This is a genomic window from Streptococcus porcinus, assembly GCF_901542335.1.
Taxonomy (GTDB): Bacteria; Bacillota; Bacilli; order Lactobacillales; family Streptococcaceae; genus Streptococcus; species Streptococcus porcinus_A.
In genome coordinates, this window is record NZ_LR594036.1 from 1,038,087 (window position 1) to 1,960,832 (window position 922,746).

Consider the following 922,746-nt stretch of genomic DNA (forward strand, 5'->3'; position numbering starts at 1 on the left):
AAGCACAAAGGCTCGTTGCGTCATAAATGGGTGAGGAATCGTTAGGTCCTTAGTCTTATATACTAACTCTCCAAAAAGTAGAATATCAATATCTATAGTACGTGGTCCCCATTTCTCATGACGAACTCTTCCAAGTTTCTTTTCAATTGTATGAATATGATTTAAAAAAGTGATAGGTTCTAAATCAGTCTCAAAACAAGCAGCTAAGTTTAAAAAATTATCTTGGTCCGTTTTACCCCAAGCTACTGTTTCATAAATAGCAGAGATTTTAGCTAAGTGTGTTTTCGGTAACTGAGATAACTGACTAATAGCTTTCTCGAGATAAGCCTTCCGATTTCCCATATTACTGCCTAAACTAAGGTATATCTTTGTCATCTTCTTCTCTCCAAAATAATACCAACAGAATCATAATGTCCTGCAATCGGTGGATTCTCCTTTTTGATAGAAATAGTGATCCCTTCAATCATCGGAAATTCTTGAAACAAGTCGTCACAAATTGCGCCACCTAATCTTTCAATCAGCGCAAAGCGTTGGCTTTCAACAATGACTTTGACCCTTTCAAAAACATGGCCATAGTGTACAGTTTCTTCTAAGTAGTCAGTTTTTGAGGCTGATAACAAATCAACAGCCAGTTCCAAGTCAATCACAAAAATCTGCCCTAAAATCTGTTCTTCAGCTAATGCGCCATGGTAGCCATAAAAACGACAACCATTTAACCTTATCTTATCCATACCTTTCCTCACATTAACTTCTCTAATACAGTGACAATGTCTTTATTTTCAATAATATTATGGACGCGAACAATTTTACATCCCTTTGCGATAGCATAGGCTGATAAAGCAGCTGTTCCCTTGTCACGCTCCAATGCTTTGGTATTTCCCCCCAATAAAGCATCTACTACCCGTTTACGTGAAATACCAAATAAAACTGGATATCCCAGTTGGCAAACCTTATCTAAACCTTTTAACAATTCTATATTTTGTTCAATATTCTTTGCAAAACCAAAGCCTGGATCAATCCAGATATTATCCTTTGAAATGCCAGCTTGTAATGCTTGGTGTGCACGCTCTGTTAGAAAAGTGCAGACATCTGAAACAACATGCTCGTAGACCTCCTCTTTTTGGTTATGCATCAAGATAATAGGGACTTGCCATTTAGCAGCTAGTGCAAACATTTTTCCATCATAAAGTCCTGCCCAAACATCATTTAAAATATCAGCACCTGCCTCTAAGGCTGCCTGAGCTGTCTGAGTTTTATAAGTGTCAATACTTACTAAAATATTGAATCTTTCTTTAATAGCTTTAATAATTGGAACAACGCGTGCAATCTCTTCTTCAGCAGGTACAAACTTATAACCAGGCCTAGTAGATTCACCACCAACATCAATAATGGTAGCCCCCTGACTGATCATCAGCTCCACTTGTGCTATAGCCTCTTCAATACCGGTATAGGAACCACCATCAGAAAAAGAATCAGGTGTTACATTTAGAATCCCCATAATAGTAGCATTCCCAGCAATTGAAAATTTACCAATTTTCATAACCTAGATCCTCCTACTTATCTCTAATTAATTCTAAAATATACCGTTGGCTTTCGCGATTTTCTATAAATGAGCCTCTGGCCATTTTGGTAACAGTCTTACTGCCCGGTTTCTTAATCCCACGCATCGTCATACACATATGCTCCGCTTCAACCAGTACAAAAACACCCTCTGGATGTAAGGCTTCTTCTAATGCAATTGCAATTTGACTAGTCAAACGTTCTTGTAATTGGGGTCTTTTACTAGCAACCTCTACAGCACGAGCTAATTTACTCAAACCAGTTACACGGCCGCCCCTAGGGATATAAGCAACGTGTGCCTTACCATAAAAAGGCACCAGATGGTGTTCGCACATGGAGTAAAAAGGAATGTCTTTGACCAACACAATATCATCGTAAGTTTCTTCAGCAAAAACAGTTGTAAATTCATTTTTAGGATCCATCTCTAATCCCGCAAACATCTCCTGATACATTTTTACAACACGTTTTGGCGTATCTATTAATCCCTCACGCTGTGGGTCTTCTCCTAGTGCTTCTAGTAACTGATAAATGGCTTCTTCTGCCTTTTTGCTATTCATCGCAAAAATCCTCTCTGTCTTCGCCTTTTACGCTTTTTTTGAAAAATTGTCTAACTTCTGAAATAAAATATAAAGAACCTGTTATGACATAAAAATCCTTACTGGCTTTAACTTCCATCTTAGTCAACCAGTCCTCGAAGCTTTTATTTCGTGGAAGTTCCAAAGGATAATCATTAAGTTCAAATGCTCTCGGGTAATTAAAGGTTGTGACTTCTAAATCTCCAACTTCTTGAAGAAGTTCCAGCATCTGCTCAATTGGCTTAGTGTTAATGGCAGCAACTAAAATATGAATATGGCGGTCCTTGTAGTTTGTTTTTAGAACATTGACCAAAGCTTGGATACTTTCTTTGTTATGCGCACCGTCAATCATCAAATTAGGGAGTATTAATTCTGTCCGCCCCAACCAGTAGTTCTTTTCTAAACCTGCACGAATAGCGTCATCGGTAATGAGAGGAAACTTGTTTTTTAGCAATTGACACGCCTGTATAGCATGCGCCGCATTAGCCACCTGATGTTGACCTGGCATGGCTAGTTTAATCCCAGAAATGGAGCCTTGTATAGACGAAAATTGGTAAAGATTATCCAGCTTTTGCATGCTATAATCCACTCCGTACTGATAGGCCTGGCTACCGCTCTTTTGGCTTTTTTCGAGAAAAACCTGCTTCGCTTCTGCATTATCAATCGCAAATAGAACTTTTTCACCGCCTTTTATGACACCAGCTTTTTGTTCGGCAATTTGACCATAAGTCTCACCCAAAATATCTTGATGATCTAGACCAATGGAGGGACAGATGATTGCAAAGGCTTTAAAGACATTTGTCGAATCATATAGACCACCTAAACCTGCTTCAATAATAGCAATATCAACGGGATGTAGCTTGCCAAAATAATAAAACATGATAATGGTGATAATTTCAAATTCCGTAATAGGACCTAAGTCTGTTTCAATAGGGATTCTTTCTGTCAGTGGTTTAATCGCGTCGCAGCATATTACCAAATCAGTCTTACTAATCATGTGACCGTTGATGCTGATCCGTTCTCGAAAATCCATAATAAAAGGTGAGGTAAAGGTACCCGCATCATAACCAGAAGCAGTTAAAATACGCTGTAAATTATTTACCGTTGACCCTTTACCATTAGTTCCCACAACATGAATCCCAAAAATATTATTTTGGGGATTTCCTAATTTTTCCAATACCCAGAAAACGCGTTTTAAACCAGGTCTAATTCCAAATTTTGTTTGTCCGTGGATCCATTCCAGAGCTTCTTCATATAACATAATTTCCTCACTTCATAAGAGCCATCCCCCACTTTAATCAATAAGTTGAATAGAAGATTGACTCTCTTTTTCCAGACTTTCCCTAAGCTAAAACTTGCAAGCCCTTTTTGTCAATCTCTAAGGAGACCAACTCACCATTCAATTCCAAGTTTCCAAGATGTTCAAGTATGGAACTTACTTTTTCTTTCGGGCATAAGGTCATTACTGTAGGTCCAGCTCCAGACAGGTAGGTAGCATAAGCTCCTTCTATTTTTGCTGTTGCTTTAATAGAATGGAATTCTTTAACTAGTTTTTGGCGGTAAACCTCATGGAAGTGATCATTTTCTATGGCCCGTCCAGCTTTAACCATGTCTCCCTTTAAAAGCGCAGCAATAGCCAAATTTGCTACAGATGAAGCAGAGACAGCTTGTTTATAGGACAATTGATTGGGTAGTACATTTCTAGAGTCAGATGTTTTTAATTCATAATTAGGTATAAAAGCTACCAAGCCGACTTGTGGAAAAGGGGCCTGAATATAGTCTAATTGGTTATCGAGTTGTGAAGCAATGACAAATTGCCCGAAAAGAGCTGGTGCAATATTATCAGGATGGCCCTCAAATTGGTTAGCTAATTCAAACTTACGATCCATACTTAATTGTAGATCTGCTAATTGATTGGCTAATTCTATACCTGCTACAATGACTGCCGAAGATGACCCTAATCCACGCGCCAAAGGAATATCTGAACGCATAATAAGATGACGAGGCTGAACATTCGGCGCAACTCGAAGAACTGTCTGAACTAATAAATTGCGATCATCTCTTGGAACGCCATCAAGTTTATGTTCAATAAACCACTCTGTGGCTTCTTTTAATATTTCTACTTCTAAATATTTAGTAACTGCAATCCCTATGGAATCAAAACCAGGCCCGATATTGGCTGAAGTCGCTGGTACTTTAATTATCATGGTCGTCCCCCAATACTTTAAAGACATTTAGCAAGCGCCAATCCGCTTCCTGACTAATCTGCTGCTTAATGGCATCTAGCTGCAATTGATTCATCAAATGGGTCATGATTACAAGGCGAGCACAAGTGTTATCAATCTGTTGTTCTAACACTTGTTGGCAAGAAACCCCTTGACCATTAAAGATAGAGGCCAGACGAAGCAATTGACCATTTTGGTTTGGTGTCTTAATAGTAATATAATAGCGGCTAGTTCTATCAATTTTTTCTGCTAACCTAACAGGACAGCTAAAGGCGTTGAAAGGTTTACCAACAGTTCCTTCCTTTAATCGTCTGGCAATACGAATGATATCTGCCATAACTGAAGTTGCGGTTGGTTTTTGACCAGCACCTGGCCCGTAAAACATTGACTGTCCAATGCCAATAGACTCAACAAATACTGCATTCATCACATCATTGACATTAGCTAATGGATGAGTTTTAGGAATAAAAGTTGGTGATACATCAGCCCAAATACCACTAGCTTTTTCTTCCAGTCGTCCTACTAACTTAATGACATACCCTAGTTGTTGAGCGACAGCTACATCTTCAGCTGTAATCGTTGAAATTCCTTGATGGCTGACAGCTTCAAAATCCAAAGACATGCCAAAAGCAAACTGACTTAGGATAGCTACTTTATAGGCAGCATCTATACCTTCCACATCGTTTGTTGGGTCACTTTCTGCATAGCCTAAGGCTTGGGCTTTAGCTAAAGCCTCTTCATAGGTCCACCCTTCTTCAACCATTTTGGTCATCATAAAGTTTGAAGTACCATTCAAAACGCCCAACACTGCTTGTATTTTATCTGACGTGAAAGAATTAGCTAAGGTTCTTAAAATTGGAATACCTCCAGCAACTGCTGCTTCGTAATAAAAAGCAAGTGCCTTAGATTCTGCCAGTTCCCTCATTTCCTTACCATGTAAGGCAATCAGATCCTTATTAGCAGTTACCACATGCTTACCAGCTTGCAAAGCTTTTAAAATATACGTTTTAGCAGGCTCAATCCGTCCAATAAGTTCAACAACAATGGAAATATCACTGTCTGACAAAATCTCATCAATAGAAGTAACAAATTGGTAATCATAACCCATTGCATTTAGGCGCGCTTTCTCAGCATCATCTCTAATTAAGACTTTAGATATTTGGAGTTGCTCACCACTAGCACTTTTTATCTTGTCACCATTTTCTTCTAATAGAAATGGTAAGCCACTGGCAACAGTGCCAAAGCCTAATAAAGCAATTTTTAAAGACATTATCAACCTCCTAGTTCTTGTCACTTTTTACGATGATGTGATTATTAATATTTGGAATATTATACCAAATTCTAGGCTAATTTAATAGATTATGGATGAAAGTTCTCTCAAAAATATTTGCTGTTATTAAATTATTGTTGTAAAAGTGATATAATGACTATATCTAGACACAGGAGCAAATACTTATGAGACGAAAGAAATCTACCACAAAAAAAATAATAAGTCGTTTATTGGCATTACTCATCATTGCCATGCTAGGGCTATTTGGCCTAACCTATCATCAAGAGATTAAGAACTTTGCAAAAGTTTTTTTACCAGTCGCAGTTCAAAAAAACAAAGTCAAAACGAGTCGATCTCAAGACGCTATTAAAAAGAAAAAATCAACAGTTGATGACGAAAAAGCAACGTGGACCAAACAAACAGAGCAAGTCAAGATGCCAATCCTCATGTATCATGCTGTACACGTTATGGGGCCGGAGGAAACAGCAAATGCCAACTTAATTATTAACCCTAAGATTTTTGAAGAGCAAATTAAAGCTTTAAAAGAAGCAGGTTACTACTTCCTTAGTCCACAAGAAGCTTATCGTGTCCTCAGCCAAAATGAATTACCATCTTCAAAAGTCGTCTGGCTCACTTTTGACGATAGTATGGAAGATTTCTATACGACTGCTTTCCCCATCTTAAAAAAATATCAGGCTAAAGCTACCAATAACGTTATCACTGGCTTTACTGAAAATCAGCGCCCTGAAAATCTAACACTTGAGCAGATGAGAGAAATGAAACAATTTGGCATGTCATTTCAAGATCATACGGTTAATCACCCCGATCTCTCAGTGTCAGATCCACAGACACAAGAATACGAAATGAAAGCTTCAAAAAACTTTCTTGACCACAACTTAAATCAAGAAACTATAGCGATTGCCTATCCTTCCGGTCGTTATAGTGATACTACTCTTGATATTGCCAAAAGACTCCATTATAAATTAGGTGTAACTACCAATGAAGGGTTAGCTAGCGCAGCTAATGGCTTACTCTCGCTAAATAGAGTGCGAATGATGCCTAACACAAATCCCCAAGCTTTACTGACTTATATTAATACAAACTAAAAACATTTGATTAAGCAAGTGCCCTTGAACACCTACTCTAAAAAATCTCCTCCATTCAGTTTTTTGGGAGGAGATTTTTTAGATAGAAGTAAAGTTTTCCTTTTTGAGGATCGTAGTCACTTTTATCACAAAGCTTATAATATTTTAATAACCTTATTGGTCAAAGAGCAACAGAAATAAACGTTCTAAAAGTACCCTGTTAGCCTTGAAATTCTCTCTTGCACCAAGTAAATTAGAAGCAAGTATCATCCCATTTATAACGTCAGTCAACATATCGTAAGACTCTTTTTATTCCAAGATTGTTGGAACGCTAGGCATTATCGTTTTTAAATCAAGTAGAGACTGTTCTTTCAAAGATTCGAAGATGCTATTAAGTTCTGAATTCCGCTTTTTCTCAATCAAGAATTCGACGTAAAGTGGCATCAAATCATTATCATCTAAGACTTTATCTACTAACTGCTTGACCAGAAACTCCGTCTCGCGTCCAGCTTGACACTCATCAGAATGCTCTTGAATAATCTTATTTCTATAGGTCAACCCTTCCAGCATTAGGTCTTTAAAAATGTCTAATGTGTTTTTATAATAATGATAAACCCCACCCTTGGACATCGTCGTACCAGCAATGATATCTTCCATTTATATTCCTTATCTTAATATTTAGTGCAGTTAGCTACTGCCAAAGCTCAAGTGACACACTTAGATTAATCAATAGGAATGCCTATAGAAGCTGCACCTCTTCTTTTAGTGGCTAAATTAGGGCCCCTTATGAATCCCATAGCTTATCTAAAAAACTATGAATTCCACTGAATTATACGAGTAGGCTCCTTGGGCCATTCGAGTTCCAGGAAAAATCCTCAACCCAAAGTGATTGACCAATGATATGTGCATAACTGAGCATCCTTTCATCAAGACTAGTCAAAAAACAATCTACTAGCCACTTGACAAATGCTCTACTTTCATTAGTCCTTGTGAAAAACGTTGCGAGTAAAAATCTTTTCTCTATATTTTTTTACTTGGTCATCCATTCTATTAGCAACAATAAGCTCTGAAATAGCCGTAAATGTATTAAAATCATTAATAACTGAACATCCCAAAATTGTTTGTTCTCTGATTAATGGCTCAAATATAAGAATCTTTCTTCCTTTATTTTTTAATATTTCAATAATATCAATTATTGACGAATCCCTGTAATTATCTGAATCTGCTTTAGAATTAATTCTATAAATCCCAATAGTTGTCACATTTCTGGTTAAAATCATTTTTGTTATATGTCTTTTTCGCGATAAATTTGAGTTATTTATATTTGTAATTAGTGGGGCTGAAATATTTCTAAAATGATATTCTAGTTGCTTAGTATCTTTTGGAAGGCAATAACCTCCAAATCCAAATGACGGATTATTGTGTGCGTTTCCTATCCTTGAATCGTAACCCATCCCTTCAATAATTTTTTCAGAATTTAAATGATGTAATTCAGAAAAAGTATCTAATTCATTAAAAAATGCAATTTTTTGAGCTAAATAGGCATTCGAAAAAAGTTTTATGGCTTCTGCTTCAGAGGATTTTGTTAATAAGTAGGGGGGGCTTTCAGTAACTGCTATCTTCTTTAATAACTTTAAAAATAATTTAGAGTTTTCTGCTTCATTACTAACAATAATTCGAGATGGATATAGATTATCGTGAACTGTCAAACCTTCACGAAGGAACTCTGGGGAGAAGATAATATTGTTATAAAAAAACTTTTTCCTCAAATATTCAGTAAACCCAATAGGAACAGTTGACTTAATAATAATCGTCGCTTGCCTATTGAAAGTTAAAATATCTTCAATGACTGCCTCGATAGTAGAAGTATCCAAGGCATTATCTTTTAAATTAGTCGGTAACGCTAATATAATAAAAGTTGCTTCCTTATAAGCTAATTCTTTAGATGTCGTAGCTCTTATATTTTTGGCGCTACGCAATAGTTCAGTAATAGCACTTTCTTCTAAAAAAGACTGTCTGTTATTGATCAAGTCAATCTTCTTACTGTCAATATCAAATAAAGTAACATCATTTTCTTTTGAAAGTAATAAGCCTATTGATAAACCAACATATCCAACACCTACAACTGTAATTTTCATACTATCCCCCCTATCATTTGATTTTTTAGATCAGAATTACTGTTTAACATGTTTACAATTCCATATTTTTGTTAGATAAAATATAAATATCATTTTTATACCTAAAAGAAGTTATGTAAATTTTAGAATTTTCACTCAGAAACTCAGGAATTTCTGAAAAATTTTCTAAATAAAAATTCTTCTTTTCTTTATTCAAGATACCAATAAAATTTAAAGATACTAAGGAAATATTCGCAAGGTCTTGCTTTAGTTTAGATTGCCATTCTAACCTTTTTGGATAATATTCATTAAAGATAAATCCTGGTCTATAATACATCACATCATCAGCAGCATGTGTCAAAAACTCTATATTCCTTTTTCTATATAACCTAAAATCATCATTTTCTTTATAAATAAGATATCTTGAGCTATGACAATCTCCTATTGTGTTATGAAGATTTAAACTCCGGATTTCTCTATTATTAAAAATAGTAGATACAATTAAGCTGTTATTTTTGGATTCTTTACAAAGCTTTTGTGATATCAAATAGGATATATACAACATACTATAAACATTAGAATAATCAGGGGCAGGTATAATCGATAGAGAATAGTTACTATTTGGAAGCAGAGCTTTATTCTTCTCAATTTTTTTAGATTCTTTTAAAAGTAAATGATGATATGTATTGTTTTCCAAAGAACTTCTTTTATTAACTTCTTTTATTTTTTGACAATAATAACGATAGCTTTTTCCTTGTTCGATTTTACCGTCATAACTATTAAGAACATTTCCAATTTGTTTTTTTATAACATTAATACTTGCTAAATCTGATATAGAATGGTCCATTTGAAAAATAATTTTCCCACACATTCCTTGAGAAATAATGATTGGTATCGCCAATTGCCCACCTTGATTCCTAGAGTTAGGAATAGTATTTTCTCCAATTTCTTCCAGTAGTTTTTCTAAAGATATTAATTCAGCTTGATTTGAAACTCTCAAAACTGGAATCGAAAGATTTGGCTTAATGATTTCAAAATTCAGAACCCTTTCTTTGAAAGACAGTCGTGAATGCAATAAATCATTGGAAGTAATGACTTGTTGTACAACTTGTTTAACTTTTTCTACAGAACAATTTTTATACTCAAATGAGGACGTTACTATATTTCTAAAGTCATCATAATAATAAATTCTCTGAGAGTGAATTGTCTCAAACGTTGAGATGACTTCATTGTCAGCCATCAAATAATCTGTGTATAGAATCTCTAGATCTTTCTTTAAGTTATTAGTGCTACTTTTTTCCTCTTCGATAGAAGCAATGCTTTGGATTTCTTGTATTTGTTTTTTACTTAGATTTTTCAGTTCTTGGATTAATGAAAAAAGTTCTTTCCCATACACATTATCCATTGAAACGGAAACGCCATAACTAGCTTCAAAATCCATAATAAATGTGAATAATGTAAGTGAATCTCCACCATTCTCAAAAAAGTCTTGAGAAAGATCAATAGCTTTTACACTAACTTTCAAAGTATCAGCAAGTAATTTCAAAATTTCTTTGCTTTCATTATCTAAATCACAATGCTCACTTCCATCGACTACTTTATTTTTTTGTCTATCATTATATAGTTTTATTAAAGCAGTCTTGCTTATTTTTCTACTACTAGTAAAAGGAAATTGATCTACTTTAATAAATGAATTCGGCATCAGGTACTTCGGCATATTTTTCAAACAGAAATTTTTCAGTTTGCTTGATTCTATCGCCCCCTTATAAAAGGCAAGGATTTTTTTATCTAGCTGTAATACGGTAACTTGAGAAACGTTCTTATTTTGCTCAATATTTTTTTCAATTTCTCCTAATTCTATACGAATCCCATTTTTTTGAATTTGATTATCTTTTCTTCCCACGTAGTAAAATTTTCTCTTCTTGCGAAAGACAATATCACCAGTTGCATAATACAGTTTCCCATTAATTGTAGTAAATGCTTCTTTCGTAAGTTCTGGTAGCGTATAACCTTTTGCTACTCCTGCTCCTCCAATATAAAGTTCACCATGATTTTCCTTTTTATCCTCTTTAATAATCCACTCCACTCCATCTAATGGAAGTCCAATCGGGATATTCTCACCTTCATTCTCAGAAAGCTTATATGCCGTGGCATATATTGTTGTTTCTGTAGGACCATAGGCATTAATTAAAGTAAAAGTTAATCCATTATTTTTCCAAATATGGTAAATCAGAGGATTAAATTTCTCTCCAGCGATAACCACGTAATCAAGACTTGCATTTAATTTTTTTAAGTTAGTTAGACTTAATTTTTCGATAAATGCTAGGAAGGCTGTTGGTGAAAAAGCAATATGACTTATGCTGTTTCGAACAATAATATCATCTAGCTTTTTATAGTTAGATCGGACTTTTAAATCAAGACAATAGACACTACCTCCACCAATAATCCAACCTAACATTTCTGTAATAGAAACATCAAAGGTATATGGAGTCGAAAATAAAAAACTAGAGTCTTCTGTAACGGGGGTAAGCATTCCTAAATTTTTGAGAATATAATCTAAATTTGATATGGAAACCACTACACCTTTTGGAGCTCCTGTAGTCCCTGAAGTATGTAAAATATAAGCCTCGCGAGACTTCAAGTACACAAATGGATTGAGCTCTTTAACCTTATCTGAATTTTTTAGCGTGAGCTCTGTAATATCTAAATAGTCATTATCAGATAAGCATGGAATTTCTTTATCTGATACATATATGATTGCTTTAGTTGATGAAAAGATTTTTTTATTTTATCTTCCTTAGTTGTGTAATCAATAGGTACATAACAATTATTTGATTTAATGATTGCAATTAGTATCAAAATTTGATTGATATCATGAGGTAAGGCAACTACGATACGCTGATTCTCTCCAACCTTTTCTACTATTTTATTAGCAATAGTATTAGTCAATTTTTCAACGTCATAATAAGTAAGCACTTTGTCTTGATCTTTAATTGCAATTCTTTTGGGGTCTATTTTACTTATTTTTTCTAATGTATCCATGAGTAGCTTTAACATTAACATCTTCCTTTCAAGCTAATTATCTCTAAAGTTAATACTTCTATAAATGCTTATTAAATGAAACAACTTAATATCTATTCTTTACTAGTATCAAGTTGAATAATCTAATAGTTGCTTCTTATCCACTAACAGAAGTAACAAGTCATGATTACTAATAACTTGAACACTTATAATTATCTTTAGTGTGAGTTATAAAGATTAAAGTGTTTTTCTTTATTGCAACAGTTGCCTTTAATGTTTTGAGTCGTCGTCTCTAAATTAAAGGAAACACTTCCAAAATTATTAAATTTTAGATAATTATAGACTCTCAATAAATAGTAAGGTAATAAGCTTCTTGCAAGCTCACTACTACTGAACTTAGGTATATTTTTGAGTGACTCAGCCAATTTAGAATGCCACATAGTTGCCTCGATTCCTTGAGGATAGCTATCCTCTATCCCTAGTAATAGCAAAGCTCTTGTTCTTAACTTTTCTATTTCATCAATGGAAGGCTTATCATTCGAATCAACAAACCTCTTAGTGTGACTTTCAAATGATAAATGATACTTGTCTCTATCAATATAGGAAAAATGATCTGTCAGCGTCTCAAAAAAACTTTGTGAAACTTCCATAAATATTTTCTCTATCTTTTCAAAACTTCTCTTATGGATCTTAGACTCTAAATCAATTTCCTTGATTTTGTAAGATTTTAATAGTGCAGTTAATGTTAAAAAAATATCAATTCCATAGCCGTTAGAAAAACTATGCCAATTACAATTATAAATTAGCTCTTTAACCAATTTTTTCGAGAAGCCAAGGTCTCCAGAAATACATTGATAGGGGACATCTTTCTTAAATAATTTTAATAAGATAGGATAAATAAAATGATTTGTCGCATTTCCTTCAAAAAATTTTCTAGCATAATTAGGAACCACAAGATCATTACCTTCCCTAATGGATAGATACATCTTTTTCAACCAGGTTTTATCTAATGAAATGACATCACCATCTATTAAAACAACCCCATCAAAATTGGGAAAATGAGCTAAGCTATATTGAAAAATATTTCTCACATTGTAACCTTTTCCGCGCTGAATGGATGTCAGTGAAATTTTGGGGTTAAATGTTTTCGTCTTTAAAAAGATTTTTGAAGTCCCATCGTCACTATTACTATCAGAATTAATAATAACTATATTCTCTCCTAACTCCAAAGAGTACTTATCAATTTTTTCAACTAATTTACTGATATTATCGGCCTCATTTAAAGTTGGAATACCTACAATAAACATATTGAAATAGTTCCTTTCCATATATACTCAATTGCATTTATTCTGAATTCATCTCATCTACAATCTCTTTCACTATTTTTTCAGATGTGTCAGCAGCAATTTTATATATATTGTATTTTTTAAAAATAGTCTTTACTATTTTTTCACGGACTAAATTGTTTTGCTGATAACGAATGAGAGGCATGGCAGAAAAATAATTCCCCTCATCAGACTGAAAACAGGAAACTTGGGCTGAGATATGCCTTCCTAATAATTCATTCAGAATAAGACATGCTAAATTATCATCCCAGATTTGTTGTAATGTACCTTCTTGTTTTTTATCGGTCTTAATGTAATAAATTTTAGAAACGTTAGCCGGGGAGTGACAAGTTAACACTCCTAATTCTTTAGCAGATACAGAAATTTTTTCGTCCCAACTTATCCTAGCTGAATGTGGAAAAGAACTGAAATAACTTCCAAATAATTTATGTAATAAATCATCTGATAAAGTAGCCGTTCTCCTAATATTAAAGTTAGCTGTTCCTGCATAGGTGAATAGATCTCCATTTTCTAAGCCAAATATGATTTGATCATTACCGATAAGATGATAACCATGTTCAATGCAAAGTCTTAGAGCAACTGTGGTTTTTCCAGCCCCTTTTTCGCCAAATAAAATAATCGATTTTTTGGTATCAGGATTATATAACGCGGCAGCATGAACTAATAGAGTATGACTTGCTTCAATCAAAAGGCATTCAGCTAAATATTCACCTATATAATAGAGAGAAGTTCCTTTTTTAAAGTACTTCATCTGTCCAAAAACAGAAATATTAGTCTTCCCATCATATTTCACAAATTGATGATTGCTTTTTATTAACTTCAAGTTCCCACGAACCTTAACCTCTTTTGCCTGAGCTTTAATATGATTATCCTGTTCTTTAATATTTTTAAATATACACTCTGGCACTTCAAATGTAATCTCAACTAATCCAAAATACAAGATTGTCTTACTCTTCATATACATTTGTCCTAGGTAAAAAGTGCTGGGTATTTAAAATTAGCTTTGTATTTTCTCTTCCTAGAGACAAATATTTATTTGTAATTTCTAATGTTTTTTCATAATCTACTTCTTTATGTGTTTGAACAAATAAATGAGTAGGCTTATACAAATCTGAATGAATATTTGCTTGCATAATAACTTGACAAGGTGTTTTGAAGGTTTCATAAACTTCTTTAGCAATTGTATCAGTCAAGAATCCCCATACTTTACCTATAAAATAAGTGCAATTCTTACCTGCAGGTGCTTCCATAGTATTTGGCCTGAAACTTGATATAATGCCATGCGTCTTATTACCTCGGCCAACTGCCCCCTCTTCTCCAAAATCAATACAGGAGCCTGAGGTAGTCATATAGTAATGGTATCCCAAAGTATAAGAAATAGTTTGATATTTAGATTCAATATATTTTTTTATTTTTTCGATATGGTCGACAACATATTTTTCGCATTCGCCCTTCTCCATGAAATATTTACTAATTAATGGGAAATTGATTTTAATAGCGTATTCCGCACCATTTCTAACGACCATCACCTTAATATCCCCTCCTACCTGAGGAAATCTTGGTACAGGTAAGTTTTGAGAATTTAATTTATAGAAATACCCTTCAATCGTTAATGCTAACTCTTCAGATATTGTCAATGGCCAATAACTTATCATTGTAGCTGTATCATTCGCTTTAGGTTGACCACTATATTCAGGTAGATCTTCAAGAGATTTCGGTGAGAACCAATTATCTTTTGTAGTGAAATTTGAGGTCAAGGACTCAAATTCCACACAGTTTTCAACATCTAAGTTCGGTAGAATTCTCTTTAAATAGTTTATTGCAGCCTTTTTTTGAATTTTAAATAGAGGAATCGTACTTCCAAAACACTCTTTACTTGCTCTACCTAAAAAAATCACTTTAATGGGCTCAATAAAATCACTCCCCCCTAGAGCTTGCACGGAGTGTCCTCCTCGGATGATAATCTTATCAAAATTATGATGTGGGATAACACCAAATTTTTCCAAGCAATAAAGAGAGTAATCAATTTCAATTTGTTCGGCAATTCCATCTGCTAATGTATCAGGGTGCCCCAATCCTTTACGTTCAACTACTTCATATGATGAATGGCTTGGATCAGAAAAGCCATTTGTAATTTTTAAATCCATATTTATACCTCATAAATAAATTTTTTCACACTCAGAATATAACTCAATTAAAAATTTTGTCAGCTTAACCGCATTATGAATATAGCAACCTTCAGGAATAGAATTTTCCTCTAACAAGCTGATATATGTGTCCATCATATCATCGTGAATTTGAAGAATAGTTTCCCCAGCTACTAACTCACTCGTGTACCTTTCGAGTTTAGGATGCGGATCAAACGTTATTATTTTATCGTCAATTGTAACTCTTCTTACTGTCTTTGCATCACCTCCTTTAATTTTTCCTTCTCTTATGGCGAAACTTCCCAAATTACTAGTAATTTTAACCACCATTTGATTAATACAGGATGAGATTTCGATTGAATAGTCGTGTTTCTCTAAGTCCTTTATATAAATAGTATTTACAAAGATGCCTTTTTTGAACTTTTCCAATGAAATTCCCAAATAGGAGATAACAGCAATAATATGAGGAAATTCTATCCCATAACCCAATATCTCCTGATCTAAAAATCTCCCATTCTCGTTATCTTTAATCCTATCTTTAGAAAAATCAATTGTTATTTCTTTAGTTTTATCTAGCGAGAAAGATTCCACTTGTAACAGTTCTTCTAAAACCTTAGAAAAGAAATATTGCTCACTTGCAAAAACTTTTTTTGACAAGTGTGGTTGACTTTCTACTAGCGAGATCATTTCTTCTAAATCTTCCAACTTGTTACAAAGTGGCTTCTCAATGCTAATGTAAGAATAGAGATACGTTTTTACAATAGTTTTTAATACCCTAAGGTGATCATTTGTCGGAGTACAAATTTCAATCGTAAAATATTCTCGTGATAAGTCATCCAACACATTAACGTTTTTATTAAGTAATTTCATGCTGGAAAATTTTAAATCTTTGACGTAGACATCATATCCACGTGATAGCCACTTATCCGCCTTAATTTTCCCAATTTTTCCAAAACCAATTATTAGAATATTTTTACAATCACGATTTCTACTCATTTAATGCTTCCTTTATACTCGTATGTTCCGACCATTTATAATCTAAGCCTCTAATAATAACAGCAGGAATTCCAGTTCCTCTTTGACCCATCAATAGACCGGCACTACTTGCTAGCATATCGCATAAAGTCTCCTCCTGAATTTTACATTTACCTGTAGTTATATCTATCGATTTTGTTTTCCTTAATGGTTCAATTCCAAAAACTCCGATAGCTACTTGATTTGCACCTCGTTTATCTTCTCTACCATCACTATCCGATATGATAACTGCTACTTGCTTCTTAAATTTTAAGCTTAGATATTCCGAAATTTTCTTTGCTGATTTATCTGGATCTTTAGGGAGCATTACGACCTCATCATCTGACTTTTTATCTATTCCGCCGCTTGTCAGTTTTAATCCATTTGCTAATCTACAACCTATATAGTTATCTCTTACATCAAGTAGGGATAGATCTCTATTTGTTAATTCCAAAATTAACTCAATAATTCTAGGATCTTTACGTGGAATTCTTTTGTGAAGCTGTTTTGCTAAATCACTTGGAATTACTGTATCAAGAGATACCACGCTATTTTCCGCAATTGAAACTATTTTTGAAGCAATGCAAATGATATCTCTATTTTTGAGACAAAGATTGGCAGAAATCATACTTTCAGCGATAATCTCTGCCACTGGATCGCCTTCTTTAATTTCTGGTATATTTGCTAATTCAATTAAATTTAAAGTCATTTTTATCTCCATTTATATATTTGTTTAACGTCAGAAAAGAATTTTTTACAGAGTGCTTTTTTTTAAGCTGCTCCCTTTCATGGGTTTCAAGGCTAAAAATTAAATGTGTAAAGTTTTGATGAATCTGTTTAATAACTTTTTTAAAATCAATAATACCTTTTCCCAATTCCACGTAGTTTACCTTTTTATCATCAGGAAGGTAATTCTTACAATGAATATAGTAAATGTATTCCTTAAGTTGACAAAGAGCTTCTCCAACATTTTGATCGAGTCTATAATAATTAGCTATATCAAACCAAATCTTCAAATTATTAACTGCATTTGTCTTTATGAAATTTGCTATTTTCAGTAAATCTTCAGCCTTACTGACTGATGTACCTAACTCATTTTCAATCAAGAAAATGAGGTTTTCTTCTTTTAGTAGATTTAAAAAAAGTTCATTTTTTAAAAACTCTTCTGTTGAACAGCCTATCCCTCCAAAAATTCTGATATATTTAATTTCAAAAAAATGAGCTATAAAAACTATTTTTCTAAGATATAACCATTGTTGGTCTATTGTGATATTGGAAGATAGGCCATACAAATCTATTTCGTCTTCAGTTTTATGAGTTCCTATAGTCCATTTAAACAGGGGACTTGCAATAGAAATTGGAGTGATATTGTGTTTCCTTAACGCTTCTTTTAAATGAATAAGCTCAGCATCATTCAGTTGTATAAGATTCTTGCCATTGATTAACCTTAGTTCACAACTCGTTACTGATAATTCATTTAAGAAGTTTAAAGAATCTTCAAGATTATCCGAAATCTCGTCCAAATTTATTGTAATTTTAAATGTCATCTCTTCTTTAGTTTCCTTCCAATGTATTTATGTAATTCCACTAAATCATCTTTGCTTAAGTGATGTTCTTCGGCCCTCTTATTAGTCCAAAGTGAATACGCAGCAATACCTTGAAAAATCATAACCCACAAGCCATCAATTGCTTTGGCACCCTTATGACTGAAATATCTATATAATTTAGTATGTAAGGGGTTAAATACAACGTCTAGAAAGTATTTATCGTGAAAATTTACTGAGTCTAAAACATCTAAACCAATTGGTAGTTCCTCATCGTTAGTAATCATTCCAACAGGCGTCGTATTTATAATCAAGTCTACTTCAGTAAGGTGCTTAAGCAACTCTTGATATGAAATATAGTGTAAATAGGGCCGTTCTTCCATTAAGCACAGCGTATTTTCACTGAGTGGCTCTCTATAAACTATTATTGGCAAAACATTGAATTGTTGTAGTGCGAAAATAGCAGCTCTACAAGTGCCACCCGTCCCTAAAATACAACATTTTTGTAATTTATTGATGCCAAAGAAAGCTAGTGTCTCATAGATTCCGTTCCAATCAGTATTTGTCCCTCTCACACTATTCTCCGTTTTATAAATATTATTAATCGACCCAATAGCTTGGGTTGATTCATCTAAATCATTTATGTACTTTAATACCTCTCTTTTATAGGGTAAAGTGATATTGAACCCGAGACATTGAGGATCATTTATCAACCTCTTCATTTTATCTTCTAGTGATACTGATTCAACTAGAATTTTTTGATGTTTATAATCTTTCAAACCTCCAGCGTTACAATTAAGATATTCAAATAAATAAGACGATATAGAATGCTCAACGGGATTCCCAATCAAGGCAGAATATGTCATATTATCTTTCCCTCCTTGCATTTTTAATAATATTAAATAACTTTAATAATAGACAAATTAATATTATTTTTGATACATCTTTAGCTATCCTAAAAACTTGCTATAAATCTAAGGATTTTAGCCGCCAGCAATAATAATAATATCTACAATCACTAACAGAATTGGGGTAGATTTTAATACTTTTTTCATCTCACTTCTCCTTTTACTTTTTCTTTATTGTGTATTTATTGTATACTAAATAAAAAATATCAATAATTTCGTTGGGAAAGTGGGAATTTTATGTTATCTAACCTTGGTAAAACACTTAGAAAAGTCCGTAAAGGCAAACAAGTAAGCTTGTCTTCTGTTGCAGATGAGCATCTATCGAAATCACAAATTTCGCGATTCGAACGAGGCGAGTCCGAAATATCTTGTATCCGACTTATCAATATCTTAGATAAATTGCATATTTCTTTAGATGAATTTCTTATTCTCCATGATAATGATTATCCTAGAACAGCCTCTTTTGCTAACCTAGTGCAATATATTCGCAAACAATATTCATCCCAAAATAAAGCTAACATTGCAGCTTTACTTTCCAATGATTCACCTTACGAATTGAATCCACTTGAAAGAACAATGATAAAATCAATTCTGCATACATTGGATAAGAGTTTTACGCCATCAGATGAAGAAATGCTTCAGTTAACAGATTATCTTTTCAAAATTGAAAAATGGGGTTATTACGAAATTATTTTATTAGCTAACTGCATTAGAACGATTCACTATAATACGTGTTTTTTACTTACTAAGGAAATGTTGAAAAATTATATCTACTCGTCGTTAAATAAAACAAATAAGAAACTTGTGACACAACTAGCAATAAATTACTTAATCGTTAGTGTTGATAAAAGTGAATTTGATAATTGTATGTTTCTAATTAATGAAATAAAAAAACTGTTAGATAAGGAATTAAATTACTATGAACAAACCGTTTTTGTGTATGCTACAGGATATTGGGAATTCAAAAATAAGCGATCATCCAAAGGGATAGAAAAAATGGAAAAAGCCATGCAAATCTTCGAAATTCTCGGAGAATCCCAAATTAAATCACAATACCTCGAACACTACAAAAAACATGTTAAAAAAAATTAAAAGGTTTACTAATATCATCTACACATGTTGAGGATAGTTTGTCGATTATGGGAATACCCCTCGACCTTATTTAATTTACTTTTTTTAACGCTACATCTCGATTTTGCAAATAGCCCCTTCTACTTAGGCCCACCAAACACTTATTAAGATAACTATCAATTCCTGCTAAATTTAAATCCCCCTCAGTATTATGCCAACAACATCTTAACTCTATCAGGTGCAGTTTCGAAAAATTTACTCTTCTAATGCAAAATAGGCCAACATTTGAAGTTACATTCAAAAGTTGGCCTAATTATTTGCTATATGCTACGTTTATAATATATCGATTACAACAAATCTGCTACTAAGTAGATAGAATTTTATGTTCGGGTTATAAGCATTTACATGTATTTGTAAGCAAACTAATTAAGAACTTACATTACATCAACTCACTAAATAATTTTATTTAGTTGTTAAGAGCATCACCCTTATCATAATTATTCTTGTCATTTTGAGTGATCTTTTGACAAAGATAACGAAAATACCAATTTACATGTATATACATAACAATGACATATATTACTCTACAGTTAGTATAATAGGTTTCCTAACCTTAATTCTGAGGTTGGCAGGAATTTTGGCATAAAATAGAATCTAATCCTGCACTAATCATATTTTGGGTTATTTCTTCTGATACTGTTTTATCCAAAACATTAAACCAGTGGCTGTAGGTATTCAAAGTTGTAGACTTATCAGCATGTCCCATTCGTCTTGCTACATATAAAATATCTTTTTGCAATACATTGATGAGATAGGAAGCATGACTATGTCTCAAACCTTTTCCAGTTATCACTGGTACACCTACTACCTGAGCTTTTCTTTTGATGATTCGACAAATCGTGGATTTACAGAATGGTTCTCCAAATCGTGAAATGATGAAATCTTTATCTTGATTGGCAACCTGTTTTTTTCTCCAATTTTCCAATACTGCTATTGTCACACCATCTAATTCAATGAGTCGCTCTCCCGCAGGTGTTTTTGTTTGATCTTTACGATACCAATTCCCATTTTCATCCTTTTCCAAGGTTGTATGAACTTTCAAGAATTTTTGTTCAAAATCGACATCTTCCCACCATAAAGATAAACCTTCACTCACACGGACACCTGTCATATAGTACAACCAAATAGTTGTAAACCTTTGTAACTCTTCATAATCTTGCAAATCAAAGGATTTAATGAAATTCTGAAACTCAATATAAGTCCAGAATGGTGTATCGGGATGTTTTCCTTTGGGATTATCCAAAGTTTTACACGGCATTGTTGAAATATATCCTAATCTCTCAGCATAACCCATACAAGCCTTAAATCGTGACCATAAATTCTTCGCATAATTTTCAGAGTAATGTTCAATGATGTGTAATCTAAAAGATTCACAATCCCGAGCTGTTATTGCTTTCAAAGGTTTAGAACCAAAATACCGAATAAACAACTTATGATGTGGTAAAGCAGTTTTATAGGTTACAGCCTGCACCTTTTGTTTATAAGCTCTTAGATAAATAGCATTCATATAATTTTCAAACGTGATATTGTAATTTTCAATACTAAGATTAGTATTAAACTCATACCTGATTCGGACTAGCTCATCATATGCTTCCTTCATTGTACTAAATGACTTACCATACTGATTCTTTCTAGCTTTCTTTTGAACTCGTTTACCTGTTACTGGGTCAACTCCAAGATCAACCTGATAAAATATCTTCCCATTCTTATCACAATAAACACCTTTGTACTTTTTTTGATTTTTCATAGCCATCTCTAATTCTCACTTTCCAAATTTTCTTCAGAGAGTGAAATACCAATTAACTCTTCTACAATATCTTTCGGAGCAATACCAAGTCTTCTATTGTCAAAGGGCGATTTACTTAATTTTACCGCATTATTGTCTACTTTACGAGCTTCTTCAAACTTTTTTACTGCTATTTTTTTAGCTTCTCTAACGATGTTTCTTGCCGTATGTTCTGGGAAACCAATTTTCATTAAGTCTTTATATGTTACTGTTCTCATACCTTCGCCCCTATCAATAAAAAATATATCCTTAGTGGATATGACCGGTTACATCATTCATGGGCATCTCACCCGTTGTCCTTTTACGCTGGCAACCTGAACGTTCAGAAGTATCATTGTCCTTAGTTTGTGTCTTGGCAGATAGAGGACCACTCTATTTTATAGCTGATTTTACTCGCTCTTATCACGGCGAATCACACTAAATTGCTCAACAAATAAGAAAGTTCCACTTTGGTTTATTCTATTTTCAATGAACATAGGATTATTAATAATTATATTTTTTCCATTTCTAAAATATAATCTGTAGTTACTCTATATAGTCTAGCTAATTTTTTTAAAAATAATGTAGGAACATCTTGCCTTCCACTCTCTATTCTAGAATATGCAGACTGTGAACAATGTAAATAATTTGCAATCTGAGTCTGTGATAAATCATTATCCTCTCTTAGATTTTTTAATCTGATATACATCAATAATCCTCTTACTGCTATTGTAAAATAGGAATAATTAAAATCAGAATTTTATGCAAAATATGCATAGATTATTTAAAGACAGTTTTATAATGTAGTATGACTAGAGAATTTTCCTACTTATACTAAAATCGTAATAACTAGAAGTTAATCTCAAAAAAGTAGTTTTTATTATATTGGCACTTAATAAGATAATCAAGAAATATTGAAAAAGCTCCAAAGTAATATCCAATTCAGATTAACTCTGGAGCTTTTTCGTATTTTTGCTGTTTACTATAATATACTTCCCTTAAAGGAAGGATTATAATTTTGAAACTTTACAAAGAAATAAATGTTAAAAACTGTATTTACATTTAATAATATACCCAAAAACTACATCAAAAGTGATATCTATAACTTTGATTATCCAATTCAAAAGAATTAACTTAGTATATATTTTCATTACTGTCATTTTCATCTCTTGTTCCAAAAATAAATAGTGCTAATAAAGAAAGTAATATTGAAAGTAGCAAATATATGTACGATGATTTATCCTCGCCTGTTTTTGGCAATATTGGCGCTTTTTCAGTGACCGTTGCGTTTCCGGCGCTGATCACTGGAGCCGTCGTATCTGGTGTTTTCGGTTGCTGATCACGGTTATCCGGAATACCGTCATTGTCGTCATCCGGATCTGTCTCATCGGGAATACCATCGCCGTCCGTATCACGTTGAACCGTTACCGGAACATAACGTGTAATAACTTCGTATATCGAATTCCCCATTGGGTAATTCATATTTAAAATCACTTGAACCGGAATTTTAATTTCATAAATCTCATCTGTCGCTTTATCCCAACGGGAAATTTTGGGAGTTCCTATAATATTGCCATTTGAATTCACAGATAATCCGTAAACTTCATGTGATAATATTTTTGACTCTGTATAATTAGGGATTACAACGATTTTATCTGACTCTACTTTTACTTTATCTACAAAAACATTCACTGTCTGTACTTTTGCTTCTAATTTTTCTTCCCAAAGTGCATATAAAGTCATTGAACTAGCTGGAAGTTTTTGTCCTGTCTTAAACTTACTAACAGTTGATATAGGATCCGTTGTCCAACCAATCAAATTATATCCTAATCTATTGTATCCATGATTTCGGATATTGAACACCTGATTTTTAGGTCGTTCTGTGCTAATTACAGAACCATTTCCTCCGTTTGGATCAAAGTTCACTATAACATTATCTTTATTAGGATCCTTAACCCATTCTGCAAAAAGTTCCAAACTATCCCCAATAAAGCTTCTAAAACTAAGTTCATCTCTAGGTAGATAGCGTATTCCTCCTCCATCAGGTTTTGTATTCCAACCAACAAAAGTCATATCACTCTTTGGAGGCACCATAGCCACTGGATTAGCAAGAGTAATATTCTCTCTAAATCTCAAGGATGAGCCCATAGGAGGATTACTTCCACCATTAGCATTATACTTAAGGGTTTTAATTGGATAATTCCATACTGGCACATAGATAATTCCCTGTTTTGAAATCTGTGAAGTAGCTGGATTAACACTTTCCAAACGACCATTGACAAGTTTATGCCATTCTACATGTAAGATATCTCCATTATAGTCAAGTTTATCATTGGCAGTAAGTGTGCCACTATAAATACGACTATTATTTATAACAGGAGTACCATTAGAATTAAGCTTTACAGTTCCATCACTATTTAGATAACCATAAAATACATTGTTTTTATCCGCTATTGTTTTCCCTGGTTCTACAATCAATACATACTTGTCGTCAAAAGCATTTGAATCAAGGACAGTTTCATTGTGGACAATAACAGGGATAAAAACTTTTTCCCACACTCCATAATATATCAGACCACCAGCAGGAACTTTAACATTAGCAAAATCAACTGCTTCTCCTAACCCTTTTTCATCGCTGTACCATCCTTTGAAGATGTAAGAAATACCATTAGAATCCGTTTTCTTTGTTACATAAGGAACATAATCCTTTGGTACTATATTTTCAATTTTATCGTTGAATAATACGTTTTCAGTTATAACCTTATCATCAAAATCCTTAGAAATAAAATCAACTTTATATCTTTTTTTGCGATAAAAAATGTTAACTTCCGATAAACCTCTAGCACTGATTTTTCTAACTCCGTTTTTGAAATTATTAAAGCGGACAAAATCATAGCCTTCGACTTCTCTATACATGTAAAAATCCGTAGAACGCAAAGAAGCTTTAAAAGAATTAAAAATTTCCCCAGTATCAATATCTTTAAAATAGACCATAGGGGTTGAATCAATCCTACGAGCAACATCTTCACTGACAACCTCGTCAAAATTTCTCTTAGGTTTGTACGGAGTGCTATAATATACTCTTGTTGTTTTATTATACCACCCAATAACATTAGGGTCTTTTAAATACGGTGCTACCAACTCCCCCCATTTAACATTGTAAACTTCTGTAACATAATCAATATTATTAAACTCAAAACCAAGTTTTGGCCATATAATTCCATTGTGAAATCCCGTAGAAGTTCCGTCCTTTTTTAGAATATATCCCTCAGCATTCCGCCTAGCATATCGAACTGTAAGTTTACTTTTCCTTCGTTCATAGTAGATATTCAAAACAGAAGTCCCGTCACCGTTAATTGTTATGAGCATTTTTTGATTTTTTGAAAGCTCATAATTTTCTTTTAATGACAGTGGTACATTGAAATTAAAATTGATAGTCGATTCCGTTATTCCTTTTAAATCCTCAATCATACCTACAGAATACCTCAAGCCTTGAAATTCACGATTTCCGCTTGGTGTTTCTATCCAATGAACTATACGATATGGTGTATCTTTCCGTGGTTCCCATTGGGCTAATAGATTATAATTTCTTTTCACTTCAGTATTGGCATCCACTGGCTGATTGGTGCTCTTGTCAAGCCACTGAATAAAATTGTATCCTTTACGTTCTGGTACAGGTAGATGTCCGTTAAGAAAATTGGACGATAAAGACCCGTTATTGATATACAGATTTGGTATTTCACTCCCTCCAGAAACATCAAAATTAATAATATTTTGATGTTTAACGACTGCATAAAGTTCTATATCATGTAAAACTGGAGTATTAAAATCATAAATTTGATCGCCATTAACTACTGTTGACCAGTGTGAGAAAACAGTTGCATCTTTTGAAGATAAGAAGGCGACGTCTTTATCAGTCACAGTCCGCCCAGTTTGTACTTCCTTTACTCGAATAACAACACCATTATCATCTTTAAAAACAACTCGTCGACTGTTGTTGTAACGCGCAAAAACACGAACCAACTCCTTATTGTTAGCTCCTATACTAATGTCTTTTTTATAACTTGTTGGTTTATTAAAGTCAACTTTTGTATCCTCTCCCTCAACAAACCAACCCAAAAATTCATTTTCGTTTGAATCTGGCAAGCCAGGTTCAAGTAATACTTCCCCAATTCGAACATATTGAGTTGCAACTAATTCATTACCATTGTAAAAATTAACAGTCGTTACATCTGTACCCTCGGTTCCTGTCTCAGCCGAGGATACATCTTCCACATAAAAAACAACCTCATTAGTCATTCCTTCTGTAATAATAACGCGCTGATTAGGATTCTCTCCTATCAACCTATAACCATTGAGTTCAGATATTTCATCAACATTCAATGGTTTTTCTTCTACAATACTTGTCGCAACTTCTTCTGTTGTTTCAAACTCTTTTTCCTTATTTTCTCTATAAACTTCAATACCATTTTCATTTCTATAAACAACAGAATATTTAATTGCAACCTTTCGCGTAAAATGCGATACCTTGAAAACAATTTCGTTAGTACCTCTTTCTGCTATTTCTGCTTGTTTAAAACTGTTCTCATTTAAATGGTAGGAAGATAACTCTGGAGTATTTCCAATATCTGTTGCATTTACAGTTATATTTGTAGTTATATCCCCTTTTTGGGGATCTTTCTTTACAATTACTCTGTCTTCACGACGAAATATTTCATTATCTTTTTCGTCTTTATAAATAACAAAATACTTAAGCGTGGTTTGGTACTGTTTTTGCTTAACTGTAAAGACTACTTCTGTATTTCCTGTATTCGATATGGTTATATTCTTAGTATCTGGTTCAATTAATTCATAATAATACAATTGAGATACACTGGACATTTCAGAAGCAGTTACTGTAATTTGAACAGAGTTAGAATTTTGTACTGTCTCAGTAGTAACTTTCTGTGTACGATAAATCTCGTTCCCATTGATATCTTTATAAACAACGCTATAACTAATTGGTGTCTGAACGGTTGAAATTCCTACAGAATTTAATTTTGTTCCATTACTAGATTCTTCTAATAAAGAATTATCACCTCGCCCTCCAACAGAAGCAGTGTTAGGTAAAACCTCTGTTGTGTCAGCACATATATTAGGCGCATTAATTACTCCAGTTAATAACATTCCGATTAAAACCGACGCAATATAACCATTAAATTTTCGAATAGAAAATCTCTCTCTCTTATTACAATTATTCATGTTCTCTCCTTGACTTGTACGTTCCAATAAGTCTATACAATTTATTCATTTACAACAGCAAATGAATAAATTAAAACCTCGGATATAAAAAACTAATTTAAAAAGTATGTTTTCAATATTGTTTATTGTAAACTCAAAATTTTATATCTTGGTTGAAATTACAATAAAGCTTGCAATCCGCTCTGGTGTTTGATCGAAATTATTTTCTATCCATTTCAAAATAATACTTTCAATTGTCAGAATGTATAATTCAAGCGCATAATCGTATGGAATCTTATAAGAAATTTCTAATCGTTCCCGTAAGTTGGGAATTGCCGAATAAACAACTGTCACTTCAATATACTCTTTTATTATTCTTTTTATATTTGGATAATTAATAACAAAAGAAAAAAAGATATTTTTGTTTTTATAGATAAAAGTAAACATCTCTGTAAGTATTTCACATCCAAGCGTAGGATCTGAATTTAAAATCTTTGTAATTTCATCCAAAAGGATATAAATAGCAGTGTTATAAAATTCATTTTTCGAACTGTAATAATTATAAAAAGTTCTTCTGCTTAGATTGGCTTCTCTCGCTAAGTCACTAACAGTGATTTTTTTAAAATTTTTAAAGCATAACAAGCGGGAAATCGCTTCTACAAACTTTAAATTGTTATCAGTATATTTTTCAATCATTACAAACCATTCATTTAAGACACCTTATTATTTTTAATAAGTATTATAAATATATTTATTAGCCTACTGTGCACAAAAAGATGTTTTTTGTGCACAGTAGGCTAATAAATACTTGTATAATAGACATATCATAGGACTTGTTTAGCAATACTATATTTGAAATCTAATTATATTATTTATAGGCTAATGCTTATTTTGACCTGAAAATGTCATTAAACTTTTCATTATATTATTTTTAGCTACGGGGTACTTCTCTTTCTCAATTTACGCATAGATGTTTCCAAGTGTATCTAATGCATATATTTCAAATAGCTAAAGATAAAACCACATAACAAAGGAGAAGATTGGGGCACCCCCAATCTTCTCCTTTGTTATATTAAAAAATGCTTAAATAAACAGCCTTGTTACTCATTCCGAAAATATCAAGACCATTGTTCGTTCTATTCTTTATAATTGTAAAAGTAGACACTATCATCAATATCAAAAATTAATTCTTCGAATGTTTTCTATAGAAATTTTACTCCTTATGCAAAATAGTATCTAATCAATTTTACAATTAGGCACTTCCGTGTTATATAATTAGTTTTACAAAAAGTCTAGGGCTATTATTCGCTGATAATCATACTTATTCTATCTGTACTATACTGACCTAATACCGCCTCCTTGTTTTCAGAAAAATTTAAATGATCTCCTGGATAGGTTACACTAAACCAGACAGAAATTATAAAGTGTTCTACATTTAAGGTATCATATCATAGCGGATGGTTTATTGTTTCACATCTTGGAGTGAAATGGAGTAAAAAACCACATAAGAAAAAACACTCCAGGAGTGTTTTTTCTGTCTCATTTTATGGGTATGGCACCTATTAATAAGTTTTTTGTCTAAGTCAACTTTATTATCGCATTTATCTCTTGTAAGAACCTACTTTTAAAAAACATCTGCAATTTCTGTAATAGTGATATATGCATTCCTGTCAATATTATGTACAATTTCTTTCATACGAGTGATTTGGAAACGATTTAAAACCATATATATGATTTCTTTTCTATCACCCGAATAGAATCCTTTACCATCTAAAATAGTAATACCATCTTCAAATTCCTTAGATAATGCAGAACATATATTTTTTGTATATTCTATATCTATTATAATCATTGCTGCTTTCGACCGATCAATCCCCTCTACTAAGAAATCTACAGCCTTTACCGCAACTGTATAAGCTACTATAGAGTATAATGGCAATATCCAATTATCCAATATAATTCCGCAAATTATATAAAGTATCAAGTTGTATATCATTATAAACATACCAACAGTCACTCCTAATTTCTTCGCAAATATTACAGATAATACTTCAATTCCATCCATTGCTCCGCCATTACGAATCGCCATACCACTTCCTATACCAGAAATAAGTCCACCAAACATAGCGCAAAGAAGCAAATCTTGTCCTGCCAATGGAGAAGCGAAACTTACATCTATCGGTAATACATCATTTATTAAAAAAGCTACCAAAGAGTATATACAGACTGAATATATGGCTGAAAATGTAAACACCATCCCTTTTTTCTTTAAACCATATAAAAACAATGGAATATTTAATATAATTAAAAATAATGACAAACTATAAAATCGTGGTGTTATTTGCGAAAATAATATAGATGTTCCTGATATCCCGCTATCATACAGATTCATAGGCGCTAAAAACATAGTTACCCCTATTGCATTTATAGTACCCGCTATTGTTAGAAATAAAAAATTTTTTAACACTCTTACCTCCATTAAATCTCCCCTAAACAATAATTCTTAATATAATAATTTATTTATATTTTATCTTATTAAACTCATCTCAATATTAACAGAACTTGAATTTTTCTCTTCTATATACTTCATACTTCAAAAAATATTATCAATTTTGATTTCTCTTCTGTTTTATAAATTCTATTATTTTAACTAACTTTATTCTCTTGCTTATCTTTTGAAAAATCCATTAGTGTTACTCCAATCATGGATATTTTATAACAATTCAATGCACAACCGCTCTTTGAAGTACATCTAACCGAAAATTACTTAATAAAAGTCCTTAGAATATCATTTCTAAGGACTTTGTCTTTATCTAATTATACAATAAAGATACTTTAGATTAAGATCTTTTCTCAAATATCACATCAGTCCTTAATACTGGAAAGAATAAATTTTAACACTCAAATGTTATTATTGAAAAGAAAAAACACAGTGATTCTTTTTATTTTCTATTCTGATTGATCGATATCTTTTCTTAATTGTTCAATATCAAAGTTAGCGTCTCTAAAAGCTTGGTTATTTGCAGGAAAATCCTGTAATAAGCCATCAACTTGCCCAATTTCAGCTTGACCATTGACTATTTGAAAATCTAAGACGTGACCACCGAACTGTTTATCGTCAGATAAGAAATGCAAATGATAGCCAGCAACACTAAGGCCATGAAAGAGTTCTGGTGTCCAAAAACCTAGTAAGGTTCCAGAAACATCTTCTTTTTTAAACTCTGGCTGTGATTGAGCAATTTTAGCAAAAGACTTACCCAAAGGTGATTTGGGAATCATTCGAACATGCATATTTTTAAACTGCCCTCTAATTTTGAGTGAGTGAAATAAATTGCGACTGATAAATTGAGCTTCCAATTTTTCTTTCAAAGCAGTAGCCGATAAGGCTTGGTCAATAGAAAAGTTTTGCACTGGCTGGTGTTTGACTACTGCTGCATAGGGCACTGTTTCTTGTCCTTCTAGTGCTACAACCTCTACCTTCGCACCAGTTCCTATGGCTTGATAGGCTTTGCCATCTAGAATAATCAATTCTCCATCAATCTGATCTAATGTTCCAATCCCAAGATCCCCATGTTCGAGTAACTGTTTCAAGGGCATCGTACCTTGGTAGAGCCCCGCCATCAGCGCTGCTAAACTATTGTGTTGGAAAAGTATTGTTTGTGTCATAAAATCACCTTCTTAGTAAAACTCATCTGGTAAGATAGTTTCGCCTAAGCGAGCATTATCCTTATAATCAATTGGAATATCTATAAGCACTGGGCCGTGTTCTGATTCTTTAATAGCTTGTTTTAAAATTTCTTTAAAACTTTCCTTACTATCCACACGATAGCCTTTAGCCCCAAAAGCTTCTGCATATTTGACAAAATCAACATCGCCTAGTTGAACACCTGCTGAGCGACCATATTTCATCTCCTCTTGAAATTCAACCATATTGTAATGCCCATCATTCCAAATAATATGAACAATTGGTAAATTAAGCCAAACAGCTACTTCTAACTCTTGAGCTGAGAAGAGAAAACCACCATCACCCGATACCGAAATAACAGTTTTATGAGGACGCACCAATGCTGCTGAGATAGCCCATGGAAGGGCAACACCTAAAGTTTGCATACCATTTGAAAAGAGCAAATGACGGGCTTCATAAGACTTGAAGTAACGGGCCATCCAAATATAGTGACTACCAACATCTACTGTTACAGTCATATCATCTTCTGTTTGGTCTTGAAGGACTTCCATGACATCAAGTGGGTGAACCAAGCCTTCAGCAGATTGACGATCAAATTTAAGGTCGCCATCTAAGTTTTTCTTAAGGTTTTGCAAGTATTCCACAGAACCTTGAGGAAGGCTATAGCCATTAACTTCTGGTAATAATAAATTAATAGTATCAGAAATGTTCCCAATCAATTCACGTTCAGGTTGAAAGTAAGTATCAATCTCTGCTTGAAGGACATCAATGACAATCACACGCGCTGAAATTTCAGCATTCCAGTTACGGGCTTCGTATTCAATAGGGTCATAACCAACAGCAATAACCAAATCAGATTTTTTAAGAAGCATATCGCCAGGTTGGTTACGGAAAAGGCCAACACGACCGAAGAAGGTTTCTTCCTCTAATTCACGCGAGACAATTCCTGCCCCTTGAAAAGTTTCCACAACTGGTAATTTAACAGAATCTAAGAGACGACGGATAGAAGCTGTTACTTTCTCATCTGAGGCTCCATTTCCTAAAAGTAGAACTGGTAAAACAGCGTTACGGATGGCTTGCGCTAGGTAATTAATATCTTCCACTGATGCAGATCCTAGTTTGGGAGCTGTTAAAGGCTTGATGGCTTTAACCTTAACGGGACTGTCTGTCACATCTTGAGGAATGGAAATAAAACTAGCACCAGGTTTTCCTGATTTAGCCTTACGATAAGCATTAGCAATAGTTTCTGACAGAGTATCGGCATCATGAACTTCCGCAGAATATTTAGTGATAGGTTCTAGTAAAGCTACATTATTCATGGATTGGTGAGATCTCTTCAGGAGATCCCCACGTTTAACTTGACCACCAATTGCCAGCACAGGATCACCTTCTGCTGTTGCAGTGACTAGACCAGTTGCTAGGTTGGAAATACCCGGGCCACTTGTTGCAATGACCACCCCTGGTTTTCCTGTAATCCTACCAATAGCTTGAGCCATAAAGGTAGCATTTTGTTCATGTCGCGATACTATTAATTGTGGTCCTTTATCTTCCAGTGTGTCGAAAACACGGTCAATCTTTGCGCCCGGAATCCCAAAGATAAATTTCACGTCATGATTAATGAGGCTATCAACGATTAAGTCGGCCCCATATACTTCTTTTGCATTTGTCATGATTATCACTCCTCTATGCATAAAAATATAGTACTTTTACAATACTTATGTTAATAATATAATTAAAATTAATTAAGTAAATTATCAATTTTAGCATGTAAAAAACAACAACAAACATAAAAAACTATTCCGTCCTTTATATTTGTCCTAGATTATAGTACTAATTTTATTTGAAGTCAAATTGATTTTCATTTATTTTCATTTTCATATTTTAAAAAAACAAAAAAGCATTGTTTTTAAAACGCTTTCATAACTCCTGCAAAATTAACAAATGGTTTTGAAAACCAAAAGAAAAAAGTCATGCTATCTTCATAACACAACAAAATATAAGCAGAGTAACTATAGTCAAAAAAGCGGATTTAAAGCATTAAATTGTTGTAAAATATATTCTTTACATACAGTTATAAATTTATTTTTAACAAGAATTAATTCCTTATCAGGAAACTGATTGGTCAAAATAAAGCATTTTCTGGTTGGAGGAAGAATTGGGAGTTGATAGATTTTTAAATTTATTGTATTTAATAAAACCGGGATATTACACTCTTGAACAATCGCCCAATAACCAGTATCTTTTAAAAAATCAATTAATAATTGAATAGAATCTACTTCCAATTTTGGATGTGGAAAAAATTGATTATGCCACTTTAAAAAATGAGCATCCCAATTAAGAAATATTTCTTTTGAATAATCAAGTTTTTTTAAATTGATTGACTTAAAGTTTGAGCTACTATTTGAATCAGTAGCTGTGACTAGATAGTATTTTTGAGAAAAAAGAGGTTGAATTTCTATCCCAGCTGTAGGAATTTCCTGTGATACAAATGCCATATCGATTTCTTTCTTTAAAACTAATTCATACGCTTCTCGTGTTTGGTACGTGAGTATTTTGATATTTGTACCATAATCACGATTCATTTTTTTACAAATATTTGCCACAACAGGAGTTGCATAGCTTGCGATAGTAGAAATCGTCAATGAATTATAACTAGTATTTTTAAAACTTTCAATATCTTCATAAAGTTTAATAATACGACTTGCAATTGGAATAAATTCCTTCCCTCTACTTGTTAAAGTTAACGTTTTTTTGCCTTTTCTACGAATAAATAATTCAAAGCCAAGATAATCTTCAAGAGCTCGAATTCTACCTGTTATAGTTGGTTGCGTTGCAAATAATATTTGAGACGCAGTTGTGAAATTTTTTGTTTCGCAAACAACCAAAAAAGTTTCTAGTAAAATAGCTTCCATAATTCTCCTTCATAAATAAAAAAAACTTATATTTTGCATAAACAAAACCAATTTTACTCAATATTTTTTTAATAGTATAATCTTTTCCATAAACAATCGCAACAAATAACGAGAGAAAAATCCGTCATTAAGTAGTTTAATTGTTCGGCCAGAAATATACTAATCGAAAGACGCAAACTTATTGAAAGTATAGATGACATTTTACATCTTAGTTCGAATAAACTATCGTCTATATTTTATATACAATTGACTATGTAAATAAATTTATAAAGTTTACATTAATTTAAGAATTGTGAACTATATTCTACCTATTTTATATATACTAAAAAAAATAAGCATAAAGGTAATTAATAAATTGAGTAGCTTACATAGTACAGACTTGAAATTATTAGAAGCTCTTTCTGAATTACTTAAGTTCAAAAGCTACAAACAAATTAAAGTTAGTGAGTTAGTAGAAAAAGCAAGCATTAGCAGAAGAGCTTTTTACAATCATTATAACTCGAAAGAAGACTTCCTTGAGGAGGCTATTTTAATAATTTTTGATGATATAACAAAAATATTAAACAATGATTTACTATATGAGTGCGAAGTAGTCGAAAAAGTATTGAAATATATGTATAATCACAAAGGAATTATTCATTCTTTCGTCTACTTTTTCCCAAAAATTGAGATTTTAATTAACGACTATATAAAAGAAATGATTGTTAGTTCTAATATCCCAAATTTAAAAAAACAACTTGAGATTGCTTACGGAGTGCCATATAAATTCGCTCTCGAGATTTATGTTTTTACAATTGAAATTATTATTTTACAGTGGGTAAGAAATGATTTTAAAGAAAGTCCCGAAAAAATTGCTAACTATATTACTACCGTTGTTAGAATTTAAAAGAAAACCGAAGTTCCATATATACTTTATTTCGCGTTTTCGTTTTGCTCACTAACTATAATAAAATCAAATAAAATTAGTTATATCTTCCAACTTTGCAGTATCATTTTATGAATCGCTAACCTGATTTAAGATGACGAAGGGCAATTTTCGAGATTTGTGTTGTTACGAAATAAACAGATAACTTATTGTGAAACGAACCGACTCTGATTATATCGACCAGAGCACAACTTATTTTTCATTGTGTTTTTTATTTTTCAAAGGAGAACCCACAGAGATAGATATACAAGTAGTTATTAATCTCAACGCAATAGTTTTTGCCGATAAGGATAAAATGATAAATATTCTAAAGGTACCAATCTCACTGTTATGGAACTTTTTTTATTCAAAAATATTATCTCGTGATTTTTCAATCACATCTTTCCTCATATTTAATCTTTCTACAAATATTTCTAACCTAATAGCTAGGTTTTCATATTTACCAAGAAATTGACCTATTTCTTCCTGTAGTGTCTGTATTTCTTGTTTTATTTGTTCAATCGAAACTGACTCTACCAAGTTTAATTTTGAAAATTCATATTTTGCAAGTTTGCGCCTTTCTGTTTTTTCACTTTTCAGATTAATAAGCACTTCCGCCATCTTATTTAAGGTGACGATTTTTTCTTGTGCCTGATTAATTTTAATATCTAGCTCTGCTATTTCTGCTACTAGATCATCTTTGAGATCCTGATATTTTTTATTCGTTTCGGCTAATTCAATCAAAAGATTAATCTCAGAAATTTTTTCTTGGAGTTTATCAACAGTTGGTCGTCTATATGGTATCTTTTGACTATCATTGGTCAGTTGCCTGATCAAGGTTCTCCCTTTAATATACTGATTCTTATCCGAATACTCTTTGTTATAAACAAAGTATGAGGTCGTCTCACGGATATAGACTTTATATTTTTTCTGATTTTCTTCTTCAAGGATTTCCAATTGGTAGTTGGGAATGAAAATAAGTCCACTCTGCTTTACACCAAAAGACACCTTGATATAAATGCCTTCATCAACTAGCTTCTCAATTTGGTAGTCTAGAAGCTTCACTTCAAATTCATGAATAGCATCTCGCTTTTCCTTAAATTTTTCAAAGACTATCTCAATTTTATCAGTGGAGATTTTCCCCTTATTACGTACTTCTTGAAAAGCATGGTACTGTTCCTGTGGACTTTCTAATTCTTCTAAAACACTGTCTTCCTTATTTTTAAAATAATCTTGAAAAAAAGTAACATCATATAATTTCTTATCACTAATTTTTTTATGACTCAGACTTATCGATTTCCCATTTTCTTCAAGAGTAAAAGTCACATTTTTTTGTTTTAAGTTAATAGTAAGATTCAATTCGATTGCTTTTTTTAGTAAGTCTTCTAAAGAATTAACACGATTCAACAGAAATTCTAACCGACTTTCAATTTCTTGCTTGGCAAAATGAGTTCTAAAAAAGTCTTCATCATATAAATCTCGTTTACTAAGTTGACGACCACGAATAAATTTTGTCATTCCTCTATCTGTCATCATAAAGCGGCTATGCTTCTGGCTAAAATCAATCTGAACGTGTAACAGCTCTGCTTTTTCTAAAAAATCATCAAAGGACTTGGACTCCTGCATCAAAAAATACAGACGTTGCTTCAATTCAAATTTATGGCTAGACTTCCTATATTTTTGATAGTCACGATACGAGTAACGCTTCTCAATAATTTTCACCCCAGCAATTTTAGAAATACGGTCTGAAATCATACGGAGGTTTCGTTCTAAGACATAATTCCATATCAATTTTTTATCTGAATTACGGTCTATGGAATTAATTAATATGTGATTATGGATATGATTTTTGTCTGTATGAGTTGCTACTATGAACCGAAAGCGACCTCCAGTCAACTCCATTATGGTCTCATAACCAATGCGATTGATTTCTTCTGGTGTTAAATTATCATCAGGAGAAAATGACTGAATCAGATGGTGGGCATGAATAGTTTGTTGATGTTTTTCTTGCCGATCATTTCTTGATTCATACAACTTATCATTATTGATAAAGTTAACATTGTACATTTCAACCATTTCTGAGTAGCTAGGGAAGTCTAAGTAATTGATCATGCCAAAATCGGTCACCAATCTTAGTTTGTCCGTTTTATCAGGATTGAGGATATACTTTATCAAGCGCCTGCGATATTTTTTACCATGCGTCACAAAATGTTTAGTTACTACCATGAAAATCCTTCAGAGCTTTCACTTCCACTTGAAATTCTCTATCTACTTCCCTAATTAACTCTCCAACTCCCTTACTCAAGTTCTGTAATTGTTCTTGAGATATAAGCTGACTTTGATTAATAGCACGAGCAATTTGATTGATGTTATTTCCGATACGTCTTAATTCAAAAACTAACTGATCATAGGTATTAGTGTTAATCATGATAAATGACATATTAGGATTAAGCAACACTTTCCTGGCATAAACAGAGAAGTTTTGACATTTGCTCTTAGCAATACGTTCATTCAATTGATGTAATTCTGAATTAGTTAAAAACACTTTTTTGAGATTGGTACGATAACGATAAACCATAGTATTCTCCTAGCTCATATATTTTTCACGAAACTCTTGACTGAGTAGCTGCGCTTGATTCACTTCTGCAATCAATTCTTGGATACAAATCAAAAGAATGGAGACATGCTCTTGAGTCACTTGATGATTTTCTCTTGCAATAATCAGAACATCATGAACATCACGACTAATCTGCTCAAATTTTTGGGATTGCCAAAACGAGAACCATTCTTTTGCAGTTAATTGTTTTTCGTTATTTATCAATAATCTATCTCTCACAAAGGGTGAAAAGTGACGATAGTTACTAGCCTCCATTATCTTTTCAATCCGTTTTAACTCACTTACCGTTAGATTTACCTCTTTTCGGACAGTACGATAATGTTCCGACATCTATTTTTCCTCTCTTTCATTCTATCTCGGGTAGCACCCGCCCCCGTATGGCATACGAGAAATTCTCTTAAGACTTTGCTCGGTCTTTGCGAGCTCAGATATTGTGTCCACAATATCCCAAAAATCATATCGCCAGCGGATCAAAATCTTCCAGTTTTGACAGCTAACGATAAGATAACTTGGTGGCTCCGCCCCCAAACCCCCAGTAAAAAATCATGGATTGATTTTTTTAGGAATGATATTAGGATAATAGAGGTGATTTGGAAAAGGTATCACACATGAAAAACGAGGGTAAGAAAAAAGAGAGCCGAAGCTCTCAGTGCTATACTTAAGCCAAACTATTATTGTGATTAACTAGTTCTTCAAAAATAATTTGAAATATATCCTTCTCTATAAAACTCCTTAGCATTCTTATATTTTCGAAAGAATTTACATGTTTTCTATAAGTTTCACGTAAACCACAATTTTCTATAATATTTTTATCTTCCTCTGATAGCCTTGACGTTACATTTTCAAATATATTATCAATTACCTGAAGTAGCTCGCTCTCCGTTAAGTTTTGAAATTTTATTTTTAAATCAATTCTAGAGAATATAGGAAGTCCAAGTTTTTCTGCTATTTCTTTATCATTACAAAAATTTGTTGTTAATACAAATATACAGTTAGAAACATCTACAGAGTAATTTATATCTTCCAACTCCCCTTCGTCAAACATTTGATAAAAAACATTGTATAAACCAGTATTTACCTTGTCAAATTCATCAATTAAGACAATGTTTGTTTCTCTTGACAATAAATCTTTTGCCAACGAACTTTTACTATGAGTATCTCCGAATATATATTTATATGCTTCTTCAGTTTGCATCATCGAAAATTGTATTCGTGTCAATCTTCCGCTAAAATATTCACTAATAGTTTTAGCTAACTCCGTTTTGCCAACACCTGAATTTCCGTAAAATAACATGATAAGTGGAGATTTATCAGTAAGGGTGGTTTTCTTTAATAAACCAATTGAAACATCTTTTTTAGCTTGCTGCTGACCTACAACATTGGAAGACAACATATGATTATAAAAATCAACAACTTCTTCTTTATCAATCCTCTTATACTGCGAGCAAATTTCTTCTACGACATCTTCAAACTGAACTCTCAATGAGGTTTCAATTCTTTTAGGTGGGTTTTGAATATAAAGATTTTGAATATCATGTCCTAAAAGAACAATATTATTAAAATTTGATATTACATGGTCAGTTACTGAAGCATAATCATCAGCATATATAACAACATTTTCAATTTGTTCCTTGCCAAAGCCATCTGCAATATATTGTGATGCATTTACATCATTCGCTCTCACAGTAATATTGTATTGACGAATAAGTTCCATGAATGGAGTATAATCTTCAACATCTCTCGATTTTAATAATTCATTAAAATCTCTCTTAGAACCTTTAAAAAGTATAATACTATCCATTTAATTCACCCCTGCAAGTATAACATCATAGACTGGATATTTCATATCTGGGTATGTCATTGCATCTTCTGAAATCCCAGAAAAGGATAAATGAGTACGTCGCAAATTAAACTGTGATTCAAAATCTAAATCATTAATAGTTGTTTCTCCGACTTTTATCGAATAAAGTTTGAGGGTCATTTTTGTTAAATCGTGAATTCGATAATTATTTTTGAAAGAATTGATATTAAAGCGGAAAATTCTTTCAATCTTATGCTCTTTATTATAACCTAGGAGCTCAAAATAGCCTTTTATCTCTCTTATTCCAGTATTCAACTTCGAAAAAGACATAGACACATTTTCCATGCCTTCTATACTTTGACTCCCCTCCATCATTTCTGAAATTGGCGCAATCATAGCAAAATAAGACATCGAATTTTCACTAATTTCTAGAGTATAGTTTTCTGTAATATCAACAAGATAGTTTTTCTTCCGTAATTCTACGGTATCCAAGAAATCATATAATAGAGAATTTTCAAGAATAGTCTTTGCTATTTTGTTTCCTTGGATAGCACCTGAAGTAGTACTTGATACACTTCCTCCACCACTTAGACCTGCCATTTTTTCAAAAATAGTTTTTAATGCACCGTTTTTACCTAGCGAGACTTCCCCAGTGATCTGTGCATCAATGCCTCCTTCCAATGTTGACATTAGCTCAGTTGTTTTTGTTAATTTCCCCTTTGATTCAATCTGTAAAAAATCCATCGCTGTCGATTCATCAAAATAGATTACTTTTTTTATTGTTGTCATTTCTTACTCCCAATCATATTCTTATCTATTAAGTTAGCTAATTTCTCTTCTCCCACCTTCAACATCTCCTCCTCGACCTTACTCCATTCTCCGAAGAGGCAGTCTTGAAGAACTTCTGCTGCGGAATCTTTATCAGTTTCAGAATCATAGATACAAGCCCTATCTCTTTGGTAAATTTGAATTTGTTCAAAGAGTTTCTCACTTTCTAACTCCCTCAAGTTATCAACCAAGTTCTCTACAATCCCATCATGGTGTTCTTTTGGGGTTGCTCTGGCCTGATTGGGATCGATGGCATAAAGTTCTTCGTAACGAATCAAGGTGCTGAGATAGGACAGTTCTGGTTTGGTGCCAATCACTGCTAAGGAAACTTGGTATCCTTTTGATTTTAATAATTGAGCAGTCTGTCGAGGAACTTGAGTAGTTCGTAAGGTTCCTTCAATCAGCAAATGATAACCCTGCGTGCTGAGTTCGTCAACCAGATGCTCTACCATTTTTCCTGCAAATCCCTTGGTATAGTCCACGCTGTCTTTGCCATACTTTTCTTGTAGTGCTAAGTAATTGGGATGCTGAGAACGATAGCTGTCACCATCGATGATAATGATATTGCCTTGAAATTCCTTTTGCTTGATTCGGTGAATAGTTGTCTTACCTGCTCCGCTTTGTCCTCCAAGCAAGATAGCTTTCGGTTTATCTAGAATCGTCTTTCCTCGGGTTAAGGCCCGAATGGTTCGTTGCAAGGCCTTCTGAAACTCAGCCTCACTAAATTCTTCCAATCTCATTAGGCTACCACCCGATGATTCACCATATCTAACATCCGCTCAATACCGTCTAAATAGCCATTGTAACGCTCTATTTCATCGAAGGTATCGACAAGGTAAATTTTAGTATGGATCAATTCGGCCAAGTCATCACTCATGAGAATCCACGGATTCGATTCGTCATCAAAAGCAATATCTTGACTATCCTGGTATCTATAAAGTTGTGATAAAATGGCTGCTCCACGTTCTTTTATCACTTCTATTTTTAAAGTCAGTTGGTAATCTTCAACAGGTGTTAACATCTTGTCCTCTCCTACAATATCGACATAAGAAACATTAAATTTCTGACAAATACGGTCGATGAGTTCTGTTGAAACTGTACTAGTCCCATTTTCATAACGACTTAAGCTATTGCGTGAAATCCCAACCATTTTCGCAAATTCTGGTTGTGTTAAATCGTGTGTTCGACGTAGTGATTTAATATTGTCTCCAATCATAGATAAAGACCTCCTCATATTTGCTTTCATTATACCACAAAAAACGGATAACGCACCAAATATGGTGCATTATCCGTTTTTAGGTTTCTTCGATTGCTTAAACTGCTCTATTCGCTTCTCCAACTGCTCAGTATTCAGTTTATTTTTCGCTTCCTGAATCGACTTATCAAGACTTTGTTCCTCAGTAGTTATATCGTTTCGATATATTTCTACACTCTCACTAGTCTTGAAACTTGGATCAAAAACAACATTTAGGAGTTGTTCGACTTTGGTTAGTTCACTATCTGACATCTCTGATAGCCGATGAATCAGTCGTTTAAATCGGTCTTGATTTTGTCTTTTCTTTTGAAAAAATTTCATTATTTTCTCCTTACATTGTAAAAAGGTAGCCCGCATAGGACTACCTGACTTATAAATCATCAATGGCTACTGAAATAGCCTGTAACTTTTTATTTTGGATTTTCTTTTCATCAATCAATTGATGAAGTTCTTCAATTTGCTTCTGACAGGCGGAAATATCCTTGTTGTTTTGTGCAATGGTGTCTGCCAAGTGCTGTTTGTAGTCACTTGTAATATTTACCTTCTTCGGCTGATTTTGTTTAACTTTTAATTCAGGCGTCTGTACATCTTTAGATTCTGACTCCTTTTGTTTCTGTTCAAAAGCAGCCACATAATCTACTTCTTCAATTGGTTTTTCATCCTGTTTATGGAAAAGTGCTGCGATTTTAGCTCGTTCTTCATGGGATGATGTTGGTTTCACATCATCTAGTGGCTGATCAAAATTCCATGTTTTACTCAATCTGTATCCTCATTTCTGTAATCTGGGTGTAGTGTGGTTTCTTTACCAAAGGCTTGCTCTAGTGCTTCATGAAATGACAACTGACTAGATTGTTGCCGTTTGATAAATGTACTGTACATAGCTGTTTGTAGTTGGTCACGATAGTGTTCCAATTTCTCCGTCTCACGTGAGACCTTTTCTTCTTGCCTAGCAACTTTTTCAGCTAGACGTTCAATCACACTCATAGGGTGTCCTCCTTGTCACATTCTAGATTATGATAGCGGACTTGATTTTGTTATCACAATTCCATAGCACGCTCTCTTTTAGGTGGAGGATGATTCTTAATTGCTTGTATCTGGGCTGACTGAATAAGATTGCTTAAGGATTTTTCTTTCTGTTGTTTCACAATATCATTCCAATCTGACTTTGTTTCAAGTCCCTGCAATGGTGGTAAATCTTGAGAAATCGGAAGTCCTTTATCTGACAGTTTCTGACAAAATTCTCTTCCTGCTTCATCATTATCAACAGCCAATGTTAGCACGTTTGAATGAGTTTGAAAAAAGGTTGTCGTCTCTTGTATTGCCTGAAGATAATGGCTAAGTCTGCTTGGTTTTACTGTATCTAAAAATGCCAATTTCCCCTGTTCCTCTGCTGCTAGACGCAAGGTCTGATAAGCAATTACTGCAAGTTTTAAGCCTTCCATTGACACCAGACGAACATCTGATAATTGCTTTTGGTGAAGCTGATAATAGCTCATCATATCGATAACTGATTCACAAAAAATGAGTCGCTTGGGATTACCAATATCGAAACTAACACCGACATGACCATGAGAGCCTTTCATGATTTTTTTGAGATAGCCTCGATCATGTCTTTCTTCATTTTTGACGAGACCTTGTAGGCTTGCGGCCTGTAAGGTCCCGTTGTGGTCATAGCATTTTAACACTAATACGGGCTCCAATTGATAAGTAGCTTGAGCAAGCAATCCTTGTCTGCCAAAGGTATTAATAGTCTGATCACTTAGGCCACGAACTTCTCTCAAGTAGGTACGTGCTTGCTGAAAGGGTTCTTCATGCAAATAATATTGAAACGGTTGATAAGTTTCTTCTATCAACTTAGCTTGTTCAAAATCCCCAGTTTCAAGATAGGATACAGCCTCTTTGAAAGAAACACCTGTCACTAATTGAACAAAGTCAATTACATCTCCTTGTATATCTCTTAAAAACCATTTGAAAGTATTGGTATCCGCAAAAATCCGAAAGGAATCATGGTCAGGGTGTTCATAAATGTGTCCTGATAAACGTCTGAAGGAATAACCCAGACTTTCAGCCACATCTAAAATAGCTTTTTTTTTACTGTTTTAATTCGTGTCATCTTGTCTCCCTATCAAAAAAGCAGAAGACTGACTCCTGCTAGTTATTCTCACTTGTTGTAGTTCCTTGGATCGTTGGTATGCTGGAATTTGCACCATCTGTGGTTTCTTTCATGTCCTCCAGTTTCCCATTCCAAATGGTCAACTGATTAACCAGGAGCTTATCGGAAACTTTAGAGTAGGACAACATAACCGTCTTGGTTTCTGTCTGAGTGGTTCGTTGTTGTTGCTCACTCAAATCAGAAACATAGGTCACTTGATAGGTAACTTCCGCAAGTGCAACATTGCTTTCTGTATTGACATAGATACTGGCTGATTCAAATCGGTAGTCAAGCATATAATCTTTATAAACTTGATTGATCGCTTTATTCTGATTTGATTCCTCTTCTGAAAATGCCGAGTCCGTCATGTAAGGCTTGATACGAGCGTTATTTTCGCCCAGCTGAACCTTGGTGAAATATTGAGTGAGAAATTCATTGACAAGCTCATCTGATAGGAATGTTGCTCTTTCCTTCTGCTTTTCCTTTGTCACAAGTTTATTGGCTTCTGCTCGTATTTGGTGCTCTGTTTGTTTTGAAACGGATTGCGAGCCAATCGTATAGCCAATCATGACCATAAAACTGACTGCAATTAAACCTCCTACTCCAATCAATAATCGAGCTTTCACTTTGTTTAACATGGCTTACTCCTTTTTTAGTGATAGCCACATCTTAACAAGATTAGCTTGGAAAATTTATCACAAGAAAAAGGACTACCAATCGGTAATCCAAAAACTGTTGTTATAAAGTCTATATTTTTTAATAGTAACTATTCAAATGATAAATAATTTTCAAAAATTATTTTTTCTACCTCTCTTTTAAGTAATTCTTTTTCATAAATACCAATCATTACGCTATTGTAATTTTTAAGTTCCTCATCAATCCCATCCAAATACATATCTAGTGTCAATTGACTTCTCTTAAGATGATTAAGTAAAGCAAACTTAAATTTTTTTTTAAAATCTTTATCTTTGACAACACTCAGATATTGATTCCCTTGACCTTCTGTCAATTTTAAAGTGAAAAATTTCAATAAAGAACCATCGAGACTGTACTTATTACAGCTCGCTTTTTCTTTAATAAGATTAACCATAAATTCTTTTTCATCAAGCTTTTCATCCCTCCACCATTTCCAATGTAAAAGTTTTTCAAACAATAAAACTGAACTTAAAGGTAACTTCCCAAAATCATAAGAGGTTAGTAACTCCATATTCTTCAATAAAAACTCACTCATAGATGAATTTAAAGTTTTATTATCATCAGTGTAGCTAGGAAATAAATTAGGGGTTATAGAAAGCCCTCTTAGGTATTGTTCAATTAAATCTTGTTTTTCCCATTTGTCTTGCAACTCTATACTTCTTAACCCATATGTATGGGTAGACAAAATACTTTGAACTACAATGAGTTTTAATTTAGGAATCCCTTTGAAATCTTTCAAAAACTCATCATCAATAAGTTCAATATCTCTTGTCTCAAATACCTTTTCAAGAACTTCCGCACCAAGACACTTACCATATTCAATCTCAGTGATTATTGAAACCATATTATTATGGATTTTTTCTCTCTCTCCTTTTATTGATGGTAAAACTTTTGATAGAATTTCTATGTAATTTTCAACACTCGAATCCCAATTCCGATTTTCTGGATACAGCAATTGATATAATGCAAATGCCCCACGGTAGTTAACAGACATCGTTTTTACGATTTCTAATAAATTGGTAAAATTTGAAGTACTACTGTCAACATAGTCATAATTATCAGTCAGGTATTTAAAACATAATCTAGAGTAACCAAGCTTATTATCATAGTCTCGAATGACAATCTCATCACGACCTCCAAAAGATTCTAATATTATCTCAGGCTCTCTTAAATTAGGAAGAAATACATCTGATAGATCATCCGAGTCACTATATTTATCAAACAGAATATTCCAAACCTTCTCTTCATATTCATTATAATAGTCTCTGATCTCATTACGTTTAACATAATACTGTCCGCCGTTTTTAAAATGGAAATCAATTTTTATTATATTTGAATGCAATGAGAAATATACGCTATTAGTATCATAATTAGATTCAATTTCAGGGTAGGTCGAAGAGTAAAATACATCCATCTTCTCGATTCTTCTAAAGTCCTCTTTGGAAATCCGAAGACTGGAATCAGAAATTGACTTTTCAAAAACAAATAATTTATCTGTGTTATTTGTTTCCCAGTAACTGCCCCTACTAACATTTTGAGAAAATCTTTCCTGAATTAGATTTACCAATTGTGAAATAGCTTGTTTATTTTTAGCCTTCTCCGCTATTTTTTTAAATATGTAAATATGTATATTATTGATGTCATTATATTCAAACGAATTAATTGAGGGTCTTCTGATTTTCTTATTAAGCTCTACGCCTAGAATGGACTTTTTATTAAAAATACCAATGGATTCAAAGTTATAATCACTCTCTATCCAACTTATATTCTTTTTAATTAATTTATCAAGTATCTGAACATCTAGCTTAAACAATGAGATTGCAAAAGAAATTAATGCATCATCTTCACAATTAAAATGAGAAATTAAATCGTATTTGTCTTTTATAAAGGACTTATAATTGACAATTTCCCATTCCTTATATCCCTCTATGATTTCAATTATTTTAGAACTTGAGGTAGCAAAATAAACAACTTTTAAAAATCTGATCTTATCAGTATTATTCTCAATATTAGATAAATCTATTTTGACTTGTCTAAAATAACTCTCCCTTGCTCCGTAGGAAAATTTTTGTTTGACCAATCTATTAAAATATCTGTTATATCTGTTTTTAATATCCGACTGTATAACGTCTTTCAATCCTCCATCAGTCTTTTTGTTAATTAATATAGTTATTCTAGCTACTTTTAAGCTAAATTTCAAAAGAAAAATAAACAAAATTAATAGGAATCCAACTATAGCTTGCCAAATATATTGATAACGAATATCAACTGATGTGTTAAATTTAACTATAATAGGAATAACAATTGAAAGTAATAAAGAGCCAAAAAATTCCCAACTATTTGTTACATGGTACCAAACATTGCTTTTTGTCAAAAAATCCATTTTTTGATAACCTAAGTAGGTTTGATTCTCTTTATTATCATACTCAGCTATGAATTGTAGAAAACCGACATAAACTCCAAAACTTGCCCATATTGTCAAGACTAGAGAAAATAGTGATAATAAATCTAAATTGATATCGCTAGTTTGAAATAATAAAATCTCATATTGATTGCATACCCAATAAATATAACTCACAATTGACCAAAATAATATATGGGAAAAAATTTTGATTTTAACACCTGAAATCAATTCATCCATAAAAATTGAAAATCTAAGCCAAAAAAACTTCAGAATATAAGACAATACAAAAATAATTATTGGAGAATACAGGATTAATTTTTCGATCAAGCAAAACACCTCTTCTTTTTTCTAATTAATAATGATTATACCTGATATATAGAAAGCATACAAATACCAATATGAGTTTGTCTCTAAATTATCCATATAAATAGGACTACCCAAACACAGGTAGCCCTATTTGTATTCCGTCATTCTACTTTTCACGATGTTGGTCATGAGTCCAAGCACAAGCAGAATATTAAATATAATAAAAAATCCTGTAAAACTCCAAATACCATTAGCTGTTAAATCTTCTGTATAAAGGTAGCTCTCAGTAAATAAGAGGTAAATTCCATAGATTTCAATAAAGACTAATCCACTGATGAGTCCGATAAGAAACAAAGCACCTGAAACTTTCACAATCTGGTAAAGGACAAGCAACATCAGTCCTATTGCTGCGATAATCAAAAGGCTTTGTAGAATTTGCTCCAACATCTTACACCTCTTTCTAGGCTAATTGCTTGCGATAGTAGTCAGCCTGTCTCTTGTCTAAATCATCAAGTTGGGCAACCAAATCAAAGTATTCTGCCTTCGTCACCTCATCTAAGTTTGGAAAATCATTCTCACGAGTTGCGATGATGAGTTCCAGCTGTCCAGTGATTTCACGCTTTGAAAAGCTATAATCAAGAGTTTCATCTTCATACTGTTCCTTTAAAGTTTGGTAGTTTCCCCTATCTTCTGAACTCGTAAAGCCTTGTGACAACCATTCTTCTAGTTGATAACGCATTTCTTCTACTGTTTGACCCATGATCTATTCTCCTTATGTGATTTCTTGACTTCATTTTACCGCGTTCAAAAATATTTGTCAGCCTTTTTTCTTATATCTAGAGTGCTATTTGTTGCTTCTTTTGGGGTGTTGTATCTTCACTAAACTTGGCCAAAGCTGCATCTATCTCCTCAACCTCAATTTCTGCTTCTTTTTCTACCAAGGGAGCCAAAACATCATACTTAGCCTTTACAAGTTGATAATCTTCTTCCATGGGAAAGACTTTTTCAACTTCTACTTTGGCTACTCGTAGTTTATCTTTTAAATCCTTTACCAGCCCTTCTGTCTTTTCTTGGTCATCCATAATATGGTCAATGGCATTACTAATCCGTTGAATGGTTCCCACGTCTGATTTCAAATCAAGGGCGACAGTATACTGGTTATCACCTACAATCATTAAAGAAATGGTTTCTGGTAAGGGCTCACTAAGACCTCGTGTAGTCATTTTTAAATCAAATCCTCTAAAGCTGGCAAGTGTCCTGACTTCCTTGGTCTCTGAGCGGTTATAGGTAATGAGTTTTCGCAGATAGTCCCCAGCTTCAGCACGATTATCCATTGCTTGATTGTCAAATCGCATGACAAAATCTTGCGACTTTGTTGCCAAAGATTGGGCAATATCTTTATCATATTGACTCAACCGTTTTTCCATAATAGGGAGGTGCTTCTCGCAATAGGAAACTGTGTGGCGGTATTCATCTTTTGAGCGATTAAAAGCTCGTTTTTGATTTTCTAAAACTGTCAGTTCATTTTCCAACTCCATTTTGAGTTTGAGGTAAGGGTTTCCAGTTGCCAAGGCCTTAAAGTCAGAAGCCGTCATGGTTTGTTCATCAATATCTTCTGCTGATCTAACAGGATCTTTTGAGGTCATTATCTGAGTGATATACTTGAGCTTGTTCTCCTGTGTCTGGCCGAGTAGGTCAGAGGTCTCACGACCTCTTTCCCCTCTAAGAACCGTGCATGAGAGTTTCCCCTCACACGGCTCAAGCTTCTATAAGTCCTCGTTAGAGAACCAGCGTGTTTTCTTTTATATTTTTATGACAAGTAGGGTGTACCAATGTTTTTATTGGTTTATGGTCTTTCACTGTTTGATGAACTCGGAAATCTGTTTCCTTGGTGATTTTCAATTCGCAAACTGGACAAATCCCTTTTTGTTTATAATATAGTCCGTTAATCACACGTCTTCCTTTTAGTTCTTGTCGCATTTGCTTTTCTTGACGTTCCTCAAAATACAGTTGCCATTGTTCATCAAATGGGTTTGCTTCCGCCTTAATTTTAATATGTCGGCGAATATCAGTATCAGAAGCATATTTCAGGCGAAGATAGAATGGTTCGCCATTTTCCATTGTATCAGCAGTTGGAACACTAAAAATCCAACTACGGCTACCAAAAGTATGGAAATATTTATTAGCAACCCACTTTCTCCCCTTTTTAGGATGTCTTCGGACACACCACTGCCATAGACATTGATAGATATCAAAATCAAGTCTTTGAAATGCTTCTGATGAAACGTTGTGCTTTTGGTAGTTAACCCAACCTATGATAATAGGATTTAGCTTACGGATTAACAGCTCCTGTTTCATCGACGGGTTGTTTTTGATAATATCCCTGATTTTCGAAACAATACTTTCGTAATTCTTTTTGGAAGGTTTGGTTAGTAATTTTCCGTCGTACATTCTAATGTTTACGCCCAGAAAATCAAAGCCATCCGTGATATGAGTTATCAACGTTTTTTCTTCAGATAACTCCAAACCACGTTCTTTCAAGAACTCAATAATGACTGGTTTAACCTCATTTTCCAATAGTTCCTTACTGACACCAGTAACAATAAAGTCATCCGCATACCTAACAAAATTAATTTTTGGTGCATAGACCTTACCATTAACCTTTTTCTTTCTAAATGTTGTTGAAAGTTTTCTCTCAATACCATCTAGTACCATATTTGAAATGATTGGTGAGATTGGTGAACCTTGAGGACTTCCAAACTCTGTTGGAAATAACTTTCGATTTTCGATATAACCACTTTTCAACCATTTTCCAAGTATTGTCTTGTTCATTGGAATGTGTTTCATTATCCACTCATGACTGATATTATCAAAACATCCTTTAATGTCACCTTCTAAAACCCACTTAGCAGATTTTTGCTTACTCAAAGCTGAGAAACATTGTTCAATCGCATCCTGTGTGCTTCTTTTAGGTCTAAAGCCATAAGAATTAGGGTCTGCTGTTGTTTCTGCAATAGGTTCTAGGGCGAACTTAAACAATGTCTGCATTGCTCTATCTATCATCGTTGGAATACTGAGGGGTCTTTTCTTACCATTTTTCTTAGGAATATAAATCCGTCTTAGTGGTTTTGGACGATAGCCTTTGACCTTTAATTTCTTGATTGCTTGATATTTAGCGTTAGGTGTTAACCATAACTCTTTATCAACGCCACTTGTCTTTTTACCTTGATTTTCAGTGACATATTTCACTGCCAAGGCTTTTGCATAGAATGAAGTCGTTAGTAAATGTTGGAGTGATTTCACTCGGTTGAATTTACCCAACTTCCACGCTTTCACAATACGCATTTGTAGTTTTTTAACATAGATTTCAGCTTTCACGAAATCAATATTTTCCCAACTGTTGGCTATGTTAGTAGTAGCACACATTTTACTGTTCATTTGCTTTCTCCTTTCAAAAATTCTACAAGTTCTCTTGTGATTAGAAACCGAATGGAAGTCTGCACTCTTTCGAGTTGAGGCAAATCTTGAACCTCTATCCATCTCATTACAAGATGGCATTCGCTTTTTCCATTTTCCTATACCTGCACTGTTATCAGCATTTCTTACGATTTGCCTTGCTAGAAGCAATAATACAGGCTTACCATGTTCCGCTTAATGAACAAAATGATAGGTTAGGCTCCACCTCTCTGCCGGCAGTCATCTGTCCGTGTAACCCCTCTATGGAAAGGGTTATCCGACTGCACACCTTTTGGTTCAGGCTTATCAGCAACTTTAGCCTGTTCAACTTAACGACATTTAACAGTGGTTCACATTTGTTAGCCATACTATCAAGCCTAGCTCCCTAACCGCTTTGTTGCTAGCAGTATCGGTCTCCCCTCACGGTTCAACCTTAAAGTAGGGCTACCTTACGTATCAGCTTACCACATGGCGAACATGCAGTTGATACTTGGCTCAACTAACGGAATAGTTGGTCTGGTCATCATGCCAGACAGTTCAATTAAGCGACTTCATGTCGCACCCAGAGGTAATTATCAAAACTCCCTTTGGTAATGTAGTGATAAATATCCACCTCTTGGTGCATATTCCCTTGTCGAATCAGTCGTCCATTTCGCTGGATAATGTCTGAGGGTCTCCAAGGAACATCTAAGTGGTGAACAGCTTTCATGCGTGATTGCACGTTTAGCCCCGTTCCACCTTTTTCCGTAGAAGCCATGAGAATCCGTACTTCCCCACTATTGACCTTTCTAGATAGTGAGTTTTTCTTTTCATCAGTATTGGCGTCATGCACAAAGGCAATTTGTTCCTTTGGTATACCTCGATCGACTAGCAAGTCCTTAAGTTCATTGTAGACATCAAACCCTTCTTCCTTACTTTTAGGGGTTCCAATATCAGAGAAAATCATCTGAGTGGCTTTGTTTTCAGCTCCTTCACGGTAAATCCGCTCGACATTATCAACTACTTGAAGGATTTTCTGATTATCCGATAAGGAATAAGCAGGGTCAATCAACCGCATATCAATAGCTAATTTTCTGGCTTCACCTGTGATTTTAAGCATGTTATCTCTACTTGGATCAACACTACCTGACTTGATAGCGTCTGAACGCTCTACCAGTTCTTCTAAATAGTATTTCTGAGCTTGTGTTAACTCGCTTTCCACCGCAATAATCTTGGCTTCAGGTACAGGTAAATCAAGCATGTCTGAAGTCTGAATGTCTGCTGTTTCCTTGTAAATTCGCATGAGTTCAGGCAAGTTGACAAATTTCTTAAACCGTTTCTTAGGTTGGTATTTATCACCTGTCGGGGCTAGTTCCATAGAGTTTTCGATATTCCCAAAAGCACCAACCCAAGAGTCAAAATTGGATACCTGGTATCGTTCCAAGACATCAGGTTGAATGTAATTCATCATGGTGAAAAGTTCACTAATGGAGTTTGAGACTGGTGTTCCTGTCGCAAAAACGACATTTCTATCACCATGCTCTGCCTGAACCTGTCTCACCTTCATCTCCATGTCTACGTTCTTTTTTGAAGTGGTATTGGTAATGCCAGCGACATTGCCAAGTCCAGTGATTGGACGGATATTCTTGAAATGATGAGCTTCATCCACAAAGAGAAAATCAATGCCAAGGTTTTCAAATTCAATAAAGGTATCTCGTTCCAGTTTTTGGAGTTCTTCTAGTTGGTGTTCTAGTCCCTTAATCGAACGCTCTGCTTCTTTAACTGTATAGTCAGAATCACTTCCTAGCTTGATTTCTCTGAGTTGCTCCAGCTTGTCATTGATATAGGTAACCTGCTTCTCTCGACTCATCGGTATTTTCTCAAATTGTGAATCCCCAATGACAATGGCATCATAGTCGCCTGTGATAATACGTGATACAAACTGTTTGCGTTTGGCCTTGGCAAAATCTTTCTTGGTGGTCACATAGACTTTCTTAGTAGGGAAAAATTTCATGATTTCTTGACCAAACTGAGCAGTCAAACTAGAAGGAACCACATAAAGAGGTTTATGTACCATTCCGAGTTCTTTCAATTTGAAACCAGCTCCAAGCATGGTCAAGGTTTTTCCAGACCCGACTTCATGAGCTAGGAGGGCTCGTTTTTCCTCCACAATCCGTTGAATGGCATTCTTTTGGTGAGGGCGTAAGGAGATATTCTGAGCAAGTCCATCAATGGTTAAATGACTACCATCATAGGTCTTAGATACTGTACGATTGTAGAGCCTATTATAGGTATCTTCAATCATTTGTTGGACTTCTGGATACCTTGCCACATAGTCTTGAAAGAGTTCTTGGAGGTGTGTTTCCTTGGCACGTAGGACCGTTGTTTTCTCCACATCCGTCACATTCTTTTTCTTATCCCCTTCGACAATTTGTTTTGTGATCGTTGGTTGATTGGAATTCAGGAGATTTTCAAAGATTTTTCGACCACTATCATAGCGTGAAGCAGGGACACCTAAACTCCTATCCGTTGCGTTGGAATAGGTGTAGGCAAACTTAGATTGGTAAGTGATAACCCCGTCAATGGGACTGACTTCAAGGACTGTCGCTACTTCTTGGTCAGACAGTTCATAGCCTTTCCCCATAAAGGTTTCTTGGGCAAATTTTCCATAAACAGACAAAGGAATCCAGCGTGAACCGATTCGATAATCAATGTCTGCTAAAGTAATGCGTGCTGGTTTGATAGCTTCTAGAAGTCCTGCATAATGCGGCCAGTTAAAGTCCTGATTGCCTTGTTTCACAAATAGGTCCACCACTTCTAACTTGCTAACGACATCACCTGACAGGAAGTCTTGGCGAGAAACATAAGTCAACTCACCTCTCAAATACATTTCTGGATCTGGCATAATATAGTCCCCTAATTCCTCGATCAAAACTGCCTTAGAATCAACCTGATAGATGGACATCATATAAGCAAAATCAACACCACGACCGTCTGCTAAACTGGAATTTAAGGCATCAAGGGCAGTATGTACCATTTTAACCTCTTTTTCAGGACGCACTAGAGCCTTCTCAAAAGCAAGGGATTTGGTATAGATAACAGACTTTCCACTCGAATCCAAACTTTCATCTTCCAAACTAGCAAGAAGCGAATATTTATCATCACTATCAAAAAGATTACGATTCACTGCACTGTTCAAATACCCATAGCGTTTGACAAAGCTATCATAGGTACGATTGAGCTTGCCTAATAAGTCGTTGAACTCGCCTTTATCATAGTCATAATAGCGTTGAATGGCTATGACTTCTTGATAGGCATTACGAATGTCCACCATTCCTTTGATTCGTGCTACTTCTTTCTCAGATAAGGGAGCTTCATAGAAAACTGTCTTTTTATATAACCCTTTAAACTGACCACGTTTTGCTGCATCATCTGTAACATAAACATCTAGAGCAGTGCTATCAGTTACTTCTAAGGCATTAAAGCGATCAATCTGCTTTTGGGAATGCTTGGTGTCCCAGGCTTTGAAGTTACCATCTTCATCGACATAGTAACTGATTTCTTCCGTCTTGGTCCCCACTCGAATGCCTTTGTTATCTCGATAGTAAACTGTTGAACCCTGATACCCAAAACTGTACTGACCTAGATTTTCTCTAATATCAGGTGGAATGGAGGTATCAATCACTTGTTTGGTCAATACATCTGGGTTAATGATGACCTCATTTCGATCAATCTCTCTTGGGGCCTTAACATGGTTTAGAGCAGTTTGGACACTTGCGATGAGGTTATCACTAGTCCCCTTAACAGAAAGTGTTCCACCGTTAAAGTTTCTAACCTCATAGGTTCCTAGCACTTGGTTATTGTATTCTCCATCAAAGTAAGGATTGAGCCAAATACGGTTGTCCTTGTCATAACGAATAGACCCTGAAAAGGCTAAGTCATCTGCCACATAGCCCTTGTTCAAGTGTTTCTGGAAGAACAACATATCCGTTGTGACATTGGTTCCGGCAATGGCCTTAAAGGCGGTATCAGGCAAGCGAACCCCTCCAAGAAAGTCAGTTGTCTCACGAATATCTTGTAAAATGTTTTCGGTTCGCTTATCCATGGTACCTGTTGAAGAGATAATGGCTACTTGCCCACCATCATGCACCAAATCAAGGGATTTTTTAACAAAATAGTCATGAATCATATAAGGCTTATCGTACCTGTTATCCGCAATTCGAAGATTGGCAAACGGCACATTTGAAATCACCAAATCAAAACTATCATCATTAAAAGCAACCGTCTCAAATCCTTTGACCTCAATATGGCTATTCGGGTGAAGGTGTTTGGCAATAGCTCCTGTAATGGTATCTAACTCTACGCCATATAGCTCACTCTTTTCTCTTAAGTGTTTGGGCATAGCCGCAAAGAAATTCCCTGTTCCCATGGAAGGGTCTAGGATTTTACCACCTGTAAAACCATCTCTTTCCAACTTATCCCACATCTGACGGATAAGGGCAGGGTCTGTGTAATAGGCTGTCAGAGAGGACTGTTTCATATCTGAATACTCTTTATCTGTGACTAAGCCTTTCAGTTCTTCTCGTTCCTTAGAAAATTTTGGATTATAGTCATCAAAGAAATCATTGGCAAGTCCACCCCAACCCACATACTTGGCAAGGAGTTCTTGTTCACTTGGACTTGCCTGTCTGCGTTCCGTTTCAAGTGTTTTAACCAAACGAATTGCAGCAATGTTTGTCTCAACCTTATCTCTAGCAGTCTTAGGATAAAAGTCCGTCAAATCTTCTGGGAAGTAGAAATCCGTTGCTGGAATATCTGGAATCGTTCCGACTACTTCCCCTTCAGGAATTTGACTATCTGATTCTTCAAGATCAGTATCGTTATGACCTTTTTCTGAACCATCTGGATCCAATAATCCAATACTCTGACCTGGCTCCTCTTCCAAAAATGAAAAAAGATTTAGTTCTTGGTCCGCTCCTTCTAACTCTATTTGTGGTTCTACCTTTGGCTGATGAAGTGCCTGACTGACTTCTTCCCAAGTTCTCACATAAAGAACTGGATTTTGTTCAATGATATCCGAAAAGTCATTGACTAACTCAATCCGCATCAAACCGTTTAATCGAGCATCACTGACCGACACGACCTCAAAGTTCTGTCCCTTATAGGAAACCAATGACCCAAGAGGATAAATGTCCAAGACCGTCTGAACAAGTGGATTTACCGCAAATTCTTCATCAACCACTACTTTCGTCTCAGTTTTCTCTAGCTTGCTTTTCCAATCTCTAAAGGTTAAATCTGGCTGATTGCCTTTATCTTTTTCAAATTGTTCCGCGTCTTCTCTGCTAAGTTCTTGGTGTAAAAAGGCGTAAGCAATTTGTCGCAGCTCTTCAATGGAAAGCTGGCTACCAAAGAAAAATTCAACCTTTTCATGACTTAGCCCCATTTGGACTAGTTCTGTCGCAAGGGCTAGTTGAGTTACCGAGGCATTGGGATAGCCACCTAATAAAGCAAGATCCGCATTTTTCAAACGAAAACGACCTGCCGCATCCAATAAAATACCGACTTGGTCTGGATCAAACTGAGATAAATCAATCCCTAGCTGAGTCAGTTTTTCTTGATTTTCTATCCTAATAACTTGCCCAATTTTTTCTAATTCCTTTTCTTCGACCGTAGTCAGCGTTCGTTTTAGCTCATAGGGACTGCCATCAGCTTCTAGATAGGTAAGTAACTCTTCTCCTTCAAAGATTTGTGTCATCTCCATCTCAGTATCGAAATCACCTCGTCTAAAACTTGGGACTTTGGAACGTTCATTTCGAATTTGGTCAAAATAGGTTAGTATCTCAAATTTATGTCGTAAAGATAACTCTTCATAAGCTGGCAGATGACTTGTTTTTCCTGTTTGAACATCTAGTTGAGACAAATCTACATCCAAACTTGCAATGATAAAAGAACCATCTTCTCTAAAAGATATTGCTTGATTACTACTAGCTTTGTGCTCATCAACAGTTTCTACATTTTCTAGAACAGTTTCATCAACTCCTGTTTCAAGCTCAGGCTCGTAGGTCAAGAGAAACTGTTCAATATCTCGGCTGATCCTATCCGCTAAATTATTAGCCACACGATAAACATTGACCAAATTTGCTCCCTTACTCTTTTGTAAGAGTGAATTAGGTGATGTGGTTTGGTAGTGACCGTTTGAGTCTAATAATTGAAAACGAGTGGCCAGATTAAACAAGGCCACTTCTATCACCAAGTCTTTTTCAGACGGCGATAGTTTGTCGAGTTTTTGGAGACCAGTTTGGCCGAATACTTGTGTATAGGTCAATAGATCATGAGCAGTATCATAAGGACTAGCCTGGACAAAAGCTGAAACATCTGTCTCAAAGTGAAGTACCTGAACTGGTCTGATGTTTGCTTGCCTATTGGTTAAAAACTGACGAATAAGACTATCCCACTCCTCATCAAAATGCTCAGCTTGGTAATATAAAAAATCCTCAAGCAAGGCTCTATCACGAGGAATGGTAGCCCGCAACATCTGTAGTAAAACTTCTTGATTCATTCGTTCCTCCCATCAAAAAAGAGCTGAGATTCTATTCTCAGCCCTTTGTGTTAATCTAGGACCAAGGCTCGTTGGTCTCTTTCTTGTGGAATACCTTCCAATACAGTAGCTACGTAGTGTTGTAAGAAATGACTTTTCTGGTCTAGTAAATCTTTTTGCAAGGCAAGGTGAACCAGATCTCCAAAATAATCCTGACTGGAAATGGCCAAGTCCTGTTGAATCATGGCCTGCAAGGTTTCAAGACTAAGTAGTGAATAATCGTCACTATCCAAAACCTCATATTGATTCAAGGTGTCTGAAAGACTGTTTGATGATATTAGATCCATAATAAAACTAGAGCCTTCACCTGTTCGGTACAGTTTTTCCAGAATATCAGTCATATCAGCTTTTACTTCATCCTGATAACCATCCACTTTAACTCGTAGCTCATCACTAATCAAGGACAGGTCATCTTCATCCATATAATCTTGATAAACTTGATTGAGAATTGTTCTATCAGAAATACTTAATTCCAAAGGGAGAAAGGCTTTGATAAACTCTTGGTAATTGACCTTCTCCATTTCAGACAAAGCCTCTTTCATGGTGTCAAAGTTCCAAGTCATCACACAACTCCTTTTGTGGAACTAGAGGCGATTGTCCAGCTTGTAACTCCTCCAAATCAGAATGACAATCACCATCTGAATCAATAGAGTGCGGATTTGTTCCTAGAGCTAATTCCTGTGCATCTGTCAGACCATCATAGTCTGAATCCTTTTCATAAATGGTTTTTGGATTCATTTACTTCTCCTCCTTTTTCTTCAGTCCATAAGCTGTACCAAGAAGGATTCCAGCTCCAATTAAGCCCAAAAGGGATTCATGTTCCCCTGTATTTGGCAATACACTTGCAGTTACAGGAGGTTCAGTAATTTCAATCGGTGGTTGAGGTGGTGTTGGTTGATTTGGAGCCGGCACTTCTGGTTCAGGAGTACTTGTTACAACTGTATTTGAACTGATGACATAACCATTTACGGTATGAAGATAGGTATTCTCCACCTGACCAGCCGCAATCCGTTTCATCTGAAGGTAAACATCTGCTTGGAAGGATGAATCATCTGAGATAGTTTCTAAGAAGACAGTATCAAACGTAATAGAAACTAGACCGTTTTCCGTATCTACCTGTTGCAAGGTATATTTCGTGACTTCAGTTCCCGCTTTTAACAGCGTACCATCTTTGAGCGTGACATCCGTTATCAAATAACTACGATAAACACCATTGTATTCATCATGTTTTTCGTCATAATCATCTTTAAAACCATAGTCAAATAGGGCAGTCGCACGATTGTTTGGAATCATCGCTCCAACCAAGCGATAGTTAAAGGTTTGATTCAAGGCTACTTCTTTCCCATCAAGGCTGTTATTTTTATGAGACAAGTCAATCACCACATCTTTTTGTGGGTCTAATTTTGGAACATTATTGACCACTGTTTCCGTCACATAGGCCAAGCCAAAATCAATTTGATAGGCTGTATTTTCATACTGACCATCTGTTTTGGTCAGCTCATTTTTAACCGTCATCGGAAGGGTGACAACTAAGGTTTGACCAGTCTTCACATAGGTCTCATAAAAGGTTTGGGGATCATCACTACTAAGGACTTGAATGGCTCCTTTAGGTGTAAACTGACGTTTAGCCATGGCATCTTGGACGACTTTCGGAGCTTCTGATAAACTAGCGTAGGTGCTGACAGAGATACCAGATACACGATTGCCATCCTTATCCAAAACTTGAATGCCATCAGGATTTAGGGTAAGAGCTTCTTCTGGGTAATCGTCTACCATGTAAAATCCCTTGGCAAGAACATCATCCGTCACGACCATGTCCTTGTATTGACTGTAATCCAAGACAATTTTGTAATAATTGACTGTATTCGGAAGGACAGTCTTTCCATCAATTAAAATGCCTTCTTGATTGGTGTTGGACTTGTGTGGAGTTACTTTAGGGACAAAATTGGTCACCGTATTGGTTTCATAAGCTTGGCCAAAGTCCACCTGATAGGCCAAGTTTTCATAAGACTCCCCTGAATTAAGCATGGTTTCCAAAACCGTCATCGGAGTAACAATGGTAATGTTCTCACCCTTGGTCACATAGTTTTCATAGAAGGCTTGTGGGTCTTCTGGCATAAAGACTTGGAAAGCACCTTTGGGCTGAATGTTCCGTTTAGAAAAGGCTTCTTGTAGTGTTTTGGGAGCTTCTGATAATTGAGAATAGGACTTCACAGTGATTCCTGAAGCTGCCTTTCCGTCAGATGTGACAAACTGAACAGTTGCTTCATCTGGTAAGAGGGCTTCTTCTGGATAATCATCCACAAAGTAAAAGCCTTGTGCAATCTGAGAGCTGTCTGCTTTAATGCCTCGGTATTGGTCCAAATCCCATGAGAGAGTATAGTGATTTTGAGTTCCCACTAGCATGGGCTTCCCATTGATGTCCACTTTGTCTTTATTGAGGTTTTGTTTCTTTGGCTCAGGAGAAACGAGGGTGTTGGTCACTTCCTTGGTTTCATAGCCATTGCCGAAATCCACTTGGTAGGCCTTGTTTGTATAGGTTTTTGTTTGACCATAGAGACTATCGTTAACCGTCATTTTGGTCAAAAGAACCAGGGATGTACCTGTTTGAACATACTGGTCATAAAAGGCTTGGTTATCATCTGGCATAAAGACTTGAAAGGCACCTGTCGGTGTAATCTTAGCACGAGCTAATTTATCTTGAAGGTCTTTAGGGGCATCATTTAGTGAAGCATAGGTTTTAACCGTTATACCTGATACCTTCTGACCATCAAGAGTTGTAACAGCCGTGCCATTTTCCACCACATCAAGCACTTCCTCTGGGTAATCGTCCACAAAGAAGAAGCCTCGTGCAATTGTCTCTTTAGCAGAACGATCTCCCTTATACTGGTCCAAATCCCAAGTCAAACGGTAGTGGTTGGTTGTGCCAAGGGCTACGACCGTATCGTTAATGAGAACACCATCCGCATTTTCATTGTTCTTGTCAGGTGTAATAAGTGTAGTTGTCTCCCCATCACCTGGTGTACGAACCGTTACAACATTTGAAGTGACTGTGTAAGCATTGGTTGTGCCCTTGTTCAAAAGGAGTTTGTAACTATTAGAATAGGTTGCCCCATCATTTTGAACAGAACCATAGAGTTTTGGGGCGGTCAATTGATAAACCTTGGTTAAATCTTTATTCACCTCCTGCAACAAGTTTTCCTTTGCGGTTAAGGTCACAAAGTTTTTAGATACATCAAAAGTCACTTCGTAGTCCCCGTTTTCAGCCTGTGTTTTTTCCAAATCAAAGAGATACCCTGCAGGCAAGTAGTCCTCAAACATGAGACTAGTCGTTTTGGCACGATTAGGAGATAGAGCATCGACCGTTAAGGGATAGATAACCGTTGAATCTTTTGCGACTGTTTTCTCATGTACATTATCTTGGTCCGTATTCACCACTTCTTTCATAATTTCTGGAGTTGTGGTCAAACGATAAGCATGATAATGGACAGTCGGTACTTGTGATGGTGTTGGTAGTTCTTTTGGAATAGGCTTGACAGGTAGCGTTACCTTGGTCAACGTCAGATTAGGCTGCACCACTTCTTCCAAAGGCTTGGGCATGAAGGTTACTGGTTTTTCTGGTGTAAAGGTTTTTGGAGTAAAGACATCTGGTATTACCGTAATAGGTTCTGGAACGGGTTCAAGTTCTACCGTTACATGAGGTTTGGGACTATAAGGTGTTACTGTCCGTGCAACTGGTAGAGTATTTAAGGCAAACCAGTAAGACAATCCAACATTCTGTGGCATATCGCCTTGGCCAAAGGTTACCGTATAGGTATTACCTGATGTAACCGTTGAGACAATGGCACCCTTATAGGCATAAGGGCTATATGTCGTATCCCATTCTTCAGGTAAATTCAAATCATTTGCACGGTTTGAACCCAAAGAACGAGCCAGACCCTCATCGGTCACTTGGATGGTTGAACCATTAATAGGTACAAATTTCCCAGATGAATCTTTAACATATTCTAGTCCAATGTCATTATGATTAAGGGAAGAATGCGTGAAGACACCTGGTTTTTCTTTGGAGAAGGTAACTTGTGAACCGTCTTCCAAAAAATACTTAGCAACTACACGAAACTCCATCTTGTCTGTTCGCCAGTCACCGTTTCCGTCATTTCGATAGGCAATGAAGCCCTCGGTTGGATCATTTGGTACAACCAATTTCACGGCATCAGTTCCAGCTGGTGATACAAGGTTGGTAATATCGTAAGTCACACGACTAATCTTTTTGCCATCAAATCGTGCATTTTGAAGATTTTGATAGTTAAAACTAAGGGTCTCACCTGTTTTGAAGCTATCATAGACAAAGAATCCTGTTGAATCCAAAATTCTTGAGTACCCACCCAGCATAGCATCGCCAGTTGAAATGATCTGATCAGGATTTCGGGTAATGGCCCCATGTTGTGCTTGGGGTTCACCGTTATTGAGATTGAGGGCTTGAGCAAGGGCTTCAGAAATATAACCTTCTTCACCTTTTGAAATCTCGGCCAAGTCACGTTGATAGCGTTCCATTTCTTTGGCATTGTAGGCATCAATTGCTTCATTCTTTTTTCTGGCTGCGGCTTCTTTTTCTTGATTACGTTTTGTAATGGCTTCAATCTCAGCTGCTCGATTTGAAACTAATTGTTGTTTCTCCTGATTAGCCTGATCCACCGCAGCTTGACCTGCACGGTTTTCAGCATCTACAGTAGCTTGATCTTCCTGATTACGCCTTTCAATGGCTTCGTTATCTGCTTTTGCCTTTGCAAGTCCAGCCTCATTTTCTTTTTGAATGACCTGATTTTTCGCAACAATATCATCTGCCTTGGTTTTCTTTGTTAGATAATCCGCTAAAGCTTGTTCGTTAGTTGATTGAATGGTTTCAACAGCCTTGCCATAGTTTGTATAGTCAAGGACAGATGTCCCGTTTCCTGATGAAACTACTTGTTCTTTTACTGTCACATCAGCATCTGCATACTGGGATTTTAGGTCATTGACTTTGGTATCAACCCAAGCATTTGTCTCTTTACCAGTTTGGTTGGCCCCTTCGTAGGCCTGTGACAGCTCCTTGTTTTCTTGTTCAATGCGGGCTTTATTCGATTCATATGTTGCTTTATCAGCTTTGTAGGTTTCAGTAACTTCATTGATAACCTCAACTTGTTTTTGGGCATCTGCTTCTGCTTTAGAAATTTGTTGGTTAGTTTCAGTCGCAGATGTCGTATTTCCCAAATCCATTGGACTATCTTCAACTGTAGAAACACCTTCAGCCTTGGCTTCTTCAACTGCTTGTGTTACCGTATCATGCGGTACGGTGACAGCAATCGCTCCATTAGATTGACCAGTTGACGCTATACTTTCAGTTTGTGCAGAAACGGGGGTTGGCTGTGCTTCTGGTAAATTCGTGGCTGGATTCTCCGTTCGTTGAATAGTGGTGTCAACTGATTTTGAGACTTCATCAGCATGTGCAACCGTTCCTCCCCAAGCAACAACAGCGGTCACCATTGTTCCAAGGGCAACCGAACATAGAGTACGGTATTTTTTACTCTTACGAAAGACGTGTTTCTCGCCTTTTTCCTGATTGACAAAAAAGTGATGATTACATGTTTTGGTCATAAAGTGTCCTTCTTTTCTTTTTTCTGTAGCAACAAACTGTCACTCCTTTCTCATCATAAAAAAGAAGGCTTGATTTTGTTATCACGATCAGTTCAGGGAAAAGAAAATGTTGCTTTTACACTACAAATGTTATAAAATTGTAGTATAAAAGCAACATGGAAAGGAGTAAGCATGTCAAAAAAAGAGATTCTACTTGAATTTATAGAAAACCACAATGGCATTATCACCTATAAAGATTGTAAAGCTCTAAATATTCCAACAATATATTTGACAAGACTAGAAAAAGAAGGAATTCTATACCGTGTCGAAAAAGGAATTTTCCTAACCCAGAATGGAGACTACGACGAATACTACTTCTTTCAGTACCGATATCCGAAAGCTGTTTTCTCATATATCTCAGCGCTTTATCTGCAACAATTTACAGATGAAATCCCTCAATATTTTGACGTAACCATTCCTAGAGGTTACCGTTTTAATACTCCTCCAGCTAATCTGAACATTCATTCCGTTTCTAAGGAAAATAGCGAACTAGGAATTACTCTTGTAAAAACCCCTATGGGAAATGAGGTAAGAGTCTATGATTTCGAACGTATTATCTGTGATTTTGTGATTCATCGAGAAAAAATAGATACTGAGCTTTTTGTCAAAACACTTCAACTTTACGGAAACTATCCTAAAAAAAATCTTACAAAACTCTATGAATATGCGACTAAATTGAACACCTTGGCCAAGGTCAAACAAACTCTGGAGGTCCTAGTATGAATAAAGCTAAGCTAACAGCACTCTGTCATAAAATATCAAAGAATACTGGATTAACCTTTAATTCCGTGATGACCTATTACTTTCTAGAAGTGATTTTGAAAAAATTAAGTCAGAGTAGCTATTCAAATCACTATATCTTCAAAGGAGGATTCCTACTATCAAATGTTATTGGAGTTGAATCTCGTAGCACGGTTGATATTGATTTTTTGTTCCATCAAATAACACTCTCAGAAGATACTGTGAAGCAGCAACTCAAGGAAATTTTAGCAGATTCAGAAGAAGGTATATCTTTTGTGATACAATCCATCACAGCTATTAAAGAAAGTGATGACTATGGCGGCTATCGAGCAACAATTTTGTGCCAACTTGAGAATATTAAACAAGTTATCCATTTGGATATTGCGACAGGCGATGTTGTAACTCCTCAGCCGATTACATACGACTATAAAGCTATTTTTGATGAAGATAATTTTCCAATCATTGCTTATACAATTGAAACAATTCTAGCTGAGAAACTTCAAACCATCTATTCGCGTAACTTCTTGAACAGCAGAAGCAAAGATTTTTACGATGTTTATATTCTTTCAAAACTGAAGAAAGAAGACATTGACTTCATTCAGTTGAAAAATGCCTGTCAGAGAACATTTTCATATCGCGAAACAGAACTCGATTTTAAAAAGATTATTGAACTACTCGAGAGGTTCAAATCTGACCCTATTCAGAATAAACAATGGCAAAATTATTCGAAAAAATATAGCTATACAAAGGGGATTTCCCTTGCGAATGTTCTTGATGAGATGATTCATCTCATAACAGTTCTCATTTCTATAAATTCTGATTAATAGTGCCCAAAAAATTAAAAATGATATGCTAACATTTATGCATTTTGTTAGCATATCCTTTTTTATTTCGTCGTATACGCAAAACTCAAGCTACTATCCACTCCAGATAATTTACGGAAGGTGTAGTTGGGATTGCCATTGTAGTTGGTTTCGGAGATAAGGAATGAGCCATCTGGGTAGACTTTTTATAGCGATAGGTAAAACTTTGATACTATCTCCATCTTTTCCCCCGCTTCACACCGTGCGTGCGACTTTCACCGCACACGGCGTTCCATCAATAGTGTATTATCACGATTTTGCTTTATCGTGCTGTATTAATATGATTAACATAATTGTTCTAAGTTCAAATTTTCTTTCAATAATGGTGAATTTCCTACAAGTTCGCGCAACTGATTTAATTTGGTCAGTCCTGTATTACTCAAATTCAAAAGCTGAAAGAGATTTTTGATAACCTTCTCATTTGTTGCGTGAATCAGGCGATGAATATCTCGTCCAACAATGATAAGGTTCCTATAAGAGTCATCCTTTGTTTCTAACCACGGTCTCTTATGGTGACAATGAATATCATCCATATCCAATTCCTGACCGGTTACAGCACATTTCCCTTTTTGAGCTACAAATAAAGAAATTCGATTATCATTGTATTCAACTGTTGCACGCTTATTTATAATTGAGTGTTCTCTCAGCCATTTTAATTTCCATGTTTCAACAGATTCCTGTTGTTTATGAATCAATTTTCTCCCCTCGGGAGTATACCTATTCAGATTCTTATTTCTTCCTTTTAGTGTTCTCGTCTTGACATAGCTAATTGGAAGAATTGGATAACCCATTAAGTACCGAATATTTTGAGATTGGAGGTAGGGGAGAATTCCTTTATCTTTTCCCTTGTATTCTCCTATTTTTGTTAGACCTTTCGCCTGCAATCGATTTTTAAAAGAGAGATAAAGCTGATAATGAATTTCTTCTAAATCCTTACTCACATGTGTTGCCATACTATAATAGTTATGAATACCGATAACCATACTATTATACTTCTGTATTTCACGAATAATTGTTTCTTTAGCACCTTTAATTTGTATCAATTTCATCTGTTGTTTCAATTGATGTTTAATACGTTTCTTGGCTTTTGATGCAATATGAGAGAAACAAACCAAACGATTATTCTTAGAAACTAGCTTTAAAGTAATCCCAAGGAATTCACTGCTTTTCTTTCTCAGATTGGTAATTTGAGATTTTTCCTCTGAAATAGGGAGGTTAAGTCGTTCTTTTAACCACAATTTTACAGCCTTAAACGTTCGCTCTGCCTCATTCCTATTTCGACAAAAGATTTTAAAATCATCCGCATATCGGACAATATAAACTTCTTTTAGCGTCGTTGAAGCTCGCAGCTTTCTGTAAACGTGTGACTTGTGTCTTGTTCCCTTGGAATTATATTGAGGAACTAATTCCTTACAATCTCTTTCTTCCCATTGTCGTCCTATCCACCAATCAAATTCATTGAGATTGATATTGGCAAGTAGTGGAGATAAGATACCTCCTTGTGGTGTGCCCTTAGTTGGATAGGTCACTTTTCCATTCGGAAGAACAATTGGTGCTTTTAACATTTTTCGAATAATCACTAGAAGTTGTTTGTCCCTGATACCTAATGTCCAGATTTGACGCATTAACTTAGTATGATTCACTTCATCAAAAAAGCCTTTAATATCAACGTCAACGACATAAGTCATATGACTTTTATTCATACGATACATACAGTCCATAATAGCGTTATCAGCTGACCGTAGAGGTCTAAATCCATAACTATGTTTGTAAAATTTCGCTTCACATATTGGCTCTAACACTTGTAAAATACATTGTTGAGCAATCCTATCCCACATTGAGGGAATGCCTAGTGGTCTTTTCTTTCCATTTGGTTTAGGAATCTCTACTCTTCTGACCTTTCTGGGTCTATAATGTTGAAATCTTCTTTGAACTTTAGAGATAAAGTCTTCTTGGGTCAAATTTTCTAAATCTTTAATGGTAACACCATCTACTCCCTCGGTTTGACTACCACCATTCCGCTTTATGGTACGATAAGCGAGTAGTATATTTTCGGGAGATGTGATAATGTTCATCAAATTCTTAAAGTTGAATCCATTTTGACTTTTGGAATATAAATCATCAAATATTTCGGTCATGCCATAGTATTCCGCATACCTTAGTTTTTGACGTTTTAATAGTTTGTCGTCATTTTTTGGTTTCGTCATGGTCTATCACTCCTCTCTTTGGATTCGTGACCTTTTATGTCTTACAAGAATCCATGAAATAATAAAGTTCATAACAATACACTATTGACTAGTGGCTGTTCCTCCAGTATCATTACAACACTTTCAAAGGTCGTGCCACCACTCTCACTAGAGATTAAGGAAAGTTATGATTTCCTTTCCAATGTTTCGCTGGTTGTGCAACCTCCACATCTCTAGCTTTCGACGTTCCCTTATCTTTATCAATACTAAACTTAGGTGCCTAGCTATACCCCTTCAACTTTGATATGCCTGTAACATAACAAGGAATTTCATATCGTCGATTCTTACTCTTCCTCAAGTTGAAACAACTTACGTTATTATACGCATTTCTACGTACTCGCCTTCGGAGCGTACATTCGCTGGTTCGTCAGTGCTAGAGCACATTCTCACCCTATTTAGTTTTTTATGACTCCCGACCTATCAGATACATATCCCACCTCTGGAACACTTTCGATTCTTAAATCCTTAAGAATGACGGTATCTTTCAGCCGACTTCACCGAGCTTCATACCTTTACCTTTGCACCAGATAAACGCATGTCGGAGTATTAGAGAAATCGTTTCAGGGCGTTACCCCTTCATTCCAATTTTCAAGATAAGAGTTCTCCATTCTATTCAAATTTAACCTGACTATCAGATTGATTTTTCAAGAACGTGTCTAACCTTTTCAGTTAGAAACGTCTCGCACCGACAAAGGCGACATGTCCGTATTCTGCTGGTGTACCATGTCCACCACCTGCAAATGAGAGTATTGCTCCTGCTTGCGGACTTGTCCCTGTCTCCCCACCAAGACTTGCGGCTGTACGCACCCAATCTTGGCCATTGCCCATGGTACTGATAATTGGAATCTTCTCACCATTTTTACCTTTGAGTTTTAGACCCAGTTGATTGATTCGGGCTGCGACGCCCCAAGTACATTGGCCGTAAGCATAGCCCATACCATCACCACCTCCTGGAATAGAGTTCTCAAAAAGGTCTCCTCGTACAGCTTCAAGTGATTTGGGATCACTTTGTGCTGTCCCACCGTTGGGTTGACTAAAGCCTTTTTCAATTTGGTAATACCACTCACTGGCTCGTGTCTGTCGTTCAAGCAGCTTATCACCACTATTTCCTTCCCAGTAAATGAGAAAGAGTTGGGCAAGACTAGCTGGACTTCCTGAATTTTTGAAGAAGTCCTTTAACCAGTTGGTGTAATAAGGATTGTCCCCATGGAGCATAAAATCCAGTTGTAAGCCTAAGTCATACCACTTCTGATGTTTTCCTTTGGCATATTCTAGCAATAAGGTATGTCTGCGTGACCCATCTGCAGTATCTGTCCATTGTCCTAAGCCTAAACCACGTTTGAGAATATTGGGGTAACGTCCATTGTATATTGTTGGACCGTTAAGTGAAAGCCAACCCTCATCATCCCACGAACTGTCTGTCGCACCAATAGGTGGAGATAGATAGTCGCCCTCTGCACGCTTCGGATTAATGGAAGATTCTACCGACCAATTTCCTAAAATGGCTGCGATAGCTTGATTGGTCGCACCTTTACTTTTGAGATAGTCATAAATCGCCTTGGCTCTCTCGAATTCATCGCCGCCAAACTGACCGATGGTAGGTAGAATGGTGGTCTGAACCTGATTCACTTTTGGAAAGTAAAAGGCAGGATTGACATAGACCAATTTATCCGTGTCATCATCAACCTTCTGATAGGTGACTTTTAGACCCGTTCCGTCTTTGGTTTGACCAATAATGTCTCCTGCCAAGACTTGTTGATGTTCACTCACTCGACCTGAATGAATGCCGAACAAGGTTAGTTTAGTCCTATTCACTCCCTTACCAGATGTCAGAATAACGTTCTCTCCATCAAGAGATACCTTACCATCCATCGGAGCCACAATGACTTGGTCTTCTTTTGCTTCTAAGATAATATGGTGATGAAGCGTTGGTTTCTCATCAATGACCTCATAACCATATCGGTAGGACATACTTAAGTAATCCTCATCCGTCTGTCCCTGAAAGGGATTGTCCAATTCTTGAAGGGCTAAATAGTTGCCTTCTTCGGTCAACTCCTTTAGTTCTTCCTGGTCCTCATCAGACAGCTTGTAAGCAGTTTCTTTATACAAGTCAGACATGGATTTAATAGAATCACCACCGTTTAAGTCTGTCCACACTTGACTGAGAAATGCTTTGTAAGTCGTACCACCTGTTCCCATGAAATCGTCAAGCTTGTAGTCTTGGTATTGATGATTCATGTAAACCATGACCTCATCAATCTTGGTGTAATAGGTAATCCCTTTATCGTTGGTTCTTGTATGTTCCGCATCTTCCCACGTCATGTGGGTATAGGCCTTGGTCAATTCCATCTCATCTTATTGAATGACGCTGCTTCCTGAGACACTCATGAAAAAGCTCATCATCAAAAGGAGTATCAAGAGAAGGCCTGAGACAATCCAAGTCAAAGGATTTCCCGCAATTACAGAAAAGAAGGTCAGACTTCCCTTAATGGCTTGAACACCCCCCTTAACTCCTGCTAGACTGTGCTTTCTGGCATGCTTTAAAAAGGTTTGGTAGCGTCTTTGTGGTTTAAGAGGTTTCTGGCGTGTGAATCCTTTTCCTTTTTTGAAGTTCTGGAATCGTGTCTTTCCATGAGAAATTTTTGTTTTGGAAAACCGCACACCAGTCTGACCACTTTTCACCGCCACTTTACCTGCTTGATAGGTAAACCTGCCATAGCGTCTGGCTTTCAAACTAGTATCCTTTAAGGTTCTTAGACCATCTAAATCATCATCTTGTGCTACCAGGTCAAGCGATTCAGAGGCAGCTAAACCTAATCCAACTTTGACTTTGGTAGAGTTTTTCTTAGACTTTTGGACTTTCTTGAGTTGTTTGACCTCACGTTTGGCAGAACTTACTTCTTTTTCAGCACTTAGTCTATCAAATGATTTTTCTTGGTGAAACTGAAAGCGAGACTTCAAGGATGGACTTTCTTTTTTGAAAGTAAACCTAGGATTAACCGATTTTGACTTTTCACTTAGTTTCACTTCTGACAGATGTTTTCTTGCCGTCCGTAAACGTTCTCGAGCTTGGGGAAGTCGATAGTTCTTGATTTCTTTTACCTTCAACAGTCTAGGAGACACATAGGTAATTTCCTTTAGAAACTTCTCTTCTGCTTCTTGTTGGCTACTGAGTAGATTTTCTTTTAACTCTGTTTTCTTATCTTGAAACAGAGAATTTTGAGCTGGTTTTCGAAATCTTCCTTTATTAGGAACAGTCTGTCTTAAGGTCCTAACTTCTTTCCGATAATGCATACGGGCTGATTTTAAGTTGCTTCGAAAGTTTTTCCTGGCCTGTTTGACTACCTTTTTATCCTCTTTCATCTCATGTCCTCATTTTTTCAGGGTCTGTACTCATGATGTCAAAGAGCTTGGTGTGTTGTGGAATCTTATTCTTAAATGGGACAACGGTGGAACCGGCCTTAATTAAGCCTGCCCCTTTTTCAGGATTGACCAAGTATTTCTCCAGTTCCTTGGAAAGTCCAAGCATATGCACTAATTCTTCGCGATCGCTCTTAGCCTGTTTTAATAGAATCATAAACTCGCTATTGGCAATAATACGTCTCCCATTTGCATCTAAAAGAAGAGTCTCTACATTTTGAGTAATACCTGTCGGTATCGCTCCATATTTACGGACACGACTCCAGAGTTTAAAGAAGAAATCAGAGGCATATTTGTCCAATAAAAGAAGCTGCATTTCATCAAAATAAATCCATGTTTTCTTCCCTATTTTTTGGTTTTTCACCACCCGATTCCAAATTTGGTCAAAGATAACCATGAGGGCAATTTGTTTTAATTCATCGCCTAGCTTTTTGACATTGTAAATCAGGAAATGACTGTCAGTTTTGATATTGGTCCGATGTGAGAGAATATCCAGCGACCCTTCCACATAGAGTTCCATATCCAGTGCCAAGTCCTTAGCTTCCTGTTCAGGTTGTTGAGATAAGACAAAGACCCACTCGACCAAGGACGGTGTGTCAAAATGCTTATAGGTGAGTCGTGTCACACGGTCAATCAAGGACTTCTCACGACCATCCATCTTGCGGTCCAAGAGCTTTCCAATCCAGGACAAGAGAAATTCGGACTTGACCTTGACTGGATCCTCATCCATATTCTCATCTGATAGATCGAGAACATTTAAAAACGTTGTGGAATCTGGGGCAATATCAATACTTTCCCCACCAAAGGCTTGACCGATAATACTGTAGTCGAGTAGGTTAGTGGTATTACTACCACCTTCCTCTCTAAGAACCGTACGTGAGAGTTTCCCCTCATACGGCTCAAGCATTTCATCACTCTTTCGAGCGGCTCTCAATAAATAGTCGTTGACAATAACGATGCACATAAGCCATATTATCAATTTCTTCCACACCTCCCTTGGATTTTGGAACTTTAAAGAAAATTTCTCTATCTTCTCCAAGTTCCATCGGGAGTCCACAGTGATGACAGCGTCCGTTTTGTTTCTTCCAAACAAGTTTAAAACGACCTGTCAACCGTTTCATACCATGATTAAAGGTTCGTTGAGCAAAATAGTCTGTATCCAAGTAAGGATTAGCGTTTTCTCTGACCTTTGTGTGTCTGACGATAGCAGTATGGTCAACTCGAATGAGTTCTTTATCGCCTGAAGCGAATACCCAACTTCGATTGCCTCTTCTATGCCAATACTTGGTCGAAATCCACCACTGACCTTTCTTTGGATGACGACGTTTTGCCCATCGCCACAATAATTCGTATATCTGATAGTCCAGATAGGAGAAGGCTTCACTAGCACAAACGGATTGGTGGTAGTTTGTCCATCCTCGTATCTGTTGATTCAGTTTCATGATTAGGACTTCTTGTTCCCATGCTTTTCCTCGCTTGAGAATGGTTTCTGAGAATTTACCAATAACTGTTTGAATAGAATTCTTAGAAGGTTTGACAATCAATTTCCCCTTGTACTTCCGAAAATTCCAACCAAGTAGGTCGAAACCATCGTTGATATGAGTTACCAATGTCTTTTCCTCTGACAGCTCTAAACCTCGTCCAAGCAGAAACTCTCTAATCAATTCTTTAGCCTCTAAAGCAATTTCTTGTGTCGCAGCTGTGACGATAAAATCATCCGCATAACGGATAAGATTGACTTTATGGCTATTCTTGAATCGAAGGTCGACTTTCCCTAAACGATTGGTGTGGAATCTATCTGATAAGACCTGTTGTAACCCATCTAGTGCCATATTGGCAAGGATAGGCGAAATGATACCACCTTGTGGTGTGCCGTCTTCCGTTGGGAATAACTCACCCTTGAACACAAAACCTGCTTTAAGGAATTGTTTCAAGATAGATTTATCCATCGGAATATTCTCTAAGAGCCAGTCATGACTGATATTGTCAAAACAGCCTTTAATATCCCCCTCTAAAATCCACTGAGGAGAAGCTTTTCGTGATAGTGCTGTGAAGATATATTCACAAGCGTCTTGACAGCTTCTTCCTTTTCGAAAACCGTATGATTTGGTATCTGCGGTTGTCTCTGCGATAGGTTCTAGTGCTAAAGCATAGAGTGCCTGCATAGCTCTATCGTACATGGTCGGAATCCCTAATGGACGTTTCTTCTTTTTCCCCTTTTTGTCGATGTAAACTCGTCTTAACGGACTGGCTTTGTAGCCTTTATCCGTTAGAGACAGGAGAGCTTCCATCTTTTGAGCAGGTGTCGTCCATAGTTCACCATCTATACCAGCTGTTTTCTTGCCTTTGTTAGTCGTTACTCGACGAACGGCAAGTGCCTTGGCATAGAACGAATGGGTTAGTAAATATTGAAGTCTTTTCACTGTGTTAGTGTGTTTGGCTTGAGTAGCCTTGACAATCCTGATTTGTAGCCTATTCACTTCTTGTTCTGCTCTCTTCCAATCAATGCTTTTCCATTGTTTCGCAAGCAGTTGCTTGTGTGATAACTTCTCAGCTTGTGCTGTCGTTGAATATTTATCATTCATAGGTTTACCTCCATTTCTTGTCATAAAATACCATAGGATAAGTCTGCACCCTTTCAGGTCAGGGCAAAGTTTGAACCCCTATCTCCTACCGTTACAGCTGGAGCATTCGCTTTTTATCCTTTCCTCTACCCTCTGTATCGTCTATCCCTCTTACGAGTTCAATACCTTCTAACGATTAAAAGGAATACATAGGGCTTACCAAGTTCCGTGTTATAAATAATTGTGAATACCTTAGGTGCCATCTTTGAGCCGGGAAGAATATGTCCATTTGTCATCAGGTTACGAAAGCCCCAATGACCTCCTCCGTACCTTTTGGTGTAAGTGTGTCAGCCTTATTTCACTTAGTCCCTGTAACGACTCTTGCGATGATTCACGTCTGTTCACCATAGTATTCTTATCCTAACAGTCCATCTGATTTAGGCTATCAGACTTTCCATATTGTCCCACAGGCTTCCCAACATGACCGTTACCAGTCAAGCAGGCTGTGGTAGGATTACTCCAAATGGATAGAGTAGCTAAACTAGCAATTTACAACACGACTTCTTGTCGCACCTCATTTTCTGGGTCAACAATAATAATTTCAGTATCATTATCTGCTTCCTTGAGCTTAGTAGAGATGATTTCATGTTTTGTCGCCATCCCTTTGCCAGCTCCAGAAGTCCCTAAAATCAAACCTGACGGAGTATTTAACTTGCCACGGTCAATACTGATGATATTACTTGAGATTTGATTGATGCCATAAAATTTCCCACCCTTGTCCTGAATATCAACGGAAGTCCAAGGTGCATTCACGGCAATGTTTGAAGTCAATAGAGACCGAGAAACACCTTCAAGATAGTTCTTCCCAAATGGCAAGAGACTATTAAAAGCAGCTTCTTGCATGTAGGTCAAGTTGTCAATAATCATATCATTTGACCCCGCCACTTGCTTGATAATATCAAGAGATTGTTTGAGTTGGTCTTCAGTATCTGCCAGCACACCAATCAGAAATACGGTGTCAAAGAGCTTGTCGCCTGTTTGTGTCATGGTTTTAATCAGATCATCAGCTTCATCGATGTTACTTTCTAGAACCTGACTAACCTTTTCAAGATAAATGCCAGATCGTGCCATCTTTTGTTGTTCCCCAATTTTTTGCGATTCCATCAAAGTCTTCTTGGTGCGGAGCTTGGTCATGGCTTCTGACTTGGCTGACCCTTTGGCATGAAGACTAATCATCACTTCCAAGTCCGACTGCATGAGTTCTCGTAAGAACTTATCTCCCAACTCCATCCCATAGTCACGAACATAGACAATCTGAAGCAGTCTATCGTCAATCTCTACATAATTCTTATGTTTGAAAGATAAACTGGTTGGGGCAATAAAGTGCTTGGTTGTTTGTCCTGAACGCACCAGGTCTTGATAAGTAAAGGGCAAATGATTTTCCCCTCGTAACATATCCGCAAGGATATTCACTCGCTCCTCTCCACCAAGCAGACCAAGAGATACATCAATCTCTGAAAAGCCACTCTTGAAATATTCCCCAATTTGCGACAGAGAGCGATAAGCCAGTTTAGGATTCTGTTCTGACTTCCCAAAAGAGATGAATTTAACAGCTGAAAAGTTGTTCTCGCCCGCCTCTAAGTTGGCATCCATCATGCGATTTAATTCATCACGATAAGCATCAAACCCATCTTCCTGCAAGGGATAGAGAATACTCTTACGGAATTTTTCCAGATTGACCTTTTGATTGAAAATGGTCAGTTGGAAATTGGAATGATCATCCAGTGAATTGATTAAATCAGAATATTTTTCAACAATAGCTCCTTTATCATCTAAGCCAACTGTTTGATAATTGACATCTCCTAAGAGATAGGTTTGTGAGAAATAGCTTGGACTGACCTGCATAAGGCCATTCTGAAAAAGCCCTTGATAGGCTAACGTATTTACGGTAGAAGGTCTGATCTCCTGCTTCTGTGTTTTCGTCTTTTTCTTTTTGTCATTAGAAGAGGTCTTTGGTTTCATTGAGTGTTTTAATTTTTTCACGTTGGTCTCCTTTTCTTCCAGTAAAAGTACGATCTGATACTGTCAGTTCATAATGAAATCGGTACCTGAGATAGGTTTCAAAAGGTAAGTCATTGGGGCGATAGACTCCAAATAACATGAGTGGAATGGTAAAGCTAAAAACAAAACCATAGACAAACCAATCCCCAAATTGCCAGTAAAATAGGTTCAACCCCAATACCAAAATAGTTATAGCGACGGCTGGAAATACAAAAATAACCTGTCTGGTTGTAAATCCTAACCATGCCCTATGTTGAACCTTTGAGATGTCCTTAAAGACACGAGTGTTCATAAATGTTCTCCAATATAAGTAAGCTATAAAAAGAGGAGGCGAGATAATGACTCCCTTCCTCCTACATCCCCAAAATACTTCGGGCGGTTCGTTGACTGCCAACTAAGGCAATGATTAACAAGATGGCCTGTACCAAGCTACCAAACATAATGGCGAGTGATTCCATAACACCAGCTCCATTTGATACGGCGATCTTTCCAGCCGACTCAAACAAAGGAACAAGAGAGACAATTAGAAAAATCAAAATACCTTGAACGGCATAGACCATGATGTTCTTAAGGTAGCCAATCCCAACACTTCTCCAGTCATCACTAAGGAAGGTCGGAATGGTAACAGGGGCAAAAGGAATCATCAGATAGAGTTGGATAAAGCGAATGGTAATCAAGATATTGACAACCATGATACTGGCCATTCGTACCAACCAAATGAGAATCGCAAAAAAGCCAATAATCATTTTTCCTACAATTCCAGATCCCTTGATGCCTGAGATGGTATCGTAATTAGCACCACCATTCGTGACAAGCCCTGCCACTTGTTCAATAACATAAGAGGCAATGGCAATAATGGCTTCCACAATAACCGTTGTATTGGTAATCACGACCGCAACCATGATGTAACTGACAATCATAGGTGCTATGGCTTCAAAGGTCATCGCACCACCTGAGTTTGCGATTTTCTTGGCCATTTTTGAAAATTCAAGTACAAGAACAACTGCTAGAATAGCCACACCCAATGGCTGCATTATCCCCTTGGTAATGGCTGTCATGTAAGACCACACCGTCGGATTAAAGTCCGCTAGTGACTTAACCAAGTTGGCGGTTGATTCTAAATCCACTTGAAACCCTTCAAAAAGGCTATCGCTAGATACTTTTTCTGAGGCTAGAAATACAAAAGGTGACGTAAAATTCATCATCATGTCATGTTCTGACCTCCTCTAAATGGTAATCTGTGTTACAAAAGCCCCTGCGGCTCCCACCATGACCCCACCAACAATTTCTAGAATGGCATTTCGGACACCTGGACCACCATCTTTAATGTTGGTTGAAAGGTTGATAATACCCATGACAACAAGAAAGGCTCCTACTGCAATTAAGCCTTTTTGTAATAGAGACATGGCTTGGGAGAACATGGAGCTGGCGTCCACTCCGTAAACAAAGCCTGTTAGTTTTTGATTCATATCATTCCTCATTTCTATTAATGTAGTGACGTTTCTGTGCTTAAATCCCTTATTGTATGGCCTGACAAATCTACTTCTTCCTCAGCGGTTAGGGGATTGATGTGATAGTTCCACCAACGGTCATCGGTTTCCTTATCAGCGAGCAACTTCCAATGTTTGTGTTTGAGTGGGAAATATTTCTTGGTCCGAAAAATAGGAACTCCTGCAATGCGTACGAGACATTCATCTCGTTTCATATTTCCTACTTCATCTGCTGTCATCAAGTCACGGGCAATTTTCTGGTGAGAGGTAGAACTTGAGCCAGTCTGACCAAATGAACGACTGGTACTTCTGACATCGATAGTTTGTTTGCCTAGAAGTCCACTCATGAACTTAAAGGTTTCCTCATCATTCCCACCCAAATATAAGAGACTGTCACAGTTCCCCAAAATGGTTTTCCAAGCTTCTTTTTCCTTATAAAGTCCTTGGAGTTGGGCGATATTTTGCAAGATTGGGACTAGACTCATGTTCCTAGAGCGAACTGTTGAGGTTTGTTCAGCAAAGTCTGGGATTTCTCCGACATTCGCAAACTCATCCAGATAGCTTCTGACATGAATAGGCAATTGCCCTTTAAAGTCCACATCAGCCTGTCTGGTCAAAGTAGAGAATACAGTAGAGAAAAATAAAGCAGATAGAAAACGAAAGGTGGTGTCATTATCTGGAATGACAAGATAGACCATGGTCTTTTGAGTCCCCCACGTTTTCAAATCCATAGTGTCTCTTTGCGTCAAATCAATCACTGATTGAATATTAAAAAGGGCAAATTTAGCTGTTGTGACCGCAATCACCGAATCCAAGGTCTTATCCTTATAGTTTTGAAAATCTGCCCAGTTTCGCATGGTAAAGTTTTCGTGACCGTATTTTTTAGCGTAATCTTCAAACAAGACTTCAAGAACACTTTTGTCCTGATTGTCCGCCTTTGATAAGAGTTTGATGAGTTTCCCAATCTCTGAAAAGGCTGGATAACGGCCACGCTTACGTCTTGCTTCCTGTTCTTGCTTGGAACTTCCTGGAGGATTGTAAAAATCCACCAAGTAAGAAGCAATGGCTCGCACCAAGGTCATGGAAGCCTCGTCCCAAAAAGGATCACTACGAGAACCATTTCCTTTCGTATTATTAAAATAGACAGTTAACATGCGGTTCAAATCATTTTCTGTTTCTAGATAACGAAAGGGATTAATACCATCTGAATTGGTCATATTAACCAGGTCTAAAACCTTGACCTGATAACCGTTTTCCAAAAAGAGTTTTCCTGTCTTCTCGGCCAAATGGTCTTTAGGATCTACGACAATATTGGAACAGTTAAGCTGGATAAGGTTGGGTTTGACAAACCGAAAGGTCTTCCCGCTACCAGACCCACCAATGACCACAAGGTTCTTGTTTCGGTCAAACTGGGGCTTCTTCTTTTCCAACAAGGTTAGACGAACATCACGAGCCAAAATCGTGTCATTGAAAGGATTCTTACTGTAAAAGTATCGCTTCTCCTTACTGGTTCCAAATCGTGCAGAACCGTATTCTTCCCCTTCTCGGTAAACCTTTTGACCAGTTGAGACATAGAGATAGACTAGTGTCATCGTTAGAACCCCAAGTATAAAGGCAAGAAGAGATTTTTGAGTAAAAGTAAAAAGCCATAAAGGATTGAAGACTTGATTTATCCCCTCTCCTAAGAGGTAGGCAAAACGTTCCATAGGTGGGGCATTGGTTAAACTATCATAGAGTAGGGTTAGACGATGGCAGAAATAGCCAAAGGCGAGACCCAAGAGGCCAAAGACTAAAGCTTTTTGCCTGGAATACATTACAAGGTCACCTCCTTGGTTTTGACTACCGAAGGTTCTGTCACTCTAATTTTCTCTTTGGCCAATTCTATTTCTTGATCCAAGATTTTATCAAAGGTTAGACCTTCTAATTTTTCTGGGTTTGACATCAGTTTCTTCAACAATTCATCTAAGTGATGATCGAGCAAGGTCTTGTCCTTGGCATAAAAGTAGAGATAGTCTTTTTGCCAACTAATAGCAAGTGGCAGTTTTTCTGACTCCATCAACTCCTTGAATTTCTCCACATCAATTGGCTTATCTAGGATGTCTTTACTAACATCTATCGCTTCAATTGCGTAAGGGCTTTGAAGGAGTTCTTCCAGTTTTTGAACCCCAATCTTATAAGCTGAATCTTGAGCTAAAGCTTGTCTAGCCGACCATTCTAAGAGCTTTAAGAGGGTTCTAACAGTCAATAAACTACTTCTTTCCACGTATTGCATCGCTTGACGTTCTTGTTGTTCAGATGACATGGTGACCTCCTCTTCTTTCGATTCCCTATCAAACATAAGGTGCTTCCATAATACGGAAGCACTCTTGATTTTGGTATCACAGAATAGACACTACATAAACAAGAATATTCCAAGCAAGATGTAAGGCGATTACCGTCTGACAATCTGTTTTCAATCGAACAACAGCCAAGGTCAAGCCCAGACAGCTATACATGAGCCAACTCCCTAACTGATTGGGACCATGGGATAGGGTAAAGAGAAAACTAGTCACTCCTATTTGTACAAGAGGATGTTTCAATTTTTCCCACAGCAAATGCCTATAAACAATCTCTTCAAGGACACTTGCATTCACTAGAAATAATAAAAAGATAATAGGAGGAACCTGCTTTCCAACTTCTACCAATACCGCTTGATTCTTAGTCTGAAATGGGAATAGAAAACTGATTAGGAGCGCAACAGAAACCATACATACAAATCCCAAAGCTCCAAATATTAAGCGACTTCTTAAAGTCATTTTTTTGGCTTGAACAGTTTTGAGATGCGTAATTTCTAGACAAGTCACACCAAAAAGAATCAATTGTAGCAGGATTAAGACCTTAATCGTCATATAGTCATGCAGGTATAAACTCACAAGAAGACCGTTAAGCTGTATGGCTAGATAAAACAACACTATCCTTATCATTGTCACCTCTTGAATAAATCTTCATAATCAATATCTAAGACTAGAACGATTCGCTCAACCCATCTTGTCTGTGGCATTAGACGATTGGATTTGTAATGCCGTAATTTTTGATAGAGGCGATTAAACTCACTTGGATAAACATATTGACCTTTGAATACTTTGCGAGCTAGTTCTGCCCAAGTGAGTTCTTTTTCTGCCAGAATGATTTCTAAATTGTCCCAAAATCGTTCATTCATCTTCACACCTACCCTGTCACTTGTTTCATCAGGCTGGCCTGAAACAGCTCTTCTTTTACCTGTCTGGGAAGAAAGGTTCGCACTTCATCTAACCCTATAGCTGGATAGACATGATTCTGACAGACAATGAGAGGCAGACGAAGGTTTTGGTCTGGCTTTTGGAGAATAAGCTGAATCATCTCATTCAAACTCATCGAATATTGACGCTTAAACCGAAGAAATCGTGGCGACAGCAACTCAAAACAATCCGTGGTTTTGGCAAAGAGTGACAGTAAGATTTCACGGTTTACATCACACGCTTTTGTACAACGATAAGCCACACCATAGGTCGTCAAAATGGTTAGTAAATCTTGATTTGTATTGGCATTATTTCCTAGATATACCTCAAGCATTGGCTCCTCCTTATAGGGTTAGGCTATTTTCAACTGTTGGTTCAGGAGTTGAGAAATAGCGACTCATATCAACGGGCATCCTTCCTTCACCAAAGCACTTGACCGTCACCAGAGTCGTTAATATGCCATCCTTTCCCCTAGCAGTATAATTTTCACCAAAGGCACGAAAGGCTAGGTGATTGTCTTTCGTCAATAGTGTATCTACACCATTTTTAATATCCCTAGTTTCCAAAAAATCCGAAATCCAGTGAAGATTGGATTCGTAGAATAGGGGATCATTCATCTCTTTGTGGTAATCATCTTCAAAAGTTACCTCAAAGTCACAATCAAAATTGGGGAGTGATAGTATCTTTTGCAGTAACTGATTGGTTTCAACTTGGTGAATACGTTCCTCTAATTCAGTACACTCTAGGATACTTTTCTTATGTAGTAGGTTCATGTTTTTCTTCCTCTTCCATTCTTCTAAATTCTCTGGCAATGGCTTCAATAACCGTCACCGTTACACTATTGCCGGCCTGTTTGTATAGTTGGCTCTTACTGGAGACACTTTCTGCTCTTTCGTAAGCCCAGTCAGGAAAGCCTTGAAGTCTGAAACACTCTCTTGGTGTCAGTCGTCTGATTCTCAGGCGATAGAGTTTTCCGTCTAAGACAATGCCTGTGACTTCATACCACTTATCCTGTCGATATTCCAGAGCAGCGACCACCACTCCCATATTGTCTGAAGTCGTCAGGGTATTGGATATTCCCTTTCCCACTCGTCCCCTACGTTTGGTTGAATCTGGATAAGCCAGATTGACTGAATCTCCAAGAGTGGCCTTTGCGTACCCTCTTTTTGTGGCTTCCTTGATCTTCAGAAATGGCAGCTCCTCCCTCAGCAGTACCTTTGGTACCTTATCTCCACCCTGCATGGTGGTCAAGGTCGGTGATAAACCAGAAATGTCAAATACTCTACCGGTCTGGTCAAAGCTAGTCGGCAGATTTCCTGCGACAAGAACCCCGTGTTTGTCTTGACTGGTCAAAGTAAACATAGGGTCTTGATTGTCCTTAAAGCGGCGCCCATGTTGGCGTTTTTCCAGTCTATCTGGTGTTAAAACTGGAATGGCGATTTTAGCCCCCTCTCCTTTACCTCTTGTTAGTGTAGGAGCAAGTCCAGTCGTCAGATAGACTTCACCATTCAAACCATGTTTAGAGGGATTGAGATTTCCTAGCCTCTCAAGATGAGCTGGGCTGTTTTCTCCTCTGAGAGGAAATAGGAATCTGGAACGGTATCTTCTAGAATGTCCGATAATAAAGACCCGTTCTCTGTTTTGCGGGACTTGGAAGTCCTTACTGTTAAGCACCTGCCATTCGACATCATACCCCAATTCATCCAGCGTGGAGAGGATTGTGGAGAACGTCCGTCCCTCATCGTGATTGAGTAGGCCTTTGACGTTTTCCAAAAATAGAAAACGTGGTTGGATTTGTTTGGCCGCTCGAGCAATCTCAAAAAAGAGAGTGCCTCGAGTATCTTCAAATCCCAGTCGTCTTCCTGCGAGTGAAAAAGCTTGGCAAGGAAATCCCCCGCAGATAACCTCCACTTGCCCTCTAAATTGTCTAAAGTCATGGTCTGTGACCTCTTTAATGTCATGGTATTCTATTTCTCCTTCTGTGTTAAACATGGCTTTGTAGGATGTTCTAGCGAATTTATCAATTTCACAAAAGCCCAGGCATTCATGACCCTGTGATTCCATTCCTAGCCTAAAACCGCCTATCCCAGCAAATAAATCTAAAAATTTCATTTTTCCTCTCTTTCCAAATAAAAAAAGAGCCTTACACTTGTAAAACTCTTGCCTATATATGATCATCCATTTCTGGTGCACGGATGATTTCAACAATCAATATGATGATAGAAATCAAATAGATTCCACCTAGTATCCACCAAATCATCTTAATCACCTCCCTTTACTTCTTGTCGTCTCAGTTGCTTGGTCCACTCTGACAGCACTCCATTAAATACATATTCAGCTATCACTTCCGCTGACCGAGCAAATCGCATATGTTCCAAAGCATACTGGTAACGATCACTAAAATAGATCATGGCATAGTCACTAGCTGAGTGAGATAGACCTGTCTGTCTTAACTGGTCATGAACCAAGCCCCAAATATAGTCTCGATCGTACTTTGTCACGGCATCTACTTTTGAAGGAAAGTTTTCTTCTTGTTTGTCATCTACTAACTGCCTCTCCTCCTCGTCCTCAATAAGGAAATCACTCCCTTCAGTTTCACTATATTTAGTCTCACTTCCTTCAGTCTCACTAGGGGCTGAATTTAAGACCGGCCCCGTCTTTCTTTGAGACCCCCCTAGTGTTTTTTTAACACTGGCCCCGTCTGAATGTAAGACTGGGGTAGGTTCATGTTCTAATTCCCCCAGGTAAATTTTATTTGCCATTCGACCTTTTTCACTAGAGGACTGTTGGACTTCATCAATTAAGCCATATTCACGTAAGATTTTCTTGATAGAGAGTAATTTTGACTTTGAACAGCCTAAAAGTGCCATCAGATTTGAATTAGAATAAATCAAGTAAATAGCTCCATCTTCATCAATCCAGCCCTTACTCAAAGACAATTCTAATCGATCTTTTAAAACCGCGTAGGCTACCTTAACCTCCAGCTTCATATTCTTATATCGTTCACTCTCAAACAAGACTTTAGGGAGTTTATAATAACGCTCTGATGTCTGATACTGATTAGCGGTAATACGTTTCATGAATGTCCCTCCAAGAAAATAAGTCCAATATTCCTAAATTCATCAAATTAAATTAAACCTACTTGTTCCATTTCATTAATTAGCTGAGTCGCTTTCTCAATATCAAATCCCAAGATAGTCACAAGCTGACACATCACGATTTGACGTGATGATTGTTTTTTTCTTTTGCATGATTTTCTCCTGAAAATAAAAAAGGCGAGAACACTTATAAAATGTTCTCGCCCAAAGTTTAGGTAATAAATCAATATAAAACAAAAATCCTGCCAAAAATTTTTTGGCAGGATTTTTGGCAGGAAACCAAATCAATTTATCAGTTTCTTCAAATCGCTATAGGCTCTAAAAGACTGGTAAATCGGGATTCCGATCTCAAATTGCTATAAGCTTCTTATTTAAGAGTGATTGAAGCTCCTGCTTCTTCAAGTTTAGCTTTGATTTCTTCAGCTTCTGCTGCTGCAACACCTTCTTTAATGTTAGCAGGTGCTCCATCAACAAGACCTTTAGCTTCTTTAAGACCAAGACCTGTGATTTCACGTACAACTTTGATAACTGCAACTTTTTTATCTCCAGCAGATGTTAATTCTACGTCAAATGAATCTTTAGCAGCTTCTTCAGCACCACCAGCAGCTGCAGCAGCTACAGGAGCAGCAGCAGTTACACCAAATTCTTCTTCGATAGCTTTTACAAGATCGTTAAGTTCAAGAATTGTAGCTTCTTTAATATCAGCAATAATATTTTCAATGTTCAATGCCATTTTTAATTTCCTCCAAATAGATAATTGTTTAAGTTAATTGGTAACCAAGGTTACGACCTGACGCCTTAAGCTGCGTCTTCTTTACTTTCTGCAACTGCTTTAACAGCATATGCAACGTTGCGAACTGGTGCTTGAAGTACTGAAAGTAACATAGAAAGCATACCTTCGCGGTTTGGCAATGTCGCAAGAGCCATGATATCTTCTTTAGAAGAAACAGCTCCTTCAATTGTTCCACCTTTAATTTCAAGTGCATCAGCAGTTTTAGCGAAATCATTGATGATTTTAGCTGGCGCGATAACATCTTCGTTTGAGAATGCTACAGCAGATGGTCCAACGAAAACATCTTCCATTCCTTCAAGCCCTGCTTTAACGGCAGCACGAGATAAGATTGAATTTTTGATAACTTTGAACTCAACGCCACTTTCACGAAGTGAACGACGTAATTCAGTATCTTGACCAACTGTAAGACCACGTGAATCAACAACAACGATACTTGCAGCATTTTTCATCTTCTCAGCTATGATGTCGACTAGCTCAGCTTTTTTAGCAATATTTGCTTCACTCATTAGTTTTACCTCCGTAATTATTGTTTGTCTAGAGACAGAAAAAAATCGTCTCTAAACCTAGACACGAAAGTACAAATACGTTATTAAACAATATCGTTTTGTGCCTCGGTAGGAAATTTACGAGCCATGCTCCCCTACTGTCTTAGGTCAGTTTCTTTCAAAACCTATATTAGTATATCCCATTTAAAAGTGCTTGTCAATAAAAACAACAAATTTTATTACAAAATAAAGGTCAAAAAAGGTCAGTTTTTTTATTGACCTTTACTGACCAAACGAGTATAATAGTATTAGAAGGTGGTTGGCAAGCCATAAATAGTGGGCATTTAAATCTAATCTCTCTACTTCTTGTATAGACTAAATGACCGTTCCTTCATAAAAAATCATATTACAATTAAAGAGGTAAAACTAATGACAAAAAATTACGGAAGAGATTCTTTTGGAAATATGGATGATATTTTCAATCAACTAATGGGAAATATTGGAGGTTATCAGACAGAAAACCGTCGCTATCTAGTCAATGGCCGTGAGATGACTCCTGAAGAGTTCAATCACTACCGCCAGACTGGTAATATACCAAATCAAATAAACAATGAGACTAGTCATTCTAAAAAACAAGTAGCTAGTAACAGTATTTTGAAAAAATTAGGAACCAACCTAACTGAAGAAGCTCGTAAGGGAAATCTAGATCCTGTTATCGGACGCAATAAAGAAATTCAAGACACCGCTGAAATTCTATCTCGTCGAACAAAAAATAATCCCGTGCTGGTTGGCGATGCGGGAGTTGGAAAAACCGCTGTCGTTGAAGGTTTGGCTCAAGCTATTGTAGCTGGAGATGTCCCAGCTGCGATTAAAGGTAAAGACATCATTTCAATTGATATTTCAAGTCTAGAAGCAGGTACTCAATACCGTGGTAGCTTTGAAGAAAACATTCAAACCTTAATTACGGAAGTTAAAGAATCAGGTAACATTATTCTATTCTTTGATGAAATTCACCAAATTTTAGGAGCAGGGTCTACAGGTAGCGAATCCGGATCTAAAGGTTTAGCTGATATTCTTAAGCCAGCCTTATCACGTGGTGAAATAACAGTCATAGGTGCTACAACTCAGGATGAATATCGAAATACTATCCTTAAAAATGCTGCTCTAGCAAGACGCTTCAATGAAGTAAAGGTAAATGCTCCAAGCGCCGAAGTTACTTTTCACATCTTAATGGGCATACGAAATCTTTATGAACAACATCATAATGTTATTCTTCCTGACTCCGTATTAAAGGCTGCAGTTGACTATTCTATCCAGTATATTCCACAGCGTAGCCTTCCAGATAAGGCTATTGATTTATTAGATATGACAGCTGCACATTTAGCCGCCCAACATCCTGCTACAGATCTTCAATCTCTTGAAAAAGAAATTGAAAAAGAGAAGAACAATCAGGAACAGGCAGTAGAAAAAGAAGATTTTGAAGCAGCTCTCAAAGCAAAAACTAGAATCGAAGAATTACAAAAACAGATTGAAAACCATACAGAAGGCCAAAAAGTTACTGCCAATATTAATGACATTGCTCAATCTGTCGAACGACTAACAGGAATACCTGTATCCAAGATGGGGGCTAGCGATTTAGAGCGTCTAAAAGAAATTGCTACCCGCTTGAAAGCGCATGTTATTGGTCAAGATCAGGCTGTTTCTGCTGTTGCAAGAGCTATTCGTCGAAACCGAGCTGGGTTTGATGATGGGAATCGTCCGATTGGATCTTTCTTATTCGTAGGACCAACTGGAGTCGGAAAAACTGAGCTAGCAAAACAGCTAACACTCGATATGTTTGGATCCAAGGAATCCATTATCAGATTGGATATGTCAGAATACAGCGACAGGACAGCTGTTTCAAAATTAATCGGCACTACTGCTGGTTATGTGGGGTATGATGATAACAAAAATACCTTAACCGAAAAAGTACGTCGTAATCCCTATGCTATTATCCTTTTAGACGAAATTGAAAAGGCTGATTCACAAGTTATTACTCTATTGCTTCAAGTTTTAGATGATGGTCGTTTGACAGATGGACAAGGAAATACCATTGACTTCAAAAACACTATTATCATTGCTACATCCAATGCTGGTTTTGGTTATGAACATAATCTCGACAAGCAAGGCAAAGAAATCCCAATCATGGATCGACTTGCACCATACTTTAGACCAGAGTTTCTTAACAGGTTCAATGCTCTTATAGAATTCAAGAGTTTAACAAAAGATGATTTGAAAGCTATCGTCAATCTGATGTTAGCCGAAGTTGATAAAACTATTGTAAAAAAAGGAATCACATTGGAAGTGGATGAAGATGTTAAAGATCATCTGATTGAGCTTGGCTATGATCCAACAATGGGTGTACGACCACTTAGACGTGTTGTTGAACAAGAAATTCGTGATAATATTACAGATTACTACTTAGACCATCCTGAAATCAAAAAACTCCATGCTCATTTGGAAAATGGAAGAATTACCATTGCTCCATAAAATAAAATATCTTTATTCATCAACTTGCATCTTAATCCTTAGGTTTCTCGAGGGATTAGGATGTTTTTTTATAGGACTCATATCACTAGTGTCTTCTCACAATCCAACACAAGTGGTTTAACTAAAAGAAAAAGACTTAGCACTGTAGAAGCTAAATCCTTTACTTAATATGGGAATCTTTAAAAGATTCCTCTTGAATGCTTGATCTGATAGGTACCTTTATTTTGTAAATACCATTTTATCTTTTTGATTTGTTAAAACAACTTTTTTATCAGTTTTATTATATTTCAAATTCACTTCTTTTCCTTGGCTTATAAACATTTTTGCCTTCTTGTTAAGGGAGTCGAATGTTACTCTATTTAAGAAACGATTGACCTTTCCACTAGCAATCTGTGTTGAAATAACTCCTGTAGCCTTATCATATTCACCATTTACAGCATAAGCCCTTTTCATAAATTCCTCATCTAGCTGCTTTTGAATGGCTGTTTTTGTCGGTGTTGATTGTTCAATAGCTGTTTTTACTTCTGGATCTAATTCATTTAAAGAAACATCACTGTCTTTTAAAATCTTATTCATCTCATTTTTATAATAATCTAAAATCTGTTGGCTCAGAAGGTCGCGATTAACAGTAAGATAGTAGGTCATCTCTACTTTATCTTTTTTTACTGTCATTTTTAATTGAGGTTTTGAAATACTATTTTCAACGGTCGTACCCAGTTGTCTGTCTAATAATTTCAAATCATTAGTGATATCTTTTTCGTAAGTTCCTTTAACAGAATTAGCTTTCCACGTTCCTTCTAAACTTCCTTCTTGATATTTATAGTAAGCAGCACCCCCTACTCCAACAAGAAGAACAGTAAAGAACAATAAACTAAACGTTTTTAAAAGGTTTCGCGATTTTTTGGGGTTTACATCTAATATAGTACGGTTATTCATAAAGGTTTCTCCTCTACTAGCATGGTATCATTTCCCTATTTTACAGTCAAGAATCTACTGCATCATTGGAATAGGTAAAAATAAAAATACTTCGTTTGAAGTATTTTTAAATCATTGCTAAAATGCTATCCCACGCCTGATCAATACCTATGCGGTCGACCGATGAAAAGATAATAAACTGATCATTGGAATCAAAATTCAATTTCTTTTTAACCATTGCTTCATGTTTATTCCATTTGCCTCGTGGAATTTTATCAGCCTTTGTCGCAACAACAATAACAGGTATCTCATAATATTTCAGAAATTCATACATTTGAACATCTTCTCCAGAAGGTTCATGACGTAAATCAACTAAAGAAACAACCACTCTGAGATTTTCACGACTAACTAAATACTCTTCAATCATTTTTCCCCATCTTGCGCGTTCGGTTTTTGAAACTTTAGCATAGCCGTAGCCCGGAACATCAACAAAGCGAATTTTATCATCAATATTAAAAAAATTAAGTAACTGAGTTTTACCAGGCTTAGCTGAAGTACGGGCTAAATTTTTACGCCCTAAAATAGTATTGATAAAACTTGACTTACCTACATTGGAACGTCCAGCTAGAGCTACTTCTGGAATATCATCTTGTGGGTAATGCGACTTATTTGCTGCGCTCAGTAAAAGATCGGCATTGTGAGTATTTAGGACTTGTTCTTCTGCCATGGCCACCTCCCCTTAAGCTATTTCCAGGATTGGTTTTGCATTCCCATCAACAGCATCTTTCGTAATACGTACTTTGGTCACATCTTCTTGGCTAGGTATTTCAAACATGAGATCTAACATTGTCTCTTCAATAATTGAGCGTAAGCCACGAGCTCCCGTTTTACGAGCAATCGCTTTTTCCGCAATTGCATCTAAAGCTTCTTGATCAAAGGTCAACTCCACGCCATCGTAAGACAGTAAGGTTTGATATTGTTTGACAAGTGCATTCTTTGGCTCAGTTAGTATTTTCACTAAATCATTGGTGCTAAGCTGCTCTAAGGCAGCAACAACTGGTAACCTTCCAATGAACTCCGGAATTAAACCAAAGGTTTGGATATCTTCAGAAATAATTTCTTGCATATAGGAAGCATCTTCATCAATTTTGCGACTGTTTTGCCCAAAACCAATAATTTTTTCTCCCAATCTTTGTTTAACGATTTCTTCAATACCGTCAAAAGCACCGCCCACGATAAACAAAATATTTTTGGTATCAATCTGTATCATTTCTTGATTAGGATGTTTACGGCCACCTTGTGGAGGAACAGAAGCGACAGTTCCTTCAATTATTTTCAAGAGAGCTTGTTGAACTCCTTCTCCTGATACATCACGAGTAATTGAAACATTTTCACCTTTTTTGGCAATTTTATCAATCTCATCTACATAGATGATACCACGTTCAGCACGCTCAACATTGTAGTCTGCTGCTTGAATCAGTTTCAATAAAATATTTTCAACATCCTCACCTACGTAGCCAGCCTCGGTCAAAGAGGTAGCATCCGCAATAGCAAAAGGAACATTTAAGGTCTTAGCTAATGTTTGAGCAAGGAATGTTTTCCCAGAACCGGTTGGACCAATCATTAAAATATTTGATTTTTGTAGTTCCACTTCTTCATCATCGCGACTTTCTGCAAAAGAAACTCGTTTGTAATGGTTATAAACAGCTACCGCCAAAGCCCTTTTTGCACGGTCTTGACCAACCACATATTGATTTAGTGTCTCTAATAACTCTTTCGGTTTAGGAACTTCTGTCAAATCAGCTAATACTTCCTCAGCTAATTCTTCTTTAATGATTTCTTGTGACAGAGCAACACATTCATTACAAATAAAGACATTGTTACCTGCTATAATTTTTTTGACTTCATCTTGACTCTTGCCACAAAATGAACAATGAACCTTGATATCAGTACTTCGATTTCCCGCCATATTTTCTAAACTTTCTCTTTTCACTCTTTATTAAAACAAGGTGCCATAAAAGGCATGTATGGTATTAACTAAATTAGTAATGACATTTAGTAAAAACAAAGTGCCCAATCCATAACGTTTTTTCTTAAAAGCTGTCATTGCACAAAGAAAACAGATGGCACACAAAAAAGCCGTAAATACCCCAAAAATACTACGTTGCATTAGTTAATCTCTCCCCCAGCGACAATCACTTTTTAACAAGAACATGAACTGTAAAATCAAAAGGATTTTGTTCATCTTTCCCATAGAAAAATTGATTTTCTTCAATATAGTCATCTAAATTCATTTCAGGACGATAGGTATCGCCTTCAAATTGGTGATGAACAACTGTTTTAATGATACGATTAAAATGCCCCTCAAAACTTTCGAGAACCTTCGCGCCACCAATGACGTACAGATTTTTTTCTTGGGCATGGAACCATTCCAAGGCTTTTTCTAAACTAGTAACAGTTAGCACACCTTCTACATCATACTGCTCATCGCTGGTCATCACCAAGGTTTGGCGATTAGGAAGAAGTTTACCTTTCATCCCCTCAAATGTCACTCGCCCCATCAAAATAGCTTGGTGAAGGGTTGTATTCTTAAAATGTTGTAATTCTCTTGGAAGATGCCAAGGCAAGGTTCCATTTGAACCAATAAGTCCGTTTTCATCTTCTGCCCAAATAGCTATTATTTCTTTTGTCATCTTATTCTATCCTTAATGTCATTGACTCTATTTTAGCAAATTTTGTGATATTTTGCTTGAAAAAAATCCATGTTTCACTCAGATAGCCAAATCAAAGCGCAATTGTGGTTTAACAGGATCATAATCTACTAATTCAAAATCTTCGGCACAAATATCAAAAAAGTCAGTGCCATCTGGAACATTTAAAACAAGACGTGGCTTACAATTGCTTGCTTCGCGATTTAATAATTCCTCTGCCTGAGAAAATTGATTATCGTAAATATGTAAATTATTGACAAAGTAGAAGAATTTTCCAATTTTCCAGCTAAAATGTTTTGCAATCATCATTTGTAAAGCAACATATTGCATAGCATTAATATGGTGTGCTACTAACATATCATTAGAGCGCTGTACCAGAGTAGCGTCCAGATAGATATCACCGTCAACACGACGAACATCAAACATCGTCTGAAAGGCACAAGGTAGCAAACCTTCTGTTTCTTCGAAAGCCTCGTAATCCCATAATGAAATCACATTTCTGCGATTCCAGGGGTTGTCAGCCAGCTGTTTTAAAATTTTCGTCATGATATCATGCTTTTTGACTACAGCTCCATAGCGTTGTCCGATTGTTCTGGTATTTCCTACTTCCCAATCCTTCCAATAGTGAACATTATATTTTTCTTCTAAGACATCTAAAGAATTGGATTGGTCTTGATAAATCCAAAGTAACTCTTTGATTGCTGATTTTATTGGTATTGGCCGTAAGGTAGTAATAGGAAAGTCACCTTCAGCCAAGTTATACTCTGTGAAAACGCCAGTAAGATACTTTGAGTTAGCTGTTTGACCATCTCTATATTTTGGTCTTGCCTGCTCACTAAAAACACCTGTTTCCAAAATCTTTTGGATATTCTCTTTAAAAATCACATCTGCTCGTGTCATGACGCTTCCTTTCTAGTTTATATACTGTTTCTTATTTTACCAAATTTTGAGGAAATAGCTAGAAGAAATATTAAAAATTAGGCTCCCTTAACGATTTCTTTGGTTTGAATCATGAAACTAATAGTTGTTTTCTCTTTTTTCAGAAAAATTATGATAAAATATTAGAGAATATCTATTAGCATATTAAAGAAGGAACATTATGAAAATTGGAATTGATAAGATCGGTTTTGCAACTGGTCGTTATGTTTTGAATATGGATCAATTAGCTATCGCTCGTCAAACTGATCCAGATAAATTTACTAAAGGACTAATGCTTGATCGCATAAGTATCACGCCAATTACAGAGGATATTGTGACTCTTGCTGCTACTGCCGCTGACACAATTCTCGACCAAGAAGATAAGGAAAGTATCGATATGGTCATTTTGGCAACAGAGTCCTCCATCGATCAATCAAAAGCGGCCAGCATTTATGTCCATCACTTGCTTGGCATTCAACCATTTGCTCGTTCAATTGAGATAAAAGAAGCCTGTTATAGTGCTACTGCTGCACTTGATTATGCCAAAGCTCATATTGCTTTAAATCCTGACTCAAGAGTATTAGTTATCGCCAGTGACATTGCCAAATATGGTATCAAGTCGGCTGGTGAACCAACCCAAGGCGCTGGCAGTGTCGCTATCTTAGTCAAGGCTAACCCCTCAATTGCCATCATTAACAATGATAACGTCGCCCAAACACGGGAGGTTATGGATTTTTGGCGACCAAATTACTCATCAACCCCTTACGTAAACGGAATCTTTTCTACTAAACAATACCTTGATTCCCTCAAAACAACTTGGAAAGAATACCAAAACCGCCAGAATCTAGAGGTTACTGATTTTGCTGCTTTTTGTTTCCACATTCCTTTTCCTAAACTGGCTTTTAAAGGCCTTAATAAATTATTCGATAAAGAAACACCCGATTCGCATAAAAAGCAATTAACCTTAGCTTTCGAAGCTTCTATTACTTATAGCCGCCAAGTCGGAAATATCTATACAGGTTCACTGTACATGTCCCTTCTTTCCCTTTTAGAAAATTGTCAAACCTTACAGGCAGGAGATAAAATCGGTATGTTCTCCTACGGTTCTGGTGCTGTTAGCGAAATCTACAGTCTCCAGTTAGTTGATGGTTACCAAAGCAGATTAGAAACAAACCGTCAAGCCTATTTGGATCAACGCCAAGAAGTCAGCGTCACTGATTATGAAACTATTTTTTATGCTGATAGTTCAGTTGACCACGAAGGGAACCTTACTTTTGACAACTATTTAGCCGGACGATTTGCTTTGAAATCTATCCAAGAACACCAAAGGATTTATGGAAAAAATGACAAATAAACCTATCAATTGGGCTGGTTTCTATAAAAAAAGTCCAGCAGACAGAATTAAATTCTTAAAGGAACAAGGTCTAATTAGAGACCTTGTTCTTGAGCATCTAGAAAGAGAAGACTTATTATCCCTTGAAACGGCTAATCAAATGGCTGAAAATGTTCTTGGACGCCTTGCCCTTCCATTTAGCATCGTTCCAGATTTTCTCATTAACCAAAAAACTTACCACTTACCGATGGTAACAGAAGAGCCTTCAGTTATTGCCGCTGCTACCTTTGCTGGAAAAATCATCAAACGTTCTGGAGGTTTTAAGACAAAAGTTTTCAATCGCCAGATGATCGGACAAGTAGCTTTATATGATGTTCCAGATAAAAAAGAGGCCCGCACCCAGATTTTGCTAGCAAAAAATAATTTACTTGAAATCGCAAATAATGCCTATCCCTCAATCGTCAAACGTGGGGGAGGAGCATGTGATTTGCATATCAAGATAAAGGAGAACCTTCTCATTGTTTATCTTATGGTTGATACCCAAGAAGCTATGGGAGCTAATATGGTTAATACGATGGTGGAGGCACTTTCTAAACCCCTAGAAGATTTGGCTAACGGTAAAACCTTGATGGCTATTTTATCAAACTATGCAACCGAAGCTTTAGTTAGAGCAGAATGTCAGATTGACCTCCGTTTTTTAAGTCGTAATAAAGCTGAAGCTGAAGAATTAGCTAAGAAAATGGTGCTAGCCAGCGACTTCGCACAAATTGATACCTATAGGGCTGCTACCCATAACAAAGGTATTTTTAATGGTATTGACGCCTTAGTCATAGCCACTGGTAATGATTGGCGGGCCATTGAAGCTGGAGGGCATACTTACGCTGCCAAAGATGGTTCCTACCGTGGTTTAAGTACCTGGAGCTTAGACCTCCAGCATAATGTGATTAAAGGCCAATTAACTATGCCTATGCCGATTGCTACTAAGGGGGGATCTATTGGCCTCAATCCCAGTGTCCAAGTAGCCCATGACTTACTGAATTGGCCAAAGGCTAAAGAATTAGCTCAAATCATTGTTAGTTTAGGATTAGCTCAAAATTTTGCTGCTTTAAAGGCCCTCACTAGTAGGGGAATCCAAGCTGGGCATATGAAACTTCAAGCTAAATCCTTAGCACTATTAGCAGGAGCAAGTGAAGCTGAGCTTGCTTCACTAATGCCCGAGCTACAAGCACTCAAGCATCTTAATTTAGAAAATACCAAAAAAACATTAGCAAGATTACGCCAAAAATAAAGAAATCCCTGAAAGTTTTAGCTTTCAGGGATTTTTACTTCAGACGCTATTTTGATGATAGCTATTATTTGGTATTTGCTTCTTTTAGGCGACCATATAGATAATAATCAACGGTTTTTAGCTCAGCAATTGTTCGACAATCAAGGGCGCACATGATTAACTTCAGTTCTTCTTTCCAGCCATTAACGATGGCAATAACCTCTTCTAGCTGGTAAGATTCGACCAACTCTAAAACTGTTCGAGATAAACCAACAGCTCTAGCTCCAAGGACCAAACATTTAATCATATCTAAAGGATTCCGAATACCTCCAGATGCTAAAATCTCAACTTCATCAGATATTGCTTGACAGTTTAACAAGCATTGGCTAGTTGTTTGTCCCCAATTATCGAGATAAGCTTTATTACCGCCTCTTTGATTTTCAATATAAGCAAACGAAGTACCACCACGTCCAGATATGTCAAATGTTTGGATACCTAAGTCACGCGCTAAAGTAATTGTTTTGAGATCCATACCAAAACCAACTTCTTTTAAAATAAGAGGTACCGGTATTTGCTCGGCATAGTCTTTCAAATGCTGATGCCAGGAACGAAAATGACGTTCTCCCTCAGGCATTAATAACTCTTGCATAAGATTGATATGAACCTGTAAAAAAATGGGGTTCATTTCTCTAACTGTTTGTAACCCTAGGTTAATATCTTTATCTAGTCCTATATTGGTCCCCAATAAAAGATTGGGAGCTACCGACCGTAATTGGTAGGATTGATCATTAGGATTTTTCAAAGCTGCGCTATAAGAACCAGTCACCATTGGAATCTCAGTTGCTGCTGCTACTTGAGCCAATTTTTCATTGACGGCTTTGCCTTTTTCACTCCCACCAGTCATAGCATTAATATAAAAAGGATATGCAAAGTCCTGACCAGCGTAATGAGTTGACAAGTCAATCTCTTCTAAATCATATTGAGGTAATGAACAATGAATTAGTTCAATATCATCAAAAGAGTTGTAAGATGATTGGTATTTTAGTGCATATTTAATATGGTCATTTTTTCGATTAGTCATCTGCAATCCACCTCTTATCATAAATCAATTCAATACCCTTAGTTCGCCAATAGGTTAGTATGCGATCCGTTGATGCTTGATCAAAAGAAAACGCAATCCCACAATCACCACCACCTGATCCAGAAGACTTAGCGACCGCATTCACCCCTTCACATGCCTCTTTTAAAGCAAGCAATTTGGGATGATAAATAGCAGGATCAAGTTCTTGCAATAAATCACTAATGCGAGCCAAGGAAAGAATAAATAAGTCTTTGTCTCCACTTTCAATCCCCTTTTGGCAATCTAAAACAGCTTTTTGGGTTTCCGAAAGAAAAGGGGCATCAATCGCCTCCTTAACATGATTAATCATATCACGTGAAATTGAAGGTACTTTAGTCCAGCCAACCAAAAAATGAGTGTCTAATTTAACTTCAATAACCTCTATTTGATATAGCCAATCTTCTTTCATTACTTTTTCGAATGAATAACGATGAATTTTCTCACTTATATCTCGTCGATCAAAAGATTTGTAGGCAATCATCCGATTATAAGCAATACAAGCGATATCCCCCATCGAACCATTATCACCTAATGCAAGAAGCGTGTAAGCTGCCAACTTAAAAAGCAAATCATTTGAAAGTGATAGATGAAAAAACTTTGCTAAAGCCTTTATCGTCAGTACAGTGACACTACCACTTGAACCTAAACCATACTTTTTACCTTCTGCTTCCATTTTACCTGAAATGTTTAAATGAAAAGGAGGCAGATTTTCTATTTCCTTACCAAGCAACAAAGATACTGTACGAATACTGGCTTGGATTAACTGATAACCAGTATCTGGTTCTAAGCCAACACTATAATCAAACATGTCAGAAGTAATCTTAAAATCTCTAGCTGCTTTAATTGTGGCCTTCATTTTTATAGGAATAGGCATTAAAATAGCTGTTTGTCCAGGACTTAAAATAGCATATTCTCCCGCAATATAAAGCTTTCCGCCAGTTTCTACCTGATATTTAGTCATCTAGAATATCCTTTGTTTTCGAAACAATAATCTTGTAATCTTGCTCAAAAAGAGGTACAAGCTCCTCTAAGTCTTCTTCTAAACAGAGAACTTTTACGTTAGGGCCCGCATCCATGGTAAAATAACACTGATAACCCTTAGAACGTATATCTCGAACCTTATCCATAGCCTGATAGGAAGCTTCAGTTAAATAAGAAAAGGAAGGGCTTGATGTACGAGTTGTCTCGTGCATGGCAAGTGCATTCTCTTCTGTCAATAACCCAACTTTCTCAAAGTCATTATCCTCTAAATACTGTAACATCTCTTGATAAGCAATTTCCGATTTTCTGATCCATTGGTCAAAAGTAGTTGAGGTTTGGCGACACAACTTCATACCATCCCGACTTGAAATAGGCTTTCGTTCATCATTTAAAACTAACATAATCATGGCTAATTTTAAATCTGTTTTCACCTTATAGATATCACCACTACTCTTATCCCAAGCAGATAATGGACCAAAGAAAGAGCGAGAAGCCGACCCTGAAGCAAACTTAGCCTTTTGTGCTAGCTGACTTTGTGTTAGACCTGTTTCAAAGAACTCGTTACAAGCCTTAACTAGAGCAGACAGCCCACTTGAACTGGATGAAAGTCCTGCTGCTGTTGGCATGTTATTACGGCTTCTAACTTGGACAAATAAGTTCTTAGGAGTCCGAAATTGATTAATAATTGCAGATATTTTCTCATGTTCCTCTTGGCTTTGTAACTGGTCATCAATGTAAAACAAGTCTTTATCAGCACCTTTCGGTAAGCTTTGCAATTGCGTCTCTGTGTACATATTTTCTAAAGTTAAAGAAATGCTGCTAGTTGAAGGAATCATTTTTTTCTGATCTTCTTTTCCCCAATATTTAATTATTGCAATATTCGCATAGGACTTCACAGTTACAGTTTTTGAATCCACGTATTTACGGCCCCTTTTTCTAATAATTTTTCACATATGATTTCAGCATCTTTTTTAGTAGCTGCCAAAGCTATAATGCAACCACCAAGGCCACCACCTGACATTTTAGCACCCAAAGCTTGGTGTGCTAATGCTTCTTGAACTAATAAATCTGATTGCTCAATACTAACTCCGATAGCTTTAAGCTCTTGATGGGCTTGCGTCATAGCATGTCCCATTACTTCTATATCTTTACTAATAATAGCCCGGTGAACTTCTTCTGTTAATTGTCCAAGACGAGTGAGATGTGGTAAATTACTTTCTTCAAATTTGGCTACTTTATTGACAGCCTCACGGGTATGGCCGTGAATACCTGTATCAGCAATTACTAAATAAGCTTCCAAATTAATAGCCAAGCTTTCAAAACCTACATTTCGAATAAAGGTAATAGCATGATCACTGAGGCAAGTTTTAGCATCTAGCCCACTGGGATTCGTATGAGCAATAATCTCAGCTTTATTAACTAGGATTTCAAGTAAATCATCATTAATTGGTTGGTCAAAATAATCGAATACTGCTCTAATAGCAGCAATGGAAACTGCTGCTGACGAGCCCATTCCTCTTTTTTGTGGAACTTGTGAAATGATTTCGTATGAAATTGGTTTTTCTTTAATCTGTAAAAAATCTAAGGCTGAATAAATTGCTGTAGACAGTGTGTCGTAAAAATCAAATTTTAGTTTTTCTTTAGCTTCTTGAATAAGACAAGTCACTTCTATATCTTTTAAGGGTAAAGCAATTGCAGGAAAACCATAAACCACCGAGTGCTCTCCCATCAAAATAATTTTGCTATGAGCTTTACCAATACCTATTTTTTTTGTCATAAATTATTCTTTTCGTTCTTTTTAATCCTTTAAACTACCTTACTATTTTACACTAAAAGCTAAGAAAATGCGATACGAAAACCTTTTTACTAAGCTAAAGCTGAATCTTTTGTAATGAGAACTAGAACAAAAAACAGACTAGCAATCACATAACTAAAAAAGCTGAAGAAATCAGCTTTAGATTTTTTCTTGAATACGAAACATTTCAGCATAGCTACCATTTGCTTTTAATAAAGTGTGATGATTTCCTCTCTCAATAATCCGTCCTTGATCGAGAACTAAAATTTGATCAGCTGTCTGAATCGTTGAGAGACGATGAGCAATAACAAAGGTTGTTCTCCCCTTTTTTAAAACTTCCATGGCTGCTTGGATAACCTCTTCAGTCTCGGTATCAATATGTGATGTCGCTTCATCTAATATCAGTATTTTCGGATTTGAGATAAGTGTTCGAGCAAAAGCGATTAATTGTCTCTCACCACTTGAATAGGAAGAGCCTCTTTCAGAAACTGGAGCATATATCCCTTTGTCCGATTTATTTAAGAGGTGCTCTGCTCCTACTTGAATTAGGGCTTGCTCTATCTGTTCTTCACTATAAGCTTGGTTTCCCATGCTCACGTTGGAGGCAATCGTTCCTGTAAAAAGATAAGGATCCTGCAAAACAATCCCCATATGGGAGCGTAGACTTTCTCGAGAAAAATCCTTAATCGATTGATTGTCTATTCTGATATCCCCTTCTTGGGGGTCATAAAAGCGATAGAGTAAGTTCATGATAGATGATTTGCCAGAGCCAGTATGGCCAACCAAGGCTATCGTTTGACCATTTTTAGCTTCAATGGAAATATCTTTCAAAACTTTCTTGCCTTTATCATAATAAAAACTAACATGATCAAAAGTGACTTGTCCCTGACTGACCTTAATTCCTACTTTACTATCTTTCTCAGTCTTTTCCTCTAAAAGTTCCAAAAGCCGTTTGCCTGTTGCGTGCGATCTTTGAATATTGGGAAGTTGCCGTACCACCATTCCTAGAATATCAAACAATCTAGTCAGATAATTAATATAAACAAAAATCATACCAACTGTCATTCCAGCTTGCCCTTTAAGAAAACGATAACCAATAAATGTTAAAATAGCAGCAATTATAGTGTACTTAAAAACTCTGTTAAAGTCCACGAAGCAACTGAATCAGCAAAGATAATAGTATTGTCAGCCTTTCGCATTTTAGTAATCTCTTTATCAAATTCTTGTAAGGTCTGATCTTCTTGATGGTAAAGTTGAATAATAGACACACCATTCATTGTTTCATTGACTTGTGTATTAACAGCACTTCTAGCTTTATAAAAATCTTTCATTGGCTGATCTGTCAATCTTTTATAAAGAAGTTGAATACCATAAAAGACCGGTAAAATGAATAGTAAAAAAAGTCCTAAAGTAAGGTTTAGGTAGATTAAAATACCATAAATCACTAACACTTGTAAAAGGCAAATCATCAATTGCGATAAAAGATTATCAAAGAATTGATTACGGAGAGTTTCTGTGTCATTAACGATACGTGTTGCGATTTTCCCTGCTGGTTGATGATCAAAATAAGAAATAGGTAATGACTGCATTGTCTGAAAGGCCCGATTCCGCAAGTTTTCGACAATCTGATTAGAGGCTTTTACTAGAGCCTTAAAAGAAAAATAACGAAGGCCTGCTGTAGCAAGGACTAGTACAAGGTAGAGATAAATCAGATTAGTAAATGAATCTCTATTAAAGGCCTGCCCACGCGCTACTGGAGTCAAAAAACGATCAATCATTTTCTGCAGAAGCAAAGGAGCATATTGGCCTGCCCCAGTTGCTATTAAGAGTAAGACAGACCCTGTCCAAAAAGGTTTTCTAGCCCATCTAATTTCAGCTATTAAGGTTTTAAAGACTGACATCCCCTACCCCCTTTCCTTCTTGTCTAATATACTGTTGATAATACCAACCACCCCGCTGGTAAAGATCATTTGGTTTTCCTTCCTCAATAATTTCTCCATCTTCTAAAACGATAACCCAATCAGCATGCTGGATTGCCGATAAACGATGGCTAACAATAATACTTGTTTTTCCTTGCCTTTCACGTTGAATGTTAGTAATGATAGCAGCCTCAGTTCTAGCATCAACCGCTGACAAAGAATCATCCAAAATCAGCAAATCAGGCTTCCCTAGAAAAGCTCTAGCTATAGCAATTCGCTGTTTCTGGCCACCAGAAATTGATAAGCCCCTTTCCCCAATCTCCGTTTCTAAGCCCTGCGATAGATGTGCTAAATCTTCACTAAAGGAAGCTGTTTCGATGGCTGCAAGAATATCTGATTCCTCTGCTCCGCTTTTCCCCATAGCAATATTTTGCCAAACAGTCTTTGAAAAGAGAATATGCTCTTGAGGCACGTAGCCAATGTGACTTTCCAATGCTTTACGCTTATAGTCTAAAATATCATGACCATTTATTTCAAAAAGCCCGTCACCTTTTGGATACTGACGCAAGAATTGTCGGACTAAACTCGTTTTACCTGAACCTGTTTTTCCGATAATACCCAAGGTTTGACCTTGATTAAGGACAAGATTAAGCTTTTTCAGAGTATCTTGATTACTTTCTGGATACCTAAAAGAATAGTCTTTCAACCTAATAGTCTCAATCTTGGCTAAGGATTGGCTCCCATCTTCCTCCATATCATCGCTAGTTTCAATCACTTGGCTAAGTTTTGAAAACGAAGCATTACCTGTCTGAAAAACGAGGATAAAATCAGCCACCATACTGAAGGGCTCAATGAGAGAGACTAGATAGAGTTGCAAGGCCAGTACTTGACCAAGAGTGATAAGACCTTTTTGTAAAAAAGAAAGACCAGTAATTAAAACAAGAATCGTACTAAGTGCGAGCATAATAGTAAAAACAGGAAAATATAGGCCACGAATCGATGCAATCCGATTCCATTTCTCAGCAATTGCTCTTATTTTTCTCTCAAACTCTTTAGCTAAAAAAACTTTTTTGCTATAAGCCCTCATAACACGAATGCCTTCTACGGTTTCTAGCACCTGATCACTTAAGTTTGAAATGGCTTCTCTGGCTTCTTCTACTAGTAATTCCTGTTTTTTCGTCATGAAGTAAGTCAAAAAAACACCAATGATAATCGGGAGCATGCCAATTAAAGTCATCTTCCAAGAAATGAAAAACATTGTGGGAATAATAAAAGCAAACATACCTCCAGTATATAAGATAATCATCAAACCGTAACCGATAAAATCCATCAAAGCTTCAACATCTGTCGAAAACCGTGTCATCATATCTCCAGAACGGAATTTATCATAATAAGGTGTCCGCATCAAAACCAACTTTTTAAACGCTCTTTGCTGTAAATCACATTTGAAAGCTACTGCTTCTTGGAAGAGCTTGAGATGCCATAAGTATGCTGTGGCATATGACATAAAGGTAGCAATGATGAGAACAAGTATATGATTTTTTAAAGAGGCTTGACTAAGTTGATGATGACTCATGTGATCAACTAAACTTTGAACAACCTTAGTAGGAATAATTAAGCTGGCATCATACACCAACAACGAAATGACTACTAGAAGATACATAGCTTTTTTAGTTTTTATGTGTTCTAAAATTAAAGCTAACATTTCGTCCTCCTTCTTTGCATAAATTAATTTTTGCATACAAAAAGCCCGCAGTAAGTCAACCTTTCTACCACGGGCTTTTACTATTAGGTGCATAACGACACCAAAGTAAGTTAATTTTGAAGGCTAGAAAGGAGAATATCAAAAAAAGCTTGATTTGTTTTAATAATTAACATGTTTGTTCTCCTTTCTTTTAATCTAACCATCATACTATCACAGATTAGCTCAGATAGCAATAGCTAAAAATAAAAAGAATCGAACGTTTTTAATTATTTCTGTTAAATAATATGTTTTCTTAAAAATGTAAGCCTTTTATAAAATATATAATAGTATTTTATTCACTTTTTATGCAATACTTCTTGTTTTGTGCATTAAAAGATAGTAAACTATTTATGAAACATCATTTTATTCTTTAGGAGATCGGAATTTTTATGAAAAAACATATTGTTTTAAAAAGCAGTGTTTTGAGTGTCCTTGCTGGTATGTCACTAGTCGTTTCAGCTGTTAGCGCTGATCAAGTTGATGTTCAAATTTTAGGGATTAATGACTTCCACGGAGCCATTGATCAAACTAGCACCGCTTATATGCCTGATGGTAAAATTTCAGGTGCTGGAACGGCTACTCAACTGGATGCTTATATGGATAAAGCTCAAGCTGATTTTGCCCAAACTAGTCCTAATGGAACTAGTTTTCGTGTTCAAGCTGGTGACATGGTTGGAGCTAGCCCAGCAAACTCAGGATTACTCCAAGACGAACCAACTGTTCAGATTTTTAATGAAATGAATGTTGAATATGGCACCCTTGGTAACCATGAATTCGATGAGGGCTTGGCTGAGTATAATCGTATTATGACTGGCACAGCTCCTGCTCCTGATTCGACTATTAATCAAATTACAAAAGACTACCCACATGTTCCTTCTAATCAAACGATTGTTATTTCAAATGTTGTTGATAAAAAGACTGGGGAGATTCCATATAATTGGAAACCTTATGCTATTAAATCCATTCCTATTAACAATACTTCCGTAAAAGTCGGTATAATTGGCGTCGTTACTACTGAAATCCCCGATTTAGTCCTGAAACAGAATTACGAACAGTATGATTTTTTAGACGAAGCTGAAACTATCGCTAAGTATGCTAAAGAATTAAGAACCCAGAACGTTAATGCTATTATGATTTTAGCCCACATCCCTGCAACTACAGGAAAAGATGGTCTAGTTGGTGATCAAATGGCTACCATTATCAATAAAGTTAACCAAATCTACCCTGATAACAGTATTGATATAGTCTTTACTGGACACAATCACGTGTATGCAAACGGAACAATTGGTAATACTCGAATTGTTCAAGCTCTTGCTCAAGGAAAGGCCTATGCTGATGTCCGTGGTACTTTGGATACTGATACTCAGGATTTCATCGCAGTACCTACTGGACAAGTTGTCGCTGTTGCTCCAGGTATTTTAACAGGAACGCCTGAAATCCAAGCAATTGTGAATAATGCCAATACCATCGTGGCTCGTGTAACTGAAACAAAAATTGGAACAGCTATAACAAATGCCAATATTTCAAGAGAGGTTAATAGCGATAAAGAATCAGCACTCGGTAACCTAATTACAAAAGCACAATTAGCTATTGCCAGAGAATCATTCCCTACTGTAGACTTCGCCATTACAAACAATGGTGGGGTTCGTGCTGACTTAGTAGTTAATAGTGATCAATCAATCACTTGGGGCGCAGCTCAAGCTGTCCAACCCTTTGGAAATATCCTTCAAGTTGTCGAATTAACAGGACAAGAAATTTATGATGTCTTGAATGAACAGTATGATGAAGGAGAAAAATATTTCCTTCAAATGTCAGGTCTTAGATACATCTATACTGATAGTGGCTCTGCTGATCCCTTAAATCCTTACAAAGTTGTGAAAGCCTATAAGACCAACGGTGAAGAAATTGACCCGAACGCAACCTACAAAGTGGTTATCAATGATTTCTTATATGGTGGAGGAGATGGTTTTAAAACATTTAAAAAAGGGAGATTGTTAGGAGCAATTAACCCTGATACTGAAGTATTCATTAAATATATTAAAGATTTAGAAGCTAGCAATCAAAAAGTTTCTGCCACTATCTCTGGAGTTAAAACCTATGCTACAGTTACTCTTGAAACATCTAAAAAGAAAGACTCATCAGGTATACATGATTTAGTTAATCGCGTTTATCGTAATCGTGAGGGAAAAATCATTCAAACAGAGTTAGTTTCAGACCTATTCACACCAACTAGGGCTCCTGAAACAGCAACTACAAAAGTAAGAAGCCTAGCAAATAACAGTTACTCCTTAATGTATGCTAAATCTGAAAATCATATTCAAAATACTGATGTTAAGAAAAAATTACCTTTAACCGGAAGTAAGGAGCGAGGTTCACTTTTACTATCACTAGCAGGAGTTGCTACTCTTTTTGCGACTGCTTTAGCTAAGAAAAAAGAACACTAATTAATGAAAAGGACATACCTTAAGTTCAAGGTATGTCCTTTTAGATTAAAATTCCATCTAGATGATCTAACTCATGTTGGCAAATTTGGGCAGCTAAACCATTCAAGCTTAAACTCTTCTTTCTCCAATTAAGGTCAAGATATTCCACTGTAATGTTTTGATAGCGTTTTGTTTTCTGATTTCCAGAAAGCGAGAGGCAAGATTCTTCAGTGATATATGAGTCGGATTTTTTCACCAACTTTGGATTAAACATAACTAAGTCAACAAATCCCATTGAAATGATAATAATACGTTTAGACTCTCCAATCATATTAGCCGCCAAGCCCAAGCAATTCTCTCTATGAAAAGCTAAAGTGTCTTGTAAATCCTTACCTATGGGTAAATCCTCTTTTGTGGCTTGTTTTGAAACTTGTCGCAAAAAGAAAGGATCTTTCACAATTTGACGAATCATTTTACTTCTCCCTATACGATGAATTCTCTATATTATAGCAAAATCCTAGCAGGAAAAATAGTTATTTCCCAAGCCTTCTAATCATTAAACAAGACCTTGAGCCGACATAGCTTCGGCAACTTTTAGAAAGCCTGCGATATTAGCACCTGCAACTAGATTCCCAGAAAGGTTAAATTCATCAGCAGCATGTGTCGCATTATCATAGATATCTTTCATAATATCAAAAAGTTTTGCATCAACTTCTTCAAAAGTCCAAGCAATTCGTCCACTATTTTGTGCCATTTCTAAAGCGGACACCGCTACTCCACCAGCATTAGCTGCTTTGGCAGGCCCAAATAAAACACCCGCGTCTTGCAATAGTGTCATAGCCTTTAAAGTAGATGGCATGTTAGCGCCTTCGACAACAGCAAGAATACCATTATCAACCAACATTTGAGCATCTTTAGCATTCAACTCATTTTGAGTAGCACACGGGAAAGCAAGATCGGCCTTTAAAGACCAAATTGATGGCCCACTACCAGCTGCTGTAAAGATAGCATGAGGATGCATCTCAATATAACTTTTAATACGTCCACGATTAACTTCTTTAATTTGTTTTAAACTATCTAAATCGATACCATTTTCATCGTAAACATAACCCGACGAATCTGAAACGGCAATAACACTTGCCCCAAGTTCTTGTAATTTTTCAGTAGCATAGATAGCCACATTACCTGATCCAGAGACAATGGCTTTTTTCCCTTTAAGCTCTTGGCCTTTTGAAGCTAACATGTGTTGTGCAAAATAAACAACCCCATATCCCGTCGCTTCTTTACGTGCTAAGGAACCCCCAAATGATAATCCTTTACCAGTTAGAACACCATTTTGATAACCATTTAAACGCTTATATTGTCCGAACAGATAACCTATTTCACGACCGCCAACTCCGATATCGCCAGCAGGAACATCTAAGTCTGGACCAACATGTTTTTGTAATTCAGTCATAAAGCTTTGGGTAAAGCGCATAATCTCCATATCTGATTTGCCTTTAGGATCAAAATTTGATCCCCCTTTACCGCCACCTATAGGTTGCCCAGTCAATGAATTTTTAAAAATTTGTTCAAATCCTAAAAATTTAACAATAGACTGATTAACGGAAGGATGAAAGCGTAACCCGCCCTTGTAGGGACCTATTGCTGAAGAAAATTGCACGCGATAGCCTCGGTTAACATGAACTTTCCCTTGATCGTCCATCCATGGAACTCTAAAAGAGATAATACGTTCTGGCTCAACTAATCGTTCTAAGAGATTTTCTTTGATATAATTAGGATATTTATCAAAAACTGGTATTAAGGAGTCAAAAACTTCCTCAACAGCCTGTAAAAATTCGGTTTCATATGCATTTGTAGCTTTTACCTTCTCAAAAACACGATCAACATATTCTTTTCCTGATATCATAATTTGTCCTTTCGCTTAGCAATTGTTTATAAGTTAGTAAATATTATAAATTTTCTGAATATTTCTGTCAAGTTTTTACTATAAAAATGAGATAGTTCCTAACAAACAATAGCTCTGTCAAAAGAAAAGATTGAAGAAAAAGTCCATTTTGGACAATTTTCTTCAATCTTTTTTCGTTATTATGAAAATCAAAAACTCTCAGAAACATTGGAATATCAACATCCCTAAGAATTTAATATTTTTCCATTTTACGCAAGTCTACTCAAATATTTTTAGGAGTTTGTCTACGTTCTGAGAAGTGCCTATAGGCACTTCTCAAGCCATTTGTAAACAATCTACCCTCATCACGGAAGAATGATGGCTGAATTGATTAAATCTTATGATTAGACTAGTTTTCCAATTCACTCAAATAATCATAGCGTTCATATTTTTCTAAGAGTTCTTGATTCAATTGATCCAGTTTCGTTTGGTAGTCCGATAACTTGCCATAATCAGAACCTACCGTTAACATGTCACTTTCAATACACGCAATCTTTTTCTCAATTTGGGTAATATCATCTTCAATAGTAGCCCACTCTTGTTTTTCCTTATATGACATACGTTTCTTATCTGCTACCTCTTTGGCTATCATTTTAGGTAGTTTCTTAACTTTTAAAAGCATTTTTTCATTTTGAAAAGCTTTTTCATCTAGATAATCACTGTAATTTCCATAAAAGACCTGAATTTCCCCATTTTCAAAAGAAAGAATCTTAGTAGCTACTTTATCCAAGAAATAGCGGTCATGACTAACAGTAATAACTGGACCAGCAAAATGATTTAAAAATTGTTCTAAAACAGTCAAAGTTGCAATGTCTAAATCATTTGTCGGCTCATCTAAGAGAAGAACATTTGGTTTTTCAATCAATATTTTCAAAAGATAAAGACGTTTTTTCTCTCCGCCTGATAATTTGCCGATAATACTACCGTGTGTTGATCTAGGAAAAAGAAACTGCTCTAAGAGTTCGCTAATGCTGGTCGTACCAACACTTGTCTTTACCTCATCAGCAACCTCTTGCAAATATGTTATAAGGCGTTTATTTTCATCCATACCTTGAATTTGCTGTGAGAAATAGCCAATACGGACGGTTTCTCCGATATCTACTTTGCCAGAATGAGGCTTGAGATCTCCATTAATGAGATGGAGTAGTGTCGTTTTACCAACACCATTATCGCCTACAATCCCAATACGGTCTTTGTTCTGAATAATTAAACTAAAATCATTGATTAAAGGGAATTTCTTGTTATAACCAAATGAAACATTTTCAAAGTGAATGACTTTTTTCCCAATCCGACTGGTTTCAAAAGCCATTTCCAATGATTCATTTGATACCGAATTCGAAACATCCTCTTTCAACTCATTAAAGCGATTAATGCGAGCTTGTTGTTTAGTAGCACGAGCTTGTGGTTGCGTCCGCATCCAAGATAATTCTTGTTTATACAACTGTTTTTTCTTATGTAAGTTAGCTGCATCGCGTTCATCTTGTTCAGCTTTAAGGCGGACATAGTCTTGATAATTACCTTGATATTCTTGTAATTTTGCATTATCTAATTCGAAAATTCGCGTAGCCAAATGATCTAGAAAATAGCGATCGTGGGTAATAAATAACACCGTTTTTTTCGATGATTTGAGGTAATTGGTTAGCCAAGCTATAGTATCTATATCCAGATGGTTCGTTGGCTCATCCAACAGTAAGAGATCTGCTGCTCCTAGCAATACCTGAGCCAATTGAACACGACGTTTCATCCCTCCTGATAATTGACCGACTTTTTGTTCTAAGTCTGAAATCCCCAACTTAGAAAGAACTGTTTTGACTTCACTTTCAATGGACCACGCATCAAGCCGATCCATCTCAGCCATAATTTTCTCTAATTCTTTTTGATTAGCTTCTGAATAACTTGACATCAGACGTTCATACTGTCCTATCAAAACCATTTCAGGCAAATCTGTCGATAACACTGTCTCTAAAACACTATCATCGTCCTTAAATTCAGGATCCTGAGTCAAGTAGGCAATTTTATAATCATTAGGCTTCAAAAAAGGAGATAAATCACCATCGTAACCAATTTTTCCAGCGATAACATCTAATAAAGTTGTTTTACCTGTTCCATTAACACCAATAATTCCAATTCGATCATAATCATGTATGAGAAAAGAAATATCCCGAAAAACAGTCTTATCTCCAACTGTTTTGCTTAATTTTTCAACTAAAAAATCACTCATTCCTTAACTCCTCAATAATATATTCACGAATAGTTGGAAGATCATTAATCAACTGCCCACGAACAATCGCTTCTTCGATATGATTAAGAGTTTTACCTAGTTCTGGTCCAGCGGACATTCCTAATTCCTGCATTAGATAGCGACCGTTGATTACTATTTCATGCTTATCATGAATCGCTAATGCTTCATCCAAATCTTGAATTCTGGAAAAATTCACCTCTAAAGCCTGGGCTTGACGGAGCTCTTCACAAAGAATGGCGATTTCCTTGCCGTAGCTGTACAAAGACCACTTATCTAGCTCTTGCTTCTGACGAAGCCGATATAGACTGACAATCTGATCCACCTTCTTTTGAAACTCATTTGATGTTTTCCATTTTTTAAGAAAAGCTTTGCTATTAGAAATATCCAGACTTACAATCAGACTTGCCCAAGCTTGGGCACTCTCAGTGAAGTTAAAAGTAGTTTGCAAATTGCTCATCATCATTTGCAGGTTGATCTTTTGACCTGCTAGGTCCGGTAAAAATTGGTAAGCTTGCGCATTAACTAATAACTCCAACCCACACCGCCAGTGCTTGGACATCAGCAACTTATCAAATTCAATAAAGATTCTTTCAACAGAAATCTTTGTTAATAAGTGAGCTTGTTCAGCCATCGCACAGAAGGTCGTTTCTTCAACGGTAAAATCCAAAGTTGCTGCAAAGCGGAATCCTCGCATGATTCGAAGAGCATCTTCTTCAAAACGATCTTGGGCTTTTCCAACCGCTCGTAAGCGCCTAGCTTTTAAATCATCAAGTCCATTAAACTTATCAATAATTTCACCATCTTCATCTAAAGCTAAAGCATTAACTGTGAAATCACGACGCTTCAGATCTTCTTCCAAAGATCGGACAAAGGAAACCTGACTAGGTCTACGGTAATCAACATAGACATCCTCTGTTCGAAAAGTGGTGATTTCATATTCACCCCCTCCTTCCAAAACAAGAACGGTTCCGTGCTCAACACCTAAGTCTACAGTTCTTGTGAAAATTGCCTTAGTCTCCTCTGGATATGAACTAGTAGCTATATCCACATCATGAATTGGACGATTTAAAAGGACATCACGTACACTTCCGCCCACAAAATAAGCCTCATAGCCCGCTTCTTTAATTTTCTTTAATATTGGTAAAGCCTTCTGAAATTCAGAAGGCAACGTTATTAATTTCATAATAATTTCTCTAATCCATAAGTCAGTCACTTACAACTAATAACTGAATTGTTTTCTAGGGTTACACCTTTTTGAGTAAAATAAGAAAATATTTGATAAATTTAGTCACTTGATAGTCTATATACAGTCATAAAGACTTTCGTCTCCATACATGTAGTAAGTCCTTATTTAATAATTGGTGAATAACCAACTGCTACTGCATTTGTTCCAAGATGTGCTCCAACTACTGAGCTGAAGTCTGCTTCATAGAAGTTATCTGGCAAACCACTCTCAATTAACATACTCTTTAAAGTGATAGCTTTTTCTTGGCCATTAGCATTTATGATGGAAAACTCAAACTCCCCTTCTTTAGCGGTTTCGTTTAACAACTCAACCAAACGCTTCATAGCTTTCTTTTCTGTCCTAATCTTTTCAAAAACAACTATCTTACCTTCATCGTTAAAACGAAGTATTGGTTTTATACTTAATAGGCTACCTAATAAAGCTGAGCCATTGGATAAACGTCCACCTTTAACTAAATGATTAAGGTCATCAACCAAAATATAGGCTGAAGTGCCTTCAATTTTTGCATACAATTTCTTAAGAATAGTATCAAAGTCGTCACCTTTTTGACACCAACTTAAAATAGCTGAAATCATATTTCCTGTTGGTACCGACGCGATTTTACTATCTGGGAAAGCCACTGTTAAATCAGGATGTTCTTCAACTAAGAACTGAATATTTTGCCAAAATCCTGAGATACCCCCAGCAAGAAACAAACCAATGACATGCGTATAACCTGTTACGGATAAATCTGTTAACAGTTCATCTAATTCTGTCAGTGAAGGTTGACTAGTTTTAGGTAATTCTGAACTATTAGCCATTTTTTGATAAAACTCATCTAAACTAAGATTTAAGCCCTCATAATAGGTTTCATTATCAAAAATAACTGGAATGTTCAAGACATATATGTCTTTATGATTTTTCACTTCTTCTGGTATGGCTGTCGTATTATCTGTAACAATTGCTAATTTCATTAACTCTTAAACTCCAAATTAATTCCCGGTCTATCTAAAGCGATTTCCGTGACTTCATAGGTCAAGCGTTGAACCATATCTAACAATGGTTCTGCAAGATACTCAACTTCATCTTGTTTGAATTCGCTTGGTTGATTAATCAAACGGTCAACAATACGTACCATTTGAGAGATAACTCCCCCAATAACGAACTCATCTTTTACAATCAAAAATTGTAGAACTGAAACAATTACCGTTTCATTTTTGTCTTCATCTTTATCAAGTAATTGAAAGGTTACTTCAAAATTAGTTTCGGGAGTTCCATTTTCTTTCTCCCATTCCAAATTTCTTGCATCATAATGATATTGATTAACAAATTCTTTTTCTCTAATGACTTGCATTTTCTGTTCTCCTTGATGACGATATGACTCATTATAGCATAGTTTCTCAGAATATTAAAGTAGGCTCATTAGTACTTTTTCTGCGGATGTCGGTCAATAATTTCAGGATGAGCCAGCAACGTTTTCTTACCTTTTTCTAATAAACTATAAGACCTCAGTGAAAATTTTTGCCCAAGGCTCTCCTCATCATATACTTGGGCAATGGTCTTCTCTAAGTCTGAGCGTTTCATCTTAGACAGCCCAATAACGTTTTTTTCTTTTAGAAATTCCTTTAAATGGAAAGCTGATATGTGCTTTAAGGAAACAAAAGCTGAATCAATAACAACATAATCATGAGCAATGAGCCATGCTAATTCTTTATCAGCATCAATCCCATAAGTTGTGTAGAAATATTTATGATGTGGGTTCTCTGTTGTATAAGTGCCAAAGCTAATACGCCAAAGCATAACAATATGACCGGGTAACAGACCTTCTTCTGTTCTTATCATATTTCGCTTTGGGATTGGTTTTTGAATTAAATCTAATTCATATTTGGGATTAATGTAAGGTTTTTCAGGATGATTTTCGTAGGTTTCACTTATTGTTTTCATAAGCATATTATATCAAAAAATCACCCTAGAAGGGTGATTTTTATTTATCGATTATACTTTAGTGAGGCCCACGCCTGATCAATCCTTAATGTTTCAGAATCAGTATAAGAACCTCTAAAATGATTCCAAACAAGATTGTTAGTGTCAACCGTTGCAGGCGGTGTCGCCGCCACCTGAGAGCTAGGAGCTGGTGAAACTACATCATAAGCAGTTAAGCCGTAAGTTTGGATAATACTATTGAGCTTGGCATTATAAGATGTGTCCGTTGCATATAAACCTGTCAATGCTGCAGTTGCATCCTGATAAGACAGTGTATTTGAGCGATGCGCACCTGAATATAGAGGTGAACTTAATAAATTAGCGTAATCGTTTAAAGAATCAGCTATACTTGGATAAGCCCTGAAAGGTTGATCAATTTCGTAGGGATTACCTTTGCCATCATCTTCCCAAGTTTTCATTGTTACAGAGCCACCATTGTAAGCACCTTTAATACCAAAAAAATTATAGTATGGCGCCTGACTGAGGCCTGACTGGCCATTACTTGACTCTAAAATAGCTTGAGCTATCATAACAGAGGCATATAAATCTCTTTCACTAGCTATTTGACTAGCAGTACCAGCAATTTCGTTGATAAAAGCTTGTGTTGGCCCAACTGCAAAACTGTCGGCCTCTACTTTTTTTTCTTTTTGTGAAGATTGCACTACTACAAATGTGGCTACTAATGCTACTAATGCAAAAATCGCCAGTAATAATTTTTTACCTTTCAACTTAGTCATCGCTTTTTTAATCCTTTTCTATTTCTTGAGTCGAATAATATTATAACACACTAATTTAGTATTTAACTACAATAATCTAATATTTAAATTAGCTGATATAAAATTGTAGTCATATTGAAATATTTAACCCTATTATTTAAAATGGATAATCAAACAAAGTTAACTGATAAGTTGAAATAATTTGATTCAATTTTTGGTTATAACTAGTATCTGTCGCATAATGACCAGTGAGAACCTGAGTTGCTTCCTCAAAGTTTTGTGTCCTACTTTTATGTGTTTTTAAGTAAAGTGGGTCTGATAAAACCTGAGCATAATCCTTAAAACCATTTGTTCTCGTTCCATAGTGACGAAATTTAGCATCTACCTTATAGAGGTTCCCTTTGCCATCATCTTCATTTGTAGGTAAAATAATCGCTTTTCCGTTATAAGTTCCTTTAATTCCGAAAAAGTTATAATAGGGCTTTTGACTTAATTGTGACTGGCCATTGTTAGATTCCAATATAGCTTGAGCTAACATTACTGAAGTGTATAAATCATTTTTATGAGCCACAAACTGAGCCGGCTTAGCAGCGGTTGACAAAAATAAAATCGTTTGGTTTCCTGCTAGTTTTTTTATACTTTCTCTCTGTGATTGTATAGTAAGAAAGCTGATAATAAAACAGGTCAGAATTAAAAATGAAATACTTACTTGAAAATTTTGTTTCTTAAATCTTGGTTTCCGTCGATAATTCTTTTTAGGCATAACTCTATTTCCCCTATTGTAGTTCTTTAAGTATAACAAAAAACTAGAACCTTGGCAGATTCTAGTTGTACTTAGACAGATGTCCTAATTAAAGTTTTTTACGAAGGGCACCAAATAATATACCTGATACTAGGGCACCTATAGCCACAAATACAAGGTAAAGGATTGGATTACTTGTTAAAGCAACTACAAAGATTCCGCCATGAGGAGCCATTAATTTGATGCCTGCTAAACCAACAAGAGCACCTGTTAGAGCAGATCCTGCTATGAAACTTGGGATTGCACGCGCTGGGTCTGCTGCACCAAATGGAATTGCACCTTCAGTAATAAAGGATAGTCCCATTACGATATTTGTGAGTCCTGATTCACGCTCTTCCTTTGTAAATTTATCTTTAAATAACAATGTAGCTACAAATACTGCTAACGGAGGAACCATTCCTCCAGCCATTACAGCAGCCATTACAACTGATCCACCGTTTGCAACAGTCGCTGCTAAGGTTCCTGTACCAAAAACATAAGCCGCCTTGTTAACTGGGCCACCCATATCTACAGCCATCATACCACCAACTAGTAAGCCCATTAAGACTGCTGAACTACCTGACAATCCTTGTAAGAAATCATTTAAAGCTGTATTGATTGCTGCCATTGGAATGTTTACCAAAAGCATTAAGAAACCAGTGATTAATACTCCAAGTAGGGGGTAAAGTAAGATTGATTTAATTCCTTCAAGTGATCGTGGCAAGCCAGATAGCAACTTCCGAAGAACCAAAATAACACCACCCGCCAAGAAACCACCTACCAAAGCTCCTAAGAAACCAGAAGGAACACCTGCCAAGGCTAGAGATTTTTCACCGCCTGCAGCAAAAGCAACTTTACCAAAGGCTAAACCATTTGAGGCAATAGCCCCCGCTACAAAACCAGCAACTAAACCAGGTTTTTCAGCAATTGAATAAGCTATATAGCCCGCTAAAACTGGTAACATGAATGAAAAGGCTGCCCCACCAATATTTTTAAAGATAGCCGCTATTTCATGATAAGATCCCAAATTCCCCAACTGATCTTTCGGTACGCCTAAAAGGTTATCTAGTAAGAAGGCAATCGCAATCATGATTCCTCCACCAATAACGAAGGGTAGCATTTGTGAGACCCCACCCATAAGGTGTTTGTAAAAAGCTCCGCCAAAGCTCGTCTTTTCTTCAGGAGTGCTGACTTCTTTCCTATCATTCTTAGCTTGGTAGACCTTTGCTTGATTTTCTAAAATGATTGAAATAAGTTCTTCACTTTTTTTAATACCATCAGCAACAGGACGTAATACTAGAGGTTTTCCATCAAAACGGTCCATCTCAACAGCTTTATCAGCAGCTACAATCACGCCTTTTGCTTTTTTAATATCTTCTGCAGTTAATCGATTAGCAACACCAGAGGCACCATTGGTTTCCACTTTAATAGTCACACCCATTTGGCTAGCCTGTTTTTTTAGAGCTTCTTCAGCCATATAGGTATGTGCGATACCAGTGGTACAAGCTGTAACAGCGACAATAAAATCTGAATGTGAAGTTTTTGCTACAGGTCTTACCTCCACTTGTTCCTTTTCAGAAGCATCAAACAAGGCAATGACATCTTCTGGACTTTCCACAGCTCTTAATTGATCAGCAAAGCCATCCTTCAAAAGGTATTGAGATAGCTGCGCTAGCGCTGCAAGATGGGTATCATTTGCACCATCAGGCGCGGCAATCATGAAGAATAAGTCTGTTGCCTGACCATCAAGCGACTCATAATCTAAACCAGTAGATGATTTAGCAAATAAAACACTCGCTTCACGTACGGCGTTATTTTTACTGTGTGGCATTGCGATACCATCACCTAAACCAGTAGATGTTTGTGCTTCACGTGCCATAATACCAGACTTAAATGTATCAAAATCTGAAACCACATTTTTTGCAACTAAACGTGAAATCATCTCATCGACAGCACTTTCTTTGCTATTAGCCTTTAGGTCTAAAATCATTAAGTCTTTTTTCAATAAATCTTGTATCTTCATCTTTTTTCTACCTCAACTTTTTGATAAGTTTCTTCTATAAAATCAATTGTTGCTAAATCATCTGAGAAAGCTGTAGCTGTTCCACAAGCAACTCCCCACTTCATGGCTTCAATAGGATCTTTTGTTGTTACAAATTTACCTGTAAATCCAGCTACCATTGAATCGCCTGCACCTACAGAATTTTTCACAGTTCCTTTAATAGGTTTAGCAAAATAAGAAGCTTCTTGTGTTACCAATAAGGCTCCATCACCAGCCATTGAAACAATAACATTTTGAGCACCCCTATCAATAATCTTGCGAGCATAAGTTTCGACATCATCAAGTCCCTTTAACCTGGTCTCAAAAATAGCCTCAAGCTCGTAATTATTAGGCTTAACAAGTAGGGGATGATAAGCAAGAGCATCTAATAATGTTTGCCCCTCAAAATCACAAACAATCTGTGCACCAGCTGACCTTACAATTGGGATAAGCTCGTCATAAATAGTATTACCTAGATTAGAAGGCGCTGATCCAGCAAAGACTACCGTATCATTTTCAGAAAGTTTGGACAAAGCCTCTTTCATAGCTAGGAGCTCACAGTCACTGATTTGAGGACCACCTCCATTAATCTCTGTCTCAAGATCAGATTTGATTTTAACATTAATTCGTGTATCTTCCTTAACTGAAATAAAGTTGGTTGTAATCTGTTCTGATTTTAAACTTTCTTCAATAAATTGACCAGTAAAACCACCTATAAAACCAGTGGCAATATTATCAATACCTAGTCTTTGTAAGATGCGGCTAACATTTATTCCTTTTCCTCCTGCAAATTTATCATCACTGGCCATACGATTGACTGAACCTGTTTCCAGATGGTCAATCCTGACGATAAAGTCAATCGAAGGGTTTAGTGTTACTGTATAAATCATACTTCAATCACCTTTGTTTTTTCTTTTATTTTTGCTAACAGAATGCTTTTTGATACTTCCGTTATTAAACAAGCATCTTCAATAGGAGCTACTTTAACGAAGGACACATATCCTATCTTTGAAGAATCAGCAAGAACATAGGACCTTTTTGCATTAGAAATGATAGTTCTTTTAATTACTGCCTCTTCCATATCAGGAGTGGTCAGATAAAAGTTATCAAGTCCATTCATGCCCAAAAAAGCTTTATCAAAGTTCATTTGTTGAATCTGCTCTAGAGCCACATTACCAATACTAGCGTCCGTTGTCTGTTTTACAAAACCACCAATAATGATAGTTTTAATATTCCTATCCACTAATTTAGCAGCATGATGGATCGAATTTGTAACAACGGTTAAATTTTTTTGACAGAGTTGAGAAATCAAAAACTCTGTTGTTGTACCTGCATCAATGAAAATAACATCATCATCAAGGATAAACTCGGAAGCTTTTTTAGCTAATTTCTGTTTGCTTTGACTGTTTTTGATAGATTTTTCTAAATTAGATAATTCCTCCTGGAGCGATGGAAATAATTCAGCTCCCCCGTGAACTCGATGAAGTTTTCCTTCTGCTTCAAGCTCGTCTAAATCGCGTCTGATAGTGGATTCAGAAGAATCCAATTCTTGCATTAAATCTTCTAAAGCAACAAAACTATCTATCAGAATGCGTTCCATAATCTTCTGTTTCCGCTTGGATTTTAGAATAAGACCACCACTTTCTGTAATCGGTTACATATAAATTATACCTTTTTTGTTGTCAAAGTCAAGCATAATCTATCAAATTCTTTCATCATATTATCAAAAAACAAGACCAGCTTATAACTAGTCTTGTTAAAAATTCTTATTTAATCTTTAGGATCTCTTCTTTAGCATGTACAAGTTGTGTAATTAAACGACAGTATGGTGTATCAATTCCCAATTTTTCCCCTTTGGTATTAACTGCACCATTGATAAAATCAATTTCAGTTAAACGATGGTTTTGAACTAAGTCTTGATGCATTGATGGGTAATGATGGGCAGCCTTTACAGAAGTATCCATGACATATTTAGTGATTTCTTCTTCATTTAGACTAACGCCTTCTGCTTCTCCCACAGTCACAAATTCATGAATAATCTCATGAACCATTTTTAGACCATCTTCACTGGCAAATAATTCACCTATAGTACAATCTAATAGTGCACAAGTAGAGTTCATTGTGCCATTGACACATGCCTTGCGCCAAATATTTGGAAGAACATTTTCGTCATAGGTTGCATGTAATTTTGCTTCTGTTAACATATCTGCAACTTGACGGCCTGCTTCTTGATTTTCAGGATCCATACTTTGCAAGTTTAAGGCACCTACACCTTGTAAATGAGCATGTCCTGGACCTTCAAGTCCTGCCGTCCAGACAGTAACACCCATTAAGATGTTATGAACTGGAATATACTGACGAATAATATCTTCGTGACCAAGCCCATTTAATAAGCAAAGCACTTTCGTTTCTTTACCAATAATACCTTTAACATCTTGTAACATTTGAGGTAACTGCATCGCCTTGGTAAAAAGAATAATAAGGTCTGCTTCTTGTGTTGCCTCGGTTGGTTTCATAATAGGAAGCTTAACTGTTTCTTCCACATCACCTGATATTTTCAAGCCATTTTCTTTAATGGCATTAATATGATCTTCCCAATTGTCTAAAAGGATAACTTCATTTTTTGTTTTAGAAATTTGGTAACCAAAACGGCAACCCATAGCTCCTGAACCAGCAATATAAACTAACATTGTAATCTCCTTTATCTCTTTTTTTATCCTTCAAATACAAAGATATCTTCTTTGTAAAGTTTAAGAATGTCCTTACAGATTTTATGTGCTACAAATGCAACACCGAATGGAATAATAAGCCAAGCTAAAATAATGATAAGAATGTTGCTTCCGCCAGCTAGTGAGGCAATTGGACCTACAGCACCTACAAGACCGAACCCGGAAGATGCAGGGGTCCCAACTAAATTGAACAAAGGAACAGTTAGTGATGAAATCGCTGCTGTAATTACCATTGGAATAGCCATAATCGGGTGTTTCAAAAAGTTAGGCATCATCATTTTCATTGCTCCTAAAGCAATAGCAATTGGTACACCTGATTTATTAACTTTAAGCGTCGCCCAGACAAGAACTGCTGCAGTTGCTGCAATTCCCATTGATGCTGCTCCGGCTGCCATACCGTTTAGTCCAACTGCTAAACCAATCGCAACTGTCGAAATTGGGCTAACAATTAATAATGCAAAAGCCATTGCAATTAAGATTGACATCAATATCGGTTGCAGTGTTGTAAAGGAATTAATACCTTGCCCAATTAAAGTTGTTACGTACGAAACATAGGGTAATAACTTCCAACCAAGGAAGCCTACACCTGTTCCAATAGTAATTGGTAAAAGAATGATTGTTAACGAACCAAATTTGTTACCAAACCATTTAACAGCCAAAACAGCTAAACTAGCTGTAATCATCATATTAATAAGGTCACCAATACCTCTGAGTTGGAAAGAACCGACTGCTACCCCTTTTTGAACAACTTCAGTGTATGCCCAAGCACCTGAACCAATATAAGCTGCTCCCCCAACAGCTAATTGCTGCATTGGATTAAACTTAAATTGTTGACCGATTAGAAAACCAGCCATAATTGGGGTAAAGAATTGGAATACTTGCACAATGTGCAAAAATTCAGCAGCTGTCGCATTAGGCAATAATGGCTTTAAAAATGTTGCCAAAATGGCATTCGGAATAAGTGCCACTACGATAGCCGTGGCAGTACCAGCTAATACTTTATTCATAAAAGAACTAAATGTTTCTTTAGTTGTTGTCATTTTCATGACCTCTCTTCATTATTATAGTCTTATAGTGTGAAATTCATCACATTTACTAGTTAATTATATCACATAGACTGCGGTTTGTATCCTTAACTAAAAAAATAATACCTATGGTTTTTTTTTATAGTTCCATAGATATTATTTATAGTTAGTTTATTAATGACGTTGAATGAACTACTCGATTGTCTCTATCTGGGTAAATATAATTAATGGCTTGATTAACTGCAATAGGTGCCTCACCAAACCCTGTAGCTATCAAATCAACCTTGCCTTCATACTGTGCTGCGTCACCCACGGCAAAAATACCTTCTTGACTCGTTTCAAAAAGATGGGAAACATTAATACTTGTTCTCTTAACATCTAAGTCCCAATTCTTGAGGTTCTTATTTGATGTTGAAAAACCATAACTGACAATCAGAGCATCCATATCAAGTGTTATTTGCTCTTTATCCTTAACTTTCTCGATAACCAATTGGTTGGCTCGTCCATCCTTACCCAAGAGAGCACTTGGAACATAAGGAGTTAAAATCTTCACTCCAGAAGCTCTTAAAAGCTCAACACTGTGTTCATGAGCTCTAAATGCCTCCCGTCGATGAACTAATGTCACACTTTCTGCTAAGCCATAAAGAGCTAATGCCCAATCGACTGCAGAATCACCACCGCCACAAATAACTATCTTTTTGCCCGCAAACTGGTCTAGTTTATGGACGTTATAATAAATATTATCATCAGCATACTCTTCCTCACCGTCTAATCCTAATTTTCTTGGTGAGAAAGCTCCGTTTCCACAAGCAATAATAATAGCTTTTGTACTATGCTCTGCTTTAGTTGTTTTGATGATAAAACCATGTTCTGTTCTCGTAAATAATTGAACTTCTTCTTTTAAACAAATACTTATACGATCATCAAATCGACTAATTTGTTTGATTAAATTATCCGTAAGTTCAGCTCCAGTCAATACCGGAATAGCAGGAATATCATAAATAACCTTTTCTGGATACAGAATAGCTGGCTGGCCACCTAACTCAGATAAATTTTCAATAATTTTAACTTTCATTCCCCGTAAACCAGCATAAAATGCTGTGAACAAACCTACTGGACCACCACCAATAATGGTGATATCATATTGTGTTTCGATTACTCATCACTCCTTTTCTTTAATATCTTTTTTTACTTTCTGTAAAAGCTTTGCTTCTTCTTCAGTCATCTCATAATTTTCAAGCAAGTCTGGTCGTCTTAAATAGGTTTTGCGCAAGCTTTCCTCAAGTCGCCAGAGTCGAATTTTCTCGTGATGCCCACTCATTAAAACATCTGGAACTGTCATTCCTCGAAAGTCATAAGGTCTTGTATACTGTGGATATTCTAAGAGGCCAGAGGAAAAGGAATCATCCTGATGACTTGCTTCCTTACCGATAACATTTGGAATCAAACGAACAGTTGCATCAATTATTGTCATGGCAGCTAGCTCTCCCCCAGTCAAGACAAAATCACCAAGAGAAATTTCATCTGTGACCAGGGCTTTAATCCGCTCGTCATAGCCTTCATAATGACCACAGATAAAAATTAATTCCTCTTCTTGGGATAATGCTTCTGCATAGGATTGACTAAATGGTTGACCTGCGGGATCTAATAGGATAACTCTAGGATTTTTTCTATCAATCGTTTCGATAGCATCATAGATAGGCTGAGCACGTAGTAACATACCTTGTCCACCGCCATAAGGCTCATCATCAACATGTCTAGCTTTTTCGGCGTTTTCTCTGAAATTATGATAGTGAATCTCTACTAACTCTTTTTCACATGCTTTTCCGACAATAGACGAGGAAAGGGGAGTAAACATTTCTGGAAAAAGGGTTAGAATATTAATCTTCATCGTCTAAACCTTCCATAATAGCAATATCCACCCGATGGTGTTCTAAATCCACATTTAGAATAACCGAAGGAATATAAGGTAATAAAAGATCCTTTTTCCCTTTGCGTTTAACAACCCAGACATCGTTAGCACCAGGTTGTAAAATTTCTTTTACTTGCCCAATTAACTGATTTTCCTCATATACATCTAAGCCAATAATTTCATGATAGTAAAACTCATCATCAGCTAAATCACTCAGATAGTTTTCAGATACTTTTAAGGTAAAGCCCTTATATTTTTCAATAGCATTAATGTGATTATGATCTTTAAATTTGATAATATCAAAGTTCTTCTGCTTGCGGTGATTAGATATTTCAACATCTGCCACAAATTGATTTTTATCATCAAAAAGAGCTAGTACAGATCCTTTTTGAAAACGTTCATCAGCAAAATCACTGACAGATAAGACACGCATCTCTCCTTGCAAACCCTGAGTGTTCACAATTTTACCAACATTAAAAAATTCCATTATTACTCCTGTATGATATACTTGTTTGATTTCATCACAATACTAATACATTTAAAATCAATCTCTATTTTAACACCTTAAAGCTAATTTTGCATCCCCAACGAGAGATTTATAGAGGAATTATAATATCAGAAAATAACGTCAACTATCTAATAACTTTTTCAGAAAATTTTGCAAGGATAACTATTACTATAGCTAGAGCTAGCTAATGTCCTTTGATCCACTTTTTGAAACTGCCATAGTGATGATGGATAGGACGTCGGAAAAAGTTACTATCATGTAACAAATGATAGCTGATAGTGATAACTTTTGCTTCTCAAACTGGGTCTATTATCTTCGAGTTCACCATAGTCTCCCTGATATTAGCTCTCTTTTTCTAATAGCATGTGCTAGAATATTATCTGTTGACATAACGCTTGCTAAAAAGCTCTCAGGTTTTAACTGAGAGCTTCAGATTGAAGACAAAGTCCTTAGAAATTGATTTTTCTAGGGCTTTTCTTTTTGCTAAGAGTTATAATAAAGATAAGAAGTTCTAGGAGGTCTCAGTATGTTCCACAAAGAAAATCCTAACTACAATCGCAATCAAGTTGGTTTCTATAGTTTAGATGACTTGGTTCCTAAAGACCATCTCTTGCGTCAAATTGATGAAGCGATAGATTTTTCATTTATTTATGACTTAGTGAAGGACAGTTATTGTGCGGATAACGGTCGTCCTAGTTTGGACCCTGTCATGTTAGTGAAAATTCCCATGATTCAATGTCTCTTTGGCATTCGTTCCATGCGTCAAACCATCAAGGAAATTGAGGTTAATGTGGCTTACCGCTGGTTTCTTGGGTTGACTTTAGAAGATAAGGTGCCTCATTTCACAACATACGGAAAGAACTACAGTCGTCGTTTCCAAGATAAACAAGTCATTGAAGCTATCTTTTCTCATATCTTAGGGCTCTGCCTGAATGCCGGGTTAATTGACCCTACTGAAATCTTTGTGGACGGTACCCATATTAAAGCAGTTGCTAACAATCACAAATATATCAATCAGGAAGTAGAGGCGCAAGCTAAATTCATGAGTGCCCAATTAGAGCGAGAAATTGCCAAAGATAGGGAAAAACACGGAAAAAAGTTGTTAGGGCTCGCCAGAGAAAAAGAGCCCACAAGTAAGAAAATTTCTACAACCGACTCTGATAGCGGTTGGTTTCATAAGGGAGAACACAAACAAGTTTTTGCTTATAATGCTCAAGTCGCTTGTGATAAATATGGTTGGGCACTAGGATATAGTATTCACGCTGGGAATGTTCATGATAGTCAGGCTTTCCCAGAACTGTTTGACCAAATTAAAGCATTACAACCAAGCTATCTTATCGCAGACTCTGGTTATAAAACACCCAGCATTGCCCACTATTTATTATCTCTAGGTATCACACCCGTTTTTCCATATACTAGACCACGTGGCAAAAAAGGAATGCTTAGTCCTAAAGAGTTTGTCTATGATGAGTATTATGATGTCTACCTCTGTCCAGAGAACCACCCCTTATGTTATTCAACCACTACTCGAGATGGCTATAGTGAGTACAAAAGTGATCCAGCTATCTGTCAGACCTGTCCGCTATTATCAGTCTGTACCCAATCGAAAACCCATCAAAAAGTTATCACTCGTCATCTATGGAAAGAAGATTTAGAAGTCTGTGAAGACATCCGACACCAAAAAGGGATGAAAGAATGTTATCAACAGCGCAAAGAAACGATAGAACGCTTATTTGGAACAGCTAAAGAATATCACAATTTGCGCTACACGAGATTAAAAGGAAAGTCCAAAATGGAGGCAACCGTTGGACTGACTTTAGCGTGCTTGAATATGAAAAAATATAGTAAGATAATGGCGAGAATATCCTTTTTAATTGGCTTGAAAATTGCCAAAGTTAGCCCAATAATCATAATGAAAGTAAAAGAAAAGACAAACTGGAGATTTAGGCCAGTTTGTCTTCAATCTGAAGCTCTCAGGTTTTAACTGAGAGCTTAGTGATAAAAACTAGTTGAACCTTTCTAATTACACTTATTTTAGATTCTTTCGATAATGTTTGGCTAATAAAACAATTGTGGTAGCTCCTGCAATAACAAATCCAATTAGAGATACTATTGAAGACGCCATTTCAGATGTTTTAGGAAGCTGCGCTTTAGAATGGTTTATAGGTTTAATTCCAGCCGCAACTGCTTTATTCCCTTTGGTGTCGATAGTAACTTTTGACGATACATGATTTGGATGACTATCTGATTGACCAACATAATCTTGCTGATCTAGTTTAGTAGAACTGGCTTTAGTAAGCGCATTTGATACTGGTTTGGACTGAGAAGTTTTGATTTGGTCTTTCTTTAAATAAAGGCTAATATTGTTACCTGGTGTTGCTTCTCCCATTTTGAAATCATTAACGCGAACGGTGTAAAAAGTTCCCCGCATCAATTTATCTGTAAAAACTACTTTTCCTTCTGAGTCAGAAGTCATATTAGCTATTAGTTGTCCTTGTTTATTATATAAAGTAACAGACTGGTTTGCTATGCCTTGACCTTCTTGATCACGAACGGTAAGAGTCAAAGGTATATTTGTATAGATAGGAGTTTGGTCTCCTTTTGCTTTAATATAAAAAGCGGCAGCCATGCTTGATCCCGCTTGACTGGTACGGACTGTATAACCCTGGTTTTGTCCATCAATATAGACGCTATAATTACGTGAAATTGGTAAATCACTAAAAACAGCTTGTCCGGCTTTAGCAGTTACTTTACTTGCAACTTTAACTGCTCGGCCATCAGTAATGTCATAAAGCTCTACAGTTTTGCCAGATACTAACTTACCTTCTTGTCCTAAAATTGTTGCAGTGAAAGTAAAACTATCTTGGCTCTTACTATCATCCAAATAGATTGTCCTAGAACTACCTGGTATCGTTTCCCCATATTTTGTACCAGCTAAATAATAACTATAATAGGTACCTTCCATCAATTTCTGAGTAAAATGTACTAAACCATTTGCATCACTTGTGAGCTTTTCAATCAGGTTGCCACTCTTGTCTTTGAGACCAACCTCTTTACCAGCTAAGGGTAGTCCATCTTGGTTACGAACATAAATGTCTAATGGAGTTCTCCCATAGGCAGGATTTACAGTACCTATTCCATCAGCCGTAAAACTTGCAGCTAAATTTGAACCACTTTCACTCGTACGAAGGGTGTACCCTTGTACTTTGCCATCAACAGAAACACTAATACTTCTACCAATTGGTAGTTGAGTAAACCTAGCTTTCCCATTATTATCTGTCAGCAATTCTTGCAAGACCTTTGAAGAATCATCCGTAGTATCAAATAATTGAACTTTCTTGCCAGCTAAAACCTTACCATTAGTATCTAGTACTGTGGCTGTAAAAGTAAATCCATAGATCTGATTACTATTCACATTAGCTGGATTTAGTGCATCAGCTTGTACAGTACTAATAAGATTCGGTTGAGCTAAAGTTAGCGTCGCTACAGTAACTAGACTCAAAATACTAGAATGAATAAATTGGGATTTTTTCATATGTTCTCCTTTATTTTTTTTAATTAATCAGTTTATATTTGATCAAAAATACTTAACCAGTTAATTATATAGTGTTATTATAGCACTTCTGAGCTTCTCGGTCAATAACAAAAAAAGTCCTCAGATTAGATAATCTGAGGACTTTGAAAAGTTTTACTTCTCATCAATAACAAGTCTAACTTTTTTTCCTTGAGTTGGAACCGAATAAACAATCGATCTTATCGCTGTAATGGTACGACCTTTTTTTCCGATAACACGACCGATATCTTGGGCATCCAAGTCAAGATGGTACTCTAGGAAATCTGGAGTATCTTCAATTTTAATAGTAAGATTGTCTGGTTGTGAAATCAAAGGTTTCACAATGGCGATAATAAGATTTTCAATGGTATCCATAGGCTTTTATTATTTTGAGAATTTTTGTTCGTGGAACTTAGCCATAACACCTTCTTTTGAAAGAATGTTACGAACTGTATCTGACGGTTGTGCTCCTTTTGCTAACCAATCAAGAATACGATCTTCTTTTAAAGTTACTTGGTTTTCAGCAATTAGTGGGTTATATGTTCCAACTGTTTCGATGAAACGACCGTCACGAGGTGAGCGTGAATCTGCAATGTTGATACGGTAGAAAGGTTTTTTCTTAGAACCCATACGAGTCAAACGGATTTTTACTGCCATTTTATAATGTCTCTTTTCTTTTTATGTTATTGTTTTGAGGAGAAATAGTTACTGCTATTTCTCACTTTTTCAGTATACTACTTTTTCAAAAACCTGTCAAGTTTTTTTCTTGACAAAGCTTTTTGATGTTGCTAAAACTATAGAAAAGCAAAGCTAAACCATCGGATATCATGATGCTATCAAAATAAATGGCCTAATAATTGCCCACCATATATCCAGAAATAACTATAAATTAATATAGAAATAGGACGACAAATGATAATAATCATTAAGAAACGACGGAAGCTGATTTGACTAAGTCCTGTAATCATAATCATAATATCAGCTGGGGCCATGGGTGAAGCCATATTCATGATGAATAAACGTTCGTAAGTCTTAGTAGCTAGTCGGCTTTCATATTCCTTGATTTTCTTGTCATCTATAAATAAAGCAATAAAAGGCTTCCCATATATTCTGACAAGTAAGAATAAAAAGACTGAACCTAAAACAATTCCTATAACATTTAAGAAGAAACCTAATAGTGGTCCAAATGTTAAAAATCCTACAACAGTTGTTACCCCTCCAGGTACTATAGGAACAACAACTTGAAAAATTTGAAGACAAAAGAAGGCAATTGATCCCCAAAAAAGATGGTCTTTAATCATTTGGGATAATATTTTCGGATTATGAAAAATATCTAAATCCTTAACTAGGTAAACAATAAAGAGGATAGATAAAAGGATAGACAACACCCCAATGATTTTAAATAGTTTTTTTTATCTACCATGTCTTAGTCCATATTTACTCATATCTTAAAGCCTCTATCGGGTCAAGTTTACTTGCCTTATTTGCAGGTAGAAGACCAAAGATAATTCCTATTGTTGCAGAGAATAAAATCGCAATAACAGCCACATTAATTGAAACCATTGCACCTTTTAGTTTCATCAGATTTCCTAATCCGCCTACAACGCTTAGAGCCAAAAGTAAGCCAATTATGCCACCTAAGATAGTTAACACTATAGATTCAATCAGAAATTGTGTCAAAATTTTTCCACGTGTAGCTCCTAGTGCTTTTCTCAAGCCAATCTCTCGCGTTCTCTCTGTAACAGAAACCAACATGATATTCATAACTCCGATACCACCTACTAACAAAGATATCCCAGCAATTGATCCAATAACTGTTGTCATAATTCCAAACTGGTTATTGATGTTATTGATAAGGGTACTATTGTCGGGAATAGTATACCTTCCACCTTTAACATGAGAAAGTTCAGTTAGCATTTTAGCTGCTTTTTTACCAAGCTCTGTACTTCTTTTGACATCAGTGACATGTATATAAATTTGACCAACTTCATTAATATTAAATTCAGAAGCAACTTGGGTGTTTGACATTACCGATTCACCTATTTCCATACCGCCTACCGAAATAGCAGGTACAGCAGATTTATAAACTCCGACAACTAAGTAATCTTTGTCATTAACTGTGACGACTTTATTTAAAGCTTCACTATAATGATTTAAGCCGAACAATTTATTTGATAGGTTCGTATCAATAACAATTATCCTTGAAAAATTACTATAATCTTTATCAGTTAATTGTCTTCCAGCAACAATATCATATTTTTTTATTTTGAAATAATCTTTACTTGCTCCTATTATACTAGCATCTTTCATTCGATTCTTACCGAATGCAATAGTAGCATTTGTATTATTTATAACATAATAAGAATCAATGCCATCATTATTCTTTACAATTTGTTCCAGCCACTCTCTCTTGACCTTATTAGTATCTTCTTGAATAGATAGACTCGCATAGGGACTATCATTCTTGTCATCATCGGACTTAAAATACAAACGAATCTCTTTTTGATTATTTGCAAAGGAATCAGTGACACTATTTTTCATCGCATCTCCCAGTCCCATGATAATAACAACAGCTGAAACTCCAATAATAATGCCTAGCATGGTCAACAAGGACCTCATTTTATGCCCCCAAATAGAACTGAGAGCAAATTTCCAATTTTCCATTTAATTTCTCCCTAGTCTATACGAACACAATCCGTGGTATCAGCAGTAATTTCACCATCTCGGATAACAATTTTTCTTGTTGCAAAATCTGCAATATCAGGTTCATGCGTTACCATAATAATTGTTTTTCCTTCACGATTAAGTTCAGTCAAAAGCTCCATAATCTGTTGACCCGTCTTGGTATCTAGTGCTCCTGTTGGTTCATCTGCTAGAATGATTGAGGGGTTATTAACCAAGGCACGCGCAATAGCAACCCGTTGCTTTTGTCCTCCTGACAACTCTGATGGCAAGTGTTTCATTCTTGTATGAAGCTCAACTTTTTCTAAAAACTGTCGTGCCAATTCTCTTCTTTTTGTAACACCTACACCTGAATAAATGAGTGGTAATTCAACATTTTGCAAAGCATTTAACCGGGAAAGAAGGAAAAATTGTTGAAAGACGAATCCAATTTCTTTATTTCTGACAGCTGCTAATTTTCGGTCACTAAGTTGATCAACTTCATTACCGTTTAGCCAATAGTCACCCTCTGTCGGTCTATCTAATAAACCAATGATATTCATCAAGGTAGATTTTCCAGATCCAGATGGACCCATTATAGCAACAAACTCACCTTCTTGAACTTCTAAATTAATACTTTTTAAAACCTGAAGTTCCTGATAGCCATTTTGATAGCTTTTAGAAATATTTGTTAACTTGATTAATTTATTTTTAGTTTCTCCCACTATTGATTCACCTCGGATTCCTTGGAGTTTTAACCCTTACTATTAACTTTAGATTTAACATTTTTAAGTTTTTCTCCATTCTTGATATGACTAGTTGGATTAGAAATGATCTGTTGACCAACTTTTAATCCTGTCAAAATTTCCTGGCTTTTAGCATCCGCATTCCCTAAAGTAACTTCTGTCTTAGTGACTTTGGAGCTAGAATTATCATAAGTCCAAACATATTGTTTTCCATCTTCTTTAAAGGTAGCATTAATAGGAACCAAAATGTGTTTAGTTTCGTTAACAACTTCGACTGAAACGGAAAAACCTTGTTTTAATTGATCCAAAGGACTAGTAATTTCTACTTTATAATCATAGCTTGCAGCAGATGTGGCTGTTGACCCTTGAGATAATTCGTTAGGAGTCCCATTTTTATCATTTGGATAGTTTGAAATATAGGAAATCTTACCATCCCAAGTTTTGTCAGCGTAGACTTTTGACTTAATTTTAACTTTTTGTTCAGGTTTTATAGTCGCTAAATCATATTCCGTTAATTGACCTTTGACCTGTAACTGTCCTTCTGACACAACATGAACTAAAGTTTGACTATTTTTAGCAGATGGATCAATATCATTATTAACCTCAACGACTGTACCATCATTGTTACTTGTAACAACTGTTTGATTTAAGGTCTGTTGAGCCTTTGTCAGTTCTGCTTGCGCATCTGCATAAGCATCATTCAAATCTTGTAATTGCTGGGTGTAACTAGCATTTGTTTCTTGCGAAGGTTGTTGAATAGAGTTATTGCCTGCAGCCCCACTACTTCCTTGACTAGAATTTTCTGACAACTGAGCAGAAGCCATTGGTCGGCCATAAGTTTGTAAATAGTTAATTTGGCGTCCAATTTTATTTAGGTTTCGGTTTGCTGTATCATAAGCTGCTTGCGCAGTGGTTGTAATATACTGTACTAGTTGTTGCCCTTTGCTGACTTTATCCCCAACTTTTACGGTTACTTGTGCGTCACTGCCCCTTGATTGATCAAAATAAATATATTCTTCTGATAAAGCTTTCACAGTCCCAGAAAGTAATGTTGTTGAAGAAATAGTTCCTTCTTTCACATTTTCAGCAACATAATCCGTTTTGCTTTTTTTACTGGCTAGTTGATTCTTCCCTTGTATATAGAGAAATCCACCTATCAAGACAAGTGTTGCAACTGTTACTCCTGCAATTATTTTTTTAGTTTTTTTAGTCATTTGACTATTTTTCCTTTTCACTATCCTAATCTCCTTTGTTTATTGTATTAATTATATAAGACAAGTATAAAAGCTTTCTTTCTACTTGTCAAGCTAACAACATATTTTTCTCAAAATTTCATTTCTCTCAATATACTCTAATATATCAATAAAAATGAAGATTTCCACTTACATTTTTGTAAGAAAAGACCTAGGACAAAAGTCACTTGACTCCCTAAAAACTTTATCGTTCCTTTTTCATGGTTGCGATAGTCTTGTTAAAATAGCCTTTCCAACAACTTTTAGGAAGGCTATCTCATGCATATTCACTATAATACAGATCAGACTCCTTTGTCATTAGAAATTGCCTGTACCTTACCTTCAGACCATGTTCTCTTTACTATCGAAAAAGTAGTTAATTCAAAGGATTATTTGGTTTATAAACATTGTAAACTGAAACTGAAAGAGAAAGAGCAGATAAAAATTGATATGAGATTGATACCTATGGCCAATAAGCTTCTGAAGACAATCAAAAAGTCGCACTAAACTAAAAATAGAGACTCACCACCCTGTGAATCTCCATTTTTGTACTTGAGAAATCTTTTTGTCTCAGTAGCTATCTGCTCGTTATTAGTATTTATAAACACATCATAATCTTTTAAAATAATAGTTACTTGCTCAGCAATCAAGTCTATTTTTTATTTTCAGGTAGCACTTGGTATAAGATAATTCCTAATAGTGTTGAAAAAGCGACCCCAGAAATTTGTAGACCATTCACTTGCAACATCAAGCCACCAATACCAGATACTAAAATAACACTTGTAATTAAAAGATTTTTCTTATTATCCATATCAACCTTTGATTCAATTAGAATTTTTAGCCCACTTGAAGCAATAACACCAAAAAGGGCGATTGAGATCCCTCCAATAACAGGATCCGGAATTGATTGAATCAATGCTGAAACTTTTCCTATAAAACTCAATAAGGCAGCAATTACAGCAGCTCCTGCAATGACATAAACTGAGAAAATCTTATTTAAGGCCATAACCCCGATATTTTCACCGTATGATGTTACAGGGGGAGCCCCTAGAAATCCAGCAATAACTTGAGCAAGCCCGTCACCAGTCAAGGTTTTGTCTAAACCTGGATCTTTGAAATAATCACGATTGGTTAAACTATTTAAGACCATAACATGTCCAAAATGTTCTGTCATTGTAACAAAAGCAATAGGAGCCATTGTCAGAATAGCACTTGGATAAAATTTAAAGCCATAGGCTAAGAATGGAATTGAGAGGCTAGGAAGACTAAACCATTTAGCATGAACAACTTGTGTGAAGTTGATAATTTCTTGCCCAGTCACAAAACCAATAAATAAAGCAAAGATATAACCTACTAATAAACCGAGTAAAATAGGAATGATAGCAATGATCCCTTTGCCATAAATATTGAAGAAAACAACTGCTAAGAGTGTAACCATACCAATAACCAGATAAAGCAGGTCATATTTGCCATCTTTTAACATAACACTATTTACAGCTGTTGAAGCTAAACTCAATCCTATAACCATCACAATTGGTCCCACAATTACTGGTGGTAAAATCTTATCGATCCATTCATTTCCAATAGCTTTTACTATCAAAGCCACAACGAGGTATACTAAGCCGCCTGTTATTGCTCCTTGAGCAACAGCCCCGATACCATCCGTTTTCATCAACATTTGCATGGCTGCAATGTAGGCAAAACTAGATCCCATATAGGCTGGAATTTTAAATTTGGTCACACTTAAGTGAGCTAAGGTTCCGAGTCCGCTTGATAAAAGAGCAACAGACGGATCAATGCCGACTAATATTGGGACAAGAACCGTTGCACCAAACATAGCAAATAAATGCTGAAACGAGAGACCAAAAAGGAGACCAGCTTTTGGCACTTCCTCTACATCATACAAAACATCCTTCATTTTTCACCTCTTTTTCTATGATGGATCAATAATACTAACACGGTCTTGTCCATCAACTTCAACTACTTCAACAACAATTTCTTCCACACTACTGGTTGGAATATTTTTGCCAACATAATCCGCTCGTATCGGTAACTCTCGATGTCCACGATCAACTAGGACAGCTAAACTGACCCGCGCTGGCCTTCCTAAACTGACCAAATTATCAATGGCTGCTCGAATCGTTCTTCCTGTATAGAGAACATCGTCAACCAAGATCACATTTTTACCACTAATATCAACCGGCATGACAGTTGTATCTTCTTCTACTTTTACATCATCACGAAAAGGTTTGATATCTAGTTCACCAATCGGTAAGTTAATACCTTCAAGTTGCTGAAGTCTTTCTTGAATACGCCTTGCCAAGTGGACACCGCGTGTCTTAATACCTGCTAACACAATATTATCTAACTGTTTATTACGCTCTATAATCTCATACGTAATCCGAGTCATGGCACGTCTCATCGTTAACTCATCGACAATCTCTTTTGTTTTCATTTTTTCCTCCTAAATACTGCAACAAAAAAATCTCCTCAAACAAGGAGATCCCACAAAATAATGACATACAAAAGCATGCGTTTCTGTCTTGAACGGTCTCCTTGACAGCCTCACGGGACTGTTTTAAAGGAATATCAAATTTTTAATAGTATAACAAAATTATAACTGAAAAACAAGTTAATTTTTACCTTTTTTATTAATAGTGACTGTTTATGTTTGAGACTATTTCCTTAAATGTGCCAAAGTTTTTAAGAAAATAGCAGGTGGCTCTGCGGTAAAGGTCATTAATTCACCAGAAGTCGGGTGAGTCAGACCAAGTGTTTGCGCGTGTAAAAATTGACCTGCCCCTTTTAAGGTTTTACGTGGTCCATATAAAGGATCACCTGCTACCGGATGACCAATATAGGCCATATGAACCCTGATTTGGTGAGTCCGACCAGTTTCAAGGGTCAATTCAAGAAGAGTATAATCGCCAAATCTTTCTAAAACCGTAAAACGGGTCACAGCCTCCTTACCTTTCACAGTAACAGATTGCTTCTTACGATCTTTCTCGCTTCTGCCAATTGGAGCTTCAATCATCCCTCTGTCATTTGGTAAATTTCCATGCACAATGGCTAAGTATTTACGCAAAGATTTTTTTGCCTTTAATTCCTCTGCTAAGACTTGATGGGCTTTATCATTTTTAGCAACCATCAATAAACCAGAAGTATCTTTATCAATACGATGAACAATACCCGGCCTCACCACTCCATTTATGGAAGATAAATCTTTAATATGGAACATAAGCGCATTGACTAAAGTGCCAGAGGAATGACCTGCTGATGGATGAACGACCATTCCCTGTGCTTTATTGACAATAGCTAAGTCGCTATCTTCATAAATAATATCAATAGGCAAGTTCTCAGCTTTATAGTCTAGTACTTCTTCTTCTGGGAGTTGATAAGTAATATCATCACCGCTTTTAACACTGTATTTGGCTTTGACAACTTGACCATTGACCAAAACCAAACCTTTTTTAATCTGTTCATTAGCCTGACTACGTGACAAATCGGTAACATTTGCTAGTGCCTTGTCCAGTCGAAGGCCAGCCTCTTTTATTGTAACTTTCATTTTCAGTCTTCCTTCCACAAGATAAGAACTAACAGTAGAACACCAATAGATAAATAAGAATCTGCAAGATTAAAAATAGCAAAATTCATAAAATCTAAGTGAATCATATCCACCACATAGCCTAAGCGTAAGCGATCAGTAAAATTACCAATTCCACCAGAAATAATCAAAAGAAGTGCCAATTCTTTCAGGATAGGCATTTTTTTTGCTTTTAAATAATAAATAATAGCAAAGCCAATGACAGCAATTGTCATAAGCGCAAAGAACCATTGCTGATTTTGCAAGATTGAAAAGGCTGCGCCCCTATTCTGCAAATAAGTCAAACTGAGAACTCCAGGAATAAATGGTCTGACATCACCTAAATTGATATGACTGACAATCCACCACTTGCTGACTTGATCTAAAATAATAAAACTGGAACTGACCAGTAGTAATTTAATAAATTTCATGTTTTCTTTCTAATGATAACTGTTTAAATAATCTTTTAATAAGGCAATAAAAGCTAGAGCAGCCGGTGATAAATTACGATCCTTACGTTTAACATAGACCATTTTATTGTCCAGATGGTTCATTACCGGAATAACTTTTATGCCATTAACCGATGCTCGATCAATATAGCCAGAACCTGTAGCAAAAGCATTGATTCGCTCTAGGATGCCATTTAAAGTAGCTCGATCTGTAACGTTATAGATGGTTCCCGTCTCATTTATATTAACAAAATTTTCAGAGTAATAGAGATACTCATCCTTTTCCTGTGTAAATTTGACAATGGGATAGCCCTCTAGTTCTTCAATCATGATACTTTCTTTATGAGCTAGAGGATGGTGTTGACCTAAATAAACATGTGTTTGAAAACTATCTAATTCAATAAATTCTAATCCTAGCTTTTCCATTCGCTGAAAAAGACCTTTACGATTTTGTAAGTTCAGGTAGATAATTCCAATTTCGCTGTTTGCCTGTGCTACTTCATCTAAAATTTGAATTGTTGTTGTTTCAAATAGGCGTAAACGCTTGTGTCCTTGATTTTTATCTGTAAATTCTGTAATGATTGGTGCTAAAAAATCATAATGCTGACTAGCAAGAGAGAATTCATTTTGATCATATTCAGCTTCTGAAAATTGTTTTTCAAAGGAATCAAAACACTTCACTACTTCTAATGCTTTTTCGTAGAAAACAAGGCCCTGACTAGTTAAGACAGTACCGGTTGTCGTTCTATTGAAGATTTTAAAGCCCAGTTCTTCTTCTAAATCCTTTATAGAAACTGATAGGCTTGGTTGGCTAACATATAGTTTACTTGCTGCTTCACGAAAAGTTCCGTTATTAGCAATAGCAACTACGTATCGTAATTGTTGAATGTTCATTAGTTCAATCCTTTTTTCCTGTATCTGCTATTATACCATAAAGCACGCTATAAAGGCATCTATTAGTAAACTAATCCCCTTAAAGATTGTTCTTCACGATACACAAAGTAACCAGTCCCTTCAACCTTAGCAAATTAAAAAAACTCTCTATGAATATAGAAAGTTTTTTAAAAAATCATAATTATTTAGCAACTGGGTATACAGATACTTGACGTTTGTCACGGCCTTTACGCTCAAAACGTACAACCCCTTCAACTTTAGCAAAAAGGGTATCATCTCCACCGCGACCTACGTTTACACCTGGATAGATGTGAGTACCACGTTGACGGAAAAGAATTGAGCCACCTGATACAGTTTGTCCGTCAGCTGCTTTAGCTCCTAGACGTTTAGCTTGTGAGTCACGTCCGTTTGATGTAGAACCTCCACCTTTTTTGTGGGCGAAAAGTTGCAAGTTAGCAAGATTCATTTTTAACATAATGTTGTTTCCTCTCTTAAAATTCATTAGACGACTTCCGTTCGGACGAATTCAGAAGAATTCTCAGACAGATTAGTCATTCCTAGAAGAAATGATTCAAATAGTAATTGAACATTCTCTTGATTGTCATGGGGAAATGAAATTTTCATATACCCACCTTCAACTGAATCGACATCAATGTCGGCAACAACAGTAGTAAATACTTCTAAGGAATTAATAAAATTAATAGCTAGTGTACTAACTGATGCGCAAACAATATCAAAGCCATATTCACCACTACCAGCATGGCCAGTCAGTGTCACACTGTTCAATGAACCATCTTGATGGCGAGTAAAAATTGCTTTAATCATATGATGAGATTATGCGTTGATAGCGTTGATGACAACTTTAGTGTAAGGTTGACGATGACCTTGTTTACGGTGACTACCTTTTTTAGGTTTGTATTTGAAAGTAACTACTTTCTTTTGCTTACCTTGTTTTTCAACAGTACCAACTACAGTAGCTCCTTTAACAACTGGAGTACCAACTACAGTTTTGTCACCACCTACAAGAACAACTTCGTTAAAAGTTACTTCTGCGCCAGCTTCTGCGTCAATTTTTTCAACGTAGATTGCTTGACCTACTTCAACTTTAACTTGTTTTCCACCAGTTTTGATGATTGCGTATGTGCTCATGATGCACCTCCTATTATTATTTTTATGAGGTTTCCCTCTGTGAAGACTCGCCTAGAACCGTGGGACAAATCCACTTTTGAACGATTTTCGTGCGGTTGCACAGGATGTGCATTTAGTCAACATTACTATTATAACACTCTATCTTTTTTTTTCAAGTCATTACACTAACTTTTTACCAATTGAGTTGAACATGTTCATTCATTTCTTTATAAGCAACATCCACCTTATCTTGTGTCTCTTTATCGATCTTTTTGCGATACTTGCCCCCCTTAATAAAATCTTCTAAAACAAGGGTTCTGTAATTATAAAGAGCAAAGCCACTTTTTCCGGTCATTCCTTTGGGCTTAGCAATCACCATTGTGGGATGAGCTTTGACGGTTTTTATGCGTGTTACCTTTCCTTTTTTCTCAAAAGTGAGATCCATCAATAGACCTCGCTCTGTCCAAATATCATCAACTGTTTCTAAGCGTTGATTAGATATGAAATTGCCCATCGAATAAATGATAAATTTCTTTTCATTTCCAATTTTGACGGTTTCAGAAGGCTCAACGACATGAGGATGCCCACCTAATATAACATCTGCTCCCCAATCTACCATTGATCGATAGAGTTCTTTTTGTTCACTGGTTGGTTCAAGGGCATATTCAGTACCCATTTGAGGCATGACTATTGTAATATCAGCTTTCTTCTCTGCTGCTTCAATCTCTGCTTTTATTTTTTCTCGATCTAAATCAGACATATGCCTTTCATATTCTGTAGCAGAAAGATTTGTCTCCATACCATTGTAGCCATAGGAGTACCCTAAAATAGCAATTTTTATGCCATTTACATTTTTGATTAAAAAAGGCTCCGTTTGACGATTTTTACGATAAATCCCAATACTGTTAATTCCAAGTTTGGCAAATGTTTTATGAGTATTCAAGGCCCCTTCTAAGCCAGAATCCAAGATATGATTGTGGGCTAAGTCAACAATATCATAACCAGTGACTTTTAAAGCCTTTGCAATTTCCTTAGGGGCATTAAAAAGAGGGTAGCCTGCTAAGGGATCATTAGGACTAATCGTTCCCTCAAAATCACCAATAGCTAAATCTGCTTTGGTAATCCTGTCTTTAACATATTCAAAATAAGGAGTAAAATCGTAATGCCCATCACTAATTTCAGCACTTTCATAAAGGACATCGTGTAATAAAATATCACCATTAGCAACAACTCTAGCTGTTTTAGTCGTGACTTGTTTTTCCTTAGATTTCGACTGATTATCATGACGATGAAAGCCCATAAAATCATAAATCAAAGAAAAAACAAGTATGGCTATTATTAAGGTAATAACTGACATAATTATTTTCTGATACTTAGATTTCTTAGCCACAAAAATTCCTCCTTTATTTAATCATTATATCATTTTAAAAAATGCTTTAAAGCATAAAAAAAAGATTTCCCTTAGAAACCTTTTTATAAAATATCATCAATTAAATGTTCAATACCATCACTAACACTTTCTGGTCCAATTTCTGAAATAGTGATACCTGCGACTGCTCTCGCAACAAGGTTGTCAATATCAAAACGTTCTTCATATTGTTCAACATTTTTAAGTTTTGGATTCGTCTTAGGACGATCTGGAGCAAAAATGGTGCAACAATCCTCAAAAGGTTGAATAGAAATATTAAAAGTATCAATTTTTTCAGCTAATTCAATAATCTCTAGCTTGTCCATAGTCACTACTGGTCTAATAATAGGCGTAGTTGTAACGGCATTGATGGCTTGCATGCTTTCTAATGTTTGACTAGCAACTTGTCCTAAACTTTCACCATTTATAATAACCAATCCGTTACGTGCTTGTCGAATTGCATCAGTAATACGCATCATAAAACGACGAGTCAAAGTCATTAAATAGGCTTCAGGAGCTTTTGCTTTAATTTCCTCTTGAATTTCAGTAAACGGTACTTCAATAAATTGAATATTACCCCCAAAACGCGTTAAACATCTTGTTAGATCTTGAGCCTTTTTTAAAGCCCCGGGACTGGTATATGGTGGACTAGCGAAATGAACTGCTTCAATATCAACACCACGCTTCAAGGCTAAATAACCTGCAACTGGCGAATCAATCCCTCCAGATAACATTAACATTCCTTTACCAGAAGTCCCTACAGGTAATCCTCCTGCCCCTTTAATGTCTTCATAAGACAGATAAGCGGCTTCATCTCGAATCTCAACTTTTAAATTAAGGTCTGGATTTTTCATTTGCGCTTTGATACAAGGTAAAACTTCAAAGACAGCATTCCCTAGGGTCAAATTTAATTCTCTACTATCAAGTTCAAATTGATGATCACTACGTTTACTTGAAATTTTAAATGTCATGCCCTCTCTATAGAGTGAAGTCATAATGTCCTGTACTGCCTTTTTAAGCACAGCGACATTTTTTTCAACTTTATAAACCGGTGATAAAGATTGGATACCAAAGACTAATTTCAAGGACTCAATAACAGGTTCATACTCTGTTCCGTTTAGATAGACATGTGTTCGATCACGATCTGATCTGACTGTTACGTTAGGGTAAGCAGCTAAAACATCCTGAATATTGCGCTTCAATTTATTAATAAAGCGCATCCGATTTTTTCCTTTAGTTGAAAGTTCACCATGGCGAACCATAATTTCTGAATACTGCATCTTACCTTACTTTCTGTGTTTTTTGATAAATCTGGTTAAAAATTGTTAAAAATTGTTCAATTTCTTCCATATTATTGTCATCATCTAAACTAATACGGACAGCTGTTTGAGCATCTTTAGTTGGTATCCCCATAGCTATCAAAGTTCCAGCTGGTTTACCTGCTTTAGAGGAACAAGCACTGGTTGTTGAAATAAAAATATCATGATTTTCAAAAGCATGAACTAGTACTTCTCCACGAACACCTTTAACCCCAAATGTTAAAATGTTAGGCGCAAAAGAGTCCTGTCCAGAAAAAACTGTCACATCTGTATAACTAGCTAAAACCTGATATAAAAGATCCTTCATTTTACTCATTCGATCTAAGGACACCATTTCTTTTTCTTTAGTCAATCTCAGAGCCTTGGCCATACTTGCAATTGCTGCTACGTTTTCTGTTGTTGACCGTTGATTAGACTCTTGACCTCCACCATGTAAAAGTGGCGCTAACCGTTTTCCCATTTTTTTATAGAGGATACCTATACCTCTAACTGCATGAAATTTGTGTCCCGAAAATGAGGCTAAATCAACTCGACTGGTCATAAAGCTCTCAAGTGGTACCTTCCCTATGGCCTGTACAGCATCAACATGGAAGGTAACACTCGGCTTATCTGCTAACAAATCCGAAATACCAGTAATCGGCTGGATTGAACCAATTTCATTATTGACAGCCATTACTGATACTAAAATCGTGTCTTTACGAATCAGTTTTTCCAATTGGTCAAGGTCAACAAAACCTTGGTGAGTTACCGGAGCATAAGTAACTTCAAACCCTTGACTCGCTAGCCATTTAGCACTCTCTTTAACTGCTGGATGTTCAATATCAGACACGATAATGTGCTTGCCATAAGCTTGTTTTTCAAAAGCAGTCCCCTTTAAAGCCCAATTATCACTTTCTGTTCCACCCGATGTGAAAAATATTTCTTCTTCCTGACAGTTGAGAAGTTGAGCAATTTGCTTACGGGAAGCTTCCGTAATACGGCTGGCATTAGAGCCCAGACTATGAAGACTGGAAGGATTACCATAAATTTTACTAGCTACTTCCTGAAAGGTACGGAGTGCTTCTGGATAAGGAATTGTTGTTGCGGAGTTATCAAAATATATCATTTTTCACCTACGTTTTTACTCAATACTTTATTCTAACATAATTTAGGCTAAATGAAAAAACTTGCTTCCTTAACTAATTAGCTAAAATCTAGTAACTTATCTATTTGAAGTAAAAGGTAAATAATTGACTTCCAATTTTATCAAGCATATACTATTAAGTGAAACTTTTAAAGTTTTTACCAATGCATAGGAAAAAGATTCTTGGTTCCAAGTAATAATTGATAAGGAGATAAAATGAATTCCCACTATTCACGAAAAAACAAACCCCAATCAAAAAAAATGTTGCTGTTCCAACTAAACATATCAAGACAGGTTTTACAGCTCTTCAAAAAACGATTGCCTTAGTTGGTAGTATTTTAAGTATTATCGTTGCAACCATCACCATTACTAAAGTTCTTCATCCCAATTCAGAAACCAAAAAAGATAATGCTAATAATTCGACATCAACTATTGTTAAAATTATTGAAAAAGATAGCTCATCAAGCAAGATTAATACTGATCTTAGCCATTCTAGTAGCTCTGCTATTCCAGAAAGCAGTACAAATACAAATACTCAAACTAGTAGCTCTTCAGAAAATCCTGCCGCAAAAACAGACACAAGTACTAGTACAGCTTCAACAACCGATACTGGATCTTCCACTAATACAAGTACTACACCCTAAAAGGCCGAGAATAACTCTCAGCCTTTTTTAGCGCATGGTTACAAATTCTTCAGCACCTGTGGGATGAATAGCAACTGTATTGTCGAAATCACTTTTTGTTGCCCCCATCTTGATAGCAACAGCAAATCCTTGAATCATTTCATCAACCCCATAACCAATTCCATGTAATCCAACAATTTTCTCATCTTTACCATAAGTAACCAACTTCATTTTACAATCTTGACGATGGCTTGTCACAGCGGTATACATGGAAGTAAAGCTTGATTGATACGTTTTAATGTGATCAACCCCATATTTTGCAATAGCTGCTTCTTCACTAAGACCGACTGAACCAATAGCAGGATGACTAAAAATAACTGTCGCTACATTTTCATAATCCAGCTTCTCTTTAGGTTTGCCATTAAATAGACGCTCAGACAGCCGTCTGCCTGCAGCAATAGCCACTGGAGTTAGAGCTAGTTTCCCATTAATATCTCCAACAGCATAGACGCCATCCACAGAGGTATTTTCAAAATTATCGGTTTCAATATAACCAGCCTTAGTGTATTTAAGGTTAAGATGCTCAAGTCCAAATCCTCTGGTATTAGGTTTCCGACCAATCGCCCAAATTAATTGATCTACTTCAAGCTCTTTACCATCTTTTAGGGTAATGGTCAAAGACTGATCAGTATTTTTTGATATCGACTGAACATGAGTTTCCGTCATTAAATTGATACCTGTCTTTCCCATTTCCTCAACTAAGCTGGCAATGATATCTTTATCAAAGTTTCGCAGTGGACGATCATGCCGAACTAATAAATGTGTTGTAGACCCTAAAGCATTTAACACGCCTGCAATTTCAACAGCAATATAGCCTGCTCCAACAATGGCTGTCCGCTCTGGCACCCGATTTAGCTCAAAAAAACCGTCTGAAGTGATACCATAATCAGCTCCGGGAATATTTGGAATGACAGGACTTCCTCCAGTTGCAATTAAAATATGAGGAGCATAATAAGTTTCACCCTCTACTTCAAGGTGATGGGCATCAATAAAGCGAGCAAAACCAGTTAGATGCGTCACACCACTCTGTTGAAAACTTCTTTCATAAGACTTATGAATTCTATCGATATAAGCTTGACGATTTTGTTTTAGAATGTCAAAATCAAATGCTTCTTCTTGAACAGTAAAACCATAATCCTTTGCATAAGTATGTATCGTTTCTGCAACTTGCGCACCATACCACATCACTTTTTTAGGGACACATCCTAAATTAACACATGTCCCACCAATCTCATTTGCTTCAATTAATAAAACACTAGCGCCATGTATAGCCGCACGATTAGCAGAGGCAATACCTCCACTACCTCCACCGATAACGATGTAATCAAATGATTTCATTCTATATGACCTCTTCATTTTTTCTTAAATGTAACATAATTCACTTTACCTCTCAAGAATTTGCTACACAAAGACCATTTTCTCCTTGAAAATGGTCTTTTATTTTATAAATTGTCCCAACATATCCTAAAAGATCTCTCACATAGCATAATAAGTAATGCTTATGAGTAATAAAAGATTGCCTAAATAAGGTCCTTAAGCGGTGCAAATACGATACGTTCAATATCACTAATATAGACAGATAAGGATTGCTGAGCATCAAAATAAGCTTTTAAGAAAGAATTAGACTCAATCTTTTTGCTCAGTTCTTCAATAGAAGATTGTTCTTCGGCAGTTGGCATTTGTCCGGCCTGCATCATTCCTTGTAGTTTTTCTTGCATTGCAACAAATTGGTTAAATAGTTGATTAGCTTCTGTATCTTCTTTAATAGAGGATTTAGCAGCCTCTACATTTTTGTATTCTGGAAGATTACGTAAAGCACGCTCCAGTTTATTAGCATAATCATAAATTTCTTGTGACATCTATTAATCTCCTTTAACCTTAAATTACTACTATCATACCATAAATAATCAACTATTTCTGTTAATAATTTTTGCAATACGCGAGATAGTCAGCAAAGGCAGATTTGAGTTCACCAATATGATCAGCAGGAAATTTCCCCAGAATCTCTTGTGCAATCACAGTTGCAACAACATTTTCCATGACGACTCCAGCAGCCGGTAAGGCCGTAGGATCAGATCGTTCCACACTGGCTTTAAAAGGTTGATGGGTATCAATGTCAACCGACATCAATGGCTTATAGAGAGTAGGAATAGGCTTCATAACGGCCTTGATAATCAATGGTTGGCCATTCGTGACACCACCTTCAAATCCCCCTAAATGGTTTGTCAGTCTCCGGTAGCCCTTTTCTTGCGACCAAACAATTTCATCCATGACCTCTGAACCTCTATGATTTGCCATGTCAAAGCCCATACCAAACTCAACCCCTTTAAAGGCATTTATTGAAAGAATAGCTTGAGCCAGCTTGCCGTCTAATTTTCGATCCCAATGCACATAAGATCCCAATCCTACTGGGACTCCAGTCACTACCGTTTCTATTATTCCTCCAATTGTATTGCCTTCTTGTTTAATTTTATCAATCAACTCTTTAATTAAAGCTTCCTGATTAGGATTAGCAATCGAAAGTTCTGACAGTCTAGCCTTATCTGTGAGCTCTTGGATCGATATCCCGTCTGGAATAACTATCTCTTGCCCACCAAAATTGAGAACATGATTCATTGTCGTAATCCCCAATTCTTTTAAAAGTTGCTTTGAAAGAGCACCCACTGCTACACGAATAGCAGTCTCACGGGCAGACGACCGTTCCAATGAATTTCGTAAGTCATTGAACTTATATTTAATACCACCCACCAAATCAGCATGGCCCGGTCGTGGTCTCTTTACTTGTCGTTTTTTTTGTGTGGACTCATCTACTGGTTGGATAGACATAATGTCCAGCCATTTTTGATGATCTTTATTGGGAATAATCATGGTGATAGGAGCTCCCGTTGTTTTTCCATGACGCACTCCAGAAGTAATAGAGACTTTATCTGATTCAATGCGCATCCTAGCTCCACGACCATACCCACCTTGCCTTCTCTTAAGCTCATCATTAATCTCATCAACGTTAATAGTTAGACCTGCTGGAAACCCCTCAACAATTGTTGTTAAACTATTACCATGCGATTCACCTGCTGTTAAATACCTCATTTTTACCTCTTGTCATCTTACTAACGTAAACACTATAAAGAAAAACATTATCCTAATTACTATTAGAATAATGTTATGCATATATATCAAACATCACTAGTCAGCTTCCATTACTGATATTAGTTTTTTCATATCAGCTAATGTCACTTGACCTGGAGCGCTGGCATCATCAACTGCTACAAATGTCCACGCAGATCCAATGATGTCACCCGCAATCCGAGAAATTCTTCCCAGCTTGCCCATTGACATAGTTGCATAGGATTGCTCAGGATTCAGCGCTTTAAATCCTCGAGTATAATTCATTACATTCAAAACATCTTGCTCACTTTTTGGCATGACAGCAATTTTAACTACACGCGGAGCCAGTTTAGTCATTTCTGAGAATGATTCCATAAGATTCTCAGGCGTCTCCTCAAAATTGTGATAAGACAGAACAAGATTTGAAAAATCCATCATTTCGCTAAAAACGGATTTATGGGTGAAGTACTCAAAGTCAACAAAATCAGGATTATAAATAGCATTGATTTCCTTAATCAAATCAATATATTCTTGGTCTGTCAAATCAATCATACCACCCTCAGGTTTTGTTCTCAAAGTAAAGATAATTTCTCTACCCGCAAACTTTTCAAAGATGGCTGGAGCAACCGTGATTACTTTTTCCTTTGGAAGAAAGTCTGCACGCCACTCAATAATATCAACACCCTCATATTTAGACACGTCAATAGACTGTGCTTCTTCAAAACTTGTCGGCATTATTGGAGCTACTATTTTCATTTTTTTACCTTTATTGTAAATACTTTTAAATAATTACTTCTTTCATCTGCGTTGTTTATTGTAAAATCTTCAGGCAACTGTTGAAGAGTCATATCTGCAATCTGGTACCCTTCAAAACCTTTTTCAATCTCATTTTTAAACTGTAAGACCGTCATATTTGCTGCATTAGTAGACGCAATAATAATCCCTTCTGGATTTAAAATAGCTAGTGCCTCAGAAATAAGACGATGATAATCTTTCTGAACCGAGAAAGTTTGTTTTTTATTTCGAGCAAAACTTGGTGGATCAATAACAATTAAATCAAAAGTCAAAGCTTTTCGTTTAGCATATTTAAAATAATCAAACACGTCCATAACATGAAAAAGATGATTTTCTGTAGAAATGCCGTTTGCTTGAAAGTGCGCGGTTGATAGATCACGTGATCTTTTAGCTAAATCAACTGACCTCGTTTCTCTAGCTCCGCCTACAGCAGCTGCCACTGAAAATGCTGCGGTATAAGAGAACATGTTTAGAAGTGACTTATCTTTTGCAAGTCCTTGTGCTAAATTTTTTCGAACATCGTGCTGATCAAGAAAAATACCAGTCATTAAATCATCGTTTAAAAACACCTGATAGTTAACACCGTTTTCTTTGATAATAAAAGTCTCAGGAGCTTCTAGACCATAAAGATGTACGGATTCTTCAGTTTCACTTTTGAAACGAATTTTACCATATGCTCCCTTAATTTCAGGAAAGACCTTCTGGAAAGCCTCAATAATAATTTCTTTAATTGAAAAAACAAAAGTATTATACCACGAAAAGACGGCAAAGTCACCATAGAAATCAATGGTTAAACCACCAAAATCATCACCTTCTTGATTGAAAATCCGATAAGCATTGGTAGTCTCATCATCAAAGAAAGAACTTCTCTTTGATTTGGCCTGCAAAAATAACTGGCAAAAATAATCAGTTGTTAAATTAGCATGCTGACCTAAAAACCAGCCAACTCCTCGATGTTGTTTGGAAAGGTAGGCCACTCCAAGTGCTCGATTTGTTTTAGAAATCAGAGTTACCATCTGATCGGTAATGTTAAGATTTTTAAAATCTCTTTCTTCTAATAATTGAACTCCAGCAGTTAGCTTTTTTTCAACAAAAGAATTGATATAGAGTTTATTCATAGTCATTATTATAACAAAAAGTCCCCAAAAATCCTACTAAATTTAAACTTTTAGCAAGCATAAGATCATTTTTTTTGTTATAATTTACTTTGAGATTTTTATCTTTAGGAAAAAATAAATGAGGAAGTTTCTTCAGTGACAACATTTAAAACTATCATATCAAAATTTACAAGTACGCGATTAGGGTTTATTTTAACTCTACTCCTTGCCTATTGGATAAAGACCCTTTGGGCTTACCAAATGGATTTTTCACTTGATTTAGGAAACCTATATCAAGTCTTCTTATCAATCATCAATCCTATCCCATTAGCATTATTACTATTGGGATTTGCACTTTATATTAAAAATACAAAAACTTTCTATACCCTATCTTGGATAATTTATATCATTTTGAACTTATTACTCATCTCAAATGCTATTTATTATCGCGAATTTTCTGACTTTATCACTGTAAGTGCTATGTTAGCCTCTAGTAAGGTATCTGCAGGCTTAGGCGATTCTGCCTTAAACTTACTACGTTTCTGGGACATTATTTTTATTCTAGATTTTATTATCTTTGGTGTTCTAAAAGTCGGGAAAAAATTAAATAGAGACCACAGACCTTTTAACAAAAGAGCTGCCTTCGCTGTCTCTGCTCTTTCTTTCTTGATGCTCACTGCTAATTTATTCCTAGCAGAGATTGATCGACCTGAACTATTAACGCGTGGTTTCTCGAATACTTATATTGTTAGAGCACTTGGTTTACCGGCTTTCACTATGTATAGTGCAAATCAAACCTACCAAGCACAAAAAGAGCGCAACGGCGCTACAGCAGATGAATTAGTCGCTGTCAAAAAATATGTTCAGGAACATTATGCGGCGCCAAATCCTAAATACTATGGAATCGCAAAGGGTAAAAATGTTATTGTTATTCATCTGGAAAGTTTCCAGCAATTCTTAATTGACTATAAATTGAAATCTGGTGACAAAGACTATGAAGTAACTCCTTTTCTAAACTCACTTTATCATTCAAAGTCAACACTGGCTTTTTCAAACTTTTTTCATCAAGTAAAAGCAGGAAAAACCTCTGATGCTGAAACCATGATGGAAAACTCACTCTTTGGATTAAATAGCGGCTCCTTCATGGTTAACTATGGAGGTGATAATACACAATTTGCTGCACCCTCTATCCTTAGACAAAAAGATGGTTACACCAGTGCTGTCTTTCATGGTAATGTTGGTACTTTTTGGAATAGGAACAACGCTTATAAACAATGGGGTTATAACTACTTCTTTGATTCTTCTTATTTCTCAAAACAAACTAAAAGTAATTCTTTTCAATATGGACTCAATGACAAGTACATGTTCAAAGACTCCATCAAATATTTAGAAAGAATGCAGCAACCTTTCTATACTAAGTTTATTACTGTAAGTAACCATTATCCTTATACAAGTCTAAAGGGTGAAAAAGATGAAGAGGGCTTCCCGCTAGCAGAAACCAAAGATGAAACTATTAATGGTTATTTTGCAACAGCAAACTATCTTGATGCCTCAATAAAATCATTTTTCGACTATTTAAAAGCAACAGGCTTATATGACAAATCAATTATTGTACTTTACGGAGATCATTACGGAATCTCTAACTCACGTAATACTAATCTAGCTGCCTTATTGGGTAAAGATCCCGAAACTTGGTCTGAATATGACAATGCTATGCTTCAACGCGTTCCTTATATGATACATATTCCAGGTTATCACGACGGTGGTGTCAAAGATACTTTTGGGGGCGAAATTGATGCTCTACCAACCTTACTTCATATACTTGGTATTGACACTTCCAAGTATATTCAACTCGGTCAGGATTTATTATCTCCTCAAAATAAACAAATCGTAGCTCAAAGGACCTCCGGAACCTATATGACCCCTGATTACACCAACTACGGTGGTAGACTTTATAATACTAAAACCGGTGTTGAAATTACAAATCCTGATGAAGTGACTCTTGAAAAAACAAAAGCCATCCGCGAACAAACCGCACAACAATTATCAGCCAGTGATAATGTCCAAACGGGGGATCTCCTTCGCTTCAATACAGATAATGGGTTAGAAAAAACTGATCCAAGTAAATTTCTTTACACACATCAATTGAACCAAATGAAAAAAATTGAGAAAGAACTTGGCAATAAGTCAACGAGTCTCTATAGCGAAAATGGTGATAAAACGACTATAAACCTTTTCAAAGCTCCTTCCTATCTAGAACTCAATCCTAAAGAGGAAAAAACATCAGTATCATCTGGTGAAGGTGACCCAAAAGACGGGAAAAAGACTGAAAAGAATTAACACTAATCAAAAAAGGCACCTCTAGTTTTAAAGATAGAGGTGCCTTTTTTGAGATAAACTAAAAAAGAAGTTGCGAGAAAAATCACCTTATCAACAAGGTTAATCTTTCCCACTCCTTCTGATTTGGTAAAATTATTTACCCAATTTATTTTTGGCTGCATCAGCAAGTGCTGTAAATCCAGCTGCATCTGTAACAGCTAAGTCAGCAAGCATTTTACGATTAACTTCAATTTCAGCAAGTTTCAAACCATGCATTAATTGTGAATAAGATAATCCATTCATGCGAGCTGCCGCATTAATACGTGTAATCCATAATTTACGGAAATCACGTTTCTTTTGACGACGGTCACGGTATGCATAGTAATAAGAATTCATTACTTGTTCTTTTGCAGTACGGAACAAGATATGTTTTGCTCCATAGTAACCTTTAGCTAATTTTAATATACGTTTGCGACGTTTGCGTGAAACAACTCCACCTTTAACACGAGCCATTTATATTTCCTCCAAATAGTTCTAATAATTCTAGTAAATGTTTAACTAAGTCTCTTATCTAAGACCAGTAAGCATTGCTTTAATACGTTTAAAATCTCCTGCACTTACCATTGAAGCTTTACGAAGATGACGACGTTGCTTTTTAGTTTTGCCGTGGAAACGGTGTGATGTAAAAGCGCGGAAGCGTTTCAAACCACCAGAACCTGTACGTTTAAAACGTTTAGCTGATGCGCGGTGTGTTTTTTGTTTTGGCATTTTTGTATTCTCCTCTTACTAAATCTTAAAAACTGTGACAATTATTTTTTGTCTGAAATTGGTACAAGTTGCATAAACATTTGGCGACCATCCATTTTTGCTCTTTGCTCAATGATAGCAATATCCTGAGTAGCTTCAGCAAATTCAGCTAGAACCTTTGCACCAATCTCTTTATGAGTAATCATACGCCCTTTAAAGCGAATAGAAACCTTAACCTTATTACCCTTCTCAAGGAATTTACGGCCATTACGAAGTTTCGTCTCAAAGTCACCCTTATCAATAACGGGGCTCAAACGTACCTCCTTAACAGTTACAACGCTCTGTTTCTTACGTTGTTCTTTTTGTTTCTTTTGAAACTCAAATTTGAACTTTCCATAGTCCATGATTTTGGCTACTGGAGGAACAGCTTGTGGCTGGATTAAAACCAAATCAACATTTGCATTATCAGCAATTGATTGCGCTTCTGATAATGGTTTTATACCTAATTGTTCACCTTCTAGACCAACTAGACGAACTTCGCGAACGCGAATTTCATCATTAATGAATAGATCCTTTTTAGCTATGATCTTCACCTCTTTATTTTTTTAGAGAAAAACGAAAGCGGACTTGATAAATCAAGCCCGCACACATAATATCCAAATGGATTTTGATATGTAGGGCCAGACAACCTAAGTCGCAAGGCGAGAAGCTCTCACTTCTACTTTTCTCATTGTTACTATGTTACCATGATTTTTAATCCATGTCAATTATTTTTTCTGCCTTTTCTTGAATAAATGTTACTACACCTTGAATATCAACACCTGTTGTATCAAAAACAATAGCATCATCTGCTGCTTTTAGTGGGGAAACTTGACGATGACTATCTTTATAATCACGCGCTGCAATTTCATTCTTTAAAGTTTCTAAATTAGACGTTATCCCTTTTTCAATATTTTCCTTATAGCGCCTTACAGCTCTCTCTTCTACAGATGCAATTAAAAAGACTTTTAGTTCAGCGTCTGGCAAAACAACGGTCCCAATATCACGACCATCCATAATGATAGCACCCTTTGCTGCAATACGTCTTTGCTGGGCTACGAGTTCTTCACGGATTTTGGCAATGGCCGAAACCCATGAAACATTATTAGTAACGTCATTTTGCCGAATAGCTAAGGTAACATCCCTCTGTCCAAGATAGACTAATTGACTACCATCACTAGCTTTTTTGAAAGAAATAGGTTGTTTTGATAGTTCCACTAGCAAAGCATCTGCATCTTTTTCTGTAAAATGATTCTCCAAGGCAATATAAGTTGCACAACGGTACATAGCACCAGTATCTAAATAAGTGTAGCCAAGATTTTTAGCAATAATCTTGGCTACCGTACTTTTACCACTTGATGCAGGACCGTCGATTGCGATTCTAATAGCTTTCATGTTGTCCTCTTATAAAATTAGTTAATATATACCGCATCACCGGGATTTGCATACCAATACCCTAATGTCATGTGGTCCGGGTTTAAAGTCTGTAATTGTTCTACACTAATGCCTGCTCTCGCAGCAATAGATGCAACGCCCTCTCCCTGTAAAACAATAATCGTTTCGCCTTTTTTAGTACTCGAACTTGAAGCTGTACTAGAAGATGTCTCAGCTACTGATGAGCTACTTGTTTCCCCCTTTTTCGAAGATGACTTAGCAGCTTTTGATGCTTTCGCATCTTCGTTTGATTTTGATATAGATGCTCCATAAAAACCACTTGTGGCTGTTGTGCGATTTCCACCACTGTTTGATGTATAGAAGAAAATAAACAAGATCGTAACGATAATAACGAAGAAAACACTTAATAAGGCTGTTAACCAAGGTGTACTTAATATAGGACCTCTAGCTTTTCGCGACCTTAACCCTTTATCCTCGTTGACAATTTTTTCTTCCCATGGTTCTTTAGCCATGATTTTCCCCCTTGTTAAATAAACAAAATCATATTAAAATGATACTATGAAAGTATCCATAATTCCAGAAAAGTGTATTGCATGCGGTCTTTGTCAGACCTATTCTGACCTCTTTGACTACCAAGACGATGGCATCGTAAAGTTTACAGATTCAGATAGTTTACAAAAAGAAATCTCTCTTCATGATAGGCAAACTTTACGTGCGGTCAAATCATGTCCAACTAAAGCACTTACAATAGAGTAAGTGTCTTTTTTTCATTTTTATAGTATTCAAAATAATCCAAATTAATCAAATTATCAACAAGGACAACTTCTCCCTTAAAATATGGATTAATAACTAAAGCATCAAGAAAATATTTCTTAGGCCATTTACGCATATAAAAGAGATAGTTTTTATCACTTGTACAAATAGTCACAGTTGATTTAGTGACTTCAACTTTAGTAATATCAGCAATAGCTAATTTCTGTGGCCCTAAAAACCTTAACGAAACAATTTTTAAAATTCCACCCTCTTCAATTAAGAAATAACGATGCAATCCAATTCCCACTAAGACGATAAATATGAAAAATAAGACAAAGACACGTCTAGGAATATTAGTGTTCTCATAAAGAAGTGACAATCCAATAAAAATGGGAGAAATCGCAATAGACCAATAAATAATAGACCAGGATAATTCTGGTTGCCAGTGGTATCGGATTTTACCAAAAATTTTAATCATTTGATTTAGTCCCCTTAAACTTCTAGATAGCTATGGTTTTTGCACAATACCAACAATAACTTGAACAGCTTTTTCCATAGTTTCAAGACTGACAAATTCGAAACGACCATGCATATTTTCTCCGCCAGCAAAAATATTTGGTGTAGGGATGCCCATGAAAGAAATCTTTGACCCATCTGTGCCACCACGTATTGGCTCAATGATTGGTTTTATAGATAAGTCCTCCATCACTTCTTTAGCTAACTCAACAGGTGTCATATCTTTTTCAATAACTTTACGCATGTTGTAATATTGATCATAAAGAGTAAGGATAACCCGTTCTGCACCAAGTTCGGCATTCATCTTGTCTGCAATAACTTGAACTGTTGCTTTTCTCTCTTGAAAGGAAGCTTCATCGAAATCACGAATAATATATGAGCTATGCGCCTCTTCAACACTACCTGACATCTCAGTCAACATATAGAAACCATCATATCCATCTGTCAATTCTGGGCGGTCACTTGTTGGTAGCTGATTGTGAAAGTCTATAGCTAACTGCATAGCATTGATCATTTGTCCTTTTGCAGTCCCAGGATGAACATTTCGACCTAAAAATGTCAAGTCTAGACCGGCTGCACTAAAGGTTTCAAATTGTAATTCTCCTAAAGGTCCTCCATCCACAGTATAGGCAAAATCAACATCAAAATCTTCAACATCAAATTTATCAGCTCCAACACCAATTTCTTCGTCAGGTCCAAAAGCAACACGAATTTCACAGTGCTCTATTTTAGGATTGGCTACTAAAAACTCAATAGCTGTCATTATTTCAGCTATTCCTGATTTATCATCTGAACCAAGTAATGTTGTGCCATCCGTTGTAATAAGAGTTTGACCTAAATAATTATTCAGATTTGAAAACGCGTCAGGATCTAATGAATATCCAGATTCACCCAAATCAATTGCCCCTCCTTGGTAATTTTCAATAATTTGGGGATTGACATTTTCAGCATTAAAATCAGCTGTATCAATGTGAGAGATAAAACCAATTTTACGAGTTAAATGGCTGGCATTAGCCGGTAAAGTTCCGACAACATAACCATTTTCAGAGAGGTAATGAACATTCTGCAAACCGATTGCTTCCATTTCTGGCTTTAAAATGTTCAAGGCAAAATCTACTTGACTTTGCGTACTAGGAGTTGTCTTACTTTCAGGATTACTGCGTGTATTAACTTTAACGTATTTCAAAAAACGTTCTAAAAGAGTGTTATTTAACATTATCAACCTCAATCATTTATTATCCCCATTATAGCATAAAATAGCCCAAAAATCTTAAGCTGAGTAAGATTTTTGAGCCATTTTTTAGAGTGAATAGTGTTTATAGTATGACAGAATACCACTAACAACACCATTAGCTAATTTTTCTTGATAAGCTGCTGTTGTAATCTTTCCGAACTCGGTTTCATTAGACATATAACCCAATTCTAATAGCACAGCTGGGGCCGTCGTTTCTCTTAACACCGCAAAGGTATTTCTCAAAACTCCATTATCTTTAGCAGCAGTATTCCTCACTGCAGCTGACTGAATTGCTTGCGCTAAGAAGGCACTTCTGCTCAAACGTTCGGAATCATCATGATACAATTCATTAATTGCTGAGGGATACTCTGGATAATATTCATAATAGTAGGATTCAATTCCATTAGCATAAGGGCTTGTTGAGGCATTAAAATGGAGACTGACAAAAATATCAGATAATGAGGTATTGGCATTTTCCGACCGTGGAATCAAATCGACATATGTATCACTTGTGCGAGTAGTTATAACCTTATATCCAGCTGCTTCTAGCTTAGCCTTGATCCTATTTTGCATCTGTAAATTCAAGGTTTTCTCATATTGGTTAAAGTAAGCTGCTCCAGAATCATAACCACCATGTCCTGCATCAAGGTAAATTATCTTGTTAATCACAGCATAATTACCTTGTGAAGCAGATAAACCTATAGGTTTGGCAAAATAGTACTGACCTAAATTAAAACCTGTTGAGGTATTGTCAGCGAAATCAATGTAAGTATGGATAGTATAATTTCCTTCTAACAATTTATGATAAATTTGATTTACTAAAACCTTAGCCTGATTGTTGATAAGTGATGAGGTAACATACCAGTGTAAATTAGATTGGTCAGCTTCAGACCAAGCAGCAACACGAATCGTTTTGATTGCTTTTGTTCCCTGGGTAACTAACACATCAAGCATCCCTTTAGAGGCTTGATAATTGACAACTGAAACAGCGGGATCTTTTATATCCACCATTTGTTTGCTAATCTTATAAGCCCCCAAAGAAAGACCATTACGGGTTCCATCACTATAATTAGTATAAACATGCACAATATAATTATCAGAGGTATTACTATGATTTGCAATATCAATTACTTGGACTGCCATATTGTTGCTAATTACTGGTTTATACCAAACTAAATCATCTTGCCCATTACCTTCAGACCAAACAGCAATTTGCACATCTGTCAATGTTTTTGTAGACGATGAGCCAACTACATTCACTGTAAAACGTGTTTTGTTTTCTGCATAATCTATCACATAAACTTTTGCATTCGGTTTAGACTCAACGTTACTATATGTTCTTGTTGCTAAACCAATCTGCCCCCCTGTAATCGTACTGTTTCCATAAATATGAATATTATAGAGACCTTTCTCATTATTGTGATTTGCAATATCAACGAGCACTTGATAGACTCCTGCAGATGTTTGGCTTGCTTGATACCATTTTAAGTCATCTTGTCCATTTTTATCCGTCCAAACTGGAATAGAAACTCCTGTAATAGTCGAAGGAACGTTTGAAACAGTAATAGTAAAAGAATTACTATCATTTTGAATTACCTTACTGCTGATTTGAGGAGTTAAAAGCGAGACCTCTAAGGTGCTAACTCCAAGCATCATTCCATTCCTTTTAGAATAGGTATGTATATGATACTTGCCATATTCCTTATGGCGGGCAAAATCTACATAAGCCGCGCCAGTCGCTGAAGCTTGATACCAAACCAAGTCATTTTGACCTTGTTGATCTCCCCAAACAGCATAGAGTATGCTTGTATTTTCAGGAATCGTGGCCTGATATTGAATATTAATTCCTTTATCATCTACCACTGCCTTAACAGGTTGAACCACTTGGGCTGCCTTTAAAATTGAAAGACGTTGCCCATTCTTTATTTGCAAATCTGTTTGTTCTGCTTGTGGAGTTGGTGAGTTAACAATCTTATCCTGCTTACTTAAAGTTTGGGCTTGCGAGATCTCTTTCTCAGACTTAGCTACTGTAAACTTAGTCGCAACTGTCGGTTCAGGTAACCTTTGACTAATTGCATCTATGTGACTTGTGGCAGAATCAGGTTTCACCGGAGTAACACTCGAATCTGTAGCTTTTGAAGTCACTGATGCCTTAGAAATAGCGACAGATGAACTAATTATAGTTGATTCTGTCGAGGAAGACGAAGGCGCTGAAGGGAGGTCATTCGTTTTCACTGTTTCTGAACTAACTGTCACTACATTCGAGGACACATTTTGATCAGTTACTGCCGTTTCGGAGGCTTTAGCTGTTTGTTGACTCCAAAAAGCTCCCAGAACAAGAGGAGCAATTAACAATAGTGGTGTTTTTTTAACCATCAGATCGAGACCTAGCCTTTATTTTTTAATTTTTCAACAATTATAACATTTGCCATTGGTTATATCAAATAGGATAATCATAAAAGTAAAATTGTTGATAGTCTATCCTAGAAATCAGAAAATAATGCTTGAAAATTCAATAAAAAAGAAGAATAAACTTTAAGAGTAAGACTAGTTCTCATTAGTGCTCTAAAAATTTAAAGCTAAAGATACAGATAGTTAAAAAGCATTTTGAGATCAATCCAGATAGATTTTGTGCTAACTTCTTAAAGTGAAATACATGACCTTAGAAAATTAAAAACAAACCTCAAAAAGAGATTTGTTTTGATTTATGAATTTCGGCATCAATTACCTTATTTCCCATCTTTAAAAATAAAAAGTTTACTAATAACATAATTTGAAGCAATAACGATAACTTGTCCAATAATGGTTTCGATAATATTAATTAAAGAAATATCATGACTAACAAATTGTCCAATGATGAAAGGAAATTTCTCAACTAAGAGGTAAGCTAAGAACACATCTAGTAATAAAGTAAAAAGACGCGCAATAACAAACTTGAAAAAACGACCAGTACGCCCCTTAGTCACCTGATTAAAGACAAAAATATCATTTGTAATAAAGGCAAACAGAATAGCAACCGCATTTGCAATAAATGCGGATATAGTTGCTTCTGTAATTATTGAAAATACCAAAAACCTTGATAACATATAGACGACTGTCGCTAAAACACCAAAGAATAAATATTTAAAAGCTTCAGAATATATAATTTTTTTGAGATATTCTTTTTTCAAATAGGACTCCTTTTACTTTTTATATCTATAGATTCTATTTCCGTCCAAATCAGGGCCATAAACTTTTACCATTTTTTTGCCAAAATCTTCTTCAAGATTTCTCTGAGTTAGTAAATAACGAACTTTTAGTCGATCAACTTCATTTACATTTAACTGAAGGTTCAAAACATCTGGCACAGGAGCCTCCATTCTTGTCTTACTGGAAGTCAAAAAAACTTGCATATGAGCATACCGATTCCAAGCATTTTCACTAGCCCTGCTAGGATCAATTTTCTCCATCAACTTTTTATCAGGATAAAATCTAACACTATTAAGTGTATGTGCACCAAACATTTGTGGGTAATTATAAAGGCTCCCTTCACTGATCCAATTTGCATCTGGATCTTTTTTAATCATCTCTTTTAGTTTAATTGTTAATTTTTTGGATTCAATACTTGTTAGCCCTTTGACAGTTGGATTAACTGTCATACCACTTCCAACAATGAGAGGTAAAAGGGTAAGCGACAAAAACAACCTTTTCTTATAGAGTATCGAAACTAATGCTAATAATAAGAACAAACTAATAGCTAAAATATACTTAGTGCCAATATAACCTTGATAATCACTATTTTTTATAGTGATATAGGTTATCAAGCCTATTCCTAAGATAGATATAACAGTTAAGAATATTTTTTTTAATTTACTAATTGATTGATAAACTTGATTCCATATGTAGGAAATATACCAAATTGAAACGAAGACGCTAATGACAGCAAGAGACTGCCAAGCACGACCTGAGGTAACATAAGAAAATAAACTTAACTTTGCAAAAATTTCTGGTATACCAACTACAGCATAAAATGCTAAAAAGAGTGAATAAAAAAGAGATAGAAGCTGAAAACTATTTTTTCCTAGGTCTTCCTTCCTTATAGTAATTGGTAACAAAAAGATAATGATGAAAAGAAAATTAATAGAGCTAGCAGCTTCTACTTGATTTCCTATGGATGGTATTTTAAAAGGTAAAATTAACGTGTTAAAAATATCAGAAATACGTTTCCAAGATAAGTCACCCCCTATTGAAACACGATGACCTGGATAGACTGTGTTTAACACAAGTTTTATGGCCTCTTTACTCTCCAACAAACTATATCCAATAATAGAGAATGAAACCAACAAGGAGACTATCATTATCAGATAATCACTTTTTCGCACTTCTTTTCGTTTCAGTGCTTTGACAAAAACTACACTGAAAAAGAAGAGGATAAGATAAGCAAAAGGAACTTGAAAAGCAGGATAGATAATTAAGACAAATCCAACAATAGACACTACTAGTAATCCAGCGAATGCTATTTTTTGGTAAAGTCTTGACGATTTAAAATAATGATAGATGAATACCATTATAGCAAGTGAGTTAAACACAACATCTCCAAGATGCTGCATAAACCACCATTGTGTCGCTGGTGTAAAAGTAATCCATAAACTACCAATGATCGAAACAAAGAGATTCTTCTTTGTAATAATCATTGAAAACTCAAAAGCTAATAGAATCATAAATATTATCTTGAAACACCAGTACCAAGATAGACCATAAGCAGATCCTAAAAATATAAATCCCCAATTAGCCGGTTTTCCGATAATAGACAAATCTTTTACGGGAGCATTATAAGCTAGAATCATATTTTGGCCCGATAAACCGTAATGTGTATTTATAATATGGTTGCCAGTATTCGCTTGGGAAATAAAATACGGTGTTTGCACCATCCATTCATCGGTTCTAATCATCCGAGGTACTCCAATTAGAGTACCATCTTCTCTTGGCGTTAAGGACACCCAATTTTTTAGTTCTGTTGGGATATCTACAGTATCCTTATTATTAACCGCAGAAAATTGATTAATCGTTTTTTGCCTGCTATTAGCAATAGTTTCACTAACCCCAAAATTATTCCAATTTGAAAGTGAACTTCCATGAAGCTGAAAAAAAACTCCAATAAATAAACAAACTAGGGCTATCAAATAGCGAAACTTTATAAGTTTATGAATTCCTAATTTAATAGTCTGATATCCGTCAATCATCTTTTTACATTATTTCTTTCGTAGTAATCATACACTTTTAATTCATATTGCATTTTATTCTGCCTAACAATTGTGTCCAGGATAAAACCAGATACAAAAGAAAGAGCTGCAAGGACCATAAAACCCGTCGCTAGGATAGCTGATGGCATTTTATTAATTAGGCCAGTTCTAGCAAATTCACTAATCACAGGAATCCCAACTGCTAAACCTAAGATAAATAAAATTGTGGCAACAATACTAAAAAACAGTAAAGGCTTGTAATCTTTGAAGAGATTAAAAATCATTTTTAAAACTTTAAAGCCATCAGAAAATGTATTTAATTTTGATTCGCTTCCTTCTGGTCTATCTTGATAAGTTATTGGTACTTCAACAAGTTTAAAACGTTTATCCAGAGAATGAATCGACAATTCTGTTTCGATTTCAAAGCCTGGAGATAAAACAGGAAATGTTTTAACAAATAGACGATTAAACCCACGATAACCTGTCATAATATCTTGATAGTTTCCTTTATACAATCTATTAATTAAGGTTTTAACTAAATTATTCCCAAATCCATGAAACCCACGTTTATTCTCTTTAGCGTAGGTACCATTTGAAAGACGATCACCAATAGTCATATCAGCAAGACCAGATCTTAGAGGAGCAAGTAATTTCTCAACTTCAGCAGCTGGATAAGTATCATCTGCATCAATCATAATATAGTAATCAGCATCAATTTCTCTAAACATAGAACGAACGACATTTCCTTTTCCTTGTCGTGGTTCAAATCTCACAATGGCTCCAGCTTCTCTGGCTAGTTGGTTAGTTTTATCTTTTGAATTATTGTCATAAACATAAATGTCAGCTTCAGGTAAGTAGTATTGAAAATCTTTTATCACTTTCTGAATAGTTACTTCTTCATTATAAGCTGGTAATAGCACTGCAATTTTTTCTGTCATTTTAGTCTCCTATTTTATAAAAACCGTGATTCATTAAGTAATTCTTGCCTAAAGTCATATCATATTGAACCAATTTTAAGTCTTCTGCTGTCACTTTTTGTTCTGGATTTAAGTCTGTTTTATCAACACTAGCTTCATCAAGTACCTTTGTTAATAAGGCATAATAAGGGGATACTTTAGAATTAGTATGTTTTAACAATTCAGCAGAAAAATCACTTGAATTAACAAGAGGATAATTGAGTTGATTATTGTTATGATTACTCCAGATAAAATAATCCGTTTTATACTGTATGTCTTCTTGACCTCTGAAAATACTGTCTGGATACAAGCCCGGTAAGTGATCCCCGTAGAAAACCACAGTAATATCTTTTTCAATTTGGGAAAGTTTATCTAAAAAGTCCATTGTCGATTTGTCAGTATAAGTTAACAGTCTAGCATATTCCGTTAAATTATTATTTTCTAATTCAGAAAAATTGTTTCCAGTAGCTGTCACTTCTGTAGGACTGCCTATTGACCAAGGAGCATGATTCTGCATTGTAATAATAGAATAGAATTGGCTTGTTTTAGTATCAAGTTTTTCTAAAATATTATTATAAAGTGCCTCATCACTCATATTGACACCCACTTTACTTGTATCATTAAAATTTTCTTTTGTTCCCTCTGAAAAAATCATATTACCAAAGCCAAGCCTCCGGTAAACGTTTCCTCTATTATAATTACTCACACTTGCCGGATGCATGACAAATCTATTTTTTTGAGGATAAAAATTACTGAGAGAGGGGAAATATTGAAGTTTCGGTACGACTTCCGTATATAGCGTTGAAACACCAGGTGAAAAATTATAATAAGGTAAGCCGGTAAGTGCCTCAAACTCCATATTTGCAGTTCCACCACCATAGCCATCAGAATGCATTAAACCACTCGTTGTTATTGACTTAATACTGTCAATATTGGGCAATAAATCTCTTGAAGTTGTGATACCACTAATACGATTAGGATTTGCTAGACTCTCACTTAAAATGTAAATTACTGTTTGATCGGTGATAGCATGTGGACGACTTTGGTTCATTTCTGCCGCTAGCTTTTTATATTTTTTTGAAATGGCTTGTAATTTACTTCTACTATATGTTTTAGGCTCAGGCATAATTTTTTTTGTAAGCTGCTTTGTCCACACATACACTACTGATTTATATCTAGCACTTGCATCAAAGCCCATCCATTCGATATTAAATGAATTATTAACTTTTGAAATTATTGGTATATTTTCTTGAATTTTACCATCTTTCTCATTTTTAAAGACCATAAAAGTTGAAAACAACGCTCCTAGTAAACTAATCAAAACTATAAAACGAAGTCTTTTCCTAAATATTATTGGTGTTACATCAACAAAATGCTTAATTAAAAAATACAGAACAATAGGTGTAATGAATGCAATAACAAGATAAAGTATTATTTTTTCATCAACAAATGAGATAACTGTTTTTATTTCTCTAATCCATAACAAATCCGTTATTAATAAAGGTTCACTCCGCATTTTTTCTTTAATAATATTGGCAATCGAAATAATGATGCCTAGAGTTGAAAGAAAAAGAGTCGACGCTAAATAACGATTTGTCAAAACATACACTACTAAAAAGATGACAGTTAAAATATAAATCTGAAAAGCGGTTGCCCCCGGAAATATAAAATGACCTAGTAAATCAACATCTGTTCTAACACCATATTGCAATGTAAAATTGAACATAATCGCCATCGAAAGACTAGTTATAAAAGCAAGCGAGAAACTTGGTTTAAGTCTTCTGAGGTGCGTGAATGCTCTCAATAAGGTCCATATGGTACAAGTGATACATAGAGACAATAATACTGTTTGTAATGAAACAAGCTTCAAATAGTTTAAAAAATTAGTATCTATTGATAAATCAGGCACATCCTGAATTAAAAAATTTAATAACGACTTTGTACGAAAAAAAGCAATAGCAATCAATAAGCCTACTAGCAGGTTTTCATTTTTAAAATCATCAAAAAGCCTCACAAAAGGTTTCATTCTATCAAAGTGCCCTACAAGTATACCTACAATCATTCCTGGCACGATTAGTAGTAATAGCATTTTTAGGAAGTCAACCTGAAAAAAATCATATCTTAAGAAACTCGTTGCTCTAAAATCTTTATTATTCAAATTTTGAGTAATGATAATAAAATAATTAGTCACAATATAAACAAGATAGGACAAGGAAACTTTTTTTAAAAATTTCAAATTAATATTTAAGCTAACATAAACAATGAAGATTAGCAACGACATAAAGGCTGCTTTTGTACCAAAAGATAACAGAGCTCTAAAAGGATTTGCTACCCCAGGTAGCTCCATCATAACTTGTTTATTTAAAGAATAAAAATTGATATAAAAAGCAGCTATAAAGAGCAATATGGTATGCAAAAAGGGCATCCAATTCATTGCTTTTAACTTAGTGATCATTTCTTAACTTACGTACCATCCTTCTAATAATATAAGCGACTGCTCTTGCTGGTCCTATAAAAATATATTTGAGAGCTCCTTTTATACCACCCATATATGTAAAATCGACATAGGTATTTGGCAGACTGTTAGCACTATCGTTGAATAGTTTATTATCTAAAAAAGGTGTTAGTGGTCTAATATTTTTAGCAATTCTAAAATCAAAATGCTGATCCCAGGCAATATAAATTAACAATCTTTCCATCGCATGTAGAATTGAATTTTGTGGAAGAGGTTCATTTGGAATATCTTCATCTCTTATATCTAAATCAAACAAAGGCTTAAGGGCATTATATTTGAACCAAACAAAGGTTCCATAACTCATAACAAAAGTATCGAATTGACGGAAATCGATAGCCTTCTTTAAGTTCATTCTTTGCCATAACACGTTCATTTCAGGAGCAATTAGATGTTCATTTAGCGGTGTGACAATTTTATTAAATCTGAAGAATGAAGGGATGTCAGCAATTACAATCCCTACTGACTCATCCTCAAACTGATTGATGATTGAGTCAGCTGGTTTAATTAACATTTCTATCAATTCACGACGCCATGATTCACCCGCCCAAAAATCTGCTTCTTTAGATTTTTTCGTATGGAAATGCCCAATATAGTCATAATTTGCCAGCTCATTTTTTAATTTTAACATCGGAAGTATATCACGGCCACGGTTACCAGTAACAAAGGTCACTGCTTTCATGTTATTTTTACCCAAAATATGCTTAATTTCTAATTCTTTATCATATTTATCAGTTGTGATATAAAGGTCAAAAGAGAAGCTAAAACTTTGGAAAGCATGTAAAAATTCTTCTAACAAGTCCACATAAAACACATGTAAGTGGATGGCTATTTTATGCTTCTCTAGATTAGATAACTCATAATCGTTAGAACTAATGTATTTCTGAGATAGCAGATAAGGAGAATCTGGAAAATTTACTTCAGACATGTGATTGACAATTAAGTCTACGGGATAGTCAGTCTCTTCCTTGATATATTGTAACAAATATGGAGCAATGTGTTGATTGGCATCTATCGCCTTCACTTTCAGAAAAGGCACTTTTTCTTTCAATATTGCCGTAGGGTTGTAATAAGAAAAATCTGGGTGCAACATACCGCTAGCATCTGCTTGAGTGGTATCAAAGACCGTCTTATATATAAAACCTTCTTTCAAAAGAGTTGTTGTTACCTGTGTCTCATAATGTTTAATAACATCCTGGACATCAGTGAAATCTTTAATATGCTTCCAAAAATTTAAAAAGACCGCATTTGACAAAATCGCTTTTTTGAAAGAAATAAAATAGCTTTGAATATGTTCTGGAAATTTTTTGGTCTTACGATTATTTGTTAGTCCCCAAAAATCTACCTGGTTATCATTCTCAAACTGTAAAAAATAACTCTTAATATCCCAAATAGGACCAAAACAAGTGTCATTCATTATAGTCACATTATCAAAACTGCCTAAATTGTCAAAGTCAATCGAAGCCATTCCATCACGCCAGGCTGCAAAATCAAATCCCTGATTCTTCCTCTGAATTACCCTATCTACTAATCCTGTGTTCTCTAGTTCCGATTTGATAGAATCGGGCACCTCACTGTTGCTGAGAAAGATGAGCTCAGAAAATAAAGGTCGCATCTTATTGAGTTGGTATAAAACATGAGAACTTACTCTATTGTATTTATTAAAATGCACATACAAAAGTAGACGCTTCATTTATTTCTCCTTAAGAAATCAATAATTTTTGTTGGAATTGTCCAACGTCTTGAATGGGTAACAGAATTATATCTGTACACCATCTCTTCTAACTGTTTTTGAATGACTTGGTTCCGTTCTTTTAAGCTATTATTTTCTATTTCAACTAAGACCATATCCTTTTGTTTTGCTTCTAAACTAGCTATCTTTTTGACAAGTTTATGGGGTAGAAAAGACTCGGAAAAGGAATTTTCGAGATTAGAGAGCTGGTAACTTAAATGAAAGGTTTTCTGATGATAAAATGAAATATTGTATTCCAATTGTGGGTCTGAGTGATCAAAATAATAAGAACCACCACTTTCATATCCTGTCAGTCTATGTGGTAGTAGTTGCGTTTTTGTTCCCAAATGAGTAAGTTCAACAATATCATAATAACTAGGTATTTCTGACATATCAATTCGAATCATAACCGTTGTATCAGGTACAGAAAAAATAAATTTATCATTTTCTTTCAATTTGAATGAAAGTGTGCGCTCCTCACTCCATGGCTCATCATTAGTGCGATAATAAATAGTAATTTTATCTTTATTTGCTGGTGAAGACACATTCTGGGGTTTAAAAGCACCTAATAAAGGCACTAATGGAAGCATCCAAGTGGAGTTTTCTGCTGGCACCAATTCTTGATCAGAAATGGCAGCAAAAATAGATTGATAACACTTTTCAATAGTGTATTTTTCTGAGACAACCTCAATATGCGCTCTAGCTTCTTTTTGATAATTAGAATAATGTTCCATCATTTCTGATAACTTTTGCACAAGATCATTAATATCCCCCAAGGAGTAGGTCATTCCAAAATCAAAATATTCTTTAACTGATTGGTAACCATAATTATTGGACGTAAGTACTGGAATACCTTGAAGCAAGGCTTCTACATAGACTAAACCAAAAGTTTCCATTTTAGAATTTAAAACTAGAATATCTTTATCTTGTACATTTTCCCACGGATTACCTTGGTGGCCAGTAAACTTAACGTTTGTCAACTGATGCTTTTTAATGAAAAGATCACATTTTTCTTTATAATCTTTATCCCAATCACCAATAAAAATTAAATCTGGTCTTGGCTTTGGCCATTGAGCATAAGCTTCCAAAAGTTCAATCTGATTTTTATTCTCATTAATCCTACTGATTGAAATAATACGATTTTTACTACCATTTTTTAAAGGTAGATTTGTTTGAAGATCTGCAAAAGGCACAAAGGAAGACAATTTTTCTGGATTAGTGAAGTAAGGCCTGAGATATTCTGTTAGTTTTCCTTGGACAGCAAAAACCTTATCCGAAACATTTTCAATAAATGGAATAAAATCTTTATAATACTTAAATTCTTCAAGTGGAAATTCGTGAATAAGCCAGTAATGTTTAACTTTTTCACACATTGCTGCTACTGCACCTTGAAAAACATTAACAGTATTGGAGATGACAATGTCAATTTCTTCATCAGAAATGATTTTTCTAATCTCATAAATGTACTGCTGGTAATAAACTGCACGCTCTTCTTCATGACCTAGTTTAACTCCTGGGGATGACTCCCACCACCAATTTTTAAACTCCAAGGGATAGAGTTTAATATTATGTTGATTCATTTTCTGATAATACTTATCCGAAGTGGAGTGCTCTGTCTTAGGAATCACATTATAAACTTTGACATTGTTTTCAGAAAGAAACACCATTAAATTAGTTATCGCAATTTCTGCACCATTATCTAAAGTACCTGTTGGAGAAACAAAAAGTATTTTTTTCATACCACCACCAATTTTATTTCCAATAACTATTTCTTTTTAGAATTCCTGTGTTTGCATCCCACTCTGATTCATTCTTAATATCAACCTTACGGTCAAGTAAAATAAGAGGAACCTCATTTACAGGTAGGAAAGCTAATGGGTGTTTTTCTTCATCTCTGACCGTCGCTGCTAACTTCATCTTAGCATGGTTAAGATAAGGCATTTTACAAGTCACTGTTACAACTTTTTTACCAGTTCCACTAGTATGTAATTCCATTGAATTATCATTATACAGCCCAAAATTAGTATCAATATCAATAAAAGAAAGAGCAATATGACTATTTAAATCTTTGAGAACATTGTAGCTAAATTCAATTGTAATATCATCTTCAGGACTGATCTGTGGAGAGGTTAATAATGTTGCAGAAAAATCACTAATTAAACTACTTTTCTTAGGCTCATTTTCAATTCTTTCATTTCCTTCTTCATCAGAATCCAGATTTTCAGAAACAATGGCATTATCAAAACTGTACTGATTAGCTACCTCATCTGGCTCGCCATAGGCTTTAACTAAACCATTTTCAATAAGCACAGCACGGTTGCAATATTTCTTCACTGCTCCCATATCATGAGTAACTAGGATAGTCGTTTTCCCACTTTCTTTGCGCTCCATGAAATAATCGTTACATTTACGCTGAAATGCCTCATCTCCTACCGCTAAAACTTCATCTAAAATAAGGACGTCTCCCTGTGCTTTGATAGCAACTGAAAAAGCCAGACGGACCTGCATGCCACTAGAATAATTTTTCAATTTTTGATTCATGAAATCATGAAGTTCTGCAAAATTAACGATGTCATCATACATGGCATCAACTTCCTCAGTTGTAAAACCTAGCATAGCACCATTCATATACACATTATCACGACCAGTTAACTCTGGATTAAAGCCAACACCAAGTTCAATAAAGGAAACCATCTTCCCTTCAACTGTCACTTGTCCTTTTTCTGGAAGATAGATTTGAGAAATAATCTTTAAAAGTGTAGACTTACCAGATCCATTTCGACCAACAATTCCAAAAAAGTCTCCTTTATTAACTTCAAAATTGATGTCTCTTAGTACTTTTTGTTCTGTAAATCCTTTAATTCCCTTAAAACGATTGACTAAAGTCGTTCTGAAACTTTTTGTTGCTTCTGTTGGTAATTTAAATGATTTACTAACATGTTCTACTTTTACTGCAATATCTTTTTCAGTCATTAAATAATCTCCGCGAATTTTTTAGCATTCTTGTTAAAAATCATAATCCCTAATGCAAGCACAAAAAACGGTACTAAATAGGGAATGACAATATAAAACCAGTTGTGAGACATTTGCCAAATGGTAACATTTGCTCTATCAATCAAAAGGTAGCGTAAATCTTGTATAATTTGAGCTAGTGGATTTAACATCAAAATTTTCGCAGCTAAAGGGTTACTATCTGAGACAAAGGTGATTGGATAAATAATTGGTGTTGCATACATTGCAGCTTGCATAATTACTTCCCAGACCTGCGCTAGATCACGATAATAAACAAATAATGTTGATAATAGTAAGGCAACTCCCACCGCTAAAATAATTAATTCGATAAATAATGGAATAGCCATGTAAGCATTCGGAGAAAGGCTCACGCCATTAATAAGAGAGAATATGAGCACGACTACTAAATTAATTAAAAAGTTGATTAAGGCTCCTAAGACCGCTGAAAAAACTATCGTATGTTTTGAAAAATTAAGCTTTCGAAGCAAATCACCTCTTGTCACGATAGAGACCATTCCCATGCCTGTAGCTTCCGAAAAAAAAGACCAGATAACATTAGCTAATAATAGTGCAACGGCGAAATGAGGAACACTGCCACCCAATCTCAAAAAGCGAATAAACACTAAGTACATAATGGTAAACATTAATAATGGTTTTAAGATGGACCATAAATAACCAATAACACTTCCTTGGTATCTCAATTTAAAATCCGTTTTAACCAATTCTCTCAACAAAATACGATTTTTTTTACTAAATAATTCCACTTTTACTTTCTCCTATAGCCTAACTTCGTAATAATTAATGTCCTAAATACGAAAGTATGAAAGGCTCTGTTCTTTTTATACCCATACTTTTTTAGATGAGCTATTCTTGTAATAATAGGTTGCTCCAATATAGTAACAAAATGGCTAACTTGTTTTCTTTCTTTTTGACCAATTGGTAATTCTAACAATTTTTCAGCTTGTTTCTGACTGGATTCAATTAACCACCAATATTTTTTAAGTAATAACTGAGGTTTTAACCACGTTTTCATCCTCTTAGACCAAGTTCTAGCACCAAGAACATTAGCTTCATGTTGTCGATATAATTCAGTTACACTGTCAAGGTAAACCAAATTACCCATTGAAGCCGCAATTAAAGCAAGAAACCAATCATGCATGAGAAGATCAGACGGATCTGCCCAATAACTTGCTAAGGCATGATTGATTAGTGTCGTTCCTCCTGTAACAGTATTCTCAGTTAGTTCTTCCAAGAGGCTGGTATTAGCATGATTAGACTGGTAAGAAATCATACTGTCATACATGGTTTCTAAATGACTGTTAACAACTTTGAGATCTGTATAGACTAACAAAGGGGTGTCAGTATCGTATTTCTTAGCTTCCTCAAGTTGAATGGCCATTTTATCAGGTAGCCAAATATCATCTTGGTCACTAAAAAAATAGTAATCTGCTTTTTCGTACTTTAGCAGGGTAAAAAAATTCTTGATAACGCCGTAATTTTCTCGATTTTCAGCATTAATGAAGTGAATTCGACTATCCTTTGCGACATATTCCTCAATAATCTCTGGTGTTCTATCTGATGAACCATCATCTCTGATTAGTAAACGCCACTCTTGGATAGTTTGATTTCGAATACTTTCAATCTGTTCTGCTAGAAATTGTTCCCCATTATAGGTTGACATTAAGATATTAATTTTCATTTAAAAATAAAGCCTCATATTCTCCTACAATTTTGTCCCATGTGTATTCTCTTTGAATAATACTTCTAGCTTCTTGACCTAAATCATCATAGTTGTGGCGACCATCTACACTCTCAATTAACTGAGCTAAAACATTTTGGTCTTTAGTCCAATATAAAGCACCAGTTTTTGCCACAGATTTATTAAAATTAACACCTAAAACCAAATTCAACTTGGTATGCGCAAGAGCTTCTAAGAGACCGGGATTTGTGCCCCCAACTTCATGTCCATGAATATAAGCAAAAGCATTTTCACGGATATAGGTTAATAACTGACGGTCATACAAAGTGCCTAGAAACTTAATCCGCTCATCTTGTTCTAACTGTGTTTTATTTTTTAATGTCTCAAAGAATGAACTTCCTTCATGATTACAAATCACAACCAAATCACGCTTAGTTTTTGAAGCCATAAATTCTTTGATAATAATCTCATAATTATTTTCCGGAACAAAGCGACCAACCACTAAATAGTAATTTTGTTCATTGATATTGGCCTTATTAAAGTAGTCTCGTACACGATCATCTTCAAAATGTAGATCTGAAGGTTCCGTGTCCGTTCCATAAGCAATAAATTGTGTTTTTGCCCACGGGTAAGATTCTTTGATATAGTTTTCAATCCCTAAATTATCAGAAATCACCAAATGAGCTTTCTTTGTCATTTGTTTTTCTGAATACTTTAGATACCATTGAACCGGCTTAGACCATTTGCTACGCTTCCATTCTAATCCATCTGGATTAATGAAAAATTGACCCTTACATTTCTTTATTTTGGGGACAAATAGACCAATAAAAGCACCTATTGTATTCCCTAAAATATAAAAAATAGGATTTTTAATAGGATTTTTTTCGCAGTAACTCAGAGCATAATTGAGTGCCATCATATCGTAAGCAATCACCCTGGCTGGGCCAATTTGAGGAGGATTAATGTAAAAGCAATCCGCACCTCTGAACTCAAAGTGTTCCTTATGTTTTGAATCACTTAAGCAGGCAACATGATAGCGAATAGCTCCACTTTTTTGACGGCTGACTAATTCCTCAACAAAGGTTTCAAAGCCACCATATTTTGCTGGCAATCCTCGGCTACCAATAATAAATACATCCTGCATCCACAATGCCCCATTCTAAATTATAATCATTTAACAATTATAGCATATTTATAGTCTGTTTGCGACATTTTACCAACAGGAAAAGCCCCACCACAAGGACAGAGCTTCTTATATCACCTATTTTTTTGTATCCTGTTTATAAAATTCTTGTAAAGCATCTTGCCACATAGGGATTACAAATCCTGTTGCTTTAGCCTTATCTAAATTCATCGTTGAATTGAGTGGACGTTTTGCTTTGGCTGGAAAAGCTGATGAGTCAACTGGAACTACTTCAACATCTGTATCTTTTAAAATTTCTTTAGCAAAATCATACCAACTTGTATCTTCTTTCGAGTCATTTGAAAGGTGATAATAGCCAAATGCTTTATTATTTTCTGCCAAATGACACATGAATTCCGCTAAAGTTCTTGTCCAAGTTGGTCGACCGAATTGATCGTTAACAACAGTCAGCTTAGAGTGTGTTTTTGCTAAATTTTGCATAGTAAAGACAAAATTCTTGCCATAATTACCAAAAACCCAAGCCGTCCTAATAATATAATATTTCTTAGTATATTTTTCAACAGCTTCTTCCCCTAGTCGCTTGGTGCGACCATACTCTGTTTGTGGGTCAGGAATATCTGTTTCAAACCATTCTTGTCCAACTGTTTTTGTTCCATCAAAAACATAATCGGTAGAGATATACACCAAGGTAGCATCATACTTTTGACAAGCTTTGGCAATATTTTCTGTCCCATCAACATTGATAGCTTGATTCAAAGCTTTCCCTTCATCTTCAGCCGCATCTACTGCTGTATAAGCCGCACAATGATAGACTAAAGTAGGTTTTACTTGTGCGAAAACTTGGTCTACCATATCTTCATTAGTAATATCCATCTCTGCAACATCAACAGCTACATATTCTTCATTACGTTCATCAAGTAAATATCGTAACTCTGTCCCAAGCTGGCCATTACTTCCTGTGATTAAAATCATAACTTCTCCTTTAAAGAATTATTAATTAGATATTCTGAGAATAATTAACTATTTCTTCATTATTCTACACTAAAAAAGAGAATATTTCATCTCTTTACCATTATGTTAACGAATGCCCAAAGCAATTCTCGCATAGCGACTCATTTTCTCTACAGTCCATGCTGGATACCAAACCAATTTCACTTCCGAACTAGTGACTTCTGGAACCTCTCTCAAGACATCATAAATTTGATCAGTTAATAAATCTGCTAAAGGACAGCCCATAGTTGTTAAAGTCATATCAATTTCTGTATGACCAGAATCTGAAAAACGAATCTCATAAATCAGACCTAGGTTAACAATATCAATTCCTAATTCTGGGTCAATTACCATTTCTAAAGCCTCAAGGATGCGATCTTTAATTTTTGTAATTTCCTCTTCACTGTATTTTTGGTTTTCTGACATGCAGTTCCCTTTATCCTCATTATTCTGATTATTTAACTCTAGGAGAACGAAGCTAAATCTTAGAAACATGTAAAGTATCTTATTTACTGCTTGTTCTCTGAAACTCAGCTCCAATTACTAACTCATTGTTAAGAGTTTCCGCTTATATTTTTTAATTTTTTATTTTAAACATCAACCGGGCACAGACTTTTTTTATCTTAAACCTAGCCTTAAAATCCTTCGCTGGAATGCTTTAATCCTCTATAAAATCTCTTAATTGTTTGCTTCTGCTTGGATGACGAAGTTTTCGTAAAGCTTTCGCTTCGATTTGGCGAATACGCTCACGCGTCACGTTGAAGACTTTACCTACATCTTCAAGCGTGCGCATTTTACCATCATCTAAACCAAAACGTAAGCGTAAAACATTTTCTTCGCGGTCTGTTAATGTATCTAAAACTTCATCTAATTGCTCACGAAGAACGACACGTGTTGTATAATCGACTGGGTTTTCAATCACTTCATCTTCGATAAAATCACCTAAATGACTATCGTCTTCTTCTCCGATTGGTGTTTCCAAAGAGACCGGTTCTTGAGCAATTTTAAGAATTTCACGCACTTTATCTGGCGTCATCTCCATCCGTTCTGCAATCTGTTCTGGTGTAGGATCTTGACCTAATTCTTGCAGGAGATTTCTTTGTTCACGAACTAACTTATTAATTGTTTCAACCATATGAACTGGAATACGAATAGTACGAGCTTGGTCTGCAATAGCACGCGTAATAGCTTGACGAATCCACCAAGTTGCATAAGTTGAAAATTTAAAACCTTTAGAATAATCAAATTTATCTACGGCCTTCATTAGTCCCATGTTGCCTTCTTGAATTAAATCAAGGAATTGCATACCACGTCCCACATAACGTTTAGCAATTGATACAACTAAACGTAAGTTTGCCTCCGCTAAACGCTGTTTAGCATCTACATCACCTTCAGCAACAGCAATCGCTAGTTCTTTTTCTTCTTCACTTGTTAAAAGTGGAACGACCCCAATTTCTTTCAGATACATTCGTACTGGATCATTGACTTTAGCTGAATTACTACCAATCAACTGCTCATCTGTTAATTCTTCTGGTTTTGGTTCTTCGACAATATATTTTGTTGACGGGTTTCCCTCTTTATCCGTAATTGAAATACCACCATCTGTTAGACGTTCTAATAAATCATCAATTTGGTCAGCGTCCAACACAAAAGGAATAACAAGTTTTTCTGTCACCTCATCATCAACAGCAGTACCTTCTTTTTTATGGTTACGAATGAATTCGGCAACTTGAACATTAAAAGTTGTTATTTCGTTTTTTTTAGTCATATTTTCCTCTATTCCATTTTCCTTTTCTGTGCAATTAGATTTTCTAAAACTTCTAAGGCTAGTTGGTGATCTCCATTATTACTGGATTCTCGTACTTGTTTACCTTGCCTATGGATATCTCTTTCCCTCAGTAATTTGTCACGCTTTGTTAAAATATCAGTAATTTCACTTTCAGTCACTTCCTCAGGTAAATGTTCTTCTAAAACACGATAATAAGCTTGGTTAACGTCTTCTGATAGATTGGCCAAGTCAATTGGACTGACCTCTCCATTTGCCTTTAAAACAAGAAATAATTCCTGTAGAGCTGGTGTGTCAAAATAGAAATCGTCCTTTAGTCTAAACTCATTAAGTAAATACTCATGATGAATTAAACGGTGTAAAAGTTGATTTTCTGTTCTCACCAAAGCCGTAACGTTTTTAGTAACCGGCAAAGTCATAATAGGCGTTTCTGATGGAGCTATCTGTACTTGACGTCTTTGTCGATCTTGAACCCGGTAAGTATTGACTGTCTGTTCCACCTGCAAGTAGTCAAAGTCCGGTAAACTATCAGCCACTTTGTTAATGTATAAATTTTGAGCTGTTATTGAAGGGGCTTGAGCAATAATCCGAGCAATCTCTTCCACATAAGCGATTTGAGCTTGTAAATTATCTGTATTTTCTGGCTTTAAATACCTAATAAAAAATTCAACGTCACTAATTCTTGAGTTTTCTAATAGATTAGCTAGTTCTTCTGCTGAATACTTTTGGACAAATTCGTCTGGATCCATCTTGTTCGGGATAAGAACAATTTCAACTTGGAAAGCAGACAATAAGTCTATGGATTTAGCAATAGCATTTTGACCAGCATCATCACCATCATAAGTTAAAATCACTTTGTTGGTTAGTGGTTTTAAATGGTTAATATGCTCCTGAGTTAACGCTGTCCCCATTGAAGCAATAGCATTTTCACAACCCGCTTTATAGGCTGCGATGACATCCATAAATCCTTCCATCAAAAAAACTTCATGTTTTTTGGCAATAACCGGCTTAGCCTTATCCAAATGATAAAGTTCATAAGATTTATTAAAAAGTAGTGTCGCTCGTGAATTTTTATATTTAGCTAGGTTTTTATCCTGATCCTCTTTAGTCCAAATTCTACCTGAAAAAGCAATAGTCTGACCGCGATCATCCGCTAAAGGAAACATGATGCGATTACGAAAAGCATCATATACAGTATTAGATGTCTCAGATAAATTAAATAACCCTGATGCTGTTAAAGTCTCTTCTGAGTATTTTTTGGAAAGTGCCTGATAAAGGTAGTCTGGTTCAGCTGGGGCTAGTCCAATATTAAAATGCTCAATCAGATTATCATCTAAACCACGCTGATATAAATAGTTTCGAGCTTCTTGGCCTATTTTTGTGGTTTTTAGAACAGCTTGATAAAACTTCTGAGCATCTTGATGTAAATCAATAAGTTCTTGATGAGTTTTCTTTTTAGGCGACTGACTTTGAGGCTTGGGAACATCTAAAACGATACCACTCTTTTCAGCAAGAATGCTAACACTCTCTAAAAAAGGAACTTGCCGATATTCTTCAATAAATTTAAAAACATCGCCTGAGCGACCACAGCCAAAGCAATGAAAGAATTGTCGATCCTCAATAACATTAAAGGACGGTGTCTTTTCTTTATGAAAAGGACATAGTCCCAGATAATGTCTCCCCGAACGAGAAAGACTGACAACTTCACCAATGACATCAACAATATTGACAGCATTTTTAATCTGGGAAATCTTTTCTTTGTCTATAGCCAAACTGTCACCTCCCCAGAAAAAACCCATTGTATTTTTACATTTTATTATACCATCTACCAGCTTGTTTGTAAATTTTTAAAATTGAACACAATTGCTGTCTTTTATATGAAAACTGTGATATGATTAAGTTATTAAAAAAAGGGGAATTCTCATGATTAAAGAATTAAAAGAATTTTTATTTAAAGGCAATGTCTTAGACCTAGCTGTTGCTGTTGTTATTGGTGCTGCTTTTAAAGCAATCATTGATTCATTAGTGGCTGATGTCATCACACCATTAATCTTGAATCCTGTTCTTAAGGCTGCTGGTGTATCAAACATTGCAGAACTTGCATGGAACGGTGTTAAATATGGAAGTTTCATTGCCGCTGTTATCAACTTCTTAATCGTTGGTACAACCTTGTTCTTCGTTGTTAAAGCTGCTAACAAGGCAATGTCCTTCAGAAAAAAAGAAGAGGAAGAAGTTATTGCTGGCCCTACTCAAGAAGAACTCCTCGTTCAAATTCGCGACTTACTTGCAAGCAAATAATAATCCTTAAGGAGTTGGTTTCCAACTTCTTTTTTGATACCCTATTAAAGTCAAAAACAACCTTCCAACAGAAGGTTGTTTTTTTATCTAAATTTAGAATTTTTTACGTTTGCGAGCTGCTTCTGATTTGCGTTTACGTTTTACAGAAGGTTTTTCGTAGAATTCACGTTTACGTGATTCTTGAAGAGTTCCAGCTTTAGTAACAGAACGTTTGAAACGACGAAGAGCATCATCCAATGATTCGTTTTTACGTACTACTGTTTTTGACATATGTTTCACCTCCTCAAGATATTGTAACATTTACACGTTCTTTAACATATTACATGACTTTTGAGAAATTGTCAATAAAATTTATTCCTAACAATAATACTTTTTCTTACATTTAATTTACTCAGTATAAACTCCCTTTAAGAAATCCTTTGGACTTTAAAAGACGGCTTGCAATGGAAGACTTACGAAACCGAAACCACTTCTAAGTTTTCTCCTCCTAGCAAAACAAGATACTTTTCGACGGTGTCTATATTATAAGCTTGTGACAAAGCTTCTGCATATAAGGCTATTTGACCGGCATATTTTTTCTGTAGATCACTTGCTTGGTGATATTTATCGGTCTTATAATCAAAAAGAATGATTTTATCATCAAAAAGTAAGTAACCATCAATAATTCCACGCACCACAAACTTTTCTTGACTAAGGATGTCTTTTTTGAGCATAGCAAATGGGGCTTCACGGTGTAGCTTCTGGTAATGATTACAAATGAGTTGTCCAAGAGCAGTCTGATTGAAAAACTGAATAACCTTATTAAGATTTAGCTTAGCTTTTAGAGCCTCGGTAGCATTAACCAAGGTCAAAGCCCTTTGAACACTTTCTTGCGTCACTCTCTCGGAAACCTGAATTTTTTGCATCAACTCATGTAAGCTAGCACCAATTTGACTAGCATCAATAGGAGGATTTTCACTAAAATCTGGCAATACAAACGAAGATTGAGTTAAAGGTCGGCTTTTTTCTATAATAGCAACTCCTTCAGAGTCCATAATTGGTTGATAAAAATCTTTAATCTGACTCGGTGTCTGAACCGTTGGTAAATGAATAGCCGCATGATAGGTCTGGTTTAACTGATTAACTTTTTCTAACATGTCTAAAGCACGCGCAATATGATCAGACTGCCTATTATGTGCCAAATTATCAGAGTTCAAAACCTCTTTGACGGCTAATTGTCCAATAGCATCATCACTTAAATCACTATCACTTTCAAAACGGAGGTCAAAATAAAGTTCTTCTTGTGTAAAGCTTTCTCGAATAGCTAAAAACCAATCTTGGAAGCTTTGGAGATTTTCACGCACTGTCCTAGGCAAATGGTTTCCTTCTCTTTGCCCATCGTACTTGTCACCTAACTTCTCTTGACTTCCCTTGCCAATCAAGTATAATTTCTTTTCAGCCCTAGTCATAGCAACATAAAGTAGGCGCATCTGCTCTGAAAGCGTAGCTCGCTTCAAAGATTTTTTATTAATCTGATAAGGAAGCGTTTCTAAACTTACCTTTAAACTTGATAATTGCTCTGCATCCAAAAGGGTTTTAAAATCAGCTAAGTATTTAATACCTATCCCCTGATGACGATCAAGAATAGCTGGTGCATACAAATCCTTAAAACTAAACTTTTTATCACAGTTTAAAATAAATACATATTTGAACTCTAATCCTTTAGATTTGTGAATCGTCATTAAATTGACTGCATCCTTGGCCTGAACAATATCAACATCAGCTAGATCATTTTCAGTCTCTAAGATTTTATCAATCATCGTGATAAAGCGTGATAGGCCTCTGTAGCCTGTTTTTTCAAATTGACTAGCTCTTAATGCCAGAGCATATAAATTAGCTTGCGCTTGTTCTGCTTTGGGGCTGCTAGCCACATAATCAAAGTAGAAACGGTCATTATAAATTTTCCAAATTAAATCATACAAACTATTGTTTTTAGCAAAAAGGCGCCAATGATTTAAAGTCTTATCAAATCTTATTAGGCTATCTTGTAACTCATTAGTTACTAAATCTGGATAAAGACCTTGCTTAGATAAAGCATTTTGAATTTTTTCATAGAAGCTTTCCACCTTATCTTGCCTAGACTCCTGTAAGGCTACTCTAGCTAGCTGATCTTCATCAAAGGCAAACATTGGTGATTTAAGTAAGGCGACTAAGGCATAGTCATTCAGTGGATTATTGATAGTCCTTAAGGTATCTAGCATGACCATTATTTCTACCGATTGCAGATAGTTATATAGTCCACCATCAGACACTAATGGAATCCCCAAATGATTAAAAGTTCTCAGGATATTATCATTTCTTGTCCGTGAAGAAACTAGTAGGGTGATATCCGAAAAAGCTACTTGTTCTTCATTATGAAGACGAATAATTTCTTTAGCAACAATTTTTACCTCACCAGGTGAGAGTTGATTGTCACTAAGCGTCTCAGTAGAATCTGAATGCTGACTCTGATCTTGACTGTCTGTATCATAGATTAAGAATTGACATCTGTTTTCTGGAAAACTTTCTCGTTGAAGAGAACTACCAGGCAATAACCGATGACTAGCATCATAAAGGATATCACCAACCTCTTCATCCATTAAATGAGAAAATATTGCATTAGTAACGTTCAAGACTTCTGATTGACTTCGAAAATTTTCTTTCAATAGAATCAATTTGCCATTTTCCAAGTTTTCTTGATAATCTTTGAACTTTTGATTAAAAATAAGTGGATCTGCTTGTCTAAAACGGTAGATTGACTGTTTAATATCTCCTACCATAAAACGATTATGACCGTTTGACAATAATTCTAAAAGCTTCTCTTGAATATGATTATTATCTTGATACTCATCAACCATTATTTCATGGTATTTATTCTGATAAGAAGCCTGAATCTCAGGGTTATTTTCCAATATAGCAATCGCAAAATGAGCAATATCAGAAAATTCAAAAGCATTCTCGTCTATTTTCGCTTTTAGATAGGCTCTGCTAAAATCAATGACAAAAGCTTGTAAACTGTTTAATAACGGCAAAGTTTCTGGTTGAAAAGTAAAAATGGTTTCTAAATGCTTCACATCTTTTAAACGTGTTTGTAAGTCTTTAAAAATACTATATTTTCGCTTATTGACCGTCACAGTGTCACCACTCGGTAAAAGTGCCAAAATGTCTCTAGCTAATTGACTAATCTGTTCTTTCCCATAATAGGTCTCAAAGTGAAGCGACCATTCTTGCAATAATTCGATCATCTGCAGATGCTTTTGGTATTTGGCACTAGGTTTTCCTGCTTTTGTCAGTTGTCCATAATCTTCTAATTCTGTCAAATCACGCAGACTCTCTGCTGTCCTCTTCATGCTTTGGAGCAAAGCTTCTATATCAGCATCTGGCAAACTATCAAAACCGGTGTAGGCCTCACTAGCTCTTAGAAAAGTATTCTCTAACCATTCCAAAGGATCTTCAGTTGATTGGCTAAAGTCATAAATCTTATAGACAATTGCTCGAAATCCTTTAGAATCTTTTCGGTTTCCGGAGAAATTTTTGACTGTTTTCATAAAGGTCACAGCCTCTTCTGAATCCATATATTTAGCAAAAATCGATTCATAAATCCTGTTTTTGAGGATATCTTGTTCCGACTTGTCCTGCATAATTCGAAACTTCGGCGATATCCCTAATGTGTAGCTATATTCGGACAAGAGCCTCTGGGTAAAGGCATCCATTGTCCCAATGTCTGCTTGAGGAATTACTTGTAATTGCTGATTTAAATAAGCTTTCCATTCGGAATCACTACTCTCTTTGATTAAGGCTAAGAGTCTCTTTTCTAAGCGTTCTTTCAGTTCAGTAGCTGCTTTAACTGTAAAGGTCGAGATAAACATCTTATCTATTGCAATGCCACGCAACACTTTGTCAATAATCCGTTCAACCATAACAAAAGTTTTTCCTGAACCAGCTGATGCAGAAACCAAAACATTCTGTCCATTACAATAGATTGCTTCAATTTGCTCAGGGGTTCGTTTTTGTACCTTGTCAGATCCAGCCTCCCTTTTTTGCAGTTCCTTTATTTCCTTATCACTTAAAAATTCTGGAAAGATCATATTACTGGGTACCTTCCTGTCTATCTTTCATTAAGTCTAATAATATTTCTTTTTTATTTTTCCCCGTAACAGTTACTAACGATCTAGCTTGTCCAAAATCCAAGTCAGCTTCAAATCCCGTTATGGCCTTCAATTGATCCCCTTGAACTGATTTTCCATCCTTAGTGTAGGGATTAATGAGAAAATGACCTTGACGAATTTTTTCTTCAGCCCTTAAATATAACCATTCATTATAGGCTAACAGTAATGCAACTTCTTCTTCAGTGAAAGTATTGTTGGTAATATGGTAGGCACCAGAAGCCAAATGTTCTTTTTCACTTTCCATAAAAATACCTTTATAGGTCAGTTCTTTATAGTGGTCTTTCAAAAGCTTACTATCCAGCTCTTGATATGTAGCCAAGTCGAGTTTTGGCTCTTGCATATGCAAGTACATAGCACCAAAAATAGGGTGATCACTTTCATAGCGCCTTTTCAAGGCTGACAAATAAGTTAGCAACTGCGAGTTTAAGCCATTGAAAAAGAGAGTTAAATCAAAAACATTAGCACTTGACTTATAGTCCACTATACCGACACTTTTATCAGGCAGTTGATCAATGCGGTCTATCGTTCCATTAATAATTAACTTGTCCTGGATTGGCAACTGAAATTTTTCTTCTTGCGCTAAGACCTGAACATGTTTATGGGCTTTAAAAATATCTGTAGTCGCTTTAGCAATTTCTTCTAAAAGATGAAGGCTATAGCGCCCTTGTGCATCTTCCTGATAAAAATATTTGAAACTCGCTTCTTGATTCGTCTGTTCGATTGCCCTTTTGACCTTATTATCAAAAGTTAGTTCTGAAGCATCTGCCATTACCCGTTCAAATACACGATGTAAGTAGGTCCCATGTTGACGGGCATCTGGATGTATTGACTCTGTTTCTTGCAAACCTAGAATATATTGTAAAAAATACTTATATTGATTATCATAAAAAACAGTTAAGGCTGAATTAGATAAATAGATAGGCTTTTCTTCTGGAAACCGAGTTTGAATGACTTCTTTTGATAGGGTTTTGGTTTGTAAATGTTTTTTGGTCTGAGGGAATACTAAGTTTTCTTTTTTCAAGCGTCCTTTAAGATAACGTAACATAACCGTCCAAAAGTTTTCTTCTTCTGGACTAAGTTCTATTTGACTAGTATTCAATTGAATGACTTGAGATAGAAGAGATTTATAATTTCCAATATCAGTATCCATATCAGAGAATCGACTTTTCCCTTTTTCAAGCAAAGGAATGCCAAAAGCTAGTAGTAAGGAAATATAAGGTGAAAGCTCTACCGATACCTCGTTTAATTGCATTGGCACACTAAGTACTAATTCTTGATTTGCAGAATTAAAAAGAGAAAGTGCCATAAAATGATTTTTTTTAGTTGTTTCATGGCTTGAAACTTCAAATCGCTGAAACGAAGACAGCTTTTGATTGGTTAACGCACGCTCCTGATCATTTATTAAGCTCTTCTTAAGGGTCACTTTAGGAAAATGAGCACTAGTCATTCCAATAGCGTAGACAAAAGCCTTACTATGCGGTTGAACTAAGTCGTACGATTTGATCGTAACGACATCTAAAGTTGCTGGCACAGCTCGATAATTCGCTGTCTGCATTCCCGTTTTAATAAGCTTAAAAGCGTGTTCTAGGCTAATGATTTCGTCTTTAAAAATGTGATAAAATTGCTCTAAAATAGAAGTGAAAACCTTCCAAACTTCTAAATCCTTTTCCTGCTCATTTTCATTTTGAGCATAGCTAAGCTGCTCAAGTTTTGTCGGCAATTCAACTTGATTTAGGAAGGTCAACAAATGATTCATAAAGCTTTCGCCTGTTTGTTGTTTTTGACTATATAATGTTTCCAAGGGACTATAAATAACTTCTCGAAGCCTATTTATAGCATCAAGATCAAATCTTCGACGCTCGTGCCTATCTAGTGGGTTTACAGAAAAGGTTTTAGCAAACTTACGAGAACCGTTGATATCAGCAAATTGGACATAGGCTTCAAATTGATCTAAATCAAAATCCTCAAAATGACCAAATAAACCTGTTTTTAATAGAGACAAGATATCTTCGTTACGCCAATTATAGCGATAAATACGCTCAAGCGCGTCTATAAATTGCACAAGGGTGTGATGAGACATCGCTTCTGCTTTACCAAAATAATAAGGAATTTCGTATTTGTCAAAGAGCTGACCAATCTGTAATTGGTAACTGTCAAGATCTCCTAATAAAACAAGAATATCCTTGTAACGGTAGCCCTCATACAGCTTTTGACGGATGCTTTTGGCAACATGCTCAATTTCATCTTTTTGATTGAGACTTTGCCAAATTTGGAAGGAGTTCTTATCTTGTGAACTTAACTGGCTCTCTGACTCAGAAAAGTCAAAATGTGCTTCTAAAAGCTTGGTAAGATTTCTGAAACTTTCAGGATAAATCGTCCGACTCTTAATATATTGTGCCTTGACGTGATAAGTTTGAGAAAGTTCGCGAAAAAAATCAATACTAGCTTGATAAATATTACCTTCGGTAAAACTTTTGGAATAGGCTTTTTGACTAAGATAAGTGCCAACAACAACCTGATGGCATTTTGCATCAAGTTGCGCGACCAAATTAGCCTCTTCAGTAGAGAAGCGAGTAAAACCATCGATAATAAGAACAGTCTGGCTAAGTTGATCATCTATTTGTCCGCTGGCTACGACTTGAGAAAAATAATCAAGAACACTTGTCTCTTCAAGTTGGTAGCTTACCATCAAGTCCTCAACAGCAAGAAAAATGGATATGAAATCATTCTTCTTCTCAGGGTCTTCCATTTCAAGCTCTGTTACTGCAATATTCGCTGCTTTAAGTTCTTTATATAAATCAATTAACTGCAGTATAAATGCTAGATCTCCTTTTAAATGATAATAACGTTTTAAATCAGATTCTGTTAATTGGTCTAAAGCACGGTAAAAAATCATTGATAAAGCCGTATCATCAATTGGTAAACTTGTTTTAATTTCATTTAGAGTAAAATAACGTGCCAGCTGACCAAATCTAGTTACTGTAATGGCAAATGAAGCTTCTTGACTGAGCGTTTCTAAGACGGCTCTTTCTTTCTCAAACGAAAGAGAATTTGGAGCGATGTAAAAAACACGACACCCTTCTTTGGCATAGTTATCAGCCTCTGTAACTAAAAGTTCTGTTAAAGAATATTGCAAATCTGTATAAAGTAATTTCATTTTGACCCTTCGTTTTCCTGAATGCTTTCTTCTATTATATCAAATCAAATCACAAAAACTATTTAAGTGCTATTTTTGAATTAAAAACAGCACTTCCAACCTAATATTCAAGCAATTCTCATAAAAATACTTTATAATAGTTATAAGTACTAAAAAGAGGGGAAAACAAAATGAAAACTGATGATCTTAGAGAAAGTCAAAATGTCGAAGACCGTCGCAATGAAAGTTCTGGTTCCTACAGTGGAGGTGGTAGCGGAGCAGGGCTACTTCTACAACTCCTTTTTTCTCGGGGAGGCTGGAAAACAAAACTTGTTCTTTTAATTGTCTTATTGGTGATGGGGGGTGGTGGTCTAACTGGCATCTTCAATGGAGGTCACTCTACTAACAACAATAATCCCTATCAATCTACAAAAGTGACACGAACAAGTGGCGATAAAGCTAGTAACCAACAAGTTCAGTTTGTTAGTAAAGTTTTTGCTTCCACCGAAGACTATTGGGTAAAAGAATTTGAAAAACGAGGTAAAACGTATAAAAAACCAACCTTAGTACTCTATACCGGTTCTATTACGACGGCTTGTGGACAGGGTCAAGCATCCTCAGGACCCTTTTACTGTTCAGGTGATAACAAGGTATATCTAGACATTTCTTTTTATAATGAATTATCTGAAAAATATGGTGCCTCTGGTGACTTTGCTATGGCATACGTTATTGCCCATGAAGTTGGTCACCATGTACAAAATGAACTAGGTATAATGGAAAAGTACGCCAATGCCCGTAAAGGAAAAAGTCAAACTGACGCCAACAAACTTAATGTTCAACTTGAGCTCCAAGCCGATTACTATGCTGGAGCATGGGCTAATTATGTTCAAAATCAAGGCCTTCTTGATAAAGGAGATATTGAAGAAGCCATGAGAGCCGCAAATGCCGTAGGGGACGATACCTTGCAAAAAGAAACCTATGGTAAAACCGTTCCAGACAGCTTCACACATGGAACATCTGAACAACGTCAACGATGGTTTGATAGGGGCTACCAATATGGTGATCTTGAACACGGGAATACCTTTGAGGTAGCTTATAGCAACTTATAGACAAAGTAAAAGAACTGTACCCAAGCCAGTTCTTTTACTTTGTCTATGTCTTATTTATAAGATTGTCTTGAAATCAATCTTAATAGCTACATCTGGAGCTAGAAGTTTGCTAACACGGCATTTCTGTTTTATAAAAGCTATTAATTGGTCTTGTTCTTGTCGGCTAAGTTGCACTTTCATGTGAACCGTAAGAGTAAATGTACGGTCATCATAATGCGATTCTGTTTTAAGAGATAATTCATCCATCTTTTCATAAGTCTTAAAATATGATTGGACACACATGGTGACACAGGATGCTAAGGCTATATTGAGCAAGCTCATTGGTGTTTCACCATCATCAGTTACCCCAAATAATTCTATTTCTGCCCCATAGCCTTTTGATTTTGTATGATATAGATAGTCGCCTCTTATCTCTGTTTGATACATCTTCTACCTCCTTTAAACAGCCTTATTATACCAAAAAGAACAAGTTCAAATACCTATAAGCTTATAGGTATTCCTTGTTCCTTTTTTTATCTTATTTGCGCGCCAGCTTCTTCTACTAGGGCATTCGTAATCTTGTCCATATATTTTGTAACATCTTCATCACGCAAACTTTCTTGCGGATTTTGAAACATTAAGCTATAAGCCATTGATTTTTTACCTGACTCAATATGGTCACCAGCATAAACATCAAATAATTTTATAGATTCTAAATATTTAATTCCTAAGTTCTCAATAATACTTATAATATCTTGATGACTAGTACTATCATCAACTAATATAGCAATATCACGTGAAACTGCTGGTACTTTACTAATTTCCTTGAAGATTTGACTTGACTTCATATTCTCTTCAATCATTTGTAAGTTTAACTCAGCTACATAGGTTTCAGGAATATCATAATCATTAGCTACTTGAGGATGTACCTGTCCAACAAAACCAACCGTTTGATTATTTAAGATGAGGCGCGCTGTTCGACCAGGATGCATGCTAGCCATTTCTTTTTCAGCAACAAAATTAACCTTAATCCCTAATTTATCGAATAAGCTCTCAAGAATCCCCTTAGCATAGAAGAAATCCACGGACTGTGCTTGCGTTTGAAAATCTTTCTCAGCAACTAAACCAGAAATTGCAAAAGCAAAAGTATCAATTTCATTCGGTAAATCACTTTTAGGATTACCCTCTTGCTCAAAGATTTTACCAATTTCATAGATAGCTAGATTCTTTTGCTTACGTGCTACATTATAAGCAACCGTATCCAACATACCAGATACAATATTCTGGCGAAGAGCTGATCTTTCAATGGTCATTGGCCACATTAACTCTGTAAGCTTACTTGGTCTATTAGCAAATGCTTGCGCCTTTTCAGGAGTGGTCAAAGCATAAGAGATAATTTCTGTTAGCCCTGCTCCTTCGACGATTGCTCTTACACGTCGACGTAAAACTTGACTTGCAGATAGTTCTCCAGCAGTTCCCCCAGCTTCTGGAAGAGTTGTAGGTAGCTTATCATAGCCATAGATACGCGCAATTTCTTCTACTAAGTCTGCTTGAATGCTGATATCCCAACGACGGCGTGGCACAGATACCGTAAAGGCTGAGGCATCTCCTTTTAGGCCAAAACCGAGTTTAGCAAAGATTTCCTCAATATCTGCATAAGTTAAATCCGTGCCAAGGCGAACATTAACATAATCCAAAGTTGTTAGAACTTGAATAGGGTCGGTGGGCAACTGTCCAGCTTGTACACGTCCAGCAAGTACTTGTCCCTGTGCCAACTCCTCCAACATAGCTGCAGCAAAATCAAGTGCTTCTAGGACCGTGTCATAATTAACCCCTTTTTCAAACCGTGATGAGCTCTCTGAACGTAAGTTAAGTCGGCTACTTGTCTTACGAATTGACTTGCCATCAAAAACAGCAGCTTCCAGAACAATCTTTGTAGAGCCGTAATCAATCTCTGTTTCTTTTCCTCCCATGACACCAGCTAAAGCAACAGGCTTGTCATTAACTGTTATGACAATATCTTGGGAAATCAATTGACGTTCTTCACCGTCTAATGTGATTAACGTTTCACCATCACGTGCTTGACGAGCAACAATGGAATGGTTAGCAAACTTATCCAAATCAAAAGCGTGCATTGGTTGACCAAAATAAAGCAAAACGTAGTTGGTCACATCTACAACGTTATTAATTGGACGAATGCCAGCATTCATTAAAAGATTTTGTAACCACTGTGGACTGGGTTGAATAGTTACATTCTCAACCACACGACTAGCGTAGGTTAGAACATTATCTGATTCAATAGCAACAGAAAGCACATCAGAAGCTACTTTAGAACTTTCATGAATTTCTTTTTGAGGAAAGTGTACTTCTTTCCCATAAATAGCAGCTACTTCATGAGCAACTCCACGCATTGATAGAGCATCAGCACGATTTGGTGTGATTGACAACTCAATGATTTCATCATCTAAATCTAAATAAGGAAAAATACTCTCACCAGGCTTTGCATCAGTTGGTAAAATCTGAATGCCTTCAGCAAATTCTTTTGGAATAATAGAGTCTGATAAGCCTAATTCTTGTAAAGAACAGATCATTCCTAATGATTCCATTCCTCTAATTTTACCTTTTTTGATTTTGTAATTATCAGCAATCCGTGCTCCTGGCAATGCCACAATAACGTTAATTCCAGTTTTCACATTTGGCGCACCACAAACAATTTGTCTAGGCTCCTCGTCACCAGTATCTACCTGACATACATGTAAATGTGTCTCAGGAACATCTTGACAAGATAAAACATGCCCAACAACTAATTTTGATAGACCGGCTGAAGGAACTTCTACTCCTTCAACTTCTATTCCGGTTGTTGACATTTTTTCCGCTAATTCTGCTGAAGTCACATCAATGTCAACTAATTCTTTTAACCACTTATAAGATACTAACATACATCTCTTTCTTTCTATTTCAAGGATTTCTTCATCAGCCAATCGGTATCAACAAGATCCCCTACTGCAAATGAATGTTCTGAAAATTTTTCAAAGCCATACTTGCGATATAAGGACTGAGCCTTTAAATTATTTTCCCAAACTCCTAGCCAAACCCAGGCCTTACCCGATTCATATGCTTTTTTCAATGCAAAGTTAAATAAATAGTTTCCAAGCCCTAAACCTTGGTATTTATTTAAAATGTAAATGCGCTGAATCTCAAAAGCATCTTCTAATTCATACTCGGTTTGATCCTTACCCCAATTGACTTTGAGATAACCAACAATAGCACCATTCAAACGTAAAAAGTAAACTAGACTTTCATCACTCTTTAATTCTTGAGTGAGTATCTCAGTAGTATAAGCTTCTTGAAAAAATTCTTGCAATTGTTGTTCTGTGTTATGACCACCAAAGGTTTCTGTAAAAGTTTGAATGGCTAAGTCTCTTAATATTGCAATTTCCTCAACTTTTACTAAATCAATAGACAATTCTTTCTGCACGGCTATTCTCCCTAAACTTCTGTCTCGCTTGAATAAAGGCTATTTTTATTTAAATTGCTCAGAAAAACGCATATCACCCTGATAGAATCCACGGATATCATTGATTCCATAACGTAACATAGCGATACGTTCTTGACCAAGGCCAAAAGCAAAACCGGAATACTCTTCAGCATTAACACCCGACATTTCTAAGACACTTGGGTGGACCATTCCAGCGCCAAGAATTTCAATCCAGCCAGTTCCTTTACATACATTACAGCCTTTACCACCACATTTGAAACAAGAAATGTCAACCTCAACAGATGGTTCTGTAAAAGGAAAATAAGAAGGACGAAGGCGAATCTTACGCTCTTCACCAAACATCTTTTTAATAATCATTTCTAAAGTGCCTTTTAAATCTCCCATAGAAATGTTTTTACCAACGACAAGGCCTTCAATTTGGTGGAATTGATGGGAATGAGTCGCATCATCTGTATCACGTCGGAAAACACGACCAGGTGAAATCATTTTAAGTGAGCCTTTTGAAAAATCATGTTGATCAAGCGTACGGGCTTGAACAGGACTGGTATGAGTCCTAAGCAGGATTTCATCTGTGATATAGAAAGTATCTTGCATATCACGAGCTGGATGATCCTTTGGAAGGTTCATTCTTTCAAAATTATAGTAATCTTTTTCAACTTCAAAACCATCAACAATTTGGAAACCCATCCCTAAAAAGATATCTTCAATCTCTTCACTGATCTGTGTTAATATATGTCGGTTACCAATAGCCATTTGTCGACCGGGAAGTGTTACATCAATGCTTTCAGCATCAAGCTGATCTTGAATTTTAGCAGCCTCAACAACTTTCCCTTGTTGTTCAAAGGCCTTTGTTAACACATCACGTAATTCATTAACTTGCTTTCCAACTAAAGGACGCATGTCAACAGATAAATCTTTTAGACCTTTTAATAGCTCTGTTAAAGAACCTTTTTTCCCTAAAACAGCAACTTTTAAATTCTGTAATTCTTTACTATGATTGCCAGTAAGTTCTTTTAATTGATTTAAGGTTTGGTCTCGTAATGCTTCTAATTGCTCTTGTAAATCCATTGTTTTCCCTTCTTTAAGTGGACAAAAAAGCGTGCCAAAACTCCATATAAGCGGAGCGTTGACACGCGGTACCATCCGATTTCATCTGTAATAACAGACCTTAATTAGTGATCATATGTGAGTGAATTCCTTACATTTCCATCAAGAAGGCTTACAGTCTATGGCCCTCATTCCCTGATAATTTCCCTGTAATTACTAGTCTCACTGACTTCTATTCAATTAAAACTATTTTATCAAAAATGCTTTTAAAAAACAATAAAAATTATCTATAGTCAGCGAGTTACTATTCCAATCAGCTAGCTTTTTGATCACTTTGTTGCTCAACTTGACCTGTTTGATAATTAACCCTTAACCCTTTTTGAACATTTGGTACAAAAACATTAAATTCCAAGTGACCATCATCCGATTTTGCTTCTAAGTGGCTTCCACTAGAAATAATATTATTCTTTTCATAAAGTAAGGTCACTCTATAACGAACCCGCTTATTTCTATCTAAAGCTTTTCTGATTAAAGTTTCATAATAATTTTGTCCTGTTGAATCTGAGAGGTCAGCCTGGTTTGCCCAGGCCATTTGTACCGCAATATTACTTGGATTGCTAGTCGAAGCATCGTAGCCTTTTAAGCCACCTACCAAGGCATAACCTAATAAGTGACCTCTATCAACAGCGTGATCGTATTCACCTGGCAAGCCGTGGACTTGATGCCAACCGACTGGCTTCCAGAAGCTATAACCATTACCAGTTTCATTGCGGTTACGGTATTGTCTTGTTGATTTGGTTAACAAAGCATTGGCTCTAAAAGGAACTTTCTTACTCTCTACTATCTTGATTTCATTATTTGCATAAGGTACACTTGAAACTTTTGCCTTCAAATCAGTTTTATTGTTATTTATGATGAAAGCACCAGCACCATTCCACACAATTTTCTGACCTAATTGCTTTTTCACTTGTGGAGTAAGCACTGAGCTAGCTAACTGATAACTAGGTGTGGCAGGATTAGTCGAATTTTTAGAGACTTTTTGATTTTTTCCTTGACCAGAAATAGTCTGTAACACTTGCTGAAATGGGTTATCAGATGCAAGATAATGGCCCTGAGTGAAGGCGATTAGCCCAGTAATGAGCAGAGCTAGCAGAATCCCGTTAACCTTTTTGAAATGTGGCTGTTTTTTAGACATTTTTCCTCTCAGTCAAAAAGTAGGCTAAGCCTACTTTCCAGTAAATTTATTAATTAACTCTGTCCATTTGGCTATTGACAGAATCGATGAGGCATGTTGACCATCGCCAAATATGCTATAGCCAATCATCAAACCAATAGCTAAAAATAAACAGGCCAAGAAGGCTACTACCACCAGTAAACCAACCTGTTTAGCAACATATTTCCATCCAGTCGTCATCACTAGTCCTCACTTATACGTTCGATTTTTGCACCCAATTTTGCTAATTTTTCATGAAATTGATAATAACCGCGGTCCAAGTGTGAGAGTTTTGTCACAGTAGTTTTCCCCTTGGCAACCATACCACTCAAAATAAGAGCAGCGCTTGCACGAAGGTCAGTGGACATGACCGGCGCTCCTTGTAAATCATGACCTCCATGAATCATCGCAGTATCCCGTAAAATTTCTGAGTGAAGCCCCATACGGCGCATTTCCTCTAGATGTTGGAAACGATTTTCAAAAACAGTTTCAATCATTGTTGACTCACCCTCAACAACTGCCATTAAAGCTGTGAATTGTGCTTGCATATCAGTTGGGAAACCAGGATGTGGTAAAGTTTTCACTGTCACAGGTTTTAGTTTGGAAGTATCAGACTTAATACGAATACCATCTGTTTCTTCTGTAACCTCAACCCCCATTTCTTTCAATTTGGAAATAAGAGGACGATTATGTTCCCAAACAGCATCTTTAACAAGAACATTGCCAGAGGTCATGGCAGCCGCAACCATAAAAGTGCCTGCTTCGATTCGATCTTGAACAACGTCATGTTCAACACCGTGTAATTCAGTCACACCTTTAATAGTCAATGTTTCAGTTCCAGCCCCTTTGACAATAGCTCCCATTTTATTTAAGAGTTGGGCTAAATCAACGATTTCTGGTTCACGTGCAGCATTTTCAATAGTTGTCGTGCCCTCAGCTAAAGTTGCTGCCATCATTAGATTTTGAGTAGCTCCAACTGACGGGAAATCCATATAAATTGTTGCTCCCTTGAGGCGAGTTGCACTTGCTGTGATATCTCCATTACTCTGTTTAATTTCTGCTCCCATAGCCTCTAAGCCTTTTAGATGCAAGTCAATCGGACGACTACCAATTGTACAGCCTCCTGGCATAGAAACCTTTGCGTGACCATTTCGAACCAAAATCGGGCCTAAAACAACAATAGAAGCGCGCATTTGGCTAACATACTCATAAGGTGCCTCATCTAAAATATCTCCAGAGGCATCTACAACAATTTCATTTGCTTCTTGATTAAATACTACCGGAATATTAAGACCACGTACTACATTGTTCATGGTAAAGACATCTGAAAGAATGGGAACATTACGTAAAACCGTTTTTCCTTCTGATGGTAGGATGGTTGCCGCTAACAAAGGGAGTACTGCATTTTTGGCTCCTTCGATAATAACCTCACCTTCTAATCTCGTTGTCCCACCTTCAATAATAATTTTATCCACGCTTTTCTCCATTTCCTTTGACTTTATAATATAAAATTATATCACATTTCTAATTTTCAGACCTTAACCAAGTACTAGAAGAGGGTTTGACTCATTTGAATTGGCTCCAAAATAAAATGACTAACCAAATAGCCCAAGACGATAGCTAGGAAAAAAACAAAAAGTTTTAATTTACCAATATTTTCAGGACTGCGATAAATGATTTTAGACCAGTCAAAAAGACTAATTAATAGTTGAAAACTAATACCGATAAAAAGTAAATGACTGATTAATTTTAATAAATTATTGATATATTCCATAGCAATATTATACCAAAAGTATAGGAACAAGAATAGGATTTCAGGCAAAATAAAAAAGACTCTATCACTAGAGTCAATTTTTATTTCTTTCCAACATTAATCCGATTCAAAGCACGCTGTAAGGCAATTTCAGCACGACGAGCTTGGTTAATATCCTTAGTTGATTTTGCTTCTTCGATATCACGCTCGGCACGTTTTTTAGCACGTTCGGCACGGCTAATATCTATATCACGTGAACGTTCGGCAGAATCAGCTACAATGGTAACAACATTATCCTTTACTTCAATAATACCACCGTTCACAGCAATCCAATCTACACTGTCAACATCGTCGGTAGGCCGAATTTTCATTTCATGAATAACCAAAGGTGCAATCATATTAATGTGATTAGGGAGAATTCCCATTTCACCCTCAGGCGTCGCTACTGAGATAAATTTCACCTGATGATCATATTTAATTCCGTCAGGTGTTACTACTTGAACTGTCATATGTGCCATAGTAGAACCTCACTAATATCCCATTTTTTTAGCTTTTTCGAGAACATCCTCAATTGGACCAACTGAACGGAAAGCATCTTCAGGAATATGATCATATTTCCCATCTAGAATTTCTTTGAAGCTACGAACTGTGTCTGCTACTGGAACATAGGAACCAGGTTGGCCTGTAAATTGTTCAGCAACATTAAAGTTTTGTGAAAGGAAGAATTGGATGCGACGTGCACGTCCAACTAATGTCTTTTCATCTTCAGATAACTCATCCATACCCAAGATAGCAATAATATCTTGAAGCTCACGGTAACGTTGTAGGACACGCTGAACTTCGGTTGCTACAGCGTAATGCTCTTCACCAACAATTTCAGGTGATAAGGCCCGTGAACTTGAAGCTAGAGGGTCCACAGCAGGATAGATACCCATCTGTGTCAATTTACGTTCCAAATTCGTTGTTGAATCCAAATGGGCAAATGCTGTTGCTGGGGCTGGGTCAGTGTAATCATCAGCAGGCACATAGATTGCTTGGATAGAGGTAACAGATCCTTTTTTAGTGGACGTGATACGTTCTTGTAATTGACCCATCTCAGTAGCAAGCGTTGGTTGGTAACCAACAGCAGACGGCATTCGACCTAGCAAGGCAGATACTTCCGAACCAGCTTGGGTGAAACGGAAGATATTATCGATAAATAATAGCACATCTTGACCTTCAACATCACGGAAATATTCAGCGATTGTTAAACCTGTCAAAGCAACGCGCATCCGTGCACCGGGTGGCTCGTTCATCTGTCCAAAGACCATGGCTGTTTTTTCAATAACACCTGATTCTTTCATTTCCCAATAAAGGTCATTCCCTTCACGAGTTCTTTCACCTACGCCGGTAAATACGGAGATACCACCGTGTTCTTGGGCAATATTGTGAATTAACTCTTGAATTAATACGGTTTTACCAACTCCGGCACCACCGAATAAACCAACTTTACCACCTTTCAGATAAGGGGCAAGCAAGTCAATAACTTTGATACCTGTTTCAAGAATTTCTGATGATGTTGATAATTCATCGAAAGCTGGTGCTTTCTTATGGATTGGTTCACGTTCTGCGTCTTCTGCAAATGGTTCTTCCAAATCAATGGTATCACCAAGCACATTAAAGACCCGCCCCAAAGTTTCTTTACCAACTGGTACACTAATAGCGCGACCAGTATCCAAAACTTCCAATCCACGAGTAAGCCCATCAGTTGATTCCATAGCGATTGTTCGAACCATTCCGTCACCAAGTTCAAGAGCAACTTCAAGAACAATTTTTTCTTTTTTATCGCTATCTTTATAAACTATCAATGCATTATTAATCTCTGGTAATTTTTCACCAGTTGCAAACACAACGTCAACAACCGGACCCACTACCTGAGCAATTTTGCCTGAGCTCATTTATTTCTCCTTATGTCAGTTTGAAAACATTATCTCAATTTGAGATTCCGTTTTATAGTAATTTTGTAAAAATGACATGCCTAATCTTAAGGTTCAACATTCTAGTGAACGATAAGTTTATTCTAACGCATTTGCTCCAGCTACAATTTCAGTAATTTCCTGTGTAATTGCTGCTTGACGAGCACGATTATATTGAATGGTTAAATCATTAATAACATTTTTCGCATTATCAGTCGCAGTCTGCATGGCTGTCATCCCTGCAGCGTGCTCTGCCGTTTTTGCATCAATAATTGCCCCATAAATTAAGCTTTCAGTAAACTGAGGCAATAACTGATTTAAAATGCTATCGCGATCAGGTTCTAGTTCAAATCCCAAGACACCTTCCTCAGTTGCTTCATCAGCAACCAAATCAGAAATCGGTAACATTTGTTGAACACGAACTTGGCTAGTCAAACTGTTAACATGATGATTGTAACAAACATATAATTCATCGAAAATTTCATGTTGAAACATATCTACAGATTGCGAAATAATCTTAGATACTTCTTCAAATGTTGGCTGGTCGGCTAAGCCACGAAGTTCAAAAGAGACATTCATCCCTCTTGCTTTGAAAAAATCTGAACCGACACTTCCAATTGAAATGATTGAGTAATCACCGTTTTGGTGATATTCTTCAACCATCTCCATGATAGATTTTAAAATTTTAGAATTATAGCCCCCAACTAATCCTTTATCTGAGGTAATAACAATATAACCCGTTTTCTTAACTGGTCGAGAAACTAACATTGGGTTGTTGGAACCTCCACCAGTTAATTCTGCCTTTAAAAAATCTGTGGTTATTTGACGAATTTTTGATGAATAAATTTGAAAATCACGCGCAGCTTGTTCCGATTTGACCAATTTTGCTGAAGAAACCATCCGCATGGCACTTGTAATTTTACTTGTTTTCTCAGTTGAATTAATCTTTGCTTTAATTTCACTTAGAGAGCCTGCCATACTTACATCCCTTCCTTATTCAAAATGTGATTGAGCTTTAAATGCTTTAATAGCATCGTTTAGTTCATTTTCATCTGGGAGATCTTTTGTTGTACGGATTGTCTCAAAAAGGCCACTATAATGCATATCAAAGTAGTCATACAATGCTTCTTCAAATGCAAGAATATCATTCACAGGCACATCATCTAAGAAGCCATGAGTCAATGCATATAAAATAACAACTTGTTTTTCCACAGGAAGAGGTTTATGCAAGGGTTGTTTTAAAATTTCAACTGTTCGACGGCCACGGTTAAGCTTCGCTTGAGTGGCAGCATCTAAATCAGAGCCAAACTGAGTAAAGGCTTCTAGTTCACGATAAGATGCTAAATCAAGACGGAGGGTCCCTGCAACCTTCTTCATAGCCTTAATCTGAGCTGATCCTCCAACACGTGAGACAGAAGAACCGGCATCAATAGCTGGCCGAATCCCTGAGTTAAAGAGATCTTCTTGTAAGAAAATCTGTCCATCAGTAATTGAAATAACATTTGTTGCGATGTAAGCAGAAATATCTCCAGCTTGTGTTTCAATAAATGGTAGTGCTGTAATTGAGCCACCACCTAAAGCATCAGAAACTTTGGCCGAACGTTCCAACAAACGACTGTGTAAGTAAAAAACATCACCTGGGTAAGCCTCACGACCTGGTGGGCGACGAAGTAATAGCGAGAGCTCACGGTAGGCTACTGCTTGTTTTGATAAATCATCATAGACAATCAAAACATGTTTACCTTGATACATAAACTCTTCAGCCATTGCCACACCAGCATAAGGTGCTATAAAGAGTAAAGGTGAGGGCTGCGAAGCAGAGGCTGTAACAACAATAGTGTAGTCAAGAGCACCATACTTTCGTAAGGTTTCAACTTGAGTACGAACTGTTGATTCTTTTTGCCCGATAGCAACATAGATACAAATCATATCTTGACCTTTTTGGGTCAAAATTGTATCAATAGCAACCGCGGTTTTACCAGTTTGTCTATCACCGATGATTAACTCCCGTTGTCCACGTCCAATAGGAACTAAAGCGTCAATAGCTTTGAGACCTGTTTGAAGAGGTTCAGATACGGATTTACGTTGCATAACGCCAGGAGCAACTGCTTCCACTGGTCTAAAACCTGTTGTTGCAATATCTCCCAAACCATCTACAGGTTGTCCTAGTGGATTCACAACACGTCCGATAAGAGCTTCACCTACTGGAACCTCCATAATTTTTCCTGTGCGTTTAACGACATCACCTTCGCGAATCGTTGAAAAGTCACCAAGAATGATAATTCCGATATCGCTCGTTTCTAAGTTTTGAGCCATACCAAAAGCACCATTAGAAAATTCAAGAAGTTCACCACTCATAGCATTATCTAAACCACGAGCTCGTGCGATACCGTCACCAATATAAGTAACGATCCCAGTTTCTGTGACATCGAAATTTGGCTGGAAGTTCTCAATTTGCTTTTTAATTAAAGCGCTAATTTCTTGTGCATTAATTGCCAAAAGTCACACCACTTTCTATATTAATTTCATTTTGAATTCGTGTAGTTGTTGCTGAATACTAGTATCGATGACTTTATTGTTAACTTGTATAATAAAGCCACCAATAAGAGATTCATCAATGATTTCTTCTAATCGACCTGTCTGTAAACCAAATTTCTTTGTAACAAGCGATTTGACACGAGATTTTTGTTCCTCATTTAAAGGAACAGTTGATATGACTTTAACATCATATTCATTTGTTACTTGTTCTATTTCTCTTAACGCAGAGTTAAGTATCTCAAATAGTAATGCTTCTCTCTGGTTCAAGATAATTAATTCAAGTAAATTGTTGATATATACTGAACTAGTATCCTTTAATAACCTAACTAAATGCGTCTTTTCAGCTTGTGGAACAGCTAAACTCGATAAGGTTTTATTAAGTTCTGTTGACTCAAAAACTGTCATTAACGTTAAAATATTATTTTTAACGTCCTCAACACATTCATGCTCAACAGCAACCTCAACAAGGCTTTTAGCATACTGTGTAACAAGCGCCTGTTCTTTTTTGGTCATTAGGCATCTCCTAACTCATCGAGATAAGTATCAATAAGATGGCTTTGAGCTTCTTTGTCAAGGTTTGAACCCATAATTTTCTCAGCTAAAAGAACTGATAAATCTGACATCTCTGCCTTTACACTTGCAATGGCATCCGTTTTACTTTGTTGAATGTCAGCTTCAGCTTGTGTTTTTAAGCGGCTTGCTTCTTCAGATGCATCTGCAATTATTTTTTCACCTTTTACTTGACCTAATTCCTTAGCATCAGTAATGATTTGATTTGCTTCTTGTTTTGCTCCAGCTAATTCTAATTCGCGTTTTTGAGCCAATGTTTCAGCACTCTGACGAGCTTCTTCTGCTTTATCTATATCAGTAGCAATTTTTGCAGAACGTTCTTCTAAAATACCACTAATAGCTCCCCACGCAAATTTTTTGATAAGGAGATACAAAACAAGTACTGAACCTGATACTAGGATAAAATTCCCAATAAGTTCACCTACTGTTAATTCCATGTAAGTACTCCTTTCCTATTCATCTTCTTCATTGACTTTTTTACCTAAATACATAGAAGTTAATTTAGTGAAAACATACGCTTGGATACAGGAGATAAAAATTGAAAAGGCAGTCCAAACGATATTTAAAACAAAAGCAACTGGAAACCATAATGTGTTAGCTGCGATTAGTTTTAAAATCAAACCAGTTACTACCTCACCCGCAAAGATATTTCCATATAACCGAAGTGCCAATGAAATAATATTTGTAAATTCTTCTAATATATTCATCGGGCTCATTATCCCAGGTGTGAAAAAGCGTTTGATGTAGGCTTTCACACCTCTTTGACGAATCCCTTCAAATTGACAAATCAATGAAATTAAAATTGAAAGGGAGAGGTCAAAGCCAATATTAGCAGTTGGTGATGTCCAAAGATTCATATGATGACTTGTTTCTAATTTAGTCATTAAACCTAAGTTATTCGCCACCATCACAAAAAGAAAGAGACAGAAAAAGAATAGTGAGTATTGGTTTCTAAATTGCTTTTCAACGTGTTCATCCGTAACACTAGATATAAAATCAATCAAGTATTCAAGAACTGTTTGTTTTCCTTTAGGTTTTAAAGTCATGTTTCGACTTGCAAAATAAACAAATGAGAAAACTAAAGCAATTGTGATTACACACATAACTAGTAGGGTTAAATCAATAGTTACTGGACCGAGTGTCAGTGTTGGAGTTACTTCTCCCAATTTAAACCCTCCTTTATTCTTTTAAATGACATTAAATGTAAGTTTAACTACTGCATCACAACATGGGAAACAAATACTTATAACTTACTTTATTTCTTAATTAAAAAACTTATTTTAAGATAAATGCCATAGCAAGAGTAACGAAGAAAGTACCTTCAATAAAGGCAATACCCATAATCATTAATGAACGCAGCTGACCAATAATTTCTGGTTGACGAGATGCAGCTCTAAAAAGATTGGCCATCAAGAAACCTTCACCAAGTGATACACCCATACAGGCGATAGCTAATGCGAAAATAGGACTCATAATTGAATTCTCCTTAAAATATTTTTTACTTTGCTATTCTATTCCTTAAAATTAAGAATGTCAACTAATTTCTAAAAACTGGTTACGCTTTCTTAAACCTTTACTAACCTTCATAAAGTAGGCATTTTGGTATTGCATTCTTAAAAATTCGGATAGCTTAACAATCTTATTATAACAGTTATGAACAGATAATACAAAGTTTGACAATCGCTCTGCAACTCTATTGCAACCCAAAAAGATACCTTTAAAAACACGAATAATATCCTTTCGTGCTTTTAAAGGTATTCTCTCAATTTTGGTCTATAACCTGGTCGTATAAATTTATATAAGAAAGACTTGCTGTGTCCCAAGAAAAATCTTGTGTCATTGCATTCCTTTGAAGTTTTTTCCAATCTTCTTGATGATGATTATAAACATCTAGTGCCAGTAGTAGTGTTTGTGTTAGCCAATAACCTGAAAAATGGTTAAAGCCAAAGCCAGTCCCCGTTTTTTCATAGCGATTGTATGCTTGCACCGTATCTTTTAATCCCCCAATTTCATGCACTAGGGGTAGAGTGCCATATCGCATAGCCATCATTTGCGATAAGCCACAAGGCTCAAAAGCACTCGGCATTAGAAAGAGATCACAAGCACCGTAAATCTGTTGTGCTAGCTCTAAGTCAAAGATAATATTAGCAGATAACTTTTCTGGGTATTGCTTAGCAAACCATGAAAATGCCTCTTCATATTGCTGGTAACCAGTTCCTAAAAGAACAATTTGGATATTAAGTTTTAAAAGATTTTCGAGTTCCGAAACCACCAAACCAAATCCTTTTTGATCTGTTAGACGAGAAACAATTCCAATTAAAGGTATTCCTTCTTTGACTGGCAAACAAAGTTTCCTTTGCAGACTAGTCTTATTTTTACGTTTCCCAGAAAGATCATCTACTGAAAAAGGATAGTCTAGATAGGGATCATTTTCGGGGTCTATCAAGTCTGTGTCAATACCATTCACGATACCAGATAATTTACCAGCTTCCATTCGCATCAAATGATCTAACCCCTTCCCAAAGGCCGGTGTTTGGATTTCTTGAGCATATGTTGGCGAAACTGTCGTTATTTTATCGGAATAGAGCACTCCTGCTTTCATCCAATTAAGACAATTATGCCATCGTAAAGTTCCATCTTCATACCGTTCCATTCCAAGGCCGAATAATTCTCCAAGCATAGCTGAATCAAATTGCCCTTGAAATTCAATATTATGGATAGTAAAGACAGTTTTGATGTTCTGATAAGCTTGAATCCAACTATATTTTTCCTTTAGTAAGAAAGGTATCATAGCTGTATGATAATCATGGACATGTAGTAAATCTGGAACAAAATTAATTTTCTCCATAGCTTCTAAAGCTGCTAGTTGGAAAAATGCAAAACGTTCACCATCATCCCAATCTCCATAAACATGTCCTCTAAAGAAGTAGTATTGATTATCAATAAAATAGAAAGTAACCTGATCTTTAATAAGTTTTTTAATGCCAACATATTGCCTTCTCCAGCCAACATTAGTGTAAAAATAAAGCACTTCTTCCACTTGCTGTCCAAATTTCTGATCAATCATATCATAATAAGGTAATATCACGGCAACTTGATGATCGTGTTTTACAAGGGATTTAGGTAAGGCACCAATAACATCCCCTAATCCCCCTGTTTTTACAAAGGGAGCTCCCTCTGCTGCAACAAATAATATTTTCATTTAATCATATCCTCAGTTACTTGACTCTCTTTAGCAACAACAATTGGGTCAGATTCTTTTCCTCGAATAAGGACGCCTGGTGCAATTGTAACAGACTTATCAACAATTGCATACTCTACGATAGAACCCTCTCCTATTGTAACTTTAGGTGAAATAATCGAATGGTTTATATATGAATTACTTTCTAAATGACAATTTCGTGAAATAATGGAATGATTAACAGTACCTTTAATAACACTACCAGAGGCAAATTGTGAATTATTGACTTCTGATTCCTCTGCAAAATAGGTCGCTTCTTCATTTTTAACACGAGTGTACACTTTTTGATTTGAATAGAGAAGTGAATAAAATTTCAAAGGATCTAACATATCCATATTAGCATCATAGTATGACTTGATAGAATGAATATTCGCCATATAACCAGTATATTCAAAGGCAAGCGCACCTTCATTGATAGTCAGATCACGAAGTAAGAAGCGCAGTTTCTGAGGCTGTTCACTTTGAGCTTCTTTTTCCATCTCCCTTATCAACCAGTCGGTATTCACAATATAGATGCCCGCAGACATTTTTTCAATGCCTCCTTTTTCATTGACACTACTTCTACCAATTACAGTATCCGTTTCATCAATTTCTAAAATATCATTTTCAGAAGAAATGGAAGAAACAGGCATTTTCTTATAAACAACCGTAATATTCCGTTTATTAGCATTATGAAGGTGAATAACCTGCTCTAGCTCAATATTACAGAGAATATCACAACTCATATAGATTGTTTGGTCTGAGCCTGACCTTCTGAGATAGGTCAGAATTTGATCATAATAGTCAGTATCAGTCTCCTTTGAATCTTCTTTAGTATTATAAAAACCCAAGAAATAATGACTTAGCAGAGAATTTAGCCCCCATTCACGGCCACTACGAATATGGTCGAAGACGGAACGAATATTTTCTGCTCGAAAAATATCATAAATACTTTTAACACCTGCATTAGCTAGGTTAGATAAATGGAAATCAATTAAACGGTACTTCCCATCAAATGGCAAATTAGCTAATGGACGTTTATCGGTCAAACCTCCCATTTCTGGAAAACCGATAGCACTACCTAAAATTGCTGAATATTTATCACTCTTCATCTGAAACCCCCACTACTTCGTTATAGCCTACGACTTGAATCTGATCAGTTCCATCAATAACAACATCATTACCAATGACAGCTCCTTCTCCAATGATTGCGCGGGTAATTTTAGCTCTTTCTCCAATGATGGCTCCCGACATGATAAAGGAGTCTTTAATTTCTGCCCCTAATTTCATTTGAACATTGGCGGAAAGGATAGAATGATCTACCTTTCCAGAAATAAAACAGCCGTCAACAATGAGAGAATCTTTAACCTCCGAATGTTCAGAAATAAAATTTGGTGGTGCAATATGGTTTTTAGAATAAATTTTCCAAGACCGATTCCGACTATCCAAAGCGTTATTTTCCCCAATATACTCCATATTGGCCTCCCAAAGTGATTCTATAGTTCCAACATCTTTCCAATAACCACTAAAATGATAAGCATACACCCTTTCACCAGCTTCTAAGTAGGCAGGGATAACATTCTGTCCAAAGTCAGACATATCAATATTATTTTTTTCTGCATCAACAAGCATACTCCTTAGGCGCTTCCATTCAAAAATATAGATTCCCATTGAAGCTTTGGTTGATTTAGGATGTTTAGGCTTTTCTTCAAATTCGACAATCCGATTGCTATTATCCGTATTCATGATACCAAAGCGACTCGCTTCCTTTAAAGGGACATCTAAAACAGCGACTGTTAAACTCGCCAAATTATCCTTATGGCTTTTTAGCATGTCGTCATAGTCCATTTTGTAAATATGATCTCCAGATAAAATAAGAACGTATTCTGGATTGATGCTATCAATATAGTCAATATTTTGATAGATAGCATGACTAGTTCCCTGAAACCAACGATTTCCCTCTGTTGCTGAGTATGGCTGTAAAATAGTAACTCCTCTATTAATCCCCTCCAAACCCCAAGAAGAACCGCTACCAATATGATTGTTTAAGGCCAGGGGTTCATACTGCGTAATAACACCAACATTATCAATCCCTGAATTGGCACAATTAGAAAGCGCAAAATCAATAATCCGATAATGACCACCAAATTGAACTGCTGGCTTAGCAATACTTTGAGTCAATTTCCCCAGACGTGTACCTTGTCCTCCAGCAAGAATAAGAGCTAACATTTCATTTTTCATAGATATTCCTTTCATGGTCAATAAGACCCAAAATAAATTTAATCAAAATTAGCATTACTTGCGTTTTTTTAGTTTCCAAATACTTGCCCCTAACGCAGGTAAAGTAAAAGTTAGGGTTGCTTGATAGTCTCTCCAAGATCCCTTCCGACTCTCAGTTACAGGATTATGCTCTTTCCAAACACCACCGAAAGATTCTAATTCTGTATTCCAAATCTCTTCATAAATACCTTCTTGTGGTACACCAATGGAAAATCCTCGTCTTTCAACTGGGGTCATATTAAATACACATAAGATAAACTCACCCTTTTTATTTTTACGAGTAAAACTTAGAACCGTTTCTTGGGCATTATCTGCATCAATAATCTCAATGCCATCATAAGTATAATCATTCTGCCAAAGCATATTATGATCTAGATAAAACTGATTCAATAGTGATGTGAATGTTAACATTTTACTGTTCATCTCATCTTCAAGATTGCTCCAAACTAACTGATCATCATGTTTCCACTCTAAAAATTGACCGAATTCAGAACCCATAAAAAGTAATTTTTTCCCAGGATGACAGATTTGATAGGTTAACAGGGTCCGTAAGCCTGCAAATTGATTGTAACGATCACCCCACATTTTATGCATTAAACTTTTTTTACCATGAACCACTTCATCATGAGAAAAAGGCAAAATATAATTTTCATTGAAGCAGTACATAAAGCTAAAAGTTACTAGATTAAAATCATATTTTCGATAAAAAGGATCCATCTCGTAGAACTTAAGAATATCATTCATCCACCCCATGTTCCACTTATAGTCAAAACCGAGACCACCTTCATCAATCGATTTTGTAATGGGAATATCTGATGTTGCCTCTTCTGCAATCATCATAACATCAGGATGGTCCTTCTTGATAGCTTGAATCAGTTTCCTTAAAAAGGTAATTGCTTCAAGATTATGGTTACCACCCTCACTGTTTGGTTGCCAGGGGCCCTGATCGTAATCCAAATAAAGCATATTACTAACAGCATCTACACGTATGCCATCAATATGGAAGGTTTCTATCCAGTATAGAGCACTCGATATTAAGTAAGATTGTACTTGATTTTTTCCCAAGTCAAAATTCAATACTCCCCAGCTATAGTTATGAGCACGGTCGTAGTCCTCATATTCATAAGTCGGCGTCCCATCATAATAAGCTAGAGCATCATCATTTTGTGTAAAGTGACCGGGAACCCAATCAAGGATGACACCAATATTGTTAGCATGGCATGCCTCAACAAAATCTTGGAAGTCCTCAGGGCTACCATAAGTTGTCTCGAAACCAAAATAGGCCATCAACTGATATCCCCAACTCATTCCTAAAGGATGAGACATTAAAGGTAAGAATTCAACATGGGTATAATGCATTTCTTTTAAATAGGGAATTAGGTATTTCTTTAATTCTTTAAATTGATAAGGTTTACCATCTTGATCCTTTTTCCAAGAGTTAGCGTGTACTTCATAAATGGATACAGGACGCTCTTTAAATCCAAATCGCTTACGTCTTGCCATCCACAGAGAATCTTCCCATTTTTTAGTTTTTAAGGGCCTAACAATGGCACCTGTTCCCGGTCTATTTTCAAAACGAATAGCAAGAGGATCTAGCTTTTCAACTTCTTGACCACCTTGTCGTCTAACCAAATATTTATAGATATCTCCTTCATGAGGTAAATCTGTAAAAATTTCCCACACTCCTGCGTGATTTCTCGTCATTTCTAGCTTTTGGGAGGACCAGTCAGTAAAGTCTCCAATCAGAAAAACTGCTTCGGCATTTGGTGCCCAGACTCTAAAAATAAATCCTTTCTGACCATCCATTACTGTTTCATGAACACCAAAATAATCTTGAATTCGATAATTTTCACCCAAACCAAATGTATATAAAGCTAGTTCTTTATCCATCAGTCTCTCTTTCTTTAATTTTCTAAATAACAAGTCGGGACTAAAATAAAACAAAAAGCAACCTGAATCTTCAGGTTACTCTGTGATATCAAGGACCAATGCTGTCAATTGATCAATAAAATCGGTCTCAATTTGAAAGCGCTTATCATTTGTTACAATTATAGCACTTTGATTTTTTGATTGCAAGCGTTTTCCGAAAGATGTGAAAATGACTTGATACTTCTTTCTATCTTCCACCGTAAAGCTGATAAATCCACTATCACGCTGGGATGACTCAAGGTAGACATGCTGTCTAATCTCAGAAAATGTTTGATATGAAAAGAATTTCGTTTCCGTTTTCAATTGGATCAATTTTTTCACAAATGCTATTGTTTCTGATTCTTTTGTAACCATTTCCCAGTCAATCTGATTTACAGCATCTGGTGCATTATACGAATTCATCGCGCGTTGTAAATCTTCCTGACTTAAACAACCATCTTGACTTGTAGCAATTCTCTTGGTTCGCAAAAATTCTTGCCCTATCTGCATAAAGCAAACTCCTTGCATCAGAATAGTCATCGCTGTCGCTAACTGCACTCGTTTTCTATGTGTAGCTTGATCATCATCTGGATTAAGTGCCCAAAAGAGGTCATTTAGATTATAATTATCATGCGCTTCAACATAATTAATAACTTGATCTGGACTTAAGTAGGGAACAAGTTCATCACTTGCTAAGATTGCTTTAGCTACCACATCTTCCGTGGCTGCACCTGAGACAAATCCTCTCTCTAGATGGCCATACACTTCTGCACCTTTTATAGCATTGCGTTGATCATCATTGAAAAAACCTATACCAGGCAACTTAGCAGCATTTGCCTTTGTAGCTTTTTGTTCAGGAGAAATACCAGTTCCCATATCCCAGCCCTCGCCATATATTAAGATACGGCTATCAATCTGATTAATAGCTTGACGGATAGAGGTCATTGTCTCTATATCATGCAATCCCATTAAGTCAAAACGAAAACCATCAATATTGTACTCTGTGACCCAATATAAGATAGAATCAATCATATATTTTTGAAACATTTCCTTTTCACTAGCCGTTTCATTACCACAGCCAGAACCATTCTGAAAAGAACCATCTGGATTCATTCGATAATAATAGTCTGGAACCGTTAGTTGAAAAACTGAATCTTGTGACGAATAAGTATGATTATAAACAACATCCATGATAATATTAATACCAGCATCATGGTATGCTTGAATAGCTTCTTTCAATTCGAGAATTCGAGTAGCCGGTTCATCAGGATTACTAGTGAAACTAGCATCAGGAACATTATAATTTTCAGGATCATAACCCCAGTTATAAGCATAGTTTCCATCTTCCTCCAAAGTCTGATGATGATCAAAGATAGGTTGCAATTGGATATGTGTCACACCTAAATCTTTAACATAGTCAAAAGCACTTGCGTCTCCATAGGAATTAGTAGTACCTCCTTCAAATAGACCTTTAAACTTGCCTCTATTTTCTACACTAACTCCTGATGTTTCTGAAATCGAAAAATCTCTGACGTGCATCTCGTAAATAACCGCTTGATTGGGGTTATCAAGTCTCCACCATGCACCTTCTTTTTGTTTTACTGAAAAACCTTTTGGTCTTAAATGCTCAGGAGCAATAACAATTGACCGTTTCCCCTTTGCTGTCGTAGCAATGGTATAGGGATCACGTGTGTCATTAAAAGTCCTTTTACGATAGTGAACACGATACATATAAGCTTGATAATTTAAATCGCCATTCAGATCGATAAACCAAACTCCATGTGTATTTTGCCTATGATCATTCCTATCCTCATGCTCACCACGTATCATTGGGTAAACCGCTAAAACACTAGCATTCTCAGCGGTTGAAGAAAATAAAACAATTTCTACCGCTAGTGCCGTAGGAGCCCAAAGACGAAATTCCGTTTTTTCTTTCGAATAGGAAAAACCTAGCCAGCCCGAAAAGCCCCACTTTTGGTCGAAAGCTCTGCTATTAACAGCCATATCAAAAGCATGCGCTTCACGATTTTTGTAACAATGGCTTGCTATTGCTGCCTGTCGAGAATAATAGACAGTGTCATCACCATCTACTAACCAAACTTCGGTTTTAGGTGAACCATAAGCTCTTTCTATCCGATAATCTTTGGTTTTATAGCGCCAATAATGTTTTTTAACAATAACATATACATGATTTAAAAAATAAGGGGCATCAAAATCTAATTGTGCCACAAGGCCAAAACTATCAAAACTTGTGAAAAAGGCATCCTTTCCAAGTTCGCCATCACGCCATTTCCATAAATTGAAGTCAAAATAACTCTCATCTTTAGAATGGAAATGTACCGTAACAGCATTCTTCATTAGTTCCTAATCCCTCCATTTTTTTCTTCTAAATCTTCTACTTCATGGGCAAATTTTTGTGCAATTTCTTCTATCTCTGGTTCCCCGTCATTGATATCATAAGCATCATCAGAAATCAAATCAGTATTGGCAAAAAAAGTAATATGATTTTTGAGATTTTCGATAACAATAGGTGCATCACCACCGTATTCACCATCTAAATTAATCATCATTCTACTATCTGATTTTGGTTCAATAGAAATTTTACTCGTTTTAATATATTCAATTCGACGGTCATTAACATGTTTACCACCATCAAGCACAAGCCGAAGTAAGTGGACAATCTCAAATAAATTAGCCGTTTTGACTAGAATCAATGTAAACATCCCATCATCTAATTTTGCATCAGGAGCAATCATCTCAAACCCCCCCACAGAATTAGTAATAGCTGCAAAAATCATTGAAACTTCTCCTTCAAAAATGCCTCTGTCATGAGTGATTCTAACAGGAACATTTTTAACACGAGGTAATAATTCAACGCCTTTTGCCAAATAAGCTAGATAACCAAACATTGTTTTGAGCTGACTTGGAACACTGTAAGTTAATTCTGTTAGTGACCCCGCAGCAGCAATATTGATAAAGTATTCCTTTTCACGCGCTTTCCCAATATCCATTTTAATCGTTTGGTTCTTCCCAATTAACTTTGCAGCCTTGATAGGATTTCCCCTTGGAATCTTTAAAGCACGGGCAAAATCATTGGTCGTCCCCGTTGGGATAATGGCCATTTTAGGGCGCTTATTTAAGGGAGCGATGCCACTAACAACTTCATTAATAGTACCGTCACCACCTGCTGCGATGATTAAATCCACACCGGTCTCTGCAACACGTCTCGCTTCTTTCTGGGCTGATTTAGGCTCTGCAGTTGTTTGAAAAGCTGATGTTTCATAACCATAACTTTCTAAAATATCTAAAACATCCGCAACATTTTTCTTCATTATTTCTTGTCCAGATGTCGGATTGTAAATCAGCCTAGCTCTCTTTAGCTTTGTCATTTTTTACCTCGTCATTATAAATCCAATAACCATTGTTCATCTTCAATCCTAATACCTAACTGTTTTGCTTTATCTAGCTTAGAGCCGGAGTCGCTTCCAGCAAGAACCACATCTGTTTTTTTAGAGACACTAGATGTTACTTTAGCTCCAAGATTTTCAAGTTTAGTCTTCGCTTCGCTACGCCCCATCTCCTCTAACTTTCCAGTTAGAACAACTGTAAGACCATAAAGCGGCGCAGATTGATCTACTCTTTGGCCTAAATAACTCAGATTGAGGCCTTGAGATTTCAACTCATATAACAATTGCTGAGCCTCTGGCTTAGCAAAATATTGAGCTATGGAATTAGCAATAACATGACCCAGGCCATCTATTTGAGCAATAGTTTCTTCATCAGCTTGCATTAAGGTTTCAATATCACCAAATGTTTCTAACAAGAGACGACTTGCTTTTTCGCCAACATGTCTAATCCCCAAGCCAAAAAGAAGTTTTTCAGCCGATTTTTCTTTAGAATCAGCAATAGCAGACAATAATTTATCAGCTGATTTTTCTTTAATACCTTCTAAAGACAATAACTGTTCGCGACTGAGTCTATATATATCAGCAACGTCATGAATTAATTGAGCAGTAAAAAGTTTTTCAACTACTGCAGGTCCCAAACCAGCAATGTTCATAGCATTTCGGCTAGCAAAATGTTCCAAACTTCTTCGCATCAAGCTAGGACACAATGGATTTATGCAACGTAGGGCTACTTCATCTTCCAAGTGAGTTAAGGAACTCTGACAAGATGGACAAATATTAGGAATTACTATTGGTTCCTGATCTTTTCTTTTATCTGTTACAACACGTAAAACTGCCGGAATAATATCGCCAGCTTTATAGACAATAACAGTATCACCGACACGAATATCTTTTTGAGCAATATAGTCGACATTATGCAATGTAGCGCGACTTACTGTGGTTCCTGCAAGCTGAACTGGTGTTAAATTAGCGGTAGGTGTTACAACCCCAGTTCGTCCTATCGTCCAATCCACAGATAAAATCTCAGCTTCTTTTTCTTCAGCTGGAAATTTATACGCAATTGCCCAGCGTGGGGCTTTTACAGTAAAGCCTAACTCTTCTTGCATTGCGAGGTCAGCTACCTTAATTACTATGCCATCAATATCATAAGGCAATTGAGCACGATCTGCCTCAATTTTTTGAATAAATTGCCAAATATCTTCCATGGAAGACGATACCATGCGGTGCTTATTGACAGAAAATCCCAAGTGAGTCAATTTGTCTAATACGCCTACTTGAGTTGTTTCCTGACTGGGACTAGCTTCTTGATAGAGAAAACTTGCTAAATTTCTTTTGCCCACAATTGAGGTATCTAACTGGCGAAGGGTTCCTGCTGCTGCATTTCTAGGATTAGCAAACTCTGTTTCCCCATTTTCTTGTCTTTCGACGTTAATCATTTGAAAAGAGTGTTTAGACATATATGCCTCACCTCGAACAGTGATGTCAATAGGCTCTTTTATAATTTGTGGAATATCTTTAATTTTTTTTATGTTTTCAGTGATATTTTCCCCAACAGAGCCATCTCCCCGTGTAGCACCCGTTACTAATTTTCCACCTTTGTAATTTAAGGAAATAGATAAGCCATCAATCTTAAGCTCTGCCACATAAGTTACTGTTGGGAATTCTAATTTAATTCGCCGATCAAATGCAACTAACTCTTCTTGCGAAAAAGCATCCTGTAAACTATATAGGGGATAGGGATGTTGATATTTTTCAAAACCAGATAAAATAAGCCCACCAACTCCTTGTGTCGGGCTATCTTTTTGAATAAATTCGGGATATTCTGTTTCTAATGCTAACAATTCATGATAAAGTTTATCATATTCTTGATCACTGATAGTAGGATTATCATTTGTATAGTATTCTTGTCGATACTGATTCAAGAGATTTGTTAACTCAATAATTCTTTTTTCCATACCTTTATTCTATCATAATTCCTTTCAAATACATGATTGAGTCTACCACCTTTATAAATAAAAAACAGACTCTAATCTATTTAGAAAATCTGTCTTCAATCTAAGATCATTGACTTAAATCAATGCGCCTAGCTAATTGATTAATAATTAAAGCTCCAATGATAAGCGATGTAAATTCACCGACTGCAGTCGTAAACCATGTCATAAAGAAGGGCAACTTAGCAACAAAAACTAACTCTATTGCCACTGTAATCATAGAAGCTGCAAAAAATAAAGAAAAATAAAGGAAAGCTTTGTTTAATAATCCATTAAATATATAATCATTCTTATACTTCTCAAATAACACCACGCCTAAGGTAACAAATGCAAGGGTTGAAGTACCACCAACTAAGACATCAATTAAGCCAAAACTATAAAAGTTTGCAATTATACATCCCATGGTAACGGCAACGATGTATTTCTTGTTAAAAAAGGCTAAAAAGTTTAGCATCTCTGCCACTCTAAACTGATAGGCTCCATAAGATATAGCATTCAGAGGTGGTGTAATAGTCAGAACAACATAGAGTGCAGTCACTAGGGAAATGTGAACATAGTCACGGGTAGTATAAGATTTCATTATTTTCTCCTTTAATGTTATCAGAAATCTTTGCTAATAACATTTGTAATATGCTTGGCGAAAGGGAACTAAGCACCAAGGGTTGCATGGCAACCTTTTTAGTATACCACAAAAGAGCTGATAAAAAAAGAGAGACTATCCTTTTGTGTGGAAATTAACCTCACTATCCTGATATTGAATGTTCTAAGATGAAGTTAGCCACTCAGGCTATTAAAAAACACCACAGAGAGACATAATGTCATTCACCACAAACACATTAAAAGGACTCTGAGATGCAAGACTATTATCCCCAAAAAGGAAAACATTTAACCCTAACTGAGAGAAGAAATATTGAACGATGGCTTAAAGAAGGGTATTCAGAACGTGAAATAGCTTCTTTCAGCGACAAAATTTATTGCCAAACTTTTCAACATCCTTAATTTATCTTACTAACTCGTAACATAAATGTCATCTAGCCAATATTAGGAAGCAGATAAAAGTATTCGCCACTATTACTTATCCTGAGAGATTCTAAGAAAAGCACAAAAAACTTGGGTTTCCCCAAGTTTTTCATTTTCTACTAACCTTTAAGCTTAGTCAGTCATATTCTTTTCATGACTAACTGTAATTTCAGCACTTATTTTTTTAAGTTATAGAATGATTTAATACCTTTGTATTGAGCAACTTCACCAAGCTGATCTTCAATACGAAGCAATTGATTATATTTAGCAATACGGTCTGTACGTGACAATGAACCTGTTTTGATTTGACCAGCATTTGTTGCAACTGCGATGTCAGCAATTGTTGAATCTTCAGTTTCACCCGAACGGTGTGAAACAACTGCAGTATAGCCAGCTTCTTTTGCCATTTCAATAGCTTCAAAAGTTTCAGTTAATGTACCAATTTGGTTAACTTTGATAAGGATTGAGTTAGCTGCTTCTTCTTTGATACCACGCGCTAAATAGTCAGTATTTGTAACGAAGAAGTCGTCACCAACCAATTGAACACGTCCACCAAGACGTTCAGTAAGAGCTTTCCAACCGTCCCAGTCATTTTCATCCATACCATCTTCAATAGTGATGATTGGGTATTTGTTTACTAATTCTTCAAGGTAATCAATTTGTTCAGCAGAAGTACGGACTGCTCCACCTTCACCTTCAAATTTAGAGTAATCGTAAACACCACGTTCTTTATCGTAGAATTCTGATGAAGCACAGTCGAAACCAATCATGATTCCATTTTCGCCTGCTTCATAGCCAGCAGCTTCAATAGCTTTAAGAATAGTTTCTACACCATCTTCAGTTCCATCAAATTTAGGAGCGAAGCCACCTTCGTCACCAACAGCTGTAACAAGTCCACGTTCTTTAAGGATTTTCTTAAGAGCATGGAAAACTTCAGCACCCCAACGAAGAGCTTCTTTGAAAGTAGGTGCACCAACTGGCATAATCATAAACTCTTGGAAGGCAATCGGAGCATCAGAGTGAGAACCACCGTTGATAATGTTCATCATAGGAGTTGGAAGAACTTTAGTGTTGAATCCGCCAAGGTAAGTGTAAAGCGGAACTTCAAGGTAGTCAGCTGCTGCACGAGCTACAGCAATGGAAACACCAAGAATAGCGTTAGCACCAAGTTTACCTTTGTTAGGAGTACCGTCAAGGGCGATCATCGCACGGTCGATAGCTTGTTGATCGCGAACATCGTAACCGATGATTGCTTCAGCGATAATGTTGTTAACGTTATCAACAGCTTTTTGTGTACCAAGACCAAGGTAACGAGATTTATCACCATCACGAAGTTCAACTGCTTCGTGTTCACCAGTTGAAGCTCCTGAAGGAACCATACCACGTCCGAATGCACCTGATTCAGTATAAACTTCTACTTCAAGTGTTGGGTTACCGCGTGAGTCAAGGACTTCGCGAGCGTAAACATCAGTAATAATTGACATTATAATACTCTCCTTATGAGTTTTAATATTTTACATGTTAATAATACCACAAAAACAGAGCAGATTCAACTTAAAAAACAAGCTTATGAAAACAATCACTAACTTTCGCCTTGTTTTTTCTTGTCTTTCTGAAAACTATAGAAAGTTTCAGAATGCATATTTTAATAGCTTTTTAATCTAAAAATCAGTATAATGTTACTAAGCTTATTCCCATTTAAGGAGGATATTATGGACTCGTTAGACCAAAAATTATTAAAAAGTGCCCACGGTGAGTATCGTCTAGATCCAGATCAGCAGCGTTATTATTTAGGAACATTTGCTGAAAGAGTTCTTTTAACGATACCGCTTGAAGGTATCGAAAATGATATTGCAAAGCTGGAATTTGAACGCCTGTTACCAAGTTTGGTTGAACAATACTCACCTTTGTCATTAAAGTTGTCCTCAGAGTTAGAATCTGACTACCAAATAGCTTACATGAAATTAGCAAGTAAAAGAAATATCCCTACAACGATTGTAGATGAGATAAGCGCCCAATCACCATTTGCCATCGTTTTACATACCGACCACGCTGTCAATTTAAATGAAACTTCTATCGCATCGTCTCTATCTCAACAGAAAAACACAGAGGTCTCCAAACAAAAAAAATCTTTTTGGCAACAGTTGTTTGGGGAATAGCCAGAACGACCAAAGACATAAAACAGTCTACTGGCCGGCCTTTGAACTGAAATAATACTCATTACCAACAAATAGAAACCAGCGTACACTCTTCAATCTCCATTCTAAGATTTTTATCTTAAATTGAGATAAACAGTGCATACTGGTTTCTTTTTATAGTTTTTTAATTGAAAATGTCACTATTAGCATCTTCCTTAACATATACAAAGGTTTCGTTAGCAATAACTAATATCCTGACTCTCCAGAGCAACTCGAGCTTTGCCATCTGACAATCAATATCTGGTAACACTATATCCCATCAGAAGATTACCATCCCCTGGTCATCAAATGCCATTTCTGGATTCCAGCAAACTTCCCCCATATAGGCATCCGGATCAGCAAGGTAAGCATGAAATCCGTCCCAGAAAACACTTTTGGGTTCCTTTGAAATTCTAGCGTCAGCTCTGCAATAGGGTACAGCTCCAATTTTATACCTGCACTATTTAAAAAATAACTTCTGGACTTGTTCTTGTTTCTTTTGTTTCAAAATCCAGACCATCGCGATAAAATTTTACCGAATCTTCATGTTTCTCACACCTAGGCATATAAGGTTAATTCTATTCATTTGACAATTCTCGCTTTTCAATTAAGGGAAGCAGCTCCATTAAATCTGCTTTATTTATTTGATATGGAGCTTGCGCTTTAACGATACTCTTGGCACAAAAAGCGACTCCTAGCCCAGCTGCTTGGATCATTGGCAAATCATTGGCTCCATCTCCCATGGCGATAGTATCCGCTAATTCTAGTTGATTTTCATCAGCCCACTCTAATAAACACTGGTATTTAACATTTTTATTAACCACTTGCCCAGTGACTTGTCCCGTCAAATAACCACCACTAACCTCTAGTTTATTAGCCTTGACATAATCAAGTTTCAATTCATGGGCTAAAGGATCAATGACTTCATGAAATCCTCCAGAAACCACACCCACTTTAAAACCTTTAGCATGCATAACTTCAATTAACTCTTTAGCCCCTTTTTGTAAATGAATTTGCTGATAGACCTGTTTAAAAACTGAGACAGGTAGACCCTTTAACAGTTTAACACGCTCTCGTAATGCTTCTTCAAAATCTAGTAGGCCATTCATTGCTTGGTCAGTAATTTCTGCAATCTCCAAACCTATGCCAGCTTCTTGCCCTAGTAAATCAATCACTTCTTCTTTAATTAGGGTCGAATCAACGTCCATAAGTAGAAGACCTTTTACATCTTTCATCATTTCTCCCTCATTGCATACAATAAGCTTTCAAATACTGTTCTTATTTTACAGAAAATTATAATTAAAGGCAATATAAAAAAGTTCGAGCATTGTGCTCAAACTTTAAAATCGAATCCGTTCTTTTGTTCGTTCATAAGAATTCACAAATCTGCCGGTAACACCGGGTTCAACTGTTTCTAATGCATAAGAAATTTCATCAAATGAGGCTTGATAATCATGTTCAACCTCAAACAAATGCATAGCTACTTCAAAGGAAGATTGCACTCCAGCTTCAAAACTACGATAACGATTAGAATACTGTAATAATTGTTCTGTTAAGGTAGCATTTCCGACAACTTGGTAAGTATAATCTTCTAAGTTTGCGATTGAAGCACTTGAAATATCAGATAAACGCACGATAGCCTCGATATCTATCTTACCTTTACTTAGTTCGTCCATTAAAGCTTCGAGTTGCGTTGATGTTGTAAAGAAAACATTGAGATAATCTTGAGGAATCCCAGGTAAATTACGTTTTTCGATAAAACGCTTGATCATATGAAGTTGCGCCACAAACTTATCAGCGTCTTTGCGCGCTTTTACTTCAATGGCTTCAATATCCTTAATAGAATCAAAGACTTCAATTTGGCCTGTTTCCACAGCTCCAAGTTTTTTCAAGTATTTATCAAAAAGAACTTGCAATTCCGAATAAGGAACTTCTTGATTCGAGATATCTTTTGCTAGTTCAAGAGTATTTTCTTCAACATCTTTGATATCCTTTTCAAAAGCTTTTACATTTAAAGTTTGGTTTTCAGTAATGATATACTTACGTGATAAACGTGCCATTTCATCAGTAAGTTTTTGATTATTTTCCTTAGCATGTGCTAAGTAGGAAGGAATAATCTTACTGTCTCTTGCGACCTGTTTATGAGCCTTTATTTCACGTTCAAACAAATCATACAATGAATCGATACGTTCTTGTATATGATTATTATTTTCCCTAGCACTGTCTAAATCAAGATTGGCTAAATCAGAAGAGTTTGTCCGAATAGCTTCTCTAATTTCCTGAAAACGTGCCTCAATATTAGTCTCAGCAAAATGATAATTTTCTTCTAATAGACGACGGTAACCTGACTCAAGATCATCTAATTGGTCTGGAAAATGTGTTTCAAGTTTTTCAACAATTGCTGGAATTTGTTCTGTAATCTGACCAAGCGCAATCGTGTGCTCTTCAGCTCGATCAAGCACTTCAGAAGCCTCAACTGGGTCTCCAGAAGAATTTAAAGTGACAAACTGTGAAAATTCAGTCTCAATATTCTTCATTTGTTTGTCAATTTCAGGCTTAGTTGCGCCAAAATTATCATCATGCTCTAAGATCCATTTTTGAAGGTTTTCATATAAATCTAAAGCATGCGTCACACGAGCGCTATTTTTTTCTTCTTGTTCTTTTAGGATATCTAAAGCTTCGCGGATAGACTGAATATCTTCTTCCACTAAGTTCAACTGACTTTCGACATTGTTAATCTCATGTTTGGCACGAATAAAATTGAAAGCGTCATTCAATTTCTCAGCCTCAAACAAATGATTTTCAATATCAGCAAAAGAATTGAGGGTTAAATCAACCCATTTTTGGTTCCATTCTCTAAAAGATGTTTGACTTTGACCAATCAAATGTAAGGATTTGACTTCCTCAATTTCATCATTTACAGGTAAGCCAAATAGTTCTACTTTTCTATCTTCTAGACTACTAATCAATGACTCATTACGTTTTCTAATAATGACTCCTATTAAATAGGCAATAATCACAAGTAGGACTATAGCTACAATGAGCAAAATAATTCCGCTTGACATCTTAATCTCCTTATTTTATGCGGTGTAATCACTTTTTATTAAATACATTTCTAGATTTAGTGATAGTTCGCTACTTTATTAAAATTTATCAAAAATACATTATAACGTTTCGATTATAACATACTTTAAAGTGCTTTTCAAAGGATATTTCACTAAATATCAAGCGTACTATAGACTGCATTTTCTTCAATAAATTCACGTCGTGGCTCAACACGGTCACCCATTAACATATCAAAAACTCGATCAGCTTCAGCAGCATCGTCAACTGTTACTTTTGCCATTAAACGATTCTCAGGATCCATGGTCGTTTCCCATAATTGGTGATCATCCATTTCTCCTAAACCTTTATAACGTTGAACTGAAGGTTTTGATCGGCCGTTACTAAATTTTTCTAAAGCATCTTGTAATTGTGTTTCTTGGTTGACACCTGGCTGAATATATTCTTTTATTTCATTGCCGACTTTGACACCATAGATTGGTGGCTGAGCGATATAAACATAGCCCGCCTCAAGAACTGGACGCATAAAGCGATAAATCAAGGTTAAGAGTAGCATTCTAATATGGGCTCCATCAACATCAGCATCTGTCATGATAACTAATTTTTGATACCTTGCTTTACTTACATCAAAATCAGCTCCAAAGCCCGTTCCCATAGCCGTAAACAAACTTCTAATTTCTTCATTAGCCAAGATTTTATCCATCGTCGCTTTTTCAACATTTAATATCTTACCACGAATAGGTAAAATTGCTTGAAATTCCCGATTTCGTCCAGATTTAGCAGAACCTCCAGCAGAGTCTCCTTCGACTATAAAAAGCTCATTTTGACTGGCATCGTTAGAGGAACAGTCCGCAAGTTTTCCTGGTAAATTTGAAATTTCTAGACCTGATTTTTTACGCGTTACTTCACGCGCACGTTTTGCTGCTATCCTTGCCTTAGAGGCTAGAATACCTTTTTCAACAATTTTCCTAGCAATTTGGGGGTTTTCTAATAAGAAACGATGAAAGGCTTCACTAAACAAACGGTTTGTAATTTTGACAACCTCAGAATTCCCCAATTTTGTTTTTGTTTGACCTTCAAACTGGGGGTTTGGGTGTTTGACAGAGATTACTGCAGTTAAGCCCTCGCGCACATCTTCACCAGTCAGATTATCATCATTTTCTTTTAGAATCTTATTCTTTTTAGCATAATCATTGATTACTCTAGTTAAAGCAGTTCGGAAACCCTGCTCATGGGTTCCGCCTTCATGGGTATGAATATTATTAGCAAAACTCATGACGTTTTCATGGTAACCAGTAGTATACTGCATTGCAACTTCTACAGCAATTCCGTCCATCTCCCCATCTGTGTAAATGGGAGTTTCAATAATAACATCTTTTTTTTCATTGAGGTATTCAACATAAGAACCAATACCACCTTCATAGTGAAAATCCTTTTCTTGTTGTATACCTGAGCGTTTATCTGAGATTGATATTCTTAAACCACGATTCAAGAAAGCAAGTTCTTGTATTCTCTTAGCAAGTTTATCAAAGTTAAAAATAACCGTTTCTGTAAAAATTTCTGGATCAGGTGTAAAATGGACCGTAGTCCCTGTTAATTCAGTTTCTCCAATAATCTTCAAGTCATCAACAACAACTCCGCGTTTAAATTCTTGATAATGAATTTGACCATTTTTGTAGACTCTGACATCTAATTGGGTTGATAAAGCATTAACAACTGATGAGCCAACACCGTGCAAACCACCAGAGACTTTATAACCACCTCCGCCAAATTTACCACCGGCGTGTAAAACAGTAAATACTGTCTCAACCGCTGGTCTTCCAGTCTTAGCTTGAATATCTACGGGAATCCCACGACCATCGTCAATAACAGTGATGGAGTTATCTTCCTCGATAAAAACCTCGATATGGCTAGCAAACCCAGCCAAGGCCTCATCAATAGAATTATCGACAATCTCCCAAACCAGGTGATGCAAGCCTTCAGATGAAGTTGATCCAATATACATTCCTGGACGCATGCGAACAGCTTCTAATCCTTCTAAAACTTGAATTTGGCTGGCGTCATACTCTTGTACATTGTCTTCTAACGGTTTGTTTTCTTCAATCATTTAATTTACTATCTCCAATAATGACTTATTTTCATCAACAAGCAAAGTATCAAAATTTGCGGCTTGTCCTGCTTGGCAATCAATGGGACGATCTCCAATGACCAAAGCATTGTGAATATGGTATTTTTCTTTTAAGTAGAGAATACTTTCGGGGTTGGGCTTACGTGCAAAACCATTGTTTGCGGTCACAACCTCAGTAAAATATTGCTTCAAATGAGCTTTTTCCAAGAGATGTAACACTTGATTATCACGATGAGAGACTAAAAAATTACGTTTCCCATCTTCCACTATCTTTTTGAGTATTTCTTTAGCTCCAGCACGCCAAATAGGATTGGACAAAGCCATTGCTTCATTTAGTTTATAATCATTAAGAAACTGGCTCTCAAAAGGTGCAAAGTAGTTAACTGCAGCTTCTGTCGACTCTTTTAATTTGGCATAAACAGCTTTATGGCTCCCAGAAAGATGATAAGTAGCCAAAGTTTCCACGAATGCTTGGGTAGAAGTCTCATAATTATCTAAAAGAGTGCCACCTAAGTCCCAAATGTAATCTTCGTAATTCATAACCCTAATTATAACATATTTTACCCCCATTTTATAGTATGAAAGTAAAATAAAAGGATTGTCTAGTTATTACACAAACGTAATACAGACAATCACAATTTTTAGTAGTCGTAACGATAACTTCTTCTTAATTGTTGTTCGCTTTCAATTTCACCCGCTAACACATGTTGATAATTCATAGACAGAATCAAACCAACACCAATGAGATTGGAAATTAAAGCAGAGCCACCTTGTGAAATAAAGGGCAAGGGAATTCCTGTCAGTGGTAAAATTCCGATAGCAGCGCCTATATTTTCAAAAATATGAAAGAGAATCATCATGATAAAGCCGGTTGAAATATAGGTGTAGAAAAGATTGTTAGATTCGAATGTAACTTTTAACATTCTATATATTAAAAGGAGGTAGAGCATTAACAAAATTGCAGATCCAATAAAGCCAAAATTTTCAGCAATTACAGTGAAAATCATATCACTTTCTCTCACAGGAATTGGTAAATCTAAGTGATTAAAACCCTTTCCAAAAATTCCTCCACTTCCTATGGAAATCATGCTTTGTGTTTGCTGGTAAGCAATAGTTTCAGAATACTTAAATGGCGTTAAGAAAGCTGAAATCCGGTTGATTTGATAAGCATCCATTCCCATCTTAAAGAAAAAGTCCTTGCCTTGAGGGAGGATGAAAACTAGAAAAAAAGTTACAATGGATGATAAAATGCCAAAAGCAATCGGTAAAATAAGCCACCAAGAAATACCAGAGATTAACACGACTCCAATCAAGATAGCCAGAAAAACCATAGCTGTCCCTAAGTCTTTTTGTAAACCCAAGAGAACCATCACAGGTAGAGTTAATAAAAGATACAAGCCTAGAAGTTTCCAATCGTCCTTAAAGGTTAATCTTTCTTCTTTCCCCTTAAACCATACGGTTAGACGAGCCAAAACTAGAATATAAGAAATTTTCATAAATTCTGACGGTTGAAAAAGAGTTACAGAGCCAATAGTAATCCAATTCCTAGCGCCAGTAGCAGCGACTAGCTGTGGGCTATTAAAAAATAGAGGTAAAATCATCAAAACAAGCCCTAAAGCATAAAGAAAAGGCGTCAGCTTCCATAAAAACCTGGTACTAAAAAACATGAGAACAAAGGCAAATAAGGACCCAAAACCTATCCATAAGAACTGCTGAACCATAACTTTAGTCAAATTTTTAGGATAATCATGATAGGTTGCCACATAAACAGCCAGAAGACCAATCAATAGTAAACAAAAAACGGGAGTGATAATGCCATAGTCAATTTTATGATCAAGGCTTCTATTATGATATGCCATTTTATCCTACTTTCTATATTATCGAACCACTTTAGATTACAGTACGAAGAGAAGATTTCCTTAACACGAAAAAATGAAAAAAGGACCAAACATTTGGTCACTATTAACAATTTTCACAAATGGCCCCTGCAGGACACTAACACTATTGTACAGTATAGTTCAAAATAGTTCAACACTTAAATTTAATGCGCTTTTATATAGTAGGAAGTTCAAAATAGTTTTATTTTTAATCCATTTTGCCCCTTTTCTGCACCCTTTTATAATTCCATTTCAACCGCCATAATTAAAAAAGTCCGTTTCACAAGACTTAAAATAAAAACCAGTGCTCCTCAGCCCATTTAAAAAAACTCATCAGGGTTGTCACGCTTCCATTTTGCAAACTTTACGATTAATTCTGTCATTTTTATTCCTCCTATTTTATTATTCGAAAAGTATTTTAAAAATATTATTTCGAATTTATATTAGGAGACTTCATTACCAAGCAAAAACCCCCTTACTTGAAGTAAGGAGGCAATAAAAATAATGAAATTTATCTTATTGGTTATTATCTGGAAGAGCCTTATCTAATTCTTGGCGCATGTCGGAAGCTGTTTTGTTATTATACCGAATTTCCATCTGCCAGTAGCGGTAAATTGAATTATAAGTACTTACATCCCATTTAATTTGACGATCATACTCATCAAGAATATTTTTGATACTAAGACTTGATAAACGATTGCTATTAGCACTAACTGTCTTCTCTGCACTTAAGGTAATACCAGTAGTTAACAACGCCAATACACTAACAAATAATAATTTCTTTTTCATATAAATTAAAATACAACTCTCTTTCTATAATTTCACATGTCGACACATGCTTGATTATATACTTTAAATAAAATTAAATCAATTTTATTTTTTTGTAATTTTATAAATAATTGAACAAACCGCCCTCAATTAAGAGAGCGGTGATTTTTACATTAAACACTATTTATGGAGTTCTCCTTGTTTTTATTTTAAACTCCCCCAAAGACTGATACGATTCCCTTCTTCATCAGTCTGACCAATGGCCATATAATTTCGCTTGCCAGAACCGCCGATATAGCTTATCCATCGATAACCGTTTGCTGAACCTTTGCTATCGTAAGTTACAGATTGACCTCTTTTATAAGTTGCGACCACTTCTCCATTTAAATTAGGTGCTCGACGAACGTTGATTACATCTGCTTCTACTGTAAAAGTTCCGTTTTCTGGAATTAGCTCAACCCCATCAGTTGTTTTAGATTGTAAAGTTTTTTGTGCTTGCGGTTGAGAGTTTTTTGCATAAGGCGGGTAGAACCAGCCAACGACACCAGTAAAATCACGAATATTGAAACGTGCTGGCGCTCCTACTTCCAAAGCATCTGCATTCCCATCGATGTTTTGCTCTACAGTACGCATAGCATAACCATCGCTGTCGGCAATAACAACTCCTGTGTGCCCGTATGGATGAGCAGAAACAGTCATTACAAAAACGGCTCCTGCTTTTGGATTTGCATCTGTTGGCATATAATGCACTTCCCAGCCAGTCCCTGAAGCCGAATTTAATAGGTCAAGAGCATTACCCCACAAATCTACGCCAAACCAATTTTTTGCGATAAAACAAGGCAAATCTGCGCACTGCGTGCCATACATGCCATCTTTATCAACACCCATACCAGAATTTGCAAGATCGATACAGTATTTTACAATTTCGTCCGCTGTTGTCATTGTTACCTCCTTATTATTTTTATGGACTTCCTCATCCCATTTTTGTAAGTCGTTTTCCTCAATCAGCTGTATAAGCAGTTCTGCATAGCCACTTGCAGTCGCATAACCCGCATCTTTTATGGCATGACAAGCTTTTTTATAATCAGTCTCACCGATAACTGCTTGATATCGTGGATTATCGTTTAAAAATTTACCGTGGTCGACAATGCTATCAGTCCAACTGTCGTAAGCTCTAAAACTATCTACTATATCAGTCATAACCCCTGACTGATACTCCTCCTGAGTTTTGGAGTTAAACGACTTACCAGTCCAGCTTGCGTCTGCCTTAATCCCAAACAGAGCGTTATGTGGTGCATGTTTACCCCACCCGCTCTCTAATATTGCTTGTGCAGCTGTTAAAGAGGGGAGAATTTTGTATTGCTCCCACCCTTTTAGACAGCCATTTTTTATATCATCTAAAAATGACATATTATTGACCTTTCCAATTGTCGTTCATCCTTTTCACAGCTGCTTCAATAAACATTTCCATGTCTTGATTGCTTAAATAAATATTATGCTTAGATAATTCATTTTGCATGCTGATTTTAGCTTCTGTGAGCTTGTCTATACCTTTGATATCTTTGTCGTATGCAATCTGTTCTACAGCTTCGACTGCGTTTTTTGCGACGATTTCGGCGATTTTAACAGACTTTTCCCCACCCTTTTTGAGCAAGTACTCTTTAACATATTTAACTAAAATACCAATAACAATAGTAATAATTGTCATTGATGCGGTAACGACTGTTTGTTGTAATTCTTCCATTGTTCTATACTCCTTTTAATGTCGATTTGATTTCATTTATGTCAGATGTCAAGTTCTTGATTTGCTCTGACAATACTTGTAGTGTTTGGTTTTGTTGTTCTACGGTCTCCATGCGTCGATTTAATTGTCTAGCATCTACTTTTAAATGTTCAACCTCTGATTTAAGCAAAGTGATATCAGTAGCTTGTTTAATTGACTTACTGTTAAACATATTATAAATAGTCATGATTCCGACACCAAAGCTGACAACACCGAAAATGATATCTGTTGTCATAAATTACCTCTTATTCAACTTTCTGATCTAATAGCTCTTTTACCGCATCACGTAAATTAAATAATTTTGGTACATCTTCAAAGTCGCAAATCCCATTTGCAACACGGCGATACCAAACATCAACGATAAAGTGTTTTGTTGTAAATTTCATAGTAAATTCTCCTTTTTTGATCATGTAAAATATAGTTGTTATAGTGTTTAATGTCTTTTCCATCAAATTGTACCTACAGACGATGCTAGCGTTGTCGTCACTAGCTCTGTCAATTCGACGACTGCTTTATCAACTTTTGCTTGCATATCTATAGTAGCTTTAGCCATTTTTTCCATTGCTGTATCTACTTCTGTCAGTTTTTTTGTTACTGATTCTTTATCGACTTTAAGTTGTTCGATATCTTTAACTGACTCTAAAATGGCAAAGTTGACAACATTTTCTTTTGCAAACGTATCAAGTACTAGTTTGATAAGCTCCTGATTCTCTTTTTCTGTGTGATTTCCTGTTAAAATTTGTGGCAGATATGTTCCATCATCAGCTTGTAATCGGACGTCGGTTTTTACGAGTACGCCATCCTCATAAATGCCAAAAGGTTTTCCAACAACTGTCCATTGCTTCATTCTAGTCACCTTCTCCCTCTTTACTTACTTCTGCTAATTGTGTTTGTAATGCTGATACATCTTGTCTCAATTGTTCATTTTGAGCTTGCAAAGTCGCTTTGTCTAACGATAATTGTGCAATTTGTAAAGCTAAATTTGATTTAATTTGTTCGTCCATTTTTCCCCTCTATGAAATAGCTGCCGCCCACGCACCAACGGTACCTATTCGATTTGCTATATCTTTTAAGATATAACCCAAACGCTGACCTTTGATGTACATTTCGTTAATATATATTTCATCAATAGGATTGAGTGATGTTCCAATCATTGCTTTGTAAGTATCTTGGTAGGTTGTGTTAGGTCTAAACACATACTGATTATTGACACCATTGATATTTTCAAATACCCAGCCGCGATCACTAGAATTCGCTGAATGCGCAATTTTTAAAATATCTGATGAAATTTCAATTCTGTCTACAATGCTGTCACCAGTTCCGCTTCCGCCAGCGTAGATATTGATGCCAGTAAAGCCACCATCTAAATTATTTTCCGTTCGCAATCGATTAGTTCCAATTGATGTAATAGCAGCTGTTAAATTAGATTTTGTTCCCGATCCAATAATCCGATAATTATTGTCATTTGGTTGAGTACCAGTGCTAAATTTAATAAATTGATTTGGCAATCCTGCCACAACACGTCTAATGGCAGGGTTATCATTGTACATCTCCATCTGCCCTTTATTGAGATCAATAGACATAGCACCATTTAAAGCAGTTAAAACACCACCTTTTACCAAAGTCGCAGAGATTTGGCCCGACGTAATGTTACTTGCGTTTAAATTTATTACGGATATTTTACTTGCGTCAATGGTACCGCCGACAATTTTGTCCGCAGTCAAGTCTTTTATCATTGCATTAGTAATAATTCCGTTGTCAATTAGTGTTTGACCAGTTATTTTTACATACTTACCATCAATTCTGACAGTACCGTCAGCCAAGTTTATTTGGCCAAGTATAGATCCACCAGAAGTCAGATTTTTAACCGACCATGAGTTAGCAGTTTGAGTTACCGTTGTTTGTATAGATGCGATTTTGTCATCTAACTCTTTTTTAGATTTACCAAAGGCCGATGATATCGTACCTGTTTCCAACTGTGCATTATCAATTGCTAATATTGCATTTGATGAGAAACCAAAACCATAAATTAAAAATGAAAACGTCTTACTAAAATCACAAATATCCTTGTTAAATGGTACTTTAACGGAATATCTATTCCAAGACCCAGCAGTTATTGAGTTGACTGTAAATTGTCCAGCATGGAAATTAGTTGCACCAGTCAATTTATTAACATAATAAAAACCACCAAATAATTTAGTGCCAGATAGATCAGCGTATGCATCAAACGACAACATAAAATCATTTGTAGTATCGAGAAAATCAGGCATGATAGTTTTGCCAATCGATTGAGTTATCGCTTTCCAATTCCTACTGCCATCAGACTCATTAAAGATGACAACATTATTTCTTCCACCGAAGGAACCGCTATAGGAATGATAAGAGGTTGTTGCATTTGGTATACCGCCATTATAAGTTGACCAATATCTAGGACCTTGTGAATAAGTAACACCGCCAACCACAAACGAAGTCTTATTATCCGTTATCTCAAAATCAGCATTTAAAAGTAGATTATTCCCGCCGGCTGACAAATTTTGCACTGTTGTTACAAGTCCATCAGCAGTCTGAGTGACTGTCGATAACCTACCGTCAATATTACTTACAGATGACTGTATACTGTCTACTCTTTGAATTGTAGTCGTTAGAGATGAACCCTGCTGTCCTATTTGTTGAGTGTGACTATCTACTGTATCTTTAACAGTATTTACTTTAACTGTTAAACTGTCTGCTTTGTTTTCGACCCTTGTAATCTCACGACTAAAGCTATCTGATGTCTCTTTAATTTTGTTATCAGTAATCACTGTAGCCTTGTTATTAATCAGTGATTCGATGCTTGTTTGTGATAATCGTGTACTAATTTCTGTCGCAGTCTGCTTTATCGATGTCTCAGCGCTAGACATTCGTCCAGTTAAATTATCTACTGTAAGCTGACTTGCTTTAGTAGATATGTCAGTTTTGTTTTGAGTAACTTGCGTTTGTAGACTGCTTAACGTTCCATCAGCAGACTTTTTATTTTCTGCAATTTTGGCTGTATTCTGGTCAATAGTTTGTTTATAGTTTGATAAAGTCTGAGTAATCTCACTATCTTTACTAACTAATGCAGTGTAATCAGTTTGTAGACCTTTTACAGTTCCATCAAGTTGAGTTAATGTCTGATTTGTAGCAGTGTAATGATCACCTTCTATTTTCGACAAAGCGGACATCTGATCAGTTAATTTTTTAGACTCACTAACTATGTTAGACAAGGCAGATACTGCATTAGCCTTTGCATTGTCAGCAGTAGACTGAGCTTGACTTATTAGCTCATCTTGACTGACATTTTTTGCAACAATTGCATTATATTGTTCTTCGTCTAGCGCCCCGTCTTTACCTTGATATGTATACTTTATATCAATAGTGTCGGGAATATTTTTGTCAGTATATGATAGTGTTGTTTTTGACCAAAGCACCTCTCCTTGCCCGACAGCTGGCCTGCTATCTGACCAGTTTGTAGGTTGGGTTGATATTGATGTCGTCTTGCCGTATGTGACTTTTCCTGACTCAATGCCATTCCCTTTTTCGCCATCGTTAACATTGATAAAAGTTAACTCTTTACTAAATGTAATAGCATCAGTAACATCAACCTCAAGTCTTAGATTAAGTTTTCCATCAGTCAGCATGTCAGGCTTTATCATCACTTCTAAGCCGTTTGATAATAGTTTTGTTCCGTTATACCACCTTTGGCCTAAAACGGCCGTCTGAGCTCCATTTTTGCTGAAATTAAACGATACATTAGATGACCCTGTATTATTTTTAAATACAGTGCCACCAGTTGTGTTAAATGTAATATCATAGCTCGCAGGACTTTCAATGCTATTCTGTAATGCTAACCCTTGAGCTGATATTTTAGACGCTAAGCGTTTGAAATTAGAAAACGTGACTTCATTTGTACCTGTTAGCAAATTCCAAGTGATCTTCATCACTCGTAATGATCCTAAAATGCCATAACGGCCAATCCCTTTGTGATTGAGAATTACAGTGTCACCAACTCTGACATCAAATGACCCTGAAACTTCAATGGTTTCTTTGCCATAACAAACATTTTTAATCCACTTTAAGCCCTCTGACTCAAGTTTTGCAACATCATCAGTATCAATGTTTAGTTTCCATAGCAAAAAATCATCTATATCTAGCACTTTCGGCATATTTTCAGCAGCTATTGGTGCATAGATGCGGTTGTTTTTTTGATAAAACTCAGTTTGACCTTGTTCGTTTTTCCAAACTGTGCCACGGTTACCAAGCCTCAAGCCATCTTTTCCGATTGGTTCAATGGCTGTTTTAATATCGGTCATATCAAAAGCTCGGATGACATCATTTGAGTTGTCAATCGTGATTTCAAAATCCCGTCTGTTTCGGCCAACGCCTTGATAATTCGCACCATCATTCGCTCTATAAATGTTAAGGATCAGCTTATCAAATTGGCCGTTACGTTTTTGCTTGATTTCAAACTCACACTCACCGCCAAAATTGTTGATAATTGATATTAACCGCTTATACTTAACATCTTCACCATCATACTTTAGGGTCTTTTTGCTAGTTGCTAGTTCGTTCACGCCAATTTCAAAATTGGCATAAGGGAAAAATTCCATCGCTGTCAAATGTTCAACAATTGTCCTAGCTGGTTGATTTTCATAAGCTAAGCAATTTTCACTTAACATTTCAAGGTTGAAATAGTCACCAATAATTGAAATAGTTTTTGATTTGGCATTTTCTTTAAATTTAACAATTGAAAATCTAAAGAATTTACCTAAAAATCTAAATGCAAGATAACCATTTTCCTTGATACCCCACCACTCACCGCTTTCCTTTGAAAATTCAAACTCAACCTGATGTGTAGCCTCTTCAAAAAATGAGGTCAAGGATGCTTTATTAATTTTGATAGCATTTAATAATGCATTATCAGCAACTGCCGTCTCATGCATATTTTTGTCATAAAACGTTATTTGCACTATCTGAACCTCTTTCTATACTTGACTTTGACCGTTGGCAATGTCCTCAAAAAGCTTGAAAAATGCATTTTCATAGTTGATTTTCCAGGTGGCAACTTGATATATTCTGAGCCTAAAACTGTGCTTTCTGGCATGCCATCAACTGTAACTTTGCCAATCTCATTATTAAAAACAATATTTACATTACTAGAATATCTGTTTGGGACGTCCAAAATTACGGGAACGTGATGTTTTTGCCACATAAAATCACTAATAAACATGTCTGTCACTTGTTGACTACCTTTATATTTAAGTAAGAAAACATGCACTTTAGCACTCTTTTTGCCTTTTAGATAATCAGATTGATGCTTTGTGTACCCTCTCTCGTAAAATGTGATTACATCATCATTTCTATACATTGCCATATTTCCGTTTGAGTTCATAAACGGATTTTCGTTCAAAATATGACTAGCTAAAAACGTTGAGCGTCTAACCATGTCATAACCAACGGGATTGTTAGGGTTTGCAATCATACAGTTAAATTCTGCGATGTTTGAGTTAGATCTCTTGATAGTCTCAACACCGTACAAGAAATTGCCATTTTCATCAGATACACAAACCTTAATTGCTGATTTTTGAGGCAATAAACCAGTATGAAACACTTGACGCCAATAAATCGTGTCAAACAATGTCCCGACTTCACCGTTTACATCAGCTTTGGTCGAATAGGTCAATGATTGGCCATTGAGTGCATTGGTTTCTGTTCCAGGATTTGCAAGATAAAGCCAATCAACATCAGAAATTCCATTTGTCCGTTTGACAATTCCAAGCGTCCCTGTAAGTGATTGATAGTTGTCATTAGCTATCCCGACACGCTGAGTTCCTGATGATAGCATCAGATTAGCGTTAAATGGCTTGAAATTGACCATCATCTCTGAGTTTTGAGCGGTTACAGTATCAACTTCCTCAACATTACCAATCTCAAGACTGCTATTGTCAGTAGCAATCCCAACAAATCCATTATCAGCATTATTAGTCATTTCAATAATCGGGCAAGCTGGTGCAGTGCCCTGATTATCAAAATCAACTGTGATGATGTTGTTTGCGGTTGTTATCTTGTCAGACTGGATTTCTTCATAGCTTCTACTGTATGCATAGCCGTCAAGCGTTTGAAATTTGATTTTGATATCTTGAAACCATGAAATCCCATTTGACTCATCAAATCTTTCAACAACTCTTGCATAATACATTAACTCAGGTTCATCACTGAAAATTAGTTCATAGTAGCTATCAGTCATCACAATCCTGCGTAATTCACGCTTTTTTTGTTGCATGCTGCGACTGTCTGTTGTCTTCATTTTTACAGTGAGAACAATCTCATCTTGATTTGCTCTGTCAATGTCAATCACTCTAAAAAATTGTGACAAATCAACATTATTAAACTTAACTGTTAACTCACTCATGCAAATAATCCCTCAATTCTATCTATATCTTGACTAACTTCTTTCTGAACCTTATATGTTTCTTTTTTTGTTGCTGTTGCAATTGTCATGCTATCAACATCAACGTGAATTGGTTGTTCTGTTGCCTTTTCAGCAACTTTAAGCGCCTTTTCGATAAGTTCATCTGATTTCTGTTTGTCACTCTTGATATCGGATTTAACTGTTTGTTCAGTGCTTGTCTTGAGTTTAAATTGACTTGATAATGTACTCTTACCAATTCCGACTAAATCCTCAATATTAAACCTGAATGCTGACATCTCTTTTTGAACATATGCTAGGCTATCGGTTACATCAGAGGTGTTTTTCTCAATACCAACTGCAATACCTTGAGCAATATAACGGCCTACATTGTCCCTAAAGAGTCGAGACGGTGAGTGAATTTTAGCCTTAGCTTGTGCTGCTCTCTCAGCTTGAGCAACTAATGCATTAGCTGCAGCTGTAACTGCTCCAAGCGCTGAATACATACCTTGAGCCAAACCTTGGCCAATCATGGCACCAATTCCACGCATGGCACCAACACCTGACATACCAGCTGAACGAACTGCTGACATCAATGCATTCATCGCACCTGTCGCTGAACCAATCCCGCCATTTATACCATTAGCTATATTTTGAGCGGTCTGTTGTCCAATTCTTGTTCCCTCTGATTGCATCTGTGAACCAACTGATCTAACAGTGCTTAGAATAGCATTCATTGCTGATTGCACTGTTCCTTGCATTGATGTGAATGCACTAGATACAAGTAAGCAAGATGTCGCAACTTGATTAATTTGTGTCGCAGTCATATCAGCCATTGACCCAACCCTGATAAGAGCTGTTACAACTACGCTAAGTTGAGCTCCGAACATTAAAAAACCAGCAGAGGCCATTGCTAACGCTGGTGTAATTGTCATAATTTGCATCTTCAACATTGCGATAGGTGCATTAACAACAGATAAACTTGATGCACTAGCAATAATCTGTGAAGAAAATGTACTAAAACCAACAGATGCCGACATTAAAACAGAAGGTATTGTACTGATTGAAGCTTGTAATGTAGTAATAGCTGATGATATTCCAGTCATTCCAGCAAGAGCCATTGTTGAACTTGTTGTAAGCATTGTCATTCCTGTTGCTAATTGTGTCATGCTTGAGCCAACTATTGCCAAACCAGCTCCACTAGCTGCAATTTTACCTAAACCAACTGCAACTGCTGTAAGAGATGCAGCCATATCACCAAATCTTGTATTTGTAATCATAACAACACCTTGAGCAAGAGATTTAAAACCTGTTCCTGCTTTCAGTGCAGCATTTCCAATACTTGTGATGACACCAGAAACACTATTCAATACACTAACAAATGCTCCGCTTACAGCTTCTACGACTGTTGAAACAGCATTTGCTAATTTTTGAAGCGCAGGTGCGCAGATGTTTAAAGCTACACCAAATGCAGCAACACCAGCTGATGCAACTAATAATCCAGCTCCTAATAACACGGTAGCTGCTCCTGCCAATGCGGCTCCAACTGCCAAAGCTGTTAATCCCACTCCAGCAACTAACAATCCTGCTCCTGCCACCAATGCACCAACTCCAACCGAAAGCAAACCAGCAGAAAGAGAAATAAGTGCAACAGCTGCACTAAGTCCATAAGTAGCAATAGTTGGCAACTGAGTTGCTAGTAATGCAATACCTGCTCCTATCATTAAAATAGCACCACCAAAAGCTAGGATCCCTACTGCTCCAGCTGTCAGCGCAGGAGCTAGAGCAGTAGCACCTGTAGCTAATAGAGCAATTCCTGCTGCAAAAGCAACCATAGCTATTTGTGCGCCAGTACCAGCTGAAGCTAATTGAGAAGCCGCTTGTACAAGCACATATACTCCGGTCGCAGCCAAAATAAAACCAGCTCCAACCATTAATACTCCAGCCCCCATTTTCATCACTGATACAGCTGCAGCACCTGCTGTTGTCCCAACAGCTGTATTTCCTGCGCTCATTGCAGCACTTGCTCCAGCATTTGCAGCTTGTGCTGCCGTTAACCCAAAAATATTAGCAATCAATGAAATCAATGTCTTACCAAAATCAAATGCTGACTTGAGAGTACTAGCTATTTTGATTCCTTTTTTAAGCGCAAATAACCCAGTGTTAAAAGCTATTATCCCAGTCGCTAAATTTCGGAATACGCTAGGATCTAACTTAGATATCCAACTTGCAACATCTTCAATTTTCCCTGCAATTTGAACAAATGCATCTCCAATAGTTGTTGCAAAACTTGTTATTTGTGCTTTATTGCCAGTTATCGATGAAACAATGTGACTAATCGCTTTACCAACTGCGCTTAAAAATGATTGAATCGCTGATACAGCTCCAGTCCCTTTAAAAATAGAAAAGAATTGTTGTAATTTGGATGTGGCAGAAGAAACCGTACTAGCTATCTTGTTAATAACAGCTTCTATATTGATACCATCTAAGAAAGTTCCGAGACCGCTAGCTAACTTGTCAAAATTAACCTTATCAATTGCAGAAGATAAGACATTAATTGCTTTAATTCCAAAAGCATTTACTTTATCAAATGCTGGCATCAACTTATTTGATAGACTTTCCTTTGCTCCATCAATAGCCTGATCAACAGTTTTGAACTCAGTAGCCATATTTTGAAAAGCGTCTGAGTTCCCTGCACGTTCCATTGCCGCAAAGAAATCTTCAGTTTTTACTTTTCCATCATTTACTGCTGAAACTAGCTCAGCTGTTGTCATACCCATTTCTTTAGCAACAGCAGCCATACCAGCAGGAGCTTGCTCCATCATTATTTTAAAATCCATCCAAGCTACCTTTGGTTTAGCTGCCATTTGTGTAGCTTGTACAGATAAAGATTTCATTGCTTGGGCTGGATTTTCAGCAGAAGCGGCAAGTCCGCCAAAAGCCTTAACTAAACTACCAACATTTTTAGTCCCTACTGCGTCAAGCTGAGCATATGTGCTAGCCATATCTGACGCCGAATATATTGTTTTAGTGGCAAAATCTTGCATTGCTGATTTAGCGGCTTTAATTACTTCAGGCGAGCGACCAAACGCTTGTAAATTCCCTTCAAAGGTTTTCCACGCCTTGGCAGAACCGTTAAGCTCAGAAACCATGTCACGTATACCATTGTTGACAGTACTTATACCAGCTGTTAAAGCTGAGCTAACAATATTAGCTCCTAAAACGGACTTAAAAACAGACCCAACTTTTGAGTCTGCACCTTCTAACTGTCCAAAAAGTGATTTTAGCTTGCTAACACCAGACTGTGCCCCTGAACCGTCTAGGTCTACTTTAATTGTTACTGATCCATCTGCCATGTGTGCCCCCTTTCTTTAGTAGTCGAAATTTTGCGGTAACGCATATTCTTTTTTGAGTTTTCTCATTTGCTCTTTATATTTCCTACTGTCTCCCTCTTGCGGTTTATAAGAGCGTATTTTTAGCACCTCTGCAAACTTTGTGTTGCTTGGCAATCCATTAAGTAGCGCATTGAATTTTTTCCAGTGAAGGCTATTCTGAACGTCTATCAAATCTATTTTGTAAGCTTGCATAAACGATGCATAAATATATTCAGCATCGTATTTAAAACTAAAAATAGGCTTTTCATCGCTTGAACTGCTTTTGGAACGTATTTTGCTTTTTATGGGATTTCCAGCTAAATCAAGCACTGGTGCAGTGTCTTTTGCAGGAATTAACTTAATATGTTCGTCAAAAATAAGTTTAAAAACAAGAGTAGCATCTTCTATACTTAATATTTGAGTAAAATCAACGTCTGTAAAAATTTGAATAGCTAGAAAAGGCTTATAAACTTCATCAACAACATCATCATTAATCAATTCAATGACCTTAAAAACCTTGTTGAATGAGATGTTCATTGGATAAACTTTATCAGCTAACACTAACTCATCGGTTAATTTCCTTGATAAATCAAGCATATTAGTCACCTAAATACTTTTTAAGAGTATCTCCGTTGTTATTTTTTTCCCATTCTGACATAATTCCGTTTACAGCTTCGAGCAAATAAACCATGCAGTCAATTGTTGTACCTTCGGAGAATTTATAGACTTTATCAAATGCATTTTCATCAAAAAGCTCAGTCCACGACAACTTGACTAAATCGTGCAATGTTTCAAACGCTTGACTGTCAACATCATTTACCGTTTCTGATATTTTAGCTCCTTCAGACTCTAATTTTTTGCCAACCTCTGTCATTTTTTTAATACTTTGGTCGTTAGCTAAAAACTCAAGCTTAAACTCTCCGAAATCTACTGGGATAACATTATTACGCTTTTTAATTACTACCATTTTTCTTTTCCTTTGCTAATAAAACTCAAAATTGGGAGCAAAAACTATTGCTCCCGACAAAAACTATAATACGTCTAAGACAGCAGACTGCTTAGGAGCAGAGTCCCAAGTAACCGTCGCTTCAAATTTTTCAAATTCCGATGCTTCACCACCCCCAATTTTAATGTCTGAAACAGTCGCAACTCCCGAATACTGAGTTTTTCCGTCTGACTCAACAATTTTAAACCAAACAGTTCGCGCATCACCTACTTTAAATCGCATATCTGCAATGATTTTCTGCGCAGCGTCCTCTTTGATATAATCACCTTCAAACGAGTAACCGTGCTTAACACCTGTTACTACCGTTTTTTTAGTTCCATCACCATTATAGTAAGTAACATCATCTGTCTCTTCGTCGCTTTCGACATCGGCCGTTGTTACGCCATCAGCAAGCCACTTCCACGCTTCTTTTTCAGGCTCTTGCGTGGCAGTTTCTGGTGTCCAAGGTGCTATATAGTGTTTGCGTAGTGCATTTTTTTGTTTTGGCATTTAAATTCCTCCATATGTTTCAATTTTTGCTGTAACATCCAGCATATAAATATAAAAGCCTTGCTCATCACGATCATTTAAAAATGGCTGTGACACCTCAAGTCCTCTAAATTCATAACTATTATTTTTACTTGGTAAATCAAAATTAAAACCAGCGAGGGCATGATTGATAGACCACAAAATCCTACTGGTTTTTTGGTGATCTGTAGTTTTTATAGCTACTTCAAAAACCAAGCTGATATCTTGTTTGCCATTTAGATATTCTTTTTCTATTTTCCCGCCAGGTAAGGGATAAAGGACAAGTCCTTCGTGCTCAGATAAGTAATCTAATTTGCATTTTAAAGGCACACCAAGCGTGTTGATAAAGTCTCTAAGGACTTCTGCAAAATCATTATTCATGTTTTAACTCCCATTGCTCTTAGACCGACCTTGCCCCAATACTTAACATGCAGAGCTGTAGCTTTCTTGTCCCACCGCTTGCCTGTTCCAGGAGTGGTGTACTTCTTAAAGGTAAAGCTCCTATGCTTGTTGTAGCTTGAGCCGTAGAACTGGGCTCTGGCATAAGGTCCAGGGTATCTTACTCCGTCCCTTGTAGCCTGACCACTACCGCTAAGGTTTCCGCTCTTACGTGGGATAAATGGAGTCATGTCCATCATCATCTGGTTAGCTATCGCTAGCTTGCCTTTAGCTAAGGCTGCTGATGATACCTTTTTTTCAATGTCCTTAAGGTCAACTTTTACAGATACTGTTACACCCATCAAACACACTCCACTTCATAGCAAAAAATCTTGTTTTTATGTGGATAACTAACTGGTATTACAGCAATCACTCTGTATTCACGCTGACCATCATTAATAACAGCATTTTGATAAGTATCATCGATGACTATCGGACAATATTTTGGATACACAAAAAGGACGCTAGCTTTTGTTTCACTGCGTCTATTTCCTGTTCCTTAAACTCCAAATCGTCTGTCAAATCTGACATTTGACAGAGTCACAGCTTCGGACAATACTGGTTTCCCCCATCCGTCTTTTTCTTCTGTGGTTTTACGAATAGTTACAGTATCGATCAATAACCGTTTATCAATATCTGTCATAACCTACCCCCCTGTAGCCAAATCCTACGCTTTTAAGAGCGTTTATTGCATCGAGTGATAAATTATACATAGAGTTCTCAAGAGATGTCTTAGAGCTTTCTTTGTAACTTATTGATGTCCTTCCTAATGATACGCTTGACATTGATTGTTTAGCATCAGCTGTCATTATTCCAGTTGCATCTAAATATGTGATTTGAAAAGCAATTGCTATCTTAACTGCTTTTTTTCGTGACTCTATATCTGTTTCAAAATCAACAGTGTTATAAAATCCATCTAAAAACAAGTTGATTGTAATCTCTGCTCTTTTCAGCAAATTGTCGAAATTAGCTACATCATCAAATCCAAAGTCTTTAAATTCATTAGCTGTCAAAAAATCTATAACAACCACCCCTTTCGTTTAAAAAAAGGCGGTTATTTTCCCGCCTTGACTTCTTTTTCAACTTCTGTAAGTAGAGGGCAGAGGTCGGGATGTGATAACTTCCCAACTTTGTTGATACGCTTCGCTTCAGCGATAGTCATGCCTTCTACGCTATCTTCATCATACCCCTTGCCTTCGAAAACAAAGTTATGATTTACTTTAAATTTAGACATCTAACTTACTCCTCCGCTTTGTAACCTTGATTTTCAAACGCCGAAATCATAATAGGGTCACTTAAAGCGAATTTAACCCCATCTTTTACAAAGATTACTTCTTTTTCTTTTAGAAACTCTTCAGTTGGTTTTTCGTTTGCTTTTTTAGGCATATGATTACTCCTCTCTACTAAGCGGTTTTATGGACGAAGATAGCCTTTTTCTTGTTGTCAAGAACAAAGGCATCATAACGAATCCGCCCCTCAACAAGCTGTCCGTTTATTCCTGGTGGGTTATCATGGATTTTGTAATCTTCCAGTTTGATTGGTGATGTTGTTGCGATCGGATGAGCAACAACAAATGCTACATTAAGTGGCAAGCGTGATGTCGGAGTGAGAACAACCGACATTCCATCAATCATACCGACTTGCCCTTTAATAGTGATTTCTTGTCCGAGATCAGAGTTTTTTACAAACGCTGGATCTAACTTGATAAGTTTGTAAAATGCAGGCGATACGTGCAATTGACGTCCAGCGACAGGAATATAAGCATCTGTTAATGCTACTTGAGCATCAAGCACAGACTCGTATGCGTTTTCTTTTGTGATTTCCTGTGTCTTAACATGACTTTCATCTGCTCCAGCAACAATAGTTGCAAAGCGATATGTATCAATTTCGGGAATAATAACCTCTGTAAGTTGACGTGCTAAAGCTTTGCCAGCTTCCATTACCCCCATTGTGTCCTGAGTTGATTTTTTATCAATCGTAAACGTAAACGAACGATCTTTTTTCAAAATCATTGTTTGTACTGTATTTCCAAGTTCTTCAGCTGTACCATATCGATTTACACCTGAAGCTGTATAGTCATTCATTTTTGATGTTGGTACAGAATATACTTTTACTGTGTCAACTCCAGTAAAATCGAAGTCCTGATTAATAATTCCTGTTGAAAGTGCTTCTTTTGCGAAGCGCTCATCAACTTTAGTGTCAAATTTAGATGCGTAATTTACTACCATGTAATAATTCCTTCTTTCTTTTAAATGCTATCAAAGCCTGCAAATAAAGCTTTGTCTTCATCGCTCAGGTTAGAACTTGAGTCTGCCGACGGGTTACCAGTTGCGGTAATTTTTGGCATTTGTTCAGTTTCATTCTGAACTTGGAATAGATAAGGGCTTGTTTCCTTGAGGCTGTTGATTGTGTCCTCTAAAAGAGGTTTCCCATTTTCTCCTAGCTCAATCTTGTCTAGGTCAATGAACTTCATCAAGTCCTCAGAGTTGTAAGCTCCCACATCTTTCAAAGCAAGGGCTACAGCGTTAGTTTTAGTGACTTGAGCAAGTTGTGCCTCGCTATCAGTCTTGTACTGGTCAAATTGAGCCTGTAGGTCTGCTAGCTGTTGCTTACTTTCCTCACTTGCTCCCTCTTTTTCCTGTAAATCCTTGATAGCCTGTTTCTGTTGCTCAAGCTGTTGTTTCAATGTTTCGTTTTCTGCCTGTAACTCAGACTTAGCCTGTACTTTTGCATTTTCAATACCTGCACCGTACGCTTGCATGATATTATCCAGCACACTGTTATCTGTTATACCTGCGTCAACCAACATCTCACGTTTAAGGCTCATACCTTAACTCCTTTGTTTTACGTCACGAGGGACTGAGATACAGACACTTTTACGCCATATCCAGGGCAAAATAAAAAACCGTTCTAATGTACGGCTCAAGACATAGATATGGGATCACGCTCCTTTCAGTTTTCAGACGGTTTCAAGGTTGTAATCTCCTTTCTAAATTATTTCCAAAATTGCCAAAACGGCCTTTTATTGGTTAAATCATTCAAAACATAGTCTTGCAACTCAGCTAGAGCTTCAGCAAGTGCATGAGTCAGTTCTTGCTGATCAATTAATGCTTTACGTAAGCTTGTAAACTCTTTGTTAGTTGCTAGTGCGTTTCGAGACTGTACAATTTCAATATCAAGTATTTCTTTATTTAGAGCTTTGTAGTTTTTATTTAAAATTTTGATTGTTTGTTCAAGCTCTAACTTCTTTTTTAAACGTTTATTCATAACAACTCCTATTTTTGAGCATGAAAAAAGCACCTAGTTTTAACCAAGTGCTAATAATATTGAATATCTGTTGATTTACTAATTACCTCAACTAATGTCTTACCAGAAATATCTAAGTTAATAAGTTCATCATATGATCTTGCATGATAATCATTGTCCCCGATAGAAACTAAAAAATCTGTTGAGGTGTTTGGAAAAATTGCACAATTTTGACCAGCATAAGAAAAAGAAGCATCCCAACCATTTTCACATAGCTGCTTTAGTTCTTTTTTAATATCTCCATAAGACATCTAGATTCTCCTCTCTTTCCTTCTCAGTTAAATCTCGTACATTTCGACTAATAAATTTTCCGTTATCATCAAAAATATAATCATGTGAATGTTCATCACGGTTTCCATAAGGATGATTTTTAGGCTGTTTGTGATTTGTGAAATGAACTTCTTTACTTTTAATACCTCGGGCATCATAATATGTTCTCCCCAAGATATCCCCATTAGTTGCATTATGTTGAATAATACTATCTGGTTTCCCTACTCTACCAGGAGGCGTATGACCTACAGTAATACCATTTACAGTTACTATTTTACCACTATTCACCGCTTTATCAAGTAATGCTTTTTTACTTCTGAAATCATTTAACTTCTCATGTTCTGCTCTGAGTTTGATTTCTTTCTTAGCTTTGCTATAAGGGTTATCATAGTACTTCTCCCTAGCATAATCACGGTGTAGGAATGGGTTCTGTTTGAGATAGTCTCTCATGGCTCCCTGTTGTATCCTTATTTTGCTCTTATACTTGTCTATGAGATCAGTATCACCCAATTTTTCTGACACATGTAAAAACTCCTTAGACTGTCTAATAGACCGCTCTAGAGCTCTCTGCTTTGCTTGTACGTTGGCATTCTCTATTGTCTGCTCAGGCGTTAAGTCTTTAACATCATCACTTAACTCAGGCTTATAATTAGCACCAACAACAAAAGGTGTGATTTCATGGGTGCAGTTGATACCTAGACAGCCTCCAGCTGATCCGTAGCCATAATCTGATAAGGCAAGGATACGCTCACCTTTTTCAATTCTAGCTTGGCCGGTTGTAACTATCCTATGTTGAAGTGGTGCACACATTTCTCTAGCCGTTGCCTTTTTTGAGTAATAAAAGGTATCTATCCCTAATTCCTCAGCTGGAGCCATTCTGACCTCACGATAAACACGCCAAGCAGTTGACTTAATAACTTGCCTTGCGTATGTGTCAGCTCTCCAATGCTTTCCTTGACTATCTGTAAAGCCATAAAATCCCTTTTTAGCCCATTTCATGACAGTATCCGAAATAGCCTTGTCTGATGTTGCTAGACCTGTAACAACCTTTGCTGTGGCCTCTTCAATGATGGACTGATAAGCCCCCATCACGCTTTTTGGTAGCGTGGTATTGATAAGGTTGTTTATGTCTCCCATTGTCTGATTGACATAGGCTGCTAGATTGGTCTGAATAAGTGAGTTAGCCACAAAATCACCGCCACCAGTAGCCTCTAAAAGCTGTTGTTTGGTGTTTTTGTAGATTTTGTAGCCATCATTTTGAATAACATATCTAAGCTGTTCCTCTGCAATGCTTGAGCGTTCAGTAATGAGCTGTAGGTTATCTTCATTGAGTAACCCCATCTCATTCATCTTCTCAAGCTGCCAGATATATGGGTTATCATCAAGGCTTGTAGAGCCACGCTCCTTCAACCTGTCTATTACTTGGTCGAATAAGTCAATGGTAAGCTGATGATAGATGTCTGCAACCTGACTAGCGTCAAGCATTAGCTGCTCATCATTGAGCTTGATTGGTTTCTTCTTGTCATCAGCCATCTAATCATTCTCCATACACTCCCACATCATCAGGGCTACGCTCACTACTTGTCTTATCAATGGCATTGAAACTAATTTCAGCTTTGATTTCCTTAGCTTTCTCAGGGGTTACATTAAGCACTTTCTCAATAGCCATGACATCAGTACCAAAGCCAGCATTTACTACTTTAATCCAGTAGTCAAGCTCAGCGTTACGGTCGGTAAAGACCCCATCATCAAGGTTAATGCTGATAGCGTCCATATCAGGAATATTCCCCTTGTAAAGCTGATATGCTTTGCCTAGCTCTAACATAGTGATGATCAGCTCTTTCAGAGATTGTTCAACAAGGCTGACAATACTATTACGCATTTGATAAGTGTCTGAGTTCTCAGATACAATCTCGGTAGCTGTTTTCATGCTCTTACCGTCAAAAGTAAACATACCAGCTGATACCCCTATCTGCATTTCAAATAGTGCTAGACCCTCATTGATTGCCTTGATGTAGTCATCAGAACGAATTGGCGTTGTAAGGTCTGTTATACCTATACCCTTGTCTATATCACCACTATCGAACTGCTCATAGACATTGTGACCAGTTTCAAACTCACGCTTGACAGTGACCTTATCACCGTCCTGATTGTACTCTGTCTTAATCATCTGAGTAGGAACAGCCACCCTACGCTGACCCATTTTTACCTCCCACATAAACTCATCATAGGTGGTATTAAGGAAGTCAATAGTAGTCTTAGCGTTATCAAAGATAGATAGACCAAGCGGACTATTAATATCTTTGTTATTCATTCCTGGTGTCTTTAAGTAGGTAAACAAGGGTCTGCTAAGACCGTTCAAGTCTACTATTTCCTCTAAGTCCTCATAGAGTTCTGACAAAGGTACTCTAGCTCCTACAATGTTCTGATTATCAGACTTGTAGAGCTCATTGGTCACAGTGTATTTGTCATCTTTTACCCATTCGTGCAATTCAATCAGCGTGTAATACTTGTTCTTATTACCTTCTGATTTGATTGTCTTTGTGATGATAGCAGCACTAGAAACATCTTGGGTATTTGACTGGAGAGGCAAAAAGACGGGAGCTTGAATAAATGCTATCCTTACCTTGTCCTTGTCGACATATGGCCTCATGGCAAGTCCTCCAAGAGCTAAACAGCTCTCTAGGTAGCGTTCAAAATTCTTAATAAAGCGGTCATTCTGTAACTGTTTCTGGACAAAATCATCAGCTACTTCATCATCTACCTTGATTTCAGCCTGTTCATTAAAGACTAGGCTTGCAATCTTCTTAGATGCTGTTCTGCCAATCGGTAAATGGTTAAAATCACGCTTTTGCTTTATTCCGTTGCTGTCCTTGTACTCAATTTGTGGATAACGACCAGCAAAGTATTTGAGGTTTTCCCTGATACGGTCATACTCAGCCACTGAGACTGCTATTTTAGGGTGATCTGTAATGTTTGTTAAGTTTTGTGTGGTCATCACATACTTACTCCTTGTGAAAAAATTCTTGATAGTCTGTACTATTCCCATTGTTAGCTCCTTTAGGCTTTCAAATCTAGCTCCTTAGCGTTGTCCAGGACAAAGTACTTGAACTCATCTACCGTGTGGTCATCTTCCTTGATAACTTTAGGGTCATCTGTGTTCAAGGATTTATCATCATAGCGGTACATCTTGTGTTCTTCGACAAAGACCCTGTTAGCTGGGATGTCAAGGTAGTAAAAGCGTCCCTCTGCTAGTAAGCTGATAACCATGTCAATCATGGTCTGATTTTTCTTTTTGGCTACTGGGTGCCAGCGTTCACCATAATCTTTGAAATATTGATTTCTCAAAGCACCCTTAGCACTATCAATAGTCATCTTGAGCTTTGGCACTCTGTAAGTCTTCATGACCTTGTCTACAAAGTCATGTATCATCACTGAGAGCTCACTGGGTGCCTTTTTGATTGTCTTGCCAGCTGGGCTATAATAGAAAGTATCAAGCAAGATAACATTACCCTTGGCGGTAAGTCCATAAGCTCCACAGGCTGTAGCTGACAGTTGGTGTCCTGTATCCAGGGCAAAGGATATACCTATTACCTTGTCATCATCAGGGAGGCTTTCTAGTGGCTTAAAGTAGTTCATGTTATAGACATGATTACCAAGCCCTATCACCTCTCCTAAGTACATCCAGCGGTAGTAGTCAGGGTCAGTCTCCTTGTATCTAGCTATCTTGGCTTTCATCTGTTTAGACAAAAAGCCTAGCTTATCATCAAGATAGGTGCTGTGATGTATGAGATAGGTTGGGTCACCCGCTTTCTCTGCTACCCATTCATTTATCCAGTTATAAGGGTTGCGTGGTGGGTTGTAGGTGAAATAAACCTTGACCTCTTTGCCATTAGGCAACTCTTGACGGATAAAGGTATCCTCAACTATGTCAATGTCCTCACGCCCTGCAAACTCTGCCAACTCCTCAAACCATACAGCCATGACATAGCCTTTAGCTATCTTCTGTGATTTGAGTTTCATTGGATCGTCTACACCGTAAAAATAAAAGGCTGTACCCGTTTTCTTGTGAGTAATCTGTAGCGGTGACTTCCCAAAGTGGAACTGATTAGCTAACCCCATCTCATAGATTGCCCACCGTATCTGCTCATAAACAGACATTCTCAGGTATTTACCAACTTTCCGTAAGACTACCACGTTACCTAGAGGGGCGCTAATAAAGTCATTTACTAGATCAATAGACACCACAGAGGACTTGGTAGATGCACGGCCACCCTTTAACACTATATGGCTCTTGAGAGTATATAGGACTTCATCAAATACTGGGTTAATCAACTTTGCTAGGTTCAGTATTGCCATTGTACTCACTCCTATCAAATATAAATCCAGTAATGACCGTATCGTCTTCATCATATGAGCCTAGCTGAGCCTTGAGGTTATCAATCCTTAGGCGTTGCTCCTCTGTGACAAGTGATGAGCGTGTCAGCTCATCATAGGTCTTAATCATGCTTTTAAGCTCTGACTGGGCTCTTGCTATTGCAGCTAGGGCTTTTCCTTGCTTATCCCATGCCGTATGCTGTTCATAGCCTATACCAGCTTTCCCTGTGCTAGTAACAAAGGTATCGCTATCCTCTACATCTTGGACAAATAAAATACGCTGAGCATGCAGTAGATTAGCATAGCTCAGCGTGATGTTTTCCCAGAGTATGTCTATTGGCTGTTTGTCTGATAGCTCCTGTGCTATCTCATACACCTCCTGTGGCAGATACTTAGCAAACAAACCATGTTTGAGGGCGTTAGTGTTTCCCTTAGGGGCTCCGTGTCCTAGAGCGTTCTTACTGCCCTTTGGAGCACCCCTTGGATTTTTGGAGCGTTCCGTATTTTTCTTTTGGAACGTTCCTTTTATTTTAGGTTCCCATTTGTCTTTACTTTTCCAACCTCGGACAGTGCCAGCTGAAACACCCAAACGCTCAGCAATCTCAACCAGTTCAATGTTTCCATTGTTCTCTGAGTAGATTTCAAATGCTTTGTCTCGGTTGGGGTCTCTTGCTCTACCCAAGCCTAAACCTCCTGCTGTTTATTTGTTTTGAAAAAAGAAAAGGGAAGACACTTCATAGGTGCCTTACCCTTAATTCTTGATACTACCATTCTAGCAGATTATGATTACAGTGCACGCCAAGATTATCTAGGTTTATACAACGTTTTTAGAACGTTCCAAATTATTCCAAATGTTCTAAAACCAAACTCAGCTCCTCAATAGCCATTTTACGCATATTGTAATAAGAGCTTTTGCTGATTGCTAACTTATCACAAATATCATCAACATACATCTTAGTAATGTAAGTCATTCTGAGGACTGACCTGCTCTTTGGATTTTTCAGCTTGTTAATCAATCTACCAAGTTCAAGTTTCCTGTTAATAACTTCATTGGTATCTTGTTCTATAGCCTCTTTCATCACAATAAGCTGAGAATAAACATCATCAACCTTTCTAGCTTGACCGCCTTTGACCTTATCTGTTGTCCACTTGGGGCTTGAGAGCAAACCTGCCTCAAGCTCATTGATTTCGTCTATACGGCTTTGAATATCCATATCAAGATTTTGTAGCTCATTCAAGAGCTCTTTAGCCTTGTTCACTCTCTATCTCCTTTGTGGTATAATAATCTTGTGTTAATTATTGCTGAGGCAGAGAGTGCCTTGGCTTTTTTTATTTATGCCTGGTTCAAAATCTTTACAACCTCATCAATTCTGAGATGTACCCTCACCTGGTGTTCTTCGGTTGTAAATAATTTAGGAATTTTGAAACAGACTAGGGTTTGTTTTGGTGATGCTTCCCTAATCACTTCAATATGCTTGACCAATTCGCTATTAAAGGCAATATTTCCTAACTTCACGAACCTTGGTAGTTCCTTTCTAGTTAGTTTTGGTCTTCCTGAATACGGATATTTTCTAGGTTTCATCAGAGCTCCTCCTAAGCCTCAACTACTGGAAAATGAATTCTTCCAATAACAAGAGAGCCTACACTGTAATAATATCCACCGTTACCATCATCTGCCTCACATTCTGCTAATGCTATAGGATTTTGATTGTGATAAATAGTGACTGTGTTCTTACTGGTTGTTGTCCCCCAATCACTTTCCTCTTTTACTTGTTCACCAATTTTGACATCAGTGATAACAGCGTCTAGCTTGACATCTTTGAACTCTCCGCCTGCACTAGCACAACAATCGCTTTCTGACTCCTCGATAGTGACCTTAGTTCCATCTTCAAGCTCTAAGTAGTCTTTGTCCCACTTTACAATACGTTTGTAGAGTAGCAACTCTTTCAGTTCTTCTAGTGATCCATAGCGTTCATCTTTGCTGCCATACATACTTAAGCCATCAGGTAATTCAATAGTTTTTGTCATCTCAACTTCCTCTTTTCTTCAAATACTCAGGGATTGGGTCACCAACTTTGAGGCTTTCGTACTGTTCTTTTGTAACCGAAAACTTACCGTAAGCCCCAGCTGTGATAGTAAATCGTCCCTCTATAATTTCCTTGTCTGTGATTTTTCCTGCCATCACACCTCCTGCATTATCGACTACATGAATGATGATAGGCTGCCGTTGCGGAGCTTCATCATCAAAGAGTGTAGCTGTTGCGATACCACCAGCAAAGAAAAGCATACAGATTAGCCCTAAAAGTGGACTGTACCTCTTTAATTCATCCATTCCATGACCTCCATTTCTACCTCAATTCGTGGGCTGAGGCTGTAGAACTTACCGACATCATGGAGAGCTATCTGTCCGTCATCTTGAAAGACAATGCCACTCATGCTGTCGTATAGAGCTTTTTCATAGTTATCCACATCAGGCTTTTTCCCTACTGGAATAATTTCATCTAGTAGTGCCTGCTGGTTCTTCTTTGGCTTTGAGATATACTGAGGTGGTTTGATGTAAAACCTCACATTTGCTCTCAGGGCACCCTCAAGTATAGGCTGACCCATGTACTGATTGGCAATAAGTAGCCTGCATTGATTACGCCAGGCTTTCATTTCCTTATCTTCATAGGTTGTAGTAAAATTGCCACGCCTAGCGAACCTTGGTCGTGACTGTGGTTTTGGTTCGATATTGATAATTAATTTAGCCATTATTCAAGCACCCCACGAATGCCAAGAGTTTCAAAAATATTTCTCTTGTTATCTTCTATAAACGAGAACACTTTTATAATTTCGTCTGTATCTTTTTTGTGGTCTTTACCGCTATATGAAGATGTTATGCTAATTTGTGTTATCGGATTAGCTTCAAGTATTAACGCGTATGCAGGTTCAAACAAATCTCCATTCTCATCAAGCGATGGTTCATCATCTAATTTTTCGAATTTAGAGATAAATTGCCACCTCTCTGATAAATGACCTGCAATCACAAAAGTTTTAAGTGCTTTGTCGCTAATAATAACCATATTAGTTCCTGTAATATTGATTTGTTCCATGTTTTCTCCTTTTTAAAAAAGTGTTGTCTGAAGCGGATACACATCTTGTAAGTCTATTCCTACTTTTTGACAGTCTCGTTTAATATCCAAAACTGAAATGACATACCTTACTTTATTTTTCGATTTGTCATAATGTGGAAAAGTGTATCCATCGTTTAAAATTTTATTTTTTATTTCTTCTTTATTTTTTGCCTCAAATAGAGCGTAATCAATCCAATCCATAACCTTACAAAAATCATACCAGCCACTAAGTTGTGAGCTTTGGCAAGGCTGGTATGCGAAATTCTCATATCATCAATCCTGTTACTTGACGATAATCCAAAAAGTTTCCTTTCTTGCCTGGAAAATTTTATTATTGCAAAGGCCAGGCCTCACTTTGCAATAAGTTGGTTAATTAACTTTTTTCATACCTACAAGCGTTTCAAATTCTATATCGTTTTCGTCCAAGAATGATTTGAATTTTTTAGCCTGCTCAAGGTCCATAATGAATTTGATTGTTGTTTCGTATTTAGCAACTGCTACTGGCTCCTCTAAAATCTCCCCAGTTTCTTGATTAACGGCTTTTATTGTCGTTTCAGCTGTTTGCTTAGCTTGCGCTTCAATGGCTGCCTGACGCTCAATCTTAGCCTTCTCGTCAGCAATACGCTTAACTTCATTCAATTCACGAGTTCTCTTAATTTCTTCAACATCTCGATTAATAAGACCTAAAATCTCAGCTAGTGAAGCACCATTGTCATACTGTCGGATATAGCTTGCTGGTCCTAAGTTATTCTTGGCACATAGGTCAGTAATTACAATCATGTCAGCGTCACATTGGTCTTGCTTTTGAATTTCATCAATAACAATTTCATCAAGCTTGTCTTGAGTTGATTTTTTAAAGTTGAAAGTCGGTGTGAAGTCTGTTGCTTTCAAGAACTGGTCAAGATACTTATCAAATACTTCTTTATTGAGATTGGCTTCTTCAGCTTTTTCATAGAAATAGTGTTTGACTTTGTCCTTACGGAGCATTTTTTGGTTTTCTTCATAACCGTCAATTTGATTTTTCAGCTCAGAAATGAGGTTCTTCAGCTTTTGATACGGTACTTTGTACTGATTTTCAAATTTTGCGTAAGGATCATTGATTTCTCTCTTGATTTCCTTGCGCCTATCTTCCAATTTTTTATCAAGAGCATTCAGCTCTGTCCTGGCTTGTTTGACTTCTTCAATCGTATTGACTTCCAAGTCAAATGTGCTATATCGTGCAACTGCTTCTTCAACACCTTTTTCAAAACCTTCAAAGTCATTGAAAGAAACAACGGCAGGAGTGTAATTAATTTCAATGCTATCCAGTACATTTACTTTTTCAGCTTCTTTAATTGCCATGTTGTTCCCTCTCTATACCGTGAATGGTAGGTCTTCATCTGAAATTGGTTCAGACGCTTGGAATAAGTCAGGTTGTTGCTTGTCAATTACTGTGGCAGCTTGTTTCTTATTATTAGACTCGATTTCCTTCATCTTACGAGCTTTAACTTCTTCTTGGCTTTCAACTTGAACATCATTAGGAGTAACATCTTTCATGCCACGCAACTCATCAATTTCATAATTTCCACCCAATTCATTCGGGAATGCTTCTCTTAGGGCAGTAACTATTGCAACCTTACGGATCATAACTGCTGGCATGCTATCCCAATTATTTTCTCCAATTGGTTTATTGTATGCATTCATTACTGGATAAGTTACCGTATTGCCATTTTTTTCAAGCTCCTTAACCCTAGCTCGAATTTTAGAGTTGTCATACTCTGAAAAAGTAACCCTTACCTTTGTTGGGTGGCTTCTGTCTTTTCGATATACAGTCGCCCAACCGCCTACAATTTCAGCACCTCTTGGAACAAATGCACCTTCTGCTTCGATTTCTTCTCCACTCTTCTCGTAAATTATTCCTGAGCCCATTCCGTCATATTGTGGGTGTGCGTCAGCTTTCTTTTGAAAAGCTTTCAGAGCAACAACAACTTGAGCTGGCTGACTTCCATACTTAATAAAATAAATTTCTTTTGTAAATGGATTTAAGTTCTGAGTCTTAGCTTGTGCAATGAAATAAGCTAATTCTTCATCTGTCGCAGTACCTTTTGGATCTAAATATTTTTTTACGATAGCGCTATTTAGACTTTGTGGATTTTCTAAAAAATTTTTTTCAGCAGTTTGAATATCATTTACCATTTTGTTTATCTCCGTTTTCTATGTTTTAGTTGCCAATTTTCGGCTTCCAGTTTTTTAATTCTGCTTTTTGCTTTGAGTAGCTCATTTTGAAGCTTGTCAATTTCTTGTCCCATTATTTTTTGGACTTCGAAATAGTCATGCTCCCAATTTTGATATGGTTGTTTATTCTCCATACCTTACCCACTGTCTTCCATTCCAGTAAAATTCATCGTTATATTCTTCACCTTCAACTGGAGGTTGCATGATGTCACGGTCATAATCAAATGTTCCAAATAGTCCTCTATCCATGTCTAATTTCCTCCGCAATCGCTCTGAAATTGTTCAGGTCACCATTTTTCAAAGTGTTTATACGTTTAGTCTCTTTAATGACTTGGCTTTCAATTGAGCTAATAGCCACCGCCATTTTTTCGGCTAGAACCAATCAAGCAACCCTTTATTACCATGCTATGGATAAGGTCTCTCAATTTTTTTGGATCGTTAATATTAAATGCTTTACAAATTTCTTTGGCGTTTACCATTCTGTCGCTACCCATTGGTAAGTAGCAAAATATTCTTAATTCTTGTTCTGTTAGGTCTTTTAGCAAACTCAATTCACTGCCCTCAATCTTTCATATCTTAATTCTTCAGCCTCTTCTGTTGTGATACCTGTACCGAAAGCATAAAGATTTATCCAATTTAAAATCGGCTTTACCCCGTTTACTTCTTTGCCAGCTTCGCAATACTTAACAAACTTATCAAATGTTTCATGACTAACTCTTTTCCCGTAATCTTTTTGGATTAGATTATAAAAATAGTTAAAAATCGGCATCTGAGTCATCTTCTCTTTCTCCAATTCCTTGTAAAGCAAATTCTCTCAAGCTTGGATCTTTATAGTCTGGATTTGACCAATTTGGAACGTTCGAACTATTACTATTTGCTTTGCTTAGCCTCTTGTTCTCAAATTCCAATCTTGAGAATTCAATCTTTTCTAGAGTATCAATCTGATTATTTTTCCATCTATTCAATACAGTTGAAAGATATCTTGTGTTTTTTGCATTGTAGATAACTGTTTCTTTCAATGCTTCATTGACAACTTCAACTGGCATGTGATCTTCATCAATCCATTTTTCAATATCTTCAATTTCAAATGGTGATAGTAATCTCATCCAGTTATTTTGGAAGTTTTCAAATAATGTTTTTTTATCCAATTTTTGACCTCTCTAGCAGCTCCTGCTTATTTATCTGTTAGTATTTATTTATAGTTAGTATTTATTTAAGGTTAGTAGTTATTAGTGTGCCTTTTTGTACATATACAAAACGTAACTTTACAAAACGTAACTTTACCTTTTAGGCACTTGTAAATCTTTTTCAAGATTATTTATTAATTGTTCAAATGCTTTGTTGGATATTTTTCTATCTGCACAAAATCTAAAGTATTGCATCCCCATACCTCTACCAATAGATTTTTTGTAGGTCTTAATATAACCAGCTCTCTCTAATTCCTTTAAACCAGACCGAACCGCTTTAATGTTATCGGTTGACCTTCTAGCTAATTCTTCAGGATAGACTCTCCAATCCTCTTTATTCCGAAGGATTACCATTAGTAGACCTTTTGCTTTAAATGATAGTTCACTATCATCTAAAAAATCATTGCTTACTGCTGTGTAACTACTTGTTGTATTTCTGAAATATGTATTGCATTAAGTGTTTACCTCCTTATAGTTTGTATATTTTTAGTTTTTGCGTGTGATATAATTGAAATAAAAATGTTGAGGTAGAATAGTGAAAAAAATTATAGAATTTTTAATGAATTTAACTGCTTTAATTACAGTAACTCTAATGTTAATTTTTATTATAGATAGGACATCGAAATCATCAATCTTTAATGCTTTTTCAAAAATAAAAATATTTGAACTTACACAACTTTTTATAGGATTTATTTATTCCTTAAGTATATATTTGGCGATTCAAATTTTATCTATAAATTTTCACGGTTTTATCAAGACTTATTTACCAAAGTATGAAAAACAATCATATAAATTTTTTAGTTTAATTTGTGAACTATCTGTTCCTATATTTTTTGTAATTTGGATGCTATTATCGCTACGTGAAACCCAATTCAACATTTTAACCAATGTGTTGGCATCTTTAGCTCTATTTTCTAACCTTAAGTTAGGAAATAGTATTTTTAGTAAATTAGAAATGTTTAAGTCTACTTTCGATCTCTATGAAGATAAAAAATAAGTAACCAAATAACAGATGGATAAAATAACAAAAGTAAGTCACCAGTTGCTTCATCTATTAATCCAATAACTGATAAACTACATAATAGAACAAGTTTAAGTAGAGATTTACTATAATTTGACATATAAATTTCCTCATACTCCCATTCGGTTAGTAAATGTGTCATATTTTCTAGCACTTTGTTCCCATCCATTTTGCTCAATGGTCCATTTTGGCTTTTCTTCTTGTTTTGTTTTTGCAAAGATTAAGTTAAGTAATTTTTTCATTTTGTGATTGTCTCCATTCCTCGAATTTCTTCACTTTTGTTGAACGACCACCAACTTTGTCAATATACTTGCGATAACTTCTATCTGCGTACATTTTTCTAAGTAGTCGTTGTGTTTGGTCAAATGACTTACCGATAAATTCTGCTAGGTCGTTATCATTTAACCAAAGTTCGTCGTAAGGCACTTCGATGCCACTCTGAAGTTTTGCTAGCATGTTATTTCCTTTCATGTTATAATTGAGTAAATTAATTTAGTTAGCGACTGTTCCCGCAGTCGTTTTTTTTTGCCTTTCACCGAAATTCGTCTAAGCTGATATCTAATGCATCGGCAATTTTAACCATTTTTGAAAAGCTAGGATCGTGATAGCGAATACTTTCAATACTTCTTCTGTGTAATCCGGTCGCTCTTTGTAAATCCGCTTTTGTCATGCCATTTTCATTTAAATATTTTTCAATTTTTTCAATCAAAATATCCATATATAGTGCTCCTTTTTATTGTTCAGCACAATATATTGTGCTATAATTATTTTGTGATTAAGCAGGTGAAGATATAACTTTAACTACCAATTAACGTGATTTCCTGTTAGTCAGATATTAACGGAAAGGAGGAAAGTTATGAATAGATTAAGTCCGAAACCTAATAACCGCGAAAGTCGTCATTACACTTGGCAAGACCTAGATGAATATCTATTGAGTGTTTTTTCAAGTCTCAATGAAGAAAATTATGCTAATATCGACCCAAGAGATTATGATATTCCAAAAGATGAGTTGCTTTCAGAATTGAAAAAAGCTGGATACTCAGTCTTAGAATCTGGACATAATTTAGAAATCCGATAGTCTAAATCAGCTCTTGTTGTCTGGATAATTGCACGTAGAACGTTTATATCATTCTCTATACTTGCAATCTGCTCTTTAGTAGATTGATTTTTCTTTCCGCTATACGGATAATGATTTGGTCTCATGTGGTTCCTTTCTGTTGTATAATCTACTTAGCCTGATAGGAAGGAGGTGATTATAATGATGATTTCTGAAATTAAATCAATACTTGATAGACATGATGTTCAAGATTCTGATAATTTAGCAAAGGCACTTGCTGAAATTTTAGAACCTAGAAGTTTATCTAAAAGTATCGACAATCACAACACTGCACTAAGACGTATGCGCGGAGAGTTGTAATTGTTTATAGCCATCAGGTAATCCTGGTGGTTTTAATTTTTCATTCTTTCTCTATTTTTTTAAAATCAGTTATTTCCATCTTGACATCTTTAATTAGTTTTTCTTTTTTCTCTGTCAACATATAGTCATAAACAAAGTTTGCATATTCGAAGTTTTCTTCGCCTAGTTCTGCACGAACCTCTAAATAGTTGTTTAATTGCTCATCTGTAATTTTTTTTTCATATCTTTCCTTTCTAAGCAATTTCATCTTGTTCGATAAGTGGTAAGTAGCCATTATCTTTAAGTAATTCATATAAGAAGAGTCGTCCTTTTTGAGTCCATGTAGTCGTTACATTTGCTCTTGTATGACCGTTTCTATCTTGATAATCAAATGTATGACTATCTGTGTAACCCTTTCCCATGTGCCGCTTGTAAAGAAGCCATTGACCGTTTACTTTATGCTGAACACCTAACTCGTATAAAACCTTATTAAGCTTGTTAGCTGTCATTCCATAATCTTGTGCGATTTGAGAAACACGTAAAGCACCTTTGCTTTCAATGATTAAATCTAGGTATCGTGCTTGTTTTTGGCTTTCCTCAAGTGCAATTTGCAATATGTTTACTTTTTGTCGCTCCTCTTTAAGTTGAGTTGCTAAGTTGATAATTGTATCTGGACTGAGAAGAACTTCCTCAATCTTGCTATCGGTCAGGTAAGCTCCATGTTTTCGGATAGTTGGCAATACTTCTGTTGTTACCCAGCGTTTGAATTCTTTTGCTTGTGGAAGTTTGCTTGATAAGATTAGTGAGTAGAGACCAGATTCATTGATGATGGTTTGATTTCTGTTTTGACCTGCCGTAACGATTTGTGACGTCAGCTTATCGTCTGTGTCAACATGGTCAATCAGTGCTTTTCTTGAATTTGTATATCCTAAGATGTCTGCCACATCCTTACCTACAAAGTAAGGCTCATTGTTGATTGTTACCGTTCGGACTTCTTGTCCTTTAAAATTGAAAATTTCGTTCATGTTGTTTCCTTTCTATTCTCCTTCAAATAATTCCCATGGTTCACGAATGCTAAGAACTTTAGAAACTCTGACTTTAAGGTCAATACTTCCTTTCCCTTTAGTAAGCAGGTCAGTAATCGTTCCTGAACTACGTAAACCAACTGCAAGTGCTAAGTCTACTCTGGTCCAACCTTTTTCTTTAAGTCGTTGTTCAACTAGAGCTGACCATTTCTTATGTTGTTGACTCATTTATTCTCCTTTCTGATATAATAAAAATAAAAATATGAGGTGGATTATGAAATTAAATCCTGATTGTGTTAGAGATATCCTTATTGATGTTGAAAACAAGTCGACATTTAACAATGATGTACAGTATCTAGGACCAGAAGATTTGAAAAACCTAAATAAATACACATATGATGAAATTATGTATCATATTCGACAATGTTCCAAGAATGGATTCTTCATTGGTGAAGTAAAGTATTATATGGACGGTGGATGTAGCATTGTTGATCTATCTCCATCTGCCCATGAATTTTTAGCCAATATTAGACAAGACAATAATTGGCATAAGACAAAAACTATAGCTAATAAAGTAGGTTCTTACTCTATTTCAGCACTAAAAGAAATTGCAATCCAAGTCATCTCTAAAGCAATATCATCGAACATCAACTGATAGTTTCAAGAATAATTCAGAACGTCCGTTAGCAATTTTTTTCAATCGATATGAAGTAACAGTTTTTAGTTTTTGACCATTTAAATAAATACCATCTTCACGAATTTTTACTTCATCCATACTACTTTTTCCTTTCTACTCTCTTATGGAGTTTTTTTATTAAATGCAAAGCGAAAATAATTGCGAAGCTTTATATAAAAACACTTGACATTTTTATATAAAAACTTTAAACTCTAGGTATAGAAAAAACACCAACAAAAACATTATTAAACTACTAATAAACTCGCCAAAGTTATATTTTTTTAGTTTTAATTTTCGTTTTTTGTTTCGCTTTTATATTCGCTTTACATTTATTATTTTAGAGTATTTATATAATTTTGTAAATCACTTTTATATAAAAACTTTAATTTATTTTTGTGATGCTTAGAAAGGTTGTTAAATCAATGTTCTCAGTATTCGAAAGAGTTAAAAATCTTTGTGATAAGCAAGGTATTTCTATAAATACTCTAGAAGAAAAACTAGGTTACACAAAAAATGCACTTTATGCATTGAAGAGAAACGCTCCAGGACCAGAAAAATTAGAAAAAATTGCAGATTACTTCAACGTCTCAACTGATTACTTGCTAGGTCGCACAGACAATCCTGCTATTGCAAAAGAGGGCCAAAAATATACTTCAGATGACCTACGACAAATGGCAGAAAATGCAAAAACATTCGATGGTAAGCCTATTACCGAAGAAGACATTGAAGCTATTCAAAATATAATAGAAATCTATTTGAAGGGAAGAAGCTAGATGAAAAGAATCCATATCTTTATAGATGATTCTGGCCGACTAGAACCCCATTCAAAATATTTCGTATATGCTGGGTATTGCTTTATTGAGGATAAATCCAAAAAATAAAGCTAAATCAATTTATAAAAAAAGAGTGAAGCAAATTGCTGGTGAGAATAATTTTGATTTTGAACTTAAAGCCTCAAATTTAAAAGATTATAACCACCGCAACTCTCTGTATAAGGTTTTACGTCAAGAGTTGACTTTCTCCGTAGCTATAGATAATCACTATTTGAAAGATTATATCGTACAAGATAAAAAATCTCGTCAGAGATTTAAGGATTATGCCATAAGTAGAATTATTAAAAAGCTTTTTAATAAATTGATATCACATGGATACATTAATTGTGATGATGATATCGAATTATTTTTAAATATTGATCAACAAGGGTTTGCTACTAATGGACTATATGGTTTAGGTGATGGAATATTTGAAGAATTACATGAGGGAATTTACAATTTTAGTTATGGAAAGTTTTTTAAACCAATTTTAACAGGTGATTTTAAAGTGTGTACAAAATCATGTGTGTCAGAAAACGATTATCTTATTCAAGCAGCAGATATTTTAGCAAACAGAATATGGAATTCGTATACTATTAATGATTATAACTTACGAATAATACCTAATCACACATACCTGAAACTACCATAAAAAAATAAAAGTTTTTCATTGACAAGAATATTAATGGTGTAGTAAACTAAACTTACAGGTTTAAGTACACTGTTAAATCAAACGGATTCGCGAATGATTATTTAAGCGTATGTTAAGTACGTCGCCTTCGTTTGGAAGCCCTTGTCAACTCGGCAAGGGTTTTTTTGATATTAATTGAAGGGAAGATAGTCTATGACTATTGATGAGGTCGTTGACCTATATGGGGTCACGCTAGCTTATTTTGATAACGACCTTTGGCCACGACCAGGAGTCTATATCGATAAAATAAAAGTAGTCTTTGTTAACAAAGCATTATCTGACGAGTCCAAAAAGAAAGTTGTCTTTCATGAACTTGGTCACATTGATCACGATTCTGACCAATATAAAAGGCGACATGAAGAATTTGAATTGCAGGCAAATAGACATATGATTAAATGCTTACTGGAGGAAGAATTTAATTATATTGATGACAAACTTGCCTTTAACTACTTGTCTTTTATGAAAAGACATAATTTAAAGACCACAACTGATGAAATTATGGTCATTGATGAGTATTACAATCTGCTTGATGCAGGGTAGAAAAGGAGAATTATTATGTATTCTGTTAAAACATTTAAAGTTGCCAAAGGTGGTTCAATGACTGGAGCACTGAGCTCTGTACTTGGAGGTAAATCTGCTTATACCGATAGTGGAATGAAGCATAGCATATATCAACAAATTGCCGATTATGCCAATAATAATAACTTAGATGTCGTTAAGATTAGTGATGAAGATGAGACTCTTATGGGAAAAATTGGAATTACTGTTTTATTTAAATCAATATAAAATAAAAAAGCCTTCACACTCCCCGACCAAAGTTTGTGTGAAAGGCAAAACTGTATAAGAAACAAGCATTAAATAGCTCGTTTTCTTATACCCATTTTAACAAAAAAGTGAGGTAAAAACAAATGTGGATAGAAGAATTATCAAACGGAAAGTATAAATACATCGAACGTTACACAGATCCATTAACTAAAAAATATAAAAAAGTCTCTGTCACATTGGATAAAAATTCCAGTCAAGCACAGAAAAAAGCTAGCCTAATTTTGCAAGAAAAAATAGAGGATAAACTAGCAATTCGTGAGTACGACGAAATGACCTATGGCGAATTAAAGAAAGAGTTTATCAAACAATGGAAACCAACCGTTAAGGATTCTACTATCAGGTCGTATACTGTTGCTGATAAGCATTTAACAACTGTCATTTCTGATGATACACTGATCAATAAAATAACTAAACGTGATGTCAGATTGATTATTGAAAAACTACTTAAACAAAACACATTTCACGTTACGCACAAATGCAGAAAAAGATTGCACGCCATTTTTGCTTATGCTATTAAAATGGACTATATGGCAAGCAATCCAACAGAAAATGTTTTAGTTCCTAAACCAAAAGAAAATTACATCCCTGAAAAAGTCCTATTTTTGACTTCTGACGAGGTTTACAACCTCTGCGGTAGAATGATAGACAACAACGAACAAACGCTCGCAGACGTCGTTTTATTTATGTTCCTGACTGGTGTAAGGTATGGTGAGCTTGCTTGTCTGACTTACGATAAAATAGATTTTGAAAACAAAGAAATCACTATCAATGCAACCTATGATTTTCACACTCGTAAAACCACTACCACTAAAACACAAAAATCAACTCGAAAAATATCGGTATCTGATAACATACTCGATATTATCAAGAGACAAAAGAAAACATCAAACTATATTTTCCCAAATTCAAATGGTGTACCAATCTTAAATGCCTATATTAATAAACGCTTGAAAATTTACGGCGATTACCACACTCATTTATTTAGACACTCGCATATTTCTTTTTTGGCTGAAAAAGGAATACCGCTTAATGCCATTATGGATAGAGTCGGACACTCAGACCCCAAAACAACTTTATCTATTTACGGTCATACAACTGTCAATATGAAAGAAATCATAAATAAACAAACCGCCCCTTTTATGCTCCTTTTAAAAAACGAATAAAGAAAAAAGCCTATTAAATTAGGCTTTTGGTGTATATTAGCATGGCCCCTGCAGGAGTCGAACCTGCAACTACTCCTTAGGAGGGAGTTGTTATATCCATTGAACTAAGGAGCCCAAGGCATTATACCTCTATCTATTGTAGCCTAGAAAATCAGGAATTGCAAGATTAAATCTTTAGTCCTGATGACTTTCTCGATATTTCATCATTTTCTTTTTAAAAAGGTCACCATTGGTTGGTGGGGTGATGGTAACCGCATTCGCTCCAGCATCAATAACAGCTTTAACAGTCTCCTCTGTAGGACCACCAGTGGCCATAATCGGTATATCAGGAAATGATTGTCTGATTTTACGAACAACCTGAGGAGTATCTGGTCCGCAAGAAATATTTAAAATATCCACCCCTGCTGCAATCCGTCCCCTAATATCAGAATGTTCTGAAACCACTGTATAAATAATGGGAATGTCAATAAAGTCTTCAATGTCACGAATGGTTTCAACCTTTGTAGGCCCGTTAACAACTACAGCATAAGCCCCTTCTGACTCTGAAAAGAGACTCATATTTGCTGAACGAAACCCTGTGGTTAAACCACCACCAACGCCAGCTAGAACTGGTACTGATGAAGCTATCATAATACTTTTTAAAATAGCTGGGTGCGGAGTAAAAGGGTAGACCGCTAAGACTGCATCGGCATCGCTATTAGCAATAATAGAAACATCTGTACTAAATAAGACTGAACGTATCCGACGACCATAAATAAAAATTCCAGAACATTCCTGAATAATCTCTGGCATTTTTATCATCTCTTTCCGTAAATCCGACATAACAATTGGTGCTTCAAGTTTTTTAGCTGACATCTTTCTCCTTCTACATTTCGTTTTTCTCTAATATTTTATCACAGACTGAACGTTTTCGACTGTCAAAGACTCAACATTATTCATAATTCTTAAACTTAGCAAATAGCTTTCACCGTTACCTATAACTGGCTGTCCTTAATAATATTAGTGAGCATCTAGGTATTTACATTTTTTAACACTAAAAACCAGCCTGTGTTTTGTCACAAGCTGGTTTTTCAATTTCTGTCGACTTATAGATACCTTCGGTAGCTAAATTAACGACGGATTTCTTTAATACGTGCTGCTTTACCTTGTAATGCACGTAAGTAGTAAAGTTTAGCGCGACGAACTTTACCGTAACGGATAACTTCAATTTTATCTACACGTGGAGTGTGGATTGGGAAAGTACGCTCAACACCGATACCACTTGAAATTTTACGAACAGTGTACATCTCAGAAATGCCTTGTCCTTTACGTGAAATAACAACACCTTCAAAGATCTGGATACGTTCGCGAGTACCTTCAACAACTTTTGCGTGAACACGTACGGTGTCACCAGCGCGGAACTCAGGGATATCAGTACGAAGTTGACCTTCAGTCAAACTTTGGATTAATGGATTCATTTTCTATTCTCCTATCTTACTAATCTTTAGAGCAATTTGATGACAGTCTAAGCGGATTAGCCGTAATTTCTATGTGTCCATCACACACAAAGTGTATTCTAACACATTTCACTAGACTTGTAAAGATATTTCCTTTACAAAATTAGTCTTTCCTGCTTACTATAAATGCTATATTTACGATTGAGACTATAGGCAAAAACAAGCGCTAGAAAGAAAAAAACAAAATTATTTGAGCCAAAAACTTCAAAGCCGATAAAAAGCGGCGCAAAAAAAGTATTTGTCGCACTTGAAAAAACACAAATATAACCAAGGGCAGCAACTAATCCAATCGGTAAGCCAAAAAGCGGTGCTAAAACTGCGCCAAGGGAGGCTCCGATAGCAAATAAGGGAGTAACCTCTCCTCCTTGAAAACCAGCTGCAATCGTTATTACTGTAAGTACAAATTTAAAAAACCAATCATAAGGCAAAACTTGCTTTTCATTAAAAGCAGCAGCTATTAAATTTGTTCCTAAACCACTATAGCGTCCTAGATGTAAAAGGATTAAAAGCATGGATAAAAGGAATCCAATAATCATAATTCGCTGATAGGGGTTCTCTAAAATGTTTGAGAAATAGCTTTTCAAACGTGATAAACTGATAGCAAAAGCATTTCCCACAATTCCAAATAATAAACCCAATATTAATATCTTAAGAAAGAGGTCTAGGTTTAGCTCTAGGGGGTGCTGTAAACTTACTGAAAATTTCTCTAAACCTAAGAAGTGAGTTGTCATAGAAGCTGTAAATGCTGCAATCGTTGTTGGGATAAGAGCTCTAAAGAAAACATGATCTAATAACAACAACTCTAACGAAAACAAAACTGCTGCAATAGGAGTTTGAAATAAGCCAGCAAAACCAGCTGACATACCAATCACCAAATACAAACGAGAAGCATTTTCAAACTGACTAAATTTTGAGAAATAGTGTGCTAAGCTGGCACCTATTTGAACAGCTACACCTTCTCTCCCTGCACTTCCTCCAAATAGATGTGTCATCCAAGTTGACAAAATAATTAGAGGGATTAATACGAGAGGAATCGCCTCTTCTTTCTCCTGCCCAACCTCAAAAAGCAAAGACATACCAGCTTTAGCTTTTCCTCCAAAACGGTCATAAAGAAAAATGATAAGTAAACCACTGATTGCTAAAAAAGGGATTACGTATAAAAAATGGGTATTCCTAAAAGCTGATAATATAAGCAGTCCTTTTCCAAAAACAAAATCTAAAAAACCCACAAGAAAGCCAATAAAAATGGCAAATAGACTTAAAAATATGAGTTCTTGTTTTTTTACTTTTATGTCTATGTTAGTCTTTGTCATGAGTTAACCTCTGGCATTGATAAAGACGAGAGTAGGCCATAATGGACTCAAAGGTAGCTAAAATCGTTTTCTCATAATCAGCATTTTGGATACTTTTAGAAACCGTTTCTAAAATAGTTGTCTCACGTTTCTGGTTTAAAACTTCAATCTGTTCACGTTTTTTATATGCCGCAACCTGATTAATCAAGTCCATTCGTTTTTCTAATAAAATAACTAGCTGAGCATCAATATAATCAATCTCTCGACGAAGTTGCTCTAGATCCATAGATCTCCTACTTTCTTTTTTACTTTTCTAAATTATAAGAAAAATTAGCTAACAAAACAATAAAAATACTAGGAATTCCTAGTATTTGAGAACGTAGACAAACTCCTAAAAATAAAAAGTTTGAATAGACTTGCGTAAAATGACAAAATATTAAACTCTTAGAAATGTTGGCATTCCAATGTTTATGAGAGTTTTTGTTTTTCGTGATAAAGAAAAAAAGATTGAAGAAAATTGTCCAAAATAGACTTTTTCTTCAATCTGAAATACTAGGAATTCCTAGTATTTTGCTTTACAAACCTTATCTGTTACTAGATAGCTTCTACGGCTTCTGACATTTTTTCAGCAAAAAATTCCAGCTTCTCAATATCTTCTTCTTCAGCTGCTAAATCAACTTTAACAGAATCAGCTCCTTTTCTTGCACCGGTTAGAGCAAATTGTTCTTCAAATTCATCTACTGATTTACAGAAATAATCATAGAAGGTATCACCAGAACCAACAACACCATAGATTTTCCCAGACAAGTCTAAATCTTGTAAATCTTCATAGAAGTCTACAATCTCATCAGGTAAGTCACCATCGCCATAAGTATAAGTTGCAACAATTGCCATATCAGCATCTTCAAAATCTGAAGCATCTACTGAGGTACATTCGTCAATCTCTACGTCATGTCCAAGTTCTTGCAATTTACTTGCAACGATATCAGCAATTTCTTCAGTATTTCCTGTCATGCTGGCATAAACGATCTTTGCTAATGCCATAATTTCCTCCAAAAACTAAACTGCTCTTATTTTACCACACTTTTTTGAGAAAAGCATCTGCATTTTTAGATAGCTCCTATTTCCTAAGACCTTGACTAATGATTAGGCAAAAAGTCTCAGGCCTAGCCTTAATAATATGCTCTTTCTTACACCTTACAACTACCGATAGAATCTACCTATGATATTTTCAGAAAAAGAACACTTCTTATATTAAGTATAACCTTCATCTTGCTTTTGTAATTTTATCTTTTGTTTTAGCTACTTCTTTTTGATATGATGATTTTAAGAAAAATTAGGAGGATATTGCTATGTCTGAATATCAACTACCCACCATTTGGGAAAACACTGCTAAAGAAACTGATAACAATCAGCCGACAGCCGGAAGCCGTTTTAAGCAAGTTCTACCAAAGGGCGATGCACCTTTTCAATTATATACCCTAGGAACTCCAAATGGCATTAAGCCATTAATCATGCTCGAAGAACTAAAGGAATTAGGTATTGAAGAAAGTCAATACGACGCTTTCAAAATTAAGATTGATCAAGGACAACAATTTGGCAGTGATTTTGTTGCTATCAATCCTAACTCAAAAATTCCTGCTTTAGTTGATCAGAGTACAGAGAAATCAATTCGTATTTTTGAATCAGCTAATATCTTACTTTACCTAGCTGACAAGTTTCAGTCTTTAATCAGCTCCGACTGGAGTACACGAACCGAGACGCTCAATTGGCTCTTTTGGCAGGCCGGAGCTGCCCCTTTCGTTGGCGGTGGTTTTGGGCACTTCTTCCATTATGCTCCCGAGAAACTGCAATATCCTATTAACCGTTATACTATGGAGACAAAGCGTCAGTTAAATCTTTTGGATAGAGAACTAGCTAGCAAATCTTATATTATAGGTAATGAGTATAGCATTGCCGATATTGCTATTTGGTCTTGGTATGGACAACTCGCCCTTGATGACCTCTATAAGAACGCGGGTACGTTTCTCAATGTAACAGAATATCAAAACCTTCAAGCGTGGGCAAAACGGATAGCAAAAAGACCTGCTGTTAAACGAGCCTTTGCTCGTCAACTAACTGCTGTTAACTAAAAGGTGATGGAAAATTCCATCACCTTTTCTTGGATAAATTTATAATAAAACTCGCGCACCAAATCTGAAAAATTAATAAGTCAATAAATACTAGAAAAGGTCTCCTTTCTGAGACCGACTCCTTTAATCTGTAACACTACTTGATAATTAATAACATTTATGCAAAAGCTTTTCTAAACGAATGACTTGTGGCAAATATGTTATAATATGTCCATTAAGTAGGGTGGGGAGATAAAAGCCTATGTGGATGATTAAAAGTTTTGAAGAGCTTAGTAAGGAGCAACTCTTTGCAATACTAAAAGCACGGGTGGAGGTATTTGTTGTTGAGCAAGACTGTGCTTATCCAGAGATTGATGAGCTGGATAAAACTGCTATACATCTTTTTAAAATAGATGAGCTTGGACAAGTAATGGCCTACTGTCGCTTAATTCCTACTACCAGTGAAATCAAGTTAGGACGTGTTTTAGTAGGAAAGAATTACCGTCAGTTAGGTCTCGGGCGTGATTTGATTAACCACGCTTTAGACTATTGCACCAAGAAATATCCAGGAAAACCAGTCTATGCACAAGCGCAAGCTTATCTAGAAAACTTCTATAGTTCTTTTGGATTTTTCAGTACATCAGAGGTTTACCTAGAAGATAATATTCCCCATATTGATATGATTAAAATAGATTAGAGGATATCATGACCATTTACCAACAAATTTTGGATGAAATTATAAAAAGTGAGACAATTATTATCCACCGCCACCAAAATCCCGATCCAGATGCTATCGGCAGCCAAGTCGGCTTGAAAGAACTGATTTTAGCTAATTTCCCTGACAAGAGAGTTTTAGCTACGGGTTTTGATGAACCAAGTCTCGTTTGGATTGCCCAAATGGACCATGTCACTGATGACGATTATCACGATGCACTTGTGATTGTGACTGATACGGCAAATCGCCCTAGAATTGATAACCCTAAATATTGCAAGGGAAAAAAATTAATCAAAATTGATCACCATCCAAATGATGATGTCTATGGCGATATTTCCCTAGTTGATACCAATGCCTCAAGCGCCAGTGAAATCATTGCTGATCTTGCTTTTAGTCTCAATTTAACATTATCTGCCAAGGCTGCAGGCTTACTTTATACAGGAATTGTCGGCGATACAGGACGTTTTCTCTATCCAGCAACTACTGCTAAAACTTTTCACATTGCTTCTAAACTTAGAGAATACCAGTTTGATTTTGCAACGATTTCACGCCAAATCGATTCTTTTCCCTTTAAAATTGCGAAATTACAAGGCTATGTCTTTGATCACTTAGAAGTTGATAAAAATGGTGTCGCGCGGGTAGTTCTGACACAAGAAACTTTAAAAGCCTTTGATATTTCAGAAGCTGAAAGCTCCGCTATCGTATCTGCACCAGGAAAAATTGATATGGTTAGCGTTTGGGCTATCTTTGTTCAACATGAAGATGGCAGCTTCAGAGTACGGATGCGTAGTAAAGAAAAAACAATTAATCAAATTGCTAAAGCCCATGAAGGAGGCGGACATCCTTTAGCTAGTGGTGCTAATTCCTATAGCCTAGCAGAAAATGAGCAGATTTATCGAGAAATGCAAGCACTCTTTGATTAGACAATTTTTTAATTTTAAGTAAAAGACTTGTCAAAACAAGATAAGTTTGATAAACTAGACTAGTTAATAACTATGGGCAAAAGCACCATGGCAGAAAGGAAATTATTTTAAAGATGAGAAAAGATATCCATCCAGATTATCGTCCAGTTGTATTTTTAGATACAACTACAGGTTACCAGTTCCTTAGTGGATCTACTAAATCAAGCAACGAAACTGTTGAGTTTGAAGGTGAAACTTATCCACTTATTCGTGTAGAAATTTCATCAGATTCTCACCCATTCTATACAGGACGTCAAAAATTTACACAAGCAGACGGACGTGTCGATCGTTTCAACAAAAAATACGGTCTCAAAGACGCAAACGCATCAAAATAAGTCAAAAATATATAACCACTTCTTCTCAGAAGTGGTTTTTTAATATGAAAAATACCTTAGTTTGAAGCGTTAGATGCATATAATAACTAAACTTGACATAATAACAACTTCTTCATCAAGTAATGTTTTACAACAATGTTACCAAATCACTTGACGGTTTAATCGATACCTCATGTAGTTTAGCCTAAAGCGTCATTAAATGGCATTAATTAAAATGAAATAAATACTTACAGTTCATCTTCCTCATCATTTTTTTGCTCTAGTAAGGGATTTACAAAATGAATATTTTCTCGAGCAAATCTCTTTAAATCAATCTCTTGATTTAACATTTGACTATTTAGAAATGCAATTATCATAGGCATGTTCACTCCCGCATAGAGTTCAAAGTGGTAACCCGCCATCAATAACTGCGTCGCAACATTACAAGGAGTTCCTCCCAATAAATCAGCAAAAATGAGGAAATCTCCTTCAATATTATTAATGATTGTTAACAATTTTTGCCTAAAATCTTCTGCTCCTTCAATAGTTTCCAAGCCAACTGAAAAAATAATATTTTGTGGCCCCATTATCATTTCTGTTGACTTTTTAAGCTCGTGGCAAAATTGACCGTGACCAATTAATATAAGACTTTTCACCCTTCTAAACTCCTAATACTTTGAAATAAGCCATAATAATGGCAAAAATGATGATCGTAAATATGGCTTTTGTTGGTGTTACCCCTTTTCTACCAAGGAGCCAAAAAACAGCCCCGGTAAAAATAGCTGGAAGTAATCGAGGGAAAATAGTATTTAGTAAATCTTGAATATCAATCACTTTTGAACCGATTTTAGGAGCTGCTGTAAATTTAAAATTAATCATTGTAGCAATCAAAGCGCCCACCATAAAGACTCCCATAACAGAGGCAGCATCAACCAAGGAAGATAATTTGTCACGCATGGTTGTAACCAGCTTTATTCCCTCCTTATAAGCAATTTCCAGCTGTTTCCATCGGAAAACATTAATCAACATTTGAACACTAACCCACATCAAAATACCAATAATCCCTGACCATATACCGTCTTTTGCTAAACCAGCCGCAATTGAACCCATAATTGCTGGGATTAAAGAGACAAAGACAGAATCGCCAATTGGTGCAAAGGGGCCCATTAAGCCCGTTTTGATTCCATTTACAGCATCTCTAGCTTGAATACCTTCACTTTCTTCCAGTGCCAAATCAATACCCGTAATAATGGTATGAAAAAAATTTGAAGTATTGAAAAATTGTGTATGAACAGTCATCATTTCTTTTAATTCTGGACTATTATCACCATATAACTTGCGCAATTGTGGCAAAATCATATAGAGATAACCTGACCCTTGCATGCGTTCATAATTCCAACCCCATTGGAAAGTAAATAAACTTCTTTTATTAATTTGTTTAAAATCTTGCTTACTTAATTTATAATCAGATTTCATCATCTTCGATTTCCCCACTTTCAGAGACTTGAACTCTTTCTTCAATTATTGGTGTTTTTTGATTATTTTTATAATGCAAGGTTGCTAAGCAGGCTCCAATGATAGCAATTCCAATCATTGGTAAACTTTTATACGGAGAGGCATCAAAATCTTTAGATACGGTCGTTAAGGCAGTACTGACAGTTTGTAAGTTAGCATAAACCGTTGTTAACATTGCTGTTAAGACAAAACCTAAAGCTAAATAATGAATATTCCGTTTTACTGGAAGATAGTGTAAAAGAATGGCAAAACCTAAACCAGGTAGCATTTTACCAGCCAAAGTTAAACCGTTAGCTAACCATTGATACTGTTGGATACCGTTAACCAAAGATTGGACAAAATGCCCACCAAGCGTAATTGCTAAAAAGACTGGCAAAGCCCTAGACAAGGCCCACGGGAGAGCTCCCATTAAATAGTTTCTTTCAATCCCTTTGTAGTTATGATTCTCCACATGAGCATCTATTCTGTGTGCAAAATAAGTTGTTGAGAAGCGACCTAAAATATCAGTATATACCATTAAAGCTGCTACTGGAACTGCAATGGTTGAAATTGCAATTTCTGGTTTAATTCCCTGTGAAACTGAGAAAGCTGTCGCAATAACCGCACCCGAAGTTGCATCAATCCGTGAAGCGCCACCAAAGGTTCCGACACCTAAAACCATCAGTTGCAGACTACCACCGATCCAAAGTCCTGTTTTTAAGTCGCCCATTATTAAACCAGCTATAAGACCAGCAAATACTGGTGAGCCAGCTGAAGAAACAATCGTTAATTCGTCAAGAATTTGATACGCTGAATATAAAGTTAATAAAAATATTTGCCACCCTTGAATCATTTGAAAATCCTCCTAGTTATGGTGAGATTCCTGTCTTACTTTATTAAGTAAAGGCATGAAATCGATAGCTGTATCACTTGGTACCATCTGTGCAGTCAGCCTTGTCCCAGTTCTAGCAATAGCGTCAAAATCATCAATATCTTGTTTAAGAACATTTATTGAGCGAGTGAGGGGTATTGTGTCAGCTGTTTGGGACATATTCCCCACATTAAGATTAGAAATAGCCACACCTCTATTAATGAGTTCTAAAAAACGATTTGGGTTCTTAGCCACAATTAGTAAGCGTTGAGAATCATAACGGCCAGCTAAAATATTGCTCGCAGCTTTTTCAACAGTTAATATCGATAATTTAACACCTGCTGGCGTTGCTAGCTTCAAGGCTGTTTTTTCTAAATCGTTGGCGACAATCTCGTTATCTATCACCATAATTCTTGAAATATTAAGTTTAGTTGTCCATAAATTAGCGACTTGACCATGAATCAAACGTCCATCAATTCGTGTTGCAATAATTGTCATCGTGTTCTCCTAGTTTCTATAATAATCTTAGTAGTAAGCGTTTTCATTTATGTTAATAAATACAGTGTTACAATTAGTTTTATAAGAGCATGGCTTTTTATAACTTTTTCGGTATAATTTTAAGTAAGAAGCGTATAGAAATGGACTGAAGGTAACCTATGCAAGCTAAAAAACCAAAATATCAAGTTATTAAAGAAAATCTTTATCACCTCATTATGTCACAGCATTATAAAAAAGGGGACTTGTTTTTCACTGAGGCAGAATTAATCAAAAAATACAAAGTAAGCTCCATAACCATAAAACGGGCTTTAAAGGAACTTGAAAATGATGGATTCATTAGTCGTAAACGTGGTTTAGGGACTTTTATCAAAAAAACTAGTAAAGATAAAATCGTTCATTTTTCCTACACCAATAACACATCAAACCATCAAGAAGATGTTCATATTTTAAGTTTAGAAAAAGGAAATGCCCCTTATTATTTAAATCTTTTAGGGCTACATAAAACTGAGTATTATTATATTTTGTCGCGTCAAAGATGGATAGATAAAGAACCTTATCTATTCCAAAGATCTTTTATCGCACATGATTACATTGCCAACCCCGAGGCAGATTTATCGTCTTATGCTTCTGTCTATCAACGCTTTTTTGAAGATTTTAACATTCAAATGGCTGAACAAGATTTTTCTCAAAAAACTGATTTAACCCTTGATTATAGCAATACAGTGGCTAAATTTTTACAGTTAGATAAAAAGCAACCGTGTGTTCGCCAACTTAAACTAACCAAAGATAAGACATCACATCGTGTTTTAGAATATGCAGAAGTTTATAAACATTGGAAATTTTTTCAGTACCGTATTAATTCTCTCCACTACGATTAACATTAAGGTGTCATGTATGGAAATACCTTCTTATATTTTATCTGTCCAAGGCCTTGCTGTCTTAGCTAAAACGTCATTAAGAGCTTCAATATTTTTTACCCCTTCACGCCTTAGCCATTGGCGGGCCGCAGCCTCCCCTTCTTTGATATAGACCGGAACAGCACCCGCCCAAGTAGCACGGCCACAAAGAACACCATTAAATGTCGCTCCTGATTGAGCCGCAAAGATTAAGGTTTCTTGGAATAGCTGAGCTGATACTCCCGCACTAAGATAGATGTATGGTAAGTGACTGGCTGCTTCTTGTTCTTTAAAAGCTTGGGCCGCGTCTGCTTTGCTATAAAGAATCGGCCCTTCTGTAAACCCTTCAACAAAGGCCATATTAACTGGAACTTCTACTTTCAAAACATCAATCCCAAATCGCTTAGCCGAAAAGACTCTCATGGCTTCATTAACTTTATGGGCTTTGACTTTGGCGAAGTCAATACTACTATTATCACTAATCTTTTCATCATAGGTCAAAAGCTCTAAAAAGAAGGGAATGTCTTCTGCTTGACACTCTGAGCCGATGCGTTCAATGTAAGCTTTCTTTTGATGGTTAATAGCCTCACTGCCATCAACATCATAATAGAGAAGAAACTTAATAGCATCTGCACCAGTCGCTTTAAGACCTTTCACTGACCAGTCTGCTAAACAGTCTGGTAAGCGACTACTTGTCTTGGCATCGTAGCCTGTTTTTTCGTAGGCCAGTAACAAGCCTGCTTTTTGGTCTTTGACTTCAATAGCTGGCAAGCCATACTCTGGGTCTAAGAGAATTGAGGAAGCATAGGGAGTTAATTCTTCAGACACCAGACGCTTCAAGGTTACTATTTGCTCAGTTGTTGGCTCTTCTTTTTGATGACTTGCCATCATCCTTTTTAGAGCACCGCGTTGGTCAAAAGCCAATGCAGAAATAATTCCGTCACGGCTTACTTTTTCTAAGTAGGCTTTTTTATTTGATATAACTGTCATTTTTTACTCCTTTGAATAGTCGTATATTCTCACACCTTTAACAACACGGTTAACGGTTCCACTTTCAGAAGGAGTATCTGGCAAGTTATGGACTTCGATTGAGGCTAGTAGTGCAACTGTTTGAGCAAAAAATATCATAGGAAAAGCTAAATAAGCGTCAGGCAAGAGGAGGTCCGAATTCAGAACAAAGTTTTTACCACTGAAATTCTTCTCTTTTCTCTGACCAATCGCAATGGTTGACTGAGCGATCTGATCATTAGCAATTTCTTCTAAAATATCAAGATCATATTGTCTTGTGTAAGGATGATTATTAATAAAACCAAAGACCAATGTCCGTTCATTAATAAAAGATTTTGGACCATGTCTGAAACCCATAGAGGAGTCATGAAGCGTTGCAATTTTGCCAGCTGTTAGTTCTAATATTTTTAATTGCGCTTCTTGTGTTAATCCTGCTAAAGATCCAGAACCTAAGTAGACTAAGCGATTAAAAGGATATTGGATTAAGTTATTAATTTCTGTCTCCCTATCAATAATGTCCTCAGCCATTCTTCTCATTTGTGAGATAAAATCTAATTTTTCCTCATTGGTGTGAAACTTATCAAAAATTAACAAAGCTGATAGCATCATACAAGTAAAACTTCCTGTCATAGCAAAACCAGCATCATTTGAACGAGGAGGCATTAAAAATAAGAAATTGCGCTTATCATTTCGAGCTCTTTTAGCTAACTCCCCCTCCTCTGCACAGGTAAGTGTTAAATGATAACAATTAGTAACTAACTGATTGGCTAGTTCCACCGCTGCAATACTTTCAGGGCTATTACCGCTTCTTGCAAAAGAAACTAATAAGACGGTATCTTCCTCATAAAGGTAATAATGAGGAGCAGACACGATATCTGTTGAAGCAATACTGTAGAAAAGAAACTGCTCTCGTTGCCCATAGGTTTGTAAAAATGACCAAATACTATTGCCGACATATTCGGAGGTACCAGCTCCGGTAAAAATAACTTTGATTTTTGTGTCAGCGCTTTCAATAACTTTGTTTAAAAAAGAAGAAAGTTTTTCTTCTTTATCTAAAAATTGCTGATAGACTTGACCCCACAAATCAGGTTCTTGTTTAATTTCTTTAGTGGTAATAGCAGCTCCCATTTGATTAAGTTCCTGCTCAGTTAATTGAAACATATTAACCTCCTAAAATTTTTTATTGATTGGGTTGATGAATAATCTTATATTTAAAATGGTCAGCTCTAGCAATTGAAAAAGTATGTTCAATTAAGAGATTTTTATCATTATAGGTTTTTCGTATCATATGTAATACAGGATCACCTTTTTGTATACCTAGTAATTGAGCCTCATAATCAAGGGCGATACTAGCATAAAACTCTTCCTCAGCAAGTCGAATCTGTTGATGGTAGTCTTCCGCAAAAATATCATATAAGGGTTTTTGTAATAATAAATCCTTTGATAAGTCATTGAATAGGGTGGCAGGAAGATAGGATCTCTCAAACATCATTGGCTCGCCATCTGCTAGTCTCACCCGTTCTAGCTCAAAAGCTTCACCATCTGCATCCATTTCTAAAAACTTTTCTAAATAATCCCTTACTGCTACTTTCTCAAAAGAAATGATTTCCGTTTTTGGTCCCTTTCCTATTTTTTTCATCTGCTCAGTAAAGCTATATGTAGTCGCTAAGTCTGTTAAGGGCTCCATCAATTTTGAAACATAGGTTCCTTTACCATGAACTTTGTAAATTAGACCACGTGATTCTAACTCCTTTAGAGCTTGCCGAACAGTTATGCGACTAACAGAATAGCTTTCACTCAACTCTCTTTCTGACAGCAACTTCTCATGAGGAGCCATATCATTCCTAATCTTTACTTCAAGTTGATCAACTAATTTTTGATATAATGGTTGATTTTTCGTCATACATTTTATTTCCCTCTACTGGTTATAACCACTTAATAGTATAGTATACTAACTGGTTTTTGTCAAGAAAAAAAGAACTGAAAGGCACTGCCCCTAAAATGAGACAAAAGAAAAACACTCCTGTTGGAATCTAGTAAACTAGAAACAGGAGTGTTTTATTATGGGAAAAAACATATTCTTGGGAAACGAAACTAGCTTGTATCAAAATGAAGAATGCAGGCAAGTCTAACAAGGTTATTATGGAAAATCTAGGTATAAAAAATGATAGTCAAATCTATACTTGGATGAAATGGTACGAAAATGAGGAACTTCATCGTTTCCATCAAGGTGTATATGGCAAGGGATTAGAACAGTTGTCTGAAGTGGAACAATTACAATTACAGGTTGACCTCTAAAAAAGTATCGAGGCTTGATAAGGAAATCGATAAAATAAGTCTTATCAAGCTTGTGGAAGACTATAAAAAGAACTACCCGATTGCTGTCATTCTAGACTGTTTTGATGTTAAGCGGTCGACCTATTACCGTTGGAAAAAGGAATTTGAGAAACCACACAAAAGAGATAAAATCATTGAATTAATTGAACAGCTCTGCGTGGAAAATCACTTTATTTATGGCTATCGTACCATTACGCGTTTACTTAAAAAAACCTACGGACTGACTGTTAATACAAAGAAAGTCTATCGTATCATGAAAAATAATGGCTGGCTTTGTCGGACACGTACCAAGAAATCGCCAAATCTAGGTAAAGCTTATTATTTGACGGATAACAAATTGAATCGGGATTTCCATGCCGATAAGCCTATGGAAAAGCTTGTAACAGATATTACCTACCTAAATTTTGGTAACGGTAAATTGTATCTCTCTTCAATTATGGACCTCTATAATCGTGAGATTATAGCATATACTATCTCAGATTGTCAGGACACCGATTTTGTACTAGACATCCTTAATCAGTTAAAAATGCTTAAAGGGGCAATCTTACATAGCGATCAAGGCTCAGTGCATACTTCTAAGGCTTACTATCAGGCTTGCACGAAAAAAGGCATTATCCAATCAATGTCCCGAAAAGGAACACCTGCAGATAACGCCTGTATTGAATGGTTTCACTCCGCCCTAAAGACTGAAACCTTTTATCTCCATGATATGAGAAAATACAACAAGGATAGTATAACAAAAATTGTTAAAATGACATAACATTTTATAATGAAACTAGAATTCAACAGAAACTAAACGATCTGTCTCCTGTACAGTACAGAAGACAGATCGCATAAAAGTGTTTTTCTTTTGTCCCGCTATTGGGGTACAGTGCCAAAATTGTCAGTTCTTTTTTCTTATTAATGAGCATTTATCTCTTGAGCAATTTCACGTCCTGATAAATCAGACTTGTAATATGTTGGCCAATGATCCCATTTTGATGCAATCTCATCATGACCTTGTGCCCCCCAATAAAGATGGAAATGTTCTGCCTTGTTTGGTGCTATTTCATGGTCACTGAACTGTATATACTTAAATTCACCTGCATCTTTTTCTTTAGCTTCAAACATGTAGCGAACACCACGATTTCCTTTTTCATAAGTAATGATTTTCTTACCAGAATAGCTATATGTGAAAGTTTTCTTATCACCGCCACGCTCAAAAGTAATTGTTGACTTCTTACCATTAATTTTAATAGCATTAACATCAGTCTTATAGCCAGCTTCATAATAATCTTTGTATTCTTTTGCTGTCATTTTTCCTTTTGATTTTTTAGCTTTATAATCCATAACCTGATCTAAAGTACCATCTTGTAAATAAGGATAGACAGACTGCCAATTACCAGACCAATCACTTAGCTTACGATCCTTCACCGCACTATCTTTGAAATAGCCGTTATAAACTGACTTGCTATTATCTTCTTCTGGTTTAATTTCCTTGCCATCACGCTTAGTTGTTAATTCTAAAGCTTTAAGGTTTTCCCGCATAACACTGAAATAATCCTCACCAGCTTTAATCTCTTTTTGGGTTAAACTTTCGAGTGGGCTTAAAACGACTGACTTGACACCTGCTTCCTTAGCAAGTGTTTTAGCAACTTTACTTGAGGCATTCTCTTCAAAATAGATATATTTGATATCATATTTTTTTACATATTTTGAAAGTTCAGCTAAACGTTTTGCTGAAGGTTCATTTTCTGGAGAAACACCATTAATAGCAATTTGATTTAAACCGTAGTCAAGTGCCATGTAGCCAAAAGCAGCATGTTGTGTCACAAAACTCTTTTGTTTTGCTGAAGATAATGCCTCACTATACTCTTTATCTAACTTTTTCAATTTTTCAATATATGCAGCTGCATTTGATTTGAAGACGTCAGCTTTCTTAGGGTATTTCTTTGAAAGCGAATCGCGGATATTTTCCACTACAGTAATGCTACGATATGGAGATAACCAAACGTGCGGATCAAATTTATGGCTATGACCTTCTTCATCATGATGGTCATGACCTTTTTTACTATCTTCATGGTCATGTTCTTCACTTGAACCAGCAGCTAAAATCATTGAGCCTGTTCCCTCAATATAATCAACTTTATCTGATTTAATTGATTTTTTCACTTTTGGAATCCAAGTTTCCATGTTATCATCCATGTAGACGATTGCATCCGAATCTTGAATTTTTTTGACGTCCTTAGTCGTAGGCTCAAAGTCATGAGGCTCAGTTCCAGCTTTCATTAACATTGAAACATCGCCATCATTACCTACAACCCCTTTAGTAAATTCATAAACAGGATAAAAGGTCGTCATTATCTTAACTTTAGTATCCTCTGCTTCTACTTGCTTAACTTGACTTAATTGCCACGCTGATGTCAATCCGACAAAACTCATCATTAAAAGAATTTTCTTTTTCATGATTCCTCCTCTTTCGTTAACTGGTTAAAATTTCACTGGTTAAGTATATCATTTTAAAAAGAAAATGTCACGTAATTTTTATTTCTTCGGGAAATCTTGTTAAGAATAATACTTCTGTATTTCTTTATTTATTCTATAAAGCTAATCATCATGAGATAAATGTAAAAATGTAAGGTTATAGGAAAAAACAAAGCAAAGGGTCCAATCCTCCTAAATAGAGAACCAGACCCTTAATTAATAATAGATATTCTCAACTTTTTGATAATTAATACCCTCAAAGTAGAAATTTTTAAAATTGGCAAATTCTTAAATACTTGCTTTAAGCCTTACTTCAATATTAAGCTTTTGATCATTGTCCGACAAATATGCACCTATGACTTCTAGTCGACTCCCCCGCGGAAACAACAATTCGAGTTCCGAAGGAACCCATGAATAGGGCTCAACAAAAGCCGCCTTTGCTCCTCTATTAACTCTGATTCGTAATTCTATTGGTCTTTGTATCATAGCACCATTTTTCAAAGCAGTGGTACTCATAAAACTATATTTTGTATACTGAACTCCTGGCCTAAATTTATCTAATACCTTAGGATTAAATTTACCGTGTACATAACAATCATCTAGTTGTTCTTGTGTAAAACCTAAATCTAAAAGAAAACTGGTATAAACATAGCGATAAACAATAGTATCCCAAGGAATAGACATTTTATGCGTAGCATTATCCAACACTTCCACCTGTTTTTTCATTTCTGAAGTTAGTTGACTAAGGTCACTTTTAACCTTATCAAGTTGACTATTAATGGAAATAGACTGCTCACAAGTATAGTTATGTAACCCCTGTTTCTCTTCTTCAGTAAATATAGTCTTATCTGCCCAGCGTTTGTTAATAATGTACTTTGTGATTTCTGAATCTGTAAACTTGAAATATGCACTGTCCCCATCAAATACGACACTATCAGCTTCATCATAATAATGTTGGGAAAGTACTGTACTTTGTCCTATTAAGAAAAAAAGTGAAATAAAAGGTATTAAGATAATATTTTTAAATTTTTGATTCATCCACTTTGCCTCCAATTTTAACTAATAACCAAACTAGGACCTAAACACCATTAAATGAGTCTATAAGCCCTACTTGAGCATTTAGAAAATAGCCCTTGCCAGCTAAGTTCAAATAGCTAATCGTTTGAAATAATATTTTTACTATCATATCCCATAACTTCTGTAGAAGAAAATCTGATTTTTAGAAATTTCTCAAATCGTGAACTCTTTAAAAAAACTTAAGGCTAGATGCACTGCACCCCAAAAGTTAGACAAAAAATCTAACATTTGGGGTGTTTTTGTATGAAATTAAGTTATGAAGATAAATTAGAAATTTATCGTTTAAAGAAGTCAGGTGTTTCCTGGACTCAATTAGAGATTCAATTTGGAGTAACCCGCTGCAACTTAAAATATACCATTCGACTGATGGATCGTTATGGAGTTGAGATCGTTAAGAAGCAAAAGTACCAAGCTTATTCACCTGAAATGAAGCAAGAAATGATTAATAAAGTCTTGAAAGATGGGCAATCCTTAATGTCAGTTTCTCTAGATTACGCCTTCCCAAATCCAGGAACTCTTGCCAATTGGATAGCGCAATACAAGAAAAATGGTTATACTATTGTTGAGACAACAAAAGGGAGACCAGCAAAAATGGGACGTAAACCAAAGAAAACTTGGGAAGAAATGACTGAATTAGAGCGCCTTCAGGAAGAGAACGAATATCTCAGAACGGAGAACGCCTTCCTAAAAAAGTTAAAAGAGTTAGAAGAACGGGACGAAGCTATCGAGAAAGAACGACAGAAATCATTAAAGAAATGGTTGATGGAGGATTTAGATTAGGTTTACTTCTAAGAGCAGCTCAATTAGCTCGTTCAACCTATTACTATCATCTTAAGCAACTAGAACAAGATGATTTAGACAAGTCCATTAAAAACCAAATTCAAAAGGTAACTATGGCTATCGTCGAATCACTTTGGAACTGCGTAACAGAGGTTTTATCATCAACCACAAAAGAGTTCAGCGCTTGATGAAAGAACTAGGTTTAACAGCGAGAATACGTCGCAAAAGACGCTATTCATCTTATAAGGGTGAGGTTGGAAAGAAAGCAGATAACCTTATTCAACGCCATTTTGAAGCCTCTAAACCTTTTGAGAAGTGTTACACCGATGTGACTGAATTTGCTTTACCTGAGGGAAAACTCTATTTATCACCAGTTCTTGATGGTTATAATAGCGAGATAATAAACTATACCATTTCACGTTCTCCTAACTTAAACCAAATTAAAACGATGCTAGAAAAGACATTTCCAGATAAATACTATAACGGAACTATTTTACATAGTGATCAAGGCTGGCAGTATCAGCACAACTATTATCATCACTTTTTAAACTCTAAAGGTATCCGTCCATCTATGTCACGTAAAGGAAACAGCCCTGACAATGGGATAATGGAATCCTTCTTTGGCATATTAAAGTCAGAAATGTTCTATGGCTATGAGAGCTACTATAAATCTCTGGGAGATTTAGAAAAAGCTATTAAAAAATATATTGATTATTACAACAATAAACGGATCAAAGTAAAACTAAAAGGACTTAGTCCCGTACAATACAGAACTAAATCCTTTGCTTAAAATATAATGTCTAACTTTTGGGGTGCAGTACAAGAACCCTTAAGGTTTTCAACTATTATATTAATCACTTAAACTAAAACGATTAGTCATTAAGTTGCTGGCATCAAAAAGAATTTTATTGAGTAAGGCTTGTGTTTCAATTTGGATATAGTCACTCATTTCCTGATTTTTCTGGGTTAAATCCACAGTCTCACCTTCAGCAATCAACTGTTCAACAGCGTGAAGCATGGCATGACCTTTGGCCATTGTTTTTTCAGTATAAGCTTCTATATCACTGTCATGGTGATTAAAATGTGGGTCTGCAATTGCTGCAATGAGACGATTAACCCAATAGAAGCTATCTGTTGAGGCATTTTCAGTAGTATTTGTGAAATAGTCTGGCATATCAGACACCTGAGTAAAGAGCGGTACCATCGTATTAAAAGGCATTGAGCCAAATGCAATCCATTGGATACCTGCAATTTCTTTAGCTTGATGTGGTCTTAATTGAAGGATTGATGTTTGACTCGTACGATTAATACCGATTGTTCTAAACGTTTTTTGACTAACCTTATCTCCTTCAGGACCATAGGGATTATAAATTGTATCTTGATAATGACTACTCAAAACATACTTAATGTCTTCAATAGTTACTTTACGGTAGGGTTTTTGACACCAAGGAATAGCAAAACTACGTGGATCTTGCTCAATCTCAGGGTTTAAGAATTTTTGCATAATCCAAGCTCGTGGTGTATTGTAATGACGATCTTTATCACGTTGACTACCAAAGGCATAGCGAGGATTGAAATGTTCATTACTATAAGTTAAATCTAAATGATACTTATTAATAAAATCTTTAAGATCTTCTGAACAGAGATACTCATCAGGATTATTAAATTCAAAGTGATCTATGCCCAGTTGATTAGGATTAGTCACATAAGCGTCATCTGGGACACGTCTAGCAATCCAGTGATGACCACCAATTGTTTCTAGCCACCAAATTTCATTTTCATCAGAAAAAGCGACACCATTTGACTCATAAGTGCCATACTGGCTGAGTAGTTGACCTAAGCGTAAGACACCCTCACGCGCCGACCTAATATAGGGTAACACCAAAGTCAGCATATCTTCTTCTCCGATGCCATTTTCAACTAGCGGATCTGCTCCTAATACACGTGCATTAGTAGTAATTGTCTCTGTTGCGCTCATAGCAACGTTCTCAGAATTAATTCCCGCTTCTGCCCAAATTCCATCTTTACCCAAAGCATCAGGAACCGAGGTATAGGTCAGAGGGTTGTCAGGCAAGTCGATGCCAAAACGCGATAAGACCGCTTGATAATGACGGGGATGCTCATTAGCTGTTATCAGAGCCATCTTCTTTGGGGTAAAATCTCCATTTTGCGAATCTTCTGTTCTAGCCACCAAAGTAGAGCCATCATAAGAAGCTTTTTTCCCAACGAGAATTGTTGTGCATGACATAATATATCTCCTTTATAGTATGATTAGGGGCACAAAGCCAGACAGTTAGTTGGCTGTGCTTATAGAATCAAGGACAAAATAACAAAGTCAGTTGAATTGAAGGTTTTTATAGATTATCAGCAATTTTATTAAGTTTACGTAAACGGTGGTTAACACCACTTTTTGACAAGGGAAAATCTAAATTATCCGAAATCTGTTGGATAGAATAATCTGGGTGATTGATACGAATTTGAGCAATTTGTTGCAATTCTATCGGTAAACTATCCAAACCAACTGTTTCCATAATCTTAACAATATTATTAATCGTTTTCATACTAGCATTTATTGTTTTTGCAATATTTGCAGTTTCTGCGTTATTGGCACGATTGATATCATTTCTTGCCTCTCGCATAACCTTTACTGATTCAAATAAGTCTTTACTTTCCATAGCACCGATAATAATCAAAAAATCCATGATATCTTCAGCTTTTTGCAGATAAGTAATTGCTCCACTCTTATGTTCAATCGTTTTAGCATCTAACATAAACTTATGTAGTAAATCAGCTAAATCTTGGGCATGGTCTAAATACACTGAATAGATTTCTAACTGATATTTCCCAGATTCTGGATCTCTAATCGTTCCTGTTGCTAGGAAAGCTCCTTTTAAATAAGAGCGGCCAGCATCATCATTTTCTAACATCCACGAGGCCATACCTGTCTCAATCCCAAAAAAAGCATCTGCTAACTTTAAATCAGAAAGGATTGTTTCTACCTCTTCTGCAACAAAAACAGTGTAAACTCGATTTTTTCTTAAATTAGTTTTCTGATGATATTTGATTTCTGGTTGAATGTGATAGCTTTGTTCAAAAAGGGCATAGATATAACGAGCAATACGAGCATTTTCTGTGGTAATAGATAGAGTTAGCCCTTGATTATTTAATCCCAATGTTCCTGATAACTTTATAATAGCTGAAAGTTCATTCTTATCACTTTTAGCCTGATCTATCAGCTCTTCTTTTACCTGTATTGTGAAACTCATAGATGTTGTTCCCTTACTAAATTCATCAATTCTTCTACTACTAAGTCACCATCATGAAAAGCTCCGCCATTTTTCAAGCGTAAAAAATTAGAGGAAATAACCTTCTTGGCCTCTTTTTGCAACCCTTTAAAATCGTGATCAACTTGGATCAAATATTCGTCAAATTTATTAGTATCCATATAAGACTGAGGGACTTTTTCTATATTGACCAAAACGGTATCAATAAGATCTCGTCCTAAGTGCTTGTTTAAAACAGAAAGATGATCAGCATCCGAAAAATGTTCTGTTTCACCATGTTGAGTCATGATATTACATATATAGACAACTTCGGCTTTAGTGGCTCGTAAGGCCTCATTAATTTCAGGAATCACTAGATTAGGGAGGATTGATGTGAAAAGGGAGCCAGGTCCCAAAACAATCATATCACTTTCCAAAATAGCTTTAACCACTTTACGACTAGCCTTTGGCTGTTCATCATTGTATGTATTTGTCACATAAACATGATCAATCATTCCCTGATAACCAGCAATCTGACTTTCACCAGAAACTTCATGGCCATCTTTGAAAACAGCATGCAACGTCAGAGCCTGTTCACTGGAAGGAAAAATATGGCCTGTGATATGGAAAAACTTAGTCAAAATTTGAATGGCATTATAAGTCGAATTTTGCATCTCGGAAATACCAGCAATGATGAGATTACCTAGTGGATGACCAGAAAGAACCCCATCATTGCCACTAAAGCGATACTGGAAAACCTTTTCATAAAACCGTGGCATATCACTCATAGCTAATAATACATTACGCAAATCACCTGGAGGTGTCAGCTGCATAGCATTACGAATTTTACCTGATGACCCCCCATCATCAGCAACCGTCACAACAGCAGTAATATCAACCTCTTCATTTCGTAAACTTTTTAAGATAACTGGAATCCCCGTACCGCCTCCAATTACCGTTATCTTTGGCTTTTTCATGATCTATTAACTGTTTCCTTACGTTTGTCTTTATCACGATGGCTTTCATTTATCGGCCATTCTTCTTTGATTCTTTCTGCGAGACGATGGGCAAAAGCTACGCTCCTGTGTTGACCACCAGTACAACCAATTGCAATCGTCAAAAGTGATTTACCTTCACGCTTGTAGCCTGGTAGAATTGGCAAGATTAATTGAACCAAGTTTTGGAAAAAATCTTCAGACTCTTGATGCTCCATTACGTAATCATAGACTTCTTGATCTAGCCCCGTTTTTTCTCGTAAATCAGCAATATAGTATGGATTAGGGAGAAAACGCACATCAAATACTAAATCAGCATCTAAAGGAATCCCATATTTAAACCCAAAACTCATGACTTCAACCCGGAAAGATACTGTATTTGAGGCGCTAGAAAACTGGTCTGAAATGGTTTGGCGTAATTGCCTTGGAGTCAATTCACTGGTATCCACTACATTTTGACTCATACTCTTTAAAGGAGCTAAGAGTTCTCTTTCTAACTTAATACCATCCATTACTCGTCCATCTGGAGCAAGCGGGTGACTTCTTCGAGTTTCCTTATAGCGTGAGACTAACTCATTATCAGTAGCATCTAAAAAGAGAATTCTAAATGTAATGGATTCTTTTCGTTCAATTTGATCTAAAATAGCATTGATTTCTTTGAAAAAACTCCTACTACGCATGTCAACGACCAGAGCTACCCGTTCATATTCATTTGTTTGTCCAATGATTTCTAGGAACTTTGGCACCAATGTTGGAGGCATATTATCAATAGTGAAGTAACCTAAATCTTCAAATGATTGAATCGCCACTGTCTTACCTGCTCCACTCATTCCTGTAACAATGACAAGATCAATTTTATTAGTTACCATTTGTCTATTCCTTTCTCAAATTTAGACTGTACATTTTATTATAACATAGAAAAACCTATCAATGATAGGTTTGAGAACATAGACAAACTCCTAAAAATAAAAAATTTGAATAGACTTGCGTAAAATGACAAAATATTAAACTCTTAGAAATGTTGATATTCCAATATTTATGAGAGTTTTTGTTTTTCATGATAATGAAAAAAGATTGAAGAAACTTGTCCAAAATGGACTTTTTCTTCAATCTGAAACCTATCAATGATAGGTTTCTCATAGGCTATTTTTGTGCTCTTTGCTTGATATCTGTCGCATCTGGTGTTAAGACGTCATTTTCTAAAATTTGCACTTGATTTAATTGTTTAGTGATAGACAATAGAATTTCTGTTTGTAATTTTTGAATTTGCATCAAATCTGATTGGTCTTGTAAAACAAGGTGATCAATCTTAGAATGCAATAAACGAACACCTTCTTCTGATGTTTTGTTAACTTGATAGTCATTTTTAGCTTGCAAACGATCATACTCAGATGCCCGATTTTGACTCATCATAATGAGAGGAGCTTGAATAGCCGCAATGGTAGAAAGTGCTAAATTTAAAAGGATAAAAGGATACTTATCAAAAGCTAAGCCAAAAGGATTAATGATATTGAAACCCATCCAAATAGCCATGAAAATAATAAATGTAATAATAAAGGTCCAAGTTCCTCCAAAGCGAGCCACTTGATCCGCTAGGCGTTGCCCAAATGTAATTTTACTATCTAACTGTTCTTGTACATTTAAGATAGCATAATTGTTGTTTTTAGAAACATCATTTACCATTTCACGAATAGCTTCGTTTTTTAATTTAGCACTTGCAATCATCTCATCTAGGTAGTTGAGACGATAGGTGGCCAAATTTTCCTGACTGATAAAAGAGGTCGAGTCCAGTTCAGGATGGTCATCCATAATTAGTGCTTGTAATTGTTCATCAAGTTCATAGAGGAAAACTCCCTCAGTAGAAAGATACTTTCCACCATTAATGGCATCGATTACCCAACGTTTTTTGTTCATATGTGACCTCTTTCTTACTGATATTAACTACCTTAACATCAATAAGAAACTTACTCCTGTAAGTTAGTTTATTTTTTGATAATATTGTTTTTAATTTTCAAACAATATAACCGTTGGCATTATCCTCTTCGTAACTTAAATATTCCTTAAATAAAATAGGTTCGAATCAAGTATCAAAAAAACCCATTCGATATGTGTACTGACCCCCAAAAGTTAGACATTATATTTTAAGCAAAGGATTTAGTTCTGTATTGTACGGGACTAAGTCCTTTTAGTTTTACTTTGATCCGTTTATTGTTGTAATAATCAATATATTTTTTAATAGCTTTTTCTAAATCTCCCAGAGATTTATAGTAGCTCTCATAGCCATAGAACATTTCTGACTTTAATATGCCAAAGAAGGATTCCATTATCCCATTGTCAGGGCTGTTTCCTTTACGTGACATAGATGGACGGATACCTTTAGAGTTTAAAAAGTGATGATAATAGTTGTGCTGATACTGCCAGCCTTGATCACTATGTAAAATAGTTCCGTTATAGTATTTATCTGGAAATGTCTTTTCTAGCATCGTTTTAATTTGGTTTAAGTTAGGAGAACGTGAAATGGTATAGTTTATTATCTCGCTATTATAACCATCAAGAACTGGTGATAAATAGAGTTTTCCCTCAGGTAAAGCAAATTCAGTCACATCGGTGTAACACTTCTCAAAAGGTTTAGAGGCTTCAAAATGGCGTTGAATAAGGTTATCTGCTTTCTTTCCAACCTCACCCTTATAAGATGAATAGCGTCTTTTGCGACGTATTCTCGCTGTTAAACCTAGTTCTTTCATCAAGCGCTGAACTCTTTTGTGGTTGATGATAAAACCTCTGTTACGCAGTTCCAAAGTGATTCGACGATAGCCATAGTTACCTTTTGAATTTGGTTTTTAATGGACTTGTCTAAATCATCTTGTTCTAGTTGCTTAAGATGATAGTAATAGGTTGAACGAGCTAATTGAGCTGCTCTTAGAAGTAAACCTAATCTAAATCCTCCATCAACCATTTCTTTAATGATTTCTGTCGTTCTTTCTCGATAGCTTCGTCCCGTTCTTCTAACTCTTTTAACTTTTTTAGGAAGGCGTTCTCCGTTCTGAGATATTCGTTCTCTTCCTGAAGGCGCTCTAATTCAGTCATTTCTTCCCAAGTTTTCTTTGGTTTACGTCCCATTTTTGCTGGTCTCCCTTTTGTTGTCTCAACAATAGTATAACCATTTTTCTTGTATTGCGCTATCCAATTGGCAAGAGTTCCTGGATTTGGGAAGGCGTAATCTAGAGAAACTGACATTAAGGATTGCCCATCTTTCAAGACTTTATTAATCATTTCTTGCTTCATTTCAGGTGAATAAGCTTGGTACTTTTGCTTCTTAACGATCTCGACTCCATAACGATCCATCAGTCGAATGGTATATTTTAAGTTGCAGCGGGTTACTCCAAATTGAATCTCTAATTGAGTCCAGGAAACACCTGACTTCTTTAAACGATAAATTTCTAATTTATCTTCATAACTTAATTTCATACAAAAACACCCCAAATGTTAGATTTTTTGTCCAACTTTTGGGGTGCAGTACAATGAATAGGTTTTAAACTTTTGTTAGGGTTTAATACGATGAAGCATACGTGGGAACGGAATCGCTTCACGAATATGTTTTGTCCCAGCTACGAAGGTAACCATGCGCTCAATTCCTATTCCAAAACCACCATGAGGAACGGAGCCATATTTACGAAGGTCTAGATAAAATTCATATTCGGTTTTATCCATCTCTAAAGCATCCATTTTGGCAACAAGCGCATCATAATCATCTTCACGCATCGAGCCTCCAATAATTTCACCGTAACCTTCTGGTGCTAAAAGATCTGCACACAGTACGCGCTCTGGGTTGCCCGGAACTGGTTTCATATAGAAAGCCTTGAAACTTGCTGGATAATTTACAACAAAGGTCGGAACTCCGAAATAATTTGAAATCCACGTTTCATGTGGTGAACCAAAATCATCACCATAGTCAAGATGCTCATAATCCGTATCTTCATCAGCTTCATGTTCTTGTAGAAGAGTGATAGCATCATCATATGAAACCCTTTTAAATGGTTCAGCAATGTAACGTTTTAGAGCCTCTACATCACGTTCCAAAATTTCAAGAGCTTGGGGAGCTCTATCGATAACACCTTGCATTAAAGCTTTTACATATGCTTCTTGTAAATCAAGGGATTGGTCATGGTTTAAGAAGGAATATTCAGCATCCATCATCCAGAATTCTGTTAGATGGCGACGTGTTTTTGATTTTTCTGCACGGAACACTGGTCCAAAGTCGAAGACCCGGCCTAATGCCATTGCGCCAGCTTCAAGATAAAGTTGTCCTGACTGACTTAGGTAAGCTGGTGTTCCAAAATAATCTGTTTCAAACAATTCTGTAGAATCTTCAGCAGCATTTCCTGATAGAATAGGGCTATCAAACTTGATGAAGCCATTTTGATCAAAAAATTCATAAGTTGAGTAAATAATGGCATTACGGATTTGCATAATAGCCATTTGTTTACGTGAACGTAACCATAAGTGACGATTATCCATTAGGAAATCTGTCCCATGCTCTTTAGGCGTAATAGGATAATCAACTGATTCCCCAATAACCTCTAAATCTGTAACATCTAACTCATAGCCAAACTTTGATCGCTGATCTTCTTTAACAACTCCAGTTACTCTGACAGATGTTTCTTGACTAAGTCGTTTAATGACATCAAATTTATTAGCCCCTTCTTCTTCCCCAAATTTTTCGATAAAATTTGGCTTAAAAGCGACTGCTTGGAAAAAAGCTGTTCCATCGCGTAATTGTAAAAAGGCCAGTTTTCCTTTGCCTGATTTGTTAGCAACCCAAGCACCGATTGTAATTTCTTGTCCGACAAATTTCTTAACATCAATGATTGACACGTATTCTTTTGACATAATTCTCTTTTCTTTCTTAAATTTTTCCTATAATGACTTTCGTTCACAATATATGACTGGCCATAAATGACTTAATGCGCGACACAGCTTCTTTTAAGGTATCTAAATCAGTAGCGTAGCTTAGTCTAATATTTTCAGGTGCCCCAAACCCTGCACCTGTTACCATAGCTACACCAGCTTCATCTAAAATAGCATTTGTAAAATCAGTGACATTAGAAAAACCGGTCATTCGCATGGCTTGAGCAACATTTGGAAATAAATAGAAGGCTCCTTGAGGTTTAACTAATGAAAAGCCGGGGATTTCTTCTACTAACGGGTAAATAGCATTGAGGCGTTCCTCAAAGGCTTGTCGCATAGTTTCAACAGACGATTGGTCACCACTTAAAGCCTCAATCGCAGCATACTGTGCTACCGTGGTTAAATTTGAAGTGGTTTGGCTCGTAATCTTTGCCATTGCAGCAATAATCTCCGGATTACCAACTGCAAAACCGACCCTCCAGCCTGTCATTGAGTAGGTTTTCGCCACCCCGTTAACAGTTATGGTCTGCCGTCGGATAGTCTCCGATAAACTCGATATTGGAGTAAAACAATTTCCGTTGTAAACCAAACGACCGTAGATATCGTCGGCTAGTATGAGAATATCATGTTGAACTGCCCATTGACCAATGGCTTCTAATTCTGTTTTAGTGTAAATCATTCCCGTTGGATTAGAAGGGGAATTAATTAATAAAACTTTAGTTTTTTTAGTTCGAGCAGCTTCTAGTTGTTCAAGGGTAACCTTATAATCATTACTAGCAAGACAGTTTACAAAAACTGGTTCACCTTCTGCCAACTTAACTTGATCAGCATATGAGACCCAAAAAGGAGTCGGAATGATTACCTGATCGCCTGGATTGAGAGTAGCCATAAAAAAAGCATAAAGAATAAACTTTGCCCCTGTACCAGCAACAATTTGATTATGGGCAACTGAATAGCCATAGAATTTTTCCATGTAAGTGGCTATAGCACTTTTTAACTCTGGAATACCACTAGCAGCTGTATAAAAGCTAGCACTTCCATCCTTTATTGAAGCAATTGCTCGCTTTTGAATGGCTACTGGTGTTACAAAATCTGGCTCACCTACGGTTAAACTCAAAACATCGCGGCCTGCCGCTTTTAAAGCCTTAGCGCGAGCACCCGCAGCTAGGGTAATACTTTCTTCCATTTCTAGAACTCTTTTAGATAGCTTTGTCATGACCTCTCCTACTTAGCTTGTATGCTCCTTTAAGACGTATTTCAATTATAGCAAATACCTTTTGTTTTTCAAGGTCAATCTTCTGTGAGCATCGTTTAGACGAGATTGTTTGCAAATAAAAAGGAACTCTCAATTAAGTTATAAATCTTATCTTTTCTATTATAACAGAAATTGCCTTGTCTCAAGTAAGCAATTTTCGAATGTTTCGCAACTTATAAAAAATTCCTCACTTAAATTTGCTAAGACTTCCGGACCATATGATTTGGTCATAACCCTTTTATCTAGCAGTAAAATAAGGGACTTTTGATTTTCACGACGCATCGTCCGCCCAATCGCTTGTTTTAATTTTAGAATCGCCATCGGTAAGAAATAATCTTTGAAAGGATTTTTTTGTTTCGCAAGAAGATAAGCACTCATCTTCTTAACATATAAATCCTTAGGATTATCAAAAGGTAATTTTGTAATGACTTCAATTATACGATCGGCTTGTACAAAATCAACACCTTCCCAAAAGGCCCCCATCCCTAATAAGATTGATTGTTCACCACGATCAAAGCGTTTTTTGATATTATAAGCGGACCCGCTTTTTTCTTGAGCAAGGTGAGGAAGGTTCCACCCGTCCAAGATGTCTGATACCAAAAAGAGATGGCTACGGGAATTAAAGAGTACTAGAATAGGTAATTTTTCTTGACTTAATGCATAGATTCTCTTAGCAAGAGCCTGACAATAGTCCTCTTCATTCACTTCACTGATGATTGGCATCTCTTGGTCAATCATTATTTTTTGTTGCTTTGATTTTAAATGTTCAATTTTTGCAAAGGAATAATTTTCAAAACCTAGTAAATAAGCTAAATTAACCCTTTGACTGATAGCTAAGATAGCTGAAATAAAGAAACTTTTCTGGATTTCTGGTAGAAGGTGCTGAAAATTAATGAAGTGCTGAGTGCTAGCATTAAGATAGATGACACGTTTTTCTTCTTTGTGTTCACTACTAAGCCAATAGTCAGTATTAGCATATTTAAAGGTAGCATGTAATTCTGGAAAACGATTCTCATCTAATTCTTTTACGAGATCACTCAGTTTTTGTGATACTTTGAGATTGCTAGCCTCATAAGGCTGCTTTTTTAAATAAGTTGTCGCCATATCATTTAATTCAAAAATAAGGCTTTCTAGCAGACGCTTCTCTATAAGTGACTGAGGACTTTCCAATGCTCTTGTTAAATCTTGTAATAATTGCTGTAAATTAATCTGTTTTCGAGACAATTGATCTAGCTCTAATAGGAGCCTTTGTGCTTCATCAAAAACGAGAATTTTATCACGAGCAAATGCCTTATCATCCTCTATTCGATGCAAAAAATAGGCATGATTAGTTAGTAAGACTTTAGCGCGTTTCGCCTTTTCATAGCTATAACGCCAATAATCATAATCATAAAATGGTGAGCTGTGCTTCAAATATCCATCATGTTGGATGGTATCAAAGAATGCCGCATAGCGCTGTTTTTGCTTAATCTCATCAAGATCACCCGTTTTTGTTTCTAGTAGCCAAACTAATAACTGTAATTTGTAACGATTGACTAGTCGGTTATCTTCTACTTGTTGAAGACTTTTATGAAAGAGATCAAGTTTTATGTAATTAGCAGGACCTTTAAGACTATGACAATCAAGCTGGAAAACAGCTTCGATAGTAGCCAGTTCTTTAGCAGTCATCTGATCTTGAAGGATTTTTGTTGGCACACTAACAAGTATTTGTTGCTCCTGTGTCTTTGCTAGAAGAGGAAGTAAATAACCATAGCTTTTTCCAATACCTGCTTGCGCTTGAATAAAACTGGGCTCTGAATGAGTTAGACCTGTTTCGATTAAAGCCGCAAAATCATTTTGCAACGGCCGGTCCTCTAATCCTAAAATAGCCGTATTAATAGAAAAATCTTGTGATAATTTTTTAGCCTTTTTTGTTCTTTGCTTTTTGGGAAGTAGGATACCTTCTACTAAATCGTAATAGTGTCTATCATAAGATTTAGCTTTAGAAAGAGCTTGGGTAATCAGCTGACCGCTTTCAAAAATAAGATTATCAGCAAAAACTGCCATCATTTCCAACGTTTCTCGAGGCAGAGATTCTATTTTCTTTTGAATCTTGATAAAGAGTTTGGCAGTAGCTAAAGCATCCGAGATGGCTGTATGAGCATGTGCTAAATCTAAGTCCATATTTTTAGCTAAGTGACCAAGATTGTACTTCTCTAAATTTGGGAAAAAGACTTGAGCTAATTCAACAGTGTCCACCCTTGGCGTCAATAAATCAAAACCTTCAAAAAACAAGGCCTCCGATAGAAGATTGGCATCAAATTTCACGTTATGAGCCACAAAAACACAATCTTTAATCAGTTCAAAAATGTGGCCGGCTACTTGGGAAAATTCCGGAGCTGTAGCTAACTGCTGATCAGTGATACCAGTAAGTGATTTTATATGTTCTGAAAGCTTGCTGTGAGGATTAATATCAGTTTGAAAACAATCTACTATCTTTTTATCTTCAACGATAACTATTCCTATTTGGATAATACGTGCGTCTGATCCTGCATTGGTTGCTTCTAAATCAATGATGGCATATTTTGTTAATTGTTCTGTCATAGTAGATTAATTATACCATTTTTCAACAAATCTTTTCTGACTAAACCCATCTTTAAAGCAAAGCTTGGGAATGAATTTATTTCAAAAGGTGTTCTTTGTTTCTTCAAAGCATGTTATAATAAAGCTGAAATTTCAACAAAGGATTTGCAGAATGGTCGATACATTTACTAATCTGAAAACTCATTTTTTCGCACTGCCATACACAAAGAAAAAACGACGTGTTCGCATTCTCCTACCCATTAATTATTCAGAAACAGATGTTAGGAGTTATCCCGTTTTATATATGCATGATGGGCAAAATCTCTTTTTTGATCAGGAATCATTTTCAGGGAAATCCTGGAATATTATAGAGAGTTTACAATCACAAGTATTTCCGGATATTATTGTAGTTGCTATTGATCATGCGGATGCCTATCGTCTCCGGGAGTATGCACCTTTTCCCTTTGAAAAAGTGGTACCTCACACAATTCCAAAGGATGGAGGCAATGGCCAAGCTTATGCTAAGTGGTTAGTGACTGAGCTTAAGCCCTTTATTGATCTAAATTATCGGACTAAAAAGGACTTTAAGCATACTTTTCTAGCCGGTTCTTCTATGGGAGCCTTAATCACGGCCTATACGGCAGCCCAGTATCCTAATATTTTTGGCGGATTAGGAGTTTTTTCGATTGCTTCTTGGACTTGTGAAAAACAACTGCTAAGCTTCTGCCAGAGCCATCCTTTAAATCCCAAAACGAAGATTTATCTTCAGGTAGGAACTAATGAGGGAGATATGACAAATCAACCTTCAAATTCTCAAGCAAATCAAAATTACATTACTAACAGCCTCAATTACTATAAGCAAATTCTGATCCAAGGCTTGCCTATTGCACAAATACATTTTGCTATTGTTGCTGGTGCTCGACATACAGAAAGTGTGTGGGCTCAGCAATTTCCATACTTTCTGGAACACCTTTGGAATAATAACCTAACTTAACTCAAAATTGTTAACACATTTTGCTTGTGTCAACTAGAATGGATTTGTTAAACTAAACTTATGAAAATTATGACTGTTACCAATGCTATTGCTAGTGAAAACACCTATATTTTATCTAATGATCAGGCTGTTTTAGTCATTGATCCAGGAAGTAATGGCGACAAGATTTGTCAAGAAATAAAAAAATTGGCTAAACCAGTTGTTGCTATTCTCTTAACCCATACCCATTATGATCATATTTTCAGTTTGGAGAGGGTTAGACGAACTTTTAATCACCCACCCGTGTACGTCTCGGGAAAGGAAGCTTCTTGGTTATTCACTCCTAAAGACAATTTATCAGGCCTATTACGTCATGCTGATATTCCCGACATTATTTGTAAGCCCGCAGAACAATTCTTTCAGTTTGACAAAGAATATCACTTAACCGGTTTTACCTTTTCCGTGGTAGAAACTCCCGGACATTCGGTGGGGGGTGTTTCCTTTGTTTTCAAAGAACATGAAACTATTTTCTCTGGTGACGCACTCTTTCGTGAAAGTATTGGACGATCTGACTTACCGACTGGAAATTATGATCATCTGATTGAAGGTATTAAAGAAAAATTATTGACCCAGCCTCCTTTTTTCAAGGTTTATCCTGGCCATGGCCAAATGACAACAATTGCACATGAAAAAAATTGCAATCCATTTCTAAATTAAAAGCAGCCCAAGATTACTTGGGCTGCTTTTAATTTAGACTTGATCTATTATCTAGGACATAAAAGCCTACTAAATACCATTTTTGTATCAATATCTTAGACAGTAAATAATAAAACGCCTTTTTTTGAATTAAAATTTTAAATAGCGTCTCATTGAGAGAACTGACCCTAGAGATCCAATAATAATGCCAATAACAAACAGGATACCTATTAAAAGATAGAGGTAATAGTTAATTGGGTACATTGACAAGCCATTGAGTTGAAGCTGTGGCGTAAATTGGCGGTAGGCATACTCATATATATAAAAGATAAGAAGAGATGGGAAAACAGCTCCTAAAAAGCCAACCCAAGCTCCTTCAAAGAAGAATGGTCCACGAATGTACGAATTTTTAGCTCCCACCAAGCGCATAATTTCAATATCTCGTTGACGATTCATAATAGTCATACGAATAGTATTTGAAATAAGGAAGATCGCAACAATCAGCAATAATACTGTTCCTATCAAGCCCCATGTCTTAATAAATGCGGCAAATTTAAAGAGTTTCTCCGAATTAATTCCACCGTAGTCAACATCTTCAACACCGTTAATGCCTTTGATAATTGCGCTAATCTTTTTAACTTGAGAGGGTTTCTCAGTTTCAATCATATAAATGTCTTGTAGAGGATTGGTGTCTTTATCATACATTTTCCAGACATCACCCATAGAATCTTGTAATTTTTGCAATTGCTCATCTTTGCTGGAAAAATTAATTTTTTCAACACCTTTTATCTTAGCAATTTGATCATAGATTTTGTGGTATTTGTCATTTTTGACCTCTTTACCATCAACCGTTTTAACAACTTCCTTGGTATCAGTAGAATCAACACTCAAATAAGTATTAATTTGAATATTATTTTGAACTCCTGAAGCAACTCTCTCAATGTTTAATAGGGTTGCAGCAAAAATCCCAACCAAAGTTAGAGTGATGGCTACTGAACTAATTGCGGCAATAGTCATCCAAATGTTTCGTTTGAGATTCTTAATAGATTCCCAGATATGACGGAAAAAATTTCTAATCATCGTAGCCGTAATCTCCTTCCTCTTCATCACGGACAATACGTCCATCTTCAATCGCGATTACCCGATGGCGTAGAGAGTTAACGATATGACTATTATGCGTTGCCATCAAAATAGTTGTTCCTTGGACATTAATACGTTCCAATAAATGCATAATTTCCCAAGAAATTTCTGGGTCTAAGTTACCTGTTGGCTCGTCAGCAATCAATAATTTTGGATTATTGACAATTGCACGCGCTATAGCAACCCGTTGCTGTTCTCCACCTGAGAGCTGGTTTGGAAAAGAGCGCATTTTATGTTTCAAACCAACTAACTCAAGTACCTCAGGAACACGTTTTTTTATATGACGAGGCTTAGCACCAATAACTTCCATAGCATAAGCAACATTTTCAAAAACTGTTTTCCGCGGAAGTAATTTATAATCTTGGAAGACAACTCCAATATTACGACGCAAAATAGGAACTTGTTTTGCTTTTAATTTAGGCAAATCAAACTCGCCAACATAGAGTGATCCACTTGTAACTTTTTCCTCGCGATAGAGGAGTTTGATTAAACTGGATTTACCAGCCCCAGAAGGGCCTACCAAGTATACAAATTCACCCTGGTTAATTGAGAAGTTTAAATTCCTTAAGGCTGTTGTTGAGCGTTTATATTTTTTGGTAACGCCCTTCATTTCAATTAATGCCATTCTACTCTTCTTTCTAGTTTTATCTTATACTTTTAGTCATCGTTCATACGCCATTTAAGATAGGCATCGATAAAGCCATCAATTTCACCGTCCATGACCTTATCGACTTGAGACACCTCAAAATTGGTACGATGGTCTTTAACCATTGTATACGGTGTGAACACATATGACCTAATCTGACTTCCCCAAGTGATTTCTTTCTTATCACCTTTTAGGGCGTTGACTTCTTCAGCTTTTTTTTCTTGTTCCATTTGGTAAAGTTTAGCCTGCAACATTTTCATTGCACGGTCTCTATTACCATATTGTGTCCTATCAACTGTTGAAGATACAACAATACCAGTTGGAATATGAGTCAAACGAACACCGGTAGACACCTTGTTAACGTTTTGCCCACCGGCACCTCCAGAACGGAAAGTATCCATCTTGATATCGTCATCTCGAATATCCACTTCTATGGTGTCATCTAACTCCGGCATAACCTCCACAGATGTGAAAGAAGTGTGCCTTCTCTTTGCTGAATCAAAAGGAGAAATCCGAACTAATCGATGAACCCCCATCTCTGATTTTAAGAAACCATATGCATTAGGGCCTTGAAAAGACAAGGTCACTGATTTAATACCAGCCTCATCCCCTGCCTGATAGTCTAAAGTCTCAACTTTAAAGCCTTTAGCATTACCAAAACGTGTGTACATCCGAAAAAGCATGTCTGCCCAATCCTGAGCCTCCGTACCTCCAGAGCCAGGATGAATCTCCAAAATAGCATTATTATGGTCGTAGGGTTCTGATAAGAGCAAGGTCATTTCATAAGCTGCTAAAATCTGGTCTAGTTTAAGCAAACTTTCTTCCAATTCTCCTTTAACCGACTCATCTTCTTCCAGCATTTCCATATATAACTCTGTCTCTTCTGACAAATTTTCCATATTGTGGAAAGTATCAAATTTGACTTTCAATTCATTGAGCTCTTGTGATGTTTTTTGCGCGGAAATAGTATCATTCCAAAAATCAGGCTCAGTCATTTGATTTTCTAAAAGAGCAATCTCTTCCTCTAAACGATCTAAGTCAAAGAGACCTCCTGAAGCTAGTCAACTTCTCTTTGTTTTCTACTATTTTTTGGCGAATCTCTGCCACTTCCATGGTTTTACCTCATTCTCGTTTTTATCTTCATTATTTTAACACATTGCCATTAGAATTGCCATTTTGCCCTGAGGTCTTCAAGCTCCTTTTGACTATCTAAGTCTTTTGGAGCTAATCTTTGCATATAGTCAAGCATAGCTTGATCAGGCTTTTTAATCAATTCACCAAGTGCCCAAATGGCTGTCGCTACATGAATAGGGTTATTTCCCTTATCAATAATTTCCATCAACTTAACAACTGCCGATCGATCATGACCATTCGCCAAAGCAATAATAACGTTGCGCTGCAAGATATTCTTACCACGCCACGAAGCTGCAATATGACCAAATTTTGCTTTAAACTCTTTATTTGATAATTCTAAAAAAGGGATTAACTCGGGTTCTGCTAAGTCGGGATCAATCATACTTGCTAACGGGTTATTAATTCCCTTATTGTAAGGACAACAAATTTGACATATGTCACAACCATAAATCACGGTTTTTATTTTCTTACGAAATTCTAAATCCATCATGCCCTTATCTTGGGTTTGAAAGGATAAACATCGTTTGGCATTCATGGTGCCATCTCCGATTAAACAAGATGTAGGACAAGCATCTAAACAGCGCTGGCAATCACCACAGTCATAATCAACAGGTTTATCTGGCTCAATATCTAGATTGGTAATCAGTTCACCAAGATACATATAAGAGCCAAACTCTTTTGAAATAACCAAGCCATTCTTACCAATGAAGCCGATACCCGCTCGTCTGGCAACTGCCGTGTCTACTAGAGCCCCCGTATCAACCATCCCTTTATATTCAAAGTCCTGAGTCAGAGTCTCAATCCCAACCGCTAATCTTTGCAATTTGTCTTGTAAAACATGATGATAATCAAGTCCCCAAGAATTTGGCGTGATTTTCCCACGTTTATACTGCGTTTTTTGCGGTCGGACAGGTAACTTATGAGGATATGCAACCGCAATAGAAATAATAGTTTTAGCTGAGGCTAATGATAGTTTGGGTTTAATCCGCTCTTCAATCACTTTGTGTTCAAAACCAGATGTACGGCCTTCTTCAATAGCTAACTTTAAAGATTTTTCTAAATAAGAAAAATCATCAGCTGTTGTAAAACCGATTTTTGAAATCCCAATTTCTTTTGCTAGCTTAATAATTTCCGACTTAAGTTCCATAATACTATCATAATGGAAAAATATAAAGACTTCAAGACTAAGCAATGACTTCTTGTAACAAATATTAAATTGTAGTGACAAAAGGAGACTAGTTAAACCAGTCTCCTTCTCTCTAATATTGGTCAAAGTGGCGATAGAGATGATCCAAATCCGCTATTTCCTGCAACAATTTCTTCCCATTATCTGTATCTTTTACTAATGTGCGATGCTCCACTTGTTCCACTAGACGCTTAATAAAGATAATATCACATTTCCCTTCCAAAACGTCTTTGATTGATGAGAAGGGCTTATGAGCTACTAACTCTAACCCATAACTATTGGAAATTAAGGTATATCCTGCGATTCCAGTGGTTTTTTGATATCCTTTAGCCAGCCCACCATCAATGATAATAATGCGTCCATTTGCCTTAATTGGAAGCTCACCACCTTTTTCTTTAACAGGAGTATGGCCATTAACAATGTGAGCATTATCATCAAGACCAAATTCTGCCAAAATGCGAAGGCAAATTTCTTCATCTTCTCTTAAACGGTAGTAAGGATTTTTTTCCTCATGATGGCTAGCTTTATCAGCGATATAATAGCGCTCAAAAGTGGTCATTCGATTTTTGCCAAACAATGAAGAAACCTCACCACACCACAAATACCAAAAAATATCTGTAGCTAAATCTTCATGTTGATCACGCTTTTTATAAGATTCTCTAACCTGTTCTTCGAAAAAATCAAGAAGAGCCTTACCCGAGTAAATACAGTTGCCAAAGCGCATAGACTTAAAGTCTCCATTAGAATGCATAGGCATGCAACCATGAAAAAGTAAATGATTATTAGAGATATGGTACATTGATCCCTTTTCCATCAAAAAGTCAATATGAATTTCCAGTTTTTCTGAATTTTGGAAACGATACATGAGCCCTTTTAAGATTTGCTCTTCTTCTGCTGTCAAAAGCTCAGCATGATCCCAGGAAAGCTTGTGATACGGAAATGATTGCAAAGGATAAACCTTCTTACCAATCTGGATAGTTTTTTTCTCAGGATCTATTTTCGAGAATAATTGTGAAGCTTCCATACCAAATTCTGGGCGCCGCTTAATCAATTGGTGCTCTAGTTTAAATTGCAAAAGGGCTGTCGCCTGTTGTAATTTGTTTAATGTCACACGCTCTGATTCAGAAATATGATCGCCGTCTAAAATCGGATTAAAAACCGCTTCTTCTTTGAAGTAACGCTGACTATAATCAATAAGGCGACGTAAATTGATACCATAGCGATCTTCAATGAGGGCTAATGAATTATACCTAGCTGCAATGCGAATTACATTAATCATACATATGTAAGAACCTGACATAGCCCCAATCCAAGTTATATCATGATTTCCCCATTGAATATCAATATTTTGAAAACCTTTTAAACGATCAATAATTAAATCTGGATATTGTCCTCTATCAAAAATGTCACCCACAACATGAAGATGATCAATTGCTAATCCCTGAATAAGATAAGCAAAGGCAATAAAAAGGTTATCCAACTGTTCGAGCTCAATGACTTTTGAAATAATAGCATTATAGTAATACTGTTTATTTTTATCTGGTTGCTCCTCAGTTAGAAGCTCTTCCATGATATATGCATAATCTGATGGAAGCATCTTTCGCACTTTTGAACGGGTATATTTTCCGCCAATGTATTTTACCAGTTGTAAAAGATCTGGCAAATAGTGACACAATTCTCTAATTAAAGCCTCTTGATTTACTATTTCTTGACGTGCTTGAATTTTTTCCGCGGGGTAATAAATATATTGACATAGTGTTTCGATATCTGACACCTTCTTTTGTGGAAAACATTCTTGAATTTTCTTTTTGATGGAACCTGAGCCATTTCGTAATAAATAGTCAAAAGCTTGGTATTCACCATGCAAATCACTCAAAAAATATTCCGTCCCCTTGGGCAGATGACAAATAGCATCGAGGTTAATCATCTCTGTAACCAGAGATGATTTTGTCGGAAACTTTTCTTTCAATAATTGATAATACTGCAACATGGTTAGGCTAGTAGTCCTTTCTTTTTAAACAATGAGCAATAGTGGTCTGAGACAAGTCCCTATCACCATTTTAAAATTTATTTTAAGAAAATGCCAGCATAAGGCGTAAGCGCATACAAAAAAAGGTACCTCATGATACCTACAGATTTTAGTTATTTTAAAATTTCACTTTAATACTTCTAACAAACCACTTAGGTTATCAATCTGACCATCAGCTGCTGATTGGTCAATCCCATAGCGATAATCTTTAATCGCCAAAACAGTAATTCCAGCTTCTTTTGCGGCAGCTATTCCTTTTTCACTATCTTCAACAACAAGGATCGCTTCCTTATCAATCTCTAATAACTGTGCAGCTTTTTGATAAATTTCAGGGTTTGGTTTAACATTAACAACATCTTCTCTACCCAAAACAATATCAAAATAAGACATAATTTCTGAAGATGTCAAAGCCCATTGCACATCTCTTGTTTGGCTATTAGAAGCTAAAGCGAGTTTATACCCCTTATCTCTCAACTGTTTAAGTGTTAATTTGACCTGAGGGAATAAAAGTTCAGAATAGGGTGCAGGATGCTCCTCTTTATAGCTTTCATAATCCTCCTGAACGACCTCTGCATCTAATTTGACAGTATTCTGACTAAGTAGTTTTTGCCAGACTTGTTGTAAATTCCCTCCAATAAATTCCTTCGCTTCCATATGAGCAATGGAAAGGCCGTGATTATCTAAGAACTGCTTTCGGCGTTCAAGATAAAAGTCTTCGGTGTCAAAAATGACCCCATCCATATCAAAAATGATTGCTTGATACATGTTTTTCCTCCTGAAGCCCTATTTTACCATAAATAGCCAAGTTATTTTATTTTTGTTAAAATAAATGCATGACTAAATTAGCTATTATGAGTGATCTTCATATTGACCTCAACCATTTTGATAAAGACGAAGTAGATGTCCTTATCAATGTCCTTAAAGAAGAGGGCGTTGATCATCTTCACCTAGCTGGTGATCTGGCCAACCATTTTGACAAAACGACAAAACCCTTCCTACACTATTTAAAGCAATTTATCAAAGTTACCTATAACTTAGGCAATCACGATATGTTAGATTTGAGTGAGAATACTATTGAAACCAATGATTTTCAGGTCTATCCTTTGAGTCCTGACTATCGTTTACTAGCAATCCATGGCTGGTACGACTACAGTTTTTATCCTCTCAAAACTGATCAAGAAAATCTAGCATTTAAGCAGACTTTTTGGTTTGATCGCCGCCTTAAAAGAAAGCAATCTGATCCTCAAATTACAGACACAATTTGCCAAAAGCTGGAAAGCAAGCTTTGTCAATTAGCAGATAAGCGACTCATTGTTGCTATGCATTTTGTTCCTCATCAAGCTTTTTTGCTATCTTATTCTAAATTGAAACCATTCAATGCTTTTTTAGGCAGTCATAAATTTCATCAGATTTTTGTAAATACTTCTGTTACTGATGTGGTGTTTGGCCACAATCACAAGCGTATTAAGAAAACCGAACTTGATGGTATCACTTATCATAGTAAGCCCCTTGGGTATATGAAAGAATGGCAATTAACTGATCACTTTTTGAAACAATTTCCTCACTATTTAGCCAAGGAAACTTATCACCCTAACAAACGCTTTGCTGCTATTAAAAATGAAGAAGCTTTTCTTATCTATCGACAAGAACACCTAGCGCAGGAACTTCGCTCTGCAATGACTATTTTTTCCATTAGTTAGGAAAGGGATTTATTTGTATGAAACTAAAACGACAAACACGATTTGCTAAGATTGGTACTAAAATCACTGTCAATATAGGCCACAAGGAGAAGGTTCTTCTTAAGAATGGTCAAACAGTCATTATTCCACTTGATAAAGAGAGAGAAGAAATCTACATTCGCCAATGGCGAAGCAGAAGGATTGAAGTCTGTGATCAGGACGTTTATCTGATTGTTGACAACCCTCTCAATGTCATCCTATTTTGGTCAAGTATTGTCCTCATTCTTATCAGTCATCTGCTTTTAAGCTTCGATTCTGATGTCCTCTGGTGGTCCACTCTAATCGGAATGCTTCTATTAGCGAGCAGCTATTTAACACCTCGTTGCCATTTCAAAAAAGCTAAAGAAATCTAATTAGTTTTCTTTAGCTTTTTCATTTATAATTCGGTCACGAACCCTGACAGCCAATTCTGGTTTATCTGTCATAAAGCCATCAAGATTAAAGCGAAAAGCATATTCCATTTGTTTTTCATTGTTTAAGGTCCAAGGCCTAATCGTTTTACCAAAATAGCTAACCATCCTTCTACTAGTCATTATCCAAAATTTCTTAGGATGAAAAGCACTAATAAAGGATGTTCTGCGCCCAATACAGATTTGAAGTGGATTATTCCTTACCAAAATCGCTAACTCAATATGAGGATCAGCAATTGCCATAAGCTTAAGACTTCTAACATTAAAACTACAATAAAGGTAATTAAAAGGCCACTCGCGAGTTTTCATTAACCGAGCAATATCCCACTCGATACCGGGATAATTGTATTTATTTGTCTTAATTTCAATATTTAATGTCCCCTGAAAGTTTTCTACCACTAAAAGTTCTAGAACTTCTTCCAACGTTGGAACTTTCTCCCTAAAGTATATGGGATCAAACCAAGAACCAGCATCAAGTTCTTTAATCTCTTTTAATAACAGATCTCTAATGTAACCGCAACCATTTGTAGTACGATCAACTGACTCATCATGAATAACAACTAAGTGACAATCCTTTGTCCGATGGACATCTAATTCTATGCCATCAGTTCCAACTCTTATAGCTTCTCTGAAAGCAGCAATAGTATTTTCTGGACGATTTGTTTTACTACCACGATGAGCAAAAATGGTTGTCATACTCTCTCCTAACCATACTTTTTCTTTTAGTGTAACACATCTTATCTTATAAATGATACTAATTCATTTTAAAAATGGTATACTAACTGAGTAACGCTTTAGGAGGTAAATATGTCTATTATAATTAAAAGAATAAGCGGCAAGAAAAGCTTTTTGAAAAATACTATCGCTATTCGTTTGAACAAAAAATATGTTTCTGAAATCGCTAATAATGAAAGTATTGAATTAGAAATACCCACAGAAAACAGTTTATTAAGCTATAATATTTTTGATTATCCAAGAATCCGAGTTTCAAATGAAGAGCTAATACTACTTAAACGGAATAAATTTACTCTAATGATTCGGGTCCTTTACCTGTGCTTTTATATTTTATACCTCCTGCTCTTTCAAAAGTGTCTACCTCTTACTTCTCCTATTAGCAATATTATCAACTTAAGTATTATCCCAATTATTTTTCTTCCAAATTATTGTTTTGAAAAACAGGCTAGAAGAAAGTAACCAATGTAATATAAAAACGATTCTGCAATCAGAATCGTTTTCTAGTTGACTTAAATAGCTTTATCATCCATGCCCATTGCACGTTGGATGGCTTTAACCAGTTCAACAAGGACAACCATCAGTAGACTACCAATAACAACAACTAACCACTGGCTGGCACTTAGGTGAGCAACGTGGAAGAATTTGTTAAATCCTGGAACAACTACGGTTACCATTAACATGATAAATGCTAGCGGAATTGAGTAGTTAAAGAGTTTATTTTTGAAGAGTCCTACTTTAAACATGGATTGGTACACTGATTTAACATTATAAGCATGTACTAACTGAATTAACCCTAAAGTAACGTAAGCCATCGTTAAGGCATCAGCATGAATCTCTTTATAAGTTGAATGCTCTGGGAACATTAGAGCGAAGGCATAAACACCCAACACAAGTACAGTTTGGAAGGCTCCTTGATAGAGAATAGCTTCTTTTACTCCACCGTCAAAGAAGCTTGATTTACGCCCACGAGGTTTGTGTTTCATTACACCTGGCTCAGCAGGTTCTACCCCTAAAGCAATAGCTGGAAGTGTGTCAGTTACCAAATTAATCCAGAGCAAATGAACTGGTTGTAAAACATCCCAACCAAACAAGGTTGCAAGGAAAATAGTTAACACCTCAGCCATATTGGCAGAAAGTAAATATTGGATTGTTTTTTGAATATTAGAGAAGACCTTACGCCCTTCTTCAACTGCCACAATAATAGTCGCAAAATTATCGTCGGCAAGGACCATATCCGAAGCCCCCTTAGACACTTCCGTACCTGTAATTCCCATACCGATACCAATGTCAGCAGTCTTAAGTGATGGTGCATCATTGACACCATCGCCAGTCATTGCAACAACTTTTCCTTCATTTTGCCAAGCTTTGACAATACGTACTTTGTGTTCTGGTGATACACGTGCATAAACTGAATATTGCTTGAAAACTTTTTGGAATTCTTCATCTGTAAGCTCGTTCAATTCTGCACCAGTAAAGACATGATCTTCTGTATCATTTGCGTCAATGATTCCTAGACGTTTAGCAATAGCTTCCGCAGTATCTTGGTGGTCACCAGTAATCATGATTGGGCGAATGCCAGCTTCTTTAGCCACTTTAACAGCTTGTGCTGCTTCAGGACGCTCAGGGTCAATCATCCCAACTAAACCTGAGAAAATTAATTCTGACTCCACTGATTCTGTATCCAAAGTTGGAATGGTATCTACATGCTTATATGCCATCATCAAGACACGTAAAGCTTGTTTAGCCAGAGACTTGTTCATATCTAAAATAGCTGTTTTATCAGCTTCAGTAATCGGACGGATGCTACCATTATCTTCAATCTGTGTGACACGTTTTAAGAGTTGATCAGGAGCACCTTTAACAGCTACAAAGTAAGGAGCTTCTGCCACCCCTTTATGAATAGTTGCCATTAATTTACGATCAGAATCAAAAGGTAACTCTGCTACACGAGGTTCTGAAGCAAGCTCCTCTCGAACATCAAAACCGTGATCAAGACCATACTGGACTAGGGCTGTTTCGGTTGGATCACCAATTAGCTTACCAGATTGATCAATTTTTGTATCATTGGCAAAATTCATAATGCGCAAAGTACTATTACTAAAGTCAATATCAGATCCAGCAGTTTGCAGTGAACCGTTTGTATAAATCTTTTCAACTGTCATTTGGTTCATCGTAAGAGTACCTGTTTTATCAGAAGCAATAATTTCAGTTGAACCTAAAGTTTCAACAGCAGGTAACTTACGAATAATAGCATTACGCTTCGCTAAGACTTGTGTTCCTAAGGATAAGACAACTGTTACAATAGCTGGTAATCCTTCTGGAATTGCAGCAACAGCTAAGGCCACAGAGGTCATAAGCCCTTCTAATGGGTGTTGCCCGCGGATGAAGACGCCTACTGCAAAAGTTATGGCAGCAATCACCAAAATAGCATAAGTTAAAATTTTAGAGAGATTATCTAAATTTTGTTTTAATGGTGTATCAGTCTCGTCAGCATTTGCTAACATCCCAGCAATATGTCCCACTTCGGTGTACATTCCGGTATTGGTGACAACTCCTAGGCCACGTCCATAAGTAACATTTGAATTTTGGTATCCCATATTGACGCGGTCACCGATGCCTGCATCCTCAGCAACTTGAGCTGTAATATCTTTTTCAACAGGTACGGATTCTCCAGTTAAGGCAGCCTCTTCTATTTTAAGAGAATTAGCTTCCAATAAACGCATATCCGCTGGAACAACATCTCCTGCCTCAAGTAAGACAATGTCACCAGGTACTAATTCTTTTGAATCAACCTCAATGACATGACCATCACGCCTAATTCGCGCAAGTGGACTTGACATTGACTTCAAGGCTTCAATGGCTGCCTCTGCCTGTCCTTCTTGGTAGACACCAAATGCCGCATTAAGAACAACAACAGCTAGAATAATGATAGCATCAGTCAATCCTTTTGAGCCTTCTGTAATAACAGAAAGCATGGCAGCAACAATTAAAATAATAATCATTAAATCCTTAAATTGATCAAGGAATTTCATAAAAAGACTTCGTTTTTCACCCTCATCAAGTTCATTACGACCAAATTGGTCTAAACGACTTTTCGCTTCATCAGATGAAAGACCTTCTCTACTTGAATGCAATTGCTCAAGCACTGTCTCTTCGGATTGTGTATAATACACGTCTTTTCTTTGTTCTTTAGACAAATGTTTATCCTCCTTGGCCTTTTCTGTATAGAAAAAGACCTGTTTAATTTAGTTAAACAAGTCTCGCTGTTTCAGATTGCACCGGAAATCGAAATTCCGTAGTGACGATGCAATCACGGTTTAAAACCGTCGGCTACTCCCTTGATATAATAATCATTATAGTAAAAAAACATTAAAAAAACAAGATTTTTATCAAAAAAACTCGAACGGTGACAGCTACCTCATCTCTTTTAAATCTAATTTTCAGTCAAACAATAACATAGCTATTCCAACTCTCTTAACAATATTAAAAAGAGGCTTATCAGAGAATCATGTTTTTCCTATAATTAGTACCAAAGTATCTCTAGCTGATAATTTGCAAAAATAGCTCGACTCTCTGGTTGAACTAATTTGTAGGAGATAGTTATCTGTTGCTTCTTGAGATTAAACTGGTATTCTGCAGTATCGGTTACTAATTGTTGAATCCCAAGGGGGGTTGGGATATTAAAAGCATGGGTAACCCCTTTTTCAAAAGTCATAATAGAGTGTGGATTAGAAAAACGGTTCATCACCAGCAAACGATCATCACACTTAATTACCACTTTTTCATCTTCAGTATTCTGATAAACAAAATAAAGGTGCTTACCCTTTTTATGTAATTGACAGTTTTGAATCTCTTTAATTTTTTCTACTTGATCGTCAATCAAAATAGTATTTCTAATCTCTATCTTCATAGCAATTCCATTCTATTAATTTACCGTGTCTATTCTACCAATTTCTCCTCATTTTAGCAATTTTTGCTATAATAGAAGTATGAATGAAAAAGTATTTCGTGATCCAGTCCACAATTATATCCACATTAGCGAAGATGTTATTTATGACTTAGTCAATTCTAAAGAATTTCAAAGACTGAGACGAATTAAACAAGTTCCGACAACTGCCTTTACCTTCCATGGTGCAGAGCATAGTCGTTTTTCACATTGCCTCGGAGTCTACGAGATTGCTAGACGTGTCACTGAAATTTTTGACGAACGGTATTCTGATATATGGAATAAAGAGGAATCACTCTTAACGATGACAGCTGGCCTCTTACACGATATTGGTCACGGTGCCTATTCACATACTTTTGAAAAGCTATTTGAAACGGACCATGAAGCCATCACTCAAGAAATTATTACTAGTCCCGAAACGGAAATCAATAGTATTCTTCGACGAGTTTCGCCAGATTTTCCCGATCAAGTAGCCAGTGTTATTAATCATACTTATCCAAATAAACAGGTTGTTCAGCTTATTTCTAGTCAAATTGATTGCGATCGGATGGACTATCTTTTACGCGATTCTTATTTTTCAGCAGCAAATTATGGGCAATTTGATCTCATGCGCATCTTACGTGTTATCCGTCCAGTCGAAAATGGCATTGTATTTGAAAAAAATGGTATGCACGCGGTGGAAGATTACATCGTCAGTCGATTCCAGATGTATATGCAAGTTTATTTCCATCCAGCCAGTCGAGGAGTTGAGCTAACGCTACAAAATCTACTCAAAAGAGCCAAACGTATCTATCAAAAAGATCCTGCTTATATTATTAGAACAGCCCCTGGTTTAATTCCTTTTTTGCAAAACCACTTTACATTAACAGATTATTTAAAACTTGATGATGGTGTTTTAAATACCTACTTCCAAGAATGGATGACCAGTCAGGATTCCATTTTAGCAGATTTAGCGTGTCGCTTTATCAATCGAAAAATCCTAAAATCAGTGACCTTTGATCAAGCATCTGAAAATAAATTGAAGCATCTCCGTCAACTTGTCGAAGCTGTTGGTTTTAATCCTGAGTATTATACTGGTGTACATGTTAATTTTGATTTGCCTTATGATATTTATCGTCCTGAGATGAAAAATCCAAGAACACAGATTGAAATGATTCATAAAGATGGCCATCGGTCTGAACTTTCACTATTATCACCTATTGTCAAAACACTGACAGGTACAACTTATGGTGATCGTCGCTTCTACTTTCCAAAGGAGATGTTAGAAGCAGATGATCTCTTTGCTAAAGATAAAGAAGAATTTATTTCCTACATTACTGATGAACATTTCCAGTTTCCAAACTAGAGCAGGCTCTGCTCTTTTTTTAATTATTAGATAATTATAATCGATTAAGCGTTTTCCTTATCATATAACGCTATAATTCCGTTCGATTCCATGACAAATACTGTCTTTTTTAGTATGATAGAGGGTAGATATTTTTTGTCTGAAAAGAATGATTAGAATCAAGGAGATTCCCATGTCTATCAAATTAGTTGCTGTCGATATTGATGGTACGCTTATTACAGATGACCGTAAAATTACTAGTCAAGTGTTCGACGCCGTTCAAGATGCTAAGGCACATGGTGTTCAAGTAGTTATTGCCACAGGCCGTCCTATTGCTGGTGTTACCCACCTCCTCAATGAACTTAACTTAAATCATCAAGGTAACTATGTTATTACCTTCAATGGCGGTCTGGTTCAAGATGCTGAAACAGGGCAAGAAATCGTTAAATCAATAATGTCCTATGAAGATTATCTAGAAATTGAATTCCTAAGTCGGAAAATTGGTCTCCACATGCACGCTATTACAAAAGAAGGAATCTATACTGCAAACAGAGATATTGGAAAATACACTGTTCATGAAGCAACACTTGTTAACATGCCAATTTTTTACAGAACACCCGAAGAAATGGTGTCTAAAGAAATTGTCAAAATGATGATGATTGATGAACCTGAACTTTTAGACGAAGCTCTCAAAAATATACCACGATCTTTTTACGATAAATATAATATTGTCAAATCAACCCCTTTTTACTTAGAATTTATGCCAAAATCTGTTTCAAAGGGAAACGCCATTATTCATCTAGCTGAGAAAATGGGACTTGACCACAGCCAGACTATGGCAATCGGAGATGCAGAAAATGACCGAGCCATGCTGGAAGTAGTCGGCAATCCTGTTGTTATGGAAAATGGTAGCCCCGAGTTAAAAATGATTGCCAAATATATCACTAAATCAAATAACGAAAGCGGCGTAGCGCATGCGCTACGCGAGTGGGTTTTAAAATAATGTATTCTTATAAAGTTGATATTTCTGCAGAAGAACTTGATGCTTTTGTACTGTCTCACCCTAAATGCAATATTTTACAAAGTTCTCAATGGGCAAGTGTCAAAGATAGCTGGAAGCAAAAATTAATGGGTTTCTATGAAGACAATCAACTTGTGGCTACTGCTACTCTACTTATTAGAGACCTTCCGCTAAATTATACTCTCATTTATATACCACGTGGTCCGATTATGGATTTTACCAATTTTGAACTGGTCGATTTTGTCATTCGCTCACTTAAAGAATATGGTAAGCGTCAAAAAGCTTTCTTTATCAAATGTGATCCTAGTCTCTTTTTAAAACAGTTCCCTGTATCAAAAGATATAACTGAGGTAGAATCTAACGATTTAACCCTATCAGTTATTAGTTTTTTAAAAAGTAGAGGTTTGGGATGGAGTGGTTACACCAAAGATATCGGAGAAACTATCCAACCAAGATTCCAAGCTAATCTTTATGCTAAGGATTTTGAACTCTCTCAATTACCCAAAAAGACGAGACAAGCTATTAGAACTGCACAAAACAAGGGCGTTACCGTAACCATCGGTGGTCAAGAACTGCTTGACGATTTCGCTAAGCTAATGAAAAAAACGGAGGCCCGTAAAGGCATTCATCTCCGCGGTGTGGATTATTATCGAAAACTGATGGAAACATACTCAGGTAATTCCTACATTACACTGTCTCAAATTAATCTTAATGACAGACAAAGACTTTTAGAAGTCCAACTGAGTCAAGCACAAGCAGAACAGACAAAATTTACTGCCAAAACTAAAGAGAGTAAAATCAAAGAGAATAAGGACACCATTACTCGGATAAAAGCTGAATTAAACTTTATTGAAGAAGAAAAAATAAAAGGAAACAGTCTTGTTGCTCTTGCTGGAACATTAACCTTAATCTTTGGTAAAACATCAGAAAATCTTTACGCGGGAATGGACGATGATTATAAAGCTTATCAAGCCCCTCTTCTTACTTGGTTTGAAACCGCCAACGAAGCCTTTAAACGTGGTTGTCAATGGCAAAATATGGGTGGTATCGAAAACCAACTTGACGGAGGACTCTATGCTTTCAAAGCTAAGTTAAACCCTCAAATTGAAGAGTTTGCCGGAGAATTTGATATTCCAGTTAGCCCCCTCTATCACCCGTCCATGTTAGTTTATAATCTACGTAAAAAATTAAGGAGCAAACACTAATGCCTTTAGTAACACTTACAGAAGCAGCCTTTGAAGCTTTTGCTTCGACAGTAAAAAACCGTTACTTTGAACAGTCTGCCAATATGAACACTTTACTTAAAAAGCGGGGCTATACAACTGAATTAAAAGGCTTTGAAGATAATCAAGGTAAGCTACAAGTTGCTGCTCTTATTTTTAATACACCAATAGCTGGTGGCACCCATATGGAAATTCATTACGGTCCGATATTCTTAGATGAATCTTATTTAGTTCCTTTCTTAAAGGAACTTAAAAACTATGCAAAATCCAAGAAAGTAATGGAATTTGTTATTAAGCCTTACGCTCATTATCAAGTTTTTGATGATCACGGTCAACCTCAAACTACTGTTGATCAAGATCATATTGATCTATTGGCTGATCTTGGCTTTGTACACACTAAACCTAAAGTTGGCTACACTAGTCATGATTGGCACTACGTGAAGGATTTAACTGGTATTACCGAAAAAACTTTGATCAACTCCTTCAGTAAAAAGGGAAAACCCTTAGTCAAAAAAGCCAAAACTTTTGGAATCAAAGTTAAGGCCTTAACAAGAGATGAATTACCTTTATTTAAAGCTGTCACTTCTTCGACCTCCGATCGCCGTGAATACGATGACAAACCCTTAGAATACTATGAATACTTCTACGACAGTTTTAAAGATAAGGCACAATTTCTTGTCGCTACTTTAAATTTCAAGGATTATTTTACTAATCTGGAAAAAGATCAAGCTAAATTAAAGGTTAAACTCGATAAATTAGAGAACGACTTAATTAATAATCCCAAATCCGATAAAAAACAAAATCAATACAGAGAGTTTTCAAGTCAATTTCAAACTTTCGAGGTTCGAAAAGCCGAAGCTCAAGAATTGATTACTAAATACGGTAACCAAGATGTTATCTTAGCTGGCGCCTTATTTGTTTTTACACAACAAGAAGTAACTTATTTCTTTAGTGGTTCTTACTCAGAGTTCAACAAATTTTACGCTCCAACAATACTCCAAGAGTACGTTATGCTAGAAGCTATAAAACGCGGTATTAATCGCTATAACCTATTAGGAATTTCTGGATATTTTGATGGGTCTGATGGTGTATTAGGATTCAAACAAAACTTTAAGGGGCATGTAGAATGTACCGTTGGAAGCTTTACCTATTACCCAAATCCGCTAAAACATAAGCTAATTAAGGGCATTAAAAAACTTTTAAAACGCTACTAAAAGACAGGCTAGCTTGTCTTTTTTAGTTGTTTTATATCATTTTGACATAAAAAACCTTTAACAAAAACTTGTTGAAGGTTTTAATTTAAACTATTTTACAAAATCAAGTAAAGCTAAGAAGCTTTCAGCTTCAAGTGATGCTCCACCAACTAAGGCACCATCAACGTCTGGACAAGCCATATATGAAGCAACATTTTCAGGTTTTACAGAACCGCCATATTGAACACGAACTTTGTCAGCAACAGCTTGACCAAAATCAGTAGCAACAACATCACGAACTGCTTTACACATGTTTTGGGCATCATCTTGAGTAGCAGATTTACCAGTTCCAATCGCCCAAATTGGTTCATAAGCGATGACAAGTGACGATACCTGTTCTTCTGTAAGCCCAGCAAGGGCTGCTGATACTTGTGCACCCACAAAATCAACCGCTTTGCCAGCTTCATAGGTTTCTAAACTTTCACCACAACAGATAATTGGTGTCAAACCATTCGCAAAAATAGCTTTAGCTTTTTTATTGATATCTTCATCAGTTTCATGGAAATAGTCACGACGCTCTGAATGACCAATAACAACGTAATCAGTTCCCATTTCAGCTAATACTTTTGGACTATTTTCACCAGTAAAGGCACCATTATTTTCAAAATAAGCATTTTGAGCTGCAATTTTAAGGTTTGAACCTTTTGCTGCTTCAAGAACAGTGTAAAGGTCAAGAGCTGGAGCTGCAATTCCTGCTTCAACGAGATCAGCTGAAGGTAATTTTGATGCTACCGCTTCAATAAAAGCTTTAGCTTCTTTAGGATTTTTATTCATTTTCCAGTTTCCGGCAATAAACGGTTTACGTGACATTTCACATACCTCTTCTTTTTTTATTTACATCTACTATTTTAACACAATTTAAGTGCTAATAAAAGAATATGGTCATTTTTTAGGAATTTTTTCACAAGGAAAATGTTTCTTTCAAACTTATTTCCTGAAAATAATAGGACAAAAAAGAGCCCCTTACAGGACTCTTTACAATCTGAGTTGTCTGACTCTAATTGTTATTCTGGGAACTTAATTAAAATTAAGCTTCAATTTCTGAAACGATACCTGAACCAACAGTACGTCCACCTTCACGGATAGAGAAAGTAGTACCTTGTTCTACGGCGATTGGGTGGATCAACTCAACGTCGATAGTCACGTTATCACCAGGCATAACCATTTCTGTACCTGCTGGAAGTTCGATTGAACCTGTTACGTCAGTAGTACGGAAGTAGAATTGTGGACGGTAGTTGTTGAAGAATGGAGTATGACGTCCACCTTCTTCTTTAGAAAGGATGTATACTTCACCTTTAAATTTAGTATGTGGGTTGATTGAACCTGGTTTAGCAATAACTTGTCCACGTTCGATTTCATCACGTTGAACACCACGAAGAAGGATACCTACGTTATCTCCTGCAAGACCTTCGTCAAGTTGTTTACGGAACATTTCAACACCAGTAACAACTGCTTTTTTAGTATCTTCTTTGATACCAACGATTTCGATTTCATCATTGACACGAACAGTACCACGATCGATACGTCCAGAAGCTACAGTACCACGTCCAGTGATAGAGAATACATCTTCGACTGGAAGAAGCAATGGTTTGTCAGTATCACGTTCTGGTTCTGGAATATACTCATCAACAGTTTTCATCAATTCCATGATGATATCTTCATGAGCTGAGTCACCTTCAAGAGCTTTAAGAGCTGAACCTTGGATAACTGGAAGGTCATCACCTGGGAAATCGTATTCTGAAAGAAGATCACGAATTTCCATTTCAACTAATTCAAGTAATTCTTCATCATCAACAAGGTCAACTTTATTCATGAAGACGATAAGGTGTTTAACACCAACTTGACGTGAAAGAAGGATGTGCTCACGAGTTTGTGGCATTGGTCCATCAGTAGATGCAACAACAAGGATAGCTCCGTCCATTTGGGCAGCACCAGTGATCATGTTTTTAACATAGTCCGCGTGTCCTGGGGCATCGATGTGGGCATAGTGACGTGATTCAGTTTCATACTCAACGTGTGCAGTGTTGATTGTGATTCCGCGTTCGCGCTCTTCAGGAGCAGCATCGATAGAAGCATAATCTTTAGGTTGGTTAACTGAACTTGGTAAACGACGTGCAAGAACAGTTGTAATTGCAGCTGTTAATGTAGTTTTACCATGGTCAACGTGTCCGATTGTACCAATGTTAACGTGGGGTTTACTACGATCGTATTTTTCTTTTGCCATTTTGGGAAAAGCCTCCAATAAAATATATTTTATAGATAGACAGTAGGCATTACAGTCTAACTTTACCTTACTATTGTAGCAAATTATAAGGAAAAAGCAAGTATTTTATGCTTTTTGCCTTTTCTTTCTTAGTTAAGGTAACTTAAAAAATACGCCTTGCCCTATCCCTCCAACTTTCTGATTTCATGTAGCCTTCAGTGATAAAAAAGACTAGCTAGTAGCTAATCTTTATAATCTAATCCAGGTTTATTTAAAATGGCGAATATCAATGACTTTTCCTTTTTCATCATTGACTGTGTTTCTATAAGAAAGTTCTGCTTCTTTTAGAATTTCTTCTTTTTTTTCATTAGCATCAATATTTAGGACGAAACCAATAGCGACTGATAAGACCAGCAAGCTATTCCCACCTTGAGAAAGGAAGGGGAAAGTTACGCCTGTTGATGGGATAATCCCAGAAACTCCACCTATATTTACAAATACTTGCATCAAAATCATGCCACCAACACCAAGAGCCATCATAGCATTAAATGGTCTCTTTGCCTTAATACCGACATTTAAAATGCGTAAAATTAAAAAGAAAACTAAAGCCAATATCAGACCCGCACCAATTAATCCTAGTTCTTCGATGACAATTGAAAAGACAAAGTCTGTCTGTGCTTCTGGTAAATAACCACGCTTTTCAATAGAATTTCCTAAACCAACTCCGAACCAGCCTCCATTACTCATAGCGTAGTAAGAATGAGCTAACTGATGGCCTGAGTCGGTTAAATCTTTAAATGGATTAAAGTAAGCACTGAATCGTTTAGCAACATAACCAAAAATTGGTATTTTAGACACTCGTTCAACTCCAATTACCTTGATACTACCAAGGAATGTTACTGATAATACTGTAATTAGTGTTAAAATACCAGAAAACCAACGGTAACCAATACCGCTAATAGTAAACATCAGGATTCCCGTTAAAACAATGATGGCCGCATTTCCTAAATCCGGTTGTGCGGCAACCAAAAGCACTAAAAAGAGTGAATAAACACGCCAATCTTTTAAATCACTAGACTGTCTAGGCCACCATCTTCGCTTAGTCAAAGCTTGATAGTCATACCTTGCAATTTCCTCTTGTTTCTTAGAAAAGGTATGTGCAAGGTACCAGACCATAATAATTTTTAAATATTCTGCGGGTTGGAAACTAATTGGTCCAATTATAATCCAGCCGTGCGCACCGTTTACTTCCTGAGTGAAAAAACGTGCTACTAAGAGTAAGAAGGCTTCAAATAACATAACGAGTGTTAGAAGGTTATGATTATTTAGAAAATTCAGCTTTAATTTGTAGATAAAAACAATGGCCATTAAACTGATTATCCAAAAAACTCCTTGATTCAGGACGGTCTTAAATGGATTAGCATGGTATTGGATTAAGGTTGCACTTGTTGTCGAGTAGACCATTATTAAACCAATTACTGACAAGATAAGATAAGGCAAGAGTATAGAATAATTAAGTAAATGCCTTTTATCAATTTTCATAGTTTCCCCTATTCTCAGATAATCTTTAAGCATTATACCATCTTTCCCAAGCAAAAAAAAGAAAAAAGGAAAAGATAGCAACTTCTCCTTTTAGACTAAAATAGTTACTTTTACTCTCTTCTTCGTTCTAAGTATGGGTAGGACCAAACGGTAGTTTTTCAAACTATAGTTTTGATCAGCCGGAATTACGTAAACCTGTCGCAATACCATTAATAGTAATATGAATAAGTTTCTCATAATCTTCATCGAGCTGGTTGTCACGGAGGCGTTTAATCAACTCAATCTGAATGTAATTTAAAACATTAAAATAAGGCAAGCGAAACTCTAAACTCCTCTTCAATGATTCATTATCTTCTAATAAATCATCATGCTGCTCAATGGCCAAAATCATATTTTTCGTAAGTTGCCATTCATCTAAAATATTATAAAAGACTGCCCTAACTTCATCGTTTTGAGATAATTGAGCATACTGAAAGGCAATATTCATATTTGATTTTGACAAAACCATATCTACATTTGACAATAGGGAATGAAAGAATGGCCATTTTTTATACATATGTTGCAATTTTGTCAGGTTTCCTTCTTCTTGATCAACAAACTGTCTAAATGCTGAACCAACCCCGTACCATCCTGGTAACATGACTCTATTTTGTGACCAAGAAAATACCCACGGGATAGCCCTCAGACCTGTAATATCAGTTATAGTTTTACGAGCTGCCGGACGTGACCCTATGTTAAGGCTTGAGATTTCTTTTATCGGACTAGCTTCAAAGAAATAATCATAAAAATGGGGATTTCCAAAAACAAGGTCTCGGTAAACTTTATTGCTATCAGATACAATATTTTCCATGATATCTCTAAATCCGTCAATCTCATTTGGATCGGTCAACATCCGTGTGACCATTCGATTGACTGAAGCAGAAATCAGCATCTCAAGGTTATAATAAGCTACGTCTTTATTGCCATATTTATTCTCAATAATTTCCCCTTGCTCGGTCAACCGAATCCGGTCTTTAATTGTCCCAAAAGGCTGAGAAGTAATTGCATCATAAGAAGGTCCACCACCTCGACCAACCGTTCCACCACGTCCATGGAAAAAGGTAATTTTAACTCCATTTTTCTGCCCAATACCAGTCAGGTCATTTTGGGCTTTGTATAACGTCCAACCAGAAGATAAATAGCCACCATCTTTATTACTGTCTGAATAACCAAGCATAATTTCTTGATAATTATCGTTTGACGCGATCCATTTTTTAACGATATCATAACTTAAATAATCCGTCATGATTTGTTTAGAATGCTCTAAATCCTCAATCGTCTCAAAAAGGGGAACAATCTGCACACGCGCCTTATCTTTAGCTACTAGCCCAACTTCTTTCAACATGATGGCCAACTCAAACATATCAGAGACACTCTCAGTATGCGAAATGATGTGTTGTTTAATAACATCTTCCCCAAGTTTATCTTTTAAATCACGTGCCACCTTATAGATAGCTAATTCTTTCTTCAGTAGGTCAGATTTGTCAACGTTAGTTGATGATAAAATTCTTGGATCCTCAGTCAGCTCTTTATATAAAATTTGGCACTTTTCATCTTCACTTAAAGCGCTATAGTCATTGACAATATTAGCAGACTTTAGTAATTCTGCCACACAAGCTTCGTGTACGCTGGAATCCTGTCTCATATCAATACTTGCAAGAAAAAAACCAAAAATATCAACCGCTTGAATCAGCTCTGTCAAATCACCTGCTACTAAAGAAGCATCGCCATTCTCCATCAAGGAAGTTCTAATAACTTCTAAATCATTTTTAAACTCTCGAGCATCCGAATAAGAAGAAATTTGGGAAGAATTGTCAGATTCTTGACTTATTTGAGCAAGTGTGGCCTGTATACGGGATTGAATATAATGAAAAGCTTTGCGGTAAGGTTCATTTTCACGATAGATAGACTTATCACTAGAAAGTTGGGCAAGCTCTTCTAATTCCTTACTAGTCGTAATTAAAGTTGACGACATTGAGAAGTTACGGTAGAGAATAGCTAATTTTTCCAGGTAATACTCTAGGATAACTTGACTTTGAAGCATAGCAGATTCTTCTAATGTTTCTGAGATAACAAAGGGATTACCATCACGATCTCCACCAATCCACATCCCCATAGTGACTGGCCGGGCTTTATCCAAGACGATTCCTTTTTCTTTAGCTAACTCTTTATAGCGTTGCGTTAATTTCGTAATAGCAGGAATTAACGAACTTTTGTAATATTGCAAAACGTTGGTAATCTCATTTTTTACTTTTAGCTTCTTCTCACGAATGATATCCGTTTGCATAATAATTTCAATATAGCGGCGCAACTCTTCCAGCCACTTTTCTTGATTAACTATACCATTTTTGACATCACGATATTTACGGAGTAAGTCGTGAATATGATTTGTCAATTCCAAAACTGTTTTGCGTTGGACTTGTGTTGGGTGAGCTGTTAAAACAGGAACGACATTGACCTTATCCAAAATTACTTCTGCATCATCTTTTAAAGCAACTTCTGAAATAGTGTTTGATAGTTTCCCTAGATAATCTTTATTTGTGTTATTTTGATAATTGATTTCATAAGCTAGGTCAACATCTTCAGAAATATTTATGAGTAAAGGTAAAATGGAAAAATAACGAGCAATTATGACCATATCATCATTAGTCAAGGCTTTAATCATTTTTTCAAGTTTAACTGAATCTTTTTGCTCAGATAAAGTTAATATGGTTTCAATTTTCTTATAGACCTGATCGCCAGCCATTGACCGTGTAACTTCTTCAAGTAACCTTTGTAAAATAGCAACTTCTTCTGTAATCATTTTGTGATGGTTACTACTTTCCAACTTTTTTACAGACAAATCATTCACTCCTTTAAACTTTGCTTAAATCAATAATACCACTTTTTAAATAAATTGTAAGACCTTTCGAAAATAAGGTTTGTTTTTTACAAAATTCTTTCCAAGACTCTCATCTAACGTTTTTTCTTCTTTTTATACTCACTTAAGTTCTTATTTTTTGCTATACTGGACTTACTACGACTAAAGGAGAATATCATGGAACTCAAAAAACGATCTAGTTTTCCTGAAAAGGAACTCTGGGATTTAACAGCTCTTTACAAGGACCGAGAAGATTTTTTATTAGCCATTGAAAAAGCACTTGCAGATGTAGAGGCTTTTAAGAAAAACTACGAGGGACATTTACAAACAAAAGAGGATTTCGAGCAAGCCCTCTATGAACTGGAACAAATATATATCCAAGTCAGCCACATTGAAACTTATTCATTTATGCCTCAAACAACAGACTTCTCAAATGAAGAGTTTGCTGCTATCGCGCAAGCTGGCGAAGACTTTGTAACAAAGGCTAGCGTCGAATTAAGTTTCTTTGATTCTACCTTGGCTCAAGCTGACTCCGATATCCTAGATGCTTTAGAAGAGATTGACTATTTCCGAGCAATGATTCGTCAAGCCAAACTGCAAAAAGAGCACCTCCTAAGTCCCGAGGTTGAAAAAGCCCTCACGAATCTACGCGAAGCTTTAAATGCTCCGTATGATATTTATACAAAAATGCGTGCCGGTGATTTTGAAATGGAAGACTTTGAAGTTGATGGCAAAAACTATAAGAATAGCTTCGTTTCTTACGAAAATTTTTATCAAAATCATGAAAATCAAGAAATTCGAGAAAAAGCTTTCCGCTCATTCTCAGCTGGTCTTCGTAAGCATCAAAATACAGCTGCAGCAACCTACCTTGCCAAAGTCAAATCTGAAAAATTAGTAGCCGATATGCGTGGTTATGATACTGTCTTCGACTATCTCCTAGCTGAACAGGAGGTCGATCGTTCCATGTTTGATCGACAAATCGACCTCATAATGGCTGAATTTGGTCCCGTCGCACAAAAATACCTTAAACATGTCGCACAAGTTAACGGTCTCGAAAAAATGACTTTTGCTGATTGGAAGTTAGATATTGACAATAACTTGAACCCAGAAGTATCTATTGATGATGCTTATGACCTCGTCATGAAATCAATTCAGCCACTCGGTGAAGAATATAGTCAAGAAATTGCTCGTTATCAAAAAGAACGTTGGGTTGATTTTGCAGCAAATGAAAACAAAGATTCCGGAGGCTATGCTGCTGATCCTTATAAGGTTCATCCTTACATCTTGATGAGCTGGACGGGTCGTATGTCTGATGTTTACACCCTCATTCACGAAATTGGTCACTCTGGGCAATTTATTTTCTCAGACAACAACCAATCGTACTTTAATACCCATATGTCAACTTACTATGTGGAGGCTCCTTCAACATTTAATGAGCTCCTCCTCTCTGATTATTTAGAAAATCAATTCCCAGATGCTCGTCAAAAACGTTTTGCCCTAGCTCATCGCCTCACTGATACCTATTTCCACAACTTTATCACACACTTACTAGAAGCTGCCTTCCAGCGAAAGGTATACCAGCTCATTGAAGATGGTGGAACATTTGGTGCAGAAAAATTAAACGAGCTGATGAAGGCTGTGCTAGAAGAATTTTGGGGAGATGCTATCGAAATTGATAATGACGCAGCCTTAACCTGGATGCGCCAATCTCACTACTACATGGGATTGTACAGTTACACTTACTCAGCTGGCTTAGTCATCTCGACAGCAGGCTATCTCAATTTGAAACATTCCAAAACCGGTGCCAAAGAATGGCTTGAGTTTCTAAAATCCGGAGGAAGTAAAACGCCTAAAGAAACTGCAATGCTTATTAATGCAGATATTTCAACAGAAAAACCATTAAAGGATACTATTCAATTTCTTGACAAAACAGTTGATCAGATTATCTCTTATTCAAGTCAAATCAACAACTAATGATCTAAAACCATCTTTTGCTAATGGTGTCAAAAATAGCAAGACCTCACTAATCATTAAAAAAAGCAGGCTAACTTTTTTAATTAGCTTGCTTTTAATTTATCTAAATGAGTATTTTTATTTGACTTTGTCCAGATAAAAATAAATCTTATCACCCTTTTTGACCTTCAAAACATTGGCAGCTTTTGTTGCCATCTTTCCATTAACTTTGTAAAACCAATAAATATTTTCATTTGGTTTTTGCTTATAGCCATCAATTGAGGTAATAAAGCCATTTTTTTCTTTAATCTTATAGTTATCCTTTAAGACGTCCATGACTGTATCTCCCTTTTTAAAGGTCACCTTTTCGTCAACTTTGTTCGTATCTTCCTTAACAATAAGATGGACATAGGCCTCTTCTTTAGGTTTTGACATATTTTGTCCTTGTTGAGTACATGCCACAAAAAGAAAGCTGCTTAGGCAGATTAGAATAAGTTTAAACCATTTTCTCATTGAATAACCTCCGAAATAACGTTAATAAAACAGGATAGAAAATTAAGGTCGATAAAGCATGTAAGAGATTAAAAGTCATCCCTGACAAAACATAAGTCCACCAAGGCATGCTATAAAGATAAGCAAAACAAGAATCTATCACAAAGCCGTACAGTAAAGCAAGAAAAGCCGCTGATAAGGATTGCATGAGCATTCGATAGACCTTAATTTTTCGACTAAGAGGAAAGATAAGAAAGCGCCAAATAGCCATGATAATAGTAAAAGTCGTAATTTGCCAAAATACCCAGGGACCGAAACCTAACAAAAACGAAGTTAACAAGATACTGATAAACATAACTAAAAAGGCTTCATAATAGCTAAGGGTAATTGTTGCGATAAAAAATAGAGCGGTAACCGGCTGAATATTTGGCAAGTGACTGAAAGCCATTCGTAAAACAAAGGCTAAGGCCGCTAAGATTGCAATTCGGGCAATTTTCTTGGATGACATAAACTTACTTTCTATTGTTTTACTCTATTATGACAGAATTAGAAAAACTTTTCTAGTCTTTAACCTGACAAAAACTCTAAAACAAATAATTCCATCACCTAACTATAAAGTAAGTATGGGAAATCTTTAACTTTTTCCCTGAATTTGCTTAAAATGTATGATAATGTAAGAATATAGTGAGGAAGTTTTGATTTTTTCAACCTTTTAAGGTACAATAACAATAATGAGAAGAAGAATAAAACCTATTGTAGTGCTTGTTTTCTTTCTTTTGTTTGCATTATTATTAATAATTGGTAAGACACATTCAGACCAAGTAAAGGAAAAAGAGCTTCAGCTCGCCAAATCAAGTGTCCCAATTATTTCCAGCAAAGAAAAGACAAAAAGCTCCAGCACTAGCGACACCGAAGAATTTATCCTAAATCCAATTGTCGATGTCTCAGGCTGGCAGCTTCCTAGCGAGATTGATTACGATACCTTATGCAAAAACATTTCTGGAGCAATAGTTCGTGTTTTTGGTGGATCACAAATCACTTCAAAAAACAATGCTGCCTACACTACTGGGATTGACAAATCTTTCAAAACACACATTAAAGAATTCCAAAAAAGAAAAGTACCTGTTGCTGTGTACAGCTATGCTTTGGGATCTAGTACTAAAGAAATGCGTGCCGAGGCACAAACATTTTATAAAAATGCCTCTCCCTTTAATCCAACCTATTACTGGATCGATGTGGAAGAAGCAACTATGAAAGATATGAACAAGGGCGTTAAAGCTTTTCGAGAAGAACTGAAACGGTTAGGAGCTGAAAATGTCGGTCTTTATATTGGAACTTATTTCATGGCTGAACAAAACATTTCTACAGAAGGCTTTGATGCTGTTTGGATTCCAACCTATGGTAGCGATTCAGGTTACTATGAGGCCGCTCCTAATACTAAATTAAACTATGATTTACATCAATATACTTCTCAGGGCTATCTGTCTGGCTTCTCTAAACCACTGGATTTAAACCAGATTGCGGTTAACAAGAACACAAAAAAAACATATGAAAAGCTTTTTGGAAAAGTTAAATAAGTGTAAAACGCAGATTGAAGGAAAAATCTTATTGGACAGTTTTTCTTCAATCTTTTTCTTTGCCAACAATAAACAGACTTAGAAAGTCATCTGTTTCACCCTTAACTTTTTTCTCTGCTTGCTTATTGAAAGGGGAATCCTAGACTCTAAAAGAGGGAACTCTGTTAAGTTCTCTAAACTTGACAAGGATTTATTGAAAAGATTATAATAGTCTCAAATATAAAAAAATGTCACAGAGGAGTGCTTTGGCTGAGATCGCATGTGCGAAATCCTAACAACCTGATCTTGTTAATACAAGCGTAGGGATTGTGAACTTGAATTCTATCTTATGATTTCAGGCTCTTTTTGTGAAGAAAAGGAGTTTTTTATGTCTCAAAATCTGAATATTAAGTATTTGGTTGAAGCTGCTATATTTGCTGCACTAGCTATGGTACTTTCGTTTATTCCTGATTTCTTTAGTTGGTTTAGCCCCTCATTTGGAGCTATTCCACTGGTTCTTTTTGCACTACGCCGTGGGTTGAAATATGGAATTTTATCTGGGCTTATTTGGGGGCTACTCCATTTTGTTCTAGGGAAAGTCTATTATCTGAGTATGTCACAAGTTTTTATTGAGTATATTTTAGCCTTCACTTCAATGGGCCTAGCAGGACTTTTTTCAGAACATTTGCATAAGGCTCTTATAGAGCAACAGACAACAAAAGCAACCAATATTGCCCTCTTCGCTGCTTTTATTGCTACTGCAACGCGTTATCTTTGGCACTTTTTTGCCGGAATCCTTTTTTGGGGATCATATGCTCCAAAAGGGGTATCTCCTCTGTGGTATTCATTCACTGTAAATGGCACCGCAGGTGCTTTTACTCTAATTCTAGTAGCAATAGCCATCCTTCTTTTAATCCGAACTCAAAGGCAATTTTTTGCACCCAAAGACTAATGAAAATGCACACTTAACGAACTTTTCAAAAAATGGTATAATAAGTTATTATACCGTTTTTATTTTGCTCTAAAGGAAGGGTCTATGGCAAAGAAGAAGAAACTAAAAAAAATACTAGTTGAGCAAATACTAGATAAAGCCCATATTAGCTATGATAGCCTAACTTTGGATGCTTTTAAGGAAGAACTACCGGAGGGTATTGAGAAAGCTGATATTTATAAAACGTTAGCCCTCATTGGCGATAAAACAGGACCAGTGATTGGGATTATTCCAATCACTGAGCACTTATCAGAAAAGAAATTGGCGCAAATTTCAGGTAATAAAAAGGTCAGTATGATTCCACAAAAGAATCTGCAACAAACAACGGGTTACATACATGGTGCTAACAATCCTATCGGTATTCGTCAAAAACATCATTTTCCCATTGTTATCGACCTCATCGCTAAAGAAAAAGGCAGGCTGATTGTCTCTGCCGGGGAAATTGGCCGTTCAATTCGTATTAGTAGTCAAGAGCTTGCTGATTTTGTCAAAGCTCAATTTGCAGATATAAAGGAGTAATTATGAAATTGCTAGGAAATATTATTTGGTTCATTTGTTCAGGTTTTTGGGCCTGGCTTAGTTGGACTTTTGTGGGATTCATTCTTTGTATCACTATCTTTGGACTACCACTTGGGTTACAATGTTTTAAGATTGGAAACTTTGGCCTTTTTCCCTTTGGAAAAGATATTATTATTGGTCAATCTGCAACAAACCTAATTTTTAATCTGATTTGGATAATTTTAGTCGGTTGGTCACTAGCGCTCGTACATTTAACTTCTGCCTTCTTACTCTGTATTTCCATTATCGGTATTCCTTTTGCCATTCAATCTCTCAAATTAGCTAGAATCAGTCTTTTCCCCTTCGGAGCTAAGATCGTGCATGTTTAGGAGATAAGGTATTATGAAATTTTACTTTGTTAGACATGGCAAAACCGAGTGGAACTTGGAAGGACGCTTTCAAGGTGGTTCTGGTGATTCACCCCTTTTAGAAGAATCTTATCAAGAAATCAAAGCACTAGGGCATTATCTCAAATCTGTACCCTTTGATGCTATCTACTCTAGTGATTTAAAAAGAGCCCAAAAAACAGCTCATTTACTTGCTAAAGCTGCTAATCTTGATTTAACCATTCACTATAATGAAGCACTTAGAGAATGGCATTTAGGAAAATTAGAAGGGGCTAAAATAGCCACTATGAGTGCCATTTATCCAAGTCAGATGGCTGCCTTTACCCACAACTTAGCCAAATTTAATAGTAGTCAATTTGAAGCTGAATCCATTCATCAGACCACAAGTCGTGTCAAAGAATTTATTATGGATTTTAAAGATAAAAATTACCAGAACGTCTTGATTGTTGGCCACGGAGCTAATCTAACAGCTTCTATCAGGTCCCTGCTTGGCTATGAACCTGCCCTTTTAAGAGCTTTAGGTGGCCTGAATAATCTGAGCCTGACAGTTCTAGAAACAGACGATTTTAAAACTTTTAAGTGCTTAACCTGGAACGATAAGTCCTACTTATAAGTTATTAGATTAGAAATAATAAAATGAGTTGCTATAAAGGCAGCTCATTTTAACGTTATTTAGAATATTTCATTCGTAACACTTTTTCTTGATTTTTAGACAACCTCAATAAGGTTACTACTCTATCAATGCTGATATTACTTTCTAAAAGCCGTTCAGCGGCCATCATCAAGCCATTATTCAATCCCATCTCAAGAATAGGATTTTTCTTATCATTCATATCAAAGATTACTTTATTATCTGGTAAATCAAAAAGAACTTTGACAGCACCAAAAAGTTGTTCGAAATTATCAATAGCTACATCGTAAACTGGTTTAATCCCAGGTTTCAAACTCCTCCCTCGATGATTAAACCACATGGAGTGCCATCCGCCATTGAAGGCCCCCATAACATCATTATCGTAAGAGTCCCCAACATATAATGTTGTTTGAGGATTCATACTAAACTGTTCTGCAGCAAGATTAAAAATTTCTTTTTCGGGTTTTTGGAAACCAGTGGCCTGACTGACAATAACACATTTTGGATCAACATAATCATAAAGTCCTAACTTTCTGACTTTTTTTAATTGATGTTCAGTTGGTCCATTGGTAATAATCCCCATAGGCACACCCTTAGATTTTAGAAAATCCAAAGTCATACGCATCTCATCCAACATAGTAATGTTTTCAAGTTCATGTTCATAAACTTCTTGAAAATAAGTTCCTTCTTCCTGCCTAATCTCTGGGTAACCAAATTCTAGCAAGGTTTCACGACAACGCCAAAACCTAAAATATTCTGTTGTCCACTCACCCGTCATAACACGCGGAAAGCCAATGTCAGAGTAATGGCGAAAACGGATGTAAGCTTGACTTATTGCAGCCATATTAAACTCTGGAAAACATTTTTCCATAGCTTTTCTATACGGTGCTTGCTGGTCATAGATTGTATCATCAACATCAAAAACAATGGCTGTAATCATAGATCTCTTTTCTTTCTGGGTAATATCTGTCATATTATACTATTTTCTTTTATGCTTTTCAATTATAGAAATAGTTGTGTGTGTCTGAAAGCTTGAGATTAGTCGATACCCAATAAGTTTTAGAAAACTACACTTAACCTTTAAGAAGACTGAAATAAGAATTTTTGCTTATTTCAGTCTTGACGTTATCGTTTTAATTATATTCAATAAGGCTCGATTTACTAAGAAAGTCCTATTTGCCTTAATTGGCTTGGTGTAAAAGTTCGCCCTTTAACGGCTTTTTTCTTATTTTAATATAAGAAATACGGCACTTTTTAATCTTCCTTGCAACTCAAAACACGTAAAAAGCACTAAAAAATAAAGATTTTTAGTCTTTTAATATTTTTATTTTACCCTGAACTATTCCAGCTCTTACCTTTATTAAGTAACGGTTTAAATCTCTGATTATCAATCAAATTAGATAATTGTATATCATCAAAATCTGAAAAAGATCTCGCATGATATCGTAAAGCTAACCGTCCAAGCTATTTCTCTCTGTTAGTTAAATGCCAATATCCTTGATATATTTATTTAAAAACAGAGACTAGCTTTCCTTTTACATAAATACAATATGCTATATATTCCTTCTTATTATTCTTTAGACTCATAATGTAGAATTGAGACGGATGATTTTTTATAAGTACTCTCAAATTTTAGCCTTGACTATTAAGTACAAGTGAAAAATCAAGATTTTAAATGTATAAAAAACAAAACATAAAATGCTAATAAATCAATCTTTCATGTTTTGCATTTTGAAATAAACTCTTTTGCAGTCCTCAAATTTCAAGTGAGGGTGTTGAAAAAAACTCCAACTGATAGTAGCAACTAATTGGAGTCAGTATTTGATAACCTCTACACTAAAAATAATTTTCAAGAAACACTTCATTATCTCTGATTTGCATACTTTTGAAATGAATATTTTTCTGTATATATGTATCATGACAAACTAATAGAACTGAACCAGGAAAATCCAGTAAAAAATCTTCAAATGCAGCTAATGAATTAATGTCAAGAAAATTAGTCGGTTCATCTAAAATAAGAAAATTCGAATTACTTAAAAGAGTCAAAGCGAGTTGCCCCTTCACTTGTTCTCCCCCAGAAAGATTTTTACACGGAATAAAAATTTTATCTTTTTTTAAGCCCAACATCGCTAATAAATTTATAATCAATCTCTCGTTTTGAATACTTATACTATAAATATTTTCAAAAAGAGACTTTTCCTTATTAAGTAAATCTAAATTTTGACTAAAGTAACCAATTTTTAAATCATTAGAAAAATATCCGTCAATATCTTTTTCCACTATACTTTTTAACAAAGTACTTTTTCCAGATTTATTTCTTCCTGTTAGTAGCCATCTTTCACCAAATTTCATTTTAATCATAGGTAACTTTAACTCTATAAATTTTGTTTTAAAATTACCTTCTTCTATTCGTATCAACGTTCTAGGAGAATTGTTTTCTAAGTGACCTATTGATTTAAATTTAATAAATGCTTGAGCAGGAATCTTAGGAGGTTCAGATAACCGACTTATCCTTTTTTCAATAGCTTTTGCAGACTTTGCAATAGCTTTTGCTTGACTATCATAACTCCCCATTTTTGAACGAACTTTCCAATCCGAGTTACTAACTTTTGAAGTTTTCTTCTTTGATATTTTTTGGGACCTGATCTTTTTATTTTCCAGTTCTTCAGTTAATCTTGCAACTTCATTTTTATAATGAGTCATCTCCCTCTCTAATTGTTTCCTCTTTTTATTCTTTTGGTCTTCAAATTCACTAAAATTTCCTACATAAGTCTCTATTTCACGTTCATCAATGAAAAATATTCTTTCGGGAATACAATCAAGTAAAAAGCGATCGTGACTAACAATAATAATTGTACCTTTGAATCTTAATAATTTATGAATTAGCCATTGAACATTTTCTTGATCCAAATGTGAAGTGGGCTCATCCAGAACTAACATTGATGGTGATAAGGAAAATGCTTTCTTTAATAGTCTCAGAGTTACTTCACCTCCAGACCCATCTTTCAATTCTTTTATTTGTGGAACATACGCTATATCACCTTTTCTGACTATTTCACCGCTATAGTCAGAGTCTTCATTGATAATCATTCTTAGCAATGTTGTTTTACCTGAACCATTAGCCCCTACTATGCCTATTCGTTCGCCTTGATAAACGGTTAAATCGGAAATATTAAATAATATTCGAGAGAAGATTTGTTTGCTAATATTTCTCAGTCGAATAGCTTCCATTTATTACTCCTCCTTAATTTAACTATTCCTCTGTATACAGTGAAGACTGCATTTCATATAACTCTTTATAGTATTCATCAGATTTCATCAATTCGCTATGTGACCCAATTGAATGAATCTTCCCTGATTTTAAAACGATAATCCTATCTGCAAACTTAACACTCGCCAATCGATGAGTGATATAAAAAACGGTCTTTCCTCTCGTCAAATGCAAAAAGTCTTGGAATAATTCATATTCTGCTTTGGCATCAATAGCTGCGGTTGGCTCGTCTAAAATGAGTATAGAAGCATTTGAAAAGAAAGCTCTCGATAATGCGATTTTTTGCCATTCTCCGCCTGACAACTCTTTTCCACCTTCGAATCTTTTGCCTAAAACCTGGTTTAATGGTAGTTTAGACGAGCTAAAACGCCCATTTTGAAGCGCTTTGTACAAATCTTCTTCTTCATATATTCTAGACAAATCAGATAATGCAACATTTTCCCTTAAAGGGATATCAAACTTCGAAAAGTCTTGAAAAATGGATGTTATATTTTTTCGATATTCTGTAAGATTACAACCTCTAATGGTTCTGCCGTTTACAAAGATGTCGCCAGTATAATTTGGATAGAAGCCACACAATAATTTGATGATAGTTGTTTTCCCAGCACCGTTTTCTCCAACAATTGCAGTTTTCTCTCCTTTGGAAATCTCAAAACAAATGTCGTCTAGGACCTTATCGGGAGCTTGAGGATAAGAAAAACTGATGTGTTTAAATTCAATAGATTGGATATCTGATGAATGTTCGATCAAACAATCTGTAGTGTCATAAACCATTTCATCGTCAATTTCTATGAAATCAAAAAACTTTTCCATATAAAGAAGTGTATCGTACAATAAAGAACTGTCTTCTATCAACCTAGCCATGCTATTTATGGAATAAATGATACTTGTTGAAAATACAAAAATCACACCAATTTTCAACTCTCCAGTCTGAATCTGATGGATAACATATGCAAACATCGCAAGAATAATGATACTGGTCAGCGTTATGAATAAGGTTGAATTGATAGATTTTTTCCTGCGATCTGTTTGTAGTTTCCCAGTAACCTGCATAAACGATTCTGTATATTTATTTATAAAAAATGAATAAAGATTATACAATCGTACATCTTTAATATGGTTGTTGCTCAAAAGAACTTGACTGTAGTAATCCAATTTACGAGATTCTTCGCTGTTTGACACAAGTGTTTCAAAGGCTTGCTGTTGGATCTTATAGGTAATCATTCCTTGGGGAATCAGCACAATTAACAACAAAATACTCACAAATATGTTGATAGAACTAACAAGCAATAGCATCGATCCGAACATAACTGTGTTGGAAATCAAACTAGTTCCAAATACTAATAAGTTAACTGGCCGCCAACTGGCTTCAGAACTGAGAAGTTGTATATCGTTATAAAATTCACTATCCTCGAAGTAACTGATACTCTGAAGTTTCTCTGATTTATACATCAAGTCCGTATTCAAACGATAGGTCAATAAATCCGTCATCTTCCCTTGAACCATCACAAGCAAAGGTGATATCAAATTATTGAGCAAGAAAGTCAAGCCCCAAGCTGTAACAAGTATCATAATTTCCCAGGAGTCCAAATAGGATATTTTATTTACAACTATGTTCGTTATTAAAATACTGATAGATGGAAGAATTGCTTGTATGGGGACCATTACTAGCATTAACAACATCACAAACTTAGAACTTTTCCAGATAAAGTTTAAACTTCTAATATACAATTTCAGATACTCATACATTCTCTTCATACCTTACCATGCCTTCCTTGATACAAGTTCAGACTAGAGTAATCTCTAGTCTGAATCGCAAGTGTATACATTTAACTCCAAATTTTTAACTAAAAATAAGCAACTCGGACAAAATTCTAATTAGCCTGATCTGATAATTGGGTTTCTTCAGCTCTGAAACTCCAATTAAATGGCATGCAATAGGTTTTATATAACCTAATAATTTCACTATTCTCTATGCTAGACTGCTCTAGAACACAGTATCTATCTCGCATAGCGCCACCTTGATCCTGAAGAACACATTTTTGATATGGCTCTAAAGTAAATAAGGTAAATTTATTTCCAAACTCGTCAAATTCAAAAACTTCAACGGATTTATCATATGAATAATAAGTATCTAAGTTATTTGCAATACATTCAATAGTAACTTGATTTTTACCTGTCCAACAACTTGTTCTATATTTTGCTCCTGCTTCAATTGTCTGATGAGACGGAATAACATGGACATGTCCAAAATGTACTGGAACTACGCCCTTGATTGTCAGCTCCAAGCAAAATTGACTTTCTGGTGCAAGCCTATAAATATTCTGATATGAATCAGCAATCTCTACAAATGAACTATTTGTATCGACTAAGGCATCTGCACCAAGCACCATCCCAGCTTCAAGCTGATGAGTCTCATCTTGAAATTTTACAGTAGCTCCATCCCCACTAACATATTTTACAATACATGGATTACTTCCTTTGTGAAAATCTCCAAACTTCATGTAGTGGCGTTCATGATTCCCAATATCATTAAGACTAGTGTATAAACCAACAATTTTTTTTCATTATTATTCCTCCTATTTTTTTAAAATGTACACACTTCCTAATATATAATAAACTGCCTTTCCAGCATCAAGTCCACTAGAATTGTTTTGTTTTTGAACTCTCACTTCATATTAATGTTATCTTTATGGAATGATTATTTGTAAAATTTAGATTACTAATTTTAACGTTACTTAATAACAAAAAGGTTAACAATTTATGAAATAAACGACTTTACTTCATAATGTTAATCTCTTTTGATTTTTCTGATTTTATTGTATCATCTATATTCCTATCAGTCAAACGCTTTCATGCTATTTTAACTTTTTTTTATTTTTATTCTTATATAAGGATTCATGTGGTTTGTTGAACTAAATGGTTTATAATAAAACAAATAACAAGAAGGCTAATTAGAATAAAAATAGTGATAAGAAGAAATTAAGGGTGTTTCTAAATTTATTGCTATCTGTGACAATTTCCCAGCTCATAGCCGCCATTAACAGGATCGCCAAAATAACAGAATTAAATTTAATCATGTACTCTCCTTTCTCAGTAGACTCTATCTTTGTTCACACAAACGCTAAGACCTTGAACAAAGAATAACTCCAGTTTTCTTTGATTTCTTACTCAGCCAAGTATGAAATACCTTCGCCTATCACTTCTGCATCAGCTTTAGGAACATTAAGTCCAGAAGGTCTCTTCACAAGATAGATAGGTTTGGAGTTCCCATTTAGTATTGCCGCTTCAAATAAATGTGTTACTTTCAAATCCGTTCCCAAACAGATTTCTGCAAAATCATTTTCATGCTCTGGTTCTCACTGAAAGACTTTTGGATTACTTTCTTCAAGTTGATCAACTAGTTTGTAAGTATTACCAACAGAAATATTTCGCTTATCGACACTGTTATACCATATTGAAAATTCTGGAATAACTTGTAGAATGTTTTCTTGCGTAACAGCTAGATCAACCTCTTCTCCAGCATCATAAGCATTTAATTCATTGTGCATTTCTGGTGTAATAACATTTGCCTCATGTGTTACTTTTAGGTTTTTTATGGTACGGTATTAAATCTTAGGTGTTCTCCACTTTGTCTTACTTCAATATGTTCTGGAATAACCTCGATCTTTTCTTGAGTTTCCTGTTCTTTCACTTCCTTATTGATAGTATTTCTTTTTCATCTCCAAAATCAATTCCAATCTTTGCCATTTTACTCTTTTATAATCTTGTTTCTTAGCTTTACGATCAGTCAAACCTAAAGTAAATAGAGTAGTTCTCATAATAATCACACTGATATTTTCTTTTGAACTTGTGTGAGGGAGGCTTGCACCATATCCTTTATGTTCTACCGTTTGTTTACCGCTAATTTTGTATGATACTGTTGTTACTCTTGTTTGATTTTGTTTTGATCCAGCAACAACATAATCAATAATCTTACCTGATTAATCAAAAACAGGGGATGCTGTATTACCTTAAGCCTCTATAGCTTGGCGCTTAGCTTCTAAATTCAGATTGACATTTCACATTCATTTGAGCGTTATAACAAGCTAACAAGTCTTCTAAACAGCTTTCTTCTTATTACAGATGATCTTTAATTCAGACAATTGTCTTTGAGACAATTGATTAGCTTCTTTCGCTTTTATTAGTTTTATCGCTTTGTTACGACCACATCCTAAACTACTGGCTAAGTCTTCAATAGCATAAATAATAATTTTGCTTCAACTTTTAGTTTGCTGTAGTATTTTGTACCAATAATAACTTTAAGTAGTTGATGAAAATTATCGCAGTTTAGGGCCTGTTCTAACGAAATTCTTCCATACGCCATTATCTGACCTCTCCTACTTTTAACGTCATTCCACCTGGTTCAGGAAACTTAATCAAATTGAATTTCTTAAGCTCTCTGACAGACTCTTCACCTTTAGATCGTGACCGTTCAGTATCATTCATCAAAGAAATAAAAACCATATTTCTTAACTGCCTTTATCTAGTTCGTGTTTTTTTCTTTCTTGAATTCATAAAATAATTTCCTTTCTGAGACAAAAAAGTAAAAACCAATAAGAGAACATTTTCTCGTTCTCTTAAATTTATTTGATATTTTTCTATTTCTCAAAACTCTGGACAATTCAACAGTCTAATCACCCTTTCTATGACACGATTTGTAGGGAAATTAGGCTGTATTATAAAGTCTTTTTATGTTACAATATAGGGGAAAACTTATTGGAGGAACTCATGTCAAATCAACATACTGAAGAATTAAATGACCAAGAGATTGTTCGTCGTGAAAAAATGATGGCGCTAGCTGAAAAAGGCATCGATCCGTTCGGAAAACGTTTCGAACGTACTGCTAATTCTGGTCAATTAAAAGCAAAATATGCAGAAAAAACTAAAGAAGACTTACATGACCTTAACGAAACAGCTATTATTGCTGGCCGCTTAATGACCAAACGTGGTAAAGGTAAAGTCGGTTTTGCACACATCCAAGACCGTGAAGGGCAAATTCAAATCTACGTTCGTAAAGATGCTGTCGGTGAAGAGAATTATGATATCTTCAAAAAAGCTGATTTAGGTGATTTTCTTGGTGTCGAAGGTGAGGTTATGCGTACTGATATGGGTGAATTATCCATTAAAGCAACACATCTAACACATTTATCAAAATCACTACGCCCACTTCCCGAGAAGTTCCATGGCTTAACTGATATTGAAACCATTTATCGTAAACGTCATTTAGATTTAATTTCAAATCGTGAAAGCTTTAACCGCTTTGTTACTCGCTCAAAAATTATCTCTGAAATCCGTCGTTACCTAGATAGTAAAGACTTCTTAGAGGTTGAAACGCCTGTTCTTCATAATGAAGCTGGTGGGGCAGCGGCGCGACCATTTATTACACATCATAATGCTCAAAATATTGATATGGTTCTTCGTATTGCCACAGAATTACACTTGAAACGTCTGATTGTTGGTGGCATGGAACGCGTTTATGAAATTGGCCGTATCTTCCGTAATGAAGGTATGGATGCTACTCATAACCCCGAATTCACTTCAATTGAAGTTTATGAAGCTTATGCGGATTTTCAAGACATCATGAACCTTACTGAAGGTATTATCCAACATGCTGCAAAAGCAGTTACTGGAGATGGTCCAATTGATTATCAAGGGCAAATGATTCACATTAATGAACCTTTTAAACGTCTTCACATGGTTGATGCTATTAAAGATGTTACTGGTATTGATTTCTGGAAAGAAATGTCCTTTGACGACGCTCGTGCCTTAGCTCAAGAGAAACACGTTCCTCTTGAAACACATTTCACTACTGTTGGTCATATTATTAATGCTTTCTTTGAAGAATTTGTTGAAGAAACATTGATTCAGCCGACATTCGTTTATGGTCACCCTGTTGAAGTTTCACCATTAGCCAAAAAAAATGCTGAGGATGCACGTTTTACTGATCGTTTCGAACTATTTATCGTTACCAAGGAATATGCTAATGCCTTTACTGAATTAAACGATCCTATTGATCAATTATCACGTTTTGAAGCACAGGCACAAGCAAAAGAATTGGGAGATATTGAAGCAACTGGTATTGACTACGATTATGTTGAAGCCTTAGAATACGGAATGCCCCCAACTGGTGGTCTTGGAATTGGAATTGATAGACTATGTATGCTTCTTACCAATACCACATCAATTCGTGATGTCCTTCTTTTCCCAACCATGAAATAAGCAGTATTTATCAAGTGTAAGCTTGATAAATACTTTTTTTTGGTTTATAGTGGAATTATAAAAATGGAGGCGCTTTCAAATGAAAACTTTACGCTTTACTCTATTAGGAAATCCTTCTATCCATCTAGACAATCAAGAAATCTTTTTCGCGTTTGCAAAAATCAATGCCCTACTCTATTATTTGGTTATAAATGAAACTGCTAACCGTGATGAAATAGCAGGTATTTTATGGGAAGATAAGGATAATAGGACAGCTAAAAAAAATCTTCGAAACTCTATTTATCAAGTTAATAAAATATTAGGTGATAATTATATTATCAGCCCAAATAGAACACTTTTGATGTTTAATCCTGATTTGCAAGTCGTAAGTGATGTCCATTATTTTTTAAAAAAACCACTAAACAATTTAGGGCTTTATAAAGGTCAATTTTTACAGAATTTCTACTTGAAGGGCAACGAAACTTTTGATTTGTGGCTAACAAAAATGAGGGCTCACTTGGAGCAAATTTATATTAAATCATGCTATCAGCAGATTGACATACTGATGACACAAAATAGGATTGAAGAAATTGAAGAGAGACTTCAAGGTCTTATTGCCATTGATGAATTTGAAGAAAAGAATTATCAATTGTTAATGAAAGTCTACCAGAAGCATCATCGCTATGGAAAAGTTATCGAAACTTATTATAAATTAGCCAACCTCCTTGATGTTGAGCTTGGAATTACCCCAAATGATGCAACCCAAGCTATTTATGAAGAGGTTATTGCTAAAGATCGCAATCAACAGAAAATCAAACAATTTCTCAAAACAACTAATGATTTTATTGGACGACTTGACGTTATTAAAGAATTAGAAACTTTTTTTAACTCAGTTTATAAAGAAAAAAAGTCGCACACTATGATTTTAATAGGAGGAACCGGCATTGGAAAACGGACAGTAACACGACAAGTCCTATCAAACCAGATCAATCATTATCAAATCGTTACCTCAGAATGTTTTCAAGGTGAACCTAAACAGTCCTTACAGATTTTAAAAGACATCTTTGAAAGTTTGAAGGACCTTATATTACAATATCAATTGATGTCCCTTAATCAATGGAAAAGGGCTTATGAAACCTTTTTCCCAAACTATTTTCTCAAAGATTCTCATCTAAGTACTCCTATTTTCCCAGCAGACCTTTTTACAAGCTTTATGATTGATATATTAAAAAAAATATCTCGTCAAAAAGCAACTGTTCTTCTTATTGAAGACATTCATTGGATTACACCTGAAGCTCTTACACTTTTGCAAACACTTGTCAACCATCTTGAAGATGATCCTATCGCTTTTATTTTTACCCAAAATCTCAATTCGAACCCTCACTTAGACCAATTTTTTAATCATTTAGTCAATCGAAAAAAGGTTGATATTATCAAAATTAAGGAACTTTCTGAAAAAGAAAGCTTAACCTATCTAGAACAAAAATTAGCAGGTCTAAATCCTCCTTGCAAGGACTATCAACGTATCTACCAATGGAGTGAAGGAAATCCTTTCTTTTTATCTGAATATGTTAACCAATATTTAAAAGGTCAAAAATTTTCTATTTTGACACCTGCTATAGAAGCAAAACTGTCTTTAAAATTAAAACAAGTCAATAGCCATGAAGAAGAATTACTCTGCTACCTTTCTTGTTTCCAAAACGCTGCCAGTATTTCAATACTCTCAGAAATTATGAATCTCCCTTTAGCATTGACTATTTCTCTTGTTGAAACGCTTTGTAACAAACAAATCATCAAAGAAATCTTCAATGGTGACGAAGTTACCCTTATTTTCAAACAAAAATTATTAGCTCATTACTGTTATCAGAAAATGTCAGTAGCTAAAAGACGACTCTTACATGCTCAAATTGCCAAACAACTTGAAAACATGATGCAAAATACACAGTTTAGTGCTGAACAATTCGAAGAAATTGCTTTCCATTTTCAGGAAGCTAAAGAACCGGTGCAAGCTTTACAGCATCAATTGAATCGATTAGAGGCTATTCTCCAATTTCAGCATGAACTCTTCCCAATCTATTCGCAAAACCCAATGGAAGCTGACTGTATTGATGGAAAGCGACACCTTCTAATTCAAACACAGTTTAATACGATTCATCAAGTCATCCAACAACTAAGCTCCAAATTCGAACCGGTTAAATCATTTCAGGAATCCCTGATACGCTTTTTGTACATAGAGGGTTGTTATCTTATTCGGATCGGACAATACCAAAAAGGGATTACTAATATCCAAAAAGTCATTTCAGCTGCTACAGAATGGCATCACACGCACTATCTCTTAGAAAGTTATCGGCAAATTATCCATTACTGTATCCAAGTAGAAAATATTTCAGAAATGAAATACTATACTGAGCTTGCTTTAGATGCTGCTGTCAGTGCCAATAATTATGAAGCAATAGCTATCCAATTGAGACTTAGCGGACTATATTTTTTAATGATGGGTCACATCCCAAAGGCAAGTCAATACCTTAACCAATCAATTAGCTTCTTTAGTCTAACAAGTGCTTTACAATCAAAATATGCTATTCAAATTGCTGCGGCTTATGACTATTTAGCTGAAATAGAGCAAATCCAGGGAAACCTTGCAAAAGCTATTGACTTTCAGAATAGAGCTATTCAACTCAGTCAAAACAAACGAAGTCGCACATCAGTCATTTCATTTTATATAAGTCTAGGAATTTCCTACTATCAATCGGGAGAAATTGATAAAGCTGAATCCATTTTAATAAATGCTAAAGAAGGGTTACAATCACTCAGATTCCCTTGGAAAGAAGTTCAATTAGAGGTCTACCTCGCCCTTATTAATTGTGAAAAAGGAAATTACAAACCATTAATTGATCTTATTAATAAAAAAGAAGAATTGATGGCACGCTACTCTAATCCCAGGGATAAGGGGATGATTTATTATATCATGGCCTTAACTAAGGCAAAGATCAACTCAGGTAAACTGAACTGTCTAGAGCTCAGTAATCTCCTAAAGGGAGAACTCTCTTACTACTTAGAACTTGCAAAAAATCATTTAAATCCTTGTCGGGATCGTCAGCATATCAAGGAGTTAGAGCGTTTAGAAAAAATGATAAGTCACAAAAACATCTAGAACGTAAGATTCTAGATGTTTTTGTTTATTAATCCAAGGCCATCAAAGCATTTTGCGCTAAAATTTGTGTAATATAGAAGATAAAGGTCGCTGCTAAATGTGCCGTGTGATTATCAATATCATGCGGAGGGGAGACTTCAACAATGTCAAAACCAATTACTTTACCACTTGCCGCAATATGCTGTAGGAGAATCAAAGCTAGCTTAGGGTCCAATCCTAGTGATTGAATAGCACTAACCCCTGGAGCATTTGCTGAGGAGAAACAATCCATATCAATAGTCAGGTATAAGTATTTTTGGTCTGCTAAAAAAGAATCAATCTGATGACAAACTTCTTTATAACCCATTTGGTAAATATCTTGACCTGTTAGAAATGATATTCCTTTTGATTTGGCCACAAAATCAAATAGAAACAGATTATTATTATGTTCTTGTATTCCTAATACTAAATAGGGGAAGGTATGATTAAGAGTTAAGGCATAGTCAAACATTTGTCTAAAGCCAGTACCTGAGTTAGGTCCAGTTTGATCATAAGGTCTCAAATCAAAGTGAGCGTCAATATTAACAACAGCAAGCTGCTCCTTAGGGGCAATCGACGATTGCAGACCAAGATAATGCCCGTAGGCTGTGCCGTGACCACCACCTAAGACAATAGGGAATATATTGAGTGCTTTCATTCGCTTAATTGCTTTGGCTAAGCTTTCCTGCATTTGTTCTAATGAACGATTGGGAGCATCAATATCACCAACATCATAAAGCTGAACATTCTGACCGAAATGCCAAGGTAATTTAGCCAGTTGCTGCCTGATGGCATTGGGTCCTTCAACTGCTCCTACGCGTCTATGGTTAATATAAACGCCTTTATCACTTTTAAAACCAATAATACCAAAATGTACTCCCTCAAAGGGCTTTAATGACTTATCATTTAAATCTAAAAATTTAATTAACATTCCCCATTTAGCATTATAAAGATTATCATCATCTATGCTTCTATGATAATAGCTATGCATTAATGGAAAGTAATCAGTTAACATACCTACTCCTCTCTTATCTCTATTTTAATGAAATAGAAACTGAAAATAATGAAAAGCCTCCTTTTTTGCTAGTTGTCTATTAGTTCCACTTCTGCTAACCAGTTATTCGAACCTAAAAAGTAAGATCTCAAAAACCTAGACATTATTAAACTCTTAACTTTATTACACATGCAAGATCCTAATCTATCACAACCGCCGTTTTCTTAGTATTGAATTGATAGCTCTACTTGTGCTTCAATGGCTCCTAAGAAAGCCTCCTCTTCAATGATTGCACTTGCTTTATTTAGCTCATCATAAATTTCAATGTCTTTATCGTGTTCGATAAAGTTGACTTCTTTACGGAATAAATCGTAAGCAATCTGAGTACCTTTACCAAGTTTATGGTTTTCAGGTTTGAGATCAAGGGCTTGGCAGGCCGCCATGATTTCAGTAGCCACAATACGACGTGAATTTTTAAGGATTTCACCAGCTTTCCGAGCAGCCGTTGTCCCCATGCTGACAAAATCTTCTTGATTTTCACAAGACGGGATAGAATCGACACTTGCTGGGTGTGCCAAAACCTTATTTTCAGAAGCAAGAGAGGCACAAGCATACTGAGTAATCATAAATCCTGAATTGAGACCAGGATATTTAACAAGGAAGGACGGCAATTTGCTGAGTTGGCTGTTAACCAAACGTTCCACACGCCGTTCAGAAACATTTCCAATCTCAGAAAGGGCAATGCCTAAGAAGTCAAATGGCTGTGCCATTGGTTCTCCATGGAAGTTACCCCCTGAAATAACGTGACCATCTTTACAGATAATTGGGTTATCTGTGACAGAATTGATTTCAATGTCAACTTTGGATTTCACATAGGCAATGCTATCTTTGCTAGCCCCATGAATTTGCGGAATGCAACGTAAGGTGTAGGGGTCTTGCACGCGTGATTGGGTGGCTACAGTTGTGTTTTTGCTACCTTCTAGGAGATTTCTGATATTACGAGCTGTTACCAACTGACCACTTTGTGGACGTATGGTGTGTAAGTTTTCTTCAAAGGGGCTAGTAATTCCGTTATGCACTTCAAGAGAAAGGGCACCAGCTAGGTCTGACAATTTCAATAATTGAATGGCATCATAGGTTGCAAGGGCACCAATACCAGTCAGAACAGTTGTTCCGTTGATAAGAGCTAAGCCCTCTTTGGCGGCTAAAGAAATCTTGTCAATACCAGCTTTATCAAGAGCTTCTTGACTAGAAAGGAGTTCTCCCTTATAGTAAGCCTTACCAAGTCCAAGCATAGGAAGTACCATATGAGCAAGGGGAGCCAAATCTCCTGAAGCTCCAAGTGAGCCTTTTTCAGGAATATAAGGATGGACTCCTTTATTGAGTAGCTCTACTAATTTTTCAATAGTAGACAGGCGGATACCTGAGTACCCTTTAACTAGTGAATTGATACGGATAAGCATGATTGCACGTACAGCGTCTTCTGGTAGTGGATTCCCAAAACCGCTAGCATGAGTACGAATCAGATTTTCTTGAAGTTGAATTGTATCCTCTGGTGAGATGCTGACATTACAGAGTGAGCCAAAACCAGTTGTCACTCCGTAGACCACACGTTTTTCACTGACAATGTCATCAACAATTTTACGAGAGGCATTAACATCTTGCTTTGCAGATTCTGCAATTTGACATTTTTCTCCTTTCCTAGCAATAGCTACCACGTCATCTAATGTTAAACTTTTTCCGTCTAAAATGATAGTTTTAGTCATAACCATACTCCTCATTGAATTATTCTACAATCGGTTTCACACGTTTTTTACGCCCATGCATAAAATAATAAACACTACTTGAAATAATGACCCCTATTAAGCCGTAGAGGACATTCTTAGGATTATCCCCAATAATCATGATTAAACTAATGACAACCGCTATAATTGGAATGATGGGGCCAAATGGAATGCGGAAAATAAGGTTTGCATCGGGTTCCATTTTTCGAAGCTTAATAACTGCTAAGGCAGTAGGAATATACTGGAAGAAACGGAAAACAACACTTAAATTTGCCAAGGTTTGGAAGGTACCTGTAAGTAAGAGGACAATCGCTATACCACTTGAAATCATGATGGCAACAACTGGTGCAGCTTTTTTATTTTCTTTTGAAATTATTGTCGGCAATAAGCCCTCATTTGCTATCGCGGCACCATAACGGGGAACCATGATTGATTCTCCCATATTTAGACCTGTAATTGAAATTAAAGCACCAATCGAAACTAACCACGCTCCTGCAGGACCAATCATTTTGACAAAAGCATCTTGTACAGGCGCGTTAGTATTCATAATCTCTGACCCAAGCATAGCAATTGTTCCGCCAATAATCAACATGTAAAGGACCGAAACTATACTAATTGAACCAAGTATTGCACGCGGAACGTTTTTTTCTGGCTGACGCATTTCTCCTGCTACAATTGATAAGGTTTCAAATCCAATAAAACCGTAAAAAATATAAACTGCTGTCCCAGATATGGCACTAAACAAACTTTTATTCTCTGCTAGCTGAACAAACGGGGTAAAGTTTGGTAGCCCTTTTTGCAAGAAAAAAATAGTACAGATTGAAAAGGCAACTATTGGAATCAATTTAGCAATCGTTGCAGTAATGGTTAAAAGCTTAGATGTCTTTAAACCGGCAATATTCATAAGAGAAAGAAAAATAACCAGACCTATTGAAAGAGGAACATTCCAGCCTTCGAATGCAGGAAAGGTAATAATAAACATTTTAGCAAAACCCGCTGCCATAGCTGCCCAAGCAAAAATAGTAACGGCCCAGCCTAGAAAACCAACATTAAAGCCAATAAAATCGCCAAAAGCTCGTTTAGAATATTGGAAAGCGCCGCCATTCTTCCCAAAATAACCAGAAACTTCTGCAAAACAGATAGCAAGCATTATGGTTAAGATTGCTGTTGCTAACATAACAGCAATTGAGGCGGGTCCTAAGCCTTTATAAATTTCTTGAGGTAAGAGAAAAATACCTGAGCCAATGACAGCATTGATACCATACAAGGTTGCACCGCTTAAGCTAAACTTAGCATCTTCTCTCTCTTGTTTCGTCATTTTATTTGAATCCATAATAATGCTCCTCCTTAAGAGCCTTTAATCATGTAACCCGAATCCTTTTTATAAGATAAACCCGCCCAAATTGCTATAACTTTTGAACACGGTTTTAAAGGTGATAATTCCAACTTGTTATGGGGTGATGGAGAGCCATTTTGTATGACTAGTAGATGATTAGTCTTAAGCAAATATGCTCGTTGACCATCAACGGTACAAGTTATATCACATAACGTGTAGACCATTTGCGTAGTCATACTACTGCAGATAGAACTCGTCGTTTTGTGAACAGCCTCCATCTGTCCCAAATAGTTATCATTGTAAATTAAATTAATATCTGTGCATTGTCCATAACTCTTGATTTTGTCACAACCCTCAAAAGAAAAAGTTTCAAAAGGGTTAAGTTTCGTGATTTCATGTGTCTCTACATTAAAGAGAGACATTGACCTATCAAGAGTCATAATAAGTCTGTGGTAGCCCCTTAAGTCTGAGAAGTTTGTTTCTAGTAGTGAAACTGTTGCTGATGACAAGCGAAAATCAAAATTTTTTTCGCGGTATGAGCTGCTCTTAGGGAAAATATATAATTCTTTTGTTTTTCCCCCAGACCATTTAGAAACTGAATAGGATTGTGATTTTAGAATACTAATATCTTTCATAAACTCTATTTTAAAATAAACCAGTGATATTGCCTTGATCATCAATATCAATTTTTTCACTAGCTGGCTCTTTTGGTAAGCCAGGCATAGTCATCACAGCCCCAGTTAGAGCTACAATAAAACCTGCACCTGCTGAAACTTTAAGCTTTGAAATTGTAATTGTAAAATCTTTAGGCGCACCAAGCATTTTAGCATTATCCGAGAATGAATATTGAGTTTTAGCCATACAAATAGGATAAGAACCAAATCCTAGCCTTTCAAGTTCAGCCATCTCTTTCTTGGCAGTTGCCGTTAAGGAGATACCTTTTCCACCATAAATCTTTGTCACAATCTTAGTTAATTTTGTCTCTATGGAGTCATCTTCATGATATACAAAAGCGAATTGATTCTCTTTTTCTGAAAGTTCAACTACTTTTTCAGCTAATTCCCGGCCACCTGCTCCACCATTTGCCCAAACATCAGAAATCACAACTTCAACACCTCGTTTATCGCAGGCGTCATAGACAGCTTGCAATTCACCATCAGTATCAAGTGGAAACTTATTAATAGCAACAACAACAGGGAGACCGTAGACATATTGAATATTTTCTAAATGCTTGTCCAAGTTTGGTAGCCCTTTAAGCACTGCCTCAACATTTTCAGTTCCTAAATCTGCTTTTTGAACACCACCATGCATCTTCAATGCCCTAATTGTTGCTACAAGTACGACAGCTGAAGGACGGATACCTGATAAACGGCATTTAATATCAATAAATTTTTCAGCACCTAGATCAGCACCAAAGCCCGCTTCAGTTACCGTATAATCAGCATATTTCATGGCTAGCTTAGTCGCAAGAACACTATTACAACCATGGGCGATATTAGCAAATGGGCCACCATGAATTAATGCAGGAGTATGTTCTAAAGTCTGTACGATATTAGGGTGAATGGCCTCTTTTAATAAGGCAGCCATAGCTCCAGCAGCTTTTAAATCACCTGCTGTAACTGGTTCTCCCTTGTAGTCATAACCGATAATAATTTTTTCAAGACGCGCTTTTAAATCTGAGATAGATTCGGATAAACAAAGAATAGCCATAATTTCAGAGGCAACCGTAATATCATAGCCGTCTTCACGAGGAACACCATTAATTTTTCCTTGTAAGCCATTAACAATATGTCGCAACTGACGGTCATTCATATCTACCACACGTTTCCAGGTAATACGACGAGTGTCAATCCCTAAGCTATTGCCATGATGGATATGATTGTCAATTAAAGCGGCTAATAAATTATTTGCTGCACCAATAGCATGGAAGTCTCCTGTGAAATGTAAATTAATATCTTCCATTGGCACAACTTGAGCATGGCCACCTCCAGCGGCACCACCTTTAATACCAAATACTGGACCTAACGAAGGTTCACGCAAAGCAATAACTGCTTTTTTACCAATCTGAGAAAGAGCATCTACCAGACCAACTGAGGTTGTGGTCTTTCCTTCACCAGCTGGTGTTGGTGAAATAGCTGTTACTAAAATCAGTTTCCCATCTTTCTTATCCTTCAAAGTTTGTAACTGATGTGCATTAATTTTTGCCTTGTACTTACCATAAAGTGTGATATCATTCTCATCAATCCCTAAATTTTGAGCAACATCAACAATTGGTTTCATTTCAACTGAACTAGCAATTTCTATATCTGAAATAACCATGATGCCTCCTTTATTATAACAATTTCAATATATCTAGATAAATAGCATCAGCTAACTGACAACCTTTTTCTAAAATATCTTGTCCATTCTGACGATGTTCTGTAACAAATTTCTCATCTTTAATCCCTGCTAGATTAATCAAAACATTTAACCAAGCTCCTTGCAAAGCAGCTTTTAAATGTAATGCCGCTACACCCAAATCACTAGCAGCATTCGTATTTGATTTTCCAACTGCTTTTTTAGTGATTTCAAGTGCTTCAAAAATCTCTTGCATCATTGCAAAGGGTGATTTTGTAGCCTCTTTTAAGGCTTTTTGCATAGCTTCTCGTCTTTTAACTTTATCATCATCTGTTTCTTTAGGTAAAGCAAAAACAGCAGACACTAAGTTAAAGGCTTCGGTATCTTTATCAACGGCATCTAACAAGCTTTTTTGTAGGTGACTTGCTTCTTGATGAAGTTCTTTTATAAGGTCTTGATGCTCCTCATATTTTTTCTTACCAATGGTTAAATCACATACCATCTTTGTCAGAGAAATGCCATTAACTGCTGATAAAGCCGCAGCCGATCCTCCACCAGGAGCAGGTTTATCAGACCCTAGGACTTGAGCAAACTCAGTCAAGGTTAAATCAACTAATTTCATTGTTCCTATCCTTTCTAACCTAATAAATGATTTTCTAAAACTTGTTTGCTATAATCAAAATCCTCCACTTGGAGATAGTACTCTGCGACGTCAATGAGGGCTTTAGCTGGAGCAAGGCCGATAATCTCTGAGCCGATAATATTGACACCATACCGTCTTGCTTCAAATTTAATTGTTTCAAATGTTCTATAGAGGGAACATTTTTCAAAGTTGACCATATTCATAGAAACTTGAGCAATATGACGTTCTTCTAACATGACTCCAATAGCTTTACAATATTTATAACCTCCTCCAGAGCCTCGAATAATTTTAGCAATCTTATTTGCAATCTCAAGATTATCTGTATCTAAATTAACATTAAAAGCAACGAGGGGCATTCGCGCTCCTACGGCTGTTACACCTGCAGTCGGATGAATTTGTCTATCTCCAAAATCGGGAGCCCAATTCTCTTCTAAAAGTTTCTCTGGCATGCCTTCAAATTGTCCTTTACGAACCTTTGCTAAATTTGTTCTTTCTGGGCAAGTAGCTGATGCTTCATACAAAAAGATAGGAATTTGTAACTCTTTATTAATTCTTTCAGCAACTTTTTTTGAAATGTCAACACATTCTTCTGTAGTAATATCTTTAATAGGTACAAAAGGCAAAACATCGGTTGCTCCCATTCGCGGATGTTCACCGTGATGTTTCGTCATATCAATATGTTCACTAGCATATTTTACAAGAAGAAAGGCCGCTTCTTGAATGGCTACTTCATCGCCAACTAATGTAAAAACACTGCGATTATGACTAGCATCAGAAGAATAGTCTAATAGGGTAACGCCAGGAACACTTTTTGCCGTTGCAACCAGACCATCGATAGTAGCCTGATTTCGACCTTCTGAAAAATTAGGGATACATTCAACAATTTTTGACATTTTCTTCTCCTTTAGATTTATGATTTTATAACACAAATTATGTTTGCGCTTACATTTTATTGTAACAAAGAAAAGCGAGGAATAAACGGAACAGTTACTTTCGCCAACTCCCCGCACAGGAATCAGTCCTTAAACAATTGGGATACTGACTCTTTGACCAATTCTTCATCAGCTAAATAAGGAATAGTAATATGATCTGTTCCTTCATTTAATTTGTTATACTCAATGGAGGTTTCTATAGCATGTTCATTTCGTGCCCAACTACGCCTTGCGACACCACCCATAGTATCCCAAGCAATAGCTGATTTAATGATTTCATCAATTCTTTCACTACCATCAAGTACTAATCCAAAGCCACCATTAATTGCCTTGCCAATACCAGTTCCACCTCCATTATGTAAGGCTACTAAACTCATACCTCTAGCAGCATTTCCGGCATAGCATTGAACTGCCATATCGGCACAAATATTGGAACCATCTTTAATATTTGAAGTTTCACGGAAAGGTGAGTCTGTCCCCGATACATCATGGTGGTCACGACCAATCATGACAGGACCAATTTTACCCTCGCGAATCAATTGATTAAACTTGAGAGCAATATTAACGCGTCCCATACAATCTTGATATAGAATCCGAGCTTGGGTCCCCACTACTAATTGATTCATTTCAGCATCTCGAATCCAGTTGTAGTTATCACGGTCTTGATAACGTCTCTCAGGATTAATAACTTCCATTGCAGCATGGTCAGTTGCTACTAAATCCTCATGCTTACCACTTAGGCAGCACCAACGGAATGGTCCATAGCCATAATCAAATAGCATTGGCCCCATAATATCTTCGACGTATGATGGCCAAATAAAACCATCCTTATCATCAATACCATTTTTAGAAATTTCAGAAATACCTGAATCATAAACAGATTTCATAAAAGCATTTCCATAATCAAAGAAATAAGTTCCTTTTGAGGTTAACGCTTTAATGGCATTGAAATGACGTTCTAGAGTTTTGTCAACTAATTGATGGAACTTATCTTTATCATCAGCCAACAGTTGTGTACGTTCATCAAATGTCATCCCCACTGGGCAATAACCGCCATCATATACATTATGACACGAAGTTTGATCCGAGAGAAGGTCAACTTGAATATTATTTTCATTCACATATTCTAAAAGATCAACAATATTGCCATGATATGCAATTGATGTTGAGTTTTTAGCCTGTTGAGCTCGTTGAGCTAAAGCAACTGCTTCTTCAGCCGTTTCGGCAACTTGACTAATCCATCCTTGAGAATGACGTGTTTCAATACGAGAGGCATCAACCTCAGCAATGATAGCAACAGCCTTAGCTATTTCAGCAGCTTTCCCTTGTGCACCACTCATACCACCTAGTCCTGAAGATATGAACAATTTGCCTTCTAAATTGCCATCATCAGGAATTCCAAGTTTTAAGCGTCCAGCATTTAATAAGGTGTTAAACGTTCCATGAACAATCCCTTGCGGGCCAATATACATCCAACCACCTGCGGTCATTTGACCATAGTTAGTAACACCCATTTCTTCAGCAATTTCCCAGTCCTTCATGTTATCATATTCGCCTACCAATAAACCATTGGTTATGATAACACGCGGAGCTTCTGGTTTCGACTTGAAAAGTCCTAAAGGGTGGCCCGATTCAACGACTAGAGTTTGTTCTTCTGTCATTATTTCGAGGTACTTCTTAATTAAGTTATACTGCATCCAGTTGGCACAAACAGAGCCTGTTTCCCCATAGGTTACCAATTCATAAGGATATAAGGCAATTTCAAAACTTAGGTTATTGTCAATCATAACCTGCATAGCCTTAGCTGCTGTACAATTTCCCTTATAGTCATCAATAGGTTTTCCATAAATTCTTTCTTTTGGTCGCCAACGATACCCATAAATCCGCCCTCTAGTTTTTAGTTCTTCTAAAAATTCTGGAATAATTTCTTTATGAAATTTTGGTGGAATATACCGCAAGGCATTTTTTAGTGCAATTTCTGTCTGTTTTTGACTTAAGCGAAATCCCCGATTTGGCGCCCGCCTGATTCCTTCTTGAAAGACAGTTTTTTCAGGTAAAACATCATCTAATTTTACCGTCATAGCTGTGGCAATATCAGCTTCACTATAAAAAGTCATCGTAAACCTCCTTATGTCTTTTGACCATTGTTTATTTTCACACTTAGTTTAAAAAAGAGCCGTCGATTTTTAGTCTAGTTTTTTTGAAAATAGCTATATTTTTTTAAATAAAGGCTGAAAACCTATTTTTTGACTAAAATTTGACGTTTTTGAACTATGATTTAGATGAATCCATTAATGAAAAGGAGAAAATATTATGATTGCTGATGCCATATTGACCCATTTTAACCAAGTATTCTGCCCAAATGACCTAGGTCATCCCCTTTCGGGACATGAAATGAAAAAAGCAGAAATTATTGAAGATGCCTATATTGCTATTAAAGATGGCAAAATTCTAGCAGTCGGCAAAGGGAAACCTGAACAAAATTTAATAGGAAAAAATACCAAAATTAAATCCTATGAAGGAAAGATTGCTACACCAGGTCTCATTGATTGTCATACTCATCTTGTATATGGAGGTAGCCGGGAGCACGAATTTGCTCAAAAATTAAATGGTATTCCTTATCTTGACATCTTAGCTCAAGGAGGAGGAATTCTTAGTACAGTAACCTCGACACGCAATGCTTCCTTTGAAGAACTTTACGATAAATCAAAAAGGCTTTTAGATTATATGTTACTTCATGGAGTGACTTCTGTTGAAGCTAAAAGCGGCTATGGATTAGAATGGGAAACCGAAAAACGGCAATTAGAAGTTGTCAAAGCTCTGGATAAACAACACCAAATCGATTTGGTTTCAACCTTTATGGCTGCCCATGCAATCCCAAGTGAGTACAAAAATCATCCCTATGACTATCTGAAATTGGTTGTTGAGACAATGCTTCCAATTGTCAAAGCGAATGACCTTGCAGAATTCTGTGATATCTTTTGTGAAAAAGGAGTTTTTACAGCTGAAGAATCCTCTTATCTTCTCTCAAAAGCTAAGGAATTAGGTTTCCAATTAAGAATTCATGCTGATGAAATTGAATCTATTGGAGGTGTCGATGTTGCTGCCGAGCTAAATGCAACCAGTGCGGAACATCTTATGATGATTACTGACACAGGCATTGACAAATTAGCAAAAGCAAATGTTATTGGTAACTTACTCCCTGCTACCACCTTTAGTTTAATGGAAGATACTTATGCTCCAGCTCGTAAAATGATTGACAAAGGGATGGCAATTACCTTGTCCACTGATAGCAATCCAGGATCTTGTCCTACAGCTAATATGCAGTTTATCATGCAACTTGGATGCTTTATGATGCGATTAACACCTATTGAAGTATTGAATGCCGTTACAATCAATGCCGCCTATGCCATTAGAAGACAGACTAAGGTTGGCTCATTTGAAAAGGGCAAGACAGCCGACATTGCCATATTTGATGCACCAAATATAGATTATCTGTGTTACTTTTTTGCAACAAACCTCATCGATCAAGTTTACAAAAATGGCCGTTGCGTTGTCAAGAATGGTCATATCCAATAAACTAACCTATATACCTACTTATCATTTATTGGTATAGCTGGATGCGACTTAAAAGCCAGAGTTAGTATCTCTAACTCCGGCTTTTCCATTAATTCAAATCTTATCACTTCAATTTATTACTAGGATGCAATAAGCTCACTATAAGATAAGTTCCTGCTACTGACAATAAAATAGTGATAACCAGTGATAACAATTGAGGAAGTAAGCTGCTAAGATCAAAACAGATGACGCCTAAACTCCCTAAGAATCCTCCTATCCCATTCATTGCAAAAGAATCTACCACATCATCTACATCGAGGTATTTTACGACAAAAAAAGATAATGCATAAGTTCCAAAAGAGGCAAAAAAGCAAATGAAGACCATCTGCAAAGGAGAAACAAATCCTACACCTGCAGTACTAGTCACTAAGCCTAGCACCGTACCATTTAATAAAACTGGCAAAGTGTATTTTCGTTCCAAGATATATTCTGCAATACTAAAGGAAATACCGCCAGAAATAATAACTATAAAGGTATTGAGTATGGCTGTAACTGCAAGTTGATTAAAATCTCCCGCTGGACCTGCGTTAAAGCCAAACCAACCAAAAGTAACTAGTAAAACACCTAGAAATTGCCATTTTACTTGGATTTCTTGAGGATGTTGATGTGGTGTCTTACCAGCTTGCTTTGCAAGAATCAAGCTCGAAAGACCAGCTGAAAGGTGGACAACCATACCTCCTGAAAAGTCTCTGACCCCTATACTGGCTAGGAAACCATCAGGATTCCAGACTAAAAAAGCTAAGGGACAGTAAACCAAAAGCATCCATAAAATAGCAACCTTCAATAATAAGGAGGTCGACATACGATCAATGACTGAACCAATTAACATAACTATGGCATACAAACAAAAACAAAGCTGAAATAATAGGTTCAAAATACTATTAAAGTGTAGGGGGTGTGAAAAAAACGGAGACCAGAATGTCCCCTTAAAGGTTAAACCGAATGCAAATAAAATCCACACAAATGAAGAAACTAAAACAATAAGTTGAAATCGATAAATAATCGAGGAACTTAATTCTGGACTCAAACTTGACACATATATGAGTGCCACACCAAAAATCATCAACCACATCACTAATATACAAATTAATAAAAACATGTCATTGCTTCCTTTACAAAGAAAATAGAATTTGTTACACTATTTTAGTTAACTGGTTACGTATAATACTTCAGACCTGAGCTTGTCAAGGAGGAAAAATGAAAAACTATCGTATCATAATTATTGGAGCTGGTGCTTCTGGAATTGGTTTTGGAGCTTGCCTTAAGAAGGTCGGCATTGATGATTTTTTGATTTTAGAAAAAGGTGTCATTGGAGACAGTTTTTTAAAATGGCCAACCACAACTCAGTTTATTACTCCCTCTTTTACCACTAATGGATTTGGCTTCCCCGATTTAAATGCCGTTGTTCCCGACACATCACCAGCATTTTCATTTGAAAAAGAACACCTTTCTGGAAAAGAGTATGCTCACTATCTACAATTAGTTGCTGCTCACTATCACTTGCCTATAAAGCTTCAAAGTCATGTTCGAAACATTGAAAAATCTCAAGGAGTTTTTATTATCGAAACGCAAAAAGAAAAACTGACTGCCAACTATCTAATCGTTGCTACTGGTGAGTTTCAAAATCCCAATAAAAGTTCGATAAAAGGGGCAGACTTAGGGATGCATTATGGGGAGATTGAGAATTTCCATGTAACCTCTGAAGATCCTTTCATTATAATAGGTGGCAACGAAAGCGCCTGTGACGCCCTAACACACTTAGCATATCGAGGCAACCAAGTTCATCTCTTTACCGATAGCTTGGGACAAAAGGAAGATAATCCTGATCCTAGTATTTCATTGTCTCCAATTACTAAGGAAAGATTAAAGCATATCCAGTCAAATCCCCAATATAACATTAAGATAGAAGAAAAAAAGAAAGCAATCGCAATAGAGCAAATCGATGACTATTACCATGTTAGCTTTTCAGATGGTTCATATGCCAAAAGTAAACATAAGCCTATATTAGCAACTGGTTTTCTCAACACTTGTCACCGTATTGATGGCCATCATCTTTTTAACTATGATGATCACCAACTCCCAATGGTTACAGAACATGATGAATCAACAATACTAACAAACTGTTTTTTGATAGGACCAAGCTTACGCCAAAGAGACACTATTTTTTGTTACATTTACAAATTTCGCCAACGCTTCCTGCCAATAATCTGTGAGATAGCTAAACGCGAAAAAATAAATTTAGATGAAAATGCACTTTCTTTATATAAAGAAAATCAAATGTTTTTAACTGATTTGGATTGTTGCGATGTTAACTGTGACTGCTAAGGAAACCTTAAAATAATTATGTTACAATAAAATCATATTGTAATTGTCATAAGGAGGAAACATGAAGAAAGCCTACATTTCATATCTATCTGCAGCAATCTTTATCCTTTACGGATACCTCTATCATAAATGGACATTTTTAGGAGTCGGTGCGGTAATTTTTCTTATCGGATTGGCGGACCATCTAAAAAAATAAGACCGTTCGGTCTTATTTGAGAACGTAGACAAACTCCTAAAAATAAAAAGTTTGAATAGACTTGCGTAAAATAACAAGATATTAAACTCTTAAAAATGTTGATATTCCAATATTTATGAGAGTTTTTGTTTTTCATGATAATAAAAAAAGATTGAAGAAAATTGTCCAAAATGGACTTTTTCTTCAATCAGAAATAAGATCATTCGGTCTTATTTTTTATTATCAGAGAGAAAGTTACTAGGTCTCCTTAAAAGCTTTAACTAATTGGTTGAACTCTTCATTGCTGAGTGTGATCCCTTTACCCATTTTAGTATGATCTGGGCTCCAAGAACGAATATCCCATTTAGGCTCTGCACCATTAAAAGAGACTCGATTTAATTCTTTTGTCCAACCTTTATCTGTTTCAGATAGCGTTAGTAAATGTTCTTCTATTTTAAATGTAAATTCTGCCATTTTTATTCCTCCCATTTTATTATTCGAAAAAACCTGAAATGTATTTTCTTTTAAATTTTTCCTATTTAGGGTAAAATACTATAAAATCATTTTATCAATAAAAAAGGAATTTAGCTATGAAATCATTTTTAATGCTTCTTAAATCTATTCTTATCGATTTTATAGATAACAAGCCGCAAAATAAACACTCTATTTCGCTACACTCCAACCACCTAATCACTGCTATCAACAATGCGCTTCAAGAGCAAGCACCCATTCATATTATTAGTCATGAAAAAAGTGTTACTGGAACCTTAATAAAATATGACAAATTAGAGGGTCAAGTTATCCTTAATGATAGCAAGAACAATCTAACTTCTATCATCCCCTTAAATGAGATTGAAAAAGTAACTCTGTTACCTAAGACTTCAACCAACAATAATCATTAAAAGATAATGTCTTCTTTAAAAACTAATAGACTGGTCTTTAAGAAGGCATTATCTTATTTATTATACTCTTACAGTTTGGCTACTACCGTCTTTCTGATAAAGATTAACTAAGCCTTCCTTACATGCTCTTATCATATCACCAGCTTTAACAGCTTGAGGTAAACTGATGGTTAAAAGCGCCATTGGGTTAGGAGCACGATCAATTTTATGACCTTCTTCATCATGTAAATCTTTAACAATAGTTTCAAAATGACGGAAGCCTGGTCCATAAAACTCGATTTTATCACCCTCGTGGATTACATTTCGTTGGCGTATAGTCGCTGTCATTGTCGTCTCGTCAAATGAAACAACTTCACCAACAAACTTATACTGTGGGATTTTACGGCGAGCTCCAAATAGTTGCTCATTTTCAGTTGGGATGCCATAATAAAAGCCAGTCGCTAATTCTCTTTGGGCAACCTTCCAGAGTTCATCAACTAACTCTTCTTTAATTGCATAAAATGCTTCAGGACTTTCCATATAGGCATCTACCGCAGCTTTATAGCAGTTTGTGACTGTTGATACGTAATGGATAGATTTCATCCTTCCCTCAATTTTAAGACTGTCAACCCCATTTTCAATCAAGTCTGGTATATGGTCGATCATACACATGTCCACAGAAGACATGGAATACTCCTCTGGGATTTCACCCTTTAAAGAACGCCGTTCAGAACCAAAAGGCATGTCATAAAGGTCATACTTCCAACGACAGGACTGTGAACAACCGCCACGATTAGCATCACGATGACTCATGTGATTAGAAAGGACACAGCGTCCTGAATAAGAGATACACATTGCTCCGTGGACAAAAGCTTCGATTTCTACTTCGGTTCTTTTACGGATTTCAGCTAATTCAGCCATGTTGACTTCACGAGCCAACACCACTCGGGTTAAGCCCATTTCTTTCCAAAATTCAAAGGTTTCGTAATTGGTCGATGATGCCTGAGTGGATAAATGAATTTCTAATCCTGGTGCTTCTGTCGAACAAATAAGGATAAGTGCAGGGTCAGAAACAATTACAGCATCTAAACCCATATCACGAAGCTGGCGAAACCATTCTCCAGCTCCTTCTTCATTTCCTTCGTGTGTAACCATATTAGCAGCTACATATACTTTAGCACCACGTGCATGCGCGTAATCAATACCTTCTTGTAATTCTTCCATGGAAAAATTACCTGCTCGACTACGTAGGCCATAAGCTTGCCCACCAACAAAAACGGCATCTGCACCGTAATCAATAGCAACTTTTAATTTTTCAAGCGTCCCAGCAGGTGATAAAACCTCTGGTCTTTTCTTCGTATGTATCATCATTTATTCTTTCTATTTTCAAGATAGTTAGATAAAATCTAAAAGGTTTTAAGCATTATTTCTTCAAGCCTTGAAATAGTAAAACTCACTCTCGAAGAAATTAAGTAGTTATTTGACCAGTTTAGGATCAAAGTCGTAAAAACCAGTATCTAAGCCACGCCCTTTTGGATGTAAGGCTTTCACCTTTTGATCCAATAGTTCTGCCTTTTCAAGGCTCCATTGCTTAGCCTCTAATAAGTTTTTAGCTTCAATAAATAAGCGACAAATAGCGACAAATTCTGAGCCAGGGCAATAAATGCCATCTAACTTCCAATGGCTTAATCGGTGCTCGTATAACTGGTCAAGCTTGGTCATCATATCAATGTCATTATTCATAAAAATGTGTGTGCCATGTTTATCCTGATAGATGGAATAATGACTATCATGATCACTAGGTTCAGCAAGAAATAGGCCACGTTGTCTTGTAACTTCATCATCAATATGTGTGAAGTTATAATAGTTTTCTAAAAGCGGACGTTTCGAATGGTGGATAACAGATGCGCCATAAACCAATACTTCGGCAGGATATTCAAGATTGGCTGCTAAGGTAAAGAGCTCCTCAGATGGAATTTCACGAGCTAAGACTGTCTCTACAGCACCATGTTCACCCCAAAAATTAACTTGTCGACTAGAAGTCACAAACACTGATGTATCATAAATCAATTTAAAATTGTAACCATCTCGTTTGTTCACGTAAAAGAGCCCAGCATCACCTACAACAAGGTAATCCACTTGGATTTCTTTCATTAAATCTAAAAATGGCTTGATTTGATCCATCATATCCTGATGCATCAAAGCATTACAAGCGACTGTTAATTCTTTGCCCGCCTCGTGGACTAATTTCGCAATTTGTCGAATTTGATCTTCAGAAAAATTATAAGGTAAACGTAAACCGTAATTTTCTTCACCAATATAAATTCGATCTACACCAATTTCTAGAAGTTCTTCAACTTGTTCAATACTCTCAGCTGTTGCTGTAATGATTATTTTTTCCATAGGAATTAATTATACCAAATTTAGAGAAAATTGGAGCATATTTCTTGTCTAAAATGAGATATTGTGCTTAATTTTGCAAATTTTTTAAATTTTAGTGACAAAAATCTTTTTTTATGTTAAAATGACTTAGTATCTCAGAGGAAAGGAGAGGACTATGCCATCACCATTAAAAAAGCAAGATGAATTTGATTATCTCAATCAAGAAATTGATTCCGAACCCAAATTTCAAGATTTTCAAAACCTTAGTAGTCAGAAAACAAAACTAGATGAACTTTTGTTTTTTGCTCGTATTGCATTTTTTAGTATGGTTACTGTTTTATTTGCATTTGTCCTACTCGCTATGCATTTAGCTCCTTTATGGGCTTTCTTATTCTCTAGCTTGTTGAGCTACGGAACTACTCTAGCAATTTCAAAAACAATTCATTCATTTTTACCATAAAAAATCCTATTAGTGAGTTGACTAGTAGATAAAAATTAGACATTATCTTTTAAGCGAAGGACTTAGTTCTGTATAACACAGAACTAAGTCCTTCTTTAGTAACCGCACTATTCTAGTTACCTATGGCTTTCCTTTGAATAGGGAAAATTCAATTTTTCCTGAGTAACTCTATTTCATATGAAAAAGCACTCCAAACGCTAGATTTTTCAGCTAACTTTTGGAGTGCTTTTTATATCAAATACTTTTTATAACTCTGATGATTTATGAATTTCCGAAAAAGACTCAGACGATATTGGACCCTCTGACTCCGCTGTGCGAAGAGTACTTCCTTCTAAATCATTAACTTTTTGCTTATCTAATTCCTCAATGATAGGGACTAGTTTTTACTGGCTCTGCCGTTGATAAATTATTTTCAATATCAGTATAGTCAATAATGACATCCTCTTCTGATACAGTTACATCTTCTTTAGAAGAAGACTCACTGGCTTGTTCAGCAAAATATTGACTAGCTTTTTTTAGGAATTGATTGGTTGTTTCTTTAACACTTTCCAAGACTTGCTCAGGTGTTAATTCACCATTTTCAAATTTATTTTTATAGGTAGTAAAGGTATCCTTAGCTAGATTGCTATACTCAGAACCTTTTTCTTTTGCCATTTGATGGTAGTCATCTGGATTTTCTTTGTAAGCTTCGAAAGCTTTTTCAGCACGCGCTTTGATTGCCTTACCTTTATCACTGCTAAGAAAATAAGCTGTTGCAATACCTGTTGCAGTACCAATAACAAAAGATTTTAAAAATTTACTCATGCTTTTTCTCCTTTTTTATTAAATATTTTACTGGCTACTTTGCCAACAATAGCTGCTTTACTCATGGTTGAAGCTTTGCTCGTTGCTGAGCTTGCCTTGTGACCGAAATTTCTTGCTTGGACATTTAGATCTGAGACACTTTCAGAAAGATCAGCAATTGCAACAAAGAGAGGATCAATAGTTGCTACTTTACCGTTCACATCTTCAACCAATACATTAGCTTTAGCCAAAATTTCATTGGTTTGATAAAGTGTTACATTCACATCACTGGTTAGGACGCTAATTGTTTTTTTTGTTTCATCAATTGTTTCAGAGACTTTTTTCAAAACCAGAATCAAAAAAATAACTAAGGCAACAAACGCTAAAGCAATAATAGTAAGTGCAATTCCAACTAAATCCATATTTTTCTCCTTTTTCCCTTAATCTTGATAATAAGGGATTCCCTTCTTTTGACGTCTAATCATGATAAAGACTAAACCAATGATAATTAAAACAATTGACACCAACTGTGACACTCTAAAACCAAGGAACATCAGACTGTCTGTTCTCATCCCTTCAATGACGAATCTCCCAATTCCATACCAAATGAGATAAAAAGCCATAATCTCACCTTCTTTTAAAAAAGCGGATTTACGTCGCAAGCGCATAATGACAACAAACCCCAATAGGTTCCAAAGCGACTCATATAAGAATGTAGGTGTACGATAATGACCATCAATAAACATCTGCTTTTGAATAATATGCGGTAAATAATCTAGATTATCAACAGTTTTCCCATATGCTTCTTGATTTACAAAGTTCCCCCACCGTCCGATAGCTTGTGCAATCATAACACCAGGTACTGAAATATCCAAAAAGGTAATGGGATCAATCATCTTGTAATAGGAGTAGACTATTAAGACCAGTGCCCCTGTGATTAAACCACCATAAATGGCAATGCCACCATTCCAAACCGCTAAGATTTCATTAGGGTGTTGTGAATAATACGACCACTCAAAAACAACGTAATAAATTCTTGCACCGAGGATAGCCAGAGGAAAGGCGATTAGAATAAAATCGATGATGTCGTCACTGCGTAGCTTTTTCCGCGGAGCCTCTTTAGTCGCCAGGTAAACTGCCAGAAGTAAGCCAGTCATAATACATATAGCATACCAGTGAATAGCAAATGGACCAATTTGAAACGCTATAGGATCAATCATATCACACTCCCTCGTTCTTACTGATTAATTGGGTAAGGCGATCCTCAAAAGTTTTGGTTGCATCAAAGCCCATTTGTCGAGCACGATGGTTCATAGCAGCCGATTCAATGACAACCGACACGTTACGACCAGTTTTAACTGGTATTCTAATCCTTGGAATTTTCACTCCTGAAAATTCAATCTCTTCATTTCCATTTCCCAATCGATCAAAGACTTTACCTGCCTCAAAATTTTCCAAGTAGATAGCTAGCTGAACTTGGGAGGAATCTTTTACAGCACTAGCACCATACAAGGACATAACATCAATAATGCCGACTCCTCGAATTTCTAGTAGGTGGCGCAATATTTCGGCTGGCTCTCCCCATAAGGTTTCTTCATCTTTAGCATAGACATCTACCCGATCATCGGCAACAAGGCGATGACCACGTTTAACTAACTCTAAGCCTGTTTCACTTTTCCCTATGCCAGAATCACCTTGAATCAGAACACCCATACCATAAATATCCATTAGTACACCGTGAACACTAGTTCTTTCAGCTAAAAGTGAATCTAAATAATAAGAAATACTTCCAGAAAGACGACTGGTTGACACTTTGCTTCGTAGTAAAACAATACCTTCTTCTTCTGCTGCTTGAATCATTTCTTCAGGAACAGACAAATCTCTAGAAATAATAACTGCCGGAGTGTCATTTTTAAACATTTCCTTCAAAACAGAATAACGATTATGTGCGGTCATTTTAGTCAAATATGACCATTCCTTCATCCCAAAAAGCTGAATTCGCTCAGGCGAGTAATAGTCAAAATAACCTGTCATTTCAAGTCCTGGTCTTGAAATATCTGAGGTTGTGATTTCCTTGGTCAGAAGGTCATCAGTACTGTATATCTTTTCTAAGCGAAGCCTATCAACAAGCATTTTTACTGTTACAGTCATAATTTCTCCTTTTATATATTATAACACAAGATAAAACCTTAACTCTAGCAAAGACTTGTAAAATTAGGATTTTCCTAAGACAAATATAAGGAAAAAGCCTTTATTAAAATAATAAAGACTCTAGTAGATATCAATACCTTCATTAAAAATCATAAGTCTATCCTGTTCATTTGACTCATGTTTATACGTTATTCTTACCAGAACCAACCATCATCGTCATTATTGGCTGGGTCAGCATTTTTACGCTTACGCGGACCATTAGCCCCATTCCTACCAATTAGATCTTCTTTGTAAGGAAGGAAGATAGCTAGTAGAATATAAAGAACTAGTCCAAAGCCCGAAAAATACATTAAGAGGGCTGCTAAGACACGGGCAACAGCCAAATCCCAACCATATTTGTCGGCCAATCCTGCTACAACACCTGCAATTAACCTATTTTTCCTTTGTTTATAGAATTTGCTTTCCATGATAAAACTCCTTTTATCTTCGATAGTAATATTATAATCCTTATGGGGAGAAAAATAAATCAGCCTTTTGACTGATTTATTTCAAGTAGTTGGCCTCGACAGCGACCACAAAAATAGATTTTAGTATTGATTCGTCGCTTACGTTGATAAATCTGGCGACAATTCTGACATTGATAAAACTTGTAACTTACTTTTTGCTGGCTCTTGGGTGCAAACCTTAAGCCATCAACTTTTCTTAAGAGTTCCTTGAAATCCTTATCTTGATGTCGGTATCCTTTTTTCGCAAAATAAAGATGATAGTGACAAAGCTCATGACGGACAATCTGACGAAAGACAGTCTCACCGAACTCTTGATAAAGATGAGGGTTAAAATCAAGATGACCATCACGCGGAAAAAAACGTCCTCCCGTCGATCGTAAGCGACTATTCCATATCGCTTGATGTCGAAATGGTTTGTCAAAATCTGCTAATGAAACTTCTTGCACATACTTAGTGAGATTCATTCGGCGCAATTAAGGAAAGATTTACTTTATGGCGAGCTAAATCAATTTTTGAAACCCAAACGGTAACCAAATCACCAACTGAAAGGACCTGGCTAGGATGGTTAACAAAGGTTTGACTCATCTCAGAAATATGAATGAGACCATCTTCGTGCACACCAATATCTACAAAGGCTCCAAAATCAACGACATTACGCACAGTACCTTCCAGTTTTTGTCCGATAGCTAAATCTTTCAGGTCTAAGATATCTTGACGCAGGACAGGAGTTTGAAACTCATCTCGTAAATCTCTTCCAGGTTTCAATAAATCACTGATAATGTCTTGCAGGGTTTCAAGACCAAGCCCCAAATCTTGCGACATTGTCTTTATATCAATACTTTTTAGCTTAGCGCGTGCCTGATCATCTAGATCACTAATTGCTAATCGTTTAAAGAGTTCTTTCACTGCTGGATAAGATTCTGGATGAACACCAGTATTATCCAATATGTTTTCAGCATTAGGTATTCTTAAGAAACCTGCGGCTTGTTCAAAAGCCTTCGCACCAAGACGGGGAACTTTCTTGATTTCAGCACGAGATTTAATACGGCCATTTTCTTCTCGATATTTGACAATATTTTCAGAAATGGTTTTATTTAAACCAGAAACATGGGACAACAGTACTGAACTCGCTGTATTTAAGTTAACACCAACTTGGTTAACAACTGTGTCCACGACAAAGTCTAAGTTATCAGAAAGTTTCTTCTGGCTAACATCGTGCTGATATTGTCCGACGCCAATAGATTTTGGGTCAATTTTGACTAATTCTGCCAAAGGATCCTGGAGTCTTCTTGCAATAGAAATAGCTGAGCGCTTTTCAACAGTTAGGTCTGGAAACTCATGTCTTGCCAATTCAGAAGCAGAGTAAACGGAAGCACCGCTTTCATTAACAATAACATATGAACAGTTTGGAAAATCTTTTAATACCTCTGCTACGAAAGCTTCGCTTTCACGGCTGGCTGTTCCATTACCAATAGCAATAATTTCAAGGTTATAATCTGAGATGATAGCCGCTAAGTCTTTTTTGGCCTGAGCAATCTTAGCTTGACTAGCAGGAGCTACTGGGTAAATGACTTGGGTTGTCATCAATTTACCAGTCTGATCAACAACGGCTAATTTTGCCCCTGTTCGAAAGGCTGGATCAAATCCTAAAACCATTTTTCCTTTCAGTGGTGACACCAGTAGAAGATGACGAAGATTTTCTGAAAATAGAGTAATTGCCCCATCTTCTGCGGCTTCTGTCAGCTCCGTTCGGATTCGTCTTTCCATTGCTGGTACTATTTTTTTCCTTATACTTTGCTGAATAACATCTTCAATATAAGCATTTTTTTCTTTGAAACGAACGCTGAAAAAACGAATCATTTTCTCAAAATGATGCTCAAAACCAACTTTCAGAATACCTAATTTTTCCCCACGATTAAGAGCTAATGTCCTATAGCCTTGCATTTTTGAAACTTTATCTGAAAAATCATAATAAATTTGAAAAATCTGTTTTTCATCCAAGCCCTTATCTTTAACTTGAGAAGTAATTAATGAATATGTCCAAATTTCATTATATGTCCAAGAACGAAGTTTGACATCTTCTGACATTGCTTCAACAAGAATATCGACAGCTCCAGACAAAGCCGATTCCACATTAGGAAAGGCATTACAAACAAATGCTTCTGCTTCTTTTTCTAAATTATTAGCATTTTGGAGAATAAGACGTGCCAGCGGAAAAAGTCCAGCTTCTCTTGCAATAGTCGCTTTCGTACGTCTTTTTTCTTTGTAAGGAAGGTAGAGTTCTTCCACATCAGCTAATTTTTCAGCAGCTAGGATACTAGCTTTTAAGCTATCCGTCAATTTTCCTTGCTCTTGAATTTTAGCTAGAACTGTTTCTTTTCTCTCCTGTAAATTTCTTAGGGATTTTTCTTGATCAATAATGGCTTTTATGACTACCTCATCGAGATTTCCTGTTACTTCCTTACGGTAACGTGCAATAAAAGGAATGGTATTCCCCTCAGCCGTCAAAGTTAAAACAGCCTCAATTTGTTTTTGAGACAGTTGCAAATCACTTGAAATGTGTTCAATAATATTTTTTTCCATAGTAGTAATATTATACCACAAAACTCCTATTAGATTAGACTTTTTCAGTTGATAAGTAAGTTGGAATAATCTAAAAATCACGCTGAGTTAGCGTGATTTTTAGATTTAGTTTAATTCAACAAGCTCCCCTGTTTCAAGATAGACGAGACGTTCACAGATATTAGAAATATAATCCGAAAAACGTTCCACATGACCAATCATATAGAGGTATTGAGCACCGTTTCGAACGGAGGTTTCTTGTTCTTTCATGACTGTCAGTATTTCTTTTGAGATGGTGTAGTATAAGTTATCTATAGCCTCGTCTTAATTAGCAATCATTATGGCTTTATCCGCATTATGACGGGGAAAGATAATTAATAAGTCTGACATCATCTTAAGAGCTTTCTGGCCAGCTTCGTGGATGCGCTCTTCTATCTCAACTAAAGCGTCCGCTTCTTTTAAGTTTAAGACTGCTTTCGCGATTCCTGCCATATGGTCTCCCATTCGCTCTAAGTCAGAGCAAGCTGACATAATTGTTAAGACAAATCGTAAATCTGTCACTTGTGGTTGCTGCAGAGCTAAGAGGCGAGCACAAGTTAATTCTATCTTCAGTTGTGCTTGATTAATCAACTTGTCTTCTTTTATAATCAGCTCCGCCATTGTTGTATCTTTAGCGGCTAATGCCAGTAATACTTTTGAAGCTGACTCTAAGACGGCAGTTCCCATGTCTAAAAAAAGGTGTTCTAGCTCTTGTAATTCTAATTCAAATTGATCTCTCATGGAATGTCCTTTCTCTATCCAAAGCGTCCAGAAATGTAGTCTTCTGTTCGTTTATCTTGAGGATTAGTGAAAATATCAACGGTATCACCAAATTCACAAATTTCACCTGTTAAGAAAAATGCTGTCTTATCGGAGATGCGAGAAGCTTGTTGCATATTATGGGTCACAATAATGATGGTATAGTCCTTTTTCAAGTTTTGAACCAAATCTTCAATTTTTAAGGTTGAGATGGGGTCTAATGCTGAGGTGGGTTCATCCATTAGGAGAACATCTGGTTCTACAGCTAATGCTCTTGCAATACAAATCCGTTGTTGTTGGCCGCCAGAAAGCGACATCGCATTTTTCTTCAAGTCATCTTTTACTTCATCCCAGATGGCTGCACCTTTTAATGATTTTTCAACGAGAGCATCCAGTCTTACTTTATCTTTGATACCATGGGTTCTAGGGCCATAGGCTACATTATCATAAATAGACATAGCAAATGGGTTTGGCTGTTGAAAAACCATACCAACACGTTTTCTAAGTGTGTTGAGGTTCATATTTTTGTCGTAAATATTCTTACCGTCAAGAGTGACTTGGCCTTCAATACGGCAACCTGCTACTAAATCATTCATCCTATTCAATGTTTTTAGGAAGGTTGACTTGCCACAGCCAGAAGGCCCTATTAGGGCTGTGATTCCTCCTTGAGGAAGCTCAATCGAAACATTTTTAAGGGCTTTAAAATCCCCATAGTATAAATCTAAATTTTTTACGGAAAAAGTTCCCATACTTAGGATGCTCCTTTCACAAGACGACGAGACAATAAACTCGAGATTGCATTAATAATTAAGACCGTGATGATTAAGATAACCCCTGTTGCATAAGCTTCTTTAACATGTAGCCCCTCACTTGACAGCATATACATGTGCAAGGCTAAGGAACGACCAGAAGCCATAAGGCTAGTCGGTGTATTAGTAGAAGTCCCTAAAGTATACATAAGAGCTGCTGTTTCTCCAACAATACGGCCTATTGCAAGAATAACGCCTGCAAGAATTCCTGGCATAGCCACAGGAAGTACGATTTTAAATACGGTTCGTAATTTTCCTGCACCAAGTCCATAACTGGCTTGGCGAACACTATCATTAACTGCTAGTAGAGCTTCTTCTGTTGCTCTGATAATTACTGGTAAAACCATGATAACTGAAGTCAAAATACCAGACAACAATGAATATTGGAAGCCCAAAAAGACTACAAAGAAAAGCATGCCAAAGAGTCCAAATACGATTGATGGGATTCCTGAAAGTGTATCAGCTGCAATCCGAATAATTTTAACCCAGAGTGATCCTTTTTTCGCATACTCAACTAGATAAAAACCAGCAAAAACGCCAATTGGCAAGGCTATTAAAAGAGAACCAAATACTAAAGCAAGAGTCGACACAATAGCTGGCATTAAGGAAACATTGTCAGATGTATAAGTCCATTCAAATAATTTGGGTGTGATACTGGGTAGTCCGTTTAGTAAAATAAAGCCAATAATTAGAAAAAGTGAACCAAAAGTGAGGATCGTAAAAAGATAAACTAAGCTTTTTAAAATATATTTACTCATGGACTGACTTTCCTTTCACATATGCGAAGCAGGCATTAATTAGTAAGATGAAGATAAAGAGAACCGCAGACGTTGCGATTAAGGCTTCTCTATGTTGACCAGAAGCATAGGCCATTTCTAAAACAATATTTGTGGTCATAGTTCTCGTTCCTTCAAATATACCACTTGGAATAATCGATTGATTACCTGCAACAAGAATCACCGCCATTGTCTCTCCAATAGCTCGACCTATGCCTAAAATAATTGCTGATAGAATTCCTGATTTTGCTGCTGGTAAAATGACTCTAAAAATGGTTCTTTCATGACTTGCTCCAAGGGCTAAACTACCAGAATAGTATGTGGCTGGTACAGTTCGAATAGCTGATTCTGACAAACTAATAATAGTTGGTAATATCATTATCCCTAATAGAATAGAAGCTGTTAAAACACTCATACCATTACCAGCAAAAGTTCTAATCCAAGGTACTAACAATTGTAGCCCAAAAAAACCATAGACAATGGAAGGAATAGCTGCCATTAAATTAACTGCAGACTTTAAAAAGGCGTACAATTGTTTAGGGCAATAATAGACCATAAAAACAGAGGTTAGAATCCCCGTTGGGACACCAATAATAATGGCGCCAATAGTAATTAAGAAAGACCCCAAAACCATTGGTAGGATTCCAAAACTGGCAGGCGTATTAGAAGGTGACCAGTCTTTACCAAATAAAAAATTGCCAATTCCGTATTTACCAATAAACGGGAGACCATTTATAAAAATGAAAACACAGATAAGCAAGATAGCAATAACTGCGGTTGCCGCACTTAGGAAGAATAAAATTCTAAAAAGTTCTTCTTTAAAAGCTTGTTTTTTCACATGCTTTCCTTTCTAACTAATGAAAGTAAGGGAGACCCCAGCCCCCCTTACAAAACAATCGACTTATTTGACTTTATTCCAACTAGTCACTTTACCAGTAAAGATATCTGTGATTGTCTTCATGCTGATGTTTTTTGCTTTATTGTCTTTATGAACAACTACTGCAATACCATCAAGTGCAATCGCATCATGTTTAAGTTTTTTACCTTCTTCAGGTGTTAACTCACGAGATACCATACCTATGTCAGCCGTCTTTTCAGTGGCAGCTGTAATCCCTGCAGATGAACCATTTGAGGTAATATCGATTGTAACTTCTGGGTTTTCTTTTTTATAGGCTTCCACTAGTTTCTCCATTAATGGAGAAACTGATGTTGAACCAACGATTGACAGTTTGCCGGACATTTTTTGTGAGGTATATTCTTTTGTTTCTGTTTTTGCCTCAACAAATTTATTATTAGCAACAACCTTTTGACCTTGTTTCGAGTGAATAAATGTGATGAAATCTTTTCCAAGATTTGAAAGGCTATCATTGAAGACGATGTTGAATGGGCGCTGTAGTGGGTAATCTCCATCTAACACTGTTTTTGCACTTGCTTCAACACCATCCACTTTTAGGGCTTTAACACTTTTATTAAGGGAACCTAGTGAAATATAGCCAATTGCATTAGCATTTCCAGATACCGCTGAAATGACACCTTCTGTACTATTTTGAACCACAGCAGATTTGGAGGTATTATCTACTTCTTTGCCGCTATTTTTTTCAAGATTCCAGTAATTTCAGTAAATGCTCCACGTGTCCCTGATCCATTTTCACGAGTGATAACTTCAATCTTACCACCACTATTAGAAGAGCCTGAGTTAGCGGTGTTATTACCACAAGCTGCAAGTCCTAAACCTGATAAACCAAGAACTGCTAAGGTAAGCATTTTTTTCATTTTCATAATCATCACCTTTTTATATTTAATAAAGTTTGTCTGTAGCTTTACTACACTTATAGTCTAACAAGTATTTGTAAAGATTTAGTAGTGATTAATGTAAAGATTTTGTAAATCTTATGCTAAGAGCATAAAAAAAGAGTTATAATAAACTCTTTTTAATCACTTGACTTCCTTTATTAGATAGTAGGGCAGGCTTATGGTAAATTGGCTGCCCTCTCCAAGCTTACTTCTTACAGTAACTGTGCCCCCTAAAACTTGAGTTAGTTCTTTTACAATTGAAAGTCCTAAACCAGTCCCTCCACTCTGACGACTTCTTCCTTTATTAACACGATAAAAGCGTTCAAAAATACGTTCTAATTCCATTTGTTTGATGCCAATACCAGTATCACAGACATTTACTTTAAGTTTTTCCCCATCAAGGATTGTTGATAAGGTAATTTTACCACCTTCTTCTGTATAGCGAATAGCATTTGATAACAAATTAAGCAGAACTTGTGACAAGAGGTATTTATCAGTTTCAATAACGACATCTTGCGTTAATTCAAAATATAAACTTTGCTTTTTTTCGTCCAATTGGTGTCTCATACTGTTAGCAATATAATGTAAAAAGTCGTTGACTGAAAATTGTGTTTTTTGCAACTGAGTATTCTTAGCCTTTGATAAAGTTAGCATATGTTCTACTATATGTTCTAAACGCAGACTCTCTTTATAGATAATATCTAAAAATTCCGCTTTTAATTCTATTTCATCTTGGGACATCTCCTTAATAGTTTCAGCAAAACCTTTAATAGAAGTAACCGGTGTCCGCAATTCATGGGAGGCATTAGACACAAAATCCATATTTAATTTTTCATAGGAGCGAATGGTTGTCAAATCATATAATAAAACTAAAACCTGAACAATTTCACCCTCTTGATTCGCAATTGGCACTGCAGTAACTTCTAAGATTAAATCACCATCATGAAAACCAGTTAATTCTTTCTTAATTGTTTTTTTAGTATCAAAAGCTTGTGCTATGGTAGCTTTTATATCTGTCCTTCCAATATCTTCAATACGCTCAAAGCTTACTTGCCCATCAGGAAAGAAGTGTGGTAAAGAGTTACTATGCAAAACAATTGCTTTTTCTTTTGTCACCAGCAACATTCCCATTGTTAGGTGCGAAGTGAGTGCTTCTAGATTTCCAGACAAACGTTCATTTTCATCCTTAGAGGCTTGTATTTGCTTCTGCAGCTTTTGATAGGTAAGAAAGATAGCCTTTAAATCTGCTTGACTTTCAGAAAAAAAACTGTCTGGAGCGACGAATTTACCCGTTTCAAGTATCTGAAATTGCCTTTCCCAATCAATCAATTTCTTTACTGGAATAAAACAGAAAACTAATAAGCAAGCACTCGCCAGTTGCAATCCTAATTGTCCCTTACTTATAAATAAAGAAAGAATAAGACAGAATAAGCTTAGAGCTAATATGACTTTTAGTTGTTTAAGATTTTTCTTCATCCTGCTTCCCCTTAAATTTATAGCCATAACCACGAATGGTTTTGATGAATTTAGGATTTTTGGGATCATCTTCTATCTTATCTCGTAATTTACCAATATGAACATCTACTAATCGCGTTTCTTGACCAAAGTCGTAACCCCAAATACGCTCTAATAATCTTTCTCGAGTTAAAGTCATGTTTGGGTGTTTTACCAAATAAAGCAACAATTCAAATTCTTTAGGGGTCACATTTAAAAGAATCTTATCTTTATAGATTTCATGACGTTCAGGGTAAATAACAAGATCATCAAAACTCCAAAACTCTTCTGCAAATCTCTCACTACTGTCTTCTTTATCAATTCGACGTAAGATAGCTTTCAAGCGAGCTACAAGCTCCCTTGGACTAAATGGCTTTGTCATGTAATCATCAGCACCCAACTCTAAAGCAAGCACCTTATCAAATTCGTCACTCTTAGCTGAGACCATCATAATTGGTGTCTGAATACCTTTAGCTCTGATTCTCTTACAAACTTCAATGCCATCTAACTGAGGTAACATAATATCAAGTAATATAAAATCATAGTGTTCTGACTCTGCTAGTTTTAGTGCTGTACGACCATCCTCGACTAATTCTGTTTCGTAACCTTCTTTGTTTAAATGGTAATCAAGTAGTCGTAAAATATGTTCTTCATCGTCAACCAATAATACCTGTTTTTTCATCTCTTACTCCTATAAAAGCCATTATAACACAATTTGAAAGAATAGCTTTTTTAGAGAGCCATACTACTTCAAGAATCAATTTACTTGTTCAAAGTTAACTTTTTAATGATTTCCTCGTGTTCTGGATAGTCCTTTAATAACATATCTTGACTTAAAAGTTCAAAATCAGAAAATTCAAATCCTGGTGCAACCATACAGGAAACTAAGGCATAATCTTGGTCAACTGTTGAACCAAATATAACTCCTTTAGGAACTCGAAATTGTAAGTTTTGACCCTTTGTTACGTCAGAACCAAGCTTCACCTTTTTATAACTCCCATCAGGATATAAAAGGTGGAGTGCTAATGGCTGACCTAGATGAAAATACCACATTTCATCTGAAGTCAAACGATGAAAACGTGAAGGATTGTCCTTTTCTAAAAGAAAATAGATACTCGTATAGAGAGATCTATGTTTTCCTTGCATTAAAACATAGTCAGAGGATTTTTCTATTTGCTTAAAAAAACCTCCTTCTGGATGAGCTTTTAAGCCTAATGAATGATTTCTTCGCTTGTATTCATAATAACTCCTTTATTCAGTGCTATTTTTTTATTCCAAGTAAAATAAATGACTTCCATTTGGTGAATAAGATCATATCAAATTGTTAATTCAATGATCTTACCTTCTAAATCATGGATAACAGCTTCATAGTAGCCATCACCTGCTATGCGAAGTCCAGTTTGAATTGGAAATTCTTGGCTGTTCATATCATGTACAAACTTATCAACTTTCTCTTTAGAGCCTGATGAAAAGGCTAAATGAGCAACTCCAAAACTATCTGGGTGACTATCTTGGTTAAAATCCTTATGCATCAATTCTAATCTGGCACCAGGAGTAAAAGTGAGAAAATAAGAAGCAAAACCTGTTTTTCTGATTGTGGTATAATTCGCTTGGAGTTGCTTCAAAATAACGACAGTAAAATACTTTCATAGCTTCAATATCTTTTATCCAAAGACCAACATGATTCATTTTAACTTGCATAGAACCTACCTCATCTTCTTTTATTTAGTACAAGTATACCCTATCTCTGATGGTTTAACTCATAAAAAGATGCTTTTTCTTCTACAATCCTATGATTTATTGTTTCCACCAGAAAGGACTTTTTGATTAATTCTTTTCATTTCTTGTTAAATGATAGTATAATAGAATTATCTTGAAAGAAAGTTGGTGACCTTATGGCAATTACCCATAAAAGAAATGATGACCTTGAGAAAATGATGGCTGGATTTGCCTCCATACCGAGTTTTGATAAGCCAATTGACATTGATGCTGAAGGCAAACTAATTGAGCCGTTAGCTAAAGATAAGTTAACTAAAAAGGACGAAAAGAATGATTAAGTTAATTAAACTTGATCTCTTTTACTGGCAGCTAGATGGAGGCATATCATGTTAAATCTCTTCTCTAGCTTACCTCCAAGTATGCTACAATGGTTCGCTATTTTTTTATCTATTATTATTGAAGCTTTACCATTTGTCTTACTAGGAACCATTCTTTCTGGCTGTATTGAAGTTTTTGTAACACCTGACATCGTTCAGAAATACTTACCCAGAGCTAAATTTCCACGGATTCTTTTTGGGACTTTCATTGGTTTTGTCTTCCCTTCCTGCGAATGTGGGATTATCCCTATTATTAATAGATTCTTGCAGAAGAAGGTGCCAAGTTACACTGCTGTTCCCTTTTTAGCGACAGCCCCAATTATTAACCCGATTGTTTTATTTGCAACTTATTCTGCTTTTGGAAATTCCTTGCGGTTTTTAGCCTTACGCTTACTAGGAGCAATTATCGTTGCTGTTGCATTGGGCATCATGTTGGCATTTGTAGTTGATGATGATATTCTAAAAGACACTGAAAATCATCTTCATATCCATAATTATACTGGTGAAAAGTGGCCTAGAAGAATTTATTTAGCCTTAGTTCATGCCATCGATGAATTTTTTGATACTGGACGTTATTTAGTTTTTGGAACACTGACTGCCTCTGCCATGCAAATATATGTGCCAACTAAAATACTGACAAGTATCGGCCATAATCCCTTAACGGCTATTTTGGTGATGATGTTATTAGCCTTCATCTTATCTTTATGTTCCGAAGCCGATGCCTTTATAGGAGCTAGTTTATTATCAACCTTTGGTCTAGCTCCAGTACTTGCCTTCTTGTTAATTGGACCAATGGTGGATATTAAGAATTTAATGATGATGTTAAAAGCCTTTAAAGGAAAGTTTGTTGTTCAATTTATTAGCGTCTCTGTCGCTGTCATTATGCTCTACTGCTTATTTGTGGGGGTGATTGGATGATTCGTTTTTTAATCTTGGTTGCTTACTTTGAGTTAACCATGTACTTGGAGCTTTCAGGGAAACTTGACCAGTACATTAATACCCACTACTCTTACCTTGCCTATATTTCAATGATTTTATCTTTTTTGTTAGCTCTCGTTCAACTCTATACTTGGATGAAGAACATTAAAACGGAAAGTCATTTAAAAGGAAGAATAGCTACCATCACAAGCCCTATTATCTTACTTGTTCCTGTTCTAGTTGGTTTACTGATTCCGACGGTCAGTCTAGATTCAACCACAGTTTCAGCTAAGGGATATACATTCCCTCTAGCAGCTGGTACCAGCAAGACTGGAGTCAGTGAAGATGGAACCACCATTCAATATTTAAAGCCTGATACTAGTCTTTATTTCACAAAATCAGCCTATCAAAGAGAAATGCGTAGGGAACTGAAGAAATATCAAGGCGATAAACCATTGACCATTACAACTGAGAATTATATGGAAATGATGGAATTGATTTACCTTTACCCTGATGAATTTGCCAATCGTGACATACAGTATACAGGATTTGTTTATAACGAGCCAGGCCATGATAAATCCCAATTCCTCTTTCGGTTTGGCATTATCCACTGTATTGCTGACTCTGGCGTCTACGGTTTATTAACCACTGGTAATCAAATTACTTATCCAAACAATACTTGGTTGACCGTTAAGGGACGCATTAAGACAGAATATAACAAGGATTTAGAACAAACCTTGCCTGTTTTACACATCCAAGATATTAAGGAAAGTAGTAAACCAGATAATCCTTATGTCTACCGGGTTTTTTAACCTATTCTTATAAGAAGCGGAAAGTCTCTCTAAACTACATTTTTAGATACTTTCCCTTCTTTTACTTTGCTCCTATAGCAACGGAGCGACGATAACTTATAAAAGGAGGAAAAATGCAAAACAACAAAGAAAAAATAGTTAGTAAAGAAACTCTAATGGCCATTATTGCAATTGCTATGATTGGCTTCTCAGGTATTTTATCTGAGACTAGTATGAACGTTACTTTCCCAAAAATGATGACTATCTATCATCAGCCTTTAAGTAATCTACAATGGATAACAACCATCTATCTTTTATCGGTTGCCATTATGACAACGGCTTCCGCAGCTCTAAAACGTCATTTCGGTGAAAGACAAATCTTTTTCTCAGCTGCAAGTTTAATGATTTTTGGTACAATTCTGGCAACGTTGACCTCTTCTTTTTGGATTATGCTCTTAGCACGTGTGATTCAGGGGATAGCAACTGGTATCATCATGCCACAAATGTTCAATATTATTCTAGAACGCGTCCCTGAAAAGAAAATTGGCACTTATATGGGCCTTGGAGGTCTGATTATCAGCCTAGCTCCTGCCTTTGGTCCGACATACGGTGGCTTTATGATTAGTCATTTTGCCTGGCAGTGGATTTTTATATGTATACTTCCCTTTCCTATCATTGCAAGTGTTATCGCCTACCGCTATTTAATTGATTCCCCAAGAGGAGAGGCCGAAAGTTTTGACTATTTGGGCTTTATTTCCTTATCTATCAGCTTGACCATGGCCTTGTTAATAATCACAAGTTTGCAAAATGGTGGCATCAATTGGATTTATGTCCTTGTCTTTTTCTTAAGCTTCGCCATCTTTCTCTACCAAAGTCTCAACCGCCAATATCCTTTTCTTGATATTCGTATTTTAAAATGCCCTTCTGTTAGTTTTGGATTGATTCCTTTTTTCACCTTTCAATTAATCAATTTAGGTATTAATTTTATCACCCCAAATTTCATTGTCTTACAAAATATTGCTGACAGTTCAACTGCTGGACTAGTCTTATTACCCGGTACCTTACTCGGGGCTATATGTGCTCCTCTTCTAGGAAAATTCTATGATGAAAAAGGTGCAAAGTTATCACTTTATACGGGGAATAGCCTCTTTTTTCTTTCTTTATTAATCATTACGATAATGCTATCTCACTTTAGGATTCTACCTTTTACTCTCCTTTATATCATTTTCACTATTGGCCGTAACATGACCTTTAACAATACTCTGGCTACCGCTATTCAAAATTTACCTGTTTCCAAAAATGCTGATGCGACAGCTATTTTCCAAATGATGCAACAATTTGCTGGTGCTCTTGGAACAGCTTTAGCTGCTATTATGGCGAACAACAGCTCATCACTAACAAATGGCGTAACCAATGTTTATCTCTTGTTTACTTTTTTTGCAATCCTTAATTACCTCCTTTATATAGGAATGTTTACTTTCTTAAATAAAGGAAAATAAAGTTTCTAAAAATCCTTAAGGTTGTACTGCACCCCAAAAGTTGGACTTTTTTTGTCTAACTTTTGGGGTGCAGTGCAGATTTTCTTAAGGATTTTTAGTTTTAGTGTGATCAATATCATCCACATTATTGGTAACTAAAAGTGAGTAACTTTTTGTGTGGTGATATCTCAAGCGTGGTAATAATAGTTTCTGCAACGCTCTTCACTTCTTGAGGCTTTAATCTTTTAAAAAATTGCCCCAAAAAAGGGAGCCTTATTAATAAAAATAAGCCATTTGCCTGAATCAGTGATAGAGGGCGCTCTTTACCAAATAGTAAATTAGGTCTCACAATCAAATAATCTAAGTCACTTTTTTTGATCAATCGCTCAGCATCTCGTTTACTTTTCAGATAAGCTGGGTAACCGGTATTAGCTGATATATAGACTATCTTAGGGATTTTTTTATTTTTACAGAGGGTAATGGCTCCTTTGGTTGTTTGAATATTTAAGCTCTTGAGTTGTTTTTGCTTAATAGCACCGACACAGTCAATTAGAAGATCAAAAGACTGATTGGACAAATCAATCGTAGTAAGGTCCAACAAATCTCCTTTGATATAGTGAATATTAGAAGACTGGAAAAGTGGTCCCTTCCCTTCCTGCCTAGCAAGATAGGTAACCTGATGCCCTTTGGCTAATGCTATATCAATCATCTGTTTACCAAGAAAACCACTCCCCCCAACAATTAATACGTTCATCCGTAAACACCTCCTTCATGTCCTAAGTATATGAATTCTAATGAACTAAGTCAAACAATAAAAAAACCAAAGACAAGTTTTAAAAGAAACTTGTCTTTGGTCTTTGTCAGTTCTTGATACTTGTTACTCATTTGTCATTCTTAAGAAATGACGCTGATATTCCCTAGCCTACTTATTCTCTATTTTGGTTTCATTTCCATTTCAAATTTTCCATTTTCAAGGTTGGGAGCTGTTAAACCATGTAAGTAACTGTATTCTTTAGCTTCTTCATAGGAAGCTCCGTTATCATAACCAGCATGGTCAAAAGGTCTGAGATTTGGATCTCGTTTCACCATATAGACATTAACTTGCCTTGAACCCTCTGATTTCACTATGTCTACTTTCCCTGAGATAGTATAACCAAAGATCCCATAATCATCAAGACTATTTCTAAGGAGTTTATTCCTAGTTTGATAGTCATAGGGATCAAGAAAATCTATACGGTGCATTTCATAAGGCATCAGTCGATATTGGCTATTCATTAGCACTTTATTACTGGATTGTTCAACATAGTTCACAGTTACTTTTTCATATTTTAGATTACCTCTTTCATCCAGATAATCTTTTCTAATGATAATGTAAGTCTCATTAATTGTATCCTGGTTCCCACTCATTAATTCATCATCTTGTGGATGAAACGGTTTGTACTCTCTAGCTTTTACAGTATAGGGAGCATTTTCCTCAATTGTACTGAAAGTGTGATCATCATGCTTTACTGAAAGTTCGTCTACTTCTAATATCGTATAATTTGAATCCAACTGTTTAAGTACTTCTTCAGCAGAACATTTTAAATCGGCAACCGTAATCACCGAATTAACCTCTCTAACCTCCGGTATGGCTAGGTTTTTACGGAGTATCTTCCCATCAGTATTGAGCGGCTTGAAAGTGAAGTTTCTTCGAACTAGCACTCGATCAATAGGATTCTTAATAGGAGCCTCAGGCCTTCTTCCAACAGTAACATGACCGGTCAGCCTATAGTGTTCGTTAGGATTTACAGAAAGATTTACTGAGCCATCTGATTCAGCTTTAATGAGTTTACCTTCACGATTGATAATTTTAGCATCTCCATTAAAGTCTAAGGCAACAAATTGATTATCCATCCGCGAATGAGCATATTTACTATTGATAGCATCTAGCAAATCTTTTTTTGTAACTTTAGATGACGTTACTTCAAAGTCCAAACCTTGAATATAAAATTCTTTCTTCGTATCTCTATCATATCCCACTACCGAAATTGAAATCGAGGAATGTTGGCGAGGTCGATTTGCCTCTTCTAAATCATCTAAATATTCTGACGCATTAGCATAAACGGGTTGCACGGGCGTGAGAAAAGTTGCACAAGCGAGTATCATTCCTAAAAATATCATATACCTTTTCATTATAATCTCCTAATATTATAAAGTTTTGCAGTCAGCTACTGCCAAAGCCCAAGTAGTCACTTGGTGAAAACAAGATATGGATGGTTGAATTTATTCTTTCCAATAGCTTAGTGGCTATAAGCCCTCCACATCATTTTTCTTTCAATGGGTAATGCGTTTTTATTCCATAAACATCTGAACTCGTGTCACGTAAGTAAACACAAGGCTCGCGATCTCCTAAATCGTCTAAGGAAAATAAAACTATAATACTTTACATAGGGAATAATCTTTGAGCAACAAGCATCGTATGACCATCTTAAGAGAGTAAGGAAAGCTGGTTCTAAAAACTAGTAGCTTTAGACCCTGTTTTTAAGCTTCTCCACAAAAAGATAGGCCGCTGGACAAACTAAGGTGTTTTTGATAGTCAGATGATTAATTTGATAAATTTTCTTGCGATTTGTATGTGGAAATTCACGACAAGCCTTCGGGCGAACGTCGTAAATACTACACAAATTATCAGCGCCTAAAAAAGGACAAGGCATTGATTTAAAAATTTTATCGTTGTCTTCATCAACTTCAAGATAGAGATCTTCGAAAACCGCCAGCTTCATCCTAAAGAATTTAGATAGACGCTGAATGTCAGCTTCTGTGAATGATGGACCTAGTCCCTTACAGCAATTAGCACAAGTTCTACAATCAATCTCCTGAAAAACTTCATCGTGTATCTCTTGAACCATTTTATCTAGCTGCTTAGGTGGCTTCTTTTTAAGTTGAGCCAGAAATTTTCGATGCTCAGCTTGCTTTTGCTGGGCCAAATCTTTGTAATGCTCGATATCAATTGCAGTCATTTTTTCCATAAGGAACATACTTACTCTAAACTTTGATTAAATCATATTTCCGAGTAAACCTTTCATGAATTCTTCTGAATCAAATTCTCCAATATCATCAATTTTTTCACCAAAACCAATGAATTTAACAGGAATGTCCAATTCTTGACGAATTGCTAAGACAACCCCTCCCTTAGCTGTACCATCAATCTTTGTTAAAATCAAACCTGTTAGAGGCATAATTTTTGAAAACTCTTTAGCTTGACTAAGAGCATTTTGACCAGTGGACGCATCTAAAGCTAATAACGTTTCATGAGGCGCATCCGGAATAACCCTTTTAATAATTCGTCCCATTTTCTCTAGCTCAGCCATGAGATTTTCCTTATTCTGCAGACGACCAGCTGTATCAATCAAGAGAATATCAACATTTTCAGCAACTGCTTTCTCAACTCCATCAAACACAACAGAGGCTGGATCAGCTTTTTCAGAACCGGTCACTACTGGCACATCAACACGGCGCCCCCATTCAACTAGTTGCGCTACAGCTCCAGCCCGGAAAGTATCCGCAGCTACTAACATAACTTTCTTGCCTTCACTTTTATAACGATAGGCTAACTTGCCGATTGAAGTAGTCTTACCAACACCATTAACACCTACAAAAAGCATAACCGTCAGACTATTCTGATAATTAATTTTTTCGTTATAGTTGCCATCTTTTTCATAAATAGCGACCAATTTTTCAATGATCACTCGTCTCAGTGCCTCCGGTTTTTTGGCGTTTTCTAATTTTGCTTCTTGGCGAAGCTGATCGGTTAGAGTTGTTGCAACCGTCACACCGACATCAGAAAGAATTAGCATCTCCTCTAGCTCTTCAAAGAATTCTTCATCAACACTTCTAAAATTAGCTAAAAAAGCATTCAAACGACTAGCAAAACCTGATCTCGTTTTTTTCAGACTACGGTCATATTTTTCTTGATTACTTTCCTCTATATGATCTTGTGTTTCTACTACTTCTGAAGGATCAGGCTTAACTTCTATAGACTTGTTATCATAATTTGAAACTTTCTCTTGCCCTAATTGCTCTTCAAATGCTGGTTTACCTTGATCATATTCTTCTACTATAGAGTAAGGACTCGTTCCCTCTTCTCCTGTTTGATGATTATCAGTCTCTTTTGTCTCATAATTATGGATTAATATCTTCTCTTCTTGCGTCTGTATATTCCCCATTTCTGAATCATTTATTTCTTTCTGACGTGGGGAAGTTTCACTTTCAAAACCAGCTTCTGAATAACTAGAAGCTTGATCCGGTGTTAATGGTACTTCATTTTCATCCTCTAGTGGTTTAACACTATTTAGCTCACCTTGGCTTTGATCTCTTGTTGGTAATTGTTTTTCTGTTTGGTCATTAGTTACACTAGAATCATCCCTAGTAGTATCATCAGCTAAACTAGCAGGTTCTGAATCATTAGTGTCGTCTTTCATTTCAGTCACATCTGGAAAATCACGTTTTTCTTTCGGCTTCTTTGAACCAAATAATTTATCAAAAAGTCCCATTAGTTTTCCTCGCTTAATATATATTTTTGGACAGCTTCGGCTACACCTGACTGATCATTAGTCAAACTCGTCACTACATCAGCAACTTGTTTTGCATCTGAGGTTCCATTTGCCATAGCCACTCCTAGACCAGCCCATTCCAGCATACTAAGGTCATTAGCCTCATCACCAACAGCCATGACTTCCTGAGCAGCAATACCAAGGTGCTGGCAAAGAAGTTGGAGCCCAAAGGCTTTGTGTACCCCTTTAGGCATGACCTCAAAAATAATGTCGCGTGATTTAAAGGATTCAAAGTCGGCAAATGTTTCCTCTTTGACCCTATTCAACTGAGCATCTAAAAAGTCTGCATCCGTTACCGTTACAATTTTGTTAAAGATAACATCCCTTGGCAAGTCCTCTAAAGAATCTAATTCAACAAATCCCAATAAAGGATTAGCCAAGTGATATTGTGACTTGCGTCCATCTTGGCTAGGAAGGCTGTAAACAATTCCCTCACTTAATATATCTGTTGGCAAGCCTAAAGCGTTCAATTCTTGATAAATAAAAGCAACTTGATTAAAAGTTAAAGAGCTTTTATCTAAAACCTGACCGGTATTTTTTTGAACTAAACCGCCGTTAAAAGTAATACTATACTCATCGTCATTGACCAAATTCAGCTCGGTTAGCAAACTACCGATAGCCGCTAAAGGACGACCCGTCGTAATCACAACTTTTATACCCAATTCTCTCGCACTAGCTAAAGCAGCTTTATTAGCATCACTAACAGTTTTTTCACTATTAAAAAGTGTTCCATCAAGATCCAATGCTAAAATCTTATAAGTCATCTTCTGACACCAACCCTTCTAAATAAGTTAAAACAGCCTGCTCATTGCAATGACCAATAACCTGGTCAGCTAAAGCAATGATTTCTGGTCGAGCATTAGCAGTTGCGACTGCCTGGCCAACATATTCTAACATTTGATAATCATTTAGATTATCTCCAAAGGCAATGACTTCCTCGGCTTTAATATCAAGTGCTTGACACAAGTGAGCAATACCAAACCCCTTATTCACTTCTGCTAAAATAACATCTATAGATTCAAAACCAGTGGTCACAGCTGAAATGTATGGGATTTTCTGATCTAACCAAGCACTGCCATCTAGAACCGTCTCGCCTGTAAATGTTGTTGTGATTTTAAAAATCGAATCGTCATCCATCTCATCAAAATCACTAATTATTTTGATATTTTCATAAAATAAATGCATTCGATTAATGTAATCTTGACTAGCACCTTCTAAAATATAAGAAGCTTTCTGGCCAGAAAAGAGCATTCCCGTTTCAACATAATACGGATTTTCTAGAATCCTTTCAGCAACCTCAACATATTGTTTTTTAGTCATAAAATCGGCAAAAATAACCTGATTCTGGTACTGGACTAGGGAGCCATTTTCCGCAATGAGAGCAATGTCATCCAAGAAATCTGCAAACAGTTGCTCAATTGCTAAAAGAGAGCGGCCACTTGAAACAGCAAAGGTAATCCCCTTAGCTTTTAGCTTGGGAAGTAGTGCTGCTAGTCGTTTCTTATCATAAGTATGCTTTTCAGTTAAAAAGGTGCCATCCATATCTGTAGCAACTAATTTTATCATCTTGTTCACTTTCTCCTTGGCACTATCTTTAATTTAAAAAGCTAAGTTTTTCTGAATCTTTCAATTTAACAGAGACTACTTTTGAAACTCCCGATTCTTGCATCGTAATCCCGTAAATACTATCTGCTGCTGCCATCGTTCCCTTGCGATGGGTAACCACAATAAACTGACTATCCTTGTCAAAACGATTCAAATAGTCACCAAAACGTTTAACGTTAGCCTCATCAAGTGCTGCTTCAACTTCATCAAGAATAACAAAAGGTATTATTTTTACACGGATGATAGCAAAAAGCAGAGCTAGGGCTGAAAGGGCCTTTTCCCCACCAGACATCAAGTTAAGAGACTGGATTTTCTTCCCAGGTGGTTGCACGGAAATATCAATCCCAGCAGTAAGCAAATCTCCATCAGTAAGAATGAGATCTGCAGTACCTCCACCAAACATTTGCTTAAAGGTTGCTTGGAAACTATTTCTAATGGCCTCAAAGGTTACTTTAAAGCGAGCTTTTACTTCTGAATCCATTTGGTGGATAGTATCAAGAAGCATATTTTTAGCCTTGTTAAGATCTTCTTTTTGACCAAGTAAGAATGTTAGACGGTCTGAAACTTCTTCGTACTGCGCAATAGCATCGCTATTAACTGGGCCCAGGGCTTTAATTTGGCGACGAAGTTTAGAAAGCTTGTCTTTTGCTTGAGCCAAATCCTCTACCTGATGACTTTTAGCTTGAGCCTCTTCAAAGCTAAGTTGGAACTCTTCTGATAAGACTTTTGCATGAGTACGCAAGCGTCCTGAGACTTGTTCTTGTTCAGCTTCCAACCGACTCTGTTGCCGAATGTATACTTCACTTTGAGACTGTTCTTGCTGAAGTTTAACTTCTAATTCTTCCAGCTGTGCTTGATAATCCTCTGTTTCAAAGCGCAGACCTACCAATTTTTGTTCAACCTGGGCCTTGCGCTCTGCAATTTCCAATAAATCTTCTTCCAAAGAGGGTAGACGGTCAATGTCTTCTTCTGAAATATGGTTTGACAATAAGTCTTTTAGTTGGGCCACTTTTTCTTCTTTTGTCTGTCGTTCTTTTTCTAATCTATCGAGGTTACTCTCTTCAAAACGCTTTTCATTAGCCAAGTCTCTTTGGCTTAACCGAGCTTGGGCAAGTTCTTCTGTTAAGGTAGCTTTTTTCTGATTAATTGAATCTTTATTATTCTTAATATTCTCAATTTCCTGACTTAAGCTATATTTCCTTTGGTTAATCTCTTCAAGTTCTTGATCTAAGTGCCTTTTCTCAGTTTGGAAATCACGTTTGCTATTTTGAGACTGCATCTTAGTCATATTTGCTAAAATCTCTTGTGAATCAGCTAGACGTTCTTGCAATTGATTTGCCTTAAAGGATAATTCTTGCTCCTCTAGACGAGCTCTTTCTCCTGAATCTTTTAGTTCTAGGAGCTGACTTTCTACTGCTTGTAGGCTTGTTTGAATATGTGCGACTGCCTTTTCTTGCTCAAGAAGGTGCTGGTTTAACTCCCTTAAACTGGCTTGAAGACTATCCATTTCTGGTTTTATAAAGGTGGTATTCGTTTGACGATTAGCGCCTCCTGCGAATGAGCCTCCTGGCCTCAACTCGGTTCCATCAAGTGTCACGATACGAACCTTGTATTGCAAAATCTTAGCCGCTTTGTTGGCATTGTCAATAGAATCAAAGATTAGAGTGGTATTCAATAAATTTTTAAAGATAACAGCTAAGTGAGCATCATAAGAGACTAATGATTCTGCACTACCAAGGAAACCTGGGCTAGATTGCACTTGTCTTTCCTGACTTTCAGACAAGTAACGAGGTTTTAGGGTAGTAAGTGGCAAAAAGGTTGCTCGTCCTTGTTTTGTCCGTTTCAAAAAAGCAATGGCTTCTTTAGCGGCAACTTCATTTTCAACAATAATATTTTGACTGCTTGCACCTAAAGCAATCTCTAAGGCTGTTTGGTATTTCCTGTCAAAACTTAAATGTTCACTGACAGCTCCTAAAATACCTGATAACTGATTACTGGCTTGTAAAACTGCACGAACCCCTGCATAAAATTGACTGTGATTCTTTTGAATGGCTTCTAAACTATTCAATCTAGCTTCTTTAGCTTTTTTCTGATCCAACAAGTCAAAAAGCTTTCCTTGTTCTTCTTGATAGCTTTTCTTTTGATCTTGTAGTTGACTCGTCTTAGCTTGGTAGTCTCTCAATAGTTCTTGAAGCTTTTGGGAACATTCAGCGTAAGTTACTAATAACGCTTGGTGTTCTTTTTCTAATGCAACAACCTGTTTTTCTTGTTCAGAAAAAGCCTTAAGCTGGTCTTCTTGTTCCTGAGTATCCTTTTCAATTTCAGAAGTCAACAAAGTTAGTTGATTGGATAAACTTGCTTCTCTTTGCATCAGAGCTAAATAATCTTCTCTTAGTTTTTCAATCAATTGGTCGGGATCGCCTGAAAAGCGTTGCAAGTTCTCTTGAAGTTCTTCCAAAGCCATTGTATTCTCATGGCTACTGATTGCCAACTGCTCTAAAAGCTCATACTTTTGCTTCTCAGCTTCTTTTAATATCCTTATCTCGGCTTCTAGCTCAGCGATTTGGTTGTTTGCTTCTGCTTTTTTTTCATTTTTCTGACTTGTTTCTAGTTTGATGAGGTCAATCTGTTTTTCAAGGTCAGCCAAAGCCCGGGTTAATTCTAATAGCTCTGCCTGCTTACTTTCAGTTTCGCGGTTCAGAGCTTGTCGTTTTTCTTTGAGTTTTTGGTTTTTTGCTTCCAGCAATTCCCGATGCTGATGATATTCTTTTAACTCTTCTTGAAGTTCTTCAAATGAGGTTTGAAGCTGGCCGAGTTGCTTTTTATCTTTTCTGACATCTTCCACTAAGATTGACAGATGCAAGTCTTGACGTTCTCCTTCAAGTTGATTATACTCTCGTGCTACTGTCGCCTGCTTTTCTAAGGGACCTACTTGAGTTTCTAATTCATAAATAATATCATCTAAACGATCCAAATTATCCTGAGTTTGAGTCAGTTTACTTTGTGTTTCTTTTTTTCGTGTTTTATATTTGAGTACTCCGGCTGCTTCTTCAAAGATTGTCCTTCTTTCTTCTGGTTTGCTGTTAAAAATTTCTTCAACACGCCCTTGAGAAATGATTGAGAAAGAATCTCGCCCTAATCCAGTATCCATAAATAAATCATGAATGTCTCGCAAACGAACTTTTTTACCATCAATGAGGTAATCACTGTCTCCATTTCGATAAATGTGTCGTTCTACACGAATTTCTTTACCAGCAGCTTTAATAAACTCGTCTGAGTTGTCTAAAACAATGGCTACTTCTGCAAAATTAAGAGCATTACGGCTCTCAGTTCCCGCAAAAATAATATCAGGCATCTTACCGCCCCGCAAGCTTTTTGCACTAGACTCACCCAAAGCCCAACGTAAACTTTCTGTGATATTTGATTTACCTGACCCATTAGGACCAACAACCGCAGTAACACCTTTTTCAAATTCGATTTTGGTTTTATCCGCAAACGATTTGAAGCCCTGCATTTCAATCTTTTTTAAAAACATTTATTCCTCACTTAAGTGTTCAAGGGCTTTTTTTGCAGCATTTTGTTCAGCAATCTTTTTTGATTTACCAATTCCTCTGCTGATAACTTCTTGATTAACCAAGATAGCAACCTCGAATTGTTTAGCATGTGCTGGGCCACTTTCTTTAACGACTTGGTAGTCAATTTGGACATCACCTTTTGCCTGCAAAACTTCTTGAAGGCCTGTTTTGTAGTCTTTGACTTTCTCAAAATTACCTTTTTCAACCTGCGAAATCATGACTTGATTAAGAAAAAGTCGGACTTCTTCAATTCCCTTATCTAATAGCAGTGCACCTAAAAAAGCTTCAAATAGGTCTCCTAGGATAGTATCACGATTGCGACCTCCTGATTTCTCCTCACCTTTTCCCAACTTAATATAGGTATCAAAAGAACAAAAGCGAGAAAAACCTGCTAAACTTTCTTCACGAACAATCATTGACCGTAACTTTGAAAGATCACCTTCAGGCTTATGTGGGTACTTTTTAAATAAATATTCTGAAATAATCAGTTGCAGAACGGCGTCTCCTAAAAATTCCAAACGTTCATTATGTGAAATGTTTAGGAGACGATGCTCATTTGCATAGGAAGTATGGGTAAAAGCTGTTTCAAGTAAGTCCTGATCATTAAATACAATATTAAAAGTCTCCTTGAGTAAGGCTTTAAGTTTTTTCATGATTTCTCCTTTTCAGTTAACTGCACATAGACATTCCTATTATAACAAAAAAAGCTGTGGGGTGCTTGTCCCACTAGCTTTTTTCCTCCTCAACTCATTGTGACTATATATCTGTTAAGGAACAAGCACTATCTGGCGATGTATCATATACTTTAAAGTCAGTTCCTACTGCTAAATCCACCATCGCTAATTGATTTTCCATTGTCATATGAGCTAATTCTTTTATATTATTTTCCTTACTCAAGTGCCCAAGGAAAATTTTCTTAGTCTTATAACCTATACTGCGAATCATTGCACCAGCACCATCTTCATTTGACAAGTGGCCCTTATCAGATAAAATCCGCTGTTTTAAACTCCATGGATAAGATCCGGATCTTAAAATCTCAATATCATGATTTGATTCAATCAAATAAGCATCTGCATTATCAATAATACCAGACATACGATCACTCACATACCCAGTATCTGTTAACATAACGAATGATTTATTATCTTTCATAAACCGGTAAAATTGAGGATCTGCCGCATCATGACTGACACCAAAACTTTCAATATCAAGGTCTCCAAACGTCATGACCTTATCACGGTCAAAAATATATTTTTGGTTAGTATCAATTTTTCCAATCATATTTCTATCATCAATAATCTGCCACGTTTTTTGGTTAGCATAAATATCAAGATGATACTTACGAGCAAGAACACCGACTCCTTTTATATGATCAGAATGTTCATGTGTAATTAATATAGCATCTAAATCTTCTGGCTTCCGATCTATTTCTGCTAAGAGACTGATAATTTTTTTACCAGTCAATCCCGCATCAACAAGTATGCGTTTTTTAGGGGTTTCTAAATAGAAACTATTACCAGTAGACCCCGATGCTAAAATACTATATTTAAATCCTTCTTGCTCTAGCATTTAATCAATATCGTCCTCCCATTCATCAACATCATCCGACATCACATCTTTGTCATAAGGAAGAACAATTGTAAAGGTCGAACCTTTACCGTAATCACTTTTAGCCCAAATAAAGCCCTTATGTTGTTTGACAATCTCTTTTGCAATAGCTAATCCTAGCCCTGTTCCACCCTGTGCCCGGCTACGTGCTTTATCAACACGATAGAAACGGTCGAAAATTAAAGGGAGATCTTTTTTGGGAATTCCTAAACCTTGGTCAGAAATGGAAATAATTAGCTGGCTATCAGTAGTTTTCATTTTAACTCGAATTTTACCACCATCAGGAGAATATTTAATCGCATTATTTAAAATATTTTCAATGACCTGGGTCATCTTATCATTATCAATTTCTAACCAAATTGACTTTATAGGATAATCACGGATTATCTCATATGTTTTACCAGCAACCGTATTTTGATTGCGAACCAAATCGAAGCGATTTAAGATCGAGGTCATAAAAGCTGTAAAATTAGTCATTTCAACAGCTAGCGCTGTCACTTGATTATCTATTCGTGATAGATTCAAAAGATCAGAAATCATCCGCATCATTCGATTAGTTTCATCAAGTGAAACTTTAATAAAACTTGGAGCAATATCCTCTTTTAAAGCTCCTTCATCAAGTGCTTCTAGATAAGATTTAACCGAAGTCAAAGGAGTTCTTAACTCATGACTAACATTGGAAACAAACAGACGACGCTCTCTTTCTTCTTTTTCTTGTTCAGTGGTGTCGTGCAATACGACAACCAAACCTGAAATAAAGCCACTTTCACGTCTATTCAATGCGAAGCGCAAGCGCAATGTGATAAATTCACCTGTCTCATCACGCCGATTTATGGTAACAATTGGTGTTTGAGACACTAATTCTCTATAAGTATAAGGGGATTCACTCCCCAAAAGATCAGTTATATTCTTTGTGAGGGCCTCCTCACGACTGATATTCATCTGTTTTTGTGCTGTTTCATTAATCATCATAATCTGACCAGTTCGGTCAGTCGCTAAAACACCATCACTCATATATGCCAAAATGCTAGCCAGACGATTCTTCTCCTGGGCTAAATTTTCATGGGTGAGGCGAAAAACATCTGATAGGTCGTTAAGTTGTTCTGATAGGTCAATGAGTTCAATGTCTGCTTTGCTATTAATATCATCAGTATAACGACCATTAATCAAATCACGAATTTTGTGACTCATTTGTCTGATAATTTTAGCATTACGATAATCGCGAACAGCTAAATAAATAAAATAGATAGCAACAAAAACCAATAAGAAGAGTATTGCTAATTCAAATAAAGATAAATTTCCAACGATGTCTCTAGTCATGCTGTTTCATATAATAACCAACGCCACGTCTTGTCAAAATATATTCAGGACGGCTTGGTGTGTCTTCAATTTTTTCTCTCAAACGTCGTACGGTAACATCAACAGTTCTCACATCACCAAAATAATCATAGCCCCAGACGGTTTCTAATAAATGTTCACGGGTCATAACTTGCCCGATATGATTAGCTAAATGATGTAATAATTCAAATTCGCGATGTGTCAGTTCAACTTCCTTGCCATATTTTTTAGCCAAGAAAGCATCTGGTAGAATCTGGAGATTACCGATAGTTAATTCTTGATTGCCTGAAGAAGCATTTTCTTCAGCAACAGCTGTTTCAATTGTCTCAGTACGTCGTAAATGAGCCTTTACACGCGCTAGGAGCTCACGATTTGAAAAAGGTTTTGTCACATAATCATCCGCACCGATTTCTAAGCCAATAACCTTATCAAATTCACTATCTTTTGCAGAAAGCATAATAATAGGGATATGACTGGTTTTTCGGATTTCTTTTGCAACTTCAAGACCATCCATCTCTGGTAACATTAAATCCAAAATAACCAAATCAGGTTTATCTTCTTCGAAGATTGTAATGGCTTCTCGACCATCAAAAGCCGTCATAATATCATAACCTTCTTTGGTCAAATTAAACTTTATAATATCTGAAATAGGTTTTTCATCGTCTACAATGAGGATTTTTTTCATTAATTTATATTCTCCTATTTATTTTTTAGTAATAAGGCTAAGACCTCAAAAAATAATTGTGTATATACTCTTCCTATACTAATGTCTCTATGATTATATCAAATTTTATCGGCAAAAGACAATGCAAGCTATTATTTAGGTGATTTTCTTCACGATACTCTAAATATTCTGAAAATATTGACAAAGGGATTTTCCTATGATAAAATAATTCCACTATTCATATGTTAGATTTTCTAACATTTATTATAAAGGAGAATCTTATGGCACTCATTGAATTTAAAAACGTTAATAAGCATTATGGGGATTTCCACGCCTTAAAAAACATTAATTTAACTATCGACAAAGGACAAGTTGTCGTTTTATTAGGCCCATCTGGTTCTGGAAAGTCTACCCTTATTCGTACCATTAATGGTTTAGAAAAGATTGAAAATGGTAGCTTGATTGTTAATGAGCACCAAATTGTTAATAGTTCCGCCAAAGATTTAGTAACCCTACGTAAAGAAGTTGGAATGGTATTTCAACACTTTAATCTTTATCCTCATAAAACTGTGTTAGAAAATGTTACTTTAGCTCCTATCAAAGTTCTAGGACAGTCTAAAGCTGAAGCTGAAAAAATAGCTGAAAAATACCTAACCTTTGTTAATATGTGGGATCGTAAAGATTCTTATCCCTCCATGTTGTCAGGTGGTCAAAAGCAAAGAATTGCTATTGCGCGCGGGCTAGCTATGCAACCTGAATTATTACTATTTGATGAACCTACTTCTGCTCTTGATCCTGAAACTATTGGTGATGTTTTAGCAGTCATGCAAAACCTTGCTGCCGATGGCACTAATATGATTGTTGTTACTCACGAAATGGGGTTTGCAAGGGAAGTTGCCGACAGGATTATCTTTATGGCGGACGGTGAAGTGTTAGAGGATACAACAGATGTTGCAGGTTTCTTTGATAATCCTAAAGAACCTCGTGCTAAACAATTTCTAAGTAAAATCATTAACCACACCAGTGAAAAAGTCCAAGCTAAGAAAAAATATCGCCCATAAGGAGGAACCTAGATGACATATATAAAAAAATGGATTCTTTTAAGCCTTTTGGCTTTTTTCTGTCTTTCTCAGTTAACCTTACCAAGTGTCAAAGCTGCTGAGAACAAGTGGGAAAATAACTCTGCTATTAAAAAAATAAAAAAATCAGGTGTTTTGAGAATAGGAGTCAAGCAAGACGTGCCAAATTTTGGTTACTATAGTCCTAACAGTGGTCAATATGAAGGTATGGAAGTTGATATCGCTAGAAAAATCGCTAAATCATTAAAGGTTAAGCCTGTCTTTACTGCTGTAACCGCTCAGACTCGTGAAGCCCTCTTAGACAATGGTCAATTGGATATTATCATCGCTACCTATACCATTACTCCTGAACGACAAGCTAACTACTCCTTCTCTAAACCTTATTACCGCGATGAGATTGGCTTTCTCGTTAATACTTCTCAAAAAATAGCATCAATCAAAGATTTAAACCACGCAACTATCGGTGTTGCACAAGGATCAACTACTAAAGCCGCAATTGAGAAATATGCTAGAAATAAAAAACTTACATTTAAATTTGTTCAGTTAGGATCTTACCCCGAATTAGCCATTTCTCTTTACGCTAAACGGATTAAAGCATTTTCTGTTGATAAATCCATTCTAACGGGCTATGTCAGCAAACAGTCACAAATTTTATCAGATGGTTTTAACCAACAATCTTACGGAATCGCTAGCTCAAAAGCTAATCAAAACTTAACCAAGTATATCAATGAATTAATTACTAAATGGTCAAATGACGGTAGTTTGAAAAAAATCTACCGTAAATACCATTTGAAACCTGCTAAAGCTGAATAAGATGAAAGGAGCTAATCATGACCTATTTACTAACAGTTGAAAGTCCATTTGCTCTTTCAAAATGGCAAGCTTTTTTCGCAAATTTCCCTCTCTTTGCAAAAGCTTTTTTATACACTCTTGGCATGTCGATTGGGGCTTTAATTCTAGCCTTAGTTCTAGGGATTATTTTTGGAGCCTTATCAACTTCCAAGAAAAAAGGCTATCGAACTTGTGCTCGAGTCTATGTTGAACTCTACCAAAACACTCCACTTCTAGTACAACTCGTTTTTGTCTATTACGGGTTAGCAATCATAAGTAATGGTCATATTATGATTTCAAGCTTCTTTACAGCAGTTCTTTGCGTTGGAGTTTACCATGGTGCTTACATTGCTGAAGTTATTCGTTCTGGTATTGAAGCTGTTCCTAAAGGGCAAATTGAAGCTTCTCTTTCACAAGGATTTACCTATGAACAAACGATGAGCTTAATTGTGCTCCCACAGGCGGTGCGGACAATTCTACCACCAATGACTAACCAAGTCGTTAACCTTATCAAAAATACGTCCATTGTGGCCATAATTTCAGGTGCAGATATCATGTTTACTGCTAAAGCATGGGCCTATGAAAGTACTAATTATGTTCCAGCTTTCGCCGGAGCAGCTATCTTATACTTCATTGTGTGCTTCCCACTTGCCAACTGGGCACGTCGAAAAGAAGAAGCAAACAAAAAAACCTATTCAGTCTAAAAAGGAGGAAAGTTCATGTCACAATTATTTACAGCCGCAAACCTTTCCTTTATTTTTCAAGGCCTAGGTCTCACTTTGTATATTTCATTTATTTCCATTGTTTTATCCACCCTTTTTGGTACCATATTAGCCATTATGCGTAACGGAAAAAACAAGTTTGTCAAATTACTAGCCAGTATTTATATCGAATTTGTCCGAAATGTCCCTAACCTCTTGTGGATATTTATCATCTTCTTAGTCTTTCAGATGAAGTCAACACCAGCTGGTATCACTGCTTTTACTGTATTTACCTCAGCGGCGCTAGCAGAAATCATTCGTGGAGGTTTGAATGGTGTAGATAACGGTCAGACAGAGGCTGGTCTAGCCCAAGGCTTAAGTCCTAGTCAAGTCTTTCTACTAATTGTTTTCCCCCAAGCTTACCGAAAAATGTTACCTGCCATCATTTCTCAGTTTGTAACAGTTATTAAGGATACCTCCTTACTTTATTCTGTTATTGCTATTCAAGAGCTTTTTGGTAAGAGTCAAATATTAATGGGAAACTATTTTCAAGCTGACCAAGTTTTTGCCCTTTACGCTTTAATCACCCTTATTTATTTTGTTATTAACTTTACCATTTCAAGTCTATCAAGACGTTTAGCAAAAAAATGGGCAAAGGCTAATTAAGGCTGTATTGACACATTCAGTAGAAGGTTATATCAAAAGAGAAACTGAAAATCAGTTTCTCTTTTCTTTTTTAGCAAACAAGAGGTTAAACCATCTCAAAAAACGTACTTTCCAACAAAAGTAGAAACATCTTTTTTTAACATGCCTATAACTAGATAATCCTTTTCTGGCAAAAGCTCCCTTATGATTAAAATAGGATAACTCAAAATCGTTAATCTGGCCTTGTGACCATTTTTTTACGATATGTTTTGGTGAACGATACTCTTTCAAAACCTCTCGTCTAAATAAGGGATCATGTCTCCTAACAGGATCAACATCTAAATCCCAATGTCGTGGACCAGCTGTTCCATAATTAAAACTAGCTCCATTAACAATCCCAGTCTCTGTTATGACTTCTGCGTCAAGTTCGTTTAAAAAACGGCCATTACTTGCTAAGATAAATTCGGTGTGAAACCCCATCAATATCTTGATATTATGAGAAGCTTGATTGTCTGGAAAGCAAATCTGATTACCCGTCATCTTCAACTTATTATGTAGGCGCGACGATTCAGACAGTGAATAGTCGGCAACATTTCGCCAAAAGGAAGGCCCCTTTTTGTGGCTTAAATAGTTTGCTAAAGCCTGACCATCTGTTTGCTGGTATTTTCGATAATGGTGACGAACATACTGCGCTTGCTGGCTCGAAATGACATAGCGAAATTGATGAATCCTTTTTTCTAATTTTCCCTCTTGGCAAAGCTTATCACCAGGGAATGATTTATCAACTAGGGTAGCCAAACTTGACCAAAAACAATCATCTGGACTCAAAGAGGGGTGGAAATGGCTTAATAAATGTCTTGTTTCATTAAGACTCCCACTTAAGTCACTTGGCATGGCAACCATGTCTAATAGTATTTTTAATAAAACCCTACCTTCTAGAGTCTCACTGCTATAAGCCCAAAAACGTCTAAAAAGAGAGGAGCCAACACGGTAGTCTATATCACCATGTAAAGCAACTTCCCTTAAAATTTCTATTGGCCATCCCAAATAGTATAATTGTTTGATTGTCACATACTTTTCGTGAAGGTCTACCTTCATTTGCCCCTCCTTTTAAAAAGCTTTTTACTATTATATCCCAAATGAATAAATTTCTCTTTCTTTTGATATTAAAAAACTAGGTCACGTGTGACCTAGTCTTACTCTTAAATTAATTACATTGTAGATAGAACAAACTGATATAAAACTGCCCCTAAAGAACCACCTAAAATAGGAGCAACAACTGGAATCCACGCATAAGACCAATCTGACTCACCCTTATTTGGAATTGGCAAGAGAGCATGTATTAAGCGTGGACCTAAGTCACGAGCTGGATTTATAGCATAACCCGTTGTGCCACCAAGTCCAAAACCAACAGCCATAACCACTAAACCAACAATCAGTGGACCAAAACCAGCGGATAGTTTATTAGGGCCTAAAGACATAACTGTCATAACAAGAACTGCTGTACCAATAGCTTCACCTAAAAAATTAGACCATGTGTGACGAATGGCAGGAGCAGTTGAGAAACAGCCTAGAATTGTTGCTGAATCTTTAGTTTCTTGCCAATGAGGATAGTAATGCAAATAAACTAGGGTTGCTCCAAGCATCGCACCTAACATCTGGGCTACAATATAAGGAAGTACATGCACCCATGGGAAGGCACCTGTTAAAGCTAGTGCAAGAGTTACTGCTGGATTTAAGTGAGCTCCACTTAAAAAGCCAACCATATAAACTGGGACAGCAACTGCTAGTCCCCAACCAAGAGTAATGGCAATCCAGCCACTTCCTTCTGCTTTAGTATTTTTTAAACAGACAGCTGCCACAACACCATCACCTAATAATACTAGAATCAGAGTTCCTAATAATTCACCAATAAATGACATTCTCCAAACCTCATTTCTTTATTTCTAATTCTGATAATTGTTGCAAAATAGCTTCCTTATCAACACCAGCTTGAATTAAGGCAGCTGCCGTATAGGCTCCCTCAACGATAGGTACTTGCATAATTGATAATTCTTTATCTGTAAAGTCGGCTACCATTTCCAAATTCATACGGGCTGACCCTAAATCGAAAAAGGCTAGTAACTGACTCTTAGGATTTTGATCAACTACCATCTGAACTTGATCAAAACTGGTACCAATCCCACCATCTTCATGTCCCCCAACGCTGGTAATAGCGACATCTTTTGCAACTTCCGCCAGTAAATCCGTGATTCCTGAAGCAATGCCTTTTGAATGTGAAACAATAACAATACCTAACTCTGACATTAGATCACCTCTGCTTCCAACATAGCTTCAAATAAAAGGCCAGATGAATAAGAACCAGGATCAATATGGCCAATGGAGCGTTCGCCCACATAAGATGCCCGACCCTTAGTCGCAGCAATATCTTTGGTTGCTTCTACTGCAGACCAAATAACCTCTTTAGTCAATTGATTTTTCTTAAGAGCTTCGATGACCGCAATCCAAACATCAACCATTGTTTTCTCACCTTTTTCAGCTTTGCCACGTTTTTGAATCATAGCTAATCCTTCTGTTAGTAAGTCAACAACAGACACATCTTCTGCCAGCTTAGCCATTCCCATAAAAGCCGACCCGTAAAGTGGCCCTGAAGCTCCTCCTACTTTACTAACCAGTTGCATGGCAACAACTTTATAAACATCAGAAGCCTTATCAAAGTCTTTACCATTAAGATTTTCCATAACAGCCGCCATACCACGCGCCATATTACCACCGTGGTCACCGTCTCCAATAGGTGTATCTAACTCACTAAGATAATCTTTTTTAGCCTTTATTTTTTCGTCAAATAGGCGCATCCATTCTAAAACTTTTTGATAATCCATAAAACCTCCTTTTACCAAGCTGGTGTAGTAACTTTAGCAGTTAAGGCTTCTAACCATTGGTCTGATTCAATTTTTATAAGAGTCAATGATAGACCAGCCATGTCCAAGCTCGTCATATAATCACCTAACTTTTTATAAACCACATTGATGCCATATTCAGCCATTAATTTAGCGACGTCATTGGCAAATACATATTGTTCCATAAGGGGTGTGCTACCCAAACCATTGATAAGAAGACCATAGTTTTGTCCTGATTCAAGTTGGAAAGCATCTGCTAACTTGGAAACCAGTTCTTTAGCTAATTCAGAAGAAACTTTCATTTTTTCCTTTTTGTAACCAGGTTCACCGTGGATACCAACACCGTATTCAAACTCATCATCTTCTAGCACAAATCCTGGTTTGCCAACTTCTGGCACTGTTGCTCCTGACAATGCTAAACCAATTGTCTTGATATTTGGTACTAATGCATCAGCTATTTGTTTGATGTCTTCCAATGATTTTCCTTGATGCGCAGCATATCCTAAAATTTTATGCACTAAAATGGTTCCTGCTACACCACGTTTACCTTGTGTGTAGAGACTATTTTCAACCGCAATATCATCATCAACTACAACACTCGCTACTGAGATTCCTTCCATCTCAGCCATTTCTTGCGCCATTTCAAAATTCATAATATCGCCAGAATAATTTTTTATTACCATAAAGACGCCAGCACCTTCATCAGCGGCTTTAATAGCCTCCAAAATTTGATCAGGTGTTGGCGATGTGAAGACGGCGCCACAAATTGCAGCTGAAAGCATCCCTTCTCCGACAAAGCCAGCATGAGAAGGTTCATGGCCAGAACCTCCACCGGAGATAATAGCAACCTTACCAGTTTTTTCGGCTTTACGAACAATAACATCATAACCTTCCACTCGTTCTACTAAATCAGAATGGATGAAGGCAAAACCATCAAGCATATCTTGCACAATAGCTTCTGGTTGATTCATAATTTTTTTCATTCGGGTTTCCTCCCATAAAATATTTTTTTGTTTACGCTTTCATTTTATCTAAAAATAAAAACTTATGTAAGGGACAAAATCAAGAATTTGTCCTTATACTTTCTTCATTTCTTTTGATAAAGTATAATGAGATTAAGACATTCTGTTTAAGGAGGCTAAAAGTGGCAACATCACTAATTACAAAAAAGAAAATTGCCAAGGCTTTTAAAAAAGAACTAGCCTATAAACCTTTTGATAAAATTTCTGTCGTTGACATCATGGATCAAGCTGGCATTCGTAGGCAGACCTTCTATAATCATTTTCTTGATAAATATGAACTCTTAGACTGGATTTTTGAAACCGAGCTACAAGAGCAGGTGACCAATAACCTCAATTACATTACTGGCTTTCAACTGTTAGATGAGTTACTCTTTTACTTTGGCAATAACAAAACATTTTATGCTCAGCTTTTTGCTATTAAAGACCAGAACGATTTTTATAGCTATTTTGGTGACTATTGCTTGGTTTTATTAGAAAAAATTATCGCTGAACAAGAACTTAAAACAAAACTTAATCTGGAAGCCGATTATCGCTCTTTTCTCAAAACTTATCATTCAAGAGCATTGGCGGACATGATTAGAGCATTTGTAACCGACAAGCAAATGCAGCCACAAACCGATTTAATTAAAAAAACGATTCTCGCTAGTATGACGGAAGGGTAGGAAACAAGATGGTTACGATTTCAAATCATAAATATATGATGATTGATCACTATATCAAAGGAATGCTTTTAGCACATCCTCACCTCGCTAAAGTACCTAAAAAACCGATTATCTATAATAAGGAGCACCAGTCAGAGCTCATTCCAATCCTGTCTGGAGGAGGCTCGGGACATGAACCAGCACATATCGGCTTTATTGGCGATGGCATGTTAACAGCAGCTGTCTATGGCGACCTTTTCACTCCTCCCAGTTCTGAGCAAATCTTAGAAGCTCTGCGATTCCTTAACAAGGGAAAGGGAGTCTTTGTTATTATTAAAAATTTCGAAGCTGACATCCGAGAATTTAGTAAGGCCATTCACCAAGCACGGCTTGAAGGAATTCCCGTTAGATACATTATTTCTCACGATGATATCTCCGTTGAACCTAAAAAAATTTTTCAGATGCGTCACCGAGGATTAGCAGGAACAATTCTATTACATAAAATTTTGGGACAAGCTGCGCGTCAAGGGGCAGGGCTAAAAGAGCTTGAGCAAATCGGGTTTCATCTTGCCACTGAGATAGCAACTATTGGCTTTGCAACCAAATCACCCACCTTCCCAAATGCTGCGCTACCACTTTTTGAATTACCTAAAGGTCATATCTCTTTTGGTATTGGAATTCACGGAGAAGAAGGCTATCGGACCGTTCCATTTACTTCCTCTGAACATTTAGCAGTCGAAATAGTCAATAAATTACAGATAAAATTCCATTGGCAAGAAGATGAGAAATTTATCTTGTTAGCCAATAATTTAGGAACAACAACAGAATTAGAACAAGGTATATTTCTAAACGACCTAGGACAATTGTTAGAACTTGAAGGATTAGATATAGCTTATCTCAAAAACGGTAAATACATGACCAGCCTTGATATGGCAGGAATTTCAGTGACCCTAGCTCGCCTAAAAGATCCCATCTGGCTAGACTACCTTAAGGCACCCACCAATGCCTTTGCTTGGTAAATTAATTGTAATATAGCACCGCATCCCAAAATTTGGGGGACAAATAAAACACTCCTGTTACTATCTAGTCAACTAGACTCAGGAGTGTTTTATTTATAGTACAAAAGTATACTCAATAAAAACAGAGTTAACTTGGAGTGAAGTGAAAAAGACTTACTAATCAGAAATCGTTAAGACCCTGCACTTTCATAAGCATCTATTCCTAAGTTCCAAAGTTTTGTTGAGAGTGCAAAAACAAGTAAGGATATTAATACCACTCCTCCTACATTAAATAAGCCGTTTTCCCCCGTTAAAAAATAGGATGCAGGGTAATAGGCAGCAAAGGCAAAAGGAATAATAAAGCTAATCACCCATTTTAGAAATGAATGATAAATTGATATTGGGTATTTGGCAAAATCATTGAACATATAAAAAATATAAGTAATAGCCCCAGACTGCTTCGTCCAAAAAGAGATGCTTGCCGTAGCAATCTTTAACGATGTATAAATCAATGTAGCAAAAGGAATAATCAAGATAAAAAGGACCACTTTTGGAATAGACCAAGCAATCGTGCCAAAACTCGTTACTAGTAAGAGTGTTCCTACTAGCAATTCCCCTAAGGCATCTACTTGGAATGTTTCGACCATGACATGAAAGAGGGGACTAATCGGTCTAGTCAAATATTTATCAAATTCTCCCTTTAGTACAAGCCTCTGACCTAAAGCCCAGAGATTATCGAAAAAGAGATGGTCAATCCCTTTTGGAATTAGAGAAAATCCATAGATAAAGGTAATCTGCTCAAAAGTCCAGCCTGCTAAGGAGGGAATATGTTGAAAAAGGACATTTAAAAAGAGTAGATTAAGCCCTTGGGTTAGAAAAACTCCCAACACACCCACAACAAAATCAACTTTATATTCTAGAATTTGCTTGAGGTATTGCTTGATAAAAATAACATGCATCCGTCCTAATTTTTGCATCCTAACCCCCTTGAATTGTTAAATGATATTGCACTTTCTTCCATATTAATTGAGATAGGCTCACCATCACAATTAACCAAAAGACTTGTAATAGTATTGCTCCTACTGTCTGATTAACTGTGTATTTCCCAAGCAGAATCATCACCGGAGTATAAACTAAAGATGAAAAAGGCAGGTAACTAAGAATATCGGCTATTAATTTTGGAAAGAAGACTAGGGGTATGAGACTCCCTGACAAAAAAGCAAGAATCGAATTCTTCAATAGATTAGAACCCCAGAGATTTTTGAAGACAAATGCTGAAAAACCAAAACATATATTGAAATAAAAATTAATTAAAAAAGCCAATAAAATACTGAGTACATAGCTGAAAATTGTATAAAGCAGGTATAAGTAAGGTACCCCGGCCATCACTTTTACAATTAAAATTAACACTAAGAATGGAATACCAACACTAATAAAAATAATCCAGCGAGAACCAATCTCCATAAACAAATAGGAAGTAGCAAAATGTACAGGCCGAAGCAGTCGCATAATAATTGAGCCATCTTTGACCTCTTCCCCAATCATAAATGAGCTGTCTGATTTTGTCAGTAAGGCGGTCACAAAACTCATAATAACATATAAGGTCATATCTGCTAGTGTAAAACCATTAATTAAAGACTGCTGTGAAGACTTAAAGACAGCTTTCCAAAGATAAAAAGCGACAAATGCTCCTATAACATCGCCTATCCGGTATAAAAAGAAATTAACGCGATAAGTAATTAGTTGCTGGATTCCTGAACTGATAAAGGGTTTATAACGTCTCCAAAAGCTAAGCATATCAAAGCTCCTTTCGGTAAAAGCGTCGAACGATTTCCTCAATATCAACATCTACCATCTTCAAATCTCTCACTTTAAAATCTAACATAATTTTTTTAATAATCTCAGCTGTTTGAAAAAGAGAACTATCGTAGTGGATATCTAAAATAAGGTCATGGTAAGTCATTTCCCAAGAAGAGATGTTTGCAAACTGCTTGACTAATTCTTCTTGACCAGACTCTAACTCAAAAGAGAGACTCTTCATCTTTCCAAACCTTTGTTTTAACTGATTAACTGAACCATCAAAAATCTCTTGTCCCTTATCAATCATAATAATACGATCACAAAGTTGTTCAATATCGCTTAAATCATGTGTTGTTAATAAAATGGTTGTTTCTTCTTCTTGATTAATCTGAGCAATAGCTTTGCGAATATTATCTTTTACTGAAACATCTAGCCCAATCGTAGGTTCATCTAAAAATAGAACTTTCGGATTGTGTAATAGTGAAGCTGCTATGTCTGCTCGCATTCGTTGTCCAAGTGATAATGTCCGAACAGGATCTTTAATAAACTCATTTAGATCAAGGACTTCATTTAAAAAAGCCATGCGCTTGTTAAAGAGTTGGTCCGGAACATCGTAGATTTCTTTTAAAACCGTGTAAGTTTCTTGTAATGCTAAATCCCACCAAAGCTGAGTCCGTTGCCCAAAAACAACACCAATATCTCTGACGTAATCTTGGCGATTTTCTTGAGGAATCTTTCCATTAATGCGACAATAACCCGAAGTGGGCTTTAAGATTCCTGTCAACATTTTTATCGTTGTTGATTTACCCGCACCATTAGCTCCAATAAAGCCTAAAACCTGCCCTTTAGGAACTTCAAAAGATAAGTCTTTTACTGCTTCAAAAATTTCTAGTTGAGGATGAACAAAAGACTTTAAAGCCCCTTTTAAACCTGGTTCCTTAACAGTTTTAATAAAATTTTTATGAAGGTGTGATACCTCAATCATTGTCATTGTCAAGCCCTACTTCTTTAATTTTCCTAAAATAATAAGTAATTTATTATAACACCCTGACCAATTTTATGCAATCGCTTTCTATAACCATCTCACTTCCTTATAAAAAAACCTCAAAAATTAGATAACTTTCTAACTTTTGAGGGATGTCTATCTAAAAACTGCCTAGTCTATTCCACTACTGGTTTTGATTTACGGGCAATATCAGCCAGAATAGTTTCTACAAATTGGACAACCGTTTCAGTATGTGTGGCTTTGCTTCCATAACGACGAACATTGACTGATTTTTCTTCCATTTCTTTGTCACCAACAATTAATTGGTAAGGAATTTTGCTGGTTTGAGAAGCACGAATCTTGTATTGCATTTTTTCATTTCGATCATCGACGTCCGCACGAACACCTTTGTCGCGTAAGATTTTAGCAACTTCCCAAGCATAATCCACATGAGCTTCATTTGAAATTGGAATCACAGTAACTTGATGAGGTGCTAACCAAGTTGGGAAAGCCCCTTTGTAAGTTTCAATCAAGATGGCAGTAAAACGTTCCATTGTTGAAATGACACCACGATGTATCATAACTGGACGGTGTTCTTCACCATCAGCACCAATATACTTCAAATCAAACCGTTCAGGTAATAAGAAGTCTAACTGAATAGTAGATAAGGTTTCTTCGTTACCAAGTGCTGTTTTCACCTGGATATCAAGTTTCGGACCATAGAAGGCTGCTTCCCCTTCTGCTTCAAAGTAGTCAACACCCATTTCATCAAGGGCTGCTTTAAGCATACTTTGTGCTTTTTCCCACATCTCATCATTATCAAAATATTTTTCTGTATCATTAGGATCACGGTAAGACAAACGGAAACGATAGTCCGTTAAATTAAAGTCTTCATATACATCTATGATTAATTGAAGTGCACGTTGGAATTCTTCCTGGATTTGCTCTGGTGTAACGAATAGATGCCCGTCATTAAGCGTCATTTCACGCACACGTTGCAGTCCTGATAATGCACCTGATTTCTCATAGCGGTGCATCATCCCTAGCTCAGCAATTCGAATTGGCAACTCGCGATAAGAATGAACATGATGCTTGTAAACTTCAATATGATGAGGACAATTCATCGGGCGAAGCACAAACTCTTCACCATCTCCCATATCCATTGTTGGGAACATATCATCACGATAGTGGTCCCAGTGACCAGAAGTTTTATAAAAGTCTACTGATGCCATCGGAGGAGTATAAACATGTTGATAGCCTGAAGCTAGTTCTTTATCAGTGATATAACGCTCAAGCGTACGACGAATAGTTGCCCCATTTGGTAACCAGAATGGAAGGCCTTGACCTACTTCTGGGTTAACCATAAATAAATCAAGTTCTTTACCGAGTTTTCTGTGGTCACGCTCTTTTGCTTCTTCCAAACGTGTTAAGTAGGCTTTAAGGTCTTTCTTATCAAACCAGGCAGTTCCATAAACTCTTTGCATCATAGCGTTGTCACTATTACCACGCCAATATGCTCCGGCAACATTTAAAAGATGGAAGACTTGAATCCGTCCTGTTGATGGAACATGAGGACCACGGCACAAATCCACAAACTCACCTTGACGGTAAATAGTTAAACCGGCAGCATCATCGGAGTGTTCATTAATCAATTCCACTTTATAAGGATCATCTTTAAAGATTTCTAAAGCTTCTTCTTTTGAAACTTCCTCACGAATACATGGATGATTTTCCTTAACAATTTTTTTCATTTCTTCTTCAATACGAGGAAGATCTTCATTAGAAATTTGTCCGGCTTGATTATCGGTATCGTAATAGAAACCATCAGCAATAGCTGGTCCTACACCGAGATGAATATTTGGGAAAAGGCGTTTTGCAGCCTGCGCAAATAAATGAGCAGCTGAATGACGCAAAACACCAAATGCATCTTCATGATCTGGTGTAACAATTTCAATACTGCCATCTTCTTCAAGAGGACGATTTGTATCAATTAACTGACCATTAAATTTTCCTGCCAAAGCTTTCTTAGCCAAAGAATTACTAATGGATTGGGCAACTTCAAATGTTGTGATGCCAGATTCAAACTCACGAACAGCACCATCTGGAAAAGTAATCTTAATCATTTTTCTCTCCTTTATCTTTTCTTCCATAATTTTAAAATAAAAAAGCGCCATCCTAAAAAGGACGTCGCAACGTGGTTCCACCTTCATTTGTGTACGGCAAAAAGCCAGACACCTCTGATTGGTTATAAGGGAACCACCCTTTTATGTTTGCATAAAATCATTGGAAGGAGTATCAGCTTAGGCATCTTGTGCTCTTTTCACCAACCAGCACTCGCTTAGATAGATGTTGCTAAACCAACTTGTCTTCCTTGTTATTATAACAATAATTTCTAAAATTTCAAGAGTGATTGCAAAAATATCTGAGCAACGAAAAATTAAACAAACATCTTTCTCTTTTAGCCAGCAAATAACCTGTAAATTACCTATAATATCCAGAAAACCCACTAATCTAGATGAAGTTTATCTACCACTTCTGTGACTACTCTAAAAAATCACGAATAGCATTAACCATTTTAAGAGGAGCTTTGACTACTTTCGCAGATGTAACTGCTGTAGCTTTAAAAGCTCTTGTTGGTAATTGACTTGCTGACTGAACCAACTTAATTGATTCTCTCTTGCTAGAACCTGTAATCCTCAAACTCAGTTTCTGTTTGTTACGTTCACTTTTGTTAATTAGAGTATCTAGATAAAAAGTATATACGGACTGTCCAAAATGTTCAGACGAAATTTCATAACGCTTTTGATCAAGTAACTCTTGTGACATTTTTGGCGTCTCAAGAATAGCGTCCAAAACAGCGTCTGCCAAATCAGACTCGTGGTAGTATAAGGTACCAAACATTTTGTCGGAAATAAGTTCATCTAAATAGGGATTACCATGAGCAATAATCGGTTTACCACACGCCAAACTTTCAATATAAGTTAACCCCTGAGTCTCACTGGTTGAAGCACTAATAAAGAAGTCACAAGCCTTATAATAATGACCCACCTTATCATGTGGTATCATACCAGTGAAAATAACATTAGCATCAACACCTAAGGTACTTGCCATATCTTTTAAATCTTCTAGATAAGGCCCGTCACCAACAATGAGGAGTTTTACTTTTGAATTACCCGCTAAAATATCGGGCATCTGTTTAATAATAGCTTGAATATTTTTTTCAGAAGAGATTCGAGATAAGCTCAAAAGAATTGTTTCATCTTCTTGAATCTGTAATTGTTCTTTTAAATCTCTAATGTCATCATCTGAAATATCATTACATAGATATTTTTCTAACTCGATCCCAGTAGGAATAACTCGTTTAGGAATAGCAATTTGGTAATCATCAATGAGGTTTGAAACAATGGGACTAGGACAAATCAAGCCATCCACTTCTTTCAGAAAGCTCTTCAATATTGGTTTGACCATACTTGGTCGAATCAGTTTACCATTTGCAATATAAGTCACATAGTCCTCATACTGTGTATGATAGGTATGGATAATTGGAATTCTTAAAGCCTTGGCAACCATTTTACCAAGCAAACCTAAACTGAACTCTGTCTGCGTATGAATGATATCCAAATCATACTGCTTGGCTATCTTATAAGAAGAAATAAGGCCACGATATACTACTCGACGGTCCGTAAAAGACACAAAAGGAACGCTTGGTAGTCTAATAATTGTTGGATCTTCAAAACGCTTAACGTTACGATCAGTCGTCGTAAAGACATAAACTTCATGTCCTTCTTTTTCTAACTCATCCTTTAAAGTTCTAATACTCGTAGCTACACCTGAAACTTGCGGGAAATAGGTATCTGTAAATAGACCAATTCGCATCTTATAACTCCATTACTTTTTGATAAGTGTCTACTAACTCAGCAGCAATTTTTTCCAAACTCCGACTTTCTGCAACTCGGTAACCAGCTTCCACTTTATGGGACTTACCGGAGAATATACGTCTTAACGCCACTTCAAATCCAGGCACATCACTGGCTAATTCAGCACTCTCCTGATTGACCCAGCCCGAATAGACTGGAATATCACGCAAAACAATATTTTGGCGGCTAGCTAAGGCTTCTAAAACAACTATCCCTTCTGTCTCTTCACGACTCGGGAAGAAAAAGGCATCAGCCCCAGTCATAGCTCCCTCATAGACTGGTCCTTTTATATAGCCAGGAAAAATGACATTAGCTGGATGATCTTTTTCAATAATGCGACGCATTTCAGCGGGAATAACCCACTTGTTAGTTTCACCAAACCAAATAAATTGCACATCAGGCATAGCTTTGGCAACCTCAACAAAATCGTCAATTCCTTTGCGTTTGAAAAAGAGCCCTGCACCCATAACAACTTTCTGTCCAGCTTTTAAGTTAAAATATTCCCGAAAAACAGCTTCTTTTTGAGGATCTGCTCCGTACTGTTCTAAATTAATACCATTTGAAATAACATATATTGGTTTTTGAATACCGTAGTTTTCAATTAGCGATTTAGAATAGAGGGTTGGGGTAATAATGGCATCAGCTTTCCGATAAAATAAACAAAGGTAGCGCCTAAATAAGGGTGACACGAAGTTGGAAAAAATAAAGGAATTTCGAAAATCTTCCTCTGTTGAGTGACCATGCATAATCACTTTTTTCCCTTTTTTCTGTGCATTTACCATCAATAGCCAACTAGCTAGCCCGTATGTATTAATATGGACCAAATCATAATCATCTTTTGGATTAGTCGTAAAGGCTTGACCAATTAAGGTTAAAGCTTTTATTTGATGCTTAATAGCGCGGCCGATACCAGATTTTTTTAAGTAATTTTCAGCTTCTAAGTATAGTAAGACTTTCATAGTCTCTATTATAGCTTATTTTAAAGGATTTTTCACTAGGGAGTAAAAAAATCAGCTCTAAGCTGATTTTTTATATTAAATCATAGTATTTTTTCGGGACCCAAGCTGCGATAGAACCTGGCTCAACTATAAAATCAGCCCAGCCATCTTCATCAATAATAATTTCCTCAGAGCAGTGTCCAAGATAATCAACAAAGGTTTGCCCAGCATAAAGTTTCCCCACTTCCATGTGCTTCCACCCACGATCTCCATTAGTCATGACAACTGCTAAACAAGCATTCGTCTCATCATTGCCAAGTTCTGTCCACCCTATGCAATTAGCGTGATCAAAATAGTTCACTTGTTTACCATAGACAAGTTTTTTTCGCAACTGGGCCATTTTGTCAATAAGATCTTTGAAGGCCACCTGTTCACGCTCTCCTTGAACTCCGTAATAATCTCCATAAAAAAGGCACGGCGTTCCTTCTTGCCTTAACATAATAAAACCATAGGCTAGAGGTTTAAACCAATCTTCAACCTGTGATTCTAAAGCCTGACCACTTTGAGTATCATGATTATCAACGAAAGTAATCGCAAATTTTGAATTTGCTTGCATCAAAGTATTATCTAAAAGTGTTGCCATATTGTATTGGTTACCACTCTTACTAGCTTCAAAGAAATTCATATGTAGAGTAACATCAACTAAATCAATCTGCATATCAACTTCTTTTAAATAACGATCAGTTTCATGAGCGCTATTTTTCCAGTATTCACCAAAGATAAATAACTCGGGAGCAATATTCTCACGCACGTAACGAATAAAATGATTCATAAAAGTGGCATCAATATGTTTGATCGCATCTAGACGAAAGCCACTGACTCCAGTTGTTTCAATAAACCAATGTGCCCACTCTCTTAAATGTTCTTGAACTTCAGGGTGCTTGAAATCGATATCACAGAACATAAGATAATCAAAATTGCCTTTTTCATTATCCACTACTTCTTGGTTAGCCCAACCTTTATTATCACCAGTAATCATATAGATTCCAGTTTCATTATTACGAGCATCGTAATCAATCCCTGTAAAATGATACCAATGCCATTTAAAATTATTATACTTATCATTTCGACCTGGGAAATTAAAACCAGTCCAACCTTCTATCTCATAGGGTTCTGAAATGGGTTGTTGACGATTTTCAGGATTCATCTTTAGCACATAAAAGGTTTCCTTTTGATCACCATTAGCTTTATGGTTTAAGACGACGTCAGCAATGGGCATAATTCCAACTTCATTTAGGGAATTAATAAGATCGAGATACTCCTCTTTTGTTCCATATTTTGTAGGAATTGTTCCGTTCTGATCAAATTCGCCAAGGTCAAATAAATCATAAATACCATAACCAACATCATTACTACCCGTCCCTTTAAAGGCAGGGGGTAACCACATTTTTGTTATCCCCAATTTTTGCATGTCTGGAATAGAAGACTGAAGCCTTTTCCAATGATGATGATCATCTGGTAAATACCATTCAAAGGCCTGAAATAATAATTCATTTGTCATTGGTTCTCCCTCCTATAAAAAAACTGCCAACAAGTGGCAGTATCTTTATTTCGTTGTGCCACGACGTTTAATGCCATGATTTAACAAAATTTCTTTTTCTTCTAAATCTTCTTTATTCATGATTTTGGTTAACATACGCATGCTTACAGCACCTAAATCATACACAGGTTGACTAATTGAACTTAAGTTTGGACGAGTATATTCTACTACTGGTGAGTCATTACTTGTAATAATTTCAAAGTCTTCTGGCACACTCTTGCCTGCTGCAAAGAGACCATTTAATAAGCCCGCTGCTAGTTCATCTTCCCCTACATAAGCAGCTGTTGCCCCGGAGTTGATAACGCGTTGCGCTAACTCAAAACCATCTTTATAAGAATAGTTTGCTTCAAAAACAAGGCCTTCTTTATAGTCCAATTTATTTTGTTTCAAGCCTTCTTTATAACCAGAAAGTCTTACTTTACCATTGATTTCATCAATTAATGGTCCTGATACAAAAGCGATGTTTTGATGTTTTTCTGCTAAAATATCAACTACCTCAGAAACAGCTGCTTTATAATCAATATTAACACTTGGCAATTGATGTTCTAAATCAACCGTTCCAGCTAATACAATTGGAGTTCTAGACCGTGAAAATTCTGCACGAATTTTCTCAGTTAAATGATGCCCCATAAAAATAATCCCATCAACTTGCTTAGCAAACAAAGTATTAACAACATTTACTTCTTTATCGTCGTCTTCATCACTTGAAGCTAAAACGATATTATATTTGTACATTGCTGCAATATCGTCAATTCCCTTAGCAAGGATTGAAAAGTAGGCGTTAGCAATATTAGGAATAACAACTCCAACTGTTGTCGTTTTTTTACTTGCAAGACCACGAGCGACTGCATTAGGTCGATAATCCAAACGATCAATAACTTCTAATACTTTCTTACGTGTATTTTCTTTAACATTTTTATTTCCATTCACAACACGGCTAACAGTTGCCATTGAAACACCAGCTTCACGAGCAACATCGTAAATCGTGATAGTATCATCTGTGTTCATTCTTTATCTTCCTTTCTAATTTTGAAAATGACGCTTCCAAAGTCATTTTAGCATGAATTGAAACCACTTTCAAGTCTTAACTGCTCATTTTTGAAAACTTTTTCAACAATTAAAAGAAAACTTGATTTTTTAAGGATTTTTTGGAAAAATAGTAGCAGAAAGAAGGTATTGTCATGACAAAAATTACTCAAATACAAGATTTTTTGAAGTCACAAGAAGCACAGTTAGCAATCTTTTCTGATCCTGTTACAGTTAACTATCTAACTGGTTTTGCTTGTGACCCTCATGAGCGACAAATGTTCCTCTTTATTTATGATCAGATAGCGCCGGTTCTTTTTGTTCCAGCATTGGAGGTAGCTCGCGCTCAAAAACGTGTTTCCTTCCCTGTTTTTGGCTATATAGATTCTGAAAACCCCTGGGAAAAAATCACATCTGTACTCCCAAATAAAAAAGCCAAACGTATCTATGCTGAATTCGACCACCTCAATGTCAGCAAATTCCAAGGCTTACAAAGTATATTTAGCGGGCACTTTGACAATTTAACACCCTTTATTCAAAATATGCGTCTCATCAAATCCAGTGACGAAATTGATAAGATGATGATTGCTGGGGAATTCGCTGACAAGGCTGTACAAACTGGTTTTGAAAACATCTCTTTGGAAGCAACCGAAACAGACATTATTGCTCAAATTGAATTTGAAATGAAAAAACAAGGTATCAGTAAGATGAGTTTTGAAACCATGGTCTTAACTGGTGACAATGCAGCAAATCCACACGGTATTCCTGGTACCAATAAAATTGAAAACAATGCCTTACTTCTCTTTGATTTAGGTGTTGAAACACTTGGCTACACTAGTGACATGACAAGAACTGTTGCCGTTGGAAAACCTGATCAATTTAAAATTGATATCTACAATCTTTGCTTAGAAGCTCAACTCACAGCCCAAGAATTCGTCAAGCCAGGAGTGACTGCCGCAGAAGTTGACGCTGCTGCTCGTTCCGTTATTGAAAAAGCTGGCTACGGGGAATACTTCAACCATCGTTTAGGGCACGGTCTAGGCATGGATGTTCATGAATTTCCGTCTATCATGGCAGGAAATGACTTAGAAATAAAAGAAGGTATGTGCTTCTCTATTGAACCTGGCATCTATATTCCTGGAAAAGTTGGCGTGCGAATCGAAGACTGCGGCCATGTTACCAAAGAAGGTTTCCAAGCCTTTACTAAAACAACAAAAGAATTGCAATACTTTGAAGGTTAATACTGGAATTTATTTTAATCTTATAACAAAAGAGAAGCCGTTTTGGCCTCTCTTTTTATTCTTCGATAAATATGAAACTTTGCCATAACTTTAAAAGAGTAATCAAGATATTATTTTCTGATGTAATCTGTGCGACCACATTTTGACGCCCATTATTTGGACGATCTTGCAGCGCAATTTGCAGTTCACCCTTGTATTGACCTGCATTATTATTTCCGATTGTGACCATACCTTTCTTAATAGAAATAGTATTGAAAGGCTCAATTGAATGGTCTTTATAGATAAGACGAGGCTGACTAGACCTAATCATGTAATCCGACTTGTCTCCCCGGTAGAGGTGGTGAGTGTCTAATAATATTTCTTTCTCTACAGCCGATAATTCTTGACGAACCTTAACTGGAAAGGCTGGTAAGGATTGTCTGAAAGCATCAGCCACTATTTTGAGGTCATTTTCAGGTAATAAACTTGAAGATAGTATAATATCATCTATCTGGCCACACATTTTCAAAAGTGAAACTTGTGCCTTTAAGGACATATCTCGTTGAATTTCAGTGGAAACCATTCGGTCTGAAAGAGGCCATGGCCCAATTTTACCATTTGGACTATCAATGAAGGCGGCAGTTTTCAAATTGTAAGACTTATATTGGTTGGCTGTTTTGAGGAAATAGTCAAAAGACAGTCCGGTATATTCTTGTGGATAAAAGTTGTGAGAACCTATTAATTGATGTGGATTTGGACCAAAGTCCATAACCATATCAATGTAGTGTTGCCCACGTGAGATGTTTAATTCAATTTTGATTCCCAAGTTATTATGGGTCAACATAGCTTCTTCATAGCCAGTGAAGCCTTCGTCTAATCTTAGAGTATCAATTCCCATTTGTGCAAAGACTTCTAATTGATTGTACTTAATGTTTAAGGCTTTAAAGAGTTTCGGATTAACATCTAAAGATGTTTTAAGTCCTTTATCATTTCCATACTGGATGATTTCGGTAAAAGTAGCAACTGTTTCTAGTTCATTGTCTGCTACTTCTAACATAGACGTAAAAAGTCGTTGATAACCGTATTTCACTGCTAAATCAATATAGGCCTTCATTTCAGCCATTGACGTTTTAGACGGATAAATAGATATTCCTAATTTTCCCATTACTAGTTTCCTCTCTAAAAAATACCTTAATTCACTAAGTGAGTTAAGGTATTTAGTGAATTATACAATTGCTGATTCAGCTACTACAGCTCTTTCTTCAGCCAACAGTTTTTTATCATAATATTTAATGAATGGGAACCAAATCAAGAATGCGAGTGTTACACAAACAATAGCTAAAATAGCGGCTTTAATGTCACCTGAACCAAGATAGGCCCCTAACCCACCTGGAGTTGGCCATGGTGTCTGGATAATTGCTTTTTTAACAATATTTAAATCCACAACAATAAATGCTACTACTGCAGTTACTACTGGAGAGAGTAAAAATGGAATAGCAAGAATAGGATTATAAACGATAGGAAGTCCAAAAATAAGTGGTTCATTAATGTTAAAGAATGATGAACCAATTGAAGCACGACCTAACAGTTTTAATTGTTCTGACTTAGCAAATAATGCCATAAAGATACATACTCCTAAAGTTGCACCTGAACCACCAATAGTAACATAGGCATTTGTAAATTCACCAGCAAAGGCAAAGTGGGCACCATTAACATTTTCTGCCATATTTGCTAGCAAAATAGGATTAACTAGCCCCATGACAATGTTAGCTCCATGGATACCAACTAGCCATAAAGCATGAATCAGGAAATAAATAACGATAATCCCACCAATGGAATTCGTAATATTTTTAACGAAACCAAATGGAATAGCGATGACTTTATAAATATCCGTTCCAAACATGATGAAGATGCCACTAATAAAAAGTACTGTTACAGCTACAACAAATGCGGGTATCAGAGCCGTAAATGAGCGAGATACTCCTTCTGGTACTGCATCTGGCATTTTAACCACCCAATTTTTAACTACACAAAGTCTGTATAGTTGCACAGTTAATACTGCCATCAATATCCCTGTGAAGAGACCTGAGGTTGAAAGACGAGCTAAGCTATCTCCACCTACTGACCATCCGTTAATGGTTGTTTCATTAGCTACTAATGCCATAGCTCCTTTAGAAAAAGTAATCTCCGGAATTGTCATAAAGAATGCAAAGACTGAAAGTAGCCCCCCATTCATCGGATCAAGATTCAAGCCGTCTTCTTCTGCATAAATTTTGGTATATTCAAATCCAATAACAAATGCGAAATAAAGCGTTAAAATCCCCATAGAACACTTATAAGCTATAAGTGTTAGTGCAGCGATTTTATCAAATGAACTCGCCCACAAATCTTGAACAAATGGGAATGGGAAAGCAGTAGGAATAATTCCTAAGACCAAGAAAGCGGACCCAACAATTGTGAGTGGAATACTGGCCATCCCAGCAGCGACAATCGCACGCACAGGACGCCACGTGGATACTACTCCCATGGGACCCATGAGGTACTTCTCTAAAATTTCAAACATTAAGCTTACCTCCTAATTTATTTACATTAATAATGTTTGCTAGGTTTAAGTGATGCCAAATAACGATTAATACGAGCATACTGCCTATCCTTATCAGCATTGATACGGCTGATTTTGACTAACATCCAAAATGATAACAAGATGCCTAAAGTTAAAAGTGACGTTACCACCATTCTACTTGTAAAGCTAGTGTTAAAAAATGGATATAGGATATAGGATTGTCCTGCTAGAGTCATAACTATTAAACAAGCATTCACCGCAATAGTTGTTTTAAAGAACATTTTAGTCACAGTCGCTTTTTTTTGTTTAGTACTATACATCTTGAATTGTTCCCACATAGCAAAAAAAGCAAAAGTCCCTAATACTATTGGAGTGAAAACAGTAGGTGAAGCTTTAGATAAATAAAGCATGATAATCCAATAAAGATTTGTAAAAAAGAAAAATGTAACTACATAACGAATCATAAAATACCTAGTGTAATACATTGTTTTAAGGGCACTTGCTTGACGTAGAGATTCCATTTTCTCTTTTCCCACTGTCTTCATCTCAAAACTTCCTTTCATTCCATTGTAAAGCTATTGCATCTTTCTATAGAGTGCTAACATTTCAATAGCAACTTCACGTAGGGTCATCGTTGTCATTAAATGATCTTGGGCATGAACCATAATAATTTCAATCTTGATTTCCGTTCCCCCAGCATATTCTTGTAAGAGTTTAGTTTGTGCCTTATGAGCTTGTAAAAGATCTTCATTAGCAACCTCTAACAGTTCAGAGGCTCTATTGTAGTTACCTTTTCGCATCTCTGCAAATGCTTCATGAACTGTTGTTCTTGAATTCCCGCTATTCAAGATAATTTCAAAAGCAGCCATTTGCAATTCGTCATTCGTCATTATGTTCTCCTATTTTATGTCTAATATTATCTGTTTAAAGTTTTCAAAATCTTGACAAGCAATAAGTTTTTCCTTAGTTTGAGTACATTCTGTTAAACCTACAAGCAATCGGGTCATTGCAGCTAAGCCATCATTTTTATATATGGAAGGTGAAACCAGAAAAACTAATTTAACTGCTTCAAATCCTTCTTCCCAATAAATGCCAGTCGGGATAATAGCAACTCCTATTTTTCCTTGTTTATCAATAGCTTTGATGGGGTGCGGTACTGCGATGTCTCGGTCAAAGATAACTGTACTCATCGACTCTCGTCTCGCTATCAATTCTTTCATTGATAGGCGGTACTGGTCATCTCCTTTTGTATCTAACAAAGTAATCAATTGGCTTAATATAGCTTCTTTGTTCCCCTCCTGACAGACCATAAAATAATCCTTTGAAAAGTAATCATCAAAAACCTTTACATCTGTCATCGTTGCCTTATTCTTAGAACCACGATAGTGCTTACAGTCAATTTCAGCTAGCTGATTTTTAATCATTTGAACTTCATTATCCTTTAAAAAGACACTAGTTGTGAAAACAGGTACTGAGAAAACCAAATTAGATAAATCAATGGTTGAGATAATTAAATCAATTCCCTCTAATCTTTCATCGGTAAGATCATAATAACCAACCAAGTTAACAATATTTAATTGTCTCCCTAGTTCATTTTCCAAACGCATGCGGAGCATCTGAGCACTACCATAACCAGTAGCACAGATAACTAATGTATTCAATTTATTGTTTTGATAAAAACGCTCAATGCCTGCTAGCAAATGCAAGGTTATGTAGGCAATCTCATCGTCTGATAAATCAAAATCTTTAAAGTAATTCATTTTGTTCATTAAACTGCGTGAGATTAAAAATGCTTCCTTATATTGTTTTTGGATATCATCTAAGAGTGGATTGTCCAATCGAACCTTATTACGTACACGTTCAAGTAAAACCTCTAAATGCTTTAAAAGTCCCTCAATAAATGTAAAATCTTGACTAAATTGATAACCATAACTATGATCAATCTCAGTTGTCGCATCAAGTAAATCTTGTCTCAGACTAATATAATCCAAGCTATCTGAGTTCTCAGCATGAATACTTTCAGATATTAAATGCAAGGCAATATAATTAATCTCTTCATCTGGAAAATCAGTCTCTGTTACCTGTTCAAGCCGTCTTAAAATATTTGTAGCGACTAAAATCTCAGACTTAAATTTCTGCTGATCAATATTAAGTTGAGAAATTTTGAACCCATCATTAACTCGTTTAATAGCTAAAGCAATATGAACTATCAAGTTTTGAATGACAAAATCAGACAGCTTTAAATAGCGGCTTCTGCATTCATCTAACACTATGATAGTCAGTTCTTCAAAGCTAATTGGGAGTTTGAAAAAGTCGTCACCAATATATTGATGAATATTCTTTAAAAAATAGCCACTAAAGAAGTAATCCATAATGAAGTGTCGCTTATCATGTTCAGCACCACTAACATAAACTCCTTTATTGGCACGACTTTCAATTTTTAAATCATAGTGTGCTAACTCGTGCCGAATTTTTTTAAAATCAGAAGATAAAGTGGACCGGCTAACATAAAGCTGATCCATCAAATCCTCAAATAGGATTTCCTCTTGCTCAAAAATCAATTTATTGATGATGAAATTATGACGGTCATTAATATCAATATTTTCCGTCCCAACTTGAATATGATTTTCAGAAACGATATTGAGATAATCAGCTTCTTTTTCTAACTCTAATTGGTAACCATGTCCTTGTTTCGATACTATCTGTAGTCCCTTTTCTTGTTCAATAAAAGAAATGAGGGATTTAATGTAAGTTCTAACAGTCCGATCTGAACAGGCTAGGTGCTTGGCTAATTCTTTACTGGTAACAAAAGTTCCCCGATTTTGATAAAGGTATTGTAAGATAAGTTTTTCTTTCTGGCCTAACATACTGTCTCCTTTTGGAAAATCCTTTATATTAATTATACAGAATTTTTAACCAAAAATAATTAGATGTTTTCTTTAACTAAGGCAGCCATTTTTTCAATACCCATCGGAATAGGAACATAAGCTTGGGGAGGGATTTGGACAATTGGTTTTCCAACTTTCTCTGCTGCCTCAGAAAATTGTTTGAAATGCATTTTTGTTTGAGGGCTTACTAAATATAAATCATATTCTGCTGATGCAATTTTCTTTGCTCCTTCAGGGACACCGACTGCATTCATTTCTACTTCAACTCCTTGTTCGGCAAGCAAAGTTTGGGTTTTTTTAGCAATAAGTGATGACGACATGCCTCCGGCACAAATAATTAATGCTTTAGTCATAATGACTGCCTCCTACTTAATATCTTTTTAGTTATACTTTAATTATATTTGTATGCGCTTACAATGACAAAGTATTCTATTGCCGTATCAATACGGAAAGAAATAGTTGTACTTTCTATATTTTCCATAATTATTCCATAAAAAGCTAAAACGACCTCATTTCTTTAAAAACTATACGATACTTTTCCATAAATTGTTTAAACTTCAATAAAAAGTATAGCTCAGCACTATAAAAATGGTTAAGATTTATAATGAATCTCCATTAGATGCAATAACTTCTTTGTACCAGTTAAAGGAAAGTTTTGGCGAACGTTTATAAGTCCCATGGCCTTGATCATCTTTATCTACATAGATGAAACCGTAACGTTTTCGCATTTCACCTGTTCCTGCAGAGACTAAGTCGATACAACCCCAAGGAGTATATCCCATCAATTCTACCCCATCTTCATCAACTGCTTTAATCATTTCTTTGATATGAGCACCCAGATATTCAATTCGGTAATCATCATGAACCATGCCATCTTCTTCAAGCTGGTCAATAGCACCAAAGCCATTCTCCACTATAAAGAGTGGCAAATGATACATATCGGTAAACCAATTTAGTGAATAACGAAGGCCTTCAGGGTCAATCTGCCAATCCCATTCTGATGCTTTGACATAATCATTTTTAATTAAATCTTCGGTTTCCAAGTAATCATAGTAAGGATTATTTGGTCTATGAGAATCTATAGCAAAGGACATATAGTAAGAAAAGCCTATATAATCAACTGTACCTTCAGCTAAATCCTTACTATCTTCTTTTGTGATATCAATCTTAATTCCCTTACGATTCCAATATTTAAGAATATGATTTGGATAAACACCATGTACGTGAACATCGGTAAAATAATAACGCTTTTGCATAGCCTTTTGCGCCATTAAAATATCCGAAGGTTTGCAAGTTGCAGGGTAAATAGGACACATGGCAATCATGCAACCAATTTGGAATTCTGGGTTAATCTCATGACCAATTTTCGTAGCGCGTGCGCTTGCTACAAGCTCATAATGTGCCGCTTGATACATAATAGCTTCACGATCGTCGCCCTCTTTATACACAATACCAGAGTTCGTGAATGGAGCAAAATCTTCCATAAAATTTGCTTGATTATTGATTTCATTAAATGTCATCCAATACTTCACCTTGTCTTTATAACGCCTAAAAACTGTATCTGCAAAGTGAACAAAGAAATCAATGACTTTCCGATTGGTAAAGCCACCATATTCTGTGACCAAATGATAAGGCATTTCAAAATGTGACAAGGTAATAACAGGTTCGATATCATATTTTAAGCATTCGTCAAACAAATCATCGTAGAATTGTAATCCCTCTTCGTTTGGTTCTACTTCATCTCCATTTGGAAAAATCCGAGTCCATGCAATAGAAGTTCTAAAACATTTAAATCCCATTTCAGCAAAAAGTGCAATATCTTCCTTATAGTGATGATAAAAGTCAATAGCATCATGATTAGGATAATATTTACCCTCAATTACTCCATCAGTAATTTCACGCGCAATTCCATGTTGACTTGCTGTCATAACATCTGCGACACTTATGCCCTTGCCCCCTTCTTTCCAAGCACCTTCAAGTTGGTGTGCTGCAACGGCACCCCCCCACAAAAATGATTCCGGTAATTTTGTCATCAGACATCCTCCTCTAATTTCTTATCACCATTCTAGCAAGCGGTTACAAAAATGAAAATGTATTCTTTTTCCTTTATTAAACGGCAAAGTTTATGTCATATCAGATTTTTGTCTTCATAAAGCCATTATGCTATCATTAATGGTGTAGAAGCTTGGAGGTGAAAAATGACAGAGGACATCAAAAAAGTTATTAGAGACAGTTACACTTTTCGCACAGCGGTACGCGTCTATAATAATCAAAAAATCCCTCAAGAAGACTTAGATCTCATACTAGATGCCGCTTGGCGGAGCCCTTCTTCTGTGGGTTTAGAAGGCTGGCGTTTTGTTGTTTTAACGAATGAGGTAGTTAAAGCTGAACTTAAAAAGGTCGCTTGGGGTGCTCAATACCAATTAGAAACGGCTAGCCATTTTATCTTATTACTAGCAGAACGCAATGCTCGCTATGACGGTGAATCAATGCGCCAGAGTTTGGTGAGAAGAGGGATTTCGGATGAAGAAGCTATCCTAAAACGTTTAAGAACTTATGAAGACTTCCAAAAACGTGATATGAAAATGGCTGATAATCCCCGAGCACTCTTTGATTGGACAGCAAAGCAAACCTATATTGCCTTAGGCAACATGATGACAAGTGCTGCCTTAATAGGAATTGATTCCTGCCCAATCGAAGGTTTTGATTACGATAAGGTTAATGCTATCTTGGCTAAACATGGTATCATTAAACCTGATAAAGAAGGTATTGCTAGCATGCTATCACTAGGATATCGTTTGCGAGATCCTAAACATCCTCAAAATCGCAAACCGCGTGCAGACGTTATTACTTATTTTGACTAAAAAGGAGATTACTATGAAAGCTTTACATACTTGTATTCGTGTCAAAAACCTAGAAGACTCTATCACCTTCTATACTAGTGCCTTTCCTTTTAAGGAAACACGTCGAAGAGATTTTCCTGATAAACAATTCACACTGGTTTACCTTGCCTTAGAGGGAGAAGACTACGAATTAGAGTTAACATACAACTATGATCACGAAGCCTATGATTTAGGAAACGGTTATGGTCATATTGCAATTGGATCTGACCAATTCAAAGCTGATTACGAGAAACATGTTCAGGCAGGTTATCCAGTCACAGATATTAAAGGTCTAACAGCAACATCAGCGCCTTACTATTTCATTCAAGACCCTGATGGTTACAAAATTGAAGTGATTGATATCAATCACAAATAGGCTAATCTTTTCCTTTCACATCTCATAAAAGATAATAAGAGCTCCCAAAATAGGAGCTCTTATTATCTTGTGTTAATACTTTTCATAACCCGCCTAATATCACGATCTTGTTCTTTTCGTTTCAAACTTTCACGCTTATCGTAATCATGTTTTCCCTTAGCAAGACCAAGTAAAACTTTAGCAAAACCATCTTTCAGGTAAACTTTTAAGGGAACCAAGGTCATACCACTACCTTTTAGTTCATTTTCCAAATGTTGAATTTCCCTTTTTTTAAGTAATAGCTTACGCGTTCTATCTGGATCCTGATTCCAAATATTGCCCTGTTCAAAGGGAGCAATATGAACATTGACTAACCAAGCCTCATTATGTTTAATCTGGGCAAAGCCATCCTTTAATTGAATTCGAGCTGCGCGAACACTTTTAATTTCTGTACCAGTTAAGACAATTCCTGCTTCAATCGTTTCTACGATGGTATAATCGTGCCTTGCCTTTTTATTTTGTGCTAGCAGATTTCCTTCACCTTTTGCCATGATTAACCTTTCCTTTTCTTTTTCTTCTTAGCAGCATCTTTATAAAATGGTTTGTGTGAAGATGCTTGCCCTTTTCCTTTTCTAGCTGAGGAAGATTGCTTCTTTTTGTCTCTTGATTGCTGTGATGAGGAACCTTTTCGGCCTTCCTCTGAAGATGTCGATTGACGTCTGTCTCTTCGTTTATCCTTGATTGGCTTAGTCAATTTCTCCACGACATCAAATTCACTTGGAAGATATTCAAAATCAATATCACCAGTTTCTTTATCAGCTTTCACTAATTTGACCTGAATAGCTTGACCAACTTTAAATACTTTGCCAGACTTTTCACCTTGTAAAGTCATTGTGCGCTCATTGTAATTATAATACTCTGGCAAAGTCGTCACATGAATCAAACCTTCAATCGTATTTGGCAATTCCACAAAGAGTCCAAATTTAACAACACTAGAGATAATCCCCTCAAAGGTTTCACCTATATATTCTTCCATGTATTCAGCTTTTTTCATTGCTTCTACAATTCGTTCTGCATCAATTGCTCGACGTTCTAACCGTGATGATGAAGACGCTAACTCCGGAATAACCATCGCAAAATGATCACGCTTATCTTCAGCTGCCTGAGTATATTCTCTAATCATCCGATGGACTAATAGGTCAGGATAACGACGGATCGGACTGGTAAAATGTGTATAGTAATCAGCAGCTAATCCATAGTGTCCATGATTGGTCTCAGAATAACGCGCTTGTTGCATGGATCTAAGGAGCATCATATTAAGAACTTCAGCTCCAGGCTTTCCATCAACTTTAGCCATAAAATCTTGTAGAGCTTCTTGACTAATTTTAGCTGCTGTCCCTTTAATCTGAATTCCAAAAATACTAGCATAATCAATAAATTTTTGTAATTTCTCTGATTTTGGTTCCTCATGGACACGATAAATGAAGGGGTAATTGCCACGAGCAAAATGCTCGGCTACACATTCATTAGCTGCTAACATAAAGGACTCAATCATCCGCTCAGCTATTCCCCGAGTACGAACAACAATATCCACAGGCATACCTTTTTCGTTAACAAGAATTCTAGCTTCCGAAGTATCAAAATTCAAGGCGCCACGCTTAATGCGCATCCTTTCTAAAATCGTATGAAGTTTAGCCATATGCTCAACAGATTCAGAAATAGCAGCATATTCTTGCAACATCTCCTCATCACCAGCCAACATATCATTAACAGCACTGTAAGTCATTCGGAAAGTTGTATTGATAACTGACTGACAAATTTGATGGTTCAAAACCTTCCCATTAGAATCAATCTCCATAATTGCTGATTGAGTCAAGCGATCCACATTTGGATTTAAAGAACAAATACCATTTGACAAACGCTCTGGCAACATTGGTACAACGCGGTCAGTGACATACACAGATGTTCCACGGGCAACAGCTTCTTGGTCTAAAGCGGAGCCTTCAGTCACATAATAGGAAACATCAGCAATATGAACCCCTAATTCATAATTACCATTCGCCAAAGGCTTAATATGAATAGCATCATCCAAATCTTTGGCATCTGCACCGTCAATAGTAAAGGTAATTTCCTTGCGTAAATCAATACGACCTACCAAATCTTTGTCACTTGGTGTCTCCGAAATAGCATTTGCTTCTGCAATCACAGCTTCTGGAAATTCAGAGACGATATCCATTGATTCTAAAACTTCCAAAACATCTATGCCAACATCTCCTTGATGGCCAACAATATCTCGGACATTCGCAATAAAATAGTCATGACCTCTAGTCGGGTATTTTTCAATCTCGACCTTGATGATTTCGGTCCCATCAAGAACTACAGGTTCTTTTTTAATATAGATTTTTTGTTGAACTTTTTGATTTTTCGACTTAATATAGCCTGCATATTTAGGTTTTTCATCATCCAAGACGAATTTACCAACTACTGTTTTTAAAGCACGTTCAACAATACCAACGACTTTAGCTTCAGCAGCTGTACCCTTTAACCGATCTGCTGGTTTTTTAACAACTACTTCTACTAAATCTCCATCAATAGCATAAGCAACGTCGTTTTTCCCGATAAACATGTCATCTTCTGTATCTGTGACCTGTAAGAAACCGAATCCGGCTTTATTAGCTCTAAAAACACCTTGAACAGTAATTTCCTTTTTCTTTTCTCCTTGTTTACGTATGGCGATACTGCCATCATCAGAAAAACGCAAGAGACGCTTGCTTTCCATCTTAGATATTTCTTTTATAAGGCTAGGAAATTTTTTAGCTCCAGCCATCCCTAAAGAAGCTGCAAGATCATTAATGTTTGACTTGCCATGCTCCTTTAAATACATCATAATTTTTTCTTTCATACTACCAAATTTCTATTTTTATCTCTTTTTTATCAAGTCTTAGCCTCATAAAAAAATGAGCTAGACCAACTCTGTCAAGCTCACTCTCTATTTACTTGATAAAACAGCAAGCACAAGTGCGATAGCTAGCCATAAAAAGACTAGTACTGCTGTAAAGCGTTGCATAAATGCTTCGAAGCCACGAGCTTTTGTTCGCTCAAATAAAGCTTCTGAACCACTGCTATCAAAAACATTACTGCTTGGATTTTTCTGAGGTTGCATAAAAATTGCTATTATTAATACAACAGATAAAACAAGCAATACTGTGAGTAGTAAGTTGTACATGTTCATTCCTCCACTATAGTCTCACTAATTCTAACACAATTCATACTAAGTTTCAATATGTAAGGTTACTTTTCTCTCCTTAGGACAATACTTTGGAACCTTAATTTTTTCGGGATGATTAGTCTTGTTCTTACTTGTCAAATAGTTTTTACTTCCACATTCACTACACTTTAAATTAATTTTAACTCTCACACAATATCCTTAACATATATATATTTTCTAAAGTTGATGGTGCACCAAATCAGGTTAATCAAGACAATTATACTAGTCACATAGAAAACAGAACGGTAACCCATTAAAATTGCTACATTCGAGCCAATAAAGGGGCCAATCACTTGCCCAATATTCATAAACATTTGGTTAAAAGAAAAGATACGTGAAATCCCCTCCTTAGGGGTCATACAAGTCAATAAGGCATTAATACTTGGCATCAGGGCTCCTACACCAAAACCATAGGCAAACCGTAGCAAACCTAATTGCAAGCTTGTTCTAGCTAAGGCTGTTAAAAAATACATGATAAAACTATACAGCAAAGCCAATAATAGCATACGATGATTACCAATTACATCACCCACTTTTCCTAATATTGAGCTACTAAGTAAACTAGATACCCCCATGGCCGACACGATTAAACCCGAAACAAACATGAGATTTTCAGCTTGCCCAAGATGTCTAATATATAGCGCTAAAATGGGGGCAACAGACTGAGCAGAAATTTGAATAATCATACTAGTTACAAAAAGACTCGTCATCATTTTAGGACTCTTGATCCGTTTCAAAATAATACGTGTTGGCACTACTTCTGCTTTCTTAACCGGCTCAAAATCTTCCTTCACAAATAAAACGGTCATCATAGTACAGATTAACAAAATAACACCGACCAATAAAAATACCAACCGAAACCCTACCATTTCAGCTAAGACACCACCAATTAGTGGCCCAATAAGAGTCCCCGCAGTCACACCTGTTGCTAAGGTTCCTAATGCATAGCCTGATTTTTCCCTAGGCACTTGACTAGCAATCAAGGCTGTAGAGTTCGGAACATAGCCAGCGAAAATACCATTAAGTAACCTAAGTAATAGTAGCCACTGTACATTTGGAATAAAGGCTAAGCCCCCCCATAGTAAAGGTCATTATCAAACTAGCTCGAACCATCATTGGCTTTCGTCCATAGCGATCCGCTAAGCGCCCCCATACCGGAGCAAAAACAGCTGAAGCTAAGGCCGAAATAGCAACAGCAAGACCAGCATACCATTCAACCTGATTTTTTACTACTCCAAGATCCTCTACAAAAAGTGCCATAAAAGGCATGACAAGCGAAAAGCTTGCCCCAGTAAAAAATGTACCGAGCCAAGCTACTTTCAAATTTTGTTGCCAATTAACAGTTTCTATTACTTTTCCATCAATAAAGCATCACTTCTTTCCAAAATCTACTTGGACCATTATAACACAATTTAAAAAAGAAAGAAAAATTTGCTGAAAATGCATCCATTATTTTCTGAGAGAACCCAATAGCCCCCTCACTAATTCACGACCAATAGTCCTTACAGTAGTACTAATAAAAGCATCTGTAGCCTTTTCTACTACTGACTTACGCGGCCGACCGACAGTCCGTCGTGTAGCACGATCAGCCTCAGCTTGTTGTTTAGCCGCTTCCTTGGCAACCTTTTCTCGCTCCTTTGCTAGCTCCGCTTCTTTTGCAGCTGCTTCTTCACCTGAAACTTTTTCTGCCAATTTTTCATAAGCTGATTCTCGATCTATGCTGTGAGCATACTTGTTCTGATATGGAGAAGTTTGATTTAAGTTCAGCAATTCCTCATCTGACATCAAATCAAAACTACTTTTAGGTGGCAAAATATAAGCACGCTCAACAATACTTGGTTGCCCTTTTTCATTAAGAGCTGAAATAAGCGCTTCTCCAACTTCTAGCTCTGTAATCACAGTTGCAACATCTAATTCCGGATTTTGCCTAAAAGTATCAGCAGCAACTCGAACTGCTTTTTGTTCTTTTGGTGTATAGGCACGAAGCGCATGCTGAATGCGATTCCCCAACTGAGCTAGTACTGTCTCTGGCAAATCCAAAGGATTTTGTGTCACAAAGAAAATCCCAACACCTTTTGAACGAATGAGACGTACAATTTGTTCAACTTTATCTAAAAAGATCTTTGGAGCATCTTTGAAAAGTAAATGTGCTTCATCAAAGAAAAAGACCATCTTTGGTTTTTCAAGATCACCTACCTCGGGAAGTAACTCATACAGTTCAGAAAGCATCCATAGTAAGAAAGTGGTGTAAAGAGTTGGAGAATTAAAAAGTTTAGTGGCGTTAAGAATATTAATAGCTCCTTGACCACTTGCTACATCTAACTGAATAAAGTCAGCTAAATCTAAGGCAGGCTCACCAAAGAAAAGATTTGCTCCTTCTTGCTCCAAAGTCAATAATTGACGTTGAATAGCACCAACGGATTGTTTCGCAATATTACCATATTTTCCTGAATAATCATTAGTATGATCCGCTACTTCTTTTAAGATCGCTTGCAGATCCTTTAAGTCTATCAATAACCATCCATGATCATCAGCAATTTTAAAAATAATATTCAACACACCAGTTTGTGTATCATTCAGATTCATAAGTCGGGCTAACATCAAGGGTCCCATTTCAGAAATCGTTGTCCGAACGGGTAGACCTTTTTCACCAAAAACATCCCAGAGACGTACCGGAAAAGCTTGCGATTGATAATTTCCAATCTCAAGTTTATCTAGTCTTTTTTGTAATTTATCATTGACTTGTCCAGCTTTAGCTAAATTACTTAAATCACCTTTAATGTCAGCAAGAAAAACAGGAACTCCTGCCAAACTTAATTGCTCCGCTAAAACTTTTAAAGTGACTGTTTTTCCTGTACCAGTTGCTCCGGCAATCAGACCGTGCCGATTTAACATATTTAGTTGAAATTCAATAGGGGTTTTCCCTTTTGCAATTGTTAGTGTTGCCATGTCAACCTCTTTCTCCGCTTCAAAACATTTAAAGACCATAGTAACTTCTTATAATTCCAATTATAACATAAAATAGCTTAAATCTTTTCCAGACACTTCGTACCAAATACCTTTTACATAGCTATAAAAATCTATACACAGATGATTTTATCTCAAAAAGACTGATTGCGCTAAAAACTATTTCACTTGTACTAATATTAAGATTAATTCACTTAATCCCACTAATAGAATAATCTAAATTAGCATAATAAAAACAGCCACTAATGTCTCACCAAATCCAAAAGTAACATTCTCCCTACTTGTAGCTATTCAAGAACTTATTGGTTAAAGTAAAGCCCTACTAAATTAACTTTTTAAGGGCCTCGGATACCTGCCTTTTCAAATCTTCAAAACTCCCACTATTATCAAAAATCTTATCCGCAAAATCTCTTTTCTCCTCTAAAGGCATTTGACTCGCTAAACGCTGAAGGGCTTCTTCTCGAGAATAGTGATTTCGAGCCATTAATCGAGCAATTTGGATATCTTTCGGGACGTAAACCAACCAAATCGTATCAAACCAGTTCTGATACCCCAATTCAATGAGCAAAGGAATGTCCATAAAAAAAACATCCTCAGAGACTACTAAAGTATCCTTCGCTTTTTCCAATTCTTCATGAATAATCTGATTTTGAATGTTAGCAGATAGTTCCCGATTTTCTTGACTTGAAAAAATCATTTGTGAAAGCTTCGGTCGATCCAATTCTTCATCTTCAGTAAGAATCTCAGGACCAAAAGTTTTCACAAGAGCATCATACAAACGTCCGCCTTTTTCCTGCAAAGTGTGAACAATTTGATCTGCATCAAGCACTTTGTAACCTGCCAGGCGTACTTGTTCAACCAAAGTAGATTTACCCGAAGCAATACCACCCGTTATACCAATAATTGTCATAGTTTCTGACACTTAGGACAAAAATGTGTCCCTCTCCCTCCAACTTTTATTTTCTCAATGACTGTTCCACAACGAGGACAAGGTCTGCCATTTTGACCATAAACCTGTAAATAATCCTGCATGGACCCATTCATCCCTAGGGTATTTTGATACGTTCGAATGGTCGAACCACCCTTGTTAACAGCAAAATTCAAAATAATAATGGTCTGATCGTGAATCCTTTTCATTTCAGCCTTCTTCAAATTTGAAGCTGGTCGCAAGGGATGCACTTTTGCCGCCCAAAGAACTTCATCCACGTAGATATTACCCAGTCCAACCACTAATTTCTGTTCCAAAAGTAAGGGTTTGATTGGTTTTTTGGATAATCGCAGAGCAGCCTCAAAGGCCTTTAACTTAAATTCATTTTTCGTCGGTTCAGGTCCAAGCTTCCTCTGACTGAAGTACAAATCAAGCCCTTCCCGAGCTAGCAGTTCCAAGGTGCCGAATTTACGCACATCTTGATAAACCAAAGTTGACCCGTCTGTAAAATGGAAAAAGCAATGAAAATGCTTATTTTCCGGAATACCACCCTCAAAAAGCAAGTATTTCCCCTCCATGCGCAAGTGAGAAATCATCACTAAATCGCTAAAATTGAAAATCAGATACTTGCCACGACGACCAATGGAAAGAATTTCTTGACCCATCAAATCGCTAGCAAAAGTTTCAGGATTGGAAACAATCATCTTAGGTACTTTTACAGTAACCGATGCAACCACTTTCCCAATAACTAATTTTTCCAAGCCACGACGAACTGTCTCAACCTCAGGTAACTCAGGCATGATTCCTCCTTGTTCAAGTCATTTTTTTATTATGTGAAAATTAAAATGACAACATTTTTTCTTTATACATTGATTCCAATCATTACAGGATTAAGCTCGTCTAATTCCTAAATGACATCGTTACATCCATTATAACACGATAAAAGGAATGCTGAGAAATGAAAAAAGCAAGTCCCATTTAGTGATGACTTGCCTGATTTTTGTGAAATAGAAATATCTGCTAATAACCATAAATGAAAGATAGCCATTTTCTTTAGGTCTGGACAAGATAAAACAGACTAATTCAAACATAACAGCACTTAGAATTAATTTCATATTTGTCCAAGAATCCATTTTTTATAAATTTCCAAAAACAACTAATAAGATTGTTGTCAAGCTAAAGGGTAGTAAACCTTTTAGTTTCATTAACTTTCTACCTCACTATTCCGAAGTACCCTAATCCACGAGCACTATTTTTATTTAATTCATTATAGGAACATATTTTTTATAAAACTCATTAACAGATATACTCATTTTTTCTTTTGAAGATATATTTTTTACAGCTAATAGTCTTAGTTCATTTGATAAATTCATAATATTATTTTCTAAATGTGGAGATTCTTCAATATTATTTTTATATGTAATCAATATTTGTCTTTCCCCTTCTTTAACAGCAGGATTAATTATTAAGTTTGTCACATCCATCAACAGATCATTTTTTGTTATTTTCATAGTATTAACCTTTATACCTAGGACTAAAATATCCTCCACCAAGCGACGAAATCCAGCCATTTAGCCAATCAATAACAGCTTTAAAATTACCTTTCGTTACAACATATCCCCACTCACCATCAGGATACCTACTAAACATTTTTTATTATGAAAATATAAATATTTAATATTTTTCCGAAACTATTTTCCCTTCCTGCACATGATAGATTGTGTCACATAAATCATCTATGTCACTTTCATAATGAGAAGTCATGATGACTAAACCTTTTTCTTTATGCTTTCTGATGAGTTCTTTAGTGATATCAACACTTTTGATGTCAAGTGCATTCATTGGTTCGTCTAGAATTAATAGATGAGGGTTATCCATAAAAGCTTGAATGAGAAGCATTTTCTTTCGAGTTCCTAGAGATAAATGTTTATAAAGTGTATTCCTAAATTTTTTGATTTGATAGAGATTTATCCAGTAGTCTAAATCAATACAATTACTGTTTGGGCATATTTTTTTAATCAAGTTCAAGTTCTCTTCTAGCGTCAAATGGCTGATAAAATCTTGATTTCCTAGAACTAAACCTGCATTTAAGATTGTTGAATTGTTTTGTCCAATTTTAATACCATCTTGAATGACAGTTCCATGATCTAATCTTGTTAACCCAGAAAGTGCTCTTAATAGCATGGTTTTCCCTGACCCATTAATACCAACCACCCCATAAATATGATGTTCTTCAAATTTTAAGGATATGTTATGTAATATATCAAAATTTCCTTTGTATTTATATCCCTTAATTATCTCTAGCACTAATGATCCTCCTAAAACTAATAATAAATATATAAAGTAAGACATAAAGTCCAATTGCAAAGCATATGTTTTTTAACAAAAAATATCGAATTAATATTGTTATCGTCATTAAAACTATAGAAAATATTTCGTCACTAATGTAATAAAGTATCAAAAAATAAACAAGACTATCTAGGATAAACCATGATAATAAGAAAAGTCCAAATTCGACACTAAACCATGGCAATCGATTTATATACAAGACTCCTATTATTCCTGAAAAAAATAAAAAATATTCTATATAAATGTTGCTTACTAATAGTTTTAACAATGATAATTGATACTCAATTGTCGATTTCGAATGAATCATTACTAATTGTTTAAATCCTTTACAGATCTCTGAAACCAAAGTAATGCTATTTAAAAAACTTATGAATGATAAACCTAACACCATGATGATTCTCATAAAACTCAGTGATTGCCCTTTTACAATAACAAAAGGATTCAACAACTGACTTTCTACCAATTGAGTCGTATTCTGAATAGGTAAATCATTGTAATACGTTAAAAGTAAGAAAACAACCCACCAACTGGCAATTGATTTGCCAAAATAATAAAAATAGTTATAGTATTTCATTTCGGTTTTTATATGTTAAGAAAAGTAGACAGCTAATACTTGGTAAATAGGATGCGGTTAGTTGCCAAAAATTGATATTTCCATAAGAAGTAATCATCAAATGAGACATTGGAACTAAGTAAAAGGGAAGAAAGCCATATAAAATTGGTGCAGTTCCCCACATAAATAGAAGATAAACTAGTGCAGATTTCGTAAAATAATTTAAATAATCAATAATATAAAATATTAAGAATGACTCTGCTAAAAGTGCACAAGACTTCACTAAAAAATAATAAATCAGATATTTAATGGTATTTGTTCCAAAAAAAGAAAGAATGGAATTGTTATTAAAATAATATTCAATTCCACTTAAATCAAATCTGCCAACTCCTTTAGATACAGTAATGATAAAGGCTAAAATAATTGTAAAAATAAATACACTTAATATGGCTAAAATAATCTTTAGTTTTTTTATTGTGAGATAATAGTATTGCGTCCTGCCCAAATAATAGCGACAATACCTATTTTTAAGGTAATGATAAGCTTTTCCAATAAAAATAATTAGCAAGGGGAACAAAAAAGATTGGAAAAAATTATACTCAAAAAGGGTATTATTCAAAGATAAAAGTCCATAAAATATTTTTAGCTTTACCGATTCTCCTTGAATTTTGGCAATATCAGCGGCACTGTCATCAAAAAACAAGATATGATTGAATGCTTGATTATATATTAATAGAAAAAACAGTAAACAGATCAATAGATAAGTTTTTTTATATGGCAATAATTTTAGCGAAATCATTTCTTCTCCTTAAAAATTTTGGGAATAACAAATATATTTTTTTCTAAATCAGTTTATTTTGAATCTGGAGACCAACTTCCGTCAATAAAGAATCCTTTATCCCAAAAATTTTCTCTAGCTAAGTTCAAATTATAGATATACTTACCTTTCGCAAAGCTCGTATAAACACCTCTCTGACCAGTCCAGGTCGTATCAATATCGCTTCTTTTAACACCTTGCGAATTTGCAAGATAATGCTTCACTCTTATTTGTGGATTCTTCGATAACAAGTTAACAACATAATAACTATCATTCATTTTCTGTAGGTAGCCTGTTCCAGTAAAACTAGGTGTAATTCGAAAATGTGATAATTGTCCAATTTGTCTTGTTCCAGCAAATACACTTGATGTTGAAATAAATATACTAGCTAAAACTATTAAACTCTTTATTTTTCGATTTTTCATTATTTTTCCTCCGTATATGATTTGTTATCCCCTTAACTATAAATCCGAAAAAATTTAATAAAATTAGCTTTTTATCATTTAAATGAGTGAAATCTATTTTATCATGAATCTATTTTTTTGACTATAAGACAAAAATTTCAACATAAAAAAGCACAGCCTACTAACAGTGCTTCTTATAACTTTACCACCCTAATTTAAAACTACTATCAAAAAACTCCTCTAACATAAGTTTGTGTTTATCAGATAAGTTATCTAAAGTATCAATGTCATTTTTCGAAAAATATTTTAATTTTAGAGTCTCTTCGTTACTAAAATCGGTAATTTCTATACTCGACTTTGCTTTAACTTCATACAAAAAGACAACTGTTTGGACTTGATCACCATTGGGGTATACTTCGCTAAAATTGCTGTAGACGTTAAGAAAACGGCTTGCCTCAACTGGAATGCCAGTCTCTTCAAAAAATTCTCTTTGACAAGTATCCACAGTGCTCTCACCTAATTCCATGGCCCCACCTGGTATTGCCCATGTCTTTTTATCTCCTCTTAGCTGGAGTAATATCTGTCCTTGTTCATTTTCTAAAATACCACCTGCAAAGGTCATGATGACTTTATCATGACCAACTTTTGACCGCAGATAGGATATATAATCTTTTCCCATTTTTGCTCCATATACAGAAATACCTCTGAGCCAGCTTGACTTAGAGGTAACTTCTATTTTCAATTTTTGACTAATATAGTAATATTATCGATTTGAAATTTCAAGGCTCGCCCCTACAAAGTTCACTAGATATTTTTAATACTCTTTCTGATTATAACCAAAGTCGGCTAGGTCTAGTTTTTTGTCGCGCCAGTTCTTTTTGACTTTGACCCATGTTTCTAGGTAGACTTTGTCACCTAACATGAGTTCGATGTCACGGCGGGCCATTTTGCCGATTTTCTTGAGCATGGCCCCTTGTTTACCGATGATGATTCCTTTTTGACTATCACGTTCAACCATGATGGTTGCACGGATATGGACTTTATCGGTGTCCTCATCACGTTTCATGGATTCTATCACTACTGCGACTGAATGGGGGATTTCCTGTTGTGTTAAGTGTAACACTTTTTCACGGATCATTTCTGAGACTAAGAAACGTTCTGGGTGATCTGTTATCTGGTCAGCTGGGAAATATTGGAAACCCTCTTCTAAGTTGTCTGTTAATAATGACATTAGGGTTGGAATATTGTTACCCTCTAAAGCTGAGATTGGAACAATTTCCTTGAAATCCATTTGACTTCTAAAGTCATCAATTTGTTCTAAGAGTTGATCTGGATGGACTTTGTCAATTTTATTAATGACAAGAATAACGGGAATCTTGGCATTTTTAAGACGTTCCATAATCATCTCGTCGCCCTTTCCACGCTTTTCATCTGCTGGGACCATGAAGAGAACGGTATCGACTTCTCTTAAGGTACTGTATGCAGACTCGACCATGAAGTCGCCTAAGGCTGTTTTAGGTTTGTGAATTCCTGGAGTATCTATGAAAACAATTTGTTCTTGCTCAGTTGTATAGATACCCATAATTTTGTTACGGGTTGTCTGCGCTTTATCACTCATAATGGCAATTTTTTGGCCCATAACATGGTTTAAAAAGGTCGATTTCCCGACATTTGGTCGGCCGAGGATAGCAACAAAACCTGATTTAAATGACATATTTTCTCCGTTTTCTGATAATTAAAAAATAAGTGCCCATAGCTTGGGGGCAAAAATAATGAGTCCCGTGATGACAGCATATAGTGACATGACTAAAACAGCCCCCGCTGACATATCTTTAGCTTTTTTGGCTAACATAGAAAAGTGATATTCACTAGCTAAATCCACTACGTTTTCTACAGCAGAGTTAACAATCTCTAAGGCAATGACTAAAAAAATCGCTAGAAAAAGGAATAGCCACTCAGTTGCTGAAATAGCCAAGAAGATACCAGCAATTGTCGCTATTAAAGCAGATAGCAAGTGACTTTTCAAATTACGTTCTTCTTTAATTGCTGTCACTATTCCTGTTAAAGCAAACTCTAAGCTAGAGGTGACAGTTCTATTTTTCCATTTACGTTGGGATTTATTGTCTTGTAAGGCCATAAGCAGTCAAAATCTCTTCCTGTAGTGTGAACATTTCTCTTTCTTCTTCTGGCGTGTAGTGGTCGTAACCAGTAATGTGTAAAAATCCATGGACAGCAAGAAAGCCCATTTCTCTTTCAAAGGAGTGACCATACTCTTGTGCTTGTTCTCTAGCCTTATCTATCGATATAAAAAGTTCCCCAATATATGCGTCAAATTCTGCCAGCATTTCTGCCAAGTCTGGATTATCTTCTAGATCACTTTCATCAAAAAGAATGGGCCTTTCAGGTTTATATTCTAAAGAAATAACATCAGTAGGACGATCTGTATCACGATATTCCAAATTGAGCTCGTGACTTCGTTCATTAGTAACGAAGGTAACAGACATTTCTTTTTCAGCTTTTCCAGTTTTTCTAGCGGCAAAGTTAAGCAAATCTTTTGTTTGCTCCATAATCTCTTGCGAAACAAGTCCCGTTTCGTCAATCATCTCGATATACATAGATTCTTCTTTCAATTGCTTTTACCATTTCATTATACCATAAGAAAGATGAAAATGGGAATATCGTCACTATGACAGTCTCAAAGAAGTTCTCTATTTAAGGAGTTTAGCGACTTTTTCTTGAAGGACAGGTACTACTTCTTCTTCAAACCAAGGATTCCTCTTTAACCAAAGCTGGTTTCGTGGAGAAGGATGAACTAAAGGGAAAAACCTTGGTAAGTAATCTTGATATGCTTTGACAGTTTCTGTCAGATTTTCCTTTTTTGTCTTTCCTAAATAGTAGGCTTGAGCATACTGTCCTACTAAAATGACTAGTTCAACGTTTGGTAAAAGGTCAAGCAATGGCTGGTGCCACTTCTGAGCAAAGTTCTTACGGGGAGGCAAATCACCCCCCTTACCTTTACCGGGATAATAAAAATCCATGGGCAAAATGGCAAACTTTTCAGAATGATAAAACGTTTCCTCATCTACTCCTAACCATTGTCTGAGCTTTAACCCACTGCGGTCATTCCAAAAAAGCTTGGTTTCCTGAGCGACTATGCCTGGTGCTTGTCCCACAATAACTATCTTAGCATTCTTAGGGGCAGAATAAAGAGGTTCGATTCCTTTTTCAGTATATTTTTGATTATCTGTATCATCCATAATGGCCTTAAAAATCTTATCCATAAAAACGTTCCTTTCATTTATAATCTTAATATCCAAGTTTATAGTTACCTGAAAAATATTCTTCTATTATATGCTGATGCTGCTCATTTACTAGCAGAATGTCTTTGATCCTTTCTTCTGAGAAAAATGCTAATTCTAAAGTTTCCTCATTTGTAACACCGTTGATATCATAAGGTGCAATGGCTCTGAGTTTATAAACTATGCCAACTGTCTGTGCACGATCTCCATTTGGAAATAAGGTTTCAAAATTAGTATAGACATTAAGTAATTTCAAAGCTTCAACTTGAATACCAGTCTCTTCAAAAAATTCTCGAATCACTGTATCAAGAGAGGATTCTCCTAATTCCATACAACCCCCAGGAACTCCCCAATTTCCCGTATCAGCCCGTTTTTGAAGTAATATTCTTCCATACTGATCTTCTAAAATACCTGCTGCAAAAGGAAGTAAGATTGAATCTTGACCAACTTTTGACCTAATATACTTAATATAATCCGACATAGTTTTCCTTTCACAAAAAGCCCTTCCAAAGAAGAGCTTGTTTTATTTGTCAAGTGATTTTTCAGGCAACTCCTCGATTACCTCATAAAAGGTCAAACCAGATTCTTGATTGGGATGGTCTTTACTTTCCTTTTGAGAATTGCTAGCGCTAGCCTGAAGTGCGACACTGGCTTCGCTTTCATAGGCTTTAATAATATCCGCAACAACTGGGTGTCGCACCACATCTGACGCTGAAAAATACACAAAATCAATGGCTCGGATATGGCGTAATTTTTGACTAGCATCAATCAAACCAGACTTGACATTTTTAGGTAAGTCAATTTGGCTAGTATCACCATTAACAATCATTTTGGAATTAAAACCTAGGCGAGTTAGAAACATTTTCATTTGCATAATAGTAGTATTTTGAGCTTCATCCAAAATAACAAAGGCGTCATCTAAAGTTCTACCACGCATATAAGCAAGCGGAGCAATCTCAATGATCTCTCTTTCCATCATCCGACTTGTCTGTTCTTTCCCTAAAATCTGATAAAGAGCATCATAGACAGGTCTCAGGTAAGGGTCCACTTTTTCTTTCAAATCGCCTGGTAAGAAACCTAGGCTTTCACCTGCTTCAACAGCAGGACGAGTTAGGATAATACGTTTGACTTGACCTCGTTTTAATGCCTTAACAGCAAGCGTAACGGCTAAGAAAGTTTTTCCGGTTCCAGCGGGACCAACTCCAAAAACAACATCATGCTTATTAAGACTTTCGACATAAACTTTTTGACCAAGTGTCTTCACACGGATTGGTTTACCGTTGTTATCCTTGATAATTTCTTCTTCATATAAAGCCACAAATTTGTCAATAGTTCCTTTTTCTGCCATTGACAAAGCAGTAACAACATCCGAAGTATTAACTATCATTCCTCTATTTACAAGAACTAGCAAGGCTTGAATCGTTAAGCGAGCTAATTCAACCGCTTCTTGATCATCACCGACTATCTGGACACGCTCAGTCCGCGCATGGATAATAATTTCTAAATGATTTTCAATTAATTTTAAATGGCGCTCATTGCTACCAAAAAGCGATAAAACATCATCAGGATGATTTAAAGCAATCTCTGCTGAATATTCTTGCAAATGTATCTTCCTTTTCTTACATGTTATAGTTTCATTATAACAAAAAATAAAATTAAAGGGGAAAATATCTTGTTGACATACTGATGAAAAAGATAAGTTTGAAAAGATTCTATTTTAAAATAATTAAAGAACCCTTGAAAAATGTTCAAGAGCTCTTTAGGATTAATATTTTTATAACAAATGGGCTTCTTCCAATAATTCTTCGAGGAAAGTCCCTTTAATCTTCTTAAGGCCCACTTTTCGAATCATTTGTGGAATAGGTAAGTCCATATCTTCAATAACTTTTTTATCATTGAGGTAATACATTGCTTTCAACAACTCTCGGATATCATAGGTTGAATTGAAAACTTCCGGGATTCCTCGTTCAATATCTAAAAACATATAAACTGCTTCCATTGCTGTACGAATTGAATACTCAGTTGTGAAGACAGTATCACGACTTGGAGATTCTGCAAAGTTACCAATAAAGGCTAAGTTGACAGAGCCATCAGGAATAACCTTAGGCCGATCTCCTTTTACACGTGGCATGAAATAACTTGTGATATAAGGCATATAAACTGGTACAGTATTGACACTTTCTTGATTTGCTAAATCATGGATTTTATTCTCAGGAACACCGAGATGATATAAAAGCTCCTCAGTAATTTCTTGTCCTGTACACTCTTCAATAGGTTTTTGAATGTAGTTTCCCTTAATATTTGAATACAAGCCATATATCCATACTGCTGTTTCGTTCTCTTTTTGTTCTTTGAAATGGGGCTGACGATGAATAGCAAAGCTTATCATCCAGTTAGAGTCAGTAATGGTAATAATACCGCCAGAATTAATTTTACCATCATGTAAATCTCTATGTGTCAAACGCTCAATATAAGGTTCAAGAGCAGGATTTTTTATAGTTGCCGTTGCTGACACAAACCATGATTCAGCAGGTAAGTCTTTATAAAAGACTTTTGGATGACCAAATTCATTGGATTGAGCTGCTAAATTTTCCCAAAGATTCCAAGAACCACCTAAGTCTTTGTTAGGTTTTGCAACGGTATGATGACTTCCATAGCTAGTACTTTCTGTAATAGAACCGTTAGTTACAAAGACTAAATCATCCTCTGTTAAGCTAATTTTTTCAGTTTGTCCAGAGGTACTCAACAAGAGCTCTTTAGCTACTTTCTTATCCGGTTTAATATCAACTCGGATGTTATTAACTTTGGTATCGAACTGAATATCAACACCATGTGATTCTAAATAAGCAATAATAGGTTTTACCATTGACTCATATTGATTGTATTTATTAAATTTCAAGGATGTGAAATCTGGTAAACCATCTATATGATGAATAAAGCGCATCGCATATCGACGCATTTCGACTGCAGAATGCCATTTTTCAAAGGCAAACATAGTTGCCCAATATACCCAGAAATTGCTCTTAAAGAATTCCTCTGAGAAAACATCTTCAATCGTTTTTGTTCCCAGGTCTTCTTCTTTTGTCATTACTAGTGTAATCAATTCTTTAGAATGTTTACCTAAAGTATACTGACCATCATCAGGAACACGATTTCCTCTCTTATGAATCAAACGACAATTAGATGAATTAGGATCATCCTTATCTAGCCAGTAAAATTCATCCAAATAGGAAGCATCAGGAACTTCTAATGAGGGAATAGAACGGTACATATCCCACATACATTCAAAATGGTTTTCCATTTCACGTCCACCACGTGTTACAAAACCGATATCAGGACGCTTAATACCATCTAACGAACCCCCAGAAAGTGGAAGCTCCTCTAAGATGTGAATACGATCACCAGCCATTTGTCCATCACGAATGAGAAATACTGCCGCTGCTAAGCCTGCTAAGCCTGAACCAATAATATAAGCTGACTTACTATCTACCTTTTTAGGTTTGCGTGGTCTAGCAAAGGCTTCAAAATTTCCACTAGTGTAATACATATAGAGTCCTCCTTTAATGTTACTTCATTTAAACACCTTCATTCTACTCTTAAATCCTTAGTTCTGCCAATGAAAACCGCCAAAAAAGCTGGACTTTAAACAAATTTAGACAAAGTGTACAAAAAGAGCTTTACTTTATCGTAAAGCTCACCATTATAATCTTCATTAATGTGCCAAATAATCTTCCCAAATTTGGTCAAAATAGCCTAAATTAAAGGAAAATACTGCTTGATCTTCTAAGTAACGACTAATGACATCAAAATCATCGCTATGCTTTGGAAAAGTAGTATCTTCAAATGCCAGATCTGCTAAAATTGCTACTGGATCATTTGACTTAGAATCCCGCTGAGTCATTAACCAAGTATAAAACGATTTTCTCACTACCAATTCTCCTTTAAAAATTCATGTCTTTGTCTACTACTTTGGGCATAGCGTCCTGGATTCTTCCTATAGAAAGCTTGATGATAGTCCTCTGCTGGGTAAAAAGGCTCTGCCTTCTCTATTGTGGTCACAATAGGTTGCGTGAAATGGCCAGAAGCTTGCAATTGTTCCTTAGACTGCTCTGCTATTTCCTTTTGCCTAGCATCAAAATAATAAATGACCGGACGATAATTATCACCTCGATCTTCAAATTGACCAAAAGCGTCTGTCGGATCTGTCTGTTGCCAATAGAGCTGCACTAATTCTGAATAACTGATTTTTTTAGGGTCAAAAATGATTTCAACAGCTTCTGTATGACCCGTTTTCCCACTACAAACCTCTTCGTAAGTAGGATTAACGGTATGACCGCCAGTATAACCACTAAGCACTGAAATAACTCCTGGGTGTTCCTCAAAAGGTTCTACCATACACCAAAAACATCCACCTGCAAAAATAGCTCTTTCCATCACTGCACTCCTATCACAAATCTAATGGTCTCATTGTAGCAAAAAACTTTGCCTCTGGCAAAGCTTTTATTATCCTTGTTTTAGAGTAACTCAGTCCTACTAGCATCTTGTTTAATATGCTTTGCTTTCATCAGTGTTCCTAGGGCTTTTTTAAATTGACCTTTTGAAATCCCAAAGGTTGTCTTGATGTCCTCAGGTGATGATTTATCGTTAAGGGTCATGAAGCCGCCATTGGATTCTAAGTATGTCAGAATCATTTGTGCATCATTTTCTAACATTTCAAATGATCTCGGTTTAATAGATAGGTTCAAGGTTCTGTCAACGTCTCTAAAACCGATAACACGCGCGTCTAAAATCTGACCTAATCGGGGTTCATTGTAGCGTTCACTAGGATGAATATAGCCCAACATGTTGTTTTCAGGCAGATAGACAAAGGTTCCTGACATTTTTAGACGATAAACAATGGCAGGCCAGTTTTGGTTTTGCATATTATTATAAGCAGGATCAGCCATTTTTTGAAATACTTCTGGTTCAGCAGGTATCCCCCAGATACGATCCTTCTTGTCGACTTCTAGCTTAATATAGAGACGGTCTCCCTTTTTGGGCCACAATTCTTTCAATTCAGGAAGAAGATCCAAAGAAACCACAATTTCCTTATCTGGAATGCCAGTATCAACAAAAACACCTAAGTCTCGTCGGACATCAACAACCTCACCCCAACCATACTGATGTCGTGTTGATTTGATGTCCTTAGTGGTTAAGCGAAGTTTCTGTTTTTGATCAAGATAGGCAAAACCAGTGACCATATCACCAATAGCGTGAGAACCTTCTTCTTTAGATAGATTGAAAATAAAGCCGTCCTTTTGAACAAAGTAAGACTGGTCATTTTCTTCACGGATTAAACCTGTTAGTTGTGTTGCTAATAATTCATTCATTTTTATTTTCTTTCTTAAAAAGGTAGGCAGACCTTCAAAACAGAGTTTCTGAAATCTTTGCCTACCTCCTTCTTATTCTACTTCTCTATAAGAGGAACGACAAATCTCCTTAAACGGATAAGAGTTCCTTTTCTTTTTCAGCTGTCATAGCATCAATATGCTTAATTGCATCATCGGTTGCTTTTTGAATATCTTTTTCCAATGTTTTTAATTCATCTTCAGAAATTTCTTTATCTTTTTCTTGTTTTTTAGCTTCATCCATAGCATCACGACGGATGTTACGAATAGCAACTTTTTGGTTTTCACCAACTTTTTTAACTTCTTTAGCAAGATTTTTCCGTGTTTCTTCCGTTAAAGCGGGAATTACTAAACGGATAACAGAGCCATCATTTGCTGGAGTGATACCTAAATCAGAAGCGTTGATTGCACGTTCAATATCTTTGATAGAGTTTTTGTCAAATGGGGAAATCAATAAAACACGCGCTTCTGGCACTGTGATAGATGATAGTTGATTTAGAGGTGTCGGTGCCCCATAATAATCTACTTGAATACGGTCTAACAAACTTGCATTTGCACGACCGGCACGGATACTTGCGTATTCACGTGATAAAGATTGAAATGATTGTTCAAATCGTTGATTTGCTTTGTCAATAATAGCATTTGCCATGTCTTATTCCTCTTTCTATTCTTCTTTAATCGATAATTTTATTTGATACTGTTGTTCCGATGTGTTCACCAAAAACAACTCGTTTGATGTTACCTGCTTCGTTCATATTAAAGACAACCAAATCAATGTCATTGTCCATTGATAAAGTTGATGCAGTAGCATCCATAATTTTAAGGCCTCGTTTGATAACTTCACCATGAGTCAATTCATCAAATTTAACTGCATTCGCATCTTTTTTAGGATCTGCATTGTAGACACCATCAACACCATTTTTTGCCATCAAAATAGCATCCGCCTCAATCTCAGCGGCACGTAGAGCGGCTGTTGTATCTGTTGAAAAATAAGGTGATCCGATTCCTGCCCCAAAGACAACAATGCGTCCTTTTTCAAGGTGACGTAATGCGCGACCTCTGATATAGGACTCAGCAACATTTTGCATTGGAATAGCTGTTTGAACTCGAGTGTCTACTCCATAATGTTGTAAACTATCTGCCATAACTAAAGCATTCATAACAGTGCCTAACATACCGGTATAATCAGCTTGCACACGATCCATTCCTGCTTCAGCTGCAGGTTCTCCTCGCCATAAATTACCACCACCGATGACGAGTGCAATTTGCACCCCAGAAGCATGTACTTCTGAAATTTCTTTGGCAATTTCTTGTACGGTCGGAATATCTATCCCAACACCTTTATCTCCTGCTAAAGCTTCACCAGATAATTTTATTAAAATACGTTGATATTTAGGTTTCACAATGATTATCTCCTTATTTTGTCCTTTATTATTCTACCATAAAACCATTGAATTTGATAGTTGAATACAATAAGGTCTAAGATAAAATTTAACGTTTATGAAAATATTATAACTCTACTCAGTGAAACCAAAACAGATGAAGGGCTAGTTTTAAATCAATAGGATATCACACAAGCTCAGCAAATTTTTTGAAGTTGCATTACCTAAGGTAGTCAATTAATAGTCACAAAGTAGAACAAACAGCTTGCAAATAGAATAAAGTAGTGATTCTCTTTTTTATACATTCCTTGCCTTGCTAATTCCAGCGATATACTTTTGAGTTAATTGAAATTTTTCTCTCAGATAATTTTTGAGCAGTTACATTTTTTGATTTATTAAAGTTATTTCAAGTGTTCCATTTTTTAATAAAAAAAAGCTATCCGCAGATAGCTCCTTTATTACATTGTTGATGGGTCAACTTTAATACCAACACCCTGTGTTGAAGTAATTGACACATTTGTCATGTAAGTCCCTTTCGCTGTTGAAGGTTTAGCTTTTACCATTACATCGTTAAATGCTTTGAAGTTTTCAACTAATTTATCAGCATCGAATGACACTTTACCGATGATAGCTTGTACGTTACCAGCTTTATCAGCACGATAAGTAATCTTTCCACCTTTAGACTCTTCAACTGCTTTAGTAACATCCATAGTTACAGTACCAGTTTTAGGGTTCGGCATCAAGTTACGAGGTCCAAGGACACGTCCAAGACGACCTACGATAGCCATCATATCTGGTGTTGCAATAACAACATCAAAATCAAGCCATCCGCCATTAATTTTAGCTACTAAGTCATCTTCACCAACGAAGTCTGCTCCGGCAGCTTTTGCTTCTTCAGCTTTAGCACCACGCGCAAATACAAGTACGCGTTGTGTTTTACCAGTTCCATTTGGCAATACCATTGCGCCACGGATTTGTTGGTCTGCTTTACGAACGTCAATGTTTAAGTTATATGCAACTTCAACTGATGCGTCAAATTTTGCAAAGTTAGTTTCTTTGATTAATGCTACAGCTTCTTCTACACTGTATGCTTTTGTGCTATCAACTTTTTCAAGTGCTGCACGCATTTGTTTGCTTTTTTTAGCCATTTTAAAATTCTCCTTGTAATGTGGTCATATCGATTTGATTTAAAATCTCCCACGTCACTCATCAAATTATGATGAAGTCTTGCGGGTAATAGGGTTCAAAACTGATTAGTCAGTGATAGTGAATCCCATTGAACGAGCAGTACCTTCGATCATACGCATTGCAGACTCAACGTTTGCTGCGTTTAAATCTGGCATTTTAGTTTCAGCAATTTCTTGCACTTGTGCACGAGTAACTGTTGCAACTTTTGTTTTGTTAGGTGTGCCTGATCCTTTTTCAACACCAGCAGCTTTTTTCAAAAGAACTGCAGCTGGGGGTGTTTTAGTAATGAAATCAAATGATTTGTCTTCATAAACTGAGATAACAACTGGGATGATCATACCTGCTTGGTCAGCTGTACGAGCGTTAAATTCCTTAGTGAATCCCATGATGTTGATACCTGCTTGACCTAGTGCTGGTCCAACTGGTGGAGCTGGTGTAGCTTTACCAGCAGGGATTTGAAGTTTTACAAGTTTTTCGACTTTTTTAGCCATTTTAAAAATCCTCCTGTTGTGGTTTTGGCGGTAACTAAGATTTTTACCTCCCACAGTTATGCATATAGCATACCTTACTATTATACAATGTTTTTTTAAAAAAGCAACTCAAATCTCTATAAAATTTAAAGAATGAGAGGTCAATTTACCTCTCATTCTTCACTTTAATATCGAAGACGTGCACTAATGCCAAAATCTCCTTCTAATTGATTTGAATCCAAAATATAAACTTTTCCTTTAGCTTGGTAGGTTGCTAGGACAATATCTTTTATCGTAAATCGTTTGTCCATGTCACTCTCTGTTGAAAGAACTCTATCCTCAACGATGATTAATTCATCAATTCGATTTTCGTGTGCCAGAGTTTTGATTTCGTCCAACTGATCATTAACACGATATTCTAGCTTAGTTTCCACAAATCGCTTACTTAACGAAGTTAACGTTTGACTGCGGTAGCTGGCAATAAACTTGGAAGCTTGCTCTGCAATTTCCTCTATAGATACTTTAGCACCCGATAGTTCAATTCCTGTGTCCATTAGCGGTAAATATTTACTGATTGAGCGGAAAGTTGCTTGGTTCTCTGACAAACTATACAGAATTAATGGGCGCGACTCTTGACCAAAGGTCTCCATTAAATGATTATCGACAGCTCGGAAAAAGTTTTCTCGATCAATCTCTTTTTCAGCACTAGTTTCATTATGCCCATGAAATCCCGGCTGACCAGGTCCGCCTTTTGCAGCGGAACCAGAATGACTTAATTGTCCTCCATCTTTTTCATGACCTAGAACTTCAGTCAGTTGAAGAGGCCAATCATCTTCTTTTACTTCTCGAATAGAATCTTGGCTAACTTCGAAGACATGAGCACTATCTTGGTTCAAAACTAAAAGATGGTAATCGCTATTAAATTGGTAATGTTTGATAAGAGGAGCTATATTAGGACCATCTCCAAAAAGCATTTGATCGTTAACTGGAATATTAAGATGATAATAAAAGACCTGATCCTCGTTTATATATAAAAGAAGACTTTTTGTAGCAGTTAAAAGTTCCCTTTCAGCTTTACGCACAGCCTCGATTTGCTTTTGCCATGAAGAGCCTAAATCTTGGACTGCGTCCTCTGCTTCCTTGAGATAATTTTCAAGTTTGAGACTATCCTTCTCGGAATAAGCAGAATAGTCATCCAAAGCAAAGCTGATGGAAATAAAAGGTTGAGTCTCTGTAAGCAGTTCTGGAACTGGGAATGTATGTAACTGTTTCATAATAAACTTCCTTTCTTCTTTCTATACCTCTAATGTACCATATTTCAGGGTCAATTTCTATTAAAAACCCTTAGTGACCACTTGTTTTATTTTTTGAATTGCCATTTCTGTTCAGAAATTTTAAGAACATTTATTTACAAGTTATCGTTTAAAGGTTAAAATAATGCTATGATGACATACAAATTAATTGCATTACTTTTTATTGCTCTGACACCTCTTGTTTCACAGATTTTAGTAACTTTTTTTAAACTTGGCCGGTACGGTTTAAAGTTTCCTGATTTAGCCTTTCTACTTTTTGCCTTAGAAATCGCTATTGTTTCTGGGAAATTCTTTAATAACAATTTTTTACCTTATTACCTGATTATATTATCACTGCTAGCAATCATTATCAGTTTAACATTAGTCATTAGAAGTCAGCGCTTTACCTATTCACGTTTTATTAAACTCTTTTGGCGAATCGGCTTCCTCATGACTTTCTTTGGGTATTTAATACTGGTAATAGTGATCTTCACAAAATAAAAAGCTTTGTCAATTTGAGACAAAGCTTTTTATATAAGATAGACCTTACTAAGAACACAAGTTTCATTGCATCATTGTGTTTGCAAAACCTTTCTTGGTTTGGTTCCTTCTGCTGGTCCAATAACCCCGGCTTCTTCTAATTCGTCCATCAAGCGAGTTGCTCGATTAAAACCAACTGATAGGCGGCGTTGAATCATCGAAGCAGAGGCTTTTTGAGTCTCAAGGACTAAGGCTTTTGCTTCTTCAAAGAGGGGGTCTCCTTCACTAGAATCACCAGAGCCAGGCGCCATATCTGCTTCGGTAACCTCACCTGGATCAAAGGAGTCATCATAATCAGCGTCGGCTTGCTCCTTAATAAATGACACAATACGTTCAACATCATCATCTGAAATGAAGGACCCTTGTAATCTAACGGGGTGATTCTCATCAATCGGTTTAAAGAGCATATCTCCTCGTCCCAAAAGTTTTTCAGCACCATTTTCATCTAAAATAGTTCGACTATCTGTTCCAGACGAAACAGCAAATGCAATCCGTGATGGAACATTAGCTTTAATCAAACCGGAGATAACATCAACAGATGGCCTCTGCGTAGCTAAGATCATATGAATACCAGCGGCACGTGCCTTTTGCCCCAAGCGAATGATAGCATCCTCTACTTCTTTGCTGGCAACCATCATCAAGTCAGCTAGTTCGTCAACGATGACAACAATTAAAGGTAGAGGAATTTGTTTCTCTTCAGACTGGCTGTTAAATGCTTCAACCTTGGCATTGTAACCAGCTATATTTCGTACACCCACCTTACTGAAGAGTTCATAACGATTTTCCATCTCATCAACAACCTTCTGCAGGGCTTTGCTGGCCTTACGAGGATTAGTTACAACTGGAATAAGGAGATGAGGAATGTCATTATAAACAGATAATTCGACCATCTTAGGATCAACCATTAAGAATTTAACTTGATCAGGTCTGGCCTTCATCAAAATACTAGAAATAATACCATTAACAGCCACAGACTTCCCTGATCCTGTCGAACCTGCCACTAATAAGTGGGGCATCCTAGTTAAATCAAAACTACGTGCCATACCATTAACAGCTTTTCCGAGCGGAACTTCCAAAAGTTTTTCAACCGAACTATTAGATTGTTCCCATAGCTCACGAAAAGAAACAGTTGCAATTTCAGAATTCGGCACTTCAATACCAACTAGGGATTTTCCTGGAATAGGTGCCTCTATTCTGACATCCTTAGCTGCCAAGGCTAAGGCTAAATCGTCTGCCAAGTTAGAGATTCGATTAACACGCACTCCCACAGCTGGTTTAATTTCATACTTGGTTACCGATGGTCCAATCTCTGCTCGCTCAACCTTAACATCAATGCCAAAACTTCGGAAGGTATCTTCTAAGACCCTAATATTCTTACGTACCAAGTTCTTTTCTTTTGATTGATCTTTAGGTTTATCGGGTTCAAACAAATCAATTGTCGGTAGCTTATAAAGTAAATTTGTTTTTGATGTGAAGTCTACTTTGAGCGGTTCATCATCTAGTCCATCTGCTTCTAGCTCTGGAGCAGGCATAGCTGTCCTTGTATTTTCCCCTGCGAGGTAGTCAGCTTCTAAATCCTCAAGCGGAAAATCAATAACTTCTTCTTCAGGGTGTGATTGATACGCTACAATTTCTGGCTCAGCTTGTCTAAGATTTGAAAAATCATTTGCTCCTAGAACTGCTTCTGGACCTGTTCCTTCCAAAATCTCTCCCGTCTCTAAATCAATATTTTGATTGAGGGACATTTGAGCTTCTAAGGCTTCTTGTTCCAATCGTGCTTGCGCAGCTAATGCTTTAGCCTCTTCACGTTTAACAAAGCGTTCTTCGCGTCGACGTTTTTGCTGATCAGCAAAGCTTTGCCAAAGAGCTTTAACATAATGACTAATATCGTAAACATCCCATGGTGTCATTAGGAAGATTCCTAACAGAATAATTAGGGCACCAATAAAGAAAGACCCAATATTAGAAAAAAGGAATGATACTGGTTTATAAATCAAAGCACCAAGCATACCTCCACCAAGGAAGTTTTGCACTTTAAAACCCAAGAGATCTTGAGTAATCAATCGAGTTGTGTAAGTGAAAACCTCATGGTTTTTAAGATTAGGAGAGGTAAATAAATAAGCATGCCATTCAATCAGTAACCCCATGAAGAAAATGATAAAACCTGCAATCAAACCTTCTTGTTTTCGTAACCACTTAAAACAAAACAGGTAGCAAAAAACAGCGAGAATAAAAAGGTAAGCCAAACTACCTACCATAAAACGAATAACATTATATGCTGTAATCCCAAATATCCCTAGTCGAATCACGGCAAAAATCAAAACAAGAGCTAGTAAGAACGAAAAAATCATTCGTTTGATGGCTCTTTGCTTTTCAATCTCTGCCTTTGTGGGACGTCTCTTTTTCGTCCCTTTTTTATGTTGATTTCTTATAGCCATAGGTTTATTATACCATTTTTTAAAGAGAAAGAAATATACTTATCAAGGAGCGGACTTTATGATAAAATAAAGGAAAATCAATCTAAGGAGAAACCATGAAGAAAGTTCTGACCATATCGCTTCTTGCTTTAAGCCTAGTAAGTCTTACTGCATGTGAGTCAATTGATCGTCTAATTAAAGGTGATAAATATGTTGACGATAAAATTGCCAAAGAAGAATCTTCTGCAGCAACTAAAGCTTATGAGGCTCAAATTGAGAAAGCCTTAAACGCCGATAAACATCAATTTCCACAATTATCAAAAGAAGTCGCTAAGGATGAAGCTAAAGTATTAATTAAAACTAGCGAAGGAGATATTACTTTAAAACTTTTCCCTAAATATACTCCCTTAGCTGTTGAAAACTTCCTGACTCATGCTAAAGAAGGTTATTATAATAACCTAACTTTTCACCGTGTTATTACCAATTTCATGATTCAATCTGGTGATCCTAAGGGTGATGGCACAGGTGGTGAGTCCATTTGGAATGGGAAAAATACAAAGATTGATGCTGGAAATGGCTTTGCAAACGAAATTAGTCCTTACCTATACAATATCCGTGGCGCTTTAGCAATGGCTAACGCAGGGGCAGATACCAATGGTAGCCAATTTTTCATCAACCAAAATCCTGGCAATCAGGCGAAAAAATTATCTGAAAACCATTATCCTAAACCAATTATTGATGCCTATAAGGAAGGGGGAAACCCTAGTTTAGATGGCGCTTATACTGTCTTTGGTCAAGTCATTGATGGCATGGATACAGTAGATAAAATTGCCAAAACTGCTGTCGATAGCAGTGATAAACCAACTCAAGATATCACTATTCTCACCGTAACTGTTCAAAAGGACATGCCAGCAAAAAGCAAGAAATAAGTGAGATTATAAAAACAGTTCCAATTGTCCTTAGACAGTTAGAACTGTTTTTTTATAATTGTTTTTTCTTAAGTTTTCGAACTTGCTTTGGTGAAAAGACGAAGCTAATAGCAAAAATAATAGAGGAGGTTAACACAATGCTTGAACCCGCTGCAATATTGAAAGTATAACCCAAAAACAGACCTAAAATTGATGTCAGAGCTCCTAGCGTAGAAGACATTAGCAGCATCGTTTTAAGACTATTAGCGTAGAGGTAAGCAGTCGCAGCCGGCGTTATCAACATAGCTACAATTAAGATAGTACCCACACTTTGCATCGCTGTTACTGAAACAAGGGTCAGCAAAACCATTAATAAATAATGATAAAATGAAACATTTATTCCCATTGTTTTGGCCAAAATAGGATCAAAAGAAGTTAGGAGTAACTCTTTGAAAAATAGGATAATTAAACTTAATACTAGCACAGAAACAAAAATAGTAATCCATTTATCACTATCTTGTACAGCTAGAATATTACCAAAAAGGATATGAAATAAATCTGTGGAACTATTAGCCACACCAATCAAAATAACACCTAACGCTAAAAAAGAACTAAATGTAATACCAATAGCGGTATCTCCTTTAATAACACTATTTTCTTTTATAAAGGTAATCAATATCGATGCTAATAGTCCAAAAATAATAGCACCAATGAAAAAGTTCATCCCTAAAATAAAAGAGAGAGCCACACCCGGCAACACAGCATGGGAAATAGCATCTCCCATTAATGACATCGACCGTAAAATAATAAAGCAGCCAACAGCACCTGAAACAATTCCAATAACAACTGCCGTAACTAGGGCATTTTGAAGGAAATGGTATGACAAGAAGCCATTTATAAACTTATCAAACATTTAAGCGTCTCCTCCTTTCACAATCAACTCATTTCCATAGGTTTTAGAAAGATTGTCAATCGTAAAGACATCAGAAACCGAACCAAAAGCAATAACCTGACCATTTATCAATAAGACTTGATCAAAATAATCTTCAACTTTACTTAAGTCATGATGTACAATTAATATGGTTCTTCCCTGACTTTTAAGTTTTTTGAGTAAATCAACAATGATGGTTTCGCTCAGAGAATCAATACCAACAAAAGGTTCATCAAGAAACAGATATTCTTGATCCTGTATCAAACAACGAGCTAAAAGCATACGCTGAAATTGGCCACCAGATAAAGCCTTTATTGGTTTTTTGGCATAGTCAGTTAGTCCTACGTCTTCTAGAACTTTCTGTGCCATTTCCTTTTCTTTACTCTTCACATTTTTGAATAAACCCAACTTTCCATAGGTCCCTAACAAAACGCACTCTTCAACAGTAATAGGGAAATTAAAGTCAATCTGACTTCGTTGTTCAACATAAGCAATCGCTTTATAAGCAGAAGATAAATCATGATTGATAATTATTTTACCATCATAATCAACTAAGCCTAAAATTGCCTTCATTAGAGTTGACTTTCCAGCCCCATTAGGTCCTATAATTCCGATAATCCCTGGTTCACTAATGTGTAAATCGACATTACTCAAGACTGTTTTGTTACCATCATAGCTAACCTTTAAGTCTTTTATCTCTATCATTTTTCCTCCTAAAATACAAGAAAGCACACAACCAGCTTGACCATGTGCCTTCAGCTATTATTTTGCTAATCCTTCAGAAATTTTATCAAGATTCCACTTCATCATAGCGTAGTAACTATCGCCGTCTTGACCTTTTTTAGCAATAGAATCTGTGAAAATTTCAGAGTAAATTGGAATACCACTATCTTTAGAAACAGATTTCATCGGACGGCTGTCCACACTTGATTCAACAAAGAGAGCTGACGGTTTTTTAGCTTTTAATTTTTCAATCAAGCTTGAGATTTGGTCAGGTGTTCCTTCTTCTTCAGTGTTAATTTCCCAAATATAAGCAGATGGTACCTTATATGCTTTTGAGAAATATTTAAAACATCCTTCGCTTGTCACGATAACTTTCTTGTTTTCTGGAATTTTATCAAATTTAGATTTCGCTTCTTTATCTAATTTTTCTAGCTTAGCCAAGTATTTGTCTAAATTTTCTTGATAATAATCTTCATTTTTAGGATCTTTTTGGCTTAAACGCTTAGCGATATTTTTAGAATAAATCATCCCATTTTCTAAATTTAACCAAGCATGAGGATCTTCTTTACCTTTTTCAGATTGGCCTTCTAAGTAAATGACATCAATCCCGTCTGAAACGGCAAAGTAATCCTTATTTTTCTTCTTATTTGCATTTTTAACCAATTTAGTGAACCACGCATGACCACCATCTTCTAAGTTAATACCATTGTAAAGAATTAAGTCTGCTGAGCTGGTTTTTTCAACATCTTCTGGTAATGGCTCATACTCATGTGGATCTTTACCAATCGGAACAATGCTGTGAAGATTAATTTTATCTCCAGCTATATTTTTCGTCATATCTGCAATAATAGAGTTAGTAACGACCACATTCAGTTTTTCATTTTTAGCAGCTTTAGAACCCGTTCCTGAACAAGCTGTTAAGACAATAATGGATAGAAAAGCTGTCACAATTAGACTCAGCTTCTTAAACATAAGACTCTCCTTAAATTAGTTTATTTAATTAATTAGGTATAGTTAATTATATTATTAATGTACATTACAAAACATCTTTTGTCAAGATTTTTCTGAAATATTTTGTTATAATAATCATTATAAATAACAGAAAGGCATAGCCCTATGACGCCTAATAAAGAAGATTACCTTAAATGTATCCACGAACTGGGACAAATTCAACTTAAAATTTCTAATAAAATGATAGCAGAGAAAATGCAGGTATCTCCCCCTGCTGTATCTGAGATGCTCAAAAAAATGATTAATCAAGAATGGATTCAAAAAGATACCAAGAAAGGTTATTTATTGACAGACAAAGGGAGCGACCTTGTTGCAAATCTATACCGCAAGCACCGTCTTATTGAAGTCTTTTTAATCAATCAATTAGGATATAGTCCTCAGGAAGTGCATCAAGAAGCAGAAATCTTAGAACATACTGTTTCTAATACTTTTATTGATCGTCTTGATGAAAATTTGGGGTACCCTACTTTTTGTCCCCATGGTGGAACCATTCCGCGTAAGAACGAACCCCTAAAAGAGATTAATCATCAAACGCTAAGCCAACTATCCTCACCAGGGACCTATAAGTTAGCTCGAATCCATGATCATATTGAGTTAATCAATTATTTGGAGCAGCATGACTTAAGATTAAATACCCTTATTGACCTGCAACAGATTGATAACTTTGCTAAAACCTATACCATAAGTTACAATAACAAGTCATTAACCATTCCAGAAATTATTGCAGAACAACTATATATTTCAGAAGTGTAAAAAAACGATTGGTCTTATTTCCAATCGTTTTTTATAATGCTTCTAAAAATGCTAGTAAAATTTGAGCAGATTTCCGACCAGCCTCTACGATAAATTGATCAAAGGTAATGTTGGCATCATGTGCTGCAGTATCACTCATAGCCCTAACGACAATGAAAGGTTTACCACAGGCGTATGCTGCTTGAGCAATTGCTGCACCTTCCATCTCCACAGCTAGAACATCTGGAAAATGCTCTTTAATCATATTGAGTTTCTCAGCTCCTGCAATAAATGAATCCCCCGTAGCAATAAGACCAATAGCACTATTGCACTCTGCATGATCTAAAACTGTTTTAAAAATGGTCACAAAATCAGGGTGACTCTCAAAATAAAGGGGCTGCATGGACATTTGTCCGTAATCGTAACCAAATGCCCTTAGGTCAACATCATGATAAACTAATTGATTTGCAACGACCACATCACCAATCTGCAAATGTGGTGCAACTGCACCTGCAGACCCAGTATTAATCAAGGCATCAACCTTAAAGTATTCAACTAAAATAGCCACTGTCATTGCAGACATAACTTTGCCAACACCTGATTGAACTAAGATGATGTCTTGTCCAGCAATCTTACCAGTATAATAGGTATTCGCTAAAATATTATGACTTTCTTTGTCAGCTAATTGCTCCACTAACAAGCGCAATTCTTCTTCCATTGCGGCAATTATTCCGATTTTCATTTGTTATCCTTCTTATAAGTTAAATATGGCATAAATAAGAAAAGCAATCAAAAGAACCAAGGCAATCAATAACATATTCAACTTTGACTGAAATTGATGACGCTTGGCATTTTCTATGCGTCGACTTTTATAAATCCGCTCAGAATTATCTTCCGTATCCTCTGAAAAAGTCACAATCTTTGTTTCAGAATCTACCTCAAAATCCTCTTCGATATACTCTCCACGTTTAGCTTTTTCAATAATTTCGTCAGTTAATAAGGATTTGCCCATTATTAGCTACCTCCTAGATATAGACCAAAGTAATTGATAGCAATGATAGTTTTGGCATCTACAATTTGTCCCGTAGCAATCAGATCTAAACAGTCTTGATAAGACAACTCGTACACTTCAAGAACTTCATCATCATCTTGCGGTCTCGGATTTTCAACCTTTTGTAAATCTCTCGCAAGGTACAATCTTATCTTTTCATTTGAAAAACCGATTGCTGTATAAAATTCAGAAATTTGCTCTAATTGCCCTTTATAACCAGTTTCTTCCTCTAGTTCACGACTAGCGGCTTCTAGTTCAGAGTCTTCTTCACCGATTTCTAATTTTCCCGCTGGTATCTCATAAGAAACATCCTCAATAGCTTTACGGTACTGTTTTACAATAAGAATCTTATTTTCTGGAGTGACTGCTAGAATAGAAACGGCACCACGATGGAGAACTAATTCTCGCTTAGCTTGTCCCAAACCATTGGGTAATTCAACATCATCAACAACGACATCAAAAATAGCCCCTTCATAAATTGTTTGTCGAGCAATCGTTTTTTCTTCAAATTCCATGCTTCTTCTCCTTTATATCCGTTTTATTTATTTTCAGGATGGTGTGGTAGACGTCTAGCATAGCCTTCTTTTGTCACTTGACGACTTCTGCCAATGGCGATACTATCAGCCACTACATTTTTTGAAATGGTAGAGCCAGCAGCAGTTAAAGCATTGTCACCAATTTCAAGTGGCGCAATCAATGTTGAATTACTACCGATAAAGACATTATTACCTATGATCGTTTTGAATTTATGCTGACCATCATAGTTAACTGTGATGGTACCAGCGCCAATGTTAACATCTGAGCCTATTTCCGCATTACCTATATAAGTTAGGTGCCCAGCCTTGGTATTTTGCCCGATTGAGGAGCCCTTAACCTCAACAAAGTTTCCAACATGAACCTTTTCAGCTAAGGTCGAACCTGGTCTGATATGGGCATAAGGTCCAACCGTAACTCCATCAGCTAACGTTGATTCTTCAATAGTGGAACTTGTTATGACAACATTTTGACCTACCTGAGTATCTACGAGACACGTTCCATTAGTCAAAATAGTACCTGCACCTATTTTTGTACTTCCTTTTAAGGTCACGTTTGCTTCCAATAGCACATCGGGATCAATAATAACATCACTTTCAATATAAGTGGCATCCGGATTTTGGAAGGTAACACCATTAACCATATGAAATTTGTTGATGCGTCGTCTCATAACAGCTTCGGCAGTAGCAAGCGCTACACGGTCGTTAACTCCTAAACTTTCGTTAAAATCACGAAGGACATATGCTCCAACTTTTTCACGATTTTCCCTAAAAATAGCAACAACATCCGTTAAGTAATATTCACCTTGCGCATTGTTCGTATTGGTGTTCTTTAGAGCTTCAAAAAGACGTTTGTTGTCAAAAATGTAGGTCCCAGTGTTAATCTCAGTAACTTTTTGCTCATACTCATTAGCATCTTTTTGTTCGACAATCTTTGTCACTTCCCCATCATTGTTGCGGATGATACGACCATAACCAAAGGGATCTTCAGCTCTCGCAGTCAGAATAGTCGCAACATTTTTATGGTTGACATGGTAATCAACTAAATTTTTAAGACTGTCTCCAGTAATAAGTGGGGTATCACCTGCAATAACCAAAGTGTTCCCCTCTAAGCCAGCCAATTCTGCTTCAGCCATCATGACAGCATGCCCAGTTCCCAACTGCTCCGTTTGCAAGACAAATTCTGATTGTCCAGCTAATACTTCTTTTACTGATTCAGCCTTGTGCCCGACAACCGTTACGTTTTTCTCTGGCTGAATCGCAGCAACACTTCTAAAGACATGCTCTAACATCGTCAGACCTGATACTTTATGAAGAACTTTGGGTAAATCCGATTTCATACGAGTACCCTTACCGGCAGCTAAAATGATTGCATAATTTGTCATATCTTTTCCTTTTTCCTAAATTCAATATCATCTCATTATAGCATATTTACAAGTGAAGTATAGCAAAAAAGAGATTGACACAGTCAATCTCAATCACTTATGACAGGCTTTCACTGGCTTTTTCAAGGACTTTCATCACTGATAGACTATGATTTAAAGCAGCTTGAGCACGTGCAAAATCTTTGAAATCAATTATTTCTTGAAAGACTTGGAATTCTGCAACCATCCGATGGTTACCTTGATTAATATTAAAGTGTTGTGGCTCTTCACCATTCTTTGTCACTTGAATTTCAGGCAGAGTATTTGTAGCACCAAGGATTGCAAGAGAGCCTTTATTTCCCTGAATTGTTGATTTGATTTCAGCACTGCAATCTTTAGCCCCTATACAAACTACTTTGAAATTAGCATAGTCTAAAAGCAAAATCCCCGATGTATCAACACCTCTCTCCATATTCGGCAGGTAAGCTACCTGCTCAGGTTCTCCAAATAAACCTACCACCAAATGGATATTGTAGATATTTAAATCCCTTAAAGCTCCGCCTCCTTTTTCAGGATCAAAAGCTGGCGCAATCACACCATCTTTAAAAGCATCGTAGCGTGAAGAATATTGAGAATAGTTACAATCAACAATTTTAATGTCACCGAGTTCAGACAAATGTTCTTTAATAAAACTGAAATTCTCTAAATACTGATTGGTAATAGCCTCTAAAAGCATTAACTGTTTTTGTTTAGCTAATTCTGCCAGCTCCTGTGCTTGTGATAGCTTCAAAGTAAAAGGCTTTTCACAGATAACGTGTTTTCCAGCCAAAATAGCAGCCTTTGCCATTTCATAATGTAAATGGTTGGGCGTAGCAATATAGACAGTATCACTATTGCTATCGGCTAAGGCTTCCTCTAAATCATCAAAAAAGTGGGGAATCTCGTATAAGTTAGAAAACATTTTGGCTTTATCAAGGCTTCTTTTAGTCGAAACAATTGCCTTAAGTTCTATCCCTTTCGTTTCTGATAAAACTGGTAGAGCTTCTTCAACGATCTTTCCTGTTCCAATAACTGTTAATTTCATCTGCTTCTTCTCCTTAATCTATTCCAAATTCCTTAGCAAAGCTGACTTGGCCTAAGAAATGATGATTCCCACATAATGATAAGGCCATAAAATTCTCTGGAGGGAAACCTTGCGGCAAACTGATGCCAAAAAGCTCTGCTGGTTGATAGCCAAACTTAGGATAATAGCGGTCGCTACCTAATACTAAAATGAGATCATAACCAAGATCTTTTGCCACTTGATGCCCTCTTTCAATCAAGGCCCTGCCATATCCCTGCTTTTGATAGCAAGGAGCAACACTTAAGGGTGCTAAAACTAAAGCCTCATGCTGGCCAACTTTTGCTTTGGTAAACATGATATGACCTCGTACTTGCTGATCAACTTCTAAAACCAAAGCCAACTCTGCTATATAGGAATCGCCCTCACGTAAGGCTTCAACTAAGTCTTGTTCCCTACCATCGCTATGTTCTGCCGAAGCGAAAGCCTCTATTACCAACTGGTGGATCGCCCTAAAATCCTCTTTTTCTTCTTTTCTAATAATCATCTCTAGTTCCATTCCTTTTTGTTAATAGCAGAGCTACTTAAGGGTCCAACCGCCATCAATTTTAACAATTTCTCCCTGCATGGACGCAGCTTTGCCAGAGGCCAAAAAATAAGTTAGGTCTGCTATTTCTTCAGCCTGAGTCCACCTTCCAATTGGGGTTTCTTGTGCCACCCAATCAGCCAAACCTTCGTCTTCAAAATCACTGGCTGTCATAGCTGTTTGAACAGCACCTGGTGCTACACCAAAGACTTGAATCCCCGCTCTGGCATAATCCAAAGCTAATTGGCGAGTGAAGCCAGCAAGAGCGTGTTTACTGCTTGTGTAAGCAGCACCGCCTCCGCCAGCTTGAAAACTAGCAATGGAGCACATATTAATAATAATCCCCTTTTGTTGCACCAGCATTTTCTCCAAATAAAAGCGTGTAAGCTTAACCATTGAAAAAAAGTTAAGTGCAAATAGTTTTTCAAAGTCCGCCATGTCTATTTCTAGGAGAGGTTTATAAGCATCCAATACCCCAACCGTATTGAGGAGAATGTCAACTGATGGTAGCCATTGAAAAAGGGGAGCTAAATCTGACGAAAGATCCATTTGCAAAAATTGGAAGTTACCTGATAAGTCTGGCTTAGGTTTGATATCAACTCCATAAACCTGATAACCCTTCTTTAAAAATAATTCTGCTTGGGCCTTACCAATTCCTGAAGCTACACCCGTAACGAGAACTTTTTTAGTCATTGACTTCAATCCAATCACTAGCTAAAACATCACATGGTGTTGGTGACCACATCGAAAAACCTTCTCCATCACCTGAAACATTGATTAAAAAATAAGGGGTTACTTCTAATGCTTGACCATTTTGTTCAATAACATCAAAGAGTTGTACATAATTTTCAGCACCACCCCAGCCAGTTCGTACATATTTTTTCTTGGCCTTTAGCCCTGGTAAAATTTCTTCAAATGTCATGGTTTTCTCCTTTGTTCTCTATAAATGTTGATATAGCTAGGCTTTTTTATTGAAAGTATAAATTATTGTTCACGTTCTTGCTCATAACGCTTTAAAAAATAGGCTTGCTACTTGTTTTTAACAGAATTACCATTGCTATAATGAGCAAAAAAGACTAACTAAAATTAGCGAGTTATCTAAAGGTCAAATAGGAAAATCTATTTGATTAACTCCCTACAATCTCTCTTCAATGAATCAATACAGCTCACTTCGTACAGTATAGTATCACACTTTGTGAAAACCCTCAATAAATTAATTGTTTTTTATAGCTGATTCGTATCTATAACATACTATTCACTGAAAAACATAATTTGGTCATTCTTTAACATTTATCTAAAAAAATGCTCTATATCTCTCTGATTGAAAGCGTTATAATCAAATTAGATTTTAATTCTAGAAACGGAGATCTAAAGTGAAAAAACTATTACTGTTAGCCGTAGCACTCTTTGCTCTTGAAGCAACACCGAATGTGATGGCGGAAGAAGAAATCAAAGTAAGCCAAGAAACCTCACAGGAAAATCTGAAATGGGAGTTAGACCCAAATCAACAAAAAGTTACTGATGACAATGGAAACGAAATACCTATTAGTATCGATAATGATAATAAAATAACAATTACATTACCAACGGGTTGGTCTTTTTGGTTAAAAAAAGATGGGAAAAATTATAATCCAATATCAATAAATGATAAAATGAAAGAAGAATACCTCAAAGACAATACAGGTCTCTCTGACAATCAAACAAATAATGATTACAGTATACCTAAAGCAGAAAACACTAGTCCTAAATTAATAACATACAAAGACAGCGAACAAAATATGCAATTAGGGATTGTATATAACGACAATCAAGCTTCTTCAGGGTTACCTATAAATATAAAAGTAGAGTATCCTTCCGAGGAAAATCAGCGATTAACGCTAGTGTTCAAGTCAGATGAGGGGGTACTAGCGGGTAGTATTTTCTTAAGAGATTCACAAACTATAAGGAAAGAAAAAGAGGAAAATGAAAAGCTCGCGAATGAAAAACGTAAAAAACATGAAGAAGAGCAAAAGCTTACTGAACAAAAACTTGCTGAAGAAACTTATCTAAAATATATTGAATACGACAATAACCAACCTTGGCACAAACGCGTGGGAGATGGTATCCAAGGTCATTTGGCAAACTTCAAAGGCTGGTTGAGAGGTTGATTTTCTTTTTCCTAGTAGTGCTCAGCATGTTATAGCAAATCAGTAAGCCAAACTAAAAAGCACCTTTTCGAGGTGCTAGTTCTTTCTTTCTGAATTCATTAACAATATATTCACCATATATTACTTTTTAGGTTATCAAAAATTGATTTGATAACCTTTTTAGTACAAACGTAAACATTGAGGGAATATTTAAAGATGTTAAAAAGTCCTATAAATGTGTTACACCAGCAATTAAGAGGTGGCTAAAGTATTTTCTGTATCTAATCTTATTTCACCCCCCCTAGGTAAACTAACTTATTTTTTATTTACAATAATATTTTCTTAGTATTTCTCTAAAATAATAAAAGATGATTAAGAGGTGCTACTGAGATAGCCTATTAGCGTACACCCAAGAACTCTATTTACGTTTATAATCCATCATCAGTTTTAAGATAAATGCCATAACAAACCAAAGAATGACTGAAATTCCTATCACCATTAACCACCCTAACGGATGGTGAGTTAAAAGCGGTGGCAAAGGCACATTAATTCCAAAAAATCCTGTCACAATACTTGGAATAGTTAATAGAATAGATAAATTTTCATGGTGTCATTCAGCTCATTATTTAAGACATTGTTATAGGTGCCTTCTAACTGTGACAAAACTTGTGCAGATAATTGCGCCATTTCCACTAACTGTCGCGCCTCAATCAAGGCATCGTCTAATTGTTCCTCTTCAACATCATTAAGTCCGAGATACAAGAGGTGGCTTTTTAATTGCTCAATTAAGAGGACATTTTGTTTACTTGCTGAGACGATATAAACTAAGCCCGTTTCTAAGTCTGACAGTTGCAAAAGTTCTCTCTTACTCGTTCTCTCTCGCAATAGATTATTTAATCGATTTCGTTCTGAATTAAGGCTGTCCACTGTGGGAAAATAATTTTTGGAAACGAGATAAAGGATCGTAAACAAGAATTTGTAAAGTGATAAGGACTTGTTTTTCTCTAGTAAATCCTCCATTTGTTTAACAATATAACTGCTTTTATCCTTATAGATTGTAATAAGATGATTTCCGTAAACAAAAAAAGTGATAGGGACTGTCTGATAATGGTAATCCTGTTTAGAAATATCTAAAACATTATAAATCAATAATAAGGTTTTTTCGTCACGATCATATTCTAAATGGGATAACTCATTCTTATCTGCGGCATAAGTTAAAATCTCAGAATCAATGTTAAGCTCATGTTTCAGATAAAGAAGGTCTTTTGCATTATCAGCATTTGCCATATACAACTTAAACTTTTCTTTACTAATCTCTTTCAAAACCCCTACTCCTTCAGACTATGATATCTGTCAGTATATCAAAAAAAGAGCCAATTGGCTCTCACTAAGATTATCATTAGTTCCTTTTAAGCTTTCTTTTCAAATTGTTTTAAATCAAAAACTTCTCCTCTTATCTTATCTGGTAACAGCATAGCAATAACGAGACCAAACATTGTTGGTAATAACCACCCCACTGACATAGCGTGAAGCGGTAAATAATCAGCAAAAGTCGCAAGAGCTGTTTTAGGCAATAATCCAGCTAAAACTTCTAAAAAGGAAATGAAGGTTACGATGACTATAGTCAAAGACATCCCTCTTTTAGATAGGGGCATTAACTTATTAAGTAGGATAATGACTACTAAAACGATAACAATTGGATAAAGTAGAGAAAGTACTGGAAGTGAAAAAGCAATAACGGCATTCAAGCCTAAGTTGGCAATTAGAAAACCAATAAGGGTAAAGAGACTAAGATAAACTTTGTAGGATAATTTGGTAAAATGTTTAGCAAAAAACTCAGATACCGCAACGATCAAACCGACTGTAGTGGTAAAACAGGTTAAAATGACCATGACACTAAGGAAGTAGCGTCCAAAGGAACCAAATAACTGATAAGAAGCCTGCGCTAGAACATAAGCCCCTTTATTGATTGAAGAATCAGTCAGTACATTTTCTGGAACAGAAAATTTGTTACCTAGGTAGCCTAAGCCAATATAGAGAATGCTAAATGCTAGGCTTGTCACTACTCCGACTACCCATATCGTTGATAAATATTCTTTTTTATTAGCAAAGCCAAATTGTTTTAAGGTCTCAGTTGCTACTAAACAAAAAGCAACTGCAGCTAGGGCATCTATTGTATTATAACCCGCTAAAATTCCTCCACCAAAAGCATTAGTGAGATACTCAGCACTAGCTGGACCACTGCCTGTTTGACCATATTTAAATGCTCCTACAACTACCAGTGAAAGAATAAGCAGAGCAAATATAGGGGTCAAAACCTTACCTACGCTGGCCATTATATTAGTAGGATGACTAGCAAGTAGATAACCAGCCAAGAAAAAGAAAAAAGAAAAAATCATGAGAGCCATCTGACTGTTACCAACCAAAGGCGATAGTCCAACTTCGAAAGACACCGTAGCTGTTCTTGGGATAGCAAAAAGTGGACCAATAGTTAAATACAGAATAACCAAAAAGCTGAGCGAAAACCAAGGGCTAAACTTAAGGTCCATTTCATGTTTAAAACCTCCGTTAGTCAAAGTTCCCACTAACAGAGTGATAATGGCTAAACCAACGCCGGACAAACAGAATCCTAAAATAGCAGGCCAAAAACGATTACCAGAAGCCACACCTAAGGCCGGTGGAAAAATGAGATTTCCAGCTCCAAAAAAAATACCAAATAATAGCAACCCTGTCAAAAATCCTTTTTTTAGCATAAAGCACCTCTATGTAAACTTAAGTTTACACCTTTCCTCTAATTTTTTTGTTAAAGGGTCAACTATCTGTTAATTCTTGCCCCATAAATAATTGCTTTCTATTATAACAAAAAAGCGTGATTATACTACCCCTTTTTCAAAATTTTCTAACTATTTACATAAAAATAAGGCCTGAAGGCCCTTATTTTTATGTAAATAGCTTTCTCCACTTTCAAGATGACGGTAGCTATTTCTGTCGATAGGAGACTTGAACTAAGGCAACTATAACAAATAAAAACAAACATTGTTTAGGATAAGCAATGTAGTAGGGAACCCATTTATGGGCGAACTTTTGCTTGTAGTGCCTTAGACCATCGAAAGAGTAAATTTGAGAACCGTATTGATAAAGCAAATAGCCCAATTTTTCATTAAGAAAACTAAAACGATTTTTACCTACATTAGATAAAGGGCACATCCCCATATTAAAATAGTCAACTCCCTTTAGTTTAGCATGGTTTATTAATCTTATAAAGAGAGCGTCCATAACCCCTTTTGGAGCCTTATTCAAATAACGCATTAAGTCAACCGAGAGCATCTTTTCTGTATCAGATTTTTCAATAGTAGCAAAAGCAACAATCTCACCTTCCATTGATTTTAAAATGGCAATGTCACTATGACCCAAGTAAAAGTCGTCAAAAAAACCAAGTGAAAATCCCATTTCTTTTCGACCGGCCAGCCATTCATCAGAAATCACTTTTAATGATGATATCAACTTCTTAGAGTAAGGCGGTTCAAGAACGGAAAAGACATAGCCAGCCTTTTCGACCTGATTAGATACTGACCTTAAATTTTGCTTTTTCTTACCTGAAAGTGAAAATTGAGCAGAATCAACAATTCCTTCTTCTCCTAATTTAATAAAATCAAAACCATGGTCATGAATTGCCATGACTTCTTTTTCGGATACCTCATAAAATACAGGATGATAATTATATAAATCTGCCTCATTCATAAAGGCTTCTAATGCTTCATCAAAATAATCACGATTACCAAAGAAATCTCCCATAACGAGAAGTTTATCCCCATATGATCTGAATTGCAAAGCTATTTGATCTTGTCCTTGAGCCCGATAATACCAAATCCTTTTGTCTTGAAGATAAGCCAATCCAGTATAATGATGATCACCTTTTTTTAAGCATTGCTCAAAGCGCTCTTTATCAAAGGGATGACCAATCTCCACTCGTCGATACTTTAAGAATAGTATTAAAGCAGTTAAACTAATCGCAACCAAAACTAAAGTCAATAAGCCCATTAACCACCAATGAAAAGTAGGTACCGAAAAATGCTCTTCTAAAGAAATACGCGATCTATGATGTAAGTCTACCAAATTAGTATAACCTAAAATAAAATAGGAAAGGCTCAAAAAAGACCAGATAACCCCATCAAGAAAAGCATCTTCATGACTAATAATAAGCTGACGACGATAGAGGTTTGGTCGACTAGCACAGAGTAATAGAACCAAAAAAATCAAGACTGCCGTCGGTGCAAAACTTCTGTAAAAAAAGATTGTGTATAAAATAGCTAAGCACAGAAAAACCAAAGTTGGAAAGAAACCTTTTGCACTCCTATTTCCAATCGCTCGCCCACAAACAAGCAGCGAGAAACCCAAAAGTAAACTAGGCACCTGACGAATAAGGGCCATGCTGGCTAAACCGTAAAAACTATCTTTGATAATAGGTAGATTGATAATGGCATCATGGCTTGTTACCATCAATATCAAGATAATTCCAGATAGATAGAAAAGCCCAACCATGACATAAAAGAATAAAGCTCTAATAAGTTCCAAAACAAGATAATTATTTTTATTCTTAAAGAACTGAAATTTACGAAAAATAGGCATACTCACTCCCTATAGTTTTTGCTTAGTCTACTGTTTTAAGGTTAAAGGTTACTTAAGAAAAAACTATTTTCAACCACTACTAGTTGGAAATAGTTTTTTCAACTTGCAACTTAACCAATCACCGACCCATTTGGAACTTGCGGATCAACTGTCAAGACAGTCAAACGATCTCCATGTTCAGCTGATAAAATCATCCCTTGACTGACATACTTTTTCATCATTTTACGAGGTTTCAAATTAGCAATAATCTGCAATTTTTTCCCAACTAATTCTTGCTCATTAGGATAAAATTTAGCGATGCCAGATAGGATTTGACGATCCTCTCCATCACCTGCATCAAGACGAAAGCGCAGCAATTTATCCGAACCTTCGACCTTAGAAACTTCTTTAACTTCAGCCACGCGAATCTCAACAGCATCAAAAGTTTCAAATTTAATTTCTTCTTTTTCCGATTTGAGTTCAACTTCTTCGGGAACCCATTCTTTTTCCTCGGGAAGTGCCGAGCCAACTTCCATTTGTTCCTTGATATAAGCAATTTCCTCTTCCATATCAAGGCGTGGGAAAATAGGTTGGCCTTTAGAAATAACTGTGGTTTGAGCCGCAATACCAACTAATGAAAGGTCCTCCAAGTCTGCTACCGCTTCTAAACCAAGTTGAGTCATGATAGCATTCGAGGTTTCCATCATGAATGGTTGAATCAAGTGAGCGACTACACGTAGGCTAGCTGCCAAATGAGCCATAACAGATGCTAAATCTTCTTTATTGCCATCTTCTTTAGCTAGTAACCAAGGAGCTGTTTCATCAATGTATTTATTAGCTCGAGAAATAATAGTCCAAACAGCTTCTAAAGCACGTGGATAGTCAACAGCTCCCATTTGCACATGGTATTCCTCAATCTGTGTAGCTACAATTGCTTCTAAATCAGCATCAAAAGTCGTTACACCTGCTTGGTAGGTTGGAATTTGACCACCAAAGTATTTATTAATCATAGCAATGGTACGGTTTAGTAAGTTACCTAAGTCATTAGCAAGCTCATAATTAATCCGTCCAACATAATCTTCAGGCGTGAACATACCATCTGAACCAACTGGTAAACTACGCATTAGGTAATATCTAAGAGGATCTAACCCATAACGTTCAACCAGCATTTCTGGATAGACAACATTCCCCTTAGATTTAGACATTTTACCATCTTTCATGACAAACCAACCGTGGGCAATCAAGCGTTCTGGCAATTTCATATCCAACATCATGAGAAGAATTGCCCAATAGATGGAGTGGAAACGCAGGATGTCCTTGCCAACCATGTGGAAGACAGTACCATTCCAGAACTTGTCATAGTCTTCATGCATTTCTTGCCCATAACCTAGGGCCGTTGCATAGTTAAGAAGCGCATCAATCCAAACATAGACCACATGTTTTGGATTTGATGGCACTTTGACTCCCCAGGTAAAGGTTGTCCGGCTGACAGCTAAATCTTCCAAACCAGGCTCAATAAAGTTTTTAAGCATTTCATTCATTCGACCGTTAGGCTGAATAAATTCAGGATGTTCATTAAAGAAAGCTACTAACTTATCAGCATATTTACTTAGACGTAAAAAGTAAGACTCTTCTGATACCCACTCAACTTCGTGCCCAGAAGGAGCAATACCACCAATTACTTTACCGTTTTCATCGCGGAAAACTTCTTCTAATTGACTTTCAGTAAAGAACTCTTCATCTGATACAGAATACCAGCCTGAATATTCGCCTAAATAAATATCATCTTGGGCTAATAATTTTTCAAAAACTTCAGCCACTACTTCTTCATGATAAGAATCTGTCGTGCGAATAAATTTATCATATGAAATGTCAAGTAAAGACCATAGTTTCTTAACATCCCTCGCCATACCATCAACATATGCTTGGGGGGTTATTCCCGCTTCTTCTGCTTTAGTTTGAATTTTTTGACCATGCTCATCAAGTCCTGTTAGATAAAAGACATCATGATGCATCAAACGCTTATAACGAGCTAAAACATCACAAGCAATAGTTGTATAGGCAGAACCAATATGTAATTTCCCTGATGGATAGTAAATAGGGGTTGTAATATAAAATGGTTTTTTATCAGTCATTTGATTTCCTTTCAAGGCTAATGAAACCTTCTCAATTTCTTCTCTAACCGGTTTTAGCGACCTTCTCAAGAGACATTAACTTATTATAGCATATTCTAATTGGCAAAAAACCAAGTCTAGGAACTTATCTACCAACAATTGGTTTGATTTTTCGTCGAATATAGAGGTGTTCTGCTAAGAGCAAATAATTGACATAACTTAAAGGAAGTAACATGGCAATAAGTGCCAACTCACCAAATTGATAAGATAAAAAGGTTGAGCAAATAACCCCTAAAATAAAAGTCATAATAATAATCAAAGTATTACGGCCAATAAGAATGAGCTCTTTATTTCCTTCATATAGTCCCTTAGTTAAAATATAAGCTGCATTTTTAATATTGCCCGTCATCATGACATTGGCATAATTGGCTCCTCGTAAGGACTTAAAGGTGTCTACTTGGATTGATGCAAAAAAAGCCAGTGCAGCTACAGTTATAAATTGGCTTGTAAATGGCGTTACGAAGCTTGTCACTAAAGCTATAGTAGTAAGCATCGCACTAGCCAGTAAATGCCAATGCAGATGGTGCTTGTTGGACCATCTATGAGCAAAGTAAGCAAAACTTTGTCCCAGCATAAAGAAGAAAATAGGTAATAAAAAATCCAAGGCTTGAAGTGTACTGACCCCCAAAAGTTAGACATTATATTTTAAGCAAAGGATTTAGTTCTGTATTGTACGGGACTAAGTCCTTTTAGTTTTACTTTGATCCGTTTATTGTTGTAATAATCAATATATTTTTTAATAGCTTTTTCTAAATCTCCCAGAGATTTATAGTAGCTCTCATAGCCATAGAACATTTCTGACTTTAATATGCCAAAGAAGGATTCCATTATCCCATTGTCAGGGCTGTTTCCTTTACGTGACATAGATGGACGGATACCTTTAGAGTTTAAAAAGTGATGATAATAGTTGTGCTGATACTGCCAGCCTTGATCACTATGTAAAATAGTTCCGTTATAGTATTTATCTGGAAATGTCTTTTCTAGCATCGTTTTAATTTGGTTTAAGTTAGGAGAACGTGAAATGGTATAGTTTATTATCTCGCTATTATAACCATCAAGAACTGGTGATAAATAGAGTTTTCCCTCAGGTAAAGCAAATTCAGTCACATCGGTGTAACACTTCTCAAAAGGTTTAGAGGCTTCAAAATGGCGTTGAATAAGGTTATCTGCTTTCTTTCCAACCTCACCCTTATAAGATGAATAGCGTCTTTTGCGACGTATTCTCGCTGCCAAACCTAGTTCTTTCATCAAGCGCTGAACTCTTTTGTGGTTGATGATAAAACCTCTGTTACGCAGTTCCAAAGTGATTCGACGATAGCCATAGTTACCTTTATGTTTCTGATAGACTTCTTGAATTTGGTTTTTAATGGACTTGTCTAAATCATCTTGTTCTAGTTGCTTAAGATGATAGTAATAGGTTGAACGAACTAATTGAGCTGCTCTTAGAAGTAAACCTAATTTAAATCCTCCATCAACCATTTCTTTAATGATTTCTGTCGTTCTTTCTCGATAGCTTCGTCCCGTTCTTCTAACTCTTTTAACTTTTTTAGGAAGGCGTTCTCCGTTCTGAGATATTCGTTCTCTTCCTGAAGGCGCTCTAATTCAGTCATTTCTTCCCAAGTTTTCTTTGGTTTACGTCCCATTTTTGCTGGTCTCCCTTTTGTTGTCTCAACAATAGTATAACCATTTTTCTTGTATTGCGCTATCCAATTGGCAAGAGTTCCTGGATTTGGGAAGGCGTAATCTAGAGAAACTGACATTAAGGATTGCCCATCTTTCAAGACTTTATTAATCATTTCTTGCTTCATTTCAGGTGAATAAGCTTGGTACTTTTGCTTCTTAACGATCTCGACTCCATAACGATCCATCAGTCGAATGGTATATTTTAAGTTGCAGCGGGTTACTCCAAATTGAATCTCTAATTGAGTCCAGGAAACACCTGACTTCTTTAAACGATAAATTTCTAATTTATCTTCATAACTTAATTTCATACAAAAACACCCCAAATGTTAGATTTTTTGTCCAACTTTTGGGGTGCAGTACAAAGATAGTCTTTTTCGACTATTCGAATAGCCAAATACATCACATTTCCGGTTTGAACTCCTGCAAAACGCCTCCCTTGAGTCAGAAATGTAAAAGTATTAACATAGCCACTGATAAAGGTCAAAGCTGAAGCACAGCGGATTCCTTCATAGACTTTATGCCTTTTTCGTTTGTTTTTTCGTGATTGATTCGACATTTTTCCTTCCATTTCACAAATAACAAAATAAAAATACTGTTAACCAGTATTTTTACAAAATTTGAATATGAGGCTCTCTTCAGCCCAAATAGCTTTCAAAATTCTTACTTTAGGTAAGTGCTGAAAGCTTTAATAAGATTAGATTTAGTATAGCACAGCTAGTTTTCGAAAACAATTAGCTTGAGGATAAATTTTCAGAAAAAGTGGATGAAAAATTCATCCACTTTGATTGATATTATTTTTCGACAATCTTGAAGTTTTGCAAGAAGTTCTCTTCTCCCAATTCTGCTTTAAAGTGGTCTCCAATTTTAAGAAATGGAAGCTGATCTGAACTTTCCCTACTTGCTTTTACTTTATAAATCTTACCATCAGAAATCAAATAGTAAATACTTGTTCCTGAGACAATTTGACTTGCTACCTCTTGGACTTGACCTTGAATCACTTTTACTTTCTTAGTTGAACTTCCTAGGGAAGTTAATCCGCTTGTATCCCGGTCTGTAAATTGAGCAATTAAGCTCGAAATATCGTTATTAACAGTCACTTGCTGATAATCTTCTGCATCTACTAAGGCATAAGATTTAACCAGACTAGCATCATCTTTCAGCGGAATAAGATAGAAGGCTTTATTATTCAATTTAACAAGTGTTGGCGCAGTTGCCTTATAGTTTTTTTCCTGAACTTCACCTTCTGCTGACTTCATGGCAGAAGTCTCTGTAGCCGACGCTAATTTGTAATTAGTAATTTGTCGTGTTCTCATATTAACTAGGATAAAGCCAAGGTTTGAGGAATCAGCTGTTGCAGAAGTAATTCCTGTATATAAGTAGATATCTGATCCTATTGTAATATAGTTATAACTATCAGTTGTTTTCTTCACACCTGACTGGCTAAAAATGGTATTCCAATAACCATTTTGATAGGTATAATAATCATTTACCCGTTTAATAACATTTTCAGCGGAGTAGACACGATCAACCCACTTAGGAATCTCTTTTAAGCTATAGTAACGCGATTTTCCTGTCACAGCATCAAGAATGATTGCACCATTTGGATCCATTGATGATAAGCCAAATTTTGGAGCATAAGTGGTTGCAATATAGAAGGGATTCCCATCATCATCTACTTCAAAAGATGGATCAGAAAAAATAGTAAAGGGATGACTAAAACGTAAATGACGCATGGTGTCGCGGAACATGAATTCAGAATTTGAGTATTTCATCGGTTTTGACAGTTTTACAAGCTCAGCCTTACCAGTTGTTTGATTGACTTTGACATAATAACTAATCCCCTCTTGACGATTTGTTACCCATTTCCAAAAACTTTTATATTCTAATGGGGATACTCGAAAAGGTTGTTTTCCAATGGTAATCTGCCGGTATTCATCTGAAATACCAAACTGTGAAACTTTATCAATAGTTCCTAAATAGGTATCTCCAATTTTTTCTGCAGACTCTCTATCCAAGAGTGCTAAAGTTGAAATATCACTTTCTGGAAAATCTGTTTTGAAGTCAGCATCTTTAACCTTAATCACTTTAGCATAACTCTTAGCCCGCAAAACTCTTGAGTTTAACACTGATAGCAAGGCCAACCCCATAGAGATAGCTAAAATAAGAAAGATGAGCCAGCGCACACTGCCTGAAAAGAAATTAAAATACCGAGTGACGTCTTTAGCTTGATTTTGAGAATATTTCCTTTGGAATAGCTCTGTCAAACCTTTAGTAAGTGACATGACAAAAATATTAACAGCTAAAAGAAACAGAATGAAAATAAGAAAGACCCAAAAATCGCCACTCAAGGGATTAAGTGGTGGCAGATTTACCCAGTAATAGACTACAATGATCAGTAGAGAGAGGAACCCTGTTAAAGATTGAACCTGTTTTTTCATCTCATTCTCCTAAATATTTTTAATGATAAACTATCATGAATCTTATTATACCATATCGGAAGAAAGTTTACTGTATCACGCAGTACAAAAGACTGGCAATAAGCCAGTCTTTATAGACTATTTGGTTAATTTTTTATTTTTCCTTCATTTTTTTAGAAAACCCTAACTTAACCATCCAAAGAAGGATAATTCCCATCAACATAGCTAGGAAAGATTGCTTATCTCCCGTTGCTGGTAACTGCCATGTTGAGTCATTAACTTGTGAAACTTTCTCCACATTTTGACCTGCGTCTACATTATTTTGAATAGTCGGTTTAGATACTTCATTTAAAAGCTCAAAATGCGTTCCATCAGTTACAAGAGCTCTCTTAGACAAGATTTGCAAATGTGTTTCAGTAACATCGTTTTGAAGAGCTTTAATATTTGTAGTTCCACTTATTTGGTAGCCTTCTGGTAAAGTCACAATAATATTATAATGACCGTCCCGAACTGAGGCTCCATAGGCATTTGGCACATACAAGGATTGATCTAGATTTATAAGTTGACTATTTTCTGACTGTAAAGAAACTCTGCTTCCTTCTGGTAACAACCTATCAAAAATGACTCTAACCATTCCAGACTCAGATTTCCTTGTGATAAAGGCGTGGTGAACAAAATCACTATCTTGACTTAATTCAAACTTGAATACTTTTGGAGAAACAAGTTCTGCTACATTTTGATCATAAGTTAATAGTTCCAAACTATATCTACCAAAAGGTAATATCAGTACTTGTGAACGATCATCATAATAGGTTAGTTTGTCAAGAGCTTGACCTTTTTCATCTCTCACCAGATAGGTAATAGGAATTTTTGGTCTATCAACACTATTATTATAAGCTAAAGAAATATCTAGAATACCATGGCCGTCAGGGACACTTCTCATTGGTAATAAACTTGAATAAACGATATTACCAGCCTTATCCTCAACTAAATAGTAGAAGTCAGCTTCAGCTACACCCTCAATTTTGGGAATAGTATAGCTACCATCCTCATTTCTAGGAATAAGGACACGACGATCACTAATAGATATAATATCTTTATTTGTATCAATATCGTATTTACGACCATCTTTTTCTAGCACATAAAACACTTCTTCTCGAGCTATGCCAACAGTGTTCGGATCAAAGACTTTCCCTGGTTTAAAGAACTCTTTATCACCGTCCTTACGGAAAATAGCTTTAGTAATAATAGGTTCTTCATGACTAACGAACACCTCATGTTCTTGCTTTTTGAGCTGACCTGAAGCATCACGGTAAGTGATAACGTAACGGTAAGCACCCGATAGAACTTTCTCACCTAACTGCGTTTGACCACTCCAGCTTGTTGTGCTTAAATCATCAATTGAAGCATTTTGAGGCGCTGTCCAAATAGCAGAGCTCTTCACCTTATCAGCCGCTCCATAAACACTTACACTTAGGTCACGATAAACCTTACCTGGTAGCCCTCTAAAGGCGATGAAATCTCTATTACCTTTACCATTAGGTGACAGAATGATCTTAGTCTGGTTAGCCTTAGCTAAGCGACTAAGCGGACGATTACGATTAGTAATCATAATATCTGACTGATTAGTGATTAAACCAGAATCACCCTCAGTCATCACCAAATTGTCTTCTATGCTTTGATAATTTTGATAATCACCATCTTTTAGCGGGATAGTGATAATCCCATCACCAAGCTGATCTGGTAATTGTTGACCAAGTTTTGCAATGGCAATATTACCCGCAAAATCTTCAACCATATAATAAAAATCTGCTAATTTTGCCTTATCAAGTGGTAATATAAAGCTCCCATTTTTCGATTTTTCAACAAAGACTTTATTATCAGTCACAGATACATACTTAAATCCTTGGTTTATTGAAATAGTATATGGTTTGCCATCTTTTTCTTCTAAATAGAAAACACTGTCTCTAAGTATGCCCGATTGGCCACGATCAGTAACATCAAGAACTTTGAATTCTCTTGTTTTTGGATTAAAACTACCAGATTTTAGTAAAGGTTTTTCACGGTCGACGATGATATCAAACACCATTTCTTGACGTTTTGCCCCGATGATATCTGGATAATAAGAAACGACATATTGATATTTACCATCTGGTAAATCCTCACCGCTTAAAGTTTTACCTGAAAAATCCGTTGACAATAAGGTTGTCGATTTAGGGAAACGAATATCACTGTTATAATTCTTATCACCATTATGGGGTTGACTTGTCCACAATTGGCTCTGACGTTGCTGGTCATCAGCACGATAAACACTTGCTTTTAGCCCCTTATATTTTCTTAAAAAGATGCCTTTAAAAGCAACAAAATCTTGATTTTTATCACTATTTGGAGAAATTGCAAGAACAACTTTTCCAGACTGATTTTTTGCCAAGACAAACTTGCCATCTTTATTTCGATATGTTCCAAGGGTATGAAGACCATTGTCAGAAATTGTTTTTGTTGAGACATTCGCATCGGCACCAATTGTCACTAAGCCTGTATAATGTTTTCCAACATATACCTCATCAGGAGTTTCAGATTCTTCAAAATAAAACCCCTTTTCTCCCTTAGATTTTAAATTATAAATAGAGTCTTCAACAACTGCTAAGCTTTGGAATTCTCCTTTAAAACCAACAAATGGAATATTTATTTTATCTTTTACTTGATTTTCAGCATTTTCAAAACGCACAAAGCCTTCTAGGAAGTACCCATTAGGCATCTGTTCAGTAAGTGTTTTCGTAAACTCAGACGTATCTATAGAAATCGTAATAGACTGTTTCCCCTTAGCAGGAACTTCAATAACACGACCTTGGTCTGATTTTAAAAGCACTGAATTTAAGTCAAAACGACCGTCGACAATTTTATCTGTCATTAAATCCGTTACATAGCGGAGCTTCTTAGCCTGTTTGGAAATATTATGCACAGTTACTGTAAAGCTTATTTTCTCTCCAACATTCCCTAAAGAAACACTCCCATACTGTTCCTCACCAGTGATGTAAAGGCCACTTGTTATGGCAGCTTCCACATTTAGAAGTCCAGCACCTTGACGGCGTGGAGAGGTTATTAATCCAGTTTTAGGGTCTTTATGAATGCTTGCATTACTCATTAACAAATTCTTAATAAGATCCGACAGTTCTTCTGCTTTAATCTCTGGATGTTCTTGTTCAAGATATTGCTTAATAAGTAAACTTGCCCCCGCAATATAAGGAGATGCCATACTCGTTCCCGTTTGACTGCCATAATGATCATCATTATAAGTAGAATAAATATCTCCCCCAGGCGCCGTGATATCTGGTTTTAAATAGCCATCTGATGTCAAGCCCCAGCTAGAGAAATGGTTCATTTGATTAGCTTTTTGGTTGCGTGCTTTTGATAGTTTACTTTCAAAACTTAAGCGTCCTGTTCCAGTGCCATTTAGCTGAGACATTGCTTTACCAAACTCATGTGAAATAAAAGCCGATGGGAGAACTCGTCCTTCTTTACTTAGTTGCATTTTACGATTAGATTGACCTGGTATATGATTAAAAATAAGAATACCAGCTGCACCATGCTTTTTAGCTTGTGCTATCAATTCCACATAAAGATATTTAGGATTACGTTCAATAAGGACTATCTTACCGGTAACGTTTTTTCCTTTATATGCTTCGTCACTTGGCTGATTAATATAAACAAAGTCATAATTTTTATCAAAAGAAAGTTCCTCTTGGATTTTTTTATAATCTGTCGATTCTGTATAAAGGGCTTTTCCATGATTTAAATCAGCACGATTTTCTAAACCTTCAACTTTCATTAAGCGTTCAATCACAATTTTGTTATCAACAGCTGCAACAGAGGTTGGAATTCTTCCTGTTGAAGGTGAGTTAACAATACCATAGTCCGGATTGCTAGCAAAAGGGTCTGCATGATCAGAGCCAAATAAACGCTCATTGCCTGCTGCCACGATAACTGAAACGCCAGCTTTTTTAGCTTGTTCAATAGCAGCCATCAAGGAAGCATTACCCCCTAAGAAAGAACCATTAGGCCCGCCTAAACTAAGGTTAATAGTATCAGCACCTAAAGCTACCGCGTCTTCAATAGCTTTAATATAGAGTGCTTCGCCTGTTCCCATTAAGTCATTAGCAAAGACGCGCATAAAAATAACTTGAGCTTCTGGCGCCACCCCTAAGAAACGTTCTCCCGTAGGCGATGCTTCAAGGGGATTTCCGGTAGCAATACCTGTAACATGCATCCCATGAGACTCATACTGACTGTCATCATCTTCAGTTGTCCAATCAATGAACTGACTAAAATCGTCTGGATTAATTTGAATCACTGTTTCTTTAGGTTTATCACTAGTTGAACTCGGATAAACACGGCGTCTTCTTTTATCTACACTTTGAATAATAGTGCTCTCAATAGAATCTAAGAAAGAAGCATCGTCTAAATCAAAGTCAAATTTAACCTCTTTAACCTTGTCATTGTTTTCAACATAGTTGTGTGCAAAAACAACCTTTTGATTAAGCCATTTCCCATAGTTGATGTTTGCCTTTGCTTTTTGTAGATTCATAGATTCTTCATCTTTGAACTTTGCTCGGCTGATATCACTAATTCTCATAGCTTTGTGATTAGCATCAATTCCAGTATCGATAATTGCAATCACTTTACCTTGCCCTTTATAGCCTTTTTCCCAAGCCCCTGTCACTTGCGTCCAATCATGAGTATCAGTGTTAATTGGAGTCTCTTCAATAGAAGCAGGTAACTCTTGCTCAATGCCCTCTATGGGCACTTCGCTTTTTTCTGGATTAAGCTCCTGGGTGTCTGAAACGTCTGTTGCGACATCTGCCAGAACCTTAAGTTGTTCTTCTTCACCAACCTCATTACTAGAAAGCTCATCTGAATGAACTAACTCTTTTGCAACCAGTGACTGCGGCATTTCCTCTGGCGTTATCCTTGAGGTTTCTTCTGCAGAAACATGGCTCGTTCCTACAAAAAAGACTGTTCCAATTAAGACAGATACAGTCCCTGATTTATATTTTCTTAACGAAAATCGTTCTTTCTTTTCCACTTGTAATTTATCTCCTAAATTAATATTTTCTATCATTTTTCCAATAGAACATTAATTTTTATTTAATCACAAATTTTGTGGAAACGCAATCGATTTCGAAGAATAGTAGTCAAAGTTCTGAAGCAATTTTTTTAATAGAATTTAAAAAAATGCCCCATTCAAAAAGGGGGCAAACTAAATTTTAATCTAATTTTAAAGCATTCTGACTGAATGGAATAGAAGAGTCGTAAGGATTATGTCTCAATTTAAAATGTTTAACATCATCAATTGTCTTCGTACCAGCAAGTTGCATCACCATTTTCAACTCATCATTTAAGTGCTCAAAAACTTGCTTAGTCCCGACGCTTCCTCCCATTGCTAGCCCGTAAATAACTGGACGACCAAGAGCTACAAGGTCTGCTCCAGAAGCTAGAGCTTTGAAGATATGCTGACCACGTCTGACTCCTGAGTCAAATACAATTGGTACCCTACGATCAACTGCTTCTGCAACTTCTTGTAATGAATCAAATGCTGCTGGACCACCGTCTAATTGACGCCCACCATGATTAGTTACCCAGATACCTGAAGCACCTGCTTCTAGTGCACGAAAGGCATCTTCTGCACACTGTGGACCTTTAACATAGACAGGTAGCCCTGAATATTGGGCAATGTACTCAACATCCTTTGGTGATAGAGCCTGCTTAGCTGATTTATAAACATAATCCATCGTTTTACCTGCACCATCTGGCAGATATTCCTGAACAATAGGCATCCCAACGGGGAAAACAAAGCCATTACGTTTATCTACTTCACGGTTTCCTCCAACAGTTGCATCAACTGTCAAAACAATTGATTTAACACCTTCAGCTTTCAAGCGATCCATAATATGTCTGTTGATCCCATCATCTTTACTATAGTAGAATTGGAACCAATGTGGTGAATCTCCTAGTGCTTGTGAAATTTCCGGCAAATCAGTGGTTGAATAAGAACTTGTTGTATAAATTGTACCAAATTCCTTAACCCCTTTTGCACTGGCAACTTCTCCTTGCTCATTAGCTAATTTATGAGCTGCAACAGGGGCCATAATTATTGGAGAAGTTAAGGTATCTCCATCAAATGTTACTTCCGTACTTGGATTTTCAAAACCTTTTAATCCATGAGGGACAATTAATTTATGGTTAAATGATCTAATATTTTCATGTAGCGTAAAAGTGTCACCCGCTCCACTTGCTATATAGCCAAAAGCCCCTTTAGGAATTACTTTCTGTGCCATCTTTTCAAGATCAAAGACATTCACAAAGAACGTTTCCTTCAGCGCTACTTGTTTTAAACTCAATACCTGCATTTGCCATTTCAATGTTATCTGTCATTAATATTCTCCTTTTAAATAATTGATAACGCCTACAAATTATAACTAAATTATATTAAACCAATTTTTTAATGTCAAAATATATGCTCGCGCATTTTTTATTAGGAATAAATTAATCTCATATTTGATTAGATTATAAGTATCCTAGCAATTTTCCAATTGCAAAAACAACAAAGCAAGTCAGTATAATATAGAGCGCACAATACTTAATAACTTCTTTTAAAAGCTTTCCTTCTTGGCCTTCTAAACCAATAGCCACTGCTGCTACTGCAATACTCTGCGGGGAAATCATCTTACCCGCTGTCGCTCCCGTCATATTGGCCGCAGCCATCCAATAGGGATTCATATTGAGGTTACTAGCAGCTTTTACCTGTAACTCACCAAAGAGAACATTGGCAGAGGTATCACTACCAGTAATAAAAGTTCCAAGAGTACCTATAACTGGCGCAATAAAAGGATAGAAACCACCTGTTACAGCCACCAAGCTTATAGCGATTGTATTAATCATTCCACTATAGCTCATAACCTTCGAGAGAGCTACAATTGAGGCTACTGTCAACATTGTCTTTGTTAACTGTTTGATACTTTTTCCTAGGATTCTTAGAATTTCTCCAAATGACATACCTTGTAATAATCCTGCTAAAAAAGTAGCCAGAATTATCATCGTTCCTGGTGAAGCCAGCCATTTGATTGTATAGGGTTTTGCGTGCTCACCGGTATAAATAGAGAACGTGGTCGAAACTTTGGCTAGCACATTATTAATAGCTGGAAATAAGGAGGAGGTCAGCATAATAAATACAAAAACAAGAATAAATGGTAAGGATGCTTTAAAACCTTCTTTTAGATCAACTGGTTCATCTACCACCTTAGCCTGACTTCCTCTTTCTCTATATTTCACCATTAAAATAGTGACCAAGATACAAAAGAGAGAACCGATAATTGAAGGAAGTTCTGCACCTAAATAATGGGAAACTAAAACCTGTGGAAGAGCAAAAGCTAAGCCAGATGCTAAAGTTAAACTAAATACCCCTTTAATAGGCGCTCTACCTTCTCCAGTTAAAGCCACGAGCACAAACGGAATAGCTACAATCAAAATAAAGAGCTGCAAGGAAACAATTACTGAGAGTTGTCTAACCTCTAGTCCAGTGACTTGTGCCAAAGTTGTCACAGGCAATCCAATAGCTCCAAAAGCTGTGGGAGTTGTATTAGCAATTAAACAGATCAGTGCAGCCCGTAAAGGTTTCATTCCTAATGCTACTAGTATACTCGCTGGAATAGCTACCGCAGTGCCAAACCCTGCAATAGCTTCAAGAAAGCCTCCAAACCCCCAGGCTAAAATAAGCACCAAAACACGTTTATCTTCTGTAATAGTCATTAATAAACGTTTGATAACAGTCATACCACCTGAAGCTGTGGTCAAATTATAAGTAAATACAGCAGCTACGATGATATAGATAATAGGCCAAAAACCCATTACTGCCCCTTCTAAAGCAGCAGTTAAACTGTCCTTAACGCTAAACTGAAAACCAAAAATACTGGTTAAAAGTGTGATGATTAGTCCTATGAAACAGGCCAAATCCCCTCGGATCCGGAAAACTGCCAAAGATAGAATCAACCATAAAATAGGAATAACGGCTAATGTTGCTTGAAACATATAGTCTAAAACCTTTCTTTTTACAAGATAAAATCAATATAATTTGTTAGCGCTTTCAATTTATGTTAATATTATATAAATATTAGACCTACCTGTCAAGAAAATCCACTTAATTTTTTCACAAACTTTTTCTTTTTATAATAAAAAGATCATATAAAGCTTGTCTTAACAGCGTTTATTTAATATGTTAGAAAAAAACTTTGTGAATTTCTTATATTTGAATGACTATTTAGAGAAGAAAATAAGAATATCTCTCGTCATCGTTCTTGTAAGCATTAGCTCAGCGAACAGTTTCAGAACCTTTAGTGTAAACACTAAAAAGTAGAATGAAGGTTCAAAATTAATTTTTTAAACAAGCATCTAGGTTTTATCACATAGAAAATTGTCATATTCTTAGATAGACATTTACTTCCAACCTCTATCCAATCTGATTAAAATAGTTTTGAGTTTGAAAAAATAGCTTGCTAGCCTATTTTTTGCTAAAATAGACTTAACTTAATGACAGAAAGAGAATTATATGAAACTCATCTCATGGAATATTGATTCGTTAAATGCTGCCTTAACAGGAGAATCAGCACGTGCACTACTATCACGCGCCGTTATTGACCGTCTAGTCAGTGAAGATGCTGACATTATTGCTATCCAGGAGACAAAACTATCAGCCACTGGACCTACCAAAAAGCACTTAGAAAGCATCTTAAACTACTTTCCAAATTACTTACATGTTTGGCGTTCTTCTGTTGAACCCGCACGTAAGGGATATGCAGGAACCATGTTCCTTTATAAACAAACGCTAAATCCAGTAGTTACTTTCCCAAAAATTGGAGCGCCAACAACCATGGATGCTGAAGGACGCATTATTACGTTAGAATTCGAAGAGTTCTTTGTCACCCAAGTTTACACACCAAATGCCGGTGATGGCCTAAGACGCCTAGCCGATCGTCAAGAATGGGATATCAAGTATGCTGAATATTTGGCGCAATTGGATGCTCAAAAACCTGTCCTTGCTACAGGCGACTATAATGTCGCTCATAAAGAGATTGACTTGGCCAACCCAGCAAGTAACCGTCGCTCTCCAGGTTTCACTGACGAAGAAAGAGCTGGCTTTACCGCACTTTTAGAAAAAGGCTTCACAGACACTTTCCGTTACCTTCACGGAGATATCCCAAATGTCTACTCTTGGTGGGCACAACGAAGCAAGACTAGTAAAATGAATAACGCCGGCTGGAGAATTGACTACTGGTTAACGTCAAACAGAGTAGCTGATAAGGTCCTTAAATCTGAAATGATTGATTCTGGTACCCGTCAAGACCATACACCAATTCTCCTTGAAATCGATCTCTAAGATGACAAGCCAAGAAAAATTTGATTTGCTTGAGAAGCGTATGGCCTCCCAAGCTGATCCTGGACAAGCTGAAAAAATGGCGGCCTATATGAAAAACCATTTTGACTTTTACGGCATTCCTGCGGGCCCTCGTCGCCTCATCTACAAAGATATTATTGTGGCGGATAAAAAGGCTAAGTCCATCGACTGGAACTTGCTCAACCTTTCTTGGGCAAGTCCCAAACGGGAAATGCACTACTTTGTCTGTGATTATCTTAGGGCTTTGGCTAAATGGCTAAGCTTCGACCATGTTCCCAAACTCTTAACCTATGTCAGTAGCAATCAGTGGTGGGATTCCATCGACCATTTTGACCACATTTTGGGCAGCATTGAGGACGACAGGCGGGATGCATTCATGTTGGAACTCTCGCTGTCAGAGGATTTTTGGTTGCGACGCATCGCCATTGATCATCAGTTGGGCAAAAAAGATAAAACCAAGCCGGAACTTTTGGCTACTATTATCTTAAACAATCTGGGATCGTCAGAATTCTTCATCAATAAAGCCATCGGTTGGAGCTTGCGGGATTATTCGAAGACCAATCCTGATTGGGTGCGAAAGTTTGTCAAAGAACATAAAAAACAAATGGCACCACTTTCAATCAGAGAAGCCAGTAAATATATCTAAAAAGAAGAGACAGACGTTACATCCTACCTTTCTCTTTTCGCGTCTCTTTTCGCGAAATGTAAAAAGTAATGCGACATTGACATCAACAAAAATTGTCTATGGGTCCATCTTCGACAATACTTCTTTTTTTGATAGTCTAGGCAATATTTCCAGCTATGATGATGGCTATAAACTTACAAAATACTTCCTTGGGTATAGAACGATTGATGCTATCATTGCTAATAGCGATAATGTTCTCGTAGGACTTATCCAATATTACCAATACCAACAGCACCCATTAATCGTCAGTCAAGAGGCTTAAATCTCTGGAAAAATCTTAAAATTTCCAAGTATTGATAACCATAGCTTCCAGTTCGGATATCAAACATTCCATGTGGCTATTGATTCGACCGTTAAACATAAGATTATAAAGTCAGAATTTCTAGAAAAATGTTACTGAAATTCTAGGTTTTCAAGTCGAATTTTTTGTTAATTTACCAAAGTAGGGCTATAATAACCTAAAACTATATATTATTAATGGAGAGAAAAATGATTGCTAAATCAACAACAATGCTTTATGTTAATGACACTGAAGCTGCAATGACTTTTTGGACAGAAAAGATGGGTTTTGTCATAACGGATCAAACAGATGTTGAAGGGGTAAAATCTTACGAAGTAGCACCTTCACGTGATGCCGCTGCTAAATTTGGAATCCACAATAAGGATTTAGTAGCACAAGCAAATCCTGGAATGAACCTTGAATTTCCTTCACTCTTGATGGAAACTGATGATTTAGAAGCTGAATACCAAATCCTGACTGAAAATGGGGTCAATACAAACCCAATTATGGAATATCAAGGTATGGTTCACTTCACTTTCACTGATAACGAGGGTCACTACATCGCTATTCGTCAAACAAGATCGTTGAATTAAGGAGAAAAAATGGTTACTGCATTGAATGTTTACTTAGTTACAAATGGTAACGGAAAAGAAGCTGTTGAATTTTACAAAAATGCCTTTAAAGCTGAAATCACTAATTTAATCTTTTGGAAAGATGGTGTGCCAGATTGTCCAAAAGACCGTGAAAACCTCGTGATGAATGCGCAAATGGAGTTCAATGGTATCCGTCTTCAATTATCTGATGAAAATCCTGACTTTGAGTATAAAGCAGGTGGTAACATGTCTGCTGCAATTATTGTTGATAGTATCGAAGAAGCTCAAGACCTGTATGCTAAATTGTCCGTCAATGCCCAAGAAATTGTGATGGAACTCCAAGAAATGTTCTGGAGTCCAGCCTACGCTAACTTTATCGACCAATTCGGTATCACGTGGCAAATCAACACTGAATTACCAAGCTAATGACCAAAAAAGACCAAGTATTGAGTATATACTCAACACTTGGTCTTTTTTAATGTCAAGATAAGAGTTAGTTTCCTTCCCAACTCTTATTTAAAAAAACGCTCATAAGATTGCTTTGAACCAATTTGAAGAACTTTATCATCCTTAACTAGTATTGGTCTCTTTATCAACATACCATCTTGTGCAAGGAGCTGCGTTGCCTCTTCTAGAGTCAAACAATCTATTTTATCTTTTAGACCGAGTTCTCTATAGGAATGGCCACTAGTATTAAAAAAATTCTTCATCGGAAAGTCTGAATTCTCCATCCACTGTTTCAAAAGCTCAGCCCTTGGGGGATTAGACTTGATGTCCACTGTCTCAAAATCAGATAGATACTGTTTCAGTTCAGCTTTTGCTTTACGACAGGTAGAACATTTAGGGTATTCATAAAAAGTGTACATAATAAATCCTTTCTAAAAACCTTGTTCATGCTCTAATAGCCAGATTTTTTTATCCAAACCACCAGCATAGCCGGTTAGCTGTCCATCTGATCCTACTATTCGATGACAAGGTATAAAAATACTAAGGGGATTATGGCCGACCGCACCACCAACGGCCTGTGCTGAAGCACAATTAATCCTCTCTGCGATGTCTTTATAGCTTCTTGTTTCTCCATAAGGAATTTCTTGTAAACAACGCCAAACCTTCTGACGAAAGTCCGAACCCTTTATAGAAAGAAAGTCAGCTTTAGTTGGTTGAGCTTGATAGAAATAAGTATCTAACCACTGACATGCCTCCCTTAACACGACAGTCTCTTGCAGTTGCGAAACTTCACAGATACCAGCTTCAAAATACTTTTGACCTTGAAACCAAGCACCAATTAACCCTACTTCATCTGCTATTAAGGACATATCTCCAATGGGAGAATGATAAATTATTTTTGATAAGCTCATCACTTTTCCAACCATTCCTATTCCTTGTTTCAATTTATCCCTTAACATCAAAGGTCAAGGAACTTATCTTAAGGCTTCTTAATCAGCCGCACACGAATAATATTCTCACTAGCTTTAAAATCTTCTACTAATTGCTTAACCTTATTTAAATCGCCTTCGTCTAAATCAATTAAGGTGTAAGCATAGTCACCTTTTGAGCGGTTAATGATATTATCAATATTAATATCCAAAGCTGATACCGCTGTTGAAATAGTCGCGACAATGTTAGGGACGTTTTTATTGATTAAGGTAATCCGATACGGAGCAGTTAGGGCTTGGTGAACATTTGGAAAGTTAACTGAGTTTGTAATTTCACCAGTTTCCATAAAACGTCTAATGGTTTGACTTGCCATGATGGCACAATTTAATTCGGCTTCCTTGGTTGAACCGCCAACATGAGGAAAAACAGTGATTTTTTTCCTGTTTAAAAGTTCTGGACTTGCAAAATCAGTCATATAACGTTTAACGACCCCTGTTTCAATTGCATCAAACAAAGCTTGATGATCAACTAATTCTGCACGCGCAAAGTTGATAATAGTGGTTCCTTTTGCCATCAATGCAAAACTCTCAGTATTAAAAGTTGCTTTTGTCTCTTGGGTTAGTGGGACATGAACCGTTATATAATCAGACTTAGCAAATATTTCTTTGAGATTATTAACCCTTTGCACATGACTTGAAATACTCCAAGCAGTCTCAATTGAGACATAAGGATCATAACCCAAAACATTCATTCCTAAACGATAGGCATCATTAGCTATTCTACCCCCAATTGCCCCCAGACCAATAACTCCAAGCGTTTTACCACTGATCTCTGTTCCAGCAAACTGTTTCTTGCCAGTTTCAACTTGCTTACCAAGATCAGCACCTTGTAATAGATTAGCCCAGTGATTAGCAGAAATATAATCTCGAGCAGCCATTAAGATAGCTGCCAATACTGCTTCTTTTACTGCATTTGCATTTGCTCCAGGTGTATTAAAAACGACAACCCCTTCTGAACTAGCCTGATCAACTGGAATATTATTTGTTCCTGCCCCAGCTCTGGCTACTGCCTTTAAGTTACTTGGAAAGAGGTGCCCGTGTAGTTGCTCACTCCTTAGAATATAGGCATCCGGATTGTTTGCTAAATCACCATCAATTTGAAATTGGTTTCCAAGCTCTTTTAAACCAATTTGGTTAATATTATTAAAAGTTTTTACACTATAAACCATATCTATTTTTACTGGGAAGGCTTGCTTCTCCAGCACTCCTTCCTGATTATGCTTCTAAAAATCGTAACGACGGTCTTCATCAATTTCTTGGTATTTTACCGTCTTTTCATCTTCTTTTTTGAGTTTTTGATAAGCTAAGCGCACTCCAGCCAAGGGAACTTTTCCACAAAAGTGAAAGCCTAATTTTGACAGAATAGCTTGCATAGCTAAATTTTTCTCGTGAGTATCACAACGAAAATCATCATAATCAAAACCCTCAATCAATCCTTCTACAAAAGTTTGTGCTATACCTTTCCCTTGGATGTCTTTTGCAACCGCAATCCGATGAAATGTAATGTAGTGTCTGTCATCTGTTAGCCATTGTCCATCATAGATAGCATTATAGGCTTCTTCATTACCATAAATTGCTGCCGCGTAAGCAATAACCTCACCATCTTCTAAGGCCACATAGCCAACCCCATCAATAATATCGTCTATAATGACGTCTGCAGTAGGATAGCCATCCTGCCATTGATCACTTCCATAAGATGCCAGTACTGCTTTAGCATCTTCAATAATTGTCATAATCGAATCCACTTCATTAGGAAAGGCTAATCTAATATTCATATTTTGCCTCTTTTCATCTCGATTTACTTACTATTTTGAGCTTCAAATTGAGCCATAAAATCGACTAAAGCAATAACACCTTCTTTAGGAAAAGCATTATAGATACTTGCTCTCATACCACCAACACTACGATGACCTTTAATATTTTTAAAGCCTGCCTTCTCAGCTTCTTCGATAAATAGACGATCTAAAGCCTCAGAAGGCGTTGTGAAAGGTATATTTGACAGCGAGCGTTCCTTTGGATTTTTTACTGGGTTATTGTAAAAGGATGACTGTTCAATAAAAGTATAGAGTAAACCCGATTTTTCGCGGTTAATAAGTTCCATCTGATCTAAGCCTCCTAGCCCTTTGATCCACTCAAAAATCATTTTAGCAATATAGATGCTATAAACAGGAGGTGTATTATATAAAGAGTGTGCCTCCACATGTACCTTATAATCCAACATACTTGATAACATCGGCTCTTTGTTCAATAAATCGTCACGAATAATCACAACTGTGACACCAGCTGGTCCAATATTCTTCTGCGCACCAGCGTAAATCATTCCAAACTCTTCAATCTGGTATCTAACAGCCAAGATATTTGAAGACATATCAGCAACAATAGGCACGCCATTTGTATCTGGTAAATCATAAATGGCTGTTCCTTCAATAGTATTATTTGTTGTGATATGGACATAAGCGGCTTCAGAATCAATTACTGCTTTATCATATAAGGGAATATTAGTAAAATGGTCTTTTTCCGAAGAAGCTAGTAATAACGGCTCAAAAGGAATTGTTTTAGCTAGTTTCAGCGCTTCTGTATAAGCTTTCTTGCCCCAAGAGCCAGCTACGTGATAATAAGCCTTCTTGTTCTTGGCCAAGTTCATAGGAATCATTGAAAATTGTGTTGAAGCTCCTCCTTGTAAAAAAAGAACTTTATAATGATCAGGGATTGCCATTAGTTCTCTAAGCAAGTTTTCTGCTTCTTTAATGATTGTTTCAAATTCTTTGGAGCGGTGTGACAATTCCAAAACGCTCATGCCGCTGGATCGGTAATCAAGCATCTCAGCTTGAGCTCTTTCCAGTACAGATTTTGGCAAGACTGCTGGCCCTGCAGAGAAATTATAAATTGTCATAAAACACCTCCGAATCGAATAATAATACAGAGTATAGCATAATTTTCAGAATTTTACAAAGATTTTTCCAACTTATTTCCTATTCCTAAAAATGATATAATTGAAATAGATAGAGGAGGATGTTATGTTAATAAAAGAATTTTGTGCAGAAAATCTAACCAGTTTAAACCTATTGCAAGGATTAGAGGTTAATCGTGTTGAACTTTGCGATAACTTGGCTGTCGGTGGCACGACACCTTCTTTTGGAATTATTAAAGAAGCATGTAACTTACTTCATGATAAGTCTATTTCGGTCGCAACCATGATTAGACCAAGAGCTGGTAATTTTGTTTATAATGACATTGAACTTAGAGCCATGGAAGAAGATATTATAAAAGCAGTTGAAGCTGGTTCAGACGCCTTAGTTTTGGGCTTACTAACTGATGAGGGACAACTTGATACCGAAGCTATTGAACAACTCCTACCTGCGACACAGGGATTACCTTTAGTTTTTCACATGGCTTTTGATCATATTCCAGAAAAAGATCAATTTGATGCTATAGATCAACTGATTGATTACGGTTTTGTCAGAATTTTGACACATGGTTCTATGGAAGCTAATGACATCTATGATAATATAGATCACCTCAAGAAAATCGTTTCTTATGCCGCTTCTAAAATTGAAATCATGATCGGTGGCGGTGTTACAGCTCAAAATGCTCTTGACCTCAGCCAAAAAATAGGAACTGTTATTGTTCATGGCACTAAAATTGCTTAAGAAACTGCTCATTTGTTCACAAAAATTCCTATTTACTGTTAATTTAGACCCCAACCCAAGTAAGATTTATAACAAAAAGCCAGTGGTAAGGCACCAAATGCACAGTCGCCCACCACTAGCTTTTTTTATTGTTACTCACAAAATATAACATCGGTTGATAAGTATTGTGTTGATATCCTCTACCAAAAGCAAGTACTAAAGTTGTCATTGCTGGGGAAGACAAACTCAAAACTGCTAGTTCTCTTGAACCTCCAAAGCTCTGATAAAGTAAAATTGCGTATAATAAAAATAATCGAAATGACCCAGCTTATAAAATAGAGCCTTTTGTTCTCTGGACCAAATGTAATCCTATATTTGGTAAAACCAGCTAATATCGGAATCAGAGCAGACCACCCGGGCTAATTTGCTTTTTGAAATAAGCGCCAGTTCCCAATTGCAGACATCACAAGTGATAGCATCCCGATAATAAAAATTACCCCATAAATTGCTAAAATGGTGTAACCTATTGCTTCATCTTGGTCCCTTCTAAATTACCTCAAATCTTAATTTATTTTTACTTTGTATTGATGTTCTAAGTCATTATAGCAAAAAACTTTTTTCTTAAAAATAGTATAATTCTTTTCTTTTAATATTCTAAACCCATACATTTTTTAACATTTAAGTCTAACTAGGCGAGGTTAGCTTCGATTTTGATGAAACGTTTGATAAAGTTCCTGACGGCTAAGCTGATATTTTTTAGCAATCCTTTTTATTGCTTGATTTGGCTTACAGCCTTGATTGATTTCTTCTTGCACTAAAGCTACATAATCGACGTCTTTTTCTTGATCTATATCCTGATTCGCATCATGACCCGAAACAATGAGGAGACATTCTCCCTTCAAAGGCTTTTGATTGATATATTCTAGCAGTTGAGATATTAATCCCCTTTGATACTCCTCATAAACCTTGGTAAGCTCTCTGACCAAGGTAACCTGACGATCACCATAAACCTCTAAGAGATGGGAAAGGGTATCGGCGACACGATAAGGTGATTCATAAAAAATCTGTGTCTCCGGATAGTTTTTTTTCTCTTCAAGAAAAGCTTTTTGCTGCCCTACCTTTCGTGGTAAAAAACCATAAAAAAGATGGGGTTGCGGAGCAATACCACTCGCTATTAGCCCCGTTATCCCAGCTGAAGCTCCCGGTAAGGCAACAACACTGATTTCATGAGCTATAGCCTCTTTAACTAAATCATGACCAGGATCAGAAATTGAAGGCATACCTGCATCAGATACTTGAGCCAGCGAATGACCATTTTCTAATAATTCTATTAGTTGTGGAATTTTCTCAAAAGCATTATGTTCATGAAAAGAAATTTGTTTTGTATTAATTCCAAAATGCTTGAGAAGAATACCCGTGTTACGCGTGTCCTCAGCACAAATAAATTCTACTGTTTTTAAGGTTTCGACTGCTCGAAAAGTCATATCTTGCAGATTACCAATCGGTGTAGGTACTAGGTACAAGCTGCCTGTAGTTTTTATCTCTTTAAAACTTTTTTGAATCTGCATATTACAACTTTCTGTCTAATAATTCACGGCAAAACATGCACTCTTCATCATTTTCACGCCTCTGGCCATAAAAGAAATTGCAGATGTGGAAACCTTCATCATAAATACCTTCTAAATGTTCATTTCCTTGTTTAGAAGGTGTCTTAGCAAGGGTTTCATTTTCTAGTTGACTGAGGCGCTCTCGCAATTTAGTATTTTCAAGGCGTAAGACCGTGTTCTCCTCAACTAAGCCTTGGACTTGCTTTTTCATAGCTTCAATATCAGCTAGGGTGATCATTAAGTTCTGAGAAAATCCATCAAATGCATCAAATAGCTCTCTTTTATTTACCAATGGTTACCTCCTCTAATGGATAGGTTAAAACAGTTTGTTTATCTTCTAAAATGACTTTTAAGCTCTCACTAAAAATGTTGATTGAAAGAACACGGGCCGGACCATTATCTGTCATGACTATACTACCAAAATCTGGAAATTTCTTTTTACTTTCGCTATAAAAGTCATCTTCATATTGTAAACAGCATAAAAGTCTGCCACAGTAACCTAAGTTTTTTCCAGAGTTCAATGACAAACTTTGATTTTTTAGCATCTTAATGGACACTGTTGGAAATTCTCCTAAAAAACTAGAACAACAAAGTGGACGGCCACATGGTCCAATACCTCCAAAAACCTTAGCTTCTTCTCTACTATTTAGCTGCTTTAACTCAATACGTGTCTTAAATAATGCCGCTAAGTCTTTTAAGAGTTGACGGAAATCCACACGTTCTTCCGCCGAAAATGTAATCATGACATAATTCCGATCCAACGGAAAAAAAATATCAATTAGCTTCATATTTAAATGATTTTGGGCAATTAAAGCACGTACTTGGTCCTTTGATTTTTCGGCTAAATCTTTGTTGGTGACAAAAGCCTTTATATCCATTTGATTTGCTTGACGCAAAGCATAAGGCATCTCTTTGGGTAGTTGGGTCTCTTTAAATTCCTTTAAACCACGCGTAACTTGACCAAGTTGGTCTCCCTTACTACTTTGAATTACAAGCCAAGTGTCAAGTGGAAAATCTTGTTCTGATATAACATACCTTGTTACAGGCGAATCTACAAATTTAACTCCTATTGTACTTGTCATGATAGCACCATGTATTCTAATGAATTTTGAAAGGAGACATTACTCTCCCACATCTGTCTTGCTAAATAGAGCCCATCCAGGTAATGGATTGCTTTTGGTTGATTATAATCATTGGCCAAATGATAGGTAATAAGTTTTAAAATGATATCTTGTTCTTTTTTGTCTAGGGCCGAAGTCGCTAACCGACTTACTTCTAAATATGCTTTTTCCTGATTACTTAGTAGACTTTGTGTAAATTTTTGACTTAAAGTTATAAACTCTAAAATCTTAGAATCCTTAACGAGCTTGTCTAGGTCATCAGGACTTTTAGCTAATTTTGCCATTAAATCAGCTTGATTTTTCAGTAGTCCAGCTTTTTGAGCCTGCCTAGATAAGTAATCTTCATTTTTAGGAAAACGAAATATCTGAGTTCTACTTTTGATCGTGGGTAAAACTTGGTTATCATCGTTAGTCAATAAAAAGATATAAGAAGCACTTTGTGGTTCTTCAATATGCTTCAAGAGAGCATTGGCAGCATTTACATGCATTTTTTCGCAATCTCTAATAATAAAAACTTGCTGCTCCCCTTCATAACCAGTCCGAGAAAAATTTTTTAACATTTCTCGAATAGCTTCTGTTTTAATAACCTGTCCAGTTGGTTCCAAAATGGTAAGGTCCTGAAACTCATTTTTTGTAATCAGTTGACAAGAACGGCATCTGTCACAAGGAAGCTTATCTTTTAAATCCTGACAAAAGATAGCTTTTGTTAAGTATAAGGCCATCTCAAAATTGGCAAAATCACCTGAAAATAAATAAGCATGATTTAGACGCTTTTTTGCTAATATAGTTTGAAAAGACCTATAGGCTTGGGGGGCCAATTCTTCAATAGACATCCAATCATCCTTTCCTTATCTTTAGATTTTTTCTTTGATAATGCCAAAAGCTTGCGCAATAACATCATCTAGAGCCTTGGAAGCATCAATCGTCACAATTCTGTCAGGAGCTTCACTAGCTAGCTCCAAATACCCTTTTCGTACTTGCTGGTGCATCTCAATTTTTTCCATATCAAGACGATTAATCTCACGCTTTTTGTTTTTTGCAATCCGGGCTAAACCAATTTCAGGACTAACATCAAAGTAGAGGGTTAAATCAGGTTTGACCCCATCTGTTGCAAAATTATTTAGCCATTGAATATCCTTTTTTGAGAGACCTCTACCTGCTCCTTGATAGGCAACAGAGCTGTCAATGAAGCGATCTATCAGAACTATTTGACCTTGATTTAAGGCAGGTAGTACCTTTTCAACCAAATGCTGCCTTCTGGCAGCAATATAGAGTAAAAGTTCTGTTTTAGGATCCATAGCCGTATTTCGGACATCTAAAATAACTTCTCTGATACTCTCAGCAATTGTTACTCCTCCTGGTTCTCGCGTCACTACCATTTCAGTCTGATTTATATTTTCTAAGAGAGGAATTAGTCCCTCTATAACACTCGTTTTTCCAGCACCATCTGGCCCTTCAAATGTAATTAATTTACCTTTTGCCATATCTGTTCCTTTTTCATTTCTGTTACTATTTTACCAAAATTTAAACAAAAAAACACTGCCTTTCGTCAAGGCAGTAAAAGATTAGTCTAGATTTGCTTTAAGATGGGTTGCCTCTACTGAAATAACTGTCACACCTGTAGCTTGTAATCTTTCAGTTAAGATAGACCGATCTATATTTCCATCAATTTGGAGTTCCACAACTGTTTTGCCTGTAGCTCGTGTATCAGCGACAATACGACCAATATTAAGATTTGCTTTAGAAATAGATTCTGCAACTTTAGCTAAGACTCCAACAACATTATCAGCCTCTAAAACAACACGTACTCCTTCAGTTCCATAACCAGAAACATGAAGAAAGGCTTTAAAAACATCTCGGTCTGTAATAATCCCACAGAGTTGATGATTATCAAGAACTGGTAATACACCAATTTTATGCTCTAACATTAAATAAATAGCATCTTCGAGACTAGCTTCTGGTGTGATTGTTATCACTTTTTTTAACATAATATCCTTAATTTTTGTTTTATTAAGGAGATAATTCATTTCGTAAATAGATAAACTGGTCGCTTTTGACGGTGTTGCTTCAGCCATAGTCCCTGCAGTGACAAGACCAACTAAGCTACCATCTTCCATAACAGGAAGTCTTCGAATGTCTTGATCTCGCATAATATCAGCAGCCTGAGCTACACCAGTATTAGGTGTAATAGTGACGACCTCTTTTGTCATATAATCTTTAACAGCCATAACAATTCCTCATAATCTCTTTTTTTATTTAGATAACCTATCTCAGGTAATTTGTCCTTCTAACCGCCTAGGTAAGCTTTTTTCACCTGATCTGATTCTAATAATTCTGAACCTGAACCAGATAAAACTACTTTTCCAGTTTCCAAAACATAGGCCCGATTAGCTATTGATAAGGCCTTATTGGCATTTTGCTCAATCAACAAGACAGTCATTCCCTGTTTTTGAATATCTTGGATAATATCAAAAATTTCATTAATAAAAATAGGTGCTAATCCCATAGAAGGCTCATCTAAAAGTAATAATTTGGGCTTACTCATCAAGGCTCTTCCCATTGCAAGCATCTGTTGTTCCCCACCAGATAAAGTGGCGGCATCTTGATTTTTACGTTCTTCGAGACGTGGAAAACGCTCAAAAATCATTTTTAAAGTTCGTTGATTTTCTGCCTTATCCTTTATCAAGAAAGCTCCCATCTCTAAATTTTCCATCACCGTTAATCCAGCAAAGACATGCCGCCCTTCTGGCACTTGAGATAAACCTTGGGCTACAATTTTTCGTGCTGGTAACTTCTCAATAGATTGACCTAAAAAAGAGATGTTACCCTTACTGGGCTTGATCAAACCAGAGATAGTACGTAAAATGGACGTTTTTCCTGCTCCATTTGCACCAATGAGAGTAACAACTTCTCCTTCTTCAACAGTAAAAGAAACGTCTTTAACAGCCTCAATTGCACCATAATTTATTGATAAGTCTTCAACTGATAACATAGGCATTACAGTTCTCCTCCTAAATAGGCTTCGATGACCCGTTTATTGTTTCTAATCTCTTGCGGTGTCCCATGAGCAATCAAACGACCATATTCTAAAACATAAATTCTTTCGGTTACTTCCATTACTAAACTCATGTCGTGTTCTATTAAAATGATCGTAATACCAAAATCATTTTTAATTTGACGAATTAATGCTGTTAATTCTGCTGTTTCTTGAGGATTCATTCCAGCTGCTGGTTCATCTAAAAATAAAATTTTAGGTTTAGTGGCTAATGCTCGCACAATCTCAAGACGTCGCTGCTGCCCATAAGGAAGGTTTTTAGCTAAGGTATTAGCTTCTTGGTCTAATTTAAAAATTGCTAAGAGCTTAAGAGCTTTTTCTTTTAGCTCAGTCTCTTTTTTATAATAACTTGGTAAGCGTAAGATACTTGCTAAAAGATTATCTTTTTCCTGATTGGCTAAGCCAATTAAGACATTATCAAGTACTGACATATCTTTAAAAAGACGAATATTTTGGAATGTGCGTGATAAGCCAAGAGCAGCAATTTTATAGGGAGCTTTTCCATTCAGTAAAGTTCCATCTAAGGTTACTGTCCCCTCACTCGGAAGGTAAACTCCCGTCAAAAGATTGAATAATGTTGTTTTTCCTGCTCCGTTTGGACCAATTAATCCTACTAGTTCTCCTTGGTTTAATTCCATCGTGACATCACCAACAGCCGTCAAACCACCAAAATTTTTGGTTAAATGATTAACTTCAAGAAGTGCCATTTATTTGCCCTCCTTCTTTATGTCAAAAAATAAACTTGATAAGACAAGTTCTTTAGTTCCCATAAGACCACCAGGTTTGAAAACCATTGCTAAGATTAAAGCTATAGAATAAATAATCATCCGAATATCGGAGAAGCTTTGTAAATACATATTAAGTACTCCTAAGACAATAGCAGCGAGGATCGTACCTGTCATTGATCCCAAACCTCCCAGTACCGCAATAATCAAGTAATCAATAGACCGCATAATGGTGAAATCTTTAGGAACAACCGTTCCAATATAACCAACGTATAAAGAACCCGCAATACTTGCTGTCGTCGCAGCAAAAGCAAAGGTTAAAACTTTTATTTTCGTCGTATTAACACCCATTGATTCTGCAGCAATCTCATTTTCACGAATCGAGATAACTTGACGACCAACTGACGAACGTAAAAAATTGAGCATTGCCACTGCAATAAAAACTACAAAGACAAACACAACCGGCCACGTACTATAACGCAGGATTCCTGTCAATCCAGCTGCACCATTTGTAATATCTCCTCCATTAACTATTGCAATACGAATAATTTCGGCAACACCCAAGGTAGCAATAGCTAAATAGTCTCCTTTGAGTCGTAGAGTTGGGAAACCGACAATAATTGCAAGTACCCCCGCTACCAAAACACCCAATAACATGGAAATATAAAATCCGAGATAAGTTGGCATATAATTTGTGAAAATAGCTGTAGCATAGGCCCCAATTACCATAAAACCTGCTTGACCTAACGGAAACTGGCCTGAAAAACCAAGAACTAGATTGGTCCCCATAGCCATAATAATTGAAATACCAATTCCCATTAGAATTTGTACATGATAAGGACCAAGTAAACCACCATTAATCAAAAAATTAAGGGCAAGAAAAAGACAGGTCATCATGATTAACCAAGTTCCGAGGGATTTTTTATTTTTTCTCATCCTTATACCTTTTCCTTTACATTTTTTCCTAATAGCCCAGCTGGTCTTATTAATAAAATCAGAATCAAGACGGCGTAAACAATAGCATCACGATAACTTGAGAAGCCAATGGAAACCGAAATAGTCTCAATAAGACCAATCATAAAACCTCCCAAGGCAGCGCCTGGTATAATCCCAATTCCACCTAAAACCGCAGCAACAAAAGCTTTAATTCCTGGCGTCATGCCCATCAAAGGATTAATCGAATTATAATATAAACCAATCAAAACCCCTGCTGCTCCAGCTAATGCAGAGCCAAGAGCAAAAGTGAAACTGATGGTGGAGTTGACATTAATTCCCATTAATTGGGCAGCGTCGCTGTCAACAGACACCGCGCGCATTGCTTTTCCCATTTTGGTCTTTTTAACAACAAACTGTAAACAAATCATTAAAAGGATTGAAACCACTAGAATAATAATTTGAACATTGCTGATGCTTACCGGACCTAGTGAATATTTAACTGTTTTTAAAGCTTGAGGGAAAGCTCTAGCTTCTGCCCCGACAAGATAGACCATTCCATACTCCAAGAGGAATGATACCCCGATAGCAGTAATGAGTGCCGCAATCCGGGTAGAATGGCGTAAGGGACGATAGGCTAAAAATTCAATCAACATACCTAAGCAAGCTGTAATCACCATCGTTAGTAAGAGAGCTACAAAGATATTGAGATGAAAAACATTAATTAAATAATAACCTATAAAAGCACCCATCATGAACAAATCGCCATGTGCGAAGTTTATTAATTTGATAATACCATAAACCATGGTGTAACCCAAGGCCAAAAGAGCATAGACACTGCCCAAAATCAGGCCGTTAACAAGTTGTTGAAGCATTTATTTACCAATCTTTCTACATTTCTTAAACAGTCTTTTTTCTCATTTTGCCGCAATAACGGTTGCTGAACTTTCTTTCCCCTTGGTTAAACCAATGACTGTCACAGATTTGATAGGGTTGTGTTTGTGGTCAATAGTCATCGTGCCAGTAACACCTTCAAATTGCTTTAATGCCGCAATCCCTTCAGAAATATCTTTCGAAGTTTTTGCTCCTTTAGCAGCCTCTGCTACCATGTACACAGAATCATAGGCTAAGGCCGCAAACATTGATGGCTCTTTGCCATATTTCTTTTTATAATGTTCAGCAAAAGTGACCGCTTTTTTAGATATGGACGCAGAATAACCAGAAAGATAATAAACATCTGTAACATTATCTTTTCCGCCAAGTTCAACTAACTTAGCATCAGCAAAGCCATCAGGACCTACAATGGGTACTTTTATCCCCATTTCACGCGCCTGCTTAATAATAGTCCCAGTTTCTTGATAATAACCCGGCATAATGACAGCATCATAATGTTGATTTTTTATTTTTGTCAATGCTGATTGGAAATCCGTATCACCTGACTGATAGGTAGACTCGGAAACAATTTTACCCTTGTAAACACGTTTAAATCGTTTGGCAATGCCTTTTGCGTAGTCACTAGAGTTATCATAAAAGAGAGCCACTTTTTTAGCTTTTAAATGATCACTGGCAAATGTTGACAAAACATCTCCTTGATAAGAATCAATAAAAGTTGTTCGGTAGATATAATCGTACGTTTTTCCGTCTTTCGCAATCGTTAAGTCATCTTGCGTCCCAGAAGGCGTAATCAACGGTACTGCTGCTTGTGTGGCATTAGGTGATGCTGCTGCTGCCGCTCCTGAAGTAGATGGTCCGATAATGACATTAACGTTATTTTGCGTTGCCAAGCTAGTCGTTACAGTAGCAGACTCAGCATTTTCTGATTTGTTATCTTTTGAAATGACTTCTATCTTTTTACCATTGATACCACCAGCTTTATTAATTTCAGCAACAGCCATCATTGCGCCAACTTTTTCTGCACTGCCATAAGCAGAAACTGGTCCTGTCAGCTCCAAGTTTAGACCAATTTTCACCGTTTTCTCAATTTTGGTTCCTTCAGCATTTGATGTACTACTGGGGGGAGCCGCATCACAAGCTGCTAATGAAAATAAAGCGAGTCCTGCGCCTATTGTGGCAAAAATTTTCTTTTGCATAAATCATTTCCTCATCTAGTCTAAAGTAATATGTATCTAAGAATACAGAATTATCAGAAAATTGTCAATAGTTTAAACTGGTTTTTAATGTAAAAAAGGCTAGGACATTAATTCCTAGCCACTTAGCCTCTTTGAGAAACTATACTCTTTATTAAATTGTTTTAACGGTAAAGATTTCCTACAAAGTCACGATCAATGGCATCAAGCTCAGAGAGTTTAACTTCTTTAACAAATTTCAATTTGCTAATATCTTTAACTTTGTCTGCAAGTTCTTCCTTATTAACATATAGAATAATATAGCGTGATTTTCTTGAATGGTAATGGCAATCACCAAATTTTTGAATCTTACGGGCATCACGATTGTAATAAAGGTAGACGATTATTCCAACTCTACTTTGTCTTTCAAACATGCGCTATTTCCTTCTTTTATATTTCGATAAATTCCTTTTGCAATTCTTTCTCGTCGTTCAGCTAATGGTAACCCTGTATCAATAAAGATAGTTGAGGACACAATTTCAGCAATGCTCTCTGCAATCTCTGCTAAAATTGTTTGTAAATCAACCTCTGCAATTCGCAATGCAACCACTTTAGGGTGTAAATCAAGCTCTCTCTTTTTACGCAAGATTTCTTTATTAATGGATTTACTGTCGGGACGATACCTTAAGTAGTCTTTTTGATCTGCTACATCAGTGAGTAATCTCTGAAACTGTTCAATTTCGTATTGCAGTTGCTGGTCTTTTTTAAACTTATTGTAGACTTTTCGATAAGTTTGAAATTCCTCTGTTTTCTTAATATCTTCTATTAAATGATCAATAGCGTCTTCAATAGCAAATAGATCTTCGTTAATGACTAACATAAAATGATTATATCATAAACCAGAGCTAATACCATGTTTTTATGAATTAAAATCATCCTCACTTTCCATAACCATATTTAAAAAGTCTTTACCTTTCTAAAACGATAGCCTTTCCCTAATTTTTACCTACCGCATTCCAGATAAACCTCACGCTATTATAACTTGGTTTTCGTCTTTTTTTCATTCCTAATTTTTTATATTCCTAAATAGTAGAATAATATCAATACTTATAAGCTACTAGTAAAACAACTTCAACTTAATAAAAGAACCGAAAATAGATATTTCGGTTCTTTTAGTTTATTTTAATTCATTATTTTCCATAATTTCATCAATGAAGCCATATTCCAACGTCTCTTTGGCATCCATCCAGTAGTCACGTTCTGCATCTTTATGAATTTGCTTAATCGTCTTACCAGAATTATCAGCAAGGATTTTTTCAAGGCGTTTCCGTGTTTTTAACAACTGTTCAGCAACAATTGCCATATCCGTTTGCTGCGTACCACTACCAGCACCACCCATCGGTTGATGAATTAAGTATTCAGCATTTGGTAGCATGAATCGTTTGCCTTTGGCACCTGATGATGCAATGATAGTTCCCATTGAGGCAGCCATACCCATTACAATAGTTTGAACATCTGATTTAATAAAGTTCATAGTGTCAACAATTGCTAGTCCAGCTGAAACTGAACCTCCAGGTGTATTTACATAGAGGTAAATATCTTTAGTATTATCTTGCGCGTCCAAAAATAACAATTGTGCAATAATAGAATTCGCCATATTATCTTCAACTGGTCCAGTTAGCATAATAATACGGTCTTTTAGGAGACGTGAATAGATATCATAAGAACGTTCTCCTCGACTTGTTTGTTCAATAACTACAGGAATCATAGTATTCTCCAATCTAAATAAAATATCTATTAATATATAAGTCTCAATAGATTTATCTTTTAATGACTGTCCTCATTATAATCTATTGGTCAAATAAGGTCAAATAATAACTTTCCTTTTGAAAAAACTTTCCAGTCCTTACTAGAAAGCCTTCTCTCATATTAGCAAAGATCGTTGTTAGAAAATTATTCATGACCTTGAGTTGAATCAAAGCATTTGGAGCTTTTATTTTGTACCAAATAATCTATCACCCGCATCACCAAGACCAGGTACAATGTAGCCATGTTCATTTAACTTTTCGTCCAAGGCTGCTGTATAAATATCAACATCAGGGTGAGCTTCTTGTAACTTTTTCACACCCTCTGGTGCTGCTACGAGACAGACAAACTTAATATTAGCTGCTCCACGTTTTTTCAAGGAATCCACAGCTAATATAGCAGAACCACCAGTCGCAAGCATTGGGTCCACAACAAAAATTTGACGTTGATCAATATCTTCAGGAAGTTTAACAAGGTATTCAACTGGCTCAAAAGTTTCTTCATCACGGTACATTCCGATATGTCCAACCTTCGCAGCTGGGACTAAACTTAAGAATCCATCAACCATTCCGATACCTGCTCTAAGTATTGGGACAATAGCCAATTTTTTACCTGTGAGTTGTTTCTGCACTGTTTTTGCCACTGGTGTTTGAATCTCTACATCTTCAAGCGGAAGATCACGTGATACTTCATACCCCATCAACATCGCAATTTCATTGACTAATTCTCGAAAATTCTTTGTTGAAGTGTCTTCTCTGCGTAAGATTGATAGTTTATGCTGAATAAGTGGATGTGAAATAACTTGACATTTTCCCATGATAACATACTTCCTTCTAAAAATTTTTTACCTTCCACATTATACCAAAAATCATTAGTCTTTGCTGGGGAATTTTTCATATTTAGGTAATTCTTTTAAAAATATAATCAGCTTTGTCAAACAAACTTTCTTTGGAGCAGAGCTGCAAAAGAATTTCTTCAGAAGACTAAAAAAGAACAGCTAGAACTCACTACAAAGTGCTAGTCTGTTCTGTACATTTTGCGGTCTCAGGGCATTTTTAACCTAGCTCTAAGTTTTTCTGCCTTATGACCAATTAACTTATCCAACTGATGTGTCGCAAGAGTTAAATAACCGTATACTATGATTCCAATCAAACCAATAATCAAGAGATAAAGGAGACTGGATAGACGTCCGGTTGGAGTAAAAACAAATCCTAAAAGCCAATTAGCAAATGCTACCACAATTCCCATAATAGCTGTTAGTAGAGCAATTAATGTTAGTTGTTTCAGTAATAGTTTTCGATTGAATTTAGTGACCTGGTGAAGACGTTTATACATCAGGTAAATAGGAACTAGTAAGCCCAGTGAAGTGGCAATAATAGGACCATAGGCGTGAAAAAGATAAATTAATGGTACTTGTAAAACAAGTTTAGTAAGGATACCATAAGCAAAATAATAGAGAGCCTTACGATTCTCAAAAAGAGCTTGTAACATTGGCGCTAATAAGGTATATAGAGCTAATAAAATGGTTTGAAAAAGAACTGCCCTAAATAAGTTAATCGCCTCAACTTCACTGAAACCATAAAAAACAGAATAAAGAGGGCGGGCCAAGATAATAGCACCTAGTAACGCTGGCAAAAGAAATATCATCAACATAACCACATTATTAATAATCAATTTTGCCGATGCACGACTATCCTTTTTGATATGGTTCTCTGTCAAAAGTGCAATCCCAACACCACCAATAGAAGCTGCCACAGCAATTAAAATTATGGTAATTTTAGCAGGATTGGCATTAAAATAACCAAATTGGATCAAGAGTTGCTCTTTGGTATAATTTGTGAAAAGAAGCATCGTATTGGAATAGGTCCACTGGTCAATCAGTTGAAAAGCTTGGATAGCACTCCCTATCACAATAAAAGGAATTGACTCTTTCAAGGTTTCCAATAACAAGCCCTTAGCATCAATTGGAACATCTTGCTTTGGTTTAGCTAAAATAGCCTTTAAGAGCCCCTCTTTTGCTAAATAAAAAACTAGAACAGCCATACTCGCAATCATACCAATGAAAGCAGCTAGCGTCGATTGAGTAACTGCATGTAGGTAGTCGCCAGATCCTATCTTCATAATCATAAAGGTAGCTGTTAGCATCCAAATCACCCTGATAATCTGCTCTGCTATTTGGCTAAGAGCATAAGGTTTTATATTATTGTGCCCTTGGAAGATACCACGGATAACGCTCATGACAGGAAATATAAAAACAGCGAGCGACAGGCTGTGCATAACTGGTATTAGCTGACCGTCCGACCCAGATAAGGTTGAAAAGAAAGGTGACGTTATATACATAATGACCGAAAAAATCAGACCAAGAATAATCATTAATTTTAAGGTTGTTCGGATGAGTTGGTAACTATGTTCTTTTTGATTAAGGGAATTATACTTAGCAACTTGTTTTGCAATGGCAACATTCAGCCCTGTTGTTGAAATCAATAAAAAATAGGCATACACATTATAGCCCATATTAAAGAGTGCATTAGCCTGAGTGGCGTGTTGCCCCATCCAAATTAACCAGGGAATAATATAAATAACCCCAAGTAAGCGACTTATAAAGTTGCTCGCTGTGGACCAAACTGTTCCCTGCAACATTAATTCTTCTTGTGTCAGTTTATTTTTATTCTTATCCATAACTATTCTTTCTTCATATAATAGATATATTATAAACTTTTGCTAGTTACTTGTAAATCTGAAACATAAAAGATAAAATAAGAATTATGATAAGAATTGAAACAATTATTGATTTATTAAAGGGTGACAAAAATTTTCGTGAGGTCATTGCAGAAGATAGCTACTACTATCACTATACTGGTTTAAACTTTGCAAAACTCAGTTATGATAGCCGTGATGCAGATAATCAGACCTTATTTTTTGTAAAAGGAGCTAACTTTAAGGCAGAGTACCTCCAATCAGCACTAAATCAGGGCTTACAAGCTTATATTTCTGAAGTGGACTATGAAGTCGGTATTCCAGCAATTATTGTTAATGACATCAAGCATGCCATGTCTATTATTGCGATGGCTTTTTATGATAACCCACAAGATAAACTTAAGTTGTTAGCATTTACAGGAACTAAAGGCAAAACGACTTCAGCTTATTTTGCTTACCATATTTTAAAGCAATCTCATAAGACAGCTATGCTATCCACAATGAATACTACTTTGGATGGGCAGACTTTTTTCAAGTCACAATTAACAACACCTGAAAGCTTGGACCTTTTCAAAATGATGGCTGAATGTGTTTCTAATGGCATGACCCACTTGATTATGGAAGTTTCCAGCCAGGCCTATCTGGTTGGTCGGGTTTATGGTCTGACTTTTGATGTCGGGGTTTTCCTAAATATTAGTCCAGACCACATTGGACCAATTGAACATCCTAACTTTGAAGACTATTTTTACCACAAACGTCTTTTGATGGAAAATAGTCGTGCAGTTATTATTAATAGCGATATGGATCATTTCCACATCCTAAAAGAGCAAGTAGCCAAACAAGATCATGATTTTTATGGACAAGCATCTGATAATCGTATCACTGATAGTCAGGCTTTTACATTTAATGCCACTGGTAAATTAGCAGGTAACTACAGAACACTCCTGATTGGACGCTTTAATCAAGAAAATGCTATTGCTGCTGGTTTAGCCTGCTTGCGTTTAGGAGCAAGCTACGAGGATATTCAAAAGGGGATTGCACAGACAACTGTCCCCGGCAGGATGGAAGTCCTCAACCACCCTTGCGGTGCAAAAGTTTTTGTTGACTATGCTCACAACGGAGATAGCCTAGAAAAACTTGTTTCTGTGGTTGAAGAGCATCAAAAAGGTCAGATTACATTAATAATTGGTTCCACTGGCAATAAAGGGGAGAGCCGACGTGCTGATTTCGCCAAAGTGATTAATAACCATCCAAACTTATCAGTTATTCTAACAGCTGATGATCCAAACTTTGAAGATCCTCAAACTATTTCAGAAGAAATTGCTAGCTACGTCTCTCGTCAACTTACAATTGAAGTAGACCGTGAACAAGCTATCAAACTTGGATTGCAATCATGTCAAAAAGAAGAGGATGCCCTTATTGTCGCTGGTAAAGGGGCAGATGCTTACCAAATTGTTAACGGCCAAAAAACAGACTATGCCGGTGATTATACCATTGCTAAAACTTTTATAAAAACCTTAAATTAAGCTCAACAGTTCTTACTTCACCAGTAAGGACTGTCTTTCATTATTACTATACTTTTCAAAGCCAAGGTTACTACTTCCAACTTCAGTAATTAGCCTCTACTAACTTTCTGTTATTACTAGATAATATCATTTAAAACTTGATAAATTAGAATGGTTATTGCTACTCTTTTTAACCATTCTAAACAATTAAATTTCTTAGAATAAAAAGAGAGTTTCAATAAAAAAAGCCTTTGTTAAGGCATTCTTCTATGCTATAATGAGAGAGCTTTCAGCAAAAATATGAAAAGTAAGGAGGTCCCAATGTCAACCATTCAGGCAAAAAATATGACTGTTCAATGTGATCAAAAAACAATTATTAAAGAGTTATCATTGAATCTAGTCACTCAAAAAATGACAACAATTATTGGTGCTAATGGTTGTGGTAAATCAACTTTGCTTAAAGCACTTACAAGGATTCTTCCTCATGCATCTGGTAGTGTTTTGATTGACGGTCAAGATATTAGTTCACTTCCTACCAAAGAGATCGCCAAAAAATTAGCCTTGTTGCCTCAATCTCAAGAAGCTTCTCCAGGTATAAACGTCTACGAACTCGTGTCTTACGGCCGCTATCCACACCTTAATCACATGGGCCATCTCAGTCAAGAAGACCATCGTATTATTAACTGGGCCTTATCAATGACGAAGCTGACAGACTTCGCTGATCACTGTGTTGACGCCCTATCGGGTGGCCAAAAACAGCGGGTTTGGATTGCTATGGCCCTAGCCCAAGATACTGATACCATTTTTTTGGATGAACCAACTACCTATTTAGATTTAAATCATCAGTTAGAGGTTTTAGACTTACTAAAAGAACTACAAGTCACTTCACATAAAACCATTATTATGGTTCTACATGATTTAAATTTATCAGCACGTTATTCCGACTATATGATTGCTATGAAAGATGGCAAGATTATTAATCAAGGTAGTGTTTCAGAAATAATGACGCCACGTAATATTGAAAATATATTCGCTATTGATGCTCAAATTGTGGAAGACCCTATCCATCACTGTCCTATTATGTTGACCTATCAACTAATATAAATTTTGTACTAGGAGAATAGTATTTATGAAAAAAATCTTTAGGTTGTTGCCCCTTTTAATTGCTTGTTTACTCATGGTAGCTTGCTCAACGCAGACAGAAAAAACTGATCAAGATAAGCTGAAAATCTCACAAATGCCAAAAATTTCTGGTTTTACTTATAAAGGTCAGATTCCTGAGAATCCTAAACGTGTAGTGAGTTTAGCTTCTACTTACACAGGTTACTTGGCTAAGTTAAACATTAACCTTGTAGGTATCACTTCTTACGATCCAAAAAATCCAGTATTGAAGAAATACATTAAGGGAGCAAAAGTTGTTTCTCCAACTGATTTAGAAGCAATCACAGCTTTAAAACCTGACTTAATCATTGTTGGCTCAAATGAAGAAAAACGCGACCAACTGGCTCAAATTGCACCCTTAATTTCAGTCGAATACCGTAAACATGACTATCTGCAAGTCTTCTCAGACTTTGGTAAAGTTTTTAATAAAACTAAAGAAACCGATAAATGGTTAAAAGATTGGACTCACAAAACAAAAAACTTAGCTAAAGAGGTCAAAGCTGTAACAGGTAAAGAAGCTACCTTTACCGTGATGGGACTCTTTGAAAAAGAAATCTATCTTTTCGGAAAAGATTGGGGACGTGGCGGTGAAATCATTCATCAAGCCTTCGGCTATAAAGCCCCAGCTAAAGTTGAAAAAGATGTTTTTCCAAAAGGTTACCTATCTATCTCTCGAGAAGTTTTACCTGACTATATCGGAGATTATGTAATAGTAGCTGCTGAAGATAGAAAAACAGGTTCTGCTCTTTATGAGAGTGATATGTGGAAAAATCTTCCTGCTGTCAAAGCAAAACACGTCATAAAAGTTAATGCCAACACCTTCTACTTCACTGACCCTCTATCTTTAGAATATGAGTTAAAAACTCTTAAAAAAGCAATCCTCGAAAACAAAAACTAAAAGGAAGTTGAGCAATGGTCTTGAAAAATTCACGCATGTCTCAACAAAAAAGAGACTTTTTCCTTCTTTTTACCCTTATCAGTTTCACTTTTTTGGTGATCCTTTATTTAAGCCTCCGTTTTGGAGCTAAATCAATGACTCATCAAGAATTGATGCAAGTTTTACTCCATCAATCTTCTAACCAAAAGCAAGTGACTATCATATGGGATATGAGATTGCCAAGAATTTTTGCTGCCATTCTTGTTGGTGCGGCCTTGGCTGTATCAGGAGCCTTAATGCAAGCTGTTACGCGAAACCCTATTGCTGATACAGGCTTATTGGGGATTAATAGCGGAGCTGGACTAGCACTTGTCATTGCTTACGCACTTTTTCATCATCTCCATTACTCAGTCATTATCTTAGTCTGTTTATCAGGTTCTATCCTTGCTAGCATCATTATCTTTAGTCTCTCCTATCGGGTGGGAAAAGGTTACCAGCAATTAAGATTAATACTGGCTGGTGCTATGGTATCAACTCTCTTGTCAGCATTAGGCCGAGCAATCACTAATTATTTTCATTTAGCTAATGCAATTATTGGTTGGCAAGCTGGAGGTTTGGTCGGAACTAATTGGCAGATGTTAGCCTATATTGCACCGATTATCCTTCTTTCTTTGATTGCCGTTCAACTATTAGCTTATCAGTTATCCATATTAAGTCTAAGTGAAACTCAGTCAAAAGCCCTTGGGCAATCAACAACTAAGCTCACAATTATTTTTTTAGGATTGGTCTTACTCTTAGCTTCAGCTTCGGTAGCTATTGCAGGAAGTATCGCTTTTGTTGGTTTGATTATTCCACATCTCATTAAAAACTATCTTCCCCAAAATTATCAACTAAGTTTGCCCTTGATTGCTTTTGCAGGAGCAACTTTTCTCTTAGCTGTTGATTTAATTTGTCGAACGATGAATCCTCCCTTCGAAACACCGCTTACTGCAATTATTGGCTTTTTAGGATTCCCAGCATTTTTATGGCTAGTTAGAAAAGGGGGTAAGGCATGAAACATCTTAATAAAGTTCAGCTAATTCTGCTTTTAACTTTGCTTGTTATTTTCTTGAGTATCCTTACTCTTGGAATTGGTGATTCTAGCTTCTCACTTAAAGCCATTAGCAATCTTATTTTAGGGAAAGCTGATTCGACAACAGTATTTATTCTAACAAAGATACGATTACCTCGTCTGCTAGCAGCACTTTTTGGTGGAGCATCCCTAGCACTATCTGGTAATATTCTACAGACACTAACCAAGAACCCTTTAGCAGATTCTGGCATTCTAGGAATTAATGCTGGAGCTGGTATTGTAATTGCTATTTTCACTGCCTTTGGATTTCTAGAGATGTCGACATCTCTTTATTCCTTACCTTTTTTTGCGATGATTGGATCAGGCCTTTCTGTGACCCTAGTCTATCACATGTCCCACATCAAAAATAGACCTCTAAACCCAGTGACTCTAATCATTACAGGCGTTGGACTTTCTATGATGCTCTCTAGTCTTATGATTGCTTTAGTTGGAAATGTTAATCGTTATAAAACCGACTATATCGTCACTTGGTTAAGCGGACACATCACTGGAGATGATTGGCCAACTCTCAAAATTATCTTGCCTCTTCTTATTATTCTATGGTTAGTTAGTTATTGGCAGGCTTACCAGTTAAATCTTATGAATCTATCTGACGACATGTCAATTACTTTAGGTTTTCAATTAAGAAAAGAGCGTCGACTTTCACTAATTTTATCAAGTAGCCTTGCTGCCTTGAGTGTGGTTTTAGTTGGTAACATTGCCTTTGTTGGTTTAATGGCTGGCCACCTGAGTCGTCGACTCGCAGGTGAGGATCATCGCTTAAATTTACCAACAAGTTTTTTGCTTGGAATGCTTCTTATGCTTATTGCTGATACTATCACAAGAGTTTTCCTTGTTGGTTCTAATATCCCTACGGGTATTTTGGTTTCCATCATTGGTGCCCCTTATTTTCTTTATTTAATGATAAAAACTAAAAACTAAAAGGTTGAAATCGTACAGATTTCAACCTTTTCTTTAGTCTGTATTAGCTCTTAAAGCGGACTGTTATCATGATAGTCAAGCTTTTTTGGCGCTACATAGTGAAGAGAGACTTGGTCCAATTTTCCATTTAATTGGTATTTATATTCCTCTTTTTCCTGCAAATAATTAAGCTCTAAAAGCGTTTGACAGAAAACATCTGGCCTTTTTTGTAAGATCAAATCTTTGCGAATAAACTTCATTAAAAATGTGCTCAGATATTTTAAGGCATAGTCTGGATTAACATCCCCTATGATCTGATACAGTTTGTTTTGTTCCGTGGATAAAGAATAGCCTTTTTCTAATTTATAAAAATAATTGGATAGGGTTAATGTATCTCTAGCAAACTCAGTTCGTTCTATAATGATAAGATCATTAGTTTTATTAGCTAGCCTAGTCTCAAAAACTAGTTCTTGAAGTTCTTGGTAAATAGGAGTTTCATTATCTACAAACACCATGCTATCAAGCTGTAGCCCTTCTGTGGTCTTAAGAAGTGGAAGATTCAAATAATAACGACGCTCATCTCTTAAAATGTAAGTTTCCTCAATATAAAGGTCCAAGTACCTATCTAAATGTCTTACATCGGGAAATGCTTTTTTGAGCTGCCGTAAAGTGACATTTGTATGCTGATAAAGATAGTTGATTAGATCTTTGAAGAAAACTTGCTTGGTTGTCTTATTAGGATTAATTACAATTAACATCAGCTTATAGCTACCCTTCTACCTATGAAAAAAAGTGGATAAGCCCACTTTTACAAATAGTCACCTTTAATGACAAAAAAGCTACCACGAATTTCACCAGCTAATTTAGAACGTTGTCTTGCAAATTTAAACTTACCTTCAAATTCTTTTGGAATTTCAATGCCATTTGATAGTTTAAAACCAACTGCACGCTTTCCACCTTCTTCTATGGTGTAAAGAACATTTACTGCCAAGCCATTATCATAATAGACATGTGACCATAAAATACCATCCACTTCCATTTGCGAAACACAGAGGGCTTTATATGGAAAAGTCATTTCCCGCTCTTCTAACACTTTCTCAATAAATGGTAAAATGTGAGGTTTTTCCTCAGTCGTAAAGACCTCATATGCAAGTTTGTATTTATTCCAGAAGTAGCGCGCTTCATTTGCTCTTAAGCCTGCTAAAACATCTTTAACAGGACTTTCTTCTAATAAATTAGTCTCAACTTCTTTAAAATTAACAAGATATGACATTAGTTTCCAAAGCTTTCTGTTAATTGTGGGACCACTTGTTTTTTACGTGATACAGCTCCTGCTAGAAAAGCATGATTATTTTCTAGTGTGAAGTTAAAAGCAGCCTCAACTTTATCCATGTTGCTACCAATTGCTAAGATTTCTGAATTTGAGTTAACAATGTCGGTAATCATTAAGACAAAGTCAGAGTAGCCTTCCTTAGCAATAGCTTCCATAATTGCTGCTTCAATTGCTTCTTGACGCTCTAAGACTTCAGCAATATCAACTGTGTTAACTTGGGCGACACGTACAGGGCTTCCGTTTAATTCAAAAGTTTTAGCATCAATGTCAATAAGCTCTGCTTCAGATTTACTTGCTAAGTTGGTGCCTGCTTTGAGAAGATCCATTCCGTATTCTTCTAAGTTCACTTGAGCTAACGCAGCTAATTCTTCTGCGACTTTATGGTCAGTGGCATGTGTTGTCGGTGATTTTAAAAGGAGAGTATCTGAAATCAGTCCTGATAGGAGCAAGCCTGCAATTTCTTTTGGCACTTCTAAATTATTTTCTTTGTACATACGATAAACAATAGAAGATGCTGATCCTACAGGCTCAACTCGCATAAATAATGGATTAGCTGTTTCAAAATTAGCTACTCTGTGGTGGTCAACGACACCATATATAGTAACATCTGTAATATCTGCAATTGATTGTTGAAATTCATTGTGATCTGTTAAGATAACTGTATCAACGCCCTCAGCTTGAGCAGATTCAACAAGGCGAGGTGCTGTAACTCCAAAACTTTTAAGTGCAAAATTTGTTTCTTCATTCGGTGTTCCAAGCGCTACTACTTCAGCATCCATACCATAGGCTTTTTTTGCTAGATAGGCAAAAGCATAGGATGATGCAATAGCATCTGTATCTGGGTTTTGATGACCAAAAACGAAAACTTTAGACATTTTTCTACCTCATTCTCTTTATTCACTTTATTTTAGCAGAAATGAATGCTAAAATCAAAGCATCTCAATTATTTATTATTGAAAAAAATAAGGCCGAAAGTTATTTCCAGCCTTATTTTATACTTTATGGATACGGTTCATATACTCCGTGTAGGATTCCGTCTTCATAATCGCTTTTGCATTTTGAACCCTTTCTTTAGTCGGAGGCTTCACCCCTTCTAGTGGGTAAGGGATTCCCAGCTCACGCCATTTGAATTCTCCCATAGTATGGTAGGGAAGAATTTCAAACTTATCCACATTCTTTAAGGTTGCTACAAAAGCGCCTAATCGTTCCAAATGTTCATCTATATCGGTTAATCCTGGTACCAAAACATGGCGAATCCATACCGGAATGCCTTTGTCTGAAAGGTATTGAGCAAATAACAAGATATTTTTATTGGACTGTTTAGTCACGATTTTATGCTGGTCCGCATCAATTTCTTTTATGTCCAGTAAGACCAAATCTGTAACAGCCAATAGTTTTTCTAACTTAGCATGATATTGTGGAGTCGCTCGATAAGTAAAACCACAGGTGTCAAGGGTGGTATGGACACCATACTTTTTAGCTTCAATAAACAGAGCCGTGATAAAATCAATCTGTAACATTGCCTCCCCACCAGAAACTGTAATGCCTCCAGTTTTACCCCAGAAATGTTTATAATTTAGAGCTTCTTTTAAAACATCATTAACTGTACGTTCTTTGGAATTGTTGGTCTCCATTTCCCAAGTATCAGGATTGTGGCAATATTGACAACGCATTTTACAGCCTTGCATAAAAATGATAAAACGAATTCCTGGGCCATCAACTGAACCGAAACTTTCAGTTGAGTGGATCATTCCAGTAACTTGCCCATAATCTATTTCAGTCATTGCATCTCCTTATACCTTGTAAACGTTTTTAACACTTTCATTATAACATTTTTCACAAAAAAGACTAGGTATGATCCTAGTCTTCATTAATTATCTGTTCTATATTAGAAACAACAACTTTTAGCTTCGTAATCCGTCCATCTTTTACTTTATCGTTAGTAAGAATTAAATGTTTCCCATTACTATAGCATTCAATGCTTTCTTTTTCTTCTTGGCTCGGGATAGTACCGGTACCTGTTATATAAAAACCTGCTATCGTATCAACATCATCACTCTCAAGATCAGTTTCAAAGTACTCATTAAACTCATTAAGTGTCATTGTCCCTACGACGATATAAGTATCTTCACCAATAACATGCACAAATTGTTCTGCTTTGTCGGTTTCGTCATCAATTTCACCAACAATTTCTTCCAATAAATCTTCCAAGGTAACCAGTCCAGCTACGCCTCCATACTCATCTAAAAGGATTGCCATTTGATTCTGAGTGATTCGGAGTTGACGTAATAAATCATCTACATAAATTGTTTCTGGAACAAATAAGGGTTCTTGTAAAATTCGTCGGATATTGATATTTTCAAAGCCTTCTTTAAATCCGGCATCTAATAAGCGTTTGGTGTGAACCAAACCAATAACCTTATCTTTGTCAACATCGTAAACGGGGATGCGTGAAAAACTTTGTTTTAAGATTTCTTGGATATTTTCTAAAGCATCGTCGTTGATATCAATCATAAAAGCATCAGTACGTGGTACCATCACTTCCCGCGCCATTAATTCGTCCAGAGAGAATATCCCTTGTAACATTTCGATTTCGTCAGCGTCTAATGTGGCTTCACTATTTGACAACATGTATTCAATTTCGTCACGTGTCATTTGTTCATCAGCATCATCAAATGTCATAGGCGTTATACGACTAAGTAAGTTAGTCGAAACAGATAAGAGCCATACAAAAGGACTGACCAACTTCCCTAAAACAATAATCACTGGTGCTGAAATAATAGCCAAGCGATCTTTTAAATTCATAGCAATTCGTTTAGGATATAATTCTCCCAGAACGATAGAAACATAAGTTAAAAAAATCAATGAGATAATTGTCCCAGCAGAACGGGCTGTCGCTGAATTTCCTAACCAGCTTGAGATAACTTTCCCAAGAGAAGCCGATAAACTAGCTCCCTGTAAGAGACTGATGAAGGTAATACCAACCTGGATAGTTGATAAAAAGTGGTTAGGTTGATTTAAGACGCTCAACAATCGGACATAGCTTTTATCGCCATCTGCTGCTTTTTGTTGAACTCGGGAGCGGCTTAAAGAAACAAGAGCCATCTCACTAGCAGAGAAAAAAGCGTTTAATAAAGTCAAGAAAATCAGCAATAATACTTGAAGGTATAAGGGCTGATTGACAGGGTCTTCCATTAATAAATACTCCTAAAAAGTTTATAGTATAGTCATTATATCACAGATTTTCCAGAAAAGGACTCAATTTATTATTAAGCCCTAAATTTCAATTTTTTATCCCAAGAAATTTTTATATTAAAGGATTCTTTTTAGGCAACTTACCCACTCTTAATCATCAGCTAATTTCTCTAGCATTAGTAAAAATGGTGGGCAATTTTTTTGGTTCAAAGCTTGGTAACTCATCACGGTCACCTTTTCTTGTGGCAGCTGGCTCAAATAATCAAGTAGAGCATCTTTTTCCTTTAGCCCTCCTTCATGCCCATAATAAACCATAATAGCAATCCTACCACCCACACGCAGAGCTCTCAATAATTTTTTAAGGGCTTCAATGGTTGTTTCTGCTCTTGTAATGATTGACTTATCAGCATTTGGTAAATACCCCAAGTTAAAGATAGCTGCATCTACTTGGTCAAGGTAAGCATCAACTTTTTCATGCCCATCTTGGATTAGTTGAACATTCTCAAGCTGTGCTTTTTGCACTTTCTCCCTTGTTACCTGCAAAGCTTTTTCCTGGACGTCAAAAGCATATAATCTTTTAACTTTTGGGGCAAAATATAGGGTATCGTTGCCATTTCCCATAGTTGCATCAACCAGAATACTATTGGTATCAAGGATGGCATCCAAAAATTGGTGAGACATATCAAGTGGTTTTTGCATGATTGTTTACTCCTAACTTGCTAAATCACGGCGGCTAAAGACAAAAAGTCCAATCAGATCAGAAATAATTATAATAACGGTCGCAATTAGTAACATCACAACATCAAGATCCGAACCAGCGAACCGATCGGTAGCATTCGCATAATAATATGGCGTCACATACTTGAGAATATCTACTTTATCAACTAGTCGGCATATAAGATCCATAAAATAGCCAAATAAAGCAATCCCCATTCCTAAACCAACTAGCTTTTTCCGAGAAAAAGCGGAAATCATAAAGCAAATACTTGCGATTTCTACCTGCATGACGAGTACCAAAGAATGATATTGTGCGAAGTCAATATAATTAAAAGGCATCCCTACTTTGTAAAGCGCTAGGTACTCAGGGGTAATCGCTATCACATTGAAAAGTATCAGTAAGATTAAAATACTAAGATACTTCTTCCAAAAAATATGTTGGCGACTTATTGGTAGGCTAAAGAGAAACTCTGCTGTATGAGCCTCTTCTTCCTTAGATAGCAATGATATTCCTAACATTGCTGAAAACATCGCTGCGCCAATCGAATAAATCAGAGCAATTTCTGCCGAATAGTAGCCTCCTAAGGTCGCTATGGAGACTTTGTCCATTCCTAAAGCCTTTGAAATACCTCCCATGTCTTGATAGAGGTATGCAATTTCTTTAATACTATCAGCGACACTCTCGTAGAGTAGAATACATAAAGCGCTACTAATGCCTACAGATAACGCCCAAATTAAAAGACTTTTTCTGTTTTCTTGTAACTCATGTTTAATAATCATCTTGTTTCCTCCTCATAATAGTGCATAAAGAGGTCCTCCAAGGATGGTTCTTCAATTAAAACATCATCAAGTTCCATTTGACTCAACTCTTTGAGTAACTCACTAGCTTTACCTTCAAAGGTGCGCGTGCTTGATTGGCCATCTTTCCATAACGTAACTACTTTTTTTTGATGTTGCATGAGATTTTCAACCCGATCAATAGTTACCAATTTTCCTTTTTTAAGAATTGCAATGCGATCACAATATGATTTGATTTCCGACAAAACATGAGAGGATAAAAAGCAAGTCTTACCATTTGCTTTCGCTTCTAACAAGAGTTGAAAGAAACGCTCTTGCATGAGGGGATCTAATCCTGACGTTGGCTCATCTAAAATTAATAAATCTGGCTGATGTTGCATCGCACAAACAATACTAACTTTTTTACGATTACCTAAAGATAAGTCCTTAATTTTTTTGGTTAGGGGTATTTCTAGGAGTTGGCAAATACGGTCTGCTTCTCTACTACAATCTATGTTAGTGTGGGCTTTAGCAGCAAAATCAATGGTCTCCTTAACCGTCATATTAGGATAAAACATCGCTTCTGAAGGCATATACCCAATATGCTCTAAGGTTTCAGACAAGTTTTGATAACGATTATTAAAAAGGGTAATTTGTCCCTTATTACAAGTGATTAAACCTAATAGACACCTTATAGTCGTTGATTTTCCAGCACCATTAGCACCAAGGAATCCATATATTTCCCCTTTCTCAACTGTCAAAGTCAATTGATCAAGAGCAATTTGCCGACCATAGGATTTTGATAGATTTTGAATAGCAATAATTGTCTCTGTCATAATAGACTCCTTTCCGGCATATCTTAGATTAGTCGACAGCCCTGATAAACATCTCTGGCTTCCATTTCTTTATCTATGGCATTTAATACTTCCCACTTATTTAGGCTCCACATAGGGCCTATTAGCATCTCCCGTGGGGCATCACCTGTAATCCGATGAATGATGATATCTTTGGGAATAATTTCTAGCTGGTCACAAATAATGTTAACATAATCTTTTTGGCTCAGTAATTGCAAACGTCCTTCATGGTAGTCGCGTTGCATACGCGTATTTGTCATCAAATGTAAAAGATGAAGTTTAATACCTTGAATATCATTATCTGTGACACACCTCCTTACATTTTCAAGCATCATCTCGTGTGTTTCTCCCGGTAAGCCATTGATAAGATGAGCAACCACTTCAATCTTAGGGTATCTCCGAAGACGCTTTACAGTTTCCTGATACAATTCATAAGAATGAGCACGATTAATCAGCCGTGATGTTTCTTCATAAGTTGTCTGCAACCCAAGCTCTACGGTAACATGCATTTTTTCTGCCAGCTCTGCTAAGTAAGAAATAACCTCATCAGGCAAACAATCTGGTCTGGTACCAATATTGATACCAACCACACCAGGCTCAAAAATAGCTTGTTCATAACGTTCTTTAATGACTTCTAGAGAAGCATGGGTATTTGTGAAATTTTGGAAATAAACCAAATAATGGCTAACCTCTGGCCATTTTCTATGCATAAAGTCGATTTCTTTGTAAAATTGCTCTCTAATAGGAGCATCAGGCGCTACAATAGCATCTCCTGAACCCGAAACCGTACAGAAGGTACAGCCTCCGTGTGATACTGTTCCATCACGATTTGGACAATCAAAACCTGCGTCAATAGGAACTTTAAATATTTTTTCACCAAATAGTTTACGATAATAGTCATTCAGTGTTTGGTAACGTTTTTTCATATTCCCATTTTAGCATAATTTAACCTAAAAAAAACAACCCTTTCGAGTTGCTTAGTTATTATTTTTGTTTTGATTGAAACCGCCATTCAAAACGCTTTTCTTTATAATAAAGGTATAATAGATTCAAAATACCATAGCCCAGAACAAAACCGCCAATAACATCTGTAGGGTAGTGAACGCCCAGATAGATACGAGACAAACCAATCAACAAAATAACTGTCGTGAAAGCAATCGTGACTAGTATTTTTGTGCCTTTCTTCTGAGTACGTCCCAGCAAAATCACCATCAAAGCACCATATATCATCATGGAGCCCATAGCATGTCCACTAGGAAAGGAATAGCCACCTGCATAAACGATATGCTCTAAACTAGGGCGTGCCCGTTGGTATACAAATTTAAAACCTGTGACTAACAGTCCTGCTAAAATGCCATTCGTTAGTTGAAATAAAGCCTCAGCCTTCCATTTTTTTATCAAGAAAAAAATTACTAATACCGCAACGACAACGACTTGAGTGGAGACATTCCCCATATAGGTGATAGCTCTAAAGAAGCTTGTTAGTTGAGCGGGTAGTGAGCCTCTAATAGCATTTTGAACCCTATCGTCAAATACCACAAGTGAATACGGATAAAACTGGACAGTATAGCCCAGCATGACAAAAATTAAAAATGCAAATGATGACCTTAATAGATAAGTTTGTTTAGTTTTCATATGGTAAATTGATGTATCTTTCTAAAACTGGTTTACTAGCAATATAAACAAAATAAAATGAAATTGCAAATATTACCCCCTCTGCCAAATTGAATGGTAATACCATTGTAACTAGGTACTTGACCACACCGATAAAGGTACCTATATCAAAATTAGCAAACTTTGCATATAAAGGAATGGCATAAAAATAGTTTAACAACAGCATTACAAGCGTTAACATAACTGTCCCAATTAAAGTAGCTCCTATAAATTGTTTACGTGTCTTCTTTGGATTCCAAAACATAGCAAATGCCGTTACGAATAAGCCTAAGGCCAAAATATTCATTGGTAAGCCAATAAAATCATTGGCTCCGCTATTGTTAAGAATCAATTTCAGCAAACTGCGTAATAATAAGACAGTATAAGCGCTTTTAAGATCTAGCAGAACTAAGGCTAACATAATAGGTATAATCGAAAATTCGATTTTTAAAAAATTAGCCGCCGGAATAATTGCAAAGCTGACAAACATTAATAAGAAAGAAATGGTTGACAAGATCGCAATCATTACAAGCCGATGTGTTTTTGACATAAAAAAGTTCCTCCAATTTTTTCAAATTGAAAGAAGTTCCTTCGTAATTGCCTACACTCAAAAAAGCATACACAAAAAACCCGGTCTTCTCTCATCCAGACTTTACTGTCGGTTGTGGATTTGCACCACATCAGCTTGCGCTCGCGGACTTCTAACTCATTAGTCACCGCCGGTCGGGAATTGCACCCTGCCCTGAAGACACTTATAGGATAGCAAATTTATTACTACTTAGCAAGAAATTTTATTTATTTTTAACTTTCCTTAAGGATGTGATTGCATTGATGGAAAACTAAACTGATACCTAATAGCATACGATTTTTTCTGTCCTTTTGACAGCTTAATATTCCCTAAATGCTGATGGGTAATTGCATCAGGTAAGGTTTGAGCTTCTAATGCCAACCCTTCATGCCTAACATTATTGCGTTGCCAACTCCGTTCAAAACGAACGCCTTCTTCAGGATAGTTAAAACTATAAACAACCAACCCATTTCTGTTTGAAAAGAGAGAAACCTGATCTCGACTTTCTAAATCTGTCAAGATAGCAATGGGCTGAGTGATATCATCTTTAACGACGAAAGCATCATCTAGACCTGCTGTCTGTTCAAGAGGAGTTTGCAAACGAGTTGGGATTAAAAAATCATAAGGTGAGTCCTTCACAGATAGGAGTTGTCCAGATGGAATAAGTTCATTATTAGTTTCTAGCATTTGTTGGGAAGCGATAAATAATGAATGGTTTTCAATGGTTTCTTGAGAGCTCAAATTAAAGTAAACATGGCAAGTGGGATTAAAAAGTGTTTCTTTAGTAACTTGGTCAGCTACATAAGTTACTGATAAACTGTTATCTTTTTCCAAACGGTAGGTAGCATTCACTCGCATATCTCCTGGAAAACCATCAAGCTCTGCTCGAGCTTGATAGGTAAAGCAAACTTCCGCATAGCTGTCACTTACATTGGTATGATAGGACCAGTTTTGTTTATGAAATCCTTGTGGTCCCCCATGAATACAATTTGTATAACTATTTTGGGGAAGTTGATAGACCCCATCCGTTAGAGCAATACGCCCCCTTGAAATCCTTCCCGCCACTCGGCCAATAGATTGTCCAGCACAGATACCATTTGCCAAGTACTCACTTGGCTTTGCATGTCCTAGAACGATGTTCTTGTAAGTCCCATCTGTTTGAGGAACTAGATAGGCTTGCCATGTTGCACCCAAGCTCAAAAAATGTGCTCTGATACCATTTTCATTTATTAGTTGAATTTGAAAAATTTCTATACCATCAACCACTTCACTAAGAACAGTTTTTACTTCCATATAAAATCCTCATTTAGTTAACTTTCTTAAAAAGATAAGAAAAGTAAACCTTTTGAATAGTTTACCTTTCTTTTAATTATTGTTTTTCAATTGAAATTAGCAGTGATGTGAAGTCCTTTAGACCTTCCACAAAATCTTCTTTATCAATAACCAGTCCAGCATTCATTAAGGTTGCACCGGAATAGGTTTTGCTATTATTAATGTTATAAATAGATTCTGGCTGGAGGTTCTGTAACATCAAACGCTGTCTCCCCTCATTAGATGTAACCAGCGTACGATAAAAGGCTACAAATCCTTTATTACCATCTTCAGACATAACCTGCCATGCTGTCACTTTACTTTCAAAAGGACTTATTAAACGTGTAAATTCCCCCCTTTGAAAAACATGACGATAGTCCTTATAGAACGCTATCTGATTGGCGATTGCTTTTTTCTCATCACTATTTAATGTTGACAAGTCAAGTTCATAGCCAAAACTACCAAAACAAGCAACATTTGCTCGAGTCGACAGAGGAGTTACTCGTTGAACCTGCTGATTTGGAACTTCTGACACATGACATCCCATACTTGAAAGTGGATAAACCATTGATGTCCCATATTGAATTTTAAGTCGTTCTATAGCATCTGAATTATCACTTGTCCAAGTTTGTGGAGCATAATAGAGCATCGCAGGATCAAAACGCCCGCCCCCACTTGAGCAAGATTCAAATAACACATTTGGGAATTCACTAGTTAAGGCATCATATAGCCGATAAAGATTTAAAATATATCGATGGAATAGCTCCCCTTGCTGCTGTGAAGAATGGAGTGGACTAAAAACTTCACTCATGTAACGATTCATATCCCATTTAATATAATCAATCTCATGATTAGCTAAAAGCTGATGTAATTGCTGATAAATATTCTGATAAACCTCTTCATTGGCTAGATTGAGCGTATATTGAAATCTTCCATGAGATGTATTGCGATCGGGGTGATGAAAAATCCAGTCAGGATGTTCTCTATATAAATCACTGTCCTTATTCACCATTTCAGGTTCTATCCACAAACCAAAGGACATACCCATTTCATGGATAGATTCTATCAAACCAGTAAGACCATGTGGTAGTTTTTCTAGATTAACAGTCCAATCTCCTAACCCAGAGCGGTCGCTATTTCTCTTTCCAAACCACCCATCATCCATCACAAACAGTTCTATCCCTACCGATGCAGCTTCTTTAGCTAAAGTTAGAATTCGTTCTTCATCAAAATCAAAAGTCATTGCTTCCCAGTTATTAAGTAGAACAGGTCTCGGTGTATCACGCCACTTCCCTCTTACCAACCTTTGACGAAATAGACTGTGGAAAGTCTGGCTCATTCCATTTAAGCCACAATCACTATAAACCATGACAACTTCCGGTGTAGTAAATGAGGCACCCTTTGACAAAAGCCATTCAAAATTTTCTGGATGAATTCCAAAGTTAATGCGTGCTTCATCATAAGGACTTACATCAACTTGTCCAATAAAATTACCACTATATACAAATGAAAAACCAAATACTTCGCCACAATTTTCATTGGCATCTCCCCTTAGTAAAGCTAGAAAAGGATTGTGCTCTGCACTACTAGCTCCTTTTAGACTATAAATTGAATGACAGCCTTGCTTTAAGGGAACAACACTGATATGCCTTTCACGACCCCATGCCCCATCTAGATGCAAACATTTAAAATCTGAATCTAATAAGTCTAAACTCATAGATAAGGCTTTTTCTAGGACAATATCTTCATCGCCAAGTTGTTCAAAGCGAGCATGACGTGTAATGACTGGTCGATTTTCATAAAGGGTATAAGTCAACTCTAATAGCGTCTGAGAATAATCATCTCGCAACAGAACTTTCAGTGTCTCTGCTTCCTCATCATTATCAACATAGGTTGAGGGCAAACCTTCTAAAGCGGGCTTCCCTTTTTGAATCTGAAAATCATAAAACTTGAAATCTGATAAACGACTTCCATCCTTTGTCTTGATCATAAAAGCAGCATCTGCATAATCGCCTGTTCCAAACGAAGGGTATTCTTGACGAGTGTGTTGTAATGAAAACGTTGGTTCTTTTTCCGATACAAAGGAAGTCAATGAACGGTATTCACCTTCTATAAATTGTAAGTAAGATTCCTCAGGATTAACTCGTTTACCATAGTAAAGGTGGCCCAGTTGGCCATTAGATAAGACACAAAAAACATAGCTCACTTTGTTATTGTAAAGATGAAATTCTTTGGTTTTAGGGTTAAATTTAATTGACATATTTTACTCCTATAATTTTCCTCCAGAGGAAGCAACGCCCTGAATAAATTGTTTTTGAAAAATAAGATAAATAATTACCATTGGCCAAATCGCCAAAACACTAGCAGCCATTAATTGTGGATAATTAGTTGCATATGCTCCTTGGATTTTTGATAAGGCACTTGATAAGGTTGCTGATTCTGCTTCTGAATTGATAATTAATGGCCACAACAAATCTTTAAATGCAAATAAAGCAGTGAAGATGGCTAAAGCTATTAGACCGGACTTAGCAAGTGGCAGCATAATCTTAAAAAATGTCTGTCCTATATTGCAACCATCCAGCTCCGCAGCTTCTTCTAATTCTTTAGGTAAACTTACAAAAAATTGTCTTAATAGGAATGTGCCAAAAGCTGACACTAAACCTGGAAAAACTAGAGCAAAAACAGTATTTCGCATACCGAGGCTATTAATCATAAGATATTGCGGAATAACAAATAGTTGTGGAGGAACCATCATTTGGAAAAGTACTAGACCAAATAAGAAATTTCTACCGGGAAAGCGTAGGCGAGCGAAAGCATATGCTGCCATTGCACTGAATAAAACTGAACTGATAATTCGCCATAACATCATTAAAATCGTATTGATGTATAAAATAACGAAATTATTTTGTCGAATAACTTCTGAATAGTTACTAAACTGCCAAATATGTGGAAAAATTTTGAATGGATTCATTTGAGTAGATTCCGATACTGTTTTAAAGGAAGTTAAAATCATCCATATAAATGGTACTACCATTCCTAAGGCAATAAAAATAAGAAATAAATGTAGCCCTAACTTTGAAAAATATTTTTTTGACTTCATGTCTGCCCCTTTCTAGTGATAGTGAACCCATTTCTTCTGTACCTTCATCTGAATACCAGTAATAAGCATAATAATGATGAGTAAGAGCATCACAATCGTTGCACCATAGCCTCTGTCAGCATATTTAAAGGACTGATTATAAAAAAGGTAAACTAAAGAAACTGTGTTTTGATATGCTGGACTAGTCACACTTTGAACCATATAAATAGAGTCAAAAACCTGCATCGATGAAATGATATTGGTTACAATGACAAAAAACAAGGTAGGCGAAACTAGAGGCAATGTGATATAGAAAAACTGTTTTATCGAACTTGCACCATCTATGACTGCAACTTCATAATAATCTTTTGGAATCTCTTGGAGCCCAGCCAAAATCAATATCATTCCGTAGCCTACTGAACTCCAAATACCAATAATAGCAATCGAGTACATAGCTATTTTAGGATCCTTCAACCAATCAATAGCACCAATTCCTATTTTAGATAACATAAAATTGATTAATCCAAAATCCTCGTTATAAAGCCATTTCCAAACCATAGTTACTGCTGCAGGAGCTGCTACCATTGGTAAAAAGTAAATTGTTCTATAGAGATGCTTACCTTTGATATTTGCATTCAAAATACTTGCTAATATTAGAGCTAGAATGACCATTATAGGAACTACCAATAATGTATATAGAATTGTGTTCCAGGTTGCTTGCCAGACTTGGTGATCCTCTAGTAATCGTTTATAATTTGCTAACCCAATAAATATATCTCCTCTCCCAAAATCCCCACTTTTAAAAAAACTCATCTTTAGAGTTTGTAGAATAGGGATAATATTCAGGATAACTAAACCAATGATGGTCGGTGCTACAAATAGTAAGCCCCAAAAAGTTTGTTTTCGTTTTTTATAATTTTTCATTGCCTCATCTCCTATCAAAAACTGGAGAAGATTTTTCAATTTTCTCCAGCTTTAAATAAATGGCTATTTTTCTGACTTTAATTCTTCATTCATCATTTTAGCTGTTTTCTCGGCTGCTTTTTCGACAGATTCTTTCCCAAGGTAAGCCGGTTTTAGGGTTTCATATGCTTTATCTTCCCACTTGGTCGTCGCATTTGAGTATGGACGAATTTGAGCGTAGTCCAACATATCAATAAAGTGTTTTATCTTAAAGTTCTTGTTGGAATCTACCCAAGTATCCGATGTCCCTTTATAAGCAGAGATTGCAACACCAAGTTTAGCTTGCATAACTTGGCCTTCTTTTGAGCTTAGGTACTCTACCCATTTCCATGATTCTTTAGGATGTTTCGTATTAGCAGAGATTGCATTCCCTAGACCATTAAATATAGTTGCTCGTTTTTCTCCTTTTGGCAAAACAGCAACATCAACGTTTGCCTTAATATAATCATTTTGACTAAAAGAACTTAAGTTCCAAGAGCCAAAGTAACCCATCGCAACTTGCCCATTCTCAAGAGCTTCCACGCTGGCCTTATCATCAGTAACCTTAGGGGATAGCCCTTCATCTACAAAACTATTGTAGAACTTAAGAGCTTCCACAGTTTTAGGATCGTCATATCCGGATTTTTTATCTTTAGTGATGATGGTTCCACCATTTTGATAGACAAAATTATAATATCCTGACTGATTCTGTAAAGGAGCAAGGAACCCATATTGATGTTTATCTGCTTTTGTCAGACGTTTAGCGTTCTCTTTCAATGTCTGCCAATCCCAAGTTTCGTCCGGATATTTAATACCAGCTTCATCGAACATTTTTTTATTATACCAAAGGCCTATCGTATCAAAATCTTTAGGAATGGCGTATTGGTGGCCCTTAATAGCATAAATAGAGGTCAAATCTTTAGGAAAATGACTTAATGATACCATCTTGCTAGACTTAATATAATCATCAAGATTTAGCAACATTTCGTTAGCACCATAACGGTAGATTTCATTTGAATGCATCCAGAAAGTATCAGGTAATGAACCTCCTGTTGCACCAGCTTCCAGCATCGTCCAGTAAGTGTCCCAGGAAACAACCTGAATATCCACTTTAATTTTTGGATTTTTTTCTTCAAATTTATCAGCTATTTTACGAATCCCAGGTTCTTGACCTGAATCCCAAATAGCATATGAGATGGTTGTTTTTCCATCTTTTGGTGTAGAACTTTCTGTTTGTTTTTTATCCTTATCTGAACAAGCAGCTAAAGATAAGCCTAAACTAAAGAGTAGAATACCTAAGCCTAACTTTCTCATTTTCATTTTCGTCTTCCTCCTGAAAATCGAATATATTTATGTTATATTCATTATAGAATGTAACCGCTTCCTTTTGAATCTCTTGTTTTGACTTCCTTTATATTAAGTTGCGTTTTTTTTAGATTTCCTCAAATAAAATGTCACAAATACAAATATTTTTGGTAAAATGAGTTTATCATTCACGAAAGAGGATACATATGTCAACTCCAAAATTTTTCCTATTTAATAACACATCATATATGGATTTTTATCCTATACAGTTTGGATACGAAGATTGTGATCCCTTTCATTCCTTTGGACCTTCTGTTAGAAAACATTATATTTTCCATTACATTACTGAAGGGGAAGGAACATTATATATTAGTGAAGCTAATAAACATTATGTTCTTAAAGCGGGACAAGGATTTTTAATTCCTCCTCATCTTATTTCCAGTTATGAGGCAGATGCTGATAATCCTTGGTCATATATGTGGATTGAATTCAGCGGTATTAAAGCTTACCATTATATCCAACAAGCAGGACTGGATAAGGGGCATTACGTTTTTGAGCAATCAAAACCTCCAAAAGAAAGTTTAGTATACAATTATTTAAAAGAGCTAATTGATGGTCATGATAAACGCTCTTCATATATCATTGCTAAAACCTATCTATTTATTGATGCCTTAATTGAAGAGTCTCAATCACAAACTGTTACTTCTCATGACGATATCAAAGAATTCTACATCAGAGAGGCATTGAATTTTATAGAACGAAATTATGAAAATAATATTTCCGTTGAAATTATTGCTAACCATTGTAATCTAAACAGACATTATTTTAGTAGGCTTTTCAAAGAAAAGATGAATATTTCCCCACAAACCTTTTTAATTTCTTATCGACTAAGTAAATCCTGCGAACTATTAAGGCATACCAACATGTCTTTACAAGAAATTGCTGAAGCAGTCGGGTATTCCAATCAGTTTAATTTTTCAACTGCGTTCAAACGTCATTACAATTTGTCACCACTCCATTGGCGAAAACACCATAGTTAATATTTCCTATTTCCCTAGTTATCAATTCCTCCCATTTTTCATTAATAGAATAGATACTGAAAAAAGCTTCCTTAACCCTATCCTCTAAGGAAGCTTTTTTCTATTGTTACACTTTAGCTAGCACTTATATCAGAATAAAATAGGTACTAAAAACTTATTGCTAATTTATAAATGTAATAAGTATTTAACTGACAATCAGTAATTCTAAAGTATAATATATAATTTACTTAGCGCTTTTCAAGACAAGAAAATAAAAAACAAGGCAGGTCGCTCACAACCTCCTTGCCCCTAAAAACATGCTCATATATACTTGTCTATTCAAAATCTTCACGTCAAATACTGTCCAGCCTTTACTTTAGTATTCCCAAAACGCTAAGCAATCATCACTCAAGAAAATATAAAAAATAAAACTAATGACAAATCGAATAATACATCTAGAAAGAAGATAAATTAAGAAAGTTAATTTACGACTTCTTCTCACTTATTTCAATTTATCATGTTCATAGACATGATCTAGTTCAAGTCCTTCAAAAGCTTGCTGTCTAAGTGCTTCGTAAACAATCATGCAAACCGTATTCGAAAGATTTAAACTCCTAACGTGTTCATCGTTCATGGGTATACGTAGCGCTTTTTCAGGATATTTTCTCATAAATGCTTCGGGTAACCCCTTATCTTCGCGTCCAAACAAAAAGTAATGTCTCTGACCATCATCAAAATGTTCATCAGAATAGACCTTACTTGCAAATTTACTAATCAGATGCAATTGACCATCACACTTATCTAAAAAGTCTTCTAGATTATCATAAAAACGAACATCCAATTTTTCCCAATAATCAAGTCCTGCACGTCTCATCTTACGATCATCAATAGGGAAACCCATAGGTTTAATAATATGTAATGGTGCATTTGTAGCAGCACAAGTTCGAGCAATATTCCCAGTATTTTGAGGAATTTGGGGTTCAAAAAGTACAATATGGTTTTTAGAATTTACTTCTCGGTATTGGCTATGTTCAATATCAACTGTCATCATCTTTCCTCTTTTACTCATCAAAAAACCACACTGCCCGGAGTTAAACTCAGCAGACAATGTGGTTGGTGGTGATTCATTAACTTAAATCATAACAGGTTTGATTTAAACCAACGAATGCTTATTTTTTATTATAACACTTTAACAATCCTTGTCAATGCTTTTATTTGAAAAACAACTGTTTTTAGTGCTTACGATTGCGTTTGAGACTAAAATAGTCAGGAACAGGATCATCTCCACCGTCCACAAAAGGATGACAACGGAAAATACGAGCGATTCCCATCAATACCCCCTTTATACCATGTTTCTCAATAGCCTGAATCATATAAGTTGAACATGTTGGTCTATAACGACATGATGGCGGAAAAAGAGGTGAAATAAACCTTTGGTATAAACGAACCACATAAATCAGAAAAGCCTTAATCATTTATCAGTTACCGCTGCATTATGTAGTTGACTAACCTCTTTTTTATTAAGACGTCTAGCTTCTCCAGGACGTAAACCCGTTAAATCAAGTGTTCCAAAACGAGTTCGTGATAACTTATCTACTAAAAGTCCAACCGACTCAAACATTTTTTTCACTTGGTGATTACGTCCTTCATGAATAGTTAATTCAACAATAGAGCGATTTTTATCAGCTTCTACTCGAATAATATTGTAGCGTGCAGGCTTAGTTTTCTTACCATCAATGACCACACCACGTGTCAGTGGACGGAGATTTTCCTTAGTAGCAATACCTTTTACCCGAGCTAAATAGACCTTATCAATTTCATTACGAGGGTGAATCATTTTATCTGTAAAATCACCATCATTTGTCAAAATCAAAAGGCCAGAGGTATCCCAATCCAAACGGCCAACAGGATAAATACGTTCCTTAACTTGTGGTAATAAATCAATAACCGTTTTTCGTCCCTTATCATCAGAAACACTTGAAATGACACCACGTGGTTTATTTAGCAAATAATAGACTTTCTCTTCATTATAGATAGGACTACCTTCTACTTCCACCACATCACCTGACTTGACAATCGTTGCTAAATCTGTAATAACTTGGCCATTTAACGTTACCAAACCCCGCTTAATTAGCTCTTCTGCTTTTCTACGACTGGCGACACCAGCATGGGCAATATATTTATTTATTCTCATTTTTTCTCTTTTCTTTTGAAAATTCCACAGGTGTACAGTTAATCATTGTTTTGAAAAAGAGCAATCTCTTGGTCTTCAATTTCTAAACTCGACACGTCTATTAAGTCGTCCAAGTGATTAATACCCATATAATCCAAGAAATAATCAGTTGTGACATATAAATTTGGTCGACCAATTACTTCTTTTTTACCAGCCTCTTTTACCAGCTCAAAGGCTAGCAACTTACTCAAAGCACCACTCGAATTAACACCTCTAATATCATCAATTTCTAAACGTGTTATGGGTTGCTTATAAGCAATAATGGATAGAACTTCTAGACTCGCCCGTGATAAACTTTGATTAATTGGTGCTTTCGCAAAACTCTTTAATAATTCGGCATAAGCATTTTTAGTAACCAACTTGTAAGTTTGGGCTGATTCCATTAAACAAAGAGCTGAATCTGCATCTTCTTCATATTTTTCAGCTAATTTTTCCATTTGTTGTTGCAGTGCTGTCGGTGATAGATGGATTAAGTTTGCTAGCTGCCGCAAACTCAAGCCTTCTTCTCCGGAAACAAAGAGCAATGCTTCGATTTTTGATAAATGAGTCATGACATTTCCTTTATTAAAATGATATCTGCAAAAGTATCTGCTTGCTGAACTTTAGCTACTTGAACCTTGATTAATTCTAGTGTCGCTAAAAATAAAGTAATGACTTCATTGAGACTAGTACATTCTTTAAAGACATCAGTGAGAACAAGCTGTTTTTGCTTGTTTAACTTACCTTCCAAATGCTCCATCATGTCTTCAATAAGAAAATCCTCACGCTCAATAACTGTATGATTTTGTTTGAATTCTTCTTGTTTGACAGCCATTATTTTCGAAAAGGCTAAAAAGAGATCTGTAATGGTTTTGTCTTCTCGTAAGACAGTATCTTCAAAAATCAATTCTTGTTTTGGTTTTGAATAAAACAGAGCTCTACGATTATGTTGCTCTCCTAAAGCTTGACTCAACTCTTTAAAGCGACTATATTCCTCAATTTTGCTCAAAAGTGCGAATTCTGGATTATCAGCTTCTGGTTCAGCTTCGACAATTTTAGGTAAAAGGCGACGGCTTTTGATCAACATAAGCTGACTAGCCATCAACATATATTCCCCTGCTAATTCTAACTTCATAGCATGAAGTGTCTCAATGTAACTTAAATATTGTTCAATGACTTCTACAATAGGCACTTCGTAAATATCAACTTGATATTTGGAAACTAAATGCAGGAGTAAATCTAAGGGGCCTTCAAAATCTTTTAATTTTATATCCATTACATTTTGTAGTACTTTTCTAGTGTGATAGGACTTTTCAATCCTAGAAGTTGACTCAATTCCAATAGTGACTTACCAGCTGCTTTTTCTTTAAGTATATAGTGATGACGCAGATCTTGAGCATTTAAATGTGAACAGCCAATAGTGATTAAAAAAGCCTTTAATTGCGTAAAAAACCATTGACGTGAAAAAGCTTGACCTTTATGGTCAAAGAGGAAAAGAGCATCGTTATCAAGAATAGACTCTAAAAAAGGCAATAGTACTTTTGGCAATTGTAGCACACGAACATTACCTTGACGGTAAATCCGTAAACTCTGAAAAGCTAAAGAACAATCTGCTACCTTTATCATTGCAATTTCACTTGGTAAAAGGCCTAGTTCTAGGATTAGCAAGGCAATAGTCTGACCAATCTTTTCTGTTGAGTTCTGATAGAAAAGCTGCCTATCCAAATTTTGTTTCTCTATCTGATTTGTATCATTCTGGCTAATCTTCTCATCAATACGGAGATAGCTATTGTAATTTCCAGATTGATAAAGAAAGAGAAGAAACTGATTGACTGTTGAAAATTTTCGACGTTTGGCCGACTTACTCAAATGAGCAATTTGTTGCTTATACAAGGTTAGCCTTTCTTGGCTTAGTTTTTCTGAAATCATGTTAACAAATTGCAATAAATCATAGCGATAAGCCGATTTAGTATTGTCAGATAAGTGTTTTTGCTCAAGGAAAACTTCTACCAGATTAATCATCTTTTTTTGAAATCCTAAAATTATCTGTAAAGTCATGCAATAGGCTATTTAAAGCCTTAAGAATTGACTTACGCGTAATAATACCCACAAAAATATCTTGATCATTAACAACTGGTAAAAATGGATAATCAACTAATTTATGCATAATCAGTGTCAAACTAGCCGTATTGCGGATTGACTCAATTTTAGTATTAACCATTTCTCCAATATCAGTCTGGTTCAACTCCCAATCTGTTAGTTGTTTCTTAACTTGATAACTTAGAATATCTGAGATACTAATTGTACCCTTAAAATGACGATCTTTTGTCAAAACAGGAACTCTGGAAAAGCCATTATTAACCAATAATAGCATGACATGATCAGAATTATGAGTATCAATAAAAATGGCTAAATCATCTGCTGGTATTAGATAACTATCTAAATGTTGTAAAATAAAATCTTCAAATTCTTTTGCGATCATCGTTTAAATTCCTTAGTCAGTGACGGGTAAAGGCTATGATCTCGAGTCAAATAATCAACTTTGATGGCATCATCAGCCAATTCGATACGAGCATACAGCTTTTCATTAACCTCTCCACGAGGTTGCGACACGGATCCAGGATCAACAAAAAGGGTTTTTCCAAGTTTCCAAGCCGCTGGACGATGCAAGTGTCCATACAGACATAGATCTGCATCAGCTTCTTGTGCAAAATAGTCAAGTTTATCCCAAGTGAAATTGATATTATACAAGTGTCCATGTGTTTGAGCAATGGTAAAGGAGTCTAGCTTTGTCACTAAGCGATCTGGATACCCTATATCATAATCACAATTTCCACCTACCACATGGACCCCATCCCAAATAGAGTCTGAACTTTTCAATTCAGAATCTCCATTATGAAAAATGGCGTCCACTTGACCAATATATTTGTCTTTAATAGCTTGAATAATATCTCGATCTCCGTGAGAATCACTCATTACTATAATTGTTTTGCTTGCCACGATGGAAAGACCTCCATTAATTTTCGAACAGCTTGACCTCTATGCGATAATTGATTCTTTTCTTCAGCTTCTAGTTCAGCTGCATGACGACCGGTCTCACCGACAATAAAGAGAGGATCATAGCCAAAACCATGATTACCTTTTGGTTGAAAGGCAATATAACCAGGCCAATCTGCCTCAACAACAAGACTTTCTTTATCCGGTGCAGCTACTACCAAGGTTGAATGAAATTGCGCTGAACGATCTTTTTGATCAAAAACCATAGCTAATTCATGCAATAATTTAGCATTATTACGGTCATCTGTGGCATCAGGTACTGAAAAACGAGCTGACCAAACACCTGGAAGTCCCCCCAAGGCAGCCACTTTCAACCCCGAGTCATCTGCCAAGACCATTTTTCCTGTTAGGTGTGAAATAGTTTCTGCTTTCAAGCGAGCATTTTCTTCAAAGGTTACACCAGTTTCCGCGACCTCTGGCAAATCGGGATAATCGTTAAGATTTTCTACACGATAACCGAGATCAGCAAACAAACGACGGAATTCTTTGGTTTTTCCCTCATTTCGTGTAGCAATCAAGATTGTTTCGCCAACTCCTTTTCTGCTATCAGGGAAAAAGACAGCCATTGATACACCACCTTCTGGGAGATAGACAGCAAGTAACTTTTCATCCTCACTTAATAAGATAGCTCCTGCATGGCGGTCCACCTTGATTTCGCGCTTCGTTTCTTGATTGATCATATCAACAATAAAAGAAAGGAGTGAAAAAGGAGATTGGTAGCGAAGCACTGAAACATCATAGCCCTTAGGATTTTCCCAGTCTAGCTCGGTAGATATACCATCTAAAAGATCATCTATTTTTTTGACCATCATCTGGTCTACTCCCCAACCCGAGACCATATTATGACCAGTCATTTTTCCGATAAACCAGCTATCCTTGTCTTTATACTCGTAAATTTTTTCACTCATAAGGTCACATGCTCCACATTAATTTTTCGTTTTAACCATACTGAGGCAATCTCTTGAAAGGTTTCAGGGCTTGCCGTTGTGTAAAAATAGTGTCTCACTTTTTCTTGATAACGACCACTGTTGATTTCAAAGTAATTTAAGAGAACAGAGATATCTCGTACACACTCCGCTCCGCTATCAATCAACTTGACTGATGGTCCCATAACGTTTTGAATAATAGGACGAAGCAAGGGATAGTGGGTACAACCTAAGACCAAAGTATCTACCTTCCCAACCAAGGGTGCTAAAGTTTCATAAACAACCTTTTTTGCTACGCTAGATTGTATTTCATTGGACTCAACAATAGGTACAAATTTAGGACAAGCTAAGCTAGTCACCTTTACAGCTGGTGCTAGTAATTGAATTTTTTGGCGATAAATATCTGATGTTACAGTCATTGGAGTCCCAATCACACCTACACGACCATTTGTTGTTGACTTAATTGCTGCGCTTGAACCAGGTAAAATAACACCTAGAACAGGGATGTCTAATGCTTCTTTGACTTCTTCCCAAGCAACGGCCGTTGCTGTATTACAAGCAAAAACAATCATTTTAACATTTTTCGTCATCAAAAAATTAACGAGTTCCCAAGTGTATTCTCTAATTTGTTCGGCTGGCCTTGGGCCATATGGTGCTCTTGCAGAGTCACCGATATATATGATATTCTCATATGGGAGTTGACGCATTAACTCTCGAACAACTGTTAAACCACCAACCCCAGAATCTAGAAAACCAATCGGTCTATTATCCATTTAAACTACTTCCTAATTGACACGAAAAAAACTCAGCTGCTTAGCCAACTGAGTTTTTCTTCCAACTCTGAACAGTTGACATATCCTCTCGAAAATATAAATTAAGAAGTTTTTTCATATCAATGACTGTTCACATAATCATAAAGAATTGTTTAACTTTTCTTTACGTTGATTATTTCCCTTTAGCTGTAGCAGCCTTAGATTGTTTCACAATATTACGGTAGGTTTGTTGGATTTTAGCTTCACTTGGTTTCTGACCCATCTGGCTCATCATTTCCCTAATAGCTTCTGGCGTCAAACGAGGATGTTCTCCTAGTTCTTTTTCAATTTGCTTGCGGGCAATGTACATCCCGCCAAATAAACCAGCTGTAAGCGCAAGAATAATTAATAAAATCCAAATTGTTGTAGACATTTTCTTTGATTTCTCCTAGTTCTTTATTCCACTCATTATATCAAAAATTTACCTTATTTACAAATGACAAAAACAGTAGAACTTTTTTTTAAAAGGAAAAGTCAAAATCCCTAATAGTAACAAACTAAGTCGTCCAATTAGTTGATTTTCTTAAAACTAGCCACTACTACCAGTAGCGTCATACTCTAAATAAGTCAACTAGATGGATCTATTAACAGCATATAAAAACTAGCCTTCAGCGAGGCTAGTTAGGCAAAATTAGTCATTACGACCAAAAATACGAAGCAAGCTAATAAATAAGTTAATAAAATCTAAATAGAGACTTAAGGCCATAGCAACTGCCCAGCCATCTCCAACTTGACCATTGGTAGCTTGATAGACAGCTTTAATACGATTGTTATCAACTGCAATTAGACCTGAGAAGATTAATACTGAGACAATACTAATAATAAAGTTCAGACCTCCACTACCAATAAATAAGTTAACGACACTTGCCACAATAATTCCAATCACAGCAGCCATCAAAGCTTTACTAAAACCCGATAAGTCTTTCTTAGTAAGTAGTCCAATCATCGACATTGTAAAGAAAACAGTCGCAGACGAAATAAAGGCTTGAAGAACGGTTGTTTGTGTATAAGCAGCAATGATGAAGCTCAATGTAAAACCATTTAATGCTGAATAGAAGAGGAAAAGAGGCAAGGCCATAGGAGTGTTACGTTGCGCAGCCCCGCTAGCCACAAATACCAAAATCAATTCTAATATAATAGCACCATAGTAAACAAAAGGGTGATTTGCAATAATAGCAACCAGATTATCTCTAAAAGGATATAGCATTAGGTAGGATACAAAGGCAGATAATCCTACACCTGCTCCCACCAACCCGTATATCTTTGCAAAAAATTGGCTAAGACCAGAGTCAGTTTCCGAATAAATAATATGATCGTTCATAAATTTTCTCCTTTAAATAATTATCGATTATGACTGTTTAAAGTTTTACGCTTGAAAAAACGACGATTAGCCCATCGGTTGCGCATGGGAGTCACTGCTTCTTTAATTGCCCAATACTTATCAACCATCGTTACAATATAACTTTCACGATAACGCGGAAAAGCTACTGTAGCTCCCCACATATGTTTTAAGATAATATCTTCTTCTCGCTTATTAATATCTGTTAATTTTTTGGCATTACGTAGGGCAATTCTTGGATGTACCCAAGCATGACTCTTATTGAATTTTGTGACACGCCAATCATAGTAAAAGAAATCATGTAAGAGCCCGCCACGGGCTGTGCTTTTAGCATCCCAACCAAATCGCTTAGCAAGTTTATAGCTGGTATACGCGACGTTAATAGAATGTTCTAAACGGGTTGAATGCTGATGTTGAACAATTGATTCTAGTTTTTGAAATTTTGGATGATTGATTAAGTGTCCAACATGTTCCATAAATTCTTGGTCATTAGTATAATCCATTAGTTATCACCTCGTGTAGGTATTATACCATATTCCCTTAAATCAAGCTGAAAATAAGGATTCCGGCAGCTACAGCCACATTCAAACTTTCTGCCCGTCCAGGCATCGAAATGTGTACCAGTTGACTAGAGAGCTCTGCCATTTTGGTACTAATCCCTTGTCCTTCATTACCCATAACTAGTATGAAATCTGTTAAAGTTCCCAGTTGTTTATAATCAATGGATCGTTCTGACAAGGTAGTAGCTAAAATAGGCATCTCTTTAGACTTCATTGTCTCACAAAAAGCATAGATATCCGTACGCCAAACTGGTATATGATAATGGCTTCCCTGCATAGACCGTAAGGTTTTTTGGTTAAAGATATCAGCTGACTTTTCAGAGAGAAGGACACCATCAAAACCCGCAGCATCAGCTGTACGGATCATTGTTCCTAAGTTACCAGGATCCTGAACATCTTCCAACAAGAGATATTTCCCTTTACCTATACTTGGTAGGTCTAGTTGTTCTTGTTTAACTTCAGCAACTATCCCTTGAGGTGTTGGAGAGGTTGTCAGTTCCTTTAGAACTTCTGGTGTTACGGTAATAACCTTATCATCAGTAGCAACTCTGTCGACATAATCTTCCAATACAAAAATATGTAAAAAGCATACTTGAGCTTTTTTGGCCTCTTCAAACAAATGCCAGCCTTCAATAAGATAGGAATCTTTGCGGTGTTTCTTGTGCAAGAGTTTTTTACTTTGTTTGATAATTGGATTTGCTTTAGAACTTATTTTCATATCTCTATTATAACATATCTTTTTCGCCAGTTTAAAACATTAGAAAAGTCTACATATGTTATAATATGAAAAAGGAGGCTCTAAAATGAAAAAAGTTCAATTGACTGTTTCGGGTAAAGTTCAAGGTGTCGGTTTTCGATATAGCACTTATTCCTTAGCCCTGCAAATAGGGGGCATCTATGGTCGTGTTTGGAATAATGAGGATGGAACTGTTGGCATTTTGGCACAAGCGACCGATTCTCAAAAAATCGTTGATTTTATTCAAGAAATCCGCAAAGGGCCTTCCAAATGGTCCAAGGTCACTTATGTAGATGTCAAAATGGCAAATTTTGAAGACTATCATGATTTTAAAATCTCCAATTGAAATCAGACTGCGGAAGTATTGTTAAATTTCCCAAAAAAAAGTAAAATAGATAAGTATATTAAAATTTAAAGGAAAAATACATTGAAACTTAAATTAAATCGCATATTATTTTCTACTATGGCACTATCGGTCCTCTTTACTTTAACAGGTTGTGTCGGTAGAGATAAACAAGGTAATCCTACAGGCATTATCTGGGATATCCTCGGAAAACCAATGTCTCACTTTATTGAGTATTTCGCTAATCATATGAGCTTGGGGTTCGGACTTGCTATTATTATAGTCACCATTATCGTTCGAACTATTATTTTACCCTTAGGACTTTATCAAGCAAAGAAGGCTAGCTACCAGTCTGAGAAAATGGCTTACTTAAAACCCGTTTTTGATCCAATCAATCAACGCGTTAAAAATGCTACTACTCAAGAAGAAAAATTTGCTGCACAGTCTGAATTGATGGCTGCGCAAAAAGAAAATGGGATTAATATGCTTGGTGGCATGGGATGTCTACCGTTACTTATTCAAATGCCTTTCTTCTCTGCCATGTACTTCGCAGCCTTACACACTAAAGGTATTTCAACTAGTCACTTTTTAGGTATTGACCTTGGGAGTAAGAGCCTTATTCTAACTGCCATTATTGCAGTTCTATACTTCTTCCAATCTTGGTTGTCTATGCAAGCTGTTGCTGAAGAACAACGTGCACAAATGAAAACCATGATGTATACCATGCCAATCATGATGATTTTTATGACTATGACTTTACCCGCCGGTGTTGGTCTTTATTGGTTAGTTGGTGGATTCTTCAGTATTATTCAACAGTTAATAACCACGTACTTCATTAAACCAAAACTCCGTCAACAAATTGAAGAAGAATTCAAAAATAATCCACCTAAAGTTGGAAAAGTAAGCAATGTTCGTAAAGACGTAACACCTTCTAAAGATAAAACTAACAAGAATATTCCTAAAAGTACGTCTTCACCAAAAAACCGCAATGCAGGTAAACAAAAAAGACGTTAATAATATGACATAAACTAAAGCCATCACTCAATAAAGTGATGGCTTTTTAGGCTAGATAAAATAAAAAAGCGCTGCATCAACAGCCACCTTCTTATTTGGTTTTTTCAACGCTTACGATTTCAACTTCATAAGTCGTCGCAGGTGATACAATTTGAGCTTTATCACCTTTCTTTTTGCCTATCAAAGCTTGAGCAATTGGACTTTCGTTTGAGATTTTGCCAGAAAAAATATCTGCACCTGCGGAACCTACAATATGATAGGTATCTTTATCGTTTGTTCCAACTTCTTGGACAACTACTGTTTTACCGATAGCAACTTCATCTTTTGCAACCGCATCACTGTCAATAATCTCAGCAAAGCGAATTTTAGTTTCTAAAGTTGAAATTTGTCCTTCAACAAAAGCCTGTTCATCTTTTGCTGCATCGTATTCTGAGTTCTCTGATAGGTCTCCATAGGATCTTGCAATTTTAATGCGTTCAACTACTTCTGGACGACGAACTAATTTTAATTCTTCTAATTCTTTTTCAAGTTGTTCTTTTTCAATTTCAGTCATTGGATAAGTTTTTTCAGCCATTTCGTTTCTCTTTTCTTTTTTAGGATTTCGCAAAATACAAACATGATGCTTAAAGCATCATGTTTGTATTTTACTGAATTTGCTTGTTAACATATTTTTCAACATTTGCTGAATGTTGTTCATAGGTTTTTGCGTAGAAGACTTCACCTGTTTTAACATTGGCAACAAAGTATAAATAATCAGTATTAGCAGGTTTAACCGTTGCGTCAATTGCAGAAAGTCCTGGACTATCTACAGGGCCTGGCATGAGACCAGTATTGGTATAAACATTATAAGGGGATTTAATCGTTGTGTCAATGCCAGCATCTTCAGCAAGAGTTGTTTTATCTCCCAACTTATTCATGGCATAAAGAATAGCAATATTAGATTGCAAAGCCATACCATTTTGTAAGCGATTATAGAAAACACTTGCTATATCACGACGATCTTCATCCGTTGAGCCTTCTTTTTCCACCAGTGAAGCGAGCGTTAGAACTTCATTTACCGTTTTACCACTTGACTCTATTCCACTATAATAAGGAGCCATTGTGGCATCGGTCGTTGCTAACATCTCTTCAATTAAGGCTTTTACATCCGTTTCTTTATAATAATCATAAGTAGCTGGGAATAAGTAGCCTTCTAACTGATACACTGCATCAGCTTTTTTAGGAAGGCTAGATAAAAGTCTTGGGTACTTTTTAACCATGGCTTTGATAAAATTATCATCTTGGATAGTATCTAAAAACTCTTGTGACTTAAAGGGTGTTTTGTCTTTTCTTGATTTGGTATTGACATTATCAGTTATTGCTTTACTTATCTGTTTGATGGTATAACCTTCTGGGATAAGTACCTTACCCAAAGCTGGTTTAGTTGGTTTATCTGTCCCACCTTTTTGCAATGATTTAGCAATCTCATCTAAAGACATACTCTTTTGAAGGTTGTAGTAACCACTTTGAAAATTTGAGAAGTTTTTAAATTTAGTATAAAAATTGAAAACTGTTCCACTTTTAATTAGACCTTTTTCTTCCAAGACTTGCCCAATTAGCTTATTCCCTGAACCAGCTGGAATTTCAACTTGGACATACTTCGTATCGTTTTTATCAACTGGGTTAATGGCATTATAGATAAAAATAGAACCTATCAAGGCTACTAAAGCAATAATCAAAATAATTGATGAAATGACAACCAATGATATCTTTTTGGCAACACGATCTCTATGTTGGCGCTTGTTAGTGCTTCTTCTCACAGAACCTCCTTTTTTAGAAGCCTCTATCTGATCTGCTTCTAAAGCACTTTTAGAGTCCTCAGCTTCTAAAGGAGTGCTAGTATTCTCAGTAGTGTTTTTAGTTTCAAAATAATCGACATCTCGATCAGAAGACTCTACCATTGTATCTGACCCTGTTCCAATCTCTGGTTGGTCAAGGATAGTAATAGGCGTAAAGGGAATGGTTTCAGAGACATCATTTCTTTGGCTATGAAATACTTTTTCAGAGTCCTTATAAAGACTTTCCGATGTCCATTTTGGGCTTAAAGATTCATGACTCTCAGTTTCTGATGGAGCTGACGATCTTGCTATTTCATCTTGGTAATTTTTGTAGAGTGCAACCGTTTTTTGCCTTGCTTCAGCGACTTCTCTCTCTTTTTGTTTTATCTCTTCTGCTTTCAAGTCTTGATGATGAAGAAGTTCTTCTTCTTTTTCTTTGCGAATTTGATTGGCTTTTTCTAACTCAGCTAAAATATGCTCTTTAAAGCTCTTTTCTTTCTGAGACTGTTGCCCATCATCTTTAATATCGGTCAAAGCAAGTCCTCCTAAACGTAATCAATCGCAATTATAACCCAAAAAGCTGATAAAAGCAATTATTTCCCATAATTGTTGCTCATTTTTAACACTTTTTGTTTTTTTAAGTCAGACGTTCCAAACCATTTGATACCAAATACCCCCGCCATGCTTTGAAGCTGATAAACCAGTATTTTTGAAGCCATTCATCTCATAGTAAGGAATCAAGTAATCGTGACAAGTTAAGACAATTCCCTCACGCTTTTGCGCTACAACCAAATCTTTAAGAGCAGCGATCAAAGCTGTCCCCACCCCTTGTTTTTGGTAATTTGGCGCCACAGAGAGGCTTGTAACAGCAATATAACCACCTGTTTTAGGATTTTTTTGACTACCGTGAAATAGATGATCTTCTAACTGAGCTTTTGCAACAACCGGTCCTTCAATATAGCCAGCAATTTGATGATCAAGCAGTGCTACTAAAAAAGTATCGGGGTTCACTTGCGTTCTAGCTATAATCACCTCTGGAGATGCTGCTTCCTCAGGTGAAAAATTGGCACTTTCTATTGCATGAATAAATGGCCAGTCTTTTTCTGTAACATGTCTAATTAGCATTGTATCCCTTTCTAGCAGAAAACCTGCCATAGGCAGGATTTTCTATTGATTGTTATGAGTTAAATTTGCTAAGAGCTCTTCAAAAGAACGTTCATAAAGTTGAATATCACCAGCTCCCATAAAAACATAAACAGCATTATCATGGTTCAACAATGGTGACACATTTTCCACGGTTACGACTTCTGCCGGTTTGACAATTCTAGCCGCTAGATCTTCAACTTTAACTTCACCTTTATCAATTTCACGCGCCGAGCCATAAATCTGAGCTAGATAAACACTGTCAGCTTCATTTAGAGCTTGAGCAAAATCATCTAGCAAAGCAATTGTCCGCGTAAAAGTATGAGGCTGGAAGATAGCTACAATTTCTTTACTTGGGTACTTTTGTCGAGCTGCATCAATGGTCGCAACGATTTCAGTTGGATGATGGGCAAAATCATCAATAATAATGGTATCGTTAATAACTTTTTCCGTAAAACGACGTTTAACACCAGAAAAAGTCACCATATGTTTTGCCACTAAGTCCATATCAACTCCAGCAATATAAAGGTTTGCAATAACTGCGGTCGCATTCAAGATATTATGCCGACCATAAGCTGGAACATGAAACTGACCGATTACCTGATTATCATGTTTCACTTTAAAGTCAGAACCGTTCGTTGTACGGATAATGTCAAATGCTATAAAGTCATTTTTTTCTTCAAATCCATAATAATATATAGGCGCAGAAGATGTGATTTTTTTCAATTCCTCATCTTCACCATACACAAATAGAGCTTTTTGGACATGTTTCGCATAATCGTTAAAGGCTGAGAACACATCTTCTATCCCCGTAAAATAATCCGGGTGATCAAAATCAATATTAGTGATGATTGAATATTCTGGATAATATGGCATAAAATGACGTTCGTACTCATCTGATTCAAAGACAAAGTATTGCGCATTTGCAGAGCCTCGACCCGTACCATCACCAATCAAATAAGAAGTATTTGTAATATTCTTCAAAACATGAGCAAGAAGACCAGTTGTCGAGGTTTTTCCGTGAGCTCCCGCGACACCAAAACTGATAAACTGTTTCATAAATTCACCCAAGAACTCATGGTAACGTTTGAAAGGAATATTTTGGGCGATCGCATAAGCTAGTTCTTCATTGTTATCTTCACGGAAAGCATTACCAGCGATAATCTCCATTCCCTCTGAAATATTATCTTTACTAAATGGTTTAATTTCAATTCCAGCTTTCTCTAGACCACGTTGAGTAAAATAGTATCTTTCTACATCACTTCCTTGAACCTCATGTCCCATTTGATGTAACATGAGAGCTAAGGCACTCATACCTGATCCCTTGATACCAATAAAATAATAGCTTTTTGACGACATTTTAACTCCTTTATTTTTTAAACGCACAAACAGTTGCCTTAATGGAACTCATCAAATCTGGTTAAGTTTAGTTCTTGAGCGATTGTTCTTTCTTTTTGAAGGCGGTTTTCTTTATTGTTATAAATCTGACTTCGTTTTAAAAAGTCATAGTTATTTTTCTTACCAGTCTTTAAGTTACTGTGTTGAGGCTCCTTATACTGCTTCGGTATTTCTGCCAAAATGTAAGTATCTTGCTCTAATTTCTCGGTCAAATGACTCCACTTCGTATTTGGCCGTCTGATCACGCTCTTGGTCTGGACCTTAGGCTTATCATTTGAAGACCTATGATAATTTGACTTGCTGGCGTTACTGTAAGACATTTCCTTAGCCAAATAAGCTTGACGCTTTTCCTTAAGGTCTTTTCGGGCACGTTTACGAGCTTCTTCTGCATAATGACGCCCTTCGTCAATAGTTTGAGAACGATTTGAGGGTGTCATTTCTGGTTTTGAAGGGTTTGCAAAATTAAAATCACGCGTAACATCATCATAATCTTTATCTTGATAATAACCACGAATATTTGTAATCAAATCTTCATTTTCATACAAATGCATGTGATGACTTTCTTCGATGATTGGTTCCCCATCAGCAACCAATGGAAATTGACGTTTCCTCATTGACATTCCCTTCCTTCTTGTAACTCTCCCTATTATAAACTAATTACAACCATTTTTCAAAAGATTCCTCTAATAGCAGGCCGAAAAAGAAAGAATTTATAGTATTTTTCTATTTTTTTAATGTTTTCAAAAAAGAAACCTGAAAATTTTAAAATTTTCAGGCACCTCCTTTTGAATTTGAATATTTTCGGCTAATCTCCTCTAAAACTGAAATAAGCAAAGTTGATCTATCGTTTGCAACTATGACCTTAATCTAATTATTATCGATTCAAACCGAGAATCTCTTTTATCTCATCAATAGTCATGCTAGCTCTACTTTCGTTACCATCAAGAACAGTCGTTACTAAATTTTTTTTACTTTCTTGTAAGGCTAGGATTTTTTCTTCAATTGTTCCACGTGTAATGAGACGATAAACTTCTACATTATCTTCTTGACCAATTCTATGAGCTCTGCTAATAGCTTGCATCTCTACTGCCGGATTCCACCATAAATCAATAAGGACAACCGTATCAGCGCCAGTTAAATTGAGGCCTACACCACCAGCTTTAAGAGAAATCAAAAAGACATCTTTAGAGCCATTATTAAAAGCACGCGTCATTTCTTGTCTTGCATCAGCAGGTGTTGAGCCAGTGATTTTATAAGAGCTTAAATCAAGAGAAGAAAGTTCTTGCTCTACAATATCTAACATACCACGAAATTGAGAGAAAATCAGAGCTCGATGCCCATTCTCTTTAATTTGTAAAAGAAGTGTCCTAAGACTCTCTAATTTACCACTCTCTCCCTGATACTCCATAAAGAGACTGGGGGTATCACAAATTTGACGCAAACGTGTAATTCCAGATAGGATTTCAATTTTTTGTCTATTAATATCAGAATCAGAAGCATTTCGGATACGTTCTTGCATTTGACGTAATTGAGCTAAATAAATAGCTTTCTGATTATCAGACATTTCATTTGAGTAGGTTATTTCAATCAAATCCGGTAATTCAGGCAAGACATCTTCTTTTTTACGCCTTAAAACAAAGGGGTGAATATGTCGTGAAACTTCTTGTGCTTCCATTTTAAGAAAGGTTTTTTTAGAAGGCAATAAACCTGGGAGAACAATTTGGAAAATAGACCATATTTCCAACAGCTTATTTTCAATTGGAGTTCCAGAAAGGGCAAAACAATTTGCCACATTAAAAGTTCGTAACTTTTGTGCAATCTTGGTTTGAGCATTTTTAATCACTTGGGCTTCATCTAAAATTAAGTAATCATAATGTATTTCTTGGTAGAGCTCAAAGTCTTGTCTAAAGGAGGAATAAGAAGTAATAGTAACTTGGTGTTCCTCTAAAATGGTCTGGTCTCTTTTTGCTTTCAAGCCATAAGAAACAACTACATCAATATGAGGGGAAAATTTTTGAAATTCATCCTGCCAATTATACAGAAGGCTAGACGGAGAAAGAATTAAAACTTTAGTATTCTTCGTTAATTTTGTAGTTAAAAAAGCAATGGTCTGTAGTGTTTTTCCCAATCCCATATCATCAGCTAGAATACCACCAAAGCCATATTTGTCTAACATGGATAACCATTTAATACCCAATAACTGATAATCTCGCACAACCGCATCTATCTCTAGCTCAGGCAGATGATACCTTTCTGGATCATTTAAATCTGCTACTAGCTCTTCTAATTCTTGTGAAAAATGCACATTATCCATTTCAGAAAAAGCCTGAGATAATTGTAAAGCTGATATTCCTTCCACTTGAAGGTGTCCATCTGCTACTTGCTTAGCTCTTAATTCTTGTAAGGATTGACTAATTTTTTGGGTTTCCTCATCAAAAATCACTAGCTTTCCTTGATCACTAATAAAATAAGTATCGTTATTAAAAAGTGCCTTAAGGGCATCGTTAATATCTGCTTCAACAACTTGAGAAAAATCAAAAGAGATATCTAATAGACCACCATTTCTTGTAATGTTAACTTGTGGTCGCTCGGAAAATTTTAAAGCTTGAACTTCATCTGATAAAATCACCTCACCTAATTCCTGAAAATAAGGCAATGCTTCTGAAAAAAAACTATAAAGATCCTGTGGATTACGGATCGTTTTTTGAGATAGGAATTGCCCTTCAAAGCCATAATGGTTTAAAGCACGGTATAGCTTTTCTTCTTTTTTGTAATTACTAGCAAAGGGAAGTTGATCACATGCTTGCTTACTGGTCACTTGGAAGTTCCCAAAATCAAAGGTAAGACGAGAAATAATCCTATTATCACCTGACAAATCAAAGTTAAAGACAGCTTTGAAATCCCTAATCTGAAAGCTTTTTGGTGCCTTTACCTGGCCAATTTCTTGAAAATCTAATAGGCTGGCTGCTAACTTAGCTTGATCATCTAAATCAAACTGAATATGTTTAGCTAAATCTGATTGAATTGGTAGACTGCGAATAGCTCCGACTATTTTCCGCTGTTTTAAACTTAAGTGATAAAATGTATCTTGATATAAAATGTACTCATTATCAAATAAAAAATGCATGTCTTTCTCATTAATTTGGAGAGAAATAAATTTGCGATGAACTTCAACAATAAATTGAAATAAACCCGCAGATGCATCTAAAGGTTTGACATACATGTGATTATAAGTCTGCTGTGAGCCTTCAAAAGTAAAGTCATATAAATCAGTCATTAAGTATAAACCTTCTTCAAAAAGACCACTTGGCAGAAAGAGATGCCGTGCATGATTAGGAAAGATTTGAGCATTTTCACTCTTATCCCAACTTGGTGCTAAGCGCCATAAAAATTGAATTAACTCTTGACTAGCTTGATCAAATTGTATGAGTGATAAAGGCTCATAGTAATTTTTCCCAATCTGATAAAAACCTTCTCGTTGAATCAGTCCTAAAAAGCCTTTAATATCGCGAATCACATAGGACCTGTCATCGGGCAGACGATTAATTTTTAATGACCACCAGTAATCCGATGAAAAAGGGCTAGGGCTAGCTGAAGCAGAAAGTCTAAATTTAAGACTATCGTCCTCATTCATTTTTAAATTATCTAAAAAAAGACTACCAAAGGAGGTCATTTTCTGCCTTTTTTCCTTAGACTCCGTTTGATGGTGCCATTTTTCAGAAAGGACTTTTCCTTGCTCACTATTTTTCAAAAAATATTCTAAAGCAGCCAAGTGCTGACAATATTTTTTGGATTGAAAAAAAGGACATGTACAAGAGACCGATGAGTCATCAATACCATATGTAACTTTTTCCCCATCTACAGTAGCCTCTATCAAGCTATCTTCTTCATGATTAATACTTACCAGTCCTTGATCATAAAGGTCAATTCCTTGATTACGAACCCGACCCGGAATTAGTCTTACCATAATTTTCCCACCTTTTTGATTATCCCTTTATTATACCAAATTCCCAGCTATATTACTTGCATTTTTCTTTATTCTTGATTCTTTGGAAAATAGCAGAGCAAAAAAGATTAGGCACTAAGCCTAATCCAAATTTAGAATTATAAAGTCAATTATAACAGGAACTGATAACAGTCCCCCATCTAAAAAATGACTAACTACAGTAAGAAACAACTGACTTTACTTACGCTTACGCGCAATCAGATGAATCGGTGTCCCCTCAAAAGTAAAAGCCGCACGGATTTGATTTTCTAAGAAACGTAGGTAAGAAAAGTGCATCAACTCTTCCTCATTAACAAAAATAACAAAAGTTGGAGGTTTTACAGATACCTGAGTCGCATAGAAAATTTTAAGACGCTTCCCTTTATCTGTCGGTGTTGGATTAATTGCAATAGCATCCATAATAACATCATTGAGAACCGCTGAAGGAATACGACGATTTTGTGAATCACTGATACGCTTAATTAATTCTGGTAATTTATTTAAGCGTTGCTTAGTCAAGGCAGAAACAAAAATGATTGGAGCATAACTTAAAAATTGGAATTGATCACGAATGTCCTCTTCCCATTTTGAAACGGTATGGTTATCCTTTGCAATGGTATCCCACTTATTAACGACAATAATCATCCCCTTACCAGCTTCATGAGCAAAGCCAGCAATTCGTTTATCGTACTCTCGAATGCCTTCCTCAGCATTGATGACCATTAAAACAACATCTGAACGATCAATAGCACGCATAGCACGCATAACAGAATATTTTTCTGTATTTTCATAGACTTTACCCGATTTACGCATACCTGCAGTATCTATCATAGTAAATTCCTGACCCTCGCTATCTGTAAAGCTCGTATCAATAGCATCTCTAGTTGTTCCAGCCACGGGACTTGCAATAACACGGTCTTCTCCTAAAATAGCATTGATTAAACTCGATTTTCCTACATTAGGACGTCCAATCAAACTAAATCGGATGATATTTTCATTATCTTCGACTTCTTCGACGGGTAAATTCTCTACAATGGCATCTAAGACATCTCCAGTACCAATACCATGAACAGATGATAGCGGATAAGGGTCCCCCAAACCAAGTGAATAAAAATCATAAATATCATTACGCATTTCTGGATTATCCACTTTATTAATAGCTAAGATAACTGGTTTATGAGTGCGATAGAGCATTTTAGCAACATACTCATCAGCATCAGTAACACCTTCTTTACCAGAGACTACAAAAACAATAACATCCGCTTCGTCCATTGCAATTTGAGCCTGATGTTTAATTTGTTCCATAAAAGGAGCATCGACATCGTCAATCCCACCAGTATCAATCAATGAAAATTTGCGGTTCAACCATTCTCCGGTTGTATAGATACGATCACGTGTTACGCCTTCAACATCTTCAACGATGGAAATACGTTCCCCTGCAATTCGGTTAAATAATGTGGACTTGCCAACATTCGGGCGTCCAACAATGGCAACTGTAGGTAAAGCCATGATTCTCCTTTATACTTGTAATGTTTCCATTATCAATTTCTCTTTAATTAGTTTTTTTAACAATTAACGGCGGTTAGCTCCTTCAAGGTGGAATTCTTGCGCTAAGTAGCGGACTCTTTCCATTACACGCTTAGCCTGCCAAGTTTCATCATTTCCCTTGATATTCGCCCATTTCCGCTCCAAATCAGTCAAGCTATAATTAGAAGTGAAAAAAGTTGGCAACTCCTCTAACATACGGTATTGCAAGATCACTTGCAACACCTCATCACGTACCCAAGAGGTTGCTTGTTCTGCCCCTATATCATCTAGAATCAGTACTGGAACATTTTTTATAGCATCGATTTCATCTTTTACAGAACCTGATGAAATGGCATTTTTGACATCAATGGTAAAAGTCGGAAAATGAAGCAAAGTTGTTGAAACGCCCTTACGTTCTGATAATTCTCTAGCCATAGCTGCCATAAAATAGGATTTTCCAATACCCATGTCACCATATAGGTATAAACCTTTTTGACTTACATTAGGATATTGCTCAACAAAATCAAGAATCTTAGATAAAGCTTGCATACGACTAGCATTATTGACATCAATATCTGTCATGTTGATATTACGATAAGATTTAGGTAAATTGACCAAATTAATACGATCTGAAATGGCAGCTTTTTCCTTAGCTTCAACCAATTCTTTTGTTTCTTGATAAGAAACGTCTGCATAACCTTCGTTCATAACCAATATTGGTGCGTAGCCTTTGGCAATATATGAATGATCACCTGTTTGGTACTTTTGACGCTCAAGTAAAAATTGATTAAATTTGGATAAACTTAAAGTTATTTCGTCTTGATTCAGACCTTGAGAAGTGATAAAAGCTGCAACTTCTGGATCTGCCAAAATCCTTTCAATTAATTGATTAGAATCTACACGGTTAAGCTTTCCTAATTTTTCCATAGTATTTCCAATTTTTTCCATCTACTCACCACCTTTTTTCAATTTTTCTAAGCGTTTTAAGGCCTCTGCTTTGAATTTATCAAGTTGCTCTTGCTCCTCAGCACTTGTCGTTTCTTGATAATCTGGATTACTCCATTGAGGAACATTTGTTTTAGATGCTTTTGCTTTGGCAGTAGTTGGTTTGCCTTTACGATCTTCAAATGCACGCATCTTTAGGATAGCTTCTTCGGCATTTGCCACTCCTTGGTACGAAAAATCGTTGGCAACTTTCAACAAATAATTTTTCTGAAGATTAGCTGAATTGGTTTTATTAAAGGTATATAAAACCATGATATTAATAACTTCATCCAAAAAATCCATTTGGGCTAATCTTATGAGAAGATTTTTTTCATCCTCAGTCACCGTTGCTCTTTTAGCTTTTTTTATTTTTTCTAAAAATAACTGAGCCTTGTCTTTTTTTGCTTCACGAATAATAATGTGTTCTGCCTGAGTAAACTCTTCTGATTTTGAGGGTTGGGTCAGCATTTGTTTTTTCTGAGCAATCATCCGATTTGGTGAGATTTTCCCACTCACAGCTGTTGCCTTGGCTAATTGATACGTATCAAACCATGTCATTTTATATTCTTCGGCGATACTATAAAGTCTTACAACATCTTCATTTTCATTAGTAAACTGCAAGCCATCACGAGTCATCAATTGTTGAAAGCTATCTAAATCAAAAACTATCTTATTTTTCTTAGATTTCAGAGTTACGTCAAGATCTGCTGGTGCTTTTCCAAACACATCTGAAAATTTTTTTGAAATATCTCTAGCTTGATTTGGAATGGTAACCTCCAACTCAGACAGAGCTAGTTCTCCAATTTTCTGTTCCAGTAAACGTTTATAAATTGGATTAATCAAAAAATCTTCTAACTCCAAAGCTGGTTGCAATTTAATAAGATAATGGTTGACCTCTTGGTACAAAACTACTAAGTCAAGTGCTGTGAGGACAACCAAAGCTTCTTCTAAACGTGACATCCCAAATTGCAAATGATTGAGAATTTCACTATATTTATGTTCACGTTTCCCATCGTCAAAAAAATGTGTTAAATACTGATAAACCACTAAAGCATCACTACCAATAATGGGATAATAAAGCTGAATTAAACTGTTGGCATTATAAGAAACCTTATTCCGTTTCAGATAATAGTAGGTATCAATAGGTTTCATCTGTCACATTACTCTTTTTCTTCCCACGAACACGGGATGTGATTTGTTGCAGCAGCGCTTCAATCTCATCAACATCTTTAAAGCTTTTATAGACACTGGCAAAACGAACATAAGTAATCTCATCTAGTTCAGCTAACTCTTCCATCACCAAATTACCAATAGAGGTACTTGACACTTCGTTCTCATAATCAGCTCTAACTTTTTGCTCAATTCTAGAAATCAAATTTTCGATATCAGTACTTGAAACTGGGCGTTTTTGAGCACTTTGAACCACACCATTTAGGATTTTATCCCGGGAAAATTGCTCTCTTGTCCCGTCTTTTTTAATGACTAAAAGTGGGAGTTCTTCTAAGCGCTCAAAAGTAGTAAAACGTGTATGACATTTTTCACACTCTCTTCGACGTCTAATCGTATTACCGTCTTCAGCTTGTCGGCTATCGATAACACTGGATTTATTATAATTACACTTTGGACAACGCACGCAAACACCCCAATTCTATCAAATTAATCTAGTATCCTATTTTATCATAAATTATAAGATAACAAAAGTATCTGTCCCACTATTATATAGGTATATAGGCCTTTAAAGTTAGAGAAAACATAAAACGAGCTATCTTAACGATAACCCGCTTACGACAATTTTTATTTTTCACAACTAACTCATCCATTTCTGAAAAATTGTTTTAAGAAGAGAAGTCCTTGAGTTAGTCTGCTAATGGTATGTAAATGATAAAGGTTGAGCCTTTGTTCAGCTCACTCTTAACTTCCATCTTCAAATCGTAACCTTCTACAATTTGTTCTAGAATTGATAAGCCAATACCTAAACCAGCCTGAGTACTAGTCCGGTTTCGAGATTTGTCGCTACGATAAAAACGTTCAAAAATATGCTTAATATCTTCATTAGAGATCCCTTCACCTCGGTCAGAAACTTTTACAATAGCTTGTTTACCATCAGTCTCTAAGTCAAGAGAAATCTTCTTTTCAACCCGAGAGTACTTAATGGCATTATCAATCAGAATCATTAGAGCCTGCTCGAAATGATTTTTATAGATACAAGCAAGGGTCTCTTTTGTTCTTGGTTCCCAATTGAAAATAAAGTCTTCTCTCAGAACACGGAAATTCCCAATAACGGTTTCAATTGAAGCCTCTAAAACCATTGTATCCTTTTGATGACCTTCAAAACTTCCTTGAACTCGTATCATATCTAACATATCATTAATCATAATTGCCATACGATCCGCTTCGTGTGCCGTTGCTGAAAGACTCTCCTCTAAAATCTCTTCATCTTCCTTCCCCCAACGTTGTAGCAGTCCAATATGCCCTTTAATAATAGCAACTGGAGTACGAAGCTCGTGACTTACATCACTGATGAACCGAGACTGTAGCTTCGTATAACTTTCAACTTTATCTAACATGGTATCAAAGATTCCTGATAATTCTTCGATTTCATCTCCAGACCTAATCCGCGATCTTAGATTTAGATTATTTGGATTTTCAGAAATATTTCGCATGACATCATGAAGATTGTTTAAAGGTTCAAGAAATTTCCGCGTTGAAATATAAATAATGACATATGCCAGACTAGTGCCAAACAATTCCACAAAAATCAACCATAAGAGCAAGCGAGCTCTAATAACATAGTAGTCTTCTAAATCTTGATAAATTTGAACGTAACCGACTAGTTTGCCACTGCGATTCGAGTAAACCTTTTTGATAAGAGAGAACCCTCGGTACTCTCCTTCAACTTCATCTTTAAAAACTTTATTCAATGGACCAACTAAGTCATAGGAAAATTCAGATTCATCAGTCGTGAAAATCATTTTTTTATCTGTATTATAGATATAAATTTCTTGTTTGGTATCTAAAATATTCGTCAAGTCACGACGACTTCGAATCAGTTCAAGTCCTTTTTCAGATGCAATCTTTAAATTTGCTTTATGATTTGTATAGAGTACATTTGCTAAATTATCAAATGAAAAATTAGAGTTCACCTTGGACAGACGAACTCTAACTAAATCACTAGTATGAGTGATTGCTTGGGTTTCTTTTTTTACTAAAAAATAATCAGTAGAATAGTAAGCAACCATTGTAAATGCAGAAAAAATACAGAAAAACAAAACAAAGAATAAGCTAGACAAGCGTTTAGGTAATGATCTTTTATATTTTCTTACTTTCCGATTTTTCATAAGCTATAACTATTTTTCGCGGATAACATAACCCATGCCACGAACAGTCTGGATATAAGATTCACGACCAGGCATGTCAATTTTGCCACGAAGATAACGAACGTAAACATCCACAACATTTGTTTCAACGGCTTCATCATATTTCCAAACATTAGAAAGCAACTCTTCTCGAGTCATGACACGATTCATATTTGTCATAAGGATATTCAAGAGATCATACTCACGTTTTGTTAGTGAAATTTCATCATCGCCACGGTTCACGGATCTATTTTGAGGGTTCAAAACTAGATCGCGATAAACACCTTGATTAGGTGCTTTCTTTTCAGTTTCAATATCTTGACGGCGGAAAATTGCCCGAATACGGGCTAACAACTCTTCAATAGCGAATGGTTTGACAATATAATCATCTGCACCGCGATCGAGACCTGCCACGACGTCCATAATAGAATCACGTGCAGTCATCATCATGATATAGGTAGTTTTCTCTGTTTGAAGACGACGAGTAACCTCAAAACCGTCCATTTCTGGAAGCATTAAATCTAGTAAAATTAAATCAAAATCTTTTTCTAACGCTGTTTCTAGGCCTTCACGACCGTTTACTTCTACTGTCACCTCGTAACCTTCATGTTGAAGTTCAAGTGAGACAAACCGTGCGAGATTTTTTTCATCTTCCACAATTAGAATTTTCTTTGTCATATATTTTCCTTTTCCCTTCTATCTTCTAAACAAGCTTTAATAGTCGGTTTTCCTTTTTTAATTGAGAGTTTTGTAATCCACTAGATTCTATAAAGTATTTCAGAATTTTAAAGAGTTACAAGAAACCCTCTTTTTGACTAATCAGATACTGTATAGAGTATATCAAAGACAGCTTTATTTAGCAACAAAAAATTACAATTTCCTTAAATAGTCAGTTTTATTCATCAAACAAGCCATCTAAACTTGCAAAAGGATTGTTCCCTTTTTTCTTTTCAGCTTGTAAAGCTTGAAACTGATCCTCTGTTAAAACTTCCCAATCATTACCAGAAGGCATTTCATCCGACTCTAATTCTTTGTCAGTTAAGATTTGTAATGGAATCGATAATAATATGTTATCAATAGCACTCACTTCTAAATCAATGCTATCATCTTCTAAAATCAATACTAGGCTTTCATCAATCTTATCCCCCATGTCTTTAACAGCTCCTTCTTCTGCGAAAAATTCCTGTATCGACTGGTTTTCTAATCTTTCAACTGGTTCCATGGAACGACTAGAAGGTAAAGTCAATGAATAGCTTAATTGATAATTTAAATGGTAAAGACCATCATCATAACTGACTGTGCCAACCACGTGAACATCCTTGATATCAATAATCGATGGATCACGTTCTATGAGACTTTTCTTTATCTCCAAATAGTGGTCAAATGAAATTGGTTCTTGTTTTTTCTTGATTTCTGAAATGTTTAACATAGGATCTCCTAATAATACTCTCATTTATTTTTACTATTATTTTAACAATTTGTCAATGTATTTCTGTAAAAAAGTGCTTTTTTTATCGCTTCAAAAGACAGGGGTCCTTTTACCTAAACCTATTTATAATAATATAAACAGAAAACTTAATACTATCTTAGTATAAAAAGAAGAGCTTAAGGTTTCCTTAAACTCTCACATATGACGCAATCGCTCAATTCGATCTTCGATAGGAGGATGTGTACTGAATAAATTCGAAACATCTTCTTTTTTACGTGGTTCATTAATGTAGAGGGCCGCACTCGCACTATCTATGGGACTAGATAATGGTTGAGAATCTTGTAATTTTTGCAAAGCTTTAATCATACCTTCAGGATTACGTGTTAATTCAACTGAACTTGCATCAGCTAAGTATTCCCTTTGTCTAGAAATAGCCAATTGGACAAGTGAAGCTACTATTGGGGCCAATATCAGTGACAAAAAGGAAAAGAGTAACAGAAATATTCCTAAAGCACTATCATCTCGGTCATCATCACGACTTCTACTACCACCTCCATACCACATCATATGGCTACCAATGCTGGAAATTAGAGCAATTGCACTTGCTAAAGCAACTGCAATTGTTGAAATTCGAATATCGTAGTTACGGATGTGACTAATTTCATGCCCAATAACTCCCTCTAATTCCTCGCGATTCATAACTTGCAACAAACCACTTGTTGCAGCTACTGCTGCGTTTTGAGGACTTGATCCTGTAGCAAAAGCATTTAAAGAAGGATCATCGATAATGTAAACTTTTGGCATCGGTATCTGGGCAACCATTGCCATATCCTCAACAATGTGAAAAAAGTCAGGAGCCTCATCAACCGTAATTTCCCTTGCATTATTCATACTCATAACTACAGCTGTGGATTGAAAAATCATACTAAAAGCATAAATAGAGCCAACAATCAGCGCGATAACTATACCCAACTGATATGACCTAGCCAATAAATAGCCTGCGGCAGCACCTATTGCTGTTAATAGGAAGAAAAAGGCGATAATGAGAATAACTGTGCGTCGCTTATTATGAGAAATTTGTTGATAGAGCATCTTCTCCCCTTCTAAAAACAGATTTTAGCTACCTTAGAAATTAAATTCCACTTTTGGAACTGCTTTTTCTTCATCAGGTGTTTGCAGAAATTCACTTGGTTTAAACCCAAACATTTTCGCTACAAGGTTGCTTGGAAAAGTTTCTAATTTCATATTGTAATTAGATGTTGTTGTATTAAACAATTGACGTGAGTAAGAAATTTTATTTTCAGTATTAGTCAATTCATCTTGTAACTTCAAGAAATTAGTATTGGCCTTTAAATCTGGATAGTTCTCAGCTACTGCTATCAAGCTTGCAACTTGTTTAGTTAGTTCATTTGAAGCTTCCATAGTTGCTGCGGGCGTTGAAGCGTGGGCAACCTGTGAACGAAGTTCTGTGATTTTCTGAAAGGTTTTTTCTTCATAAGCAGCATATCCTTTCACGGTTTCAATCAAGTTAGGAATTAAATCGTTCCTTCTTTTTAATTGAACATCGATTTGACTCCAAGCTTCCTTGGTATGCATCCTGCTTTTAACAAGACTATTATAGCTAGACATTAACCAAAGGGCTAAGAGCGCTATAAGGACTAAAATAATTACAAATGTCATAGTATTTCTCCTTTTTATCTACTGACTTAATTATAGCAATTTTCAGCCGAATAGCAACTATCAATGTTGTAGAGACTTTCTTCTTAAGCATTTGTTTATCACTATAATTATGTTAGAATAGAAAAAAATCAAAAATTGAAGGAAAACAATGACCCCAGAAGAATTTTACCAAACGTTAGCAAAGTCTGGATATAACCTAAGCCAAAAGCAAAAAGATCAGTTTGATACCTATTTTAACACCCTAATTGAGTGGAACCAAAAGATTAATTTAACAGCAATTACTGAAAAAAATGATGTCTACCTAAAACATTTCTACGATTCTATTGCTCCTATCTTGCAAGGTTATATTCCTAATCAGCCTATTCAACTCCTAGATATCGGCGCCGGAGCAGGCTTTCCAAGCCTTCCTATGAAAATTATCTTTCCACAACTGCAAGTAACTATCATCGACTCTTTAAACAAGCGGATTACCTTCTTAGCCCATTTAACTCAGGAACTAGGCTTAGATGGAGTGACTTTTTATCATGGCAGAGCAGAAGATTTTGGTCAAGATAAGGACTTTCGCTCTAAATACGACTTAGTTACAGCACGTGCCGTAGCCAGAATGCAAATTCTGTCAGAGTTAACAATCCCTTTCCTAAAAGTTGGAGGACAACTCATCGCCCTCAAAGCGCAAGCTGCTGACCAAGAGTTAGATGATGCCCGCAGGGCACTTCACCTTCTCTTTTCACAAGTAGTTAGCAACCACCATTATCAATTACCAAATGGTGACGATCGGTACATGACCATTGTTGAAAAGAAAAAAGAAACACCTAATAAATACCCACGTAAAGCTGGGATACCAAATAAAAAACCACTTTAAAAAGAATAAAGCTAAATTATTTTTAAGATTTGGCTTTTTTGATTAATTTTTGATAAGATGAAAGGGATACTTTAAGGAGGACTTATGAGACTACCACCTATCAGAACTTGGACGGTCACACAAAAATTGACCCTAAGTTTTGCTTCTGTTATTCTAATCGGCACCACCCTGCTGTCTTCGCCTTTGACACACTCCCCAAGTGCCCATCAAGCTACTTTTTTAGATCATCTATTCAATGTTGTATCCATGGTGTGTGTAACGGGCCTATCAGTCATACCTGTTTCCGAAGCTTATAACGGCCTAGGTCAAACGATTGTTATTTGTCTCATGCAAATTGGAGGACTTGGGCTAGTAAGTTTTATTGCTTTTAGTACCTTTGCTTTAAAGCGTAAAATGGATTTGTCTGGCCATACCTTACTACAGTCTGCCTTAAACCGAAAAGATAGTAAAAACTTAAAAGATTTTCTTTTCTTTGCTTATAAGATTACCTTTATCATCGAAATGCTCGCATGTGCAATTATCGCAATTGAATTCGTTCCTCGTTTTGGTTGGAAAAATGGTCTATTCAATAGTGTTTTTTTAGCTGTCTCTGCTTTCTGCAATGCCGGTTTTGATAATTTGGGGAGCTCTAGCCTAAAAGATTTTGTTCTCAACCCAACAATTAATTTTGTTATCTCTGCTCTGATCATCTTCGGAGGAATTGGTTTTGCTGTCTGGCACGATGTCACGGAAAACTTGAGACGCTATTTCGTTGAAAAACCAAAATGTCATGGTTTATTTTACCGAAAACTATCCAATCAAACTAGACTAGTACTTCAAACCACTGGCCTTATCTTAGTCTTAGGAACTTTATTAACCTGGTTTTTGGAAAAAGATAATCCTAAAACAATTGCTAATTACACCTTCATAGAACAACTGATGGTTAGCTTTTTTCAAACCGTAACGATGCGGACTGCTGGCTTTGCTACTTTATCCTACCTAGACACGTTAGCACCAACAAATTTTCTTTACATGATTCAAATGGTTATTGGTGGGGCTCCTGGAGGAACTGCGGGAGGTATCAAAGTAACAACTGTAGCCATTACTATTTTACTTTTAAAAGCAGAGCTTTCTGGACAATCCCAAGTAACATTCCAAAATCGGATTATCACTAGTCGAACCGTAAAACAAACAATGTCTGTTTTAATCTTCTTTATGTCAGTATTTATCATTGGCTATACCCTTCTACTCAGCGTAGAACCTACTTTAGATCCTGTCGCCCTACTTTTTGAAGCAGTTTCAGCAATTGATACCGTTGGGGTTACAATGGATATTACTCCAAAATTATCTACACCAGGTAGGGTCATCATTATGTTCTTAATGTTTATTGGACGTGTAGGGCCTATTACTTTTTTACTGAGCTTAATTCAAAGAAAAGAAAAAACAATCCGATATGCAACCACAGATATTTTAGTAGGATAAGACAGGAGAATAAATTATGAAACGTAAAACTATAGGTGTATTAGGCTTAGGCATTTTTGGGAGAACAGTAGCTAGACAGTTGAGTCAGTTTGATCAAGACGTGATTGCTATTGATAAAAGTGAGGCCAATGTTAATGAAATTGGCAATCTTGTCACAAAGGCCGCTGTCGGTGATATGACCGATAATGATTTTTTATTAGCCGTTGGAATTGACCAATGTGACACTGTCGTTATTGCCACGGGAAATAATCTTGAAGCGTCAGTTCTAGCAATTATGCATTGTAAAAAACTTGAAGTTCCTGCTATTATTGCGAAAGCCAAAAATAAAATCCATGAGGAAGTCCTCTATGGTATCGGTGCGACAAATGTTATCACTCCTGAACGTGACTCTGGTAAAAGAGTTGCCTCAAACATTCTAAAATGTCATATCGAAAGCATTATCTACCTCGAGCATGGTATTTCAATGATAAATTTTGCTATCCCCGAATCCTGGGTGGGAAAAACCTTAACGGAGTTAGATGTTAGACAAAAGTATGAATTGAACATTATTGGCACTAGACACGAGAAAGAAAGTTCCTTAGATCCAAATGTTAATCCTACTGCTCCGCTTGAGCCAAATACTATCCTCGTTGCAATTGCCAATAATCATACTTTTGAAAAATTTGATTACCTTGGTTACTTAAAATAACTTTTATATGAATATAAAGAGTAGACCTGATTGAGGTCTACTCTTTTACTTATGACTAAAATATCTTGTTAGACGATCGCCAGTGAATTGTATACTAAAAATAAGAAATAGTATCAGTAACGTCGCTACCCAAGTCACATCATTATTGAATCTATTATATCCATAAGAAATAGCAACATTTCCCAGACCACCAGCTCCAATAGCTCCCGCCATTGCTGTCTCTCCAACCAGTGAAATTAAAGTCACCGTCGAAACACGAATCAAATCTGGTAATCCCTCACTAAGATAAACACGAACAATATCCCAAAAAGTTGCTCCTGAAGCCTGTGCTGCTTCAATAACTCCCTTATCAAGTTCTGAAAAGACAACTTGAACTTGACGAGCAAAAAACGGAAATGTCGCAAAAGTTAAAGGAACAAGTGCTGCATTAGCACCAAGAATTGTTCCCATTACCAAATAAGTGAAGCTTGCTAAGATAGCAATTAATATAATAAAAGGAATCGCTCGAAAAATAGATGTCACTTTATCCAAAATCCAGGAAACTGCCTTATTTTCAATCACACCGCCTGGCCCCATTAAAACTAAGAGAAGTCCTAAAAAGAGCCCAATACTCCCTCCAACAATGAATGGGACAATAGTCATGTAGATGGTATTCCAAATCGCTAGGCCCCAGCCAGCATCACCAGACCAGCCTAGTTGATAAACATTTGGTAAATAAGTTTGAATGATACTTGACATTTATTTTCCTCTCTTTAATATCGTTAAGTCAACACCAGCTTTTGCTAGTGCTTCTTCTGCTAATCCAAGGTTTTTAGCATCGCCTTCTAAAACCAAAATCATTTCACCAACAGGAGTCTGATCTAAGATTTCAATATTCCCATATAAAATATTAGCAGTTACTTCGTAATCTCTATATATTTGGTTCAATATTGGTTCATCTGTTGACGTACCAGCATATTTAAGTTGTGCCAATAATGCATCTTTGGGCAATTGCTTAACAATTTCTTGCTGGTTGATTTTCCCTAAAGCTTCATCAATACCAGTTGCTGTCCGGATAAACTCTTGTGTTAGGGCTTGTTTGGGATTTGAAAAAATGTCTAAAACCGACCCCTCTTCAATCAAAGAACCATTCTGCATGACTGCAACGCGATTACAGATATCTTTAACAATTTGCATCTCATGAGTAATCATGACAATAGTGAGACCCAATCTTTTATTTAAGTCTTGTAAGAGAGCTAATATTTGTTTTGTCGTTTTAGGGTCTAAAGCCGAAGTTGCCTCATCAGAGATCAAAATTTTAGGATCATTTGCTAATGCACGAGCAATAGCTACCCGTTGTTTTTGTCCACCAGATAATTGTGAAGGGTAATTATCAGCACGATCACTCAACCCTACCATTTCCAACAAATGAGTAACTTTCTTTTCCACTTCTATTTTACTCAAGCTAGAATGACGTAACGCAAAGGCTACATTTTCTTTAGCCGTTTTTTGAGCCATCAAATTAAAATGCTGAAAAATCATTCCTATTTCACGACGCTTCTCCCGCAACCCCTTACTGGATAAGATAACTTTGCCGTCTTTATAAGTTAAGTCCCCATCAATATGAATTTGACCAGCTGAAGGAACCTGTAATAAATTAATAACACGAACTAAAGTTGACTTCCCTGCACCAGAGTAACCAACAATTCCGTAAATATCTCCCTCGTTAATAGTTACTGATACATCCTTGACAGCCTCAATTTGCTTCTTACCCTGTTGGAAAGTAATAGCGATATGATTCAACTGCACCATTGCTTTATTCATAACTTTTAATAAACTCCTCAATTAATATAATATGGCGTAAATAATCTGAAATTAAAACATTTTCATCACCTGAATGATCTGAACTATTAGCATTACCAAGTCCTAAAGAAACCATCGGTACCCCTAAAGCTTCAAAGACAGTATGCATAGGGCCCGTTCCTGCAGAGGTCGGTAGTAAACAAACACCATGAGGATAATTATTTTCAACCGTGCTGATTAACCTAAGAACCTCTGGATTAGTTAAATCACTTCGATAGCTCTTTTCTCCAAGCGTATAGGTTAGATCGACATTTGCGAAGCCTTGTTTTTGCAAATGTTTTTTAATAGCTTCAAAGACATGATAGGGATCTAAACCTGGAACCAAACGAACTTCCATCTTAGCACTAGCATGGGCCGGAATAATCGTCTTTACTCCAGCTCCTAAATAGCCAGAAGAAATCCCTTGGATAGTAACAGAAGGTTGGAAATAATAGCGCTTCAAAAATGCTTCTTTTTCAGATTGTAAAAGTGGCAACCTCAATCCATAAAGGTTCTGCAATATGTCTCCATTTTCTGTAGAATAGTGAACGACTAAATCAAGCTCTCTTTGATTTACAGGTATAATCTTCTCAGAAATACCATCTACTAAAAGGGTTCCCTCCTTATCGCGCAAGCTTGAAATAGCTTCAAGCAAATACCAAGTGGCAGAATCAACAACTCCACCAAACTTCGAATGGATATCTCTTACTGCACTAGTAACCGACATATCAAAGGTCAAAATACCTTTATTACCTCCAGTTAATTCTAACTGATTAGACTGGTTTCGGATGCCTTGTTCCCATATTAAAAGATCAGCATCTACTAACTTGTCCTTGTACTTTACTAAATAGTTTTCCAAATCAACAGAGGCAGATTCCTCTGCGCCTTCAATAATGAAAGTTATATTCAAGGGCAGTACTGAATGCTCTCCTAAATATCTACTAACAGCTGTTAACCGAGCTAAAATATGCCCCTTATCATCATCAACACCACGTCCGTACATAATATCATCTCGAATATCCAAAGTAAAGGGATCAGCCGTCCACTTTTGGTCATCATCTGCTGGTACAGTATCATAATGGTTATAAAAAATGAGCATCTTTGCCTCAGGAAAGGGACTTTTAAATTCAGCAATTACAAAGGGGGCTTTATAACTTTGATCAATAGTAACTTGAGCTCCAGCCTTTTCAAAAATCTTTCCTAAATAGGTAGCTGCATCCTTTAAGCCTATGCTTTGAGCGTATATCGATTTAATAGCTATTAGCTGTCTTAATTCTTCAAGATGGGTTTGAATAGTTGCATCATGCCATAAGTGTTTATCAAAACTTTTAATACCTTGATTATCCATTTGTCACCCAACCTTCTAACATTCTAATATTATTGTGCTTTTTAGTTTATTCCAAAAATAGGATAGAGGCTAAGGATAATCATCCCAGCCTCATCTTACAACCATTACCAAACTGGTACATCAATTCCCTTGGACGTTTTTTCGACAACTTTCTTCAAGTCATCAGTATGATATGCCTTAACTAACTTTTTAATTGCTGCTGCTTTATTGGATGATTTCCAATCTTTTTTACCTGCTAAGATATTAATCCATTGTTTGGAATTTTTATCAATTTTCTCTTTATATAAAGAGGTTTTAAAATCAATTTTAGCTGGTACTGCATAACTATTATTCACAATTGCAGCATCAGCTGATGAAATAGCCCGCGCAGTCTGACTTGCATCAAGTTCCTTAATATCTAAATCCTTTTTATTTTCAGTAATATTAGCAATTGTTGCTAATTGATCACCAGAAACATCTAACTTAATTAAACCTGCTGCTTGTAAAACATAGAGGGCACGGCTCTCATTTGTCGCGTCATTTGGCACCGCAATTTGTCCACCTTTTGGCAATTCACTAACTGATTTGTACTTTACCTTTCCTTTTTGGGTTGTTCCAGAGAATAGATGAATAGGACTAATATAGGTTTCAGCAATTGCCACTAAATTTTCTTTGTTTTCCTTATTCCAGTTAGTCAAAAAGTTATAATGTTGAAAAGCATTGATATCAACTTCACCATTAGCTACAGCTTTATTAGGTTGTGAGTAATCTGTAAATTCTTTATATTTTAACTTAATACCATCTTTTTTAAGTAAGTCCTCAACTTTCTTCCACCTAGCGTCATCCGAAGTTGTTTTAGTCATAACTCCTACAGTAAGCGTATTTTTATCTGTTTTAGCATTTCCACATGCAACTAATACCGTTGAAGTTAGTAGAATACCTACAAAAGTGATTATTTTTTTATGTAACATGAATTGTTCCCCATTTCAAATTAGTAATATAGTTATTCTAACTAATTGAGATATAGTTTGCAAATTGATATATTTTAATTATATATATAGTTTAAAACTATATCCTTGATAGTTCTAACTACAGAAACATGATTTTATAGATAACTGTTTTCAAAGTAGTGTTCTAAAACAAAGATTTATAAACACAAAAAGCAACTACTGATCAACAATAATTGCTTAGCTTGTATAAGAAACTACTTTAAAGTTACTTTATTATTTTGGTAGATTAAGTTGTTTAGCTGTAGGCGCGTAATCTCCTCCGAGATGAGCCTTAGCCAACTTAGTCAGAGTACCATCTTTTTCTAGTGCTTTAAGTCGTTTGTTTACAAAAGTTTGTAAGTCCTTTTGATCTTGACCAAAAATAAAGTAAATATATGGCTGCTCTTTACTTTCTAATGGAATCGTTTTAAGATTATCAAGGCCCTGATTTTTTATAATCGCATTAACCGTAGGAGCATCAAAAATTTTAAAATCAGCTTTACCCTCACTTAAATTTGACAACATTTGAGTGATATTTTCGTTAGTATATTTCAACTTAACTTGAGCCGAATTGTTCTTTTTGTTGAAATCTTCCAATTGGGCTGCAGTCGTTGTCCCTTGAACAACTTGTGTTGAATGGTTTTTTATATCTGCATAAGATTTGATATCACTATCTTTTGGAACAACCAAAACAGATGGAGTTGTCCCAGTTGGATAAGAAAAGAGATATTTTGAAGCTCTTTCCTTTGTATAACTGATATTATTCCCAGCTATTTGATATTTACTTGAATCTAGTCCGGTAAAGATAGAAGACCACTCTGTTTTCTTAAAGTTAACTTTATATTTACTAGAATCTTTAAAGACTGCTTTAGCAACCTCAACATCATAGCCTGTTAGCTGACCTGATTTTTCATAAGAAAAGGGCGCTGTCGTTCCAACAGTTGCAAAAGTTATTGTTTCTTTATCATTGGCGCCAGTTGTTTTATTACTACTACAAGCTACTAAAACTGTTCCGACAAGTACTGTCATGCTTAAAAAAGCAGCTTTTTTACCTTTTATCATTAGTTTACTCCTTTAGTGTTATTTCATATTCTATCACCTTTGTCCTTTTCCTACCAATATTTATTCTTTATCACTCTGATAAAAAAAGCGTATCAAAAAAGAGCTCTACAGCCCTTTTGATTATGATCTGACTTAGAAGTCAGCAACGTTATGGTATACTTTTTGAACATCATCATCAGCTTCCAAAGCGTCCACTAATTTTTCAAACTTCTCAAGGTCTTCGCCCTCAAGAGTAACTTCACTTTGTGGAATCATCTCTAATTCAGTAACTTGGAATTCTGAAATACCTGAATCACGAAGAGCTTGGATTCCTTTATGCAAATCAGTTGGAGCGGTATAGACCGTGATTGTTCCTTCTTCTGCTTCAACATCATCAACTTCAACATCTGCTTCTAAGAGTAGTTCAAAGATAGCATCCGCATCCTCACCTGCAAATACAATAACACCTTTTTTATCAAACATATAAGAGACAGACCCTGAGGCCCCCATGTTTCCACCATTCTTACCATAGGCAGTACGAACATTTGCTGCAGTCCGATTAACATTTGAAGTCAAAGTATCGACAATGATCATTGAACCATTTGGTCCAAAACCTTCATAACGACCTTCAACAAAGGTTTCATCTGTGTTACCCTTAGCTTTATCAATAGCTTTATCAATAACATGCTTTGGAACTTGAGCCTGTTTAGCACGGTCGATAACAAATTTGAGTGCTGAATTTGATTCTGGATCGGGATCTCCTTGTTTAGCAGCAACGTAGATTTCTACCCCAAACTTAGCATAAACCTTCGAAGTAGCACCATCTTTAGCAGTTTTTTTGGCAACAATATTGGCCCATTTACGTCCCATTAGTTTCTCCTCGCGATAAGTATTATTTTTTAAAGCTCTTTGTAAAATAGCCGAGCTATCTCATTAACTCTATTATTATAGCACTTTGAGGTGATTTGGTAAAATGGAAAATAAGGAGCGTATGTGGAAGAATTTTTTAGAATCGTCAATTATCTATTAAGGAGAACCTACCGAGTTTCTTTTTAAAAAAGACTGAACAAATTTTCCTTTGCTCAGTCTTGACAGATTCGGTGTTATCCTGTATCATATGATAAAGACTGAGTAAGGGGCGTTGAAATAGGTCTTACTCGGTAAAGCGTAGTGGTTACCGCCACTGCGCTTCTTTTATTCGATTAAATTTCCTTAATTATAGCACACTAGTATAGGAATAACAAGCTTTTTTAAGAAAAATGTAAGACAAATAAGCCCTTTTAATGGCGCTTTTTTATTTTACTTAAAAGATGTTACTTTTTATATCGATATGTCGCATTTAAAGCTAACTTAGGCAATTGATAATTTCTTTATACGGCTCATATTCTTTTCTCCAAGGACCAAAAAAAAGATCATGAAGTTTTCCTTCGTAAGACAACACAATCATTTGACTCATTGTACTAGCTCCCCTCTTGCTCCAGTACATCCCCCGTTTTTTCATTCTATAGGTTACTTTTCGATGCTGACTTTCCATAATGCCAATTCCTTGTGGCTTTAATCCTCTAAACTTAGCAGGCTTAAGATATTGAAAGTTATTTAGGAGTTTTCTTTTGAATATCGAAAATTTTTCTTCCTCGACTTCACTTGTAAGAATGCTTTCTGTAGTATCTAGGACCATCTCTAACTCACTCTTAGAGTGTTTTTTTAAGGCCTTAAAAACTTTTTCAAGAAGGGTGATAGGCATTTCTTTATAGTATTCTTTGACTAATTTATTAACATGGTATTCGTCCCAGAAGTGCTCATGATACTTCACATTCAAGTCTTTCGCAAGCTCTTTAAAAATGTACGGAGTATAACCATGACCACCGTCTGAATTTGTCACTAAAATTGTCTTTGTAGTTATTTGATAAGTATTGTAGATATAATCAATTAACTGTTCCCTTGCTGAGGAATTCTTCATAGAAATAAACTCTTTTTTATTATCTAATTTGTATCTATTTTTATATTCTTCATAACTACCAGTGTGTAAAACGAAATGAGACAAATCAAAATTTTTATTATCACTACCATTTTCTCGAGCCTTGACCATTACACCGTCTCCCTCAATATACAGGATATCAATTGACTCTTTAGGTTTGTACTCATTAAAGTAGCGATAATTATTTTTTTCATTGATCAACTCTCCACACATTTTAACTGCTTTAACTACTGAAGGCTTTGTTATTGATACTTGGTAAACTAAATCAATTGCTTTGACAACCATATCATAGGACATTAGCGTAGATAGGCAAGCTACTTGGTACATAAATTCAAGTGAGTAACGTGTATTTTTCTCGAGACCTAACATAGTATCAACAGGAACTACCCACTTACTTCCTTTTTTCCAGCGCTTACGTCTGAATGTAAATTCTCCAAATGTGAAAATGACAGTTCGTTCCATGGAATGAATGCATCTATAGCCTTTGTTTTTCATTGTTGCTTCCATCTTATTATCATACTCATTAATGAAATTTTGAAACCAGGTATTGTTATTAGACTTAAATTGTTCCCGAATAGATGACTCTTGAATGACTTCCATGTTATTCCTCTAATTTCATTTTTTAATCGATAATAGTTATTCTATAAAGAAATGAAATAGATTTCAATGCAGAAAAAAAGAACTAAATATTAGCTCTTTTTCAACGATTTTTTTTATATCTAGATATCTCTGTTTGAAGGAATCCATAAGCAAGTACTGTAATTGGCAACAATAGCACACCATTAATTAGTAGCTCGGGAATAAATGAAAATCCTCTACTGAAATAAACTCCTGTACTAAATACTCCAATAATAATTAAAGCTTTTGGATAGAAGACTAAACTTAATACCCCTAACACTAACATAAATGATAAAGCAATTCCAAATTTGTCATAAAACAATTGGTAGCTCACTAAAGCTAAGAAAATACCGACTAAACGCCATAACGTTTTGAAATTAATAATAACCATTTCGAACCTTCTTCCTTTATGACTAAAACTTATAGATTTTCAATTAAATCATCTAAGAATGCAGAGTCTGAACGTTTACCTGATTCAGTCGCCAATTGTCGTAGCTTTTCCCTATTTGATGGTTTCAACATAAATTGATAATTTTTCTTTCTCTCAAATAATGCCTCTTCATCATTTTGAATTTTTGTTTTATTTTCTTTATTGAGAGTTTCTCTCAATGTTTTGGTCATTTCACTTTGATCTTTTATAAAAGCCATACTAAATTCCTTTCATAGATATATACATGTTTATGTTTATGAATATATTGTATCACAAATCCTTACACTAATCTATCTATTGTTGAAGTCATCTGAGAAAAGACTTTATTGATTTTATCAAAGAAACTCTTATGCTCTGAGTATTTTTTCAGAGTCATCATATCCGAAATTGGTAAATATTCAAGTGTCGACGTATTAAATAGTTCCTTGTAGGGAATAATCAAATCAATATTTCCATCTTCTTCTAAAATTTTGATTAGTTCACGAGATGATTTAGTATTATGCTTAATCATATTTGCAATAAAGACTAACTTTGCTGTCACATAACTCTTTCGAGTTGAAAAATTAATGGCCTTTACCTTTAAGTCATTCATCTGTGTTTCAATATTGTATTTTGCTTCATATCCGTACTTACTAGGTGTTAGTGGGCTCCATACTATGTGACTTACAATAGTCGCATTCTTTGTCGCAACTGAAAAATCTGGTCTACAATCAAAAATAATATAGTCGTAGGCTTCGAGATCACGAGAGTAATAGTTATCATCTAACCACATATACATATACATGTTTTTGTTTTCATCTTGACTAAGATCTTTTTCAATACGATCTAATTTCATATAACCAGGTATTAGATCAATATTTTCTTTAATTGAAATAATATCCACCTTACCTCCTACAAAGATATTAGCTACTGTATTTTCTGATTGATAAATTCTATACGTTTGAGTCAGGTTACATTGAAAGTCAAAATCAATGAATAATACTTTCTTTCCTTGACTAGCTAACCACTCACCGTAATTATAGGCTAAAGTTGTTTTACCAACACCACCTTTGATTGCTTCAAAACTCATAATCTTCATAACAGATCCTCTTTCTATTTTATATACATGTATATGTTTATATCTATATACATAATAACACGATTAAATATGTTTGTAAACATGTATATGTATATGTTCATAAAATAAATAGCCAGTTCAATAACTAGCTATTCTCCATCTCCTTTTATTATCCAAATGTACCACCAATAGGTCCACCGACATAATCGGCAATCTGTAACTGCTGAACAGTCAAATTATAATTTGCAACAAAGTAAACATTATCAGCACCTTGTTTTGTTAGTGGTATTAGAACCTGTACCACATCATCACTATCTGATTCTAAAATCTCAATTCGATCTGCCTGGTAAGTATTGTGGTTAATAAGCATTGCAATTGCAACTGTTTGAATCATTGGATTATCAGTCATCGATAAATGATTATCATAAGTCCCTGTAGTGTCAGTTACCTTTTTAGACTTCTGAATGGTACTTAGTGCACTCTCAACAATCGGCAAAGCAGAAGCTCTTATATCTTCTTTTACAGGGCTATAAGGATGCTCTAGTTTAAGTTTTGCCTTACGATAATTCTTTTCATTTGTTGTTTCCTCTTTCATATCTTCTCCTTTTTTTCTGACCACTAAGTGTTTTGGCTTTTTACTTTGTGGATTATAATTATCTATTTGCTTGTAAACAGCATAGAATGATGCTACTAACAAGAAAAGAGTTAATAATGTTAAAATTTTATTTTGTTTAATCCAATTTAACATGCTTTACCTTTCTAATTACCGAGTTTAGGATTTTTATTATCAGGATAGGCAAACTTCATATTATCCGCTTTTTGCTGTGATACAGAAAATATTCTATAATTCCAAGTATCTCTTTTACCATAATAAGTAATTCCTGATAATGGAGTGTTTTGTTCAATAACAAGAACTGAACCATCTTGGAAAACATGACATACGATTCCTGTATGACCTGGTGCTGAGATACCCGTAGAAAAAATTGCTCCTGCCTTAGCTTTGTGTTTAACATCATTCCCAAACTTTCTGGCCCAGGCATAAGCTTGTTGCCAACCATCCGCTACAGTAATGCCACTTCCTCCCCAAATTTTATTACCTAGACTCTCAGTTAAATCAACACATTGTCCTGAGTGTTCAACCCAGCCTGCTCCGCCACCATAATTAAGTCCAAGTTTTGTTGGATCAATAGCATATTTTTTTAAACTAGCTGGTAGTTCATCAGGTTTATAACCCCATGCTTTAGCATCTGAAGATACTAAGCCCGTTCCGTCGCTAGCAGACTCTGTACTACTCTCTTCATTACATTCTTGATCAACTTCATTAACAGTAGAAATAGAATCTTCACTTGACGTTTGACTTGATGGTTTATCTAACTTATTTATATCTACTGGTTTCTCACCATATTCCGCAATGGCCTTTTCATCTAACCATTTATATTTCTTTCCTAAAGAATTATAGATCTCAATGAGTTTGACTTTATAACTTGGATCAGTTGCCCATCCACCATCTGCAATCGCACTTAGAGTGCTGACACCATCAATATTATTAATTGCTTTATTGTAGAGAGATTGACGGCTCATAAATTCAGCTTTACCGACTATTCCTGCATCAAAATCTCTAAACCAAGTATATCCCCCTCCAGTATTGTCTCCAACACTAGTTCCAGGTCCACTACTTTTAACAGCATCAGATCCAAAAAGTTCAATTGTCTTAGTATATGAACTCACTCCAGACCATTTAACACCACCCATATTATGAGCTTGTGCAAATGAAGGAACACTTAATGAAAATGAGACTTCAATCATCGTTTGAGCAATTGATGCTGAAGGTAAAAATCCTCCTACCTTCCAGGACTTAATATAAGCATCTTGATGTTCTTTTACAAACGAATCTATCGAAGTATTAGCTGAAGAGACAGAACCGTTTGAAGGGGCTGTAACAGCTGTTTCAGGCGTACAATCACTTTTAGGCTTATTGGATATTGCCCCTGTTAATGCAGCTCCTAACATCACTATGACGACAATAACTGAGAAAATGACAGAGAGTACAAGAAAAAGTTTAAACTGACTAACTTTTTTCACTTACTACCTCTCTTCTACCAAAGTCCGAGGACAGTTCTTAAAATAGCATAAAATATTAAGAAGATAATCACCCAAATACCTAACTTTTTTAAGCTCTGAAGAAACTCAATGTCACGTTGTCGCTGAGCCTCTAACCTTTTAGGATCAGAATCTCCTTCAGAAGAAAAGTACTCACGTTCTTGTTTAGCACGTATTTTTCGGATTAGAATATATTCCTTAACCGCTTGTTTTTTTCTCTCGAAGTAGCCTAACTTGTAATCATTTAAATTTTGATTTTTCATGTTTTTTCTCCACTATTCTATTCCACCATAACGTACATTTTCACTCTGAAGTAGCTGTTGATTAAAAACAATATTACCGACACCTGCGATATTCATAAAAAGTTGACCACGAGATAATCTAGGTAATGTCTCCAATTCTGATTGATTCATTGATCCTGCTAAAGCATTTGCTAGTAAAGGAATACTCGTTTCGTCGGTTTGAGCAAAAACACGATACTGCATCAATCCGAATATTCGCTTCACAGCTAAAATGTAGGGGTCTTTATGGGAACCTGCCCCTTCTTCAAACAACAATCCTTGCAAAGAATTAACAGATAGTACAACGCCTGCATAGTTATCCCCCATTGAGTCGATGATATCAGCAAGTAAGGTAACACTACTTTCAAACTTTGGATTGATAAGTGTTTGGGCATCACTGATATTAACGATATAATGCAACATATCCATTTCAGAAAGAGATGGATTTTCTCGTCGAAGTTGTTGACATTTTTTACTGTTATTTAAAATATCAGCTGAAACAAGTGATAAAACAGATAATATCTGAGCGTTAAGGAGATTTGGGGAAGATTTTAGACCCGCAAAATTAAAAGTAACGACCTGTTCTGAAGAGATGTCTTTGAATTCAGTCGTTCCTTCAAACATATCTCCATTAGAGGTGATTAGTTCATCAAAAGTATTATAAATACGGTTAATAGCTTTTAGCTCAATTTTATTTGGAGTTTTCTGTCTCTCCAGGCGTCCTTTCCAATCTGCTAAATAAAGAACCAAATCTGAAATAATTGGATATTCTTCCCTGTTTAATTTTGTTGCTCTTAACTCATGTTTATGTAGAGTAGGATTTCTAAACCATAAATCATTCTCAATATAAAATTCATTGAGTACTCGACCAAAGGTTGTTAAATCGTCGCTAGTGATATCTTCATTCAAAAGTTTTAGGAAGTTTTTTAACTTTTGAATATGAAGTTTATAAGATTTCTCTTCATCAACATCTATTCCGTTTTGTTCTGTTACTGTAGGAAAAATCTGTAAGATATTAATCCTATTATTACCACCTGAAAGGTCTAACACTTGGCCAAATTGTTGATTGGTCTGATTTGTAAAACTTCCGTTTGCATCAAAATTACGAATAAAATTTCCTTTAGCATAAAGGGCATCTGTATGCTTTAAGAGAAATGTTCTTTGCCCCATTTTCGGATTTCCGGACAAAAGCATAAAAGAACGTGTCCGTCGATCATCTCTTTCAAGAAAATTGTAATTAACAGCACCTCCAGTGGGCGTCCAGCCCATGTAAGAGCCTCTTTCATCTTCCAGTTTAGTATGATTGAAGAAATACCCTCCTGCTAGATCATGAGCTCTTATGGGCATTCCACGTCGATGGTTTAACTGGTCAACTTGATACTCTGCAGGTATGAAAGTAGAATGATACTCAAAATCTAATTCACCTGAAAGAATTGTTGATTTATAGCTTGATGTTTTATCCTTAATTTCATCAACTTTTTTGAACAATTGCTCTTTGGTCGATGCAGAGACAAAGACTCGAATATAGAAGCCAAGCATCGTAATATTTTTTTTGGTAATATCTCTATTTAATTCTTGGAGATCCTGAATTTCATCAAGTTCTTTTTGGTTAGCAGTAATTTTACTATTACCTGTTATACGTGTAGACTTCTCCTCGATTGAGTCAGCAATAACACTTTTTAGAACTGAATTATTTTCCCGATAACTAGCTAAGAAAGCCCTAGTTCCTGGTATTTGTAATAAGTCAGATAGCCAAAATCGATCTAAATCTTTGGAAGGATATTCATAGTAGTGAAGTACTGTATGGTAGCCATCTCCGCTCGTCCAATAACGATCATGCTTTTCAAAATCAACGTTGCCTTGTGGCTGTATTTTACTAATAAATTCCAAGTCATAGCCGTCTGCTCTCAATTGACGTTGCTTTTTCTTTGATAAATCTGGCATATTATCTCCTAAATTTTTTCATTCATATTGTTATATTGCTTAAGAATTTGTTCTTTTTTACGCCTTGAAATCTTTTGCGGGACAAAATCATTATTACCATAGCTTTGAGCCTTTCTTACAAGGTCGTCCAATTCTGTGGTTGTTGGCGCAAAAAGCCAGAGAATGAACTCAGCATTATAGATCTCTTTTTGAATATTTTCTTCAGTTTGAATACTACCCAATAAACGTGCTTCTCTATCATCTAATTGATTATAATAACGACTTCCAATCTCAGCTAAAGATTTCTTTTCTCGTACGATTGACAGCCAACGTTTCATATCAGCAATCTGACTATCAGTGTTGGTTGGTAATGTGGTTGTCTCAATTTGGATATTACTATTAAAATCTGTGAGCCATTTTTCAAAATTATAAATGGTTCGTAAGATTTCATTATGGCTTAGTGAACCCAAGTCTTTTCCTGGTATTTCTAACAACTGAAGATAACCATAATCTACAAGTGAGATATGTTCATCCTTCGTATTTAGAATAGATTTTACATCAAGTAATTCAACACTTGACGTCAGATCAAAAAAGTCTTGATTATATAACTTCTTCTTTTCTTTTGAAATACGAAGTGTGCTACTGGGGATTACTGTTTCTTTTCGTTTAAATGCCATTATTAGTTTCCTCCATATTTAGGATTAATACTGATATATCGTCTTCTTTTTCTGCGAAAATAAAGATACATACATTGCCAGTTCCTCTTGCCACCATTGTTAGGCAAGACCAAAAACAAAGTGATTATGGGAGTCAATATAATAAAAGCGAACATCTGAAGCCACATATCCGTCGGAAATATTTTTGGCGCTATAGTTATTCCAATTAGAGCTGAACCACCAATTAATACGATATCTGAAATAAACAAACCAATGATCTTTACCTTAGCGTAGATATCTCTTGGAACACCATACTTTTCATTCATATGTTTTTTCTCCTTTATGTTAGTAAATCTATTCTATGATATAGATTGTAGGACCGCATTAAAGGGTAAGTTGACATAAAAAAGAGTCCCCTAAAGGGACTCTTGAAAAAATGTAAAGAAGTCTTCTTCACCAATAAAAGTAATGTTCTGACCACTATTGATTAACATTTCTGCTTTTTCATATTTTTTTGAGTAGTGATCTAATTCAAAAAGTGTCAATTGTCTGTGGCCAATTATTAATACATCTGTCTGAGAAGAAACATAGTTTTGATAGGTTCCACCTTTCACTTTAATGAATTCAATAACTTCTGACCTTTCTAAGGGTCTGAGGCTCCCAGTTATTGCCACTACTTTTCCTTGAAAATCCATGATAATGACCTACTCTTCCTCATCAATTTCCACTCCTTTTACACTACTTGGTTGTTGCATTCTTTGAGCAGCCTGTTGACTTTGTTGTTGCATGTAATTCATTTGTTGTAAGGAACGCTTAATTTCAGAACCACTTGTAGACTGATGAGATTGTTTCTGTTCGATTTTTGGTGCTTTTGGCGCTGTAGTATCCACTGAGTTACTTGTAATCTCTGAAGGGTCGCTAACACCCCCCGAAAGGAAAAAGTCTTCTCCATAATTATTATGACTCGGATTAAGTATAAACTCTCCACCAGTTAAACCAAAGTTTTCTGACTCCCAGCCAGGCTCAGGTACTGCAGCATCATTTTTCAAAGCATTATAGGTCGAGCTATGAGCATCTTGTGCTTTCTGATCTAATGAATCCATTGCACCGCCGACTTTATCTCCAGCTTTATTACCCATAAGTGTCGCAAGATCAACAGCATTTGATACCCCACCTTTTACAGTATTGCCAAAGCCTTGATCTTTAATAGAGTCTGAGATGCCTTTTAATCCACCAGCAGTATTCGCAAAACTATTAGCAACATGTTTACCAGCACTTGCAATAGCTCCTGGGGCTTGTGCAGCTAATGATGTTCCTCCTGTCGCAAGAGCCAAAGCCCCAGAGCCAAGAGCTCCAGCTCCTGTCGCAAAAGCATTTCCCATCATCATAGCACCTATCAATTGTTGTGCAGTCTCGTTATGACCAGTTGAAACCCCAAGCCAACGTTCAATCATAGTTACACCTTGCATTGCAGATAAAAATAAAGCAATATAGACAACACATGCAGCAATACATTGTTCCCACATATTGAGACCATCAAAGAAGCCACCAGAAAGTTTTGAAATACCTGTTACAGATAAGGTTGGGAGATCCCTACAAATTTCCAAAGTAATTCGCATAATGACGATTTCAAAGAAAATACCTGCAAGACCTCCTCCTATTGTTCGCAATAATTCCTTGTATTTTTTTGTGTTGAGAGAACTATACCCTTGGATGGGAGATATAAGAGATTCAATAAAAATATCAAAAACCGATTTGACAAACTTAATTGACATGACTATGAGTAATGAAATTAAGATAAGATATTGAGCTATCATTCCGATCCAATTAACCTTATAGCGAAGATAAACAGGTTCAAAGGCATTTAGCCCACCGACTACTCGATGAGTATTTATTGTTTCAACACCATCCTGATTTGTATTTAGTTTATGAAGGAAAAGTCCTTTCGTACCTTCCTTTTTCTTTTCCAAATCTTTTAATAACTGTTCATTAGATACTCCATACATTGCAGAAAAATCTATTTTAGTCGCAAAGTTTGTTGTATCTCTTTTTTTCGTATCATCCGTTATATTATTGACTGCAGTAGAACCTTCTTTTAATGGTTTAATAAAACCAAAACTATCCAACGGGAATAACTCTTTATTAAAGTCATTGTCCATTAATACTTTGACATCAACCACATTATTTTTCATTGGTTGTATTGCTAAGGAGGAATAATTTTCTTTTGAGTCACCAGTTGACATTGTCTGAATTGATTGGGCATCTTGAGCGACTGTTTGAGAAATAGTCGTTAGGGCCAGAGGCAAAACAGCGGTCACAAGAGTTACTAATAAAAAATTAGTGATGACATGTTTATATTTTACTGGTTTTGAAAATACCCCCGTAATAGCACTAGCTACTAATATGAGCGTAAAAAGAGTTGTTCCCAAAACTTGAAATCCAAAAAATAATTTTCCAAAAAGAGTTGATTGATCTCCTAGATAGCCAAATAACCCAAATATCTTAAACATATTATTAAAGACATGCTCCAAACTTACACAGATTAGGTATAAGGCCTTAACGATACCTCCTACAAGCTGCATGAGGTAAGCTAAAAATGCCGGAGTTGGTTCAAGATAGTTTCCCCAATATAAATAAAAATCGGCTAGCTTTTTTCCGTTATCTCCGGTTATATTTCCATTTGTAGCGCCATTAAGATCCCAAAAATCTTTTGTGATACTTTTGACAACATCAGAATATGTATTAAATTCCAATAGTTACACCTGCTTTCCTTATTTTCATCACTATAAGGGATAATTTGAATAGGTGCATTAAAGGGTAAAAAAAGCCTCTACTGTAGAGGCTTCAATTATTTATTCTGATTTCCCAATAAAATTATAATATCCATCAGATGAATAGCCCGTTTCAAATTCCAAAATTTGAATCTTTTTACCACCTTCAGTTAATATTACGCAATACATTTGATCACCAACTTTCCCCCATATATTATCTTTTTGATAACCAACGTTGATAAAGAAGTGTTCTTTTCCCTTAGCTTTATCTTCATATATTGAAAGATATTTTTTGGGGACCTTTTTGTCAGGAACTATTTCATAATAAACCTTTTCGTCCCTATTAGAGTTTGAGACAGTTTTTTCAGATTTATTAAAAGTTAAAGTATAAGTTCCTTCATCAAATGGATTATCATATCCTGAATGATTAGAAGTTCCGATATATTCTTTTTTTAATTCTGTTTTTTCAACGTTTTCTGGAGTTTTTTGACCACAAGCTACTAAGAAGATACTGAGCACTGATATAATAGTTATCCCTAATATTTTTTTGAATTTCATATGGCTTCTCCTTTTATTAAGCCTATTATAACAAATAACAGTTTTAAAAGCAATACATAAACATGTTTATATACATGTTTATGTATTTACTCTAAATCACATCATCTACAAAAAGATCCTCATCATAATCTATTAAACTATCATAGGGGTTCAAAGTAGCATTCACAGTAGCTTTTATGACTTCTTCTGGAGAATCAAAGGGAGCTGCAGTCTTTAATTGATTAGGTTTCATACGTACTGCCAATTTTGGTCGACCAGAACTTGTAGCTATCTTACTTGTTAGTCGTCTTCGCCAATCAATAATATTATCAAATGTACTTTTTGCTTCCACGGCAATATCTTGTAAATCAAGATTTCGGTGTGGACTGTCAACTGGAATATCCGCAAGTGTCATACTATGGTCAAATTCTTCTTGTAAGAACATATATCGATAGGGAAGACTTGTCTTCTCATGAAGGAATATAGGGTCTGTTGTGATTTTATGGCCAGATAGGTCTCTTCCTTTTACCCCTCTTAGAATAACAGCCTCACCTTCTTGAAGTTTTCCTAATTGTGTTGGGGTCAGTAATTCTTGACGTTTACCCTCAAATGAAACATTTGGATTGGCTTCATCAAGTATATTACCAGATTTTCGGCGTTTCGTAATCGTTCTAGTGCCCAAGTCCCCACTAATACTCTTATTTGTTTCAGGTGACGTCGACTTAATATAAACTTTTAAGGAACAGTTATCTTTAATTGTCGCACTTGTATTTTTCCCATACTTTTCGGTTAACTGTTCTAAGTTTTGAATCCAAAGACAATATAAAATGTTTTGACCCAAACCTATTGAAATCTTAGTATCCATATGAGGAACCTCAGGAATATTAGTAAACTCATCCAAAACATGCAGAATTCTATTGACACATTTTCGTCCATTCGACAAAGCCAATTCATAATTAGCATTAAAGAGTTGATCCAAAAACAGGGAAATCAAAGCATTATACTCTGTTCGGTTTGGTGGTGTTACCAGGTAAATAATTTTGGGATTATCTGAATAGATCATTTCAATGTCGGATTCTTGTAATAAACTAGTCTGAGGTTTATCAATTATTTGAATATCAACATAATCTAATATTGCTTTATTTGTGTACTGATCAAGAATTATCATATCATTATTTTTTTTATAAATTTTCTTCGCCTGAAGAGTGTATTTAACTCCACTTAATGCAAAGTTAGCATTATTCGGATGATTAAAATCAATGATAACCGTAAATTCATTTGGTAACTTAGGTTCAATAACATAAGTCAAATACCCTTCTACATCAATTAAAGCCGTTGCTTCTTTAACATGAGTGATTTTTTTTGGTGTCTTACCCCACTTTCTTTCACTAAATATACTTACCTTAGCGGTTCTGTGAGCAAAATCATTTTGTAGCTGAACATGACTATTTGAACGAAATTTGATTGATAATCGGCGTGGAAAACCAACTGATTCTAAATCAATTGAATTTTTAGATGTTAATTTAGCGATATTGTCTTGTAAGAACAGATTAATACCTGTCATCATAGAAGAATAGACATTCCCTTTAGTTTCTTCTGAAGCAAAATCAGAGGCCCTAAAATTGATATCTGCCATTTCCCTAAATTTTGAAAATTGTTCTTGATTAATTTTTCGTAAATTATCAAAATAAACAGTAAGCTTAGATTTAACTTTAATTCTATCATCTTTTTCAGGGGCTTCGACAACCTCGCCTAACTCATCCACAAAAACTTCTTCAGAACCTAAATCTGTTAAGAATTTAGCAATATTTCTCACGGTAACTGTATCCCAAGCATCTTCTTCACCATTTTGAAAAGCTTCATTTGCACGGTCTACTAAAGCCATTGCAATGGCATTAAAAAGAGAAATCGAGCTATTCTCAAAATAAATGGCAGTTCCATTACCTTGTCCAGGTTTTGTTTTTCGATAGATAGCTTCAGATACTGCATTTATTCGAGTTTGAGTCTTTTCATAGTAGCCACGTCTAGCAGAATCTATTGCTAGTGCAAGTGGATCGTAGGACATGGACCAATCCATATTTTGAAAAGATAGTACTTCTACGTCCATTCCTCTTTTTCGCATAGTCTTGTAAGAAGATTGGTAATGTTCTCCTTTGGGATCACCAATAATCATTGAAGGTTGATTTTCAGCCCGACTATTAATGTCTATGGTCTCAGTGATAAACCCTTCGCCTTTACCAGAACGGGTCATACCAATACCTAATGTGTTAGTAGCAGCATCTTCAATATAATAATATCCTGATGGAGTTGATTGCATTCCTAACACTTTTTGAGCATTTGTGACAAGATGACTGTATTTCCTATTTTGCCACAAAATCTGTGTTTCCAGAGTGAAGCCTACTAAATTAGATTTTGTCTCATGTAAAACAGGAATTCCACCATCGCCTGGAAACACTTTTTGTTTGTTAGCAACCTTTTTATATTGCTGGTGAATTTCTTTCACAGTCGCAAAACGATCATCACCTTCTTCATTAAAATTATAATTCCTATATTGCTCGAAGTTTACCCATGCTGAACGCCAAGCAATAAACAATCCAATGAAGAAGATTGGATAAGCAAATATAGGAGCAATACTAAATACATGGTAGTTAAAAAGATTTTTTAACAATAAACTCTCAAAAGGAAATGATATCAAACTTTGCGACGTAATAGTTAAGTAGCAATAATTAATAGCAGCTCTCAAAATAGTGACCAGATAGTTTGTCAGAGCAAATGCAATCAAGCTAAATAATAATCCCATTACCGTAAAACTTTTATAGGTTTTGAAATAGAATATAGGCTCTGCCTCTTTTTCAAAACGAATTCGACCTCTAGATACCCATGGCAATAAATGAATGAGCCTTATCAATATATTTGATAAAATTAGGAAGATTATTGAGCAAAGTTTTTTTAGTAAATTCAATAACACCTTAAAGTAGTCATTATACTTATGCTGTGATCTCTTCATATTCCCTCTCCACCTCCATTCTTTTTTATATCTATTCCTTTTAACGATACTTTTTGAGCAAAAAAGCGTGAATACAAGAATATCTGAAACTGTAGTTGTACCGAGAGGTCACTATAGTAAGAAAGATAAATCGATAGTTGATTATCTATATCTCTTACAATTGGTGAATAGTTATTTTTGTAATGTAATCTTTGCATTATATAATTTTCCATTTGAAAAGATTCTGCAATTAATTCATCTGGATCAATAGTTTTCTTCATATAATTCTTCCTTTCTTTTTTAATCAGTTTAATGGAAAAATAACATCAAGGCATTAAAGGGAAAATAAAAAAACTATGGTATAATATATACCATAGCAATGCTTTAACAAATATAGCTGCCTATCGGTTGCTATTTTTTATTTCCTCAAAAATGTTAAATTAAAAAAGTCTCAGTACTGACATACTGGGACTTTTTACGTTGTCTTGCTTAGCAAAACAATAACATCTTATCCTTAAAATATCATTGTCAACACTTTTTGTCAACACTTAAAATGGTGACTCTGCATCAACTGGAGAAAAAGCTTCCTCTACATTCTGATACTGCTTCTGATTATTATCTTGTTTACCTTGTCTTTTTTGACTGGCTGCTTTAGTTTCAAGAAATATTATACCTTTGTATAAATTAGGAGCTAAGTATTGGAAGATTTTTCTGTTCCCCTGTTTATCAACATATGTTTTTTGTACAATTTCACCTTCTACAAGAATTGGTGAGCCATTAGATAAGCTTTCTGAGACTAATTCAGCTTGTTTTCCATATACTTGTACATGAAAGAAACTGGGAATCGGTTTTTTATTATCGTCTAATTGACCAGAATCACATACAAATTCAAACCGACAGCTATTCTTACCGTTAGTTGTCTTTTTAATTTCAACATCTGATGCAACACGTCCATAGGCTATAAATGTTTGCATACTTCCCTCCTACTTTATTATTTTTGCTTAATTGCACTAATACGAATAATTTGAATAATAATGATGATATAAACAATATCTTTAATATTGTGATTTAACATATCATTGACATTTGAAGCATTCACTAGATGAAAGACTGACATCCCAAATAAGAAAGTTGTGTAAAATAAGAACAGCGATAAGAAGAAATTAAGGACATTTCTAAGCTTTTCACTTTCTGTGACAATTTCCCAACCCATAGCTGTAATCAACATTATAGCCAGAACAACAGAATTAAATATAATCATATTCGTCCCCTTTCTTAATAGGCTCTATCTTTATTAACACAAACGCTAAGACCTTGCTCGAAGAAATAACTCCAGTTTTCTTTGATTTCTTCTTCAGTCAAATATGAAACATCTTCATCTGTCACTTCTGAATCAATTTTAGGAACAATACGTCCAGAAGGTTCTTTCACAAGATAATTAGGTTTGGAGTTCCCATTTGGTATGGCTGTTTCAAATAGAGGTGTTTCCTTGAAATCAGCTCCCAACCAAATTTCCGCAAAATCATTTTCGTGCTCTGATACCCACTGAAAGACTTTTGGATTACTTTCTTCAAGTTGATCAACCAATTTGTAAGCATTACGAACGGATACATTTCGCTTATCAATATTGTCATACCAGATTGAGAATTCTGGAATAACTCGTAGTATGCTTTCATCTGTAACAACTTGATTAGCTTCAGATAAATCAACCTCTTCTTCAGGAATGTAAGCATTTAATTCATTGTGCATTTCAGGTGTGATAACGCTTGCTTCGTGTTTTACTTTTAGATTTTTTTGTTCTGGTATGGTATTAAATTCTAGGTGCTCTCCACCTTGTCTAACTTCTATATGTTCTGGAACAACCTCAATCTTTTCATGAGGTTCCTGTTCGTTCACTTCTTTATTGATAGAAGTTCTTTTTTTACCACCAAAATCAATTCCTATTTTTGCCATTATACTCCTTTCTAACAGAAGAATGGCATATCTTCAATTGGCGAAGATATGCTATGTGTGTCTTTAAATAATTGTATTATTTCTTATATCAGCTCCATAACCACTGGCATTCATATAATGAATTGGTTCCATTATCCATTGATTAACTTTGTATCGTTTACTTAATGTTTTCTCGAAGTAATTATCTTTGATAAAGATATTACCTACTTGTGATGAATGCTGACCTACAGTTGACGAATAGGCAACTAATCTACCGTTATTATAGAATGGTAAGAATGAATTACTTAAAATAGCCACATTACTTGATAAAAGTGAAGTTGCTGTATTATAACTCATGTAAGCATTGTAGGCAATATTCTTAATCATTGAAGCATCCCATGTTCCTTTATTATTTGAAGCATCAATCTGAATAGTTTCTGCATAGAAATTGTGAAGATCTGCTCCTGAAGGAATAACAGTAACATTTGTTAAGCCAGGTGCATAACCATAGAATTTATTATTTTTGATCGTGATGTTTTGAACACCACCTAAGTCAAAAATATGACGGGATTGTTTTTGAACCATTGTAAAAGTGCTGTTTTTGACAGTAATGTTATTCCCTTGATTTAACATAATCATGAAATAATCGCCATTAATAAGATCATTAGCACGTACATTAATTCGATCAATGACTAAATCATGAACTCCGTCAATTCCACGTGTTCCAGTAGGAAGTCCAAACCATAACATTGTTCCATCGATAATCAGATTAGTTCCAAGGTCATTTCCTCTTAATTTAGTATTTGAAGCTAAGATAATGTATTCATTACCGCTTACTTTCCCTAAATCAGATTCTTGGATATTACTACCAATTTTGTAATCACCTTGTGGTAAGTATAGAGTGACGTTAGGATTTGCATTAGCATAATTCATGGCTTGTTGGAGAGCAATGTTATTTTGTTCTTTAGTATTTGAGGCTTTTAGAGCAATGTCATAGACTACTCGTAAATCTTGTTCAAGAACATTTAAGCTACGTGTTCCGTTACCATATAAGACACTATACATCCAGCCACCAATACTGGTAGAAGTATTCTTCATGGCATTAGTTACTGTACCAATCCATTCCCTTTTACTTGTTAAATCTGCTCCGGTTGTTTCATTAGTCGCAAAAGATTGTATTTCAACTTTTCGACCAACACTAAATTTAGCTGGGGAAACTATGAGGTCTTTAACTGTATAAGTAGTACCAGCAAGCCCTCTAAAATCACCATTAACTGTAGTCCCATAAACATGAATATTGTAGTTACCAATATTATTTTCATGATTTTTTAAATCAAATATAGTCTTATATGTACCGTCAGCATTCTTAGAAGCACTATACCAACGGATATCATCTTGACTATCTTTAGATGACCAAACAGGAGTTTTAATACTTGTAAAATATGAAGGAACGTTAGAAACCGTCACTTCGTACTGGTTATTACCTTTATCTAAAACAGTAGTTTTAACCGAAACATTCGGAACCGTTGCTTTAATAGTTGTTAAGCCAATTGTTCGACCATCAATTGTTTTACCATAAACGTGAACATTGTATTCACCAGTTTCGTATTTATGGTCAGCAATTGAAATAGTTTTGGTATAGGTATTTCCAGTTGGAGTAACATTATACCAACGAATATCATCTTGGTTATTATTAGAAGTCCAAGTTGGTAGTAAAATTTCTTTAATGTATGTTGGAACATTAGTAACTGTGGCAGTAAAGTCCGAGTTATTTGAAACAGATATAGATGCTTTAACTGGATCAGTAACAACATTATATTTTACTACTTTCAAACCTTCCATTTGATAAGTAATATTGCTTATACCATAGACATGAATGTTATAAATGCCACTTTCATAGTTATGATTTACAAGTTTCAATTGAGTAGTATAATTCCCCTGACTGTCTTTAGAGGTTCCATACCAACGAAGATCATCCTGATTGTTCTTTTCAGTCCAAATAGGTAAAACAATACTATCAAAGTCAGATCCAACATTTGAAACGAGAACCTTATAATAGTCATCAGAAAGCTTTGTAACACTTACCGTTGGTATCTGTTTTACAACTGTAAATGTATTAGTGCTTTTGCCTGTCATGACACCATTAGCACTAATATAGGTATGAATATTGTATTTCCCATACTCGTTATGATTAGCTTTAAGATCAACTTTATATGAATTACCACTTGCTTTATACCAATGAAGATCATCTTGATTCTTGTTTTCAGTCCATACGGCAAACATTAGTTGATCTTTTGGTGACAATTCTCCATTATAAGTTAAATTTAGATCTGTTCCGTTTTGTTTAACAGTTGTCGTCTGAATTTTTGAAGCTACACTAGCCAACTTTACTGCTGTCATTTGAGCGTCTTCTTGAGGAGGTACTTGTGAAGTCACGTTACTTGTTGAGCTAGGTATATTAGTTTCTACATTTGTTTCAGCAACAGGATTCACATCACTAACAATATCGTTATTAGTATCAGTAGATAGTACTGTTTGTGTTGGAGATACAGTTTCCACAGGTACTGTAGAATTATTATCACCAACATTATTAACTATAGGATCAGATGTAGGTGCTGTTTCTTTTGTTATTTCAGCACCAGGGGAAGTTGGTGCAGTTACTGTTGCATCTGTATTTGTACTTGATACTGGAGCGTCAGCAAAAGCAACTGAACCTACACTCAACATTGAAACTGCCACAATAGCTCCACAAAGTGATTTAACAGCTTTATTTTTCCTAAACCCAAACTTTATAACGTTTTTCATGTCCATTCCTCATTTTTTTATTAATGTAATATTATTATTTTATGTTTATATCAATTAAAAAGGCTATAAGAATAGCCTTTTTCAGCTTATTATTTTTCAGTAACTTTTTTGATTTTTCCACTTCCAAATAGAGAAACTACAGACACGATAGCCATACCAATAGCTCCTAACCAACCAGTTGATTGTTCCCCTGTTGTTGGTAATACGCTTGCTTGAGCAATAGGTGTTTTTTCGTCAACTTTTGGACTCGCTGATGTCTTAGGTGTTTCTGGTACCTTAGGATTTTCAACTGTATTGTGAACCCAATTTCCTGCATAGCCATTGCCAAAATCAATTTGATAAACAATATTATCGACACTTTCACCATCTTTAACTGTATCTTTAATCTTAGCAGGCATTGTGAAGAAAATACTATCACCAACTTTAACGTATTTGTCAAAGAATCCTTGATAATCGTCAGCTACCCAAATAACAAACTCGTCATTATCTTCAATTGGTACCCTAGATTGTTTAACTAAGTCTTTAATAGCTTGTGGTGCATCAGCAAGATTTTTAATAACATAAGGTGTTAACCCATTAACCGTTTCGCCTTTGCTGTCTTTAATCGTTGTTCCTTCAACGTTTAAGATTTCCTTAGCTTCGTCATAGTTGTCAATATAACCAAAGCCTTTAGAAACCGCTACAGCTCCTGCCATAATGCCTTTATATTGATCCAAGTCCCACTTACCAACATAGACAATATCTTGACCTGCTTTAACAGTTTTATTATTAATGTCATTGTCTTCTGTATCTAAGACTTGTTTTGTAGGTTGGATAATACTATTACCATGATTTGGGGCGTTTGGATCAGGAGTCCCAGGAGTATAGATAGTTACAGTGTTTGATGTCATATCATATAGGTTTCCTGCTTTAAAATTATAAGCATTGATATAAGTCGCATTATCATTTTGAGGATTACCATAAATGATTGGATCTACAACGTTAAAAGCTTTTGTTCTGTCAGCATTTAATTTAGCCACTTCACTATCTTTCAACGTGAAAGTAATAGTGTTTGAAGCTTCATCAAAAGCAACATTAAAAGCAGAGTTTTGAGTTACTGTCTTTTCAACATTTACCAAGTAACCTGAAGGTAAGTGGTCTGTAATGACATAAGAACCATTTGCGAGTAATGGACGTCCAGCTTCTAAAGCATTTGTTTTAAGTGTGTAAGGAGCTTCTGAACCTTTCGGAACCATTAAACCGTCAACATTTTGACCACTATCATTAGAAACAGTTTTCGAAATACCTGTTTTAAGGTCAATTTGATAAGTTTTAACTGCTACTGTTTTCTTAGTAGGAGCAACTGGTTGAGGAAGATAGGTAAATGTTTCTGTTTCAACTTTCGCACTTGTTCCAAACAAATCAAATTCGATATAATTTGAAATTGTATCTTTTGACGTTAAAACATATTTATCAGATGTATGTGTGTAAGAGAATTTAGAAGATGTTCCTACCGCTAGATAAGTTCCTACAGGAGCATTTTGATAGCCATTAACCAATACCAGTTCTTTACTTACTAAACCTGAACCATCATCTATTAATTGTGAGCCATCAGGATTGACATAATTAAGAGTATTACCACCGAATGTAATTGTTGATTTTTGACCATTATCAACATCACCGATTACAGAAGCAATCGTTAACTTAATTGGATTCCCTTCATCATCTAAGAAAGTACCATCAAATCCAAAATCTTTAAAATTCCAGTAATCCCAAGCGATACCGTTGTCTTCTGTTTTACCAATTAGAGCAAATTGTTCATCATCTGCCAACTTAGCATCATCAGTGAATACAAGCTTAGCATTAATATTTATTCCATCAGCTGTGGTTCCCCAATTTTTAATGAAAATTGAATCGCCTTTAGTAATCCCATCAATTCTATACAAGAATTTAGAAGTTGTTCCACCAATACCCCATTGACCTGATTTATTAGGATCATATGGAGAAACTGTTACACCTGAAGATGATGTAATGCTAGTATTAGCATTCCAACCTAGTGATTGCACATCATGAGAACCTTCAGTAGTTGCCACAACTTTAATATTTTTGTAGAAGTCTAATCCTGTTGCTTGTGAGTCAAACGAACCTGTTACATAAATTCCTGATGTTGAGTCAGAAGCAATATTATTAGCTTTTAAAGCATCCTCTTTAGCTTTAGTTTCTGCATTTTTTGCATCAACTTCTGCTTTCTTTGCTTCATAAGCTTTTTGCTCTGCAATTGCTTGAGCTGTTGTGTCTTGAATGATTCTAGTTTCAGTAGCATAGTTGTTTTCTGCTGTTTGAGCATCAGGAACTTTTTCTGTGCCGCCATCAGTGATAGTTACACCTGCACTTGTTGCTGAGTTTTCAGCTTGAGCTAACTCAGTAGGCTTTTCAATAGTTGTGGTCGTTGTTGTTGAACCAGTTCCTGCTTCAGCAACGGCTTCTGTGTTACCTTGTGTTGCTTCAGGTTGTACTGGAACTAAATTCGTTGCAGGGTTAGGATTTGTGGCTACAGCTGTAGAATCTGGTTGTGATGGCGTTGTTACTTCATCAGCATTTACACTATGCCCACCTGTTACAAATGGCAATACTGCGATTGTTCCAGCAACTACAGCGCCCTTTAACATATCTTTTGACCCTATACGAGTTCCACCAATAGTTGTTACGTTTTTTGCTTTACGAAAACCGAATGTTTCTTTTTTAAATGTCATGTTTTTTCTCCATTTTTTAATTAATAAGTTCTTTCAGAATTAGCTGGTTTAATAAATACCATACCAACTAGTGCGACAAATACCCCTAAAAAGCTAAAGACTTTATCTATAGGGCTTGTTCCAGTATTAGGTAATGTTTTCTTTTTGCCATCTTTTTCATTAATTGTGACAGTACCATCTGGATTAGTTTTTCCACCAATCTCTTCAGCAGTTTTAGTCTCATAGCTTCCATCACTATTCTTGATAATAACTTTACTATCTTGTGTTGATACGATTTCAGCACCTGTGTCCGTTACAATTGGTTTTTCAGGTGTAGGAATCACAACTGGATCAGTTGTCGTTCCTGAGTTTCCTGATCCTGAACTAGGATTTGTAGTTGTTCCTGAATTTTCTGATCCTGATCCTGGATTTGTAGTTGTTCCTGGGTCTACCGTTCCTGAACTTGGATCTGTACTTGTTCCAGGATCTGTAGTTGTTCCAGTGTCTTCTAATCCTGAACTAGGATCTGCTGTTGTCCCAGGATCTACTACTACTGACCCTGGATCTGTAGTTGTTCCTGGATCTAGAATACTACTTCCAGTATCTGTGTTCGGTTCTGGTTTATCTACTCCTGTTTCTAGATTTGTAGTTGTTCCTGGATCTGGCGAAACAACTGGCCCCGATGGAATTGTTGAATCACCTGGTAATGAAATATCTTCAGCTTGTACAATACTATTTGCCATCAACAAACTTGCTGAAGTTAAGCTAAATATAAGTAACTTTTTATTTAACATTGCATTCTCCTTTTAATTTTTTGTTTTTATATAAGATTCTTGTTTGGGTTCATTTGTGAGCACAAATCCAAAACGATTATTTTTATCTGGTTTTAAATTAAAGCGCAAACGAACTTGTTTTGCTGAACCTTTTTCATCAGCAACCGATAAAACATAAGAGACTTTATAATCACCTGAAGAAGTTTTATCTGATATATTTTCTAGTAAAACAAACTGTAAGTTACCTTTTTGAGGGATAGTATATTTTGCATCTCCATCATCAAGAAAATTAGCAAGTTTCTGCTTATCTCCAGAATAATAATTGGGTAAAAAATATCTGCTGAAAACATCTATTTGATGTTCCATTTTTTGGTTATCTTTCAAAATTTGTACTTCATTATGAAGATAAGTAACTTTTTTATTGATGTCATTTAATCTACCAACTAACGAGAAAGTTAAAAATAATGATACGATCGTAAAACTTAATATAAATGCTAAAAATAACCATGTTATCAACGGAGTTTGATTAAGTGCCTTTGGATCTGCCCTACTATTGTTTTGTGTCTTTACAGATGATATTTGCTGATAATCCTTTTTTTCTTGTGCTATTTTCACCAAGTCACTTTCACTTGGAAATACTGGCATAGCACTTTCTGATAGCTGTAAGCTTCGTTTATAAGTTGGAAATACCGTTACAACAAAATATTCTCTTTTATTGTTATAAGAATAATCAGCAAACTGTTTGTCTAATGTAATAGCTATAAAAAATGGTTCTAACAAATTGGTATAATTTGCCGGAACAACATATGGAGAAGCAAAGAGTTCCCCCTCTGAACTGGCTCCTTTACCTTTATTATCCAAATGACACAAGCTAACTTTCTTAAATGTAAAATAGCCGTATGATTGTGAGAGAGCCGAGAATAACAAATCAGCTTGATAAAAAGATAAATAAGGAAGAGTAGCCTCAATGGTTTGATGACTTTCTCTTAATAAATGATCATCAATTGTTTCTATAAGTTCAAATAATGATGGATCTTTCATAGGTGATATATCATCTTGCCATTCAACTTCTAAAAATAGTTCATCTGTAATGAGACACCTTGGATTTTTCTTTAATAAAATCATAGTGTCTTATCTTTATCCTCCTTTAACAAAATTGAAAAACCATTCAACAATACTTGGTCCTGCTGAAACAGCAAATATTGCTATAGCAATTGCTAACCAATGAGATTTAATTTTTGCTTTTAATTCACGTCCTCCAAAACCATAGACAAGCCCCGTAACTACAGCAGCAAGTCCAAAACAGACAATTCCGATTCCTTGGACTTTTGAAATACCTTGATTAGCTAAATTTTCTGTCTTTGCGAATGGATCATCTGCAAAAACGGCCTGTGCTTGCAACGTTGTTAAAAATAGAGAAAGAGCTAGTAAATAGTGTTTCGATTTACTCCTCACAAATAATAATTGTTTTGCCAAATATTTTTTCATTTTGTTCCTCCTTTGAACTGATCTGACTATTTAAGTGTAAGAGATAACACACAAATAAACTTTAAGGGGTAAGCTCACTTCTAAAATTGGTTTTTTCTTCTAATTGAAAAACTAATTCTCTCCTATCAATGCGATGATTTTCGTCAGGTGCTTTCCCTTCAACTGTAATTTTTAATAACTGTGGCTCATGATTCAATTTTAAGGATAGTAATTTGAAGGATGTTGGGGCAATAATTTTCTTCTTAATTAAGCGTGTCAATGGCCTTGCCCCCTTTTTGACATTAGTTCCGTTAGCAATCAAATAGTCAATCACCTCAGGGTCATAGCTAAGCTCAATATCTTGTTGATTTAACTTACTCTCAAACTCTGCTAACTTTGTTACTGCTATTTCTCCGATTGTTTCTCTATCTAAAAGATTAAAGACAACTTGATTTTCAATTCGATTTAGAAATTCTGGTCTAAATTCTGTCTGAAGTTCAATATCCATACTAGCTTCAAATTGTTGTCTATCTCTATTTGTTAAGTCTTTAATATTTCCTCTCATTTCCGCTTTATTGATTATCTTTTGAGCACCAATATTTGTCGTCATTATGACAATGACATTTTTAAAGCTAATCTTTCTTCCAGTAGCATCTGTGAGATGACCTGCATCCAAGACTTGTAACAAGAGGTCATGTACCTCTTGTACTCCCTTTTCAATTTCGTCTATTAAGAGGATAGAATACGGCTTTCTTTTCACACCCTCAGTTAAAGTCCCTTTCGATTTCGATTTTCGATCCCCAATCATACGACTGACATCTTCTTTTTGCGAATACTCTGACATATCAAATCTAAGTAAGGCCTCAGGATCATCAAATAAGACTGTCGCAAGGGTATTTGCTAATTCAGTTTTTCCCACACCAGTTGGCCCAAGAAAGAGAAATGAACTGATTGGCTTATCTTCATCCTGTAACCCTGCTTTTGATATAGCTATTGCGTCAACAACTGCATCAATTGCCTGGTCTTGTCCTTTAATTTTTTCTTTCAAACGACTTCTTAGCTCAGATAAACGAAAGCTATCATCTTTTAAAATAGTGGAAATAGGAATGCCAGTTTTTAACTTCAGTATTTCAGCAATTTCTACTTCAGTGACAATCTTTTTCCCCTTACTTGAACAATAAGCTGCTGCTTCATCTAATAGATCAAATGCTTTATCTGGCAAGAATCGATCAGGAACATATCGTACTGAGAGTTGAATAGCTTGCTCAACAGCAATATCAGAAATAGTCACCTGATGAAACGTTTCATAGACAGACTTAGCTTGTGAAATGATTTGAAAGGCTTCTTTAGCACTTGGCTCATTAATCATAATCGGTTGTGTTCGACGTTCAAGAGCCCTATCTTCCTCGATAAATTCATGGTATTCATCTAAAGTTGTTGCTCCAATAATTTTTATTTTGCCTCGAGCTAAAACCGACTTAATAATATTTCCTGCATCTAATGATTGTCCATCTTTACCAGCACCCATAATGGTGTGAAACTCATCTATAAATAATAGATTTTCATCACTAGCAGCAACCATCTCCTCGATGATTCCCTTAAACTTAGTAATGAAATTACCACCCTCTTCATTATTCATTAAACTAGATAATTCAAGAGATCTAACTGTCATACCTTTTAGATGGGCAGGTACTTCATCACGTATGATTGCTAAAGCTATCCCTTCAACTATTGCCGTCTTACCTACTCCAGGCTCACCGACTAAAACTGGATTATTCTTAGACCTACGTTTCAAAGACCGAATAACCATTTGTATTTCTTTATCTCTACCATATACATGAAAGTCTTCTGGTCTTAAAGAAACATCAGCAGAAAGATTATCCGTATAGCGATCTAACATAGGGGTATTGCTATTTTCTTTAGTCACTTATTTCTCCATTCTTTTTTAAATTCATTTGGGATTGAAGCTTCTCCTTGATGGCATCCACAAATTCTTTGGGATTAATTTTCCCTTCACCAATCTGTGTTAGAAACAACTCCCACCCTGCTGTTGTTTCAGGGTTGGAAAAATCATTATCATATAAAAAATCTATTAACAAATAAGCTTTAGAAGTTGGCGTAAATTGTGAAGTCTTTTTATCTTTGATAACATATTCCCTTTTTTGAATTATATTTAACATTTCTGCTCTAGTAGCCGATGTTCCAAGTCCATATTTTGGTAAAATCGTTCCAATAAGCTGATCTTCAGTTATACGTTTAGGAGCTTGAGTTTGCCCTTCTTCAATCGTGATTCTAGAAGTTACCTCATCATCAACTTTGTAATCTGGTAAAATGATATCTTTCTTTAAGGGTTGATTTGATAATTCAGTCCAACCTTTTTTTATCATTTGTCTACCAGCAGCTTTAAAATCTAAACCGTTATTATTCAAAGTAACAGTTGTTAAATGGTAACTACAATCTTCTGCAAACATGAGAAGGGTCCTCCTCGTAATTGCTTCATAGATAAGACGTTCATCTGAAGATAAACTCAGGAGATTTGGAATAGTCTCAGTTGGTACTAAAGCATAGTGACTTGACTTAGCTACTATTTCTCCATCAACATAATTGTCTCTAGGCTCTAAATAATAGGGAGAAAAGTGGCAGTTTATCGTATGTTGATAACGTGCTAAATTATCTTTTAAGTAATTAAATTCATGTTCAGTTATGTAGTTACAGTCCGTCCGTGGATAGGTGACATATTTTTTTAAATATAATCCCTCGATAAGGTTTAAAGTTTTTTCAGCTGAAAATTTCCATCGACTAGAAGCAAACGACTGGATTTGAGCTAAATTAAATAATTTTGGTGACGATCTTCGTTTGATTGCTTTTTCTACGCTTGTCACGATTGAGATTCTATGAAATGCTCTAGATTTTTTTAAAGCTTCTTCACTATTTTGAATCTTGTCATTATTTGAAAAAATAATATTCGTATCTTGATCTTCTAATTTAAATTTATAAAATAGTGACGGTTCAAAATTTGAAATAGCAATATCGTTTTCACAAATTAATCTGACAATACTTGTCTGAACTCGTCCCACTGATAACGTATTTCCTTTTTTTCTTGGTAATTTTCCTTGTCTTTGTAACTCTAATGTTGTATAGGGTGATAGATTCATTCCTACAAGCCAATCACTTTGAGCACGTGCTTCAGCTTCTAAATAGTAATCATAGGTTTCTTGAGGATCCCTTAAGTTTTTAAAAGCTTGTTCTAAACCTTTCTTGCTGAGAGACGATACCCATAACCGATTTGTTATTTTATTTTTTGCATTAGGAATATGCGAAAGTATGGAATAAGCAATACGTTCTCCTTCACGATCTGAATCAGTACCAATAACGATACGATCACACTTAATAACTTCCTTATAAATACGATTGAAATATTCTTTTGATTTTTTATCTTCTTTCAAATGTTGTTTAAAAGATACATCTAAAAGCGGTAATCTATCTAAGCTCCAATTATCCTGAGGCGCTTCATATTCGAATAAATGACCTTCAGAAGCCACAATATGAACTGAACCTTCGAAATAATCTGTATGCTCAACAATAAAGACTTTATCCTTACACACGTACTGACCAAGAGCTTCAGCGTAGTCTTGAGCTTGTTGATCTTTTTCTGCTAAAATAACTGTTAACATAATATTCTCCTTATTTACTATTGTTAGTAGTCTAATCAATAAATTTAATCACTGCATTAAAGGGAAAGGCCCATTCATAAATGAATGGGCCTTTTCGTTATAATTTAATGCCTCTCTTCAGAGGCTGAGAAAAATTTACGGATTTTTTCTGTTTCAAGTTAGGAGACTTTATTGGTAAAGCTTTCTTTTCAACACTAGTTACTATTGTTGAAACAGTTTTATGAACTCGTTTCATTGCATTTTGAAGTCCTTTGTCATCCAATTTTTTGAAGTTATTAGTCCAATTAGCCATATAAGAAATAGCTTCCTTTGATGTATCTAAACCAAAATGTTTTGATACTAGGTAACTAGACATTTCGGCTTCAAATTCTTTAGTAGAAGTTGGCAACAACTGACTCCCCTTAATAAACTTTGGATTATGTAAGGAGGCGTGAGCTAATTCATGAATAGCAGTTGCAATTTGTTCTCCAGGAGTATTTTTAGAATTTAATAAAATACGCTGTTCAGCTGGAGAAAAAGCACCTTTTGCATTTCCTAAAGAGTTTGTGTGGTCTAATTCCATAGGAACTCCTAATTGTTTAGCATAGTGACTGAGCCCGTCAAAAACTTCCTTAGCTTTTACCTTATCTATATTAAAGTCAAATTGTCTATTAGGCATTGCTTTAGGATAACTTTCATGTTTCAAATTAGTTTGAGAGAGTTCAAATACTTTATAAGTTGTAAACTTACCTTGTCCAGTTTTAAGATCTCTATCTTGAAATTGTCTAACCTGCAGCTCCCCATTGGTGATTTTTTCTTTTTCTTCAGGTGTAGCCTCAGAAAGTGGTTTGAATTTTGGATTTCCTTTACTATTTATTAACTGCTTTCCTTCATCATCAAATACGGGAATCATTTTTACCATTTGGGGTCTAAATAACCGAATTCTTGATTTTTCTCCAGCTGAAACTGAAAGGCTATCGTTAACCACTTCTTTAGTTTTACCAGTTTTCTTATTAGTATAGATATTTTTGGTAACTGTCACATCATCTGGCGTAATACCTAATTGATCTCCAATTTCTTTCCATTGATTAAAAGTTGCCACAGCATTTGCGCCAGGCCATTGAGCCTGAACAAGTGCGACATTTCGAGGTGATAGTTTAGGAAACTGACTCATGAAATTTAGATATTCTTCCAGTTTTTCAGGGGACTCTGTAAAATCTCTAATATTTTGAAGTGCTTTTTCTGATAAATCGTAAGCACTAGCAGTATTATAGTCAAAAGGTGATTCTTCAATAGCTTGTGATTGACTCTCCCTTTCTACAATCTGTTCTACTTTTTGAGCTAGACTCTCCTTAACTGACTGTTTAGCTGTCTTATATGAATGATTAATGTCACTAGTTGAATTATCTTCTTCAGCAATTAACTGCCTCTTTGATAATTCATTTGCTTCAAGTGACAATTCTTCATTGACTTTTAATTCCTCTAGTTGTGATAAGACTTTTTCATCAATTTCAGCAAGTTCTGGTTGTCCTTTCAATCGAGCATAGCCGAGTCCCAATAGTCTTGAAACTGGTTCTGTCTCATTACCCACTGTATAGTTAACATGATCCTTAATGAGTAGATTTTCGGGGCCATAGATATTAAATTCTATCCTAACACGTTCTTTAGTCTCCATTTGATTTTCTTTATATAATAGTGAAACGAACTCTTGATATACAATATTATCCCCAACCTCAAATTTTCTCTCTCCCAGTTTGTAAGCTTGATTAACCTTAACATAATAATCATTAATAACCGAAATTTTTTCTATATTATCATTACCAGTGGCCAATTCAAACTGTTTATCTGAGATAATATTTTGAAACTCTCTACCTTGATCATGAATGTATTGTTCATTAATGGCAATTTGTTCTACTTCACCTTCACGTTCTCGGTAAATTGCAATGATTTCATTTTTATTAGCATGACTAAGTTCATTAACAAGCGAATTTCTAGCTTCCCAAACTGATACTGGCAAAATACCATCTTCTTCAGTAGCTCTAAATAGTAACATAATGTCTTTATCATCGGACTTGATTAAACTATCAAAGCGTCCAGAATAACGATTTATTTCGTCCAAATGATCAAAATAAAATGAGTCTAAACTAAGAGTAACAGGTAAATCAGGTAATACATTAAGTTTTGAGAAAGCACCATCTCCTTGAGAAAGTTTAATATTATCAAAGTCACCGTTACCTTTCGCAAAGTCATAGAGCGTTTTTTCGGGAGTTTGATTTTGACCAAGTGGTTTTATTCCTGTTAAGTGCATAAAATTTTCTTCTTTAAAATGCACTTGAACAATTTTGCCATTAGACGTTACGTAACTTATGGTTGAATTTGCAAGTTCTTTTAAATAGAAATTAGCTGCATCTTGAATTATGTAGCTTCTTCTATTCAGCTTGTCTAAATCATTAGGTGCAATATATGTATAAGATCCATAGTCACTTGACTTGAAGTCCTCTCTTATGCTAAAATGAAGTAAATGAGAGGATAGTGTAGGACGACTGGTAACAGAGCGTTCAAAGGTTTCACTTTGTGGATCAGGTGCGGGACTGCCTTCAGGTTTATCCTGTAAAGACCCCGAACTACCATTGGTCCTCTCTTTTTTTTGTGCCTGAATTTCAGGTGCTTTTTTTGTCTACTTGTTCTTAAATAATCATTCCAATCCGTTTTACTTTGTCCTGGTTGCAGGGGAGGTAAATCCTCTATAAAGATAATCCCTTTAGCTTTCATCTTATTTAAGAATTCAATACCTGCTCCATCATTATCAATCGCAAAGGTAATTTTCCCTTCGTTTTGAATATTGTTAAAATAACCTTTCTCTAAAGCAATATCTAAACCTTTTCCAAGTTCTTCAGTTGACCAATTTAAAGGTCTATTAGAGAGTTCTGCTTCTAATTCTGATAAATGACGTCCTACAGTCGACTCTTTTAAACCATTCATTGAAACTAATCGCACATCATTTAGCTCATTCTGATGTACTTCATAATAAGACATTAAATCGATAGGGCTTTCTGTAAAGACTAATCGATTCGGTTTACCAATATCAACGTGCATTCCATTATAAGCTTCAGAATTACGAATAATAGACTTTGCATAGCCACGTTCTGGCCATTTTTCTCTATTCTCATTGATTCCCTGAAGTGTTGCTCCGATCACCTCGCCTGAAGAAGATAAGGTCTTAAAGACAATAACCGGTTCAATACTATTATTCAACTTAGCATTTGCTTGTGCTAAAACTCCCTCATCATGAAAGAAAGATATCGTTTCATCTGATAAGCTACGTTGATTCTTTAGATAATCTCTTCCTTCAAGAAACTCTTGTTCATAAGGCTTTAAATAGTAACTAAAGTTTTCGATTATTTCATTATTACCAATAAATTCCTGAAAAGTTCCATCATTTAAAAAGTCTACAGCCTGATTGAAATTGACCTCTTTTATCATTTCAACCAATGCAATAGCGTCCCCACCTTGGTCACGAGAAAACCATTTCCAAACATTTTTATTTGGTGTAATCACTAGACTATTATGTTCTTTCCAACGATAATCATTTCCAGATTTAACTAGTTCCATGTTTAAAGCTTCAGCAACATCTAAAATGGACCTTGTTCTAGCCTTTTCAACACGTTCTTTTCTGAATTGTTTTCTAGCTTCTGGACTCAATATATTCTGATCTTCCATATAAATTTTTTATCCTTTCTTTAAAAGAGTTCAATTATTGGTTGATAATTTTCCTCGTCATCAACAACAAATTGATGAGAGGATAGAACGATCAGTTCTCCAACAGATAAGAGTTTAAAATCATCTTCATTTGATTCATAGTTAAGAACAACCTCTAAATCAGCGTTCTTTCCACGTCCTTCAAATAAAACGTCTTTTAACTCATCATTAATAGCTTTGATTAACCAAAATTCATTAAAATCAAAGTCTTGCATTTCAACATCTGGAAAAAGTAATTTCATTTGTTTTCCTCCTTGATATTAAGAATAGTAGATATATAAATAGCATGCATTAAGGGGAAAAAAGACAAATAAAAAAGACTACAATTTTTTGTAGTCAATATGTTTAATTAGTGTGGTTTTGAGGTGAAATATAGCTTCTTGTTTTTTGCTTTCTTCTTACCTAAAACTATAGTCCTAATCCTCTTTCCTCCCTCTCAGCTCTTTCATCGCTTCTAATACGTTCTTCAAGAGCTTTTTTATTGCTTCTTCCTGCGCCTCTTAGAACACTAGATAATCCTTTCATAAAATCATTACTGGGCTTAAATGGGACTTTTTCAGTCTGAAGGATTTGTTTTTGTTGGCGATTCTGTGACAATTGTTTAGATACGCTTTGCGCTATCTGGTTTTGACTTTCTTTATCAGGAGGATTTAGCTTTTTATATAATTCTTTTAGTTCTTTAAAGTGAATTGCATTCTGCTGTTTTAGCAACTCACCTGATTGATTATTAGGCGATTGCTCAATTAAGTGATTATTATGATAAATCGTATTCTTTAATTTAAAAATAGTAATTTGATTTCTCAGTTCTTCAATATAGTTACTTTTAGAAACTTCAAAACCTTTTACATATGTCAAAATAGTTTCATCCTTTAAGCTTTCTAATGACTTCATTTCCTTTAATAATTGATTTATGGGTTTTTGAACACTGATGTCATCTGATTTTTTTATTGGATATTGTACACAATTGACATATTTATCACTTAGTTCTTTTTTCTCATTTAGTTCTACTTGGGTCAATTGATAATTGGGCTTTAACTGTAATTCAGTTAGTTTTAGTCTTTCTGTCACTTCTTCTTTTTTGACAGTTAGAAAAGCTTTATCACTATCAATTGGTTGGACAGAATTTAGTAACTGGGAAGTGACTAATAGCATAGCACGTTCATCTTCAATACCTCTTAATTTTAAAGCAAAGCGATAGGTCCCTAATTCCTGTCGCTCTTTTTGATTAGGATTTTCTTTCTTCTTTGCAGCATCCACTAATTGACGTAGTTCATTTGTACTTAGTATTGATAAATCTTTTAAATTTAATTGCTTATTAGCTATATCATGATATACCTGGCTAATATCATAGAATGGTTTTAATGTGTAGCTAACTTCTCCAATACCATTTCCATATTTATCATAAGATTCATACACTGGTTTAGAAATCAGTATTGGCTTAATATCCTTTGAAACTTTAAAGCCCAATTTTTGCCATCCCGAAGCATCCTTTATCACGCTTGCATCTGGACATTGTGATAATATTTTTTCTTGATTTTTGAAAGAAAACTGATCCAAATTTTTTTTCAGCTGAATTGATTGAAAATGCGGGCCCTCTTCTTTAAACTTTGATAGTATTTTATTTCCTAATCGCTCTCTCAACTCATTAATACGTTTGTTTAATAATTCGTCTAAGTCATATCCTTGGGAAGATTCTTCAGAACGAACAGCTTGGCCATTAACATATCGTAACTTATCAAATGTTTGTCCTTTAATTCCTGAATAGGCTGCATCATATGTTTTTAAAAAGGTTACTGTTTCAGATAGATAGTTATCAAATTCAGCTTTTCCCTCATTCATAAGATAAGAATCAATATATCTATTAATAAAGAATTTACTAACCGCAAAATCTTTAGCATTCGATTTGTAGGATACCTTATGATTCGGTAAATGATTAAAAGCTTGTTCCAAAAAATTTTTTTCAGCTGAAGAAATTGCTTGATTTTTATCTAGTACATTTTTCAGAAGATCCGTTTTAATATTTGAAAGAATTTGTTCTTGCCTTAAAATAATTGATCTTGTTTCTTCATTGATCAAACCATTATATATTTCACTTTTAAATTTTTGAATAGATTTTTGGGAGAAGTTCCCCTTATATTCCATCCGTCCTCGAGGGGCGTAAAATATTTTTCTCTGTCTGAGTTAATTTCAGACAAACCAATATGAACATGAATGTTATCTGTATTAAGATGAATGTTTCCCCACCAGAAAGCTGATTCAGATAATCCTTCTTTCTCAATCATCTTTGGCATTGCATCTCTAATCACATTTTTTATTGCTTGTTGGTCAACTTGACCAGTAGCTTTATCATACAGACCTTGACTTTCTAAAAAAGAATTATCAAAAGAAATAACACCCTGCCATAAAAGAGAATTATTCTTATAAGCTTCTTCTAAATTCTGCTTTAATTCAGAAACCTTTCCTCTTTGAAGATAGTTAGATTCTTGGTTAAAGATCGCCGTCACATCTTCATTTTGTTTTTCAGTAGCATATGATCTATTCATGTAATCAATATATTCTTTGAAGTTTAGTTTTTGTTCTGGTACCGTTTCTTGAATTGAAACGAGTTGTTCTTCAGTGATATCCTCAAATGTTTTTTGATCTTTCGTTAAAGCTAACTCATTATTAATTGAAACAGCTTCTGAACGATTGGTATAATCCACGTAACCGCTGTTAGCTTCTGTGTACTGTAACATAAAAGTTATTCCAGGACTTGTTTGTTCACTCAATGTTATCTCCTTCTAATTGATAACTAAATACTAATGAGAATGTTTTTGAGTTTGACCTCTTGCAATATCTGCTTTAATAATATCTTCAATACGAGCAATTAATTCATGTTGTTGAGGATCAATTTTTGAATGAATAGATTCTAAATCTTGAATGTCAAATTGTGTTCCTTTTGAGATTGCATGGAAATTTGTTAGCTCTAAATATTGAAGTAAATCTATTTGTTTTTGAAATGATTTAAGTGTTGACTCCATTCTATTTAGATAATCAAATTGTCCCTTTTGATATTGACCAAGTAACTCAAAGTAATTTTTCGACTCATTTCCCTTGATAAATAGGTCATAAAAAGTAGAAATAATTAGATTAATAATTTGTGAATGATTACGTTCCTGTTTAAATGTCATTTGGCTTGACTTTAAAAATTCTGTAATCTCAGCTAACTGATATATTGTTTCATCAGTTAAATAAACATGTCTTCTATTGCGAATTTCTTGGGCCATTTTTTCTCCTTTAATTTTCCTTTACGGAATATCCTGTTAAATAATTTATTTTGTATCCTGGTTGTACATTAAAAATATAAATATCAAACGATATCTGATTATCTTCCACACTTTGGGCCTCGATACGAATGCCTCTTGCAACCATCTCAACATTTTTAAATAGTGGTGAAACACGATATCTCACATGATGATTTGTCAATCTGATATAGTGAGCCACCATATTTTCATAGTAGACCATTGATGATTTTTCATCTTCAAAGTTTGCGTTTAAATTTTGAGTTCCTGTCATTAAATTTTTAGGATTAGAATTTTCTCCCGTTAATTGATAACCAATGAGATGACATCTATTAAATAGATAGCCATCTTTTCCATTAATAATTATTTTTTTATTCCTAAACCCTGTAGGTGTTACAGTGAGTCTTTCATCTCTCTGAACAGTCGGCATTATTTCTTTACCCAACATCGCATTTGCGACCTGTACACGATTTAAATAATCAAGAGGTGAGAAACTTTGCCATGAATTTTTACTAAGTGACAGTTCTTCTGGTGTAAATTGAGCATGGTCATTTACTTGAATAACTTGTTGTCCTTCAAATTTTTTATTAACCAACTCTTGATTTATTTTTTTATTTTCTGGACTGAGTATTATTTTTTTTTCTTCAGTTGAATTACTTATACCAATCTGACTAGCAAAATCATTATGTGTAAATACTGATACAAGAAATTGTCTACTTCTTGGTTGAACAAAAATAATTGACAAAAAAATAATCATTACAGTAAAAAATTTATTTTTCTTCATCATAGCTCTCCTGCATTTCTTTCTGCAGCTAACGCATCGATATCATCCATAAAATGAAGCCAATTAGTTGTCAATTCTTCAACAATAATTTGTTTATTTTTTAAAGCCAGTTGATTTATTTCAATTCGCTTTTGATTATTTAATATTTCTTTTTGTTGTTCAACTATTTTTTCTAAAGTCTCAGCAAATTTATTTTGATACAAGTTTAAACCGTCATTAATAACAATATTTTCTATTTGAGAAAGCATAAATTCATTAAAGCTTGTAAAATGGTAATCATTTGATTTCATATGAAGTTGATGGAAAGATGATTCAGGAACATTTCGAATCAGGATGTTTTTTTACTCATCTTCTATCTCTCCTTCATACTCCAACCACATTGAGATTTTATCAGCATAGCTATCCATTTGTTTTTCAAATTCTTGAAGTTGTCTAACTTGTTTTTCAGTTTGTTTTAAAATAAAGTTCGAGGATTGATTTATATTTTCCAAGTATGTAATATATAAATGTTCTGCTCTATTTAATTTTCCAACCTCTATTTTTTCTCGACAAATTGAAACTAAGAATTGGTTTAGAGAAGAAAACTTATTTTTCTTTGCAAGTAATTTTAAAAATTCGACTTCCCGTTTTTCGAGACCACGAATTTTTAGTTCCACATTATTATTTAAATTTACCATTTGAAGATTTCTCCATTTTCTAAAATGTAGCACAATAAAAATGCACCCTTCTTTTTTCTTTTCACGAGGAAAAAGCAAAAAGAACCAAAAAATAAAACCTAAACCTCGCAACAGTACGAAAATAAATTTTCTATTTTTGCGGTTTTTTTAACTCATAAACACTAATCGATATAGACTATTGTCTAATCTGTGTTTAAAGTCAAAAAAAGAGCATAAGGGAAACCGATATCCCTAGTCGGGATATGTTGATAGTATCAACGTTTCCAGTGTCCCCAATTTTCTCGGCATAGCCTACCTATGACACACAAGGTGTGTCAGTATAGCACACCCCTAAAAAGAGGTTAGAGCACACCTTTTTTATCCCTATTTTCATATAGCACATCTTTTAATTGATTTATAGCACACTACTTTTTAGGATAAAAATTGGAATTTTTATCAATTTAAGATCAATTCAAAATATTATTGATCACTTTTATCACTCAAATGATCTTCAGCGGGGAAATTTTTTGACTCATTTTTTAGTGTAGCAATTTCTTGTTTTATTGAAGATAAAACTTCTTTATGGGTAATTGTCTTATTCATTTTTCGCTTGAGTTGAAAATATGCTTGACCAATTTTTTGAAAGCTTTCTTCCTCAGCTTTTTTCCTTTCCTCTTCAAGTAGTGCTACTTTTGCTTTTGCAGTTTCAAGATCCGCATCAATTTTTGATAAATCTTTTCTTGCCATTAGTGTTCTCCTTTTTAAAAAATATAGAACTATTATAAGTGATAAATTTTTATTTGGTGTTAAGGGGTAACTTTAGTTTTTCGGTAAAAAATGAACTTCTAGTAGTATTCTCTAGAAGTTCATTTTTTTATTTGATATTAAATTTTTTACGTAATTTAAGAGAAAGTTTAGAGGCATAATAAAAAGTAGCATCAGAATAATTTGTAGAAAGTTTTATCAATCGATGTCCAAAATAGTGCAAACCAAGAGGATAAAGTTGAAAATCTAAATTTATTTTTTGATAACTCCTATTGTAAATTATTTCTCGTTCTATTTTTGTTATATCAAAAGGAATTTTATTAAAGTAAACTTCTTCTAAATGTACTTCATCTAATCTAACAAACTCATGATAGGTATTTTGAACGGCATTTAGATTAATCTTTTTTAAGCGCTCATTAACATCTTGAATCTTAAAATCATTATAGACATTATCTTCTGGCATTCGAGGATCACTTGGTTTGCGAATACCTAAATACGATTTATTTAGAACTTTTTTATAAAGATAATGGTGTAAAAGTTTTGGACTTAAGAAACAGACTAGTATATAAATAATTGCAAAAACACTTGTTAATTGAAGTGCTTTATTCACCAAAGGGACAGTAAGTTGTTGTTCTAATGCAGAGGTAAAAAAATATTTAACAATAATATTTCAAATATTTTTTTTAATGATTTATACTCTCTACCTGGTCTAATTTTTAAAAGTTCTATTACCAAAAGAATGAAAAATATTCCATGAATAAAATGAATTGAATCACTCGTCCGAGCAGCACGACCACAAAGACCAGCGATGCAAATCATTAATAGAATTAAAAAGGTCCATCTAGACAAAAATTTTATGAGCCAATTAAAAAAAATTAGTAATGATAATTGAATTCCTTTTTTATCCTCAGGAATAATCTTTTTTAGTTTAGTTTTCATTTTCAATTCTCCTATGTATTGTAATAATTATTATAATTAAAATAGCAATTAGATATAGTACAGTTAGACCAAGTATTCCCAATAATTTGATAAGAAAAAGCAAAACATATAAAACGTTTTCCATAATTTACCTTACCTCTTAATTCTTTTGAATGGTTACTATTGAACTAGAGAATTCAAAAGTACCATTTTTAACAGCAGCCTCTTTCTTTTTAAGAGACTTAATTTTTTCTTTTACTTTTTCTATATTCTGATTAGCAGTATCAATGGATTGGTTTTTTGACTCCATATTAGAATTGATTGACTCTATATCATTTTGATTCTGAACAAGGTCATCACCTGATAAATATTTAGCCTCATTATTAAGATTTATTTTTGTGCTCTCATCATCAGCAATTGAATTTTTTAGTTTCATAATCGAATTGTTTAGCTTGGTTTTTTGACTTTTTTGAAATACAAGCTCTTTTTTAATTTCTGATAAAGTGAATTGTTCACGTGTGGTATTCTTAATTACTTTAGATTTTAATTCTGGATTCTCCTTAGCTATAAAAAACTGAACTGTACTAGTTGGAGAACTTTGAGCTGATTTATTACTCCTAGCTGAGGATGGAGTCGTATCTAAATCTACATCAACATCTTTAACAACTACTGTTTTATTTTTGATATCGATAGCAAAAGCTTCAAAATCTTTTGGTACATTATGTATGATAACCGATATTTTTTTATCAATGATTGGTACGACGTCCATAGTAGCGTTTAGTGACTTCTGTTTTGAGTAGAGCTTCCATTCTAGTCTATTAGTATCAATCCCACGATCAATATTGGAAGTAGCATCATTCGTTTCAAACTGAAGAACAATAATTCCAGTCTCTGGAGAATAGAGCTGACTAATCAAATTAATTTCACCAGATTCATTTGAAAATATTTGCTTCGTTTTTAATTGATCTGGTGAATAAGTTTTCCTTTCCGGAGATAATATCGCTGAAAGTAAGAGACCAATCCACACCGTCATTAAAAGGCTAAAAATGATGAGTTTTCTTTTTATAACATTCTCTTGAAACCAAGAAACAATCCGTTGAATGAATTGGCCAAGTGGACCATTTGTTATGGTCAAAAAAATCTTTTCTATTTTTTCTATCATGTTAATTACACGCTTTCTATAAATAATAAATTAGTGGTAAAATAAAGTAACTACAAGAAGAGGTTCTACATATGAAACACGACCATGCATATTCGAAACATTTCAAAGATGACATATCACCCCAAGAGGCCTATGCCTACTTCCATAAGCGTCCTCTTGATTCAGATGAATTCAGGTGTAATAAAAACTGTGACGTGCCCGTAACCTTAGTCAATGTAAGAAGCTCTCCAGATAAATGGAAGGTTCCTCCATACTTTAAATATCGGAGTGGATATGATGGCAAGCACACCACCTCATGCCCAAATATTTCTAAAATAACTAAAGTTATAAAACGCTCTACTAAGAAAAAAAATACGCATACTTATAAACCTTCTGAAGACTTAATTATCAATTTATCTTCAAGTAACCCAACATCTTATGAAGAAGTTGGAACTTCTCAGAAGAACTATTCAACTGGGAAAAACAGTCAGACATATCAATCTGATTTTGAGTTTCCAACAGTTAAACACCGTTCTACTCGTCTTTCAAAATTATCGTCAACCGTTAACCACTTTCTCTCACATCCAAAAGATATCGTTAATTTCAACGGTACAACTGGACCACTAGATTCTTTCTTTTATGAATTGCGTCACGGACATTACAAGCTATCTTTTGAGGAGAAAATCCATCATGGTAAAGCTAGTGCTAAAAAAGTAAGAAACAAAAATGGTCAACTTTTGATTTTGTTAGAATTTGAACAAAAATGTCAACTTGATGATGCCTATTTTGAGAAACCTGCAGTGTTTATCAATGCGGATGTTTTAAAAGAAAATATCCAGCAACATCAAAAATTATTAAAACATTGTCAATCTGGTGAGCCCTTCCATCTCTATATTTGGGGAAAATTTTTCGTCACTTCAAATTTAAAAATCCATCTCTTAAAAGGAGAGACCCCCGACAGTAATCTTTTAAATAAATTCTATTTAAAAGATTGGTCCGAATAATAGGCCTCTCTTAATTTTTTAAAGTAGCTTTCCCAAATCTCGTAATCATCATTAAATATAAATCTCTTATGATACGGTGTTCCAAGAGAAACCATAATGAAATCATCCACGGACATCCCTAAGAATCCTTCTAACTCTTCAGCTACAGATACTAATGAATCTGCATGGACAATCCATGCTTTTTCTTGGTTCAAAATAAGGAAGTTCTTTTCCTCTCCTGGGGTGAGAAAATCATCTGGATAGCCTTTTCCAATTATTTCTGTCGCTTTATAAGGGGGGACTTTACCGAAGTTTGCGAAGTATTTTGCATCTAATTCTATTATTCCCATTATTGCTCCGTTCTAATTCTTCTTTCTAATTCACTTTCAATCTGCTCAAAGTCTTGCTTGATTTGTTTTATGTATACTTTATCTGAGCTTGCTTTATCTACTGACACCTCAGACAATCTAAACTTAAACTTTTGCATAGATAAATCAAACAAATTTACTGCTACTTCTTTACTTGCAATACCTTTTATAATAGTTCCAAAAGCAGTTTTTAACAGCCTTATTTCAAATTCTTTAGCTAGATTATCAACTTCTAACTCTGTATTTTTAGTTGATAACACTCTGTTTTTTCTTTTAAGGATATCAAAGGCTCTTTCTCGTTCAATTTCACTTGACTCTCTCTTAGCCAACTCTAAAATCACATAGCCATCTTTTAAACCGGTAAAGTCCGATAAAACATAGGTTATTTTTCTAACTATGCATCGATCCGTATATCCTTGTTTTGGATCATATTCTCTCAATAATAATTCATCGCCAACCTTAAAATCTCTATCGTTATAGCGACATTCAAAATTTTTGATACCACTTTTTACCGCTTCAAAATACTGAGGATAACATTTCAGCATATGTTGTCTCATTTGTTTTTCTCCCATTTTTAAATCCTCCTAAAGAGCATCCATCTTCTCTGGAGCGAGTTCCAACGTTAACCATAAAGCTTCATTTTCTGAAATATGACTTAGATGTCCCCCTTCATCGTTAAAACGGTGCAAGGTATAGGTACCATCAGGAAGTTTACCTAAGACAACCATTCCCTCAGTTGTTTTCGCACGCCACAATTCATCATCAAATTGAAAAGCTGTTTCTGCCCACCTACTAATCTTCTTTTTTTGAGTCATTGAAGGCCTCCTTAATCTTTGCTTGGTTTGGTCCAATATGTCCGTTCTCATCCTTATGTGCATACTGGTAAACTTTTGCAAAATTATCCCTGACAACAATGATTGAAAAAGCCTTTTCAATACTGTATTTTTCAACTATTTTTTTACCAGATTTTGAGTCCACATCAACAAAGAATGTTGTAATAGGGATCTTTTTCTTTGCCTTTAAAATAGATGTTTTACTACTTTCACAATATGGGCAGCCTTTCTTGTAACACACAATATTGTAGTTTTTTGACATAAGCACATTCAAATAATCATCTTGTGTCAGCTGATAATCATAATTTTGGCCCAGTTTCAAATAACTCACAAAGCCTAGGATAACCAGCAAGACTCCTATTCCAAAAACAAATATTTTACGTCTCATTTTTTCACTCCTCAATAAAATCAAAAATACTACTCTGAACAAAATGAATTTCTGATTGCTTCTTCACTTCTTCAGTCATCAACTTACACGTCGACATCAACCTACTAAACATCAAAGGATCAAATGAAGGATAAATTTGAACAATTGGCAGAAAAGGAATATGCTCTTCTTTTTCTGTTTTCAAAAACTCCTGGACTTCCTTATCATTTTTTATCAAACCATCTATCCTAATTAATGCAGGAAGTGTTGTTATAACTGAGTTATTCTGATAAAACGTTAAACACACGTCTCCTGCTAGTACTAAGTCAAAATCAGGATGATCAGAATCAATTTTAAAATAGTTAACCTCAGGTTCCTGGCCAAGCCCAGTTAAGTAAAACCCTCTAATAATATAATATTGTTTTCCCATATTCTTCTTCTCCTAGCTCACTTGATGAAAACGATAAGGTGCTGCATAGTATGGTGGATAATTTGTATACTTCTTTGTTTTAGAAACTGGCATAACCAAGTGACAATGGCGTTGCAAATATTGACAGGCTAGTCCTTGACTCTCAAATACAATTAAATGGCCATTTTCATCACTTAGGTAATCTCCTGTTTCAAAGCTAAAAATAATATATTTCATTTTCAAAACTCCTTTTGTTATTAAAATATTTAGTAGTACAATACTAAGAACCTAGTCTAGTATCATAGATATAATGTAATGGCAGTTGACGGGTTTTAATTTTATCCAACATCGCTCTCAAATAATGACAATTGTTTCCTTTGTTTAATTTCATTCTTCATCCTTTCTATTACTTTATAGATATAAGACTTAGGCTCTTCAAAAAAAGTGGCCATATTACTAAAAAACTGTTCTTGACGCTTTTTTCTTACCTGCATAATTGAGATAAATATTGCTTTTACGGAAGCTAATCTTATGCCTCCTTTTCTCCCACTTTTTGTCGTTAAGAAAATCTTTTGTTCTGCCTTAAGTGCTTTTAAAACTCGATCTAGCGATCTCTCAGGGATCGATAATTGCTCTCTAAGAGCCTTTTTTGTCGTCTGAAGAAAAGGATCAGCATCATGATCAAAACCTTCAAGATAGGCCATAATATCAGCTTTCCATTCATGGAGGTGACTATTTTGTCGTACTGACCTTGGTTTTTTGAATTTAGTCCAACCTTGTCTAATAAACAAATCATTGCTAGTAAGGTTTTTATCTACCCATGCTTTACATAATAGTTTTATATATTCTCTACTAGCTGCTTCATATTTTTCTGAATAAGCACTTTGGATTATCTTTTGAAACTCTTGATTTGATAATGGCTCATCTAAATGATTATTAAAGTCACTCAGTGCATCCTCACAGCCTATCTGACTAACCCCTGATGAATAATTGGCCAAAGCCAAAGTGAAAAGAATACTATTTCTTCCCATCAATGCTTTAGCCCCTTTTATGTTTGATTCATTCATCAATAGTTTATACCAGGGCTCATCAATTTGTTTTTTTCCTTGAGTACCTGCAATGATTGAAAGGTTAGCTTTTTTATTGGGATAATTACCTTGTCTGCTTGACCAATCAATCCAGTCTGAAAATGAATAACAATAGGACTCTTCAAAAAACTCAATATTATCAGTTCTCGGAATTCTAGCAATTCCAAAGTGGTTGCATCCCATATCGACAGGTAATAATTGTTCTTTAAAATACTTTCTCAAGTTATCTGAAATAAGTTTTGCCGTTGAAATAGCTTTAAACTGTGTGTGAGATGAGACATATACTGCCGTTTCAAGTACAAAGTATGCCTGATAGCCTTTATCTGTTCTTAAAATCATCGTTGGCATAAAGCCTAAATCAATTGAGGCAGTTAAAATGTCTCCCGAATTAATCTTTTTGCCTTCAGGCGGATTATCAAAGTCGACGTAGAAACAATTAATCTGACGAAGGTTTTTCTCAGCATGACCTCGAGTATATAAACGTCGAGCATCACTATAGGTCCCGTATCGATAAACATTAGGTGTCCAGTGAGTAAACTGAGTGTTGTTCTCTTTAAGTGCTTCAACTGAAGTAATAACAACACCTTTAGCACTGATCATATTTTCTTTTGATCGATAGGCGAAAATAGAACCTTTATTTCCTTCTTCTTGATAATCAAGAGGTTTAAGATGACTATTTTTAAATTTATATTCTCGTAGTCCATCTTTTATAACTAGACTAAAAATTTTATTTAGATTCATATTTTCTTTCTTCATTTATAGCTTCAATCCCGAATTTTTTGGTAAATAATCCTTAGAATCATAGTAACCATTCTTTAAGTCATCTTTGAATAATACAACTATCTTATGGCTTGAAATATGATCCCTTCTGTTCCAATGATTTCTTAAACGCTTCACAGATAATGATACACGTTTTTCAATTTCAGGAAATTTAAAGCCAAGCTTCAAATAAGTATGTACGATTTCATTGAGATACTCTTTATTTTCTGCTCTTCTTGCCCTGGAGCTAATAATGATCTCCTCTTCTACTTCTTCCCTCAAACATTTTTGATATTCAATATATAAGCTACGCATTTCCTCAATTTTATTCTGCCAATGCAGTGAATAGGGTTGGTCAGAATATTTGTTTTTCAAGTGCCTAACAGGCTCTTTAAATTTCATCTGATAGATATCAAACTCTCCAAGATCTGTTAGAGGATCAATAAATCCCATTGGTTCACTATTAATCAATTGTTCATATAAATTATTTTTCTTCATAGCTAATACCATTTTTGAAAAGAAATGAAATTAAATAGTTTCAAACAATGTTAATTGTTCATTAACGATTTCATCAACTGGAGTACAATCATGTTTGATTACTTGAAAAATTTCAAGAGTATCGATGTCCAATACAATTTCAATATTTTCCATGTTCACTTTACCTTTCTAAGTTTTTAAGCGAACAAAAAGAGAAAAGATTTCTCTTTTCTCCTTAATGTATTTACTATTCTAAAAACTCTTACCACTTACATAAGGAGCCAGTGGCTAAAAAATTCATCAGCGATTTTTCAAGAAGTCTTCTAAAGAAGTTGCCGGTCTCCCCAAAACCTTTTCAATATCATTAGAGACTAAAGACAATTCATCTTTGGCAATGGCTGTATAGGTTGAGACCCAGGCATCATACTGCCAGTCTTCAACTGGCCACTGCTTGCGCCACTCATAAGCTTCTTTAAGACCTTCATTGTAATAAGTGACTTCTTTACCTAAATACCGAGTCAATAAGGTAGCCAACTCCTCTAGAGATAGGGCTTGCGGTCCTGTTAAGTTCAAGGTCTGATTTTCCCATTTTGCGGGTTCTTGGAGGATTCTTAAAGCAACAGCTACCACATCTGAACGAAGTACTGCAGAGACTTTTTCTTGCCCTGCTGGACCTCTTAATAAGCTAGCCTGCTCAGCTATTTCCAAAAACATATCCTGATAAAAATTATCCCTCAAAAAGGTGTAGGTAAAGCCCAATTCTTTGATATAAGCCTCCGTCCAAGCATGATCACGCGCCAAGGTAAAGGTTGCATCAGGCCTTGCATTCATGAAGGAAGTGTAAATAATATGCTTGACACCTGCTATTTGGGCAGCACGCAAGAGGGCTTTATGCTCATCAAGTCGTGACAAACTCTCACGAGCCGAAACCATGAATAATACGTCAATCCCAGTCAGCGACTGAATTGTGATTTGTGAGTCATCATAGAAAGATTGAAATATTTCTGCATTATCATATACTTTAGCATTTTGCGGTCGTCTAGCTAAATGACGGCTCTCAATACCTATGTGAGCCAATCCAGTCGCCAAGTAACCACCAAGCTTTCCTGTTACCCCTGTTAACGCAATTTTTTTCATTTTACACCCCATTACCAATAGAGAAAAGTGCTATATCCCATAGCACTTTTGGTAACTAATTATAAGAGAACACTTGCAATGAGCCGATCAAAGCGTCGAATATCAATATCTCTTTTTAATTGAATCTTGATATGGCCAGCTCTTGTCCAAAGTTCCACTTCAGAGTTAAAATCAAAGGTGCCAGCATTTTCAGTAGACCACATATTTATTGATTTATAGGGAAGAGAGTATATTTCTACTTTTTTACCCGTTAAGCCTTGAGCATCTTTAACAATTAGTCTCTTTGACGTGAAAATAGCAGTATCACGTATTGTTTTATAAGCAGCAATTGGTTCTTCACCTGAAACAAGGATGTCACGAACATCATCAGGAATCTGACACTCTGAAACAAAAGTCCATTCTAATGCGGTTAGATCAGTCATTTTTTCTCCTAAGTGATTTTTTTATTTATCATATCACCTTTCATTAGAGTTGACAATAAATTTTAATAGCTTTTGCCACAAAATCAGCTGTCCTTGGTCCGCCCATTTTATCAATATTGTCTTTAAAACGTTGATCGGCCACATACATTTGACCAAGACCGGCTAATATTTCATTGGTACAGGTATAAAAATGATCAGTAATATAATTTTGCAATTTTTTAACCTGAGCTTGTACTTTTTCATGATCAGCTCCTAATTCTCGCATCGCAGCAAATTCTGAAAAAATATCTGTCATCTGATTACTAATCGCTTCAAAATTTATTCTTCCCTTCTTCTGCTTGTATTCCTGATAAGCTTGAGTTGCTCCCCAATGTTCCTTAACTTCAGTTTGGTACTTATCATATTCAGATTGCTCAAAGGTTTCAAATATCATTGCCACTTCTCCTTATTCTAATTGTTTAGCATGAGCTAATAATTTGTTAATCTTTACTTTTTGTAATTCCAGTAATTTAATCTGATTTTTTAGGGATTCCTGCCGCTCATAAGATTGATAATTAAGACTTTAGTTAATGAACTTTAGTGGAAATTCTAATTCTCTAAAAAGCAATATCTCCTGTAATCTTTGCAAATTATCATCACAAATTCTAAAACTTCTACTCAGAATCTTATCATAGTGGTGGAGGGTCTTGATTGTAACACCACTTAATTGACTAACTTCTTTAACTGTTCTCATACTGACCTCCTTTCATTACCTTCGTTAACTTAAGTCTAGTATAAACTATTACCAAAGGTTAGGGCCAGGAGCTTACAAAAATAAACTTGACTCAACCAAGTTTATTTTTTAACATTCTAATGGGGATTCGCCCGAAGGTTTGTTCTAGCAGTTCCGGATTGCCTAGTCGGTAGACTAAATCAGCCTGCTGCGTTGGTTTATCCCAAGGAACGGCACCAATTTTACTTATTAAATTGACTGATTTTTTCAAAATCTTCAGGTGTGCTTGACCATTTTCTGAAAATCCTAAAAGATGGATACTCTCGGGCAGTGGCGCTTCCTGAGCATTAACCAAAATATAAGTCAACAACCGACGAACTCGTGCTTTGGTGTAACGTTTGGTTGCCACCAATTCCACTAACTCCTCCAAGCTCGCTGCGCTCGCAATAGCCGAGCTGATACGACTGGCCATTTCCTGGTTAACCTGCGGAATCTGAGTCAAGTCGGGATGCGTCAGTACCTGATACCTTAAAAGAGGGTAAAAGTTGTTCCAAGACAAGTGTGGTGCTGCTAGAATTAACTCCGCGCTGGGCGTTGCCTGCTCTAAAAATGCTCGGTCTGAAATGTGTTTTCGGATGGCCGTTGCGGAGGCCATAAGCTGATTTTTCTCTTGGGAATGGTATGCGGCGCCCTGCCTTCTGATGGGTTGTAATCGTAAATTCTTGCCCGCGCTAGCCTTTGCGTAGGCCAAAGCCAATATATGATTTGGGGTATTACCTGAAAAATCAATTCCTGTAAAAGTTTCCCACATTTTTTGAGTTTTCTGAGGATAAGAAAGAAAGTTATCTAGCGTTTCTAGATAGGCTATCATCTGCTCAGCTTTTTCTTCATAAACCTTAGCAATCTCACTATAATCCAGCTCTTCTTCTGTACCGAAAGCAAGAGTATCTGCGCCCATTTTAGCAAGAATGTCGACAGCCCCCTGAGCAAAATAATCGGCAGACTGAACAGCCACTTGAAAGGGAAGCTCAACCACAATATCAGCACCATTTTCCAAAGCCATCTGAGCCCGAGCCCACTTATCAACTATAGCCGGCTCACCTCGCTGGACGAAATTACCCGACATAGCCACAATTTTCAGGCCCTCCGCCTGCTCAAGCAGGTACTTATGGCCATAATGAAAAGGATTGAATTCAGCAACAATACCAGTAATAGCCATAAAATCTCCTTAGTTAATTTAAATTAGGATATTGAGTTAATAGATCAGTCAGCATTTGCTGATAGTCATCCGACTTTAAAGTAAAAGAAATATCTTTACTCGGAATTTCAGGATAACGTTTCGTTAAATTTAATTTAGCTAGAACAGTCTCAGTAAATAATGACACAGCTTCAGAACTACCAATTGCGGTAATAAGATTACGGTCAATCTTGCAAACTCTAGGCTGATAATGACTTTCATTTAACCAAGAAAAAGTATCAAAATAATTTCGATAGATGCCACCAGTATAATCATAACCATCTAATAGTCCAGCCTTTGCGAGTATTAATGGTGATGATGAAATTGATGCAATAATAGTCTTATTAAGGGATACTCTTGATAAGGCGTCTATTAAGATTACATCACTTACTGCAGAAAACGGGGCCATACTACCCGTCAATAAAATAAGATCATAGGAGCTCAAATCTATCTCATTTAGGGAGAAATGAGGTATCACTTGAAAACCATCTTCACTTTTGTAAATACTTTTCTGACTAGCAATGATATCAATTTGTTCTTGATATTGCAGAGTCAATTTTGCTGTTAAAGGGGTTATTTCGTATAAGGAAAATTCTGGATAAATCAATAAAGCAATTTTCATCAAAACTCCTAATTTACATGTTTTTTTATTTCTGTGCCACAAAGAACCAACGTTGACTGTTATCAGTTGGCTCCTTATCTTCAAAATCAGCATAGACTTTAAAAGACTTAAAGCCTGCTTGTTCTAAGAGGATATCATAGGTTAAAATGTCATAGGTTCTCTCTTCATGAATTTCATCATGCCTTGAAAAAGTACCATCTGATTCTTTAAGAAAAAAAGTCAATTCGTGAACCACGGAGTGCGGTGCATCGTCTTTATAGCTATCCCAGACCATGGCAAAATCATCTGCATTCTCGTGGTAAGAATAGCCAGGAAAAACTTCATCTGTTTGGTAAGTTGAATGGACATCGAAAATAAAGACCCCCTCAGGATTCAAGCAATCATAAACTTCCTTGAAAACATCACCAACTTCGACCTCATCTTGCATGTAACAGATAGAATCTGAGTAACAAGTGACAAAATCATATTTGCCAGTCTTGGACAAATCCAACATATTGCCTTGCAAGAAACAAATGTCCTTTTTGGCTTCCTGAGCCCTTTTTTGAGCAATGTTAAGCATCTCCTGACTCAAATCAAGGCCTGTCACCTGAAAGCCAGCATCCGCAAATCGTAAGGACTGAATCCCTGTGCCACAGGCAAGTTCTAATAGCTTCTTTTTATGATTTGCTTTTGGTAAATGGCGGAGTGAAAAGTCAGTCCAGAGATCGTATAAAGAATCGTCCATTATGGCGTCATAAACAGATGCAAAAGTTTCATAAGTCGTCATGTAAAATCTATCCTCAATTTTTAAAAAACAGCCCACAACAGACTGTTTATTTTTTATCTTAAACCAATTGACTTGATACATCTACAATAGGTGCATCATGCCATAATTTTTCTAAATTATAGTGGTATCGTTGCTCTTCAGAGAAAATGTGAACAACGACATCATTAAGGTCTAAAAGAACCCACCCTGTTGTGCTATCGCCTTCAATATGGCTGGCATCACCACCAACTTCTTTGACTTTCTCACGAATATTGTCCGCAATTGCTTCCAATTGGCGACTGTTCGTTGCACTTGTAATCACAAAGTAATCTGTCAGACTAGTTAAGCCTTCTAAATCAAGTGCTAAAATATCTTCGGCCCGTTTTTCATCAGCTGCTTTAACGACAATATTTAACAGTTCTTCTTTTTTCATATAAATGTTTGTTCTTTCTTTATTTCATTAATTCTTTGAAAACAAGCACTTTCCTCACATTTCCCCCTACATACTTCCATAAAAGTTCATGAGAAAAGCTACTAGTTATATAGATATTAAACTTCTTTCAAGTAGTGGCAAAAGGCATTATAAGTCTCAATTGTTTGCGGGTATATTGGTACTGCCCTACTTGCTAAATAGGCTACTGTATTAACTGTTTCAAAGGCCACTGCCTTATCTAAACTTTCGTTAGCTATGTGTCTTGCTTGATTAACTAAAGGAAAGTCTCTCCCTTCTTCTATATAGTCAGCTACATAGAGAATTTTGTCAAGTAAAGACATGTCTTTAGCTCCGACAGTATGAATGGCAATTGCTCTTAAAATATCGGGATCAAATATCTGTAAATCTTCTTGAATTTTATAGATACCAACCAAACCATGCCAAACATTATTATTCCACTGTAATAAATCTTGGTCTAAATCATATTTTTTAATTAAATCTTTAAAGAGTTGATCAGGACACTCTTTGGCATAATCATGTAAAAGCGCAGCTAATCCTGCTTTTTCAGGATCGTACTGATTCTTTTCAGCAAGTTTTACTGCTACCTTTTCAACGCCCAGTACATGTTTAAACCTTTTTTCACTCATCTGCGCAGCAATTTTTTCCAAAAGTTGCTCACGCGTGTAAGGAAGATAATCTTGATAACTCATTGATAGAGACCTTCTTTTTGAATGTAATTAAGTACTGATTGAGGCATCAAATAATTTGGTTGACGCCCTTTCTTAATAAAATCCCTAATCATGCTGGATGAAATATCCATTAAAGGTACATCTACCCAAATAACTGGGTAAGAAGTACCAGCCTTGTACTTAGGTCTTTGTACACCTACAAATTGAACCATTTGGACCAATTCATCAATTCGGTGCCATTTAGGGAGGTAATCAACCATATCAGCTCCGATTATAAAATAATAATCAACTTCAGGATTCTTCTCCTTAAGAAGTGCCATTGTATCATAAGTATAGGAAATTCCTTTACGCTCCAACTCAATTGTCTCAATCGCTAAGCCTTTAGCTGAATTAATAGCTAATTTAAGCATTTCTAAACGATATTTTTCATCAATTGTCTCTTTTGTATCAACATGGGGCGGTTTGAATTCAGGCATTAATAAAACCTGATCTAAACCCAGCTGTTGACGTACTTGATCTGCGACTACTAAATGCGCATTGTGAATTGGGTTGAAGTTCCCGCCAAGTATTCCAACCTGTTTTCTGTTAATATCTTTTTTTTCAATTTCTAATTCAACCTTTGTAAAAGGCGTTACGAGTTCTAAAGCCATTATTTCTCCAAAGTCCCAACCTTAAGAATAAATCAAACAAAACAAGTAATATTTTATGTTAGGTATATTAAATGTCTTTTACTTTCAGTGAGAGTTTCCGATTTTCTTTTTTTGCAGACACCTTATAAAGAATTAGAATACGCCCAATTTTTAGAACAGTTTCACAACCAATCTCATCTTCTAAAGTTTCTGCAACGTTGTTAATGTTCTCATCCGTATTCTGTAAAAGAGTTACTTTGATCAACTCTCTTGCATCTAAAGCATGTCTCACGCTTGTCTTAATCTGATTATTTAAACCATTCTTACCAATTTGAACAATTGGTTTTAAGCTGTGTGCTTCTGCTTTCAAAAAAGCTCTTTGTTTACTTGTTAACATCTTATTTCCTTTATTTTGCGTCAATTTTATGTGTGATAGATAGTAAATGCCATCACGTTTTTAAATAATGGCTTTACGCGTCATGACAGCCACACCTTTCGGAGCCCAACCTGCAATTTTCACAGGATTTTCTTTACTCCCATTAATACAGATCCATCCTAACCCAGAAAATACCAAGTCCATTTTACTATCAATAAGAAATTCATAATTTATCAATTCTGGAAAATCTCTATTTTCATTATCAGGTGGAGTTAATAAGCTACTTCTGTGTTTATAATAAAAAGCATCTGCTCCTTCAAGTTTAGTTCTATGTAAAGCTAGATTATTATCAAAGTAAGCTGTAAAGCCCTGCTTTATCCCTGAAATAAAATCGAAACGACCAAGACCAGCTAAGAATAAAGTTTGCCCTGCATTTAACTGATAGGTTTTTGGTTTGATTTCTTTTTTAGGACTAATATATTTTAAGTCTTTAGCAGAAAGATAATGGGCCATCTGATGGCGGTGAATTATACCTGGCGTATCAAATATATAGGTTCCATCGTCCAATGGAATTTCTATCTTATCAAGTGTAGTACCTGGAAAACGCGATGTTGTAATGATATTTTTATTACCACTAATTTCTTGAATGATAGCGTTAATCAAGGTTGACTTACCAACGTTTGTTACTCCAACTACATAGACATCTCGACCCCTACGGAACTTATCAATTGAGGCAATCAAGTCCTTAATCGCATAATTATTCTGCGCACTTGTTAACATAACATCAATTGGTCTCAAACCTTCTTCGTGAGCCCTTTCCAACAACCATTGGTTAACCTTGCTGTCTTTTGTGGATTTAGGTAAGACATCCTTTTTATTCCCAACTAAAAGAACGTCATTCCCAGCAACAAAACGGGATAAACCTGGTATAACTGAGCCATTGAAGTCAAAAATATCAACTACGTTGACCACTAGCGCGTCGCTCTCTCCAACTTCATGTAATAATGTCAAAAAGTCGTCATCTGAAATTTGCACATCTGAAATTTCATTGTAGTGACGTAAGCGGAAACAGCGCTGGCAATAAAGCTCACCTATTTCCAACCCTTTTTTTACAGCAGCTTGAGGAGTGAATCCGATCTCCTCTTTATTCTCGGTTTGAATCTTAACTCCACAACCTATACAAAATAATTCTTCCATTAAATTCCTTTTTGGTAAGTTAATTTGCCATATTTCTTTTCCAATTTTGCAAAAACCCGTTTTTCACGAAAACGATTTATTTTTGTATTCCATGCATCAGATGCTACTAACGGTTTTACAAGCACTGAACGGATACCAGCTCTATGACTTGCTCGAATATCAGTCATTAACTGGTCACCAACCATGATAACTTCATCTGGATTGAAACCGTAACGTTCCATTGCTATCTTGATGCCTCTCGAAAAAGGTTTCATCGCGCGACTAATAAAATCCACACCAAAACGGGCAACTGCTCTTTCCACACGCCGATAATTATTATTGGAAACCACCACAACTGAAATATTTGCGATGGTCATTTCATCTAACCAAGCTCTTACTTCCGCCGTTCCATCAGGGTTATCCCAAGCAATGAGGGTATTATCTAAATCCACTAGGACAGCTGAAATTCCTTCTCTTAATAGGTCATTCGCTCTTAAATCATATACTGCTTCTACCATGTAGGTCGGCCTATAATCGTCAATACTCATTTTATCTCCAAAATACTTATTACTACTCATTATACCATAATAGAAAGTAAAAGTATGTATTTCAATCATCCAAAATAAGTATCTCGCGGCTATTTTATTTACCTATGAAAATCTATAAAGAAGGGTTTTAACTTGCGCAACAAGGATTTTCGTCCAGAAAAACGCTCTCCTCTTAATAACGCTTTAAATTGATTTTTTTCTTTAGTAGTTAAATACGGCTTCAATTCCTCAATAATTGACTGATAGGCAACAAAATCATCAAGAATAAGTCCCTTTTCAGGTATCCGATGGGAAACTTCACTAATTTCTTGATATGGTAAGCGATTCAATTTTCGTTTAAACGATTCCTGATGGCGAATGTTATCTTTTATGTGGGAGGAAAATTTGGTTTTAAAATATACAAATAACTTTTTTTGATTGGTTAGTAACTCAGGGTTACTTTCAATAAGATTATATAGAACTAGGCGTCCTTCTTGTAGCCAATCATCAGTTTCCCATAGTTGAATAAAATAGGTCCGCATTAACTTAAAAATAATCGGCTTTACATGGCTAAATATTTCATTTAATTCAGAATTATACATAGACTTTTTAGTAACACCTTCTTTCAAAATAATAGTCATATTGTAAAAGAAAGTTACAAAAAAGAACATGACATTGATGTCACGTTAAGTAGTTTAGTTATGTTTCTAAGCAATTAATAGTCATAGACAGTGCTAAATACTGAACTAGAGAACATTCCGACAGGAGTAAGTATTTTACTTTTTTACAGACTGTAACATATCGGTTTATTTTAGCCAAACAGATAAAAAAGTACCTAACGAATTCCATCCAAACCGCCTGTTAGGCAAGGACGATAAGGACTATAATCCCAAAACACAACCGTTTGGCTACGGATATTTGTAGTATTTAACTAGCTTGATGAGTGCTACTTTATCGGTTTTCTCATCAAGCTACGATACTTTTTTAAGAGTTCAACTTGGAGTTTTAATTGTTCAACTTCTGATAACTGTTCCATCCCTTAACCATAGGTGTATTGCTTACCAATTGGTTGTAGGAAACGATAAGTTTCTCCTGTTTGATACCAATTCCATCAAGTATAAATCTGACCTTTATTTTTGATACCTAATGTACCCATAATAACTTTATCGGGCTTACCTGTTTTTTTCATTTCAACGCAAGATAACTTTGTTTCTAAGGAATATACTTTTTTGACCATAATAAAACACCCCATCTTCTATTTTACTAGAATACTCCAGGAGTGGTTTTCTTGTGTCGCATTTTATGGGTACAACGCCGTTTGGGGCGGTTTTGTATGAAATTAAGTTACGAGGATAAAGTAAAAATTTATCGTTTAAAGAAATCAGGTATTTCCTAGACTCAATTAGAGATTCAATTTGGAGTAACCCGCTGCAACTTAAAATATACCATTCGACTGATAGATCGTTATGGAGTTGAGATAGTTAAGAAGCAAAAGTACCAAGCTTATTCACCTGAAATGAAGCAAGAAATGATTAATAAAGTCTTGAAAGATGGGCAATCCTTAATGTCAGTTTCTCTAGATTACGCCTTCCCAAATCCAGGAACTCTTGCCAATTGGATAGCGCAATACAAGAAAAATGGTTATACTATTGTTTATTGTTGAGAAAACAAGAGGGAGACCATCACAAATGGGACGTAAATCCAAAAAGAAGACCGAAGAAATGCCTTCAGGAAGAGAACGAATATCTCAGAACGGATAACGCCTTCCTAAAAAAGTTAAAAGAATTAGAAGAACGGGACGAAGCTATCAAGAAAGACCGATTTTAAATTCTAAAGGAATTCATCCATCTATGTCACGAAAAGGGAACAATCCAAATTGATTATGCCACCAACAAACGTAGCAAAGCAAAACTAAAAGGACTTAATCCTGTGCAGTACAGAACTAAATCCCTTACTTGAAATATAATGTCCCACTATTGAGGTCGTACACTGGCCCATGTTCTTTTTCTAACATAATGCACCCTAGAGGAGTCGAACCTCTAACCGCCTGATTCGTAGTCAGGTACTCTATCCAGTTGAGCTAAGGGTGCTCGTTAACCATAAATCAAAAAAGATAGGAAAATTCCTACCTCTAAAGACTCCGCCAGTAGGACTCGAACCTACGACATCATGATTAACAGTCATGCGCTACTACCAACTGAGCTATGGCGGATTAAAGCTAAGCGACTTCCGTATCTAACAGGGGGCAACTCCCAACTACTTCAGGCGTTCTAGGGCTTAACTACTGTGTTCGGCATGGGTACAGGTGTATCTCCTAGGCTATCGTCACTTAACTTATGATTGAACTGTATTCGAACTTAAATCTTACTGAAAAAGTTAAACTTCCTTGTGTGCAACCACACAGCCTCAATTCCCTATTTTCATACAGATTTTTTAACGTTCTCACTACTTAAGATTAGTCCACTCAAAATTGAATAACTATATCTTATCAAGAACTCTACCTCTTTGTCAATAAACGTGTGACAACTATTTCTTATCTTTGGATAAGTCCTCGAGCTATTAGTATTAGTCCGCTACATGTATCACTACACTTCCACTTCTAACCTATCTACCTGATCATCTCTCAGGGCTCTTACTGATATTAAATCATGGGAAATCTCATCTTGAGGGGGGCTTCGCACTTAGATGCTTTCAGCGCTTATCCCTTCCCTACATAGCTACCCAGCGATGCCTTTGGCAAGACAACTGGTACACCAGCGGTAAGTCCACTCTGGTCCTCTCGTACTAGGAGCAGATCCTCTCAAATTTCCTACGCCCGCGACGGATAGGGACCGAACTGTCTCACGACGTTCTGAACCCAGCTCGCGTGCCGCTTTAATGGGCGAACAGCCCAACCCTTGGGACCGACTACAGCCCCAGGATGCGACGAGCCGACATCGAGGTGCCAAACCTCCCCGTCGATGTGAACTCTTGGGGGAGATAAGCCTGTTATCCCCAGGGTAGCTTTTATCCGTTGAGCGATGGCCCTTCCATGCGGAACCACCGGATCACTAAGCCCGACTTTCGTCCCTGCTCGAGTTGTTGCTCTCGCAGTCAAGCTCCCTTATACCTTTACACTCTGCGATTGATTTCCAACCAATCTGAGGGAACCTTTGGGCGCCTCCGTTACCTTTTAGGAGGCGACCGCCCCAGTCAAACTGCCCGTCAGACACTGTCTCCGATAGGGATTGCCTATCTGGGTTAGAGTAGCCATAACACAAGGGTAGTATCCCAACATCGCCTCTAACGAAACTGGCGTCCCGTTCTCAATGGCTCCTACCTATCCTGTACATGCGGTACAGATACTCAATATCAAACTGCAGTAAAGCTCCATGGGGTCTTTCCGTCCTGTCGCGGGTAACCTGCATCTTCACAGGTACTAAAATTTCACCGAGTCTCTCGTTGAGACAGTGCCCAAATCATTACGCCTTTCGTGCGGGTCGGAACTTACCCGACAAGGAATTTCGCTACCTTAGGACCGTTATAGTTACGGCCGCCGTTTACTGGGGCTTCAATTCAGATCTTCGCTTGCGCTAAACCCTCCTCTTAACCTTCCAGCACCGGGCAGGCGTCACCCCCTATACATCATCTTACGATTTAGCAGAGAGCTGTGTTTTTGATAAACAGTTGCTTGGGCCTATTCACTGCGGCTGTCATCGCTGACAGCACCCCTTCTCCCGAAGTTACGGGGTCATTTTGCCGAGTTCCTTAACGAGAGTTCTCTCGATCACCTGAGGCTACTCGCCTCGACTACCTGTGTCGGTTTGCGGTACGGGTAGTATGTAGTTAAACGCTAGAAGCTTTTCTTGGCAGTGTGACATCACTAACTTCGCTACTAAACTTCGCTCCCCATCACAGCTCAATGTATCAGGTATAAGCATTTGACTCATACCACACCTCACTGCTTAGACGTGCTCTTCCATTCGCACGCTTTAGTTAGCCTTCTGCGTCCCTCCATCACTATACATACTAGTACAGGAATATCAACCTGTTGCCCATCGAATACACCTTTCGGTCTCTCCTTAGGTCCCGACTAACCCAGGGCGGACGAGCCTTCCCCTGGAAACCTTAGTCTTACGGTGGACAGGATTCTCACCTGTCTTGCGCTACTCATACCGGCATTCTCACTTCTATGCGTTCCAGCACTCCTCACGGTATACCTTCTTCACACATAGAACGCTCTCCTACCATTACTATTACTAGTAATCCACAGCTTCGGTAAATTGTTTTAGCCCCGGTACATTTTCGGCGCAGGGTCACTCGACTAGTGAGCTATTACGCACTCTTTGAATGAATAGCTGCTTCTAAGCTAACATCCTAGTTGTCTGTGCAACCCCACATCCTTTTCCACTTAACAATTATTTTGGGACCTTAGCTGGTGGTCTGGGCTGTTTCCCTTTCGACTACGGATCTTAGCACTCGCAGTCTGACTGCCGATTATATCTACTTGGCATTCGGAGTTTATCTGAGATTGGTAATCCGGGATGGACCCCTCACCCAAACAGTGCTCTACCTCCAAGAGACTTAACATCGACGCTAGCCCTAAAGCTATTTCGGAGAGAACCAGCTATCTCCAAGTTCGTTTGGAATTTCTCCGCTACCCACAAGTCATCCAAGCACTTTTCAACGTGCCCTGGTTCGGTCCTCCAGTGCGTTTTACCGCACCTTCAACCTGCTCATGGGTAGGTCACATGGTTTCGGGTCTACATCATGATACTAAGTCGCCCTTTTAAGACTCGGTTTCCCTACGGCTCCGTCTCTTCAACTTAACCTCGCATCATAACGTAACTCGCCGGTTCATTCTACAAAAGGCACGCTCTCACCCATTAACGGGCTCGAACTTGTTGTAGGCACACGGTTTCAGGTTCTATTTCACTCCCCTCACGGGGTGCTTTTCACCTTTCCCTCACGGTACTGGTTCACTATCGGTCACTAGAGAGTATTTAGGGTTGGGAGATGGTCCTCCCAGATTCCGACGAGATTTCGCGTGTCTCGCCGTACTCAGGATTCTGCTAGGGCTCAATTCAATTTTAAATACGAGGCTGTTACTCTCTTTGGCTTACCTTCCCAGGTAATTCTTCTATTAAATTAAAGTCCCACGTCGCAGTCCTACAACCCCGAGGAGTAAACTCCTCGGTTTGCCCTCCTGCCGTTTCGCTCGCCGCTACTAAGGCAATCGCGTTTGCTTTCTCTTCCTGCAGCTACTTAGATGTTTCAGTTCACTGCGTCTTCCTTCTCATGACCTTTATAGTCATGGATACTAACCATTAGTTAGTGGGTTCCCCCATTCGGACATCTCTGGATCAGCGCTTACTTACAGCTCCCCAAAGCATTTCGTCGTTAGTCACGTCCTTCTTCGGCTTCTAGTGCCAAGGCATCCACCGTGCGCCCTTATTAACTTAACCTTATTCCAGTCTTTCGACCTTCTTATTTTTTAATATGTTCGCGTTTATCTTTTTTTCGGTTTATTTCTTGTTACTTTTCTACAATCATTTGTATGATCGTGGAATTTGATATAGTTATTCAATTTTCAATGGACTATTATGATATTAAGAACCGTTACGACTTGTCGTAAAACTTGCGTAAAATAAGGAACAAACCAGTGATGTGTCTTCAGACACGAGATGGTTTTGACTTATTTCTAGTAAGTTTAGGTTCGTATTCAAATATCATTTATCTAGTTGAACACGAGATTAATTTCTTAGGAAAATAGATAACCTTCCTTGTGTGCAAGCACACTGTGTCAGATTCCTAATTTTCTACAGAAATTTCGGCAAGCCGAACATCTCTTTGTATCCTAGATAATGGAGCCTAGCGGGATCGAACCGCTGACCTCCTGCGTGCAAAGCAGGCGCTCTCCCAGCTGAGCTAAGGCCCCGACTAATAAACTGGTTGTTACATTATTAGTGGTGGTACTATTCTATTACGTGAAGCTTAATTGTATTCGAACTAAAATCTTAGTGAAAAAGATAAATTTCCTTCTGTGCAAGCACACAGCGTCAATTTCCTATTTTCATACAGATTTCTTAACGTTCTCATGACTTAAATAAGACCTCTCAAAACTAAATAAGACATGACCAAACGTCTTCCATTTCCTTAGAAAGGAGGTGATCCAGCCGCACCTTCCGATACGGCTACCTTGTTACGACTTCACCCCAATCATCTATCCCACCTTAGGCGGCTGGCTCCTAAATGGTTACCTCACCGACTTCGGGTGTTACAAACTCTCGTGGTGTGACGGGCGGTGTGTACAAGGCCCGGGAACGTATTCACCGCGGCGTGCTGATCCGCGATTACTAGCGATTCCGACTTCATGTAGGCGAGTTGCAGCCTACAATCCGAACTGAGATTGGCTTTAAGAGATTAGCTTGCCGTCACCGGCTTGCGACTCGTTGTACCAACCATTGTAGCACGTGTGTAGCCCAGGTCATAAGGGGCATGATGATTTGACGTCATCCCCACCTTCCTCCGGTTTATTACCGGCAGTCTCGCTAGAGTGCCCAACTTAATGATGGCAACTAACAATAGGGGTTGCGCTCGTTGCGGGACTTAACCCAACATCTCACGACACGAGCTGACGACAACCATGCACCACCTGTCTCTCCTGCCCCGAAGGGAAATCCTATCTCTAGGACGGTCAGAAAGATGTCAAGACCTGGTAAGGTTCTTCGCGTTGCTTCGAATTAAACCACATGCTCCACCGCTTGTGCGGGCCCCCGTCAATTCCTTTGAGTTTCAACCTTGCGGTCGTACTCCCCAGGCGGAGTGCTTAATGCGTTAGCTCCGGCACTAAGCCCCGGAAAGGGCCTAACACCTAGCACTCATCGTTTACGGCGTGGACTACCAGGGTATCTAATCCTGTTTGCTCCCCACGCTTTCGAGCCTCAGCGTCAGTTACAGACCAGAGAGCCGCTTTCGCCACCGGTGTTCCTCCATATATCTACGCATTTCACCGCTACACATGGAATTCCACTCTCCCCTTCTGCACTCAAGTTTGACAGTTTCCAAAGCGAACTATGGTTAAGCCACAGCCTTTAACTTCAGACTTATCAAACCGCCTGCGCTCGCTTTACGCCCAATAAATCCGGACAACGCTCGGGACCTACGTATTACCGCGGCTGCTGGCACGTAGTTAGCCGTCCCTTTCTGGTTAGTTACCGTCACGTAATGGATTTTCCACTCCCATTACCGTTCTTCTCTAACAACAGAGCTTTACGATCCGAAAACCTTCTTCACTCACGCGGCGTTGCTCGGTCAGGGTTCCCCCCATTGCCGAAGATTCCCTACTGCTGCCTCCCGTAGGAGTCTGGGCCGTGTCTCAGTCCCAGTGTGGCCGATCACCCTCTCAGGTCGGCTATGTATCGTCGCCTTGGTGAGCCTTTACCTCACCAACTAGCTAATACAACGCAGGTCCATCTCATAGTGGAGCATTTGCCCCTTTTAAGTAGATGACATGTGTCTTCTACTTTCATGCGGTATTAGCTATCGTTTCCAATAGTTATCCCCCGCTATAAGGTAGGTTACCTACGCGTTACTCACCCATTCGCAACTCATTAGACTGGTGCAAGCACCTGTCCTCTGCGTTCTACTTGCATGTATTAGGCACGCCGCCAGCGTTCGTCCTGAGCCAGGATCAAACTCTCATTTTAGTTTGAACTTACTCGTTCTTTTTCTGTCGCTGACAGATTTATTGCTTTTTTGATTGACGGGTAATATGTCTTGCATATCACCCTCACGTTTGGTTTTTTCTTGTCTTATTCAGTTCTCAAAGGTCTTGAATCTCTTACGAGACAACTATTTTATTCTATCAGCTATCATCTTCTTTGTCAATATCTTTTTTCAATTTATTTTCATTTTTCTTTTACATCATTTTTAAACATGCTTATCTTCATTTACCTTAGGCGTTGATAAAAAAAATAAGAAGGTAGGACCTTCTTATAGTTCTTTTTGATATTTAGCGACTTCAGCTTTGTTAGCCCATACAAAATGTCCTGGTTTTATTTCTACCATCTCAGGTTTATCAACTGAATAGTCATGCTGGTCTACCGAGTAGACAATTAATTTTTTCTTTCTCTCAAGTATTGGGTCTGGAATTGGTACTGCTGATAGAAGTGACTTGGTATAAGGATGAACTGGATTTACGAAGAGTTCTTCTGTTTCAGCGACTTCAACGATGATCCCTTTATGGATAACTGCTATTCGATCTGATATAAAACGTACAACTGATAAATCATGCGCAATAAAGAGATAAGTTAATCCTTTTTCTTTTTGCATTCTTTTCAAAAGGTTTAGGACTTGGGCACGAACAGAGACGTCAAGGGCTGATATAGGTTCATCTGCAATGACAAACTCTGGATCCATCACTAAAGCACGTGCAATTCCAATCCTCTGGCGTTGTCCACCAGAAAATTCGTGGGGATAACGCGTGAGGTGTTCTGATAACAGACCTACCTCTGACATCATATTTTTTATCTTTTCTTGCCGTTCTTCTTCAGTTTTAAAGAGATTAAAATTATAAAGACCTTCTGAAATGATATAATCAACCGTTGCCCGCTCATTTAAGCTGGCAGCTGGATCTTGGAAAATCATCTGAATCTTACGTATTAATTCATTTGCTTCAGATTTTGACTTTTTACCATTTATCACTTTTCCGTTGTAAAGAATTTCCCCTTTACTTGTATCATTCAAACCAATGATAGCACGTCCAATTGTGGTCTTGCCAGATCCCGATTCTCCCACGAGAGAGAAGGTCTCTCCTTTGTTAATAAAGAAGTTAGCATTTTTAACTGCTACAAATTTTTTCTTTCCTTCACCGAAGGAAATTTCTAAGTCTTTGACTTCAACTAATTTCTCAGACATTTCCTTCCTCCCGATAGATTTGTTTCTTTGAAATTTTTTCATGAATATCTTGAATTACCTCTGGTTTTTGAACTTTTGGTGCATCAGGATGGAGCAGCCACGTTTTGGCCCAATGAGTTTCACTGACTTCAAACCTTGGACATGCTTCTTCAAAATCAATTTTCATAGCATAGCGAGAACGAGGTGCAAATGCATCTCCAACTATTGGTTTGTACAGTGACGGTGGTGTTCCTGGGATAGAGAATAAAGTCCCCTTATCGTCAGCCAATTGTGGCAAACTTGAGAGAAGACTCCAAGTATATGGATGCCGTGGATCGTAGAAGATTTCTTCTACCGTCCCATACTCAATGATTTCTCCTGCATACATGACCGCAACGTTCGTCGCAATACTTGCTACTACACCTAGGTCGTGAGTGATAAAAATAATGGTAAATTGATATTCTTTTTGAAGTGATTTTAACAATTCAATAATTTGAGCTTGAATAGTAACATCTAAAGCTGTAGTTGGTTCATCACAAATCAGAATATCTGGGCGACAGGCTAAAGCAATCGCTATAACAATCCGTTGCCGCATCCCTCCAGAATACTGAAATGGGTATTCCCCAAAACGCTTAGCAGGATCTGGAATGCCTACCTTAGTCATATAATCAATCGCCAGTTTTTTAGCTTCAGAACGAGATTTTTTCTGATGTTTGATAATCACTTCAGTGATTTGACTTCCAATTGTTTGAATCGGATCAAGGCTGGTCATAGGGTCTTGGAAAATTGTTGCTATTTTTGCCCCTCGAATACCTTCCCAGTCTTTATGATTCTTGAGTTTCGTTAATTCTTGTCCTCGGTAATCAATGCTTCCAGAGGCTACACGGCCATTTGATTCAAGCATCCCCGTGAAAGTTTTGGTTAAAACTGACTTACCACTTCCAGATTCTCCAACGACTGCTAAAACGTCCCCTTCATAAAGATCAATTGAGATATCACGGATAGCAGTTAAAATACGATCACGAACATCAAACTCAACAACAACATTTTTTGCACTTAATATTATTTCCTTATTTTCTTCCATAATAACAATAACTCCTATCTATGCGTTCTTGGATCACTAGCGTCAGCTAAGTTTTGTCCTACAATATAAAGAGGTAGCGACACTAAGATAAGAGTGGTTAAAGGAATCCAGAATAAATAGGCATTTGTTGTCAAGTTTGAGGAATAGTTAGAAATTAAACGTCCAAGACTTGGTTCTGAAAGCGGCAATCCTAAACCAAAGAAGGATAGGAATGCTTCAGAAGAAATATAGGCTGGAAGCAATAAAGATACCATTGATACGATAACAGAAACCAACTGTGGCAATAAGTTCTTAGTTGCAATTTTATGTACTGGCGTCCCTAACGTTTGGCTTGCCAAGTTATATTCTAAATCACGGTAACGGAGTACTTGAACCCTCACAGAGTAGGCAATTCCAATCCAACCTGTTACACAAAAGGCAAATATCAAATTCCAAAATCCTGCCCCAATAGAGTAGGTTAAAACGATAATAATCAACATTTGAGGCAAGTTTGAAATAACATTATAGACTTCAATCATAACTTTATCAACAGCTTTAGAAACACCCCATAAAGCACCAACAACCACGCCTAAAAGCATATTAATCATAGTTGCAATAACAGAAATCAAAATGGAATTCCTTGCACCATACCAAACACCATCAAATAATGACTGACCATTTTTATCAGTTCCAAACCAGTATTCAGCTCCTGGTGAGATATAACGTTTTGAAAAATCATTAATATTACTTACATCACCAAAATCATAATTTGCAAACATAGGATAGATAAAGCTCATTAAAATAATCGCAATTAAAATAATCAACATCAATACAGTCGATTTACGCGAAAAGAACTGACGAAAAACAGATTTCCAGTATGAGTAAGCCGGGGCATCAATGACTTCTGATGCATAACTGTCGAGTTCAACAAACTCAAATTTACTTTTGTCAATGGTTGCCATTACTTCCCTCCTTTACTAGATAATTTGATACGTGGGTCAAGAATTGTCATTAAGATGTCACCAGCTAATAGAGCTAAAATAGAAAGAACAGCGAATATAAAGACAAGACCAACAACCATTGTATTATTAGCTGCCTTAATAGCATCGATCAGCATCTTACCCATTCCTGGAAAGGCAAAGACAGTCTCAGTCAAGGTGGCACCCGCAATAGTAGCTACTACTGCTTGTGGAATTCCATTAACAATAGGAACCATCGCTTGTTTAAATAGGTGATTTTTAGATATTTCAGCTTCAGTCAATCCTTTAGCACGGGCAAAGCGAACAAAATCGCTACCTTGCAAGTCAACTAAGTATCGACGGAACCAGACTACATTTCCAGGCGTTCCAAGAATTCCCAAAATAAGAGCCGGCAAAACATAGGACTTAGGATCACTCGCCCCTAGCAAGGGAAAAGTGTCCGGAAGTCCAACTATTGAGCCCAAGAAGCGGACAATGTAAATCAATGCAATACTCGGAAGTGCCAACATAAAGGTTGTAGCACCTGTTGAGAAACGATCAAATATCCCATCTTTATAATAAGCCATCAACATCCCAATTGGAAGGCCAAAGACATAGGATAATAAAACACCAATCATCCCGATAATGAAGGAATTAGCTATCATCGATGGCTCTGCATGATTGTTCTCCGTTGCAGTGTAGGAGTCATCTTTTCCAAAATTCATTCGATCTCTAGCATCTGCCTTACTAGGTGATTTATAGGTACGAGAGTAAATATTAATCGGCGAAAACTTCTTAGTCCCATTTGGGAACGTTACTTCTTTAGATAGAGTACGCCCTTGTTCTTGTGTAATAACTTGAATGACAGGAATGTTAGCATAAGTCGGGTAAGAAGTCCCCAAATTAAAACCAACAAAGTTTTGGTGAACAAAAGGAAACTGTCCATTAAAGTATAACATGTACTTATGTTTTGTTCCTGAACCCACCAAGGCTGGGCCTACTGAAGGATCTAGCTCTGGACGAATATAACGAGCTAAGTTTGGATTTTTTTTGTCTTGAATCACCCATGGATGGTCAACTACTATCAATTGGCTAAAAAAATTCCAAACCCGCTCATAGATTGGTATGTTACGGACTGCATAGAACTTTTTACTTTCTTCGAAACGTTTCAATTCCCAACCATTTCCGATGGATTTGATATATTTTTGATATATTTTTTGATTAGCCTTCGTTGGCTCAACGCTAACAGATTTATCTATCTTCTCAGCGTTAGCTTCTAATTCTTTACTATTGTAATAGGAAATATAACCCATGCGCTCGAAAATCGTATTTCGATAATTTTCTTTTTTATCTGGTGTTGTCACCATCTTGTTATAATTAGGATCCTGTTTAAAAATCAAATTTGTTGGAACAAGTGTAAAAACAATGACATAAGTCAGTGTAGTTACCAGCAAAATTGATATTAAAGACCTCAAGATGCGCTCAATAATATACTTTTTCATTCTATTCCTCATAATAAGTTCAAAAGAACTTCCTCACTCGAAGAGAAAGTTCTTACTTTGAACAAACTTTTATTTTTCCATATGCTTTTCTAAAGAATCGGCATATTTTTTATTAGATTTTTCTTTATCTTTTTTCCATTTTTTCAAAGCTTGACCATAGTCTTTTGATGTTATAGGTTTATCTTGAAGTTTAATGTATTTATAAAATGTACTTGCATCAGATTTATTACCAGACCAGCCAAAAGCTGCTGTAAATGGTACTACTTTAGTAACAGAAGGAGTTCCACCTAGTGAGTAGGTTGGAATATAAACAGCTGAATCTGTTAAAGCTGCTTGTGCTTTGGCATATTTTTTAAATCTTTCGTCCTGATTATCTGTAATTTTACCAGCTTCATTATCTAAACTTGAAAATTCTTCCAAACCTGCTTCATTAGCAATAGCAACGTCTTTTACTGGATTAAGACCAATGAATTTTGTTTGAGCAGCCGCCATCGTTGGATTGAAGATATCCAAGTAAGAAGAAGGATCAGCGTAGTCTGGGCTCCAACCTGAGGCAGTTGAGAGATCCCAGTCTTGTTGATTTGTTGTTTCAGCCATATAAGTGATGTTGTTATATGTGTCTGAATTAAGTTCAATAATATCAACAACGACATTTTCTTTCCCTAGCGATTTTTCAATAGATTGTTTCATAGATTGAGCTTGTTGCATTAAGCCTGATGCAGTCTGATCTTGAGGCATATCGAGATGAATAGGGAATTGTACACCTTGAGCTTCTAAAGCTTTTTTAGCTTTGTCCATTTGCATTTTAGCTTTTTCTGGATTATAGAGACCATCTTGCGCATCAGCAAGATTAACATCTTTCCATTGATCCCCATAAGTCGCTAGTTCTTTTTCAACCGTTTTACCAAAATCTTGACCGTTAATTTGAACAAATGCAGGTGGAACTAAAGTATTCCGAAGTGATTTACCTGCTGCTTCTTCACCGGCAGTCTGAGCCGTATATGATTTTCTATTGAAACCAAATGTTAAGGCTTGACGGAAATCTTTGTTTAAAACAGCCTTACGAGTATCGTCTTTTTGTTTATCACTAGTTTTCTTCGTATGTTCATAGGCTGTACGATTCAGATTAAATGTGGCATAATAAATGTTTGATTTTTGTGGTGCATAAATGATGTTGTCACCATATTTTTTCTTAACTTCTGTGTAAGAAGGTGTTGTAGGGAAAAGACGCGCTGCAGAATAAGCACCTTTGTCAAAATTCCTAAATAGTGACTCTTGATCTTGACCATCATAATAGGTTAGTTGTACACCATCAACATGGACATCTTTTTTGTCCCAATAATTTTCATTTTTAACAAATTCAATAGATGACTTACTTGTTAAAGATGAAATCAGGAATGGTCCATTGTATAGGATGGAGGATGCATCGGACGCTTTACCAAAATCCTTACCTTTAGATTTTAAGAAATCAGCATTAACAGGTGAAAGAATTCCATATGTTAATTTTGAATTCCAAAAGCTTTCTGGTTTATTAAGCGTATATTGAAGGGTATGCTTATCAATAGCTTTTACGCCTACAGTTGAGAAGTCCTTGTTTTTTCCTTCAACATAATCACTCAGACCTTTTATAGAATCTTGTACAAGGTAAAGAGCATCTGATCCTTTGTCTGCAGCATGCTTCAATCCAGTTACAAAATCATCTGCTGTAACATTTGCATACTCTTCACCATCAGCGGTGTACCATTTTGAATCCTTACGAATTTTATAGGTATATGTTAAGCCATCTTTAGATACTGTCCAGCTTTTAGCAACTGAAGGGATTAGGTTCCCCATGTTATCATATTCCATTAAGCCGTCGACACTGTTTTGAATGATTTCACTTGTTGTTGAACGTCCTGAAACCAAATAATCCAAAGTATCTGGATCTGTTGTATAAACATAACTATACGTTTTTGACTTACTATCTTTGCTTGATCCATTGCTACAAGCCGCTAGAACAGAGACTGATAAAATCGCTACTCCAACAGCAGCTAACCACTTGCCATTTTTCATAAGATTCACTCCTAATTTTTTCTCCAATCTTGGTCAAAAGATTGTGCTAATTAAAAACATTATATCATAATTTTTTCGCTATCAAAATATTTCCTGCAAAATTATCTGACTATTTCAAACTGTTTCTACCATCTTATTAAGAAAAATTATAAAAAAGCCTGTTACATAGGGTTTTTAACGATTCTGTCAAGCTTCTAAAAATTTAATGAAACCCCTGCCATTTCTCATGCTAGCGCTTTAGTAAATCCTTGAAATAACTTAAATGAACTGAATTTTATGGTATAATCAAAAGGAAAATCCTCCTACAAAGGAAAACTGTCTCTTATGAAAAAACTAGTATTTTTGATGTTATCTCTTCTTTTCTGTTTTTTACCTAAAGCTATCCTAGCTGAAGATTACAAGTTACCAGCTAAAAGCGGGATTGCCTTTGAGGTATCTACTGGTAAAATTCTCTATGAGAAAGATGCCAAAAAAACACTTCCTATCGCTTCTTTGAGTAAGGTTCTAACCACTTACCTTGTCTATAAGGAAATCCAATCTGGAAACCTGAGTTGGGACACGCCTGTTAGAATTTCCAACTATCCCTATGAACTGACTGCTAATTATTCTATCAGCAATGTCCCATTGGATGCTCGCCAGTACACAGTTAAAGAGTTATTAACAGCCATGCTAGTAACAAATGCAAATAGTCCTGCTATTGCTTTAGCTGAAAAAATAGCGGGAACAGAGCCTCTATTTGTCGATAAAATGCAGAAACAATTACAAGAGTGGAAAATCCATAAGGCGAACCTAGTTAATGCTAGTGGTTTATCTAATGAGCAACTAGGAAATCACATCTACCCCAACTCTCAAAAAGATGCTGAAAATAAAATGAGTGCTCTTGATTTAGCAATCGTTACGAGACACCTTCTTCAAGACTTTCCTCAGGTCTTAGAACTCACCAAAAAACCTGTTGCAACTTTCAGGGGTGATCACATTTTCTCCTATAATTTTTTACTAGAGGGTATGCCAACGCATCGAATTGGTGCTAATGGATTATTCGTTGCTTTTTCAGAAAATAATGGAGCTTCTCTTATTACAAGTTCTATTGAAAACAAGATGTCAGTTGTTTCTATCATTCTAAATACCGAGGAAGTCAAGGACGATAAATTAGCACATTTCGCTACTGCTAATACTCTTTTAGATAATATTGCACAAAAATATGAGCCAGTCACTCTTCTCGAAAAAGGACAACTTCTGAAAAATAAATCTTTAGCAGTGATAGATAGCCCCATAAAACAAGTTTCTCTAACTTCAGATAAAAGCCTAACTGTCATTCAACAACGGGGAGCGACTAAGAAGACGGATTTAGTTATTAGTCCGCTTCAAAAAGAACGTCGAGCACCAATTAAGCAAAATCAGAAGCTTGCCACTGCAAGTTATAAAGATTCTGATAGGATTGGGATAGGTTATTTAGACAATCCTCCTCAAGTCTTTTTAACAGCTCAACAACAGGCTCCTAGAAGCTTCTTTCTAAAAGTTTGGTGGAATCACCTGGTTACTTATGTCAACGAAAACTTATAATGGTCTCTTTTTGACCTTTGGTCAGGAGATTGTTAGAATAATAATTATGAAAAAACAAATCTATTTAATCTTAATCTGCATCCTTACTTTGTTCCCATTAAATCAACCTGTTTTCGCAGATCAAGCATTAAATCTCCGAGCAAAAGAGGCTATCGCTGTCGAATATAGCACTGGTAAGATTCTTTATCAAAAAAACAGTGATCGAAAAGCCCCAATTGCTTCACTTACAAAGGTTATGACTATTTATTTGACCTTGAAAGAAATTAATTCTGGCAGGTTAAAATGGAATGATTCAGTTGAAATGTCTAAATATGCAACTGCCTTGGCCAGCAACCCTGACATTAGTAATCCTCCTCTCTATAAAAATTCTTACTCCGTTAAGGAACTCGTTGACTCCAGTATGGTTGTCAGCTCAAACAGCTCTGCTGTTGCTTTAGCTGAAAAAATCTCCGGTTCTGAAGCCAAGTTTGTTGATAAAATGAAAGAACAATTGAAAACATGGGGGATCACAGATTATCAATTAGTTAATGCATCAGGCTTAAATAATAGTATGCTGAATAACCATATCTATCCTGGTTCAAGTAAAACAGCTGAAAATAGATTAAGTGCTAAGAGTCTTGCTATAGTGTCGCGACACTTAATCAAGGATTTTCCAGAAATTCTAACCATTTCTTCTCAGAATCAGATATACTGGGGAAATGATATTCTGACTAGCTCCAATCATCTTTTACCTGGTAATAGCATGGGTAGAAATGGTGTGGATGGTTTAAAGACGGGCACGACTACGAAAGCTGGGCAAACTTATATCGGAACGGCTGTTCAAAATAACATGCGAGTCATTGTTGTCATTCTGAATGCAACCGATGCCTCTAAAGATAGCAACGCACGCTTTGTCGAAGCTAATAAATTATTTGATTATAGTTTCCAAAATTATCAAAAACTAACGGTTCCTAAAGGAAAACCATTCTCAACACAATTAAGCATCTCCAATGCGAAGCAAAAAACGATTGCTTTCAAAAGTAAACATGATTTTACAGTTATTCAACCTATTAATGATCAGACTATCCATTATAAAATTGTTCCGAATAAAGAACATACCAAAGCTCCTATTACAAAAGGAAAACAACTTGGTAAGATTATCCTCACTGATCAATCAAACTATTTAGGGGATAAACCTAGTACTCCAATATTTGCCACAGAATCTATAAAAGGTCTGAGCATTCTGGAAAAAATCAGTTCCTTTTTTATTCATTAACATTAAAAATTAAACAATAATATTAAAAATCTCTTTGTTTTGTATTAGCTTAATGGTATAATAAGCTTATCATTTTTACAAGGAGCTTTTTGTGTTAAAAAAATATGTATTTTCTGTATTGCTGATTTTTACTTTTTTTGTATCACATCTCGTACATGCTGACGAGCACAATGATATTTTGAACATTACGCGAGAAGCCGGATATCAAGTTGATCCTATTAACAAACCGAAATCTTCTATTGTTGTTGACGCATCAAACGGAGATATCCTTTGGCAAGATAATGCTTTAATTGTGCGAGATCCCGCGAGTATGTCTAAAGTGTTTACACTTTACCTACTTTTTGAAGATCTCGCTAAAGGTAAAATTACACTTGATACTAAAGTTACAGCTTCTGGCACTGATCAGTCTATTAGTGAAATCTATGAGATTAGCAATAATAAAATCGTTGCTGGAGTTGACTACCCTATTAGAGATTTGATCACAATGATTGCAGTTCCTTCATCTAATGCTGCTACTGTCATGGTTGCCAACTATCTTTCCCAAAATGATTCGTCTGCATTCCTAGATCGTATAAATCATACCGCTAAAAAACTAGGCATGTTAGATACTCATTTTAATAATGCTGGTGGCGCTGTTGCCGAAGCTTTCAACGGTTATTATAATCCTAAAAATTACGATAAAAGTGCTCCAAATCTAACCAGCGCCCATGATTTAGCTATTTTAGTCTACCATTTTCTTAAAAAACACCCAGAAATTCTAACATATACCAACAAATCCGTCGTCAAAACAATGGTTGGGACGCCATACGAGGAAACTTTTCATAGCTATAACTATTCATTACCTGGTGATAAATATGGGCTAAAAGGTGTTGATGGGTTAAAAACAGGTTCAAGTCCAAGCGCAGCTTTTAATGCAATGGTCACTGCTAAAAGAGGGAAAGATAGAGTAATTACAATTGTTATGGGAGTTGGGGATTGGGCTGACCAAGATGGAGAATTTTACAGGCATCCTTTTGCTAATGCTCTAACTGAAAAAGGTTTTAAAATACTAAAAAATGGGAAAAACCAGAAACAAGATAACCTTTTCCCAAAAAATGACAAACATACTAAGAGAAGTTCTCACCCTTATAAAAAAAATAAAAAAGTTGCTACTCTTATTGATCAGTTTGAATCATTTGTTGATCACCATCACAGTATCTTATTCATTTGCTTAGGACTTTTCATCTTTATCGTTATATTACTTGCTATCATTACGATTGTATGATATTGACTGGTGTCAAAAGTTAATACTGACTTAGAAATACGCAAAAAGACCAAAGGACTGGATTCAGTCTTTTGGTCTTTTTTTGAATAACCTTAGCCTTATAAAGGGCTATTCTTGTTCTTTAGAGTTGCTTTTGACAAGTCCCATTGCTACAAGTATCGCTAAAGCTGCAGATCCGTATAAACTTGTACTTTCTTCTGTACCTGTATATGGAAGCGTTTCGTTACTTGTACTTGATTTTGGAGCGGCTGACGCTGACTGACTTGTAGTTGTTGATTGCGATTCCGAATGACTTGTAGCTTCAGAATTAGGGGTTTGAGGTAACTCTGGTGTCGCCTCTTTAACAAATCCACTATCAATTGTTGAATTATCACTTCCTGCAACAGTTACCTTGACAACTTGACCATCTGAATCTTTCGTATCATCGCCTGTATTAGCTATCGTTGGCTGATAACCTTTTGGTGTTTCGAACGTTACTGTGTAATCTCCATCTGATAATTCTGTGAACCCATAATGGCCATTGCTATCTGTGGTGGTGGTTTGAGTTGAACCATCTGGATTAGTCAATGTGACTGTCACGCCTGAAATCCCTGGCTCACCTGGATCTTGAATGCCATTATGGTTGGTATCTTCCCAAACTGTATCTCCAATTGTGTGTGTTTCTTTAACAAATCCACTATCAATTGTTGGATTATCACTTCCTGCAACAGTTACCTTGACAACTTGACCATCTGAATCTTTCGTATCATCGCCTGTATTAGCTATCGTTGGCTGATAGCCTTTTGGTGTTTCGAACGTTACTGTGTAATCTCCATCTGATAATTCTGTGAACCCATAATGGCCATTGCTATCTGTGGTGGTGGTTTGAGTTGAACCATCTGGATTAGTCAATGTGACTGTCACGCCTGAAATTCCTGGCTCACCTGGGTCTTGAATGCCATTATGGTTGGTATCATCCCAAACTGTATATCCAATTGTGTGTTTCTTTAACAAATCCACTGTCAATTGTTGGATTATCATTTCCTGCAACAGTTACCTTGACAACTTGACCATCTGAATCTTTCGTATCATCGCCTGTATTAGCTATCGTTGGTGTATAGCCTTTTGGTGTTTCGAACGTTACTGTGTAATCTCCATCTGATAATTCTGTGAACCCATAATGGCCATTGCTATCTGTGGTGGTGGTTTGAGTTGAACCATCTGGATTAGTCAATGTGACTGTCACGCCTGAAATTCCTGGCTCACCTGGGTCTTGAATGCCATTATGGTTGGTATCTTCCCAAACTGTATCTCCAATTGTGTGCACTTTAGCCACTTCTGATTCAGTATTAGAAGATGATTGGCTCACAGACGTACTTAAACTTTTTGAGGTTGAATGACTTACTGAATCCGATAAACTGGTTGAAGTCGATACCGATGTTGAGTTACGTAATGAATCCGATAAACTGGTTGACGTTGAAACTGACGTTGAGTTGCGTACTGAATCTGATAAACTGGTTGACGTTGAAACCGATGTCGAGTTACGTAATGAATCTGATAAATTTGTTGATGCAGATACTGACGTTGAGTTGCGTACTGAATCCGATAAACTGGTTGATGCAGTTGCTGACGTTGAGTTGCGTACCGAATCTGATAAACTGGTTGATGTTGAAATCGACGTTGAGTTGCGTACTGAATCCGATAAGCTGGTTGATGTTGAAATCGACGTTGAGTTACGTACTGAATCCGATAAACTGGTTGAAGTCGATACCGATGTTGAGTTACTTACTGAGTTAACAAGAGAAGTTGATGCGCTCTCGCTAGCAGGATCTGGGATTAAGCCTGCATCAATTGTCATATTATTAGCAGCATTGATAGTAAATGTAATAGATGCACCGTCAGAGTCAATCGTGTCATTTGTACCAACGTTTGAGGTTGTTAGGACATAACCAGCTGGTGCTGTAAATGAAATTGTATAGCTTTCTTTATCAAACAATCCATCAAACTGATAGTGCCCAGTTGCGTCAGTGTAAACTGATTTTGTTGTTCCATCCGAATAAGTCAAAGTCACCAAAACATTCGCAGCTGGCTTTTCACCGCTTGTTTGTAACCCATCTTTATTTGTATCAAACCATACATAATCTCCAGCACTGTAGGTCATTACTGTTCCTGTACCACCTGACACATCACTGTTAACCACGATATTATTATCAGACTCAACGATTGAGTAGTTTCTAATAGCATCATAAGAACTCATTGTCCCACTTTGGATAATGTCATATGTTGAATTAGGATCATAGCTTGCAACGACTCGAACCACGTAGACGTTTGAAATATCTCCAAGATAAACATTTGCAGTATCCGAACCATAAGTAATCGTTGGATTAACTTTAGTAAATTTACTGTAGTCAGTAATATTCATACTATCTGGTAAATTTGTTCTGCTTCCAGCATTATAAACCTCAATAACAGTTGAACTATTAATCACATTACTGCCTTGCTGTCTTATAGCTCCAGTGTTAGGATCAACAATATAGCCAAATACTGAAAAAATAGTTGAATAGGCATTTTTTTGCAATGGATTTACATAGAAAATCTGTTCAACTGTATGAGCAGTCGTATCAAGCTCATTTATGACCGATTCAATACTTGAAGTCCCATATACATATGGCGATTCATACCTAATGGTCTCAACTTTTGAGGTTGTTTCCCCACCCATAGAGTAAGACATCGTTAAGGTGGTGCCATTAGGTACCTTTGAACGATCAATGTATGAGTAAGCATCTAATGAAGCCACTACATTTTGATATTTATCAACATAAGACGTGAAGGTATAAGTTACCGTCTTAGTTGTAGCATCGTAAACCCCAGTTGCAATAACTTCTCCTGAATTATCTGTGATATCAATCGGCGCCCAATTAGCCATGTCAAAATCTGATGGAGTTGCATAGGGACTATAAGTCATTGTAAACTGATCCCCGGCAGTGGCAGCATTATCTACTGTGAATTTTGAATAAAATTCAATAGTTTCACCACGTAAAGGATACACAATGCCATCATTATTTACTTCATCTTTAAGATAAGATGAGGTAACTGTTACTAGGTCATTGTTAAGTCTTCCAGTAGCAGCTAACATTGTGCGGTTTGATAACATATTAACTCTTGGAGTTAAACTGGTTGACGTTGTTGCAGATGTAGAAACAGAGGTTGAAGCTGATACCGTCGAGCTATCTGAAACTGTGGTCGTCACATTCGTAGAACTTGTTACTTGGGAAGCGAGTGACTGACTCGTTGATTGTGATAATGATAGCGACTGTTGTTCTGAAGTACTTTGTGTCTGACTATCTAAACTTGACTGACTCAATGATACTGACGAACTAACACTTTGTGAAGCAGAGCTTTGATCTGATACACTCGTATTTGAAGCTGTTGTTGACGCTACAACGACAGTCGAATCCATTCCTGCTAAAGCAAACCCCGTTTCAGAAGTCACTGGTAAGGAACTTGTCGTTTCTGCAGCAAATGCTGTATTAACGAGACTTGTACCACCAATTACTGCCCCTACTCCCAAAGCACCTTTTAGTAACTGATTTTTAGATACCACAAAATCCACGTCTCCCTCAGAAACGCGTTCTTCTGCTTGACCCCCTTTAAATAATTGGAGCAATCCAAAAGAAGCCAAAGTAGTTTTTACCCAGCTTTTACCCGACTTGTGCAATTTTACACGAGATTTTGACTCAGTCTCAATAAAACTACTCTTATTCAATTTTTGTAACATGTGTTTCTCTCTCTCTATTTTATATTTCCTACTAGCAATTCCTTACTAATTAGCAAATATATATCGTTTTTAAGTCTCCACACTTAAAAACTTATAATTGTAAATTCCCCATTTTTAAAAACGGACACTCTATTCTACATTTTATTATCAAAAATTGCAATAGAAAATTTCAGAAAATTTTATCTCTCCTTAAATGATTTAAATATCATCCCATAAACTCTTGTTTAACAATGAAAAAAATAGTCTTTTACATAAATATTTTTCAAAAAATGCAAAAAATAAGCTCTTTAGATTATATTTTGATTAAATAAATCGAATATTTATTTTTTTGTAATTTTATTATTATGACACATCTAAAGACAATTTCACTATTTCAGATTTGTATTTCTTGATTAATCTAAAATTAACTATCCCATTTTAAATACGTTAGGTAAACCTGATAACTTATCGACTTGTGCTTTGTGTAAAATCCCACTTCACAGAATTTCATTTGTAATCATATAAAAAAGATTGCACTAGGCACTCCTGTACACTATCTTTACAATCTTTTTTACTATTAAAATAATCTGTAGATGGTATTGAGTAAACCCATGATAACACTGATGACAATTATAGATCCTAGTAATATATAGGTAAAATTTTTAACTCCGGACGTCTCTTTTGGGGGTAACTTTTGCCTAGATTTCTCTAATCTTTCTTCAATAGCATCATCTAGAAATGATAGCTTCTTTTTATTAGGCATTATCCAAACACCTCCTTGTAGGCTTCTTTCGTGGTATGATTAGCAAAGGCTAACTGGTGTTCCATAATGTCTTTAAAAGTATCAGGATAAGCTAACGAAGTTAAAGCCTTTATCATATCGTCAACCCTATTGGGGATAAAAATATTCTTCGGTAAAATATAGTGACGCGTATGCTGGGTATTGTCAAAAGCATAGATTGGCATCCTATGTTCAAAAGCCATCCGAATAGCATTGAGTATCTCATTCCCATGGTTAATATCCAAATAAACAGAGCATAAACGCCACAAGGCAGTGATTGTTTTGGGTGACATATTAGGGTATAAGAAAACATTGTCCTTTTGTCCCAAAGCCTGTAATTTAGGTGACATTTCTGTCAGAGCTCCAATATGGAATTGAAAATCAGGTAAATGAGTTACTAAAGGTTCTATTTGTTCAAGTTGATCACTATTGGTAAAAATCAGAGCATTGGCTGACCAATTTTTTTCCTGCGCCAAAGGATATAAATAGCCCAAAGAATTAACTTTATTATTCTCCCCATTATGGAGTTGAATAAAAGTTTGATAAGTCAAGGGATCAGGAATGATAACTTGGCAACTTCTAGCAACACTTTCACTTAAAATGGCCTGCATATTACCAGGAATAGAGCCTCTAAACTCTTCTTGCCAAACTAGAATATCCTGACCAGGTTCTGGTAAATGGATACTGATTTGAAATGGTAAGGCCAAAGAATTATAAATGATTTTATCAAGCTTAAAAGTTGATCTCTGAAGATAATAAATCATAAATTCCAATTTACTCTTGAATATTTTAATTTTGTTTCGATCATTCAAAATAATATCATTGGTCACAAAATTTTCAACAATTTTTTCCTTACCCTCTTGATCATAGTAAGTTTTCAAAACCTCAGACTGTTCCTTATTATAAACACTCTGTGCATAGAGGCGTCCATGTTTGTTGTAATGTTCAACCAAACGCACCCTTCCCTCACGATCTAACCATTCAACGGCTCGGACTAAACGTTTATGGGTTGGCTCTGCATAAAAAATATTTGCTTTCTTAATATCATGGTCGAGAATTTCACCATTGTTGTTATTGGACTGAATTTCCCAAAATTTAGGAGTTTTGATTTGATTGAAATACCGAGCTTTTCCTTCAGTAACTTGCTCTTCACCCATGAAAAAGGCGTAGGGACTAGTTACAGAAGCGGGTAAAAATCCTGTCTCATTTAGAATAACAGTTGGATGAATGTAACCTGACATCACTAAAGAATAGTGCAAATCCTGAGTAGCTTGGTCATAATGTTCAAATATATTAAGCATTGTCAAACTCCTTTAAAAATTCTTTCCAATCATTAGCAACAGTTTGACTTAAGAATTTTTCAGCAATAGTATAGGAGTGGTTTTGCCATTCTCCAATTTGATACTCTTGATATATACTGATAATCGCATCTCTAAATTGACTAACAATTAAATCAAGCTGATCTGATTCTTCTTTTGGAATAAGGAAGCCATTTTTTCCATGTTCAACAAAAGTCACATTCCCGTATGGTACTTCAAAGCCAATAATCGGCAAACCTGAACCGACAGCTTCCATTAATGTTAACCCAAAACCCTCGCTGGTTGACCCTGCTAAGTAGGCATCATATGTTTGCTAAATAGTCTCTAAGTCCACATGCCCCATTAAGCGAATATAATCTTGAGCTGTATGTGCCTTGATTAATTCTTGTAACTTGTTTTCTTCGCCGCCCTTACCATAAATATCAAAGGTTAATTCTGGCAAGACCTTTTTGGCCTCAACAACAGCTAGAATCAACCAGTCAATATGTTTTTCACTCGCCAGTCTTGAAGCTGTTATCAGCGAGAAAGGTTTTCGTTTTTGTTCTGGACGTCTTAGTCGGTCTAAAGAACCAACAGGAATTGTCACTATTCGCGGGGTGAACCCTTGGTACTTTCTAAAATGTTGCTTTAGAGTTTCTGACTGGGCCTCTGTTGAACAAATGAAAAAGTCAACTTGGTCTGCATGTGAAAACTCATACTCATAATAATTATTCCAGAGAATGTAATCATTGTCTGTTGCATTTTTACTATAATGCTCTGCATGGACGACACTTCCCGTTTTAGCTTTGCCTTTCCCCTCCAAAACAGCCTGACCAATCTCACTAGAACGATCTAAAATCACAATATCTTCTTCTGCCAATTGTAAACATTTGATGAAATAAGCCAATAGTTCTCGAGTTGATAGAAAAATTTGATCTTTGAAACGATATATATGACTATCTTCATCTAAGATTTCATCAAAAGCTGTACTACCGTCTTCGTTAAAGAAGCGACGTTGATAGAGATGTGCCTTGTTGTTTTTTGGCGTAAAATATTCACTACAGTAGCGGGTGTAATTATAATAATCCTTACGAATGAGGCATCCCTTAGCCACAAACTCTGCACGGTCCACAAAATCATTTGTTTCAGTGCTTAAATAACAAGTCACAAACTGTTCATTATTATCATAAAAATAACGACGATTTTTGCCACTTGCTTCTTCTTTCTCAATGTGAAAAGGAATTGTTTTAAGAACATCTTCAAGTGTATATGATGTAGGTGCCAATTTAATATCTGTAAAATAATGGTACATCCATATAACTTCTTCGTCTTCAAAACCGATGTTTTTTGTTAAGTGTTGGACATTTTCATTTAACATTAAATCTGTAAAAATAAAAATCCCTTTTTCGCCAATCATGCGTAAGAGTTTGGCACGATAACTTTGAGCATATTCGACTCCACTGCTAGCCCAGCCAATTCCCATATTAATATTATAAAGTGTCATTTTTCTCTCCTATGTGACCAATATTGCTATGCAAAATATGCTACCAATTCCCCCTTTGGATTATAAGCTAGCATGCTTAAAGCAAGATTTCTGATAATACTTTGTTTAACTCGGAATTCCAGTTCTTTAAAACTTGATAAAGCTTCCCGGTGAAATTCATAGACTGTATTCCTTTGTGCTGAATGTCGACTTGCAACTAGTATCCTAAATTGTTGGAGATAGTCAACTTGTTCAATCCATGCTTGGTCAATAGCTTTTAAAATAGCCATTCTCTGGAAATTAATATAGTCTTCTTCATTATGAAATTGAGCTTTTTTATTTTCCATTTCTTTCAAAAAGATTTCTTCTAATGCTTTCTTTATTGATTTGTGATTTCCATAGTCAATCTCTTGCCCTGAGAATTGATAAGATAGATTATCAAAAACATAACGACTTAAACTTTCTTCCGTAATTTGACCTTGACTATCCAGATAAGTATTTAACACTTCTTCTAGTATCGCCAACAGATCCACCGATTCCAGTTTTTCTTGAGCAATCAATTGGTTACGTAAGTTATAAATCATTTCACGTTGAACTTGGATGCTTTCATCCATCTCAACAGCACTTTGCCTAGCTTGTCTGCCATGACTGTCACTGGCTTCCTGAGCCTGATTTAAGATGCGTTGATAACGGTTTGCCTTTAACAGTTTTGGGTTATCAGGATTTGTTTTAGGTAACTGCTTACGCAAATAATCTAAAAGCCAAGCTGGTCCCCATTTAATAAGCAATGGATCTTCAAGTGATGTGAAAAATTGGCTCATGCCAGGATCTCCCTGGCGACCTGAACGTCCTCGCATCTGTAAATCAATCCGTTTTGAGGGCATTCTTTCAGTACCAATCACTGCTAATCCCCCTAATTCAGCAACACCCTTACCCAATTTGATATCAGTTCCACGACCAGCGATAGCCGTAACAACTGTTACATGTCCCAATTGTCCTGCTTCGGCAATCATCTCTGCTTCTTTGGCTGTATTATAAGCATTTAAAACACTATGAGCAATGCCCTCTTTTAAGAGCAAATGGGAGTAAATCTCTGACATTTCTACACTTGCTGTTACCAATAAGACAGGCTGGCCTGTAGCATGAATTTTCTTCAAAAAAGTCATCGAAGCAAGAATTTTTTCCGGCAGACTCATATATATCATATCGGGATAATCGATACGCTGAATCGGACGGTTTGTTGGAATAGTAATTACAGGCATGTTATAGGTTGCAATGAATTCATCATCAGCAACTCGACCCGTACCAGTCATTCCACTCAAGCGCTCAAAAAGTTTAAAAAGATTCTGATAAGTAACACTTGCCATCGCTCGTGTTTCAGGCGTTTTTTCAACAGATTCTTTAGTTTCAAGGGCTTGATGTTGTCCCGCTTGTAATTTGGTGCCTTCCAAAACACGACCACTTATAGCATCTAAAAGAGCTATTTCATCATTATCAACAATATACTCTTCTTCACGCTTATAGAGATGATGAGCTTTAAGAGCTAAAATAATATGTCTAACGATTTCGGTATGCTTAGCATCAAATAGATTAGTAAGTCCAAAAAAAGTCTTTGCTTCAGTGATTCCTTTATTGGTTAGCCAAACATTTGTCCGCTCATCGTTAAATTTATAATCCTTTTCTTCTTCCAATGTTGTCACAAAGGTATTAGCAACATTGTAATAGTTCGATTGAACACGTGGAGAGCCAGAAATGATTAAGGGGGTCTGTGCACTATCTAGCAGGACTGAGTCTACTTCGTCAACAATAGCATAATAAAAATCTCGTAAAAATTGGCTATCTACCGAATCTGCTAAATTCTGAATTAAATAGTCAAAGCCTAGGGTAGAATGGGTGATGTAGACGATATCAGCTCCGTAAATAGCTCTTTTTTCTGGAACTGATAATTGTTCAGAAGGACTTTCTGGAACACCTAAAGCGACCGTCAAGCCCATCCAACGATAAACTGCTCCCATCTCTGTTCCATCGCGTCTTGAAAGATAAGCATTAGTTGTCACAAGCATGACACCTTTACCAGTCAGAGCATTTAAGTAAAGAGGCATAGTTGCCGTTAACGTCTTCCCTTCACCCGTTCGCATCTCTGCGATGTTCCCACCGTGAAGAGCAATGGCCCCCATTACTTGAACATCATAAGGAAACATCCCTAGGACACGTCGATCTGCTTCTCTGATTGCAGCAAAAGCCTCAGGTAATAAATCATCTAAAGTCTCTCCAACCATCAGACGGTTTTTAAATTCTTGCGTTTTAGCCTGTAAGGCACTATCACTGAGTTTAGCCATACTGTCTTGGTAGCTATTGACTTTGTTTAAGTTTTTTTGAATAGCCCTTAAACGTAAGCTATTAATACTAAGTTTCTCGCTTAAGCTCCCCAAAGTAAGCTCCTTTTAATTTTTTTCCGACAATTTTGCTAAATAACGATGAGGTCGTAAAAGACCTTCAACCAAAGCAAAGCTATCATCTTCTTGTTTTGGCTTTATAAAATGCTTAACCTTATAATTATTTTCACCTTCAAGCAATTCTTTCACGCGTTCTAAATCATTAGACAGGTTTTCAATATCTATCTTCAATGCCTTTTCAAAGTCAGGATAAGCGCTACAAGTGGCCTTTCCTTTTTCAAAAGCATGTTCCAAAAGAATTGCAGCACAATCAGACTTAGGGCCTGTTCCAATAAATTGGATACCTTTATCTAAAAACTCTGGAGCCTCTTTATAAATACTTCGCGCTACAAAATCCACAAACTTATCCGTTAAATAAGCCAAATGCTTGAGTTGGGATACTCCGACAACTAAGGTATTTCCCAATCGCTGAAAATGTTTTAAGGACTGTGGCATTAATTGCCCATCTTGATTTTCTAATAAGAAAACAATTAATTCTGAAGCTACTGCTAAACTGTCTTTCTTCAATGCATTGACAACTATATAAGGATCAGACAAAGACTCGTGTGAATCCTTCTTATAAAGTAAGATACTGTCAAAAATGAAGTCTTGACAACCCGCATTAATCAAATCAATTTGATAGGAGAAAGTCTCTTTTGGCAAGGAGAAGTCAGCACTGTCTTCCTTGATAATTTTATAAGAAATGACTTCTTTACGGCGATTAAAGAAAGTTAATCTAAGATAGGGAACATGTCCTTTGTTAGTTTCTATATTTAACTTCAGACAATAGTCAAGGCCACGTTTTAATGTAGGTAATTTAGGAATATCACGGTTCGCTTGAAAATTAGTTTGTGAATACCAAGAATGAATCACTGTCCCAACTGGCAAATAATCTTGGTGATAGGAAATTCGACCATCCCTTAAATACGATAGGTCTACACCGTACATATAGGTATCTTGATGCAATAGCCCCCAGTTAATTAAAAATCCCTCAAATTCCTGAGTCTGCATTAAGGTTTCCTCCCAAAATCTAAAGTCATAATTCTAGCATATTGATTCAAAAACCACTGGTTAATGGATGTGCTGTTGTCATTGTGCCGACCTTCAATCCCTTTAGAAATAACCTTAACATTTTTTCTCTGAACTCTATCTAGAAAATCTAGATAGGCTGTCGGATCATAGTCATCATCTTTCATATATGCCATAGCAAAAAACGTTTTGCTTAAATCAGCTTGATCAATAGCTTGCCAAAATCTCTGGTTAAGTTGCTCTAAAGCTTCCTGATTTAGAGCCCCTGTCAAGAAATGAATGATATCAAAAGCAGTTCCAAAATCATCAGGACGAATCTGATAACCGTTTTCGGCAACATTTCCTAAAGAAAATAAAGGCTTCCCAAGGATAACAGCATGTGGTTGTAATTGACTAGCATAATAAGTAGCTCCTAAAGTTCCCATTGATAAGCCAGACATAATCATTTCCTGAGAGTTAAAACCTAGATAGTCTAATTTTTCTGTGATGAAATCTGTTACCTGTTTTTCCAGTTGCTTACTAGCGAGGTAGAAAGAGCCACCTTCTAGTCTTGTATCTCCTATCAAGATAAAAGGTGCTTTTAATTGAGACATCATCCGGTAACCTTCAAACCCTTCTGCCGGTCGGTAGCCAGAGAAATAAACATTAAGCGGAGGCTTCAAATCACCAGGACTAAAGTAAGCAATTAGCTCTTGCCGATGGTCATCAACTAGTCGCTGTCCCCCAGCTATAAACTGCCCAAACCGTCCACGACCTCTTCTTTGGTGTAAGGACCCAACCTTTAATTTACCTCGTCCTTTAACATATAAAGTAAAGGACAAGTAGTGATTTTTATCTTTTGCACAAATAGTAAGTTGATCTTTTAAATCTGATTCTGAGAAACTAGTAACCTCAACTATCTCAGAAGTGCTTTCTGCGAAGCTATAAACTTTCAAATTAAGCGTCAGGTCGCCTTCTTTAACATATTCCAACCAAAGATTTAAGGATTGTCCTGAAAGATGTAAACTATTATAACGCCAAGTTAGTAACGGCTGAAATTCCTGACTAAAGTCACCTTCAAAAACAGTAAAGGCATTACCTTCATAAGAGACTTGCCCTAAGAAGCTTTCTGAGACATCAACATAGCGCATGTCAGCTTTGGAGCCCTCTTGATTAGGAAAAAAGTTTTGTGCTAGTTGCTTCACCAACTCTTCTGGTGCAGTCATATCTATTGACTCAGCTAGTTTTGATGTAAATAAACGCGACTGTAGCTTAGTATTAGTAATTCGATTATTGTAAAAGACAGAATAAGGCATAGCAAAATCAAGCAAGTCTTCATAACTATCCTCATAATCCAGCTCATCAGTGAATAAAATAACTGAGAAAGGAGCAACAGGCTTCCCTTTTGAGTCAATGAGCGATATCTGATAGTCGGTTGGCAGGCAATATGACCAATCAATAGTCTCAGGCATAATAAGTAAGTCACTCCAATTTTGACTGCCTATTTGAAGGACTCTAATTTTTTCTTTAGTCATTTTTGTCCTCCAATTGAGCTTTCCATTTAGTGATTAAAGCTTGCCCTGTATTTTCAGCAATTTTCTCAATGGAATAAACCAAAGACTGATTCCAACGTGACAAGCCCTTTAAATAATAATCCAAACCTTTACTAATATCATCAATTTGACTAGCTATATAACCATTTTTCTTATGGCTTACATAGGCCGTTTGCACTTTATTAATTTGAGGAATCCCCGAACTAATAGCAGCTATTTGATGATACAAATCCGGCTCCTTTCCAAAGTCAATTACAATACGACTTCTTTTAAATGCAGCAATAATATCATTTTCTTCTGTAATAATTAGAATGTCCGCTCTTAAAGCTTTTTCTTCCGTATTTTTGTCAGGCAAGCTATCCTCTTTATTAGACAATTGATTTGGGATATAGGTCTCGAGATATGTCTCGAGTAAATCCTGCAACTTTGTAATCCGTTCACCATAGCGTTGATAGGTAGCAACTCTTAAAGTAAGCAATTCATTTTCAGCCATCCTTTTAAAAATTAAGGTTAGGATAGCTTTCATAGCTTCTTCACCCACTGTATCTACAAAGAAATAGATTTCCAATACTTTTTGACGGATACTTAGACCCAAGTCAAAGCGACTATCAAAAGGGGAAAGTTGGATAATAGGTGGCAAGGCATTTTCTTTTTCCAGTGATTGCAAAGCAGTTACATTTTTATCAGTATCAGATACTAAAAATTGGGCTTCTGAAAAAGTTTCCCTCTCAGCAGGGCTTAAAGAATCTAACTTTTGTCGGCTTTGGTAAAAGGAAAAGATGGTTCGTCTACGGATACCTTTAAAGAAAGTATTATGTTGCTGATGGCTGGCAATAACAAAGATATCGGCAGGATTTGTTACAGCTATCTCTTGATCAATCATTTCTCTAATCAGTGTTTCCCAATTGTTATAAGTTTTTTGCTTCAGCAATGGGATTTGTTTAGCATTGATGACAATTCTATCAGCGACAGCTTGATCTAAATATTCTCTAAGACACCATGAGCCTGCTTGATTCACATAATCTTGATAGCTTGCTTGGCCATTTTTAAAATAAAGGATACTGGAAAGAAAACCTCGGTCATCAAAAACAAGTTGCTCTTTTACTCTTTTGCCATCTTTTTCAAAACGAATGATTTGGAAAAGCCTTCCATCAGTTGCAAACTGCAAGCGCGCGTAGAGGTGGTCATTGACAAGAACACTAACTGTGAATGGTGAATATAAAAAGGTCGCTCCTGCTGGCCAATTTAGGGTACGCCAATCTAGTGGAGAGGACTTGCTCTCTTGGCAATTTTGCAGCTGATCAAATAAAGACCAAACCTCAACTTCAAGTAAGCCTTTTTGGTGTAAAAAAGCTCTTAAGTGAGGGGAGTAGTTCAGAATCATGATGCGAACGTTTTCTTGGTTGTCATGAAAGACCTTAATTTGATTGACACTATCATCAAATTGTAAATATTGATTGATATGTGTCCATTCCTTGGTATCATCATACCAAGGTCGATCTTTTTGATACCAAGCTGGAATAAAGTGGTACATAATTTCTCTCTCAATTATAAAATATTGCGGTATTGTTTATTCAGTTGAAGCATCTCAACTTGATCAAAAATCGTAAAAAGTAGAGTGGCTAAAATCAAAACAGTTCCTGGAAAGGTTGATATAGTTGTATCAACCTTATAATAATGCCCTAAAACTAGTGGAAAACCAATCATAAAGCAGGTGTAGGCTCCCCCTAAAAAGCCAACTTGTTTTACAATCTGGTTTAAAAATGTAAAAGTTGGAGGGCCAGGTTGAACCCCGTGGATATAATCACCCATCTCCTGCAAACCCTCGGTTACCTTATCTGGCTTAACATTTACCAGAGCAAAACCAATGGTTAATAAAAAAAGTATTATTAAATAAACAGTTAAACCAAATGATTTTGATAAAACTAAATTAGAAATCAAATAAGCTATCGTTTGATTATGAGGGTATATCATTTGTAGTCCAGATAAAAAGTATTGGGGTAAAACTAGTAAAGTCATACCGTACATTATTGCCATCCCACCAGCTACATTCATCTTGATTGGAATGTAAGATTTGTGGGCAAAATCATTATGAATCATCACACGTTCTAAAGGAATCCGATACTCAGCCCGCTCTAAAAAGATTGTTACGACTAATGCAATAATAGCAAAAGTGAGGATCAGTCCATAAACCCATAAGTGGGAATTAAAATGAGAATCTTTAGCAATGGCTTGAGATAAACGAGCTGGTAAACTTGATACTAATCCTACTAAAATAATGATACTTGAACTTCCTAATCCAAATATCATGTTTAAATTAGCTAGCCACATCATAACAAAACAGCCCGCTATTGATAAAAATGATACGATAATCAGAAAACCAAGACGATCAAAAGGAAGCAACCAGGTTTGAAAGGTCATGAAACTCAAGAAACCTAGCGATTGAATGATACTGATAATAATCATAATGATTTTACGCCACCTATCTGCAACAACCATTGGCATTTTCTGTAAATTTAATTTTTTACTCGTACTGAAAAATCCCCAAAGAATCATTGTTGACATCCAAGGACCTAAACCTAGAGTGAATAATGAAACCTGAGAGAAATCACCCCCAGATACCAGACTGGCAATAGTCATTAAATCACGATTTAAACCACCAAAAGCTGAGGCATCAACATCAACCAAGGGAAGCGGAATATGTCTTCCTATTAAATAAACTAATATGATAAGTAAGCTTGTGATTGCCTTTTTCTTCAAAGGTGATTTAACCATTTGCCGTTTGGCCTGCATATTAGAACCCCAATTCTAATTTTTTGATTTTTTATATTTACGCCTCTATTGTAGCATAAAGCGCCAACAATGTTTGAGCTTTTTAACTAGAAATCATTTTTTGAATCGGATTTTTTGCTAAAAATTTCTCATCAAAAAAAGCCGTCACAGTTGACGACATAACTACCTGACCTTAGTTTTTACCTATCCTACAGAACCTTCCATTTCATAGGCAATAAGTCGATTCAACTCAACAGCATATTCCATTGGTAATTCTTTCGTAAAGGGTTCAACGAATCCCATGACAATCATCTCCGTCGCTTCGCTTTCGGTCAAACCACGACTCATCAAATAATAGAGTTGCTCTTCTGAAATTTTAGAAACCTTTGCTTCATGTTCTAAGGCGACTTGAGAATTGTGAATTTCATTAAAAGGAATGGTATCTGATTTTGAAATATCATCCATTAGAATTGTATCACACTCAATATGAGAAACAGATCTTTTGGAATTAGGATTAAAGGTTACCTGACCTCGATAGTCTACTTTTCCTCCACCTTTAGCAATAGATTTTGACACAATTGATGATGAGGTATGGGGAGCATTATGAATCATCTTAGCACCCGTATCTTGATGCTGACCAGCGTTAGCAAAGGCGATAGATAACATTGTTCCACGTGCACCGGGACCATCCAAGTAAACAGATGGGTATTTCATAGTTGTTTTAGCACCAAGATTCCCATCAATCCACTCAACCGTCGCATCTTGTAAGGCACGGGCACGCTTTGTTACCAAATTATAAACGTTATCTGACCAATTTTGGATTGTTGTGTAACGCATATAGGCACCCTCTAAAGCAAAAATCTCGACAATAGCCGCATGCAGACTATTGCTAGAATAAGTAGGCGCCGTACATCCCTCTACATAGTGAACACTTGCTCCTTCATCCACAATAATCAAAGTTCTTTCAAATTGGCCAGTATTTTCATTGTTGATGCGGAAATACGTTTGCAACGGAATGTCGACCTTAACCCCTTTAGGCACATAAATAAAAGTTCCACCTGACCATACAGCTGAATTTAAGGCTGCTAATTTATTGTCTGTGGGAGGCACTAATTTTGCAAAATAACGTTTGAACAAATCCGGGTATTCTTTCAAGGCCGAATCAGTATCTGTAAAGATAATTCCTAGTTTTTCAAATTCATCCTTCATATTGTGGTAAACCACTTCTGATTCATATTGAGCAGAAGCACCAGCTAAATAGGCGCGTTCAGCCTGAGGGATCCCAATCCTTTCAAAGGTCTCTTTGATTTTTTCTGGGACATCATCCCAGGAACGAGCTGGCTTATCTGATGCCTTTTGATAATAAATAATATCATCAAAATTAATATCTGATAAGTCAGCACCCCATGTTTGCATAGGCATCTTATTAAAAGTCTCAAGTGACTTTAGGCGAAAATCAAGCATCCATTCCGGTTCCCCTTTTGCAGCAGACAATTCTCGAACAATGGCTTCACTTAAACCTTTACCAGTTGAATATAATGGTTGAACATCATCATGGAAACCAAACTGATAATCTCCCAAATCAATTGGGTTTGGTTCGACCATATCTTTTGTTTCAGACATATCTTTTCCTTTTCTTTCTATTTCACTCACTATCTGCTTGACTCCGTCGAATAGCTTTTTCTAAAGCATGCCAAGCTAGAGTGGAACATTTAATACGTTGTGGAAATTTGGCAACACTCGCTAGAAGCTCAGCCTCACCCAGATCTTTCTGCTTTGGATTCTCTTGACCTTGCACCATCTCAGAAAAGATCTGAATCAACTCTAAAGCTTCAGCCTTAGTCTTACCCTTAACAGCATCCGTCATCATACTTGAAGAAGCAATTGAAATAGTGCAACCATCTCCCATAAAAGCAATATCAGCAATCCGATCATCCTCAAACTTAACACTTAAAGAAATGACATCACCACAAGTTGGATTATTGAGCACTACTGCTTCTACGCCATCTATGCTACCTCTATGATGAGGATTTTTTGAATGATCAGAAACGACAGCCATATAAAGACTGCTGAGCTTAGAGAGTGCCATTAAAAAACTCCTTTGTTTTTAGAAGTGCTTCTACTAGACGATCACAATCCTCTTTTGAATTGTAAATATAAAAACTCGCTCTCACAGCAGATGAAATTCCCAAATACCTCAACAAAGGTTGAGCACAATGGTGACCCGCCCTAACAGCTATGCCTTCATAATCCAAAGCTGTTGCAACGTCGTGTGGATGTAGACCATCTAAGTTAAATGTAAAAACCGCAGTATGTGCTTCTGGCTGGTGCGGACCATATAAGGTCAGACCATCAATCGCAAGCAATTTCGGTAAGATATAATCAACAAGAGCTTGCGCATGTTGATGAACTTGATCCATCCCCAAGTCCTCAAGATAACGGATAGCTTGTCCAAGTCCAATGGCTCCAGAAATATTTGGAGTTCCTGCTTCAAACTTCCAAGGAAGCTCCTTCCAAGAAGCCTCTTGCTCATAGACAAAATCAATCATTTCCCCACCAAATTCTATTGGTTCCATTTGCTTAAGCACAGCTTCCTTACCATACAAAACGCCAATACCTGTTGGACCCATCATTTTATGGCCAGAAAAAACATAGAAGTCACAATCCAACTCTTGGACATCTACCGACATATGTGGAACAGCTTGGGCGCCATCAACAACCATATAAGCTCCATGTTCATGAGCTAAGGCGGTAATCTCTTTAATAGGAGTGATAGAACCTAGCACATTTGAAACATGTGCCAAACTGACAAATTTTGTTTTAGGCGATAATTTAGCTTGCAAGTCATCCCTATCAATTTCCCCATCTTTTAGATAGACATAAATCAATTCAGCTCCCGTCATATGACAAACTTCTTGCCAAGGAATCAGATTAGCATGATGTTCCATAACTGAAATAAGGACCTGGTCTCCTTCTTGGAGAATAGTCTTGGCAAATTGGGCTACCCAATTCAAACCAGTGGTCGTTCCTCTTGTAAAAAGCACTTCTTTGGTACTTTTTGCATTAATAAACTGTCTGACTAATTCACGACTTGCCTCATACTCTCGCGTTGCTCTTTCTGCCAATGTGTGGACACCACGATGAACATTGGCATTATCTTCATGGTAATACTGCATTAGACGATCTAAGACGATCTGTGGTTTTTGCGTAGTTGCTGCATTATCCAGATAGATTAAGTGTTCATCGTTAACCATTTGATTTAAAATGGGAAATACTTTCTTGATTTCAATACTATCTAACATACCAAACTCCTGCCTTAGACGCGTGATGCCAATTTTTGGTCAAGTACAGCAATGATGTTATCTCTCATTTCCTTGATAGGAATCTCCGTAATAACAGCTCCTAAGAATCCACGAATAACCAGCCGTTCAGCTGTATCTTTATCTAAACCACGGCTCATTAAATAATACATATCTTCCGGATCAACTTGTCCAATCGAGGCTGCATGCCCTGCTGTAACTTCATTTTCATCAATTAATAAAATAGGGTTAGCATCACTTCTTGCTTTATCGGAAAGCATCAAAACACGGCTTTCCTGCTGGGCATCAGCACCCTTAGCTCCCTTGATGATATGCCCAATACCATTAAAGGTTAGCGTTCCTCTTTCCAAAATAACACCGTGTTGTAAAATATGGCCGACAGAATTTTTACCATAATTGGTTACGCGTGTATCGATTCCTTGAATTTGGCGACCACTTGAAGCAGCAACAACTTTCAAATCAGCCTGACTACCATCTCCAAGTAAATCACTGTCAAAATCAGCAATAACATTTCCTTCATTCATAATGCTTAGTGACCAATCAATAGTCGCATTATCAGCTAGACGGCCTCGCCTACTAATATAAGTTGTCACCGATTTTCCTAACCGATCGATTGCTGAAAATTTGATTCTGCTCCCCGCTTGTGCAATAACCTCAACACTAATATTAGCACTTGCTTTAGCTGAATCTTGGCCATAGCTTTCAAACCTTTCCAAGTAAGAAAACTGGCTTTCTCTACCTGCAATAATCAAAACATGTTTATTAAATGGCACTTCACTGTCACTATCTTGTAAAAAAATTGCTTCAAGTGGCTGCTCAATTTCAACAAAATCCGGGACATACAAGACCGCTGCACTATTAAAATAAGCCGTATGGTAAGCACTTAGCTTATCTTGATTATCCTCAATAGCAGTTCCAAAATAAGTATGGATAATATCAGGAATTTCTTCTAAAGCAGAATAAAAATCAGTAAAAATGACACCTTGCTCATGAAGTTCCATTGGTAACTGTTCCATCACTGTGCGTGTCCCATTTTGTACTAAGGTAGGGTTATCACCAATAGCTATAAAATCCGGAACCTTCGCTTCAAACGGACTATCCTCTATATGACCATCTCCCAAATTCCAGCGATGAAACTTGACCCGTTCAATTATTGGTAATTCTAGATGATCAATAAGGTGAAATGCTTTTTGACGTCGTTCTTGTAACCATGCTGGCTCTGCTTTTTCTTGAGAAAAAGCCATAATAGTTTCTAAAGTCATAATGATGTTTCCTCTTTCTCTAATATTGATAAGACAAGGCTGCGAAACAAAAAACGTCTGCACAGCAAAAGCCAAGACTTTTAAGATTCATCATTAAACTTCTTCTTTATAGTCAATGCCTAGTTCTTCTGCAATGCCAGCATAGCCTTCTTTTTCAAGTCTAGCTACCAAAGCAGCATCTCCAGAAAGAACAATTCGGCCATCCATCATGACATGAACTAAATCCGGTGTAATATAATTTAAAAGACGTTGATAGTGAGTGATAATCATTGCACCAAAATCTTTTTGCCGCATTTCATTAACTCCTTTTGATACAACTTTTAAAGCGTCAATATCCAAACCAGAATCAATTTCATCCAAAAGGGCAAATTTAGGTTCCAGCATTAACAGTTGAAGGATTTCATTTCGTTTTTTTTCACCACCTGAAAACCCCTCATTTAGGTACCGTTCAGCCATCTCCTCTTTCATACCTAACAATTCCATTTTTTGATCCAACTTAGTAATGAAATCACGAACCGAAATTTTTTGATCATCGTCTTTTCCAGCATTCATAGCAGCCCGCATAAACTCGGCATTTGTAATTCCTGGAATTTCAGATGGGTATTGCATTGCTAAAAACAAGCCCATCCGTGCTCTTTCATCAACTTCTAACTCTAGAATATTAACCCCATCAAAAAGGACTTCGCCTTCGGTTACTTCATAGTTGGGATTTCCCATGATAGCAGCGGACAGAGTTGATTTCCCTGTTCCATTTGGTCCCATAATAGCAGCAATTTCACCAGTTTTGAGGGTCAAATTTACGCCTTTTAGAATCTCTTTATCTTCGATTGAAACGTGTAGATTTTTAATTTCTAACACAGACATTGCATACCTCTTTTTCTATTTCTTATCCGTCAGTCAACAACTAACAGATTCAAGAATACTTTTTAATAATCAATTAAATTATAACAAAAAAAGGCGGTTAAGGCCTTCTTTGTGTTTGAAAGAGTCTAGTGCTTCTTCCACTTTTCCATTTGACGATGACGAAAGTCGCTATTTCCAATAAACTTTAAAAGTTTAAAGAGCGGTGTTCTTTTTTCTCCCCATATTTCCAAGCTTTCAATTAATACTTCTAAACCAAACAGAAGACCAAACATCAACAAGAGTCCCCCGATTCTACTTGAAACATTCAACAACAAGGAAATCAAAGAAAAGAGCATAGCAATACCATAAACCACTAATACAGCCCCACGATGGGTAAACCCCATCGACAGAAGGCGATGATGCAAGTGCATCTTATCTGGTTCATAAAACTTCTTACCTGATAAGCTTCTACGGATAATAGCTACCGCAGTATCCATGATAGGAACACCAAGTATAATAACTGGTGTCACAACCACAACGGCTGTTGCATTCTTAAGCCCTTGCAAGGACAAGACACCAATCATAAAACCAATAAAAAGAGCCCCTGTATCCCCCATATAGATAATAGCTGGATGATAATTATAAGGAAAAAATCCTGCAATCGAAGCAATCAAAATAAGAATTGTTACCGTCAAGAAAAAGTCAATTTGTGGTAAAAAGAAATAAGAAACAATAGCCATTGTTACTAGACTAATAATGGAAACGCCACTAACTAAGCCGTCTAAACCATCAATGAGATTAATAGCATTAGTAATAGAAACAATCCATAAGACCGTTAAAACAAAGGTTACAATAGGACCAAAATGCAAAAGTGGTCCACCAAAAGGAACTTTGAAACTATCAAATCTAAATTCTGTAAAAGCCCATATAATATAGGCTCCTAAAAAGATACCAAACATTTTCAGCTTGGGACTAATTTCAAAAAGATCATCGATATAACCTGTAGCTGTTACTATTAAAGCTCCCATAACAACCGGAAAGATATAGGAAAAGTAACTTTGCTTGTCAATTAAAACACTTTCAGATATCTTAGGCATCAGAATTAATGTCGTTACAAAAAAGGATATAAAGATTGCTAGTCCGCCACTACTAGGCATTGTAACTTTATTCACTCGTCTTGCATTTGGTTCATCAACAGTTCCTGTTTTAAATGCCAAAAAACGCACAATGGGAGTTAAAAACAAAGAAATTAACAAGGCTGCTATTAGGATTAATACATAATCAAATGTAAATGGAAACATAGTTTATCACACCAATTCAATCCTTTTCAACTGCTCTATTGCCTGATCTTCAATGAGTAAGGTTGCATGCTCTTGCAAATAAGCACGTGTTTTTGAACCAGGTAGTGCATGTTCAATTAACCTAGCATACATAATATTAGCAAAGTAGGCTGGCTGATTTTGAATATCAAGTAAGATTGTTAGATGGTAACGACTAGTTTCCTTGTAAAGCTCTGAAGCTTCAATTGGAAAGTTAACTATTTTAGAAAAACTGATGACTTCCTCTATAGTTAAAAAATCAAAAACATAATGAACGTAGTCCATTGGTTCAACAATCTGGGCAGATTCATCAGCCACTGTAGTTTGAGATTGGCTTGCCTCGACTGCTTCTTCTAACATTTCTTCAATTTTTTCCAATTTTTCATGGGCATTGACATCACCTTTTTCTATCATGTTTTTTTCAATTGTTTTAAAAAAATCTTCGGGTGTCATCTGAGAAACATCTCCTAAATCAGTTAAATCTTCAAAATCAATTTCTTTAGATAATTCTGACTTAGTAACAAAAACATCTAAACGATCTTTACGTGGGGTAACTCTAAAACTCAACATCCCACTATCTTTAAAGTTTTCAGGTAAATCCAACTCATCCATAACGGTATAGAAGAATTCTTCTGTTTTTTCCTGAGGAATCAAGAAATCTTTTAATTCCATTCCCCTTTCTTCTAAATCATCCATGCTGATCGTTATTTTTAGTGTTGTTTCACTAATTTGTTTCATTTCCATAGTATATACCTCGCACGCGTAGTCATTCTATTATACTCGAAAATAGACTTTTTCGCAATTTTGCGATCGAATTAAGGTTATCGCTAAAAAATCTATCCCTATGTACTGCACCCCAAAAGTTGGACAAAAAATCTAACATTTGGGGTGTTTTTGTATGAAATTAAGTTATGAAGATAAATTAGAAATTTATCGTTTAAAGAAGTCAGGTGTTTCCTGGACTCAATTAGAGATTCAATTTGGAGTAACCCGCTGCAACTTAAAATATACCATTCGACTGATGGATCGTTATGGAGTTGAGATCGTTAAGAAGCAAAAGTACCAAGCTTATTCACCTGAAATGAAGCAAGAAATGATTAATAAAGTCTTGAAAGATGGGCAATCCTTAATGTCAGTTTCTCTAGATTACGCCTTCCCAAATCCAGGAACTCTTGCCAATTGGATAGCGCAATACAAGAAAAATGGTTATACTATTGTTGAGACAACAAAAGGGAGACCAGCAAAAATGGGACGTAAACCAAAGAAAACTTGGGAAGAAATGACTGAATTAGAGCGCCTTCAGGAAGAGAACGAATATCTCAGAACGGAGAACGCCTTCCTAAAAAAGTTAAAAGAGTTAGAAGAACGGGACGAAGCTATCGAGAAAGAACGACAGAAATCATTAAAGAAATGGTTGATGGAGGATTTAGATTAGGTTTACTTCTAAGAGCAGCTCAATTAGCTCGTTCAACCTATTACTATCATCTTAAGCAACTAGAACAAGATGATTTAGACAAGTCCATTAAAAACCAAATTCAAGAAGTCTATCAGAAACATAAAGGTAACTATGGCTATCGTCGAATCACTTTGGAACTGCGTAACAGAGGTTTTATCATCAACCACAAAAGAGTTCAGCGCTTGATGAAAGAACTAGGTTTGGCAGCGAGAATACGTCGCAAAAGACGCTATTCATCTTATAAGGGTGAGGTTGGAAAGAAAGCAGATAACCTTATTCAACGCCATTTTGAAGCCTCTAAACCTTTTGAGAAGTGTTACACCGATGTGACTGAATTTGCTTTACCTGAGGGAAAACTCTATTTATCACCAGTTCTTGATGGTTATAATAGCGAGATAATAAACTATACCATTTCACGTTCTCCTAACTTAAACCAAATTAAAACGATGCTAGAAAAGACATTTCCAGATAAATACTATAACGGAACTATTTTACATAGTGATCAAGGCTGGCAGTATCAGCACAACTATTATCATCACTTTTTAAACTCTAAAGGTATCCGTCCATCTATGTCACGTAAAGGAAACAGCCCTGACAATGGGATAATGGAATCCTTCTTTGGCATATTAAAGTCAGAAATGTTCTATGGCTATGAGAGCTACTATAAATCTCTGGGAGATTTAGAAAAAGCTATTAAAAAATATATTGATTATTACAACAATAAACGGATCAAAGTAAAACTAAAAGGACTTAGTCCCGTACAATACAGAACTAAATCCTTTGCTTAAAATATAATGTCTAACTTTTGGGGGTCAGTACACTATTGGGACAGATTTTTTAAATAAATAAATTAATAAAGAAATAGATTATTAACAAACTTCCCAAAATAATCCGATACTTTCCAAAAATCGTAAAATCATGTTTTTTAACATAGTCTGTCAAGAATTTAATAACATATAAACTAACCACAAAGGCAGTTAAACTAGCTACCAGTAAGATTAATAACTGGCCAAAGCCAAGTACGTTTCCTTTCAGAAAGAACTTTACAACCTTTAACAAGCTGGCGCCAAACATAACAGGGATTCCTAAGAAAAAGGTAAATTCGGTAGCAACCGTACGGCTTGTTCCCATTAAAATACCACCTAAAATAGTTGCTCCTGAACGACTTGTCCCAGGAATAATACTTAATACTTGAAAAAGTCCAATAAATAAAGCTGTTTTATAGGACATTCTCGCTAAACTAGTCACTTGTGGTTCAACGGTTTTGTTACGTTTTTCAATCCATATAAAGGCAAAACCGTAGACGATAAGCATAAGGGCAACAGTAATAAAGTTGTAAAAATGTTTATTAAACCAATTATCAAGAGGCATTCCAATGATGACTACTGGTAAAATAGCAATCACTACTTTCAACCAAAGTTGCCATGTTAAGCGGGTTTCTGTAGCGCTTTTCCCAGGTTGAAATGGATTCAAGCGTTTGAAATAAATGACAACTACAGCAATAATCGCTCCTAACTGGATAACCACATTAAACATTTCCAAAAAGGCTGCATTTTCGCGTAATTTAACAAATTCTTCTACCAAAATCAAATGACCGGTACTAGAAATAGGCAACCATTCCGTAATACCCTCAATAATACCAAAAAAGATGGCTTTTAAAATCTCAAAAAATAACATATTAACTCCTCGTTTTAGATAAAACCATTGTATCAGAATTTGGCAAAAATGATAAGCTAAGAATCAGATAAATGTGTTTTTTAAACAGAATATTTATACAATTTTTGGAAATAGCGAAGAAGCTTTAGAAAGCTCCGCCTCCGCCACCACCTCCTCCTCCAGAGAAACCACCCCCTGAAAATCCACCACTACTTCCAGATGAGACACTGAAGTGGCTAGCTTGTGTTGCAGCTTGAGCAGAATGCGTAAAATGAGTTGTCATCCCATACATAATAGGTGAAATGGTCGAATAAGTATGTACCAAGTCTTGATCTGTCAACTCGATACCATGTAAGGCCATATATCTTTCCACTTGATCAGCAAAGCCGAACAGACTAGCATATACTAAAACTCGATTCCAAACGATTAAACTTTCAATCTCAGCTCGCTCAAAGTGCTTTATATCTTTTAACATCAGAATAAAACTATCCCAAGGTTGACGAGCTTGTTGCCCTTCTTGGGTCAAAACACCTTGAAGACGATCAACCGAAACTTTTTTAGACATATAAATCATTAGCAAAATGGCTATAAGCACCAAGATGACATCAATCATTAGATGAGTGCCAGAGGCAATAATCATGGCGTAGACAGCATGTGCAACAAGTATTAGAATAGGAATAACTAACAAGAAATTAGCAAAACCAAAAAAACCTTCTCTTTAATAGTCATGGGACGATAGTAGGAATCTGATTCACTACCGATACTTTGAGTGACTTTCATAGATAATTCCTTAAGAGCTTGATTTAATTTATTCAAATGTTCTTTACCACGCGCATTTACTTGACGTTGTAACTCTTTACCAGAATATTGTGTTTCTAATTTTTTAGAAATATCGGAGTCAAAAAAATAATCAGCAAACAGTTGATCCGTTTTTAACTTCTCGGCATCGCTAAAGGCCATCTGTACAAAAGATTCTTCAAAATCAGTCAATACACTCCTATCCTTCAGAGTCAAAAAGTAACCGTTAGCTTCCTTTTCAATCTCAATAGCTTTGCGGTCAATAAGATCCAAAAGAGTTGCTTGAACAAGATTTTCAAAGGAAATGTTATCATCTCTCAAATGAGTTTTTGCAGGATTTAACTTCTGTAAATTTAAATGAAATATTTTTTCTGCTATAACTAGCGGAGGTAAGTCATCTGGTAATGCATATAATTGTCCCTTACCTCTATTCTTAAATTGAAAAACAGTCTTTTTAAACGTTAACCAACAAATAATAGCAACTATGAAAAAGATTGCAATAATAACATAGACATAGTAATCCACAAAATGACGAATCCATCTTGTTCGCTCAGCTATTTGTCGTTCAGTTGCCTTAAAAATGGGCAAATAGTTACGTGAAATTGCCTGACCAGAAATAATTTTACTGTCCCAGTAAGCGTGAAATTCACTGACACCGTCAACATCATTCGTCCACGTTTCCAGTTGACCTAAACTACTTGTATTAGCACTTGGCTTGAAATATCCCCTATGTAAATAGAGCTCCTGCTTCTTACTAGGTGCTTGCGTATCAACTGTAAAATGAACTTTTTCGAGAGTCTTATCCCAGTCTGATATAGGTTTCCAATTTAGTACAGCAATATCCTTATACTTATAGAGAATATTCGAAAGTTTCCATTTGACAATAATTTTAACCTTATCATTCGGCTCACCTGCATTATAAATTTTCAAACGGTAACCATCACCAAGATCTTCGATTGAGCTGGAAACATTTACCTTTCTTCCATTTCGATAAACTTCAATTTGGGGATCTGAATGAATATCAAAGCTGCTCGGCATTTTCCCTGCTCTTCCCAAACTAACATACTGCCCCTCGTAACTAGTACTAAATAAATAGGTTACTTCTTGGGTAAATTGTGCACTATTATCTTCATTAATATGGAGATGGCCTTCATAAAGAGGAATTCGATATTCTACATCACTAGCAAAAACGGTAGTTCCAAAGAAGCTCATAATAACTACAAGGCTAATTAAAAAACGTTTCAAAACCATAAATCTCCTCTACTTTCTAACTTATATTTTATCACAAAAGATAAGCTAATAAAATAAAGAAGTAAGGTTAAGATATTTATTTTTAAACAGATAATTGTATATTTTTCCATTTTTCAAATAAAAATGATTGAAATCAAACCTTATTTGCTGTAAAATAGTTGGATATATTATAATAGATGGAGTTTTTCTATGAAAAAGCTATTAATGACCTGCTTTTTTGCTCTCTTTTTCCTATTTGGGGGAAATAATCTAGCACAAGCGGATAACTATTTACGCGTTGGTATGGAAGCTGCTTACGCTCCCTTCAACTGGACACAAGATACAGATGCGAATGGTGCTGTTCCTATCGAAGGCACTAATCAATACGCTAACGGCTATGATGTCCAAATTGCTAAAAAAGTCGCTAAATCACTTGACAAGAAATTATTAGTTGTCAAAACATCATGGACAGGCCTAATCCCAGCACTAACCTCTAAAAAAATAGACATGATTGCTGCTGGTATGAGTCCCACAGAAGAACGTAAAAAAGAAATTACTTTTTCTGATAGCTACTATACCAGTGAGCCGGTTATTGTTGTAAAAGCTGATAGTAAATTTGCTAAAGCAAAATCTCTAGCTGATTTTGCGGGTGCTAAAATCACTGCTCAACAAGGTGTTTGGCATGTCAACCTGATTCCTCAAATTAAAGGAGTTAAAGCACAAACACCTATGGGCGATTTTTCACAAATGCGTCAAGCTTTATCCTCTGGCGTTATTGATGGTTATATTTCAGAACGACCTGAAGCTATGACCGCTCAAAATGCTAATAGCTCTTTCAAAATGGTAACTCTCAAAAATGGTTTTACTGTCAATTCATCTGACGCTGCCATCGCAGTAGGTATGCGTAAGGATGATAGTCGTATTAATCAGATTAATCAAGTCCTAACTGAATTATCTCCTAACGACCGTTTAAGTTTAATGGACAAAATGGTAACATTGCAACCTAAAGAAGAAAAATCATCCAATACTACTAAACCTTCTTTTCTACATCAAATGTGGACTATTTTAAGAAGCAATTGGAAACAATTTTTACGCGGTACAGGACTTACACTACTTATCTCAACAATCGGTACTGTTGTTGGTTTGATTATCGGTTTATTGATTGGCATATATAGAACCGCAACCAAGTCAAAAAATAAAATGGTAGCTTTCTTCCAAAAAGTTTTTGGATGGTTCTTAAATATTTATATTGAGGTTTTCCGAGGAACACCGATGATTGTTCAATCCATGGTTATTTACTATGGTACTGCTCAAGCATTTGGGATTTCAATAGATCGAACTCTAGCTGCCATTCTTATCGTATCTATTAATACTGGTGCCTATATGACAGAAATTGTTCGTGGTGGGATATTTGCCGTTGATCAAGGACAATTTGAAGCTGCAACCGCCCTTGGATTTTCACACGGACAAACCATGCGAAAGATTGTTCTACCTCAGGTTATTCGAAATATTCTACCCGCAACAGGTAACGAGTTTGTTATCAATATTAAAGATACATCTGTGCTAAACGTTATCTCTGTTGTTGAGCTTTATTTCTCGGGTAACACAGTCGCTACTCAAAATTATCAATATTTCCAAACTTTCTCAGTTATCGCACTGATTTACTTTATCTTAACTTTCACTGTAACAAGAATCCTTCGCTATGTAGAACACCGATTGGATGATGATACGTACACAACTGTAGTAAGAGAAATGCCTTTGGAGGAGTCTACGAATGTCTAATCCTATTATTGAAATCAAACATTTGAAAAAATCATACGGGAATCATCAAGTCTTAAAAGATATTTCCCTATCTGTAAATAAAGGCGAAGTCATCTCAATTATTGGTTCATCAGGGTCAGGCAAATCAACCCTATTACGATCTATAAACCTCCTTGAAGAACCAACTGATGGGCAAGTCTTATTCCATGGAAAAAATGTCCTCGCTGATGATTATAATTTGACTCATTATCGTGAAAAACTGGGTATGGTTTTTCAATCCTTTAACCTTTTTGAAAATCTTAATGTCCTTGAAAATGCAATCGTTGCTCAAACTACAGTCTTAAAAAGAAGTCGTTCAGAAGCAGAAAAGATAGCTAAAGAAAACCTTAATTCAGTCGGAATGACCGAGCAATATTGGAAGGCAAAACCAAAACAACTGTCTGGTGGCCAAAAACAACGTGTCGCTATCGCTCGCGCTCTTTCAGTAAATCCTGAAGCTATGCTATTTGACGAACCTACTTCTGCTTTAGATCCTGAGATGGTAGGTGAAGTTTTAAAAACTATGCAAGACCTTGCAAAATCAGGACTTACAATGATCATCGTAACCCATGAAATGGATTTTGCTCAAGAAGTTTCAAATCGCGTTATTTTTATGGATAAAGGTGTCATCGCCGAAGAAGGAACCCCTCAAGATATTTTTGAAAATCCTAAACAAGATCGTACAAAAGAATTCTTACAACGTTTTCTAAAATAAAAAAAAGCCTCAAAAGTTAGATAACATGATATGTCCCCCTTTTACTGGACTAATCCAGTGAAAGGGGTTTTTGTATGAAATATAATTATAATTTTAAATTAAATGCAGTAAACATGTATCGTTCAGGTCAGTGGATAGAGACTCCAGTTGGTATCGGGCAAAAAAACTTTAGAAAAAGAATTGTCCGATGGTCAAAAACTGCGGAAATACATGGTTTTGATTTTCTAAAACATTCAAAATCATCTAAAAATCGTACAGTTGAAGAAAGATATGAGCTAGTTGCACGTGTCTTCTCTGGAGAATCTCAAAGTAGTGTTGCAATTAACGCGGGTATTGATACTGGACTATTGTCTAAATGGGTTCAAATATATAAAATAAAAGGGTATGAAGGATTGAATCTTAAAAGAGGTCACCGAAGGAAAAAGGAACCGCCTATGACTAAAAAATATAAGCCAGCTGATTTAACGCCTACAGAAAGAGAAGAATTAATAAGATTAAGAGCTGAAACAGCCTATTTAAAAACAGAAAATGAAGCAATAAAAAAATTAATCGCCTTGAGACACAAAAAGGAAGCTGCGCTACTCAAGGCGAAAAAGCGGCAATCGTCAAGGAACTTAAAGAAAAAGGATATCACATAAAATATCTTCTCAAAGCAGTAAACCTAGCCAAATCAACTTATTATTTCGAGATTGGCAAGATAGATGCTGTTGCTTTAAGAAACGAAGAGTTACTTAACGAAATCAAAAGTATTTTTGAGTCAAATAAAAGTAGATATGGCGTTAGACGAGTCTATCAAGAACTGATTAATCGTGGATACAAGGTGAACCATAAGAGAGTTCAACGTCTCATGCATAAAGAAGGTTTATTAGGCAAACGTCCAAAGGAAAAATACCATTCCTATAAAGGTGAGGTAGGAAAGATTGCCGACAATATTATTGCTAGAAACTTTAGCACAACTGCGCCTTTACAAAAGTGGACAACAGATGTCTCTCAGTTTAATTTTTCATGGGGAAAGTGTTATATATCGCCAGTTTTAGACATGAACACAAATGAAATCATATCATATGATTTATCTATGAGTCCTAATCTTGAACAGATAAGTAGAATGCTCGATAGAGCTTTCAATAAATTTCCATCAGTAGATGGTCTTATATTTCATTCTGATCAAGGTTGGCAGTACCAACATCCTTATTTTAGAAATACATTACACCAACATGGTATTGTCCAGTCTATGTCACGGAAAGGGAACTGCTACGATAATTGTATAATGGAGACATTTTTTGGAAGGTTAAAAAATGAGATGTATTATGGCTATGAGAAAGACTATTCTTCATTTGAAGAATTCTCAAGAGCTGTTGAGAAATATATTGATTATTACAATAACAAAAGAATTCAGGCAAAAACAAAATGGATGCCTCCTGTACAATACAGGATAACATCCATGCGTTCCGCCTAGTTTATAAGTATGTGTCCAGGATTCTGGGTACATATCAACAACCTAACAATTGAGGTCTTTTTTATAAAATAAATCTATGATAGAAAAGTAAAATAAGTGACAGTCATCTTATAGCTCTTAAAGAAATTTAAAAAAAATAACAACTAACTTAACTAAAACTCCACTTCTTTAAAAAGTACCCCTATAGGGGACAACAACTTCAATTTCGATATCAACGCTTAAGGTTTAGAGAAAATCTGCAAAAAACACTAAGCACCAGTCCACAGTAGCATTTTCAATCTATACTCATTCAAAGTATTACTATTTTTAAAAATATACTTTACCAGTTAAGTTTTTTATGATATACTATTCTTGTTAACGTTAATAATCTTGCAATAGGAGGTAACTATGGCCGAAAAAACTGACTTGGCGTCAGCTTACCGCAGACTAAAAAGTCCTAATATTAAAACAAAAAAACGTGCTTTGAAAATTATTCATGAGTACAAGAGATCTGGTAAAAAATAACAGGAATCTCTAAAATAAAGTCAGACAAAAAAGCAACTAAGACACATCCCTCCGTCTTAGTTGCTTTTTAATATTATTTAACTTTCAGAGCTGATAAGACTTGTGCCCGAATATCATCAACTCCATTTGGGGTATTAGGTAAGAATAAAGTTTGATTGCCTCTAGAAGCAAATGTATTTAGGGTATCAAGGTATTGATTTGTCAATAAAATTGACATAATTTGTTCCTCGTTTAAACTAATATTTGCTTCTTTTAATTCTTGAATAGATTCTGCTAAACCATCTACAATTGCTTTTCGTTGTTGTGCAATACCTACACCGTGCAAGCGATCTTTCTCAGCTTCTGCAGATGCTGCTGTAACAATCTTAATCTTATCAGCTTCTGCTAATTCTTGAGCAGCAACACGTTTACGTTGAGCAGCATTAATTTCATTCATTGATTGTTTAACTTCAGCATCAGGTTCAACTTTAGTAATCAAAGTTTTAACAATAATATAACCATAAGTTGACATTTCTTCTGCTACTTGATGTTGAACTTCAAGTGCAATTTCATCCTTTTTCTCAAAGAGTTCATCGAGAGTTAATTTAGGAACAGATGAACGCAAAGCATCTTCAATGTATGATTTAATTTGTGCTTCAGGTCTCATCAATTTATAGTAAGCATCAGTAACATTATTTTCATTAACACGGTATTGAGTAGCAATGTTCAATGTAACGAAAACATTATCTTTTGTTTTGGTTTCAACTACAATCTCTGTTTGTAGTAATCTTAACTGGACACGTGCAGCAATCTTATCAATTCCAAAGGGCATTCTAAGGTGAATACCACTTTGTGAAGTTGTTTGGTATTTCCCAAAACGCTCAATAATGGCTACCGTCTGTTGTTTGACAACGTACAAAGCACTCGCAAGAATAGATATAATGACAATAATACAGATAATTAAAAACACGACTGGACCTAACACTAACATAAATACTCCTTCTTAAGTAGAGCTAGCTATGAACACTTTTTAATGTGTCTGCTGCATCCTGACTTATTGTTAATATATAATTATAATGGTTTTCTTATTTTTGTCAAATAAAAAAGCAATAAGAAGTTATGATATAAAAAAGTAAGGTCATAAACCTTACTTAATAATTATTCAACACTCATTATATAAGGATAAACTGGCTGATCACCTTGGTGAATTTCAACTTCAATATCTTCATATTTCTCTTCTAAATAATCTGCCAAATCTTCAGCAAGTGCTGTATTACCCTCTTCACCAATAAAGATAGTTACAATCTCACTATCTTCTTCGATCATCTGATCAAAGGTTGACTTCATAGCTGACTCAAGGTTAGCATCAGATACTAAAATCTGACCATTAACCATACCTAGATAGTCGTTTTCATGAATCTCTAAGCCATCAATCGTTGTATCTCTGACTGCTAAAGTTAAGCTTCCGCTTGTAACATCATTTAAGCTAGCTGACATTGCTGAAAAATTCTCGTCTAATGATTTAGAAGCGTCAAAGGCTAATAAGCTCGTTAATCCTTGTGGAACTGTTTTACTTTCAATGACTACTGCGGGAATATCAACCACATCTGCTGCAGATTGAGCAGCCATGAAGATATTCTTGTTATTTGGTAAAAGAATAACTTGTTTTGCATTAACAGCTTCAATAGCTTTCACAATATCTTCAGTAGACGGATTCATAGTTTGTCCACCAGAAATAATGTAATCAACTCCTTGTGCAGTAAAGATGTCTGCTAAACCTTGTCCCGCTACAACAGCAATCAAACCAAACTCTTTCATCTCAGTCTTAGGACGTACTGTATTTGTTTTCTCAACTTGAGCATCATGCTGATTACGCATATTGTCGACTTTAATTTTGATCAAAGAGCCATATTTTAGCCCTTCTTGCATCACAAGTCCAGGATCTTCGGTATGGACGTGAACCTTAACAATCTCATCATCATTAACGACCATCAAAGAATCACCAAGATTGCTTAAATAGCCTTGAAATTCTTCATAATTGAATTCTTTAACGTAAGTTGGCCCTTGACGTAAAGCAACCATGATTTCAGTACAATAACCATATGTAATATCTTCTGTGGCAACATGTCCAACAACTGCCTTATGGTGCTCGGCGTTAATCATCTCAGACATATTTGCTGGTGTCGCTTTAAAGTCTTCAGAAGCAATATAATCACCATTTAAGGCAGACAAGAAACCTTCATATATGAAAACTAAGCCTTGACCACCCGAGTCAACAACACCAACTTCTTTTAAAACTGGTAGTAGATCAGGTGTTTTTGCTAATGCTTTTTTAGCCCCTTTAAGGGCAGCGCTCATAACTTCAATAGCATCATTAGTAGACTCAGCTTTTTTCAAAGCAGCGCTTGCAGCACCCCGTGAAACGGTTAAAATTGTCCCTTCAACTGGCTTCATCACAGCCTTATACGCTACTTCAACACCTGCTTGAAAAGCTTGTGCTAAATCTTGCCCATCCAACTCAACCTTGCCTTTAATGCTCTGACCAAAACCACGGAAAATTTGCGATGTGATAACCCCAGAATTACCACGAGCTCCCATTAATAGACCTTTGGAAAGGATTTGACCAACTTCACCTACAGTTTCTGCGGGCTTGCTAGCAACTTCCTTTGCTCCATTATCCATGGTCATTCCCATATTTGTCCCAGTATCTCCATCTGGAACAGGAAAGACATTTAAAGAATTAACATATTCTGCTTGTTTGCCTAGACGCGTTGCCGCGGCTTGAACCATTTCTTGGAACAAGCTTGCTGTAATATTTGACACTAGTTTTCTCCTACAACCTTAATATTCTGCACATACACGTTAACCATATCGGCTGTTAAACCAAGTTGGCTTTCAAGATTAAATTTAACGCGTTCTTGGATATTCTTAGAAACTTCACTAATCTTTACACCATAACTCATCACAGTGTAGACATCAACAGAAATACCCAAATCTGTAGATTTCACAACTACGCCTTTGGCATAGTTTTCCTTGCGAAGTAGCGATTGAAAATTGTCTTTTATAGCACTTTTACTTGCCATACCTACAACGCCAAAAATTTCCGTTGCAGAACCACCAACAACAGTTGCAATAACGTCGTCAGATAGTTCAATTAGACCATCATTTGTATTAATTTTTACAGTCATATTTACTACCTCAAAAAGTTTTTATCAGTTTATTTTATCACATATTAGCCCTAATGTAAAAAAATTTAGGTATAACAACAACATTCAACGATGAAACGGAAGAAAATGAAAAAAGCCCTAAGGCTTATTTCAACTATACACGTTCAACTTGACCTGACTTAAGCGCACGAGCTGAAGCCCAAACTTTTTTAGGTTTACCATTAACCATAATAGTAACTTTTTGAAGATTTGGTTTAACTGTACGTTTTGTTTGATTCATAGCGTGTGAACGGTTATTACCAGATACAGTCTTACGACCTGTGAAATAACATACTTTTGCCATTTTATCAGTCTCCTCCTAGGTAGAATATGTTTACGATGTGCTAGCACCACATACCAAACTATTCTATCATACGAGTAACCAATTAGCAAGACTTTTTTCTCTAGTCTCTAACAACTTTTCAGCCTTTTCTTAGTCAGAAAGGGCTTTAACTAAGGAATTAAAGAGATCTCTGGTAGAGCCATCATATAATACTTCCGTTATTCTATCTTCTATCCCATCTCTAAATTCATAAGTATAAGCTACACCACTAGGATTAACGACACCAATACGCTTGTTTTCTGTTTGTGGATGTGTTACAGAAAATGATAATTTCCGTTCAACATCAATGGGTACCGTATATTTAAACATGATATCACGTTGACTAACTTTACCAACTAAATAACCTAATTGAAAGAAGTTCTCGACTAATTCTGCTAATTCTTCCTCACTCAAACCACGCCTCCATCAACTTAACTTCCTATATGTTTTTTCTAGTTCAAACAACATTAAATAGATTAATTGGATACATAACTCTGATTTCCCAACATTATCCGTTGTACCAGTTAGATAAATATCTAGTTGAGGGCAATAAAATGCGAAAGCTCCTGAGATACCTGAATGCCCTATGAAACTCAAGCGATTTTCTTTATTAAATTGTCCCATTGATATTTTCATGTGACCACCACCATATTCAACAGGTGCATAATCTCCCTGAAGAGGGTAATACTCTTGAATGTCTTGCCAATGCTTTTTACTAAACAATTTTCCTTCTATAAATGCTCTGATAAAAACCATCAAGTCTTCTGTAGTCGAAATCCCCCCTCCAGCCCCTTGTCCACTGGCTACAATTTTCGGTCTTTCTATATATTCTTTTCCTGTAAAAAGAGGAGGAATCTTTCCGTATTCACTACTGACAATGTAACTATGTTTTAATCCTAAAGGCTCCATAATATAACGATCCACACAGTCATCTAAAGAAAGCTTATAAATAGACTCAATAATGACACCTAAAAGCATAAAATTAATATCTGCATAATAGGCTTGTTGGCTACCGGGAACAAAATGCCCCTCCAATTCTCCCACCCACGTAATCATATCTTCTAAATCGTAAGAGAAATCCTCATTAGCAATACGTTTCCTAAGTGAAATTGGTTCTTCATAAAATATATTAGCTAGTCCACTTCGTTGAAAGAGGAGATCTTTAATGGTAATAAATTCAGTCTGATCATTGCCTAGGATATGGTGAAGATTAATAAGCTTTTCTTTTGGTATGAAATCGGTTACAATATTGTCATAATCTAATTTTTTAGAATCAATCAGTTGTAAAACTAGTGTCGTTATCCAAAGTTTGGTAACACTAGCCAATAGAAATAGACTGTCTTTAGTTATTTCGCCATGTTGGAATTGGGCAATGTCTTCCCCATTCCCTTTTTGAAGTGAAATAATAGCTCTTGGTAATTTATGCCTTGCAACAAAATTTTGAAAAAGGTGATTTAAATTTTCGTCATTCACTGATAACTCCTCTCAACATAAACATAAACTAATCACTATATAAAATAGATAAATAAAGGATAATTTATGGACATCAGACAACTTTCCTATTTTTTGACAATTGCTAAAACGCAAAATTACTCTCATGCATCAAAAATTTTATTTGTATCACAACCTGCCCTAAAACAATCTGTCTCTAAGATAGAGGAAGAATTTAATACACCATTATTCGTTTATAAGAATCACCGATTGAATTTAACAGATACAGGCCGTATTTTAGTTGAGCGTGGCGAACCAATTGTAAAAGCTTTTAACGAACTTATCTTTGATTTACAAAATGCTAATGAGCCTAAACGTCAAGAAATTAGGGTGGGTGTCACTTTTTTAACCATGTTACAATATATGGATCAAATTTCTCGTTTCATCAGGAAAAATCCTAATATTGATTTAAGAATTATCCAAGAGGGGTCCATGAAATTACAAGAACTTCTCGTTCAAGAAAAAATTGACATTGGTATCCTATCTTTCCCACAAATTGAACATGATATTATCATTGATCCTGTTGCTGTTAATCACTCTTCCTATTCAGCATCATTAGTTGTGCCAAAAGAGCATCCTTTGGCTAACAAAGAAAAAATTACATTTAAAGATTTAAAAGGTTATAATATTGCTAGTCTAAGTGATCATTTTGCATTAGGTGAATTTACCAAAAAACGTTGTCGAGAATTTGGCTTTAGTAATCAGGTAATTCTCACACACGATGATTTTGAAATTCTTTTACATAGCTTGGATAAGCTAGATGCAATTACTATATTACCTAGAGAGCTAGAGGATCTCAGCCCTGTGGAAAATCTTATTTGGATTCCAATTCATGATGTCAATAGTTTATATAAACAAGGATTAGCATATCGTAAAAATATGTCAACTAATACAGATGTTATTAGTAAATTTATTGACGCTATTAAGCATTAACTTTTAGCGGTAAATTCTAAGACATGGTAGTCTTCTTCCTTATTTACGACGCGAAGACCGCCAAAGGCTAAAGCTTCAAGCTCGAATTCACCAGGATATGCCTTAAAAGGGCCAATAAATGCCGTTTTCTCGGCAACTTTTTGACATAAAGCTTCTGAATAAGCCATACCTCCTGTTATACAGACCATATCAATCGAGCCACTAACACTTACCGCTAAGGCAGCTAAAGTTTTAGCAATCCCTAATGCTAAAGCATCAAAGACTAGTGAAGCCTCTTTATCGCCTTCCTCAATTCTCTTCTCAACTTCTCTTAAATCAGCTGTATTACATAATGATTGTAATCCAGCTTTTTTTCTGACTAAATAGTTAAATTGGTCAAGGCCGATCTTTTTAATCACTTCAACCATCGCTTTAATTGGTATGCCACCTGAACGTTCTGCTGAAAACATGATTTCATCGTCCGAAATAAAGTCAACAATCTGTCCATGTTCATGTCCACTTGCACTAGCGCCTCCTCCAACATGAGCAATAACAAGATTAAGCTCATCATAAGACTTTCCTAGATCCTCTGCCACTTTTCGAGCCACAGCTCTCATGTTTAAATGATGTCCAGTTGATGTCCTCTCAACGCCTTTCAGTCCTGTTATGCGAGAAACATCTCGCATTGAATCAACGGTTACTGGATCATAGATATAGGCAGGTTTATTCTCTCCATATTTTCCCATCAATGCTTTCGCTAAGTTTGCTCCCATATTTGATGGGTGCTCTAAAACAGGATGATATTCTAAATGGTTAACAAGTTCATCATTTACAAGAATTGCCCCCGGCTTGACAGGACCAATTAAACCGCCACGGCCGACAGCTACATCAATCTTAGTTACGTCATGTTTGTCAAATAACGCTTCAATATCTTTCAAGCGTAGCTCAAACTGATCAAATACTTTCTTGAAAACTTCTAGTTCCTGACTAGTATATGTAATTTCTTCTTTCCAAATTAGCTCTTTATCTTCATACATAGCCACTTTGGTTGATGTCGCCCCTGGATTAATAGCAATTATTTTTGTCATAAACTTCCCTCTACTCTCTATCCTTTGTCATCATGATTTGTGATAATAAAAGTGATGCATACTTCTCTTCAAAGCTAGAACTACGAGAAGTTATAATTACTGGAACCTTAGCTCCTATAATTAAGCCTGCCATCTCGGATCCACCGAAAAGAGTTAGAGATTTAGATGTAATATTCCCTGTCACAATATCTGGAGCAAACAAGATATCAGCATCGCCTTGAATCTTACCTGTATAGTTTTTTTCCTTTACGCTTTCTGGTGAGAGAGATAAATCAATCGAGAGTGGCCCTTCAACTGTAAAACCTGTCTTACTACTGTAGTCTTTAGCCAATTCAGACTCCAATACTGAGGAAGGCAATTTGGGAATCAGATTTTCAGCTGCTGATAAGAGGGCAACTTTTAGATGAGAAAGCTTAAGTGAAGCCATAACCCCAACAGCATTTTCAATAACTGTTTTGGCAGTGTCTTTGTCAGGTTGTAAAACAAGTCCCCCATCTGTTATCGCAATCAATCTATTCAAAGTAGGCATTGATAAAACAGCAACGTGTGACAGAGTATCTGCTTTACGAATACCTGTTTCCTTGTTAACAACTTCTTTTAAAACTTTACCTGTTGAAATATGTCCCTTTAAGATAGCATCGCCTTTACCCTTTCGAACAAGCTCAACACCCTTAAAAGCTGCTTCTTGATCATCACCGACCGCAACAATCTCATAAGCATCTTTTGGAATAGTAAACCCTTGTAATTTTTCTTCTAAGGTAACTTGATCATCAATTAAGTAAGCAAAAACTCTTTTTTCTCTTACTGCACGTTCAATACAAGCTAAAACTTCATCATCCGCTGCCTTTATTGCCACAAGATTAATAGGATTATCAACATTTTTTATTTCAGGCCGAGCTTCAAATAATTTATCAATTAATAACGACATTTTTTCTCCTAACTAAAAAATGGGATGCTTACATTTAGTTGACAAGGAGTGAACTCTAACATCCCAATTTACCACTAAATATCAAGTTTATAGTCTTCTGGTTTTACTAGATGTAGAACATTCATAAAGAGATGTTTAAATAAAAAACCAAATGCTACTGGACCACCAATAAAGACTAATAAAGCACTCAAAATATTCATTGCTGACCAGCCGCCCTTTACAAGATTTAAATGGTTAATTGGACCTACTAAACCACTAAAACCAAATCCAGCACTCATCGGTGTACCTTTGATATTAAAGAGGTAAGCCAGTATTCCACAAGCAGCTGCTGAGCATATAATAGGTAATAAGGTTTTAGGATTCTTAACCCAAACAGGCATTGAAATCTTTGGAGAGCCAATGAAATGGGCAATTGCTGTGCCATGGGTATTAACACTCCAACCAAGAATAGCAAAGCCAAATCCTGTTGCACAGATACCTACATTTGCAGCACCTGAACCTATTCCAGTTAGTGATATAGCAAGGGCAATCCCTACTGTTGTGATAGGAGTAACAATTAAGAAACCAAAAACAATCGCCAACAAGATACACATAATCAGTGGTTGTAAAGTGAGCAATTGGGCAACTCCTATACCAATCAGCTTCGTAATCATTGAGACATAGGGAAGGAGAAAACGTCCAATCAAACCAACTACTAACATCATAAGTGGCGGAATAACTAAAATAGTATAAGCTTTCAAACTATTTCCCACTAACAAGATAAAACCTGCTCCAATAGCAGCAGTAATCATCATGTTAATGATGTCCCCAGTACCCTGCATCATAATCATGCCATTCTTGGCTGAAATAGCACCTGAGGCAAAAAGTGTTGCTAAACCAAGAGATGCTGATTGTATGGGATTGAATTTAAAATTCATACCAACCATGACACCACAAACCAAGCCCATTACTGAGTTGGACATACCTAGTCCCCATACTAATGGCTTTAAAAAGGGTAATGAAGGTACTAGTGATTTCACTAATTCGGAAAGTAAGGCTCCCGGAATGAGCACAACTACCGCTCCAAGCGCAATTCCATTTAAAACATTCATGGTGAATGCTTTTGCTGTTAATTTATTTTCCATTTTCTATTCCTCTATTGATGAATTCCGTGTCCTAGTAGGATTTCACTTGTATCCATAATCGTTTCAGCTAAACTTGGGTGATTATGAATGGTTAGTGTAATATCTTCAGCTGTTAATAAATTTTCAATAGCTAAAGTTATTTCTGCAACTAACTCACTCACGCCAGGACCTACTAATTGGGCACCAATAATTCTATTATCCTTTTTATCTGAAATTAAACGAACAAAACCTTCAGGATTTGCCATTGAAAGAGCACGACCGTTGCTTGCAAATCTAAATGTTGCAACTTTTGCATCGATACCAGCTTCTTTCGCGGCAGCTTTGGTCATACCTACTGTTGCAATTTCTGGTTGTGTATAAGCAACTGTTGGGATAACAAGATAGTCTGCAGTAACACCCTCAACTTGGGCAATAGCTTCGGCGGCTACCTTAGCTTCAAAAGAAGCCTTGTGAGCTAAAGCTGGACCAGCTGTAATGTTACCAATAGCATAAATATGTTTCACTTGAGTTTGCATTTGTTCATTAACGGGAATGAGACCTCTCTCGTCTAAGTCTAAACCAGCAAGTTCAATGGAAACATTGTCAGTGTTTGGACGACGGCCAACAAGGACCGCAACTTTATCAGCAGTGATTTTCTCTTCTTTATCCCCATTTTGGTAGAATAGATCAATCCCTTGAGCTGTTTTTTCGTAACGAGAAGCTTTAGCACCCGTAATAATGGTCATACCTAGCTGCGCTGCTTGATCAAGAACTGGTTTCACTAAATCAGCCTCAAACCCACCTAATACACGGTCCATGCCTTCCAAAATAGTTACGTGGCTGCCAAGATTAGCATAAGCCATAGCTAATTCCATACCGATATAACCACCACCAATGATGGCTAATTCTTTAGGTATCTCTTGCAAATTTAGGAGACCAGTTGAATCAAGAATATCTTCTCCAAATGGAAAAGCTTTTAATTCAATTGGACGACTTCCTAAAGCGAGAATCACGTTTTTAAAGCGGTAAGCTTCACCTAAACCATCTTCTGGCGTTACAAAAACGGTATCTTTGGAAACAAAGTGCGCTTCACCTTTAACAATAGTCACTTTATTCTTTTTCAATAAAGTTTCAACACCCATTGTTAGTTTAGAAACAACTTGACTGTCTTTCCAAGCTTGTGCTTTGGCAAAATCTAGACTAGTTTCACCAAAACTTAATCCATATGGCGATGCCATTTTACTATGGGCATAATCATGACCAACTTGTATTAAGGCTTTAGAAGGAATACAACCAACGTTTAAACACGCGCCACCAATATTTCCTTTTTCGATGATAACAACTTTTTGCCCCAGTTGGGCTGCACGAATAGCTGCTACATAGCCCCCAGGACCTGAACCGATTACAATAGTTTCTACTTCATTTGTATATCCACCTACTACCATGCTATTACCCCTCTGCTAACAATAAATCTGGATCGCTTAGGTAAGACTTAAGCAAGTTAATAGCTTGTTGCGCATAAACACCGTCAATTGCGCGATGGTCGAATGCGAAAGAAATTTTCATGACATTCTTCAATACTGGATTACCTTCTGCATCAGGCATAAAGATTTTATCAATACGACCAACGTTCAAGATAGCAATCTCTGGTAAATTAATAATTGGTGTTGACCAAACGCCTGCTGTTGCCGCAGCACCAACGTTTGTTACTGAGATCGATCCTTTGCCCATATCGGCTGTTCCAAGTTTACCATCACGCGCTTTTTGTGAAATCTCAGAAATTTCTTCTGCAATATCAAATAGGCTCTTACGTTCAGCGTTACGAATCATTGGTACCATTAAGCCACGAGGTGTGTCTGTTGCAACACCAATATTGTAATATTGATGGCGACTGATTTCGTTTTTATCCATATCAATGGATACGTTTAAGTCTGGGAAGCGCTTTAACATTGCTACTAATGCTTTCACCAAGTATGGTGTGAAGGTCAATTTAATACCTTTTTCTGCTGCGATGACTTTCATCTTATTGCGGTGAGCGACAAGGGCATCAACTTCTGCTTGATCAAAAACTGTAACTTGTGCAACTTCGCTTGAGCTTTTCGCTAAAGCATCTGCAATCGTCCGACGGATTGCTGGCATTTTTTCTACCACTTCTGCAAACTCTTCATTTGTCACTTTTGGTGCGGCTACTGCTTTTTCTTCAGTAACTCCTTCATGCACTTCTGATGTTTGTTCTTGGACTTGTGCTACCTGTGTTGCTCCGCCATTTGCCAAGAAATTATCGACATCTTCCATAGTGATTTTGCCATTGTTTCCACTGCCCTTTACTAAACGTAAATCAACATCTTTTGAGCGTGCATATTTACGAACGCGTGGTACAGCAAGAAGACGCACATCAACTGAAGAATCTACTTGAACGACCGTTGTTTGTTTTGGAGCTTCTGCGTCTGATTTTTCTTCAATAGAAGCTTCTGCTTTTGGAGTTGATACTGAAACTTGATCTTGGCTTGAAGCTGAATTATTTCCACCAGCCAAGTATTCTTTTAATTCTTCTTCAGTCTCAGCGATGTCAGCAATTGGTTCACCAACAATTCCAGTATCTCCTGCTTCAACATAGATTTTTGCGAGGTAACCAGATATTGGACTAGGTAATTCAACAACAGCTTTATCACTCTCAATTTCTAATAATGTCTCATCTTCGGTAACCTTATCACCTACATTTGCAGTCCATGACATGATGACACTTTCATGAGTGCCTTCCCCAGCATCAGGTAATATATATTGATACATCCTGTCTCCTCCCTAGAAATTTACAGTTTCTTTAGCTTTTGCAACGATATCTTCAACACTTGGCATCCAATCTTCTTCAGCAAGACCAAATGGGAAGATGGTGTCTGGAGCAGTAACGCGTCCAAGAGGAGCATCCAAATCCATAAAATTACGTTCACTGATTTCAGACATGATTTGTCCAGCAGTACCAGCTTGACGTTGTGCTTCTTGAAGAACAATTGCCCGATGTGTTTTAGCAACAGAAGCTTGGATAGTTTCATAGTCAACTGGTGACACAGTACGTAAGTCTACAACTTCAGCACTGATGCCTTCTTTTTCTAATTCTTCAGCAGCTTGAAGGGCTAATTGAACCATTAATCCGTAACCAATTAAAGTAACGTCAGAACCTTCACGAACAACATTTGCTTTATCAAGAGGAACAGTGTAGTAACCTTCTGGAACTTCATCTTTAACAGTACGGTAAAGACGTAAATGTTCTAGGAAGAAGACTGGATCTTCAGATTCAATAGCAGCAATCATTAATCCTTTTGCATCATAAGCAGATGAAGGGATAACGACACGAAGTCCTGGAATTTGAGATAGAAAACCTTCTAAACTATCAGAATGCAATTCGGGCGTATGAACGCCACCACCATAAGGAGCGCGGATAGTAATTTGAGCACTACGGGTGCCACCTGAACGGTAGCGTTGACGAGGAATTTGCGCAATTAAAGCGTCCATAGCTTCTACAATGAAACCTGAAAACTGCATTTCCGGAATAGGTAAGAAACCTTCTTGAGCAAGACCTACAGACATTTGAAGAATCCCAGATTCAGCAAGTGGTGTATCAAAAACGCGATTTTCACCGAATTCTTCTTGCATTCCTGCAGTGATACGGAAAACCCCACCATTTTTACCGACATCTTCACCAAAAATTAAGGCATTGTCATGTTTTTTCATCACTTCACGCAACCCCTCTGTAACGGCTTGTGCTAATGTTAAAACTGGCATCTTAGTTTTCCTCCTTTGCTTGATAATAAGCAATTTGTTCTCTAATATTTTGTGGCTTATCTTTATACATAAATTCTAAAAATTCTGTAATATGTTGTGACTCTGTTTTTGCCATCTCTGCTAAAGCATCTTTCGCTTGTACCTTTACATCTTCATATATAGCGTCAGCTTTTTCCTGACTCCATAATCCTTTTTCAGTCAGATAATTTCCAAGTCGAATAAGAGGATCTTTTTGTCGCCATTCTTCAACTTCTTCATCAGCACGATAACGTTTAGGATCATCAGACATGGTATGGGGACCAAAACGGTAGGTCATATTTTCAATAAGCACCGGACCATTTTCAATAGCATATTCCCGCGCTTTCTTTACGGTATAATATACTGCAACAGGATCCATGCCATCAATTCTTACAGCTGGAATTCCAGCTGCGACCGCTTTTTGAGCAAGAGTAGCAGCCTTGGTCTGATGTGAGGTTGGAACTGAGATACCATAACCATTATTTTGAACTACAGCAACAAGATTAGCCTTGAAGACACCTGCAAAGTTAAGAGCTTCATAAAAATCACCTTGTGATGTAGCAGAATCTCCACATAATGATAAAGCAATTTGTTTCTCACCTTTCATCCGTTTTGCAATACCATTCCCTAATGCCTGAATAGTGGTTCCACCAACGATAACATTTGGAGAATACATATTTAAATCTTTAGGATATTGGTTAGCAACATAGTGTCCTTTATACCACAAGAAAGCTTGTGATAATTTCATACCAAATTTTACACCAGGGAATACATCACGATAAGTTGGTGCAAAAACGTCATTTTTATCAAGAGCTAAAACAGCACCATATTGGCTAGCTTCTTGACCGCCACCAGGAGCATAGTTGCTCAAAGCACCTTGTCTGTTCAAAAGAATAACACGCTCATCAATGGCACGTCCCCAAGTAATCGCCTCCATCAATGCAAGCAATTCTTCATTACTAATTTGATCCATCGCTTCTTGATCATCCACTTTTCCTTCTTCATCTAGAATGTGATAAATTGGAAATTTTTCGTCATAAGATGAAACAAGTTCCGTAAAATTAAGTTTACTAATCTTCATGTTTGCTTCCTTCCTTTCAAAATAATGATAGCGCTTTCTCGATTGAGAGTAAACTTCCTATTTCTTATAGTGCTATAAGTAATAGTTCAAACTTAAGTCATCCAACTCTTAACCCGCTATTAAGGTATTATTTGATAAAAAATTTTTTATAGAAAAAAGACCTCCCACTGGAGATCTTTAGTATCATCGATTCCTCTCAATCATCGTTTGCTTGCAGTAGCTAAAACTATAGTTCAAGGTAGGATTATAAAAGAAAGCCCTAAATTAGGACTTTCAACAATTTATTGCTTAAAACGATGCTTTGTTTGTTCACAATCAGAGATTGCTTCACAAGAACTTGTAAGTGATTTTTTAGTTAAAATTATGCTTTGTTTGCTGATCCGAAAACGTCGATACGTTCTTCGACAGCTGCTTGAACAGCTTTCATACCTGGAGCCAAGAATTTACGTGGGTCAAATAATTTTTTACCATCGTATTCTGCTTCGTTTGCATCGTAGTTACGAGCAAATTCGCGAGTTGCATTAGAGAATGCAATTTGACTTTCAGTATTAACATTAACTTTAGCAACACCAAGTTTGATAGCGGCTTTAATTTGATCATCAGGGATACCTGAACCACCATGTAACACAATTGGGAAGCCTGGTACAGCTGCCGCTAATTTTTCTAAGTGGTCAAGAGTAAGACCTTCCCAGTTAGCTGGATATGGACCATGAATATTACCGATACCTGCAGCAAGGAAATCAATTCCAGTTTCAACCATTGCTTTAGCATCTTCGATTGGTGCAAGTTCACCTTTACCGATGATACCATCTTCTTCACCACCGATTGTTCCAACTTCAGCTTCTACAGAAACACCTTTAGCATGTGCTAACTCAACAACTTCTTTAGTTTTAGCAAGATTTTCTTCAACTGGAAGATGAGAACCATCAAACATGATTGAAGAGTAACCAACTTCGATACATTCCAACGCATCCTCATAATGACCATGGTCAAGGTGAATAGCTACAGGAACTGTAATACCCATTGATTCTACAAGGTTAGAAATAAGTGATTGACATACTTTATAACCACCCATGTATTTAGCAGCACCCATTGAAGTTTGGATAAGAACTGGAGCTTTTTTAGCTTCTGCTGCACGCAAAATTGCTTGTGTCCATTCTAAGTTGTTAGTGTTGAATCCACCAACAGCATATCCGTTTTCACGAGCTGCTTGTACAAATTTTTCTGCTGAAACGATTGCCATTTGTTAGGCCTCCTCTAATTTTTCGGGTTATCCCGTTTACATTGTCCATTCTAGCATAATTAGCACCAAATTTCTAGTACTTGCTAAAGGGTAAAACGCTTTCTCCTTTCAATTTTTCACAATTTTAACTTTTTTAAATACAAAAAAAGTGAGTCAAAGACTCACTCAATATTATGCGGAGAGAGGGACTTGAACCCTCACGACCTAAAGCGGTCACAGGATCCTTAGTCCTGCGCGTCTGCCAATTCCGCCATCCCCGCTACTCATCAGCAACATCATTTATTATATCAGCTGTGAGTATTTCTGTCAATCCTTACTTTTGATATTTTTTCAAAAAGTTTGTAATTTCCTTTTCATATTGTTTTTTGTCAGTTTCATAAGCTCGTGCATGCTTAGCACCCTTGGCAATATATATTTCTTTTGGTCCTGATGTCGCCTTATAATTATTATAAACCATATTTGTAGGCACAAAATCATCTTTATCACCATGAATAAATAGAACTGGTAAGTGGTTTTTTTTCAGTTGCTCTTGGGCACTTGCTTCTCCATAAGTAAAACCGGCTCTGATCTTTGAAATAGCAGAAACTTCATATAAGAGAGGAAAAGCTGGGAGATTGTACATTTTTTTAGCTTGAAACTTCAATTCATCCCAAACACTATTGTAACCACAATCTTCAATAATATTGACAACTTGTTCTGGTAGTTTCTCACCACTAGCCATCATCACCGTAGCAGCCCCCATGGATAAACCGAAGTAAGTAATTTGACTTTTCGGATCTGCCTTAACCAACTGCTTGGTCCAAGCGATTAAATTCTGGCGATCATTCCAACCATATCCTATGATATTACCTTCACTTTCACCATGTGCTTCGTTATCTGGAATTAGGACATTATAGCCCAAATCATGAAATAGCATAGCATAAGGTTTCATCCCTGCTTTACTATTTAAAAAGCCATGGACAACTATAGCCGTTTTTTGAGACGGTTTTTCGGCAGGTAGATACCAAGCAACTTGTTTTTTTCCTCTATTAGTCAAAGAATATTTTTCAACTTTTAGAGCATTAAATGCTTGCTCACTGGTATACAGAGGGTTGTCTTTACCACGTTTAGCATTGCTAATAAAGGATTTTTCTTCCCGGATTTGAGCAACATGGAAAAAATAGTAACTAGCTCCTACACTAATCGTTGTTAGTAGTAAGAGGATAACCATTAAATACTTTGATAATCGAATTATTTTCATACCAAATAGTTTACCTTATTTTAGTCAAAAAAGAAAGGGGGCAACCTTTCTTTTTTATTATTTAGAGAAGTACACTACTTAGGATAGGAACAACTACAGTCACAATCACCCCTACAACAACTAAGGCAATAGATCCCATTGATTCTTCCACCTGTCCAAAATCTTTTGCTGCTGAAACACCAAGTGCATGCCCTGCTGTTCCTAAAGCTAGTCCACGCGCGATTGGATCATTAATTTTAAACAGCTTAATTAATGGCTTAGCCAGTGCATAAATAATAACACCATTTAAAATACAAGCTAACGACGTTAACTCAGCTGAGCCACCTATAGCTATTGAAGTCGGCATTGCAATAGCTGTCGTTGCCGCTTGAGGTAACATTGAAGCTGTGACAACTCTACCCAATTGTAGAAGAGTCGAAATAACATAAATTCCATATACAGCAACGATACTTCCCAAGGTGATACCGCCTAAAATTTGAACCCAATATTTTTTTAAAACTTCTCTTTTACGGTAGAGAGGAATAGCAAAGCAAATTGTAGCAGGCTCAAGGAAAAAAGCAATAATTTGCCCACCTTTATTGTATTGATCAAAGCTAATACCAGTGGCTTTCAAGGTCGCAATCCCCAAAATCATGGCCACAAAAAGTGGAGCAAATAAGAAGAAGCCCTTAGTCTTCTTAAATAATATCTGACCGATGAAAAATGTTCCTACTGATAATAGAACACCAAAGATTGGCGACACTTTAAGTAATTGAATAAATGTTTCCATCATCTTGACTCCTTTTTCTTATTTGCAAAAGCCTTACTATTTGCTATAACCTTACTATTTCTTTCCTGTGTTTGACTAAAAGCAGAGCTCTTTTTGAATATTGAAGTTGTATTAAGTTGAAAGATTAATTGAGTCATCCAACCTGTTGCCACTAGTAGAATTAAGGTTGAAGCAAAGATTAAAATCATATCTAAAATGAAATGGGCTTGTAATAAACCAAGTGATTTAATGACTGAGATGCCTGCTGGAACAAAGAAGAGACCTATATTGTTAACCAAAGCATCTCCCACTGTCTCCACTTGTTCTAACTTAATAACATCAAAGTTTAGAGCCAAAAACATAAGGACCAAACCTATAACAGAAGCAGGCATCGTAACTGGAAGTAGACTTTCAATAAATTTAGATATTAAAACGATTGTTCCAATTAATACACTTTGATAAATAACTGAATATGTTTTTTTTCATAACGCGACTCCTTTTCACCCTCGGACTAACTTGTTTTATTGTCTTTATTATAGACAAAAAAGAGCCCTATGAGCTCTTTTAAGAATAGAAGGCTTCCACCTTAGTATGAAATGCATTTTCTTTGGCTTAAGTTACAGACTAGAGACCTAGCTGTTGTTTAAAAGATTTAATATAGGAACGTGAAACTGGAACCTTTCCTTGATTAGACATGGTAACCTGATAAGTTTGATTAAACCAAGGCTGAATCTCTTTTATCTCTTCTTGATTAATAATATAAGCACGATGCACCTTTAAAAAACGGTCGGATGTCAAATTTTTTTCGATGGCTGATAAACTGGTATGACTCGTATAAGAACCTTTTTTCGTATAAACTGTCGTTTCTTTTCCTTGAACTTCACAATAAATAATATCTGAAAATGGGAGCAAATAAATGCGTTCGTCCGTTTCAATTGTTAAACGTTCAACTGTTTTATCAGCTTTAGGCTGAGATAAATAATTAGCATTTTGAACTTCTAAAGCCAGCTTAGCTTTTTCAATAGCTTTCTTGATTCGCGTTTCTTCAAAAGGCTTTAGAATATAATCCAATGCATTAACTTCAAAAGCTTCCACAGCATGATTATCATAAGCTGTCGCGAAAATAATAAGGGGTGCATGAGGAACCTTGGTTAAGCGTTTGGCCAAATCTAAGCCACTTTCATCCGTCAAATGAATATCTAAAAAAAGCAAATCTGGTTGGTCTGTCAGTATAATCTGAAAAGCATCTTCAATAGATTCCCCTTCAAAAATATTCTCTACCTCTTGAGTCTGTTGCAGTAGATAAGACAGTTCCATACGTGCTAGTGGTTCATCATCAATAACGGCAACTTTCATACTCTATCTCCTTCAATCCATTGTAATGGTAAATATATGTCAAAACAAGAGCCTTGTTCATTTGAACTAATAACTAATTGTGAAGCATCTCCATATAGATTAATTAGTCGGCGGTTGAGATTTTCAAGCGCTGATCCCATACCGTGCGATGATGGAACGACTTCTTTCCCTAGCTTAGGAAGAAGATCAGAGGCAATACCCTTCCCATTATCTTTAACTTGTAAGTGTAATATTTGGTCATCAGTAGAAAGCGTTACGCGGACATGATTATCTTTTTTTCGCCCTGCAAAGGCATGCTTTAAGGCATTTTCAACGAGAATTTGAATAACAAATGGTGGTATGGCTGCTTGTTGCAAGCTTTCAGGAATTCGCATTTGAATGTCAAAACGATCTGGAAAGCGAGCCTGTTCAATAGCTAGATAAGCATTCAAGTGTTTTAATTCTTCCGCAACAGAAATAATATTATGACGTGTGCTAGTGATATTAGCTCGGAAATAATTCCCTAACTGAAGAAGCAAGTGACGTGCTTTCTCACCATCAATGCGCATTAAAGCAAAGATGGTATTGATAGCATTAAAAAGAAAATGAGGGTTAACTTGAGCCTGCAAGGACTTAATTTCGGCATCTTTAAGTAAAGCTTGCTCTATAGCCATCTGGCCGAGCTCTAGTTGCGACGAAAAGATATTTCCTAAGCCCCCAGCTAATTCTTCTTCAACATAAGTTAGACGATCTGCATCAGTAAAGTAGAGTTTAAAGGTTCCTGCCACTTTTCCTCTTACATATAAGGGAACAACGATTGCAGCAGCTAAAGGGCAATTTGGCACATGACAACCTATTTCCGACTTATGCTTAGCCACATGAATCTGCCCTGTTTCAATAACCTCTTTAGATAAATCAGTGATAATTTTCTTAGCTGGGATGTGGTGGTCACTAGCAGCACCCACATGAGCTAAAATAGAGGTTCTATTGGTGACACTTACAGCAGAAACCCGCATAAATTTTTTGATCTCAAGGGCTGCTTTTTGAGCTGATTCTGGCGTTAGCCCTTGACGAAAATAAGGCAAAGTTGTATTCGTCAAAGCTAAAACATCGTGTGTCTGAATAGCTTTCATGCTCTCTTCTTGCCTCAACGTTCCAAGAATAATTGACAAGAAAAGTCCTGTTCCTAAAGCATTAACAAACACCATAGGAATAGCTATGATTTTAATTAATTCTACCGCTTGTGTCTTGTCGGGTGAGAAAAGATAGATGCAAAGCATCTGGACAATTTCCATTAATGCTCCACATAAACTCCCTTGCCAGACAGCTGGATAGCTTTTTCTGCGTAAGCTCATACGCCCTAGTAGACCAGAAAAAATCCCAATTAAAACCGAGGAAACAAAGTATGTATAAGGCGCATTTCCTCCTTGGAACCATCGCACACTTCCTGAAATCACACCGACAAAAAAGCCGACAAAGGGGCCGCCTATTAACCCCGACATCCCAATGGTTAAAGTCCTTGTATTGGCAATGGAGGTGTGAGACGACAGATTGACTAAGCCTCCATTTCCGATATCATAAGGTGCATTGACAAGAACCCCAGTGAAATTACTAATTATAGCAAAAACACTAAAGGTCAGAATCAGAAGCCAACGTACCCGTAAAGAATCGCGGTGATACATCATCCGCTTATAAAAAGGGATAATCATTAATAGATTAGCCAATAGAATGATCAACCCAACTCTTTCAAGCAGGGGTAAAAATAGTGTAATCATAGCATAACCTCTTTGGGTTATTATAACACTGTTTTGAAATCACTTTCAAGTTTATAATAATATTTACTTGCTGTTTTCAACGGCTGCGGTAATAAATGCCGTATAAAGTTCCTCAGCACGGTTTGGGCGACTATGAAGCTCTGGGTGATACTGGGCTGCAACAAAGAATTTTTTCTCTGGTAGCTCAACAATTTCCATCAAGCGGTTGTCTGGTGAAACACCTGAGAAAACAAAACCTGCAGCTTCAAACTCTGAACGGAATTTAGTGTTAAACTCGTAACGATGACGATGACGTCTTTGAACAACTTCTTGATTATTATAAGCAGTTGCAGCTTTTGAACCAGATTTTAACTTGCACGGATATAAACCTAAACGTAAGGTGCCACCCATATCTTCAATATCAATTTGATCACGCATAATGTCAATGATTGGGTAAGGGGTTTCTGGATCAAGTTCTGCAGAGTTAGCATTTTCTAAATTTAAAACATTTCGAGCATATTCAACACAAGTTAGTTGCATACCTAAACAAATACCCAACATTGGAATATCCTGTTCACGAGCATAACGAATAGCTTGAATTTTACCTTCCGTGCCACGTTGACCAAAGCCTCCAGGTACAATTATACCATCAGCATCTCCCAGTAAGGATGCTACATTTTTAGCTGTCAAATCGTTGGCATTTACCCATTTTAAATCAATTGCTGTGTTATTTTCATAACCTGAATGTTTCAAAGCTTCAACAACGGATAAGTAGGCATCTGGTAATTCAACATATTTTCCAACAAGTGCAATTTTAGTTGTTTTTTCAAGGTTCATAACCTTATTAACCATAGCAGTCCACTCAGTCATATCTGCTTTTGGAACATCCAATTTCAAGTGATCACAAACAATTTGATCCATACCTTGAGCTTGTAAATTCAATGGAATTTGATAGAGATGTTCAACGTCACGTGATTCAACAACAGCTTCTGGTTCAACATCACAAAACTGTGCTAACTTGTTTTTAATACCATCTTCAACTTCTTTTTCTGTACGAATAACAAGCATATTAGGCTGGATACCTAAGCCACGCAATTCTTTCACTGAGTGTTGTGTCGGTTTCGTTTTCATCTCGCCAGCAGCTTTAAGATAAGGCAACAAGGTCGTGTGGATATACATAACGTTATCAGAACCCACATCGGCTTTCATTTGACGGAGAGCTTCTAAGAATGGCAAACTTTCAATATCCCCAACTGTTCCACCAACTTCTGTGATAATAACATCCGAATCGGTTGTTGTAGCTGCTCTTTTAATCTTTTCTTTTAAGGCATCTGTGATATGTGGAATAACTTGAACTGTTGCGCCTAAATACTCGCCTTTACGCTCTTTACGCAATACTTCACTGTATATTTTACCTGTTGTAACGTTCGAATATTTATTTAAATTAATATCAATAAAACGTTCATAGTGCCCTAAATCAAGGTCAGTCTCAGCGCCATCATCCGTTACATATACTTCTCCATGCTGATATGGACTCATTGTCCCTGGGTCAATATTGATGTAGGGATCGAATTTCTGAATAGTTACTTTTAACCCGCGGTTCTTTAATAAACGACCTAAACTTGCTGCAACAATCCCTTTACCAATTGATGAAACTACACCACCAGTTACAAAAATATACTTTGTCATTAATACTCCTTATAAAATTTTTTTGAATCATGTTCATCTCCAATACCCTTGACAAGGGGAATAACACTCTTAATTGAGAATGGTCAAAAGCACGAAATTTTCCATGATGAAAAAAACAAAAATAGCCCCCTAGTAATAGGGAGCCTTAATCGACCTCTTAAAGAGGTGCCCGAATAATAATATAAACTATATCATCATATTTGTCAAATAAAATATCGATTTAATGAGAGTAATAATATTAGTTGCCTTATAAAGGAATCAAACTCTATTCTTCTTCATCATCTTCTTCATTGATTTCAACTTCTTCGATATCATCTTCTGGGATGATTTCATTTAATTCTGAATCATAAGATTCTACTTCTGATTTTTCATCGTCTGGATCTTCTTCATCGTATTCAACATCTTCAGTTTCTTCTGTAAAGTCTTCATCTTCTGGATCATCATCGCTATAATCAATAGCGTCTTCATCACCATCCATAAAGGCATTAACACGTTTTTTCTTACGTTTTGGTGAACCATCTTCTTCATCTTCTAGTGTGATAATTTCTTCATCAATCTCATCAATGGCATACCATGAGCGTAGACCCCATTTGTTATCACCAAGTGGAATAAATGATCCATCAGTGTTTAAATCTGTATAGAAAAATGGTAAAGCATGACGAATATCAGCATCAGATTTTCCTAAGAAAGTTTGGATATCATTGACTAAGTCGCTAAAATATACTTCGTTGTCACGGCCACGCTCTTCTAAAATAGCGCGGGCTACTTCAATCATTGATAATTCACTTTTTTCTTGTCCCGCAAATATGTCTAATTTCAAGGCAATTCTCCTTATTTTATCATTCCTTACTATTCTACGCTAATTTTATTAATTCGTCAAAGCTTTTATCAGTTATTTACTGACTAGATTTAGCCATATTGACTATTCTTTCGAAAATAGCATTCATATCTTCAAGCACATCGTCTGCTGCAGTTTGATCAATCTGTAGACGTTTTTCTTCGAAAGCTATAACTCTTATACCAGCGGCTTTTGCTGCCATTATACCAGATGGAGAATCTTCAATGACAATAGTATTTTTCGCCTCTAACTGTAATTCTTTCAGAACATGACGATAAATAGCAGGATTGGGTTTACTTTCCTGAAAATCTTCTCCGGAGACTATGAGATCAAAATCTTTTACAATACCACAGGCTTCAAGTACCTGAATAATATATTTCTTAGAAGTTGAAGAAGCTACTGCTAACTTCATTTGATTTTCTTTTGCAAATAAATTAATTTTAAGAATATCCTGTCGGAATAAATGTTTAACAGTTTCTGCTTTATATTTCTTTTCAGAAATCTTCTCTAAAGCAAACGTTATGTCTTGATCTGTAACTTGAGTTTGACTCAAACGACGGATACGTTTTAAGAGATCTTGACCAGAGCGACCTACCAGTTCGGAAAAATCTTCATGACCCAAGAAAAGAGGGTCAACTGCAATTGACCTAATGTAGTCACTTTGTAACTGAAAATCCAGATATTCAGTATCAACAATTACCCCATCCATGTCAAAAATGATAGCTTCTAACATATCTCTCCTTTTGATTAATAAAAAGCCTGAAATAGATATTTCAGACTCTTTTGTCAATTACCCGCTTAGGTTTCTTTTATTTTACTTTAGCAGATTCAGTAATAACTTCAACTGCTTTTTTCATTGCGATATCATGTTTAAGCATGTCAGCAGAAAGAAGTGAACGAACTTGTTCAACTGGCATATTGTATTCTGTTGCAAGGTCATTAATTTCTTTTTCGATTTCTTCGTCTGTAGCTTCAAAACCTTCTGCTTTAGCAATAGCTTCAATAACAAGATTTGTTTTAACACGTTTATCTGCTTCTGCTTCATATTGCTTATGTAAATCTTCTTCAGAGGTACCTGTTAATTGGAAGTACATTTCTGGAGAGATTCCTTGACGTTGCATATTGCCCATGAATTCGTTCATTGAACGATGAACTTCGTCGTGAACCATTTCTTCTGGTAATTCAACAATTTCAGCATTAGCAACAGCTAATTCAATTGCTGCGCCTTCTACAGCGTCATCATATGCGATTTCTTTAGCCGCTTCAAGTTCTTTACGGTATTTAGCTTTTAATTCATCAAGTGTTTCAACTTCTTCATCAATATCTTTAGCTAATTCATCGTCAAGTTCAGGAACTTCTTTAGCTTTAACTTCATGAATAGTTGTCACGAATTTTGCATCTTTACCTGCAAGATCTTCTGCTTGGTAATTTTCAGGGAAAGTAACATTTACATCTTTTGTTTCGCCAGCTTTAACACCAACCAATTGTTCTTCAAAACCAGGAATAAATTGACCTGAACCAAGCTCAAGTGAGAAGTTATCACCTTTTCCACCATCAAACTCAACACCATCAACAGAACCAACAAAATCAATAACAACAGTGTCGCCTTCTACAGCAGCATCTTCTTTAACAACAAGTTCTGCTAGGTTTTTGCGTTCACGTTCGATTTTTTCGTCTACTTCTTCATCTGTAACTTCTTTTGAAAGGTCAACTTCAACAGTTAAATCTTTATAGTCACCAAGTTTTACTTCAGGTTTTGTCACAACTTCAGCAGAGATTTCCCAATCTTTACCTTTTTCCATTGAAACAATATCAATTTTAGGTTGTGCAACAACTTCTAAAGCAAGTTCTGAAACTGCTTCTTCGTAGGCACTTGGCAAGATGATATTTAAAGCATCTTCGTAAAGCACTTCTTCACCAAATTTTTTATTAAAAATTGGACGAGGGATATGACCTTTACGGAAACCTGGTACATTTAAATCTTTCTTTATTTTATTAAAAGCTTGATCAAGAGCTGGTTTGATTTTTTCTTGATTAATTGTAAAAGTAATAACGCCACGGTTAGTAGCTTTGTTTTCAAATGATGTAGACATTAAGTCATTTCTCCTTAAAATAATTTAGATACTCTTCATTTTATCATAAATCAGCGCTGTTTTAAAGTTTTTTTATGTATGAAAGTAGAGCCAATCCCTTTTACTTCTACTTTTTAAAGCTAGACATTTCCATTTGGTCTTATTTTTGATAAACTAACAACATGAGAAAGGACTACCTATGACTTTTTTAATCAATTATATCAATCATCTTAATCTTGAGGAACTCCTCTTTTCTTTAATCTCAAAATTTATATCATTGGGACTACTACTGATATTTTTTGCCATCGCTAAACAATTAGCCAACTCTTTTTTAGAAAAAGCCATTTTCAAATCCTTAAGCCTCTCCCGACAAAGCCAAGCTCGCAAACGAACCTTAACCAAATTAATTCATAACTTGATCAATTATCTCCTCTATTTTCTGCTACTATATTGGTGTCTAAGCCTCTTAAATATTCCTGTCTCGAGTTTACTTGCAGGAGCCGGAATTGCTGGGGTAGCAATTGGTTTAGGCGCTCAAGGCTTTCTCTCAGATGTTGTCAATGGTTTTTTTATCCTATTTGAAAACCAATTTGAAGTAGGAGATACCGTTTCAATTGCTAGTATTGATGGTAATATTTCAAGTGTCGGTATCCGGACAACACAAGTACGGGGATTTGACGGTACACTCCACTTCATCCCTAACCGTAATATAACAGTCGTTAGTAACAAGTCTCGTGGCAATATGCGAGCATTAATTGAAATTCCACTATATTCAACAACAGACTTAAACAAAGTAACAAAAATTATTGAAGCCGTGAATCAAGCTGAACTCGTAAACTATCCTCAAATTGTTGATAGACCAACTATTTTAGGGCCTCAGATTACGGCTAATGGGCAATTTTCGTTTAAGGTGGCAATATTCACAGAAAATGGGCAACAATACCTTATTTATCATACCTTTTATCAAAAGTATCAAGAAGCTCTTCTGAAAGAGGGAATTGTTTTACCAACTTCTAACACCCTTCAAATACCTACCAAATAAAAACCCTAATGAACAGCTAGGCTAAATTGATTATTATATCAACTTTAACCCTCTTCTGTTCATTAGGTTTTTAATTTTTTCGAATAGCGTCTGCTTTATAGCTTGCCCGTGCCCCTCCAATTAATTTAGGTCGGCTAGCCAGAGCTGTTACATGAGCTCCCCCTAACTCTCTTCTGATTGGGACAATTGGAACTTGGACTTTTTTTACATGCATCCCAATCGAGGTATCACCTATATCCAGACCAGCATGAGCCACGATTTCTTCAACCTCTACAGGACTGGACATGTATTTAAAAGCAGCTAACTGGCCACTACCACCAGCATGAAGACTAGGCAAAACATTTACAATTTCATAATCTTTAGCTTCTGCAAGGCTTTCCTCCACAACCAAAGCACGATTTAAATGTTCGCATCCTTGAACAGCTAGATAAATCCCTCGAGTAGATAGTTCATCCAAAAGCGTTTTGACGATAACCTCACCAATTTCAAGGCTTGACTCCTTACCAATCAAGCCACCTTTAACTTCACTTGACGATAAACCTAAAACAAAAACCTGTCCCGACTTAATATTACTTTTATCTAAAACGTCATTCAAAATTTCTAGGGTTTCCTTAGCCAATTCCTTATAATCAATCATCAGTAAGTCACCTCCTAAGCTACTTTCTTAACTCTAGAAAAACTCAGACAAACCAAATAACCAACCAACATTCCCAAAAAATTCTGGCCGACATTGCCAACTATTCCCGCGATAGCAGCTCCCAATCCGTACATAGGGATAGTCGCCATGAAATAAATACCAACCATCGCTAGCGATGATAAGACAAGTCCTAAAATGCGACTTCTACCTGTTAGACCTGCGAGATAACCTTGAGACCCATGGGCAATTAGGCTAAAAAACATCCAGTTTGGATAACCTGAAATCAAATCAATTAAGAAGCCCGAGAGGGCGCCAACAATCATTCCTTCACGTTTGCCTAGATAAAAAGCTGTAAAATAAATCCCTGCATCAAGCAAGGTCAAAAAGCCCGTTGGAGTTCCAATGCTAACGAATTTTCCAAGCATCGTGGTAAGGGCCGTTAAGATGGATAGTTGAACCATCATTTTAAGTTTCCTATTAGTCATAATTTTGTTTCACTCCATAGTCATCTGCGTGTTGAATAGCCTGATAAACAAAGTTTTTAGCCTTTTGAACTGCTTCAAGGGGACTTTCTCCTTTTACCAAATAGCTAGCAATACTAGAGGCAAAAGTACAGCCAGCACCAATATTATTCTGGTCTAAAATAGGAAATTCTAAAATTTGAAAATCCTTCCCATCATAAAAGAGATCTAAAGCCCGTTCTTGACTAAAACGGTTTCCACCTTTAATCACTAGGTTTTTAGCCCCTAATTGATGAAGAATCTTAGCTACATCTTTCATATCATCTAGAGTCCTTATAGATTTTTGTGCCAATAGCCCCGCTTCTACCAAGTTTGGAGTAATAATTGTAGCATAGGGGAAAAATTTTAGCATTTCTTCTCTCAAGGCAGAGACCTCTACATCATGATTTTCCTTACAAACTAAGACGGGATCAAGAATGATTGGGATGTCAGAATGGACTTTAACAAAGCTAAAAGCCAGCTCAGCAATTATAGTATTTGGTAAAAGTCCTAGTTTAATAGCCGAAAAAGGAACGGCATCGAGACTCTTTAACTGGCTCTCAAATACGGCTTGTTCTGTTCCATAAACTTCAAAACCAGATTCCGTCATGGCAGTGAGGCAGGTAACTGCTAAAAAGCCATGAAGCTGATGATAGTTAAACGTCGCTAAATCAGCATAAAGACCACCCCCACTAAAAATATCATTTCCGGAAATAGCTAAAATATAGTTAGTCTTCATAGATAATCTCCTTTAAATAGAGGCCGTTCCCTGCTATTGTGGGGCCGGCTAACTGCCTATTTTTTTGCTCAAGAATAATTCTGACCTGCTCAACTGGCATTCTCTGGTTCCCAATCTTCAATAGGGTGCCAACCATATTACGGACTTGCTTATAAAGGAAACCATTTCCAGTAAAGGTGAAAATGAGGCATTGCCTATGAGAATCGAAATTACAATCCGCTTGATAGAGTGTGCGGACCTTATTTTCAACACTTGTTCCAGCTGCAGTAAAACCAGTAAAGTCATGAGTTCCAACCAAATCTTTGATAGCTAGCTCAATCAATGAAAAATCCAATGGATAAGGGTAATGCGTGGCGTATTTCCGCATCATAGGGTTTTTAGTCCGTCCGACATCAACGATAAATTCATAGGTTTTGAGGTGCTTCGAGTATCTAGCATGAAAATTATTAGAAACCTCTTCAACACTTATGACGTCTATATCTTCAGGAGTCTGCGTATCTAAGGCAAATCTTAATTTTTCAAGTTCACGCCTTTCGGCTAAATCAAAATGAATAACTTGTCCATAGGCATGTACTCCGGCATCAGTTCGACCTGCACCCTGAATGGCAATAGGTTCTCCTTTATTTAAACGCATTAAAGTTTTTTCAATTTCTTCTTGAATGGTTCTAGCCTTTGTTTGGCGTTGAAACCCAGAAAACTGGCTTCCATCATAAGAAATAACGGCTTTATATCTAATCATAATACTATTCTAGCATTTTTTTTATCAAGCAGATAATTTTATCCACCATCTGTACCCATACAATTTTTTCATCTTTTATTATCTGAAATTCAAATAAAAAACCTTACTGACAAACATCTCTAATTCTGATATAATTAGTGCTAATATTCAAGTAGCAAAGGGGAAATGTTAATGAAGGTCACAAAATTTGGCGGAAGTTCTCTAGCCAATGCAGAGCAATTAAAAAAAGTACTAAACATTGTAAAAACTGATCCTGATCGAAAATTTATTGTAGTTTCTGCACCTGGTAAAGAAAGGCCAGACGATCAAAAAATAACTGATGCCTTGATTGCCTATCATGATGCTTACGTTACGGGGGCTTCCCTACAGGATATACAAGAGAATATCATCAATCGGTTTAAAAAGATTATTGAGGCACTGGAACTTAGTCAAAAACTCTTAGATACTATCACAAGTGACATTAAAGGATTAGCACAATTACCCATTGAGAACAATCCCTTCTTATATGATACATTTTTAGCTAGTGGTGAAAATAATAATGCTAAACTAATCGCTGAGTATTTCCGTAATAATGGCTTAAAAGCAAGATACCTTAATCCTGGAGTCGCTGGCTTAATAGTTTCTAATGAGCCACAAAACGCTCGCATTCTCCCAGCAAGCTATGATAAAATGGAAAAACTAAAAGAGTACGATGGCATCTTAGTTATACCTGGTTTTTTTGGAATTACCAAAGATGGAGAAATTTGTACCTTTTCACGAGGCGGTTCAGATATCACCGGTTCGTTAATAGCTGCAGCAATTAGCGCAGACCTCTATGAGAATTTCACAGATGTCGACGGTATGTTTGCCGCACATCCTGGTGTTGTTAAAAAACCTCACTCCATCAAAGAATTAACCTATAAGGAAATGCGAGAACTCGCCTATGCAGGCTTTACCGTCCTCCATGATGAAGCTCTAATACCAGCTTACAGAGGGCAAGTTCCTATTGTTATTAAAAACACCAACAATCCTGACCATCCCGGAACAAAAATTGTCCTTGATCGCAGTACCGACAAAAATCCAGTAGTCGGAATTTCAGGTGATGATCAATTCATTAGTATTAACATGTCCAAGTACCTCATGAATAGAGAAGTCGGATTTGGTCGTAAAGTTTTACAGATTCTAGAAGATTTACATATTCGGTGGGAACACATGCCTACTGGTATCGATGACCTCTCTATCGTCATTCGAGAAAGGGAAATAACCCCAATCAAAGAAAAAGAAATTTTAACCTATTTAACCCATAATTTAGAAGTTGATGAGGTATCTGTGATAAAAAACCTTTCCATCATCATGCTTGTAGGTGAAAACATGAAGAGTCATGTCGGTGTAACTGCCACTGCAACTAAAGCACTGTCAGAAAACAAAATCAATATCACCATGATTTCTCAGGGCTCAAGTGAAGTTTCTGTCATGTTTGTCGTTGACTCTAAGGATGAGAAAAAAGCCATCAAGGCTCTCTATCAAGCTTTTTTTAACTAATATGATCATAAAGAAAAAGAACATGGGTACACTGGCCCATGTTCTTTTTCTAACATAATGCACCCTAGAGGAGTCGAACCTCTAACCGCCTGATTCGTAGTCAGGTACTCTATCCAGTTGAGCTAAGGGTGCTCGTTAACCATAAATCAAAAAAGATAGGAAAATTCCTACCTCTAAAGACTCCGCCAGTAGGACTCGAACCTACGACATCATGATTAACAGTCATGCGCTACTACCAACTGAGCTATGGCGGATTAAAGCTAAGCGACTTCCGTATCTAACAGGGGGCAACCCCCAACTACTTCAGGCGTTCTAGGGCTTAACTACTGTGTTCGGCATGGGTACAGGTGTATCTCCTAGGCTATCGTCACTTAACTTATGATTGAACTGTATTCGAACTTAAATCTTACTGAAAAAGTTAAACTTCCTTGTGTGCAACCACACAGCCTCAATTCCCTATTTTCATACAGATTTTTTAACGTTCTCACTACTTAAGATTAGTCCACTCAAAATTGAATAACTATATCTTATCAAGAACTCTACCTCTTTGTCAATAAACGTGTGACAACTATTTCTTATCTTTGGATAAGTCCTCGAGCTATTAGTATTAGTCCGCTACATGTATCACTACACTTCCACTTCTAACCTATCTACCTGATCATCTCTCAGGGCTCTTACTGATATTAAATCATGGGAAATCTCATCTTGAGGGGGGCTTCGCACTTAGATGCTTTCAGCGCTTATCCCTTCCCTACATAGCTACCCAGCGATGCCTTTGGCAAGACAACTGGTACACCAGCGGTAAGTCCACTCTGGTCCTCTCGTACTAGGAGCAGATCCTCTCAAATTTCCTACGCCCGCGACGGATAGGGACCGAACTGTCTCACGACGTTCTGAACCCAGCTCGCGTGCCGCTTTAATGGGCGAACAGCCCAACCCTTGGGACCGACTACAGCCCCAGGATGCGACGAGCCGACATCGAGGTGCCAAACCTCCCCGTCGATGTGAACTCTTGGGGGAGATAAGCCTGTTATCCCCAGGGTAGCTTTTATCCGTTGAGCGATGGCCCTTCCATGCGGAACCACCGGATCACTAAGCCCGACTTTCGTCCCTGCTCGAGTTGTTGCTCTCGCAGTCAAGCTCCCTTATACCTTTACACTCTGCGATTGATTTCCAACCAATCTGAGGGAACCTTTGGGCGCCTCCGTTACCTTTTAGGAGGCGACCGCCCCAGTCAAACTGCCCGTCAGACACTGTCTCCGATAGGGATTGCCTATCTGGGTTAGAGTAGCCATAACACAAGGGTAGTATCCCAACATCGCCTCTAACGAAACTGGCGTCCCGTTCTCAATGGCTCCTACCTATCCTGTACATGCGGTACAGATACTCAATATCAAACTGCAGTAAAGCTCCATGGGGTCTTTCCGTCCTGTCGCGGGTAACCTGCATCTTCACAGGTACTAAAATTTCACCGAGTCTCTCGTTGAGACAGTGCCCAAATCATTACGCCTTTCGTGCGGGTCGGAACTTACCCGACAAGGAATTTCGCTACCTTAGGACCGTTATAGTTACGGCCGCCGTTTACTGGGGCTTCAATTCAGATCTTCGCTTGCGCTAAACCCTCCTCTTAACCTTCCAGCACCGGGCAGGCGTCACCCCCTATACATCATCTTACGATTTAGCAGAGAGCTGTGTTTTTGATAAACAGTTGCTTGGGCCTATTCACTGCGGCTGTCATCGCTGACAGCACCCCTTCTCCCGAAGTTACGGGGTCATTTTGCCGAGTTCCTTAACGAGAGTTCTCTCGATCACCTGAGGCTACTCGCCTCGACTACCTGTGTCGGTTTGCGGTACGGGTAGTATGTAGTTAAACGCTAGAAGCTTTTCTTGGCAGTGTGACATCACTAACTTCGCTACTAAACTTCGCTCCCCATCACAGCTCAATGTATCAGGTATAAGCATTTGACTCATACCACACCTCACTGCTTAGACGTGCTCTTCCATTCGCACGCTTTAGTTAGCCTTCTGCGTCCCTCCATCACTATACATACTAGTACAGGAATATCAACCTGTTGCCCATCGAATACACCTTTCGGTCTCTCCTTAGGTCCCGACTAACCCAGGGCGGACGAGCCTTCCCCTGGAAACCTTAGTCTTACGGTGGACAGGATTCTCACCTGTCTTGCGCTACTCATACCGGCATTCTCACTTCTATGCGTTCCAGCACTCCTCACGGTATACCTTCTTCACACATAGAACGCTCTCCTACCATTACTATTACTAGTAATCCACAGCTTCGGTAAATTGTTTTAGCCCCGGTACATTTTCGGCGCAGGGTCACTCGACTAGTGAGCTATTACGCACTCTTTGAATGAATAGCTGCTTCTAAGCTAACATCCTAGTTGTCTGTGCAACCCCACATCCTTTTCCACTTAACAATTATTTTGGGACCTTAGCTGGTGGTCTGGGCTGTTTCCCTTTCGACTACGGATCTTAGCACTCGCAGTCTGACTGCCGATTATATCTACTTGGCATTCGGAGTTTATCTGAGATTGGTAATCCGGGATGGACCCCTCACCCAAACAGTGCTCTACCTCCAAGAGACTTAACATCGACGCTAGCCCTAAAGCTATTTCGGAGAGAACCAGCTATCTCCAAGTTCGTTTGGAATTTCTCCGCTACCCACAAGTCATCCAAGCACTTTTCAACGTGCCCTGGTTCGGTCCTCCAGTGCGTTTTACCGCACCTTCAACCTGCTCATGGGTAGGTCACATGGTTTCGGGTCTACATCATGATACTAAGTCGCCCTTTTAAGACTCGGTTTCCCTACGGCTCCGTCTCTTCAACTTAACCTCGCATCATAACGTAACTCGCCGGTTCATTCTACAAAAGGCACGCTCTCACCCATTAACGGGCTCGAACTTGTTGTAGGCACACGGTTTCAGGTTCTATTTCACTCCCCTCACGGGGTGCTTTTCACCTTTCCCTCACGGTACTGGTTCACTATCGGTCACTAGAGAGTATTTAGGGTTGGGAGATGGTCCTCCCAGATTCCGACGAGATTTCGCGTGTCTCGCCGTACTCAGGATTCTGCTAGGGCTCAATTCAATTTTAAATACGAGGCTGTTACTCTCTTTGGCTTACCTTCCCAGGTAATTCTTCTATTAAATTAAAGTCCCACGTCGCAGTCCTACAACCCCGAGGAGTAAACTCCTCGGTTTGCCCTCCTGCCGTTTCGCTCGCCGCTACTAAGGCAATCGCGTTTGCTTTCTCTTCCTGCAGCTACTTAGATGTTTCAGTTCACTGCGTCTTCCTTCTCATGACCTTTATAGTCATGGATACTAACCATTAGTTAGTGGGTTCCCCCATTCGGACATCTCTGGATCAGCGCTTACTTACAGCTCCCCAAAGCATTTCGTCGTTAGTCACGTCCTTCTTCGGCTTCTAGTGCCAAGGCATCCACCGTGCGCCCTTATTAACTTAACCTTATTCCAGTCTTTCGACCTTCTTATTTTTTAATATGTTCGCGTTTATCTTTTTTTCGGTTTATTTCTTGTTACTTTTCTACAATCATTTGTATGATCGTGGAATTTGATATAGTTATTCAATTTTCAATGGACTATTATGATATTAAGAACCGTTACGACTTGTCGTAAAACTTGCGTAAAATAAGGAACAAACCAGTGATGTGTCTTCAGACACGAGATGGTTTTGACTTATTTCTAGTAAGTTTAGGTTCGTATTCAAATATCATTTATCTAGTTGAACACGAGATTAATTTCTTAGGAAAATAGATAACCTTCCTTGTGTGCAAGCACACTGTGTCAGATTCCTAATTTTCTACAGAAATTTCGGCAAGCCGAACATCTCTTTGTATCCTAGATAATGGAGCCTAGCGGGATCGAACCGCTGACCTCCTGCGTGCAAAGCAGGCGCTCTCCCAGCTGAGCTAAGGCCCCGACTAATAAACTGGTTGTTACATTATTAGTGGTGGTACTATTCTATTACGTGAAGCTTAATTGTATTCGAACTAAAATCTTAGTGAAAAAGATAAATTTCCTTCTGTGCAAGCACACAGCGTCAATTTCCTATTTTCATACAGATTTCTTAACGTTCTCATGACTTAAATAAGACCTCTCAAAACTAAATAAGACATGACCAAACGTCTTCCATTTCCTTAGAAAGGAGGTGATCCAGCCGCACCTTCCGATACGGCTACCTTGTTACGACTTCACCCCAATCATCTATCCCACCTTAGGCGGCTGGCTCCTAAATGGTTACCTCACCGACTTCGGGTGTTACAAACTCTCGTGGTGTGACGGGCGGTGTGTACAAGGCCCGGGAACGTATTCACCGCGGCGTGCTGATCCGCGATTACTAGCGATTCCGACTTCATGTAGGCGAGTTGCAGCCTACAATCCGAACTGAGATTGGCTTTAAGAGATTAGCTTGCCGTCACCGGCTTGCGACTCGTTGTACCAACCATTGTAGCACGTGTGTAGCCCAGGTCATAAGGGGCATGATGATTTGACGTCATCCCCACCTTCCTCCGGTTTATTACCGGCAGTCTCGCTAGAGTGCCCAACTTAATGATGGCAACTAACAATAGGGGTTGCGCTCGTTGCGGGACTTAACCCAACATCTCACGACACGAGCTGACGACAACCATGCACCACCTGTCTCTCCTGCCCCGAAGGGAAATCCTATCTCTAGGACGGTCAGAAAGATGTCAAGACCTGGTAAGGTTCTTCGCGTTGCTTCGAATTAAACCACATGCTCCACCGCTTGTGCGGGCCCCCGTCAATTCCTTTGAGTTTCAACCTTGCGGTCGTACTCCCCAGGCGGAGTGCTTAATGCGTTAGCTCCGGCACTAAGCCCCGGAAAGGGCCTAACACCTAGCACTCATCGTTTACGGCGTGGACTACCAGGGTATCTAATCCTGTTTGCTCCCCACGCTTTCGAGCCTCAGCGTCAGTTACAGACCAGAGAGCCGCTTTCGCCACCGGTGTTCCTCCATATATCTACGCATTTCACCGCTACACATGGAATTCCACTCTCCCCTTCTGCACTCAAGTTTGACAGTTTCCAAAGCGAACTATGGTTAAGCCACAGCCTTTAACTTCAGACTTATCAAACCGCCTGCGCTCGCTTTACGCCCAATAAATCCGGACAACGCTCGGGACCTACGTATTACCGCGGCTGCTGGCACGTAGTTAGCCGTCCCTTTCTGGTTAGTTACCGTCACGTAATGGATTTTCCACTCCCATTACCGTTCTTCTCTAACAACAGAGCTTTACGATCCGAAAACCTTCTTCACTCACGCGGCGTTGCTCGGTCAGGGTTCCCCCCATTGCCGAAGATTCCCTACTGCTGCCTCCCGTAGGAGTCTGGGCCGTGTCTCAGTCCCAGTGTGGCCGATCACCCTCTCAGGTCGGCTATGTATCGTCGCCTTGGTGAGCCTTTACCTCACCAACTAGCTAATACAACGCAGGTCCATCTCATAGTGGAGCATTTGCCCCTTTTAAGTAGATGACATGTGTCTTCTACTTTCATGCGGTATTAGCTATCGTTTCCAATAGTTATCCCCCGCTATAAGGTAGGTTACCTACGCGTTACTCACCCATTCGCAACTCATTAGACTGGTGCAAGCACCTGTCCTCTGCGTTCTACTTGCATGTATTAGGCACGCCGCCAGCGTTCGTCCTGAGCCAGGATCAAACTCTCATTTTAGTTTGAACTTACTCGTTCTTTTTCTGTCGCTGACAGATTTATTGCTTTTTTGATTGACGGGTAATATGTCTTGCATATCACCCTCACGTTTGGTTTTTTCTTGTCTTATTCAGTTCTCAAAGGTCTTGAATCTCTTACGAGACAACTATTTTATTCTATCAGCTATCATCTTCTTTGTCAATATCTTTTTTCAATTTATTTTCATTTTTCTTTTACATCATTTTTAAACATGCTTATCTTCATTTACCTTAGGCGTTGATAAAAAAAATAAGAAGGTAGGACCTTCTTATAGTTCTTTTTGATATTTAGCGACTTCAGCTTTGTTAGCCCATACAAAATGTCCTGGTTTTATTTCTACCATCTCAGGTTTATCAACTGAATAGTCATGCTGGTCTACCGAGTAGACAATTAATTTTTTCTTTCTCTCAAGTATTGGGTCTGGAATTGGTACTGCTGATAGAAGTGACTTGGTATAAGGATGAACTGGATTTACGAAGAGTTCTTCTGTTTCAGCGACTTCAACGATGATCCCTTTATGGATAACTGCTATTCAATCTGATATAAAACTCTTAGAAATGTTGATGTCCCATGTTTCTGAAAGTGTTTGATTTTCATAATAACGAAAAAAGACTGAAGAAAATTGTCCAAAGATGGACTTTTTCTTCAATCTGAAAGCAGAAAGTTTTCCTGCTTTTTTATCTTTTATTTTGCCTCAATAAGACCTAAATCGCCATCTTCACGGCGGTAAAGAATATTTGTTTCACCATCTTCAGAATCTGTGTAGATAAAGAAATCATGTCCTAGAAGTTCCATCTGTAAACGCGCTTCTTCAATATCCATTGGTTTAAGTGTGACATTTTTGGTACGAACAACTTTGACAACTGGACTTTCTTCAACCTCTTCTGATTCAAATTCATTTGTGAAAACTTGACCAGTTGGAATCTTTTCACGATGTTTTTTAGCGATTTTTGTTTTATTTTTACGAATTTGACGCTCAATCTTATCAACTACTAAATCGATTGATCCATACATGTCTTGTGAGACATCTTCTGCACGAAGAGTCATTGATCCTAGTAAAATAGTTACCTCAACTTTAGCAGTCTTTTCACGATACACTTTGAGATTGACACGAGTATCTATTTCATTCTCTTCAACAAAATATTTTTCAATTTTAGCAAGCTTAGATTCAACGTAGTCGCGAATTGCATCTGTTACTTCAATATTTTCTCCACGAATACTAAATTTAATCATAAGATACCTCTTTCCTATCGCATGAAGCGCTTTCTTTAATACTATTATACCGTTTTCATGAAAATTTGCAAGTTTTAGCGTGCAATACTGAAACTTTTTATATTAATAAAACCTTCAGCAATAAGTACGTCTCTAACATGTTTTATAGTTGTTCCAGTAGTATAAATATCATCAATAATTAACAATTTTTGATTTTTTTGAACTTCTTTAGCCAGTTCGTTAATATAAAAGCTATTAGCGCTCCTTAAACGTTGCACTTTATTTTTCTGAGATTGGTGTTCATTTTCTACTTTACTAACCATTGGTGAAAACTGGCAACCTGCTACTTCCAAAATTGCTGTTACTTGATTAAAACCTCTTATTTCTTCCCTCTCTGGACTGACAGGAACTGGTATTAGTACATATTCCTTATAGTTTTTTCGCACTGTTTCTAGGAACGGTTGGGCAAAAACATTTCTAAGTAAATAATCCCCTTGAAATTTATAACTTGAAAAATATGCTTTCATGTAATTGTTATATTTGAATAGAGCATGATGCTTAACTGCATACCCCTTTTTACTCCACTCAATACAATCATTACATAAATTAGCTGATCCAGATTTGAAACAAGCTGAACAATGTTTTGGACCTACTCGTTTAAACTTACTTTGACAAGAGTGACATATTATTTGCTCCTTTTTCAGTAAGAAAATAATTTCTAAAAGAGAATAACTGTGTTCAATACAATTTTCACATAAAAGGCAATTATAACCCATAAGCTTCCTTATTTAAACCTCTTATTTCTTTCCTTGCTCTATACATAGCAGAACTCACTCCCTCGTGAAAAAAGATTACTTTACCATTTGGGCGTTCGACAGATCTCCCAACCCGCCCAGCTATTTGAATGAGACTTGAAGATGTAAAAAGGCGATGATGCGCTAATATTACAAAGACATCTACACCAGGAATAGTAACACCTCTTTCTAGAATCGTAGTCGTAACAAGAATTGATAGGTCACCTCGACGAAAGTCCTCAATTAATTCTTTACGTTTGAGCGTTTGACTGCTTACATATCCTATCTTGTGGTTAGGAAATGCTTTTACTAAAGTTTCATAAAATTTTTGACCTTTCTCTATGACAGGATAAAAAATTAAAAGTGGATAGGGCAAAGTAGTTTGTTTTTGAATAGCAGAAAATAGTTTATGAGGGAGTTTATTTCTATCCAAATATCGCTGAAGATTAAAAATCAATTGAAAATCAGGTACTATCAAAGGTTTATTATGAAATCGTCTCGGTAGAGTTATTTTGGTCAGTTTACCATTCGTCACTTCCCTCTCTAAAAACTTTGTAGAGGTAGCTGTCAAATAAATTAACCGACCTTCCTCCATCAACGCTGATATAACAGCACGATTTAGGAGTGGATTGTCAACAAATGGAAAAGAATCTACTTCATCAATAATAATCAAATGAAATGCCTTATAAAATTTCAATAACTGATGAGTTGTTGCAATGACAAGCGGAGCTCTATGATAACTTTCTGACTCTGCATGCATCAAAACAATCTGACATGAGAAGTCACGGCTTAAGCGCCTATGAACTTCAATACAGACATCTATTCTCGGACTGACTAATGCCACCCATTTCCCACTATTGACTACTTCTTCGATAACTCTATAGATCATCTCTGTTTTACCTGCTCCTGTAACAGCATAAACCAAACTCCGTTTTTCTAAACAATAATTTTCAACCAATTGTTTAGAAATACTCTCTTGATAAGGTGTTAAAGTTCCTTTCCACTTAAGATAACTCCCTTTAGGAAATGGCTGAGCAGGGTAATAATAGAGCTTGTCATGACTTTGCACTCGACCAAAAACTAAACACCATCTGCAATAATAGTGTCCATTAGGTAGTAAGTGGTCTTTATCAGCTTTACTAAAGCAACGTCCGCAATAATAATCCTTACCATCATCCTCAAAACTATCTTTAGTACTTGCAATCCTTTGTGCTTCATAGCTAATTTGATTAGCTGTAAATATGCGACCATATAAATTCTCTAAACATTCCATACTTATCTATTCGAGATATTTTGCCAAAACGTTGTTTTTACTGTAAACTTTTCTTATGGAATCTTACAAAACAATACAAGCAAATGGTCATTTCGAAGAAGTAATCAAAAAATCACGTTTTATTGGTCAAGCTTTTCGCATTTCAAGTGAAGAAGAAGGCAAAGCAATTTTAGCAAAAATAAAAAAAGAGCACTACAAGGCTAATCATTCTTGTTCTGCTATGATCATCGGCGAGAATGCACAAATAAAACGCTCAAGTGATGATGGTGAACCATCTGGTACTGCTGGACTACCTATCCTTTCTATCCTAGAAAAACAGGACTTAACTAATATTTTAGTGGTTGTCACGCGCTATTTTGGTGGGATTAAATTAGGGACTGGCGGCCTCATAAGAGCTTACTCTTCAGTAACTGCTGCAACATTAGATAGCTCGCAACAAATCATAGTAAAAGAACAAGTTGGTCTGCGCGTTCACTTAAGTTACTCTCAGTATCAAGTTTTTACTAACTTTATAGAAACCTATGGATTAGTTGAACAGCATACTACTTTTACTGATCAAGTCTCAACAACACTCTTTTGCGATTTCGATTTTCAATCTAAACTGATTCAAGAGCTCTCAGAATTCTATCAAGGCAAGATTTCTTTTGAAGCGGTGGACTCTCAAGTTGTTGAAGTACCTATTTAAGTCCTCTGATATATTTCATCTATCAAGGTAATAGAATAATACTATTTTACATCGTACGAGTTAGGCCATATACTATGTTTAGAATTAGTATATAATTAAGGTGGAACATAATATGTCTAAACTATACAACAATATTACAGAACTGGTTGGTCAAACTCCAATCATTAAATTACAACATTTAGCCGACAAAGAATCAGCTGATGTCTATGTTAAACTCGAATCTTTTAATCCAGGTTCTAGTGTTAAAGACCGTATTGCTCTTGCAATGATTGATGCTGCTGAACAAGAGGGAATCATTAAACCAGGTGACACTATTATTGAACCAACTAGCGGAAATACTGGTATTGGTTTAGCCTGGGTCGGAGCTGCAAAAGGGTACAAAGTTATTATTGTTATGCCTGAAACTATGAGTCTAGAACGTCGCCAGTTGATTCAAGCTTATGGTGCTGAATTAGTTCTTACCCCAGGTTCTGAAGGAATGAAAGGTGCTATTGCTAAAGCTCAAACTTTAGCAACCGAAATCGGAGGCTGGCTTCCATCACAATTCACTAACCCAGCCAACCCTAAAATTCACGAAGAGACAACTGGTCAAGAGATTTTTGAAGTTTTCAAAGAAATTGGCCTAGATGCCTTTGTTGCAGGAGTTGGTACTGGCGGAACCATAACAGGAGTTTCCCATGCGCTAAAAAAAGTTATGCCTGAACTTAAAACTTATGCTGTTGAAGCTGATGAATCAGCTGTCTTGTCAGGTCAAGAACCTGCTCCGCATAAAATTCAGGGAATATCTGCTGGTTTTATTCCTGAAATCCTAGACACTAACTCATATGACAGTATTATTCGAGTAAGCTCTGATAATGCCCTTAAAACAGGTCGTTTGGTCGGAGCTAACGAGGGATTCTTGGTGGGAATTTCATCTGGCGCTGCTATCTATGCGGCTTTATCCCTAGCTAAAGAATTAGGTAAGGGCAAAAAAGTTCTCGCGCTACTTCCAGACAATGGGGAACGCTATCTCTCCACTGGGCTTTATCAATTCAATTAAAAAAACAGGTGCTATCTGTCATGGCACCTGTTTTTAATGTTTAAAATGTTCTAATCCTTCTTTTATCCAAAGATCCAAATTAGCAGCTAGCGGCTTAAAGCCTATTTTTAATCGACTATTTGAAAAACGATGGCGGTGTGATAATTGATGTTTCTCTTCTTCTAATGTTCTCATAGAAAGACTAACTTTTTGGTTGAATTCATCATAATCAACAACCTGTACATCAACCGCATCACCCACCGTTAGTATGTCATGGATGTTATTAATATAGCCTGTTTTAATTTCTGAAATATGGATGAGACCTGTTGTTCCATTATCTAGGGCAACAAAAGCACCATAGGGTTTGATTCCTGTAATAGTCCCATGAAATTTGTCGCCTATTTTCATTAATCTAAAACCTCAATTGTCTCAATCACCACGTCTTCTTTAGGCTTATCCTGCAGACCAGTTTCAACAGCAGCTATGGTATCCAACACATCATACGAAGTTTGATCAACCAATTGACCAAATACAGTATGTCGTCTATCTAGATGAGGAGTTCCTCCTTTTTCAGCATAAGAAGCTGCAATAGGTACAGGCCAACCTCCTCGTTCTAATTCTTTTTGAGCATATGGAATTTTCTTATTCTGAACAATGAAGAATTGACTACCATTAGTATTTGGTCCAGCATTTGCCATTGAAAGAGCACCGCGTAGGTTATAAAGCTCATCTGAAAATTCGTCTTCAAAGCTATCTCCATAGATAGATTGTCCTCCCATTCCTGTTCCTGTCGGGTCTCCACCTTGAATCATAAAATCAGGAATAATACGGTGGAAAATAATACCATCATAATAGCCTTCTTTTGCAAGACCAATAAAATTAGCTACTGCTTTAGGAGCGTGTTCAGGAAAGAGTTGTACTTGCAAATCACCGTGATTCGTTTTAATAATAGCTTTTGGGCCCTGAACAGTATCTAAACTTACTTGCGGAAAGTGTAATTCTTTTTCGATCAAACCTAATTCCTCCAATGCATATAAAATGCCATTTTCTTCTACTTTTTTTGTAACAAAATCAGCTTTTTCTTGTAATAAAGGATGAGATATCCCCATTGCAATACTGATTCCGGCATAATCAAATAATTCTAAATCGTTCAACTCATCCCCAAAAACTAAAATATTTTCAGGTTTTAAACCAAGATGGTCAACTACTTTTGAAACACCTAATGCTTTTGATGTCCCCTTTAAAACAACATCTGATGAGTTATCATGCCATCTAACCAACCGTAAGTGTTCAGCCAAATCCTCAGGTAGTTGCAAAGCATCTCCTTGGTCCTCAAAGGTCCACATTTGGTACACATCCTGTTTTTCGTTAAAATCCGGACAAACATCTAAATCTGCATAAACAGGATCAATAGCTTTGCTGACCAAATCATTTCTTTCTGATAATACAGCTTGATGGCGACCAGCCATCCCATAGTTGATTCCCACTGCATCAGCCCACTCTTTGAACCTCATTACGATTTCATCAGGAATAGGTGCTTGGAAAATAATGTTTTTCTGATCATCTTTAGCATAAGCCCCATTTAACTTAACACAGTAATCAGCATGTAAATCTTGGACCTCTTGAGGTACACCATATCGTGCACGGCCAGAAGCAATACCAGTCAGAATGCCCTTTGCTTTTAATTCTTTAAAGATTTTTTGAATCGTTTCTGGCATATAGCCAGTGTCTTTTATTCTTAGGGTATCATCAATATCAAAAAAAACCATTTTTATTTTCTTTGCTTTATATTTCGTTTTTGCGTCCATCTTTTCCCTCCGTTAACAGATACCATTATACCACTAATTGTCGTCTTGTGGCACTAAGTGGTGTCGAAAAGCGTAGACCACTGCTTGCGTTCGATCATCAACTTCAAGCTTAGATAAAATATTGGAAACATGAGTCTTAACTGTCTTCAAGGATATAAAGAGTTCATCTGCAATTGTTTGATTGTCATAACCCTTAGCCAACAGGTATAAGATATCATATTCACGAGCTGTTAATTCTTCATGTAAATCAGGATGTTGGTTATGAGCTTTAATTTTTTTATCTACTTCTGTCTCAATTGCCAGCTGACCTTTAGCTACTTTGCGAATAGCATTGAGTATTTCTGCAGCACTTGATGTCTTTAACATGTAGCCTTTTGCTCCTGCTTCAATGACAGGATAGATTTTTTCATTGTCCAGATAAGATGTGAGCACCAAAATTTTAGCTTCCGACCATTTCTGTAAAATTTCAAGCGTGGCTTCTACCCCATCTAATTCTGGCATGACAAGATCCATTACCACCACATCAGGTTGTATCTCAAGCGCTAGCTTAACTCCTTGCCGTCCATTTGAAGCTTCTGCAACAACAGTGATATCCTTTTGCATATTTAAAAAACTTTTTAATCCTAAACGCACCATTTCATGATCATCAACTAAGATTACCTTAATATTATCCATTTTTTCCCTCCGCCACTAATGGTAATCGAATATCCATTGAAACACCTTTACCGCGTTCACTGATTACATTAAGTGATCCCGCAAAATCGTCAATCCGATCTTCTATATTTTTTAAGCCATAACTTAGATTTCGAACTTCATCCATATCAAAACCCACGCCATTATCAACCATTTTCAGTTGTACTTCATTTTTACTTTGATTGAGATATAATTCAATTCGACTAGCTTTAGCGTGTTTTAGCGTATTACTTATAAATTCCTGTGCAATTCTAAAGAGATTATCCTCCATAGCTTTGGGTAATGATTTTATATTTTCTTTATAAATAATTTCTATATCACTCTTATCTGTCAGCTCTTTGAGAATCATCTGGATACCTTCAGTTAAGGTGCGATTGGCTAATTCTGTCGGACGTAAATGCAACAACAAGACCCTTAAATCCTTTTGAGCATTCTGCAACATCGCTTCTACTGTTTGTATTTGTGTATTTAGTTCTTCTTTTTCCAAGTCATCTATACTCATGGATATTCCCGAAAGAATCATAGAAGATGCAAATAGTTCTTGACTTACTGTATCATGTAAATCGCGCGCGATTCGTTTACGTTCACGATGTACAATATTTTGACTATCTAAGATATAGGCACTTTCTTTTTTCTGTAAGCTATTGGTCATATGAAACATTTTTTTAGAAAGCCGAATTAGGTTTATATTTATTTCTGAGGTTTCCTCTAGTTTAAGTGACTTGTTATCTATAATGCGCCGTAAATTCTGATTAATACTTCTCTTGCTAATATCATCTAAAGTAATCCAAAGAAGTAATAATAGTAGTGTGACTGACACAATGAGTAACAAGACGGAGAAAAAAAGTTTTTCTGCTCGCCAAATATTTAAACGTAAGTAGTTTAAACCCAAGTCCAAGTTATCCATAACTACAAAAACAATGGTTAAGATAGTAATAGTTGAATAGAGCCAAATTAGTAGATAGTAACGTTTTTTCATCGTCTGTTCACCTCAACATTTCCTGCAATGGTGTTGACAATAATTTTAACTTTTTTAAGACTATCTGCACTTTTATCGCAGCCCAACTTAATGGATTCATTACGCAAATCATATTCATGTGTCTTTAAAAAAGAAATAGTTGCATAAATGGAAGATACTTCTAGTGTCACTGCAACATCTATTGGAACTAAAATTTTTGTATTACCAAAGACTTTTCGAATCATAACCATATTATCTTGACCAGTTACAATAACGTTAGTTAAATCAATTGTGTCATTACCACTAACACGTATAATGTTGACATCATCAAAGGCATAAAAGTCACTCTCGTAAGTCGCCGAACCAATCCATTGATGTTTGGTTTGTTTGACATCAATGCCCTCTTCACTAAAACGGATTAAGGCATATCGGTTTTTCTTTTTGACTTGTGAAAAATGGTTAATAAAAACATAAATAATCCCAAATAAAACCGCAAGAATAATGTAGGGATTTAACATAAAAATCAAGAAAAGTAATAATAGGCTCACTGTTAACAGAAAATTATTTCGACTATCTTGATTATAAAATCGTAATGCTAATAAAATAATAACTAAGATAAAAATAAAGCTAGTTACATTATTTGCCAAAATGGTCATAATTCCCATGGCTAAAAGCATACACTCAACTAATAAAAAGAATTGAAATTTTTTCATTGAACTCCTTCCACTTCTTTGTCATTTTATCAAAAAAACAGAAGAATTTCATTTTTTGTCGTATACTTAAACAAAAAGCACCAAACAATATAGTATCTGGTGCTTTTTTCTATCTATTGACCTGTATTCGAACTAGTTGTAGATGTACTGGTGCTAGTTGAGGTGCTGGTTGAGCTGGATCCAGAACTCGACTCAGAGGATGAATTGGTGCTGGAAGAACCTGAACTAGTAGTGCTAGATTCAGAGCTAGCCTCTGTACTTGATGAACTTGAGCTACTTGATTGTGGAACATGCTGGCTATCACTATTAATATAAAGACTGATTTCTCCTGTATCTGTCAGCGAAACCTGTCCACCAAGTAGGGGATTTTGATAAGCAATTAGTGTATCAGCGCTTGGTTCAACCGGTGTCGTAGTCCCATCAGGGTTCATCTGATAAACCTTAACACGATTTAAATCAATCCCTTTCTCTTCCAGTAAGAGTTTAGCATTCTTATAAGTCATTCCAATGAGTTGTGGCATCCCAATTATTTCTGTAGTTGCAACTGTTAAAGTAAACTTCGTTTTTCCGTTGGGGTTAAAATATCCCTTATTTGGTGATTGGTTTAAAACAATGTCTTGCTTACTATAATCATCTTTGATAACACGTTTAATCTTTATTTGTTTACGTTTTAAACCGTAAGTAGTCATTAAGTCTTCCATAGCCTTTTGATAATCATCACCTACATAATCCTTAACTTTAAAGCCACTACTTCCTTTAGAGACTATAATGTCTACCTTAGAACCCTCACGTTTTGTTGTTCCTGCAATCGGATTCGTTTCAATAACATTTCCTTCTGCAACTTCATCGCTTGGTACTTGTTCAATATTCCCAACTTTAAAACCCAGCGTTTGTAAATCTGCTTTTGCAGCCTGTAAATCTCTACCACTTAAGTTAGGAACCTTAACATTAGCAGGTTTTGTTAAAATTAAGAAGGTAAAGATGGCTACACCAACCACAAATAGAGCAAATAAAATTTTGAAAAGAGTTCCTAAGAAACGTCCTCGCTTTTTCTCTTTTTTAGGCTTTTTAAGCTGTTCTGAAGCCTGCGCTGCTTTAGCGGGAGCGGTAGTTACCTTAGGACTTGATTTAGGACTGGTATTAAGCGTAGGAGTCACTTTCGGCAAAGGTTTTGTATTCTCACCGTCATCAAAAATCAACTTCTTTTCACGACTACGGTTATAGCTCAAGGTTGTCATTAAATCTCTGCTCATTTCAAAAGTCGTTGCATAACGGTCACTTAACTTTTTAGCAGTTGCTTTAATAACAACATTTTCTAAAGCTTGGGGCACACTAGGATTCTCATCTACAATTGAAGGAAGCGGTTTTTGAAAATGTTGCAGAGCAATCGTTACCGCACTATCTCCATCATAGGGAATATGACCAGTTAACATTTCATATAGCATGATTCCCATTGCATAGATATCACTTTGAATGGTTGCTTTTGAGCCACGTGCCTGTTCAGGTGATAAATAATGAACACTCCCTAACATGGAATTAGTCTGTGTTAAGCTGGTTTCCGCAAAAGCAACAGCAATACCAAAGTCTGTGACTTTGACAACACCTTCTTTAGTTAAAAGAATGTTCTGTGGTTTTAAATCTCTATGAACGATACCTTTTTGATGGGCTAAAGTCATTGCCGACAAGACTTCTTCCATAATCCGAACCACTTGATTGTTAGTCAAAGGTGCGTTATCTTGAATGAACTTCTTAAGGTCAGCGCCATCAACATATTCCATTACTAAAAATTGCTGCCCGTCTTCTTCGCCTATATCTCTAATAGCTACGATATTAGAATGATTCAGCTCAGCCATTGCTCTTGCTTCCCTTTGGAAACGTGCAACAGCAACTTGATCCGTTTGATAATTCGTCCGCAATACCTTTATTGCTACATCTTCATTATCTAAGATTAAGTCATTAGCTAAATAAACATCTGCCATGCCTCCACGGCCAATAGATTTTAATATGCGATATCGACCAGCAAATAATTTGCCAATCTGTATCATTCCTCATCCTCACTTTCGTTGTGAACCAAGGCGATTGTGATATTGTCTAAACCTCCACGAAGGTTTGCTAAGGCGACAAGTTCTTGATTTTTTGCTTCGAGACTGATATCTTTAGAAATTATCTCTACAATTTCAGCATTGCTAACCATATTCGTTAGACCATCTGAATTGATAACGAGATAGTCACCCTTCTCTAACACTTTAACTCCTAGATCTGTCTCAACTGGTGAAGCTTGACCAATAGATTGGGTAATAATGTTCTTCTGAGGATGTCCAGTTGCTTCTTCTTCAGTAATTTGACCGGCTTTAACCAATTCATTGACTAATGAATGATCGCTGGTTAATAAGTGATATTCCCCATTTGTCACCAAACCAATCCGCGAATCTCCAACATGAGCAAAGATAGCAGTATTCTCTACAAGAACAACTGCTTCTACAGTCGTCCCCATACCTTTGTAATCTTCATTTTGTCCCATGTCATAGATGCGCTTGTTTTCAGATTCAATAGTTGTTAACAACCAATCCCTAATCTGACTTAGTTCCGTCAACTCAGTTTGAACCCACTCTTTTCCAAGATCTGTTACAGTCATTTCACTTGCAATATTTCCAGCTCTATGACCACCCATACCATCAGCTAAAACAACAAGGGTAATACCCTTTTTATTATCAAATTTATTGATGAAATCTTGATTATTTGAGCGTTTTTGCCCAATATCTGTTATTAATGAAATCTTCATATATGTCTCTTCTGACTAAGTCAGTCTCCTCCTAAATACTACAAGATTCTGCGGACTTGGCTGATAAAGAAACCGTCCGTTTGATACTGCTCAGGAGTGACAAGGATACACCCATCTTTCACAATATCAGCTTGCGTATGCTTCAGTTTTACTTGTTCAAAATTAGAATGACTTTCAAGAAATTTTTCAATAACTTGAAAATTTTCCTCATCAAAAATAGTGCAAGTGCTATAGGTTATTATACCACCTTTTCGTACCGTTTGACAAACACTAGACAGTATCTCCAACTGCAGACTCTGTAAAGCTGTCAAATCCTGACTATCTTTATTATACTTTATATCCGGTTTACGTCTGATTAAGCCAATACCCGAGCAAGGAGCATCCACTAGGATCTTATCAAATGAATCCCTTTCAAATACTTCGTGAACCTTACAAGCATCTAGGACTCTCGTTTCAATTTTGTCCGCAACTCCTAAACGCTCCGCATTTTCTCTCACCAAGAGAAGCTTGTGCTCATGAATATCTAAGGCCGTAATTTTACCAGTTGTTAAATAAGAGGCCATGTGACAAGTTTTTCCACCAGGCGCACTGCAAGCATCAAGAATATTCTCATTGCCTTTAATTGCTAGAGTTGGTGCTACTAATTGACTAGTTTCATCTTGAATAGTAATTGCTCCTTCTTGAAAGTAAGCATTACTAGCAAAATGGCCAGTTGCTTTAGTTAAAGCTGTTGGCGCTAAGGGTGATGGCTGAGCTTCTAGGTTATCTCTAATTTCATCAAAGCGTTGTGGATTAATCACACGGATACTGGCTTTGCTATGAAGCGAGAGACTTTCCATAATAGCAATTGCCCTATCGTCACCAAATTGTTCAAATAACTTTTTCACTAACCATGTCGGTACAGAGTAGGCAATTGAATAGCGCTTGTTTTTACGTTTAATACTATCTAATGAAGGAAGACTCCCTGTAGATACCTGTCGTAAAATAGCGTTAATGTATTTTTCTGCTCCTCGTTTGTTTCCTCGATTCTTAGCAATATCTACAGCGTCATTGACAATTGCATGACTGGGTACTTTTTCTAAATAAAGTATTTGATAAAGACTAAGCAAGAGTAAATAGTATACCCACTTATCTAATTTTTCTCGATCTACTACATAATGTGATAAGTACCATTCAAGCGTGATTTTTTTGGCGATAGTACCATACACAATTTCTGTGATTAAACCTTTATCCTTATCTCGAATAGATTGATTAGAGAGCTGATTATTGAGCGCTATGTTTGAATAAGCACCATTATCAAAAATATCTTCAATTGCTAGCAGAGCTTTTCCTCGTGCCTTTGTTTTCCAATTATTAGCCAAAGTAATCACCCACTTTTAAGTCTCTACCAACACCATTTAAAAAGTCGGCAATTGCCATTTTAGGTTTACCTGCTGGTTGCACTATGTGCAAGGAAAGGGCTCCATCTCCAGTAGCAATAACCAATTTTTTTTTGGTTTTTTCAATAATTTGACCTGGATGTCCCTGTCCTTCTACAACTGATACATCATAAATTTTAAAACGCTGACCCTTAAGTATGGTGTGTGCCACAGGCCACGGATTCATACCACGTACTTGATTAAAGATTTGCCGAGCTGGTTGGCTAAAATCAAGTTTTTCCTGCTCAGCAGTGATATTTGGTGAGAATGTTGCTTGACTGTGGTCCTGCGGAATAGGTTTTAGATTCCCTGAAAGATATTGTGGTAAAGTTTTCAAAAGAAGATCCCGACCAATAACAGCTAGTTTTTCAAAAAGTGTTCCAACATTATCAGTATCTAAAATTGGAGTGCTCGCCTTTGCAACCATATCTCCTGCATCCATCTCTTTAACCATCTCCATAATAGTTACACCTGCTTCTTTTTCACCATTCATAATAGCATAGTGAATCGGTGCACCTCCACGGTATTTGGGTAAGAGGGATGCATGAACATTCAAAGCAAAATCAACTGCATTTAAGAGCTTATTAGGTAAAAATTGTCCAAATGCCGCAGTAATGATCCCATCTGCACACAAAGCTATCATTTCTTCTAGCTCTTGTGAACCAGATAATTTTTCGGGCTGAATAAGCGGTAAGTCATATTTTAAAGCAAGCTCTTTAACAGGTGTCATTCTGATTTCTTTTTTACGTCCTACCGCACGGTCAGGTTGAGTTACAACAGCTAATATCTCACAAGAACCTTCTGAAATAATACCCTCCAATACAGTTGCTGAAAATTGGGGAGTCCCCATAAATATTATTTTTGTCATTCTTTTCCTCACTTTATCTTTCCCATCATTATATCATAATTGACAAGACACTTCTCAATACTGGTCTACATAAAGTTTTGCGGTTCATGATCAATAACGACTTTTAATTCGCGCTGTTCTTTGTCTTGTGTCCAGTCTAAAATATGGTTTAAAGTGTCTTCTAATTTTTCTTCGAAGCGATATTTGAGGATAATCTGATAGTGAAAGAGATTGTGCGTTCTAGCAATAGGCTTAGGTGTCGGCCCTAAAATTTTTACATTAGACGTCAACCCTTCTCTTAACATCGTCATAACTTGATAAGCTTTCTTAATCACCTCTTGTTCATCTTGATGCGACATGACAAGACCAACTGTAAAATAATAAGGTGGGTAGGCCATTTTTTGTCTCATTTTCATCTCATAAGCATAAAAGCCCTCGTAATCTTGTAATTTAGCTAATTGAATAGCATAGTGCCTAGGGTTATAAGTTTGAATGAGAACTTCCCCTGCCTTTTCAGCACGACCAGCACGACCAGATACTTGTGTCAACAATTGAAATGTTCTTTCTGAGGAGCGAAAATCCGGTAAATTAAGAGAAGTATCTGCGTTTAGCACACCAACTAGGGTCACATTTGGAAAATCAAGACCCTTAGCAATCATCTGAGTTCCCAATAAGATATCCGCTTCTTGCCGACCAAAAGCTGAAAGGAGTTTTTCGTGACTTCCTTTTTTACGAGTAGTATCAACATCCATTCTTAATATTCGTGCTTCTGGTAAGACTTGTAATAACTCATCGTAAGCTTTTTGTGTCCCCGTTCCGTAGTAACGAATACTTGAACTCTGACAATTTGGACAAGTCTTAGGAATTGCTTTTTGAAAACCACAATAGTGGCAGTTCATAGACTTGGTATCCATGTGTAAAGTCAGGGAAATATCGCAATTTGGACAAGTATCTACATAACCACAGTCACGGCACATGATAAAACTGGAATAGCCACGACGATTTAACATGAGGACAACCTGTTCTTTTTTCGTCAAACGATCTTTAATTTTATCAATCAAATAGGGAGTGAAATTACTTACTTCTTGCTTGCCAATATAATCTCGGAAATCAACAATTTCCACTTGAGGGATTTGTGCATGGGGATTTGCCCTTTGAGTCAGTTCTATGAAGTGATAGACACCCTTGCTCGCACGAGCTCGGCTCTCAATACTAGGTGTGGCAGAGCCCAATACTAACACAGCGTGATGCTTTTGTGCGCGTAACAAAGCAACATCGCGAGCGTGATAGCGCGGGTTAGACTCCTGTTTATAAGAAGATTCATGTTCTTCATCAATAATAATAGCACCGATATTTTCTAGGGGAGCAAAAATAGCAGACCTTGCTCCTACGACAACTTTAGCCTGTCCATTTTTAATTTTTTGCCACTCGTCAAACTTTTCACCATCAGATAAACCCGAATGCATTATAGCTACTAACTTGCCGAAACGTGAAATGAAGCGACTTGTCATTTGAGGAGTTAACGAGATTTCTGGAACCAAGACAATTGCTGTTTTTCCTAATTTTAAAACATAATCAATCAGATGTAAGTAAACTTCTGTCTTACCAGACCCAGTTATCCCTTCTAATAAAAAAGGTTTATTATCCTGACCAATAGCTGCGCCCATTTCTGTCACTGCGTGTGCCTGCTGACTATTAAGCTTTAGAAATTGGCTACTATCTACTGCTTCAAAATAAGCATCACTTCGATTGATTTGAACCTCATAGACTTTGAGCAATTGATGCTCAACAAAATAGGTGACAATATCCCGAGAAAAAGAGTTTTGTAAGGCTGCAAGCTTACCATTTTCTGGATGCTCTATTAAAAAATTTTGTAGAGCTTGACGCTTTTTAGCTCTGTTAGAAATAACATGCCTTTGCAAAGCTTCTAAATCAGTCTGATACCACTTTTCCTTCTTGATCTTCTTACGGTCCTGAGCTAAGTAGGTCAGTTTTATTTTCCCTAATTTTATCAGAGATAAACTCATTTTTTCCTGTTCCTGACTAAGTTGCGAAGCCAGCACCTTAGTCTTTCCAGCAAAAATAAAAGCTTTTTCTTTTTCTGAAATCTTCTCTGTTGGGACTAGTTCCTTATCATAATGGGAATTTAAGAGATTAGGAATCATGGCCTTTAAGAGGCTAACCTTGTATGAAAAGACTGTCTCGCGCATAGCGTCAGCTAAAGCCAGCTGTTCTGAGTTCAAGACTGGCTCAGCATCTAGTAAGGAAACAATACTTTTTAAATCCGTTTTTTCTTCTTTTGTAAATCCAACAACAAACCCTTGCACCAATCGACTCCCTCGGCCGAAGGGAACATGAACCCTTGATCCAAGAGCTACTAACCCTTGTAATTCCTCTGGAATTCTATACGTAAATGGCTTATCTGTTTGCATTAAAGGAATATCAACAATAATTTGAGCCAATTTTTGCATTCTAGCGCCTTTCCGTTATCCTAATGCTATATAAAATATGAAAAAATCTAAGATTTTTAACCTTAGATTCTTTCACCTTCTTCTTCTTTTTCTTTTGCGATTTGTTCTTTAATTTTACGTTCTTCTTCTTCTCTAGCAAGACGATCAGCTTCAATTTTAGCTCTTACAGCTGCCCGTTTCGCAGACGGATCTGGATGGATAACAACATTTCCAGATTCAATTTCTTCTAATGCTTGTAAAGTTGATTTGACTGATTTAAAAGATTGAGTAGCCTTTGCACCTGCTTCTAATTCATGTGCTCTTTTAGCTTGCAAAATAACAAGGGAATATTTTGAAGGCACTTTGTCTAGTAAAGTATCAATGGAAGGTTTTAACATCATGTTTATAATCTCTTTTCTATAATCTTAACGGATAACTTTTGTTTCAGCTATCATTTTATCATACCGGCCAATAACTCGCTCCACGCGAAAATGTTCAGTTTCAATAATTCGCTTCACACGTTCAGCTGCAAGTGGAACATAATCATTAACAACAGCATAATCATACTCACGCATTAATGAGATTTCTTCCTTTGCTTTCTCAATTCTCTGTGCAATGACTTCTTGACTATCTGTTCCTCGACCGACCAAACGATCTTGTAACTCAGCCAAATCAGGTGGCGTCAAGAAAATAAAAACACCATCTGGCACTTTTGATTTTACTTGTAAAGCTCCTTGAACTTCGATTTCAAGGAAAACATCAATTCCTTTATCCAATGTTTCATTAACATAAGTTAAGGGAGTACCATAGTAGTTACCAACATACTCAGCATATTCTAGCATTTGGCCATTTTTTATGAGTTCTTCAAATTCTTCACGTGTACGGAAGAAATAATCAACGCCATCAACTTCACCTGGTCTTTGTGGACGAGTTGTCATTGAAACCGAATATTCAAACTTATGATCCGGTGTCGAGAAAATCTCCTGTCTAACCGTCCCCTTACCTACTCCAGATGGTCCTGAAAAGACGATCAACAAACCACGTTCAGACATTCTATTCTCCTTAAATATTGCTTTTTAATAGTTTATCAAAATAGCCTTCTTTTTTCAAGGCAATAATCATTAATATATCCTTATAAAAAGCAAAAAAGAGGAAAATCCTCTTTTTACTATTTAGCATAATCAATAGCTCGCATCTCGCGAATAACTGTAACCTTAATATTACCTGGGTAATCTAGGTTATTTTCAATCTTCTCACGAACTTTATGAGATAAAATAACCACTTCATCGTCTGAAACTTTTTCCGGTTGAACCATTATGCGAATTTCACGCCCAGCTTGCAAGGCAAAACTATTTTGAACACCTTCAAAGCTAGTAGCAATTTCTTCTAAATCTCGTAGGCGTTTGATGTAGTTTTCCATTGACTCGTTACGAGCTCCTGGACGTGCCGAACTCAGTGCATCTGCGGCGGCAACAATGACTGCAATGACAGATTCCGGCTCAACATCACCATGATGACTAGCAATAGTATTGACAACAACTGGATGCTCTTTGTATTTCCGAGCAAATTCCATTCCAATCTCAACATGGCTACCTTCCACTTCACGGTCAATAGCTTTGCCCATATCGTGTAAGAATCCTGCTCTACGCGCCAAGGCAACATTTTCACCAAGTTCACCAGCCAAAATACCCGCTAGTTTACCAACCTCTATTGAATGACGTAAAACATTTTGCCCATAAGAGGTCCTAAATTGTAAACGTCCCATAATTTTAATTAAATCTGGGTGAAGGTTTGGAGCCCCAATTTCATAAGCAGCTGCTTCACCGTACTCACGAATACGATTATCCATTTCAAGGCGATTTTTTTCAACCAGCTCTTCAATGCGAGCTGGTTGAATACGGCCATCAGAAATCAATGATTCCAGGGTCATCCTAGCAATTTCTCGACGGATTGGATCAAAACCAGAAAGGACCACAACTTCCGGAGTATCATCAATAATGACATCAATACCAGTTAAGCTTTCAAGCGTTCGAATATTTCGACCCTCACGACCAATGATACGCCCCTTCATATTATCATCAGGTAAATGAACGCTTGTAATTGTTTGTTCTGTTACGTATTCACCTGCCATACGCTGCATGGCTTGGGCTAATAAATCTTTTGCTGTCTTATCTGTTTTATCTTTAATTTCACGCTCTGCTTCACGAATCCTAGTTGCAATTTCATGAGACAAATTATTCTCTGTCTCCATCAAGATAACTTCACGTGCTTCAGCAATTGTCATAGCTCCAACACGTTGTAATTCAGCTTTTTTCTCTTCTTCTAATTTTTCAACTTCTGCTTGGCGCTCATCAATATGTTTAGATTTATCGGTCAGACTTTGTTCTTTACTATCAAGAACCTTTTCTTTACTTGATAAATTATCATCTTTTCGGTCAAGAGAAAAGGCACGCTCAGTAAGTCGTGTTTCTAACTGTTTTAACTCTTGTCTTTCAGATTTAAATTCTTGTTCAATTTCTTCACGATATTTTCTTGCCTCTTCTTTTGCTTCTAAAAGTAATTCTTTACGATTAGCCTTACTTTCACGCTCCGCTGATTTTCGAATATGATCGGCCTCGGCTTCAGCCTTACCTCTAATATTTACAGCATCTTGCTCAGCATTCAAAAGAGTCAAATCCGCATTTTCTTTCGCTGCTTTTAATTTCAATGAAATTAATGCGTAACCTATTATCAAACCAATGAGGGCACAAACAATTAATAAAACAATATTAATCATCTTTATACCTCAAATTTTATTAGTTTTCATTTATAGAAAGCCATAATTAATTTTATCATAAAAAGTACTTTTATACAATTTAAATAAGTCTGAAAACTTTATAAAGATAAAAGATTTTGTGGTATTATAGTAATAAAAATACAGAGGAGAATTTTATGGAAAAAGAAGTAATTGTTGAGAGTTTTGAACTAGATCACACTATTGTAAAAGCCCCTTACGTTCGTTTAATTTCCGAAGAATCAGGGCCTAAAGGAGATATTATTACCAACTTTGACGTTCGTCTCGTACAACCAAATCATAATTCAATTGAAACAGCTGGTCTCCATACCATTGAACATTTACTAGCTAAACTGATTCGCCAACGGATAGATGGCATGATTGATTGTTCACCATTTGGCTGTCGTACTGGATTTCACTTAATTATGTGGGGACAACCAACCGCCAACGACGTTGCTTTAGTGATTAAATCATCTTTAGAAGAAATCGCTCAAGGGATTACTTGGGAGGATGTCCCTGGTACCACAATTGAATCATGTGGCAATTACAAAGACCATAGTTTATTCGCTGCTAAAGAGTGGGCAAAATTAATTTTAGCTCAAGGAATTTCTGACGATGCATTTGAGCGTCACCTTGTTTAATATTATAAAAACTAGAAGTTTCTATGAGAGAAGCTTCTAGTTTTTCGTGGCATAGTAATTGCTAATGCCACTGCCTTAGTCACCATTCCCAGTAACCATCTGGTATTTCTTTTCAAATTGCTTGGCGAATTGCGTTAATCCAGTTGATAAGATAGTCATTCTGGTAACTATGATGACCATCAAGATCAGCACTTGCTACCGAACTACTTGAACCAGATTTCAGACTATTTTTAAGTTTTGGTTTAAGCAACCACTAGAAAATGGACATCATTATCAAGGGTATCTTTACCTCGCCAAGCCTGACCCCCTTCCTTGGAAACTTACCATATAGCAACCAATTGTTTTTTTAAAGTTTCCATCATACTATCTCTATGCCGTAATGATTCATTTGTCCTACAGTATCTATCAAATTACTTTTTAATTCTTCAATTTGACTCTCTGTTTGCGACTAACTAATAACAGTATACTTTAAACGATAAATTTCAAGTTTGTCTTTATAGTTGCAACTTAATGTCATACAAAAAGCACTCCAACCATTAGATTTTTGTCTAACTTTTGAAGTGCCATTCATAATGTAAATTTTTCCACCTAGGTTAAAAGGATGTTAATAATCTAGAGCATCCGCATGACCACTAGCATTACCAACAAAATAACCTGTCTTACAATTAATGGAGAACAAGTATGTTCCATCCGATTTGAACATATTGTAGTAGCCGTTGCCATTAATAATGTTGACTGGTTCTATATAGTAATTATTACCAGAAAAATAACCACGCGCTTGAGAAGTAGCAATTATTTTTTCTAACACACCTGGATTAAAAGCCCAAGAAGGATTATTACTATCTGCTATCGCTGCATTATTATAAGGAACACGCGAACGATCCCTCTGAAGTCCAGGAATATTAGCTAGAGAGCCACTAGGATAGGTAATCGCCGGCCCTTGTGCGGACAGATTCGGTGCAGAGCCACCGACTGCATTAGCACCTGCTGGGACCCTATTTTCAGCTCCAGCTGCTTGTCCTGAGTTATTACCCACGGAGGCTTCAGCTTCTTTAGCTGCTTTTTCTTTTTCAGCTGTGGCTTTATCTTCAACTTGCTTACGACCATCAGCAATTGCTGACTGTAATAATTTATCTAAAGAGGCATTGCCTGTTTTTAAAATATCGCCTTTGATGTCATCAAAATTAGCAGCTGTTTTAATGGTGGCAGAGACTTTTGCGCCATCTTTAATAGCTTCTGTTGAAAACTTGGCATTAACCGCTTGGATAGCATCTATTTGTTTTTTCAGTAAATCAAATTTACCTTTTGCCTCTTCATAATAAGCAGTATCTTTTAGTTTTTCTAACTTCTTAGCTAAGTCATCAATTTTTGAAAATTGACTATTTTTAAGCTTGGTCATTTCGGCATCCATATAGAAAGCTTTCAACTCATTGTTAAAGACCTTGTTATCGGATTTTGCTTTTTGGGCAATTGTTTCTTTAGCACTGGATTGCTGACTGGTCGAATTGCCTGAAGTTTGAGATGATTTTTGGTCTTTAAATATATTGAAACCTAATACCAAACTCGCTATTACAAGAAGCAGAGCTAACAAAATTCCTATCAGTTTCTTTTTAGAAGATTTTTGCCGGCTGGCTTCATCGTTGAAATATTCAGGAGTATCAAGCTCACTTGGTACAACAATATTTTCAGTTGGCCCAGGAACAATCGAAGGAGCTGACTCAAAAGGACTAACCTTAGCCTCTTTTTCCGTAACTCCAGATTTCTCTTTAGTAACTTCTTTTTGGGACTTTTCATTTGGTTCATCTAGGTCAATTAAACCTGATTGTGCTAATTCCTCTCTTTGCTTTTTAATGAAGTTATCTAAAGTTTCAGTATCTAAATCATCCATTTCTGATATTTTTGTATCAAACTTTTGAGATGCAACTTCTTCACGATGTTGTTTTATATATTTATCTAAAATACTGTCTTCGTCGGTGACACCAGCTTTTATTTCAGAATCTTTACGCACTGCTTCGCCGACAGTCATATTTTTTGCGTGGTCAATATCTAAGGTCTGACCATCTTTTTCAATATCCTTAGTATACTTTTCGTCTGCCAATTTTCTTACCTCACGATTTGACTTCTTTTCACACGTTTCCCAAAAAATTGATAAAGTTCAACTTTCATGGTACCGTTATAAAGTTTTCTTTTTTTATCTGCTTGATGGCCATATTTCTTTTCAAAACCCTCATCGCTTGTCAAAATAAATTTGCTCCAAGTTTTCAGAGGTTGGAAGGTTTGACCCATTTCATTATACAAAATGTCTACAGCTTTGTCATCAAGCAACCGTTCACCATAAAGAGGGTTGGAAATAATAACTCCATTAATTTTATCTGTTCTAAAATCTTGTAATCGCATTTGTTTAAAAACGATAACATCAGCTAAACCGGCTTCTTCCGCATTCTTTTTAGCAATTTCAATCATGCGACCATCAATATCAAAACCAGAGATATCTAATTTAGCATCATAGTTAGCAGCAGCTTCTGCTTGATTACGTACTTCTTCTACAACAGCTTGATTTACCCAATTCCACTCTTCAAAGGCAAAGGAACGATTAAAACCTGGAGCAATATTCATACCAATCAAAGCAGCTTCAATACAAAAAGTTCCAGACCCGCAAGTTGGATCAACCAGTGGCTTATCAGGATACCAGTTGCTGAGCTGTAATATCGCCGCAGCCATATTTTCTTTAATTGGTGCTCCGCCTTTACCTACACGGTATCCTCGCTTGAAAAGGCTCGTTCCACTTGTATCAATCATTATAGTCGCTATATCTTTTAAAATGGATACTTCTATTTTGAACTCAGAACCAATTTCTTGGAGTGGTACTCCCTCAGGACGATGATAGTGCTTTTGCAACTTCTTGACAATTGCTTTTTTAGTAATCGCTTGCACACTTGGCTCGTTATGCAATTTCGACTTTACACATTTGGCTTTTGCAATTGGAAACTTTGCCCCTAATGGTAAATAATTTTCCCAATCTAGAGCATTAACCCCCTGAAATAATTCTTCAAATGTTCTTGCAGGGAATTGTCCCACTATAATTTTGATTCGATCAGCCGCTCGCAACCAAAGATTGGTTTTTGCAATTGCTTCTATATCTCCTTCAAAATAAACTTTGCCATTATCAATCTGACAATCAAATCCTAAAGATTTGACCTCTTTTCCCACAACAGACTCAAAACCAGCTGCCACTGTCGCCACTAACTTAAAATGTTCTTTCATATCAATCTTTCTCTTTAATTAAATAAAAGCTAGCGAGTGCTAGCTTAACCTATTATGCAATTTTCTATAAGCCATGTTTTGTTCCAGAAATAACTAGGTATTACTTCTTTCGATAATCATCTGTCTACTGTAAACAGTCAGGATAGAAGGTTCGTTTCCCGTCTATCCCATGCCCCGACCAAAGTTTGGGTTGCTAGCTTGAGGGGTTTACCGCGTTCCATTTTCTACGTTTCCCTAGAAACTGCGTCACTGTGGCACTTTCAGAAATACTCAGGCATATCATCTGACTTAGCCCTTTTTTTCGCCGTAATGTCAAAGACATTCCTAGGCTTATTTTTTCGCCTAGCACAAACACTACTGGCATCACAGCCAGTGCTAGCATGGACTTTCCTCATAACCTAAAAAAGCTACGCGATTATCCAAAAATTGCACATCTATCATTTATTCACTGATTTGTTTGCCGAAAACTTCTTTTTCTAAACGACTAATTCTCTTTAGAATATCAAAATTAGTAGCTGTTTGGGTTACACGCGTTGGTTGTCCCATTGCATGACGCTCCTCTGCGAAAGCGGCCCCTCTATGAGCACTTTCTTTTTTTAGTCGTTCTATTTCAGATTTTAACTTTTCAATTTCAGCTATGTAAGTCTCGTAATCTTTAATCACATTATCTAAAAATTCGTCAACTTCTTTTTTGTCAAAACCGCGCATACTAGTTTTGAATTCTTGTTCAAAAATATCCTTTGGACTATAAATAATACTTGTCATTCTCTTATCTCCGACCGGTAGTTCTATATTGATACCTCTTTTCCGATATCATAATTTATGATACAGAAAAAAAAGATAAAAAGCAAGCATTAAAAACAGGTGGAATATTAAGTTGTCTCTACTCTTCTTCTATTACTTCATTTAAACGATCAAATGTTAAAAAAACCAAACCATAATGTGATTTTTCTTCTAATTGTGTTACAAAATACTTAAGATTTGTTTCATTCTCACTATCATAAAAAAGATAAGCTCCATCAGTATTATCTATTAGAAACTGATTGTATTGCTTGAATTGTGCTGGGGATTGATAGTTTGGAAAGCAATATTTGACAAAATCGACCTCTTTAAAAAGCTTGAGCTTCTCTTGATTTTGTTCGTTCCAATGAGAACCATGTGTTTCAAAATCAAACAAGGTAGCTATTTTTATTGGATAGTTTTTCTTCATATCTTTTAAAACATCTAAAGCCCAAACTTCAAAGCCTAGACTTCCTGTCAGAATAAACCAGTCTGCCCCATCATCAACAAGACGAATGAGATCTTTTTTTAGGGCTTTTTTAATAATTCCAATTCGCTCATCTTTATCCCTGAATATTCCCAGTTCAAAACTCTTGTAACCAGTTACGAGAATCGCAGTCATATTGTGTTTTCCTTTCAAAAAATATGTTATAATAAAAATGCTTAAATTTTTCATTAAGTGATTACCTTAGGAGAACAATGGTTAATTATCCTCATCAACTTAAAGGAAAACGAAGAGACCCTGTCCGATTAAAAACGCATAAATCAAAGGTTGACTTCGCTAATCGTGGAATGTCATTTGAAGCTGCTATTAACGCCACCAATGACTTCTACCTTTCGCGCCATATTGCAGTCATCCATAAAAAACCGACACCTATTCAAATCGTAAAAGTCGACTACCCTCAAAGAAGTCGAGCTAAAATTGTTGAAGCTTATTTTCGTCAAGCCTCGACAACAGATTATTGTGGGGTTTATAAAGGTTACTACCTTGATTTCGAAGCCAAAGAAACACGCCAAAAAACTGCCATGCCTATGAAAAACTTTCATTCGCACCAGATTGAGCACATGGCTTCCGTTTTAGAACAAAAGGGTATTTGTTTTGTCCTTTTACACTTTAGTACTTTGAAAGAGACCTATTTTCTACCAGCGAGGGCGTTGATTGATTTTTATCAAATTGATAAAGGTAGTAAATCAATGCCACTTGATTATATCAGAAAAAATGGTTACGAGATAATAATAGGAGCTTTTCCACAAGTACCTTATTTAGATATTATAGAACAAAATTTTTTAGGCGGTGATTAGTATCAAAAATCCACAAATTCAAAAAATTCTCAAGTATGCTCTAGCAGCTATTCTTAGTCTTATAATTTTTATAATCGTCATTGGCGGGCTACTTTTTGCTTTTTACATTTCCACTGCCCCAAAGCTTTCTGAAACAGCCCTAAAATCTACCAACTCTAGTCTTGTTTATGATGGTCATAATAAGCTCATCGCCGATTTAGGTTCTGAGAAAAGGGAAAATGTGACTGCAGATAGCATTCCTCTTAACTTAGTAAATGCTATTACGTCGATTGAGGACAAACGATTCTTTAATCACCGTGGTGTTGACTTATACCGTATTATTGGAGCTGCCTTCCATAATTTAACAAGCGCTAGCACACAAGGGGGATCAACACTTGATCAACAATTGATTAAACTAGCCTACTTCTCAACAGATGAGAAAGATCAGAACCTAAAGCGTAAGGCTCAGGAAGTATGGTTGGCCTTACAGATGGAACGCAAATACACTAAGCAGGAAATCTTAACTTTCTATATTAATAAGGTCTATATGGGTAACGGAAACTATGGTATGCTAACTGCTGCCAAAGCTTACTATGAAAAAGATTTGAAAGACTTGTCATTTGCACAGTTAGCCCTATTAGCTGGAATCCCACAAGCTCCTACCCAATATGACCCATACCTCAACCCCGATGCAGCAACCCATCGTCGTAACATTGTACTCCAACAAATGCTTTCTGAGAAGAACCTGTCTAAAGCTGAATATGACAAGGCTGTTGCTACACCTGTCACAGATGGTTTGAAACCATTGAAAAAAACTTCAAGTTATCCTAAATATATGGATAACTACCTTAAAGAAGTCATTAGCCAAGTTAAATCAGAAACTAAAAAGGATATCTTTACCTCTGGATTAAAAGTTTATACTAATCTCCTACCAGATGCTCAAAAACGGCTTTACGATATCTACAACTCACCTGATTATGTCAATTATCCTGATGATAAATTTCAAGTCGCATCAACTATTGTTGATGTAACTAATGGTCATGTTGTAGCGCAATTAGGAGGCCGTAATCAAAATGAAAATGTTTCATTTGGGACAAACCAAGCAGTCCTAACTGATCGTGACTGGGGGTCAACCATGAAGCCCATCTCAGCATATGCCCCTGCTATTGAGAGTGGTGCTTACAATTCAACTGCTCAATCAACCAACGACTCAGTCTATTATTGGCCTGGTACAAATACCCAACTTTATGACTGGGATCGTAGATATAATGGTTGGATGACGATTCAAACTGCCATTATGCAATCTCGAAATGTTCCTGCCGTCAGAGCTCTAGAAGCAGCTGGTTTGACTTATGCCAAAAATTTCCTGACTAATCTTGGCATTGAGTATCCAGAAATGAATTACTCAAATGCCATTTCAAGTAATAACAGCAGTTCTGATAGTCGATACGGAGCAAGTAGTGAAAAAATGGCGGCTGCCTATGCTGCTTTTGCTAATGGGGGTGAATATTATAAACCGCAATATGTTAATAAAATTGTATTTAGTGATGGCACCTCAAAAGTTATCGAGAATAAAGGTAAGAGGGCTATGAAGGAAACCACCGCTTATATGATGACTGATATGTTGAAAACAGTCTTAACTTACGGTACAGGTACTGATGCTCAAATTCCTGGCGTTATTCAAGCTGGAAAAACTGGGACTTCTAATTACACCGACGAAGAATTAGCAAAAATCTCTGCTGAATCTGGTCTATATCCTGAATACGTGGGAACAATGGCGCCTGACGAAAACTTTGTCGGCTTTACCAACAAATATGCTATGGCTGTTTGGACAGGTTATCGTAGTCGTTTAACGCCAATATATGGCGATGCTTTATCAATAGCGTCACGTGTCTATCGTAGTATGATGTCCTATCTAACAGATGGTTACAGTGAGGATTGGGTCATGCCAAGTGGTTTATATCGCAGTGGTGGTATGCTTTATCTTTCTGGTGGAACTTATACCAGTGGGAATACCACTAGTTCCGTTTATAATAATATTTATAGTGGCTCTAGTTCATCAAGTAGTAGTACAAGTGACACTAACAATAGCTCCAACCAAGCTAGCGATAATAAAAGTTCAACAACCAGTGATGAAACCTCTAACTCTTCTTCTACTTCTGCTTCCACTGAGGCAGGAAACGGTAATGGCAATCGCAATGGGAACGGTAATAATCATTCTCCCAATAATTAATTATTATTAGTAAGAGTCAACTATTTTAAACCGTTTTAAACCAACAGATCAGCTTCCATTATGAAGTTGGTCTTTTTTAGGCCCTTTATTTGATTACTAAAAAAGCAAACAAATTATTTTTCATCTAGAAGTTATTACTGCAAATGCTTGTAAGTACAAAACCATTGTAATATAATGAATTTGTAATTTTGGTAATTCTTAATTATCTAATCCAATGCATTTCATAGAGTTATTGAGTAGAAGGAGGCTTTCTATGAAACAGAAAAAATTACTATCAGTTATCATGCTATTTTTAGGGCTTATGGTCTTAGGGGCATGTCAGTCCAATACAAGTAGCAAAGAAAAGGTTGCCTATTTTGAAACGAAGCAAAACGGAACAATCATGGACTTAACTTACTATTACCAGGGTGATAAAGTTACTCGACAATTGACAAAAACTAAGGCAAGTTATGCAGCTATTGGAGCTGATTCTAAAGAAACTGCAAAGAAAGTTTTAGAACCTATTTCAAAACAATACCAAGGTGTCAAAGGTTTAAAAGAAGCAATTGATTACAAAGATGACCACATTATTGAAACTGTCACAGTGGACTATAGTAAAGCAAGTATCAAGGAATTGTCAAAAATTAAAGGCATGATGTTAACTAAAGAAGACGGCAAGCTTCCTAAATATATAAGCTATACGAAATCAGCTAAAATGTTAGAAGAGCAAGGTTTTAAAAAGGTTGACAAATTAAGTATTACAGACTAAGAGTTCCTAATCATAAATTTGCTAACCAACCACAATTTAACATGAGAGAAGAGCAGTAAGCTCTTCTCTTTTATTATCCTGATATAATTCTAACAACTATGTCTCTGAAAACTCTCCCACTTACCATTAAAACTTCAGAGGTAAGTTGGGTAAGTAAAAAAGCAATAGTAAGATATACTATTGCTCTTTAGTTTCTCTAAAAGAATTTTAAGTCATATCAATTTATTAAGGCTGATAAATACATTTAGGTCTATCTTCCTTCTAAATAGTTCTTAAGGCTATAGCCTTCTTAATTTGCAAGAGCTCCCATTGGGTCCCAAGGTGCTAATATTTCTGGCTCGGCCTGATAGGCCTTCAACTCCTCTTCACTTAGTAGACTTTTCCTGACCACAATTTGATAGGTGTATTGATCCATCCAAGCATCAGAAGCTACAAAATAGCCCTTATTCCCTACATCTTCACCCCAAGAATTCTCTACCTTCCATTTAAGAGGTGTACCATTAGCATCTAAGTCAACACCAGTCAAAACCATAGCATGAGTCATAAGACTTTCACTATAATCCAAACGCCCCGCTTTATTTTGACTCAATTTGAGATCCATACTCGCTTCAAAATCATAGGTATTTGTAGCTAGAATACCTTTTTTACGGTCAGACAGCTGGCCAACATCTGAACCAAACCAGACAGTTTCACCTGCCTGCATTTGCTTGATAGCCAATTCTTTCAAGCGTTTTATGTCTACATTAAGATAACGAACATCGCGGCTACCAACTACATTTCCAAGCATCTCCACTGTATAAGATTTGCCAAAAGGTTTATCAGCTGTAGGAGCATTAATAATAGAAATATAATCAGACAAATTTAAGCCGATATATTTTTGATAAAATTCCAAAGGTGTAATATCATTCTCCGAATGATAACCATTTTCTTTGTCACGATAGGCAAAGTCGAAAGTTTTTGGGGGTAATCCTAAGTTCATAGCTAGAAAATTAAATATCTCCTGCAACAATACTTCTTTCTTAGTTTGAATTGCCTGAGCATCTAAGCCCGAATTGATGCATTCACGCAAAATTTGGGCATCCTGACGCAATAATTTATTGAGAATCTCATTCAACTCCTTGCTATTGCTAGACGAAACGGATTCTGGATAAACAGTTTTTGGTACCACACCATATTTTTCAAAAAGAGCAACAACCATGTCCCACTGTCCACCATCTTGTTGAGGAACATCTAAAAGAAATTTAACCTTTCGACTAGATAATTCTTGATCTGCTGTTGCAATCACTTGTTCCATAAACCAGTTTGCTTTTTCGTATTTATCCCAGAAAAAGGTGTGAGCTTGTGATAACTCAAAATTTTCTAACTTAAAATTACTTATTAATTGGTGGCGAAAAGTGTTTAAAGCAGCAAACATCCAGCAACGACCAGAAGCTTTTTGATTTGAAACACTATCTTTAGTTAAGTCAATCGAAAAAACAAAATCATTGTCAACTTCACTTTGTCGAGTCTTAAGCGATTTTAAGAGCCCATTGTTGGTAACGGCATGTTCAATTGCTCTATACTTAGGATTATTGAGATAGTTTTTATAAACTTCTTCTGTAAATGAATCAGAAATTCTTGACATAATATCCTCCATTTTTTATTATCTTCTATTATAGACTTATTTTTATTTTCTTCAACAAAAAAGTTAGGCTGACCTAACTTTTTTGTTTTTATTATCTTACTAAACTGTGTCCAAGTCTAAAAATAGAGGTTAATTATTTCCAAAAGTCATCAAAGACAGTAATTGGGAGATGACGTTTATGAAGGCCCTTGTACCACCAAATTTCAATTTTCTCCTTCGCTTGATTTGATATTTCTTTACCTTCTAAATAATCATCAATATCCTTATAAGTTACACCCAGAGCCACTTCATCTGCAATTCCTGGTTTGTTTTCTTCTAGGTCAGCTGTTGGAATCTTTTCATAAAGACTAGCACTTGCCCCTAATTCTTTTAACAAGGCCTTTCCTTGCCTTTTATTAAGCCTGAATAGTGGTAAAATATCTGCCCCACCATCACCAAATTTTGTAAAAAATCCCGTAATATTTTCAGCAGCATGATCCGTACCAACAACTGCTCCATTCAGTTGGCCTGCCACCGCATATTGGCTAACCATGCGCTGTCGAGCTTTGATATTCCCTTTATTAAAGTCTGAAATTTCTACACCTGCAGCTTCTAAAGCTGAAACTTGACCGTCCACAGCTTCTTTAATATTTATGGTCAAGGTTTTATCTGGTCTGATAAAAGCCAGAGCCTTTTGAGCATCAGCTTCATCTGCTTGAATACCATAGGGAAGTCTGATAGCAATGAACTGATAGTCATTTCGTCCAGTCTCCACTCGTAACTCCTCAATTGCCATCTGTGCCAAACGACCAGCTAAAGTAGAATCTTGCCCCCCGGAAATACCCAATACTAATGTTTTTAAAAAGCTATGCTTAGTAAGATAGGCTTTTAGAAAATCAATAGAGCGACGAATTTCTTCTTTGGCATCAATATCTGGTTTCACGCCCAATTCACTGATAATATCATTTTGCAAGGTCATGAGATTCTCCTTCCTTCAAGGTCTCTTGCCTAATTTTTGAGATAACAGCCATCTTATTTTCCCATACATCTTTAGCTAAATCAACTGGGTAATCTTGTGGATTCAAAACACGTTTATACTCATCCCATAATTTGTCAAATTCTTGGCGAGCATAAGCCTGAATTGTTTGGAGATCCGGCAAATCATAGACAAGTTTACCCTGATCAAAAATATCAACTAACAAAGGGACTGCCTCAAAATTTTTGACTGTCTTCTTAATATAGGTGTAGGTTGGATGGAACATTTCAATGTGGTCTAACTTATTAACATCAACATCTGTGAAGGTAATATAGTCTCCTTCAGATTTACCTTTTTCTAAACTAGTTATTCGCCATACCTGTTTTTTACCCGGAGTTGATACTTTTTCTGCATTATTAGATAATTTGATAGTGTCTTCCATTTGACCAGCATCGTTCTCAATCGAAACCATCTTATAAACTGCACCCAAGGCTGGCTGATCATATGCCGTAATCAATTTAGTACCGACACCCCAAACATCAATTTTTGCCTTCTGCATTTTTAAATTTAGAATAGTATTTTCATCCAAGTCGTTTGATGCATAAATCTTTGCATCTGGAAATCCCGCTTCATCTAGTTGCTGACGGACCTTTTTCGACAGATAAGCCAAGTCCCCCGAATCTAAACGAACACCAAGAAAATTTATAGAGTCGCCCAATTCTTTAGCTACTCTAATTGCATTTGGGACACCTATCTTAAGAGTATCATAGGTATCGACAAGAAATACACAGTCTTTATGCGTCTTTGCGTAAGCTTTAAAAGCATCATAATCATTACCATAAGCTTGCACTAAAGCATGCGCATGTGTTCCGGAAACGGGGATGCCAAACACTTTTCCCGCTCTGACATTACTAGTCGCGTTGGCTCCGCCTATAACAGCTGCACGAGTCCCCCAAAAGGCAGCATCTAATTCTTGAGCACGACGAGTTCCAAATTCTAATAACGGCTCATCTTCAATAACAGAACGAATACGAGCTGCTTTGGTAGCAATAAGAGTTTGAAAATTTATAATATTTAGTAAAGCCGTTTCCACGAGCTGACACTGACCTAGAGGTCCTTCTACCTGAACAATGGGTTCATTGGCAAAAACCAAATCACCTTCCTTAGCAGAACGGACCGTTAGTTCTAATTTCAGGTTCTTTAAGTAATCAAGAAATTCTCCATTATACCCTAACTCAGAAAGGTATGCTAAATCGCTTTTTGAAAAGGCTAAACTTTCAAGATACTCAACTAGCCTTTGTAAACCTGCAAAAATAGCATAACCATTCTCAAAAGGGTTCTTTCGGAAATAAACTTCAAAAACGGCTTTTTTATTGTGAATGCCTTGATCAAAATAGACCTGCATCATATTGAGTTGATATAAATCCGTATGTAATATTAAACTGTCATCTTTATACATGTTGTTATCCTTTTTAAATTGTTGTTAATATTATAACACACTTTTGATGTTGTTTATTTATCTAGAAACTGGAAGAAAAAGAGACAGCAAATACTGTCTCTCAGAGAGCGTCTCACTTTAAAAGGTAAGCCACTTACTTATTTTGTTTTGAATTTAAAATTACAGTAGAACCCAAAGAAAATAATCCAAATGCTTGCTCCCACCGCCCCAATGAAAGTTGATTCTTGAAGGAACAAGGAAACAAATACACAGGCAAAGAAAGCTAAGGTAATTGGTGTAGCTACTTTATACATTGGCATTAAGAAACCATCAGGCATAAAATCTGAAGACTGACGATATTTCCAGTGAGCAATCATTGTCAAAGCATAAATGGCAATGTAAACACCAGATGATGAAGCAGCAATCAAAGCAAAAGCGTCAGATATTCCTGGTAATACACTAATAATCGCAGAGATACCAACAACTGCTGCGGAACCAATGATTGCACGGCTAGGGACACCCTGTCTTGAAAGACGATTAAACTTTAATGCATCGGTAAATGGATTAGCATTTTCACAAGCCAACTGATATAAGTGTCGACCAGATGAGTATAATACTGAATTCAATGCAGATGCAGATGATGTTAGAACCACAAAATTAATTAATGCAGCTGCCCACTTAATGCCTACCAGCTGAAATACCATAACAAAAGGTGACTTGTCGACTGGTAAATCTTTCCAGGGTAGGATAGCCATGATTGAGATCAAGGAACCAACATAAAAAATAATAATTCTTACAGGAATTTCTTGAATAGCTTTTGGCAAGACTTTTCGAGGGTTCTCCGTTTCAGAAGTTGTAACACCAACAAATTCAATAGCCTGATAAGCAAAGAAAACCATTTGGAATCCCATAAAGAATTTCAATGTTCCACGAGGAAAGAAAGAAAAATGGTTAGTAATATTGGTAAAACTAGCTTGACCATGTGGTGTTTGGAAACCGGTAGCAATCATAAATCCAGCCGTTGCAATTAAGGCAATGATAGCTACAATTTTAATCATTGCAAACCAAAATTCTGTCTCACCAAAGATTTTAACAGCTATCAAATTGACTGAGGCCAAAATAGCCAAGGCCACTAATTGGATTAACCAAGAATGCCAATTCGGAAACCAATATTGAACATAGGAACCTAAGGCTGTAATATCAGCCATCCCAATAAAGATTAACGAAAGCCAATATGAAAGCCCCGAAAAATAACCCCAGCCGGGTCCAATATATTTAGTGATAAAATTAATAAAGGTATGTTGATCAGGATCATAGTAGAGCATCTCTCCGATTGCCCTCATCATCATAAACATGAAGGCGCCTGTTATCAGGTAAACGAGAACAATTGAGGGTCCTGTTAATGAAATGGCACGACCTGACCCCATAAATAAACCAGTACCAATCGTCCCAGCAATGGCAATCAATTGAACGTGGCGATTTTGTAATCCTCTGACCATTCCATTTTTAACTTCTTTGTCTTCTTTTGACAGTTGTGACATCATACACTCCATTCTTTAAAAAATATAATTATTATACCCTATTTTCAGAATATTTACAACATTGTCTATCTATAACTAGATGAAAGAAAAAACTGATCTTCTTCTTCGACCAGTTTTTCATGAGATTATTTCAAACTTTCTAAATAATGGTAAACACCTTGCCCTGCTATTGCACCCTCACCGACAGCAGTAGTTATCTGACGGAGATCCTTTTGTCGCACATCACCGATTGCAAAAATACCAGATAAACTTGTCCTCATGTGATCATCCGTCACTACCCAACCTTCCTGATCACAAATACCAAGTCCTTCAACCATACTTGTTACAGGTAGCATTCCGACATAAATGAAAACCCCACCAAAAGCATGATTACTTATCTCATTTGTTTTTAGATTCTTTATTAAAACATTTGAAACCTTAATATTATCGCCCTGAATCTCCTCAACAACAGAGTCCCAAATAAATGAAATTTTTTCATTAGCAAACGCACGTTCTTGAAGAATCTTTTGTGCTCTTAGTTGATCACGTCGATGAACAACGGTCACACTCTTAGCAAATTGAGTTAAATAAATAGCTTCCTCAACAGCAGAATCCCCTCCACCAACAACTAACAAGTCTTGATTTCGGAAAAAAGCTCCATCACAAACTGCACAATAAGACACTCCCCGACTGGTAAAGGCTTCTTCTCCCTTAACATTTAAAAGACGATACTTAGCTCCCGTTGCTAAAATAATAGATTTAGCATCAAACTGAGTATCCTCAGTACTAACACGTTTGAAGTCACCCATATCTTCTACCTTCTGAACAATACCGTAAATGTGTTCAACATCAAATTTTTCTAAGGGTTCAAACATTTTCATGGATAATTCTGGTCCAGAAATATTATCGTAGCCAGGGTAATTTTCAATTTCAGATGTATTATTCATTTGGCCGCCCGGAGCACCCTGTTCAATAATTCCAACTTTCAGGTTACTTCTAGCTGCATATAAGGCTGCTGTCATACCAGCAGGGCCTGATCCAATAATGAGTGTATCGTACATCTTTTTCTCCTTTGTTTATTCCTAGTAACATATTAACAAGCAGTCCCTATTTTGGCAATTATTACGATTTTAAGACCAGTAAGATACTCATAACTGCAAATGACAAGATAGGTACTAAGAGTATTGCTATCATTAAAATATCATAAAGAAAAGCCTGTCTCTCAACAGCAGTTTTATCTTTTCTAGATCGGGCTCGCAGCAAAATCCATAGTAAACAGATCACTAACACTAGGACCAAGGCAATCACTAAACCTTGCAAATAAAGACTAAACAATTCTAATAACATCACATTATCCATTTCATATCTATCAATTTTTCTAATGTATCATTTGCACAAGAAAAGCCCAGATTATCCCTGGACCTTTCTATTATAACAAAAGTCTAAATTTAAATATAGGATTTGGAGAATTTGTTGAAAAATTCTTTAGTTCTAGCTTCTTTAGGATGCTTGAATAATTCTTTGGGATGTCCAGATTCTAAAATCTTACCATTATCTAAAAAGAGAACCTTGTCTGCTACTTGTGACACAAAATCCATATCGTGGCTGACTAACACCATGGTTTGTCCCGACCTAGCTGCCTGAGCAATTGACTTCTCAACCTCTCCTACCAACTCTGGATCCAAGGCTGAAGTAGGTTCATCCAATAATAATACATCCGGCTTCATGGCTAGTGCTCTTGCTATAGCGACCCGTTGCTTTTGACCACCTGATAAATGTCTTGGATAATGATTCTCACGATCAGCTAAACCCACTTTTTTCAGTTCTTCCTTGGCTATAGCTATCGCTTCTTTATCTGAGAGTTTTTTGACAACAACCAGACCCTCCTTGACATTTTCTAAAGCTGTGCGGCGCTCAAAAAGATTAAACTGTTGGAAAACCATGGCTAACTTACGTCGAAGAATAAGCACTTCCTCTTTGGTGATGGTTTCAAAATTAACCTTAAAATCGTCTATCTGAATTATTCCCTTATCTGGTTTTTCTAAATAATTCATACTCCGCAAAAAAGTTGATTTCCCAGCACCAGATGCCCCTACAAGAGCGATAACTTGCCCTTTCTCAATGTCCAAGTTTAAATCATCTAAAACTTTTTGACCAGAAAAATATTTACTTAAATGGCTTATTTTTATCATTAGCGTAAGTCCCCCATTTCTTTCTCTGGCACTCTAATTGGTGCTGTAATTGTCATTGATTTCTCAATTAAACTACCTAGCTGTTCAATAAGAAAACTGATAAACCAGTAGACTAGAGCAACCGAAATATATCTTTCAAAATAGCGGTAATCTGCACCACCCAAAATTTGAGCCTGAGCAAACATTTCAACAATACCAGCATTGAAAGCTAGAGAAGTACCTTTAGTCAATCCTATCAGACCATTTATCAATGTTGGTGTTGCTACAACTGCTGCATTTGGAATAATGACGCGTTTATAAACCTGCACTGGAGTCATACCTAAGCTTCGTGCAGCCTCAATTTCACCATTGTCTACAGATTGAATCGCAGCACGAATTGTTTCACTAGCGTAAGCTGCCTCATTGAAGGCAAATGCTGTAATAGCAAATATAGAGGCTGGAATAGCATTAATGTTCCAATGCAAGCCATACCTTACATTAAGGAATTTTAAAAAGAGCGGAATCCCATAATAAGTTAACATCAATTGAACGAGAATAGGTGTTCCTCTTAAGAAACTAACAAATATAGCTTGGACAGGATATAAAACTTTTGTTCGATTAATTTTAACCAAAGCAAAAAGTAAGGCTAATAAAAGTCCAAATATTGCCCCAGCTACTGTCAATCCTATCGTCAAAGGTAAACGTTCAATAATATCTGGCAAAGCATCAAAAACAGCTCGCCAACTAAAAAGTTTGCCTTCTGGAATATATTTGATTAACTGGTCAAACCACGACCAACTACTTGCTACGATGACTACCATCATTTCCCCTTTTTCCTATCGATATCTTCTAAGTTTAGCACGCTAGGTAAGCACTGTAAAATAGAAAGTCTTAATTATGGCAATAGAGAAAGTCTATCACTCTGTAATAGACTTTTGATTATTATTGAAATATTACTTTAATGAAGAAACAAAGTTACCTTCAAAGAATTTTTGACTCAATTGCTTCAACTGTCCCGATTTTTTTAGTTTTCCTAATCCTTTATTGACATAGCTCTGCAATTCTTTTCCCTTAGCATCATCAGAAAAAATAAAATATTCTAAACCGTCTTTTTCATCTCCAACTTTTTCTGTCAGTTTAGTGATTTTGAGATCATATCCTTGTTCCTTAATAGCTGTTTTTAAAGAAATAGCATCATAGAACAAGAAATCTAGCTGACCACTTTCAAGCATCTGGAGTCTTTGTGTAAATGGTGTCGATCCTGAGGCATAAGTGATTTCAATTGGCTTTTTCTTCGGATGCTTTTTGTTCCATTTTTCTAAAACCTGCATGTAGTTGGCCCCCGACATTCCTTGTGTTTTCTTACCAGATAAGTCTGCCAGTTGTTTGTAGCCTTTATTACCTTTAGTTGCCAAAGCGTAGTTGGATTTGGAAATAGCTTTTGAAAAGAGATATTTTTCTGCTCTTTCTGCACTGTAACCATAATCATTTGCTGCGATCTGGTAGCGACCTGCATCAATTCCTGATAAAATCGAAGGAAAAGCGACTGTCTCAAATTTTAAGTCATACTGCTTAGAATTCTTAAAAATAGCTTTCAAGACTTGAATATCATAACCTGTCAAGTTTTTCCCATCTTTATAAGTAAAAGGCTTGGTAGCAGCATCTGTCGCAACAGTAATGACCTCTTTATCTTTTGCCGAAACCTCAGTCGCTATCCCTAAAGCCATAAAGACTAGACTAATAAGAAGGAATAAGCTTACAAATGAACTGTTTTTCTTTCCCATCATTTTATCTCCCCATTTATTATACATTTAGTCTAACAAAAGTCTTTCCATTTGAAAAATAGTAATATCCTATCAAGGCATTAGGAATTTTATATAGCAAAAAATACCAGTACAAATGTACTGCACTCCAAATGTTAGATTTTTTGTCTAACTTTTGGAGTGCAGTGCATACAAACCTGGTATTTTTTAATTAAAAACTTTGTTTCTTAGCTTTACGCTCTGCACGACCACGTGCTTTACCCTCAGCTCGGCGTTCTTTACGACGTTTCTCGTCCACAACCCATTGGATTTTTTTCTTATAGCCAGGTTTAACTTTTTTCTTCTTCTTTTTAACAAGACCAATCATTTCGGTATCTAGTTTTTGATAGGATTTTTCACGATTATAACGACGATCACGTTCATATGTATCTCTAAATTCACCATTTTTTAGCATTTTAGGGATAAAACTGATACCCAATTTTTCTAATTCTCGAATGTCTGAATCATCACCTGGTTGATATAAGGTAATCGCTGTTCCTGAAAGGCCATTGCGTCCGGTCCTACCCACACGATGCACAAAGAAAGACAAGTCTTGTGGGATAGCATCATTAATAACATGACTAACACCTTCAATATCAATACCACGCGCAGCTAAATCAGTTGCAACAATGTATTCAAAATCTAATTTTTTAACTTGATTCATGATACGCTTACGTTCTCGTGGGGGAACACCACCATGAATCTTAGCAACTTTTAAACCATTAGCAACTAAAAAACTATGCAGATCGTCTGCTCTTTCTTTTGTGTTAACAAAAATCATTGCTAAATATGGTTGTATATTTTTTAAAATTTCTAAAATATGACCATTTCTATCTCGGCCTTTAGTTGAAACTAGCCAGTTATCAATGTTATCAGCGATGACAGTCTCTGTCCTGATCTGTTCAATTAAGGGATTCCTTAAATATTTTTTTAAGAATGGTTGTAATTTTTGTGGAATAGTTGCCGAAAAAACTAGGATTTGAACTTCCTTAGGTAGAGATGATGCAATCTTATCAACAGTATCCAAAAAGCCCATATCCATGGTCATATCTGCTTCATCAACTACAAAGGTGCTTGCCTTATGAATAGCTAAATCACCAGATTTAACCAAATCATAAATACGGCCTGGCGTTCCAACAACAATGTGAGGTTGCGCTCCCTTTAACTTTTCAATTTGACGTAACTTGTCCGTTCCACCAACATAATTAACTAGACGAATTTCTTTTTGGCTATGACTAGCAATCTGTTTTGCAGCTTCAAATATCTGAGTTGCTAATTCTCGACTTGGAGCTGTAATGAGAACTTGAACATCTCTGCTATTTTCATCTAACTTTTCAAAAATTGGCAACAAGAATGTGTGAGTTTTTCCAGACCCGGTTTTCGATTCACCGACCAAATCTCTGCCAGAATTAACAACCGGTATGAGTTTTTTTTGCACTTCAGTCGGCTCTCTGAAGTTAATTTCCTCAAGTGCTTTCTGAATGTAATGTTTAAAATTATAATCTTTAAATGACATAGTTACCCCTTTTTCCCCTCATATTATAACATGATTATTCTAGACAAGCAAAATGCAGTGCAAGGCACTGCATCATGACTTTTATAGATATAGAATTATTAGGACAAGGAGACTAGCTAAAAGGCCAATAAGCCATAAAAAAGCGTCTACTTTCCATTCAGACCAGTGCTCTCCTTTTCCTGTTAAGCCACCTAATTCAAGATGGTGATGAAAGGGTGTCATTCTAAAGATTCGACGGCCCTCTCCATATTTTTTTTTCGTGTATTTAAAATATGACACTTGCAATATGACAGAGCTTGTTTCAAAAACATAAACAATTCCAATAATAAGTAAAGTCCATTCTTGGCGTAAAGCAATTGAAATTGTTGCTAGCATCGCACCTAGAGCAAGACTCCCAACATCACCCATGAAAACCTTGGCAGGCTTATGATTATAGATAAAGAAGCCAAACAAGGCACCAATCATGATAACAATTAATAGAAGCACATCAAATTGTTCTTGAACAAAAGCAATAATCCCATAAGTCGCTAAACTTATAACTACAGAAATCGACGCCAGGCCATCGATTCCGTCAGTTAAATTGACAGCATTGGAAAAACCAACAATCCAAAATAAGACAAAAAGTAAGTAAACAATCCCTAAATGAATATGATATCCTAAAACATTGATTGAATCAATGCCACTTGGTGCCACATGAAGAAAGTAAAAGATTAAACCACCAATGATTTGGAGTGCCATTTTTTGTTTAGCAGTCAAACCTTCATTAATTTGCTTAAAAATCTTCAAAAAATCGTCCAGAAACCCTATGAAACCATAGATTAAAATAACAGCTAAAATACCTGAAATCAATCCTAGATGCATCCACTCTTTAAAAAGAAAGAAGCTAAAAACTAGAGACAATAAACTCGCTACTAGAAGAAACACTGTTCCCCCCATAGTAGGGGTACCCGCTTTAGCTAAATGTTGTTTAACATCTTCATGCATTTGTTGCCCACCAATTTTTTTCTTTTGATAGAATTTTATAAAAAATGGCATGGTGAGAGCAGTTAATATCAATGATATTATTCCTGCTGTAATTGTTAAAAACATGTTAATCTCCTAGTTTAATATCAATTTTCTTAATTTTCTTGAGTGATTTTCCTACATCAACACTTTGACTAACCACTCGTCCTTTTTTCGAACCTTTATATTGTACCTCAATACCTGTCCATTTTGCAAATTTTTCAACATTTTCTTTTGTCCAACCATACATATCAGGGAGTGTCTCAAAATTATTGGTCAAAAGCAAAATTTGCTGATTATTGGTCAGATTGGTTTCTTTAGCCTTAGACATTTTAACAATCTTATCACCATTTCCAAGGACAATTGGCTGAACTAGGTTACGGCGAAGTTCATCTGAAGTGTTACCAGGCTTTTCACCGATAAAATTAGGTAGCTTATAAGCAGTTGTTTTACTATCTGATTCAGGACTTGGTTTTACGAGAGTATCTTTCATTAAATAAGCTTCTTCAAGCACTGGATTAATAACATCTGCCCAGAACATACCACTCCAATGTTCTGGTTGTTGGATGGTTACATACATAATAAAATCCGGATTGTCAGATGGCACCATAGCTACCACTGAGAAGACATAGTTCGTTTTGCCACCTTCGATATAACCACTGCCATCATCTTTTGCAATCTGAGCAGTTCCTGATTTAACAGCAACCGACATATTGCCAACTTTTACAATTGGTCCTGTTGACGCAGAGTAAAGTGTTCCAAAAACAGGATCTGTACCAACGTTCACCATGTAGTCTCTTGTTTCACTAGCAGCTTTTTTAGAAACAGGCTTGCCAACAACTTCTTTCTCGGCAGTTCTATATGTCCCAGTATTTGGATCATAAATCTGATTAATGAATTGTGGCTCCAACATGGCACCATTATTTGCAATGGCTGAAAATGCTCGTAGCATTTGAATTTGTGTAACACTGATACCTTGTCCAAAGGCACTCATTGCTTGTGTAACGATATTATCTGATGGAAAAATACCAGCTTCTTCATCACCAATTCCAAATCGCGTTGGAAAACCAAATTTAAATTTAGTTAAATAATCAAGCCAGGTTTTATTTCCCATTTTCTGTTCTAGTTTTGTCATACCAACGTTACTGGAATACGCAAAACCTTGAGCATAGGTCATGTACTGACCCGTTGAGATTCCTTCGTTAATGGACCAGTCTTGAATAGTGGCATCTGCAATTTTTAGCCCGTTAGCATTACTATAAACGTCATTAGGTTTAAACACACCCTCGTCAATAGCTGCAGCTAGAGTCATCACCTTCATGGTTGATCCTGGTTCAAAGTTATTTTGATAGAGGGCACTCTTCCAGTTGTATTTTTTATTGTTTAAGCCTTCAAGGGTATCAGCATTATAAGATGGTCTTTGAGAAGTGGCAAGAATCTCACCAGTTTTAGCATTTACTAAGGTTGCACTTGCCAAAACTCCTTTTGTTTCATTTTGAAAAACATCCATCTTTGTTTCAAGGAACGTTTGAATAGGTTCAGATAACGTTGTATAAACATCTTTTCCGTCTACTGCTTTTTTAACTGTCTTACCAGTACCTAAAAGGGTATTCCCATTTTTATCTTTCTCATAGATAATAGTACCGTCTTTACCTGATAAAATTTTATTTAAAGATGCTTCAAGTCCAGTTTTGCCGACTAAGCTCTTGCTGCCATCTTTATTTTCAGTTAAAGCGGCCAAACCAATTAACTCCGATGCAAATGTTCCATTTGGATACATGCGACCAGGGCTCGTTGAAAAGGCTACACCTTTAATGCCAGCTTTTTCCATTGCTTTTCGGATTGTTGTCATTTTGCTAAATGAAATTCCAGACCCCGATGTCCCAAATGACACTTGAAATAGACCTTTTTGTTTCAGTTGACTGATAACACTCTTTTTCTTCATGCCTAATTCTTTATTTAAAATATCAGCAACTGTGTCAAATTGAGAGGGCTGAACATAAAGTTTTTCCCCTGTAGCCGATACAAATGATTTATCAAGGACTGCATAAATGCTATAAGTTGTTGAGTCGACAGCAATAGCAACACCATTACGATCATAAATCGTCCCTCGCTTGGCCTGAACAGTTACAGTTTCTTGGTATACTTCTTTAGCTCCTTGACTTAAATTCACACCAAATTTATGGTCCGTCCCGATAATTATAACGAAATTAATGATAAAGACGAAAAATAAAAAAATACTCAGAATCATCATATTTTGGCCGACATGTTCTCGATTTTTAACTGGTGATTTTCGTCCTCGAATGACATAATCTAAAAAGAATTCTTGAAATTTTTTCATAGATTACTCAACTTTCTTAATATTATCGTTGCGATTGGAGAGACCAGCTTTTTTAGCAATATCAACAATACGATCCCGACGTGACAGTTCATTAACTTCTTGCTTAGCATTATTAAGATCAGTCCGCTTATCACTAATTTGGCTGTTTAAACTAGAAATGTCTTGCTGTAATTGTAGTCTGCGACTCTGAAGATAAATAATGCTGACAGCCATTGTAATAGCCGTAACAATCATGGCACTATAAAAAGCTTTCTCTATTCTGGAGAAAGTTCTTATCTGTCTTTGTAAGGCAGTTCTGACTGCTTGTCTTCTTTTTTCATTGTTCATACTTTTACATCCGAATTTTTCTGGCTACGCGTAATTTAGCTGAATGAGCACGATTGTTTTCAGCCAGCTCTTCTTTACTAGGCAAAATTGGTTTTCGAGAGACAAGTTCAAATTTAGGTTGCATTTCCTCAGGAATAAACGGAAGTCCTTTTGGAACGTCAACAACACTTGCCTCTTTAAATAATTGCTTGGTTAGACGATCTTCCAAAGAATGGAAAGTAATTACTGAAATATGCCCCTCTAAGGCTAACAAATCCATGGCTTGTTGTAGAGATTCTTCTGCAGCTCCTAATTCGTCATTAACTTCAATTCGAATTGCTTGGAAAATTTGCTTCGCGGGGTGACCTTTTTTCTTTAATTCTTTGGCTGGCTTTGCAGATTTGATTAATTCTGCTAACTCTGTTGTTGTTTCAATAGGTTTTATAGCCCGATCTTGCTCAATTTTACGAGCGACCTGTTTTGAGAATCGATCTTCACCATACCTAAAAAAGATACGAACAAGATCATTAAAACTATAATCATTGACCACATGATAGGCTGTTAAGGAGGCATCTGAATCCATTCGCATATCTAGGGGTGCATCTTGACGATAAGAAAAACCTCGTTCTCTTTCATCAAGTTGAGGACTTGAAACGCCGAGATCATAAAGAATACCATCAATAGAATTTACTCCATGAGCCTGCATTTGAGACTTTAAGTGGCGAAAGTTATCCTTGATAAAGGTTACCATCCCTTTTTCGATAAAAGGTGCTAAAAAAATCTGGGCATTATCAATTGCTTTTTGATCTTGGTCAAAACAATACAGATGCCCATGTTCATTTAGTTGTGATAGAAGATATGCAGAATGCCCTGCGCCGCCTAGTGTAGCATCAACATAAATGCCATCTGGTTTTACTTGGAGCATATCAACTGTTTCGTGGAGAAGAACAGTAATATGATGAAATTCTTTTGTCATACTTTTAATTTTAACACATTTTGAATATTAAGAAAACAAAAAGGAAGACGTCCAGCCATTACCTAGACCGGAACTTCCTCCTTAATAGCGAATTTGCCCATTACCATTAATATAAAATTTGCTACTTGTTAGGGCTTCTAACCCCATTGGTCCTCTTGCATGAATCTTCTGAGTTGAAATCCCAATTTCTGCGCCTAAGCCAAATACAAAACCATCTGTGAAACGCGTTGAGGCATTGACATATACTGCTGCTGCATCAACCTGTTCTTGAAACCTTTCAGCTGCTGCTATATTTTGTGTAATAATGGCTTCAGAATGATGACTACTATATGTGTTAATCCAAGAGATGGCTTGATCAAGTGAGGACACAATTTTTACGGACATAATATAGTCCAAGTATTCCATTCCATAATCTTCTTGACTAGCTAAGGTAGCCTCTTTAAAGAAATTAAGAGCTAGTGAATCTGTTCGAAAAGCAACAGGATGTACTGTAGAAATAGCTTCTTCTAACTGGGGAATGAGGCGCTCCGCGACTGCCTCATGAATAACCAAACTTTCAGCAGCATTACAGACACTTGGTCGTTGTGTCTTAGCATTAATCACAATTCGGATAGCCATATCAAGGTCAGCTGTCTCATCGATATAAATATGAACATTCCCTATGCCAGTCTCGATAACCGGCACCTTAGCTTTTTCCTTAACTGTCTGAATGAGCCTAGCGCCACCTCGAGGAATTAAGACATCTATATAATCAGTTGCAGCCATTAACTCTTCTGCTAAAGCATGTGAAGGATCTTCAAGTAACTGAATAGCATCTTCAACAATTCCGGAATTTTTCAAGCTTGACCTGACAACCTTTACTAAAGCTTTGTTGGTATTTAAAGCATCTTTACCCCCTCTAAGAATGATAGCATTATTCGTTTTGAAGGCGAGACTAAAAGCATCAATAGTAACATTGGGACGACTTTCAAAAATCATTGCAATAACGCCTAAGGGAACTCTCTTTTGGACAATTTTTAATCCGTCTAAATTAGTATAACCTTTAATAACTTGACCAATAGGATCTTCCAAATCTGCTACTTTTTTTATGCCTTCAACAATTGCTCTGATTCGTTCTTTAGTTAGTAACAAACGATCTAACATTATCTCTGAAATATCATGATTTTTTGCTTGATTCACATCTTTCTGATTTTCCTGCAGAATAAAATCACTATTACTAAGCAGATCATTAGCTAATTGCAATAAAAAATTATTTTTCTCAAGTGTTGATAAACTAAGTAGGTCAAAACTTGCTTTCTTGGCTTGATAACCAAGTCGATTAATTAAGTTCATTCTCTTTTCTCTCTTCTTTTACAAACCAGGTACCAATTTCTTTACCATCAAGTAAGCGTAATATGTCTCGCGGATTTTTTCCATTCATCAAAACCATTTGGCTATTGTTTTCGAAGATCATTTGAGCAGATTGAATCTTGCTTAACATACCACCAGTTCCAAATTTACTGCCTGCTCCGCCTGCTGATAAAATAATTTCCTCCGTAATTTCAGTAACCAAATGACGGAGTTTAGCATCTTCATAGATTGTTGGATTCTTATCAAATAAACCGTCAATATCTGATAACATTATCAATAAGTCTGCTTTCGTTATCTTAGCTACCACAGCTGAGAGTCTGTCATTATCTCCAAACTTAGTAGCATGGTCCATTTCATCAACACTGACAGCATCATTTTCATTAACAATTGGTAGGATACCAAATTTTAAAAGGCTCTCAAATGCATTAGTAACATTCAAAAGGCTCTCTGGAAAAATAACAACATCACGTGTCAATAGAATTTGAGAAACATTTTTTTGATAATGAGAAAAAATTTGAGAGTAAAGACTCATCATAGCTACTTGTCCCACACTTGAGACTGCTTGTTGTTTAGCTAGTTCACTAGGACGCTTTCCCATCTTTAATATATCAAGTCCAAAGCCCATAGCTCCTGAAGATACCAAGATAACTTCTTTTCCTTTATTCATGAGACTAGCAATAACAAATGCCAATTGATCAATCTTCTCAAGGTTAATTTTTCCATCTATTTGTACAAGTGAGCTAGTTCCGATTTTTATAACAATGCGTTTAACAGTTTCGAAATTTCTTTTCATCATGAGAAAATTATAGCATAAAAACAGCCTAGTAGGGCTGTTCATTTATCATATGGTGGATTTTAAGAAGCAAGGAGTGACTCTATTCTATCCCATAAACGTTTTTTAAGAATAAATTGACCAATTGCTACTAAAATGATTAGTACAAAAAATACGAGACTATTTATTAATAAAGCTTCCTTTGTGACAAAAGACAAGAAAATAACCAAGACAACTAAGCCTGAACCTACTATTAAGGAGCCAAATATTAAGGAAGCTGTCAACCACTGACTACCGCCTCTTGTAAAGAGTTGTGTCAAGTTTTGCCAGTCCAAGGTAAGATATTTGATATCCCTCATATACATATATTGCCCTTGGATAAAGGAAACCAGAATGAGTCCCAAAATCATTGTTAGGATGATTAGATAGTGTAAACCTAATAGTGCACCAATAATAATATATAAAACCACAGGGACACTAATTTGTAATAACAGTAGGAAATAAAATTTTTCTCTTACAAAAGCTTTGAGAGGGATTGGTAGACTCTTTATATAAGTAAAATTATCTCTTTCTAAGGATAGACCGACACCAATAAATGTGCTTGAAGTGGTCGCCATTGCTGCGACAATTCCCCCTATCAAAAAGGAAACACCGAAATATTCATACCCTAAAAAGTCTGCTAAACTATTTTTCATGTTCATAATTGGTGCCATAAAACTGATGACAAAAATTAAAGGCATCAAATAAGTTTGAATCAATAAGTTAGAGTCTTGCAAAGTTGATAAATGATGTTTAATCATTAAGCTTTTTAGGGATTTTGCTTGAGAAACTACTTTCGTTTTTCCTTTTTTATCAACCTTAGCTTGTTTTCTACGTTCACCAGTATAGAGTGCCTCTTGATAATACTTAGGCATGATTCCTGTTACAATACCATAAGCCATTAAAAGGAGAAGGGCGAGAGGCAACCAGAAATGAATGAGTGCATTTATCCCAAAAGGTTGCACCATTACATCATAAAATCCTCTAAAATAAGGAACGAGCGCCCGGTCGACTAGTTGTGCTCCTTGCATCACTTTATTATTATTAGTAGCGTTTAAGAAAAATATCAGACCAACCGCTCCAATACTAGACAGAAATAAAAGGAGAGTTGAAATTAACTTACGTCTTGGAGATCTGACAATTATCTTTCCAATCCATGAATTAAGGTAAATAGCAATCACATTAGAACTAAAAAAGGTAATTAGAAACATAATAATAGCCATTGGAATGGCCACAATAAGGGTTTTCATTTGCCAATAAGCAATGATATAAAGAGAAAGTAAGGGCATCAAGAAGAGAGAACCCATCCCTACTGATGAAAAAATCTTCGCTAGATAAAGCTCACTCGCTCTAATAGGAAGGTGGACATATAATTTAACATCATTACTCTCATAAAAAATGGTGTAGAGTGCTGTAAATGCCGTTATGGTTGACATTACAAAAAATAAAGCGATATAAAAAGAGAAATATCCTGGATAACGACTAAAATCTACTCCTACAAACATGAATACATATATAAATAGAAACAATATAGACATCATGATTTGATTTTTTAGCATGGACTTATAGGCGCTAAAATTAGCCTTAGGTTTTTTGGCCTGCTTTTTCTTTAAAGCCGTTAAGGCTTGGGGATTGGAGTAAAGAATATTGATTTTCACCAATTCCCAAACTGTTGTCCAATTCATTTAAATCACCTCTTCCATTGAGTGTCGTCCTGCTAACTCTAAGTAGATTGTTTCCAAATCTTTTTCGGGGTAATTTTCTTTTAGCTGATCAATAGTTCCTACAAAAATTAATTTTCCATGTTTTAAAATGCCAATGCGATCGCATAATTGCTCCGCTACAGAAAGAACATGGGTAGAAAACAAGACAATGTTACCTGAATTAGCATGGTCTCGCATCATTTTTTTCAAATCAAAGGAAACTTGAGGATCCAATCCAGTCAGGGGCTCATCTAGAATCCAAATAGCTGGATTTGAAATCAAAGCTCCAATAACAATTGCTTTTTGGCGCATTCCGTGCGAAAAACTACCAACGGTGTTATCCAATTCATCTTGCATATCAAAAAGGTGGCTGAGTTCTTTTACTCGGTGATTATAGTCATCATCGCTAACATCATAGATTTTCGCCAAGAAATGCCAATATTCTCTTGCGGTTAGATTTAAAAATAAATCCGGTGAGTCTGGAACATAACCGATTTTCTTCTTGATTAGATCTCGATTAGCAGCTATCTCTTGACCGTCAACCAAGAGTTCTCCATAACTTGCCTCAATGATGGAAGTTAAAATACTAATAGTCGTTGTTTTTCCAGCTCCATTATGGCCAATAAGACCAAATATTTCACCGTCTTCAACAGTTAAGTTTAAATCACTTAATGCCTCTTTTTCTCCGTATAGTTTAGAAATATGTTTAAATTCAATCATAATAACTCCTTGTTAGTGTTATAATTACAACTCAATAAAATTTTTTAAAGCATCCTTCAGTGTATATAAAGATCGAGGCAAATGCTTGTTATCTTGAATAAAATAAGTATCCATCTGATTGTTTAATTCTCTAGCTATTAATATAGGATTTTGATTTTTAATTAATTGATTTGATGCTGTCAAAAGACACTGCGCCAACTCACTATTTTCCCTATTTTCAGGATAATCATAAGCCCTTCTTATTTGATCATACAATTCTTGACAACGTTTTTCCATCCTATCCCCTTTTGTACTTTTTAATTAATACAATATATGTCTTATCATATAGAAATAGTCCTTCTTTGTCAAGGTAAATCATCTTTTATCAAATTCCATCTATAAAAATAAACAAATTAGAAATAACGAGTTGTTATCTTAGCAACTCGTTATTCTTCTTTATAATAACTTGTAAAGACTTACGGCATTTTCAGTTGTAAAGCCATATTCTTCAAAAATTCGGTTACCTGGTGCTGATGCTCCCCAAGTATCAATTGTTAAGGTTTTACCACTTAAGCCGACATATTTTGCCCAACCAAAGCTTGATGCAGCTTCAATTGCAAGTCGTTTCGTTACTGTCGCTGGTAAAATGCTTTCCTTGTATTTAGCGTCTTGCTCATCAAAGATATTTTGTGATGGCATTGAAACCACACGTACTTGAATTCCTTCTTCTGCTAGCGCAGCTTGTGTATCCATAGCTAGTTTTACTTCAGAACCTGTGGCAATGATAATACCGTCAAGCTCACCTTTGGCATCGGAAAGGATATATGCACCTTTGTTAATCCCATCTTCAGCAAGGTCTGCTGTCCCTTCAAGAACTGGTAAGTTTTGACGGGTAAGCACTAACATAGTTGGTCTGTCAGTTTCAGCCAAAGCTCGTTTCCATGCAGCATTGGTTTCATTGCCATCAGCTGGACGGATAACATTTAAGTTTGGCATTGACCGAACGCTTGCCAATTGTTCAATTGGTTCGTGAGTTGGACCATCTTCTCCGACAGCAATAGAATCATGTGTCATCACGTACATAGTTGGTAAATTTTGAAGAGCTGCCATCCGAACGGCTGGTAAGAGGTAATTTGAGAAAACAAAGAAAGTTCCGCCATAAACACGTGTACCACCATGAAGAGCGATACCATTCATAGCTGCCGCCATGGCAAATTCACGTACCCCAAACCAGATATTTCGACCTTCATATTGACCAGGTTGGAAGTCTTTTTCAACTTTAACCATAGTATTATTTGAAGCTGAAAGGTCTGCTGACCCGCCCCAGAAGGAAGCAACTTGTTCTGAGATTTGTTGGATAGCTTCTTGACTTGATACCCGACTTGCTTTAGAAGTACCCACTTCATGAGCTTTTAAGTCTACTGAGATTGCTTCATTAGCAAAAGCCGCTAAGTAATCTTTAGCTAATTCTGGATACTCTGCTTGATACTTAGCAAAAAGTTCATTCCAAGCAGTTTCAGCTTTTTCTCCACGTTCCTGAAGTTCTTCTTCAAAACGTAGACGAACCTCATTTGGAACTTCAAAATCTTCAGCTGTCCATTGATAAGCTTTTTTAGCAAAGGCAATACCTTCTGCCCCCAGTGGAGCACCGTGTACTGCTGAAGTTCCTTGTTTTTCAGCACCAAAGCCAATAATCGTTTTTACTTCGATAATCGTTGGTTTATCAGTTTCAGCTTTAGCTTCTTCGATTGCTTTAGCAATTGCTTCTAAATCGTTGCCATCTTTAACAAGAATATGCTGCCAGCCGTAAGCTTCAAAGCGTCCTTTGACTGATTCTGTGAAAGCCATTGAGGTAGGGCCATCTAAAGAAATGTCATTTGAATCGTAGAAGAGAATTAATTTGCCAAGTTTTAAGTGACCTGCTAAGCTGGCTGCTTCTTGGCTGACACCTTCCATCAAATCTCCATCTCCATTTAGGGCATAAGTATAATGATCAACAATATTAAAACCAGGTTTATTATATTTTGCTGCAAGATGAGCTTCTGCCATAGCCATCCCCACCGCATTGGCAATCCCTTGACCAAGTGGCCCAGTTGTTGCTTCTACACCATCTGTATGATTAACTTCTGGATGTCCTGGGGTTTTAGATCCCCATTGACGGAAGTTTTTAAGATCTTCATTAGTCACATTATAACCCGCTAAATGCAGCAAGCTATAAAGCATAGCGGAACCATGTCCAGCAGATAAGATAAATCTGTCACGGTTTGTCCAGTTACGACCTGTTTTTGGATTGATATTCATGACTTTATTCCATAAAACATAAGCCATTGGAGCGGCTCCCATTGGAAGACCTGGATGTCCTGAGTTTGCGGCTTGAATTGCATCCATTGAAAGTGTACGGACAGTATTTACTGCCAACTGGTCAACTGCATCAAATGTCATAAGTTAAAAACCTTTCTGTATATCACTACTAAATGTAAAACGTTTTCCGTTCTCTATTGTATCATATTTCATGACTAAATATTAGCGAAATCCTTAATTCCTTAAAAAGAGTCCATAAAGAAACCTAGTAGCTCACGTGTTACTAGGTCTCCTAAATTTCTATTTTTTAAAGGAAGCCCAATCTTTCATGAATTGATCAATCCCATTATCTGTCAATGGATGTTTAACCATTTTTCCAAAGACTGCGTCAGGAATAGTTGCAATGTCTGAGCCCAGCTTAGCAACAGCTTCCACATGGGCAGAATTCCGGATGCTAGCAGAAATAATTTCAGTCTTATAACCAAAGACATCAATAATTTCTCTTAAATCTTCAATTAACTGATACGGGTCTGAGCCAATATCTTCCAAACGACCAATGAATGGACTAATATAAGTTGCCCCAGCTTTCATAGCCATTAAACCTTGTGAGACTGTAAAGACTAGTGTTACATTAGTTTTGATGCCTTCTTTTGAAAGAATGTTAGTTGCTTTTAGACCCTCCATAGTCATTGGAATCTTGATGACGATATTTTGATGCCATTTAGCAATCTCACGCGCTTCCTTGACCATCTCATCAGTACTTAATCCTGTAACTTCAGCTGACACAGGTCCATCAACAATGTCACAAATTTCTTTAATGACAGTTTCAAAATCACGACCCTCTTTTGAAATGATGGTTGGGTTTGTTGTTACTCCGTCTACAAGCCCAAGCTCGTTGATTGCTTTAATCGCTTCAACATTTGCAGTATCTAGAAAAAATTTCATCTTTTTGCCTCCAATATTTATTAAAATTTACTTTGAATCCGATATAACTATTATAAAAAGCTCAACAAAGATTATAAAGACCAACTATTACACAAGCTAGTGTTCAAAATTAGACCTCCTCTTTCAGTTTCAATAAATTTCTTAATCATAACTATTTTTATCTTTTAACTTCTTCTCTAAAAACAGTTGTAAGTTATTCAACTCAGCAGGGGATACATACGATTTTAAATGAAAATGCGGATAGTTCGTTTGGCTAGGATAGTTCCCGTAAGAAAGGACACAATCATAGTGATGTCGTGGGTTATAAGTTTCAAAATGATAATTTTTGTTATTGTCCAAGTATTTTCCGATACTTAACCCCACTATAGCTTTTTTTACAGATTGTGAACCAAAATCTAAACCAATAACCAGTGGTTTATGTTGCCTCTCAATTGAAAAAACTAATAATTCTAACAAGTCTATCTTTAAGCTTGTTGAGAAATCCGAATTTAATAGTTTTTTATTGCCAATTAATACAAAGAGATGCCTTAAAACAAGTTCCATTTTATCCTTCTCATCACTCGGAAGCAACTGATATAAAGCATCCATAGACTGCACCTTGCCCAAGATAGCCCCTTTAAAGAAAAAGGCTTTAGAATAATAAAGGCTTAAGCCATAAATAATCTCTTCTTTTGCTTTATTCGAAATAATATTTGCTTTTCGTAAAAGCCATAATGCTTCCGAAATTTTATCTGCGATTGGCCCTCCAAAACCAAGGATAAATTCCATTGAATGAATAGGTAAAATCGGATTAGAATGTAAAAACATAAACAAGCTTTTTGATTCAAAACGATCAAACTCAATGGCATATCTACTAAGATAATGAAGCATGAGACGGTCAAGCCGCTTATAAAAAATATTATTGTCGATATAGTCAATTTTAAAATGATTTGGAAAGCCCTTCTCTTTCTGAAAATGGAAGCGTTTCTGAGAAATAGTCAACCATAGAGATAGTTGTTCTAATTGTTCCCTTGCAATTTCTGAACCAATAAACCTTTCAACCAATTGATTTAAATGTTCAAAATCAAGCTCCTTGGTCATCTCATCTTGCTCTTGCTCAGTGAGTGTTAACTGAAATAGCTCATAATAAAAATATCGCCATTGGAGCTCACTCCCTGTTTGTTTCCCCTGATAGATTGAAATATCAAACTCTTCAATACAGGCATTGATATGTGCTAGGTAGCGATTGAAGGTAGGCTCACTTATTAGGAATTTTTGTGCTAAAAAGGTTGCATTAAAGTTCTCGTTAGTAAAAAAGTATCTTAATAGTTTATAAGGTATCGAATCCTTCAACAATACCATCATAACCTGTTGCCAAGTGAATTGATTATCATCAATGATTATCACTGCATCATTGTCAAAGCTAATGTAAGCGGACATCTGCTCTAATCTAAATAAATCGTTTATATTCTCTAAATATTTTAATAAGGTAACCTTTGATAACTTGCTTATCTCCAACAACTCTCTTTGAGTTACCCTCTCTGAACTTTTATAAAGGTGGGATAGAATCTGATACTGAGCTTTTCTTTCCTTATCCATAAGCTGCTCTATTTTCATAGGGAAATCCTCTTTTCAAAAAGGTTTACAGCAGCTTCATGTAAATGATAAACTAACTCCCCCTCCCCTTTTAAAAAAATAAAATCATGAAAAGCGAGATCAGAATCTTTTTGCTTTAAAGTGATTGCTTGGGAAACATAATTAGTCAATAACAAATTATTGCACTCTGACATTATTTGACAGCCAACAAGTTGACCATTTTCCTTCTTTGCAATCAATTTAATCCAAATCAGAGAACCATCTTTACTTAATTTTGCTTTGTAGCAATAACTAATCAACTGATGATATAAGGAACCTTCCTCTTCAGTTAAACCAGCACTTGATTGGTAGTAGTCAAAATTAAAACTACCTGATAACTTAGTCATTTCAAGCTTAGGTAAGCCGATACCTGCAAGATGGTATGCTAGATATTGTCCAGTTCTGATTGCATGACTAATTAAAGGACTATAATAAGGAAAGTTAATAATGGAATGCTTCAAGGCAATCAAATCACCGATAGCATAAATATTAGGATCTGAAGTTTTCATAACAGAATCAACCTTAATTGTTCGATCCAAATGACAGTCAACGATATTTTCTAAAAGTGAACTATTAGGTCTGAAATTGACAGCTAGCATCACTATATCTCCTGTATAAGATTGACCACAATCCGTATGGATTGATAGGCTTTCATCTAGATTTTCTATAATTTCCGTTACACGAGTATTAGTTACTAAGGAAATTCCTTTTTGATCAATTTTCGTACGGATAGGAGCAATCATATCATTGTCAAACTGGTGAAAGTTTATATCATTTGCAGCTTCAACAAGAGTAACCTTCTTTCCTTTTTGAGCTAAACTATAGGCAAAATCTAATCCAATTACACCTGCTCCGACAACCACAATTCTTTGACTGTCTTCAATCTTTGTAAGAGCATCTCGACTATCAAGATATGATTTTGTTGTTATAACACCATCTCTGTCACTTCCTTTAATAAAGTTTGACCTTGCCTCAGAACCCATTGCACAAACTAATAATTGATAGGATTCCAAAATAATATCTTGGTCATCCTTTTTTAACAAAAGCTCCTTTTTCTTGGGATCAATCTTGATAACTTCAGCAAGTAATCGAACTATGTTTTTTGCTTTGGAAGATGGTATTTCCTGCCACATAGCCTGAGACAAGTGATTGATATTCCCTCGAAGATGCTCATTCAACCCATTAGGAATATAATCAGGTGATTGATCTTTATCAATCAGGATTATCTGAGTATCCGGCAATAACTGTGCTAATTTTTCGGCACAAGCCAACCCTGAAAAGGAAGCCCCAATGATATGTATTTTCTTAGTCATAATCTCATTATATCAATTCTATTGTTTAATTCCACTTCAAGCAGTAAAAAGCCCAATCTCCTGATTGAGCTTTCTTCTATTATTTCATTATCTGAAATAACAAGACAGCTAAACTAGCTCCTACAATAGGGCCTATAACCGGAATCCAAGAGTATGACCAATCAGATTCTCCTTTATGTTTTATAGGTAAGATGGCGTGAATAATCCGTGGACCTAAATCTCGTGCTGGGTTAATCGCATATCCTGTGGTCCCACCTAGCGACAAACCAATACCAATAATTAAAGTTCCAACACATAAGGTTCCTAAGCCCACTGGCATATTGTATAAACTAAAAGACAAAATTCCTAACATTAAAACAAATGTTCCAAAAATTTCACTCAAGAGGTTAGAAAATGTGTCTTTGATAGCAGGACCAGTTGCGAATGTTCCCAAGATATCTGCTGGATTTTCTGCAACCTGATAGTGGGGTCTGTATTGCAAAAACACAAGGATTGAACCTAGCATAGCCCCTAGCATCTGCGCTGCAATATACATCCCCGCAGTCCCCCAAGTAATAGTTTTATTGAGTGCGAAAGCAATACTAACCGCAGGATTTAAATGGGCGGGAGCCAACTTACCAGAAATAAATACCGAAACTGCGACAGCGATTCCCCACCCCATAGCAATGACAATCCAACCTGAATTGTTATTTTTTGTTTTAGGAAGAACTACTCCAGCGACTACGCCATTCCCTAATAAAATCAATAAGGTTGTTCCTAAAAATTCCCCAAATACATCCATTATTAATGACTCCTATCTCTTTTCAGTTTGTCCAAATCATTATCTTTAATAGCTTGTCTCAACTCTTTTTCATAACTTTGTTTTTGATCTTCATCCCATTTGAGATGTTTAGCCATCTCTAGTAAAACTGGTTCGATTAACTCTTCTAGATGATCCCTGTTAAAAAGCATGTGATTTGTTCTTCTCAAGAAATAGTCAGTTGGTTTCAAGGTCATCTCGTAATCCATAGCATAATGAAGCGATAAGGTTTCCGCTAAGGTCAAGTCTTTGGCAGCTTTAACTTTACGAGTTAATGCAAAAACTTTTGGAGCATTTGAACCATATAAGTTTGCTAAATACCTCGCATCTTCCATTGATAGTCCGCTTAAGGTACCTAATTGAGCATAGGTTTCTAGTTCTGATTCAACTTTAGCAGGATTGATTTCTCCACCTGAGACAGGATAAGTTTTAGAATTAATTAATTTAAAGTGCTTCCCAAATTCAGTTGCCAAAACTTCAATAATTGCATTCATTGCACCCTCTGCCATTTTCCGGTAATCTGTAATTTTACCGCCAGCCAGCGTGAATAAGCCATTTTCATCACGATCCAAACTTGATCCACGAGAAACCGCAGATGGATTCAATTCTTTTTCAGAGGTGCTTGATTCAACAGAACCAATCGCTTTTTCTAAAGTGCTACGGTCAACTTTTTGGTCCATATAGGCTTGGAAGGTAGCGAGAAGGTGGTTGAAGCTATCCTCAGTGAGCTTACCACTATTTCCACCATTATAGTCTGATGCGCTATTTCCTGATAATAAGGGACGTAAACCAGCCCAAGAACTTTCAATATCCATGATACTTATATGAGCATCAGGGAACCGTCTGTTGATAATATCTAATAAATAGTCAACATCTTCTTGTGTAACTGTAGGATGTTCAAGGTCTCCTGTGTAATCTGTATCCGTTGTTCCAAAATAAGTTTTTTCTTCACGTGGCAAAACAAATACCATCCGTCCATCATTTAAACCAGTGTCAACATAAATAGGTTGATCAACATTTAGCTTATGACGATCAACTACAAGGTGAACACCTTTTGTAGGTCGCATTTGTTTTATTTCTTGGCCCGTATTTGAAAAATTACGGACAGTATCACTCCACGGACCCGTGGTATTAATGATGACTTTGGCCTTGATTCGAATTTCTTCATTGGTCAGCAAATCTCTAGCAACTACACCTGTAATTTTATCAGAATCATCAAAAATGAAATCTTCAGCCTTTACATGACTTGCAATCAGCGCCCCATCTCGATTGGCCCTTTTGATATTTTCTATTACCAAGCGAGAATCATTATTTCTAAAATCTAGATAGACTCCTCCACCTAGAAGATTTTCTTTTTGAAGGTTAGGTTGCCTTTCCAAAACTTGTTCTTTTGTTAATACTTTATTGGCTACAGCAGTATTTGTTACACCAGCCAACAAATCGTACAAGTCCATAGCAACTTTCAATCTAAACATATTGAATGTGCTACCGGGCTCATCATAAACTGGTAAGAGCATTGGATCTGGTTTAGGAATGTGTGGTGCAATTTGTTGCACAACAGAACGCTCTGTAACTGTATCAGCAACAACTTCTACATCAAATTGTTTCAAGTAGCGTAGACCACCATGAACTAATTTAGTAGAGCGACTAGAGGTTCCTTGAGCAAAATCTTGCATCTCAATTAGCCCTATATCCAAGCCACTTGCGGCAGCCTGTAGAGCTACACCAGCACCTGTAATTCCTCCTCCAATCACAAGCAAATCCAAATAACGTTCTTGCATTTTTTGGATAGCTAATCGTCTTGTTTCATTTGAAAATTCCATCATTACCTCCTCTATTGGTCTTCTTTATCCTCAGCAAAGATTTGAGTAGCGATAACGGCTTTTTTCCAACCCTTGTATAGTTTTTCTTTGCGTGACTCATTCATACTTGCTTTAAATAATTGACCAGTTGCATTCAACTCTCTTAATGAATCAAGATCTTCCCAGTAACCAACAGCTAAACCAGCGAGAAAAGCTGCACCTAAGGCAGTCGTCTCCAAGTTTTTAGCTCGCGCAATGTCTTTTCCTAAAATATCAGCTTGGAACTGCATTAATAGATTATTCATAGCAGCTCCTCCATCAACCCGTAGTTGTTGAATATCAATTCCTGAATCAACTTGCATGGTATCAATAACATCTCTAACCTGATAAGCTATTGATTGCAAGGTTGCTTTTACAAAATCTTCTTTAGTAGATCCTCGTGTTAACCCAAAAACAGATCCACGTGCATTGGAGTTCCAGTAAGGTGCCCCTAAGCCTGTAAAGGCTGGAACCACATAGATTTCATCATCACTAGTTGAAGCCATCGCTAATTCTTCAGATTCTGGAGAAGTTTCAATCATTCTTAATCCATCACGTAACCATTGGATCGCGCTTCCCGCAATAAAAATAGATCCTTCTAAAGCGTAGTAGACTTTGCCATTGATACCATATCCAATAGTTGTCAGAAGGTTATTTTCTGATAATTGCATTTCTTCACCAGTATTCATGATAATAAACGATCCCGTACCATAGGTATTTTTTACCATTCCCGGTTCAAATGCTAACTGTCCAAACAAAGCAGCCTGTTGGTCACCCGCCATGCCTGAAATAGGTACTTCTCCTCCATAAAAATGAAAACCTGCTGTCTTACCATAAATTTCTGAATTGGACTTAACTTCAGGAAGAATAGCTCTGGGAATGTCTAAGATTGATAGAATTTCCTCATCCCACTTTAATTCTTTGATATTGTATAGCATAGTTCTTGCTGCATTTGAGTAGTCGGTTACATGCGCTGCCCCATCAGTCAACTTCCATACCAACCAAGTATCAATTGTCCCAAAAAGAAGCTCTCCACGTTCTGCTCTTTCCTGAGCACCTGGGACATGATCAAGAATCCATCTTATTTTAGTAGCAGAAAAATAAGCATCAATGACCAACCCTGTTTTTTCATGGATCATGTCGGTGTAACCATCTGCTTTTAATTGATCCGCTATAGGAGCTGTTTGACGTGACTGCCAGACAATAGCATTATAAATTGGCACACCAGTTTTTTTATCCCAAATCACAGTTGTTTCCCTTTGATTTGTGATACCAATTGCTTCTATTTGACTTGGTTTAATACTAGATTCAATAAAAGCTCCAGCAATAACTGACTGAACTGAATTCCAGATCTGGTTAGCGTTATGTTCTACCCAGCCTGCCTGAGGGAAAATCTGCGGAAACTCTTTTTGGCTACTAGCAATCTTTTCCCCTTTTTTGTTAAAGATAATTGCTCGAGAACTTGTTGTTCCTTGGTCAATAGCCATAATGTACTTTTCTTCTGGCATGTGTCTTCCTCCTTGAGTAAGCGTTTTCTTTTCAATAATACTATTATAACCAATTTATTTTAAAGTGTATTATCATAAATTTTAATTACCCAAGAAATTTGTGATAAAAAATAAAAAAGTTAGAGGAACCTCTAACTTTTATGATTCTGGATCATCAAGTGAACGGCCATGTAAGCCTTTTTCTCGTTGAATTTGTCTCAACTTTTCAGGTGTCACATCATTTCCCTCTTCATCAACCACTTTAATTCCTTCAATGTGATGACGAACTGAGCGACGATAGCCTTCAATATATTCTTGCCGTAATTCAGCTTGTTCGACCTTTTCTGGTCCGGTTAAACCAACTGTTTTCTTTTTTCTTGCCAATTCATTTATTCGTTCAATTTTTTTAGGATCCATAACTGACCTCTCTTTTCCTCCACTCTAAAAACTTATTATTTAGTATTTAGAAGATTAAATTGTGCAACAGTTCCTGCTTTCTGCATCAATTCAGTTAATAGCGCGAGACGATTATTTCTAACCTTAACATCTTCGGCCATAACCATTGTATGAGCAAAGAAAACAGCAATTTTATCGGTCAAGGCAAAAAGTTGCTCTAATTTATGAGTGGCATTACCCTCCAATTGCAAGTCCGATATCGCTTGATAAAGTTGTTTTTCTTCTTGGTTCTCAAATAAACTTGGATTAACATTTACTTTTGCGTCAACCTTAGATGCAAGGTTAAAGACCCGAGAAAGATTTTCAACAGCCATCTTATATTGATCCGTTTTAGAAGCTTCTAAAAGTGCTTGAGCTGTTGCTAATATTTCTGGCACTTGATAATTAGTACTTGCCAAAACAGCCTCTCGAATATCTTTAGGAATTCCGTTACCCATCATCTTTTCAATACGAGCGGCAATAAAGGCCATAACTTCTTCTTGATGACTATAGGACAGACTTTCAAATGACAATTGATAGCAGTTAGCAATTAATTGATCCATCGGGATAGCCCAACCAAAAGCTTCAAGGATTCGAACAATACCTTGAGTGGCACGACGTAGAGCGTATGGATCATTCGAACCACTTGGAATGAGGCCGACCGAGAAGAAGGACAACAAAGTATCAAGTTTATCAGCTAATGCTAATATGGCACCAACTTTTGTTTCTGGTAAGGCTCCGTCTGCTGAGCTGGGTAAATAGTGTTCTCTAATGGCTGTAGCAACCAGTGAATCTTCACCAGCCAAGAGGGCGTATTTTTCTCCCATTAACCCTTGTAATTCATCAAATTCACCAACCATACCAGTTAGTAAGTCAAACTTATAAATTTGACTAGCTCGTTCAACAGCTTTTGTTTCCTCTACACTTAAATTTGCTTTTTCAGCTAAATAGTTAGCAATGACGCCTGTTCTTTCCATATGTTGAGCTAATGTCCCAATTTTTTCATGGAAAGTGACCTGTTCTAATTTAGCAACAAGGTCTTCAATTTTTAACTTTTGATCCTCGCGCCAGAAAAATTCACCATCTTCTAAGCGTGCAATCAAGACCTTCTCGTTGCCTTTAATGACATTCTCTATATACTGGTCATTCCCGTTACGAACAGAGATAAAGTTAGGCAATAACTTGCCTGATTGGTCACGAACAACAAAATAGCGCTGATGGTTTTTCATTGAAGTTACCAATACTTCCTCTGGAACGCTGAGATATTTTGCATCAAAAGAACCAAGGAAAGCCGTTGGGTATTCAACTAAGTTGAGTACCTCATTTAGAAGGTCAGCGTCAATATCAACGTGGATATGATGCTCTTTTTCCAGCACTTTTATTTGATCAAGAATCATTTGTTGACGTTCAAGAGAATCTGCAATAACAAACTGGCTTCTTAAATCTGCTTCATAAGATAAAGCATTTTGGATAGCAATTTCTTTTCCTAAGAAACGATGGCCGCGTGAATAACGAGCTGAACGAATGTCAAGAAAAGGCATTTCAAGTAATTGGTCATCTAATAAGACGGTTAAGGTATGAGCCGGACGGATATACTCAAAACTGTTACTTGCCCAATGCATTGATACTGGGAAAGTAAGACTTGCTAAGAGATCAGGAATTCCCATCAGAACTTCTTGAGTGTTTTTACCTTTCTCATTTTTAGTCACATATACGTATTCTTCCCCTTTTATTTCGCGGAATTCAATATCATCAGTGGTTAACCCTTTTCCGCGCACAAAGCCTTGTGCTGCTTTGGAAAAATTCCCTTGATCATCTAGAGCAATTTTTTTAGAAGGCCCTTTAAAATCTTCTATAAGGTCTTCTTGCTTATCTGCCAAACCAAGCACCCTAACTGCTAATCGACGGGGAGTTGAAAAGGTTTGTATCCTCTCATAGGACAAACGGTTACCTTCCAAAAAGGCTGCCATTTTTTGTCCTAATTGTTTTTCACTAGCCGTTACAACGTATGCTGGTAACTCCTCAAGTCCTAATTCAACTAATAAATTTTTTGCCATTATTCTGCCTCCTCCTCTTTTAGTAATTCTGCGCGACGTGCATCGTCAAGGAGTGGGTAACCCAGTTTACGACGTTCTGCAACAAATGTTTTAGCGACCACACGTGCTAAGTTTCTGATACGTGCGATGTAGCCTGCCCGCTCAGTCACTGAAACTGCTCCTCTGGCATCAAGGAGATTAAAAGTATGAGAACATTTTAGGACGTAATCATAAGCTGGGTGAACTAAACCTTCCTCTAATGCACGTGCAGCTTCTTTTTCAAACTTCTCAAAGTTCTCAAGCAACATATCTTGATCTGAAATTTCAAATGAATATTTAGAATGTTCATATTCTGGTTGCAAGAAAATCTCACCGTATTTGACTCCTGGCGCCCACTCGATATCATAGACAGAATCAACTTCTTGTATATAAGAAGCAAGTCGTTCTAAGCCATAGGTAACCTCAGCGGTGACCGGCCTAGTTGCAAGACCACCGACTTGTTGAAAGTAGGTAAATTGGGTAATTTCCATTCCGTCTAACCATACTTCCCAACCAAGGCCTGCTGATCCAGTTGAAGGATTTTCCCAGTTGTCCTCAACAAAACGAATATCATGTTCTAATGGATTAATCCCTAATTTTTCAAGTGACTCTAAATAAAGTTCTTGAATATTGGCGGGTGATGGTTTCATCACAACTTGGAATTGATGATGTTGATAAAGACGATTCGGATTTTCGCCATAACGACCATCAGCTGGTCGACGAGATGGCTCGACATAGGCAGCATTCCAAGGCTCCGGACCAATTGCCCTTAAAAATGTATAGGGACTCATAGTGCCAGCACCTTTTTCATTATCATAAGCCTGCATTAACATACAACCTTTATCACTCCAGTATTGTTGTAAAGTTAAAATTATTTCCTGAAAAGTAAGTTTTCTAGTCATTTGATTCCTCCATTATTAAAAATTGTGTCCTTGTAGGTTGCAAACTATATTCCTAAAGGCATCGCTCTAAGACGGGCAAGAGTCTAGGCCACTTCTGACAGAAACATTGCGGCACATAGACTGTGTATGAATTGGAGATACAAAAAGAACCACATTCAAACACCCTTATGTCAAAGACATAGGGGCGTCGAAACGCGGTTCCACCCTAATTTATTACTCCATTATTGATGACGATGAAGACCTTGTCCTTAGACCTCGATCTTTGAAAGTGCCAACTTACTAACAATCTTGCCTAGCTTTCACTGCCCTAGAACTCGCTTTGTTTCATGCTATTAAGCCCTCTTCCATAGCCCATATTTTACCATATCTCTAAGTCTTTGTCTAGGTCAACAGTTACAACCTGAAGCCTTCTCTATCTTTCTACCTTACCATTAGGAATAATAACTTCTCTTATGAGGCGGTTTTCTTCATGGATTCTGACACTAAGTGACAGAAGATAGAACGGGAATAAGATAGCCGCCGTAATCTTAGCATGACAAAGCAACGCTACCCCAATTAGTTCAGGACAGATATTGAGATAATAGTTAGGATGCTTTACATAACGAAAAAGCCAATGATCAACGTATTGATGGTCTTGCGTAATCATCAATTTGACAGTCCAAATACCTTCAAGTAGTTGAGTTACTTTATAAAGAACAACTAATGAGAAAACCATGAAAGAGAGACCAAGCAAACTCCAGCCATCAAATTCAGTCTTTCGTAAGTAAGCTTCTAAGGTGGCAAAAGCATAAACCATAATATGAAGGAGGGTTAAGAACTGGGAATTTAACTTACCAAACTCTCTACCTCCATTTGCTCGGATTGTTTTTTCATTAGCAATAGATAACTTTAAGAAAACTAGGCGTATGATAAACATAGCCAACATAAATATTAAAATCATTTTTAACCTCTTTATTTATTTATAATTTAAATATAAAAAGATTATATATAAATGATAAAAACTTGTCAATACAAAAAGCTCAGTTATCAACCAAGCTTTTCAATAAATTAGTAATCTTTGGTGTCGGGATTAGGCACTGGTGTTAACCCTTTAATATTTTTAATCTTTTCAGCATCTTCTACACTTAAATTAATATCAAAGAAATCTAAATTTGCTTTGATTCGATCTTCATGCACAGATTTTGGTAATGGTAAAAAGCCATTATAAACCGACCAAGCAAGTGCAATTTGAGCCACAGGCCTATTATACTTAGTCGCTAATTCTAGCATGGTTTCATTTTCAAATATATCCCCTTGACCTAGGGGGCTCCATGCTTCGATAACAATATGATGCTTTTTACAATAGTCAACCACTTCCTCTTGATAACAGCCTGGAGCTAAACGAATCTGATTAACAGCCGGTTTGACATTCGCAGTCTTTGCCAAAGCCTCTAAATGGTGAACCATAAAATTGCTAACACCAATTGTTTTAATTAATCCTTCTTCAACTGCCTCTTCCATATAACGCCACGCTTGTGCATTAGCTTCTTCCCAACAATCCCGCAATGCTTTAGGATTTGGCCAATGAATCAAATAAAGATCCACATAATCTAGTCCTAAGCGTTTTAATGATGCAGATAAAGCTTTCTTTGCGCCCTCATAACTATGGGCATCATTCCATAATTTAGTCGTTACAAATAACTCTTCTCTTGCAAGACCCGAGTCTTTAATTGCACGCCCAACACTCTCTTCATTTTTGTATATAGCAGCTGTGTCAATATGACGGTAACCTGCTCTAATAGCTGCTAAAGTTGATTGATAAGCTTCTTCGCCATCAGCTGCTTTAAAAGTACCAAAACCAACCGCTGGAATTACTAAGCCATTGTTCATTGTTAAGTCTTTATTCATTTTCATCCCTCCTTCTTTTAGGTAGTCTTCTAACCTAAGGTTTAGATTTTAACAGTTTGTCAGCAACGTATTGAATAACCTCAGGATTATTTGGTAGATCAGAATGCGTTGCATCGTCACCAGTCACGGTAACCTGAGTATAGTGTTTTGCAACTTTTTGAAAAATAAACTTACCAGCTTCAACGCTTTCGTAGGGCACAATCTTATCACCTTCGAAAGTATTTGTACCTGCCAAATTATAGACCAATAAATTTGAGGTAATCGCATTTCGTTCATTAATCAAATCTTTCAACATTTGTGTTTTGTTAGAAAAGTTACTTTCTTCAAAATTATAAGGTGTTCCAATAGTTAAGAGTTTTTCCATTTGAAACTGTTCTGACGAATAATATTTTTCAAGAAAAATGGTCCAATTCAAGCCCCCATTTGAATGCCCAACTGCATTAAAGCGTTGAAATTTATATCGTAACTGCAAATTATGCATAGCTGTATCTAACCACTTAGCCTGTTGTTTGATATTGTCATAGCCATCAAGATTATTTTCAAAGCCAACGACTATAAAAGGATGCTCATCAGTACTACTGATACTTCCTGAATAAGTTAGTTTATTGTCTTTTGAAACTTCAACTTTTAAGATACTGTGCTTACGATGCATTTTGTTTAGCTCTGAAATCATATCGTCAAAGCGATTATTTGTTGCACCAGACCCGGGAACAAAAACAGTCGGAACCATGCGAGAGCGATAGATATCCTTCTGTTGACTAGTTGTTTTATTAATATAGGATTTGCCCAACATGATCAAAACAAGATATAGACCAATTGTAGCCAAAACAACCAAAATATATCTTTTCTTAATCATATAAGGCCTCCCTCTGGAATGCCCTCTTAATAAAAGGAAGATAAATCAGTATAGATACAATAATAATAAAAGTAACAATAATGAAATACCTCCAATCGCCATTGCTTGCTAAAAAAGTAAATATAAGATTTGGGGTACCTTCAGGTACAATAAATACAGCAGGATGTACCCACTTCAAAGTTAATACAATAGCTCCTATCACTTCTGATAAAATAGTAACAGCCAACATTGGTAATAGTATTAGTGGCTCTAGAATGACAGGCAAGCCCACTAAAAAGGCCAATGGCTGGTCAAAAAGAACCGGCAGGAAGCATAATATACTTAAATGAAAATGGTAGGGCTTGTTAAGTTTCTTACTTTCAATAAGAACAGCTAACAACAAAGGAAGAACCATTCCCAACCCTCCAAACATAGCAAAGCTATCACGCAAAGTATATAGAGAAAATAAATGTGGAATATTATCAAGATGACCCGATAAAGCTGCATTAACATTCTCACTTGTCAAAATCAAATCATTAGCAGGTGTCTGTAAAATATAAGGTACTAGCAGACCTAACCCTTGCATGATAACAGCAATACTAGACCAAAATACTACTGATAGCACGTGATTTGGTCCAGGCCCCAATAAGGAAAGACTAGCCATTTGTAAAAGAAGATCCGGACTAGAGCTCATATGCCTTGCTAAATATTTACTCAAACTATAGGTCGAAAATATTGAGATGACAAAAACAACAGCTCTTTGATTGAAAGAAAGCATCTTTAGTTTCCTAGCAATAAAAGCTAATACGAAAGCTATCAATCCTAATAATAGCCAAAAAGGAATCTGAGCATAGTAATTGTTAAAATTATTACTAGCTGTATAAAGAATCCAAGTCATCAGAAACAATACCCAAGGTAGCTTGGAAGTATCCTTTCCTTCTTCAGGTATTAAGGATAAAACCATATTTGAAAGAAAGTAAGCAACCATAATAATCATAAGTATTTTAGACAACTCAGTTACTTGATCAGATATCCGTATCAACCATTTTTCTGAATAAACTGACGCGTTACTTGTTTCAGCAATAAATGAATAAGGAGATAGACATAGAGACTGTATTAACTCAACCCAGGAATAGACTAGAGCAAAGGGAACAAGTTTCCTCAAATTTTCTCTTACAGTGGACATAAATAACTTAATTGTAAATTGAATCAGCAAATCCACCCCCTTTCTATTTCGGTAGCCATTTGCTATATGACTATTTTTCTTATTTCTATTTTATCACAATCAGATATAATGACAGATAAAAAAGATTAAGAGTTTTGACATCTTAATCTTTTGTTTTCAGGATTGAAAAGCTTTCTTCCCATCTAGATAAGTAGCGTAGAGTTCAAGACTCTTATCAAGCACGATAAAATCAGCAGCAGACCCTTCTTTGATTTGACCACAGAGATGATCTATCCCTACCGATGTGGCAGCAACTAAGGTCGCCATTCGGATAGCTTCTTCCGGACTAGCGATTCCCCAAGATACAACATTTTTAATTGCATCTATAAGCTTCAAAATAGATCCTGCTAAATTTCCACTTGATTTTAATCTTGCCGTACCATTTTCGACAATAACAGGAAACTCACCCAGCATATAATCACCATCAGGAGAGCCACCAGCACGCATACAATCTGTAATCATAGCTACATGATCATGGCCTTTTTGTTTCATCAAAATCTCACATGCTACGGGAGAAACATGGTGGCCATCACAAATTAACTCTGCATAGGTATTTGGAATATTGTAAACAGCTCCTACCATACCAGGTTCTCGGTGTGTCAGCCCACGCATGCCATTGTATGCGTGAATCCAGACACTTGCCCCTGCATCAACGATTTCTTTGGCTTCTTTGTATGTTCCATTCGAATGCCCGAGAGCCACTGTCACACCCTTTTTAGTAACGGTTGAAACAAAGTCTGCCACTCCCGTACGTTCTGGTGCCAAGGCAATTTTTTTAATAAGTCCATTTGCTGCTTTTTGCCAAGCTTCAAATTCATCTAAGCGAGGATTCTTCATATAAATTGGGTTTTGTGCTCCCTTATATTCTTCTGTAAAGTAGGGGCCTTCAAAATATATCCCTTGAATTTTAGCACCTTTAACCTTGTCAGCAACGGTAGCAATTGTAGCAGAGACCTTCTCTAAATGCTCAAAAGTTGAGGTTAAAGTCGTTGGTAAAAATGATGTTACCCCTGTAGATAAAAGCCCTTCACTCATTTTATGAAGTCCTTCTGCTGAATTATCCATGACGTCAGCTCCTGCAAAACCATGGATGTGCGTGTCAACTAAGCCGGGTGCAATTTGGTAGCCACTGTAATCAATAATGTCAGCATCAGCTGGGGCTGAACTTACCCACTTACCAAATTTACCATCATTTAATGCTAAGTAACCACTTTCTTTTACATGATCTGGGTAATAAAAGCAATCTGCTTTGATATAGTGTGTCATCGTTTTCCTCCCTTTATCTACCTTTTATTATACGACTAATCTTTTTGTTTGTAAATGGTATATACCACTCGTTTTCATTTTTAATGCTAAGAAATCTTTAATTTTTTCCCCATAAAGTGTATAATGGTCTCTGAAGCATTTTAAAAGAGATAAAAGGAGAATAAATGAAGCAAGAAAAAACTGAGAGGCTTTTTCTGATTTTAAGTCTTTTAACCTTGATTATAGGAGGAACAATTTATGTTGCTTTCGCTCATAATTATAATGGTAAGCCTCTAGATAGTCATACACAAAAAGCTGGAAAGGTTGTCAAAAAAGCTAATTATTTAAGCAAAGCCATTGAAGCAGTTAACTTAGCTGAATCCAGCCCCTCTCTAGCAAGGATTGAAACTGCTCAGAAACTGGTCAATAAACTCAAAAAATCAGAAACTAAATCAGGCCTCCAAGAAAAATTAGATCGCTTAAGCAAAGTAGTTTCTAGTGAAGAAGAAGCCATCAAAGCAGTGGAAGAAGCTGAAAAAAATCCAACACTTGAAACTGTTGAAACTGCTCAAACTGCTATTAATCAGGTGAATAATCAAGCAAAGAAAACAGAATTACAAAATCGACTGGACGCTGTCACTACTGCCAATCAGATAAGAAGTAGCAGCGAGTCAACCGTTACCCCTGGAGTTAGTCCAAATAATCAGGAAGCCAATTCGACTTACCTTGGTCAAACCCCGGCTGAAAGCTATGTGCCTCAAGTCGCACCTCCCCAAGCAAATACTTCTCCAAATACAACTTCCGGTGCAGCAACAACTGATAACACTAATTCTGGCACTTCATTAAATTAAATCAAAAAAGAGTTATTTCCATGAGGAAATAATTCTTTTTAGTTAGTTTTTATGCTTTTTCAAACCCTAATAAGATGCCCTCTTCTTCTGCATAAAAACTACAGAGGCCAGAGGTCGGGTAAGTAGTAATTGACACACTTGGATAAAGCGCTTGAAGTTTCTCTGTAAGTTGTTGGCAAATTTTGGCATTATTACGTTGTGCAATAATGATTTTACCTCCTTTATAATCAGCTTTTTGCAATTCTTCAACTAAAGCATTAACAGCTTTCTTTTGGCCTCTTGCTTTTTGCAGTAATTCAAGTTTTCCGTCGCTACTTGCACAGCCAACCATTCGAATATTAAGAAGTCCTACAACAGCGCCAACAAGCTTATTCAATCGACCATTTTTGACTAAATTATCAACTTTCGCTAAAACAAATAACAAGCCTGTTTGATTAGTGTAAGTTTCTATAGCTTCTACAACTTCTTCAAATATCAATCCTTGATTGATAAGACGTTCTAATTCTAAAACCATCAAATCCATTTCGCCACCGGCTGATAATGAATCTATAACATGAATGTTAACATCAGGATTCTCCTCCAAAAGCATTTCCTTGGCTAAACGAGCACTGTTATGACTACCAGATAAAGTCCCCGTGATTGTAATTGCAATAACGTTTTCTGCTCCATGGTAGGCTTGTAAAAAGGCATCTGGACTTGGACATGACGATGTCGTTGCTTGCGCAGAGTGGCTCATAGCAGCCATCATGCCATCAATATCTAATTCACTGTTATCGATAAAGACTTCCTTACCTACACAAAGTGTCAAAGGCACTCGTTCAAAAGCAATAGATTCGGGATTTGTTTCCAACTCTATTAAATCACATCCCGAATCTACCACAATTTTCCACTTCTTCATTTGTCTCTCCTTCATTCTTTATTGATTGTTGTTTATATTGACAAATATTATTAATTCCCATAAAATTATATCATCAAAAGCTTTTGTGAAGCTATAAAAATGACGTCGGACGTAACATTTGGAAGGAATTTGTGATGACTGATAAATTGATTTCGAAAAAGTCACTTCAAAATTTAGCACAATTTAACAAGGAAAATCAAAATCTTTCTCGAGAATCAATGGAGATTGCTCTTTTAGAGCTCCTAGAGAAAAAACAACTAGCTCATATCTCTATCTCTGAACTTGTTACTAAGGCAGGTGTCTCTCGAAATGCCTTTTATCGCAATTATAAATCAAAAGAAGAAATCTTGTTGTGCCGCTTAAATGCTGTTATTCGACGAATATTCCAAGGTTTAAAATTATTTGATCTTAATACTCAAGCTAATCAAGCTTGGTATTATCTCTTTACTGAAGCCAAAAAGGAAGAAAAATTACTTAGGCTCATGTTTAAAAACCAACTGCAAACTTTAATTACACAAATTGTTACAAAACGCTTAAAAGCCTATCAACGTTGGAAATTGCATAAACAATCCCATTATACCAGGCTCTTTTGGAGTAATGCCATTGTATCGGTCTTGGTTGACTGGATAAAGGATGGGATGACTACTCCAGCTGAAGAAATGGCTAGTATTGGTTTACCGCTACTACCATACTAAAAACTCTTGATAACTCATTTATTCTAGTAGATCTGAGTAGCTACTAAGTTTCTGAGCACATCAAGAGTTTTTTACTATTATGGTAGAGCAAGTGTACGAATGGCATGTGCGACCCCTGCCTGGTCGCAAGATAAGGTTACTCGATCCGCTAAAACCTTTATGGCTTCACTAGCATTACCCATAGCAACTCCTAACCCTGCATAAGCTAGCATCTCACTATCATTGGCAGCATCGCCAATGGCCATTATTTCTTCAGGTTTGATTTTCAAGTCTTTTGCTAATTCTTGTAAAGCGAAAGCCTTAGTGACGCCCTTTGGCATAGCCTCAAGTAGATAAGTTTGGCTTCTAACCAAGCTAAAATGTTCACTTAACTCTGGGCGGAAAGCCTCTTCGAAGCGATTAACAGCAGCTTCTTCACCCATGTACATTCCTTGTAAAATAAGCTCCGGTTTCCTTTTAAGATCAGCCATAGTTATTGGTTTGACTTGTGTAAAAACTAAATCACCGTCAGCTTGGACAAGATCAGGTACAAAATCATTCATAACATAGTAGTCATTTTCAGCTGTTAAGGTTAGATAGACATCAGGGTGATTTTCTACTTTTTTAAATAACTCTTCTATTTCATGTATGGTCAAGCTATGGGCATGTAGCATACGCCAATCCTCACTGGCATGCAAACTACAGCCATTATTTAAGATAAGGAATTCGTTCTTAGCGAGGCTAAGTTCCTCAAAATAGGGTTGTGTGCCCTTACGGGGCCGACCAGTACAAAGAACAATTTTTATTCCTGCCTCAGTCGCTTCTTTTATGGCTTTAATATTTTCATCTGGAATCTTTTTTTGACTATTTAACAGAGTACCATCTAGATCAATAGCAATTAATTTTATCATTTTCTAACTTATCCTTTCACTCCATATTCCTATTGTTAGTGTAGCATTTTTTTTAATAAAGATGAATTCCCAGCCTTTATCTAATAAAAAGCACCCCTCACATGAGAAGTGCTAACTAGGAAATACCTTCTTATATTTTATCTGTCCAAGGCCTTGCTGTCTTAGCTAAAACGTCATTAAGAGCTTCAATATTTTTTACCCCTTCACGCCTTAGCCATTGGCGGGCCGCAGCCTCCCCTTCTTTGATATAGACCGGAACAGCACCCGCCCAAGTAGCACGGCCACAAAGAACACCATTAAATGTCGCTCCTGATTGAGCCGCAAAGATTAAGGTTTCTTGGAATAGCTGAGCTGATACTCCCGCACTAAGATAGATGTATGGTAAGTGACTGGCTGCTTCTTGTTCTTTAAAAGCTTGGGCCGCGTCTGCTTTGCTATAAAGAATCGGCCCTTCTGTAAACCCTTCAACAAAGGCCATATTAACTGGAACTTCTACTTTCAAAACATCAATCCCAAATCGCTTAGCCGAAAAGACTCTCATGGCTTCATTAACTTTATGGGCTTTGACTTTGGCGAAGTCAATACTACTATTATCACTAATCTTTTCATCATAGGTCAAAAGCTCTAAAAAGAAGGGAATGTCTTCTGCTTGACACTCTGAGCCGATGCGTTCAATGTAAGCTTTCTTTTGATGGTTAATAGCCTCACTGCCATCAACATCATAATAGAGAAGAAACTTAATAGCATCTGCACCAGACGCTTTAAGACCTTTCACTGACCAGTCTGCTAAACAGTCTGGTAAGCGACTACTTGTCTTGGCATCGTAGCCTGTTTTTTCGTAAGCCAGTAACAAGCCTGCTTTTTGGTCTTTGACTTCAATAGCTGGCAAGCCATACTCTGGGTCTAAGAGAATTGAGGAAGCATAGGGAGTTAATTCTTCAGACACCAGACGCTTCAAGGTTACTATTTGCTCAGTTGTTGGCTCTTCTTTTTGATGACTTGCCATCATCCTTTTTAGAGCACCGCGTTGGTCAAAAGCCAATGCAGAAATAATTCCATCACGGCTTACTTTTTCTAAGTAGGCTTTTTTATTTGATATAACTGTCATTTTATACCTCTTCTACTATGATTTGATTAAAAACACTAGAATAATTTCTCATATCAACATGTCCTGTTAAGGCTTGTTGAGCATTTAGCATACCCAGTGCATTTGCTTTTTTTAATAAGGTTATTTCATCATCTTCTTCTGATAAAGCCCAGGCTATTCCCGCTACAGTAGCATCTCCAGAACCCACTGGATTAACGACCGAAATTTTAGGTATAGTGACTCGATAAAATCGGTCATGATGTTTCGCAAATGCTCCCTGTTCCCCAAGTGATACAATGACCCATTCTATCCCATCAAAAAGTTGGTCTTTAAGAATTGCTTTCAAGCTGTCAGTTCTTACTGCTATTTTTTTCTTTAGAAGCAAGCCCAATTCTTCAATGTTAGGTTTAATGATGGTGGGTTTTTCTCTTGATGTTAAGACAGCCTCTAAAGGGGCTCCAGAACAATCCAAAATAACCTTTTTTTGGAAAGTATTTGCCATGGAAATAATCCGATGATAAAACGTCTTATCCAATCCTTGTGGTAAGGAACCTGAGATAGTCATCACTTTACATTGAGGACAAATAATCTGCATGTGATAGATAAAGCCATCTACTTCATCACGATCAATAAAAGGCCCACTTTCAAGAATTTCGGTTTGTAAACCCTCATGTAAGATAGCAATGCAGTTACGAGTGTTATTCTTAATATGAAAAAATTGACTGGGTATATTTTGCTTTTCAAGCTGATCTAAAAGGTATTGCCCTTGCCGGCCGCCAATAAAGCCTGTTGCAATAATATCTTGTCCTACTTCTGTTAAGACACGGCTGACATTTAATCCCTTGCCACCAGCCGTTTTTCGAGCAATACTAGCTCGATTGATTGTGTCTAACTTAAAAGGGCTTGCTAACGGATAAGAGATATCTATGGAAGGATTTAAAGTTACAGTTAAAATCATCATGCCTCCTAGTCGTGATACTCACCACGATCCCACTTTTCTAAAAATTCTGTAAAGAACTCTGGATCTTCTTGGTTAGTAGCTGGATGTTCTAGATTAGCAATTTTAGCAATCAGTTTTTTATTATTCTCTGTTTCTTTATATTCTGCATTGATGAAGGCATCAATAATATCACACATCAATAACTCTCCAGTAATTTTACCACCAAACCCGATGACATTAGCATTTAACTCTTCTTTTGCATAAAGAGCCGTCGTCATGTCACGAACTAATGCAGATCGAACGCCAGCAACCTTATTAGCAGCATTATTGATGCCGACACCAGTCCCGCAAATACAGACACCTAAGTCTGCTTGTCCTTGAACCACAGCCTCACCGACCTTTTTACCAAAAATTGGATAATGTGTTCTCATATGATCATAAGTCCCAAAATCTATAACATCGTAACCCTTTTGTTTCAAGAAATCTACTACCGCCATCTTCTCATTTGTAACAATATGGTCAGAGCCAATTGCGATTTTCATCTTTTAATCCTCCTTTTTAAGCCATTTTATTTAGCATGTCAACACGAATTTGGTGACGCCCACCATCGTATTGAGCTGATACAAAAGCTTTGACAATATTTTCTGCCAGTTTTTGACCAACAATTTCAGATCCAATGGTTATTACTCGAGCGTTATTGTGTTGACGAGTCATATAAGCAGATCTTTCATCGGATACTTCTGCAGCCACCATTCCTTTAAGTTTAGTGGCAACCATGAAAGGACCTGCTCCATAAGCATCAATCATGATGCCTAGATTTTCCTCTGATTCTTGCACAGCTTTAACAAGAGCTAGTGTATTATCAACAAAGTCTTTATCTAAGTCTGAAATATCTTTAGTTTGATAACCTTCCTTGATTAAGAAAGATTTGATTTGGTTTTTCAAGTCATATCCTTGTGCATCTGCACCTATTATAATAGTCATTTTTTCTCCTTATTACTAAAAAATGTGCTAAATCTATGGGTTTACTTTACAAGCTCTATTAAACTTTAAAGACTAACACCAATAGTTTTCCTACTGGTGTCACGTCTTTATAGTCACTCTCTAATCTTGAGCCAGTTTGTAGGCTTCATTACGTTTTTTCATTTCTTTTGCATACCAAGCAAAGAGTCCAAGGTAAATCCCTAAAAAGACTACTAACGTCATGAGAGCAGCGATTTGCCCTGTGGTGGCACGACCGATAACATAGCCAAAGATTTTCTCCATGGGGCCTTCAAGCGTAGAATGAGTGATTAGTGACTCTGCCGGTGCCCCCTTAGGAAAGGCTCCTACTTTTTTAGCCAATTCCGTAGCAAATGGGGCAATCATTGTTCCAGAGAGTAAGAATAAAGGCAATAAAAGTGATCCAAATAAAATCATCCGAATTAATCTACCACGAGTAACAACGAGCAGGGCTGGTGTCACTCCCATAGCAATAATACCTGCAAGTGGTAGAATTCCATTTCCAACTTTTGACAATAATAGAGCCTCAACCAACATGATGGGTGCTAAAATATTGGCACACGCCCAAATTTCTGCACGTCCTGCAATAAAAGGCCAATCTAGACCTATATTAAAGCGTCGCCCACCCATTTTTGCATTGGCAAAATTGGTAATACCTTGAGATAGTGGCTCTACTGCTGCAATAAACCATGAACCGATGAGAGAGAATAATTCTAGACAAGCACCTGCTGTGAAACCAAGTTCAAACCAATGTTTAATTGATAAAATTTTAAAATGAGGATCTCCCATAATTCCAATCACAAATCCAAGAATCATTCCAATAAAAAATTTAGAACCCCAAAATCCAATTTTCTTGTTTAATTTAGCAGCATCAAAGTCATATTTATCTAATCCTGGAAAGACTTTATCAAAGATTTTGTCCAATACCATGATAATCGGGTTCATCATGTAATTCATATGGGTGGACGTCATAGGCGAGTTAGGACCCGTTGCTAATAAATCATCAAATGTAGGCTTCATTAAATCAGAATTGATAATTTTCAATACACCAACTAAGATGACTGCTAGGGTCGCTATGAAAAGCGATAAGATAACCGGAAGATGATTCTTTGCAGCATACCACATTATTAATAAACCAGTGATAGAAAGATGCCAGATATCAAAGATATCTACATCTAGAGTGTCTGTTTTATTCATGATGATCATAATGATATTAACTATTAACATGACTAAGAGAAAATAAAGTGTGTATGGTGACCCCCACGTTATCGTTGCTAATGGAGCCCAGCCGACATCAATTATATTTAAACTAATACCTGTATTTTTCACAAAAGCCTGTAAAGATTCAGAGAAAGCTCCTGTTAAAATACCAATAATAGCCCCGATACCTGTTAAAGCAATAGCTAATTTAATCCCGCCTTCCAAAGCCTTGGTAAATTTTACGCCAAAAGCCATTGCAAGCCCTGTCATGACAGCTAACATGACGACTCCAGATCCCATCTTAATCAACGGAGTAAGCATATGGTTAATTACTTCTAAAAATGATTGCATATCATCTTCCCCTTACCTAGTTTAATCCATGGTCTTTGATGACCCGCTCTAATTCTGCAAAGACTGGCTCACTCATAACAGGAATCCGATAGAGAATGGGTCCGGCTTCCACCGTTGGTATTGGCATATCAAATCCTAGATCTGTTTTTGCAATTGGTGTAAAAATATCATATTTTGAAACCATTTCTTCAGTGATATCTTTGACCATTACAGCATCACAGCGGACACTATAACCTTTTTCTAGCATTTTTCTTTCAATAGCCTCTTTGATTTGATGACTAGAGTTAACTCCCGCACCACATGCAGCTAAAATTTTAATCATTTGTAAGTACTCCTTCTTTTAATAAATAATTTTTGATGACTTTATAATCGTCTCCGCATTGCTCTAGTTTCTCCATATTTCCCTTCTCAATAAAGAAACTAATTAAATGTGACAAAATTTTAGTTTGCCCGTCATTCTTTGAATTGATAATAAAGAAGAAATGACGAACCAAACAGTCCTCACTAGGGTCAATCATGTGTTTAAAAACAAGAGGTCTTTCGTTTCTAACATAGACTACCTTATTGGTTAAACAATACTTCGTCTCGGTATGAGGTATAGCAGCATAACGGATGTTGCTACCATCTTTAAAATCAATTTTCAAACCAGTTGGAAACTCTTTCTCTCTATTTTTTAATGCCTCTTTGTAATTCTCCGTGACATAATGTAATTTGTGGAGATGAGAAGCTACCTCATCAAATAATTGATCTTGAGAGGTTACATTCGTAAAAACAATGTCTATGGACATCTAATACCACCTTTCTAAAATTTTTCAGCCTTTCGATAATATTTCCAAAGTAACCGTTTACATGATTCATTCATAGTATATAATAGTATATAAATAAACATAAATCAACACTTTTTGTTTATTTATATGTTTATTTGTGTTTGTTTATGTTAATTATTGTAAAAAATAACCTTTATGCTATGATTAGAAAAGGAAATACAGAAAAAGGAGACCAGTGTGTTAAAAAGAGAAAGACTCCTAAACATTATGGATATGGTAAACACTAAGGGAATTATAACCGTCAATGAAATCATCGAAACTTTAAAAATTTCTGATATGACTGCTCGTCGTGACTTAGATGAATTAGAAAATTCCGGGAAATTAGTCCGTATCCATGGGGGGGCACAAAGCATTGCTTATCCAACAAAAGTCGAAAAGTCTAATACCGAAAAATTATCAGTGCAAATAAGAGAAAAAAAAGAAATTGCTAACACCGCTAGCACATTGGTTAGAGATGGCGAAACAATTTTTATCGGCCCAGGTACAACTCTTGAATTCTTCGCTGAGCGATTAGTTCAAAAACAACTTCGTATTGTCACCAACAGCCTTCCCATTTTTACTATTCTAAAAAATAGCCCCAAGATTGATTTAATTCTTATCGGGGGTGAGTATAGAGAAATTACAGGTGCTTTTGTCGGTTCACTGACCAATCAGAGCATTTCCTCTCTCAAGTTTTCTAAATGTTTCATCAGTTGTAATGGTATTTATGGCAAAGATATTGCAACTTATAATGAAGCTGAAGGAGAAATTCAAAAATTAGCACTGGATAATTCCTTTGAAAAGTTTGTTTTAGTTGATAGCAAAAAATTTAATACCTACGATTTCTCTGTTTTCTACCAATTAGATCAGATTAACCAAGTTATAACAGATTCTACTATTTCTAAGGAAACTATAGAAGACTACCAAACATTTACAGACATTATCATTGCACAAAAATAAGGACTTCAAAATTTGAAGTCCTTTTCTAGTCTCTAAATTAATTATCTAGGCCTTTTCAATTGTAAATTTACTTCCTTTTAAAGCGCGCTTAAGTGATAAAGTAAAAGGGTTTCCTGTAATGACTGCCTTTCCTTCTGCTAGACGAATATCAACATGTTGAACCCCTCTTACTGATTCTAGTTTTTCAGTTACAGTTTTCACACAGCCCTCACATTTCATACCACTTATCCTATAAGTCTTTTCCATAATTTTCTCCCTCTTAGTTTATAATTTGATTGTTTTTAATCGCAGAGCATTCAGAACAACAGAAATCGAACTTAAGCTCATAGCCATAGCAGCAAGCATGGGATTAAGTAACGGTCCCCCAAATAAATGGAGAACTCCCATGGCAATTGGTATCATCAAAATATTGTAAATGAAAGCCCAAAATAAATTTTCTTTAATCACTCGAATTGTTTGACGACTCAATGATATAGCTTTAAGCAAGTCTGTTAGTTGCGTATGCATCAAAATAATATCTGCTGATTCAATGGCAATATCTGTTCCAGAACCAATCGCAATCCCTAAATTAGCTACTGCTAATGCTGGGGCGTCATTTATACCATCCCCAACCATAGCTACGAGTTCCTTATTAGCTTGTAAAGATTCAATAATAGCTGCTTTTTGTGTGGGTAAAACCTCGCTATAGACCTCTTCAATCCCTACTTTTTGGGCAATTGCCTTAGCCGTCGACTTTTGGTCTCCTGTTAACAAGGCTAGTTTGATTCCTAAATCTTTAAGTGCATCAATAGTAGCTTGACTGTCTGTCTTTATCTGATCTTCGATTAAAATCAGAGCTTTCAGTTGATAATCTTTTGCCACATAAACAATTGTCGCTTGAGGTGGCAAGGCTTTAATCTTTTCCTCAATTGGTTGATCAAAAATAACACCATTTTCAGTCATTAATCTTCTATTGCCAACTTGTAGGGTATGATTCTTAATTTCCCCTTTAAGACCCTGGCCAGAAATCGTTGTAAAGTCTCGGACCGGTAATAAAGCCCATTCTTCTGCCTCTGCTTTTGCGAGAATAGCCTGACTTAAAGGATGTTCAGACAGTGACTCTAATGAAGCAACTTCTTGCAAAATTGTTTTTTCTGTTTGATCTAAAAGCACTATCTGACTAACTTGTGGTCGTCCCTGAGTAATGGTACCGGTTTTGTCAAATACCAAAGTTCTGATATTAGCCAAGTTTTCGAGGTGTGCTCCTTCTTTGAAGAGAATCCCATTCTCAGCCGCGCGACCAGAGCCTACCATGATAGCTGTTGGTGTTGCTAACCCCAAAGCACATGGACAAGCTATAATCAATACAGCTATGGCACTTGTCAAAGAAAAGCTAATGTCTTCTTTCATGATAAAGAGCCAAAACAGACCAGTTAGTATCGCTAAAAGAATAACAATGGGTACGAATATACCTGATATTTGATCGGCAATTTTAGCTATTGGCGCCTTGCTCCCTTGTGCAGTTTCAACTAGACTAATAATTTGTGCTAAAAAGCTTTCAGATTCTCGCTTTGTAACTTCTACAATCAAATTTCCATGTCCGTTGATGGTTCCGGTATAGACAAGACTATCCTTTTGTTTGTTACTTGCCACACTCTCACCTGTTAGCATAGCCTCATCGACATAAGATTGGCCAGAAACCACACGTCCATCAACAGGAATTTTTTCGCCTGGTTTAATCATGACATGGTCACCTAAACTCACTTGTGCAAGGGGAACTAATTCTTGCTTTTCACCCTTGACTATTCTTACTTCATTTGGTTTTAAAGAGAGCAGTTTCTGAATAGCCTGAGACGTTCTACTTTTTGATTTATTTTCAAAAAAGTTACCCAAGGTAATCAAAGTTAAAATAACAAGTACGGACTCAAAGTAAAGACTATGGTGGTAGTGATTTTCCCCTTGAAAAATTTGAAGAGTCGCAAATAAGCTATAGCCAAAAGCAAAACTGGTGGCTAAGGCAACTAAGCTATCCATATTGGGATGACCTCTAAACAAGGAGGTAAAACCATTTTTATAGTAGTCTCTAGCTAGGTAGAGGACTGGTAAGGTAAAAAGTAATTGTAGCAGAGCAAAATTTCCGGGTTGTGAGTTAGGATTTAGGCTACTAGGAAGCCAAGCTCCTAGCATAGAACCCATCGCGACATAAAGAACTGGCAAGGTCAATAGAGCCGACCATAAAAATCTCTTCCAAAGCTTTCTATTCTGCCTTTCTTGCCTTTGACTGAGACTTTCATTTTGGTTAGACCTATATAAACTGGCCTGATATCCTGCATCAGCTATTACCTTAGTAATATCTTCTGCATTCATAGTCTGCTCTTGATAGGAAATTGTTAGTTTTTCTGTTGCTAAATTGACTGTTGCTTTTTCAGTGGCTGGTAATTTTTGAACAGCCTTCTCGACTGTTAGGGCACAAGAGGCGCAAGTCATTCCATCAATAAGATAAACTTCTTCTTTTGTCATTTAATCACCTACTTTCTGGTGGCATTTACACTGGCCAAGGCGACAATTACAAGGAATGTCAGCAACAAGTTTTTCTGACTTTTCTTTTAAAAGTTTTTCAAAAGCTTCTAAAACTTCCTCAGTCATGGGCATATCGGCAAGTAAATCTAATAATAAATCGGGGTGTTCTTTTTGACAAATTCTGCTAAAGTCATCAGCTAGCATTTTCTTTTGGTAAGTCGTTTGCTGAATGTTTGCTTGATAAATAAATGCACGACCTTCTCTTTGTCTCTTAACCAAACCTTTGTCAATCAACCTTCCTAGGAGTGTTTTTATTGTTGATTGAGACCAATGACTATTATCTTTCAGAATAGCTATAATCTCTGAACTCTTTATGCCATTATTAGCCCAAATAATACGCATAACTTGCCATTCAGCGGCTGAAATTTTAAGCATCCTATCCTCCTTTATTTTATCATGGTTTTTAGTTTACATCTGTAAACATATTATACTCCTTATGTCTACAATTGTAAATATTTAATAATAAGTTTTCCACAACAAAAAAAGAACCTCATTTGAAGTTCCTTTTTCATTCTAATCCTTAGATTTAGCATCTAAATCCCTAAGGAGTTGATCAATTTTATTACCATAAGCAATGGAATTATCTTTTTCGAAAATGAGATCTGGAATTTTATACATCGTTAAGTTACGACCTAACTCACGCTTAATAGTCCCAGTTGCTTTTTCAAGTCCAATTTGAGCTTTTTGGTTATCGGAAGCTAAATCACTCATTACAGTATAGTACACTTTTGCTGCTGATAAATCTCCAAGCATTTGTACTTCTGTAATCGTTACTCCCTCTACTCGAGGATCACGGACTTTCTTCTGTAAAATCTCATTGACTTCACGTTTTATTTCCATGCCAACACGGTCTATTCGATGATTTGCCATAAACTATCCTTTCTAAGGGTTAATGAGTGAGAACAACAAGTCATTCTTATTCTTAACTCTAGTAATCAAGACATTCATCATTGTTAGGTTATTTTACTTTCTAACAATTTCTTCCATGATATAAGCTTCAAGTGTGTCATCAACTTGGAGGTCGTTATAATTTTCAATCATTAACCCACCTTCTTGAGCATTACCAACTTCTTTAACATCATCCTTATAATGTTTCAAGCTAGCAATTTTGCCATCGAAAACAACCACGCTATCACGGATAACACGAACACTAGAGTCGCGTGTTATCTTACCATTAATAACCATGAATCCACCAATTGTTCCAACTTTAGATACCTTAAAGGTTTCACGAACAATAGCTTCCCCAAGAATTTTTTCTTTGAAGACTGGATCTAGTTTACCTTTCATCGCTTCTTCTACTTCTTCAATAACTTTGTAGATAATGCTATGAAGACGAATTTCAACTTCATCAGATTCAGCTTGTTGACGTGCTTGTGGAGTAGGGCGGACATTGAAACCAATAATAACAGCATTTGAAGCTTCAGCTAATGTAACGTCTGATTCATTGATCGCGCCTACAGCCGAATGAACAACATTAACACGAACACCTTCAACCTCTATTTTGAGGAGTGAAGCTGCTAAGGCTTCTACTGAACCTTGAACATCTGCTTTAATAATTACGTTAACTGTCTTAATTTCACCTGCTTTAAGAGTATCAAACAGATTATCAAGACTGACACGTTGCGTATTTTGGCGTTGTTTAAGAAGAGCACGTTTGGCACGCTCTTCACCTGCTGCTCGAGCTGCTTTTTCATCTTCATAGACAGCAAAATGATCGCCAGCCATAGGTGTTTCATTTAAACCTGTGATAGAAACAGGCGTTGATGGAAGGGCTGATTTTACACGACGACCGAGATCATTTGCCATAGCACGGACACGACCAAAGGTGTTACCAATAACGATTGGATCTTGAACGTGTAGTGTCCCTTGTTGAACAAGAAGGGTTGCTACAGCACCTTTTCCTTTATCAAGCCTTGCTTCAATAACGGTACCAATAGCTCTTACTGTTGGATCTGCCTTCAGCTCTTCTACTTCAGCAACTAAAAGAATTGTTTCTAGTAAAACATCAATGTTCTTATTGAATTTAGCTGAAATCTCAACAAATTCACAGTCACCGCCCCAGGCTGTGGAAATAATACCGTATTCAGCCAGCTCAGCAATCACGCGCTCTGGGTTAGCACCCGGTTTATCAATTTTGTTGATAGCAACAATAATCGGAACTTGTGCAGCTTTAGAGTGGTTAATTGCTTCGACTGTTTGTGGCATAACGCCATCATCTGCCGCGACAATTAAGATAGTGATGTCAGTAACTGATGCCCCACGTGCACGCATACTAGTGAAGGCAGCATGTCCAGGTGTATCCAAGAAGGTAATTTTCTTACCAGCTTCTTCGATTTGATAGGCTCCTATATGTTGAGTAATCCCCCCTGCTTCCCCAGTAGCTACCCGTGAATTACGCAAAGTATCCAATAAGGTTGTTTTACCATGGTCAACGTGCCCCATGATGGTTACAACTGGTGCCCGTTCAACAAGATTTTCTGGATTAAGGTAAGAGTCGTCCTCAAAGAAACGTTCGATATCAGCATCATCAATCTCAACTTTTGCTTTTGCTTCAATCCCATAATCAACCATTAATAATTCAATGGTATCGCCATCTAGAGATTGATTTTGGGTTGCCATTACCCCCATCATAAACAGTTTTTTAACGATTTCTGCTGGTTCACGTTTAATTCGTTTTGCTATATCGGCAACTGTCATACCCTCAGTATATTCAAATTCTTTTGGTAATTCATGGAATTTACGCTCAGTTACTGGTTTTGAAGCGACACTATTATTCCTGTTATTTTTGCCTTTTTTAGGTTTTTTGTTCCAGTTACTATTTCTTTGATTTCTCACTTGGTTCTGATTATTCCAACTCTTTTTATTTTGTTTTGGTCCATTGTCATAACCTTGATCAGTGTCATTGACTTTTTCAAGACGTCCCTTTTTACGACGTTTGTCAACAGGCTTAGGAGTAGTAGCTAGGACCTCAGGTGTAACTCTATCAGCTGCTGTTCCTTTAGATTGCTCAGCTGCTTTTTTTGCAGCTGCTTCGGCTTCCTTTTCAGCTAAGCGACGTGCTTCTTCTTGAGCAATTCGAGCTTGTTTTTTGGCTTCTTCTTGAGCACGAAATTGATTTTCACGCTGCTTGGTATACTCAGCATTTTGTTCAGCCTTTAGAGCAGCTGCTCGTGCTTTAAAATCAATTTTAGGAGCCGGTGCCTGTTGTTGAACCCGATTATTTTGTTGCTGCCTATTATCTTTAAAACGATTATTGGAGCGATTAGGTGTTGTTGTCGGACGATTATTGTCACGGTTGCCAAATTGACGGTTATCTTGTTGATTTCCAGATTGATTTGGTTTACCTTCAAATCGACGTTCTCTGTTCTGCTGTTGACCTTTACTAGCAAATCGATCATTTTGCTGACCTTTGTTGCGATTGTTAGAATGGCGATCATTAGAACGATTCTGTTTTCCTTCTTGTTGACGCGCAGCCTCTTCTTTTGCTCTAGCCTCACGCTCAGCCTTAAAGTTACGACTTTTTGGCCTTGCATGAGCAGGATTAACAGGTGCACTTGACCCAACTTCTTCACTCTTAGAGGTCGTAGCGACTACTTTCTCTTCAGATTTTTGTATTTGAGCCGGCCTTGAGTCTGTTTTTACTTCTTCTTTGGTTACTGACTGTGTGGCCGTTTGGGATGTACCTGCAAAACTTGAAGCAATTTTACTTGCTGTTGATTCATCGACACTAGAAGCGTGGCTTTTGACATCTAATCCAAGCTCTTTTGCTTTTTCAACAACTTCTTTACTTGTTTTACCAATCTCTTTGGCAATTTCATGTAATCTTTTCTTTGACAATTTGTGTCCTCCTACTCGTCTATTCCATAAGAGTCCTCATTTTCTTTGAAAATCCAGCATCCGCTATGGCAACCACTTTTCGCGCTTTACCAAGAGCAGAACTTAATTCCAGTGCATTTAACACTGTGGAGACTTCTACATTATAATACTTACTTTTATCTGTAATCTTTTTAGTTACATTTGGTCCTGCATCGTTTGCTAGAAAAATAAGCTGAACGTTTTGATTTTGAATGGCTTTAACAACCAATTCTTCCCCAGAAACAACTTTTCCCGCTCGCTGTGCTAGACCAATGAGATTAGCCAGTCTTTCTAAATTATTCAAGGCCTAACTCTCTTCTTTTAACTTTGTGTTCCACATAAGCTATCAATTCATCATAAAAACTTTCAGGTACATCAACGGCAAAACTACGATTAAAAACTTGTTTCTTTTTTGCCATAATTGCTTCCTGATTATCAAGCTTAATATAGGCTCCGCGACCATTTTTCTTACCTGTTGGATCTATAAAAATGTCACCTTCCTTGGTTTTTACAACACGAAGCAAATCTCTTTTATCAATAATTTCGCCCGAAACTAATGACTTACGTAAAGGTATTTTTTTTACTTTAGGCATAAAACACCTCTTTTCTTATTCTTCCTCAGTCGTTGTTGAATATTGATCTACTTCTTCTGGGGTATTGATCTGCTCCTGTTCAGCTTCTAGTGCCTCATATTCACTAGCCGATTTAATATCAATACGATAACCCGTTAAATGGGCTGCTAAACGAACATTTTGACCCCGACGACCAATTGCAAGAGATAATTTACTATCAGGTACAACAACTGTTGCACGCTTGCTATCTATTTCATCAAAAAGAACCATATCAACCTCAGCGGGAGCAATCGCATTATAAATAAATTCAGCTGGATCGTCTACCCATTGAATCACATCAATGTTTTCTTCTACTGGAATTTCAATTCCTGTCTTAACATCGTAACGTTTCGGATGAAATTTACTAATAACTTTTTTGATGTTACTTCCACCACGACCTACAATGGTTCCGATAGCGTCAACATTTGGATTATGACTTCTTACAGCTACCTTTGTCCGATCACCAGCTTCACGTGAGACGCTCATGATCTCAACAGTACCATCAAATACTTCTGGAATTTCTTGTTCCATGATGCGTTTGATAAATTCTGGGTGGCTCCTACTTACGAAAACATTAACACCTTTTGGATTATTTTCAACTTTGTAGACATAGACTTCAATACGGTCATGAGATTTGAAAGTTTCTCCTGGAATTTGGTCTTGGTGTGATAGCTGTGCTTCAAGCGAACCTAAATTCACATAAATGAAGCGTTGATCAAAACGTTCAACTGTCCCTGTCATGATTTCACCTTCATGCTCTTTATATTCATTGTAGGTGATTTCACGCATTTGGCGACGCATTTTTTCCATAATCGTTTGCTTAGCAGATTGTGCTGCAACACGACCAAATTCAGCTACCGATTCTTCAAAACGAATTTTATCTCCTAATTCATATGCGGAACTGATAGCTAATGCATCACTTAAGCTAATTTCTAAACGACTATCAAAAACTTCTTCGACAACTTCACGGACTGAAAAAACCTGAAAGTCGCCTGTTTTTTCATTAAACTCAATCACACACGACTCTGATTGACCATAACGTCTCTTATAAGCAGATTTTAAAGATTCCGTAACGGCTTCAATAATATCGTCCTTGTTAATGTGTTTTTCTTCTTCCAAAATACGGAAGGCTTCTAGCATTTCTTTGCTCATAATCTGTGATGCTCTGCAATTCCTTGCAAAAGCAAAATTCCTTTCTTACTTTTAAAATCAGTTAGAGTCTAACTGCCAAACGTGCTTTAGCAACTGTCTGGTATGGGATATCTACTACTTTGTGACGAGTTTTATCTAAATAATCAATCGTTAAGGTTTCCCCGTCAAAAGATACCAAATCTCCTTGAAAAACCTTGACTTTATCAATAGCTTTATAAAGGCTAACATTCACATAGGAACCGACTGCCTTTTCAATAGCTTCCTTGGTCTTGAGTGGTCTCTCCAACCCAGGACTAGATACCTCTAACATATACTGGTCTGGAAAGGGATCCGGAGAAATCTGATCTAAAAGCGGACTAATAATCTCCGTCAACTCAGTAGTATCTTCAACCGTAATACCACCTTCTTTGTCAACCAGAATGCTTAAGATATGGTCACTCCCCATTTTTTCATATTCCACATCAACAAGTTCAAACGGCGACTTGATAACTGGCGATACTGTCTCCGTAACAGTATCGATAATATGTTGATTAGCGATAACAATGCCCTCCTTTACTATAATTGCATAAAGGAAAATTCCTTTATCGGACAAAATGTCAATACAAAAGTGGCGAGATATTTCTCACCACCTTTCTATATTTGTTACTCCCATTATACCACAATCCTTGGACATAGCAAGCCTAAACTTTCTCAAAAGTTAATTCAAAGGAGAGGAGGGGATTCGAACCCCCGAGCCCCGTTAAGGACTACACGCTTTCCAAGCGTGCGCACTCGGCCACTATGCGACCTCTCCATTTAAGAAGTTGATATCAACTTCCAAAACATATTAAAATTGAGCTTCCACTCGGTATATCACTTGCCCCTTTTGAGCAAACTTAGCTTCGTACTCAGTCATGACATTTCCTTCATAATCACTAGCATGTAAATCTAACCAAACCTGCTTTAAAGTCATTCCATACTGAGAAAAGCTAGCTAAGCTATATTCAAATAAGCCACGATTATCTGTTTTAAAATGAAGTTGTCCATGAGGAGGAAGAATAGTTTGATAAGTCTTAAGGAAATCCTTATAAGTCAGTCGACGTTTCTCATGTCTCGATTTTGGCCAAGGATCTGAAAAGTTAAGATAGAGTAGGCTAATCTCTCCATCATTGAAATAGTTCGTCAAACTAGAGCCATCCACTCGCAACAAACGTACATTTGGGATATCTGCCTCTAATACTTTATCTAAAGCATAACTTAAAACCGATAATTGAATATCAATTCCAATATAATTAATGTCTGGGTTTTGTTTAGCCATACCAGTGATAAAGCCACCTTTTCCTGAGCCCACTTCAATGTGGATAGGATTAGTATTGCCAAATACTTCTTGCCAACGACCTTTGGCAACTTCAGGTTCTAATATAACATATTGTGGGTGATTTTCCAAGTGCTCCTCAGCACCTTTTCGTTTTCGAACTCGCATTATAACTTTCTAAAACTTTCTTTAAATTTACGGAGGGCGTAAATTTCTTGATTCACATGTTCCATATCACGTTTATCAAAACATCTTAAGATCTGAGTCAAATAAGAAAGTTGACCATACCAGAAGATTTTACTCATCACTTTTTCGTTATTTTTATAGCCGTAATAAGATAACCATTCTGCCCACCGTGATCTTGGAATATAATGACTCAATAAATAAGCCACATCATACATCCGATCTGTTAAACGTACTGAATCCCAGTCACACAAGTAAATCATACCACTCGTTGTGATAACCCAGTTACTGTGCTTAATATCACCATGCACAATGGTAGCTATGTCAGCTCTAAATTCTGGCAGACTTCTTTTAAGTTCTTTGACTACACCTTGCAAGTAAGAATTTTGTTGAATTTGCAAGGGGGCATTTCGTTCAAAGTCAGCCACTAAATCATAGGGATTTTCAATTTTGTAATTAAGCTGTAACAGTTGGTTGACTAGTTGCTTTGACTTATGTAGCCTCAATAATATATGGATAATTTGCTTACTATTCATGTCCTGACGCGAAAGAATACGGCCATCTAGCCATTCTTGCGCACTCATCATATCACCATTCCCCATGCGTTTTGCCCAAAGTAATTGCGGTGCAATTTGTTCTTTAGACAAGGCTGGCAAAATTGGAGTAGTGTTCAACTTAATAAAAACACTATCACCATTGGGGTAGGTTCCTTTGTAAGCTTTTCCACTTTTTCCGCGTAAGGGCGTCAAGGTTAAATCATCTTCTGTTATTGTCATACTATCGCCCTCCTTTTCTATTTCAAATCAGTTATCCCTATTTTACTTGTTTTAGATAACTTAGTCAATTATGTTCTTCAGCTTATAAGGGATATAAGCTAGAGTTAAAAAGAGCATTATAATAGCTACTCCTCCTAAAATGATTAGTTCATGACAAAAAATAACTTGGAGCAGGAAGGTAAAAGCTGATAAGTATCTTAAAAAGAGTAATAAATTCTTTTTTTTCAGTTCCCTAGTCGTAGGATAAAGCTGAGCCATAAAATAATAATTGTAATGATGATATAAAGCTAGAAGCTGAAAGAATAATAAGTAGTTCCATACAAAAGCTAGAGTCAAAGCTAGATAAGAATTCTTTATTAGACTTAGACTCAAGCAGCTTAAGATAGTTAGTCTAAGAAATAGACCTAAATAATCTGAACTTCTTAAAAAAGCTCGCGCATAGAGGTGTAACCATAGATTATCACTCTTTTTAGGGAAGATAGCCAGTAAGAAATTGAGATACCTTCTATTTTTAAACTTACTAGAAAGTCCTTTGACTGTTGTGAAAAGAGCGTAAAATTTTAAGACACCTTGCTGACGCTCTAATTCATAAGCTATAGCCTTATCCCAATCCAGATGTCCTTCTGCCAACAATGTGTCAACTTTATATTTTTGGACAATCCACTTCAGGCTAGCAAACAAAGCTAAGACGCCTAAAAAGGTCACTATACCGAATCCCAACTTAAGAAATAACGGGTATAAGAGCAATAAAAGAAGACCACCTAATCCCGTCCAAGTATAAAAGGAACGCCTACCACTTTCTTTAAGATGCTTGACGACATAAGTTTCTTGACAAAGAAGGAAGTGTTGATCTGCCGGCTCAAGATAGGTGGCCGGTTTTCCAAAACCTGAGAGAAACAGAAATAAAACCATTATAATAAGTATAATCGGGAAACGGTTCTCAGGGAGATGATTGAGCAATTGACTATATTGATAAAGAATATAACCTAACAAGAAAACTAAAACTAAAACAAAGTGATCATTTAAAACATAAGGGAGATATTTACGGTGCAAGGCTAAGAAGGCTAACCGACGTTGCTTAAAAAGTTGTCTCATCTTTATACCTCAGTTGTTAACGCTAAATAGATATCATTCAAACTGGCTTTTGGATTTCCAAAAGTTGCTCGTAAATCAGATAGAGTTCCTTGAGCTCTTATCTCTCCCTGGTGTAGAATTACAAAAGAATCACACATTTTTTCTGCTGAATCAAGGACATGAGTGCTCATTAAAATAGACTTCCCTTTTCCTTTTTCAACTTCTAAATAATTAATTAAATCCGAGATAGCTAAAGGATCAAGTCCCAAGAAAGGTTCATCTAAAATGAAGAGACTAGGATCAATAATAAAAGCACAAATAATCATCACCTTTTGTTTCATTCCTTTTGAAAACTGGCTTGGATACCAATCTAATCGGTCTAACAAACGATAAGTTTTGAGTAGAGGCTGTGCACGTTCAAAAGCGTCTGAAACCTCTATATCATAAGCCATAGCTATCGTTTCAATATGTTCTGCCAAAGTCAATTCTTCATATAAACTTGGTGTTTCTGGAATAAATCCAATTTTTTTACGATAAGCTGCTGGGTCTTCTTCCAAGCTTAGCCCATCAATTTTTATTGTGCCCTTATAAGGTCTTAAAAGTCCGATAATTTCATTAATAGTAGTTGATTTCCCAGCGCCATTTAAGCCGATTAAACCTACTAACTGGCCGTCATCAACTGAGAAAGTAATATCTTTCAGAACAGGAATATTAATATATCCCCCCGTTAAATTTTCGATTTTCAGCATGTTAACTCTTTCTAAATAATAGCTTTTAATGCCTTCTATTATAACAAATTATAGATAAGAAAGTGAAGCAAATCAGTTAATTGCTTCTATAGAATTATCATAAATCTAATAACAACACACACTTCAGCTAAATTCTTCCTGAAAAATAAAGATTCCGACAATTTTGAAGCTTATCATTATAAGAATCCACATCCGATTATTCTCCTATCTTATTTTGATTGAAGTGCTTTCAAAAAAAAGGTAAAATGTAAAGAGGAGGATTCACAATGTTTAAATGGTTCAAAGTTTCAATTATTTTTTTACTTGCTTTTTGGACGGGACTTATCGGTAAGTCTTGTAAGAAAGTCCAGTAAACTTTCATTTAAAGTAGTTATCCCCATAATTAAAGATAAATTAAAAATAGCTATAGAATCTAAAGAAGGTAGTAAGCATTATGAATGATTGTATTTTTTGTAAAATAATAAATGGAGATATTCCCTCGTCAAAAGTTTATGAAGATGACAATGTTTTAGCATTTTTAGATATTTCCCAGGCCACCCCTGGACACACTCTCCTCATTCCAAAAGAACATGTCCGCAATGTCCTTGACATGAGTGCAGAAACTGCCAGGAAAACTTTCGCTCATTTACCAAAACTTGCAAGAGCTATTCAAAAAGCCACCGATGCTACTGCAATGAATATTGTTAATAACAATGAAGAGTTAGCAGGACAAACTGTTTTCCATGCACACATTCACTTAGTCCCTCGTTATAGCGAAAATGATGGTCTTTCTATTAAATACACTGTGCATGACCCTGACTTTGAACACCTAGCACAGCTTGCTGCCAAGATAAAAAAGGAGGTTAACGAATGAAAATCAAACCCTTCTTGATAGGAGGATTGGCTTCCTATATTGCTTATATGGCCTATCAGAATAAAGATAAAATTATTTCTAACATAAGCGAAGCAAAAGAAACCAAAGACAAGATTCAATTAGATTTAAATAGTATCAAAGCAAATCTGAAACTTATTCAATCCGAAGCTGAAAAAATTCAAACAATTAATGACGACTTGACTTATAAGCTAAGAGTCTTTAACCAAGAGACACAACCCAAAATCAATCAAATCAAAGAACGCATGGAAAAATATCAATAACTTTTGATAGCGTTACTAAAAAAGTAAGAACTCGTAGAACGGAACTTCCTTATATAAACAGTCTAAAGCTTTTTTATATAAGGAAGTTCCGTTCTACTTTTCTAGGGCAATATGATAATCGTAAAAAGTATAATAATTTTGATATTAAATAGTAAAAAATATTTACTTTTTCCATAATATTACATTTAGTCAAAAACTTTACATTTTTGATAAAGCTTTTGACTAAATGCAAATTGTTCTGGTAAACTGATAATCATGTTTAAAGCAGCTGGACTAACCAGCTCAATCTTTCCCGTGGGAGAGTAGTGTTTCATTATTTCTTAATTAGAATGAAATCATTTGATTTTCTGTAAAGTGGTTTGCTGTCACTCAACAAGTTTTTTGAATATACCTCATATTTATCAAAATAGTATCCTACTTTTAATTAAAAACTTGAACATCAGAAACAAAGTCGGTAATATTATTTTCTTTAGAGATGATAACTATGATAGAGTTTCCTTATTTACCTATTTATTAAAGCGACTTTATACTTAAAAGGTAGTCAAAGTAGCTAGAATATTAAAACAATTAAAATAGATGCAACCATTGAGTACGCCTAAAAAATTAAGGAGACAGATATGCAATATATGGGAGAAGTATTCAAAATGTTACGTACTTCAAGAAATATTTCTTTAAAAGAAACAACAGGTGATGAATTTTCTCCATCTATGTTAAGTAGATTTGAAAATGGAGAATCAGATATAACAATTACTAAATTATTAGTTGGACTAGCAAACATTCGGACGGATTTAGATGAATTCGTTTACTTAGTAAACGGTTTTACAATGTCTCCCTATAATGAACTAAAGAGTAATATATGGGATGCAATCTCGAAAAACAAATTAGCTACTTTACATCAGATGTATACTAAGGAATTAGATAACTATCACTTGTTAAAAAAAGAAATCTTTTTTTTAAATGCTCTTATAATAAAAAGCCAAATGCTTTTTTTAGATGAACATACCCAAATGACCAAAGAAGAGGAACAATTTTTATATGATTACTTTTTTTCCGTAGATATTTGGGGTAATTATGAATTAAAATTATTTTCAGATATCTCGCTATTATTACCATTAGAAATGTACATAAAATATACGAGGGAAATGCTAAATAAAATAGATTTTTTAGGTGATTTTGGAAAAAACAATAATTTAGTTAATAGTATTTTATTGAACGGAATGTTTAAATCAAATAAAGAAAAGAAAGTATCTTCAGCTGCATATTTTAATAATATGATCAAAAAAAATTTTTTTGAAGAAAATGATACATATTTAAGAATTGTTTATATGATAGCAGAGGGACAATACAAATATTGCAAAGGCGAGAAAGATATCGGATTACAACAAATAAAAGTTGCAATAGACATTTTAAAAGTACTAAATTGTGACGAAAGTGCAGAATATTACTCAAACAGCTTACAAGAGTGGCTAAAATAATTGAATAAATTCAAATTAAGATAATTAATTTGGATTTTTTTTATTATTGATAAGTATTGAAAATAGCACTTAATAGCTTAAAAAGCATATAAAATATCAAAATATATAGTTTGAACATATACACACTTTGAAAAATTTGGAATTTTAGTAATATACTTAAAAACATAAACAAGAAAGGTTTGGTATTAAGCATGACACAATTTGCACATGAAGCTAGTAAACAGTTAGTGCCTAAACAAGAGGTTACTCTCTCTTGGAAATGCACTATTATTAAAGGTTAAAAAGCAACTTAAAAGATCAAAAACGTTAAAGAGTGATAAAAGTTTGAGCGTTTTTGATTTTTTTAATTTTAGAAGGAGTATCTCATTATGTCAAAAATTACTATTACGAAAAATTGCATTTCAAAAGAATGTCCTAATAAGAAATTAAGTAATTTTGAAAAGCGATTTGAATTATTTATTGAAAAAAAAGTTAAGAAAATTTTAGATCATCCAGAAAGATATCCCGAAATTCAAGTTATATACGGTGAAGATTATGAACCTGGCAAGTTTTAAATATGTTGATTCTAATGAGTATGCTTTACCTGAATATGGATTTAAAATCCATATTTCAGGTACTTTACAAAATTATAAGGAAATATTTGATTTTGTACTTCCCTTTTTAGACAAAAATAATCTATCCTATAAATATTTAAAAGATAAGGAAAACGTTTTTGAAAATTTATCTGATATGGAAATACCCTCCGAATCTGGAAAATTAATAACAATTTATCCTAAAGATAGAGAACACTGTAAAATTTTATTAAAGGAGTTATATAATTTAATACCTATTGAATTTGAAGGAGTTTATATTCTTAGTGATAGAAACTATAAAGATTCAAATATAATTTTCTATAGATATGGACTTATTCAACCCAAGGAAAATACTTTTAAAACAATCATTCCTACTCTAATTGGGCCAAACGGAGAGCAGTGGAAGGATTTTCAAAAATGTTATTTTGATTTACCAAAATGGATTGAAGATCTACAAGAAAAACAAATTTTTAAGTCGTTATATTTAACTGAAAATTATAAAATAGAAGGTTTATTAAAGCAATCTAATGGTGGAAATATTTATAAGGCTACTAATATAACCTCTAAAAAAGAAGTAGTTATTAAAGAATCTAGATCACATGTCCTTTGTACATCTCAAGTTAGTAAAACAAAAATGAGAGATAACGAATGGAATATATCAAAAATGGTTACTGATAATCTTAAAAGGATTGAAAAGGTCGATGAATGGGTCAATAAATATTATATTTATGAATATATAGATAGTCAAAATGTATTAGATTATTGTAATGAGCTTAACTTATTTTCATATAGTACTGATAATGCAGACGAATTAGAAACTAATCTTCTAAAATTTTATAAATTATTAACTTTTTTCAATAATATTCTGGAAACAGTTAGATCCTTTCACAGCCGTAACATTATACTTAATGATATCCATAATAGCAATTTTATTATTAATAATAAAAATAAAGCTATTTTTATTGACTTAGAAAATTCTTATTTATATGGGAGTTCTCCGCTAGTTGGTGTATATTCTGAAATTGGATTAAAAGAATGGATTACAAAAGATGGAAAAATTTCAGATTGTAATAAAGTAGGAAACTTATTATTATTTTTAATGCGAAAGTTACATATAAAAAATAATAATATTTTAACAAATGAACTAAAAAAATTACTATTACAAAAAGGAATTCATTCAAATATTGATAACCTTATAACTTATCTTCTAAGTGATGATGCGACCATTGAGCAAGCTATCTATATAGCAAGAAATAATATTTACGCATATAGGTCTGATAATAATTATTATTTTAATGATTATGTAATTACCTGTAACGATTGGAACGAGGAACTTACTAAGATAATTTCCCTTCAGGAGATGCTGATTAATCAATATTCTGGTATTTTGGGACAACCTACTGAAGTTTTTAATAAACTGAAATCAGAACCTAATCTAGGATTGGATGGGACAGCCGGAGTGCTACTATATCTCCATTCAATCTCCTATGATAATGTATTAATTGAGTACGGCATAGAATTCATATTGAAAAAATTAGTTAAAGATTTCAATGGAAACAAAGGTATAAAAATCTCTGATAACTCAGTATCTCCATATTTATCTAGTGGAACAGCTGGAATAATTCAACTATTAATAAATGTGGACCCGATTAAGTATATATCCTCTATAAAAAAACTATCTGAAGCATTAATGTTTGAATTCGCTCAATTTTGTGGAATCTGGGACGGGATGTTAGGAATAGGAATAACATTATTACAAGTCTATGAAATAACAATGGATCAAAAGTATTTAAACAAAGCAAACAATTTATTAATTAGCAGTAAGATTATGTCTGAACATGATGTGAAATTAAAATATGAGTTCATGTATGTTATACAAATTTTTTATAGAAAAGAATTGGGATAGGAAATTAAATGAACATACTAACTAGAAATTCTGTATTTAGAATTATTACTATATCAAGATTTTTAAGTGCTTTAGGGTCGTATATGTATAACATTGTATTTATTGTTTATGCCACGACGCTACCTTATTCTAATATTGCCCTTTTTATTGCAAATATAGTCACTATTATCCCTACTGTATTTACTTTTTGGATTGGTATAAAAGCTGATAATACTAAAAATAAAGTAAAATTACTTATTTTAATGGGGTTCCTTCAGTCAATCTTATTTGTCATCATAGCACTATTAATGAAAAATAAAACATTCCTAGTATTTTCTATTGTAGGTTTTATTAATGTTATATCAGATGCTATTAATGATTTTACAAATGGGCTACGTCTTCCAATTATGCAAAAAACATTGAGTCAGAGAAATTATATGAGGCATACTCTTTTTCCCAATTTATATCATATCTTTCCAATATACTTGGACAAGTTCTAGGAGTTTGGTTACTGACTACATCAAATCATAATTACTCTTTTGTAGCAGTCATTAATGCCTTAACTTTCTTATTATCTACATTAATACTTTTATTAAACAAACAAAAGTTAACATATCATTTTATAAAAACACCTACTGAAAAAATTTCATTATCTGAGCAATTCAAAGAGATGTATGCCACAATGAAAGAAATATTCAAGAAAGTTGATGATGTATCTTTTGTTAGATTATTAATGTCTATTTTGATATTAAATGTTATAGGGGGAGCAGTTAATAGTATTTATAATTTCTATTTTATGAAGCATCAATTATTTGGTTTACACTATGGCCAATCATTAGTTATTGTTGAATCAATTTTAATAGTAGGTGCTATATTAGGAAATTTAACTCCAAACGACTATTTTTCAAAATTATCAATTTCTAAATTAGTTATTATTCAAAGTGTTGCATTTGGTTTAGTTGGTATCTCTAATATAACTAAGTTATCACCAATTTTTGGATATTGTTTCTAGCATTCGCAGCATTCATTATGGGAAAAGCTACACCTAAATTAGATTCACTCTTAATGGAAAATTTACCTACGAATATGTTAGCCCAAAGTAATAATTTTTTAGGACTTCTTTTTACGCTATCACTACCTTTAGGGGTATTCATATTTTCATCTTTAGCTATATACAGTATCATTTTATGCTGGATTTTATTTACTATGTTATCTTTAATAGCAATAATTTTTATTTATATTAAATAAAAATTATATAGAGTATATCCTAAAAAACAGAAATTTTACCCGATACCAACTGGAGTCTCTATCCACTGACCTGAACGATACATGTTTACTGCATTTAATTTAAAATTATAATTATATTTCATACAAAAACCCCTTTCACTGGATTAGTCCAGTAAAAGGGGTACATATCATTTTATGTCTAACCATGGGGGGTGTTCTTAACAGGTGATTTATTGTTACACCCCTTCGGAGTATAACAGACTAAAAACCTCATAAACAAAAAAGGTATAACCCCCATTGAATTCAGGGAATCATACCTACAATAATCTGCTTATTTACTTATCCATCTTACTTGAGGTCTAACATAGTTAGGCCTTACTCTTTTTATTGTGTTGGTGTAAGGTTAGTTCCCCCATTCGGTGCAGGAGAGACTGGACTTACCGGTTCAGTAGTTGCTCCTGTATTAGTAGAAAGACTACCTGAATTTGTCGCTCCTCCTGTTACCGAGCTATTTGTAGAACCAGGAACCGTTGAAGGAATGCTTTCTGAGGGAACACCCGTATTAAAATTATTTGGAGTTGAATAGTAAGAACTATTATTATTTACTTGACCTGAATATTGACCATCAGACTGGGTAGTTATCCCAGAGCTAGCTTCTGTTTTAGCTTTTGAACTTCCTTCAAGACCATATAACTCTTCGTAAGTCACTGCACTCGTTTTTAGTTCTGTGATTTCGCTTAAGCCCAGTTGACGACGTATCCGATTTTGAATGCCTAATAAGTGGTCTTCTTTAACAATTTGATAAGAACCACCATCTGCCAAGGTAGCATCCTCACCTTTCAACTGATAAGAATTGATTTCTTTCAAAGCATCGGCATAGCCAAGTAAAGCCGGAATAGTCTGTGATGAAATTTCGATGTTAGTTTGCATGTTATTGCTAACCGCATGTAAAATTTTTCGGTAAGAACTGATACTGTTTAAGGCTAGAATTTTCTTAATAACCTTTTGAATAACTAATCGCTGACGTTTTTGTCGACCATAATCTCCTTCAGGATCATCATAACGCATCCGAGCATAAACAAGGGCTTGCTCCCCATTTACCTTATGAGTTCCTGGCTGAACTTTTGCCTGATACTCCGGTTCATTCTCAGAGATTGAAATCGGAAAATCAAATTCATTTGTAACCGTAATACCGCCAACAGCATCAACCAAGTCAATAAGTCCTTGCATATTTATTTGAATATACTTATCGATCTTAATGTTCAATAAATCCTGAACTGTCATAATAGCCATCTGAGCCCCACCAGAAGCATATGCGGCATTTAGTTTGGCTTCTGCACCATTCATATCATTTGAGTTTGGGCCGGAAAGTTTCATTAAAATATCTCTTTCCAAACTAGTCATAGTTGTTTTTTTAGTTTCAGGATTTATAGTCACCAAAATCATCGAATCACTATTACCTGACCACTTAGACTTACGTTCAGATGAGCCAGTATCAACCCCCATTAACAAAATAGAAAAAGGCTTAGTTTGCTTGATAACATCAGTTTTCTTATCAGAAGTATTGAAATCTTTAAAGGTTTTTGCCAGTTCACCGGTAGAAAAATTATAAGCACTAGTTGCATACACGCCTATTGCTATAAGGGTCATACAGATGATTGTTAAAATCATCAAAAATATTTTTTTTCCAATTTTCATTTATTATTTAATTTTCCAGAATTTTTCCCATAAGGTAGACATCCTGAAATTCTCCATCTTTTGTTTTAATAGCTAATTTTCTTTTCCCTTCAATCCTAAAACCAAACTTTTCATAAACATGGATGGCTTTTTGATTTCTAACCTGAACCTGCAGTTCAATTTTTTTAAGCAATCCCATTTCTCTTATCCAGTTTAGGGCGAGCTCAAGTAAATCTTGTCCTAAACCATAACCTTGATAGGCTTCACTAACAACGATAAATAAGTCACCAAGATGAGCTGTTTCCTCCAGTTGACTATTGGAAATATTCAAAAGACCTATCACATTTTGATTAACTCTGACGACCAAACAGAGTTCTAGTACACTTTCTGTTTGACTCGCTAACAGAAACTGCAATTGTTCCAGAGAGGTCTTTTTAAAGACTTCTACTTCTGAGATAAAGGATGTTTCCTGAGCAACCTGATCCATTAAATTGATGATAGCTTCAGCGTCCTCAGACCGAGCTTCTTCGATAAGCACATTATCATTAGTCATTTTGGAGTTCCTCAAGGAGTTGTTGAGACCTTTGTCCTTGCGCATGAAACTTCAACTGGCGTCCATTCGCGATTTTTTCGATGGTGATGACTAAGTAGTCTTCAAAGTCAGCTAAGTTTAACAGGTCGCCCCATTCAATAACTGTCACACCATTACCATAAATAAAATCATCTAAATCAATAGAATCAGGATCGTCACCAATCCGGTAGACATCTAAGTGAAAAAGAGGCAAGCGACCTTCATATTCTCGAACTATAGTATAAGTAGGACTTTTAATCATTTGGGTAATTCCTAAGCCCTTGGCAATCCCCTTAGTCAAAGTAGTTTTGCCAGCTCCTAAGTCCCCTGATAAAATTAACAAATCATTTTCTTCTAGTTTTTGGCCAAGTGCACAACCAAAAGTAATGAGCTCAGCTTCATCTTTACTATAAAACATACAGTCATTATATCAGAAAAGCATTTTACTTCCAAGTCCTATCCTATCTATTCTATTCGAAAAAAAAGCAGTTGCATTTGTACAACTACTTTTTTAAAGAATAGCAAGGATAATAAAGTTAAATATAAATAGGAAGGTTGCTCCCCATAAGATTGGATGGACCTCGCGGGCTTTGCCTTTAACTACTTTAACTAGACAGTAGAAGATAAATGCACCTGCTATCCCATAGGAAATGGAATAACATAAGGCCATAAAAAAGGCGGCAAAAAAAGCAGGTAAAGCATCTTCAAAATTACTCCAATCCACATCTAAAAATGATGAAACCATCATAACTCCAACAATAATGAGAGCTGGAGCAGTTGCCGCAGCAGGAACAATTCCTACTAATGGCAACAAAAGAATCGATAATAGAAAACATACTGCTGTAGAAACAGCTGTCAAACCTGTTCTTCCGCCTTCTGCAATACCTGCTGCAGACTCCACGTAAGTTGTCGTATTTGATGTTCCAAATAAAGCCCCAATTGATGTCCCAACAGCATCAGCAAATAAGGCACGATCCATTTTAGACGAAAAGCCAATGCTATTTTCTAAAGCAGCTTCATCTTCTGCTGAAAAAATACCCGTACGACGTCCCGTACCAATGAAGGTCCCTATAGTATCAAATGTATCTGATAAGGAGAATGCAAAAATTGTCATAAGAACAAGCGGCAGACGACTAGAATCCGTAAATAAATTTGTCATGCCATCAAATGCTGCCAAAAAAGTTGTCCCCAATTCATTAAAGGCTTGACCAATATGATTGTCCCCAAGATTGATAGTTGATAAATCAACAACACCTAAAGGAATCCCTATTAATGTCGTTGCAATAATCCCCAGCAAAATAGCCCCACGAACATTCTTAATAACCAGAACAGTCATTAAAAGTAAACCAAAGATAGCTAAAAGAACACTTGGTTCTGTAAACGTGGAGATGGCTGGAACCACGCCACCATTAGCTTTTACCGATAAGATGCCATGCGCAAATGTTTTAGCACTTGTTTTAGCAGGATCTATCCCATTAACGGCAACAATATTTTGAGCGGACAAAGAAAAGTTGATAATATTCGCATTTTTAAATCCTAAATAGGCTACAAAGACACCAATTCCTCCACCAATAGCATGCTGCAGACTGATCGGAATAGCTTTAATGATACTTTTACGTACCTTAGTCACTGTAATGAAAATGTTAAACAGACCACAAATAAATACCATTGCTAAAGCTTCTTGCCAAGAAAAGCCTAGCCCAAAAACAACAGTGTAAGTGAAGAAAGCATTTAAGCCCATACCAGGTGCCAAGGCATACGGTACGTTCGCAAACAAGCCCATAATTAAAGTAGAAGTTACTGCTGCAAGAATTGTCGCAAGAAAGACAGCTTTAGTTGGCATACCTGCTGCTCCTAGAATACTAGGATTGACAAACAAAATATAAGACATTGCAAAAAAAGTTGTTAATCCTGCAATTATCTCAGTAGAAACACTTGTAGCATTCTCTTTTAATTTAAAAAACGTATCCATAATTAATCGGATTCTCCTTGTTTTCTAGATAAAACAAAAAAATCAAAACAAGGCTTCATTAGTGCCAAATTACCTTGTTTAATGAATTATTTTTGTTATGAAACGATACAACTATGGTAACATTGATTATTTTAAAATTCAAACATTTTTATAAAATAATATCTAAACGTTCGGTTTTTATTCTAAGCAGAAAGACACTTTTAACCTTCCGATAATACTATAGTTTTTTTGCTTTTTTTGATATACTTTTAGCATGACTAAAAAAATAATTGCCCTTGATTTAGATGGAACTTTGCTCCATCATGATAATACTATTTCAGATTATACAAAAAAAGTCCTTCAAAAAGTGGAAAAAAAAGGTCATCAAGTTGTTATCTCTACTGGACGTCCTTATCGAATGGCCTTAGATTACTATCTTCAATTACAACTCAAAACTCCCATGATTACATTCAATGGTTCTCTAACTCATATCCCTGAACAAAAATGGAAATATGAACACAATGTCACTCTGGACCGAAAATACCTCCTTGATATATTAAAACTCCAAGATGATTTCCAAATGGATTTTATTGCTAGTGAATATCGCAAAAACTTCTACGTTACATTAAATAATAATAGAGACAAGATTGATCCTCAACTATTTGGAGTAGAGGCAATTACAGATGATATGCAACTTATTGAAAATAAGATTACACGGGATCCAAATGCGCTATTAATGCAAACACATCATCAAGATAAGATTGCTTTGGCTAAAAATATGCGTGCATTTTTCAAAGATGAGATTGAAGTTAATTCTTGGGGTGGACCTTTGAACATCCTTGAAATTTCTCCTAAAAATGTTAATAAAGCCTACGCTCTCAATTATCTTCTTAATCTCTTTAATAAGGAAAGAAAAGACCTCATTGCCTTTGGAGATGAACAAAACGATACAGAGATGCTTGCTTACGCAGGTAAAGGCTATGCCATGAAAAATGCGAACGACCTCTTGCTACCCTATGCCGATGAACAAATCGAATGGTCTAATGAAGAAGATGGAGTAGCAAGAAAATTAGAAGCGCTTTTCTTATAGTTAAAAACGAAACCACTTTCTTTATTTGAAAGTTGGTTTTTTTCATGGTCTTTTCTCTGATACCAGCCTTTGTTTTCATATTTCCACATCGCTTCCAAACCTTTTTCGTATAGCTATCATCTCCTTAAGCTTAAGATAATAGCAATGCTTCAAAGAAGATGATTCTACCTCATATTTTGCGGTATTTTTCCTATATTTATAATTAATTTGGAAAAAGTATTGCTTTTTCATTGAAAACGTTTTAAAATAGAGACGTTCTTGAATTTCGTTTAAATGGAAAAGGATTGCCAACTGTCAGACAAAAACAACGGTTGGAAGGAGATTATTCTTTTTCATTTCAGCGAAAAAATTTTTAAAAGGAGGAAGAACAAGAATGGGTATCGGTATTATTATTGCCAGCCACGGTAAATTTGCTGAAGGTATTCATCAATCTGGTTCTATGATTTTTGGCGAACAAGAGAAAGTTCAAGTTGTAACTTTCATGCCAAACGAAGGACCTGATGATTTATATGCACACTTCAACAACGCTATCGCTCAATTTGATACTGATGATGAAGTACTTGTACTAGCTGACCTTTGGAGTGGATCTCCATTTAACCAAGCTAGTCGCGTTATGGGAGAAAATCCTGAACGTAAAATGGCTATCATCACAGGTCTTAACTTGCCAATGCTTATTCAAGCCTATACTGAGCGCATGATGGACGCTAATGCAGGTGTTGAACAAGTTGCCGCTAATATCATTAAAGAATCTAAAGAGGGAGTTAAAGCTCTACCAGAAGAGCTCAATCCAGCTGAGGTTGTCGCTAGTCCAGTAGCTGCTCCAGTTGTGAAAGGGTCAATTCCAGAGGGTACTGTCATTGGTGATGGCAAACTTAAAATTAACCTTGCTCGTATCGATACTCGCTTATTACACGGTCAGGTTGCGACAGCTTGGACACCAGCTTCTAAAGCAAACCGTATCATCGTTGCGTCAGATACTGTTGCTAAAGATGAACTACGTAAACAATTGATTAAGCAAGCCGCGCCTGGTGGTATCAAAGCGAATGTTGTTCCTATTAAAAAATTAACAGAAGTTGCAAAAGATCCTCGCTTTGGTAATACTCAAGCTCTGATTTTATTTGAAACTGTTCAAGATGCCCTACGCGCCGTTGAAGGTGGTGTAGAGATTAAAGAGTTGAACGTTGGTTCAATGGCACATTCAACTGGTAAAACAATGGTTAACAACGTTCTTTCAATGGATAAGGATGATGTTGCTGCTTTTGAAAAACTTCAAGAATTAGGCGTTCAGTTTGATGTCCGTAAAGTTCCAAATGATTCTAAAAAGAATCTATTTGAGCTTATTAAAAAAGCAAATGTTAAATAAGATAGTTTAGGATAATCAAGTCGAACCTAACTATTATGACTATATTAAATCGATGAATTCTGTCTTTTACTTTAATATAACATCAAGACAGTCTCTCTATTTACACTTCGAAAGGATAAGAAAATGTCAGATATTTCAATTATTTCTGCTATCTTGGTCGTTGTGGTTGCCTTCTTCGCAGGTATGGAAGGTATTCTTGACCAATTTCAATTCCATCAACCACTTGTCGCTTGTACACTTATCGGTCTTGTAACTGGTAATTTAGAAGCTGGCGTTATGCTTGGTGGCTCATTACAAATGATTGCTCTAGGTTGGGCAAATATTGGTGCTGCAGTTGCACCAGATGCTGCACTTGCATCTGTCGCTGCCGCTATTATCATGGTTAAGGGTGGAAACTTCACTACTCAAGGAATCGCAGTTGCAACCGCAACAGCAATCCCTTTGGCTGTTGCTGGTCTTTTCCTAACTATGATTGTTCGTACACTATCAGTTGCCTTAGCCCATACTGCTGATAATGCAGCAAAAGATGGTAACATCGCCGGTGTTGAACGTGCTCACTTTATCGCATTACTTATGCAAGGTCTTCGTATCGCGATTCCCGCAGCTCTATTAATCGCTATTCCTGCACATGCCGTAAAAGATGCCCTTAATTTGATGCCAGACTGGTTAAATGGTGGTATGGCTGTTGGTGGTGGCATGGTTGTTGCCGTAGGTTATGCTATGGTTATCAACATGATGGCTACTCGTGAAGTATGGCCATTCTTCGCTCTTGGTTTCGCTTTTGCCGCTATTAGCAATTTAACTCTTATCGCTCTTGGTACTATCGGTGTTGCAATGGCCTTCATCTACCTAAACCTTTCAAAACAAGGTGGTAACGGTGGGTCTAACGGCGGATCAAATGATCCAATCGGCGATATCCTTGAAGACTACTAGAAAGGGGCCCACAATGACTGAACAAATTAAATTATCAAAATCCGATCGTCAGAAAGTATGGTGGCGTTCACAATTCTTACAAGGTTCTTGGAACTACGAACGTATGCAAAACTTAGGTTGGGCATATGCATTAATTCCAGCCATTAAAAAACTATACACAACAAAAGAAGATCAATCTGCTGCACTTGCACGTCACCTTGAATTCTTTAACACTCACCCATATGTTGCCGCTCCAATCATGGGGGTTACTTTAGCACTTGAAGAAGAAAGAGCTAATGGGACTGATATTGATGACGCAGCTATTCAAGGGGTTAAGATTGGTATGATGGGACCTTTGGCTGGTATTGGTGATCCCGTCTTCTGGTTTACAGTTCGCCCAATCTTAGGTGCCCTTGGTGCTTCTCTTGCATCATCTGGTAATATTGTTGGTCCTCTATTATTCTTCTTTGGATGGAACATCATTCGTATGGCCTTCTTATGGTATACTCAAGAGTTTGGTTATAAAGCTGGTTCTGAAATCACTAAAGACATGTCAGGTGGAATCCTTCAAGATATCACAAAAGGTGCTTCAATCCTTGGTATGTTCATTCTTGCCGTTTTGGTAGAACGTTGGGTATCTATTAAATTTACAGTTGGACTGCCATCTAAACTTCTATCAAAAGGTGCTTATGTTGAGTTCCCTAAAGGAAATATCAACGGAGCAGAATTAAAAGGAATCCTTGGTCAAGCACTCAATGGTATGAGCCTTGATAAATATCAAGAACAATCACTCCAAGGACAACTTGATTCACTTATTCCTGGATTAATGGGACTTGCCCTTACATTCCTATGTATGTGGTTGCTGAAGAAAAAAGTTTCACCAATCACAATCATTATCGCTTTGTTTGCTGTTGGTATCCTTGCTCGTGTACTACATATCATGTAATAATGACAAAACCTGGGATTGTTATCTCAGGTTTTTATCTTTACTATTAATATATGCTATAATAACTATAGTTTTTTTAGAAGGGGTTAGATTAATGGCTAAATCCATGAATAGTTCAGTCATCTTACAAACTAAAGCAGTCTCATACCTTGGTATGGGAGGTAAAGTTGGGAAAATTTTAATTGGTGATAAAGCATTTGAATTTTACAGCGATAAAAATGTAGAAGATTATATTCAAATTCCTTGGACCTCCATAAATCAAATTGGAGCTAATGTTTCAAGAAAAAAAATTAGTCGCCATTTTGAGATTTTTACGGATAAAGGTAAATTTTTATTTGCTTCTAAAGATTCGGGAAAGATTTTAAAAGTTGCTAGAGAAAGAATCGGAAATGAAAAGGTTGTTAGATTACCAACACTTATTCAAACAATTATCGCTAGATGGTTTAGACGAAAAAAATAAACTGACTTCTTTCAGTTTATTTTTTTAATTATCAAAAGGTAATTTACGATCAATCCACTCCATTAAGTAATTGACTCTTAAGCATTTAAAAAGGTAGATGCGACTTTTCTCAACGAAAAAGGCACACATATAAATGAGGCAACTTGCTCCTAATATTAAAAATGGATAAATAAAAATAGGTGCGTTAATAAATGGTTCAGCAAAATCACGAATAACAAACTTTACTAATAAGGGGTGCAAATGTGCTAGATAAACGCCTAACGTAGTGGGGGCTACTAGTACAATAAAAGCATGAAGCTTGTGTTGCTCAGATATAGTCATCTTTGCAAAAACTATAAATAAACAAATAGCTCCTAAACTGAGGCTTGGAGATACATACCAGTACCAAATATTCCCAACAATAAACTTCATAACATAAGTGACTACCATTGATATGACATAAACAAGCAGCAACTTGTAAGTACTAAATCGTTTCAAGTCTAATCGCTGTAGATATGCGCCCAAAATATACAGAATAAGCAACCAGGTCATCTCAAACCCCTTACTCAATGAAAACTCAGCAACGCGATTATTCATCATAGCAGGTAAGATAGAAAATACAATGGCAATCAAAATGACAAGGTTTCGCAACTGTTTATCCGACAAAGCTTTGAGGCCACCATTAAGCATTGGCATAAAAATAAGTAAGCCAAAATAGGCAGACATATACCAGTATTGGCCACTAACAATTGGTAAAAAAGCTTGACGCCAATTTAATAAGATCACCGGGAAGCCAGCCAAGGAAAATAATAAAGTAATTGTAAAAGTATAGAAGAAAACCTGCAACCAGATATTAGCTAATTTTGAATATCGGTATGTTGAATTTATCCCTACATAACCACTAATTAAAGCATAACAATTAACTGCTCCATATACTAAAACCTGAATGACCCATGTCACAATAAAATAAGAGTCTGCTTGTCCATCAACTTCCGATCTAAGGCCACCTTTTCCTAATACGTGAGTCACAACAATCATAAACATGGAAATAATTCGTAATAAATCCAAACCATAGTGATGTGTTCGGCTTTCTTTTTTCATTTTTGCAGTCATAGCCATATTTTATCATAAGTTTTTAGGAAATGCAGAAGTCGGCGTTTGCTATAAAAGCATTTTTCTTATTTACATATCAAATAAATTTGATATAATAAACTTGTCGGATAAGTAATATGGTCACCTTTTCAGAAAGTCTGTGCTTGCTGTGAACAGATAAGTTGCCCATGTGAAATTCTACCGATTTAATCAATTCAATACTAATTAAGTGCACAGGATGTGAAGCTGGATGGAACCGCGCAAAAGCGCTCCAGCATTTCATATTCTGTATTTTTTTATATAAAATAAAGGAGTTTATCATGTTAGATTTAAAACGTATCAGAACTGATTTTGATAGTGTGGCCGCAAAGTTAAAAATGCGCGGTGTCTCTGAAGAAACACTTAGCCACTTAAAAGATTTGGATCAAGAACGGCGACAATTACTTGTCAAATCTGAAGAATTAAAAGCTGAACGTAATATTGCTTCTGCTGCTATTGCCCAAGCAAAACGTCAAAAAGAAGATGCAAATCAGCAAATTACTGATATGCAAAAGGTCTCAGCAGATATTAAAGCAATTGATAATGAATTAGCTGAAATTGATGAAAAAGTAACTGAAATCATTACAACCCTCCCTAATACACCCCACGATTCTGTTCCCGTTGGTGCTGATGAGGAAGAAAATGTTGAAGTTCGCCGTTGGGGAACACCGCGTGAATTTGACTTTGACATCAAAGCACATTGGGATTTGGGAGAAGCTTTAGATATTCTTGACTGGGAGCGTGGCGCAAAAGTTACTGGTGCGCGCTTCTTATTCTATAAAAACTTAGGCGCTCGACTTGAACGAGCACTCTATAACTTTATGCTAGATGAACATGCAAAAGAAGGCTATCAGGAAATTATCCCTCCTTACATAGTTAATCATGATTCTATGTTTGGAACAGGTCAATATCCAAAATTTAAAGAAGACACTTTTGAATTGGCTGATACTAATTTCGTTCTTATTCCTACAGCAGAAGTTCCTTTGACCAATTATTACCGTGGTGAAATTCTTGATGGCAAAGAATTACCGATCTACTTTACCGCTATGAGCCCATCATTCCGCTCAGAAGCAGGTTCAGCAGGCCGTGATACACGCGGTCTCATTCGTTTACATCAATTCCATAAGGTAGAAATGGTTAAATTTGCAAAACCTGAAGAGTCTTATGATGAACTTGAAAAAATGACCGCCAACGCTGAAAATATCTTACAAAAACTTAACCTTCCTTATCGGGTTATAGCATTATGCACTGGGGATATGGGCTTTTCTGCCGCTAAAACGTACGATGTGGAGGTTTGGATACCTGCACAAAATACCTATAGAGAAATTTCAAGTTGTTCCAACACAGAAGATTTCCAAGCTCGTCGTGCACAAATCCGCTACCGAGATGAAGCCGATGGTAAAGTTAAGCTACTCCATACCCTTAATGGTTCTGGTCTTGCTGTTGGACGTACCGTTGCAGCAATTTTAGAAAATTATCAAAATGAAGATGGCTCAGTCACTATTCCTGAAGTTCTCCGTCCTTATATGGGTGGTGCTAACATTATTTCACCAAAATAAAAAATCAAGGATAAAACAAAAGACAACCAGACTGCTAGTCTAGTTTGTCTTAAACCTGAAAGGATAGAAATTTTCTATCCTTTTCTTATGTCCTTTTCTGATTTAAAACCCAGCTATGATCTTTTTCTTTATAAGATGAATTCTGACAAGCAGTTAGCACAACGATAAGTAGCAATAGCTTTTTATTTTCATACTACTTCTTCTTTTTGCAAAAAAAATCCTAATCAGGATTTTTAATATTTTCTAAATCTGTTGTACCGATTTTCTAATAATTCTTCTAGTGGTAATTTCCGCAAATTTTCAATTTCAGCAATTAAATGCTTTTTCAACTTAGCGATAATCTCACTTGAAAAATAACCACGTTCAGGAATAATACGATCTACAATCTTCATTTGGAGTAATTCTCTAGCCGTAATTTTCATCAGATCAGCTGCTTCTGTAGCTCTCGACCCATCCTTCCACAAAATGGAAGCGAAACCTTCTGGACTAAGAACGGCGTAAATGGAATTTTCAAGCATCCAAACTTGATCAGCTAAAGCTAGTGCCAATGCCCCACCAGAACCACCTTCACCGATTATAATTGCAATAATAGGAACTTTCAAATCACTCATCTCTAAAAGATTACGAGCAATTGCTTCGCCCTGACCTCTTTCTTCTGCACCTACTCCAGGGTAAGCACCAGCAGTATTAATAAACGTAATGATAGGACGGCCAAATTTCTCAGCCTGCTTCATTAAACGCAAAGCTTTTCGATAACCTTCTGGATGAGGCTGACCAAAATTACGATGCAGATTATCTTGTAGGTTAGAACCTTTCTGGATCCCAACAACCGTAACAGCAAGACCATTTAAGTAACCTATACCTCCAACAACTGCACCATCGTCAGCATATAGACGATCTCCGTGAAGTTCCATAAAATCGTCAAACAATTGGTCGGCATAGTCAAGAGTCGTCATCCGGCCCTGATCTCGGGCTTCTTTTAGAATCCGTGCTACATCCGTCATCTGACACCTCCATGAAATCCCACTAAATGCGCGATAGTATCGCGAAGCTCTGTCCTTTTAACAATAGCATCCACAAAACCATGCTCTAGGAGAAACTCTGCTTTTTGGAAATCCTCTGGAAGATTCTCTCTAACTGTCGTTTCAATGACACGTCTTCCCGCAAAACCTACGAGTGATTGAGGTTCGGCAAGAATAATATCACCTAACATAGCAAAACTCGCAGTGACACCGCCCGTTGTCGGGTCTGTCAAAATCGTCAAATAGAAAAGCCCAGCATTTGAATGCTTCTTCACAGCCGCAGATACTTTTGCCATCTGCATCAAACTCATAATACCTTCTTGCATTCGCGCTCCACCAGAAGCTGTAAAAACAACCAGCGGTAAGTTTTCTTTGGTGGCATATTCAAAAAGGCGGGTCAATTTTTCTCCAACAACCGTTCCCATACTAGCCATAATAAAGTGAGAATCCATAACCGCCAAAGCAAGTTTAAAGCCTTTTACCTTAGCTACTCCAGTCAAAACAGCTTCGTGTAAGCCGGTAAGCTCTTTTGCTTTAGCTAATTTATCCTTATATTGTGGAAAATTCAAAGGATCCTCAGTCTCAAAGTCCGTAAAAAGTTCTTGGAAGCTACCTTCGTCAATAGTTAAAGCAAGACGCTCTTGAGCAGATATCCGAAAATTATAGGAGCATTCTGGGCATATTTTAGCAGGTCCTAAGTCCTTTTGGTAAATAGAATGTTTACAAGCCGGACATTTAGCAAAGAGTTCATCAGGAACTTCTGGAACAAGCTGACTGACAACGCTCTTTTGGGTGATATGAGGGGTAATTCGAATGTACTTATCTTTTTTACTAAATAAAGCCATAATCACTCCTCTTCTTTGTTAGAATAGGCTGGTAAAAAGCTTTCCATCAAAAAAGCTGTATCATAGTCACCAGCTATAACATGCTGATCTGCAATCAAGTCCAATTGAAAATCGATATTAGTCGAAATCCCCTCGATTTCTAATTCATATAAAGCTCTTTGCATCTTCATTAAGGCATCAAAACGATTTTCCCCGTGAACAATAACTTTAGCAATCATGCTGTCATAATACGGAGGGATAGTATAGCCATTATAGACTGCCGAATCAACCCGCAAACCAACACCACCACTAGGCAAATACAGGTCAGTAATTTTCCCAGGGCTCGGTGCAAAATTGAATTTAGGATTTTCAGCATTGATACGGCATTCAATAGCGTGGCCAGAAATCCTAATATCGTCTTGCTTGATTTCCAGCTCCATACCAGCAGCTATCTTAATTTGTTCCTTAACAAGATCAATACCAGTTACAAACTCTGTCACCGGATGCTCAACTTGAATACGCGTATTCATTTCCATGAAATAAAATTGGCCACTTTTCTCATCTAATAAAAATTCAATCGTTCCAGCATTTTCGTAACCAACTGCTTGCGCAGCTTTAACGGCAGACTCCCCCATCTCTTTACGAAGGGTTTCGCCGATTGCAATAGAAGGACTCTCTTCCAGAACTTTTTGGTTGTTACGTTGTAATGAGCAATCTCTCTCACCCAAATGAATTACATGTCCATAAGAATCACCTAAAATTTGCACTTCAATATGTCTAGCTGGATAAATGACCTTCTCAACATACATCGCACCATTTCCAAAAGCACTAAGAGCTTCTTGAGAAGCAGACTCAAAAGCTTCTCTTAAGTCATTAGCAGTCGTGACTTTGCGAATACCTTTACCACCCCCACCAGCAGAGGCCTTTAACATAATGGGATAACCTACTTTATCTGCAACCTCTTGTGCTTCTTGTACTGAGAAAACCTCACCATCAGAACCTGGAATAACAGGGACGCCTGCTTTCTGCATTTCTGCACGTGCATTAATTTTATCTCCCATCTTATCCATAATGGTTGCAGCTGGACCGATAAATTTTATATTCATTTCTTCACACATAGTTGCGAATTTAGAGTTTTCACTTAAAAAACCAAAGCCTGGATGAATAGCCTGCGCCCCTGTCACAATAGCAGCAGATAAGACTGATTTCATATTTAAATAAGAATCAGTTGAACGAGCAGGACCTATACAAATAGCTTGATCAGCAAGCATGGTATGTAGAGCTGTCTTATCAGCTTCAGAATAAACGGCTACTGTGGAAATCCCTAATTCTCGAGCTGCTCGGATAATCCTAACAGCAATTTCGCCACGATTAGCGATTAAGATTTTTTTAAACATTATTTTCCTCCACAGAATCTGTAGTTCTTAGTTACCAATCGCAAAAGTTAGAATACCACTAGCAGCCAATTGACCATCAACTTCTGCTTTTGACTCTACGACAGCAATAGTTCCACGTCTTTTAAGGAAGGTTGCTGTCATGATGAGTTGATCTCCAGGAACAACTTGTTTTTTAAACTTAACTTTGTCCATACCGGCATAAAAGACAAGTTTCCCTTTGTTTTCTGTTTTTGATAACTCTAGTACACCAGCTGCTTGCGCTAAAGCTTCCATAATTAAAACTCCTGGCATTACAGGATAATCAGGAAAATGTCCTTCAAAAAAAGGTTCATTAATCGTTACATTTTTTAAGGCAACGATTTTATCCTCTGTAACATCTAAAACTCTGTCAACCAGTAACATAGGATAGCGGTGCGGCAAAGCTTCTTGAATTTTCTTAATATTTATCATTTTAGTCTAACCAACCCACTTCCGAATTCGACAACTTCTTCATTAGAAACAAGAATTTCTGTTATGACACCATCGTGAGGAGCCGGAATTTCATTCATAACTTTCATAGCCTCAATAATTAATAAGGTTTGTCCCTTCTTCACTTGACTTCCAATAGTTACATAATTATCTTTACCTGGACCAGGGGACAGATAAGCAACTCCAACTAGAGGGCTTTCAACCAATTCTCCTTCAGCTTTCTCATCTAATAAAGGGTCTACGGCCACTGTGTTTTGAGTGATAGAATCAGTGATAGTGACTTTATTTGTAGGTAGTGATGATTCTGTTGCTAACCCCGGTTCTTCAAAAGACGGCGTTTGCAGAGCAATATTGGTTTCATTTTTACTAAAACTTAAAACCTCATCTTGTGATTTAAATGAAAATTCTCTTAGGCTTGATTGATCAAATTGTGTCATCAAATCCTTAATTTCTTGAATATTCAACTTATTCCTCCCACTTTTTGAAAGCTAATACTGCATTATGCCCACCAAAACCAAAAGTGTTTGAAATGGCATAATGGATTTCTTTTTCTTGTCCTTGTCCAAATATCACATTTGCTTCAATATCGTCAGATAGTTCTCGTGTCCCAGCTGTCATCGGAACATAATCATTGCGCATTGCTTCCACAGTTGCAATAGCTTCAATCGCACCAGCTGCTCCTAAAAGGTGGCCAGTAAATGATTTGGTTGATGATACAGGCACTTCCTTACCAAGTACTGCCACAATAGCTTGACTTTCTCCTTTTTCATTTGCAGGAGTTGAAGTTCCGTGGGCATTTACATAGTCAATAGTGTCAGCAGAAATTGAAGCTTCTTCTAATGCAAGTTTAATAGCTTTACGAGCACCTAAACCTTCCGGATGAGGCGATGTCATATGATAAGAATCGCAAGTATTTCCATAACCCACAATCTCCGCAAGAATAGTCGCACCTCGTTTTTGAGCGTGTTCAAGACTTTCTAAAACTAGCATGCCTGAACCTTCTCCCATAACAAAGCCATTTCGATCTTTATCAAAAGGAATCGAAGCACGTGTAGGATTTTCTGTAGTGGATAAAGCAGTTAAACTTTGGAAACCAGCAATGGCAAATTTAGATATAGCTGCTTCTGCTCCACCAGTTATCATAATATCTTGTAAGCCGAATTTGATAAGATGAAAAGCATCGCCAATGGCATCATTTGATGATGCACAAGCTGTATTAATTGATTTACAAATACCATGGGCTCCTACTCGCATAGCAACATTTCCTGCTGCCATATTCGGCAAGGCTTTGGGTAATGTCATTGGTTTAACGCGACGGGGCCCTTTTTCATGTAGACGAATGACCTGCTCTTCAATTTCCTGAATGCCACCAATCCCCGTCGCCACAATGACACCGAAACGATCCGAATTAATTGTTTCTAGATCTAATTTAGCGTTATTTACCGCTTCATTAGCCGCATACAATGCATAAAGAGAATAAGTATCAAATCGATTTAAATCTTTTTTTACAAAATACTTATCAAATGGAAAGTCATTCACTTCAGCGGCATTTTTTACAGCAAAATCACTGGTATCAAATTTTGTAATTGGGCCAATACCAATTTTACCATTTTTCAAGCTTGACCAAAAGTCTTTAGGGGTATTTCCAATCGGAGATGTCAGGCCATATCCTGTTATTACTACTCGCTTAAATGTCATTTTTATTACCTCAATCTTATTGCATGGTCATTCCGCCATCAATGGCGATAACTTGACCTGTGATATAACTTTGACTAGCTAAATAACTTGTCAATTTAGCGACTTCTTCAGCCTTCCCAATTCGTTTCATAGGAATTTGACTAAGAATAGCCTCTCTTGTTTTTTCCGATAACACATCAGTCATATCTGATTCAATAAATCCTGGAGCAATAGCATTGACAGTAATTCCGCGTCCTGCCACTTCTCTAGCAACTGATTTTGTAAAACCAATCAATCCTGCTTTTGAAGCTGCATAATTGGCTTGACCAATATTCCCAGTTAAGCCAACTACACTAGACAGGTTGATAATAGCACCTTGTCGTGCTTTTGACATCGGTTTTAAGACTGATTTTGTCATATTAAATGCTCCGGTTAAATTAATTCTTAACACAGTCTCAAAATCTTCCTGAGTCATTTTTAATAAGAGTTTATCATAGGTAATACCAGCATTATTAATGAGAATGTCTACTGATCCAAATAATTCAATAGCTTCATTAATCATTCGCTCAGCGTCTTTTTGATCTGAAACGTCTCCAGAAATAAAGAATACCTTACCCTCAAATACTTCAAAAGATGATAAAACTTCTGGTGCCACAGATGATCTGCCATTTAAGATGACATTAGCTCCCAATTGAGCAAATTCTTTTGCAATAGCTAAGCCGATACCTCGAGTTGATCCAGTAATAAAAATATTTTTACCTTTTACATCCATTTCTTTTCTTTCCTACCTTCTAAATAGTGTCGCAATGAAGCTATATCTTCAATACTAGTTGTTTCTAAGCTTTTATCAATTTTTTTAATGAAGCCACTTAAAATACTTCCAGGACCAATCTCAATCACTTGGTCGCAACCTCTCTCCTGAAGTTTTTTGATGCTCTCATAAAACCTGACTGGTTCCATAACTTGGCGAGCTAATAATTGAGGAACTTCATCTCGGTTCATAACATCTGCTTCCGTATTCCCAATTAAAGGACATTCGAAATCTTTAAAGTCTATTTTTCCCAATTCTTGACTTAGTTTAATGCTGGCTGATTCTAACAAAGCTGTATGAAATGGTCCAGAAACATTAAGTGGAATCAAACGTTTAACTCCTCTTTCCTTTAAAAGCTCAACCGCTTCATTAACTGCTTCAGTTTGGCCTCCTATAACTATCTGACCAGGTGTATTATAGTTAGCCGGTGATACAACCCCTTTATGCGATGCCAATTGACATACTTTTTCAATCAGTTCAGCAGGGGTGTTCAATACAGCTACCATTTTACCTGAACCTACTGGAGCAGCTTCTTCCATGAATTGACCACGTTTAGCAACTAATTGCAAAGCCTCCTCAAAAGAGATAGCTCCTGACGCTACTAAAGCCGAATATTCTCCAAGGGAAAGTCCTGCTACCATATCAGGTTTGATATCAAAACTTGTTAATACTCGGTAAATAGCAATTGAAGTCGTCAAAATCGCTGGTTGTGTGTAACGAGTTTGATTTAGTTTTTCAGCATCTGTATCAATTAGCTGTCGTAAATCATAACCTAGTAATTCTTGAGCTTGATCAAAGGTTTTCTTGGCAATAGGATAGGTCTCATAAAAGTCGTGACCCATACCTATTTTTTGAGCTCCCTGTCCTGCAAATAAAAAAGCAATTTTTGTCATTTATCATCCTCGTCTATGTCAAAATGATTTAGTCTATCTTAATGGTTTCCCAACGCTTAAATTCTTGTTGAATAACAGCTGCTGCTCCATAGAAGATATCTTCAATGATCGCTTGACAACTTTCTTCTTTTTGAATTAAGCCAGCAATTTGACCAGCCATAACGGATCCATTAACCACATCACCGTCAACAACAGCGTTTCGCAAAGCTCCAGCTCCCATTTCTTCAATATCTTGAACTGTACGTTTATCCGCTAAAAACTCTTTTTCAGCTTTTGCATAAGCCGATGTCAATTTATTTTTTAAGGCACGTACTGGGTGTCCAACAACTTGGGCAGATACAATAGTGTCGATATCTTTTGCTTTTAAAATTTTATCCTTGAAATTCTGATGAGCATTTGATTCTTTTGCAACAACAAAACGTGTTCCAACTTGTACAGCTTCCGCTCCAAGCATAAAGGCTGCAGCGGCTCCTTGTCCGTCAGCAATCCCTCCAGCTGCAACAACTGGTATAGAAATACTGTCCACCACTTGGCGCACCAATGTCATAGTAGTCAATTTCCCAATATGACCCCCAGCTTCCATTCCTTCAGTAATGACTGCATCAACTCCTAATTTTTCCATACGTTTTGCCAGTGCAACACTTGGAACTACCGGAATCACAATGATTCCTGCTTGGTGCAATCTCTCCATGTATTTACCAGGATTCCCCGCACCAGTCGTTACCACTTTAACACCTTCTTCAATCACTAAGTCAACTATATCATCCGCAAAGGGTGAAAGTAGCATAATATTGACACCAAATGGCTTATCGGTAATTGATTTAACGCGGTCAATATTGGCCTTAACGACTTCTTTTGGTGCGTTTCCTCCACCAATAATGCCTAAGCCACCAGCATTGGAAACTGCTCCCGCAAGGTCACCATCTGCAACCCAAGCCATCCCTCCTTGAAAAATAGGGTATTCAATATCTAGTAATTCTGTAATACGTGTTTTCATAGTATCCTTCTCTTGCCGTAAAATAATTTGATAATCAAACTATATAGAAATAAAGAAAGAGTGAGTTAGGTCCTTTTGACAGGGGGCTAATCTCACCCTCAATGATATGATGTCTCGTCATATACTTAAAAAGCTAAGTTTTATTTTGTTTTTTCTTCAACATAGGCAACCAAATCACCTACAGTATTCAAACCTTCTTCAGTTTCAATTTGAATATCAAAAGCATCTTCAATCTCTGAAATGACTTGGAATACATCGAGTGAATCAGCATCTAAGTCATCAAAAGTTGTTTCCATTTTGATTTCCTCTGCTTCTTTACCAAGTTCTTCAACGATAATTTCTTGTACTTTTTCAAATACTGACATTATATTTCTCCTTAAATATTCTTTATTTATTTTTATAATGTGCAAAGGCACATAATATAACTAGATTTTAACAATTAGACTTCCCCATGTCAAACCTCCACCAAAACCAGAAAGTAAGACAGTTTGGCTACCATCTAATAAAATATGACCATCTTGAACTGCCTCTGATAGGAGAATTGGTATACTAGCTGCGCTAGTATTACCATAGTTCATCATATTTTCTAAAAATTTCTCACGAGGACAAGCAATCTTTCTAGCCATTTTATCTAAAATGCGTCGATTTGCTTGATGAAGTAAGAAATAATCAATATTTTCTTTCGATAATGAGGAATCTTCTATCAACTGCTTGATGTTTTTGGCAACATCTCGAATAGCAAAATCAAAGATAGCTCTTCCATCCATTCGGATAAAAGGAGAACTGTCCGTTTCATCAGAAAAAGGTGAATTCAATCCACTCTGTCCAGATGTTAAGCTAGAGCCTCTTCTACCGTCAGTATTCAAAGACTCAGCTAAAAAATGACAAGTTTCAGATGATTCTAACAAAACACCCCCAGCACCATCACCAAAAAGAACAGCGGTTGAACGGTCTGACCAGTCTAAGCTCTTAGAAAGAGTTTCAGCTCCGATAACCATTCCTTTTTGATAAGCCCCTGAACTAATCAACTTGTCTGCCATTGCTAAGGCAAAGACAAAGCCACTACAAGCAGCAGTCATATCAAAAGCAAAAGCTTTTGTTGCACCAGTATAAGCTTGCACCTTAGCTGCTACTGAAGGCATAACGGTATCAGCAGAAATTGTCGCAACAATAATAAAATCAATATCAGTAGCTTGATAATCTGATTTTTCTAGCAATTGCTGAGCAACCTGACTAGCTAAATCACTAGTCGTTTCCGATTTTGTTATACGTCGTTTTCTAATGCCTGTCCTTGAAGAAATCCACTCATCGTTTGTCTCTAAAATACTGGTCAAGTCCTCATTACTAACCACTTGATCGGGTAAATAATGAGCTACCTGACTAATTTTTGAATAAGGCATTAAACCAAGTCCTCCAGAAACTGATGTAAATTTTCTAAGCCTCTTAGAAGGGCTTTCATAGCTTCTTCATCCATGTCTGCAACAACGTGTCCGACCATGTTTTTATGAAATTGAGCATGTAAACGATCCAAGAGTCTTCCTTTTTTCGTCAAATTTAAATAGACAACTCGACGGTCTGAACTGGAGCGTCTTCGCTCAATATAGCCTTTAGCTTCGAGTTTGTTGAGACTAGTGGTTACAGTGCCTAAAGTCACCATAAGCTCCCTAGCGATATCACTTGGAGTAACATTTTCAAACTTTCCAATAATTTCAATAGTATGCATTTCTTTTATAGAAACATCCTTGAACTGGCTAGTTTTCAAACTCATTTCTTCAATGACCAAAATCCGATTGAACACATCAACTAGGTAGTCATTTATTTTTGTATATTCCAAGTTGTCACCTCCCAACAATAAACTTTGACTATCAAATTATATCAAACACCAAAGTATTTTGCAAGGTTTTACTCTATTTTCCTTGAAATTTAGGTAATCGTCTTTCCGAGAAAGCTCTAACACCTTCCTTGAAATCCTCTTTGAAAGCAAGTTGTTCTTGGAGGTCCAATTCTAGACGAGCATAATCAGTCCACTCTTTAAAAAAACTTTCCCAAATAAGCTTTTTCATAGCAGCGTAGGAATTTGATGAGCCACGTCTTAATCTTTTTAAGAGTTGGCTTAATGTTTTTTCAAGCTCTAGACTTTCAACTGCTTTATAAACAAAACCATATTCTTGAGCCTTTTCAGCTGTTACCCCTTCTCCTGTCATAACCAGATGAGTGGCTCGATTAAGTCCTACCGCCCTTGTCAAAAAGAAGAGTCCACCAGCATCCGGAGCTAAAGCAACATTAACAAAAGCTTGGATAAACTTTGTTTTCAGACTTGAAATACAAAAATCAACTGCTAGAGCCATGTTTGCTGCTGCTCCTGCAACTGCTCCATCGGTACACATGATTACTGGCTTCGCTAATTGCTTGATTGCAAAGGAGATTTCCTGAACTAATTTAGCAATATCCACAAGTGACTGGATGTCGTCATCAGCCACAGCTTTTTCCATTTCAACCAGATCCCCACCCACAGAGAAAACTGAACCCTTAGCCTTAATAATCAAAAAACGTATAGCATCATCACTAGCAACAGTCTTGATTGCATGTAGTATCTCCTGACACATAGGAACGTTGAAACCATTTGATACTTCCGGTCTGTTGAGAGTTAAAACAGCTAAGTCACTTTCTTTTTCAAACATAATATTTTGAAATGTCATATTAGCCTACTTTCTTATTTTATTTGATCACAAAATTATTTTTATATAAAGTTATTTGATAATCAAACTAAATATGTTTAATATTCTACACCACATATTCCAAAGATGCAAGTTTTTTTCAAAAAAAAATAACTTAGAAGAGTATCTTCTAAGTTATGATTTTTTAAATATCTTCTAAAGCATCCTTCATTTTATCAAAGAAACCTTTTTTCTTTGGTGTGCTAACTTCTTGGCCACTTGCTTGCGCAAAAGCTTGAAGAGCTTCTTTTTGTTTATCATTTAGTTTGGTTGGAGTTACAATATTAATTGTAACATGCTGATCGCCTTGTCCTGCACCCCGAAGTTTAGGAGCACCTTTGCCTTTCAAGCGGAAAACTTTTCCTGTTTGCGTTCCTGCAGGAATAGCCATTTCAACATCTCCATGAACTGTAGGGATATCGACTACATCTCCCAAAGCAGCTTGTACAAAGCTAATGTTCATCGTATAGTAAATGGTTGAGCCGTTCCGTTCGAATTTCTTACTTGGAAGAACATTTAAGACCACGAATAAGTCTCCATAAGGACCTCCATTAAACCCTGCCTCACCTTGACCTTGCAAACGAATCTGTTGGCCTGTTTCTACTCCTGCTGGTATTTTAACAGAAACTTTATGAGTCTCTTTTTCATGACCTGTTCCATGACAAGTTTGACATGGTTCTTTAATTTCTTGTCCTGTTCCATGACAAACATCACAGGTTACTTGACGACGCATCATTCCAAGTGGTGTTTGAGTGTCTACATTGATAACACCCGAACCATGACAGCGACCACACGTTACAGGACTAGTTCCTGGTTTAGCACCTGAGCCAGCACACGTATGACAAGTTGCTTCACGATGATAAGAAACTTCTTTTTCAGCTCCGAAAATAGCCTCTTCAAAGGATAGGTTAACGCGGTACTGTAAATCGTCACCTTGTCTTGGAGCATTAGGATTACGCATCCCGCCGCCCCCTCCAAAGAAACTGGAGAAAATATCTTCAAAGCCACCGAATCCAGAGCCATCAAAACCACCGAATCCACCAGCACCGCCACCAAAACCACCTTGTGCGCCTGCTGCACCATATTGGTCATAAGCAGCTCGTTTTTGTGAGTCACTCAAAGTTTCATATGCTTCCTGAATGTCTTTATATTTTTGCTCAGCTCCAGTTTCTTTATTGATGTCTGGATGGTACTTTTTTGACATCTTCCGATAAGCTTTTTTAATTTCATCTTGCGAGGCATTCTTTGATACCCCCAAGCGGTCATAAAATTCTGTATTATTCATAGTATTAAGATATAAAAGTCGTTAATATCTCCACAAAAATAAGAACAAGAGTCAAGTATTTGCCTCTAGAAAATTCCTTTTTATAGAGCTGCGGCCCATTTAAGCACATTTAGCTGCCCGCCTTCACATGAACGACCGTGTTCAGCTTTTGAACACCTTGATTCCTTTCTGTATGATTAAAAGGTAAACCTAATCAATTAGCCAAAAACAGAGGTCTGGTAAAACCTCTGACTTTGGATATTTTACTCATCATAGACTGAGACAATACAAAGTCTCACCCAAATATCGATTATTGTTTTATTAAACAGGAGGAGAGACAATCACGCATTTTCAAATGATTACCTCGCCTTTTTACTAACTTCAACACCTAATAATATAAGGAACTAGCTTAGATTAGCTCTGTCTAATAGGATAAGCTTATTTTTCAGTAAACTCACCATCAACAACATCATCGCCTTTATTTGAATCTGTTGATTGTGTTTCTTCTGTTCCTTGAGCGGCTTGTTGTGCTGCTGCCGCTTGTTCATACATTTTAACTGCAAGCCCTTGTGCTTTTTCGTTGAGTGCTTCAAGTTTCGCTTTCATATCTTCAAGGTTGCCAGATTCTTGCGCTTTCTTCAATTCATCAAGAGCTGATTGTGCAGCATCACGTTCAGTATCGAAGCCCTTACCTTCTGTTTCTTTGATTGTTTTTTCAGTTGCAAAGATAGCTTGGTCTACTTCGTTCTTAAGATCTACTTCTTCTTTACGTTTAGCATCTGCTTCTGCATTTGCTTCTGCATCTTTCATCATGCGGTCAATTTCCTCTTCTGAAAGACCGTCGTTTGACTTAATAACGATGTGTTGCTCTTTTTGTGTGCCAAGGTCTTTTGCTTTTACAGAAACAATACCATTTTTATCAATGTCAAAAGTTACTTCGATTTGTGGAATACCACGAGGAGCTGCAGGAATATCTGTCAATTGGAAGCGTCCAAGAGTCTTGTTGTCTGCTGCCATTGGGCGTTCCCCTTGGAGAACGTGGATATCAACGGCTGGTTGATTGTCTGCAGCTGTTGAGAAAACTTGTGATTTAGATGTTGGGATAGTTGTGTTACGGTCAATCAATTTAGTGAAGACACCACCCATAGTTTCGATACCAAGTGATAGTGGGGTAACATCAAGAAGAACAACATCTTTAACATCTCCAGTGATGACGCCGCCTTGAATAGCAGCACCCATAGCAACAACTTCATCAGGGTTTACAGATTTATTAGGTTCTTTACCAGTCTCAGCTTTAACAGCTTCGACAACAGCTGGGATACGAGTTGAACCACCAACTAAGATAACTTCGTCAATTTCTGATAAGGATAGTCCTGCATCTGAAAGAGCTTGACGAACCGGAGTCTTAGTGCGTTCAACAAGATCACGTGTTAAATCATCAAATTTAGCACGAGACAAGCTCATTTCCAAGTGAAGCGGTCCAGCAGCTCCGGCAGTGATAAATGGTAATGAAATTTGTGTTTGAGTCACACCTGAAAGGTCTTTCTTAGCTTTTTCAGCAGCATCTTTCAAACGTTGTAAGGCCATTTTATCTTGAGATAAATCAATGCCATTTTCTTTTTTAAATTCTTCTACTAAGAAATCAATGATTTTTTGGTCAAAGTCATCCCCACCAAGTTTATTGTCACCCGCGGTAGCAAGCACATCAAAGACACCATCTCCTAGTTCAAGGATTGAAACGTCAAAGGTACCACCACCAAGGTCAAAGACCAAGATTTTTTCTTCTTTATCTGTCTTATCAAGACCGTAAGCAAGAGCTGCTGCAGTTGGTTCATTGACGATACGTTCTACTTCAAGGCCTGCAATTTTACCTGCATCTTTTGTTGCTTGACGTTGAGCATCGTTAAAGTAAGCTGGAACTGTGATAACAGCTTTTGTTACTTTTTCACCAAGGTAATCTTCAGCATAACCTTTAAGGTATTGAAGAATCATTGCAGAGATTTCCTGTGGAGTATATTCTTTTCCATTTGCTGCAACTTTCTCTGAAGTTCCCATTTTAGATTTAATAGAGATAATAGTTTCAGGGTTTGTCACTGCTTGACGTTTAGCAGCGTCACCGACAATAATTTCTCCATTTTTAAACGATACTACTGAAGGAGTTGTACGATTTCCTTCTGGGTTAGCAATAATTTTGCTTTCAGCTCCTTCAAGAACTGCTACTGCTGAGTTTGTTGTTCCTAAGTCAATACCAATAATTTTAGACATCTTATATACCTCTTTATTTTTTCTTGTACTAGGCTAGTTTAACGACTTGGCGGTCGAAAATGATTATCTGTTAAATGAATAGTTGTTAATTATAAACAAGAACCATTGCGGGTCTAAGTAATCTTTCATGAAGCTTATAGCCTTTTTGGAAAACCTCTGCAATGCTATCTGCTGGATGATTGTCATCAGCTGGCAATGTTTGCACGGCCATATGTAAATTATGGTCAAAGCTTTCTGTCGCTACTTCTTCAATTCCTTCTTCTTTTAATGCCTGAACGAGACTTTCTTGAACCATCACTAAACCTTTTTTAACATCGTCGGTTAAGCCTTCAACAGCAAGCGCGCGTTCAAGATTATCTAAGCTCGGTAAGATTTTTTTTGCTAAATCCTGTGAACGATAGCGTTGAAGGTTCTGACGTTCTTCATTAGCTCGGCGTTGAATATTTTGCATTTCAGCATGGGCACGAAGGTATTTATTTTCAAAATCTTCCGCCTTCTCAAGAGCTAATTCTAATTCTGTTTTTTCAATGGGTGCCTCAGTTTCTTCAACCTTTTTTTGCTCAGTCTCCTCGGTCACATTTTCAATTTCTTCTTTTTGAATATCTTCTTTATCTTTCTTTGACAATTGAAGGTCCTCTTTCTTTATTTTCTTTGAACAAGGTTATAAACTAATGAACCTCGTAATGATTACTGTTTAAATAGCGATAGTAATCTCTCAGTTTCACTGCCAAAATACGTCCTACCACATTAATTAAACTAACATTTCGTCGATAATTCATATCAATGGGGCCTATTAGGCTAAGTAAACCAAATCCTCGATAAGGGATAAGAAATTTATAAGTCAAAAGACTTAAGTCTGCTAAAGCTGGTTCACTACTATCAGCAACTTGAACGGTAGCCATTTCATTTTCTGCCATACTTTGGCGTATTGTCAAAGCTAAACTTTGTTCATTGTCTAAATACTGATAAGTTTGTAAGCCTGCATAATCAAGGGCATGAACCTTGCCATCTACAAAAACACTTTCTTGAAATAATCCCTTAAAAATATAATCAAACAAATCTAAAACATTATCCGTTACTGTAAAATATTTCTGAAGAACTTGAGGAATTTCAGTTCTTAGTTTGTAGTGAACATCCATTAGTTCTCGTCCTAGTAAACGTTCATCTACAATTTCCTTTAAGATGAATAAATCACGCTTTAGAAAGTTTTTAGGAATAGCAAACTGGACTGTAATCGGCTTAGATTCATCCAGATTAAGGACAGCTAAAGCATCGTGATTGGAAAGTTTAACAATTTCAAAACCTGTCAGCTTTTGCCTCGACGGCTCTACATCCAAAATAGCAACTGTATAACCTGTAATCGCAGCTAAGACATGACTTGCTTTTGCCAGTATATCCTCTAGCTTAAAGGCTTCAAAATCAAAAGCTTTCACAAGCTGATAGACATCTCTTTCATCAATACTGTCAAGATTCAAAGAATGCTCGACAAAATATTTAAACCCTGCCGCACTAGGCATTCGTCCACTTGAGGTATGAGCTTTTTCTAGCAACCCCAACTTCTCAAGCTTAGCCATTTCATTACGAATGGTCGCGCTACTCGTCTCTATACTTGCTTGCAGAGCTTTTGACCCGACCGGTTCATGAGTTTGCGTGAACAAGTCAACAATCAAATTTAGAATTTCATTCTGACGCTCTGTGATCACTAACAATCACCCCTTTCGGAATTAGCACTCAAACCTCAAGACTGCTAACTTATATTTCTATTATACTCTTAATATCCTACCTGTCAAGAAAAAACCTCAAAAAATTAGCACTCTTTTTTTAGAGTGCTAATTTATTTGTCGAACTGAGTCAAATCGTTATCTTCAATAACTTTTATTAATTTGTTAGAGTAATCTTTATCGTAAGAATAGATGTAATCTTCGAGAGCTTGAGCAGGAGCCTTATAGCCTTCTTGTGTAGCTAATTCCCGATAAAGTTGTTTATCCCAAACCTGTCCTTTACGTAGAGTTGAAAAATAATCAGCAATTGAATTCTGCCAATCAGAATAGCGGGTAAAACGAACAAAGCTATCATTTGATTGAGAGGCTACTTTCTTTGAAACATATAAGTTTGCAAATGCCTGACCAGGTCTAGCTTCCATTCCGAACAAATTATGATAACGTGAAGCTAAAAGGGTTTGTCCATTCTGACTTTCCAACAAAATTTGGCCAATAATAACCGATGATCGAATACCATAAACTTTGGCATAAGGAATAACTTCTTTGCTTATTTCTTTTATAAATTCTTTTTGAGTGTAAGGGACCTTTACCTTTTTATAAGCTTGATTAGCATGACTATTAATAACAAGTGGCAAAACGCAAGCCAGTAGAAAGAAGGCAATTATTGCTAAAAACACAGGTAATTTCAAACGCGCTCTCATTGTTTCTCCTTCAAAACCTTAATATATTCTTCTAAAGAAAGGTTATGCTTTGTCATATATGCCGCTGATTCCTTACCTACATAACGGTAATGCCAATCTTCATACCCAACGCCAGTACTTTCCTTTTTGTCATCTTTAAATCGTAGAACAAAACCATACTTAGGCGCTAAAGCAATAATTTGTTTAACAACTGCTGGATCACTTTGATTTAGCTGGTCAACTGTACTCATATCAATAGCTAGACCAGTTTGATGTTCACTAGAACCCGCAGGTTGAGAGTAGGTTTGAACCAGTTTCTCCGCGGCTTCTTGTGTTAGATTAGGATCCTTTGCCATTTCCTGAGCAAGGTAAGTCTGATAAAGCTGTGCCTGATATTCGACACTTCTATAACCAGAAATGAGATGTTCCTGAGGACTCACAGCCTGAGCTGCCGCTAAAAAATCAGCTGTTGCATCTGCAATCCTTTTATCCACATAGATACCATTAATCTCCGAAAGTTCCGGATTCATCTCTTCTTTTATATGGTCACGATTAACTAAAACTAACTCCCAGTCTTTAGCTGAAACCTTGGGTAAATCACTATTAGCTTTCGAAGTAACTGTTGTCTTTTTTTCTGTAACACTCTGACTCTCTTGAACCTTTTTAGGATTTAAAAGGGTAGCATCGCCCTTAATAAAAATATATAAGCAAAGGACAAACAAAAGCAAGGCTAAAACCTGCATCAAAAAAAGTAGTAACTTATTATTTTTCATTTGATATTTTCTCTATAATCTCTTGGCCACGATAACGATAACTCATATCACCAATAGCTTTAATGTGAAATTGTCCCTCTTCAAAGTCAACAATAGTTACACTGCCGTTATCAATAAATTGTTTTTCACGGTTAGGATCAATCAACCACATAAAAGTTCCAATTGTCATACCATGACTAACAACAATAGCATTTCCACCTCCGGAATTTTCAATGGATAAAGCGATAGCCTCAAAACCTTCATAAATCCGTTTTTTCAAAACATCCCACGACTCAGCCCAATTAGCGGTGTCGACCTCAACGATACTTTCAGCCAACTCAGAATATGGAACATCACGCATATCTTTTTTTCCTTCAAAGGCTTTAGTTCTTGGCAAAACCCCCATAAAAAGCTCTGCATCATAAGCACCATCTAGGCTACCAGAACACCATTCCCGAATTCTTTTATCTCTAGTATAGGGGAGAAATTCGTTTTCGGATTCCTTAAGAATAATCTCCATAGTTTGCATTGTTCGACCAGAATCGCTAGAGAAAGCTGCTTTAAAAGGAATGCCTGCATCTTTTAAGCCAAGGCCTAATTCTCGAATCCCCTCTTCTCCTTTTTTAGTTAAGGGGGTATCACTCCAACCTTGAGCACGACCAATTGTATTAAACATGGTTTTTCCATGACGGGCAATATATAATCTCGTTTTCGACATCTTATCCTCCCAGATTCTATAGATAATAAGATTATAGCATGATTTTGCTTTTACAGGCAATCAAATCAACGTTTAGGGTTATTTGCCACTCATGAAAAGACACCACCTAAGTGATGTCCTTCATTCGTTTATTTTTCGAATTTTTGTTTGATCTTTCCAATTTCCTTTTCGACCAAGCCTTCAACTTCTAACTTTTTATCCCCGAGGACTTTTCCAGTAGCCTCTTTAGCACGACCTTTAACTTCTTCAAATTTAGAATCTAACTTTTCTTCTGTCATTGTAAAATCCTCCTTTTATTTCCTAAAATCTTATCATTTGGAAAGAAAATTTGCAAGGAAAAACAGCAATCAACAGATTAACTAGTCTATTATCAATTTTTAAAGCTATGTATTGGTGCAGGAATCTGTCCACCGCGCGCAATAAAATCTGCTGAGGAATTTTTGTTGACAGGCATGACCGGTGCCATCCCAAGTAGGCCACCAAACTCAATCAAGTCGCCTACTTGACCTTTAGGGATAATCCGAACTGCAGTGGTCTTCTGATTTATCACACCAATTGCGGCTTCATCAGCAATCATTGCTGCGATGGTCTGATATGGTGTATCCTCTGGAATAGCAATCATATCTAATCCAACTGAACAAATAGCTGTCATTGCTTCAAGTTTCTCAAGGTTTAACGCACCATTTTGCACGGCAGCAATCATCCCCTCATCTTCAGATACCGGAATAAAAGCACCTGATAAACCACCTACTTGGTTACAAGCCATAACACCACCTTTTTTTACAGCGTCATTAAGTAAAGCTAAAGCTGCTGTAGTCCCGTGCGTTCCTACTGTTTCCAAGCCCATTTCTTCCAGAACACGCGCGACAGAATCTCCAATTGCTGGCGTTGGCGCTAAGGATAAGTCAACAATGCCAAATTTAACACCCAAACGTTCGCTAGCCATTTGCCCTACCAGCTGACCAATACGGGTAATTTTAAAGGCTGTTTTCTTAACTGTTTCTGCTAAAACATCAAAACTTTCTCCACGAACTTTTTCCAGTGCACGCTTAACAACACCAGGGCCAGATACCCCAACGTTGATGACTACATCTGCTTCACCAACACCATGAAAAGCACCTGCCATAAAAGGATTATCTTCAACAGCGTTAGCAAAAACAACCAACTTAGCGGCTCCTAGGTCTGATTTTTGGGCAGTCTCTTTAATAATACGTCCCATATCAGCGACCGCGCTCATATTAATCCCCGACTTAGTCGAACCAATATTGACAGAAGCACAGACTTTTGACGTTTCTGCTAAGGCTTGAGGAATAGAATTAATCAAAATGTCATCACCTTTTTGATAGCCTTTTTGAACCAAAGCAGAAAAACCACCAATGAAATCAACTCCAATTTCATGCGCAGCTTTATCTAGTGCTTTTGCTAATGGTAGGTAATTGGTAGCGTCTGTTGCCGCCCCAATCAAAGAAATCGGTGTAACAGACACCCTTTTATTAACAATAGGTATCCCTAATTCAGCAGCAATCTCATCTCCAATCGCTACTAAAGTTGAAGCTTTCATCGTAATTTTCTGGTAAATTTTTTCTGCCGCACGATTGATATCGGAATCAATACAATCTAAGAGGGAAATTCCCATGGTAATGGTTCGAATATCAAAATGTTGCTCCTCAATCATTTCGATGGTTTCACGAACTTGTCTAATATCCATTGGTCAATATCTCCTTATAGCTTATGCATGGCATCAAAGATCGCTGTGCTTTGGATATTTATCTTCACCTGAAGGCTTTCTCCAAAAGCATCAAACTCTTTACGTAACTGAGAAAAATCTTCCTTATTTTCACTTGATACTAGAGCCATCATTGTAAAATAATCATTTAATACAGTTTGTGAAATATCGTCAATGTTTAATCCTAAGTCTGCAATCTTTCCTGAAACTCCGGCGACAATACCTCTGTTATCCTTACCGACAACTGTAATAATAGCTTTCATGAAAGCACCTCCTTATATTTGTTACATTTTACCACAAAAGAAGTCATTATTCTAGGCTACTTAACCCTCTATACCATCTTGATTGCATCTTGATGTCAAATGTCACAGACATGCTGAATTTTGTTACCAAATTGACAGATAATTTCAATATTACTGCTCTATAATGATGATTGGGCAACCAATTAAAAAGATAAGACAATTTAAAAGTTGCTGATCACAGCACCCCTTCTCTGATAGGGGTGCATTTTTTATCTTAGGCCAATCTTTTTTCAAATACTACTAAAAATGATTTATAGTTGCCTAGTAAATACTGATATTCAATAAATTGAAGAAAAAAGCCCACTTTCTTGTGAGCTTTTACTTTTTACCTATTAAATAAGATACTAACACAACAATGATAGCTGCACCAATAATAGAGGGAAAGAGTGCCATACCCGCCAAATGAGGGCCCCAGTTCCCAAAAAGACGTTGCCCCACATATGAACCTGCAAGACCCGCTACTATATTGGCTAAACAACCCATTTGTCCGCCTTTTTCTGTAATTTTACCAGCAATCATCCCGATGATAGCGCCGACGATTAATGATCCAATCATAACTTTCTCCTTTTATATTTTCCATATTATAACATAATCTAGCTTTATAAACAGAAAAACGACCTCAGATAGGCAAATTATCTCCTTCATTCATTTTTTTAAGACTACGCATGATAAGCCAATCTCGATACGAAATCAAAAGAACATAAATCAAAATCAATAGCATTCCTATAAGATCAATCGGATAAAAAACTTCTTTTAAAAGTATAATAGCAAAGCCAACAGAGACAACTGGTTCGATAGAAGCTAACAAACTACCATTAACAGGACCAACCAAGGCTGTGCCTTTCAGAAAAATAGTATATGCAAAAATAGTCCCTATTCCTATCAAACCAAATAAAGCTAAAAGATTATAGCCCCCTAATGATAGCGGGTATTGCCAGGCTTGTGTAGCAAGTGGAAAAAAGATTCCTGAAAACAGCATCCCAAAGCCAATTACCACCAAGCTTCCCCATTTTTCAATTAGCCGTATCGGAATAATAATATATAAAGCCGCTGTTACTGCTGCTAATAACCCCCATGTTAATCCTTTTGGTGTAATGGCTAATTGTGACAGATGACCATGGGTAGCAATAATCAATGTCCCTAGGATAGCCAAAAGCATTGAAAAACACTCACTTAACGATGGCCACCTTTTTTCTACAAGCGAAACATAAACCAAAATAAAAATTGGCGATAAATATTGAAGGACTGTTGCTGTGCCTGCATTTGTGTACTGAATAGCATTCAAATAAGCATATTGATTCATTAATAAACCAAAAATAGCAAATAAAAAAATAGCAACTAGCAACTTCGGATTAGTAAGTATTTTCTTAACATTACTTTTTTGTGTGACTAAAGCCAGACCACATAAAAAAAGTCCTGACAATAATAAACGTAATGAGGTTAATAGATTAACATGGATACCATGACTCATCAAATATTGTCCTGAAACTCCTGAGATACCCCAAGCTATTCCAGCAGACAAAACCATGATACTTCCACTCCATTTTTTGGACATAACTTTCCCTTCTTTATAACTAACTAATTCTAGTGTAACACAGTTGCTTTGGCTTTAAAAGTACTCCTTATTTCATTGTTTACTTCACTCCTCATAAATGAGATACAGCTCAGCCTATAATAAAAAGGAAACAAAGCTTCCTTTTTATTATGAATCTATTTTCGTGTTTTACATTAATCTAATAATTTTTGTAGTTCCTGTGCTAACAGTTTTTGAGCGACTTGTGGGTTGGCTTGGCCTTTAGTCGCTTTCATAAGGAAACCGGTAAAAGCTTTATCCGCATTACGTTTGCCGGATTTAAAGTCAACAACCGCTGCTTCATTATCTGCAAAGACCTGATGAATAATTGGAATTAGGACTTCTGGATCTGAGATTTGTACTAAGCCAGCTTCTTGGACATATTGACGAGCGGAACCACCGTTTTTAGCCAAATGAACAAAAACTTTTTTAGCAATTTTAGATGAAATCGTACCATCTGAAATCAACTGAATCATTTCCACTAAGTTATCTGGTGTTAGCTGAATCGTTTCAATCGTTTGGTCCTGAGAATTAAGGTATTGAGCAACTTCACCTTGTAACCAATTGGAAACTTGCTTAGCATCTCCGCCAACTGCAACTGCTTGTTCAAAGAAATCAGATAAGGCCTTACTTGCTGTTAATTGATTTGCATCATAGTCAGATAAACCTAGTTTTGTGATGTAGTTGGCACGACGTTGAGCTGGAAACTCTGGTAACTCTGAGCGCATCTCTTCAATCCAAGCATCGTCAATTTCATACAAGGGTAGATCTGGTTCTGGGAAATAACGGTAGTCTGCAGCACCTTCTTTGACCCGCATTAAAATTGTTCCCTTATTAGCTTCATCATAGCGTCGTGTCTCTTGCCGAATAGTTCCACCTGAACGCAAGATTTTAGCTTGTCGTTCAACTTCGTACTCCAAACCTTTACGGACGTTAGAGAAAGAATTGAGGTTTTTCAACTCTGTTTTCGTACCAAATTCTTCTTGACCATACGGGCGAAGAGAGATGTTGGCATCCACGCGCATTGAGCCTTCTTCCATTTTCACGTCAGAAATACCGGTATACTGGATAATTTCTTTAAGAGCTGTAAGATAGGCATAGGCTTCTTCAGGAGAACGCATGTCTGCTTCTGAGACAATTTCAATTAAGGGAACACCTTGACGGTTGAGGTCAACATAGGAGTAGCCATCTGTTCCATGGGTATTTTTTCCTGCATCTTCTTCTAAGTGAGCTCTTTCAATTCTGATTTTTTTCTCAGTTCCATCTTCCAGCCTGATATCAATCCAACCATTATACCCAATAGGTTCATCAAACTGAGAAATTTGATAAGCTTTGGGATTATCAGGATAAAAATAATTCTTGCGGTCAAAGTGCATCTTTTTATGGATATCCATATTAAGAGCCAGCGAAGCTTTGATTCCCGCATCAATTACACCCTTATTCATGACTGGTAAAACACCTGGGAAAGACCAGTCAATGACGTTGGTGTTTGCGTTAGCTTCTTGCCCAAAATGTGCCGAAGAAGGTGAGAAGATTTTCGAATTGGTATTCAGTTCAACGTGAACTTCTAGTCCAATAATTGTTTCAAAATTCATTACTTGTCACCTCCAAAAATAAATGGCTGTTGCTTATGGTAGTCTGTACTAGCTTCAAAAGCTGCTGCTGCTTGATAAATTGTTTCTTCACTGTATTTTGGTCCAATTAACTGTAAGCCAACTGGCAAGCCATCTGCAAATCCTGAAGGGATTGAGATTCCTGGCAAACCAGCTAAATTAACCGGAATAGTCAATAAGTCAGCTAAATACATCGAAACAGGATCATGATTGAGAGTGTCTAGTCCAAAAGCAACTGAAGGTGTTGTTGGCCCAAGAATAAGATTATAATTAGCAAAAACTTTAGCAAAATCCTCAATAATCAAGGTACGAACTTGACCAGCTTTTTTGAAATAAGCATCATAGTAACCCGAAGATAAGCTAAAAGTTCCTAGCATAATTCGGCGTTTCACTTCATCACCAAAGCCTTGGCTACGTGTTTGTACATAGATGTCATCTAAAGATTTCGCATTCTCAGCACGGAATCCATATCTAATCCCATCAAAACGTTGTAAATTCGATGATGCTTCTGATGAAGCAATAATATAATAGACAGCTACCCCATACTTACTATGCGGAAGACTCACTTCTTCTACACGTGCTCCTAATTTTTCAAACTGTTTAGCAGCTTCTAGAATATTTTCTTTGATTTGAGGATCAATACCTTCTCCTAGATATTCTTTTGGAAGAGCAATCTTCATCCCTTTTATCTCTTGACCAATCTTGCTAGTATAGTCAGCTATCTTCACAGGCGCCGAAGTTGAATCTTTCTCATCTGGACCAGCGATAGCATTCAACATACAAGCATTTTCACTAACGGTTTGCGAAATAGGACCTATTTGATCTAAGGAAGATCCAAAGGCAATTAAGCCATAGCGAGAAACTGCCCCGTAGGTTGGTTTCATTCCCACAACACCATTAAAAGCTGCCGGTTGACGAATAGAGCCACCTGTATCCGAACCTAGAGAGAGACGGACTTGTCCTGAAGCTACTGCTGTCGCAGAGCCACCTGAAGATCCCCCAGGTACTTTAGTCTGATCCCAAGCATTTTTGGTTTTTTTGAAATAAGAAGTTTCCGTTGATCCCCCCATGGCAAACTCATCCATGTTGGTTTTTCCTATAACAATCATATCTTTAGCAAGTGCATTATCAATAGCTGTCGCGTTAAAAATAGGCTCATAATTATAAAGCATTTTTGAGGCAGCTGTTGTTAGGATACCTTTGGTCGAAATATTATCTTTGACAGCAAACGGAATTCCAGACAAAAGGTTATCAGCATCAATACCTTTATCATCTATCGCTTGCGCTTGAGCAAGTGCTGAATCTTCACTGATCGTAATAAATGAGCCGATACTATCTTCACGTTTTTTGATATCTTCAATCGTAGCAGCAGTTAATTCTTTAGCAGAAATCTCTTTTTTCACCAATAAGTCATGCAATTCTGTTAAATCTTTAGTGTTAAATGACATTAGGCATCTCCTCCATCTTCTAAAATGGCAGGTACTTTGATAAAGTTATTTTCTTTTTCTGGTACATTTTTAAACAAGAGTTGGCGATCTGTGCCAGCATGAGCTATGTCTTGTCGCATTACATTTTTTCGGTCAGCCATGGTTGTAGTAATTGCAATGCCTTCTGTGTCAACTTCATTTAATAATTCAATCATATCAACAATTTTCGTTAAGCTAGTGGCAAACGCGCTAGTCTCTTGATCAGAAAATGTTAATTTTGATAAAGTGGCTACGTGGCGCACTTCTTCTTCAGAAATTTTCATCATTTCTCCTTAGTTCTATTTTTACATAGTCTTATTCATTATATCACAATTGTCACCTATTCAGCTAGCGTACTAATCTTCATTTCTTAACAAAAAAAGTGAATCTAACAAAAGACAAATGTCCTCCACTAGACTCACGCACTCTCTTTTTACAGCTCTTATCTACCCCTGTTTTAATAATAACTACCTATCAAAACTTATTTGTCACGACTAAAACTATTTCCTGACCGGTTAATCTTAGCCTGAGCTACTGCTAATTTAGCAATTGGTATTCTAAAGGGCGAGCAAGAAACATAGTTTAAATCTTGTTGGTAACAGAAACCGACTGTCGCTGCTTCACCACCGTGTTCCCCACAAATCCCCATTTTTAAATCACTCTTAGTTTGACGACCGAGTTTAACAGCCATCTCTAATAATCGGCCTATACCTTTTTGATCTAATACTTGGAAAGGGTCTTTATCAAGGATTCCCTTCTCACTGTATTCGCCTAAAAACTTACCTGCATCATCACGAGAAAAACCAAACCCCATTTGTGTTAAATCATTAGTTCCAAAACTAAAGAAATCTGCTTCTTGAGCAATCTCATCAGCAGTGACGCAAGCACGCGGAATTTCAATCATCGTCCCTATGCTATATGACATGCTTATTCCTGCCTCTTCCAGTTCTTGATCCACCGTCTCTGCAATTAATTTGCGAAGAATCCGTAATTCATCAACAATACTAACCAATGGGATCATAATTTCTGGAGCTACATGATAACCTTCTTGGATAGCCTGAATAGCCCCTTGAGTAATAGCACGTACCTGCATCTTATAGATTTCTGGATAGGTGATCGCCAAGCGGCAACCCCGATGTCCCAACATCGGATTAAATTCTGATAAGTCGCGAATCCGCTTTTCAAGCAAATTAACATTTAAGCCAAGCTGATTAGCAAGACTAGTAATAGAAGAAATATCTTGCGGTAAAAATTCATGTAGAGGCGGATCCAGTAAGCGAATGGTACCTGACTTGCCATCTAGCGCTTTAAAGAGTTCATAAAAATCTCTACGTTGATGCGGTAATAATTTTGCTAAAGCTTTTTCACGATCTTTCAAATTGTCAGCCACAATCATTTCACGGACAAGTTGAATGCGCTCTTCATCAAAGAACATGTGCTCAGTCCGACATAACCCAATACCTTCTGCGCCAAATTCCAAAGCCTTTCGGGCATCGCGCGGATTATCAGCATTAGACCGTACTTTCATGTCACGTTCCTCATCTACCCAAGACATGAACATTTGAAAATCACTATCAAGGTTTGTAGCCACCATGGGGATTTGACCAATATAAACAGCCCCTGTTCCGCCGTCAATTGATAAGAACTCCCCTTCTTTAATAGTTATTTGTCCTATTGTTATTTCTTTGCATGCTTCGTCAACCAAAAGCTGACTACAACCTGCAACACAGGGTTTCCCCATCCCACGCGCAACTACGGCTGCGTGCGATGTCATGCCACCTCGAGCTGTGATAATCCCCTTGGCAGAAACCATACCTTCAATATCTTCCGGAGACGTTTCTTGTCTGACAAGAAGGACATCTTTACCTGCTTTAGCTTCTCTAACAGCGTCATCGGCATGGAAATATACCCGTCCACAAGCTGCACCTGGTGACGCTGGTAATCCGTTTGTAAGGCACTCAGCTTTTTGCACTTCATCAGAATCAAATGTAGGGTGCAAAACTTGTTCAAGTTGGTGAGGTTCAATACGCATAATAGCAACTTTTTTACTAATTAATCCTTCTCTAACCTGATCAACAGCAATCTTAATCGCAGCCTTTGCTGTACGCTTACCATTTCGAGTTTGTAACATGAAGAGTTTGCCTTTTTCGATTGTAAATTCAACATCTTGCATATCTTGATAATGTTTTTCAAGTAGCTGTGTTGTCTTTAAGAGTTCTTGGTAAATATTAGGCATATCCGCTTTTAACCTATCAATACTTTGAGGGGTCCGAATACCAGCTACAACATCTTCTCCTTGAGCATTAATCAAATATTCACCAAATAACTTGTTTTCTCCAGTTGATGGGTTACGCGTGAAAGCAACTCCTGTTCCGCTGTTTTCACCCATATTACCAAAGACCATTGCTTGTATATTAACAGCTGTTCCCAAACTTTGTGAGATATCATTTAATCGCCTATAGACTTTAGCACGTGGATTATTCCAAGATTTAAAAACAGCTTCAATGGCTAATACTAATTGTTCTTTGGGCTGTTGTGGGAAAGCTTCTCCGGTTTCATCTAAATAAATTTGCTTGTATGCGGTTACAATTTCTTGTAAGTCCTGACTGCTTAATTCGGTATCATTTTGGATACCTTTTTCTTCTTTTGCTCGCTCTAAGACCGCATCAAATTTATATTTTGAAATACCAATAGCAACATCTGCAAACATTTGGATAAAGCGACGATAAGAATCGTAAGCAAAACGCTCGTTCTGAGTTACAGCGATTAAACCTTTTACACTAGTATCATTAAGTCCCAGATTAAGAATGGTGTCCATCATTCCTGGCATCGAAAAAACAGCACCCGAACGAACAGATACCAAAAGGGGATCTTGGTCACTCCCAAGGCCTTTTCCTTGTTCTTTTTCTAAAGTCACTAAAGCTTGGTCAATCTCTTGTAAAATTTCTGAACGGATTAGTTCCCCACTATTATAATAATCATTACATGCTTCTGTCGTAATGGTAAAGCCTTGAGGCACAGGTAAGCCAATCCCGGTCATTTCTGCCAAATTAGCCCCTTTACCACCTAACAAAGATTTCATATCTTTATGACCTTCCGAAAAAGGATACACAAACTTTCCTCTCATGTTTTCCTCCAATTTAAAACCTATTATTTTTCCAATATCTCCAAAATGATAGTTGCTGTTTCTTCAATCGCTTTGTCAGAAACATCAATGATTGGACATTTTAATTGACGCATAAGCTTTTCTGCATAGCGCGTTTCTTCATAAATACGGTCACAATTTGCATAAGAAATTGAACTAGTGATTCCCATTGATTTCAGTCGTTCTTTTCGAACCTGGCTCAGGCGCTCTACGGAATTGGTCAACCCAATAATTTTCTTAGGATCAATCTCATAAATTTCCTTCGGTATTGGCACCTCTGGAATCAAGGGAATATTAACAACCTTGACGTGTTTATCGGCAAGAAACATGCTTAAAGGTGTTTTTGATGTCCGAGAGATTCCTAAAAGAACTAAATCTGCTAATAAAATACCTCGCGGATCTTTACCATCATCATATTTCACAGCGAACTCAATAGCTTCAACACGTCTAAAATATTCTCGATCCAGTTTCCTTAAAAGCCCTGGTTGACCTAGAGGTGCCAATCCAGAAATTTTTGACATAGCTTTAATAACATTGGATAAGAGGTCAACATAGACAAAATTTTCCTTTTCTGAACGTTGCTGAGCGTAATTAGCAAGGTTATCATCCACTAAACTAAACATAAGGCAAACATTTTTTGTTTTAGCTTTTTCAAAAACCTCATCTAAAAGCTCCTTAGTATTTATATAAGGGAAACGTTCAAACTGCCAATTTTCATGTTGAGGGAATTGTTGCATACAGGCATTAGCAATAGCTCTAGCAGTTTCTCCTAAGGAGTCAGAAATAATATAGAGTGATAATTGGTCGTCCATAGTGTCTCCTTCTTACTCTTTTAGCTCTAAAAAGAGTTTTGTGATGATCGTCTTAGAAAACTTCCCGACTACAAGGGCTTTTCCATTCTCTACCAAACGAATAACTGGTAGACTGTCAACTTGCCTTTGAACTAATTTTTCGGTGGCTTCAAAAACAAAGTCAGACTCCAGAACAGTTGCAATATTTGGTACGCGAGTCATTATCATGCCTATCGGAATATTGGATAAATCCCCACCACCAATACTCGCTTTGAGTAAATCTTTGCGCGAAACCACGCCACAAAGAAAACCATCATCATCTAGAATAAAAGCACAACCTGCATCCTCCATAAAAATTTTGACAATCACCTCATATACTGAATCTGCCTGATGTGACGTTAAAGGTATCCCCATAATATCGGATACTTTCGTATCTTTAAAATGGTAATATTCGTTTTTCTGATTCTCCAATCCTACATAAAAGTATCCGACCTTCGGTTTAGCATCCAATAGTCCTAGCATGGTTAAAACAACCAAGTCTGATCGGAGAGCTGCACGCGTTACATGCAATAGGTCAGCAATTTTTTCACCTGTAATAGGTTGGTTTTGCTGAACAATCTGACTAATCTCTTCTTGTCTTTTAGTTAGTTGAATAATACCCACCACCTTCTTAAATATGATATACTATTTATTATATAGTGTATTATAATACTTCGTTTTTCAAAATTCAAGTTTAAAATTGAAAAAAGAACTTTATTTGTATCTACTATTTGCTTGTGATTTTCACTTTTATCTGATAGAATGCTTTTGTAAACGTTTACAAAAATATTTGGAGGTGTTTTTATGATAATTAAACGAGTTACAGTCGCCGGTAGTGGTGTTTTAGGCAGCCAAATTGCTTTCCAAACAGCCTATAAAGGGTTTGAAGTGACCATCTATGATATTGATGAGCAGGCTATAGAGCGTGGTAAAGCAAAGATTAAACATCTTGCTTCTCTATATAAAGATGAAATATTGGTCGCTAAAAACAATTACAGTGAAAAAGTTGAGAATCTTTCCTATAATAAAAATCTACTCCCTAAATTGGATGACGTCTTTCTAGAAAAAGTAAATCAATCACTTGAATTAGTTGAGGAACTCCCTCGTAAGATTCACTTCTCAACAGATTTAGCAAAAGCTGTCGAAGAGGCTGACCTTGTGATTGAAGCTGTTCCTGAACAAGTCAAGATAAAAAAAGAATTTTATCAAAAACTAAGTCACCTTGCTCCTAAAAAAACTATTTTTACAACTAACTCCTCCACACTACTGCCAAGCGAATTTGCACAAGCGACTGGCCGTCCTGAACAGTTCATTGCGCTTCACTTTGCTAATAATATCTGGCAAAATAACATTGTTGAAATTATGGGACATGAGCATACTAGTTCCGAAACACATCAAACAGCCTTAGCGTTTGCCCAACAAATTGGCATGGTTCCTTTAGAACTCAAGCAGGAACAGCCAGGTTATGTTTTAAACTCAATACTTGTTCCTTTTTTAGAATCCGCTCTAACACTTTACTATAAGAAAGTTGCCGATTCAAAAACCATTGACCAAGCATGGAAATTAGGTACTGGAGCACCTTATGGTCCTTTGGAAATTCTAGACATCATCGGTATCGAAACAGCCTATAACATCCTCAAAAATTATGCTGATACTACTGAAAACCCAGACAGTTTGCACGCTCATTTAGCAAAAATGTTAAAAGAAGAATTCATTGATAAGGGTTATCTTGGTAAAGTCGCAGGTCATGGTTTTTACCCCTATTGATTGAAAACCAGCAGGATATCTTCAAAAATCAATTCGAAATCACCATATCAGCTTAACAAATTAAAAAGCTATCTATTTCATTTGAAATAGATAGCTTTTTAATTTTCTAGTGGCCATAGCCAGGCAACTGTACCACCTTCAACATTAACAACATGATAACCCTTGATTGCCAAGAATTCACAAGCTCTTTGAGAGCGATGACCAGATTGACAAATAATATGAAGAGTCTTATCTTTTGAAAGGGACTGGTAATAGTCACCCAATTGACTTAAGGGGAAATTGACAGCACTTGGAACATGGCCTAAAGCAAATTCTTCTTTCTCTCTCACATCAATCAGTTCAATCGATCCTACTGCTAATTGATCTGCTAGCGCCTTAATACTTTCAGTTTTCATCATCATCCGTCCTTTTTAAGTCATAATTTTCATAAAGAGCACAAGCTTTATCTAAATTTAAAAATGTCAAGATTAAGCTGCTTAATAATATAATGGTTTAAACATACTCAAAAGTTTTAAACCACTAGTCTAGACAACCGCCTTTAGAAGGAGATTCCATAGACAACTGGCCATTCCTAAAACTTCACCAAAGCAATCAGAAGAAACAGCCACTGAAATACCCGATACCGTATTTCTATAATAACATCTATCCTATAATCATTTAACCAAAGCACTTTAGAAAGAATTGACAAAGGCTACTTCACCACGTATAATGGCTAGAGAAGCGAGGTGTATATGAGGTCCGAGAAAAAAAGACATTATTAATAGATTGAAACGTACAGAGGGACAACTTCGAGGCGTCCAAAAAATGATTGAAGATGAGAAAACGTGTTTTGAAATTATTACCCAGCTAACTGCTATCAGATCTAGTATCAACAGTACCATGGGAGTTATCATTGGGAATAGAATCACTCAGGTTATCGAAAATCCAGTAGATAATCCTGAAGTTCAGGAAGAGCGCATCAACCAAGCAATCAATTTAATTATCAAAAAATAAAGACATGAGTTGCATCATGTCTTTATTTTTATTCTATATTATCTTAGCTCCTAGGACATGTTCAAAATGTTCTAGTGCCCAGACTTTACTTTCCTCTGTTAGACTAGCCACTGCCAAAGATGGAATCACAATCCGATAACCTAAATTATAGGCATCAATGGCAGTATGTAAGACGCAAATATCTGCCAAAACTCCAGTTAGAATCAACGTATCGACCTTCCGTTCGCGCAGCCGAATGTCCAAATCCGTACCTGAGAATGCAGAATAATGCCTCTTATCTAACCAAAATACTTTTGAATCAGCCTTAATTTCTTGATAATAGGACCCCAGCAAACCATAGAGGTCCCGTCCATTTGTTCCCTTAAGATTATGTGGCGGAAAGAGCTTACTTTCAGGATGAAAAGGGTCCGCTGCATCATGGCAATCAATAGCGAAGAAAACATAGTTTCCCTCTTCAAAAGCCCTCTTAGTGACCTGAAAGATTCCTTCTGAAATAGCTTGTGCTGCTTTTCCTGCGGTTAATTTACCATCATCAGCTACAAAATCGTAAGTGTAATCAATTGAAATTAAAGCCTTTGTCATTATTTTAGATTTCCTTTAGTTTTTCGAAGATACCTTCATTAATAACCTTAAGATAAGTACCCTTCATTCCTAAAGAACGGCTTTCAATAATACCCGCGCTCTCCAATTTACGCAGTGCATTAACAATTACTGAACGTGTGATACCAATACGATCAGCAATCACTGAAGCTGTTAAGCGGCCTTCATTTCCATCTAATTCTCCTAAAATAGCAGCCACAGCTTTCATTTCTGAATATGACAAAGTATTCATCGCCATATTAACAGCAGTCTGTTTACGAATTGTCTCCTCCAAATTTTCAGTTTGGAGATTCAATAACTGAATACCTACTACGGTACTAGAAATTTCAATCAAAATCAAGTCATCGTCATTAAATTTCTTATCATTACGCCAAATAATTAATGAACCCAAACGCATACCACCACCGTAAATTGGGGCAATAGTCGTTAAACCCTCTGGATAAGTCTCCTTAGATTCAATAGGGAAGATGGTTAATTCATTATCAATTGGCAAGTTAGCCTCAGTGTCATAAACTCTGCTAGCCGCTTTAACATATGACTCTGGGAATTGCTGAGCTTCAAAAAATTCCTCAACACGATCATTGTTTGTCTTGTACTTCATAGCGTATCCCAAAAGGGTACCACCACCATTTATAATACAAGCATTGCAGTCAATAATATCCGCTAATCGGGAAGCCATGATATTATATGGTAATTCAGCATCAAGACTATCTACAGAACGTTGAAGAATTGAAGTAATTTTACGAGTTTTTTCTAATAAGTTGGGCATAAGTCACCTATTTCTTTTGATATATTTCGTCTCAATTATACCAAAGGGTCTTAGTTTTAGCAAGAAATTATCAGAAAATTTTTTATTATTTCTACAATTCTTGTATCAACTTACTTCTTGCCGATTTCTCTCATTACTAACATTTGAAGTAATTAGTGATTAAACCATAATAAAGCCAATATGAGAATTGAATTAGCGTTTGTACTGTTGTAAAACTCGTGTAATTTTAGATTGAACATCTGCTAACTCTTCCACTCGAGGAAGATAAACAATTCGAAAATGATCAGGCTCTTTCCAATTAAAGCCACGACCATGTACTAACATAACCTTCTCTTGCTTTAGTAAATCCAAAACAAATTGTTCGTCATCATCAATCCGATACATTTGACGATCAATTTTTGGGAAAATGTAAAGTCCAGCTTTAGGTTTGACAGCGGAAAGTCCCGGAATACTATTTATGGCTTCATACATGAAATTACGTTGCTCATAAATACGTCCACCAGGCAATAACAATTCATCTACTGATTGATGACCACCCAGAGAAGTTTGAACCACTTGTTGAGCCAAAACGTTTGAACAAAGACGCATGTTGGCTAACATATTAATACCTTCAATATAGCCCCGAACATGTTCTTTAGGCCCCGAAAGCACCATCCACCCAACACGAAAACCCGCAATTCGGTGAGACTTGGACAAGCCGTTCATCGAAACACAGAAAACATCTGGAGCTAAGCTAGCGATGGCAACATGTTCTCCTCCATCCATCACTAATCGATCATAAATCTCATCAGCGAAAATAATCAATTGATATTCACGCGCAATAGCAACAATTTCTTCCAAAAGTTCTTTAGGATAGAGTGAGCCTGTCGGGTTATTAGGGTTAATAACGACGATAGCTTTAGTTCGATCTGTAATTTTTGATTTTATATCATCTATGTCAGGGTACCAATCAGCTTCCTCATCACAGATATAATGACGAGCATGACCACCTGCAAGGCTGACACAAGCTGTCCAAAGTGGATAGTCAGGCATCGGGACTAAGACTTCATCTCCGTTGTCTAGTAGAGCTTGTAAAGACATGGAGATTAATTCAGAAACCCCATTTCCTAAATAAATATCGTTAATATCAACATCTGGAAAATGTTTCAATTGACAATATTGCATAATAGCCTTACGAGCAGAAAAAATGCCTCGACTATCAGAATAACCTTCACTGTCTCGCGCATTCATAATTAAATCACGGATGACTTCATCAGGGGCTTCAAAACCAAAAGCAGCTGGGTTTCCAGTATTTAAGCGCAGAATTTTTTCGCCATTAGCCATCATCCGTTCTGCTTCTTCTAAAACCGGTCCACGAATATCATAAGCAACATGTTCTAATTTTGATGATTTCTCAAAAATTTTCATAACTTCTACCTCGTACCTAACATTATAACAAAAAGCAAAAAAATAAAAAGAAATTACCAAGGATTTTAATGTGAAAAATGATGCTAAAACTATTTCTGAAAAAAACATTAACCGCTTTCAAATCTTCCTTAAATAAGGTATAATAGGGTAAGAGTAGATAGAAAACAGTAATCATGCAATAAAAAGGAGGTCTTCTACATGATCCAAAAATATGAACACATTTTAGTTGCCGTTGATGGTTCTTTCGAGTCTGAACTTGCCTTCAATAAAGGTGTAAATGTTGCTTTACGAAATCAAGCTGAGTTAATCCTCGCTCACGTTATTGATACCCGAGCCTTACAAAGCGTTGCTACTTTCGACACTTACATCTATGATAAGTTAGAACAAGAAGCAAAAGAAGTACTTGTTGATCTAGAAAAACAAGCCCGCGAGCGTGGAGTGACTAACGTTAAACAAGTCATTGAATTTGGCAATCCTAAAAACCTATTAGCACATGACATTCCCGACCGAGAAAAAGTTGACCTCATCATGGTTGGTGCAACTGGTTTAAATACCTTTGAGCGACTCTTGGTTGGCTCTTCTTCTGAGTACATTATGCGTCACGCTAAAGTCGATTTATTAGTGGTCAGAGATAACAATAAAACCTTATAAAATAAAGCTTAAGTAGATCTAACTACTTAAGCTTTTTCTTTTTCTAAGCGCTGTAAAGATTTTTGTAACTGTTTATCTAGCTCTTTTTTAATTGATTTTTCCGGTGCATATTGCTCTTCCCAATTATCAGGCTTCAAAATTTTATGTGTTACTGGATCAAAATGGGCCTTTCCATCAGGGAATATTTTGCCCATGTTAGATTCATGAACCGTTTCAAAAATGGGTTGTGGGTCTACTCCCATCAAAACAAAAGACCCATAAGTAAAGTAAAGCAAATCCGTTAAGGCATCTACTTGCCCAACAAGTGGTGACTCACTACTATTCTTAGATTGTACTTTAATAGCAGCTTTATCAATTGCCGAGTGCATATCCATCAACGCTTGTGTGAATTTATTCTTGTCGCCTTGGATTGTTGCATAGACAAATTCTACTAACTCTTCAATTTTGAAGTCTGCACGGTGGCTAGCCTCTTTTAATGTGTAGCCCTTCGGCGTTTCAATAGTATCACCATCCATCAGGCGGTGGAAATCTTTAACTTTATTAAAGTTATCATCACGACTTTTAAAGCTTTTTTCAACGTCAAAATGAATGAGTCCATAATGTGCGAGAGCTTTTGAAATACCTCCATTGTTATTAGATGCTGTCACAAAGCTAGCACCTGCTTTTAAGAGGTCATCAGCATTCCCCATGGCGACGCCTACACCAACCCCATTCAGCATTTCAATGTCATTATCAGAATCTCCAAAAGCCATAACTTCTGATAATTCAAAGCCAAACATCTCTCCAAGACGCTCAATTCCTTTAATCTTAGACTGATCTACAGAGATTAAATCAATTGAATATGGACTACTTCTTGTGATTTTGACATGAGGAAACTTTTCCTTAATCTCAGTCGTTTCTTGGGCAGAAGCCACCATAACAATTTGATAAATTGGCTCCCTCATAATTGTTACTAAATTATTAAAACTCTGCGGCTTCACACGTCGGATTAGATTTTTAAAACTACTCTCAACCGTTGTTACCATACCTCTTGGAACAATACTGGAGACCACTTGTCCAAATTGACTTGTTCCCATGTCAATGATGCGTGAACCAGCTAATCCGGAAGCTGTCCCTAGCGAGACTTCTTTTTTCTTGTCACTAGCATATCGAATCACACGATAAATGAGGGATTTTGGTAATTGGTTTTGATAGAGAATCTTATCCCTGGTCAAGATATATTGACCATTATACGTGACCGCAAAATCAAGGCCAAAGTTTTCTAAAAAAGGTTGCACAAAACCAGGCCCCCTGCTAGTTGCTAGGCCCACCATTATACCTTGTTTTTTTAAACTTTGAATGGCTTGTTGTGTTGTTTTTTGAACATTTTTTCGGTCATTTAAAAGGGTACCATCAATGTCAAAAAAGACTGCTTTAATTGTCAAAACCTTTTTTACTCACTTCTATTATGATAGAATAGATTATAACATATTTCGAAGGAAGAATGACAAATAATGAAACAAATTCTAGTATTGCACACTGGAGGAACAATTTCCATGCAAGCCGATGCGAGCGGAAATATTTCTCCAAATCAAATCAACCCCATGACTCAGGTTGGATTAGAGTTAGAAAACATTCAATTAACAGTCATTGACTTCTTCAATTTACCCAGTCCCCATATTACTCCCAAGCATATGTTGGCACTTTATCACAAGATTAAAGAAGAAGCTGATAACTATGATGGTATCGTTATTACACACGGTACGGATACCCTAGAAGAAACAGCTTATTTCTTAGATACTATGGCACTCCCCGATATCCCAGTTATCATTACCGGTGCCATGCGAAGTTCAAACGAAGTTGGAAGTGATGGCATCTATAATTATTTAACAGCGCTTCGAGTAGCCAGCCATGATAAAGCAAGAGGTAAAGGGGTTCTTGTTGTCATGAATGATGAAATACATGCTGCAAAATATGTAACCAAAACCCATACCACAAATATCTCTACTTTTCAAACACCTACTCATGGCCCCCTGGGAATTATCATGAAACAAGATTTACTTTTTTTCAAAACAGCAGAGCTCCGCGTCCGATTTGACTTACAAACCATTACAGGCACTGTTCCTATTATTAAAGCCTATGCAGGGATGGGAGATGGAAGTATTCTGAGTTTATTAAGTCCCAATAATATCCAAGGTCTTGTCATTGAAGCTCTTGGCGCTGGTAATATCCCCCCACACGCTGCACCCGAACTTGAAAAGCTGATCACTTTGGGAATCCCTGTAGTTCTCGTTTCTCGTTGCTTTAACGGAATTGCAGAACCTGTTTACGCCTATCAAGGAGGAGGTGCCCTGCTACAAAATGCTGGAGTCATGTTTGTCAAAGAGTTGAACGCACCCAAAGCACGCCTCAAACTTTTAATTGCCCTTAATGCTGGTCTAAAAGGCCAAGCTTTAAAAGATTATATTGAAGGATAAAACAAGCTAAAGACCTAGCTAGTGGCAACTAGCTAGGCCTTTTTATTACGGAAGTGAATTGCCTGCGCTTCTGTAGATATCATACCACTCTGCACGAGAGAGGTTGACAGAATGAGCCTGAGCAATTTTTCTTAGACGATCAGGATTCATGGAACCAACAATAACTTGCATTTGGGCAGGATGACGTAAAATCCATGCAATAACGATAGCTTCTGCACTAACCCTATACTGATCCGCTAAATTTGCTATTGTTTCATTTAATTCTTGATAATCTGGATTGTCCGTAAAGAGACCTTTATCCAAATCAATCTGAAATGGTGACCAAACTTGAATAGTCACTTTATTTAGGCGACAATACTCAACCACACCGTTATCTCGGTCAATACCTGCTTGATTACGCATATTAACATTTAAAGCTGAATCAAACATAGGTGTGTGGGCTGGTGACAGCTGCATTTGATTAACTGTAAGCTTTTGATCCATATAAGCTTGTAGTAATTCCATTTGGTAGCGATTTTGGTTACTAACACCAAAATATCTAACTTTTCCATCTTTTTCTAATTGCGTGAAAGCTTCTGCAACTTCTTCAGGTTCAACTAACACATCTGGTCGATGAAGAACTAAAAAATCTAAGTAGTCTGTTTCTAAACGTTGTAAGATACCCTCTACCGATGCAATGATATGGTCTTTTGAAAAATCAAAGTAGTTTTTACGAATACCACATTTTGATTGTAAAAGGTAGGCATCACGGGATATTCCTAAATTCTTGGCTGCCTGGGCAAAGCGAATTTCAGATTCTCCATTTCCATAAATGTCAGCATGATCAATAAAAGAAATTCCTTCATCTAAGGCAGTTCTGATGGTTTCTTCAGCTTGGTTTACCTCTAAAGCTGCCATCCGCATACAACCCAAGGCAATACGCGATCCTTCCACATTGGTTGCACCTATTATTTGTTTTGCCATCCGTTTCTCCTTTTGTCCTTGTTTCCTTAGTATTGTATCATTTTTCGTTATTGATTTCTGATATTAGACAGACTTTTAAGTTTTTAACTCTAGTCAAAAGAGTTCTTTTGATTAAGATTCTTAACAATTTTTTGCCATCTCTGATCAGTTTGCCAGTCGGATTGACTAGCTATTTCACTTGCCACACGACGTGCTTCCTCAAGAATTGGATAGTCTTCTAGCAAATCTGCTGTTTTAAATTCTGGAATACCCGATTGTCTAGTACCAAAGATTTCACCAGAACCACGCATTTTCAAATCGGCCTCTGCAAGAATAAAACCATCATTAGTCTCAGTCATGATACGCATGCGTTCCCTACCCGTTTCTGTTTTGGGGTTAGCTACCAATAGGGCATAGGACTGTTTATAACCCCGTCCTACCCTTCCTCTTAACTGATGTAATTGACTCAATCCAAAACGGTCTGCATCCATGATAAGCATAATTGTTGCATTTGGCACATTGACACCAACTTCAATAACCGTTGTTGAAACTAATAAATCAATTTCTTGATTTTTAAAGGCTTGCATAATAGCATCTTTATCTTCATTTTTCATTTTACCATGCATCAGGGCAATTCTTGCATCACCTTGAAAGTAGTTTTTCAACTCTTGTTCCAAAGCGACAGCATTTTTTAAATCTAATGCCTCTGACTCTTCAATCAAGGGGGAAATCACATAAACTTGGGCACCTTTAGCAATTTCCTGACGCATCCAAGTTAGAACATCATCGAGCTGTTGATGCTTAACCCACCGTGTCACAATGGGTTTACGCCCTGCTGGTAATTGATCAATTATGGAGACATCCATTTCACCATAAGCTGTGATGGCTAGGGTCCTTGGGATTGGTGTTGCTGTCATCATGAGAACATCAGGATTTTCACCTTTTTCGCGGAAGATACGTCGCTGTTTAACTCCAAATCGATGCTGTTCATCAGTAATCACTAAACCAAGTTTGTGGTACTCAACAGCATCCTGAATTAGAGCGTGGGTTCCCACAATCATATCGACCGATCCATCTGCAATAGCTGTCAAGGCGCTTCGTTTAGCTGCTGCTTTCATACCAGATTTCAGAATGGCAATTGATAGGTCTGGAAAAAGACTTGTCAAACTCTGATAATGTTGCTCTGCTAAGATTTCCGTTGGTACCATGAGTGCAGACTGATAGCCAGCTGAGTAGGTCGCGTACATGGCTAAGCTTGCAATGACTGTTTTACCTGAACCAACATCTCCTTGTAAAAGACGGTTCATGTGTTGCCCACTAGCCATATCTTTCAGAATTTCTCCTAAACTTTTTAGTTGTGCCCCTGTTAATGAAAATGGTAAGCTTGCAATAACTTGTTCTAAAGCTCTTTGGTCATAAGCTATCGCTAACCCAGAAGTTGCTGATTTATTAGCATGCTTAAGCACTTGTAACTGCATCTGAAAATAGAAGAGTTCTTCAAACTTAATACGACGAAGAGCCTGGCGGTATTCTGATAAATCCGCTGGAAAATGCATCGCCCGAATTGCTTCTTGTCTTCCCATTAACCGATATTTTTGAACCAAAAGTTCAGGAATATTTTCTTCTATTTCTGACAATAGATTAGTATCAAAGGCTGATTTGATAGCTTTGATTAAAGCTGCTTGGCTAACGCCTTGTGCCACATGGTAGACCGGTTGTAAATCATCTTCAAGACTCATCAAAAATTTCATACCTGTTAAACTCGTCTTTTTTTGATCCCATTTACCAAAAATAGCTACTTCCTTATCTAATTCAATTTTATCAGCTAAATAAGGTTGATTAAAAAAATTAATAGCTATTACCAAGTCATCTTGTTTGATTTTGAAGCTTAAACGGTTGCGTTTAAAGCCATAATACTGAACTGTTGCAGGTGTTACAACTCTCCCATTTAGTACAGCCTTTTCTCCATCTTGCAAATCAAAAACAGATTTACTCTTAAAATCTTCATAGCGAAAAGGATAGTAAAGCAATAACTCTTCAATCGTAAAAATATTTAATTTTTGAAATTTTTCAGCTGATTTGGGGCCAAAACCTTTCAACTCCGAAAGCGGCGAATGTAAATGCATAGTTGTACCTTCTATTTTAGTCAAAAAACTCTTGTAACCATTATACAAGAGTTTCATCTTTATTTCACTACTGATACTTTCTGGGAATACGATCGCTTAAGAGACAGAGAACTTCGTAGTTAATAGTTCCCTTTTTTACGGCTAAATCTGTCGCTGTAATCTCCTGATCACCACTTGTTCCGATTAAGGTCACTAACTTACCAATTTCATAATTTTTTGGTAATCTGACCATAATTTGGTCCATTGATACCCTTCCTATGATTTGACAAAATTGACCATCAATCAGTACCTCAAAGCCTTGTAGATCTCTAGTCCAGCCATCTGCGTAACCAATAGGAATAGTACCGACAATTTCAGTATCAGTGGCCGTATAGGTAGCTCCATAGCCAACAGTATCTCCGGCATGAATCTCTTTAACATGGACCAAACGCGATTTCAAGGATAAGGCTGGCTTCAAAGGGTAAGGTAGCTTAAGTTCACAGCCACTTGGGTTTAACCCATAGATAGCAATCCCTAGTCGAACCGCATTAAAAATAGTGTCACTGTGCCAAAGACTTGTTGCTGAATTACTAGCATGAACCAACGCAGGTTTATAAGCCAAATGACTAACTAAGTCTGTAAAGAAGTTTAATTGTGATTCAAATTTTCTAGTATCTGCTTCATCAGCTGTAGCAAAATGAGTGAAAATCCCATCAACAATAACTTTAGCTTGGCGTAAATGAGCAATTAACTGATCTGCTTCAGCTAAGCTACGGACACCAATTCTCCCCATACCAGAGTCAACCTTGACATGAACATGCAAGTTAGTCAGGTCACCACCAAGAAACGCTTGGGCATCATCCAACCATTCTTGACTAGCCACTGTTATGGTTACTTGATTTTCAATTGCTAAAAGCAAATCATCAGCTAATACTACACCTAAGACCAAAATTTCTTTGCTGATGCCTGCCTGTCTTAGTTCTAAAGCTTCATCTAAGTTAGAGACGCAATAAGCATCAACTTCTTTATCAATAGCTTTGGAAACTTCTACCGCCCCGTGTCCGTAAGCATTTGCTTTAACCACTGCATAGATTTTTGTGCCTTTAGGGATATGACCTTGCACCGCTTCAATATTATTCTGAATAGCTTTTAAATCAACAGTTGCCACTGTCGGACGATGTATACTTGAGATCATTACTCTTCCTCCAATATCACACTTGCCTGTACAAAATCCCCACTATGAGAAATACTTAAAAAACTCCGTCCTCTAAAGGGCGATTGGCTAAAGTAAGGCTTTCCTTTCTCATCTGAAGCCACTTCTATATCTTGGAAACTTAGTTTTCCAATTCCCGATCCCATAGCTTTAGAAAAAGCTTCCTTGGCCGACCAGCGCCCAGCTAAGTAGCTTATGCGTCTTTTACTATTATAAGTCTCAAAAATTGTGAGTTCCCTTGGGGTTAAAACCCTCTGAGCAAATCTAGGATTACGCTGGTAAGCCCGTTCAATAGCTGAAATTTCTTGCAAATCAATACCGTGTCCAATAATCATTTTCTTACCTTAATTGATCATTAATTTTATCTTACTAGATTGTAAAAGTCTATGAAGCCAAGCCCTAAGCTTAGCTTCATCACTATTATCAAAAAAATCTAGGGTTGACATTAGCTATTAAAAGCTTTGCGACCATGACAATTTTTAAATTTCTTACCACAACCACATGGACATGGATCATTGCGTTTAACATGTGTAAAATCCTGAGCAGAATCAGTCATGCTATTTGCAGATTGAGCAGAAATATTTTGAGCTGCAGTTGTAGTTGCATACTGACTTGCACGTTCTCTTTCTTGTTCATGGATTTGTGCTTTCATCATAGTCCGCATCACATCAAACTCAATAGCACCAATCATATCCTGGAACATTTTGAAGCCTTCAGCTTGGTATTCCACAACTGGATTATTTTGAGCGTAACCACGCAAGCCAACAGAGTTACGTAGTTGATCTAGAGCATCAATATGTTCTGTCCACTTGTTATCAACAATCATCAACAGCAAGACTTTTTGAAATTCTAAAACAGCTTCTTGAGTGTGTAACTTAGCTATCTGACTATCATAGATATCAAGGGCACGCTCATACAGTAATTCTTTAATCTGATCATCTTTTAATTGACGAAGGTCTTTAGCAAAAATAGAGTCTTCTGGTACAATATTTGTTCGTGCAAAAGCGACAATGGCATCAATGGCATCCTTACGATTGCTGCGTGTATGTGCTTCAACTGTTCGTTTGATTGTCCGCTTAATCATAGCCTTAATTTCAGGCCCTAAATCACGGTTCGCTGTAATCACATCGCGGCGGTTAGCATAAATGATTTCACGTTGTTCACGCATGACATCATCATATTGAAGAACTTGCTTACGAGTATCATAGTTGTTTCCTTCAACACGTTTTTGAGCAGATTCAACTTGTCGTGCCAACATTCGTGACTTAATAACAGCATCATCTTCTTCTACGCGCATTCTATCCAAGAATGCTTTGATTCGATCTGAGCCAAAACGCCTCATCAAATCATCTTCTAAGGATAAGTAGAACTGTGATTCTCCCGGGTCTCCCTGACGACCAGAACGCCCACGTAACTGGTTATCAATACGACGGCTTTCATGGCGTTCTGTACCAACTACACAAAGTCCGCCTAATTCACGAACACCCTCTCCAAGTTTGATATCTGTACCACGACCAGCCATATTGGTTGCAATAGTAACAGCACCGCGTTGTCCAGCGTTCATGATAATTTGAGCTTCCTTGAAGTGGTTTTTAGCATTCAACACTTCATGAGGAACGCCAGCAGCGACCAGCTGTTTTGAAATGTAATCACTAGTTTCAACAGCTACAGTCCCAACTAAAACGGGTTGCCCTTTTTCATGGCGAGCCTTAACATCGGCAATAACCGCCTTAAATTTTGATTCTAAAGTTGGATAAAGAAGGTCGGTATGATCCAAACGTGCAACAGGTTTGTTGGTTGGGATTGGGATGATTCGCATGTTATAAACTTCGCGGAATTCCTCTTCTTCTGTCTTGGCAGTCCCTGTCATCCCTGCAAGTTTCTTGTACATACGAAACATGTTTTGATAAGTGATTGAAGCGCTGGTTTTAGACTCTTCTTGGATACGAACACCTTCTTTAGCCTCGATAGCTTGGTGTAAACCGTCTGAGAAGCGACGACCTTCCATGGTCCGACCCGTAAATTGGTCAACAATCAGAATTTCACCATCTTCACTAACTACATAGTCAATATCAAGTAGCATAATGTAATTAGCGCGAAGTGCATTATCAATAAAGTGGGTTAAAGCAACATTTTCAATATCGTAAAGGTTATCTAAGTTGAAGTAAGATTCCGCTTTATCAATTCCTGAATCGCTAAGACCAATTGTTTTTGTTGGTACATCAATAATGTAGTCATCAGCATTAAGAGTTTTGACAAACATGTCAGCGCGCACGTATAATTGGTTAGTTTCTGAGCTAACGGCACCTGAAACAATCAAAGGGGTTCTAGCTTCGTCAATCAGTACAGAGTCAACCTCATCAACTAGAGCATAGTTCAATGGACGCTGAACCATATCCTCTTGACGTACAACCATGTTATCACGAAGGTAATCAAACCCAACTTCTGAGTTGGTTGAATAAGTAATATCACAAAGATATGCTTCACGTTTTTCAGCCGGAGATTTAGCTGCTAAATTAATCCCTACAGAGAGACCAAGCCAACTATAAACCTCACCCATTTCAGTAGCATCACGGGTCGATAGATACTCATTAACAGTGATAACGTGTACACCTTCACCAGCGATAGCATTTAAGTAAACCGGCATCGTTGCTGTCAATGTTTTACCTTCACCCGTACGCATTTCGGGAACATCTCCATTATGAAGAACAATCCCCCCCATAATCTGTACACGGTAAGGATATAAACCTAGAACACGTCTAGCAGCTTCACGTACAACTGCAAAAGCCTCTGGTAACAATTGTTCAAGGGTTTCCCCATTCTGATAACGTTCTTTAAATTCTGGTGTTTTTGCTTGTAAATCTTGGTCAGATAGTGCTTCCATCTGATCTGCGTAAGATTCAACTTTCTTTGCAATTTTTTCTAATTTTCTTAGTTCGCCTTTGTCATTTTCAATGACTTTGCGTAGAATATTGGCCATTCTAATTCCTTTCGATCATCTTATCAGTTCATTTTAACATAATTAAGGAACTAGTACAAGAAAACCCAATAAAGGAAAAGAGAAAAGGAGCTAGCTTGCTATCCCCTTTCTCTCGTTAGTTTTTCTATGATAATGTCTAATAATTATAAAGCATTGGGATGACTAACAATCATCTCTAGTTGTCCTTCAAAAGTCCACTTTTTAACATCGTCAGGCAAGATAAAGTGCATTCCTTTTTTGACATCATATGCTTCTGCACCTACTGACAATTGCCCTTGTCCTTCTAAAACACTAACAAGTAAATATGGAGCTGTCTGTCGCATGTCTACTAGACCATCAATTACCCATTTGTAGACTGTAAAAAAGGGGTTAGAAACTAAGGTGCTCGTCACGATATGGTCTAAGACAAGAGTGGCAGGAACGCTATTTTTCGGCTTACCAATTGTCAAGACATCAACCGACTGTTTTATATGTAAGTCACGCAATTTGCCCTTGGTATCTCTACGGTCAAAATCATAAACCCGATAAGTAGTATCACTGGACTGTTGTGTTTCAAGAATCATAATTCCTTTACCAATAGCATGCATGGTACCACTTGGGACATAGAAGAAGTCGCCAGCTTCAACGGGAATTCTTGTCAACAAACGTTCCCAATCGCCAGCTTCAATCATAGTTTCCAATTCTTCTTTACTTTTAGCATTATGACCATAGATGATTTCAGAACCAGGTTCAGCGGAAATAATATACCAACATTCTGTTTTTCCAAGTTCCCCCTCATGCTCCATGGCATAGGTATCATCAGGATGCACTTGAACACTCAACCAATCATTCGCATCTAAAATTTTCGTCAATAGCGGAAAAACTTTTTCTTTTGGGTTCCCGAAATAAGCAGGGTTCTCCCTAAAAACGCGATCAAGTTTTTGACCTGCAAATCGCCCATTGATAATCGTTGAAACTCCATTTGGATGGGCTGAGATAGCCCAATATTCACCTGTTGTTTCAGTAGGAATATCATAATTAAAAATATCTCTTAATTTTGTTCCACCCCAAATTTTATCGTGCATACAAGATTTCAGGAAAAATGGTTCTGACATAAACTTCCTCTTTCATTTGAATAATAGATAGGTTCATTATACCATTTTCCTCCTTTATATGACACTATCAGCCAAATGGTCTACAACGCTACTTTCGCCTATGTCACAAACCTTATGATTTACCCGAAACCTTTTTTGCTAAAGCAAAATTTCCAAGTGTAGCGGACCCATTATTTGCAACAGCCGGTGTGACAATATACGTTTTCAAATTCGGCACTGGTAGATATCCATTTAAGAGGACTTCAAAGTGGTGGTGTACTCGTTCAAGCATATGATTTTGTACCATCACACCGCCACCAAAAACGATAACTTCTGGACGATAGAGCATGCTTGCTTGTACAGCAGCTTGAGCAATATAGAAAGCCTGAATATCCCAAACAGGTGAGTCAAGCGGCAACCGTTCCCCCTTGACTCCTGTTCTCACCTCTAGACTTGGACCTGATGCCAAGCCTTCCAAACATCCCTGGTGAAATGGACAAATCCCTGTAAAGCCTTTTTTAAGATCTGAGGAATGAAGTTTCACGTAGGTATGCCCTGCTTCAGTATGCCCTAGACCTCCAATCAATTGACCTCTTTGAATAGTCCCAGCACCAATACCAGTACCAACGGTATAATAAACAAGGCTATTAATGTTAGGCCTAGCTATCATTTCCCCATAGGCAGAGCTATTAACGTCAGTTGTAAAGAAAATAGGAACTGACAAAGCTTTTGTAAACTTACTAACTAAATCAACATGTGACCAACCTTCTTTTGGAGTATTAGTAATATAGCCATAAGTAGGTGATTTTTGATTATTGTCGATGGGGCCAAAAGAACCAATTCCTAGACCAAGCAACTGATTACGATATGATTCAAAAAAAGTGATGCAATTAGCAATTGTTTCTTCAGCACTTGTTGTCGGAAATTGAGCTTGGTTGATAATTTTAAATTGATCATTACCTACAGCACAGACAAATTTAGTACCGCCTGCTTCAATGCTTCCATATAAATCTGTCATTTTTTCTCCTTTTTCAAAACAATTTTTCACATTGACTAGCGAAAGCTATAAGGCTGTCCTAGCCAACTTTAAGCTTTCTCTTTTTTATCCCAAAAAGGTTAGACTATGCTAACCATTTTACTGAGCAACGAAAAGTTCTTGACCATGAGAAAGGTCAGTACCCTCGACAATAGTGACTTCTTTATAATCAGAAGTGTTTGTAAGAACAACCATGGTTACATCTTCCAAACCAGCCGCTTTAATTTTAGCAGAATCAAAACGAGCCAATAAGTCCCCTTTTTTAACATTTTGGCCAACTGACACTAATGGTTCAAAAGCAAGGCCCGCCATTGAAACAGTATCAATTCCAATATGGATCAATACTTCAGCACCCATAGTTGATTTGATAGCGAAAGCATGACCTGTTTCAAAAACGACCTCCACTCGCCCATTAAGCGGTGCATATAAGTGATTCCCACTTGGTTTGATGGCTACGCCTTTGCCCATAACGCCTGAAGCAAAGACAGGGTCACTAACTTGGTCAAGTGCTAAAAGTTGACCATCAAGTGGTGAAAAAATAATTTCTCTATTTTTCTTAGCATTACTACTAATTTCGTTTGTTTCAACCTTGCTAGCTATCACTTCACTGGCTTCGTCCTCAAAGCCAAAAAGATAGGTTAAAGTGAAACCAGCAACAAAGGAGACAAAAACCATTAAAAGGTATGGCAAGAGTTGACCATTTAGGTATAGCAAGGTCCCAGGGATAATCGTAATTCCAAAGCCAGTTCCTGCCAAACCAAGCAATGATGCTGTAGCGCCACCAATAGCACCAGCAATCAAGGAAAGAAAGAAGGGTTTACGGTAACGCAAATTAACTCCAAAAATAGCTGGCTCAGTAATACCTAGAAAAGCTGATAAAGCTGCTGGGAAAGCTAAGGCTTTTAGTTTTGGATCTTTTGTTTTCATACCTACAGCAACTGTTGCTGCACCTTGTGCAGTCATGGCAGCTGTGATAATAGCATTAAAAGGGTTTGCCCCATTGTGGGCAATCAATTGTGATTCCAACAAATTAAAGATATGGTGAACACCCGAAACCACAATGACTTGATGAATACCACCAATCAGTAGGCCAGGTAATCCAAATGGTAATGCGAGAATAGTATCTGTAGCTAATAAGATATAGTTTTCAACAACGTGGAATACTGGACCAATAACGAATAAGCCAAGAATTGACATCACTAGCAAAGTTACAAATGGCGTTACCAAAAGATCAAGTACTTCTGGAACATAGCGACGGACTAATTTTTCAAATTTCGCACCGATTATACCAATGATAAATGCTGGTAAAACAGAACCTTGTAAGCCTACAACTGGAATAAAACCAAAGAAAATAGTCGGTTTAACATCCCCAGCTGAAGCAACAGCCCATGCATTGGGAAGAGAACCAGAAATCAACATAAAACCGAGGACGATACCAATAACCGGATTACCTCCAAACACTCGAAATGTCGACCAAACAACCAACGCTGGGAGCGCAATGAAGGCGGTATCAGTTAAAATTTTGGAATAGACATTTAAGTCTTCTGGAAGAGTAATACCTAGTGCACCAAGCAAGCCTCGGAGTCCCATGAAAAGTCCAGTTGCTACAATAGCTGGGATAATAGGTACAAAAACATCGCCAAAGGTACGAATTGATCGTTGAAACCAATTCCCTTGTTTTGCCACTTCGCTTTTCATTTCAGATTTAGTGGAAGTAGGTAGGCCCAAAGCTACCACCTGATCATAGATCTTATTAACAGTCCCAGTCCCAAAAATCATTTGGTATTGTCCTGAATTAAAGAAAGCACCTTTCACTTTCTCAATATTTTCAGCCTTTTCTTTATCAATCTTTGATTCATCAACAACCATAACTCTTAACCGTGTAGCACAATGCGCAACACTTTTAATGTTTTCGCGTCCACCTAAAGCCTCGATGACTTGCTTTGCAATTTCTCTATTGTCCATCTTTGCAAACTCTCCTTTTTCCTTTTGATAAATCTGCTTTATCTCTTGATAACCATTTTAGCACCTTCATATTTTATGTCAAGCGTTTGACATAAAATAAAAAAACAATAGTTTAATCATTGATTTTTAAAAGGAAAACGTTTAGTATAGTATCTAAGAATGCAAGAAAGGAGTACCTCTATGGATTTACCAAAGGAGATTCGTTACCGACCTTATCATGAGTGGTCAGAACAAGAATTTCAGATAATAAAAGCTAATGTTTCTAACTCTCCCTGGCGCGTTCATTACCATATAGAGCCTAGAACTGGCTTATTAAATGATCCAAATGGTTTTTCTTACTTTAATGGTCAATATCATCTTTTTTATCAAAATTGGCCTTACGGTCCGGCTCACGGCTTAAAACAATGGGTTCATCTTATTTCCGACGATTTAGTCCATTTTGAAGAAACAGGAATAAAATTACTTCCTGATCACATTAATGATAAAGAAGGCGCCTATTCTGGCTCAGCCTACCCTGCTGGTGATCAATTATTTCTATTCTATACTGGTAACGTACGTGATGCTAATTGGCTACGCGACCCAAGACAAATTGGTGCCTATCTCTCGACTGATGGCCAGCTCGAAAAGTGCTCTCAAGTTCTTATTTCCCAACCCACAGATGTGACAGAGCATTTTCGGGATCCACAAATTTTTGAATACCAAGATCAGCTATATGCTATTATTGGCGCTCAAAGTCATGAAAAGAGGGGTTTTATCAAGCTCTACAAAGCTATCAATAATGATGTGGAAAATTGGGAATTTGTGTCAAATCTAGATATTGGTCGCCAAGCAAGTGAATATATGATTGAGTGTCCCAATTTAGTCTTTGTCGATCAAACACCGGTTCTTATCTACTGTCCTCAGGGTCTTTCTAAAAAAGAGTTAGCCTATGCCAACATCTATCCTAATACCTACCAAATCTTTGAAGCCTTCGACCCAGCAAATGGCTGCTTGATTGGTCAAGCCCCTTTACGGAATCTAGATTTTGGGTTTGATACCTATGCAACCCAGGCTTTCAACACTCCTGATGGCCGCGTCCTCGCTATCTCCTGGATCGGCCTTCCCGATATTGATTACCCAACCGATCATTATGATTATCAAGGAGCACTCAGTCTTGTCAAAGAACTAACTATCCAAGATGGCGTCCTGTATCAAAAACCTGTTCAGGCTCTTTCAGAGTTGAAAATAAATCCTCAAATTCTAGATGAAACAGAACACACCTCAAATTCTTACTTATTAGAAATAACAGTTCCTAAGTGCGACCAAAAAAGGCTGACTCTTTTTGCTGATGCAAAAGGTCAAGGCTTAGCCATCACTATTGACACCCAAGAAGGCTGGATGAGTCTTGACCGAAGCCAATCTAGTAATCGCTTCGCTGAACATTTTGGAACTAAACGCTCTTGCCAAATTCCAAAAGAAGATGTTACACTTAATATCTACGTAGACCAGTCTATAGTTGAAATTTTTATCAATAATGGTCAATTTGTCCTAACAAGTCGCTATTTCCCAGAAGAGAAGGCTTCAGCTATTCTGATGCCAGATGGCAAAGTTAAGGGACTTTACTATGAAATGAGGTATTAGTGTGGTAGCAAAATTAACCGATGTTGCTGAACTAGCTGGGGTTAGCCCAACAACTGTTTCACGTGTTATTAATCAAAAGGGATACTTGTCCCAAAAAACAGTAGATAAGGTTAAAGCTGCTATGCGTGAATTAGGGTATCAACCTAATAATTTTGCTCGTAGTCTACAAGGTAAATCAGCACGACTTGTTGGTTTGATTTTTCCTAATATCAGCAATATTTTTTATTCCGAACTAATCGAATACTTAGAAATCGAACTTTTTAAGACAGGTTATAAAACAATTATTTGTAACAGCCAACATGATCCTCTTAAAGAACGAGAATATTTAGAAATGTTGGCTGCCAATCAAGTTGATGGTATTATTTCATCTAGTCATAACTTAGGTATCGAAGATTATGAACGTGTGGAAGCACCGATTGTGGCTTTCGATCGTAATTTAGCCCCAAATGTCCCCATTATTTCCTCTGACAACTTCCAAGGTGGCCAATTGGCTGCACAAACGTTACAAAGTTATCATTGTCAGACCATCATCATGATAACTGGTAACGATAACTCCGACTCACCGACAGGTTTACGTCAACTTGGTTTCTCTTATCAATTAAAAAAAAGCGCTGAAATTATTAAATTGCCGAACCATCTATCGCCTATACGCCGTGAAATGGAAATCAAATCTATTCTAGCTACCCGTAAGCCCGATGGTATTTTTGCATCAGATGATTTAACAGCAATCCTAATCATGAAAGTAGCCAAACAACTAGGATTGACGGTTCCAAAAGACTTAAAGCTTATTGGTTATGATGGGACAGCATTTGTTGAAAATTATTTCCCCCAACTCACAACCATTAAACAACCTATTCCAGAAATTGCTCAATTAACTGTAGAAATCCTTTTAAAGCGGATTGCCAAAGAAAAAATTGCCAAAGATTATATCTTACCCATAAGCCTTCTACCGGGGAAAAGCATTTAAAAAGACTTAATTCAAGATAAAAAAGCACCTATTCCCGTGGAAATAGGTGCTTTTTTTAATTATCTTTTACAAATTGGCTTAATAAACCATTAATGAACTTGGCCGAGGTTTCATCAGAATATTTTTTAGCAATTTCAATGATTTCATTTAACGCCACGCGGTCTGGAGTTTCGTCAAAATACTTGATTTCGTAAAGACCTAAACGAAGCATCGTTCTGTCGGACAAGGTCAATCGTTCAATTGTCCAACCTTTTTTTAAATTTTCTTTAATAATGGCGTCCAGTTCATCCTTATGATTGTTAACTCCATTAACTAAGGTCAATAGAAAGGCTGGAACATCCAAAGGTTGATCTTGATCCGATACCTTATCATAATCATAGGCAAATTGAGACGACTCTAAAAAGTCACCTCCATGTTCCATATTAAAGAGTGCTTGAAAAGCACGCTCTCGAAGGTCTCTTCTTGAATTTTCAAAACTACTAGTCATCCAAGAAATCCTCTTCAAACAGTGATTTCAAATCAGGTTTCGGCGTTTTCTCTGGTACAATACCTTCCACATGGATATTAACTGCAGCAATAGTAACCTCTGCCATATCATAGACAGCGGCTTTTACAGCCTTTTGAATAGCCACTGAAACAGTTGGTACTTTGACACCATACTGAAGATAAACATAGATATCGGCAGTGACAGAGCCATCGTCCTCAGTACGTAAGTACACTCCTTTACCTAGACTAGCTTTATTAAAACTATCTGACATTTTTTTATTATGAAGTGAATAGACGCCGTCAACTTGTGTTGCAGCAATGCCTGTAATAACTTCAAGAACACGTGGTGAGATAACGATTTCACCAATATTTTCGCTCAACATAGCATTTCCTTTCTTTTCTCAACAAGTTGTTGACAAAATCCTTAAGCACGAGAAACGTAGGTACCTTCGGCTGTGTTAATAATCAATTTTTGTCCAACTTCGATGAAGTCTGGAACATTGACAACCAACCCTGTTTCAAGGGTGGCTGGTTTACCAGAACCTGTTACAGTAGCTCCTTTTATAGAAGGTTGTGTTTCTGTAACAGTTAACTCAACAGTTGTAGGTACCGTAACACCGATAACCTCACTGCCGTAAAATTGAATCTTAACATCAGAATTTTCAAGAATATAAAGCAATTCTTGCTCAACGTTCGCAACTGGAATTTCATATTGATCATAAGTTTCAGTATTCATAAAGTAAGCTGTGTCGTCCATTTTGTACAAGTATTGAGCTGGAACAGTTTCAATAATGGCTTGTTCAAACTTTTCGTCTGGACGATAAGTTGTATCAAAAGTAGAACCTGTACGAACATCGCGTAACTTCATACGCATGATGGTATTTCCTTTACCTGGTTTGTGGTGACTTGCTTCAAGAACGCGAATTAATTTGCCTTCTGACTCAAAAGTCATACCTGCTCTAAGCTTACTTGCTTCAATCATTTATTATTACCTCTTATTACTAAAATATTTATCATCTCATTCTATCACAAAAGGACCTTTTGCTCAAATCTTTTCTGCCTGGGGAAAGGCGCAAAACTCCTAGCTTCACTTTTAACTAACTTTACTAGTAAAGACGAATCTAGTTTAAATGCCACCTAATGTTAGTTCTGGCACATCATGTTGCACATAGGCAACTCCTTTTTTCTCCATCAACTCAATAGCAAAAGGGTGTGGCCGATAGTGGGCTTTATAGGTAATTTTCTTTATCCCTGCTTGTAAAAGGGCCTTAGTACAATTGATACAGGGAAAATGTGTCACGTAAAGTTCCGTTCCATCGGTTGAGATTCCTTCCTTAGCACACTGTATCAGAGCGTTCATCTCAGCATGAACTGTCCTGATGCAATGTCCATCTTCCATATAGTGACCCGCTTCGTTACAATTGTCTGTCGCGGAAACGCCACCATTATAACCAGTTGCAATAATGCGATTATCCTTCACCAAAACAGCTCCTACAAAAGCACGATCACAAGTTGACCGCTTGGAGATAAGCTCTGCATTGGCCATAAAATAATCTTGCCATGATAAACGATTTGTCATTGCCTCTTACCTAACACTTTCTAGATTATTTGCTCACAATACAATTAATTCCTTAGGCGCCAAAGTTAAAACCTGACATCCCGTCTCTGTAATAACTAAGTCATCCTCTATTCGCACGCCATACTTATCATCTAAATAAATACCTGGTTCATCTGTTACTACCATACCGATTTGAAGTTTTTGCTGGGACTTTCCAAAAAATGGATTCTCGTGGATATCAAGTCCGATGCCATGACCAATACCATGTGTAAAGTTACTACCGTAGCCAGCTGAAGCAATAATATCTCGTGGCACCTTATCAAAATCGGTAAAGGTCATACCCGCACAAGCTTTTTCTATCAAGGCCTCATTAGCCGCAAGTACAATCCCATAAATCTCGCGCTCTTGATCAGTCACCTGTCCAATATGAATAGTTCTAGTCATATCACTAACATAGTGGTTATAGTAACAACCAAAATCCATTGTTAAACTCTCTCCAGACTTAATAACCTTATCGCTAGCACGTCCGTGAGGCATAGCAGAGCGGAAACCTGAGGCTGCAATGGTATCAAATGATGTTCCACTAGCACCATACTGACGCATCTGAAAATCTAAAAAATTAGCTAGTTCTTGTTCAGTAGTTATTCCAGGTTTAATAAAATCAAGAGCATCCATAAAGGCCTTATCCGAAATAGAACAAGCTTTAGCAATTGTCTTAATTTCAAAATCATCCTTAATCAAACGTAGTTCCTCCACAAAACCTGCTTGCGCAAGCAAAGTAACTCCTGAGAAAGCCGTCTGCATTGCTTGATAAAAGGAAAAGCTAATTTGATCCTCAAATGCAATGGTGTCCACTCGATCTGTCTCTAACAACTCTGCAATAACTTTTAATGGTGTCCGACTTTCAATAATATCAAAACCTTCTATACTAGCTTTAGCCATTAATGTATAGCGAGAATCGGTGATAAAGATACGACGCTTACTTGTGATTAAAATAGTTGCTGCACTTCCTGAAAAACCTGTTAAATAATAACAATTTGTTAAATTAGTGACGAGAATAGCATCCAGCCCCTTCTCTTTTAGCAGTTCTTGACATTTCTTTAAACGTTTTTCCATAATTTCATCCATACTTAAATCAATCTCCTTCTACTGACTTTTGAGAATATTGTAGCATGAAATACCACTTAATGGCTAGAAACCATGGTAAAAGAGCCAGTAACTTCAAATAAATGGAACATTCTCATTTAATAAAACGTTTACAAAAAGATTAAAAAAGTGTAAAATTTAAATAAAAATAAGAAATTGGTAAACTAATGAAAAATAAAGGTCGCTTATCTGCTATTCTATACGTGATTCTAGGAATTATTATTTTTAGTATTATTTTAATAGTGATGCCTCTGATTTTAATAGCAGGAATTACAAGTCTATGGTTCTATACTAAGAAGAAACCCGATAGCAAAAGAAGAAACTATGCTATCGGTGCGATAGTCGTAGGTTTAATCGGAACCTCTATTTTAGGTTTTAGTATTACACATGCTTCTAATTCACTAAAAAACACCGAGCAAGTAGCGCCTAACGCTGTCATTAGCTCCACAACTAAAGAGACAAATCCTCAAACTAAATATAGTTCTTCCCAAAGTCAGAACAAAAATCTTAGAAAAGCTAATCTAGCTATTAGTCAGTTAGAAAAAGATACCAATCCTATAAACCTAGAAAAAGCTAGAGTAGCTATTAAGCAAATCAAAAACGATAAAGATAGACAACTATTACAAAAGCGCTTCATACATCTTGAGCAAGATATGTATACAGAAGAAGCCAAAAAGATAACCGAAGAATTAGAATTAACAAAAACTAAATCCTTAATTGAAAGCGCTAGACAAAAGGTAACTCTCATCACTGACGCTAGCCAAAGGAAAGCTTTTACAGATCGCATTGATTTAGTTAATAAGGCTATTGAGGAAGAAATGCAAGAGGCCACAATAAACAATGCTGAAAGTGCTGTGAAGCAACTTGAAGCAAGTCAAATCCGTGATCATATCGCCAATGCTCAAAATAAAGTTAACCTAGTTACAAATAGTGAACGGAGAACAAGCTTAACTAATCGTATAAACACGGTTATTTCAACCATTGACTTGCGCGAAGTTCAGGAACGTGAAACGCAATCAACAACAGCCCAGCAGTTTGCCCAAGCTCCTTCAACTAGCAATACCTACTATGCTAACTGCACAGCTATGCGGAATGCTAATGCAGCCCCTATCCAACAAGGTCAGCCTGGCTACAGCGCACATTTAGATCGTGATCATGACGGATGGGCGTGTGAATGAGTAAGAAATTAGCAGTCTTATTACCATTGTCTTTCTTGTTACTATGTAGCAAGGCTACTAAAGCTGAAGCACCACAGAATTTAGCCCTCAATGAAGCCCAAGCAATTTTAGCTTATAAGCAAAACAGTCACTATTTCAAACAAACTTCTATTGCCAAACTTCAAATGATGATGGTAAAAGGAGACCAATTTTACCTCTATACTGGGCGTGCAACTTGTCCCCACTGTAGAGTTTTCAGTTCTAAACTTCTACAAGTAGCTCAACATTACAAGGTACCCATTTATTATTTAGACTCTGAAAATACCAGCCTTGATTTAATACCAAGGCATTTTAGAACACACTATGGGATAATGACGGTCCCCAATCTCTCATTTTTCCAATCCAACCAACTCATAAAAAGCTTAGATATGCCTAGCCAAGCCCATAAAGAAGATATCAAGCACTTCCTACTACAATAAAAAAACCGGTTTGTACTGACCCCCAAAAGTTAGACATTATATTTTAAGCAAAGGATTTAGTTCTGTATTGTACGGGACTAAGTCCTTTTAGTTTTACTTTGATCCGTTTATTGTTGTAATAATCAATATATTTTTTAATAGCTTTTTCTAAATCTCCCAGAGATTTATAGTAGCTCTCATAGCCATAGAACATTTCTGACTTTAATATGCCAAAGAAGGATTCCATTATCCCATTGTCAGGGCTGTTTCCTTTACGTGACATAGATGGACGGATACCTTTAGAGTTTAAAAAGTGATGATAATAGTTGTGCTGATACTGCCAGCCTTGATCACTATGTAAAATAGTTCCGTTATAGTATTTATCTGGAAATGTCTTTTCTAGCATCGTTTTAATTTGGTTTAAGTTAGGAGAACGTGAAATGGTATAGTTTATTATCTCGCTATTATAACCATCAAGAACTGGTGATAAATAGAGTTTTCCCTCAGGTAAAGCAAATTCAGTCACATCGGTGTAACACTTCTCAAAAGGTTTAGAGGCTTCAAAATGGCGTTGAATAAGGTTATCTGCTTTCTTTCCAACCTCACCCTTATAAGATGAATAGCGTCTTTTGCGACGTATTCTCGCTGCCAAACCTAGTTCTTTCATCAAGCGCTGAACTCTTTTGTGGTTGATGATAAAACCTCTGTTACGCAGTTCCAAAGTGATTCGACGATAGCCATAGTTACCTTTATGTTTCTGATAGACTTCTTGAATTTGGTCTTTAATGGACTTGTCTAAATCATCTTGTTCTAGTTGCTTAAGATGATAGTAATAGGTTGAACGAGCTAATTGAGCTGCTCTTAGAAGTAAACCTAATCTAAATCCTCCATCAACCATTTCTTTAATGATTTCTGTCGTTCTTTCTCGATAGCTTCGTCCCGTTCTTCTAACTCTTTTAACTTTTTTAGGAAGGCGTTCTCCGTTCTGAGATATTCGTTCTCTTCCTGAAGGCGCTCTAATTCAGTCATTTCTTCCCAAGTTTTCTTTGGTTTACGTCCCATTTTTGCTGGTCTCCCTTTTGTTGTCTCAACAATAGTATAACCATTTTTCTTGTATTGCGCTATCCAATTGGCAAGAGTTCCTGGATTTGGGAAGGCGTAATCTAGAGAAACTGACATTAAGGATTGCCCATCTTTCAAGACTTTATTAATCATTTCTTGCTTCATTTCAGGTGAATAAGCTTGGTACTTTTGCTTCTTAACGATCTCAACTCCATAACGATCCATCAGTCGAATGGTATATTTTAAGTTGCAGCGGGTTACTCCAAATTGAATCTCTAATTGAGTCCAGGAAACACCTGACTTCTTTAAACGATAAATTTCTAATTTATCTTCATAACTTAATTTCATACAAAAACACCCCAAATGTTAGATTTTTTGTCCAACTTTTGGGGTGCAGTACAGTTTTCCACCGGTTTTTTTATTGTAATTTTGTTTTTAAATAATGTCCTGTATAACTTTCCTTGACCTTTGCTACTTCTTCTGGTGTACCAATGGCAATAACTTGACCACCGCCAACACCACCTTCAGGGCCTAAATCAATGATATAATCTGCTGACTTAATAACATCCAAGTTATGCTCAATAACTAAAACAGTATTACCATCATCTACAAACCGTTCCAGCACTGTTAGCAGTCTTGCAATATCATCAGTGTGCAAGCCTGTAGTTGGCTCATCTAAGATATAAAGACTCTTACCTGTTGAACGCTTATGAAGCTCGCTAGCTAATTTCATCCGCTGAGCTTCCCCTCCTGACAGTGTCGTAGCAGGTTGCCCCAAGGTCACATAACCTAGTCCAACATCTTTAATAGTTTGGATCTTACGGGCAATTTTAGGAATTGCTGCAAAAAATTCTAAAGCATCATCTACGGTCATATCTAAAATTTCAGCAATATTTTTATCTTTATAATGAACTTCTAAGGTTTCTGAGTTATAACGACGTCCATGACACACTTCACATGGAACGTAAACATCAGGTAGAAAATGCATTTCAATTTTAATAATACCATCTCCTGAGCATGCTTCGCAACGACCGCCTTTAACATTGAATGAGAAGCGACCTTTCTTATAACCACGAATTTTAGCTTCATTGGTTTGAGCAAAAAGATCACGAATGTCATCAAAAACACCTGTATAAGTTGCTGGATTTGAGCGGGGTGTCCTTCCAATTGGGCTTTGATCAATATCAATCAAACGATCAATATACTCAATTCCTTCAAAAGATTTATGTTTGCCAGGTTTCTCAGAATTTCTATTAAGGTGTTGAGCGACTACTTTTTTCAAAATACTATTAATCAATGTTGATTTTCCAGAGCCAGATACACCTGTTACGGCAATAAATTTCCCTAGGGGAAAACGAACATCTATATTCTGTAAATTATTCTCACTCGCTCCTTTAATCTCTAAGAATCGACCATTTCCTCGGCGTCGTTCTAGGGGTACAGGAATTGCTTTTTTACCAGATAAATATTGTCCCGTAATCGATTTTTTATTCTTAGCAACTTGGTTTGGCGTTCCTGAGGCAATAATTTGGCCGCCAAATTCACCTGCTCCAGGACCCACGTCAATCAACCAGTCTGCCTGCATCATAGTATCTTCATCATGCTCTACAACAATCAATGTATTGCCCAAATCACGCATCTTTTTCAAACTATCAATTAGGCGGTCATTATCACGCTGATGTAGACCAATTGAAGGTTCATCAAGGATATAAAGGACGCCTGATAAATTAGAGCCAATTTGTGTTGCCAGGCGAATTCGTTGACTTTCACCTCCCGACAAGGTACCCGAAGCACGAGAAAGAGTTAGATAGTTTAAACCGACATTATTTAAAAAGGTTAAACGATCATGAATCTCTTTAAGTATCGGCTTAGCAATTGTACTCTCATTTTCAGAAAGAATTAGCTCTTCCAATAGTTTCAAATGATCAGCAATAGATAGTTCTGAAATTTGACCAATGTTCGGTCCATCTTGACCACCAACCCGAACACATAAAGCCTGATCATTTAGACGATAACCATGACAAGTTGTGCAGGTTAAAGCGTTCATATAAGCCCGCATTACATTTCGAGTATATTCACTATTTGTTTCATGGTACCGACGATTAATATTCGCTACGACACCTTCAAAAGGAATGTCAATGTTGCGCTCTCCACCAAAATCATTAACATAATGAAAATGAAATTCACGCTCACCCGAACCATACAAAATTAAATCCTTATCTGCTTCAGATAAATCTTGATAAGGTTTATCCATATCAATTCCAAAGGTAGCCATGGCTTGCTCAAGCATCGTTGGGTAATAATTAGATGAAATAGGATTCCAAGGAGCAAGCGCCCCCTCACGTAGTGTTTTACTCGAATCTGGAATAACTAAGTCTAAATCTACTTCTAATTTAATCCCCAGTCCATCACAAGTTGGGCAAGAGCCAAATGGTGCATTGAAAGAGAAAAGACGAGGCTCTAATTCTGGTACTGTAAAACCACAAATCGGACAAGAATAGTGTTCTGAAAATTGGAGTTCATGACCATCCATAGTGTCAATAATCAGATAGCCATCTCCCAGTCGTAAGGCAGCTTCGATAGAATCAAACAAGCGACTACGAATACCTTCTTTGTTGACTAACCGGTCAATAACAACTTCTATATCATGCATTTTGCTTTTAGATAATTCAGGAACTTCTGAAATATCGTAAATGTCGCCATCAACTCGAACCCGAACATATCCGTCTTTTTGAATTTTTTCAAAAACTGTTTTATGTTGCCCCTTCTTACGACGAATAATTGGAGACAAGATTTGCATCCTTGTCCGTTCTGGTAAACCCAAAACTTGTTCCACGATTTGCTCAACAGATGAAGCAGTTATCGCACCATGCCCATTGATGCAGTAGGGCGTTCCTACCCGGGCATACAAAAGTCGCAAGTAGTCGTTAATTTCCGTAACAGTACCAACTGTCGAACGTGGATTTTTGCTAGTTGTTTTTTGATCAATAGAAATTGCTGGACTAAGACCGTCAATAGAGTCGACATCAGGTTTTTCCATATTACCTAAAAATTGTCGAGCGTAGGCTGATAAGCTCTCTACGTAGCGACGTTGTCCCTCAGCATAAATAGTGTCAAAAGCTAAACTAGACTTTCCTGATCCAGATAGTCCTGTGACAACAACAAGTTTGTCCCTGGGAATCTCTACGTCTATGTTTTTTAAATTGTGAGCTCGCGCTCCATGAATAATTAACTTATCTTGCATATGGTTCTTAACCAATCTTCTTTCTGATAACAATTTTCTATATTATAACAAAATTTTCTAATATTCAGTTGTCCCAAACTTGATCATTTATAGTATAATAGGTAAGTATTTAATTATAATTAGGGGTATTATGTGTTACCATTTATTTTCATAGGTTTTCAAGTGTTTTTCACATCATCTTCCTAAGCTAATAGACTATCATTAAAAAGGAGGGCTTGTCATGAAACAAATGTTTCTTTCATCAGCAATTGAATTCAAAGAAATTGAAACATTCGAGCCAGGGGCTTGGATTAAACTGGTGAACCCCTCCCAGGAAGAGTCTATTGAGGTTGCTAATCAATTTAACATTGATATTGAAGACTTAAGAGCCCCCTTGGATATTGAAGAAACATCTCGTATCGCTGTTGAAGATGACTATACTTTAATTATCGTTGACGTCCCAACGTACGAAGAACGCAATAGCAAGAGTTATTATGTTACCGTCCCACTGGGAATAATTGTTACTGAGCAAGCGGTGATTACAACTTGTCTTCAGGAGTTAACTTTATTTGACCATTTTCATAACAAGCGGGTGAAAAATTTCTATACCTTTATGAAAACGCGTTTCGTTTTTCAAATTTTATACCGCAATGCTGAGCTATTTCTTACCGCACTCCGTACAATTGATCGTCAAAGTGATCGCTTAGAAGCACAGCTTGAGAAGGCAACTCGTAACGAAGAGCTTGTTGATATGATGGAACTTGAAAAATCCATCGTCTACCTGAAAGCCTCTTTGAAATTCAATGAGCGCATTGTTAAAAAACTATCCAGTTCTACTTCTTCTTTAAAAAAATACATTGAAGATGAAGATTTACTGGAGGATACACTGATTGAAACACAGCAGGCCATTGAAATGGCTGGGATTTATGAAAATGTCTTAAATGCTATGACCGAGACAACAGCTTCTATCATCAATAACAATCAGAACACTATCATGAAGACCTTGGCCTTAATGACTATGACTTTAGATATTCCAACTGTGATTTTCTCAGCTTATGGTATGAACTTCCAAAATAATTGGATGCCCTTTAATGACTTAGAACACGGTTTCTTTCTCATTGTTCTGATTGCTGTTTTAGGATCATCTGGCGTTATCATCTACTTCTTAAGGAAAAAATGGTTTTAAGCAAGTAATTACTAAGATAACTAAAGTAACTCTGCTAGTTTTATCATCTAAAACGTTATAAGTAAACCCCTTTTCACAATATTATTTTAGACTACTCTAAGGAGACCCCATGGATTTTCAACAGCTAACCAAAAAAAATCAAGAATTTATTCATATTGCTACTAATCGTTTGATTCAAGATGGCAAATCTGATCAAGAAATTAAAGATATTTTAGAGGAAACAGTTCCTACAATCCTCGAAAGACAAAGGCAAGGAATACCAGCTCGCACCTTCTTAGGCGCTCCCACTGCTTGGGCAGCTTCCTTTACTGAAAAAACAGGTGAAAAAGGTCGCAGAAAAATTGAAGAAGAAACAAAAAATACTAATCCTTGGTTAATGTGGTTAGACACTTCATTAATCTTTATTGGAATTGTAGCCCTTTTAAACGGAATGATGACATTCTTTAACCCAGCCACTAAGGCTAATGGAACGGGGCTACTTTCCTTACTAGCCTTAGGTTTTGGTGGAGGAGCTTCTATGTATGCCACCTACTATTTTGTTTACCGTCATATGAACAAACCAAAAAGCCAACGACCAGGATGGGTTAAAATTATCGGAGCACTTGGATTAGCAATGTTAATTTGGGTAAGTCTTTATACTGCAACTGCCTACCTACCACAATCACTTAACCCTCAGTTGCCACCTATTGTTTTAGTCGCTTTAGGAGCCCTTGCAATCGCCCTTCGCTACTACCTCAAAAGAAAATACAATGTCCAAAATGCTATGTCAGCACGCTAACTCGAAAAATATAGTTCACTTGTTCTGCTGAAGACAGATAGGCTCTAAAACCTGTTTGTCTTTTCTTTTACCCTAGATTTAAAAGGACGATAACCTTCGATAATTTCCTTTTTACCTAGTATAAGTGGCAAAGGGAGCTCAAACCTTATCATAATTTTCTTCCTATTTTAAGCACTTCAGAAAGTTCTCTGGTTTAATTTGTTCTTCAATTTTGAAGGACACGAAAAAAGACCCATTGGGTCTTTTCAGATTGAAGACAAAGTCGTTAGAAATTGATTTTTCTAGGGCTTTTCTTTTTGCTAAGAGTTATAATAAAGATAAGAAGTTCTAGGAGGTCTCAGTATGTTCCACAAAGAAAATCCTAACTACAATCGCAATCAAGTTGGTTTCTATAGTTTAGATGACTTGGTTCCTAAAGACCATCTCTTGCGTCAAATTGATGAAGCGATAGATTTTTCATTTATTTATGACTTAGTGAAGGACAGTTATTGTGCGGATAACGGTCGTCCTAGTTTGGACCCTGTCATGTTAGTGAAAATTCCCATGATTCAATGTCTCTTTGGCATTCGTTCCATGCGTCAAACCATCAAGGAAATTGAGGTTAATGTGGCTTACCGCTGGTTTCTTGGGTTGACTTTAGAAGATAAGGTGCCTCATTTCACAACATACGGAAAGAACTACAGTCGTCGTTTCCAAGATAAACAAGTCATTGAAGCTATCTTTTCTCATATTTTAGGGCTCTGCCTGAATGCCGGGTTAATTGACCCTACTGAAATCTTTGTGGACGGTACCCATATTAAAGCAGCTGCTAACAATCACAAATATATCAATCAGGAAGTAGAGGCGCAAGCTAAATTCATGAGTGCCCAATTAGAGCGAGAAATTGCCAAAGATAGGGAAAAACACGGAAAAAAGTTGTTAGGGCTCGCCAGAGAAAAAGAGCCCACAAGTAAGAAAATTTCTACAACCGACTCTGATAGCGGTTGGTTTCATAAGGGAGAACACAAACAAGTTTTTGCTTATAATGCTCAAGTCGCTTGTGATAAATATGGTTGGGCACTAGGATATAGTATTCACGCTGGGAATGTTCATGATAGTCAGGCTTTCCCAGAACTGTTTGACCAAATTAAAGCATTACAACCAAGCTATCTTATCGCAGACTCTGGTTATAAAACACCCAGCATTGCCCACTATTTACTATCTCTAGGTATCACACCCGTTTTTCCATATACTAGACCACGTGGCAAAAAAGGAATGCTTAGCCCTAAAGAGTTTGTCTATGATGAGTATTATGATGTCTACCTCTGTCCAGAGAACCACTCCTTATGTTATTCAACCACTACTCGAGATGGCTATAGTGAGTACAAAAGTGATCCAGCTATCTGTCAGACCTGTCCGCTATTATCAGTCTGTACCCAATCGAAAACCCATCAAAAAGTTATCACTCGTCATCTATGGAAAGAAGATTTAGAAGTCTGTGAAGACATCCGACACCAAAAAGGGATGAAAGAATGTTATCAACAGCGCAAAGAAACGATAGAACGCTTATTTGGAACAGCTAAAGAATATCACAATTTGCGCTACACGAGATTAAAAGGAAAGTCCAAAATGGAGGCAACCGTTGGACTGACTTTAGCGTGCTTGAATATGAAAAAATATAGTAAGATAATGGCGAGAATATCCTTTTTAATTGGCTTGAAAGTTGCCAAAGTTAGCCCAATAATCATAATGAAAGTAAAAGAAAAGACAAACTGGAGGTTCAGACCAGTTTGTCTTCAATCTGAAAAGACCCATTGGGTCTTTTTTTTTAATCTTCGTTTACGTAAGGCATAAGTGCCATAACACGAGCACGTTTGATTGCTGTGGTTACTTTACGTTGGTTTTTAGCTGAAGTTCCTGTTACACGACGAGGAAGAATTTTCCCACGTTCTGACACGAAACGGCTAAGAAGTTCAGTATCTTTGTAATCAACATATTCAATTTTGTTAGCTGCGATGAAGTCAACTTTTTTACGGCGTTTGAATCCGCCACGACGTTGTTGAGCCATGTTTTTTCTCCTTTATAAATTCTAATGTTTAGGGCAATTATGATTTAGAAGTCTCTATAGAAAAAGGCTTTCCTTAGTTACTGTCTACTATCAGTAATCAACCCGAACTCGAATAATTTCTTATTCGTACAAACCCATTCTTTTAGAATGGCAGATCGTCATCTGAAATTTCCATTGGATTTGAATTACCAAATGGACTTTCATCTCGACCAAAGTTAGGTGTTTGTTGAGAAGGAGCCGAATAATTACTATTAGTTGATGCGTTATTAAAACCACCACTATTATAAGAATTAGATGAGCCACCTTCACGTGTAGCACGGCTTTCCAACATTTGGAAATTATCCGCAACCACTTCCGTTACGTAAACACGTTGCCCCTGTTGATTTTCATAATTACGAGTCTGAATACGACCAGTAATTCCAATTAAAGCACCTTTTTTTGCCCAATTTGCTAAATTTTCAGCAGGTTGGCGCCAAATAACACAGTTAATGAAATCTGCTTCACGCTCCCCGTTTTGGCTCTTGAAAGTGCGATTGACAGCAAGGGTAAAAGTAGCTACTGCTACTTGGTTTGGGGTATAACGGAGCTCTGCATCTTTGGTCATGCGACCAACTAGTACTACATTATTAATCATAAACTACCTTCTTACTGCTTGTCTTAAGCGTCAAGTTTAACGATCATGTGACGAAGAATGTCACCGTTGATTTTTGAAAGACGATCAAACTCATTAAGAGCTGTTGCTTCTTCAGATTCAACGTTAACGATATGGTAAAGTCCTTCACGGAAATCATTGATTTCGTATGCAAGACGACGTTTTTCCCAATCTTTTGATTCAACGATTGTAGCACCGTTGTCAGTTAAGATAGAGTCAAAGCGTGATACCAAAGCGTTTTTCGCTTCTTCTTCAATGTTTGGACGAATGATATAAAGAATTTCGTATTTAGCCATTGATATTTTCCTCCTTTTGGTCTAGTGACCTACATCTTATGATGCAGGTAAGTGAGGGATGCTCACAGATTACTATTATACAGGAGACTGGACTCAAAATCAAGGAAAATTTGTTTTTTATTATCGCTTACTAGTAATCTCTCTTCTACAATTTATGTCATAAGGAGTTACGTTTTTCATCCTTTTCGATGCTCCATAAACTTCACATTGGATTGCAGCCTTAATCTAGTTCATACCACCAGTTGTCTCCACTTTTGTATCTTGTATAAGCTTTTTCTAATTCTCAACATCATATCCCTAAAAGACAACAACTACTACTGGGCTATTTTTATAATCGGTCAACAGTTAAACGATTCCTAATAAATATCAAATATAGCATCTAATGAATATCTTCTGGAATATACTTTAAAGCCATATTGTATGTCTAATATAATAAGCAGAATAAACTTACTTTCAATAGTATCTCTCTTGATGCTATTACCTGCATACTATTTCCTTAAAAGAATCAAAATGTACACTATTGCTGAAATAACAATCCTATTTATAGCACCCACAAATAAAATAGAAGAAAAGGATAAAGAACATCTTTTCCTTATTTTTTAATAGCCTATGTTACAATAACAACATGATGGATTTAAAAGATTATGGTATTGATATGTGGCCAGAAGATAAAATCACTGATTTTCGTCGTACTTTATTAAACTGGTATGACCAAGAAAAAAGGGATTTACCTTGGCGCCGAACCCAAAACCCTTATCACATCTGGGTTTCAGAAATTATGTTACAGCAGACTCAAGTTCAGACAGTTATCCCTTACTATCACCGTTTTTTGGACTGGTTCCCAACTGTTGCTGAATTGGCAGTGGCTAGCGAAGAGCGTCTGCTCAAAGCTTGGGAAGGATTAGGCTATTACTCCCGCGTACGAAATATGCAGAAGGCTGCGCAACAAATCATGACTTCCTTTGAAGGCAATTTCCCTTCAACTTATCACGAAATAACCCAATTAAAAGGAATCGGCCCTTACACTGCCGGAGCTATCGCCAGTATTGCCTTTAACTTACCACAACCAGCTGTTGATGGTAATGTGATGCGGGTCATGGCCCGCCTTTTTGAAGTAGATTATGACATTGGAGATCCCAAGAACCGCAAGATTTTCCAAGCTTTGATGGAAAAATTAATTGATCCCAAACGTCCTGGAGACTTCAACCAAGCTCTTATGGATCTGGGCACCGATATCGAATCTGCTAAAAACCCTAGACCAGATGAGTCCCCTATCCGCTTTTTTTGCGCAGCTTATCTTCATGGAACCTATGATAAATATCCGATTAAAAAACCTAAGAAAAAACCACGTCCTATTGAAATCCAAGCATTTATTATTCAAGATGAAGCTGGACGGTTTTTAATTGAAAAAAATAATCAAGGACGACTTTTAGGAGGCTTTTGGTCATTTCCAATTTTGGAGACCAATTTTATTGGCCAACAGCTTGACCTTTTTTCAGAACAACAGACAATTTTAAAACGCTGTTCACAAACAGCTACTTTCGAAGAGAGTTACGGATTAGCTATTACTTGGTCTACGCAAAGCTTTCCTTTAGTCAAACACACCTTTAGCCATCAAAAATGGACTATCTCCTTAACTGAAGGGAAAGTTATAAAAACATCCCCTATTCACGAGCGCACAGTTGCTTGGGTCACCTTAGATGAAATGGCTAGCTACCCGATGGCTACGCCACAAAAGAAAATACTAGAAACTTACCTCAACACTTAAGTCCCTGCTCTTTTCCTTTTTAACATTTATAACAGAACTAAAAAACTTCCCATTAATAGGGAAGTTTTTATGAAAGCTCAGCGATAATAGCTTTGATTTGGTCTTTTGTATGAACACCCGCCACTTGTTTTACAACTTGTCCATCTCTTTTGAACAAGAGTGTCGGAATAGACATAATGCCAAATTCACTAGCAGTATTTGGATTTTCATCAACATCCATTTTAAAGATTTTGATGTCATCTTCATCCAATTCTTCAGATAATTGTTCAATAATTGGCGCCTGCATCAAGCATGGACCACACCAAGTTGCCCAGAAATCAATAAGAACTAATCCTTCTTTTGTTTCTGATTCAAATGTTGCATCGGTAACGATTTGTGTCATAATATGTCTCCGTTTCTTCTAAATCATATGTTTATTTTAGGGCAATTCTAATCATAAAGCAAGCATCTGCTACGGTGACTCAGAAAGCATGGGTAACACAGTTGCAACTTATCATCGTTAGCCCAAGTTAGCAATGGTACAACCTGAGCCACCTTCATTTTGAGGCGCATAGCCAAAACTTTTGACATGTTTGTTGCGACGCAAATATTTGGTTACCGCCTCACGAATAACACCAGTGCCAATTCCGTGAATAATATCTACTTGGCTCATATTATTAACAAGGGCTTGGTCGATAAAAGCATCTAGTTCTTGCATAGCTTCTTCATAGCGTTTGCCTCGTAAATCCAGTCGTGCACGTGGTCCGTTGCTTGTGCTTCGTTTTACTACATTTAGGGTCTGTTTTTTCGGTTTTTGGTTCTCCTCAGTAACCTTAACCAATTGAAATTCATCTTCGGTTAAAGTCATTTTTATCAAACCTACTTGTGCTTCCCATTTATTTCCTTTTACCTGATTTAGAAGTGTTCCTCGTTGGCCATAAGCAGTTACTAATATATCGTCACCAATCTGTGGTTGTCGTAGTTTCTTAGCTTTCTTCAAGACTTTATTTTGAGTTAAATCCGTTTTGGGAATCAACTTTTTCAACTGACCCTTAGCTTCTATGATTTGATGTGGTTTTAATGCTGACGCTTCATGTAATTTTGTTAATATCTCTTCACTTTCAGCCAAAGCCAAAGTAACAATTTCTTGCGCTTCTAAGCTGGCTTTCTCGATTTCCTTGTCCTTGGCTTGGGCAAATTCATGATAAAGCTTTTTGACCGCGCGGTTAAATTTAAGGTTATCTTGCTCAACTTCTTTGATATGATCAAGGCGGTGCCGACTTTCAAGCGTCTGTTTTTCTAATTCTTCAATAATGCGATTGACATCACTATCTGAGTCCGTCATCTGCTCTGCCTGATTAACAATATGGTCAGCTAAACCGAGACGACGGGCAATTTCAAAAGCGTTCGAACGGCCTGGGACACCTTGCATAAAATGGTAAGTGGGTTTCAAACTACGACTGTCAAACTCCATACTAGCATTCTCAACAAAGGCTGTTTCGATGCCATAGGCTTTCAATTCTGGATAGTGAGTAGTAGCCATTGTCTTAATTTCCGTTAAGCGCAACTGCTCCAAAATAGCCATCGCTAAACTTGCCCCTTCTTGAGGGTCCGTTCCCGCTCCAAGTTCATCAAAGAGAACTAAGCTGTCTTGATCTGCTTCATCTAAGATAGCTACAATATTAGTCATATGGCTTGAGAAAGTTGATAGGCTTTGCTCAATAGACTGCTCATCACCAATATCTGCAAAAATATCTTTAAAAACAGCGATACTTGATCCTTGATCAGCTAAAATAGGGAGCCCCGATTGCCCCATGATTTGGGCTAAACCTAAGGTTTTTAGCATGATTGTCTTCCCACCTGTGTTTGGTCCAGTTATGACAATAACTGAAAGCTGTCGCGAGAAATGCAAATCATTAGGCACTGGATTTTTAAGTAACGGGTGACGAACATTTAAAAGCTGAATAGACTTGTCCGCAGAAATTTTGGGTAAGCTAGCCTTATGATCTATTAAATAAAGATACTTGGCTTTTACAAAGTCAAGATGGCCAATTAGCCAAGCATTATTAGCCAATGCCCGACTATGTGACCTCAACATGTCTGACAGAGATTTTAAAATGCGACTGATCTCATGACGCTCATCCGCATGTAGCTGAGTGATTTCTTCATTAAGCTGAACCAGAGCCCGAGGCTCGATATAGACCGTGTTTCCTGATGCTGAGATATCATGAACGATACCAGCTACTTTATGCCGATAGGTATTTTTCACTGGTAAAACACTGCGACCATTTCGACTAGCAATTAAACTTTCAGAAAGAAAATCTCCATATTTTTTTAAGATGTCTTGTAAGAGTTGACGCACATGGTTTTCGCTATCAGTCATTTTTCTTCTGATAGTCGCTAATTCTGGACTAGCAAAGCTTTCGATAAATCCGCCATCGTTAATGGCTTGTAAAGAACCTTGCAAATGAGGAAAAGTTTCGACTTTCTCAAAAAGCCTCTTTAGCACGACTAAATCAACATTTTCTAACTCTTGGTAAAAACGGCTAATCTCGGCTGAAATCATCAAGAGCCGCTTAATATCTAGTAGCTCTTGGATATTCAGGTCAGTTTCTAATTCTAGGCGACGTATGGGCTCAGTTAGGTCTCGCAACGTCCCAATCGTGAAATGGTGATTTTCAACAAAAATCGCTGACATTTCCTTAACTTCTGTAATATAATCTTGTAACTTACTAATTTGGTTGGTTGGTTCTAATTGTTGTAATTCAAATTTGGCTTGATCAGTTTGCAGATAAGTTTGGAACTGTTCTTTAACTTTAGCAAACTCTAATTGTTCTAAAATTTTTCTATTCATAACTCCTATTATACCTTAAATACTGGGAAATAATGCTATGGAAAAAGACCAGACAGCATGTTCTGGTCTTAGATGACCTGATCAATCCACAAATAGTGAATGATAGAGGTCATAGGTGGGCATTGTGTAATCAGTTGTTTAATCAGAAAATGTCGAGACAATTGTTCTTGAACACTTAACAGTGGAATTGTTGCAAGGACGCTAAATAGCATTGAAAAAACCATAATCCCTACGCAAACAGCCATAAAGCCACTAACAATTTGCCATTTTTGATCCTTAAGATAGTCCGTAGGCAAAAAGTGAACAAAAACACCAATAAAACGAACAAGTGTGTAGGAAATGATAAAAATAACGACAAAAGCAATACCAGCATAATAAACTTTACTTAGGTCAAAAATATTCACATCTTTAAAAAAGGCCATCTTGGTTCCTTCTATGGGATTTGAATAGGGAATCCATAAGGTAAGATGTCGGGCTAGAGATTGGTAATGATTTTTAGCTACAAAAAGTGAAAAAACAGCCCCTAAAAAATAAAAAGATTGTAAAATAATACCTCTGCTAAAGCCAATATAAAAAAGCCATAACAAGATTAAAAGGATAAGTAGTGAAACCATCTTTATTCCTCATCCAGTGCAGCTTGATTCGTTTTTTCTTGAATACCAACAAGCGTTTTCTGACGTAATTCACTGATTTCTTTTTCTAATTTTTCAACTTCAATTTCACGACTTAGTTGTGTTGACAAAGAATTAATAGCCATTAGAATAGCCACAGTTTCATCATCTGCTTCTGGCAATCTAGTCTTAATAGCATTGTATTTTTCTTTTGCAACGTGCTCAACTTCTTCCATAAAGAGATTATCTTTATCAGTCGTTAAGGTCAACTGTTTTTCACCAAAGGTAAATTTAAAACGATTATTACTTTTCATAGGTACACCCCTCATAAGCATTATACCGTAATTTAAAGCTTTCGTAAAATAACAACTTTTAAAGGAGCTGGACTAAATGATTTCGCCTTGCTTCCTTTTTTATGATAAAATAACTCTTATGGAAACTATTGTTATCAAACCCACCCCTTCTCAAATAAAAAAAATAACTGATTTACTTAAACCTTATCACATCAGCAACTCAAGCCCATATGTCATTTTAGCAGCAAAATACAAATCTGTTACCTGTCTGTTATATTCATCTGGTAAACTTGTTCTTCAAGGAAGTCAGGTTGAAACTGTGGCAAACGAGCTAGGTCTTAAGTCTGATAAAAAAACAGCTTCTCAACATTCTGTTGTTCAAACTCGTGACCAAAATATTCCCTTAATTGGAAGTGATGAAGTTGGTAATGGTTCTTATTTTGGAGGGCTCGCCGTTGTAGCGAGCTACGTTGAGCCTACTGATCATCCTTATCTTAAAGAGCTTGGTGTAAACGACTCTAAAACTCTTAACGACCATAAAATTAGACAGATTGCTCCTTTGTTAGAAGAAAAAATAAGACATAAAGCCCTGCTATTATCTCCCCAAAAATATAATCAGATGGTCGGTCCCGACAAAGCTTACAATGCGGTCTCAGTCAAAGTCGCCTTACACAATCAAGCCATTTTCCTGTTATTGCAATCAGGTGTTAAACCTAGTAAAATCGTAATTGATGCTTTTACTAGTAAGCAGAATTATCAAAAACACCTCAAGAAGGAAAAAAATCAGTTTCCTAATCCTTTGTCTTTAATTGAAAAAGCTGAAGGACAATTTTTGGCAGTTGCAGTTAGTTCCATCATCGCCCGTAACCTTTTTTTAGAAAATTTAGATCATCTCAGCAAAGAGCTAGGCTATCAATTACCTAGTGGGGCTGGGAAAGCATCCGATTTGGTTGCTAGCCAGCTTATCCAAGCCTATGGCATGTCAGCTCTTGACTATAGTGCCAAGTTACATTTTGCAAATACTAGTAAAGCAATGGCTTTAAGTAAAAAATCATAATTATCGAGGAAAAACATGAAAAACTTTATCAAAGAATGGGGACTCTTTATCCTCTTTATCCTTATTTTCGGAATTTCACGCCTTACCTATTGGCAGCCTGTCAGAGTTGACGGCCATTCAATGGATCCTACCTTAGCCCACAATGAACGCTTAATCGTATTACGTCATACAAAAATTAATCGTTTTGATGTGGTCGTTGCAAAAGAAGAAGAAGACGGTCAAACCAAAGAAATTGTTAAGCGAGTCATTGGTCTGCCTGGCGACACTATTTCTTTCAAAAATGATATGTTATCTATTAACGGCAAAGAAACACAAGAACCTTATCTTAAAGAGTACTTAGCAGCCTTCCAAGAAGATAAGCTTGAAAAAACTTACTCTTATAACACTCTCTTTCAAGAGTTAGCAAAAAGTGCTAATGCTTTCACTGTTGATAGTTCTGGGAGGACAGAGTTCTCAATTACTGTTCCTAAAGGAGAGTATTTCTTACTCGGGGACGACCGGATTGTTTCACGCGATAGTCGTGAAGTAGGAACCTTCAAAAAAACTGATTTAATTGGAAAAGTAAAATTGCGATACTGGCCAATCAATAAGTTTCACATATTTCAATAGAACCCCTGCCACTGGCAGGTTTTCTATTATCTCAATTAGAAAGGCTCTTTTATGGAATACTTTTTCTCTGGAAGTATTGATCGGATTATCTTTGAAAATGCTAGTAATTTTTTCAAAATCTTACTAGTAGAACTTGAGGATACTGATAGTGATTTTGATGATTTTGAAATTATTGTAACAGGGACCATGGCAGATGTAGCAGAAGGAGAAGACTATACCTTTTGGGGTGAATTAACCCAACATCCTAAGTATGGCCAACAAGTCAAATTGACACGTTATCAAAAAAATAAACCAAGTTCATCAGGTCTTATCAAGTATTTTGCCAGCGACCACTTTAAAGGTATCGGAAAAAAGACCGCTGAAAAAATTGTTCAGCTTTACGGTGAAAACACTATTGATAAAATCTTAGAGGATCCTAGTCAATTAGAGACAATATCTGGTTTCTCAAAAGCCAATAGGCAGGCCTTTATTAGCAAATTAAAACTCAACTACGGAACCGAACAGATCATTGCTAACTTAGTGGCACTCGGCATTTCCAATTACTATGCCTTCCAGATTTTTGATACTTATAAAGAACAGAGCCTAGAAATTGTTAAAGAGAATCCCTATCGTCTAGTTGAGGATATTCAGGGAATTGGCTTTAAAATGGCCGACGCACTTGCTGCAGAAATTGGAATTGCTAGTGACGCTCCAGAACGTTTTCGTGCCGCCCTTTTGCACTGCTTACTGCAAGAATCAATAAACCGAGGGGATACCTACATTGAAGCTAGAGACCTCCTTGACTATGCCATTACTCTCTTAGAGGAGGCTCGACAAGTAGAATGTGACCCTGCTCAAGTTGCACAAGAATTGAGTCAATTAATTACTGATCAAAAAGTCTACAACAGTGATACAAAAATCTTTGATAGCAGTCTCTTCCTTGCTGAAGAGGGCATCCAAAAACACCTCAACCGGATCCTTGCGACTCCTCTAATAAAGGAATTAAAACAAAGTCAAATCTTCGATACCATCCAAAGCATTGAAGACCAGCAAGGTATCCATTATGACCACGTTCAAAAAGAAGCGATTTCTAAAGCGTTAACAAATAAAGTATTTATCCTAACTGGTGGACCTGGGACTGGAAAAACAACGGTTATCAGAGGTATCCTAGATGCCTATGCTAAGTTACATAAGATTGACCTTGACAAAAAAGATATTCCCATTGTTTTGGCAGCCCCCACAGGTCGAGCTGCCCGACGCATGAACGAATTAACGGGATTACCTAGTGGGACAATACACCGTCATCTTGGTTTAAACGGCGATAATGATTATCAATCCATTGACGACTTCTTAGATTGTGACCTCATTATCATTGATGAATTTTCCATGGTGGATACTTGGTTGGCTAATCAGCTCTTTGGTGCTATTAGTTCTAACACCCAAGTAATCATTGTAGGAGATAGCGATCAATTACCTTCTGTCGGGCCTGGTCAAGTTTTGGCGGACCTTTTAAAAGTGGACATCCTCCCTCAGATCGCCCTACGTAAAATTTTTAGACAATCTGAAGATTCAACCATTGTTGAGCTAGCTAACCAAATCCGACAAGGACATTTACCTGCTGATTTCAAAGAAAAAAAGGCAGATCGTTCTTATTTTGATGCTTATGCACAGCATATTCCGACAATGATTACCAAAATTGTCTCCTCTGCCATTAAAAGTGGCATTGACCCTGAAGAAATTCAAATTTTGGTACCTATGTATAAAGGTCAAGCCGGAATTAATAGCTTGAATCAATTGATGCAAGAACTCTTGAACCCTCTTCAAAATCAAACAGAATTTCTCTTTAATGAAACGCATTTTCGACTTGGAGACAAGGTTTTACATTTGGTAAACGATGCTCAGCTAAACGTGTTTAATGGAGATATTGGTTATATTACAGATTTGATTCCAGCTAAATATACCGAATCAAAACAAGATGAAATTGTTATGACTTTTGATGGGAGTCAAGTGACCTATCCTCGCAATGAGTGGTTAAAAATTACGTTAGCTTACGCCATGAGTATCCATAAATCTCAAGGGAGTGAATTTCAAGTTGTTATCCTACCTCTAACACGACAATCTGGGCGGTTGCTCCAACGTAATTTAATTTATACAGCCGTTACGCGCTCCAAAAGCAAATTAATTATGCTTGGTGAATACTCAGCCTTTGATTATGCCATTAAACACGTGGGTGACCGGCGCAAAACCTATTTAGTGCAACGCTTTAGTTACAGTAATAAGGATAGCCAACTCTTACATACCCACCAAAACCAGCTAGAGAGCTCAGCAATTTCAAAAGCTAGAAGCTCCATAATAAATACCCCAAAGTCAATGGATGAGCCAGCTAAGCCCCAAGAAGATTGTCGCTTAACGGTTAATAACTTTCTTTCAATCGATCCAATGATTGGCCTTAGCCAAGAAGATATCCTCTCTTTTTTCAAAAAAATGTGATTCACCCCTATGTGCCCTAATAAACTTATGATATAATGAACTTGTATTACTAATAATATACAAAAGGGTTGGAGGTTTATATGATTTCATACGAAAAAGTGCGTCAGTCACTTAAAACGCTCAATATTCTGATTATTGTTCTGAATGCTATTCTAGTAGTATTCTCTGTCTTTGGACTCATCTCATTGTTGCTTATTTTGAATAATGACCAGTTGATTTCACAAATGGGTGCTGATCAGGCGGCTACGCTAGAACAAGCTGTTACACCATTCTCGCTATTTATTTCTATTATTGCAATTGCACTAATGACCGCTATCATTGTCTACACGGTCATTAACCAATCAAAAATTAAAAAATTAATAGAAGTTAATTATTTACCTTACTACCTAGGATTTGGTTTATGTGCGGTTAATATTATTTCTACCTTATTAACTGCCCCAAATATTATTGGTATTGTCATTCAGTTGCTCTTCCTTACTCTTTATTACTTTGCTTTTAAGAAAGCAAAGACTTTAAATGAGAAAGAGCATTCTGAAACAATCGAAGATATCTAAAAAGCTTAGGACTATTTCCTAAGCTTTTTAGAGTTCTAGCAATATCTCGTCATTCTTTTCCTCTAACTGGGTTATAGTAACTCCCAGTAGTCGGATTCCTAATTCCGACTCTTCTATGCTGTCATAAATTTCATTTGCTGTTTGGCTTATTACTTCTAAATCGCGGGTAGCCCGATCTAAACTAACACGCTTCGTCAAAGTTGTGAAATCTGCATAGCGAACCTTGAGAATGACAATTTTACCGCGTTTATTACTATTACTCAAGCTAGTAACAACACGCTGAACATGTTTGGCAATTTCCGCTTTTACATCTGCCTCCGCATACAATAGCTTGCTGTAGGTCCGCTCACTACCAATTGATTTTCGAATACGATTAGCCTTCACAGGTGAATAACTAATCCCACGCGCCTTCCGATAAAGATCAAAACCAAAGCGACTAAAGTGGTCAATCAAAGTTATTTCTGATAACCCCAATAAATCTTTTCCATTATAGATACCCATCTCATGTAGCTTTTCCACAGACTTTATTCCCACTCCGTGGAATTTTTCGATTGGAAGCTTCTCAAGAAATGGCTGCGCTTGATCTGGTAGAATAAGAGTTAAACCATGAGGTTTCTCAAAGTCACTAGCTAATTTTGCTAGGAACTTATTATAAGATATACCTGCTGAACAAGTCAGATGTAATTCCTTCCAAATATCATACTGGATTAGCTTGGCTATTTTGACAGCCGAAGTCAATCCTAATTTATTTTCAGTAACATCAAGATAGGCCTCGTCAATCGACATAGGTTCTACTAAATCGGTGTAGCGCTTAAAAATCTGCCGAATTTTTAGACCTACCTCTTTATATTTATCATAATTTCCCGAGATAAAGATAGCTTGCGGGCAACGCTCATAAGCTTCTTTCGAGCTCATTGCTGAATGAATACCAAAAGCTCTAGCCTCATAATTACAGGTCGACACAACACCTCTTCCTCCGGTTTCCCGAGGATCTTTAGCAATAACTACTGGTTTCCCTTTTAGGCCTGGATTGTCACGCATTTCCACTGCAGCAAAAAAAGCATCCATATCGATATGGATAATTTTACGAGAAGTGTCGTTAAGGAGCGGAAATATAAGCATAAAATCCTCCTATAATCATTATAACTTTAAATTTTTAGAAAGACAAAGGAATAGCAGTGATACAGATTGTTACTGTTTTCTCAAACTGTATTATAAAAGAAAAAATAATTTGTCAAGAAATATGCTTGGGAAAACGTTTCCTTTATGTTAAACTGATTGTGTAAGTGTAACAGAACCTTTTGTTACTAGAATATTTAAGGAGAAAATTATGGCAACTGTAAAAACAAACACAGATGTTTTTGAAAAAGCTTGGGAAGGCTTTAAGGGAACAGATTGGAAAGAAAAAGCAAGTGTTTCAAGATTTGTTCAAGCAAACTACACGCCTTATGATGGCGATGAATCATTCCTTGCTGGCGTTACTGAACGTTCATTAAAAATCAAAAAAATTATTGAAGATACTAAAGCAGAATACGAAGCAACTCGCTTCCCGTTTGACACACGTCCTTCTTCAATCGCCGAAATCCCAGCTGGTTTCATCGATAAAGAGAACGAATTGATTTATGGTATCCAAAACGATGAATTGTTCAAACTGAACTTCATGCCAAAAGGTGGTATCCGTATGGCGGAAACCACTCTTAAAGAGAACGGCTATGAACCAGACCCAGCAGTTCATGAAATCTTTACTAAATACGTTACTACCGTAAATGATGGTATCTTCCGCGCCTACACTTCAAATATCCGTCGTGCGCGCCACGCTCATACTGTAACTGGTTTGCCAGACGCATACTCTCGTGGACGTATTATCGGTGTTTATGCTCGTCTTGCTCTATATGGTGCAGATTACTTAATGCAAGAAAAAGTAAATGACTGGAACGCTATTACTGAAATTGATGAAGAATCAATCCGTCTACGTGAAGAAATTAACCTACAATACCAAGCACTTGGTGAAGTCGCTAAACTTGGAGACCTTTATGGTGTTGACGTTCGCCGTCCCGCAGAAAATGTTAAAGAAGCTATTCAATGGGTAAATATTGCCTTCATGGCTGTCTGCCGTGTTATCAACGGTGCTGCAACTTCCCTTGGACGTGTGCCAATTGTCCTTGATATCTTCGCAGAACGTGACCTTGCTCGTGGAACATTTACCGAATCAGAAATCCAAGAATTTGTTGATGACTTTGTTCTTAAACTACGTACAGTAAAATTTGCTCGTACTAAAGCTTATGACGCACTTTACTCAGGTGACCCAACATTCATTACAACTTCAATGGCTGGTATGGGTAATGACGGTCGTCACCGTGTTACTAAGATGGACTACCGTTTCTTGAACACTCTTGACAATATCGGTAACTCTCCAGAGCCAAACTTGACTGTTCTTTGGACTGACAAGTTGCCAGAATCATTCCGTCGCTACTGTATGAAAATGAGCCACAAACATTCTTCTATCCAATATGAAGGTGTGACAACAATGGCCAAAGAAGGTTACGGTGAAATGTCATGTATTTCATGTTGTGTATCACCACTTGACCCTGAAAATGAAGACAAACGTCACAATATCCAGTACTTTGGTGCTCGCGTAAACGTGCTTAAAGCCCTACTTACTGGTCTTAACGGTGGTTACGATGATGTTCATAGAGACTACAAAGTATTTAACGTTGTTGAACCAATCACATCAGAAATCCTTAACTACGATGAAGTTATGGCTAACTTTGAAAAATCTCTTGACTGGTTGACAGACACCTATGTAGATGCCCTTAATATCATTCACTACATGACTGATAAATACAACTATGAAGCAGTTCAAATGGCTTTCCTACCTAGTCATCAACGCGCTAATATGGGATTTGGTATCTGTGGCTTCGCTAATACCGTTGATACACTATCAGCGATTAAATATGCAACTGTTAAAACAATACGCGACGAAAATGGTTACATCTACGACTACGAAGTTACCGGTGATTTCCCTCGTTATGGTGAAGACGATGACCGTGTAGATGATATTGCTAAATGGTTGATGGAAGCTTACCATACTCGTCTAGCTAGCCACAAACTTTATAAGAATGCTGAAGCTTCTGTTTCTCTTCTTACAATTACTTCAAACGTTGCTTATTCAAAACAAACTGGTAACTCTCCAGTCCACCGTGGTGTCTTCTTAAACGAAGATGGTACCGTGAACACAAGTAAAGTTGAGTTCTTCTCACCAGGTGCTAACCCATCTAACAAAGCAAAAGGTGGTTGGTTACAAAACCTTAACTCACTTGCTAAACTAGAATTCTCTCATGCTAACGATGGTATCTCATTAACTACTCAAGTTTCACCACGTGCCCTAGGTAAAACATTTGATGAACAAGTTGATAATTTAGTTACTGTTCTTGATGGTTATTTCGAAAACGGTGGCCAACATGTCAATTTGAATGTTATGGACCTTAATGATGTTTACGATAAAATCATGGCAGGTGAAGATGTTATTGTTCGTATCTCAGGATACTGTGTCAATACTAAATACCTCACACCTGAACAAAAACAAGAATTGACACAACGTGTCTTCCACGAAGTTCTCTCAATGGACGATGCTGCTGAAGCTATCTCAGGGAAATAATTTTTGCTAAAAAGAAACAATGTCTATTGACATTGCTTCTTTTTTAGTTAAAATAGTTTTATGATTATCAAACAAACCCGAAATACCTTATCAAAAACGTACATTGATGCTGTTAAAATCCGTCAGACAGTATTCGTTGATGAACAAAAGGTACCCGCGTCACTTGAAATTGATAAAGATGAAGCGCATTGTCTTCACTTTACAGTATATCACGATGATGGCAGACCGTGTGCAACTTGTCGTATTCTTCCAAGCAAAAATGATACCACCATTACCTTACAACGTATGGCCGTTTTATGTGACTTTCGTGGCGATCAGATAGGACAGACCTTGATGACTTATGTGATAGACTATGCTCATATTCAAGGTTTTGAAAAAATTGTTTTGCATGCACAGTTATCGGCCCAAACTTTTTATGAAAAGCTTGGATTTTCACCAGTCGGTCCTATTTTTGAAGAGGCGGGTATTAAACACATTGCTATGGAAAAAACTATTTAAAAAAGGCTAGGCCTCTTTGTTCTTACTTTAGACATAGTATTGTGATCTTAAGCATCCTAGAAAGTGTTACATTAAAAAAAAGCTCAAGATATGATATGCCTATCAAAGATTCAAAAAATCCTCATCTTATTGAGGATTTTTCTACTTTTCTATTAATAAGAATCTTCGTTCAATGATTCTCTTCAAACGCGGACCTTATAACAGTCATTAAGGCATCACGCTCTTTAATCCATTCTGCTCTCTCATCTTTATCATAGGTACGGTTAGTGAGAAAAATAGCTGCTTCTCGCTTTTGATTATACATGATAAAAGTTCCAGTGTAACCAGTATGATCTAGATAACCTTTATTTAAGCGCCAAGCCAATGAGCGTTCTTTTTTCTGATGACTATAATTTTGAAAAAGCTTAGCTGAAAAGTCATCTTGCATGTAATGTTCAAGAAAAGTCTTCATATCTTTAAGAGTAGAAAAGAGCCCAGCTGACCCGGCATGATTTTCCAAGACCTTTGCTTTAGGGTCATGGACAATTCCGTCATCTATGCCTTTTACAGTCGGCACTGCACCAGCTCTTGGACCAAAGCTCGTTTCAGACATACCAAAAGGCTGAAAAATATAATCGAAGAACAGCTGATCTAAAGACTTATCCAGTAATTTCTCCAACATAAAGCCTAACAAGAGAAAATTGACATCGGTGTAGCGAAATGTTTTATCACTAGTCACTTTTAAGTGATTCAGTGCCTCTTTAAGCTGCGCTGCATTAAGTTGATTCCTATTTGGAATATAGGGGTCTAAACCGCTAGTATGAGTTAAAAGCTGCCGCACAGTAACCTCGTTACTGCTAAAATCGGGGTAGTAAAACTGCAATGGTCTATCCAGCTCTAAAGCTCCGCTATTGACCAAAAAAATAGATAAGGTTCCAACACCCACCACCTTGGAAACACTTGCTAAATCGTAAACTAAATTGGCTCTAACAGGCTCCGTGCCCTCAATGGTTCCCAGATAATATTCCTGCCATTTCCCATGCTGAAAGAGAGCTAAACTCGCTCCTGGATATAGCCCTTCAGAAATTTGCTTTTGAATAAAATCGGTAACTTTTGACATCATTTAGTAAACCAGATCTCAATAAGGCTTGGATCGGAAACAACTAATATTTTTTCCTTAGGATCCAAATAGACACTCACATTCTTTTCTTCTAAAGAAAGTTTTAAGGCCGCTAAGTCGTAGTCATTTGGTACTCTCACTTCTAAAATCTCTAAATCCCACGTTATATGTGGCTCAATAGCTAGGTCTGGGCCTTCTTTTTCAACGAAATCTATCGTTATTGGGAAATCACCTTCAAAAATATCTTGGTAAAAAGAACGCGACACTTGTTCTTCTAAAACATTGAGAACAATTGTTTCAAAGGTAAAATCAGTTAATCCTAGAAAACCTTCCTCTGCTGCCAATTCTGGTAAGTCAGTGATTTCTAATTGTCTGATATCATCCTCAGCATGTAATAAGAATCGGTCTCCTTCTGGTGATAAAACTTCAAAGGCATAGCCATTAGGGCCAATGAAAAGCCTATCTGCAGCTGCTCCGTGTGCCAAAAGTTGCTCAATAGCTTTAGCATCGCTTGTTTTTATGACAATGGTGTTAACTTTTTTAGGGCCCTCAACAGCGCGTGTTCTAACAGAAGGTGACTCTTCAATGACAAAACGTTTGTTACCTGATCCAAAGGAAGTAAAAATAGCAATTGCATTTTCCTCTGAAACTAATTTCAAACCTAGGTTTTGTTGGTAAAAATCGATATTCAATTGACGATTATTAACCCGCAAAACAGGCGTTAAAAAGACTGGATTTTCTAATGTAGACATGTCTTCCTCCTAATCCTCTGTTATTATAGACGAAAAACATTTTTTTGACAAGAAATTATGCGCTGACCTGCAATAACATTGACCTAAACCCTTTTTTTAGGTAGACTATTATCTATGCATGATCATTTAATCTTACACTTAATACAAGTGTTGCTCATTCTGGCAATGCTTTTTATTTTAATAACCTTAATCCGCCATTTTCGTCAGAACAAGATTAATCCCTTCAAACGTTTTTTGACTGGATTTTGGATTGGGCTCGTCACAGATGCTTTAGACACATTAGGAATCGGCTCTTTTGCCACAACTACAACTTTTTTTAAAGCCACAAAACTGGTTAAGGATGATAGTAAATTACCTGGAACTATGACTGCGGCACACGTTATCCCTGTTTTATTTCAGTCACTATGCTTTATCTTTGTAGTTAAGGTAGAAGTTATTACTCTTGTTTCAATGGCTGCAGCAGCCTTTTTGGGAGCTTTTTGGGGAAGCCGTATTACAAAAAGCTGGCATACCCCCACAGTTCAATTTATTTTAGGGGTACTATTGGTAATAGCGGCGAGTATTATGGTTTTCCGAATGATTTCTAATCCCGGTAACAATATTGTCCATTCTATGCATGGCTTACATGGTATCTGGCTTATTTTAGGTATTTGCTTTAACTTCATTATTGGTATTTTAATGACTATGGGATTGGGAAATTATGCCCCTGAACTCATCTTCTTTAGCTTAATGGGTCTAAGCCCCGCTGTAGCCATGCCGGTAATGATGTTGGATGCTGCTATGATTATGACCGCCTCTAGCCATCAATTTATTAAGGATAATCGTGTTTCTTGGGAAGGCTTTGCAGGCATTGTCAGTGGCGGAATTATTGGCGTTTTTCTAGCTGTCTTTTTCTTAACGAATTTACACCTAGACGCACTCAAGAAAGTTGTTGTGCTTATTGTTATAGCTACTGGAATCATGCTCATCCGATCTTCAATAACTAAAAAAACGAACTCAGATAGCACTCATCACAATAAAAAAACTCCTTAGCTGAAGCAATGCTGTCAAGTAAGGAGCTTTTTTATTATTTGATATAAAGTAGTTTAAAGATTGCAACTGCTAGAACAGCGGCCATAATTGGGCTAAGTACGGGTACCCATGCATACCACCATTTTGAATCACCTTTAGCTTGTCCAAGTACTGATTTAGGCAAGAAATGGTGAACGATACGAGGTCCAAGGTCACGAGCAGGATTTAAACCTGGACCAGTAGGTCCTCCTAAGGAAGCCACAAGCGTCATTACAAGGAAACCAATCGCTAAATGAGCCACCGCTAAGCTACCTGAAGTATAAGGAGCAACTTGTGTTTCAGCAATTGTTTTATCGTAACCTGCTGCAACCAGTTTACCAACTAATTCTGAGCCGAAAAAGTTCTTGGTTAATGCTAAAGCTCCAAAGAAAAGGACAAATGATCCAGCGAACTCATTAGCAAAGCCATTAATAATAGCAGCTTTTTGGCTAGCTTTTGTTCCATCATCGAGAGCTGAAATCGTGGAGAAAGAGCCCAAGATTGGATTTGGATTTTCTGTTTTACGGAAGTAAGGACCATAGACTCCGACAACGACAAGTTGACCAAACATAGCACCCAAAATTTGTGCAATGATATATGGAAGAACATGTGCCCAAGGGAATAACCCTGATACTGCAAGCCCTAACGTAAAGGCAGGATTGATGTGGTTTCCTGAAACGTTACCAAACATTAATGCTGGCATCATAACCCCAAAACCATAACCTAGGGCAATGATAACCCAACCTGAATTATTGCCTTTAGTTCCTTTTAAGTCAACGTTTGCAACTGCTCCATTACCTAAAATCAAAAGTAATGCCGTTGCAAGAAATTCTGTGACGTACTTCACAGTCCATGTAACATCCATTTGTTTATACTTCCTCCAAGTGTTTAATAGTTTAGACAAGTACCATTTTATCAAGTATAATAGACAATGTAAAGCTGTATAAAAAAATTAAAACGTTTACTTATTAGAAAGAATAGTTACAAAAATGAGATATAATCAATTTTCCTATATCAAACCACAATACTTAGAAGCAAAAAAAGATCTTGAAACTTTGGGCTTTGTCTTTAAGGATCAGCAAGATCCAAAAAATCTATTGAAGGCTTTTTTGGAACACTACTTTTTCCTCATAACCGATAAAGATTATCAATTAGCCAATATGATTGCCGACCAAAATACTGATTTGGCAACTTTCTTTCGTTCTAATGAGCCCTTGTCAGAAACAATCTTTCAACTTGTAGCCTTGCAACTGCTCGGATTTGTTCCTTTTTTTGATTTTCAAGATAGTGACCGCTTTGCAAAAGAAATTAGCTTCCCAGTGACCTATAATGAAACAAAATTCTTACTGAGTCTTCACCATCTGCTCGCTTGTCGTAACAAATTGGGAATGACTTTATTTGATGACCTAGTAAGTAAAGGCATTATCCCTCAAGATAACGACTATCATTTCTTTAATGGTAAATCACTGGCTACCTTTGATACTAACAATCTGATAAAAGAAATCGTCTATGTGGAAGCTCCTGTTGACACAGACTGTGATGGTTATAAGGACTTGATCAAAGTTAATATTTTGAGACCAAGAACACAACATAAAATTCCAAGTATGATGACTCCTAGCCCTTACCATCAAGGTGTCAATGAAGTGGCTAATGATAACAAATTACATCGAATGGAAACTGAGCTTATGCCCAAAAAAGCTCATAGAATCGAGGTAGAGACTCGAAACATTCAAACAAAGAAAGAGGAACATCCAACTCTTCCTAGAAGTCAAGCTACTGAGCACTTCTCTTTCATTGATTCCTATAGCCTAAACGACTACTTCCTAGCTCGTGGTTTTGCTAATATCTATGTATCAGGAGTGGGAACAGCAGGTTCAGACGGCTTCATGACCTCAGGTGATTACCTGCAAATCGAAAGTTTTAAAGCTGTTATTGATTGGCTAAATGGCCGAGCAGTAGCCTATACTAGCCACAAACGCGAAGCCCTCGTAGAGGCTAACTGGGCAAACGGTAAGGTCGCAACCACAGGTAAATCTTACTTAGGGACCATGTCAACAGGCTTAGCCACAACAGCTATTGATGGTCTAGAAGTTATCATCGCAGAGGCCGCTATTTCTTCGTGGTATGACTACTACCGTGAAAATGGCCTCATCTGTAGCCCTGGCGGTTATCCAGGCGAAGATCTAGATGTTTTAACCGAGTTGACCTATTCTCGCTCACTTCTAGCAGGAGATTACCTAAGACAAAAAGAGAAGTATCATGCGCAATTAAAACAGCAGACTGAGGCGCTAGACCGTGCAAGTGGCGATTACAATCAATTTTGGCATGATCGAAACTACCTTCCCCATGCTAAAAACGTAAAATGTGAAGTGGTCTTTACCCATGGCCTACAAGACTGGAATGTTAAACCAAGTCACCTTTACCACATCTTCAACGCTCTGCCTGAATCGGTTGCTAAACATGCCTTTTTACATCATGGCCAACATGTTTACATGCATAACTGGCAATCTATTGATTTCAGAGAATCGATGAATGCTCTTTTAAGTAAAAAGCTCTTGAATCAAGCTAACCATTATTACTTACCAAGTCTTATCTGGCAAGACAACCAGGAGACTCAATCATGGCAAATACTTGAACAATTCGGGGCACCAAACACTCATACTTTTACAATCGGTCATGGCCAACAAACCATTAATAACCATTATTCTGATGATGCTTTTACCAGCTATTGTAAAGACTTCAAAGTCTTTAAAAAAGAGTTATTCTCCGGCAAAGCAAATGTTCTTACGCTAGAGATCGTACTTGATCGAGACGTTCACCTTAACGGAAAAACATGCTTACATCTGCGTGTCAAATCTTCTGTGAATAAAGGACTTCTCTCTGCTCAGCTATTAGATAAAGGAACTAAGAAACGTTTCGGTGATACACCGAGTGTGGTCGAGCTAGCCTCTATTGACAATGGTCAAAATTTTGCACGTGAGGATCTAAAAGAACTACCTTTTACTGCTAGTGACTATCGTGTGGTCACAAAAGGGGTAATCAATTTACAAAATCGTCATGACTTGCTTACGGTTGAAGATGTTTTACCTGACCAATGGATGACTTTGGATTTTCATTTACAGCCAAGTATTTATCGCTTTAAAGCAGGAGATAAGCTCCATTTGCTTCTATACACTACTGATTTCGAACATACTGTTAGAGATAATAGTGATTATCAAATAGTGGTTGACTGTGAACAATCCTCTGTGGAATTTCCCATTGAAGGTTAATTAATAAAGCAGTCTGGTTCCCCTTAAGGAGAAAAAATGAAATCACTTGCACAAGAAAACTATGAAAATAGCCATCACTTTTGGTATCAGGCAGATACTTTTCAAGAACATGACTATGGCTCTATTTTTAACCACCAAACTGACTGGCTAGAACAATTGCAAATCGTTATTAAAGAAGATTTAAGCAAATATCCCCAAGAGAATGATTTTTACTGGTATTTCGGAGAAGGCTTAGATAACATACCTTTGATGGTACGCTATAAGAATGGTCAGTATGATATTCAAATTAACCTCAAAGATTTTGATTTCGCATTACATTTAGATGCTATTTTAGCTTGGAAAGAAAGTTTAATTACCATCTTAGTAGCAAAATAAAACCTTCTAACTGCTATTTCTTAATTGAAAAATTAGCTAGGATAGTACTATCAGTTATAAGTAACCATTGCCAATAACTAATAAAAGAAGACAAACTTCACAGCCGAGGTTTGTCTTCTTTTATTTTATATAGAAAAGTAAGTTCATTTCATAAAAACCGAATCGTCATCCAAAAAAATATCATCAACTGAAACCGATAGAATCTCTGCTATTAAGCACAATTTTTCGTATTTTGCTCGCCTTAACATAGATACATCCTTTTCATATCTAGCAATTGTCCGAATAGAAATTCCTGTCTGGCTAGCAAGCTCTTCTTGTGTAAAGTTACGAGCACGTCTTATTTCTCTCAAAGTTAGTTTAGACACTTAGCACCTCCAAAAAATATTTTTAATTAAACCTTTATGATAACAACATTATAAACTTCGGTTTTTATGAAGTCAAGTTTTTCCTGTACTTTTAGTCAAGTTTTTAAAAAATATTTTGAAAAACTGCCATTTATGGTAAGATAGTAGATATAATCTGACAAAGGAGTCTGCTTTATGCCAACACAAAAGTCTTATTTCCCAAGCAATTTAAAATATCTCAGATTAGAAAAAAAGATGGAGCAACTAGAACTCGCCCTTAAAATTGGACGTAAAAGTGCTTCGACTATTAGTGAATGGGAAAATGGCAAATATACCCCAAAGCAAGATATACTTCTCAAGGTTGCCGAGCTTTTTCAGGTTGATATCAACACCTTAGTCTACACTGACTTGGTTAATGAAGGGAACTACCATTATAGTCAGGTCAATAACAATGATATTACATACATCTCGGAACATTTAGATCCTAAGCTCATGGAAGAATGGATTCACTTGGGAAAACATTTATTAGAAGAACAGAATAAAAAAACCACTGATGACTAGTCACCAGCCCTACTTCTGTGGCTAATCTTCATTCAAAGACAAACTCTAAATACTGGTTTGTCTTTTTTTTTATACTAATCTGTGTGTTTAAATACCACAATAATGAGGCGCTATTTTTAGACTTAATGAATTTCATATCTTTTTTCTCATTAATTTTTCATTCCCCAACATAAAAGACTGAAAGTGTTCCAAAACTGTTCCAAATCTTCACTTGACTTGTTGTAAGCCTTTTCATTTGATAGAATGGTGGTAACAAAAGCAAAGGAGAAAGCCTATGGCCACCATCAATTGTTTCCCAAAAGAGAATATTCGAAAAGATAATTCTCATTTCTCAGAAGCCAAAGCTTTGATTGAAACAGCTTTTTATGGTAATAATGTAAAGCTGATTAAGAGTTTAGAAGAAGCCTATAATTTAGCTTTCAATGCGCCAAATACAATCGTTTTAGACCAAACTGTCTCGCATCCCCATGATTTAGGTTTGCCAACGAATGCTAAGGTATTGTTAGCTAACAGTGGGGCTATCGTTGGTAGAACCGCAAAGGCTAGACGACTTTCTGGAAAAAATCCAGAAGAAGATTGCCAAATTGCAGCCATTTTAAGAGAAGCTCTTTATCAAAGTGGTTTTAAGCCTTTTATTTCAGGGCAAGCTGTGGTTGGTTTGGATCAACAATTTATGGTTAAAGCACATATTATGATGCCTGAAAATGAAAGTAATAATCTGTATTCTTGGTTACTAAATTTTCAAATTTTAAATGACCATTATCAAGAACTCCTAAAAGAATCTCAATCTTTAAAGGAAAATGATATTTACATTTACTTCAACCCTGATTGGTCTCACCCTGACTATCCCCAAGGTTTAGCCTACTTTGATAAAGACCACAATGTAGCGGCTATCTTAGGCTTAAATTATTTTGGTGAAATAAAAAAAGCAACATTGACTCTAGCTTGGGCAATTGCTGCGCGGCATGATTATGTTGCTTGCCACGGTGGCCTAAAAGAATTCAAAAATGGTAGAAAAGCTTATGTTGCTTCCTTCTTTGGTCTATCCGGCTCTGGAAAATCAACCTTAACACACGCTAAACACGACGGTAAATACCCTATTCAAGTCCTTCATGATGATGCCTTTATTATTTCGACAAAAGACGGTTCTTCTGTCGCCTTAGAGCCAGCTTACTTTGATAAAACAAGTGACTATCCAGCAGGGCACCCAGAACAAAACTACTTCTTAACTGTTCAAAATTGTGGCGTTACGTTGGATTCTGATGGCAATAAAGCGCTAGTCACTGAAGATATCCGCAATGGAAATGGTCGTACCGTTAAATCCCGCTTTGCGACACCAGACCGAGTAGATTGTGTTCATGATCCCATTTCAGCCATTTTTTGGATAATGAAGGACGATTCTCTACCACCTTTAGTGAGAGTTTCTGATCCTATTATGGCCTCTGCCTTAGGCTGTACACTGATGACTAAGCGCTCCAATGCTGAAAATGCAACAGGAGATCTGGGAACTTTAGTTATTGAACCTTATGCTAACCCTTTTCGTATCTATCCCTTACAAGAAGACTTTGAGAAATTTTATCAACTTTTTGCTTCAGGAGTTGATTGCTACATCATCAATACTGGGGACTTTTTAAACCAAAATATTGATAAGCAAACGACTTTATCCTGCATTGAGGCTATTGTCAATCAAACTGCAAGCTTTAAAAACTTTGAAAAAGTTCCTGATTTTTCTTACTTACAACTGGATAAGTTTACGATTGATGAAAACAATGCTGATTACCGTGCTTTGCTAAGAGAAAGAATGGCTTTTCGTCTTAATTTCTTGAAAGACTTGTTTGATGAAGATAAAGAAAATACCCACATAGAGCAAAGTGTCCTTAAGTTAGAAAAGATAATAGCACATTTAAGCTAAAGAAAAACATTAAGTGGTCTAAGATCACTTAATGTTTTTCTTTAGCTTAAATCAATACTAACAGACACTTCTTGGATCGGAACATCATAGAAAGGATCTTCTCTTCGACCTAAGAAATCTCGAGCTTGTTTAGGGAAGGAAGCATAACTGAGAACATCTTCCTCACTTTTAGCATACTGTGCAATATCCTCGCGTAAGCTTGGAAGTTGAGGCTCAATGAGGTCTGCAGGCCGGATAGTGATAACTTCTTCATCACCAATAATTTTTTCCTTAATGCCTGCTGCTAGAGGTGCTGGCGGCCTGCCATAAAGGCCACGAACGTAATCTTTAATCTCATTTGGAACGACTTTAAATCGTTCCCCTGAAATGATATTCATCAAAGCTTGAGTTCCGACCATTTGTGATAATGGCGTTACCAATGGTGGGTATCCCAAGTCTGCTCGGACTCGAGGTACTTCTGCTAAAACGTCCTCATATTTATCAGCTAAGCCTTGTTCTGTTAACTGGCTTAATAGGTTAGATAGCATACCACCTGGTACTTGATAAATCAGGGTTTTAGGTTCTATATCTTTTACTTTTGGATTCAGCAGCCCCTCAGCACGGAAATGATCACGCACTGTATTAAGATGCGCAGCTACTTTTTCGACTTCTTTTAAGTTAATACCTGTTTCAAAACCTAAATCTTCAAGACCCATAACCACTGATTCGGTTGCGGGTTGGCTTGTCCCGCCAGCAAATGAAGATACTGCTGTATCAATAATATCAGCACCAGCTTCTGCAACCTTGAGATAAGTCATTTCTGAAATACCACTGGTTGCATGAGTATGGATTTCAAGTGGTAAATCCACTACTGATTTAATACCTTTGACCAAATCATAACCTATTTGTGGGGTAAGAACTCCTGCCATATCTTTGATACATATCGAGTCCGCACCCATTTGCGCATATTCTTCTGCCAATTTAACAAAGTAGTCGACAGTGTGAACAGGACTTGTGGTATAAGAAATTGCAACCTGCGCATGTCCCCCAAACTCCTTGGTAGCTGCTACAGCTGTTTGCAAATTACGAGGATCGTTTAAGGCATCGAAAATTCGAATAATATCAATCCCATTTTCAATCGATTTTTGGACAAAAGATCTTACAACATCATCGGCGTAATTGCGATAACCTAACAAATTTTGACCACGTAATAACATTTGTAATTTCGTTTTCTTGACTGCCTTACGGATAGTACGTAGACGCTCCCAAGGATCTTCATCTAAATATCGAAGACAAGAGTCAAAAGTTGCACCCCCCCAGACCTCTAAGGCATGATAGCCGGCATTGTCTAAGTTTTCTAAGATTGGTAGCATCTGTTCTGTTGTCATACGTGTTGCAATTTGGCTTTGCTGTCCATCTCTAAGAACTGTTTCCGTAATACGGACTTTTGTCATTTTATTCCTCCTTAGTGTGACTAATTGTTGAAGCGATGATTTGCTGAATAGCTTCCTGCATTTCCTCTACGCTGTGTTTACGAGAACGTCCACATACTTTAGCGTCCTCCGAGCAGACATAGCATCTTCTAGTTGGCAGACCAAGATCTTGGCGGCTAATAGACTGCAAATGTCCATCTGCTAAGGTAAGCACATCAAGATCAAATAGCCTCCCTAAAGGATTTTCCGTCTCAAGAGCAATCATCCTTTCTTTCAGAGAAGTTGCTGATAAATTAGTTAAAAGATAGTACTCAGCTCCTGTTTTTAAAGGGAGATACATGTCATAGGAAATGACTTGGTCAGCTAATTTTGCCTGAACGACGGCTATCATCTCTTCAAATAACGCTAATAGTTGCGGTGAGGTTTTTATTGGTCCTGGAATATTCATTGTTACCGATAGGAGATTAGTGTCGGTATTTTCTTTCAATAAAGAGAAATGTTGGAAACTTCGTTGCTCTCTAGCTTCCATCATCTCTTCCAAACTTATTTTTTCACCAGCAAATAAATCATCATTAGACATTATGGACAACATCAATCAAACTTCCATCACGATATTCAATTAAGGCAACTACTTTATCTCCATATTGGATAGCATCAGGTTGACCAACGATGGCATAAGCTTTATCTTTCAACTCTTGAATTGTCAATTGTGGTACTTTTAAATCCTTAAAATGTTCTACTAAATCAGGTCTATTGGGATTAATAGCTATACCAATCTCAGTGACAATGACATCAACACTTGTTCCGGGAGTGATGACCGTGTTAACTTGGTCTACAAAGGTTGGAATACGACCACGTACCAGTGGTGAAATCACTAAGCTCATTTTCGCAGCAAATGCTGTATCACAATGACCACCCGAAGCGCCGCGGATAACGCCATCTGAACCAGTCATAACATTAACATTAAAGTCAGTATCAACTTCTAAAGCTGATAAGATACAAGTATCTAGCTGGTTAATAACTGAACCTTTGCTCAATGGTGAGGCATACATATTAGCATCAATTTCATAATGTTGACTATTTTTATCTAAAGAAATAGCTGATGGATGGTCAAAGTCCTGAACATCGATAATTTTTTCAACTAAACCTTCTTGTAGAAGCTCAACCATGGCATTGGTAATGCCGCCTAAAGCAAAGCTGGCTGTGACACCATCTTTAAGCATCTGTTCTCTCATATAGCGAGTAACTGCTAATGAAGCTCCGCCTGTTCCCGTTTGGAAAGAAAAACCTTCTTTATAATAAGGGGAATTGGTGATAACTTTTGAAGCATACTCAGCAATGAGCAACTCTTTAGGATTTTTCGTGAAGCGCGTCGCACCTTTGGCGATACCTGCTGGGTCACCAATAGCATCAACGACAACGACATAGTCTACATCAGTTTGAGGTATTGAAATTGGCGTGTTTGGATACGGCATTAAACTATCTGTAATAATGACAACCTGATCTGCATACTTAGCGTCAATCATAGCATAACCTAAGGATCCACAGGTCGCTTTACCTTTGGTTCCATTGGCATTTCCATAAGCATCTGAACTTGGAGCTCCCAAGAAGGCAACATCAATATGGATATCCCCTGAGGCAATGGCACGCGCACGACCTCCATGTGAGCGGATAACGACAGGATTTTCCATTATTCCTGAAGAGATAGCCGCACCTACTTTATCACGTAATCCAGAAGATGTGATATTGGTGACTACCCCATTTTTGATATGCTCAATCAGGGGCTCATGAATATTGGCAATTGAGCTTGGAGCAATTGATATATTTTTGATTCCTAGATTAGCAATTTCCTCTAAAACCATGTTCATGACATAGTCCCCTTCACGGAAATGATGATGGAAGGAGATCGTCATGCCATCTTTTAGGCTGGTTTTTTCAATTGCTTCACGGATGCTTGCCAACATTTTATTATCTTTTGGTTTAACTGGTCGAATAGTCCGACTTGCTTCTTGGTAATTTTGAATATGCGCTAATTCACCTTCAAATATACCATATAAGTCAGCATATTCTTGAGGAATGTCGCGTTTAACTTTATTGATAACCATTAGATATCCTCCTCAGTAAGTAATTGAGCAGCTTTGGCAAGCATAATCACACGCTCTGCACGTTCAACAATTGGTTTATCAACCATTTTACCTTTCAGGGAAATAACACCCGAACCTTTACTTTCTGCTTCACGGATTGCCCAGATAACTTCTTTAGCATCTTGAATTTCTTTTTCTGTAGGTGCATATAGCTCATTCACTAAAGGAATTTGACGTGGATTGATAACTGATTTTCCATCAAATCCAAGTTGTTTAATCATACGAACTTCATTTTGGAAACCTTCGGTATTATTTACATCCGAATACACTGTGTCTATAGCAGCAATACCAGCTGCGCGAGCTGCGTGTAGTATCATACTCCGAGCAAAGAAAAGCTCTTGACCATCAGGGTGACGTCGCGTTTTCATATTAGTTACATAATCTTCTGCTCCCAAGGCAATCCCAATCAAACGATTTGATGCTTTTGCGATCTCCCGTGCATTAAGAACTCCTTCTGCCGATTCAATAGCTGCCATCATTTTTGTACGTCCAATTTCAATACCATTTTCACGTTCAACACGTTCAATAACAGCTTCTACATCGATGATATCTTGGGCAGTTTCAGTTTTAGGCAAGCGAACCACATCAACACCTGCTATAACAACAGCTTCAATATCCAAAGCTCCAACTGTATCCAGACCATTAACACGAACAACAGTTTCCACAGAACTGTAATCAAATGTTTTTAAAGCAAAATGAACCAAAGCTCTAGATGTGTCTTTTTCTCTTAATGAAACCGAGTCTTCCAAATCAAACATAATTGAATCTGCTCCATAAAGCGGAGCATCTCTAAGCATAGCTGCGTTTGCACCCGGAACAAACATCATAGTTCTTCTTAAACGTTCCATGTGTCAATCTCCTTCCAATTGTATTGATCAATGCCTGCTGCACGGTGCACAGCTACAAGGGTTCGAGCCTGAATCGTGCAATCAAGCGCACCTTTGTCAACAGCGTAAATAGAGGCTTTGTCAACACCTAAATGGTTTAAGGATTCTTCAATGACCTGACGAATGCGACGACCAAATTGTTTCTCAACACTGCTTTCCAAATCAATCGTAATGCCATTTGTAGCTGGACTAACCGTAATCATGATATCGCTTGATTCCAAACTTCCTGCAACCGCAGTTTGTGAAATTTCCATAAATATACCTCTCTATCTTGATGTCTGACATCTGATTAGTAAATGTTAGGCAAGTCTTAACTTTATTTATTTTTCTGGCAATAACTTAATGAGAAGTTCTGCCACGGCATAAAGTATTCCTAAAACGATAAATACGCCTGCCATTCCTAGCGCCATAAGCTCAAATGCCATGACTAAATGTTCCATATTCATAATTATCTATCCTCTTCTAATTATCAATCTATTCTTAGCTAAAGAATGATAGTAGTAAACCACCCGCAATAACAGAGGCAATTTGACCAGAAACGTTAGCCCCGACAGCATACATTAGGATGAAATTCTGTGGGTCCTCATCAGTTGCCATTTTTTGAATGACACGGCTTGACATCGGAAAGGCTGAAATACCAGCCGCACCTATCATTGGATTAATTTTATTTTTGCGGAATAGATTTAAAATTTTTGCAAACACAACACCACCGATGGAATCCATGATAAAGGCAACTAAGCCAAAGAGAATAATCATTAATGTTTGGAAATTCAAGAAAAGATCAGCCTGCATCTTAACAGAGATTGTTAACCCTAAAAGAATTGATACAATATTTACTAGCTCATTTTGTGCAGTCATTGAAAGACGATCTAAGACACCACACTCCCTTAATAAATTACCAAACATCAGGAATCCAACTAGCGGCAATGAAATCGGAGCTATGAAACCTGCCACAAAAGTAATAACAATTGGGAATAAAATTTTTGTTAGCTTCGAAACACTTTCTGCCTTATAGGTCATGCGGATTTGACGTTCTTTTTTGGTAGTTACTAATTTGATTGCAAAAGGTTGAATAATCGGCACCAAAGCCATGTATGAATAAGCTGCAACCGTAATTGGTCCTAATAGCTTAGGTGCTAGTTGATTGGCAACAAAAATTGAAGTTGGCCCGTCTGCTGCACCTATAATCCCAATTGAAGCCGCTTCTTTAATATCAAAGCCTGCCATGACTGCAACAACTACAACAAAGAAAATTCCAAACTGCGCTGCCGCTCCAAATAGTAACATAAATGGATTTTGAAGGAGTGGCCCGAAATCAATCATGGCTCCAATGCCGATAAAAATCAGGAGTGGGAATAATTCTGTCCCAATCCCAATATTAAATAGAGTATCAAAAACACCCTCTTGGTGTACGCCATTAACAACTTGAGTTAAAACTCCTGTACCAGGGAAATTAACTAAAATTGTTCCCAGTCCCATTGGAACCAATAGAGTTGGTTCATATTCTTTTTTAATCCCTAAATACATTAATAGCCCACCGATGATCATCATCGTAATTTGTGGGATGGTAATAGAGGTTAAACCTTGAATTAATATTTCCACGTGACACTTCCTTTTCTAAATTCTTTCCAAACCTAATTGATAGTGATCAAACCATCACCTGCATTAACACTTTGTCCTGTAGAGACATGGATGGCTGAAACAGTTCCAGCTTGACTAGCAACAATTTCATTTTCCATTTTCATGGCCTCCAAAATCATCAATGGCTGATTCTCAGTAACAGCATCTCCAACATTGACAAGAATTTTCAAAATAGTACCAGGCATAGGGGAGGCCATTGCATCAGCACTTGCTGGCACTACTGGACTGGCTATTGGAGCAGTGTTTTCTTCCACTACTGGGATAGCGTTCTCAACTGGAGCTACCGGGCTTGGGGGCGGAGCTACTGGAGCTGGCGCAACTGCCCCTCCAATTTCTTCCATTTCCACCATGTATTCTTTTCCATCAATTGTAATTTTAAATTTACGTAACATCTTATTATTCTCCCAAAATTTCATTTTTTTACGATAAACGGATTTAACCACAAACCGTCTATCCGGTTTGTCTATACTAGCAATACTTGTTGCAATTAAAGAAACCGTTAAAAGCTCAGGGTTCCTTTGCCAAATTTTCTTGACCTTGAACTGGCTTTTTGGTTGATCTCCAGCAGCAATTGCAGTTGCAATTAAGCTCACTAGTGTTGAATCATCAGATTCTGCAGGGATGTACCCGGGTAATAATTCCCAGTCATCTTTTTCTTGACTTTTTATTGTAAATGATTGATTACTATTACCTAAAGTGTTTCCTTTTCGACCGAACAGGCGTTGAAATATTCCCATTAAATTCCTCCTTTCATCTCCTCATGATATGATGACAGACCAGTGGTCTATAGACTTTATATGCTAATGCTATTATATAATGAAAACGCATTTATGATTGGCTTTTTTGTGTTTTTTCATTTTCAGATATTATCATTGAAATGAAAATAAAGAAAATGTGAACTTTTTCTCAAGTTTTTGTTTTTTTATTGTTTTTTCTAAAAAACCGCTTTCATTTTCAACCGCTTTCATATAAACTATGATTGTCACTTACTCAATGACAGATTTTTTAATCGAAATGTCCAGAAAATTATAATTATTAAATAACCCCTATTTTGTAAACTAAATAAATTATATAAAGGAGAGGCTTATGTTACTCACTATTTTGGCTTATGCCATGATTGCCATTTTCATGTACGTGGTTATGTCCAAGAAAATGTCACCTCTATCAGCATTAGTAATGGTTCCCCTTGTTTTCACCATTATTGCTTTCTTTACTGGCGTCGCTGATATTACTGCAGATCAAGCATTTGTAAAATCACTTGGTGATGCAAAAATTGCCAACAATTTATCAGCAGTTGGACCAATGGTTCTATATGGAATCAATCAAACAGCAAAAACAGGGATTATGCTACTCTTTGCAATCCTTTACTTTTCAATCATGTTGGACACTGGCTTATTTGATCCAATAACTGAAAAGATGATTCGTTTTGCCAAAGGCGATCCAATGAAGGTTTTAATGGCAACAGCTATTGTATCAGCAGCCGTTTCAATGAATGGTGATGGTACAACAACAACCTTAATTGTTGTCTCAGCCTTCTTACCAATCTACCAAAAATTAAATATGAAAGTCATGAACCTTGGTGTCTTGATTATTCTTCAGAACACTATCATGAACTTACTGCCTTGGGGAGGTCCAACAGCGCGTGCCATGTCTGTCCTTAATGTCGGCTCTGAAATTTTAGCCTTCCTAGCGCCTGGAATGATTATTTCACTCCTTTACGTTATTTTCATTGTAGCTCCAAGCATGGGACGTAAAGAACGTAAACGTTTGGGGATTACAAATCTATCAGATCAAGAAATGAAAAAACTAACAGAGATTTCTGATCCTGAAAAAGAAGCAACTCGTCGTCCAGATTTATTCCTTTTCAATGGAATTATGACTATCGTTCTTATTACATGGTTAGTCGCTGGATCATTTATTCCAGCCATTCAAGTCCCTTCTCTTTTACTCTTTGCAGTTGGAACAATTGTAGCTCTCATGGTGAACTATCCTAACCTAAAAGACCAATCTAAACGTATTGGTGATAATGCTGGCGATGCCGTGCAAGTTGTTATTCTCGTTTTTGCTGCCGGGATTTTTATGGGACTCTTCCAAGGATCAGGTATGGCAAATGCTTTAGCGCAAAGCTTTACAACCATTATTCCTAAACAACTGGCTGGTTTCTGGGGATTAATTATTGCCCTCTTATCTGCTCCAGGTACTTTCTTCTTATCAAATGATGGTTTCTACTATGGCATCATGCCAGTCCTAGCTCAAGCTGGTGCTCGGTACGGATTTGACAACATGTCAATGGCTCTAGCATCACTCATGGGACAAGCCTTCCACTTACTAAGCCCTCTTGTTGCCTTCATTTACCTTCTTCTTCGCCTGACTGGCTTGGATATGGGAGAATGGCAAAGAACGGCTGGTAAATATGCACTTGGGATTTTCATCATCTTTATCCTAACCATTATTCTAATGGGGCATATGCCAATCTATATCCCTCAATAATGAGTTGCTACCTCCAATAAACAGGTTATTTTCCTTGAAGGATAACCTGTTTTTAATTACTAGCCCCAAATTAGCTTATCCGAATAAGCCTATATTTATTCAAACAAATTGGTTATAATGAAAAGAAAAGTAAGAAGGAGATCTTATGAATTCAGTTACCAATCTAGTCAAAAAAAACCTAGAATTATCCAAAAATATTCCTCTTAAGATTGCTTTATATGAAGCCTTCAAAAAAACCATTGTTTTAAGAGAAATACCTGCAGGAACCCGCATTAATGAAAAAGAATTCTCTACTGAACTAAACATTAGCAGGACACCCATCCGTTACGCTCTTAGTGTTCTTCAAGAAGAAAAGCTCGTTGAACATATTCCAAACAGAGGGATCATCGTCAAAGGTGTCAGCTTACAAGATGCTCATGAAATTTTCGAAATCCGTAAATCATTAGATACTTTAGCATCAACTACAGCTATGAATAAAATGACTAAGGAAGACTTTGATGAAATGAAACAGCTCTTAGAGACCTGCGAAGGTTATTTATTGGAGCATGAAATTGATAAAGTACTCCAAAACTTCAATGATTTTAATAACCTTATCTATGAGAAGAGTCAGATGCTACGCTTAAAAGAAATTGTTTCAAGGCTACAAACTTACTTACTCTATTTTCGCCGTATCTCCATTTCTTCTGACGCACGTCGTCGAAACGCATTAGATGAGCACTGGATGATTTATCGAGGAATGAAGAATAAAGACTATCAGCAGGTTACCCTGATTACCCACGAACATCTAAACCATTCTTTAGAATTTATTATTCAAGAAATGGAACAGACGAATGATTAGCCAGCAAAAAATAGCTATTTTTAGCCAGCTAGCAACTAAGGCTCTACTCTATGAAGTTACCTTAACACCTAAGCCGGGACTAGTTGACAGTGCAAATAACGGTTCTCATACTGATATGACCTTGAACACTTTCTTGGATTCTACTCTAGCTCTTGCCCCCCATTTCCAACGCTACGTTGAATTGGGCTATAAACACCACCAAAAAAAACCTCAAGAACTCTTCAACTTGCTTAGACAAGAGGGAATTTTAGCAGAAAAAGCCATGTTTCAAGCAACTAATGGCATCAATACCCATAAGGGTATCAACTTTTCCTTCGCTTTACTCCTAGGCTCTACCGGTGCCCATCTCGCCAAGCATCCAGAACTCTTGGAAAAAGCCACTTTTACTGCAGCAGATAGCCACGCTATTTGTCAAGCTATCATCCCAATGACCAGTCATTTGATTGAAATAGATTTAGGAAATTTGCAGAGCAAAACAGAATTAACCTATGGTGAAAAACTCTATCTTCATTATGGAATTAAGGGCCCAAGAGGTGAAGCTAGTCAAGGCTACCCTAGTGTCTGGAAAAAATCTCTGCCTTATCTTCGACAACTTGCTAAGGCAGAAATGACAAGTCGAGAACGGCAGTTACGATTATTAGTCTTTCTCATGACTTTCGTTGAAGATGCCAATCTTATTCACAGAGGTAGTATTGAAGACCTATACCAAGTTCAAGCAGATAGCCAAATACTTCTAAAAAAGGCAACTCATTTTGAACATTTGGTAGCTAACTTAGAAATATATAATCAAAGCATGGTAGAACGCAACCTTAGCCCTGGTGGATCGGCCGACCTTTTAGCTCTTAGCTTCTATTTTGCTTTCTTAGAAAAACTTTTATAAGCCAAAAACAGGACGCCTATAAGCATCCTGTTATTTAGCTGAATAAATAAAAAACTATTTTAATCAGTAGTGGCATAACAATAACTGTATACATGGTCCGACTAATCTGAATTCCAGCAATTTTAGCCATATCTCCTCTCCCATTCACCAGCCAAGAGAGAAATATCTGTCGCTCCCGCTGGTGATGACGCAAAAAGAGCCGATTGAAAATCCAGTACTCTTCTTTTACACATAAGATAGCCAAAAAAGCATTAATCAGTAGTAAATAACTAGTCAACATTCTCAAAATCGGAATCAATAGATAACACATAGCTAGCAAACTATTATAAGTAAAACTAGTCCCAATCATAAAATTCCTAGGTAGCCTTAGCTTTTTAGCAAGTAAGCCTCCAACTAATCCTACCATCAGAGTCTCTCCAAAACGAATCACTTATGCTCCAATCTAATTTTCGTTTTAGATGCTGACTTATACTAACTGTCCCCTCTTGCACTCGCCTCTTCCTAATCTAAGACCAGTGGTTTAATCTTTTTAACCACATCAAGTAAAGTACCGTCGCGTGCTTCGACGATTGCAACGACTTCATCTTCCCATTCCAGATCACTCGGTCGACCAACTAAACTATAGGCTTTTTCTTTTAATGCGTCAATGTCTACATGAGCAACTCCTGCCTCATCAAGCCACTTTTTAATATCTTCTCTCAAGGGGTTAACGGCAATACCATAATCTGTCACTAGCACATCAATACAATCACCTGGTGTTGTTACTGTAACAACTTTTTCACAAACTGTAGCCATTCTCCCCCGCGTTAGCAGGGTAACAATAATACAACACTTACTTCCAGCTGCGGTATCTGGATGCCCTCCAGGAGCTCCTCTTAAAATACCATCAGAACCTGTAATGACATTAACGTTGAAGTCGGTATCAATTTCTAAAGCCGAAAGAACCACAAAGTCCAACATGTTAACAAACGCTCCCTTATTAAAAGGATTTGCATATTGACTAGCACTTATTTCATGGTGTTTTGGATTTTTTTCTATATGTTCCCCAGCTGGCAGATCAAAATTCTGAACATCAAAGATATGTCCAACTAAACCTTTATCTTGAAGATCACAGATTGCATTGCTAATTCCACCTACGGCAAAGCCCATCTTAACATTTTTGTGACGCATATGGCTTTCTAAAAAGCGGTTTACAGCTAATGATGGGCCACCTGCACCAGTCTGGAAAGAGAATCCCTCTTTAAAGTAAGGAGTTGCTGCAATAATATTAGCAACATTTTCTGCCATCATCAATTCCCTAGGGTCTTGAGTCATACGCACTTCTTTGGTCGCAATTTTTTTATTATCTCCAATAGCATCAACAAGTACAACATAATCAACATTTATAGCATTAACTGTACAAGGAACATTGGGATAAGCATTGAGAGTATCTGTTACAATAACAGTATAATCAGCATAACAAGAATCATCAATCGCATACCCCATAGAACCAAAATTGTTTTTTCCACCAGTTCCTTTTGCGTTACCTTGTTTATCGCAAGAAGCTGCTGCTATAAAAGCAATATCAATATGGACTTCTCCGGTAGATATAGCACGTGGTCGCCCTCCATGGCTTCGAATAATAGCGGGTGTTTTCAATTTTCCAGCAGAAATTACTTCGCCAATCCGACCACGGATACCAGATGTTTGAATCCCTGTCACATAGCCTGCTTCAATATAATCGGCAATTAAGTCCTGAGCATCACCGAGTGAGGTTGCAGCAATCGTCAAATCTCTAACGCCAATCTCCTCAATCAATACCTTAGTTACCATACTCATGACATAATCTCCATTTCGGAGTGCGTGGTGAAAAGAGATTGTCATTCCATCTCGGACACCAATTTTTTGGCAGACTTCTTTGATTGATCCAACAACCTTACTATCTACGGGTTTAACGAATGGGCAAGAGTGAGGGGCATCTTTTTTATAGATTCTGCCATCCATATAATACTTGCCTTGATAAATATCTTTGTCCTCTCCTAACACTATTTCAGGAATATCCCGATTCACTGCGTTCTTCATAGTTCTATCCCTTCTTACATATCACCGTGGTAAACACCACTCGCTTTGGCCAAATCAATAATTCTTTGAGCCTCTTCAAAGAATGGTTTATCAACCATTTTACCATCAACGGTGTAAACGCCGACTCCATTTGTAAACTGCTCATTCATGGATCGAAGAAGTTTCTCAGCATACACAATTTCCTCTTTAGTTGGCGCAAATAACTGGTGCACCAAATGGATTTGGCGAGGATTAATAATAGATTTCCCATCAAATCCCATTTTACGAGCTAATTCAACTTCTTCGCGATAGCCTTCCATATCCTCAATTCTCGGGAAATTGGTATCATAGCATTGGATGCCTGCTGCGCGTGCTGCTAATAACATGAGTCCACGAGCTGTATTTATCTCGATACCATCCTTTTCAATTCCGACATGCATTGATTTACGGAAATCTCCGCCAGCAATGGCTACTCCAAACATTCTATCCGAAGCCATACAAATTTCGAGGGCATTAAGAATGCCTAATGGACTTTCAAGAGCAGCCATTAATAGTGTACGCCCTTCTTCTTTACCAAACTCTCTCTCAGCTGCCAATACAGCAGACTCGACAGTTTTCACATCTTTAGCTGACTCACATTTTGCTATCCTTATGCCATCAACTCCACCAGCTACAGCTACGCGGACATCTTCGTGCCAGTGCGGTGTATCAAGTCCATTGATCCGAACTAACACTTCTGTATCCCCATAATCAATAGTTGTCAGAGCATGATAGAGGGAGAATCGGGCAGCATCTTTTTGATTCTCTGCAACAGCATCTTCTAAATCTAAAATGAGACTATCTGAGCCAAAAATATAGGCATCTTTCAGAAGTGCAGGATTTTGTGCATTTAAGAACATCATCGTGCGACGTAAGCGATTTTTTAGTGGTTTTGATCTTGTTATTGGCATTAGAGTTTCCCCCATGGAATATTACTTTTAGATAAATCGTTGCTTCTATAAACAGCAGTTTGAATGCGAGCTTTGATAGTACAATCTAAAGCACCTTTGTCAACCATTATTAGCTTACCAGAAGTGACACCTAAACGTTCAAGCACTTCATAAACTGTTTTTTGAATGGCTAAACCATATTGATTCATGACGCTACTCTCGATGCTGACCTGCAAAGTATCGTGTGGCTCCACAATAACCTGAACATCCGAGGATTCTAATGTTCCAGCAATAGCTACTTTCTTGATTTCCATATCATACTCCTTGAACTTGGTTACTTCCATTATAACTAGCCATAATAAGAAGTAAAAGGTCAACTTGTCATCATCTTCCATGCCAATTAGGAATAGTTTCTATTTTCCAGGGAGTTAACAAAGTCATAATAATTAGGCTTTCATGCTTCTTTTATTCTTTCTATGGTCTACGATCATGCTGAAAGCAACTGTTTTTTCATTGTTTTTCCCCTTTTTAGATGTTTAAAAAAAGCTGACGCGTGTATAATAGACAATGAAAAGAGGAGTTAAAATGGACGAAAGAGACTTAGAGTTATTAGTAACTCTCGATGAGACCCACAACATTACCCATGCTGCCGATCGCCTATATATCACACAGTCTGCTCTATCAAAACGGATCAATGCCATTGAACGCGAATTAAACACACAAATCATGGTTCGCTCTCGTCAGGGAATTCGCTTCACAGCACAAGGTGAGACAGTTTTAAAACATGCTTATGAGATAATCACAAACTTACAAAAAATGCGTGAGGAGATTCAACTACAAAAAAATCATATCTCTGGAACTTTACGTGCTGGCGTCTCCATTAACTATGCACAATATGCCTTTCCTGAAATATTAGCCCACTATCGGCAACAATTTCCACATGTCAACATTCAAATTAAAACCAATTATAGTCGCAAAGTCTATCAAGATTTAGTCTTAGGTAAGATTGATGTCGCTATTGTCCGCGGTGAATTTCAATGGAAAGAAGATAAAATTCTTCTTAAACGTGAACGCGTCAACTTAATTAGAAGTTCAAATAATCAAGGCATTAACCTAGAACAGCTCCCCTACATCGGACGACATTCTGATGTCACTTTTGAACGGGAAGTATCACAATGGATGCAGGAAAATCAATTGCAACCTAGCAAACATGACGGTATCATCGTTGACAATGTCAATACTTGCGTTGAAATGGTATCCCGTGGCTTAGGTTGGGCAATCGTGCCAGATATTGGTTTACACCACTTTAAGGGAGACATTCACAAGCTATCCTTCAAAAACGGAGAGCCTTTCATGCGTTCTACCTATCTACTGTTTAACAAAGATGCCTATCAGCTCCCTCAAATCAAGGCTTTTATCAAAACAGCCCAAGTTATCGCAAACTAGAAAGGATATCTATGTCGGTCTTTACAGTTTCAAAAATATTCCCCTCAGACAAGCTTAATCAAAATAAAGTTACTCAATTGCTAGAAGACGCTGGCATTAAACGAGACCAAAATTTAGACTATACCTGTGGTATCTTCGAAGAAGATGGCACATTGATTGCTACTGGAAGCCTCTTTGCTAATAGTCTTCGCTGCTTTGCCATCTGTAAACGTTATAGTGGCTCTGCCTTACTTAATACTCTAGTCACCCACTTAATTAATATTCAATTTGAACGAGGTAATACGCATCTCTTTGTCTACACCAAACCAGATACTAGTAAATTCTTCAAAGACTTAGGATTTTATACGATTACCGAGATTCCTAATATGGTAACTTTTATGGAAAATCGCAAATCTGGCTTCGCCGATTACCTCAAAAAACTAAAAAAAGAGAGTGGCCATAATAAAGAAAGTGCAGCCATTGTCATGAATGCTAACCCTTTTACTTTAGGTCATCTGTACTTGGTGGAAAAAGCTTGCGCAGAGAATAAGCACGTCCATCTGTTCATGGTCAGCGAGGATAGTAGCCTCATCCCATTTGCCGTTCGCAAAGAATTAATTATGGCTGGAACCGCACATTTAGATAATCTTTCCTATCATGAAACTGGGCCTTACATCATCAGTCAGGCCACTTTCCCAAGTTATTTTCAAAAAGATCAAGAAAAAGTCATTATCAGTCAGGCAAAACTGGATATAAATATTTTTGTAGCAATTGCTCAAGAATTGGGTATCACAAGACGGTATGTTGGTGAAGAACCAACCAGTTTTGTTACCAACCTTTACAATGAAACCATGCAAAAACAGCTGCCAAAAAACGATATAACTTATATTATGGCTCCTCGCAAGGAAATAAATGGCCAGCCTATTAGTGCCTCAACTGTTCGTCAACTTATCAAGAATGGTCACATAGAGTTCATTAGAGATTTTGTTCCTAAAACCACATTTGACTACCTGATTAGCCCTAAAGCCAAGGATATTATTGACAATATCCAGAAAGAAAATAATGTTATTCACTACTAAAACACTTATAATTGGTGGTTATTTCTCATATTTAACAAAAGATATTCCATTTTACCTTTAGCTTTTTAAAGGAATGCATTTCCCATATCTGTCTCATGATAGCTGATTGCTATTTGATACCAAGTTAGTCGTAATATTCTTAGTTATTAAGGGTAGAGTTGCCCATAAAAGTTAATAAAAGTTAATAAAACTACTAATATATATATTATTGAAACACTTTAAAGAGAATAATTATAGAGGAAATGATTCTAGCCTTATCTTGCCGTTTTAATAAAAAACAGTTATAATAAACAACGTAGAATGATACGAAAGGAATTCTGAAAAATTATGATGAACATGCAAAACATGATGAAGCAAGCACAAAAGCTTCAGAAGCAAATGGAACAAAAGCAGGCTGACTTGGCAGCTATGGAATTTGTTGGAAAGTCTGTTCAGGAGCTTGTAACAGCTACTTTTACAGGTGATAAGAAGCTAGTTTCGATTGATTTTAAGGAAGCAGTTGTCGATCCTGAGGATCTTGAAACTTTATCAGATATGACCACTCAAGCTATTAATGATGCTTTAGCACAAATTGATGCAGCGACTAAGAAATCACTTGGTGCTTTTGCTGGCAAAATGCCTTTCTAATAAGCTATACAAAAAGCAATCGAGATTTCGATTGCTTTTTTCTAATTTTTAAGAATTTCTAGACAGTGTGAAGTTTTATGGCAATAGGGACATTTGACTTTCCGAGTACGTGGACTCTGTTTAGCTAGTTGAAAATCTTTAAAACTAGGATCAAAAGTCTTTTGACAGTGAATGCATAAGTAACTAACCTTCTTTTTATAATAGAAAACTAAACCACTTACAGATCCTAAAAAGAGTGTCATTCCCGCCCAAAGTAGCCATTTCAAGTTGTAATGAACTGCCAAATAGAGCATTAGACCATACGTCAAACAAAAAGATAGAAGAAAGCCCGTCATCCCCTGCTGCATTTGCTTCCATTTCTCTTGGTTTCTCATAACTCGTGATATGCCTAAGAGATAATCAACTGACTCTTTCTGATCACTTTGGATATTTTTTAATAAGTTGACACAACTGTCAAGCGTTGTTTGTTTTTTGGCAATATCATTTTTCAACGACACAATATGTTCTCTAATCAGCACATCCAGTAGTTCTTGATTCGTTTCTTCAGTAAGAATGGATTTAATACTATTGATTGAAAAATCAAGCTCTCTCAGATAACAAACTAAAGATAACATATCAATATCGGCCTGATTATATAGCCTTCTACCCGCTTCTGTGATTTCAGATGGTTTTAGAAGGTCCCGCTTATCATAATATTGTATTGTTCTGACAGAAACCCCTAAGTGTTTTGCAACTTGGCCAGTTGAAAAAGTCTCTAACATATTCTTCTCCTCCTTTAATGATAGGTGTTAAAGAAATACTGTTTATTTCTTTAACAATTCTACCTTATCACATGACCTAAGGTCATATGCAAGAGGGTGACCTAGTTTTTTAATCAAACAAGGCACTGAGTCCTGCAAAAGGATTGTTGCTAATTACCTCTTCTTGTTGATTCAGATAATTTTTGTTGTCATCCAATTCTAAGAAAGCTTCGTAAACACGCGCTGTCATACGTGCATCTTCCAAGCTATTATGACCTTTACCTTTGATGCCTAAAAAGCTGGCAACTGTGGTCAACTTGAGGTTAGTAATCCCATTTAAATCGCTACTACGGCGCTCAAAAGCTTCATCGTAGAGGTCAACTTTGTAATGCCCAGATAGATCCAATCCGTTATCAGCTAAAATTGGCAAATCAGATTTTTGGGAATTGTACCCAATTAAGGCACAATCTCCAACAAAAACTTGGAACTCTTCTAACACCTGGTTTATCTTGGGAGCCTTAGCAATTTTATCGGCAGTGATCCCCGTTAAACCATTAATAAAACTTTGTAAAGGAACATCAGTGTAAACAAAACTGTCAAAGCTGTCAATTTCTTCATGGTTTGCCATTTTAACGGCCGACAATTGAATTAAATGACTGACATCTTTGACGGTATTAAATTCTAAATCAAAAGCAATGTAATGTGTTAATTTTTCCATCATTCTCCTAGTGAAAAAGGCCCTTGAGGGCCTTTTAATTTTACTTATTTCCCAAATAACCGACCTAGAAAACCTTTTTTAGCAGGTGTTCCTTTAACTTCTTCAACTTGACTTTTGGCTTCATCCATTTGAGCCTTAGCTTCTTCTAGCTCTAATTTCAAGTTTTCTTTATCAGCCATAGCTTTCGCTGTCAATTGCTGTTGTTGATCTAATTGTTTATCTTTTTCAGCAATCTGCACATCTTTGACCCGCATCTGCTCATCTTTAGCAGCTAATTGCTCATCTTTTGCTTTTAACTGGTTATAAAGACGTGTAATCTCAGTATTTTTTTCGTCAACTAAGATTTCTAAGAGTTCACGTTGTTTGGTTTCCTCACTAATTGGTTCATCATCAAAAATCGTTTTTTTATAGATTTCTTCCAACTTAATAAGGCCACTACGTTTAACCACAGTGACACCTTTGTCATTTTTATCAAGATCTTCTTCGGGAAGTGCTTTAACGCGATTATTTACGGCCTGACGACTGACTCCCAAAATTTCAGCTAGTTCACTAACTGTCTTTTCTATTGCCATATTTTCCTCTTTTAACGGTTACTGAGTATTCTTAATAAGAATAGTAACATAATACTAGAATTCTGTCAATTTCAGTAAAGTTAAGAAGCTAGGATAATCCTTTGACAGCAAAATAAGCCGTTCTAATGTACGGCTCAAGACATAGATACTGGATCACCTTCCTCTCAGTTTTCAGACGGTTTCAAGGAAAAAGCCTCCATTTCTATTAATTGGTAAATTATAGAAAGCAATCTGCCTTCCTTACCACTTCTATTATATCTCGATAACAATAACTTGTCCATTGCATACCGCTCTCCTGCAAACGGACTTGGTTCATCTGCTATAAAAAGAGCAAGTAATATGGTAAGATAAGTTTATGGAACTATTTGATACAATTATTATCGGTGGTGGTCCTGCAGGGATGATGTCAGCCATTTCCAGTAGCTACTATGGTTACAAAACTTTACTCATCGAGAAAAATCGACGCCTTGGTAAAAAACTAGCCGGTACTGGTGGAGGCCGTTGCAACGTGACCAATAACAGCACTTTAGATGAACTATTAGCTGGAATTCCGGGTAATGGACGCTTTCTTTACAGTGTCTTTTCTCAGTTTGATAACCATGATATTATTCGCTTTTTTCAAGATAATGGCGTTAAACTCAAAGAAGAGGATCACGGCCGCATGTTTCCCACTACTGATAAGTCTAAAACTATTATTGAGGCATTAGATAAAAAAATTAAAGAACTCGGCGGGCAAATTTTAACTGGTACGGAGATTGTTTCGGTCAAAAAAGAGGACGATCAATTTCTCTTAAAATCAAAAGACCAAGTTTTTACCTGTAGTAAATTAATTGTCACAACTGGCGGTAAATCCTATCCTTCGACTGGTTCAACAGGCTTCGGTCATGATATAGCACGACATTTCAACATTAAGGTTACAGAGTTAGAAGCAGCTGAAAGCCCTCTTTTAACTGACTTCCCTCACAAGGAACTCCAAGGTATATCCCTTGATGACGTTACCCTATCTTACGAAAAACATATCATTACTCATGACTTACTTTTTACTCACTTCGGCTTATCAGGACCTGCCGCACTTCGTCTTTCTTCTTTTGTCAAGGGCGGAGAAATAGCAGAGCTAGACTTCTTACCTCAGATGTCAGAGGATCTTCTCAGCAGCTTTCTAGAAGAAAATCGAGAGAAATCTGTCAAGAATGCACTTAGAACCCTAGTTCCAGAAAGAATAGCTAATTTTCTTAGCACAGCCTTTCCAGAAAAAGTCAAACAACTGACACCCAGTCAAAAAGAAGAATTGGTGACTAAGCTCAAGCGATTACCCATACCTATCACTGGCAAGATGTCACTAGCCAAATCTTTTGTCACAAAAGGCGGAATTGACCTCAAGGAAATTAACCCGAAAACTCTGGAGAGTAAGAAAGTCCCTGGGCTCCACTTTGCGGGAGAGGTTTTAGATATCAACGCTCACACTGGTGGTTTTAATATTACATCTGCCCTCTGTTCTGGATGGGTGGCTGGAAGCCCTCACTATTAGACAGTCAAGAGCCAATTTATTTGGCTCTTTTTTATTTTATTTACTTAACTAGTTGCCTATATTATGATAATGGTGTATAATAACTTTATATTTTGTTAATTGGTTTATTACCAGTTAACAAAAAGGGTCTGATAAGCCCGAAGATTATTAATATAATGAAGGAGAAAGCAATGGCAAAAAAATCAAAAATTGCTAAATACCAAAAGCAGCTCCAACTGATCGAACAGTACGCTGACCTTCGCCGTGAGCTTAAAGCAGCTGGGGATTATGAAGCACTGCGCAAATTGCCGCGTGATTCAAACCCTAACCGCTTGAAAAACCGGGATTTGATTGATGGCCGTCCACATGCTTACATGCGTAAGTTTGGTGTTAGCCGGATTAATTTCCGTAATCTAGCTCATAAAGGTCAACTTCCTGGCATCACTAAAGCTAGCTGGTAAGCTTTTCACACTTTACAAACACTTATTTTGCAGGTAGGTGTGCAATATTAGTAATCATAGTAGCCAATATTTATCACTTTAAACTCAGTATGCCAAGATACTGAGTTTTTTTATTGTAAAAATCGAAGCAATGCCATACTGATTACTCCTGTTAAAACAACATATAATAAATTTTTTGAGCGATAAGCCATATAAATTGTTGGCAAACTTGCCAATAAGGCCCACCAATCAACAATTGGCAAGTGTCCAACTTTTTCATGAAAGAGACTAGATAGTGTTAGGGAAGCTAGTATACTTAGCGGTAAATAATTTAAGAACCGTAATACAAGTGGTGGTAACTTCTTATATTTTACAAAAACAAAAGGAGCTACTCGCGGAATCCACGAAACCAAAAAACCAAGTAAAATAACCATTAAAATAGTATCATTTTGTCTCATCAAGATAGACTCCTATTCCACAAGCTAATAGAGTTGACACTAAAACAGATAGGTTTTCTGAAAAAATTATCGAAGATAGTAAATAAGTAATGACTACTGTCAAAAAAATTAGCCCTATTTTTTTAACACCTTCAGTCAAAAGCATAGCTTCTAGCTGACTCGAAAGAAGGCCGATGAACATAGCTACCAATGCAAAATCAAGGCCAAACCTTTGAGGGTCACCGATAGTATTTCCTAGAATTGCTCCAAAAACAGTGGCAGATACCCATGTTACATAGCTCAAAACATTATTTCCATGCATCCATTTTGGACTAATACTTTTGTTATGAACCGTCTCTCCCAAAAGAACGCCATAGCTCTCATCAGTTATCAATGAAGCAATTGCAATGTTATCCCAAAAACTGCTTTTATTAAAAATTGTCGTTGCATGGAGACTCATTAGCATATTTCGTAAATTGACTAAAAAAATAGTAAGAACTATCGCCGACAAACTTGCACCACCGACAAGGAGCGCACATATGGCAAATTGCGCTGAACCGCCATAGATGAGAGCACTCATTAAGGCGACTTCAAGACTAGAAATTCCAGAAGCAGAGGCAATAATTCCAAAAGCTAACCCTATAGATATGTAGCCAAATGCTGTTGGTAAGGCATCTCTGACACCTTCTTTGAAACCTTTCATACTTACTCCCCTCCACATAATTATCAGAATATTCCAATATCATACAATAATTTAAGTCATAAGGGAACAGTTTTAAAGCTGTTCCCTTAATCGTTATAAGTAAAAGCCAAGCTAGGTTTAGCATTTAAATCCAATTTAGCAAAGTGCCCTAAATCATATTCAATTGCAGCTGCTAAAGCAATCATACCAGCGTTATCACCACAGAGACGTAAAGGAGGAATAATGACGGGTATTTCTGTAATTTCTTGAGCTAGGCGCTCTCGAAGGCCTTGATTGGCTGCCACGCCACCAGCAACAACAAGCATTTTAACTGGATATTGGGCTAAAGCTTTTTTAGTCTTGACCATTAAAATATCTAATACGGCTTCCTGAAATGAGGCACATAAATCCTCAAGAACTAGTTTTTCGCCTTTTTGTTCAGCATTGTGATGCAAATTAATAAAGGCTGACTTTAAGCCAGAAAAAGAGAACTCTAAATGATCTTCTTTAATCATTGCCCTTGGAAAGTTATAGATATCTTCACCTTTATGGGCTAGCTGATCGATTTCACGACCTGCTGGATAGGTCAGACCCATAACACGTCCCACCTTATCATAAGCTTCGCCTACTGCGTCGTCTCGCGTCTCTCCAATAATATGGTACTGACCCGGCTCTGAGACGTAGACCAGCTCAGTATGCCCACCAGAAACCAAGAGAGCCATCAACGGATACACTAGTTCTTTCTCTTGTCGCGCAGCCATAAGGTGACCAGCCATATGATTGACTGGGATTAACGGGATGCTGTGAGCCCAAGCAAAGGCTTTTGCGGCAGCGATTCCCACCAGTAAAGCCCCAACAAGCCCTGGCCCATAAGTTACAGCGACAGCATCTAAGTCTTCTGCGCTAATACCAGCTTCTTTCAAAGCGTCTTCAAAGCACGTTGTAATCACTTCTACATGGTGACGACTAGCAACTTCTGGGACAACTCCACCAAAGCGTTTATGACTCTCTACCTGACTAGCAATGATATTACTTAAAAGCTCATTATCATTTTTAAGGATGGCGACACTGGTTTCGTCACAAGAGCTTTCGACCGCCAAAATATACCTATCTGTCATCTTTTCCTTCTCGTTTCATTAATAGTGCCCCTTCGATAGGGTTCTTATAGTAATTTTTACGTTTTCCAATGATGCTAAAATTAGCTTTTTTGTAAAGAGCTTGCGCTGCAAGGTTTGACTCCCTTACTTCCAAAAAGATAGGATGGTTAAAAGAGGCAACCTTCTGTAAGAGCTGCGCTCCGATACCTTTGCCTTGGTAATCAGGCAAAACAGCAATGTTTGTAATTTCCAACTCACCTACCAATTGCTGCAAAGATAAAAAAGCTATTATTTCTTGCCCATTATAGACAAAATAGTAATCAACATTTGGTGATTCTAAGTCTCTTTTAATCTGATCCATTGTCCAAGGTGACTCTAAGTAAATACAACTTAGGATGTGATAAACAGCTTCTACTTTTTCTTCAACAGTTTTCATCATTAGACACGCTTGATATAATTGGTTTCTGACTCTGGTTGATGGCTTTTAAGCCAAATTTCTTCAGCTTCCACTTTTTTCAAGTATTCAGGTATAAAAGCGTCCACATTAACTGGAGACATATTTTGAGCTTTAAGTCCTAACTCAAAGGCAGAAGGCAGAGTGGGAAGAATTTCAGCTTTTGGTAGTTGTTCTTTGATAACATTACTGAAACCAGCTACTTCTCCTGTAAATATGATTTTTGTTTGCCCCTTTAACTCTTCTATGAGATCAGATAAAGCTATGTGTTGATCAGCTCGAACACTCTCCTTGTTTTGATAAAAACCTGCATAGACGTTTTGCCGTCTAGCATCAATCAATGGCACTACCAAAGTTTCTGGATCAGTGATTGTAGCAGCCAAAGCATATAGGCTTGAAATGCCAACTAAATCAATTTTTAAACTGTAGGCTAACATTTTAGCTGTTGCCACGGCGACGCGTAAGCCAGTGTAGGAACCAGGCCCTTGTGCGACTGCGATTCTCCCTATGTCCTTAGGGCATAAATCTAAAGAAGCCATCAAAAAATCAATGGCGGGCATGAGATTGATGCTGTGGTTCTTTTTGATATTGATCGTTAGGTCTGCTAGTAAGGTCCGATCCTCTAAAATAGCGAGCGAAAGACTCTTATTAGAGGTATCAAATGCAAGTATTTTCATTTTACCCTTCTTTTCTGTGAATTACTATTGTCCAATTATATCATAAAATCGACTTCCTGGACAAAAGTCCGTCTAAATCTAGCTCTTGTAAAAGCCCCGATTCTTGCAATCTATGCTTTTACTAAAAGCTCTAATTATGATATAATTCTAGTAATTGCAAATAATCAAGTTTAAAACTACTACACTATTACTTATAGAAAAAGGTCACACGGCCATCGTGCCATTTGACTTGTTTTATTATAGTTTAAATCCTTGATTGACCAGAAAGGAAAAATAAAATGATTTACAAAGTTTTCTACCAAGAAACAAAAGACCGTAACCCACGTCGTGAAAATACTAAAACTTTATATATTGATATTGAAGCTAAAGACGAACTTGAGGGCCGTATTAAAGCGCGTAAACTTGTTGAAGAAAAAACAAATTACAACGTTGAATTTATTGAGCTCCTCTCAGATAAACACCTCGAGTATGAAAAAGAAACAGGCGTTTTTGAAGTAATGGAGTTATAATATGTCAGCTATCGATTTAAAACCTAATGAAGTTGGCGTCTTCGCCATTGGTGGTCTAGGGGAAATCGGCAAAAACACCTACGGTATTGAATACCAAGATGAAATTATCATTGTTGATGCAGGGATTAAATTCCCAGAAGATGATCTTTTAGGTATTGACTATGTTATTCCTGATTACTCTTACATTGTCGATAATATTGATCGTGTCAAAGCTCTAGTCATTACCCATGGACACGAAGATCATATTGGCGGAATTCCTTTCTTACTAAAACAAGCTAATGTCCCTATTTACGCTGGGCCACTTGCTCTCGCTTTAATCCGTGGCAAACTGGAGGAACATGGTTTACTTCGTGATTCTAAAATGTACGAAATTAACCATAATACAGAATTGACCTTCAAAAATATGAGCGTCACTTTCTTTAGAACGACACACTCCATTCCAGAACCTTTAGGCATTGTTATTCATACCCCTCAAGGAAAGATTGTTTGTACCGGCGATTTTAAATTTGATTTCACTCCTGTTGGTGAGCCAGCAGATATTCATCGCATGGCTGCACTTGGTGAAGAAGGGGTGCTCTGTCTCTTATCAGATTCCACAAATGCCGAAGTTCCGACTTTTACCAACTCTGAAAAAGTCGTTGGGCAATCTATTTTAAAAATTATTGAAGGAATCCACGGACGTATTATCTTTGCTTCCTTCGCTTCGAATATTTTTCGGTTGCAACAAGCTGCTGAAGCTGCTGTTAAAACAGGACGAAAAATCGTCGTCTTCGGACGTTCTATGGAAAAAGCTATTGTCAACGGAATTGAACTAGGCTACATAAAGGTTCCAAAGGGTACCTTTATTGAACCTAATGAAATTAAGGACTACCATGCTAATGAAATCTTAATTATGTGTACAGGTAGCCAAGGGGAATCTATGGCTGCACTCGCAAGGATTGCTAATGGTACTCACCGTCAAGTTACTTTACAACCTGGTGATACTGTTATCTTCTCATCAAGCCCAATCCCAGGAAATACAACCAGCGTCAATAAACTGATTAATACTATTCAAGAAGCTGGGGTAGAAGTCATTCACGGCAAAGTCAATAATATTCATACATCAGGGCACGGTGGTCAACAAGAGCAAAAACTCATGTTACGCCTTATGAAACCCAAATTTTTCATGCCCGTTCATGGTGAATATCGGATGCAAAAAGTCCATGCAGGCTTAGCCGAAGATACAGGTATCCCAGAAGAAAATATCTTCATTCTAGAAAATGGGGACGTTTTAGCCTTAACAAACGACTCCGCTCGTCGTGCAGGCCATTTCAACGCCCAAGACATCTATGTCGATGGAAATGGTATCGGCGATATTGGTACAGCTGTTTTACGCGATCGTCGTGATCTTTCAGAAGATGGGGTAGTATTAGCAGTAGCAACTGTTGACTTTGAAACACAAATGATTCTAGCTGGTCCAGACATTCTCAGCCGTGGCTTTATCTACATGCGTGAATCTGGTGATTTAATCCGAGAAAGCCAACGTGTTTTATTTAATGCTATACGTATTGCACTTAAAAATAAAGAAGCTAGCATTCAATCTGTTAATGGTGCCATCGTAAATGCACTTCGTCCTTTCTTGTTTGAAAAAACCGAAAGAGAACCTATTATCATCCCAATGATATTAACTCCTGATAAAGAAGACTAGTCAAAAAACCAATCCTCAGATGTACTGCACCCCAAAAGTTGGACAAAAAATCTAACATTTGGGGTGTTTTTGTATGAAATTAAGTTATGAAGATAAATTAGAAATTTATCGTTTAAAGAAGTCAGGTGTTTCCTGGACTCAATTAGAGATTCAATTTGGAGTAACCCGCTGCAACTTAAAATATACCATTCGACTGATGGATCGTTATGGAGTTGAGATCGTTAAGAAGCAAAAGTACCAAGCTTATTCACCTGAAATGAAGCAAGAAATGATTAATAAAGTCTTGAAAGATGGGCAATCCTTAATGTCAGTTTCTCTAGATTACGCCTTCCCAAATCCAGGAACTCTTGCCAATTGGATAGCGCAATACAAGAAAAATGGTTATACTATTGTTGAGACAACAAAAGGGAGACCAGCAAAAATGGGACGTAAACCAAAGAAAACTTGGGAAGAAATGACTGAATTAGAGCGCCTTCAGGAAGAGAACGAATATCTCAGAACGGAGAACGCCTTCCTAAAAAAGTTAAAAGAGTTAGAAGAACGGGACGAAGCTATCGAGAAAGAACGACAGAAATCATTAAAGAAATGGTTGATGGAGGATTTAGATTAGGTTTACTTCTAAGAGCAGCTCAATTAGCTCGTTCAACCTATTACTATCATCTTAAGCAACTAGAACAAGATGATTTAGACAAGTCCATTAAAGACCAAATTCAAGAAGTCTATCAGAAACATAAAGGTAACTATGGCTATCGTCGAATCACTTTGGAACTGCGTAACAGAGGTTTTATCATCAACCACAAAAGAGTTCAGCGCTTGATGAAAGAACTAGGTTTAACAGCGAGAATACGTCGCAAAAGACGCTATTCATCTTATAAGGGTGAGGTTGGAAAGAAAGCAGATAACCTTATTCAACGCCATTTTGAAGCCTCTAAACCTTTTGAGAAGTGTTACACCGATGTGACTGAATTTGCTTTACCTGAGGGAAAACTCTATTTATCACCAGTTCTTGATGGTTATAATAGCGAGATAATAAACTATACCATTTCACGTTCTCCTAACTTAAACCAAATTAAAACGATGCTAGAAAAGACATTTCCAGATAAATACTATAACGGAACTATTTTACATAGTGATCAAGGCTGGCAGTATCAGCACAACTATTATCATCACTTTTTAAACTCTAAAGGTATCCGTCCATCTATGTCACGTAAAGGAAACAGCCCTGACAATGGGATGATGGAATCCTTCTTTGGCATATTAAAGTCAGAAATGTTCTATGGCTATGAGAGCTACTATAAATCTCTGGGAGATTTAGAAAAAGCTATTAAAAAATATATTGATTATTACAACAATAAACGGATCAAAGTAAAACTAAAAGGACTTAATCCCGTATAATACAGAACTAAATCCTTTGCTTAAAATATAATGTCTAACTTTTTGGGGTCAGTACAAGATTGGTTTTTTTGACGTGTTTAAGTTATCTTATTTATTTTGTTGAGATCTATATGCTTCTGCTTCTGCTTCGGTCGATAAAACAAAGTGACCTGGCGTAATTTCATGCATTTGGCGTTCTTGTCCATCCATTTCGATACTTGGATCGTAGATTTCAGCAACACGTTGGCGCTCAACATCTGGATCTGGCTCTGGAATAGCGGAGAGGAGACTCCTAGTGTAGGGGTGGATAGGATTATTATAAACATCATCAGACGTACCAATCTCTAACAATTTACCCCAATGCATAACACCAATACGATCGGAAATATATTTAACCATTGACAAATCATGTGCAATAAAGAGATAAGTCAATCCTCTTTCTTCTTGTAATCTTTGCATTAAGTTAACAACCTGTGCTTGAATAGATACGTCGAGAGCAGAGATAGGTTCATCAGCAATTATGAATTTCGGTTTGACAGCTAGCGCTCTTGCAATACCAATACGTTGGCGTTGACCGCCAGAAAATTCATGGGGATAACGTGTTGCATGGTCACGGTTCAACCCAACACGTTCTAGCAATTCTTGAACTCGTTTCTCACGTTCTACTTTGTTTGGTGAAAGTTTATGAATATCTAGACCTTCTGCAACAATATCTCTAATTTTCATCCGACCATTAAGACTAGCTTGCGGATCTTGGAAAATCATCTGGGCATCTTTACGGAACTCATGTAACTCTTTAGCTTTAAGATTGGAAACCGTTTTGCCATTAAAGATGATCTCGCCTTCATTGATATCATAAAGCTTCAAAATAGCACGGCCGACTGTCGTTTTTCCTGATCCGGATTCTCCGACAAGACCAAAAACTTCACCTTCGTAGATATCGAAACTGATATTGTCAATAGCCTTAACTTCATTCTTTTTACCTTTATTGAAGATCAGTGAAACATTCTTAAGCTCAACTAATTTTTTGCGTTTGTCTGTCATTAAGCTTGACCTCCGTTCTTTTCAGCCCATTTCTTCCAACGTTTTTGTATTTGAACTGGAGGAATAACTTTTGGTGCACGCTCATCTAACAGCCAAGTAGCAGCAAATTGCGTGTCACTAACTTTAAACATTGGAGGTTCTTCTTCATGGTCAATGTCTAAAGCAAACTCATTACGAGCCGCAAAGGCATCACCTTTTGGCGGATTTAGCAAGTCCGGTGGTGTACCGGGAATTGATTCTAAAGTACCAGCTTCTGTATCTGTTGTCGGCATTGATTTTAAGAGACCCCAAGTATAGGGATGTTGTGGATTGTAGAAGACTTCGTCAACTGTACCATATTCAACAATTTTTCCAGCATACATAACCGCAACACGATCCGCCATACCTGCAACAACTCCTAAATCATGAGTAATAAAGATAATTGACGATGAAATTTGTGACTGCAAGCCCTTCATTAATTTTAAAATTTGATTTTGAATGGTAACATCAAGAGCAGTTGTTGGTTCATCAGCAATCAATATCTCCGGATTAGCTGCTAAGGCGATAGCAATAACGGCGCGTTGTCGCATACCACCTGACCACTGGTGAGGATAATCATTGATGTGTTCTTCAGCATTAGGAATACCTACTTGATGCATCAACCTTAAGGCACGGTCGAGTGCTTCTTTCTTAGATACTGATTCATGGATTAGAATCGCTTCAGCAATTTGCTTACCAATTTTCATGGTAGGATCCAAACTGGTCATTGGATCTTGGAAAATCATAGCAATTTCTTTTCCACGAACTTTAACCCATTCTTCCTCTTTTAAGTTATTAAGTTTTTTTCCTTTAAAGTCAATATCACCTGAAATACTTGCATTTTTTGCATTCAACCCCATTAAGGTCCGGGTGGTCACTGACTTTCCTGATCCAGATTCACCGACGATTGCCAGGGTCTCCCCCTTATACAACTCGAAATTGATATCTCGGATAGCTTTAACATCTCCAGCATAAGTTTTGAAATCAACGTGGAGGTTTTTAACATTTAAGATTGTTTCATTTGACATGTTTTTCCTCCTAGTCATTACTTGATTTTGGATCAAATGCATCACGTAAGCCATCACCTAGTAAAATAAAGGCTAACGAAATAAAAACAAGAGCAAGTGCTGGTAGCAATACTTGATATGGGAAATATTGCAAGTTTTCTTGAGCATCAGTGATTAAAGAACCTAGTGAAGCAGTCGGTGGCTTAACACCAAGATTGATGGCCGATAATACCGATTCATACATAATAGCACTTGGAACAGTCATCATAATTTGGACAATAATGATACCTGAAATATTTGGAAGAACATGCTTGAAAGCTATTTTAAAATTACTTTCACCCAAGGCACGTGATGCCAAAACGAAATCCCGTTCACGGTAGGACAAGGTTAAATTTCGGACTTGACGCGCCATTGAAGTCCACCCAACAATGGCAATTGAAATAATAATTGACAAGACCCCATTTCCAAGGAGCAAGCCAAGCATTGTTACAATAACTAAGTTAGGGATTGATGAAATCACTTCAATAATCCGCTGCATAAGGGTATCAACTTTACCACCAGTAAACCCTGATATTAAACCATAAGTGACACCAATAATTAAGTCAATTAAAGTTGCTACAATTGCAATCACTAATGAAATACGAATACCCACTATAATCCGTTTTCCTACACTGCGCCCTAAACTATCTGTTCCCAAGAGGAACTTTTTATTTTCTGGCACACCTTGGTCTGCATAAGCATCATTAGGCTCGGTATTACCAGCATAAGTAATGCTACCATTCCAAAAAGGCAAACTTGAGCTAAGCTTTGGTGGTAAATTACGATAGGTATTAACCTCTTTACTGTCAAAACTATTAGCATCATTTTGGGATACAATAAAACTTGATCCGACAGCAAATATTAATAAGCTTGCCAAAAAGACCATCGAAATAACAGCCAATTTATTTTTTTTCAAGCGTCGCCAAGCATCTTCTAGGAAAGATAAGGCTGGCTTTTCAATTTTTTCTTGTTGATCGATTGAACCGACACCAACAAGTTTAAATGATTTTTTTTCTTCTAGCATCTTACTCTCCTATCCTAGACGTACACGGGGATCAGCAACACTAATAATGATATCAGTAATTAAAATAGCCACCATAAGCATCAAGGCGTAAACAATTGTTGTTCCCATAATAACTGGATAATCTTTAGTTGGGATAGATGAAACAAACTGCTGGCCGATGCCTGGAATTGAGAAAATTTGCTCAATCAAGGCTGAACCCGTTAAAATATTAGCAGCCATCGGTCCAACAAGTGTTAATACTGGAATCATCGAATTACGATAAGCGTGTTTATTGGTCACCTGACTATTGGTTAATCCTTTAGCGCGAGCTAATTGAATATAATCTGTATTCAAGGTTTCTATCATCTCACTACGGAAAAAACGAGTCACTTGAGCAAAAACCGGAATAGCCAAGCCGAAAGTTGGTAAGATCGTTTGTGCAAATGTTCCCCAGCCAGATAATGGCAGAAGGCCCCATTTAAAACCAAAATAATCTAAGAGTAATAGCCCAATAATGAATGATGGTACTGAGATACCTAAGGTTGAAATAATACTTAGAAAGCCATCAATTTTATTGTTCTTATTACGTGCCGAAACAGCACCAACTAGTAGCCCACCAGAAATACCAACTACAAGTGCTTGAATCCCTAAGTGGACAGAAACACCTAATCGTTGTGAAATTAGCTTAGTTACAGACTGGTTAACAGACTGGTAACTTGTCCCAAAATCACCATGCAGAACATCAAACAAATACTTCAAGTATTGTTGCCATAAGGGCTTATCCAACCCATACTGCTTATTCATTATTGCAATCATTTCATCTGTTAATTTCGGATTATTGTATGGGGTCCCTGGCATAATCTGCATCAGGAAGAAAGATAGGGTTACAACTACCCATAAAGTTACTAATAAAATAGCAACGCGTTTTAATAAATATCTAGTCATGATTTCCCTCTAACAAAAGCAAGAACTGGCATAGAACCAATTCTTGCACTATTTCGTTACGATTAGGTCTCTTATTTTTTATAAGCGTAGGTAAAGTCAACGTTTAAACCAGTTGAATTACGAACTAGACCTTTAATGCTTGGATTTTGTAAAGCTTGAGTTGTTCTGAAGTATACAGGATTATAGTATGCATTGTCATAAAGAACTTTCTCAGCATCTTTATAATCTTGAGCAGCAGCATCAACATCTAAAGCATCAGCTGTAATGGCTTTTTTATAAGCAGCATCATATTCTTGACTTGCGAATTTACCATAGTTATAAGCAGCATCTGATGTGAAGAGACCGTAGAAAGTTGAACCTTCCGGATAATCACCACCCCAAAGAGCAATCGCAACATCAAAGTTTTGATTTTTTGTATCTTCTAGACGTTGTTTAAAGGTTACAAATTTTTCTTCAACAGTAAGGCCTGGAAGTGCTTTTTCCCATGTTTCTTTAATATAATCAACAGTTGCTTTAGCAATCGGATTATCTGCATCAGCCGTAACAGTTATCTTCACAGAATCCTTACCAAGTTCTTTCAAACCTTCTTTAAAGAGCTTAGTTGCTTCTTTTTCATCATACTTGTAGCCTGGTGCTACGTATTTTGTTAAATCTGAACCATCTTTAAGTTTAGCAAGACCGGTTGGAGCAAGAGCTGTCGCAGGTTTAGAGCCAGTGTCAACAGCTGCCGCTACAATTCCTTTACGGTCTGTAGCCAAGTTCAGTGCTTGACGAATTTTAGTATTTGATAATGCAGGCACTTTTCCTGTTTGGTTGTAAACCATATAAGCTGTTGTAGCTTCTGGAACATCAACAATATCTTTATTTTTCTTATTAGCATTGTAGATAGCTGAAGTTCCTGAAATATTTGCCAAGTCAAGTTTACCTTGTTTATACATTTGAACAGCTGTATCAGGTTTTTTAACGGTTTGGACATTTACTACTTTCGTCTTAACAGCTTTTGCATTCCAGTAATTCTTGTTTTTTACAAGCTTGAAAGTTCCACTAGTTCCATTCCATTTTTCTACAGTGTAAGGACCAGAGTAAATTTGTTTATCTGAAGAAGTTCCATAATCTTTGCCAACTTTTTTCACAAATTCTTCTTTTTGTGGCATAAAGCTAGCAAATGATAACAAACTCTTGAACTGTGGCGAAGGTTTAGACAATGTGAAAATAACTTTATTGCCCTCAGCTTTAACACCTAATGAGTTTAAATCTGTATTTTTCCCAGAATTGATTTCTTCTGCATTTTTCAAATGCGCATCAAATGTTAAATAAGCATATTCTGAGGCGGTAGCTGGATCAACAATACGTTTCCATGAATAAACAAAGTCTTTTGCTGTCAACTCGCTACCATCAGACCATTTTAAACCATCACGCAAAGTTGCTGTATAAGTTAAGCCATCTTTGGAAACTTCAACTTTCTTAGCTAAGTCCGGCTGAAGTTTTCCTTTTTCATCAACCCGGAGTAAATTACTTTCAGAGTTTCCAATTGCCAATGAAGAATAAGAATCTGTGTTTTTAGAAATATCTAAAGAAATAATTTCAGTTGGAGTATACCAGTTGATTTCATCTTTATTATCGGCTTTCGTGGTAGCTTTATTTCCACAAGCTATTAATAGCGTGGCAGATGCAAGTGTCATTGCTCCTAGACCAACACGTTTCCATTTTGCTTTTTGTTGCTCGTTCATGTAAAAACCTCCTAGTTAAACATATTGTGTGTAAGTTGATAGATTAAATTATATCACAATTCAGAAAAAAGGGAATAGATTTGTCTGAAAATTTTGATATTAAATTTTTATAGAATGTCAAACTATAAAACATTGACAAATCAATATTTTCTGATTTTTTTATTTATAAAAAAACAGAAAAATGAATATAATTAAAAGAATCACTGGCAATAGTTAGTGATTCCTTTCAGTCTAATAACTATGAAGATAGTTATCAATTTCCCATTGTGAGACAAACGTTGCATAGGATGCCCATTCAATTCGTTTTGCCTCAATGAAATTAGTATAAATATGTTCACCTAGCGCATTTATGACAACTTCATCCGCTTGAAGTGCCTTAATAGCATTGTGAAGAGTAGAAGGCAGGTCAACGATACCAGCAGCCTGACGTTCTTCAACAGACATTGTATAGATATTAGCCTCAACCGGAGTCGGTGCTTCAATTTTGTTTTCGATACCATCTAATCCAGATTCTAAAAGCACAGCAAGAGCCAAGTAAGGGTTAGCTGTTGGATCAACTGAACGTAATTCTAAGCGTGTTCCCTTGCCACGAGAAGCAGGAACTCGGATTAGGGGTGAACGATTGCGGCCAGCCCAAGCAACATAGACAGGAGCCTCATAGCCTGGTACCAAACGTTTGTAAGAGTTAACTGTAGGGTTTGTGATAGCGGTATAGCTGTAAGCATGTTTCATTAACCCACCTAGGAAGTAGTAGGCATCTTCAGATAATTGCATTCCCCGACTGTCATTCTCATCATAAAAAGCATTATTGCCATCTTTGTCAAATAAGGACATATTGCAATGCATACCAGAACCATTAATTCCAAATTTAGGTTTAGCCATGAAAGTAGCATATAAACCATGTTCTCGAGCAATTGTTTTGACAACAAGCTTAAAAATCTGAATATTATCACATGCTTTTAAAACATCATCATATTTGAAATCAATTTCGTGTTGCCCCACAGCAACTTCATGGTGACTAGCTTCTACCTCAAAGCCCATTTTTGTAAGCACATTAACAATTTCACGGCGTGTATTATCAGCAAGATCCGTCGGAGCTAAGTCAAAGTAGCCACCATTATCGTTAACTTCAAGTGTAGGCTTACCTTGTTCATCCATTTTAAAGAGGAAAAATTCAGGCTCTGGACCTAAATTGAAAGATTTATAGCCCACTTCTTCCATATGTTTTAAAGCACGCTTTAAGTTTCCTCTGGGATCTCCTGCAAATGGATGGCCTTCTGCTGTATATATATCACAAATTAGACCGCCAACTGCACCATTTTCATCCCCCCAAGGAAAGACAATCCAAGTATCCAAATCAGGATACAAGTACATATCTGATTCATTAATACGAACAAAGCCTTCAATAGAAGAACCATCAAACATCACCTTATTTGATAGAACCTTTTCCAACTGTTCATCTGTAGCAGGAATTTCAACATTCTTCATAATTCCCATTATATCTGTAAACATTAAACGAAGGAAGGTAACATTCTTCTCTTTTACTTCTTGACGAATGTCAGCTGCTGTGATTACCATAGAAATATTTCTCCTTACTATTTCCAAAATCTAGTTCGTCATTAAATACGAAAGTTTCCCATTGGCTGCGCTGGTGACTTGAATCCACCTTGACTTAAGAGTTCATCATGAAGGATCCGTCTGACATCCGCATCAGTCAAGACCTTTTCAGCTTGATGGAATTTATTTTCCCTTCGAATGTATTCACGTTTAATAGCAGCAATATTAAGGCCATCATTGATAAAATCTTTAATTTCCAATAATCGATCCATATCATTCAACGAAAACATCCGGCGATTGCCTTCTGTACGCTCTGGCTTAATTAGCTCTTGATCCTCATAATAGCGGATCTGTCTAGCAGATAGATCTGTCAGTTTCATAACTGTACCGATAGGGAATACTGCCATTGATCGTCTTAACTCTTTCTCTTTCATGAATTCCTCCTTTCACACCCCCTATTATAGCGCATGCATATTAAATGTCAAGAACTGATGTTATATTTTCTAACATCAGTCCTGTTTTTTTATTTTTCTTATCTTTCGGCGCACCCATTCCACATCGGTATTGACTAGTATGGCAATAAAGACACCACAAAAGGTTTCAAAAACGCGAGCCAAAACATAAATAAAGGTATCGCCTGACGGAATAGACAAGGTAATGACCAATAGCGCTGCTACGCCACCAATAATACCTGCCTTGTTATTAAAAGCTACATTAAACATAATGGTTAACATGGTCAATATTGGAACAAAAACCAAAGTCACCCAAAATTGATGATGAAATAGCATTTGCATAAGATAGTAAAGGATAGCACAAAAGCCTCCAATACTGTTACCAATTATCCTAGAAGTTCCAAAAGAAACTGTTTTATCAATACTCTCTCGTAAACTAAAAACTGCTGTTAACGCTCCAATTTGCAGACCTTCAAATCCAAAAAGATGAAATAAAAGTAAGACTAAAAAAACCGAAAAACCAGTTTTAAAAGTCCTCATTCCCAGTTTAAACTTTTTAGGATCAAAATAATAATTCATTTCCAAAATATCCCTTCCAAATATAGTTAAGTGTACCACATTCATTAGAGTTTTGTCATTTTCTGATCGACATATCATAAAAGAATGCCGAATTTATTATGAAGAAAGTCCTTAATCTATCTTACCTTTTTTTGATAGACGGCAGGCTAAGATAAAAATTATCTCTTAATATAACAAGCATAAAAAAAGGTGCTTCAAAAGCACCTTTTATGGTTTTAAACCTTCTTATTTATCAGTTAGAGCTGCTAGCCCCGGTAGCTCCTTACCTTCTAATAATTCCATCGAAGCACCGCCACCAGTCGAAATCCATGAGAATTTGTCGGCACGGCCAAGATTGATCGCTGCCGCTGCAGAATCACCACCACCGATGATTGATTTAACTCCCGGTTGTTTTACAATAGAGTCCATTACTCCAATTGTACCTGCTTGGAAATCAGGATTTTCAAACACACCCATTGGTCCATTCCAAACAACTGTTTTAGCACCTTCCAGTGCTTTATCAAACGCCGCAATTGACTTAGGTCCAATGTCCAAGCCTAAGAAACCTTCTGAAACTGCTTTACCTTCTGTATCACGTACTTCAGTATAGCCAGCAAAAGCGTCGGCTTCTTTAGAATCAACTGGTAAAATCAATTTGCCAGTTGATTTTTCAAGCAATTCTTTTGCAACTTCCAGTTTGTCTTCCTCAACAAGAGAGTTTCCAATTTCAATTCCTTGAGCTTTGTAGAATGTATAGGTCATTCCCCCACCGATAAGGACTTTATCTGCTTTTTCAAGAAGGTTTTCAATTACGCCAATCTTATCTGAAACCTTTGATCCACCTAAAATAGCTACAAATGGACGCTCAGGCTTTTCAACAGCTTCTTTAATATAGGCAATTTCATTTTCTAAAAGGAAACCTGCAACAGCTTTTTCAACATTTGCAGAAATACCAACGTTTGAAGCATGTGCACGGTGCGCTGTTCCAAAAGCATCATTTACAAAGATTCCATCTCCAAGTGAAGCCCAATACTTACCTAGCTCTAGATCATTTTTAGATTCTTTTTTACCATCAACATCTTCAAAACGAGTGTTCTCAACGAGTAATACTTGTCCATCTTCTAAGGCATTGATTGCAGATTCTAGTTCTAATCCACGTGTAACACCAGGGAAAACAACATCTTGGCCAAGTTTTTCTGCTAAATTTTTAGCAACTGGTGCAAGTGATTTACCTTCTTTGTCTGCTTCTTCTTTTACACGACCTAAGTGTGAAAAGAGGATAGCACGTCCACCATTTTCAATGATATATTTAATCGTTGGCAATGCAGCAGCGATACGGTTATCGTTTGTGATAACACCATCTTTTAAAGGTACATTAAAGTCAACGCGAACAAGAACTTTTTTCCCTTTTAAGTCAAGGTCTTTAACGGTCATTTTAGCCATGTGAATAGACTCCTTAATATTTTTTATACCCCTTATTATAGCATAATTTTTGCGAGAATTCTAAATTATGAAAGCAATTAATTATTTTTTTCACAAAATTTTCACTTCGAAAGAAGTCTACTATAGTTTTAGAAAGTCTACTATATTTATAAATGTATCAGTCGTTAAAGCCTTTTAGGGCCGCATCTCGTAATCTCATCTGTTCTTTAGCGGTAGGGTACTTTCCTTCATAGAGTGCACTTTCCCATGATCCATACATTGGATTTGGAAAGATAATGAATTTTCTTCCAAATTCCTCATGGAGTTCATCTAATAGCTTCTGTCTGTCAGGATGTGATTTCTTAGAAAAATCTGCAAAATCTACTAAGTTATCCCCAAATAACATGATGAGATTTGTATTTTCCTTTACTTTTTGGCGTCTACTTTCCTTTGATTTCATACCTTCTTCCATGAATAAGAAATGACTTCGATCTTGAACTGGGATACCTTCTTTTTTGAGGTTTTCTACAGTAGCGTCTATTTGTTTTACTGTGCGATCCGAAATGTAGTATATCTGAACCCCATTTTGGTCTGCAAATTGTAAGAACTCTTTTGCACCAGCGACAGGCTTCGCTTCTTTCTTTTGAACCCAGTTATCCCAAGATTTAGGAGTAAAAGTAGTCCCCTCTTTTATATTTTGAGCTTGATAAGGACTGTTATCCAAAACAGTTTCATCAATATCTAAAACAATAGAATAAGGCTTATCACTTTTTTGTTCTAATTGACTTTTTAATTTATCCGTTGCCAATTGATAACCTTGAAGATACAACGCTTTTGCCTCTTCAGAATTTTGATACCACAAAACTGACATCGTATTTTCTTTGGAACGTGCCTTATCATAAGTCAAACATACCTTATCTTGAGGCGAGATAGCCTTTTTAGAATTCTGGTTTAAGTGGCCATTATTGGCACATCCAACCAAAAGAAAAAGTGTAAGAGGAAGCATAAGATTAAGAAACTGTTTTTGGATTTTCATCATTTTCTCCTTATTGTTTGATAAGAAAATTCTAACGCTACTCTTATGTACTGTCAAGTGTCTCCAGTTGGCTATATTAAGCCTCTATTTTTTGAAATCTCTCTCAAAAAAGGCTTACATGAAATACATTTTTCGGTATTTTCAAGTAGTAGTAGCTCAATTGCCTTTTATACAGGGTAGAGTCAAACTATTCTTACTAATTGTTCGGAAAAAATTTCTACAAAAAAAAAAGGAAGAAATATTTCTTCCTTTAAATAGCTTATTAAAATTATTTAGCAATTTTTGCAAAGTACTCAAGAGTACGTACAAGCTGGGCAGTATATGACATTTCGTTATCATACCATGAAACAACTTTAACTAATTGGTGTCCATCAACAGATTGTACTTTGGTTTGAGTAGCATCAAACAATGAACCATAAGCCATACCAACGATATCTGAAGAAACAATTGGATCTTCAGTATAACCATATGAATCGTTAGCTGCTGCTTTCATAGCTGCATTGATTTCTTCCACTGAAGTTTCTTTTTCAAGAACAGCTACCAATTCAGTAACAGAACCAGTTGGAACAGGAACACGTTGTGCAGCACCGTCAAGTTTACCATTTAATTCAGGAATAACAAGTCCGATTGCTTTAGCAGCACCAGTTGAGTTTGGTACAATGTTAGCTGCAGCAGCACGAGCACGACGAAGGTCACCACCACGGTGTGGTCCGTCAAGAACCATTTGGTCACCAGTGTAAGCATGGATAGTTGTCATTAAACCTTGTTTTACACCAAAGTTATCTTGTAAAGCTTTAGCCATTGGAGCTAAGCAGTTTGTAGTACATGAAGCACCAGAGATAACTGTTTCAGATCCATCAAGGATATCATGGTTTGTGTTAAATACAACAGTTTTAACATCGTCTCCACCAGGAGCTGTGATAACAACTTTTTTAGCGCCATTAGCGTGTAAATGTTTTTCAGCAGCTGCTTTTTTAGCAAAGAAACCAGTTGCTTCAAGAACGATTTCAACACCATCAGTTGCCCAGTCAATGTTTTCTGGATCTTTTTCTGCAGAAACTTTAATGAAGTTTCCGTTTACTTCAAATCCACCATCTTTAACTTCAACTGTTCCATCGAAACGACCTTGAGTTGTATCATATTTCAACAAATGTGCAAGCATGTTAGGGTCTGTAAGATCGTTAATACGAGTTACTTCAACACCTTCAACGTTTTGAATACGACGGAATGCAAGACGTCCGATACGACCGAAACCGTTAATACCAACTTTAACTACCATTAGTGATTTCCTCCTTATGAAAATCAAAAGAATTATTATTAAGGGAACTATCCCTTCCTATTGTGAAAAGATTAACTAGCAGTGATTTGCGTCAACCTCTCAACAGAACTATTATATAACTATTTCAGTAAAATTGCAAACAATATAACTATTTTCACAAACTAAAAAATCCACTTAAATCCTGATAACACTGGGTTTCTTGAAAGTGTTTTCACTGTTATATAGCATTTGTCCCTCAACTATTTTCACAAACTAAAAAAGAAGCCAAGGTGTCTCCCTCAGCTTCTTTATCAGTGATTATTCACCGTGATTTTTTTTGATAATTTCTTCTTGTACAGATTTTGGAACATCTTCGTAATGATCAAATACCATCATGAATGTACCACGTCCTTGGGTAGCAGAACGAAGGATTGTTGCATATCCAAACATTTCAGCAAGTGGAACATATGCACGGACAACTTGAACATTACCACGAGCTTCCATACCATCAACACGTCCACGACGAGCTGTAACGTGTCCCATAACGTCTCCTAGGTTATCTTCAGGAGCTGTAATGGTAACAAGCATCATAGGTTCTAGAATTGCTGGTTGAGCTGATTTAGCTGCTTCTTTAAGTGCAAGTGATGCTGCAATCTTGAAGGCAGTTTCTGATGAATCGACATCGTGGTATGAACCATCGTAAAGTTTAGCTTTTACGTCAACCAATGGGTATCCAGCAAGGACACCATTTGCCATTGATTCAACAAGCCCTTTTTCTACAGCTGGGATAAATTCACGTGGAACCACACCACCAACGATAGCATTTTCAAACTCAAATCCTTTACCTTCTTCATTTGGTGTAAATTCGATCCAAACATCACCGAATTGACCCTTACCACCAGATTGGCGTTTGAAGAATCCACGAGCTTGAGTTGAAGCACGGAATGTTTCACGGTAAGATACTTGAGGTGCACCTACATTTGCTTCCACCTTAAATTCACGTTTCATACGGTCAACGAGAACGTCTAAGTGAAGCTCACCCATACCAGCGATAACTGTTTCACCAGTTTCAACGTTTGTTTCAACACGGAAAGTAGGATCTTCTTCAGCAAGTTTTTGAAGAGCAACACCCATTTTATCTTGGTCAGCTTTTGATTTAGGCTCTACCATCAATTGAATAACTGGTTCTGGAACATCAATTGACTCAAGGATAACTTTAGCTTTTTCATCAGTCAATGAATCACCAGTTGTAGTGTTTTTCAAACCAACTGCAGCAGCGATATCTCCAGCATACACTTTTTCAATTTCTTTACGAGTGTTTGCGTGCATTTGAAGGATACGACCGATACGTTCACGTTTATTTTTTGAAGTGTTCATTACGTATGAACCACTTTCAAGGATACCAGAGTAAACACGGAAGAAGGTTAAACGACCTACAAATGGGTCAGTCATAATCTTGAAGGCAAGAGCTGCAAACGGCTCTTCATCAGATGCTGGACGTGTTTCTTCTTCGTCTGTGTCTGGATTAACACCTTTGATTGCAGGGATATCAAGCGGGCTTGGAAGGTAGTCAATAACAGCATCAAGCATTAATTGAACACCTTTATTTTTGAAAGCTGAACCACAAAGAACTGGGAAGAATTCAACATTGATAGTAGCCTTACGGATACCTTCAACAAGTTCTTCATTAGTGATTTCTTCACCTTCAAGGTACTTCATCATTAATTCTTCATCAGTTTCTGCAACTGCTTCAATTAATTTTTCACGGTATTCATTTGCTTGGTCTACATATTCTGCAGGAATTTCTTCCTCACGGATATCTGTACCTAAATCGTTAGTATAGATTTCGGCTTTCATTTTGATTAAGTCGATGATACCAGAGAAGTCATCTTCAGAACCAATTGGTAATTGAATTGGATGAGCATTAGCTTGAAGACGATCATGAAGTGTGCTTACTGAGTAAAGGAAGTCAGCACCGATTTTATCCATTTTGTTAGCAAAAACGATACGTGGAACTTTGTACTCAGTTGCTTGACGCCAAACTGTTTCGGTTTGAGGTTCAACACCTGATTGTGCATCAAGAACGGTAACTGCTCCATCAAGTACACGAAGTGAACGTTGAACTTCAATTGTGAAGTCTACGTGCCCTGGTGTGTCAATGATATTAACGCGGTGACCGTCCCATTGTGCAGTCGTCGCAGCAGATGTGATTGTAATACCACGTTCTTGTTCCTGCTCCATCCAGTCCATTTGTGATGCACCTTCGTGAGTTTCACCAATTTTATGGATTTTACCAGTATAGTAAAGAATACGCTCTGTTGTAGTTGTTTTACCGGCATCAACGTGAGCCATGATACCAATATTACGAGTTTTTGCTAGTGAAAATTCGCGAGCCATTAGGTTTTTTCTCCTATATTTTTTTTGATAAGTTCATTATATCATGATTTATAAAAAACGGATAGGCAGGACCTACCCGTTAACAAGATTATTAAACTTTGATGTTGTCTTAACTCAATTTTTAAAAATTGAATTATCTTACCAACGGAAGTGTGCAAAGGCACGGTTAGCTTCAGCCATTTTGTGAGTATCTTCACGTTTCTTAACTGACGCACCTGTGTTGTTAGCGGCATCCATGATTTCTTTTGCAAGACGTTCTTTCATAGTGTGTTCACCACGAGCACGTGATGCGTTAACCAACCAACGAAGACCCAAAGTTGTACGACGTTCTGGACGAACTTCAACTGGGACTTGGTAGTT

The 922,746-nt window shown here is 36.5% G+C and carries 871 protein-coding genes, 9 tRNA genes, 6 rRNA genes, 1 other RNA gene, 30 pseudogenes, 3 riboswitches and 3 other annotated features (2 of these 923 running past the window's edge); of the genes and pseudogenes, 161 read left to right on the top strand and 756 right to left on the bottom strand.

All coding sequences use genetic code 11. The features are described from left to right. From folK to FGK96_RS04955, 7 genes are all read right to left on the bottom strand, one after another. Positions 1 to 375, bottom strand: the 5' portion of a protein-coding gene (folK, locus tag FGK96_RS04925; protein ID WP_138081906.1) for a 2-amino-4-hydroxy-6-hydroxymethyldihydropteridine diphosphokinase. 117 nt of this gene lie to the left of the window's left edge; 375 of the gene's 492 nt are visible here — the first part of the coding sequence; the start codon lies at positions 373 to 375; the stop codon falls past the left edge of the window. Beyond that, complete coding sequence (gene folB, locus FGK96_RS04930; protein ID WP_138081908.1) at positions 372 to 731, bottom strand: dihydroneopterin aldolase; 360 nt, start codon at positions 729 to 731, stop codon at positions 372 to 374. Before folB ends, folK begins: the two co-directional genes overlap by 4 nt. A gap of 8 nt (positions 732 to 739) precedes the next feature. Beyond that, positions 740 to 1,540, bottom strand: coding sequence for a dihydropteroate synthase (gene folP, locus FGK96_RS04935; RefSeq protein WP_138081910.1), 801 nt, complete (start codon positions 1,538 to 1,540; stop codon positions 740 to 742). Positions 1,541 to 1,553: 13 nt separating this feature from the next. Further along, a complete protein-coding gene (folE, locus tag FGK96_RS04940) occupies positions 1,554 to 2,117 on the bottom strand; it encodes a GTP cyclohydrolase I FolE (RefSeq protein WP_138081912.1) in 564 nt (187 codons plus the stop codon). Continuing rightward, entirely contained in the window at positions 2,110 to 3,396 is a 1,287-nt protein-coding gene (locus tag FGK96_RS04945) for a bifunctional folylpolyglutamate synthase/dihydrofolate synthase (protein ID WP_138081914.1), read from the bottom strand. The genes folE and FGK96_RS04945 overlap by 8 nt, the downstream gene beginning before the upstream one ends. A gap of 82 nt (positions 3,397 to 3,478) precedes the next feature. Beyond that, complete coding sequence (gene thrB / locus FGK96_RS04950) at positions 3,479 to 4,342, bottom strand: homoserine kinase (protein ID WP_138081916.1); 864 nt, start codon at positions 4,340 to 4,342, stop codon at positions 3,479 to 3,481. Further along, positions 4,332 to 5,630, bottom strand: a complete 1,299-nt coding sequence (locus FGK96_RS04955) for a homoserine dehydrogenase (protein ID WP_138081918.1) — start codon at positions 5,628 to 5,630, stop codon at positions 4,332 to 4,334. Before FGK96_RS04955 ends, thrB begins: the two co-directional genes overlap by 11 nt. 185 nt (positions 5,631 to 5,815) lie before the next feature. Between FGK96_RS04955 and FGK96_RS04960 the strand changes: the two genes are divergently transcribed. Beyond that, complete coding sequence (locus tag FGK96_RS04960) at positions 5,816 to 6,736, top strand: polysaccharide deacetylase family protein (protein WP_138081920.1); 921 nt, start codon at positions 5,816 to 5,818, stop codon at positions 6,734 to 6,736. A gap of 288 nt (positions 6,737 to 7,024) precedes the next feature. Here the strand turns inward: FGK96_RS04960 and FGK96_RS04965 are convergent, their stop codons facing one another. The 11 genes from FGK96_RS04965 to FGK96_RS05010 all read right to left on the bottom strand — a co-directional run bounded on the left by FGK96_RS04965 (position 7,025) and on the right by FGK96_RS05010 (position 18,770). Then, positions 7,025 to 7,372: a hypothetical protein gene (locus FGK96_RS04965; protein ID WP_232045796.1), complete on the bottom strand. Its 348-nt coding sequence runs from the start codon at positions 7,370 to 7,372 to the stop codon at positions 7,025 to 7,027. Between the two features lie 323 nt (positions 7,373 to 7,695). Continuing rightward, a complete protein-coding gene (locus FGK96_RS04970) occupies positions 7,696 to 8,853 on the bottom strand; it encodes a nucleotide sugar dehydrogenase (RefSeq protein ID WP_138081922.1) in 1,158 nt (385 codons plus the stop codon). A gap of 52 nt (positions 8,854 to 8,905) precedes the next feature. After that, entirely contained in the window at positions 8,906 to 11,479 is a 2,574-nt protein-coding gene (locus FGK96_RS04975; RefSeq protein ID WP_232045797.1) for a non-ribosomal peptide synthetase, read from the bottom strand. A gap of 56 nt (positions 11,480 to 11,535) precedes the next feature. Beyond that, entirely contained in the window at positions 11,536 to 11,889 is a 354-nt protein-coding gene (locus FGK96_RS10570) for an AMP-binding protein (protein ID WP_232045798.1), read from the bottom strand. A gap of 182 nt (positions 11,890 to 12,071) precedes the next feature. Then, positions 12,072 to 13,160 (bottom strand): glycosyltransferase family 2 protein, encoded by a 1,089-nt coding sequence (locus FGK96_RS04980; RefSeq protein ID WP_138081924.1) that lies wholly within the window; start codon positions 13,158 to 13,160, stop codon positions 12,072 to 12,074. 37 nt (positions 13,161 to 13,197) lie between these two features. Beyond that, positions 13,198 to 14,163 (bottom strand): serine/threonine protein kinase, encoded by a 966-nt coding sequence (locus FGK96_RS04985; RefSeq protein WP_172601597.1) that lies wholly within the window; start codon positions 14,161 to 14,163, stop codon positions 13,198 to 13,200. Next, positions 14,147 to 15,346 carry a methionine adenosyltransferase gene (locus FGK96_RS04990; protein ID WP_138081928.1) on the bottom strand — a complete coding sequence of 400 codons (1,200 nt, stop codon included), beginning with the start codon at positions 15,344 to 15,346 and terminating at the stop codon, positions 14,147 to 14,149. The genes FGK96_RS04985 and FGK96_RS04990 overlap by 17 nt, the downstream gene beginning before the upstream one ends. 9 nt (positions 15,347 to 15,355) lie before the next feature. Then, entirely contained in the window at positions 15,356 to 16,342 is a 987-nt protein-coding gene (locus tag FGK96_RS04995; RefSeq protein WP_138081930.1) for a dehydrogenase, read from the bottom strand. Further along, positions 16,335 to 17,069 (bottom strand): coenzyme F420-0:L-glutamate ligase, encoded by a 735-nt coding sequence (locus FGK96_RS05000; protein WP_138081932.1) that lies wholly within the window; start codon positions 17,067 to 17,069, stop codon positions 16,335 to 16,337. The genes FGK96_RS04995 and FGK96_RS05000 overlap by 8 nt, the downstream gene beginning before the upstream one ends. Further along, a complete protein-coding gene (locus FGK96_RS05005; RefSeq protein ID WP_138081934.1) occupies positions 17,050 to 17,907 on the bottom strand; it encodes a sugar phosphate isomerase/epimerase family protein in 858 nt (285 codons plus the stop codon). The genes FGK96_RS05000 and FGK96_RS05005 overlap by 20 nt, the downstream gene beginning before the upstream one ends. After that, positions 17,904 to 18,770 carry a shikimate dehydrogenase gene (locus FGK96_RS05010; RefSeq protein WP_138081936.1) on the bottom strand — a complete coding sequence of 289 codons (867 nt, stop codon included), beginning with the start codon at positions 18,768 to 18,770 and terminating at the stop codon, positions 17,904 to 17,906. The genes FGK96_RS05005 and FGK96_RS05010 overlap by 4 nt, the downstream gene beginning before the upstream one ends. Positions 18,771 to 19,049: 279 nt before the next feature. On the opposite strand from FGK96_RS05010, the gene FGK96_RS05015 reads away from it, so the two are divergent. Next, complete coding sequence (locus tag FGK96_RS05015; protein ID WP_138081938.1) at positions 19,050 to 19,904, top strand: helix-turn-helix domain-containing protein; 855 nt, start codon at positions 19,050 to 19,052, stop codon at positions 19,902 to 19,904. A gap of 592 nt (positions 19,905 to 20,496) precedes the next feature. On the opposite strand, the gene FGK96_RS05020 is transcribed toward FGK96_RS05015, so the two are convergent. From FGK96_RS05020 to FGK96_RS05060, 9 genes are all read right to left on the bottom strand, one after another. Further along, the gene (locus FGK96_RS05020) at positions 20,497 to 21,696 is read right to left on the bottom strand and encodes a tyrosine-type recombinase/integrase (protein ID WP_138081940.1); all 1,200 of its coding nucleotides are present in this window, start codon (positions 21,694 to 21,696) and stop codon (positions 20,497 to 20,499) included. A 2-nt stretch (positions 21,697 to 21,698) separates the two neighbouring features. Next, on the bottom strand, positions 21,699 to 21,947 hold the full coding sequence (locus FGK96_RS05025) for a DUF3173 family protein (protein ID WP_138081942.1): 249 nt from the start codon (positions 21,945 to 21,947) through the stop codon (positions 21,699 to 21,701). A 272-nt stretch (positions 21,948 to 22,219) separates the two neighbouring features. Next, a complete protein-coding gene (locus FGK96_RS05030) occupies positions 22,220 to 22,417 on the bottom strand; it encodes a helix-turn-helix domain-containing protein (RefSeq protein ID WP_138081944.1) in 198 nt (65 codons plus the stop codon). A gap of 425 nt (positions 22,418 to 22,842) precedes the next feature. Beyond that, the gene (locus FGK96_RS05035; RefSeq protein WP_138081946.1) at positions 22,843 to 26,949 is read right to left on the bottom strand and encodes an InlB B-repeat-containing protein; all 4,107 of its coding nucleotides are present in this window, start codon (positions 26,947 to 26,949) and stop codon (positions 22,843 to 22,845) included. A 141-nt stretch (positions 26,950 to 27,090) separates the two neighbouring features. After that, positions 27,091 to 27,624, bottom strand: a complete 534-nt coding sequence (locus tag FGK96_RS05040; protein WP_138081948.1) for a TetR/AcrR family transcriptional regulator — start codon at positions 27,622 to 27,624, stop codon at positions 27,091 to 27,093. 928 nt (positions 27,625 to 28,552) lie between these two features. Beyond that, complete coding sequence (locus tag FGK96_RS05045) at positions 28,553 to 29,407, bottom strand: YitT family protein (RefSeq protein WP_138081950.1); 855 nt, start codon at positions 29,405 to 29,407, stop codon at positions 28,553 to 28,555. Positions 29,408 to 29,877: 470 nt separating this feature from the next. Then, positions 29,878 to 30,594 carry an acetolactate decarboxylase gene (budA, locus tag FGK96_RS05050; protein WP_138081952.1) on the bottom strand — a complete coding sequence of 239 codons (717 nt, stop codon included), beginning with the start codon at positions 30,592 to 30,594 and terminating at the stop codon, positions 29,878 to 29,880. A gap of 12 nt (positions 30,595 to 30,606) precedes the next feature. Beyond that, positions 30,607 to 32,283: an acetolactate synthase AlsS gene (alsS, locus tag FGK96_RS05055; RefSeq protein WP_138081954.1), complete on the bottom strand. Its 1,677-nt coding sequence runs from the start codon at positions 32,281 to 32,283 to the stop codon at positions 30,607 to 30,609. A 345-nt stretch (positions 32,284 to 32,628) separates the two neighbouring features. Continuing rightward, positions 32,629 to 33,525, bottom strand: coding sequence for a LysR family transcriptional regulator (locus FGK96_RS05060; RefSeq protein WP_138081956.1), 897 nt, complete (start codon positions 33,523 to 33,525; stop codon positions 32,629 to 32,631). A 355-nt stretch (positions 33,526 to 33,880) separates the two neighbouring features. Between FGK96_RS05060 and FGK96_RS05065 the strand changes: the two genes are divergently transcribed. Further along, positions 33,881 to 34,411 carry a TetR/AcrR family transcriptional regulator gene (locus FGK96_RS05065; protein WP_138081958.1) on the top strand — a complete coding sequence of 177 codons (531 nt, stop codon included), beginning with the start codon at positions 33,881 to 33,883 and terminating at the stop codon, positions 34,409 to 34,411. A gap of 381 nt (positions 34,412 to 34,792) precedes the next feature. Here FGK96_RS05065 and FGK96_RS05070 read toward each other — a convergent pair whose 3' ends face one another. The 21 genes and pseudogenes from FGK96_RS05070 to FGK96_RS05180 form a co-directional block, all read right to left on the bottom strand. Continuing rightward, positions 34,793 to 36,655 carry an SAG1250 family conjugative relaxase gene (locus tag FGK96_RS05070; protein ID WP_138081960.1) on the bottom strand — a complete coding sequence of 621 codons (1,863 nt, stop codon included), beginning with the start codon at positions 36,653 to 36,655 and terminating at the stop codon, positions 34,793 to 34,795. Beyond that, the gene (locus FGK96_RS05075; RefSeq protein WP_138081962.1) at positions 36,642 to 37,007 is read right to left on the bottom strand and encodes a MobC family plasmid mobilization relaxosome protein; all 366 of its coding nucleotides are present in this window, start codon (positions 37,005 to 37,007) and stop codon (positions 36,642 to 36,644) included. Before FGK96_RS05075 ends, FGK96_RS05070 begins: the two co-directional genes overlap by 14 nt. A 9-nt stretch (positions 37,008 to 37,016) precedes the next feature. Then, entirely contained in the window at positions 37,017 to 37,376 is a 360-nt protein-coding gene (locus FGK96_RS05080; RefSeq protein ID WP_138081964.1) for an SAG1252 family conjugative relaxosome accessory protein, read from the bottom strand. A 328-nt stretch (positions 37,377 to 37,704) separates the two neighbouring features. Then, positions 37,705 to 38,847 (bottom strand): AAA family ATPase, encoded by a 1,143-nt coding sequence (locus FGK96_RS05090; RefSeq protein ID WP_013851910.1) that lies wholly within the window; start codon positions 38,845 to 38,847, stop codon positions 37,705 to 37,707. Further along, positions 38,848 to 39,636 carry a DUF6414 family protein gene (locus FGK96_RS05095; RefSeq protein ID WP_013851911.1) on the bottom strand — a complete coding sequence of 263 codons (789 nt, stop codon included), beginning with the start codon at positions 39,634 to 39,636 and terminating at the stop codon, positions 38,848 to 38,850. Further along, the gene (gene pezT, locus FGK96_RS05100) at positions 39,633 to 40,415 is read right to left on the bottom strand and encodes a type II toxin-antitoxin system toxin PezT (protein WP_138081968.1); all 783 of its coding nucleotides are present in this window, start codon (positions 40,413 to 40,415) and stop codon (positions 39,633 to 39,635) included. The genes FGK96_RS05095 and pezT overlap by 4 nt, the downstream gene beginning before the upstream one ends. After that, positions 40,415 to 40,891, bottom strand: a complete 477-nt coding sequence (gene pezA, locus FGK96_RS05105) for a type II toxin-antitoxin system antitoxin PezA (protein WP_117508719.1) — start codon at positions 40,889 to 40,891, stop codon at positions 40,415 to 40,417. Before pezA ends, pezT begins: the two co-directional genes overlap by 1 nt. Before the next feature lie 69 nt (positions 40,892 to 40,960). Next, entirely contained in the window at positions 40,961 to 41,251 is a 291-nt protein-coding gene (locus tag FGK96_RS05110; RefSeq protein WP_172601598.1) for a hypothetical protein, read from the bottom strand. 49 nt (positions 41,252 to 41,300) lie between these two features. Continuing rightward, complete coding sequence (locus FGK96_RS05115) at positions 41,301 to 41,690, bottom strand: DUF5945 family protein (RefSeq protein ID WP_138081972.1); 390 nt, start codon at positions 41,688 to 41,690, stop codon at positions 41,301 to 41,303. Continuing rightward, positions 41,687 to 41,914 (bottom strand): DUF5965 family protein, encoded by a 228-nt coding sequence (locus FGK96_RS05120; RefSeq protein WP_138081974.1) that lies wholly within the window; start codon positions 41,912 to 41,914, stop codon positions 41,687 to 41,689. Before FGK96_RS05120 ends, FGK96_RS05115 begins: the two co-directional genes overlap by 4 nt. Positions 41,915 to 41,967: 53 nt before the next feature. Then, positions 41,968 to 43,043 (bottom strand): annotated as a pseudogene (locus tag FGK96_RS05125) (DNA primase). A 38-nt stretch (positions 43,044 to 43,081) separates the two neighbouring features. Next, positions 43,082 to 43,720, bottom strand: a complete 639-nt coding sequence (locus tag FGK96_RS05130) for a peptidylprolyl isomerase (protein ID WP_138081976.1) — start codon at positions 43,718 to 43,720, stop codon at positions 43,082 to 43,084. A 128-nt stretch (positions 43,721 to 43,848) separates the two neighbouring features. Continuing rightward, the gene (locus FGK96_RS05135; protein WP_138081978.1) at positions 43,849 to 46,509 is read right to left on the bottom strand and encodes a hypothetical protein; all 2,661 of its coding nucleotides are present in this window, start codon (positions 46,507 to 46,509) and stop codon (positions 43,849 to 43,851) included. A 126-nt stretch (positions 46,510 to 46,635) separates the two neighbouring features. Next, positions 46,636 to 46,935, bottom strand: coding sequence for a DUF5966 family protein (locus FGK96_RS05140; protein WP_138081980.1), 300 nt, complete (start codon positions 46,933 to 46,935; stop codon positions 46,636 to 46,638). 13 nt (positions 46,936 to 46,948) lie between these two features. Further along, positions 46,949 to 47,248: a DUF5962 family protein gene (locus tag FGK96_RS05145; protein ID WP_138081982.1), complete on the bottom strand. Its 300-nt coding sequence runs from the start codon at positions 47,246 to 47,248 to the stop codon at positions 46,949 to 46,951. A gap of 76 nt (positions 47,249 to 47,324) precedes the next feature. Continuing rightward, positions 47,325 to 48,179: pseudogene (locus FGK96_RS05150) on the bottom strand (hypothetical protein); the annotation flags it as partial. 88 nt (positions 48,180 to 48,267) lie between these two features. Beyond that, complete coding sequence (ltrA, locus tag FGK96_RS05155) at positions 48,268 to 49,926, bottom strand: group II intron reverse transcriptase/maturase (RefSeq protein WP_138081984.1); 1,659 nt, start codon at positions 49,924 to 49,926, stop codon at positions 48,268 to 48,270. 559 nt (positions 49,927 to 50,485) lie between these two features. Continuing rightward, positions 50,486 to 56,482 (bottom strand): SNF2-related protein, encoded by a 5,997-nt coding sequence (locus tag FGK96_RS05165; protein ID WP_138081988.1) that lies wholly within the window; start codon positions 56,480 to 56,482, stop codon positions 50,486 to 50,488. Positions 56,483 to 56,532: 50 nt separating this feature from the next. Beyond that, a complete protein-coding gene (locus tag FGK96_RS05170) occupies positions 56,533 to 57,084 on the bottom strand; it encodes a hypothetical protein (protein ID WP_138081990.1) in 552 nt (183 codons plus the stop codon). Continuing rightward, positions 57,068 to 57,259, bottom strand: coding sequence for a thrombospondin type 3 repeat-containing protein (locus FGK96_RS05175; protein WP_138081992.1), 192 nt, complete (start codon positions 57,257 to 57,259; stop codon positions 57,068 to 57,070). The genes FGK96_RS05170 and FGK96_RS05175 overlap by 17 nt, the downstream gene beginning before the upstream one ends. Further along, positions 57,260 to 62,155 carry an SspB-related isopeptide-forming adhesin gene (locus tag FGK96_RS05180; RefSeq protein WP_138081994.1) on the bottom strand — a complete coding sequence of 1,632 codons (4,896 nt, stop codon included), beginning with the start codon at positions 62,153 to 62,155 and terminating at the stop codon, positions 57,260 to 57,262. A 171-nt stretch (positions 62,156 to 62,326) separates the two neighbouring features. On the opposite strand from FGK96_RS05180, the gene FGK96_RS05185 reads away from it, so the two are divergent. Together FGK96_RS05185 and FGK96_RS05190 are read left to right on the top strand one after the other, a co-directional pair. Then, on the top strand, positions 62,327 to 62,917 hold the full coding sequence (locus FGK96_RS05185; protein WP_138081996.1) for a type IV toxin-antitoxin system AbiEi family antitoxin domain-containing protein: 591 nt from the start codon (positions 62,327 to 62,329) through the stop codon (positions 62,915 to 62,917). Continuing rightward, complete coding sequence (locus FGK96_RS05190) at positions 62,914 to 63,759, top strand: nucleotidyl transferase AbiEii/AbiGii toxin family protein (RefSeq protein ID WP_138081998.1); 846 nt, start codon at positions 62,914 to 62,916, stop codon at positions 63,757 to 63,759. The genes FGK96_RS05185 and FGK96_RS05190 overlap by 4 nt, the downstream gene beginning before the upstream one ends. Before the next feature lie 62 nt (positions 63,760 to 63,821). On the opposite strand, the pseudogene FGK96_RS10700 reads toward FGK96_RS05190, so the two are convergent. From FGK96_RS10700 to rplJ, 19 genes and pseudogenes are all read right to left on the bottom strand, one after another. Next, positions 63,822 to 63,944, bottom strand: a pseudogene (locus FGK96_RS10700) (CHAP domain-containing protein); the annotation flags it as partial. A 138-nt stretch (positions 63,945 to 64,082) separates the two neighbouring features. After that, positions 64,083 to 66,005, bottom strand: coding sequence for a group II intron reverse transcriptase/maturase (gene ltrA, locus FGK96_RS05205; protein ID WP_138082000.1), 1,923 nt, complete (start codon positions 66,003 to 66,005; stop codon positions 64,083 to 64,085). A gap of 708 nt (positions 66,006 to 66,713) precedes the next feature. Then, positions 66,714 to 69,179 (bottom strand): annotated as a pseudogene (locus tag FGK96_RS05215) (phage tail tip lysozyme); the annotation flags it as partial. 229 nt (positions 69,180 to 69,408) lie between these two features. Beyond that, positions 69,409 to 70,371 carry a VirB4-like conjugal transfer ATPase, CD1110 family gene (locus FGK96_RS05220; RefSeq protein ID WP_138082002.1) on the bottom strand — a complete coding sequence of 321 codons (963 nt, stop codon included), beginning with the start codon at positions 70,369 to 70,371 and terminating at the stop codon, positions 69,409 to 69,411. A 4-nt stretch (positions 70,372 to 70,375) separates the two neighbouring features. Then, positions 70,376 to 72,049 (bottom strand): group II intron reverse transcriptase/maturase, encoded by a 1,674-nt coding sequence (gene ltrA / locus FGK96_RS05225; RefSeq protein WP_138081137.1) that lies wholly within the window; start codon positions 72,047 to 72,049, stop codon positions 70,376 to 70,378. 528 nt (positions 72,050 to 72,577) lie between these two features. Further along, on the bottom strand, positions 72,578 to 74,050 hold the full coding sequence (locus FGK96_RS05230) for a VirB4-like conjugal transfer ATPase, CD1110 family (RefSeq protein WP_138083503.1): 1,473 nt from the start codon (positions 74,048 to 74,050) through the stop codon (positions 72,578 to 72,580). After that, entirely contained in the window at positions 74,028 to 74,381 is a 354-nt protein-coding gene (locus FGK96_RS05235; RefSeq protein WP_138082004.1) for a PrgI family protein, read from the bottom strand. Before FGK96_RS05235 ends, FGK96_RS05230 begins: the two co-directional genes overlap by 23 nt. A 61-nt stretch (positions 74,382 to 74,442) precedes the next feature. Beyond that, positions 74,443 to 75,297: a conjugal transfer protein TrbL gene (locus tag FGK96_RS05240; RefSeq protein ID WP_138082006.1), complete on the bottom strand. Its 855-nt coding sequence runs from the start codon at positions 75,295 to 75,297 to the stop codon at positions 74,443 to 74,445. A gap of 18 nt (positions 75,298 to 75,315) precedes the next feature. Next, entirely contained in the window at positions 75,316 to 75,558 is a 243-nt protein-coding gene (locus FGK96_RS05245) for a hypothetical protein (RefSeq protein ID WP_001072182.1), read from the bottom strand. A 17-nt stretch (positions 75,559 to 75,575) separates the two neighbouring features. Further along, positions 75,576 to 77,393 (bottom strand): VirD4-like conjugal transfer protein, CD1115 family, encoded by a 1,818-nt coding sequence (locus FGK96_RS05250; protein ID WP_138082008.1) that lies wholly within the window; start codon positions 77,391 to 77,393, stop codon positions 75,576 to 75,578. Further along, complete coding sequence (locus FGK96_RS05255; RefSeq protein WP_138082010.1) at positions 77,393 to 77,881, bottom strand: hypothetical protein; 489 nt, start codon at positions 77,879 to 77,881, stop codon at positions 77,393 to 77,395. Before FGK96_RS05255 ends, FGK96_RS05250 begins: the two co-directional genes overlap by 1 nt. Before the next feature lie 76 nt (positions 77,882 to 77,957). Next, positions 77,958 to 78,542, bottom strand: coding sequence for a CPBP family intramembrane glutamic endopeptidase (locus FGK96_RS05260; protein ID WP_138082012.1), 585 nt, complete (start codon positions 78,540 to 78,542; stop codon positions 77,958 to 77,960). 2 nt (positions 78,543 to 78,544) lie between these two features. Then, entirely contained in the window at positions 78,545 to 78,778 is a 234-nt protein-coding gene (locus FGK96_RS05265) for a hypothetical protein (protein WP_001005709.1), read from the bottom strand. Between the two features lie 8 nt (positions 78,779 to 78,786). Further along, positions 78,787 to 79,170 carry a hypothetical protein gene (locus tag FGK96_RS05270; RefSeq protein WP_138082014.1) on the bottom strand — a complete coding sequence of 128 codons (384 nt, stop codon included), beginning with the start codon at positions 79,168 to 79,170 and terminating at the stop codon, positions 78,787 to 78,789. A gap of 10 nt (positions 79,171 to 79,180) precedes the next feature. Further along, positions 79,181 to 79,609 carry a hypothetical protein gene (locus FGK96_RS05275; protein ID WP_138082016.1) on the bottom strand — a complete coding sequence of 143 codons (429 nt, stop codon included), beginning with the start codon at positions 79,607 to 79,609 and terminating at the stop codon, positions 79,181 to 79,183. After that, positions 79,593 to 80,948: a DNA (cytosine-5-)-methyltransferase gene (gene dcm, locus FGK96_RS05280; RefSeq protein ID WP_138083504.1), complete on the bottom strand. Its 1,356-nt coding sequence runs from the start codon at positions 80,946 to 80,948 to the stop codon at positions 79,593 to 79,595. The genes FGK96_RS05275 and dcm overlap by 17 nt, the downstream gene beginning before the upstream one ends. Positions 80,949 to 81,097: 149 nt before the next feature. Further along, the gene (locus FGK96_RS05290) at positions 81,098 to 81,916 is read right to left on the bottom strand and encodes a replication initiator protein A (RefSeq protein WP_138082018.1); all 819 of its coding nucleotides are present in this window, start codon (positions 81,914 to 81,916) and stop codon (positions 81,098 to 81,100) included. A 385-nt stretch (positions 81,917 to 82,301) separates the two neighbouring features. Continuing rightward, complete coding sequence (gene rplL, locus FGK96_RS05300; protein ID WP_007894316.1) at positions 82,302 to 82,667, bottom strand: 50S ribosomal protein L7/L12; 366 nt, start codon at positions 82,665 to 82,667, stop codon at positions 82,302 to 82,304. Positions 82,668 to 82,732: 65 nt separating this feature from the next. Then, positions 82,733 to 83,233, bottom strand: a complete 501-nt coding sequence (gene rplJ, locus FGK96_RS05305; RefSeq protein ID WP_138082022.1) for a 50S ribosomal protein L10 — start codon at positions 83,231 to 83,233, stop codon at positions 82,733 to 82,735. Positions 83,234 to 83,263: 30 nt separating this feature from the next. Then, positions 83,264 to 83,398: a sequence feature (ribosomal protein L10 leader region), on the bottom strand. A gap of 243 nt (positions 83,399 to 83,641) precedes the next feature. On the opposite strand from rplJ, the gene FGK96_RS05310 reads away from it, so the two are divergent. Then, positions 83,642 to 85,741, top strand: a complete 2,100-nt coding sequence (locus FGK96_RS05310) for an AAA family ATPase (RefSeq protein ID WP_138082024.1) — start codon at positions 83,642 to 83,644, stop codon at positions 85,739 to 85,741. Positions 85,742 to 85,960: 219 nt separating this feature from the next. Here FGK96_RS05310 and FGK96_RS05315 read toward each other — a convergent pair whose 3' ends face one another. The 6 genes from FGK96_RS05315 to FGK96_RS05340 form a co-directional block, all read right to left on the bottom strand. Beyond that, on the bottom strand, positions 85,961 to 86,677 hold the full coding sequence (locus FGK96_RS05315) for a hypothetical protein (protein ID WP_138082026.1): 717 nt from the start codon (positions 86,675 to 86,677) through the stop codon (positions 85,961 to 85,963). 106 nt (positions 86,678 to 86,783) lie between these two features. Then, the gene (gene yihA, locus FGK96_RS05320) at positions 86,784 to 87,383 is read right to left on the bottom strand and encodes a ribosome biogenesis GTP-binding protein YihA/YsxC (protein WP_138082028.1); all 600 of its coding nucleotides are present in this window, start codon (positions 87,381 to 87,383) and stop codon (positions 86,784 to 86,786) included. 12 nt (positions 87,384 to 87,395) lie between these two features. Beyond that, on the bottom strand, positions 87,396 to 88,625 hold the full coding sequence (gene clpX / locus FGK96_RS05325) for an ATP-dependent Clp protease ATP-binding subunit ClpX (RefSeq protein WP_138082030.1): 1,230 nt from the start codon (positions 88,623 to 88,625) through the stop codon (positions 87,396 to 87,398). A gap of 30 nt (positions 88,626 to 88,655) precedes the next feature. Then, positions 88,656 to 88,826: a hypothetical protein gene (locus FGK96_RS05330; protein ID WP_003083300.1), complete on the bottom strand. Its 171-nt coding sequence runs from the start codon at positions 88,824 to 88,826 to the stop codon at positions 88,656 to 88,658. 25 nt (positions 88,827 to 88,851) lie between these two features. Continuing rightward, positions 88,852 to 89,349: a dihydrofolate reductase gene (locus tag FGK96_RS05335; protein WP_138082032.1), complete on the bottom strand. Its 498-nt coding sequence runs from the start codon at positions 89,347 to 89,349 to the stop codon at positions 88,852 to 88,854. Between the two features lie 78 nt (positions 89,350 to 89,427). Next, on the bottom strand, positions 89,428 to 90,267 hold the full coding sequence (locus FGK96_RS05340) for a thymidylate synthase (RefSeq protein WP_138082034.1): 840 nt from the start codon (positions 90,265 to 90,267) through the stop codon (positions 89,428 to 89,430). A gap of 199 nt (positions 90,268 to 90,466) precedes the next feature. Here FGK96_RS05340 and FGK96_RS05345 point away from each other — a divergent pair, with 199 nt between their 5' ends. After that, complete coding sequence (locus FGK96_RS05345) at positions 90,467 to 91,639, top strand: hydroxymethylglutaryl-CoA synthase (protein ID WP_138082036.1); 1,173 nt, start codon at positions 90,467 to 90,469, stop codon at positions 91,637 to 91,639. Beyond that, positions 91,629 to 92,906 (top strand): hydroxymethylglutaryl-CoA reductase, degradative, encoded by a 1,278-nt coding sequence (locus FGK96_RS05350; protein WP_138082038.1) that lies wholly within the window; start codon positions 91,629 to 91,631, stop codon positions 92,904 to 92,906. Before FGK96_RS05345 ends, FGK96_RS05350 begins: the two co-directional genes overlap by 11 nt. Before the next feature lie 64 nt (positions 92,907 to 92,970). On the opposite strand, the gene fni is transcribed toward FGK96_RS05350, so the two are convergent. The 6 genes and pseudogenes from fni to FGK96_RS05380 form a co-directional block, all read right to left on the bottom strand. Beyond that, positions 92,971 to 93,966 (bottom strand): type 2 isopentenyl-diphosphate Delta-isomerase, encoded by a 996-nt coding sequence (gene fni, locus FGK96_RS05355; protein WP_138082040.1) that lies wholly within the window; start codon positions 93,964 to 93,966, stop codon positions 92,971 to 92,973. Then, entirely contained in the window at positions 93,959 to 94,966 is a 1,008-nt protein-coding gene (locus FGK96_RS05360) for a phosphomevalonate kinase (protein ID WP_138082042.1), read from the bottom strand. Before FGK96_RS05360 ends, fni begins: the two co-directional genes overlap by 8 nt. Continuing rightward, positions 94,959 to 95,903 carry a diphosphomevalonate decarboxylase gene (mvaD, locus tag FGK96_RS05365; RefSeq protein ID WP_138082044.1) on the bottom strand — a complete coding sequence of 315 codons (945 nt, stop codon included), beginning with the start codon at positions 95,901 to 95,903 and terminating at the stop codon, positions 94,959 to 94,961. The genes FGK96_RS05360 and mvaD overlap by 8 nt, the downstream gene beginning before the upstream one ends. Beyond that, positions 95,885 to 96,763 (bottom strand): mevalonate kinase, encoded by an 879-nt coding sequence (gene mvk / locus FGK96_RS05370; RefSeq protein WP_138082046.1) that lies wholly within the window; start codon positions 96,761 to 96,763, stop codon positions 95,885 to 95,887. The genes mvaD and mvk overlap by 19 nt, the downstream gene beginning before the upstream one ends. A 177-nt stretch (positions 96,764 to 96,940) precedes the next feature. Further along, positions 96,941 to 98,682, bottom strand: a pseudogene (locus FGK96_RS05375) (ABC transporter ATP-binding protein). Next, a complete protein-coding gene (locus tag FGK96_RS05380; RefSeq protein ID WP_138082048.1) occupies positions 98,669 to 100,405 on the bottom strand; it encodes an ABC transporter ATP-binding protein in 1,737 nt (578 codons plus the stop codon). Before FGK96_RS05380 ends, FGK96_RS05375 begins: the two are co-directional and overlap by 14 nt. A 428-nt stretch (positions 100,406 to 100,833) precedes the next feature. Between FGK96_RS05380 and FGK96_RS05385 the strand changes: the two genes are divergently transcribed. After that, a complete protein-coding gene (locus FGK96_RS05385; RefSeq protein WP_138082050.1) occupies positions 100,834 to 102,888 on the top strand; it encodes a surface-anchored 5'-nucleotidase in 2,055 nt (684 codons plus the stop codon). 40 nt (positions 102,889 to 102,928) lie between these two features. Here the strand turns inward: FGK96_RS05385 and FGK96_RS05390 are convergent, their stop codons facing one another. The 17 genes from FGK96_RS05390 to rimM form a co-directional block, all read right to left on the bottom strand. After that, a complete protein-coding gene (locus FGK96_RS05390; RefSeq protein ID WP_138082052.1) occupies positions 102,929 to 103,339 on the bottom strand; it encodes a peptide deformylase in 411 nt (136 codons plus the stop codon). An 84-nt stretch (positions 103,340 to 103,423) separates the two neighbouring features. Continuing rightward, positions 103,424 to 104,776 (bottom strand): NADP-specific glutamate dehydrogenase, encoded by a 1,353-nt coding sequence (gdhA, locus tag FGK96_RS05395; RefSeq protein WP_138082054.1) that lies wholly within the window; start codon positions 104,774 to 104,776, stop codon positions 103,424 to 103,426. 388 nt (positions 104,777 to 105,164) lie between these two features. After that, positions 105,165 to 107,036: an ABC-F family ATP-binding cassette domain-containing protein gene (locus FGK96_RS05400; RefSeq protein ID WP_138082056.1), complete on the bottom strand. Its 1,872-nt coding sequence runs from the start codon at positions 107,034 to 107,036 to the stop codon at positions 105,165 to 105,167. Further along, positions 107,029 to 108,240, bottom strand: a complete 1,212-nt coding sequence (locus FGK96_RS05405) for a CCA tRNA nucleotidyltransferase (protein ID WP_138082059.1) — start codon at positions 108,238 to 108,240, stop codon at positions 107,029 to 107,031. Before FGK96_RS05405 ends, FGK96_RS05400 begins: the two co-directional genes overlap by 8 nt. Before the next feature lie 164 nt (positions 108,241 to 108,404). Further along, positions 108,405 to 109,256, bottom strand: a complete 852-nt coding sequence (locus tag FGK96_RS05410; protein ID WP_138082061.1) for a DegV family protein — start codon at positions 109,254 to 109,256, stop codon at positions 108,405 to 108,407. Then, entirely contained in the window at positions 109,256 to 109,636 is a 381-nt protein-coding gene (locus tag FGK96_RS05415) for a DUF1149 family protein (protein WP_003085914.1), read from the bottom strand. The genes FGK96_RS05410 and FGK96_RS05415 overlap by 1 nt, the downstream gene beginning before the upstream one ends. A gap of 68 nt (positions 109,637 to 109,704) precedes the next feature. After that, entirely contained in the window at positions 109,705 to 110,226 is a 522-nt protein-coding gene (locus tag FGK96_RS05420; protein ID WP_172601600.1) for a hypothetical protein, read from the bottom strand. A 44-nt stretch (positions 110,227 to 110,270) separates the two neighbouring features. Next, the gene (locus FGK96_RS05425) at positions 110,271 to 111,002 is read right to left on the bottom strand and encodes a glycoside hydrolase family 73 protein (RefSeq protein WP_138082065.1); all 732 of its coding nucleotides are present in this window, start codon (positions 111,000 to 111,002) and stop codon (positions 110,271 to 110,273) included. 136 nt (positions 111,003 to 111,138) lie between these two features. Then, complete coding sequence (locus FGK96_RS05430) at positions 111,139 to 111,744, bottom strand: glucosaminidase domain-containing protein (RefSeq protein WP_138082067.1); 606 nt, start codon at positions 111,742 to 111,744, stop codon at positions 111,139 to 111,141. Between the two features lie 88 nt (positions 111,745 to 111,832). Beyond that, positions 111,833 to 113,785: a PTS fructose transporter subunit IIABC gene (locus tag FGK96_RS05435; RefSeq protein ID WP_138082069.1), complete on the bottom strand. Its 1,953-nt coding sequence runs from the start codon at positions 113,783 to 113,785 to the stop codon at positions 111,833 to 111,835. After that, entirely contained in the window at positions 113,782 to 114,693 is a 912-nt protein-coding gene (gene pfkB, locus FGK96_RS05440; RefSeq protein WP_138082071.1) for a 1-phosphofructokinase, read from the bottom strand. Before pfkB ends, FGK96_RS05435 begins: the two co-directional genes overlap by 4 nt. Beyond that, complete coding sequence (locus tag FGK96_RS05445) at positions 114,690 to 115,406, bottom strand: DeoR/GlpR family DNA-binding transcription regulator (protein WP_269472120.1); 717 nt, start codon at positions 115,404 to 115,406, stop codon at positions 114,690 to 114,692. The genes pfkB and FGK96_RS05445 overlap by 4 nt, the downstream gene beginning before the upstream one ends. Before the next feature lie 163 nt (positions 115,407 to 115,569). Then, positions 115,570 to 116,493 carry a 2-dehydropantoate 2-reductase gene (locus FGK96_RS05450; RefSeq protein WP_138082075.1) on the bottom strand — a complete coding sequence of 308 codons (924 nt, stop codon included), beginning with the start codon at positions 116,491 to 116,493 and terminating at the stop codon, positions 115,570 to 115,572. Between the two features lie 23 nt (positions 116,494 to 116,516). Beyond that, positions 116,517 to 117,578, bottom strand: coding sequence for a PTS transporter subunit IIC (locus FGK96_RS05455; protein WP_420031102.1), 1,062 nt, complete (start codon positions 117,576 to 117,578; stop codon positions 116,517 to 116,519). A 145-nt stretch (positions 117,579 to 117,723) separates the two neighbouring features. Then, positions 117,724 to 118,713, bottom strand: coding sequence for an NAD(P)/FAD-dependent oxidoreductase (locus FGK96_RS05460; RefSeq protein ID WP_138082077.1), 990 nt, complete (start codon positions 118,711 to 118,713; stop codon positions 117,724 to 117,726). 6 nt (positions 118,714 to 118,719) lie between these two features. Further along, positions 118,720 to 119,448, bottom strand: coding sequence for a tRNA (guanosine(37)-N1)-methyltransferase TrmD (trmD, locus tag FGK96_RS05465; RefSeq protein ID WP_138082079.1), 729 nt, complete (start codon positions 119,446 to 119,448; stop codon positions 118,720 to 118,722). Next, positions 119,438 to 119,956 carry a ribosome maturation factor RimM gene (gene rimM / locus FGK96_RS05470; protein WP_138082081.1) on the bottom strand — a complete coding sequence of 173 codons (519 nt, stop codon included), beginning with the start codon at positions 119,954 to 119,956 and terminating at the stop codon, positions 119,438 to 119,440. Before rimM ends, trmD begins: the two co-directional genes overlap by 11 nt. A 547-nt stretch (positions 119,957 to 120,503) precedes the next feature. On the opposite strand from rimM, the gene FGK96_RS05475 reads away from it, so the two are divergent. Further along, positions 120,504 to 121,961: an IS1182 family transposase gene (locus FGK96_RS05475; RefSeq protein WP_138082083.1), complete on the top strand. Its 1,458-nt coding sequence runs from the start codon at positions 120,504 to 120,506 to the stop codon at positions 121,959 to 121,961. Positions 121,962 to 122,006: 45 nt separating this feature from the next. Here FGK96_RS05475 and FGK96_RS05480 read toward each other — a convergent pair whose 3' ends face one another. The 7 genes from FGK96_RS05480 to FGK96_RS05510 all read right to left on the bottom strand — a co-directional run bounded on the left by FGK96_RS05480 (position 122,007) and on the right by FGK96_RS05510 (position 128,175). Further along, on the bottom strand, positions 122,007 to 123,512 hold the full coding sequence (locus FGK96_RS05480) for an MSCRAMM family protein (RefSeq protein WP_138082085.1): 1,506 nt from the start codon (positions 123,510 to 123,512) through the stop codon (positions 122,007 to 122,009). 153 nt (positions 123,513 to 123,665) lie between these two features. Next, on the bottom strand, positions 123,666 to 123,905 hold the full coding sequence (locus FGK96_RS05485) for a KH domain-containing protein (RefSeq protein WP_003082623.1): 240 nt from the start codon (positions 123,903 to 123,905) through the stop codon (positions 123,666 to 123,668). A 9-nt stretch (positions 123,906 to 123,914) separates the two neighbouring features. Then, on the bottom strand, positions 123,915 to 124,187 hold the full coding sequence (gene rpsP / locus FGK96_RS05490; protein ID WP_003084113.1) for a 30S ribosomal protein S16: 273 nt from the start codon (positions 124,185 to 124,187) through the stop codon (positions 123,915 to 123,917). 179 nt (positions 124,188 to 124,366) lie between these two features. Beyond that, positions 124,367 to 124,927 carry a TVP38/TMEM64 family protein gene (locus FGK96_RS05495; protein WP_232045834.1) on the bottom strand — a complete coding sequence of 187 codons (561 nt, stop codon included), beginning with the start codon at positions 124,925 to 124,927 and terminating at the stop codon, positions 124,367 to 124,369. A 40-nt stretch (positions 124,928 to 124,967) separates the two neighbouring features. Next, positions 124,968 to 126,194 carry an ABC transporter permease gene (locus FGK96_RS05500; protein ID WP_138082087.1) on the bottom strand — a complete coding sequence of 409 codons (1,227 nt, stop codon included), beginning with the start codon at positions 126,192 to 126,194 and terminating at the stop codon, positions 124,968 to 124,970. Between the two features lie 11 nt (positions 126,195 to 126,205). Then, positions 126,206 to 126,916 (bottom strand): ABC transporter ATP-binding protein, encoded by a 711-nt coding sequence (locus tag FGK96_RS05505; RefSeq protein WP_138082089.1) that lies wholly within the window; start codon positions 126,914 to 126,916, stop codon positions 126,206 to 126,208. 29 nt (positions 126,917 to 126,945) lie between these two features. Then, complete coding sequence (locus FGK96_RS05510; protein WP_138082091.1) at positions 126,946 to 128,175, bottom strand: efflux RND transporter periplasmic adaptor subunit; 1,230 nt, start codon at positions 128,173 to 128,175, stop codon at positions 126,946 to 126,948. A 273-nt stretch (positions 128,176 to 128,448) separates the two neighbouring features. Here FGK96_RS05510 and FGK96_RS05515 point away from each other — a divergent pair, with 273 nt between their 5' ends. Next, a complete protein-coding gene (locus FGK96_RS05515; protein ID WP_138082093.1) occupies positions 128,449 to 128,676 on the top strand; it encodes a hypothetical protein in 228 nt (75 codons plus the stop codon). 145 nt (positions 128,677 to 128,821) lie between these two features. On the opposite strand, the gene FGK96_RS05520 is transcribed toward FGK96_RS05515, so the two are convergent. The 11 genes from FGK96_RS05520 to FGK96_RS05570 form a co-directional block, all read right to left on the bottom strand. Then, complete coding sequence (locus tag FGK96_RS05520; protein ID WP_138082095.1) at positions 128,822 to 130,087, bottom strand: uracil-xanthine permease family protein; 1,266 nt, start codon at positions 130,085 to 130,087, stop codon at positions 128,822 to 128,824. A gap of 15 nt (positions 130,088 to 130,102) precedes the next feature. Next, positions 130,103 to 130,624 (bottom strand): bifunctional pyr operon transcriptional regulator/uracil phosphoribosyltransferase PyrR, encoded by a 522-nt coding sequence (gene pyrR, locus FGK96_RS05525; protein ID WP_138082097.1) that lies wholly within the window; start codon positions 130,622 to 130,624, stop codon positions 130,103 to 130,105. Positions 130,625 to 130,846: 222 nt separating this feature from the next. Next, positions 130,847 to 131,734 carry an RluA family pseudouridine synthase gene (locus tag FGK96_RS05530; protein WP_138082099.1) on the bottom strand — a complete coding sequence of 296 codons (888 nt, stop codon included), beginning with the start codon at positions 131,732 to 131,734 and terminating at the stop codon, positions 130,847 to 130,849. Between the two features lie 2 nt (positions 131,735 to 131,736). Continuing rightward, on the bottom strand, positions 131,737 to 132,183 hold the full coding sequence (gene lspA / locus FGK96_RS05535; protein ID WP_138082101.1) for a signal peptidase II: 447 nt from the start codon (positions 132,181 to 132,183) through the stop codon (positions 131,737 to 131,739). A 9-nt stretch (positions 132,184 to 132,192) separates the two neighbouring features. After that, positions 132,193 to 133,095, bottom strand: coding sequence for a LysR family transcriptional regulator (locus FGK96_RS05540; RefSeq protein WP_138082104.1), 903 nt, complete (start codon positions 133,093 to 133,095; stop codon positions 132,193 to 132,195). 181 nt (positions 133,096 to 133,276) lie between these two features. Further along, positions 133,277 to 133,570 (bottom strand): 50S ribosomal protein L27, encoded by a 294-nt coding sequence (gene rpmA / locus FGK96_RS05545; protein WP_003082817.1) that lies wholly within the window; start codon positions 133,568 to 133,570, stop codon positions 133,277 to 133,279. A 26-nt stretch (positions 133,571 to 133,596) separates the two neighbouring features. Continuing rightward, a complete protein-coding gene (locus FGK96_RS05550; RefSeq protein WP_138082106.1) occupies positions 133,597 to 133,920 on the bottom strand; it encodes a ribosomal-processing cysteine protease Prp in 324 nt (107 codons plus the stop codon). A gap of 9 nt (positions 133,921 to 133,929) precedes the next feature. Next, the gene (rplU, locus tag FGK96_RS05555) at positions 133,930 to 134,244 is read right to left on the bottom strand and encodes a 50S ribosomal protein L21 (RefSeq protein ID WP_003083229.1); all 315 of its coding nucleotides are present in this window, start codon (positions 134,242 to 134,244) and stop codon (positions 133,930 to 133,932) included. A 33-nt stretch (positions 134,245 to 134,277) separates the two neighbouring features. Continuing rightward, positions 134,278 to 134,351 (bottom strand) — a sequence feature (ribosomal protein L21 leader region). 65 nt (positions 134,352 to 134,416) lie between these two features. Next, the gene (locus tag FGK96_RS05560; RefSeq protein ID WP_420031112.1) at positions 134,417 to 135,580 is read right to left on the bottom strand and encodes a CapA family protein; all 1,164 of its coding nucleotides are present in this window, start codon (positions 135,578 to 135,580) and stop codon (positions 134,417 to 134,419) included. A gap of 116 nt (positions 135,581 to 135,696) precedes the next feature. Further along, positions 135,697 to 136,911: a tRNA uracil 4-sulfurtransferase ThiI gene (gene thiI / locus FGK96_RS05565; protein WP_138082110.1), complete on the bottom strand. Its 1,215-nt coding sequence runs from the start codon at positions 136,909 to 136,911 to the stop codon at positions 135,697 to 135,699. 1 nt (position 136,912) lies between these two features. Further along, on the bottom strand, positions 136,913 to 138,055 hold the full coding sequence (locus tag FGK96_RS05570) for a cysteine desulfurase family protein (protein WP_138082112.1): 1,143 nt from the start codon (positions 138,053 to 138,055) through the stop codon (positions 136,913 to 136,915). Between the two features lie 234 nt (positions 138,056 to 138,289). Here FGK96_RS05570 and FGK96_RS10575 point away from each other — a divergent pair. Beyond that, positions 138,290 to 138,717 (top strand): annotated as a pseudogene (locus FGK96_RS10575) (DUF6556 family protein). Positions 138,718 to 138,744: 27 nt separating this feature from the next. Here the strand turns inward: FGK96_RS10575 and gorA are convergent. The 5 genes from gorA to FGK96_RS05600 form a co-directional block, all read right to left on the bottom strand. Then, positions 138,745 to 140,094: a glutathione-disulfide reductase gene (gorA, locus tag FGK96_RS05580; RefSeq protein ID WP_138082114.1), complete on the bottom strand. Its 1,350-nt coding sequence runs from the start codon at positions 140,092 to 140,094 to the stop codon at positions 138,745 to 138,747. A gap of 182 nt (positions 140,095 to 140,276) precedes the next feature. Then, positions 140,277 to 140,615: a YlbF/YmcA family competence regulator gene (locus FGK96_RS05585; protein WP_138082116.1), complete on the bottom strand. Its 339-nt coding sequence runs from the start codon at positions 140,613 to 140,615 to the stop codon at positions 140,277 to 140,279. A gap of 61 nt (positions 140,616 to 140,676) precedes the next feature. Then, positions 140,677 to 141,843, bottom strand: coding sequence for a chorismate synthase (gene aroC / locus FGK96_RS05590; protein ID WP_138082118.1), 1,167 nt, complete (start codon positions 141,841 to 141,843; stop codon positions 140,677 to 140,679). Between the two features lie 96 nt (positions 141,844 to 141,939). Continuing rightward, positions 141,940 to 142,617, bottom strand: coding sequence for a type I 3-dehydroquinate dehydratase (gene aroD / locus FGK96_RS05595; RefSeq protein ID WP_138082120.1), 678 nt, complete (start codon positions 142,615 to 142,617; stop codon positions 141,940 to 141,942). Beyond that, a complete protein-coding gene (locus tag FGK96_RS05600) occupies positions 142,614 to 143,774 on the bottom strand; it encodes a class I SAM-dependent rRNA methyltransferase (RefSeq protein ID WP_138082122.1) in 1,161 nt (386 codons plus the stop codon). Before FGK96_RS05600 ends, aroD begins: the two co-directional genes overlap by 4 nt. 135 nt (positions 143,775 to 143,909) lie before the next feature. Between FGK96_RS05600 and FGK96_RS05605 the strand changes: the two genes are divergently transcribed. After that, positions 143,910 to 146,093 carry an LTA synthase family protein gene (locus tag FGK96_RS05605; RefSeq protein WP_138082124.1) on the top strand — a complete coding sequence of 728 codons (2,184 nt, stop codon included), beginning with the start codon at positions 143,910 to 143,912 and terminating at the stop codon, positions 146,091 to 146,093. Between the two features lie 132 nt (positions 146,094 to 146,225). On the opposite strand, the gene rplT is transcribed toward FGK96_RS05605, so the two are convergent. The 5 genes from rplT to FGK96_RS05630 all read right to left on the bottom strand — a co-directional run bounded on the left by rplT (position 146,226) and on the right by FGK96_RS05630 (position 148,765). Next, on the bottom strand, positions 146,226 to 146,585 hold the full coding sequence (gene rplT, locus FGK96_RS05610; protein WP_003083401.1) for a 50S ribosomal protein L20: 360 nt from the start codon (positions 146,583 to 146,585) through the stop codon (positions 146,226 to 146,228). 54 nt (positions 146,586 to 146,639) lie between these two features. Then, on the bottom strand, positions 146,640 to 146,840 hold the full coding sequence (rpmI, locus tag FGK96_RS05615; protein WP_003085764.1) for a 50S ribosomal protein L35: 201 nt from the start codon (positions 146,838 to 146,840) through the stop codon (positions 146,640 to 146,642). Between the two features lie 41 nt (positions 146,841 to 146,881). Continuing rightward, positions 146,882 to 147,412, bottom strand: a complete 531-nt coding sequence (infC, locus tag FGK96_RS05620; protein ID WP_138082126.1) for a translation initiation factor IF-3 — start codon at positions 147,410 to 147,412, stop codon at positions 146,882 to 146,884. Between the two features lie 14 nt (positions 147,413 to 147,426). Then, positions 147,427 to 147,549, bottom strand: a sequence feature (ribosomal protein L20 leader region). 23 nt (positions 147,550 to 147,572) lie between these two features. Beyond that, positions 147,573 to 148,253 carry a (d)CMP kinase gene (gene cmk, locus FGK96_RS05625; protein ID WP_138082128.1) on the bottom strand — a complete coding sequence of 227 codons (681 nt, stop codon included), beginning with the start codon at positions 148,251 to 148,253 and terminating at the stop codon, positions 147,573 to 147,575. 17 nt (positions 148,254 to 148,270) lie between these two features. Next, positions 148,271 to 148,765, bottom strand: a complete 495-nt coding sequence (locus FGK96_RS05630; RefSeq protein ID WP_138082130.1) for an SAG1386/EF1546 family surface-associated protein — start codon at positions 148,763 to 148,765, stop codon at positions 148,271 to 148,273. Between the two features lie 46 nt (positions 148,766 to 148,811). Between FGK96_RS05630 and FGK96_RS05635 the strand changes: the two genes are divergently transcribed. Continuing rightward, on the top strand, positions 148,812 to 149,009 hold the full coding sequence (locus FGK96_RS05635) for a ferredoxin (RefSeq protein WP_138082132.1): 198 nt from the start codon (positions 148,812 to 148,814) through the stop codon (positions 149,007 to 149,009). Here the strand turns inward: FGK96_RS05635 and FGK96_RS05640 are convergent. From FGK96_RS05640 to dnaG, 17 genes are all read right to left on the bottom strand, one after another. After that, a complete protein-coding gene (locus FGK96_RS05640) occupies positions 148,996 to 149,484 on the bottom strand; it encodes an EbsA family protein (protein ID WP_138082134.1) in 489 nt (162 codons plus the stop codon). The two genes, FGK96_RS05635 and FGK96_RS05640, sit on opposite strands and share 14 nt — an antisense overlap. Positions 149,485 to 149,514: 30 nt before the next feature. Then, a complete protein-coding gene (pepT, locus tag FGK96_RS05645; RefSeq protein ID WP_138082136.1) occupies positions 149,515 to 150,738 on the bottom strand; it encodes a peptidase T in 1,224 nt (407 codons plus the stop codon). A gap of 84 nt (positions 150,739 to 150,822) precedes the next feature. Continuing rightward, the gene (locus tag FGK96_RS05650) at positions 150,823 to 153,132 is read right to left on the bottom strand and encodes a GBS Bsp-like repeat-containing protein (RefSeq protein ID WP_232045799.1); all 2,310 of its coding nucleotides are present in this window, start codon (positions 153,130 to 153,132) and stop codon (positions 150,823 to 150,825) included. A 353-nt stretch (positions 153,133 to 153,485) separates the two neighbouring features. After that, positions 153,486 to 153,926, bottom strand: a complete 441-nt coding sequence (locus FGK96_RS05655; protein WP_232045800.1) for a GtrA family protein — start codon at positions 153,924 to 153,926, stop codon at positions 153,486 to 153,488. A 12-nt stretch (positions 153,927 to 153,938) separates the two neighbouring features. Further along, positions 153,939 to 155,978: a DUF7657 domain-containing protein gene (locus tag FGK96_RS05660; RefSeq protein ID WP_138082140.1), complete on the bottom strand. Its 2,040-nt coding sequence runs from the start codon at positions 155,976 to 155,978 to the stop codon at positions 153,939 to 153,941. Next, on the bottom strand, positions 155,975 to 156,916 hold the full coding sequence (locus tag FGK96_RS05665) for a glycosyltransferase family 2 protein (protein WP_138082142.1): 942 nt from the start codon (positions 156,914 to 156,916) through the stop codon (positions 155,975 to 155,977). The genes FGK96_RS05660 and FGK96_RS05665 overlap by 4 nt, the downstream gene beginning before the upstream one ends. A gap of 1 nt (position 156,917) precedes the next feature. Continuing rightward, positions 156,918 to 159,389, bottom strand: a complete 2,472-nt coding sequence (locus FGK96_RS05670; protein ID WP_138082144.1) for an LTA synthase family protein — start codon at positions 159,387 to 159,389, stop codon at positions 156,918 to 156,920. Next, entirely contained in the window at positions 159,379 to 161,139 is a 1,761-nt protein-coding gene (locus FGK96_RS05675) for a rhamnan synthesis F family protein (protein WP_138082146.1), read from the bottom strand. Before FGK96_RS05675 ends, FGK96_RS05670 begins: the two co-directional genes overlap by 11 nt. Further along, entirely contained in the window at positions 161,136 to 162,917 is a 1,782-nt protein-coding gene (locus tag FGK96_RS05680; protein WP_138082148.1) for a glycosyltransferase, read from the bottom strand. Before FGK96_RS05680 ends, FGK96_RS05675 begins: the two co-directional genes overlap by 4 nt. 13 nt (positions 162,918 to 162,930) lie before the next feature. Further along, entirely contained in the window at positions 162,931 to 164,151 is a 1,221-nt protein-coding gene (locus FGK96_RS05685; protein ID WP_138082150.1) for an ABC transporter ATP-binding protein, read from the bottom strand. Beyond that, positions 164,151 to 164,954: an ABC transporter permease gene (locus FGK96_RS05690; RefSeq protein ID WP_138082152.1), complete on the bottom strand. Its 804-nt coding sequence runs from the start codon at positions 164,952 to 164,954 to the stop codon at positions 164,151 to 164,153. Before FGK96_RS05690 ends, FGK96_RS05685 begins: the two co-directional genes overlap by 1 nt. 2 nt (positions 164,955 to 164,956) lie before the next feature. Then, entirely contained in the window at positions 164,957 to 165,889 is a 933-nt protein-coding gene (locus FGK96_RS05695; RefSeq protein ID WP_138082154.1) for a glycosyltransferase family 2 protein, read from the bottom strand. Then, a complete protein-coding gene (gene cps2T / locus FGK96_RS05700) occupies positions 165,879 to 167,033 on the bottom strand; it encodes a beta 1-4 rhamnosyltransferase Cps2T (RefSeq protein ID WP_138082156.1) in 1,155 nt (384 codons plus the stop codon). Before cps2T ends, FGK96_RS05695 begins: the two co-directional genes overlap by 11 nt. A 117-nt stretch (positions 167,034 to 167,150) precedes the next feature. Beyond that, entirely contained in the window at positions 167,151 to 168,005 is an 855-nt protein-coding gene (gene rfbD / locus FGK96_RS05705) for a dTDP-4-dehydrorhamnose reductase (RefSeq protein ID WP_138082158.1), read from the bottom strand. Positions 168,006 to 168,110: 105 nt separating this feature from the next. Further along, positions 168,111 to 168,449 carry a metal-sulfur cluster assembly factor gene (locus FGK96_RS05710; protein WP_138082160.1) on the bottom strand — a complete coding sequence of 113 codons (339 nt, stop codon included), beginning with the start codon at positions 168,447 to 168,449 and terminating at the stop codon, positions 168,111 to 168,113. A 232-nt stretch (positions 168,450 to 168,681) separates the two neighbouring features. After that, the gene (gene rpoD / locus FGK96_RS05715; RefSeq protein WP_138082162.1) at positions 168,682 to 169,791 is read right to left on the bottom strand and encodes an RNA polymerase sigma factor RpoD; all 1,110 of its coding nucleotides are present in this window, start codon (positions 169,789 to 169,791) and stop codon (positions 168,682 to 168,684) included. 8 nt (positions 169,792 to 169,799) lie between these two features. Next, positions 169,800 to 171,608: a DNA primase gene (gene dnaG, locus FGK96_RS05720; protein ID WP_138082164.1), complete on the bottom strand. Its 1,809-nt coding sequence runs from the start codon at positions 171,606 to 171,608 to the stop codon at positions 169,800 to 169,802. A 124-nt stretch (positions 171,609 to 171,732) separates the two neighbouring features. Here dnaG and mscL point away from each other — a divergent pair, with 124 nt between their 5' ends. Then, positions 171,733 to 172,107, top strand: a complete 375-nt coding sequence (gene mscL, locus FGK96_RS05725) for a large conductance mechanosensitive channel protein MscL (protein WP_138082166.1) — start codon at positions 171,733 to 171,735, stop codon at positions 172,105 to 172,107. Between the two features lie 93 nt (positions 172,108 to 172,200). Here the strand turns inward: mscL and rpsU are convergent, their stop codons facing one another. From rpsU to rexB, 3 genes are all read right to left on the bottom strand, one after another. Then, positions 172,201 to 172,377, bottom strand: coding sequence for a 30S ribosomal protein S21 (gene rpsU, locus FGK96_RS05730; protein ID WP_000048058.1), 177 nt, complete (start codon positions 172,375 to 172,377; stop codon positions 172,201 to 172,203). Positions 172,378 to 172,559: 182 nt separating this feature from the next. After that, the gene (addA, locus tag FGK96_RS05735) at positions 172,560 to 176,213 is read right to left on the bottom strand and encodes a helicase-exonuclease AddAB subunit AddA (protein ID WP_138082168.1); all 3,654 of its coding nucleotides are present in this window, start codon (positions 176,211 to 176,213) and stop codon (positions 172,560 to 172,562) included. Position 176,214: 1 nt separating this feature from the next. Continuing rightward, complete coding sequence (gene rexB, locus FGK96_RS05740; RefSeq protein ID WP_138082170.1) at positions 176,215 to 179,451, bottom strand: ATP-dependent nuclease subunit B; 3,237 nt, start codon at positions 179,449 to 179,451, stop codon at positions 176,215 to 176,217. A 170-nt stretch (positions 179,452 to 179,621) separates the two neighbouring features. Here rexB and FGK96_RS05745 point away from each other — a divergent pair, with 170 nt between their 5' ends. Beyond that, a complete protein-coding gene (locus FGK96_RS05745; RefSeq protein WP_138082172.1) occupies positions 179,622 to 180,539 on the top strand; it encodes a neutral zinc metallopeptidase in 918 nt (305 codons plus the stop codon). Between the two features lie 54 nt (positions 180,540 to 180,593). On the opposite strand, the gene FGK96_RS05750 is transcribed toward FGK96_RS05745, so the two are convergent. From FGK96_RS05750 to FGK96_RS05865, 24 genes are all read right to left on the bottom strand, one after another. Continuing rightward, positions 180,594 to 180,965 (bottom strand): OsmC family protein, encoded by a 372-nt coding sequence (locus FGK96_RS05750; protein WP_138082174.1) that lies wholly within the window; start codon positions 180,963 to 180,965, stop codon positions 180,594 to 180,596. 86 nt (positions 180,966 to 181,051) lie between these two features. Beyond that, positions 181,052 to 183,457: a phenylalanine--tRNA ligase subunit beta gene (gene pheT / locus FGK96_RS05755; RefSeq protein WP_138082176.1), complete on the bottom strand. Its 2,406-nt coding sequence runs from the start codon at positions 183,455 to 183,457 to the stop codon at positions 181,052 to 181,054. Between the two features lie 14 nt (positions 183,458 to 183,471). Next, on the bottom strand, positions 183,472 to 183,996 hold the full coding sequence (locus tag FGK96_RS05760; RefSeq protein ID WP_138082178.1) for a GNAT family N-acetyltransferase: 525 nt from the start codon (positions 183,994 to 183,996) through the stop codon (positions 183,472 to 183,474). Between the two features lie 45 nt (positions 183,997 to 184,041). Continuing rightward, positions 184,042 to 185,085 (bottom strand): phenylalanine--tRNA ligase subunit alpha, encoded by a 1,044-nt coding sequence (gene pheS / locus FGK96_RS05765; RefSeq protein ID WP_145964662.1) that lies wholly within the window; start codon positions 185,083 to 185,085, stop codon positions 184,042 to 184,044. A gap of 292 nt (positions 185,086 to 185,377) precedes the next feature. After that, positions 185,378 to 186,259, bottom strand: a complete 882-nt coding sequence (locus tag FGK96_RS05770) for a DNA/RNA non-specific endonuclease (protein ID WP_138082182.1) — start codon at positions 186,257 to 186,259, stop codon at positions 185,378 to 185,380. A gap of 30 nt (positions 186,260 to 186,289) precedes the next feature. Beyond that, positions 186,290 to 186,481 (bottom strand): DNA-directed RNA polymerase subunit beta, encoded by a 192-nt coding sequence (locus FGK96_RS05775; RefSeq protein WP_172601601.1) that lies wholly within the window; start codon positions 186,479 to 186,481, stop codon positions 186,290 to 186,292. Beyond that, a complete protein-coding gene (murA, locus tag FGK96_RS05780) occupies positions 186,481 to 187,752 on the bottom strand; it encodes a UDP-N-acetylglucosamine 1-carboxyvinyltransferase (protein ID WP_138082184.1) in 1,272 nt (423 codons plus the stop codon). Before murA ends, FGK96_RS05775 begins: the two co-directional genes overlap by 1 nt. 74 nt (positions 187,753 to 187,826) lie before the next feature. After that, on the bottom strand, positions 187,827 to 188,051 hold the full coding sequence (locus FGK96_RS05785) for a DUF1146 family protein (RefSeq protein WP_172601634.1): 225 nt from the start codon (positions 188,049 to 188,051) through the stop codon (positions 187,827 to 187,829). Between the two features lie 80 nt (positions 188,052 to 188,131). After that, positions 188,132 to 188,548, bottom strand: a complete 417-nt coding sequence (locus FGK96_RS05790; protein WP_003084986.1) for a F0F1 ATP synthase subunit epsilon — start codon at positions 188,546 to 188,548, stop codon at positions 188,132 to 188,134. A 12-nt stretch (positions 188,549 to 188,560) separates the two neighbouring features. Then, positions 188,561 to 189,967 carry a F0F1 ATP synthase subunit beta gene (gene atpD / locus FGK96_RS05795; RefSeq protein ID WP_138082186.1) on the bottom strand — a complete coding sequence of 469 codons (1,407 nt, stop codon included), beginning with the start codon at positions 189,965 to 189,967 and terminating at the stop codon, positions 188,561 to 188,563. Positions 189,968 to 190,084: 117 nt separating this feature from the next. Further along, the gene (locus tag FGK96_RS05800) at positions 190,085 to 190,963 is read right to left on the bottom strand and encodes a F0F1 ATP synthase subunit gamma (RefSeq protein ID WP_003084154.1); all 879 of its coding nucleotides are present in this window, start codon (positions 190,961 to 190,963) and stop codon (positions 190,085 to 190,087) included. Between the two features lie 15 nt (positions 190,964 to 190,978). Beyond that, entirely contained in the window at positions 190,979 to 192,484 is a 1,506-nt protein-coding gene (gene atpA, locus FGK96_RS05805; protein WP_138082188.1) for a F0F1 ATP synthase subunit alpha, read from the bottom strand. 15 nt (positions 192,485 to 192,499) lie between these two features. Continuing rightward, on the bottom strand, positions 192,500 to 193,036 hold the full coding sequence (locus FGK96_RS05810; RefSeq protein WP_138082190.1) for a F0F1 ATP synthase subunit delta: 537 nt from the start codon (positions 193,034 to 193,036) through the stop codon (positions 192,500 to 192,502). After that, on the bottom strand, positions 193,036 to 193,530 hold the full coding sequence (gene atpF, locus FGK96_RS05815) for a F0F1 ATP synthase subunit B (protein WP_138082192.1): 495 nt from the start codon (positions 193,528 to 193,530) through the stop codon (positions 193,036 to 193,038). Before atpF ends, FGK96_RS05810 begins: the two co-directional genes overlap by 1 nt. Before the next feature lie 15 nt (positions 193,531 to 193,545). Beyond that, complete coding sequence (atpB, locus tag FGK96_RS05820; protein WP_138082194.1) at positions 193,546 to 194,259, bottom strand: F0F1 ATP synthase subunit A; 714 nt, start codon at positions 194,257 to 194,259, stop codon at positions 193,546 to 193,548. Between the two features lie 109 nt (positions 194,260 to 194,368). Then, positions 194,369 to 194,566, bottom strand: a complete 198-nt coding sequence (locus FGK96_RS05825) for a F0F1 ATP synthase subunit C (protein WP_003085112.1) — start codon at positions 194,564 to 194,566, stop codon at positions 194,369 to 194,371. A 289-nt stretch (positions 194,567 to 194,855) separates the two neighbouring features. After that, positions 194,856 to 196,295, bottom strand: a complete 1,440-nt coding sequence (gene glgA / locus FGK96_RS05830; protein WP_138082196.1) for a glycogen synthase GlgA — start codon at positions 196,293 to 196,295, stop codon at positions 194,856 to 194,858. After that, complete coding sequence (glgD, locus tag FGK96_RS05835; RefSeq protein WP_138082198.1) at positions 196,292 to 197,425, bottom strand: glucose-1-phosphate adenylyltransferase subunit GlgD; 1,134 nt, start codon at positions 197,423 to 197,425, stop codon at positions 196,292 to 196,294. The genes glgA and glgD overlap by 4 nt, the downstream gene beginning before the upstream one ends. Then, the gene (locus FGK96_RS05840; protein ID WP_138082200.1) at positions 197,415 to 198,554 is read right to left on the bottom strand and encodes a glucose-1-phosphate adenylyltransferase; all 1,140 of its coding nucleotides are present in this window, start codon (positions 198,552 to 198,554) and stop codon (positions 197,415 to 197,417) included. Before FGK96_RS05840 ends, glgD begins: the two co-directional genes overlap by 11 nt. 54 nt (positions 198,555 to 198,608) lie before the next feature. Further along, complete coding sequence (gene glgB, locus FGK96_RS05845) at positions 198,609 to 200,483, bottom strand: 1,4-alpha-glucan branching protein GlgB (RefSeq protein WP_138082202.1); 1,875 nt, start codon at positions 200,481 to 200,483, stop codon at positions 198,609 to 198,611. A 75-nt stretch (positions 200,484 to 200,558) separates the two neighbouring features. Then, on the bottom strand, positions 200,559 to 202,859 hold the full coding sequence (gene pulA / locus FGK96_RS05850; RefSeq protein ID WP_138082204.1) for a type I pullulanase: 2,301 nt from the start codon (positions 202,857 to 202,859) through the stop codon (positions 200,559 to 200,561). Further along, a complete protein-coding gene (locus FGK96_RS05855; RefSeq protein WP_138082206.1) occupies positions 202,859 to 203,890 on the bottom strand; it encodes a diacylglycerol kinase family lipid kinase in 1,032 nt (343 codons plus the stop codon). Before FGK96_RS05855 ends, pulA begins: the two co-directional genes overlap by 1 nt. A gap of 14 nt (positions 203,891 to 203,904) precedes the next feature. Continuing rightward, positions 203,905 to 205,863, bottom strand: coding sequence for an NAD-dependent DNA ligase LigA (gene ligA, locus FGK96_RS05860; protein ID WP_138082208.1), 1,959 nt, complete (start codon positions 205,861 to 205,863; stop codon positions 203,905 to 203,907). Between the two features lie 106 nt (positions 205,864 to 205,969). After that, on the bottom strand, positions 205,970 to 206,479 hold the full coding sequence (locus FGK96_RS05865; protein ID WP_138082210.1) for a QueT transporter family protein: 510 nt from the start codon (positions 206,477 to 206,479) through the stop codon (positions 205,970 to 205,972). Beyond that, positions 206,477 to 206,590, bottom strand: a riboswitch (PreQ1 riboswitch). Its footprint overlaps the gene before it by 3 nt. A gap of 161 nt (positions 206,591 to 206,751) precedes the next feature. Between FGK96_RS05865 and FGK96_RS05870 the strand changes: the two are divergent. After that, a pseudogene (locus FGK96_RS05870) lies at positions 206,752 to 206,853 on the top strand (helix-turn-helix domain-containing protein); the annotation flags it as partial. 242 nt (positions 206,854 to 207,095) lie between these two features. Here FGK96_RS05870 and eno read toward each other — a convergent pair. Next, positions 207,096 to 208,403 carry a surface-displayed alpha-enolase gene (gene eno, locus FGK96_RS05875; protein ID WP_003082749.1) on the bottom strand — a complete coding sequence of 436 codons (1,308 nt, stop codon included), beginning with the start codon at positions 208,401 to 208,403 and terminating at the stop codon, positions 207,096 to 207,098. Between the two features lie 228 nt (positions 208,404 to 208,631). On the opposite strand from eno, the gene FGK96_RS05880 reads away from it, so the two are divergent. Further along, complete coding sequence (locus tag FGK96_RS05880; RefSeq protein ID WP_138082212.1) at positions 208,632 to 209,078, top strand: YueI family protein; 447 nt, start codon at positions 208,632 to 208,634, stop codon at positions 209,076 to 209,078. Positions 209,079 to 209,674: 596 nt separating this feature from the next. On the opposite strand, the gene serB is transcribed toward FGK96_RS05880, so the two are convergent. The 46 genes and pseudogenes from serB to FGK96_RS06105 form a co-directional block, all read right to left on the bottom strand. Continuing rightward, positions 209,675 to 210,331: a phosphoserine phosphatase SerB gene (serB, locus tag FGK96_RS05890; RefSeq protein ID WP_232045801.1), complete on the bottom strand. Its 657-nt coding sequence runs from the start codon at positions 210,329 to 210,331 to the stop codon at positions 209,675 to 209,677. A gap of 105 nt (positions 210,332 to 210,436) precedes the next feature. Then, entirely contained in the window at positions 210,437 to 212,161 is a 1,725-nt protein-coding gene (ezrA, locus tag FGK96_RS05895; protein ID WP_138082216.1) for a septation ring formation regulator EzrA, read from the bottom strand. Between the two features lie 152 nt (positions 212,162 to 212,313). Continuing rightward, on the bottom strand, positions 212,314 to 214,266 hold the full coding sequence (gyrB, locus tag FGK96_RS05900) for a DNA topoisomerase (ATP-hydrolyzing) subunit B (protein ID WP_138082218.1): 1,953 nt from the start codon (positions 214,264 to 214,266) through the stop codon (positions 212,314 to 212,316). Continuing rightward, positions 214,267 to 214,827 (bottom strand): HAD-IA family hydrolase, encoded by a 561-nt coding sequence (locus FGK96_RS05905; RefSeq protein ID WP_138082220.1) that lies wholly within the window; start codon positions 214,825 to 214,827, stop codon positions 214,267 to 214,269. A 101-nt stretch (positions 214,828 to 214,928) separates the two neighbouring features. Continuing rightward, positions 214,929 to 216,146 (bottom strand): FtsW/RodA/SpoVE family cell cycle protein, encoded by a 1,218-nt coding sequence (locus tag FGK96_RS05910; RefSeq protein WP_138082222.1) that lies wholly within the window; start codon positions 216,144 to 216,146, stop codon positions 214,929 to 214,931. A gap of 534 nt (positions 216,147 to 216,680) precedes the next feature. Continuing rightward, entirely contained in the window at positions 216,681 to 216,917 is a 237-nt protein-coding gene (locus FGK96_RS05915; RefSeq protein ID WP_232045802.1) for a hypothetical protein, read from the bottom strand. Between the two features lie 219 nt (positions 216,918 to 217,136). Beyond that, positions 217,137 to 218,342 (bottom strand): glucosaminidase domain-containing protein, encoded by a 1,206-nt coding sequence (locus FGK96_RS05920; protein ID WP_138082226.1) that lies wholly within the window; start codon positions 218,340 to 218,342, stop codon positions 217,137 to 217,139. A gap of 1 nt (position 218,343) precedes the next feature. Then, positions 218,344 to 218,676, bottom strand: a complete 333-nt coding sequence (locus tag FGK96_RS05925; protein ID WP_138082228.1) for a phage holin — start codon at positions 218,674 to 218,676, stop codon at positions 218,344 to 218,346. A 4-nt stretch (positions 218,677 to 218,680) separates the two neighbouring features. Next, entirely contained in the window at positions 218,681 to 218,950 is a 270-nt protein-coding gene (locus tag FGK96_RS05930) for a DUF7365 family protein (protein WP_138082230.1), read from the bottom strand. A gap of 10 nt (positions 218,951 to 218,960) precedes the next feature. Continuing rightward, positions 218,961 to 219,101 carry a hypothetical protein gene (locus tag FGK96_RS10455; protein ID WP_172601602.1) on the bottom strand — a complete coding sequence of 47 codons (141 nt, stop codon included), beginning with the start codon at positions 219,099 to 219,101 and terminating at the stop codon, positions 218,961 to 218,963. 62 nt (positions 219,102 to 219,163) lie between these two features. Further along, positions 219,164 to 219,562, bottom strand: coding sequence for a DUF1366 domain-containing protein (locus tag FGK96_RS05935; RefSeq protein WP_138082232.1), 399 nt, complete (start codon positions 219,560 to 219,562; stop codon positions 219,164 to 219,166). A 1-nt stretch (position 219,563) separates the two neighbouring features. Next, positions 219,564 to 219,719 carry a hypothetical protein gene (locus FGK96_RS10460; RefSeq protein WP_172601603.1) on the bottom strand — a complete coding sequence of 52 codons (156 nt, stop codon included), beginning with the start codon at positions 219,717 to 219,719 and terminating at the stop codon, positions 219,564 to 219,566. Positions 219,720 to 219,728: 9 nt separating this feature from the next. After that, a complete protein-coding gene (locus FGK96_RS10580; protein WP_232045803.1) occupies positions 219,729 to 223,703 on the bottom strand; it encodes a gp58-like family protein in 3,975 nt (1,324 codons plus the stop codon). Further along, positions 223,703 to 225,145, bottom strand: coding sequence for a distal tail protein Dit (locus tag FGK96_RS05955; protein ID WP_138082234.1), 1,443 nt, complete (start codon positions 225,143 to 225,145; stop codon positions 223,703 to 223,705). The genes FGK96_RS10580 and FGK96_RS05955 overlap by 1 nt, the downstream gene beginning before the upstream one ends. Next, positions 225,142 to 228,498, bottom strand: coding sequence for a tape measure protein (locus FGK96_RS05960; RefSeq protein ID WP_138082236.1), 3,357 nt, complete (start codon positions 228,496 to 228,498; stop codon positions 225,142 to 225,144). The genes FGK96_RS05955 and FGK96_RS05960 overlap by 4 nt, the downstream gene beginning before the upstream one ends. A 15-nt stretch (positions 228,499 to 228,513) precedes the next feature. Continuing rightward, a complete protein-coding gene (locus FGK96_RS05965) occupies positions 228,514 to 229,113 on the bottom strand; it encodes a Gp15 family bacteriophage protein (RefSeq protein WP_138082238.1) in 600 nt (199 codons plus the stop codon). Between the two features lies 1 nt (position 229,114). Beyond that, positions 229,115 to 229,483 (bottom strand): hypothetical protein, encoded by a 369-nt coding sequence (locus tag FGK96_RS05970; RefSeq protein ID WP_138082240.1) that lies wholly within the window; start codon positions 229,481 to 229,483, stop codon positions 229,115 to 229,117. A 63-nt stretch (positions 229,484 to 229,546) separates the two neighbouring features. Next, entirely contained in the window at positions 229,547 to 230,011 is a 465-nt protein-coding gene (locus FGK96_RS05975) for a phage tail tube protein (protein ID WP_138082242.1), read from the bottom strand. After that, positions 230,012 to 230,410, bottom strand: a complete 399-nt coding sequence (locus tag FGK96_RS05980) for a minor capsid protein (protein ID WP_138082244.1) — start codon at positions 230,408 to 230,410, stop codon at positions 230,012 to 230,014. Beyond that, positions 230,407 to 230,769 (bottom strand): minor capsid protein, encoded by a 363-nt coding sequence (locus FGK96_RS05985; protein WP_138082246.1) that lies wholly within the window; start codon positions 230,767 to 230,769, stop codon positions 230,407 to 230,409. Before FGK96_RS05985 ends, FGK96_RS05980 begins: the two co-directional genes overlap by 4 nt. Next, positions 230,769 to 231,110: pseudogene (locus tag FGK96_RS05990) on the bottom strand (putative minor capsid protein). Before FGK96_RS05990 ends, FGK96_RS05985 begins: the two are co-directional and overlap by 1 nt. Continuing rightward, positions 231,097 to 231,489: a hypothetical protein gene (locus FGK96_RS05995; RefSeq protein WP_138083509.1), complete on the bottom strand. Its 393-nt coding sequence runs from the start codon at positions 231,487 to 231,489 to the stop codon at positions 231,097 to 231,099. The pseudogene FGK96_RS05990 and the gene FGK96_RS05995 overlap by 14 nt, the downstream one beginning before the upstream one ends. 32 nt (positions 231,490 to 231,521) lie before the next feature. Next, positions 231,522 to 231,701, bottom strand: a complete 180-nt coding sequence (locus FGK96_RS06000) for a hypothetical protein (RefSeq protein WP_138082248.1) — start codon at positions 231,699 to 231,701, stop codon at positions 231,522 to 231,524. Between the two features lie 5 nt (positions 231,702 to 231,706). Further along, complete coding sequence (locus FGK96_RS10465) at positions 231,707 to 231,853, bottom strand: hypothetical protein (RefSeq protein WP_172601604.1); 147 nt, start codon at positions 231,851 to 231,853, stop codon at positions 231,707 to 231,709. A 17-nt stretch (positions 231,854 to 231,870) separates the two neighbouring features. Next, positions 231,871 to 232,695: a N4-gp56 family major capsid protein gene (locus FGK96_RS06005; RefSeq protein WP_138082250.1), complete on the bottom strand. Its 825-nt coding sequence runs from the start codon at positions 232,693 to 232,695 to the stop codon at positions 231,871 to 231,873. Positions 232,696 to 232,715: 20 nt separating this feature from the next. Then, positions 232,716 to 233,294 (bottom strand): phage scaffolding protein, encoded by a 579-nt coding sequence (locus FGK96_RS06010; RefSeq protein WP_138082252.1) that lies wholly within the window; start codon positions 233,292 to 233,294, stop codon positions 232,716 to 232,718. 167 nt (positions 233,295 to 233,461) lie between these two features. Then, positions 233,462 to 233,734, bottom strand: a complete 273-nt coding sequence (locus FGK96_RS06015) for a hypothetical protein (RefSeq protein WP_138082254.1) — start codon at positions 233,732 to 233,734, stop codon at positions 233,462 to 233,464. 50 nt (positions 233,735 to 233,784) lie between these two features. Further along, complete coding sequence (locus FGK96_RS06020; protein ID WP_138082256.1) at positions 233,785 to 234,024, bottom strand: 16S rRNA processing protein RimM; 240 nt, start codon at positions 234,022 to 234,024, stop codon at positions 233,785 to 233,787. Beyond that, positions 234,005 to 235,576 (bottom strand): phage minor capsid protein, encoded by a 1,572-nt coding sequence (locus FGK96_RS06025; protein ID WP_232045804.1) that lies wholly within the window; start codon positions 235,574 to 235,576, stop codon positions 234,005 to 234,007. Before FGK96_RS06025 ends, FGK96_RS06020 begins: the two co-directional genes overlap by 20 nt. A 4-nt stretch (positions 235,577 to 235,580) precedes the next feature. Beyond that, positions 235,581 to 237,092, bottom strand: coding sequence for a phage portal protein (locus FGK96_RS06030; protein WP_331855389.1), 1,512 nt, complete (start codon positions 237,090 to 237,092; stop codon positions 235,581 to 235,583). An 11-nt stretch (positions 237,093 to 237,103) separates the two neighbouring features. Further along, on the bottom strand, positions 237,104 to 238,402 hold the full coding sequence (locus tag FGK96_RS06035) for a PBSX family phage terminase large subunit (protein WP_138082260.1): 1,299 nt from the start codon (positions 238,400 to 238,402) through the stop codon (positions 237,104 to 237,106). Continuing rightward, the gene (gene terS, locus FGK96_RS06040) at positions 238,371 to 239,102 is read right to left on the bottom strand and encodes a phage terminase small subunit (protein WP_138082262.1); all 732 of its coding nucleotides are present in this window, start codon (positions 239,100 to 239,102) and stop codon (positions 238,371 to 238,373) included. The genes FGK96_RS06035 and terS overlap by 32 nt, the downstream gene beginning before the upstream one ends. A gap of 160 nt (positions 239,103 to 239,262) precedes the next feature. Further along, positions 239,263 to 239,679: a DUF1492 domain-containing protein gene (locus FGK96_RS06045; protein ID WP_138082264.1), complete on the bottom strand. Its 417-nt coding sequence runs from the start codon at positions 239,677 to 239,679 to the stop codon at positions 239,263 to 239,265. A gap of 74 nt (positions 239,680 to 239,753) precedes the next feature. After that, positions 239,754 to 240,002 (bottom strand): hypothetical protein, encoded by a 249-nt coding sequence (locus tag FGK96_RS06050; RefSeq protein ID WP_138082266.1) that lies wholly within the window; start codon positions 240,000 to 240,002, stop codon positions 239,754 to 239,756. Positions 240,003 to 240,013: 11 nt separating this feature from the next. Next, positions 240,014 to 240,448: a DUF7448 domain-containing protein gene (locus FGK96_RS06055; protein WP_138082268.1), complete on the bottom strand. Its 435-nt coding sequence runs from the start codon at positions 240,446 to 240,448 to the stop codon at positions 240,014 to 240,016. 1 nt (position 240,449) lies between these two features. Further along, a complete protein-coding gene (locus FGK96_RS06060; RefSeq protein ID WP_232045835.1) occupies positions 240,450 to 240,707 on the bottom strand; it encodes a DUF1372 family protein in 258 nt (85 codons plus the stop codon). Positions 240,708 to 240,739: 32 nt separating this feature from the next. Further along, entirely contained in the window at positions 240,740 to 241,171 is a 432-nt protein-coding gene (locus FGK96_RS06065) for a RusA family crossover junction endodeoxyribonuclease (RefSeq protein ID WP_138082273.1), read from the bottom strand. Continuing rightward, entirely contained in the window at positions 241,171 to 241,512 is a 342-nt protein-coding gene (locus tag FGK96_RS06070; protein WP_138082275.1) for a hypothetical protein, read from the bottom strand. Before FGK96_RS06070 ends, FGK96_RS06065 begins: the two co-directional genes overlap by 1 nt. 12 nt (positions 241,513 to 241,524) lie before the next feature. Beyond that, positions 241,525 to 241,734, bottom strand: coding sequence for a hypothetical protein (locus tag FGK96_RS06075; protein WP_138082277.1), 210 nt, complete (start codon positions 241,732 to 241,734; stop codon positions 241,525 to 241,527). Between the two features lie 168 nt (positions 241,735 to 241,902). Continuing rightward, positions 241,903 to 242,874, bottom strand: coding sequence for a DUF1351 domain-containing protein (locus FGK96_RS06080; RefSeq protein WP_138082280.1), 972 nt, complete (start codon positions 242,872 to 242,874; stop codon positions 241,903 to 241,905). A 12-nt stretch (positions 242,875 to 242,886) separates the two neighbouring features. After that, positions 242,887 to 243,708 (bottom strand): phage recombination protein Bet, encoded by an 822-nt coding sequence (bet, locus tag FGK96_RS06085; RefSeq protein ID WP_138082283.1) that lies wholly within the window; start codon positions 243,706 to 243,708, stop codon positions 242,887 to 242,889. A gap of 5 nt (positions 243,709 to 243,713) precedes the next feature. After that, on the bottom strand, positions 243,714 to 243,881 hold the full coding sequence (locus tag FGK96_RS10470) for a hypothetical protein (protein ID WP_172601605.1): 168 nt from the start codon (positions 243,879 to 243,881) through the stop codon (positions 243,714 to 243,716). Continuing rightward, positions 243,871 to 243,996 carry a hypothetical protein gene (locus tag FGK96_RS10640; RefSeq protein ID WP_269472110.1) on the bottom strand — a complete coding sequence of 42 codons (126 nt, stop codon included), beginning with the start codon at positions 243,994 to 243,996 and terminating at the stop codon, positions 243,871 to 243,873. The genes FGK96_RS10470 and FGK96_RS10640 overlap by 11 nt, the downstream gene beginning before the upstream one ends. A gap of 298 nt (positions 243,997 to 244,294) precedes the next feature. Further along, entirely contained in the window at positions 244,295 to 244,525 is a 231-nt protein-coding gene (locus FGK96_RS06095; protein ID WP_138082285.1) for a hypothetical protein, read from the bottom strand. Then, positions 244,503 to 244,895: a DnaD domain-containing protein gene (locus tag FGK96_RS06100; RefSeq protein WP_138082287.1), complete on the bottom strand. Its 393-nt coding sequence runs from the start codon at positions 244,893 to 244,895 to the stop codon at positions 244,503 to 244,505. The genes FGK96_RS06095 and FGK96_RS06100 overlap by 23 nt, the downstream gene beginning before the upstream one ends. A 132-nt stretch (positions 244,896 to 245,027) precedes the next feature. Beyond that, positions 245,028 to 245,315: pseudogene (locus FGK96_RS06105) on the bottom strand (helix-turn-helix domain-containing protein); the annotation flags it as partial. 154 nt (positions 245,316 to 245,469) lie between these two features. Between FGK96_RS06105 and FGK96_RS06110 the strand changes: the two are divergent. Beyond that, positions 245,470 to 245,931: a hypothetical protein gene (locus FGK96_RS06110; protein WP_138082291.1), complete on the top strand. Its 462-nt coding sequence runs from the start codon at positions 245,470 to 245,472 to the stop codon at positions 245,929 to 245,931. 134 nt (positions 245,932 to 246,065) lie between these two features. Here the strand turns inward: FGK96_RS06110 and FGK96_RS10645 are convergent, their stop codons facing one another. From FGK96_RS10645 to FGK96_RS06120, 3 genes are all read right to left on the bottom strand, one after another. Continuing rightward, on the bottom strand, positions 246,066 to 246,197 hold the full coding sequence (locus FGK96_RS10645) for a hypothetical protein (RefSeq protein WP_269472111.1): 132 nt from the start codon (positions 246,195 to 246,197) through the stop codon (positions 246,066 to 246,068). After that, positions 246,181 to 246,411, bottom strand: a complete 231-nt coding sequence (locus FGK96_RS06115; RefSeq protein WP_138082293.1) for a hypothetical protein — start codon at positions 246,409 to 246,411, stop codon at positions 246,181 to 246,183. The genes FGK96_RS10645 and FGK96_RS06115 overlap by 17 nt, the downstream gene beginning before the upstream one ends. 76 nt (positions 246,412 to 246,487) lie before the next feature. Further along, on the bottom strand, positions 246,488 to 246,673 hold the full coding sequence (locus FGK96_RS06120; RefSeq protein ID WP_138082295.1) for a helix-turn-helix domain-containing protein: 186 nt from the start codon (positions 246,671 to 246,673) through the stop codon (positions 246,488 to 246,490). 138 nt (positions 246,674 to 246,811) lie between these two features. Between FGK96_RS06120 and FGK96_RS06125 the strand changes: the two genes are divergently transcribed. Further along, positions 246,812 to 247,033: a hypothetical protein gene (locus FGK96_RS06125; protein ID WP_138082297.1), complete on the top strand. Its 222-nt coding sequence runs from the start codon at positions 246,812 to 246,814 to the stop codon at positions 247,031 to 247,033. Positions 247,034 to 247,213: 180 nt separating this feature from the next. Then, positions 247,214 to 247,372: a hypothetical protein gene (locus FGK96_RS10475; protein ID WP_172601571.1), complete on the top strand. Its 159-nt coding sequence runs from the start codon at positions 247,214 to 247,216 to the stop codon at positions 247,370 to 247,372. Positions 247,373 to 247,412: 40 nt separating this feature from the next. On the opposite strand, the gene FGK96_RS06130 is transcribed toward FGK96_RS10475, so the two are convergent. The 3 genes from FGK96_RS06130 to FGK96_RS06140 are packed head-to-tail and all read right to left on the bottom strand — an operon-like array spanning position 247,413 to position 248,604. Next, positions 247,413 to 247,613, bottom strand: a complete 201-nt coding sequence (locus FGK96_RS06130; protein ID WP_232045805.1) for a hypothetical protein — start codon at positions 247,611 to 247,613, stop codon at positions 247,413 to 247,415. Continuing rightward, positions 247,606 to 248,376, bottom strand: a complete 771-nt coding sequence (locus tag FGK96_RS06135; protein ID WP_138082299.1) for a phage antirepressor — start codon at positions 248,374 to 248,376, stop codon at positions 247,606 to 247,608. Before FGK96_RS06135 ends, FGK96_RS06130 begins: the two co-directional genes overlap by 8 nt. 12 nt (positions 248,377 to 248,388) lie before the next feature. Continuing rightward, positions 248,389 to 248,604 carry a transcriptional regulator gene (locus FGK96_RS06140; RefSeq protein ID WP_138082301.1) on the bottom strand — a complete coding sequence of 72 codons (216 nt, stop codon included), beginning with the start codon at positions 248,602 to 248,604 and terminating at the stop codon, positions 248,389 to 248,391. Between the two features lie 34 nt (positions 248,605 to 248,638). Here FGK96_RS06140 and FGK96_RS06145 point away from each other — a divergent pair, with 34 nt between their 5' ends. Next, positions 248,639 to 249,031 carry a DUF2513 domain-containing protein gene (locus tag FGK96_RS06145; RefSeq protein ID WP_232045806.1) on the top strand — a complete coding sequence of 131 codons (393 nt, stop codon included), beginning with the start codon at positions 248,639 to 248,641 and terminating at the stop codon, positions 249,029 to 249,031. On the opposite strand, the gene FGK96_RS10480 is transcribed toward FGK96_RS06145, so the two are convergent. Next, a complete protein-coding gene (locus FGK96_RS10480) occupies positions 249,014 to 249,151 on the bottom strand; it encodes a hypothetical protein (RefSeq protein WP_172601606.1) in 138 nt (45 codons plus the stop codon). The genes FGK96_RS06145 and FGK96_RS10480 overlap by 18 nt on opposite strands. 323 nt (positions 249,152 to 249,474) lie before the next feature. Between FGK96_RS10480 and FGK96_RS06150 the strand changes: the two genes are divergently transcribed. The 6 genes from FGK96_RS06150 to FGK96_RS06170 all read left to right on the top strand — a co-directional run bounded on the left by FGK96_RS06150 (position 249,475) and on the right by FGK96_RS06170 (position 252,543). Further along, positions 249,475 to 249,825 (top strand): helix-turn-helix domain-containing protein, encoded by a 351-nt coding sequence (locus FGK96_RS06150; RefSeq protein ID WP_138082303.1) that lies wholly within the window; start codon positions 249,475 to 249,477, stop codon positions 249,823 to 249,825. Next, on the top strand, positions 249,826 to 249,933 hold the full coding sequence (locus FGK96_RS10705; protein WP_420031103.1) for a DUF3800 domain-containing protein: 108 nt from the start codon (positions 249,826 to 249,828) through the stop codon (positions 249,931 to 249,933). It begins immediately after the preceding gene. After that, entirely contained in the window at positions 249,893 to 250,516 is a 624-nt protein-coding gene (locus FGK96_RS06155; protein ID WP_232045807.1) for a DUF3800 domain-containing protein, read from the top strand. Before FGK96_RS10705 ends, FGK96_RS06155 begins: the two co-directional genes overlap by 41 nt. 192 nt (positions 250,517 to 250,708) lie before the next feature. Beyond that, on the top strand, positions 250,709 to 251,095 hold the full coding sequence (locus tag FGK96_RS06160) for an ImmA/IrrE family metallo-endopeptidase (RefSeq protein ID WP_138082305.1): 387 nt from the start codon (positions 250,709 to 250,711) through the stop codon (positions 251,093 to 251,095). A 15-nt stretch (positions 251,096 to 251,110) separates the two neighbouring features. Then, a complete protein-coding gene (locus FGK96_RS06165) occupies positions 251,111 to 251,341 on the top strand; it encodes a hypothetical protein (protein ID WP_138082307.1) in 231 nt (76 codons plus the stop codon). Between the two features lie 122 nt (positions 251,342 to 251,463). Further along, a complete protein-coding gene (locus tag FGK96_RS06170; RefSeq protein WP_138082309.1) occupies positions 251,464 to 252,543 on the top strand; it encodes a tyrosine-type recombinase/integrase in 1,080 nt (359 codons plus the stop codon). 42 nt (positions 252,544 to 252,585) lie between these two features. Here the strand turns inward: FGK96_RS06170 and FGK96_RS06175 are convergent. From FGK96_RS06175 to FGK96_RS06200, 6 genes are all read right to left on the bottom strand, one after another. Then, positions 252,586 to 252,657 (bottom strand) — tRNA-Arg (locus FGK96_RS06175). Positions 252,658 to 252,717: 60 nt separating this feature from the next. Further along, a complete protein-coding gene (locus FGK96_RS06180; RefSeq protein ID WP_138082311.1) occupies positions 252,718 to 253,398 on the bottom strand; it encodes a hydrolase in 681 nt (226 codons plus the stop codon). Positions 253,399 to 253,652: 254 nt separating this feature from the next. Further along, on the bottom strand, positions 253,653 to 254,000 hold the full coding sequence (gene rplS, locus FGK96_RS06185; RefSeq protein WP_003084324.1) for a 50S ribosomal protein L19: 348 nt from the start codon (positions 253,998 to 254,000) through the stop codon (positions 253,653 to 253,655). Between the two features lie 134 nt (positions 254,001 to 254,134). After that, complete coding sequence (locus tag FGK96_RS06190) at positions 254,135 to 255,352, bottom strand: chloride channel protein (protein WP_138082313.1); 1,218 nt, start codon at positions 255,350 to 255,352, stop codon at positions 254,135 to 254,137. Next, the gene (locus FGK96_RS06195; protein ID WP_138082315.1) at positions 255,339 to 255,617 is read right to left on the bottom strand and encodes a chorismate mutase; all 279 of its coding nucleotides are present in this window, start codon (positions 255,615 to 255,617) and stop codon (positions 255,339 to 255,341) included. The genes FGK96_RS06190 and FGK96_RS06195 overlap by 14 nt, the downstream gene beginning before the upstream one ends. A 308-nt stretch (positions 255,618 to 255,925) precedes the next feature. Further along, positions 255,926 to 256,375, bottom strand: coding sequence for a flavodoxin (locus FGK96_RS06200; protein WP_138082317.1), 450 nt, complete (start codon positions 256,373 to 256,375; stop codon positions 255,926 to 255,928). A 308-nt stretch (positions 256,376 to 256,683) separates the two neighbouring features. Here FGK96_RS06200 and yghU point away from each other — a divergent pair, with 308 nt between their 5' ends. The 4 genes from yghU (at position 256,684) to FGK96_RS06220 (ending at position 259,454) form a co-directional block, all read left to right on the top strand. Next, positions 256,684 to 257,463: a glutathione-dependent disulfide-bond oxidoreductase gene (gene yghU, locus FGK96_RS06205; protein ID WP_138082319.1), complete on the top strand. Its 780-nt coding sequence runs from the start codon at positions 256,684 to 256,686 to the stop codon at positions 257,461 to 257,463. Between the two features lie 241 nt (positions 257,464 to 257,704). Further along, a complete protein-coding gene (locus FGK96_RS06210) occupies positions 257,705 to 258,139 on the top strand; it encodes a GNAT family N-acetyltransferase (protein WP_138082321.1) in 435 nt (144 codons plus the stop codon). Between the two features lie 8 nt (positions 258,140 to 258,147). Beyond that, positions 258,148 to 259,080, top strand: coding sequence for a DHH family phosphoesterase (locus FGK96_RS06215; protein ID WP_138082323.1), 933 nt, complete (start codon positions 258,148 to 258,150; stop codon positions 259,078 to 259,080). A gap of 113 nt (positions 259,081 to 259,193) precedes the next feature. Next, a complete protein-coding gene (locus FGK96_RS06220) occupies positions 259,194 to 259,454 on the top strand; it encodes a type B 50S ribosomal protein L31 (RefSeq protein ID WP_138082325.1) in 261 nt (86 codons plus the stop codon). Positions 259,455 to 259,681: 227 nt separating this feature from the next. On the opposite strand, the gene FGK96_RS06225 is transcribed toward FGK96_RS06220, so the two are convergent. From FGK96_RS06225 to FGK96_RS06240, 4 genes are read right to left on the bottom strand one after another with little or no spacing between them, the layout of a single operon-like run. Further along, the gene (locus FGK96_RS06225) at positions 259,682 to 260,089 is read right to left on the bottom strand and encodes a PTS sugar transporter subunit IIA (RefSeq protein ID WP_138082327.1); all 408 of its coding nucleotides are present in this window, start codon (positions 260,087 to 260,089) and stop codon (positions 259,682 to 259,684) included. Between the two features lie 4 nt (positions 260,090 to 260,093). Next, positions 260,094 to 260,912, bottom strand: coding sequence for a PTS system mannose/fructose/sorbose family transporter subunit IID (locus FGK96_RS06230; protein WP_138082329.1), 819 nt, complete (start codon positions 260,910 to 260,912; stop codon positions 260,094 to 260,096). Beyond that, positions 260,899 to 261,780 (bottom strand): PTS mannose/fructose/sorbose/N-acetylgalactosamine transporter subunit IIC, encoded by an 882-nt coding sequence (locus FGK96_RS06235; protein WP_138082331.1) that lies wholly within the window; start codon positions 261,778 to 261,780, stop codon positions 260,899 to 260,901. The genes FGK96_RS06230 and FGK96_RS06235 overlap by 14 nt, the downstream gene beginning before the upstream one ends. A gap of 12 nt (positions 261,781 to 261,792) precedes the next feature. Beyond that, positions 261,793 to 262,296 (bottom strand): PTS system mannose/fructose/N-acetylgalactosamine-transporter subunit IIB, encoded by a 504-nt coding sequence (locus FGK96_RS06240; RefSeq protein WP_138082333.1) that lies wholly within the window; start codon positions 262,294 to 262,296, stop codon positions 261,793 to 261,795. Positions 262,297 to 262,454: 158 nt separating this feature from the next. Between FGK96_RS06240 and FGK96_RS06245 the strand changes: the two genes are divergently transcribed. Beyond that, positions 262,455 to 263,174 (top strand): GntR family transcriptional regulator, encoded by a 720-nt coding sequence (locus FGK96_RS06245; RefSeq protein ID WP_138082335.1) that lies wholly within the window; start codon positions 262,455 to 262,457, stop codon positions 263,172 to 263,174. A gap of 30 nt (positions 263,175 to 263,204) precedes the next feature. Here FGK96_RS06245 and lacD (FGK96_RS06250) read toward each other — a convergent pair whose 3' ends face one another. The 3 genes from lacD (FGK96_RS06250) to FGK96_RS06260 are packed head-to-tail and all read right to left on the bottom strand — an operon-like array spanning position 263,205 to position 266,103. Beyond that, positions 263,205 to 264,182 carry a tagatose-bisphosphate aldolase gene (lacD, locus tag FGK96_RS06250; RefSeq protein WP_138082337.1) on the bottom strand — a complete coding sequence of 326 codons (978 nt, stop codon included), beginning with the start codon at positions 264,180 to 264,182 and terminating at the stop codon, positions 263,205 to 263,207. 3 nt (positions 264,183 to 264,185) lie between these two features. After that, positions 264,186 to 265,361: an SIS domain-containing protein gene (locus FGK96_RS06255; RefSeq protein WP_138082339.1), complete on the bottom strand. Its 1,176-nt coding sequence runs from the start codon at positions 265,359 to 265,361 to the stop codon at positions 264,186 to 264,188. A 19-nt stretch (positions 265,362 to 265,380) separates the two neighbouring features. Then, the gene (locus FGK96_RS06260) at positions 265,381 to 266,103 is read right to left on the bottom strand and encodes a GntR family transcriptional regulator (protein WP_138082341.1); all 723 of its coding nucleotides are present in this window, start codon (positions 266,101 to 266,103) and stop codon (positions 265,381 to 265,383) included. A gap of 200 nt (positions 266,104 to 266,303) precedes the next feature. Between FGK96_RS06260 and FGK96_RS06265 the strand changes: the two are divergent. Beyond that, positions 266,304 to 267,374 (top strand): annotated as a pseudogene (locus FGK96_RS06265) (IS3 family transposase). A 63-nt stretch (positions 267,375 to 267,437) separates the two neighbouring features. On the opposite strand, the gene FGK96_RS06270 reads toward FGK96_RS06265, so the two are convergent. Both FGK96_RS06270 and FGK96_RS06275 read right to left on the bottom strand, forming a co-directional pair. Continuing rightward, positions 267,438 to 268,982, bottom strand: a complete 1,545-nt coding sequence (locus FGK96_RS06270; protein ID WP_138082343.1) for a zinc ABC transporter substrate-binding protein AdcA — start codon at positions 268,980 to 268,982, stop codon at positions 267,438 to 267,440. Between the two features lie 306 nt (positions 268,983 to 269,288). Next, positions 269,289 to 270,038 (bottom strand): ADP-ribosyltransferase, encoded by a 750-nt coding sequence (locus FGK96_RS06275; protein WP_138082345.1) that lies wholly within the window; start codon positions 270,036 to 270,038, stop codon positions 269,289 to 269,291. Positions 270,039 to 270,320: 282 nt separating this feature from the next. On the opposite strand from FGK96_RS06275, the pseudogene FGK96_RS06280 reads away from it, so the two are divergent. Beyond that, a pseudogene (locus FGK96_RS06280) lies at positions 270,321 to 271,647 on the top strand (IS3 family transposase). A gap of 60 nt (positions 271,648 to 271,707) precedes the next feature. Here the strand turns inward: FGK96_RS06280 and FGK96_RS06285 are convergent. From FGK96_RS06285 to FGK96_RS06330, 9 genes and pseudogenes are all read right to left on the bottom strand, one after another. Beyond that, positions 271,708 to 273,105, bottom strand: coding sequence for a C69 family dipeptidase (locus FGK96_RS06285; protein WP_138082347.1), 1,398 nt, complete (start codon positions 273,103 to 273,105; stop codon positions 271,708 to 271,710). Between the two features lie 106 nt (positions 273,106 to 273,211). Then, the gene (whiA, locus tag FGK96_RS06290; protein ID WP_138082349.1) at positions 273,212 to 274,123 is read right to left on the bottom strand and encodes a DNA-binding protein WhiA; all 912 of its coding nucleotides are present in this window, start codon (positions 274,121 to 274,123) and stop codon (positions 273,212 to 273,214) included. Then, on the bottom strand, positions 274,120 to 275,097 hold the full coding sequence (locus FGK96_RS06295) for a YvcK family protein (protein ID WP_138082351.1): 978 nt from the start codon (positions 275,095 to 275,097) through the stop codon (positions 274,120 to 274,122). Before FGK96_RS06295 ends, whiA begins: the two co-directional genes overlap by 4 nt. Next, entirely contained in the window at positions 275,094 to 275,984 is an 891-nt protein-coding gene (gene rapZ / locus FGK96_RS06300; RefSeq protein ID WP_138082353.1) for an RNase adapter RapZ, read from the bottom strand. Before rapZ ends, FGK96_RS06295 begins: the two co-directional genes overlap by 4 nt. 274 nt (positions 275,985 to 276,258) lie before the next feature. Then, positions 276,259 to 277,029 (bottom strand): DUF1003 domain-containing protein, encoded by a 771-nt coding sequence (locus FGK96_RS06310; protein ID WP_138082356.1) that lies wholly within the window; start codon positions 277,027 to 277,029, stop codon positions 276,259 to 276,261. Positions 277,030 to 277,256: 227 nt separating this feature from the next. Then, positions 277,257 to 278,583 (bottom strand): annotated as a pseudogene (locus tag FGK96_RS06315) (IS3 family transposase). A 75-nt stretch (positions 278,584 to 278,658) separates the two neighbouring features. Next, positions 278,659 to 280,005: an asparagine--tRNA ligase gene (gene asnS, locus FGK96_RS06320; protein WP_138082358.1), complete on the bottom strand. Its 1,347-nt coding sequence runs from the start codon at positions 280,003 to 280,005 to the stop codon at positions 278,659 to 278,661. 43 nt (positions 280,006 to 280,048) lie between these two features. Then, complete coding sequence (locus tag FGK96_RS06325; protein WP_138082360.1) at positions 280,049 to 281,239, bottom strand: pyridoxal phosphate-dependent aminotransferase; 1,191 nt, start codon at positions 281,237 to 281,239, stop codon at positions 280,049 to 280,051. 159 nt (positions 281,240 to 281,398) lie between these two features. Further along, a complete protein-coding gene (locus FGK96_RS06330) occupies positions 281,399 to 283,861 on the bottom strand; it encodes a bifunctional DnaQ family exonuclease/ATP-dependent helicase (RefSeq protein ID WP_138082362.1) in 2,463 nt (820 codons plus the stop codon). Between the two features lie 151 nt (positions 283,862 to 284,012). On the opposite strand from FGK96_RS06330, the gene FGK96_RS06335 reads away from it, so the two are divergent. Together FGK96_RS06335 and FGK96_RS06340 are read left to right on the top strand one after the other, a co-directional pair. Beyond that, on the top strand, positions 284,013 to 284,834 hold the full coding sequence (locus FGK96_RS06335) for an alpha/beta hydrolase (RefSeq protein WP_138082364.1): 822 nt from the start codon (positions 284,013 to 284,015) through the stop codon (positions 284,832 to 284,834). A gap of 60 nt (positions 284,835 to 284,894) precedes the next feature. Beyond that, on the top strand, positions 284,895 to 285,530 hold the full coding sequence (locus tag FGK96_RS06340) for an MBL fold metallo-hydrolase (protein ID WP_138082366.1): 636 nt from the start codon (positions 284,895 to 284,897) through the stop codon (positions 285,528 to 285,530). 129 nt (positions 285,531 to 285,659) lie between these two features. Here the strand turns inward: FGK96_RS06340 and ftsX are convergent, their stop codons facing one another. The 6 genes from ftsX to FGK96_RS06370 all read right to left on the bottom strand — a co-directional run bounded on the left by ftsX (position 285,660) and on the right by FGK96_RS06370 (position 292,409). After that, positions 285,660 to 286,589, bottom strand: coding sequence for a permease-like cell division protein FtsX (gene ftsX, locus FGK96_RS06345; protein WP_138082368.1), 930 nt, complete (start codon positions 286,587 to 286,589; stop codon positions 285,660 to 285,662). Beyond that, positions 286,582 to 287,274: a cell division ATP-binding protein FtsE gene (gene ftsE / locus FGK96_RS06350; RefSeq protein ID WP_138082370.1), complete on the bottom strand. Its 693-nt coding sequence runs from the start codon at positions 287,272 to 287,274 to the stop codon at positions 286,582 to 286,584. The genes ftsX and ftsE overlap by 8 nt, the downstream gene beginning before the upstream one ends. A gap of 32 nt (positions 287,275 to 287,306) precedes the next feature. Beyond that, a protein-coding gene (gene prfB, locus FGK96_RS06355) for a peptide chain release factor 2 (RefSeq protein ID WP_138082372.1) occupies positions 287,307 to 288,408 on the bottom strand; the annotation gives its coding sequence in 2 pieces (ribosomal slippage) (positions 287,307 to 288,335 and positions 288,337 to 288,408; 1,101 coding nt in all). A 49-nt stretch (positions 288,409 to 288,457) separates the two neighbouring features. After that, on the bottom strand, positions 288,458 to 289,576 hold the full coding sequence (gene queG / locus FGK96_RS06360; protein WP_138082374.1) for a tRNA epoxyqueuosine(34) reductase QueG: 1,119 nt from the start codon (positions 289,574 to 289,576) through the stop codon (positions 288,458 to 288,460). A 112-nt stretch (positions 289,577 to 289,688) separates the two neighbouring features. Beyond that, positions 289,689 to 291,605, bottom strand: a complete 1,917-nt coding sequence (locus tag FGK96_RS06365) for a fructose-1,6-bisphosphatase (RefSeq protein WP_138082376.1) — start codon at positions 291,603 to 291,605, stop codon at positions 289,689 to 289,691. Positions 291,606 to 291,770: 165 nt separating this feature from the next. Further along, positions 291,771 to 292,409: an HAD family hydrolase gene (locus tag FGK96_RS06370; RefSeq protein ID WP_138082378.1), complete on the bottom strand. Its 639-nt coding sequence runs from the start codon at positions 292,407 to 292,409 to the stop codon at positions 291,771 to 291,773. Between the two features lie 68 nt (positions 292,410 to 292,477). On the opposite strand from FGK96_RS06370, the gene FGK96_RS06375 reads away from it, so the two are divergent. Both FGK96_RS06375 and FGK96_RS06380 read left to right on the top strand, forming a co-directional pair. Further along, a complete protein-coding gene (locus tag FGK96_RS06375; RefSeq protein ID WP_138082380.1) occupies positions 292,478 to 293,344 on the top strand; it encodes a metallophosphoesterase in 867 nt (288 codons plus the stop codon). 17 nt (positions 293,345 to 293,361) lie between these two features. Next, positions 293,362 to 293,736, top strand: coding sequence for a hypothetical protein (locus tag FGK96_RS06380; RefSeq protein ID WP_138082382.1), 375 nt, complete (start codon positions 293,362 to 293,364; stop codon positions 293,734 to 293,736). Here FGK96_RS06380 and FGK96_RS06385 read toward each other — a convergent pair whose 3' ends face one another. After that, positions 293,737 to 294,489 carry a glycerophosphodiester phosphodiesterase family protein gene (locus FGK96_RS06385; protein WP_138082384.1) on the bottom strand — a complete coding sequence of 251 codons (753 nt, stop codon included), beginning with the start codon at positions 294,487 to 294,489 and terminating at the stop codon, positions 293,737 to 293,739. It abuts the gene before it with no gap. A gap of 111 nt (positions 294,490 to 294,600) precedes the next feature. On the opposite strand from FGK96_RS06385, the gene FGK96_RS06390 reads away from it, so the two are divergent. Beyond that, positions 294,601 to 294,987, top strand: a complete 387-nt coding sequence (locus tag FGK96_RS06390) for a hypothetical protein (protein ID WP_138082386.1) — start codon at positions 294,601 to 294,603, stop codon at positions 294,985 to 294,987. A 50-nt stretch (positions 294,988 to 295,037) separates the two neighbouring features. Here FGK96_RS06390 and FGK96_RS06395 read toward each other — a convergent pair whose 3' ends face one another. Further along, on the bottom strand, positions 295,038 to 297,725 hold the full coding sequence (locus FGK96_RS06395; RefSeq protein WP_138082388.1) for a cation-translocating P-type ATPase: 2,688 nt from the start codon (positions 297,723 to 297,725) through the stop codon (positions 295,038 to 295,040). A 326-nt stretch (positions 297,726 to 298,051) separates the two neighbouring features. Next, complete coding sequence (locus tag FGK96_RS06400) at positions 298,052 to 298,438, bottom strand: DUF1934 domain-containing protein (RefSeq protein WP_138082390.1); 387 nt, start codon at positions 298,436 to 298,438, stop codon at positions 298,052 to 298,054. 79 nt (positions 298,439 to 298,517) lie between these two features. On the opposite strand from FGK96_RS06400, the gene FGK96_RS06405 reads away from it, so the two are divergent. The 4 genes from FGK96_RS06405 (at position 298,518) to FGK96_RS06420 (ending at position 303,256) form a co-directional block, all read left to right on the top strand. Next, a complete protein-coding gene (locus tag FGK96_RS06405) occupies positions 298,518 to 299,819 on the top strand; it encodes an HD domain-containing protein (protein WP_138082392.1) in 1,302 nt (433 codons plus the stop codon). 172 nt (positions 299,820 to 299,991) lie between these two features. After that, complete coding sequence (gene yidA / locus FGK96_RS06410; RefSeq protein ID WP_138082394.1) at positions 299,992 to 300,801, top strand: sugar-phosphatase; 810 nt, start codon at positions 299,992 to 299,994, stop codon at positions 300,799 to 300,801. Continuing rightward, positions 300,801 to 302,024, top strand: coding sequence for an aminoacyltransferase (locus tag FGK96_RS06415; RefSeq protein WP_138082396.1), 1,224 nt, complete (start codon positions 300,801 to 300,803; stop codon positions 302,022 to 302,024). Before yidA ends, FGK96_RS06415 begins: the two co-directional genes overlap by 1 nt. Further along, complete coding sequence (locus FGK96_RS06420; protein ID WP_138082398.1) at positions 302,024 to 303,256, top strand: aminoacyltransferase; 1,233 nt, start codon at positions 302,024 to 302,026, stop codon at positions 303,254 to 303,256. Before FGK96_RS06415 ends, FGK96_RS06420 begins: the two co-directional genes overlap by 1 nt. Positions 303,257 to 303,346: 90 nt before the next feature. On the opposite strand, the gene tpiA is transcribed toward FGK96_RS06420, so the two are convergent. The 4 genes from tpiA to ppc form a co-directional block, all read right to left on the bottom strand. Then, entirely contained in the window at positions 303,347 to 304,105 is a 759-nt protein-coding gene (tpiA, locus tag FGK96_RS06425) for a triose-phosphate isomerase (protein WP_138082400.1), read from the bottom strand. Positions 304,106 to 304,322: 217 nt separating this feature from the next. Then, positions 304,323 to 305,519 carry an elongation factor Tu gene (gene tuf / locus FGK96_RS06430; protein WP_003083585.1) on the bottom strand — a complete coding sequence of 399 codons (1,197 nt, stop codon included), beginning with the start codon at positions 305,517 to 305,519 and terminating at the stop codon, positions 304,323 to 304,325. Positions 305,520 to 305,765: 246 nt separating this feature from the next. Further along, positions 305,766 to 307,040 (bottom strand): cell division peptidoglycan polymerase FtsW, encoded by a 1,275-nt coding sequence (ftsW, locus tag FGK96_RS06435; RefSeq protein ID WP_138082402.1) that lies wholly within the window; start codon positions 307,038 to 307,040, stop codon positions 305,766 to 305,768. Between the two features lie 175 nt (positions 307,041 to 307,215). After that, positions 307,216 to 309,921 carry a phosphoenolpyruvate carboxylase gene (gene ppc / locus FGK96_RS06440; protein WP_138082404.1) on the bottom strand — a complete coding sequence of 902 codons (2,706 nt, stop codon included), beginning with the start codon at positions 309,919 to 309,921 and terminating at the stop codon, positions 307,216 to 307,218. Positions 309,922 to 310,116: 195 nt separating this feature from the next. Between ppc and pepF the strand changes: the two genes are divergently transcribed. After that, positions 310,117 to 311,913, top strand: coding sequence for an oligoendopeptidase F (pepF, locus tag FGK96_RS06445; RefSeq protein ID WP_138082406.1), 1,797 nt, complete (start codon positions 310,117 to 310,119; stop codon positions 311,911 to 311,913). 117 nt (positions 311,914 to 312,030) lie between these two features. On the opposite strand, the gene FGK96_RS06450 is transcribed toward pepF, so the two are convergent. Further along, positions 312,031 to 312,405, bottom strand: a complete 375-nt coding sequence (locus tag FGK96_RS06450; RefSeq protein ID WP_138082408.1) for a DUF4430 domain-containing protein — start codon at positions 312,403 to 312,405, stop codon at positions 312,031 to 312,033. After that, the gene (locus FGK96_RS06455; RefSeq protein ID WP_138082410.1) at positions 312,389 to 312,892 is read right to left on the bottom strand and encodes an ECF transporter S component; all 504 of its coding nucleotides are present in this window, start codon (positions 312,890 to 312,892) and stop codon (positions 312,389 to 312,391) included. Before FGK96_RS06455 ends, FGK96_RS06450 begins: the two co-directional genes overlap by 17 nt. Positions 312,893 to 313,115: 223 nt before the next feature. On the opposite strand from FGK96_RS06455, the gene FGK96_RS06460 reads away from it, so the two are divergent. The 5 genes from FGK96_RS06460 to FGK96_RS06480 all read left to right on the top strand — a co-directional run bounded on the left by FGK96_RS06460 (position 313,116) and on the right by FGK96_RS06480 (position 316,449). After that, positions 313,116 to 313,961: a glycoside hydrolase family 25 protein gene (locus FGK96_RS06460; protein WP_138082412.1), complete on the top strand. Its 846-nt coding sequence runs from the start codon at positions 313,116 to 313,118 to the stop codon at positions 313,959 to 313,961. Positions 313,962 to 314,187: 226 nt separating this feature from the next. After that, a riboswitch (TPP riboswitch) is annotated at positions 314,188 to 314,284 on the top strand. A 44-nt stretch (positions 314,285 to 314,328) separates the two neighbouring features. After that, positions 314,329 to 314,892 (top strand): energy-coupled thiamine transporter ThiT, encoded by a 564-nt coding sequence (gene thiT, locus FGK96_RS06465; protein WP_138082414.1) that lies wholly within the window; start codon positions 314,329 to 314,331, stop codon positions 314,890 to 314,892. A gap of 84 nt (positions 314,893 to 314,976) precedes the next feature. After that, positions 314,977 to 315,450 (top strand): aminoacyl-tRNA deacylase, encoded by a 474-nt coding sequence (locus FGK96_RS06470; protein WP_138082416.1) that lies wholly within the window; start codon positions 314,977 to 314,979, stop codon positions 315,448 to 315,450. Between the two features lie 2 nt (positions 315,451 to 315,452). Then, positions 315,453 to 315,818, top strand: a complete 366-nt coding sequence (locus FGK96_RS06475; RefSeq protein WP_138082418.1) for a YccF domain-containing protein — start codon at positions 315,453 to 315,455, stop codon at positions 315,816 to 315,818. 13 nt (positions 315,819 to 315,831) lie between these two features. After that, complete coding sequence (locus tag FGK96_RS06480; RefSeq protein WP_138082420.1) at positions 315,832 to 316,449, top strand: histidine phosphatase family protein; 618 nt, start codon at positions 315,832 to 315,834, stop codon at positions 316,447 to 316,449. A 55-nt stretch (positions 316,450 to 316,504) separates the two neighbouring features. On the opposite strand, the gene FGK96_RS06485 is transcribed toward FGK96_RS06480, so the two are convergent. The 8 genes from FGK96_RS06485 to FGK96_RS06510 form a co-directional block, all read right to left on the bottom strand. Next, positions 316,505 to 317,407, bottom strand: coding sequence for an HAD family hydrolase (locus FGK96_RS06485; RefSeq protein ID WP_138083513.1), 903 nt, complete (start codon positions 317,405 to 317,407; stop codon positions 316,505 to 316,507). 896 nt (positions 317,408 to 318,303) lie between these two features. Next, complete coding sequence (locus FGK96_RS10585; protein WP_138082422.1) at positions 318,304 to 319,698, bottom strand: ATP-binding cassette domain-containing protein; 1,395 nt, start codon at positions 319,696 to 319,698, stop codon at positions 318,304 to 318,306. Between the two features lie 22 nt (positions 319,699 to 319,720). Continuing rightward, a complete protein-coding gene (locus FGK96_RS06495; protein ID WP_232045808.1) occupies positions 319,721 to 321,310 on the bottom strand; it encodes an ABC transporter ATP-binding protein in 1,590 nt (529 codons plus the stop codon). Between the two features lie 302 nt (positions 321,311 to 321,612). Further along, on the bottom strand, positions 321,613 to 322,242 hold the full coding sequence (locus FGK96_RS06500; RefSeq protein WP_003083881.1) for a hypothetical protein: 630 nt from the start codon (positions 322,240 to 322,242) through the stop codon (positions 321,613 to 321,615). A gap of 663 nt (positions 322,243 to 322,905) precedes the next feature. Continuing rightward, entirely contained in the window at positions 322,906 to 323,049 is a 144-nt protein-coding gene (locus tag FGK96_RS10485) for a hypothetical protein (RefSeq protein ID WP_172601607.1), read from the bottom strand. 48 nt (positions 323,050 to 323,097) lie between these two features. After that, entirely contained in the window at positions 323,098 to 323,289 is a 192-nt protein-coding gene (locus tag FGK96_RS06505) for a hypothetical protein (RefSeq protein WP_003085091.1), read from the bottom strand. 147 nt (positions 323,290 to 323,436) lie between these two features. Then, a complete protein-coding gene (locus FGK96_RS10650) occupies positions 323,437 to 323,559 on the bottom strand; it encodes a hypothetical protein (RefSeq protein WP_269472112.1) in 123 nt (40 codons plus the stop codon). 404 nt (positions 323,560 to 323,963) lie between these two features. Next, entirely contained in the window at positions 323,964 to 324,104 is a 141-nt protein-coding gene (locus FGK96_RS06510) for a replication initiator protein A (protein WP_232036533.1), read from the bottom strand. Positions 324,105 to 324,508: 404 nt separating this feature from the next. Here FGK96_RS06510 and lysS point away from each other — a divergent pair, with 404 nt between their 5' ends. Next, complete coding sequence (gene lysS, locus FGK96_RS06515; RefSeq protein WP_003084276.1) at positions 324,509 to 325,999, top strand: lysine--tRNA ligase; 1,491 nt, start codon at positions 324,509 to 324,511, stop codon at positions 325,997 to 325,999. Between the two features lie 79 nt (positions 326,000 to 326,078). Further along, the gene (locus FGK96_RS06520) at positions 326,079 to 329,132 is read left to right on the top strand and encodes a BTAD domain-containing putative transcriptional regulator (RefSeq protein ID WP_138082426.1); all 3,054 of its coding nucleotides are present in this window, start codon (positions 326,079 to 326,081) and stop codon (positions 329,130 to 329,132) included. 28 nt (positions 329,133 to 329,160) lie between these two features. On the opposite strand, the gene hutG is transcribed toward FGK96_RS06520, so the two are convergent. The 8 genes from hutG to FGK96_RS06560 all read right to left on the bottom strand — a co-directional run bounded on the left by hutG (position 329,161) and on the right by FGK96_RS06560 (position 339,293). Continuing rightward, positions 329,161 to 330,165 carry a formimidoylglutamase gene (hutG, locus tag FGK96_RS06525; protein WP_138082428.1) on the bottom strand — a complete coding sequence of 335 codons (1,005 nt, stop codon included), beginning with the start codon at positions 330,163 to 330,165 and terminating at the stop codon, positions 329,161 to 329,163. A gap of 203 nt (positions 330,166 to 330,368) precedes the next feature. After that, positions 330,369 to 331,910 carry a histidine ammonia-lyase gene (hutH, locus tag FGK96_RS06530; protein WP_138082430.1) on the bottom strand — a complete coding sequence of 514 codons (1,542 nt, stop codon included), beginning with the start codon at positions 331,908 to 331,910 and terminating at the stop codon, positions 330,369 to 330,371. Positions 331,911 to 331,929: 19 nt separating this feature from the next. Next, positions 331,930 to 333,261, bottom strand: a complete 1,332-nt coding sequence (locus tag FGK96_RS06535; protein ID WP_138082432.1) for an APC family permease — start codon at positions 333,259 to 333,261, stop codon at positions 331,930 to 331,932. A 14-nt stretch (positions 333,262 to 333,275) separates the two neighbouring features. Continuing rightward, positions 333,276 to 333,899 (bottom strand): HutD family protein, encoded by a 624-nt coding sequence (locus FGK96_RS06540; RefSeq protein ID WP_138082434.1) that lies wholly within the window; start codon positions 333,897 to 333,899, stop codon positions 333,276 to 333,278. Between the two features lie 10 nt (positions 333,900 to 333,909). Further along, the gene (locus FGK96_RS06545; protein ID WP_138082436.1) at positions 333,910 to 335,583 is read right to left on the bottom strand and encodes a formate--tetrahydrofolate ligase; all 1,674 of its coding nucleotides are present in this window, start codon (positions 335,581 to 335,583) and stop codon (positions 333,910 to 333,912) included. Between the two features lie 13 nt (positions 335,584 to 335,596). Beyond that, on the bottom strand, positions 335,597 to 336,223 hold the full coding sequence (locus tag FGK96_RS06550; protein ID WP_138082438.1) for a cyclodeaminase/cyclohydrolase family protein: 627 nt from the start codon (positions 336,221 to 336,223) through the stop codon (positions 335,597 to 335,599). Between the two features lie 14 nt (positions 336,224 to 336,237). Beyond that, positions 336,238 to 337,137, bottom strand: coding sequence for a glutamate formimidoyltransferase (gene ftcD / locus FGK96_RS06555; protein ID WP_138082441.1), 900 nt, complete (start codon positions 337,135 to 337,137; stop codon positions 336,238 to 336,240). 122 nt (positions 337,138 to 337,259) lie between these two features. After that, positions 337,260 to 339,293, bottom strand: a complete 2,034-nt coding sequence (locus tag FGK96_RS06560) for a urocanate hydratase (protein ID WP_138082443.1) — start codon at positions 339,291 to 339,293, stop codon at positions 337,260 to 337,262. A gap of 196 nt (positions 339,294 to 339,489) precedes the next feature. On the opposite strand from FGK96_RS06560, the gene hutI reads away from it, so the two are divergent. After that, positions 339,490 to 340,755: an imidazolonepropionase gene (gene hutI / locus FGK96_RS06565; RefSeq protein WP_138082445.1), complete on the top strand. Its 1,266-nt coding sequence runs from the start codon at positions 339,490 to 339,492 to the stop codon at positions 340,753 to 340,755. 103 nt (positions 340,756 to 340,858) lie between these two features. On the opposite strand, the gene FGK96_RS06570 is transcribed toward hutI, so the two are convergent. Next, positions 340,859 to 341,893, bottom strand: a complete 1,035-nt coding sequence (locus FGK96_RS06570; protein WP_138082447.1) for an ammonium transporter — start codon at positions 341,891 to 341,893, stop codon at positions 340,859 to 340,861. Between the two features lie 98 nt (positions 341,894 to 341,991). On the opposite strand from FGK96_RS06570, the gene FGK96_RS06575 reads away from it, so the two are divergent. Further along, positions 341,992 to 343,119 (top strand): NAD(P)/FAD-dependent oxidoreductase, encoded by a 1,128-nt coding sequence (locus tag FGK96_RS06575; RefSeq protein WP_138082449.1) that lies wholly within the window; start codon positions 341,992 to 341,994, stop codon positions 343,117 to 343,119. Positions 343,120 to 343,180: 61 nt separating this feature from the next. Further along, positions 343,181 to 343,315 (top strand): hypothetical protein, encoded by a 135-nt coding sequence (locus tag FGK96_RS10655; protein WP_093959075.1) that lies wholly within the window; start codon positions 343,181 to 343,183, stop codon positions 343,313 to 343,315. A 237-nt stretch (positions 343,316 to 343,552) separates the two neighbouring features. Here FGK96_RS10655 and FGK96_RS06585 read toward each other — a convergent pair whose 3' ends face one another. Beyond that, positions 343,553 to 343,768, bottom strand: a complete 216-nt coding sequence (locus tag FGK96_RS06585) for a YdbC family protein (RefSeq protein ID WP_093959077.1) — start codon at positions 343,766 to 343,768, stop codon at positions 343,553 to 343,555. 116 nt (positions 343,769 to 343,884) lie between these two features. Between FGK96_RS06585 and FGK96_RS06590 the strand changes: the two genes are divergently transcribed. After that, on the top strand, positions 343,885 to 344,196 hold the full coding sequence (locus FGK96_RS06590; RefSeq protein ID WP_138082453.1) for a hypothetical protein: 312 nt from the start codon (positions 343,885 to 343,887) through the stop codon (positions 344,194 to 344,196). Between the two features lie 60 nt (positions 344,197 to 344,256). On the opposite strand, the gene FGK96_RS06595 is transcribed toward FGK96_RS06590, so the two are convergent. Both FGK96_RS06595 and FGK96_RS06600 read right to left on the bottom strand, forming a co-directional pair. After that, positions 344,257 to 345,543 carry a peptidase U32 family protein gene (locus FGK96_RS06595; protein WP_093959132.1) on the bottom strand — a complete coding sequence of 429 codons (1,287 nt, stop codon included), beginning with the start codon at positions 345,541 to 345,543 and terminating at the stop codon, positions 344,257 to 344,259. 108 nt (positions 345,544 to 345,651) lie between these two features. Then, entirely contained in the window at positions 345,652 to 346,578 is a 927-nt protein-coding gene (locus tag FGK96_RS06600; protein WP_138082455.1) for a peptidase U32 family protein, read from the bottom strand. Between the two features lie 154 nt (positions 346,579 to 346,732). Between FGK96_RS06600 and FGK96_RS06605 the strand changes: the two genes are divergently transcribed. After that, entirely contained in the window at positions 346,733 to 347,017 is a 285-nt protein-coding gene (locus FGK96_RS06605) for a DUF3270 domain-containing protein (protein WP_093959080.1), read from the top strand. Between the two features lie 363 nt (positions 347,018 to 347,380). Here FGK96_RS06605 and FGK96_RS06610 read toward each other — a convergent pair whose 3' ends face one another. The 16 genes and pseudogenes from FGK96_RS06610 to FGK96_RS06685 all read right to left on the bottom strand — a co-directional run bounded on the left by FGK96_RS06610 (position 347,381) and on the right by FGK96_RS06685 (position 360,391). Continuing rightward, positions 347,381 to 347,821: a YtxH domain-containing protein gene (locus FGK96_RS06610; RefSeq protein WP_138082457.1), complete on the bottom strand. Its 441-nt coding sequence runs from the start codon at positions 347,819 to 347,821 to the stop codon at positions 347,381 to 347,383. After that, the gene (locus FGK96_RS06615; protein ID WP_138082459.1) at positions 347,818 to 348,222 is read right to left on the bottom strand and encodes a DUF948 domain-containing protein; all 405 of its coding nucleotides are present in this window, start codon (positions 348,220 to 348,222) and stop codon (positions 347,818 to 347,820) included. Before FGK96_RS06615 ends, FGK96_RS06610 begins: the two co-directional genes overlap by 4 nt. 18 nt (positions 348,223 to 348,240) lie before the next feature. Continuing rightward, entirely contained in the window at positions 348,241 to 349,020 is a 780-nt protein-coding gene (lgt, locus tag FGK96_RS06620; RefSeq protein ID WP_138082461.1) for a prolipoprotein diacylglyceryl transferase, read from the bottom strand. A 1-nt stretch (position 349,021) separates the two neighbouring features. Beyond that, positions 349,022 to 349,951 (bottom strand): HPr(Ser) kinase/phosphatase, encoded by a 930-nt coding sequence (gene hprK, locus FGK96_RS06625; RefSeq protein ID WP_003085821.1) that lies wholly within the window; start codon positions 349,949 to 349,951, stop codon positions 349,022 to 349,024. A gap of 194 nt (positions 349,952 to 350,145) precedes the next feature. After that, positions 350,146 to 350,418, bottom strand: coding sequence for a PspC domain-containing protein (locus tag FGK96_RS06630; RefSeq protein ID WP_138082463.1), 273 nt, complete (start codon positions 350,416 to 350,418; stop codon positions 350,146 to 350,148). Positions 350,419 to 350,477: 59 nt separating this feature from the next. Further along, positions 350,478 to 350,921 carry a SprT family protein gene (locus tag FGK96_RS06635; RefSeq protein WP_172601609.1) on the bottom strand — a complete coding sequence of 148 codons (444 nt, stop codon included), beginning with the start codon at positions 350,919 to 350,921 and terminating at the stop codon, positions 350,478 to 350,480. Continuing rightward, the gene (locus FGK96_RS06640) at positions 350,908 to 353,040 is read right to left on the bottom strand and encodes a Tex family protein (protein ID WP_138083514.1); all 2,133 of its coding nucleotides are present in this window, start codon (positions 353,038 to 353,040) and stop codon (positions 350,908 to 350,910) included. Before FGK96_RS06640 ends, FGK96_RS06635 begins: the two co-directional genes overlap by 14 nt. Positions 353,041 to 353,145: 105 nt before the next feature. Further along, positions 353,146 to 353,799, bottom strand: a pseudogene (phoU, locus tag FGK96_RS06645) (phosphate signaling complex protein PhoU). A gap of 14 nt (positions 353,800 to 353,813) precedes the next feature. After that, on the bottom strand, positions 353,814 to 354,566 hold the full coding sequence (gene pstB / locus FGK96_RS06650) for a phosphate ABC transporter ATP-binding protein PstB (protein ID WP_138082465.1): 753 nt from the start codon (positions 354,564 to 354,566) through the stop codon (positions 353,814 to 353,816). A gap of 2 nt (positions 354,567 to 354,568) precedes the next feature. After that, complete coding sequence (pstA, locus tag FGK96_RS06655; RefSeq protein ID WP_093959089.1) at positions 354,569 to 355,384, bottom strand: phosphate ABC transporter permease PstA; 816 nt, start codon at positions 355,382 to 355,384, stop codon at positions 354,569 to 354,571. After that, entirely contained in the window at positions 355,377 to 356,240 is an 864-nt protein-coding gene (gene pstC, locus FGK96_RS06660) for a phosphate ABC transporter permease subunit PstC (protein WP_138082467.1), read from the bottom strand. Before pstC ends, pstA begins: the two co-directional genes overlap by 8 nt. 63 nt (positions 356,241 to 356,303) lie before the next feature. Further along, a pseudogene (locus tag FGK96_RS06665) lies at positions 356,304 to 357,181 on the bottom strand (substrate-binding domain-containing protein). Positions 357,182 to 357,337: 156 nt separating this feature from the next. Further along, a complete protein-coding gene (gene pnpS, locus FGK96_RS06670) occupies positions 357,338 to 358,672 on the bottom strand; it encodes a two-component system histidine kinase PnpS (RefSeq protein WP_138082469.1) in 1,335 nt (444 codons plus the stop codon). Next, complete coding sequence (locus FGK96_RS06675) at positions 358,656 to 359,372, bottom strand: response regulator transcription factor (RefSeq protein WP_138082471.1); 717 nt, start codon at positions 359,370 to 359,372, stop codon at positions 358,656 to 358,658. The genes pnpS and FGK96_RS06675 overlap by 17 nt, the downstream gene beginning before the upstream one ends. 80 nt (positions 359,373 to 359,452) lie before the next feature. Beyond that, positions 359,453 to 359,908 (bottom strand): annotated as a pseudogene (locus FGK96_RS06680) (cupin domain-containing protein); the annotation flags it as partial. A 98-nt stretch (positions 359,909 to 360,006) separates the two neighbouring features. Further along, a pseudogene (locus FGK96_RS06685) lies at positions 360,007 to 360,391 on the bottom strand (VOC family protein). 194 nt (positions 360,392 to 360,585) lie between these two features. On the opposite strand from FGK96_RS06685, the gene FGK96_RS10495 reads away from it, so the two are divergent. The 4 genes from FGK96_RS10495 to FGK96_RS06700 all read left to right on the top strand — a co-directional run bounded on the left by FGK96_RS10495 (position 360,586) and on the right by FGK96_RS06700 (position 363,994). Further along, on the top strand, positions 360,586 to 360,747 hold the full coding sequence (locus tag FGK96_RS10495; protein WP_172601610.1) for an SPJ_0845 family protein: 162 nt from the start codon (positions 360,586 to 360,588) through the stop codon (positions 360,745 to 360,747). A 48-nt stretch (positions 360,748 to 360,795) separates the two neighbouring features. Next, positions 360,796 to 361,704 carry a permease gene (locus tag FGK96_RS06690; protein WP_093959095.1) on the top strand — a complete coding sequence of 303 codons (909 nt, stop codon included), beginning with the start codon at positions 360,796 to 360,798 and terminating at the stop codon, positions 361,702 to 361,704. After that, the gene (locus FGK96_RS06695) at positions 361,701 to 362,516 is read left to right on the top strand and encodes a TIGR03943 family putative permease subunit (RefSeq protein WP_138082475.1); all 816 of its coding nucleotides are present in this window, start codon (positions 361,701 to 361,703) and stop codon (positions 362,514 to 362,516) included. The genes FGK96_RS06690 and FGK96_RS06695 overlap by 4 nt, the downstream gene beginning before the upstream one ends. 113 nt (positions 362,517 to 362,629) lie before the next feature. Further along, on the top strand, positions 362,630 to 363,994 hold the full coding sequence (locus FGK96_RS06700; RefSeq protein WP_138082477.1) for an MFS transporter: 1,365 nt from the start codon (positions 362,630 to 362,632) through the stop codon (positions 363,992 to 363,994). A 124-nt stretch (positions 363,995 to 364,118) separates the two neighbouring features. On the opposite strand, the gene FGK96_RS06705 is transcribed toward FGK96_RS06700, so the two are convergent. The 11 genes from FGK96_RS06705 to yycF all read right to left on the bottom strand — a co-directional run bounded on the left by FGK96_RS06705 (position 364,119) and on the right by yycF (position 377,376). Then, the gene (locus FGK96_RS06705; RefSeq protein ID WP_138082479.1) at positions 364,119 to 364,727 is read right to left on the bottom strand and encodes an SDR family oxidoreductase; all 609 of its coding nucleotides are present in this window, start codon (positions 364,725 to 364,727) and stop codon (positions 364,119 to 364,121) included. A gap of 179 nt (positions 364,728 to 364,906) precedes the next feature. Continuing rightward, positions 364,907 to 366,145, bottom strand: coding sequence for a kinase (locus FGK96_RS06710; protein ID WP_138082481.1), 1,239 nt, complete (start codon positions 366,143 to 366,145; stop codon positions 364,907 to 364,909). Positions 366,146 to 366,480: 335 nt separating this feature from the next. After that, positions 366,481 to 366,972 (bottom strand): YkgJ family cysteine cluster protein, encoded by a 492-nt coding sequence (locus tag FGK96_RS06715; RefSeq protein WP_172601636.1) that lies wholly within the window; start codon positions 366,970 to 366,972, stop codon positions 366,481 to 366,483. 36 nt (positions 366,973 to 367,008) lie between these two features. After that, positions 367,009 to 368,505, bottom strand: coding sequence for a signal recognition particle-docking protein FtsY (gene ftsY, locus FGK96_RS06720; RefSeq protein ID WP_138082485.1), 1,497 nt, complete (start codon positions 368,503 to 368,505; stop codon positions 367,009 to 367,011). Next, on the bottom strand, positions 368,505 to 369,329 hold the full coding sequence (locus tag FGK96_RS06725; protein WP_138082487.1) for a Cof-type HAD-IIB family hydrolase: 825 nt from the start codon (positions 369,327 to 369,329) through the stop codon (positions 368,505 to 368,507). Before FGK96_RS06725 ends, ftsY begins: the two co-directional genes overlap by 1 nt. After that, entirely contained in the window at positions 369,319 to 370,131 is an 813-nt protein-coding gene (locus FGK96_RS06730) for a Cof-type HAD-IIB family hydrolase (protein ID WP_138082489.1), read from the bottom strand. Before FGK96_RS06730 ends, FGK96_RS06725 begins: the two co-directional genes overlap by 11 nt. Before the next feature lie 28 nt (positions 370,132 to 370,159). Further along, positions 370,160 to 373,705: a chromosome segregation protein SMC gene (gene smc / locus FGK96_RS06735; protein ID WP_138082491.1), complete on the bottom strand. Its 3,546-nt coding sequence runs from the start codon at positions 373,703 to 373,705 to the stop codon at positions 370,160 to 370,162. Further along, entirely contained in the window at positions 373,706 to 374,398 is a 693-nt protein-coding gene (gene rnc, locus FGK96_RS06740; protein ID WP_003085736.1) for a ribonuclease III, read from the bottom strand. 103 nt (positions 374,399 to 374,501) lie between these two features. Further along, positions 374,502 to 375,314, bottom strand: a complete 813-nt coding sequence (locus tag FGK96_RS06745; protein ID WP_138082493.1) for an MBL fold metallo-hydrolase — start codon at positions 375,312 to 375,314, stop codon at positions 374,502 to 374,504. Next, positions 375,315 to 376,673 (bottom strand): cell wall metabolism sensor histidine kinase VicK, encoded by a 1,359-nt coding sequence (gene vicK / locus FGK96_RS06750; RefSeq protein ID WP_138082495.1) that lies wholly within the window; start codon positions 376,671 to 376,673, stop codon positions 375,315 to 375,317. Further along, positions 376,666 to 377,376, bottom strand: a complete 711-nt coding sequence (gene yycF, locus FGK96_RS06755) for a response regulator YycF (RefSeq protein ID WP_003084933.1) — start codon at positions 377,374 to 377,376, stop codon at positions 376,666 to 376,668. The genes vicK and yycF overlap by 8 nt, the downstream gene beginning before the upstream one ends. Before the next feature lie 260 nt (positions 377,377 to 377,636). Between yycF and FGK96_RS06760 the strand changes: the two genes are divergently transcribed. The 4 genes from FGK96_RS06760 to FGK96_RS06775 are packed head-to-tail and all read left to right on the top strand — an operon-like array spanning position 377,637 to position 380,632. Next, the gene (locus tag FGK96_RS06760) at positions 377,637 to 378,416 is read left to right on the top strand and encodes an amino acid ABC transporter ATP-binding protein (protein WP_138082497.1); all 780 of its coding nucleotides are present in this window, start codon (positions 377,637 to 377,639) and stop codon (positions 378,414 to 378,416) included. 12 nt (positions 378,417 to 378,428) lie between these two features. Then, entirely contained in the window at positions 378,429 to 379,247 is an 819-nt protein-coding gene (locus FGK96_RS06765) for a transporter substrate-binding domain-containing protein (RefSeq protein ID WP_138082499.1), read from the top strand. Between the two features lie 17 nt (positions 379,248 to 379,264). After that, positions 379,265 to 379,969, top strand: coding sequence for an amino acid ABC transporter permease (locus FGK96_RS06770; protein WP_138082501.1), 705 nt, complete (start codon positions 379,265 to 379,267; stop codon positions 379,967 to 379,969). 15 nt (positions 379,970 to 379,984) lie between these two features. Then, positions 379,985 to 380,632, top strand: coding sequence for an amino acid ABC transporter permease (locus FGK96_RS06775; RefSeq protein WP_138082503.1), 648 nt, complete (start codon positions 379,985 to 379,987; stop codon positions 380,630 to 380,632). A 51-nt stretch (positions 380,633 to 380,683) separates the two neighbouring features. Here the strand turns inward: FGK96_RS06775 and FGK96_RS06780 are convergent, their stop codons facing one another. The 5 genes from FGK96_RS06780 to dhaK form a co-directional block, all read right to left on the bottom strand. Then, complete coding sequence (locus tag FGK96_RS06780; RefSeq protein ID WP_138082505.1) at positions 380,684 to 381,709, bottom strand: DUF3114 domain-containing protein; 1,026 nt, start codon at positions 381,707 to 381,709, stop codon at positions 380,684 to 380,686. Between the two features lie 113 nt (positions 381,710 to 381,822). Next, positions 381,823 to 382,533, bottom strand: a complete 711-nt coding sequence (locus tag FGK96_RS06785) for an MIP/aquaporin family protein (RefSeq protein WP_138082506.1) — start codon at positions 382,531 to 382,533, stop codon at positions 381,823 to 381,825. A 10-nt stretch (positions 382,534 to 382,543) separates the two neighbouring features. Continuing rightward, positions 382,544 to 382,918: a dihydroxyacetone kinase phosphoryl donor subunit DhaM gene (gene dhaM, locus FGK96_RS06790; RefSeq protein ID WP_138082508.1), complete on the bottom strand. Its 375-nt coding sequence runs from the start codon at positions 382,916 to 382,918 to the stop codon at positions 382,544 to 382,546. Beyond that, positions 382,918 to 383,493 carry a dihydroxyacetone kinase subunit DhaL gene (dhaL, locus tag FGK96_RS06795; protein ID WP_138082510.1) on the bottom strand — a complete coding sequence of 192 codons (576 nt, stop codon included), beginning with the start codon at positions 383,491 to 383,493 and terminating at the stop codon, positions 382,918 to 382,920. Before dhaL ends, dhaM begins: the two co-directional genes overlap by 1 nt. Positions 383,494 to 383,504: 11 nt before the next feature. Further along, positions 383,505 to 384,494: a dihydroxyacetone kinase subunit DhaK gene (gene dhaK, locus FGK96_RS06800; protein ID WP_138082512.1), complete on the bottom strand. Its 990-nt coding sequence runs from the start codon at positions 384,492 to 384,494 to the stop codon at positions 383,505 to 383,507. A gap of 161 nt (positions 384,495 to 384,655) precedes the next feature. Between dhaK and dhaS the strand changes: the two genes are divergently transcribed. Further along, entirely contained in the window at positions 384,656 to 385,195 is a 540-nt protein-coding gene (dhaS, locus tag FGK96_RS06805) for a dihydroxyacetone kinase transcriptional activator DhaS (protein ID WP_138082514.1), read from the top strand. Between the two features lie 8 nt (positions 385,196 to 385,203). Beyond that, positions 385,204 to 386,193, top strand: a complete 990-nt coding sequence (gene dhaQ, locus FGK96_RS06810; RefSeq protein ID WP_138082516.1) for a DhaKLM operon coactivator DhaQ — start codon at positions 385,204 to 385,206, stop codon at positions 386,191 to 386,193. 170 nt (positions 386,194 to 386,363) lie between these two features. Here the strand turns inward: dhaQ and FGK96_RS06815 are convergent, their stop codons facing one another. From FGK96_RS06815 to ccpA, 8 genes are all read right to left on the bottom strand, one after another. Then, the gene (locus tag FGK96_RS06815) at positions 386,364 to 387,149 is read right to left on the bottom strand and encodes an ABC transporter permease (RefSeq protein WP_138082518.1); all 786 of its coding nucleotides are present in this window, start codon (positions 387,147 to 387,149) and stop codon (positions 386,364 to 386,366) included. A 1-nt stretch (position 387,150) separates the two neighbouring features. Further along, complete coding sequence (locus FGK96_RS06820) at positions 387,151 to 387,969, bottom strand: ABC transporter permease (RefSeq protein WP_138082520.1); 819 nt, start codon at positions 387,967 to 387,969, stop codon at positions 387,151 to 387,153. 1 nt (position 387,970) lies between these two features. Continuing rightward, positions 387,971 to 388,963: an ABC transporter ATP-binding protein gene (locus FGK96_RS06825; RefSeq protein ID WP_138082522.1), complete on the bottom strand. Its 993-nt coding sequence runs from the start codon at positions 388,961 to 388,963 to the stop codon at positions 387,971 to 387,973. A 170-nt stretch (positions 388,964 to 389,133) separates the two neighbouring features. Beyond that, a complete protein-coding gene (gene thrS / locus FGK96_RS06830) occupies positions 389,134 to 391,080 on the bottom strand; it encodes a threonine--tRNA ligase (RefSeq protein ID WP_138082524.1) in 1,947 nt (648 codons plus the stop codon). 418 nt (positions 391,081 to 391,498) lie between these two features. Continuing rightward, complete coding sequence (locus FGK96_RS06835; protein ID WP_138082526.1) at positions 391,499 to 392,833, bottom strand: glycosyltransferase family 4 protein; 1,335 nt, start codon at positions 392,831 to 392,833, stop codon at positions 391,499 to 391,501. A gap of 1 nt (position 392,834) precedes the next feature. Beyond that, entirely contained in the window at positions 392,835 to 393,833 is a 999-nt protein-coding gene (locus FGK96_RS06840; protein ID WP_138082528.1) for a glycosyltransferase family 4 protein, read from the bottom strand. Between the two features lie 70 nt (positions 393,834 to 393,903). Then, the gene (locus FGK96_RS06845) at positions 393,904 to 395,373 is read right to left on the bottom strand and encodes an alpha-amylase (protein WP_138082530.1); all 1,470 of its coding nucleotides are present in this window, start codon (positions 395,371 to 395,373) and stop codon (positions 393,904 to 393,906) included. Between the two features lie 45 nt (positions 395,374 to 395,418). After that, positions 395,419 to 396,420 (bottom strand): catabolite control protein A, encoded by a 1,002-nt coding sequence (gene ccpA, locus FGK96_RS06850; RefSeq protein WP_003083982.1) that lies wholly within the window; start codon positions 396,418 to 396,420, stop codon positions 395,419 to 395,421. A gap of 173 nt (positions 396,421 to 396,593) precedes the next feature. On the opposite strand from ccpA, the gene FGK96_RS06855 reads away from it, so the two are divergent. Continuing rightward, positions 396,594 to 397,679, top strand: a complete 1,086-nt coding sequence (locus FGK96_RS06855; RefSeq protein WP_138082532.1) for an aminopeptidase P family protein — start codon at positions 396,594 to 396,596, stop codon at positions 397,677 to 397,679. A 55-nt stretch (positions 397,680 to 397,734) separates the two neighbouring features. On the opposite strand, the gene FGK96_RS06860 is transcribed toward FGK96_RS06855, so the two are convergent. The 7 genes from FGK96_RS06860 to FGK96_RS06890 all read right to left on the bottom strand — a co-directional run bounded on the left by FGK96_RS06860 (position 397,735) and on the right by FGK96_RS06890 (position 405,142). Next, positions 397,735 to 398,823 (bottom strand): DUF871 domain-containing protein, encoded by a 1,089-nt coding sequence (locus FGK96_RS06860; protein ID WP_138082534.1) that lies wholly within the window; start codon positions 398,821 to 398,823, stop codon positions 397,735 to 397,737. 60 nt (positions 398,824 to 398,883) lie between these two features. Continuing rightward, positions 398,884 to 400,221 (bottom strand): PTS cellobiose transporter subunit IIC, encoded by a 1,338-nt coding sequence (celB, locus tag FGK96_RS06865; protein WP_138082536.1) that lies wholly within the window; start codon positions 400,219 to 400,221, stop codon positions 398,884 to 398,886. Positions 400,222 to 400,247: 26 nt separating this feature from the next. Then, positions 400,248 to 400,766, bottom strand: a complete 519-nt coding sequence (locus FGK96_RS06870) for a hypothetical protein (protein WP_138082538.1) — start codon at positions 400,764 to 400,766, stop codon at positions 400,248 to 400,250. A gap of 30 nt (positions 400,767 to 400,796) precedes the next feature. Beyond that, entirely contained in the window at positions 400,797 to 401,111 is a 315-nt protein-coding gene (locus FGK96_RS06875; RefSeq protein WP_138082540.1) for a PTS cellobiose transporter subunit IIA, read from the bottom strand. Positions 401,112 to 401,120: 9 nt separating this feature from the next. Next, positions 401,121 to 403,088: a BglG family transcription antiterminator gene (locus FGK96_RS06880; protein WP_138082542.1), complete on the bottom strand. Its 1,968-nt coding sequence runs from the start codon at positions 403,086 to 403,088 to the stop codon at positions 401,121 to 401,123. 59 nt (positions 403,089 to 403,147) lie between these two features. Continuing rightward, positions 403,148 to 403,465, bottom strand: a complete 318-nt coding sequence (locus FGK96_RS06885; RefSeq protein WP_172601637.1) for a PTS cellobiose transporter subunit IIB — start codon at positions 403,463 to 403,465, stop codon at positions 403,148 to 403,150. Between the two features lie 243 nt (positions 403,466 to 403,708). Beyond that, positions 403,709 to 405,142: a 6-phospho-beta-glucosidase gene (locus FGK96_RS06890; RefSeq protein WP_138082548.1), complete on the bottom strand. Its 1,434-nt coding sequence runs from the start codon at positions 405,140 to 405,142 to the stop codon at positions 403,709 to 403,711. Positions 405,143 to 405,307: 165 nt separating this feature from the next. Here FGK96_RS06890 and FGK96_RS06895 point away from each other — a divergent pair, with 165 nt between their 5' ends. Together FGK96_RS06895 and FGK96_RS06900 are read left to right on the top strand one after the other, a co-directional pair. Then, positions 405,308 to 405,973, top strand: coding sequence for an NAD(P)H-dependent oxidoreductase (locus tag FGK96_RS06895; RefSeq protein WP_138082550.1), 666 nt, complete (start codon positions 405,308 to 405,310; stop codon positions 405,971 to 405,973). Positions 405,974 to 405,986: 13 nt separating this feature from the next. After that, on the top strand, positions 405,987 to 406,367 hold the full coding sequence (locus FGK96_RS06900) for a VOC family protein (protein WP_138082552.1): 381 nt from the start codon (positions 405,987 to 405,989) through the stop codon (positions 406,365 to 406,367). A 62-nt stretch (positions 406,368 to 406,429) separates the two neighbouring features. Here FGK96_RS06900 and smpB read toward each other — a convergent pair whose 3' ends face one another. The 29 genes from smpB to FGK96_RS07050 form a co-directional block, all read right to left on the bottom strand. After that, a complete protein-coding gene (smpB, locus tag FGK96_RS06905; protein WP_138082554.1) occupies positions 406,430 to 406,897 on the bottom strand; it encodes an SsrA-binding protein SmpB in 468 nt (155 codons plus the stop codon). A gap of 2 nt (positions 406,898 to 406,899) precedes the next feature. Beyond that, a complete protein-coding gene (gene rnr, locus FGK96_RS06910; protein ID WP_138082556.1) occupies positions 406,900 to 409,248 on the bottom strand; it encodes a ribonuclease R in 2,349 nt (782 codons plus the stop codon). An 87-nt stretch (positions 409,249 to 409,335) separates the two neighbouring features. Next, positions 409,336 to 409,572 (bottom strand): preprotein translocase subunit SecG, encoded by a 237-nt coding sequence (gene secG / locus FGK96_RS06915; RefSeq protein ID WP_138082558.1) that lies wholly within the window; start codon positions 409,570 to 409,572, stop codon positions 409,336 to 409,338. 45 nt (positions 409,573 to 409,617) lie between these two features. Then, entirely contained in the window at positions 409,618 to 409,764 is a 147-nt protein-coding gene (gene rpmG, locus FGK96_RS06920; RefSeq protein ID WP_077323081.1) for a 50S ribosomal protein L33, read from the bottom strand. Next, complete coding sequence (locus tag FGK96_RS06925) at positions 409,761 to 410,675, bottom strand: MFS transporter (protein WP_420031113.1); 915 nt, start codon at positions 410,673 to 410,675, stop codon at positions 409,761 to 409,763. Before FGK96_RS06925 ends, rpmG begins: the two co-directional genes overlap by 4 nt. Next, positions 410,644 to 410,937, bottom strand: a complete 294-nt coding sequence (locus FGK96_RS10710; RefSeq protein WP_420031104.1) for an MFS transporter — start codon at positions 410,935 to 410,937, stop codon at positions 410,644 to 410,646. Before FGK96_RS10710 ends, FGK96_RS06925 begins: the two co-directional genes overlap by 32 nt. Before the next feature lie 126 nt (positions 410,938 to 411,063). Continuing rightward, entirely contained in the window at positions 411,064 to 412,563 is a 1,500-nt protein-coding gene (locus FGK96_RS06930) for a helicase HerA-like domain-containing protein (protein WP_138082560.1), read from the bottom strand. Between the two features lie 340 nt (positions 412,564 to 412,903). Continuing rightward, complete coding sequence (gene coaE / locus FGK96_RS06935) at positions 412,904 to 413,491, bottom strand: dephospho-CoA kinase (RefSeq protein WP_138082562.1); 588 nt, start codon at positions 413,489 to 413,491, stop codon at positions 412,904 to 412,906. Then, on the bottom strand, positions 413,488 to 414,309 hold the full coding sequence (mutM, locus tag FGK96_RS06940) for a DNA-formamidopyrimidine glycosylase (RefSeq protein WP_138082564.1): 822 nt from the start codon (positions 414,307 to 414,309) through the stop codon (positions 413,488 to 413,490). Before mutM ends, coaE begins: the two co-directional genes overlap by 4 nt. Positions 414,310 to 414,768: 459 nt before the next feature. After that, positions 414,769 to 415,080, bottom strand: a complete 312-nt coding sequence (locus tag FGK96_RS06945) for a bacteriocin immunity protein (protein WP_232045809.1) — start codon at positions 415,078 to 415,080, stop codon at positions 414,769 to 414,771. 103 nt (positions 415,081 to 415,183) lie between these two features. After that, complete coding sequence (locus FGK96_RS06955; RefSeq protein WP_138082566.1) at positions 415,184 to 415,816, bottom strand: ATP-binding cassette domain-containing protein; 633 nt, start codon at positions 415,814 to 415,816, stop codon at positions 415,184 to 415,186. A 602-nt stretch (positions 415,817 to 416,418) separates the two neighbouring features. Continuing rightward, positions 416,419 to 417,210 carry a hypothetical protein gene (locus FGK96_RS06965; RefSeq protein ID WP_138082571.1) on the bottom strand — a complete coding sequence of 264 codons (792 nt, stop codon included), beginning with the start codon at positions 417,208 to 417,210 and terminating at the stop codon, positions 416,419 to 416,421. A gap of 53 nt (positions 417,211 to 417,263) precedes the next feature. Next, on the bottom strand, positions 417,264 to 417,653 hold the full coding sequence (locus tag FGK96_RS06970; RefSeq protein WP_138082573.1) for a hypothetical protein: 390 nt from the start codon (positions 417,651 to 417,653) through the stop codon (positions 417,264 to 417,266). A gap of 181 nt (positions 417,654 to 417,834) precedes the next feature. Then, a complete protein-coding gene (locus FGK96_RS06975) occupies positions 417,835 to 418,311 on the bottom strand; it encodes an NUDIX hydrolase (RefSeq protein ID WP_138082575.1) in 477 nt (158 codons plus the stop codon). A 135-nt stretch (positions 418,312 to 418,446) separates the two neighbouring features. Further along, the gene (gene era, locus FGK96_RS06980) at positions 418,447 to 419,346 is read right to left on the bottom strand and encodes a GTPase Era (RefSeq protein WP_003082670.1); all 900 of its coding nucleotides are present in this window, start codon (positions 419,344 to 419,346) and stop codon (positions 418,447 to 418,449) included. A 21-nt stretch (positions 419,347 to 419,367) separates the two neighbouring features. Continuing rightward, a complete protein-coding gene (locus tag FGK96_RS06985) occupies positions 419,368 to 419,769 on the bottom strand; it encodes a diacylglycerol kinase family protein (RefSeq protein ID WP_138082577.1) in 402 nt (133 codons plus the stop codon). Next, positions 419,750 to 420,247, bottom strand: a complete 498-nt coding sequence (ybeY, locus tag FGK96_RS06990) for an rRNA maturation RNase YbeY (protein ID WP_138082580.1) — start codon at positions 420,245 to 420,247, stop codon at positions 419,750 to 419,752. Before ybeY ends, FGK96_RS06985 begins: the two co-directional genes overlap by 20 nt. Before the next feature lie 93 nt (positions 420,248 to 420,340). Further along, positions 420,341 to 420,913, bottom strand: coding sequence for a uracil-DNA glycosylase family protein (locus FGK96_RS06995; RefSeq protein ID WP_138082583.1), 573 nt, complete (start codon positions 420,911 to 420,913; stop codon positions 420,341 to 420,343). A 25-nt stretch (positions 420,914 to 420,938) separates the two neighbouring features. Further along, positions 420,939 to 421,412, bottom strand: a complete 474-nt coding sequence (locus FGK96_RS07000; RefSeq protein ID WP_138082585.1) for an NUDIX hydrolase — start codon at positions 421,410 to 421,412, stop codon at positions 420,939 to 420,941. Positions 421,413 to 421,454: 42 nt separating this feature from the next. Then, the gene (locus FGK96_RS07005; protein WP_138082587.1) at positions 421,455 to 422,534 is read right to left on the bottom strand and encodes a PhoH family protein; all 1,080 of its coding nucleotides are present in this window, start codon (positions 422,532 to 422,534) and stop codon (positions 421,455 to 421,457) included. A 171-nt stretch (positions 422,535 to 422,705) separates the two neighbouring features. Then, positions 422,706 to 424,478 (bottom strand): oleate hydratase, encoded by a 1,773-nt coding sequence (locus FGK96_RS07010; protein ID WP_138082589.1) that lies wholly within the window; start codon positions 424,476 to 424,478, stop codon positions 422,706 to 422,708. Positions 424,479 to 424,643: 165 nt separating this feature from the next. After that, complete coding sequence (locus FGK96_RS07015; protein WP_138082591.1) at positions 424,644 to 424,859, bottom strand: YozE family protein; 216 nt, start codon at positions 424,857 to 424,859, stop codon at positions 424,644 to 424,646. Then, positions 424,859 to 425,365: a peptide-methionine (S)-S-oxide reductase MsrA gene (msrA, locus tag FGK96_RS07020; protein WP_138082593.1), complete on the bottom strand. Its 507-nt coding sequence runs from the start codon at positions 425,363 to 425,365 to the stop codon at positions 424,859 to 424,861. Before msrA ends, FGK96_RS07015 begins: the two co-directional genes overlap by 1 nt. 80 nt (positions 425,366 to 425,445) lie before the next feature. Next, the gene (locus tag FGK96_RS07025; protein ID WP_138082595.1) at positions 425,446 to 426,300 is read right to left on the bottom strand and encodes a S1 RNA-binding domain-containing protein; all 855 of its coding nucleotides are present in this window, start codon (positions 426,298 to 426,300) and stop codon (positions 425,446 to 425,448) included. Between the two features lie 109 nt (positions 426,301 to 426,409). Then, the gene (frr, locus tag FGK96_RS07030; protein WP_003084215.1) at positions 426,410 to 426,967 is read right to left on the bottom strand and encodes a ribosome recycling factor; all 558 of its coding nucleotides are present in this window, start codon (positions 426,965 to 426,967) and stop codon (positions 426,410 to 426,412) included. Between the two features lie 25 nt (positions 426,968 to 426,992). After that, the gene (gene pyrH, locus FGK96_RS07035) at positions 426,993 to 427,721 is read right to left on the bottom strand and encodes a UMP kinase (RefSeq protein ID WP_003085747.1); all 729 of its coding nucleotides are present in this window, start codon (positions 427,719 to 427,721) and stop codon (positions 426,993 to 426,995) included. Between the two features lie 437 nt (positions 427,722 to 428,158). Next, complete coding sequence (rplA, locus tag FGK96_RS07040) at positions 428,159 to 428,848, bottom strand: 50S ribosomal protein L1 (protein ID WP_003082715.1); 690 nt, start codon at positions 428,846 to 428,848, stop codon at positions 428,159 to 428,161. Between the two features lie 105 nt (positions 428,849 to 428,953). Next, a complete protein-coding gene (gene rplK, locus FGK96_RS07045) occupies positions 428,954 to 429,379 on the bottom strand; it encodes a 50S ribosomal protein L11 (RefSeq protein ID WP_003085047.1) in 426 nt (141 codons plus the stop codon). A gap of 164 nt (positions 429,380 to 429,543) precedes the next feature. Next, positions 429,544 to 430,632: a hypothetical protein gene (locus tag FGK96_RS07050; RefSeq protein ID WP_138082597.1), complete on the bottom strand. Its 1,089-nt coding sequence runs from the start codon at positions 430,630 to 430,632 to the stop codon at positions 429,544 to 429,546. A 168-nt stretch (positions 430,633 to 430,800) separates the two neighbouring features. Here FGK96_RS07050 and FGK96_RS07055 point away from each other — a divergent pair, with 168 nt between their 5' ends. After that, positions 430,801 to 431,151 carry a DUF3397 domain-containing protein gene (locus tag FGK96_RS07055; RefSeq protein ID WP_138082599.1) on the top strand — a complete coding sequence of 117 codons (351 nt, stop codon included), beginning with the start codon at positions 430,801 to 430,803 and terminating at the stop codon, positions 431,149 to 431,151. Between the two features lie 71 nt (positions 431,152 to 431,222). Here the strand turns inward: FGK96_RS07055 and FGK96_RS07060 are convergent, their stop codons facing one another. Then, positions 431,223 to 433,628, bottom strand: coding sequence for a DNA translocase FtsK (locus FGK96_RS07060; protein WP_138082601.1), 2,406 nt, complete (start codon positions 433,626 to 433,628; stop codon positions 431,223 to 431,225). A gap of 95 nt (positions 433,629 to 433,723) precedes the next feature. On the opposite strand from FGK96_RS07060, the gene FGK96_RS07065 reads away from it, so the two are divergent. Continuing rightward, entirely contained in the window at positions 433,724 to 434,536 is an 813-nt protein-coding gene (locus tag FGK96_RS07065) for a peptidylprolyl isomerase (protein ID WP_138082603.1), read from the top strand. A 52-nt stretch (positions 434,537 to 434,588) separates the two neighbouring features. Here the strand turns inward: FGK96_RS07065 and FGK96_RS07070 are convergent, their stop codons facing one another. The 3 genes from FGK96_RS07070 to FGK96_RS07080 are packed head-to-tail and all read right to left on the bottom strand — an operon-like array spanning position 434,589 to position 437,141. Then, positions 434,589 to 435,428 (bottom strand): metal ABC transporter permease, encoded by an 840-nt coding sequence (locus FGK96_RS07070; RefSeq protein ID WP_138082605.1) that lies wholly within the window; start codon positions 435,426 to 435,428, stop codon positions 434,589 to 434,591. Then, positions 435,429 to 436,151 carry a metal ABC transporter ATP-binding protein gene (locus FGK96_RS07075; protein WP_138082607.1) on the bottom strand — a complete coding sequence of 241 codons (723 nt, stop codon included), beginning with the start codon at positions 436,149 to 436,151 and terminating at the stop codon, positions 435,429 to 435,431. It abuts the gene before it with no gap. A gap of 57 nt (positions 436,152 to 436,208) precedes the next feature. After that, the gene (locus tag FGK96_RS07080; protein ID WP_003083941.1) at positions 436,209 to 437,141 is read right to left on the bottom strand and encodes a metal ABC transporter substrate-binding protein; all 933 of its coding nucleotides are present in this window, start codon (positions 437,139 to 437,141) and stop codon (positions 436,209 to 436,211) included. 144 nt (positions 437,142 to 437,285) lie between these two features. Between FGK96_RS07080 and FGK96_RS07085 the strand changes: the two genes are divergently transcribed. Beyond that, positions 437,286 to 437,933 (top strand): metal-dependent transcriptional regulator, encoded by a 648-nt coding sequence (locus tag FGK96_RS07085; RefSeq protein ID WP_138082609.1) that lies wholly within the window; start codon positions 437,286 to 437,288, stop codon positions 437,931 to 437,933. Between the two features lie 31 nt (positions 437,934 to 437,964). Here the strand turns inward: FGK96_RS07085 and FGK96_RS07090 are convergent, their stop codons facing one another. The 8 genes from FGK96_RS07090 to FGK96_RS07125 form a co-directional block, all read right to left on the bottom strand. Beyond that, positions 437,965 to 438,654, bottom strand: coding sequence for a 5'-methylthioadenosine/adenosylhomocysteine nucleosidase (locus FGK96_RS07090; RefSeq protein WP_138082611.1), 690 nt, complete (start codon positions 438,652 to 438,654; stop codon positions 437,965 to 437,967). Positions 438,655 to 438,666: 12 nt separating this feature from the next. Then, positions 438,667 to 438,924 carry a cell wall synthase accessory phosphoprotein MacP gene (macP, locus tag FGK96_RS07095; protein WP_138082613.1) on the bottom strand — a complete coding sequence of 86 codons (258 nt, stop codon included), beginning with the start codon at positions 438,922 to 438,924 and terminating at the stop codon, positions 438,667 to 438,669. Between the two features lie 2 nt (positions 438,925 to 438,926). After that, complete coding sequence (locus FGK96_RS07100) at positions 438,927 to 439,478, bottom strand: NUDIX domain-containing protein (RefSeq protein WP_138082615.1); 552 nt, start codon at positions 439,476 to 439,478, stop codon at positions 438,927 to 438,929. A 23-nt stretch (positions 439,479 to 439,501) separates the two neighbouring features. After that, the gene (gene glmU, locus FGK96_RS07105; RefSeq protein ID WP_138082617.1) at positions 439,502 to 440,881 is read right to left on the bottom strand and encodes a bifunctional UDP-N-acetylglucosamine diphosphorylase/glucosamine-1-phosphate N-acetyltransferase GlmU; all 1,380 of its coding nucleotides are present in this window, start codon (positions 440,879 to 440,881) and stop codon (positions 439,502 to 439,504) included. A gap of 97 nt (positions 440,882 to 440,978) precedes the next feature. Next, positions 440,979 to 441,944, bottom strand: a complete 966-nt coding sequence (locus FGK96_RS07110; protein ID WP_138082619.1) for a Gfo/Idh/MocA family protein — start codon at positions 441,942 to 441,944, stop codon at positions 440,979 to 440,981. A 13-nt stretch (positions 441,945 to 441,957) separates the two neighbouring features. Continuing rightward, positions 441,958 to 442,467, bottom strand: a complete 510-nt coding sequence (locus FGK96_RS07115) for a GNAT family N-acetyltransferase (RefSeq protein ID WP_138082621.1) — start codon at positions 442,465 to 442,467, stop codon at positions 441,958 to 441,960. Between the two features lie 33 nt (positions 442,468 to 442,500). Beyond that, complete coding sequence (locus FGK96_RS07120) at positions 442,501 to 443,199, bottom strand: 3-oxoacyl-ACP reductase (protein WP_138082623.1); 699 nt, start codon at positions 443,197 to 443,199, stop codon at positions 442,501 to 442,503. Beyond that, the gene (locus tag FGK96_RS07125; RefSeq protein WP_138082625.1) at positions 443,192 to 443,428 is read right to left on the bottom strand and encodes a DUF2829 domain-containing protein; all 237 of its coding nucleotides are present in this window, start codon (positions 443,426 to 443,428) and stop codon (positions 443,192 to 443,194) included. Before FGK96_RS07125 ends, FGK96_RS07120 begins: the two co-directional genes overlap by 8 nt. 451 nt (positions 443,429 to 443,879) lie before the next feature. Here FGK96_RS07125 and FGK96_RS07130 point away from each other — a divergent pair, with 451 nt between their 5' ends. Beyond that, positions 443,880 to 444,653 (top strand): hypothetical protein, encoded by a 774-nt coding sequence (locus FGK96_RS07130; RefSeq protein WP_138082627.1) that lies wholly within the window; start codon positions 443,880 to 443,882, stop codon positions 444,651 to 444,653. 397 nt (positions 444,654 to 445,050) lie between these two features. On the opposite strand, the pseudogene FGK96_RS07135 reads toward FGK96_RS07130, so the two are convergent. The 11 genes and pseudogenes from FGK96_RS07135 to FGK96_RS07185 form a co-directional block, all read right to left on the bottom strand. Continuing rightward, positions 445,051 to 445,955 (bottom strand): annotated as a pseudogene (locus FGK96_RS07135) (magnesium transporter CorA family protein). A gap of 86 nt (positions 445,956 to 446,041) precedes the next feature. Beyond that, on the bottom strand, positions 446,042 to 447,385 hold the full coding sequence (brnQ, locus tag FGK96_RS07140; protein ID WP_138082629.1) for a branched-chain amino acid transport system II carrier protein: 1,344 nt from the start codon (positions 447,383 to 447,385) through the stop codon (positions 446,042 to 446,044). A 226-nt stretch (positions 447,386 to 447,611) separates the two neighbouring features. Next, positions 447,612 to 449,261, bottom strand: a complete 1,650-nt coding sequence (locus FGK96_RS07145; RefSeq protein WP_138082631.1) for a phosphatidylglycerol lysyltransferase domain-containing protein — start codon at positions 449,259 to 449,261, stop codon at positions 447,612 to 447,614. 110 nt (positions 449,262 to 449,371) lie between these two features. Next, positions 449,372 to 451,375 carry a methionine--tRNA ligase gene (gene metG / locus FGK96_RS07150; protein WP_138082633.1) on the bottom strand — a complete coding sequence of 668 codons (2,004 nt, stop codon included), beginning with the start codon at positions 451,373 to 451,375 and terminating at the stop codon, positions 449,372 to 449,374. Positions 451,376 to 451,499: 124 nt separating this feature from the next. Next, positions 451,500 to 452,024 (bottom strand): annotated as a pseudogene (locus FGK96_RS07155) (YoaK family protein); the annotation flags it as partial. A 35-nt stretch (positions 452,025 to 452,059) separates the two neighbouring features. Beyond that, positions 452,060 to 453,405, bottom strand: a protein-coding gene (locus FGK96_RS07160; RefSeq protein ID WP_420031105.1) for an IS3 family transposase whose coding sequence is annotated in 2 segments (ribosomal slippage) — positions 452,060 to 452,964 and positions 452,964 to 453,405 — 1,347 coding nt in all. Because the reading frame shifts where the segments join, the coding sequence is not laid out codon by codon here. Between the two features lie 62 nt (positions 453,406 to 453,467). After that, a pseudogene (locus FGK96_RS07165) lies at positions 453,468 to 453,653 on the bottom strand (DUF1275 family protein); the annotation flags it as partial. A gap of 235 nt (positions 453,654 to 453,888) precedes the next feature. Beyond that, positions 453,889 to 455,535 (bottom strand): hypothetical protein, encoded by a 1,647-nt coding sequence (locus FGK96_RS07170; protein ID WP_138082637.1) that lies wholly within the window; start codon positions 455,533 to 455,535, stop codon positions 453,889 to 453,891. Positions 455,536 to 455,668: 133 nt separating this feature from the next. Continuing rightward, complete coding sequence (locus tag FGK96_RS07175) at positions 455,669 to 460,597, bottom strand: S8 family serine peptidase (protein WP_138082639.1); 4,929 nt, start codon at positions 460,595 to 460,597, stop codon at positions 455,669 to 455,671. A 181-nt stretch (positions 460,598 to 460,778) separates the two neighbouring features. Then, positions 460,779 to 461,946 (bottom strand): annotated as a pseudogene (lctO, locus tag FGK96_RS07180) (L-lactate oxidase). Between the two features lie 132 nt (positions 461,947 to 462,078). Further along, positions 462,079 to 463,599, bottom strand: coding sequence for an L-lactate permease (locus FGK96_RS07185; protein ID WP_138082641.1), 1,521 nt, complete (start codon positions 463,597 to 463,599; stop codon positions 462,079 to 462,081). A gap of 517 nt (positions 463,600 to 464,116) precedes the next feature. On the opposite strand from FGK96_RS07185, the gene FGK96_RS07190 reads away from it, so the two are divergent. The 5 genes from FGK96_RS07190 to FGK96_RS07210 all read left to right on the top strand — a co-directional run bounded on the left by FGK96_RS07190 (position 464,117) and on the right by FGK96_RS07210 (position 466,946). Continuing rightward, the gene (locus tag FGK96_RS07190; RefSeq protein ID WP_138082643.1) at positions 464,117 to 464,944 is read left to right on the top strand and encodes an exodeoxyribonuclease III; all 828 of its coding nucleotides are present in this window, start codon (positions 464,117 to 464,119) and stop codon (positions 464,942 to 464,944) included. A 1-nt stretch (position 464,945) separates the two neighbouring features. Further along, positions 464,946 to 465,608: a DNA alkylation repair protein gene (locus tag FGK96_RS07195; RefSeq protein WP_138082645.1), complete on the top strand. Its 663-nt coding sequence runs from the start codon at positions 464,946 to 464,948 to the stop codon at positions 465,606 to 465,608. 76 nt (positions 465,609 to 465,684) lie between these two features. Beyond that, a complete protein-coding gene (locus FGK96_RS07200) occupies positions 465,685 to 465,909 on the top strand; it encodes a hypothetical protein (RefSeq protein ID WP_138082647.1) in 225 nt (74 codons plus the stop codon). A 227-nt stretch (positions 465,910 to 466,136) separates the two neighbouring features. Continuing rightward, the gene (locus tag FGK96_RS07205) at positions 466,137 to 466,520 is read left to right on the top strand and encodes a VOC family protein (protein ID WP_138082649.1); all 384 of its coding nucleotides are present in this window, start codon (positions 466,137 to 466,139) and stop codon (positions 466,518 to 466,520) included. A gap of 9 nt (positions 466,521 to 466,529) precedes the next feature. After that, positions 466,530 to 466,946 (top strand): VOC family protein, encoded by a 417-nt coding sequence (locus tag FGK96_RS07210; protein WP_138082651.1) that lies wholly within the window; start codon positions 466,530 to 466,532, stop codon positions 466,944 to 466,946. An 86-nt stretch (positions 466,947 to 467,032) separates the two neighbouring features. Here the strand turns inward: FGK96_RS07210 and FGK96_RS07215 are convergent, their stop codons facing one another. From FGK96_RS07215 to serC, 5 genes are all read right to left on the bottom strand, one after another. Continuing rightward, positions 467,033 to 467,386: an arsenate reductase family protein gene (locus FGK96_RS07215; RefSeq protein WP_138082653.1), complete on the bottom strand. Its 354-nt coding sequence runs from the start codon at positions 467,384 to 467,386 to the stop codon at positions 467,033 to 467,035. Between the two features lie 12 nt (positions 467,387 to 467,398). Next, a complete protein-coding gene (locus FGK96_RS07220; RefSeq protein WP_138083515.1) occupies positions 467,399 to 467,878 on the bottom strand; it encodes a methylated-DNA--[protein]-cysteine S-methyltransferase in 480 nt (159 codons plus the stop codon). Positions 467,879 to 467,946: 68 nt separating this feature from the next. Continuing rightward, positions 467,947 to 469,125: a phosphoglycerate dehydrogenase gene (locus FGK96_RS07225; RefSeq protein WP_138083516.1), complete on the bottom strand. Its 1,179-nt coding sequence runs from the start codon at positions 469,123 to 469,125 to the stop codon at positions 467,947 to 467,949. A gap of 54 nt (positions 469,126 to 469,179) precedes the next feature. After that, positions 469,180 to 469,731 carry a GNAT family N-acetyltransferase gene (locus FGK96_RS07230; protein ID WP_138082655.1) on the bottom strand — a complete coding sequence of 184 codons (552 nt, stop codon included), beginning with the start codon at positions 469,729 to 469,731 and terminating at the stop codon, positions 469,180 to 469,182. A gap of 23 nt (positions 469,732 to 469,754) precedes the next feature. Next, complete coding sequence (serC, locus tag FGK96_RS07235) at positions 469,755 to 470,849, bottom strand: 3-phosphoserine/phosphohydroxythreonine transaminase (RefSeq protein WP_138082657.1); 1,095 nt, start codon at positions 470,847 to 470,849, stop codon at positions 469,755 to 469,757. A gap of 124 nt (positions 470,850 to 470,973) precedes the next feature. Between serC and FGK96_RS07240 the strand changes: the two genes are divergently transcribed. Further along, positions 470,974 to 471,606: a copper homeostasis protein CutC gene (locus FGK96_RS07240; RefSeq protein ID WP_138082659.1), complete on the top strand. Its 633-nt coding sequence runs from the start codon at positions 470,974 to 470,976 to the stop codon at positions 471,604 to 471,606. Positions 471,607 to 472,283: 677 nt separating this feature from the next. On the opposite strand, the gene rsmI is transcribed toward FGK96_RS07240, so the two are convergent. The 16 genes from rsmI to FGK96_RS07325 all read right to left on the bottom strand — a co-directional run bounded on the left by rsmI (position 472,284) and on the right by FGK96_RS07325 (position 485,577). Next, positions 472,284 to 473,153 carry a 16S rRNA (cytidine(1402)-2'-O)-methyltransferase gene (gene rsmI, locus FGK96_RS07250; protein WP_138082661.1) on the bottom strand — a complete coding sequence of 290 codons (870 nt, stop codon included), beginning with the start codon at positions 473,151 to 473,153 and terminating at the stop codon, positions 472,284 to 472,286. A 1-nt stretch (position 473,154) separates the two neighbouring features. Then, entirely contained in the window at positions 473,155 to 473,430 is a 276-nt protein-coding gene (gene yabA / locus FGK96_RS07255) for a DNA replication initiation control protein YabA (protein WP_050791098.1), read from the bottom strand. 43 nt (positions 473,431 to 473,473) lie between these two features. Continuing rightward, positions 473,474 to 474,274: a regulatory iron-sulfur-containing complex subunit RicT gene (gene ricT / locus FGK96_RS07260; protein WP_138082663.1), complete on the bottom strand. Its 801-nt coding sequence runs from the start codon at positions 474,272 to 474,274 to the stop codon at positions 473,474 to 473,476. Further along, the gene (locus FGK96_RS07265) at positions 474,271 to 475,146 is read right to left on the bottom strand and encodes a DNA polymerase III subunit delta' (protein WP_138082665.1); all 876 of its coding nucleotides are present in this window, start codon (positions 475,144 to 475,146) and stop codon (positions 474,271 to 474,273) included. Before FGK96_RS07265 ends, ricT begins: the two co-directional genes overlap by 4 nt. Before the next feature lie 21 nt (positions 475,147 to 475,167). Further along, a complete protein-coding gene (gene tmk / locus FGK96_RS07270) occupies positions 475,168 to 475,797 on the bottom strand; it encodes a dTMP kinase (RefSeq protein ID WP_138082667.1) in 630 nt (209 codons plus the stop codon). 81 nt (positions 475,798 to 475,878) lie between these two features. Further along, positions 475,879 to 476,541, bottom strand: coding sequence for a CBS domain-containing protein (locus FGK96_RS07275; protein ID WP_138082669.1), 663 nt, complete (start codon positions 476,539 to 476,541; stop codon positions 475,879 to 475,881). A 59-nt stretch (positions 476,542 to 476,600) separates the two neighbouring features. Next, the gene (locus tag FGK96_RS07280; RefSeq protein ID WP_138082671.1) at positions 476,601 to 477,311 is read right to left on the bottom strand and encodes an ABC transporter ATP-binding protein; all 711 of its coding nucleotides are present in this window, start codon (positions 477,309 to 477,311) and stop codon (positions 476,601 to 476,603) included. Continuing rightward, the gene (locus tag FGK96_RS07285; RefSeq protein WP_138082673.1) at positions 477,311 to 478,075 is read right to left on the bottom strand and encodes an ABC transporter ATP-binding protein; all 765 of its coding nucleotides are present in this window, start codon (positions 478,073 to 478,075) and stop codon (positions 477,311 to 477,313) included. Before FGK96_RS07285 ends, FGK96_RS07280 begins: the two co-directional genes overlap by 1 nt. After that, on the bottom strand, positions 478,076 to 479,029 hold the full coding sequence (locus tag FGK96_RS07290) for a branched-chain amino acid ABC transporter permease (protein WP_138082675.1): 954 nt from the start codon (positions 479,027 to 479,029) through the stop codon (positions 478,076 to 478,078). A gap of 2 nt (positions 479,030 to 479,031) precedes the next feature. Then, positions 479,032 to 479,901 carry a branched-chain amino acid ABC transporter permease gene (locus tag FGK96_RS07295; RefSeq protein ID WP_138082677.1) on the bottom strand — a complete coding sequence of 290 codons (870 nt, stop codon included), beginning with the start codon at positions 479,899 to 479,901 and terminating at the stop codon, positions 479,032 to 479,034. 42 nt (positions 479,902 to 479,943) lie between these two features. Beyond that, the gene (locus tag FGK96_RS07300) at positions 479,944 to 481,116 is read right to left on the bottom strand and encodes an ABC transporter substrate-binding protein (RefSeq protein ID WP_138082679.1); all 1,173 of its coding nucleotides are present in this window, start codon (positions 481,114 to 481,116) and stop codon (positions 479,944 to 479,946) included. Positions 481,117 to 481,277: 161 nt separating this feature from the next. After that, positions 481,278 to 481,526, bottom strand: coding sequence for a DUF2129 domain-containing protein (locus FGK96_RS07305; RefSeq protein ID WP_003082879.1), 249 nt, complete (start codon positions 481,524 to 481,526; stop codon positions 481,278 to 481,280). Next, entirely contained in the window at positions 481,496 to 481,972 is a 477-nt protein-coding gene (locus FGK96_RS07310; protein WP_138082681.1) for a YlbF family regulator, read from the bottom strand. The genes FGK96_RS07305 and FGK96_RS07310 overlap by 31 nt, the downstream gene beginning before the upstream one ends. Positions 481,973 to 482,269: 297 nt before the next feature. Further along, complete coding sequence (gene clpP / locus FGK96_RS07315) at positions 482,270 to 482,860, bottom strand: ATP-dependent Clp protease proteolytic subunit ClpP (protein ID WP_003083781.1); 591 nt, start codon at positions 482,858 to 482,860, stop codon at positions 482,270 to 482,272. Positions 482,861 to 483,085: 225 nt separating this feature from the next. Next, positions 483,086 to 483,715 carry a uracil phosphoribosyltransferase gene (gene upp, locus FGK96_RS07320; RefSeq protein WP_003084317.1) on the bottom strand — a complete coding sequence of 210 codons (630 nt, stop codon included), beginning with the start codon at positions 483,713 to 483,715 and terminating at the stop codon, positions 483,086 to 483,088. Positions 483,716 to 483,942: 227 nt separating this feature from the next. Next, positions 483,943 to 485,577 carry a putative polysaccharide biosynthesis protein gene (locus FGK96_RS07325; RefSeq protein WP_138082683.1) on the bottom strand — a complete coding sequence of 545 codons (1,635 nt, stop codon included), beginning with the start codon at positions 485,575 to 485,577 and terminating at the stop codon, positions 483,943 to 483,945. A gap of 86 nt (positions 485,578 to 485,663) precedes the next feature. On the opposite strand from FGK96_RS07325, the gene FGK96_RS07330 reads away from it, so the two are divergent. The 5 genes from FGK96_RS07330 to FGK96_RS07350 all read left to right on the top strand — a co-directional run bounded on the left by FGK96_RS07330 (position 485,664) and on the right by FGK96_RS07350 (position 491,191). Beyond that, the gene (locus tag FGK96_RS07330) at positions 485,664 to 487,121 is read left to right on the top strand and encodes a UDP-N-acetylmuramoyl-L-alanyl-D-glutamate--L-lysine ligase (RefSeq protein ID WP_138082685.1); all 1,458 of its coding nucleotides are present in this window, start codon (positions 485,664 to 485,666) and stop codon (positions 487,119 to 487,121) included. Between the two features lie 300 nt (positions 487,122 to 487,421). Next, positions 487,422 to 488,204, top strand: coding sequence for an ABC transporter ATP-binding protein (locus tag FGK96_RS07335; protein ID WP_138082687.1), 783 nt, complete (start codon positions 487,422 to 487,424; stop codon positions 488,202 to 488,204). A 25-nt stretch (positions 488,205 to 488,229) separates the two neighbouring features. After that, positions 488,230 to 489,159, top strand: a complete 930-nt coding sequence (locus FGK96_RS07340; protein WP_138082689.1) for an iron-hydroxamate ABC transporter substrate-binding protein — start codon at positions 488,230 to 488,232, stop codon at positions 489,157 to 489,159. 14 nt (positions 489,160 to 489,173) lie between these two features. Further along, entirely contained in the window at positions 489,174 to 490,193 is a 1,020-nt protein-coding gene (locus FGK96_RS07345; RefSeq protein ID WP_138082691.1) for a FecCD family ABC transporter permease, read from the top strand. Beyond that, entirely contained in the window at positions 490,190 to 491,191 is a 1,002-nt protein-coding gene (locus tag FGK96_RS07350; protein ID WP_138082693.1) for a FecCD family ABC transporter permease, read from the top strand. The genes FGK96_RS07345 and FGK96_RS07350 overlap by 4 nt, the downstream gene beginning before the upstream one ends. Before the next feature lie 50 nt (positions 491,192 to 491,241). Here the strand turns inward: FGK96_RS07350 and FGK96_RS07355 are convergent, their stop codons facing one another. The 16 genes from FGK96_RS07355 to FGK96_RS07430 form a co-directional block, all read right to left on the bottom strand. Next, a complete protein-coding gene (locus FGK96_RS07355; protein WP_138082695.1) occupies positions 491,242 to 491,928 on the bottom strand; it encodes a DUF1803 domain-containing protein in 687 nt (228 codons plus the stop codon). Between the two features lie 50 nt (positions 491,929 to 491,978). Continuing rightward, positions 491,979 to 492,443 (bottom strand): phage tail protein, encoded by a 465-nt coding sequence (locus FGK96_RS07360; RefSeq protein ID WP_138082697.1) that lies wholly within the window; start codon positions 492,441 to 492,443, stop codon positions 491,979 to 491,981. After that, a complete protein-coding gene (locus FGK96_RS07365) occupies positions 492,443 to 493,378 on the bottom strand; it encodes a manganese-dependent inorganic pyrophosphatase (protein WP_138082699.1) in 936 nt (311 codons plus the stop codon). Before FGK96_RS07365 ends, FGK96_RS07360 begins: the two co-directional genes overlap by 1 nt. A gap of 117 nt (positions 493,379 to 493,495) precedes the next feature. Then, positions 493,496 to 494,287, bottom strand: a complete 792-nt coding sequence (gene pflA / locus FGK96_RS07370) for a pyruvate formate-lyase-activating protein (RefSeq protein ID WP_138082701.1) — start codon at positions 494,285 to 494,287, stop codon at positions 493,496 to 493,498. 76 nt (positions 494,288 to 494,363) lie between these two features. After that, positions 494,364 to 495,698: a hemolysin family protein gene (locus tag FGK96_RS07375; protein ID WP_138082703.1), complete on the bottom strand. Its 1,335-nt coding sequence runs from the start codon at positions 495,696 to 495,698 to the stop codon at positions 494,364 to 494,366. Between the two features lie 150 nt (positions 495,699 to 495,848). Then, entirely contained in the window at positions 495,849 to 496,397 is a 549-nt protein-coding gene (locus FGK96_RS07380; RefSeq protein ID WP_172601612.1) for a tRNA (mnm(5)s(2)U34)-methyltransferase, read from the bottom strand. 12 nt (positions 496,398 to 496,409) lie between these two features. Continuing rightward, positions 496,410 to 497,195 carry an ABC transporter permease subunit gene (locus FGK96_RS07385; RefSeq protein WP_138082707.1) on the bottom strand — a complete coding sequence of 262 codons (786 nt, stop codon included), beginning with the start codon at positions 497,193 to 497,195 and terminating at the stop codon, positions 496,410 to 496,412. Next, positions 497,192 to 498,028, bottom strand: coding sequence for an ABC transporter ATP-binding protein (locus FGK96_RS07390; protein ID WP_138082709.1), 837 nt, complete (start codon positions 498,026 to 498,028; stop codon positions 497,192 to 497,194). Before FGK96_RS07390 ends, FGK96_RS07385 begins: the two co-directional genes overlap by 4 nt. Positions 498,029 to 498,051: 23 nt before the next feature. Beyond that, entirely contained in the window at positions 498,052 to 498,972 is a 921-nt protein-coding gene (locus tag FGK96_RS07395) for a TIGR01212 family radical SAM protein (protein ID WP_138082711.1), read from the bottom strand. A gap of 58 nt (positions 498,973 to 499,030) precedes the next feature. Further along, positions 499,031 to 499,681, bottom strand: coding sequence for a phosphatase PAP2 family protein (locus FGK96_RS07400; RefSeq protein WP_138082713.1), 651 nt, complete (start codon positions 499,679 to 499,681; stop codon positions 499,031 to 499,033). Further along, positions 499,671 to 500,249 (bottom strand): ECF transporter S component, encoded by a 579-nt coding sequence (locus tag FGK96_RS07405; RefSeq protein ID WP_138082715.1) that lies wholly within the window; start codon positions 500,247 to 500,249, stop codon positions 499,671 to 499,673. Before FGK96_RS07405 ends, FGK96_RS07400 begins: the two co-directional genes overlap by 11 nt. 79 nt (positions 500,250 to 500,328) lie before the next feature. Next, a riboswitch (FMN riboswitch) is annotated at positions 500,329 to 500,453 on the bottom strand. A gap of 57 nt (positions 500,454 to 500,510) precedes the next feature. Continuing rightward, the gene (locus tag FGK96_RS07410; protein ID WP_138082717.1) at positions 500,511 to 501,560 is read right to left on the bottom strand and encodes an aldose epimerase family protein; all 1,050 of its coding nucleotides are present in this window, start codon (positions 501,558 to 501,560) and stop codon (positions 500,511 to 500,513) included. Positions 501,561 to 501,636: 76 nt separating this feature from the next. After that, complete coding sequence (locus FGK96_RS07415) at positions 501,637 to 503,838, bottom strand: alpha-galactosidase (RefSeq protein ID WP_138082719.1); 2,202 nt, start codon at positions 503,836 to 503,838, stop codon at positions 501,637 to 501,639. 9 nt (positions 503,839 to 503,847) lie between these two features. Continuing rightward, a complete protein-coding gene (locus FGK96_RS07420) occupies positions 503,848 to 504,678 on the bottom strand; it encodes a carbohydrate ABC transporter permease (protein WP_138082721.1) in 831 nt (276 codons plus the stop codon). A gap of 12 nt (positions 504,679 to 504,690) precedes the next feature. Beyond that, positions 504,691 to 505,581, bottom strand: coding sequence for a carbohydrate ABC transporter permease (locus tag FGK96_RS07425; RefSeq protein ID WP_138082723.1), 891 nt, complete (start codon positions 505,579 to 505,581; stop codon positions 504,691 to 504,693). A gap of 63 nt (positions 505,582 to 505,644) precedes the next feature. Beyond that, positions 505,645 to 506,919 (bottom strand): ABC transporter substrate-binding protein, encoded by a 1,275-nt coding sequence (locus tag FGK96_RS07430; RefSeq protein WP_138082725.1) that lies wholly within the window; start codon positions 506,917 to 506,919, stop codon positions 505,645 to 505,647. Positions 506,920 to 507,110: 191 nt separating this feature from the next. Here FGK96_RS07430 and FGK96_RS07435 point away from each other — a divergent pair, with 191 nt between their 5' ends. Continuing rightward, positions 507,111 to 507,944: an AraC family transcriptional regulator gene (locus tag FGK96_RS07435; protein WP_138082727.1), complete on the top strand. Its 834-nt coding sequence runs from the start codon at positions 507,111 to 507,113 to the stop codon at positions 507,942 to 507,944. 481 nt (positions 507,945 to 508,425) lie between these two features. On the opposite strand, the gene FGK96_RS07440 is transcribed toward FGK96_RS07435, so the two are convergent. The 14 genes from FGK96_RS07440 to FGK96_RS07505 form a co-directional block, all read right to left on the bottom strand. Further along, a complete protein-coding gene (locus tag FGK96_RS07440; RefSeq protein WP_172601639.1) occupies positions 508,426 to 508,971 on the bottom strand; it encodes a tRNA (cytidine(34)-2'-O)-methyltransferase in 546 nt (181 codons plus the stop codon). Positions 508,972 to 509,155: 184 nt separating this feature from the next. Continuing rightward, a complete protein-coding gene (yidD, locus tag FGK96_RS07445; protein ID WP_138082732.1) occupies positions 509,156 to 509,398 on the bottom strand; it encodes a membrane protein insertion efficiency factor YidD in 243 nt (80 codons plus the stop codon). Continuing rightward, positions 509,395 to 510,117: a pseudouridine synthase gene (locus FGK96_RS07450; protein WP_138082735.1), complete on the bottom strand. Its 723-nt coding sequence runs from the start codon at positions 510,115 to 510,117 to the stop codon at positions 509,395 to 509,397. The genes yidD and FGK96_RS07450 overlap by 4 nt, the downstream gene beginning before the upstream one ends. 38 nt (positions 510,118 to 510,155) lie before the next feature. After that, complete coding sequence (gene scpB / locus FGK96_RS07455; protein WP_138082739.1) at positions 510,156 to 510,707, bottom strand: SMC-Scp complex subunit ScpB; 552 nt, start codon at positions 510,705 to 510,707, stop codon at positions 510,156 to 510,158. Beyond that, positions 510,704 to 511,411, bottom strand: coding sequence for a segregation/condensation protein A (locus FGK96_RS07460; protein ID WP_138082742.1), 708 nt, complete (start codon positions 511,409 to 511,411; stop codon positions 510,704 to 510,706). Before FGK96_RS07460 ends, scpB begins: the two co-directional genes overlap by 4 nt. Then, positions 511,411 to 512,157 carry a site-specific tyrosine recombinase XerD gene (gene xerD, locus FGK96_RS07465; RefSeq protein ID WP_138082745.1) on the bottom strand — a complete coding sequence of 249 codons (747 nt, stop codon included), beginning with the start codon at positions 512,155 to 512,157 and terminating at the stop codon, positions 511,411 to 511,413. The genes FGK96_RS07460 and xerD overlap by 1 nt, the downstream gene beginning before the upstream one ends. After that, a complete protein-coding gene (cbpB, locus tag FGK96_RS07470) occupies positions 512,150 to 512,617 on the bottom strand; it encodes a cyclic-di-AMP-binding protein CbpB (RefSeq protein WP_138082748.1) in 468 nt (155 codons plus the stop codon). Before cbpB ends, xerD begins: the two co-directional genes overlap by 8 nt. Further along, positions 512,614 to 513,135, bottom strand: coding sequence for a metallophosphoesterase (locus FGK96_RS07475; RefSeq protein WP_138082751.1), 522 nt, complete (start codon positions 513,133 to 513,135; stop codon positions 512,614 to 512,616). Before FGK96_RS07475 ends, cbpB begins: the two co-directional genes overlap by 4 nt. Then, on the bottom strand, positions 513,114 to 514,100 hold the full coding sequence (locus FGK96_RS07480) for a nucleoside-triphosphate diphosphatase (protein ID WP_138082754.1): 987 nt from the start codon (positions 514,098 to 514,100) through the stop codon (positions 513,114 to 513,116). Before FGK96_RS07480 ends, FGK96_RS07475 begins: the two co-directional genes overlap by 22 nt. Then, positions 514,097 to 514,891: a glutamate racemase gene (gene racE / locus FGK96_RS07485; protein ID WP_138082757.1), complete on the bottom strand. Its 795-nt coding sequence runs from the start codon at positions 514,889 to 514,891 to the stop codon at positions 514,097 to 514,099. The genes FGK96_RS07480 and racE overlap by 4 nt, the downstream gene beginning before the upstream one ends. 172 nt (positions 514,892 to 515,063) lie before the next feature. Further along, positions 515,064 to 515,303, bottom strand: a complete 240-nt coding sequence (locus FGK96_RS07490; protein ID WP_003084275.1) for a YneF family protein — start codon at positions 515,301 to 515,303, stop codon at positions 515,064 to 515,066. A gap of 258 nt (positions 515,304 to 515,561) precedes the next feature. Continuing rightward, positions 515,562 to 516,251, bottom strand: coding sequence for a Bax inhibitor-1/YccA family protein (locus FGK96_RS07495; protein ID WP_138082760.1), 690 nt, complete (start codon positions 516,249 to 516,251; stop codon positions 515,562 to 515,564). Positions 516,252 to 516,271: 20 nt separating this feature from the next. Beyond that, complete coding sequence (locus FGK96_RS07500) at positions 516,272 to 516,772, bottom strand: HD domain-containing protein (protein ID WP_003083777.1); 501 nt, start codon at positions 516,770 to 516,772, stop codon at positions 516,272 to 516,274. Between the two features lie 37 nt (positions 516,773 to 516,809). Beyond that, positions 516,810 to 517,547 (bottom strand): TrmH family RNA methyltransferase, encoded by a 738-nt coding sequence (locus tag FGK96_RS07505; RefSeq protein ID WP_172601613.1) that lies wholly within the window; start codon positions 517,545 to 517,547, stop codon positions 516,810 to 516,812. Between the two features lie 85 nt (positions 517,548 to 517,632). Here FGK96_RS07505 and FGK96_RS07510 point away from each other — a divergent pair, with 85 nt between their 5' ends. Beyond that, the gene (locus FGK96_RS07510) at positions 517,633 to 517,911 is read left to right on the top strand and encodes an acylphosphatase (RefSeq protein ID WP_138082766.1); all 279 of its coding nucleotides are present in this window, start codon (positions 517,633 to 517,635) and stop codon (positions 517,909 to 517,911) included. A gap of 81 nt (positions 517,912 to 517,992) precedes the next feature. Next, positions 517,993 to 518,922 (top strand): membrane protein insertase YidC, encoded by a 930-nt coding sequence (yidC, locus tag FGK96_RS07515; RefSeq protein WP_138082768.1) that lies wholly within the window; start codon positions 517,993 to 517,995, stop codon positions 518,920 to 518,922. Between the two features lie 91 nt (positions 518,923 to 519,013). On the opposite strand, the gene greA is transcribed toward yidC, so the two are convergent. The 15 genes from greA to FGK96_RS07590 form a co-directional block, all read right to left on the bottom strand. Then, a complete protein-coding gene (gene greA / locus FGK96_RS07520) occupies positions 519,014 to 519,496 on the bottom strand; it encodes a transcription elongation factor GreA (protein ID WP_003083977.1) in 483 nt (160 codons plus the stop codon). A 70-nt stretch (positions 519,497 to 519,566) separates the two neighbouring features. Next, positions 519,567 to 521,273 (bottom strand): endolytic transglycosylase MltG, encoded by a 1,707-nt coding sequence (gene mltG, locus FGK96_RS07525; protein ID WP_138082770.1) that lies wholly within the window; start codon positions 521,271 to 521,273, stop codon positions 519,567 to 519,569. 108 nt (positions 521,274 to 521,381) lie between these two features. Continuing rightward, positions 521,382 to 521,864, bottom strand: a complete 483-nt coding sequence (locus FGK96_RS07530) for a GNAT family N-acetyltransferase (protein ID WP_172601614.1) — start codon at positions 521,862 to 521,864, stop codon at positions 521,382 to 521,384. A 42-nt stretch (positions 521,865 to 521,906) separates the two neighbouring features. Continuing rightward, positions 521,907 to 523,241 carry a UDP-N-acetylmuramate--L-alanine ligase gene (gene murC, locus FGK96_RS07535; RefSeq protein WP_138082774.1) on the bottom strand — a complete coding sequence of 445 codons (1,335 nt, stop codon included), beginning with the start codon at positions 523,239 to 523,241 and terminating at the stop codon, positions 521,907 to 521,909. 38 nt (positions 523,242 to 523,279) lie between these two features. Then, positions 523,280 to 523,894 carry a hypothetical protein gene (locus tag FGK96_RS07540; RefSeq protein ID WP_138083517.1) on the bottom strand — a complete coding sequence of 205 codons (615 nt, stop codon included), beginning with the start codon at positions 523,892 to 523,894 and terminating at the stop codon, positions 523,280 to 523,282. A 260-nt stretch (positions 523,895 to 524,154) separates the two neighbouring features. Continuing rightward, positions 524,155 to 527,247 (bottom strand): DEAD/DEAH box helicase, encoded by a 3,093-nt coding sequence (locus FGK96_RS07545; protein WP_138082776.1) that lies wholly within the window; start codon positions 527,245 to 527,247, stop codon positions 524,155 to 524,157. A 216-nt stretch (positions 527,248 to 527,463) separates the two neighbouring features. After that, the gene (gene der, locus FGK96_RS07550; protein WP_138082778.1) at positions 527,464 to 528,774 is read right to left on the bottom strand and encodes a ribosome biogenesis GTPase Der; all 1,311 of its coding nucleotides are present in this window, start codon (positions 528,772 to 528,774) and stop codon (positions 527,464 to 527,466) included. 63 nt (positions 528,775 to 528,837) lie between these two features. Beyond that, positions 528,838 to 529,740 carry a primosomal protein DnaI gene (gene dnaI / locus FGK96_RS07555; protein WP_138082780.1) on the bottom strand — a complete coding sequence of 301 codons (903 nt, stop codon included), beginning with the start codon at positions 529,738 to 529,740 and terminating at the stop codon, positions 528,838 to 528,840. After that, positions 529,741 to 530,928 (bottom strand): DnaD domain protein, encoded by a 1,188-nt coding sequence (locus FGK96_RS07560; protein WP_138082782.1) that lies wholly within the window; start codon positions 530,926 to 530,928, stop codon positions 529,741 to 529,743. Continuing rightward, complete coding sequence (nrdR, locus tag FGK96_RS07565; RefSeq protein ID WP_003084743.1) at positions 530,915 to 531,409, bottom strand: transcriptional regulator NrdR; 495 nt, start codon at positions 531,407 to 531,409, stop codon at positions 530,915 to 530,917. Before nrdR ends, FGK96_RS07560 begins: the two co-directional genes overlap by 14 nt. A gap of 223 nt (positions 531,410 to 531,632) precedes the next feature. Next, positions 531,633 to 533,114 carry a HAMP domain-containing sensor histidine kinase gene (locus FGK96_RS07570; protein WP_138082784.1) on the bottom strand — a complete coding sequence of 494 codons (1,482 nt, stop codon included), beginning with the start codon at positions 533,112 to 533,114 and terminating at the stop codon, positions 531,633 to 531,635. A 9-nt stretch (positions 533,115 to 533,123) separates the two neighbouring features. Next, entirely contained in the window at positions 533,124 to 533,810 is a 687-nt protein-coding gene (covR, locus tag FGK96_RS07575; RefSeq protein ID WP_138082786.1) for a two-component system response regulator CovR, read from the bottom strand. Positions 533,811 to 534,027: 217 nt separating this feature from the next. After that, a complete protein-coding gene (locus tag FGK96_RS07580; protein ID WP_138082788.1) occupies positions 534,028 to 534,561 on the bottom strand; it encodes a YceD family protein in 534 nt (177 codons plus the stop codon). 195 nt (positions 534,562 to 534,756) lie between these two features. Continuing rightward, positions 534,757 to 535,653 (bottom strand): zinc metalloprotease HtpX, encoded by an 897-nt coding sequence (gene htpX / locus FGK96_RS07585; protein WP_138082790.1) that lies wholly within the window; start codon positions 535,651 to 535,653, stop codon positions 534,757 to 534,759. Between the two features lie 33 nt (positions 535,654 to 535,686). After that, positions 535,687 to 536,241 (bottom strand): LemA family protein, encoded by a 555-nt coding sequence (locus FGK96_RS07590; protein ID WP_138082792.1) that lies wholly within the window; start codon positions 536,239 to 536,241, stop codon positions 535,687 to 535,689. Between the two features lie 148 nt (positions 536,242 to 536,389). On the opposite strand from FGK96_RS07590, the gene rsmG reads away from it, so the two are divergent. The 3 genes from rsmG to ktrA all read left to right on the top strand — a co-directional run bounded on the left by rsmG (position 536,390) and on the right by ktrA (position 539,252). Next, positions 536,390 to 537,103 (top strand): 16S rRNA (guanine(527)-N(7))-methyltransferase RsmG, encoded by a 714-nt coding sequence (gene rsmG / locus FGK96_RS07595; RefSeq protein ID WP_138082794.1) that lies wholly within the window; start codon positions 536,390 to 536,392, stop codon positions 537,101 to 537,103. A gap of 84 nt (positions 537,104 to 537,187) precedes the next feature. Continuing rightward, positions 537,188 to 538,564: a potassium uptake transporter channel subunit KtrB gene (gene ktrB / locus FGK96_RS07600; protein WP_138082796.1), complete on the top strand. Its 1,377-nt coding sequence runs from the start codon at positions 537,188 to 537,190 to the stop codon at positions 538,562 to 538,564. Between the two features lie 16 nt (positions 538,565 to 538,580). Then, a complete protein-coding gene (gene ktrA / locus FGK96_RS07605; RefSeq protein WP_003083332.1) occupies positions 538,581 to 539,252 on the top strand; it encodes a potassium uptake transporter gating subunit KtrA in 672 nt (223 codons plus the stop codon). A 45-nt stretch (positions 539,253 to 539,297) separates the two neighbouring features. Here ktrA and FGK96_RS07610 read toward each other — a convergent pair whose 3' ends face one another. The 43 genes and pseudogenes from FGK96_RS07610 to FGK96_RS07810 all read right to left on the bottom strand — a co-directional run bounded on the left by FGK96_RS07610 (position 539,298) and on the right by FGK96_RS07810 (position 584,433). Then, positions 539,298 to 539,990: a methionine ABC transporter permease gene (locus FGK96_RS07610; protein ID WP_138082800.1), complete on the bottom strand. Its 693-nt coding sequence runs from the start codon at positions 539,988 to 539,990 to the stop codon at positions 539,298 to 539,300. Next, on the bottom strand, positions 539,991 to 541,055 hold the full coding sequence (locus FGK96_RS07615) for a methionine ABC transporter ATP-binding protein (RefSeq protein WP_138082802.1): 1,065 nt from the start codon (positions 541,053 to 541,055) through the stop codon (positions 539,991 to 539,993). Next, positions 541,048 to 542,421, bottom strand: a complete 1,374-nt coding sequence (locus FGK96_RS07620) for a M20/M25/M40 family metallo-hydrolase (RefSeq protein WP_138082804.1) — start codon at positions 542,419 to 542,421, stop codon at positions 541,048 to 541,050. Before FGK96_RS07620 ends, FGK96_RS07615 begins: the two co-directional genes overlap by 8 nt. A 104-nt stretch (positions 542,422 to 542,525) precedes the next feature. Next, positions 542,526 to 543,371: a MetQ/NlpA family ABC transporter substrate-binding protein gene (locus FGK96_RS07625; RefSeq protein WP_138082806.1), complete on the bottom strand. Its 846-nt coding sequence runs from the start codon at positions 543,369 to 543,371 to the stop codon at positions 542,526 to 542,528. Positions 543,372 to 543,623: 252 nt separating this feature from the next. After that, complete coding sequence (locus tag FGK96_RS07630) at positions 543,624 to 544,451, bottom strand: amino acid ABC transporter substrate-binding protein (RefSeq protein ID WP_138082808.1); 828 nt, start codon at positions 544,449 to 544,451, stop codon at positions 543,624 to 543,626. Positions 544,452 to 544,583: 132 nt separating this feature from the next. Then, positions 544,584 to 545,300: a YebC/PmpR family DNA-binding transcriptional regulator gene (locus FGK96_RS07635; protein ID WP_138082810.1), complete on the bottom strand. Its 717-nt coding sequence runs from the start codon at positions 545,298 to 545,300 to the stop codon at positions 544,584 to 544,586. Between the two features lie 443 nt (positions 545,301 to 545,743). Next, positions 545,744 to 547,008 (bottom strand): annotated as a pseudogene (locus FGK96_RS07640) (ISLre2 family transposase). Positions 547,009 to 547,108: 100 nt separating this feature from the next. Then, a complete protein-coding gene (locus FGK96_RS07645) occupies positions 547,109 to 547,417 on the bottom strand; it encodes a hypothetical protein (RefSeq protein ID WP_138082812.1) in 309 nt (102 codons plus the stop codon). Between the two features lie 29 nt (positions 547,418 to 547,446). Beyond that, positions 547,447 to 547,674, bottom strand: coding sequence for a hypothetical protein (locus FGK96_RS07650; RefSeq protein ID WP_006738579.1), 228 nt, complete (start codon positions 547,672 to 547,674; stop codon positions 547,447 to 547,449). Positions 547,675 to 547,736: 62 nt separating this feature from the next. Next, positions 547,737 to 548,534: a ParA family protein gene (locus tag FGK96_RS07655; RefSeq protein ID WP_138082814.1), complete on the bottom strand. Its 798-nt coding sequence runs from the start codon at positions 548,532 to 548,534 to the stop codon at positions 547,737 to 547,739. Between the two features lie 148 nt (positions 548,535 to 548,682). Continuing rightward, on the bottom strand, positions 548,683 to 549,108 hold the full coding sequence (locus FGK96_RS07660) for a hypothetical protein (protein WP_232045811.1): 426 nt from the start codon (positions 549,106 to 549,108) through the stop codon (positions 548,683 to 548,685). A gap of 164 nt (positions 549,109 to 549,272) precedes the next feature. Further along, positions 549,273 to 550,595, bottom strand: a complete 1,323-nt coding sequence (locus tag FGK96_RS07665; protein ID WP_138082818.1) for a glucosaminidase domain-containing protein — start codon at positions 550,593 to 550,595, stop codon at positions 549,273 to 549,275. Positions 550,596 to 550,609: 14 nt separating this feature from the next. Further along, positions 550,610 to 550,876, bottom strand: coding sequence for a hypothetical protein (locus FGK96_RS07670; RefSeq protein WP_138082820.1), 267 nt, complete (start codon positions 550,874 to 550,876; stop codon positions 550,610 to 550,612). A 12-nt stretch (positions 550,877 to 550,888) separates the two neighbouring features. Then, complete coding sequence (locus FGK96_RS07675; protein ID WP_138082822.1) at positions 550,889 to 552,838, bottom strand: virulence factor; 1,950 nt, start codon at positions 552,836 to 552,838, stop codon at positions 550,889 to 550,891. Between the two features lie 8 nt (positions 552,839 to 552,846). Further along, the gene (locus tag FGK96_RS07680; RefSeq protein ID WP_138082824.1) at positions 552,847 to 553,494 is read right to left on the bottom strand and encodes a hypothetical protein; all 648 of its coding nucleotides are present in this window, start codon (positions 553,492 to 553,494) and stop codon (positions 552,847 to 552,849) included. Positions 553,495 to 553,496: 2 nt separating this feature from the next. Beyond that, positions 553,497 to 553,799 carry a DUF5592 family protein gene (locus tag FGK96_RS07685; protein ID WP_006739713.1) on the bottom strand — a complete coding sequence of 101 codons (303 nt, stop codon included), beginning with the start codon at positions 553,797 to 553,799 and terminating at the stop codon, positions 553,497 to 553,499. Between the two features lie 90 nt (positions 553,800 to 553,889). Then, positions 553,890 to 554,168 (bottom strand): BRCT domain-containing protein, encoded by a 279-nt coding sequence (locus FGK96_RS07690; protein WP_138082826.1) that lies wholly within the window; start codon positions 554,166 to 554,168, stop codon positions 553,890 to 553,892. 9 nt (positions 554,169 to 554,177) lie between these two features. Further along, a complete protein-coding gene (locus FGK96_RS07695) occupies positions 554,178 to 556,226 on the bottom strand; it encodes a pLS20_p028 family conjugation system transmembrane protein (RefSeq protein WP_138082828.1) in 2,049 nt (682 codons plus the stop codon). 99 nt (positions 556,227 to 556,325) lie between these two features. Beyond that, positions 556,326 to 556,802, bottom strand: coding sequence for a hypothetical protein (locus FGK96_RS07700; protein WP_138082830.1), 477 nt, complete (start codon positions 556,800 to 556,802; stop codon positions 556,326 to 556,328). 91 nt (positions 556,803 to 556,893) lie between these two features. Further along, complete coding sequence (locus FGK96_RS07705) at positions 556,894 to 559,788, bottom strand: VirD4-like conjugal transfer protein, CD1115 family (protein WP_232045812.1); 2,895 nt, start codon at positions 559,786 to 559,788, stop codon at positions 556,894 to 556,896. Next, positions 559,785 to 560,048, bottom strand: coding sequence for a hypothetical protein (locus tag FGK96_RS07710; RefSeq protein ID WP_138082832.1), 264 nt, complete (start codon positions 560,046 to 560,048; stop codon positions 559,785 to 559,787). Before FGK96_RS07710 ends, FGK96_RS07705 begins: the two co-directional genes overlap by 4 nt. A 267-nt stretch (positions 560,049 to 560,315) precedes the next feature. After that, the gene (locus FGK96_RS07715) at positions 560,316 to 560,741 is read right to left on the bottom strand and encodes a single-stranded DNA-binding protein (RefSeq protein ID WP_138082834.1); all 426 of its coding nucleotides are present in this window, start codon (positions 560,739 to 560,741) and stop codon (positions 560,316 to 560,318) included. Positions 560,742 to 560,758: 17 nt separating this feature from the next. After that, positions 560,759 to 561,028: a hypothetical protein gene (locus FGK96_RS07720; protein WP_138082836.1), complete on the bottom strand. Its 270-nt coding sequence runs from the start codon at positions 561,026 to 561,028 to the stop codon at positions 560,759 to 560,761. A gap of 14 nt (positions 561,029 to 561,042) precedes the next feature. Continuing rightward, on the bottom strand, positions 561,043 to 561,720 hold the full coding sequence (locus tag FGK96_RS07725) for a hypothetical protein (RefSeq protein WP_138082838.1): 678 nt from the start codon (positions 561,718 to 561,720) through the stop codon (positions 561,043 to 561,045). Between the two features lie 63 nt (positions 561,721 to 561,783). Next, positions 561,784 to 564,504, bottom strand: a complete 2,721-nt coding sequence (locus FGK96_RS07730) for a GBS Bsp-like repeat-containing protein (RefSeq protein WP_172601615.1) — start codon at positions 564,502 to 564,504, stop codon at positions 561,784 to 561,786. 89 nt (positions 564,505 to 564,593) lie between these two features. After that, positions 564,594 to 567,236: an SspB-related isopeptide-forming adhesin gene (locus tag FGK96_RS07735; protein WP_138083519.1), complete on the bottom strand. Its 2,643-nt coding sequence runs from the start codon at positions 567,234 to 567,236 to the stop codon at positions 564,594 to 564,596. Positions 567,237 to 567,256: 20 nt separating this feature from the next. Then, on the bottom strand, positions 567,257 to 568,009 hold the full coding sequence (locus FGK96_RS07740; RefSeq protein WP_138082842.1) for a hypothetical protein: 753 nt from the start codon (positions 568,007 to 568,009) through the stop codon (positions 567,257 to 567,259). A 12-nt stretch (positions 568,010 to 568,021) separates the two neighbouring features. Beyond that, positions 568,022 to 569,113 carry a hypothetical protein gene (locus FGK96_RS07745; RefSeq protein ID WP_138082844.1) on the bottom strand — a complete coding sequence of 364 codons (1,092 nt, stop codon included), beginning with the start codon at positions 569,111 to 569,113 and terminating at the stop codon, positions 568,022 to 568,024. Between the two features lie 12 nt (positions 569,114 to 569,125). After that, on the bottom strand, positions 569,126 to 569,476 hold the full coding sequence (locus FGK96_RS07750) for a TrbC/VirB2 family protein (RefSeq protein WP_138082846.1): 351 nt from the start codon (positions 569,474 to 569,476) through the stop codon (positions 569,126 to 569,128). Between the two features lie 61 nt (positions 569,477 to 569,537). Continuing rightward, a complete protein-coding gene (locus tag FGK96_RS07755; protein ID WP_138082848.1) occupies positions 569,538 to 571,382 on the bottom strand; it encodes an AAA family ATPase in 1,845 nt (614 codons plus the stop codon). Continuing rightward, positions 571,375 to 573,129: a type IA DNA topoisomerase gene (locus FGK96_RS07760; protein WP_138082850.1), complete on the bottom strand. Its 1,755-nt coding sequence runs from the start codon at positions 573,127 to 573,129 to the stop codon at positions 571,375 to 571,377. The genes FGK96_RS07755 and FGK96_RS07760 overlap by 8 nt, the downstream gene beginning before the upstream one ends. Before the next feature lie 97 nt (positions 573,130 to 573,226). Next, a pseudogene (locus tag FGK96_RS07765) lies at positions 573,227 to 576,828 on the bottom strand (PBECR4 domain-containing protein). A 20-nt stretch (positions 576,829 to 576,848) separates the two neighbouring features. Beyond that, the gene (locus FGK96_RS07770; RefSeq protein ID WP_138082852.1) at positions 576,849 to 577,109 is read right to left on the bottom strand and encodes a hypothetical protein; all 261 of its coding nucleotides are present in this window, start codon (positions 577,107 to 577,109) and stop codon (positions 576,849 to 576,851) included. A gap of 166 nt (positions 577,110 to 577,275) precedes the next feature. Beyond that, positions 577,276 to 578,943 carry a hypothetical protein gene (locus tag FGK96_RS07775; protein WP_420031106.1) on the bottom strand — a complete coding sequence of 556 codons (1,668 nt, stop codon included), beginning with the start codon at positions 578,941 to 578,943 and terminating at the stop codon, positions 577,276 to 577,278. Then, the gene (gene mobL, locus FGK96_RS10590; RefSeq protein WP_232045814.1) at positions 578,940 to 579,635 is read right to left on the bottom strand and encodes a relaxase MobL; all 696 of its coding nucleotides are present in this window, start codon (positions 579,633 to 579,635) and stop codon (positions 578,940 to 578,942) included. The genes FGK96_RS07775 and mobL overlap by 4 nt, the downstream gene beginning before the upstream one ends. Before the next feature lie 30 nt (positions 579,636 to 579,665). After that, positions 579,666 to 580,133 (bottom strand): hypothetical protein, encoded by a 468-nt coding sequence (locus FGK96_RS07780; protein WP_138082854.1) that lies wholly within the window; start codon positions 580,131 to 580,133, stop codon positions 579,666 to 579,668. A gap of 10 nt (positions 580,134 to 580,143) precedes the next feature. Continuing rightward, positions 580,144 to 580,932 carry a DNA/RNA non-specific endonuclease gene (locus FGK96_RS07785; protein ID WP_138083520.1) on the bottom strand — a complete coding sequence of 263 codons (789 nt, stop codon included), beginning with the start codon at positions 580,930 to 580,932 and terminating at the stop codon, positions 580,144 to 580,146. Continuing rightward, a complete protein-coding gene (locus FGK96_RS07790) occupies positions 580,932 to 581,222 on the bottom strand; it encodes a hypothetical protein (protein WP_138082856.1) in 291 nt (96 codons plus the stop codon). The genes FGK96_RS07785 and FGK96_RS07790 overlap by 1 nt, the downstream gene beginning before the upstream one ends. Positions 581,223 to 581,273: 51 nt before the next feature. Beyond that, the gene (locus FGK96_RS07795) at positions 581,274 to 581,609 is read right to left on the bottom strand and encodes a hypothetical protein (protein WP_138082858.1); all 336 of its coding nucleotides are present in this window, start codon (positions 581,607 to 581,609) and stop codon (positions 581,274 to 581,276) included. Between the two features lie 459 nt (positions 581,610 to 582,068). Beyond that, entirely contained in the window at positions 582,069 to 582,335 is a 267-nt protein-coding gene (locus FGK96_RS07800; protein ID WP_138082860.1) for a hypothetical protein, read from the bottom strand. A 127-nt stretch (positions 582,336 to 582,462) separates the two neighbouring features. Then, positions 582,463 to 582,816, bottom strand: coding sequence for a hypothetical protein (locus tag FGK96_RS10595; RefSeq protein ID WP_232045815.1), 354 nt, complete (start codon positions 582,814 to 582,816; stop codon positions 582,463 to 582,465). A gap of 170 nt (positions 582,817 to 582,986) precedes the next feature. Beyond that, positions 582,987 to 583,292 carry a hypothetical protein gene (locus FGK96_RS10600; RefSeq protein WP_232045816.1) on the bottom strand — a complete coding sequence of 102 codons (306 nt, stop codon included), beginning with the start codon at positions 583,290 to 583,292 and terminating at the stop codon, positions 582,987 to 582,989. 139 nt (positions 583,293 to 583,431) lie between these two features. After that, on the bottom strand, positions 583,432 to 584,433 hold the full coding sequence (locus FGK96_RS07810) for a hypothetical protein (protein ID WP_138082862.1): 1,002 nt from the start codon (positions 584,431 to 584,433) through the stop codon (positions 583,432 to 583,434). A 71-nt stretch (positions 584,434 to 584,504) separates the two neighbouring features. Here FGK96_RS07810 and FGK96_RS07815 point away from each other — a divergent pair, with 71 nt between their 5' ends. Next, positions 584,505 to 585,416 (top strand): hypothetical protein, encoded by a 912-nt coding sequence (locus tag FGK96_RS07815; RefSeq protein WP_138082864.1) that lies wholly within the window; start codon positions 584,505 to 584,507, stop codon positions 585,414 to 585,416. On the opposite strand, the gene FGK96_RS07820 is transcribed toward FGK96_RS07815, so the two are convergent. The 22 genes and pseudogenes from FGK96_RS07820 to FGK96_RS07920 form a co-directional block, all read right to left on the bottom strand. Then, positions 585,392 to 585,745 carry a hypothetical protein gene (locus FGK96_RS07820; protein WP_138082866.1) on the bottom strand — a complete coding sequence of 118 codons (354 nt, stop codon included), beginning with the start codon at positions 585,743 to 585,745 and terminating at the stop codon, positions 585,392 to 585,394. The genes FGK96_RS07815 and FGK96_RS07820 overlap by 25 nt on opposite strands. Positions 585,746 to 586,095: 350 nt before the next feature. Then, a pseudogene (locus tag FGK96_RS10500) lies at positions 586,096 to 586,320 on the bottom strand (DUF3850 domain-containing protein); the annotation flags it as partial. 27 nt (positions 586,321 to 586,347) lie between these two features. Continuing rightward, on the bottom strand, positions 586,348 to 586,578 hold the full coding sequence (locus FGK96_RS07830) for a hypothetical protein (RefSeq protein WP_138082868.1): 231 nt from the start codon (positions 586,576 to 586,578) through the stop codon (positions 586,348 to 586,350). Beyond that, positions 586,556 to 586,984, bottom strand: coding sequence for a hypothetical protein (locus FGK96_RS07835; protein WP_138082870.1), 429 nt, complete (start codon positions 586,982 to 586,984; stop codon positions 586,556 to 586,558). The genes FGK96_RS07830 and FGK96_RS07835 overlap by 23 nt, the downstream gene beginning before the upstream one ends. A 4-nt stretch (positions 586,985 to 586,988) precedes the next feature. Then, complete coding sequence (locus FGK96_RS07840) at positions 586,989 to 587,393, bottom strand: hypothetical protein (protein ID WP_006739199.1); 405 nt, start codon at positions 587,391 to 587,393, stop codon at positions 586,989 to 586,991. Between the two features lie 12 nt (positions 587,394 to 587,405). Beyond that, on the bottom strand, positions 587,406 to 587,609 hold the full coding sequence (locus FGK96_RS07845; RefSeq protein WP_006739692.1) for a hypothetical protein: 204 nt from the start codon (positions 587,607 to 587,609) through the stop codon (positions 587,406 to 587,408). A gap of 101 nt (positions 587,610 to 587,710) precedes the next feature. Then, positions 587,711 to 589,201, bottom strand: coding sequence for a primase C-terminal domain-containing protein (locus tag FGK96_RS07850; RefSeq protein WP_172601616.1), 1,491 nt, complete (start codon positions 589,199 to 589,201; stop codon positions 587,711 to 587,713). 15 nt (positions 589,202 to 589,216) lie between these two features. Continuing rightward, complete coding sequence (locus tag FGK96_RS07855; RefSeq protein ID WP_172601617.1) at positions 589,217 to 589,717, bottom strand: modification methylase Sau96I; 501 nt, start codon at positions 589,715 to 589,717, stop codon at positions 589,217 to 589,219. Between the two features lie 30 nt (positions 589,718 to 589,747). Next, positions 589,748 to 589,870 (bottom strand): hypothetical protein, encoded by a 123-nt coding sequence (locus FGK96_RS10660; protein ID WP_269472115.1) that lies wholly within the window; start codon positions 589,868 to 589,870, stop codon positions 589,748 to 589,750. A gap of 126 nt (positions 589,871 to 589,996) precedes the next feature. Beyond that, positions 589,997 to 590,833, bottom strand: coding sequence for an SDR family oxidoreductase (locus FGK96_RS07860; protein WP_138082876.1), 837 nt, complete (start codon positions 590,831 to 590,833; stop codon positions 589,997 to 589,999). A 59-nt stretch (positions 590,834 to 590,892) separates the two neighbouring features. Beyond that, a complete protein-coding gene (locus FGK96_RS07865) occupies positions 590,893 to 591,255 on the bottom strand; it encodes a PH domain-containing protein (protein WP_138082878.1) in 363 nt (120 codons plus the stop codon). A 43-nt stretch (positions 591,256 to 591,298) separates the two neighbouring features. Next, a pseudogene (locus tag FGK96_RS07870) lies at positions 591,299 to 591,988 on the bottom strand (MerR family transcriptional regulator). A 91-nt stretch (positions 591,989 to 592,079) separates the two neighbouring features. Further along, positions 592,080 to 593,186: a nucleotidyltransferase gene (locus tag FGK96_RS07875; RefSeq protein WP_138082880.1), complete on the bottom strand. Its 1,107-nt coding sequence runs from the start codon at positions 593,184 to 593,186 to the stop codon at positions 592,080 to 592,082. Positions 593,187 to 593,199: 13 nt separating this feature from the next. Beyond that, positions 593,200 to 593,826: a DJ-1/PfpI family protein gene (locus FGK96_RS07880; RefSeq protein ID WP_138082882.1), complete on the bottom strand. Its 627-nt coding sequence runs from the start codon at positions 593,824 to 593,826 to the stop codon at positions 593,200 to 593,202. Between the two features lie 25 nt (positions 593,827 to 593,851). Beyond that, positions 593,852 to 594,592: a class I SAM-dependent DNA methyltransferase gene (locus tag FGK96_RS07885; RefSeq protein WP_138082884.1), complete on the bottom strand. Its 741-nt coding sequence runs from the start codon at positions 594,590 to 594,592 to the stop codon at positions 593,852 to 593,854. Between the two features lie 58 nt (positions 594,593 to 594,650). Beyond that, a complete protein-coding gene (gene rsfS, locus FGK96_RS07890; protein WP_138082886.1) occupies positions 594,651 to 595,004 on the bottom strand; it encodes a ribosome silencing factor in 354 nt (117 codons plus the stop codon). A gap of 116 nt (positions 595,005 to 595,120) precedes the next feature. Further along, positions 595,121 to 595,714: a bis(5'-nucleosyl)-tetraphosphatase (symmetrical) YqeK gene (yqeK, locus tag FGK96_RS07895; protein WP_138082888.1), complete on the bottom strand. Its 594-nt coding sequence runs from the start codon at positions 595,712 to 595,714 to the stop codon at positions 595,121 to 595,123. Then, a complete protein-coding gene (locus FGK96_RS07900; protein WP_138082890.1) occupies positions 595,711 to 596,343 on the bottom strand; it encodes a nicotinate-nucleotide adenylyltransferase in 633 nt (210 codons plus the stop codon). The genes yqeK and FGK96_RS07900 overlap by 4 nt, the downstream gene beginning before the upstream one ends. Before the next feature lie 67 nt (positions 596,344 to 596,410). Beyond that, the gene (gene yhbY / locus FGK96_RS07905) at positions 596,411 to 596,719 is read right to left on the bottom strand and encodes a ribosome assembly RNA-binding protein YhbY (RefSeq protein ID WP_138082892.1); all 309 of its coding nucleotides are present in this window, start codon (positions 596,717 to 596,719) and stop codon (positions 596,411 to 596,413) included. Positions 596,720 to 596,779: 60 nt separating this feature from the next. Continuing rightward, positions 596,780 to 597,895: a ribosome biogenesis GTPase YqeH gene (yqeH, locus tag FGK96_RS07910; RefSeq protein ID WP_138082894.1), complete on the bottom strand. Its 1,116-nt coding sequence runs from the start codon at positions 597,893 to 597,895 to the stop codon at positions 596,780 to 596,782. Further along, on the bottom strand, positions 597,895 to 598,422 hold the full coding sequence (locus tag FGK96_RS07915) for a YqeG family HAD IIIA-type phosphatase (RefSeq protein WP_138082896.1): 528 nt from the start codon (positions 598,420 to 598,422) through the stop codon (positions 597,895 to 597,897). Before FGK96_RS07915 ends, yqeH begins: the two co-directional genes overlap by 1 nt. A gap of 98 nt (positions 598,423 to 598,520) precedes the next feature. Then, entirely contained in the window at positions 598,521 to 599,072 is a 552-nt protein-coding gene (locus FGK96_RS07920) for a sigma-70 family RNA polymerase sigma factor (protein ID WP_138082898.1), read from the bottom strand. Between the two features lie 662 nt (positions 599,073 to 599,734). Between FGK96_RS07920 and FGK96_RS10605 the strand changes: the two are divergent. Continuing rightward, positions 599,735 to 600,216: pseudogene (locus FGK96_RS10605) on the top strand (transposase); the annotation flags it as partial. 15 nt (positions 600,217 to 600,231) lie between these two features. Next, positions 600,232 to 600,360, top strand: a pseudogene (locus tag FGK96_RS10715) (IS3 family transposase); the annotation flags it as partial. 57 nt (positions 600,361 to 600,417) lie between these two features. Here the strand turns inward: FGK96_RS10715 and FGK96_RS07930 are convergent. The 11 genes from FGK96_RS07930 to FGK96_RS07980 all read right to left on the bottom strand — a co-directional run bounded on the left by FGK96_RS07930 (position 600,418) and on the right by FGK96_RS07980 (position 612,854). Beyond that, positions 600,418 to 600,491, bottom strand: a tRNA-Arg gene (locus tag FGK96_RS07930). 48 nt (positions 600,492 to 600,539) lie between these two features. Beyond that, positions 600,540 to 600,613 (bottom strand) — tRNA-Asn (locus FGK96_RS07935). 5 nt (positions 600,614 to 600,618) lie between these two features. Continuing rightward, positions 600,619 to 600,734 (bottom strand): 5S ribosomal RNA (gene rrf / locus FGK96_RS07940). Between the two features lie 206 nt (positions 600,735 to 600,940). Then, a 23S ribosomal RNA gene (locus FGK96_RS07945) occupies positions 600,941 to 603,845 on the bottom strand. A 400-nt stretch (positions 603,846 to 604,245) separates the two neighbouring features. Further along, positions 604,246 to 604,318: transfer RNA gene (locus tag FGK96_RS07950), tRNA-Ala, on the bottom strand. A 222-nt stretch (positions 604,319 to 604,540) separates the two neighbouring features. Continuing rightward, positions 604,541 to 606,089, bottom strand: a 16S ribosomal RNA gene (locus tag FGK96_RS07955). Together the 16S, 23S and 5S rRNA genes with 3 tRNA genes alongside form the textbook arrangement of a ribosomal RNA operon. A 286-nt stretch (positions 606,090 to 606,375) precedes the next feature. After that, positions 606,376 to 607,299 (bottom strand): ATP-binding cassette domain-containing protein, encoded by a 924-nt coding sequence (locus FGK96_RS07960; RefSeq protein WP_138082900.1) that lies wholly within the window; start codon positions 607,297 to 607,299, stop codon positions 606,376 to 606,378. Next, positions 607,292 to 608,362, bottom strand: a complete 1,071-nt coding sequence (locus tag FGK96_RS07965; protein ID WP_138082902.1) for an ABC transporter ATP-binding protein — start codon at positions 608,360 to 608,362, stop codon at positions 607,292 to 607,294. The genes FGK96_RS07960 and FGK96_RS07965 overlap by 8 nt, the downstream gene beginning before the upstream one ends. A 14-nt stretch (positions 608,363 to 608,376) precedes the next feature. After that, positions 608,377 to 609,303: an oligopeptide ABC transporter permease OppC gene (gene oppC, locus FGK96_RS07970; RefSeq protein ID WP_138082904.1), complete on the bottom strand. Its 927-nt coding sequence runs from the start codon at positions 609,301 to 609,303 to the stop codon at positions 608,377 to 608,379. Continuing rightward, the gene (locus tag FGK96_RS07975) at positions 609,303 to 610,802 is read right to left on the bottom strand and encodes an ABC transporter permease (protein ID WP_138082906.1); all 1,500 of its coding nucleotides are present in this window, start codon (positions 610,800 to 610,802) and stop codon (positions 609,303 to 609,305) included. Before FGK96_RS07975 ends, oppC begins: the two co-directional genes overlap by 1 nt. A gap of 69 nt (positions 610,803 to 610,871) precedes the next feature. Next, a complete protein-coding gene (locus FGK96_RS07980; protein ID WP_138082908.1) occupies positions 610,872 to 612,854 on the bottom strand; it encodes a peptide ABC transporter substrate-binding protein in 1,983 nt (660 codons plus the stop codon). A gap of 324 nt (positions 612,855 to 613,178) precedes the next feature. Between FGK96_RS07980 and pbp3 (FGK96_RS07985) the strand changes: the two genes are divergently transcribed. From pbp3 (FGK96_RS07985) to FGK96_RS07995, 3 genes are all read left to right on the top strand, one after another. After that, complete coding sequence (pbp3, locus tag FGK96_RS07985; protein WP_138082910.1) at positions 613,179 to 614,417, top strand: D-alanyl-D-alanine carboxypeptidase PBP3; 1,239 nt, start codon at positions 613,179 to 613,181, stop codon at positions 614,415 to 614,417. Positions 614,418 to 614,463: 46 nt separating this feature from the next. Next, positions 614,464 to 615,672 (top strand): D-alanyl-D-alanine carboxypeptidase PBP3, encoded by a 1,209-nt coding sequence (gene pbp3 / locus FGK96_RS07990; protein ID WP_138082912.1) that lies wholly within the window; start codon positions 614,464 to 614,466, stop codon positions 615,670 to 615,672. 91 nt (positions 615,673 to 615,763) lie between these two features. Continuing rightward, a complete protein-coding gene (locus FGK96_RS07995; RefSeq protein ID WP_138082914.1) occupies positions 615,764 to 616,936 on the top strand; it encodes a D-alanyl-D-alanine carboxypeptidase family protein in 1,173 nt (390 codons plus the stop codon). 108 nt (positions 616,937 to 617,044) lie between these two features. On the opposite strand, the gene FGK96_RS08000 is transcribed toward FGK96_RS07995, so the two are convergent. The 17 genes and pseudogenes from FGK96_RS08000 to mecA form a co-directional block, all read right to left on the bottom strand. After that, positions 617,045 to 617,956, bottom strand: a complete 912-nt coding sequence (locus FGK96_RS08000) for an SdrD B-like domain-containing protein (protein WP_232045817.1) — start codon at positions 617,954 to 617,956, stop codon at positions 617,045 to 617,047. Then, positions 617,889 to 620,693, bottom strand: coding sequence for an accessory Sec-dependent serine-rich glycoprotein adhesin (locus FGK96_RS08005; RefSeq protein ID WP_232045818.1), 2,805 nt, complete (start codon positions 620,691 to 620,693; stop codon positions 617,889 to 617,891). The genes FGK96_RS08000 and FGK96_RS08005 overlap by 68 nt, the downstream gene beginning before the upstream one ends. Before the next feature lie 556 nt (positions 620,694 to 621,249). Continuing rightward, entirely contained in the window at positions 621,250 to 621,435 is a 186-nt protein-coding gene (locus FGK96_RS08010; RefSeq protein WP_138082916.1) for a hypothetical protein, read from the bottom strand. Next, positions 621,435 to 622,754 (bottom strand): accessory Sec system glycosylation chaperone GtfB, encoded by a 1,320-nt coding sequence (gene gtfB / locus FGK96_RS08015; RefSeq protein ID WP_138082918.1) that lies wholly within the window; start codon positions 622,752 to 622,754, stop codon positions 621,435 to 621,437. The genes FGK96_RS08010 and gtfB overlap by 1 nt, the downstream gene beginning before the upstream one ends. After that, positions 622,747 to 624,255, bottom strand: a pseudogene (gene gtfA / locus FGK96_RS08020) (accessory Sec system glycosyltransferase GtfA). The gene gtfB and the pseudogene gtfA overlap by 8 nt, the downstream one beginning before the upstream one ends. A 26-nt stretch (positions 624,256 to 624,281) precedes the next feature. Then, positions 624,282 to 626,666, bottom strand: coding sequence for an accessory Sec system translocase SecA2 (gene secA2 / locus FGK96_RS08025; RefSeq protein WP_138082920.1), 2,385 nt, complete (start codon positions 626,664 to 626,666; stop codon positions 624,282 to 624,284). Positions 626,667 to 626,678: 12 nt separating this feature from the next. After that, positions 626,679 to 627,680 (bottom strand): accessory Sec system protein Asp3, encoded by a 1,002-nt coding sequence (gene asp3 / locus FGK96_RS08030; RefSeq protein WP_138082922.1) that lies wholly within the window; start codon positions 627,678 to 627,680, stop codon positions 626,679 to 626,681. Beyond that, positions 627,680 to 629,212, bottom strand: a complete 1,533-nt coding sequence (gene asp2 / locus FGK96_RS08035) for an accessory Sec system protein Asp2 (RefSeq protein WP_138082924.1) — start codon at positions 629,210 to 629,212, stop codon at positions 627,680 to 627,682. Before asp2 ends, asp3 begins: the two co-directional genes overlap by 1 nt. Then, positions 629,205 to 630,764, bottom strand: coding sequence for an accessory Sec system protein Asp1 (gene asp1 / locus FGK96_RS08040; protein ID WP_138082926.1), 1,560 nt, complete (start codon positions 630,762 to 630,764; stop codon positions 629,205 to 629,207). The genes asp2 and asp1 overlap by 8 nt, the downstream gene beginning before the upstream one ends. Positions 630,765 to 630,778: 14 nt before the next feature. Then, entirely contained in the window at positions 630,779 to 632,023 is a 1,245-nt protein-coding gene (gene secY2, locus FGK96_RS08045) for an accessory Sec system protein translocase subunit SecY2 (RefSeq protein WP_138082928.1), read from the bottom strand. Between the two features lie 183 nt (positions 632,024 to 632,206). Then, positions 632,207 to 633,625 carry a Fe-S cluster assembly protein SufB gene (sufB, locus tag FGK96_RS08050; RefSeq protein ID WP_138082930.1) on the bottom strand — a complete coding sequence of 473 codons (1,419 nt, stop codon included), beginning with the start codon at positions 633,623 to 633,625 and terminating at the stop codon, positions 632,207 to 632,209. 22 nt (positions 633,626 to 633,647) lie between these two features. Further along, positions 633,648 to 634,091 carry a Fe-S cluster assembly sulfur transfer protein SufU gene (gene sufU / locus FGK96_RS08055; RefSeq protein ID WP_138082932.1) on the bottom strand — a complete coding sequence of 148 codons (444 nt, stop codon included), beginning with the start codon at positions 634,089 to 634,091 and terminating at the stop codon, positions 633,648 to 633,650. Next, positions 634,078 to 635,304, bottom strand: a complete 1,227-nt coding sequence (locus FGK96_RS08060) for a cysteine desulfurase (protein ID WP_138082934.1) — start codon at positions 635,302 to 635,304, stop codon at positions 634,078 to 634,080. The genes sufU and FGK96_RS08060 overlap by 14 nt, the downstream gene beginning before the upstream one ends. Before the next feature lie 14 nt (positions 635,305 to 635,318). Next, on the bottom strand, positions 635,319 to 636,584 hold the full coding sequence (gene sufD / locus FGK96_RS08065) for a Fe-S cluster assembly protein SufD (protein ID WP_138082936.1): 1,266 nt from the start codon (positions 636,582 to 636,584) through the stop codon (positions 635,319 to 635,321). Positions 636,585 to 636,677: 93 nt separating this feature from the next. Continuing rightward, complete coding sequence (sufC, locus tag FGK96_RS08070; protein WP_138082938.1) at positions 636,678 to 637,448, bottom strand: Fe-S cluster assembly ATPase SufC; 771 nt, start codon at positions 637,446 to 637,448, stop codon at positions 636,678 to 636,680. A 125-nt stretch (positions 637,449 to 637,573) separates the two neighbouring features. Next, positions 637,574 to 638,728, bottom strand: a complete 1,155-nt coding sequence (locus FGK96_RS08075) for a glycosyltransferase family 4 protein (RefSeq protein WP_138082940.1) — start codon at positions 638,726 to 638,728, stop codon at positions 637,574 to 637,576. A gap of 6 nt (positions 638,729 to 638,734) precedes the next feature. Continuing rightward, positions 638,735 to 639,490: an adaptor protein MecA gene (mecA, locus tag FGK96_RS08080; protein ID WP_138082942.1), complete on the bottom strand. Its 756-nt coding sequence runs from the start codon at positions 639,488 to 639,490 to the stop codon at positions 638,735 to 638,737. Positions 639,491 to 639,644: 154 nt separating this feature from the next. Between mecA and FGK96_RS08085 the strand changes: the two genes are divergently transcribed. After that, a protein-coding gene (locus tag FGK96_RS08085) for an IS3 family transposase (RefSeq protein WP_420031098.1) occupies positions 639,645 to 640,990 on the top strand; the annotation gives its coding sequence in 2 pieces (ribosomal slippage) (positions 639,645 to 640,086 and positions 640,086 to 640,990; 1,347 coding nt in all). Positions 640,991 to 641,039: 49 nt separating this feature from the next. Here the strand turns inward: FGK96_RS08085 and FGK96_RS08090 are convergent. From FGK96_RS08090 to FGK96_RS08095, 3 genes are all read right to left on the bottom strand, one after another. Further along, positions 641,040 to 641,879: an undecaprenyl-diphosphate phosphatase gene (locus FGK96_RS08090; RefSeq protein WP_138082944.1), complete on the bottom strand. Its 840-nt coding sequence runs from the start codon at positions 641,877 to 641,879 to the stop codon at positions 641,040 to 641,042. A gap of 124 nt (positions 641,880 to 642,003) precedes the next feature. Then, positions 642,004 to 642,546 (bottom strand): DUF2207 family protein, encoded by a 543-nt coding sequence (locus FGK96_RS10665; RefSeq protein WP_269472116.1) that lies wholly within the window; start codon positions 642,544 to 642,546, stop codon positions 642,004 to 642,006. Next, complete coding sequence (locus FGK96_RS08095) at positions 642,540 to 643,901, bottom strand: DUF2207 domain-containing protein (protein WP_269472117.1); 1,362 nt, start codon at positions 643,899 to 643,901, stop codon at positions 642,540 to 642,542. Before FGK96_RS08095 ends, FGK96_RS10665 begins: the two co-directional genes overlap by 7 nt. Before the next feature lie 195 nt (positions 643,902 to 644,096). Between FGK96_RS08095 and FGK96_RS08100 the strand changes: the two genes are divergently transcribed. The 5 genes from FGK96_RS08100 (at position 644,097) to FGK96_RS08120 (ending at position 648,361) form a co-directional block, all read left to right on the top strand. Further along, positions 644,097 to 645,668: an ABC transporter substrate-binding protein/permease gene (locus FGK96_RS08100; RefSeq protein WP_138082946.1), complete on the top strand. Its 1,572-nt coding sequence runs from the start codon at positions 644,097 to 644,099 to the stop codon at positions 645,666 to 645,668. Continuing rightward, positions 645,661 to 646,401 (top strand): amino acid ABC transporter ATP-binding protein, encoded by a 741-nt coding sequence (locus FGK96_RS08105; protein ID WP_003085541.1) that lies wholly within the window; start codon positions 645,661 to 645,663, stop codon positions 646,399 to 646,401. Before FGK96_RS08100 ends, FGK96_RS08105 begins: the two co-directional genes overlap by 8 nt. Before the next feature lie 74 nt (positions 646,402 to 646,475). Then, positions 646,476 to 647,039, top strand: a complete 564-nt coding sequence (locus tag FGK96_RS08110; RefSeq protein WP_138082948.1) for a helix-turn-helix domain-containing protein — start codon at positions 646,476 to 646,478, stop codon at positions 647,037 to 647,039. Next, on the top strand, positions 647,036 to 647,857 hold the full coding sequence (locus FGK96_RS08115) for an IS3 family transposase (protein WP_232045836.1): 822 nt from the start codon (positions 647,036 to 647,038) through the stop codon (positions 647,855 to 647,857). Before FGK96_RS08110 ends, FGK96_RS08115 begins: the two co-directional genes overlap by 4 nt. Positions 647,858 to 648,244: 387 nt before the next feature. After that, positions 648,245 to 648,361 (top strand): putative metal homeostasis protein, encoded by a 117-nt coding sequence (locus FGK96_RS08120; protein WP_003085004.1) that lies wholly within the window; start codon positions 648,245 to 648,247, stop codon positions 648,359 to 648,361. A gap of 73 nt (positions 648,362 to 648,434) precedes the next feature. Here the strand turns inward: FGK96_RS08120 and FGK96_RS08125 are convergent, their stop codons facing one another. The 6 genes from FGK96_RS08125 to FGK96_RS08150 all read right to left on the bottom strand — a co-directional run bounded on the left by FGK96_RS08125 (position 648,435) and on the right by FGK96_RS08150 (position 653,341). Next, complete coding sequence (locus FGK96_RS08125; RefSeq protein WP_220125765.1) at positions 648,435 to 649,331, bottom strand: SPFH domain-containing protein; 897 nt, start codon at positions 649,329 to 649,331, stop codon at positions 648,435 to 648,437. Between the two features lie 167 nt (positions 649,332 to 649,498). Then, complete coding sequence (locus FGK96_RS08130; RefSeq protein WP_138082952.1) at positions 649,499 to 651,163, bottom strand: DAK2 domain-containing protein; 1,665 nt, start codon at positions 651,161 to 651,163, stop codon at positions 649,499 to 649,501. Beyond that, positions 651,163 to 651,528 carry an Asp23/Gls24 family envelope stress response protein gene (locus FGK96_RS08135; RefSeq protein WP_003084618.1) on the bottom strand — a complete coding sequence of 122 codons (366 nt, stop codon included), beginning with the start codon at positions 651,526 to 651,528 and terminating at the stop codon, positions 651,163 to 651,165. Before FGK96_RS08135 ends, FGK96_RS08130 begins: the two co-directional genes overlap by 1 nt. Before the next feature lie 133 nt (positions 651,529 to 651,661). Further along, positions 651,662 to 651,850: a 50S ribosomal protein L28 gene (gene rpmB, locus FGK96_RS08140; RefSeq protein WP_003084306.1), complete on the bottom strand. Its 189-nt coding sequence runs from the start codon at positions 651,848 to 651,850 to the stop codon at positions 651,662 to 651,664. Positions 651,851 to 651,979: 129 nt separating this feature from the next. Then, positions 651,980 to 652,282, bottom strand: coding sequence for a hypothetical protein (locus FGK96_RS08145; protein WP_003084586.1), 303 nt, complete (start codon positions 652,280 to 652,282; stop codon positions 651,980 to 651,982). 12 nt (positions 652,283 to 652,294) lie between these two features. Continuing rightward, positions 652,295 to 653,341 carry a serine hydrolase domain-containing protein gene (locus tag FGK96_RS08150; RefSeq protein WP_138082954.1) on the bottom strand — a complete coding sequence of 349 codons (1,047 nt, stop codon included), beginning with the start codon at positions 653,339 to 653,341 and terminating at the stop codon, positions 652,295 to 652,297. A 66-nt stretch (positions 653,342 to 653,407) separates the two neighbouring features. Here FGK96_RS08150 and FGK96_RS08155 point away from each other — a divergent pair, with 66 nt between their 5' ends. Further along, on the top strand, positions 653,408 to 654,292 hold the full coding sequence (locus tag FGK96_RS08155) for a LysR family transcriptional regulator (protein WP_003083302.1): 885 nt from the start codon (positions 653,408 to 653,410) through the stop codon (positions 654,290 to 654,292). Here the strand turns inward: FGK96_RS08155 and buk are convergent. From buk to tig, 18 genes are all read right to left on the bottom strand, one after another. Continuing rightward, positions 654,289 to 655,359 (bottom strand): butyrate kinase, encoded by a 1,071-nt coding sequence (gene buk, locus FGK96_RS08160; protein WP_138082956.1) that lies wholly within the window; start codon positions 655,357 to 655,359, stop codon positions 654,289 to 654,291. The two genes, FGK96_RS08155 and buk, sit on opposite strands and share 4 nt — an antisense overlap. 10 nt (positions 655,360 to 655,369) lie before the next feature. Continuing rightward, positions 655,370 to 656,287 (bottom strand): phosphate acyltransferase, encoded by a 918-nt coding sequence (locus tag FGK96_RS08165; protein ID WP_138082958.1) that lies wholly within the window; start codon positions 656,285 to 656,287, stop codon positions 655,370 to 655,372. 74 nt (positions 656,288 to 656,361) lie between these two features. After that, complete coding sequence (locus tag FGK96_RS08170; RefSeq protein ID WP_138082960.1) at positions 656,362 to 657,411, bottom strand: PTS transporter subunit IIC; 1,050 nt, start codon at positions 657,409 to 657,411, stop codon at positions 656,362 to 656,364. 11 nt (positions 657,412 to 657,422) lie between these two features. Then, on the bottom strand, positions 657,423 to 658,835 hold the full coding sequence (lpdA, locus tag FGK96_RS08175; RefSeq protein ID WP_138082962.1) for a dihydrolipoyl dehydrogenase: 1,413 nt from the start codon (positions 658,833 to 658,835) through the stop codon (positions 657,423 to 657,425). Between the two features lie 4 nt (positions 658,836 to 658,839). Next, on the bottom strand, positions 658,840 to 660,180 hold the full coding sequence (locus FGK96_RS08180) for a dihydrolipoamide acetyltransferase family protein (protein WP_138082964.1): 1,341 nt from the start codon (positions 660,178 to 660,180) through the stop codon (positions 658,840 to 658,842). A 12-nt stretch (positions 660,181 to 660,192) separates the two neighbouring features. Continuing rightward, complete coding sequence (locus FGK96_RS08185; protein WP_138082966.1) at positions 660,193 to 661,170, bottom strand: alpha-ketoacid dehydrogenase subunit beta; 978 nt, start codon at positions 661,168 to 661,170, stop codon at positions 660,193 to 660,195. A gap of 1 nt (position 661,171) precedes the next feature. After that, positions 661,172 to 662,269: a thiamine pyrophosphate-dependent dehydrogenase E1 component subunit alpha gene (locus FGK96_RS08190; RefSeq protein ID WP_138082968.1), complete on the bottom strand. Its 1,098-nt coding sequence runs from the start codon at positions 662,267 to 662,269 to the stop codon at positions 661,172 to 661,174. 361 nt (positions 662,270 to 662,630) lie between these two features. After that, the gene (locus FGK96_RS08195; protein WP_138082970.1) at positions 662,631 to 663,512 is read right to left on the bottom strand and encodes a class II fructose-bisphosphate aldolase; all 882 of its coding nucleotides are present in this window, start codon (positions 663,510 to 663,512) and stop codon (positions 662,631 to 662,633) included. A 174-nt stretch (positions 663,513 to 663,686) separates the two neighbouring features. Next, positions 663,687 to 663,772: transfer RNA gene (locus tag FGK96_RS08200), tRNA-Leu, on the bottom strand. Between the two features lie 53 nt (positions 663,773 to 663,825). Then, a complete protein-coding gene (locus FGK96_RS08205) occupies positions 663,826 to 664,752 on the bottom strand; it encodes an alpha/beta hydrolase (RefSeq protein ID WP_138082972.1) in 927 nt (308 codons plus the stop codon). Between the two features lie 61 nt (positions 664,753 to 664,813). Next, positions 664,814 to 665,521 carry an antiholin-like protein LrgB gene (gene lrgB / locus FGK96_RS08210; RefSeq protein ID WP_138083522.1) on the bottom strand — a complete coding sequence of 236 codons (708 nt, stop codon included), beginning with the start codon at positions 665,519 to 665,521 and terminating at the stop codon, positions 664,814 to 664,816. Then, positions 665,521 to 665,964, bottom strand: coding sequence for an antiholin-like murein hydrolase modulator LrgA (lrgA, locus tag FGK96_RS08215; protein WP_138082974.1), 444 nt, complete (start codon positions 665,962 to 665,964; stop codon positions 665,521 to 665,523). The genes lrgB and lrgA overlap by 1 nt, the downstream gene beginning before the upstream one ends. 160 nt (positions 665,965 to 666,124) lie before the next feature. After that, positions 666,125 to 666,856, bottom strand: coding sequence for a LytR/AlgR family response regulator transcription factor (locus FGK96_RS08220; RefSeq protein ID WP_138082976.1), 732 nt, complete (start codon positions 666,854 to 666,856; stop codon positions 666,125 to 666,127). Continuing rightward, the gene (locus FGK96_RS08225) at positions 666,853 to 668,610 is read right to left on the bottom strand and encodes a sensor histidine kinase (RefSeq protein WP_138082978.1); all 1,758 of its coding nucleotides are present in this window, start codon (positions 668,608 to 668,610) and stop codon (positions 666,853 to 666,855) included. Before FGK96_RS08225 ends, FGK96_RS08220 begins: the two co-directional genes overlap by 4 nt. A gap of 63 nt (positions 668,611 to 668,673) precedes the next feature. Further along, complete coding sequence (locus FGK96_RS08230; protein WP_138082980.1) at positions 668,674 to 670,278, bottom strand: CTP synthase; 1,605 nt, start codon at positions 670,276 to 670,278, stop codon at positions 668,674 to 668,676. Between the two features lie 265 nt (positions 670,279 to 670,543). Then, a complete protein-coding gene (rpoE, locus tag FGK96_RS08235; protein WP_138082982.1) occupies positions 670,544 to 671,098 on the bottom strand; it encodes a DNA-directed RNA polymerase subunit delta in 555 nt (184 codons plus the stop codon). 76 nt (positions 671,099 to 671,174) lie between these two features. Further along, entirely contained in the window at positions 671,175 to 671,849 is a 675-nt protein-coding gene (locus FGK96_RS08240; RefSeq protein WP_138082984.1) for an HAD family hydrolase, read from the bottom strand. Positions 671,850 to 671,925: 76 nt separating this feature from the next. Continuing rightward, positions 671,926 to 673,209: a trigger factor gene (gene tig, locus FGK96_RS08245; protein WP_138082986.1), complete on the bottom strand. Its 1,284-nt coding sequence runs from the start codon at positions 673,207 to 673,209 to the stop codon at positions 671,926 to 671,928. A 178-nt stretch (positions 673,210 to 673,387) separates the two neighbouring features. Here tig and FGK96_RS08250 point away from each other — a divergent pair, with 178 nt between their 5' ends. Next, complete coding sequence (locus tag FGK96_RS08250) at positions 673,388 to 674,230, top strand: mechanosensitive ion channel family protein (protein WP_138082989.1); 843 nt, start codon at positions 673,388 to 673,390, stop codon at positions 674,228 to 674,230. 70 nt (positions 674,231 to 674,300) lie between these two features. Here the strand turns inward: FGK96_RS08250 and FGK96_RS08255 are convergent, their stop codons facing one another. Genes FGK96_RS08255 through truA form a run of 4 tightly spaced genes read right to left on the bottom strand, consistent with a single transcriptional unit; the run spans position 674,301 to position 676,845 of the window. After that, positions 674,301 to 674,867: a TIGR01440 family protein gene (locus FGK96_RS08255; protein ID WP_420031107.1), complete on the bottom strand. Its 567-nt coding sequence runs from the start codon at positions 674,865 to 674,867 to the stop codon at positions 674,301 to 674,303. Between the two features lie 14 nt (positions 674,868 to 674,881). Beyond that, on the bottom strand, positions 674,882 to 675,352 hold the full coding sequence (locus FGK96_RS08260) for an ECF transporter S component (RefSeq protein WP_138082991.1): 471 nt from the start codon (positions 675,350 to 675,352) through the stop codon (positions 674,882 to 674,884). Then, positions 675,345 to 676,106: a bifunctional hydroxymethylpyrimidine kinase/phosphomethylpyrimidine kinase gene (locus FGK96_RS08265; protein WP_138082993.1), complete on the bottom strand. Its 762-nt coding sequence runs from the start codon at positions 676,104 to 676,106 to the stop codon at positions 675,345 to 675,347. The genes FGK96_RS08260 and FGK96_RS08265 overlap by 8 nt, the downstream gene beginning before the upstream one ends. Further along, positions 676,096 to 676,845, bottom strand: a complete 750-nt coding sequence (truA, locus tag FGK96_RS08270; protein WP_138082995.1) for a tRNA pseudouridine(38-40) synthase TruA — start codon at positions 676,843 to 676,845, stop codon at positions 676,096 to 676,098. The genes FGK96_RS08265 and truA overlap by 11 nt, the downstream gene beginning before the upstream one ends. A 171-nt stretch (positions 676,846 to 677,016) precedes the next feature. Here truA and FGK96_RS08275 point away from each other — a divergent pair, with 171 nt between their 5' ends. Continuing rightward, the gene (locus FGK96_RS08275; protein WP_138082997.1) at positions 677,017 to 678,366 is read left to right on the top strand and encodes an aspartate kinase; all 1,350 of its coding nucleotides are present in this window, start codon (positions 677,017 to 677,019) and stop codon (positions 678,364 to 678,366) included. A 58-nt stretch (positions 678,367 to 678,424) separates the two neighbouring features. On the opposite strand, the gene FGK96_RS08280 is transcribed toward FGK96_RS08275, so the two are convergent. The 10 genes and pseudogenes from FGK96_RS08280 to FGK96_RS08325 form a co-directional block, all read right to left on the bottom strand. Further along, positions 678,425 to 678,498: transfer RNA gene (locus FGK96_RS08280), tRNA-Arg, on the bottom strand. A gap of 48 nt (positions 678,499 to 678,546) precedes the next feature. Continuing rightward, positions 678,547 to 678,620, bottom strand: a tRNA-Asn gene (locus FGK96_RS08285). A 5-nt stretch (positions 678,621 to 678,625) separates the two neighbouring features. After that, positions 678,626 to 678,741, bottom strand: a 5S ribosomal RNA gene (gene rrf / locus FGK96_RS08290). A gap of 206 nt (positions 678,742 to 678,947) precedes the next feature. Continuing rightward, positions 678,948 to 681,852, bottom strand: a 23S ribosomal RNA gene (locus FGK96_RS08295). A gap of 400 nt (positions 681,853 to 682,252) precedes the next feature. Continuing rightward, positions 682,253 to 682,325 (bottom strand) — tRNA-Ala (locus FGK96_RS08300). A 222-nt stretch (positions 682,326 to 682,547) separates the two neighbouring features. Continuing rightward, positions 682,548 to 684,096: ribosomal RNA gene (locus FGK96_RS08305) — 16S ribosomal RNA — on the bottom strand. Between the two features lie 286 nt (positions 684,097 to 684,382). Then, positions 684,383 to 684,646 (bottom strand): annotated as a pseudogene (locus tag FGK96_RS08310) (peptide ABC transporter ATP-binding protein); the annotation flags it as partial. A gap of 152 nt (positions 684,647 to 684,798) precedes the next feature. Continuing rightward, positions 684,799 to 685,347 (bottom strand): ribosome hibernation-promoting factor, HPF/YfiA family, encoded by a 549-nt coding sequence (hpf, locus tag FGK96_RS08315; RefSeq protein ID WP_138082999.1) that lies wholly within the window; start codon positions 685,345 to 685,347, stop codon positions 684,799 to 684,801. Between the two features lie 74 nt (positions 685,348 to 685,421). Next, entirely contained in the window at positions 685,422 to 686,102 is a 681-nt protein-coding gene (locus FGK96_RS08320; protein WP_138083001.1) for a ComF family protein, read from the bottom strand. Continuing rightward, the gene (locus FGK96_RS08325; protein ID WP_138083003.1) at positions 686,092 to 687,393 is read right to left on the bottom strand and encodes a DEAD/DEAH box helicase; all 1,302 of its coding nucleotides are present in this window, start codon (positions 687,391 to 687,393) and stop codon (positions 686,092 to 686,094) included. Before FGK96_RS08325 ends, FGK96_RS08320 begins: the two co-directional genes overlap by 11 nt. A gap of 55 nt (positions 687,394 to 687,448) precedes the next feature. On the opposite strand from FGK96_RS08325, the gene FGK96_RS08330 reads away from it, so the two are divergent. Both FGK96_RS08330 and cysK read left to right on the top strand, forming a co-directional pair. Beyond that, positions 687,449 to 688,078 (top strand): YigZ family protein, encoded by a 630-nt coding sequence (locus FGK96_RS08330; protein WP_138083005.1) that lies wholly within the window; start codon positions 687,449 to 687,451, stop codon positions 688,076 to 688,078. A 112-nt stretch (positions 688,079 to 688,190) separates the two neighbouring features. Continuing rightward, a complete protein-coding gene (gene cysK, locus FGK96_RS08335; protein ID WP_138083007.1) occupies positions 688,191 to 689,117 on the top strand; it encodes a cysteine synthase A in 927 nt (308 codons plus the stop codon). 33 nt (positions 689,118 to 689,150) lie between these two features. Here cysK and FGK96_RS08340 read toward each other — a convergent pair whose 3' ends face one another. The 13 genes from FGK96_RS08340 to FGK96_RS08400 form a co-directional block, all read right to left on the bottom strand. After that, on the bottom strand, positions 689,151 to 689,504 hold the full coding sequence (locus FGK96_RS08340) for a S1 RNA-binding domain-containing protein (protein WP_138083009.1): 354 nt from the start codon (positions 689,502 to 689,504) through the stop codon (positions 689,151 to 689,153). Then, complete coding sequence (locus FGK96_RS08345) at positions 689,504 to 690,904, bottom strand: bifunctional Cof-type HAD-IIB family hydrolase/peptidylprolyl isomerase (RefSeq protein ID WP_138083011.1); 1,401 nt, start codon at positions 690,902 to 690,904, stop codon at positions 689,504 to 689,506. The genes FGK96_RS08340 and FGK96_RS08345 overlap by 1 nt, the downstream gene beginning before the upstream one ends. A 33-nt stretch (positions 690,905 to 690,937) precedes the next feature. Then, a complete protein-coding gene (locus tag FGK96_RS08350) occupies positions 690,938 to 691,579 on the bottom strand; it encodes a response regulator transcription factor (RefSeq protein ID WP_007892962.1) in 642 nt (213 codons plus the stop codon). Beyond that, positions 691,572 to 692,576 (bottom strand): sensor histidine kinase, encoded by a 1,005-nt coding sequence (locus FGK96_RS08355; RefSeq protein WP_138083013.1) that lies wholly within the window; start codon positions 692,574 to 692,576, stop codon positions 691,572 to 691,574. The genes FGK96_RS08350 and FGK96_RS08355 overlap by 8 nt, the downstream gene beginning before the upstream one ends. Then, positions 692,573 to 693,268 (bottom strand): cell wall-active antibiotics response protein LiaF, encoded by a 696-nt coding sequence (gene liaF, locus FGK96_RS08360; RefSeq protein ID WP_138083015.1) that lies wholly within the window; start codon positions 693,266 to 693,268, stop codon positions 692,573 to 692,575. The genes FGK96_RS08355 and liaF overlap by 4 nt, the downstream gene beginning before the upstream one ends. 113 nt (positions 693,269 to 693,381) lie before the next feature. Next, a complete protein-coding gene (gene pknB / locus FGK96_RS08365; RefSeq protein ID WP_138083017.1) occupies positions 693,382 to 695,313 on the bottom strand; it encodes a Stk1 family PASTA domain-containing Ser/Thr kinase in 1,932 nt (643 codons plus the stop codon). After that, positions 695,310 to 696,050, bottom strand: coding sequence for a Stp1/IreP family PP2C-type Ser/Thr phosphatase (locus FGK96_RS08370; protein WP_138083019.1), 741 nt, complete (start codon positions 696,048 to 696,050; stop codon positions 695,310 to 695,312). The genes pknB and FGK96_RS08370 overlap by 4 nt, the downstream gene beginning before the upstream one ends. A gap of 38 nt (positions 696,051 to 696,088) precedes the next feature. Continuing rightward, positions 696,089 to 697,411: a 16S rRNA (cytosine(967)-C(5))-methyltransferase RsmB gene (gene rsmB / locus FGK96_RS08375; RefSeq protein WP_138083021.1), complete on the bottom strand. Its 1,323-nt coding sequence runs from the start codon at positions 697,409 to 697,411 to the stop codon at positions 696,089 to 696,091. Beyond that, a complete protein-coding gene (fmt, locus tag FGK96_RS08380; RefSeq protein ID WP_138083023.1) occupies positions 697,404 to 698,336 on the bottom strand; it encodes a methionyl-tRNA formyltransferase in 933 nt (310 codons plus the stop codon). Before fmt ends, rsmB begins: the two co-directional genes overlap by 8 nt. Before the next feature lie 65 nt (positions 698,337 to 698,401). Then, the gene (locus FGK96_RS08385) at positions 698,402 to 700,786 is read right to left on the bottom strand and encodes a primosomal protein N' (protein ID WP_138083025.1); all 2,385 of its coding nucleotides are present in this window, start codon (positions 700,784 to 700,786) and stop codon (positions 698,402 to 698,404) included. A 62-nt stretch (positions 700,787 to 700,848) separates the two neighbouring features. Continuing rightward, positions 700,849 to 701,166, bottom strand: coding sequence for a DNA-directed RNA polymerase subunit omega (rpoZ, locus tag FGK96_RS08390; RefSeq protein WP_003085678.1), 318 nt, complete (start codon positions 701,164 to 701,166; stop codon positions 700,849 to 700,851). A 24-nt stretch (positions 701,167 to 701,190) separates the two neighbouring features. Then, complete coding sequence (gmk, locus tag FGK96_RS08395; protein ID WP_003083873.1) at positions 701,191 to 701,817, bottom strand: guanylate kinase; 627 nt, start codon at positions 701,815 to 701,817, stop codon at positions 701,191 to 701,193. Positions 701,818 to 701,933: 116 nt separating this feature from the next. Beyond that, the gene (locus FGK96_RS08400) at positions 701,934 to 703,541 is read right to left on the bottom strand and encodes a ribonuclease Y (protein ID WP_138083027.1); all 1,608 of its coding nucleotides are present in this window, start codon (positions 703,539 to 703,541) and stop codon (positions 701,934 to 701,936) included. A gap of 155 nt (positions 703,542 to 703,696) precedes the next feature. On the opposite strand from FGK96_RS08400, the gene FGK96_RS08405 reads away from it, so the two are divergent. Next, entirely contained in the window at positions 703,697 to 704,179 is a 483-nt protein-coding gene (locus FGK96_RS08405) for an S-ribosylhomocysteine lyase (RefSeq protein ID WP_138083029.1), read from the top strand. Between the two features lie 604 nt (positions 704,180 to 704,783). Here the strand turns inward: FGK96_RS08405 and FGK96_RS08410 are convergent. The 5 genes from FGK96_RS08410 to FGK96_RS08430 form a co-directional block, all read right to left on the bottom strand. Beyond that, positions 704,784 to 706,277, bottom strand: coding sequence for a cell division site-positioning protein MapZ family protein (locus FGK96_RS08410; RefSeq protein WP_138083031.1), 1,494 nt, complete (start codon positions 706,275 to 706,277; stop codon positions 704,784 to 704,786). A gap of 5 nt (positions 706,278 to 706,282) precedes the next feature. Further along, complete coding sequence (locus tag FGK96_RS08415; protein WP_138083033.1) at positions 706,283 to 707,443, bottom strand: THUMP domain-containing class I SAM-dependent RNA methyltransferase; 1,161 nt, start codon at positions 707,441 to 707,443, stop codon at positions 706,283 to 706,285. Between the two features lie 62 nt (positions 707,444 to 707,505). Beyond that, positions 707,506 to 707,870: RNase P RNA component class B (gene rnpB / locus FGK96_RS08420), an RNA gene on the bottom strand. A 14-nt stretch (positions 707,871 to 707,884) separates the two neighbouring features. Next, on the bottom strand, positions 707,885 to 708,208 hold the full coding sequence (gene gpsB / locus FGK96_RS08425; protein ID WP_138083035.1) for a cell division regulator GpsB: 324 nt from the start codon (positions 708,206 to 708,208) through the stop codon (positions 707,885 to 707,887). 118 nt (positions 708,209 to 708,326) lie between these two features. After that, positions 708,327 to 708,845 carry a DUF1273 domain-containing protein gene (locus FGK96_RS08430; protein WP_138083037.1) on the bottom strand — a complete coding sequence of 173 codons (519 nt, stop codon included), beginning with the start codon at positions 708,843 to 708,845 and terminating at the stop codon, positions 708,327 to 708,329. 77 nt (positions 708,846 to 708,922) lie between these two features. Here FGK96_RS08430 and recU point away from each other — a divergent pair, with 77 nt between their 5' ends. The 3 genes from recU to FGK96_RS08445 all read left to right on the top strand — a co-directional run bounded on the left by recU (position 708,923) and on the right by FGK96_RS08445 (position 712,485). Beyond that, positions 708,923 to 709,525 (top strand): Holliday junction resolvase RecU, encoded by a 603-nt coding sequence (gene recU / locus FGK96_RS08435; protein WP_138083039.1) that lies wholly within the window; start codon positions 708,923 to 708,925, stop codon positions 709,523 to 709,525. Next, positions 709,518 to 711,737 carry a penicillin-binding protein PBP1A gene (gene pbp1a, locus FGK96_RS08440; RefSeq protein ID WP_138083041.1) on the top strand — a complete coding sequence of 740 codons (2,220 nt, stop codon included), beginning with the start codon at positions 709,518 to 709,520 and terminating at the stop codon, positions 711,735 to 711,737. The genes recU and pbp1a overlap by 8 nt, the downstream gene beginning before the upstream one ends. A 253-nt stretch (positions 711,738 to 711,990) precedes the next feature. Then, positions 711,991 to 712,485, top strand: coding sequence for a YehR family lipoprotein (locus FGK96_RS08445; protein ID WP_138083043.1), 495 nt, complete (start codon positions 711,991 to 711,993; stop codon positions 712,483 to 712,485). 289 nt (positions 712,486 to 712,774) lie between these two features. On the opposite strand, the gene pepC is transcribed toward FGK96_RS08445, so the two are convergent. The 34 genes from pepC to nagA all read right to left on the bottom strand — a co-directional run bounded on the left by pepC (position 712,775) and on the right by nagA (position 751,624). Then, the gene (gene pepC, locus FGK96_RS08450; RefSeq protein ID WP_138083045.1) at positions 712,775 to 714,109 is read right to left on the bottom strand and encodes an aminopeptidase C; all 1,335 of its coding nucleotides are present in this window, start codon (positions 714,107 to 714,109) and stop codon (positions 712,775 to 712,777) included. A gap of 133 nt (positions 714,110 to 714,242) precedes the next feature. After that, a complete protein-coding gene (gene nadE / locus FGK96_RS08455) occupies positions 714,243 to 715,067 on the bottom strand; it encodes an ammonia-dependent NAD(+) synthetase (protein ID WP_138083047.1) in 825 nt (274 codons plus the stop codon). After that, positions 715,051 to 716,523, bottom strand: coding sequence for a nicotinate phosphoribosyltransferase (locus tag FGK96_RS08460; protein ID WP_138083049.1), 1,473 nt, complete (start codon positions 716,521 to 716,523; stop codon positions 715,051 to 715,053). The genes nadE and FGK96_RS08460 overlap by 17 nt, the downstream gene beginning before the upstream one ends. 137 nt (positions 716,524 to 716,660) lie before the next feature. Beyond that, a complete protein-coding gene (locus FGK96_RS08465) occupies positions 716,661 to 718,043 on the bottom strand; it encodes an amino acid permease (protein WP_093958953.1) in 1,383 nt (460 codons plus the stop codon). A 125-nt stretch (positions 718,044 to 718,168) separates the two neighbouring features. Further along, positions 718,169 to 719,083, bottom strand: a complete 915-nt coding sequence (gene trxB, locus FGK96_RS08470) for a thioredoxin-disulfide reductase (protein WP_093958954.1) — start codon at positions 719,081 to 719,083, stop codon at positions 718,169 to 718,171. A 61-nt stretch (positions 719,084 to 719,144) separates the two neighbouring features. Then, complete coding sequence (locus tag FGK96_RS08475) at positions 719,145 to 719,369, bottom strand: DUF4059 family protein (protein ID WP_003084533.1); 225 nt, start codon at positions 719,367 to 719,369, stop codon at positions 719,145 to 719,147. Between the two features lie 101 nt (positions 719,370 to 719,470). After that, positions 719,471 to 720,214 carry an amino acid ABC transporter ATP-binding protein gene (locus FGK96_RS08480; protein ID WP_138083051.1) on the bottom strand — a complete coding sequence of 248 codons (744 nt, stop codon included), beginning with the start codon at positions 720,212 to 720,214 and terminating at the stop codon, positions 719,471 to 719,473. Beyond that, a complete protein-coding gene (locus FGK96_RS08485; RefSeq protein WP_172601619.1) occupies positions 720,214 to 721,017 on the bottom strand; it encodes an amino acid ABC transporter permease in 804 nt (267 codons plus the stop codon). The genes FGK96_RS08480 and FGK96_RS08485 overlap by 1 nt, the downstream gene beginning before the upstream one ends. Positions 721,018 to 721,146: 129 nt before the next feature. Further along, positions 721,147 to 721,977, bottom strand: a complete 831-nt coding sequence (locus tag FGK96_RS08490) for a transporter substrate-binding domain-containing protein (protein ID WP_138083525.1) — start codon at positions 721,975 to 721,977, stop codon at positions 721,147 to 721,149. Positions 721,978 to 722,167: 190 nt separating this feature from the next. After that, positions 722,168 to 723,511: a DEAD/DEAH box helicase gene (locus FGK96_RS08495; protein WP_138083053.1), complete on the bottom strand. Its 1,344-nt coding sequence runs from the start codon at positions 723,509 to 723,511 to the stop codon at positions 722,168 to 722,170. A gap of 81 nt (positions 723,512 to 723,592) precedes the next feature. After that, entirely contained in the window at positions 723,593 to 724,600 is a 1,008-nt protein-coding gene (gene mraY, locus FGK96_RS08500) for a phospho-N-acetylmuramoyl-pentapeptide-transferase (protein ID WP_138083055.1), read from the bottom strand. A 1-nt stretch (position 724,601) separates the two neighbouring features. Further along, positions 724,602 to 726,854 (bottom strand): penicillin-binding protein PBP2X, encoded by a 2,253-nt coding sequence (gene pbp2X / locus FGK96_RS08505; protein WP_138083057.1) that lies wholly within the window; start codon positions 726,852 to 726,854, stop codon positions 724,602 to 724,604. A 3-nt stretch (positions 726,855 to 726,857) separates the two neighbouring features. After that, complete coding sequence (gene ftsL, locus FGK96_RS08510) at positions 726,858 to 727,181, bottom strand: cell division protein FtsL (protein WP_138083059.1); 324 nt, start codon at positions 727,179 to 727,181, stop codon at positions 726,858 to 726,860. 4 nt (positions 727,182 to 727,185) lie between these two features. Continuing rightward, positions 727,186 to 728,136, bottom strand: a complete 951-nt coding sequence (gene rsmH / locus FGK96_RS08515; protein ID WP_172601620.1) for a 16S rRNA (cytosine(1402)-N(4))-methyltransferase RsmH — start codon at positions 728,134 to 728,136, stop codon at positions 727,186 to 727,188. Between the two features lie 81 nt (positions 728,137 to 728,217). Then, the gene (locus tag FGK96_RS08520) at positions 728,218 to 729,468 is read right to left on the bottom strand and encodes a glutamate-5-semialdehyde dehydrogenase (RefSeq protein ID WP_138083063.1); all 1,251 of its coding nucleotides are present in this window, start codon (positions 729,466 to 729,468) and stop codon (positions 728,218 to 728,220) included. Beyond that, the gene (proB, locus tag FGK96_RS08525; RefSeq protein WP_138083065.1) at positions 729,455 to 730,282 is read right to left on the bottom strand and encodes a glutamate 5-kinase; all 828 of its coding nucleotides are present in this window, start codon (positions 730,280 to 730,282) and stop codon (positions 729,455 to 729,457) included. Before proB ends, FGK96_RS08520 begins: the two co-directional genes overlap by 14 nt. Positions 730,283 to 730,341: 59 nt before the next feature. After that, positions 730,342 to 731,982: an ABC transporter permease gene (locus FGK96_RS08530; protein ID WP_138083067.1), complete on the bottom strand. Its 1,641-nt coding sequence runs from the start codon at positions 731,980 to 731,982 to the stop codon at positions 730,342 to 730,344. Beyond that, the gene (locus FGK96_RS08535; protein ID WP_138083069.1) at positions 731,983 to 732,720 is read right to left on the bottom strand and encodes an ABC transporter ATP-binding protein; all 738 of its coding nucleotides are present in this window, start codon (positions 732,718 to 732,720) and stop codon (positions 731,983 to 731,985) included. Positions 732,721 to 732,744: 24 nt separating this feature from the next. Continuing rightward, the gene (locus FGK96_RS08540) at positions 732,745 to 732,996 is read right to left on the bottom strand and encodes a bacteriocin immunity protein (protein WP_138083071.1); all 252 of its coding nucleotides are present in this window, start codon (positions 732,994 to 732,996) and stop codon (positions 732,745 to 732,747) included. A gap of 159 nt (positions 732,997 to 733,155) precedes the next feature. Beyond that, complete coding sequence (gene tkt / locus FGK96_RS08545; protein WP_138083073.1) at positions 733,156 to 735,141, bottom strand: transketolase; 1,986 nt, start codon at positions 735,139 to 735,141, stop codon at positions 733,156 to 733,158. Between the two features lie 159 nt (positions 735,142 to 735,300). Then, on the bottom strand, positions 735,301 to 735,945 hold the full coding sequence (fsa, locus tag FGK96_RS08550; protein ID WP_003085947.1) for a fructose-6-phosphate aldolase: 645 nt from the start codon (positions 735,943 to 735,945) through the stop codon (positions 735,301 to 735,303). A gap of 141 nt (positions 735,946 to 736,086) precedes the next feature. Further along, a complete protein-coding gene (locus FGK96_RS08555; RefSeq protein WP_138083075.1) occupies positions 736,087 to 737,541 on the bottom strand; it encodes a helix-turn-helix domain-containing protein in 1,455 nt (484 codons plus the stop codon). After that, a complete protein-coding gene (locus FGK96_RS08560; protein WP_138083077.1) occupies positions 737,538 to 738,872 on the bottom strand; it encodes an NAD(P)/FAD-dependent oxidoreductase in 1,335 nt (444 codons plus the stop codon). Before FGK96_RS08560 ends, FGK96_RS08555 begins: the two co-directional genes overlap by 4 nt. 79 nt (positions 738,873 to 738,951) lie before the next feature. After that, positions 738,952 to 739,653: an MIP/aquaporin family protein gene (locus FGK96_RS08565; protein ID WP_138083079.1), complete on the bottom strand. Its 702-nt coding sequence runs from the start codon at positions 739,651 to 739,653 to the stop codon at positions 738,952 to 738,954. A 2-nt stretch (positions 739,654 to 739,655) separates the two neighbouring features. Next, positions 739,656 to 741,494, bottom strand: coding sequence for a type 1 glycerol-3-phosphate oxidase (gene glpO, locus FGK96_RS08570; protein WP_138083526.1), 1,839 nt, complete (start codon positions 741,492 to 741,494; stop codon positions 739,656 to 739,658). A gap of 11 nt (positions 741,495 to 741,505) precedes the next feature. Continuing rightward, positions 741,506 to 743,020: a glycerol kinase GlpK gene (gene glpK, locus FGK96_RS08575; protein ID WP_138083081.1), complete on the bottom strand. Its 1,515-nt coding sequence runs from the start codon at positions 743,018 to 743,020 to the stop codon at positions 741,506 to 741,508. Between the two features lie 138 nt (positions 743,021 to 743,158). Continuing rightward, positions 743,159 to 743,416: a DUF896 family protein gene (locus FGK96_RS08580; protein ID WP_003085229.1), complete on the bottom strand. Its 258-nt coding sequence runs from the start codon at positions 743,414 to 743,416 to the stop codon at positions 743,159 to 743,161. A 35-nt stretch (positions 743,417 to 743,451) separates the two neighbouring features. Next, positions 743,452 to 745,491: a glycine--tRNA ligase subunit beta gene (gene glyS / locus FGK96_RS08585; RefSeq protein WP_138083083.1), complete on the bottom strand. Its 2,040-nt coding sequence runs from the start codon at positions 745,489 to 745,491 to the stop codon at positions 743,452 to 743,454. Next, the gene (glyQ, locus tag FGK96_RS08590) at positions 745,491 to 746,411 is read right to left on the bottom strand and encodes a glycine--tRNA ligase subunit alpha (RefSeq protein WP_138083085.1); all 921 of its coding nucleotides are present in this window, start codon (positions 746,409 to 746,411) and stop codon (positions 745,491 to 745,493) included. Before glyQ ends, glyS begins: the two co-directional genes overlap by 1 nt. Positions 746,412 to 746,823: 412 nt before the next feature. Further along, positions 746,824 to 747,351 (bottom strand): isoprenylcysteine carboxyl methyltransferase family protein, encoded by a 528-nt coding sequence (locus tag FGK96_RS08595; protein ID WP_138083087.1) that lies wholly within the window; start codon positions 747,349 to 747,351, stop codon positions 746,824 to 746,826. Between the two features lie 107 nt (positions 747,352 to 747,458). Then, positions 747,459 to 748,298, bottom strand: a complete 840-nt coding sequence (locus FGK96_RS08600) for an aldo/keto reductase (RefSeq protein WP_138083089.1) — start codon at positions 748,296 to 748,298, stop codon at positions 747,459 to 747,461. Positions 748,299 to 748,332: 34 nt separating this feature from the next. Continuing rightward, entirely contained in the window at positions 748,333 to 749,154 is an 822-nt protein-coding gene (locus FGK96_RS08605) for an alpha/beta hydrolase (protein ID WP_138083091.1), read from the bottom strand. Next, positions 749,147 to 750,355, bottom strand: coding sequence for a PTS sugar transporter subunit IIC (locus FGK96_RS08610; protein WP_138083093.1), 1,209 nt, complete (start codon positions 750,353 to 750,355; stop codon positions 749,147 to 749,149). The genes FGK96_RS08605 and FGK96_RS08610 overlap by 8 nt, the downstream gene beginning before the upstream one ends. 120 nt (positions 750,356 to 750,475) lie before the next feature. Then, the gene (gene nagA, locus FGK96_RS08615; protein ID WP_138083095.1) at positions 750,476 to 751,624 is read right to left on the bottom strand and encodes an N-acetylglucosamine-6-phosphate deacetylase; all 1,149 of its coding nucleotides are present in this window, start codon (positions 751,622 to 751,624) and stop codon (positions 750,476 to 750,478) included. A gap of 164 nt (positions 751,625 to 751,788) precedes the next feature. Between nagA and FGK96_RS08620 the strand changes: the two genes are divergently transcribed. Beyond that, positions 751,789 to 752,454 carry a GA-like domain-containing protein gene (locus FGK96_RS08620; protein WP_138083097.1) on the top strand — a complete coding sequence of 222 codons (666 nt, stop codon included), beginning with the start codon at positions 751,789 to 751,791 and terminating at the stop codon, positions 752,452 to 752,454. A 49-nt stretch (positions 752,455 to 752,503) separates the two neighbouring features. Here the strand turns inward: FGK96_RS08620 and FGK96_RS08625 are convergent, their stop codons facing one another. After that, positions 752,504 to 753,352, bottom strand: a complete 849-nt coding sequence (locus tag FGK96_RS08625; protein ID WP_138083099.1) for a DegV family protein — start codon at positions 753,350 to 753,352, stop codon at positions 752,504 to 752,506. A 134-nt stretch (positions 753,353 to 753,486) separates the two neighbouring features. Here FGK96_RS08625 and FGK96_RS08630 point away from each other — a divergent pair, with 134 nt between their 5' ends. Next, the gene (locus tag FGK96_RS08630; protein WP_138083101.1) at positions 753,487 to 754,047 is read left to right on the top strand and encodes a TetR/AcrR family transcriptional regulator; all 561 of its coding nucleotides are present in this window, start codon (positions 753,487 to 753,489) and stop codon (positions 754,045 to 754,047) included. Positions 754,048 to 754,124: 77 nt separating this feature from the next. Here FGK96_RS08630 and FGK96_RS08635 read toward each other — a convergent pair whose 3' ends face one another. The 8 genes from FGK96_RS08635 to FGK96_RS08670 all read right to left on the bottom strand — a co-directional run bounded on the left by FGK96_RS08635 (position 754,125) and on the right by FGK96_RS08670 (position 760,305). Further along, a complete protein-coding gene (locus FGK96_RS08635) occupies positions 754,125 to 754,937 on the bottom strand; it encodes a Cof-type HAD-IIB family hydrolase (RefSeq protein WP_138083103.1) in 813 nt (270 codons plus the stop codon). Positions 754,938 to 755,067: 130 nt separating this feature from the next. Next, the gene (lacD, locus tag FGK96_RS08640) at positions 755,068 to 756,045 is read right to left on the bottom strand and encodes a tagatose-bisphosphate aldolase (RefSeq protein ID WP_138083105.1); all 978 of its coding nucleotides are present in this window, start codon (positions 756,043 to 756,045) and stop codon (positions 755,068 to 755,070) included. A gap of 1 nt (position 756,046) precedes the next feature. Next, positions 756,047 to 756,982 carry a tagatose-6-phosphate kinase gene (gene lacC, locus FGK96_RS08645; RefSeq protein WP_138083527.1) on the bottom strand — a complete coding sequence of 312 codons (936 nt, stop codon included), beginning with the start codon at positions 756,980 to 756,982 and terminating at the stop codon, positions 756,047 to 756,049. An 8-nt stretch (positions 756,983 to 756,990) separates the two neighbouring features. Further along, complete coding sequence (gene lacB, locus FGK96_RS08650) at positions 756,991 to 757,506, bottom strand: galactose-6-phosphate isomerase subunit LacB (protein ID WP_138083107.1); 516 nt, start codon at positions 757,504 to 757,506, stop codon at positions 756,991 to 756,993. A gap of 16 nt (positions 757,507 to 757,522) precedes the next feature. Next, entirely contained in the window at positions 757,523 to 757,948 is a 426-nt protein-coding gene (gene lacA, locus FGK96_RS08655) for a galactose-6-phosphate isomerase subunit LacA (protein ID WP_138083109.1), read from the bottom strand. A gap of 120 nt (positions 757,949 to 758,068) precedes the next feature. Then, the gene (locus FGK96_RS08660) at positions 758,069 to 759,517 is read right to left on the bottom strand and encodes a PTS transporter subunit IIC (protein ID WP_138083111.1); all 1,449 of its coding nucleotides are present in this window, start codon (positions 759,515 to 759,517) and stop codon (positions 758,069 to 758,071) included. A 16-nt stretch (positions 759,518 to 759,533) separates the two neighbouring features. Beyond that, positions 759,534 to 759,839, bottom strand: a complete 306-nt coding sequence (locus FGK96_RS08665; protein WP_138083113.1) for a PTS sugar transporter subunit IIB — start codon at positions 759,837 to 759,839, stop codon at positions 759,534 to 759,536. Further along, the gene (locus FGK96_RS08670) at positions 759,832 to 760,305 is read right to left on the bottom strand and encodes a PTS sugar transporter subunit IIA (RefSeq protein ID WP_138083115.1); all 474 of its coding nucleotides are present in this window, start codon (positions 760,303 to 760,305) and stop codon (positions 759,832 to 759,834) included. Before FGK96_RS08670 ends, FGK96_RS08665 begins: the two co-directional genes overlap by 8 nt. Positions 760,306 to 760,521: 216 nt before the next feature. On the opposite strand from FGK96_RS08670, the gene FGK96_RS08675 reads away from it, so the two are divergent. Continuing rightward, on the top strand, positions 760,522 to 761,283 hold the full coding sequence (locus tag FGK96_RS08675) for a DeoR/GlpR family DNA-binding transcription regulator (protein WP_138083117.1): 762 nt from the start codon (positions 760,522 to 760,524) through the stop codon (positions 761,281 to 761,283). A gap of 45 nt (positions 761,284 to 761,328) precedes the next feature. Here FGK96_RS08675 and FGK96_RS08680 read toward each other — a convergent pair whose 3' ends face one another. From FGK96_RS08680 to FGK96_RS08745, 14 genes are all read right to left on the bottom strand, one after another. Next, positions 761,329 to 761,529: a heavy-metal-associated domain-containing protein gene (locus tag FGK96_RS08680; protein ID WP_138083119.1), complete on the bottom strand. Its 201-nt coding sequence runs from the start codon at positions 761,527 to 761,529 to the stop codon at positions 761,329 to 761,331. Between the two features lie 18 nt (positions 761,530 to 761,547). Then, a complete protein-coding gene (locus FGK96_RS08685) occupies positions 761,548 to 763,782 on the bottom strand; it encodes a heavy metal translocating P-type ATPase (protein ID WP_138083121.1) in 2,235 nt (744 codons plus the stop codon). Then, complete coding sequence (locus tag FGK96_RS08690; RefSeq protein WP_138083123.1) at positions 763,783 to 764,217, bottom strand: CopY/TcrY family copper transport repressor; 435 nt, start codon at positions 764,215 to 764,217, stop codon at positions 763,783 to 763,785. A gap of 138 nt (positions 764,218 to 764,355) precedes the next feature. Then, positions 764,356 to 764,712: a 30S ribosome-binding factor RbfA gene (gene rbfA / locus FGK96_RS08695; protein WP_003083357.1), complete on the bottom strand. Its 357-nt coding sequence runs from the start codon at positions 764,710 to 764,712 to the stop codon at positions 764,356 to 764,358. A gap of 93 nt (positions 764,713 to 764,805) precedes the next feature. Continuing rightward, complete coding sequence (gene infB / locus FGK96_RS08700) at positions 764,806 to 767,679, bottom strand: translation initiation factor IF-2 (RefSeq protein ID WP_138083125.1); 2,874 nt, start codon at positions 767,677 to 767,679, stop codon at positions 764,806 to 764,808. A gap of 19 nt (positions 767,680 to 767,698) precedes the next feature. Beyond that, complete coding sequence (locus FGK96_RS08705) at positions 767,699 to 768,001, bottom strand: YlxQ-related RNA-binding protein (protein ID WP_138083127.1); 303 nt, start codon at positions 767,999 to 768,001, stop codon at positions 767,699 to 767,701. Then, positions 767,994 to 768,290, bottom strand: a complete 297-nt coding sequence (gene rnpM / locus FGK96_RS08710; protein WP_138083129.1) for an RNase P modulator RnpM — start codon at positions 768,288 to 768,290, stop codon at positions 767,994 to 767,996. Before rnpM ends, FGK96_RS08705 begins: the two co-directional genes overlap by 8 nt. Before the next feature lie 15 nt (positions 768,291 to 768,305). Beyond that, a complete protein-coding gene (gene nusA, locus FGK96_RS08715; protein WP_138083131.1) occupies positions 768,306 to 769,460 on the bottom strand; it encodes a transcription termination factor NusA in 1,155 nt (384 codons plus the stop codon). 61 nt (positions 769,461 to 769,521) lie between these two features. Then, entirely contained in the window at positions 769,522 to 770,019 is a 498-nt protein-coding gene (rimP, locus tag FGK96_RS08720) for a ribosome maturation factor RimP (protein WP_172601642.1), read from the bottom strand. Between the two features lie 147 nt (positions 770,020 to 770,166). Next, a tRNA-Ser gene (locus FGK96_RS08725) sits at positions 770,167 to 770,253 on the bottom strand. Between the two features lie 33 nt (positions 770,254 to 770,286). Beyond that, positions 770,287 to 770,922 (bottom strand): tRNA (guanosine(46)-N7)-methyltransferase TrmB, encoded by a 636-nt coding sequence (trmB, locus tag FGK96_RS08730; protein WP_138083135.1) that lies wholly within the window; start codon positions 770,920 to 770,922, stop codon positions 770,287 to 770,289. Continuing rightward, positions 770,922 to 771,713 carry a cell cycle regulator CcrZ gene (gene ccrZ / locus FGK96_RS08735; protein ID WP_138083137.1) on the bottom strand — a complete coding sequence of 264 codons (792 nt, stop codon included), beginning with the start codon at positions 771,711 to 771,713 and terminating at the stop codon, positions 770,922 to 770,924. Before ccrZ ends, trmB begins: the two co-directional genes overlap by 1 nt. A 60-nt stretch (positions 771,714 to 771,773) precedes the next feature. Then, positions 771,774 to 772,808: an ABC transporter permease gene (locus FGK96_RS08740; RefSeq protein ID WP_138083139.1), complete on the bottom strand. Its 1,035-nt coding sequence runs from the start codon at positions 772,806 to 772,808 to the stop codon at positions 771,774 to 771,776. 2 nt (positions 772,809 to 772,810) lie between these two features. Beyond that, on the bottom strand, positions 772,811 to 773,536 hold the full coding sequence (locus FGK96_RS08745; protein ID WP_138083141.1) for an ABC transporter ATP-binding protein: 726 nt from the start codon (positions 773,534 to 773,536) through the stop codon (positions 772,811 to 772,813). 433 nt (positions 773,537 to 773,969) lie between these two features. Between FGK96_RS08745 and FGK96_RS08750 the strand changes: the two genes are divergently transcribed. The 6 genes and pseudogenes from FGK96_RS08750 (at position 773,970) to FGK96_RS08775 (ending at position 779,850) form a co-directional block, all read left to right on the top strand. Continuing rightward, positions 773,970 to 774,389: an HIT family protein gene (locus FGK96_RS08750; protein ID WP_138083143.1), complete on the top strand. Its 420-nt coding sequence runs from the start codon at positions 773,970 to 773,972 to the stop codon at positions 774,387 to 774,389. Continuing rightward, a complete protein-coding gene (locus FGK96_RS08755; RefSeq protein WP_138083145.1) occupies positions 774,386 to 774,670 on the top strand; it encodes a chemotaxis protein in 285 nt (94 codons plus the stop codon). Before FGK96_RS08750 ends, FGK96_RS08755 begins: the two co-directional genes overlap by 4 nt. A 617-nt stretch (positions 774,671 to 775,287) precedes the next feature. Then, a complete protein-coding gene (locus FGK96_RS08760) occupies positions 775,288 to 776,145 on the top strand; it encodes a helix-turn-helix domain-containing protein (protein WP_138083147.1) in 858 nt (285 codons plus the stop codon). A gap of 368 nt (positions 776,146 to 776,513) precedes the next feature. Next, positions 776,514 to 776,699: a hypothetical protein gene (locus FGK96_RS08765; protein WP_138083149.1), complete on the top strand. Its 186-nt coding sequence runs from the start codon at positions 776,514 to 776,516 to the stop codon at positions 776,697 to 776,699. Further along, positions 776,680 to 778,623, top strand: a complete 1,944-nt coding sequence (locus FGK96_RS08770) for a kinase (RefSeq protein ID WP_138083151.1) — start codon at positions 776,680 to 776,682, stop codon at positions 778,621 to 778,623. Before FGK96_RS08765 ends, FGK96_RS08770 begins: the two co-directional genes overlap by 20 nt. 8 nt (positions 778,624 to 778,631) lie before the next feature. Beyond that, positions 778,632 to 779,850 (top strand): annotated as a pseudogene (locus tag FGK96_RS08775) (transporter). A 363-nt stretch (positions 779,851 to 780,213) separates the two neighbouring features. Here FGK96_RS08775 and brpA read toward each other — a convergent pair. The 4 genes from brpA to FGK96_RS08800 form a co-directional block, all read right to left on the bottom strand. Further along, a complete protein-coding gene (brpA, locus tag FGK96_RS08785) occupies positions 780,214 to 781,527 on the bottom strand; it encodes a biofilm formation/cell division transcriptional regulator BrpA (protein ID WP_138083153.1) in 1,314 nt (437 codons plus the stop codon). Between the two features lie 7 nt (positions 781,528 to 781,534). Next, a complete protein-coding gene (locus tag FGK96_RS08790; protein ID WP_138083155.1) occupies positions 781,535 to 782,059 on the bottom strand; it encodes a GNAT family N-acetyltransferase in 525 nt (174 codons plus the stop codon). Next, positions 782,052 to 782,495: a tRNA (adenosine(37)-N6)-threonylcarbamoyltransferase complex ATPase subunit type 1 TsaE gene (gene tsaE, locus FGK96_RS08795; protein WP_138083157.1), complete on the bottom strand. Its 444-nt coding sequence runs from the start codon at positions 782,493 to 782,495 to the stop codon at positions 782,052 to 782,054. The genes FGK96_RS08790 and tsaE overlap by 8 nt, the downstream gene beginning before the upstream one ends. 93 nt (positions 782,496 to 782,588) lie before the next feature. Further along, positions 782,589 to 784,049 carry an NCS2 family permease gene (locus FGK96_RS08800; protein WP_138083159.1) on the bottom strand — a complete coding sequence of 487 codons (1,461 nt, stop codon included), beginning with the start codon at positions 784,047 to 784,049 and terminating at the stop codon, positions 782,589 to 782,591. Positions 784,050 to 784,302: 253 nt separating this feature from the next. Here FGK96_RS08800 and FGK96_RS08805 point away from each other — a divergent pair, with 253 nt between their 5' ends. The 5 genes from FGK96_RS08805 (at position 784,303) to FGK96_RS08825 (ending at position 788,799) form a co-directional block, all read left to right on the top strand. Next, positions 784,303 to 785,118: a Cof-type HAD-IIB family hydrolase gene (locus FGK96_RS08805; RefSeq protein WP_138083161.1), complete on the top strand. Its 816-nt coding sequence runs from the start codon at positions 784,303 to 784,305 to the stop codon at positions 785,116 to 785,118. 373 nt (positions 785,119 to 785,491) lie between these two features. Next, positions 785,492 to 786,481, top strand: coding sequence for a mannose/fructose/sorbose PTS transporter subunit IIA (locus tag FGK96_RS08810; protein WP_138083163.1), 990 nt, complete (start codon positions 785,492 to 785,494; stop codon positions 786,479 to 786,481). Between the two features lie 123 nt (positions 786,482 to 786,604). Further along, positions 786,605 to 787,414, top strand: coding sequence for a PTS mannose/fructose/sorbose transporter subunit IIC (locus FGK96_RS08815; RefSeq protein ID WP_138083165.1), 810 nt, complete (start codon positions 786,605 to 786,607; stop codon positions 787,412 to 787,414). A 13-nt stretch (positions 787,415 to 787,427) separates the two neighbouring features. After that, the gene (locus FGK96_RS08820; RefSeq protein WP_003083270.1) at positions 787,428 to 788,339 is read left to right on the top strand and encodes a PTS system mannose/fructose/sorbose family transporter subunit IID; all 912 of its coding nucleotides are present in this window, start codon (positions 787,428 to 787,430) and stop codon (positions 788,337 to 788,339) included. Between the two features lie 94 nt (positions 788,340 to 788,433). Continuing rightward, positions 788,434 to 788,799 carry a DUF956 family protein gene (locus tag FGK96_RS08825; protein WP_138083167.1) on the top strand — a complete coding sequence of 122 codons (366 nt, stop codon included), beginning with the start codon at positions 788,434 to 788,436 and terminating at the stop codon, positions 788,797 to 788,799. A 24-nt stretch (positions 788,800 to 788,823) separates the two neighbouring features. Here FGK96_RS08825 and FGK96_RS08830 read toward each other — a convergent pair whose 3' ends face one another. Then, positions 788,824 to 789,897, bottom strand: coding sequence for an acyltransferase (locus FGK96_RS08830; protein WP_138083169.1), 1,074 nt, complete (start codon positions 789,895 to 789,897; stop codon positions 788,824 to 788,826). A 293-nt stretch (positions 789,898 to 790,190) separates the two neighbouring features. Between FGK96_RS08830 and serS the strand changes: the two genes are divergently transcribed. After that, entirely contained in the window at positions 790,191 to 791,468 is a 1,278-nt protein-coding gene (gene serS / locus FGK96_RS08835; protein ID WP_138083171.1) for a serine--tRNA ligase, read from the top strand. 233 nt (positions 791,469 to 791,701) lie between these two features. Here the strand turns inward: serS and FGK96_RS08840 are convergent, their stop codons facing one another. From FGK96_RS08840 to FGK96_RS08990, 31 genes are all read right to left on the bottom strand, one after another. Continuing rightward, positions 791,702 to 792,472, bottom strand: a complete 771-nt coding sequence (locus FGK96_RS08840) for an acetyl-CoA carboxylase carboxyl transferase subunit alpha (protein ID WP_138083173.1) — start codon at positions 792,470 to 792,472, stop codon at positions 791,702 to 791,704. Further along, positions 792,469 to 793,335 (bottom strand): acetyl-CoA carboxylase, carboxyltransferase subunit beta, encoded by an 867-nt coding sequence (accD, locus tag FGK96_RS08845; RefSeq protein ID WP_138083175.1) that lies wholly within the window; start codon positions 793,333 to 793,335, stop codon positions 792,469 to 792,471. The genes FGK96_RS08840 and accD overlap by 4 nt, the downstream gene beginning before the upstream one ends. Before the next feature lie 2 nt (positions 793,336 to 793,337). Further along, complete coding sequence (locus tag FGK96_RS08850; protein WP_138083177.1) at positions 793,338 to 794,711, bottom strand: acetyl-CoA carboxylase biotin carboxylase subunit; 1,374 nt, start codon at positions 794,709 to 794,711, stop codon at positions 793,338 to 793,340. A gap of 27 nt (positions 794,712 to 794,738) precedes the next feature. Next, positions 794,739 to 795,161, bottom strand: a complete 423-nt coding sequence (gene fabZ, locus FGK96_RS08855) for a 3-hydroxyacyl-ACP dehydratase FabZ (protein WP_138083179.1) — start codon at positions 795,159 to 795,161, stop codon at positions 794,739 to 794,741. After that, the gene (gene accB, locus FGK96_RS08860; protein ID WP_138083181.1) at positions 795,158 to 795,643 is read right to left on the bottom strand and encodes an acetyl-CoA carboxylase biotin carboxyl carrier protein; all 486 of its coding nucleotides are present in this window, start codon (positions 795,641 to 795,643) and stop codon (positions 795,158 to 795,160) included. Before accB ends, fabZ begins: the two co-directional genes overlap by 4 nt. A 1-nt stretch (position 795,644) precedes the next feature. After that, positions 795,645 to 796,877, bottom strand: a complete 1,233-nt coding sequence (gene fabF, locus FGK96_RS08865) for a beta-ketoacyl-ACP synthase II (RefSeq protein ID WP_138083183.1) — start codon at positions 796,875 to 796,877, stop codon at positions 795,645 to 795,647. 16 nt (positions 796,878 to 796,893) lie between these two features. Next, positions 796,894 to 797,628, bottom strand: a complete 735-nt coding sequence (fabG, locus tag FGK96_RS08870) for a 3-oxoacyl-[acyl-carrier-protein] reductase (protein ID WP_138083185.1) — start codon at positions 797,626 to 797,628, stop codon at positions 796,894 to 796,896. After that, positions 797,619 to 798,560 carry an ACP S-malonyltransferase gene (gene fabD / locus FGK96_RS08875; RefSeq protein WP_138083187.1) on the bottom strand — a complete coding sequence of 314 codons (942 nt, stop codon included), beginning with the start codon at positions 798,558 to 798,560 and terminating at the stop codon, positions 797,619 to 797,621. The genes fabG and fabD overlap by 10 nt, the downstream gene beginning before the upstream one ends. 28 nt (positions 798,561 to 798,588) lie before the next feature. Beyond that, on the bottom strand, positions 798,589 to 799,557 hold the full coding sequence (gene fabK / locus FGK96_RS08880) for an enoyl-[acyl-carrier-protein] reductase FabK (RefSeq protein WP_138083189.1): 969 nt from the start codon (positions 799,555 to 799,557) through the stop codon (positions 798,589 to 798,591). A gap of 140 nt (positions 799,558 to 799,697) precedes the next feature. Continuing rightward, entirely contained in the window at positions 799,698 to 799,922 is a 225-nt protein-coding gene (locus FGK96_RS08885) for an acyl carrier protein (RefSeq protein ID WP_138083191.1), read from the bottom strand. A gap of 60 nt (positions 799,923 to 799,982) precedes the next feature. Then, on the bottom strand, positions 799,983 to 800,957 hold the full coding sequence (locus tag FGK96_RS08890) for a beta-ketoacyl-ACP synthase III (protein ID WP_138083193.1): 975 nt from the start codon (positions 800,955 to 800,957) through the stop codon (positions 799,983 to 799,985). Beyond that, on the bottom strand, positions 800,957 to 801,391 hold the full coding sequence (locus FGK96_RS08895) for a MarR family winged helix-turn-helix transcriptional regulator (RefSeq protein ID WP_003085625.1): 435 nt from the start codon (positions 801,389 to 801,391) through the stop codon (positions 800,957 to 800,959). The genes FGK96_RS08890 and FGK96_RS08895 overlap by 1 nt, the downstream gene beginning before the upstream one ends. Before the next feature lie 73 nt (positions 801,392 to 801,464). Continuing rightward, positions 801,465 to 802,256, bottom strand: coding sequence for an enoyl-CoA hydratase (locus FGK96_RS08900; protein WP_138083195.1), 792 nt, complete (start codon positions 802,254 to 802,256; stop codon positions 801,465 to 801,467). Between the two features lie 163 nt (positions 802,257 to 802,419). Beyond that, on the bottom strand, positions 802,420 to 803,559 hold the full coding sequence (gene dnaJ / locus FGK96_RS08905; protein WP_138083197.1) for a molecular chaperone DnaJ: 1,140 nt from the start codon (positions 803,557 to 803,559) through the stop codon (positions 802,420 to 802,422). A 417-nt stretch (positions 803,560 to 803,976) separates the two neighbouring features. Further along, on the bottom strand, positions 803,977 to 805,803 hold the full coding sequence (dnaK, locus tag FGK96_RS08910; RefSeq protein WP_138083199.1) for a molecular chaperone DnaK: 1,827 nt from the start codon (positions 805,801 to 805,803) through the stop codon (positions 803,977 to 803,979). Between the two features lie 85 nt (positions 805,804 to 805,888). Next, a complete protein-coding gene (gene grpE, locus FGK96_RS08915; protein ID WP_138083201.1) occupies positions 805,889 to 806,428 on the bottom strand; it encodes a nucleotide exchange factor GrpE in 540 nt (179 codons plus the stop codon). A gap of 43 nt (positions 806,429 to 806,471) precedes the next feature. Then, positions 806,472 to 807,506 carry a heat-inducible transcriptional repressor HrcA gene (gene hrcA, locus FGK96_RS08920; protein WP_138083203.1) on the bottom strand — a complete coding sequence of 345 codons (1,035 nt, stop codon included), beginning with the start codon at positions 807,504 to 807,506 and terminating at the stop codon, positions 806,472 to 806,474. 131 nt (positions 807,507 to 807,637) lie between these two features. Continuing rightward, the gene (locus FGK96_RS08925; RefSeq protein ID WP_138083205.1) at positions 807,638 to 808,225 is read right to left on the bottom strand and encodes a glucosaminidase domain-containing protein; all 588 of its coding nucleotides are present in this window, start codon (positions 808,223 to 808,225) and stop codon (positions 807,638 to 807,640) included. Continuing rightward, entirely contained in the window at positions 808,222 to 808,977 is a 756-nt protein-coding gene (locus FGK96_RS08930) for a M15 family metallopeptidase (RefSeq protein WP_138083207.1), read from the bottom strand. The genes FGK96_RS08925 and FGK96_RS08930 overlap by 4 nt, the downstream gene beginning before the upstream one ends. Continuing rightward, positions 808,967 to 809,674, bottom strand: a complete 708-nt coding sequence (locus FGK96_RS08935) for a histidine phosphatase family protein (protein WP_138083209.1) — start codon at positions 809,672 to 809,674, stop codon at positions 808,967 to 808,969. The genes FGK96_RS08930 and FGK96_RS08935 overlap by 11 nt, the downstream gene beginning before the upstream one ends. Before the next feature lie 128 nt (positions 809,675 to 809,802). Beyond that, the gene (locus tag FGK96_RS08940) at positions 809,803 to 809,952 is read right to left on the bottom strand and encodes a CsbD family protein (protein WP_138083211.1); all 150 of its coding nucleotides are present in this window, start codon (positions 809,950 to 809,952) and stop codon (positions 809,803 to 809,805) included. 92 nt (positions 809,953 to 810,044) lie between these two features. Next, positions 810,045 to 811,382: a PFL family protein gene (locus FGK96_RS08945; RefSeq protein ID WP_138083213.1), complete on the bottom strand. Its 1,338-nt coding sequence runs from the start codon at positions 811,380 to 811,382 to the stop codon at positions 810,045 to 810,047. Positions 811,383 to 811,396: 14 nt separating this feature from the next. Beyond that, positions 811,397 to 811,663: an ACT domain-containing protein gene (locus FGK96_RS08950; protein WP_138083215.1), complete on the bottom strand. Its 267-nt coding sequence runs from the start codon at positions 811,661 to 811,663 to the stop codon at positions 811,397 to 811,399. 357 nt (positions 811,664 to 812,020) lie between these two features. Then, complete coding sequence (locus FGK96_RS08955; RefSeq protein WP_003085174.1) at positions 812,021 to 812,257, bottom strand: GlsB/YeaQ/YmgE family stress response membrane protein; 237 nt, start codon at positions 812,255 to 812,257, stop codon at positions 812,021 to 812,023. A gap of 64 nt (positions 812,258 to 812,321) precedes the next feature. Then, complete coding sequence (locus FGK96_RS08960; protein ID WP_138083217.1) at positions 812,322 to 813,257, bottom strand: DMT family transporter; 936 nt, start codon at positions 813,255 to 813,257, stop codon at positions 812,322 to 812,324. 173 nt (positions 813,258 to 813,430) lie between these two features. After that, positions 813,431 to 814,870: an Asp-tRNA(Asn)/Glu-tRNA(Gln) amidotransferase subunit GatB gene (gene gatB, locus FGK96_RS08965; RefSeq protein ID WP_138083219.1), complete on the bottom strand. Its 1,440-nt coding sequence runs from the start codon at positions 814,868 to 814,870 to the stop codon at positions 813,431 to 813,433. Further along, on the bottom strand, positions 814,870 to 816,336 hold the full coding sequence (gene gatA, locus FGK96_RS08970) for an Asp-tRNA(Asn)/Glu-tRNA(Gln) amidotransferase subunit GatA (protein ID WP_138083221.1): 1,467 nt from the start codon (positions 816,334 to 816,336) through the stop codon (positions 814,870 to 814,872). Before gatA ends, gatB begins: the two co-directional genes overlap by 1 nt. Next, positions 816,336 to 816,638 carry an Asp-tRNA(Asn)/Glu-tRNA(Gln) amidotransferase subunit GatC gene (gatC, locus tag FGK96_RS08975; RefSeq protein WP_003083222.1) on the bottom strand — a complete coding sequence of 101 codons (303 nt, stop codon included), beginning with the start codon at positions 816,636 to 816,638 and terminating at the stop codon, positions 816,336 to 816,338. The genes gatA and gatC overlap by 1 nt, the downstream gene beginning before the upstream one ends. Positions 816,639 to 816,835: 197 nt before the next feature. After that, entirely contained in the window at positions 816,836 to 819,481 is a 2,646-nt protein-coding gene (ppdK, locus tag FGK96_RS08980) for a pyruvate, phosphate dikinase (RefSeq protein ID WP_138083223.1), read from the bottom strand. Positions 819,482 to 819,504: 23 nt separating this feature from the next. Continuing rightward, complete coding sequence (locus tag FGK96_RS08985; RefSeq protein WP_138083225.1) at positions 819,505 to 820,311, bottom strand: pyruvate, water dikinase regulatory protein; 807 nt, start codon at positions 820,309 to 820,311, stop codon at positions 819,505 to 819,507. 12 nt (positions 820,312 to 820,323) lie between these two features. Further along, positions 820,324 to 820,953 (bottom strand): helix-turn-helix transcriptional regulator, encoded by a 630-nt coding sequence (locus FGK96_RS08990; protein ID WP_138083227.1) that lies wholly within the window; start codon positions 820,951 to 820,953, stop codon positions 820,324 to 820,326. 180 nt (positions 820,954 to 821,133) lie between these two features. On the opposite strand from FGK96_RS08990, the gene FGK96_RS08995 reads away from it, so the two are divergent. After that, positions 821,134 to 822,096, top strand: coding sequence for a 3-hydroxyacyl-CoA dehydrogenase (locus FGK96_RS08995; RefSeq protein WP_138083229.1), 963 nt, complete (start codon positions 821,134 to 821,136; stop codon positions 822,094 to 822,096). Positions 822,097 to 822,194: 98 nt separating this feature from the next. Here FGK96_RS08995 and FGK96_RS09000 read toward each other — a convergent pair whose 3' ends face one another. Then, on the bottom strand, positions 822,195 to 822,494 hold the full coding sequence (locus tag FGK96_RS09000; protein ID WP_138083528.1) for a rhodanese-like domain-containing protein: 300 nt from the start codon (positions 822,492 to 822,494) through the stop codon (positions 822,195 to 822,197). A 406-nt stretch (positions 822,495 to 822,900) separates the two neighbouring features. Between FGK96_RS09000 and FGK96_RS09005 the strand changes: the two genes are divergently transcribed. Continuing rightward, entirely contained in the window at positions 822,901 to 823,089 is a 189-nt protein-coding gene (locus FGK96_RS09005) for a metal-sensing transcriptional repressor (protein WP_232045837.1), read from the top strand. A gap of 33 nt (positions 823,090 to 823,122) precedes the next feature. On the opposite strand, the gene FGK96_RS09010 is transcribed toward FGK96_RS09005, so the two are convergent. The 3 genes from FGK96_RS09010 to FGK96_RS09020 form a co-directional block, all read right to left on the bottom strand. Continuing rightward, entirely contained in the window at positions 823,123 to 823,671 is a 549-nt protein-coding gene (locus FGK96_RS09010) for a cysteine hydrolase family protein (RefSeq protein ID WP_138083233.1), read from the bottom strand. A 4-nt stretch (positions 823,672 to 823,675) separates the two neighbouring features. Beyond that, positions 823,676 to 824,458, bottom strand: a complete 783-nt coding sequence (gene codY / locus FGK96_RS09015; protein WP_007892088.1) for a GTP-sensing pleiotropic transcriptional regulator CodY — start codon at positions 824,456 to 824,458, stop codon at positions 823,676 to 823,678. 192 nt (positions 824,459 to 824,650) lie between these two features. Next, positions 824,651 to 825,865 (bottom strand): pyridoxal phosphate-dependent aminotransferase, encoded by a 1,215-nt coding sequence (locus FGK96_RS09020; protein ID WP_138083235.1) that lies wholly within the window; start codon positions 825,863 to 825,865, stop codon positions 824,651 to 824,653. A 198-nt stretch (positions 825,866 to 826,063) separates the two neighbouring features. On the opposite strand from FGK96_RS09020, the gene FGK96_RS09025 reads away from it, so the two are divergent. Further along, the gene (locus FGK96_RS09025; RefSeq protein ID WP_003085578.1) at positions 826,064 to 826,516 is read left to right on the top strand and encodes a universal stress protein; all 453 of its coding nucleotides are present in this window, start codon (positions 826,064 to 826,066) and stop codon (positions 826,514 to 826,516) included. 26 nt (positions 826,517 to 826,542) lie between these two features. On the opposite strand, the gene FGK96_RS09030 is transcribed toward FGK96_RS09025, so the two are convergent. Next, positions 826,543 to 827,940: a Cof-type HAD-IIB family hydrolase gene (locus FGK96_RS09030; RefSeq protein WP_138083237.1), complete on the bottom strand. Its 1,398-nt coding sequence runs from the start codon at positions 827,938 to 827,940 to the stop codon at positions 826,543 to 826,545. Positions 827,941 to 828,009: 69 nt separating this feature from the next. Between FGK96_RS09030 and FGK96_RS09035 the strand changes: the two genes are divergently transcribed. Then, positions 828,010 to 828,972, top strand: coding sequence for an asparaginase (locus FGK96_RS09035; RefSeq protein WP_138083239.1), 963 nt, complete (start codon positions 828,010 to 828,012; stop codon positions 828,970 to 828,972). Between the two features lie 45 nt (positions 828,973 to 829,017). Here FGK96_RS09035 and FGK96_RS09040 read toward each other — a convergent pair whose 3' ends face one another. From FGK96_RS09040 to FGK96_RS09075, 8 genes are all read right to left on the bottom strand, one after another. Next, entirely contained in the window at positions 829,018 to 829,935 is a 918-nt protein-coding gene (locus FGK96_RS09040) for an aldo/keto reductase (RefSeq protein ID WP_138083241.1), read from the bottom strand. Positions 829,936 to 830,024: 89 nt separating this feature from the next. Further along, complete coding sequence (gene recG / locus FGK96_RS09045; RefSeq protein ID WP_138083242.1) at positions 830,025 to 832,040, bottom strand: ATP-dependent DNA helicase RecG; 2,016 nt, start codon at positions 832,038 to 832,040, stop codon at positions 830,025 to 830,027. 67 nt (positions 832,041 to 832,107) lie between these two features. Then, the gene (gene alr, locus FGK96_RS09050) at positions 832,108 to 833,214 is read right to left on the bottom strand and encodes an alanine racemase (RefSeq protein ID WP_138083243.1); all 1,107 of its coding nucleotides are present in this window, start codon (positions 833,212 to 833,214) and stop codon (positions 832,108 to 832,110) included. Further along, positions 833,214 to 833,567, bottom strand: a complete 354-nt coding sequence (gene acpS, locus FGK96_RS09055) for a holo-ACP synthase (RefSeq protein ID WP_138083244.1) — start codon at positions 833,565 to 833,567, stop codon at positions 833,214 to 833,216. The genes alr and acpS overlap by 1 nt, the downstream gene beginning before the upstream one ends. A gap of 110 nt (positions 833,568 to 833,677) precedes the next feature. Further along, positions 833,678 to 836,212 carry a preprotein translocase subunit SecA gene (gene secA / locus FGK96_RS09060; protein WP_138083245.1) on the bottom strand — a complete coding sequence of 845 codons (2,535 nt, stop codon included), beginning with the start codon at positions 836,210 to 836,212 and terminating at the stop codon, positions 833,678 to 833,680. A 143-nt stretch (positions 836,213 to 836,355) separates the two neighbouring features. Further along, positions 836,356 to 837,306 (bottom strand): mannose-6-phosphate isomerase, class I, encoded by a 951-nt coding sequence (gene manA / locus FGK96_RS09065; protein ID WP_138083246.1) that lies wholly within the window; start codon positions 837,304 to 837,306, stop codon positions 836,356 to 836,358. A gap of 112 nt (positions 837,307 to 837,418) precedes the next feature. Then, positions 837,419 to 838,303: a fructokinase ScrK gene (gene scrK, locus FGK96_RS09070; RefSeq protein ID WP_138083247.1), complete on the bottom strand. Its 885-nt coding sequence runs from the start codon at positions 838,301 to 838,303 to the stop codon at positions 837,419 to 837,421. 117 nt (positions 838,304 to 838,420) lie between these two features. Next, positions 838,421 to 840,286: a sucrose-specific PTS transporter subunit IIBC gene (locus FGK96_RS09075; protein ID WP_138083248.1), complete on the bottom strand. Its 1,866-nt coding sequence runs from the start codon at positions 840,284 to 840,286 to the stop codon at positions 838,421 to 838,423. Between the two features lie 180 nt (positions 840,287 to 840,466). Here FGK96_RS09075 and FGK96_RS09080 point away from each other — a divergent pair, with 180 nt between their 5' ends. Together FGK96_RS09080 and FGK96_RS09085 are read left to right on the top strand one after the other, a co-directional pair. After that, positions 840,467 to 841,906, top strand: coding sequence for a sucrose-6-phosphate hydrolase (locus tag FGK96_RS09080; RefSeq protein WP_138083249.1), 1,440 nt, complete (start codon positions 840,467 to 840,469; stop codon positions 841,904 to 841,906). Between the two features lies 1 nt (position 841,907). Further along, positions 841,908 to 842,873 carry a LacI family DNA-binding transcriptional regulator gene (locus FGK96_RS09085; RefSeq protein ID WP_138083250.1) on the top strand — a complete coding sequence of 322 codons (966 nt, stop codon included), beginning with the start codon at positions 841,908 to 841,910 and terminating at the stop codon, positions 842,871 to 842,873. 55 nt (positions 842,874 to 842,928) lie between these two features. Here FGK96_RS09085 and nusB read toward each other — a convergent pair whose 3' ends face one another. The 5 genes from nusB to FGK96_RS09110 form a co-directional block, all read right to left on the bottom strand. Then, positions 842,929 to 843,360, bottom strand: a complete 432-nt coding sequence (gene nusB, locus FGK96_RS09090; protein WP_138083251.1) for a transcription antitermination factor NusB — start codon at positions 843,358 to 843,360, stop codon at positions 842,929 to 842,931. After that, entirely contained in the window at positions 843,353 to 843,742 is a 390-nt protein-coding gene (locus FGK96_RS09095; protein WP_003084149.1) for an Asp23/Gls24 family envelope stress response protein, read from the bottom strand. Before FGK96_RS09095 ends, nusB begins: the two co-directional genes overlap by 8 nt. Positions 843,743 to 843,783: 41 nt before the next feature. Next, a complete protein-coding gene (gene efp, locus FGK96_RS09100; RefSeq protein ID WP_003084847.1) occupies positions 843,784 to 844,341 on the bottom strand; it encodes an elongation factor P in 558 nt (185 codons plus the stop codon). A 144-nt stretch (positions 844,342 to 844,485) separates the two neighbouring features. Beyond that, positions 844,486 to 844,938, bottom strand: a complete 453-nt coding sequence (locus tag FGK96_RS09105; protein WP_138083252.1) for a deoxycytidylate deaminase — start codon at positions 844,936 to 844,938, stop codon at positions 844,486 to 844,488. Between the two features lie 33 nt (positions 844,939 to 844,971). Next, the gene (locus tag FGK96_RS09110) at positions 844,972 to 846,045 is read right to left on the bottom strand and encodes a M24 family metallopeptidase (RefSeq protein WP_138083253.1); all 1,074 of its coding nucleotides are present in this window, start codon (positions 846,043 to 846,045) and stop codon (positions 844,972 to 844,974) included. A 185-nt stretch (positions 846,046 to 846,230) separates the two neighbouring features. Between FGK96_RS09110 and FGK96_RS09115 the strand changes: the two genes are divergently transcribed. Further along, complete coding sequence (locus tag FGK96_RS09115; protein WP_138083254.1) at positions 846,231 to 847,241, top strand: excalibur calcium-binding domain-containing protein; 1,011 nt, start codon at positions 846,231 to 846,233, stop codon at positions 847,239 to 847,241. Beyond that, positions 847,238 to 847,699 (top strand): bacteriocin transporter, encoded by a 462-nt coding sequence (locus FGK96_RS09120; protein WP_138083255.1) that lies wholly within the window; start codon positions 847,238 to 847,240, stop codon positions 847,697 to 847,699. The genes FGK96_RS09115 and FGK96_RS09120 overlap by 4 nt, the downstream gene beginning before the upstream one ends. Before the next feature lie 43 nt (positions 847,700 to 847,742). Here the strand turns inward: FGK96_RS09120 and FGK96_RS09125 are convergent. Both FGK96_RS09125 and uvrA read right to left on the bottom strand, forming a co-directional pair. Further along, positions 847,743 to 849,088 (bottom strand): IS3 family transposase gene (locus FGK96_RS09125; RefSeq protein ID WP_420031108.1). Its coding sequence is split into 2 segments (ribosomal slippage): positions 847,743 to 848,647 and positions 848,647 to 849,088, totalling 1,347 coding nucleotides; the frame shifts between segments, so codons are not numbered across the junction. A gap of 70 nt (positions 849,089 to 849,158) precedes the next feature. Continuing rightward, positions 849,159 to 851,984: an excinuclease ABC subunit UvrA gene (uvrA, locus tag FGK96_RS09130; protein WP_138083529.1), complete on the bottom strand. Its 2,826-nt coding sequence runs from the start codon at positions 851,982 to 851,984 to the stop codon at positions 849,159 to 849,161. Positions 851,985 to 852,204: 220 nt separating this feature from the next. On the opposite strand from uvrA, the gene FGK96_RS09135 reads away from it, so the two are divergent. The 3 genes from FGK96_RS09135 (at position 852,205) to FGK96_RS09145 (ending at position 855,760) form a co-directional block, all read left to right on the top strand. Further along, positions 852,205 to 853,149: a magnesium transporter CorA family protein gene (locus FGK96_RS09135; protein ID WP_138083257.1), complete on the top strand. Its 945-nt coding sequence runs from the start codon at positions 852,205 to 852,207 to the stop codon at positions 853,147 to 853,149. A gap of 109 nt (positions 853,150 to 853,258) precedes the next feature. Next, a complete protein-coding gene (locus FGK96_RS09140; protein WP_138083258.1) occupies positions 853,259 to 853,927 on the top strand; it encodes a DUF1129 domain-containing protein in 669 nt (222 codons plus the stop codon). A 342-nt stretch (positions 853,928 to 854,269) separates the two neighbouring features. Further along, entirely contained in the window at positions 854,270 to 855,760 is a 1,491-nt protein-coding gene (locus FGK96_RS09145) for an IS1182 family transposase (protein ID WP_138083259.1), read from the top strand. Here the strand turns inward: FGK96_RS09145 and rpsR are convergent. The 3 genes from rpsR to rpsF all read right to left on the bottom strand — a co-directional run bounded on the left by rpsR (position 855,735) and on the right by rpsF (position 856,922). Continuing rightward, the gene (rpsR, locus tag FGK96_RS09150) at positions 855,735 to 855,974 is read right to left on the bottom strand and encodes a 30S ribosomal protein S18 (protein ID WP_002983142.1); all 240 of its coding nucleotides are present in this window, start codon (positions 855,972 to 855,974) and stop codon (positions 855,735 to 855,737) included. The two genes, FGK96_RS09145 and rpsR, sit on opposite strands and share 26 nt — an antisense overlap. Positions 855,975 to 856,116: 142 nt before the next feature. Further along, complete coding sequence (locus FGK96_RS09155; protein WP_003083754.1) at positions 856,117 to 856,608, bottom strand: single-stranded DNA-binding protein; 492 nt, start codon at positions 856,606 to 856,608, stop codon at positions 856,117 to 856,119. Between the two features lie 23 nt (positions 856,609 to 856,631). Then, positions 856,632 to 856,922: a 30S ribosomal protein S6 gene (gene rpsF / locus FGK96_RS09160; RefSeq protein WP_003084800.1), complete on the bottom strand. Its 291-nt coding sequence runs from the start codon at positions 856,920 to 856,922 to the stop codon at positions 856,632 to 856,634. A gap of 625 nt (positions 856,923 to 857,547) precedes the next feature. On the opposite strand from rpsF, the gene mutY reads away from it, so the two are divergent. Next, positions 857,548 to 858,690 (top strand): A/G-specific adenine glycosylase, encoded by a 1,143-nt coding sequence (gene mutY / locus FGK96_RS09165; protein ID WP_138083260.1) that lies wholly within the window; start codon positions 857,548 to 857,550, stop codon positions 858,688 to 858,690. A gap of 67 nt (positions 858,691 to 858,757) precedes the next feature. Here the strand turns inward: mutY and trxA are convergent, their stop codons facing one another. The 4 genes from trxA to FGK96_RS09185 form a co-directional block, all read right to left on the bottom strand. After that, complete coding sequence (trxA, locus tag FGK96_RS09170; protein WP_138083261.1) at positions 858,758 to 859,072, bottom strand: thioredoxin; 315 nt, start codon at positions 859,070 to 859,072, stop codon at positions 858,758 to 858,760. A 117-nt stretch (positions 859,073 to 859,189) separates the two neighbouring features. Continuing rightward, the gene (locus tag FGK96_RS09175) at positions 859,190 to 861,523 is read right to left on the bottom strand and encodes an endonuclease MutS2 (RefSeq protein WP_138083262.1); all 2,334 of its coding nucleotides are present in this window, start codon (positions 861,521 to 861,523) and stop codon (positions 859,190 to 859,192) included. 68 nt (positions 861,524 to 861,591) lie between these two features. Then, positions 861,592 to 862,137: a CvpA family protein gene (locus FGK96_RS09180; protein ID WP_138083263.1), complete on the bottom strand. Its 546-nt coding sequence runs from the start codon at positions 862,135 to 862,137 to the stop codon at positions 861,592 to 861,594. 2 nt (positions 862,138 to 862,139) lie between these two features. Next, positions 862,140 to 862,448 (bottom strand): hypothetical protein, encoded by a 309-nt coding sequence (locus FGK96_RS09185; protein ID WP_003084886.1) that lies wholly within the window; start codon positions 862,446 to 862,448, stop codon positions 862,140 to 862,142. A 118-nt stretch (positions 862,449 to 862,566) separates the two neighbouring features. On the opposite strand from FGK96_RS09185, the gene rnhC reads away from it, so the two are divergent. From rnhC to FGK96_RS09205, 4 genes are all read left to right on the top strand, one after another. Next, positions 862,567 to 863,484 (top strand): ribonuclease HIII, encoded by a 918-nt coding sequence (gene rnhC, locus FGK96_RS09190; RefSeq protein WP_138083530.1) that lies wholly within the window; start codon positions 862,567 to 862,569, stop codon positions 863,482 to 863,484. Positions 863,485 to 863,499: 15 nt separating this feature from the next. Continuing rightward, positions 863,500 to 864,093, top strand: coding sequence for a signal peptidase I (gene lepB / locus FGK96_RS09195; RefSeq protein ID WP_003085300.1), 594 nt, complete (start codon positions 863,500 to 863,502; stop codon positions 864,091 to 864,093). A 51-nt stretch (positions 864,094 to 864,144) separates the two neighbouring features. Next, entirely contained in the window at positions 864,145 to 866,562 is a 2,418-nt protein-coding gene (locus FGK96_RS09200; RefSeq protein ID WP_138083264.1) for an ATP-dependent RecD-like DNA helicase, read from the top strand. Positions 866,563 to 866,642: 80 nt separating this feature from the next. Continuing rightward, positions 866,643 to 867,116 carry a hypothetical protein gene (locus tag FGK96_RS09205; protein ID WP_138083265.1) on the top strand — a complete coding sequence of 158 codons (474 nt, stop codon included), beginning with the start codon at positions 866,643 to 866,645 and terminating at the stop codon, positions 867,114 to 867,116. A 27-nt stretch (positions 867,117 to 867,143) separates the two neighbouring features. Here FGK96_RS09205 and dinB read toward each other — a convergent pair whose 3' ends face one another. Next, positions 867,144 to 868,238, bottom strand: a complete 1,095-nt coding sequence (dinB, locus tag FGK96_RS09210; protein WP_138083266.1) for a DNA polymerase IV — start codon at positions 868,236 to 868,238, stop codon at positions 867,144 to 867,146. Between the two features lie 208 nt (positions 868,239 to 868,446). Between dinB and pflB the strand changes: the two genes are divergently transcribed. Together pflB and FGK96_RS09220 are read left to right on the top strand one after the other, a co-directional pair. Beyond that, entirely contained in the window at positions 868,447 to 870,774 is a 2,328-nt protein-coding gene (gene pflB, locus FGK96_RS09215) for a formate C-acetyltransferase (RefSeq protein WP_138083267.1), read from the top strand. A 60-nt stretch (positions 870,775 to 870,834) separates the two neighbouring features. Beyond that, positions 870,835 to 871,272 (top strand): GNAT family N-acetyltransferase, encoded by a 438-nt coding sequence (locus FGK96_RS09220; protein WP_138083268.1) that lies wholly within the window; start codon positions 870,835 to 870,837, stop codon positions 871,270 to 871,272. Positions 871,273 to 871,441: 169 nt separating this feature from the next. On the opposite strand, the gene FGK96_RS09225 is transcribed toward FGK96_RS09220, so the two are convergent. Both FGK96_RS09225 and FGK96_RS09230 read right to left on the bottom strand, forming a co-directional pair. Beyond that, positions 871,442 to 872,374: a serine hydrolase domain-containing protein gene (locus tag FGK96_RS09225; protein ID WP_138083269.1), complete on the bottom strand. Its 933-nt coding sequence runs from the start codon at positions 872,372 to 872,374 to the stop codon at positions 871,442 to 871,444. Continuing rightward, positions 872,371 to 873,123, bottom strand: a complete 753-nt coding sequence (locus FGK96_RS09230; RefSeq protein ID WP_138083270.1) for a CppA N-terminal domain-containing protein — start codon at positions 873,121 to 873,123, stop codon at positions 872,371 to 872,373. Before FGK96_RS09230 ends, FGK96_RS09225 begins: the two co-directional genes overlap by 4 nt. 114 nt (positions 873,124 to 873,237) lie before the next feature. Between FGK96_RS09230 and FGK96_RS09235 the strand changes: the two genes are divergently transcribed. Further along, positions 873,238 to 874,155: a sulfite exporter TauE/SafE family protein gene (locus FGK96_RS09235; protein ID WP_138083271.1), complete on the top strand. Its 918-nt coding sequence runs from the start codon at positions 873,238 to 873,240 to the stop codon at positions 874,153 to 874,155. 34 nt (positions 874,156 to 874,189) lie between these two features. Here the strand turns inward: FGK96_RS09235 and gla are convergent, their stop codons facing one another. After that, positions 874,190 to 875,038 carry an aquaglyceroporin Gla gene (gene gla, locus FGK96_RS09240; RefSeq protein WP_138083272.1) on the bottom strand — a complete coding sequence of 283 codons (849 nt, stop codon included), beginning with the start codon at positions 875,036 to 875,038 and terminating at the stop codon, positions 874,190 to 874,192. 124 nt (positions 875,039 to 875,162) lie between these two features. Between gla and FGK96_RS09245 the strand changes: the two genes are divergently transcribed. Both FGK96_RS09245 and FGK96_RS09250 read left to right on the top strand, forming a co-directional pair. After that, positions 875,163 to 877,442 (top strand): Xaa-Pro dipeptidyl-peptidase, encoded by a 2,280-nt coding sequence (locus tag FGK96_RS09245; RefSeq protein ID WP_172601621.1) that lies wholly within the window; start codon positions 875,163 to 875,165, stop codon positions 877,440 to 877,442. A 36-nt stretch (positions 877,443 to 877,478) separates the two neighbouring features. Beyond that, complete coding sequence (locus FGK96_RS09250) at positions 877,479 to 877,817, top strand: hypothetical protein (protein WP_138083274.1); 339 nt, start codon at positions 877,479 to 877,481, stop codon at positions 877,815 to 877,817. Positions 877,818 to 877,960: 143 nt separating this feature from the next. Here the strand turns inward: FGK96_RS09250 and FGK96_RS09255 are convergent, their stop codons facing one another. After that, on the bottom strand, positions 877,961 to 878,182 hold the full coding sequence (locus FGK96_RS09255; RefSeq protein ID WP_138083275.1) for a helix-turn-helix domain-containing protein: 222 nt from the start codon (positions 878,180 to 878,182) through the stop codon (positions 877,961 to 877,963). Positions 878,183 to 878,356: 174 nt separating this feature from the next. Here FGK96_RS09255 and FGK96_RS09260 point away from each other — a divergent pair, with 174 nt between their 5' ends. Together FGK96_RS09260 and FGK96_RS09265 are read left to right on the top strand one after the other, a co-directional pair. Beyond that, entirely contained in the window at positions 878,357 to 878,722 is a 366-nt protein-coding gene (locus FGK96_RS09260; RefSeq protein WP_138083276.1) for a helix-turn-helix domain-containing protein, read from the top strand. 274 nt (positions 878,723 to 878,996) lie between these two features. Continuing rightward, the gene (locus tag FGK96_RS09265) at positions 878,997 to 880,634 is read left to right on the top strand and encodes a phosphoenolpyruvate carboxykinase (ATP) (protein ID WP_138083277.1); all 1,638 of its coding nucleotides are present in this window, start codon (positions 878,997 to 878,999) and stop codon (positions 880,632 to 880,634) included. A 41-nt stretch (positions 880,635 to 880,675) separates the two neighbouring features. Here FGK96_RS09265 and FGK96_RS09270 read toward each other — a convergent pair whose 3' ends face one another. The 8 genes from FGK96_RS09270 to FGK96_RS09300 form a co-directional block, all read right to left on the bottom strand. Continuing rightward, on the bottom strand, positions 880,676 to 882,067 hold the full coding sequence (locus FGK96_RS09270; RefSeq protein WP_138083278.1) for an oxaloacetate decarboxylase subunit alpha: 1,392 nt from the start codon (positions 882,065 to 882,067) through the stop codon (positions 880,676 to 880,678). A 1-nt stretch (position 882,068) separates the two neighbouring features. Continuing rightward, positions 882,069 to 882,626, bottom strand: a complete 558-nt coding sequence (citX, locus tag FGK96_RS09275) for a citrate lyase holo-[acyl-carrier protein] synthase (RefSeq protein ID WP_138083531.1) — start codon at positions 882,624 to 882,626, stop codon at positions 882,069 to 882,071. Next, the gene (gene citF, locus FGK96_RS09280; protein ID WP_138083279.1) at positions 882,619 to 884,151 is read right to left on the bottom strand and encodes a citrate lyase subunit alpha; all 1,533 of its coding nucleotides are present in this window, start codon (positions 884,149 to 884,151) and stop codon (positions 882,619 to 882,621) included. Before citF (FGK96_RS09280) ends, citX begins: the two co-directional genes overlap by 8 nt. Next, positions 884,151 to 885,038, bottom strand: a complete 888-nt coding sequence (gene citE, locus FGK96_RS09285; RefSeq protein WP_138083280.1) for a citrate (pro-3S)-lyase subunit beta — start codon at positions 885,036 to 885,038, stop codon at positions 884,151 to 884,153. Before citE ends, citF (FGK96_RS09280) begins: the two co-directional genes overlap by 1 nt. Further along, a complete protein-coding gene (gene citD / locus FGK96_RS09290; protein WP_138083281.1) occupies positions 885,026 to 885,331 on the bottom strand; it encodes a citrate lyase acyl carrier protein in 306 nt (101 codons plus the stop codon). The genes citE and citD (FGK96_RS09290) overlap by 13 nt, the downstream gene beginning before the upstream one ends. A 66-nt stretch (positions 885,332 to 885,397) precedes the next feature. Next, complete coding sequence (locus FGK96_RS10670) at positions 885,398 to 885,523, bottom strand: OadG-related small transporter subunit (RefSeq protein ID WP_003083782.1); 126 nt, start codon at positions 885,521 to 885,523, stop codon at positions 885,398 to 885,400. 34 nt (positions 885,524 to 885,557) lie between these two features. After that, positions 885,558 to 886,679, bottom strand: coding sequence for a sodium ion-translocating decarboxylase subunit beta (locus FGK96_RS09295; protein ID WP_003084868.1), 1,122 nt, complete (start codon positions 886,677 to 886,679; stop codon positions 885,558 to 885,560). 32 nt (positions 886,680 to 886,711) lie between these two features. After that, positions 886,712 to 887,110 (bottom strand): acetyl-CoA carboxylase biotin carboxyl carrier protein subunit, encoded by a 399-nt coding sequence (locus FGK96_RS09300; RefSeq protein WP_138083532.1) that lies wholly within the window; start codon positions 887,108 to 887,110, stop codon positions 886,712 to 886,714. Between the two features lie 694 nt (positions 887,111 to 887,804). On the opposite strand from FGK96_RS09300, the gene FGK96_RS09310 reads away from it, so the two are divergent. From FGK96_RS09310 to citG, 3 genes are all read left to right on the top strand, one after another. Continuing rightward, on the top strand, positions 887,805 to 889,208 hold the full coding sequence (locus tag FGK96_RS09310; RefSeq protein ID WP_138083282.1) for a CitMHS family transporter: 1,404 nt from the start codon (positions 887,805 to 887,807) through the stop codon (positions 889,206 to 889,208). A 145-nt stretch (positions 889,209 to 889,353) separates the two neighbouring features. Beyond that, positions 889,354 to 890,046, top strand: a complete 693-nt coding sequence (locus FGK96_RS09315) for a GntR family transcriptional regulator (RefSeq protein ID WP_138083283.1) — start codon at positions 889,354 to 889,356, stop codon at positions 890,044 to 890,046. After that, positions 890,039 to 890,926, top strand: a complete 888-nt coding sequence (gene citG, locus FGK96_RS09320; protein WP_138083284.1) for a triphosphoribosyl-dephospho-CoA synthase CitG — start codon at positions 890,039 to 890,041, stop codon at positions 890,924 to 890,926. Before FGK96_RS09315 ends, citG begins: the two co-directional genes overlap by 8 nt. A 34-nt stretch (positions 890,927 to 890,960) precedes the next feature. On the opposite strand, the pseudogene FGK96_RS09325 reads toward citG, so the two are convergent. From FGK96_RS09325 to citD (FGK96_RS09340), 4 genes and pseudogenes are all read right to left on the bottom strand, one after another. Further along, positions 890,961 to 891,275, bottom strand: a pseudogene (locus tag FGK96_RS09325) (AbrB family transcriptional regulator); the annotation flags it as partial. Between the two features lie 152 nt (positions 891,276 to 891,427). Then, a complete protein-coding gene (gene citF / locus FGK96_RS09330) occupies positions 891,428 to 892,987 on the bottom strand; it encodes a citrate lyase subunit alpha (protein WP_138083285.1) in 1,560 nt (519 codons plus the stop codon). Positions 892,988 to 893,001: 14 nt separating this feature from the next. Continuing rightward, the gene (locus FGK96_RS09335) at positions 893,002 to 893,916 is read right to left on the bottom strand and encodes an aldolase/citrate lyase family protein (protein ID WP_232045819.1); all 915 of its coding nucleotides are present in this window, start codon (positions 893,914 to 893,916) and stop codon (positions 893,002 to 893,004) included. After that, positions 893,916 to 894,209, bottom strand: a complete 294-nt coding sequence (citD, locus tag FGK96_RS09340; RefSeq protein WP_138083287.1) for a citrate lyase acyl carrier protein — start codon at positions 894,207 to 894,209, stop codon at positions 893,916 to 893,918. The genes FGK96_RS09335 and citD (FGK96_RS09340) overlap by 1 nt, the downstream gene beginning before the upstream one ends. A gap of 271 nt (positions 894,210 to 894,480) precedes the next feature. Here citD (FGK96_RS09340) and FGK96_RS09345 point away from each other — a divergent pair, with 271 nt between their 5' ends. The 3 genes from FGK96_RS09345 to FGK96_RS09355 all read left to right on the top strand — a co-directional run bounded on the left by FGK96_RS09345 (position 894,481) and on the right by FGK96_RS09355 (position 897,026). Beyond that, positions 894,481 to 895,341, top strand: a complete 861-nt coding sequence (locus tag FGK96_RS09345) for a LysR family transcriptional regulator (RefSeq protein WP_138083288.1) — start codon at positions 894,481 to 894,483, stop codon at positions 895,339 to 895,341. 11 nt (positions 895,342 to 895,352) lie between these two features. Beyond that, positions 895,353 to 896,399 carry a [citrate (pro-3S)-lyase] ligase gene (citC, locus tag FGK96_RS09350; RefSeq protein WP_138083289.1) on the top strand — a complete coding sequence of 349 codons (1,047 nt, stop codon included), beginning with the start codon at positions 895,353 to 895,355 and terminating at the stop codon, positions 896,397 to 896,399. A 327-nt stretch (positions 896,400 to 896,726) separates the two neighbouring features. After that, complete coding sequence (locus tag FGK96_RS09355) at positions 896,727 to 897,026, top strand: YbaB/EbfC family nucleoid-associated protein (protein WP_138083290.1); 300 nt, start codon at positions 896,727 to 896,729, stop codon at positions 897,024 to 897,026. Positions 897,027 to 897,067: 41 nt separating this feature from the next. Here the strand turns inward: FGK96_RS09355 and FGK96_RS09360 are convergent, their stop codons facing one another. The 3 genes from FGK96_RS09360 to FGK96_RS09370 form a co-directional block, all read right to left on the bottom strand. Next, a complete protein-coding gene (locus tag FGK96_RS09360) occupies positions 897,068 to 897,787 on the bottom strand; it encodes a MerR family transcriptional regulator (RefSeq protein WP_138083291.1) in 720 nt (239 codons plus the stop codon). 109 nt (positions 897,788 to 897,896) lie between these two features. Next, positions 897,897 to 898,484 (bottom strand): 3'-5' exonuclease, encoded by a 588-nt coding sequence (locus FGK96_RS09365; RefSeq protein ID WP_138083533.1) that lies wholly within the window; start codon positions 898,482 to 898,484, stop codon positions 897,897 to 897,899. 44 nt (positions 898,485 to 898,528) lie between these two features. After that, positions 898,529 to 899,056 (bottom strand): DUF536 domain-containing protein, encoded by a 528-nt coding sequence (locus FGK96_RS09370; RefSeq protein ID WP_138083292.1) that lies wholly within the window; start codon positions 899,054 to 899,056, stop codon positions 898,529 to 898,531. Between the two features lie 355 nt (positions 899,057 to 899,411). Between FGK96_RS09370 and FGK96_RS09375 the strand changes: the two genes are divergently transcribed. After that, complete coding sequence (locus FGK96_RS09375) at positions 899,412 to 900,584, top strand: NAD(P)/FAD-dependent oxidoreductase (protein ID WP_138083293.1); 1,173 nt, start codon at positions 899,412 to 899,414, stop codon at positions 900,582 to 900,584. A gap of 170 nt (positions 900,585 to 900,754) precedes the next feature. After that, positions 900,755 to 901,024, top strand: a complete 270-nt coding sequence (gene rpsN / locus FGK96_RS09380; protein WP_003083690.1) for a 30S ribosomal protein S14 — start codon at positions 900,755 to 900,757, stop codon at positions 901,022 to 901,024. Positions 901,025 to 901,134: 110 nt separating this feature from the next. Here rpsN and FGK96_RS09385 read toward each other — a convergent pair whose 3' ends face one another. From FGK96_RS09385 to tsaB, 5 genes are all read right to left on the bottom strand, one after another. After that, a complete protein-coding gene (locus FGK96_RS09385; RefSeq protein ID WP_138083294.1) occupies positions 901,135 to 901,461 on the bottom strand; it encodes an AzlD domain-containing protein in 327 nt (108 codons plus the stop codon). After that, positions 901,448 to 902,143, bottom strand: coding sequence for an AzlC family ABC transporter permease (locus tag FGK96_RS09390; protein WP_138083295.1), 696 nt, complete (start codon positions 902,141 to 902,143; stop codon positions 901,448 to 901,450). The genes FGK96_RS09385 and FGK96_RS09390 overlap by 14 nt, the downstream gene beginning before the upstream one ends. A gap of 86 nt (positions 902,144 to 902,229) precedes the next feature. Then, positions 902,230 to 903,240, bottom strand: coding sequence for a tRNA (adenosine(37)-N6)-threonylcarbamoyltransferase complex transferase subunit TsaD (gene tsaD / locus FGK96_RS09395; RefSeq protein WP_138083296.1), 1,011 nt, complete (start codon positions 903,238 to 903,240; stop codon positions 902,230 to 902,232). Beyond that, positions 903,230 to 903,658 (bottom strand): ribosomal protein S18-alanine N-acetyltransferase, encoded by a 429-nt coding sequence (rimI, locus tag FGK96_RS09400; RefSeq protein WP_138083297.1) that lies wholly within the window; start codon positions 903,656 to 903,658, stop codon positions 903,230 to 903,232. Before rimI ends, tsaD begins: the two co-directional genes overlap by 11 nt. Then, positions 903,658 to 904,350: a tRNA (adenosine(37)-N6)-threonylcarbamoyltransferase complex dimerization subunit type 1 TsaB gene (gene tsaB / locus FGK96_RS09405; protein WP_138083298.1), complete on the bottom strand. Its 693-nt coding sequence runs from the start codon at positions 904,348 to 904,350 to the stop codon at positions 903,658 to 903,660. The genes rimI and tsaB overlap by 1 nt, the downstream gene beginning before the upstream one ends. Before the next feature lie 278 nt (positions 904,351 to 904,628). Between tsaB and FGK96_RS09410 the strand changes: the two genes are divergently transcribed. The 3 genes from FGK96_RS09410 (at position 904,629) to FGK96_RS09420 (ending at position 907,941) form a co-directional block, all read left to right on the top strand. Then, positions 904,629 to 904,859, top strand: coding sequence for a DNA-dependent RNA polymerase subunit epsilon (locus FGK96_RS09410; protein ID WP_138083299.1), 231 nt, complete (start codon positions 904,629 to 904,631; stop codon positions 904,857 to 904,859). Between the two features lies 1 nt (position 904,860). After that, the gene (gene rnjA / locus FGK96_RS09415) at positions 904,861 to 906,546 is read left to right on the top strand and encodes a ribonuclease J1 (RefSeq protein ID WP_138083300.1); all 1,686 of its coding nucleotides are present in this window, start codon (positions 904,861 to 904,863) and stop codon (positions 906,544 to 906,546) included. A 73-nt stretch (positions 906,547 to 906,619) separates the two neighbouring features. Next, positions 906,620 to 907,941 (top strand): IS3 family transposase gene (locus tag FGK96_RS09420; RefSeq protein ID WP_138083301.1). Its coding sequence is split into 2 segments (ribosomal slippage): positions 906,620 to 907,061 and positions 907,061 to 907,941, totalling 1,323 coding nucleotides; the frame shifts between segments, so codons are not numbered across the junction. An 87-nt stretch (positions 907,942 to 908,028) separates the two neighbouring features. Here FGK96_RS09420 and FGK96_RS09425 read toward each other — a convergent pair. The 13 genes from FGK96_RS09425 to rpsG form a co-directional block, all read right to left on the bottom strand. Then, positions 908,029 to 908,964 (bottom strand): ABC transporter ATP-binding protein, encoded by a 936-nt coding sequence (locus FGK96_RS09425; RefSeq protein ID WP_138083302.1) that lies wholly within the window; start codon positions 908,962 to 908,964, stop codon positions 908,029 to 908,031. Next, entirely contained in the window at positions 908,964 to 910,010 is a 1,047-nt protein-coding gene (locus FGK96_RS09430) for an ABC transporter ATP-binding protein (RefSeq protein ID WP_138083303.1), read from the bottom strand. The genes FGK96_RS09425 and FGK96_RS09430 overlap by 1 nt, the downstream gene beginning before the upstream one ends. Before the next feature lie 10 nt (positions 910,011 to 910,020). Next, positions 910,021 to 911,052 carry an ABC transporter permease gene (locus FGK96_RS09435; protein WP_138083304.1) on the bottom strand — a complete coding sequence of 344 codons (1,032 nt, stop codon included), beginning with the start codon at positions 911,050 to 911,052 and terminating at the stop codon, positions 910,021 to 910,023. 9 nt (positions 911,053 to 911,061) lie between these two features. Further along, positions 911,062 to 911,976: an ABC transporter permease gene (locus FGK96_RS09440; protein ID WP_138083305.1), complete on the bottom strand. Its 915-nt coding sequence runs from the start codon at positions 911,974 to 911,976 to the stop codon at positions 911,062 to 911,064. A 71-nt stretch (positions 911,977 to 912,047) separates the two neighbouring features. After that, positions 912,048 to 913,706, bottom strand: a complete 1,659-nt coding sequence (locus FGK96_RS09445; RefSeq protein ID WP_138083306.1) for a peptide ABC transporter substrate-binding protein — start codon at positions 913,704 to 913,706, stop codon at positions 912,048 to 912,050. A gap of 231 nt (positions 913,707 to 913,937) precedes the next feature. Continuing rightward, positions 913,938 to 915,284 (bottom strand): type I glutamate--ammonia ligase, encoded by a 1,347-nt coding sequence (gene glnA, locus FGK96_RS09450; protein ID WP_138083307.1) that lies wholly within the window; start codon positions 915,282 to 915,284, stop codon positions 913,938 to 913,940. Between the two features lie 41 nt (positions 915,285 to 915,325). Continuing rightward, positions 915,326 to 915,697 (bottom strand): MerR family transcriptional regulator, encoded by a 372-nt coding sequence (locus FGK96_RS09455; RefSeq protein ID WP_138083308.1) that lies wholly within the window; start codon positions 915,695 to 915,697, stop codon positions 915,326 to 915,328. A gap of 75 nt (positions 915,698 to 915,772) precedes the next feature. Continuing rightward, a complete protein-coding gene (locus FGK96_RS09460; protein WP_003083928.1) occupies positions 915,773 to 916,294 on the bottom strand; it encodes an FUSC family protein in 522 nt (173 codons plus the stop codon). 225 nt (positions 916,295 to 916,519) lie between these two features. Next, positions 916,520 to 917,716: a phosphoglycerate kinase gene (locus tag FGK96_RS09465; RefSeq protein ID WP_138083309.1), complete on the bottom strand. Its 1,197-nt coding sequence runs from the start codon at positions 917,714 to 917,716 to the stop codon at positions 916,520 to 916,522. Positions 917,717 to 917,873: 157 nt separating this feature from the next. Then, entirely contained in the window at positions 917,874 to 918,731 is an 858-nt protein-coding gene (locus tag FGK96_RS09470) for a 5'-nucleotidase, lipoprotein e(P4) family (protein ID WP_138083534.1), read from the bottom strand. A gap of 268 nt (positions 918,732 to 918,999) precedes the next feature. Next, a complete protein-coding gene (gap, locus tag FGK96_RS09475; protein WP_003083600.1) occupies positions 919,000 to 920,010 on the bottom strand; it encodes a type I glyceraldehyde-3-phosphate dehydrogenase in 1,011 nt (336 codons plus the stop codon). A 297-nt stretch (positions 920,011 to 920,307) separates the two neighbouring features. Beyond that, positions 920,308 to 922,386, bottom strand: coding sequence for an elongation factor G (gene fusA, locus FGK96_RS09480; protein WP_138083310.1), 2,079 nt, complete (start codon positions 922,384 to 922,386; stop codon positions 920,308 to 920,310). 138 nt (positions 922,387 to 922,524) lie between these two features. Next, a protein-coding gene (gene rpsG, locus FGK96_RS09485; RefSeq protein ID WP_003085033.1) for a 30S ribosomal protein S7 crosses the window boundary here: on the bottom strand, positions 922,525 to 922,746 show its 3' portion. 249 nt of this gene lie beyond the right edge of the window; only the last 222 of its 471 coding nucleotides appear in the window; its start codon lies off the right edge, out of view; the stop codon is at positions 922,525 to 922,527.

What these genes read in the sequence shown, in the direction of transcription:
- folB (WP_138081908.1), bottom strand. Translation starts at nt 731, where the DNA reads ATGGATAAGATAAGGTTAAATGGTTGTCGTTTTTATGGCTACCATGGC.
- folP (WP_138081910.1), bottom strand. Translation starts at nt 1,540, where the DNA reads ATGAAAATTGGTAAATTTTCAATTGCTGGGAATGCTACTATTATGGGG.
- folE (WP_138081912.1), bottom strand. Translation starts at nt 2,117, where the DNA reads ATGAATAGCAAAAAGGCAGAAGAAGCCATTTATCAGTTACTAGAAGCA.
- FGK96_RS04945 (WP_138081914.1), bottom strand. Translation starts at nt 3,396, where the DNA reads ATGTTATATGAAGAAGCTCTGGAATGGATCCACGGACAAACAAAATTT.
- thrB (WP_138081916.1), bottom strand. Translation starts at nt 4,342, where the DNA reads ATGATAATTAAAGTACCAGCGACTTCAGCCAATATCGGGCCTGGTTTT.
- FGK96_RS04955 (WP_138081918.1), bottom strand. Translation starts at nt 5,630, where the DNA reads ATGTCTTTAAAAATTGCTTTATTAGGCTTTGGCACTGTTGCCAGTGGC.
- FGK96_RS04960 (WP_138081920.1), top strand. Translation starts at nt 5,816, where the DNA reads ATGAGACGAAAGAAATCTACCACAAAAAAAATAATAAGTCGTTTATTG.
- FGK96_RS04965 (WP_232045796.1), bottom strand. Translation starts at nt 7,372, where the DNA reads ATGGAAGATATCATTGCTGGTACGACGATGTCCAAGGGTGGGGTTTAT.
- FGK96_RS04970 (WP_138081922.1), bottom strand. Translation starts at nt 8,853, where the DNA reads ATGAAAATTACAGTTGTAGGTGTTGGATATGTTGGTTTATCAATAGGC.
- FGK96_RS10570 (WP_232045798.1), bottom strand. Translation starts at nt 11,889, where the DNA reads ATGTTAAAGCTACTCATGGATACATTAGAAAAAATAAGTAAAATAGAC.
- FGK96_RS04980 (WP_138081924.1), bottom strand. Translation starts at nt 13,160, where the DNA reads ATGTTTATTGTAGGTATTCCAACTTTAAATGAGGCCGATAATATCAGT.
- FGK96_RS04985 (WP_172601597.1), bottom strand. Translation starts at nt 14,163, where the DNA reads ATGTATATGAAGAGTAAGACAATCTTGTATTTTGGATTAGTTGAGATT.
- FGK96_RS04990 (WP_138081928.1), bottom strand. Translation starts at nt 15,346, where the DNA reads ATGGATTTAAAAATTACAAATGGCTTTTCTGATCCAAGCCATTCATCA.
- FGK96_RS04995 (WP_138081930.1), bottom strand. Translation starts at nt 16,342, where the DNA reads ATGAGTAGAAATCGTGATTGTAAAAATATTCTAATAATTGGTTTTGGA.
- FGK96_RS05000 (WP_138081932.1), bottom strand. Translation starts at nt 17,069, where the DNA reads ATGACTTTAAATTTAATTGAATTAGCAAATATACCAGAAATTAAAGAA.
- FGK96_RS05005 (WP_138081934.1), bottom strand. Translation starts at nt 17,907, where the DNA reads ATGACATTTAAAATTACAATAAATTTGGACGAGATTTCGGATAATCTT.
- FGK96_RS05010 (WP_138081936.1), bottom strand. Translation starts at nt 18,770, where the DNA reads ATGACATATTCTGCCTTGATTGGGAATCCCGTTGAGCATTCTATATCG.
- FGK96_RS05015 (WP_138081938.1), top strand. Translation starts at nt 19,050, where the DNA reads ATGTTATCTAACCTTGGTAAAACACTTAGAAAAGTCCGTAAAGGCAAA.
- FGK96_RS05020 (WP_138081940.1), bottom strand. Translation starts at nt 21,696, where the DNA reads ATGGCTATGAAAAATCAAAAAAAGTACAAAGGTGTTTATTGTGATAAG.
- FGK96_RS05025 (WP_138081942.1), bottom strand. Translation starts at nt 21,947, where the DNA reads ATGAGAACAGTAACATATAAAGACTTAATGAAAATTGGTTTCCCAGAA.
- FGK96_RS05030 (WP_138081944.1), bottom strand. Translation starts at nt 22,417, where the DNA reads ATGTATATCAGATTAAAAAATCTAAGAGAGGATAATGATTTATCACAG.
- FGK96_RS05035 (WP_138081946.1), bottom strand. Translation starts at nt 26,949, where the DNA reads ATGAATAATTGTAATAAGAGAGAGAGATTTTCTATTCGAAAATTTAAT.
- FGK96_RS05040 (WP_138081948.1), bottom strand. Translation starts at nt 27,624, where the DNA reads ATGATTGAAAAATATACTGATAACAATTTAAAGTTTGTAGAAGCGATT.
- FGK96_RS05045 (WP_138081950.1), bottom strand. Translation starts at nt 29,407, where the DNA reads ATGGAGGTAAGAGTGTTAAAAAATTTTTTATTTCTAACAATAGCGGGT.
- budA (WP_138081952.1), bottom strand. Translation starts at nt 30,594, where the DNA reads ATGACACAAACAATACTTTTCCAACACAATAGTTTAGCAGCGCTGATG.
- alsS (WP_138081954.1), bottom strand. Translation starts at nt 32,283, where the DNA reads ATGACAAATGCAAAAGAAGTATATGGGGCCGACTTAATCGTTGATAGC.
- FGK96_RS05060 (WP_138081956.1), bottom strand. Translation starts at nt 33,525, where the DNA reads ATGGAAGCTATTTTACTAGAAACTTTTTTGGTTGTTTGCGAAACAAAA.
- FGK96_RS05070 (WP_138081960.1), bottom strand. Translation starts at nt 36,655, where the DNA reads ATGGTAGTAACTAAACATTTTGTGACGCATGGTAAAAAATATCGCAGG.
- FGK96_RS05075 (WP_138081962.1), bottom strand. Translation starts at nt 37,007, where the DNA reads ATGGTTTATCGTTATCGTACCAATCTCAAAAAAGTGTTTTTAACTAAT.
- FGK96_RS05080 (WP_138081964.1), bottom strand. Translation starts at nt 37,376, where the DNA reads ATGTCGGAACATTATCGTACTGTCCGAAAAGAGGTAAATCTAACGGTA.
- FGK96_RS05090 (WP_013851910.1), bottom strand. Translation starts at nt 38,847, where the DNA reads ATGGATAGTATTATACTTTTTAAAGGTTCTAAGAGAGATTTTAATGAA.
- FGK96_RS05095 (WP_013851911.1), bottom strand. Translation starts at nt 39,636, where the DNA reads ATGACAACAATAAAAAAAGTAATCTATTTTGATGAATCGACAGCGATG.
- pezT (WP_138081968.1), bottom strand. Translation starts at nt 40,415, where the DNA reads ATGAGATTGGAAGAATTTAGTGAGGCTGAGTTTCAGAAGGCCTTGCAA.
- pezA (WP_117508719.1), bottom strand. Translation starts at nt 40,891, where the DNA reads ATGATTGGAGACAATATTAAATCACTACGTCGAACACACGATTTAACA.
- FGK96_RS05110 (WP_172601598.1), bottom strand. Translation starts at nt 41,251, where the DNA reads ATGAAATTTTTTCAAAAGAAAAGACAAAATCAAGACCGATTTAAACGA.
- FGK96_RS05120 (WP_138081974.1), bottom strand. Translation starts at nt 41,914, where the DNA reads ATGAGTGTGATTGAACGTCTAGCTGAAAAAGTTGCTAGGCAAGAAGAA.
- FGK96_RS05130 (WP_138081976.1), bottom strand. Translation starts at nt 43,720, where the DNA reads ATGTTAAACAAAGTGAAAGCTCGATTATTGATTGGAGTAGGAGGTTTA.
- FGK96_RS05140 (WP_138081980.1), bottom strand. Translation starts at nt 46,935, where the DNA reads ATGTTGGAGCAAATTCTACAAAGCCTTTTGATTATCGCAGCAATAGGA.
- FGK96_RS05145 (WP_138081982.1), bottom strand. Translation starts at nt 47,248, where the DNA reads ATGGGTCAAACAGTAGAAGAAATGCGTTATCAACTAGAAGAATGGTTG.
- ltrA (WP_138081984.1), bottom strand. Translation starts at nt 49,926, where the DNA reads ATGAACAGTAAAATGTGTGCTACTACTAACATAGCCAACAGTTGGGAA.
- FGK96_RS05165 (WP_138081988.1), bottom strand. Translation starts at nt 56,482, where the DNA reads ATGAATCAAGAAGTTTTACTACAGATGTTGCGGGCTACCATTCCTCGT.
- FGK96_RS05170 (WP_138081990.1), bottom strand. Translation starts at nt 57,084, where the DNA reads ATGACTTGGAACTTTGACACCATGAAAGAGGCTTTGTCTGAAATGGAG.
- FGK96_RS05175 (WP_138081992.1), bottom strand. Translation starts at nt 57,259, where the DNA reads ATGAATCCAAAAACCATTTATGAAAAGGATTCAGACTATGATGGTCTG.
- FGK96_RS05180 (WP_138081994.1), bottom strand. Translation starts at nt 62,155, where the DNA reads ATGACCAAAACATGTAATCATCACTTTTTTGTCAATCAGGAAAAAGGC.
- FGK96_RS05185 (WP_138081996.1), top strand. Translation starts at nt 62,327, where the DNA reads ATGTCAAAAAAAGAGATTCTACTTGAATTTATAGAAAACCACAATGGC.
- FGK96_RS05190 (WP_138081998.1), top strand. Translation starts at nt 62,914, where the DNA reads ATGAATAAAGCTAAGCTAACAGCACTCTGTCATAAAATATCAAAGAAT.
- ltrA (WP_138082000.1), bottom strand. Translation starts at nt 66,005, where the DNA reads ATGACGAAACCAAAAAATGACGACAAACTATTAAAACGTCAAAAACTA.
- FGK96_RS05220 (WP_138082002.1), bottom strand. Translation starts at nt 70,371, where the DNA reads ATGCTTGAGCCGTATGAGGGGAAACTCTCACGTACGGTTCTTAGAGAG.
- ltrA (WP_138081137.1), bottom strand. Translation starts at nt 72,049, where the DNA reads ATGAATGATAAATATTCAACGACAGCACAAGCTGAGAAGTTATCACAC.
- FGK96_RS05230 (WP_138083503.1), bottom strand. Translation starts at nt 74,050, where the DNA reads ATGAAACCAAAGACCTCTTCTAATGACAAAAAGAAAAAGACGAAAACA.
- FGK96_RS05235 (WP_138082004.1), bottom strand. Translation starts at nt 74,381, where the DNA reads ATGAACACTCGTGTCTTTAAGGACATCTCAAAGGTTCAACATAGGGCA.
- FGK96_RS05240 (WP_138082006.1), bottom strand. Translation starts at nt 75,297, where the DNA reads ATGATGATGAATTTTACGTCACCTTTTGTATTTCTAGCCTCAGAAAAA.
- FGK96_RS05245 (WP_001072182.1), bottom strand. Translation starts at nt 75,558, where the DNA reads ATGAATCAAAAACTAACAGGCTTTGTTTACGGAGTGGACGCCAGCTCC.
- FGK96_RS05250 (WP_138082008.1), bottom strand. Translation starts at nt 77,393, where the DNA reads ATGTATTCCAGGCAAAAAGCTTTAGTCTTTGGCCTCTTGGGTCTCGCC.
- FGK96_RS05255 (WP_138082010.1), bottom strand. Translation starts at nt 77,881, where the DNA reads ATGTCATCTGAACAACAAGAACGTCAAGCGATGCAATACGTGGAAAGA.
- FGK96_RS05260 (WP_138082012.1), bottom strand. Translation starts at nt 78,542, where the DNA reads ATGATAAGGATAGTGTTGTTTTATCTAGCCATACAGCTTAACGGTCTT.
- FGK96_RS05265 (WP_001005709.1), bottom strand. Translation starts at nt 78,778, where the DNA reads ATGAATGAACGATTTTGGGACAATTTAGAAATCATTCTGGCAGAAAAA.
- FGK96_RS05270 (WP_138082014.1), bottom strand. Translation starts at nt 79,170, where the DNA reads ATGCTTGAGGTATATCTAGGAAATAATGCCAATACAAATCAAGATTTA.
- FGK96_RS05275 (WP_138082016.1), bottom strand. Translation starts at nt 79,609, where the DNA reads ATGAACCTACTACATAAGAAAAGTATCCTAGAGTGTACTGAATTAGAG.
- dcm (WP_138083504.1), bottom strand. Translation starts at nt 80,948, where the DNA reads ATGAAATTTTTAGATTTATTTGCTGGGATAGGCGGTTTTAGGCTAGGA.
- FGK96_RS05290 (WP_138082018.1), bottom strand. Translation starts at nt 81,916, where the DNA reads ATGAAACGTATTACCGCTAATCAGTATCAGACATCAGAGCGTTATTAT.
- rplL (WP_007894316.1), bottom strand. Translation starts at nt 82,667, where the DNA reads ATGGCATTGAACATTGAAAATATTATTGCTGATATTAAAGAAGCTACA.
- rplJ (WP_138082022.1), bottom strand. Translation starts at nt 83,233, where the DNA reads ATGAGTGAAGCAAATATTGCTAAAAAAGCTGAGCTAGTCGACATCATA.
- FGK96_RS05310 (WP_138082024.1), top strand. Translation starts at nt 83,642, where the DNA reads ATGACAAAAAATTACGGAAGAGATTCTTTTGGAAATATGGATGATATT.
- FGK96_RS05315 (WP_138082026.1), bottom strand. Translation starts at nt 86,677, where the DNA reads ATGAATAACCGTACTATATTAGATGTAAACCCCAAAAAATCGCGAAAC.
- yihA (WP_138082028.1), bottom strand. Translation starts at nt 87,383, where the DNA reads ATGGCAGAAGAACAAGTCCTAAATACTCACAATGCCGATCTTTTACTG.
- clpX (WP_138082030.1), bottom strand. Translation starts at nt 88,625, where the DNA reads ATGGCGGGAAATCGAAGTACTGATATCAAGGTTCATTGTTCATTTTGT.
- FGK96_RS05330 (WP_003083300.1), bottom strand. Translation starts at nt 88,826, where the DNA reads ATGCAACGTAGTATTTTTGGGGTATTTACGGCTTTTTTGTGTGCCATC.
- FGK96_RS05335 (WP_138082032.1), bottom strand. Translation starts at nt 89,349, where the DNA reads ATGACAAAAGAAATAATAGCTATTTGGGCAGAAGATGAAAACGGACTT.
- FGK96_RS05340 (WP_138082034.1), bottom strand. Translation starts at nt 90,267, where the DNA reads ATGACACGAGCAGATGTGATTTTTAAAGAGAATATCCAAAAGATTTTG.
- FGK96_RS05345 (WP_138082036.1), top strand. Translation starts at nt 90,467, where the DNA reads ATGAAAATTGGAATTGATAAGATCGGTTTTGCAACTGGTCGTTATGTT.
- FGK96_RS05350 (WP_138082038.1), top strand. Translation starts at nt 91,629, where the DNA reads ATGACAAATAAACCTATCAATTGGGCTGGTTTCTATAAAAAAAGTCCA.
- fni (WP_138082040.1), bottom strand. Translation starts at nt 93,966, where the DNA reads ATGACTAATCGAAAAAATGACCATATTAAATATGCACTAAAATACCAA.
- FGK96_RS05360 (WP_138082042.1), bottom strand. Translation starts at nt 94,966, where the DNA reads ATGACTAAATATCAGGTAGAAACTGGCGGAAAGCTTTATATTGCGGGA.
- mvk (WP_138082046.1), bottom strand. Translation starts at nt 96,763, where the DNA reads ATGACAAAAAAAATAGGTATTGGTAAAGCTCATAGCAAAATTATTTTG.
- FGK96_RS05380 (WP_138082048.1), bottom strand. Translation starts at nt 100,405, where the DNA reads ATGTTAGCTTTAATTTTAGAACACATAAAAACTAAAAAAGCTATGTAT.
- FGK96_RS05385 (WP_138082050.1), top strand. Translation starts at nt 100,834, where the DNA reads ATGAAAAAACATATTGTTTTAAAAAGCAGTGTTTTGAGTGTCCTTGCT.
- FGK96_RS05390 (WP_138082052.1), bottom strand. Translation starts at nt 103,339, where the DNA reads ATGATTCGTCAAATTGTGAAAGATCCTTTCTTTTTGCGACAAGTTTCA.
- gdhA (WP_138082054.1), bottom strand. Translation starts at nt 104,776, where the DNA reads ATGATATCAGGAAAAGAATATGTTGATCGTGTTTTTGAGAAGGTAAAA.
- FGK96_RS05400 (WP_138082056.1), bottom strand. Translation starts at nt 107,036, where the DNA reads ATGAGTGATTTTTTAGTTGAAAAATTAAGCAAAACAGTTGGAGATAAG.
- FGK96_RS05405 (WP_138082059.1), bottom strand. Translation starts at nt 108,240, where the DNA reads ATGAAATTAATAACGTTGCCTTCTGAATTTCAGAAGGCTTTACCAATA.
- FGK96_RS05410 (WP_138082061.1), bottom strand. Translation starts at nt 109,256, where the DNA reads ATGAAATTAGCAATTGTTACAGATAATACGACAGCCATACCAGAAGAA.
- FGK96_RS05415 (WP_003085914.1), bottom strand. Translation starts at nt 109,636, where the DNA reads ATGCAAGTCATTAGAGAAAAAGAATTTGTTAATCAATATCATTATGAT.
- FGK96_RS05420 (WP_172601600.1), bottom strand. Translation starts at nt 110,226, where the DNA reads ATGAAAACAATAAGTGAAACCTACGAAAATCATCCTGAAAAACCTTAC.
- FGK96_RS05425 (WP_138082065.1), bottom strand. Translation starts at nt 111,002, where the DNA reads ATGACTAAGTTGAAAGGTAAAAAATTATTACTGGCGATTTTTGCATTA.
- FGK96_RS05430 (WP_138082067.1), bottom strand. Translation starts at nt 111,744, where the DNA reads ATGCCTAAAAAGAATTATCGACGGAAACCAAGATTTAAGAAACAAAAT.
- FGK96_RS05435 (WP_138082069.1), bottom strand. Translation starts at nt 113,785, where the DNA reads ATGAAGATACAAGATTTATTGAAAAAAGACTTAATGATTTTAGACCTA.
- pfkB (WP_138082071.1), bottom strand. Translation starts at nt 114,693, where the DNA reads ATGATTTATACAGTAACACTAAACCCTTCGATTGACTTTATCGTCAGG.
- FGK96_RS05450 (WP_138082075.1), bottom strand. Translation starts at nt 116,493, where the DNA reads ATGTTAGTTTATATTGCTGGTTCAGGAGCTATGGGTTGCCGTTTTGGT.
- FGK96_RS05455 (WP_420031102.1), bottom strand. Translation starts at nt 117,578, where the DNA reads ATGAAAATGACAACAACTAAAGAAACATTTAGTTCTTTTATGAATAAA.
- trmD (WP_138082079.1), bottom strand. Translation starts at nt 119,448, where the DNA reads ATGAAGATTAATATTCTAACCCTTTTTCCAGAAATGTTTACTCCCCTT.
- rimM (WP_138082081.1), bottom strand. Translation starts at nt 119,956, where the DNA reads ATGGAATTTTTTAATGTTGGTAAAATTGTGAACACTCAGGGTTTGCAA.
- FGK96_RS05475 (WP_138082083.1), top strand. Translation starts at nt 120,504, where the DNA reads ATGTTCCACAAAGAAAATCCTAACTACAATCGCAATCAAGTTGGTTTC.
- FGK96_RS05480 (WP_138082085.1), bottom strand. Translation starts at nt 123,512, where the DNA reads ATGAAAAAATCCCAATTTATTCATTCTAGTATTTTGAGTCTAGTTACT.
- FGK96_RS05485 (WP_003082623.1), bottom strand. Translation starts at nt 123,905, where the DNA reads ATGGATACCATTGAAAATCTTATTATCGCCATTGTGAAACCTTTGATT.
- rpsP (WP_003084113.1), bottom strand. Translation starts at nt 124,187, where the DNA reads ATGGCAGTAAAAATCCGTTTGACTCGTATGGGTTCTAAGAAAAAACCT.
- FGK96_RS05500 (WP_138082087.1), bottom strand. Translation starts at nt 126,194, where the DNA reads ATGGAAAATTGGAAATTTGCTCTCAGTTCTATTTGGGGGCATAAAATG.
- FGK96_RS05515 (WP_138082093.1), top strand. Translation starts at nt 128,449, where the DNA reads ATGCATATTCACTATAATACAGATCAGACTCCTTTGTCATTAGAAATT.
- FGK96_RS05520 (WP_138082095.1), bottom strand. Translation starts at nt 130,087, where the DNA reads ATGAAGGATGTTTTGTATGATGTAGAGGAAGTGCCAAAAGCTGGTCTC.
- pyrR (WP_138082097.1), bottom strand. Translation starts at nt 130,624, where the DNA reads ATGAAAACAAAAGAGATTGTCGATGAGTTAACGATGAGACGTGCCATG.
- FGK96_RS05530 (WP_138082099.1), bottom strand. Translation starts at nt 131,734, where the DNA reads ATGAAAGTTACAATAAAAGAGGCTGGCCTTCGACTGGACAAGGCACTA.
- lspA (WP_138082101.1), bottom strand. Translation starts at nt 132,183, where the DNA reads ATGAAATTTATTAAATTACTACTGGTCAGTTCCAGTTTTATTATTTTA.
- FGK96_RS05540 (WP_138082104.1), bottom strand. Translation starts at nt 133,095, where the DNA reads ATGAACATTCAACAATTACGATACGTAGTTGCTATTGCTAATAACGGA.
- rpmA (WP_003082817.1), bottom strand. Translation starts at nt 133,570, where the DNA reads ATGTTAAAAATGAATCTTGCTAACTTGCAACTTTTCGCCCACAAAAAA.
- FGK96_RS05550 (WP_138082106.1), bottom strand. Translation starts at nt 133,920, where the DNA reads ATGATTAAAGCAATTTTTACTCGCCATCAAGATGGTTCATTGAACAGT.
- rplU (WP_003083229.1), bottom strand. Translation starts at nt 134,244, where the DNA reads ATGAGCACATACGCAATCATCAAAACTGGTGGAAAACAAGTTAAAGTT.
- FGK96_RS05560 (WP_420031112.1), bottom strand. Translation starts at nt 135,580, where the DNA reads ATGTCAGTTATTACCTTAATAATAGCCATACTTGTTTTTTCTTTGATT.
- thiI (WP_138082110.1), bottom strand. Translation starts at nt 136,911, where the DNA reads ATGCAGTATTCAGAAATTATGGTTCGCCATGGTGAACTTTCAACTAAA.
- FGK96_RS05570 (WP_138082112.1), bottom strand. Translation starts at nt 138,055, where the DNA reads ATGATATATTTTGATAACTCCGCAACAACAATTCCTTATCCAGAAGCA.
- gorA (WP_138082114.1), bottom strand. Translation starts at nt 140,094, where the DNA reads ATGAAATCATTTGATTACATCGTTATCGGTGGAGGTAGTGGAGGTATT.
- FGK96_RS05585 (WP_138082116.1), bottom strand. Translation starts at nt 140,615, where the DNA reads ATGTCACAAGAAATTTATGATTATGCTAATAAACTGGAGCGTGCTTTA.
- aroC (WP_138082118.1), bottom strand. Translation starts at nt 141,843, where the DNA reads ATGAGGTATTTAACAGCAGGTGAATCGCATGGTAATAGTTTAACAACA.
- aroD (WP_138082120.1), bottom strand. Translation starts at nt 142,617, where the DNA reads ATGAAAATAGTAGCTCCAATAATGCCGACAAGTTTTGAAGAAGCACAG.
- FGK96_RS05600 (WP_138082122.1), bottom strand. Translation starts at nt 143,774, where the DNA reads ATGAATAAACTCTATATCAATTCTTTTGTTGAAAAAAAGCTAACTGCT.
- rplT (WP_003083401.1), bottom strand. Translation starts at nt 146,585, where the DNA reads ATGGCTCGTGTTAAAGGTGGAGTTGTTTCACGCAAACGTCGCAAACGT.
- rpmI (WP_003085764.1), bottom strand. Translation starts at nt 146,840, where the DNA reads ATGCCAAAACAAAAAACACACCGCGCATCAGCTAAACGTTTTAAACGT.
- cmk (WP_138082128.1), bottom strand. Translation starts at nt 148,253, where the DNA reads ATGAAAGCTATTAGAATCGCAATCGACGGTCCTGCATCAAGTGGTAAA.
- FGK96_RS05630 (WP_138082130.1), bottom strand. Translation starts at nt 148,765, where the DNA reads ATGGCTAAAGAACCATGGGAAGAAAAAATTGTCAACGAGGATAAAGGG.
- FGK96_RS05635 (WP_138082132.1), top strand. Translation starts at nt 148,812, where the DNA reads ATGAAAGTATCCATAATTCCAGAAAAGTGTATTGCATGCGGTCTTTGT.
- FGK96_RS05640 (WP_138082134.1), bottom strand. Translation starts at nt 149,484, where the DNA reads ATGATTAAAATTTTTGGTAAAATCCGATACCACTGGCAACCAGAATTA.
- pepT (WP_138082136.1), bottom strand. Translation starts at nt 150,738, where the DNA reads ATGTTAAATAACACTCTTTTAGAACGTTTTTTGAAATACGTTAAAGTT.
- FGK96_RS05650 (WP_232045799.1), bottom strand. Translation starts at nt 153,132, where the DNA reads ATGGTTAAAAAAACACCACTATTGTTAATTGCTCCTCTTGTTCTGGGA.
- FGK96_RS05660 (WP_138082140.1), bottom strand. Translation starts at nt 155,978, where the DNA reads ATGATTGACGGATATCAGACTATTAAATTAGGAATTCATAAACTTATA.
- FGK96_RS05665 (WP_138082142.1), bottom strand. Translation starts at nt 156,916, where the DNA reads ATGACAGAAAAAATTGCAGTGCTATTACCAGCTTATAATGAAGAAGTA.
- FGK96_RS05670 (WP_138082144.1), bottom strand. Translation starts at nt 159,389, where the DNA reads ATGATCACTAAGTTAAAAGCAATGAATTGGATGCCCTTTTTGCATACC.
- FGK96_RS05675 (WP_138082146.1), bottom strand. Translation starts at nt 161,139, where the DNA reads ATGAAGCGTCTACTTTTGTATGTGCATTTTAATAAATACAATAGAGTA.
- FGK96_RS05680 (WP_138082148.1), bottom strand. Translation starts at nt 162,917, where the DNA reads ATGAAAAAAATACTTTTTGTTTCTCCAACAGGTACTTTAGATAATGGT.
- FGK96_RS05685 (WP_138082150.1), bottom strand. Translation starts at nt 164,151, where the DNA reads ATGACTGAAAAAGATATTGCAGTAAAAGTAGAACATGTTAGTAAATCA.
- FGK96_RS05695 (WP_138082154.1), bottom strand. Translation starts at nt 165,889, where the DNA reads ATGAAAATTAATATCTTAATGTCAACCTATAATGGGGAACAATTTCTA.
- cps2T (WP_138082156.1), bottom strand. Translation starts at nt 167,033, where the DNA reads ATGCAGGATGTATTTATTATTGGTAGCCGAGGATTGCCAGCAAAATAT.
- rfbD (WP_138082158.1), bottom strand. Translation starts at nt 168,005, where the DNA reads ATGATTTTAATCACAGGAAGTAATGGCCAGCTTGGGACAGAGTTACGA.
- FGK96_RS05710 (WP_138082160.1), bottom strand. Translation starts at nt 168,449, where the DNA reads ATGTCAGAAAACCAAAAATACAGTGAAGAGGAAATTACAAAAATTAAA.
- rpoD (WP_138082162.1), bottom strand. Translation starts at nt 169,791, where the DNA reads ATGACTAAAAAAAACGAAATAACAACTTTTAATGTTCAAGTTGCCGAA.
- dnaG (WP_138082164.1), bottom strand. Translation starts at nt 171,608, where the DNA reads ATGGGTTTTTTCTGGGGAGGTGACAGTTTGGCTATAGACAAAGAAAAG.
- mscL (WP_138082166.1), top strand. Translation starts at nt 171,733, where the DNA reads ATGATTAAAGAATTAAAAGAATTTTTATTTAAAGGCAATGTCTTAGAC.
- rpsU (WP_000048058.1), bottom strand. Translation starts at nt 172,377, where the DNA reads ATGTCAAAAACAGTAGTACGTAAAAACGAATCATTGGATGATGCTCTT.
- addA (WP_138082168.1), bottom strand. Translation starts at nt 176,213, where the DNA reads ATGATCTTTCCAGAATTTTTAAGTGATAAGGAAATAAAGGAACTGCAA.
- rexB (WP_138082170.1), bottom strand. Translation starts at nt 179,451, where the DNA reads ATGAAATTACTTTATACAGATTTGCAATATTCTTTAACAGAACTTTTA.
- FGK96_RS05745 (WP_138082172.1), top strand. Translation starts at nt 179,622, where the DNA reads ATGAAAACTGATGATCTTAGAGAAAGTCAAAATGTCGAAGACCGTCGC.
- FGK96_RS05750 (WP_138082174.1), bottom strand. Translation starts at nt 180,965, where the DNA reads ATGTATCAAACAGAGATAAGAGGCGACTATCTATATCATACAAAATCA.
- pheT (WP_138082176.1), bottom strand. Translation starts at nt 183,457, where the DNA reads ATGTTAGTATCTTATAAGTGGTTAAAAGAATTAGTTGACATTGATGTG.
- pheS (WP_145964662.1), bottom strand. Translation starts at nt 185,085, where the DNA reads ATGGATTTACAAGAGCAATTAGAAGCATTACGAGACCAAACCTTAAAT.
- FGK96_RS05770 (WP_138082182.1), bottom strand. Translation starts at nt 186,259, where the DNA reads ATGTCTAAAAAACAGCCACATTTCAAAAAGGTTAACGGGATTCTGCTA.
- FGK96_RS05785 (WP_172601634.1), bottom strand. Translation starts at nt 188,051, where the DNA reads ATGGAATATATCAATAATTTATTAAAATTAATCAGTCATTTACTTTTT.
- FGK96_RS05790 (WP_003084986.1), bottom strand. Translation starts at nt 188,548, where the DNA reads ATGGCACATATGACAGTTCAAGTAGTAACACCTGACGGAATTAAATAT.
- atpD (WP_138082186.1), bottom strand. Translation starts at nt 189,967, where the DNA reads ATGAGCTCAGGCAAAATTGCTCAGGTAGTGGGTCCGGTTGTTGACGTT.
- FGK96_RS05800 (WP_003084154.1), bottom strand. Translation starts at nt 190,963, where the DNA reads ATGGCAGGCTCTCTAAGTGAAATTAAAGCAAAGATTAATTCAACTGAG.
- FGK96_RS05810 (WP_138082190.1), bottom strand. Translation starts at nt 193,036, where the DNA reads ATGACCAAAAAAGAACAGGCGCTTGTTACACAGTATGCTAAAAGCCTT.
- atpF (WP_138082192.1), bottom strand. Translation starts at nt 193,530, where the DNA reads ATGGAATTAACAGTAGGTGAACTTATTGGGAATTTTATCCTAGTATCA.
- FGK96_RS05825 (WP_003085112.1), bottom strand. Translation starts at nt 194,566, where the DNA reads ATGAGTCCTATTTTCGCATTAGCTATCGCCTGTATGGGTGTATCACTT.
- glgA (WP_138082196.1), bottom strand. Translation starts at nt 196,295, where the DNA reads ATGAAAATATTATTTGTTGCAGCAGAGGGAGCTCCCTTTGTAAAAACA.
- glgD (WP_138082198.1), bottom strand. Translation starts at nt 197,425, where the DNA reads ATGAAGAGTGATAAATATTCAGCAATTTTAGGTAGTGCTATCGGTTTT.
- FGK96_RS05840 (WP_138082200.1), bottom strand. Translation starts at nt 198,554, where the DNA reads ATGAAAAATGAAATGTTAGCTCTTATTCTTGCTGGAGGACAAGGTACA.
- glgB (WP_138082202.1), bottom strand. Translation starts at nt 200,483, where the DNA reads ATGGATAAAGAACTAGCTTTATATACATTTGGTTTGGGTGAAAATTAT.
- pulA (WP_138082204.1), bottom strand. Translation starts at nt 202,859, where the DNA reads ATGAAGAATGCTGTTACGGTACATTTCCATTCTAAAGATGAGAGTTAT.
- FGK96_RS05855 (WP_138082206.1), bottom strand. Translation starts at nt 203,890, where the DNA reads ATGACAAAGCTAAAGAGAGCTAGGCTGATTTACAATCCGACATCTGGA.
- ligA (WP_138082208.1), bottom strand. Translation starts at nt 205,863, where the DNA reads ATGGAAAAAAGAATTATTGAGTTAACAAATCTCTTGAATCAGTATCGA.
- FGK96_RS05865 (WP_138082210.1), bottom strand. Translation starts at nt 206,479, where the DNA reads ATGAAATCTTATACTACCCGTGACTATGTTCACATTTCCCTAGTGACT.
- eno (WP_003082749.1), bottom strand. Translation starts at nt 208,403, where the DNA reads ATGTCAATTATTACTGATGTTTACGCTCGCGAAGTCCTTGACTCACGC.
- FGK96_RS05880 (WP_138082212.1), top strand. Translation starts at nt 208,632, where the DNA reads ATGGACTCGTTAGACCAAAAATTATTAAAAAGTGCCCACGGTGAGTAT.
- serB (WP_232045801.1), bottom strand. Translation starts at nt 210,331, where the DNA reads ATGAAAGATGTAAAAGGTCTTCTACTTATGGACGTTGATTCGACCCTA.
- ezrA (WP_138082216.1), bottom strand. Translation starts at nt 212,161, where the DNA reads ATGTCAAGCGGAATTATTTTGCTCATTGTAGCTATAGTCCTACTTGTG.
- gyrB (WP_138082218.1), bottom strand. Translation starts at nt 214,266, where the DNA reads ATGATTGAAGAAAACAAACCGTTAGAAGACAATGTACAAGAGTATGAC.
- FGK96_RS05905 (WP_138082220.1), bottom strand. Translation starts at nt 214,827, where the DNA reads ATGAATTACGAAGATTACATTTGGGACTTAGGTGGCACTCTTTTAGAT.
- FGK96_RS05910 (WP_138082222.1), bottom strand. Translation starts at nt 216,146, where the DNA reads ATGGCATATCATAATAGAAGCCTTGATCATAAAATTGACTATGGCATT.
- FGK96_RS05920 (WP_138082226.1), bottom strand. Translation starts at nt 218,342, where the DNA reads ATGTCATTTTTAGATGATATAAAAAATGGCTGTCTAAAAGGGTGGGAG.
- FGK96_RS05925 (WP_138082228.1), bottom strand. Translation starts at nt 218,676, where the DNA reads ATGGAAGAATTACAACAAACAGTCGTTACCGCATCAATGACAATTATT.
- FGK96_RS05930 (WP_138082230.1), bottom strand. Translation starts at nt 218,950, where the DNA reads ATGACAACAGATATCATTTTCGGTGTTGTCAGCTTTGGTGTCGGAATC.
- FGK96_RS10455 (WP_172601602.1), bottom strand. Translation starts at nt 219,101, where the DNA reads ATGAAATTTACAACAAAACACTTTATCGTTGATGTTTGGTATCGCCGT.
- FGK96_RS05935 (WP_138082232.1), bottom strand. Translation starts at nt 219,562, where the DNA reads ATGAAGCAATGGACAGTTGTTGGAAAACCTTTTGGCATTTATGAGGAT.
- FGK96_RS10460 (WP_172601603.1), bottom strand. Translation starts at nt 219,719, where the DNA reads ATGGACGAACAAATTAAATCAAATTTAGCTTTACAAATTGCACAATTA.
- FGK96_RS05955 (WP_138082234.1), bottom strand. Translation starts at nt 225,145, where the DNA reads ATGAGTGAGTTAACAGTTAAGTTTAATAATGTTGATTTGTCACAATTT.
- FGK96_RS05960 (WP_138082236.1), bottom strand. Translation starts at nt 228,498, where the DNA reads ATGGCAGATGGATCAGTAACAATTAAAGTAGACCTAGACGGTTCAGGG.
- FGK96_RS05965 (WP_138082238.1), bottom strand. Translation starts at nt 229,113, where the DNA reads ATGCTTGATTTATCAAGGAAATTAACCGATGAGTTAGTGTTAGCTGAT.
- FGK96_RS05970 (WP_138082240.1), bottom strand. Translation starts at nt 229,483, where the DNA reads ATGGTAGTAATTAAAAAGCGTAATAATGTTATCCCAGTAGATTTCGGA.
- FGK96_RS05975 (WP_138082242.1), bottom strand. Translation starts at nt 230,011, where the DNA reads ATGCCAAAACAAAAAAATGCACTACGCAAACACTATATAGCACCTTGG.
- FGK96_RS05980 (WP_138082244.1), bottom strand. Translation starts at nt 230,410, where the DNA reads ATGAATAATGATTTTGCAGAAGTCCTTAGAGACTTTATCAACACGCTT.
- FGK96_RS05985 (WP_138082246.1), bottom strand. Translation starts at nt 230,769, where the DNA reads ATGGGTGTAACAGTATCTGTAAAAGTTGACCTTAAGGACATTGAAAAA.
- FGK96_RS06000 (WP_138082248.1), bottom strand. Translation starts at nt 231,701, where the DNA reads ATGTCTAAATTTAAAGTAAATCATAACTTTGTTTTCGAAGGCAAGGGG.
- FGK96_RS10465 (WP_172601604.1), bottom strand. Translation starts at nt 231,853, where the DNA reads ATGCCTAAAAAAGCAAACGAAAAACCAACTGAAGAGTTTCTAAAAGAA.
- FGK96_RS06005 (WP_138082250.1), bottom strand. Translation starts at nt 232,695, where the DNA reads ATGGTAGTAAATTACGCATCTAAATTTGACACTAAAGTTGATGAGCGC.
- FGK96_RS06010 (WP_138082252.1), bottom strand. Translation starts at nt 233,294, where the DNA reads ATGAGCCTTAAACGTGAGATGTTGGTTGACGCAGGTATAACAGATAAC.
- FGK96_RS06015 (WP_138082254.1), bottom strand. Translation starts at nt 233,734, where the DNA reads ATGAATAAACGTTTAAAAAAGAAGTTAGAGCTTGAACAAACAATCAAA.
- FGK96_RS06020 (WP_138082256.1), bottom strand. Translation starts at nt 234,024, where the DNA reads ATGTCTTATGGAGATATTAAAAAAGAACTAAAGCAGCTATGTGAAAAT.
- FGK96_RS06025 (WP_232045804.1), bottom strand. Translation starts at nt 235,576, where the DNA reads ATGGCTGATGACAAGAAGAAACCAATCAAGCTCAATGATGAGCAGCTA.
- FGK96_RS06030 (WP_331855389.1), bottom strand. Translation starts at nt 237,092, where the DNA reads ATGGGAATAGTACAGACTATCAAGAATTTTTTCACAAGGAGTAAGTAT.
- FGK96_RS06035 (WP_138082260.1), bottom strand. Translation starts at nt 238,402, where the DNA reads ATGGCAATACTGAACCTAGCAAAGTTGATTAACCCAGTATTTGATGAA.
- FGK96_RS06050 (WP_138082266.1), bottom strand. Translation starts at nt 240,002, where the DNA reads ATGAAACCTAGAAAATATCCGTATTCAGGAAGACCAAAACTAACTAGA.
- FGK96_RS06055 (WP_138082268.1), bottom strand. Translation starts at nt 240,448, where the DNA reads ATGACAAAAACTATTGAATTACCTGATGGCTTAAGTATGTATGGCAGC.
- FGK96_RS06060 (WP_232045835.1), bottom strand. Translation starts at nt 240,707, where the DNA reads ATGCTTTTCTTTGCTGGTGGTATCGCAACAGCTACACTCTTTGATGAT.
- FGK96_RS06065 (WP_138082273.1), bottom strand. Translation starts at nt 241,171, where the DNA reads ATGGCTAAATTAATTATCAATATCGAACCAAAACCACAGTCACGACCA.
- FGK96_RS06070 (WP_138082275.1), bottom strand. Translation starts at nt 241,512, where the DNA reads ATGGAACAAATCAATATTACAGGAACTAATATGGTTATTATTAGCGAC.
- FGK96_RS06075 (WP_138082277.1), bottom strand. Translation starts at nt 241,734, where the DNA reads ATGGATTGGATTGATTACGCTCTATTTGAGGCAAAAAATAAAGAAGAA.
- FGK96_RS06080 (WP_138082280.1), bottom strand. Translation starts at nt 242,874, where the DNA reads ATGGCAATTAAAGAAGCTGAAAAAGTAAATGTACTGGATAGCATTGAA.
- bet (WP_138082283.1), bottom strand. Translation starts at nt 243,708, where the DNA reads ATGGTAAATGATATTCAAACTGCTGAAAAAAATTTTTTAGAAAATCCA.
- FGK96_RS10470 (WP_172601605.1), bottom strand. Translation starts at nt 243,881, where the DNA reads ATGGAGAATAAACAACCATATCAAAATTGGGAGCATGACTATTTCGAA.
- FGK96_RS10640 (WP_269472110.1), bottom strand. Translation starts at nt 243,996, where the DNA reads ATGGATAGAGGACTATTTGGAACATTTGATTATGACCGTGACATCATG.
- FGK96_RS06095 (WP_138082285.1), bottom strand. Translation starts at nt 244,525, where the DNA reads ATGACTCAGATGCCGATTTTTAACTATTTTTATAATCTAATCCAAAAA.
- FGK96_RS10645 (WP_269472111.1), bottom strand. Translation starts at nt 246,197, where the DNA reads ATGAAAAAATTACTTAACTTAATCTTTGCAAAAACAAAACAAGAAGAA.
- FGK96_RS06115 (WP_138082293.1), bottom strand. Translation starts at nt 246,411, where the DNA reads ATGCTAGCAAAACTTCAGAGTGGCATCGAAGTGCCTTACGACGAACTT.
- FGK96_RS06120 (WP_138082295.1), bottom strand. Translation starts at nt 246,673, where the DNA reads ATGGATATTTTGATTGAAAAAATTGAAAAATATTTAAATGAAAATGGC.
- FGK96_RS06125 (WP_138082297.1), top strand. Translation starts at nt 246,812, where the DNA reads ATGAATAGATTAAGTCCGAAACCTAATAACCGCGAAAGTCGTCATTAC.
- FGK96_RS10475 (WP_172601571.1), top strand. Translation starts at nt 247,214, where the DNA reads ATGATGATTTCTGAAATTAAATCAATACTTGATAGACATGATGTTCAA.
- FGK96_RS06135 (WP_138082299.1), bottom strand. Translation starts at nt 248,376, where the DNA reads ATGAACGAAATTTTCAATTTTAAAGGACAAGAAGTCCGAACGGTAACA.
- FGK96_RS06140 (WP_138082301.1), bottom strand. Translation starts at nt 248,604, where the DNA reads ATGAGTCAACAACATAAGAAATGGTCAGCTCTAGTTGAACAACGACTT.
- FGK96_RS06145 (WP_232045806.1), top strand. Translation starts at nt 248,639, where the DNA reads ATGAGGTGGATTATGAAATTAAATCCTGATTGTGTTAGAGATATCCTT.
- FGK96_RS10480 (WP_172601606.1), bottom strand. Translation starts at nt 249,151, where the DNA reads ATGGATGAAGTAAAAATTCGTGAAGATGGTATTTATTTAAATGGTCAA.
- FGK96_RS06150 (WP_138082303.1), top strand. Translation starts at nt 249,475, where the DNA reads ATGTTCTCAGTATTCGAAAGAGTTAAAAATCTTTGTGATAAGCAAGGT.
- FGK96_RS10705 (WP_420031103.1), top strand. Translation starts at nt 249,826, where the DNA reads ATGAAAAGAATCCATATCTTTATAGATGATTCTGGCCGACTAGAACCC.
- FGK96_RS06155 (WP_232045807.1), top strand. Translation starts at nt 249,893, where the DNA reads ATGCTGGGTATTGCTTTATTGAGGATAAATCCAAAAAATAAAGCTAAA.
- FGK96_RS06160 (WP_138082305.1), top strand. Translation starts at nt 250,709, where the DNA reads ATGACTATTGATGAGGTCGTTGACCTATATGGGGTCACGCTAGCTTAT.
- FGK96_RS06165 (WP_138082307.1), top strand. Translation starts at nt 251,111, where the DNA reads ATGTATTCTGTTAAAACATTTAAAGTTGCCAAAGGTGGTTCAATGACT.
- FGK96_RS06170 (WP_138082309.1), top strand. Translation starts at nt 251,464, where the DNA reads ATGTGGATAGAAGAATTATCAAACGGAAAGTATAAATACATCGAACGT.
- FGK96_RS06180 (WP_138082311.1), bottom strand. Translation starts at nt 253,398, where the DNA reads ATGTCAGCTAAAAAACTTGAAGCACCAATTGTTATGTCGGATTTACGG.
- rplS (WP_003084324.1), bottom strand. Translation starts at nt 254,000, where the DNA reads ATGAATCCATTAATCCAAAGTTTGACTGAAGGTCAACTTCGTACTGAT.
- FGK96_RS06190 (WP_138082313.1), bottom strand. Translation starts at nt 255,352, where the DNA reads ATGACAAAGACTAACATAGACATAAAAGTAAAAAAACAAGAACTCATA.
- FGK96_RS06195 (WP_138082315.1), bottom strand. Translation starts at nt 255,617, where the DNA reads ATGGATCTAGAGCAACTTCGTCGAGAGATTGATTATATTGATGCTCAG.
- FGK96_RS06200 (WP_138082317.1), bottom strand. Translation starts at nt 256,375, where the DNA reads ATGGCATTAGCAAAGATCGTTTATGCCAGCATGACAGGAAATACTGAA.
- yghU (WP_138082319.1), top strand. Translation starts at nt 256,684, where the DNA reads ATGTCTGAATATCAACTACCCACCATTTGGGAAAACACTGCTAAAGAA.
- FGK96_RS06210 (WP_138082321.1), top strand. Translation starts at nt 257,705, where the DNA reads ATGTGGATGATTAAAAGTTTTGAAGAGCTTAGTAAGGAGCAACTCTTT.
- FGK96_RS06215 (WP_138082323.1), top strand. Translation starts at nt 258,148, where the DNA reads ATGACCATTTACCAACAAATTTTGGATGAAATTATAAAAAGTGAGACA.
- FGK96_RS06220 (WP_138082325.1), top strand. Translation starts at nt 259,194, where the DNA reads ATGAGAAAAGATATCCATCCAGATTATCGTCCAGTTGTATTTTTAGAT.
- FGK96_RS06230 (WP_138082329.1), bottom strand. Translation starts at nt 260,912, where the DNA reads ATGATGAAATCTGATTATAAATTAAGTAAGCAAGATTTTAAACAAATT.
- FGK96_RS06235 (WP_138082331.1), bottom strand. Translation starts at nt 261,780, where the DNA reads ATGATTCAAGGGTGGCAAATATTTTTATTAACTTTATATTCAGCGTAT.
- FGK96_RS06240 (WP_138082333.1), bottom strand. Translation starts at nt 262,296, where the DNA reads ATGACAATTATTGCAACACGAATTGATGGACGTTTGATTCATGGTCAA.
- FGK96_RS06245 (WP_138082335.1), top strand. Translation starts at nt 262,455, where the DNA reads ATGCAAGCTAAAAAACCAAAATATCAAGTTATTAAAGAAAATCTTTAT.
- lacD (WP_138082337.1), bottom strand. Translation starts at nt 264,182, where the DNA reads ATGACAGTTATATCAAATAAAAAAGCCTACTTAGAAAAAGTAAGCCGT.
- FGK96_RS06255 (WP_138082339.1), bottom strand. Translation starts at nt 265,361, where the DNA reads ATGTTTCAATTAACTGAGCAGGAACTTAATCAAATGGGAGCTGCTATT.
- FGK96_RS06260 (WP_138082341.1), bottom strand. Translation starts at nt 266,103, where the DNA reads ATGACGAAAAATCAACCATTATATCAAAAATTAGTTGATCAACTTGAA.
- FGK96_RS06270 (WP_138082343.1), bottom strand. Translation starts at nt 268,982, where the DNA reads ATGAAAAAGAAAATTCTTTTAATGATGAGTTTTGTCGGATTGACATCA.
- FGK96_RS06275 (WP_138082345.1), bottom strand. Translation starts at nt 270,038, where the DNA reads ATGAATCAAAAATTTAAAAATATTATCTTAATACCTTTTATTTCACTT.
- FGK96_RS06285 (WP_138082347.1), bottom strand. Translation starts at nt 273,105, where the DNA reads ATGTCATGCACAACAATTCTCGTTGGGAAAAAAGCTTCTTATGATGGC.
- whiA (WP_138082349.1), bottom strand. Translation starts at nt 274,123, where the DNA reads ATGAGTTTCACAATACAGGTAAAAGAAGAGCTGATAGATCAGGCTAAA.
- FGK96_RS06295 (WP_138082351.1), bottom strand. Translation starts at nt 275,097, where the DNA reads ATGAAAAAGCCAAAGATAACGGTAATTGGAGGCGGTACGGGGATTCCA.
- rapZ (WP_138082353.1), bottom strand. Translation starts at nt 275,984, where the DNA reads ATGGTAACTAATAAAATTGATCTTGTCATTGTTACAGGAATGAGTGGA.
- FGK96_RS06310 (WP_138082356.1), bottom strand. Translation starts at nt 277,029, where the DNA reads ATGAACAAAAAACGTTGGGTAATCGATGCCATTAATGGTGGAAAGTAT.
- asnS (WP_138082358.1), bottom strand. Translation starts at nt 280,005, where the DNA reads ATGTCAAAAGAATACGTGTCAATCATTGATGTTAAGAAATTTGTCGGA.
- FGK96_RS06325 (WP_138082360.1), bottom strand. Translation starts at nt 281,239, where the DNA reads ATGACAAAGCTATCTAAAAGAGTTCTAGAAATGGAAGAAAGTATTACC.
- FGK96_RS06330 (WP_138082362.1), bottom strand. Translation starts at nt 283,861, where the DNA reads ATGACAGAACAATTAACAAAATATGCCATCATTGATTTAGAAGCAACC.
- FGK96_RS06335 (WP_138082364.1), top strand. Translation starts at nt 284,013, where the DNA reads ATGGTCGATACATTTACTAATCTGAAAACTCATTTTTTCGCACTGCCA.
- FGK96_RS06340 (WP_138082366.1), top strand. Translation starts at nt 284,895, where the DNA reads ATGAAAATTATGACTGTTACCAATGCTATTGCTAGTGAAAACACCTAT.
- ftsX (WP_138082368.1), bottom strand. Translation starts at nt 286,589, where the DNA reads ATGATTAGAAATTTTTTCCGTCATATCTGGGAATCTATTAAGAATCTC.
- ftsE (WP_138082370.1), bottom strand. Translation starts at nt 287,274, where the DNA reads ATGGCATTAATTGAAATGAAGGGCGTTACCAAAAAATATAAACGCTCA.
- queG (WP_138082374.1), bottom strand. Translation starts at nt 289,576, where the DNA reads ATGGAACTTAAGTCGGAAATTATTAAGCTAGCAAAAGAAATTGGGATT.
- FGK96_RS06365 (WP_138082376.1), bottom strand. Translation starts at nt 291,605, where the DNA reads ATGTTGCAGTATTATCAATTATTGAAAGAAAAGTTTCCGACAAAATCA.
- FGK96_RS06370 (WP_138082378.1), bottom strand. Translation starts at nt 292,409, where the DNA reads ATGTATCAAGCAATCATTTTTGATATGGATGGGGTCATTTTTGACACC.
- FGK96_RS06375 (WP_138082380.1), top strand. Translation starts at nt 292,478, where the DNA reads ATGACTAAATTAGCTATTATGAGTGATCTTCATATTGACCTCAACCAT.
- FGK96_RS06380 (WP_138082382.1), top strand. Translation starts at nt 293,362, where the DNA reads ATGAAACTAAAACGACAAACACGATTTGCTAAGATTGGTACTAAAATC.
- FGK96_RS06385 (WP_138082384.1), bottom strand. Translation starts at nt 294,489, where the DNA reads ATGACAACCATTTTTGCTCATCGTGGTAGTAAAACAAATCGTCCAGAA.
- FGK96_RS06390 (WP_138082386.1), top strand. Translation starts at nt 294,601, where the DNA reads ATGTCTATTATAATTAAAAGAATAAGCGGCAAGAAAAGCTTTTTGAAA.
- FGK96_RS06400 (WP_138082390.1), bottom strand. Translation starts at nt 298,438, where the DNA reads ATGAAGATAGAGATTAGAAATACTATTTTGATTGACGATCAAGTAGAA.
- FGK96_RS06405 (WP_138082392.1), top strand. Translation starts at nt 298,518, where the DNA reads ATGAATGAAAAAGTATTTCGTGATCCAGTCCACAATTATATCCACATT.
- yidA (WP_138082394.1), top strand. Translation starts at nt 299,992, where the DNA reads ATGTCTATCAAATTAGTTGCTGTCGATATTGATGGTACGCTTATTACA.
- FGK96_RS06415 (WP_138082396.1), top strand. Translation starts at nt 300,801, where the DNA reads ATGTATTCTTATAAAGTTGATATTTCTGCAGAAGAACTTGATGCTTTT.
- FGK96_RS06420 (WP_138082398.1), top strand. Translation starts at nt 302,024, where the DNA reads ATGCCTTTAGTAACACTTACAGAAGCAGCCTTTGAAGCTTTTGCTTCG.
- tpiA (WP_138082400.1), bottom strand. Translation starts at nt 304,105, where the DNA reads ATGTCACGTAAACCGTTTATTGCCGGAAACTGGAAAATGAATAAAAAT.
- tuf (WP_003083585.1), bottom strand. Translation starts at nt 305,519, where the DNA reads ATGGCAAAAGAAAAATACGATCGTAGTAAACCCCACGTTAACATTGGT.
- ftsW (WP_138082402.1), bottom strand. Translation starts at nt 307,040, where the DNA reads ATGAAAATTGATAAAAGGCATTTACTTAATTATTCTATACTCTTGCCT.
- pepF (WP_138082406.1), top strand. Translation starts at nt 310,117, where the DNA reads ATGGAACTCAAAAAACGATCTAGTTTTCCTGAAAAGGAACTCTGGGAT.
- FGK96_RS06450 (WP_138082408.1), bottom strand. Translation starts at nt 312,405, where the DNA reads ATGAGAAAATGGTTTAAACTTATTCTAATCTGCCTAAGCAGCTTTCTT.
- FGK96_RS06455 (WP_138082410.1), bottom strand. Translation starts at nt 312,892, where the DNA reads ATGTCATCCAAGAAAATTGCCCGAATTGCAATCTTAGCGGCCTTAGCC.
- FGK96_RS06460 (WP_138082412.1), top strand. Translation starts at nt 313,116, where the DNA reads ATGAGAAGAAGAATAAAACCTATTGTAGTGCTTGTTTTCTTTCTTTTG.
- thiT (WP_138082414.1), top strand. Translation starts at nt 314,329, where the DNA reads ATGTCTCAAAATCTGAATATTAAGTATTTGGTTGAAGCTGCTATATTT.
- FGK96_RS06470 (WP_138082416.1), top strand. Translation starts at nt 314,977, where the DNA reads ATGGCAAAGAAGAAGAAACTAAAAAAAATACTAGTTGAGCAAATACTA.
- FGK96_RS06475 (WP_138082418.1), top strand. Translation starts at nt 315,453, where the DNA reads ATGAAATTGCTAGGAAATATTATTTGGTTCATTTGTTCAGGTTTTTGG.
- FGK96_RS06480 (WP_138082420.1), top strand. Translation starts at nt 315,832, where the DNA reads ATGAAATTTTACTTTGTTAGACATGGCAAAACCGAGTGGAACTTGGAA.
- FGK96_RS06485 (WP_138083513.1), bottom strand. Translation starts at nt 317,407, where the DNA reads ATGATTACAGCCATTGTTTTTGATGTTGATGATACAATCTATGACCAG.
- FGK96_RS10585 (WP_138082422.1), bottom strand. Translation starts at nt 319,698, where the DNA reads ATGGAAGCTATTCGACTGAGAAATATTAGCAAACAAATCTTCTCTCGA.
- FGK96_RS06495 (WP_232045808.1), bottom strand. Translation starts at nt 321,310, where the DNA reads ATGATACTTGTTACAGCTTGGGGCTTGACTTTCTTGCTCAATAATTTG.
- FGK96_RS06500 (WP_003083881.1), bottom strand. Translation starts at nt 322,242, where the DNA reads ATGAAGTTTGGAGATTTTCACAAAGGAAGTAATCCATGTATTGTAAAA.
- FGK96_RS06505 (WP_003085091.1), bottom strand. Translation starts at nt 323,289, where the DNA reads ATGCACAATGAATTAAATGCTTATGATGCTGGAGAAGAGGTTGATCTA.
- FGK96_RS10650 (WP_269472112.1), bottom strand. Translation starts at nt 323,559, where the DNA reads ATGAGAACTACTCTATTTACTTTAGGTTTGACTGATCGTAAAGCTAAG.
- FGK96_RS06510 (WP_232036533.1), bottom strand. Translation starts at nt 324,104, where the DNA reads ATGGCGTATGGAAGAATTTCGTTAGAACAGGCCCTAAACTGCGATAAT.
- lysS (WP_003084276.1), top strand. Translation starts at nt 324,509, where the DNA reads ATGTCAAATCAACATACTGAAGAATTAAATGACCAAGAGATTGTTCGT.
- FGK96_RS06520 (WP_138082426.1), top strand. Translation starts at nt 326,079, where the DNA reads ATGAAAACTTTACGCTTTACTCTATTAGGAAATCCTTCTATCCATCTA.
- hutG (WP_138082428.1), bottom strand. Translation starts at nt 330,165, where the DNA reads ATGTTAACTGATTACTTTCCATTAATGCATAGCTATTATCATAGAAGC.
- hutH (WP_138082430.1), bottom strand. Translation starts at nt 331,910, where the DNA reads ATGACTAAAACTATCATTTTAGACGGAAAAAGTTTAACATTAGATGAC.
- FGK96_RS06535 (WP_138082432.1), bottom strand. Translation starts at nt 333,261, where the DNA reads ATGGATTCAAATAAAATGACGAAACAAGAGAGAGAAGATGCTAAGTTT.
- FGK96_RS06540 (WP_138082434.1), bottom strand. Translation starts at nt 333,899, where the DNA reads ATGAAAGATATTAGTATTCTAAAATCACAATCCTATTCAGTTTCTAAA.
- FGK96_RS06545 (WP_138082436.1), bottom strand. Translation starts at nt 335,583, where the DNA reads ATGGTTATTTCAGATATAGAAATTGCTAGTTCAGTTGAAATGAAACCA.
- FGK96_RS06550 (WP_138082438.1), bottom strand. Translation starts at nt 336,223, where the DNA reads ATGAAATTAGTTGATTTAACCTTGACTGAGTTTGCTCAAGTCCTAGGG.
- ftcD (WP_138082441.1), bottom strand. Translation starts at nt 337,137, where the DNA reads ATGTCAAAAATTGTTGAATGTATCCCTAATTTTTCAGAAGGTCGAAAT.
- FGK96_RS06560 (WP_138082443.1), bottom strand. Translation starts at nt 339,293, where the DNA reads ATGACTTTTTATAGTGAAGCTGATATTGCCACAGCTATGACGGTAAAA.
- hutI (WP_138082445.1), top strand. Translation starts at nt 339,490, where the DNA reads ATGATTGCTGATGCCATATTGACCCATTTTAACCAAGTATTCTGCCCA.
- FGK96_RS06570 (WP_138082447.1), bottom strand. Translation starts at nt 341,893, where the DNA reads ATGTTTTTATTAATTTGTATATTAGTGATGTGGTTGATGATTTTTGGT.
- FGK96_RS06575 (WP_138082449.1), top strand. Translation starts at nt 341,992, where the DNA reads ATGAAAAACTATCGTATCATAATTATTGGAGCTGGTGCTTCTGGAATT.
- FGK96_RS10655 (WP_093959075.1), top strand. Translation starts at nt 343,181, where the DNA reads ATGAAGAAAGCCTACATTTCATATCTATCTGCAGCAATCTTTATCCTT.
- FGK96_RS06585 (WP_093959077.1), bottom strand. Translation starts at nt 343,768, where the DNA reads ATGGCAGAATTTACATTTAAAATAGAAGAACATTTACTAACGCTATCT.
- FGK96_RS06590 (WP_138082453.1), top strand. Translation starts at nt 343,885, where the DNA reads ATGAAATCATTTTTAATGCTTCTTAAATCTATTCTTATCGATTTTATA.
- FGK96_RS06595 (WP_093959132.1), bottom strand. Translation starts at nt 345,543, where the DNA reads ATGATACATACGAAGAAAAGACCAGAGGTTTTATCACCTGCTGGGACG.
- FGK96_RS06600 (WP_138082455.1), bottom strand. Translation starts at nt 346,578, where the DNA reads ATGGAAAAAATAATCATTACAGCAACAGCTGAGAGTATTGAACAAGTT.
- FGK96_RS06605 (WP_093959080.1), top strand. Translation starts at nt 346,733, where the DNA reads ATGCCATCACCATTAAAAAAGCAAGATGAATTTGATTATCTCAATCAA.
- FGK96_RS06610 (WP_138082457.1), bottom strand. Translation starts at nt 347,821, where the DNA reads ATGAGTAAATTTTTAAAATCTTTTGTTATTGGTACTGCAACAGGTATT.
- FGK96_RS06615 (WP_138082459.1), bottom strand. Translation starts at nt 348,222, where the DNA reads ATGGATTTAGTTGGAATTGCACTTACTATTATTGCTTTAGCGTTTGTT.
- lgt (WP_138082461.1), bottom strand. Translation starts at nt 349,020, where the DNA reads ATGATTGATCCTATAGCGTTTCAAATTGGTCCATTTGCTATTCACTGG.
- hprK (WP_003085821.1), bottom strand. Translation starts at nt 349,951, where the DNA reads ATGACTGTAACAGTAAAAATGCTTGTTGATAGGCTTCGCTTAGAAAAG.
- FGK96_RS06630 (WP_138082463.1), bottom strand. Translation starts at nt 350,418, where the DNA reads ATGGAAAGCAAATTCTATAAACAAAGGAAAAATAGGTTAATTGCAGGT.
- FGK96_RS06635 (WP_172601609.1), bottom strand. Translation starts at nt 350,921, where the DNA reads ATGAATCTCACTAAGTATGTGCAAGAAGTTTCATTAGCAGATTTTGAC.
- FGK96_RS06640 (WP_138083514.1), bottom strand. Translation starts at nt 353,040, where the DNA reads ATGGAAAAAAATATTATTGAACACATTTCAAGTGATTTGCAACTGTCT.
- pstB (WP_138082465.1), bottom strand. Translation starts at nt 354,566, where the DNA reads ATGGGAACTTTTTCCGTAAAAAATTTAGATTTATACTATGGGGATTTT.
- pstA (WP_093959089.1), bottom strand. Translation starts at nt 355,384, where the DNA reads ATGAGTAAATATATTTTAAAAAGCTTAGTTTATCTTTTTACGATCCTC.
- pnpS (WP_138082469.1), bottom strand. Translation starts at nt 358,672, where the DNA reads ATGAAGAAAAATCTTAAACAACTAAAAGTCATATTAGCTCTAAGCTTA.
- FGK96_RS06675 (WP_138082471.1), bottom strand. Translation starts at nt 359,372, where the DNA reads ATGAAAAAACAGGTATTATTGGTTGACGATGAAGAACATATTTTACGA.
- FGK96_RS10495 (WP_172601610.1), top strand. Translation starts at nt 360,586, where the DNA reads ATGGCAATTACCCATAAAAGAAATGATGACCTTGAGAAAATGATGGCT.
- FGK96_RS06690 (WP_093959095.1), top strand. Translation starts at nt 360,796, where the DNA reads ATGTTAAATCTCTTCTCTAGCTTACCTCCAAGTATGCTACAATGGTTC.
- FGK96_RS06695 (WP_138082475.1), top strand. Translation starts at nt 361,701, where the DNA reads ATGATTCGTTTTTTAATCTTGGTTGCTTACTTTGAGTTAACCATGTAC.
- FGK96_RS06700 (WP_138082477.1), top strand. Translation starts at nt 362,630, where the DNA reads ATGCAAAACAACAAAGAAAAAATAGTTAGTAAAGAAACTCTAATGGCC.
- FGK96_RS06705 (WP_138082479.1), bottom strand. Translation starts at nt 364,727, where the DNA reads ATGAACGTATTAATTGTTGGGGGGAGTGGTTTTCTTGGTAAACAGATG.
- FGK96_RS06710 (WP_138082481.1), bottom strand. Translation starts at nt 366,145, where the DNA reads ATGAAAAGGTATATGATATTTTTAGGAATGATACTCGCTTGTGCAACT.
- FGK96_RS06715 (WP_172601636.1), bottom strand. Translation starts at nt 366,972, where the DNA reads ATGACTGCAATTGATATCGAGCATTACAAAGATTTGGCCCAGCAAAAG.
- ftsY (WP_138082485.1), bottom strand. Translation starts at nt 368,505, where the DNA reads ATGGGACTTTTTGATAAATTATTTGGTTCAAAGAAGCCGAAAGAAAAA.
- FGK96_RS06725 (WP_138082487.1), bottom strand. Translation starts at nt 369,329, where the DNA reads ATGACTTATAAGATTTTAGCATTGGATCTTGATGGAACACTTTTTAAT.
- FGK96_RS06730 (WP_138082489.1), bottom strand. Translation starts at nt 370,131, where the DNA reads ATGATAAAATTAGTTGCTACAGATATGGATGGCACCTTTTTAACTGAA.
- smc (WP_138082491.1), bottom strand. Translation starts at nt 373,705, where the DNA reads ATGTTTTTAAAAAAGATTGAAATGCAGGGCTTCAAATCGTTTGCGGAT.
- rnc (WP_003085736.1), bottom strand. Translation starts at nt 374,398, where the DNA reads ATGAAAAAACTTAAAGCCTTACTCAAGGAGACTTTTAATATTGTATTT.
- FGK96_RS06745 (WP_138082493.1), bottom strand. Translation starts at nt 375,314, where the DNA reads ATGCTAGAGCAAGAAGGATTTAAATATAGTATTTTAGCATCGGGGTCT.
- vicK (WP_138082495.1), bottom strand. Translation starts at nt 376,673, where the DNA reads ATGACTAGAGACATCGTTGGAAATTTATCTTTATTTGAATTAGCAATA.
- yycF (WP_003084933.1), bottom strand. Translation starts at nt 377,376, where the DNA reads ATGAAAAAAATCCTCATTGTAGACGATGAAAAACCTATTTCAGATATT.
- FGK96_RS06760 (WP_138082497.1), top strand. Translation starts at nt 377,637, where the DNA reads ATGGCACTCATTGAATTTAAAAACGTTAATAAGCATTATGGGGATTTC.
- FGK96_RS06765 (WP_138082499.1), top strand. Translation starts at nt 378,429, where the DNA reads ATGACATATATAAAAAAATGGATTCTTTTAAGCCTTTTGGCTTTTTTC.
- FGK96_RS06770 (WP_138082501.1), top strand. Translation starts at nt 379,265, where the DNA reads ATGACCTATTTACTAACAGTTGAAAGTCCATTTGCTCTTTCAAAATGG.
- FGK96_RS06775 (WP_138082503.1), top strand. Translation starts at nt 379,985, where the DNA reads ATGTCACAATTATTTACAGCCGCAAACCTTTCCTTTATTTTTCAAGGC.
- FGK96_RS06780 (WP_138082505.1), bottom strand. Translation starts at nt 381,709, where the DNA reads ATGAAGGTAGACCTTCACGAAAAGTATGTGACAATCAAACAATTATAC.
- FGK96_RS06785 (WP_138082506.1), bottom strand. Translation starts at nt 382,533, where the DNA reads ATGTCATTTATTGGTGAATTATTAGGAACTCTGATTCTAGTATTATTA.
- dhaM (WP_138082508.1), bottom strand. Translation starts at nt 382,918, where the DNA reads ATGTCAGAGTTAGGTATTGTTATTGTTTCACATTCAAAAGGCATTGCT.
- dhaL (WP_138082510.1), bottom strand. Translation starts at nt 383,493, where the DNA reads ATGGATTATCAAAAAGTTTTAGAATGGATGCGCCTATTTGACGAAAAA.
- dhaK (WP_138082512.1), bottom strand. Translation starts at nt 384,494, where the DNA reads ATGAAAAAAATTATGAATCAACCAGAAGCTATTGTGCAAGATATGCTT.
- dhaQ (WP_138082516.1), top strand. Translation starts at nt 385,204, where the DNA reads ATGGTTACGATTTCAAATCATAAATATATGATGATTGATCACTATATC.
- FGK96_RS06815 (WP_138082518.1), bottom strand. Translation starts at nt 387,149, where the DNA reads ATGCAAAAATTAGGACGGATGCATGTTATTTTTATCAAGCAATACCTC.
- FGK96_RS06820 (WP_138082520.1), bottom strand. Translation starts at nt 387,969, where the DNA reads ATGCTTAGCTTTTGGAGACGTTATAAACCCTTTATCAGTTCAGGAATC.
- FGK96_RS06825 (WP_138082522.1), bottom strand. Translation starts at nt 388,963, where the DNA reads ATGACAATGATTGAGGTATCACACCTTCATAAAAATTTTATTAAAACT.
- thrS (WP_138082524.1), bottom strand. Translation starts at nt 391,080, where the DNA reads ATGATTAAGATTACTTTTCCAGATGGTGCTGTTCGTGAGTTTGAATCT.
- FGK96_RS06835 (WP_138082526.1), bottom strand. Translation starts at nt 392,833, where the DNA reads ATGCGAATTGGTCTATTTACAGATACCTATTTCCCGCAAGTTTCAGGT.
- FGK96_RS06840 (WP_138082528.1), bottom strand. Translation starts at nt 393,833, where the DNA reads ATGAAAGTCTTACTATACTTAGAAGCTGAAAATTACTTAAAAAAATCT.
- FGK96_RS06845 (WP_138082530.1), bottom strand. Translation starts at nt 395,373, where the DNA reads ATGACAAATGAATTATTATTTCAGGCCTTTGAATGGTATTTACCAGAT.
- ccpA (WP_003083982.1), bottom strand. Translation starts at nt 396,420, where the DNA reads ATGAACACAGATGATACTATCACGATTTACGATGTTGCTCGTGAAGCT.
- FGK96_RS06855 (WP_138082532.1), top strand. Translation starts at nt 396,594, where the DNA reads ATGACAAAAATTACTCAAATACAAGATTTTTTGAAGTCACAAGAAGCA.
- FGK96_RS06860 (WP_138082534.1), bottom strand. Translation starts at nt 398,823, where the DNA reads ATGGGAAAATTAGGAATATCTATTTATCCGTCTAAAACGTCAATGGCT.
- celB (WP_138082536.1), bottom strand. Translation starts at nt 400,221, where the DNA reads ATGTTTGAAATTTTAGAGAAGTACCTCATGGGTCCCATGGGAGTAGTA.
- FGK96_RS06870 (WP_138082538.1), bottom strand. Translation starts at nt 400,766, where the DNA reads ATGAAGACAGTGGGAAAAGAGAAAATGGAATCTCTACGTCAAGCAAGT.
- FGK96_RS06875 (WP_138082540.1), bottom strand. Translation starts at nt 401,111, where the DNA reads ATGACGAATGACGAATTGCAAATGGCTGCTTTTGAAATTATCTTGAAT.
- FGK96_RS06880 (WP_138082542.1), bottom strand. Translation starts at nt 403,088, where the DNA reads ATGTTAGGCCAGAAAGAAAAACTTATCTTACAATACCTTTATCAAAAT.
- FGK96_RS06890 (WP_138082548.1), bottom strand. Translation starts at nt 405,142, where the DNA reads ATGACAAAATTACCGGAATCATTTTTGTGGGGGGGTGCCGTTGCAGCA.
- FGK96_RS06895 (WP_138082550.1), top strand. Translation starts at nt 405,308, where the DNA reads ATGACAGAGGACATCAAAAAAGTTATTAGAGACAGTTACACTTTTCGC.
- FGK96_RS06900 (WP_138082552.1), top strand. Translation starts at nt 405,987, where the DNA reads ATGAAAGCTTTACATACTTGTATTCGTGTCAAAAACCTAGAAGACTCT.
- smpB (WP_138082554.1), bottom strand. Translation starts at nt 406,897, where the DNA reads ATGGCAAAAGGTGAAGGAAATCTGCTAGCACAAAATAAAAAGGCAAGG.
- rnr (WP_138082556.1), bottom strand. Translation starts at nt 409,248, where the DNA reads ATGAAAGAAAAAATTATGATGTATTTAAAGGAGCATGGCAAGTCAAAC.
- secG (WP_138082558.1), bottom strand. Translation starts at nt 409,572, where the DNA reads ATGTACAACTTACTACTCACAGTATTGCTTGTTTTATCTGTTGTATTA.
- FGK96_RS06930 (WP_138082560.1), bottom strand. Translation starts at nt 412,563, where the DNA reads ATGGCAACACTAACAATTGCAAAAGGGAAAACCCCTATTGAATTTCAA.
- coaE (WP_138082562.1), bottom strand. Translation starts at nt 413,491, where the DNA reads ATGACAATTATTGGTATAACGGGTGGTATTGCTTCGGGTAAATCTACT.
- mutM (WP_138082564.1), bottom strand. Translation starts at nt 414,309, where the DNA reads ATGCCTGAGTTACCTGAGGTTGAGACAGTTCGTCGTGGCTTGGAAAAA.
- FGK96_RS06945 (WP_232045809.1), bottom strand. Translation starts at nt 415,080, where the DNA reads ATGGCTGGATTTCGTCGCTTGGTGGAGGATATTTTAGTCCTAGGTATA.
- FGK96_RS06965 (WP_138082571.1), bottom strand. Translation starts at nt 417,210, where the DNA reads ATGATTTCGCTAAAATTATTGCCATATAAAAAAACTTATCTATTGATC.
- FGK96_RS06970 (WP_138082573.1), bottom strand. Translation starts at nt 417,653, where the DNA reads ATGAAAAATCGAAAAATAAAGAGTTTAATAGTTTTAGCTAGTATATTT.
- FGK96_RS06975 (WP_138082575.1), bottom strand. Translation starts at nt 418,311, where the DNA reads ATGGGAAAAGATTATATATCCTATCTGCGGTCAAAAGTTGGTCATGAT.
- era (WP_003082670.1), bottom strand. Translation starts at nt 419,346, where the DNA reads ATGTCATTTAAATCAGGTTTTGTTGCTATCCTCGGCCGACCAAATGTC.
- FGK96_RS06985 (WP_138082577.1), bottom strand. Translation starts at nt 419,769, where the DNA reads ATGGCCTTACAAGACAATAAATCCCAACGTAAATGGAAAAATAGAACT.
- ybeY (WP_138082580.1), bottom strand. Translation starts at nt 420,247, where the DNA reads ATGTATATCGAGATGATTGACGAAACGGGACTTGTTTCGCAAGAGATT.
- FGK96_RS06995 (WP_138082583.1), bottom strand. Translation starts at nt 420,913, where the DNA reads ATGGATAAGATTTTTAAGGCCATTATGGATGATACAGATAATCAAAAA.
- FGK96_RS07000 (WP_138082585.1), bottom strand. Translation starts at nt 421,412, where the DNA reads ATGTCGGATTATATTAAGTATATTAGGTCAAAAGTTGGTCAAGATTCA.
- FGK96_RS07010 (WP_138082589.1), bottom strand. Translation starts at nt 424,478, where the DNA reads ATGTATTACACTAGTGGAAATTTTGAAGCCTTTGCTAGACCACGCAAA.
- msrA (WP_138082593.1), bottom strand. Translation starts at nt 425,365, where the DNA reads ATGGAAAGAGCTATTTTTGCAGGTGGATGTTTTTGGTGTATGGTAGAA.
- FGK96_RS07025 (WP_138082595.1), bottom strand. Translation starts at nt 426,300, where the DNA reads ATGAATGAATTATTAGCAACACAACTAACAGGTTTAATCCGTGAAGAA.
- frr (WP_003084215.1), bottom strand. Translation starts at nt 426,967, where the DNA reads ATGGCAAATGCTATTATTGACAAAGCAAATCAACGATTTGAACAATCA.
- rplA (WP_003082715.1), bottom strand. Translation starts at nt 428,848, where the DNA reads ATGGCTAAAAAAAGCAAACAAATGCGTGCAGCACTTGAAAAAGTTGAT.
- rplK (WP_003085047.1), bottom strand. Translation starts at nt 429,379, where the DNA reads ATGGCTAAAAAAGTCGAAAAACTTGTAAAACTTCAAATCCCTGCTGGT.
- FGK96_RS07050 (WP_138082597.1), bottom strand. Translation starts at nt 430,632, where the DNA reads ATGAAACAGTTACATACATTCCCAGTTCCAGAACTGCTTACAGAGACT.
- FGK96_RS07055 (WP_138082599.1), top strand. Translation starts at nt 430,801, where the DNA reads ATGATGACATACAAATTAATTGCATTACTTTTTATTGCTCTGACACCT.
- FGK96_RS07060 (WP_138082601.1), bottom strand. Translation starts at nt 433,628, where the DNA reads ATGGCTATAAGAAATCAACATAAAAAAGGGACGAAAAAGAGACGTCCC.
- FGK96_RS07065 (WP_138082603.1), top strand. Translation starts at nt 433,724, where the DNA reads ATGAAGAAAGTTCTGACCATATCGCTTCTTGCTTTAAGCCTAGTAAGT.
- FGK96_RS07070 (WP_138082605.1), bottom strand. Translation starts at nt 435,428, where the DNA reads ATGTTTGATAAGTTTATAAATGGCTTCTTGTCATACCATTTCCTTCAA.
- FGK96_RS07075 (WP_138082607.1), bottom strand. Translation starts at nt 436,151, where the DNA reads ATGATAGAGATAAAAGACTTAAAGGTTAGCTATGATGGTAACAAAACA.
- FGK96_RS07080 (WP_003083941.1), bottom strand. Translation starts at nt 437,141, where the DNA reads ATGTTTAAGAAGCTGAGTCTAATTGTGACAGCTTTTCTATCCATTATT.
- FGK96_RS07085 (WP_138082609.1), top strand. Translation starts at nt 437,286, where the DNA reads ATGACGCCTAATAAAGAAGATTACCTTAAATGTATCCACGAACTGGGA.
- FGK96_RS07090 (WP_138082611.1), bottom strand. Translation starts at nt 438,654, where the DNA reads ATGAAAATCGGAATAATTGCCGCAATGGAAGAAGAATTGCGCTTGTTA.
- macP (WP_138082613.1), bottom strand. Translation starts at nt 438,924, where the DNA reads ATGGGCAAATCCTTATTAACTGACGAAATTATTGAAAAAGCTAAACGT.
- FGK96_RS07100 (WP_138082615.1), bottom strand. Translation starts at nt 439,478, where the DNA reads ATGGAATTTGAAGAAAAAACGATTGCTCGACAAACAATTTATGAAGGG.
- glmU (WP_138082617.1), bottom strand. Translation starts at nt 440,881, where the DNA reads ATGACAAATTATGCAATCATTTTAGCTGCCGGTAAGGGTACTCGTATG.
- FGK96_RS07110 (WP_138082619.1), bottom strand. Translation starts at nt 441,944, where the DNA reads ATGAAATTAACAGTTATTGGAACAGGAAAGATCGTTGAAGAAGCTCTA.
- FGK96_RS07115 (WP_138082621.1), bottom strand. Translation starts at nt 442,467, where the DNA reads ATGATTATTAGAAAAGAAGAAAAAGAGGATTTTAGGGCGATCCACCAG.
- FGK96_RS07120 (WP_138082623.1), bottom strand. Translation starts at nt 443,199, where the DNA reads ATGACTAAAAAAGTTCTCGTTACGGGTGTAGCTTCAGGAATTGGTAAG.
- FGK96_RS07125 (WP_138082625.1), bottom strand. Translation starts at nt 443,428, where the DNA reads ATGACATTTGAAGAAATTTTACCAGGGCTAAAGGCCAAGAAAAAATAT.
- brnQ (WP_138082629.1), bottom strand. Translation starts at nt 447,385, where the DNA reads ATGCTAAAAAAAGGATTTTTGACAGGGTTGCTATTATTTGGTATTTTT.
- FGK96_RS07145 (WP_138082631.1), bottom strand. Translation starts at nt 449,261, where the DNA reads ATGCCTATTTTTCGTAAATTTCAGTTCTTTAAGAATAAAAATAATTAT.
- metG (WP_138082633.1), bottom strand. Translation starts at nt 451,375, where the DNA reads ATGACTGATAAAAAACCATTTTATATTACAACCCCTATTTACTATCCA.
- FGK96_RS07170 (WP_138082637.1), bottom strand. Translation starts at nt 455,535, where the DNA reads ATGAAAAAACAGGTTCAATCTTTAACAGGGTTCCTCTCTCTACTGATC.
- FGK96_RS07185 (WP_138082641.1), bottom strand. Translation starts at nt 463,599, where the DNA reads ATGTTTCAAGCAACATTAGCCGTTATTCCTATTTTATGGTTGATTCTA.
- FGK96_RS07190 (WP_138082643.1), top strand. Translation starts at nt 464,117, where the DNA reads ATGAAACTCATCTCATGGAATATTGATTCGTTAAATGCTGCCTTAACA.
- FGK96_RS07195 (WP_138082645.1), top strand. Translation starts at nt 464,946, where the DNA reads ATGACAAGCCAAGAAAAATTTGATTTGCTTGAGAAGCGTATGGCCTCC.
- FGK96_RS07205 (WP_138082649.1), top strand. Translation starts at nt 466,137, where the DNA reads ATGATTGCTAAATCAACAACAATGCTTTATGTTAATGACACTGAAGCT.
- FGK96_RS07210 (WP_138082651.1), top strand. Translation starts at nt 466,530, where the DNA reads ATGGTTACTGCATTGAATGTTTACTTAGTTACAAATGGTAACGGAAAA.
- FGK96_RS07215 (WP_138082653.1), bottom strand. Translation starts at nt 467,386, where the DNA reads ATGTACACTTTTTATGAATACCCTAAATGTTCTACCTGTCGTAAAGCA.
- FGK96_RS07220 (WP_138083515.1), bottom strand. Translation starts at nt 467,878, where the DNA reads ATGAGCTTATCAAAAATAATTTATCATTCTCCCATTGGAGATATGTCC.
- FGK96_RS07225 (WP_138083516.1), bottom strand. Translation starts at nt 469,125, where the DNA reads ATGGTTTATAGTGTAAAAACTTTTAATAATATTAACCAAATTGGTTTA.
- FGK96_RS07230 (WP_138082655.1), bottom strand. Translation starts at nt 469,731, where the DNA reads ATGAATATTAGATTAGCCTTTCCTAATGAAGTGGATTCGATTATGACA.
- serC (WP_138082657.1), bottom strand. Translation starts at nt 470,849, where the DNA reads ATGACAATTTATAATTTCTCTGCAGGGCCAGCAGTCTTGCCAAAATCT.
- FGK96_RS07240 (WP_138082659.1), top strand. Translation starts at nt 470,974, where the DNA reads ATGTTAATAAAAGAATTTTGTGCAGAAAATCTAACCAGTTTAAACCTA.
- rsmI (WP_138082661.1), bottom strand. Translation starts at nt 473,153, where the DNA reads ATGCAGATTCAAAAAAGTTTTAAAGAGATAAAAACTACAGGCAGCTTG.
- yabA (WP_050791098.1), bottom strand. Translation starts at nt 473,430, where the DNA reads ATGATCACCCTAGCTGATATTGAAGCTATGAAAAAGCAAGTCCAAGGC.
- ricT (WP_138082663.1), bottom strand. Translation starts at nt 474,274, where the DNA reads ATGACAAGTACAATAGGAGTTAAATTTGTAGATTCGCCTGTAACAAGG.
- FGK96_RS07265 (WP_138082665.1), bottom strand. Translation starts at nt 475,146, where the DNA reads ATGTCTATTGAAGAATTGGCCCCCCAAGCCTATAGGTCTTTTCAAACT.
- tmk (WP_138082667.1), bottom strand. Translation starts at nt 475,797, where the DNA reads ATGGCAAAAGGTAAATTAATTACATTTGAAGGGCCAGATGGTGCTGGA.
- FGK96_RS07275 (WP_138082669.1), bottom strand. Translation starts at nt 476,541, where the DNA reads ATGGCTGTTAAAGATTATATGACAAAAGAGGTCGTCACTATTACACCT.
- FGK96_RS07280 (WP_138082671.1), bottom strand. Translation starts at nt 477,311, where the DNA reads ATGCCTATGTTATCAGTTGAAGACTTATCAATAAATTATGGTGCAATT.
- FGK96_RS07285 (WP_138082673.1), bottom strand. Translation starts at nt 478,075, where the DNA reads ATGGCACTTCTTGAAGTTAATCATTTAACCAAAAATTTTGGTGGTTTG.
- FGK96_RS07290 (WP_138082675.1), bottom strand. Translation starts at nt 479,029, where the DNA reads ATGAGAAAAAATAAAAAATCCCTCGGAACTTGGTTAATCATGATGACC.
- FGK96_RS07295 (WP_138082677.1), bottom strand. Translation starts at nt 479,901, where the DNA reads ATGCTTCAACAACTTGTTAACGGCCTGATTTTGGGCAGTGTCTATGCT.
- FGK96_RS07300 (WP_138082679.1), bottom strand. Translation starts at nt 481,116, where the DNA reads ATGCAAAAGAAAATTTTTGCCACAATAGGCGCAGGACTCGCTTTATTT.
- FGK96_RS07305 (WP_003082879.1), bottom strand. Translation starts at nt 481,526, where the DNA reads ATGTTTGAAAGACAAAGTAGAGTTGGAATAATCGTCTACCTTTATTAC.
- FGK96_RS07310 (WP_138082681.1), bottom strand. Translation starts at nt 481,972, where the DNA reads ATGTTAGTCATTAACGAAGATCTATTTGCTATTGAAGACGCTATTGAT.
- clpP (WP_003083781.1), bottom strand. Translation starts at nt 482,860, where the DNA reads ATGATTCCTGTAGTTATTGAACAAACAAGTCGAGGAGAACGTTCTTAT.
- upp (WP_003084317.1), bottom strand. Translation starts at nt 483,715, where the DNA reads ATGGGAAAATGTCAAGTTATTTCACATCCACTTATTCAGCATAAACTA.
- FGK96_RS07325 (WP_138082683.1), bottom strand. Translation starts at nt 485,577, where the DNA reads ATGGATAAGAATAAAAATAAACTGACACAAGAAGAATTAATGTTGCAG.
- FGK96_RS07330 (WP_138082685.1), top strand. Translation starts at nt 485,664, where the DNA reads ATGATAAGAATTGAAACAATTATTGATTTATTAAAGGGTGACAAAAAT.
- FGK96_RS07335 (WP_138082687.1), top strand. Translation starts at nt 487,422, where the DNA reads ATGTCAACCATTCAGGCAAAAAATATGACTGTTCAATGTGATCAAAAA.
- FGK96_RS07340 (WP_138082689.1), top strand. Translation starts at nt 488,230, where the DNA reads ATGAAAAAAATCTTTAGGTTGTTGCCCCTTTTAATTGCTTGTTTACTC.
- FGK96_RS07345 (WP_138082691.1), top strand. Translation starts at nt 489,174, where the DNA reads ATGGTCTTGAAAAATTCACGCATGTCTCAACAAAAAAGAGACTTTTTC.
- FGK96_RS07350 (WP_138082693.1), top strand. Translation starts at nt 490,190, where the DNA reads ATGAAACATCTTAATAAAGTTCAGCTAATTCTGCTTTTAACTTTGCTT.
- FGK96_RS07355 (WP_138082695.1), bottom strand. Translation starts at nt 491,928, where the DNA reads ATGTTAATTGTAATTAATCCTAATAAGACAACCAAGCAAGTTTTCTTC.
- FGK96_RS07360 (WP_138082697.1), bottom strand. Translation starts at nt 492,443, where the DNA reads ATGTCATATCTTGTTAATTTTAAAGAAGTTGAGACTAATTTATTAGAA.
- FGK96_RS07365 (WP_138082699.1), bottom strand. Translation starts at nt 493,378, where the DNA reads ATGTCTAAAGTTTTCGTTTTTGGTCATCAAAACCCAGATACAGATGCT.
- pflA (WP_138082701.1), bottom strand. Translation starts at nt 494,287, where the DNA reads ATGACTGAAATAGATTATGGGCAAGTTACTGGAATGATCCACTCAACT.
- FGK96_RS07375 (WP_138082703.1), bottom strand. Translation starts at nt 495,698, where the DNA reads ATGGAAGACCCTGTCAATCAGCCCTTATACCTTCAAGTATTATTGCTG.
- FGK96_RS07380 (WP_172601612.1), bottom strand. Translation starts at nt 496,397, where the DNA reads ATGCAAAAACCACTTGATATGTCTCACCAATTTTTGGATGCCATCCTT.
- FGK96_RS07385 (WP_138082707.1), bottom strand. Translation starts at nt 497,195, where the DNA reads ATGATTATTAAACATGAGTTACAAGAAAACAGAAAAAGTCTTTTAATT.
- FGK96_RS07390 (WP_138082709.1), bottom strand. Translation starts at nt 498,028, where the DNA reads ATGACAGAGACAATTATTGCTATTCAAAATCTATCAAAATCCTATGGT.
- FGK96_RS07395 (WP_138082711.1), bottom strand. Translation starts at nt 498,972, where the DNA reads ATGAAAAAACGTTACCAAACACTGAATGACTATTATCGTAAACTATTT.
- FGK96_RS07400 (WP_138082713.1), bottom strand. Translation starts at nt 499,681, where the DNA reads ATGAAAACTAAACAAACTTATCTATTAAGGTCATCATTTGCATTTTTA.
- FGK96_RS07405 (WP_138082715.1), bottom strand. Translation starts at nt 500,249, where the DNA reads ATGTCAAAAACACATCGGCTTGTAATGATTGCGATCTTGTCAACCATT.
- FGK96_RS07410 (WP_138082717.1), bottom strand. Translation starts at nt 501,560, where the DNA reads ATGGAAGTAAAAACTGTTCTTAGTGAAGTGGTTGATGGTATAGAAATT.
- FGK96_RS07415 (WP_138082719.1), bottom strand. Translation starts at nt 503,838, where the DNA reads ATGTCAATTAAATTTAACCCTAAAACCAAAGAATTTCATCTTTACAAT.
- FGK96_RS07420 (WP_138082721.1), bottom strand. Translation starts at nt 504,678, where the DNA reads ATGAAGTCAAAAAAATATTTTTCAAAGTTAGGGCTACATTTATTTCTT.
- FGK96_RS07425 (WP_138082723.1), bottom strand. Translation starts at nt 505,581, where the DNA reads ATGAAAAATTATAAAAAACGAAAACAAACTTTTTGGGGCTTACTATTT.
- FGK96_RS07430 (WP_138082725.1), bottom strand. Translation starts at nt 506,919, where the DNA reads ATGAAAATGAGAAAGTTAGGCTTAGGTATTCTACTCTTTAGTTTAGGC.
- FGK96_RS07435 (WP_138082727.1), top strand. Translation starts at nt 507,111, where the DNA reads ATGTCAACTCCAAAATTTTTCCTATTTAATAACACATCATATATGGAT.
- FGK96_RS07440 (WP_172601639.1), bottom strand. Translation starts at nt 508,971, where the DNA reads ATGACAGTTGATATTGAACATAGCCAATACCGAGAAGTAAATTCTAAA.
- yidD (WP_138082732.1), bottom strand. Translation starts at nt 509,398, where the DNA reads ATGATTAAGGCTTTTCTGATTTATGTGGTTCGTTTATACCAAAGGTTT.
- FGK96_RS07450 (WP_138082735.1), bottom strand. Translation starts at nt 510,117, where the DNA reads ATGAGAATAAATAAATATATTGCCCATGCTGGTGTCGCCAGTCGTAGA.
- scpB (WP_138082739.1), bottom strand. Translation starts at nt 510,707, where the DNA reads ATGACTCATTTATCAAAAATCGAAGCATTGCTCTTTGTTTCCGGAGAA.
- FGK96_RS07460 (WP_138082742.1), bottom strand. Translation starts at nt 511,411, where the DNA reads ATGGATATAAAATTAAAAGATTTTGAAGGCCCCTTAGATTTACTCCTG.
- xerD (WP_138082745.1), bottom strand. Translation starts at nt 512,157, where the DNA reads ATGATTAATCTGGTAGAAGTTTTCCTTGAGCAAAAACACTTATCTGAC.
- cbpB (WP_138082748.1), bottom strand. Translation starts at nt 512,617, where the DNA reads ATGATCGCAAAAGAATTTGAAGATTTTATTTTACAACATTTAGATAGT.
- FGK96_RS07480 (WP_138082754.1), bottom strand. Translation starts at nt 514,100, where the DNA reads ATGAGTGAAAAAATTTACGAGTATAAAGACAAGGATAGCTGGTTTATC.
- racE (WP_138082757.1), bottom strand. Translation starts at nt 514,891, where the DNA reads ATGGATAATAGACCGATTGGTTTTCTAGATTCTGGGGTTGGTGGTTTA.
- FGK96_RS07490 (WP_003084275.1), bottom strand. Translation starts at nt 515,303, where the DNA reads ATGTCTACAACAATTTGGATTTTATTAATTATTCTTGCGCTTACAGCT.
- FGK96_RS07495 (WP_138082760.1), bottom strand. Translation starts at nt 516,251, where the DNA reads ATGAACGATCATATTATTTATTCGGAAACTGACTCTGGTCTTAGCCAA.
- FGK96_RS07500 (WP_003083777.1), bottom strand. Translation starts at nt 516,772, where the DNA reads ATGGATTATACTAATGACCAAGAATTTATGGAACATGTTGGACACTTA.
- FGK96_RS07505 (WP_172601613.1), bottom strand. Translation starts at nt 517,547, where the DNA reads ATGAAAATAAGTTCTAAAGCAAATCCAATTATCAAACAAAGTAAAAAA.
- FGK96_RS07510 (WP_138082766.1), top strand. Translation starts at nt 517,633, where the DNA reads ATGAAAAAAGTTCAATTGACTGTTTCGGGTAAAGTTCAAGGTGTCGGT.
- greA (WP_003083977.1), bottom strand. Translation starts at nt 519,496, where the DNA reads ATGGCTGAAAAAACTTATCCAATGACTGAAATTGAAAAAGAACAACTT.
- FGK96_RS07530 (WP_172601614.1), bottom strand. Translation starts at nt 521,864, where the DNA reads ATGCTAATTAGACATGTTACAGAAAAAGACTGGCCATTTATTCATGCA.
- murC (WP_138082774.1), bottom strand. Translation starts at nt 523,241, where the DNA reads ATGTCGTCAAAAAGCTATTATTTTATTGGTATCAAGGGATCAGGTATG.
- FGK96_RS07540 (WP_138083517.1), bottom strand. Translation starts at nt 523,894, where the DNA reads ATGAGGAAACGTCAATTTCCATTGGTTGCTGATGGGGAACCAATCATC.
- FGK96_RS07545 (WP_138082776.1), bottom strand. Translation starts at nt 527,247, where the DNA reads ATGGTAAGACTAATTCCGGGTCGGGTTCGTAATCAAGGAATTGACCTT.
- der (WP_138082778.1), bottom strand. Translation starts at nt 528,774, where the DNA reads ATGGCTTTACCTACAGTTGCCATTGTTGGACGCCCGAATGTTGGCAAG.
- dnaI (WP_138082780.1), bottom strand. Translation starts at nt 529,740, where the DNA reads ATGGAAAAAATTGGAAATACTATGGAAAAATTAGGAAAGCTTAACCGT.
- FGK96_RS07560 (WP_138082782.1), bottom strand. Translation starts at nt 530,928, where the DNA reads ATGAAACCTATTGATACCTACTATTATCTGAAACGGAATAAGGTTTCT.
- FGK96_RS07570 (WP_138082784.1), bottom strand. Translation starts at nt 533,114, where the DNA reads ATGAAAAATCGGAAAGTAAGAAAATATAAAAGATCATTACCTAAACGC.
- covR (WP_138082786.1), bottom strand. Translation starts at nt 533,810, where the DNA reads ATGACAAAGAAAATTCTAATTGTGGAAGATGAAAAAAATCTCGCACGG.
- FGK96_RS07580 (WP_138082788.1), bottom strand. Translation starts at nt 534,561, where the DNA reads ATGTTAAACATTTCAGAAATCAAGAAAAAACAAGAACCAATTTCATTT.
- htpX (WP_138082790.1), bottom strand. Translation starts at nt 535,653, where the DNA reads ATGCTCTATCAACAAATTTCTCATAATAAGCGACGCACAGTTATTCTC.
- FGK96_RS07590 (WP_138082792.1), bottom strand. Translation starts at nt 536,241, where the DNA reads ATGACATTTGTAATTATTTTAGTCCTTATAGCGCTCTTAGCCCTTTGG.
- rsmG (WP_138082794.1), top strand. Translation starts at nt 536,390, where the DNA reads ATGACCCCAGAAGAATTTTACCAAACGTTAGCAAAGTCTGGATATAAC.
- ktrB (WP_138082796.1), top strand. Translation starts at nt 537,188, where the DNA reads ATGAGACTACCACCTATCAGAACTTGGACGGTCACACAAAAATTGACC.
- ktrA (WP_003083332.1), top strand. Translation starts at nt 538,581, where the DNA reads ATGAAACGTAAAACTATAGGTGTATTAGGCTTAGGCATTTTTGGGAGA.
- FGK96_RS07610 (WP_138082800.1), bottom strand. Translation starts at nt 539,990, where the DNA reads ATGTCAAGTATCATTCAAACTTATTTACCAAATGTTTATCAACTAGGC.
- FGK96_RS07615 (WP_138082802.1), bottom strand. Translation starts at nt 541,055, where the DNA reads ATGAATAAAGCAATGGTGCAGTTGAATCATATCGCTATTACTTTCCAA.
- FGK96_RS07620 (WP_138082804.1), bottom strand. Translation starts at nt 542,421, where the DNA reads ATGGATAATCAAGGTATTAAAAGTTTTGATAAACACTTATGGCATGAT.
- FGK96_RS07625 (WP_138082806.1), bottom strand. Translation starts at nt 543,371, where the DNA reads ATGTTACATAAAAAAATAATCACTTTTGTAGGTATTCTACTAACTTCA.
- FGK96_RS07630 (WP_138082808.1), bottom strand. Translation starts at nt 544,451, where the DNA reads ATGATAAAAGGTAAAAAAGCTGCTTTTTTAAGCATGACAGTACTTGTC.
- FGK96_RS07635 (WP_138082810.1), bottom strand. Translation starts at nt 545,300, where the DNA reads ATGGGACGTAAATGGGCCAATATTGTTGCCAAAAAAACTGCTAAAGAT.
- FGK96_RS07645 (WP_138082812.1), bottom strand. Translation starts at nt 547,417, where the DNA reads ATGGTTATTATTAATTTCAAAACGTTATGGCGTTTAGTCGGTATTTTC.
- FGK96_RS07650 (WP_006738579.1), bottom strand. Translation starts at nt 547,674, where the DNA reads ATGGCTTTTATAAAAGATCAAAGTGAAATGACCAAAACATTGAGAGAA.
- FGK96_RS07655 (WP_138082814.1), bottom strand. Translation starts at nt 548,534, where the DNA reads ATGAAGATTATGAGTTTTGAAGCAATCAAAGGTGGTGTTGGTAAAACA.
- FGK96_RS07660 (WP_232045811.1), bottom strand. Translation starts at nt 549,108, where the DNA reads ATGAAAGAGGAAACAACAAATGAAAAGAATTATCGTAAGGCAAAACTT.
- FGK96_RS07670 (WP_138082820.1), bottom strand. Translation starts at nt 550,876, where the DNA reads ATGAAAAATCAAAATTTAAATGATTACAAGTTAGGCTACTTCGAGAGA.
- FGK96_RS07675 (WP_138082822.1), bottom strand. Translation starts at nt 552,838, where the DNA reads ATGCCAGATTTATCAAAGAAAAAGCAACGTCAATTGAGAGCAGACGGC.
- FGK96_RS07680 (WP_138082824.1), bottom strand. Translation starts at nt 553,494, where the DNA reads ATGGCATTTAAACGAAAAGAAACAGTAATCCCCAGTAGCACACTTCGT.
- FGK96_RS07685 (WP_006739713.1), bottom strand. Translation starts at nt 553,799, where the DNA reads ATGAATGAAAAGTATGGTGTTCCAAGAGATATCTACGCTAAGGTAAAG.
- FGK96_RS07690 (WP_138082826.1), bottom strand. Translation starts at nt 554,168, where the DNA reads ATGGATTTTCAAGGAAAAGTAGTGGCAATAACTGGGAGCCTCAGACCC.
- FGK96_RS07700 (WP_138082830.1), bottom strand. Translation starts at nt 556,802, where the DNA reads ATGAAATTCAAAAAAATATTAGGGATAACTATTATATCAGTGCTCAGT.
- FGK96_RS07705 (WP_232045812.1), bottom strand. Translation starts at nt 559,788, where the DNA reads ATGAAGAGATCACAGCATAAGTATAATGACTACTTTAAGGTGTTATTG.
- FGK96_RS07710 (WP_138082832.1), bottom strand. Translation starts at nt 560,048, where the DNA reads ATGAAGAAAACTATTGATCCAGATGAATTAATTGCAGAATCTTTTCAA.
- FGK96_RS07715 (WP_138082834.1), bottom strand. Translation starts at nt 560,741, where the DNA reads ATGCAAACATTTATAGCCTATGGACGTGTTGCATCAGATGTTGAAATT.
- FGK96_RS07720 (WP_138082836.1), bottom strand. Translation starts at nt 561,028, where the DNA reads ATGATTATATTTAATTCTGTTGTTCTGGCTATAATGTTGATTACAGCT.
- FGK96_RS07725 (WP_138082838.1), bottom strand. Translation starts at nt 561,720, where the DNA reads ATGGCAAAAATAGGAATTGATTTTGGTGGTAAAAAAAGAACTTCTATC.
- FGK96_RS07730 (WP_172601615.1), bottom strand. Translation starts at nt 564,504, where the DNA reads ATGAAAAACGTTATAAAGTTTGGGTTTAGGAAAAATAAAGCTGTTAAA.
- FGK96_RS07735 (WP_138083519.1), bottom strand. Translation starts at nt 567,236, where the DNA reads ATGACATTTAAAAAAGAAACATTCGGTTTTCGTAAAGCAAAAAACGTA.
- FGK96_RS07740 (WP_138082842.1), bottom strand. Translation starts at nt 568,009, where the DNA reads ATGTTAAATAAAAAGTTACTTATATTTAGCTTAACTTCAGCAAGTTTG.
- FGK96_RS07745 (WP_138082844.1), bottom strand. Translation starts at nt 569,113, where the DNA reads ATGATTTTATTAAAGAAAAATCCAAGGTGTCTCATTACAGATGAACTA.
- FGK96_RS07750 (WP_138082846.1), bottom strand. Translation starts at nt 569,476, where the DNA reads ATGAAAAAATATTTGGCAAAACAATTATTATTTGTGAGGAGTAAATCG.
- FGK96_RS07760 (WP_138082850.1), bottom strand. Translation starts at nt 573,129, where the DNA reads ATGTTAACAGTTATTTTAGCAGAAAAAGATCAACAAGCTCAAGACTAC.
- FGK96_RS07770 (WP_138082852.1), bottom strand. Translation starts at nt 577,109, where the DNA reads ATGAAATTACTTTTTCCAGATGTTGAAATGCAAGACTTTGATTTTAAT.
- FGK96_RS07780 (WP_138082854.1), bottom strand. Translation starts at nt 580,133, where the DNA reads ATGGCCCAAGAAATTCGCAATAGAAGACATGTTTATTTAACTGATGAA.
- FGK96_RS07785 (WP_138083520.1), bottom strand. Translation starts at nt 580,932, where the DNA reads ATGAAGAAAAATAAATTTTTTACTGTAATGATTATTTTTTTGTCAATT.
- FGK96_RS07790 (WP_138082856.1), bottom strand. Translation starts at nt 581,222, where the DNA reads ATGAAATCAAATGATTACCATTTTACAAGCTTTAATGAATTTATGCTT.
- FGK96_RS07795 (WP_138082858.1), bottom strand. Translation starts at nt 581,609, where the DNA reads ATGGTAAATTTAAATAATAATGTGGAACTAAAAATTCGTGGTCTCGAA.
- FGK96_RS07800 (WP_138082860.1), bottom strand. Translation starts at nt 582,335, where the DNA reads ATGGCAAGAAAAGATTTATCAAAAATTGATGCGGATCTTGAAACTGCA.
- FGK96_RS10595 (WP_232045815.1), bottom strand. Translation starts at nt 582,816, where the DNA reads ATGCCAGAAGATAATGTCTATAATGATTTTAAGATTCAAGATGTTAAT.
- FGK96_RS10600 (WP_232045816.1), bottom strand. Translation starts at nt 583,292, where the DNA reads ATGAAAACTAAACTAAAAAAGATTATTCCTGAGGATAAAAAAGGAATT.
- FGK96_RS07810 (WP_138082862.1), bottom strand. Translation starts at nt 584,433, where the DNA reads ATGATAGAAAAAATAGAAAAGATTTTTTTGACCATAACAAATGGTCCA.
- FGK96_RS07815 (WP_138082864.1), top strand. Translation starts at nt 584,505, where the DNA reads ATGAAACACGACCATGCATATTCGAAACATTTCAAAGATGACATATCA.
- FGK96_RS07820 (WP_138082866.1), bottom strand. Translation starts at nt 585,745, where the DNA reads ATGGGAATAATAGAATTAGATGCAAAATACTTCGCAAACTTCGGTAAA.
- FGK96_RS07830 (WP_138082868.1), bottom strand. Translation starts at nt 586,578, where the DNA reads ATGACTCAAAAAAAGAAGATTAGTAGGTGGGCAGAAACAGCTTTTCAA.
- FGK96_RS07835 (WP_138082870.1), bottom strand. Translation starts at nt 586,984, where the DNA reads ATGAGACGTAAAATATTTGTTTTTGGAATAGGAGTCTTGCTGGTTATC.
- FGK96_RS07840 (WP_006739199.1), bottom strand. Translation starts at nt 587,393, where the DNA reads ATGGGAAAACAATATTATATTATTAGAGGGTTTTACTTAACTGGGCTT.
- FGK96_RS07845 (WP_006739692.1), bottom strand. Translation starts at nt 587,609, where the DNA reads ATGAAATATATTATTTTTAGCTTTGAAACAGGAGATTACCTAAGTGAT.
- FGK96_RS07850 (WP_172601616.1), bottom strand. Translation starts at nt 589,201, where the DNA reads ATGAATCTAAATAAAATTTTTAGTCTAGTTATAAAAGATGGACTACGA.
- FGK96_RS07855 (WP_172601617.1), bottom strand. Translation starts at nt 589,717, where the DNA reads ATGAAGAAAAATAATTTATATGAACAATTGATTAATAGTGAACCAATG.
- FGK96_RS10660 (WP_269472115.1), bottom strand. Translation starts at nt 589,870, where the DNA reads ATGGAAAATATTGAAATTGTATTGGACATCGATACTCTTGAAATTTTT.
- FGK96_RS07860 (WP_138082876.1), bottom strand. Translation starts at nt 590,833, where the DNA reads ATGAAAAAAATTGCGTTAACAGGGGTAACAGGAAAGCTTGGTGGTTAC.
- FGK96_RS07865 (WP_138082878.1), bottom strand. Translation starts at nt 591,255, where the DNA reads ATGACTGATCTAACCGCATTAGAATGGACTTTTGTTTCAGAGTGTCAG.
- FGK96_RS07875 (WP_138082880.1), bottom strand. Translation starts at nt 593,186, where the DNA reads ATGGCTATTACTGGTATTGTTGCTGAATTCAATCCTTTTCATTATGGC.
- FGK96_RS07880 (WP_138082882.1), bottom strand. Translation starts at nt 593,826, where the DNA reads ATGAAAATTGCTTTATTGATTTATCCAGAATTTTCCTTATACGAAATA.
- FGK96_RS07885 (WP_138082884.1), bottom strand. Translation starts at nt 594,592, where the DNA reads ATGACGACTTATGAAACTTTTGCATCTGTTTATGACGCCATAATGGAC.
- rsfS (WP_138082886.1), bottom strand. Translation starts at nt 595,004, where the DNA reads ATGAAAAAAGAAGAACTGTTAAATATTGTCGTTAAAGCAGCTGATGAA.
- yqeK (WP_138082888.1), bottom strand. Translation starts at nt 595,714, where the DNA reads ATGAGTTATCAAGATTATCTTCCTTACACGCGTGAGCAACTTTTGGAA.
- FGK96_RS07900 (WP_138082890.1), bottom strand. Translation starts at nt 596,343, where the DNA reads ATGGCTTTAGAACTCGTAACGCCTTTTACAAAGGTTGAATTAGAAATT.
- yhbY (WP_138082892.1), bottom strand. Translation starts at nt 596,719, where the DNA reads ATGTTAACAAGTAAACAAAGAGCTTTTTTGAAAGCAGAAGCACACAGC.
- yqeH (WP_138082894.1), bottom strand. Translation starts at nt 597,895, where the DNA reads ATGGAAGAATTATTTTGTATAGGTTGTGGAGTTAAGATTCAAACCGAG.
- FGK96_RS07915 (WP_138082896.1), bottom strand. Translation starts at nt 598,422, where the DNA reads ATGAGTATTGACGATTATAGGCCGACCTACATGGTAGAAGCAGTATAT.
- FGK96_RS07920 (WP_138082898.1), bottom strand. Translation starts at nt 599,072, where the DNA reads ATGTTCTTTTTTGTAACTTTCTTTTACAATATGACTATTATTTTGAAA.
- FGK96_RS07960 (WP_138082900.1), bottom strand. Translation starts at nt 607,299, where the DNA reads ATGTCTGAGAAATTAGTTGAAGTCAAAGACTTAGAAATTTCCTTCGGT.
- FGK96_RS07965 (WP_138082902.1), bottom strand. Translation starts at nt 608,362, where the DNA reads ATGGAAGAAAATAAGGAAATAATATTAAGTGCAAAAAATGTTGTTGTT.
- oppC (WP_138082904.1), bottom strand. Translation starts at nt 609,303, where the DNA reads ATGGCAACCATTGACAAAAGTAAATTTGAGTTTGTTGAACTCGACAGT.
- FGK96_RS07975 (WP_138082906.1), bottom strand. Translation starts at nt 610,802, where the DNA reads ATGAAAAAGTATATTATTGAGCGCATCTTGAGGTCTTTAATATCAATT.
- FGK96_RS07980 (WP_138082908.1), bottom strand. Translation starts at nt 612,854, where the DNA reads ATGAAAAATGGCAAGTGGTTAGCTGCTGTTGGAGTAGCGATTTTATCA.
- pbp3 (WP_138082910.1), top strand. Translation starts at nt 613,179, where the DNA reads ATGAAAAAACTAGTATTTTTGATGTTATCTCTTCTTTTCTGTTTTTTA.
- pbp3 (WP_138082912.1), top strand. Translation starts at nt 614,464, where the DNA reads ATGAAAAAACAAATCTATTTAATCTTAATCTGCATCCTTACTTTGTTC.
- FGK96_RS08000 (WP_232045817.1), bottom strand. Translation starts at nt 617,956, where the DNA reads ATGATAATCCAACAATTGACAGTGGATTTGTTAAAGAAACACACAATT.
- FGK96_RS08005 (WP_232045818.1), bottom strand. Translation starts at nt 620,693, where the DNA reads ATGTTACAAAAATTGAATAAGAGTAGTTTTATTGAGACTGAGTCAAAA.
- FGK96_RS08010 (WP_138082916.1), bottom strand. Translation starts at nt 621,435, where the DNA reads ATGCCTAATAAAAAGAAGCTATCATTTCTAGATGATGCTATTGAAGAA.
- gtfB (WP_138082918.1), bottom strand. Translation starts at nt 622,754, where the DNA reads ATGCTTAATATATTTGAACATTATGACCAAGCTACTCAGGATTTGCAC.
- asp3 (WP_138082922.1), bottom strand. Translation starts at nt 627,680, where the DNA reads ATGCAGACTCAGGAATTTGAGGGATTTTTAATTAACTGGGGGCTATTG.
- asp2 (WP_138082924.1), bottom strand. Translation starts at nt 629,212, where the DNA reads ATGACTAAAGAAAAAATTAGAGTCCTTCAAATAGGCAGTCAAAATTGG.
- asp1 (WP_138082926.1), bottom strand. Translation starts at nt 630,764, where the DNA reads ATGTACCACTTTATTCCAGCTTGGTATCAAAAAGATCGACCTTGGTAT.
- secY2 (WP_138082928.1), bottom strand. Translation starts at nt 632,023, where the DNA reads ATGCAGGCCAAACGGCAAATGGTTAAATCACCTTTGAAGAAAAAGGCA.
- sufB (WP_138082930.1), bottom strand. Translation starts at nt 633,625, where the DNA reads ATGTCTGAAACAAAAGATATGGTCGAACCAAACCCAATTGATTTGGGA.
- sufU (WP_138082932.1), bottom strand. Translation starts at nt 634,091, where the DNA reads ATGGCACTCTCTAAGCTCAGCAGTCTTTATATGGCTGTCGTTTCTGAT.
- FGK96_RS08060 (WP_138082934.1), bottom strand. Translation starts at nt 635,304, where the DNA reads ATGTTAGATAGTATTGAAATCAAGAAAGTATTTCCCATTTTAAATCAA.
- sufD (WP_138082936.1), bottom strand. Translation starts at nt 636,584, where the DNA reads ATGACTTTAGAAACTATTATGGCTTTTTCTCAAGAAAAAGCAGAGCCA.
- sufC (WP_138082938.1), bottom strand. Translation starts at nt 637,448, where the DNA reads ATGTCTGTGTTAGAAATTAAAAATCTACACGTTTCAATCGAAGATAAA.
- FGK96_RS08075 (WP_138082940.1), bottom strand. Translation starts at nt 638,728, where the DNA reads ATGTTTCCATTTACATTTGATTATGTATTAATCCTAATAGCAGCCTTG.
- mecA (WP_138082942.1), bottom strand. Translation starts at nt 639,490, where the DNA reads ATGGAAATGAAACAAATTAGTGAAACAACACTAAAAATAACGATCAGC.
- FGK96_RS08090 (WP_138082944.1), bottom strand. Translation starts at nt 641,879, where the DNA reads ATGTTATTTTTTGAGATTTTAAAAGCCATCTTTTTTGGTATTATTGAG.
- FGK96_RS08100 (WP_138082946.1), top strand. Translation starts at nt 644,097, where the DNA reads ATGAAAAAGCTATTAATGACCTGCTTTTTTGCTCTCTTTTTCCTATTT.
- FGK96_RS08105 (WP_003085541.1), top strand. Translation starts at nt 645,661, where the DNA reads ATGTCTAATCCTATTATTGAAATCAAACATTTGAAAAAATCATACGGG.
- FGK96_RS08110 (WP_138082948.1), top strand. Translation starts at nt 646,476, where the DNA reads ATGAAATATAATTATAATTTTAAATTAAATGCAGTAAACATGTATCGT.
- FGK96_RS08120 (WP_003085004.1), top strand. Translation starts at nt 648,245, where the DNA reads ATGGCCGAAAAAACTGACTTGGCGTCAGCTTACCGCAGACTAAAAAGT.
- FGK96_RS08125 (WP_220125765.1), bottom strand. Translation starts at nt 649,331, where the DNA reads ATGTTAGTGTTAGGTCCAGTCGTGTTTTTAATTATCTGTATTATTGTC.
- FGK96_RS08135 (WP_003084618.1), bottom strand. Translation starts at nt 651,528, where the DNA reads ATGACTGTAAAAATTAATACAAATGATGGTCTAATTGAACTATCTGAC.
- rpmB (WP_003084306.1), bottom strand. Translation starts at nt 651,850, where the DNA reads ATGGCAAAAGTATGTTATTTCACAGGTCGTAAGACTGTATCTGGTAAT.
- FGK96_RS08155 (WP_003083302.1), top strand. Translation starts at nt 653,408, where the DNA reads ATGGACATCAGACAACTTTCCTATTTTTTGACAATTGCTAAAACGCAA.
- buk (WP_138082956.1), bottom strand. Translation starts at nt 655,359, where the DNA reads ATGACAAAAATAATTGCTATTAATCCAGGGGCGACATCAACCAAAGTG.
- FGK96_RS08165 (WP_138082958.1), bottom strand. Translation starts at nt 656,287, where the DNA reads ATGTCGTTATTAATTGATAAATTATTTGAAGCTCGGCCTGAAATAAAA.
- FGK96_RS08170 (WP_138082960.1), bottom strand. Translation starts at nt 657,411, where the DNA reads ATGGAAAATAAATTAACAGCAAAAGCATTCACCATGAATGTTTTAAAT.
- lpdA (WP_138082962.1), bottom strand. Translation starts at nt 658,835, where the DNA reads ATGGTAGTAGGTGGATATACAAATGAAGTAGAAACTATTGTAATCGGT.
- FGK96_RS08180 (WP_138082964.1), bottom strand. Translation starts at nt 660,180, where the DNA reads ATGTATCAATATATATTACCTGATGCTGGGGAAGGCACTCATGAAAGT.
- FGK96_RS08185 (WP_138082966.1), bottom strand. Translation starts at nt 661,170, where the DNA reads ATGCCAGTTTTAACATTAGCACAAGCCGTTACAGAGGGGTTGCGTGAA.
- FGK96_RS08190 (WP_138082968.1), bottom strand. Translation starts at nt 662,269, where the DNA reads ATGAAGATTAGTAAACTTAATTTTACGGAACTTGTTTCATCTTATGAC.
- FGK96_RS08195 (WP_138082970.1), bottom strand. Translation starts at nt 663,512, where the DNA reads ATGGCAATCGTTTCAGCAGAAAAATTTGTACAAGCAGCTCGTGAAAAC.
- FGK96_RS08205 (WP_138082972.1), bottom strand. Translation starts at nt 664,752, where the DNA reads ATGAAAATAATTCGATTATCAAAGTATTTAATGGTTATCCTCTTACTA.
- lrgB (WP_138083522.1), bottom strand. Translation starts at nt 665,521, where the DNA reads ATGGAAACATTTATTCAATTACTTAAAGTGTCGCCAATCTTTGGTGTT.
- FGK96_RS08220 (WP_138082976.1), bottom strand. Translation starts at nt 666,856, where the DNA reads ATGAAAGTTGCCGTTATTGATGATGAACCACTAGCACGTATGGAACTG.
- FGK96_RS08225 (WP_138082978.1), bottom strand. Translation starts at nt 668,610, where the DNA reads ATGATTACACTATTTTTACCCCTGCTTGAAAGAGTTGGGTTGATCATT.
- FGK96_RS08230 (WP_138082980.1), bottom strand. Translation starts at nt 670,278, where the DNA reads ATGACAAAGTATATTTTTGTAACTGGTGGTGTAGTTTCATCAATTGGT.
- FGK96_RS08240 (WP_138082984.1), bottom strand. Translation starts at nt 671,849, where the DNA reads ATGTTAGAAGCTATCATTTTTGACATGGATGGGGTAATTGTTGATACT.
- tig (WP_138082986.1), bottom strand. Translation starts at nt 673,209, where the DNA reads ATGTCTACATCATTTGAAAACAAAGCTACTAACCGTGGCGTTATTACT.
- FGK96_RS08250 (WP_138082989.1), top strand. Translation starts at nt 673,388, where the DNA reads ATGACTTTTTTAATCAATTATATCAATCATCTTAATCTTGAGGAACTC.
- FGK96_RS08255 (WP_420031107.1), bottom strand. Translation starts at nt 674,867, where the DNA reads ATGATTGATTATAAGGAATTGGCTAAGGAAACCCTAGAAATTTTGAAT.
- FGK96_RS08260 (WP_138082991.1), bottom strand. Translation starts at nt 675,352, where the DNA reads ATGACTAATAGGAAACTTAAAATGATGGTTCAACTATCCATCTTAACG.
- FGK96_RS08265 (WP_138082993.1), bottom strand. Translation starts at nt 676,106, where the DNA reads ATGAAGACTAACTATATTTTAGCTATTTCCGGAAATGATATTTTTAGT.
- truA (WP_138082995.1), bottom strand. Translation starts at nt 676,845, where the DNA reads ATGATTAGATATAAAGCCGTTATTTCTTATGATGGAAGCCAGTTTTCT.
- FGK96_RS08275 (WP_138082997.1), top strand. Translation starts at nt 677,017, where the DNA reads ATGAAGGTCACAAAATTTGGCGGAAGTTCTCTAGCCAATGCAGAGCAA.
- hpf (WP_138082999.1), bottom strand. Translation starts at nt 685,347, where the DNA reads ATGATTAAATTTAGTATTCGTGGAGAAAATATTGAAGTAACAGATGCA.
- FGK96_RS08320 (WP_138083001.1), bottom strand. Translation starts at nt 686,102, where the DNA reads ATGGGTTATAATTGCCTTTTATGTGAAAATTGTATTGAACACAGTTAT.
- FGK96_RS08325 (WP_138083003.1), bottom strand. Translation starts at nt 687,393, where the DNA reads ATGGAATGTTTAGAGAATTTATATGGTCGCATATTTACAGCTAATCAA.
- FGK96_RS08330 (WP_138083005.1), top strand. Translation starts at nt 687,449, where the DNA reads ATGGAATCTTACAAAACAATACAAGCAAATGGTCATTTCGAAGAAGTA.
- cysK (WP_138083007.1), top strand. Translation starts at nt 688,191, where the DNA reads ATGTCTAAACTATACAACAATATTACAGAACTGGTTGGTCAAACTCCA.
- FGK96_RS08340 (WP_138083009.1), bottom strand. Translation starts at nt 689,504, where the DNA reads ATGAAAATAGGCGACAAATTTCATGGGACTATTACAGGAATCAAACCC.
- FGK96_RS08345 (WP_138083011.1), bottom strand. Translation starts at nt 690,904, where the DNA reads ATGGACGCAAAAACGAAATATAAAGCAAAGAAAATAAAAATGGTTTTT.
- FGK96_RS08350 (WP_007892962.1), bottom strand. Translation starts at nt 691,579, where the DNA reads ATGGATAATATTAAGGTAATCTTAGTTGATGATCATGAAATGGTGCGT.
- FGK96_RS08355 (WP_138083013.1), bottom strand. Translation starts at nt 692,576, where the DNA reads ATGAAAAAACGTTACTATCTACTAATTTGGCTCTATTCAACTATTACT.
- liaF (WP_138083015.1), bottom strand. Translation starts at nt 693,268, where the DNA reads ATGAAAAAATTTCAATTCTTTTTATTAGTTGAGTGTATGCTTTTAGCC.
- pknB (WP_138083017.1), bottom strand. Translation starts at nt 695,313, where the DNA reads ATGATACAGATTGGCAAATTATTTGCTGGTCGATATCGCATATTAAAA.
- FGK96_RS08370 (WP_138083019.1), bottom strand. Translation starts at nt 696,050, where the DNA reads ATGAAGATTTCATTAATAACAGATATTGGGCAAAAACGCTCAAATAAT.
- fmt (WP_138083023.1), bottom strand. Translation starts at nt 698,336, where the DNA reads ATGACAAAAATAATATTTATGGGGACTCCCCAATTTTCAGCAACTGTA.
- FGK96_RS08385 (WP_138083025.1), bottom strand. Translation starts at nt 700,786, where the DNA reads ATGCAAAAATTGGCTCAAATTATTGTTGATATTCCTTTAATGCAAACA.
- rpoZ (WP_003085678.1), bottom strand. Translation starts at nt 701,166, where the DNA reads ATGATGTTAAAACCTTCCATTGATACTTTACTAGACAAAGTGCCTTCA.
- gmk (WP_003083873.1), bottom strand. Translation starts at nt 701,817, where the DNA reads ATGTCTGAACGTGGTTTGTTGATCGTCTTTTCAGGACCATCTGGAGTA.
- FGK96_RS08400 (WP_138083027.1), bottom strand. Translation starts at nt 703,541, where the DNA reads ATGATTAATATTGTTTTATTAATTGTTTGTGCCCTCATTGGTTTGATA.
- FGK96_RS08405 (WP_138083029.1), top strand. Translation starts at nt 703,697, where the DNA reads ATGGAAAAAGAAGTAATTGTTGAGAGTTTTGAACTAGATCACACTATT.
- FGK96_RS08415 (WP_138083033.1), bottom strand. Translation starts at nt 707,443, where the DNA reads ATGAAAGAACATTTTAAGTTAGTGGCGACAGTGGCAGCTGGTTTTGAG.
- gpsB (WP_138083035.1), bottom strand. Translation starts at nt 708,208, where the DNA reads ATGACAAGTATTATTTATAGTCCAAAGGATATTTTTGAACAAGAATTC.
- FGK96_RS08430 (WP_138083037.1), bottom strand. Translation starts at nt 708,845, where the DNA reads ATGACTGCGATTCTCGTAACTGGTTACAAGAGTTTTGAACTGGGAATA.
- recU (WP_138083039.1), top strand. Translation starts at nt 708,923, where the DNA reads ATGGTTAATTATCCTCATCAACTTAAAGGAAAACGAAGAGACCCTGTC.
- FGK96_RS08445 (WP_138083043.1), top strand. Translation starts at nt 711,991, where the DNA reads ATGAAACAGAAAAAATTACTATCAGTTATCATGCTATTTTTAGGGCTT.
- pepC (WP_138083045.1), bottom strand. Translation starts at nt 714,109, where the DNA reads ATGTCAAGAATTTCTGATTCATTTACAGAAGAAGTTTATAAAAACTAT.
- nadE (WP_138083047.1), bottom strand. Translation starts at nt 715,067, where the DNA reads ATGACCTTGCAAAATGATATTATCAGTGAATTGGGCGTGAAACCAGAT.
- FGK96_RS08460 (WP_138083049.1), bottom strand. Translation starts at nt 716,523, where the DNA reads ATGTATAAAGATGACAGTTTAATATTACATACGGATTTATATCAACTC.
- FGK96_RS08465 (WP_093958953.1), bottom strand. Translation starts at nt 718,043, where the DNA reads ATGTCACAACTGTCAAAAGAAGACAAAGAAGTTAAAAATGGAATGGTC.
- trxB (WP_093958954.1), bottom strand. Translation starts at nt 719,083, where the DNA reads ATGTACGATACACTCATTATTGGATCAGGCCCTGCTGGTATGACAGCA.
- FGK96_RS08475 (WP_003084533.1), bottom strand. Translation starts at nt 719,369, where the DNA reads ATGTTATTAGAATTGTTTAGTCTTTATTTGCAAGGTTTAGTGATTGCC.
- FGK96_RS08480 (WP_138083051.1), bottom strand. Translation starts at nt 720,214, where the DNA reads ATGATAAAAATAAGCCATTTAAGTAAATATTTTTCTGGTCAAAAAGTT.
- FGK96_RS08485 (WP_172601619.1), bottom strand. Translation starts at nt 721,017, where the DNA reads ATGATGGTAGTCATCGTAGCAAGTAGTTGGTCGTGGTTTGACCAGTTA.
- FGK96_RS08490 (WP_138083525.1), bottom strand. Translation starts at nt 721,977, where the DNA reads ATGGGAAAGAAAAACAGTTCATTTGTAAGCTTATTCCTTCTTATTAGT.
- FGK96_RS08495 (WP_138083053.1), bottom strand. Translation starts at nt 723,511, where the DNA reads ATGTCATTTAAAGATTATAATTTTAAACATTACATTCAGAAAGCACTT.
- mraY (WP_138083055.1), bottom strand. Translation starts at nt 724,600, where the DNA reads ATGTTTTTAACAATTACAGCAGGAATAATATCATTGATATTAACTGCT.
- pbp2X (WP_138083057.1), bottom strand. Translation starts at nt 726,854, where the DNA reads ATGAAAAAATTTCAAGAATTCTTTTTAGATTATGTCATTCGAGGACGA.
- ftsL (WP_138083059.1), bottom strand. Translation starts at nt 727,181, where the DNA reads ATGAACAATGAAAAAAGAAGACAAGCAGTCAGAACTGCCTTACAAAGA.
- rsmH (WP_172601620.1), bottom strand. Translation starts at nt 728,136, where the DNA reads ATGACAAAAGAATTTCATCATATTACTGTTCTTCTCCACGAAACAGTT.
- FGK96_RS08520 (WP_138083063.1), bottom strand. Translation starts at nt 729,468, where the DNA reads ATGAACTTAATTAATCGACTTGGTTATCAAGCCAAGAAAGCAAGTTTT.
- proB (WP_138083065.1), bottom strand. Translation starts at nt 730,282, where the DNA reads ATGATGAAAAGAAATTTCGAAACTGTTAAACGCATTGTTATAAAAATC.
- FGK96_RS08530 (WP_138083067.1), bottom strand. Translation starts at nt 731,982, where the DNA reads ATGAATTGGACAACAGTTTGGGAATTGGTGAAAATCAATATTCTTTAC.
- FGK96_RS08535 (WP_138083069.1), bottom strand. Translation starts at nt 732,720, where the DNA reads ATGATTGAATTTAAACATATTTCTAAACTATACGGAGAAAAAGAGGCA.
- FGK96_RS08540 (WP_138083071.1), bottom strand. Translation starts at nt 732,996, where the DNA reads ATGGAAAAACGTTGTCAAGAATTGTATGATCAAATAAGAAGGGCTTAT.
- tkt (WP_138083073.1), bottom strand. Translation starts at nt 735,141, where the DNA reads ATGACATTTGATGCAGTTGACCAGTTGGCAGTAAATACTGTCCGTACA.
- fsa (WP_003085947.1), bottom strand. Translation starts at nt 735,945, where the DNA reads ATGAAATTTTTTCTAGATACTGCAAATGTTGAAGCGATTAAAGCAATC.
- FGK96_RS08555 (WP_138083075.1), bottom strand. Translation starts at nt 737,541, where the DNA reads ATGAAAATAGAGCAGCTTATGGATAAGGAAAGAAAAGCTCAGTATCAG.
- FGK96_RS08560 (WP_138083077.1), bottom strand. Translation starts at nt 738,872, where the DNA reads ATGACTAAGAAAATACATATCATTGGGGCTTCCTTTTCAGGGTTGGCT.
- FGK96_RS08565 (WP_138083079.1), bottom strand. Translation starts at nt 739,653, where the DNA reads ATGGATGTATTTGGGGAATTTTTAGGAACAACCTTATTGATTTTATTA.
- glpO (WP_138083526.1), bottom strand. Translation starts at nt 741,494, where the DNA reads ATGGAATTTTCAAATGAAACAAGACGATTAGCTATCCAAAAAATGCAA.
- glpK (WP_138083081.1), bottom strand. Translation starts at nt 743,020, where the DNA reads ATGCCAGAAGAAAAGTACATTATGGCTATTGACCAAGGAACAACAAGT.
- FGK96_RS08580 (WP_003085229.1), bottom strand. Translation starts at nt 743,416, where the DNA reads ATGGATCCTAAAAAAATTGAACGAATAAATGAATTGGCAAGAAAAAAG.
- glyS (WP_138083083.1), bottom strand. Translation starts at nt 745,491, where the DNA reads ATGGCAAAAAATTTATTAGTTGAATTAGGACTTGAGGAGTTACCAGCA.
- glyQ (WP_138083085.1), bottom strand. Translation starts at nt 746,411, where the DNA reads ATGACTAGAAAACTTACTTTTCAGGAAATAATTTTAACTTTACAACAA.
- FGK96_RS08595 (WP_138083087.1), bottom strand. Translation starts at nt 747,351, where the DNA reads ATGATTTTAATATTTATGTTGGCTATGTTTATCATACGCCTAGTTTTC.
- FGK96_RS08600 (WP_138083089.1), bottom strand. Translation starts at nt 748,298, where the DNA reads ATGAATAAAGACTTAACAATGAACAATGGCTTAGTAATTCCAGCGGTT.
- FGK96_RS08605 (WP_138083091.1), bottom strand. Translation starts at nt 749,154, where the DNA reads ATGATTAAGAAAAGATATATTTTGGTTGTTTTGGCTACAATTGGTCTA.
- nagA (WP_138083095.1), bottom strand. Translation starts at nt 751,624, where the DNA reads ATGACACACTATATCAAAGCAGATTGCTTTTATTACCCAGATCATGTA.
- FGK96_RS08620 (WP_138083097.1), top strand. Translation starts at nt 751,789, where the DNA reads ATGAAGCAAGAAAAAACTGAGAGGCTTTTTCTGATTTTAAGTCTTTTA.
- FGK96_RS08625 (WP_138083099.1), bottom strand. Translation starts at nt 753,352, where the DNA reads ATGAAGAAGTGGAAAATTGTGGTAGATTCGGGATGTGATTTAATAGAG.
- FGK96_RS08630 (WP_138083101.1), top strand. Translation starts at nt 753,487, where the DNA reads ATGACTGATAAATTGATTTCGAAAAAGTCACTTCAAAATTTAGCACAA.
- FGK96_RS08635 (WP_138083103.1), bottom strand. Translation starts at nt 754,937, where the DNA reads ATGATAAAATTAATTGCTATTGATCTAGATGGTACTCTGTTAAATAGT.
- lacD (WP_138083105.1), bottom strand. Translation starts at nt 756,045, where the DNA reads ATGACAGTTATATCAAATAAAAAAGCCTACTTAGAAAAAGTAAGCCGT.
- lacC (WP_138083527.1), bottom strand. Translation starts at nt 756,982, where the DNA reads ATGATTTTAACTGTAACTTTAAATCCTTCCATAGATATCTCTTATCCG.
- lacB (WP_138083107.1), bottom strand. Translation starts at nt 757,506, where the DNA reads ATGAAAATCGCAATTGGCTCTGACCATATTGTTACAAATGAGAAGATG.
- lacA (WP_138083109.1), bottom strand. Translation starts at nt 757,948, where the DNA reads ATGACTATTATAATAGGTGCAGATGCACAAGGATATGACTTGAAAAAC.
- FGK96_RS08660 (WP_138083111.1), bottom strand. Translation starts at nt 759,517, where the DNA reads ATGCAATCATTTTTAGAAGTAATTAACCATATGCTTACTCCGTTGATT.
- FGK96_RS08665 (WP_138083113.1), bottom strand. Translation starts at nt 759,839, where the DNA reads ATGATTAAAATTTTAGCTGCATGTGGTGCGGGAGTTAACTCTAGTCAT.
- FGK96_RS08670 (WP_138083115.1), bottom strand. Translation starts at nt 760,305, where the DNA reads ATGTCCATAGACATTGTTTTTACGAATGTAACCTCTCAAGATCAATTA.
- FGK96_RS08680 (WP_138083119.1), bottom strand. Translation starts at nt 761,529, where the DNA reads ATGGAAAAGACTTATAGGATAAGTGGTATGAAATGTGAGGGCTGTGTG.
- FGK96_RS08685 (WP_138083121.1), bottom strand. Translation starts at nt 763,782, where the DNA reads ATGACAAAAGAAGAAGTTTATCTTATTGATGGAATGACTTGCGCCTCT.
- FGK96_RS08690 (WP_138083123.1), bottom strand. Translation starts at nt 764,217, where the DNA reads ATGCTTAAAATTTCAGCCGCTGAATGGCAAGTTATGCGTATTATTTGG.
- rbfA (WP_003083357.1), bottom strand. Translation starts at nt 764,712, where the DNA reads ATGGCAAATCATCGAATAGACCGTGTTGGCATGGAAATAAAACGTGAA.
- rnpM (WP_138083129.1), bottom strand. Translation starts at nt 768,290, where the DNA reads ATGCCTAAAGTAAAAAAAATACCTTTACGTAAGTCATTAGTTTCGGGC.
- nusA (WP_138083131.1), bottom strand. Translation starts at nt 769,460, where the DNA reads ATGAGCAAAGAAATGCTAGAAGCCTTCCGTATTTTGGAAGAAGAAAAA.
- trmB (WP_138083135.1), bottom strand. Translation starts at nt 770,922, where the DNA reads ATGCGAGTTCGAAAACGAAAAGGTGCTGAGGAGCACTTGGAAAATCAC.
- ccrZ (WP_138083137.1), bottom strand. Translation starts at nt 771,713, where the DNA reads ATGACAATAACAGAAGATGATTTAACCTTGACGCCCTTACGCGGAAAA.
- FGK96_RS08740 (WP_138083139.1), bottom strand. Translation starts at nt 772,808, where the DNA reads ATGAGACAACTTTTTAAGCAACGTCGGTTAGCCTTCTTAGCCTTGCAC.
- FGK96_RS08745 (WP_138083141.1), bottom strand. Translation starts at nt 773,536, where the DNA reads ATGCTGAAAATCGAAAATTTAACGGGGGGATATATTAATATTCCTGTT.
- FGK96_RS08750 (WP_138083143.1), top strand. Translation starts at nt 773,970, where the DNA reads ATGAATGATTGTATTTTTTGTAAAATAATAAATGGAGATATTCCCTCG.
- FGK96_RS08755 (WP_138083145.1), top strand. Translation starts at nt 774,386, where the DNA reads ATGAAAATCAAACCCTTCTTGATAGGAGGATTGGCTTCCTATATTGCT.
- FGK96_RS08760 (WP_138083147.1), top strand. Translation starts at nt 775,288, where the DNA reads ATGCAATATATGGGAGAAGTATTCAAAATGTTACGTACTTCAAGAAAT.
- FGK96_RS08765 (WP_138083149.1), top strand. Translation starts at nt 776,514, where the DNA reads ATGTCAAAAATTACTATTACGAAAAATTGCATTTCAAAAGAATGTCCT.
- FGK96_RS08770 (WP_138083151.1), top strand. Translation starts at nt 776,680, where the DNA reads ATGAACCTGGCAAGTTTTAAATATGTTGATTCTAATGAGTATGCTTTA.
- brpA (WP_138083153.1), bottom strand. Translation starts at nt 781,527, where the DNA reads ATGAAAATTGGAAAAAAAATATTTTTGATGATTTTAACAATCATCTGT.
- FGK96_RS08790 (WP_138083155.1), bottom strand. Translation starts at nt 782,059, where the DNA reads ATGACTAATGATAATGTGCTTATCGAAGAAGCTCGGTCTGAGGACGCT.
- tsaE (WP_138083157.1), bottom strand. Translation starts at nt 782,495, where the DNA reads ATGTTTTATAGTAAAGATGAAGCTGAGCTCATTACTTTTGGTTGTGCA.
- FGK96_RS08800 (WP_138083159.1), bottom strand. Translation starts at nt 784,049, where the DNA reads ATGGATACGTTTTTTAAATTAAAAGAGAATGCTACAAGTGTTTCTACT.
- FGK96_RS08805 (WP_138083161.1), top strand. Translation starts at nt 784,303, where the DNA reads ATGACTAAAAAAATAATTGCCCTTGATTTAGATGGAACTTTGCTCCAT.
- FGK96_RS08810 (WP_138083163.1), top strand. Translation starts at nt 785,492, where the DNA reads ATGGGTATCGGTATTATTATTGCCAGCCACGGTAAATTTGCTGAAGGT.
- FGK96_RS08815 (WP_138083165.1), top strand. Translation starts at nt 786,605, where the DNA reads ATGTCAGATATTTCAATTATTTCTGCTATCTTGGTCGTTGTGGTTGCC.
- FGK96_RS08820 (WP_003083270.1), top strand. Translation starts at nt 787,428, where the DNA reads ATGACTGAACAAATTAAATTATCAAAATCCGATCGTCAGAAAGTATGG.
- FGK96_RS08825 (WP_138083167.1), top strand. Translation starts at nt 788,434, where the DNA reads ATGGCTAAATCCATGAATAGTTCAGTCATCTTACAAACTAAAGCAGTC.
- FGK96_RS08830 (WP_138083169.1), bottom strand. Translation starts at nt 789,897, where the DNA reads ATGGCTATGACTGCAAAAATGAAAAAAGAAAGCCGAACACATCACTAT.
- serS (WP_138083171.1), top strand. Translation starts at nt 790,191, where the DNA reads ATGTTAGATTTAAAACGTATCAGAACTGATTTTGATAGTGTGGCCGCA.
- FGK96_RS08840 (WP_138083173.1), bottom strand. Translation starts at nt 792,472, where the DNA reads ATGACGGATGTAGCACGGATTCTAAAAGAAGCCCGAGATCAGGGCCGG.
- accD (WP_138083175.1), bottom strand. Translation starts at nt 793,335, where the DNA reads ATGGCTTTATTTAGTAAAAAAGATAAGTACATTCGAATTACCCCTCAT.
- FGK96_RS08850 (WP_138083177.1), bottom strand. Translation starts at nt 794,711, where the DNA reads ATGTTTAAAAAAATCTTAATCGCTAATCGTGGCGAAATTGCTGTTAGG.
- fabZ (WP_138083179.1), bottom strand. Translation starts at nt 795,161, where the DNA reads ATGATAAATATTAAGAAAATTCAAGAAGCTTTGCCGCACCGCTATCCT.
- fabF (WP_138083183.1), bottom strand. Translation starts at nt 796,877, where the DNA reads ATGACATTTAAGCGAGTAGTAATAACAGGATATGGCCTGACATCTCCG.
- fabG (WP_138083185.1), bottom strand. Translation starts at nt 797,628, where the DNA reads ATGGATGTAAAAGGTAAAAATATTTTTATTACTGGATCAACTCGAGGT.
- fabD (WP_138083187.1), bottom strand. Translation starts at nt 798,560, where the DNA reads ATGACAAAAATTGCTTTTTTATTTGCAGGACAGGGAGCTCAAAAAATA.
- fabK (WP_138083189.1), bottom strand. Translation starts at nt 799,557, where the DNA reads ATGAAAACACGTATTACAGAATTACTAGATATTGAATACCCTATTTTT.
- FGK96_RS08885 (WP_138083191.1), bottom strand. Translation starts at nt 799,922, where the DNA reads ATGTCAGTATTTGAAAAAGTACAAGAAATTATCGTTGAAGAACTTGGT.
- FGK96_RS08890 (WP_138083193.1), bottom strand. Translation starts at nt 800,957, where the DNA reads ATGCCTTATTCAAAAATTAGTCAGGTAGCTCATTATTTACCCGATCAA.
- FGK96_RS08900 (WP_138083195.1), bottom strand. Translation starts at nt 802,256, where the DNA reads ATGACATTTCAAAATATTATGTTTGAAAAAGAAAGTGACTTAGCTGTT.
- dnaJ (WP_138083197.1), bottom strand. Translation starts at nt 803,559, where the DNA reads ATGAATAATACAGAATTTTATGACCGCTTGGGGGTATCAAAGAATGCC.
- dnaK (WP_138083199.1), bottom strand. Translation starts at nt 805,803, where the DNA reads ATGTCTAAAATTATTGGTATTGACTTAGGAACAACAAACTCAGCAGTA.
- FGK96_RS08925 (WP_138083205.1), bottom strand. Translation starts at nt 808,225, where the DNA reads ATGAGAGCGCGTTTGAAATTACCTGTGTTTTTAGCAATAATTGCCTTC.
- FGK96_RS08930 (WP_138083207.1), bottom strand. Translation starts at nt 808,977, where the DNA reads ATGAAAAATAATAAGTTACTACTTTTTTTGATGCAGGTTTTAGCCTTG.
- FGK96_RS08935 (WP_138083209.1), bottom strand. Translation starts at nt 809,674, where the DNA reads ATGTCGAAAACGAGATTATATATTGCCCGTCATGGAAAAACCATGTTT.
- FGK96_RS08940 (WP_138083211.1), bottom strand. Translation starts at nt 809,952, where the DNA reads ATGACAGAAGAAAAGTTAGATTCTAAATTTGAAGAAGTTAAAGGTCGT.
- FGK96_RS08945 (WP_138083213.1), bottom strand. Translation starts at nt 811,382, where the DNA reads ATGGATATTAGACAAGTTCGTGAAACCATCGAAATGATTGAGGAGCAA.
- FGK96_RS08950 (WP_138083215.1), bottom strand. Translation starts at nt 811,663, where the DNA reads ATGAAAGCTATTATTACAGTTGTCGGTAAGGATAACAGAGGTATTGTC.
- FGK96_RS08955 (WP_003085174.1), bottom strand. Translation starts at nt 812,257, where the DNA reads ATGATTGGATCATTAATCGTCGGCGCTATCATCGGGATGATTGCTGGT.
- FGK96_RS08960 (WP_138083217.1), bottom strand. Translation starts at nt 813,257, where the DNA reads ATGTCCAAAAAATGGAGTGGAAGTATCATGGTTTTGTCTGCTGGAATA.
- gatB (WP_138083219.1), bottom strand. Translation starts at nt 814,870, where the DNA reads ATGAATTTTGAAACAATTATTGGACTAGAAGTTCACGTTGAACTGAAT.
- gatA (WP_138083221.1), bottom strand. Translation starts at nt 816,336, where the DNA reads ATGTCATTTAACACTAAAGATTTAACAGAATTGCATGACTTATTGGTG.
- gatC (WP_003083222.1), bottom strand. Translation starts at nt 816,638, where the DNA reads ATGAAAATTTCTGAAGAAGAAGTGCGCCACGTAGCCACTTTATCAAAA.
- ppdK (WP_138083223.1), bottom strand. Translation starts at nt 819,481, where the DNA reads ATGAGAGGAAAGTTTGTGTATCCTTTTTCGGAAGGTCATAAAGATATG.
- FGK96_RS08985 (WP_138083225.1), bottom strand. Translation starts at nt 820,311, where the DNA reads ATGGACGACCAATTATCACTCTATATTATTTCTGACTCCTTAGGAGAA.
- FGK96_RS08995 (WP_138083229.1), top strand. Translation starts at nt 821,134, where the DNA reads ATGATAATTAAACGAGTTACAGTCGCCGGTAGTGGTGTTTTAGGCAGC.
- FGK96_RS09000 (WP_138083528.1), bottom strand. Translation starts at nt 822,494, where the DNA reads ATGATGAAAACTGAAAGTATTAAGGCGCTAGCAGATCAATTAGCAGTA.
- FGK96_RS09005 (WP_232045837.1), top strand. Translation starts at nt 822,901, where the DNA reads ATGATTGAAGATGAGAAAACGTGTTTTGAAATTATTACCCAGCTAACT.
- FGK96_RS09010 (WP_138083233.1), bottom strand. Translation starts at nt 823,671, where the DNA reads ATGACAAAGGCTTTAATTTCAATTGATTACACTTACGATTTTGTAGCT.
- codY (WP_007892088.1), bottom strand. Translation starts at nt 824,458, where the DNA reads ATGCCCAACTTATTAGAAAAAACTCGTAAAATTACTTCAATTCTTCAA.
- FGK96_RS09020 (WP_138083235.1), bottom strand. Translation starts at nt 825,865, where the DNA reads ATGAAAATTTTTGAGAAATCATCAAAATTAGAACATGTTGCTTATGAT.
- FGK96_RS09025 (WP_003085578.1), top strand. Translation starts at nt 826,064, where the DNA reads ATGATCCAAAAATATGAACACATTTTAGTTGCCGTTGATGGTTCTTTC.
- FGK96_RS09035 (WP_138083239.1), top strand. Translation starts at nt 828,010, where the DNA reads ATGAAACAAATTCTAGTATTGCACACTGGAGGAACAATTTCCATGCAA.
- FGK96_RS09040 (WP_138083241.1), bottom strand. Translation starts at nt 829,935, where the DNA reads ATGGCAAAACAAATAATAGGTGCAACCAATGTGGAAGGATCGCGTATT.
- recG (WP_138083242.1), bottom strand. Translation starts at nt 832,040, where the DNA reads ATGCATTTACATTCGCCGCTTTCGGAGTTGAAAGGTTTTGGCCCCAAA.
- alr (WP_138083243.1), bottom strand. Translation starts at nt 833,214, where the DNA reads ATGATCTCAAGTATACATCGTCCGACAGTGGCAACTGTTGATTTAAAA.
- acpS (WP_138083244.1), bottom strand. Translation starts at nt 833,567, where the DNA reads ATGATTATTGGACACGGTATTGATTTGCAAGAAATTTCAGCTATTGAA.
- secA (WP_138083245.1), bottom strand. Translation starts at nt 836,212, where the DNA reads ATGGCCAATATTCTACGCAAAGTCATTGAAAATGACAAAGGCGAACTA.
- manA (WP_138083246.1), bottom strand. Translation starts at nt 837,306, where the DNA reads ATGTCAGAACCATTTTTCCTGAAATCTTGTATGCACGATAAAATTTGG.
- scrK (WP_138083247.1), bottom strand. Translation starts at nt 838,303, where the DNA reads ATGACAGATTTATATGGAAGCATTGAAGCAGGCGGTACTAAATTTGTC.
- FGK96_RS09075 (WP_138083248.1), bottom strand. Translation starts at nt 840,286, where the DNA reads ATGGACAATAGAGAAATTGCAAAGCAAGTCATCGAGGCTTTAGGTGGA.
- FGK96_RS09080 (WP_138083249.1), top strand. Translation starts at nt 840,467, where the DNA reads ATGGATTTACCAAAGGAGATTCGTTACCGACCTTATCATGAGTGGTCA.
- nusB (WP_138083251.1), bottom strand. Translation starts at nt 843,360, where the DNA reads ATGACTAGTAGTTTTGAAAATTCAAGAAGAGACCTTCGAGAGCGTGCT.
- FGK96_RS09095 (WP_003084149.1), bottom strand. Translation starts at nt 843,742, where the DNA reads ATGTTGAGCGAAAATATTGGTGAAATCGTTATCTCACCACGTGTTCTT.
- efp (WP_003084847.1), bottom strand. Translation starts at nt 844,341, where the DNA reads ATGATTGAAGCAAGTAAGCTTAGAGCAGGTATGACTTTTGAGTCAGAA.
- FGK96_RS09105 (WP_138083252.1), bottom strand. Translation starts at nt 844,938, where the DNA reads ATGACAAATCGTTTATCATGGCAAGATTATTTTATGGCCAATGCAGAG.
- FGK96_RS09110 (WP_138083253.1), bottom strand. Translation starts at nt 846,045, where the DNA reads ATGGATGAAATTATGGAAAAACGTTTAAAGAAATGTCAAGAACTGCTA.
- FGK96_RS09115 (WP_138083254.1), top strand. Translation starts at nt 846,231, where the DNA reads ATGAAAAATAAAGGTCGCTTATCTGCTATTCTATACGTGATTCTAGGA.
- FGK96_RS09120 (WP_138083255.1), top strand. Translation starts at nt 847,238, where the DNA reads ATGAGTAAGAAATTAGCAGTCTTATTACCATTGTCTTTCTTGTTACTA.
- uvrA (WP_138083529.1), bottom strand. Translation starts at nt 851,984, where the DNA reads ATGCAAGATAAGTTAATTATTCATGGAGCGCGAGCTCACAATTTAAAA.
- FGK96_RS09135 (WP_138083257.1), top strand. Translation starts at nt 852,205, where the DNA reads ATGAAACAAATGTTTCTTTCATCAGCAATTGAATTCAAAGAAATTGAA.
- FGK96_RS09140 (WP_138083258.1), top strand. Translation starts at nt 853,259, where the DNA reads ATGGATTTTCAACAGCTAACCAAAAAAAATCAAGAATTTATTCATATT.
- FGK96_RS09145 (WP_138083259.1), top strand. Translation starts at nt 854,270, where the DNA reads ATGTTCCACAAAGAAAATCCTAACTACAATCGCAATCAAGTTGGTTTC.
- rpsR (WP_002983142.1), bottom strand. Translation starts at nt 855,974, where the DNA reads ATGGCTCAACAACGTCGTGGCGGATTCAAACGCCGTAAAAAAGTTGAC.
- FGK96_RS09155 (WP_003083754.1), bottom strand. Translation starts at nt 856,608, where the DNA reads ATGATTAATAATGTAGTACTAGTTGGTCGCATGACCAAAGATGCAGAG.
- rpsF (WP_003084800.1), bottom strand. Translation starts at nt 856,922, where the DNA reads ATGGCTAAATACGAAATTCTTTATATCATTCGTCCAAACATTGAAGAA.
- mutY (WP_138083260.1), top strand. Translation starts at nt 857,548, where the DNA reads ATGATGGATTTAAAAGATTATGGTATTGATATGTGGCCAGAAGATAAA.
- trxA (WP_138083261.1), bottom strand. Translation starts at nt 859,072, where the DNA reads ATGACACAAATCGTTACCGATGCAACATTTGAATCAGAAACAAAAGAA.
- FGK96_RS09175 (WP_138083262.1), bottom strand. Translation starts at nt 861,523, where the DNA reads ATGAATAGAAAAATTTTAGAACAATTAGAGTTTGCTAAAGTTAAAGAA.
- FGK96_RS09180 (WP_138083263.1), bottom strand. Translation starts at nt 862,137, where the DNA reads ATGGTTTCACTACTTATCCTTTTAATCTTGTTATGGCTTTTTTATATT.
- FGK96_RS09185 (WP_003084886.1), bottom strand. Translation starts at nt 862,448, where the DNA reads ATGAAAAGTAATAATCGTTTTAAATTTACCTTTGGTGAAAAACAGTTG.
- rnhC (WP_138083530.1), top strand. Translation starts at nt 862,567, where the DNA reads ATGGAAACTATTGTTATCAAACCCACCCCTTCTCAAATAAAAAAAATA.
- lepB (WP_003085300.1), top strand. Translation starts at nt 863,500, where the DNA reads ATGAAAAACTTTATCAAAGAATGGGGACTCTTTATCCTCTTTATCCTT.
- FGK96_RS09200 (WP_138083264.1), top strand. Translation starts at nt 864,145, where the DNA reads ATGGAATACTTTTTCTCTGGAAGTATTGATCGGATTATCTTTGAAAAT.
- FGK96_RS09205 (WP_138083265.1), top strand. Translation starts at nt 866,643, where the DNA reads ATGATTTCATACGAAAAAGTGCGTCAGTCACTTAAAACGCTCAATATT.
- dinB (WP_138083266.1), bottom strand. Translation starts at nt 868,238, where the DNA reads ATGCTTATATTTCCGCTCCTTAACGACACTTCTCGTAAAATTATCCAT.
- pflB (WP_138083267.1), top strand. Translation starts at nt 868,447, where the DNA reads ATGGCAACTGTAAAAACAAACACAGATGTTTTTGAAAAAGCTTGGGAA.
- FGK96_RS09220 (WP_138083268.1), top strand. Translation starts at nt 870,835, where the DNA reads ATGATTATCAAACAAACCCGAAATACCTTATCAAAAACGTACATTGAT.
- FGK96_RS09225 (WP_138083269.1), bottom strand. Translation starts at nt 872,374, where the DNA reads ATGATGTCAAAAGTTACCGATTTTATTCAAAAGCAAATTTCTGAAGGG.
- FGK96_RS09230 (WP_138083270.1), bottom strand. Translation starts at nt 873,123, where the DNA reads ATGTCTACATTAGAAAATCCAGTCTTTTTAACGCCTGTTTTGCGGGTT.
- FGK96_RS09235 (WP_138083271.1), top strand. Translation starts at nt 873,238, where the DNA reads ATGCATGATCATTTAATCTTACACTTAATACAAGTGTTGCTCATTCTG.
- gla (WP_138083272.1), bottom strand. Translation starts at nt 875,038, where the DNA reads ATGGATGTTACATGGACTGTGAAGTACGTCACAGAATTTCTTGCAACG.
- FGK96_RS09245 (WP_172601621.1), top strand. Translation starts at nt 875,163, where the DNA reads ATGAGATATAATCAATTTTCCTATATCAAACCACAATACTTAGAAGCA.
- FGK96_RS09250 (WP_138083274.1), top strand. Translation starts at nt 877,479, where the DNA reads ATGAAATCACTTGCACAAGAAAACTATGAAAATAGCCATCACTTTTGG.
- FGK96_RS09260 (WP_138083276.1), top strand. Translation starts at nt 878,357, where the DNA reads ATGCCAACACAAAAGTCTTATTTCCCAAGCAATTTAAAATATCTCAGA.
- FGK96_RS09265 (WP_138083277.1), top strand. Translation starts at nt 878,997, where the DNA reads ATGGCCACCATCAATTGTTTCCCAAAAGAGAATATTCGAAAAGATAAT.
- FGK96_RS09270 (WP_138083278.1), bottom strand. Translation starts at nt 882,067, where the DNA reads ATGACAAAAGTCCGTATTACGGAAACAGTTCTTAGAGATGGACAGCAA.
- citX (WP_138083531.1), bottom strand. Translation starts at nt 882,626, where the DNA reads ATGTCTAATGATGATTTATTTGCTGGTGAAAAAATAAGTTTGGAAGAG.
- citF (WP_138083279.1), bottom strand. Translation starts at nt 884,151, where the DNA reads ATGGTTATCAATAAAGTTAAACGCGACATTCCTCAAGAATATGCTGAC.
- citE (WP_138083280.1), bottom strand. Translation starts at nt 885,038, where the DNA reads ATGGAACGTTTAAGAAGAACTATGATGTTTGTTCCGGGTGCAAACGCA.
- citD (WP_138083281.1), bottom strand. Translation starts at nt 885,331, where the DNA reads ATGGAAATTTCACAAACTGCGGTTGCAGGAAGTTTGGAATCAAGCGAT.
- FGK96_RS10670 (WP_003083782.1), bottom strand. Translation starts at nt 885,523, where the DNA reads ATGAATATGGAACATTTAGTCATGGCATTTGAGCTTATGGCGCTAGGA.
- FGK96_RS09300 (WP_138083532.1), bottom strand. Translation starts at nt 887,110, where the DNA reads ATGTTACGTAAATTTAAAATTACAATTGATGGAAAAGAATACATGGTG.
- FGK96_RS09310 (WP_138083282.1), top strand. Translation starts at nt 887,805, where the DNA reads ATGTTACTCACTATTTTGGCTTATGCCATGATTGCCATTTTCATGTAC.
- FGK96_RS09315 (WP_138083283.1), top strand. Translation starts at nt 889,354, where the DNA reads ATGAATTCAGTTACCAATCTAGTCAAAAAAAACCTAGAATTATCCAAA.
- citG (WP_138083284.1), top strand. Translation starts at nt 890,039, where the DNA reads ATGATTAGCCAGCAAAAAATAGCTATTTTTAGCCAGCTAGCAACTAAG.
- citF (WP_138083285.1), bottom strand. Translation starts at nt 892,987, where the DNA reads ATGAAGAACGCAGTGAATCGGGATATTCCTGAAATAGTGTTAGGAGAG.
- FGK96_RS09335 (WP_232045819.1), bottom strand. Translation starts at nt 893,916, where the DNA reads ATGCCAATAACAAGATCAAAACCACTAAAAAATCGCTTACGTCGCACG.
- citD (WP_138083287.1), bottom strand. Translation starts at nt 894,209, where the DNA reads ATGGAAATCAAGAAAGTAGCTATTGCTGGAACATTAGAATCCTCGGAT.
- FGK96_RS09345 (WP_138083288.1), top strand. Translation starts at nt 894,481, where the DNA reads ATGGACGAAAGAGACTTAGAGTTATTAGTAACTCTCGATGAGACCCAC.
- citC (WP_138083289.1), top strand. Translation starts at nt 895,353, where the DNA reads ATGTCGGTCTTTACAGTTTCAAAAATATTCCCCTCAGACAAGCTTAAT.
- FGK96_RS09355 (WP_138083290.1), top strand. Translation starts at nt 896,727, where the DNA reads ATGATGAACATGCAAAACATGATGAAGCAAGCACAAAAGCTTCAGAAG.
- FGK96_RS09360 (WP_138083291.1), bottom strand. Translation starts at nt 897,787, where the DNA reads ATGTTAGAGACTTTTTCAACTGGCCAAGTTGCAAAACACTTAGGGGTT.
- FGK96_RS09365 (WP_138083533.1), bottom strand. Translation starts at nt 898,484, where the DNA reads ATGGAAAAATTAACACATTACATTGCTTTTGATTTAGAATTTAATACC.
- FGK96_RS09370 (WP_138083292.1), bottom strand. Translation starts at nt 899,056, where the DNA reads ATGGCAATAGAAAAGACAGTTAGTGAACTAGCTGAAATTTTGGGAGTC.
- FGK96_RS09375 (WP_138083293.1), top strand. Translation starts at nt 899,412, where the DNA reads ATGGAACTATTTGATACAATTATTATCGGTGGTGGTCCTGCAGGGATG.
- rpsN (WP_003083690.1), top strand. Translation starts at nt 900,755, where the DNA reads ATGGCAAAAAAATCAAAAATTGCTAAATACCAAAAGCAGCTCCAACTG.
- FGK96_RS09385 (WP_138083294.1), bottom strand. Translation starts at nt 901,461, where the DNA reads ATGAGACAAAATGATACTATTTTAATGGTTATTTTACTTGGTTTTTTG.
- FGK96_RS09390 (WP_138083295.1), bottom strand. Translation starts at nt 902,143, where the DNA reads ATGAAAGGTTTCAAAGAAGGTGTCAGAGATGCCTTACCAACAGCATTT.
- tsaD (WP_138083296.1), bottom strand. Translation starts at nt 903,240, where the DNA reads ATGACAGATAGGTATATTTTGGCGGTCGAAAGCTCTTGTGACGAAACC.
- rimI (WP_138083297.1), bottom strand. Translation starts at nt 903,658, where the DNA reads ATGATGAAAACTGTTGAAGAAAAAGTAGAAGCTGTTTATCACATCCTA.
- tsaB (WP_138083298.1), bottom strand. Translation starts at nt 904,350, where the DNA reads ATGAAAATACTTGCATTTGATACCTCTAATAAGAGTCTTTCGCTCGCT.
- FGK96_RS09410 (WP_138083299.1), top strand. Translation starts at nt 904,629, where the DNA reads ATGATTTACAAAGTTTTCTACCAAGAAACAAAAGACCGTAACCCACGT.
- rnjA (WP_138083300.1), top strand. Translation starts at nt 904,861, where the DNA reads ATGTCAGCTATCGATTTAAAACCTAATGAAGTTGGCGTCTTCGCCATT.
- FGK96_RS09425 (WP_138083302.1), bottom strand. Translation starts at nt 908,964, where the DNA reads ATGACAGACAAACGCAAAAAATTAGTTGAGCTTAAGAATGTTTCACTG.
- FGK96_RS09430 (WP_138083303.1), bottom strand. Translation starts at nt 910,010, where the DNA reads ATGTCAAATGAAACAATCTTAAATGTTAAAAACCTCCACGTTGATTTC.
- FGK96_RS09435 (WP_138083304.1), bottom strand. Translation starts at nt 911,052, where the DNA reads ATGCTAGAAGAAAAAAAATCATTTAAACTTGTTGGTGTCGGTTCAATC.
- FGK96_RS09440 (WP_138083305.1), bottom strand. Translation starts at nt 911,976, where the DNA reads ATGACTAGATATTTATTAAAACGCGTTGCTATTTTATTAGTAACTTTA.
- FGK96_RS09445 (WP_138083306.1), bottom strand. Translation starts at nt 913,706, where the DNA reads ATGAACGAGCAACAAAAAGCAAAATGGAAACGTGTTGGTCTAGGAGCA.
- glnA (WP_138083307.1), bottom strand. Translation starts at nt 915,284, where the DNA reads ATGGTAATCACAGCAGCTGACATTCGTCAAGAAGTAAAAGAGAAGAAT.
- FGK96_RS09455 (WP_138083308.1), bottom strand. Translation starts at nt 915,697, where the DNA reads ATGAAAGAGAAAGAGTTAAGACGATCAATGGCAGTATTCCCTATCGGT.
- FGK96_RS09460 (WP_003083928.1), bottom strand. Translation starts at nt 916,294, where the DNA reads ATGAATTATTATTTTGATCCTAAAAAGTTTAAACTGGGAATGAGGACT.
- FGK96_RS09465 (WP_138083309.1), bottom strand. Translation starts at nt 917,716, where the DNA reads ATGGCTAAAATGACCGTTAAAGACCTTGACTTAAAAGGGAAAAAAGTT.
- FGK96_RS09470 (WP_138083534.1), bottom strand. Translation starts at nt 918,731, where the DNA reads ATGAAAATCCAAAAACAGTTTCTTAATCTTATGCTTCCTCTTACACTT.
- gap (WP_003083600.1), bottom strand. Translation starts at nt 920,010, where the DNA reads ATGGTAGTTAAAGTTGGTATTAACGGTTTCGGTCGTATCGGACGTCTT.
- fusA (WP_138083310.1), bottom strand. Translation starts at nt 922,386, where the DNA reads ATGGCTCGCGAATTTTCACTAGCAAAAACTCGTAATATTGGTATCATG.